The following is a 743189-nucleotide window of genomic DNA, read 5'->3' on the forward strand; positions in this document are numbered from 1 at the left end:
CGAATACGGCTTCAGCGAGTGACTGACGACTGTATGTGAACGAGAAGGGACAGTGGTATGCGAGTCAAGACGTTCATCCTCGGCGGCATGATCGCCGCGGCCGCTCTGGTGAGCCCGGGAATGGCGACCGCGTCATTGAGCGAATGCGACTCCGGCAATCTCTGCATGTGGGGAAACAACGACTACAACTGGCTGATCGGCGAAAGGGGTGGCGGCGGCGGCGTCGCCAACCTGTCGAGCGGCGTCAATGACGAGATGGACTCCTGGGCGAACACCTCGTCGACGTACAGCGGCTGCATGTACTCGAACGCCAACGGCGGCGGGGACAAGCAGACCATGGGCCGCGTCAGCAGAGACAACAACGTCGCCTCCTGGAACAGCGACGAGGTCAGTTCCTGGAAGACGAACGGCAGCTGCTGACGGTGTCCGCCTCCCCCGATGACGCTCCGCTGATTCTGGTCAACGGCGCGACAAAAGCGTACCGATCGGAGGCCGAGACCGTATGGGCCGTCCGTGATGTCGATTTTCTCGCCCGTCCGGGGCAGTTCGTCTGCGTCTTCGGCGCCAGCGGTTCCGGCAAGTCGACCTTGCTCAACCTGCTGGCGGGCCTGGATCTCGCCGATTCCGGGGAGATCCAGGTGGGGGGCGTCTCCGTCACCCAGGCCGACGAGAAGCAGCGCGCCCGGCTACGACTGCGCACGGTCGGGATGGTGTTCCAGGACAACCAGCTGATCGAGGAGTTCACGGCTGCCGAGAACGTCGCGCTGCCTCTCGAGGCGCTGGGCATGCGCGCCGGACCGGCGCGCGAGGAGGCCCTCCGGCAGCTTTCCCGGGTGGGACTGGCCGGGTTGGCGGATCGGCTGCCGCGCGTCATGTCGGGCGGGCAACGGCAGCGGGTCGGGGTCGCCCGCGCCCTGGCGGGGAACCGGCGGATACTGCTCGGGGACGAGCCGTCCGGCTCGCTGGACTCGGCGGCCACCCTGGAGCTGTTCCAGCTCGTCCGCACGCTCTGCGACGCGGGCACCCTCGCCGTGATCTGCTCCCATGACCCACGGTGCCAGGACTTCGCCGACGCCCGTTACGAGATGATCGACGGGCGGCTGGAGCAGGTCGGCTCTGTCCGGAGCGGGCGCGCATGAACCTCCAGACCGCGCGGCACACCGCGCTCCTCACCAGCCGGTTCATGCGGTCACGCGCCCTGGTCCTCTCCACGTCGGTCGTGTTCCTGGTCGCCCTGTGTCTGATGGCCATGTACGTCACGCTGGCCACGCTCGCGCTGTCCGGACGGCAGGTCGCAGACCGTGATCTCGGACGTTTCGGCGCGGCCGTCGGCTACGGCAGCATCGCTCTGGAACCGGGTGACGGCTCCTTCGGCGCCGACGTCATGGGCCGCCTGCCCGGCGGCGAAGCGTCCGGTGCGATGGCGATGCTGTCGGCGACGGAATTCCAGCTGGCCACCACGCCCGCGCGTGAGGTCACTCTGCTGGAGGGACACTGGGCTCACCGGCCCTACCCCGACCGCTACGCGCTGCTGTCCGGACGGTGGCCGACCAGCCCGGGGGAGGTCGTGGTGACCGAACCCGGCGACGTGCGCGCCGTCGCCGGCACGACGCTGGCCGCCATGGGAGGGAGAGTGCGGCTGCGCGTCGTGGGAACCGCCGATGACCGGTTCGCCCGGACGAGCACCGTTCTCGCCGCTCCGCGGACGTGGGCCTCCCTGGATCCGCGGCTGCTCCAGGGATTTCCGCGGCTTCGGGCGCAGCCGTTCCTGCTGTGGTCCGGCCGGTCCGCCGGCCAGGTGATCGACGCCGTCGCCGCCGTGGTCGCCCAGCGGCAGAAAGGCGATGGGGCGCGGGAAACGGTCGCGGCGACGCTGATGACCCGGCAGCAGCTCGCCTCGCGCCCCGAGCGGAGCTCGATCGAGCGCTCTCCCGCCGGTTACACCGTGCCTCTCCTTCTGCTGACGCCGGGTGCGGTGATCCTCGTCTTCGGGCTCAACAATCGGCGATTCCGGCGTTCCCTGGCCGTTCTGAGGGCCGTCGGCGTACGGCCCGCCCTCGGGGTCGTCAGCCTCTCCCTCGCCGCCCTGACCTGGTGCCTTGCCGCCGCCGCCACAGGAGGGGCGACGGGCGCCGCCGTCGGGGCCGTGGCCCGCATGGTGCTGGCCGAGGTCCGCGACCGGCCTCCCGGCCCGGTTTCCGGCCTGGTTTCCGGCCTGGTCCCTTCCGTTCTGAGCCTGATGGGCCTGATAGTGGTGGGCACGGTCTGCGCGGGCCTGGCCCTCGCCCGCGGCGGAAGCAGCGCCCGCTCACAGCGGAGCGGGCCGACGGGAGACGGACGCCCCGGCGGTGAACCCGTCCGCGCCGGCCGGTTCCAGAAGCTCGGGCGTGACCTCCGGCATGTGCTCGCGGCCGTCGCATGGAGCGCGGTGATCGTCTTCGCGGGGCAGGTGGACTCGCCGGCGAAGGCGATGGTGCTCAGCGGACTGCTGACCGCCGCCGTCCTGCTGCTGACACCCGAGCTCACCCGGCTGCTCCTCCGGGTGCTGCCCGAGCGCGGGCCCCGCGGGCGGCTCGCGCGTCGCCGGCTCGCCGCCGACACCGTACGCCTGAACGCCTCTGTCGCCGTCCTGACGGTGCTGCTCAGCATGTCCGTCGGGTACCTCACCCTGTTCGACACCTTGGTGCGGACGCTGGCACAAGAGTCCTTCCCCGATGTGCTGCCAGGTCAGGTGCTCGTCACGCATGCCTCCTCGACGGTGCTGCGCCCTCCCGGGCCGATCGTCGAACTCGCCGACGTCTCGGTTCCGCCAGCCGCCGGACGGGCGCAGCTGCGATACCTACTGGAGCTGGACGGCACCGGGGAGGCCGAGCGCTCCGCGACCCTTGAGGGGTCGGCGGCCAGCATTCTCGCGCTCGACTCCGTGGACCACGTCCGGCAGTTGCTCACGCAGCCGCTGAGTACGGCGCAGCAAACGGTGTTGCGCGACGGCGGACTGCTGATCTGGGCGGATGCCGAGCGACGTCCGCGTGACCCCGCGGCTCGGGCGCCGCTCGTGGTCAAGAGCGCCGGCACAGTGATCAGCCGTACGGTCGCACTACCGCTCGCCGTCGTGGACGTGCCGCGCTCGGGCTGGCGTACCGGGACCGACGCGGTCATGCTCACCGCTCGTGCGCGGCAGCTCGGGATGCCGGTGACCAGCGGTGCGATCTTGTACTCAGGACTGTCGGAAGCGCAGGCCATGGCCTTGCAGCGGGACTTCCTCGACGCCGGCGTGGATGGCAGGTCCGTGCAGCTCCACACTCCGCCACCACCGATCATCCCGCGGGCCGCTTTCGTCCTCACCGCCGTCGGACTCGTCGCCCTGCTGTTCCTGGGAGGACTGGCCGTCACCAGCGGACAGACCAGAGCCTTGCGCGGCTACCTGGGGCAACTCACCGGCTTGGGCCTGTCCACCGGCTGGGCCCGGCAGATACTGCTCTACGAACACGGCGTCGTCCTCGCCTTCAGCACCCTGCCGGCCGCCTTCATCGCCATCGTGCCGATCTTCGTCCTGGTCTCGAGCGTGTCAGGCTTCACCCTCAGCATCCCGTGGGGGCAACTGCTCGTCCTCAGCATCGCGATATACCTGGGTGTGACACTCACGGCCCTGCGATCCGCCCGCGGGCTACGGGCCAGGACGTCGCTCATGGCAGACGACTGATCAGGACGGCTTCTCCGGGGTGTGCGGCGCCGGACGCGCCGCACACTTCGGGTCAGCAGTTGGCGATGTCCGCGCCGTTGTTGTCCTTCGCCTGGTCGTTGCCCCAGCGCGACAGGTAGTAGGCCGACACCCACTGGTTCTGCCACGGGCTTCCGCTGTCCAGGTCGGTCTTCAGCCACCAGTGGTTGTACGCGCTCCCGACCTGCACGACGGGTCCCCAGGCGCGGCAGTAGACGTAGTTCGTGCCGCCATAGAGAGTGCCGGTGCGGGTGCCGCCGGGGGTGGCGTAGCCGGGGGCGTCGGCGAAGGTGTCGACCCAGTATCTGCCGGGCGTACCGCCCCCGCAGTTGTTGCTGGTCTCGTAGTGCTGGTTGTAGGACCAGGTGACGGGGATGAGGTGGCCGTCGACGGCCGCTTGCACGACGGCTCCGTTGAGTCGCTGCTCGAAGTGCAGGTGAGCACCGGTGGTGGCGCTGCCGGTGTTGCCGACGGCGCCGATCTGCTGACCCCGGCCGACGGACGCGCCGACGCCGACGGCGCGGCTGGCCAGATGCAGGTAGCGGGTCACCCAGCCGCTTCCGTGATCGATGACGACGGTGTTGCCGGCGTCGGAGTAGAAGGTGGAGGTGATGACGGTGCCGGCCGCGGAGGCGAGGGCGGGGGTCCCGTGCGTGGCGCCGCTGGCGGACACCATGTCGACCATGTACCGACTGGCGTGGCCTCCGTGGGTGGAGGTCGTCCAACGCTGGCCGCAGGGGACGGGCATCTGGAAGGACGGCGTCGCGAGGGTGGTGGGGGGCTCATCCGCGCGGGCGGCGCCGCCCGGGATCAGGACAACGGCGCAGACGGCGAGGGTGGCTGTGAGACGGGATAAGAGCAGGCGGACAGACGATGTCATGTGCTGCGCTCCTCCTCCATATGGATGGGGGGTGGAAGGAGATGACTACACAGATCAACTCGAAGTTAGCATCATTGATCAGAGAAGCAATGAAAACTTTCTCCACCTCGGCCTGGCCCATGGAGGAAGGGCGGGCGCCCAGAACGATCATGCGTGACGGGCAACGGCAGGATCACTCCGCAGAGTGGCAGGAACCGTTCCCCCGCATCGACCTCCGCCTCGACATAATGGCCGGTCGAGGCTCCGCGCCCCGGTGACGTCGTCCGGGCCTCCGGTGAGCGTGTCGGACGACTGTTTCCGCGGACACATCAGGAACAGAAAGGGTGGCCTTGACATGGTCAAGATGCAGGTGGAGATCTGGTCGGACATCGTTTGCCCGTGGTGCTGGATCGGCAAGCGGACATTCGAAGCCGCTGTTCGGAAATTCGACGGTGTGGCCGAGATCAGCGTGTGGCACCGGAGCTTCGAACTCAACCCGAACGGCCCCGAACAGGGCCGATATTCAGTGCCCGAGTACATGCGGGAGGCGCTGGGCATGCCGATGCCCCGCGTGCTGGAGACGCTCAAGCTCATCACCCATGCCGCCGCCGAGGTCGGGCTGCACTACCGGATGATGGAATCGCGCGCCGCGAACTCGTTCGACGCGCACCGGTTGCTGCACTTCGCCGATTCCAAAGGGCGAGGTGAGGAAGTGCGGGAACGGGTGTCGCACGCATTCGTGGCGACCACGATGGACATCGCCGACCGCGACACGTTGTGCGTGCTCGGCAGCCAGGGCGGACTGGACGAGGCCGAGGTCGGGGCGATGCTGGAAAGCGGCGAGTTCGGCGCCGCCGTTCGCCGTGACGAGGCCGACGCGCGCCGAGCCGGGATCAGCGGCGTCCCGGCCTTCCGCTTCAACGGACGAACCGTCATGAGCGGTGCGTTGTCAGTCGCGGACCTGGAGTCGATCATCGCGGATGAGCTAGCGAAGGCGCCCGCCAGGCGCTGATCAGTGCTCCGTTCCCTGACGGCCACGTACGTCGCGCCCACGAGATCATCGCCGCACTCGGCACGGGGGGCGGACGGACAGGGCTCGCCCTGTCTTTGGCAGGACTCTGCCGACGACTGGCAGGCAAGGATCTTCTTCGTCGCCGGGTCGGATCGACATGATGAGCGCCTGACCATCTCCCAAGCAAGCAGGTACGTCATGACGAACTTCACGAAGAGAGCCGTCGCCGCCGGCTTCATCGCTTTCTCCGCTCTGTCCATGCTGGGAACCGCGGCTCACGCCGTCCAGCCCACCGGCACCGGCACCGTCACCGTCCAGGCCCCTTACTGGCAGTCTCAGGGCCCCTTCGGCACCTGGTCCCACTGCGACTCCGAGAAGCGCACCTACGTCCGCTACTACCAGGTCAGCTCCTGCTACATGTACAACGGCTCGTGGTGGTTCGACTGGCGGGACCGTTAGTCAGCGGGATCTGATGCTCGGCTCCGTCCACCGGCGGGGACGACGACGGCGGCCATGATCACAGATGTGATCATGGCCGCCGTTCTGCTTTGCTGCGCCCTTGGCGCCTCCCTTTGGCCTCTCACGGGCTCGCCGGTCCCGCGTCCAGGAGAAGCCGCTCGGCCAGGGCCACCAGTTCCCGATCGCCGGTGATGCCGGCGAGAACCCGCCGGAGGACGCCGACATAGGTGGCGCGCGCCGCGGCGACGACGTCACGGCCGTGATCAGTGATCTGTGTGTAGACTCCAACAGCCGGGTCCGAGGCGAGCGCGCGCCCGCGCCCAGCTCGGCTGGCGGCCCCGTCACACCTCCGTGCTGGACTGGATCAGAAGCGATCTGACCAGGTGAGCCCGGCCGGCCGGGGGAACGACCGGCCACCGGAACGCCCCGTCACCGCTCTCCGGCGCGCCAGATGGTGCTGCGCAGGTCGACGCCGCGAATGACCTGGACGCGCCAAGGCTCCAGCCGCAGAAGATGCAGCGAGGGATCATCCGGCCCGCCGTGCCAGAAGTTGCCGAGGTCGTAGCCGGCTCCCGGAGGGCTGGTGCGCCGGTACAGCTCCCACACGCGGCGTTTGGCCCGCGGGTCGTCGACCCAGGTGGCGACGGCGTCGACGCTCACCGCGTTCTGCTGAGGCGTCCAGTAGCTGAACGTCGTGTGCGGATTGCCCGCCAGGTGGGCGGCCTTGACCGGTGTCCGGTAGGTGGCCAGCCAGCCGACCGGACCGTCGGTGGGGGTCTCCCACACCGGGATCAGCACCCGGGCGCGGGGCCGTCCCTTCGCGTCGACCGTGGTCATGGTGGCGTAGACGATGTCGCCGACATAGGCGTCGAACTGCCGCTTGATGTCGGCGAACGAGGTGACGTACGCGGTCATCGCGCTTTCCTCCGTGTCCTGGAAGTGGTCAGACGGTGGTGGCGGGATGCTCGGCCGGGGTGTCCCGCACCGGCTCCCCCGGCGTGGCTGAGGAGGAGCGCAGGCCGGAGGCGACGATGAGGGCGCCCAGCACCGCTGCCGCCAGCGGGACCACCAGCGCCGCTCGCAGCCCTTCGAGACCCCCGCCGGCGGCGGCGCTGACCGCGGTGACGGCTGACAGCCCCAGGGCCGTGCCGAACTGGATGGCCGTGTAGAGCAGGCCGCCCGCCAGTCCCTGCTCGTCCTCCGCGATCCCTTCGGTGGCGGCCATCGTCAGCGGGCCGTAGGACAGCGCGAAGGACATGCCGAGTAGGAACAGCGCCGGCAGCATCGCGGCGTAGGTCCAGTCCATGCTGAGGGGCAGCAGCAGCAGGTAGCCGACCGCGGCGCACACGATGCCGCCGAACAGCACCTTGGCGTTGCCGAAGCGGTTGACCAGGCGGGGTGTGAGCGTGGGGGCGAGGACGGTGTCGATGCCGATCACCAGCATGGCCAGCCCGGTCTGCAGCGTGCTCCAGCCGCGCAGCTCCTGGAAGTACAGCGTCGCCACGAACTGGAAGCCGGCGAACGCGAGCATGAACAGCAGCGCCGCCGCGTTGACGCGCACCAGCGGCGCCGAGCGCAGGATGCCCAGCCGCACCAGCGGCGACGACGAGCGACGCTCGATCGCGACGAACGCCCCCAGCAGCAGGAACGCCGCGACGAAGACGCCGGCGGTCAGGGCGGGCCCGTCGCCGGGCCGCTCCAGCCGGACCACCCCGTACGCCAGCAGCAGCATGGCGCCGGTGATGGTGAACGCCCCCGACAGGTCGAAGCCGCCACGCGGGCGGTCGCCCCCGGTGTCGCGGACGAGGAGCATCGCCGCCACGAGGATCACAGCGGCCAGGATGACGGGGGCGAAGAACACCCATCGCCAGCCGAACGAGGCCAGCACCCCGCCCGCGACCAGCCCCAGCGAGAAGCCGCCCGCGGCGGTTCCCGCGTACACGCCGAGCGCCTTGGTGCGTGAGGGGCCTTCGGGGAAGTTGGACGTGATCAGGGCCAGCCCGGCAGGCGCCATGAAGGCGGCCGCCACTCCGGTGACGAACCGCGCGACCAGGAGCATCCAGCCTTCGGTGGCGAACCCGCCGAGCCCCGAGAAGACCAGGAAGATCGTCAGCCACAGCAGGAACATCCGCCGGTGGCCGAGCAGGTCGGCGGCGCGTCCGCCCAGCAGCATGAAACCGCCGTAGCCGAGCACGTAGGCGCTGACCACGCCGCTGAGCACGCCGGTGGACAGGCCCAGGTCGGCGCGGATCGACGGCAGCGCGACGTTGAGCATCGCCACGTCGATGCCTTCGAGGAAGATCGCGCCGCACAACACGAGGAGCACACCCCACGCGCGTCCTGTCATGCGCGCGTGGCGGCCGGCTGCTCCGCCGGCGGGCTCGTCGGGGAATGAGGACATCTGAGGTGACTCCCTTGCCTGCGGGAACCCGCCTTCAGAGCGGTTCTCTGACGGCCTCCCGGTTCCCTCTTGTAACCGACAGCATCATCAGGCACCATCGACAGGCATGGAAGACGGCACTTTCCAGTCCCTCGGTTACTGCGCGAATACCGGCGTCGACGACGACGTCATCCAGTGGGACCAACGCGCGGACTGCGAGGTGCGGCAGATCCTCGACCGCATCGCCGACAAGTGGTCTCTCCTGGTGATCTCGCTGCTCGACAAGCGGAGCCTGCGCTTCACCGAGTTGCGCCGCGCCATCGACGGGATCAGCCAGCGCATGCTGTCGCGTACGCTCCGGCACCTGGAGCGGGACGGCCTGGTCAAGCGGATCGTGTATCCGACCGTGCCGCCGCGGGTGGACTACGAGCTCACCCCGATGGGTGCGACCCTCCACAGCACCATCCACGCTCTGGTCATCTGGACGGAGGAGCACCAGAACGCCATCGCCGCGGCCCGCGCCGCCTACGACGAGCGCATCGCCGCCGAGCAGGAGGAGGTCTTCGGCCGTCCGGCCACCGCCGGCTACCCAGGGGCATCACCGGGCCGCCCCTAGGGTCTGCACGTCCGGCCCGGCCGAGCCCCCGTACGTGGCGATCTTGTATTCGACCGCCGTGAGGGAAAGGGTCAGCTCACGGATGCGGCGGCGGATGGTGTCGCGATGCTCGACGAGCACCTCGAGCCGTTCCGGCACCGTGTGCGCTCCGGCGTCGACGAGCGAGATGTAATGCCGCAGGTCACGCATCGGCATACCGGACAGCCGCATCCTGGTGAGGAACACCAGGCGCCGAACCGCTTCTGCGTCGTAGAGGCGATGACCGTTGCCGTCGCGGGCCACCTCGACCAGCCCGGCCCGCTCGTAGTAGCGCAGCGTGTGGGGTGAGATGTCGAGAAGGCCGGCGACCTCGGCGATCGTCATCGTCTCGGGCAGGTCGCCCAGGTCGCCCAGGGCAGTGAGGTGGCGGATCGCCTCGGCCGACAGCGGACCGTCGTCCCCGAGCGCGTCGAGCGCCCTGGTCATCAGATCGTCGGTGGCCACGACCACGAGCCTAGATGGGCCGTACCGACGCGGGGACACCCGCGAAATCGGCGCTGCGGGCGGTCTCGGCCCACTGCTCGACCTCCTCCAGGCCGCGCCGGTAGGCACGCGAGATGCGCTCGACCGCCTCGCGGCCGAGCGGCAGCCGCAGCGGCACCTTCTCACCGTGCGCGAGGGAAACGATGATCTCGGCCGCCCGCGCCGGGTCGCCTTCCTGGCGGCCGTCGGTCCCGGCCATGTCCGCACGGACGTCGGCGAGCACGTCACGGTAGGCCGCCGACGGCTCGGCGAACTCGATCACGTCACCCCTGTTGAAGCCGGTCCTGAACCGGCTGGGCTCGACGAGCATCACCCGGATCCCGAACGGCGCGACCTCCGCGGCCAGCGCCTCGGACCAGCCTTCGAGGGCGAACTTCGAGGCGGAGTACGCCGACACGCCGGGGAACGACGTCCGCCCGCCCTGGCTGCTCATCTGCACGATCGTCCCGGTGCCCCGCTCACGCATCGCAGGCAGCGCCGCCCGGACGAGGGCGGCGGGCCCGAACAGGTGCAGATCCATCAGCGCGCGCAACTGCGCGTCGCCGACCTCCTCGACCGCTCCGACCACGGCCCGGCCCGCGTTGTTGACCAGCACATCGAGCTGGCCGAAGCGCTCCAGGGTGTCGCGCACGAGGTCGGCGGCCGCGGTGATGTCCCGGGCGTCGAACTTCGCGATCAGGCAGGTGTCCGGGTGCCCGGCCTCCAGATCGGCCGCGCCCTCGGGCCGGCGCACCGCCGCCACCACGTGGTCGCCCGCCGCGAGCGCCGACTCCGCCAGTGCGCGTCCGAAGCCGCGGGACGCGCCCGTGATGATCCAGGTCTGTGTCGTCATGGCGCGGACGCTACGCCTTCGAGCGCGCTCGAACGCAAACCGACATGACCACCAAAAGGAAGCCCGTGCCTCTGCGGGTGGTGCGGCCAGTCGTCGTATGGCTCGAAGACAGCCGAGGAAAGAGTGAGCCCCAGGTCCGATGATGCGATCCCGGGGCCACTCGTGCAACGATTTCTTCAGGAATACGGAGCGACAGGACTCGGCAGGCGAGTGAATTCAGTGTGCGAATTCCGCCCGGCCGCCGATTGAGATGATCTCTCTCGCTCTGTCAGCGTGTCAGGGACACCATGGAGCCTTGGTGGCGTAAAGGGTGACCGATGTGACCGTCGAGCCTATGTTGAAACTCTGAAAATCACAGAACTCGCGATGGCCGTCCGGCCATGCCGGGTAGGTGACGTAGCCGGACCAGCCGCCGGCGGAGAACTTGGTGGCGCTCCTGCCGACCTGGTAGGTGCCGCTGCAATTCCTGCTCCAGGTCCCACCGCTGGTGTAGGTGAGAACCGCGTAGGTTGACTGGCATCCCATGATCCCGACATTTCCGGATGCCGCGGATGCCGGCGCCGGCGCGAGGACCATAGCGGTGGCCATCCCCATGGCCGCGAGCCCAGCCTTCACTTTCCTACCATTCGGGCGATTCATCAGCATTTCCCCTATTCGTGGCGATTTGTCCGGTTCGCGAGCCGACCACGCCGGCCCGATGACCATTCTTTCCCGCCCGCCCCGGCGTCAGATGCACCAGCATTGACGATTCGCGCAATATGCGGATGTGGATTGATGCCGTTGCGGGGAGTTCGCGTCACGTTTCGTGGACGTTCCGTGGCATATCGTAGTTTTATAAAGGGTTGAGCGACAGGCTGGATTGCGCTATGGCGGAGTCACGACCACGGCGTCTCGTTTTCCTGAAGTATCGCAATGGACCGGATCTGCCCGTCACGGTGGCGGAAACGACACTTACCAATACCGTTGTTGAATATCGGAATTCAAAGTTTGCCCTGATGTCCGATACGAGATCTGCTCGCCATGCGGCTTCAAATAAAACGCTTCGCGAGAATCGACGGTCCTCCCCGCCCGACGGCGCGCCCTTACGCGGGGTCGTCCGTATCCAGAACGAGCTCGAACTGACGTGGGTCTACCTAGGTGCACCCAGGGCGGCATCCAGGGCCATTCTCTCCCCGCCGCGCCGTTCCTAGGCTCGCCCGCATGACATTCATGCGTACTCTCAGCTCAGCGGTTGTGAGCTTGGTCATGGTCGTAGCAGGGGCCGCGCCGGCGGACGCGGCCTCCAGGAATACCGTACGGACCGATGCGGGTTGGGTGCGCGGCGAGATCACCCGGGACCACCGGGCCTTCAACGGCATTCCCTACGCCGCTGCTCCCGTGGGTAGCCTGCGCTGGCAGTCGCCCCGGCCGGTGACTCCATGGCGGGGCGTCCGCGATGCGACCCGCCCAGGTGACAGGTGTGCCCAGTCCGCGGATCTGTGGGGGTTGCCGGCCAGCGACAGCGAGGACTGCCTGTACCTCAACGTGACCGTCCCGCGTTCGGCTACTCCGCGCCGCCCCCGGCCCGTGATGGTCTGGTTGCACGGCGGCAGCCTGACGAAGGGCGCCGGCAGCGACTACGACGCGAGCCGCCTGGCCACGCGCGGCGACGTCGTGGTGGTCACCGTCAACTATCGGCTGGGTGTGTTCGGCTTTTTCGGGCATCCCGGGCTCGCGAACAGCGGGGCCTACGGGCTGGAGGACCAGCAGGCCGCTCTGCGCTGGGTCCAGCGCAACGTGGCGGCCTTCGGCGGCGACCCCCGCAACGTCACGTTGTTCGGGGAATCCGCCGGGGCGCATTCGGCGTGCGCCCACCTGGCGTCGCCCACCGCTGCGGGGCTGTTTCGCCGGGTGATCCTCCAGAGCACGCCGTGTTCGCAGGTCGCCTTCACCCGCAGCGGCCTGAGGCCGCTCATGGACATCCCGATGTGGGTTCCCAAGGCCGCCCACGAGGCGCAGGGAGCCGCCACCGCCACCGCGCTCGGCTGCACCGACCCGGACACAGCCGTCGCCTGCTTGCGCGGCAAGCCCGTATCCGAGCTTCTCGCGCTGGAGCCGCTCGCCCTGCCGGGGTACGGCAACACCGTGCTGCCCGCCGATCCCGAGACCGTCTTCACACAGGGCCGCTTCCACCGGGTGCCGATCCTCACCGGCATCACCCGTGACGAGGGGACCCTGTTCGCCTCGCTGATGTTCGCCGGTCTCACCGAGCAGGGATACCAGGATGGCCTGCGTCAGTTCTACGGTGACAAGGCGGCGGCGATCGCGGCGGAGTATCCGTCCCGTGGGCGGCCGGCGCAGGCCGCCGCGGCGATCCTGAGCGATCTCGACTGGGCCTGGGCCGGTCGAGCCAGTGACCACATGCTCAGCCGGCACACCCCGGTCTACTCCTACGCGTTCGCCGACCGTACCGCGCCGCCGATCTTCCCCCTTCCCGGCGGTGTGGAGCCGCTCGCCTCGCACGGATCGGAACTGCCGTTCCTGTTCCCCGGGGCCGCCCTCACCCGCGAGCAGCGGAAGCTCGGCGATATGATGATCAAGTACTGGTCCCGCTTCGCGGCGACCGGCGACCCCAACGCTCCTGGCCTGCCGCGCTGGAGCCCTGTGCGCACCGGGCATGTCCATCGCCTGGCTCCGGGCCCCGGTGGCGTCGGCGTCTACGATCAGGACGCCCTCCACAAACTGGACTTCTGGGACCGCCTGGCCGGCCGCTGACCCGCCGGGCTCCGGGCTGTGACCGGCGGTACCTCAGCCCGGAATCCGCACCATTATTCGGCCGCGTACGTCACGGTCAGCCGATACCGATGACCAGAGCGTCGCGGGCGGCGTCGATGACCTCGGCGGTGATCCGGTCAGCTGGCCGACAAGAGCATTGCGGGTGATCAGGCGGTGACTGAGCGGATCTGAATAGCCGCAGGCGGACATGGGCGAGAGACTCAGCGACGGTCCGTGAAAGCAGCAAGGCACTTCGGGCAAGAAAGGGCGACCATCGTTCACTTGACCCACCGGAGACGCCTGCATGGCCGTTCCACCTGAAGTGGCCGACCCACCCGATCTACGGGTGGACTTCGAGCAGATCTTCAATGCGCACTTCTCCGAGATCCACCGCTACATCGTCAGGCGGTTGTCCGACGACGTCGCTGACGACCTGGCCGCCGAGGTGTTCGTGGCGGCCTATCGGGGTGGCTATGACGCCTCGCGCGGCGGGGTGCGTCCGTGGCTGTACGGCATCGCCACCCACCTCATCGCACGGCACCGCCGTACCGAGATCCGTAGATGGAAGGCGCTCAGCCGGACAGCTGAGCGCGCCGAGCACAGTCATGAGCACAGTCCCGAGGACGCAGCCCTGGCCCGCGTGGCCGCGGGCCGGCTGACCGGCAAGCTGGCGGGGGCGCTGGCCGGACTCAGTCGCGGGGACCGCGACGTCGTGCTGCTGAGCGTGCTGGGCGACCTCAGCCACGCCGAGGTCGCCGCCGCCCTGCAGATCCCAGCGGGGACGGTCGCCTCCCGGCTCAACCGCGCCCGTAAGCAGCTCCGCAAGGCACTCGGCGACGTCAACCCGTTGGAGGACACCCATGGATGAGCTCAGCCTCCTGGCCAGAGCGCTGCCTGATGCTCCGCCACCCTCGGCGGAGGTCGTCGAGAAGGCCCGCCTCAGGCTTGCCGCCACCCAGCGCAAGCCGGTACGGCCAGGTAGAGCGAATCGGCGTGGCCCCGCCTGGGGATGGACGCTGGGAGCGGCCGCGACAACGATCGCCGTCGTCATGGCCGTCGTCACGCTGGTGTCGAACATGACCACTGTTCCCGCACCGATGATCGTGCCCGCGAGCGGCAACGATGCCCTGCTCCGGCTGGCGGACCAGATCGCGCAACTGCCGGACGAGCGCGACGACTACTGGCGCAGGCCGCTGCTCAACAACGGGCTGATCAGGGTCCGGGCGGGCGGCGAAACGTTCAACGTCCTGCAGTCGTCACGAATCGACCTCTGGCATCCGCGCGACCCCGGCGACCCCGTTCATGTGGAACAGTGGCAGCAGTTCGTCCGTCCCGCCACCAAGGCCGACGAGCGTGCATGGCAGGCGGCCGGTTCTCCGGGCACGGTCCAGCGCGCGTGCACGCCGGGAACCCGCGCCGGCGACTGCGCGCAGATCCGGCTGAGCTCCAAGCCCTCTCAGTGCGTTTACACGCGCGCGGCCGAGCCGGGCGGCGTGCTCAGTGATAGACGGCTGGGTGAACTCACGCTGGCCGACCTCTCGGCGCTGCCCGACGACGCCGAACAGCTCCGAGAGAAACTGCGAACCTACTGGAAGACCCGCAAGAACAGCCGGCCCGAGGACAGCTTCAAAGACTTCCTGCCCATGGCCTTCGCCCTGCTGGAGCTCCCGGTCAAGCCCTCGGTCAGGGCGGCCACCCTGCGTCTGCTCGCCGAACTGCCGACGACCAAGGTGCGCGGCTCGATCATCGATCCTCTGGGACGTCCGGGAATCGAGGTCACCTTCATCAAGAGCGAGGGCTTCACCGCCCAGTTCGGTACCGATGACGAGGTGGCTCAGCGGTACACCACCATCCTCGACCCACACACCGGCACCGTCTTGGCGGCGAACGTCGCGATCGCGGCCGAAAGCACGGAGGGGCTCGCCAAGGGGACGTTCATGGACTATCAGGCATGGGCACCTGAGGCCGGCTGGACCAGCGAACGCCCCGAGCGCCCACGCGGCTGCCGGCTCAGCGACCGTCCCCTCCCGTGACGGGCCGCCAGGGGCACGCCCGCTCACCACCTTCCTTTCTGCCCGCGTCTGCGGGCGGCGAGATCGCATCCGGGGTTTTCAGCGCGCGAGCGCTTCTCCGGAGACCGCGGCGCGCGAAGTCGTCACCTCACGAGAAGCTCATCTCCGACAGGCCCTTCTCCAGCGTCACGTCAGGCGAGTAGCCCAGCTCCTTCCTGGCGGCGGTGATGTCGTAGGAACGGTCACGGCCGGCGAAGCCGACCAGCCAGTTCGTCAGCGGCGGCGGCGTCTTCCGGCGGAGCAGGCGGGCCGTGCGGTCCATCATCGCCGCCATGGGCGCCGCCATCGCCAGAGGGACGCTGCGACTCTTGGACAGATCCACGCCGCGGGTCGCCAGCAAGGGAGTCAGGAAGTCTCGGATGGGCATCGGCGTGCCGTCCGTCACGTAGTAGATCCCCTGGTGGCGGCCCCGCGTGAGCGCGAGGATCGCGGCACCGGCCAGGTTCTCGACGTGTACGAAGTCGACGATGTGCCTGCCGTCGTCGATCCAGGCGAACCGTCCGCCCTCGGCGACCTCGACCATCTCGTTGATCGTCGTCATGCCACGGCCCCAGATGAACGGCGGGCGGAGCACCACCAGCTCGGTCTTCCCGCTGCGGGCTTTCAGGAGCGCGCGCTCGGTGGCCGGCTTGACCCGGCTGTAGGCGATGTTCGGCCGGCCCTCCGGCGTCGACTCGTCGACTCGTCGACGACGGGACGGCGTTGACTGCCCGTGGAGACGGACGCGGCGCTGATGAGCACGAAGCGTCGCACCCCGGCCGCGACGCTCGCGGCGTGCAGGGCGGCCGTCGGCAGATGATTGACCTGGTCGAAGAGCGAGTCGGGCCCCCAGAACTCCATGTGAGCCGCGACGTGCACGACCGCGTCGGCCTCCCGCAGCTTGGCGAGCCAGTTCGGCGCCGGCGAGCCGGTCCGGCCCAGCTCGGCGAGGTCGCCGGACACGGGTTCGGCGCCGGCCGCACGTACGCGCTGGCTGCCGGCGTCCGATCTGGCCAGCGCCGTGACGTCATGTCCCTCGGCCACGAGGCGGCGCACGAGAGTGCCGCCGACGAAACCGCTGCCGCCGGTGACGAAGATCTTCATGTGTTCACTCGTGGTGATTGAGTCCGGTGCTGCTCGGAATGCGACCTTCGGCCACTCGGATGCATAGACATCAAATAGTTCGATATCAATGCATCGATGTCTATGTAATCTCCCCTACGATGGGGACGTCAAGTGGGAGGTGGGCGATGCCACACGCGAACAAGGGCGTGACCGCAGCACAGGTCGCCGACGAGTTCAGCCGTACGGCGAAGGTTCTCGTACGTCACTTCAACGAGCGTCTGGGCGAGCACGGGGTGTCGACACCGAGATCCCGCCTGGTGGTGGAGGTGGCGCGTTCGCAGCCGGTACGTCTCACCGAACTCGCTCTCGCGGTCGGCATCGCGCAGGGGACCGCCTCCACCCTGGTCGACGCGCTCGTCCGCGACGGACTGCTCGAACGCCAGACCAGCGCGGACGACCGCCGGTCCGTACTTCTTCGAGTGACGGCGCAAGGGGCCGCACTGGCTCAGGACTGGACGGCAGGCTATGAACGGGCGGCGGAAGAGCTGTTCGGGCCACTCACCCCCGAGCAACTGTCGACACTGGTCGACATATTGCGGACGCTCACCGCCGACGAGGCGTCGGCCGCCGACGACTGAAGAAAGCCTGAACCCGCTCGACCATCGCCCACGTCGACCAGTTCGTCCCCGCCGAGCTGATCGTCCACGACGGCGACGAGGTGATCACCGCGTGCCTGGCCGAGCTCGGCCTGTGCTCGGCCGGCAAGTCCCCTGTGGCCCGCGAACTCGGCCGTCTGCTGGACGCGCCGGCCACCCACCTGGACACGGTCTAGCCGCGCGACGTCACCGGCGCGGGCTCGAGGGCGGCAGCCACCGACGCCTCGTCGTGACGGTTCGCGACACACCTGCGGACCTGCCGGACATGACCTAGGCATGAATGTCACTGACACCGAGCCTCCGGAGCGCACCCAGCGCTTCGGCCGCCTCTACGAGCAGACGTATGCCCCGTTGCTGCGGTTCGTCGAGCGTCGCGTCCACCCTTCTCACGCCGAGGACGTGGTCGCCGACGTGTTCCTCGTCGCTTGGCGGCGCCTGGACGACGTGCCGCCGGCGGTGGATGAGGCGCGGGCTTGGCTGTTCGGCGTCGCGCACCGCACACTCCGCAATGGGTTGCGGGCTGACCAGCGACGGCAGGCGCTCACCGTCCGCATCGCCGACGGCCGGCTGACCGGTGCCGCGCCGGCCGGGCTGGACCCCGAACTGGTGGCACGCCGGCTCGACCTCGTCCAGGCGTGGCGGCGGCTCAGTCCGATCCACCGGGAGACGCTCGCCTTGGCCGTGTGGGATGGCCTCACAGCCCCGCAAGCCGCGCGGGTACTCGGTATTTCCCCCGTCGCGTTCCGGCTTCGGCTCACCCGGGCCCGGCGTGCCCTGCGCCACCACACCGACGCGGCTCCCACTGCGAAAACCCAGCCCCTGACGACCGCCACCGACTCTCGGAGCACGCGATGAACGACATCCTCGACCGTACCCTGCGCGACCTCGACCCCGCTGTAACCCCTGCCGACCTCGACACCAGCACCGATCCCAAGGCTCGTTCCCTGCTGGCCCGGGTGGTCGCCACCGACCCGATGGGCGTGCCCGCACCGACGATCAGCAGCCGTCGCGTGCTCACTGCCCGGCGGCTCGCCATGGTGAGCGGAGGTGTGGCTGCCGGCATCGCGGCGGCGTTGCTGCTGCCCGGCGTGTTCGGCGGCGGCACGGCGATGGCAGCGTGGACCGCGACACCGCACACGGTGAGCGGTGACCGGGCCGCCGAGGCCCAGGAGAAGTGCCTCGATAACGCCCGGGACGACGCCAGGCGCACGACTGGGCGCGAGTTCGGTTTCCGACCCGTGGTGACCGAGGGGCGGGGGCCTTGGACGCTCGTCTACGTCAACGACGGTGGCAGCCACCTGGCCGAGATCACCTGCCTGCTCCGCGATGGCGACCTCGTCGGCTCGCATGGCAGCACGCCGGGGCCCGGCGCGCAGCCGCTTCCGCCTGCTCCGGCGGGATCGGCGCGGGCGTCCCTCGGCGCGGGCACGAGCTCGAGTGAGGAGAGCGTGCGTACGGTGACCGGCAGGGTCGGTGCCGGCGTGGTGGGCCTGGAACTCGCCACAGAGGCGAAGGGCAGCGTCACCGCGACCGTCACCGGCGGCTACTTCGCGGCCTGGTGGCCGGACGCACCGATGACGGAGGAGCGCGAGAACGCCTCACGCCGGGGCGGCGTCACGGGCGTCACGACCATCCTCCAGGACGGGTCGCGGCGCAGCGTCTCGCTCGAGGAGCTCACCGGCCGGACGAGCACGCAGGTGAACACCCCGGCCACGAGCGGCTCCGTAAAGCTCGACTGACCTGGCCATCCGCGGCGTTGCCCTGCCTCACGGCAGGTGGACGGACCACGGGCCGGCGGCCTCGTCCAGTTCGCCGGCCCGCGAGCGCGGCCTCAATCCTGGCGCAGCCCGAGCGCCTCGGCAGCCGTCTCCAGCGCGGCCAGGTGCTCGTCGACCGAGCCGAGCCCGGCTCCCATGGTGTTGACCGCGATGTGGGTGGCACCGGCCTCCCGCCACCGGCGCGCCAGCTCGGCCAGTTCCTGCGCACTGCCCGTCCAGTCGACCCGCCCTTCCATGCCGAGCGAGGCGGGATCGCGGCCCGCCTCGGCGGCGGCATCGTCGACGATCGCCTTGGCCTCATCCAGCTCCGGGCCCGGGGACATCTGCGGGAACCAGCCGTCGGCCAGCCTCCCGGCGCGGCGGTACGCCCGAGGTGAGTAGGCGCCGAACCAGACGGGGATCGGCCGCTGCACCGGCAGCGGGGCCAGTCCGGCTCCGGTCACCTTGTCGAAGGCACCCTCGAAGGTGATCGACGGCTCGGTCCAGAGCCTGCGCATCAACGCGACCTGCTCCTCGATGCGCCTGCCCCGGGTGGTGAAGTCCTGGCCGAGGGCTTCGTACTCGACATGGTTCCACCCGAGTCCCACGCCCAGCCGCAACCGGCCGGCGCTGAGCAGGTCGACCTCGGCCGCCTGCTTGGCCACCAGGGCCGTCTGGCGCTGGGGCAGGATGATGACGGAGGTGACGAGTTCGAGCGAGGTCAGGGCGGCAAGGTAGCCGAACAGGACCATCGGCTCGTGGAACGTGCTGCGCACGTCGTAGGGGCCACGCCAGCCCCGGTGAACCTCGGGGTCCGCCCCGACGACGTGGTCGTAGGCCATCACGTGCCGGAAGCCGAGCGCCTCGACTCCCTGCCCGTAGGCGCGCACGGCGCCCGTGTCCGCCCCGATCTCGGTCTGGGGAAAGACGACACCTATCCGCACTCTCGCTCCCGTCTCGTGCAAGCCGAACGTACCGACCATCATCGCGTGCGCTACCCCGGTCGAGCGCAAGCGACTGTCTCCGGTCGGCCCGTGTTCGTGAAACGGTCGCCCGGCGGCCGTGCTGGCGGCGGTCCGTCAGCACGGTGATGACGTGGCTGGTGTGTCCGGCCAGCGGGGCCAGAGCGTGACCTGCGACCCAGTCCTCGGCGGCGGCCGGTCTGGCGCGCGGCAGACACTGCCCGGCCCGGCCGCCGGGGACGGCGATCACATCGTGCGGCCGGCGGGACGCCGGTTCGGCGTCGTAGACACCCCGAGGGTGGCCATTCGTTCGCGGGGGACCGTAGGTTGGAGTCGTGTCAGTGGATCTTACTGTGTCGCTCCCCCGACCAATAACGTTGGCCACGATGCTGCAGAGCGCGACTCGAACCATGAAGTCTCTCCTGGAGATGAGCGCTGTGCCCACCATGGCCATTGGAGTGGGCCGGGAATATCAGGAGGGAACTCCCCGCTCGATGGGTAGAGCTCTGAATGATAACGAGCTGCACGCGCTGATGATCGGCGGAAGCATTCCCTCCGAGCCTACGGACGATCTCGGCGGCTCACTATTCTTCGAAGTGGAAATAGCCGGCCATCGGGATCGAGCGTGATTGCATATATTCGACAACCCATGGTTGCCGGAATTCGATGACGAGGGAACGCTGCCAGTAGTCGAAGCCATCGTCAGTCCTACCAGGACCGTAGTCGGAGTCGTGGTATCCCTCTCTGTGGCTCTAGGGGTGGCGATCGCGAGCGCGGGTAGAGTGGTCCAGGATGAGATTAAGGTGATGTCATCCGATCTCGATGATTTCGAGTCATTCATTGCCGAGTATGGACTAAAAGGGGGCGGAGGGAACTTCGTCGATCGGTGTGAGCATTTCCTGCGGCAGTTTCCCCAGCTCAACGGCTGTCCTCTGGACGTCTCGATGCACTGATAATCTGCAGGAATTCCAATGTCGAGGCATCCTGACTCGACATCCCGGACATCGGACGTGGGGCCGTCAGCCTAGGACCACGACCCAGCCGTTGGCGGTGCCGACATATATCGCGCCAACAGTTCCTTGCGTGGGGACGTCGCAGGGCGGACCACTCTTCATGAAGTCGGGCAGCCTGCCCCGCGAGAGGTTCTCGGCGTCTATGTAAAGCTCCACTCCCGTCTTAGCTCGTCGCCGAATCCCAGGACGAGATTGAACCCAACCGCTACGACTACCCGCACCTGCTCGCCTTCTGCGGGGTGTTCACGGACAGTTCCGGCCTTGGGCGCAAGAGGGACTGAAAGGATCGCTTCCCGGCGCGGCGTTGATCGTTTGCCGGACCGCCGAGCCTCCTCCCATGTGATGTGTGGAAGCGTGGTATTGGTGGATGAGCCAGACGCCGCCCGCCCGTTTGGCCACGATCGACAGGCATATCAGGTGGACGTCACCGGTAGCTGCGGTGAAGGTCACCTCCGCAAATCCGTGCACGGTCTCCTGGCTCAGCTGGCCACCGGATATCACCTTGACCTGTGCCGTCGTGCCGCGGGGGACCCTGGCGTAATAGTCGAAGATCTCCTGTGGACCGTGTCCCAGCTTCGGACTGATGCCCTGGAAAAGCGCGTCCTGGCTGAACAGGGCAGCGATCCCGGCCGGGCGGTGTGCGTTGAAGGCCTGCTGCCAGTCGTGGAGCAGCCTGGTGAGGACGTCTGTGGCCCTGGTGTCGGTCATCGCGGGGAACCTCCGTGCAGGGCTTCCCGCGTCCACTCGTGTCGCGGCTGCGTGTGCAGCTGCCAGTAGTGCTCGGCGATGTCGTCAGGGTCGAAGTCGGTACCTGGGGCGACCGGGCCCGCAACGGTGACGCTCGCCACGTGCACTCCGGCAGGGCCGTACTCCTGGTCGAGCAGGGTGACCAGGGTACGGACACCTGCCTTGCCTAGAGAGAGGCTCACGTACCGCGGCTTGGGCTCTGGCATACCGCCCGTGATGAGGATCGTTCCATGCCCGCGTGCCGCCATGGCGGGCGCGATGTGAGCCGCAGCGTTGAGCGCGCCAACCACGTTCACCGCCCAGGCCTCCAGATGGCCGCGTACTGACAGCTCGCCCGGCGCGTCCGCCTGGATGATCGCGGCGTTGTACACGACGACGTCCGGCACGCCGTGCTCGCGGACAACCTCGTCAAGCGCGGCCTTCAGCCCAGCCTGATCTGTGCTATCGGCCTTCAACGTGACAACGGGGACTCCACTGCGAGCAACCGCATTGGCCCCGGCACGCAACGTCCGGTCGCTCCGAGCGATCAGCGCTATCGGCAACCGCTCCCTGGCGAATTTCCGAGCCACCGCCTGCCCGATCCCCGGACCTGCACCAATGATCACGGCACCCGGCATTGTCTACTCCTTACTCTGTGGATCAGCGATACTCGGGACGGTAAGGCATCACATCCATGTGAAGGTCAAGGGGGACGGAACGGGATGCGGATCGGCGACCTGGCCCACAAGACCGGGGTGAACAGGCGACTGCTGCGCTACTACGAGGAGCAAGGCCTCCTCAGGCCGGTCCGGCTGGACAATAACTACCGCGAGTACACCGAGCCGGACATCGCGAAAGTGCGCCACATCCGCACCCTGCTCGCCGCCGGGCTTTCCACCGCCGTCATCTCCCGGGTTCTGCACTGCGTGCACGGAGCTGACGAACTGGTAGTGCCTTCCGGCTGCCCGACCTTCATCGACGACTTACGACGCGAACGGGCTCATATCGCCAAAATGATCAATCAGCTTGAGAGTTCGCAGGAGATCCTGGACTCGATCCTCGATGCGGCACTACAACAGCCAGCGGATGTGACGCCAAAACCCGCAAGTCACGCCTCACCCTAGAACTGCTCAACGTGGCAGCTCAGGCGGCTCCGCCCGGCGCAGCTCACGGACCTCCCGCACGAGCTCGGCGATCCGCTGCGCATCGGCTGTCGAGGCGCCTGGACGCCGTCCTCCACCGACCTCGGCCTGACGGACCCGGCCGCGCGACACCTCGCGGTGCACGCCGAGTTGCTGGCTACCCGGGCGATGGCACCCGGCGCGTCAGCCCTCTGCTCGCGGACCTTAAAGACCATCCGCACCGTACGCTCACGTACTTCCTGCGGGTACTTCCTGAGGGCCGGCATCGCGTGTGATCTCTCTTCCGCCAGCATGCCGACTTCGGAGGTCTCCAAGAAAGTCGGAGCGGAGCCTCTGCCTTTACGCCGTAGATCATCATCAAGGCACTGCCTGAGACGAGCTCGGGTGAAGGCACGTCTGTTGAACATCAGCCACCACGCGGGGTTACCGAACGAGTCCGCTGCCGGCCGTTGCGAGGCGGCGGAAGGAAGGCAGTGACGGCTCATCCGGGGGTCAGATCAGGGTCAGATGATCAAAAAAGCCGGACCCCGCTCTGGGAGTCCGGCTTCTGACCTGCTGCTATGTGGTGGGCGATACTGGGATCGAACCAGTGACCTCTTCGGTGTGAACGAAGCGCTCTCCCGCTGAGCTAATCGCCCGCCCTGCCCGGCCCCCGTAGGGCCCGACGGAGAAAACCATACCGCACTCCCGCACCCGCTGGCGAAACGGTAGGCGGCGGGGTGAGGATTCGGGGTGAAACGCGGCGGTTGCCCACCGCTGTGGCAGGCCCTTGGCATACCATCGTCGTGTCCCGGCTGTACGCCCGAGGTGATCAGGAGCAGGAACGATCACCGGCGGCCTCCTGGGCGAGATCCACAAGACGCAAAACCCTTGCAAATACGACCCGACTGATCCCGTTTAGCCTGGTAGATGCCTAAATGTCCAGCTGTGAGTTGCGTTACAGAAGGCCCTTGGAGCGGAATCTTTCCAAGAGGTTCCTTCGTTCCGCCGTCAGAGCTCGGACGCGGACGAAGTACGCCCGAGCAGTGATAGCCCCGTAGAGGGGACCTTCGACAAAAAGGTTTGGCTGACGATGAACAGCACCACCGTCTCCGCCGAGCTTGGCCTTCGGCTTGTGGTCCCCGACCGTACTACCGTCCCCCTGCTCGCCGGGCTGAGCTACACAGCCGACGATCCGTATGCCATCCGCATGGCCTTCCACGTAGGGAACGACGAACCGGTCGAGTGGATCTTCGCCCGTGAGTTGCTGACCGTCGGCATCGTGCGGCGGGTCGGCGACGGCGACGTGCAGGTGTGGCCCGCGCGCGCCGACGGCGAACGCACCCTGCACATCAGTCTGACCTCCCCCTTCGGGCAGGCGCTGTTCGAGGTGCCGCTGGCCCCGCTCACGGAGTTCCTGCACCGTACGTATGAGAAGGTGCCGGCGGGGCGGGAGACCGACTACATGGATCTGGACGCCGAGCTGTCCAACATGCTCTGGCCGAGCTGAGCACGCGACCGCCCCCCGTCAGCCGAGTTGGTCGAGGATCTTTCGCATCCTGGCGATCTCGATGCTCTGGCCCGCGTACACGTCTCGCGCCAGGAGCCGCATCCGCTGGTCCTTGCCTCCGGCCAGCGCCTCCTCCGCCATCTTGAGCGCGCCCTCGTGGTGCCTGATCATGAGCTGCAGGAACATGCGGTCGAAGGCGCCGGCCTCGGCCGCGCGCAGGGCCTTCAGCTCGTCCTCCGTCGCCATCCCGTACCCTTCCATGCCGCCGCCGTGGTCGTGACCGGACGGGACGCGGCGGCCCAGGCCGGTCAGCCACTCCGACATGATGGTGATCTCGGGCTGCTGGCTGATGGCGATCTGCTGGGCGAAGCCGAGCACGGACGCCGTGGTGGTGCGGCCGGCCGCCAGGCCGGCCATCTCCAGTGCCTGGCGGTGGTGGGGGATCATGCCTTCGGCGAAGCGCACGTCGGCCGCCGTGGGCGTGGGAGGCACCTGGCCGAGGCGTTCGCCAGGGGTCGCGGTGCGGGCCGTCGCGCCGGGGCCTTCTGGGACGATCACGGGGGCCTCGGTGCCGATCGCCGACGGCTGCTCGGGCTCGTCACCGCAGCCCGCCAGGGCGGCGGATGTCAGCAGAACTGTGACCCATAGCGCGCGCATTCCGGATCTCCCTGGCATAGCTTCCATACTGAGCTATCAGACGAGGGGGCAGGCGTGATCTTCGCCAAGGTTCGACGGGCCGCGCTGGGGGCGGCCTTCCTGCTGGTCACCGCATGTGCCGCGAGCCCCGAGCCGGAAGGGGACGCGTCGCCGCCGGCCAGCGGGCAACCGCAGACGTCGGCGAGCCAGGCCGCGCCCGGCGAGGTGCTGACGAGCGACAACGTCACGCACGTGGTGAACGTGCCGCGCACCGCCCCCCTCAACGGCCCGATGGACTGGAACACCGACCTGGCCTTCCAGGGCGACTACCTCTACATGGGCAACTTCGGCGGTTTCTCGATCTTCGACATCAGCGAGCCGACCACCCCGAAGATCGTCAGCCAGGTGTCCTGCCCCGCCCAGCAGAACGACGTGTCGGTGTACGAGAACCTGCTGATCCTGTCGATCGACGCGCCGCGCAGCGGCGAGGACTGCGACTCCACCGAGAGCCAGGCCTCGTGGGAGGGCCTGCGGATCTTCGACGTCAGCGACAAGAAGAGCCCGAAGTACGTCGGAGCCGTCGCCACCGAGTGCGGCTCGCACACCCACACGATGGTGCCCAAGGACGGCAAGCTGTTCGTGTACGTCTCCTCCCCCGGCCCCGAGCCTTCGTCCGAGACCTGCCCGCCGCCGCACCAGCTGCTGCAGATCGTGGAGGTGCCGCTGGACGACCCGAAGTCGGCCAAGGTGGTGGCCAGCCCCGAGATCCCGATCGAGGGCCAGGGTGAGGCCACCGGCTGCCACGACATCACCGCCTACCCCGAGAAGAACCTGGCCGCGGCCGCCTGCTTCGGCGACGGCTTCCTGCTCGACATCACCGACCCGGTGAGCCCCAAGCTCATCCAGCAGGTCACCGACGATGAGAACTTCCAGATCTGGCACTCGGCCACGTTCAACAACGACGCCACCAAGGTGCTGTTCACCGACGAGCTGGGCGGCGGCTCGGCCCCGACCTGCACCCCGGCGGTCCCCGCCACCAAGGGCGCGAACGCCGTGTACGACATCGTGGACGGCAAGCTGGAGAAGCGCGGCTACTTCAAGATCCCGCGTGAGCAGCAGGAGACCGAGAACTGCGTCGCCCACAACGGCTCGCTGCTGCCGATCCCGGGCAAGGACATCATGGTGCAGGCGTGGTATCAGGGCGGCGTCTCGTTCCTCGACTTCACCGACTCCGCCAACCCGAAGGAGATCGGCTTCTTCGAGCGCGGCCCGTACCCGGAGGACGGGATCGCCGGCTCCTGGTCGGCGTACTACTACAACGGGTACGTGTACTCGGCCGACATCCAGATGGGCCTGGACGTGCTGAAGATCGACGATCCGCTGACGGACCCGGCCAAGGACGTGAAGATGGACGACTTCAACGTCCAGACCCAGAAGAGCTACTGAGCCGGTGAGCGGCTCGGCGCCGGCCGGGCCGCTCACGCGCGGGATCAGGGGTCGAGGTCGGCGGCGGCCCGCTCGGCGAACACCCGCATGGCCTGGGCGGTGACGGGGCCGAGGGCGGCGGGCAGCGCGGTGTCGTCGACGCGGGCGATCGGCTGGACGTCGCGCGTGGTGGACGTGAGGAACGCCTCCTCGGCCGTGTAGAGCGACGACAGCGGCACGTCCATCTCCTTGGCCCCGAACCACTCGATGACCAGCGCCCGGGTGACGCCCGCCAGGCAGCCGGCGTCGAGCGTCGGGGTGAGCAGCTGGCCGTCGCGGACGATGAAGACGTTGGAGCCGGTGCCCTCGCACAGGTTGCCGGCCAGGTTGCCGAAGATCGCCTCGCCGCCGCCGCGGGCCTTGGCGTAGGCCAGCGCCTTGGCGTTGTCGCCGTAGGAGGTGCTCTTGACGCCGGACAGGGCGCCGCGTTCGTTGCGCGGCCAGGGCACGACGGTGACGTCGGCGGCGGCGGGGAACGGCTTCTGCTCGTCGACGATCACGACCGAGGTGGCGCCCTGGTTTCCGCGGTCGGAGCCGAGCGGGCCGGGGCCGCTGGTGTAGGTGACGCGGACGCGGCCGAGCGGCCAGGCGGGGGCGGCGGCCAGGCACCGGGCGATGCCGTCGGCGATGGCCTCCAGGTCGGGCTCGGGCAGGTCCATGCGCTGGGCCGAGAGCTTGAGCCGGTCGAGGTGGCGGGTGAGCGCGAAGGACCGGCCATTTACGATCTTGATGGTCTCGAACACGCCGTCGCCGACCATCAGTCCGTGGTCGAACACCGAGACGGTGGCCTGCGCGGGGTCGAGAAGCTCCCCGTTGACCCAGACAGGGACGTTCATCGATTTCCTCCTGAGGATGCCAGTGTGATGAGCCGGGACGCCTTGAGCTCGGTCTCGGACCATTCGCGCCCGGGGTCGCTCCCCCAGGTGATGCCCGCTCCGGTGCCGAAGCGGATCTGGCCGGAGCCGATCCAGAACGTGCGGATGCCGACGGCCAGCGCCGCCGTGCGCCGGTCGGCGTCGACCCAGCCCACCGCCCCACAGTAGGGCCCGCGGGGCTCGGGTTCGAGCTCATTGATGATGCGCAGGGCCGACGATTTCGGCGCGCCGGTGACCGAGCCGGGCGGGAACGTGGCGGCGAACAGCTCGGCCCAGCCCGCGCCGGGCTCCAGCCGGGCCCGGACGGTGGAGACGAGGTGGACGAGGCCGGGGTGCTCCTCGACGGCGCACAGCTCGGGCACCTCGACGCTGCCGGTGGCGGCGACCCGGCCCAGGTCGTTGCGGACCAGGTCGACGATCATCACGTTCTCCGCGTAGTCCTTGTCCAGCAGGTCGGCGGCGGTGGCGCCGGTGCCCTTGATGGGCCGGGACTCGACCACGTCGCCGTCGCGCGACAGGTAGAGCTCGGGCGAGGCGGAGATCACGTCGAGGCCGGGCAGGTGGACGACGGCGGCGTGCGGGGCGGGGTTGCCGGCGGCCAGGCGGGCGGCGAGCGCCAGCGGGTCGGCCCCGGCCGCCAGCGGCGCGGTGAGGACACGGCAGAGGTTGGCCTGGTAGACCTCGCCCCGCTCGATGGCGGCGCGGATGGCGCGCACGCCGCGCTCGTAGGCGGCCCGGTCGAGCGAGCTGCGCCACTCCTCGGGGCGCGGGCCGGGCCAGGGGCCGCGCGGCGCGGGCAGCGGGGCGCGGCGCACCCGGTCGAAGCGGGCGCAGGTGACCTTGCCCTCGTAGCCGACGACGACGGCCCACCAGCCTTCGCCGTCGAGCGCGGCGAGGTCGGTCGTCACGTCGCGCAACCCGGTGGCGAGCCGGCCGCCTACATGCGCGTAACCGTCGTACACGCCTGCCATTCTCCCAGCATTCCGGCGAGCTCCGTCGCGGCCGGGAGCGCCGGTTCCGGGAGGATCGCGTACACGGTGCGGGTGGGCATCTGGCCGCGCAGGCGGCGCAGGACGAGCGAGGACGGCACGGCGCGGGCGGCCAGTTCGGGCACGAGCGTGACGCCGAGCCCGGCGGCGACGAAGCCGAACTTGCCTGACCACTCGGCGACCCGCAGCCCGCCGCGCGGGGTGAACCCGGCGGCGGCGCACGCGGCCAGGAGCAGGGTGGGCCGGCCGCGCGGGGCGGCTTCGATCCACCGCTCGCCGGCCAGCTCGCGCAGGTCGACGTCGTCCTCGCCGGCCAGCCGGTGGTCGCGGGGCAGCGCGACCAGGAGGCGGTCCCGCAGCAGCGGGACCAGGCGCAGGTCGCCGGGCGGGGTGACCAGGTAGTCGCTGATCACGGCCAGGTCGAGCGCCCCGGCGTGCAGGCGCTCGACGAGGTGCGGGCTGAGCCCTTCGATCACTCGCAGGTCGACGCCGGGGCGGCGGTCGGCGAACCGTCTCAGGGTGGCGGGCAGCAGGTCGGCGTTCGCGGTGGCGAACGAGCCGACGCGCAGGGTGCCGCCGCTGCCGCGGTGCAGCGCGGTCAGCTCCTCCCCCGCCCGGTCGAGCCGGTCGAGGACGTCGGCGGCGTGCCGGTGCAGCAGGTGTCCGGCGGAGGTGAGCCGTACGCCCCGGGGCAGGCGTTCGAACAGCGGCCCGCCGGCGGCGCGTTCGAGCGCGGCGACACGGCGGGAGACGGCGGACTGGGTGTAGCCGAGCAGTTCGGCGGCGGCGGTGAACGACCCGCTCCTGGCGACCTCGTCGAACAGGCGCAGGGTCGCGGTGTCGAAGGCATTCGTGTCCAGCATGGCTGCCATGCAATCTAGTCGGTGGTGGAATACCGTGCGCTCGGTTTCACTGTGGGACGTGATTGCATTTCTCGGACAGGGACGCATGGGCGTCCCCATGGCCCGGCGGCTCACGGCGGCCGGGCATCAGGTGACCACGTGGCGGCGCGGGACCGGGGTGACGGCCGCCGAGGCGGTCGAGGGCGCGGACCTCGTCATCACGATGCTGCGGGACCCGGCCGCGGTGCGCGAGGTGCTGACGGCGGTGCGGCCGGGGCTGCGGCCGGGGGCGACGGTGGTGGAGATGTCCACGATCGGCCCGGAGGAGGTGCGTGGGCTGCGCGACCTGCTGCCGCCGGAGGTGGGGCTGGTGGACGCGCCCGTGCTGGGCAGCGTCGGCCCGGCGGCCGACGGCACGCTGACGGTGCTGGCGGGCGGGGACGTCTCCGGCTGCCGGGCGGTGCTGGAGGTGTTCGGCGCCGTGCGCGAGTGCGGCCCGCTCGGGTCCGGCGCAGCGCTCAAGCTGGCCGTCATGAGCGCGCTCGTGCCCGCCCAGGTGCTGGTGGCCGAGACGCTCGCGTACGGGGCCGCGCACGGGGTGGAACGCGCGGCGCTGATGGAGGTGCTGGCGGGCACTCCGCTCGGCCGGGTGGCGGAGCGGCTGCGCGAGCCCGCGCGGGAGACCCGTTACGCGCTCGCGCTGGCGGCCAAGGACCTGGGGCTGGCCGCGTGGCCGGGGGCGACGCTGGCCGCCGCCGCCCACCGGCGGCTGCGCGCGGCGGAGACGGCGGGCCTGGGTGAGCGCGACCTGACCGTCATCGCGGAGCACGTGGCGGAGGACGACGTGGAGCACGACACGGAACGGGACGCCGGGGGGCGGCGGGCGGGCAGGGCCGTGCCGCTCAACCCGGCCACCGTGCCGGCCACGAACGGGATGTACTCGCACGCGGTCCGCGTCGGCGACACCCTCTACGTGTCCGGCCAGGCGGCCTTCGACGAGGAGGGCCGCCTGGTCGGCGAGGGGTCGATGGCCGAGCAGGCCGAGCACGTCTTCCGGTGTCTCGGCGCGATCCTCGCCGACCAGGGCGCGGGGTTCGGCGACATCGCGTTCCTGCGCACGTACCTGACCGACATGGGCGACCGCGCCGAGTACGGGCGGGTGCGCAGGAAGTACATCACCGGCACGCCCCCGGCCAGCACGACCGTGGAGGTCTCGAAGCTGTTCATGCCGGGGCTGCTGCTGGAGGTGGACGCGATCGTCGCGCTGCCTTCCTAGGCGAGCGGGCCGGTGACGGACTCGGCCGCCGCCACCACGCCGCCCTCGGCCACGAGCCGCACCGCCGCGTCGATCTCCGGCGCGAGGAACCGGTCGGGTCCCGGCCCCGGCACGCTCTCGCGCAGCGCCCCGACGACGGCGGCGGTCGCCGGGGCGGGCGTGAGCGGGCGGCGCAGGTCGAGGGCGCGGGCGGCGGTGAGCACCTCGACGGCCAGGACGCGGGTGAGCCCGTCGACCGAGCGGCGCAGCTTGCGGGCCGCCGACCAGCCCATGGAGACGTGGTCCTCCTGCATGGCGCTGCTCGGGATGGAGTCGACGCTGGCGGGCACGGCCAGCCGCTTCAGCTCCGAGACGATCGCGGCCTGCGTGTACTGGGCGATCATGTGCCCGGAGTCGACGCCGGGGTCGTCGGCCAGGAACGCGGGCAGGCCGTGGTTGCGCGCCACGTCCAGGAAGCGGTCGGTGCGCCGCTCGGACATGGAGGCCAGGTCCGCGGCCACGATGGCGAGGAAGTCCAGCACGTACGCGAGCGGCGCGCCGTGGAAGTTGCCGTTGGACTCGACCCGGCCGTCGTCGAGCACGGCCGGGTTGTCGACCGCGCCGGCCAGTTCGCGCGCCGCGACGGCAGCGGCGTGCGCGATCGTGTCGCGGGCGGCCCCGGCGACCTGCGGGGCGCAGCGCAGCGAGTAGGCGTCCTGGACGCGGGTGCACGCCCCGGGGTCGCGGTGGCTGGCCATGATGCCGGAGCCGGCCAGGATCCTGACCATGTTGGCGGCGGCCGCGGCCTGGCCGGGGTGCGGGCGCAGGGCCTGCAGCTCGGGGGCGAACACGCGGTCGGTGCCGAGCAGCGCCTCGACGCTCATCGCGGCGCTGACGTCGGCCGTCTTGGCGAGCCCGGTCAGGTCGGCGATGGCCAGGACGAGCATGCCGAGCATGCCGTCGGTGCCGTTGATGAGGGCCAGGCCCTCCTTGGCGGCCAGTTCGACCGGTTCGATCGCGGCCTGCTTCAACGCCTCGGCGGCCGGCATCGGCTTTCCTGAGCCGTCGCGTACGACTCCCTCGCCCATCAGCGTGAGGGCGACGTGGGCGAGCGGCGCGAGGTCGCCCGAGCAGCCGAGGCTGCCGTACTCGTGCACCACCGGCGTGATGCCCGCGCTGAGCAGCGCGGCGAGGGTCTTGGCCGTGGTCGGGCGGATGCCGGTGTGGCCGGTGGCGAGCGTGTGCAGGCGCAGCAGCATGAGCGCGCGCACCACCTCGGTCTCCACCTCGGGGCCGCTGCCCGCGGCGTGCGAGCGCACCAGCGAGCGCTGCAGCCGGGCGCGGAGTGCCGGGTCGATGTGGCGGGTGGCGAGCGCGCCGAACCCGGTCGAGATCCCGTACGCGGGGACGGGGGCCTCGGCCAGGTCGTCCACGCGCTGGCGGGCGGCCGAGACCGCGGCCATCGCGTCGTCGGTGAGCCGGACGGGGGCGCCGTGGCGGGCCACCCTGATGACGTCGTCGAAGGTGAGGGGTTCGGGACCGACGTTCACGACCTCGTTGTCGCGCATGATGTGCTTCTCCCGTTCAGGTAACCGGCGAATGCGATGTTAGCTCCTTACCGGTGAACAGCGCGGCCAGCCCTTCCCGTCCCTCTCCGGTGAGCACGACCGCCCGCGGCAGGCTGCCCCTGCGGTACCAGCCGCGCTCCAGCAGCACCGCGGTGACCGCGGCGCCGAGCGCGCCGCCGAGGTGGGGCCGGCGCTCGGTCCAGTCCAGGCATTCCGGGGCGAACCTGCGCCTGGCCCGGCGTGCCCGCGCGACGTCCACGCCCAGCCCGGCCAGCAGCCGCTCGCCCTGCGGGGTGACCCGCTCGCCGTCCAGGCAGCCGTGCCCGCGCAGCGCGTCCAGCAGCGCCACGCCGGCCCGCCCGGCGAGGTGGTCGTAGCAGGTGCGCGCCTCCTCCAGCAGCCGGGCCTGCCGTGACTGCCGCAGTGACCGCACGGGCGGCCGCGCGCTGATCCTGGCGAGCACTTCCAGCACCTCCGCGATCTCGTGTCCGGCCAGCCGGTAGTAGCGGTGGCGGCCCTGCCGGGTCACCTCGACCAGCCCGCCGTCGAGCAGCCGGGCCAGGTGGGAGCTGGCGGTGGCCGGGCTCACCCCGGCCGTCCGGGCCAGTTCGCCGGCGGCCAGGGCGCGCCCGCCGAGCAGCGCCGTCAGGATCGCCGCCCTGGCCGGGTCGGCGATGAGCGCCGCGACCGGCGCGATGTCGGCATCGGTGTGACGGTCCATGTGGCGACGGTAGCCCAGGCACGTTTCGGCTCCGGTCGAACCGTCAACCCGCCTACCCGGGGGCTCGCCGCCCATGCTCCTCGATAGGGTGACGGGCGTGCATGAACAGGCAAGAGTCGCGCTGGTCACCGGCGCCTCCAGAGGTCTGGGCGCCGCGATCGCGCGCCGGCTGGGCGCGGACGGCTGGACGGTGGCGGTCAACTACCGGTCCGACGCCGCCGGCGCCGCCGAGGTGGCGAGCGAGATCCGGGCGGCGGGCGGGCGCGCCGAGGCGTTCCCCGCGGACGTGACGGACGAGACCGCCGCCGGGCTGGTGGCCGAGGTCGCGCGGACGCTCGGGCCGGTCGAGGCGCTGGTGCTCAACGCCACCGGGCCGCAGCCCGAGCTGGGCGTCGAGGAGCTCACCTGGCAGGCGCAGCTCGACCAGCTCACGTTCTTCGTCAAGAGCCCGACCCTGCTGGTCCAGGCCTGCCTGCCCGCCATGCGGGAGCGGGGCAGGGGCCGGGTGATCCAGATCGGCTCCGACGTCGTGGACCGCTGCCTGCCGCGCACCTCCGCCTACACCGCGGCCAAGGCGGCCCAGCACGCGATGACCCGGTGCTGGGCGCGCGAGCTCGGCCCGTACGGGATCACCGTGAACGTGGTCGCGCCCGGCTGGATCCCGGTCGAGCGGCACGCCGGCCTGGAGGTCGACGACTACGTGGCGGACGTCCCGGTGGGCCGGATCGGCACGCCGAGGGACGTCGCGGCGGCCGTGGCGTTCCTGGCCTCCGAGGAGGCGGCGTACGTGACCGGGCAGCGCTTCACCGTCAACGGCGGCCACACGCCGTCCCCGGCCTGACCGGTTGGGCGGGGACGATCCGGTTTGGGGAGTCGGCGAGTATTCGCTAGAGTTCTCTCGTCACCCGGCGTGCGCCGGGCGGGCGCGGAAGTGGCTCAGGGGTAGAGCATCACCTTGCCAAGGTGAGGGTCGCGGGTTCGAATCCCGTCTTCCGCTCGGGTCTCGTACGCGGACGATTAGCTCAGCGGGAGAGCGCTTCCCTGACACGGAAGAGGTCACTGGTTCAATCCCAGTATCGTCCACCATCCGCTCCAAGAGGTCAGGTCCCGTGATCACGGGCCTGGCCTTCTCGCGTTTCCGGCCCGTGCGAGGTCCGGCCGGTGGGGGTGATCGCTGCCGATAGAGTCCTGGTCATGGATGGCGAGGGCGTGCGGAAGGTGCTGGCCGATTCGGGGGTGGACGCCCGGCGGTTCCGCACGGCGCTCGCGCTGCTGTGCGAAGGCGACTGGTGGACCCTGGCCGGCCTGGTCCGGGAGACCGCCACCTCCAGGCGGGGCATCGAGTCGTTGCTGCGCGAGATGTCGCCCGAGCGCTCCGGCGACCGGTTCCGCCTCACGCCGGAGCAGGCCGCCGCCTGCCGCGAGCTGCTCGATGAGGACGCCGGGCCCGGCCACGCGCCCGCCGATCCCGTCGCCCACCTGCTGCCCCGGCACGCCGGGGTGGTGGAGGTCCTGGAGCGGCTGATCGCCGGGGCGCCGCGTGGCCGCCACGTACTCGATCACGTGGCGGCGACGCCGGAGACCGTCGTGCGGCGGGCGCTGCTGCTGGGGGCGCGGTTCTGGCTGCGGGACGCCGGGGTGCTGTGCGTCGGCGACCACGATCTGACCTCTCTGGCGATCAAGTTGATCCATCCGGAGGCCGACGTGACGGTGGTCGACGTGGACGAGCGGATCCTCGCCTACATCGACGAGCAGGCCGACCGGCTGGGCGTCACGGTGCGCACCCGCTGGGCCGACCTGCGCCTCGGCCTGCCGCCGTCCGTCCGCGAACGGGCCGACCTGGCCGTCACCGATCCTCCGTACACGCCCGAAGGGGTGGGGCTGTTCGTCGCCAGGGCCGTCGAGGGGCTGCGCGACCCGGACCGGGGGCGGGTGCTGCTCGCGTACGGGGCGAGCGAGCGGACGCCGATGCTGGCGCTGAAGGTGCAGGAGTCGCTGCACGAGCTCAACCTCGCCTACGAGGCGATGTATCCAGACTTCAACCGCTATTTCGGCGCGGAGGCCATCGGCTCGGCGGCCGACCTCTACGTGCTGCGCCCGACCACCAAGACCCGGCCCGCCGTCGCCGCCAGGGCCGGCCGCTACGGCACCGCCATCTACACCAAGGGCCCTCAGTCCGTCGAGTCCCGTTCGCCGGCCGCCGGCCCGGCCCTGCCGGAGGGCTTCGAGCCGGGCGTCCTGGTCGGCGACTGGCCGAAGGGCCTGTCCCCCAGGGTTCCCCGGGCCCGGCTGTCCACCTGGCTGGCCAAACCGTACGCCGCCGCGCCCGAGCGGGTGGCCGTCGCGGTGCCGGCGGGCATGGAGGCCGCGCTCCCCCGGCTGCTGCTGGCCACCAGGGCCGGGCACGTGCGGGTGTCACTCGCCGGGCCGCCGGACGACCTGGCCGGGCTGACCGCGCTGCTGTCCCCCGTCTACCGGATCACCGCCGAAGGCCCGGTCCTCGACGCCGTGCGCACCGATCCCGCGCGGGACGCGCCGGGGCGCCTGCTGCGCGCGATCCTCGACCACGCCCACGGCAAGCTCGCCAACACCTGGCGCGAGGGCCTGATCAGGGCGGATGCCGGGCTGACCAAGCGGCAGGCCCGCGAGATCGTCGCCCGGGTCGCGCCGTGGGCCGACGACGTCACCGTGCTGGAGCTGCCCGCCCACCGGCTGCGCGACCTGCCCGCCGCCGTGACCGCCTCGCTCACGGCCGGGGCCGGCGCCCGGGAGTGATCGAGCCTTCGGGAAATGCCGCCTTCGGGAAATGCCGCCTTCGGGAAATACGGTCGAAGGACGGCCGGACGGGCGGGAAGATGGCGGCATGAGCATGATCGGTGACGACGCCGCGTTTCGGGACCTGCACGCGTCGCTGAGCCGGCGCGATCGGCCGGAGGACGTCGCCGAGCTGGTGCTGCGGGTGCTGGCCGGGCGGCTCGGCCGCCGGGAGCGGGTGGTGCTGGAGCGGGCCGCCCGGCATTCGACGCGGCGCGAGGGCTGGTTCTCCTCGATGCCGGCCGACTTCGCGCCGCCGGTCGGAGGCGCCCGCCAGGTGGCGGCGGCCAACCGGCTGTTCGACCAGGATCTCGACGTGGACGGCGACGACCCGGCCGCGCTGCTGGAGTTCGCCGCGCGGACCGGGGAGCCGATCGGGTGGGCACCGGAGCGGGGTGACTTCCTGCGCCACCGGCTCAACCGGCAGGCGCGCGAAGCCGCGGGCCTGGATCTGTCCAAGCGCCAGTACAACCGCAGGTTCCGGGTGCTGCGCAGGGTGGCGGCCAAGGCCGGCGTGCTGGAGATCGAGCGGGACAAGCGCCGGCTGCTGCAGGTCGGGCTGGCCGGGTTCGCGGCCGAGATCCCGTACGAGAGGTTCGCCGGCGACGTGGACGCGGCCTGCTTCGTCGCGTACTACACCGCACGCCGCAAGCGGCGCAGGGAGTTCAGCCTGTCGGGGCGGGAGAACCCGTTCGACGAGATCGCCCAGGTGCTCTTCGCCCGGTGCGGCGAGGGCGCCGACTGGTGGATGATCGCGCAGGCGCGGAGTACGCCCGAGGTACTGGCGCGGCTGCCGGAGGAGGAGCGCGGGCGGCTGCTGGGCCAGTGGTCGGCCGTCATGCGGCACAGTGCGGGGCTGCTGCGCGAGCGGTGGAAGGACGGCGCCGACAGGAAGAACATGATCGTGCGCCGTGGTGACGACTCGACCGCCTGGAACGCCTTCGCCGTCGCCTACAACGCCGCCCGTGCCGGATGGCTCGCCTGCCTGCGGTCGTTGAACGCGCTCGGCCTGCTGGACGCGGCCTGCCCCGGCAAGGTGATGCGGATGATGGCGGCCGACCTGGCCGCCTGGCACCGCTCCGAAGGCGGCGACGTCGACCCCGACACGGCCGTGTGGGCGGCGCTGCCGCTGCCGTGGGAGGTGCTCGACGGGACGGCGCGGTGCACGCGCGCCGACGTGGAGGCCGCGTGCGTGGCGGCCGGTCTTGACGCGGCGGGGTCCGGCTGGACCGCGCCCGCTCCGGCCCGCGGGGTGGCGGTGTTCCGGCCGACGCCCGAGCTGGTGCACGGGGTGAGCGTGGCCGACCCGGTGTGGGCGGCGCTGCTGCGCCGGTCCGGGGTCTTCAGCGGCCGGCCGGTCAAACCGGAACTGGCGGCGGACGCCGCCCACGGGCTGGCCTCGGGCGTGGTGGTCAGCGAGCTGCCGGCCCGGGAACCGCGGGCGGAAAACGGCTAGCGCGATCACCCGGCGTCCGCCAGACTGGGGGCCGCCTCGCCGTAGCTCAGAGGTAGAGCGCCTGGCTCTTCAGACCGGGTGGACGCCGGTTCGAGCCCGGCCGGCGGGACCGTCGACGCTCGCGCGTCGTTCCCGAGCGTCACGGCGGACCTGCGCTGACGGTCAAGGTGATCCTGCACCGGTGCGGGCTGGATCTCTCCACGTCCTGCCACCTGGTGCTACGAGGGCCACCCGCACCGGCGGCCCGGCGGCGACTACCCTGCTTCCTGCCCGGCGCGGCCGGCCGGTTGAGGCTTTCGGGCTGGTTAGGCTTGCAGTAGGAGGGTGTCATGAGGGTCATCCTGTTCGGCGCCACCGGCATGCTCGGCCAGGGGGTGCTGCGCGCCTGCCTGGCCGACGACCGGGTGACGGCGGTGCTGGCCGTCGGCCGCTCCCCGACCGGCCGGGCGCACCCCAAGCTGCGCGAGATCCGGCACGCCGACCTGTTCGACCTGACGCCGGTGGCGGGCGAACTGGCCGGTTACGACGCCTGCTTCTGCTGCGTGGGCGTGTCCTCGGCGGGCATGGCCGAGCGCGAGTACCGGCGCCTCACCTACGATCTCACGCTGTCGGTGGCGCGCACGCTGGCCGGCCTGAGCCCCGGCTCGACGTTCGTGTACGTGTCGGGGATCGGCACCGACGCCCGCAGCCGCACGATGTGGGCCAGGGTGAAGGGCGAGACGGAGAACGCGCTGCTGGCGCTGCCGCTGGAGGTCTACCTGTTCCGCCCCGGCTACGTCCAGCCGATGTACGGGGCCACGTCCAGGACCAGGCTCTACCGGCTGGCGTACGTGGTGGCGGCGCCGTTCTATCCGGTGCTGCGGCGGCTGTTCCCCTCGGCGGTGACCACGACGGAGCAGATCGGGCGGGCTATGATCGCGGTGGCCGAGCGGGGAGCGCCCGGCCGCGTCCTGGACGCGGCGGCCGTCAACGCGCTGTGACCAGGGGAATAACCGGGCGGGCCCGGACGCTGACCTAGCTGTTGAAAGTTCAACAGTACGAGTGGGTGACTAAAATGCAGTTCGGCATCTTCAGTGTCGGCGACGTGACCATGGACCCGACCACCGGGCGCACGCCCACCGAGGGCGAGCGCATCAAGGCGATCATGCGGATCGCGCTCAAGGCCGAAGAGGTGGGGCTGGACGTGTTCGCCACCGGCGAGCACCACAACCCGCCGTTCGTGCCGTCCTCGCCGACGACCATGCTGGGCTACGTCGCCGCCAGGACCGAACGGCTGATCCTGTCGACCGCGACCACGCTGATCACCACGAACGACCCGGTCAAGATCGCTGAAGACTACGCGATGCTGCAGCACCTGGCCGATGGCCGGGTGGACCTGATGATGGGCCGCGGCAACACCGGCCCGGTCTACCCGTGGTTCGGCCAGGACATCCGCCAGGGCATCCCGCTGGCCGTGGAGAACTACGCGCTGCTGCACAGGCTGTGGCGCGAGGACGTGGTCGACTGGGAGGGCCGTTTCCGCACGCCGCTGCAGGGCTTCACCTCCACGCCGCGGCCGCTGGACGGGGTGCCGCCGTTCGTGTGGCACGGCTCCATCCGCAGCCCCGAGATCGCCGAGCAGGCCGCCTACTACGGCGACGGGTTCTTCGCCAACAACATCTTCTGGCCGAAGGAGCACTACATCCGGCTGATCACCCTCTACCGGCAGCGGTACGCCCACTACGGGCACGGCACGCCGGAGCAGGCGATCGTCGGGCTCGGCGGCCAGGTGTTCATGCGCAGGAACTCCCAGGACGCGATCCGCGAGTTCCGCCCGTACTTCGACAACGCCCCGGTGTACGGCCACGGGCCGTCGCTGGAGGACTTCATGGCCGAGACGCCGCTGACGGTGGGCAGCCCGCAGCAGGTCATCGACCGTACGCTCGCGTTCCGCGAGTACTTCGGCGACTACCAGCGCCAGCTGTTCCTCATGGACCACGCCGGGCTGCCGCTGAAGACGGTGCTGGAGCAGCTCGACCTCCTCGGCGAGGAGGTCGTGCCGGTGCTGCGCAGGGAGTTCGCGATCGGCCGCCCGGCCGGCGTCCCCGACGCGCCCACGCACGCCTCCCGCCTCGCCGCCGAACGCGCGAAGGATGCCCTGGAAGCTTCACAGGAGGTCAACCGATGAAGCTCGTCGTCGTCACGGCGGGGCTGACCCAGCCGTCCTCCACCCGCCTGCTCGCCGACCGCCTCGCGCGGGCCGCCGGCGAGCGGCTCGGCGGGGCGCCGGAGCCCGTCGTCGTCGAACTGCGCGACCTGGCGGTGGACATCGCCGGCGCCTTCGTCACCGGCTTCCCGAACACCCGGCTGCGCGGCGCGATCGACGCCGTGACCGGGGCGGACGGGCTGATCGCGGTCACCCCCGTGTTCACCGCCTCCTACAGCGGGCTGTTCAAGTCGTTCTTCGACGTGCTCGACCCGCGGGCGCTGGCGGGCAAACCGGTGCTGATCGCCGCCACCGGCGGGACTCCACGGCACTCGCTGGTGCTGGAGCACGCGATGCGGCCGCTCTTCGCGTACCTGCGCGCCGTGGTGACGCCGACCGCCGTGTACGCGGCCACGGAGGACTGGGGCGGCGGCGGGGACGCCTACGCCGACGGGCTGGCGGACCGGATCGACCGCGCGGCGGCCGAGCTGGCGGACCTCATGCGCCGTACGGGCCCGGCCGCCGCCCGGCCCGCGGCCGTGGAGACCGGCGGGCCGTCCGTCAACGGGCCGGCCGCCGACGGACCGTCCAGCGGGCCGTCCGTCGACGGCGACGCCGGAGCGGACGTCGAAGAGGTGATCCCCTTCGAGGAGTACCTGGCCTCGATCCGGCCCTCGTCCTGACGGAGACCACGTCGTACGGACCGCCGCCTTCCCGCTACTCGCCGTTGCGCAGGTCGGACAGCCGTTTGGGGGTGTACTGGACGTCCTCGAAGCGGACGGTGGCGCCGTCTCCCATCGGGCTCTGGGCGAGGAAGCCCACCTCGGGGTCCCCGTCCAGAGCGAAGTACCGGATGAGGCTCCACGCGCCCGCCCCTTCGGCCACGTGGAAGGCGAAGGCCGAGCCGACGCGCGAGACACGGAGCCGGATGTCGTCGCCGCGCATCGGCACCGAGTTGCAGTCGTCGGAGACGCCGCGGGTCACCACCGAGACGACGGTGGGCGTGCCCTGCGGGGACAGTTCGAGACAGAACTTGGCCCATCGGTCGGCGTCGGCGTGCAGCAGCAGAACGCCCGCGTCGAAGGTGGAGCGCAGGTCGAGCCTGACCCGGGCGCTGAGCGTGAAGTCCCCGTCCAGGCGGCCCACGAGGGCCGGGGCGTTGGCGTACCGGTTCGGCTCGCCGGGGTCGGAGAACAGGTCGGTGCCCGCGGCGGCGGTGATGACGAGTGTGTCGTCGCCCTCGACGCTCCACCCTTCGGGCTCGTTGAGCCAGCGCAGCGGCGCGGGGAACGCGGGCAGGGATACGGCAGCCATCAGATGTCTTCCTCCAGAGTGGTCGCGACCGCGTAGACGGCCGAGATGAGACGGTCGACGGCGCGGGCGTCGCGGAAGGGACAGACCGGTTCGGTCCCGTCGCGGACGCTGCGCGCGAAGTCCGCCATGAGCGGGATGTGCGGATTGGCCGGTGGCGGCAGGTGTTCCTCGACGGTCACGCCGCCGACGGTTCCGCGCACGTACCCCGAGTCGAGGGGGTCGAGCTTCAGCGTCCCGCCGTCGAAGGCGATCAGCAACTGGTCGCGCGGCGGCCCCGGCCGCCACGCCGCGCTCACCTCGCCGCGGGCCCCCGACGGCCAGGCCAGCCGTGCCCGCGCGACCCGTTCGGCGCCGAGAGGGAAGGGCAGGCCGGTCTCCGCTCCGGTCACGACCGGCTCTCCCAGCAGCAGGCAGAGCAGGTCGAGCCGGTGGCTGCCCACGTCGGCGAGCACCCCGCCGCCGGACAGGGCCGGGTCGGTGCGCCACCGCTTGGGGTCGGCGGGGCCGGGGTCGAAGCGGCCCCGGTACTCCACGACCGCCCGGTGGACCGCGCGCCCGTCCAGCAGCTCGTGCGCGCGGCGCACCGCCGGCGCGAGCCTGCGGTAGTAGGCCACCCCCACGTGCCCGCCGGCCAGCTCGGCGGGATGCGGCGGGCCGCCGAGCGGCTTCTCCACGAGCACCGGCAGGCCGGCGCGGACCGCCGCCGCGGCGAGGGGCAGATGGGTCGCCACCGGCGTGGCGACGTAGACCACGTCGGCCGCGCCGAGCAGTTCGCCGTAGTCGCCGGTGCCGAAGCCGGTCGCGAACGCGTCGCAGGTCGCGCGGGCGCGGGCGGCGTCCCGCCCCCAGACGCAGACGACCTTCTCCCCGAGGGCGAGCAGGGCGGGCAGGGCCCGCTTACGCACGATGTCGCCGTAGCCCGCGATCCCCCACTTCAGCCCTGAGCCGGGCATATCGCGATCTTGAGTGTCTTCGCCGGTGGGGTGCGGTAGGGCGTGTCGTGCCCGGCGGGATGCAGGGTGGGACTCTCGGAGAGGCGGTCGAGGGCGTCCTGGAGGTTCTCCAGCGGGTACGTCGCGGTGAGGATCGCGTCCAGGCGCAGCCGCGCGGTGAACGCGGCGGCCAGCCGCACGGCGACCGCCATGGCCTCGGCCCTGGCCGTGTCGGTCGGCTCGGCGGAGCTGTGCACGCGCAGGCCCTTCCGCTCCCACTGGACCAGGTCGAAGGTGACGTGGGTGTCGACGTGGTGGGTGCCGAGGAGGACGACGAGGCCGTTCTGGCGGACCAGGTCGACGCAGGCGCGGGCGGTGTGCGGGGTGCCGACCGCCTCGACGGCGACGTCGAAGTCCGCGCCCAGCTCGCCGGGCACGGTGTGCGGGGACTCCGACAGGACCGTCCGGTCTGCGCCCAGGAGCGCCGACCGTTCCAGCCGCCAGGGATCGAGGTCCGTCACGACGATCTCGGCGGCTCCGCGCAGCCGCGCCACCTGGAGCGCCATCAGTCCGACCGGGCCCTGGCCCACGATCGCCACCCTGTCGCCCAGCCGCACTCCCCGGGTCGCGTGCACGGCCAGCGGCAGCAGCTGCAGGATCGAGCCCTGCTCGAAGGGCACGTCGTCGGGGAGCGCGCCGACGCTGATCTCCCTGGCCGCCGCGAACTCGGCGAACCCGGAGGTGAGCGGGGTGCGCACGAACACCCGCCGCCCGGGGGCGACGCTGGTCACGCGCTCGCCGACGGCCTCGACGGTCCCGGCGATCTCGTGGCCGAAGCAGCCGGTCGCGCAGTGGTCGCGCAGTCCGTAGTAGTGGTAGTACGCCAGGTCACTGCGGTTGCAGACCGTGCAGGCGCCCACCCGGACCAGCACGTCGTCCGGGCCGATGGCCGGCACGGGTGCGTCGTGGTCGAGCCGGATGCTGCGGCGGCCGGCGAGCGAGATGCGGCGCACGCCCCCTCCTTTGCGGGTCGAAGTACGGATGGTCAGAGGCCGGAGGGCGGAGGGAGGCGTAGGGGGTCGCTCCAGTAGAGGTCGCCCGACGGGGTGGCGCCGGTGAGCCGGCCCGCCGCACCGGTCAGCGTGGTCAGGCCGGGGGTCGTGCCGAGCGGGGTCCACGCGTCGTCGTCCGGCAGTCTGCCGTGCAGCCCGCCGCCGGAGTCCAGACCCATCAGCCGCCCGCCCAGGTGGGCGAGCGCCACGAGCCCGGACCCGCCGGTCACCGGCGTCCACGGGCCGGGGAGCGCGGCGGCCAGCGGCCGGCGCCACAGCTCGCCGCCGGGGCCGAGCGCGAACATGGTCCGGTCGACGGGCGCGATCCCGATCGCGCCCGGCGGCGCGGGGTAGATCTCGGTCCACGGGGCCGCCTCGGGGACCGGGTCGCGGACGAGCACGCCGCCTCCGGAGTCCAGGCCGTACAGGACGGCGGGCGCGCCGGACGTGGCCTCGCGCGGCGCGGCCAGCGCCACCAGCCCCGGCGCCGGCTCGATCCGCCGCCACGGCAGGTTCTGCGTGCGCCACCGCCGCACGCCCAGCTCGCCGCCGGGCAGCACGCCGAAGAGCAGGCCGGAGCAGGCGGCCAGCCCGGTCACGGCGGCACCGCCGCCCATCGGCTCCCACCAGCCGGGGGGACCGCCGAGCCGACGCAGCACGTTGCGGGTGACGCGGTCGACGACCGGGTCGTCCACGGCGTCGCCCCAGCCGACCGTGGCCGCGTTGAACACGGTGCCGGCGCCGCGCCGCATGATGCCCATCGTGGCGTGGCCGCCCTGCCCGACGCTCCGCCAGTGGCGCAGGTCGGCGGTGGCCAGGATGGTGAACTCGGCGGGCGTCCCGTCGGCACCGGTCGCCAGCGGCACCCCGTCGACCTCGGTGTACTCGGCGGCGTCGGTCTCGTAGCCGAGGGCGCCCTTGCCGAAGGCGTCGCCGTCGCGCAGCCCGGTGCCCTCGAACACCCAGTGGCCGGCGAACCGCGCCGTGTACGCCTCGGACGCGACCGCGCCCATGTCCTCCCAGCAGCCGGCGCCGCGCCGGAAGCTCACGCCGGTCAGCGTGTTCTCCGGGCGGGACACCGGCGCGCTGGACCACTCGACGGTGACCAGGCCGGGGTCCTCGGCGGCCATCGGGTCGAGCAGGGCGTCCCGGTGGCAGACCAGGGTCCGGCCGCCGTCCTCCAGCCGGGCCTGCCACCAGCAGGTGTTGCCGCCGAAGAAGGCGATGTTGCCGCCGGCAGCCACGAACGACTCGGCCGCGTCGCGCATCTCCTTGGTCCAGTACTCGTCGTGGCCCGCGACCACCAGCAGCCGGCGCCCGCGCAGCAGCGGGCCCGGGTCCTGGTGCAGGTCGAGGTTGGAACAGTAGTCGACGGGCACGCCGGTACGGCTCAGCCAGCGGTAGAAGCCATCCTCCCAGTGGCCGGCCGGCCCGCCGCCGGGCCGGTCGAAGGTGACCCGGCCCGCCCTGTCCGCGCCCTCCGTCGGGTAGAGCCCCTCCCCCGGCACACCCGCCCGGTTGTAGGCCTGCCAGGTGAGGAAGGGAACGGACACCAGGATCGCGTCGCGGGCCGCGCCGCCGGGCCGTACGACGAAGTAGACGTCGTCCTCGGGGCCCGCGGAGCCGAAGGACGCGGCGTAGAGCGAGCTGGGCCAGCCGGGCGGGATGTCCAGGGTCCACCACGGCCCGGCGCAGTCGAGCCGCGCCCTGGTCTCGCCGGTCACCGTGTCGCGGATCGTGCAGCGGGCCGCGTCGCCGGTCAGGCGGAAGCGGAGCCGCCCGCCTCGCGGCACCGAGGTGGCGGTCGCGTACACGCTCATCCCCTGGGGCCGCGCAGGTCGCCGTATCCGCCGCCGGCGGTCCAGCTCAACGGCTCGATGTGGGCGTTGAACGGCTTGCCGTCGAGCGTCATCTCCGGGCGCGGGTGGGCCAGGTGGAGCAGCGGGTCGTCGAACCTGGTCAGCCGCCCGGCACGGGCGAGCCTGGCCACGACGTCGTCGTCCTCGCCGCCCCAGCCCTGGTAGCGCTCGTCGAAGCCGCCGATCGCGTGGAAGACCGGGGCCCTGACCCACAGGCAGGCGCCGGGCGGCTCGCGCAGCACCAGCGAGCGGACGGCGTCGAGGGACACGTCGGCGTCGCCGTGTCCGAGCCGGCGGCGGATCGCGTCGGAGGAGGACTCGGGGTCGAGGCAGTACATGCGGCGGTAGGGCAGGAAGGCCGACAGCGAGGGCTCCGCCGTCATCCGGTCGACGTTGCGCGCCAGGAAGCGGCGGTCGGCCAGGATGTCGGTGTCCAGCACGCAGATCAGCTCGGGGTCGCCGGGGGTGTTGCGCACACCGGCGTTGACCGCCCACGACTTGTTGAAGTGGCCGTCGTGCCGGGCGAACAGGTAGTGGTCGGCGAGCGGCTCGACGGTGTCGCGCCAGCGGGGCTCGGAGTCGGACTCGACGACGGTGACGCGCACCCGCGCGCCGTGCTCGTCCTGGTCGCGCAGGGCGGCCAGGCAGGCGAGCAGGTTGCGGGCGCGGGCGCCGCCGACGCGGTCGCGGAAGGGGATCACGATCGTGAGGGAGACGCGGGGCCGGGCCCAGCCGGCGACCTCGTCCAGGCTCACTCCGGCGGCGGACCGGTCGGCCCGGACTCCGTGGTGGTAGTCCACCAGCACGTGCTCGTCGGCGGCGGCGATCGCCTTCTCCAGGCGGGGGCGGTCGGCGGGAGACCTGCGCAGCAGGGCGGTGAGCGCCTCGGCCAGCGCCGACTCCAGCGCGCGGTCGCCGGGCTCGGCGGCGAAGCGGGCCAGGTCGGCCGCCGCGGGGTCGCCGGCCACGAGCTCGGCCACCGCGTCGGCCACCTCGCGGTAGTGCGGGCCGCTGATCTGCCACCAGTCGGCGGCCACGGCGGGGACCGAGGGGTCATGGGCCAGAAAGACATAGGCGGCCAGTCTGCGACCGAGGGACCGGACCTGCGTTTCCGACATTCCGGCTGACGCCATCGGGGTTTCTGCCACTGCCGATTCCTCTCACCTGCGATAACACGAGCCGGACGTCACGCTACCCCGGTGAAAATTTCATCACAAGAGGTCTTGACCGAATTTGCTGTTTCCCTTAGCGTCACCTGGGAGCGCTCCCAACAGGGCGTTCACGAACGGGAGCGAAAACCTCCCCCGGTAAGGCGGAGACCGGCCAGCACCGGAATCCTGCCACGCATCCGAACCATAAGTTCGAGGCCACGTGTTCCAGGGTGGAGACGAGATGTCCGACGAAGGTTACCGATCCGCGCGCCCCCACAACCGCGACGATCTGGTGGAGGTCTCGCTCGACCAGGCGCATGCCCCCGACAAGGTGCTGGCCCACGAGGACCTGGTGCGGAAATTCGTCAACGGCGAGACTTTCCGGCCCATCCATATGCGCATCGGCATCATGGGCGCCTGCAACATGCGTTGCAATTTCTGCAACTTCCATTCGCCGAACGAGGAGAACTTCTACGACCTGTTCTCCTTCAAGGACGCCATTCCCACCGACAAAAGCGTCAAGCTCATGCGGGAATTCGCCGAGTCCGGTGGCCGGGCGGTCACCTTCTGCGGCAGCGGTGAATGCACTATTCACCGCGGCTATCCGGAAATCTGCGCGGCGGGCCACGAGGCAGGGCTGCGCATCGGGCTGATCACCAACGGATCCCGCCTGCACCGGCGGGAGATCGCCGACTGTGTGATCAACACCCACACCTGGGTGCGGGTGGGGCTCAACGCCGGCACCGAGGCGACCTTCAACGAGATCACCCATGACAAGGAGCGGACGTTCCGCACTTTCCTGACGGCCGTGGGCCATCTGCGCGAAAAGGCGGTCGATCCCGAGTTCCGCATCGGGTTCAACTTCGTGATCACGCAACAGAACTACCGGGAGATCGTCCAGGCGGCCCGGGCGGTGGCCGACTCGGGCGCGCACTATGTGCGGTTCGAGCCGGAGTTCTACAGCGCCCTGGGTCACGAGACGATCGACGAGGTCATGGCCGAGGTCTCCGCCTCACTGGCCGAGGCCGCCGCGCTGTCGTCGGAGGAGTTCGAGGTCTCGGTGCCCAAGCTGGACCGGGGACCGATGGACCAGGTGGACGACGTCGAGGGCGACTTCGAGCACTGCCACTACAGCCGCTTCGTCACGGCTGTCGGCGCGGACGGCCATCTCTACCCGTGCCCCCAGGTGCACCTGAACAGCCGCTACCGCATCGGCAACGTGCTGGAGGACGGCTACCTGCCCGTGCTGGAAGGCGGCCCGAGGGCCGAGTGGGAGTCCAGCAACCCGCGCCGCACCGACCTGTGCAAGTCCTGCTTCTACCGGCCGCAGAACGAGCTGCTCGAATGGCTGCGCCGGGGCCGGGTCAAGATCGACGATGCGCTGGCCGGCTACCGCGTCGAGGTGCCCCGGACGCTTCACGCCGACTTCGTCTGACGGGGACCTCGGTGACGCCGATCGAACGGTTCGGCCATCTCGGCCGTTCTCCCGTACAGGCCGTGGACCAGGGGGACCAGCCCGCGGATCAGGCCGCCGCGGACGCGCGGGTGCGCAGGGCGGTCGCCCGGCTGGCCGCCGTCCGCGAGCGCACCCTGCGGGTCAGGACGGCACGCGCCGGTGACCCGCGCGCGGGTCACCGGGTGGACCACTACGTCTTCGAGCACGACGGCGGTGAGCTGCGCGCGGTCATGCTGACCCCGGCGGGGCCGCCGCCGTGGCCGGCCGTGCTGGTGTGCCCGGGGCGCAACGCGACGCTGGAGCGGGTGACCGGGCTGGCCCCGCCCGACCATCCGGGCCGCGACGTGGCCGCCCACCTGACGGCCGCCGGGTTCCGCACGCTCACCCTCGACCACGGGCTCGACCGGTGGGCCGACCCGGCCGCGCTGGGCGGGCGCGACAGCGGTGACGTGCTGGACGCCACGCTGCGGCTGCACGGCGGCAGCCTGCTCGCCGCACTGGCCGAGGACGCGCTGGCCGCGCTCGGCTGGCTGGACGCCGATCCCGATGTGGACGGCGTCGGACTGTTCGGCCACAGCATGGGCGCGGCCGTCGCCCTGCACGCCGCGCTCCTGCGGGACGAGCCGGTCCCGCTCTGCGCGGCCAGCCACCTGGGCACCTACCAGACGATGATCGGCGAGCTGCTGGCCTGGAACCAGTACGTCGCGCTGCCGTCCATCCTGCGCCACGCCGACCTCCCCGACCTCTACGCGGCGCTGTCCCCGGCGCCTCTGCAGATCCAGTACGGCACGTCCGACGCGCGGCTCGACCCCGCCGACGCGGCCGCGGCCGGCGAGCGGATCACGCGGCACTACGAGCCGGGGCGGGCCGAGGTGCTGCGCCTGCCGATGGGGCACGGCACCGACCTGGCCGAAGCGGCCGGCTTCTTCACCCGGACCCTGGCCAAGCCCGCCGCCGCCGAGGTCGCCGTGCCCGCCGCCCGGGTCTTCTTCGACGTGCGCGCGCGGCTGGACGTGCTGGACCTGGTGGACGACGCCCTGGCGACGGGGTCGCTGACGCTCGGCCCGACCGGCGCGCGGCTGGAGGAGCTGGCGAGCCGGGAGATCGGCCGCGGCACCGCGGCCGTCAGCTCCGGCTCCTCGGCCCTGGAGATCGCCCTGCGGATCGTCGGCGTCGCGGGGCGCACCGTGCTCGTCCCGGCCAACACCTTCTTCGCGACCGCGGCGAGCGCCGTCCGCGCCGGGGCCGCGGTGGACTTCGTCGACCTGGAGCCGGACGGCCTGGGCATGGACCCCGAGGGCCTGCGGGCCGCGCTGGCCGCCCACGAGGACGTGGCCGCGGTCGTGCCGGTGCACCTGGCCGGAGCCCTGCCGGACTCGCTCGCCGACGTGCTGGCGCTCTGCGCCGAGCGGGGCGTCGCCGTCGTCGAGGACGCCGCGCACGCGCTCGGCTCGTCGCTCGGCGGGCGGCGGGCGGGCACGTTCGGCCGGCTGGCGGCCTTCTCCCTCTACCCGACCAAGGTGATCACCAGCGGTGAGGGCGGGCTGCTGTCCGCCCTCGGCCAGGACGACCTGGACCGGGCCAGACGCCTGCGCGACCACGGCAAGCGGTCCTTCGAGGAGAACCTGCACGGCGACCTCGGCAGCAACTGGCGGATGAGCGAGCTGCACGCGGCGGTGGGGCTCACCCACCTGGCCCGGCTGGACGAGGTGCTGGCCGAACGCCGGGCGCTGGCGGCCCGCTACGACGAGGGCCTGGCGGGCGTGCCCGCGCTGACCCGCCCCGCCCTGTCGCCGCGCTGCTCGACGAACCACTACAAGTACCTCGCCCTGCTGCCCGAAGGGACCGGCCGGGAGGCGCTCAAGCGGCGGCTGCGCGCCGCCGGGGTGCGCCTGGCGGGTGAGGTGTACGACGTGCCGCTGCATCGCCAGCCCTACTTCGCCGGGCGCTTCCGCGACCGCTCCTTCCCCAGGGCCGAGGCGTTCGCCGCCCGCCACATCTGCCTGCCGATCTTCCCCGGCATGACCGCCGCGCAGCAGGATCGGGTCGTCCAGGCCCTGCGGGACGCGCTCTCGTGACCCGCGAGGGGGCCCTTCCCCTGCTGCGCGGGGGCCGGTGGTACCGGTCGATGGACACCGTGCCCGTCCCCGGCGGCCGGCTGCTCTGCCTGGCCCCGGAGATCATCGTCCGCGACGACGCCGCCCGCCTGCGCGCCCGCCGCCCCGCCGTTCCGGACCGGGCGCGGCGGCTGGAGCTGCTCCGCGAGGCCGTGGAGCTGTTCCGGCACGGCCGCGTCCCTGTGGAGGGACTCGGCGAGCAGGACCCCGGCGACTTCGCCGCGTCCATGCGCGAGACCGCCGGGCTGCCGCCCGCCCTGGTGCGGCGCTGGTCGGGCATGCTCGCCGACCGGCTGGAGGAACTGGCGCCCGGCGAGCAGGCGGGACTCACCGTGGTCTCGCTGCCCGCCAACACCTTCACCTGCCTGGAGGCGGTGCTGGAGGCCGCGCTGTCCGGCGCGGCCGTCTGGGTCCGCCCGAGCAGGCGCGAGCCGCTGTCGTCGGCCCGCCTGATCGGCGCCCTGCTGAGCGCCGGCTGGCCGGCCGGGGCGCTCGGCTACTACCCGACCGCGCCGCGTACGCTGCACGCCCTCATCCAGGGCTCGGACCGGCAGATCGTGTACGGCGGGGACGACCTGGCGGCGGAGCTGGAGAGCAGGGCGGCGGGCCCGCCCTCGCTCGACCTGCGCGGCCCGGGTCGGGCCTGTGTGATCGTGGACGGGCGGCCGGACGCCGAGGAGCTGGCCGCGCGGATCGCGGGGGACGCCGGCCGGTTCTGCACCAACACCTGCGTTCTGGCCTGCCTGGACGGGACCGAGCCGCTCGGCCGCCGGCTGGCCGGGATACTCGACGGCATCACGCTCGACCCGCCGGATCCCCGCTGGCCGCAGGCGTCCTGGCCGGAACCCGACGCCGCCCGCGTCGCCGCGTTCGTCATGGACCGGCTCGCCCCCGGCGGGCGGCTGCTCACCGGGCGGCCGGTGCTGTCGCGGGCCGGCGGCTCCGTCTACCTGGCGCCCACCCTGGTCGAGGCCGACCATCCCGGCCACCCGCTCGTCGGCCACGAGCTGCCCTTTCCCTTCGCCGTCATGGTCGCGACGGACCGGGCCGGCGCGCGCGGTCTCGCGGCCCGCTCCCGCTTCGTCCACCCGGCGGGCTTCGCCACCTCCACGGAAGGAGTGCCGTCCTGAACACGGACCACCCCGGGGAGCCGGACGGCTCCCTGCTCGACGCCATGCGGGAACACGTCCCCCCGCTGCGCGAATCGCTCGACGAGTGGACGACGCGGATGATGAGGTGGCACTTCAGCGACAGGACCGGCTCGGAGTTCTGGCTGGCGCGCAGACGCGACCTGCCCTTCGACCCGATCCGCGACGTCACCGGCTACGCCTCGCTCCGGCTGTTCGGCCTGTTCGACAAGACCGCCCTGCGCGGGGTGCGGGCCCGCGACCTGGTGCCCCGCGGCTTCGCCGGACGGCCGTTCCGCGTGGTGGAGACCGGCGGCTCGTCCGGCCGCCCGTACCGGGTCGTCGACGTCACCCGCGCGATCCACGACGTGCGCATGTACCGCGTCATGCTGGAGGCGCGCGGCCTGCTCGGCGGCGACATCCTCGCCATGACGCCCAGCGGCCCGCACGCCTACGGCCATTTCGTCAAGCTGCTCGGCGACAGCTGGGGCGCGGCCGTCTTCTCGATCGACTTCGACCCGCGCTGGGTCAAGCGGCTGGTCCGCGGGCCCGGAGACGCCGACGCCTACGTCGGCCACCTGGTCGCGCAGACCGCCGACATCCTGGAGGACGAGCGGCCCGCGCTGCTCTTCACGACCTCCCGGCTGCTCATGTCGCTCGCGCCCGCGCTCCGCAAGCCGCTGAGCGCGTACGGGGTGCGCGCGGTGTGCACGGGCGGCACCTCCTGCTCGGCCGAGGAGGCCCGCTACCTGCGCGAGGAGTACCTCCAGGACGTCCAGTGGATCGACACCTACGGCAACACCCTGTCCGGGCACGCGCTCCAGGGCGACGCCGTGACGCCCGGCGAGCCGCACAGCCACCACCTGCCGCCGCCGCTGGCGGTCATGCACGTGGTCCGGCCCGACGACGTGTGGCAGGACGTCGCCGTCGGCGAACGGGGCCGGATCCGGATCGTGACCCTGCTCGAGGACCTCTTCCTGCCCAACCTGCTGGAGCGCGACACGGCGGTCGCCGCTCCCCCGCATCCCTGGTTCCCGTGGCCCGGCGTGTCGCAGGTCGGGCCGTACGAGGCCGAGGACGGGCCGCGGATCACCGAGGGGGTCTACTGATGTCGCGCCAGGTCGTCTCCTCCAACGGCGTGCCCCTGCCGTTCACCGGGGAGCTGTTCGCGCCGCTGCCCGACAGCACGGCGCTGGCCGGTGACGTCGCCGCCCTGCGCCGGCGCTTCCACGAGGACGGGGTGGTGCTGCTGCGCGGGTTCCTGGACCGTCGGGCGGTGCTGGACCTGCGCGCGGCGTACCTGTCGGCGTTCCCGGACGGGCTGCTCGCGCCGGGCTCCACGCCCGAGGAGGGGATCTTCTCCGGCCGCGCGCCCGCCGGGCTGCCGGCGCACGGGGTGAGCGGCCATCCGGCGCACGCCTTCGTCCGGGACCCGCGCTTCACCGCCTTCGCCGATCAGCCGTCGCTGGCGGGTCTGGCGGCGGCGCTGCTCGGCGGCCCGGTCGAGCGGCTCCCACGCGGCATCCTGCGGCACTTCCACGCGGGCACGAAGGCGGCCTCGCGGGCGCACACCGACCACGCGTACATGACCAGGGGCAGCGACCGGGTGCTCACCATGTGGATCCCGGTCGGCGACTGCCCGCTGGAGACGGGCGGCCTGGTCTATCTCGAAGGCTCGCACCGGGAGTCGGCGGAGCGGTTCGAGCGGGCCCGGCTCGCCCGCGACCGGCCCCACGACCTGCGGCCGATCAGCCACGACCTGGGGGCCACGGCGCTGGCGGTGGGCCGCAGGTGGCTGTGGCACGACTACGAGGCGGGCGACGTCGCGGTGCACAGCCCGCACCTGGTGCACGCCTCGCTCGACACCGTGACCGACGCCATGCGGGTCTCCATGGACCTGCGCTTCATCCTCCGGGGTGAGCGGGCGGACCACCGATGGACGAAGGAGTGGGCCGGGGATGACGGCGCCTGAGGACACCAGCCGGCCGGAGCTGGCGCCCGAGCCGCGCGCCGCGGGGCTGACCAGGCTGGCCGCGATGTCCGCGTTCCTGATCGTCGGGCTCGCCTACGCCAGCTTCCTGATCCGGGTGCCGACGCTCAAGGTCGAGCACGGGCTCTCGGAGGGACAGCTCGGCCTGCTGCTCTTCGTCCCCTCGGTCTGCGCGCTGATCTCCATGCAGCTGACCGGCGCGCTGGTGGCCAGGTTCGGCAGCGCGCCGATCGCCAGGGTGACCGGCGTGGCGCTGCCGCTGTCGCTGCTCGGCATCGCGCTGGCCGCCGACCCGATCCAGCTCGCCGTCGCGCTGGCGGTCTTCGGCCTGATCGACGGACTGCTCGACGTGTCGATGAACGCGCACGCGATCGCGGTGGAGCGCACGCTCAAGCGGGCGGTGATGAACCGCTGCCACGCCGCGTGGAGCATCGGCGCACTGGCCGCGTCCCTGCTCGGCGGCCTGGTCCTGCAAGGCGGGGTCTCGCTGACGGCGCACTTCGTCTGGATGGGCCTCGGGGTGGCCGTTCTCGCGCTCGTCACCGGCCTGTGGATGCTGCCCCCGGGCGCCGACCGGCAGCCGGACCAGGAAAAGAAGATCAAGGTACGGTGGGGCGCCGGTTGGACGCCCCGGGTGCTCCTGCTGGGCGCGATGGGGGCCAGCGTACTCATCCTGGAGGGCGCGGTCGGCAACTGGAGCGGTGTCCTGCTGCTGGACGAGCGGGGGGCGACCCTGGCCGTCGCCTCGCTGGGCTACACCCTGTTCAACATCTGCCAGGTGGGCGGCCGGCTGGTCGGCGACCGGCTGCACGAGCGGTACGGCGCGCCGCTGCTGGTCCGGGTGAGCGGCGGGATCGCGCTCGCGGGCCTGGCCCTGGTCGTGGCGGGCCCGAACGCGGCCGTGACGATCGCCGGGTTCGGCGTGGTCGGCGCGGGGCTGTCGGTGCTGCTGCCGCTGATCTTCAGCGCGGTCGGGCACGGCAGCTCGGTGGGCGCGGCGACGGCGCTGGCCAGGTTCACCACCATGACGTACTCGGGGCTCCTGATGGGCCCGGTCCTGATCGGCTGGCTGGCCGAGGCCGTGGGTCTGGTCGTCATCTTCGCGGGCCTGCTCCTCCTGCTGGCCGTGGTGATCGTCAACGCCGGGGCCACCCGCGCGGCCGACCAGAGGGACGCCTGACCGCGAGCCCGCCCCCGTCCTCCCGGGGGCGGGCTCGCGGTACGGGGGTCAGCGGAGGAACGCGGCGGCCACCCCGGCGTCGACGGGGACGTGCAGGCCGGTGGTGTGCGACAGGTCGCCTCCGGTGAGCGCGAACACGGCCGCGGCCACGTGCTCCGGCAGCACCTCCTTCTTCAGCAGCGTCCGCTGGGCGTAGAACTCGCCCAGCCTCTCCTCCTCCACCCCGTACACGGCCGCCCGGTTGGCGCCCCAGCCGGAGGCGAAGATGCCCGAGCCGCGGACCACGCCGTCGGGGTTGACGCCGTTCACCCGGATGCCGTGGCCGCCCAGTTCGGCGGCGAGGAGCCGTACCTGGTGGGCCTGGTCGGCCTTGGCGGCCCCGTAGGCGACGTTGTCCGGCCCGGCGAAGACGCTGTTCTTGGAGGCGATGTAGACGATGTCACCGCCCATCCCCTGGCCGATCATGACGCGGGCGGTCTCGCGGGAGACCAGGAACGAGCCGCGCGCCATCACGTCGTGCTGCAGGTCCCAGTCGTCGAGAGTGGTCTCCAGCAGCGACCGCGACAGCGACAGCCCGGCGTTGTTGACCACGAGGTCGACGCCGCCGAAGGCGAGCACGGCCTGCCGGACCGCCTCCCGGACCTGGTCCTCGCGGGTGACGTTCACGCCGGCCGCGACGGCGACGTCGCGCGGGCGGTGGGCGGCGGCGCCCAGTTCGGCGGCGACCTTCTCGGCGGCGGCCAGGTCGCGGTCGGCGACGACCACGCAGGCGCCCTCGGCGGCCAGCCGCCGGGCGGTGGCGGCGCCGATGCCGGAGCCGCCACCGGTCACCAGGGCGACCCGCCCGGCCAGCGGCCTGGGCTTCGGCATCCGCCGGAGCTTGGCCTCCTCCAGCTCCCAGTACTCGATGCGGAACTTCTCCGCCTCGTCGATGGGCCGGTAGCGGGACAGCGCCTCGGCGCCGCGCATCACGTTGATCGCGTTGACGTAGAACTCGCCGGCCACCCGGGCGGTCTGCTTGTCCTTGCCGAAACTGAACATGCCGACGCCCGGCACGAGCACGACCGCCGGGTCGGCGCCGCGCATCGGCGGCGAGTCCGGGCCGGCGTGCCGCCGGTAGTAGGCGGCGTAGTCCTCGCGGTAGCGGGCGTGCAGCTCGCGCAGCCGGGCCACCGCGTCCGCCGGCGGCGCGTCCGGCGGCAGGTCGAGCACGAGCGGGGCGACCTTGGTGCGCAGGAAGTGGTCGGGGCAGGAGGTGCCGAGCGCGGCCAGCCGGGGATGCTCGGCCCGCGACAGGAAGTCGAGCACCTCGGGGGTGGCGGTGTAGTGGCCGACCTGCCGGGCGTCCGTGCTCGCCAGGCCGCGCACCACGGGGAACAGCTCGGCGGCGCGGCGCAGCCGGTCCTCCTCCGGCAGCGGCTCGTGGACCACCGGCCCGAACGGGTCGGGGCGGCCGTGCTCGGCGATGTACGCCTCGGCGGTGCGGATGATGTCGAGCGAGTTGCGCTCGCACTCCTCGCTGGTGTCGCCCCAGGCGGTGATGCCGTGGCCGCCGAGGACGCAGCCGACGGCCCGCGGACGGTCCTTCCTGATGGCGGCGATGTCCAGGCCGAGCTGGAAACCGGGCCGCCGCCACGGCACCCACACCACGCGGTCGCCGAAGATCCGCTCGGTCAGTTCGGGGCCGTCGGCGGCGGTGGCGACGGCGATGCCGGAGTCGGGGTGCAGGTGGTCCACGTGGGCGGCGTCGACCAGGGCGTGCATGGCGGTGTCGATGGACGGCGCGGCGCCGCCCCTGCCGTGCAGGCAGTGGTCGAAGGCGGCGACCATCTCGTCCTCGCGCTCGACGCCCGGGTAGACGTCCACCAGCGCCCGCACCCGGTCCAGGCGGAGCACGGCCAGCCCGCCGGCCTGGAGCGTGCCCAGGTCGCCGCCGGAGCCCTTGACCCACATCAGCTCGACGTCGCCGCCGGTGACGGGGTCGTGGCCGGCGCCCTTGACGGAGGCGTTGCCGCCGGCGTAGTTGGTGTTGCGCGGGTCGGCGCCCAGGGTGTGGGAGCGGGTGAGCAGCTGGTCGACGGGGCTCTTCTCGGCGGGGCTCTTGCCGGTGGGGCTCTTGTCGGCGGGGTTCTTGTCGGGGCTCATCAGGCGCCCCACCCGGCCTGGGCGCCGCCGACCCGGTCGGCGGCGATTCTCTCGAAATATCCGGACTTGGCGTAGGCGGCCATCGGGTCGGGCGCCAGCCCCATCTCCTCCCGCAGCTCCGCCAGCAGCGGCCGCACGTCGGTGTTGTAGGCGTCCATGAGCACGGCGTTCGCGCCCAGCACGTCACCGGCCCGCTGCGCCGCGGCCAGCGCGTCCCGGTCGACGAGCAGCGCCTTGGCGGTGGCCTCCTGCACGTTCATCACCGAGCGGATCTGCCCGGCTATCTTCGGCTCGATGTTGTGGCACTGGTCCAGCATGAAGGCGGTCCGCTCGGTGAAGCCGCCGCCCCTGATGACCTCGTACATGATCCTGAAGAGCTGGAACGGGTCGGCGGCGCCCACCATGAGGTCGTCGTCGGCGTAGAAGCGGGAGTTGAAGTCGAAGCCGCCGAGCTTCCCCTCGCGCAGCAGGAACGCCACGATGAACTCGATGTTCGTGCCCGGCGCGTGGTGGCCGGTGTCGACCACGACCTGCGCCTTCGGGCCGAGCCTGACGCAGTGGGCGTACGCGGCGCCCCAGTCGGGCAGGTCGGTCATGTAGAAGGCGGGCTCGAACAGCTTGTACTCCAGCAGGAAGCGCTGGTCCTCGCCGAGCCGGTCGTACACCGCCGCCAGAGCCTCGGCCAGCCGGTCCTGGCGGTCGCGGACGTCGTCCTGCCCCGGATAGTTGGTGCCGTCGGAGAACCACAGCTTGAGGGTGCCGGACCCGGTGGCGTCCATGACGTCCACGCACTCCAGCAGGTGCGCCAGCGCCTTGGCCCGCACCCGCGGGTCCGGGTGGGTGACGCTGCCCAGCTTGTAGTCGTCGTCCTGGAACACGTTGGAGTTGATCGCGCCGATCCCCACCCCCAGGCCGGCGGCGTGCCGCGCCAGGGCGGCGTAGTCGTCGACCCTGTCCCACGGGATGTGCAGCGCCACCGTCGGCGCGATGCCGGTGAACGCGTGCACCTGCGCGGCGTCGGCGATCTTCTCGTACGGGTCGCGCGGCACCCCCGGCTGGGCGAACACCTTGAACCGGGTGCCGGAGTTCCCGTACGCCCACGACGGCGTCTCGATCCGCTGCCCGCGGAGCTGTTCCTTGATCATGACAAGAGGTCCCCGATTCAATCCAGATGGAAAACTTCTGCGAGCCTGACCCGTCCCTCGTCGGCCCGGCCGGACGCGAAGAACGGCGCCATGTCGGTCTCCCACCGGGCGCTCACCCCGGTGGCCGCCATCGCGCGCTGCGCCGCCTCGAAGTCGTCGGTCTCCAGGTAGCCGACGAGCAGGCCGTCGTCGCTCAGGAAGAGCGAGTAGTTGCGCCATCCCGCCTCGCGCAGCGCGTCGAGCATCTCCGGCCACACGTGCCGGTGCCGTTCCCGGTACTCGTCGAGCCGGTCCGGCCGTACCCGCAGCAGGAAGCACACCCGCTCCACGGTCTCCTCCTTCCCCGCGACGCGCGCCCCGGGACGGTCCCGGGACGCGCGTACGGCGGATGTCGATGTAGTTCGGAAAATGGGGGTCAGAAGTCGAAGTCGTCGATGTTGCCGGCCTCGAAGGTGAACGGCGGGCCGAGGATGACCTCGCCGTTCGCGCCGATCGTCCGCTCCCCCAGCCTGCCCGCCGTGAACGTCTCGCCCTCGGCGCCGGTGATCCGCCCGGACACCAGCGCGGCGGCGGCGTACGAGGCCAGGTAGCCGAGGTCCTTCGGGTTCCACAGGGCGAACTTCTCGACGGTGCCGTCCTTGACGAACTGGCGCATCTGGTTCGGCGTGCCCAGGCCGGTCAGGACGACCTCGCCCTTGTACTTGGAGCCGGAGAGGTAGCGGGCCGCCGCCGCGACGCCGACGGTGGTGGGCGAGATGATGCCCTTCAGCTCCGGATATGCCTGCAGCAGGCCCTGCGTCTCGGTGAACGACTTCTGGTCCTCGTCGTCCCCGTAGGCCACCTTGACCAGCTTCATGTCCTTGTACTCGGCCTTGGACAGCTCGTCCTTCATGAACTCGATCCAGGTGTTCTGGTTCGTGGCGTTGGCCGTGGCCGACAGGATCGCGATCTCGCCCTTGTGGCCGATCATCTCGGCGAGCAGCTTGACCTGGCTGCGGCCGACCTCCTCGGAGTCGGCCTGGTTGATGAACAGGTCGCGGCACTCGGGCGCGGCGTCGGAGTCGTACGAGACGATCTTGATGCCCTTGTCCCTGGCCTGCTGGAGCGGGCCGCACACGGCGTTGGGGTCGTTGGCCGAGATGAGGATGGCGTCGTGGCCCTGCTGGGTGAGGGTGTTGATGTAGGAGATCTGCGAGGACGCCGACGCGTCGGACGGCCCGACCTCCTTGGCCTCGCCCTGGAACTCCCCGGCCGCCTCGGCCCCCGCCGTCGCGACGATCGTCATGTACGGGTTGTTGATCTGCTTGGGCAGGAAGGCCAGCTTCAGGCCCTGCTTGATCGGCGCGTTCGGGTCGGCGGAGGCCGCGGCGGACGAGGCGGGCGGCTGGGCGGGCGCGGAGGTGACGCTCGACTTGGTGGTGCCGCCGCAGGCCGCGGCGCCGAGGACGAGCACGGTGGTGAGGGCGGTAGTGAGGGCGGCGAGGCGCATCGGTCTCATGGGGTTCCTTTCAGTGCCGACGTGCCGGTTCTGACCGGTTTGAGCAGGGAGATGAGGCGGGGGGTGAGCACCGAGACGATGAGCAGCAGGCCGGTGACGATCGACTGGATCTCGGTCGAGACGTCGTTGAGCATGAGCAGGTTGCGCAGCAGCCCGATGAGCAGCACGCCGGCGACGACGCCGCCGAGCGTGCCCTTGCCGCCGTCGAAGTCGACGCCGCCCAGCAGCACGGCGGCGATCACCGCCAGTTCGACGCCGAGCCCGTTGTCGGCGCGGGCCGAGCCGTAGCGCAGGGTGAAGACGACCCCGGCGAAGGCGGCGACCGTGCCGGAGATCACGAACAGCGCCAGTTTGATCCGCTTGACCCGGATCCCGGCGAAGAACGCGGCCTGCTCCTGCGCGCCGATCGCGAACAGCGCGCGGCCGAACCCGGTGGCGTGCAGAGCCACGGCGACGACCACGGCCAGCAGCGCGAACAGCGCGACCGGGTACGGCACGAACGTGCCGGGCACGTCGTCCACGGCCAGCGCCGTGTACTGGGGCGGGAACCGGGCCACCGCCCGGTCGCCGAGCACCACGTACGCCAGCCCTCGGTACAGGGCGAGGGTGCCGATCGTGACGGCCAGCGACGGCAGCCCGAGCCGGGTCACGAGCAGCCCGTTGACCAGCCCGCATCCCGCGCCGACCAGCACGACGAGCGGGATGATGGTCTCGATGGCCAGGCCGGCGTCCCACAGCGCGCCGACCAGCGCGCTCGACAGGCCCAGCACGGACGCCACCGACAGGTCGACCTCGGCCGCCACCACGAGCATGGTCATGGCGAGCGCGATGAGCGCGATCTCACCCAGGTCGCCGAGCGCGAACGACAGGTTGCCGGCGGTGGCGAACGACGGCGAGCCGAGCGCGCCGCCCGCGAACACCGCGACCAGCAGCAGGCCGATGATCACATCCCAGCGGAGCGCTCTAGCCATGGCGGCTCCTCCTTCTGAGCAGCCGGGCGACCCGCAGGGCCAGCACCCGGTCGACGCTGATGGCGAGCAGGAGCAGCGCGCCGGTGATGGCCTGCTGCCAGAACGGGTTGACCCGGAGCACGACCAGGGCGCTGCCGATCACGGTGAGCAGCATCGCGCCGAGCGCCGCCCCGTACACGCTCCCCACGCCGCCGGTGATGGCCACGCCGCCGACCACGACCGCGCTGATCACCAGCAGCTCCCAGCCGCCGGCCGAGTCGGCGACGACGGTGCCGAACCGGGCCAGCCAGAGCACCCCGGCGAGCCCGGCCAGGCAGCCGCTGACCAGGTATCCGGCCAGGACGCGGCGGCGGACGGGGACGCCGGCCAGCCGGGCGGCCTCCGGGCTGGAGCCGATCGCGTAGAACTCCCGCCCGCTCGGGTAGGCGCGCAGGTAGTACCCGATCACGAGCATGATCACCACGGTGATGAGCGGCAGGTACGGCACGCCGAGCACGGCCCCGTTGCCCAGCGACAGCAGCGCGGGCGGCAGGTCGGCGGCGTTGATCTGGCGGCCGGCGGCGACGTAGTGGCACACGCCCTGGAAGACGTAGAGGGTGCCGAGCGTCACGACCAGCGCGGGCACCCGGCCGAAGCTGACGAGCAGGCCGTTGAGCAGCCCGCAGGCGGCGCCGAGCGCCACCCCGGCGACGACGCCCGGCACGAGGCCCCAGCCGCTCGCCAGCAGGTCGCCGAGGGTGAACGCGACCAGCCCGACCACCGAGCCGACGGACAGGTCGAGGTTGCGGGTGATGACCACCATGGACTGGCCGACGGCCAGCAGCGCGAGGATCGCGGTGTTCAGCAGGATGTCCTCGACGCCCTGCCCGGACAGGAAGTTCGGGTTGGCGGCGGTGGTGCCGCCGACGAGCGCGGCCAGCGCGATGACCAGGCTCAGCTCCCGGGCCCTGAACACCAGGTCGACCAGGTTGCGCGCGCCCCGGCCGCGGGCCGCCGGCTCGGGCCGGGCGGTGGTGGCGGTCATGCCGCCCTCCCGGTGGCGGCGGTCATGACGCTCTCCTCGGTGGCCTCGGCGCGCGGGATCTCGGCGGTGAGCCGGCCCTCGTGCATGACGAGCACCCGGTCGGCCATGCCGAGCACCTCGGGCAGGTCGGAGGAGATCATCAGCACGGCGATGCCCTGCCCGGCCAGCTCCGACAGCAGCCGGTGCACCTCGGCCTTGGTGCCGACGTCGATGCCGCGGGTGGGCTCGTCCACGACGAGCACCGACGGGCTCGTGGCCAGCCACTTGGCGAGCACGACCTTCTGCTGGTTGCCGCCGGACAGCACGCCGACCCCGTCGGAGAGCCGGGCGAACTTCAGCCGCAGGCGCAGCGCCCAGTCCCGGGCCCGGTCGCGTTCGGCGGCGCGGGAGAGGGTGAGGCCGCGGCGCAGCGAGCGCAGCCCGGTCAGGCCGATGTTGCGCTCGATGGACAGCGCCATGACCAGGCCCTGCTGGCGCCGGTCCTCCGGCACCAGGGCGAGCCCGGCGGCCATGGCGGCGGTCGGGCTGGCGGCGGGCAGCGGGCGCCCGTCCACCTGGACGGCCCCGGCGTCCCACCGGTCGATACCGAAGATCGCCCTGGCCACCTCGCTGCGTCCTGCCCCGACCAGGCCGGCGAGCGCGACGATCTCACCCCTCCGCACCTCGAACGAGACGTCGGTGAACACGCCCTCCCTGGTCAGGCGCTCGACCCGGAGCGCCACCTCCCCCGCGGTCGTCTCCTGCTTGGGGTAGAGGGCGCCGAGCTCGCGCCCGACCATGCGCCGGATCAGCTCGTCGTGGGTCAGCCCGGCCACGGGCTCGCAGGCGACCAGGCCGCCGTCGCGCAGGGTGGTGACCCGCCCGCAGAGGGAGAAGATCTCGTCGAGCCGGTGCGAGATGAACAGGACCGCGCACCCCTGGCCGCGCAGCGCCTCCACCACCGAGAACAGCCGGGCCACCTCGTTGCCCGACAGCGCGGCCGTCGGCTCGTCCATGACCAGGACCCTGGCGTCCCTGGAGATGGCCTTGGCGATCTCGACGAGCTGCTGGTCGGCGATCGACAGGCCGCGGGCGGGCTGCTCGGGGTCGAGGGCGACGCCGAGCCGGGCGAACAGCTCGGCGGCCAGGGCGCGCCTGGCGCGGCGGTCGACGCGGCCGAGGGTGGTGCGCGGCTGGCGGCCCAGGACGATGTTCTCGGCCACGGACAGGTCGGGGAAGAGCGTGGGTTCCTGGTAGATGACGGCCACGCCGGCCCGCTGGGCGTCGGCGGGGCCGTGGAAGACGACGGGCTCGCCGTCCAGCAGCATCTGGCCGCTGTCCGGCCGGTGCACCCCGGCGACCGTCTTGACCAGCGTGGACTTGCCGGCGCCGTTCTCCCCAGCGAGCGCGTGCGCCTCTCCGGCGAACAGCTCGAGCGACACCTCGCGCAGGGCCCGTACGGCGCCGAACGACTTGCTGACGTTCACGAGCGCGAGGGTGGGGGGACCACTCATGTGCCCTCCGGACAACAAACGTTTTAACGGGATGTTCTCGGAATGTAGGTGTTCGACCGGTGACCGTCAATGCCCGGGTCGGATGTCTGGCGAAGATGCTGTTGCTACGTTTTAATCGGGATCGTGCGATTCACGGCTGTCGATCTGGGCGCCTCCAGCGGGCGGGTGATGAGCGCCGCCGTGACCGGCGGGCGGATCGAGCTGGAGGAGGTGCACCGCTTCGCCAACCGGCCCGTACGGGTCGCGGGAACCCTGCACTGGGACGTGCTCGCCCTCTACCAGGGTGTGCTGGACGGGCTGCGCAGGGCCGGCCCCGCCGAGTCGGTGGGCGTCGACGCGTGGGCGGTGGACTACGGACTGCTCGACGGCGACGGCAGGCTGATCGGCAACCCGGTGCACTACCGCGACGCCCGCACCGCCCGCTTCACCGAGCGGGTGGACCCGTACGAGGTGACAGGCACGCAGTTCCTGCCCTTCAACACCGTCAACCAGCTGCTGTGCGAGCGGCTCGACCGGGCCGAGACCATGCTGATGATCCCGGACCTGCTCGGCTACTGGCTGACCGGGACCGCCGGGGCCGAACGGACCAACGCCTCCACCACCGCCCTGTACGACGTGCGCGGGCGGGACTGGGCCTGGGAGCTGATCGACGAGCTGGGGCTGCCCCGGCGGATCTTCCCCGGCTTCGCGGCGGGCGCCTCCCCGCTGCGGCCGGACGTGGCCGGCGAGGTCGGCTACGCCACCGAGGTGGTCAAGGTCGCCTCGCACGACACCGCCTCGGCGGTGGTGGCCGTGCCCGCCGAGACCGACCGCTTCGCCTACGTCTCCTGCGGCACCTGGTCGCTGGTGGGCGTCGAGCTGCCCGCGCCGGTGCTCACCGAGGAGAGCCGCCTGGCCAACTTCACCAACGAGGCCGGCCTCGACGGCACCACCCGCTACCTGCGCAACGTCATGGGCCTGTGGATCCTCCAGGAGTGCCTGCGCGCCTGGGGCGGCCCGCCGCTGGAGCCGCTGCTGGCCGAGGCGGAGACCGCGCGCACCGGCGCCGTCATCGACCCGGACGACCCGGCGTTCCTGCCGCCGGGCGACATGCCGGGCAGGATCGCCGCCTACTGCGCCCGTACCGGGCAGCCTGCCCCTGAGGGACCCGCGCAGGTCGTACGATGCATCCTGCAGAGCCTTGCCCTCGCCTACCAGCGGGCGATCGCCGACGCCGTCCGGCTCAGCGGCCGGCCGGTCGAGGTCGTCCATCTGGTCGGCGGCGGGTCGCTGAACACGCTGCTGTGCCGGCTCACCGCCGACGCGACCGGCCTGCCGGTCGTGGCCGGGCCCGTCGAGGCGGCCGCGCTCGGCAACGCGCTGGTCCAGGCTCGCGCGCGCGGCCTGGTCGGCGGCCTGGCCGAGATGCGTGAGCTGGTCCGGCGCGGCGCGGGCGTGCGCACCTACCGGCCAGGGCACCCCTACGAGCCATGGGAACGCGGATGAGCACCGAAGGTCGGGACGAGGCGCAGCCTGCCGGGGGCATCCGGCAGAGCCCGTCGATCAAGGACGTCGCGGCCCTGGCGGGGGTGTCGCCCGGCACGGTCTCCAACGTGCTCAACCGGCCGGGGAAGGTGGCCGAGGCCACCCGCGACCGGGTGGAGAACGCGATCAGGGAGCTGGGCTTCGTCCGGCACGGCTCGGCCTCCACGCTCCGGGCGGGCCACAGCCGCACCATCGGCCTGTCCGTGATCGACATCGGCAACCCGTTCTTCACCGACGTGGCCGCCGGCGTCGAGGACCTGGCCAGCGAGCGCGGCTACGCCGTCATCCTGGGCAACTCCTCCGGCAGCCGCGTCAAAGAGGAGCGCAACCTGCTCGTCTTCGCCGAGCAGCGGGTGCGCGGGGTGCTCATCACCCCCTCCGACCAGGACCCGGTCCGGCTCGACCGGCTGCGCGAGCGCGGCATCAGCGTGGTGCTCGTCGACCATCCGGCCGAGCGGCCCGACCAGTGCGCGGTCGCGGTCAACGACGTGACGGGCGGGGCGATGGCCGTCGAGCACCTGCTGGCGGGCGGTGCCGACCGCGTGGCGTACGTGACCGGGCCGGCCGCCATGCGCCAGTGCCAGGACCGCCGTCGCGGCGCCGAGCGGGCGCTGGCCGCCGCCGGGCGCGACCCCGGCGAGCTGCGGGAGATCGCCATGCCCGCGATGACCGCCGCCGCCGGGCAGCAGGCCGCGGAGAAGCTGCTCGCCCAGGACGCGCCGCCGGACGCGCTGTTCTGCGCCAACGACCTGCTCGCGCTGGGGGCGCTGCGGGGGCTGCTGCAGGCGGGCGTGCGGGTGCCGGAGGACGTGTCGCTCATCGGGTACGACGACATCGACTTCGCCTCGGCCTCGGCCGTCTCGCTCAGCTCCATCAGGCAGCCGACCTACCAGCTCGGACGCACGGCGACCGAGCTGCTGCTGGACGAGTGCGACAACCCCGGCACGCACGCCCATCAGCAGATCATGTTCCAGCCTGATCTCGTGGTACGCGAATCCACCAGGTAGCTTGGCACTAACCGAACAACGGGATGATCTATGACAAACGGTGTTCGTCATGTGCTCGGGCTCGTCGCCGGACTGGTCCTGCCGCCGTTGATCCTCCTCGCGCTGCTGTACGGGACGGCCGAGTTCACGCTCTCCGCCCAGCGCTACCTCGCCGTCTCCTGGACGGCCCTCGGGGTGCTGCTGGCCGCGGCGGCCGGGCTGGCGGTCCTGGCCGGGTCGCGGCTGTCGCCGGTGGCGTCGCTGCTGGGCGGGCTGCAGTACACCGTGCTGGGGCTGCTGCCGATCCTGGAGCTGACGGGGCTGCGCGTCCTGCCGCGCGACTGGCTGCCCCGGCCCCTGTCCGCCGGGTACCTGAACCTCGGCTATCTGGGGTTCCTGCTGCTTCTCGGCGTGCTGCTGCTGGTGGCGTCGGCCTTCCCCGCGCGCTGGCGCGGCCGGCCAGCGCCGAGCGCGCCGTCCCTCCCGTACCATCCGGAGACCTCCTCCAGCCCTCAGCCGTACCCCGATCAGCAGGCCCCCGGCCCGTACGCCCGCGAGCCCTGGCGCAGTGACGACGTCACCCGCCCCATGCGCCGCGACTGACCCGCCACGGGGGCCGACCTGGAAGAATGCCCGCATGCTGACGGGGGGAGGGCGGGCGCGTGAGGAAGCTGATCGGCAAGGAGCTGGCTGAGGCGATCAGGACGCAGACCGCCGCCGAGGTGGCGGCCGGGCCGCAGCCGCGGCTGGCCGTGGTGGTGGCGACCGGCGACGAGGCCAGCCTGTGGTACGTGCGCTCGATCGCCAAGGCGGCGGCCGGGGTGGGCATCGCGGCCGACCTCGTCGACCTCGGCCCCGCCGCGCGCCCCGAGCAGATCCGCGAGAGCCTCGCCAGACTGAGCGCCGACACCGGCGTGCACGGCCTGATGCTGCAGACGCCGCTGCCGCCGGGCGCCTCCGCGCAGGAGCTGGCCGGGGCCATCGACCCGCGCAAGGACGTCGACGGCGCCAACCCGCTCTCGCTGGGCAGGCTGGCGGCCGGGCTGCCCGCGTTCGTCCCGGCGACCGCCGCCGCGGTGATGGCGCTGCTCGACCACCACGGCGTCGAGCTGGCGGGCAGGCGGGCGGTCGTGGTGGGCCGGTCCGCCGTCGTCGGCAAACCGCTGGCCCACCTGCTGCTCGACCGGCACGCCACGGTCACGGTGTGCCACTCGCGCACCCGCGACCTGGCGTCCGTCACCGCCACCGCCGAGGTGCTGGTCGCGGCGGTGGGCCGGGCGGGGCTGATCGGCGCGGGCCACGTGGCGCCCGGCGCGGTCGTCGTCGACGTCGGCACCAACCCGACCGGCGACGGCGGCCTGACCGGCGACGTCGACGCCGAGGCGGTGTCGGCGAGGGCCGGGGCGCTCACACCGGTGCCGGGCGGCGTCGGCCCGGTGACCACCGCGCTGCTGCTGCGCCACACCGCCAGGGCGGCTAACCTCCCGTGAGACCGATCATCGACCGGATGGAAGACCTGTGACCCGTGACGTCCTGGTGGTGCAGAACAGCCGGAGCGGCGGCCCCGGCCGGCTCGGCGGCTGGCTGGAGGAGGCCGGGCTGCGGCTGGACGTGGTGCACGCCTACGACGGCCGGCCGATGCCGCACCGGCTGGAACACGACGCGCTGATCGTGCTGGGCGGCGGCTACCTCCCTGGTGACGACCACCGCGCGCCGTGGCTGGCGCCGACCCGCAAGCTGGTGGCCGAGGCGCTGGCCGGGGAGGTGCCGCTGTTCGGCGTCTGCCTGGGCGGGCAGATGATCGCCGAGGTGGCGGGCGGGGAGGTGACCGCCGACGCCGGCGCGCCCGAGAACGGCAGCCTGCCGGTCACCATCCGGGCGGAGGCGGCGGGTGACCCGCTCTTCCACGACCTGCCCCCGGTGGTCCCGGCCGTCGAGCACCACGTCGACGCGATCACCGCGCTGCCGCCCGGCGCGGTGTGGCTGGCGGAGACCGAGAGCTGCCCCTACCAGGCGTTCCGGGTGGGCGACCGGGCGTGGGGCGTGCAGTTCCATCCGGAGGTGCTGCCCGCCCGGATCCGGGAGTGGCGGGCGGACGGGTTCGACCCGGACGAGGTGTACGCACGCGCGGTGGCCGACGAGCCGGTCTCGACGCCGATCTGGCGGCAGGTCGCGCTCCGCTTCGCCGACCTCGTCTGACGCCGCCGTACGGCCCGGGGGAGGTCAGCCGGTGTACGCGTCGTACCCGAGTTTGACCGCGACGGCGAGGCCGCAGGCGGCGGCGAGGTAGCGCAGGCTCTGGCCGGGGAGGCGGCGGGCGATCTTGGGGCCGAACCAGCCGCCCAGCAGGAAACCCAGGGCCAGCGGCACCGCCGCGCCCCAGTCGACCGGTCCGAACAGCGCGAAACCGGTCGCGGCGACCGCGTTGGCCATGCCGGACAGGACGTTCTTCAGGGCGTTCAGCTTGGCCGGGGTGCCTTCCAGCATCGACGACAGCACCGCCAGCATGAGGATGCCGCCCGCCGCCCCGAAGTAGCCGACGTAGATCGCGACGGCGAACAGCGCGCAGCGCATGAGCAGCCCGTGCTCCCTGTGCCGGCCGCCCCGGGGCGGCCGGATCAGCAGCAGCGAGGCCAGGCCGATCAGCCACGGGGCGATCTGCTCGAACGTCTCGGACGGGGTGACCAGCAGCAGGAGTGCGCCTGTGGCGCCGCCGAGCATGGTCAGCCAGCCCAGCCGGAGCACCCGCGGCCCCTGGCCGGCCAGTTCGGGCCGCGAGCCGAAGGCCGCGCCGAGGCCGGTGAACAGCAGGGCGACCGTGTTGGTGACGTTCGCGGCGAGCGGCGACAGCCCGAACGCGAGCAGCGCGGGGTACGACACGATCGACGCCAGGCTCACCACCGTGCTCACCACTCCGGCGAACGCGCCGACCGCGAGCAGGCCGAGCACCTCTCCCACGATCACCCGCACATGCTAGGCGGCGCCCGCCTCTCACCGGCGACGCGCGTACAGGTGACCGGCCGTCCGCCGCTCACCTCCAGCGCGCCGTACGGGTGAGCCGATCAGCGGCGGCGCAGCGTACGGGCGAGTCCCGCGGCCAGCAGGGCGGCGGACAGCCCGGCCGCGGCGGCCCAGCGGCGCTGGCGGGCGACCCGGCGCTCCACCTCGGAGTACGGGGTGGTGGTGAACGACACCAGCTCGTAGCGGGAGGCGTACCGGCCGGGCAGCGCCCGCTCCAGCGCGTGCTCCAGCCGCTTGCCCGCGAGGAACAGCCGGGAGCCGACCTTGTCGCGCATCTCCACGAAGTTCTCCAGCGCCAGGCGGGCGATCACGTCGGTGTCGGTCTTGCGCCGCTCGAACAGCGCCAGCGCCGCGGCGAAGTCGTCGCCCGTCTCGTCCAGGCACCGGTCGAGCTCGACGCAGTCCTCGAAGCCGCAGTTGGCGCCCTGGCCGTAGAAGGGGACGATGGCGTGCGCGGCGTCGCCGATCAGCCCGGCCGTCACCTCGCCGGTGGTCACGTGCCAGGGGTGGCAGCGCATGGTCACCAGGTGGCCGACCGGGTTGGCCCGGTAGTCCTCGACCAGGTCCGGCATGAGCTCGAACGCGTCCGGATACTGCGCGGCGAAGCGGGCCCTGACGCGCTGCGGGGTGTCGAGCGCGGCCAGGTCCTCGTGCGGCCAGAACAGGGTGCAGGTGAACGACCGGTCGGGGTTGGGCAGGGCGATCATCATGGCGCGCCCGCGCGGCCAGATGTGCAGCGCCCCCGGCTCCATGGCGTAGCCGCCGTCCCTGGGCGGGATGGTCAGCTCCTTGTAGCCGTAGTCGAGGTACTCCTGGCTGAAGCCGACGCCGGGCAGCGCCCGCAACCGGTCGCGGACCGCGCTGTACGCGCCGTCGGCGCCGATCACCACCCGCGCGCGGGCGGTGACGCCCGAGCCGAACTCCAGCTCGCCGGTCCGCTCGTCCAGCCCGGTCAGCCGGTGCTCGAACAGCACCCGCACGCCCGGCATGGCGGCGGCGGCGTCGAGCAGGATCCTGTTGAGCTCGGCGCGGCCGATGGAGTTGATGGCGTGCCCCCGGTCGGCGCTGTAGGGCTGGAAGGTGAGCTCGCCGTCGAGGGCGTGCATCATCCGGCCCGGCATCGGGATCGCCGCCTTGAGCACCTCGCGGTCCAGCCCCAGCCGGCGCAGCGCGTCGATGCCCCGCTCCGAGATCGCCAGGTTGATCGACCGGCCGCCGTCCGCGCCGGCCAGCCTCGGGTCGGGGCGGCGCTCGTACAGCGTGACCTGGTGGCCACGGCGGGCGAGGAAACAGGCGAGCAGGCAGCCGACGAGGCCCGCGCCGACGATCGTGACCTCCATGTCTCCTTCGTACGGGCGAGCCGCCCCGATGTCCAGAGCTAGGCGAGCGCTTCCACGACGGCCTCGGCGGTGGCCGCCCAGATGGGGGTGCGGGGATCGATGACGGCGAAGTGGTCGCCCACCATTTCCAGATAGGTCACCTCGTCGCCGGCGTTCGCCGCGGCCCGCGCGTATCTGCGGCCGAAGTCCACCAGGTCCGGGTCGTCGCCGGAGCCCTGGACGACGAGCTGCCGTACCTTGATCGGCACGCGCACCAGCGGCGACGCCCCGCCGTACGCCCGCTCGGCCGCGGCCCGCGCCGGGCCGGGGGTCTCGTCCCAGGTGGCGGCGCCGAGCGCGGCGGCCACGGCGCCCGCGCTGACCCACCGTCTGTCGCCTTCGACGAGGTCGAGCACCCCGGCCAGGGACACGGCCAGCACGACCGCGGCCCCGTCGGCGGCGGCGCGCAGCGCGAGCTGGCCTCCGGCCGAGTGCCCCGCGATCGCCACCCGTCCCAGGTCGAGCGGCGCGTCCAGCCGGGCCAGCGCCTCCACGCCGGCGGCCACGTCGGCGGTGGTGGCGTCCCAGCCGTGCAGGTCGGGGCGGCGGTACTCGAGGTTCCACACGGCGAGCCCGCGCCCGGCCAGATCGGCGCAGAGCGCCTCCATCAGGTCGGCCCCCCAGATCGACCGCCAGTACCCGCCGTGCACCAGCACCACCACGGGCCGGGGTTCCCCGGTCGGTCCGTCCGCCGGCCCGGCCGGGGCCGACGGGGTTCCGCCGCGTCTTCGCGGCAGCGCCGAGGCGTCGCCGTCCACGCCCGCGCTCCCGCCGCTCTGGTCCTGAGTGCCCAGGTACAGGTGCCCCCACTGGTCGCGGTGCGGTCCGTACGGGATGCGGACGTGGGGGTGCCTGAGCCGGTGGACCGAGTGGCGGATGGCCCAGCGGAGGCCGGCGAGACCCCGGCCGTGGATGTGGGTGGCGTCCTCGGCCACCTCGGCGCCGTCCGCGCGCCAGATGTCCAGCCAGGTGACCGGTCCCAGCGGCTCGGCCATCAGCGCCCGCAGGTCGCCGGGTCCCGGCAGGATGACGATCGCGTGGCCGCTCGGGTTGTGCCGCTCGTCCTGGCCGCCGCCGGGCCCCGGGTGCCTGCGGCGGATGCGGGAGCGCACGTCGGCCGGGTCGCGGACGTGCGTGATGACACCGCGCACGCCCAGGGAAAGGAACTCGCGTTCGGCGATCTCGCCGAGGAGGGCCTCGTCTGCGGCCAGTCCGGGGCCGACCAGCACCAGGACATCACTCATGACTTCCGACACTATAGAAGTTTCGCCATCTGGGGCTTTGCTTAACCTTGTATCGGTATGGGAGACGTGCGGCGTACGTTGACCTGATGCGCGTCGAGCTTCCTCATCCCTGGCCGGAGAGCGTCGCCGAGGCGGAGGCGATCCAGGAGCGGCTGCGCCCCCGCGTCGAGCTGACCGGTCCCGCCCGCTTCGCCACGGTGGCGGGCCTGGACGTGCACTACCACGGCGACGACGAGCTGTCCGCCGCCGTGGTGGTGCTGGACGCGGCCACGCTCGCGGTGGTGGAGCAGGTGGTGACGCACGGCGTGGCGGCCTTCCCGTACGTTCCCGGGCTGTTCGCCTTCCGCGAGCTGCCCGCCCTGGTGGAGGCGCTGCGCCGGCTCACGGTCACGCCGGACCTGCTGGTCTGCGACGGGTACGGGCTCGCGCACCCGCGCGGCTTCGGGCTGGCCTGCCACGTGGGCGTGCTGACCGGGCTGCCCGCGCTGGGCGTCGGCAAGACCCCGTTCGTGGGCGCGTACGAGCAGCCGGGGCGGGAACGCGGGGCGTGGACGCCCCTCGTGCTCGACGGGGCGGTGGCGGGGCGGGCCGTGCGCACCCGTGACGGCGTCAAGCCGGTGTTCGTCTCGCAGGGCCATCGCCTGTCCCTGGACACGGCCACCGACCAGGTGCTGCGGCTGACGCCCCGCCACCGGCTGCCCGAGCCGATCCGCCGCGCCGACCACCTGGCCAGGCACGGCGGATGACGGAGGCTACGGGCGCCAGGACCAGACCACGAGCCACACACTGAGCCCGAACAGCGTCACGCCCAGCGGGACGTGCACCAGCACCTCGCCGGAACCGCCCAGCATGGACTGGACGAACCCGAGCAGCAGCGCCACCAGGCCCACCAGCGCCGGCCAGCCGGCGCCGCGTCCGGGCCGCCACAGCAGGACCGCCGCGACGAGCAGGATCAGGCCGAGCATGTGGACGGCCCCTGCGCCCGCCCCGTGCATGCCGGCTCCCGCGCCCCTGATCATCTGCCCCGCCGTCACGGCCTGGAAGAACACTGCCGCCGCGTTGAGCAGGGCCGCAGCCCGGAACGCCATCAGATATCCGTTGCCTCGCGCGACCTCGGTGACCACTGTTTCTCCTTCGACCTCGTAGGCTCACCAGGATCGCGGCCGGCCCGCCGGGGGACATCCGCCGCCGGTCGTCATCGCGACTACACCAGGAGTCGTAGCCGGTCGCCGCAGAAGCCGTGCGCGGCCGGTCGCGGGGGCCTACAGCCGCATCTCGGCGGGCATCAGGGTCTCGGCGTCGGTCAGCTCGACGCCCAGCAGTTCGCCGCCTCCGCCGAACTCGAGCACGACCTCGCCGGCGACCACCTGACGCGCCGCCTCCCCCGCCAAGATTTCATGCTTCATCGATATATATGCAACGTTGTGGTAGCGGTCCCACCGGGTGTAGACGGTGCAGGGCCGCCCGCCGCCCTCGTCCTCCTCTCCGGCGAGAAGCCCCTCCTTAGCCTCGTGCGAGCCCGCCAGAGCGGCGCGCACCATGCCCATCGCCAGCTCCACTGCCTGCAAGGAGTCGGTTCCCGTGGCCTTGCGCTCGTGGTCCCAGCCGGCCAGCCCGTCGATCCGGTACGGGCAGGACCAGTCGCCCTCGGGCTCCACGTACGGCATGCCGATCGCGGCGATCACCTCCCGCGGCGGCTCGGTGCGCAACGTCAGCGTGCGTCGAGCGATCTCGTACATGTTCGTCGCTTTACCCGGAGCGCCCGCTCCGGAAGACTGCCCATGCGACTTCACGAAGGGGGCGTGCGATGACCGAGTCGTTCGGGACACGGTTACGAGCCAGGCTCGACAAGTACGGACCGCTGTGCGTGGGGCTCGACCCGAGCCCCGAGCTGCTGCACGCCTGGGGGCTGGACGACTCCCCGGCCGGCCTTGAGCGCTTCAGCCGGGGCGTGGTCGACGCGGTGAGCGACCTGGTCGCCGTGATCAAACCGCAGTCGGCCTTCTACGAGCGGTGGGGCAGCCGGGGCGTCGCGGTGCTGGAGCGGACCATCGCCGACCTGCGCGACGCCGGCCCGCTGGTGCTGCTCGACGTCAAACGCGGCGACGTCGGCAGCACGATGGCCGCCTACGCGGAGGCCTACCTGGACCGGGGCAGCCCGCTGGCCGCCGACGCGATCACGCTCAGCCCTTATCTGGGGTTCGGCAGCCTCGCGGGCGCGATCACCTCGGCGCTGGCCAGCGACGCGGGCGTGTTCGTGCTCGCCCGCACCTCCAACCCCGAGGCCGCGCGCCTTCAGGAGGCGGTGGCCGGCGAGATCTACGAAGGGGTGCGGGCGGCCAACGCCGATCATGCCCCCCTCGGCTCGGTGGGCGTGGTGGTGGGCGCGACGGTGGCCGACCCGGGCTACCCTCTCGACCGCCTCAACGGGCCGATCCTGGCGCCGGGGCTGGGCGCCCAGGGGGCGACGCCGGCCGACGTCGGGCGGCTGTTCGCCGGGGTGCGGCACGCGGTGCTGCCGTCGGCCTCGCGCGTCCTGCTGGCGGACCAGTCCGGGCTGCGGGCCCGTACGGAGCGTTACCGCGACGAGTGCCTCCTGCATCTGTCGCGCTGAGCCCGGGTGGCCATCGACCCATGAGGGCGCCGTCTCGGCGGGAGGCGGCGCCGATCCGGGGGGCGTGCCGACGACTACAGCAAACTGGCCGAAAAGCCGCTTTTCAGAGATCGTTCTTTATAGAGTTCACAGATGACTGACACCCCTGGGGCCGATGACATCAGTGGGAAGTCACCTCCGCTGAGACTCACCGCCGCCGCGTGCGCCCTGGTCCTGTCGACGTCCTGCGGTGTGCTGCCTCAGCCGGAACCCGCCTCCTCTCCGGCGGCGAACGCGCCGGCCTCCACTCCGGCCGGGCCCGACACACCCCCGCCCCCGCCCCCGCGAGGCACAGCCACCCCTGCCGCCTCCGAGAGCCCCTCCTACAGCGACCCGTACTCCGACGCCCGCCCGCCCCTCGCCAGCGCCCTCGCCACCCACGCGGACCACGGCAAGCGCACCGTCCGGGCCGACCTCGTCGGGCTCAACCGGATCGGCGACCATGTCGCGGTCCAGGTGCGTCTCACCGAAACGGGCGAACGCTCCATGTGGGTGTGGCACCACGTCGAGGACCGCATGGCGAGCGGGCGGGACAAGGACGACATGGCATCCGGTCTCGGCATCATCGACGCCGCCGCCGGCCGCCTGCTCATGCCGTCGACCACGCCTGACGGCGGCTGCGCCTGCACCGTGGAGGACGACTTCGAGAGGCCGTGGCTCGAACCGGGCAAGCCGCGCACCTTCTTCGCGCTGGTGCCCGCGCCCTCCGGCGGCGCCACCTCAGCGACCGTGTACACCCCGCTCGCGCCGCCCTTCGTCAACGTGCCCATCAGCGACGAACCGCCGCAGCCGCCCCCCAACCAGCAGATTCCAGACCCGGCCACAGCCCAGCTCACGCCGCTCTCCTATCCGATGGAACTGCCCTCGGCCAGCCTGGACAACAGCATGGAGACGACCACGGACGATCAGCGGGTGCGCATCAACCTCTTCTCCGACCTGCTCTTCAAGGTGAACAAGGCGGACCTGTCCCCGGGCGCGCGCAACGTGCTCGCCCGCACCGCGGGCCAGATCGACGAGTCGGATGCCACCGAGGTCGCGATCGACGGTCACGCGGACTCGACCGGCACCGACGCCATCAACCAGCCCCTCTCCGAACGCAGGGCCGACACCGTGCGCAAGGACCTCGCGTCGCTGGTCACCCGGGAAGGGGTGACATTCCGCGCGCGGGGCCACGGTTCCGCCAAGCCGCTGTACTCCAACGACGACGCGGACGGGCGGCGCAAGAACCGCCGGGTGACGGTCAGCTTCGACCGGTCCCGGACACTGCCCGCCCCCTCCCCGAGCAGCACGCCGAGCCCCGTCGAGTCGGGGAGTCCCGGCGGCAGCAGCAGGACGAACGTCGACGGACAACCCTTCACGGTCGAGGTGGACCCCATCCGCGTCGTCGGCGAGGGGATCGGCCTCATGGTCTTCAGGACCACCAACCACGGCATCAAGGAGACCTGGCTGCACGACCTCGGCGACCGCCCGCCGACCCTGCCGGGCAGGGGCAGCAGAGGCGGCGCGACGAACGTCGACGTGGTGGACCCCCGGGGCAAGACCCTCCACGGAGCCGCGGTCGTCTACGGCCGCCAAGGCTCACGGCTCTACTGCCTGTGCACCCCCACCCACTACAGGACCGATCACCTCGCGCAAGAGACGAAGGAGCACTGGGCCGTCATCAGCCTGCCGCGGGACGCGTCGAGCGTGCGGGTCCGGGTAGCGCAGTTCCCGCCTCTGGCCGACGTGCCGATCATCTAGCCCGCCGGGCCACAGCCCTCGCCTCCCGTTCGCAAGACCCGCCGCCTTGCCTCGCCCGGTGCTCGGGCTGTCTCGCGTACGTCTCGCCGAAGCGCTTCTCATGCGGCCGGTCACAACCTGCCGAGGGCCTTGGCCAGCGCGGTCGCGGCGGAGGCGATCACCTTGTCGTCGTGCGGGGTGTCGTCGTCGTTGCGGTTGGTGAAGACCGACAGGATGATCGGCGCGTTCGATCCGGGTGTCCAGACGATCGCGAGGTCGTTGGCGGTGCCGTGGTTGCTCGCGCCGCCGGTGCCGGTCTTGTCGCCGACCGTCCAGCCCTCGGGAAGTCCCGCCTTGATCCGGTTGGCGCCGGTGAGGCTGGCCTTCAGCCAGCCGACCAGCCGCGCCCGGTCCTGAGCATGGAGGGTCTTGCCGGTGGTCAGCTCGGCGAACGTCCGGGCGGCCGCGGCGGGGGTGGTGGTGTCGCGCTTCTCGCCGGGCGACCACTGGGTGAGCGTGGGCTCCGTACGGTCCAGGCGGCTGGTCCGGTCACCGGTGGCGCGGAAGAACCGGGTCGTCGGCGCACGTGGCTGCTCCGCCGCCTGTGTCAGGTCATCCAACGCCCGGTACGGCCCTTCTCTCAGCCGGTGGGGCCGACGTCGGGGCGTTCCTCGTCGCCTTGGGCGCGGCCCTGCTCCTCGGGGCGTTCCTCCTCGGGGCGTTCCGGCTCGTCTTGGGCCTCGGGCGGGTCGGCGGGGATGGGGCGGCGGGACTTCTCGGTGCTCGCGCCGGAGCGCTCGGCCACCACGTCGCTCTCGGCTCCCAGGCCGTCCTTCGCGGGGGGCAGGTCGTCGGGGTTCTCACTCATGCCTCCCCAGTGCCCCGGCGCCACGGTTCGATGCGCGCGTGCCCGTGGCGAACGCGGTGAGGGCCCGGGCCGGGTCAGCCGAGGGCGGCGTCGATGTCGGCGCGTACCGGCATCGAGGTGGACGCCCCCTCCCGCCGCACCGACAGCGCCGCCGCCGCCGCGGCGAAGCGGAGGGCGTCCGGCATGGGCCGTCCTTCGGCGCGGGCCACGGCGAGCGCTCCGGCGAACGTGTCACCCGCCGCCGTGGTGTCGACCGCCTGGACCGGCACGGCGGGCACGTGCAGCCGCTCTCCCGAGCGCGACCCGTACAGCGCGCCCTCGGAGCCGAGGGTGATGACCGCCTCCTCGACCCGTTCGAGCAGCTTGTCCAGGGCGACGCTCGGGTCGGCGGCGCCGGTGATGCCGGCGGCCTCGTGCTCGTTGGGCAGCAGCAGGGTGACCGCGTCGATCAGGTCGTCCGGCAGCGGCTGGGCGGGGGCCGGGGTGAGGACGACCGGCACACCGGCCCCGCGGGCGGCGCGGGCGGCGGCGGTGACGGCCGCCATGGGCAGCTCCAGCTGGAGCAGCAGCGCCCGCGAGCGGGCGATCACGGCGCGTTCGGCGTCGGTGGGGGCGGTGACGGCGCCGTTCGCGCCGGGCACGACGACGATGGCGTTGCCGCCCCGGTCGTCGACCACGATGTGCGCGATGCCGCTCGCGCCGGGCACCCGGCGCAGCAGGGTCACGTCGACCCCGGCGCCCGCGAGCGTGCCGCGCAGGTCGGCGCCGAACGCGTCCGAGCCGACCGCGCCGAGGAACGTCACCTCGCCGCCCGCGCGGGCGGCGGCGACGGCCTGGTTGGCGCCCTTGCCGCCGGGCACGGTGCGGAAGTCGCGCCCGGTCACGGTCTCGCCCAGGCGGGGCGCGCGGGCGGTGTAGGCGACCAGGTCCATGTTGGCGCTGCCGAAGACGGTGATCACGGGTGGGTCAACTCCTGGGTGCGGCGGGCCAGCTCCTTCAGCCCGATGCCGTCGAAGCCGGTCAGGCTGCTGGCCAGACTGTCACGCAGCGCCCACCGGTCGGGGACGCCGCCGTTGAGCGCGCCGGCGACGGAGCCCGCGGTGGCGGCGGCGGAGTCGGTGTCCCAGCCTCCGGCGACGGCCCCGGCGACGGTCGCGGTGAAGTCGCCGCGGCCGTGCACGAGGGCGGCGGCGATCAGCGCGGCGTTGCTGACCGTGTGCACCCAGTGCAGGCCGCCGTGCCGCTCGTGCAGCAGGTCGACGACGCGCTCGAAGTCGTCCTCGCGGGCGGCGTCCTCGGCCGCCCGCCGGACGGCGCGGTGCAGCCGGGAGCGGGGCGGCACCACGGACAGTCCCGCCTCGACGACCTCCTCGGCGGAGCCGGCGACCATGGAGGAGGCGCACATGGCGGCCGCGAACATGGCGCCGTAGAGGCCGTTGGCGGTGTGGGTGAGCCGGGCGTCCCGCCAGGCGTGCTCGGCGGCGGTGCCGGGATCGCCCGGGTTGGTCCACCCGTACACGTCGGCCCTGATCAGCGCGCCGATCCACTCCCTGAACGGGTTGCGGCGGGTGGCGGTCTCCGGGGGCTCGACGCCGTCGAGCAGGTTGCGGTACGCGACGCGCTCGGCGGTGAACGTGCGCCCGGCGGGCAGTTCGTCGAGCCAGACCCGGGCCACGTCGTCGGTGGTGAAGCCGCGGCCGTGCCGTTCGAGCACGGTCAGGGCGAGCAGCGGGTAGTTGAGGTCGTCGTCCTCGGGGATGCCGTCGATGTTCTCGGCCAGGGAGTCGACGGCGCTGCGCCGGTTCCACGGCCATCGCGCCGCCACCTCGGGCGGCAGCCCTTCGGCGGTGAACCAGCCGCGGATCGGCCAGTTGCCGGTGGCCTCGGCGATCTCCCTGATGCCCGTACGCGGGATCTTCTCGACCGGCTTGCCCAGCACGCACCCGGCGGCGCGGCCCTGCCAGGCGCCCAGCACCCGGCCGGGGCCCGGGACGACGCCCGGCGCGGGCCGCGGCCAGTCGGGGCAGGCGGCGACGATCGCGGCCAGGTCCGAGGGCTCGTCCAGCGGCGACGGGATCGCGGCCAGCTCGTCGAGTAGCTCCTCTGCGAGCGGGCGCAGCGCCTGCGCGCCGGGCTCGGACGCTCCGGCGCGGGGCGGGGCGTCGTGCCCGCCCGCGGCGCGCCACCGCTCGGCGATCGCGGCGGCGTCCCTGCCGTCCTCGGCGGCCTGGCGCAGCTCGTGGCCGATCAGGTCCTCCGGCTGTACCCAGGTGAGCCGGATCATCAGTCCTCCAGCAGCGCGGCGAACGCGGCCTCGTGGGCGCGGCGCCGGGCCACGTCGTCGGCGTGCACCTGGCGGGCGACCGCGGCGAGGGCGCGGCCGGGCGCCACCAGGTCGGTCCGGCTGGCCGCGCTCACCTGCTCCACCCACTCCGGAGGGATCGCGCCGAGGCCGCCGAGCGCGCCGGCGACGGCGCCGCCCATGGAGGCGATCGAGTCGGCGTCGCGGCCGTAGTTGACGCCGCCCAGCACGGTTTCCCGGTAGTCGCCCTTGGCGATCACCAGGAAGGCCAGCGCCAGCGGCAGCTCCTCGATGCTGTGCAGCCGGCTCGGCCGGCGGGCCCCGAGACCCTGGTCGCGGTAGGTGTCGGCGACCGTGTCGTACGGCCGCATGGCCGCGCGGAGCGCCTCGAACGAGCCGTCCCAGTGGCCGAGCCCGCGGGCCGCCTCGCACACGGCCTCGATGGCGGCGCGGGTGCCGTCCTTGGCCAGCCGGAGGCAGGCGGCCACCACGGAGTCGGCGCCGGCGCCGGGCCGCATCGCCTCGGCCACCGCGGCGGCCATGACCCCGGCGGCCTCGCGCCCGTAGCTGGACTGGTGGGCGCCGGTCAGGTCGAGTGCCTCGGCGTAGGCGGCGTCGGGGTCGCCGGCGTTGACGACGCCGACGGGGGCGGCGTACATGGCGGCGCCGCAGTTGACGATGTTGCCGACGCCGGCCTCGCGCGGGTCGGCGTGACCGTAGTGGAGGCGGGCGACGATCCACTTCTCGGCCAGGAAGATCCGCTGCAGCGGCAGCGCCTCCGCCTCCAGCTCGGGGATCCACCGCCGCTCGGCCATCAGCTCGGGCACCAGGTGGGCGGCCATCGCGTACGCGTCGAGGTGGCCGCGCGCCTTCTCGTACACGCGGATGAGCGCGTGGGTCATGAGCGTGTCGTCGGTGATGTGGCCGTCGCCCTTGTGGTACGGGGCGATGGGGCGGGCGTTGCGCCAGTCGTCGTTGAACGGCGGCACGATGCCCTCGACCCGGCCGCCGTAGCGGTCGACGATCTGCTCGGGGGTCCAGCCCTCGGTCGCGCCGCCCAGCGCGTCGCCGACCGCCGCCCCCGCCACGCAGCCGGTCGCCCTGTCCTCAAGCGGCGTCATGTGAGTCCTTCCGTGAGTTCGATGAGATCCTTGCCCGCCAGCTCCGGCAGGCAACAGCCGGCCAGCGTGCGGGCCGGCGCGATCCACCCCTGCGGGATCGCACCGTACCCTCCGCAGGCTCCGGTGAGCGCGCCGGTGAGCGCGGGAGCCGAGTCGGCCAGCGGCGCCAGGCAGGCGGCGGCGGGCACCGCGCGGCGGAGGTCGCCCCGCGACACCTCGGTCAGGGCGAGGGCGGCCGGCACGGTCAGCGCGGCGCCGACCCCGTAGCTGTAGACGTGGTCGAGCAGGGCGGCGTCGAGCGCGGGCACCGCCCCGAACGGGTCGCCGGCCGCGCGGGCGGCGGCCAGCGCCAGGCGGGCGTTGTGCCCGATGGCGGTGTCCGCGGGCAGCACCCCGAGCGCGGCTTCGACGGCGGCGGCGGCCGAGCCGGTGGCGACGGCCGCGGCGACGGCGGCGGCCATGGCGCGGGCGCCCAGCAGGCCGTCGCCGGCGTTGGTCACCTGCGCGTCCTCGTCCGGCTCTGCGCCGCGCAGGCCGTAGGCGACGGCTCTGACGGCGGCGGCGTCGTCGAAGTGGTGCGGGTTGTCGTGCCCGCTGGCGGGCGGTTCGACGCCTCTGGAAAGGTTGTCCAGGGCGGTGGCGACCGAGACGCGGGCCCTGACGTCGTCGCGACCGGCGAGCGCGCGGAACGCCTCGGCGCGCGGGGTTCCGCTGGTGAGCAGCGTCCAGGCGAGCCATTCCGCGTCGTCGGACGGGCCGACGGCCAGCGGCGCGGTCGGCTGGTTGAGCGCGAACGGCACCGGCAGCGTGGTGAGGCGGTGCTCCTCGGCGAAGGCGTCGAGCTCGCGGTGGAGCCTGCGGCTCCACGGGGCGTGCAGCGCGGCCCGGTGCCGGGCCGCGGGCCAGCCCGCGGCGTCTCCCACGGCGAGGCCGATGACGGCTCCCGCGATCCTGTCCCCCGGCATGCGTCCTACAGTCCTTCCACCCGCTCGCCGCCGTCCTCCGGCACCGCCACCCGACCTCCGGCCACGCCCGGCGGCCACGCCCGCTCCCTGATCACGCCCGCTCCCTGATCACGCCCGCTCCCTGGTCACATCCGGCGACCCGGCAGGCTCCTGGGTCACGCCCGGCGGCCCGGCCGGCGTTCGCGCCGGCCTGCCGGTGCCGAGGGCGGCGGTCAGTTCGTCGGCGACGTCCAGCACGTGCCTGCCCGCCACGACCGGCAGGCACTTCCCGGTGGCCGGGCCGATCCTGGCCGCCCACCGCTCGGGCACACCGCGCTCGCCCCGCCCGGCGCCCGCGACCGCGCCCGCGATGGCGCCGATGGTGTCGGCGTCCCTGCCCAGGCTCACCCCGAACGTGACGGAACGCTCCACGTCGCCCTCGCCGTACAGGCAGGCGGCCAGCGCCAGCGCCACGGCCTCGGGCGCGACGTCCGTCCACGGGTAGTGCCGCACCACGACGGCCTCGTGCAGCGCCGCGGCCGGGTCAGCGGCGTCCAGCGCGGCGCGGGCGCGGCCGATGTTCCTGGCCGTCCACGAGTCGGCGGGCACCGCCGACAGCGCCGCCTCCACCGCGCCGGACGGGTCCGCCCCGGCCATGGCGGCGGCGACGGCCGCGGCGACCGCCCGGCCGCCGAGTACGCCCTCGCCCGCGTGGCTGACCCGGCCGTCCTCGGTCACCAGCCGGGCCGCCTCCGCCGGGTCTCCCGGGCAGAACACCCCGTACGGGGCGGCCCGCATGGCGAGCCCGTCGGACCAGCCGTGCTGGTGGATCATCCCGGTCAGCGGGGGTTCCAGCCCGCGCCGCAGCGCCTGTACCGTGCCCAGCTCGGAGAACCCGGCTCCGCGCATCGGCCCGGTGACCGCCGGGATCACCTGCTCCCGGTACGCGGCCGCGACCCGTCCGGACGTCAGCCCGTGGCCGTGCGCCACCAGCAGCCCGGCGGCGAAGATGGCGTACTCGGTGTCGTCGGTGCCGCCGCCCTCGATCTCGGTGAGCCGCCCCCACCGGCGGCGGATCTCCTCGGGCGAGAGGTTCTCGGCGGGGGCGCCGAGGGCGTCACCGGCCGCGAGGCCGAGCAGACACCCTCGGGCCCTGTCGCGATACGTCACCGCTGGTACCGCTCCAGCACCTTGTCGCCCTCGCCGACGAGCCGCTCGGCCGCGTCGTCCAGGCTGATCTTGTCGGCGAAGAACTCCTGCAGCACCGGCGTGGCCACCTTGCTCTTCCACTCGTCGTACCCGTTCACCTTGAGGAACGGCGCCACCACGAGGTCCTTGGCCGAGGCGGTCGCGACGTCCCAGCCGTCCTCCTCGCCGTTGATCGACGGGTCGGCGGCGGCCTCCCGCGAGGTCGGCAGCAGCCAGTCGCCCTTGGCGAGCCGGGCCTGGTTCCGGCCGTTGAGGAAGAAGGAGACGAACGCGACGGCCTGTTCCTGGTGCTCGCTGTCGGCCGACACCGAGAGGGTCTGCGACACCGCGCCCTGGTGGGAGGTGGTGCCCTTGAGCGGCGGCAGGGTCACCCACGCGAAGTCGTCCGGGGCCTGCTCGGCCACCTGCTGACGCAGGTAGACGCCGGCCGGGAGCATCGCGTACTTGCCGGCGAAGAAGCCGGGCAGCGGGTCGGCGGTGCCCATGCCGAGCGCGGCCGGGTCGGCCGTCTTGTCCTTGTAGAGCTGGTCGTGGATGCGCCGCAGGACCTCCTTCTCCTCGGGGCCGACCTTGACCGTGGTCTTGCCGCCCGCCGTCTGGAAGAAGGTGCCGCCGAAGTTGAGCGCCAGGTTCAGCACCTTGTTGACCGGCGACTTCATCGGCCAGGCGACGCCGTACGTGTCGCCCTTGGTGAGCTTCGTGCTCGCCTCGGCGAACTCGTCCCAGGTCCACGGCTCGGCGGGCGTGGGGATGCGCACCCCGGCCCCGTCGAGCAGCTTCTTGTTGGCGATGATGACCTGGGACTCCTGCAGGAACGGCACGCCGAACACGCCCTGGCCGCCGTTGCCGTCGTCGAAGGTGACGGTGTCCCAGGCGGCCTGCGGGATGTCGCTCCGCAGGGCGGCGGGCAGCTTGCCCTCCAGGTCGAGCAGGTAGCCCTTGGCGGCGAAGCCGGCCAGCGCGGGGGAGTCGTCGTGGAAGACGTCCGGCGCGTCGCCGCCCTCGAACGAGGTGACGAGCTGGTCGTTGACGTTGTCCCAGCTGCCCTGGACATAGGTGACCTGGATCTCCGGGTTGGCCTTGTTCCACTCCTCGACGATCGCCTTGTTGGCCTCCACCGACTCCTTCTGCCAGGCCAGGCTGAGGAAGTCGAGCTTGACCGGCTCGCCGGAGCCGCCCGACGGCTCACCGGTGTCCCCGCCGCCGCACGCGGCGGCCAGCGCGAGGACCGCCACCGCCGCCAACGCGGATTTGATACGCATGTGAGCCTCCTAGCCCTTCACCGCGCCGGCCATGAGGCCGGACCGCAGCCGTCGCTGGATGATTGCGAAAAAGACCAGGCTCGGGATCGTCGCCATCAGGGACGCCGCGGCCAGCGGCCCGAGCCTGGCCACTCCCTCGGGGCCGGTGAACCGCACCAGCGTCAGCGGGAGCGTCATCACGTCCGGGTCCTTCAGGACCACGAGCGCGAACAGGAACTCGTTCCACGACGAGATGAACGCGAACAGCAGCGTCGCCACCACGCCCGGCGCGAGCAGCGGGGCGACCACCTTGACGATCGCCCGCATCCGGCCCGCACCGTCGACCGCCGCGGCCTCCTCCAGCTCGCGCGGCACGGACCGCACGTATCCCTGGAGCATCCACAGCGCGAACGGCAGCGTGAACGTCACGTGCACCAGCACCAGCCCGGCCAGTGTGTTGACCAGGCCGAGCTCCCGCATGACCATGAACAGCGGGATGATGATCAGGATGAACGGGAACACCTGGCTGACCAGCACCCACCCGAGCGCGATCCGCTTCAGCACGCCCCGGTAGCGGGCCAGCGCGTACGCTGCGGGCAGGGCGACCGCGACGGTCAGCACCGCGCTGGCCAGCGCCACGACGAGGCTGCGCAGCCCGGCCCCGATCAGGTCCTGCTCGCCGAACGCGGCGGCGAAGTTGGCCGTCGTCGGCTCCCGCGGGATCCAGGCCGGGTCCAGGGCGGCCATCTCCTGCGGCGTCTTGAGCGCGGTCGACAGCAGCCAGACCAGCGGGAAGCCCAGGAAGACCAGGTAGGCCAGCAGCGCCGCGTACTGGAGGACCCTGCTCATGACGCCTCCCTCAGCTGCCGCCACAGGTACACCCCGAGCAGGGCGAGGACGACGACCACGATGGCGACGCCGAGCGCGGCCGCGTAGCCGAAGAAGCCGTACTCGAACGCCTCCTCGTACGCGAACAGCATCGGCAGCCTCGTCCGGCCGCCGGGCCCGCCCTGGGTGAGCACGTAGACCAGGCTGAACTGGTTGAAGTTCCACACGAAGTCGAGCGAGGTGATGGCCACGATGACCGGGCGGAGCTGGGGCAGCGTGATGTTCCAGAAGCGGCGCCAGGTGCCCGCCCCGTCCATCGCGCCCGCCTCGTGCAGCTCCGCGGGCACGTTCTGCAGGCCCGCCAGCAGGACGACGGTGGTCTGCGGCATGCCGCTCCAGACGCCCATGACGATGACGGCGGGCAGCGCCCAGGTGAAGTCGGCCAGCCAGTTGACGTCGGTGCCGAGCGTGCTGTTCACGATGCCGGCGTCCGGGTGGTAGACCAGGCGCCACATCAGGCCGATCACCACGGGCGGCATCGCCCACGGCACCATGGCCAGCACCCGGGCCAGGCCGCGCAGCCGCAGCCGCTGGTGGAGCAGCAGGGCCAGCCCGAGCGAGGCGAGGAACTGCAGCGCGGTCACCGAGACCGCCCAGATCATCCCGACCCGCATGGACTGCCAGAACGCCTCGTCGCCGAGCAGCCTGGCGAAGTTGTCGAGCCCGGCGAACCGGGTGACGTGGTTCCTGCCGGACTCGGCGTCGGTGAACGCCATCGCGATCCCGTACAGCAGCGGCCCGACGCTGAAGATCAGTACCGGGACCAGCGCGGGCAGCAGGAGCACCCACATCTCGCGGGTCTGCCGCGACCCGCCTGCCGCGCGCCGCGGCGGCGCCTCCGGGGGCGGGCGGGTGGCGGTGGCGGTCACGGACTCCCCCGCTCCGCGCCCGGCGGCCGGAACGGCGCGGGCTCCGCCCCCGTCGTCGAGGCCCGCACCGCCAGCCGCGGCGGCACGGTCACCCTGCGGGGTTCCCTGTCGCCGTTCCTGAGCCGGTCGAGCAGCAGCTCGGCGGCGGCCTTGCCGCGTTCGGCCGACCCCAGCGAGACGCTGGTCAGCGACGGCCAGGCGGCCGCCGCGAGGTCGGTGTCGTCCATGCCGGCCACCGCCACGTCGTCCGGCACCCGCCGTCCGGCCGCGCGCAGCACGTCCAGCGCGCCGAGCGCGATGAGGTCGTTGGCGCACATCAGCGCGTCGATGTCGGGCCGCCGCCGCAGCAGCGCCGCGACCGCCCTGCCGCCTTCGGCGCGGTAGAAGTCCCCGATCTCCACCAGCTCCTCGTCGTACGGCAGCCCGAGGTCCTCCAGCGCCTCCCGGTACGCGGCCCCGCGCATGGCGCCGGGCACCGTGTCGGTCGGGCCGTTGACCAGGCCGATCGTGCGGCGGCCGAGCCGGTGGAGGTGGTCGACGGCCAGCTTCAGGCCGGTGCGGGAGTCGGCCCTGACGTTGTCCACCGGCGTGCCCTCGGGCACCGAGCCGATGATGACCACCGGGGCGCGGGCGGAGGCGAGGAGCTCCAGGTGCTGCTCGGTGACGCGCAGCGGGCTCATGATCAGCCCGTCCACGTACCGCTCCCCCAGGCTGTGGAGCACGTCGATCTCGTCGGCCACCACCGCGTCCGTGGAGTGCAGGACGAGCCGGTAGCCGGCGGACTTGAGCACCGGCTGGATCTCGCGCAGCATGGCGAGGTAGGCGGGGTTGCCGACGTCGGCCATGGCGAAGGCGACCTGATGGGTGCGGCGGGACTTCAGGGAGCGGGCGACGGCGTTGCGCACATACCCGAGCTCGTCGGCGGCGGCCATCACCTTGCGCACGGTGTCCTGCCGGGTGGGCAGGCCGTTGAGCACCCGCGACACCGAGGCGATGGAGACACCGGCGCGCTCGGCGATCGTGGTGATCGTGGGTCCGTCGGCCAAGGCTGTCCCTCCAGGGTGAGCAAACGATTTCAGCGGATGGCTGTAAACGTTTACTGAGTAGGCGTCATGTAACCCTCCCGCCACGTCGCCGGTCAAGTCACGATCACGTCACGCGTCCCCGGGACCCGTCGCCGGGCCCCGGGGCGGGCGGGTCAGTCGCCGGCCGGGACCCGTTCGGGGGCGGGCGGCGCGGTCTTCGCGGTCAGGGCGCGGATGGACGGCACGCCGGCCAGGGCGACCACGGCCGACAGGACAGCGGGGATGATCAGGGCCACCGGCAGCGAGGACGCCTCGGCGATGTAGCCGAGGATGGCCGGGCCGGCCAGCAGGCCCGTGTAGCCGCAGGCCGTGACCAGGGCCAGGGCCTTGCCCACCGGGCCGCCGGCGGCCCCGACGGCGCTGAAGATGACCGGGACCACCGTGGCCAGTCCCACCCCGGCCAGGGCCCAGCCGGTCCAGGCGCAGACCGTGGCCAGCCCTCCGGTCACCGGCGCGACCAGGACGAGCGCGTACCCGCAGGAGGCCAGCAGGCCGGCCAGCCGGATCGTGCGCACGGAGCCGAGCCGGGCCCGGATGGGATCGCCCAGCAGCCGGACCGCGGTCATGGCGACCGCGAAGATCGTGTACGCGAGAGGCGCGGCGGCGGGGTCGGCGTCGAGGACCCAGCGGGCGTGCAGCGCGGCCCAGTCGATGGCGGCGCCCTCGGCCAGGTGCCCGGCGAACGCGGCCAGGCCCAGCAGCGCGAGCGGCCACCAGCCCACGACCGTGCCGGAGCGGCGGGGGCCGGGCCGCGGTCCTGGCCGCTCGGGCGGGTCCGGCAGCAGCAGGGCGGCCGCCGGCAGGAACAGGAACGGCACCACGACGGCGGCGGCCACCAGCAGCGCCTGGGCGTCCGCGCCCGCCCTGAGCGCCAGCGCGGTCAGCGCGCCGGCCGCCGCGCCGCCCAGGCTCCAGGCGCCGTGGAACGCCGAGATGATCGGCCGCCCGTAGCGCCGCTCGACCTCGACGGAGTGGGCGTTCATGGCCACCTCGGTCACGCCCAGTCCCAGCCCGAACAGCACGGCCAGGCCCGCCAGCATGCCGTACCCGGTCGAGAGCGCCGGCCCGAGCAGCGCGAGCGCGGAGACCGGTCCGGCCACCCAGCAGACCCGCCGGCTGGAGAGCCGGTCCACGAGCGGCCCCGCCGCCAGCATGGACACCAGCGCGCCGGCCGAGATGAGGAGCAGGACGCTGCCGAGCCGGGCCGCGCCGAGCCCCAGCCGCTCGTCCAGCGACGGCAGTCCCGCCGCCCATAACCCCATGACGAAGCCGCACAGGACGAAGAAACCGAAGACTCCGATACGGGCGCGCCGCGCTTCCGTCAGCTTTTTGTTCACGCCTAGAGCATAATGAACACCACCATGAGAGCAAACGGAGCGACCACGAGCGGGGAACTGCGTGCGCACAACCGGGTCCGGCTGCTGCGCGCCGTGCACGACGGCGGCGCGACCAGGACCCGCTCGCAGCTGACCCGCGACCTGGACCTGGCCAGGGGAACCGCCTCGGTGCTGGTCGGCGGCCTGGCCGAGGACGAGTTGCTGCACGAGGAGCCCGCGGCCGGGCACGGCAGGGGGCGGCCCACGACGGTGCCGGGCCCGCACCCGCGCGGGCCCGTCGTGCTCGCCGCCGACGTCAGGGAGGACGCCTGGGAACTGGCCGCCTGCGAGCTCGGCGGCCGGGTGACCGTGCTGGCGGAGCGGCCCCACGACGGCACCTCCGAGGACGCGCTCCTGCCCCTGGGCGCGGCGATCGGCGCCCACGGCGCGCGGTACGGCGGCCGGGTCGTGGGCGTGGGCGTGGCGGTGGCGGGCCCGGTCCGCCCGGACGGCCGGACCGACGTCGCCCACCTGCGCTGGCGCTCGGTGGACGTGCCCGCCCTGCTCGCCCGTGGCGCTCGCCCGGGCCGGGATCTCCCGCCGCCGACCGGCGCGCTGATCCGGCCGGAACCGGCCGTCAAGGGCGTACGGGTCGGCAACGACACGGCGCTGGCCGGGCTGGCCGAGGCCCGGCGCGGCCGCCTGCGCGGGGTCGGGCTGGGGCTGCACCTGCACGTGGACTTCGACCTCGGCGGCGTGCTGGTCGTCGGCGGGCGGCCCCTCGGCGGGGCCGGCGGCACCGGAGCCGAGTTCGGGCACATGCCCCTGCACACCACCCGCCCCCAGCGCACACGGAGGACCTCAGCGCATGCGCCCGTGGGCGGGGGTGCGGCGGAGGTGGAGGAGCCGGCGCTCTGCATGTGCGGGGCGCGGGGGTGCTGGGGGATGGAGGTGGGCGCCAACGCGCTGCTGCGACGGCTCGGCCTGGAGTACGGGGGCGGCCGGGGCCGGCGTCAGGCCGGGGAGATCCTGGCGCGGGCCGCCGCCGGCGACGGGGACGCGGGCGAGGCGGTCCTGGCCGTGGTAGAGGCGCTCGGCGGCGGGATCGCCGCCCTGGTGAACGCGCACGATCCCGAGGTGGTGACGCTCTCCGGGCTGGGCGCCGACCTGTTCGGCCGGGCGGAGGCGGAGCTGCGCGCGGCGGGCGAGCCGTGGCTGATGAGGATCCGCAGGGAACGCCCGCCCCTGATCGTCGCCTCGCCGCTACGCTGGCGCGGGCCGCTGCTCGGGGCGATGGAGGCGGTGTTCGACGCGTTCCTCACGCCGGCCGGGCTGGCCGCCTGGCAGACCGCGACACGCCCGGAAAATTAGTGTGATGTAAAGCACGCTTCAGGGCGAAAACCAACCATCAAGGACAGAACCCGGCCCCGTCCCGGGACCCGGCACGCGGCGGCCGGGACGGACGGGCGGAAAGCCTCAGGACGACGCCCTCGCGCACGGCCCGCCAGGACCCGCGGCCGACCCCGTCTTCCCTGGTCAAAGGCTGTTTCATCACCATCAGACCCGGTATCGCACCCCGCCCCTGCCCCGATGGCCGAGAGCGCGCGGACGGGGGCGCGTACCCCCTCGGCGACACCCCTGGGCAGAAGGTGTCGGGCGCCGGCGGGGGGCCCGCGCCGCGGCGGACACGTCGGGCGGCGCTTTCCGCTACACGATCCGCTGGTATCCGCCATGATTAGCCACTGCACTACGGGTAACAGAATCCCCGATCGTTAACTCCCCGAGGAGAGAACTAGACATGGCACTTCCTACTCTCACCCCCGAACAGCGCAAGGCCGCGCTGGAGAAGGCCGCGGAGGCCCGTGCTGCCAGGACCGCTCTGCTGGCGAAGGTCAAGGCGGGCGAGCTGTCGTTCTCGCAACTGCTCGAGCGCGACGACGACATCGCCAAGAAGATCAAGGTGTCGCAGGCGCTCCGCGCCGTGAAGGGCGTCGGCCCGGCCAAGGCCACCGCTCTGATGGAGGAGGCCGGCGTCGACGAGAAGCGCCGGCTCGGCGGCCTGGGCGCCCAGCAGCGCAAGAAGCTGGTCGAAGCGCTCGGCTGACAGCCGGGCCACCAGGTCCGCGCGACCCGCCGGCGACGAGGGATGCCGGCCGCGCGCAAGGGGATGACCGGGCCGAGTGGGGGCTGACGGGCGGCACGCACCGCCCCGAAGCAGGCCCGGTTCCGGCTGCCGCGACCGCGGGCACGCCAGCTGCTCCGGCCCCCGCCGGGGCAGGCCGGCGGTCGGCACGGCCGCCGATGGGACCGGCTCGACCGCCGCCTCGGAGCGGCCCCGGTCGCGCCGCGGGGCGGGCGCTCAGGAGCGCAGGTACGCCAGGACGGCGAGGACCCGGCGGTGCTGATCGCTGTCGTCGGCGTAGAGGCCGAGCTTGTTGAAGATGCTCCTGATGTGCTTCTCCACGGCCCCGTCGCTGATGACGAGCTGCCTGCCGATGGCGGGGTTGGATCTGCCCTCCGCCATCAGGCCCAGCACCTCGCGCTCGCGCGGCGTGAGAGAGGCGAGCGGGTCGTCCCTGCGTCTGCGCACCATCAACTGCGACACCACCTGCGGATCGAACACGGTCCCGCCCGCGGCGACCCGCCGCAGGCCCTCCAGGAACTCCTCCACGTCCACGACCCGGTCCTTCAGCAGGTAGCCCACCGCGCCCCTGGCGTCGGCGAGCAGGTCGTCGGCGTAGGACACCTCGACGTACTGCGACAGGATGAGCACCGGCGCCCCCGGCACCCGCTGCCGGGCCCGCACGGCGGCGCGCAGCCCCTCGTCGGTGAAGCTGGGCGGCATCCGCACGTCCACCACCGCCACGTCCGGCCGGTGCTCGGTGACGGCCTCGACGAGCGCGTCGCCGTCGCCGACGGCCGCCACCACCTCGCAGCCGAACTCCTCGAGCAGCCTGACCAGGCCCTCTCTGATCAGCACGGCGTCATCGGCCACGACTACGCGCACGGCACCTCCGCTACGATCACCGTCGGCCCGCCCTCCGGTGAGCTGACCGTGAGCTCTCCGTCGACGGCGCGGAGCCGGTCGGCCAGCCCGGCGAGACCGTGTCCCTTGGCGACGTGCGCGCCGCCGACCCCATCATCGCCGATGGTCAGCAGCAGGCGGTCACCGGTGTCCACGAGCCTGACGGTGCAGACGGTGGCCCCGCTGTGCTTGGCCACGTTGGTGAGCGACTCGGCGACGACGAAGTAGACGGCGTTCTCGACCGCGGCGTCGTACCGCCCGGTCTGCGGCACGTCCAGGTCGACGGGGACGGTGCAGCGGCCGGCGAGGGCGGCCAGCGCGGGCGCGAGCCCGCGGTCGGACAGGATGGGCGGCGCGATGCCGCGCGACAGCGCCCGCAGCTCGTCGAGGGTGTCGCGGGTGGCGGTGATCGCCGACTTGAGCGTGTCCTGGGCGGCCTCGGGGTCCTTGGCGAGCTGCCGCTGCGCCCGAGCCAGCTCCATGGCCAGTGACACCAGCCGTTGCTGGGGGCCGTCGTGGATGTCGCGCTCCAGCTTGCGCAGCGCGTTGGCCTCGGCGGAGACGGCGGCGGCGCGGCCCTCGGCCAGGTCGTCGATGCGCTCGTGCAGCTCGGCCACGCCGGTGAGCAGCACGCGGCCGAGCCCGGCGCGCAGCAGCGCCGCGCCGCGCACCACGAACGGCATGATCATCAGGAACAGCAGACCCGCCGACATGTAGAAGACGGTGTTGACCAGGTAGCCGTCGCCCAGGCCGAGCAGTTCGGGCAGCTCCCGGTTGTCCGGGATGCGCGACAGGACGATGCCGTAGACGGGCCAGGTCAGGCCGGCGAGCGGGACCGCCCAGAAGGCGACGGTGAGCACGAACGACACCAGCGCGACCGGGAGGTTCACGATGGTGTGCAGCAGGTCGAGCCAGGACTGCCCGCTGGTGAGCGGGTTGAGGAGCCGCCGGAAGCGGCCCGCGCCGGGCGGCGGCGCCTTGTAGCGGGGACGCACGGGCGGGCGCCCGAGCACGTCGGAGAGCCAGGCGCGCTCCCCGTCGGCGAACACGCGGGCGATCAGCAGCGTCCCGGCCAGGATGGGCACGCCGATCCACACCACCAAGGTGCCGACACCGGCGGCCAGGCCCGCGATCGTGATCGGGAAGGCGAGCACGGTCGCGGGGAAGCCCACGAGCGTGTAGCGGGTGTCCAGCAGGATCCGCCTGATCAGGGAGCGCATGGCATCACGCTAAGCCCGCGGCGCACCCCTTTCGAGCCGGTATGCCGGTGTATCGGGGTGGGGACAGCCTTACCCCCGGCGGTCCCGGCCGCCCGCCTCGAAGACGGCGGCGCACGGCACTGTGCCGGGCGGCCGCGGCCGGAAGCCTTGGGACATCGTCCCCTGATGAATCGAGGCGTCCCCATGACCGTCCTGCTGGAGCGACCCCGCACGGCGCCGCCCGCGCCGCGCGACCCGTTCCTCGACCTCCTGCGGGTGTTCGGGATGGCGCTGGTGGTGCTGCAGCACTGGACCGTCCCGGTGCTCGGCTACGACGGCGCCCGGCTGACCACCGGCAACGCGCTGGCCACCCCGGGTGTGTGGGTCGTGACGTGGATCAGCCAGGTGATGCCGCTGGTGTTCTTCGCGGGCGGCGCGGCCAACGCGATCAGCTTCGGCCGCTCCCCCGCCGGCGGGCCCCGCTGGCTGACGGGCCGGCTGCGGCGGCTGGCCTGGCCGCTGCTGCCGCTGGCGGCGGTGTGGATCCCGCTGCCGCACCTGCTGCTGGCGCTGGGCGTGCCGGAGCAGCCGCTGGAGGCCGGAGCGCGGCTGACGGGCCAGCTGCTCTGGTTCCTCGCCGTCTACCTCGTCGCCGTGGTCGCGACCCCGTACCTGCTGGGGTTGCACGAACGGTACGGGGCGCGCGTCCCGGCGGCGCTGGCCGCGGGGGCGGTGCTGACGGACGTGGCCCGGTTCGCGTCCGGGGCCGACGCGGTGGGTTACCTGAACGTGGTCTTCGTCTGGCTGGCGGTGCACCAGCTCGGTTTCCTGTACGCGGACGGGCGCCTGTCGCGGCCGGGCCTGCTGGCGGCCTGCGGGTACGGGACGGCGGCGCTGCTGGTGGCGGCCGGCCCGTACCCCGGCAGCATGATCGGGCTGCCCGGGGCCGAGACCTCGAACATGGCGCCGCCCACGCTCGCGATCATGGCCGTCGGGTTCGGGCAGGTGGGGCTGGCCCTCCTGCTGCGGGAGCGGATCCTGCGGCTGCCGCTGCGCCGCCTGCTGCGCTGGGCGGGGCCGCGGATGATGACCGCGTACCTGTGGCACATGCCGGCGCTGTTCGCGGTGACGGGAGTGCTCGTGGTGGGCCTGGGCGCCTCGACGCCGGAACCGGGCAGCGTGGGCTGGTTCACCGGCTGGCCGCTCTGGTTCGGGCTGCTGTCCCTGGTGCTCTGGCCGCTGCTGCGCTGGTTCGCCCGGTACGAGGACCCGCCCGCCTTCGCGTACGGGGCCGCGACCTGGGGCACCGCGCTGGCCGCCGCCGCACTGATCGGCGGCGGGCTGCTGGCGCTGACCGTGCGCGGCTTCGCCCCGGAGGCCGCGCCGGTGCTCGCGGTGGCCGCGATCGCGGCCGGGCTCTGGCTGACCTCGGTGGGCCCGCCGAAACGCGCCCGTCATCTCACCGGGGCACAATGACACGCCATGACGATCGTCCGTCCCGTGGCCGAGTCCGACCTGCCGGCCGTCACCCGGATCTACGCCCACTACGTCACCGAGACCGTCGCCACCTTCGACGAGACGCCGCCGTCGCGTGACGAGTGGCGGGTCAAGGCGGCGGCGATCACCGGGACGGGGGCGCCGTTCCTGGTGGCCGAGGAGGACGGCGCGGTGCTCGGCTACGCCTACGCCGGCAGCTACCGCCCCAAGCCCGCCTACCGGCACACGCTGGAGGACTCGGTCTATCTCGCGCCGGAGGCGACCGGGCGCGGGCTGGGCAGGCTGCTGCTGGGCGAGCTGATCCCCGCCGCCCGGCTCACCGGGGCGCGCCAGCTCGTCGCGGTCGTCGCCGGCAGCGGGGAGGAGGCGGCCTCGCTCAGGCTGCACGCCGCCTTCGGGTTCACCGAGGCGGGGCGGCTGCGCGGGGTGGGGTTCAAGCACGGCCGCTGGATCGACACCACGCTGCTCCAACTCGATCTGGGGTCCTAGCACCCTCCGGGCTTCGGCAGGATAGAGGGGTGAGCCTTCTCATCGACCGCCTGCCCGAAGAGATCGACGCCGATCCCGACACCATCTACGAAGCGTTCGCCTCCTGGAACGCCGAGAGGGGGCTCACGCTCTATCCAGCCCAGGAAGAGGCGCTCATCGAGGTGGTCTCGGGCAGCAACCTGATCCTGGCCACCCCCACGGGCTCGGGCAAGAGCCTGGTCGCCGCGGGCGCCCACTTCGCCGCGCTCACCCGTGACCAGCGCACCTTCTACACCGCGCCGATCAAGGCCCTGGTGTCGGAGAAGTTCTTCGACCTGTGCGCCGTCTTCGGCACCGAGAACGTCGGCATGATGACGGGCGACGCCAGCGTCAACCCGGGGGCGCCGATCATCTGCTGCACCGCCGAGATCCTGGCCAACGTGGCGCTGCGCGACGGCGCCAGGGCCGACATCGGCCAGGTGGTGATGGACGAGTTCCACTTCTACGCCGAGCCCGACCGCGGCTGGGCCTGGCAGGTGCCGCTGCTGGAGCTGCCGCACGTGCAGTTCGTGCTGATGTCGGCGACGCTCGGCGAGGTGGCCATGTTCGAGCGCGACCTGACCCGGCGCACCGGCCGCCCGACCGCGGTGGTCAAGAACGCCGAGCGGCCCGTCCCGCTGGTCTACTCCTACCGGATGACGCCGCTGCACGAGACGCTGGAGGAGATGCTGACCACCGGCCAGGCCCCGGTCTACGTGGTCCACTTCACCCAGGCGGCCGCCATGGAGCGGGCCCAGTCGCTGATGAGCATCAACATGTGCACCAAGGCCGAGAAGGAGGCGATCTCCGCGATGATCGGCCACTTCCGGTTCACCACGCGCTTCGGCCGCGCCCTGTCGCGGCTGGTCCGCCACGGCATCGGCGTCCACCACGCCGGCATGCTGCCGAAGTACCGCCGGCTGGTGGAGCGGCTGGCCCAGGCCGGGCTGCTCAAGGTCATCTGCGGCACCGACACGCTCGGCGTCGGCGTCAACGTGCCCATCCGCACCGTGCTGTTCACCGCCCTGTCCAAGTACGACGGCAACAAGGTGCGGCGGCTGCGCGCCCGCGAGTTCCACCAGATCGCCGGCCGGGCCGGGCGGGCCGGCTTCGACACCATCGGCTACGTCTCCTGCCAGGCCCCCGAGCACGACATCGAGAACGCCCGGGCGCTGGCCAAGATCGGCGATGACCCGAAGCGGCGGCGCGGCTACGCCCGCAAGAAGCCGCCGGAGGGGTTCGTCGGCTGGAGCGAGGAGACGTTCCAGAAGCTGCAGCAGGCCGAGCCGGAGCCGCTGCAGTCCCGGTTCAAGGTGAGCAACGCGATGCTGCTGGCCGTCATCAACCGGCCGGGCGACTGCTTCCAGGCGATGAAGCACCTGCTCACCGACAACCACGAGGACCGCAAGTGGCAGCGGCGGCACATCAGCCAGGCCATCGCGATCTACCGGTCGCTGCTGGCCGGCGGCGTCGTCGAACAGCTCCCCGAGCCTGACGAGCAGGGCCGCCGGGCCCGGCTCACCATCGAGCTGCAGGAGGACTTCGCGCTCAACCAGGCGCTGTCGACGTTCGCGCTGGCCGCCTTCGACCTGCTCGACCGCGAGTCCCCCGGCTACGCCCTGGACATGGTGTCGATCGTCGAGTCCATCCTGGACGACCCGCGCCAGATCCTGTCGGCCCAGCTCAAGAAGGCGCGCGGCGAGGCCGTCGCCGAGATGAAGGCCGACGGCGTCGAGTACGAGGAGCGGATGGAGGCCCTCGCCGAGGTCATGTACCCGATGCCGCTGGAGGACCTGCTGCTCGGCGCGTACGAGACCTACCGGCGCGGCCACCCGTGGGTCGGCGACTACACCGTCAGCCCCAAGTCCGTGGTCCGCGACCTGTACGAGCGGGCGATGACGTTCGGCGAGTACATCCAGTTCTACGAGCTGGCCCGCTCCGAGGGCACCGTGCTGCGCTACCTGGCCGACGCCTACCGGACGCTGTCGCGCACCGTCCCCGAGCACCTCAAGACCGAGGACCTGGTCGACCTGATCGAGTGGCTCGGCGAGCTGGTGCGCCAGGTCGACTCCAGCCTGATCGACGAGTGGGAGAAGCTCGCCAACCCCGACGAGGCGCTGGAGCGGCGGGAGCAGCTGGAGACCCGGGTGCGCCCGGTCACCGGCAACCCGCGGGCGTTCCGGGTGCTGGTGCGCAACGCCATGTTCCGCCTCGTCGAGCTGTGCGCGCTGGAGAAGGAGGCGGAGCTGGAGGAGCTGGCCCCCGACGTCGACTGGGGGGCCGCGCTCGACGCCTACTACGACGAGCACGAGGAGATCCTCACCGACGCCGACGCCCGGGGACCGGCGCTGCTGCGCATCGAGGAGGAGACGGGCGTGTGGAAGGTCCGCCAGACGGTGAAGGACCCGGCGGGCGACGGCGACTGGGGCATCGACGCCCAGGTCGACCTGACGGCGTCCGACGAGGAGGGGCGGGCCGTCATCCACGTCCAGGGCCTCAACCGGCTGTAGCGGGTCCGGCGGCCGGACGGTGACCCGGCTCCGCCGCGTCAGCGCGGCGGAGCCAGGTCAGCGCGGCAGGGCCAGGTCAGCGCGGCAGGGCCAGGGTCATGAAAACGCTGTTGGGGTCGGGCCGATAATCCGCGAACGGCTCGCAGTAGGCGAATCCGAACTTCTCGTACAGCTTTCTGGCAGGCAGGAAGAACGGGGCCGAGCCGGTTTCCAGACTGATCCGGGCGAATCCCCCGCGTGTGGCCTCGGCGATGATGTGGTTCAGCAGGAACGATCCCACTCCGCCGCGTTTGCGAGAGGTGGCGGTGCGCATGGACTTGAGTTCGGCGTGTTCGGCGTCGAGCCGTTTGAGGGCACCGCAGCCGACCAGGGTTCCGTCGTCCCAGACCGACCAGAACGTGATCTCGGGACGGCGCAGCCCGTCGAGGTCGAGGGCGTGCTTGCTTTCCAGCGGCGTGGTGGACAGCATCTCCTGGACGTGCTCTTCCAGGAACTTGGCGATCTCCTCGCCGGTGAGGTCGTCGACCACGATCTCCAAGAAATACCCCTTCCGCTCGCCGATCGACCATACATCTCCCGTGTTAAGGAGATATGTCCGGCGCGAGTCGGTGTCTTTTACGGAGGGAGCTTCTCGCCGGGGTCCGGGCTGGCCCCCGCGTGCGACAGCCCCGGCACCCGGCGGGGGAAAGAAAAAGCCGTGTGCCGGGATGGACTGGCAAGGACATCCCGGCACACGCCTGTTGTTCTTATAATCGCGTCACGATGGTTGGCGTCGTGTCATGACGATGTCCCGAGATCGTGACATTTCATGATCCGGGCTGGTCAGCAGGCGGCGATCTCGCAGATCTTGCCCAGCATCTTCCTGCTGTCCTTGAGCTGCATCCTGAAGTCCGCGGTGGCGGGCGGGCCCCACTCCCCTCCGACCGTGTAGATCACCAGCGCGTTCGCCCGCCGCGTCACGATGCCGCGCTCGCCGCCGATGGCCGGCTTCCCCCGGCTGTAGGCCTGGCCGGTCACGGCGAGGGACTCGTCGCCGAGCTTCACCTTCTTGCCGGAGTAGCGGTAGTTCCTGGTGCCGCAGGAGCGGACCGCGGAACGGAGGTCCCGCATCGCCTTCTTGGCCGTGGCCTTCGAGGTGTAGAGGATCACCTGTTCGGACTTGGAGTAGTCGGGCACGGCCGTGTAGATCAGGGTCCTGGCCGCCTCGCGTCCGGACCGGGCGAGCGTGGCCCTGTCACACGGATTGACCACCAGCTTGGCGGAGGTCCGCCTGGTGACCTCCCAGCTGTGCTCGGGATTGTCATCCTTCTTGGCGGCGGCCTTCTCGTACAGCATGAACCCGTTGGGGATGGCCACCGCCGCGGCCAGTAAGAGCGTCGACATCATGGCGACATCGTACGAGCGCGCCGCTAACCCCCTGAGACGTCCGACTCCGCGTCCTCGGGCACCACGGTGTCCCACGGGTCGTCCAGCCAGCCCTCCGGCAGGTGGACCTTGCCGCGCTCGCCGGACTTGCCGCGCGGCGTGTCGGTGTTGGGCGGCCACGGCTGCTCCGGGTCGAGCTCGGCCAGGCCCTCCCGCAGCTCGTCCAGCGACCCGGCGGTCGTCACCCGGCGCCGCAGCTCCGCGCCGACGGTGAAGCCCTTGAGGTACCAGCCGATGTGCTTGCGGAAGTCGGCGATCGCGTAGCGCTCGGTGTCGAACGCCTCCACCATCATCGTGGCGTGCCTGGCCATCGTCGCGGCCACCTCGCCGAGCGTCGGCCGGGCCCGCTCGGGGCTGCCGGCGAACGCGTTGGCCAGGTCGGCGAACAGCCACGGCCGGCCCAGGCAGCCCCGGCCCACGACCACGCCGTCGCATCCGGTCCTGGCGACCATCCGCAGCGCGTCCTCGGCGCACCAGATGTCACCGTTGCCCAGCACGGGGATCTCCGGCACCGCCTCCTTGAGCCGGGCGATCGCGTCCCAGTCGGCCGTCCCGCCGTAGTGCTGGCGCGCGGTGCGCGCGTGCAGCGCCACCGCCGCCACGCCCTCCTCGGCGGCGATGCGGCCGGCGTCGAGGTAGGTCAGGTGGTCGTCGTCGATGCCCATCCGCATCTTCATGGTCACGGGGAGCGGGCCCGCGTTCGCCACCGCCTCACGCAGGATCCGCCGCAGCAGGTTGCGCTTGTACGGCAGCGCGGAGCCGCCGCCGCGCCGGGTGACCTTGGGCACGGGGCAGCCGAAGTTGAGGTCGACGTGGTCGGCCAGGTCCTCCTCGGCGACCATCTTGACCGCCCGGCCCACGGTCCGGGGATCGACCCCGTACAGCTGCAGGCTCCTGGGCCGCTCGGACTCGTCGAAGCGGATCATCTTCATGGTCTTGGCGTTCCGCTCCGCCAGGGCCCGCGAGGTGATCATCTCGCACACGAACAGGCCGCCGCCCTGCTCCCGGCAGAGCACGCGGAACGGCGCGTTCGTGATGCCCGCCATCGGCGCCAGCACGACGGGCGGCCACACCTCGATCGGCCCAATCTTCATGCGCCCAGTTGTAGCGCACGTCCGCCGGGAAGCGGTATTCGCCCGATACGCTGGCTCCGACGTGCGGGGGAAGGGGACTGATGCTGCTACGCGTGCGCGTCGCGCTGCCCGACCGGCCGGGCTCGCTGGCGCGGATCACCCAGGCGCTCGGCGACGCCGGAGCCGACATCACCCAGATGATCGTCCTGGAGCGGGGAGAGGGCAGGGCGGTGGACGACATCACCGTGTTCTGCCCCGACGGCACGACCGTCGAGACGCTGCGCGAGCGCCTCACCAGCGTCCCCGGCGTCGCCGTCGAAGGCGTCTGGCCCACCCGCGAGGCCGTCGGCACCTACCCCGAGCTGGAGATCCTCAAGTACGTCACGACGGCGGGCGAGCGCGGCCTGACGACGCTCGTCGACTCCCTGCCGGTGCTGTTCAGCGCCGACTGGGCCGCGACCGCCACCGCCGACGGCGTCGTCTACGCCAGCTGGCGCGCCCCGCACGAGGTGCCGCTGCCCGACCCGGTGCCGGCCCGGCCCGCGGCGACCACGCTGGAGGGCGGCCTGCACGTCATCCACGCCCCGCTGCCGCCGCTGGCCCTCACGCTCCTGCTGGCCCGCTCCGACGGCCCGGCCTTCCACCGCATCGAGGTGCACCGCCTGACCCGCATCCTGGAGATCTTCCTGATGATGCCGGCCACCGAGCGGAGCGTCGCCCGCCAGCTGCGCGGGTGAGGCGGGGCGGCGGGAAATTCGCTACAGTAGTCGGGCAACGCGGAAGTGGCTCAGGGGTAGAGCATCACCTTGCCAAGGTGAGGGTCGCGGGTTCGAATCCCGTCTTCCGCTCGGAGAGGTCGCCCCGGTGGAGTGGCCGAGAGGCGAGGCAGCGGCCTGCAAAGCCGTGCACGCGGGTTCAAATCCCGTCTCCACCTCCACGGACGATTAGCTCAGCGGGAGAGCGCTTCCCTGACACGGAAGAGGTCACTGGTTCAATCCCAGTATCGTCCACCACCTCGACGAGCCCCCGGCCCCGCCGGGGGCTCTCGCATGTGCGGCCCGCGACCCGTCCGGCGGCCTGACCGCGCGCGTGGACGCGGCGTGAAGCGGTGGGTTAGGTTGCCCGGCATGAGACTGAGACTCGCGTTGAGCGTCCTGTCCGCCGCCTGCCTGCTCGCCTCCGCTCCCCCGCCCGCTCAGGCCGCGACGCCGTCGCTGGGGTGGGAGACGCAGGAGACCGGGGTGAGCGCCCGGTTACGCGGGCTGTCTCCGGTGAGCCGGCACGTGGCCTGGGCCTCCGGCTCGGCGGGGACCGTCCTGCGGACCGTCGACGGCGGCCGGAGCTGGCAGAACGTCTCGCCGCCCGGCGCCGAGGCGCTGCAGTTCAGGGACGTGGAGGCGTTCGACGCGCGCCGGGCCGTGGCGCTGTCCATCGGCGAGGGCTCCGACTCGCGGGTCTACCGTACGGACGACGGCGGGAGGACGTGGACCGAGACGTTCAGGAACGACGAGCCGCGTGCCTTCTACGACTGCATGGCCTTCTTCGACCGGCGGCACGGGCTGGCGATGAGCGACCCGGTCGACGGCAGGTTCCGCATCCTGGCCACCGAGGACGGCGGGCGGAGCTGGCGGGTGCTGCCTTCGGACGGGATGCCGGAGGCGCTGCCGGGCGAGGCCGGGTTCGCGGCCAGCGGTCAGTGCCTGGTGACGGCGGGTTCGCGGGACGTCTGGCTGGCCGCCGGCGGGGCGGAGCGGGCCCGGGTGTTCCACTCGCGGGACCGGGGGCTGACCTGGACGGTGGCCGACACGCCCATCCCCGGGGGCGATCCGGCGCGCGGCGTGTTCGCGCTGGCCTTCCGCGACGGGCGGCACGGCATCGCGGTGGGCGGCGACTTCCAGCCGGGCCTGCCGTCGCCGGACGCGGCCGCCGTCACCCGCGACGGCGGAGCAACCTGGCAGCCGTCGGCGACCCCGCCGCCCGCCTACCGGTCGGGGGTGACGTGGCTGCCGCACCTGCCGTTCGCGGCGATCGCGGTGGGGCCGACCGGGAGCGACGTCACCTACGACGGCGGGCGGACCTGGCGGACGTTCGACCCGGGGTCCTTCGACACGGTGGCCTGCACCCGGGACCTGTCATGCTGGGCCGCGGGCGAGCAGGGCCGCGTCGCCAGGCTCACCGTGCGCCGGTGACCTTCAGCGGACGCCGCGCGGACGGAACTGCACGCTGATGCGCGGGCCCGCCGGACGGGTGGTCTTGGGGACGGCGTGCTCCCAGGTGCGCTGGCAACTGCCGCCCATCACGACGAGGTCGCCGTGGCCCAGGTCGTAGCGGAGTGACGGGCCGCCGCCGCGTGGGCGCAGCAGCAGCGGCCGGGCGTGGCCGACGGACAGGATGGCCACCATCGTGTCCTGGTCGGCGCCCCGGCCGATGGTGTCGCCGTGCCAGGCCACGCTGTCGCGGCCGTCACGGTAGTAGCACAGGCCGGCGGTGGCGAACGGCTCGCCCAGCTCGTCGCGGTAGTGCTCGTCGAGGGCCCGCCCGGCCTCGGCGAGCACCGGGTGGGGCAGCGTCTCGCCCTCCTCGTAGAACTTGAGCAGCCGGGGGACGTCGACGACGCGGTCGTACATCCTGCGGCGCTCGGCCCGCCACGGCACCGACTCCGCCAGCCGCTCGAACAGCTCGTCGGCTCCCGACAGCCAGCCCGGCCGCACGTCCAGCCACGCGCCCCGGCCGAGGACCGTGCGGCGGACCGTCGAGCCGAGCGGCCCGACGGCGAGCTCCTCGTCCAGGCCGAACAGGGACGCTTGGTAGACAGCCGCCATACGGCCGATCCTACGTCATCGTCTCAAACACGTTTTCGACTGTGCCGGTTCTCCGTGGCTGGGCAGGGAGAGGAACGAGACAGGAAACGGGTGGCGTCGCCTCGGGCCGCAGCGGGTCGCGCCACCGCGGCCCACTGAGGACACATCATGCTCACCACTCAGTTCCTGCCGGGCAGCCCGTGCTGGGTCGACCTCGGCAGCTCCGACCTGGAGGCGTCCGCGAGCTTCTACAGCGGCCTGTTCGGCTGGCGGTTCGAGCCGGCCATGGAGGGATACGGCCTGTGGCAGATCGGCGGCGACACCGTGGCGGCGGTCGGCACGGTGATGGAGGAGGGCGCCGGCCCGACCTGGATGATCTACTTCCAGACGCTCGACTGCGATGAGACCGTCAAGGCCGTCGAGCTGGCCGGCGGCACGGTGCGGTCCCGGCCCTTCGACATCGAGGGGCAGGGGCGGATGGCGCAGCTCACCGACCCGGCGGGGGCCGAGTTCGCGCTCTGGCAGCCGGGCGGCACGCACGGCCTCGACCTGGTGAACGCGCCGGGGTCGCTCGCGTGGGCCGAGCTGTACACGCCGGACCTCGACGACGCCCGCGCCTTCTACCGGTCGGTGTTCGGCTGGCGGTTCACGGACATGGACATGGGGGACTTCACTTATCCGGTCGCCTACCCGGCCGACGGCGACGCCGAGTTGTCGATGGCGGGGCTGGCCCGGCTGAAGTCGGGCGGCCCGGCGCACTGGGGACCGTATTTCGAGGTGCCCGACTGCGACACGGTGGTGGCCATGTGCCAGGAGCTCGGCGGCACGGCGCGCGGGCCGGTGGAGACGGTGCAGGGGGTCGGCCGGATGGCCTTCCTGTCCGACCCGCACGGGGCGCGGTTCGCGGTGATCACCAGTACGACCTGAGCATCGTACGGGGTGCCCGGGGCGTGTAACGTCTTCCGGGTGCTGACCCGTTACATGATCGGTGCTCTCGCCTCCCGCACCGGGGATGAGATGTCCGGGCCCGCGCTGCTGGTCGCCGGGGTGGCCGTGACCGGGTCGCCGGTGCTGGCCTCGGCGCTGCTGGCGGGGCTGACCGCGTCGGCGGCGGTCGGGGGGCCGCTGCTGGGCGTGCTGCTCGACCGGACGCGGCGGCCGGGCCGGGTGCTGGGCTGGTGCCTGGCCGGGTACGGGGCGGGGCTGCTCGTCGTGCTCGCCGGGCTGGGCCGGGTGCCGGACGCGGTGCTGATCGGGGTGGCGGTGCTGACCGGGCTGCTCGGGCCGTCGCTGAACGGCGGGTGGACCGCGCAGCTGCCGCTCGTCGTCGAGGCCGGCCGGCTGCCCCGGGCCAACGCGCTGGACGCTATGAGCTACAACGTGGCGGGGCTGGCCGGGCCCGCGATCGTGGCGCTGATCGCCACCGTCGCCGGCGGGGAGGCCGCGGTGGCGGCGAGCGTGGCGCTGCTGGCGGCGGCCCTGCCCGGGGCGTGGGCGCTGCCGCGCCGGCCGCCGAGGCGGGAGCGGGCGGGGGCGGTCGCGGCCGAGATCGCCGCGGGGTTCCGCGCCATCGCCGGGGGCCGGGCGCTGCGGCGGGCCACCGTGACGTCCATGATCTCGATGGCGGGCGTGGCCCTGCTGGTCGTGGCCGCGCCGATGCTGGGCCTGCGGCTCGCGGGCGACGCCGGGTACGGGGCGCTGCTGCTGGCGGTGACGGCCGGGGCCGCGCTGATGGCCAACGCCGTGGTCGCGCGGGCGGGGATGGCGTGGAGCCGGGACACGATGCTGGTCGTGTCGACCCTGCTGATCGGGGTGGGGACCCTGGTGGCGGCGGTGGCCGGGTCGTTCGCGGTGGCGGTGGCGGGCGCCGTGACAGCGGGGGTGGGCCAGGGGCCGCAGCTCACCGCGCTGCTCGCGGTGCGTCACCGGGAGGCGCCGGAGCGGGTGCGCAGCCAGGTGTTCACGACCGGGGCCAGCTTGAAGATCACCTCGTTCGCCGCCGGTTCGGTCGTGGCGGGGCCGCTGGCGGCGCGCTCGCCGGCGCTCGCCCTGGCGGTGGGCGCGGCCGTCCAGCTCCTGGCCGTGGCGGCGTACGGCCTGCTGTCACTCCCCCGGACCGGCCGTGCCCCGGAGACGGGCGGCCCCTCGGGAACGGGTGGCGGGGCCGCGCGGGAAGGTGATCAGGCGGGGCGGGTGGAGCGGTAGGCGGCCACCCGCTCGCGGGTGGCGCAGCGGGGGCTGCAGTAGCGGCGCGGGCTGCCCCCGCCGGCGTGCAGGAAGGGCCGGCGGCAGGCCGGGGAGGCGCACAGGCCGCCGGGGACCCGCTGGTGCTCGGCCAGGAGCACGGCCAGGGCCAGCGCCGACGACGCCTGGAACCATTCGGCCCAGGGCGCGTCGTCGTCGCTGTCGACGTGCACGTGCCAGCCGGTCGCGCCGTCATGGCTGGTGAGCCGGGGCGGCCCGGCCGCGGCCGCCAGGAGGCGGTTGAGCAGGGCCGCCGCCGAGGCGGGGCCGGGCGCGGCGAGGACCTCGACGAGCCGGGCCGCGACCTCCCGCATCGCCCGCAGGTCGGCCTCGGTGAGGTCGAGCGGCCCGCTCTCACCATGGGCGAGCAGCACCCGGGCCACCGACTCCACCGTCGCGTCCTCGTACAGCAGGGCGGTGCACAGTTCGACGGCCCGCGCCGCCATCGCCTTGGCCGAGTGAGCCTCCACGCCTCCGAGACTACGTTCGCGGCAGCCTGCGGCGGCCCGGGAAGCCCAGCTCCGACCGGTGGTACCAGCCCAGCTCCGTCTCGCCCTCGATCCAGCACAGCCGCACGGAGGCGCCGTCGAGCACGGCGGGGAAGTCAAGCAGCACCGGCGCGATGCCCTTCACCTCCAGGCCGAGGCCGGTCCAGCGGCCCAGGATCTCCTGCATGCGCGCCTCGATGCCCTTGAGCTCCGCCAGCCCGCCTAGCGGGGACGCGCCGGCGGTGTCGCGGTCGTAGGTGATCTCGGCGAGGTCGGCGCGGGCGGCGACGAGCGCGGCGGCCTCGGCGAGGATCCCCGGCATCAGCGCGCGGGCCTCGCCGAGGGAGAAGAGCCTGTTCATAGCCGGGAACGTTAGCGGTTCGGCTCGTAGGCCCGGAGCAGAAGCCGCTCGGCGTGGTCGAGGTAGCCGTCGAGGTAGGCGGCGGCGCGGTCGGGCTCGCCGGCCTCGATCAGGGTGAGCAGCTCGCGGTTGCGGGCGACGAACGGCTCGTGGAAGTCGCGCGGGTTGTCCATCACGTGGAAGACCAGGCGCAGCTCGGCCAGGAGCTGGCGCATCGTCTCGTCGAGCCTGGGACTCTCGTTGAGCGCGACGAGGGCCTGGTGGAAGCGGATGTTGGCGGTGCCGACGGCCTGCCAGTCGTCGCCGCCGGCGGCCCGCTCGGCGTCGGCCAGCGCCTCCCGGATCAGGGTCATGGCCTGCGGCGTCGGAGAGCGGCGGACGGCCGCGCCTTCGAGCACCCGGCGTACGCGGTAGAGGTCGGAGACGTCCTCGGCCGACAGCACGCGGACGAAGACCCCCCTGTTGAGCCGGTGGTCGAGCAGCCGCTCGTGGCTCAGCAGCCGGAACGCCTCCCGCAGGGTGTTGCGCGAGACGCCCAGCGCCTCGCAGATCGACTCCTCGGAAAGGCGCTGGCCGGGCATGAACAGCCCTTCGGTGATCCGGTCGCGCAGGATGTCGGCGACCCGCTCGGCGGTGCTGCTGCGCCCGAGGCGGGATCGGTCCTGGACCAGGTCGGCTACTGCGTCGTCCACAGGGTCCAGGAAATCATCGAGCAAACCTCTTGTCGAATCGTTCAACGATCCTTACGTTGAAACAGTGACCCCCTGACGGAAGGAGCGTTCGATGCCCGGCTCCACCTCCCAATCCCGGCGGGTGATCCTCGCCAGCCTGATCGGCACGTCGCTGGAGTGGTACGACTTCTTCCTGTACACGACGGCCGCCACTCTGGTCTTCGGCAAGCTCTTCTTCCCGACCTTCGACCCGCTCAACGCCACCCTGCTCGCCCTGACCACGAACGCGGTGGCGTTCGTCGCCCGGCCCCTGGGCGGCATCGTGTTCGGCCACTTCGGCGACCGCACCGGCCGCAAGACGGTGCTTGTCGTGACGCTGCTGGTGATGGGCATCTCGACGTTCCTCATCGGCGTGCTGCCCGGGTACGACACGATAGGCGTCCTGGCGCCTGTCATGCTGGCCACACTCCGGTTCGTGCAGGGCCTGGGGCTCGGCGGCGAGTGGGGCGGCGCCGTGATCATGTCGCTGGAGCACGGCGACCCCCGCCGCCGCGGCTTCAACGCGAGCTGGCCACAGGTCGGCGTGCCGGCGGGCTACGTGCTGGCCACCGGCCTGCTCGCGTTCCTGTCGTTCACGCTGCCTGACGCCGCGTTCCTGTCGTGGGGCTGGCGGGTGCCGTTCCTGCTGTCCGGCGTGCTGGTCCTCGTCGGCCTGTGGGTACGCCTGAAGATCACCGAATCGCCGCTGTTCGCCGAGGTCGAGCAGCAGGGCGCCAAGGCGCGGATGCCGCTGCTGGAGGTGCTGCGCACGCACCCGCGCGCGCTGCTGTCGGCCTTCACCGCCCGGATCGGCGTGGACGTCGCCTTCTACACCTTCACCGCGTACATCCTCGTCTACCTGACCGGCCCGCTCGGGCTGGACCGGCAGGTGGGGCTGAACGCGGTGCTGGTCGCCTCGGCCCTGCAACTGGCGCTGATCCCGCTGTTCGGCTCACTGTCGGACCGGTACGGCAGACGACCGGTGTACCTCGCCGGCGTGGTGGGCGCCGCGGTCTGGGTGTTCGCGTTCTTCCCGCTGCTGGAGACCCGGTCCACGTTCCTGATCATCGTGGCCGCGGCGGTCGCGCTGGTCACCCACGCGGCGATGTACGGGCCGCAGGCGGCTTTCATCGCCGAGCTGTTCAGCACCAGGCTGCGCTACAGCGGAGCCTCGATGGGCTACCAGGTGGCCGGCATCGCGGGCGGCGCCCTCGCCCCGATCATCGCCATCAAGCTCTTCGACGCGTTCGGCACCACGCTCGCGGTGTCGGTGTACGTGGTGGCCGCGCTGGCGGTCACCGCCCTGGGCCTGGCCATCGCGCCGGAGACGCGGGACCTCGACCTGGCCGCCGAGCCGGGCCCGTTGCCGCAGCGCGCCTGAGACCGCCCTCCTGGAGTTGCCGCGAAACAACCGCGGGCGGCGGCTGCCACCGCCGCCCGCGGGGGGAGGACCACCATGCGCACCACTCTGCTCGTGATCGCCGCGCTGATCTGCGTGCCGTCGCTCGTCGGAGTCGTCGGGGGGCTGGAGCGGACCGGCGCCGGAGAGGTGGCCGTCGTCCGCGACGGCGGCTGGTTCGACGACACCCGGGTCCGCCAGGTCATCCCGCCGGGCTCCGGCCTGACCTGGACCGGCCTCTGGTCGTCGGTGCACCCGTACCCGGCGCAGCAGCGCTTCTACACGATCACCGCCGACGCCCGGCGCGCCACCACGCTGGGCGTGGACGTGGTGACGGTGCCCAGCAGCGACGGCGTGAACCTGGGCGTCGAAGGCACCCTCTACTTCACCCTCAACCTGGACCCGGCGACGTTGAAGGTGTTCGACGACAGGTACGGGACGCGTACCTTCCGCGCCGAGGACGACTCCTTCCTGTACGCGTGGGACGGCGACGAGGGGTGGACCGCGTTCTTCGGCCAGGCGGTCCGGCCGGTGATCGACAACGCGCTCCGCGCCGAGGTCGGCGCCCGGCGCTGCGCCGAGCTGGTGACGTCGTGCTCGCTGCTGGAGAACTCGGCCCTGCGGCCGCGGGACAGCGACCCGAGCATCAAGGCGGTGCAGGACGGCGTCAACGCGGCGCTCGCCCGGGACCTGCCGCGCACGCTGGGCGGCGCGTTCTTCGCCGGCATGACCTTCTCCCTGTCCAGGGTGACGCTCCCCGCCGAGGTGCAGAAGTCGGTGGACCGCTCGCTGGCGGCCGGCGCCGCCGTGTCGGAGGCGCGGGCGCGGGTGGCCCAGGCCGAGGCGGAGGCCAGGGCCAACCAGGCCAGGCAGGACGGCTACGACAGGTGTCCCGCCTGCGCCGAGATCGACAAGCTCAAGTCGCTCCCGCAGGGCATCACCGTCTACGCCCCGGGCAACCAGGACGCGGTCGTGGTGCCTTCCCGTTAGACCGTGGCTCGCCCGGGACAGGGGCGCGGGCGAGCCACGACTCCTCGGTCGATGAGCGGCGGCGTCACGATGTGATCTCGGTCACAAGCATGCCCGTCGTAATGCAATCGCCGCCGATTCCCGGAACCTGATCGGCCGAATACGCATAAACTGCGCGCCTGTGAGCCTCCCTGTACGCGAACGTTCCCCCCGCCCGGGCGGGGGCCGCCACCGCCGGCCGGTCCCCACGTCCCTGCCACCGGACGCGCCCGTTCTCGTGCTCGCGGCGCCCGGCGGCGCCTCAGGCGTGGCGGCGGAGATCGCCGCCGTCGTGCGCGTCGACAACCCCCAGATCGAGGTACGGCTCACCGCCGTGGACGAACTGGCCCCGGCGCTGCCGGCGGACCGGGACGCGGTCGTCGTGCCCCTGCTCACCTGGGACGATCCCGCGGTGCTCGGCCCCCTCCACCAGACCGTGGCCGACAGCGGCTCGGCCGCCGTCGTGACGGGCGCGCTCGGCCCGCACCCGCTGCTCGCCGAGGTGCTCCACATCAAGCTGGCCGAGCGCGGCCTGGCCAGGGCCGACCGGGTCCGCCTGCTCAACGTCTCCAGCCCCGTCGACGCGGTCATCCTCGGCATGGTCGGCGGCGAGCCGGCGGTGCACGCCGCCCAGGCGACGGCGGTGCTGCTGGCCTCCCGGCTGACGCTGCCGGTGGTGGCCGCCTCGCTTGACAAGGAACCCGGCGTCACCGTAGCCGCGGACCGGCTGCGCGCTGCCGGAGCCGCCCGGCTGGCCGTCGCGCCCTGCATGATCGGCGACGAGGCCCCCGCCGACCTGGTCGGACACGCCGCCGAGGCGATCGGCGCCGGCCACGCGGAGCCGATCGGCGCGCACAGCATGATCGCCGAACTCGTCGCCCGCGCCTACGGTAGTCAACTCGCCACTTGACATGGTCTTGTAGAGATCACTGAAGTGGCGTTACCGTCGGCCCATGTGCGAGGTCGTGTGCAAAGGTGAGCGTCTGTGGCTTCGTGAGGTCGTTGAGGCGGATATCGCACCGCTGCATGCGATCTACGGGGATCCGGCCGCGACCGAGCACATGCCGTTCGCGCCCCGTACGCTCGAACAGGTCGCCGAGGTGGTGCGCGAGGCCACGGCGGCCGCGGCCCGGGAACCGCGCCTGCTGTACGCGCTGGCGGTGCTCGACGCCGCGGACCAGGAGCTGATCGGCACCGCCCGGCTCCACATCGACGCCGAGCAGCCGCACTGCGCCGAGATCCGCTTGGGCCTGCGTCCCGACCACTGGGGCCGCGGCATGGGCACCGACCTGGTGCGGCTGCTGCTGGGGTTCGGCTTCAAACAGCTCGGCCTGCACCGCATCTGGGGCGCGCGGGCGCCCTCCAACCTGCCCGCGCAGCTGGCCATGCTGACCGCGGGCATGGTCGAGGAGGGCGTCCTGCGCCACCACGTGGCGACCCCTGACGGCTGGCGCGACTCGGTGATCCACGCCGCCGTCGAGGACGACTGGCCCGGCCGCTGACTCAGCGGACCAGCCTGAAGAACGCCCGGACGTCCCCCACCAGCAGGTCGGGGGCCTCCATCGCGGCGAAGTGGCCGCCGCGGTCGAACTCCGACCAGTGCACGACCTTGTGCTCGCGCTCGGCGAAGCGGCGGATGCCGGGGTCGCCGGCGAAGACGGCCACCCCGTGCGGAAGCGCCGACGGCTCCGGCGGCTTCCCCCAGGCCGGCGCGCTCTCCTTGTAGATGCGGGCCGCCGAGCCCGCGGTGCCGGTCAGCCAGTAGACGCTGATGTTGGCGAGCAGCTGGTCCCGGTCGACGGCGTCCTCGGGCAGCTCGCGGGCCGGGTCGGTCCACTCCTTGAACTTCTCGGCGATCCAGGCCAGCTGCCCCGCCGGGGAGTCGTGCAGGCCGTACGCGAGCGTCTGCGGCCGGGTGGCCTGGATCATCGCGTACCCGACGGCGTCCTGGTCGCCGTACCGGGCGAGCCGGGCCTGCTCGGCCTCGGTCAGGCCCTCCAGCTCGGCCGGGTCGCCGCTCGGGAACCCGAGACCGCCGTTGACGTGCACGCCCACGACCCGCCCCGGGTCGAGCCTGCCCACCTCGGGCGAGACCGCGGCGCCGAAGTCGCCGCCTTGCGTTCCGTACCGCTCATAGCCCAGGCGGCCCATCAGCTCCTTCCAGGCGGCCGCGACCCTGGCCAGGTCCCAACCGCGCTCGCGGGTGGGACCGGAGAAGCCGAATCCGGGGATGGACGGGGCGATGACGTGGAAGGCGTCGGCCGGGTCGCCGCCGTGCGCGCGCGGGTCGGTGAGCGGGCCGATGACGTTCATGAACTCGACCACCGATCCCGGCCAGCCGTGCGTGACCAGCAGGGGCAGCGCGTCCGGCTCCGGCGAGCGCACATGCAGGAAGTGCACGTTCTGGCCGTCGATCTCGGTGGTGAACTGCGGGAACGCGTTCAGCGCGGCCTCCTGGGCGCGCCAGTCGAAGCCGGTGCGCCAGTACTCGGCGAGGGCTCGCGCGTACGGGACCGGCACCCCGTACGACCAGCCGGCGCCGTCCAGCTCGTCGGGCCAGCGGGTGCGGGCGAGGCGTTCGCGCAGGTCGTCCAGGTCGGCCTGGGGGATGTCGATGCGGAAAGGTCGGATGTCGTGACTCATGCCCGCAACGCTAGGACCCGGTTAGGACAGCTACGATCCTAGGTGTGCTGGAGACCTCCGCCCGCTTGCTGAGACTGCTGTCCCTGCTGCAGACGCGGCGCGACTGGCCGGGATCGGAGCTGGCCGAGCGGCTCGGCGTGTCGGGCCGTACCGTCCGCCGCGACGTGGAACGGCTGCGCGAGCTGGGCTACCAGGTGGACGCGACCGCGGGCGTGCCAGGCTACCGGCTCGGCGCGGGCGGCGACCTGCCTCCGCTGCTGCTCGACGACGAGGAGGCGGTGGCGGTGGCCGTCGGGCTGCGCACGGCCGCGCAGGGCAGCGTCGCGGGCATCGAGGAGACCTCTGTGCGGGCGCTGGCCAAGCTGGAACGGGTGCTCCCGTCCCGGCTGCGGCACCGGGTGAACGCGCTGCAGTCGATGACCGTGCCGCTGACCGGCGGGACGGCGCCGGTCGGAGCGGACACGCTGTCGGCCATCGCGGCCGCCTGCCGCGACCACGAGAGCCTGCGCTTCGGCTACGAGTCCGGCGACGGCACGTCCAGCGAGCGCCTGGTGGAGCCGCACCGGCTGGTGGCCTCGGGACGGCGCTGGTATCTGGTGGCGTTCGACCCGGGGCGGGCCGACTGGCGGGTGTTCCGGGTGGACCGGCTGCGGCTGCGGACGCCGAATGGGCCGCGGTTCACGCCGCGCCGGCCGCCCGCCGAGGACCTGGCGGCCTACATCTCACACAAGATCTCCAGCGCGCCGTACCGCTACCGGTGCCGGGTCACCGTGCGGGCGCCGGCGCAGGCGGTCGCGGCGCGCATGGGGCCTTCGGTGGCCGTGGTGGAGCCGCTGGACGCGGAGAGCTGCCTGCTGACCAGCGGCGCGAACTCGCTGGACGAGCTGGCGTTCTGGATGGTGTCGCTGGGGATGGCCTTCGAGGTGCACGAGCCGCCCGAGCTGGCGGCGCACCTGCGGGTGCTGGCCCGCCGGCTGACGGAGGCTGCGGGCGGTTGAGCCGCCAGGGTGTCGGCGCGGGGAATTGTCGGTGGCGGGCCCTACGATGAGGCTCCTCACGGAGGGATGGCCCATGCTCGACGCGCTGATCGTGCCCCTGTTCGTCACCACCGACCTGCCACCCGGGGCCGAGCTGACGGAGTTCGGCGAGTTGCTCGCCGGCGCGGCGCGCACGCTCGGCCACGAGGGCGCGAGCTACGACGCCTTCCTCACGGGCAAGGTGTTCTGGCTCGACCGCCCGGTGCTGCCCGGGCAGCGCCCCGCCGCCGAGACCGAGTCGCGTTTCGCCGGGATGCTGGGCCATCTGGCGGCGACGTGCGGCGCTCACGCGGCCCGCGAGGTGGTGGCCGACCTGCGCGTGGCGATCGCCTCGGCCGTCGACGCCCGCTACGGCGACGCCGGGGCGCCACCCGCCGTGTTCACCATCCGCGACCGCGACGTCCGCGAGCGCACCCCCGAGACGGCCGTCGACGTCCACACCCGCGACGCCCCGTCCGAGCTGGTGACGGTCGCGCGCCCCTACCTCTGAGCCGGCGGGGGCGCCGTCAGGACCGGACGACGACCGAGCCCCGCGCGTTCACCGGTCAGGAAGACGGCGAGGGAGCCGTGGTCGCGGCCGGCGTCCGGAGGTCGGGGAAGGCCTGTCCCTTCGACAGCCGTTCGATGAGCGCCGGCACGGCCTCTTCGCCGCCGTTCGCCTCCGCCCAGCGACTCACCTGGCAGGCGGCTTCGGCGTATATGTCGTCGCTGACCAGGACGGCCAGGCCCTCGTTGAACCACTGCGGGACGTCGGCGCCGTCCAGACGGGCGTGCAGTTCCAAGTCGCGTACCCGCCGGTTCGCCTGCTCGACCACCTCGGCCACGCGCCGGCGCTCGGCCGGCGCCAGACGGGGTTCGGCGTACACGCCCGGCTGGAGCCGCTCGAGGCCGTAACAGCCGGGACAGGTGGTGGCCGCGACGGACGGGAAGGCGAGCGCGATCAGCATCACGGCCGCGCTCAGGAGAACCGCGGTGACCGTGCCCGCGATCCACCAGCCTCTCCAGCGGCGGCCCGCCCACCGAGGGATCAAGGACATGGGGACCTCCCTGACGGTCGGGTGATCGGCGCGGGGCCAGGCCGTGCTCGCGGCCTGGCCGACGACGCGCACCCGCGTGGGCGGTCAGAGTTCGCGCGGGAGACTTGCCCACGTGTTTCCTGATCTTACCTTTCTCGATGGACGGCGCTCAGGCCATCGGTGAGGCAGCTCTCGGTACGCCGCTAGGCCGCCAGCCCGATCAGGGCGTAGGGGGCCCACAGGTCCGGGCGCGAGGCCCCGTACCGCTCACGTGATTCGAGCATCGCGGCCCTGAGTGCCTTTCCCGGGCCGCCGGTGGCCAGCCCGGCGTGGAAGGACGGCAGCAGCGTCCGCGCCACCTCCGGGCGCACCGGCCACTGCGGCAGCAGCGCCGCGGACGCGCCCGCGCGGAGCAGAGCGTGGCCGAGCGCGGTCGCGCCCGCGCCGGCGGGCGCCTGCTCGCAGCCGCCCACGGAGACCAGCCGGGCCTCGATCCGCAGCTCCGCCAGCGCGCGGGCGGTCAGCGGCCCGCCAGGCAGCAGGAGCGCCGAGGCGTACGGGTCGGCGCCGTCGTAGGCGGCCCGGCAGGCCAGGTGCACGGCGCCCCAGACGCCTTCCAGGTCGCGGGCGGAGACGGTGACCGGCGGGACGCCCAGCGCCGCGGCGGCCGCCTCGGCCTCCTCCCCTTCTCCGGCCACCAGCGACCTGCCGCCGTGGCGGGTGCGGCGCAGCGCCAGCCGGGCGAGCGTGGCGGCGGACGGCGCGTACGCCACGGCGTATCGGTCGAGCAGCGGCCGCCCGTCCGGGGCGAGCGCGTGCAGCGGCAGCCCGTGCAGCCGGCCGTGCGGCAGCAGGTACAGCACGTCGAGGTCGTCGCCGAGCGCCTCGACCGCGTCACCCAGCAGCAGATCGGCGACCACCCGCCACAGTTCGGCCCGCCCGCCGTCACCGGCCGTCGCCGCGAACTCGGCGAGCAGCTCCGGCCCGGCGGACGTGCCGAACACCCGCGGCCCTTCCCAGCCGTCGCGGTGCGCCACCACGCTCACGCGGTCCCCGACGTGGAAGGCGAGCACGCCGGTGGCCTCCGGGAGCACGCCCGCGAGCCGCCGGGCGTCCTCGCCGACAGCCCGCGCGACCTCGTCCTCCGGGCCGGGGAACGACTCCCGCGCCCGTTCCGCGTGGGACCAGGCCGTGGCCGCCCGGCCCAGGCGCACGGCCAGCCGCACCGCTTGAGCGCGGAGCGTCCCGGCGGCCGCCGAACGGGGATCGTGCAGGTCGGCGGCGCGCTCGGCGTCGGCGAGCGCCTCCGCCAGATCGCCCAGCTCCTCCCGCGCCACCGCCCTGGTCGCGTACGCGCCCGCCAGTTCTTCCCCCGCCTCCCTTGTCGTCGCGTACGCGCTCGCCGGTTCTCCCCCGGCCTCCCCTGCCGTCGTGTAGGCACCCGCATGCCCCGGTGTGTCCGGGCCCGGGCGGGATGCGGCTTCGAGGAGGTCGACGGCCGCCGACGCGTGATCCCGGGCGGCGGTGAAGCGCCCGGCGCGCAGGTCCAGCGCGCCCAGTTCGGCCAGCGCCACGGCCTGACCTTCGGCGAAGGCGATCCGCCGGGCCAGCGACAGCGCCTCCGCCAGCCGGTCGCCGTCGCCGAGCCGTCCCAGCGCGATCAGGTCGCGTACCACGGCCCGCTGACGCCCGCGGGCCCGGTCGATGCCGAGCGCCCGTTCGGCGAGCCGCACCGCGCTGTCCCGCTCGCCGCCGGCCGCGTGCATCCGGGCCAGCTCGCGGCAGGCCGTGGCCACCGTCGCGTCGTCGCCCGCGGCCTCCCCGAGCGCCAGCGCCTCCCGGTACAGGGCCGCGGCCTCGTCCGCGTCCCCCTGCCGCGACCGCGTGCCCGCCCTGGTGGCCAGCAGCGACGCCCGCATACCGCGCCACGCGGGACCGGCGGCGAGCGCGAGCGCCTCGGCCAGCACCGCCCCGGCGTCGGCCCAGCGCCGGTCCTCGGCCAGCGCCGCGCCGAGCGCGCCGAGTGCGGCCACCAGGCGCACCGGCATCGCCTGCCCCGACTCGCGCGCCACCCGGACGGCCTCCGTCAGGTGGCCGATCGCCTCCGCCGTGCGCCCCAGCGCTCCGGCGGCGGCGCCGCGCCCGCGCAGGTGCTCGGCCAGCAGGTCGTCGCGCAGGTCGCATCCCCGCGCCGCGTAGGTGTAGGCGGCCTGCGGATCCCCCGCCGCCAGCGCGAGCGCGCAGAGCTTGGCCAGCAGCGCGGACCTGCGGCCCGGGTCGCGCGCCTCACTCGCCGCCTGCCGCGCCAGCGCGAGCGCGCCGGGCAGGTCACCCGCCTCCTCGGCGTCCTCGATGCGCACCCGCTCGGCCAGCCGCTCCGCCAGCGCCGGGTCCTCGCCGCCGCGCCGCACCGCCGCCAGCGCCTGCGCCAGCGCCGCCCGGCCGCGCGCCACTTCCCCGGCCGCGAACTGCAGCTCGGCCAGCCGCACCAGCACGGCCGGGTCCGCTACCCCGGCGGGAATCACCTCGTACGGGGCGTCCCCCTCAGGTACGGTCACCGCGGTGCTGAGCCCCTCTTCCAGCGCCTTACGCGCCCGGCGCAGGTCGCCGCGTTCCTCCAGCGCGAAGCCGAGACGCAGCGAGACGAGCGCGGCCTGCCCGGTGCGCCCGGTGGCGCGGAAGCCGTCGACGGCCAGGCCCAGATGCTCGGCCGCCGACGCCGGGTCGTCCGCGTGGACGGCCGCGAGGCGTTCGTGGACGACCGCTTCCCGCAGCGGATCGCCGGCGGCCAGGCCCAGAGCGGCGCGGAGCCGGTCCCTGGCCCGGTCCTGGTGGCCGGAGCGCAGCTCGGCGCCGGCGCGCACCAGGGCGATGGAGAAGAGCGCGGCGACATCGCCCTGCGCGACCGCGGGGCCCGCCGCCCGGTCCAGCTCCGCCGAGGCCTCCTCGTAGCGGCGCAGCTCCACCAGGCAGGCGGCGCGCAGGGTACGGGCGGCCGCCTCACGCTCCGGGTCGCCCATGGCCGCGAACGCGTCCGCCGCCGTCCCGAAGTCCTGTGCCGCCTGCTCCATCCCGGCGCCGGTGAACCCGATCACCCCGAGGTGGTGGCGCACGGCGGCGACGCCGTCCTGGTGGCCGAGCTGGTTGTAGGCGCGCTCGGCCCGCTCGAACGCCCGTCTGGCCCCCGGCACGTCGCCGCGGGACAGGCGGCGGCGGGCGATGTGGTACCACTCGTCGGCGGGGTCGCGCCGCCGGCCGCGCCGGCGCACCACGTCCACGATGGCGGCCTCGCAGGCGGCCGCGTGATCGGCGTGCCCGAGGTCGTACAGCAGCAGCGCGTGCCCGTCCAGCGCCTGGCAGGCGTCGTCCCACTTGCCGATGGCCTCCAGCTCGGAGGCGCAGGTGCTGATCAGCTCCGCGGCGGCGGGCAGGTGGCCCAGCGCGGCTCCGGCCCGCGCGCCCGGGACGAGCGCCCGCGCGGCCCGCTCCGCGTCGCCGCGCGCCAGGTGCAGCTCACGGGCGCGGCCCGCGCGCTCCAGCGCCGCCGCGTGGTCGCCGGCGTCGAGGTAGGCGAAGGCGGCGCGTTCCTGGTACGCGGCCTCGTCCACGTCGAGGCCCGCCTCCCGGCACAGGTCGGCGGCCCGCTGGTAGCAGGCGGCGGCGCGGCGCGGCTCCCCCGCCCCGGCGCAGGCGTCGCCCATGGCGGCACGCCGGGCCGCCTCCTCGCCGGCGCGTCCGAGGGCGCGGTAGCCGTCGGCGGCGCGTTCGAACGCCCGCAGCGCGGCCTCCCACGCGCCGAGTTCCTCGTGCTCGCGCCCCATCAGGGAGTACGCGTCCGCCGTCCGGGCCGCCTCGCCCGCCTCGGCGAACGCCTGGGCGGCCCGCTCCAGCAGCCCGACCGCGGTCCTGCCCCGTCCCCTTCCGGCCATCCCGGAGGCCGCGCCCAGCAGGAACTCCCCTGCGGCCACGGCGCCGGCCCGGTCCCGGCCGGCGGGAGAGTTCGCCGGGGCCGCGGACGCCGTGGCGTGGCGTTCGCCGAGCCGGAGCAGGTCCTGGATCGTCTCCTCGTCGTCGACCATCAGGGCCAGCCGGGTCGCCGCCTCGGCCTGCGTCGCGTCCGGCGCCCGGTCCAGGCCGCCGACGGCCAGGCGGAGCAGCGAGGTGAGCTCGGGATCGCCGCCGGTCACGTCCCCGGCGAGTTCCAGTGCCTCGACCAGGTCCCGCTCGTCGCCCCGTACGACGAACCGCGTCAGCAGCCCCTTGACCAGCACCGGCGGCACCCGCGGCCCCGGCGGCACGACCAGCCCCGGCGCGGTGACCAGCCCCGGCGTCCCGGCCTGCCCCGGATGCGTTACCGACCCCGGTGTCCCGGCCGGCCCTTGATGCGTTGCCGGCCCTGGCGGCGTCGCCGACCCCGGTGCGGTGGCCGGCGTCGGCAGCGTGGCCGGCCTCGGCGGCGGGCCGTCCTTCGAGGCCGGCGGGTCCGCCGAGGGTGGCGCTGCGGGATCCGGGATCAGGGCGGCGTGGGCCTTGGCGGCGAGATGGGCCATGTCGGCGGCTTCACGGGCCGCCCGGACGGCCTCGTCCAGGTCGGCGAACCGGCCCGCCAGCGGCCCACCGCCGTTACTGTCCAGGCGAACGGGCTCCTCCCCATCACCGACCCCAGCGACACCCCGCTCAACCGGCCCGGCTGGGCCCTGGTCGGCGGGGCGGGCTGAGGGCTGGTCTCCGGCCGCCGTGGCGCGGCGGCGCAGCACGTCCGACAGCACCGCGTACGCCTCCGCCAGGAACCGCGGATCGTTCTCGGCCGCGAGCGCCTCCCGCAGGGCCGCCTCGGCCTCGGCGGCGGTGCGCGAGGTGAGGCCCAGGCAGAGCGCCTGGCCGAGCAGGAGAAGCGCGCGGGCTCGCTGAGGATGACCCGCGGGGCAGGCCGCGACCGCGGCCCTGGCAGCGGAAACGGCGGCGGAGACGACCGGGTTCGCGCCCGCCGGCCACGCGGCGGAAAGGCGCGACCACGCATCACCCGACCCGGCGGGAGCACCCCCAGGTCCCAGGCGATCCGGCCCAGCGGGAGATACCCCACGAGGAGCCGCCGCCGACCACCCATCCTCCGACCCGGCCGAGGGAACCTCAGGTCCCAGCCGGGACGTGGTGGTGGCGCGGTGGGTGAGCACGGCGGCGAGGTCGGTCAGGAACGCGGGCCGTTCCGGATGCCGGTCCGGGGCGCGTACCACCGCCTGCCGCAGCGTCTGGACGGCGATCTCCAGGTCGGCCGGGTCCGCGGTCTTCCCGTAGCGCCGCCAGTGGCGCAGGCCGAGCAGGTCGAGCCGGATCGCCGGGTCGTCCGGCCGGACGGAGCGGCCGGCCTCGGGCGAGCCCAGGTAGGTCATCAGCTCGGCCCACCGGCCGGGCCCCGGCATCCCGGGCCCCGCCGGCGCCTGCCACGCGACGGCGGCCCGCCAGTCGTGCGTCGGCGGGAGGGCGGCCAGCATGTCGCGGCCGGCTTCCAGGGAGCGGACGTCGCCCGTGACCACGTACCACTCGACCAGCGCCGCGCCGTAGCGGGACAGGACCTCGGGGTGGGCGCCGATCTCGTGCCAGTGGTCGAGGCAGGCCTGTCCCACCCGCAGCAGCGCCAGCAGGTCGCCGTCGGCGCGGGAGTCGGAGGCGCGGGCGCCCGCCAGGTCGAGCAGGTCCAGGAGGGCCGCCGAGCGTTCGGGTCCGGGCGGGCGTCCCGCCGCCAGCAGATGGGCCCGGATCAGGGCGGTGTCGCCGGGCAGGGCGTGGCCGAGCGCCGCGGCCAGGTCCGTGACGTGCACGGAGTCGGCGAGCGCGGCCCGGAACAGGACGTGCACGGCGTCGTCGAGCGCGCCGCCGTCGCCGGTCGTCGCGTGCAGCCGCACCATGCCGTCGCCGAGGATGGCCAGTGCCTCGGCGGCCCAGGCGGGTTCGGGCACGTTCAGGGCCTCTTCCAGCAGCACCCGCCCGAGCCGGTCGCACACGTCGGCCGTGGGCGCGGCGAGCGCGCGCCGGAGTATGGCGTGCAGGAGCAGGCCCACGTGCGGGTAGGCGTCCACGTCCACGTGGCGGAAGACCTGCTCCGCCAGGCCCGCCCAGGTCTCGGCGGAGCCGTCGGCGGGGACGTGCGGCCCGCGCAGCCGGGCCGGCAGCCCGTCGGGGTCGAGCACGGCCACGGCGGCGAAGAACACGCCCGCCACGGCCGCCTCGTCCCTCTCTTCCGGGTCGAGCCGGTAGCGGGCCAGGTGGAGCGCGCCGACGAGCCGCCAGACGGCCGCGTCGCGGGCATCGCCGGAGCAGGCCAGCATGGCCTCCCCCGCGTCGTCCAGCGCCGCGTCGTCCAGCACCAGCCGGGGGTCTGCCGCCCGCTCGAACTCCTCGATTCGGGCAGCGAGCGTCCCGGCCGGATCTTTCATGGGGCTAAGGCTCTCATCGGCGCGTCCTTCCCGTACAGGACCGCCCGCGCGAACCGCCGCACCTGGCCGGGCCGCTCTCGCGGCGGGGGCCTCGTACGGACGAGCCCGGGTGAATGCCGCCCGAGCCGGGGTAGAGCCAGAGGCATGCTCTATGGCAAGGAACACGTCCGGCGTTACCGCGAGACCGACGGCGCCGAAGGACACGACTGGAACGGCACCACGGTCCTCCTGCTGACCACGAAGGGCCGCAACTCCGGCGAGCCGTACACGACGCCGCTGATCTACCAGCGCCACGGCGACGACTTCGTGATCGTCGCCTCCAAGGGCGGCGACCCGTCGCATCCCGACTGGTACAAGAACCTGGCCGCCAACCCCGATGTCGAGGTGCAGGTCAAGGGTGACCGGTTCAAGGCGCGCGCCCGCACGGCCTACGACGAGGAGCGTCCGGAGCTGTGGCGGCTGATGACCGCCACGTGGCCCGACTACGACTCCTACACCAAGAAGACCGACCGCAAGATCCCGGTGGTCGTCCTGGAGCCTCTCCGCTGATCAGAACGTCACCAGCGGCTCGCCGACGAAGTCCGCGATGAAGTTGACGAAGAAGAACCCGAAGAACAGGAAGTTGAGCGCCAGGATCACGTGGTGCCACCAGCGCGCCCGCGCCGGCCTGGGCAGCCTGCTGTTCAGGTACATGAGCAGGAACGGGTAGATCAGCGCGCCCAGGTTGGACATGTTGGCCGACCACTCCACCAGCGCCACCGGCAGCGACAGGTGGATGACGATCGAGATCACGACCAGCAGCAGGATCATGAACGGGTAGTAGAACCGGCGCGGGTCGCCCTCGACCAGCCGGCGCAGCCGCGGACTGGTGGCGTGGGCGGCGTCGGTGGCGACCCGTACCATCGCCTCGAAGATGCCGAGCTGCGTGCTGAACAGGATGAGCACGCCCACGGCCAGCGCGATGAAGAAGATCGTCTGCCCGTACTCGTCGCCGAGCGCGGCGGCGACGAACGTCGGCACGTTCGCGCGGGTCGGCTGCTCGCCCGACAGGTTGACCGCGTGCGCCATGAGGATCGTCGGCAGCAGCATGCCGAGCATGGCGCCGACGAAGAACACGCCCCACATGTCGACCATGATCAGCCGGTACCAGCGGCGCCATAAGCCGCGGTTGCGCTCGTCGTCGGGGAAGGTGACGCCGCTGGCCAGGATCTCGCGCCGGTCGCCGCGCAGGCCCGCGATGAAGCCGGCGCGGTGGCCCATGCCGTAGCCCTTGTCGCGGTAGTGGCCCATGACGTACCAGTTCAGCCCGGAGGCCAGGGCGGTGAACCCGGCGAGGCCGCCGAGCTGGGTGGCGGTGATCCCTGGGGGCGGCGCGGCCGGGGTGAAGAAGCCCCTGATGCCCTCCCACCACAGCTCCCACGGCACCACGAGCAGGTCGACGAGCAGCAGGGCGATCAGGATGCCGCCCACCATGACCCAGTTGGCCAGTTCGAGGGCGCGGCTGATCCGCCGGGCCGCCGCGGTGATCAGGAAGACCAGCACGAGCAGCGCGATGGCCCACAGCCGCGGCTCCTCGGCCCCGGCGGGCGCGATCTCGCCGTGGACGAGCGCGTACACGCCCTGACCGGCCGAGGCGGCCCAGCCGCCGGCGATGAACGCGAAGATGACGACGAACACCGACAGCGGGATCCACAGCTTCCAGCCCGGCGGCACCCGTCCCCAGCCGACCACGGGGGCCTCGCCGGTGGCCGTCACGTAGCGGGCGCACTCGACGTTGAAGAACGTCTGGAGCACGGCCGAGACCAGGATGACCCAGCCGACCCCGACGAAGCCGAACTGCCCGACGCTGAGCGGGCCGAGCAGCCACTCCCCGCTGCCGATGGAGATGCCGAGCGCGATGAGGCTCGGCCCCACTGCGAATTTGATCAGTTCCTTGACGCCGAGCCGGGGGACCTTGAAGACCTCCTCCGGCGTGGGCAGGTCGGTGACTTCGAGGTCCGGGCGGCTGACTCCGAGCGGATGCGACATCTCTGCCTCCTGCCGTCAGGGTGATCCCGTACGGCGGGCGGGACAAGGCCCAAATGAGACCTATGTCACAGCAGCAGCGAGGTGTAGAGCTCCATCGTGCGGCGGGCGACGGCGGGCCAGGAGAAGTGCTCCACGGCGCGCCGCCGCCCGGCGATCCCCATCGCGCGGGCCCGTTCCTGGTCGCCGAGCAGCGCGTTCACCCGCTCGGCGAGGTCGGCGGCGAACCGTTCGGGGTCGTGCGGGCTGCCGTCGGGGCCCTGGTCGATCGGGACCAGCAGGCCCGTCTCGCCGTCGGCCACCACCTCGGGGATGCCGCCGGTGGCCGTCGCCACGACGGCCGTCTCGCACGCCATGGCCTCGAGGTTGACGATGCCCATCGGCTCATAGACCGACGGGCAGACGAACACCGTGGCGTGCGTGAGCAGCTGGATCACCTCGGGCTTGGGCAGCATCTCGGAGATCCAGACGACGCCCTTGCGGTCGAGGCCGCGCACCAGCGCGGTCACCTCCGCGGCGATCTCCGGCGTGTCGGGCGCGCCGGCGCAGAGCACGAGCTGCGCGTCGGGGGCGAAGGACCGCGCCGCGCGCAGGAGGTGGACCAGCCCTTTCTGGCGGGTGATCCGGCCGACGAAGATGACGTACGGCCTGTCACGGTCGATGCCATGCTTTTTCAGGACCTGGTGGTTTTCGTCCGGGGCGTACTCGACGGTGTCGATGCCGTTGTGGATCACGCTCACCCGGGCCGGGTCGATCTGCGGGTAGGCGGCCAGCACGTCGCGGCGCATGCCCGCCGACACCGCCACCACCGCGTCGGCGGCCTCCAGCGCGGTCCGCTCGGCCCAGGACGAGATCGCGTAGCCGCCGCCGAGCTGCTCGGCCTTCCACGGGCGCAACGGCTCCAGGCTGTGGGTGGTGACCACGTGCGGGACGCCGTGGAGCAGCTTGGCGGCGTGCCCGGCGAAGTTCGCGTACCAGGTGTGGGAGTGGACCAGGTCGGCGCCCTCGCAGGCGGCGGCGATCTCCAGGTCCACGCCGAGCACCTGCAGCGCCGCGTTCGCCCGCGCGAGCTCGGCCGGCGTCCGGTAGGCCGACACCCCCGGCTCGTCCCTGGCGGCGCCGAAGCACCGCACCCGCACGTCGGCGAGCTCGCGCAGCTCGCGGGAGAGATATTCCAGGTGCACGCCGGCACCGCCGTAGACCTCCGGCGGGTACTCGCGGCTGAGCAGATCCACACGCATGCCTCGACCTTACGAGGCGGCGGGACCGCCGGGCACGGCGACAGGCGCTCGGACAGCAAGAACAGGTGTCTGATGGCGTACATCAGAGGTTAAAGCCGGACAACATGGGATGAAACCGGACGGAGTTACGTCGATAGATCGCGCGTTTGGGGGTAGCGTCCAGACATGAGGTCGCGGAGGGTGCTTGCGGTCGTGCTGGCGGGTGGAGAGGGCAAGAGGCTCATGCCTCTCACGGCGGACCGGGCGAAACCGGCCGTGCCGTTCGGCGGGATGTATCGGCTCATCGACTTCGTGCTGTCCAACCTGGCCAACGGCGGCTACCTGAAGATCGTCGTGCTGACCCAGTACAAGAACCACAGCCTGGACCGCCACATCTCCCGCACCTGGCGGCTGTCCGCCATGCTCGGCAACTACGTCACCCCGGTCCCCGCCCAGCAGCGGCTCGGGCCGCGCTGGTTCTCGGGGTCGGCCGACGCGCTCTTCCAGAACCTCAACCTGATCTACGACGAGATGCCCGAGCACGTGATCGTCTTCGGCGCCGACCACATCTACCGGATGGACCCCCGGCAGATGGTCGAGCAGCACGAGCAGTCGGGCGCCGACGTGACCGTGGCGGCGATCCGCCAGCCGCTGTCGCTGGCCGACCAGTTCGGCGTCATCGAGACCGACCCCCAGGGCAAGCGCATCGTGGCCTTCCGCGAGAAGCCCAAGGACGCCGTCGGGCTGGCCGACTCCCCCGACGAGGTGTTCGCCTCGATGGGCAACTACGTCTTCAAGACCCAGGCGATGATCGACGCGCTGCGCGAGGACGCGCTCGACCCGACCAGCAGGCACGACCTGGGCGGCAACATCATCCCGATGATGGTCAAGTCGGGCGGGGCCGACGTCTATGACTTCGCCCACAACCAGGTGCCGGGCTCCACCGAGCGCGACCGCGGCTACTGGCGGGACGTCGGCACGCTCGACGCCTACTACGAGGCCCACATGGACCTCATCTCCGCCCACCCGATCTTCAACCTCTACAACGACAAGTGGCCCATCCACACCGGCCACGACCCGCTGCCGCCGGCCAAGTTCGTCCACAACGAGGGCGACCGGGTCGGGCGCGCCCTCGACTCGCTGGTGTCCCCCGGCGTGATCGTCTCGGGCGGCACGGCCGTCCGGTCGATCCTGTCGCCCAAGGTCGTCCTCCACTCCCACTCCCTGGTCGAGGACTCCGTGCTGATGGAGAACGTCAAGATCGGCCGCGGCGCGATCGTCCGCAAGGCCATCATCGACAAGAACGTCGTCATCCCCGACGGCGCCCGCATCGGCTTCGACCTGGAGCACGACCGCACCCGCTTCGCGCTCACCCGCAGCGGGGTCGTGGTGATCGGCAAGAACGAGATCGTCGACCGCTGAGCCGCGCCGGGGTCCCGCTAGAGTGGGCGGCGTGCACCCTGACCTCCGCCTTCCCCTGGTCAAAGAGCTGAGCGAGTCGGACCGGCCGCGGCGTCACTGGCGCGGCGACGACGAGCGCGGCGGGGTCTGGCTGTTCGAGAGCGTCGAGGGCGACGGCGAACACTGGGCGATCCGGCAGGTGGAGATCGACGCGGCGCGGCGGCCGCACCGCTACTGGTGGCGTCACCTCCAGGACGAGCACGGGTTCCTCACCGACCAGCCGCTCGACGTCTGGGACCTCACCGAGATCGACGCGGCCGCGTTCGAAGCCGTCTGGCAGGCCGGCGAGTGACCCCCTCGACCGCGGGGCCCGGCCGGCCGGGAGCAGGCGGGCTCAGGCGAGCTTCCGCCGCATGATCGGCCGGTCCTGGCGCGGGCGGGCCACCTCGGAGAATCCGGCCTTGAGGAAGGCGCCGGCGATGCCGGTCATCGCCGTGTCCGCGCCCGCGCGTTTCCCGTCCGCGCGGGTCCCGAACAAGCCGCGCGAGCTGCCGCGGGTTGAGGCCCCCGCGGTTCTCACCCGCGCGGCAGCTCGCCAGGCCTTCCCCGGCCGGGGCCGGAGCGCCGTGCGCCCCGGGCCGGGCCGGCGTGAGCCGCGCCCGGGGCGAGGGCCGTGTCCGGCCGGGGGTCGCCACTCCCGCCGGTCCAGATCAGTGCCCACGGCCCTCTTCTTTCAGGGCCGGTGTCCGAGTGGCAGGATTCGAACCTGCGACGCTCCTGCTCCCAAGGCAGGCGGGCTGCCAAGCTGCCCCACACTCGGGTGATGGGAGACCGCCCGTGAACCCCGGCGGCCGGATGGGGTCAGCCGGATGCCGTGCGGGCACCGGGAGGCAGGGGCAGCGGTTCGCGCTTCAGGTCGCTCACTGCGTGTCCCCCTTTCCTCCTCGGTCTTGACGTTGTCAACGGTAGACCGGTGATCGACCGGGCCGCCAGCGGTTTTTCACGGCGTGCGAGGATCGTCCGCCTCGATCGCGGGCCAGGGGACGCCGGCGCGGGTCTCGGGCGACTCGACGCGGAAGCGCGGCAGGGCCTCGGGGTGGTTCTCGCGCACGTACCCGATCAGGTGCTCGCGCACGTCGCACTTGAGGTCCCAGGCGGAGGCGGAGTCGGCGGCGCTCATCAGCGCGCGCAGCTCGATCAGGCCGTTCGGCTGCACGTCGGTGACCTGGAGGGTCCAGTCCTTCTGGTCCCACAGCGGGTTGGTGCGCAGGTAGCGGTAGAGCTCCTCGCGCAGCTTCTCCACCGGCACCGACCAGTCGACGCGCAGGTGGACGACCGCGACCACCCGGCTGCCGTGCCTGGTCCAGTTCTCGAACGGGTTCTGCGTGAAGTAGGAGACGGGCAGGACCAGCCGCCGCTCGTCCCACAGCCGCAGCACGACGTAGGTGAGCGTGAGCTCCTCGATCCTGCCCCATTCGTCCCGCACCACGACGACGTCGTCCAGGCGCAGCGCGTCGCTGAAGGCGAGCTGCAGCCCGGCGAGCATGTTGCCGAGGGTCGGCTGGGCGGCGATGCCGACGATGGCGCCCGCGATGCCGGCGGAGGCGAGCAGGCCCGCGCCCAGCGCCCGCACCTGCGGGAAGGTGAACAGCATCGCGCCGAAGGCGACCACCACGACGGTCGCGGTGGCGACCCGGCGCACCAGCGTGATCTGCGTCTTGATGCGTCTGGCCCGCCGGTTGTTCTCGCCCTCGACCAGGTCCAGGCGCTCCAGCGCGACGTCGGTGAACGCGTACGTGACGCGGACGATCAGCCAGGTCACCGCGCCGATGATGAACAGGGTGGTCACCCGCTCGACGGACTCGCCGAACGCCTGTTCCTCCGGCGTCGGGCCCATCATGAGCGGGTAGAACATGATGTTGAACGTCATCAGCACGGCCGTGGCCACCGCCGGCCAATGGCACCGCTTGACCAGGCGGCTGCCGATCGGCCACCTGCGGCCGACCCGGAGGAGCACCTGCCGGGTCAGTTCCAGGCTGACGAACGCGGCGACCAGGGCGCCTGCCAGGTTCAGCCAGGCGCTGGAGACCTGCACGTGAGCGACCCCCTCAAGATCTCGTCGAACCCTCACCTTGCCCGCCACGCCCACCGGATATGCGGGGCGGGCCGGCAGCGGAGAGCAGACCGGCCGCGCGATCGGGCGCCGTCCCCGGGGGCGTGGTCGAGGTAGGGGTTTCCTCCACCGTCCAGTGTCGCGGATGGCGGGGCCTGCACAGACCTGCGGCGCGCCTCGGTCACAGCCCTGGCTGTCGCGGCCGGGTCGAGGACACGCACGGCCGTCGGGCGGTGACGCGGGCAGGGGTCGTGCTGCGGGAGGAGGGTTCCGAGGAGGAGGCCGGCGTCCAGGATCGCCGGTGAAGCCGGCTCGATCCACTCGGCCGGGACGTCGCGGGCCGTTCGCGGCGGCGGGCGGGCACCCGTCGCCGCGAACGGCCCGCGACCGTGAGGTTCCGGCCGGCGTCGGGCGGGCCGGAACCTCGATCATCATTCCCGCTCGATGCCCGGGTTGTAGCCCTTACGCGCGTTCGAGGGGCAGGTCGCGATGCTGTTGCTGGGCGGCACGGTGACGCCCAGCCAGTGGCCGCGGACGACGGTGTCGATATCCCAAGGGATGTCGCACTTGAGCGTGGCCCGGAACCTGCCGGTGCCCACGCTGCACGAGGCGTAGCTCGACATGTTGGTGTTGTGGAAGCCGTAACTGCACGATGACGGAATGGCCTGGGCAGGGTTGGAGAATCCCAGGACCGCTGTGGTGGCGGCGCCCGCCACGAGGACGTTCACCAGGCGGGACGAGCGGATCTTCATCATGACTTCCCCCAGAGATAAAGCGGAAATGCCGTCGACCAAGCTATGGGATCAAGGTTCTCCCCACAATGTCCGACCATCGGCAAAGATCGACATAACCGCCATGCGCCCCTTGCAATCTTTGACATGGCGCCTGACTCCTCACCATGCCTCGGACAAGCCGAGGTGGGTCCCGGGCGGCTCGCGGCGGCGGGTGACCCCGTCGCCGCGAGCCGAGATCATGAAGCTCCGGCCGGCCTGAAGCGGGCCGAGGCTGTGATCACTGGCGTTCGATGTTCGGGCTGTAGCCCTTGCGCGCCTCCGGGGGGCAGGTCGCGAAGCTGAAGCTGGGCGGGACGGTGACGTTCATCCAGCGGCCCCGCACGACCTTGTCGAACCCCCACGGGATGTCACACGTGAGTACGGCCCGGAACTGGCCGGTGCCCACGCTGCAGGTGGCGTAGCTCGACATGTTGGTGTTGTGGAAGTCGAAGCTGCAACTGGAGGGAACGGCCTGGGCGGGGTTCGAGAACCCGAGCACGGCCGAGGCGGCGGCACCGGCCACCAGCAGGCTGGCCAGACGAGATGAGCGGATTTTCATAGTTTCTGCCCCCAAGAGGTAGATCGTGTCGATGCCGCCGACAAAGCTACGAGATCAAGCTCGCCGTCACAATGCATGATCGTCAGCAAGACTCGACAGCACTGAGGCCCTCCGGACTACAAGATCTGCCATGGCGCCCACCCCCCCCCGCCGTGCTTCCGGCGACTCCTCCGCACCCCGAACGGGCTGGTCACACTGCTGAGAACCTGGTCCTCCCGGCGCGGGTCAGAACCTCTCGTCCAACCTCACCTCGCCCGCCACTGCCACCTGGTAAGCGGACACGCGGCGCTCGAAGAAGTTCGCGAGCTCCTGCACGTCCTGCAGTTCCATGAACGCGAACGGGTTCGCGGTGCCGTAGCGCCGGGGCAGGCCGAGCCGCGCCAGCCGCTGGTCGGCGACGTACTCCAGGTAGGCGCGCATCTGCCCGGCGGACATCCCGGGCATGCCGTCGCCGCACAGGTCGCGGGCGAAGGCCAGCTCGGCGGCGACCGCCTCCTCCAGCATGTGGCCGACCTGCTCGCTCAGCTCGTCGTCGAACAACTCGGGCTCCTCGGCCCGTACGGTGTCGACGACGCCGAACGCGAACTCCATATGCAGGGACTCGTCGCGGAACACCCAGTTCGTCCCGGTGGCCAGCCCGCCGAGCAGGCCCCGCGAGCGGAACCAGTAGACGTACGCGAACGCCCCGTAGAAGAACAGCCCCTCGATGCAGGCGGCGAAGCAGATGAGGTTGAGCAGGAACCGCCGCCGGTCGCCGGCGCTCTCCAGGCGCCGCAGGTCGCCGATCGAGTCGATCCACCGGAAGCAGAACTCGGCCTTGGCCCGGATCGACGGGATGTGCTCGATCGCGGCGAACGCCCTGATCCGCTCGTCCGGGTCGGGCAGGTAGGTGTCGAGCAGCGTCAGGTAGAACTGCACGTGCACGGCCTCCTCGAACAGCTGCCTGCTCAGATAGAGCCGCGCCTCGGGGGCGTTGAGATGCTGGTAGAGGTTGAGCACGAGGTTGTTGGCGACGATCGAGTCACCGGTGGCGAAGAACGCGACCAACCGGTTGATCAGGTGCCGCTCCTGGGCGGTCATCCTGGTCAGGTCGGCGAGGTCGGCGTGCAGGTCCACCTCCTCCACCGTCCAGGTGTTGCGGATGGCGGCCCGGTAGCGCTCGTAGAAGTCCGGGTAGCGCATCGGGCGCAGGGTGAGGTCCATGCCGGGGTCGAGAAGCACGGGCAGGTCTCCTTACTGGCAGGCGTCGCAGACGTCGGGGTTCTCCAGCGAGCAGGCCACCTGCTCGGCGGCGGGCCGGACGGTGGTCTGCGCGATGCGGGTGGCCGGGCGTGAGCGCAGGTAGTAGGTCGTCTTCAGGCCCTTCTTCCAGGCGTAGGCGTACATCGACGAGAGCTTGCCGATGGTGGGCGCGGCCATGAAGAGGTTGAGCGACTGCCCCTGGTCGACGTACGGCTGGCGGGCGGCGGCCAGGTCGATGAGCGCCTTCTGCGGCAGCTCCCAGGCGGTCCGGTAGAGCAGCTTGAGGTCGTCGGGGACGCCGGGGAGGCCCTGCACGGACCCGTCCGCGCGCTTCAGCTCGTCGCGCGTCGCCCGCGTCCACAGCCCCCGCTCCCGCAGGTCGGCGACCAGATAGCGGTTGACCTGGAGGAACTCCCCCGACAGCGTCTCGCGCTTGAACACGTTGGACACCTGCGGCTCGACGCACTCGTAACAGCCGGCGATGGAGGCGATGGTGGCGGTCGGCGCGATGGCGATCAGGAGCGAGTTGCGCAGCCCGGTCGCGGCGATCTTCTCGCGCAGCGCCGCCCAGCGCGGCGAGCCCGCCGCGCCGTAGTGGTCAGGGTGCAGCACGCCCAGCGCGGCGCGGGTCTCGTCGTACGCGGGATGCCGCCCCCGCTCGGCCGCCAGGCCGGCCGAGGTGTCGTAGGCGGCCAGCGCGATCTCCTCGGCGATCCGGGTGGACAGCTCCAGCGCCCCGGGCGAGTCGAACGGGAGCCGGAGCGCGAAGAACACGTCGGCCAGCCCCATCACGCCGAGCCCGATCGGCCGCCACCGCCGGTTGGCCGTCTCGGCTTCGGGCGTCGGGTGGAAGCCGAGGTCGATGGTGCGGTCGAGGAAGCGCACGGCCGTCCGGACGGTGGCGCGCAGCCGCTCCCAGTCCAGGCCGTCACGGCCGTCCAGGTGGGCGGCGAGGCTGACGGAGCCGAGGTTGCACACCGCGGTCTCGGCGTCGCTGGTGATTTCCAGGATCTCGGTGCACAGGTTGGAAAGGTGGATGACGTTACCCGGCCTGGCGGTCTGGTTGGAGGTGCGGTTGGCCGCGTCCTTGAACGTCATCCAGCCGTTGCCGGTCTGGGCGAGCGTCCTCATCATCCGGCCGTACAGGGTCCTGGCCGGGAGCCGGCGGACGTGCCTGCCCTCGGCCTCGTAGGCCCGGTAGGCGCGGGTGAACGCCTCGCCGTGCAGGTCGGGCAGGTCGGGGACCTCCTTGGGGTCGAACAGCGACCACATCGCGTCGTCCTCGACGCGGCGCATGAACTCGTCCGGCACCCAGTTGGCCAGGTTGAGGTTGTGGGTGCGGCGGGCGTCCTCGCCGGTGTTGTCGCGCAGTTCCAGGAACTCCTCGATGTCGGCGTGCCAGGTCTCCAGGTAGACGCAGGCGGCCCCCTTGCGCCGGCCGCCCTGGTTGACCGCGGCGACCGAGGCGTCGAGGGTGCGCAGCCACGGCACGATGCCGTTGGAGTGGCCGTTGGTGCCCCGGATCAGCGAGCCGCGCGAGCGGACCCGGGTCCAGGAGACGCCGATGCCGCCCGCGTACTTGGACAGGCGGGCGATCTGACCGTACCGGTCGTAGATCGCCTCCAGCTCGTCGCGCGGCGAGTCGAGCAGGAAGCACGACGAGAGCTGCGGGCGGGGCGCGCCCGCGTTGAACAGCGTCGGCGAGCTGGGCAGGTAGGCGAACGTGGACATCAGCCGGTAGAGCTCCGCGGCCTCGGCGACGGTCTCCGACAGCCCGCAGGCGACCCGCAGGAAGAAGTGCTGGGGCCGCTCCAGCACGGCCCGGGTGACCGGGTGGCGCAGCAGGTAGCGGTCGCGGACGGTGCGCAGGCCGAAGTACTCGAAGCGGTCGTCCGCCTCGGCGCTGATCAGCGCGTCCAGGTCGGCGGCGTGCGCGGCGACGAACTCCGCCAGCCCGTCCTGGAGCAGGCCGGCCGCGTGGGCGGCGGCGATCGACTCGGAGAACGACCGCACCCCGTGCGCCGCCGCCTCCTCGGCGATCTCCTCGGCGAGCAGCCCCGCGGCCACCCGCGAGTTCGCCGGATCCTCGATCACCCGGGCGGCGGCCTCCTCGATGGCCTGCCGCCGGTCATCTTCGACGAGCTGTGTCACGTGCTCTCTCCTCGCGAGCTCATCCCCGTGAGGGGCACGCGAGAGCACGGCGGCGCGCGCCGCTACGCCCCCGGGCCCTCCCTCGAGGCCCTGGACCTGGTCCATCGCCGGCAGGTCTTCGGGCTCGCGGGCGTACGGCACATGCCTACTGGCCGTCGCTTCCCGGATCTCTCCAGTGCTCGTTGACGGCGGTCGTTCCCGCTCACCGCTGCGGGGCAGCCCCGGAATCGCACCGGGTTCCCTTTTGCTCCGCCCCGGGCAGGGGCGAACCGGCGAACGATCGAGATCCTACATCTAGTGGCTGATCGCGCAACCACCACATCATGTTGTGCCCTTGCCGCTTCCGAGGAGGCCGAGGTCGCGGAGCACGGCCCTGGTGCGGCGGACTTCCGAGGCGGCCCAGGCGGCGAAGCGGTCGCCTCCCAGCGGGATCGGCGTCCAGCCGCCCTCCCGGCAGGCCTGCCGCCAGCCGGGCGAGCCCGCCACCTCCTCGCACATGCCGACGGCCGCGTCCCGGGCCGCGGCCGGCATGTCGCCGGGGCCCACGGCGGCGCACCAGTTCGCGAAGTCCACCCGGACCCCGGACTCCAGCAGGCTGGGCGCGTCCAGGCCGGGGAAGCGGTCGGCGCAGGAGACGGCCAGCACCCGGACCCTGCCCCGGTCGATGTACGGACGCCAGCCGGCCAGCGGGCCCGTCGCGGCGGCGGCGCGCCCGGCGAGCAGCGCCCCGGCCGCCTCGTCGGCGCCGGGGTAGCCGGTGTAGTTCATCTGCCGGGTGTCGGCGCCGAGCCCCTGGGCGATGAGCCCGAACAGCAGGTGGTCGGGGGTGCCCTGCGGCCCGCCGGCCAGCGGGGTGCCCGCGGGGTCGGCGCGCAGGCGGGCGCCGAAGGCGTCGAACGCGGTGAAGCCCGAGTTCTGCGCCACCAGCACCACCTCGACCTCGCCGGCCAGCCGGGCGAGCGGGGTGACGCCGTGCAGGGGCGACTCGGCGGCGTTCAGCTCGGCGGCGGCGAGCGCGGGCAGCCCGATGATGGTGAGCGTGCTGACCGGCCCGGCCCCGCCGACCGGGTAGCCGGCCTCGCGGGCCGTGCGGGTGAACGCCTCGGCGACGCGCACCCACTGCTCGCTCGCGGCGTGGATCTCGTACGCGCCGGCGACGCGGTCCGCGGGCCGGTCGCCGCAGCCGGCGACGCAGGCGGCCACGCCCAGGCCCGCCGCCAGGAACCGCCTGCGCCGCATGACCCGCCTCCCCCGAAGTGTCCACTTCAGGTTATTGACAGATCACGCAGAGTTACACATGCCGGATATCACCTGCTAAGGCTTCCAGCCCATTCCGGCCAGCAGCGGCAGCCGGCTGCCGCCCACCAGGCGCGGCCGGTCCGGCCGCCACTCGTGGGCCTGCACCAGACCGGGCTCGACCATGACGAAGTCGCCGAAGAACGCCTGGATCTCCTCCGGAGACCGGCCGGTGCCGCCCGCCGGGGCGTCGCCCGACGAGGTGGCGTGCGCGATCGCCAGATGGCTGCCCGGGGCCAGCGCCTCGCGCAGTCCGGTGACCACGGCGTGCGGGTCCATGCTGTCGGGCACGAGGTGCAGCACCGACACCAGCAGCACCCCGACCGGCAGCTCCGGGTCGAGATGGCGGGCGGCGTCGTCCAGCATCCGGGCCGGGTCCAGCAGGTCGGCCTCCACGAAGACCGCACTGGCCCGCTCCCCCAGCAGCGCGCGTCCGTGCGCCGCCACCACCGGGTCGTGGTCGACGTAGACGACCCTGGCGTGCGGGACCACCTCGTGCACGTTGCCCTGGGTGGGCAGGCCGCTGCCCACGTCCAGGAACTGGGTGACGCCCTGCGCGGCGGCGTAGCGGACCGCGCGCTGGAGGAATCCCCTGGCGGCGCGCGCCAGCGGCACCGCCTCCGGTACCAGATCCGCCAGCCGGTCCAGGGCCTCGCGGTCGACCGCGAAGTTGTCCTTGCCGCCGAGCAGGTAGTCGTACATCCGGGCAAGATTGGGAGTGTCGGGGTCTAACTGGGGCACACTTCGACCCTAGGCGCTCCTCCTCCGGGGCGACACCGGCCGGATTCCGACTATGACCCAGCCGAACGGTAAGGGATTACTAACCCGCTCTTGCCGTTATTCCACCGTGACACTCTTGGCCAGGTTGCGCGGCTTGTCCACGTCCCTGCCGAGCGCCACCGCCGCGTGGTAGGCGAACAGCTGGAGCGGGATGGTGAGCAGGATCGGGTCCAGCTCGATCTCGTTCTTGGGCACCACGATGCAGTCCTCGGCCAGCTTGAGGTCAGGCTCGCGGTGGCCGACCATCAGCACGCTGCCGCCCCGGGCGCGGATCTCCCCGAGCGTGGTGAGGTTCTTGTCCAGCAGCTCGTCGTCGGGCACGATCGCCACCGTCGGCATGTCCGGGCCGATCAGCGCGAGCGGGCCGTGCTTGAGCTCGCTGGCGGGATAGGCCTCGGCGTGCACGTACGAGATCTCCTTGAGCTTCTGCGCGCCCTCGCGGGCCACCGGATAGCCGCGGACCCGGCCGACGAACATCATGCTCGCGTGCTTGGCGTACTTCTGCGCCAGCTCGGCGATCTTGTCGCCCTGGGCGAGGATCTCCCCGATCTGGTCGGGCAGCCTGCGCAGGCCCTCGCAGATGCGCCGGCCGTCGGCGGGCGACAGGTCGCGCACCCGGCCCAGGTGCAGCGCCAGCAGCGCGAACGCCATCGCCGTCGAGGTGAACGCCTTGGTCGAGGCCACCGACACCTCCGGGCCCGCGTGCAGGTAGACGCCGCCGTCGACCTCGCGGGCGATGGCGCTGCCGACCGCGTTGACGATGCCGATGACCCGGCCGCCCTTGCGCTTGAGCTCCTGCACCGCGGCGAGCGTGTCGTAGGTCTCGCCGGACTGGCTGATGGCGATGTAGAGCGTGTCCTGCTCGACGACGGGATTGCGGTAGCGGAACTCGCTGGCCGGCTCGGCGTCGGCCGGGATGCGGGCCAGCTCCTCGATGAGCTGGGCGCCGATCTGACCGGAGTAGTACGCCGAACCGCAGCCGATGACCTTCACCCGGCGGAACGAACGCGTCTCGCGGGCGTCCATGTTGAGCCCGCCCAGATGGGCCACGTTGAACCGCTCGTCCAGCCGGCCGCTCATCGTGCGGGCCGTGGTCTCGGGCTGCTCGGAGATCTCCTTGAGCAGGTAGTGCTCGTAGCCGCCGGTGTCGTAGTGGCCGGCGTCCCAGTCGACGGTCAGCGGCTCCTTGGCCGTCTCGCGGGCGTCGCTGGCGAAGGTGTGGAACCCGTCGGCGCGCAGCACGGCCAGCTCGCCGTCCTCCAGGTGGACCACCTGGCGGGTGTAGCGGATGAGCGCGGCCACGTCGGAGGCGGCGAACATCTCCTTCTCGCCGATGCCGAGCACGATCGGGCTGCCGTTGCGGGCCACGACCACCTCACCCGGCCGCTCGGCGTCGATCACCGCGATCCCGTACGTGCCCACGATGCTCTTGAGCGACTTGCGTACGGCCTCCTCCAGGGAGTCGTTCTCGTCGACGGCGCGGGCGATCAGATGGGCGAGCACCTCGGTGTCGGTGTCGGAGCGGAACTCCACCCCGTCGGCGACGAGCTTGGCCCGCAGCTCGTCGGCGTTCTCGATGATGCCGTTGTGCACCACCGCGATGCGCTCGTCCGCCGACAGGTGCGGATGCGCGTTCACGTCGCTGGGCGCGCCGTGCGTGGCCCACCGGGTGTGACCGATGCCCAGGGCGCCCTTGAACCTGGCCGGCACCACCTTGGCCAGGTCGGCGACCCTGCCCTTGACCTTGCGGACCTTGAGCCCCTTGCTGGAGATCACGATCCCGGCCGAGTCGTAGCCGCGGTACTCCAGCCGCTGAAGCCCTTCGAGCAGGATCGGAGCCGCGTCCTTCGGCCCCACGTACGCGACGATTCCGCACATCCGAGTCTCCTATCCGTAGACGATCCGGCGCAGCTGACGCAGCGACAAGTCCGGGGCCGCCACCCGGCGGCCCCGGAGCTCGGCGGCGACCCTGGGAAAGATCTCGTCGTTGGTCAGACCGCGCGCCTTCAACTCCCCGTGACGACGGCGCACGAACTCCTCCGCCGACTCCGAGAAGTACGCGAGCACGTCGGCCACCACGCGCGCCGCCTCACCGGACCCGAGCGGGCTCGTCCGGGTGAGGTGAACGATGAGGTCCTCGTAGGGATGCCGCGCCGTAGACACAGACGAGGACATTACGCAGATGGAACGAGACACGCCAACATCCTGCCCGATATCGGGCAGAAATTAGCTCTATTGGTCATCCCACTTCTCCCATACGGCGCGCCGGGCGGCCTTCGGCAGATGTCGTGTTCCCCTGGGAATGGTCACGAGCCGTGCTCGTTCCGTACCACCGCGTGGAGGTCCCGTCATGCTGCTGCAGGTCGCCGTCGCCGCCGTCGTCCTGGCCGGCCAGCCGGAAGGGCGCCAGGACGACTTCGCCTCGGCGGCCCGGCTTCACGGGGTGCCGGTCAGCGTGCTGCTGGGCGTGTCGTACCTGCAGTCCCGCTGGGACACGCATCCGGGCGAGCCGTCCACTGCGGGCGGCTTCGGCCCGATGCACCTGCTCGACCCGTCGCTCGCCACGGCCTCCGCGCCCCGCTCCGGCGGCCGGACGGACGGCGTGGTCCCGCGCGCCGCCGCCCCCGGCCACGCCCACGGCGACGCCCGCGGCGACTCCGCCCGCCCCCCGCGCACCGACCCCCTCCACGCCGGCCCCCGCCACCCGCACCCCGACCCCGTTGCCACCCGCACCCGCCACCCGCACCCCGACCCCGCCGGTCTTCGTTCACCGCGCACCGGCCCCCTCCACTCCGGTCTTCTGATGCCGGGCTCGCGCGGTGCTGGCGCCTCTGATGGGCCGGGGTCCGCGCCACGGGGAGCCACTCTGGCCGAGGCCGCGCGGCTGACCGGGGTCGACGCCGAGCGACTGCGCCGCGAGCCCGCCGCCAACATCGAGGGCGGCGCCGCACTCCTCGCCTCCTACCAGGGCGCCCCCAGCGCCGACCCCGGCCGCTGGCACGCCGCCATCGCCCGGTACGGGGGCTCGCGCGCGTTCGCCGACGAGGTCCTGCGGGTGATCCGCACCGGCGCGGCCCGCCGCGCGGACGACGGCTCGGTGGTCCGGCTGACCGCCCACCCCGGGCTCCGCTCCCCCCGCCGCGCCGCCCCGCCGTCGAACGGGGCCGAGTGCCCGCGCAAGCTGGCGTGCCGGTGGCTGCCCGCCGCGTACGCCAGGACCGGCGGCGCGGACTACGGCAACCACGACCGCCTCGCACGCCCCCGCCGCGTCGGCTACATCGTCATCCACGACACCGAGGGCCCCTTCCGGGGCATCCCCCGCCTGATCCGCGACCCCGAGTACGTGAGCTGGCACTACACGATCCGCTCCCGCGACGGGCACGTCGCCCAGCACGTGAAGACGCGCGACATCGCCTGGCACGCCGGCAACTGGGACGTCAACGCCCGCTCCGTCGGCATCGAGCACGAGGGCTACCTGGCCGCGGGCGGCACCTGGTACACCGAGGCGATGTACCGCGCGTCGGCCCGGCTGGTCCGCCACCTGGCCGCCGAGCACGACATCCCGCTGGACCGGGCGCACGTCCTCGGCCACGACAACGTCCCCGGCACCACCCCGGGCACGCTGCCCGCCATGCACGAGGACCCCGGCCCGTACTGGGACTGGGCCCACTACTTCGACCTCCTGGGCGCCCCCTTGGAGCCACGCGGCGGAGACGAGGACGAGCGCCCGCCCCCACGGCTGGCCTCCCCGCGCGGCCACACCGGCCCCGCACACGACCGCCCCGTACGCGGGCGCTCCGCGAGCCACAGGGCCGGAAGCGCGCGGTTCGTGACCACCGGGACCGGACGCGCGCCGTCCGGACGCGGGCGGGTGGTGGTGATCCTTCCTGAGTACGACGAGCACCGGCCGCGTTTCACCGGGTGCGAGCGCGGCAGGCCCGCGCGCCCGTGCCCGCCGCGGGGCGCGTCGACGGTGTGGCTGCGGACGGCGCCGCGCCATGACGCGCCGCTGGTGGACGACATCGGCAAGCGCGTCGGCCGGCCCAGCACGTACAGCGTCTACGACCACAGCGCCCGCGCCTCCGCCGGTCAGCGGTTCGCGGTCGCCGGGCGGCACGCCGGGTGGCAGGCCATCTGGTATCTCGGCCGCAGGGCCTGGTTCCACGACCCGTACGAGCGCCCGACCGCCGTCCGCGCCCGCGGCCCCATGGCGGTCCCGCGCAGGACGGGCGTCCCGGTGTACGGGCGCGCGTACCCGGAGAAGGCCGCCTACCGCGGCACGGGCGTCGCCTACCAGCGCCACGTCGCGCTCCCGTACCGGATCGGCCCCGGCCAGGCGTACACGGTCGGCGGCACGCTGACCGGGTCCTACCTCTCGGCCGGGTACCGGCCCGCGAGACACGTCACGGTCACGGGCCGCCGGCGCTACCACCAGATCCAGCTCGGCCACCGGGTGGCGTTCGTCAAGGCGGAGGACGTCCGTCTGATCCGCTGAATTTCGCCCTGAGAGCCGTTCCATGCGCACAGGCACTCCGGGAAGGCGATATGGTTTTCCTCGTAACCGGCCGGTGCCGGAGACACGCGGAAGTGGCTCAGGGGTAGAGCATCACCTTGCCAAGGTGAGGGTCGCGGGTTCGAATCCCGTCTTCCGCTCGGAGTTCCAACTCCTGGTGGAGTGGCCGAGAGGCGAGGCAGCGGCCTGCAAAGCCGTCTACACGGGTTCAAATCCCGTCTCCACCTCGGTGCGTTCGGTGGATCCCCCCGGATCCGCTAAGGTAAGAGCAACGCCATGCGGAAGTGGCTCAGGGGTAGAGCATCACCTTGCCAAGGTGAGGGTCGCGGGTTCGAATCCCGTCTTCCGCTCTGAGTGACAACTCAATACGGACGATTAGCTCAGCGGGAGAGCGCTTCCCTGACACGGAAGAGGTCACTGGTTCAATCCCAGTATCGTCCACCGTCTCACCGAGCCCCGGATTCCGGCGAATGCCAGGATCCGGGGTTTTCTGTCGTTCAGGATTCATGATCCCAGCATCATGAGTCCTATGATCACCGTGCGCATGAACGACGCCGCCGCCCGCCTCGTCCCGATGAGCGACCCCGGTGGGTTCGATCCTCCAGGCGGTCTCGCCCCCCGTCTCCGCGCGTTCGCCGGGCAGGGCATCGTCCGTCACGGCAGGGTCCTCACCTGGGCCCGGTCCGCGCGGGGTCCCCACGAGGCGGCCCCGTCCCGCGACCTCACCGGCTGGGAGTGCTGGCACAATGCGTTCCATCTGGAGGACTTCGTACCGGTCGAGTCCGCCGTGGTCGACGGCGCGCCGGTGATCGGCGAAGGGGAGCAACGCGTCCTTCTGCGCCATGGTCTCGCCGCCGCCATGGAGGTCGCGCGGCTGGTCCGCGCGCTCAGCCCGCTCGTTCCGGTGCGCTGCATCCTGAGCGCGAACGAGACCGGGGCCACCTTCAGGTTCCACGCGATCAGGGCGGGCGAGTCCTGGCACGATCCCGATCTCGACACCTATCGCCTGGAGAAGATGATCGTGGTCGACGTCGAGCCGGCGGGAGACATTGGAGGCGGGCATGCCTGATGATTACGCTCTGTTTACCGTAGGCCCGGTTTTTGGCGGATTCAGTCACCCTGTGTGCATAAGGGTCCCCTGAGCGGGTAGCGCGCTGACATTAGCTCCTCGGAGGGGGAAACCGTGGACATCAACATAGGCCAGGGCCTATCGGATGCCTGGCGAATGATCGCGACGTTCGTTCCCAGGCTGATCGCGTTCCTGGTCATACTCATCATCGGCTGGATCGTGGCCAAGCTTCTGGAGAAGGTCGTCGACAAGATCCTGGAGCGTGTCGGGTTCGACCGGGCGGTCCAGCGCAGCGGCGTGCAGCGGTGGCTGGAGCGCAGCCGGTACGACGCGAGCAGCCTGCTGGCCAGGATCGTCTTCTATGGGATCATCCTGGTCACCCTGCAGATCGCGTTCAGCGTGTTCGGGCCGAACCCGATCTCGTCGCTGCTGACGGCAGTGGTGGCGTGGCTGCCGCTGGCGATCGTGGCCATCGTGATCATCGTGGTGACGGGGGCCATCGCCAGGGCGGTCGGCGACATCGTCAGGGGGGCCCTCGGCGGGCTGTCGTACGGCCGATTCCTGGCCGTGGTCGCCGAGATCTTCATCTGGGCGCTGGGCATCATCGCCGCGCTCAACCAGATCGGCGTGGCGACGGCGGTCACCACCCCGGTCCTCATCGCGGCGCTCGCCACGATCGGCGCGATCGCGGCCATCGGGATCGGCGGCGGGCTGGTGCGGCCCATGCAGCAGCGGTGGGAGCGCTGGCTCGACAGGATCGAGGAGGAGGCGCCGCACGCCAGGGCGCACGCGGAGGCGTACCAGCGCGGCCGCGGGCACGCCCAGGACATGACGCAGGAGGAGATGGCCCAGCGCGGCACGTCCGAGCAGCGGATCACGCCGTCGACGGGCACCGGGACGGTCGGCTCCACCCGGCCGGACATCCGCGAGCCCTGACAGGCCCGCCCTCCGGGAAGCGGGGGCGGCCGAGCCATCCGGCACGGCCGCCCTCGCCGCAGGTCTCACCCACCGCGGAACCGCGGGGACGTGCCGGACACGGGGAGACGGGCCGGGGTCAGGCGGGGAGGTCGCCGGTGAGGAAGCCGTGCTCGCGGGCGAGCCAGCACGCGGCCGTGAGCCGGAGCGCGGGAGGGTCGTGCGGGCCGTGGAAGGCCCACTCCCGTTCCCTCAGCACGTCCAGGAAGCCCAGCACGTAGTCGCCCAGGGTCTCGGAGTCGACGGGGATCGTGTCCCGCAGGACCGCGACATGCTGGTCCACCGCCGCCACCAGCCCGGGATCGGTGCCCATTCTGGCGAACTGGTCCCGGCCGAGCGTGCTCATCACCCACTGCAGGGGCGCGGCCGCCCATCCATCCTCGAAATCCACCTTTAAACTCTAATCCACCACAAAACCCCTTTACTCTTCGGCGTCAAGGTCCGCGAGGGCGCGCTGCGCCACCGCGAAGGCCGAGTTCGCCGCCGGGACCCCGCAGTAGACGGCGGTCTGCAGCAGCACCTCCTTGATCTCGTCGCGGGTGAGCCCGTTGCGCAGCGCCGCCCGTACGTGCATCCCGAGTTCCTCCAGGTGCCCGCGCGCCACCAGCGCGGTGAGCGTGACCAGGCTGCGGGCGCGCCGGTCGAGGCCCGGCCGGTTCCAGATCTCGTCCCACGCGTAGCGGGTGATGAAGTCCTGGAAGTCGCGGGTGAAGTCGGTGGTCCGGGCGCTGGCCCGGTCGACGTGCGGGCCGCCGAGCACCTCACGCCGGGTCCGCATCCCGTCGGCCCGGCTCGCGCCCGCCGGCTTGCCCACGCCCGCCGGCCAGGTGCCGGACAGGTGCCGCAGCATCGCGGCGGTCACCGGGCCGGGACGCTCGACGCCGGCCAGATGGGAGGCGCCGGGGACTGTGGCGAGCAGAGCCCCGGGGATGCCGGTGGCCAGGGTGAGCGCGTGTTCCAGAGGCGTCGCCGGATCGTCGGTCCCCGCGACGACCAGCGTGGGCGCGGCGATCTCCGGCAACCTGGCCCGCAGGTCGAACCCTGCCAGCGCCTCGCAGCAGGCGGCGTAGGACTCGTCGTCCACCTGGTCGAGCCGGTCGATGATCCAGCTTCCGTCGTAGCCCTCGGTGAACCAGCGCGAGGCCAGCGCCGGCGCCAGCGACCGCACTCCCTCGGCCCGTACCAGCGCCGCCCGCTCCAGCCACGGCCCCGGCTCGCCGAACCGGGCCGACGAGCAGCACATGACCAGGCTCCGTACCCGCTCGGGGGCCTTGAGCGCGACGGTCGCGGCGATCGCGCCGCCGACCGAGATCCCGCCGACGGCGAAGTGCGGCTCGCCGGCCAGGTCGAGCACGGCCCGGGCCAGGTCGTCGAGCGTGAACCCGCCGGCCGCGGGCGAGCCGCCGTGTCCCGGCAGGTCGTACCGGAGCACCCGCCAGCGCTCGGTCAGCGCGGGCAGCTGGGGCTGCCAGACGTCCATGGTGGTGCCCAAAGACGGGCCGAGCACGAGCAGCGGCCCGCAGCCGGGGCCGTCGACGCGATGATGCAGCTTCACGGGGTTCCTTGTCTGTCTCGGTACGCGGCCAGGACACGGTCGACGAGGTCCGGGGCCGCGCCCAGGTACGCGGCGGGGTCCAGCAGGGCGGCGGGGGCCTCCAGCGGGCCGTCCCGCCGGAGCGTCTCGGTGAGCGCGTCCGCGCCGAGGTGGGCGGCCAGGCGTTCGGAGACGAGGCGGCCGCCGGTGAGGCCGGTGTTGGCGCTCATCCGGTCGGGGAAGACCCGGAGGCCGGCCATCAGCTCCGCGGCGGTCTCGGCGGCGCCGCCGGTCAGGCGCAGGCACTCGCGCAGCGGGCTCCACTCGGCCTGCCAGGCGCCCGCCGCGCGTTCGTGCTCCCCCACCTGGGCCAGCGCCTGCGCGTGCCCGGGGACCTGAAGGGAGGCGGCGCGGACGAGCACGGACAGGGCGGGGTTGCGTTTGTGCGGCATCGCCGACGAGCCGCCTGGGGCCGCCTCGGCCACCTCGGCGACCTCCGTCTGGGACAGGAGGATGACGTCGGCGGCCGGCTTGCCGAGCGCTGTCGCCACCCCGGCCAGCGCCGCCCCCAGCTCCGCGACGACCGACCGCTCGGCGTGCCACGGGATCGCCGGCGCCGCCAGGCCGGTCTCCTCGGCGAACAGCTCCACGACGGCCAGAGCCCGTCCGGCCGCCTCTCTCGGTACCTCGCCGCTTCCCGGAGAGGTGGCGGCCGCCTCGGTGAGGGCGCTGAGGGTGCCGGCGGCGCCGCCGAGCTGGGCGGGCAGCGGCACGGCCGCCAGGCGGTCGCGGGCGCGCAGGACGCCGGCCAGCCAGGTCGCCGCCTTCAGCCCGAACGTCGTGGGCACCGCGTGCTGGCCCAGGGTGCGGGCGGCCATCAGCGTGTCGCGGTGCCGTCCGGCCAGCCGCGCCAGCGAGTCCATGACGTCGCCGAGGTCCTCCAGGATGACCCCGGTCGCGCGGCGGGCGACCAGCATGGCGGCCGTGTCGAGGATGTCCTGGCTGGTGGCGCCCAGGTGGACGTGCGCGGCGGCGGGCTCGCCCACGGCCGCGCGCAGGTCCGACACCAGCGGCACGACGGGGTTGGCCGAGCGGCGGGCACGGCGGGCCAGCGCGGCCACGTCCACGTCCAGGGCCGCCGCCGCGCGCGCGATCGCCTCGGCCGCCGGGCGCGGCACCAGCCCCGCCCTGGCCTGGGCGCGAGCCAGGGCCGACTCCGCGTCCAGCATGGCCCGTACCCAGGCCTGGTCGCAGGTCAGCCTCTCGACGCGGACGCCCGCCCGCACCGGCGCCAGCAGCCCGGTGTCGAGCGAACCGGTGTCGAGCGAACCGGTGTCGAGCGAACCGGTGTCGAGCGAACCGGTGTCGAGCGGACCGGCCGATGGGCTGTCAGAAGTCAAGGAACACCGTCTCCCCCTCGCCCTGCAGGCGTACGTCGAACTCGTAGGTGTCCTCCTTCCCCAATGCGATGAGGGTCGAGCGTCTGGCCGGGTCGAGGCCGTCCAGCAGCGGGTCCGGCCGGTCCTCCAGGTACACCCGGGTCAGGACCGAGCGCAGCAGTCCTCGGGCGAAGATCTGCAAAGAGAGGTACGGCCCGTCGGGGCGCGCGGTTCGGAAGCGGTAGCGGCCGTCGGGGCCGGTGGCGCAGCGGCCGAACCCCGACACGCCGTCACCGTCACGGGTCAGCACGCCGCGCTCGCCGGTGCGGCCGAGCCAGAGCTCCAGCAGCGCGTCGGGGACGGGCTCGCCGGCGCCGTCCCGGACCCGGCCGGTCAGCGTGACCGCCCCCGGGTGCCCCTCCGGGACGAGCTCCCAGTCACGCGGGTACGGCAGCGCGTGGGCGAAGAACGGGCCGACGGTCTGGGAGGGGGTGACGGGCAGGGTCATCAGGGCTCCACGGGGGTACGGCCGAGCACGACGTCGAAGGTGTAGCCGAGGGCCCACTCGGGCTCGGTGACGTCGTGCGCGTACGAGGAGATGAGCCGCCGGCGGGCCGCCTCGTCGGGGATGGACTGCATGATCGGGTCGAACGGCATGAGCGGGTCGCCGGGGAAGTACATCTGGGTGACCAGCCGCTGGGTGAAGGCCGTGCCGAACACCGAGAAGTGGATGTGGGCGGGCCGCCAGGCGTTGGGGTGGTTGCGCCACGGGTACGCGCCGGGCTTGATCGTGACGAACCGGTAGTGGCCCTCGTCGTCGGTGAGGCAGCGGCCCGCGCCGGTGAAGTTCGGGTCGAGCGGGGCCGGGTGCTGGTCGCCCGCGTGCGCGTACCGGCCGGCCGCGTTGGCCTGCCAGACCTCGACCAGGGTGCCGCGGACGGGACGCCCGCCGGAGTCCAGGACGCGGCCGGTGACGATGATCCGCTCGCCGATCGGCTCGCCCTCGTGCTGCCGGGTCAGGTCGGCGTCCAGGGAGCCGACCTCCTGGTGCCCGAAGACGGGGCTGCTCAGCTCGATCGCGTCGGGGTCGGCCTTGAACGCCACGGGAGGCTGCGACGGGGCGCGCAGCACGGTGCTCCGATAGCCGGGAGAGAGGTAAGGGGGATGGGGCATGTCCGTCCTTCTGTCACCATTCGTAGCCGACGTAGTTCTCCGCCAAGGTGGTCGCCGCCGCCTCGGACGAGGTCACGTAGTCCAGGTAGGAGAGCTGCAGCCGCCGCCCGTAGGCGTCGTCGGAGTCGAAGGTGTGCAGCAGCGTCGTCATCCACCAGGAGAAGTGCTGGGCCCGCCAGACCCGCTTGAGGCAGGCGGCGGAGTAGCCGTCGAGCAGGCCGGCCGAGCCGTCGCGGAAGTACGCGGCCAGCGCCTCGGTCAGCACCCGCACGTCGGCGACGGCCAGGTTGAGCCCCTTGGCGCCGGTGGGCGGCACGATGTGGGCGGCGTCCCCGGCCAGGTAGAGCCGGCCGTACTGCATGGGCTCCACCACGTAGGAGCGCATCGGCGTGACACTCTTCTCCACGATCTCGCCGGTGGCCAGGGTGAAGCCCGGCACGGTCTCCAGGCGGGCCTTCAGCTCGTCCCAGACGCGCCCGTCCGGCCAGTCCTCGGCCACGGCGTCCGGCGGCACCTGGAGGTAGAAGCGGCTGAGGGTGGGCGAGCGCATGCTGTGCAGGGCGAAGCCGCGCTCGCCGCGGGCGTAGATGAGCTCCTCGGACGAGGGCGCGACCTGGGCGAGGATGCCGAGCCAGGCGAACGGGTACTCGCGTTCGTACGTGGTGAGCACGCCCTCGGGCACGGCCGGTCTGGAGACGCCGTGGAAGCCGTCGCAGCCGGCGATCACGTCGCAGTCGAGCCGTTCCCCGCCGAACGTCAGGTAGGGCCGGTCCTCCAGCGAGTGCAGCGCCACGTCCTCGACCTCGAAGCGGAGGTCGCCGCCCGCCTCCAGCCTGGCGGCGATGAGGTCCTTGACCACCTCCTGCTGCCCGTACACGGTGATGGCCCGGCCGGGCACCAGCTTCTCGAACGGGATGCGGTGGCCGGCGCCGCCGTACCGGAGTTCGATGCCGTGGTGGGGCAGCCCTTCGCGCAGCATGCGCTCGCCGACGCCCGCCGCGACGAGCGTGTCCACGGTGCCCTGCTCCAGCACCCCGGCGCGCACCCGCCGTTCGACGTAGTCGCGGCTGCGCCTCTCCAGCACCACCGAGGAGATGCCGCGCAGGTGGAGCAGGTGCGACAGGAGCAGCCCCGCGGGCCCCGCTCCGATGATCCCTACCTGAGTCCGCATGCCGAAAGCATCCTGCCTCCGCACCCCGGGTATCGAGGGAGCGCTTCCACTCAGCGGAAGAGCTTTGCGAGGATGGGCCCATGGCGGGCGGATCCCGGGAGCCGGGCAGGAGCGTGACGTCCAAGGTCCTGGCGATCCTGGGCGCGTTCGACGCCGCGCACCCGCGGCTGACGCTGACCGAGGTGGCGGCGCGCAGCGGGGTGCCGCTGACGACGGCTCACCGGCTGGTGGGCGAGCTGGAGCGGTGGCAGGCGCTGGGCCGCGGCCCCGACGGCCGGCTGAGCGTGGGGCTGCGCCTGTGGGAGCTGGGGCAGCTCGCGCCCGGCCGGCTGCAGGACGTGGCGCACCCGTGGCTGCAGGAGGTGTTCGCCGGCACCGGCGAGAACGTCCACCTGGCCGTCCGCGACGGCCTGGAGGTGCTGTACGTGGACAAGGTGTACGGGCGGCTGGCGGTGCCGATCGTGTCCAGGGCGGGCGGGCGGCTGCCGATGCACCCGACGGGGGTCGGCAAGGCGCTGCTGGCCCACGAGCCCGACTGGTTCGTCCGCGCCTACCTGGCCCGGGAGCTGGAGCGGCCCACGCCGCACACCATCACCGAGCCGGGTCGGCTGGCCAGGGAGCTGTCCGCGGTCCGCGCCCAGGGGTACGCGCTCACGTACGAGGAGATGACCCTGGGCTCCTGCTCGGCCGCCGCCCCGGTGTTCGTGGAGGGCCGGGCCGTCGCCGCTCTGGGCATCGTGCTCGCCTCCCGGCGGGCCCGCGAGCTGCCGCGGCTGGTGGACATCCTGCGCACGGCCGCGGCGGGCATCGCCGAGTCGTACGCCGCCACCGCCTGAATCCGCAGGTCAGGGGTAGGGGCCTGCCATGCGCATTCTGGTCACGGGAGCGGGCGGGACGCTGGGCAGAGCGGTCGTGCCCGCCCTGGTCAAGGCGGGCCACGAGGTCCGCGCGCTGGGCCGGCCGCCGGTGGGCGGCGGGGACGCCCGGTGGCTGCCCGGCGAGGCGGTGAAGGACGCCGTGCGCGGCTGCGACGCCGTCCTGCTGCTGCCGCGGCGGGACCCGGCGGCGGACCGCGCGGCGGTGGCGGCCTCGTGCGGAGCGGGCGTGCCGCACGTGCTGCGGGTGTCCGGGCCGGCGACGGGGCGGGCGCGCGAGCGCCTGGCCGACGCCGAGCGGCTCGTCAGGACGAGCGGCCTGCGCTGGACCGTGCTCCGCCACAGTCACCTGCACCAGTCGCTCGACCGGGCGCTGCGGGAACTGGCCGCCTCGGTGGTGCTGCCGGTGGACCCGTCGGTGCCCTGGCAGCCGGTCGACGCCCGCGAGGTGGCCGCCTACCTGGCCGGCCTGCTCATGGGCGAGCCGCGGCAGGCCGCTCTCGCGTACGGGGGACCCCAGGTGCTGACCACCCCGGAGCTGGTGGGGATCTGGCTGGAGGCGCGCGGGCTGCGCCGGCTCCGCCCGCGCGTGCGCTATCCCGGCAGGGCGATGGCCGAGCAGCGGGCGGGCCGGCTGCTGGTCAGGAACGCGCCGCTGGGCACCTGCACCTGGCGGGAGTGGCTGATGCCGACGCCGGTGCCGTCGGACGACTTCGCCGAGGAGCACACCGCGTCGCCGACGAGCCCGGCCAACCAGCCGGAGCGCGATCCGGATCTGCGGGTGTACGGGGGCGACGAGGGATACCAGCGGCAGACCCGGGCGTGACGTCGGCGTGCGCCCGTCTTGCTGGGGTTTCTCCGGGCCTGTACGGTCCTTACCGTTACACTGAACACCTTGTTCAGTACCGCCGACCGAGGGTTCGATGACGGAGCCAGAGACCGCCCGCCTGGGTGCGCGCATCCGGGCCTACCGGAACATGCGCCGCATGACCGTGCGCGGACTGGCCGTCGAGGCGAACGCGAGCCCGAGCTTCATCAGCCAGCTGGAACGCGGCCACAGCAGCGCCAGCATCGGCATGCTCAGGCGGATCGCCACGGCGCTGGGGCTGACCGTGGCCGACCTGTTCAACGAGGAGGACGAGCCCGGGCACCGCGTGCTGCGCCGTGCGGCCCGTCCCGAGTTACGCACCGCCCCCGGCACCCGCAAGTACCTGATCTCCCAGCGTCCCCTGCAGAACCTGGAGGTCTACGCGGGAGAGCTCGACCCGGGGACCTCGACCGGCGACGAGCCGTACGCCCACGGCGAGTCCCAGGAGATCCTCCTCGTGCTGCGCGGCCGGGTCACCGTCTGGCTCGGCCCGACCGGCTCGGCCTCCCCTCAGGTGCTCGGGCCGGGTGACAGCGTGGAGTACAGGACCTCGATCCCGCACCGCGTGGCCAACGAGGGCGACGAGCCGGCGGAGGTCATCTGGATGATCAGCCCGCCCACGCCCGCCTGAGCAACGCGCCACCCTCATCGACGGGTCTCCGACTCCGTTTTCTTCTTCCCGACTAGCCTGATTTGGAGGCGGTTTGACGTGAAAGGGATCCCGCTCACGGGGGACTTCGCGAACGGCGGGGTCTCGTTCTGGTACCGGCAGGCAGGGCTGCCGGCGCGCCGGGCTCCGCTGCCGGGGCCGCGCACGTACGACGTGGCGATCGTGGGCGGCGGCTACACCGGCCTGTGGACGGCCTACTACCTGAAGAAGGCCCAGCCCGACCTGCGGATCGCCGTGCTGGAGAAGGAGTTCGCCGGGTTCGGCGCGTCCGGCCGCAACGGGGGGTGGCTGTCGGCCGAGTTCGCCGGGTCGCGCAAGCGGCACGCCAGGGCGCGCGGCCGCCAGGCGATGATCGACCTGCAGCACGCCATGTTCCGCGCGGTGGACGAGGTGATCGACGTGACCCGCGAGGAGGGCATCGACGCCGACATCCACAAGGGCGGGCTGGTCCACGTCGCCACCAACCCGGCGCAGCGCCGCCGGCTCCGCGCCGAGGTGGCCGACCTGCGCACCTGGGGGTACGGCGAGGACGACATGCGGCTGATGGACCGCGACGAGATGCGCGAGCGGCTGAACGTGGCCGGCGCCATCGAGGGCGCCTACTCGCCGCACTGCGCCCGCATCCAGCCGGCCAAGCTGGCCGTCGGGCTCGCCGGGGCGGCCGAGGCGCTGGGCGTGGACATCTTCGAGAGCACCACGGTGACCGAGATCCGCCCGCGCGAGGGCGGCCGGGCCTCGGCCGTCACCACGCGCGGCACGGTCACGGCCGAGTACGTGATCCGCGCCACCGAGGGCTTCACCGCCAGCCTGGCCGGCCAGCACCGGCAGTGGCTGCCGATGAACAGCTCGATGATCGTCACCGAGCCGCTGCCCGCCGAGATGTGGAAGCACATCGGCTGGTCGGAGAGCGAACTGCTCGGCGACCAGGCGCACGGCTACATCTACGCGCAGCGCACCGCCGACGACCGGATCGCCATCGGCGGCCGGGGCGTGCCCTACCGGTACGGCTCGCGCACGGACGTGTGGGGGGCGACGCAGGCGCAGACGGTCGCCTCGCTCTGGCGGATGCTGGTCAAACTGTTCCCCGCCACCGCCGACGTGCGGGTGCAGCACGCGTGGTGCGGCGTGCTCGGGGTGCCGCGCGACTGGTGCTCGACGGTCCACCTGGACCACGAGACCGGGCTCGGCTGGGCGGGCGGCTATGTCGGCAGCGGCGTGACCACCACCAACCTGGCCGGGCGCACGCTGCGCGACCTGGTGCTGCGGCGCGACACCGAGCTGACCGCGCTGCCGTGGGTGGGCCGCCAGGTGCGGCAGTGGGAGCCGGAGCCGCTGCGGTGGATCGGGGTGCAGCTGATCTACGCGCTGTATCGGGCCGCCGACCGGCGCGAGAACGACCACGGCACCACCACCTCGCCGTTCGCGCACGTGGCCGACCTGATCTCGGGCCGCTAACTCCAGGGGTCGTAGTCGACCTCCAGCGGCTCCTGCGGCGGGCGCTCCGCCTCGGGCACGTGCTGGAGGTTGACGCGAATCCGGTACCACACACTGCTGCGCCCGCGCATGCCGTCGACCAGCACGTCGGCGGGCTCCAGCCGGGCGGCGACGGCGGGGTGGCGGGCCTTCCAGCGTTCGAGCCCGGCCAGCGCCTCGTCCTTGTGCTCCGCCTTGGCGATCTCGATGACGGGCCTGGTCTGCCGCCTGCGGCCGGTGCCCTTGGGCGCCTTGGGCGGCGGGCCGAGCTCCTCGGCCAGCGCGAGCAGTCCGTCGAGGGAGCCGGCGTGCAGGTCCATGTCCTCCCACGGGTCGCCGGAACCGGCCAGCCGGGCGGGCACGGTGTCGAGGGTGAACTCCTCCGGCCGGCAGCCCGGCACCTCGTCCCAGGTGAGCGGGGTGGAGACGCGGGCGTCGGGGACGGCGCGCACGGAGTAGGCGGAGGCGACGGTGCGGTCGTAGGCGTTCTGGTTGAAGTCGACGAACACGCCGTGGCGCTCCTCCTTCCACCACCGGCTGGTGGCCAGCCCGGGGGCGCGCCGCTCGACCTCCCTGGCCACGGTCTCGGCCGCCTTGCGCACCTGGGCGAACGGCCAGCGCCGCTCGATGCGGGCGTAGACATGGAAGCCGCGTGAACCGGACGTCTTGGGCCAGGCGGTCAGCCCGTGGTCCGTCAGCACCTCGCGGGCGACCTGGGCGGTGGCCAGCACGTCGTCCCACCCCACGCCGGGCACCGGGTCGAGGTCGATGCGCAGCTCGTCGGGATGGGCGAGGTCGTCGGCCCGCACCGGGTGCGGGTTGAGGTCGACGCAGCCGAGGTTGACCACCCAGGCGAGCTGGGCCAGGTCGGTGCAGACGACCTCCTCGGCGCTGAGCCCCGACCGGTATCTCAGCTCGGCCACCTCGATCCAGCCGGGCCGCCTGGCCGGGGCGCGCTTCTGGAAGAACGGCTCCTCCTCCACCCCGTGCACGAACCGTTTGAGCACCATCGGCCGCCCGTGGACGCCGCGCAGCGCCGCCTCCCCCACGGCCTGGTAGTAGCGCACCAGGTCGAGCTTGGTGTGGCCGGCGCGCGGGAACACCACCTTGTCCGGGTTGGTGATGTGGACCTCGCGGCCTGCGACCTCGATGTCAGACATGTGGTCACGATACGCGCGCGGCCCGACATTCCCCCGGCACCCGCTACGGCGCGGTGGCGACGCGCCGGGTGGCCGCCTCCCACTGGTCGCGGCTGCGCCCGGCCCAGTACGTCAGGCCCAGCCGCTCGTACCCGGCGATCGCGGCCCGGGCGTGCTCCGCCGCCTCCTCCGTACGGCCGAGCCGCAGCGCGAGCTGCGCCAGCACGTCGCGGACCGAGCCGCAGACGGCGCTGCCCGAGCCCAGCACCACGAGCTGGTCGGCGATCGGCAGCAGCCTGGCGTAGAGGTCGTCCGGCGCGGGGACGCCGAGGCGGGCGGCGACCAGGCCCCACACCGGCCACAGGAAGTCGGCCGACCAGTCTTCCCGCAGCGGCTCGCCCCAGCGCGCGACCAGTTCGCGGGCCAGGCCCTCGCGGCCGTTCTCCAGGGCGGCCAGGATCGCGACGGGGCGCACCGGCGCCATCAGCGCGGGCTCGGCGGCGGCGACCAGCTCGTCCACCAGTTCATCCATCAACTCGCCGGCGTCGCCCTCGGCACGCCGGCACAGGTAGCGGGCGATCAGCCGGCGCGCGTCCAGGCCCCACAGGCTGGCCCCGTAGCGGGGCGCGGGGAAGCGCTCCAGCAGCGACTCGGCCTCCTCCCAGCGGGCGCGCGCCATCAGCCCGCCCGTCTGCGCGACCCGTACCATCGACTCCAGCTCGGGCCTGCGCAGCTCGCGCAGGAGCTGCTCGCAGCGCGTCAGCTCGCGCTCCCACTCGGCCAGGTCGCCGGCGCGGAGCAGGCACGACAGGCGGATGGCGCGGGCGACCAGCCGGTCCTCACGGCGCAGGCACGGGATGGCGAGCAGTTCCTCGACGGCCCGCAGCCGCTCGCCGTTGCGTCCGGGCACGAACGCGGCCAGCAGGTAGTTGTTCAGCGTCCTGGCGAGCAGCGCGGGGTCGCCGGTGGCGCGGGCCAGCTCGACCGCCTCGGCGGCCCGCCGCTCCCCCTCGGCGCGGCGCGGCCCGTAGTGCAGCTCGACGCCGAGCGTGCCGAGCAGCGCCGCCCTGTCGTGGTCGCCGAGCGGCCCGGCGAGCAGGTTCTCCAGCACGTCGGCCAGGTCGTCGTCGACGAACCCGTACGGCCGCCAGTTCCACACCGAGGGGGCGCCGAACGCGGACACCGCCGCCACCAGCGCCGCGCGGTCGCCGATCCGCTGCGCCTGGGCGATGGCCTCGGCCAGGTCACGGAAGGCGCCCTCGGCGTCGCCCACGGCGCGCCGGGCCTGGCCCAGGCCGGTGAGCGTGCGGCAGCGGGCGGCCGAGTCGCCGGGCGGCAGGTGGGCGAGCGCCAGCTCCCACAGCGCGACGGCCTCCTGGTAGCCGTGCCGGTCCGCGGCCTGGCGGGCGGCCTCGGTCGCGTACGCGACGGCCTTCCCGGCGGGCGCCAGCGGCGCCGCGGCGGCGAAGTGCGCGGCGAGCACCGCGGGATCGGGGACCGCACTCCGCCGGCCGGGATCGCCGTTCTGCGGGCGATCCGGCGGCCTGCCACCGGGATCGGCGGCCGAACCGCCCTCAAGGCGCTGCCCTGCCGCGTCGGCGGGTTCCAGGGGTCCGGCGGCGCTTTCGAGGTGCTCGGCGGTGCGCAGGTGGAGGCGGGCGCGGTCGAGGCGGGTGAGGCCGGCGTCGAGCGCCTCCCGCACCAGGGCGTGCGAGAACCGGTAACCCGAGGCCGCCTCGGTGACCAGGCCGGCGGCCAGCGCGGGCTCCAGCGCCGTCATGACGTCCTCGACCGGCCGGCCGGCGAGCGCGGACAGCAGGTCCGCGTCGGCCTCGCGGCCCGCCACGGCGGCGGCCTTCAGCAGGTCCCGGGTCGCGCCGGGCAGCCTGGCCAGGCGGCGGGCGATCACGTCGCGGGCGCCGGGCGGCACCCGGTCGCGCTCGCTCTCCGGCAGCCGCAGCAGCTCCTCCAGATAGAACGGGTTCCCTCCGGACCGGTCGAGCAGCGCCACCGGGTCGGCGCGCACCTGCCGCAGCTCCAGGAAGTCGCGCACCTCGGCCGCGCCGAACGGGGCCAGCGGCAGCCGCAGCCCTTCCCTCGACAGCGCCCCCAGCGTCTCTCGGAGCCGCTCGGGGTGCTCGCCCGGCCGCAGCGTGACGATCGCCAGCGTGGCGGTACGGGCCAGCTCGGCGGCGACGTGCTCCAGGAGGCGCAGCGAGGAGGCGTCGGCCCAGTGCAGATCCTCCAGCACCAGCAGGGTCGGCGCCTCGCGCAGCCGGGCCAGGACGTCGTCGTACAGGTCGAACAGCTCGGCGGGTGGCCGGGCCGGGAGCATGCCCGCCTGCCGCCAGGGCCAGAACGCGGGCGCGCCGCCGCTGTCGGGGCACCGGCCCCAGGCGACCCGGAACCCGCGCGCCCCGGCGAGATCGGCGGCGGCGCTGGCCAGGCTCGTCTTGCCGATGCCCGCCTCGCCGCTCACGACGACCAGCCCGCCGCGCCCCGCCCTGGCCTCGGCGAGCCGCTCCTCCAGCGCCCGCACCTCCCTCTCCCGCCCGGCCAGCCTCTCGCGCCCTCCCTGCCGCGCCACCCCGGCGGTCGCGGTCGCAGGGGCGGGCCCTTCTCCGGTCGCCGAAGGTGCCTCCAACTCGGGCGACTGGGCCAGGACGGACTGTTCCAGGCGCTTGAGCGCCGGTCCCGGCTCGATGCCCAGCTCGTCCGACAGCAGGGCGCGTACCCGGCGGAGCGCGGCCAGGGCCTCGGCCTGCCGCCCCGCCCGGTAGAGGGCCAGCACCAGCAGCGACCACGCCCGCTCCCGGTACGGGTCGCCCGCCACGAGCTCCTCCAGCTCCGGCACGCTCGCCTCGCCGAGCTCCAGCCGGGCCGCGAGCCGGTCCTCCACCACTCCCGAGCGCAGCTCGGCCAGCCGCGCCGCCTCGGCCCTGGCGAACGCCAGCCCGGGGAACTCCGCCAGCGGATCACCCCGCCATAGGCCCAGCGCCCGCTCCAGCACCCTCGCCGCGTCGGCGGGCCGCCCCGCCGCCAGCAGCCGCCGCCCGTCGGCGGCCCACGCCGCGAACCGGCCCGCGTCGGTCTGCGCCGGGGTGATGTCGAGCAGGTAGCCGGGCTCGCGGGTGAGCAGCAGCCGGGGCGGGGTGCGCGGCCTGCGTCCTGGCTCCAGCACCCGCCGCAGGTGGGAGACGTACGCCTGCAAGGTCGCCGTCGCCTTGGCCGGAGCCTCGCCCGCCCACAGCTCTTCGACCAGCCGGTCCAGCGAGACCGGGCGGCCGGGGCTGAGCGCGAGCATGGCCAGCACCGCCCGCTGCTTGCGGGTGCCGGGATCCAGCCGCTCCCCGGCGGAGCCGACCACTTCCAGGGGGCCGAGCAGTCGCACGTTCACGAACCACAAGTCAACCCCAAGTCCCGCGCAAACCGTAAAACGCATGCTGGTGCACATGAACGAACTGAAGAATCTGATCAAGGGCAGGCTGTGGCTCCCTGAGGACCCCGGGTTCGACGAGGCGCGCACGCCGTGGAACCTTTCGGTGGAGCAGCCGGTGGCCGCGGTCGTCGAGGCGGCCGGGGCCGACGACGTGGCGGCGACGGTCGGCTACGCCGCGCTGCACGGGCTCACCGTGACCGCGCAGGCCAGCGGCCACGGCGCGGTGGCCGCGCAGGACGTGATCCTGCTGCGCACCCACCTCATGAACGACGTCGAGATCACCGGCGGCGTCGCCCGGGCCGGCGCCGGCGCCCGGTGGGGGCAGGTGCTGTCCGCCGCCGGGCCGCTCGGCCTGACCGGCATCGCGGGCAGCTCGCCGGTGGTGAGCGTGACCGGGTACACGCTCGGCGGCGGGCTGGGCTGGTTCAGCAGGAAGTACGGGCTCGCGTCGGAGCACGTGCTTGCCGCCGACGTCGTGGACGCCGCCGGGGCGCCGAGGCGGGTGACGGCCGAGTCGGACCCGGAGCTGTTCTGGGCGCTGCGCGGCGGCGGCGGCGACTTCGCGGTGGTCACCCGGCTGGAGTTCGCGCTGCAGCCCGCGCCCACACTCTACGGGGGCCGGATGACGTGGCCCGCGGAGCGGGCGGCCGAGGTGCTGGCGGCCTTCCGCGAGGTCACGGCCGGCGCGCCGGACGAGCTGACATGCTGGTTCGGCCTGCTGAAATTCCCCGGGGCGCCGGGGCTCGTCACCGTCGACTGCACCTATCTGGGCGCGCACCCCGGCGAGCTGCTGCGGCCCTTCGACGCGATCGGCGGTGCGATCGGCGACACCAGGACCGTGCTGCCGTTCGCCGACCTGGGCACGATCTGCGACGAGCCGACCGACCCGACCCCGTCGGCCGGGCGCGCGGAGTTGCTGACCGGGCTGGACGACGCGGTGGCGGCGGTGCTGCTGGGCGAGTCCATCGAGCCGCTGTTCAGCGTGCAGGTGCGGCACCTGGGCGGCGCCCTGACCCGCCCGTCCGGCGGCGCCGCCGGGAGCGTCGCGGAACCGTACCTGGTCTACATGGTGGGCCCGGCCGCGCCCGGCACCGCCGAGCGGATGGACCTGCTGTCGAAAGCCCTGATGCCGCACACGAGCGGGCGCAAGCCGTACACGATGCTGCACGGCGACGACCGGGCCGCGGCGGCCTTCGACGCCGAGACCCTCGCCCGGCTGCGCGACCTCAAGCGGGCCCGCGACCCGCACGGCGTGATCAGGGCGAACTACCCGGTCCTGGGCACCGCGTAACCGCGGTCAGCTCTGCCGGAAGTCGCCGTGCCGGCCCGCGCCCCCGGCGAACCGGGCGGCCCCGGACGCGGCCTCCGGCAGGGAGAGCACGCCGTGCCGGAGCTCGTTGCGCATGGCCTCCGCCTCCCCCAGCCCTTCCTGCTCCAGGACCGACATCCGGTCCCCGCGCAGGCACGTCTGAGGGAACCGGGCGATCTCCGCGGCCAGCGCCTCCGCCTCCCGCCGCGCCGTCCCGTCGGGCACCACCCGGTTGGCCAGCCCCATCCCGTACGCCTCGCGGGCCCCGACCGGGCGGCCGGTGAGGATGAGGTCCATCGCCCTGCTCTGTCCGACGAGGCGCGGCAGCCTGACCGTGCCGCCGTCGACGAGCGGCACCCCCCACCTGCGGCAGAAGACGCCGAACACCGCGCTCTCCTCGGCCACCCGCAGATCGCACCAGAGCGCCAGCTCCAGCCCGCCCGCCACCGCGTGCCCCGAGACGGCGGCGATCACCGGCTTGGACAGCCGCAGCCGGGTCGGCCCCATCGGCCCGTCGCCGTCCTCGCCGACGTGGTTGTCCAGCGCCTTGAGATCCGCGCCCGCGCAGAAGGTGCCGCCCTCCCCCCACAGCACGGCCACGTCGGCGTCCGAGGCGTCGAACGCGCGGAAGGCGTCGGCGAGCGCGGCGGCGGTCGCACGGTCGACGGCGTTGCGCGCCTCCGGCCGGCTGAGCACCACCGTGGTGACCTGGCCCCGGCGCTCCACCCGTACGGTCATCGTCCCTCCTCGGAAGAGTGCCGAGCGTACGCATCCTCAGCCAGCTCCGCCATGGTCACAACGCGCGGCCGGTGGCAGGAGAACTACCACAAGGCCGCCTGCCAGATCATTCGCATGGTTTCCTGCGCGGATGGTCTCGGCCGCGGGATCACCGGATGCGGCGCTCGTGACGACGGCGCCACGAGCGCCGAGCTCCCGGTTTCCGGCGCCCCGCAGAGCCCGACGCCCACCCCGCCCACCTCGTCCGCGGCGGCGACAACGGCTGACGGAAGCGACCCGGAGGCATGCACCGACGGGAACTGCGAGATCGCGGTCTCCAAGCCGACGACGATCCGCTTCGAGATTCCCGACGGCCCCGCGACCCTGTCTCTGACCAAGGTCGGCATGAACGAGGTCGGCTACAAGGTGACCTCGGAGAACAGCAGAACGAGCGGCACGGCGAGCGGCGACGGCTCGGGCTGCCTGGCCGTCTTCACCCGCGGCGGCAGCAGAAGCACGTGCAGCGCGCTTCCGGACGAGCCGCCGGACAGGCAGGACGGAGCCATCGTCCTGCAGGTGCTGGCAGGCCCCGACGGCACCGCGATCGTTCGGCTGGTCTCGGCCTGACAGCGAGGTCGCGGACAGGGTCCCCGTCCCGGCCACCACTCCCCGGCCTGAGGGCCGTCTTATCATCGGGCGCGATCTCATGTAGCCCCGTCCAGCAGTAGGGGTTTGAGTTGGCGGAAGAACTCGGTCGCGTCCGCCAGAGAGTCGCGGCCCGGTGCGCTCGTGTAGATGTTGACCGTGAGCAGGCGCTTGTAGTCAGGTGTCCATCCATAGACGAAAGAGACAGTCTCGTCCTGGGCGTTCGTCCGTCGCGCCGCGAAGCCGGGCCCCAGGTCATCGGGCAGATCGTTCCCTTGAGTGGACACCTTTGTGTTCTCCAGGTCTTCCGGGTCATGCGGTGACGGATCGAAGACTTCGACGACAAGTCCCAGATCTCCTTCCGGAGTCAGATCCTCCGCTACCGAACACGAGGCGAAACTCCCTTTGTCCCCTTTCGTCGCCACCGCCTTATAGTCGTCAAAACCTGTGGCGATCTCGATGGCCTTCGCCGAGATGAGTTCGCATTCCTGTGGGGCGGCGGTGATGTCGCCCAGCGGTCGAGTGTCCGATGGCGAGTCCGGAGGAGGTGAACAGGTAGCTGCTAGAGCGAGGACCGCGAGGACAGGAATCGTCATCAACTGGATTTTCATGTGCCGGGCCTGGTATAGCCGGCCTGGGCCTCCTTGAAGCCGAGCGCGATCGACTCGTCGGGCCGGCTGAAGACTCGGCCTGTCTCGTTCAAATTCAGCCACTCCTCGTAGGCCTCACGCTCGTCTACATTCATCTCAGCGAAGGGCTTGATTTCCCCGTTCACAATGAAGTGCCCCTTTGAGCCTGGGGAAAAATCCTTGTGCCGGTATGGATGCGTCTTGGCGGGCGCCGAGCCATCCCCGAACAGGCCATGGCGGTACATGGTGGCCGCCGTGAGATCACCGAACATGTGCTCAGCCGCCCCCATCGCAGTGTCCGCGTCCCGACGAGCACGGTCCTCGTGACTGGACTTGATATTTCCGAAGATCTCACTCTTGGCCTCGTCGACCATGAACCCGACGAACTTCCCCTGCGGCCCTGGAACCAGCCCCACGACCTTCTCCGTCATCTCCTTGAAGGCCGCGACGCGGGCATCCCTCGCCTGCGCCTCTCCGATCTTGGAGATGTTGGCCGCGTCGGTGATCAGCCAGGTCGTCATGCTGAGGCTGCGCGTCGCCCGGGAGAACTCCGCGCCTCCGCTGCGGCTCATGCGCTCTTCGAGTATGTCCTGCCGTGCGGCCTCGATCTCCTGCTGTGTGGCATCTGGGTGCGCCTTCCGCCATGCCTCGAAGTCGGTGTCCACCTCCTTCCGGATCTTGGCGGCCAGTTCGTCCAGCATCTTGGCGGCGTAGAGCCCATGCGCGGCGGCCACGGACTTGAAGGCGTCCTCGTCCGCGAACGCCCACGTCATCGCTTGTTTGAGCTCTGGCGCGGAGAATTTGGCACCGTACGGCTCCCCTCCCCGCAGGTTCTTGTCCGGGTCCTCCCCCGTCACCACTCCCGGCATTTTGTCGCTGAAGGATTGTGTGTCACGGTGCACATCTCCGGTGTACTGGCCCAGGATCGAGCCGAGGTGAGCGCGGGTCCCGGGAAGGTTCGCCTGGACCTTGGGGTCGCTCCAGAAGCGGACCGCCCAGGAGCCGATCAGCGCTGACTTGTACCCGCGGGAGTTCCCGGGCGGCAGGTCATGGTCACGGAACTCCGTGCTGGCCACCTGAATCACCCAGCCGAGTTCCGCGTCGGCGTCGCCGTTCCAGTGATGTCGCCGCATCAGATAGGCCAAGGGCTTGCGCTGCGGGTCGGTGAGGAAGTCCTGGGCGACGGCAGGATGGTGGGCCAGCGCGGTCAGGACTGTGCCCATCGGGCTGAGATCGCCGGGTGAGCCGTCCTTCGGGCCTGGCATCGTCCAGGGGTGTCGCGGCAGGCTCGGGTCGGGCGGATGCGCCACGTCCTTGTCATACAGCTTCTGCGCCACCGTGAGCAGGAACTTGTGGTCGAAGTCGCCGTCCTGAAGCAGTTTCTTCAGCGCGAACGCGTCCTGCGGATTCTCGACGTCGTCGACCAACTGGTCGGCGTAACCGTCGGGCAGCTTCATCCGGCCCGCTCCGCGTGAGGCCGTGCCCAAGATCTTGCTCAGCATGGTGGCGAGCCGTTCCTGGGTCCTGACGTCGCGTTGGGACGGGCGCTCCGACTGCGGGAAGCCGGCTCCGTACGTCCTGTTGATCAGTGCCTTGAGCTCGCGCGGCGGCATCTCCTTGACGAACGCGACGGCGAAGTACGGGTCGTTCTTGTGCCGCTCGAGCTCGGCCACCGTCTCGGCGTCGAGGGAGCCGCTGTCGACCTGCTCCCGCAGCTTGGCGGCCAGGGCTTTGGCCGATGCCGCGCCCTCGGCGGGAGACTTCGACAACCAGTCAGATTCGTTGGCCCATAGTGTGCCGCCTTTGCCGGGTTTCCGATCCGGCTCGGCGAGTATCAGATCGAGGCGGCCCTGGAGTGCGGGGATCCGGTCGCTCATCTGACGGCCGATGGCGTGAAGTGGCCCCGGGCCCCATAGCGGGACGTCCAGCGAGGTCAGGGCTCGTTCCACCTGGCGGCCGACCTCCGGGAGCGTGTCGCCGGCCCGCTTCATGCCGTTGATGAGCCGTGTCATCAGCATGGGGTTGATGCCGACCATGGGGCTCATCGGGTGGGTGCTCCCGTGGCCGGGTCGGACGGCTGGAGAGAGTCCAGCAGCGACAGCGCCCGCGTGAACAGGTCCTTGAACGCCCGATCCCATGCGCGTAGATCAGCGGTGAGCCGGTCACCGGCCTCGCCTTTGAGCGCACCGTCATCGACCAGGCGGACCAGGGCGATCAAGTCGTTCGCATGCTCTTCACGCAATCGCTCGATGTGACGCCGGGCGGCGTCGATCTCTTCCTTCGTCGCCATCGTCGCCCGTTCTCGTTGAGGTGGGAGATGCCGGGGTCATGGCATGGTAACCATCGAGAAGGTGGCCTCAAAGCGGAATGCTGCGATCCCAACGATATGGATATAGGTAGGTTGACTCGACGGGAGGAGAAACATGGCTGTTCACTGACAAATGGGCCTGGTCATTTCCGGGTCCCATACTGAGACATCATGCTGTACGTCCCCGGCGCTCTCCAAGGTTCGCCGTGGCTTCAGACGGTTTCACAGGGAGTGCATCGGATCCTGGCCACCGGTTCCGGGATCGGCGCGAACGGAAGTATGGCACGACTTCATGGACGAGGTGTTGGTGCGGTGCCCTCGGTGCGATGGGTGCGCTGTCGTCTTGGCGCATCCGAGGACGCTTGAGAACGGCGAAACGGCAACTATCGGGGTCATGGATCTCCGTCGCCGCTGGCTCCGAAACTGAGACACCATGCTGTACGTACCCGGCACTCTCCAAGGTTCGCCGTGGCTTCAGACGGTTTCAGCCGGACCGACGCGCAGCATGCTTGCCCCATGGCGGACACGTCATCAGGAGGGCACGGCGAGTTCACCGATGAGGAACCGGCTCGCGCTCGTGCCGGGATCTTCGGGACGCCGCGCGCCGTCAGCTCTCGATCGTGCCGATCTCCTCGTACTGCTCGATGGCGGAGGAGGTGTCCATGCCGGGCGCCTCCCTGTCGGAGTGGGCGGCCTTGAACGAGTCGGAGCGCAGCCAGGCGATGAAGTCGGCGCGGGAGTCGAACTCCATCGTGGAGACGTAGGGCTGTCCCTCCTCCGTGGGACGCAGGAGGGAACTGCGCCGCAGACCGGGCACACCGGCGAGCGTGGCGCGCATGCTCTCCAGGAAGGTGGCCTCGAACGCCTTGGCGTCCTCGGCGGGAACGTCGATGCGGTTCATGATCATGTGCATGGGGATCCCTTTCTCCGCAGCGCCACGGCTTCTTTCCTGACGCCCTGTCGGAATGATACCAACGCGGCGTCGTTATCTTCCTGAGGATCTCTAGCTCGCAGACCTGCCCGGTCACGCTCCGCCTGACTCTCGGAATGCCCGCCGGCGGCGTGCTGGTCATCTTCGACCGGCGGCCCGAAGCCCCGCCGCGGAAGGAGCGCGGGAGCATCGCCGAGGCCATGCCGCGGTCCGGCCGCCAGGTCACCGTGCTGCGAGGACAGGCCGGCCCATCGAACAGGGTCCCGTACGCATGACAAGGCGGCAGGCCCGAGCCGCAGGTCGCCGCCATGCCCGCCCTGGACGTGATCAGAGAACGGCGGCGACCCGGGGAGCAGGCGGGTCGCCGGAGACCCGCCTGCTCCCGGGCTTGCGATCAGTTGTGCGCCTGGACCGAACCGTGCGCGATCTCCTGTGGCCGGGCCACGTCGAGGTCGAACCCCGCGCCCTTGACGTTGTCGTACGTCAGGGTGTCCTGCGGATAGGCGCCGACCGACAGCGGCCAGACCACCAGCCGCACCCCGTCAGGGTCGGCGTCATAGGAGTACTGGACGAACCCGTACCCCGCCTCCCCGTTGACGGTGCCCGTGCCCTTGACGGCGATCTTGTCGTCGGGAGTGACCACCAGCCATTCGAGAGTCGTCGAACTGAGGTCGAACGCGGAGGGATCGACCCGGAAGGAGACCTTGCCGTTGCCCGGCTCGGGTCCTTGGTCGTGCGGCTGGTACTTCACGTTCGCCTGGAAGTGCCCCTTGCCGCTCGCCGACGGGGCATCGGTGATCGCTCCGACGGGGGACGACAACCATCCTCCCTGGGTGCCGAAGCCCGCGTCAGGGTCATAGACGATCACCATGACCTCGTGCTCTCCCGAGCCGGTGTCGTCGTCGGTCACCTCGGTCTTGATCGTGTACATGCCCGGCCGCGTGTACCGATGACTGTCCTGGCAGGTCAGGGCCGTGGCGGCACGACTGGAGGTGGTGCCGTCGTCCCAGTCGGTCAGGCAGGTGTGGGTGTCGTTGGCCCCGGGGTCGGTGAAGGGCACGCTGAGCGACACAGGAGTGCCGGCGCGGAACACCTGCCAGGGCTGCGGCGTGCCGACCGCCGCTGCCCGGGCGGCCCTCGGGATCGCGGTGGCCGGTGCCACGTTGGTCAGCGTCAGCCTCGCCTCGTCGCCGACCGCCGCGTTGACGCCGTCGTCGGCCGACAGCCGGATGGTGAAGGTACCGTCGTCGTCGCAGGTCACCGTCGTACGGACCACCATCGGGTTGGCGATGACGCAGGAGGCTCCCGCGTCCACGTCAGGACCTGGCTCGACGCTCCACTGCACCGCGGGAGCGCCCCGGTCGTCGTTGGCGAACCCGGACAACTCGATCGTCTGACCCTCCGCGCCCGTGACGTCCGGCCCTGCGGACACGACCGGCGGCTGGTCGGGATCGGGGTCCTGCGGGCCGCCCGTGTGGTTGTAGATGGTTCCCGTTTCGCCGACGAAGGGCGAGTCCGTGCTCAGCTTGAGTATGTAACTGCCGTACAGGCCGTGGACCGTCTTCTCGCAGACGCAGTCCGGTCCGCCGACGGCGTCACCTTCGTCGACGACGACGCCGTTCGCGGCGTCCACGAGCTTCCAGTGCATGGTCGAGCCGAGCCGGGCGCCGATCTCCACCCTCACCCAGTGCTGGCTGCGGTGGGAGCGCAGCGGACGGTCGGTGCGGCACTCCCCCTGCGGAGAGGCGATGAAGCAGTCCTCGTCCTCGAAGTCCCAGCAGGTGTTGTCGCCGTTCAGCTCGCGGATGCCGCAATTGACCTGTTCGGCCACCTTGTTGATGCGGGCCACGCCGTTGCGGGGCCAGGGGATGTAGGGGGGTTCCTCGTTGCGGTCGCTGAGGAATGCCGTGACGTAGTCGTAGCCCTGGCTGCCGCCGGAGACGTACCCGGCGACGTTCGTACGCCACTCCTCTTCGTCCCCGCCGAGCTTGCTGAAGCCGACCTTGAGCGCGTGGGTGGTGCCCGGCGGGGCGAACGAGTCGACCCCGTAACGGGGCTCGGCACGGCGCAGGAGGCTGAGCGCGTACGCCCGCCGCGTCTCGTTGATGACCGGGTTGGGCGAGCTGAACAGCCGGAACAGCCGGACCTGATCCCTGGCCGTGGTGTGGGTGTCGCCGAAGGCGCCCTCGTCGTCCGGATAGGTGTTGTCCATGCCCGCCGCCTCCAGGAACTGCCGGAAGAGGGTGCACGGTCGGACGTTGTCGTTGTCGTCCTTGCCGCAGCCGAGCACCTCCCGCCACAGGCGTAGAGAGGTGTCGTTGTCGGATTCGAGGATCATCTTCTCCACCAGCGGCCGCTCGGCGTCGCTGATGTCCTGCGGCCGGTGCAGCAGCGCGCCGAGGATGGACGCCTTGACCAGGCTGGCGGTCTCGAAGAACTTCTCCGTCGTGCTGTAGCACTCGGTGCCGGTGACGTGGTCGTAGAAGGCGACGCCCGGCTCGCGCAGCCCTTCCAGCCTGACGACGGTCCCCACGTTGACCGCGAGCCGGACGAAGTCGGCCATCTGATCGGCGAACTGCGGATAGCGTTCGGAGGTGCAGGTCACCTCGGGTTCACGGTCGTACTCGCCGGCCTGCGCGGGCTGCCCGGTCACGACCAGCGTGCCGATCAGCGCGGCGACCGCGATGACGATCTTGGATAAACCTTTCCCCGTTGCCTTTGCCATCACGTTCCCTCTCAGGGCACAGCGGTATGGCCGCACCGTCAGACCAGGCGGCGCCGGTGATCCCCGTAGCTGTGAAAGGTGCCTTGACTCGGAAGTACGCGCGAATTCCCGCCTCAATGTATAGCCGCCGACCATCCATCACCAGAGCCCCGCTCCGGGGTACCTGTCAGTGACCGGCCGACGTCGAGCAGGGACGCGTACGCATGCCGAACCGCAGGTCCGCGCCGGCCGCCTCAGTGGATCGTACGGCTCAGCTCGGGTCAGTCCGTGTCGGTGGCGGCCAGGACGTGGAGCACGAGGCGGCCGGGGTCCAGGGCGGCGACGCCCAGGTCCCACGCGACCTGGTGGAACCAGGCAGTCGAGGCGTCGAACAGCGCCCACGTCCGGTCGGCGGCGTCCTCGACGCGGCTGCCGCCCGCCAGAGCCGTCATCGACTGCCAGGCCAGCAACCTCCCGTAGGCGCCGCCCCGGCCGCTGCCGTAGGCGGAGCCGGTCGTGGCCGCCGAGAACAGCACGCGCATCACCTCCGACGGCGTGGCCGCGCGCACGGCCAGCTCGCCCTCGCCGGCGAGGCAGGCCAGCCCGAGCCCGTCCAGCAGCGCCGCGTCCAGCTCGGCCGGGACCGCGAGCCGGAACGCCCTGGCCTCGATCCGGCCGTTGGAGTCCTGGGCCCAGTTCTCCACGGCGGCGGTGAGCAGGCCGGGTGCGAGGAGTTCGGCGGCGGGCACCTGGTGACCCGGCCTTCGCGGGGCTCCCGGCCGCTCGCCGGGGCCGAACGGGATCGCGTAGGAGGTCCCGCGCAGGCCGTACGAGGGCAGGTCGAGCGCGTCCTCGAAGTCCAGCAGGGTCAGCGGGAGGACGGCCAGGGGGTGGTTCCCGTCCGCCAGGTGGGCGGCGACCCGGCGGACGGCGCCTTCCTGATCGAGGTCCGGGTGGCGGAGGACCAGTTCGTGCGTCAGGCAGGCGAACAGTTCGGGCGCCTGATCGTAGGCGTCGAACAGCGGCAGCAGGTGCTCCAAGGGCTGCGCGGAGGCGAGGAGGGCGGCGGCGAGCCGGACCCGTGCCTCGCTCTCCTCGGTCGCGGCCAGGCGCACGGCGTGGGCGGCGTGGTCCGCGCCGGGCGTCAGCGCCAGGGTCTGCTGGATGTGGCGCAGGAGTTCGTCGCGCTGCCAGCTCGATCCGGCGCGCAAGGTCAGGGCCAGCGCGTACAGTTCCTCGGACCGCCCTTCGGCCGCGGCGCGCTCGACCAGGGCGCAGCGGCGACTGACGTCCTCGGCCTCGTCGAGCCCGGCCGACAGCTCATCGAGCGGCATGCGCGTCCTCACGTTGATCGGGCCACGCAGCATACAAGGCGGCCCGTGCGGGGGGCGACCCCTCGGCGATCAGCGCTGCTTGAGGCGCTGCGTCTCCTTGCGGACCTCGGCCTGGACGGACCGCTCGTGCTCCAGCCAGGCGGGGTTCCGCGCCTTCAGCTCGTCGATCTCGGCGGTGGTGAGCGGGCCGGTGATGCCGTTCCTGAGCAGGCCGGAGATGGACACCCCGAGCTTGGCGGCGACGACCTGCTTGGGGTGCGGGCCGTTGCGGCGCAGTTCGGCGAGCCAGGTGGGCGGCTCGGCCTGCAGCGCGTTCAGCTCGTTCCTGGAGACGACGCCCTCCTGGAACTCGGCGGGGGTGGCCGAGAGGAGGATGCCCAGCTTCTTGGCCGCGGTCGCGGGCTTCATCGTCTGGGAGGTCTTGGGCTTGGGCGAGGTCATGGGTCCAGGGTAGTCAGTCGGACCGGCTCCTCTTACCTCGGTAGCCTGACGGGGTGACTGGTGAGGAGACGGGCGGGACGTTCCGGCTGGCGTACGCGCCCGGGGTGACGCCCGGGAAGTGGGCCGGCATCTGGGCCGAGAGGGTGCCGGACGTGCCGCTCACCCTGGTCGCGGCGCCCGCGGCCGAGGTGGTGGGGCTGCTGCGGAGCGGGGAGGCCGACGCCGGGTTCGTCCGGCTGCCGGTCGACCGCGAAGGGCTCAGCGTGATCCCCCTCTACGTGGAGACCACGGTGGTCGTGGTGCCGAAGGATCACGTGGTGACCGCGGCCGACGAGGTGACCCTCGACGACCTGGCCGGCGAGGAGGTGTTCCACCCGCTGGACGACGCCGTCGAGTGGGCGGCCCGCCCCGGGCTGCCGGCGTTCGAGCGGCCGGCCACGACGGAGGACGCGATCCGGCTGGTGGCGGCCGGGGCCGGGCTCCTGCTGGTCCCCCAGTCGCTGGCGCGGCTGCACCACCGCAGGGACCTCACCTACCGGCCGGTGCCGGACGCGCCGCGGTCGCAGGTGGCGCTGGCCTGGCTCGCGGACCGGACGACCGACCTGGTGGAGGACTTCGTCGGCATCGTCCGCGGCCGTACGGCGAACAGCTCGCGCGGCCGGGCTCAGGCTCCTCCCGCGGACCAGCCCGCGAAGAAGCCTGAGAAGAAGCCTGAGAGGAAGCCCGCGAAGAAGCCGGACCGCAAGCCGGCCCAGGGCGGCTCCGGGCGCCGGGCGGCGCCCGCCCCCCGGGGGAAGAAGGGACGCCGGTCCCGGTGAGGTCTCCGGGGGCGGAGCGCCGTCCGGCATGAGGACGCCGCCCCCCGGTGGGGTGTCAGGGAGCGAGGGCGCCGGAGACGAGGTCGTCGAAGCGGTCCAGGTCCTCGGCGGGGCGGTCGAGGCCGCGCAGCGGGCCGTGGTCGGCGAGGTGGGCGTCGGCGTAGAGCCGGGCGACGAGGGCCTTGCGGTCGCCGTGGCCGGCCCGCTGCTCCCACCCCGCCTGCTCCACCAGCAGCGCCGCGGCGTACACGTCGGCCATGAGCTGGGCCAGCGGGAACAGCCTGGCCTCCGCCACCACGGGGTCCAGTGACGACCAGACGGTGATCGCCTTGCGCAGGCCGGCGATCCGGTCGCGGACGAGGCCGGCTGTGGCCGGGTCGCCGTCGGGGGCTTGGGCGACGGCCGACTCCAGGCGCTCCAGGAACGGCTCGTGGGCGCTCTCGCGCAGCATCGCCCGGCGGACGTCGAGGCACAGGATGTGGTCGCCGCCCTCCCAGATGGGGTTGACCTGGGCGTCGCGCAGCAGCCTGGCGACCGGCCACTGCTCGATGTAGCCGTTGCCGCCGTGCACCTCGACGGCGTCGCTGGCGGCGGTGAGGCCGAGGCGGGCGGCGCGCAGCTTGATGAGCGCGGGGGCGAGGCGGAGCCGGGGGCTGACGTGGCCGTCGAAGACGAGGGTCTGGACGGCCTCCACCTCGACGATGAGCTCGGCCAGCTTGCGGCGCATGAGGGGCTGGTCGGCGAGCGGCCGGCCGAACGCCTCGCGGGCGCGGGCGTAGCAGAGCGACTCGACCAGGGCCCTCCGGGCGACTCCTGCGCCCATCATGGCGACGCCTAGCCTGGAGGCGTTGGTGAGCTTCATCATGGTGCCGAGGCCGGAGCCGGAGCCGGGACCGGCCAGCAGGAACGCCTCCGCGCCGGTGAACTCCACCTCGGCGGAGGCGACCGAGCGGGTGCCGAGCTTGTCCTTCAGGCGTCTGATCCGCACGCCGTTGCGGGTGCCGTCGCGGCGCTCCCACAGCACGAGGAACGGCGCCACGGTGTCGTCGTGCCGGGCCAGCACGACGAACGCGGACCCGTTGGCGTTGGAGGCGAACCACTTCAGGCCGGTCAGCGACCAGGCGTCGCCGGCGGGTTCGGCGGTGGCCTGCAGGGCGGCCAGGTCGGAGCCGCCGGTCCGCTCGGTGAACATCTGAGCGGCTTCGCCGGAGTAGTAGCCGTTGGCGAAGATCTCCCGTACGCGTCGTTTGACGTCGTCGGGGGCGTGGCGCTCGGCGAGGGAGACGACCATGTCGCCGCCGGTGCCGAGGGCGCAGCCCATGCCGATGTCGGCCTGGTCGAGCAGGTAGGTCCAGGCGGCGGCGAGCGCGTCGGGGTCGGCGCCGTGGGCGCGCGCCTGTTCGGTGAAGGCCGGGGAGGTGAAGTTGTCGGCCATGAGCGCGTCGCGGGCGGCGTGGAACGAGGGCGGCATGACGACCTCGCTGACGTCGCGCCCCCATTTGTCGTACTTCTCCAGCCGCGGCGGGTTGCGGTCGGTCTCCTCGGCGTACGCGGCGATCGGGCCGCCCATGAGCGCGCCGAGGCGGTCGAGGTGCGGCTCGGCCCAGGCGTAGCCGTCGCCGAGGTGGCGGCGCATGAGCAGCTGGAGCGACGGGTCGCAGCGCCACCAGTTGAGCCCGGCGGCGCCCTGGTAGCGCTCGGTGGCGTAACGGTCTCCGGCGTCGAACGGTTCTACGAGATAGCGGCCCATACTCTCGAACGTTCTCAGAGATTGACGCCGAACACCACCCGCCTGTTCCTGAACTCGGTGACGCTCCACACCTTGCCGGCGCGGGCGGTCAGGTCCTCCGGGCCGATCGGGAACTGCCGCCGGGCGGGCGCGCCGCCGGAGTAGACGATCAGTCGTCCGTTGGCGCCGGATCCCGCGGACTGGCTGAGGTACCACCTGCCGCTGTGGGAGATCGCGCCCTGGATCTTCTCGTGGCCCATCACGTGGGCGTCTCTCGGCTCGCCGTCGAGCTCCAGGTTCCAGCGGGCGACCCGCCCCCGGGGGTGGTCCTCGGCGTACTCGCCGGAGATCAGGGTGTGGGGGGTGGTGGTGCGGTCGAGGCCGACGAAGGAGAACCTGGCGCCCTTGACGGCGACCCTCCAGAAGTCGGTCTGCGGGATGACGTAGCGGTAGCCGAAGGCGTGCAGCAGGCCCCCGTGCCGGCCGATCCGCGTCCCGTCGCCCACGCCGGACTGCACGCTGGTCAGGTCGAGGATGTGGTTGAGGTCGAAGACCCGCAGCCCTCTGGTGGTGTCGGCGACGTAGAGCAGGTGGCCGTAGCAGGCGACGCCCCCTGCGTGGATGTCGATGGGTTTGAAGGACCCGTCGGGCGCGGCCTCCACCAGCAGGGCGTGCCGGTACTTGAGCGTGGTGGGGCTGAGGAAGGTGAGCCTGATCCCGCGCTCCCCCGCCTCGGGCCTGAAGTACCACGTGGCGAGGAACACCGACACCGGGATCGTCCCCGAGTCGGCCCCGCAGGTCAGGCCCTGGGGGTACCAGTCGGGGGTCTGCTGGTCCCCCTGGTCGAACGCGTACCAGACCGACGGCCTGGGCATCGACCCGAACGATCCGGGGGCTCCCCCGCGCACGGCCTTCCTGTTGGCGTCGGCCAGCACCCGCTCGACCGGGGCCGCGCGAAGCTCGCCCGCCAGCTTCGCCGCCCCTTCCGCCAGTGTCCCCGTGTCCCGCACTAACCGGAAGGGGATCGCGTCGGTGGGGGTCATCCCGGTCTGAGCCATGCCTGCCTCGCTTTTCCGTCAGTACGCAAGAGTCTGACGGAGAGGGCGGCGAGATGGTTGCGTCACTATGGCCACAGATGTACCGGGAGCCCGGACAGGGCCAGCTCCCGGTAGCGGCGCACCAGCCGGGCCCGGTCGCCGCCGAACTCGGCCAGCTTCTCCCGCTGCCAGGCCGCTCCGGTACGGCGCAGCCGGGTGCGCTGCTCGATGATCTCCAGCGCGGCGTCGGCGTCCTTCACCGACACCCCGTTGGCCAGCAGCGCGGCGCGCGCCTCGGGCAGCAGGCTCAGCACCAGGTCGGCGGCCTCGAACTCGCCGTCGCGCCCCGGCCACGACAGCTTGGCGTCCAGCCCGTGCATGGCGGCCCGGTAGAAGTTCTGGTACGCCTCCGCGAACCGGTAACCGGTCAGGTCGCGCTCGGCCTGCGCCAGCGTCAGCCCGAGCAGGAACGCCGTGTTGGCGGTCATGTCGGCGCACGACGGGCCGGCGGGCAGGGCGCGCATCTCGATGCGCAGGTGGCCGCCGTCGGCGGGGTCGTAGACGGGCCGGTTCCAGTGCCAGATGGTGCCCTGGTGCAGCCGCAGCTCGGGCACGTCCGCCCGATCGCCGCCCTCGATGAGGTTGGGCACGACCGGGTTGTAGTCGTTGACGTACCGCTCGAAGAGCTCGTACGCGCCCTCCCGCACCCAGTCGGAGCCGAACGTCACCCGGCCGTCCTTGCGGTAGAGCCGCTCCACGTCGCGGTCGTCGGCCGCCTCCTCGAAGAGCGCGATCCGGGTCTCCTCCCACAACGTGCGGCCGAGGAACATCGGCGAGTTGCCGCACGCCGCCAGCACCGGGCCGATCGCCAGCTGGGCGGCGTTGAACAGCCGGGCGAACCGGCCGGGCGGCACCCGCAGGTGCACCTGCCAGGAGGTGTTGGCGCTCTCCAGGATGACATGCTCCACCCGCAGCTCCAGGTCCTCGATCTTGACCAGGAACGGTTCCAGCCGGAGTCGGCGCAGGCCCCTGCGCAACGCCTCGTAGCGGTTCTCGTCGCTCATCGCGTCGGCGGTGAAGTCGGTGGTGTCCAGCGTGGGCAGGATGCCGATGGGCAACGCGCCGCCGCCCTCGACCGCCTCGTCCACCTTGCCCATCGTCTCCCGGATCTCCGCGCCCATCCGCTCGAACGGCTGCCCGGCCAGCAGGATGGGGGTGAGGTTCACCTCGATGTTGTAGCGGCCCAGTTCCAGCACCACGCGCGGGTCACCGAGCCGCTCGCGCACCTCGCTGTTCCGGGGCAGCGGCCGGCCCTCCTCGTCGACGAGGAAGAGCTCCAGCTCCGCGCCGATGGTGACCGGGCCCTCGCCGAAGCCGGGCCGGTCCAGGAGCTCCCGCAACACGGCGAGCTGCTCGTGGAGCCGCCCGTCGAACTCCTGGAACTCGCTTTCGGAAAACCGTGCCTTATCCAAATCTTGTCCCATGCCCCCCATCTGTCCTGGGGGAACGGCTTGACACCTGTCACCGGGGTACAGCTCCGTCACAGCGACGCCGGGCCCGACGCGCCCCCGCCCGGCCGCCCGCGCGTGGTGCGACCTGCGGCGGTGACTCTAAGCTCATGAGATGCACGCTGTTGCCTTCGACGCCTTCGGTGGCGAGCTCGACCTGCGCGAGCTGCCCGACCCGGCCCCCGCTCCGCACGGGGTGGTGATCCGCGTGGAGGCCACAGGCCTCTGCCGCAGCGACTGGCACGGATGGCAGGGCAACGACCCCGCCATCCGGACGCTGCCGCACGTCCCCGGCCACGAGCTGGCGGGCGTCGTGGAGGCGGTCGGCGCGCAGGTGCGCGGGTGGCGGCCGGGGGCGCGGGTGACGGTCCCGTTCGTCTGTGGGTGCGGGTCGTGCGCGGCCTGCCAGGTGGGCGAGCAGCAGGTGTGCGAGCGGCAGACGCAGCCGGGGTTCACCCACTGGGGGTCCTTCGCCGAGCTGGTGGCCGTCGACCACGCCGACGTCAACCTGGTCGCGCTGCCGGAGGAGATGCCGTACGCGACGGCGGCGTCGCTCGGCTGCCGGTTCGCCACCGCCTTCCGGGCCGTCGACCAGGTCGCCGGGGTGCGGGCGGGCGAATGGGTGGCGGTGCACGGGTGCGGCGGGGTCGGCCTGTCGGCCATCATGATCGCCACGGCGGTGGGGGCCAGGGTGGTGGCCGTCGACGTCAGCGCCGATGCCCTCCAGCTCGCCGAACGGGCGGGGGCCACCCACTTCGTCGACGGCTCCGCCGGTGACTCCGCAACGCAGGTGCGGGAGCTGACCAGGGGTGGCGCGCACGTGTCGATCGACGCGCTGGGCAGCCCTCACACCTGCGCCGCGTCCGTCGAGAGCCTGCGCACGCGCGGCCGCCACGTCCAGGTCGGGCTGCTGCCGGGCGGGCCGACGCCGGTGCCGATGGACCGGGTCGTCGCCCTGGAGCTGCGGCTGCTGGGCAGTCACGGGATGGCCGCGCACGCGTACCCTCGGATGCTGGAGCTGATCAGGGCCGGCGTGCTCCACCCCGACCAGCTCGTCACCCGCGTCATCGGGCTCGCCGACGCCGGCGAGGCGCTCGTCTCGATCGGCTCCGTGCCGGGCGTCACCATGATCATGCCCGGCGGCCAGTCCTGATCAGGCGGTCCTACGATGATCCCATGGAATACACGCGACTGGGTGACACAGGGCTGAAGGTTTCGCGGATCTGCCTGGGCATGATGAGTTACGGCGATTCGGCCGAGCAGGAATGGGCGCTGTCGGAGCAGGAGGCCGAGCCGATCGTCCGCCGGGCGGCCGACGCGGGAGTCACGTTCTTCGACACCGCGGACGTCTATTCGCAGGGCGTCAGCGAGACGATCACCGGCAGCCTGTTGCGCAAGATCTTCGGCAGCCGGGACGACTACGTGCTGGCGACCAAGGTGTACTTCCCCATGGGCCCCGGCCCCAACGACCGCGGTCTGTCCCGCAAGCACATCCATGCCGCCATCGACGCCTCGCTGCGCCGGCTCGGCACCGACCACGTGGACCTCTACCAGATCCACCGATGGGACCCCGAGACGCCGATCGAGGAGACGATGGAGGCGCTGCACGAGGTGGTCAAGGCCGGCAAGGCCCGCTATCTCGGGGCCTCCTCCATGTGGGCGTGGCAGTTCGCCAAGGCGCAGCACGTGGCCGAGGCGAACGGCTGGACCCGGTTCGTGTCCATGCAGAACCACTACAACCTGCTCTACCGGGAGGAGGAGCGCGAGATGCTGCCGCTCTGCCTCGACCAGGGCGTCGGCGTGATCCCGTGGAGCCCGCTGGCCCGCGGCGCGCTCGCCCGCGCGGGCGCGCCCGCCGACACGACGAGGGCCGGCTCCGACCCGCGCATCGACTACCTGTACGAGCCGGACAACGACCGGCAGGTGCTGGACCGGGTGGCGGAGCTGGCGCGCGAGCGCGGCCTGCCCGCCGCGCAGATCGCGCTGGCCTGGCTGCTGCACCAGCCGGCGGTCGACGCCCCGATCGTGGGCGCCACCAAGGACCGCCACGTGGACGACGCGGTGGCGGCCGTGGGGGTGTCGCTGTCGGACGAGGAGCTCTCCTTCCTGACGGAGCCGTACCGGGCGCGCGAGGTTCGCTTCTGACACGTCCGATCGGTACAAGACCGTGAGGCGGCGGCTGTCGGACCATGAGCGTATGGGTTATGACCTTTCGACGGCCGCCTCCTTCATGGCGGGCCATGCCAGAGTTCTCGACCGGCGCCGCTTCGAGCTGATGGAGGGCGGCGGCGACGTGGCCGGCGTGCTGGCCGCGCTCGACGCGTACCGCAATCCCGACGGCGGCTACGGGTGGGGGCTGGAGCCCGACCTGCGCTCGCCCGAGAGCCAGCCGGGAGCGGCGCTGCACGCGTTCGAGGTGCTGGCGGAGATCGCGCCGCGGACCTCGCCGCGGGCGGCGGAGCTGTGCGGGTGGCTGGAGTCGGTGACGCGCGACGACGGCGGGCTGCCGTTCGCGCTGCCGCTCGGCGTGCCCGCCGCGACCGCGCCCTGGTGGTCGGGCGCCGACCCGTCGGTCTCGTCGCTGCAGATCACCAGCGTGTCGGCGGCGATGGCGCACCAGGTGGCCCGGCACGACCCGGCCGTCGCCGCGCACCCGTGGCTGCGCCGGGCCACCGACTACTGCCTGACGGCGATCGGCGCGCTGCGCGAGCCGCCCGGCGCGTACGTGCTGGCCTTCGCCGTGCGCTTCCTGGACTCGGTGTACGGGTCGCGCCCGGAGGCGGCGGGGCTGTTGACGCGGCTGGCCGCGTTCGTGCCCCCGGACGGGCGGGTGCCGGTGGCGGGCGGCACCGAGGGCGAGGCGCTGCGGCCGCTCGACTTCGCCCCGTACCCGGACAGCCGGGCGCGCGAGCTGTTCGCGCCCGAGGTGATCGAGGCGGACCTGGACCGGCTCGCGGGCGGGCAGCGCGAGGACGGCGGCTGGGCCGTGGACTACGTGCGCGTCTCCCCCGCGGGGGCGCTCGACTGGCGCGGCTCGATCACCGTGTGGGCGCTCCACGTCCTGCGCCGCAACGGCCGCTGAGGCCCTCGGAGTGCGGCTCTCCGGGGACGCGGAACCGCCTCCCGGCGTCCGCGCCACCGGGCCGGCGCCGGCCCTGTGACGCCTGACCGTGCGGGGTGACGGACCGGAGTGCCAGTGGATCATCCAGTCCGACCAGGGAGTTCCCCAGCATCGTCATATTCCCGCTTTCTCGGCATACTTCCTCTGTGACGGGGCAGGTTCAGGCGGTGAGCAGCGGGCCCCACCGCTGCCAAGCGTCAGGACCCGTGGATTTGCTGGCTGACCACAAGGACAACCGTGATCCGAACTCTGCTCGCTGAGGACATGCATCTGGTGCGCGGGGCACTCGTGGCTTTGCTGGCGTACGAGGAGGACATCGAGGTCGTCGCGGAGGTGGACCGCGGTGATCGCGTCGTGACCACCGCCTGCGACGTCCAGCCGGACGTCGCGGTGATCGACGTCGGGTTACCCGGCAAGGACGGCCTGGTGGCCGCGGGCGAGTTGCACGAGACGCTTCCCGATTGCGGGGTCCTGATCCTCACCGGCGTCGGCACGCCGGGGCTGCTGCGGCGGGCGCTGGACGCGCACGTGCGGGGCTTCATGGCCAAGGACGCGCAGCCCGGCCAACTGGCGGACGCGATCCGCCGGGTCGCCTGCGGTGAGCGCGTCATCGACTCGGAGATCGCCATCGCCGCGATGTCCTCTCCCGACGCGCCCCTGACCGCGCGCGAACTCGACGTGATCGGCGCCGCCGCCGAGGGGGCGTCCGTGTCGGAGATTGCGGCCTCGCTGTTCCTGTCCAAGGGAACGGTCCGCAACTACCTCCATCGCAGCACGGCCAAGCTCGGCGCGCGCAGCCGCATCGACGCCATCCGCATCGCCCGGGAGTCGGGCTGGATCTGAACCGCCTGAACTGAACCGCCGCCCGGTCGTCCTGGGCGGCGGTTCAGGTTCCGGCTGTGAGCGCCCCGGTCCGGGCGGGCCGGTGTCGGTCAGCCCGGTTCGGTCAGCCGGGTTCGGTCAGCCTGGTTCGGTCAGGCCGGTCCGGTCGGCCACGAAGGCCAGGACGTCGGCGGCGAGCGTGATGGAACGGCTGGCCGCGCGGGCGCCGTGCCCCACGTCGGGCTCGTGCCGCAGCAGGATCGGCCGGTCCCCCGAGGTGGCGTGCTGCAGGGCCGCGCACATCTTGCGGGCGTGCAGCGGATCGACCCGGGAGTCGCCCCCCGAGACGGTGAACAGCGTCGCGGGGTAGTCCACCCCGTCGCGGACGTGGTGGTAGGGCGAGTAGGCGAGCAGCCAGGGCAACTGCTCGGGGTCGTCGGCGGAGCCGTACTCGGCCGTCCAGGAGGCGCCGAGGCCGGAGCGTTCGTACCGGACCATGTCGAGCAGGCCCGCCGAGCAGACGACCGCGGCGAACAGGTCTGGCCGCTGGGTCATGGCCGCGCCCACGAGCAGACCGCCGTTGGACTCGCCCCAGACGGCCAGCCGCTCGGGCGTCGTCCACCCGTCGGCGATCAGCCGCTCCGCCGCGGCGACGAAGTCGTCGAAGACGTTCTGCTTGCGGTCCAGCATGCCGTCGCGGTGCCAGGTCTCCCCCTCCTCGCCGCCGCCGCGCAGCCCGGCGATCGCCAGCACCCCGCCGGCCTCCACCCAGGCGCGGGAGTCGGCGGCGTACCCGGGCGTCAGCGTCATGCCGAACCCGCCGTAACCGGTCAGGATCGCCGGTCTGGGGCCCTTCCGTCCGGGAAGCGCGGAGATCACCATGCGCACGAGCGTGCCGTCGGCGGAGCGGTACTCCACGTGGTGGCTCTCCACCCCCGGCAGCGGCACGTGACCCGGCGCCGCCGCCCACCTGACCGCCCGGTCCGCGCGCGCGTCGTAGTGCCACACCTCGGCGGGGGTCACGGCGTCGGTGTAGCCGAACCACGCCTCGTGGCCGCCGTCCGGCCGGGACGTCAGCGACGTGACGGTTCCGTTGCCCGGTAGGGGTACGGATCCCAGCAGCGCGCCGCCGGCCGCGTCGTGCACGCCGATCTCGCCGACGGCGTGGCGGGTCCTGACGACCAGGAGCCGGTCGCCGCCGAGGACGGTGAAGGCGCCGAGCACCGCCTCGGGATCCTCGGGGATCAGCTCCTTCCAGTCGCCGGGGGCGGCCGGGTCGGCCACGCACAGCCTGCGCCGGGGCGCCCCGTGGTCGGTCAGCAGGTAGAGCCGCCCGTCGTGGCCGACGGCCACGGCCGTGTTCGCCTCCAGCCCTTCCTGCACGACGCGCAGCTCGGGCCGGCGCGCCGAGCAGGCGGACAGGTCGGCCAGCCAGACGTCGTTCCCCGCCCTGGCGCCCGTGGAGATCGTCAGCCAGCGCCCGTCGTCGATCCGCAGCCCGTACGGCACCGCGCCACGCGTGAAGACCTCGATGTCGTCCGGCTGCCCGAGGCGGTGCAGGTAGACGCCCTGACGGAAGCGAACGTACAGGAAAGCCGCCTCGCCGGGCAGCCAGGCGACCGGGGAGTAGCGGCAGCCGCCCACCGGGCCGTCGATCACCTGGCCGGTGCCGAGGTCCATGACGTACAGGTCGGCCCGCTCGTCGCCGCGCCTGGACACCTGGTAGGCGAGCCGCCGCCCGTCCGGGTCGGGCTCCCAGTCGTCGAGCGTCGTCAGGCCGCTGGGGTCCAGCCGCATCGGATCGAGGATCACCTCGTCGTCGAGGCAGAGCACCGGATGCTCCTGCCCGGCGGACCGGGACAGGTGGAAGCGGCGCTCACCCCGCCACACCGGCGGGCTGACCATTCCCGTGACGGCCAGCTCGGCCAGGCGGTCGGTGAACCGTTCACGCAGCGGGAGCCGGGCGGCCCACTCGCCCCACAGCCGGTCCTGGGCGACCTGCCAGGCCCAGGTCGCGGGATCGTCGGGATCCTCCAGCCAGCGGTAGGGGTCGGTGACCTGGTGGCCGTGCAGGTTCTCGACGAGGGGCAGTCGCGTGGCCGCTGGGTATCTCATGACACGGGCTCCGGTTGCCAGTGGCCGACCAGGTCGGCGTACAGGGATGAGGTGTGGACGAGCTCGTCGTGGGTCCCGGCCTGGACCCGGCCGCCGTCCATGAGCAGGACGCGGCCGGCCCGCCGGGCCGAGGTGATCCGGTGGGCGACGACGACCAGCGTGCCGCCGCGGGCGGCGAACGCGTGCTCGACCCGGGCCTCGGCGGCGGGATCGAGGTGACAGGTGGCCTCGTCCAGGATGATCAGGCGGGCGGGTGACAGATAGGCGCGCACCAGCGCGACGAGCTGCCGCTGCCCCGCCGACAGCGCGCCGGGGTCGAGGCGGGCGTCGTAGCCGCCCACGGCCGCCACCAGGTCGGCCGCCCCCAGGGCGCGCACGGCCGCGTCCAGCTCGGCCGCCCCCGGCCCGGCGCCGCCCGCCTCACCGTCGTCCACGTCGCCGCCCGGCCGGGCGTCCTCCTCGCGACCTTCCGGCCGTGCGGCGTCCCCCGCGTCGTGGTTGGCGTCGGGGTTCGCGTCGTGGTTGGCGTCGGGGTTCGCGTCGTGGTTGGCGTCGGGGTCCGGCGGGGTGCTGAGGTAGGCGAGGTTCTCGCGCAGGGTGCCGCGGAAGACGTACGCCTCCTGCGGGATGAGCACCCTGGCGGCGGGCTCGGCGCGGGCCGCCGGGACGCCGCCGACCAGCACCTCCCCCGCGTCCGGGCGCAGCAGCCCGCTGATCAGGGAGGCCAGCGTGGACTTCCCCGCCCCGCTCGGCCCGACGACGGCCAGATGCTCGCCCTCGGGGACGTGCAGCGAGAGGCCGTCGACGACGGGGGCGGAGTGCGGGCCGTACGCGAAGGTGACCTCGCGCAGCCGCACCTCGGCGGACGCGGGCCGCAGGCGGGTGGGACGCGGCGGCGGCGGCTGCGCGGCGGCGGTGATCCGGTCCAGTGACGCGGCGAGCTGGATCCCGCTCACCCCGAGTCCCTGCACGAGCCCGCCGAGGGCCGGCGCCAGCGACTGGGTGACGTACGCCAGCGCGCCGACGACGACCCCGGCGCCCGCTCCGCCGCTCAGCAGCCACGGCGTGCCGGCGAGGACCAGCACCACGGGCAGCCAGCCGCCGACGCCCAGCGCGGCCGTGCGGACGGCGGTCGCCCTGGCCAGGGCGTGCGCGGCGGACGCCTGGGCCTCGACGTGGGCGGCCATCCGGGCGCCCTGGCGCTCCTCCGCGCCGCAGGCGACGATGTCGCGCAGCCCGCCCGCCATGGCGGTCATCTCCTCGGCGAGCCGCTCGTCGGCCAGCAGGAACTCCCGCTGCCGCCGGGTCAGGAGCGGCAGCGACGCCAGGAACAGCACCAGCCCCGCCGCGAACGGCGGCAGCACCAGCAGCGCCGCCCCCGGCGCGAGCGTCAGCAGGCCCAGGACCACGCTCACCACGGTGAAGGCGAAGCCCCGCACGGTGGTGACGACGGCGGCGAAGGCGTCCCTGGCCAGCTCGACCTGGAGGCCGGCCCGGGTGACGGCGGCGCTGTCCTGGGCGGCGCCGGGCGTGGCCGCGGCGCGGCGGAGCGCGCCGCTGACGACGTGGGTGAGCAGGTCGTCGCGGAACGGCTCCGCGATGGCCGCCACCGCGAGGACGATCTGGCGGGCGGCCACCGCGGCCAGCACCCACGCCAGGCCGAGTGCCGCCAGCCAGGCCAGCCCGACGTCCAGCCGGGCGGCGGCGAAGCCGTCCTCGATGGCGCGGGCGACGGCCAGGCCGATGAGGAAGGCGGGGGCCGCCTCCACCAGCGACCACAGGCAGATCCGTACCAGCTGACCCGGCTCCCGGCGCAGCGCGCGCCACAGCAGTGCCCTCATGGCCGCTCTCCCTGGAAGACCGCCCGGTAGGCGGGGTCGCGCCACAGCTCGCGGTGCGGCCCCCGGCCGCGTACGGCGCCGTCCTCCAGCCAGATGACCTGGTCGGCGCCGGCGGCCGTGGCGAGGCGGTGCGCGACGACCAGCCGGGTACGGCCGCCGTTGGCGGTGGTGAGGGCGCGGCCCACCTCGCGTTCGGTCACGGTGTCGAGGCTCGAGGTGGCGTCGTCGAGTACCAGCAGACGTTCCCCCTGGGCGAAGGCGCGGGCCAGGCCGAGCCGCTGGCGTTCGCCGCCGGACAGCGGCGCGTCCGCGGTCGGGGTGGCGTACCCGCGCGGCAGCCGCTCGACGAACCCGTCGGCGCGCGCCGCCCTCGTGACGGCGTCGAGCTCCGCGTCGCCGGGGGCGGCGCGGCCGAGCGCTATGACGTCGGCGATCGTGTCGCCGACCAGGACGGGACGTTCGAAGGCGTAGCCGACGGCGCGTCTCAGCTCGTCACGGGTCAGTTCGGGCAGCGGGACCCCGTCGAGCAGGACCGTGCCGCTGTCGGGGTCGGCCAGCCGGGCGGCGAACGCCGCGAGCAGCGACTTGCCGGACCCGGACCGCCCGACGACGGCCGTGACCGAGCCGCCGGGGACCACCAGTTCGGGCACGCGCAGCTCGGCGCCGGTCACGTCGCGGAACTCCACGGTGCCCGTCCCCGGCGGCAGGGCCCGGGTGCCGTGGCGGGGCCGGGGCACGGCGAGCACCTCGGCCACCCGCCCGGCCGCCGAGCGCGCCCTGGCCAGGCCGCCGACGAAACCGAGGGCGCCGCTCAGCGCGGCTCCCAGGACCGCGTACCTGGCGGCCGCGTACAACTCGCCCACGGTGAGGTCGCCGGCGGCGAGCATGAAACCGCCGACCGCCAGCACGGCCACCTCGACCAGCGGCACCACGAGGCCGGCGCGCACCCCCGCCGTGGCGTTGGCGCGCCACAGCAGCAGGCCGTGCCGCCGCAGCCGGGGCAGCGGCCGCAGCACCCGCCGGGCCTCGCGCGCGGCGGTCCCGGCGGCGGCGATGGTGCGCGCCCCGTCGAGCGCCTCGACGAGGCCGGCGGCCAGTTCGCCCTGCGCCTCCTGGTAGCCGCCCGCGATCGTGGTGGTGGAGCGCAGGAACGTCTTCAGTACGAGCAGGATGAGGACGATGCCGACGAACAGGGTCAGGGTGAGCACGGGCGCGATGAGGGTCAGCGCCACCAGCGCGCCGACGGTGGGCACCAGCAGCGCGAGCGCCCCGGTCACCGACTCGGGGGCCCGCCCGACCTCTTCGGTGTTGAGCCCGGCGCGGGTGACGATCTCACCCTCGGGAAAGCGGCGGGTGACGGCGGGGCCGGCGCCGAGCACGTGGCGCAGCACGCCGAGACGCAGCCGGGCGGCGGCGCAGGCTCCGCTCGCGCCCGCGGCCCAGACGCCGAGGCTCTCGCAGAGCATCACGCAGGCGACGATCGCCGCGCAGCCGGTCAGCCACCGGACGGCCGCGGGGTCGGCCGCGACGAACGCGTCGACGGTCCGGCCCGCCACGTACGGCAGGGCCAGCTCTGCGGCGGCGCCTCCGACGGCGGTGGCCACCAGGAGCGCGGTCCACGGCCCGTTGCGCCGTACCGCTTGCGTGACCAGCCGGTCTCCGGCGAGCACCCCGGGGCCTCCTCGGGTCAAAGTTTGAGATCCCCGCGCCGTCCTCGTGGGGCGGCGCGGGGATCGGTACTACGGATCAGTGGCAGAGCGCGACACTGAGGTTGCTGGGCTTGCCGGAGTTGCATCCGAGCACCGTGAGCGTGCTGCCGCCGCTCGCGACGTCGCTGCTGGCCGGGGTCTCGAGGCCCTGAAGGTCGAGGAGTACCATGGTCTTACACCTCCTTCTGAAGGTCGTGGGTGGCAGGCCGCACTGCGGATGCGGCCTCGAGGAACGGCAGGTGTCCAGGCTCATCGCCCAGAACCGTGTGCAGGGCGAACAGGACACCTGCCGAACCAGTCGAGAAATCCATGGAGAGCCGTAGCAGCTGGTCGCCCGGGAAGGCCAGGCCACCTCCGTACGGCAACGCGTGCCAGCGCAGCCCCTTGACGTGGGCTTCCAGCACCGCAGCGGTGTCCGGCTCCGCCGGCACCCCGGCCAGCGCGGCGATGATGCCGGCGCGGCCGGTGAACAGGCCCGGCTGCACGAAGAAACCGGAGCGGGCCGCCTTGAGCAGGTCCGCGAGCGCGGCGGCGAGCGCCGGGTCGTCGCGGTGGGACAGATAGCGGGCGAGCACCAGCGCGATGCCGGCGGAGCCCTCGTCCACGTACGGCAGCAGCCGCCAGCCCTGGTTCACCTGGAGCGAGCCGTCCTGGGCCTCCCGGCACCTGCGCAGGTCCTGCTGGATCGCGGTCCGCGCCAGGTCGAGCAGCGACGGGTCGCCGGTGTGCTCGTACGCGTGCAGGAAGAGCAGGGCGGGGCCGCTTGAGCCGTACATGAGCCCGGCCCGCGGGTTGGTGCCGCCGCTGACCTCAGGAACGTCGTCGGGACCGCCGAGCCGGTCGGCGCAGATGTCGACCGCGCGCAGGCCGGCCTTGGTGAGCTCGGGCTCGCCGAGGTGCAGCAGGTTCAGCCCGATCCCGGCCAGTCCGGTGTGGAGCGCGGACTCCAGCCCTTCCCACTTCTCGCGCAGGCAGATGTCCACCACGTCCAGCGCGTCCTGGCGGTAGCCGAGCCGGTCCAGCACGTAGGCGATGCCGTGCAGCCCGTCGTACAGGCCGAGGCCCGATCCGGGGATCGGACGCCGTGCCCGCTCCCGGAGCCAGTCGTCGTACTCGGGGAAGCGTCCGGCGCCGGTGACCGCCAGCGCGTACAGGACGCCGGCCGCGCCGTGGGCGAGGTTCAGTCCGCCGCCGGGGCGGAACTGCGCCACGTCGCCGGGGAACAGCCGGTCGTCGCGATCCGGTGTCGCCGCGGCCGTGATGGCGCGGCGGAGCGCGTCCCGCAGCCGCGGCCAGGGCGCGGAGCCGGGCATCGGCGGGTCCTCCGCCCGCGTCCGCCCGCCGTCGGCCCGCTTGCCGTCGGTCGAGACGGGCTCGGACGGGGCGCGGCCCATGATGGTGGCGGCGGCCGTCCTGGCCATGTCGCCCGTGCCCGGGAACGTCTCCGCGACCAGCTCGCCGAGCTGCGCGACCTTCGCCGGGGAGAGCGGGAGCATGATCGTGCACTGCGGCGCGAACAGGCCCAGCCGCAGGCACGCCATCGCGTACCTGTCGACGTCGGCCCCCTGCCGGTCGGGCGGCGCCACGAACGCCGGGTGGGCCAGCGCGGCCCGTGCCCCGTCGTCGGTCAGCGTGGCGACCTCGTAGTCGATGAGCACCACGCGCCCGTCCTCGGTCAGCAGGATGTTGTCCGGGTGCAGGTCGCCGAAGACGACGCCGCGCTCGTGCAGCGCCTCGATGGCCGCCTCCACCTGGTCGAGGGTGTCGAGCGCCCAGCGCGTGTAGGCGGCCAGGTCGTCGGCGTCGCAGGTCGCGCGGGTGAGCGGGTAGCGGTGCACCAGGCGCCGCTGCAGCGGGGTGCCGTCGACGAACTCCTGCACGAGGAAGTGGTGCTCGCCGACCGTGAAGTGGTCGCGCAGCTGCGGCGCCACGCCGAGGCCGGCCAGGCGCTCCAGGATGGCGCGCTCGTGCGCCAGCCGCGTCACCGCGTCCCGGCCGAGCGCGTCGAGGCCGGCGTGCGGCCTCGCCTCCTTCAGCACCACCTGGTCGCCGGTGTGCAGGTGCCGGGCGAGGTAGACGCCTCCGCCGTTGGAGAAGTGCAGCACCCTGTCGATCTCGTACGGCAGGTCGCTCATGGTGACGGCGTTGCGCGCGGCCAGGTGCGGCTTGAGGAACTCCGGCAGCGTCGTCCACGGCGGCACGGAGAAGATGGCGCCGCGCACGTCGGGGACGAGCGTTCCGTCGCCGTCCTCGACGGCCAGCACCCGCTCGCCGCCGGACAGGCAGTGCCGCTCCGCGAAACCGCCGTACCTGACGAACAGCGGTCCCTCGCCGTAGCGCAGGTCGCTGAGGATGTAGGGGCCCCGGACGTCGCGCAGCAGTTCGTCCAGTTCTTTCAGGACGAGTTCGAGCTGCGCCTCGTCCCTCGGGTAGATCGTGATCAATTTACCGCTGGAAGCGCGCGAGGCGGCCTTGGAATTCACCATGACCAGAACTGCCGGGCCCCGCAGGAACTTGAAAGGGATCATCCGGGGAATGCAGTAGTCATAGACCGCGGAAATCGCCTTCTCGGCGTCGTCGAGCCGGGCGGAAACGTGAATCTTCCATCCCTGCGCCGGCATCGGCGGCTCACTGTTGGGAGCGTAGTAACACCAGGTCTCGGTGATCTCGGACGACCAGCCGGCCGGCGCCGGGCGGTGCAGAATGGAGAAACCAGCATCGGCGGCCGTGCTGTGCTCAAGCGTGTCATAAAAATGACGATCCGCGAGGCAGTACAGCTCATACTGGTCCATCACGCGCCTTCCCGAAGAGGTCTACGCAAGAAGAATGGCGGCGCGCCGATATTTAGTCCAGATAACACGGGACACCACTACGGGGTGTCGAACACACTGCCCTATGTGCGTTTCGCACAAATGGTTTCGGTAGAACGGCACGGTCATTTCCCGGTCGAGCCCGAAGAGCCCTGTGACCAGGCGGAAGAAGCGGGGCGGCGCTCGTCACGCCGGCCTCCGGGCACGGGTCGCGTCCGGCCGGCGAGGCGTCGTCCAGGCCCCGCCGCGCCTGTGGCGCGCCGTCAGTTGCTGCGCGGGATGCGGATCTGGAAGAGGAAGCTGCCGCCGCGTAAGGTCGTCGTCTCCAGCGCGCCGCCGAGCACCGCGATGCGTTCGGTCAGGTTGATCAGCCCTTGCCCGCCGTCCTTCGGGTGGTACGGCTGGAGGACTCCGTCGTTCCTGATCGACAGGCTCACGAGCCGGTCCTGTTCGAGCAGCTGGATCGCGCACTCGCGGGCGGTGGCGTGCCGCAGGACGTTCGTCACGCCCTCGCGCAGCGCGTGGGTGAGCGCCTCGCCCACCTCGCGTGACAGGTCGCGGCACGAGACCCGCATCTGGCAGCGGATCCCCACCGACTCCAGCAGGGCCCGCGCCGAGCTCAGCTCGTTCTCCAGCGAGGAACGCTGCTCGCCGTGGGCGACGGCGCGCACGTCGGAGGCCAGGGCGCGCAGCAGGGCCAGCGTCTCGTCCAGCTCCTGCTCGGCCTTCTCGTCGCGCTCGTGCACGAGCCGCTGGACGAGTTGCGCCTTCAGGACGAGGACGGTGAGCCGATGGCCCACCAGGTCGTGCAGGTCCCTGGTGAAGCGGCGGCGTTCCTGGACCACCGCCCGGTGGATCACGTCACTGCGCGTGGCCGACAGGCGATGGGCCTGCCCGGCCAGACTGACCAGGGCGAACTCCACGAGGCCGAGCAGCGGCGCGGTGACGGCCCAGCCGACGTCGCTCAGCGCCCCTGAGGGGGTCGCGAGGAACACCGGCCCGCAGGCCACGGACAGCAGGGCCAGGGCGAACGACCGCATCTGGTGGGCCGCCAGCAGCAGGGCCCCGGACAGCAGCGCCGACACCGGGATCCAGGCCGTTCCGACGAACGTCCACGGCAGGTAGGTCAGCCACGCCTGGATCGCGATCAGCCACCACCCGACGCCCTTGCGGGTCAGTATGCCCAGCACGAACCGGGCGTGCACCGCCAGGAGAACGAGCAGGACCGCCGAGCCCTCGAGGAGGTGTCCGGTGTCCGCCAGCCCTCGGTGCACCGGCACCGTCAACGCCGGCACCCCGGCCATCAGGCCGAGAGTGCCCAGCATGAGCGGGGAGGAAGGCATCGTGGCCAGGGAACGCGATCGGCGCGCGAACCAGCTATCTCTTCTGTCCACCCGTCCCCCCGTAATTGCCTCGGTCATGCCGGACGCGTCCCATCGCAAAAGCCTAATGCCCGTATCACCCTTCCAATCGACCCGATCGTTCTGCCTCTGTAAAGCACGTGACAGGCTTTCGACACGGCCTCGTTACCGTGATCGGCACATTTTAGGACGTATAGATGCCTGTCATGGACGACAGCAGATTGGGTGAAAGTTTCTCGCGTTGTCTCGAATGACAGACGATCGGACCGCCGCGCGGCCTGCCCGCCGGGCGGGGTGATGCCGGGTATGTCGTGCCGCCGCGGGAGCGCGTGTTATGTACGATCTCCCCGTCCATCAGGTGGCACGCCGCCGACCGGCATGGCGTTCGGGACCGGGAGCGGCCTTTGTCGCCGACGAGAGTCGGCCGTCCTTCTCATTCTTCGTACGACCGCATGATGCGCCCGCGCCCGGCATGGTCCCGGGTCCACGGGAAGCCGTCGACCGATAACACGGTATTCGGTAGGACTATTTCATGAGCTGGGACTTCTCACGCAATAGCCACCGGAATACCGGAAGCCATCCCCATATGTGACAGCGAACCCGGCAGGTCTCAGCTCTTTCGTGAAGCTTTGAAGCACCCGCGCACGGAATAACGGCCCGCCGAATAAGACGGTCGCCTATGAGCACGAACGGCGGCCGCCGCCGGAAGGGAGGGTGGCCGGGAAGTGTCGGTGCCGCCTTCTAAGCTGGGCGCATGGCACGGGCAAACGAGGAGGCGGCCGCCGCCCTCCAGGAGTACGCGGAGCTGTTCGCGCTGACCGGCGGCGACGCCTTCCGGGTGCGGAGCTACCAGAAGGCCGCCAAGGCGATCGCCGGCTTCCCCGACGACATCGCCACGGTCGAGGTGCGCGGCGTGCCCGGGGTGGGCGAGGCGATCGCGAAGAAGATGGAGGAGTTCCTGCGGCGCGGGAGCTTCCGCCAGCTCGACGACCTGCGCGGCCGGGTGCCTGAGGGGGTGCGGCGGCTGACCAGGGTGCCGACGCTGGGCCCGAAGACGGCGATCATGCTCTACGAGGAGTTCGGCATCGACTCGCCCGACGCCCTCGGCGAGGCGATCGCCGGCGGCCGGCTCGACGGGGTCAAGGGGCTCGGCCCGAAGACGCTGGCCAACCTGCTCAAGGGCGTCGAGCAGCTGGAGCAGTCCGGCCGCCGGGTCCACATCGGCGTCGCCATGGCCCTGGCCGAGCAGGTGATGGCCTCCCTGGAGGCCGAGCGCATCGCGTACGCGGGGTCGCTGCGCCGGATGCGCGACACGATCGGCGACATCGACATCCTGGCCGTGGCGCCCGAGTCGATCATGTCGGAGTTCCGCGCCCAGCCGTACGTCGCCGAGGTGATCGCGGCGGGCGAGAAGAAGACGTCCGTCCGCACCACCTCGGGCATGCAGGTCGACCTGCGCGTGGTGCCCGCGGAGTCGTGGGGCGCGGCGATGCAGTACTTCACCGGCTCCAAGGAGCACAACGTCGCCATCCGGGAGATGGCGGTCAAGAAGGGCTGGAAGCTCTCGGAGTACGGCCTGTTCGAGGGCGAGCGCGTGATCGCCGCGGAGTCGGAGGAGGAGATCTACACGGCGCTCGGCATGCAGTACGTGCCGCCGCCGATGCGCGAGGACGGCGGCGAGGTGAAGGCGGCGCTGGCCGGCGAGCTGCCCGTCCTGGTGGAGCTGTCCGACCTGCGCGGCGACCTGCACACCCACACCGACCTCACCGACGGCATCGCCTCGCTGGAGGACATGGCGGCGGCGGGGGCCGCCCGGGGCTACTCCTACTACGCGGTCACCGACCACGCGCCCGACCTGGCGATGCAGCGGATGACCCTCGACAAGGCGCTGGAGCAGCGCGGGCGGGTGGCCGAGCTGCAGAGGCGCCACCCCGGCATGCGGCTGCTCCACGGCACCGAGCTCAACATCGCGCCCGACGGCTCGGTCGACTGGCCGGGCGAGGTCCTCCGGGGCTTCGACGTGTGCGTGGCCTCGGTCCACTCCCACTTCACGATGAGCCGCGACGAGATGACCCGCCGCTTCATCACCGCCTGCGAGAACCCGTACGTCGACATCATCGGCCACCCGACCACCCGCAAGATCGGCAAGCGCGGCATGGTCGACGCCGACTGGGACGCCGTCTTCCGCGCCGCGGCCCGCACCGGCACCGCGATGGAGATCGACTCCTACCCCGACCGCTCCGACCTGCCGTCCGACCTGGTCCGGCTGGCCAAGCACCACGGGGTCAAGTTCTCGATCGACAGCGACTCCCACGCGATCCCCCACCTGGCGCACCAGCGGTTCGGCGTCGGCATCGCGCAGCGGGCCTGGCTGACGACCGACGACGTCATCAACACCTGGCCGCTGGATCGGCTGCTGACGTTCCTGGGACGCTGACCTCGGCCCGCCCCCGGGCAGGTCAGCTTCCGGGTAAGGGGCGGCGCGCCTGCGTGACATCCGGCGGCCGGGCGCGGCGGCAGGAGCCTTTTCCGTCATGGTTTTCGGTGCGCCTTGTCGTGATGCTTCAGAAATCGGATTTTCTCCCTGTCTGGAACCGTTCACCCGCCGGTGATCGGGGTATGTCCCGGTGGTATCCGGCTGGAACGATCCATCTGGGCTCCCCTCATACGCCCGCAGGGACATATCCGGGAGGTGAAGGCGGTTGAGGGGGACCTTGGGCGCGATCGTCAAACCGCTGCCCGCCCACCTGTTCATCCGGCATGCCGCCGACGCCGAGCACGGCTGGGACAGCGGCGATCCTCCGGCGGGCGTGTTCGGCTCACCCGCCGGCGGCGCGGGGACGCCCGGGAGCGGGAACGCCGAGATGCGGTGGGAGAGCATGGCCGGTCAGGGCTACCACACGCCCACCGACCGGTTCTTCGTGCGCCACCACACCTTCACGCCGCTGATCGACGCGGCGACGTGGCGGCTGCGGGTGGCGGGCCACGGGGTGCGGCGTCGGACCGAGTTCGGCTACGACGAACTGCTCGGCATGCCGGCCCGCACCGTCGACGCCGCCATCGAGTGCGCGGGCAACGGCCGGCGCTTCTACGCGACCCAGCAGGGCATGGCCGCCCCCGGGACGCAGTGGGGGCTCGGCGCTATCGGGGTGGCCCGGTGGCGCGGCGTGCCGCTGCGCGAGGTGCTGGGCGAGGCGGGGGTGCGCGACGAGGCGGTGGACGTGGTGGCGGCGGGCCTGGACGCGCCCTTCGAACGGTACGGGCGGGTACGCCGCCCGCTGCCCGTGTGGAAAGCCATGGACGACGTGCTGGTGGCCTACGAGATGAATGGCGAGCCGCTTTTGCCGGACCATGGCTTTCCGGCCCGGCTGGTGGTTCCCGGCTGGGCCGGAATCGCGTCGATCAAATGGCTCGGCGAAATCGAGGTCTGCACGACCGCCGCATTCACGCCGTGGAACACCGTCTTTTACCGGGGCGTGATCCGCCAGCCGGTGAAGAGCGCTTTCGAACTCGCCTGGGACGCCCGGCTGCCCGTCGGCGAGCCGGTGGTGCTGCGCGGGCGGTCATGGTCGGGCCGGGGGCGGATCGTCCGGGTGCAGGTCAGCTTCGACGGCGGCTGGAGCTGGCACGACGCCGATCATCGAGGGCAGCACCTGGTCGGGGCATGGTTGCCGTGGCATGTGATGTGGGTGCCCGAGCACCGCGGGCCGCAGGTGCTCATGGCCCGCGCGACCGACGAGTCGGGCATCACGCAGCCGCTCGTCACCGCCTGGCATCCGGCCGGTTATCACTTCGACGCGGTCGTGCACCATCCCATTCACGGGGTGCGTGGTTAGCGAAATGTCACGCGTCTCGGCTGAGCTGGGTAATCGCTCACGGCCTGCGCAGGCCGCGAAATTCATCTGGAAGACTCGCGCAGAAACGTCAGGGAAATGCCTTCTTGCCATGCTGACCACGTCCCAGGGAAGGGAGAGCAGATGCGCCAGCTGACCGCGCTCGACGCGCAGTTCCTCAACGTCGAGTCCGCGACCACCGCCGCGCACGTGGCGGGCCTGGCGATCCTCGACGCCAGCGACGGCCGTCTGAGCCGTCAGGCGCTCGCCGAGCTCCTGATGGAGCGCCTGCATCTGGCGCCCGCGTTCACGCTGCGGCTGGTGGAGGTGCCGCTGGGCCTCGACCGCCCGTACTGGGCCGGCGACCCGGAGTTCGACATCGACAACCACCTGTTCGAGCTGACGCTGCCCGCGCCCGGCGGCGAGCGGCAGCTGGCGGAGGCGGTGGCGAAGATCCACGCCCGCCGGCTGGACCGGTCGCGCCCGCTCTGGGAGATGCATCTGATCCACGGGCTGGCCGGCGGGAAGGCCGGCGTCTACACGAAGGTCCACCACGCGGCGATCGACGGCGTCTCGGGCGCGGAGACGCTCGCCGCCCTTCTGGACCTGGCTCCCGGGGCCGGGCCCCGCGCCGTCGCGTGCAAGACCCAGCCGGCCGCCGGGCCGGCCGGGGGCGACGGGGTGGTGCGGGAGCTGCCCACCGCCAAGAGAGGGGCCGAGGTCGCGAAGAGCCGGACGGCGCGGGAGACGCCGGGGCTGTTCGACATGCTGGCGGGGGCGGCCGTCGCCGGGGTGACGCATCCCGCGCGGGCGCTGCGGTCCATCATGCGGGCGGCCGGGGACCTGGACGCCATCCCGCTGGCCGCGAACGTCCCTGGATCGCGGCTGATCGCCAGGGCCGCCCGGATGGCGGTGGGCGACGCGCGCGAGCGGCCGCCGCTGCCCGGCCTGGCCGCGCCGCGCACCCCGTTCAACGGGCCGATCAGCCCGCGGCGTCACCTGGCGTTCGGGTCGGTGTCCTGGAAGGACGTCAAGAACGTCGCCAGGGCCAACGGCATGAGCGGCAACGACGTGGTCATGGCGCTGTGCACGACCGCGCTGCGGTCCTGGCTGATGGAGCGCGACGCGCTGCCCGACGAGCCGCTGATCGCCGCCGTGCCCGTGGCGCTGCGCTCGGCCCGCGCGCAGGAGCGCGTCGGCAACCAGATCTCCGCCATGGTCGCCCCCCTGCCGACGGACACGGCCGATCCTCAGGAGCGGCTGCGGCTGGTCGGCAAGACGATGAACGCCGCCAAGCGCCGCTTCGCGCTGGCCCCCACGAGCTGGCTGGGCGAGCTGTGCGCGCTGCTTCCCGCCCCGGTCACCGGCCTCGTCACGCCGGCGATCTTCCGGTTGGCCTCGGTGGCCTGCCCGCCCGTCAACCTGATCATCAGCAACGTGCCGGGCCCGCAGTTCCCGCTCTACCTGTGCGGGAGCCGGGTGCTGTCCTACTACCCGATGTCGGTGCTCAGCGACGCGACCGGCGGCGTGAACATCACCTGCTTCTCCTACGACGGCATGCTCGACTTCGGCGTCGTCGCCTGCCCCGAGCGGATGGACGACGTGTGGGGTCTGCTGGACCACCTGCGGCGGGCGCTGGACGAGCTGGTGGACAAGCCGGACGAGTACCGGGAGGCGGCGGAGGTCCTGCCGGGCTGAGCGCCGCCGCCGAGGGCGCGAGGCTGTTCCGGCGGTGCCTCCTGAGGCGCTTGTGACGGCGTACGGATAATGGCCTGATGAGACCGATAGGCACCACAGATCTGTCCGTCCACCCCATCGCGCTGGGCACGAACGTGTTCGGCTGGACCGCCGACAAGGAAGCGTCCTGGGCGGTGCTCGACGCCTACGTCGAGGCGGGCGGCAACTTCATCGACACCGCCGACGTCTATCCGTACTGGGCCACGGGCGAGTCCACCTCCGAGTTGATGATCGGCGAGTGGATGGAGAGCCGGGGCAACCGCGACCGCCTCGTGCTGGCCACCAAGGTCGGCATGCTCGAAGGGCTCAAAGGGCTGGCCCCGGACACGATCAGGACGGCGCTGGAGGCGTCGCTGCGCCGGTTGCGCACCGACCGCATCGATCTCTACTGGGCGCATGTCGACGACCGCGACACGCCGCTGGAGGAGACGCTGGGCACGTTCGGCGAGCTGATCGGCGAGGGGAAGGTGCGCCACGTCGGCGCGTCCAACCACGGCCCCGCCCGGCTGGCCGAGGCGCTGAGGGTGTCCGACGAGAACGGGTCGCCCCGGTACGTGGCGCTGCAGCAGCCGTACAACCTGGTCGAGCGGGCGTACGAGGGAGAGCTGCGGGACGTGGTCGCCAGGGAGGGGCTGTCCAGCACGCCCTACTGGGGGCTGGCGCGGGGGTTCCTGACCGGGAAGTACGCGGGCGGGGCGACGGTCGACAGCCCACGTGCGGGGTCGGCCGCCCACTATCTGAAGACGGAGCACGGGCGCCGGGCGTCGGAGGCGCTGGCCAAGGTGGCGGCCGAGCGGCAGGCGGAGCAGGCGACGGTGGCGCTGGCATGGCTGGCCGCGCAGCCGACGGTGGCCGCGCCGATCGCCAGCGCGCGCAACGTGGAGCAGCTGGGGCCGCTGCTGGCCGCGGCCGAGCTGGAGCTGACTCCGGAGGAGCTGCGGCTGCTCGACGAGGCGTCTCGGCCGTGACCCGCTGAGACCCGCTGAGACCGGCTGAGACCGGGTCAGGGGCGGGGGCCGTCAGTGGATGCGGTCGATCAGGGAGCCGCAGAGGGCGCGCAGGTCGGCGGCGTCCGGCAGGCAGGCGTCCATGGTGTCCAGGGCGGAGGAGAGGTAGTGGTCCGCCAGGGCCTCGGCTTCGGCGCGGCCGCCGGCCTCCTCGACGAGGCGGGCGGCGCGCCGTACCGCCTCGTCGTCCGCGGCGCCCGCGGCGAGGAGGGCGGCGAGGTCGCGGGCGGCGGCGCCGTCGGTGGCGAGGGCGGCGAGGACCGGATAGGTCTTCTTGCCGCGCCGCAGGTCGCTGTCGGCGGGTTTGCCGGTGACGGTGGGGTCGCCCCAGATGCCGAGGATGTCGTCGGCGAGCTGGAAGGCGACGCCGAGCTCGCGGCCCATCCGCCACATGCGCGGGGCCAGCTCCGCCCGGCCGCCGAGGATGACGCCGGTGGCCGCGGCGGCGCCGAGCAGGCCGCCGGTCTTGCCCAGGGTCATCTCGGTGTACTCGTCGGCGGTCACGGCGCCGGGGCCGCGCCACGGCCGGTCCTCGAAGGCCATGTCGGCTGTCTGGCCCTGGACGAGTTCCATGAGGGCCGACGACAGGTAGGGCATGGCTTCGGCGGAGCCGGCGAGCTGGGCGACGGCGAGCGCCAGGAGCGCGTCGCCGGCCAGCAGCGCGGGGCCGGTGCCGTACGCCTTCCACAGGGCCGGGCGGTGCCTGCGCCGCTCGTCGAGGTCGATGATGTCGTCGTGGACGAGCGAGAAGGCGTGCACCAGCTCGACCGCGACGGCCGCCGGCACCGCCGACGCGGCGTCCGCGCCCGCGGCCTCGGCGCAGAGCAGGGCGATGGCCGGCCGCACGCTCTTGCCGACGTTGCCCTCGTACGGCCGTCCGTGGGCGTCGGCCCAGCCGAGGGTGAACGACGCCATCCTGGCGCTCCACGGATGCAGTGCCGACACCGCCTCGCGCAGGGCGGGCTCGAAGAGACGCCGGCAGCGAACGATCACCTCATCGGCCGGCCGGATGTCCCGCTCGGCGGCATCCACGGCTCACCTCCCACTCGATCTTGAATCTACAGGCAAGATCATGTGATACTCCATCCTAGATTTGGCTTTTGTGGGCAAATGTCCCGTCTCCTGGGACAGTGTGATGCGGGCTTGGAGGCACGACCGTGGCGACCAGCGCCTCCCCCACCCGGACCCTTCCGTTCCTCGGCAGGCTCACCAAGCACCACCGGATCCCCGTCCACGCCCTGGAGGAGGCCTCCGAACGGGCGGGGGGCGAGCTCGTCCGGCTCAACATGGGTCCGTTCCGCCCGTACCTGGTGACCCACCCCGACCACGTCCAGCACGTGCTGGTCCAGAACCAGTCCAACTTCGTCCGCGAGGGCATGTTCTGGGAGCCCCTCGCGCCGCTGCTCGGCGAGGGCATCCTGTCGGACGGCGCGACGTGGGCCGAGAGCCGTCGGATCCTGCAGCCGCTCTTCACGGCCCGGTACGTCAACGCGCTGGCCGAGCAGATGGCCGTGATCATCGATGAGCTGATCGACGAGACGATCACCCCGGGCCGGCCGTTCGACATCTCCCGGGGCATCTCGGCCATCGTGCACCCGACGATCGTCCGGCTGTTCTTCGGCTCGAAGATCTCCTTGGCGGACATCGCCCGGCTGGTGCCGGCCTACGACGTCGCGGTCACCGCCAAGGCCATGCGGCTGGTGATGCCGTTCGTGCCGGAGGGCGTGCCGATGCCGGGTGACAGGGCGTTCCGGCGCGCGATCAAGGCCATCGACGCGGTCGTGTACCCCCGGATCCGGGAGGCCAGGGAGCGCGCGCGGCAGGGCCTGGACCAGGACAGCGTGGACGTCGTCGCACGCCTGGTCAAGGCGCGCGAGGACGTCCCGGGCGAGGAGGGCGAGCGCCGGATCAGGGACGACCTGGTGGCCATGCACGGCGCCTCCACCGAGACCTCCGCCACGGCGCTGACCTGGGTGTGGCCGGTCCTGGACGCCCACCCGGGGGTCGCCGCCAAGATGTACGAGGAGATCGACCGGGTGGTGGGCGCCGACCCGGTGAGCACCGAGCACCTGCCGCACCTGCCGTACCTGCGGATGTTCGTCAGCGAGCTGCTGCGCCTCTACCCGCCGGGCTGGATCCTGCCGCGCAAGGCCGTGGCGCCGGACGTGATCGGCGGGGTCGAGATCGAGGGTGGATCCACCGTGCTGCTCAGCCCGTACCTGACCCACCGGCTGCCGGAGTTCTGGGACACGCCGTCGGTGTTCGACCCGGAGAGGTTCGCGCCGGGACGGGAGTCGGGGCGGCACCGGTACGCCTACTGGCCGTTCGGCGCGGGCCCGCACGTCTGCCTGGGGCAGCACCTGTTCATGATGGAGGCGCCGCTGCTGATCGCCGGCATCCTCCGCAAGTACCGGCCGGTGGTGCACATCGACCGTCCGGTCACCCCGCGCCTGGCCTCCTCGCTGCGCCCGCCGCCCGGCCTGACCATGACCCTCGTCCCGGCAGGGCGCTCGTGAACGATGCCGGCGCGCTGTCCGCCGCCGGGCGGACGTGCGCGCTCGCGGTGAGCGCCGGGCGGGACCTGGAGCGGTGGGCGGCGGGGTACGAGGGCCTGTTCCCGCGGGAGTCGTTCGACTCCGGCCTCTACGGGTCGCTGGCGCTGGCCGGCGCGTTCGGCTCGCCGTGGGCGGAGCCGGCCGCGCTGCGCGGGGTCAACCGGGCGTCGCTGCTGGTGTTCGCGGTGGACCGGCTGTTCGACGAGGAGGCGGCCACCCACGACGCCGTGACGGCGCTGCGCGCGACCTGCGCGGCGGCCGGGGCCGGGCTCACGGCCGGGTCCGCCGTCCCGTCCCACGCGCTCGTCGCCCGCTGCCTGTCCGACCTGCGCGCCGCGCTGGCCGCCGCGCCCGCGTTCGCCGCGCTGGAGGCCGACTGGCGCGAACGGCTGGAGCTCATGCTCGGGGCGATGGCCCGCGAATGGGAGTGGAGCCGGGGGCGTGGCAGGCCCGGCCCGGAGGAGTACCTGGCCAACGCCGACAGCAGCGGCGCCCTGTTCATCGCCGTCTCCCACTGGATCCACACCGGCACGGTCACCGCCCCCGGCGACCTGGCGCGGCTGCGGGCCGCGGGCGAGACGACGCAGCGCTACCTGCGGCTGCTCAACGACCTGGCCACGCACCGCAGGGAATCGGCGTCCGGCGACGTCAACGCCCTCACCCTGGGACTGACGGCGGACGAGGTGCGGGCGCGCACGGCCGAGCTGTCGCGCGAGGCCGCCGCGCTGATAGAGCCGCTGCGCGACGACCTTCCCCGGGCCGCCGAGTACCTCTGGTGGCAGATCCACTACAGCGCGGGCTTCTACGGGCTGTCCGATTTCTGGGCTTCGAGGCAATCATGAACGACATCGCCCGGCGCGCCGCCGACCTCGTCACCGGCCTCATGACCATGCCGTGGGGCCAGGTGTCCCCTTCGGTGTACGAGACGGGACGGCTGGTCACGCTGGCCCCCTGGCTCGCCGGCCATCGGGAGCGGATCGCGTTCCTGCTGGCCGAGCAGAGAGAGGACGGCTCCTGGGGTCAGCCGGGCGGGTACCGGCTCGTACCGACGCTGAGCGCCACGGAGGCGCTGATGAGCGCGGCGTGGGACGGCGGCGACGAGGTGCTGCGGGCCGCGAAGGCGGGGCTGGAGGCGTTGCGGCGCATGCTCGCCGAGCGGCCCGAGCTGCCGGACACCCCGGCCATCGACCTGATCGTGCCCTCGCTGGTGGCGCTCATCGACGCGCACGGGATGGGCGAGCCGCTGGAGTGTCCGCCCGGGCTGGACGGCTCGCGGCTGGGGCTGCTCAGGCGTCTGCTGGAGTCGGGCGCCAACCCGCCGCAGAAGGTGCTGCACGTGCTGGAGGCCGTGCTCCCCCCGCGGACGGCGCCGGACGAGCGAGCGGACGAGCGGGTGGGCCAGCTTGTGGGCGCGGTGCGGCCCACGCCGATCGGCACGGTCGGCGCGTCGCCGGCGGCCACGGCCGCGTGGCTCGGCCGCTCCGCGCCGTCCGACCCGGCGGATCCGGCCCGGCATCACCTGGAGGCGGTGGCCAAGCGGTTCGGCGGGCCGGTGCCGGTCGGCCTGCCGATCACCGTCTTCGAGCGCGGCTGGGTGCTGAGCTGGCTGGCCAGGGCGGGCATCCCGGTCGAGGCGCCGCCGGAGATGATCGCCGATCTGCGGGCGGCGATCGCCCCGGAGGGCACGCCGGCCGGGGCCGGGCTGCCGGCCGACGCGGACACGACCAGCGTCGCCCTCTACGCGCTGGCCAGGCTGGGGGTGCCGTGCGACCCGGCCCCGCTGCTGCGGTTCGACGCGGGCACGCACTTCTGCACCTGGCAGGGCGAGGACGGCTTCTCGCCCAGCGTCAACGCCCACGTGCTGGACGCGTTCGGCCAGTACGTGCGCGCCAGGCCGGCCGCGGCCGGGCGGTACGGGCCGGTGATGGCCCGGGTGGCCGGGTGGCTGGCCGGGTGTCAGCGGCCCGACGGGAGCTGGGACGACCGGTGGCACGCCTCCCCTTACTACGCGACGCTGGCCTGCGCGCTGGCGCTGGGCGAGTTCGGCGGGCCCGCGCACGCCGGCGCGGTGCGGCGGGCCCGGGAGTGGGTCCTGGCAACCCAGCGCGACGACGGGTCGTGGGGGCGGTGGGCGGGCATGCCGGAGGAAACCGCCTACGCCGTGCAGACTCTGCTGCTGACAGGACCGGAGCCGGACGAGGCCGCGAAGCGGGCAGCAGGTCGCGGATACGACCATCTTCTCCAGGTGGTCGATTTACCGCATTTCCCGCCAATGTGGCATGACAAGGACCTTTACTCGCCGACAGCTATTGTGCGAGCCGCAGTGCTGGCCGCCCTGCATGTGGCGGAGATGCACGTGTAACACTAAATTAATCGGATAAATCGGACATAGGCTCTCAATCGTGCCGATTTGCGTTGAGGGAGTACTACCGCATTGCTAGGGTGACCCGGGTGTCAGATTCCCTGTTTGCCTATTCCGCTGCCTTGACAAGGCTTGCTTACGCTGCTTGTCCGCCTGGTGGGCTCGATGCGCTTCCGTAACGCGAGCGTCCGCTCCAAAGTCACGGCCCTGATCGTGTCGCTCACCCTGCTGTGGGCGTTCGCCGCCTGGGTGACGCTGCGTGAGGGCGTCAACCTGCTCGGAGCGGCCACCATCGACGCCCAGCTGGTCGAGCCGAGCGAGCCGCTCCTCGTCGAGCTGCAGCGGGAGCGCCGCCAGACCGTCACCCGGCTGGGCAGCGGGGCCAGGGGCGCCGACAAGGCCCTGCGGGACCAGCGGGCGCGCACCGACGCGGCGCGCGCCGAGTTCGCGGCCTCCCTCGACAGCACCGCCCTGTCCGTGGCGGCCGACGACGCGCTGATGGAGCGCGTCGGGACCGTGCGGGGCGAGCTCGCCGAGCTGGACACGGCCAGGAAGTCGATCGACGCCGGCCGGGCCGGCTCCATGCAGGCCGCCGCCGCCCTGTACAACGACATCATCGACTCCCTCTACCGCATGTACGACTCGGTGGCGGCGTTCGACGACAAGGAGATCGCCAAGCACGGGCGGACCCTGTCGGAGATCTCCCGCTCCCGCGAGTGGCTGGCGCGCGAGGACGCGCTCCTGGCCGGCGTCTTCGCCAGGGGCGACTTCATCGGGGGCGAGCACCCCGAGTTCGTGGCCACCGCGGGCGTCTTCCGCCAGACGCTGGCCGAGGCCATGTCCAAGCTCCCGGACGAGGACCTGAAGGCGTTCGACGCGTGGGCGGACAGCGCGTCCGCCACCCGGGTGCGGGCCATGGAGGAGCAGCTCATCCAGCACCGGGCGGGACCGCTGCCGGTGGACGCCGAGGAGTGGCGCAAGGCGGCCGAGGCGACCCTGGCCGACATGCAGCGGACCACGCTCGCGGCCGGCGACCGGCTGGCGGAGTCGATCGTCCCTGTCGCCGTGGGCGTCGTCGCCCGCCTCGCCCTGGCCGGCGGCCTCGGCCTGGTGGCCGTCATCGCCTCGATCGTGCTGTCGATCACCACGACCCGCCACCTGCTCGCCCAGCTCAGGAAGCTGCGCGACGCCGCCCACGAGCTGTCCGACGAGCGGCTGCCGAAGGTGGTGGAGCGGATCGGTCACGGCGAGGTGGTGGACGTCTCCAAGGAGGTGCCCGACCTCGACTTCGGCGACGACGAGATCGGCCAGGTGGGCCAGGCGTTCAACGCCGTGCAGCACACGGCGCTCAGCGTCGCCGCCGAGCAGGCCGAGCTGCGCCGCAGCATCCGCGACATCCTGCTCAGCCTGGCCCGCAGGACGCAGGGCCTGGTGCACCGGCAGCTCACCGTGCTGGACGTGATGGAGCGCCGCGAGACCGACCCGGAGGAGCTGAAGGAGCTGTTCCGGCTGGACCACCTGGCCATCCGCATGCGCCGCAACGCCGAGAACCTCATCGTGCTGTCCGGCTCCTCCCCCGCCCGCACGTGGCGGCGCTCGGTGCCGATGCTGGACGTGGTGCGCGGCGCGCTGGCCGAGGTGGAGGACTACACGCGGGTGACGATCATGCCGCTGGGCGACGTGGTGCTGGTCGGCCGCGCCGTCGGCGACGTCATCCACCTGCTGGCCGAGCTGATCGAGAACGCCGCCTCGTTCTCCCCGCCGTACACCTCGGTGCAGGTCAGCGGGCAGGTCGTGGCCAACGGGTACGTGATCGAGATCGAGGACCGCGGCCTCGGCATGAAGCCGGAGGACCTGGCCGCCGCCAACGCGCGCATCGCCGACCCGCCGGAGTTCCGCATCACCGGCACCGCCCGCCTGGGCCTGTACGTGGTCAGCCAGCTCGCCAGGCGGCACGACATCCAGGTCCGGCTCAAGGCCTCCCCGTACGGGGGGACGACGGTCGTGGTGCTGCTCCCGCAGGACCTCGTCGAGGTCGGCACCGACCCGCTGCCGCACCAGGGCGAGGCGCCGCCGGTGCTGCCGCGCAGGGCGGTCGCGGTGGCCGAGCGCGCGCCGGCGGCGCACAACGTGCGCCAGCTCAAGGTCGCCTCCGAGCCCTCGCGGCAGCAGCCCTTGCCCCGCCCCTTCCAGGACGAGCCCCTCCGGCCCCCCAAGCAGCCCCCGAGCCAGCCTTCGAACCAGCCCCCGAGCCAGCCCCCGACCCGGGCCCCGAACCATCAGCCGGCTCCGCGCGCCGTGCCGGCGCCGACCGGCGAGTCCGAGGAGACCGTGGAGCCGAAGCAGCCCGAATTCACCCCCGGCGGCCTGCCACTGCGAGTCCCGCAGGCCAACCTGGCCCCCGCCCTGCGCGAGGAAGGCCCGAGCACGCCGGACGACACCGAGGAGGACGATGACATCCGTTCGCCGGAGGAGATCCGCGCGATGATGGGATCCCTGCAGTCGGGCACCCGCCTGGGCAGGTCGGAAGCCGCCAAGATGATGGGCGAACAGCCGGGGGGTGACACATGACCCCCAGCGCGGGCACCGACCTCAACTGGCTGCTCGACGACCTCGTCGGGCGGATCGGCGACGTGGATCACGCCATCGTGCTGTCGTCCGACGGGCTGCTGATGGCCTCGTCCGCCGGGCTGGTGCGCACCGACGGCGAGCACCTGTCGGCGGTGGCCTCAGGGCTGCAGAGCCTGGCCAAGGGCGTCTCCGAGCACGTGAAGGGCGGCGCCGTCAAACAGACGGTGGTGGAGTGGAAGTCGCAGTTCCTCATCGTCACCACGGCCGGCGAGCGCGCCTGCCTGGCGGCGCTCTGCGGGCAGCAGGCCGACATCGGGCTCGTCGCCTACGAGATGGCCATGATGGTCGCCCGGGTCGGCCAGTACCTCACCTCGGGCGCGCGGGCAGAGGCGGGGAGCGAACGGTGAACACCACCGACGGCCCCACGGACGAACACTGGATCGATCCCGAGATCATCCGCCCGTACGTGGTGACGCGCGGCCGGACCGCGCCCACCCGGGGCAGGTTCGACCTCATCTCGATGGCGCTCGCGATCGGCCCGCCTCCCGGTCCCGAGGCGGGGCTGGACCCCGAGCACCTGTCGATCCTGCGGCTCTGCCGCGAGCCCAAATCCGTGGCGGAGATCGCCGCCCATCTGAACCTGCCCGCGGGCACCATCCGCGTGCTGCTCGGCGACCTGTTCGACAGGGAGCTCGTCTCGGCCCAGGAACCGCAATCCGAGGTGGACATGCGTGACGTGAAGATGTACAGGGCGGTGCTCGATGGCCTTCGATCGCTCTGAGCGGCCTCGCCTCCCGCGAGCCATCAAGATCCTCGTCGCCGGCGGCTTCGGCGCGGGCAAGACCACCCTGGTCGGCGCGGTGTCCGAGACCCGGCCGCTGCGCACCGAGGAGGTCCTCACCGACCGCAGCGTGGGTGTGGACGACCTGTCCAACGTCGAGGCCAAGCGGACCACGACCGTGGCGATGGACTTCGGGCGCATCACGCTCAACGACGAGTACGTGCTCTACCTGTTCGGCACGCCGGGACAGGAACGGTTCTGGTTCGTCTGGGACGAGCTGGCGGAGGGGGCGCTGGGCGCGGTCATCCTGGCCGACACCCGGCGGCTGGCCGACTGCTTCCCCTCGGTCGACTACTTCGAGCGGCGCGGCACGCCGTTCGTGGTCGCGGTCAACTGCTTCGAGGGGGCGCCCTCGTACGAGCTGGCCGAGGTGCGGCTGGCGCTGCAGCTCAACCCGGAGATCCCGATCGTCATGTGCGACGCGCGCAAGCGCGACTCCAGCCGCGAGGTGCTGATCACCCTGGTCAAGCACTCGGCCCGGCTGCGGGCCGAGCCGGTGGGCTGACGCGTACGGCGGGCCCGGTCGCTCCGGGCCCGCCGTGCGGGTTCAGCGCTCGACGGCCTTCAGTGCTTGGTGGCCTTCTCCGCGCCGACGCCGGTGAGCGAGCGGACCTCGATCTCGGCGTACTTGGCGGCGTTGTACTCCTTGCTCATGATCGTTCCGAGGTAGCCGCACAGGAAGCCGAACGGGATCGAGACGATGCCCGGGTTGCTGAGCGGGAACCACGAGAAGTCGATGTCCTTGAACAGGGACGTCGCGCTGCCGGAGACGACCGGCGAGAAGACGACCAGCAGCAGGGCGGACAGCAGACCACCGTAGATGGCGCTGACCGCGCCCGAGGTGTTGAACCTCCGCCAGAACAGGCTGTAGAGGATCGCCGGCAGGTTGCCCGAGGCGGCCACGGCGAAGGCCAGGGCCACCAGGAAGGCGACGTTCTGGCTCTGCGCGAGGATGCTCAGGCCGATCGCGATGGCTCCGATGACCAGGGCGGAGATCCGCGCCACCACGACCTCCTGCCGCTCGCTGGCCTGGCCGCGCCGGAAGACGTGCGCGTACAGGTCGTGCGCGAAGCTGGAGGAGGAGGCGAGTGTCAGGCCCGCCACCACCGCGAGGATCGTGGCGAAGGCGACGGCCCCGATGAAGGCCAGCAGGACCGTGCCGCCCACCGAGCCGAAGATCTCCTCACCGATCCGCAGGGCGAGCAGCGGCGCCGCCGTGTTGCCGCCCGGGTCCTGGGCGACGATCTCCTCCCGGCCGACGATGGCGCCGGCGCCGAAGCCGAGCACGAGCGTCAGCAGGTAGAAGGTGCCGATGATGCCGATGCCCCAGATCACGGACTTGCGGGCGTCCTTGGCGGTCGGGACGGTGTAGAACCGGATGAGGATGTGCGGCAGGCCGGCGGTGCCGAGCACCAGCGCGAGGCCGAGGCTGATCAGGTCGATCTTGCCGGCCAGGCCCTGCGCCTCGGTGCCGTACTTCAGGCCGGGGATGAGGTACTGGCCGGGGTTGCCCGCAGGGCCGCTGGTCGCGGCCGCCTGGCCGAGCAGCGCCGACAGGTTGAAGCCGAACTGGGCGAGCACCAGCACCGTCACCAGACCGGCGCCGGTCATGAGCAGCACGGCCTTGACGATCTGGACCCAGGTGGTGCCCTTCATGCCGCCGAAGACCACGTACACGATCATGAGGGCGCCGACGGCGATGATCGTCCAGATCTTGCCCGCGTCGGAGGTGACGCCGAGCAGCAGGCCGACCAGGGCGCCGGCGCCGACCATCTGGGCCAGCAGGTAGAAGATGCTCACCACGATGGTGGAGGTGCCGGCGGCGGTGCGGACCGGGCGCGGGCTCATCCGGAAGGCGAGCACGTCGGCCATGGTGAACTTGCCGGAGTTCCGCATCAGCTCGGCCACCAGCAGCAGCGCCACCAGCCACGCCACCAGGAAGCCGATCGAGTACAGGAAGCCGTCATAGCCGGACAGCGCGATGATGCCCGCGATGCCCAGGAAGGAGGCCGCGGACATGTAGTCGCCGCCGATGGCCAGGCCGTTCTGCACCCCGCTGAAGGACCGGCCGCCGGCGTAGTAGTCGGCGGCCGTCTTGGTCTGGCGGCTGGCCCAGACCGTGATGCCGAGGGTGGCCGCGACGAAGGCCAGGAAGAGGATCGTGGACAGGGTGGTCGAGCTCACTGGGTCTTCTCCTCCACCTCGTGCCGCAGCTTGTCGGCGATCGGGTCCAGCTTCTTGTCGGCGTGGCGGGAGTAGGCCCACGCGATCCAGAAGGTGGACACGAACTGGAGCAGACCCAGGACAAGCCCGACGTTGATGTCACCGATCAGCTTGATCCCCATGAAGTCGCGCGCCCAGCCGGACAGCACCACGTACAGGAGGTACCAGGCCAGGAACGCCACCGTCATCGGGAACGTCCACCGCCGGAAACGCCGCTTCAGCTCTTGGAACTCACTGCTCTGTTGCACCTCTTCATAGACGGACGCGTCATGTTCTCTAGTGGTCACGAGACCTCCACTGTGATGCGGATCACGCACACGGTAAGAGCGGTACGTACCCGCCGTGGAGTGCTCATGCGGCGCCCGTCGCCGAGCCGCCGACGAGCGGCGTTCAGCTGGAGAGCCGTTGCGGTGAATGGTCAATCCAGCGCGACGAACGGTAGATCGACCGCCGGGTCAGGCGACCCGGGCGAGCGCGCCGGCGAGGTCCTCGATCAGCGTCGCGGCCGGTTCGAGGCCGACCGACAGGCGCACCAGCCCCACCGGGACGCCCATGGTCGCCCGCACGCTCTCCTCGACGGACAGCGCGGGCGCGTTCACCAGGCTCTCGAAGCCGCCCCAGGACACGCCGACGCGGAAGTGGCGCAGCTCGTCCACGACGGCCGCGACCTCCTCGCGCGACTCGGTGTCCAGCTCGAAGCTGAACAGGCTGGAGAAGCCCGACATCTGGCGCGTCGCGATCCGGTGGCCGGGATGCGAGGGCAGCCCCGGGTGGTTGACCCGCCGGACCGCCGGGTGGCCCTCCAGGAACGCCGCCACCGCCAGGCCCCGCTCCTGGTGGGCGGCCATCCGCACCGGCAGCGTGCGCAGCCCCCTGATGACCTTGGCCGCGTCGTGCGGCGACATGGCGGCCCCGTAGAGCTGGTACTCGGTCAGGGCCAGCGGCCTGATCAGCCGCGAAGGGCCCGCGACGACCCCGCCCACCAGGTCGCTGTGGCCGCCCGTGTACTTCGACAGCGAGTGCACCACCAGGTCCACGCCCATGGTCAGCGGCTTCTGGAAGATCGGGGTGGACCAGGTGTTGTCCATCACGGTGACCAGGCCGCGCCCGGCGGCCCAGCGGGTGACGGCCGGGATGTCGAAGATCTCGTACCGCATGTACGAGGGCGACTCGAAGTACAGCAGGCGGGTGTCCGCCGTGACGGCCCGGTCACAGGCGTCCAGGTCGCCCGCGTGCGTGTGGGTCACGCCGAACTTCTCCAGGTAACGCAGGAACTGGGTGGTCGGCCCGTACACCGCGCCGAGCACCAGCACGTGATCGCCCGCCGACACCAGCGAGGAGATCGTCGCGGAGATCGCGCCCATGCCGGAGGCGAAGCACTTGGCCCGCTCGGCCCGCTCCAGCGCGGCCAGCTTGCGCTGGGCCAGGTCGACGGTGGGGTTGGTGCCGCGCCAGTAGACGTACCGCTCGTCCTCGTCCCTGATCGCCTCGCCCAGCTCGGCCATGCCGGCGAAGGTGAACAGGGAGTTCTCGAAGATCGGCGGGTTGACCGCGCCCAGCATCCACGGCTCGTCCTCGCCGAGGCGAGCGCAGATCCATGCATCGTCCATGAGGGGACACTATGACCACCCGTGCGACCGGCATCCTCCAGGTGCTTCGCGAACGTGGGCTTCGAGGACCTCGCGCCGGCCGACGTGTTCAGCCCCGGCGTCACCGTGGTCCGCTACGACGTCGTACGGCTCGCGGGTTCAGCGTGGCCTTGTACGGGACAGGGCGCGTGCCGGCCCCAGCAGAAACACCTCTTGGGTGAGATCCTGGCCTGGGGCGGGTTCTACGTGCTCGCCGTCGGTGTCGTTCATCGGCCGAGCACGCGTAGGACGTGCACGATTCGGTCGGCTGTCGCGGTCACGTCGTCCACGGGGCCGATCTCGGGACCCCAGACCCAGCGGTACCAGCCCGTCATGACCGCGACCGCCGGGCGGCTTCCTCCGCGCGGGCGGCAGCCTGGCCAGGAGGCTCTTATTGAGGACCCGGGCCTATCCCCCGCTAACTCGGCCCTTCGGTGTCGAAGGTGGTGGCGTACTCGGTGCCGGGGTCGACGAGCACGCCGTAGCCCTCAGGGATGAGGTCGAGCAGGTCCTTTCCGGTGGCTGAGAAGAAGCGCGGCTCCGTCTCGCCCTTTCCTGCCGCCGCGAACGCGGCCAGCGCCTCGGGAAGGGTGAACGCCGGTACCAGCCCGGCCCCCGGTGGTCCCACGGCGACGACGCCGGGGCTCTCGGTGGCCTGGCAGTAGAGGCGGGTGCGCAGGAAGGCTTCGTAGGTGGACCTGCTCACCCGGACCGGCTCCTCGCCCGCCAACGCGGCGACCGAGTTCTCCAGCCGCAGCAGGTAGGCGAGCCAGCCGGAGCCCGCGCCACCTCTGGAGGCGGAGTTCGGGCCGTCCGTGAGGTCGTCGATCTCCTCCAGGACGAAGCCGGTGACGTGCAGGAACGCCGCCAGGACGTCCTCGGGGGCGCGCCCGGGACGCGGACGCGCCAGCACGGCCACCTCGCGAAGGTCCCGCCGCCGGCGTTCCACCAGCGCCACCTCGTCCCCGGAGTTAAGAGTCAGAGGCAGCCAGAGGCCGCCGTCGTCGGATCGGTGGAAAATGGCATGGAGCCGGTCGCCGACCTGGTGCTCGTTCAGGTGCAGCCGGGCGATCTCCCGGCAATCGCCGAGATCCGGCCACGAGTCCCCCCGCATGACGAGGAACGGCAGCTCCGGCCAGGGTCGCAAGGATTCCATGCGCTCGAGCACGCGGCGCAGGAAATCGCGGACGTCATGCTCGCTACGCGGTACCGGTGGATCCGGCATCAGATCGAGGAGCGGCTCCTCACTGCTCAGCGCCTCCTGGAGCGCCTCGTACAGCTCTTCCCGCCCGAAGCCGCTGAACGGCTCCAGCACCAGCCCTCGGGCCCTCCACCCGACGAGGTCGTCGTCGAGGACCGGCTTGAACTGCACGGTATAGAGCAGGGACCAGACCACGCGACGCCAGCCCCAAGGCGGCGGGAGATCACCCACTGATATATCCCTCCTTGCTCACGCCCGTGAAGTCGACTCCGGCACTTCTCAGACGGTCGATAGCCTGCCGTAGAGCCTCGGGACCTGGACGGTAGTGGCCGCTATGTCGGGAAATCGTCTTCAGCACTCCATCTTTCACTTCAACGTCTCCCGCTGCCGCCACTTCGCCGCCGCGCAGGAAGCTGGAGTGATGGAATTCGCCCACGACGTGTTTGGCGTTCGCGTACAGGTTCCCATATCGGTCCATCACGAAGATGGCGCGTCCCTTTCCCGAGAAGTGGGCATGCGCTCGGGTGGTGTCGAACGGCCTCCCGTAGACGTCATAGAGCTTTCCGTCGTGGATCACCAGCCGTCTGCTCGCCAGCTCCTTCTCGCCGAGGTAGCGCACCCCGGTGCGCTCCTCCCCCGCGTACCTGTCCCGCATCGGGATCGTCTTCAGCGGCGGGCCGTCGGCGGCGGTCCTGGGCGGGGGGATCGGGGATCCGTCCGGGAGGCGGGGGCCGGCCCGCGTGGCCGCGCCGGCGAGCCTGCCCGCGCGGGTGGCCACCCCGCCGCCGCCGAGCAGGAACTCGGGGATGAGGCGGCCGAACCAGCGGGCCGGTTCCTCGGTCAGCGTCTCCCAGCCGACAGCGGATTTCGCGAACTCCAGCGGGTGCTCGGCCGCGAACTCCCCCGCGTCGTACGCCGCCCGTGCGCGTTCCACCGGGCCTGAGGGGTTGGTGACGAGACCGCCCAGCGAGTGCTCCCAGCCGAACCGGGCGGCGCCGATGACGGCTTCCGCGGCGCCCTGGGCCAGGGGTACGGCCACGCGCTCCGCGTACTGGTGGGCGAGGCCGCCCGCGCCGGGCACGAGGCCGGCCACCTGGTCGGCCCAGAAGGCGCCGGCGCGGGACAGCGTGTCGGTAACCGCGCCGGTCGCCGCGCCGGTCGCCGCGCCGGTCGCCGGGTCGGTGGCCGACTGCGGGGGCGGCTGCGGCTGGGGCGTGGTCTTGAGCAGGTCGGCGCGGCGGCGGCGCAGGTCGGGGCGCTGGTCGGCCAGCCAGACGCCGGCGCGGGCGATGTCCTGGCCGGGCGCGCCGTCGAGGCCCAGCCGGACCAGCGTGGCGGCCAGGACCTGACCGGCCCGCTGCCAGGACTCGCCGACCTGGGCCAGTTCGGCGTCGATGGCGTGCATGAGGTCGGGGTCACCGCCCACGAAGCCGCCGGGCGGTTCGCGCAGCGGCGCGGGCGGACGGCCCACGCGCGGCGCGGGCGTCCCGGCCGGGTCGCCGCGCGCCGTGGCCAGGCGTTCGACCTGGTGGAAGGCCCCGGTGAAGGCCCGGCCGACCTCGCCGCACCGGTCCGTCAGCCCGGCGTGCAACCGGGCGGCCCGCGGGCCGAGCAGCGCGCCGTCGCCGAAGAGCCGGAACGCCCGGCGGAGCGCGTCGCCGTGCTCCTCGGCCAGGCGGGCGATGAGGCGCAGCGCCTGGGCGGCTTCGTCCGGGGTGGGCATCGCGTATCCCCCGCGGGGTCGGTGGACACGCCGAGCGTAGGAAGGGGACGCGGTCGTTACCCAGCGCTATGCCCGTTTTCTATGGGGCCGGGTGGGGGGTGGGCCGGTAGACGAGCTCCTGGGTGCGGCCGTCGAGGGTCCGGCTCTCCAGCAGTTCGAGGTCGAAGTCGCCCGCGCCGTGGAGGATCGGCTGCGTCCCGGTCCTGCCGCTGATCACCGGGAAGATCGTCACCTGGATCCGGTCGACCAGGCCGGCGGCCATCAGCGCCCGGTTCAGCGACAGGCTGCCGTGCGAGCGCAACGGCACGTCGGACTCCTCCTTGAGCCGGGTGACGACGTCGACGGCGTCACCGCTGACGACGGTCGCGTCCGGCCAGTCGAGGGGGCCGCGGAGCGTGGACGACACCACCGTCGTCGGCATGTTCCTCATCCGGCCGACCCACGGGTCGCCGACCGCGTACTCCTCGTTGTCCGACGCGGCGAGCATCTCCACGAACTGCCGGAAGGTGGTGGCCCCGAAGACCATCCGCTGCTCCTGGCCGAACAGGGCGAGACGGTGGGCGAGCAGTTCGGGGCCCTGCTTGCCCCAGTAGCCGCCCCAGTCGCCGTCGCCGCCGTAGGAACCGTAGCCGTCGAGGGTGGTGAAGATGTCGAAGGTGTAGGTGGCGGTCATGTCGTTCTCCTCAGGTGGGATTCGTCGGTGGTCTCCTGTTCCAGACGCTTCCGTCGCGTCTCCAGGAAGGCCCGTTCGGTGTCGTTGGTGGTCAGGCTGATCGCCTCGTCGTAGGCGGCGACGGCCTCGGCGGTGCGGCCCAAGCGGGCCAGCAGGTCGGCGCGGGTGGCGGGCAGCAGGTGGTAGCCCGGCAGGTCCAGCTCGTCGACGGCGGCCAGCGCCGCCGCCGGTCCGTGCACCTCGGCGACGGCGACCGCGCGGTTCAGCGCCACAATCGGGGTCGGCGTGTGCCGCAGGAGCTGGTCGTACAGGGCGAGGACCTGCGCCCAGTCGGTCGCCGGCCCGTCGGTGTGCACGGCGTTGATCGCGGCCTGCAGCTGGTACGGCCCGGGCTGGTTCCGGCGCAGGCACCGGCGTACCAGCTCGTGGCCCTCGGCGATCAGCTCCCGGTTCCACGACGACCGGTCCTGCTCCGCGAGCGGCACCAGTTCGCCCGAAGGCCCGACCCGCGCGGGCCGCCGGGCCTCGATGAGCAGGAGCAGCGCCAGCAGCCCCAGCACCTCGGGCTCGTCGGGCACCAGCTCGGCGAGTTCCCTGGCCAGGCGGACCGCCTCCAGGCACAGGTCCGTGCGCAGCAGCTCTCCCGACGTGGACGCGTACCCCTCGTTGAAGATCAGGTACAGCACGGCGAGCACCGAGGTCAGCCGATCGGGCAGCTCGGCGGGGCCGGGCACCCGGAAGGGGATGCCGGCATCGCGGATCTTCTTCTTCGCGCGCACGATCCGCTGCGCGACGGTCGCCTCCGGCACCAGGTAGGCGCGGGCGATCTCGGCGGCCTCCAGCCCGCCGAGCAGGCGCAGCGTGAGCGCGGTCCTGGCGAGCGGCGACAGCGCCGGGTGACAGCAGGTGAAGATCATGCGCAGCTGGTCGTCGCGCACCGGCCCCACCGGCGGCGGCTCGGCGGGCTGGTGCAGCAGCAGCGCCTGGGCGTGACGGGCCTCGCGGGTGGACTCCCGGCGCAGGCGGTCGATCGCCCGGTTGCGCGCGGCGGTCACGATCCACCCGCCGGGATTGGGCGGCAGCGCCTCGCGCCACTTGTCGGCGGCCACCGCGAACGCGTCCTGAACGGCCTCCTCGGCGAGCCCGATGTCACCGAGCACCCGCGTCAGCGTGGCCACGCACCGGCCGTACTCCGCCCGGTAGACGCCGTCGAGATCCATGCGCGCTCATCCCCGCCGGGCGTCCTGGAAAGGACGCACCTCGATCGGGGAGCGGCAGGCCAGCGCGCACTTCTCGGCCCAGGCCAGCGCCTGGTCGAGGTCCTCGCACCGGATCACCCAGAACCCGCCGAGCTGCTCCTTCGTCTCGGCGAACGGGCCGTCGGTCATCGTGGTCGTGCCGACGCCCGGGCGCACGACCGTGCTGGCGTGCGAGGCCCACGAACACCCAGCATCCGGCGGCGCGCATCTCGTCGGTGACCGCGTCCGTCCGGTCCAGCTGCGCCCGCATCTCGTCGTCGGGCAGCGGTGGCGCGCTCTCGTCGAACTGGACGGCGAGCAGATATCTCTTCATGTCGAACTCCTCGGCGGGGCCTCAGATGATCGGCCTGTCACTCCGGCCTCTCACCCTGGCTACGAACGGGCTCGACGCCATTCGACACCGCCGCGGAGAGAAATTCGGCGAACTTCGGGGCGACCCTAGGAGGACCGGGGCCGCCAGTCGCCGCGGTCGAGGTCGAGGTTCTCCGGGGTGTGCAGGCGTACCATGATCGTGCCCACGCCCCGGGGCACGCGGTGCTGCGTGCCGAGCGACACCATCACCATGACCAGGAACGCGATCGGCACCGTCCACGCCGCGGGCTGGGCCAGCAGCGCGCCCAGCATGCCGTCGTACGGGCCACCGGTGATCGTGACGAGGACCGCCAGGCAGGCCAGCCCGCCGCCGGCGAACAGCCCCGCCAGCGCGCCGGTCGTGGAGAGTCTCCGCCACCAGATGCCGAGCACCAGCAGCGGGCAGAACGACGAGGCGGCCACCGCGAACGCCAGCCCGACCACGTCCGCCACCGGCAGCGCCCGCGCCCACAGGGCCAGCACCAGCGGCACCGCCACCGCCATCAAGGTGGCGATCCTGAACGAGCGGACCCCGCCCTTGAGCAGGTCCTGCGCGATCACCCCGGCCACGGAGACGGTCAGCCCCGAGGAGGTGGACAGGAACGCGGCGAACGCCCCGGCGGTGACCAGCGCCGTCAGCAGGTCGCCGAGCGTGCCGCCGATCATCAGGGAGGGCAGGGTCAGCACCACGGTGTCCGTGCGGACCAGGCCGGGGGCGTACAGACGGCCGAGCCAGCCGTACAGGGCGGGCAGCAGGTAGAAAGCGCCGAGCAGCGACAGCACGACGAGCGTGGTGCGGCGGGCGGCCCGCCCGTCGGGATTGGTGTAGAAGCGGACGAGCACGTGCGGCAGCCCCATCGTGCCCAGGAAGGTGGCCAGGATCAGCGAGTACGTCGAGTAGACCTCGTACTCCCTGGACCCGCCCAGCGGGGTGAGCCAGACCGCGGTGTCCTGCGGGGTCAGCGAGGGCGCCCCGTCGGCCTTCCAGGCGAGCAGCAGGAACACCACCGGCACGGCGAGCGCGGTCAGCTTCAGCCAGTACTGGAACGCCTGCACGAACGTGATGGAGCGCATGCCGCCCGACAGCACGTTGAGCACCACCACGCCCGCCACGAGCAGCCCGCCCGCCCACACCGGGGCCCCGGTGATGGTCCGCAGCACCAGTCCGGCGCTCTGGAACTGCGGCATCAGGTACAGCCAGCCGATGAGCACGACGAGCACGCTGGCGGTCCGGCGCACCACCATGGACTCCAGCCGGGCCTCGGCGAAGTCGGGCAGCGTGTACGCGCCGGACCGGCGCAGCGGCGCCGACACCAGCACCAGCAGCACCAGGTAGCCGCCGGTCCAGCCGACCGGCAGCCAGAGCATGTCGACCCCGTGCGACAGGATGAGCCCGGCGACGCCCAGGAACGAGGCGGCCGACAGGTACTCGCCGCCGATCGCCGAGGCGTTCCACAGCGGGCTGACGGTGCGGGAGGCGACGTAGAAGTCGGAGGTCGTGCGGGAGACTCGGATGCCGAACGCGCCGATGAGCACGGTCGCCACCACGACGATGACGACGGCGGCCAGACTCATGAACGGTCGACCAGGTCGGCGAAGTGGCGTTCGTTCCGTTCGGCCTGGCGCACGTAGAGCCAGGCCCCGAGGACGAAGCCCGGGTAGATCAGGCCCGCCAGCACCGCCCACGGCAGGGGCACGCCGAGCAGGTGCACCTCGGCCAGGTCGGGGATGAGCAGGAACAGCAGCGGCAGCCCGCAGACCACGCAGGCCAGCACGGTGCACACGAACATGGCCAGCCGGAACTGGGTCCGCAGCAGGGAGCGCATGTAGACCTCGCCCAGATGCGTCTGCTCGTCGATCTCCCGGGTCGCCGGGTAGCGGGGCCGGCGCGCGGCGGCGGTGCGCGGGCTGGTCACCGCGACCCGGCGGCCGGGACGGGGTTCAGGGCTCACTGAGGTCTCCTGGGGGGCAGTGGCTCACTAGGATCTCCCCATCCGCCGCCCGGCTCATTCGGGCCGGTTGCGCCTGGCGCGGCGGACGAGCAGGTCGCGCAGCTCCCGGGTGTGGCGGCGGCTGACGGGGATCTCGGTGTCACCGACCCGGACGGTACACCTGCCGGAGTCGATGTGCAGCTCCACGATGTGCTTGACCGCCACCAGGTGGCTGCGGTGCACGCGGACGAACCCGGCCGCGGCCCACCGCTCCTCCAGCGTGGCCAGCGGGATGCGCACCAGGTGGCTGCCGGTGGCGGTGTGCAGGCGGGCGTAGTCGCCGTGCGCCTCCACGTAGACGACGTCGGCGCTCGACACGAACCGGGTCACGCCGCCCAGCTCGACCGGGATCGTGTCGACCTCGCCGCCGTCCACGGGCACGTCGGCCGAGACCGCCACTCTGCGGATCGCCTCGGCCAGCCGTTCCGGGCGTACGGGTTTGAGCAGGTAGTCCTCGGCCTTGATCTCGAAGGCGTCGACGGCGTGCTCCTCGTACGCGGTCACGAACACCACCCGGGGCGGATTGGCGAACTGGGACAGCAGCCTGCCCAGCACCACCCCGTCGAGGCCGCGCATCCTGATGTCGAGGAAGACCGCGTCGATCGGCCGGCCTTCGGCGATGGCCCGGTCCAGCAGGCGCAGCGCGGCCGCGCCGTCCCGTGCGGTGGCCACCTCGCCGATCCGCGGGTCGGCGCGGAGCAGGTAGGAGAGATCTTCCAGAGCCGGAAGCTCGTCGTCCACCGCGAGGACCCGAAGTAGTGCCATGTACAGTGATAAAACAGACAACAAAGATCCAGGTCAACGGGCCGAGACGCCTGGGTGATACTTCGGCAACCTGACGTTGACCTTCGTGCCCGCACCACGGCCCGTCTCGACGACGAGTCCGTACTCGTCCCCGTACACCTGGCGCAGCCGCTCGTCCACGTTGGCCAGCCCGACGCCGCCCTCGGGAGCGATCTCACCTGCGAGGATGCGCCGCAGCTTGTCGGGGTCCATGCCCAGCCCGTCGTCCTCGACGCTGATCCGGCACTCTGCGCCGGCGTCCTCGGCCGTGATCGCGATGCGGCCCACGCCGTCCTTGCTCTCCAGGCCGTGCCTGACCGCGTTCTCCACGAGCGGCTGCAGGCACAGGAACGGCACCGCGACCGGCAGCACCTCCGGCGCGATGCGCAGCGTCACCTGGAGCTGGTCGCCGAAGCGGGCGCGCTCCAGGATCAGGTAGCGGTCGATGGAGCGCAGCTCCTCGGCGAGCGTGGTGAACTCGCCGTGCCGGCGGAAGGAGTAGCGGGTGAAGTCGGCGAACTCCAGCAGCAGCTCCCTGGCCCGCTCCGGGTCGGTGCGGACGAACGAGGCGATCGTGGTGAGCGAGTTGTAGATGAAGTGCGGTGAGATCTGCGCGCGCAGCGCCCGCACCTCGGCCTCCATCAGCAGCGTGCGCGAGCGGTCCAGCTCGGCCAGCTCCAGCTGCGAGTCCACCCAGCCGGCCACCTCCTGGGCCGCGCGGACCAGGCCGGCGGAGGCGTGCTGGCCGTAGGCGGCGAGCGTGCCGACCACCCGGTCGTCGGTGGTCAGCGGCACCACCACGGCCTGCCTGATCGGGCATTCGAGCAGGTCGCAGGAGATGCCGAGCACCTGTGTGCGGCCGTCCTTGAGCGTCGCCCTGGCGTGCTCGAACGCCTCGCCCGCGTGGTGCTCGCCGTCGCCGTCGTAGACCAGCAGCCGCTCGCCGTCGGTGATGGCCAGCGCCGGGGAGCCGAGCAGCCGGCGCAGGTGACGCGAGGCGCGCTCGGCGCCGTCGGCGGTCAACCCCGCGCGCAGCGGCGGCCCCGCGAGCGAGGCGGTGTGCAGCGTCTCGAACGTGGCGCGCTCGGCCGGGCTGGTGCCCAGCTCGCGCCGTCCGCGCAGGACCCGCCAGAGCACGACCGCGGGCACGGCGACGATCGCCGCCACCACCGCGATGCCCACCAGGAGCTCCACGGCTCAGCCCGCGGCGAGCGCGCCGGTGACGCGGCCGGCGTAGTCCCGCGCCTCCTCGGGGGAGGCGTACCGGGTGCGCGGCCAGAAGAAGCCGCGCAGGCCGTCCTTGGGGTTGCGCGGGACCACGTGCACGTGCAGATGGGGGACGCTCTGGCTGACGCGGTTGTTCATCGCCACGAAGGTGCCGCCCGCGCCGAGGCCCTGCTCGACCGCGCGGGCCATGGCGCGCACCCGGTCGAAGAACGGGCCGACGTCGGCGAGGTCGGTCAGCGTCTCGACGTGCGTCCTCGGCACCACCAGCACGTGGCCCTTGAAGACCGGGCGGGAGTCGAGGAACGAGACGGCCACCTCGTCCTCGTGCACCAGGGTGGCGGGCCGCTCCCCGGCGATGATCTCGCAGAACAGGTCGGTGCTCACCGGCGCACCCTACTCCACGTCACCGCCGGGGTCGCTCTCCCGGCCGGTCAGCCGGGCAGCGAATCGGGCTTCGGCGGGTCCCTCGGGTCCGCGTACGGCTCCCGCTCGACCGGTTCGCCCGCGGCCACCCGGCGCTCCCGGATCAGCTCGGCGTCCAGCTCGGCGCCGAACAGCAGCGCCATGTTCGACAGCCACAGCCAGACCAGGAAGACCACGACCGTCGCCAGCGTCCCGTACGTCTTGTTGTAGGAGCCGAAGTTCGCCACGTACACGGCGAAGCCGGTCGAGACGAGCAGCCACAGGACGACGGCCAGCAGCCCGCCGGGCGTGAGCCAGTGCACCCCGGGATGCCGCACGTTGGGCGCCGCCCAGTACAGCACCAGGATCAGGCCCACCGCGATCAGCGCCAGCACGGGCCACTTGGCCACGTTCCAGACGGTCACCGTGGTGTCGCCCAGGCCGAGCGCCTCCCCTACGACGCGGGAGAGGTCACCGGTCAGGGTGACCGCGACCGCCGCGGCGGCCATGAGCACCATCAGCATGACCGTGAGCCCGACCCGCAGCGGGGTGAGCTTGTAGAACGGGCGGCCCTCGTCGATGTCGTAGATCTGGTTGCACGCCCGGATGAAGGCCGCGATGTATCCGGACGACGACCACAGCGCGACCACCAGGCCGACGACCGCGGCCAGGCCCGGCCTGTTGGCCTCCTCGACTCCCTGCAGGCCCTGGGTCAGCAGGTCGCGCACCTCGGCGGGGGCCAGCGTGACCACGCTCCCCAAGAGCGTGCTCGCGTGCTGCTGGCCGAAGAAGCCGAGCAGCGACACGAGCACGATCAACGCCGGGAAGATGGACAGCACCGCGTAGTAGGTGAGCGAGGCGGCCAGGTCCTGGACGCGGTCGTTCTTGAACTCCACGGCGGTGCGCTTGACCACCCGCCACCAGGACCTGCCGGTCAGATCGGTGGGGTTCCGGGGGATTTTCACGTCAGGCCCGGCGGCGCCACTTCGTCACCCAGGAGGACTCCTGGCGGCGCCTCCTGGACCGGCGCACGAGCACGGCGACGACGGCGCCGGCCGCCGCGACGAACAGCATCGGCCGCACCGCGCCCTGCCGGGGCGCGGCCTCGTAGACCCTGGCCCTGAGCTCGGTGGCCGTGCCGGACACCTCGGCGGCCTTGGCCTTCGCCGTGCCGGACACCTCGGTCGCCTTCGCCTTCGCCGTTTCCGTCACCTCGGCCGCCTTGGCCTTGGCGGTGCCGGTCATCTCGCTCGCCCTCGATCTCGCCGTGCCCGTCATCTCGCTCGCCTTCGACTTGGCCGTGTCCGTCATCTCGACCGCCCTGGCCTTGGCCGTGGCGGCCATGGCGCCCGCCCGTTCCCTGGCCGCCTCGGCCGCCTCCGCCGCGCGGCTCTTGACGTCCGCCTTGTGGGCCAGCGCGCTCACGGTGTCACCCAGTTCCCGCCGGGTCTCCTCGATGCTCGCCCGGACCCGTTCCTCCTCGTCGTCGCCCGAGCCCGGCTCGCGCCCGTGCCGGGAACGGCCCGTACCGGACCCGGCGGTGGCGCCCGAGGACCCGCCGCGCAGCGACTCCTCCTCCACGGCCCGTGACCGGACCGCGTCCGTGCGGTCGTCGGGCTCCGGCGCCTCGGGGATGAACGTCTCGTGCGCCTCCCGGCGGGCCTCCGCCTCGTGCGCGTTCTCCGCCGCGCCCGGACGGGTGGGCGGCACGTTGATGGACTCGGGGTCCGTCGGGGTGCCCACCGTCGCCCTGCGGGACCCCACTTCGCCCGCGTGCTGGTCGTCGGAATATCCGGGGTTCGTCTCACTCATCGGTGCGCTCCCTCCTTGACCGCGTCGATGTCGGCCTTCACGCTCGCGATCGTCTGCTCGGGGACGGGCGGTGTCGCCTTCTGGACCTGCTTCTTGCCGGCCAGGCCCAGCACCGCCGCCGTGACGAGGAGCACCACGGCCACGATCGCGGCCGCCAGCCACGCCGGCATGACCAGCGCGAGAAGCAGCACGATGGCGGTCACGAGCACGGCTGCGCCGAAGAGCCCGACGATGCCCGCCACGCCGACCACGCCGGCGCCCATGCCGGCGCGTCTGCCCTTCCGCGTGATCTCCAGCTTGGCCAGTCGCAACTCGTCCCTGACGAGCCGGGAAACCTGCTCGGACAGGTCACTCACTAGTTTCTGGGTGTCGTTCACGGCGTCGCCTCCTCCGTCGAGGAGTGCGCCTACCCACCTGTATCGGCTTCTATCACGCGTACGCGGGCCGGTGATCAGCCACGATTCCCCGCGTCATCCGCGCAGACCCAGGCAGCGCGACCGCTCCGCGGCCGCGCTGCGGCGAGGGCTCTCAGCGCTTGGCGCCGCGCAGCAGCAGGTCGACGACCTTCACGATTGGCGACTTGGGCGTCTCACACCAGGCGTCGGGGCGCTTCGGCTTGCTCCACGGAGAGGGAAGCTCGCACGAAGGAGCCTGCGGCTTCGGTCGCTCGCACCACGATCCGGGAGGATTCATACCTTCAGTCTACAACCGGGCCTCCGGCTTGCCGGGGGCTCCGTCGACCGTCACCTGCCCGCTGGAGGGCGGGTAGCCTGCCGGGGTGCTGGTCGTACACGGGGTGTGGGCGGGGGACGGGGTCGCTTTCTGGGGGGAGCGGCCCGTGCGCGAGGCGGGCCGTCCCGGCGCGCACCCGTACGCCGCGCCCGTCCCCGCGCTGCTGGAGACGCTCGGGATCACCGAGGCGGCCGAGCGGGAGCTGACGCTGCTGCTGCCCGGCTCGGCGAAGGAGCCGGCGCCCTCCCCCGAGACCGGGCGGCCGGTGACCGCGTCGCGGCCCGGGCTGCGGGCCTGGCGGGTGCCCGCCGTCGTGCCGCCCGTCCCCGAGGCGCTGCGGGCGGTGAGCGGTTACGACGGCAGCGCCACCGTCCGTCACTGGGCCGCCGTCGCCGCCTTCGCCCGCGATCTCGTACGGCACGGCCGGGTCATTCCCCGGCTCGCCGGGCCCGGCGAGGGTTCCCGTGCCTGCCGGGCGGTGTGGGAGCCGGTGGTCACCCGGGGCGACGCCGCGTACTTCAGTGAACTGGCCCTGGCCATGCCGCCCGCGTGCCGTACCTCCGCGGTGGAGCGGCCGTCCGGGGAGGTGCTGTGGGAGGCGCTCGGGGCGTTCACGGACGCCCTGGCCCGCGCGGCGCTGAGGGAGCCGGCCGGCGGGCCGGCCGTGACGGCGCGTGAGCGGTGGATGGCCGCGCTGACCGGCCCCGACAGCTCGTGCCCGGACGTGCCGGGGCTGCGGGAGGAGCTGGAACGCTGGCGCGAGGCGGTGGTGACCGCGGAAGGCGCCGCCCGGGTGTGCTTCCGTCTCCTCGAACCGGAAGCACAGGCGGAGTCCGACGGGGCGCGGGTGGAGGGTCACGCGGAGGCCCGGGATCCTTCCGGGCGCGGGTGGCGGGTGGAGCTGGCGTTGCAGGGGGTGGAGGACCCGAGCCTGTACGTGCCGGCCGCCCGGGTGTGGGCCGGGGAGCCCGTGGCCGGAGTGCCGGGCCCGGCCGAACGGGAGCTGCTGGCCGGGCTCGGCCGGGCGGTGCGGCTCTATCCAGAACTGGAGCGGGCACTGCGCGTGGCCGAGCCGTGCGAGCTGGTGCTGGACACGGCGGGCGCGTTCGGCTTCCTCAAGCAGGCGGCGCCGCTGCTGCAGGCCGCCGGGTTCGGGGTGCTGCTCCCCCGCTGGGCCGGGCGGAACCGGCTGGGGCTGAAGGTGACGAGCCGGAGCAGAGGGCCGGGCGCGGCCGCCGGGCAGGGGCTCGGGCTGCGTGACCTGGTCGACTTCCGGGTCGACCTCGCCGTGGCCGGGGAGACGATCGGCGAGGAGGAACTGGCCGAGCTGGCCCGGCTGAAGGTACCGCTGGTGCGGGTGCGCGGCCGGTGGGTGGAGCTGGACGAGCGGCAGCTGGCCGCCGCGCTGAAGGTGGTCGGCGGCGAGCGGGGCGGCTCCGCGCCGGCCGGTGAGCTGCTGCGCCGGGTCATCCGCGGGGACGGCGAGCTGCCGCTGCTGGAGGTGGACGCCGACGGGGTGCTCGGCGACCTGCTGTCGGGCGAGACGGAGCGCCGGCTGCGGCCGCTGGCGACGCCGGCGGGCCTGGACGCCGTGCTCCGGCCCTACCAGAAGCGGGGCCTGGCCTGGCTGAGCTTCCTGTCGGGGCTGGGGCTGGGCGGAGTCCTCGCGGACGACATGGGGCTGGGCAAGACGATCACGACGCTGGCGCTGCTGGTGCACGAGGGCGAGGGGCCGACGCTGCTGGTGTGCCCGATGTCGCTGCTGGGCAACTGGCAGCGGGAGGCGGCCCGGTTCGCGCCCGGCCTGCGCGTGCTCACCCATCACGGGCCGGGCCGCGACCCGGCGCTGATCGCCGGCGCCGATCTGGTGCTGACCACGTACGGCACCGCGCAGCGCGACCTGGAGACGCTGCGGGAGATCACCTGGCGGCGGGTGGTGTGCGACGAGGCGCAGGCGATCAAGAACAGTGGCACGCTCCAGGCCAGGGCGGTCCGGGCGATCCCGGCCGCGCACCGGCTGGCTCTGACCGGCACCCCGGTGGAGAACCATCTGGCCGAGCTCTGGTCGATCATGGAGTTCGTCAACCCCGAGCTGCTGGGGACGCGGGCCGGGTTCAGGGAGCGGTTCCAGGAGCCGATCGAGGCGCGGCAGGACGAGCAGGCGGCGGACGCCCTGCGGCGGGCCACGGGACCGTTCGTGCTGCGCCGGGTCAAGACGGACAAGTCGGTGATCACGGACCTGCCGGAGAAGCTGGAGATCAAGGAGTGGTGCCCGCTCACCACCGAGCAGGCGTCGCTCTACCAGGCCGTCGTGGACGACATGCTGGGCAGGATCGACGGCAGCGAGGGCATCGAGCGGCGCGGGCTGGTGCTGGCCACCATGGCCAAGCTCAAGCAGGTCTGCAACCATCCCGCCCACCTGCTCAAGGACGGCTCCCGGCTGAACGGCCGGTCGGGCAAGCTGCAGCGGCTGGAGCAGCTCGCCGAGGAGATCCTGGCCGAGGGCGAGAAGGCGCTGCTGTTCACCCAGTACGCCGAGTTCGGCGCGATGCTCCAGCCCTACCTGGCCAGGCGGCTGGACCGGCCGGTGCTCTGGCTGCACGGCGGGCTGCCGAAGAAGGCCCGCGACCGGCTGGTGGACCGCTTCCAGGGCGACGGCGAGCCGATGCTGTTCCTGCTGTCGCTGAAGGCCGCGGGCGTCGGGCTCAACCTGACCGCGGCCAGCCACGTCGTCCACGTCGACCGCTGGTGGAACCCGGCCGTCGAGGACCAGGCCACCGACCGGGCCTTCCGCATCGGCCAGCGCAAGAACGTGCAGGTGCGCAAGCTGATCTGCGCAGGGACGCTGGAGGAGCGCGTGGACGAGCTGATCGAGCGCAAGAAGGCGCTGGCCGAGCGGGTGGTGGGCACCGGCGAGGACTGGCTGACGGACCTGTCCACGCGGGAGCTGCGCGAGGTGTTCCGGCTGACGTCGCAGGCGGTGGCCTGAGGTGGGGCACGGAACCCCGATCAGGGTGGAGGGCGGCATCCGCGCCCGGTCCAGGCGCGGCTCGATCGGCTCGGCGTGGTGGTCCAGGCGGTTCATCGACATCCTGGAGCGGATCTGCGACAAGGGCCGGCTCTCCCGCGGGCGCGGCTACGCCAGGGCCGGGCAGGTGCTGTCGATCGACCTGTCGCCCGGCCTGGTGTCGGCGAGTGTGCAGGGCTCGCGGCGCGCCCCGTACGAGGTGACGATCGCGATCGAGGCGTTCGGCGAGGAGCGCTGGGCCTCGCTGGAGCGGGCCATCTCCGGGCAGGCCGTCTACCGGGCGAAGCTGCTGGCCGGGGAGATGCCGGAGGAGATCGAGGAGCTGTTCGCCGCGCTCGGCGTCGACCTGTTCCCGCGTGATCTGGACATGGGCTGCTCGTGCCCCGACTGGGGGTTCCCGTGCAAGCACGTGTCGGCGGTGCTCTACCTGCTGGCGGAGTCGTTCGACGAGGACCCGTTCCTGGTGCTGGCCTGGCGCGGACGGGGCCGGGCGGAGCTGCTGGGCTCGCTCGCCGCCAGACCCGCCCCCGGAGCGCCGGAGGTGGCGGACGTGCCGTTCGCCGAGCGGCTGTCGGACTTCTACGCGCCGGGCGGCGGCGCGCGTCCGCCGGAGCGCCGCCCGGCGGCCCCCGACCTGCTGCCGCGGCTCTTCCCGCCGCCCGCCGACCTGGCGCCCGCCCTCATCGAGGCCTACCGCCGCCTGGGCGGCGGCGAGGACGCCGGCTGACGGGCCGGGGTCAGCGGTCCTCGAAGCCGGCCGGGACCATCACCCGCACGCCGTTGGGCACCACGCGGAGCCGGATCGGGGTGCGCAGCCGCACCTCGCCGTCCACGTCGGCGGCCATCGGCGGGTCGGTCTCCAGCAGCATCTCCGTGCCGGTCACGAACGGGCCGCCGGCCAGGCTGCGCCACCGGCCGGTGGTGGCGCGGGCCAGCGTCTCGACGAGCAGCCGCAGCTTCTTGCCGGAGCCGAGCTGGTAGGCGACGAGCATGCCGTTGTCGATGCTGATGTCGCGGGCCACCTGCCAGCCGCCGTGGAAACGGCCGTTGGCGATGTTGAGCTGGTGGGTGAGCAGCTCGTGGCGCTCCCCGTCGACCGTGATGTAGGCGCGGAACGGCCGATGGCCGGGCAGGATCGTGAGCGCGGTCAGCGGGTAGGCGGGCCGGCCCAGCCACCGCTTCAGCCACGGCTTGACCGTGCCCGCCACCTCCACCGACACCCCGAAGCTGGCCAGGTTGGCGAACGGCCGGTCGTCGGCCATGCCGAGGTCGATGTCGGCCACCTTGCCGGTGGCGAACACCCGGATCGCGCCCGCGAGGTCGAGCGGCAGGCCGAGGCTGCGGGCGAAGTTGTTGGTGGTGCCGAGCGGCAGGACGCCGAGCGCCACGTCGCGGTGGGCGACGTGGCGCACCGCCGAGGAGAGCGTGCCGTCACCGCCGCCGACGATCAGCAGGTCGGGGCCCGTCGCCAGGGCCGTGTCGAGCAGCTCGCGCAGCCGCTTCGGGTTGTAGACGCCGATCTCGGCCAGCGGCTCGAAGCCCGTCTCGTGGAGCTGCTCGATCACCTCGAAGTAGTGGCGGCGGCCACGGCGGGAGCGAGTGTTGATCACCACTGCCACGCGGCGATCCTTCAGGATCGCCGCGGTGTGCTCGGCCTTGGTGCGCAGTTCGCTCATGGTCATCAATCGTAGGCGCACAAGGCGCTGCCTTCGGCCGCATCCGAGAGGTGCGGGAGGGCCGCCGGTGGTGGCCCGGCGGCCCTCGGTGATCACTTCTTCGGCGGGGTCACCTGGACGATGGCGCCCAGGTCGCCGGGCAGCGGCGTGACGAGCTTGATCCGCACGCCGAGCGCCTTGCCCTCGGCGCCCGGGTCGCCGGAGCCGAGCACGTGGCCGCCGCCGATGTCGGCGCCGTAGAACTCGGTGGCCGGGGTGCCGTCCACGTTCACCACGCGGGTGCTGTACATCTGGTCGTCCTTGGACGGCACGACGGTGGAGGCGTCGAAGTCCCGGTAGTACAGGGCGCCGTCCTGGACCTCCAGGCCGGGGTACCAGGTCTTGGCGTCGGTGAACTCCTTGACGCCCTTGAGCGCCCCGACCTGCGTGCAGTACTCGCTGAACGGCTCGTCCGGCGCCTCCAGGCACTCCTTGAGCGGGTAGGTGCTCTTGAACGAGAACGCCGCGTTGGAGGTCTGGGTGCGGCCTTCCATGTTCTTGTGCCTGGTCGGGTCCTTCCCGGCCGCGGCGCCGGTGCGGCGCAGCGGGTCGAAGTGGGAGTCGACGAGCAGCAGGGTGCCCTTGGAGCCGATGCTGGGCGGCGCCTCCAGGTTGTTCACCAGCACGTTGTTGGTGTAGGTCGAGTCGCGGTACCAGACCAGCAGGCCGGGCGCGTTGTACTTGACCTTCTCCACCTTCCACGCCCCGTCACGCGAGTACGTGGTGTCGTAGGCGTACTGCAGGCCCTTGTCGAACCCGTCGAAGTTCCGCCATTCGGCGAGGTAGAACCGCTGGATGTCGCGCTCGCCGTTGTTGATCGTCCAGCCCTGGCCGCTGGTGTTGGTGAACGTGCCGCCGGTGGCGCGCCAGCCGTTCTCGCCGCTCTCGACGTCGTCGCTCCAGACGGCGGCGCCGTCGCTGGTGAGCTGGAAGTCGTCGACGTGCCAGCCGCGCGGCGTGAAGGCCGCGTCGGTGTTGTACGCCAGCCGCAGCTTGACGGCCTGGCCGGCGAACGGGGTCAGGTTGACGTAGTCGTGCCGCCAGCCGGCGGTGTCGCCGGTGATGCCGTACTTCTTGCCGCCGAAGGTCGCGAGGTTCTTGTTCGGGTCCGGGTAGTCGTCGGGCGTGGTGATCTCGTTGCCGGCCTCGTCGAAGACCTTCTGCTGGGCCCAGGTGGCGCCGCCGTCGGTGGACACCTCGACGAAGCCGTAGTCCCAGTCGGACTCGATCTCGTAGTTGTTCCACATCCAGAACCGCACGTCCGAGCCGGCGGGCACCTGGAGGTCGCGGGTCAGCGAGACGTTGGCCCATTCCTGGTCCATGCCGGACCACCAGGCGTTGCTCCCGCTGTGCGGGTCGACCATCTTGAGCGGCTCGGAGGCCAGGTTCACCCGGACGCCGTCCTGGGTGAGCTTGGGTGTGCGGGACGCCTGGCCGACAGTGACGAGGCTCTGGCGGTCACCGGGGTCGAACACCTTCGGATCGGCCCAGCCGAGCACCCACTTGCCCCACAGGCTCATGTGGGTGGGCATCGACTGGAAGATCGGCCCGGAGTGGGAGCCGCTGGACATCAGGTCCCAGAAGTCCACCGCGGAGCTGCCCGCGCCGGAGGTGTCGTACAGGTCGGGCAGGCCGAGGTCGTGGCCGTACTCGTGGGCGAAGACGCCGACGCCGGAGTCCTCGGGCTGCACGATGTAGTTGGAGATCTTCATGTCGGTGCCGGGCACCTGGTAGCCGCCGGCGACCGCGCTGGAGTGCGCCCAGATGGCGTAGGTGCCCTCGGCGCCGCCGTCGGAGGACTTGTCCTTGCCGGCGTGGACCAGCACGAGGTGGTCGATCACGCCGTCGGGCTCGGCGAAGTTGCCGTCGCCGTCGGCGTCGGAGACGTCCTCCAGGTCGTAGTCGGCCCAGGGGAAGTCCGGCTGGGCCTGGGCGAGCACGTTGACGGCGTCGACGGCGAGCTGGCCGGCGCCGAGCGGGTTGTCCGGGTGGCCGGACATGTCCTGGGGGTCGCCGCCGCAGGCCGCGGCTCCGTACCAGGCCTCGGAGTGCGGGGCCTTGATCCAGCCGACGGCGGAGCCGGTGACGGAGTAGGCGCCCTTGGACATCTCCTCGTACATCTTCTTCAGCGTGTAGCCGGAGATGTCGATGCCGGGCTTGCCGTCGCGCGGGTCCTTCAGGTCCTTGCGGACGCGCTCGGTGATGCCCCGGTCGGTGTAGAGCATCTTGTTGAAGTGCTCGGGGCTGAAGTCCGGGACCCAGAACGAGTTGTTGTCCTTCTGCGGCAGCGTGGCCGGGTCGGGGATCTTGTTGTGCAGGGGGCCGTTGAGCAGCGTGCCGGGCGGCTCCACGACGCAGTCGTCGGGCGGGCTGTCGACGGTCCGCAGCCTGTTGTAGCCGGAGAAGTCGTCGTTGGCGTTCTCGTTGAACTCGACCAGCAGCGTCAGCAGCTTGGCGGTCCTGGTCTGCTTGGACTTCTTGAAGATGAAGTCGGCGGGGTTGCGGCCGGTCCTGAGTGCCTCCTGCTCGCGGGCGGCGAGCACGCGGGCCGCGGCCGGGTTGCCCATGCGGTACTTCTGGTCGATCTCACGCGCGCGGGAGCGTGAGCGCTTGTCGCCGCCCGGCACGCCGGGGTCCTCGGGGGTGACCTCGTCGCGGGGCGGGGTGTAGTTGATGTAGTAGTCGGACGGTCCCGGCTGGTAGCGCGCCACGGAGGACGCCTGGGCACCGGGCGCGGTGAGGACGGCGCCGAGCAGTGCCGTGACCGCCGGGATCACGACTAACACGCGTGTCTTTCCTGACACCGAGTTCTCCTTCCGCCCGGAGCCGCCGGGCGATGGCCGGAGGGTTGCACAGCGGACGGTAGACCTCGGATAAACTACGCGTAAAGACACGGGTGGAATTGTCACGAAACAAGGACATTCACCACAGCAACCCCGCTGCGGTGACCGAGCCCGCCAACGCGGCGCCGTAGCACGCGACCGCGATCACCGCATCGAACCTCGCCAGGCCGAACAGCTCCTCCGCGGTGTGGCGGATCCGGTGCGCGGCGTGGAAGAGGCAGAGCGCCACCACCGCCACCACCGCCGCCCGCACCGCCACGGGGTCGAGCAGGGCCGTCAGGCGCGCGGCGGACGGCCAGTCGAGCACGCCCAGCGGCATCAGCACGCCGAACAGCAGCACGAGCACCGGCAGCAGCAGGGCCGCGACCACGCCGCCGCCGCTGAACAGCAGCCACAGGTACGCCTCCGCCCGCCGTCTCACGGCGACCGCAGCACGACGTACGCGACGATCGCGGAGACCAGCAGCCAGGCCGAGTGGTTGCCGCCCTGGATCATCCAGGCGGGGACCCGCCAGCCGTCCAGCCGCACCACGGTGGCCCTGGGGGCCAGGTTGAGGAACGTGAGCGCGTGGAAGCCGGTGGCGGCCAGCGCCACCCCGTTGATCGCGATCATCCAGGGCTGCCGGGCGAGCGCGACGAAGCCGTCGTACCCGCCGCCCGCCAGCGCGGCGATCATCAGCAGCAGATACGCGACCGCCCAGGCGACGAACACGCTGGTCAGCTCGCGCAGCACGAAGAGCGCGTAACGCCGGGAGCGGGTGAACCAGAGCCGGTCCCTGCGGGGGACGTAGGCCCCGGTCATCGCCGGCTCCACGGCAGCACCGAGCGGAGCGCCGCCGTCAGCTTGTAGCGCTGGATCGCCTCGGCGGGGTCGACGTGCTTGGGGCAGGCGTTCGTGCACTCGCCGACGAACGTGCACCCCCAGACGGCGTCCTCGTGGCCGAGCACGTCGAACCGGTCGTCCATGTCGCGCGAGTCCAGGTTGTAGCGCTGCGCCAGCGCGATCGCCGCGGGGCCCAGGAAGTCCGGGTCGAGCACGTACACCGGGCAGGCCGAGTAGCAGAGCATGCAGTTGACGCACATGCTGTACTGCTTGTACGCGTCGAGCTGGGCCGGGGTCTGCGCGTACTCGGTGGTCAGCGGCAGTTCCTCGCCCTCCCTGACCAGCCACGGACGCACCGACGACAGCTTGGCCAGGAAGTCCTCGATGTCCACCACCAGGTCCCTGATGACCGGGAACCCCTTCAGCGGCTCGACCCTGACCGGTCCCGTCCCGTACTCGGTGAGGAAGGTCCCGCAGGTCAGCCGGGGTTCGCCGTTGACGGTCATGCCGCACGACCCGCAGATGCCCATCCGGCACGACCAGCGGAACGACAGCGTGCCGTCCAGCCGGTCCTTGACGTGGGCGAGCCCGTCGAGCACCGCCCAGCCGGGCCTGAGTGGCACCTCGTACGAGACGAACACCGGCTCCGCGTCCTGCCCGGGGCGGTACCGGGCCACTTCCAGGCGGATCGACTCCTCAGTCACGGCCGTAGACCCTTTCCCCTGGCGGCCAGCGGGTGATGGTGACGGGCAGCAGCCCCACCGAGGGGGTGCCGTCGGGGGCGCGGTGGACCAGCGAGTGCGCCAGGTAGGCGCCGTCGTCCCTGGCCGGGAAGTCGGTGCGCTGGTGGGCTCCGCGCGACTCCTGCCGGTTGAGCGCGCAGGCCACGATGGTCCGCGCCACGTCGAGCATGGCCCGCAGCTCCAGCAGGTTGATCAGCTCGGTGTTGAAAGCGGTGCTGGCGTCCTCGACGCGCGGCTCCAGCGCGCGTTCGCACAGGTCGGCGAGGGTGTCGGCGGCCTTGGCCAGCACGTCGCCGCCGCGGTAGATGCCGGCGGCGCCCTCCAGCGTGTGCTGCATCTCCTCGCGCAGGTCGGCGATGCGCTCGCCGTGGGCGCGGCCCTCGCGGGCGCGGGCCAGCCGCCGCCGCTCGTCGTCGCCCTGGCTGCGCAGCGCGGGCGCCTCGCCGTCGCGGTGCGCGCGGGCGAACGCGGCGGCGGCGAGCCCGGCCCTCCGGCCGAAGACCAGGATCTCCGGCAGCGAGTTGGAGCCGAGCCGGTTGGCGCCGTTGATGCTCACGCAGGCGGTCTCCCCGGCCGCGTACAGACCCGCGATCGGGGTGGCCCCGTCCAGGTCGGTGTGGACGCCGCCCATCATGTAGTGCACCACGGGCCGCACCGGGATGAGGTCGGTGGCCGGGTCGAGGTTCTGGTAGCTGCGGCACAGCTCGCGCACGAACGGGATGCGGGCCTCGATCTTGTCCTCGCCGAGGTGGCGCAGGTCGAGGTGGACGACGGGCCCGTACGGGGTGTCGGCCGTGCGTCCTTTGCGCTGCTCGTGCACGAACGCCTGGGAGAGCCGGTCGCGCGGGCCCAGCTCCATGCTGCGCAGCTTCGGGGCGGGGGCGGGGGTGCCCAGGTCGTAGTCCTGGAGGTAGCGGTAGCCGTCCTTGTTGACCAGCCAGCCGCCCTCGGCCCTGGCCGCCTCGGTGATGAGGATACCGGTGAACGGCAGCCCGGTCGGGTGGTACTGGACGAACTCCATGTCCTTCAGCGGCGCGCCCGCCCGGTAGGCCAGGGCCATGCCGTCGCCGGTCTTGATGGCCGCGTTCGTGGTGAACGGGAAGGCCCGGCCGCAGCCGCCGGTGGCCAGGATGACGGTCCTGGCGGGGATCGCCTCGACCCTGCCGGTCCTGAGCTCGACGGCGATCACGCCGTGGACGCGGCCGTCGTCGACGACGAGCTGGGTGACGTACCACTCGTCATATCTCACAATGTCGGGATATTTCAGGGTGGTCTGGAAGAGCGTGTGCAGCAGGTGGAACCCCGTCTTGTCGGCGGCGTACCAGGTGCGCATCCGTTTCATGCCGCCGAACGGGCGCACGGCGACCCGCCCGTCCGGCTCCCTGCTCCACGGGCAGCCCCAGTGCTCCAGCTGGATGAGCTCGCTGGGCGCCTCGGCCACGAACGCCTCCACCGCGTCCTGGTCGCACAGCCAGTCGCCGCCGGAGACGGTGTCGTAGCAGTGCTCGTCGAGGGTGTCGCCGGCCCCGATCACCGCGGCGGCCCCGCCCTCGGCGGAGACCGTGTGGCTGCGCATCGGATACACCTTGGACAGCACGGCCACGGTCAGTGCCGGATCGCTCTCGGCGACCGCGAGGGCGGCGCGCAGCCCCGCCCCGCCGCCGCCGACGATGAGGACGTCGATCATGCGATCAGCTCCCGCGGTCGGGCTCGATCGGGTCCTTCACCCGCCTGCCGTCGTGGCGGACGGCCGACAGGTGGATGCTTCCGTCGTGGTACTCGTGCCGGATCCGGCGGCAGCCGCAGTCGAACAGCTGGTCGCGGATGATCAGGCCGTAGCCGTCGTCATCGACGAAACGCTCGCCTCCGGACTTCTTCCCGCAGGGGGCCGGCTCGGGGGTGAAGGGGATCTTCATGCCGGTCATCGCCGATCTCCTTAGATAGGCGACTGAAGGGGCGGATCTCTACACCCACCCAAGCACTGCGATCCCGTACGGGAAAGGTCAGTCAGGTGTTTCGCCGAGTCGCGCGCGCTCGCGCGCCGTCTCCTGGGCCTCCTTCAGCTCCGGCTTGCCGTCCGGCGGGTAGTGCAGGTCGAAGGCGGGCCGCTCGGAGCGGATGGGCGGCATGAAGGAGAAGTTGTGCCGGGGCGGCGGGCAGCTCGTGGCCCACTCCAGGGAGTTGCCGAACCCCCACGGGTCGTCCATGGTGACCTTCGGCGCCCGTCTGGCCGTCTTCCAGACGTTGTAGAGGAACGGCAGCGTGGAGGCGCCGAGCAGGAACGCCCCCACCGAGGAGATCTCGTTGAGCAGGGTGAACCCGTCGCCGGCGGCGTAGTCGGCGTAGCGGCGCGGCATGCCCGCCCAGCCCAGCCAGTGCTGCACCAGGAACGTGGTGTGGAAGCCGATGAACAGCGTCCAGAAGTGCAGCTTGCCGAGCCGGTCGTCGAGCATCCGGCCGGTCATCTTGGGCCACCAGAAGTAGAACCCGGCGAACATGGCGAACACCACCGTGCCGAACACCACGTAGTGGAAGTGCGCCACCACGAAGTAGGAGTCGGTCACGTGGAAGTCGAGCGGCGGCGAGCCCAGGATGACGCCGGTCAGCCCGCCGAGCAGGAACGTGACCAGGAACCCGATCGCGAACAGCATGGGCGACTCGAACGACAGGTGGCCGCGCCACATGGTGCCGATCCAGTTGAAGAACTTCACCCCGGTCGGCACCGCGATCAGGAAGGTCATGAAGGAGAAGAACGGCAGCAGCACCTGCCCGGTGGGGAACATGTGGTGCGCCCACACGGTCATCGACAGCCCGGCGATGGAGATCGTCGCGCCGACCAGGCCGATGTAGCCGAAGATCGGCTTGCGGGAGAAGACCGGGATGACCTCGGTGATGATGCCGAAGAACGGCAGCGCGATGATGTAGACCTCGGGATGGCCGAAGAACCAGAACAGGTGCTGCCACAGGATCGGCCCGCCGACGGCGGGGTCGAAGATGTGCGTGCCGAAGCGCCGGTCCGACTCCAGGGCCAGCAGCGCGGCGGCCAGCACCGGGAAGGCCATCAGCACGAGCATGCTGGTCAGCAGCACGTTCCAGGTGAAAATCGGCATCCGGAACATGACCATGCCGGGCGCCCGCATGCCGATGATCGTGGTGATGAAGTTGACCGACCCCAGGATCGTGCCGAGACCCGCCAGCGCCAGCCCCATGATCCACAGGTCGCCGCCGGGACCGGGAGAGTAGGCGGCCGTGGAGAGCGGCGTGTAGCCGAACCAGCCGAAGCTGGCCGCCCCGCCGGGGGTGAAGAAGCCGCTGACCGCGATGACGCCGCCGAACAGGAACAGCCAGTAGCTCACCATGTTCAGCCGGGGGAAGGCCACGTCGGGGGCGCCGATCTGCAGCGGCATGACCACGTTGGCGAAGCCCGCGAACAGCGGGGTCGCGAACAGCAGCAGCATGACCGTGCCGTGCATGGTGAACATCTGGTTGTAGGTCTCGGCGTCGACCACCTGCAGCCCCGGCGCGACCAGCTCCGCCCGGATGACCATCGCCATGACCCCGCCGATCAGGAAGAACCCGAACGAGGTGATCAGGTAGAGGTAACCGATCACCTTGTGATCGGTGCTCGACAGCCAGGACGCGATGATCGTCCCGGTGCGCCGGCGCCTGACCCGGTCGAGCGAGGTCTCGCGGACGGTGGTCACGGCTGCTCCCTCCCGTAGAGGTGAACTATTTACCCATTCCACGTCAACGATCGCTCGCCGTGAAGCCGTTTGCCCGAAGATTGCCCTCGTGCGCACTTCCCGGACGCCCGCGCTTCCCGGATCGTGGACGCGGGGCCGGGACCGGCCCGCGGATCTCCTATCCTTCGTAGGCAACCTGATCGGAGGAGAGATTCGTGACCGCTTCGCGTGACTACGCCGCCCTGGCCCAGCGTGGGCTCTCGCTCGACCTCACCAGGGGGAAGCCGTCGCCGCGTCAGCTCGACCTCTCCAACGACATGATCAAACTGCCGACGTCCTACCGCACGGCCGGCGGCACGGACGCCCGCAACTACGGTGACGTGCAGGGCCTGCCCGAGCTGCGCGAGCTGTTCGGCCCGCTGCTGCAGGTGCCGCCGGCCCAGGTCGTCGTGGGCGGCAACGCGAGCCTGGCGCTGATGCACGACACGGTCGTGCACGCGCTGCTCAGCCGGCTGCCGGGCGCCGAGCGGCGGTGGGTGGAGGAGCCGGAGATCACCTTCCTGTGCCCGGTCCCCGGCTACGACCGCCACTTCACGATCTGCGAGCGGCTCGGTATCACGATGGTGGCCGTGCCGATGGGCCCCGACGGCCCCGACATGGACGTCGTGGAGCGGCTCGTGGCGAGCGACCCGAAGGTCAAGGGCATGTGGTGCGTGCCCAAGTACAGCAACCCGTCCGGCGTCGTCTACAGCGACGAGACCGTGCGCCGGCTCGCCGCCATGCCGGCCGCCGCGCCCGACTTCCGGATCTTCTGGGACAACGCCTACGCCGTCCACCACCTGACCGACAGCCCCGCCGAGCTGGCCGACCTGCTCGCGCTCTGCGCCGAGCACGGCAACCCCGACCGGGCCTTCGTGTACGGCTCCACCTCCAAGGTGACGCTGGCCGGGGCGGGCGTGTCGTTCTTCGGCTCGTCCCCGGCGAACACGGAGTGGTTCCTGGCCAACACCCGCAAGCAGTCGATCGGCCCGGACAAGCTCAACCAGCTGCGCCACGTCGAGTTCCTGCGCGACGCCGACGGGGTGGCCGCCCACATGCGCCGCCACGCCGAGCTGATCGCGCCCAAGTTCGAGCTGGTCGACCGGGTGCTGACCAAGGAGCTCGGCGGCCTGGCCTCGTGGACCAGCCCGCGGGGCGGCTACTTCATCAGCCTGGAGGTGCCGCACGCCGCCGAGGTGGTGGCCAGGGCCAAGGCGGCCGGCATCGCGCTCACGCCCGCCGGGGCGACCCACCCCTACGGCAAGGACCCGGACGACCGGGTGATCCGGATCGCGCCCACCTACCCCGAGCTGGACGAGCTGGAGCAGGCCATCATCGGCCTGACCGTCTGCGTCCGCCTCGTGGCCGAGGAGCGCGGCTGATCAGCGCGTCCCGCCGGGGCGCCGGAAGCCGAAGATGTACTCGCGCGTCTCGTGCGGGTGGAAGGTGACGTCCACCCCGGGCTCGAAGACGACGTTGTCGCGGGAGCAGTAGCACAGGCTCTCCCAGACGACGTACGCCTTCGCCCGGGCGGGCCCTTCGGCCTCGTCGCGCCTGCGCGCCCCGTACGCGCCGAGCACGAGCAGCAGCCCGACCCCCCAGAAGACGCCGGTCAGGCAGAACGGCGCGAGCAGCACCTCCGCCCAGCCGGAGAACTTGCCCATCGCGATCACCAGCGACACGACCAGGTGCAGCAGGGCCGCCACGCCGAGCAGGATGTAGCCCTGGTTCCTGGTCCAGGGCGCGTAGTGGCGGCTGGGGAACGACAGCCAGACCGCGAGCTGGGTGCGGCTCATCAGGTGCTTGGACGCGCCGAGCGCGGCCCGCGAGGGCAGGTCGGCGACCTCGCGCTCGCCCGGCAACCTGACGCGGCCGATCCGGTAGGTCGTGCCCGCCGCCACGACTCCCGGCACCGCCACGACCTGATCGATCAGCCCGCATGCCGGACACTTCACTTCCATCCGCCGCAGTCTCTCCGTAAAGCGGCACTCCATGCAAACCGTAGGGTTCTTCTTGTGAGACCCATCGACGCCCTGATGAGTTCCCTGCCGGACGGCCGGGTCGTGACCGACCCCGACGTGATCGACTCCTACGCCCGCGACCGCACGTTCGTGGAGCCCGGCAGGCCGCTCGCCGCGGTGCTGGCCGCTTCCCGCGACGACGTGGTGGCCACGCTGCGCTGGGCGAGCGAGCACCGGGTGCCGGTGGTGCCGCGCGGCGCGGGCACCGGCCTGGCCGGCGGGGCCACGGCGGGCGACGGCGCGGTCGTCCTCTCGCTGGCCAGGATGGACGCGATCAGGGAGCTGTCCCCCGCCGACGAGATCGCCGTGGTCGAGCCCGGCGTCATCACCGCCGACCTCGACCGGGCCGCCAGGAAGCACGGGCTGATGTACGCGCCGGACCCTTCCTCGTACGAGATCTCCACGATCGGCGGCAACCTGGCGACGAACGCGGGCGGGCTGCGCTGCGTCAAGTACGGCGTCACCCGCGACTCGGCGCTCGGCCTGGAGGTGGTGCTGGCCGACGGGCGGATCCTGAACACCGGGCGGCGCACCATGAAGGGCGTCACCGGCTACGACCTGACCGGCCTGTTCGTCGGCTCCGAGGGCACGCTGGGCGTGATCACCGCCGCCACCGTGCGGCTGCGGCCGGTTCCCGCGGCGGCGCCGGCGACGTTCGCGGCCGAGTTCGGCTCGCTGCGCGACGCGGGCGCCGCGGTGTCGGCGATCATGGCGGCGGGCTGCCAGCCGTCGCTGATGGAGCTGCTCGACCGGGCCACGCTGGAGGCCATCGACGACTGGCGCAACATCGGCCTGGAGGCGGGCACGATGGCCATGCTCATCGGCCAGTCCGACGCCTCCGACGGCCAGGCCGCCGTCGCCCGCATGGAGCGGCTCTGCCTCGACAACGGCGCCACGTTCGTGGCCGTCTCCTCCAGCCCGCAGGAGACCGAGGAGCTGATCGGGCTGCGCCGGATGGCCTACCAGGCCAAGGAGCGGCTCGGCGCGTGCCTGGTCGAGGACGTGTGCGTGCCCCGCTCGGTGCTGCCCGACATGATCGGCGCGATCGAGGCCGCCGCCGCCCGGCACGGCGTGCGCATCTGCACCGTCGCGCACGCCGGCGACGGCAACCTGCACCCGGTGTTCGTCTTCGAGCACGGTACGAGCGAGCCGCCGCCCGAGGTGTGGGCCGCGGCGGACGAGGTGTTCGCGCGGGCGCTGAAGCTGGGCGGCACGCTCACCGGCGAGCACGGGGTCGGCGTGCTCAAGCGGCGCTGGCTGGACCTGGAGACGTCGCCGGTGGCGCGGGAGGTGCAGCACGGCATCAAGGCCGTGTTCGACCCGCTGGACATCCTCAACCCGGGCAAGGCGATCTGACAGCGCCGTTCACCAAGACGTGACCTCGGTCACCATCGCGGTGACGACCTGCGGGGAGACGCTGACAAGCGGACGTCAGATCCGAGAGATATTCCAGGTAGCGACTCATCCCAATAGCCACGCTGGTAGCGTTTTGCACCAGCGATTGTTCTGTATGGGGGTCCGGGGTGAGTCAGTTCCAGCCGTTGATGGCGGACGACCCGCAACGGCTGGGCGCGTTCGAGATCGTCGCCCGGCTCGGTGAGGGTGGCCAGGGTGTGGTCTACCTGGGCAGGACCGCGTCCGGCGAGCAGGTCGCCGTCAAACTCCTGCACAACGCCCTGACGGCCGACCAGGACGCCAGGAACCGCTTCCTGCGCGAGGTGGCGGTGGCCCAGCGGGTCGCCCGGTTCTGCACCGCGACGGTGCTCCACGCCGACCTGGAGGGCAGCAGGCCGTACATCGTCAGCGAGTACGTGCCGGGGCCGTCCCTGCGCGAGCTGGTGATCAACGAGGGCCCGCGCCGGGGGGCGGCGCTCGAACGGCTGGCGATCAGCACCGCGACCGCGCTGGCGGCCATCCACCGCGCCGGGATCCTGCACCGCGACTTCAAGCCCGCCAACGTGCTCATGGGCCCGGAAGGGCCCGTGGTGATCGACTTCGGCATCGCCCGCGCCCTCGACGCGCCCGGCGCGACCGCCACCGGCATGGCCATGGGCACCCCGTCCTACCTCGCCCCCGAACAGCTCACCGGCAGCGCGCCGGTGTCGGAGGCGGCGGACGTGTTCGCCTGGGGCGTCACCATGGCGTACGCCGCCACCGGCAAGCCGGCCTTCGGCGCCGACTCGATCCCGGTCGTGATGAACCGCATCCTGCACCAGGAGCCGCAGCTCGGCGCCATGGAAGGGCGGCTGGCCGAACTGGTGGCGCTCTGCCTGTCGAAGGATCCGGCCCAGCGGCCGTCGGCCGATCGGCTGATCGTCGAACTGACGGGGCAGCCGGCGCCGAACGCCGCGATCGAGCCGGTCCCCGCCCCGCCGAGCCACCTTCCTTACGAGCCGACGCCGTACCTCTCCTCCCCCGCCCCGCCCTTCGGCGGAACGCACCACAACGCCCCCCACCAGCCGAGCCACTTCGGCATGGGCCAACCCGGAGCCGGCCACCCCGGCGCCGGGCAGCCGGGCCTCAGCCAGCCGGGCCTCAGCCAGCCGGGTGTCGGACAGCAGGGTGTCGGACAGCAGGGTGTCGGACAGCCGGGTCTCAGCCAGCCGGGTGTCGGACAGCCGGGCATCGGCCAGCCCGGTGGAGGGCAGTCCGGGGTGAGCCAGCCTGTTCCCGGCCATCCTGGTCAGCCCGGCGCGCCACAGGCCCCGTGGATGCCGGGCGCCGACCCCATGCCGCACACCGGCGCGTACGGCCCGATGGGCCCCGGCACGCCGGGAGTCCCCGGCGGGCCGGGCGGACCGAGCGGGCCGGTCCCCGCCGCGCCAGGCCCGCACAGCGGACCCGGCGGACCGATAGGACCGATAGGACCCGGCGGCCCGGTGGGACCCAGTGGCCCAGTAGGACCCGGTGCGCCCGGTCTCCACGGCGGGCCCGGTGGACCTGGCCTCCCTGGTGGACAGCGTGGACCCGGTGGCGCGCCCGAGACCACGGGCGGCGACGCCGCCGGTCCCGGCGGGTACCCCGGGATGCACGGGCACCCCGGCATGGGCGCGCAGCCCCCGTTCCCGCAGCACTCCGGCCACTCGGGGCCCACCCCCCACGGTGGCCCCGCCTACGGCGGGCACGGTCAGCCGCCACCCGTCCCCGGCCAGAACGCTCCCGGGCAAGAGGGCTATGGGCCAGGTGGTCCGGGACAGAGTCTCGGACACGGAGGGTTCGATCAGAGCGGGCTCGGTCAGGGCAACGCTGGGCAAGGCGGTCCGGGTCAGGACGCTGGGCAAGGCGGCTCCGGTCAGGGTGGCTCGGGTCAGGGCGGATCCGGGCAAGGCGGCTCCGGTCAGGGCGGATCCGGACAGGGCAGGTCCGGGCGAGGTCGTCGCCGGCAGGGCGGTTCTGGAGGCAAGGAGCCTCGGGAGCCGATGTCCAAGCAGCGCCGGACGCTCACCTTCGCCCTCTCCGGCACCGCCGCCGCGGCGCTGCTCGTGGTGGTCGGCGCCGTCCTGGTGCAGGCCAACGCCACGTCCACGCCGGTGCGCAACGTGGACAACGCCACCGCCACCGCCCCGGTCACGGCCGAGCCGGTCCCGGACACGTACTCGCCCGTCCCCACGCCGGAGCTGGAGTCGCCCAAGCCCACCAGGACCAAGAAGAAGAAGCCCGAGGACAGCGCCACTCAGGTGCCCGACTCGGTCACGATCCCCACGACCCGCCCGACCACCCGCAAGCCCTCGCCTTCGCCGACGAAGACGAAGAAGAAGCGGGACACCGTCGTCGAGCCGGACATCGAGCCGACCGTGTACCCCACGAGCGGCGGCGGGGAGACGAGCCTGCCGACCAAGCCGCGCCCCAAGCCGCTGATCAAGAACACCACGAACGTGGTCGCCCTGTGCGGCTCCGGCTACCAGGTGATCAACCAGCGCAAGCTCGCTGACAAGTCGGGCCGGGACGCCGCCGTGGTCTACCTGCTCTACCACACCGGTCAGGGCAGGAACTGCGTGGTGACCAAGTCGCTCTACGTCCACGCCGCGAAGGTCCAGATGGACGTCCGCCTCCAGGTCAAGGGCGGCTCGACGGCCACCGACCCGGGCCGCTACACGAAGTACGCCGGCCCGGTCCGGCTGGCCGCCAAGCAGAAGTGCGTCATCTGGGGCGGCTCCTTCGAGGGCGTGAGCTGGAAGTCCGGCTGGAGCCACTGCGGCTGATCCCGGGGGCCGCGACCGGTTCGGGGCCGCTCCTCCTCGCGGAGGGGCGGCCCCTTCTCATGCGGAGAGGATCGCGCTACCGTTCCTGACGTGATCGTCAAGTCGCTCACCCGGCGCGGGAGACGCACGCGCGCCGCGCTCCTGGGCGCGGGGCGTGAGGCGTTCGAGGAGTGCGGGTACGACGCGGTACGGGTGGACGACGTGTGCGCGCGCGCCGGGGTGTCGCACGGCACGTTCTACACGTACTTCGACTCCAAGGAGGCGCTGTTCGCCGAGGTCGCGGGGGCGGTGGTGGGCGAGATGTTCGCGGCGAGCGCAGTCGGCCCGGCCGCGCCCGCCGACCCGTACGCGCGGATAGCCGCCGCGAACCGGCTCTACCTGCGGGCCTGGGCGGCGAACTCGCGGCTGGTGCGGATGCTGGAGCACGCGGCCACCGTCGACGACCGGTTCGGCGGCCTGCTGCTTGAACTGCGCGAGGTGTTCGTGCGGCGCGGCGAGGACGGCCTGCGGCGGCTGCAGGAGCAGGGCCTGGCCGACCCGTCGCTCGACCCGAGGCTGACGGCGATCATGCTGGGCGGCATGGTGGAGCACTTCGCGCACGTCTGGCTCGACCTGGGCGAGCCCGCGGGCGAGGAGGCGGCCGTGGACCACCTCACCCGGCTCTGGGCGCGGGCCATCGGATTGACGTCGCCGTCAAACTCAGGGGAGGCAGCGTGATCGTCAGCAGGCTCGACACCGGCGGCGGCGACTACGCGCGCCGCCGCGAGGCGATGCTCGCCAAGCTGGCGGAGCTGGACGCCGAGCACGCCAAGGCGGTCGCCGGCGGCGGCGCCAAGTACGTCGAGCGCCACCGGGCGCGCGGCAAGCTGCTCGCCCGCGAGCGGATCGAGCTGCTCGTCGACCCGGACTCGCCGTTCCTGGAGCTGTCGCCGCTGGCCGCCTGGGGCAGCGACTTCCCTGTCGGGGCGAGCGTGGTGACCGGCATCGGGGTGGTCGAGGGCGTCGAATGCCTGATCAGCGCGAACGACCCGACGGTGCGGGGCGGCGCGTCCAACCCGTGGACGCTGCGCAAGACGCTGCGGGCCGCCGACATCGCCATGGAGAACCGCCTGCCGTACGTGAACCTCGTGGAGAGCGGCGGCGCCGACCTGCCGACCCAGAAGGAGATCTTCATCCCGGGCGGCCGGATCTTCCGCGACCTGACGCGGCTGTCGGCTGCCGGGATCCCGACGATCGCGCTGGTGTTCGGCAACTCCACGGCGGGCGGCGCGTACGTCCCGGGGATGAGCGACTACACGGTGATGGTGCGCGAGCGGGCCAAGGTGTTCCTGGGCGGGCCGCCGCTGGTCAAGATGGCGACCGGTGAGGAGTCCGACGACGAGTCGCTGGGCGGGGCCGAGATGCACGCCCGGGTGAGCGGCCTGGCCGACTACCTCGCCGCCGACGAGCACGACGCGCTGCGCATCGGCCGCCGCGTCGTCCGCTCGCTCCACTGGCGCAAGCGCGGCGCCGAGCCGTACCCGGTGCGGGAGCCCGCCTACCCGGCCGAGGAGCTGCTGGGGATCGTGCCGGAGGACCTGAAGGTGCCGTTCGACCCGCGCGAGGTGATCGCCCGGGTGGTCGACGGCAGCGCGTTCGAGGAGTTCAAGCCGCTGTACGGGCCGTCGCTGGTGACGGGCTGGGCGCGGCTGCACGGCTATCCGGTGGGCGTCCTGGCCAACGCCCGCGGGGTGCTGTTCAGCGCGGAGTCGCAGAAGGCCACCCAGTTCATCCAGCTCGCCAACCAGACCCGCACCCCGCTGATCTTCCTGCAGAACACCACGGGTTACATGGTCGGCAAGGAGTACGAGCAGGGCGGCATCATCAAGCACGGCGCCATGATGATCAACGCGGTGTCCAACTCGACCGTGCCGCACCTGACCGTGGTCATGGGCGCCTCGTACGGCGCGGGCAACTACGGCATGTGCGGTCGCGCGTACGGGCCCAGGTTCCTGTTCAGCTGGCCGAGCGCGAAGTCGGCGGTGATGGGCCCGGCGCAGCTCGCCGGGGTGCTGTCGATCGTCGGCCGCGCCGCGGCGGAGGCGCGCGGCCAGGTGTACGACGAGGAGGCGGACGCGGCGATGCGGGCGATGGTGGAGGCGCAGGTGGAGGCGGAGTCGCTGCCGTTCTTCCTGTCGGGCCGGCTCTACGACGACGGGGTGATCGACCCGCGCGACACCCGGACGGTGCTGGGCCTGTGCCTGTCGGCGGTCAACAGCGCGCCGGTGCCGGAGCCGGCCGGGTTCGGGGTGTTCCGGCCGTGATCAGGCGTCTGCTGGTGGCGAACCGGGGCGAGATCGCCCGCCGGGTCTTCCGTACCTGCCGTGAGCTGGGCATCGGCACCGTGGCCGTCTACTCCGACGCGGACGCCGGCGCGCCGCACGTGGCCGAGGCCGACCTGGCGGTGCGGCTGGCCGGGGTCACCCCCGCCGAGACCTACCTGGCGATCGACCGGGTGATCGAGGCGTGCCGGGTGGCGGAGGCGGACGCGATCCACCCGGGGTACGGGTTCCTGTCGGAGAACGCGGAGTTCGCCGGGGCCGTCCTGGACGCCGGTCTGACCTGGGTCGGGCCGCCGCCGGAGGCCGTCGCGGCGATGGGCTCGAAGACCGAGGCCAAGCGGCTGATGGCGGAGGCCGGGGTGCCGGTGCTGCCGACGCTCGACCCGGAGTCGCCCGGCGAGTTCCCGGTGCTGGTCAAGGCGTCGGCGGGCGGCGGCGGGCGCGGCATGCGGGTGGTGCGCGGGCCCGCCGAGCTGGCGCGGCAGGTGGAGTCGGCGCGGCGGGAGGCGCGGGCGGCCTTCGGCGACGGCGAGGTGTTCGTCGAGCCGCTGCTGGAGGGGGCCAGGCACGTCGAGGTGCAGGTGCTGGCCGACCGGCACGGCACCGTGTGGGCGCTGGGCGAGCGTGAGTGCAGCGTCCAGCGCAGGCACCAGAAGGTGGTCGAGGAGTGCCCGTCGCCGGGGGTGACGCCGGAGCTGCGGGCCCGGCTGGAGGACGCGGCCGTCCGGGCCGCCCGCGCCATCGGGTACGTGGGGGCGGGGACGGTCGAGTTCCTGGTCGCGGGCGAGCGGGTGGCGTTCCTGGAGATGAACACCCGGCTGCAGGTCGAGCATCCGGTGACCGAGCTGGTGTACGGGGTGGATCTGGTCCGGCTGCAGCTGGAGGTGGCCGAGGGCGCCCGGCTGCCCGCCGCGCCGCCGGGTCCTGGCGGGCACGCGGTGGAGGCCCGGCTGTACGCGGAGGATCTCGCGTACCTGCCGCAGTCGGGGACGCTGCACCGGTTCGAGGTGACCGGCGCGGTCCGGGTGGACGCGGGGGTGGAGAGCGGGTCGGTGGTGCCGCCGCACTACGACTCCATGCTGGCCAAGATCGTCGGTTACGGGGCCACGCGGGGCGAGGCGGTGCGCAGGCTGACCGCGGCGTTGCGGGGCGCCCGCCTGCACGGCGTCACCACCAATCGCGACATGCTCCTCCAGATCCTGACAAATCATGATTTCGTGAGGGGCGACACCCACACAGGCTTCCTCGACGAGCACCCGCCCACGGCTCCCCCGCCGCCCGGCGACCAGGAGGCGCTGGCCGCCGCGCTGGCCCTGGCCGCCGCCAACCGCGACCGCGCCCCGGTCCTGCGCGCCCTCCCCTCCGGCTGGCGCAACGTCCGCTCGCAGCCCCGTACGGCCCGCTTCGAGGAGACCGAGGCCGTCTACGACCCGCTGCCGCCCGGCACCATCCTGATCGCGGCGGCTCCCCTGTCCTCCCCTGCCCACGCGCCCGCTCTTCGGACCGGCTCCGATGGTGGGACCGGCCTCTCTCCCGGCCCTCTTCCGATCGGTCCGGACGGCGGGGCGTATCGGGTGGTCCTGGAAACGGACGGGGTGCGGCGGGCGTTCGAGGTGTGCTGGTACGGCGACGGGAAGGTGTACGTCGACGGCCCGCGAGGCGCCGCCGTGCTGACACCGGTGCCGCGCCTGCCGGAGCCCGTCGAGCACGTCGCTCCCGGCTCGCTGCTGGCCCCCATGCCGGGCAGCGTGCTGCGGGTGGAGGTGGGGCCGGGTGACCGGGTGGCGAAGGGAACCCCGATCCTGGTGCTGGAAGCGATGAAGATGGAGCACGCGGTCACCGCCCCCGCGGCGGGCGTGGTCGCGACCGTGCACGTGGAGAAGGGCCGGCAGGTGGACGCGGGCGCCGTGCTGGCGATGATCGAGGAAGAGGATCCATGACGGAGCTGGTGCACAGGAGCCTGGCCGGCGGGGTCGCGACGCTGACCCTGGACTCGCCGAAGAACCGCAACGCGTTGTCCACCGGGCTCCTGGCCGAGCTGGACTCCCATCTGCGGCAGGCGCTCGACGACGACGCGGTGCGGGTGATCGTGCTGACCGGCGCGGGGCCGGTGTTCTGCTCGGGCGCGGACCTGAAGGAGCAGCGCGACCCGTCCGCCGCGCCGGTGACGACGTCGCTGCCGGACATCCTGACCATGATCTGGAAGAGCCCGAAGCCCGTGGTGTGCCGGCTCAACGGCACCGCCCGCGCCGGCGGCCTCGGCCTGGTGACGGCGTGCGACTTCGCGATCGCGCCCGACACGGCGACGTTCGCGTTCTCCGAGGTGCGGCTCGGCGTGGTGCCCGCCATGATCGCGGTGCCGGTGCTGCGCCGGGTGAACCCGCGGGCCGCGGCCGAGTACTTCCTGACCGGCGAGGTCTTCGGCGCGGCCAGGGCGGTGGAGATCGGCCTGCTCAACCGGGCGGTGCCCGAGGAGGAGCTGGACGCGACCGTACGCCACTACACCGAGATGCTGGTCAAGGGCGGGCCGGAGGCGCTGGCGATCACCAAGGTGCTGGTGGGCGAGCTGCCCGCGGTGCCGTTCGAGGAGGGGCTGCGGCGGATGGCCGAGCTGTCGGCCGAGCGCTTCACCTCCGAGGAGGGCCAGGAGGGCATCGCCGCCTTCATGGCCAAGCGCCCGCCCCGCTGGGTCCCGTGAGCCGCGCCGTGCTCCGGGTGGCGAACTGCAGCGGCTTCTACGGCGACCGGCTGTCGGCGGCCCGCGAGATGGTCGAGGGCGGCCCGATCGACGTGCTCACCGGCGACTGGCTGGCCGAGCTGACCATGCTCATCCTGGCCGGGAACCGGCTCAAGGGCCGCCCCGGCTACGCTCCCACGTTCCTGCGCCAGCTGGAGGACGTGCTCGGCACCTGCCTGGAGCGCGGCATCAAGATCGTGTCCAACGCGGGCGGGCTCGACCCGGCGGGCTGCGCGGAGGCCGTGCGCGAGCTCGCCGCCCGGCTGGGCCTGTCCGCCAGGGTCGCGCACGTGGCCGGCGACGACCTCGTGGGCCGCGACCTGGACCTGGTCAACGCCGACACCGGCGAGCGGCTCGCGGCCGCCCCGCTCACGGCCAACGCCTATCTCGGCGGCCGGCCCATCGCCGCCGCCCTGTCGGCCGGAGCGGACGTGGTGGTGACCGGCCGCGTCACGGACGCGGCCCTGGTGACGGGGCCCGGCATCTGGCGGTACGGGTGGGGGCCGGACGACCTCGACCCGCTCGCGGGCTCGGTGGTCGCCGGCCACGTCATCGAGTGCGGCTGCCAGGCGACGGGCGGCAACTACGCGTTCTTCCAGGACGTGCCGGACCTGGCGCACTGCGGCTTCCCGATCGCCGAGCTGCACGCCGACGGCTCGTGCGTGATCACCAAGCACCCCGGCACGGGCGGGCTGGTCTCGGTCGGCACGGTAACGGCGCAGCTGCTGTACGAGATCGCGGGCCCGCGCTACCCAGGACCTGACGTGGTGGCCCGGTTCGACACGATCCGCCTGGAGCCCGACGGCCCCGACCGGGTCCGCGTCACCGGCGTCCGCGGCGAGCCGCCGCCCGGCACGCTCAAGGTCGCGGTCAACTACCCGGCCGGCTACCGCAACACGATGACCCTCGTGCTCACCGGGCTGGACGTCGAGGACAAGGCCCGGGTCGCGGAGGAGGCGATCTGGGCGCGGATCCCGAAGGACTCCTTCGACCAGGTGGACGTCACGCTCACCGGTCACGGCCTGCTCAGGATCACGGTCATGGACGCCGACCGGCGGAAGGCGGGCCGGGCGTTCTCCTCGGCCGTGGTGGAGACCGGGCTTGCCGGCTATCCCGGCTTCCACGGGCTCACCCCGCCGGGCGACGCCTCGCCGTACGGGGTGTACTGGCCGGTCCTGGTGCCGGCGTCGGAGGTCCGCCCGGAGGTGTACCTGGACGGCGAGCCCGTCCCCGTGGACTACCCCGGCCCGCCGGCGGAGCCCGGCGGCGCGGTGGACTCCGGCGTGGTGGTGGAGTCCGGCTCCGTCGTGGAGGGCGGCACGCCGGTCGTGGACGGGGCGACGGTGCGGATGCCGCTGGGGCGGATCGCCGGGGCGCGCTCCGGCGACAAGGGCGGCAACGCGAACCTGGGCGTGTGGACCACCACGCCCGAGCGCTACGCCTGGCTGGCCGCGCACCTCACCACCGAGCGCCTGAAGGAGCTGCTGCCCGAGCTGGCCCCGTACCGTGTCGACCGCCACCCGCTGCCCAACCTGCACGCGCTGAACTTCGTCGTCCACGGCCTGCTCGGCCGCGGCGTGGCCGCGAGTCCCCGGATGGATCCGCAGGCCAAGGCGCTCGGCGAGGAACTGCGCGCCCGGCCGGTGGACGTGCCGGAACGCCTCGTACAAACGGTTTGAGGGTGTATGTCCTCGTACGCGAGGATGACCGGCATGCTCATCCGCCGGCTGACCCTCGACGACCTGGACGCCTGCTGCGGGCTGGCCGAGGACCGCGAGTGGCCCCCGGAGCGGCACAAGTGGACGCTGCTGTTCGAGGTCGGCGAGGTGTACGGGATCGACGCGCCCGACGGTGACGGCCTGGCCGCCACCACCGTCCTGACCCGCTACGGCGACGACCAGGCGGTCGTCAGCATGGTGCTCACCGCGTCCCGGTACGCCCGCAGGGGGATGGCGCGCGGGCTGATGGAGCACGTGCTGGCGGGGGCGGGCGACCGCGTCGTGACGCTGCACGCCACCGAGTACGGCAGGCCCCTGTACGAGAGCCTCGGCTTCCGCACGGTGGGCCGGGTGGCCAAGCGCACCGGCGTCTTCCGGGGCGGGCGCTCGGGCCGCACCCGCGTCGCCACGGGGGCGGACCTCGACGGCATCCTGGCACTGGACGCGGAGGTGTTCGGCACGGACCGGTCGGCGCTGCTGCGCCGCATGCCCGGGTTCGGGGAGCGGGTGCGGGTGGCGGAGGGCGGGTTCGGCCACTGCTGGCGCAACGATGACAGCGTGGTGATCGGCCCGGTGGTGGCCCGGGACGAGGAGACGGCCCGCGCGCTCATCGCCGACCTGGCCCTGGACGCGGGCGGCGAGGTGCGGCTGGACCTCGACCTGGCGCAGGAGAGCCTGACGCGGTGGGCGGGCGAGCACGGGATCGGCGACCCGTGGGAGGTGTCGCTGATGGCGCGCGGCGGCCGGCCGCCCGGTGACCGGTCCCGGCAGTTCCTGCCCTTCATGCAGGCCCTCGGGTGACCCGGCGACGTTAGGATGAAGCCTCTAGAACGCGATTCGGGGTTGGATTCGGGGTTGGAAAGGCGGCCATGACCTCCACCCACATCGACGTCGGCACCGTCGACCTCGACGAGCTCGGCGCCTGGATGGACGAGCGGGGCCTGCCCGCGGGCCCGATCACGGGAGTCGCGCCGGTCGCCGGCGGCACCCAGAACGTGATGGTCCGCTTCGAACGCGGCGGCGTCCCGTACATCCTGCGCAGGCCGCCGCAGCACGCCCGCGCCAAGAGCAACGAGGTGCTGCGGCGCGAGGCCCGCGTGCTGGCGGCGCTGCGCGACACGCCGGTCGCGGCGCCCCGGCTGGTGGCCGCGCAGACCGCGCGGGAGCCGGTGTTCTACCTGATGGAGCCGGTCGACGGGTTCAACGCCACGACCGGGCTGCCGGAGCCGCACGCGAGCGACCCGGCCATCCGCCACCGGATGGGGCTGGAGGCGGCCTCGGCGCTGGCCGAGCTGGGCCGGGTGGACCCGGAGCTGCTGCCGGGCTTCGGCAGGCCGGAGGGGTTCCTGGAGCGCCAGGTGCCGCGATGGCTGCGCGAGCTCGACTCCTACGGCGAGCTCGACGGCTATCCGGGGCCGGACATCCCCGGCCTGGAGGAGACCGCGCGGTGGCTGGAGGACAACCGGCCCGCCACGTTCCGGCCGGGGATCATGCACGGCGACTACCACCTGGCCAACCTGATGTTCGCCCACGACGGTCCGCGCGTGGCCGCCATCGTCGACTGGGAGATGTGCACGATCGGCGATCCGCTGATCGACCTCGGCTGGCTGGTGGCGATGTGGCCGATGGGCAGCGCGCACGTCCCCGGCCTGGCCTCGCCGCGCGAGATCGTCGACTGCTACGCGGCGCTGTCCGACCGCGACCTGTCCGCCGTCGACTGGTACGCGGTCATGGCGTGCTTCAAGCTCGGCATCGTGCTCGAAGGCACGCATGCGAGGGCGTTCGCCGGCAAAGCCCCCAAAGACCTCGGGGACGCGCTGCATGCCGCGACCCTGGACCTCTTCGCCCGTGCGGGACACATCATCCACAATTCACTCGATTAGCGCCCATAGCCTCCAAAAGCTGATTTTCCCGAAAAACGATCACAAGCCAGCCATTGAGCCGTACAATTGCGCGCAATTGCTGACGTAGTTCGGGGAAGGATCGTCATGCGGATGCGGTTCCTGGGGTCCACGTCGGAGGCCGGCGCCTGCCCCACCCTGTACGAGACGGACCGCGGCACGATCGTCGTCCAAGGCCTTCGGGTCACGGACGCCCAGGCCCTCGCCGACCTGCGCGACGTGCTCGACGGCGAGACCGCGGTCGAGGTGCCCCGGGAGCTCCTCACCGAAATCGCCGCCCGGGTCCTGCCCGAAATCGCGGCGGCCACCGCGCGGGCACGACCCGCGACCGGCTGATCACAATTGCGCGAAGAGGTCTGGCCTGATCCACGATTACGGGTCTAGCCTCTTGCGATGTGACCTCCTTTCAGCAGGCGCGCATCGACCTCGGCGTCCAGCTCCGGCACCTGCGCGAGTCGGCGCACCTGTCCGGCAAGGAGCTCGCCGAGCGGCTGCGCTGGCAGCCGTCCAAGGTCTCCCGCCTGGAGAACGCGCGGCAGACGGCGACGGAGGACGACGTGGTGGTCTGGGCCCAGGCCGTCTCGGCGCCTCCGGAGACCACCGACGAGCTGATCACCCAGGCCATCGCGCTGGTGGAGCGGCACGACGGCTGGAAGCAGCGCCACCGCAGCGGCCTGGCCGCGATCCAGGAGGACCTGCGCGACCTGGAGGCCCGCACCAAGCTGTTCCGCGCCTTCGAGCCGGGCATCCTGATCGGCCTGCTGCAGACGGCCGAGTACGCGCGCAACGTGTTCGGCAAGGTCAAGCGCCTCTACAGCGCCCCCGACCAGATCGACGCGGCGGTGCGGGTGCGCATGCAGCGCCAGGAGATCCTCTACGACCGCACGCGCACGTTCCGCTTCGTCGTCCTGGAGGCGGCGCTGCACACCCGGCTGGCGCCGGTCGACGTCATGCGCGGCCAGCTCGACCGGCTGCTGGCGGTCAGCACGCTGCCGAACGTCGAGTTCGGCGTCATCCCGTTCACCCAGGAGCTGCCCGCCAACCCGGTCCACGGCTTCTGGATCTTCAACGAGGCCATGGTCGCCGTGGGCACGCTGACGAAGGACCTGGTCCTGCGCGACCCCGACGACATCGCCTTCTACACCAGGGCCTTCGACGACTTTGCGAAAGCCGCACAATTCGGCGAACCGGGACGTGACATCATCATCAAGGTTCTTGACCAGTATCGCAAACATTCGCCACATTAACCCGGCGCAATTGCTTGCTCTCCGCCCAAGATCGTGCAATTCTTTGCCCGAGACGTTGCGGAGGTGACGCATGATGCATGATTCCGCGCTATGCCTCGAGCAATTCGCCTGGCATGCGGGTCGCCACGCCGACCTTTCCGTCCAGGGCGTGTCGCTCGCCAGTGATCCTGCCTATGTGTCGGTGCGCAACCGCTTCTCCCGCACGCTCGCAGAGAGCGTCACGTGCTCCGAGGACGGCAGCTTCGTCACCTCGTGGGGCTACCGCCTCGGCACCGCCGACGACGTGGAGGCCGCCGCCGCCCGCCTCGCCTACCTGCTGGCCGCGCTGCCCGCCTGAGCTCACTCCCGCGGCGCGTGCGAGCCCGGCAGGGTCATGGTCGCGGCCACGCCGCCGCCCTCGGCGTTGCGCAGCCGGATCCGCCCTCCGGCCTCCGCGACGGCCTGGGCGACGATGGCCAGCCCCAGTCCGGAGCCCGGTAGCGACCGCGCCGAGGGCGAGCGCCAGAACCTCTCGAACACGTGCGGCAGCTCCTCCTCCGCGATGCCGGGACCGTGGTCCCGTACCGTCAGGACCCCCTCCCGCAGGGTGACCTCCACCTCGTTGCCGGGGCTGAACTTGGCGGCGTTGTCGATGAGGTTGAGCACCGCCCTCTCCAGCGACGCGGCCTCGCCGACCACGTACCACGGCTCCAGGCCGGCGACGACCTCGGCGCCGCGCAGCCGCGCCCGCTCCACCGCGGAGGTGACCACGTCCTGGAAGGCGAGCTCGGTGTGCGGCTCGTGGTCGGTGTCGCCGCGGGCGAGCTGCAGCAGGTCGCCGACGAGCGTGGTCAGCTCGGCGAACTGCGCCTTGACGTTGATCAGCAGCCGCTCCTTGGCGGCGGGGTCGAGGCTGCGGCCTGTCTGCTCGCTGCGCAGCAGCAGGTCGATGTTGGTGCGCAGGGTGGTGAGCGGGGTGCGCAGCTCGTGGCCGGCGTCAGCGACGAGCTGCCGCTGCCGGTCGCGGGAGCCGGCCAGCGCGGCCGTCATGGCGTTGAACGAGGCGCTCAGCCGGGCGATCTCGTCGCTGCCGTCGACCGGGATGCGGGTGTCGAGGTCCTCGGTCTGCGCGATGTGCTCGACGGCCTTGGTCAGGCGGCCGACCGGGCGCAGCGCGGCGCGGGAGACGAGCAGCCCCGCCGAGGCGGCGACCAGCACGCCGAGCGCCGCCACGCCGGCCAGCAGGGCCGTCACCCTGCGCAAGGTGTCGTTGATCTCCTCGACCGGGCGGGCGACGACGAAGGCGGCGTTCTCGTCCACGTTCCTGACGTAGACCCGCAGCGGGGTCCCGTCGTCGGCGTGGCCGTCGTAGAACTCCCACCCGCCGTAGCGGCCGGCCGCGATCCGCTTCTCGCACGGGGTGACCTTGACGGCGGTGTTGCCCATGACGCACCGCTCCCCGCTGGGGAAGACGATCTGCATCGGCTCGGCGAACGCCGGATGCCCGTCCAGCGTGGCCGCCGGCTGGGGCGAGCACGCGCGCACCGCCGCCTGCATCGCCTTCACCGGCACGTCGATGTCCCGCAGCGACTGGTTGAGCTGCCAGGACAGCTCCCGGCGCACGAAGTACCAGCAGCCGACGGCGGAGACCGCCACCGCGATCGCCACCGCCGCGGCGACCAGGAGCGTGAGCCGCGAGCGCAGGCTGTGCTTCCTCATGGGGAGACCCTGAGCACGTAGCCGACGCCGCGCACGGTCTGGATGACGCGCGGCTCGCCGCCCGCCTCGGTCTTGCGCCGCAGGTACATCACGTACACGTCGAGCGAGTTGGAGGTGGGCTCGAAGTCGAACCCCCACACCTCGGCCAGGATCTGCTCGCGGGTCAGCACCTGGCGCGGGTGGGTCAGGAACAACTCCATCAGCAGGTACTCGGTCCTGGTCAGGTCCAGCCGCCGCGCGCCCCTGACGACCTCGCGGGTCACCGGGTCCATCCGCAGGTCGCCGAAGGACAGCGTGCCGCCGGGCGCGTTCGCGCCGCCGAGCGCGCCGCGCCGGAGCAGCGCGCGCACCCGGGCCAGCAGCTCGTCCAGCTCGAACGGCTTGACCAGGTAGTCGTCGGCGCCCGCGTCCAGCCCGGACACCCGGTCGCCGACGGCGTCGCGAGCGGTGAGCATGAGCACGGGCACGTGATTGCCCGCGGCCCGCAGCCTGCGGCAGGCGGTCAGCCCGTCGAGCCGCGGCATCATGACGTCGAGCAGCACGGCGTCGTACGCCTGACGGGCCAGCTCCGCCAGGGCCGCCAGCCCGTCGTCGGCGGTGGTCACCTTGTAGCCCTCGAACTCCAGGCTGGACTGCAGCGCCTCGCGCAGCGCGGGCTCGTCGTCCACCACCAGCAACCGCGCACCGTCGCTCATGCCCACCACGCTAGGGCACCATTCTGAGAACCCGATGAAGGCAGGTCAGCGCCCCAGCACCGCCATCGCCGCGTTGTGGCCGGGGATGCCGCTCACCCCGCCGCCGCGCCGGGCGCCGGCCCCGCACAGCAGGACGCGCTCGTGCTCCGTCTCCACGCCCCAGCCGCCTTCGTCCCCGTACGGCCAGCTCAGGTCGCGGTGGAAGATGTGGCCGCCGGGCAGCCCGGCCTCCCGTTCCAGGTCGACGGGCGACTTGGCCTCGACGCACGGGGTGCCGTCGGGGGCGCGCAGCAGGCAGTCCTCGATCGGCTCGGCCAGCACCGCGTCGACGGAGGCGAGGGTGGCGCGCAGCGCCCGTTCGCGGGCGCCGTCCGGGTCGAGCCGGAACAGGCGGGCGGGCATGTGCAGGCCGAACAGCGTCATCGTCTCGGCCCTGCCGCGCAGCTCGGGGCCGAGGATGGACGGGTCGGTGAGCGAGTGGCAGTAGACCTCGGCGGGCGGCAGGTCCGGGATGTCACCCCTGGCCGCCTGCGCGTGCGCGCGGGCGAGCTGGTCGCGGCTCTCGTTGATGTGGAACGTCCCGCTGAAGGCCGCCTTAGGGTCCACGTCCGCGTCCTTCAGCCTGGGCAGCCGGGACAGCACCATGTTGACCTTGAGCTGGGCGCCCTCCGGGACGCGGGGGGTGCGGCCGAGGACCCGGTCGAGCACCGCGGGCGGCAGGTTGACCAGCACGTGCCCGCCGGTGACCGTGTGCTCGCCGTCGTCCGTACGGAACGTCACCTCGCCGGACGGCGCGATGCCGACGATCTCGGCGCCGGTCCTGATCTCCGCGCCGGCCGCGCGGGCGGCCGTCTCCAGCGCGCCGGAGACGGCGCCCATGCCGCCCACCGGCACGTTCCACTCACCGGTGCCGTCGCCTATCACGTGATAGAGGAAGCAGCGGTTGGCCAGCAGGTCGGTGGCCGGGTCGGCGAACGTGCCGATCAGCGCGTCGGTGAGGACCACGCCGCGCACGACGTCGTCGGCGAACCGCTCGTCCACCACCTCGCCGATGGGCCGGGCGAACAGGTCGCGCCACGCCTCGGCACCGACCAGCTTCTCCACCTCCGCCACCGGCCGCAGCGGCTCCAGCAGCGTGGGCGCCAGCGCCCGCGCCGCCGACGCGGTCATGCCGTAGAACGCCTCCCACGCCGCGTGGTCGGCCTCGCCGCCGGTGACGGCCCGGAACGCGGCCCTGGTGCGGCCCGCGTCCTCGCCGTCGACGAGCAGCCCCGTGTCGCCGACCGGCGTGTAGGAGGAGTAACGGCGGCGGCGCAGCTCCAGCTTCAGCCCCAGATCCTTGACGATCTTCGTCGGGAGCAGGCTGACCAGGTAGGAGTAGCGCGACAGCCGCACGTCCACGCCGGGAAACGGCCGCGCGGAGATCGCCAGCCCGCCCGTGTGATCCTGTCGCTCGAGCACCAGCACCCGCCGCCCGGCCCGCGCCAGGTACGCGGCGGCGACCAGCCCGTTGTGCCCGCCACCGGCGATTACCACGTCGAAAGTCCCCATTCACCGCACTCTATGACCTCCACTCGCAGGTCCGCCATCGGCCTTCCCCTGATCCGGGACCGCTCGAAGGCGCCTCGCGGCGGCCGTCAGGCGGAGTGGGCGGCGATCGCCAGGAGGGTCGCCGCGGACCCGGTCGGCGGGCGGCCGCGCCGCCAGACGGCCCGCAGGGTGCGCGCCAGGTCGAGCCCGTAGAGCGGCACCTCCACCAGGCGCCCGGTGGTCAGCTCCGCCTCCACCGCGTACGCGCTGAGCACCGCCGGCGCCACCCCGGCCTGCGCCGCGCCCTTGACCGCCGCGTTGGACCCCAGCTCCAGCCTGGGGCTCGCCCGGTGCAGCGCGCTGAACACCACGTCCAGCGTCTCCCGCGTGCCCGACCCGGGCTCGCGCACCACCAGCGGGGTGGCCGCCAGCTCAGGGCCTCTCAGGAGCGTACGGCGGCGCGCCCACGGATGGCCGGGCGCCACCACGACCACCAGCCGGTCCGCGCCCACCACCCGCCCGGCCAGCCCGTCGGGCACGGCGGGCCCTTCCACGAACCCGAGCTCCACCTCCCCTGCCAGCACCCGGTCGGCGACGCCCGCGGAGTTCGTCACGTCCAGCCCGGCCTGCACGTCCGGCTGCCTGGCCTGCAGCTCGCCCAGCCAGCGCGGCAACAGGTACTCGGCCACGGTCATGCTCGCCGCCACCCTGAGCCGTCCCGACCCGCCGCGCCGGACGGCCTCGGCGGCCCGCACGAGCTCATGGGCGGCGCCGACCACCTGCGCCGCCCACCCGGCCACGATCTTCCCCTCGCGGGTGAGCGCCGACCCGCGCGGGCTCCGCTCCAGCAGGGGCAGGCCGAGCCGGCGTTCCAGCCGGGCGATGCGCTTGCTGGCCGACGGCTGCGCCATCCCGGCCGCCCTGGCCGCCTGCCCGAGACTGCCCAGCTCGCCCACGTCGACCAGCAGCCGCAACGAGACGAGATCGGGCAGTTCACTCATAGCCACAGGGTATGGGCTGCCATCCGAGGTGCGGCTACCGGCGCCCCCGGCCCCGGCGAAGACTGGATCACATGGACTCCCCCACCCCGTCCCCCCTGCTCGCCGCGCTGCCCGGGGTGCTCGTTTCCGCCGCCGCGCTGGCCGTGGCGCTGGCGGTGCACGCGGCGGTCCCGGCCGTCAGCGCGGCCGTGGTCGCGGTGGTGCTGGGAGCGGCGCTGGCCGGCTTCGGCGGTGCGGGCGGGCGGCTGGCGCCGGGGCTGCGGTTCGTGTCCAGACCGGTGCTGCGGGCCGCGGTGGTGCTGCTCGGGCTGCAGGTCTCCGTCCCCCAGGTCCTGGAGCTGGGCTGGCAGACGGTGACGATCGTGGTGGTGACCACCGGGGTGACCTTCGCGCTGACGCTCGTGGCGGGCCGCCGGCTCGGCGTCCCGCCGGGCGCCTCGCTGCTGGTGGCGACCGGGGTGTCCATCTGCGGGGCGGCGGCGGTCGCGGCCATGCACGACAGCGCGGGCACGGAGGACGACGAGGCCGCCGCCGCGCTGGCGGTCGTGGTGCTGTACGGCACGGGCGCCCTGCTCGCCGTTCCCCTGGCCGCCTCCTGGCTCGGCCTCTCTCCCCTTCAGCTCGCCGTCTGGACGGGGGCGTCGGTCCACGAGGTGGCCCAGGTGGCGGCCATCGGCGCCGCCACGGGAGTGCTGACGACTGCCGTGGCGGTCAAGCTGGGCCGGGTCGTCCTGCTGGCGCCCCTGGTCGCCCTCGTCGCGAACGCCCGCCGCCCTGTCGCCGCGCGCCCCCGGGCCGCGGCCGCCGCCGGGCCCGCGCTCGCGCCGGCCCCGGCGGCCCCGGCGGCGCGGGTGGCGCGGGTGGCGCGACCCGCTGGGGTGCGGCCGGCCGGGGTGCCGCTGTTCGTGTGCGGGTTCGTCGCCATGGCCGGTCTGCGGGCCACGGGAGTGGTGCCGGACGCGGTGACCGACGCCGCCGGGCAGGCGGCGAACATCCTGCTGGCGGCCGCGATGTTCGGCCTCGGCGCGGGCGTCGACCTGCGGAGGCTCCTGCGCGGAGGGCGGGCGGTGCTGCTCGGCGGGGTCGCCACGGGCCTGGTCGCGGGCGTGTCGCTGGCGGGCGTGCTGCTGCTCCTGTGAGGCCGGGTGGACGCCGGGGCGGTCCGCCCGTACTCTGCTCGGTTCGGAACAAATTTCACGAGCGACCCCGTTCCGCATATGCGTCACTACAGCACTCAAGGAGCACGAAACCCATATGCGCCGCACCGCCGACTCCCTGCTCCAGCCGTCCGACGAGGTCGCCGAGGCCCTGGCCTCCGGCGCGCCGGTCGTCGCGCTGGAGTCCACGATCATCTCGCACGGCCTGCCGCAGCCCCGCAACCTCCAGGTCGCCCGGGAGCTGGAGGAGATCGTACGGAGTGAGGGCGCGGTGCCCGCCACCATCGCGGTACTCGACGGCGTGGCCAGGATCGGCCTGAGCGAACCGGAGCTGGAGCGCGTCGCGACCGAGCCCGGGCTGCGCAAGCTGAGCCAGCGCGACCTCCCGCCGGCGGCGGCGCTCAAGACGAGCGGCGCCACGACCGTGGCGGCGACGTCGTTCCTGGCGGCGCGCGCGGGCATCCGCGTGTTCGCGACCGGCGGCCTGGGCGGCGTGCACCGGGGCTGGACCGACGACCAGGACGAGTCCGCCGATCTGGACACGCTGGCCAGGACCCGCATCACCGTGGTGTGCGCCGGCGTGAAGTCGATCCTCGACGTGCCCGCCACCCTGCAGCGGCTGGAGACGCGCGGCGTGACCGTGGCCGGCTACCGGACCGACGACTTCCCCGGCTTCTACCTGCATTCCTCCGGCCGTCCCGTCGAGTGGCGGATCGAGACGCCGGAGGAGGCCGCCGCCGTCATGCGCGGCCAGGACGCGTTCGGCGGGCAGGAGAGCGCCCTGATCGTCGCCAACCCGGTCCCCGAGAACCAGCAGCTCGACCCGGAGCTGCACGACCGGGTGCTCGCCGAGGCCCTGGCCGCCGCCGAGCGAGACGGCGTCACCGGGCAGGCCATCACCCCGTTCCTGCTCGGCTACCTGGTGCGCGCCACCGGCGGCGCGTCCCTGGAGGCCAACCTCGCCGCCGTGCGCGGCAACACCGCGCTCGCCGCGCGCATCGCGCTGGCCTGGTCACGGTCGTGAGCCGCAGGGGCCTGCTGGTCATCGGCGACGTGGTCACCGACGTGGTGGCCATGCACGGCGCATCGGTCATGCCGGGCCCTGGGGCCCCCTCCGACATCTCCGCCGAGATCGTGCTGCGCCCCGGCGGCTCCGGCGCGAACACCGCGGCGTGGGCCGCCCACCTGGGCGCCGCCGCCAGCCTCCTGGCCCGCTGCGGGTACGACAGCAGCGAATGGCACATCGCCGAGCTGACCAAGACCGGGGTACGCCCGCACGTCCGCGTCGACCGCGACAACCCGACGGCCGTGGTCATCTCGATGGTCGACAGCACCGGCGAGCGCTCCATGCTGACGAACCGGGGCGCCGGCGAGCTGATCTCCCCGCTCGACTGGGAGGACGCGCTCCTCGACGGGGTGGGGCACCTGCACGTGTCCGGTTACACGTTGTTCAGCGAGCCGGGGATGGCCCTGGCCCGGCTCGCCATGACCAGGGCGACGAGCGCCGGGATCTCGATCAGCGTGGACCCGGCCTCCACGGGCCCGCTGGCGGAGTTCGGCGTGACGCGGTTCCTCGGCGAGACGGCGCTCGCCGGGCTCGTCTTCCCCAACCGTGACGAAGCTCTCCTTCTCACCGGCGCAGCCACGCCCGAGCGGGCCGCCGGGATGCTCAGCGAGCGGTACGGGACGGCCGTCGTGAAGCTCGGGGCCCAGGGCGGTCTCGTGGCGGTTCGCGGGCAGGTCGTGGCGAGGGCCCGCGCGGTGCCCGCGGAGGTCGTGGACTCGACGGGCGCGGGCGACGCGTTCGCCGCGGGCTACCTCGCGGCCGCCCTGTCCGGGGCCGACGAGACAGAGGCTTTGGAGTCAGGTTGCCGTGCGGGTGCCGAGTGTGTGGCCCTCGTTGGGGGTCGTCCACGGTACGGTTTGGACATGAAGCGTCTTTACCCTATTCACACCGATTGATAGCTTGCCGCGTAGTGCACCATCAGTCACATGCGTAACGCGGTCACTGGGGAGGATAAGGTCCGCCGATGGATGTCGAGTCATCGATCTGCCTGAGCGACCTGGTCCCTGCCCTGCGCTGGAGCCGGCCACAGCATGTCGCGGAGGCGCTGTCCGACCCTCGGCTCCCGTCCGCGTGGTGGTCGTCGACGGCGCTGCCGCGGGCTCTCGCCGTGACCGGGCTCGACTGGATGTGCGAGCGGCTCGCGCTGCTGGCCTCCTCGCGCTGGGACCACCTGCCGCTGGGCGACGTGCTGCCGGCGCTGGCGGTGCACCCGATGGACCCGACGCTGCCGGGCTGCCCCGAGCCCGCCAGGACGGCGATCATGGGCCTCGGCGGCTGGCACCGGCTGCGCCGCCTGTCGCCGGCCGACCTGAAGACGCCGGGGTCCTCCCCCGAGACGGTGATGGGGCCGGTGTTCCGTGAGGTGCTCGGCCGGCTGACGGCCCGGCCCGGCGCGACGGCCGGTCATCCCGAGGTCACCCGGCCGGTGCAGCGCGGCGCCTCCGGCACCGGGCCGTTCCCCGCGGTGGCCGAGAGCGGGAACGGCTCGTTCACGCCGCCCGCCCGCCAGGGCACCGGGTCCTTCCCCGCCGTCCCCGCCGTCCCTGGGGTCCCTGGCGTCCCCGCCGTCCCCGGCGTCCCCGGCGACGACCGGCACGGCACGGGGTCGTTCCCGCGCGTCGGCGACGGCCCGCGTCCCGGAGGCGACACCCGGCGCCCGGCGGCCTCCCTTCCTCCCGACGACCGGCGCGCCCCGGGCTCCCTGCCCGCCGAGACGGGACGGCCCCAGGGTCCGTTCCCGGGCGAGCCCGGGCGCTCCACGGGCTCCTTCCCCGCCGTCGGCGACGGCGGGCGCTCCACCGGTTCCTTCCCGGCCGTGGGCGGCGGACAGAACCCGCTGCCGCAGCGGCCCGCCGCGCCGGCCGACCCCGCCGGCGGTCCCCACACCGGATCCCTGCCCGCCTATCCCGGCGGGCCCGCGCAGGGCGCCCAGCGCGCCCCCGCGCCGTCCGACACCGACCACGCGATGGTCCGGGTGGTCGACAACCTGTTCCGCGGCCTGAACAAGCTGGAGCTGGCCGTGGCCGTGCACCGCCTGTTCGCCGAGGACCCGGTCAGCCTGCGTACGCTCGCGCACAAGATGCTCGTCGAACGCGACGTCCTCTCCCAGGCGCAGCGCACCGCCGAGGAGCGGGTGCTCACCTGGCTGCGCTCCTCGGAGTCGGCCCCGATCACCGGGCACATGTTCCGGCTCACCGAATGGCTGGGCGCCGCGGCGACCGAGGAGCAGCTGATCGGCGCCGACCCGGCCCACCCGGTGATCGTCCCGTCGCTGCACACGCCGCTGTGGCGGGTGCTAGTCACCCTGATGCCGGACCGCCGACTGCAGGACGGCTGGCTGGTCGTCGGCGACATCCAGGGCCTGCAGGCCCGTACCCGCCGGCTGCTGGCCTCGGCGCGGCCTGACGCCGACGTGGTGGAGCTGATGGGAGAGCTGGGCATCCGCGCCCACTCGGCCAAGGCGTGGCTGGAGGCGCTGCCGCCCGAGCCGGTCCACGACCCGGTGGTCGCCTCCGAGGCCCCGCCGCAGCCGCTGCCGCGCCGCACTCCCGGCGCCAACGGGCACCACCACCGGGGCGGCCAGCCGATCCCGTCGGCCTCGGCGGGCTCGATCGACCCGTCGGCGGCGCTCGCCACGCTGTCGGCGCTCTCCAACGGCCGCTCCCCCGTGCTCCAGGGGCACCACCTGGCCGGCGCCCCGGCCACTCCCCCGCCGCCGCTGCCGGGCCCGTCGTCGGACCCGCGCCGCTGGCAGCGCATCGAGGTCAAGCCGGAGCACCTGCGCGGCGGCCCGGTGCCGGTGCCGCAGAACTACGCGACCCAGCTCGGCATGCGCCCCGGCACCCTGCTGTCGGTGACCGGCCCGGGCGACAACGCGATCGTGCTGGTGTGGCAGGGGCAGCAGCCGGTGTTCGACTCGCTCCAGCCGGTGCTGATGCGGCTGAACGCCCGGCCCGGCGACCAGGTGTACGTGACGGTCGACGGCTATCGGCTGGAGGCCCAGCTCACCGGCTGAGTCGCCCGTTCAGGCGTCGAACAGGCGCAGGGCGTGCGCCTGGGCCGCGGCCTCGCCCCGGGAGGCGACGCCGAGCTTGGCCAGGATGTTGGACACGTGCACGCTGACCGTCTTGACCGCGATGAACAGCTCGGCGGCGATCTCGCGGTTGCTCAGCCCCCGGGTGACGTGGCGGAGCACCTCCAGCTCGCGGGCGGTCAGGCCGAACGGCGTACCGCCGCGCGCGGGGTCGCCGCCGACGGCGACCCCGGCCCGCCGCGCCAGCGCGTCGATCCGTTCCAGCAGCGGTCGCGCGTCCAGCCGCCGTGCCAGCTCGGCCGCCGTGGCCAGCCGCGCCGCCGCCCGCTCGCGCTCGCCGCACGCCAGCGCCGCGTGCGCGGCCCCCTCGCAGACCCTGGCTCGCGCGTACGGATTGCCCAGCGCGGCCCAGGCGGCGACCGCCGCGTCCCACTCCTTGAGCCGGGCCGCCGGATCGTCGCCCGGCCCCGCCAGGGCGGCGACGGTGAGCCGCTGGGCCCGCTGCAGGTCGCCGTCGGCGGGCAGCCGCTCGGCGAGCGCGCGGACCTCGGGCGACACCGGGCCGCCCAGCTCGGCCAGGGACGCCAGCAGAGCCCACGAGTACCGCGGCTCGGCCGCCAGGTCGTGCGAGCCCAGCAGGCGCAGACCGGCCTCGCGCGCCTCGTCCACCAGGCCGCGGGCCAGCAGGAGCTCCACCTCGCGGCGGCCGTGGGGAAACAGGGTCTGCTCGCGGAACGAGCCGCGCGTCACGATGCGCCGGATGGAGGCGAGCAGGTCCGCCGCCCGGTCGAGCTCGCCCCGGGCCAGGGCGATGTCGGTGGCGAACCCGAGGAGCCCGGTCTGGTACGGCGGCGGCGGCGCCAGCTCCACGGCGTGTTCGATCACCTCCAGGGCGTCGTCCCAGCGGCCCAGCGAGACCAGCGGCTCGGCCAGGTTGATCGTCAGGAACGCGCCGGACGTGCGGGCCAGCCCGTGCCGCTCGGCCAGCGCGATGCCGTCGCGGGCGACCTGGGCCGCCTCCTCGTGGCGGCCGGCGCCCTCCAGGCTGTCGGACTCGGAGATGGCGGCGCGCATCAGCGCGGTGTAGGCGTCCGCGCGGGTCGCCAGCCGCCGCGCCTCGGCGTAGCCGCCGCGATGCCGGTCGAGCTCGGCGAAGCGCAGGCACCGGGTCCAGGTCAGGGTGATCAGGGCCTGCGCCTGGACGGTGTCGTCGCCGGTCGCTCGGCCGATCTCGATGGCCTGTTCGGCGGTGGCGAGGCGTTCGGCGATCTCGCGGCCCGGCCGGTGGAGCATGCGGGCCAGCGACTCCAGCACCTGGCCGCGCAGCCTGCTCGGCGGCTCGGCGGGCACCAGGGCGGCCGCCTCGCGCAGGTCGTCGACGTGGCCGGGGCGGCTCAGGTCGTAGCGGATGAGCCCGCGCAGCCGCAGCACGCGGGCGGCCGCCACCGGTTCGGCGGCGCGGTCGATCTCCTCGATCGCGGCCGTGGCGAGGGCGGCGCCGCGGTCGTACTCGCCCGCCAGGTGGGCGACGATCGCGGTCTGGCGCAGCAGCTCGGCGTGGCCGCGGCCGACGCGCTCCGCCGCGTCGGGCACGTGGTCCCACAGTTCCAGCACCCGCAGCAGCATGCGCAGCTGGCTGTCGTAGGCGGCGGAGCGGCGGGCCGCGGCGGCGGCCTGCCAGGCGCTGGTCAGCGCCCAGGTGGTGTCGCGGGCGGCGTGCCAGTGGTGGGCCAGCTCGATCGCCCCGCGTGGCGCGGGCAGGACCGACAGGTCACGCTCCAGCGCCTCGGCGAACCGGGTGTGCAGCCGGGTGTGCTCGCCGGGCAGCAGGTCGTCGTGGAGCGCCTCGCGGATCAGCGCGTGGCGGAAGGCGTACCCCTCGCCGTCGACGGCGAGCACGTTGCCGGCCACGGCGGGACGCAGGGTGGCGGCCAGCGTCGCCTCGTCGGACCCGGTGACGGCGGCCAGCAGGGCGTGCTCGATCCGCTGGCCTCCGGCGCTGGCCATGCGGAGCAGCTCCTGCGTCTCGGCGGGCAGCCGTTCCACGCTCGCCAGCAGCAGGTCGCGCAGCGACTCCGGGAGCACGCCGCCGGACGCGCCCTCGCTCACCAGCGCCTCCACGAACAGCGGGTTGCCCTCGCTGCGGGCGTAGACCAGGTCGACGTCGGCGTGGGACGGCTCGCGGGCGAGGATGCCCGCGGCCTGGGCGGCGACCTCGCGGCGGCTGAGGCGGCCCAGCTCCACCCGGGTCACCCACGGCACCCTGGCCAGTTCGGCGAGGAGCGGGCGGAGCGGATGGGCGCGGTGGAGCTCGTCGGAACGGTAGGTGACGACGATCATCAGCCTGCCGGTGTCGCGCTGGTAGCGGATCAGGAAGGCGAGCAGGTCGCGGGTGGAGCGGTCGGCCCAGTGCGCGTCCTCCACGACCAGGATGACCGGCCGGTCCTCGGCCAGCCGCTCCAGCAGGCCGAGGATCTGCTCGAACAACCGCGCCCTGGCCTCCGTGCCGTCGCGGTCGGGCTCGCCGAACTCGGGCAGCAGTCGTGCCAGTCCCCGGGTCGTGCCGCCGGGCACCAGCTCCGCGACCCGGTCGCGGCCGAACTCGCGCACCAGGCCGCGCAGCACGGCGGTGAAGGGCGCGAACGGCAGACCCTCGGTGCCGAGCTCCAGGCAGCCGCCGGCCAGGACCAGCGCCTCGCCCGCCCGGTCCGTGAACTCCCCGATGAGGCGGGTCTTGCCCACCCCCGCCTCACCGCCGACCAGCACCGTGGCCCCCACGCCGGCGCCCGCCTCGGCCAGGGCGCCATCGAGCAGGGCGAGTTCGCCGGCACGGCCGACGAACAGAGGGCTCACTTGATGGATCGTCACGGGATCAAGGATGCCATCACGGCATAAGAGACTTAACGAAGCACTTTCCGGTAGAAAGTCGCAGAAGCCTCGTAGCCGAGCGCGTGGTAGAACTCCGGGGCGCGCCGGGTGGCCATCGCCACGTAGCGGGCGCCGCGGTCGCGCGCCCACTTCTCGAACTCCATGAGCAGGCCGCGGCCGACGCCCTGCCGCCGCGACCCCGTCTGGACCATGGCCTCCTCCACCCAGGCGACGGGCCCGTTGGCGAAGAGCGTCAGATGGACGTATCCGAGCAGGTAGCCGAGCACCCGCCCGTCGACGACCGCGGCGAGCAGCAGGGTGTCTCCGTCCTCCAGCAGCTGCGGCAGCGCGGTGTCGAACGCCTCGCGCTCGGGCCGGAAGGTGAGGCCGAACTCACGGGCCAGCGCGAACACCTCGTCCGCGTCGGACTTCTCGACCTTCCTGATGAGAAGATCGTCAATGGTCATGACGTCTGCCACTAGATCGTGCCCCGTTCCCGAGTCCAATCACCATGAGTCGCGGATCGGCCCAGACCCGGTTGCCGGCAGCGGCGACAGGGCATGCGGCACAAAAACGACATTCATACCATACACGAAGGAAGCCCTGCGACCCATTCAGCGGAACGCCGACGCGCCGAGGCGGCGAGGATTCACCCTCCGGTACGCCTGAGCAACCGCGATGTGTGAATTATCTGGATTTCCAGACGGACAGGACGCCCTTCCTCTCCACCAGGGAAGGAGCATCGAATCTCGACGCAGAAGAAAGGCACTGATGCCACAAGGATCGGCTTTTCACTGCGGCGAGAAAATCGCTAATCATAATGCGGGGAAACGAGCCTCAATGCCGATGAATTCGACACTCTGACGGCATTCGAGTGGCGCTGCGGAAAGCCCCGGTCACCCGCGTGCACGGATGACCGGGGGCGGCCGACCTCGGCGGCGGTCCAGGACGCCGCCCGGCCTCCGTCCGCCGGCGAACGCGCCGCGTCCCTCCGGAAGGCCCGAAGCCGGATGACGGATCCGTCATTTCCTTTACAGATCACCCAGTCCGAGCTGGCGGGCGATGAGCATGCGCTGCACCTCGGACGTGCCCTCACCGATTTCCAGGATCTTCGCGTCACGATAGAAACGGCCGACCGGAAACTCGTTCATGAATCCGTACCCGCCGAAGATCTGCGTCGCGTCGCGCGCGTTGTCCATGGCCGCGTTGGACGACACGAGCTTGGCGATCGCCGCCTCCTTCTTGAACGGCACGCCCGCGTGCAGCTTCTCGGCCGCGTGGTAGTAGGCCAGGCGGGCGGTGTGGGCGCGCGCCTCCATGTCGGCGATCTTGAACTGGATGGCCTGGTAGTGGCCGATCGGATGGCCGAAGGCGCGACGCTCGCGCACGTACCTCAGGCACTCGTCCACGCAGCCCTGCGCCAGGCCGACGCTGAGTGCGGCGATCGCGATCCGGCCCTCGTCCAGGGTCTGCAGGAACTGGGCGTAACCGCGGCCGCGCGGGCCGATCAGGTTCTCCGCGGGCACCCGGCAGTCGGCGAACGACAGCTCGCGGGTGTCGGAGGCGTTCCAGCCGACCTTGGAGTACTTCTTGGACACGGTGAAGCCCGGCGTGCCGGCCGGGACGAGGATGGTGGAGATCTCCCGCTCGCCGGTCAGCGCGGCCACGCCGACGAACCCGGTGAGGTCGGTGCCGGAGTTCGTGATGAACGCCTTGGTCCCGTTGATCACCCACTCGTCGCCGTCGAGCACGGCGGTGGTGCGCATGCCGCCGGGCACGTCCGAGCCGCCGCCCGGCTCGGTCAGGCCGAAAGCGCCGAGCATCTCGCCCGCGGCCAGTTTCGGCAGCCAGCGCTCGCGCTGCTCCTCGGTGCCGAAGCGGAGGATGGGCATCGCGCCCAGCGACACCCCCGCCTCCAGGGTGATCGACACGCTGGAGTCGACCCTGGCCAGCTCCTCCAGCGCCAGGCAGAGGGCGAAGTAGTCGCCGCCCATGCCGCCGTACTGCTCCGGGATGGGCAGGCCGAACAGGCCCATCGCGCCCATCTGGCGGACGATGTCGTACGGGAACTCCTCGCGCTCGTAGTAGTCGCCGATGACGGGGGCGACCACGTCGCGGGCGAACGCCTCGACGGTCTTGCGCAGTTCTTCGTGTTCGGGTGTCAGCATGGATCAGCCTTTCGCGAGGGCCTGGACGACGCGGGAGGGGCTGGGCCGGCCCAGCCGGGCGGCCAGCCAGGTGCTGGTGGCCACGAGCTTGTCCAGGTCGAGGCCGGTCTCGATGCCGAGCCCGCGCAGCATCCAGACGAGGTCCTCGGTGGCCAGGTTGCCGGTGGCGGACTCGGCGTACGGGCAGCCGCCGATCCCGCCGGTGGAGGCGTCCACGGTGGTGACGCCCGCCCGGAGCGCGGCCAGCGTGTTGCCCAGCGCCTGCCCGTAGGTGTCGTGGAAGTGGACGGCGAGCCGGTCCGGCGAGGAGAACGCCTCGATGAGGGCGGTGACGTGGCCGGGCGTGCCGACGCCGATGGTGTCGCCCAGCGACAGCTCGTAGCAGCCCAGCCCGAGCAGGCGCTCGCCGACCGCGACCACCTGGGAGACGGGTGTGGGGCCCTCCCAGGGGTCGCCGAAGCACATCGACACGTACGCGCGCACCCGGACGCCGTGCTCGCGGGCGCGGGAGACGACCGGCTCGAACATGTCGAACTGGCTCTCCAGGCTCCGGTTGAGGTTCTTGGCGGCGAACGTCTCGGTGGCGCTGGCGAAGACGGCGATCTCCTCGACGCCGCGCTCCAGCGCCCGGTCCAGGCCGCGCTCGTTCGGCACCAGCACCGGGTAGCGGACGCCGGGCCTGCGGTGCAGCCGGTCCAGCAGCCGTTCGGCGTCCGCGAGCTGGGGCACCCACTTCGGGTGCACGAAGCTGGTCGCCTCGATCACGGTGTGCCCGGCGTCGGCGAGCCGGTCGATGAACTCGGCCTTCACCTCGACGGGCACGATCGCCGCCTCGTTCTGCAGCCCGTCGCGGGGGCCGACCTCGTAGACGGTGACCTGCCTGGGCAGGTCCGGCATCGGGTACGTCCTGGGCATCACGCCTCCTCCACCACGGCCAGCACGGCGTCCATGTCGACGGACCGGCCGGCCTGCGCGGGCAGTTGGGCGACGCGGCCGTCGCGGGGCGCGGTGACGGTGTGCTCCATCTTCATCGCCTCCACGATCACCAGCGCCTGGCCCTCCTTGACCTGGTCGCCGACCTGGGCCTTGACGACCAGGACGGTGCCGGGCATCGGGCTCCTGACCACTCCGTCACCACTGCCCGCGGCGCCGGGCCGGTCACCGGGGTCGCCGATGAGGTGGCGGGTGACGGGCCAGGCGTGCCCGTCACGGCCGAGCCAGAGCGTCTCGCCGTCCTTGGCGCTGACGTAGTGCGTGGTGCGGCCGTCCAGGGTGACGGCGACGCCGCCCGCCGCCGGTCCGTCCGCGACGTTCCCGTACGGGCGCAGGAGGGCCGGGACGGGCGGCCCGTCCTCCACTCTGACCTCGGCGCCCGTACGCGGCAGGCCGCGCACGTGCACGGCGTGGACGCCGTCGCGGGTCTCCAGCCGCCACGTGGTCCAGGCCCGCTCCCCGACCCGCCAGCCGTCCATGACCTCCCAGGGGTCGCGGCCCGCCGGACGGTCGTGGAAGACGAGCGCGGCCGCGGCCAGCGCGTCGCCGGGCACTCCGCGTTCCGGGCCCGTGACGGCGGGATCAGCGGGATCGGCGGCGGGCAGGAGGTCCGGCAGGACGCGCTCGACCAGCCCGGTGTCCAGCTCCCCGGCGCGGACCGCCTCGTCGCGGAGCAGCGCGCGCAGGAACGGCACGTTCGTGGTGACGCCGAGCACGACGGTCTCGCCGAGCGCGCGGTCCAGCGCCCGCAGCGCGCCCGCCCGGTCCGGCGCCCAGGCCACGACCTTGGACAGCATCGGGTCGAACTCGCTGCCGACCACGGCGCCCTCCAGCAGCCCTGAGTCGACGCGTACCCCCGGGCCGGCGGGCTCGCGCAGGGCGAGGACGCGGCCGCCGGTGGGCAGGAAGCCGCGCGCCGGGTCCTCGGCGTAGACGCGCGCCTCGACCGCGTGGCCGTCGAGGCGGACGTCGTCCTGGGTGAACGGGAGAGGCTCGCCCGCCGCCACCCGCAGCTGCAGCTCCACCAGGTCCAGGCCGGTGACCAGCTCGGTGACGGGGTGTTCGACCTGGAGCCGGGTGTTCATCTCCATGAAGTGGTAGTCGCCCGTGGCGCCGTCGACGATGAACTCGACGGTGCCGGCGCCGACGTAGCCGACCGCGCGGGCGGCCTCCACGGCGGCGGCGCCCATGCGGGCCCTGGTCCCGGCGTCGACGAAGGGCGACGGGGCCTCCTCGACGATCTTCTGGTGCCTGCGCTGCAGGCTGCACTCGCGTTCGCCGAGGTGGACGACCTGGCCGTGGCCGTCGGCGAGGACCTGGATCTCGATGTGGCGGGGACGCTCGACGTAGCGTTCGATCAGCAGGGTGCCGTCGCCGAAGGCGGCCGTGGCCGTGCGCCGGGCCGACTCCAGGGCGTCCGGCAGCTCGGCCGCCGACCTGACCAGCACCATGCCCTTGCCGCCGCCGCCCGCCGACGGCTTGATCAGGGCGGGGAAGCCGGACCAGGTCTCCAGCGCGTCGCCGGGCTCGGCCGCGCCCGGCACCACGGGCACGCCGGCCGCCGACACGGTGCTCTTGGCGCGGATCTTGTCGCCCATCGCCTCGATCGCCTCCGGCGGCGGGCCGACGAACACCAGCCCGGCTTCGGCGCAGCGGCGGGCGAAGGCGGCGTTCTCGGCCAGGAAGCCGTAGCCGGGGTGGACGGCGGCCGCGCCGGAAAGCCGGGCAACCTCCACAATCGCCTCAATATCTAGATATTTCGGGATCTGGTGGGCCTCGTCGGCCTCGATCACGTGGCGGGCGCCCGCGTCGGCGGCCGTATGCACGGCGACCGCGCCGATGCCGAGCGCGCGCAGGGTGCGGATGACCCGGACGGCGATCTCGCCCCGGTTGGCGACCAGCACCCGGCCGAACAGGGAAGCAGTCATGATCACATCCGGAAGACGCCGTAGCCGACGGGTTCGAGCGGGGCGTTGGCCGCCGCGGACAGGGCCAGGCCGAGCACGGTGCGGGTGTCGACGGGATCGATCACGCCGTCGTCCCACAGCCTGGCGGTGGAGTAGTACGGGTTGCCCTGGTGCTCGTACTGGGCCCGGATCGCCTCGGGGTCGGCCCCGCCCGCAGAGGAGCCCACCGTGGTGAGCACGTTCGCCGCCTGCTCGCCGCCCATGACCGAGATGCGGGCGTTCGGCCACATCCACAGGAAGCGCGGCCCGTACGCCCGCCCGGCCATCGCGTAGTTGCCCGCCCCGAACGAGCCGCCGATGACCACCGTGAACTTCGGCACCCGGGCGCACGACACGGCCGTGACCATCTTGGCGCCGTGCTTGGCGATGCCGCCCGCCTCGTACGCCTTGCCGACCATGAACCCGCTGATGTTCTGCAGGAACAGCAGCGGGATGCGCCGCTGGTCGCACAGCTCGATGAAGTGCGCGCCCTTGAGCGCGGACTCGGCGAACAGGATGCCGTTGTTGGCCAGGATGCCCACCGGGTGGCCGTGGACATGGGCGAACCCGGTGACCAGCGTGTGACCGTACTCGGCCTTGAACTCCAGGAACCGCGACCCGTCCGCCAGCCGGGCGATCACCTCGCGCACCTCGTACGGCTGCCGCGTGTCGGCGGGGACGATCCCGTACAGGTCGCGCGGGTCGTGGGCGGGCGGCTCCGGCTCGGTCACCGGCCACGGGCGGGGGGCGCGCGGCGCGAGCGTGGAGACGATGTCGCGGACGATGGCCAGCGCGTGCGCGTCGTCCTCGGCGAGGTGGTCGGTGACGCCGCTGACGCGGGCGTGCAGGTCGCCGCCGCCGAGCTCCTCGGCCGTGACCTCCTCGCCGGTGGCCGCCTTCACCAGCGGCGGGCCGCCGAGGAAGATCGTGCCCTGGTTGCGTACGATGACGGCCTCGTCGCTCATGGCCGGCACGTACGCGCCGCCCGCGGTGCAGGAGCCGAGCACGGCGGCGATCTGCGGGATGCCGCGCGCGGACATCGTGGCCTGGTTGTAGAAGATGCGGCCGAAGTGCTCGCGGTCCGGGAACACCTCGTCCTGCCTGGGCAGGAACGCGCCGCCGGAGTCCACGAGGTAGACGCACGGCAGGTGGTTGTGCAGCGCCACCTCCTGCGCGCGCAGGTGCTTCTTGACGGTCATCGGATAGTAGGTGCCGCCCTTGACCGTGGCGTCGTTGGCCACGACGACGCACTCGCGCCCGGAGATCCGCCCGACGCCGGTGATGATGCCGGCGGCCGGCGCCTGGTCGTCGTAGAGACCGTTCGCGGCCAGCGGCGACAGCTCCAGGAACCGGGAGCCCGGGTCGAGCAGGCCGTCGACGCGCTCGCGGGGCAGCAGCTTGCCGCGCTCGACGTGGCGGACGCGCGCCCGCTCGGGCCCGCCGAGCGCGGCGGTGGCCAGGCGGTCGCGCAGCTCGGCGGCGAGCCGCTCGTTGAGCTCCGCGTTGCCCTTGTACGCCTCACTCCCGGGGTCGGCGGCCGACGTGAGTACCGGCCAGTCGCTCATGTCTCCCCTCTCGTCATGGCCGTGATGTTAGTCATCATTAACGTAACCGTCTAGCATGATGTGACTGTGACGACTGCCCCGACATCTACCCGCCCTCGCGGCAACAGGCGTGCGGAGATCCTGGAGGCGGCCGCGCGGCTGTTCGCCGCGCGCGGCTTCCACGGTGTGTCGATCGAGGACATCGGCGGCGCCGTGGGCGTCTCGGGACCGGCGCTCTACCGCCACTTCAGCGGCAAGGAAGCCCTGCTGGCGGAGCTGCTGCTGGACATCAGCTCGCGGCTGCGCGAGTCGGCGGTCGCGGTCGTCACGGCCTCCGCCGCGCCGGACGAGATCCTCGACGCGCTGCTCGACGCGCAGATCACCTTCGCCCTGGAGCAGCCGGCGCTGATCACCGTGCACGATCGCGAGCTGGGCAACGTGCCGGAGCCCGAGCGGCGCCAGATCCGGCGGCTGCAGCGGCTGTACGTCGAGGAGTGGGTGACGGTGCTGGCCGAGCTGCACCCGTCGTGCCCGGCGGCCCGGCTGCGGGCCGCCACGCACGCGGTCTTCGGCCTGCTGAACTCGACCCCCCACAGCGCGGGCGAGCTGTCCCCCGCCGCGATGCGCCCGCTGCTGCACGCCATGGCGCGGGCGGCTCTCACGTCCGCCGTTAGCGAGCACTAACAAAGAGGAGACCCGCGAAAATCCCGTTGCCGTGCCAACTATCTAGATATATCGTCAGAACATCTCGATAGTTGGAGGACGAGATGCGTGATCCCCACCCCTGGCCCGGCCATCCGCCGCCGCTGCGTCCACCGATGCCCCCTCCACCGTCTCCTCCGCCGCGTCCACCCGGGCCTCCCGGCATGGAGACCCCGCCGCGCGTGCGGCGCGGAGACGTCCGGGCGGCACTGCTTCTGCTGCTCGGCGAGGAGGCCAGGAACGGCTACCAGATGATCCAGGACATCGAGGCGCGCAGCCGCTGCGTCTGGCGGCCCAGCCCCGGCTCCGTCTACCCGGCGCTCCAGCAGCTGGAGGACGAGGGCCTGGTCATCGGCGAGGACGGCGGCGGCAGCCGCTCCTACCGCCTCACCGAACGGGGCCGTGAGGAGGCCGCGCGCCTGCGCGACGCCCCCGCGCCGTGGGACGAGGTGGCCAGCACCGTGCCGGAGGATCGGCACGAGCTGCGCCTGCTGTGGGGGCAGCTCGGCGAGGCCTTCGTCCACCTCACCAGGACGGCCAACGACCACCAGGTCGCCGAGGCCAAGAAACTACTCAGGCGGACACGCCAGTCCGTGTTCCGGATCCTTGCGGAGGACTAGATGAGCGAGGACGCGGCCGTCGTCGTGAGACGGCTGAGCAAGACGTACGGGAAGGTCGAAGCCGTCAAGGGCGTCGACCTCGAGGTGTCGCCCGGCGAGGTCTTCGGCTTCCTCGGCCCGAACGGCGCCGGCAAGACCACCACGATCAGCATGCTCTGCACCCTCGTCAACCCCACCGGCGGCACCGCCACCGTCGCCGGCCACGACGTGGTCGAGGAGCGCGACGAGGTGCGCAGGAACATCGGCCTGGTCTTCCAGGACCCCACCCTCGACGGCTACCTGACCGCCGAGCAGAACCTGCGCTTCCACGCCGAGCTCTACGGGGTGCCCAAGGACGTGGTGCACGAGCGGATCAAGCGGGTCATGGAGATGGTGGCGCTCTGGGACCGCAAGGACGCCAAGGTGATGACGTTCTCCGGCGGCATGAAGCGCCGATTGGAGATCGCCCGCGGGCTGCTGCACTCGCCGCGGGTGCTGTTCCTGGACGAGCCGACCGTCGGGCTCGACCCGCAGACCCGCTCGGCCATCTGGGGCTACATCAACGAGCTGCGGGTCAGCGAGGACATCACGATCTTCATGACCACCCACTACATGGACGAGGCCGAGTACTGCGACCGGATCGCGATCATCGACCACGGGGAGATCGTGGTGATCGACTCTCCCGAGCGGCTCAAGGCCAGCGTCGGCAAGGACCGGGTGCAGATCCACACCCGCGACGACGACGCCGCCATCAAGGCCCTGCGTGAGCGGTTCGGGCTGGAGGCGGCGGTGCACGAGGGAGCGGTGACGTTCGCCGTGGCCTCCGGCGAGGAGTTCGTGCCCCGGCTGTTCTCCGAGCTGGGCATGCCGATCACGTCGGTGAGCGTGTCGCGGCCTTCGCTCGACGACGTTTTCATGAACTACACCGGCTCCACGATCCGCGACGCCGAGTCCGGCGACGACCAGATGGCCTTCATGCGCGCGATGGCGAGGCGATGACCGATGACGACACAGGCTGTCCGCGTCCATGTGCCCGCCCGCGGCACCGCACACGACCTGCGGGCCGTCAAGGTGGTGCTGCACCGTGAGATGCTGCGCTTCCTCAACGACCGCACCCGCATGCTGTCGATGCTGCTGCAGCCGGTGCTGTGGCTGTTCGTCATGGGCACCGGCCTCGGGTCCCTGGTCCAGGCGTCGATTCCCGGCGTCGACTTCCGCACCTTCATGTACCCCGGCATGATCTCCATGACGGTCATCATGACCGGCATGTTCTCGGCCGGGTCCATCGTGTGGGACCGCGAGTTCGGGTTCCTGCGCGAGATGCTGGTGGCGCCGGTGTCCCGGTCCGCCATCGTCGTGGGCAAATGCCTCGGCGGCGCGATCGTGGCCACCGGCCAGGGCGTCGTCATCCTGGCCATGGCGGGGCTGGTGGGGGTGCCGTACTCCCCCACGCTGATGCTCACGCTGCTGGCGGAGATGTTCCTCGCGGCCTTCACCGTCACCGCCTTCGGGGTGATGCTGGCGGCGCGGATGAAGAACATGCAGTCGTTCTTCGGGTTGATGCAGATGGCGATCATGCCGATGCTGTTCCTGTCGGGCGCCATGTTCCCGCTGGCCAACCTGCCGTCGTGGCTCCACGTCCTGACGGTGGTCAACCCGATGACGTACGCGGTCGACCCGATGCGCCAGGCCGTCTTCTCCCACCTGGACGTGCCGCCGGAGGTGAACGCGACGCTGAACCCGGGGGTGCAGTGGTTCGGCTGGCAGGTGCCGGTGCCGGTGGAACTGGGGCTGGTGGCGGCGCTCGGGCTGGTGCTGCTGGCAGTGGGCGTCGCCCAGTTCAGACGCGCCGACTGACGGGAACTCCGGCTTCTTCGGCCTGTTCGAAGGAAACCCGGGGTCACGGAGGGTAAGTTCTCAGATCTGAGGAGTTACCCCCCGTGGAAAGGAAAGACCCTTGTTGGATCTGCAGACGCGCGTCGACGACCACGAGGCCAGGATCGCGGCCCTTGAGGTCCGTAGTATGAGCGGCGTGCCAGACACGAGCATCGCCGAACGGTTCACCACCCTGCACGACCGCCTCGACCTCGTCAGCGGGAACGTCCTCAACAAGATCGACGAGCGGTTCACCACCCTCGGCCACCGCATGGACGGGCTCGACCAGCGGATGGACGGGCTCGAACTGCGCATGGACGGGCTCGAGCGTCGCATGGACGGGCTCGACCAGCGGATGGACGGGCTCGAGCGTCGCATGGACGGGCTCGACCAGCGCATGGACGGACTCCAGCAGGACGTGAACGTCCTCAAGGAAGACGTCAGCGGCCTGAAGAAGGACGTCAGCGGGCTCAAGGAGGATGTGAGCGGCCTCAAGGAAGACGTGAGCGGGCTCAAGAAGGACGTCAGCGGGCTCAAGGAAGACGTCGCCGAGCTCAAGCACGGCATGGGCGACATCAAGGCGATGCTCGTCAGCCTCGGCGCCACGGCTCCCGGCAGCCGGGTCAACTGACGACGGCATGAGGCCCGGGGCACCGCACGGGTGTCCCGGGCCTCATGGGGTGACGGTCAGCGCCTCACGCGGACGTAGTCGGAGCGGCTGGTGTCGCCGTTCGTCTCGTCGTCGCCGGCGTAGACGAAGCGCCAGTGACCGGAGGTCCAGGCGCGGGCCTTGGCGTACGCCCGGCCGTCGTCGTCGGTGGTGACGGAGGTCACGAGCCTGTACTCGTCAGACCGCTTGGCCTTGAAGTACAGGTCCACCTTGCCCTCGTACCCTTCCCAGGTCCCGTCGTCGTCGACCTGGAGCAGGGCGCGGAACTTCAGGTACCGGCCGCGCTCGGCCGGCTCGGGGTAGGCGTTGAAGCCGATGACGCGGGTGTCGGCCTTGGTGACCGGTTCGGTGACCCGCACGAAGTCGGGGCCGCTGACCGAGCCCTTGATCCGGCGGTCCCCGTCGTACACCGCGCGCCACCAGCCGCTCTGCTCGGCGGTGGCGGAGGCGTAGAAGCGGCCGTGCCGGCTGGTGCGGTCACCGGTGACGTTCTGCCACTGGCGCGAGGTGATCGGCCTGAACTGGATGGCCACCCGCTCGCCGCGCAGGCCGTGCTCGCCCTCGGCGGTCAGGGCGCCCTTGAAGCGGAGCCTGTCGCCCTTGGTGACGGGTTCGGGTGTGGCGTCGAAGCCGGTGATCGCGGAGGTGCGGGCGCGGTAGCGGACGCTGACTCCGTCGCCGTCGCTCACCGACGCCTTGGCCTCGGCGTTGCCGCCGAACTCGGCCCGCCATTCGCCGCTGCGCCACGGCCGCACGGCGGCGGAGAACCAGCCGTTGCGGCTGGTCTTCGTCGTGGTGACCTTGCGGAAGTCGTCGGAGCCCCGGGACCTGAAGGCGATCGCGACCTCCTGGCCGCCGTAGCCCTGGTCACTGGCCCGGAGCTGGCCCGAGAGCCTGACCCGGTCGCCCTTGGTGATCCGGTCGGGGTTGGCGTCGAATCGCACGATCTTGGTTTCGAGCGCCTTCTTGACGTCGAACGTGCCCTTCACGGGCTCGCCGGCCTTGTCGCCCTTGGAGGCGGTGACGGTGTAGTTCCACTTGCCGACGGTGCCGACCGCGTGCTCGAGCGTGAAGGTGTCTTTCCCGGCGGGCTTGGCGGCGACGACCGGCTGGGTGCTGACCCCCGGCGGGGTGATGACCATGCCGGCCTTGTCGGCGTCCTTCGTGGTGATCGTGAAGGTCACCTTGACGCTGTCGCCGAAGAGCACGACCGGGGATGCCGGGTTCATCGTCACCTTGGTGACGGTCGGCACGGGAGGTGCCTGGACCTGGGCGGAGGCGGGCGGCGCGAGGACCAGCGCCCCGGCGCCCACGGCTAACGCGATGACGGTCGTACGGATGCGTTGTAACGACATTCGGGTTCCTTTCTGGATCCCCCCAGCAGTTTCAACGCGGCTGTGAGGGTGCCACGTGTAACCCCAGTAGACGGGGCGGAGCAGGCAGAAGTTCACAGTTCTGACAAGCCGTTATATATCCATGTCAAAAGGACCGATCCAACGGATGCGGCCGACACTCGGAGACGAGAGGCGGGCGCACCGGCCATAATCGCTCTGTGGCGCGCGACACGGTTGAGACTCATTTCATCCAGGCAGTAGAGAAACTTCAGACAGGCCCGGCCCGGGATCCCGGCGCTCCGGTGCGCGAGGGCACCTCCCTGACCGGGGAACGGTGCAAAACGCTCTATCTGCGCCAGCTCGACAGCCGGTTGCTCGACATCGCCGCCCGCTGGCTGCGCGAGCGGGACGAGGGCTTCTACACGATCGGCTCGGCCGGTCACGAGGGCAACGCGGCCGTGGCCGCCGCGCTGCGCCCCGACGACCCCGCGCTGCTCCACTACCGCTCCGGCGCGTTCTACCTGACCCGGTCCGAGCAGGCCGGGCGGCTGCCCGAGCAGGGTCTCAGGGACGTGCTCATGGGCCTGGCCGCGGCGGCCGAGGAGCCGATCGCGGGCGGGCGGCACAAGGTGTTCGGCCATCCCGAGCTGGCCGTCATCCCGCAGACGTCCACGATCGCCAGCCACCTGCCGCGGGCGGTGGGGGTGGCGTTCGCCATCGAGCGGGCGCGGGCGCTGGGCACCGCCGTCCGCTGGCCCGGCGACGCGATCGCGGTGTGCAGCTTCGGCGACGCCTCGCTCAACCACGCCTCCGCGCTCTCGGGTTTCAACACCGCCTCCTACGCCACCTACCAGGGGCAGCGGATGCCGATCCTGTTCGTGTGCGAGGACAACGGCATCGGCATCAGCGTCAAGTCCCCCAAGGGCTGGGTGGAGGCGGCCGCCAGACGGCCCGGCATCGAGTACTTCGCGGCCGACGGCAGCGACCTGGCGTCGGCGTACGACACCGCCCTGCGCGCGGTGGAGCACGTCCGCGCCCACCGCTCCCCCGCGTTCCTGCATCTGTCGACCGTGCGGCTGATGGGCCACGCCGGCTCCGACGTCGAGTCCGCGTACCGCACCCAGCGCGAGCTGCGCGCCGACCTGGCGCGCGACCCGCTGCCGCACACCGCGCGGCTGCTCATCGAGGCGGGCCTGATCACGCCGGAGGAGCTGCTCAGGCGGTACGAGCTCGCGCGCGAGCACGTGCTGCGGATCGCGCTGGAGACCACCCGGCTGCCCCGGCTCACCTCGGCGCGGGCCATCATGGAGCCGATCGCGCCGCGTGACGCCGGCCTGATCGCCAAGATCAGCCCGGTGGCGGCGCCGGGCGCGGTGCGCGAGCGGGCGTTCGCCGGCGCGCTGCCGGAGGCGGAGAAGCCGCTGACGCTCTCCCAGGCGATCAACCGTACGCTCGCCGACGCGCTGGCGGTCTACCCGGAGATGATGGTCTTCGGGGAGGACGTCGCCAAGAAGGGGGGCGTCTACGGCGTCACCCGCGGCCTGCAGAAGCGGTTCGGCCCCGCCCGGGTGTTCGACACCCACCTGGACGAGCAGGCGATCCTCGGGCTGGCCCTGGGCGCGGGCGTGTCCAGGCTGCTGCCGGTGCCGGAGATCCAGTATCTGGCCTACCTGCACAACGCGATCGACCAGATCAGGGGTGAGGCGGCCACGCTGTCGTTCTTCTCCCAGGGGGCCTACCCGAACCCGATGGTGGTGCGGATCGCCGGGTACGCCTACCAGAAGGGGTTCGGCGGCCACTTCCACAACGACAACGCCATCGGGGCGCTGCGCGACATCCCCGGGCTGGTCATCGCCTCCCCGTCACGGCCCGACGACGCCGCCGCCATGCTCCGCACGTGCCTGGCGGCGGCCCGCGCGCAGGGGTCGGTGTGCGTGTTCCTGGAGCCGATCGCGCTCTACCACACCAGGGACCTGTTCGAGGCGGGCGACGGAGGCTGGCTGGCACCGTACGCGCCGCCGGCGCGCTGGGCGGAGACGCACGTGCCGATCGGCGCCGCCCGCTCCTACGGCGACGGCCGTGACCTGACGATCGTGACGTTCGGCAACGGGGTGCGGATGAGCCTGCGCGCGGCGGTGCGGCTGACCCAGGAGGGCCACAGCTGCCGGGTGCTCGACCTGCGGTGGCTGGCGCCGCTGCCGGTGGACGACCTGCTGCGCGCGGCCGAGCTGACCGGCAAGGTGCTGATCGCGGACGAGACCCGCCACTCGGGCGGCGTGTCCGAAGGCGTCATGGCCGAGCTGCTGGACGCCGGGTTCCAGGGTCAGGTGGCAAGGGTGACCTCGGCCGACAGCTTCGTCCCGCTGGGCGGGGCGGCCGACCGCGTGCTGCTGTCGGAGGACGAGATCGAGCAGGCGGCCCGCAAGCTGCTCGCCTGACGCGGCGCTGCGGCGCTAGAGCCAGCCGCGCCGCTTGAAGACGACATAGAGGACGGCGCACACCCCGGCCATGAGGAGGAGCGCCAACGGGTAGCCCAGGGCCCAGTGGGTCTCCGGCATGTGGTCGAAGTTCATCCCGTAGATGCCGCCCACCACGGTCGGCGCGAACAGGATGGCCGCCCAGGCGGAGATCTTCTTGACCTCCTCGCCCTGCTGGATGCTGACCTCGGTCATCCTGGCCATCTCGGCGTTCTGGGCCTGGGTGACGAGGGTGGAGTTGACCACCAGGATGTCCTGGAGCTGCTGGCGGAAGGAGGCCACCCGCTCGTTGACGGTGATGGCGTGGTCGGCCACGTCGCCCAGGTAGCTCTGCAGTTCCTCGTCGACCCCGTACTTGTCGGCGCCGGCGATGAACCCGTCGATCAGCCGCACCAGCGGCGCGGTGGCGCGCTGGAACTCGATCACCTCGCGCGACAGCTCGTAGACGCGGCGGGACACGGCCGGGTCGCCGCCGAAGACCTGGACCTCGATCTCCTCGATGTCCTCCTGCAGCCCTTTCACGACGGGCGCGTAGCCGTCGACCACCGCGTCCAGGATCGCGTAGAGGACCGCCTGCGGGCCCTTGCGCAGCAGGCCGGGCTCGGACTCCATGCGCCTGCGCACCACCTGCAGGTCGGGCGCCTCGGAGTGGCGGACGGTGAGGACGAAGTCGGGGCCGACGAACACGTGCAGTTCGCCGAAGGTCACCTCCTCGGCCTCGTCCACGTACGTGGCCGCGCGCAGCACCACGAAGAGGGTGTCGCCGTAGCGGTCGGCCTTGGGCCGCTGGGAGCCGACGATGGCGTCCTCGACGGCCAGTTCGTGCAGCTCGAACTCCTCGGCGAGCTTGACCAGCTCCCACTCCTTGGGGCGGTACAGGCCGATCCAGGCGAGCGTGCCGGGCTTGTCCTTGAGGCACTGGAAGGCGTCGGCCAGCGATCCGGGGTTGTCGATCGGCCGGCCGTCCAGGTAGACGGTGTTGTTGATGACCGTCGGGAGGTAGGCCGACCGGTCGTCGCTGGGCCGGGGGTCCATCGACTGCTCGGGGGCCGGCTCGCGGGTCGCTCCGCCGCGCCGGCGCCCTCTCACCCTCGCCATGTCACCTCCTTGAGTCACCTCCGCTAGGTCGCGAAGTTGTCGAGCTCCCGCAGGGCCCGCTCGCGGATCGTCTGCCGCCACATCGGCGTCCACCCGAACAGCAGCCCGTGCGGCCGGCCCAGCGCCATCTTGGACCACCGCTTGAAGTCGAACTCCTCGTGGTGGCGGACGATCAGGTCGTCCTCGAACCGGAACAGCGCCTGGATGTCGTTGACCACCTCCCGGCCCGTCCTGGGCATGCGGTAGCGGGCGGTCCAGCGGGCGGCTCCGGAGAAGTGGTCCGCCGTGGCCCCGTGGAACTCGGCCTTCAGCCCGTCGCCCATGCTGAGCTGGAGCCGCCACATCGCCATCACCCTGTCGCGGCCCTCCAGCTCCAGGAAGACCGGGTCGCCGAAGCTGACCTCGGGGTGGTAGCAGCGTTCCATGGCCGTCAGGTCAGCACGGCCAAGAGCCTCGTAGAAGGCGCTGATCAGCGCCACGTGCCGATCGTTCATCTCGCTATCGAATCATGGTCAGGCCGTTGCTCCAGCACACGGCCCGCAACCAGTCGTCGCCGAGATCGAGCCGGTCCAGCGCGTGCAGCTGATGAGCGTACGGGTGGGGGATGGTCGGGAAATCACTGCCGAGAACCACTTTCCCCGCCAGGCCAAGTTCACGCAAAGCCGGACGAAGTCTCGCGGGAAACGGCATGCCGGCCTCGGCGAAGTCGGTGAAGGCCATCGTGGTGTCCAGCGCCACCCGCTCGTGACGCTCGGCCAGCGCGAAGAACGGGTCGTACTCCGGCATGCCGAGGTGGGCGATGACCAGGCGCAGCCGGGGGTGCCTGCGCAGCACCTCGCCGATCGGCCCGGCGCCGACGAACCCGCCGGGCACGGGCACCGAGCTGGCGTGCACCACCACCGGCAGGCCGGTCTCGGCCAGCAGCCCCCAGACGCCGTCCAGCTCGGGCAGGCGCGGGTCGAAGCCGCCCACCTGGAGGTGCACCTTGAAGATCTTGACCCCCTGGTCCACCGCCTGCCGGACGTACGCGGGAGCGCCGGGCTCGGGATAGAACGTGGCCGAGGGCAGGCAGCCGGGCGTGCGCCCGGCGAAGTCGAGCGTCCAGGCGTTGAGGTCGGCCGCCATGTCCGGCCTGTGCGCGTACGCGAGCGCGGGGAAGGCCGTCACCCCCAGCTCCCGCAGCCGGGTGACCCGCTCCGCGACCGGCCACTCGTACGCGATCGTCCAGCCGGCCCCCATGAGCGGGCCGCCGTGGTGGAAGTGGTGCCAGACCCGGCGCTCCATCCGCTCGGGCAGGAAGTGCACGTGCAGATCCACCAGTCCGGGCAGCCCGAGCGCCGCCCACCAGGCACGCACCCCATCGTCAGAATGAAGTTCTGTCGCCACGGCCGTGACTTTACCCGGATAGGGTCTGTTCTCGATGGACAAGCTCTGGGCTCAGCTGATCGCGGCGCAACCCGAACCCGACCCCTGGGTCGTGCTGGTCTCCGCGCTGGCCGCGCTGGCGGTCGTCACCCTCACCGTGCCCTGGCAGCTGTCCAGAGGACTGATCACGATCGCCCACGAGGGCGGCCACGCGGTCATGGCGCTGCTCACCCGGCGCAAGCTGGAGGGCATCCGGCTGCACTCCGACACCTCGGGCGTGACGCTGACCAGGGGCAGGCCCAACGGCCCCGGCATGGTGCTGACCGCGCTGGCGGGCTACATGGCTCCGCCGCTGCTCGGGCTGGCGGCCGCCTGGCTGACCGACCAGGGCCGCATCACGCTGCTGATCTGGGGAATGCTGCTCTTCCTCGTGTGCATGCTGCTGCTGATCCGCAACCTGTACGGGGCGCTCATCCTGCTGGCGTCGGGCGGCGCGGTGTTCGCGCTGTCGATGTACGCGCCCGACGAGGTGCAGCAGGTGGTGGCGTTCGTGGTGGTGTGGTTCCTGCTGTTCGGCGGCGTCCGGCCGATCCTGGAGCTGCAGCGCAAGCGGCGCAGGCGGCAGGCGCGCGACTCCGACGCCGACCAGCTGGCCCGGCTGACGATCCTGCCGGGCGGGTTCTACGTGTTCTTCTTCCTGCTGGTGGCGGGGGCCTCGGTGGTCGGGGCCGCCTACCTGATGAATCCGTTCGCGTAGGGCCGGGTCAGGCCACGTCCCGGGTGGACAGCTCGAACGGCCCGGTGTCGATCCCCCAGCTGCGGATGCGGCGCGCGCGGATGCGGATCCAGGCCGGGTCGAACGGCATGTTCGCGCCGATGCGCAGGCCCAGTTCGGCGCCGCCCGTGGTGTGCGTCTCCGCCCGGCCGCGGATCTCGATGCCGCGCGGCGTCCACGGGTCGACGGAGGCCAGGTCGTCCACGATGAACGCCACGTCGGGATGCCGCTGCGCGTCGCGGAACTTCTTGCTCTCCGACATGCCGGTGCCCTCGTGACCGCCGATCACGACGCAGCCGGCCTCTGGGTCGTAGAAGACGCCCACGGTGACCAGGTGCGGCCGCCCGCCGGGGCCGACGGTGGCGAGGCGGCCAAGCAACTGGCCGTTCAGGTAGGCGATCTCGTTGGTCGTCATGCTCATGCGCCCCAGTCTGGGGCTCGCGCCCCCGCGCAGGGAGGCCGTGTCATGACCGGCCCTGCCGGGGCCACCCTCAGCCCCTCAGGCGGGGAAGCGCCGGCCGGTCGCACGCGCGCCACGCGGCCCCGGCTGCCGAGGTCACCGGAGCGACCTGTCGCCGAGGTCGGCAACGGCGGCGGCCTCGCGGCCCCGCTCGAACCCCTCCTCGTCGTAGTGGTAGGAGCGGCCCGGCCGGGTGTCCCAGCGCTCGAACTCCGCGCGCACCGCCGCCTCGCGCCCTGCCAGCACCAGCTCCCCGGGGCCGCCCGCGACGTCGTCGGCCACCTCCCCGACCCGGGCCCGCATCTTGTCGGCCAGGCCGCGGCCGTAGCCCCGGTAGAAGCCCCGCTGGAACAGCGCCCGCTTGCGGCGCAGCCACTGGGCGGGGAGGCCCGGGCTATCGGCCCGCTCGGCCCGCCAGGCCATGCCGAACCGCACCTCCATCTGGATCAGCACCGACGGCAGCAGGATCTTCAGCGACTCCAGCACCTCTGCCGGCCCGGCGATCCGTACGTGCGACACCCGGTCGCGACGGCGCTGTCCCTCCTGGCAGCCCATGCAGCCGAGCGCGCTGATCACCATCCAGACGGCCTCGGCCCGCTCGATGTGATGCCCGCCGCTGGTGTCGATCGGCAGCCGCCAGGTGTCCACGCGGCTCGGGCCGTCCCGGCGCACCGTGTCGGCGTCCAGCCCCATCCGGTAGAGGATCTTGGCCGCCAGCGCCGCCGCGCTCTGGGCCTCCTCGCGGTCGGAGCCCTTGCCCTCGGCGATGTCCAGCAGCGCCCGCACCTGTTCGACGCCCCAGGTCTTCCGCTCCCCCATGACGCCCCACCCTCTCAGACGGTACGGGCGAGCGGATCCCGTCCACCGCCCGTTCCCCGCCGTGTGTGGTCGGGGAATGTCGGTCGGAGGCCGTACCTTAGTGCGCGTGCCCGAGCAGCCCCTGACCCTCGACGCCGCGCTCAGCGATGAGGCGGTGCTGTCGACCTACCGCCGGATGTTCGCGGCGCTGGCCCGCGACAGCGGGGCGGTGGTCGACGATCCCGTGCTGGTCGACATCGCCGAGACCCTGTTCGCCGCGTTCGCGGAGGCGGGCGAGGAGTGGCTGACGCACGAGCAGATGCGCCTGGCCTGCGGCGCCTATCCCGCCGACCAGTTCGACAACCGGCTGCGGGTGCTCAAAGGGCTGGGCGCGATCCGCGAGGTGTTCCCCAAGCCCAACCAGCTGCGCTACCGCGCGTCGTTCACCAGCGTGGTCGGCCTCATGTTCATCCGGCGGATGATGGACGACGGCGGCCAGTCGGAGATGCACCGGCTGCTCGCCCTGGAGGACCTCAACGTCGCCGACCCGCGCACGACGATGGAGGAGGCCCGGCAGAGCGGCGTCAACCTGTCGCGGGCGTTCCGGCTGTGGGCGCTGGAGCTGATCACCCTCACCACCGGCACCATCGAGGAGCTGCGCGAGCAGGCGCCCAAGCTGTGGGGCACCGAGGAGATCGCCCGCCGCGCGCAGAGCCTGCACGGCACGATCCTGACCCGCTGGCCCGAGCTCGACCGGGTCTGCACCGACCTGCGCGCGGCGATCTACGCCTACAGCGACGCCTCCCGCCGCGCCGCCGGCCGGCTGGCCGACTCGGCGGGCACCACCCGCAACCTGACGCTGCTGCCGGCCGAGACGTGGCGCACGTTCGCGCAGACTGCGTCGAAGGAGCGGCTGGCGGCGGTGCTCGACGGGTTCGTGTTCGACGCCCCCGCGCCGTGGCACGATCCGGCGGCCGTCGCCCGCGCCGTCGACGAGGCGCCGCGGCCCGCGCCCGCCCAGCCCACTCCCCCGCGCTCCACCCTGCCCGATCCCGGCCCGTCCGGCTCGCTCGGCGACGCGCCGGAGGCCGCCGTCGAGCGCCTGCGGGAGCTGGCCGAATCCTTGCTGGGCGAGTCGTCGCGGGTGGCGCTGGCCGACGTGCTCGGTTCCGACTGGATCACCGCCCGCCGGGTGCTCGCCGACCTGACGACCGTCGACCTGCGGCCGGAGCTGCCCTACCGGCTGGCCTGGTCCGGCGGGCTGACGATCGACCCGTCCCGCGAGCCGTCCTGGCTCTCCCACGGCCGCCTGGAGCGCACCCCGTGACCGCCGATCCGGCCGCCCACGCGCGGGCGCGCGCCCAGGGCCCGCTGCGGCTGGGGCCCGGCGCCCCCGCCCCCGCGGGCATGACCAGGCTGAGCCGCCCCGACTCCACGGGGCTGGCGCTGCCGGTGTGGCCCGACGGGGTGACGCCGTCGCTGCTGGACGAGCACCAGGTGGCGCCCATGCCGGTGGAGCGGTCCGGCGAGACGCGGCGGGTGCTGGCGGCGGTACTCAAGTGCTGCTGGGCCGACCCGTCGGCCGACCCGTGGCCGGGTGAGCCCGCGCCGCTGGAGCGGGTCCTCGACACCTACCGCGCGCTGATCGGCCGCACCGACGACCTCATGCGCAACTGGGCGATCGGGGCGCTGCGCCGGCTGCACGACTCGTCGTGGGCGGTGCTGGCCGACGGCATCGTCTCGCTCGGCCCCCGGTGCGCGCTGTGGCCGGTGGAGTCCCACGCGGTGCTGAAGGACCTGGTGCGCCGCATCCCCGACCCGGAGCGCCGCGCCCTGCCGGTGGTCCCCGACGCCGGCCTGGTCACCCCCGGCGCGGGTCCGGACACCGGTTCGCCGGAGGCCGCCGGGCCCGATCCGGCCGCGGGGAGCCGGGCGGAGCCGGGAGCGCCCGAGTTCGACGACCTGCTGAGTGTCTACGACGAGCGCCGCAGGGCCGAGCTGGTGTCCGCCTTCATGGTGGTGGAGCACGCCGCCGAGCCCGTGCAGGAGGCGCGGTTCGCCGCGTTGCGCGACCCGGCGCTGCGGCGCACCCTCACCGAGATGCTCGCCCGTCGCGGCCGCACGCTCGTCCAGCAGCGCGAGCGGTGGATCTCGGGCTACGCCGACGAGCTCGTCCGCGACCGGCCGCCGGGAGGCGGGCCGGGCGAGAGCGAGCGGGCCGTGCTGACCCTGGTGCTGGTGCATTCGGTGGCCATCCCGCGCGCCGAGGGCCTGCTGCCGGAGGACTCCTGGCTGTCGCCCCACCCGACCCCGGCCGACGAGCTGCGCCGCCACACCCAGCTCCCGATCGGCGAGCTGGAGTCGGCGCTTCGGGTGCTGCGTCATGCCGGGCTGGTGACGCAGGTCAAGGCGGGCGAGGAGGCGGGCGGCTACGTCCCCGGCCCGCAGTTCCATCGCCTCACGCCGGAGGCGCGCAGGCGGTTGCAGGAGGAGCTCATCCTGGCGGCGGGCCCCGACACGCCCCTGGCGGCGGCCGTCCGCGCCCGCCGGGCGGCCCGGTGACCGCGGATGTGCCGGGCCTCGTGACAGTGGTGGAGGCGGGGAAGCGGTGAACGCCGTGGTGCGGTGGCCGGTGGAAGGACGACGGGGGTAACGGTGGCGCAGGTGGAGAACATCGTCGGGGATCGGGTGCTGATCGCCGTGCAGGCGGTCAACATCTCACGGCTGTCCACCCATCCGGTGCCCGTCGTGCCCGGCACGCTGATCGTCGTGGCGGGGGCCGGGCCCAAGGACTCCAACGGCGCCGGCAAGTCGTCGTTCATCGCGTCGATCACGGCGCTGCTCGGTGACGAACAGTGGCGGTTCGCCTCGGGCGCCAAAGCGGTGTCCGAGCTGCTGTTCAACGCGGAGCTGGCCAGCGGCGCCGGGGCGCGCCAGTGGGCGAGCGCCGGCCACGGCTACATCGTCGGCGTGTTCGCCCCCGCGTCCGGCGGCGGGAGCCTCGACGCCTACGCGGTCGACCCGGGCGACGACGACGGCGAGCTGTTCGGGGTGGCCGGAAGGCCCGACGCGCCGCTGACCGTCTGGCTGCGGGTCAACCAGGAGGCGCCCCACCTGGAGATCCGCTGGCGGGAGGGCGTGCGGCTGGCGGCCGCGACGTCGGAGGCCGAACGGGTGGCGCGGGCCGACGAGATCTGGGCGTCGCTGCCCCGGTCAGCCGGGCGGCGTGACGTGGTGGCGCGCGACCTCACCAAGGTCCTCTACGGCGACCGCGTGCGGTGCGTGTCCTTCCTGTCGACGAGCGTGCGCAGCAAGGTGGCCACCAACCTGCTGTCCCAGCCGCTGAACGAGATCTCCCCTGAGCGGGTGTTCGAGGCGATCGCGGCGCTGACCGGGCTGGACGCCGAGCTGGAGCAGGAGCGGGAGGCGCGGCGCGACGAGCACGCCAAGCGGGTGCGGGCCGCGCAGGCGGCGGAGCGGCTGGCGGAGTTCGAGGCCGAGTCGCGGTCGCTGCTGGCCACGTTCGACCGGCGCGACCAGGCCAGGGTGCGGCTGGCCGGGGCGCTGCGGTGCTGGCAGGGGCGGCAGGCGCGCAAGCTGGCCGACGCGGCGGCCAGGGACGACGCGCTCGCCGCCGAGCTGGTGCGGCACCGCGCGGCGGGCGAGACGGCGGCCGAGGCCATCGACGCCGTCCGGGCGGAGCTCGCCACGCTCAAGGACGACACCCTCGACCGGCGCGTCACCGAGGCGCGCAAGGAGCTGGCCGCGCTCCAGGCCAGGGCGGCCAAGCTCGACGCCGACCGGGCGGTCGCGGAGAACTCCGCCGACGAGCTGCGCGGCCGGATTCCGGCGCTGGAGGAGGCGCGCCGGTTCGCCGACGGGCGCGACGTGCCCACGGCCGAAGGCGAGCTGCGCGCGTCCCGGCTGCGGCTCAACGAGGCGCTCAAGGCGCTGGGCGTGGCCGACCAGGAGGCGGCCTCGGCCCGTGCCGCCCTGGACGACGCGGAGGGCGGCCCGGCCGCCGCCCAGCTCGACGCCCTCGCCGCGGCGGGCGTCCCCGCGTCCGGCCTGCTCGACGCGCTCGACGTCGCCGAACAGGCCCGCGATCACGCGTCGAGCATCCGCCGGCAGCCCGCCACGGCAACCCCCGGCGACGCACCGGCCGGTGAGACCCACGAAACGGGCGAGGCCGGGTCCGGTGAGTCCGGCGGGTCCCTTAGGTCCGGTGAGTCCGATGAGTCCGGCGGGTCTCTTGTGTCCGGCGGGTCTCTTGCGTCCGGGGCCGGGGAGGGCCTCGGGGGTGGCGCGGGGGCCGGGCTGACGTTGGACGAGCTGCGCAACTGGCCCGGCGAACACGCGGTGATCGTCGACGCCGGCCACCTGGCGCAGGCGGCGGAGGCGCTGCGCGCGCTGCCCGGGTCCGTGCTGGTCAGCGCCGCAGGGGTGAGCGTGGTCGGGGCCTTCGACGGGGTGGCGACCGGCCGGGAGGCCCGGATCAAGGCCGCCGAGCAGCGCCTGAACCGCGCCCTGGACGCGCAGGACGCCGCCGCCCAGGTCGTGCGCGAGGCCGAGGAGACGGTGACGCTGGCCCAGCGCAGACTCGACGGCGCCAAGGCCGGGGTGCGGCTGGAGGAGCTGGAGGGCCGGCTGACCGGGCAACGTGCCCGGCTCGCCGAGCTGGTCGCCGCCCTGGAGGAGCTGGCCCCCCGGGTGGCGGAGGCCGAGCGGGAGACCGCCGCGCTCGACTTCCGGGCCCGTACCAGGGACATGGAGATCGAGCGGCTGGAGGGCCGGCGCCGGCAGCTCGACGGCGAGCGGGCGCGCGCCCGCGAGCAGGAGACGCGGGTCAGCGCCGAGCGGGAGGCGCTGAAACTCGGCGCGCTGGCCGCCGAATGGGGCGGCACCGCCGAGTCGGCCGTCGAGTGGCTGCGCGAACTGCCCGAGGAGGAGCGCCCGCGCACCGCCGACGAGTGGTGGCGGGTCGCGGAACGCCTGCTCGACCAGGCCCTGCGCGACACCTTCCCGGAGGAGGACGCGGAGGTGCCGGAGGAGCTGCGGTTCCTGCTGGCGGAGCGGGGCGGCAGCGCGGCTCGGGAGCAGGCGACGTTCGCGGGCGTGTGCGGCGCGCTCGCCTCCTACCTGCGCGGGCAGGAGGAGTACGAGAAGCATCAGCGCAGGCAGATCGAGGCGCAGCTGGTGTCCCGGCAGCGTGACCTGGCGGCGGCCGACAAGGGCGCGGAGGAGGCGGCGCAGTCGACGGCGGTGCACCGCGCGGCGCTCACGGCCGCGATCAGGGTCAGGCTGGAGCGGGTGGCCGAGGAGTTCGAGAAGCTCGACGTCGCGTACGGGGGCTACGGGGCGACGCTGGAGTTCCCGGTGCCGCCCGCGCCGGCCGACCCGGAGCAGCGCTGGCAGTGGCGGGTGACGCCGAAGTGGCGGCGCGGCGAGGGCCAGGGCTTCGTGCCCTACAACCGGCGGGCCAACACGGCGCTGATGGACGAGAAGGCGGTCAAGCTGGTGTGCGCGGCGGCCATCGCCTCGTCCGGCGGCGGCCACCTGTGTCTCGTGCTCGACGAGCTGGGCCGCAACCTGGGCAAGGAGCACCGCCGGGAGGCGGTGGCGCTGTTCCGGCGGATCGGCGAGACCTACGGCATCACGGTGATCGGGGCGCTGCAGGACGACATGGAGCCGTACGCGATCGACGCCTGCGGCCAGTACGTCAAGCTGCGCCGTTCGTCGGACGCGATGCCCTACAACGAGCCCCCGGTGATCGTCGGCCACGACCACCACGCCGACCGGGTCAGGGCGCTCGCGGCCTATGTCGACAGGACCGGCGAGCCGGACTGACTTCTCGGCGCCCATGACCGACCGACCGCCCGCCGGGTGACGTCGGAGGGCCTCAGGCGCCGTGGACCGGAGGACGAGGAGCGGAGTCTCGTCGTGGCGGCCTGGGTGGCGAGGACTGAAGGGAAGGTCAGCCGGCCGGTGGCCCGGGGATCGGGGGGCCGGTGTAGGAGGCACGGAGTCTGAGGAGGGAGTCGCGCGCGTACTCCTCCATGGCGTGGGCCAGCCAGCCGGCGGTCCGGGCGACGGCGAAGACGGCCTCGCCCGCGCCGGGGGTCAGGCCGGCGACGGCGGCGAGGGTGGCGAGGGCGAAGTCGATGTTGGGCTCGGGCAGGCGACGCCGGCGTACCTCGGCCAGGACGGCGCGGGCGGCGGCGAGCCGATCGTGGTCCGGGGCGGCCTGCGCCACCAGGTCGAGGAGCATGGTGGCGCGGGCGTCGCCGTTCTTGTAGACGCTGTGGCCGAAGCCGGGGATGCGCCGGCCGCGCCGGATCCAGTCGGCGATGACGCGGGGCGCGTCCGAGGGCCGGGCGACCTCGGCGAGGAGGTGTTCGGCGGCGTAGGAGGCGCCGCCGTGCAGGGGGCCGCTCAGCACGCCGAGGCCGGTGAGCACGACGGCGTACGGGTCGGCCCTGGCGGAGGCGGCGACCCGGGCGGCCAGCGTGGAGGCGGCCAGCTCGTGGTCGGCGAGCAGCACGAGCGCGGCTTCCAGGGCGTGGAGCAGCGCCGGGCTCTGGGGGTGCGGTGACAGGCGGGTCCAGAGCCGTCCGGCGATCGGGCCGGCGCGCTCAGGCTCAGGGGACGATGCCAGTGCCGGGAGTGCGTCGACCAGGCCCGCGATGAGGCGGCGGCCGGTGGCGGCGACGGATACCGGGTCGAGCTGGACGCGGAGCAGGTCGGCGGCGCCGAGGACGGTGACGATGACCTGGAGGCGGTCGAGCGGGAGGATCGGCTCGGGAAGGCCGCGCTGGGCGACGACGGCGGCGTGGACGGCCTCGGCGTCGGCCTCCCAGGGGACGGCGGCCCTCGCCTCCTGCCGGGAGGCGTCGGCGTCCCGGCCGGAGGAGTCCGTCAGACGCCCGGTGGCGTGGTCCGGGGTCCAGAGCCGTTCGGCCGTGGTCTCGAAGGTGGCGGCGCGTGCCAGGGCGAGGGCGTCGTGGCCGCGGTAGTAGGGCCGGTCCAGGCCCAGGGCGGTGATGGCCGACTCGATCACCAGCTCCGGCGGCCGGCCGCGCGGTCTGCCGCGCCGGGCCAGGGTCTCGATCTCGGCGGCGTCGAAGAGGCTGCGGCGGCCCTCGTGGCGCCGTTTGAGCACGCCGCGGCTCACGTACGCGTACAGGGTGGCCGGTTTGACGCCCAGCCGGTCGGCGGCCGCGGCCGCGTCGATCCACTCCACACACGCCTCCATATTGACGAAAATCAATATTGATACATATTGAGGGCCCGTGTCAACGTTGTCCTATGCCCAACGTTCACTTCCTTGACGTGACCAACCGGGACGGCGTGCAGACCGCGCGCACCGGCCTGTCGAAGTTCGGCAAGACCATGGTCAACTTCTATCTGGCCAAGCTCGGCGTGGCGCAGTCCGAGATCGGCTTCCCGTTCCTGTTCCACGAGGTCCCTTACGTACGGGCGCAGGTGGCGCTGGCCGAGGCGGGGGCGTTCGGCGGGTTGCGGCTGTCCGGGTGGTGCCGGGGCGTGGCGGAGGACGTGGAGAAGGCGGCGCCGCTCGGCCTCAGGCACTACAACCTGTCGATCTCCACCAGCGACTACATGATCCAGAACAAGTTCCGCGGCCGGCTCGACAGGGCCGCGATCATCCGCGAGATGACCGCCGCGGTGCGCGCCGCCAAGGCGGCCGGCGCGTGGACCGTGGGGGTGAACGCCGAGGACGGGTCGCGGACCGACGACGGGTTCCTGCTGGAGTTCGCGCTGGCGGCGAAGGAGGCGGGCGCCGACCGCGTCCGCTACTGCGACACGATCGGCGGCGACACACCCGACCGGATCAGGGAGCGGTTCGCCAAGCTGGCCTCGGCCGTGGCGCTGCCGATCGAGACGCACTGCCACAACGACCTCGGCATGGCCGTGGCCAACTCGGTGTCGGGCGCGCTCGGCGACCTCGACGCGGGCCAGGACGCGTGGATCAACACGTGCGTGAACGGCGTCGGCGAGCGTTCCGGCAACGCCGACCTGCTGTCGACGATCCTGGCGTTCCGGCACGGTTTCGGGCTGGACGCGGAGATCGGCGACGAGCTGGATCTGACGTGGGCCAGGAGGTTCGGCCTGTGGGCGGCCTACGCCTTCGGCCGGCCTCTCCCGTACCACCAGGTCGGGGTGGGACGGAACGCGTTCGCGCACGAGAGCGGCATCCACGCCGACGGCGCGCTGAAGGACCACGGCACCTACGAGCTGTACGACGAGACGACGCTGGGCCCGTTCCCGGAGGACTGGCACGCGCGGGACGGCCGGGTGGTGCTGACGGGCGAGTACGGCGGGAAGGCCGGTTTCCGGCACGTGATGGACGGGCTCGGCGTCGAGGTGACGGACGAGGAGCTGACCTTCAAGCTGGTGCAGCTCTGCAACGCGATGACGGGCAGACCGCTCACCGACGACGAGCTGCGCCTGATCGCGGCCTACCCGCGCGAGCTGTCCCCGCTCTTCCCCGGCCTGTCGTGACGGGTCAGGACACGGGGACGTCCTTCACCTCGCCCAGGCCGGCCGCCTCCAGCGTGACGGACGTGACGTCGTCGGCGGGCGCCGGGTAGTACGCGTACGAGCGGTTGACCTCGCCCTTGTCCAGGGCGAACACGGAGTTCTCGACGAACTCGGCGTGCATCCGGAGCGGGTGGTAGCGCGCCTCGGTCTCCGGATCCACCAGGATGAACGCCCCGTAATCGGACGCGGCCGAGAATGTATGGGCGAACCCCTTGAACGGCTCAGGGATCGGGATGTGGTGATCCTCCACCGACGCCACGTCGAACACCGCCACCACATAGGCGCCGTCACGGTAGAAGGGGTGGACGTCCACCCGCAGCCGGCCACCCCCGGAGCGCGGCCGATCCAGCGAGCCGACGACCGGCCCCGCGTCGGCCCGGTAGGGGGCGGGCCGGCGGGTGGAGCCCCTGACGTCCGTCGCCGTCCCCGTGGTGACCGTCGTGTCCGGCCGATCCCGTCTGATCGTGTACGAGATCTCGACCCGCCGGTTGCGGGCCCGGCCCTCGGGGTCGTCGCCGCCGTCCCGCTTCTCGTTCCTGGCGATCGGCTCGTCCTCGCCCCTGCCTTCGGCCTCGTACGTGTAGCCATCGCCCAGCTTGGCCGCCAGGTAGTCGCGGACGGCCTCGGCCCGTTCGACCGACAGCCGCTGGTTGTACGTGCCGCTGCCCTTGCTGTCGGTGTGCCCTTCGATGAGGACGGGCGGCTTGTCCGGGTCGGCGCGCTCGCGGGTCTCCGTGACGGCCTCGTCCAGGATGGCCGTGGCCTTGTCCGACAGCGTCGCCTTGTCGAAGGCGAACAGCACATCGGCGCGGAGCGCCACAGCGGCGGGAAGTACACCTCGACCGGATAGCGCACGCCCGGCTGGAAATCCTCCGGGTACCCGTCACCGTGGCGGGTGCCGAAGGCCCGTTCCCCGGACTTCTCCCGCAGCGTGAAGTACATCTTCCCGCCGACGGGGTCGAGCAGCCGTAACCTGCCGAAGGTGACGCTCTGTCCGGGCAGCCCGTCGTACCCGAAATCGCCGGGCGTCCTGGTGTCCCCGGTGGTCGAGATCTCCATCCTCAGCACGGTCAGGTCCTCGTGCCGTTCGACCGCACGGACATCCCGTCACCTCCCGTTCGGCGGTATTCGCCGGGTCGAGCCCATCGCGGGAACGCGGCCTAGCCGGCGGTCGCGGTCAGGGTGGAGCCGGTGCGGGTCTTGGTCACCTTGAGCTGGGCGGGGATGCGGGAGCGCAGCTCGGCCACGTGGCTGACGATGCCCACCGCCCGGCCGCCGTCGCGCAGCCCGTCGAGGATGTCGAGGACGCCGTCGAGCGTGTCCTCGTCCAGGGTGCCGAATCCCTCGTCGACGAAGAGCGTGCCGATCTCCGCGCCGCCGGCCTCCGCCGTCACCACGTCGGCCAGGCCGAGGGCCAGGGCCAGCGAGGTGATGAAGCTCTCGCCGCCGGACAGGGTGGCGGGGTCGCGCTCGATCCCGGTCCACCCGTCGAACACCCGCAGCCCGAGCCCGCCGCCGGAGCGCGCCCGGGACCCGGCGGTCTTGGCCAGGTCGTGGCGGAGCAGGTAGCGGCCGCCGGACATGTGGTCGAGCCGGTCGTTGGCGGCGTCCACCACCTGGCGCAGCCGCTCGCCGAGCACGTAGGAGGACAGGCTCATGCTCCACTGGTTGTCGGCGGAGGTGCCGGCGGCCAGCGCCGCCATTCGTTCGGCGAGCTTGTGCCGCTCGGCGGCGGGCCGCCAGCGGGCCACGCATCCGGCCAGCTCGTCGCGCAGCTCGGCCAGCCGGGCCGCCCTGGCCGCGGCCCGGTCGCGGGCGGAGGCCAGGGCGGTGCGGACGCGTTCGGCCTCGTCGCGCCCGGCGCCGAGCCCCGCCAGGTCCTGAGCGGGCTCGGCCGCCGCCGCGATCAGCTCGGGGTCCTCCAGGACGGCGGTGACGGCGGCGAGCTGGTCGTCGAGCCTGCGCAGCGTCTCGCTCTTGCTCTCCAGCTCGGCGGCGCCCCTGGCGGCCGCCGCGGCGTCGCCCGGGTCGGCGAACCCGGCCTCACGCGCCGCCGCCTGGGCCGCCTGGTCGGCCGTGATCCGCTCGTGCTCGGCGGCCACGGCCGCCCGGGTCGCCTCCAGCGCCTCCCGCAGCAGCTCCGCCTCGTCGTTGAGCCTGGTCAGGCGGGCCGTGATCGTGGGGTCGTCGCCGCGTGCCTGGTCCAGCCTGGCGCCCAGCCGCGCGGCGTCGGCGCTCAGCTCCTCCTGCCGGGTCCGGCCTGCGGCCAGCCGCGCCGCCAGCTGACGCGCCTCCTCCTGGAGCGCCTCCCTCTCACGCCCCCGCCGCGTCATGTCGTCGGCGAGCGCGGCCTCCTCCGCCGCCGCCTCACGCAGCCGGCCGAGCTCACCGTCCAGCAGGCGCAGCAGCTCCCGTACGTCCTCGGGACCGAGATCGCCCGCAGCCCGCGATCCTGAACCCCGGAACTCGGCTGCGGCCGGCCCCGCCGACTGCTCCGCCCCGGCGACGGTGAACGAGGGAGCGTCGTCCGCCTCGGAGATGGGCGCGCCGCCCGCGACCGCCGGGTGGTCAGGCCGTCCGCCGGTGGACGAGGTGCCCGCGACCGCCTCGAAGTCCAGCGCGGACGGGGTGCCCGCGGGAGTGTCTGAGTCCGGCCCGGACGGGGTGCCCGCGGGGGTGCCGGGCTGGGATTCGGTGGGTGGGAGGGCGTTCGTCCCGGTGAGGCGGGCGTGCAGGCGGGCGCGTTCGGACCGCAGGCGGGTGGTGTGCGCGCGGTGGCCGGCCAGGAGTTCGCCGAGTTCGCGGGCGCGGTCACGGACCCTGTCGCGCTCCCCCTCCACTCGTTCCAGCTCGGCCGCCAGCCCCGGCTCGCGGTCGGCCACCCCGTGGAGGCGGGCCAGGTCGCGCTCCGCCCGCGTCACCGCCGCCTCGGCGTCCTCGACGGAGGTGCCCGCCGTCGCGGCCAGCGCGTCGGCGTGGCGGGACTCCAAGGAGACCAGCGCGCGCTCGGCCGACTCGCGCTCGGCGACCGCCGTCTCGTGGGCGCGCTCGGCGGCCAGTTCGTCGTCCGCCGAGGGGGCGCTGGGCGCGGGAGCCGCCGGGTGCGGGTGGTGCTCGGAGCCGCAGACCGCGCACGGCCGGCCTTCGGCGAGGTCGCGGGCCAGTTCGGCGGCCATCCCGTCGATGCGCGCCTGACGGAGGTCGAGCCAGCGCTCGCGCAGGTTCTGGGCCCGGTCGACGACCTCCCGGCGTACGGCTCGGGCGCCGTCCAGCTCGGCGGCGAGCGCGTCGCGGCGGCGGGCGGCGTCGAGCGTCGCCCGGGCGGCGTCCAGCGCGGCGGCGGCGGCCGGGATGCGCGCCGCCTCCTCGCGTACCTCCGCCAGCCGGGCGGCGGCGTCGGCGACCCGTTCGGGAAGCTCCGCCTGCGCGGCGGCCACCTCGGCCTCCCGTTCGCTCAGCGCCTCCAGCCGCACGGCCAGCTCGGCGAGCTCCCGATCGGTCTCGATCAGAGCGGCGGCGGCCTCGCGTACGGTCTCGACGGCGGGGATGCGCGCGGCGGCGGCGCGCGCGGCGGCGAGCTTCCGCTCCGCCTCCTCGACGAGGGCGGGCAGGGCGGCCAGCCGTTCGCTCACCCGCTCGTCCTCGCGCGCCAGCGCGGCCAGGTCGTCGTCGGCCCGGCCGAGGTCGCGCCGCACGACGAGCAGCCTGGCCTCCCCGGTGAGCAGCTCGGACAGCCGGGCGGTCTCGCTCTGGCGTTCCCGTTCGAGGACGGTCAGCTGCTCGGGCGGCACCCATCCCGCCACGGGGACGGGCGGGGCCGTCTGGGGACCGGGCGGCGGCGTACGGTGAAGCAGGGGGTGGGCGCGGGCCAGGGCGTCGGCGGCGAGGGCGCGGGACTTGGCCGCGGCTTCGGCGCGCTGGCGGGCCGCGGCGATGAGCGGCACGACCGCGCCGGCGCGGTGGGCGTCGTCGAGGACGGCCTGGAGCTCGGCGCGTTCCTCGGCGCGTTCGTCGAGGGTGCGGCGGAGGGTCAGGGCCTCGGCGTGCCGGCGCTGCCGGTCGGCGAGGGCCGCCGCCCGGTCGAAGCGGGCGGTCGCGGCCCGCCAGGCCCGCTCGGCCGTCGCGTGGTCGTCGGCGGTGCGTGAGACGGCGGCCTCGGCCGCCCGCAGGAGCAGGCCGGCCCAGGACTCGGGATCGTCCTCAGGATCCGGCGGCGTCGCCGCACCACGACCGCCGTCACCCACCGGTGGGGCGGGGCGGGGCAGTTCGGCGCCGGAGGCTCGGGCGGAGTGAGACAGGCCGGGGTCCGAGGCGTGGGCCCCCACGGTGGGGCCGAGGAGGTCGGCGCCGGAGGCGCGGGCGCCCGCGACGGGGTGGAGGAGGCCGGGGTCCGAGGCGGGCGTGGGCGGGGCGGAGTGGAGGAGGTCGGGGCCGGCGGCTTCGGCGACGCGGTGGACGGCGTACTCGACCTGCTGGCGCAGGTCCTGCTGGGCCCGCCAGGACTGCTTGCGGTGCTCCGCCAGCCACGACTCGGCCTGGGTGAAGATCTTGACGGTGAACAGCCGTTCGAGGAGCTTGCGGCGCTCCAGCCCGTCGGCGCGCAGGAAGCGCGCGAAGTCGCCCTGCGGCAGCATCGCCACCTGGCAGAACTGGTCGGCGTTCATGCCCAGCAGCCCGCCCACGAGGTCGCCCGCCTCGTCGGCGCGGGTGGTCAGTCCCTGCCACCGGGAGTCGCGCCGCTCCTCGACGATGACCTTGGCCTTCTCCTCGGTGTAGCCGGTGCCGCGGAGCTTGGGCCGCTGCCAGGCCGGGGAGCGGTGGATGCGGAGTAAGCGGCCGCGGATGCTCACCTCGAGCGTGACGGACGGCCCGGCGGCGGGCGGGGCGTGGTCGCAGCGCAGGCTGCGGGCGCTGTTGCGCTGGCCGGGCACCTGCCCGTAGAGGGCGAAGCAGAGGGCGTCGAGGACGGTGGTCTTGCCCGCGCCCGTCGGCCCGTGGACGAGGAACAGGCCCGACTCGGTCAGCGCGTCGAAGTCGACCGTCTCGGTCCCGGGGAAGGAACCGAACGCGGTCAGTGTGAGGCGGTGCGGCCGCATCTACGCCATCGCCTCCTTCACCCGCGACTCCTCGATGGCCCGTCTCAGCAGGTCCTCCTCCTCACGGGTGGCCGGCTCGCCGCAGACCTCGCGGACGAAGTCGAGCGCGACCTCGGCCTCCGGCCGCCCGCTGAGCCGGGCCGGGGCGGGCGCGGCCCGTTCGCCTTCGGGCTCGAAGGACAGGGCCAGCGTGTGCGGGAAGCGGGCACGCAGCCTTTCCATGGCGGCGCGCGGCCGGACCGGGTCGGTGAGCACGACCTGCAGCCAGTGGTCCTCGACGCTCGCGTGGCGGGGGGAGGTGAGCAGGTCGTCGAGCCGGCCGGTGAGGCGGCCGACGGGGCGCGGCACCGGCGCCGGCACGAACTCCGCCCCGGAGCCGAGCGTCACCAGCCAAGATCCCTTGACCTGCCCGGCCTCGGAGAACGAGTAGGCCAGCGGGGAGCCGGAGTAGCGGACGGTCTCGGACATGCGCTGGCGGCCGTGGAGGTGGCCGAGCGCGACGTAGTCGACGCCGGCGAAGGCCGACAGCGGGACGTGCGCGATGCCGCCGACGCTGATGTCGCGCTCGCTGTCGCTGGCCGCTCCCCCGGTCACGAAGGCGTGCGCGAGCACCACCGCGTGGCGGTGGCGGGCGGCGTCGGCGCGGACGCGGTCCATGGCGTGGGTGAGGGCGGCGGCGTGGCTGCGCTCGGCCAGCTCCCACGGGCGGCGGACCAGCTCGGGCTCCAGGTAGGGGATGCCGTAGAAGGCGACCTCGTCGATCACCACGGGCTCCCACGCCCCGGCGGGGTCGGTGCGGAGGTGGACGCCCGACGCCTCGATCAGGGCGGCGCCGAAGCCGAGCCGGCGCGCGGAGTCGTGGTTGCCGCTGATCAGGATCGTGCGCGCGCCCGTCTCGCGCAGGCGGTGCAGCGCCTCGTTGCACAGCGCGACGGCGTCGACCGGCGGCAGCGCCCGGTCGTAGACGTCGCCGGCGACGAGCACGACGTCGACGCGCTCGGCCCGCACGGTCTCCACCAGGTGGTCGACGTACGCGGCCTGCGCGTCGAGTAGATTCTCGCGGTGGAACGAGCGGCCCAGGTGCCAGTCGGAGGTGTGCAGGATCCGCATTCGCAGGAACCTAACAGGTCCCAGTGACAAAGGCCGCCCCTTGCGCCACATGAGCTGGGAGTAAGCTGAAAGATCGACGGGCAAACCGACGCACATGGGGAGGCCGATGCGGACTGGCCGTGGCATCTTGAGCCTTGCCGCAGGTCTGTTACTGGTGGCTCTCGCCTCCGTCGGATACGTGCTGCCTCCCGCGTTCGACCCGCCGCCGCTCAAGGCCGATGTCGCCCTGCAGTCACTGCCTCCCCAGCCTGCCGCGGAGCTGCGCCCGGTGGCGGCGGTCTCCGGCTTCAGGCAGGAGGAGATCTCGGTCCGGGCCGAGGGGCAGACCCTCTACGGAACGGTCCGATTCCCGATCCGGCCGGGCCGCTACCCGGCGATGGTGTTCGTGTCGGGCTCGGGGAACGGCTCGCGCACGGAGTTCACGCCGCAGGCGGAGTTCCTGTCGCGGGCGGGCGTGGTGACGCTGGCGTTCGACAAGCGGACGGTCGGCTACAACTTCCGCGACCGGGATTTCTCGCTGCTGGCGGACGACGCGCTGCGCATGGTCGACTACCTGCGCACCCGTCCCGACGTCGACCCGGCCCGGGTGGGCGTCTGGGGGGTGAGCGAGGGCGGCTGGGTGGTCCCGATCGCCGCGGCCAAGAGCGCCGGCGTGGGGTTCGTGGTGCTGGTCTCCTCTCCGAACGTCTCGCCGCTGCGCCAGGTCGCCTGGGCGCTGAACGAGCAGTTGCTGCGGCTGCGCGCGCCGGCGGGGGTGCGCGACCTGCTGATCAGGGCGATGGGCGCGGTCGGCTTCGACTTCCTGCGCTATGACGCCCAGCCCGCGCTGAGCCGGATCGAGCAGCCGGTGCTCGCCTTCTACGGCACCACCGACCCGTCGATCCCGTTCGTGGAGTCGACGGACGCGCTGCTGCGCGGCATGGAGGCGGCGGGGAACGACCACTACACGATCCGCTACCTGGCCGAAGGCGACCACGCGATGCGGATCCACGGCGGCGACTTCACCGCCGGATACCTCGACACGCTCGGCAACTGGATCCTCGGCCTGCCGGGCACCGCCAAGCCGCCGGTGCACCTGGCGGGGGCGACGCCGGTGCAGCGGTTCCAGGCGGCCGACGTGCCGGCCGCGCCGTGGTACGCGGGCGGCACGATGCTCGGGCTGACGATCTGCCTGGCCGCCGTCGGCTACGTGGCGGGCCCTGTCGCGGCGATGGTGGTACGGCTGCGCGGCCGGCACCAGATCCCGGAGCTGAACGCGCGGCTGTGGCCGCCGATCAGGCGCAGGCTGGCCAAGATGGTGTGGACCGGCGTCGGCCTGCTGGTGTCGGTGGCGGCGTTCATCATGCTGCTGGTGCTGTTCAGCATCAACCAGGCCGGGGCGTGGCCGGCGGTGCTGGCGGGCTGGCTCGTGGTGCGGGTGCTGGCGGTGCTGATGCTCATCCAGGAGGTCACCGCCGTGGCCGCGGTGGTGTCGGGCCTGCGCGAGGGAATGCGGCCGAGCCGCTGGCAGCACGTGGCGATCGCGGGCGTGCTGGGCGGCACCGGCCTGCTGCTGGTGGCCGCGGCCTACTACGGGCTCTTCTCGTTCCCCTGGTAGGCCGGGGCCCGTCATCCGACGTAGGCGCCCATCCAGCGGTCGAGCTCGGCGAACACCTGCTTGCGGACCGGCTCGGACGACAGCACCAGGTCGTGCACGCCTCCGTCCACCCGCACGCAGGTGACGTGCGGGCCGATCGAGGTCGCCCAGCGGGCCATGTGCTCGGGATCGAGCACGACGTCGGCCGAGCGCGCTTCCGGTACGAAGTCCCGTACCCGCAGGCCCTTGCCGGAGGTGAGGACGAGCACGGGCACGTCCACCTTCAGCCCGGCGTGCAGGCGGCGCTGGGCGCGCCGGACGGCGGCCAGCCAGGTGGCGTGCACCGGGAACCCGCCGAGGGGTTTCATCTCCAGGTCGTAGTGCCACTCGCCGTCGTGGTCGCGGTGCAGGCTGCGGCCGTAGACGTTGCTGGAGCCGAGCGGGATCGGCCTGGTCACGTACGAGAGCGGGGTCTTGAGCAGGTCGGCGGCCAGGCGGACCGGGCGGGAGACGTTGAGGTCGAAGAACGGGCTGTTGAGCACGAGCCCCTGGACCAGGCCGCGGCCGCGGACCCGGTCGGCCCAGAGCGGGGCGATGAGCCCGCCGGTGGAGTGGGCGTTGAGGGTCAGCTCGTCGTGGTCGCGCCGGATGAGGCGGACGGCCTCGTCGATCTCCGGGAAGTACTCGGTGACGCTGCGCACCAGGCCGCGGGTCTGGTGCGGCAGCAGCGAGCGGCCGTACTTGCGCAGGTCGAGCGCGTAGAAGTCGATGCCGCGCGCGATGTAGTGGTCGGCGAGGTGGTCCTGGAAGAAGTAGTCGGTGAAGCCGTGGAGGTAGAGGACCGCCCGGCGCGATCCGGTCCGCTTGGAGATCAGGGTCGCCACGACCTCGCCCTCGTAGTCGGGCGGCATGGCCAGGACGGTCGTCTCGTACATGTCACTCACCATAGGGATCTTCCGGCCACGACGGCACTCCCGGGGGAAGGTCCTCGGTCACGGACATCGGGAAGGCCGGGGGCCGCTTGTCCAGGAAAGCGGTGACGCCCTCGACCGCGTCACCGGCGGGGCCCAGCTCGGCCATCAGCCGGGAGTCGGCGGCGTGCGCCTCCCAGGGCGAGGACGCCGACAGCCCCGACCACATCAGCCGGCGCACGGCGGCCACCGAGACGGCGGAGGTGTTCTCGGCGATCTCACGGGCGAGCGCGTACGCGGCGGGCAGCAGTTCGTCCTTCGCGTGGACGCGTGACACCAGCCGGCCTTCCAGGGCCTCCGCCGCGCCGAAGACCCTGCCGGTGGCGGCCCATTCCATGGCCTGGGCGATGCCGACGATCCGCGGCAGGAACCAGCTGGAGGCGGCCTCGGGCACGATGCCGCGCCGGGCGAAGACGAACCCGATCTTGGCTCCGTCGGCGGCCAGCCGGACGTCCATCGGCAGCGTCATCGTGATGCCGACGCCGACGGCGGCGCCGTTGATCGCGGCGATGACGGGCTTGAGCGAGCGGGCGATGCGCAGGGTGACGGTGCCGCCGCCGTCGCGGGGGTAGCCGTTCACCAGCTCGGCCTCCCGCCCGGAACGGCCGAACGTGCCCCCGCCTCCGCCCAGGTCGGCGCCCGCGCAGAAGGCCCGGCCCGCGCCGGTGACGACGACCGCCCGCACCTCGTCGTCGGCGTCGGCCAGGTCGAAGGCTTCGATCAGTTCGGTGCGCATGGTGAGGGTGAACGCGTTGAGCCGTTCGGGACGGTTCAGGGTGATGGTGGCGACCCGGTCGGCCACGCCGTACTCGATCTCAGTGAACGCCATGAACCGAATCTTATTCGGTCACAAAAGTTCATCCATTGATAACCTCGGATTTCATATTTTGTCCCGAGACCACCGTCTCGAATCCGGCCTATGTGGTGATGTTCGGGGAAGCGGGGGACAGAGCGGTCCAAGGAGGATTCGGTGGGTGCGTTGCGGCTCGTCGGCTGGTTGATGCTGGCGGCCCTGGCGCCGGGGGCCGCTCACCTGAAGGCGGGGTGGCGGAGAACGGGCCTGACGCTGCTCGGCTGCTACGCGGCCGTCCTGCTCGCGCTCCTCGGCGTCTGGCTCACCACCGACGACCTGGCGTCCTTCGGCGGGCTCGTCGACGACACCTGGCTCATCCTGATCATCATCGTGACGGCGGTGCTGGGGGCCGCGTGGTTCGGGATGATCGTGCACTCGTTCACCGTGCTGCGGCCCGGCCGGCTGCGCCAGGGCGAACAGATCGTCACCGGCATGCTCGCCGGCCTGCTCGCCGTCGCGGTGATCGCGCCGTTCGCGCTGGTCACGCAGTACGTGTGGACGGGGCGGGAGGCGATCAACGCCATCTTCCGCGAACCCATGCCGGAGCCGCAGGCCGACGACGGCGAACGGCCGGTGCCGGCCGAGGACCCGTGGGACGGCCGCGAGCGGGTCAACATCCTGCTGCTGGGCGGCGACGCCGACGAGCGCCGTCCCGGCATCCGCACCGACAGCATGCACCTGGCCAGCGTGGACGTGCGGACGGGGGCCACCGTGCTGTTCAGCCTGCCGCGCAACCTGGAGGACGTGCGGTTCAAGCCCGGCACGCCGATGGCCGAACGCTTCCCCGACGGCTTCCGCCTGCCCCGCGACGCCGCCGGCGGCCGCAGCGACCTGCTCAACAGCGTCTGGGAGTACTCCGACGCGCACCCGGAGATCTTCGACGGCAAGCGGAACCAGGGCCCCCAGGTGCTGATGGAGACCATCGGACACACGCTGGGGCTGGCGGTCGACTGGTACGCGCTGGTCAACATGTGGGGGTTCGCCCGGCTGATCGACGCGATCGGCGGCGTCACGCTCACCGTCGAGCAGGACGTGGTCTTCGGCAGGTACAACGAGGGCCGGGTGAAGGCCGGCACCCGCAAGCTCGACGGCGCGGCCGCCATGTGGTACGCCCGCTCCCGCACCAACAGCGACGACTACACCCGGATGCGCCGCCAGCGGTGCGTGATCAGCGCGCTGCTGGACGAGGCGGACCCGGCGACGGTGCTGTCCAGGTTCACCGCGATCGCCGGGGCGACCAAGGAGCTGATCAGGACCGACATCCCCCGCGACATGCTGCGCCACCTGGTGCCCCTCGCGCTGAAGGTGCAGGACGCCAAGGTGACCAGCGTCCAGTTCGTGCCGCCGTTGATCAAGACGTACGACCCCGACTGGCGGCAGATCCGCAAGCTCGTCCGTGAGGCGCTGCGCGCGTCGGAAGGAAGCACCCCGGTCGCCGCCTCCGCGACGCCCGCGGCGATGCCGGCGGCCACCCCGTCCGCCACCCCGTCCGCCACCCCGTCCGCCACCCCGTCCGCCACCCCGTCCCGTACGCGGACGCCCGGCAAGGCCGGGGACGACGAGCCCGCCACGGACCTGGCGGCGGGCTGCGGCAAGAACTGAGCGAGCCCCGGACGTCAGGCCGTGCAGCCCCTCAGGGGGTGCAGCCTCAGGTGGTGAAGGTGAAGTAGTCCTTCGCCAGGCGGCGCAGCCGGGTCTCGTCGACGGAGTGGCCCAGCCCCGGCTGGGTGAACGGGACGGCGATGACGCCCGCGTTGGCGCCGACGATCGGGGTGACGACCTGGTTGTTGCGCGGCGGCTGCGTCACGTCGCACGGCAGCGTGCAGCCCGGCAGGCTGCCGATGGCGACCGTCGCGGCCCTGGCGAGCCCGGCGCCCTGGCCGCCGGCGCACTGGATGTCCCAGCCGGCCGCGACCGCGCGGTCGTGGGCGCGGCGGGCCTCGCTGATCGACGGGAAGGACGCCGGCCGCAGCAGCAGCACCCTGGCCGCGCGCAGCGTGAGGTAGTCGTCGAGGTCGGCGGTGGAGCTGACCTCGACCGCGACCGAGGCGGACACCTGGTCCTGCAGGTCGGCGTGCGCGTACACGTCGCCGGCCGCGAAGGGGCGCTCGATCACCTCCAGCCCGTAGGAGTCGAGCGCGACGAGCTGGCCGCCGTCGCTGTAGGCGTTGCCGCAGTCGACGGCGAGCGTCAGCGCCGGATAGGCGGCGCGCACGGCCCGCACCGGCTCGACGTCCCAGCCCGGCCGCACGTCGAGCGTCACGTGGCTGTAGCCGGCGCACACCTGCTGGTTGACCCGCGTCACCAGGCTCTCGATCGACAGGTCGGGCGTGAGCCGGACGGTGGCCATCAACGAGGTGCGGGTGCCGCCGATCGCGTCGGCGAGCGGCACGCCGCGCATCCGCGTCCACAGGTCCCAGCAGGCCATGTCGACGGCGGGGTCGCCGCTGGGCACGCTGTCGGGGTGCTCCCAGTCGACGCCGACGAGCACAGCCCCGAGCGTCTCCTCCAGCCTCGACCAGGACTTGGGGGGCGGGCTCACGGCCTCGCCCCAGCCCGTCATGCCGCCGTAATCGGTCAGCTTCACCAGCAGGCTCTCCGTGCGCCTGCCGAACGGCAGCACGACACGGAGCACCTCCAGCTCCCGCACTCGCGGCATGAACCCCCCTCTGGTGAACCGGCTCCCTCCAGTGTGCCCGCCGCCGCGCCGTGGACGAAACGCAGGACTCGGGACATCCGGCCACCCGGAGCCCCCGGCGACCGCTCAGGGCACGGCCGGACCTGGGCGGACGCCGAGGTTGCGCTCCGCCCACCGGCCGATGTCGCGGCGCTCGATCGCCGCGGCCATCAGATCGGGGAAGGCGTCGGGCGTGCACGCGAACGCCGGCACGCCCATCGCCGCGAGCGCCGCCGCGTTCTCGTGGTCGTAGAAGGGCGCGCCCTCGTCCGACAGCGCCAGCAGCACGATCACCTGGACCCCGGCCTGCGTCATCGCGGCCACCCGGCGCAGCATCTCCTGACGGATCCCTCCCTCGTACAGGTCGCTGATCAGCACGAAGATCGAGTCGGTGGGCCGGGTGATGAGGCCCTGGCAGTAGGCGATCGCCCGGTTGATGTCGGTGCCGCCGCCGAGCTGGGCGCCGAACAGCAGCTCCACCGGGTCGTGCAACTGGTCGGTCAGGTCGGCCACGGAGGTGTCGAAGACGACCAGCGACGTCTTGAGCGACCGCGTCGAGGCCAGCACCGCGCCGAACACGCCGGCGTAGACCACCGAGGCCGCCATCGACCCGCTCTGGTCGATCGCCAGCACCACCTCCCGCTGCACCGCCCGCTGCCTGCGCGCGTACCCGACGAGCCGGGACGGGACGACGGTGTCGTGCTCGGGAAGGTAGTTCTTCAGGTTGGCGCGGATCGTGCGGTCCCAGTCGATGTCGGCCACCCTTTTCGGGCGGTGGTTCCTGGCGCTGCGGTCGAGCGCGCCGGTGACGGCCGCCCTGGTCCTGTGGGCCAGCCGCCGCTCCAGCTCGGCGACCACCGCGCGGACCACCGCCCTGGCCGACTCGCGCGCCTGGTCGGGCATCACCCGGTTGAGCGACAGCAGGGTGCCCACCAGGTGGACGTCGGGCTCGACGGCCTCCAGCATCTCCGGTTCCAGCAGCAGGCGGGTCAGGTTGAGCCGCTCGATGGCGTCCTTCTGCATCACCTGCACGACCGTCGAAGGGAAGTAGGTCCTGATGTCGCCGAGCCAGCGGGCCACGCGCGGCGCCGACGCGCCCAGCCCGCCCTCGCGCCCGGAACCCCGCTCGCCCCGGCCTCCGGGGCCGCCCTGGCCTCCGGGAGCGCCCTGCCCGTAGAGCGCGGCCAGCGCCGCGTCCATCCCCGCGTCGGCGCCGCTCAGGCCGTGGCCGGTGCCGTCGGCGTCGCCGCCGCCGAGCACCAGCCGCCACCGGCGCAGCCGCTCGTCCTGGTCAGCCATGCCCACTCCCCAAGATCTCCAGCACGGTGCGCCCGGCCTTGGCGGCCCGCCGCTCGTCCAGCTCCGGCTCGCCGTCCTCCGCCGCGCGCCCGCCCCGGCGCGCGCGCTCGCCCACCGCTCTCCTCTCGGGCGCGGCGAAACCGCTGAAGGTACGCCGCAGCAGAGGCAGCACCTCGACGAACTGCTCCGCGCCGAGCCCGGTCAGCCACTCGTCGACCAGCCCGAACAGGCGCGGATCGTGCACCAGCAGCAGGCCGCCGCCGGACAGGAACCCCTCGACCCAGGCGGCCGTCCTGGCGGGCGACTCGCCGCGCGACACGGCTCTGGCCATCCGGTCGCCGGCGTCGTCGATCTCACCGGCGTCGAGCAGGATCCGGGTCAGCCGTCCCTCGACCAGGCCGTGCAGATCCTGACGCCCGCACAGCCCGCGCAGGGTGGCCAGCCACCGCTCACGCGGCGACGCCGCGCCGCCGCGCTCCCCCGCGTCCGGGGGGTGATCCGGCCCGCCCGCGTCCTCGTCCAGCAGGCCCATGGCGGCGTGCACGGCGTCGACGTGGCCGAGCAGCCCGGCCGCCGCCTCGTCGTCCAGCCGGGTCACCGCGACGGGCAGGCCCACGCAGATCCGGTCCAGCATCGACCGCACGATCACCGTCAGCCCTTCGGCGGAGGTCCCGCGTACGTCGCCGTACCGGTGCGCGCGGACCATCGCCGGCAGCGCCGCCATGAGCCGGGTGACGTCGGTGTCGAGCGCCGCCTTGGCGGACAGCGCCGCCAGCACGTCGGGCAGCGCCTCGGGCAGGTCGGCCAGCAGGCACTGCTCCACCAGCGCGGTCAGCTCCGCCAGCGACACCCCGCCGTCCTCGCCACCGGACCCCGCAGAACCCCCCGCCGCCCCGGCCCCCGGCGCGTCGCCGGGCGCCGGGGCGGGAGCGGACGTGCCGGTGGCGCGGTCGCGGGCGTGGCGGGCGGCGGCGGCCGCGACCGTCGTGCCCAGGGCCGCCCGCTCGATCAGCGTCAGGTCGAACTCCGGCTCCCAGCGCAGCCGCCACGTCTCCCTGAACGTGCCCTTGCCCCGCGCCTCCCCCGGCTCGCCCCACCCGACCCCGAGCAGCCGCAACCGGTGCAGCAGGTGGCTGCGCGAAAGGTCGAGCGGCTTGCGCAGGTCGAGGTCCAGCTCCCGGTCGAGCGCCTCCGGCCGGAGCCGCACCGCGCGCTGCCGGTCGCGCAGGTCACGCTGGAGCGGCACCATCGGGGTGCCGTCGGTCACCCGCCCCAGCCGGTCGCCGACCACCAGCCGCCGGTGGATCAGCTCCACCGCCAGGTCGTCGCCCTCGCACAGCACCGCCCTGGCCGCCTCGGTCACCTCGCCGAGCCCGGCCAGCGGCCGCCCGCGCAGCGCCGCCAGCCCGTGGGCGAGCCGCGACGCCTCGATCACGTGGGCCGGCGACACCGCCAGCCCTTCCTCGCGCAGCGCCCCCGCCGCCCTCGCCAGCCACCGCTCGATCGGCCGGTCGGGCGCCGTGAACAGGTGGTCGTACCAGCCGGGCGAGGTGATGCCGGCCCCGTAGCCGCTCCACCAGGCCAGCCGCCCGTGAGTCCACGGCACCCAGGTCAGCTCGGCCTTCGCCCTGGGCATGCCGCGCAGCACGGCGTTGTCGTCCTTGACCGGCGGCAGCGGCCCGGTCAGCGCGGGCACGTGCCAGGCCCCGCAGATCACGGCGATCCGCTCGTGCCCCTCCTTGATCGCCGCACGCAGCGTCCTGCGCATGTACGCCTCGCGCCTGGCCTCCCGCCCGGCCGGGACGTACCCCTCCCGGACGGCGGCCACGGCCTCGGCGATCGCCTCGAACGGGGTGTCGCCGCGGTGCTCGACCACGTCCTCCCACCACCGCTCGGGGTCGTCGTAGCCGGCGGCGCCCGCCAGCGAGCCGATGGGATCGATCCGTACGGGGTCGTCCTGCGCGCCCGAGGGCTCCCGGGGCTCGGCGAGTGTGCAGGCGGCGGGCAGGTCGCAGAAGCGGACCGGGACGCCCGCCCCGGCCGCGTACCGGATCGCCTGCCACTCCGGGGAGAAGCGGGCGAACGGCCAGAAGGCGGCGCTGGACGGGCTGCCCGGGACGTGGGCCAGCAACGCGACCGGCGGTTCGAGGTCGGGGGCGAGGTGGACGAGGGAGTCGGCCTCCGGCGGGCCCTCGACGAGGACGACGCCGGGGCGCAGGCGTTCGAGCTCGGCCCGGACGGCGCGGGCCGAGCCGGGGCCGTGGTGGCGGACGCCCAGGACGGCGACGTGACTCATGACACCTCGCGGCAGGCGCGGTAGAAGTCGCGCCAGTCGGACCGCTCGCGGACGACCGTCTCCAGGTACTCGCGCCACACCACCCGGTCGGACACCGGCTCCTGCACCACGGCCCCGACCAGGCCGGCGGCCACGTCGGCGGGCCGCAGCACGCCGTCGCCGAAGTGGGCGGCCAGGGCGATGCCGCTGGTCAGCACCGAGATGGCCTCGGCGGTGGAGAGCGTGGCGCTGGGAGACTTGACCTTGGTGCGGCCGTCCTCGGTCATGCCGGCGCGCAGCTCGCGGAAGACGGTCACCACGCGGCGGATCTCCGACAGCGCGGTGACGGTCTCGGGCAGCGCCAGCGAGTGGCCGAGCTGGGCGACGCGGCGCGCCACGATGTCGACCTCCTCCTCGGCGGTGGCGGGCACCGGGAGCACGACGGTGTTGAAGCGGCGGCGCAGCGCGCTGGACAGCTCGTTGACGCCGCGGTCGCGGTCGTTGGCGGTGGCGATGACGTTGAAGCCGCGCTCGGCCTGCACCTCGCGGTTGAGCTCGGGGATCGGCAGCGTCTTCTCCGACAGCACGGTGATCAGCGCGTCCTGCACGTCGGAAGGCATGCGGGTGAGCTCCTCGACCCTGGCCACCCGGCCCTCGGCCATCGCCCGCATCACCGGCGAGGGGGTCAGCGCCTCCAGGGACGGGCCCTCGGCCAGCAGCCGCGCGTAGTTCCACCCGTACCGGATGGCCTCCTCCGCGGTGCCCGCGGTGCCCTGCACGAGCAGCGTCGAGTCACCGCTGATGGCGGCGGCGAGGTGCTCCGACAGCCAGGTCTTGGCGGTGCCGGGCACGCCGAGCAGCAGCAGCGCCCGGTCGGTGGCCAGGGTGGCGACGGCCACCTCGACGATGCGGCGGGCGCCGACGTACTTGGGGGTGACGCGGTCGCCGTCGCCGAGGATGTAGGTGGTGACCGCCCACGGCGAGAGCTTCCAGCCGGGCGGGCGCGGCCGGTCGTCCTCCTTGGCGAGCAGGGCCAGCTCGTCGGCGTACTGGTCTTCAGCGTGGGGACGCAGAACGGTCATGTCAGCTCCTTGAACATCTCGGCGCGGAAGCGCAGGAGGGCGGCCACCTGCTGGACGGACGGCGCGGGCGAGCAGCTCTCGGCCAGCGGGGCCAGGCCCGGGTCGATGCGCTCGCCGGCCAGGCGGACCAGCTCGTCGAGGTTCCACGGCTGGGTGGCGGCCACTTTTACGATCTTGTGCAGGACGGCGGAGGCGAGGGGCTCGCGCCAGGAGGGCGACACCCCGCCCAACACCATGATCAACTGGCTGTCGAGGTCGTGGGCCCGGGTGAAGCCGGCGGCGAGCTCCTGCTGCTCGCCGGGGCCGAGCGCCTCCAGCAGGTCGGCGATCGGGTCCCAGGCGAACATCGCCCGCGCCCACGCCGGATCGCGCTGCAGCACCGCGGCGCGCACCCAGCCGGCCTTCACCTCGCCGTCCCACTCGGGGACGCGCCGGGCGAGCAGGCTCTCGGGCGGCTCACCCCACATGGACAGCGGCGCGCGGGCGATGACCTGCTGCAGCCACCAGGCCCGCTCGCCGAACCCGCGCGGCGGCTTGGCCCTGATGCCGTCGCGCTCCATCGCCCTGTCGCAGCCCGAGGGCGGCTCGACGAGGATCACGGCGGGCCCGACGGTCAGGCAGGCGCGGGCGCGCTCGGCCATCCGCCGCGACAGCCGCGACTCCGGCAGGCGCGTGAGCAGGTTGGCGGCCTCCTGGCGGACCTCGCGCCGCCGGTCGTCCAGCGCCGACTCCAGGAACGGCTCGTCGTCCATGGACAGCCCGTCGGCCAGCATCTCCGTGAAAGCCGCCCGGTCGTCGGGCGTCTCGCGCTCCCACGTGCTCTCCAGCAGCCGCCTCGCCTCAGCGGGGTCGCTCTTCCTGAGCCGCCGCAGGTGGGCGCGCCGGTCGGCGGCGCCGCCCAGCTCCCACGTCTCACCGGTCGGCTCGTCGAGGAGGTACGTCCACACCGGGTTGCGGGCGGCGAGCCACCGGCCGCGCCGCCCGGCCAGCACCCCGAGATGGGCCCGTACGGAGCGGTCCCACCGGCCGCGCTCGAGCAGCTCGGGCAGCATGTGGGGGGGCACCCGGCGGCCGGTGGCGGCGGCGCCGGCCAGCCATTCGGGCAGCAGCCGCTCGTACTCGCCGCCGACGATGCGGGCCAGCCGCTCGGCGGCCCGCCTGCCGATCGGCTCCTGCTCCTCCTCGGGCGCGGCCTCGCCCGCCCCGCTCTCGGCGGGCCGGCGGCCGGCCCGGCGCCGCGCCGTCTCCACCGCGGCGGCGGCGAGCAGGTCTCCGGGGTACGGCCGGCGATCGGTCCCGACGAGGGCCGTCGAGGCCAGGTCCGCCCAGTCGCTCATGGGGTGCTCACCGTCCACCTCCGCGTCGCGCTCCTCACAGGATCACCACCGTCCCGTCCTCGTCCCAGGTCGTCAGCGGGCGCAGCCCCCGGGGGGTCCACTCGACGGCCACCGTCACCGGGTGCCCGCCGGACACCGCGAGCAGCCGCCACACCCCGCGCCAGGAGGCCAGCAGCGGGAACCCGGCCAGCGTGTCCTCACCGGGCACCACGCCCGTCAGCACCAGCGGCCAGGACTCGGTCCACGGGTCGGCGGCCAGCGCCGCGGCGACCTCCTCCAGGGCCTCGGCGACGCCCGCTCCAGGCGGGGGGCCCGTCGCGGCGGAAGGCTCGGACCCGTGGCGGCGGGCCACCAGCGCGCGGAGCGGGGCGGCGCCGGGGTAGAAGGCGAGGTCGGCGTCGATCGTGGTGCCCGTCACCAGGGAGGCGTCGAGGGGCTGACCTGCCGGGGCGAAGGACAGCACGAGCGCCGCGCGGCCCGTCTCCCGGCCGCGCAGCCAGACCCGGCGGGCCGTGAGCCGGTCCTGCTCCTCGTCGCGCAGGCCGAGGACGTCCCACCGGTCGCGCACCGCCGGGCGGACCAGGACCTCCTCCCGGGTGACCGGGAAGCCGACCCGCATGAGCACCGTCTCGGCCAGGCCGGGAGGAAGCCCGGCCCGCCTGCGGTAGGCGACGGCGAGCAGATGGAGCAGGGCGTACTCCTCCAGGAGCCGGCCCGGCCACTCGTCCTCCTCCCTGACCCGGGCGAGCCTGGTGACCGTGCCCGCCATCCCGGGCGCCTGGGCGTCGACGAGGCGTTTGGCCAGGCCCTCCCAGTCGTGCGGCGCGGCCGTGGCCAGGCCCTGGCGGATCTGGTCGGCCAGCCACCGCTCCACCTCCGCCAGCCCGGCCGCGACCCGCGCATGCCGCGGCGACCCGCCGTCACGGGAAGACACGCCGTCACGGGAAGACACGCCGTCACGGGAAGACACGCCGTCACGGGACGACGCCCCGCCGTCGCCAGACGATGGGCCGTCGCCGGACGACCCGCCGTCCGGGGCGCCGCTCCCCCACCCGTCCTCGCCGCCCAAGGCGCCGCGCCGGTCGCCGGCCGAGCCGTCTCGATCCCCGCCAGTCCCGGAACCGGCCCCAGAGCCGCTCCCGGGGTCGTCTTGGGTGGCGGCCGACCGGGCGCGGGCGGCCTCGAGGCGGGCGGCCGAGCGGGCGGCGCGGGCCTCCCGCTGGGCCAGCCACTCCGCCGCGAAGGCCGGCAGCTCGTCCGTCTCCGGCACGCCGTCGGCCGACCACAGCAGCAGCAGCCCCAGCGCGTGCTTGCAGGGGAACTTGCGGCTCGGGCAGCCGCACCGGTAGGCGGGCTCGCTCAGGTCGACGCACGCCTGGTAGGGCGAGGCCCCGCTGCCCTGGCACTCGCCGAACAGCACCTCGCCCGTCACCCCGCGCACCCGCCACTTGCCCGCCGCGGCGACGCCCTGGGCCGCCTTGCGGGAGGACGCGTCGGGGGCGAGCGAGAGGACTTGATCACGGCTCCACCGTTCGATCACCCGCCGCACATTAGCCACGCCGACCGACATTCCGCGACCGGGCGCGGACGATCAACCGGCGCCCCGTACAATCCGCCGGATGGAGCTGATGATCTACCCGGACGGGCCGGTCCTCGAGGTGGCCGACGAGGCGGACGCGCTGGCGCGGGGACTGGAGGGGCAGCTCGTGCTCGACCGGACGCGGTTCCTGCGGCGCGACGTGACCGGCGCGCCGGTGGGGTTCGTGCCGCGCCCGCCGGTCGCGCGGGCGCTCGACCTGCTGCCGCACCCCGAGGGCGGCTGGTTCAGGGAGACGTGGCGGTCGGGGGTGACGTTCCAGCCTGACGGGTACGAGGGCGACCGGGTCAGCGCGACCGGGATCTACTTCCTGCTGATGCCGGGCGAGGAGTCGGTGCCGCACATGGTGCGCTCCGACGAGGCGTGGCTGTGGCACCGGGGCGGCCCGCTGCGGCTGGTGATCGGGGACGAGAGCGTCGTCCTGGGGCCGGACGTGGAGCGCGGACAGGTGCCGCAGGCGGTGGTGCCCGCCGGGGTGTGGCAGTCGGCCCGGCCCGCGGAGGAGCGGGAGGTGCTGGTCAGCTGCGTGGTGTCGCCCGGGTTCACGTTCGCGGACTTCACCGCGCTGCCGCCGGACCGTCGCTGACCACCAGGTCGCGCGGCACCTGACCGGCCGAGCCGAGGCCGCACAGGGTGAGGGCGTTGGCCAGTTCGGCGCGCAGCAGCGCCAGCACGTGGGCGACGCCGTCGGCGCCCGCCACCGTCAGCCCCCAGACCACGGGCCGGCCGATCGCCACGGCGGTCGCGCCCAGGGCGAGCGCCTTGACGACGTCGGTGCCGCGCCGCACGCCGCCGTCGAGCAGGACGGGCACGCGGCCGCCCACCGCCTCGGCGATCAGCGGGAGGCGGTCGATGGTGGCGGGGGCGGTGTCGAGCTGGCGGCCGCCGTGGTTGGAGACGATGACCGCGTCGGCGCCGTGCGCGACGGCCAGGGCGGCGTCGGCCGGGTGCAGGATGCCCTTCAGGACGATCGGCAGCGACGTGACGCCGCGCAGCCAGTCGATGTGCCGCCACGAGATCTCCGGGGAGAGCGTGACCTGCCGGATGTCGCCGGCCCCGCCCAGGTTCGGGCACGACAGGCCCGGCGGCAGGTCGAGCAGCGCGCTCCTGGCGCGTTCGCCGGTCCGCAGCGCGGGCGAGTCGACCGTGATCACCAGCGCCCGGCAGCCGGCCGCCTCGGCCCGCCGCACCAGCTGCTCGGTGTAGCCCAGGTCCGGCTGGAGGTAGAGCTGGAACCAGAGCGTGGCGCCGGTGGCCGCCACGTCCTCCATCGCCACGGTCGACAGCATCGCGTTGATCATGATGACGCCGGCCCGCGCGGCGGCCCGGCCGGTGGCCAGCTCTCCTTCAGGGTGCGCCAGCCGGTGGAACGCGCTGGGCGCCACCAGCACCGGCATCGACGCCTGCCGCCCCAGGAGGGTGAGGTCCAGTGCGGGTTCGCCGGCCCCGGTCAGCACCCGGGGCACCAGCATCAGCCGGCGGAACGCCGCCTCGTTGGCGCCGAGCGTGACCTCGTCCTGCGCCCCGCCGGCGAAGTAGCCGTAGAGGCCGGGGTCGAGCTTGTCCCTGGCGGCCGTCTCGTACTCGCGGAGGTTGACGGGTTCCACCCGACCAATGTGACGGCAAAGGCCGGACCTGGCAATCGTCTGTCTCAGGACGTACGCTTCAGTCGCGCGGCGTCACCTCTGCCGGCCCGCGGCGGAGAGATTAGCGGGACTCGGCGCATGTGCGTGCCATATCGTGGGTACGGCAAGAATCCCTTGCATTGTGCAATGGTGATCCAAGGGTGAAATGTCACACTTTCTGGAGGGCGGAGACGTGAACCCCGGCTTCTCCTGCGTCATCACCCCTGTCGACGGCGCCACGGTCCTGAGCCTGTCGGGCGAGCTGGACATCGCGACGGCCGCCGAGTGCGGCCGCTGCCTGGCCGAGGCCATCGCGAGCACCGAGCCGGCGCGGGTCGTCGTCGACATGAAGGGCGTCGAGTTCTGCGACTCCTCGGGCCTCAGCGTCCTGATCTCGGCGTCGGCCGGGGCCGAGGCGTCCGGCGGCGTCCTGGTCCTGTGCGAGCTCCATCCGCGCATCCGGCGGGTGCTCACCATCACGGGCCTGAGCCGGCGGTTCCGCACGTACGACACGGTGGCGGAGGCCATCGCGGCGCTGCCCCGGCCGATCACGTCCTAGCCTTCAGGCCAGCCCAGCGGGTGCGGGCCCCCTTCGGGAGGCTCGGCGCCCGCCGCGTTGAAGGCGTTCATGGCCGTGACCAGGGAGCGGCACTGCTCGGGCGACATGCGGGCCACGATGGCCGCGATCTCGGCGCGGCGGCGGGCGGTCACCTCGTCCACGACGCGCCGGCCCTCGGGGGTGAGCCGCATCAGGCTCTCCCTGCGGTTGAGCGGGTTGACCTCGCGCACGACCAGGCCGGCCGCCGCCAGCCTGTCGGCCATCCGCATGGCGGTGGAGGGGTTGACGTTCAGCAGCTCGGCCATCGTGACGAGCTTGGTCTGCCCCCGCGTGGCCAGCACCACCAGCATCCTGAACTGCGACAGCGTGACCCGTTCCGCGACCGCGCCGAGCGAGCGGGCGGCGATGCCGACGAGCAGGCGGGTGGCCGTCAGCACCGCGGAGGTCACCGCGGCGAGGTCGTCCGCCGACTCTGACATAGCCCTTTTTGTACACGCTTTACCGCAGAGGCTCCTGACTTATCCGGACATCTCACACAAGACTGCGTTGATGGTTGTAGGTCCGGCGGAACGTGTGCCGCCGGCTGCCCGTGCGGAAGGCCGCCGACCCGGTGACCATCCCGTGCCCGGGAACCCGGAAGGTCGCGCTGATCTCCTCACCCGGCAGCAGCTCGGCCACCTCGCGGGGGGAGGTCACCCGGCGTCCGCGCGGCAGGCCGATCGCCAGCCGCACCCGCCGCCACGTGACCGCCGAGCCGTTGACCAGCGTCACCGTGACCTGGTCACCGGACGCGGCCATCCTCAGCCCGTACGGGCGGCGCGGGTCGGGGCCGATCGACTGGTCGAGCAGCCCCATCAGCTCGCTGACCAGCTCCGGCCGTTCGGCCGAGACGTCCTTCCGCTCGCCGAGGTCGGTGTCGAGGTCGTACAGCTCGATCCTGCCCTCGGGGCCGGCGCCCGCGACGCCGGGCGCGAACCTGATCGCCTTCCACCGGCCGCGGCGGATCGCCTGCGCCTTGCGCGGCCGGTTCCACACCAGGTGGTCGTGATCGGGCCCGTCGCCGCCGTGCAGCATCCCCCGGAACGAGCGGCCGTCGATCCCGTCCGGCGCAGGCACGCCGGCCAGGTCGGCCAGCGTCGGCAGCAGGTCCCAGTAGGCCACCGGCCGCGTCTCCACCCGGGAGCGCAGCTTCGGCGACCAGGCGATCAGCGGCACCCGGATGCCGCCCTCGTACAGGTCGCGCTTGTCGGCCCGGAACGGGCCGTTGGAGTCGAACAGGCCGGGAGTCACGCCCTTCTCGCGGTGCGGGCCGTTGTCGCTCATGAACAGCACGATCGTGTCCGCCGCCTTGCCGCTCTCGCGCAGCGCGTCCACGAGCCTGTCCACGTACGAGTCCAGCAGCGTGACCTGGGCCGCGTGGCGCCGGTTGGCGCGGGTCCACGGCTTGTCCTTGTACTGCCCGGCGTTGCCGGGGACCTCGCTCGGCGCGTGCGGCAGGTTCGTCGGGAAGTAGAGCAGGAACGGCCGGTCGGACGGCCGCTTGATGAAGTCGACGGCCTGCCGCAGGAACAGGTCGGGCGCGTACGCCCTGCCGGTGAGCGCCACCTTGCCGGCGTTGTGCCACAGGTAGCGGGGATAGTACTGGTGGGCGTGGCGGTGGGTGATGTAGCCGTAGAACTCGTCGAAGCCGCGCCGGTTCGGGTGGGACGGCTGGCCGGGCAGCTCGGGCCCGAACCCCCACTTGCCGATGCACGCGGTGCGGTAGCCCGACAGCTGGAGCAGCTCGGCGAAGGTCAGGTCGGCCTCGACCAGCGCGCCCTGCGGGCCGCCGTCCGGGTTGTCCCGCACGGTGGCGTGCCCGGCGTGCAGGCCGGTGAGCAGGGAGCAGCGCGACGGCGCGCAGAGCGGCGCCCCCGCGTAGGCGGCCTCGAAGCGCACCCCTTCGGCGGCCAGCCGGTCGATCGCCGGAGTGGCGATCTCCTTCTGGCCGTTGATGCCGATCTCGCCCCAGCCCAGGTCATCGGCGAGGATGATCAGGAAGTTGGGCCGGGAGGCGAGGGCCGCCTGCGCCGATGACGCGGCGACGGGGACGGACAGACCGGCGAGCGCGCCCGCCAGGAGGGTCCGACGCGAAGGAGCGGGGATCATGCAGGACACCTTTGACGCAGTGTGAGATCGACGTGCGAAGCACCGGAAAACGGCAAGGGGACTCTGCCGGAGCCGTAGGAAACCAGGGCGCGCTCGTCGGCAGTGGTCCCGGAGCTTGCAGATCTCCTTGAGCTCGGGAGGCGGCTCGTCCGTTGGGGCAACGGGCGGCCAGCGACGACCGTACCGCTCTCGATCTTGTCGCGCCAGTCGCTCACCTCTTTCCCCGCGCCTGGTGATCCTTGTCTCCGTAGTGAAGCACGCCGCTCCCGCCCCACACCCGGGAACGCGGAGATCGCGCCGGCCGGCTCCTGCCGCCTCGGCGCGCGAAGCCGGCCGGTGCCCGCTACGGCCGCACCGACAGGGCGTGGCGGAAGACGTCCCGGGGGTCGTAACGGCGCTTGACGCGCTGCAGGCGGGCGTAGTTGCCGCCGTAGTAGAGGGTGGACCACGGCACGCCGGAGGTGTTCCAGGCCGGGTCGGCGTGGTCGGCGTCGGGGTAGTTGATGTAGGCGCCGCCGCAGTTGCCGCCGGGGACCGGGACGCCGCCGGTGCCGGCGAACAGGCCCCGGTGCAGGCTCCGCACCCAGGCGAGGTGCGCGTCGCCGTCCTGGTCCGGCTGCCAGGTGACGAGGTTCAGCGCCTTGAGCACCGACCGGCGCTCCACGGTGGCGGTGGCGTCCGGCGGCACGGTGTTGACCTTGCCGCCGTACGACAGCAGCCACAGCAGGCCCGCGGAGGAGATCTCGCCGGGTTCGTGCAGGTGGTCGAAGGCCACGTCGGCCTGCTCGTCGGTGAAGCTCTCCCGCAGGTAGGCCGCCTTGCCCTTGTAGCGGCCGCTCTCGGCGTCCGCGCCGAGGCTGAGATTGCGCACCGCCTGGTGCCACGGCTCGCGCGTCAGGGGCAGGACGAGCTGCCGCGGCCCCACCCCCTCGGCGACGAACGCGAAGTGGTCGCGCAGCAGCTTCTCGGCGCCGGGCAGGCCTGCGTCGATCTGGGTGGGCATGATCACGCCGCCCGGGTCGGCGCCCGCCTGCCTGCCGGGGATCAGCAGCGAGCCCCACAGGGACAGGTACGGGCTGCCGGGGTCGCTGTTGCGGACGTGCCACTCGGCGTAGTTGCGCAGGAGCCTGCGGAACGAGGCGCGGTCCATCCCGTCCCAGGACCACATGGCCAGTCCGGACAGGACGGTACGGGGCGGCCGGGGCAGCAGAGTGGCCGGGTCGTCGCCGCGGGCGCGCGGGTCGCGCATCCAGTAGCGGGTGACGATGCCGAAGTTGCCTCCGCCGCCGCCGGTGTGCGCCCACCACAGGTCGTGGTCCGGGTCGGCGGGGTCCCTGGTGGCGACGACGGCGCGGGCGCGGCCGTCGCGGCCGACGACCACGACCTCGACGGCGTGCAGGTAGTCGACGGTGAGCCCGTCGCGGCGGGACAGCGGCCCGTACCCGCCGCCCGCGATGTGCCCCCCGGCGGCCACGCCCCCGCATTGGCCGCCGGGGATGGTCACGCCCCAGCCCAGGTAGAGCGTCCGGTAGGCGTTCATCAGCGTGGCGCCGGCCTCGATCGCGAACGCGCCGCGCTTCCTGTCGAAGGACACGCCGGACATCTCGCACAGGTCGATGACGACCTGGGCGCCGTCGCCGACGAAGTTCTCGTAGCAGTGGCCGCCGCTGCGCACGGTCACCCGCCTGCCCGCCCGCACGGCGTCCTGGACCGCCTGGACCACCTGCTCGGTGGTGGTGGCGAGGCAGAAGTACTCCGGCTCGTGCCGGAAGCGCTGGTTGGTCCTGCGTACGGCCAGGTCCTCGTAGCGCGGGTCCCCCGGCCGCACCACGACGGGCCCGAACGGCGGCTCCTCCCGGCCGGGCGCCGCGCCCCCGCCCGCGCCCCCGCCCGCTACCGCCCCGCCGCCGACCGCCGCGCCGGCGCCGATGAACGCCCGGCGTGTGACCTCGCTCATGCCGACCCCCTCGACTCGTGAACGCCTGTCCACGACGCTAGGGAACGCGGCCCGCCCCGGGAATGACGCCAGATGCACATCGGGGGTGGAACTGGCTCCACCCCTCGGCGAAAACCCTTTGATCGACAGGGCCGGGACGGGGTACAGTAACGGCGTCCTTGTCGCCGACCCCTGAGGTGATCCTGTTGGAGATCTGAGGCCGAGACGCCGCGCCCCTTTCGCTGTGCGCACGCCCGACCTCAGACGATCGCCTCGACTCCGGCACGCGATCCTCCCTTCCAGTCTTCCCGGCCTGCGCCGCGCGGTGTCTCCACGTGTCCCGAAATCGCTAGACACGTCTGGGAGCCGCCCTTATGTCTTTCTCCATCGTCTGTGACGCCATCTCGTTCGAGTGGGCAGACGGCACGCCCGTCGTGTCGGACCTCGACGTCGCCTTCGGCCCCGGCCGCACCGGCCTGGTGGGCGTCAACGGATCCGGCAAGTCGACCCTCCTGCGGCTGATCGCCGGCGAGCTGCGCCCGTCCTCCGGCACGATCAGCGTGGCCGGCGAGGTCGGATATCTTCCGCAGAACCTCCCGCTGGCCACCGGCAGCACCGTCGCCGACCTGCTCGGCATCACCCGGCAGCGCGCCGCCCTGCACGCCATCGAGAGCGGGGACGCCGCCGCCGAGCACTTCACCGTGATCGGCGACGACTGGGACATCGAGGAGCGCGCCAGGGCCGAGCTCGACCGGCTCGGACTCGGCCACCTCGACCTGGACCGCACCGCCGCCACCCTGTCCGGCGGCGAGGTGGTCATGACCGGGCTGGCCGCGCTCCTCGTACGCCGCCCGGAGGTGCTCCTGCTCGACGAGCCCACCAACAACCTGGACCTCGAGGCGCGCCGCCGGCTCTACGCCGCCGTCCGGTCGTGGTCCGGGGTGCTCGTGGTCGTCAGCCACGACCGGTCCCTGCTCGACCTCGTCGACCAGGTGGCCGACCTGCGGGACGGCGCCGTGCGGATGTTCGGCGGGAACCTGACCGCGTACGAGGAGACGCTGGAGGTCGAGCGGGAGGCGGCCGAGCGCTCGATCCGCGCCGCCGAGGGCGACGTCCGGCGGCAGCGACGCGAGCTGGAGGAGGCGGCCACCAAGCTGGACCGCAGGGTCCGGTACGGCAACAAGATGAACGCGAACAAGCGCGAGCCGAAGATCGTCATGGGCGCCAGGAAACGGGCGGCGCAGGTGTCGGCGGGCAAGCACCGCGCCCTCCACGCCGAGCGGCTCGACCAGGCCCGCGACCGCCTCAGCGAGGCGGAGCAGGCGCTGCGCGAGGACGACGAGATCCGGGTCACGCTGCCGGGGACGGCCGTCCCGGCCGGCCGCACGGTCCTGACCCTCTCCGGCCTGACGGGCCTGTACGAGCTGCGCGGCGGGCCGGACGGCGAGGGCGAGCCGGTCGAGGAGCTGGTCGTCCGCGGCCCCGAACGGATCGCCCTGGTCGGCCCGAACGGCTCCGGCAAGACGACTCTGCTGAAGCGGATCGCCGCCGGCGACGGCCCGGTCCGCGCCGGCTACCTGCCCCAGCGGCTCGACCTGCTGGACGACTCGCTGAGCGTGCTCGACAACGTGCGCCGCTTCGCGCCGTCCGCGCCGGTGAACGAGGTGCGGGCGCGGCTGGCGCGGTTCCTGTTCCGGGGCGAGCGGGCGGAGCGGGCGGCGGGCACGCTGTCAGGCGGCGAGCGGTTCCGCGCGGTGCTGGCGGCGCTGCTGTCGGCCGAGCCACCGCCGCAGCTCCTGCTGCTGGACGAGCCCACCAACAACCTCGATCTGGCCAGCGTCCGTCAGCTCTCCCAGGCCCTGTCGGCCTACCGGGGGGCGCTGATCGTGGTCAGCCACGACCTGCCCTTCCTGGAGACGCTGGACGTCACCCGATGGCTGTCGAAGGAGCGGTGAACGGCGCGCGGGGTCCCGGCGGTCAGGGGGCGGGCGCCCGCGCCGCGTCCGGCGGCCGGGGCCCGTCCTCCGTGCTGGCGAACAGCTCGTAGTGGTCCACGGTCAGCTCCTTGCCGACCAGGAAGCGGTCGTCCTCGGGGTAGAAGACCGCCACGGACGGGTCCTCCCCGGCGAACGCCTTCACCGCCTCCCACGAGTCCCACATCGTGATCAGGAAGAACTCGGCGCGCTCCCCCGCGTCGCGACGGGTGAAGTAGGCGCCCCGGTTGCCGGGGGTGGCGGTGTATTCGGCGAACCCGGTGCGCATCAGGTAGGCCTCGTAGTCGGCGGCGTCGGCCGCTCGCGTCCAGCCTCTCCAGGTACGGATGATCATAGGGACACGCTAGCCGCTCGGCTCTCCGCCCGGAGGAAATCCCTGGCCCGGTGCGTAAGTTGGGAAATGTCCCAGGAGATGATTGTCTGACCGGAGAACCTATGAGGAGGGCACCCGTGACCCGTCAGATTGTTTCCGTCGTCGGCGGCAAGGACGCCGCCGGGTCGGACACGTACGCCTCCGTCAACCCCGCCAGGCTCGGCGACGTGGTGGCGCGGGTGGGGATGGCCGACGCCGACACGTTCGCCGCCGCCTGCCGCACCGCCAGGGACGCCCAGCGGGAGTGGGCGAAGGTCCCGGCCCCGGTCCGCGGCCGGGTGATCGCCTCGATCGGCAGGCTGGTGGAGGACAACGCGGAGAGCCTGGCCGCGCTGGTGACCGAGGAGATCGGCAAGCCGTACGCGGAGGCGCTCGGCGAGGTGCGGGAGATCGTCGACACGTGCGACTTCTTCCTGGGCGAGGGCCGCAGGCTTTACGGGCAGACGGTCCCCTCGGAGATGCCGGACAAGAACCTGTTCACCTTCCGCAACCCGGTGGGCGTGGCCACGGTGATCACGGCGGGCAACTTCCCGGTGGCGGTCCCGTCGTGGTACCTCGTGCCCGCCCTGCTGTGCGGCAACGCGGTGGTGTGGAAGCCGGCCGAGTACGCCGCCGCGTCGGCGCACGCGATGTACCGGCTGTTCGCGGCCTCCGGCCTGCCCGACGGCGTGCTCAACGTGGTCTTCGCCGACGGCCCCCAGACCTTCGCGGGCCTGGAGAAGGCGCTCACCGAGGGCACGGTCGACAAGATCGGGTTCACCGGTTCGAGCGACGTCGGCAGGAAGGTCGGCGAGCTGGCGGGCCGCCACCTGCAGTCGCCCTGCCTGGAGCTCGGCGGCAAGAACCCGATGGTGATCATGCCGGACGCCGACCTGGACCTGGCCGTGGAGGGCGCGCTGTTCTCCGGGTTCGGCACGGCGGGCCAGCGCTGCACCAGCCTGGGCACCGTGATCGTGCACGAGAGCGTCCATCAGGACTTCACCGCCCGTCTCGTCCGGGCGCTGGACGCCGCCCGGGTCGGCGACCCGCGCGAGGACGTGCTGGCGGGGCCGCTGCTCGACCAGAAGTTCGCCGACCGGTACGAGGAGTACCTGACCTGGATCCAGCCGCACCACCGGGTCGTGTCCGGCCCCACCGGGCGGATCACCGCCGGCAACCCGCGCGCCGGCTTCACCGGCGACGACGGCCTCTACTACCACCCGGTCGTGGTCGACGGGGTCCGGCCGGACGACCGGATCTTCCTGGAGGAGACGTTCGGCCCGATCGTCGGCGTCACCACGTTCTCCACCCTGAGCGAGGCGATCGAGCTGGCCAACCGGCCCGGCTACGGCCTGTCCAGCTCCATCTACACCACCGACGCCAAGCACGCCTTCGCCTTCCGCGAGGGCGTCTCCGCGGGCATGGTCAGCGTCAACAACTCGACCTCCGGGGCCGAGGCCCACCTGCCGTTCGGCGGCAACGGCAAGTCGGGCAACGGCAGCCGCCAGTCGGGGATGTGGGTGCTCGACCAGTTCACCCGCTGGCAGTCGATGAACTGGGACCACTCGGGCCGGCTGCAGAAGGCGCAGATGGACGTGGCGGAGATTACCCCCGACCCGGGGTTCCGGCTCTAGGTCTTTACCACGAGGTGTAACAGAAGCCACCCCCGCCGGGCAGGGGGCCCTTCCCGGCGGGACACGGCCATGTCACGATGGCGGCGCCTTCGATCACGGGGAGAAGCCGATGCGTGACTATCCGAAACCATTAGCCGGTCGGCGGGCCCTCCGCCTGCGGGCCGGCTTCCCCTGCCGCTGGAGCGTCCGGACCCGCGACGGCCGCGGCTGGTGCCCGCCCGGCACGGTCCCCGCCCACGATCTCGACGGCCTGCCGTACTTCCACGGCGACGACCTCGTCCTGGCCGTGCCGGGCGAGCCGGTCACCGTCCGGGCGGCGAGAGGCCCCGAGCACGCGAGTGTGGAGACCACGCTGCTGCCCGGTCCGGGCGAGACGCTGGTGGAGCTCGCTCCGCCGCGCCTGTACGACGCCGCGGCGCGCGGCTGGTACGGCGCCGACCTGCACGTCCCGCTGAACCGTCCGCCGGAGTGGGTGGCCGCCGCCCAGCACGGCGAGGACCTGCATGTGGTCAACCTGGCGGCGCGCGACGGCGAGTGGCCGGACCACTGGGCGGGCCGCGACCTGCCGTGGTCGGACGGCACGCACGTGGCCCGGGTCGACCTGGTCCACCAGGTGCGCGGGCTCGGCGCGTGGCCGCTCTCCCCCGAGGCGCTGCGTGCGGTGCGCGACCGCGGCGCCCTGGCGACCTACGCGAACCCCTGCGCCGGTCCCGCCGAGACGGCCGACCAGCTGATGAGCGGGGGCGACGCGGGGGTCGACGCGCGCCTGGCCGTGGTGGACGCGGCGCTGGGGCTGGTCGACGGCTTTCCGTCGCCGATCGGGTCCCCGGCGGCGTACCGGCGGCTGATCGGGGCGGGCAACCGGATCGGGGCCACGGGCGGCGGCACCCGCCGGCTCGGCCCGATCGGGAGGGAACGCACGTACGCGCGGGTCGACGGGCGGCTGACCGCGGGCGCGTACGCGCGGGCGGTGCGGCGGGGCCGCACGTTCGTCACCACCGGCCCGTTCCTGGAACTGGAGGTGGACGGCCGCGGGCCGGGCGCCACGCTCGACCTCAGGCCGGGCGGGACGGTGCGGGTGACGGCGCGCGTGCTCGGAGAGGGTGCGGAGCGGGTGCGCCTGCTGACCGCCGACGGCGAGCTGGCGTCGGGGCCTGCCGGGGAGTCCGCCGATGATCTGAACGCCTGCCTGCAGGTGGTGTGGCCGACGTACGTGGTCGCGGTCGCGGAGGGCGGCGGCGGGCGGGTGGTCGCCCACAGCAGCCCGGTCTACCTGGACGTGTGTCACCGGAGGGTGGCCAGGGAGGAGGACGTGACGTTCTGCCTGCGCTGGCTCGACCTGCTGAAGAAGCAGGTCAGGGACCGGGTGGCCGAGGACGTCCTGGAGGTGGTGGAGGAGGCGCGGCGGGTGTACCTGGCGCGGCTCCGCTGAGGAGAACGCGGGCCCCATCGGGGGTGCCCGCGTTCTCTCCCCTCCTCGTGAGGCGGCGGATCAGACCTGGCCGGCCTTCTCCAGGGCGGCGCAGCACGTGCCGACCAGGAGGCGGGTGACCACGTACGGGTCGATGTTGGCGTTCGGGCGGCGGTCCTCGATGTAGCCCTTCCGGTCGACCTCGACCTGCCACGGGATGCGGACGGACGCGCCGCGGTCGGAGACGCCGTAGCTGTAGCGGTTCCACGGAGCGGTCTCGTGCGCGCCGGTCAGGCGGCTCTCGATGTCGGCGCCGTACTGGGTGATGTGCTCCATGGGCTTGTCGCCCTCGCCGAGAGCCTCGCAGGCGGTGATGATCGCGTCGTAGCCCTCGCGCATGGCCCTGGTGGAGAAGTTGGTGTGCGCGCCGGCGCCGTTCCAGTCGCCGCGGGCGGGCTTGGCGTCGAGGGTGGCCTCCACGCCGAACTCCTCGGCGGTGCGGTAGAGCAGCCAGCGGGCGATCCACAGGTGGTCGGCGACCTCGATCGGCCCGGCCGGGCCGATCTGGAACTCCCACTGGCCGGGCATGACCTCGGCGTTGATGCCGGAGACCTTCAGCCCGGCGGCGAGGCAGCGGTCGAGGTGGAGCTCGACGATGTCGCGGCCGAACACGGCCTCGGCGCCGACGCCGCAGTAGTAGTGGCCCTGCGGGGCGGGGAAGCCGCCCTCGGGGAAGCCGAGCGGGCGGCTGCCCTTGAAGAAGGTGTACTCCTGCTCGATGCCGAACCACGCGTCCTGCTCGGCGTACTGCTCGGCGACCGGGCGGAGCAGGGCGCGGGTGTTGCTCTTGTGCGGTTCGCCGTCGACCATCTCGACCTCGCACAGCACGAGCACGCTGTCACCGCCGCGGATCGGGTCAGGACAGCTGAACACGGGACGGAGCACGAGGTCGGACTTGTGGCCCTCGGCCTGGTTCGTGCTGGAGCCGTCGAAGCCCCACACCGGCGGCTCGACCCCGTCGGCCAGGATCTTGGTCTTCGAGCGCAGCAGCGCGGTGGGCTCGGTGCCATCGATCCAGATGTACTCAGCCTTGTAGCTCACAGCGGTCCTTTCCCCATGTTCGTCAGCCACGCCGAGTCTCGCGTACGGCCGTTTCCCCCTTTTTGCCCGAATGTGAACGCCGTGTTAAGGCGATTACTTTGCGCGCACGCCCCCGGAGCCGGCCACGAGCTGCACGTTCGGGCCGCCCTCGCCGCACTCGGGACCGTTGGGGAAGCGGCCTTCGGGGGTGACGTCGAGAGTGCGGTCGAGCACGGCGCGGCCGTCCGCGTCGCGGAGCTTGAGACGCGCCCGCACCGGGCTCTTCGGCAGGCCGGGGACGGAGGCGAAGCCGTGCTCGCCGCCCGTCTCGGCCATGCGGGCCGAGCAGGTATCCCCCGCGCAAATCGTCTCGACGGCCGCGGTGGCCGGGTGCAGGATCAGCTCGGGCCGGTGACACGCCCCCGACCAGCACACCTCCAGCTCGGCCCGGTCCACCCGGGCGGCGAGCGGCGGCTCGACGTCCAGCAGGACCCCGACGGGGGCGCCGATCGCCGTGCAGACCGGAGGGCCGGCGCACGCGGTCAGCAGAGCGGCGACGAGGACGGCGAAGGGAGCGCGCATACCTCTGATGACGTGATCCGCGGGGCCGGGGTTCAGCCCGCGCGGGTTCAGGCGAGCTCGCGCCGCCCGCCGCCGTCGTAGCCGAGCAGCCGCATCGCGGTGTCGGGATCCAGCGCCGCCGCCAGGAACTGAGCACGGGCGTGCGCCTCGTCCCGTTCCCGGTCCGCCTTGGCCCGCGCCGCCCGCATGGCCTTGACGGCCACGGTGGTGAGCCCGGCCCCGACGACCACCGCGACCACCACCACGAACAGCGCGACCAGCAGCCACGGCGAGGCGACACCGGGACCGGGCTCGGCGGCCGCTCCGGTCTCCGCCCCGGCGGCGGGGCCCTCGGTCAGCACGCCGTTCAGCGACAGGGCGAGGACGACGGCCAGCCCGGCGAGCGTGAACGCGCTGGCCACGACCACCCACCACCGGCCCTTCCCCGGCTGCGACGGCGGCTGCCCGGCCGCGTCCGCGTCCGGCTGCGGCGGCGTGACCCACGGCACGAACGCGGGCCCCCCGCCCGCACCGGGACGCGCCCCCGGCCCTGTTCCCCGGCCCACCGAATTCCCACGGGGACGCACCCCAGCCCCCGGTCCGGTCCCCCGGGGCGCCGGGTTTCCGGACGGACGCGCCCCAGCCCCCGGCCCAGAACCCCGGGACGGCGGGTGCGCCGGTCCTTCCGCCGCTCCGGGCCGCTCTCCCGGCACGACCGGCGGTTCGCGGTCCGGCCGGCCGTGGTCCCGGTGCGCCCGGACGACCTCCGCGTGGTACTCCTCCAGCTCCCGCACGAACGCGGCGGAGGCGTACCCCCTGCCGTCGACGCGCCGCCCCGGTCGCCGCCGCAGGATCGCCGCCACGTCGCCGCCGTCGAGCGTCCGGTGCCTCTCCAGCGCGTGCGCCAGGCGCAGCACGTCCTGGCGATGCTCCTGGAGCAGGTCGCCGGTCCTCTCCAGCAGCCGCGCCAGGTGGTGCTCGACCCGCTCCCCGAGCGGCCGGCGGTCGCCGTCGATCCCCAGCTCCCGCAGGGCGGGCAGCGAGGAGACGCCCGCGCCCATCCCCCACGAGGACTCCATGAGGGCGGTGAGCAGCGTGGCCGAGTGGAGGTCTCCTGAGACGTCGCGGGAGCTGTCGCCGCCGAAGAAGATCCGCTCCCCCGCCAGGGAGGCGAGCGCGACCATCACGTCGGCCTCGTACTCCGACTTCCACCGGGTGGGGTCCGCGGGCCCGGCCGCGGCGGCCCCGCCCAGGTGGCCGATGCCCCGCTCGCTCAGGTGGCCCACGCCCCGCTCGATGGTGGCGACGCCGGGCCGCGGGCGGGCGCGCGTCACGTACCCGGCCACCGCGTGGCAGGCCTCGTGCACGGCCGCCGCGTACCGCCCGACGTCCCGCAGCCGCCCGGCCCCGGACGGGTGGCCGACCTGGTGGACGCGGTCGATGCCGCCCGCCCGCAGCAGCGCCCCGTCCAGCGCGTCGGGCCGGCGGGCGGCCATGATGACGAGGACACGGTACGCGGACAGCCGGCGGAAGCGCCCGCGTGGCCTCCTCAGTCTCGACAGCTCGCTGGTCAGAACCTGCCGCACGCCCGTGGGGCCGCTCTCACCCGCACCCGGCCGGGCGATCGCCGCGCGGCTCTCCTCCGACAGGTGGGCCAGGCCGTGGCAGCCGGAGAGGCCGCCGTCCGGGACCGCCCCGCCGGCCAGCGCGTCCGCCTCGTCGAACAGGACGACCACGCCGCCGTGGCGCAGCGCCAGTGCGCGCAGCCTTCTGACGAGCGCCTTGACCTTCAGGACGCCGAGCGCCGGAGGGGTCGCGGCGAACGCGCGCGCGTCCACGACCACGTACGGCTTGCCGGTCTCGCCCGCGACGGCCTCGGCGATCAGCGTCCTGCCGGTGCCCGGCGGCCCCCACAGCAGCAGGCCGCCCGGCGCGTACCCGCCGCGCTCCTCGACCGCGCCGCCCTCGCGCCACAGGGCGAGGTGCTCCTGGAGCCGCTCGACCACGTGGTCCTGTCCCCGCACGTCGGAGAAGCGGGTGGCGACGGCACCGGGGCGGTACGTCTCCACACCGCCCCCGAGCAGGAGCCGGACCAGGACGGCGCACGCGGCGACGACCACGAGGCCCAGCAGGACCGGCACGAACAGCGACGTACGGAACAGGCCGGACAGCAGGCCGCCGGCGAGCAGCGCGACCGCCACCGCCATCCAGAAGACGACCCTCACCGGCCGGGGAAGCCGGACCCTGTCGCCGAGGCTCCGGCGCGCCCGGCCCGGCTCCGGCATGGACCTCGCGTACGTCGTCTTCACCTGGGTCTACCTCCACAGGACGAGGCACCGCAGTGGTTCTGCCCGCTTTCTCCTCGGCTGAGCCGGGAGCACGTTGAAATATCTTGACCAAATCTTGGCCATACCTTGGCCTTACTTGTTACAGATCAGCAGAACCACCTGTCCTCGGGGTCCGACTTACGAGCGTCCCCCTTGGTGACGCACAGGACGTGGCCGAAGATGAAGCCACCCCCTCTCGCGACCGGAGCGCACGATGACAGAACCGGCCGGACCGGCCACGGAGACCGTCGACTCGTACGGGATGACGGCGGAGCGCGCCTTCGCCGACCTCTGGTCACGGGAGACGCTCACGTTCAGGGAACGCCGCCTGATCCTGCTCGGCCTGCTCGTCGGGCAGGGGCTGGACGACCAGGTGACGCTTCAGCTCGACGCCGCCCTGCGCACCGGCGACCTGGACGAGACCGAGCTGCGGGAGATCGTCGTCTTCCTCACCCACTACGCCGGCTGGGCGCGGGGCACGCGGCTCAACAGCCAGGTCGAGGACCTGGCCGGAAGGGTCAGGCGGGATCGATCCGATAGACGGAACCCGACAGGCTGAGCGCGTACAGCTCGCCGTCGTGGTCCTCGCCGAACGACGACAGCTGCTCCACCTCGCCCACGCGCCGGTCGCGTTCCAGATCGTCGACGGGCGCGGCCCTGATCCATCCGGCGCAGAAGTCGCCGTACAGGAACTGGCCGCGCAGCCACGGGATCTTCGTGCCGCGGTAGACGAACCCGGCGATCACCGAGCAGTTGCCGCCCTCGTCCAGCGAGTAGACGATCACCGGGTCGACCGGTTCCTCGGCGCGGCCGCGGCGGAAGCGTTCGGCGCCCTCGCGGACGTCCCAGCCGTAGTTCTCGCCGCCCTCGGAACCGGCGGGCTGGTAGTCGATCTCCTCCCAGCGGTTCTGTCCGACGTCGCCGATCCACAGGTCGCCGTTCTCCCGGTCGAAGCCGAACCGCCACGGGTTGCGCAGCCCGTAGGCCCAGATCTCCGGCCGCGCCCCCTCCTTGCCGACGAACGGGTTGTCGTCCGGGACCGCGTACGGCCGCCCGCCGCGCGGGTCGATCCGCAGGATCTTGCCCAGCAGCGTGCCGAGGTCCTGGCCGTTGCCCTCCGGATCACCGGCGCCGCCGCCGTCGCCGAGCGCGATGTACAGGTGGCCGTCGGGGCCGAAGGCGAGCTGGCCGCCGTTGTGGTTGGCGAACGGCTGCTCCACGGTCAGCACCTCACGCCTGCCCGTGGCCTTCTTCCCGTCGTAGGCCCACTCGGTGACGTGCGTGGTGCCGGCCCTGTCGGTCCAGTCGAGGTAGAGCCGGCGCCCCGACGGGTGGAAGGCGACACCGAGCAGCCCTTGCTCGTTGCCGCCGCTGACCTCCCCGGACAGGTCGACGACCGTGTCACCGTCGGTGGTCCGCAGCTTCCCGCCCTGCTCGGCCACGTACAGGCGGCGATCACCCGCCCGGACGGCGAACGCCACCGGCCGTTCCAGCGCGGCGATCTCGGTGAACGTCAGCTTCCCCGCACCGGGCGTCGCGGTCCGGCCGGCCGGCGTGGACGGCCGCGGCGCGGCGGTGCCGACCTCGGCGGGCGGGGTCGCGCCCTGCGGCTGCGCGGCGGAGCAGGCGGTCACGACGACGGCGAGCACGACCACGGCAAGGCGCACGCCGCCATCCTCGCACGCCCCCACTTCCCACACCACCGGCCGCGCATCCCGGCCCTGCGGCGAGCCGAGCGGGCCGCCGGGCACGCGTCACGGCGCCCGGCCGCCACATAGGTGACCAGGTGGGGGTTAGGGTTCTTGGCATGCCTACCGCACTGATCACTGGCGCCACCGCGGGCATCGGCGCCGCCTTCGCCCGCCGGCTGGCCGCCGACGGTTTCGCTCTGGTCCTGGTGGCGCGCGACGAGCACCGGCTCGGTGAGAGCGCCGATCAGCTCAAGCTCAGGTACGGGGTCGCGGTCGAGACCCTGCCCGCCGATCTGGCCTCCGGCGAGGGCCTGGCCCTGGTGGAGGCCCGCTGCCGGGAGGGGGTCGACCTGCTGGTCAACAACGCCGGTTTCGCGCAGCGGCACGACTTCCTGGACACGCCGGTCGAGGACGAGCTGCGGATGCTCAAGGTGCACTGCGAGGCGGTGCTGCGGCTGACGCTGGCGGCGCTGCCGGGGATGCGCAAGCGCGGTAAGGGCGCGGTGGTCAACGTCGGTTCGGTGGCGGGTTTCTTCACCCGCGGCTCCTACAGCGCCTCGAAGGCCTGGGTGGCCAATTTCAGCGAGTCCACCGCGGCCGCGATCAGCGAGCCGGGGGTCAAGGTGATGGCGCTGTGCCCGGGGTTCGTGCGGACGGAGTTCCACCAGCGCGCTTCGATCGACATGTCGGGCACGCCGGGTTTCATGTGGCTCAACGCCGACCGGGTCGTGGACGAGGCGCTGCGTGATCTGGCGCTGGGCAAGTGGGTGTCGGTGCCGTCGCTGCGCTACAAGGCGGTCGTCGCGGTCGGCAGGTTCGTGCCGCGCCGCCTGGTCGCGGAGATCTCCTCGCGCATCGGTCGCCGCTGACCCCTCCCGGCTCGTACGCGGGAAGGCCGCGCGGGATCGCGCGGGCCGGGCACGGGACGGGCCCTCGCCGCGGGAGGGGGTCGCGATGAGGGCCCTTACGGCCGCGGGCAGTGCCCGCGGCCGGGTATCGACGCCGGCGTGCGGGGCGGTCAGCGCCCGGCGTTGGCCGGGTGGCCGATGGCCAGGCCCGAGGTCGGGTCGAAGAAGTGCATGTTGTGGGTGTCGATGACCAGGTTGACGCTCTGGCCGGGGCGCACGTGGCTGCGGGCGTTGACGCGGGCGGTCCACAGCGACTTGTCGCCGGACAGCGGCAGCGTGGCCTCCTCGTCGTCGCCCGTGTCGGCGGCGGCGACGGTGTCCTTGTGCTCCACCGGCGGGGCGTCGATCAGGAACAGCACGTTGATCTCGGAGCCGAGCTCCTCGGTGACCTCGGCCTTGGCCGGGATCGTCGCCCAGCCGTTGTCGGCGTGGGCGCCGGCGGAGGCGGCGTCCTCGAAGTCGGACGGGCGGATGCCCAGGATGATCTTCTTGCCGAGGTACTGGTCGAGGCCGGGCTTGTCGCTGAACGTGGACTGCGGGATGGGCAGCTTGTAGCCGGCGAAGGCCACCGCGGCGCCGCCGTCGCGGACCAGTTCGGCGGTGACGAAGTTCATCGACGGCGAGCCCATGAACCCGGCGACGAACAGGTTGACCGGCCGGTCGAAGAGGTTCTGCGGGGTGTCGACCTGCTGGAGGAGGCCGTCGCGGAGCACGCAGACGCGGTCGCCGAGGGTCATGGCCTCGACCTGGTCGTGGGTGACGTAGACGGTGGTGACGCCGAGGCGCTCGTGCATCTGGTTGAGCGAGGCGCGCATGGAGACGCGGAGCTTGGCGTCCAGGTTGGACAGCGGCTCGTCCATGAGGAAGGCCTGCGGCTCGCGGACGATGGCGCGGCCCATGGCGACACGCTGGCGCTGACCGCCTGACAGGGCGGCGGGCTTGCGCTTGAGGTAGGTCTCCAGGCCGAGCATCTTGGCCGCGTCCTGGACCCGCTGCTGGATCTCGGCCTTGGGCATCTTGCGCAGCTTGAGGCCGAAGGCGAGGTTCTCCTCGACCGTCATGTGCGGGTAGAGCGCGTAGTTCTGGAAGACCATGGCGATGTCGCGGTCCTTCGGCGGCAGGTGGTTGACCACCTTGTCGCCGATGGAGATCTCGCCGCCGCTGATGTCCTCCAGGCCGGCGATCATCCGCAGCGCGGTCGACTTACCGCAGCCGGAGGGGCCGACCAGCACCATGAACTCGCCGTCCTTGATCTCAAGGTTGAGCCCGTTCACGGCCTTGACGCCACCGGCGTAGATCTTGTCGACGTCTTTCAAAACGATGGATGCCATGACAGTCCTTCGCGCAGGGCGATGGCCCCGATAGTCGGTGCGGGGGTTCCGCGTTCTTGGATACGTTTTCAAGCATCTCACCGCGAAAGGGCCTTCTGTGTCAAGAGTCCCGTGTATACAGGCGATGTGGGTACGACCGACTTCCGGAAACGCGGAAAGCATGATGGAATCGTTTCCATGGAGAAGCGGGCGACGATCAAGGATGTGGCCGAGGCGGCGGGCGTAGGCATCGCCACCGTGTCCAGGGTGCTGTCAGGCGGCTCGGCCAGCCCCGGGACCCGGGAGCGGGTGCTGGCCGTCGCCGCGCAGCTCGACTACCGGCCCAGCGCCGCCGGCCGCAACCTGCGCCAGCGCCGCACCGGGGGCCTCGGGCTGCTCGTCCCGGATCTGACCGACACGTTCTTCGGCCTGCTCGCCGAGGGCGTGCTCGCCTACGCGCGCTCGGCCGGCGAGCCGGTCGTGCTGGGCTCGACCGGCGACGACCCGGAGCAGGAGTCCGAGATGGTCGGCATGCTGCTGGAGCAGGGCGTGGACCGGGTGGTCGCGGTCCCGTCCGGTGACCCCGGGACCTGGCGGCCGGCCGTCAGGGCGGGCATGACCGTGGTCTTCGCCGACCGCCTGCCCGGGGAGAGCCCCGACCCGGCCGCCGAGGGGCCCGACCACGACCTCATGCTTCTCGACGGCCTGCCGCCGGCCCCACCGGCACGCCCGCTGGACGCCCCCGCCGTGCTCGCCGACGACCGGTCCGGGATCCGCACGGCGGTGCGCTACCTGAAAGGGCTGGGCCACCGGCGCATCGCCTATCTCGGCGGCCCCGGGCACGAGCGGCGGGTGGCGGCGTTCCGCGAGGCGGTGGGCGCGCCCGTGGACGAGGAGCTGATCGTGTTCGCCACCGGGAGCCGCGACTCCGCCTACGCGGCGGCGGCCGGGCTGTTCCAGAGCCGGCCCGACCTGTCGGCGATGGTGGCCGGGGGCAACGCGCTCGGCGAGGCCGCGGTGCTGGCGGCGCGGGAGCTGGACCTGCGGGTGCCACGGGACGTCTCGCTCGTCATGTACGACGACGTCCCGTGGGCCGAACTCTGCTCGCCCCCGCTGACGGTGATCGCCCAGCCGGGGCGCGAGATCGGATACCGCGCGGCGGAACTGGTCCTGCGCGCGGGCACCCGCCGCCCGCGCACGGTGGTGCTCCCCACCGAGCTGATCGTCCGGGGCAGCTGCGGACCCCACCGCTGAATCCTCCCGAGCGTCGCCGTCAGGTCGCGAGGGTGCGGGAGGCGACGAGCCGGGCGGACTGGAAGCCCTCGACGCGGACCGTCCGGGCGGCGGCCAGGCCGGGGACGACCACGGTGACCGTGTCCTGGGTCACGTCGGCCGAGAGCCGCGGCCTGCCGTCCAGGTAGACGTCCGCCCGGTCCAGGAGGCTGGTGCGCAGGGTCAGCTCGTTCGCCGCGCCGACGACGCGCACGTCGAGGCGGCGTACCGGAAGCGCCGCGAGCAGCTCGCCCGCGCGGGCGAGCAGGTCCTGGTTGCCGGCCAGGAGGTCCCGGCGGGTCATGCGGTGGCGGTGGCCGGGCCGCACGCCGAGATCCTCGACGGGCGTGCCGGCCAGCGCGTGGACGCGCAGGGTGCGCCGGATCGACACGCGCATGCCCGCACCGCCCGGCAGCGGCCGGTAGGGCGAGCCGGGCGCGGGCGAGGGCAGTTCCAGCAGGAGCTTGAGCAGCTCGTGCGTCCACACGTTGGCGCCGCCGGCGCCGGTGTTGTCGTCCACGCCGAGGACCGGGCCGATGCCGTGGTCCTGGAAGCCGGCGGCGAAGATGTCGGTCGCGGAGTAGCAGCGCGCGTCGGTGACGAGCACGACCGGGCCGTGGTAGCGCTGGCCGATCGCGTTGGCCCCGGCCGCGGGGGTGATGGGGAAGCCGGCCGAGTGCGCGGCGCCGATCTCCAGGGCCTGGTTCATGGACGGGCACCACGGGCCGAGGTCGATCTGCCCGGTCGGGTTCTCCTCGTGCTGCGCGCAGATGCGGGCGTTCAGCGGCGTGGTGACGAACTGCGTCGGCTCCGGGGTGATCGGATGCGGCGTGAGCGTCTGCAGCAGGAACTCGGCGGCGTGGATGTGCCCGCCTCCGTTGCCGCGCACGTCGACCACGAGCCCGTTCTGCGGCAGCAGGCCGGCGAGCCGGACGAACTCGCCGACGAACGCGCCGGGGTCGTTGGTGTTGAACGTGAACACGCGCAGATGGCCGAACGTGCCCGAAGGGGTGGCCACGGCGCGCGCCTTGAAGAACGCCGGCATGGACGTCGGGAGGTCGGCCCCGGGGCCGGCGGGCTCGGCGGGAACGTCCGCGATCTCCGCGGTGAGCGCCCGGGGGACGTAGAGCATCCTGAGCGCGCGGCCGATCTCGTCGGTGCCCAGGTCGAGCCCCTGCGACACGGCCGCCGTGGTGAGCGCGCCCGCGTCGACGAACGGCGGCAGGTTCGCCGTCACCCGCCACGGCTCCCGCAGCTCCCTGGCTATCCCGTCCCGGCCCAGGTAGCCGAGCGTCACCCAGGACTCGTCGGGCGGCAGGTGGATCACCAGCGGCCGGATGGTCAGCGACTGCAGCCCGCGCGAGTGCCGGGCCGCCGGGTTGCCGCCCGCGTACCGCGCGGCGTTGGCGTCCACTGCCGCGCCGATCGGGGTGCCGTTCCAGTGGGTGACCTCGACGCCCGGCTCGAACCCCGGCGCGGAGAAGCCTTCGACGATCCTGGTCACGAGATAGCGCGGGCCGCCGTCCTCGTGGCACTCCTCGACGAGGAACGGGAGATAGGCGACCTTGCTCGCGTACGGCTCCGGGAGCAGGTAGTTGGTGTGCAGGTCGCGTACGGAGTGGAAGATCTCCGACAGCTCGGCGTGGAAGCGCGGCTCGGGCTCCGTCGTCTCCGGCGTCTGCCGGCTGAGCCTCAGCGCCAGCAGCCGGAGCCGCTGGACCGGGTTGACCGCGTACATGGCGGTCTTCAGCGGCAGGTGGGCGTAGTTCTGCTCGATCAGCACCAGCGCCTGCTCCACCAGTGTGCGCCGGTCGGCGAGCGTCAGCGTGCCCGCCGTGTCCAGGAAGTCCCGCAGGTCCACCGCGTCGGCCAGTCGCTTGGCCTGACCGGTCGCGCCGTCGTCGATCCCCATGTCGTCTCCCGCCCCGTGTGCCTGTCCGACACGGGTCAAGCTCTCAGAGCGCGACGGCGGCCGCGTCAGGTGGCGCCCTAGGGTTTTCCCTAGGGCGCGTGCTCCCGAGTCGTCAGAGGACCTTCTCGATGGCCGCCAGGATCGCCGGGTCCGTCGGGACGGTGCGGGGGCGGAAGCGGCCCACCACCGCGCCGTCCCGGTCGACGAGGAACTTCTCGAAGTTCCACTGCACGTCGCCGGTCTCGCCCTCGGCGTCCGGCGCCTCCACGAGCCGCTCGTACAGGGCGTGCCGGTCGGGGCCGTTGACGTCGGCCTTGGCCAGCAGCGGGAAGTCGACCCCGTACGTGGTCGAGCAGAACTCCTGGATCTCCTCGGCGCTGCCAGGCTCCTGCCCCATGAACTGGTTGCAGGGCATGCCGATCACGCTGAGCCCGCGCGGCCCGTACTCCTGATGGAGCTTGACGAGGTCGGTGTACTGCGGGGTGAGGCCGCACTTGGAGGCCACGTTGACGATGAGCACGGCCCTGTCGCCGGCGAGGGCGGCCAGGGTGGTGGGTTCGTCCGCCAGAGTGCGGACCGGGATGTCACGAACGTTCATGGTCCGACCTTACGAGATGCCTGTCAGGCGCAAAACGTGACCTAATCCACATTTATCACTCAAAGGTCCAGCAACAGCTATATATCGAGATCTTTACTGACGCATGGCATTTCCATGGTCAATTCGCAGTAAAGGCGACAAGTCCGGCAGGGTGGCGCGGTCCCCGATTCCTGCGAAAGGGAACCCGCATGCCCATGCTCCGCCGTACCAGCGTCCTGCTCCTGAGCTCCACGCTCATGGTGGCGGGCGGCGCCACGGCCGCACAGGCGCAGAGCTCCCAGGCGAGTGCGACCAGCACGAGCGGCAAGAACAAGTCCATCGCCAAGAAGATGGTGAACAAGCGCGGCTGGAACAGCACCCAGTTCAGGTGCCTCGTCAAGCTCTGGGCCCGCGAGAGCGGCTGGAACCACCTGGCCGGCAACCGTTCGTCCGGCGCCTACGGCATCCCCCAGGCGCTGCCCGCCGGCAAGATGGCCTCCCACGGCAGCGACTGGCGCACCAACCCCAGGACGCAGATCTCCTGGGGCCTGAGCTACATCAAGAAGAGGTACGGCACGCCGTGTCGCGCCTGGGCCCACTTCCAATCCCGCCACTGGTACTGATCCAAACCCCAGGCTTGCGCGCGTTTCGCGGAAAGCGCGGGCCATCGAGGCGCCGGGCCGGTCCATCCAGGCCCAACGAGAGCGCCATATCTCCGCGTCGATCACGCAAACACCTGTCCTCGGCGTGCCCCGGGTTCTGACCGCGCGTCCCGGCGCGTACTAGAAACCGGCTCAGAGGACATGTCGTGGAGCCCTCCGGGCCGTCCGGTGAGAAACCGGACGGAACAGGATCCCGGAGGGCCGCGCGGACCCTTCTCGTCCGAGCCACGGACGCGGACCGGCAGGGGCGCCGGGGAAGCGAGAGCGCCCGTCCGCACGCGACCCGACCGCGAGGATCGAATTGGACAGCAAGCGCACGCTACGCAGCACGGTCGTGACCATGACCGCGTTCACCGCCGCATTCTGCGGCATGGAGAGCGCGGCGGCGGCCGGCACCGAGAGCAGTCACGACGCGCCGGTGGCGCAGGTCCGTACGTGGCGGACCGCCGCCGAACCACGCGTCCCGGCCCACCTGCCGAGGAGCCGGAGCAAGCGGTTCGCCCTGGACCAGGTGGTGCGCAGGTCGTGGAGCCTGCGCGAGTTCCGTTGCCTGGACAACCTGTGGACCAGGGAGAGCGGCTGGAACCACCGCGCCGTCAACCGTTCGTCGGGCGCCTACGGCATCCCGCAGGCCCTGCCCGGCGGCAAGATGCGGGGAGCCGGCAGCGACTGGCGGCACAACCCGAGAACCCAGATCCGCTGGGGCCTGGCCTACATCAAGGGGAGATACGGCAGGCCGTGCGGCGCCTGGGGGCACTTCCGCTCACACAACTGGTACTAGCGGACGCCGGAGGGCATCCGCGGCTCACCGGGTGCCCTCCCTCCTGGCCGGGTGCACCGCGATCGCCTGGATGAGCAGCTCCACCCCGAAGGCGAACTCGGCCTCGTGATCGCAGGAGCCCAGCAGCTCCGACAGCGCGCTCACCTCGGGGAACAGCTCGGGGTCGATCTCCTCGGCGTCGATCGCCGCCTTGCGGACGGGCGCGAAGGACGGGGTGACGCCCACCTCGCGCAGCAGCGAGCCGACGATGAAGGCGATGAACAGCCGCAGCACCCGCACCGCGTCCACCCCGTCGAACCCGGCGCTGCGCAGCGTGGCCAGGGCCCGCTCGACGGGCAGCAGCCCGGCGTTGGTGTGGAGCTGGCGGCTGACCACGAGCATGGTGCAGCGCGGGTAGTGGTGGGCGATCTGCCGGAAGGCCCGCGCCTGCATGCGGACCCGGTCGGACCAGTGGGCCTCCGGGTCGTCGGTGAACCCGATCTCGCTGAGCACGCTCTCGGCCACGCCGTCGAGCAGGGCGCCCTTGTTGGGCACGTGGTTGTAGAGCGACATCACGCCGACGCCCAGCTCCGAGGCGATGCGCCGCATGGAGACCGCGTCGGCGCCCTCGCGCTCGATCAGCTCGACCGCGGCGGCGACGATCCGGGCCCGGGACAGCGGCTGGGAGGTCATGGCTCATTGTATTGACGCGCGTACGGCGTACGTGCCAGCCTCGGAGGGGAACGTACGGTGTACGTCACCCTCCGGAGGTCCGATGTCGACCCACGAGCTCTACACCATCCCCGCCGGCCTGGCCACATGGAACGTGGAGATGGCCGGAACCACGAAGTTCACCTGGGAGTACGACGACGGCAGGGACCGCATGCTCGCCTTGTACCAGAAGGGCAAGGACAAGCAGTGGGACTCGACCAAGCGCATCGACTGGGACCTGGAGGTCGACCCGTACGACATCCTCGGCATCCCCGACCAGACCATCGCCATCTACGGCACCCCGCTGTGGGAGCGGATGGACGACCGGCAGCGCAAGGACGTGCGGCTGCACAACGCCGCCTGGCAGTTCTCCCAGTTCCTGCACGGCGAGCAGGGCGCGATGATCTGCTCGGCCAAAATCGTGGAATCGGTCCCGGACCTGGACTCCAAGTTCTACGCCGCCACCCAGACGATGGACGAGGCCCGCCACGCCGAGACCTACGCCCGCTTCCTCCAGGAGAAGGTCGGCCTCGCCTACCCGATCAACCCGTACCTGAAGTCACTGCTGGACTCCACGCTGAGCGACTCCCGCTGGGACATGCCGTACCTGGGGATGCAGGTGCTGATCGAGGGCCTGGCACTGGCCGCGTTCGGGGTGATGCGCGACATCACCACCAAGCCGCTGCCCAAGCAGATCCTCGCCTACGTCATGCAGGACGAGGCCCGCCACGTCGCCTTCGGCCGGATGGCGCTGCGCGACTACTACCGGCAGCTGTCGGAGACCGAGCTGCGCGAACGCGAGGACTTCGTCATCGAGGGCTGCTACCTGATGCGCGACCGCCTGCGCGGCCGCGAGACCTGGGAGAACCTCGGCCTCACCAAGGCCGAGGTGGACGAGGCCATGGTCGCCGTGGACCAGTCGGAGTACCTGCGGCTCTTCCGCTCCCTGCTGTTCAGCCGCATCGTGCCGTGCGTCAAGGACATCGGGCTGTGGAGCCCGCGGCTGCAGCAGGCGTACGCGGACATGGGCGTGCTGGAGATGGCCGGCCAGTCGCTGGAGGCGCTGATGAAGCAGGACGAGGACATCGCCGACCGGCTGGACGCGGCCCGCTTCGCGGAAGAGGAGGCCGAACGGCACGCCGAGGTGTCCGAAACGATCGCCCTGGGCACCGACGCCTGACCCCTCAGCCGCCCGCCCTCGCCAGCCGATCCACCAGACGCGGATGCACGAAGTGGTAGACCTCCGGGCCGACCTGCCTGAGCAGGCCGGCCGCCACGGCGGCGTGAAGCAGGGCCGGCACCTCCATCCCCTTGATGCCGGACCGGCGGAACACGGTCCGGATGTCCGGGTCTTCGCTGCTGAAGATCTCCTGCCCGGTCCCGGCAAGCAGCCCCGCGATACCCGAGAGCGCCGTGGCCACCGCGTCCGCGGCGAACCCGGCCTCGGCCGTCCTGCGGATCGCCCAGCCGGCGAACCACGGCAGGAAGTCCACCGGCTGGTCGGGCAGGTCGTCGATCCAGGCCGGATCGCCGGTCAGCGCGGAGAGCAGCTGGGGCGAGCCGAGCAGGGCGTCGGTCAGGTTCAGCAGCCGCCCCGGGTCGGCGCCGTGCTCACCGAGCACCCGGTGCAACAACCTCCGGCCCTCCTCCGGCACCACCCCTTCCACCGTGAGCACCCGGAACCCCGGACGCGCCTGCGCCGGCCGCGGGTCCGTCATGATGATGCCGGCCCCGGCCAGGTCGGCCCAGCGCACCAGCCGCGTCACGATGGCCTCCCGGCCCGCGTCGCCGGTCTCCTCCAGCCCGTCGAGCACGAGAACCAGAGACCCCCGCTGGACGACCGCGTTCGCGTCCGCGATCGGGATCTGGTACTCGCTCACCAGCGCGTGCGTCAGCCTCCGGTCGAACTCCGCGATGTCCGTCCTGAGTGCCCGGAACGGGAGCAGGACCGCCACCCCCGCATCCGGGTCGCCGGCCTCGTTGTGCCGCCGCGCCAGCCGGGCGGCCAGAACGGACTTGCCCGCGCCCTGCCTGCCGCTGATCAGCAGTCTCGTCCCCTGGGCCAGGATGTCCCCGATCGGGGCGGGACGGGCCTGCGTCTCCTCGGGGAAGCGGACCAGCGGCGTCAGGAGCGCTCGTTCCTCGCCCGCGACCCCGCCCGCGCGCCGGCGGACCCGCTCGGCCAGCGTGGCGAGCGCGTCGTCCAGGGCGTCCCGGCTCAGCCGGCTCTCCTCGGGCACCGTCTCCTCCGAGACCCGGCGCTCCTCTCGCGGCGGCGCGACGGTGTCCACGAGATCGCCCGACTGCGGCACCGGCGACTCGCGGACCAGGTCGATGTAGGCGCTGACGCTGTCAGGCACACTGGTGCCCGAGGCGGCGAGCTCGCTCACGATGCGCAGCGGCAGCGCGGGCCAGTCAGGCCGCTGTTCCTCTCCCGCCGTCTCCAGATCCTCGGCGACCCGCTTGAGCAGGGTCGGATCATTCATGAGCCGGGCGTAGAAGTCCGCGTCGCCGTCCCTGATCAGGAGCACCGCCGCGAGGACGCGGACCTCGTACGGGTCGAGCTTCCTGGCCCGCGCCACCCGGTCCTGCAGGACGAGCACGTTGACGAAGCGCTTGATGGCCCTCGGGTTGGCCCGTAACCCGCGGGCGAGCAGGCTCTTCGCTGCCTGGATGTCGTGGTTGAGCAGCCCGTCCAGATAGGCGGCGAAGGCGTCGGCCGAGAGTCTCGGCATCTCGAAGGGAAACTGCACGATCTTGTCGAGGTACTCGCCCAGCGGGTCCTGGTACTTCTCCTGCAGCGCCGCCACCAGCGGCACCTTGGCCACGCCGAGGACGAAGACGCAGTTGTCGCGGTTGAAGTACAGCTTCAGTGCCTCCAGCAGGGCGGTGATCTGGTCCACGTGGCACCGGTCCAGGTCGTCGATGAACACCACCAGGCGGCTCTTCTTCCGTTCACGCAGAACCGTCGCGATCAGCCTGCTCAGGTGCTGGTCCAAGCGAGAGCGTTCGGATCGAAGGCGGAAGTTCTCCTCTCCGTACGCCTTCAGGGCACGTTGCACGAAGGGCGGGTTGACATTGATCGTGGACGAGAGGATCAGGGAGCCCAGCGCCTCGGAGACAGTGCGCAGCGCCCCGGTGACGTTCTCTCTGCCGTCCAGCCCGAGATCGGTGACGATCGCATGGAGCAGGGGCAGCACCGGGTTCTCGTCGTACTGGTGCAGCCAGGAGTCGAACCACACCGTGGCGCATCCGGAGGAGTCGTCGTCCAGCCGGGCGCGCACCTGGTGGAGCATCGAGGTCTTGCCGCTCCCCCACTCACCGAACACCCCGATGACCATGGGCGGGGTCGCCGACCGGGCGAGCTCTGCGAGACAGTCGACGTACTCGTACCTCTTGAGAGCGTCTTCCATGACTGGTTCGTCGCTGAGGGTGAATCCGCGGGATTCGCTTGCCCGGTCCCCCTGAGGCGTCATGTCGCCGATCGTCGACTTCTTCCGTCGCCGCCTCAGGAGCAACAGGGACACCAGGTGGATCGCCATGACGGCCACCAGCAAGCCGGGCCAGTAACGCTCCAGCAGGGAAGAGGCGTGCACGACGACCACGGGACGGCGGTCGACGCCGGCCTGCGAGATGAGCACGAGCAGCATCGGCAACGCCCATGCCCACCGTCCACGCACCATGCTTCGATTCAACACACGGCGAACGCGGAGGGCCAGATCGTCAGTTCTCGGGCCGGGTCGTGGTGAGAAGTTCGGCCTGCGCTGTCAACCGTGGAGGAAGCGGCTTGCGGCTCGCGGTCTGCTGGGCTTGCCGTGCCAGGCGTGCCGCCTCCGCATCCCGCCCCGCCGTCTTCATGACGCGTGCGGTCCGCAGCAAGGTTGCGGCGTCGCTGTCCGCATCCACGATCGGCAGTACCCTGACCGCCCTCTTCACGTCTCCGCTCAGCGCCAGAGCGAGCGCGTAGGCGGCGCGGGTGGAGGCCAACTCATGAGGCCGGACCCGATCGAGATCGCGCAGCGCGGCCTGAGGCTCGACATCCGAGAGGATCTCACCACGGACGCGCAGCGCCTCGACCTGGTTGTTTCCCGAGCGAAGCGCCACGTCCAGCATGTCGACCGCGCCGCTTTCATGCCCGATGTACCACAACGCCCAGGCCAGCTCAGTGAGGATCACCGGTTCCGGACTCCGCGTGACCGCTCCCCGCAACTCATCGACGGCAGCTTGGTAGGCGCCTTGATCGACCAGGATCCGGCCGACGGCGGCCAGGAGGGTAGCGACGATGCGGTCAGTGCCGCGGAGCATGGTGTACGTCTTCGCCGCCTTCCGATAGTGCGCGATCGCCCCGTCGAAGTCGTTCTGCAGGTAGGCCGCGTCTCCTGCCAAGGAGTGGACGCGAGCTCGTTCCCTGGCGTCGGCTGGGCTCACGAGAGCCCGCTCCGCCTGCTTGGCGGCGAACTCGAACCAGCCCCGCTGCAACGCGGCCTCGATGGTCGACAGGTGATGGGGTGGCTCCGGCGGCTGCCGTCCGAACGACATGCTCAAGAAGGGCGGCGCTAGGCGTGCGGGCATCTCGTAACACTGTTTCTCGCCGTAGCGCAGGATCCGGCCTTGAACAAGCGCCTGTATGACTGGTGGCGGGAGCTCCCCGTCATCCGTCCCGTAGGTCGCGATCTGGCGCAACCACGCGGCCAACTGCTTCACGTCCCCGTCCAACCGATCGCGCGCCACCTCCTGGAGGATGCGATCACAGTGCTCGGCCAGCACTTCGTTCACGTCCACGAGGTCCGCGGCCGTGATGGGGATGCTCCTCTCACTCGTGGACTTCCACAGAGCCCCGCAGACCAGTTGAAGATGAGCCGGCTCCACGCCGGCGGAGTCGGCCCGCAGGTCTTTCACGAGTTTCTCGGCCACGCCGGGAGCGAACTCTCGTCCGATGTTCGCGAGTGGCCCTCGACATGCCTCCAGGGCGGCATCGACGGTGAGCGGCCCGAGCCGGACGGACGCCTCCGAGCTCATGTGCGCGCGCAGTCCTTCATGGTGTCGCAGCTGCTCGAAATGCTCATCTGCGATGACGACGAGGAGATTCAGCGGGAGATTTCCGCTGAGCGCGGCACTCAACTGGTCGAGAAGATGGATGTGACTGTCCGGATGCCGACGGAACGCGGTGAAGAGTTCCTCCGCGTGGTCGAACACGGCCATGGCCGTCCCACCGTTCGGGTTCCAGTGGTGCCAGCGCAGAAAAGTGCTGATGGTGAGGCCGGAGAACCGGAGTGGGTGCTCGTACGGCGACCATGACGACATCAGGGCGAAGGCGTGCGGATCGCTGTCGTCGAGGATGGCGGCGGCCGGCACGACGGAGGGGCGCCGCACGCTCCCCGGCGGCAACACGTCAGAGCTTCTCAGAAGAGGCAGCACACCGGCCGCCACCAGCGACGTCTTCCCCACACCCGAGGGGCCGTGCAGAATCGTCAGCCGGTGATGCCGCCACAGGCGCGCGAGAGTGTGGGCCTCGGTTTCCCTCCCGAAGAATCGCGCCGCGTCCTCTCGGCGATAGGCGGTCAGGCCGACATACGGCTCGAGGCCGCTGCCGCTGGAAGGCATTGCCACACCCGCCCGCAGATGTAATCGCACCAGTACGCCGTTCGTCATCACCGTTCATGACGAAGATCCTGCACCCCGGATGCGGGGAGTTCAGGTGACTCAACCATACTTGCCCAAAGCCCGAAGGTTGCAAAATACGCAACCGGGAGGAACGCTCGAGCGGCATTCGGCTGAGTTCCGGGTCAGGGGCGCCCGCAGTCCGGCACCATCGACCTTCGAGACTCCTCCCTGGTGATCCTTACATCTCGAATACGGCCATCCGTAAAGCGGGGATGGCAGTCGCTTCCCCACGCGGGCAGCCCTTACATGTTCTCCTCGTCTTGCCGCCATCACCAACACAACAGCGCTAAACGCTGTTTTCGCCGTTCAAACTCGACAGCGAACGAAGCGTCAGCTGGGTGTGCGGGTGGTCACTGCCCAGCTCTTTTGTTTGTTGCGTAAGGAGCTGTCGGAAGGTGTGCTCGGCCCCGGTCCGGTCGCCCCGCTTCGCCAGCACCCAGGCGAGCTCATATCGCGTGGCAAGGGTTGCCTGATAGTCGGCACCTAAACTCGTTTCCTGATCTCGGAGCACCGCCCGGAAGAGATTCTCGGCCTCGGCTAGATCTCCCCGTCCCGCTACGGTCCGCGCGATCTCGTAACGGGTGGCCAGCGTACGCTCGTCAGCAACACCCAATTCAGTTTCCTGATCGCGCAGCAACGCGCGAAGGAGGTGTTCGGCCTCGGCGGACCCCTTCTCCTCTGCCACGAAGCGCGCGTGGTCAGCCCGGATATCCAATAGTTCCGTGTCGCCGTCCGGCACCGTGGACAACAACTCGTGGTAGATGTGTTCGGCCTCGGACTTCCTGTCGACATACTGATACGCACCCGCCTGTATCCGCCGCAGGGACCGGGCGACAGGGTGATCGGCGGCAAGGCTGGGCAGATGTTTTATCGCGGCCTCCGTTATTTTCACCGAGGCTTCGTACAAACCGGCCCACAGCAGCATCGTCGCCGCGACGTACGCGGTGCTCATCAGGTTCTCGAGTACGGGTCCACGCACTTGCGGTCCGGCCACGTCCAGCATTTCCTCAAGATGGGCCGACCACTTCTGCCATGCCGGCCGACGTGCAGGCCCATCCGCCTGCAGGTCTGCGGTCGCGTGCACCAGCAGTTCCGTGGCAGCGGAAGCAGTACGGTCGGTCTCCACATAATCGAGACGCTCGCGAACCGTCTCGGCGACCAGAGGGTTGACCATCACATCGGCGACCCCCTCCGCCGTCGCACCGTCCGCTGTCAGCAACGGTGCCTGGATCAACCCCACCGAGAGCAATGCTTCCAGCCCCGCGACAACCCCGGCGCGATCAGGACTGCCGCAGGCCCTGCCGAGGATGGCATGATCCAGCCCACTCACCGGTATGGGAACGGCGGGCGCGAACCAAGCCAGCACCCCCAGCAGACCTCGCGCCTGCCCCACTCCCGCCGTCTCCAGTTGAGCCAGCGACAGTTCCCATGTCCGGCCCACCACGACCCGATCGTCCACCTCACCTGCCGTACCGCCCAGTACGGCAGTCCCCTCGGACTCCAGGACCTGTCGGTAATCAGCGAAGGATTGCTGCTGAGCGAAAGGAGACGCCAATTGTGACCCGGCATGGTGCAACGCAAGGACCAGGCCTGCCAGCCGTTCGGCCAGAGCCTCGGCCTCGGTGATGTCACCGGCCCCAGGAGCCAGGTCCACCAGCACCTGGCCACCGTGCTTCTTGCTCAGACACCCCACAAGGTGAAGTTCGGACCCGTGTCCCCAGTGCCGCGGATCACCGTCGCGTGTGCTGACCAGAACCAGCCCGGATCTCGACCCGCGTAGCCACCCGTTGCCATCCCCCACCGTGCGGCCGGCCGTCTCCAACTTCGCGACGTCATCAGCGTCATCGATCACGAGCAGCCAGTCTCGATGGGCCTCCAGCACCTGCCACAGCACGTCGCATGCAGGCTGGCGGCCGGTTCTGGCCTCATCGACCTGCCAGTCGTCCGCTCCCAACGCCCGCGCCAGAACCAGCAGCGAGCCGGACAGGTTCGCCGCGTCCACCGCCGAGGCCCACCAGACCGGACGCCCGTCCTGTACCGCCAGTTCGGCCAGTTGCAGGGCCACGGTGGATTTGCCCGTGCCTCCCAAGCCCGCCAGCACATGCACTCGGCCGTCCGGCCCCGCCAGCAACACCCGCAGCTGCTCCAGCAGAGGTTCGCGGCCTCGTACTCGCTTCGGCAGGCGTCCCAGCGGAGGGAACAACACTCCGTGCGCTCGCGTTGCGCCCGGTGCGCTCTTCCCGGGAGAGTAATAGTTGTTGATGTTCAGATTACGGCCGGCGTTGAAGCCGTCCCTCTGTGCAGTGGTGTTCTGGCGCGTCCCGGCTTGAGGGAGAGGCTCGTCAGCCATCTGGCGACGACTTCGCCTTAGACTGATCCACGGTCATATTGCCAGCCGCCATGAACAGGTCCCGGCGGGCATCCCCGTTTTGCACTACCGTCCCTGGAGAAGCTTGCACCGCCGTCCCCACAGAAGCCTTGTAGGGCTCCCATTCAGCCAGTTCTTGGGCGAACCTCGGGTCGCGCTCGGCATACCAGCACAGCGCCCTGGCAAGTTCGTTGATCGCGTTCTGGTTCGTAGGCGTCGCCATAACCTGCTCCAGCGCATCCTCGGATCGCGGATCTCCTCCGAAAACGCTGCGAATACGTTCCCGGATCTTCTCCACCAGGCTCTTGGTCGCATCTTGCGCGAGTCCCTCAACAGCCGCCCCGCCTGCGATGAGAGCTACCTCACCTGCCACCGCCGCCAGATCCATCTGCGCCACCCTCCCAACACTGATCACCACGCCCCCTACCAACTATTCATAGTCGATATCGCACGGTGGCGGGTGTAATAAATTCTAGAGATTCGGAGCAGCAGGTCCCACGGTCAGCCGGAAATACATGACATATCTATCCGGCATGAGTATCCAGGCATGCCCTATGTGGGCGCTCGCCCGGAGACGACTGAGTCAGACCGCGGATTGGAAGCTGGCAACAACGCCGCTTCCCTCGGCCAATCGCTCCCACACCCTGCTCAGAGCCGAGATGTCAAGACTCTTGAGCGCTTCCAGATCGACTTCACCCACATCGATCAGCCCAGTCGTGGACATATCGCTCATGCTCTCCCCCTGGCCCGTTACGGTCGCCCGTAACACCTGAAATGCTTAACCGTAGCGGTTCTTCACACAGAGTCTCCGGCCATCCATCGCCAAAATCAATCACAGGAGGGAAAATCAAGCAGACAGGAGGCGATTGGTTCATGGATCAGCAGGCCGCTCCACAGGAACCGTTCCAGATGCCGGCGATCTGGGGCAAGAGGATCCCGGGTCGCAACAAGCACTTCACCGGCAGGGAGAATTTGCTCGATCAATTGCGGGCGAGCATCATCTCCACCACCAAAGCGGCTGTCGTGCCTCAGGCCCTGCAAGGGCTGGGCGGGGTCGGGAAGACCCAGCTGGCGATCGAATACGCGTGGCGCTATCGCGGTTCCTACGACCTGGTCTGGTGGGTGCCGGCAGACCAGCCGATGCTCGTGCCGAGCACGCTCGCGACCCTCGCCGAGGATCTCAAGCTGCGTCCGGCGAACAGCGTCGGCATCGAGGAGGCCGCCGCGTCCGTCCGTGACGCGCTGCAGCGCGGCGATCCGGTCGAGCGGTGGTTGCTCATCTTCGACAACGCGGACGAGCCCGAAGAGATCCGCGAGTTCATCCCGGAGGGCGGCCCGGGACACGTGCTGATCACCTCACGCAACAGCCGGTGGAGCGGCGTGGCCGAGACGGTGCCCGTGGACGTCTTCTCCACGGAGGAGAGCGTCGCGTTCCTCCGCAAGCGCCTGCGCAAGGAGGTGCCGCAGAAGGAGGCGGAGCACCTGGCGGGCGAGCTCGGCGACCTGCCTCTGGCGCTGGAGCAGGCGGCCGCCCTCCAGGTCATGACCGGCATGTCGACCGAGGAGTACGTCGAACAGCTCGCCCTGCAGGCCAGCGACCTACTGAACCTCGGCAAATCGACCGAGTATCCGCTGTCGATGACGGCCGCCTGGCAACTTTCGGTGAACGAGATCGAGAACCGGCTCCCCGAAGCCGCGACGATGCTGCGCTGTCTGGCTTTCTTCGGGCCGGACCCGATTCCACGCGCCGTCTTCCGCCGGGGAAGCAAGAGCGGCGTCAAGCTGATGGCCCCCATCCTGGCGAAACCCATCCTGATGGCCCAGGCGTTCGGGGAGCTCAACCGGTTCGCCTTGGTGAAGATCGAAAAGGATGCTGGCACCGTACAGGTGCACCGACTGGTCCAGGCCCTGCTGCGTGATTCCGTGGAACCGGACAAGCGCGAAGAGTACAAGCACGAGGTGCACCTCCTGCTCGCGGGCGGCTCCCCCGGCGACCCGGAGGACACCGCCAACTGGCCCGACTACGCCGACCTGATCCCCCATCTGCGCCCCGCGGGCGTCGTCGAGTGCGCCGACCACGGGGTGCAACGGTTCGCCATCGACATCACCCGCTACCTCTTCCGGGTCGCGAACTACTCCTCGGCGCGAAAGTACGCTGAGGATTTTCTCGTTCACTGGACGGGCATGTCCGAGGAGAACGAGAAGGACGAGAACGTCCTTCGGCTGCGGCGGCACCTGGGGAACATCATGTGGCAGGCCGGCGCCTTCGACGAGTCGCGCGCGCTCAACGAGGAGACCTTCGACTACATGCGCGAGGTCTTCGGTGAGAAGAACGAAGAGACGCTGCGCATCAGGCTGACCATTGCCGCGAACCTCCGTGCCAGGGGGATGTTCCGGGAGGCGTTCCAGCAGGACACTGAGTCGCTGAAGCTGCACGAGGAGGTCTTCGGCAGGGTCGTCCCCGCCACCCTGCGTGTGCTCAACAACCTGGCGCTCGACCACCTCCTGCTCAGCCAGTTCGACTCCGCGCTCGATCTCGCGCAACTGGTCTACATGGAACAGAGCAGCGCCAAGTCCGGGGTCAGCAAGTGGGACCTGCAGGCCTCGTGGAACGGCCTGGCGCGCACGGTCAGGTTGTACGGCGATCACGACCAGGCGTGCGACGTGGGAGAGGAAGCATACGCCCATGGGCAGAGTGAGCTGGGCGTCGAACATCCGCTCACGCTCGTTACCGCCCGTGATCTGTCCATCGCCCGCCGTCGGCGTGGGGACATCGATGGAGCTCTGGAACTCATCGAAGAGACGTACACCAGATTGAACAAGATCTTCGGTCCGGACTACCCGGAGACCGTGGCAACGCAGGTAGCGTTCGGCAACATCTTGCGACAAGCCGGCCGCTCCGAAGAGACGATGGCCATGACGCGACAGGCCTTCGAGCGCTACCGTTCCATCTTCGGCGATGAACATCCGTTCACCTACGGCTGCTTGATGGACCTCGCCTCGCTCTTCAACCTCCGTGGAGACGTCGAGAAGGCGCGAAAGCTTGACCAGAGGGCCCATGACGGGCTGCGAGACAGGCTGGGGCCCAAGCACGCTTACGTCTTCGGCGCTGCCCTCAACCTGACCAGCGACATAGCGGCGCTCGGCGGCATCGCCGAAGCCCGCAAACGGGGCGAGGTCGTCCTGGAGCAGGTGCGCGAGTTCTTCGGGCCCGACAACCTACTGTCCCTTTCGGCAGCCGTGAATCTCGCACTCGACCTGCATGCCGACGGGAAGCCGGAACAGGCGCAGGCACTGTACGAGGACGCGATGCGAGGCTACGAGAGATACACCCCCGAGCACCCGGAAAGGGTCCACGCCTCGAAGCGGAGACGCTTCAGATGGGACTGTGACCCCATCAGCCTCTGACGCGGGAATCACGTGTTACGCGCCAGCCATGCTTCCCGGTGCGCTGCCGCCCGCTCGTCCGCGGCGGCCAGGGCAGTTCGCGGCACGCTCTCGGCCATCCAGTCCGCCAGCGTGCTCCGCATGGCGGTCACGAACCGCTCGCCGGGAGCAGTCAGCCGACCGCTGTCGAGCAGCGTTCCCGTCGCCTCGTACGCGGCCTGCCGCCAGTGCGCGAACTCGACGTGCGCCTGCTGGTCCGTATCGTGGGCACGCTCACGGCGCCAGAAACCCGCGACTCCTACGTGCGCGTATACGCCCTGCAGCAAGCCTGCCAGCGGCCGGGGGTCGGGACGCCAGGGCGCGTAGTATCCGCCGTCGTCCGGCTCCAGCAACTCCAGGATGTCCAGCACCGCGCCGAGCTTCGCGTGCTGGACCTCGTGCGCGAACGTGTAAGCGAGCCATCGCCACTCATGAGGAGTCGACATACCGATGGCACCGAATCTGTCCCGGGCCGTAGCACTGTTCATGCGGTATTCCGGACCGGTAATGGGTGTCAGCACGGAGACGATTTCGGCGGTCTCATCGGCGAGCGTCCAATGCCGCGCTTTCAGCACTTGCCATGAGACCTGGAGATATTCGCGCCAGATGTCCAGTTCGGCCGTGGACAGTCTGTCGTCGGGCACGTTGTCGGGGGACCACCGGAAGGGGTCCAGGTCGTCCACCCATAGGCTGAAGCCGTCCACGCCGATGCGCCGCAACGGCCGCCAGAACTGCCCCTCGTCATCGTGGACGTTCACCCGCCGCCCACCCACCTCGACCGTGCCGTCGGCATGCAGGTGCAGGTCTACCAGGTCGGCCTTCCCCGGGATCACGATCTCACCCAGCGACGGCAGCATGATCCGGCCGTCCGGCGCGGGTACCTCGACGCGCACCGGACGGCATGCCCTGATCGCGGCTACCGCCGCCAGCGCACCGAGCTGGACACTGCCGGAGAAGTCCGCGGTTTCACGCGACCGGATGACGTGCGACGCCCACGCTCCGACCGCCGGATGAGCGATCACACTCTCCACGGCTCGCGGCGCGTGCTTCTCGACCTCGGCGAGCAGGTCGTACGCCCGCCCCACGGCCGGATGGGAGCCCGCGAGCCGGACGACGCCCAACACGAGCAGCCGGTGCTTGCTGCGCTCGGCCGCCACAAGCTGGCGGGCGGCCTCCGCGCCGCCGCCACCGGACGCCAGCCGGGCGAGGATGTCATCGGGCAACCGGTGAACTCGTGGGTTCATGGGGGTCCCTTCGGAAGCCGGGCTCTGCGAAGATCGGCAACAAGCCGTTGGCGGATGTGGCCGATCAGCCGATACAGGTCGGGGCAGTAGACGGACGGGTTCAGGAATCCGGTGCCCCGGCGGTAGCGGTGCGTGTAGAGGCCGGCCCCGCAGACCCTGCTGTAGGCGCACTCCTTGCACGTGTCGCTGAGTCCTTCGAAGGCCAGTTGACGCGCCACCACGCCTGGGTGCTGGAGCGCGTGATCGAACGAGTGGTCGACGATGTTCAGCCCAGTCGCCGGCGCTCCGTGCCCGACGGCCTTCAGTGAGTCCGTCTGCTCCATCGTCCCGTCGGTTTCGATCACTACCAGGGTGGACGGAGTGAGGCCTACGGACTCACTGGCGGAGGCGCGACCGAGGAGCAAATGGATGATCTCCTGAAAGAGCCGGACGACGGTCTCTCCACTGGCTCCGTACCAGCGATCGAAGGCCGCCACCAGCCAGTCTCCGTAGGGTGTCGCGCCAGGGTCGGGCACACGGCCCGGAGGCGGCACGTCCCAGGTGCCATGCGGAAGGAGGAAGTCGATCACCGGCGGCTGGAAGTGCAGCAAGGATTCGTACGTGGCCACCGGGTCATTCGCCAGATCTACCGTGCACAGCAGGCCGTTGTAGAGGTGGCGGAATTCCGGCTCCACCAGAAGGGTGAGCGCTTCCGCGACGGCCGGATAGCTGCTGCGGCCGTCCGCATAGCGGCGGTTCCGGTCATTGCCGTCAGAGGTGCCGTCCAGGCTCACCCCCACCTGGATGCCCTCTTCCGCGAAGGCCCGCAGTACGTCCTTGTCCAGAAGCACGCCGTTGGTCTGGACGACGGCGTCGACCCGCACCTCGAGACCAGCCTTTTCCCGGACGAGCCGGACAGCCTGCCGTAGGTAGTCGGCACCCGCCAGCAGGGGTTCGCCGCCGTGCAGGATCAGTCGCACGGAGTCGAGCGCGTGGTCCCGCGCGTGCTCCGCGATCCGCTGTGCGACCGTGTCCACCAGTTCGGGGGCCATGATCATGGGCCTGGATCGCCAGCTCTGGTCGGCGAGCGTGTAGACGTAGCAGTAGTCGCAGGCGAGGTTGCAGCGGCTGTGTGCTTTAAGAAGAAATTGACGGAAGGGGTGCGGACTCCACCCGTTTCGGAGCATTTCCGGGATGTCCAGAGTGCCTGGCCACTCTCGTGCGGGGTCTTCCCCTTGGTCAATCACCCTTGGAACACCCCGCACCCGCCGGACAAGGAAGTGATTCCTGATGCTAACCGAGGCGCTCCCCGATGGGGAGGAGTTATTTGGGTAACCATAAATGCCAGAACTCAACCGCCATTACCGTCTCACCCTTTTCCGTGGAACCGCCGGTGAAGATCCCTGATCTCGTCCGCCAGCTCCCCCACCGGCCCCTCCACCGAAGCCCCCGGCACCACCTCCCGGATCGCCAGCGCCCGCACCGGCGCCGGAGCCACCCCCATCTCCCCCAGCCAGGCCGACAACTGCTCCGACGACGACGCGTACACGATCCGTCCGAGCCCCACCCACCCATGCGCCGCCGCGCACATCGGGCAGTGTTCGCCGGATGTGTACACGGTGGCCGCGGCCCGCTCCTCAGCGGTCAGGTTGGCAGCGGCCCAGCGGGCGAGTTCGAACTCGGGGTGGCGGGTGTGGTCGCCGGTCGCGACGACGTGGTTGTGGTCCTCGCCGAGGACGGTGCCGTCCCCGCTCACCAGCACGGATCCGAACGGCTCGTCCCCTGAGGCGAGGGCCTGGGCCGCGAGTCCGACACATCTGCGCAGGTAACGAAGGTCTGTCTCGTTCATGAGGATCACCCTGCCACGTCCATAAATGGGTTGATTGACGGTACTAGCCTTAGAAGGATGCCCCCTGATACGCGCGTTCCCGGTCGTCCCCTGCTCGAAAACACCTCCCTGTGGCGGCTGCGGCGCTATCTCCGCCCGTACGTCGGAAAGCTGGTCTTCATCTGGCTGGCCGCGATCGTCGGCATCGGGGCCGGCATCGCGCTGCCCCTGGTCGGCCAGCGGGTCGTGGACGGTCCGGTGCGTGACGGCGACGGGCGGGCGCTGCTGCTGCTCGGCTCGGTGGCGCTCGGGCTCGGCGTCGTCGAAGCGCTTCTCATCTTCCTGCGCCGGTGGGCGCAGATCGGCCCGGTGCTCGGGCTGGAGACGCGCATCCGCGACGACCTGTACCGGCACCTGCAGCGGCTGCCGATGAGCTTCCACGGCGCGTGGCAGTCGGGCCAGCTGCTGTCGCGGGCCACCACGGACCTGTCGACGATCCGCAGGTTCCTCGGCTTCGGCATGCTCTTCCTGGTCATGAACATCCTGCAGCTGATCACGGTGACCGTGCTGCTGCTGAACATGTACTGGCCGCTGGGCGTGCTCGTGGCCGTCTCGGCGGTGCCGATCGTCCTGCTCTCCCTGCGGTTCGAGAAGCGTTACATCCGCATCTCCCGTCAGGTGCAGGACGAGCAGGGCGACCTGGCGACGCTGGTCGAGGAGTCGGCCATCGGCATCCGCACGATCAAGGCGTTCGGCCGCCGCCACCACGTCTTCGAGCGCTACGACGAGGCGGCGCGCAAGCTGTACGGCACGTCGATGGACAAGGTGCGGCTGTCGGCGCGGTTCTTCACGTTCCTGGAGGTGATCCCCAACGTCACGCTGGCGCTGGTGCTGCTGCTCGGCGCGCTGGCCGTGGGAGAGGGCGCGCTGACGCTGGGCGCGCTGTTCGCGTTCACCACGCTGGTGCTCCAGCTGGTGTGGCCGATCGCCAGCCTCGGCTACATCCTGGCCATGGCCCAGGAGGCGATGACGGCCGCCGACCGGGTGCTGGAGGTCATGGACACGGTTCCGGCGATCAGCGGCGGGCCGGTCAGGATCGAACGGCCACGCGGTCACCTGCGGTTCGAGGGCGTGGAGTTCCGCTTCCCCGGCGCCGACCGGCCGGTCCTGCGCGACCTGTGGCTGGAGGTGCGGCCGGGCGAGACGGTCGCGGTGGTGGGCGCCACCGGCTCGGGCAAGACCACGCTGACCGCGCTCGTCCCGCGGCTGCTCGACGTCACCGGGGGCCGGGTCACGATCGACGGCAGGGACGTGCGCGACCTGGAGCTGCCCGAGCTCCGCTCGATCGTGGCGACGGCGTTCGAGGAGCCGACGCTGTTCTCGATGAGCGTGCGCGAGAACCTGACGCTCGGCCGCCAGGACGCCACGGAGGAAGAGCTGGACAGCGCCATCCGCACCGCGCAGGCGATGTTCGTGTACGACCTGCCGTGGGGGCTCGACACCCGGATCGGCGAGCAGGGCATGTCGCTGTCCGGCGGCCAGCGGCAGCGGCTGGCCCTGGCCAGGGCGGTGCTGAGCAGGCCGAGGATCCTCGTGCTTGACGACACCCTGTCGGCGCTGGACGTGGAGACGGAGGCGCTGGTCGAGGCCGCGCTGCGGGAGGTGCTGCGCGAGGCCACCGGCATCGTGGTGGCGCACCGGGCCTCCACGGTGCTGCTGGCCGACAAGGTGGCGCTGCTCGACGGCGGCACGATCACGCACGTGGGCCGCCACCACGAGCTGCTGGCGCAGGTGCCCGAGTACCGGCAGCTCCTCGCCCAGGACGCCGATCTGGACCCGTCGGAAGGAGCCCTGCGTTGACCTCCGCCACGACCGACTGGCGCGGCGTCGCCTCCGAGGACCAGGACGAGCTGACGGACCAGGTGAGCGGCCTGCTGCGGGCCCGTTCCCGCAGGCTGCTGCGCGACCTGCTGGCCCCGCACCGCAAGGCCATCGCGGTGCTCACCGCTGTGATCATCGCCTCCAGCGGGGCCGGGCTGGCCATCCCCTTCCTGGTGAAGGTCGGCATCGACGAGGGCATCCCGCCGATGCTGCGCGGCGGTGGCGCGGGCACGTTGCTGATGGTGGTGGGCGTGATCCTGGCCGCGGCCGCCGCGCAGGCGCTCACCCGGCAGGCGTTCCTCAGGATGTCGGGCCGGATCGGCCACGAGATCCTGCTGGAGCTGCGACGGAGGGTGTTCGCCCACTTCCAGCGGCTGTCGCTGAGCTTCCACGAGAAGTACACCTCCGGCCGGGTCATCTCGCGGCTCACCTCCGACATCGAGGCGATCGCCGAGCTGCTCCAGGCCGGCTTCGACGGGCTGGTGACGGCGGTCCTGACGATGATCGGCACGGCCGTGCTGCTGCTCGTCCTGGACCTGGAGCTGGGGCTGGTGGCGCTCGTCCCGCTGCCCGTCCTGCTGCTGTTCACCCGGTGGTTCCGCCGGCAGTCGGCGATCGTCTACCGGCGCACCAGGGAGACGGTGGCGCTGGTCATCGTGCACTTCGTCGAGTCGATGACCGGCATCCGCGCGGTGCAGGCGTTCCGCCGTGAGCCGCGCAACCAGGAGATCTTCGAACGGCTCGACGACGACTACCGCCAGGCCAACGCGCGCAGCATGAAGCTGATCGCGGTGTTCATGCCGGGCATCAAGCTGATCGGCAACCTGACGGTGGCGGCCGTGCTGTTCTACGGCGGCTGGCTGGCCTTCCACGGCGAGGTCACGGTGGGCGTGCTCACGGCGTTCCTGCTCTACCTGCGCGGCTTCTACGAGCCGATGCAGGAGATCAGCCAGTTCTACAACACGCTCCAGTCGGCCGGCGCGGCGCTGGAGAAGCTGTCGGGCGTGCTGGAGGAGGAACCGTCGGTGCCGGAGCCGCGCGGCCCGCGCGCGCTGCCGTCCGCGCGCGGCGAGGTGCGCTTCGAGGGCGTCCGGTTCGCGTACGTGGAATCGACGCCGATCCTGCCGGGCCTGGACCTGACGATCCCGGCGGGGCAGAGCGTGGCGCTGGTCGGCTCGACCGGGGCGGGCAAGACGACGCTGGCCAAGCTCATCTCGCGTTTCTACGACCCGACCGCGGGCCGGGTGCTGCTGGACGGGGCCGATCTGCGCGAGCTGGACGAGGCCACGCTGCGGCGGGCCGTGATCATGGTGACGCAGGAGAACTTCCTGTTCAACGGGTCCGTCCTGGACAACCTCCGGTTCGGCCGGCCGGGCGCGACCGAGCGGCAGGCGCGCGAGGCGGCGCAGGCGATCGGCGCGCACGACTTCATCACCTCGCTGCCCGACGGCTACCACACGGACGTGGGCAAGCAGGGCGGCCGCATGTCGGCGGGCCAGCGTCAGCTGGTGGCGTTCGCGCGGGCGTTCCTGGCCGACCCGGCGGTGCTCATCCTGGACGAGGCGACCTCCAGCCTGGACGTGCCGAGCGAGCGGCTGGTGCAGCGGGCGCTGCGCACCATCCTGGCCGACCGCACGGCGCTGATCATCGCCCACCGGCTGTCGACGGTGGAGATCGCCGACCGGGTGCTGGTCATGGAGCGCGGCGAGATCGTCGAGGACGGGCCGCCGGACCGGCTGGTGGCCGCCGACGGCCGCTTCGCCGGCCTGCACCGCGCCTGGCTGGAGAGCCTCTCCTAGCGCGGCCCCGCGGCCGCGCCTTCCCGCCTCACCGGCTGGTCAGGTCTCGATCCAGCGGCGCCGTTTCGGCACCGGGCTGACCAGCGGGGTGGGATCGGAGGCGGCGCGGCCCGCGGGCCGGGTCAGCTCCGGGTGGCGGGCGAGATAGCCCTCGGGGAACCGGGCCGCCTGGCGGCAGCCGCACCTCGGGCACATCTCGGTGACCGAGGGCGGCGTCACCGGGACACCCCCGCGCAGCCAGACCTCCCCGCCGTCGCGGGCGTCGGCCTGCCGGACGAGGTATTCCTCCTCCCACACGTGCCAGCAGCTCCGGCACTCGAAGGGGACCCGTCTGAGCTCTTCCTTCATGAGGTCACCTCCCTCTCCTACGAGTCTCCGCCCGCCTCCCGCGCCCCCGCAACCCGTCCTCACCGCACCGTCAGCACGAACACGAGAGCGCCGGCGACGACGGCGAGCGTGCCGAGCCAGGCGAACACCGCGTCGGCCTGGTGACCCAGCGGCCGGCCGCCGTGCAGCGCCTCCTGGACCCGGCGGAAGCGGGTGCCGGTCCTGATGAGCAGGATCCCGCCGCACAGCGCCGCCACCGCGAACGCGGCCACCGCCGGGAGCGGCAGCCCGGCGCGCGTCGCCAGCCCGGCGGCGCCCAGGCCGCCGGTCGCCAGCGCGACGGCGGTGCGCACCCAGGCCAGGCGGGTTCGCTCGCTCTGCAGCCCCTCGTCCCAGATCTCGTCCGGCGCGCCCATGGTCAGGCGGCGAGCAGGATCATCACCAGGGCCAGCACCGCGACGGTGGCGACCCCGTACCCGAACACGGACGCCAGCGCGGGCGGCGGGAGGGGCGCCTGGGAGCGCAGCGCGCGCTGGATGTTGCGCCAGCGCGGGTAGGCCAGGCCGGCGGCCAGCGCCGACAGCGCGACCAGCATGACGGCCAGGGTGGTGCGCAGCCATGGCACGAAGTCCTCGGCGGGAACCGCGGCCATGGCCACGCCGCCCGCGCTGAGCGCCAGGGCGGTGCTCAGCCAGGTGAGGAACGTCCGCTCGTTGGCCAGGGTGAAACGCGGGTCAGGCTCCATGGGAAAACGGTATTTCGGGACCATTCTCCCTAGAGAAAGCGGGGTTAGCCTCCGGTGCAGGCCTCGGTGATCCGCTGGACGTAGGCGGCGGTCTCGGAGCTGACCTTCTGGGCGGCGTCGACGGCGTCGTTGACGTCCTTGACGTTGATGCCCGCCAGTGTGGTGGCGAGGTTGTCCGAGGCCTCCTTGATGGTGGTGTTGGCCGCCTGGTCGGCGAGGTCGTTGAGCTTGGCGGCGGTGTCGTCGAGGGCCTTCTCCATGGCCTGCGGGTCGTTGGCCAGCTGGGTGAGCTGCCCGGTCAGGTCAGCGACGATCTTGGGGGCCTCCAGGCAGGCCTGGGCCCGGTCGATCGAGGTGTTGACCTCCACGCAGCCTGTCGTGGCGAGCGCGAGCGCGGGGACGACGGCGAGGGACGCGAACCGGCGATAGCGGCGAGACATGTCCCGACCCTACCCAACGGCCCGCGTCCACGTGATCAGAGCTTGGCGAAACAAGGGCCGTCGAAGGTGTAGGACTTGGCGGTCGGCCCGGTGAAGAAGTCCCGCACCTCGGTGACGCCGGTCGGCGCGCTGTCGTCGGGCTTGTTGATGAGCGTCTGGCGGAAGGCGGCGGTGTCGGGGTCGTCGGCGTAGTTGCCGGCCTCGGGCGGCAGCATGCCCTCGTAGTCGACGGTCTTGAGCGACTTGACGGCGGCGAGCAGGCCGGCGCGGCTGATGTCGCCGTCGGCGACCATCTTCTCCAGCGCGGCCTTCATCGGGTACGCCCACGCCCAGCCGGAGGTGTAGCCGTCGTTGGGGGTGACGCCGGGCAGGGATGCGCGCATGGCCTGGTGGCCGGGTGTGTCGGCGTTCCACGACCTGCCGGGGGACGACTGCTCGTACAGGGCCTTGAGCGCCTCGGCGGCGGGCGACTTGAGCAGGGCGGGGTTCCAGGTGGGGGCGGTGCCGATGAAGCGGCCCTTGAAGCCGGCCGCGGCGCTCTGGCCGACGATGGTGGCGGCGTCGGCCGGGCCGGTGGTGAGGATCACCAGGTCCGGCTCGGCGCGGGTGATCTCGGTGATGGCGCGGCCCTGCTCGGTGGCGCCGGGCGGGGTCTCGACGCTGGTGAACTCCAGCCCGTGCGCCTCGGCAGCGACCTTGGCGCCGGCCGCGGCGTCCGCGCCGTAGTCGCCGGCCAGGTGCACGGCCATCACGGACTTGGGCCGGTAGGCCTCCATGGCGTAGTCGACGGCGTTCATCGCCTCGACGCAGTAGCTCGCGCCGGTCTCGATGACCACGTCCTCGAACTCCCACGCCGAGGTCCAGGAGGCGGGGGCCGACACGACGCTGCTCGCCTTGAGGTCGCCGATGATGGCCGCGGTGGTGGGCGAGCCGAGCGTCTGGGCCAGGCCGAGCACCTGCTCCTTGATCTCGTTGTAGACCTGGCGGTGCACCTCGGGGTTGTACTTGTTGTCGCGGACGTAGCGGGTGACGTCCACCTCGTACTTGCCGCCGATGCCGCCGGCCTTGTTGACCCGGGCCCAGAATGCCTTCTGCGCGTCGGTGATCGGCACCGCCAGGGCGGCGAACGGCCCCGCGGTCAGGTCGGAGATGGTGCCGAGGTAGATGCATCCCTTGCCGCTGTCGACGGCGGAGGGACAGGGCTCGCTGGTGACTCCCGTCGTCCGGGCGCTCTGTCCGCCCTCGTCGTCCCCCCGGAAGACGCCGCATGCGGACAGAAGTGCCACTGCTGCCGTGATAGCCACCACATAGCGACTCTTCATGAAAAATCCTTTCTAGTAGGAGAAAGGCCAGGATTTCCAGTAGTTCCGTACGCGGATCCAGAGGCCGAACAGGCCCCGCGGCTCGAAGATGAGGAACAGCACGATCAGCAGCCCGTAGAGCACGGTCTCGACCTGGAACACGTTCGGCGTCTGCGTGGTGTCGCCGCTGATGACGGGCACCAGCGCGGGCAGCGCCCGGGTCAGCGGCTGCAGCAGCGAGAGGAACAGGGCGCCCGCGATCGCCCCGGAGACGGTGGCCACGCCGCCGATCAGGACCATCGCGATGAACTGCACGGACAGCAGCAGGTTGAACGAACCCGGCTCGACATAGCCGGACAGGGTGAACAGCAGCGCGCCCGCGCACCCGGCGTAGAAGGACGAGACGCCGAACGCGAGCACCTTGTAGCGGGTGAGCGGCACCCCGATGACGGCGGCGGCGATGTCGCGGTCGCGGATGGCCGCGAAGGCGCGGCCGACGCGGGAGCGGCCCAGGTTCCGCGCGGCGACCGCGAAGACCACGAGCAGGACCAGCATGAGCAGGTAGAGCTGCTGCTCGCGGGTGCCGAACGCGCCGTCCTGGTCGAGCCTGACGCCGAGCAGGGTGGGCACGGCGGCCTCCCGGCCGACGCCGACGCCGCCGGTCAGCTCCTGCCACTCCTTGAAGACGTGCTCGCCGAGGAAGACCAGCCCGAGCGTGACGATGGCCAGGTAGAGCCCGCGCAGCCGGGTGGCGAGCGGCGCCACGAGCACCCCGGCCGCGCCGGCGGCGAGCCCCGCCGCGGGCAGCCAGATCCAGATCTCGGTGATCCCGTACCCGAGGGTGTCGCCGCCGGGCGGCCCGGACAGGGCGGCGGCGGTGTAGGCGCCGATGGCGACGAAGAACGCGTGCCCCAGCGAGACCTGGCCCGCGTACCCGGTGACGATGTTGAGCCCGATCGCCCCGATGGCGAGCACGTACGCGGCGGCGAGCACCTCCAGCGCCGGGTCGGTGAGCACCGCCGACAGCGCCAGCGCCAGCAGCACGAGGGCCGCGGCCGACACCCGCTTGGCCCGGGTGTCGAGCAGCGCCATGTCCTGGGCGTAGGAGGTGTAGAGCAGCGGCCGCCCGCGCACCCGGCGGGACCGGCCGGTCGGTATGGCAGGGGCGGCGGAAGGACCGCCCGTCCGCGTTCCGGTCATACCCGCTCGACCTCCCGGGTGCCGAACAGCCCGTACGGCCTGACCAGCAGGACGACGAGCATGACCACGTACGGCGAGACGATCGCGAAGTTCTGTCCCAGCCACGGCAGGTAGGCGCCCTGGTACGACTGGAACAGCGACTCGACCACCCCGATCACCAGCCCGCCCACGACGGCGCCGCCGAGCGAGTCGAGCCCGCCCACGATGATCGCGGGCAGGGCCTTGAGCGCGACGATCCAGGTGGTCTGCTCGATGCCCTGGCCGGTGCCGACGAACATGCCGGCCACCGCCGCCAGGAACCCGGCCAGCGCCCATGACACCGCGAACACCGCGCTGACGGAGACGCCCTGCGCCAGCGCGGTCTCCTGGTCGTAGGCGGCGGCCCGCATGGCCAGCCCGAACCTGCTGTGGCGGAAGAACACGAACAGCAGCGTGACCAGCACCGCGGCGGCGGCCATCATGGCCGGCCAGCGCTGCTGCACGACCAGCGGGCCGAGCGAGACCAGGTCGAACCCCCACGGGTCGCCGACCTGGCGCACGTCCCTGCCGATGAGGCCGTTGACCACCACCCGCACCACCACGTCGACGCCGAGGGTGATGATCGCCACCACGAACACCGGCCGGCCCACCATCGGCCGGATCGCCACCCGTTCGATGCCGAGGGCGACGGCGGCGATGAGCAGCGCGGCGAGCAGCGCCCCGAGGTAGAACCCGGCGACGGGGGCGAGGTAGCTGACCGCCACCGCGCCGGCCAGCATGAGCGCGGGCTGGGCGAAGCTGATCACCCGCGTGGCCTTGTAGATGATCACGAAGCCGAGGGCGAGCAGCGCGTACACCGACCCGTTGCCCAGCCCTCTGATGATCGTCTCCAGGGCGCCGGTCACCGCGCGTACATCCCTTCGACCAGGTCCTCGAAGAGCTCGGCGACGGCGCCGCGCTTGACCTTCTGGGTGGCGGTCAGCTCGCCGTCCTCGTGGTCGAGCTCCTTGGGCAGGAACGCGAAGCGCTTGACCTGCTCGGCCCGCGCGAACCGGGTGTTGACCTCGTCCACGATGCCCTGCACCAGCGCCCGCGTCTCGGGCTTGCCGGACAGGTCGCGGTAGGTGGTGTACGGGATGCGCCGCCGCCTGGCCCACTCCCCCACCGTGTCCGGCTCGATGCCGATGAGCGCGACGAGGTAGGGACGCTGGTCCCCGATGACGACGGCCTCCTTGACGTACGGGGACGCCTTGAGCGCGTTCTCGATCTCGCTGGGGGCGACGTTCTTGCCGCCGGCGGTGATGATGACGTCCTTCATCCGGTCGGTGATCCGCACGTGGGTGCCGTCCACCCACTCGCCGACGTCGCCGGTGCGCAGCCAGCCGTCCGGTTCGAGCACGTCGGCGGTGGCGCGCGGCCTGCCCCAGTAGCCGGCGAACGTGCCCCGGTGCCTGGTCATGATCTCGCCAGTGGCCTCGTCGATCCTCAGCTCGACGCCCGGGTGCGGCTCACCGACGGTGCCGAGCCGGACCCGGCCCGGCCGGTTGGCCGTGGCGATGGCGGTATTCTCGCTCATCCCGTACACCTCGTGCATCGGGATGCCGAGGCCCATGTAGAACTTGAGCACGTCCGGCGCGATCGGGGCGGCGCCGGAGGCGGCGTAGCGCACGCGGCGCATGCCGAGCCGCTCACGCAGCGCCCGGTAGCAGAACACCCACCCGGCCGCGTACAGCAGACGGGTGGCGGCGGTGTGCGTGCCGCCGGTGCGCACCAGCGTGTCGCCGATGCGGTCGGCGACCCGCAGCCAGAACCGGCCGACGGCCTTCTTGACCGGCGAGGCGGACTCCAGCCGGATGTCCACCTGGGCGAGCACCTTCTCCCAGATGCGCGGCACGCCGAACAGGATCGTCGGCTGCACCTCGCGCAGGTTGGCCTGGACGGTGTCGATGGACTCGGCGAAGTTCACCTGGACCCCGGCGGCGGCGTTGAACCAGACGGTGAAGGCCCGCTCGGCGACGTGGCACAGCGGCAGGTACGACAGCGTCAGGTCGCTCGGCGACGGCGGCGGGGAGGCGAAGCCGCCGCCCAGCACGAGCGTCTCTATGGCGAACTCGATGTTGCCGGCGGTGAGCATGACGCCCTTGGGCGGCCCGGTGGTGCCGGAGGTGTAGATGAGGGTGGCCACGTCGCCGGGCCGCGCGCCGGCCGTCCGGGCGTCGAGCGCGCCGGGGTCCCGGTCGCGGTGCCCGGCGCCGAGCGCGAGCAGCTCCTCCCACGGCATCAGCCGCGGGTCGGTGTAGCGGCCGCGGATGCCGCGCGGCTCGACGTAGACGACATGCCGCAGCTGGGGGCACTCGTCGATGACGGCCAGCGCCTTGTCGACCTGCTCCTGGTCCTCGGCGATGAGGATCTTCGCGCCGGAGTCGGCCAGCAGGTACGCGACCTCGGCGGGCGGGTTCGTCGGGTAGAGGCCGACGGTGACGCCGCGGGCCGCGACCGTGCCGAGGTCGCCGTAGAGCCACTCGGGGCGGTTCTCGGCGTGGATGGCGACGCGGTCGCCGGGCTCGACCCCGAGCGCGAGCAGCGCGTGCCCGACCAGCTCCACCCGCTCCCAGTAGGCGGCCCAGGTCACCTCCTTCCAGATGCCGAAGTCCTTGTGCCGCATGGCGACCGCGTCCGGGGTCGCCGCGGCCCGGTCGCGGACCCGGGTGACGAGGCTGGTGAGCGTGGCGGCGACGGGGGTGGCGGTCATGCGGTCCCTCCCAGGTAGGCCTCGACGACCCGCGGGGCCTGCTGCACCTCGGCCGGGGTGCCGAGCGCGACCGGGCGGCCGAAGTCCAGCACCAGCACCCGGTCGGCGAGGTCCATGACCAGGCCCATGTCGTGGTCGACGAGCACGATCGGGATGCCCAGTTCGTCGCGGATGTCCAGGACGAACCTGGCCATGTCCTCGGTCTCCTCCAGGTTCATCCCGGCGACCGGCTCGTCGAGCAGCAGCAGCCGGGGCTCCATGGCGAGCGCCCGGCCCAGCTCCACCCGCTTCTGGACGCCGTAGGGCAGCAGCCGCACGGGATGGCGGCGCCACGCCTCCAGCTCCAGGAAGTTGATGATGTCCTCGACCTCGGCGCGGGCGGCCAGCTCGGCGCGGCGGGCCCGGCCGGACCACCACAGGGCGGACAGCGCCCCGTAGCGGAAGTGGTGGTGACGGCCGAGCATGAGGTTGTCCAGCACGGTCAGGTTGTGGAACAGCTCCACGTTCTGGAACGTCCTGGCCATCCCCATCGCGGCGATCTGGTGCGGGCGGCGCGCCAGCAGGTCCTCGCCGAGGAAGCGGACCCGCCCCGACTGCGGCCGATAGACGCCGGACAGCACGTTGAACACCGACGTCTTGCCCGCGCCGTTGGGGCCGATGACGGCCAGCAGCTCCGCCGGGCCGACCTCGAACGAGACGCCGTCGATGGCCTTGACCCCGGCGAAGCTGAGGTGCACGTCCACCACCTCCAGGATGCTCACGACAGCCACCGCTTCCTGCGCTTGTAGTGCTTGACCTCGCGGAAGGAGCGGACCGCGCCGAGGTAGAACTCCTTGATGTCCTCGTCGGCCAGCAGTTCGGCGGCGGGCTTGTCCATGACGACCTTCCCGGTCTCCATGACGTAGCCGTGGCTGGCGATGGACAGCGCCATGGTGGCGTTCTGCTCGACCAGCAGCACCGTGGTGCCCTGCCGGTTGATCTCCACCACGAGGTCGCGCACCTGGGCGACGAGCGAGGGGGCCAGGCCCAGGCTGGGCTCGTCCATCAGCAGGTAGCGGGGGCCGGCCATGAGGGCGCGGCCCACGGCCAGCATCTGCTGCTCGCCGCCGGACAGGTAGCCGGCCACGCTCCCGCGCCGCTCGCGCAGCACCGGGAACAGCCCGTACACCCGGTCCAGGTGGGACTCGGCGGCGGTGTGGCCGCCGACCCTGAGGTTCTCCTCGACGGTCAGCTCGGCCAGGATGCGCCGGCCCTCCATGACCTGGCTGATGCCGCGCCGGACGATCTGGGCGGGCCTCAGGTGGTGGATCGGCTCGCCCTCAAGGGTGACGGCGCCCTTGGTGACCTCGCCGTCGTGCACGTCGAGCAGCCCCGACAGGGCGCGCAGCAGCGTCGTCTTGCCCGCGCCGTTCGCGCCGAGGAGCGCCACGATGGAGCCGGGCGGGACGACCAGGCTCACGCCTCGCAGCACCAGCATCACGTCGTCGTAGACGACCTCGAGATTGCGGACTTCGAGCACCGCGGCTCCCGGGTTTGTGGTATAGGTCACACCCCGATGAGCACAGAGTCCACGTTCCTCCGACACGCAGCAAGGGGTCTGGCCGAAATCGCTGCCAACCTGTGTTTAAGATCGCGGACATGGCGACATGCGAGCATCTGAATCAGGCCGACGACCCCCAGGCGCGCACCCCCGAGGGATGCGAGGAGTGCCTGGCGGCGGACGGCCGGTGGGTCCATCTGCGCCGCTGCCTGAGCTGCGGCCACATCGGCTGCTGCGACTCCTCGCCCGGCAAGCACGCCACGGCCCACTACCAGGGCACCGGGCATCCGGTGGTGCAGTCGTTCGAGCCGGGCGAGACCTGGCGCTGGTGCTACGCCGACAGCCGGATGGGCTAGCGCGGGCCGGTCACCAGTCGCGGCGGTCGTGGCGCTCGTCGTACTCCTGCTCCGGGCGCAGGCGTTCGCCGGTGGAGAACATCGGCTCGCCGAGGTACGGGCGGCTCCGGTCGGGCTCCGGCCGGCCCATCGACAGCAGCGGGTCCACCGGGTTGGACGCGCCGCCGTTGTAGCGCTCCTGCCCGTAGCCGTCGCTCTGGCCGTAGCCGGACTCGCGCCCGTACGCGGAGTCCTGACCGTAGGAGGAGGTCTGGCCGTAGCCGCCGGGGGCGCGGCCGTAACCCGCGTCCTGGCCGTAGCCGGGGTCCTGACCGTACGACGAGTCCTGGCTGTAGGAGGACTCGTGGCTGTAGGAGGGCTCCTGGTCGTAGGCCGGCTCCTGGCCGCGGAACGGGTCCTGCCGGCGGCCGGCGCCGGGGATGCCGTGCATGGGCGTGCCCAGCCCGGCCCCGCCGCCACCGCTCGGCACGGTGCGCGGCTGCTGGTACTGGCCGCCGCCGTAGGAGTCGGCGCGCTGGTCGTAGGCGGGCTCGGCGGCGCGGGCCTGGGAGGGGAAGCCGAGCGGGTCGGTGTGCGGCGGCTGGCCGCCGGGCATCTGGTAGACCGGCGCGGCCGGTTCCTCGATGTACTGAGGACCGGCGAACGGCTGCGCGTCGTGCTGGACGTACTGCGGGCCGGAGTAGGGGTCGCGGTAGCCGCCGTCGGCGGCGTACTGCGGGCCGGTGAACGGGTCGCCCGTCTGGTCGGCGTACTGGGGGCCGGCGAAGGGCTGGGCCGTGCCGCGCGGCGGGGTGGTCTCGCCGTAAGAGGCGACCAGCTTGTCCTGGTGGTTGGGGTTGCCGCGGGCGACGAGGACGTCGTTGGGGCCGAGCGGCGCGGGCGGCCGCTCGACGGGCCGGTGGTAGGTGCCGGTGCCGGGGATGATCTCGGTGCCGGAGTCGGGGTGGGCCTCTTGGGCGGCCTCCTCGGACTGCGCCTCGCCGGAGGCCTCGGCGTATCCGTCGTCGAGGGTGTCGAGCAACCTGCCGACGTCGTCCAGCGGCATGCGGAAGCTCGCGGTGCACATCTCGCCGCGCCACAGGCTCAGCACGAGGGTGCCCTCGTGCCAGGTCACCCTGAGGCACCGTTCCTGACCTCGGGCATCGAAGAAGACTTCACCGAACGATGGCAACGGGACAACTTCCGACATGGCAGACATACTGCTAGTACCAGCCTTTATCCGTCCACTCAACCCCGGAAAACCCTACTAAACCGGACTTCCCCTCCCCACCTGGAGTCCCTTGGTTCCCTCGGTTCCCAGGTGGAGTTCCACGGCCAGTGTGCCACGGGACACGGCGGTGAGGTCCGCGAACGCCGGGATGCGCATGGCCGATCACGCCGCGTCCGGCGCGGCGGACTCCGGAATGCGGGTACCGTTGACTGCCGTGCCGGACTCCCATCTTCCGCCAGCCGACTCCCTGCTCAGCGTCGCGGTCAACGCTCTCGGCGGGAGCGAGCGGCAGGGCCAGATCACGATGGTCAAGGCGGTGCAGCAGGCCATCGACGACGGCGACCACGTGGCCGTCCAGGCCGGCACCGGCACCGGCAAGTCGCTGGCCTACCTGGTGCCGTCGATCCGCCACGCGATGGAGACCGACCGGCCCGTGGTCGTCTCCACGGCCACGATCGCGCTGCAGCGCCAGCTCGTCGACCGCGACCTGCCCCGGCTGGCCGAGGCCCTGGCCCAGGAGCTGCCGCACGAGCCGACGTTCGCGATCCTGAAGGGGCGGCGCAACTACCTGTGCCGCTACAAGCTGACCGCGGCCTGGCCGGAGGAGGACGAGCAGGACCAGCTGTTCGACGCCCGCGACGTGAGCGCCACCGGCCGGATGGTGCAGCGCATCCAGGAGTGGGCCGAGGAGACCGAGACCGGCGACCGCGACGAGCTGGTGCCCGGCGTCAACGAGCAGGCCTGGCGGCAGTTCTCCGTCAGCGCCCAGGAGTGCCTGGGGGCGAGCCGGTGCCCGAGCGGCGCCGAGTGCTTCGCCGAGCTGGCCAGGGCGCGGGCGGGCGAGGTCGACGTGGTCGTCACCAACCACGCGCTGCTCGCCATCGACGCCATGGGCGAGCTGCCGGTGCTGCCCGAGCACGAGCTGGTCGTCGTCGACGAGGCCCACGAGCTGGTCGACCGGGTCACCTCGGTGGTCACCGGTGAGCTGTCGGAGACCTCCGTCGCGCTGGCGGTGCGCCGGGTCGGCAGGCTGATCGACCAGCCGGTCGCCGACCAGCTCATGGAGGCGAGCGAGGACCTCAAGGCGCTGCTGACCGCCGCCCCGCCGGGCCGGGTCGACGAGCTGCCCGAGGTGCTCGGGCTGACGCTCGCGCTGGTCCGCGACAGCGCCGCCCGCTGCCTGACCGCGCTCGGGCCGCGCGGCGGCGACAAGGACGACCCCGACAAGGCGGGCCAGCGCAAGGCCGCGTTCACCGCGCTGGACGAGGTGCACGACACGGCCGTGCGCATGCTGGAGGCCTACGGGCACGCCGCCGAGGCCGACCGCGCCGAGGTCGTGTGGCTCGACGGCGCCACCGACCGCCGGCCGCCCGTGCTGCGCGTCGCCCCGCTCAACGTCGGCGGCATGCTCCGCGACAAGCTCTTCGGCGAGCGCACCGTCGTGCTCACCTCCGCCACGCTGGCGCTAGGCGGCAGCTTCGACGGCATGGCCCGCCAATGGGGGCTCGGCGACAAGGGCTGGCAGGGCATCGACGTCGGCTCCCCGTTCGACCACCCCCGCGCGGGCATCCTGTACGTCGCCAAACACCTGCCCCAGCCGGGCCGCGACGGCCTGCCTCAGGCGTACCTCGACGAGATCGCGGAGCTGATCGAGGCGGCCGGCGGGCGCACGCTCGGCCTGTTCTCCTCCATGCGCGCCGCCAAGGCCGCCACCGAGGCCCTGCGCGACCGCCTCGACGTGCCGCTGCTGTGCCAGGGCGACGACTCGACGATGCTGCTCGTCAAGCAGTTCGCCGAGGACGAGCCGACCTGCCTGTTCGGCACGCTGTCGCTGTGGCAGGGCGTCGACGTGCCGGGGCCGTCGCTGCGCCTGGTCATCATCGACCGGGTGCCGTTCCCCCGGCCCGACGACCCGCTCACCTCCGCCCGCCAGCGGCACGTCGCCGCCAAGGGCGGCAACGGGTTCATGACCGTCGCGGCCACGCACGCGGCGCTCCTCCTCGCCCAGGGCACGGGGCGCCTCCTGCGCTCCCAGCACGACAAGGGCGTCATCGCCGTGCTCGACCCGCGCCTGGCGACGGCGCGCTACAGCGGCTTCCTGCTGGGCTCGCTGCCGCCGTTCTGGCGTACGACGGACCCGGCCGTGCCCCGCGCCGCCCTGCGCCGCCTGGCGGAGTGAACCGGCGAGGGGGTTCTCACCCCGTCCAGTGGGAGAGCTCCGGACGCTTGGGAGCCACCCCGTCGCCGGAGGAGACGCCGCGGAGGCGGCGCGACATCCACGGGACGAGGTGCTCACGGATCCACTGCGCGTCCTCGCGGCGGCGCGCCCGGGGGTCGACCGCCCGCTCCGGCCACACCTTGTGCCAGTCGTCGAACGGCACCCCGAGGACGTCCAGGACGCGCGCCGCCACCAGCCGGTGACCGTCGGCGTTCATGTGGAGGCGGTCCTCGCTCCAGGCGCGCCAGTCGCGCAGCCCCTGCATGGACCACTGGTCGACCAGCCGGCACCCGTAGAGGTCGGCGATCGAGCGGATGTGCAGGTAGTAGACGGCGAACCGGCCGCGCAGGCGGCGCATCAGCGGCGTGTCACGCGGGTCGACCCCGGTGAACAGCAGCACGTCGGCGCCGGTGGCGCGCAGGGCGCGGACGGCGCCGGCGAGCGTCTTGGCCATGACGTCGGGGTCGCTGCCGGGGCGCAGCAGGTCGTTGCCGCCGGCGCAGAGGCTGACCAGGTCGGGGGACATCTCGACCGCCAGGGGGACCTGGTCGGCGACGATCTGGTCGAGCAGCTTGCCGCGCACGGCGAGGTTGGCGTAGCGGAAGGACGGATCGTCCAGGGCGAGCCGTTCGGCGACGCGATCGGCCCAGCCGCGGAACCGGCCGTCGCTGCTGGGGTCGTTCAGTCCTTCGGTGAAACTGTCACCGAGGGCGACGAAGGAGCCGTAGTGCCTCATGACCTGACGTTCATCTCCGCGTTCTCGTGCTGCGGCGTGGGGACCCACGACTGTAGCGGGCCTTGCGCCGCGGCGCCCGCCGCCACCCCGGCGGGCGTCCGTTTCATGACCGGGCTATGACCTCGTACGCGCTCTCCAGCAACTCCTCGGACGGGCCTTCGAGCCGGGCGGGGACGGCCAGGTCGTCGAGGACGACGAAGCGCTGCCTGGCGCCGCGGTTCTTCTTGTCCAGGCGCATGTGGTCGCGCAGCCGGGGCCAGGCGTCGGCGCGGTAAGTGGTGGGCAGGCCGACCGAGGTGAGGATGGCGCGGGTGCGCTCGACGAGGTCCGCCCGGCCGTCGAGCCTGGACAGCTCGGCCGCGTACATCATGCCGATGGCGACCGCCTCGCCGTGGCGCATGCGGTAGTGCTCGGCGCGCTCGATGGCGTGGGCGAGCGTGTGGCCGTAGTTGAGGATCTCGCGCAGCCCGGCCTCGCGCAGGTCGGCGCCGACCACGTCGGCCTTGACGCGGATCTTGCGCTCGATCAGCTCGCGGGTGTGGGGCCCGCCGGGACCGGTGGCGGCCTCCGGGTCGGCCTCGATGAGGTCGAGGATGACGGGGTCGGCGATGAACCCGCCCTTGATGATCTCGGCCAGGCCGGCCACGTAGTCGGCGCGGGGCATACCGTCGAGCACCGACAGCTCGCACAGCACCCCGGCCGGGGGCAGGAAGGTGCCGACGAGGTTCTTGCCCTCGGGGGTGTCGATGCCGTTCTTGCCGCCGACGGCCGCGTCGACCATGGCCAGCAGGGTCGTGGGCACCAGCACCACCTGGACGCCGCGCAACCAGGTGGCGGCGGCGAACCCGGCCAGGTCGGTGGTGGCCCCGCCGCCGACGCCGACGACCGCGTCGGAGCGGGTCATGCCGTGGCGGCCGAACGCCGACCAGAGCCCGGCGGCCACGTCGGCGGTCTTGCAGGCCTCGCCGTCGGGCACGGGCAGCGCCACCACGTCGAGACCGGCCTCGCCCAGCGCGGCGGTGACGGGACGGGCCAGCTCGGGCAGGCCCTGCGGGTGGATCACGGCGACGGTGGCGACGCCGGGCCTGAGCAGGCCGGGCAGCTCGCCGTGGACGCCGGTGCCGACCACGACGTCGTACGGGCTCTCGCCGCGCACGGTGATGCGGGTCGCGTCGCTCATCGGCTCAGCCCTTCCACGATCTCGTCGGCGAGCTCGGCCGGCTCGCGCTTGTCGGTGGCCACGGTGAGCACGGCCAGCCGCTCGTAGATGGGCCGCCGCTCCTCCATGAGCTTCTTCAGCCGGCTGCGCGGGTTGAGCACGAGCAGCGGCCGGGCGGAACCGAGGCCGACCCGCTGGACCGCGTCGGCGAGGCCGACCTGGAGGTAGACGACGGGCCGGCCGTCGAGCAGGGCCTGGGTCTCCTCGCGCAGCACGGCGCCGCCGCCGAGGGACAGCACGCCGTCGTGCTCCTCCAGCGCCCGGCGCACGGCGGCCAGCTCCAGCTCGCGGAAGCGTTCTTCGCCGTCCTCGATGAAGATGTCGCTGACGGGCTTGCCCGCGGCGGCCTCCACGTCGGCGTCGGTGTCACGGAAGGTGACGCCGAGACGCTCGGCGAGCAGGCGGCCGACGGTGGTCTTGCCGGACCCGGGCGGGCCGATCAGCACGGCCTTGATCATTTGATCACCATGGATGAGAGGTAGCCGGACAGGTTGCGCGCGACCTCCTCGACGGAGTCGCCGCCGAACTTCTCCACCGCCGCGTCGGCCAGCACCAGCGCGACCATCGCCTCGGCGACGACGCCGGCCGCGGGCACGGCGCACACGTCGGAGCGCTCGTGGTGGGCCTTGGCCTCCTCGCCGGTCTTGACGTCGATGGTCGCCAGCGCCCTGGGGACGGTCGAGATGGGCTTCATGGCGGCGCTGACGCGCAGGATCTCGCCGTTGGTCATGCCGCCCTCGACGCCGCCCGCGCGGTTGGTGAGGCGCCGCACGCCGTCCTCGGCGGTGTAGGCGATCTCGTCGTGGGCCTCCGAGCCGGGCCTGCGAGCGGTCTCGAACCCGTCGCCGACCGCCACGCCCTTGATCGCCTGGATGCCCATGAGGGCGGCGGCGAGGCGGGAGTCGAGCCGGCGGTCCCAGTGGGTGTAGCTGCCGAGGCCGGGCGGCAGCTGGTAGGCGAGCACCTCGACGACCCCGCCGAGGGTGTCGCCGTCCTTGTGGGCCCGGTCGATGCGCTCGACGATGGCGGCGCTGCCTTCCGGGTCGGCGCAGCGGACCGGGTCGGCGTCGATGCGGGCCAGCTCGCCCGGGCCGGGAAGGGTGCGGGCGGGGCTCTGGACGCCGCCGATGGAGGTGACGTGGCTGAGGATGTCGACGCCGAGCGCCTGCTTGAGGAAGCGCCTGGCGACCTCGCCGAGCGCGACGCGGGCGGCGGTCTCGCGGGCGCTGGCCCGGTCGAGCACCGGGCGGGCGTCGTCGAAGCCGTACTTCTGCATGCCGGCCAGGTCGGCGTGGCCGGGGCGGGGCCGGGAACGGGGCGCGTTGCGTGCCAGGCCCTCCAGCTCGGCCGGGTCGACCGGGTCGGCGGCCATCACCTTCTCCCACTTGGGCCACTCGGTGTTGCCGATGCGGATGGCGACCGGGCTGCCGATGGTGCGGCCGTGGCGGACGCCGCCGACGATCGTCACCTCGTCCTGCTCGAACTTCATCCGGGCGCCACGGCCGTAGCCGAGACGGCGGCGGCGCAGCGCCTCGTCGATGGCGGCCGTGGTCACCTCGACGCCGGCGGGCAGGCCCTCCAGGATGGCGACGAGCTCAGGGCCGTGGGACTCTCCAGCGGTCAACCAACGCAACATGGTCCAAGTCTTCCATGCGCGACCGGGTGCGCCGTCCGCGCGTTCACCAGCCGAGACGCCGCCGAAGGGAGCGTTCAGCGAGGGGGCGTTCAGTGAGGCGGCCTTCAGTGAGGCGGCCTTCAGTGAGGCGGCCTTCAGTGCGGCAGGCAGAGCGCGGCGAGTGCGCCGAGCAGCATGAACGGGCCGAACGGGAACTCGGTGCGCCGGCCGCCGCGCCGGCTGACCAGCAGCAGGACCGCGTAGAGTGCGCCGAGCAGCTGCCCGCCGACGGCGGCGACGGCCCACGGCTGCCACCCGGCCGCCGCGCACGCCATCCCGATCAGACCGGCCAGTTTGACGTCGCCGAGCCCCAGGTCGGCCGGCCTGATCAGCCAAAGCAGCCCGTAGCAGGCGGCCAGCGCCAGCCCGCCGAGCAGCGCCCTGGGCAACTCGCCGGTGGGCAGCAGGGTGACCGCCAGGATGGGGTACGAGGGCAGGGTGAGCACGTCGGGCAGCCGGGTGGTGCGCCGGTCGATGACGGCCAGGGCGGTCCCGGCGACCGCCGCGTACGCGTACGGCCAGCCGGCCCGCCACACCACGAGCGCCAGCACGGCGGCGGTGATCAGCTCGTGGGTGGGCGGCCAGGCCGGCACGGGCACGGTGCGCAGCGCCGCCCGGACCGCCGCACGGCCTTCGGCGCGCGGATCGGCGGGATCAGCCTCGAACGCGCCGGCCAGCGTCCGCACGTAGCACCCCGCCACGAGCCCCAGCAGCACGAGCGCCGCCACCCCGAGGACCAGCCAGAGCCCCGGCCCAGGCTCCGGCCCGGACGCGGAGGCGGGCACCGGACCGTGCGCCGCAGAGTGGAGGTCGTGCGCCGCTGGGTGTACGAGCACGCGCCGCACTCTAGTGGGGACGGGCGCGCGTCCGCCGGGGAGTTCGCGAACGGCCGGGGCGGACGCCCGGATCGCCGGTGGGACGGGGAACGTCGGGCCGCGACCGGGCCGTGGGCCGGGACGGGCTGCTACCGCCCGCGGGCGGCCTTCCTGCGGAACCAGCTCCGCTTCCTGACCGGCTCGACCCTGGCCACGGTGAGCCCGTCGAGGGTGCCGGACTCGACGGCGGCCAGGGCGCGCAGCACCTCGCCCTCGATCACGAACGGGACCGGCCCGGCCACGTCGATCACCACGGCCCCGGCTCCCTCGCCCACGGCGGCGCGGCACACCTGGAGCGTGGTGGCCTGGATGGGACGGGCGTCGGCCCGCCACCGCCGCAGCGCCGCGGCGCCGGTGAAGGCGAGCACGGCCTCGCGCCCGTCCTTGCCGACCAGCTTGGGGAGCGCCATCTCGCTCTCCTTCTCCTGCCGTACGCCGTGCGCGCCCATCTCGGACGAGGTGAGCAGGGCGACGACGGGCACCAGCAGCCGGCTCCCGCCGAGCGCGTTGAGCACGCGTTCGGGCCCCGCCGTGCCGGCCTGGTAGGCGGCCAGCGCGGCGCTCACCTCGGGCGAGACGCCGCCGTCGTCGTCCGGGTCGAGCGGGTCGGGAATGGTGAGCATGCTCCGACTTTATCCGGGCGTCCCGCCGGCTCCGTCCTCAGCGGGGGCCGTCGCCGCGCCCGATCGAGGCAGCCGGGTCGCGACCCGGGCATGAAGGCCCCTTGATCAGCGGCGATGGTGTCGACCCGCTGATCAAGGCGGCACAGGGCTCAGGTCAGGTCGTCGAGGTTCTTGCCCGACTCCCGCATCGCGCGCCGCATCGCCTGCCCCGCCTGGGTCCTGGGCTCCGTGCCGGGTTCCTCCACCGGCTCCTGGTCGTCCTGCGCCGCCTCCAGCAGCGGCTCGGTGTCGGTCTTCGGGGCGTTCTCGTCGGGTGTGCTCATCACGCGTCCTTCCTGGTCGGGGCCGTTCCTGCGCCCTACCCCGCCGGGACCGGCGAAACCGCGGGGCGTCAGCCGTCCACCGGGGGCAGCGCCCCCTCGGACTGCTCCTGGTCCGCCCCGGTGGCGCGCAGCAGGTCGACGACGATGGACCGCAGCTGCGCCACGATCACCGCGGAGGAGAAGCCGACGCCGTCGTCGGGCCGCTGCCGGGTGGCCACGGCCAGCAGGGCCTGGCGGGCCAGCACGGGCTCGCGGCCCGCCCCCAGCTCCAGCTGGAGCAGCAGCGCCGCCTCCGACACCTCGCGCATCGACTCGGCCAGCGACGCCGGGGGCGGCTGCGGCTCGCCGAGCGCGGCGAGGGTGCGGCGGGCCAGCACCCTGACGTTCCTGAGCGCGTGGTCCACCGGTTCGGCCGCGGTCTCGTAGCGCGCCAGGATGGACCGCCGGTGCCAGTGCATCGGCGAGATCAGGATGATCTCCTTGCTGGTCTCCAGCGCCTGCTCGAACTCCGCCACCGCCGTCTGCGTGCCGCGCGCCTCCTCCAGCGCCTCGGCGGCGAGGTCGGCGTCGCGCTTCTCGATCGCCTCGGCCGCCTGCTCCAGCGCGGTGGACAGCGCGTCGAGCACCCCTGAGGCGTGCTTGGCGGCGAGGGTGAGCGGGCTGGCCGGCATCAGCGCGACCGCGGCCAGGCCCACGGCGCCGCCGACGAGCGCGTCCAGCATCCGGTCCAGGCCGCCCATGTCGTCGCCCGGCAGCACGGCCGCGACCAGCACGGCCGAGGAGGCGACCTGCGAGACGAACAGCGCCCCGCTGTCCAGCAGCACAGCGGTCACCATGGCGAGCATCACGACCAGCGTGATCTGCCACGGCCCTGAGCCGATCCAGGCCACCAGGAGGTCGCCCACGCCGACGCCGAGGCTGACGCCGATCACCAGCTCGGCCACCCGGCGCAGCCGCTGGCCGAGCCCGATGCCGACGCAGACGAGCACCGCGATGGGCGCGAAGAAGGGCCGGACGTGGCCGAGCACCTGAGTGGCCACGAGCCACGCCACACCCGCGCCGACGGAGCTCTGCGCGATGGAGGGAGCCGTCAGCCCGAACGTCCCCCGCCGTTCCCGCAGATGATCGCCGAGCCTCGCCGCCACCCTCTTCATCGTCGCCGATCATAACGACATTCCGGTCACACAGGCCATAGCGGTAAATATCGGCCGACAGGCGGGCGGCACAAGCGTGAAAACCAGAAGCCGGGCCTGGTGGCCGCCGTCACCGGCCGGCGAGGAAGTCGTCGACCGCGCGCCGGAAGGCCTCGCGCTCGGTCGTGTGCACCAGGTGACCGGCCTCGATGACGACCAGCCGGGCGCCGGGGATGCGCGCCGCCAGCAGGTCGGCGCGGAACGGGCTGGACTTCCCGCCCGAGATGACCAGGGTTGGCGCGGTGATCCGGGCCAACCCGTCCAGCCAGGCCGGGTCGGGGTGCGTGAACTGCCGCTCGGTGTCGTGCATCATCCGCCAGTCGAAGCCGGTGGAGCCGTCCTCGACCAGAGCCGTGCGGTCGCGCATCGGCTCGGGCAGCGGGGCGTCCTCCACCACCAGCCGGCTCACCAGCCCGGGGTGGCGCATGGCCAGGTGGTAGGCGACCATCCCGCCGAGCGAGTGGCCGATAACGGTGGCGCTGCCGGCCCCGTGCAGGCGGAGCAGGGCGGCGACGTCCTCGGCCATCTCCGGGATGGGGTACGTGCCGGGGAAGTCGCTCGCGCCGTGGCCGCGCAGGTCGGGGACGAGCACGTGGTAGCGGGCGGCGAAGTGCTGGGTGAAGCCGTTCCAGTCGTTGTGGTCGGCCGTGCGGCCGTGCAACAGCACCAGGGCCGGAGCCGCCGGGTCCCCTTCCTCCCGGTATGCCAGTCTGATCCCGTTAACGTCGGCTTCGCGTATCACAGCTGGACCCTACGGCACCGGGATGCGCTCCACCCGCAGCGAGAAGACCTCCTCACGCGGCACCACCACCTCGTAAGCGCCGTGGTCGACCATCCAGTAGCCCAGCGCCTCGGCCTTCATCCCGCTGTGGCCGGTGTAGGCGATGTGGAGGCCGTCCTCGTCCTCGTCCAGCACGATGCACGGCTCGCCGCCGAACGCGCCGACGGTGCGGATGAGCACCAGCCACTCCAACTCGGCCCGGGCGACGGTGCGCCGCCAGTAGCCGGAGGCGGGCTCGAACCCGTCGAGCTCCTCCTCGCTGAACAGCACCACCCTGTCGTCGGGGCCGGGCGCGGCGGGCAGCGTCAGCTCGCCGAAGCGGGCGACGAAGCCGGAGGCGACCGGCGTGATCTCCTCGCTCATGCCGCGGGCCGCCAGGTCAGCCCGTCGTACTCGGCGAACGGCCGCTCGCCCGAACCGGAGACGTGCACGATCCGCGCGCCCGCCGGGATCGGCATCGGGACGGTGTGGAACTGCGGCACCACGTGCTCGCGCGAGGTGGTGAACCCGTTGCCGGCGAACGGCGGCCCGTCGCTCCAGTCGCCGCCCATGTGCGGGCCGTACGGGACGGAGTAGGTGTCGATGTCGCGGGCGTGCCAGCGCAGCACGTACAGCTCGGGGACGTCGGAGGTCAGCTCCGAGCCGTCGAAGGACAGGTCTAACCCCTGGTGGTAGTCGCGCGGCGTGGTCAGCCTGGCGCAGTCCTGCACCCGGTAGACGTAGCCGGAGATGACCGTGCGCTTGCCCGACAGGTAGGGCACCAGCAGACGCGGCGGGACCACCTTCTGCATCTGCGTTCCGCTCATGATGACCACTTTACGATCTGTTGACCCCGAGAACCCGATGTTCGAGGCAGGGCAGCGTCGCCCTGACCCGGGCGGCGGCCTCCGGGTCGAGCTCGACCACCTGCACCCCGGCGGAGGTGCCGAGATCGGCCCGGACCACGCCCATCGGATCGACCAGCATGCTGCGCCCTACCCCGAAACCGTCGGATGACTCGGCCGGGTTGGGCGCCTGGCCGACGGCGGCGGTCCACATCGTGTTCTCCAGGGCGCGGGCGCGCACCAGCGTCACCCAGTGATCCTCCTTGAGCGGCCCGGAACCCCACGCCGCGATCACCGCGAACAGCTCGGCGCCCCGGTCGACCAGCGCCCTGGTCAGCTCGGGGAAGCGGACGTCGTAGCAGGTGACCAGCCCCACCCGCAGGCCGGCCAGCTCCACGACGACCGGCTCGGCGCCGGGCGCGACCAGCTCCGACTCCTTGGCCCCGAACGAGTCGAACAGGTGGATCTTGCGGTAGGCGGCGCGCAGCTCGCCGGAGGAGTCGAGTGCCACGGCGGTGTTGTGGACCAGGCCCCGGCCGGGCTCGAAGACGCCCGCGATCACCGCCACGCCGTGCCGCCGGGCGGCCTCGGCCATCCCGGTGACGAACGGCCCGTCGAGCGGCTCGGCCAGGTCGGTGATGCGCTTGCCGTAGCGGGTGAGCGTCGCCTCCGGGAAGATCGCGAGATCCGCGCCCTCCGCGGCGGCGAGCGCCTCGCGCACCCGCGTGAGGTTGGCCGACGGATCAGGTGACACCGGGATCTGGCAGAGGGCGATTCTGGTCACGGCCCGACTCTAACCGGTTCGGCACGTATCGAAACCAGGTGAGCATGCGCCAGACCCATTCCAGCGGGCCGTACCGGAACCGGCCCAGCCACCACCGGCTGAACAGCACCTGCGCCACCAGCGTGACGCCCGCGACGGCGAGCACCGACCGGCGGGAGGGGTCGGCGTCGATCAGCCCGCCGGCGAGGAAGATGACCAGGGTGCCGGTGACGTAGTTGGTCAGCGCCATCCTGCCCAGCGGCTCCAGCACCGCCGACAGCCACGGCCGCAGCACCAGCAGCACCCCCGTCGAGTACGCCGCGGCCCCGGCCAGCGCCGCCACCGTGTAGAGCGTCCAGTCGCCGCTCGTCACCGCCGCCCCCATGAGCAGCACGCCGGCCAGCGCGCTCACCCCGAAGCCGGGCAGCAGCAGCTCGCGCGACGGCCGCAGCTGCATCAGCGCCATGCCGACGAGGAACATCCCCGGGATGAGCAGCACCCCGCCGCCCACCATCACCCCCCACGCGGTCACGCCCAGCCCGAGCAGCAGCACCGGCAGCCCCGGCCACAGGAACGAGGCGGGCAGCAGCACGACCAGCCCGTAGAAGGCGTAGTCGGTCAGCACCTCGCCCTCGTACCAGGTGTGCTGGACCAGCCCGAACACGAACAGCCAGCCCAGGCGCGACAGCAGCACCCACCGCCCGGCCCGCTCCAGGAAGAGCACGAAGCTGATGCCGAACAGCAGCGAGAAGATCGGGTAGAAGCGGGTCTGGAACGCGGCCTCGATCGTCACGTCGATGACCGTCTGCGGCTCGTGGGAGGCGTGCTGCCAGGTGTTGACCAGCATGATCCCGCCCACCGCGAAGCCGCGGAGGGCGTCCAGCTCACGAATGCGCGACAGCGAGCCCAGATGAATCACCCCAACGCCGTAATGTGAGCATGTGACGGAACCACTTGTCTCCCGGATGCGCTCCTTCGGCACGACCATCTTCGCCGAGATGAGCGCCCTCGCCGTGCGGACCGGGGCGATCAACCTGGGCCAGGGTTTCCCCGACACCGACGGCCCCGCCGCCATGCTGGACCACGCGGTGCGGGCGATCCGCTCCGGCGCCAACCAGTATCCACCGGGCCCGGGCGTGCCGGAGCTCAGGCAGGCCGTCTCCGAGCACCGCCTGGAGCACTACGGCCTGGCCTACGACCCCGCCGGTGAGGTCCTCGTCACGGTCGGCGCCACCGAGGCCGTCGCCGCCTCGATCCTGGCGCTGTGCGAGCCGGGCGACGAGGTGGTCGCCTTCGAGCCCTACTACGACTCGTACGCGGCCTCGATCGCCCTGGCGCAGGCGCGGCTGGTCGGCGTGACGCTCCGCCCGGACCGCGGCAGGTTCGCCTTCGACCCGGACGAGCTGCGCGCCGCGATCACCCCGCGCACCCGGGTGATCCTGGTCAACTCGCCGCACAACCCGACCGGCACCGTGTTCACCCGCGAGGAGCTGACGCTCATCGCGGAGCTGTGCCGCGAGCACGACCTGATCGCCGTCACCGACGAGGTGTACGAGCACCTGACGTTCGACGGCGTCGGCCACGTCCCGCTGGCCACGCTGCCGGGCATGCGCGAGCGCACGGTGATGATCTCCTCGGCCGGCAAGACCTTCTCCGTCACCGGCTGGAAGACCGGCTGGATCTGCGCCCCCGCGCCGCTGGTGAGCGCCGTGCAGACGGTCAAGCAGTTCCTCACCTTCACCGCGAGCGCGCCCTGGCAGAGCGCCGTCGCCTACGGGCTGCGGCACGAACGCGCGTGGGTGACGGCGCTGCGCGACTCGCTGCAGGACAAGCGCGACCGGCTCATGGCGGGGCTGGCGGCGGCCGGGTTCGAGGTGTTCCGGCCGGCGGGCACGTACTTCGTGCAGACCGACATCCGGCCGCTCGGCTTCGGCGACGGGGTCGCGCTCACCCGCCGGCTGCCCGAGCTGGCCGGCGTGGTCGCCATCCCCACGCAGGTGTTCTACGAGCACGCCGAGCGGGGCCGCCACTTCGTCAGGTTCGCCTTCTGCAAGAAGGACGAGGTCATCGACGAGGCGGTGACCCGGCTCAAGCGGCTGTCGGCCTAGCTCCCGTCCTCGCCCAGGTCGACGATGGCCGCGACCGGGCCGCCGCCCGACGGGCCCTGGTGCACGGCGGCCACCGACACGAACACCGCCGGGTCGCCGGTGACGGCCGCCGCCACGCCGCCGACCGTCGCCTTGATCTGGCGGTGCCAGTGGACGTCGGAGTCGTCGAGCATGATGTTGCGCCGGCCGCGCACCCGCCCCGACGGGTCCGCCTCGCACTTCATGAACACGTTGACCAGGCGCCCGTCCAGGTCGGAGTGGTGGGGGCGGTCGGGCAGCGGCAGGCCCGCGTCGCGGATCGCCGCCCAGATGCCGTCGGCGTCCAGCGCGTCGCGCATGACGTCGTGGCCGATGCGGTAGCGGCCGCCGACCCCGCGCACGTTGCCCACCAGCACGATCTGCGCCCGGTCCAGCTCCACGCCGGAGGAGCAGGACGCGACCGAGGAGTAGAGCGACAGGTCCTTGTGGATCTGGTCGGCGCCCGGCATCTCGATCTCGCCCAGCGCGACCGCGATGCCGAGCGCGGTGGTCGAGTTGGACAGGTCCATCGACGGGCCCGTCTCCTCGATCGCGGTGTCCTTGCCGCGGCTCCTGGCCTCGCTGATCGTGGCCAGCGTCAGCAGCGGCGTCTTGGTCTGCACGTAGTGGACGTCGCGCGGGTCGTCGATGCCGGCGATCTTCATGGCCTCGCGGACGCCCGCCGCGACCTTCTCCACCATGGCCGGCCGGCCGATGTCCTCGGGCAGGATGACGTCGCTCATCGCCACGCCGACCGACAGCCTCGGCTCGTCCGACGGCGTCACCCGTGCGGGGTCGACGCTCGCGAAGATCGTGGCGTGCGGGCTGAGCACCCCGTCGGTGCCGCCCGACCAGACCAGCGGCACGCTGTGCGGCGCCGGATGCCCCTTGGCGGCCAGCACGTCGCGGAAGGCGCGGTCGGCCAGGATGCGGGTGTAGTCGTTCACGCCGCCGTTGCCCTCGGTCTTGCCGATCACCGCGAGCACCCGCCGCGCCTCGATCACCCCGTCGTCGATCAGCCGCTCCAGCCCCGAGGCGTCCGTGACGCTCTCGATCGGCACCTTGCGCACGTCAATCGGATCCGGCATCCCGCGCCCCTTCTCACCTGTGCAGCCGCGTCGATCGGCATACCCGGAGATCACACTAATGACGCAGGAAACAGTCCTTCACTGGCAATGTCTGCCAACTAGCCGCCCAGGTTGCGGTAGCGGTCGAGCCGGGCCGCCTTGCGGTCGGCCGGGCTGCGCCGCTGCAGCATGGCGATCTCGTACTCCAGGGTCCGCCCCACCCGCTCGGCGAAGGCGCGATGCTCGTACGCGGCGTCCGGCCGTTCCGGGATCACCCGGTCCACGATGCCGTCGCGGCGCAGGTCGGTGGCGCGCACCCGCTGGGCCTGGGCGATCTCCGGAGCGAAGTCGACGCTGCGGTACAGGATCGTCGAGGCGCCCTCCGGCGGCAGCGGTGACAGCCAGGCGTGCTGGGCGCTCAGCACGCGGTCGGCCGGCAGCAGCGCCAGCGCCGCGCCGCCCGCGCCCTCGCCCAGCAGCAGGCAGACGGTCGGCGCGTCGAGCGTGACCAGCTCGGCCAGGCAGCGGGCGATCTCGCCCGACAGGCCGCCCTCCTCGGCCGCCTTCGACAGCGCCGCCCCCGCCGTGTCGATCACCGTCACCAGAGGCAGCCGCAGCTCCTCGGCCAGCCGCATGCCGCGCCTGGCCACCCGCAGGCCGCCGGGACCGAGCGGCGCGCGGGCCCGCTGCCCGCGCCGGTCCTGTCCCAGCACCACGGCCGGGGCCGCGCCGAACCGCGCCAGCGCCAGCACCAGGCCCGGCTCGTTCTCGCCCGCGCCGCTGCCGCTCAGCGGGGTCACCCCGGTGGCCGCCAGCTTCAGCAGCTCGCGCACGCCCGGCCGGTCGTCGCGGCGCGAGCGGGTGATCGCCTCCCACGCCTCGACCGGCCGCAGGTCCTCCTCCGGTTCCTCTCCGGCCGGTACGCGCTCGCCGCCCGCCGACAGCACGCCGAGCGCCCGGATCGCCACCTCGCGCACGTCCTCGGCCGGGACGACGGCGTCGATCAGGCCGTTCTCGTACAGGTTCTCCGCCACCTGCACCCCCGAGGGGAACGCGTAGCCGTACAGCGACTCGAACACGCGCGGACCCAGGAAGCCGATGAGCGCGCCCGGCTCCGCCGCCGTGACGTGGCCCAGCGAGCCCCACGAGGCGAACACCCCGCCCGTCGTCGGATGCCGCAGGTAGACCACGAACGGCAGGCCGGCCGCGCGGTGCGCCTGCACCGCCACCGTGATCTTGACCATCTGCACGAAGGCCAGCGCGCCCTCCTGCATCCGGGTGCCGCCGGAGGCCGGGGCCGCCAGCAGGGGCAGCCGTTCCCTGGTGGCCCGTTCGACCGCCGTGACCAGCCGCTCGGCCGCCGCCACCCCGATCGACCCGGCCATGAACGAGAACTCGCACGCCACCACCGCCACCCGGCGGCCGCCCAGCAGTCCCTCCCCCGTCACCACGGCCTCGTCGTAGCCGGACTTGGCCCGCGCCGCCGCCAGCTCCTCGGCGTAGGACGAGCCCGGCTCGGCCGGCTCGGCGGGCGGCACGTCCCACGACCGCCACGACCCCTCGTCGAGGACCGTGTCGATCATCGTGCGCGCGTCCGGACGGCTCACTATCTCTCCCTCGTGTCGGTCTCCCTCGTGCCGGTCTCCCCCGTGCCGGCTGACCGGATCATCGCTCACGCTCGTCAAGCCAGCGCAGCACGGCCTCCTCGTCCTGGCCGAGCATCGGCGGCGCGGTGTGGCGCACCTCCGCCGGCCCGTCGAAGCGCAGCGGCGGGCCCGGCAGCTCGATCGGGCCCAGCACCGGGTGCTCCACCTCGACAAGCAGGCCCTGCGAGCGGGTCTGCTCCCAGGCGTACACCTCGTCGATCGTGCGGATCGCCCCCGCCGGCACCCCGGCCTCGCCCAGCGCGGCCAGCCAGTGGGCGCGGTCGTGGGCGGCCAGGGCTTTCTCCATGTCGGCGATCAGCTCGTCCCGGTGCGCGAACCTGTCCCTATTGCTGGCATATTTCGCTACATCCGGATCAATGTCGAGGAGGGCGGCCACCTTCCTCCACTGGCCGTCGTTCGCCGCCGCGATCTGCAGCATGCCGTCGGCGCACCGGAAGGCGCCGTACGGGGCGATCGAGGCGTGGTGGTTGCCGTTGGCGCCCGGCACCTTGCCGCCCACCGTCCAGGCCGTGCCGTGGTAGGAGTGCACGCCGGTGACCGCCGCCAGCAGCGACGTGCGCACCACCCTGCCCCGGCCCGTGCGCTCCCGCTCGTACAGCGCCGACACCACCCCGTACGCGCCGTGGATGCCTGCCAGCAGGTCGGCGATCGACGCGCCGACGCGGTAGGGCTCGTCCGGGGACGGGCCGGTCAGCGACATGAGCCCGGCCTCCCCCTGGGCGATCTGGTCGTAGCCGGGACGGCCGCCCTCCGGCCCGTCATGGCCGAACCCGGTGATCGACAGGATCACCAGGCGCGGGTTCAGCTCGTGCAGCCGCTCGGTGGTGAAGCCGAGGCGGTCGAGCACGCCGGAGCGGAAGTTCTCCACCAGCACGTCGCTCTGCCGGACCAGGCGCTCGACGAGGACCTTGCCCGCGGGAGTCTTCAGGTCGATCGCGATGGACTGTTTGTTGCGGTTCGCCGCCAAGAAGTACGTTGATATGTCGTGATTTGGGCCGACGAACGGCGGGCCCCAGCCGCGTGACTCGTCACCCCCGCCGGGATGCTCCACCTTGATCACCCGCGCTCCCAGATCCCCCAGCATCTGAGCGGCGTGCGGACCGGCCAGCGCCCGCGACAGATCCAGCACCACGACGTCACCCAGGGGTCCGGGCACCGTCAACCTCCCATGTCGAGCCTCAACGCCTCCGACGCCCGCCTTCGACGCCCGCCTTCGACGCCGGACTTCGACGTCGCAGGGCAGTGGGCGGTCGGAGCGGGAGCACATTGTCTCAGCCTCGACACCCCCGTCATCTACCCTGGGGCCGTGGAATCCCTGGCCCGCCGCATCCGGACGCTCCCGCCGTCGTGCGGGCCCGTACGGCTGGTCGCCGTCGACGGCCCGGCCGGGTCGGGCAAGACCACGTACGCCGACGCGCTCGCGACCAGGCTCGGCTGCCAGGCCGTGCACGCCGACGACTTCCCCGTACCCTGGGACGAGGGCCCGGCCACCTGGTTCGCCGCACTCTTCGACCAGGTCCTGGAGCCGCTCCGGCAGGGGCGTCCGGGCGGGTTCCGGCGCTACGACTGGGTGCTCGGCGCGTACGCCGAGCCGGTGACCGTCCCCGTCGCCCCGGTGCTGATCATCGAGGGCGTCGGCACGGCCAGGAAGTCCGCCGCCCACCTGCTCGCCTGCGCCGTCTGGCTGGAAGCGCCCGACGACGTCCGGCTCCAGAGGGTGCTGGAGCGCGACGGGCCCGGCCTGGAGGAGCGGTGGCGGGAGTGGTTCGCGGCCGAACGCGCCTGGTTCGCCGCCGACGACACCCGCTCCCGCGCCGACCTGATCATCTCCACCGCGCCGGCCGGCCGCGGGCTCACAGGTGGTGAACCGTGTTGAAGTCGAGCAGGCGCGGGTGGCCGTCCTCGGCGTCCCACGTCGACACCGACCCGTTCAGGATGGGCGCGTACGCCGCCAGGCCGGACAGGTCGGCGTCCGGCGTCGCGGCGAGCACGTGCCGCAGCACCAGCACCACCGCGTCGTGCGCGACGATCAGCACCCGCCGCCCCTCCGCCCGCTCGCGCAGGTCGTCCAGCACGCCGCGCAGCCGCGCCGCCACGTCGCCGAACGACTCCCCGCCCGGCGGCCGGTAACGGTACTCGCCCTCGGCCCGCCACCGCGCGCGTTCCCCGGGGAACCGCTCCGCGATCGCCGCCTCGTTGTACGGGGCCAGCGCGCCCCACTCCCGGTCCCGCAGCCGCGCGTCCACCGTGACCGGCGGCTGCGCCCCCCAGGTCGCCCGGGCCACGGCCCACGTGTCGAGCGCCCGCCGGTACGGGGAGCACCACACCAGCTCCGGCGCCTCGCCCGCCGGCAGCCGCGCCAGCATCGCGCCGAGCGCCGCCGACTGGACCCGGCCCAGCTCGCTCAGGCCCACCTCGTCGTCGCCGCGCGCGTACACCAGAGGGCGATCCCCCGCGAGGCGGTAGGCGACGTTGGCCTCGCTCTCGCCGTGCCGCACCGCGATGATGCGCCGTAGCCCCATGGCTCCCATCTTGTCAGACCGTCGCACCCAAATTACGGTCAAGACCGTTATAAATCTTTTCTGGAGATCATATGCGTGTCATCCTCGGCGCGCTCGGCCTGCTCAACCCCGCCACCGGCGAGACCCGCCCCCGGGCCGGTCAGGGGCGGTAGCGGAACAGGTTCGCGCCCTCGGCGAAGTAGACGTCCCCCGGCCGGTGAACGGCATGCCGGTCGGTGTGACGCTCCTGGTACGGGGGGTCGTACCTGACCAGCCCCCCGCCTTTACAAAGTAGATCCGACCTTGGTCGTCCGGCGGCGAGACGTCGAGGCCGTGGACCGCGTCCAGAGGCGACCGGGCGGCCGAGATCGGCGACGCCGCCGTCCCGGGTCCAGCGGTAGAGCCGGCCGTCTCCGTACGTGCCCGCGTAGACGCTGCCGTCGGGCGTGGCGTCGACGGCCCACGCCCCCTCCGCGCCCGACCTCGCCCCCGGCCGGGCGGCTCAGGGGCGCAGCACTTTGGCCAGGGCTTCGGCGATGTCGGCGGCCCCGGCCGGGTCGTCCATGAGCATCGACTGCCGCACCCACACCACGTTCGTGGCGGCCTCCTCGGCGACCGGGCACGGCTCGGCCCTGGCGCCCGCCTCCGTGAGCGCCGTCATCGTGCCGAGCGGCGGGTACCCGGCGTCCAGCGGCACCCCTTCGGCGGCCATGGCCTTCAGCAGGAAGTCGCGTTCGACGGGGGCGCCGATCCGCAGCATGACCAGGTGCCGCGAGTCCCGCGTCGTGCCCGGCGGGGATCCCAGCATCGTCACCGGCAGCCCGGCCAGCTCGCGTTCGAGCGCGGCGCAGAAGGTCGCGCGGCGGGCGAGCTCGCCGTCCAGGCGGTCCAGCCACGGCAGCAGGAGCGCGGCCTGGATCTCCGTGAGCCGCAGGTTCCAGCCGACCGAAGGATGGCCGTACCACTGGCCGCCGCGACGGCGGCCCACGTTGCACACCGACCAGATCTTCTCGTGCACGCTCTCGTCCCGGCAGACGACCAGCCCGCCCTCTCCCGCCGTCATCGCCTTGCTCGACTGGAAGCTGAACACGCCCGCGTCGCCCAGCCCGCCCACCGGCCGGCCCTGGTAGGCGGCGCCGTGGGCCTGGGCCGCGTCCTCCACGACCGCGAGGCCGTGACGGGCGGCCAGGCCGGTGATCGGGTCCATGTCCGCGGGGCTGCCGGCGAGATGGACGGGCATGACGGCCGCCGTCCGGGGGGTGAGCGCCCGTCGTACGGCGTCCGCCGACAGGTGGAGGTGGGCCGGATCCACGTCCACGATCACCGGGACGGCGCCCGCGAGCAGCACGGCCGTGGCCGAGGCGACGAAGGTGTAGGCGGGCACCACGACCTCGTCACCGGCGCCCACGCCCAGGCCCTTGAGGGCGGCGAACAGGCCCAGCGTCGCGTTGCCGACGGCGACCCCGTACGGGACGGCGCAGGCGCGGGCGAACGCGGCGGTCAGGTCCGCGACCGCGGCGCCGCCCTGGGTGGCCCCCCACCGCCCGCTCTCCAGCACCTCCATCACGAGCCGGCGCTGCGCCGGGTCGAGGGGCGGCGGCCAGGACGGCCACGGGGTGGCGCGGACCGGGGTGCCGCCGTGCAGGGCGAGCGTCATGGGAGTCCCTTCTTCGACAGCCGGACTTCGGCAGGATGTCCTGCGCCGGACTCCGGTCGGAGGGGTTCAGGAGCCGGCTCCGCAGGCGGGCTTGAGGAGGTGGGCTTCAGGGTGCGGCCTTCAGGAGACCGGGCTTCAGGAGACCGGGCTTCAGGAGGGCAGGTTCAGGAGGCGGGCGAGGTTGGCGCCCTGGATGAGGGTGCGGGCGGCGGGGGCGAGGGGGGCCAGGGCGAGGCGGCCGTAGCCGATCCTGAGGTCGAGGAAGCACGCGTCCGAGCCGAACACCACCCGCTCGGGCCCTGCCAGCTCCGCCAGCCGGGCGATCCAGCGGCCGGTCGACTTGGAGCCGCACACCTCCAGGTACACGTTCGGGTGGTCGGCCACCAGCCGGGCGGCGCGGGCGAACCCGTACGGCCACAGGCCGGTGTGTCCCATGAGGATCGGCACGCCGGGATGCCGGGCGGCCACGGTGGCGAACTGTTCAGGGTCGCTCCACGGCGAGCCGGTCTGGCCGTGGGCGAGCACCGGCAGGCCGAGCTCCCAGGCCGGGTCGTACCGGGGGTCGTCGAGGCGGCAGTGGTGGACGTCGGGGTGGAGCTTGACTCCCCACACGCCGTCACGGGTGAGGGGCGTGCGGTGGTGCGGGTTGTGGACCTGCCAGACGCCGAACCGGCCGGGGTGCCGTTCGGCGATCTCGCGGGCCAGCCGGTTGCCGCGTTCGGCGTCGGGGCCGACGGCGAGCAGGTGGCTGATGCCCATGGCGGTGACGCCGATCCGGTCCATGGTGGCGACCAGGCCTTCGGCGGTGGGGTCGGGGATGAGGAAGTCGGGCCAGGCGCCGACGTGACCGTGCGCGTCGAGGATCATGAGCGGCCTCCGAGCAGCCTTTCCAGGGAGCCCGCCGCGATCAGGGCGGTCTCCTCCGGGGTCAGGTCGAGGTGGTCCAGCAGGAAGCGCGGGCCGCAGTCGTCGGCCACCGGGGCTCCGGTGCCGAACACCAGCCGTTCCGCGCCGAACCGCTCGGCCAGCCACTCCACGCCGCCCTGGGTGTTGACGGTGCCGATCTCCACCCAGACGCCCGGCGCCTCGGCCATCAGCTCGGCCAGGGCGCGCAGGCGTCGGTAGCCGGGGTTCAGCACGAGGATCCGCAGGCCGGGCAGCCGCTCGGCGAGCGTGCGGAGCTGCCCGGTGGACGTCTCCTCCAGGTCGACCGCGACGACCGGCCCCGTTCCCGCGCCAGTGCGGGCACCCGTGCCGGCGTCCCTCGGGCCCGGCCCGACGTCCGGCCCGACGTCCGGCCCGACAGCCGGACCGACAGCCGGACCGACAGCCGGACCGGTGTACGGTCCCGGGGCCGGATCGGCGAGGGCGGTGAGCCAGCGCAGGGCGGCCGGGCCTGTCAGGTCGAAGCGGTGGCGCTCCGGGCAGAGCCGCACCATGCGCGCCCCCCACGCCCGCACGGCGTCCGGGGTGGCGGGCGCGCACGCCCCCGGCACTCCCGGCACCACGACGGGCACCGGGACGAGCCGGGGGTCGCCGAGCGCGAAGAGGGCGTCGTTGCCCGCCTCCGCGTCGGAGTAGAGGCTGAGGCTGTGCGTCACCAGCGCTCTGGCGATGCCCAGGCGGTCCAGGTCGGGCGTCGGGTCCACCGGCAGGTCGTCGAACGGCACGGGGCCGACCAGCCGGTGGGCGTCCACGATCAATTTCGGCACAGACCGAAACCTAGGCTCCGGGTGCGGGAATCGTCAAGGGCGGGCAGCCCGGGTCCAGCCGGATCCGCGCCAGGTCACGGCCCACGATCGCCCAGGCGTTCCAGGAGCCGGGCTCGAAGTGCAGCTGCGGGTTGGTGAACCATTCGTCGCCCAGGCCGGTGGCGAGCAGCGTGGCGCCCCGCTCGGCGTCCAGCTCGTAGGCGTTGCCGCCCTCGCGGAACACCGAGGCGAAGACCCGGCCGCGGTGCACGGTCAGCTCGCCGTACCCGGACAGCCTGCCCTGCTGGACGACCTGCCGGGTGGCGAGGTCCAGGGCGATCCAGGATCCGGAGTCACGCTTGTACGACGCGTACAGGAGCCCGTCGTGCACCTTGACGTCCTGGAACGTGCGGTGGCCGGGCATCGGGTCGGCCTGCCAGAGCACGGTGCGGGTACGCAGGTCGAAGGCGGCGATGGAGGCGGTCGGCGCGCTGGTCCCGAACACGTCGCCCGCCAGGTACACCACGCCGTTCTTCTCGTCGAGGGACAGGCTCATGAGGTTCTGGCCGGGGATGACGTTCTGGTACACGTCCACCTTGCCGGTGCGGGGGTCCACGACGGACAGCGCGCCGGGGACGCTCGCCGACAGCGTCGAGGTGGCGACCAGGAGCTTGTCGGAGCGGGGGTCGTACTCGATGTCCCACGGCCGCTTCTGGTCGTGACCGAGGTGGCCGACGCTGCGCACCTCGTCGGTGCGGACGTCGACGGAGATGATCTCGCCGGTGGGGTACATGGCGGCATAGATCTTGTTCCCGTGCCGGACCAGGTCCTTGGGCTCGCCCGTGACGCGGATCCTGCGCTGCTCGCCGGTGCGCAGGTCGCGGACGTCCAGCGCGAAGTGGCCGCCGCGGTAGACGGCGCGGCCGGGGACGACCAGCATGCTCTGCGTCCGGTCGGCGCCGACCGGCATGCCCGCGTCGATCAGGTCGGTGAACTCGGCGGTGCCGGCGCGCGTGTCCAGCTCCCACAGCGCGCCGCTGCCCGCGAAGGCCAGCAGGGTGTCCTGGCCGGTCACGTGGAGCAGGCGGGTCTCGTCCTCGTAGGACGGCGGGGCGGCCACCCGGGTCAGCGCGGTGTCGCCGGTCCGGTAGCGGTAGACGGTGCCGTCGGGGCGGGAGGCGGTGTAGACGGAGCCGTCGCCGGCGGGCGTCACCGCGTCCAGCAGCCCGGACCCGACCGTGACCCGGCGCAGGTCCGAGCCGTCCTTGCGGACGTCGATCAGCTCGCCTCCTGCGACCGCCACGACCCGGTCGCCGTTGACCGTGACCGCGCCGAACGCCGCGTCGGCGGTGGCGAGCTGCGTGATGGCGCCGCTGACGCGGTCGATCCGCATGAGGAGCTTCTTCTCCAGCAGACCGGCGTAGACGTAGCGGTCGTCGGCGGCCACCGCGCGGACGTAGTGCTCGCCGGAGGCCAGCACGCCGAACCTGCGGACGGCGCCGGTGCCCGGGACGTACTCCCACACCCGGCCGTCGGAGGAGGTGCCGGCGTAGAGCGTGCCGTCGGGGGCCGCGGCCAGGCTCCACACGAAGCCGCCGGCCGCGCCGAAGGAGTGCAGGTGCGCCACCTGTCCGGTGGCGATGTCGAAGCTGTACAGGTCGGGGACCGGGTACGTGCCGACGTACACCTTGCCGCCGGACACGGCGACGGCCCAGCCGCCCTCGGGCTCGCCCGTGGCGGGGCCGTCGGGCAGCGTGACGCTCCTGAGGACCTTGCGGGTGGTCAGGTCGAGCTCGGCCAGCACCGGCGGCTTGGGGCCGCGGCTGACGAGGTAGGCGCGGCCGTCGTGGACGGCGGCGCCGACGATGGCGGCCGTCAGCGAGGAGGGCCCGTACGTGGTGACCGCCGGGTCGCCGCAGCGCGACGGCGCGGCGGCTGCGGGGGCGGCTGCTGGCGCGGCGGCCAAGGCGGGGGCCGCCGGGGAGACGAGTGCGGGGAGTAGACCCGTCATCACGACGAGCAGGGATCGGAGCATGCCAGGACCTCGTTCATTGGTGCCTGATTTTGGCCCAGACCGTAACCTTATGAGCACGGATTCGTCAATGGCATGATGACGCGCATGACGATTGAGGAGGGGACCGCTATGGCTTTCGACGCGTGGCGTCTGATCGGCGGGCTGGAGGTGACGCTGGACGTGGACGTGCTCGTCGGAGCCTATCCCGACCGGGACGGGCCGCCCGGCGCGCCCGAGGCGGTGGGCGGCCTGCTGGCCGGGCACCGCACCGCGACCGGCGCGGTGGCGAGCCTGCGGGCGGCCCTGTTCGACATGCGGTCGGGCAACGACGAGGTGCTGGCCCTGCGCGGCGACCCCCGCTGGCTGCCCGTCGGCACGGTGGACCTGCGCGACCCGATCGGCGCGGCCCGCGAGCTCGACCGGCTGGCGGGCGCGGGGGTGACGGCGGTGCGGCTGTTCCCGGACGAGCAGGGCGTCGAGGCGTCGTTCCCGTCGGTCCGGCACGTCGCCCGGCGGGCCGCCGCGCTCGGGCTGCCGGTGCTGACCGGCGGGGACGTGCGCCGTTTCTGGCAGCCGTTCGCCGGGCTCGGCGCCCGGGTCGTCTTCCTCGACACGCACTTCTACCACCTGGGCGACTTCCTGGTGGCGGCGCTGGAGGAGCCCGGGTTCCACACCTCGACGCGGCTGCTCAACTCCCCCGACGCGCTGGAGACGGTCGCCGCCGAGGTCGGCGCGGAGCGGCTGCTGCACGGCACCCGCGCGCCGCACTACGAGCCGATCGTGCCGCTGCTCCGGCTGGCGACGAGCGGGCTGGGGCCGGACGAGGTCGCGGCGGTGGCCGGGGGCAACGCGAGGAGGCTGCTTTCATGATCATCGACGTGCACGCGCACTGGGGGCCGTGGTTCTTCACCATGGACGTGGCCGCGGCGAGCCTGGCCACCATGGACCGCTACGGCATCGGCAAGGCGATCGTCTCGGCCACCGAGGCGGTGATCTACGACGCCCCGGCGGGCAACCGGGCGCTGGCCGAGGTGCTCGACGGGCAGGACCGGCTGTACGGGTACGTCACCGTCAACCCGCGCCGGCTCGGCGAGGCGGCACGGGACCTGCGGGAGCTGACCGGCCCGTGGGTGGGGGTCAAGATCCATACGGACTACACGGGGTCGCCGGTGACCTCGCCGCGGCTGCGGGCCGCGCTGGAGCTGGCCGCGGAGGCGGGCCTGCCGGCGCTGGTGCACACCTGGGGCGCCTCGGTCCTGGACCTGGCCCAGGTGTGCCTGGACATCCCGGGGCTGCGGGTCGTCGCCGGGCACATGGGCGCCGACGGCCACCGCTACGCCGTCGAGGCCGCGAACGCCTGCGACCGCCTCTACCTGGAGCCCTGCTGGTCGCACGCCCCGGCCGGCCGGATCGCCGAGGTGGTGGCGGCGGTGCCGGACCGGCAGTTGCTGTTCGGCACCGACGCGACGCTGATCGACCCGTCGTCGGCGTTCGGCGCGGTCGCCGCGGCCGGGCTGACCGGCGGGACGGCCGAGCGGGTCGCCTGGCGTAACGCCGCGGAGCTGTTCGGAATCTAGACATTACGGCCTAGCCCGTTATAGCGTGCGGTCACCATTGACCAGGGAGCCGCACATGATTGCCCGCCGTCGATTCCTGCAGGCGGCCGCCGCGTCCACGGTGGCCGCCACCCTGCCCGCCACCCTGCCCGCCACCCTGCCCGCAGCCCTGCCCGCCGCACCCGCCCACGCCGCACCCGCCCCCGAGGGCACCCTCACCGAGCTGGGCCCCGCCAGCGTCGCCAGCCCTCTCGGCAACGCCGAGATCGTCGGCGGCGTGCTCTACGCCGGATCACGCGGGCTGTCGCCCAACGTGGTCGGCGCGTACGACCTCACCCAGGATTCGGTCACCACCCATTTCGACATCCCCACCGGCATCGGGGTGTGGGCGATGTGCGCGGCCGGCACCGACGTCTACGTCGGCACCCACTCCAGGTCCGACCTGTACAAGCTCGACACCGTGGCGGCCACGCTGACCAAGGTCGCGTCGGTGCCCGACCAGTTCATCTGGACCCTGGCCGCCTCCCCCGACGGCAAGGTCTACATGGGCACCTCGGAGCCGGGCAAGGTCAAGGAGTACGACCCGGCCACCGGCGCCGTGCGCGACCTGGACGAGGCCGTGCCCGGCGAGCCGTACGTGCGCGCGGTCCAGGCCGACGACCGCTACGTCTACGCGGGCGTCGGCGCCAACGCGCACCTCATCGCCATCGACCGGGCCACCGGCGAGCGGCGCGACCTGCTGCCGCCCGAGCTGGCCGACCGCGACTGGGTGTCCAGCATGCACATCTCCGGCACCCACATCGCCGGCGGCATGAACTCCCTGGCCGAGCTGATCATCCTCAGCAAGACCGACCCGTCCGATTACAAGGTCGTCAAGGCCACCGCGCCGGGCGAGAAGTACATCGTCTCGGTGCTGATCCACGGCGACCACGTGTACTTCGCCGGCCGCCCCTCGGGCACCTTCTACCGCTGCCGGCTGGACACCGGCGAGCTGGAGGTGCTCGGCGTGCCGTACTTCGAGGCCGCCACCCACCGCATCCTCGCCCACGAGGGCAAGATCTACGGTGTGCAGGACAACGCGGTGTTCGTCTACGACCCGGCCACCGGCGCCATCGACTACCGCAACCTGGTGCAGCGCGGGTTCAGGGCCGCGGCCGAGCAGCCGATGTCCGTGCACAGCGACGGCGAGCGCGTCTACGTGGGCGGCAAGAGCGGCGCCGACATCCACGAGCCGGCCACGGGCGAGGTCACCAGGCTCGCCATCCCGGGCGAGCCGAAGACCATGCTCACCCTGGGCGGCACCACCTATCTCGGCGTCTACACCCAGGCCGCGCTCTACGCGCACCGCCCCGGCGAGGCCGAGGCCGAGCTGCTCCTGCGCGCGGGCAACCAGCAGGACCGCCCGCGCGACCTGGCCTACGACGCCAGGACGGGCCTGATCGTGATGCCCTCCCAGCCGGAACCCGGCCACATGAACGGCGCCCTGACCCTCTACTCCCGCCGCACCGGCCGGTTCACCGTCCAGCGGCCCATCATCGAACGCCAGACCGTCTACTCGGTCGCCACCCGGCACGGCACCGCCTACCTCGGCACCCTGATCCAGGAGGGCCTCGGGCTGCCCCCAGTCACCACCACGGCCCGCCTGGCCGCCTACGACCTCGTCCGGCGCAAGCTCCTGTGGGAGCTGGAGCCGCTGCCGGGCGCCCGGTCGATCATCTCGCTCTCGCTCGGCGCCCTGCACCTGTACGGCATCTCCAGCACGGGCGAGGTGTTCGAGTTCGACCTGCTGCGCAAGAAGGTCACCAGGACGCTGACGGTCAGCACCCATCGTGGCAGCGACCTGCACGTCGTCGGCCGGGTGGCCTACTGCACGGACGGCGACAAGGTGTACAAGATCGACCTGGTCACGTTCACCGCCGAGCCGATCGCCGAGGGCCTGGCCGGGGAGTGGTTCGGCGGCGAGCCGAAGCTGGCCCTGGATCCCTCGCGCAAGGCGCTGTTCGGGCTGAAGGGCCGCAACCTGGTCCGGATCGCCATCTCCGGCCGCCGGTGACCCTGGGGTTTCGGATGATCCACGGGTGATAGGACGAGGGGATGCGATATCCATCCCCTTTGCGGCCCGGTGACCGGATCGGCGTCACCTCCTCGTCCAGCGGCGTCGACAAGACCCTGCACGACCGGCTCCGGGTCGCGATCCGTACCGTCGAGGCGCGCGGCTACGAGGTGGTCGTGGGCGACTGCATGGACGGGGCCGGCCACGTCAGCGCGCCCGCCGCCGAGCGGGCGCGCGAGCTGACGGGCATGCTCACCGACCCCTCGATCAGGGCCGTGGTGCCGCCGTGGGGCGGGGAGACCGCGATCGACGTGCTACCGCTGCTCGACTGGGACGCGCTGCGCGCGGCGGAGCCGACCTGGATGGTGGGCTACTCCGACCTGTCGACGATCATCACCCCGCTGACCCTGCTGACCGGCGTGGCGACGATCCACGGCAACAACCTCATGGACACGCCGTACCGGGTCCCGGACGGGCTGCTCGGCTGGCTCGACATCGTGGCGCTGCCGCCCGGCGCCGCGTTCACCCAGACGCCGCCGGGCCGCTACCGCGCGCAGGGCTTCGACGAGTGGCAGACCTTCCCTGAGGCGGACGAGTTCACCCTCGACACGCCCGGCGGCTGGACCCGGCTGGACGGCGACGGCCCGGTGCGGGCCGAGGGCCGCCTGATCGGCGGCTGTGTCGAGACGCTGTGCAACATCGCGGGGACGCGGTACGCCGACACCTCGTCCCTGGCCGCCGACGGGCTCGTGGTGTACGTCGAGGCGGCCGAGCACGACGCCGGCACCATCTGCCGCAACCTGCACGGGATGCGCCTGGCCGGGTTCTTCGACGGCGCCACCGCGATCCTGGCCGGCCGCACCCGTGCCCCCGGGCTGCTCACGCTCTCCCAGCACGAGGCGGTGCTCGACGCGCTCGGCGGGCTCGGCGTGCCGATCCTCGCCGACGTCGAGTGCGGCCACGTCCCGCCGTACCTGCCACTGGTCAACGGCGCCCGCGCGCTGGTCTCGTACGACGACGGGCGCGGCGAGGTCACCCAGACGCTGGCGTGACGCGTGCTAGCTGTCCGGTTCGCCCGCCGGTGGTCCGGCAGAGCGGAGTACGGTCCCGCGCTCGCCGGCCGGCAGGGGCGGGCCGTACGGGTCGAAGGCGTGGCTCGCGGGGATGCGGCCCTCGGCGGCGGCGAGCCAGAGCATGCGCTGGACGTAGCCCTCCATGGGGTCGGTGAACGTGGCCGTCGCCAGGCGGTCCAGGCGGGACGAGGCGTCCCGGAACGCGCGCAGATCGGAACCGGCGAAGGCGCGCAGCACGCCCGCGGTCAGCTCGACGTGGGCGGCGGCGATGCCGACCAGGGCCGCCTCGGCGCCCCACAGGAGGGAGGGGGCGAACATGCGGTCCTCGCCGGTGATCGCCAGCCTGCCCGCGTCGCGGGTGAGGGTGAGGGCGAGCTGGCAGCCCATCGCGTCCGAGAGCAGGGCCGTCTTGAGGCCCGCCACGCCCGGGTGGGCGAGGAGGTCGCGCATCGCCCCGGGCGGGCAGGGCCGGGTGTAGAGGTCGAAGGCGATCATCGGCAGGCCCGCCTCGCGCCAGACCGTTTCGTGCCAGGCGAGCCTGTCACCCGGCGGCGGGAACACCAGGACCCCGGCCGCGCCCAGCTCCGCGGCGGTCCGCGCCTCCCCGGCGGCGCTCCCCGCGGTTCCGCCGGCGGCGCCGCCCACTCCCACCAGGACCGGCACCCCGGTGGCGACCGCGCGCCCGATCACCGCGGCGCGGACGTCCGGCGCGAGGAAGGGGCCACGGCCTGTATGGGCGAGGACCGCCAGCGCGTCCGCGCCGTCGGCCACGAGGGAGTCCAGGTAGCGGCCGGCCACGTCCGGGTCCACCTCGCCCGACGCGGTCATGGGGGTGGCCGCGGCGGCGATCAGCGCGCCACGGAGACGGTCGCGGAGGGTTTGGGCCAAAATGTGCACATATCTGAGCCTATTTGAACCCGGTCATCGCGATGCTGTTCACCAGATACCGCTGCAGCAGGAAGAACACCAGCAGGCACGGGACCACCGAGACCGTCGCCGACGCCATGAGCATCGACAGCTGCATCTCCTCGGTGCGCAGCGTGGTCAGCCCCACGGTCAGCGTCCGGGTGGCGTCGCTCTGGCCGACGACCAGCGGCCAGAGGAAGTCGTTCCAGTGCCACAGGAACACGAACACGCCCAGCGTGGCCATGATCGGCCGGGTCAGCGGGACCACGATCGTGAGATAGACCCGCAGCTCGGACGCCCCGTCGACCTTGGCCGCTTCGAACAGCTCGTCCGGCAGCCCCAGGATGAACTGCCGCATCAGGAAGACCGCCTGCGAGTTGGCCAGCGTCGGGACGATCAGCCCCCAGAACGTGTCCACCCCGTCCAGGCTGTTGACCAGCACGAACGTCGGGATGAGCGTGGCCTGGAACGGCACCATCATGGTCGCCAGGAACGTCCAGAACATCACGTCGCGGCCGGGGAAGCGCTTCTTGGCGAACGCGTACCCGGCCATCGACGCGGTGAGCAGGATGACCACCACCGACACGACGGAGTAGACGAGCGAGTTGACCGTCCACTCCACGAACCCGGACGCCGACAGCACCCTGGTCAGGTTGTCCAGCGTCAGCGTCTCCGGCCACTGGGCGGGCAGCGTCGGCCGGCCGGCCGGTGTCAGCGCCACGACCAGCATGGCCAGGAACGGCGCGAGGGTCAGCAGCGACAGCACGGCCAGCAGCGCGGCGAGCGGCCACCGGGCCCGGCGGCGCGGCGCCCGTCCGGCGGCCCGGTCGCGGTCGAGCAGCCTGGACGGCGGCCTGGATGCGGTGAGCGTCATGTGTTCCCCCGGTCCAGGAAGCGGCGCTGGATCAGCGACACGGCCAGCACGATCACGAACAGCACCACGCCCCAGGTGGCGGCGTAGCCGAAGTCGAACGAGCGGAAGCCGTGCTCGTAGATGCCGTAGATGAGCGTGTACGTGGCCCGCGCCGGGCCGCCGCCGGTCATCACGTAGATGGTGTCGAACACCTGGAAGGCGCCGATCGTCTCGATCACCAGGACGAAGAAGATCGTCGGCTTGAGCAGCGGCAGCGTGATCCGGCGGAACTTCTGCCAGGGCCCGGCCCCGTCGACCGTGGCCGCCTCCAGGTAACTGGCCGGAATCGCCTTGAGCCCGGCCAGCAGGATCAGCATCGAGTAGCCGAACCCCTTCCACACCGACACCACGGCCAGCGCGGGAAGCACCAGCGACGCCTCTTCCAGGAACGCCACCGGGCCGAGGCCCAGCTTGCCGATCAGGCCGTTGATCAGCCCGTCGAACTCGTAGATCCAGCGCCAGATGATGCCCGCCAGCACGAAGCTGGTCACGTACGGCAGGAAGAGCATGCCGCGGAACAGGCCGCGCATGAACACCACCTGGTTGAGCAGCAGCGCGGTGCCGAGCGCCACCAGGAGGGTGAGCGGCACGTAGATCGCCGCGTACACCAGCGAGACCCGCAGGCTGCGCCAGAAGTTGACGTCGCCGAGGAGCCTGGCGTAGTTGTCCGCGCCGACGAAGCTCCATTCGCCGCTGATGTTCCAGTTCGTCAGGCTCATGCCCGCCGCCCCCAGGGAGGGGAAGATCCGGAAGATCAGGAAGAGCACGAGCATGGGCAGCACGAACAGCAGCCCGGTGACCGGGTCACGCAGACGATGACGCACGGCGTTCCTTTCTCTTCAGCCGCCGTTGGCCGGCGGCTCTGTCAGCCGCCGTTGGCCAGCAGCGCGTCGGCCTCCTCGGCCGCCGCGTCGAGGGCCTCCTTGGCGCTCGCCTGGCCGAGCAGGGCCGCCTGGATGTGCGGCGCGATGAGGCTCATGACCTGGCGGGCCTGGGGGTGGGTGTCACCGGGGAAGGCGTACTCCAGGGACTTGGCGAACTCCTTGGCCTGCTCCGACTGGTCCGGGACCGTGACGTCGGTGCGGGCCGGGAAGAAGCCGGACTCCTTGGCCAGCTCGCCGGTGACCTCGGGCGAGGCGAGGTGTGTCGCCAGTTTCTTGGCGGCGTCCTTGTTCTCCGAGTGCTTGGCGAGCACGACCCCGCCGGGGATGCCGAACGCGACCCGCTTGGCGCCTTCCAGCGGCAGGCCGATGCCGACGTTCTCCTCGCCGATGGCGGCGCCGAGCTGGACGGCCTGCCCGGCGGTGGCGGCGTGGTACATGGCGGTCCTGCCCGCCGCGAGCGGGCCGCCCTCGATGTCGTTGCCCTTGCTGGCGGCGTTCTCCGGCAGGCCGCCGGCGGCCTTGAGGTCGAGCAGGAGCTGCAGGCTCGCCACGCCCTCGGGGCCGTTGAAGGCGACGCTCTTGCCGTCGGCGGCGAACACGGTGCCGCCGTTGGCCCACAGCAGCGGGTAGAAGCTCTGGTTCAGGCTGACCTCGGGCTTGCCCGGGTAGTCCAGGATGGCGACCTTGTTCGCGGCCAGCTTGGGGGCGGCCGCCTTCAGCTCGTCCAGCGTCTCGGGGACCTTCTCCACGCCCGCGTCGGCGAACAGCTTCTTGTTGTAGAGGGGGGCGGTGATCGTCTGGTAGATCGGGACGCCGTAGAGCTTGCCGTCCACGGTCAGCGCGGTGAGCGAGCTGGGCAGGTAGGAGCCCTTGGCGTCGGCCACCACGTCGTCGACCGGCTCGATCGTGCCCTGCTGGGCGTACTGCGGGATCTGGTCGGGGCCGAGTACGACCAGGTCGAAGCCCTTCCTGGAGACCAGGGCCGTGGTGACCTTCTCCTGGCGGCCCTCCCAGGGCTGCTGGTCGACGACGACGTCGACCGCCGGGTTCTTCGCCTCGAAGTCCTTCTCGACCTTCTGCCAGAAGGCCTGGCTCTTGGCCTGGTCACCGATGACCGGGTACATCCACAGCGTCACCGTGCTCTTGTCCGAACCGCTGGACGATCCACACCCCGCGGCGGCGATGCTCAGCGCGAGCGCGACGCCCAGAGTCGCTGTCTTCCTCATCGGCGGAACCCTTTCCCTTAATACCGGTCCTGACCGAAACCTAGTAACGCGCGCTTCGCGGGTCAATGCCCGATACCCGACCGTGACGCGGACGCCGCCATCTCGCGCGCGATGAAGCGGACGTGTTCGGAGGTGTAGTTCTCGTTCCAGTCGATGACCAGCAAGGTCTCGGCGACCATCCGCTCGGCCTCCGGGCAGGCGTGGAAGGTGTGATCCCGCACAGGGTAGCGAGACGTCCCGTATATCGGTCCTTGCCATACCGGGGCGCGGTGCAGCGGCTCCTCCAGATATCCGGCCCGCGCCGGTATCCCGGCCGCCCGCAGCCGCCCCGCCAGCTCCGCCGCGCCGCCGCCGGGCAGCACCACGGGGAAGAGCCACCACGAGTGGCCCTCCGGGCGCGGCAGCCGCACGCCGGGGATCCCCCGCAGGGCTTCCAGGAGCTGTACGGCCGTGCGGCGGCGGCCGGCCACCACCCCCGGCAGCTTGGCCAACTGGGCCCGCGCGACGGCGGCCTGCAGCTCGGTCATGCGGTAGTTCAGGCCGAAGGTGGCGTGCGAGCGGCCGGCCGCGCGGTCCCAGCCCTTGTCCGAGAACAGCCGCATCCGGTGGGCCAGCTCGTCGTCGCCCGTCAGCGCGAGACCGCCGTCGCCGCAGGTGATGTGCTTCCACTGCTGCAGGCTCAGGCAGGCGACGTCGCCCACCGTCCCGGCCGGCCGCACCCCGGCCCCGCCGCCGTCCGCATCCGCACCGGCCTGATCCGTACCGTCCGAGCGGGCGGCCAGAGGCGGCAACTCGGTGAGCCAGGCCTGGGCGCAGTCCTCGATGAGCGCGAGCCCGTGCGCGTCCGCCAGGGCGCGCAGCTCGTCCACCCGCGCCGGCGCGCCGAACAGGTGCACCGCCATGATGGCCCGCGTGCGCGGCCCGATGAGCGCCGCGACGGCGGCCGGGTCGAGATTGCCGTCCGACGGATCGACGTCGGCGAAGACAGGGACCGCGTTCTGCGCCAAGATGGGGGCCACAGTGCCGAAGTCCGTGATCGGCGTCGTGATGATCTCGTCGCCGGGGTCGGGCGCGGCGGCCACGACGGCGAGATGGAGGGCGGCGGTGCCCGAGCTGCACGCGACCGCGTGGCGCACACCGTGCAGCTCGGCGATCTCGCGTTCGAGCGCCCGGGCCTCGGTGCCCCAGACGGAGTTGAGCATGCCCGAGCGGATCACCCGCTCCAGGGCGGCGACCTCCTCGTCGCCGAGCGTGCGGCCGTCCGGCTCCGCCATGGACGGGAACTTCATGAAGCACCTCACAGGATACGATTGCGGCCTTGACCGTAATGAAGGAAAAGGAGGACGCGGGTGGCGATCGTCATCGGTGTCGTCGGCCCGCACGACCTGGTCGACCAGGTCGCGGCCACCTGCGAGGAGCAGCCGGGCCTCAACGCCCTGCGGCTGGACTACGACCACGAGTCCCAGGCGCCCGCGATCGTGGAGGCGCACACCTCCGCCGTCGAGGGCTGGCTGTTCACCGGCATCGTGCCGTACATGCTCTCGCGCGACGCCGAGGCGCTCTCCCGCCCCGCCGCGTTCGTCGACTACACGGGCGCGACGCTGCTCAGCGCCCTGGTACGGCTCCAGCACGAGGGCGCGGACGTGACCCGGCTGTCGATCGACACGCTGCCGGCCGCCGACGTCACCGCCACCTTCGCCGAGGCGGGGCTGCCCACCGACGAGCTGCGCACGCTCCCCTACCGGCCGGAGATGACCTCGAAGAAGGCCGTCGCCTTCCACCGGCGCGGCCCCGCGCACCCGGTGATCACCTGCCTGAGCTCGGTTCACGAGGCGCTCCGCGGCGACATGCACGTGCTGCGGCTGGCCCCCTCGACGTACTCGGTGCGGGTGGCGCTGCGCCAGCTCCTGCTGACCGCGGAGGGCCAGGCCCAGGAGGACGCGCAGATCGCGCTCGGCCTGATCGAGGTGGAGAACGACGAGGGCCTGCTGCGCGAGGCCGCCGCGCTGGGCGGCACCGTGGCCGCCTTCCGCGGCGGCACGCATCTGCTGGTCACCACCCGCGGTCCGCTGCACGACGCCACGGTCGGCTTCACCGGGCTGCCGCTGCTGGCCCGCCTGGCCGCCCAGAACCGGGTGGTACGCGTCGGTTTCGGCCTGGGCCGCAGCGCCGCCGAGGCGGAGAGCCTGGCCCGCCGCGCGCTCTCCCGCGCCCGCCGCATCGGCGACGTCGCGGCGGTCCTGTCGCTGCGCGCCGACACCGACATCGTGCTGGAGTCGGTCCCCGCCGGGCCGGCCGGCGAGCAGAACCTGTCGGTCATCGCCCGCCGCGTCGGCCTGTCGGTGCCCACGCTGGAGAAGCTCCTGGAGGCGCGCCGGGCGGCCGGCGACGAGCCGCTGACGACCCGGGAGATCGCCGACCGGCTCGCCGTGCAGCAGCGCACCGCCCGCCGCATGCTCCACCGCCTGGAGCTGGCCGGCCTCGCCGAACGCACCGGCAACCTGACCAGCGGGTCCAGCGGGCGGCCGCTCACGCTGTACCGGCTGACGCTGTGACGGCCCGCGGCCGGCACCGGGGCCTGCGGCGCGCGGCCGCCACCGGGGAAGCGGCCGCCGACCGGCCCCGTCGCGCGAGACCCGCGAGACCATGGAGCCCTCAGGCCAGCCAGCGGCTCAGGCCCTCGGCGACGAAGTCGTCGTCCCTGAGCCAGGGGTAGGCCGCCCACACCCGGTCGATCTCCGCGAGCTGGCCGGGCGACAGGTCCTCGGCCGGGTCCAGGCACCAGCGCCCCGCCAGCAGTCCCTGGCGGCGCAGCACCTCGTGGATCCCCGGGATGCATCCGTGGAAGCCGTTCGCGGTGTCGAAGATGGCCGCGTTGGCGTCGGTGAGATGCCCGTCGAGGGTCAGCAGCCGCCGGACGGCCGAGTCGTCGCCCGCCCTGGCCCGCTTGGCCTCCTCCAGCAGCTCGACCGCGCGCCGCACCCAGACCGCCCACTGTCCGAGCAGGCCGCCGACGAACTCGACCTCCACCTCCCGCCCGTCCACGACCACCCGGTGCGGGGTGATCAGGTCGGCCAGGATGTGGTCGTCGTTGCCGGTGTAGAGAGCCACCTCGGACACCCGTCCGGCGCGCACGACGCCGTGCAGCACGTCGAGCGTGCGGTAGCGGTCGAACGGCGCGACCTTGACGCCCACCACCGACTCGACCGCCGCCAGCCGGGTCCAGAAGTCCCGCGACAGCGGCCGGCCGCCGACCGCGGGCTGCAGGTAGAAGCCGATCACCGGCAGCACCTCGCCCACCGCCCGCGCCCGCTCCACCAGCGCGTCCTCGCCGAGCTCGGCGTACGGGCTCAGCAGCGTCATGTGGTAGCCGAGCGACCGGGCCAGCTCGGCCTCGGCCACGGCCTGGGCGGTCGGGCCGGTGGCGCCCGCCACCAGCAGCACCTCGCGCGCCGACTCCCTGGCGGTTTCCGCGGCCAGCTCCAGTACGGGCGGCAGCAGGCCGGTGCCGTGGATGGCGAACTGCGTGGTGTGCACGCCCACCGCGAGGCCGCCCGCGCCGGCCTCCACGTAGTAGCGGGTCAGGGCGCGCTGGCGGCGCTCGTCGAGCACCCGGCCCTCGGTCAGCGCGAGCGGGTGCGCCGGAATGACCAGCCCGCGCCTGAACAGGTCGCGCGCGGACGTCTGCGCCTCTGGAACCGTGCCGAGCACGTGAGTCTCCCTCGTCATGTCGTTTCCGCCGGTCTCAGAAGCGGCCGTCGCGGCGTTCGAACCTGGTGGGCTTGCCCAGCAGCGGCCCGCCGCCGGCCACCCAGCCGGCGATGTGGTCGATCAGCTCCAGCGGCGTGATCTCGGGATAGCCGAACAGCCGATGACAGCGCGACGCGTCCGACAGCAGCGCCGTGGGCGCCTCCTCGCCGGTGAACACCGGGTCCACGCCCAGCCGCGCGCCCAGTTCCAGCGCGGCCCGCCGTACCGAGATCAGCTCGGGGCCCGTGACGTTGAGCACGTACGGCGGGGTGGCGGCGAGCGCCAGCGAGCGGAGCGTCACCTCGTTCGCGTACCCCTGCCACACCACGTTGACCTGGCCGGTGGTCAGGTCGACGGGCTCGCGGGCCAGGATCTTCTGCGCCAGGTCGACCAGCACGCCGTAGCGGAGCTCGACCGCGTAGTTGAGGCGGATCAGCGACATCGGGGTGCCGTGCAGCTCGGCGTGGTGCGCGAGCACCCGCTCACGCCCGAGGCAGCTCATCGCGTACTCGCCGACGGGACCGGCGGGGTCGTCCTCGACGCTGCCCCCGCTGGTGACGGGGACGAGCGGGTAGACGTTCCCGGTGGACAGGGCGGCGATCCGGCTGCCGCGGAACCGGTCGGCGACCCTGCCGGGCAGGTACGTGTTCGTGAACCAGGTGGCGTGCTCCCGCCCCTGGGTGCCGAACTTGGCGCCGACCAGGAACACCACGTTCGGCGCCTCGGGCAGCTCGCGCAGCGCCCGCTCGTCGGCCACGTCGGCGCTCACCACGGTGGCGCCCTCGCCGGCGAGCGCGTCGGCGAGGCCGGGTTCGGAGAAGCGGGAGACGGCGATGATCCGCCGGTCCCCCTTGGTGGCGTTCAGCGCCAGCCGCACCAGGCTGGGGCCGAGCTTGCCCCCGGCGCCGAGGATCATGATGTCGCCGTCGAGCGCGGCGAGGTCCGCCACGAGCCCGTCACTCGGCCGCGCCAGCCGCTCCTCGAGTTCCGCTGTGGTCCGCACCCGGGGTCCCCCTTGTCCGTTATTTACGGTCCAGACCGTAACCGGGAGGGACTCCCGCTGTCAACGGGCGGCCAGGTGTTCCCGCGCCGAGACCAGGACGTCGAGGATGGCCCGCGTCTCCGCCCACGGCACCGGACTCGGCGCGCCGCCCACCATCTCCAGGAACGCCTCGATCGTCCCCGCATACCCCAGACGCCCCACCGGGTCGTCACCGGGCTCGATCACCACCCGCTCGTCGCCGCCGCGCCGGTGCACGGTGACGGCGTACGACTCCTCGTCGCTCACCCCCAGGATCTCCACCACGCCCGTGACCCCGCTCCCCCACCGCAGCGCCAGAACCCCGGTGTCCTCCGACCGGAGCGTCCCGTAGTGCCGGGTCGCGCCGGCCGCCCCCGCCGGCCGCACGTCCGGGCCGAGCAGCGCCACCAGCAGCTCCACCCCGTGCACGCCCATCGTCACCAGCGTCCCGCCGCCTTCCGAGGGGGTGTCCTGCCAGGCGTTGTAGCCGGTCGCCCAGAGTCCCACGTCATGCCGTACGGTCGCGCGCACCGACAGCACCCCGTCCGGATCCGCCTTCCACCCGGCGAACGCCGGCGCGAACCGCAGCACCGACCCCGACATCACCCGGTCGTGGATCGGCAGCCGGTCCAGCCGGTCAAGCTGGTCGCGGGTGGCCGCGGCCGGCTTGTTCACGAAACACGCCGCCCCCGTCTCCAGCACCGCCGCGAGCGCCTCGGGCACCCGGGGATTCGGCACGGTCAGCACCACCCCGTCGGGCCCGCCCGCCAGCGCCTCCCCCAGGCTCGCCGCCACCCGCGCCCGCGGATGCTCCTCGGTGAACCTGCGCAGCCGCTCCCCGTCCGGCTCCCACACCACCAGCTCGGCGTGCTCGGCCAGGGTACGGGCGTCGGTGTAGGGATGGCTGGTGGCGAGCCCGGCGAGAGCGATGCGCACGATGTCCTCCGATGTCACATGTCACGAAACGCGCCCCATCATGACAGCCGCCGATTCCATGACACTGCGTACGCAAGCGGGTACGCTCGGATCTGCCGCCTCCTACGGGGGGAGGGGAAGTGAGCCCGGGTGGACCGCCGGACGACGGAAGCCCGGGCTTCGCGCTTTTCACCGCAGGTCGAGCTCACTGTGGCGACGCTCAAAGACCACGTCGAGCACCTGGTGGCCGCCCATCTCCCAGAGCAGGTGCTCCACACACTTGCGACGCGCCCGTTCCTGACGTCTCCCGTCCAGCCCTGTACCCAAGACGACGACGCCCAGAGCAGGGATCGCAGGGCGGCGCGGTGGCGCTCGGCCTCCGCGGGCGCCACGAGCACCGCCGCGAGGATATAGAGGCCACGCTGAAGAAGCATGACCTCATCGACACAGGCGGAGAAGGGGGGGTTCACGAGGGCACATGGCAGCCCCACCCTTCACCTGAAGTGATGTGTCGACTACAGTTCGTCCACCTCCGCGAAGGCGCGGCCGCCCGACAGTTTCGGGTAGCCCGGCCCTCGGTCGAAGAAGCGGCCGGACGGGGGGCGGAGGCGGGCGCGGAGTTCGGCGGTGCCCTGTTCGTCGATGCGGTCACCGTCCAGGACGACGCCGTAGTCGCCGAGCGCGCCGGCGATCGAGACCTTGCCGTCGCGGACGTCGGCCGCCACCGCGCGGGGGTCGCGGTCGTAGGGGGAGCCCCAGCCGCCGCCGCCCGTGGTGCGGATGCGGATGATCTCGCCTGCCTGGACCGGGTGGTCGTCCACGAGCCCGTCCATCTCCTTGCCGGCGATCTCCACCCGGAAGGGCCGGCCGGCGAGCCCGCCGTTGACGCCCCAGCAGGACAGGATGGACCGGTCGGCGATCGACATGTAGGAGGCGTCGCGCAGCATCCGGATGTGCTTGTCGTAGCCGAGCCCGCCGCGGAACATGCCCGGCCCGCCCGAGTCGCAGGCCAGCCCGAGGCGCTCGACCCTGAAGGGCCAGCGGGCCTCGGCGAACTCGACCGGGATGTTGCGGGAGTCGGGGACGATGTGGATGGTGTCCTCGCCGTCGGCGTACCAGCGTCCGCCGGAGCCGCCGCCCAGCACCTCCCGCATCAGGTAGGGCTGCCCGTCGGCATCCGTGCCGTACACGCCCGTGTAGCGGATCGTCTCCTGGTCGGCGGGCATGCGCCCGCCGGTGGCCTTGGCCAGTACGCCGGCCAGCACGCCGAGCAGGCGCAGGATGACGAAGGTGCGGGCGTTGGTGGGGGCGGGGAAGACGGGCGTGAGCAGGGTGCCCTTCTCCGGGAAAATCATCTTGATCAGCGGCACGACGCCCTCGTTGACGTCGAGCTCGGCCATCCGTTCCGGCGTGTCCGCCAGGTTGCGCAGGATCGGGGCCAGCCACTTCTTCAGGAAGACGCCGTCGGCGTAGTCGCCCGCGTGGTTGATCGGGCCCTTGGCCTGCGGGGAGGTTCCGGTGAAGTCGATGGTGAGCGGCGCGTCCGCGGCGTGGTCCACCGTGAGCGTGATGCGCTGGGCGTGCAGACGGGGCTCGTCGACGCCGTCGTGCTCGGCGTAGTCCTCCCAGACGTACGCGCCCTCGGGGATCTTGGCCAGCAGCTCGCGGCGGAACGTCTCGGTGGTCTTGCCGATGATGGCGTCGAAGCACGCCTCCACCTCCTCGCGCCCGTACCGGTCGAACAGCTCGCCCAGCCGCCGCGCGCCCATGAGGCAGGCGGAGCACTCGGCGTCCAGGTCTCCGGCGAGGGAGTCGGGCATGCGGGAGTTGCGGGTCATGATGCGCAGCGCGGCCTCGTTGGGCACGCCCTGGTCCCACAGCTTGATCGGCGGGACCATCAGCCCTTCCTCGAACGCCGACCGGGCGTGCGACGGCATCGAGCCCGGCACCGCGCCGCCGATGTCGTCGTGGTGCCCGAACGCCTGCACGAACGCCACCACCTCGTCGCGGTGGAAGACGGGCACGGTGACGCACAGGTCGGGCAGGTGGCCGATGCCGCCTTCCGACAGGTAGACGTCGTTGTGGAAGTAGACGTCGCCGGGCCTCATCGTCTCGATCGGGAAGTCGCGGACGATCGGCTGGACGAGCGCGCTGTAGGAGCGGCCGGTCAGCTTGCGCATCCGGCGGTCGTGGATGCCGGCGCGGAAGTCGTGCGCGTCGCGGATCATGGGCGATCTGGCGGTGCGCGCGATGGCGGTCTCGACCTCCTTCTCCACGGAGGCGAGAGTGCCCTCGACGATCTCGATGAGGATCGGGTCAGTCACGGCGGATCTCCACGTTGCCGAACTCGTCCACCGTGGCGGTGAAACCTGGATGCAGGGGGATGGTCGAGCCGTACTCCTCGATGACGGCGGGGCCGCGCACGACGGTCCCGGCCTCCAGCGCGGCGCGCTGGAGGATGGGGGTGTCGTGCGGCTCGTCGAAGATCACGCGCCTGCTCGCCTCGACCGGTTCGGCCTTCGGGTACGGGTCGCGCCGGATCACCGGCCGGGTGATGGGCCCGATGCCGGAGACGCGCAGGTTGACCCATTCGACGGCGTGGCGGGGGTCGTCCCGGTAGGCGTACCCGTACAGCTTCTCGTGCGCGTCGTGGAAGCGGCGGGTGACCTCGCGCAGCCAGTCCTCGTCGAGGGGGCCGGCCGGGGCGGGCACGCGGACCTCGTACGCCTGCCCGTAGTAGCGCACGTCGGCGCTGCGCGCGAAGACGGGCTCGTCGAAGCCCTCGCGTTCGAGCTGCTCGGCGGCCTCGCCCTCCAGCTCGCCGAAGATCTGCGCGGCCTTGCTCAGCGCGAGGTCGCGGGTCACGTAGGTGCGCACGTAGTCGTTCTTGACGTCCACGGTGAGCAGGCCGAAGGCGGAGACGTTGCCGGGCTCGGGCGGCACGATCACCGCGGGCAGGCCGAGGATGTCGATGAGCCGGCAGGCCAGCAGCGGCCCTGACCCGCCGAACGTCACCAGCGGGAAGTCGCGCACGTCCAGCCCGCGCTTGACGGTGAGCTGGCGGATCGCGTTGCTCTGGTTGAACGCGCTGATCTCCAGGATGCCGGTGGCGGTGCGCTCGGGGGTGAGGCCGAGCTTGTCGGCGAGCGCCTCGACGCCCATCCGGGCGGCGTCGTAGTCGAGCGGGATCTCGCCGCCGAGCAGGTGGGGCGGGATGCGGCGGAGGTAGACGTGCGCGTCGGTGACGGTCACCTCGGTGCCGCCGCGCCGGTAGCAGAGCGGGCCGGGGTCGGCGCCGGCCGAGCGGGGGCCGACCTTGAGCGTGCCTTCCGGCGAGATCCACGCGACCGAGCCGCCTCCGGCGCCGACGGTCACGATGTCGATCATCGGGATCTTGCACGGGTAGCGGCCGACGCTGCCCTCGGTGGTGACGGAAGGGTCGCCGTCGACGACCACGGTCACGTCGGTGGAGGTGCCGCCGCCGTCCAGGGTGATCACGCTCTGGTGGCCCGCCGTGGCGGCGATCAGCGCCGCGCCGAGCGCGCCCGCCGCCGGGCCGGACAGGACCGTGGTGATGGGCTGGTTGACGACCTCGCGGGCCGACAGCACTCCGCCGTTGGACTTCATCACCGAAAACGGGCGGCCCAGCCGGCTGGACAGGTTGGCGATGTAGGCGCGCATGGCGGGCTTGACCGCGGCGTCGACCAGGGTGGTGACGGCCCGCTCGTACTCGCGGTACTCGCGCAGCACGTCGCTGGAGAGCGACACGACCGCCTCGGGGAACTCGCGGGCCAGCACCTCGCGCATGCGCCGCTCGTGGCCGGGGTTGGCGTAGGAGTGGAGGAAGCAGACGCCGAGCGCGGTGACGCCGCGCGTACGGTACCAGCGGGCCACCTCGACGGCCTGGGCCTCGTCGAACGGGCGGACCTCCGCGCCGCGGTGGTCGAGCCGGCCGCCGACGGTCCTGACCAGGTGGACGGGCACGATGCGGGGCGGCTTGACCCAGAAGTAGGAGTTGCCGTAGCCGTCGGGGACGCTCTGCCTGCCGATCTCCAGGATGTACTCGAAGCCCTCGGTGGTGATCAGCCCGAGGTTGCCGATGCGGTCCTCTAGCAGCTGGTTGGTGGCGACGGTGGTGCCGTGCACGATGGCGGACACGTCGAGCTCACCGAGCTTCTCGATGCCCGCGATGAACCCGTCGGCCGGGTTCGCCGGCGTCGAGGGGGTCTTGGTGGTGACGATCTCACCGGTCTCCTCGTCCACCGCCACCACGTCGGTGAAGGTGCCGCCGGTGTCGACTCCGATTCGGACGCTACGCATGGCTCCTCAGCTTCGGCGCCGGCCGAGCACTTCGTCGACGACCCGGGGCGCGTTCTCCGTGCCGACGTAGGCCGCCAGCCGGACCACGAGCTCCTGGGCCTTGGCGAGTTCGGCATCGACCCTCGCCTTACCCGACTGGCCCGCCTGCACGCCGAAGTAGGCCCCGATGATGGTGCCGACCACGCCGGCCACACCCGCGAACAGGGCGGCGGACTCCCCGGTGGCGTACACGGCGGCGCCGAACGCGACCAGGGTCGCGACGATGCCCGTGAGCACCACGAAGAAGCCGTACCGCCACCGCGCGGCGTCGGCCTGCGCGGCGGTGAGGTCGTCCGGCGTCATCATGGCGTCGAGCGTTGGGGGTTTGTCGGTGACCACGTAGATCCCTCCTGATGTTCCAGAGGAGAAATCTCCCATGAGGTCCGGGAACAAGCCAAGCGCTAAGGTGGCACCCCGTGACTGAAGTGTCCGCTCTGTCTCCCGTGCCGCGTGGATCCCGTGATGCCCTGTTGAAGTTCTACTTCGGGCCGATGGACTGCGGGAAGTCCACCCTCGCCCTGCAGATGAACTACAACCACGGCCGTCAGGGCAGGCGCGGGCTGGTGCTGACCAAGCACGACCGGTCGGGCGAGCCCCGCGTGACCAGCAGGATCGGGCTCGGCCTCGAGGCCGTCGAGGTGGTGGACTCGATGGACCTGGTGGAGCTGGTCCGCGGGCACGATCGCGTCGACTACCTGATCTGCGACGAGGCGTGCTTCTACACGGTGGAGCAGATCGAGCAGCTCGCGGATCTGGTGGACGGGCACGGCGTCGACGTGTACGCCTTCGGGCTGGCGTCGGACTTCCGCTCGGTGCTGTTCCCGGCCGCGCAACGGCTGTTCGAGCTGGCCGACGAGGTGTGCCGGCTGCAGGTCGAGGTGCTGTGCTGGTGCGGGCGGCCGGGACTGCTCAACGCGCGCGTGGTCGGCGGGGAGATGGCGCGCACGGGCGAACAGGTGGTGATCGGCGACACCGACGCCTCTCCGGTGCGCTACCAGGTGCTGTGCCGCCGCCATCACCGGTCGGGGCTGCTCGGCGAGGGCACCGGCGTCTGAGAAGGCCCCGGATCGCGGCTCAGACGGCGCAGTGGCCGTCGTCACAGCCGTCGGCCGGGGTGCCGAGCCGCTGGATCGGGGTCTCGCCGAAGCGGCCGGCCACCTCGTCGATCGCGGCCGTCATCGTCTCGTACGGCTGCGCGCCGGACACCGCGAACTGCTCCTCGAACAGGAACAGCGGCACGCCCGTGATGCCCAGCCGCCGGGCCCGGGCGATCTGCTCGCCGACCTCGGCGGCGCCCTCCCCCGTGTCGCGCACGCCCGCCTCGGCGGCGAGCTTGGCGAGCACCGCGGGATCGCCGACGTTCAGGCCGTCGGTGAAGTGGGCGCGGAACAGCCGCTCGGCCATCTCCTCGCCCCGGTCCTGGCCGGTGGCGACCGCGATGAGCCGGTGCGCCTCCAGCGTGTTGGCGCTGACCGCCCGGTCGAAGCGGAGGTCGAGACCGTCCTCGGCGGCCACGCCGGTCACCCTGGTGGCCATCTGCCCGGCGCCGGTGCCGAACTTGCGCTCCAGCGCCTCCAGCAGCGGCTCGCCCTCGGCGGGCGCGTCCGGGTTCAGCTGGAAGGGGCGCATGGTGACCTCGATGGAGCCGCCCCTGTCGCGGTACGCCCGCGCCGCACGCGCGAACCGGGCATGCCCGACATAACACCAGGGACAGGCGACGTCAGAAAAGATCTCGACCTTCATGTCCGGCACAACCGCGCGACCGCCCCGGCCATTCCTGCGTCCCGTCGCCCCAGGGCGGCTCCCCCAGCCGGTACGGGGTCGCGCCGCGTCAGCCCGCGGACAGCTCCTCCAGCCGGTACGGGAGGTAGGACGAGTCGTCCACCAGCGCGGAGGCGCCGCGCCACCAGCCGAACCACTCGCCGCTGCGCCACATCCAGTCGACCCGCTCGATCGCCGCCACCACGTCGCCGACGGTGTCCCAGCGCTCGCCCAGCTGCCCTGCGGCGGCGCCGTGGCGCAGCGCCCAGTCGCGCAGGACCCGGGCCGCTCCGGGGTCCACCCGGCGCGCGTACGGGTCGGGCTTCTCGCCCGGCAGCCGGTGCGGCCCCAGCCCGGCGGCCACCCCCCAGCTCCACTGCGCCTCGGCGGGACGCGAGTAGCGCAGCGACTGGATGTCCAGGTTGGAACCGAGGGCGTCGTCGGGCCTGCGCGTCACCACCGCGTCGAGGCGGCCGCCGGCGTCGAAGTGGACCACCAGCCGCTGCCCCGGCCGGACCCCGGGCGGCAGGTCGAAACGGTCCTCGGCCTGCCACGAGTTCAGGTCCACCGCGGCGACCGGCTCGCCCCACAGCTCGTCGGCGGCGTCGTCGGAGATCCACGCGGCCAGCATCTCCAGCGCGGTCAGGTCCGTCCACGGCTCGATCGCCACCGCCGTGCGCAGCACCTCGTCGGGCGCGGGCAGCTTGCCGCCCCTGGGCCGCGTCCACCACCGCTCGCCCAGCTCGCGGGTGCCGACCAGCAGGGCGGCGAGCGCGGCCAGCTCGGCCGAGCGCCGCGTCAGCGAGGCGCCCAGCGCCAGCCCGACGCAGCGGTCGCAGCGCTCGTCGCCGATGACGGGCCGCGCGTCGGCGATCAGCGCGTCGGCGGTGGGGTGGTCCTCGCCCAGCAGGTTGCGGACAACCCGCCGGGCCTCGGTACGCGCGTCTTCAGCGTGAGCCTGCCGCATACCGCCACGCTACGCCGGGAGATCCTTTTCCGCGAGAGGCTCCGGGTCCGGCCGCGCCCTTCTGAGCGGCGGTCCCCGGCGGATTCCGCCGGGCGCGGGGTCATCGCGAGGTGAGCGGGGTCTCGGAGGCGATACGTGTGAGTTTGTCAGGGTTGCGAACGTAGAAGAGACCGGTGATGCGGGCGTCCTCGACACTGATCGCCAGGACGCCGTCGATCTCGCCGTCCGCGCGCAGGATGAGCGCCGGGTTGCCGTTGACCAGGGTGGGTTCGCCGGTGAGCGTGACCCCGGCCTTGTCGATGCCGCCGAGCATGAAGCGGACCACCTTGCCGGCCCCCGTGATGGGCCGCGGCGCGGCCTTGGCTCCGCCGCCGTCGCTCACCAGGACGACCTCCGGGGCGAGCACGTCCAGGAGGCCCTGCGGGTCCCTGGTCTCGAGCGCGCGCCTGAACGACTCCAGGGCTGCCTGGGCCTGCCGCCGGGAGACCGCCCGGCGAGGGCGGCGGGCGTCGACGTGCCGGCGGGCGCGGTAGGCGATCTGACGGACGGCGGTGCCGCTCTTGCCGACGGCGGCGGCGATCTCGTCGTACCCGAGGTCGAAGACCTCGCGCAGCACGAAGACGGCCCGCTCGGTCGGCGACAGCGTCTCAAGGACGATCATCAGCGCCATCGACAGGCTCTCGGCGAGCTCGACCTCCTGGGCCACGTCGGGCCCGGTGAGCATCGGCTCCGGCAGCCAGGGGCCGACGTACGCCTCCTTGCGGCGTCTCATGCCGCGCAACCGGTTGAGCGACTGCCGGGTGGTGATCCGGACGAGATAGGAGCGCTGGTCGCGCACCCGCGTCACGTCGGCCTCGGCCCAGCGCAGCCAGGTCTCCTGCAGCACGTCCTCGGCGTCCGCCGCCGATCCGAGCATCTCGTACGCGACGGTGAACAGCAGGTTGCGATAGGCGACGAACGCCTCCGTGGCCGCCGTGACGGCGTGGTCACTCAACCGTCTCACCCCGCCGGGTGGCGACCGGCGACCCACCGGCCCCGGCACGCAGCGCCTCCTGCCGCTTCCTGTCCTTGGCCCAGGCCGGGAAGTCGAGCGAGCCGGGCCTGCGTGCCTGATGGGCCAGCTGCCAGAGGATGCCCCTGGAGATGAACTCCTTGATCATCGCGCCGGGGCGGCCGCTGATGTGGCCCCTCATCGCCACGTCGTTCCTGTGGGCCATCTGGAAGAGGCCGTTCCTGCGCCCCAGGCTGACGCACTGGGCGACGAGCGCCAGGGCCAGTGGCGCGGGGGGCGCGCCCGCGATCCGGCTCAGCACCGTGTCGGCGGCGTGCGGGCCCAACTGGACCGCGGCCTGGCAGCTCATCCGGAACGGCAGGCCCGAGGGCGCCGCCGCGTCCCCCGCCGCGACGACGCGCGGGTCGTCCACGCTGGTCAGCGTCTCGTCGGTGAGCAGCCGGCCCTCGGCGTCGGTGCTGAGCCCGCTGCGCGCCGCCAGGTCCGGCACGCCGAATCCGGCGGTCCAGACGGTCACCGCGCTCGGCGGCTCGCGGCCGTCGCGCAGCCGTACCGTCTCGCGCGTCACGGCCTCCACCACCGTGCCGGGGCCGTCGAGCACGGTCACCCCGAGCCGGGCCAGCCGCCCCGCGGCCGAGCGCCGGCCCCGGGGATGCAGGTAGGGGCCCAGCACCCCGCCGCACACCAGCGTCACGGCGCGGCCGGCCTCCGCCAGCTCGGCGGCGGTCTCCATCCCGGTCGGCCCGGCTCCGACCACCGTCACCGGGGCCGTCACCGGGGCTACGTCCAGAGCCGCCCGCAGCCGCCGCGCCTCCTCCAAGGTCGCCATCGGATAGGCGAACTCGGCCGCGCCGGGCACGTCCAGACCTCCGCTGCCGCTGCCCACCGCGTAGACCAGGTAGTCGTAGCCGAGCGTGTCCCCGGACGCCTGCCGCACCTCGCGCCGGGCCGGATCGATCCGCGTCACGGTGCCGGCGACCCGGCGCACGCGCGGGGCCAGGACCCGTCCGTAGTCGACCACCGCGTCGTGGGTCCCGCCGACGAGCTGGTGCAGCCGGATGCGGTCGACGAACGCCGGGCGCGGGTTGACCAGGGTCACGGTCACGTCGTCGCGCCGGGTCAGGCGATTGGCCGCCATGACACCGGCGTACCCGCCGCCGATGACGACCACTTCGGTGTTCTTGGTCACGGTGACTCCGTTTCTCGGGGTACGACCTCAAGACACCGAGCGGCCGGGCATCGTAACAGGATGTGAGGCAGGTCACTCCCGCCGGCCGGCGGAGTCATCGGCGGGCGGGGGTCATCGGCGGGCGCGGCCGAAGAGCCAGCCGATGGCGGCGCCGCCCAGGGCCACCCCGGCGCCCATCCCGAAGGCGGCCAGCATCACCCACGGCGGCGTCTCCGTACGGCGCCTGCCACCGTCGGAGGGACGCTCGTAGACGACCGGCGCCCGCGCCGCGGCGACGGCGCCGGCGGGGACCCGGGCTTGCGCCGGGGGTTCCGCGTCCGGGGAGGGCTGCGCGGGGGCTTCCGTCCGAGCGTCCGCGGAGGGTTCCGCCGGGAGGGCCGGGGCTGGCTCCTGCGAGGGCTGCGGCGCGGTGCGGAGGTGGCGTTCGACCGCGGCGAAGAACTCGCCGGCCGTCTTCCTGGCCACCGAGCCCAGCATGCGCTGCCCCACCCCGCCGATCATGCCGCCGATCACGGCGTCGGCGTCGTAGTCGACCCGGGTCCCGCCGTCGACCTCGCTCAGCCGTACCAGGACGGTCGCGTCCACGGTCCCCGGGGCGCCCTGGCCGCGCGCCCGCAGCACGAAGCGCTCCGGCGCCGTCGGCTCGGCCAGCGCCACCTCGCCCTGGTAGACCCCTTTCAGCGAGGCCACCCCGGCGTTGACGGTCATCCGGTACGTGTCGGGCCCGCACTCCTCCAGGCGCTCGCACCCGGGGATGGTGCACACCAGGACCGACGGATCCTGCAGGGCGGCCCACACGCGGTCTCTCTCGACGCCGATCACGGCGCTGCCTGCGACTTTCACACCGTCACTCTAGAAAGCCGCGGCCCGCCGGGATAACGGCAACACCTGCCCAACGTCCGCGCGCCGCCCTGTGATCACCGTCCACCTGGGGGCTTACCCGGAAATCAGCCCGGCGGGTGACGCGGCGGGGCGGGTCCGGGCGGCATCGTTGCAGAGGCTTCGCGGAAGGCCGAGGGGGCCGGTGTGACGAAGATCGCACCACGTTGCTCTACACGCTGTAGTACTACTTTGAGTAGATGTACTACACGCCGTAGAGCTCGTCGACCCGATGAGGGGATATGGACGCACTTGATCTCGCACGGTGGCAGTTCGGGGTGACCACCGTGTACCACTTCCTGTTCGTGCCCCTGACGATCGGGCTGGGCATCTTCGTGGCCGGGCTGCAGACCGCGTGGCACCGCACCGGGAAGGAGCACTACCTGCGGCTGACGAAGTTCTTCGGCAAGCTCTTTGTGATCAATTTCGCGATGGGCGTGGTCACCGGCATCGTGCAGGAGTTCCAGTTCGGCATGAACTGGTCTGAATACTCCACGTTCGTCGGTGACGTGTTCGGGGCGCCGCTGGCCATGGAGGCGTTGCTGGCGTTCTTCCTGGAGTCCACGTTCATCGGGTTGTGGATCTTCGGCTGGGACCGGCTGCCGAAGCGCCTCCACCTGGCCTCCATCTGGCTGGCCGCGCTGGCCTCGAACCTGTCGGCGTACTTCATCCTGGCCGCCAACGCCTGGATGAAGCACCCGGTCGGCTACGAGGTGGTCGACGGGAAGGCCAGGATGACCGACCTGTGGGCGGTGCTGACCAACTCGACCGCGCTCGCGCAGGTGCCGCACGTGGTGGCCGCCGCGTTCGTGGTGGCCGGCGGGTTCATCCTGGCGGTGTGCGGCTACTGGCTGCTGCGCACGCGGGCGGAGATGTGGCGCGGCGCCGCCAGGGCCGCGCTGGTCATGACGGCGATCGCGGGCGCGGTCGTCGCCGGCACCGGCGACCTGTCCGCCAAGCTCATGTACGAGCAGCAGCCGATGAAGCTGGCCGCCGCCGAGGGCCTGGAGCGCGACACCGCCGGGGCCCCGTTCACGGTCGCCCCCGGCATCGAGATCCCCAAGGTCCTCAGCTTCCTGTCCACCAACGACCCCGACGCCGTCGTCCAGGGCACAGAGGACCTGCAGCGCCGCTTCGAGCAGGAGTTCGGCCCCGGCGACTACCGGCCGGACCAGACGGTCGTGTTCTGGTCGTTCCGGCTCATGATCGGGTTCGGCATGGCGACCGCCGGGCTGTCGGTGCTCGGGCTCTGGCTGACCCGCCGGCGGCGGCCGATGCCGCCCTGGCTGTCACGGCTGTTCCTGCTGGCGCTGCCGCTGCCGCTGCTCGCGGTGACGGCGGGCTGGCTGCTGAGCGAGATCGGCCGCCAGCCGTGGACGGTCGCGGGCGAGCTGCTCACGGCGGCCTCGGTCTCCCCCGGCGTGAGCCTGGCCGAGGTGGCGATCTCCCTGACGGTCTTCACGCTGCTGTACGGCGCGCTCACCGTGGCCGAGGCCGTGCTGCTGGCCCGGCACGTACGCAAGGGCCCCGAGGAGATCCAGCACGCTCCCGAGGCCGAGAAGCTCCAGCCGTCGCTCATGTATTGAGGTGCAGACCGTGATCGACCTGTGGTTCATCATCATCGCCTTCCTGTGGACGGGCTACTTCGTCCTGGAAGGATTCGACTTCGGCGTGGGGCTGCTGGCGCCGTTCGTCAGCAGGAACGGCGAGGAGCAGCGGCAGAGCCTGCAGACCATCGGCCCGGTGTGGGACGGCAACGAGGTGTGGCTGATCACCGCGGTGGGCGCCATGTTCGCCGCCTTCCCCGCCTGGTACGCGGGCATGTTCAGCGGCTTCTACCTGCCGGTGCTGCTGGTGCTGGTCGGCCTGATCGTGCGCGGCGTCGGCCTGGAGTGGCGCGGCAAGGTCGACAACCCCACCTGGTGCGACCTGGGCATCGTGGTCGGCAGCGCGATGCCGGCGTTCGTGTGGGGCACCGTCTTCGCCGACCTGCTGTACGGGAGCGCGGCGGCGGCGCTGCTGGGCGGCGCGTTCTCGCTGTCGGTCTTCCTGCTGCACGGCGCGGTGTTCCTGGCGCTGAAGACCGGCGGGCCGGTGCGGCGGCGGGCCAGGTCGGCGGCACTCGGGCTGAGCGCGGTCACGCTGCCGATCGGCGTGGTGGCGCTGGCGGGCATGGGCACGATCCCGGCCATCGCCGCGATCGCCGCGCTGGCCGCCGCGCCCGCCCTGGTGTGGCGCCGCCGCGAGGGCTGGGCCTTCGTGGCCATGGCGGGCACGATCGTGCTGGTGTCCGTGTCGGTCTTCGCCGAGCTGCGGACGGCCCCGCTGCCGGGGCTGACGCTGGCCGAGGCGGCCTCCGGCCCGTACACGCTGACGATGCTCAGCTGGATCGGCCTGATCGCGCTGCCGTTCGTGCTCGGCTACCAGGGCTGGACGTACTGGGTCTTCAGGAAGCGGGTCCGCCCGGTCGCGGCGGCCGCTCAGTAGCCGGTCCCGGCTTCGTCGCCCGGGGCCGGGGTCTCGCTGACGCGGTGGTCGGTCAGGTGGAGGTCGCCGTCGAGCGGCACCTGCAGGGCCTCCAGCACCTCCAGGTCGCCGAGCACGGTCCACTTGGGCCCGACGAGGTGCGGTTTGTACTCGGGGGCCTGGTCCATCCAGTCGTTCTTGCCGCCCTCCGTGGCGAAGGTGCTGACGAAGAACTCGCCGTCGTCCGTCTTGCAGTAGCCGGTGCGGATGTCGGCGGCGTCTACCTGGATGCGGGGGTCGCAGCCGACCTTGTCGGCGAGCTGCTCCACGGTGAGGGGCTGCGCCTGTGCCTGTTGCCGGCCCGCGGCGACGTAGCCGCCGTCCCCTCCGCCGGGGGTGCACGCGACGAGGAGCCCGGCCAGCAGCGTGTAGGCGGCCAGACGTGGATAAGTCGTCATGTGCGGAGGTACGCAGCGGTCGCGGCGCGGGTTCACCCGGCTCAGCGGAGAATGACGCAGCCGCGTGCGGCGAGGTCGCGCAGCGCGGGCGGGTCGCCGTCGAGCTTGTTCCAGCGCAGGTCGAGCTTGTCCAGGGCGGGCGGCAGCTCGGGCAGCCGGCGCAGCCGGTTGTTGCGCAGGTCGAGATGGCGGAGCCGGGTCAGCCGCGACAGGGCGGGCAGTTCCATCAGCAGGTTGTCGCGCAGGTCGAGGACGCGCAGCTCGGTCAGCCCGGCGACGGACGGGGGCAGGGCCGTCAGCCGGTTGCCCCTCAGGTGCAGCTCCCGCAGGCGGCTCAGGCCGCCGATGCTCCCGGGGAGCGACTCCAGCCGGTTGCCGTAGAGCCTGAGCTCGACCAGGGACGCCATCCGGCCCAGCGTCTCGGGGAGCGAGCGCAGCCGGTTGTCGGTGAGGCCGAGGTAGGCCAGGCGGTCCAGGCGGCCGAGGGCGGCGGGCACCTCCGTGAGCAGGTTGTCGCTCGCGTACAGGTAGTCGGTGAGCGGCAGGTCGCCGAGCCCCGCCGGGAGGGAGGTGAGCCGGTTGTGGCCGACGTCGAGCATGCGCAGCGAGGTGAGGCCGGCGACGGCGGGCGGCAGCTCGGTGAGCGCGTTCTCGGCGACGTTGAGCGTCTCCAGCCGGGCCGGCCGCCACAGCGCGGCGGGCAGCGCGGTGAGCCGGTTGCGGCCCGCGGACAGGTGACGCAGCCGGTCGCCGAGGCGCTCGGGGAGCCGCTCGACGGCGTTGCCGTACAGGGAGAGGGTCTCCAGGCCGGGCGGCAGGCGCGGGACCTCGGTGAGCAGGTTGCCGTCGGCGTGCAGGGCGCGCAGGGCGCGCAGGCGCGACAGGTCCGGCAGGGCGCGCAGGCGGTTGCCGTCGAGGCGCAGCTCCTCCAGCGCGGGCAGCTCCCCGGCCCAGGCGGGCAGCTCGGCGAGCTCGTTCCAGGCCAGGTCCACGAGCCGGACCCCGGCGAGCCCGGCCGCGCCGCCGGGGAACCGGGTCAGCCCGGCGCCGGCCGCCCGCAGCTCGGCCGCGGGTCCGGCCGCGGGTCCGGCCGCGGGTCCGGCCGCGGGTCCGGCCGCGGTGACCTGAGGCCCCGGGCCGGGTGCGGCGTCCGGACGCATGCGGCCCATGGTGTCAGCCGCGCAGGTCGAAAAGCTCCGACGGGGAGATCGGCATGCGGTCGATCTCGACGTCCTCCGCGTCCTCCAGCGCCGAGGCGATCACCGCCGACACCGGGATGACGCCCGCCTCCCCCGCGCCCTTGATGCCCAGGGGGTTCAGCGGGGACGGGGTCTCCAGGTGGCCGGTCTCGATGTGCGGGATCTCGGTCGCGTACGGCATGAGGAAGTCCATGAACGAGGCGTTGACGAGCTGCCCGTGCGGGTCGTACACCATCCGCTCGTACAGGGCGCCGCCGACGCCCTGCGCCACCCCGCCGTGGATCTGCCCCTCGACGATCATCGGGTTGATCAGCCGCCCGCAGTCGTGCACGACCGCGTACCGGACCACCTTGATCTCGGCCGTGAGCGGGTCGGTCTCCACGACGGCCGCGTGCATGCCGGCGGCGAAGGTGGAGCGGATCGGCGAGTAGTAGTCGCGGCCCTCGAGCCCCGGCTCGTCACCCTCGGCGACCGGGGGCCGGTCGGGCGAGGAGGCGCCGGCGAACTGGGTGGCCTTGGCCGCCTCGTCGTCGAAGGCGTACCGCAGCGGGTTGGCCAGCACCGCGACCGTGGAGAGCGGGACGGCCGCCGTCGGGTCGCCCACCACGTGCACCACGCCGTCGGTGATCTCCAGGTCGGCGGGGTTGGCCTCCAGCGCGTCGGCGGCGATGCGCAGCGCCTTCTCGCGCACCTTGCGGCAGGCGAGCGCGATCGCGTTGCCGCTCATGACCGCGGCCCGGGAGGCGAACGTGCCGACCGCGTACCCGAACCTGCGGGTGTCGCCGGTGACCACGGACACCCGCTCGATCGGCACGCCCAGCTCGGTGGCGGCGATCTGGGCGAACACGGTCTGGTGGCCCTGGCCCTGCGAGGTGAGCCCGGTGGAGACGTGCACCCGCCCGTCGGAGGTGACCTGCACGTGCCCGCCCTCGTACGGGCCGACGCCGGTGCCCTCGACGTAGCAGCCGACGCCGATGCCCCGGTTCGGGGCGGGCTCGAAGTCGTCCCAGCCGATCAGCTCCTTGAGCAGGCGGAGCATCTCGGGGTAGTTCCCGCTGTCGTAGATGAGCGGCCGGCCGTCCTGGAAGGTCATGCGCTGGTCGTACGGGAACTCGTCGGGCTGGATGAAGTTGGCGGCGCGCACGTCGGTGCGGTCCTTGCCCAGGTAGCGGGCGATCTTGTCCATCGTCCGCTCCATGCAGAACACGCCCTGCGGGCGGCCCGCGCCCCGGTACGGGGTGACCTGCACCGTGTTGGTGTAGACGGAGGAGAACTCCACCCGGTACGCGCCGAGCTTGTACGGACCGAGCAGCTGGGTCGAGGTGACGATCGGCACGATGATCCCGTACGGGGTGTAGGCGCCGTGGTCGTGCAGGATGCGCACGTCCAGGCCGAGCACCCGGCCCTCGTCGTCGAACCCGACCCGCACGTGCTGCACCTGGCCGCGCTCGTGCGCGGAGGAGACGAAGTGCTCGCGCCGGTCCTCGGTCCACTTGATCTCGCGGCCCAGCCGCATGGCGGCCCACGGCACCAGGATCTCCTCAGGCCACGGATGCACGATCTTGACCCCGAACCCGCCGCCCACGTCGGGCGCGATCACCTCGACGTTGGTCAGCGGCAGGCCGAGCGCGGCGGCGACGGCCATCCGGACGCTGGTGGAGGTCTGGGTGCTGGAGTAGACGCGCAGGTCGGCGCCGTCCCAGCGGGCGTACACGCCGCGTCCTTCGAGCGGGGTGGCGGCGCTGCGCTCGATGTCGAGGCGGAACGACAGCGTGTGCGGGGCCGAGTCGATCATCTCCTCGGCGCTCAGCCCGGCCGCCGAGGGCACCTCCTGCACCAGGCGGGCGCCGACGTTGCCCGGCACGTCCTCGTGCACGAGGTGGCCGCCCTGAACGGCGTCCTCGACGCCGACGACCGGCTTGAGCGGCTCGTAGTCGACCTCGATCAGGGCGCAGGCGTCCTCGGCCAGGTAGCGGTCGGCGGCCACGACCATGACGACCGGCTCGCCGACGTGCCGCACCACCTCCTTGGCCAGCGGGTAGGCGGTGCGGCCGTGGGTGAGCGCCGGGTGCGGGATGAGCAGCGGCAGCGGCCGGCCGACCCGCTCGGGCAGGTCCTCCCAGGTGTAGATCGCGATCAGGCCGTCGACGTCGAGCGCGGCGGTGACGTCGATGTCGCGGATGCGGGCGTGCGCGTGCGGGGAGCGCACGAACGCGGCGGCCGGCGCGCCGGAGCCCAGGTCGTCGAGGTAGCGGCCCTGCCCGGTGAGCAGCCGGGGGTCCTCGCGGCGCCGTACCGGCTCGCCGAACAGCCTGGTGGTCATGACTCCTCCGCCTTCAGCTCGGCGGCGCGGCGCACGGCCTTGACGATGTTCTGGTAGCCGGTGCACCGGCACAGGTTGCCGGAGATGCCCTCCAGCACCTCCTCGTCGGTCGGCTCGGGGTTCTCCTCCAGCAGCGCGGTGACCGTGCAGAGGAAGCCCGGCGTGCAGAACCCGCACTGCAGCGCGTGGCAGTCGGCGAAGGCCCGCTGCACGGGGGACATCCCGTCCGGCCCGGCCAGCCCTTCCACGGTGGTGATCTCGTGGCCGTCGGCGGTGGCGGCCAGCATCAGGCAGGAGCGCACCGGCCGGCCGTCGAGCAGCACCGTGCAGCAGCCGCACACGCCGTGCTCGCAGCCGACGTGGGTGCCGGTCAGGCCGAGGTCGTGGCGCAGGCAGTCGGACAGCAGCCGCCTGCCCGGCACCCGCACGCGGTGCGCGGCGCCGTTCACGGTGAGGGTGATCTCGTGTTCCCGGCTCATCCCGCCGCCTCCCTGGCCGCGTCCTTGAGCGCCTGCTCGGCCAGCACCCCGACCAGGTGGAGCCGGTAGGCGGCCGAGGCGTGCACGTCGCCGTCAGGCTCGGCGCGCTCGCGCACGGCCGCGGCGACCCGCGGCCAGTCGACGGTCGCGGCGGGCCGGCGCTCGCACGCCCCGGTCACGTCGACCACCGCCGGCACCGGGCCGACGCCGACGCAGCCGACCCTGGCGGCGCTGATGTGCAGGTCCTCGTCCAGCGTCACCACCGCGCACACCCCGGCCAGCGCGTAGTCGCCGTGCCGCCTGGCCACCTCGCGGAACGCGGTGCCGGTGCGCGGCGGCAGCGCGGGGAAGAACGCGGAGACGGCCAGTTCGCCGGGCTCGGCCGCGGACTCCATCGGGCCGGTGAAGAACGCGCTCGCGGGCACGTCCCTGGTCACCACCCCGCCCGGCCCGCCGTCCGCGCGGCGGGCCAGCCGCACCGAGCCGTCGAGCACGGCGAGCACGGCGGGCAGTTCGGCGGCCGGGTCGGCGTGCACGAGGCTGCCCACGACGGTGCCCCGGTTGCGGATCACCGGGTGGGCCACCAGCCGGAGCGCCCGGACCATGAGCGGGTGCGGGGCGGCCCGTTCCACCTCGGCGTGGCGGGCCAGCGCGCCCACCGTGACGCCGCCGGGACCCGCGTCGATCGAGCTCAGTTCGCCGAGCCGGTTGATGTCGACCAGGTGGTCCGGGGCGGCGATCCGCATGTTGAGCATCGGGATGAGACTCTGGCCGCCGGCGAGCACCTTGCCGCCCGCCCCCGCCCCGGCCAGGATCTCCAGCGCCTCGCCGAGGTCGCGGGGGGCGTGGTACTCGAACGGCGGCGGCTTCACCCGGCCTCGATCCTGACGGGTTCGGGGGTGCGGCGGGCGATGACCCGCAGCAGGTGCCAGCCGCCCACCACCACGACGGTGCCGAGCGCGATGCCCTCAAGCCTGAAGTCGCTGCTGATCAACTGCTTCACCGGTCCGATCGCCAGGATGATGCCCGCGCCGATCGGAACCATGTTGACCGGATCGGCGAGGTCCACCCTGTTCTCGATCCAGATCTTGGCGCCGAGCAGGCCGATCATCCCGTACAGGATGACCGTGATGCCGCCCAGCACGCCTTCCGGAGTGGCCGAGACCAGCGCGCCGAACTTGGGCATCAGGCCGAACCCGATCGCGATGACGCCGGCGATGTAGTAGGCGGCGGTCGAGTAAACCTTGGTGGCGGCCATGACGCCGATGTTCTCGGCGTAGGTGGTGGTCGGCGAGCCGCCGACGGAGCTGGCGACCACGGTGGCGACGCCGTCGGCGGCGATCGCCCGGCCCATGTACGGGTCGAGGTCCGTCTTGGTCATCTCGCCGACGGCCTTGACGTGGCCGATGTTCTCCGCGACGAGCGCGATGACGGCGGGCAGGACCAGCAGCACGGCCGAGGTCTCGAAGCTGGGCCAGGTGGCGGGCGGCAGCCCGAACCAGTCGGCCTCGGCCACCCCGCTGAGGTCGACCCGGAAGTGCGCGGCGACCTGCACGGCGCCGTCGTCGTAGGCGGGCACCATGCCGAAGACCCGGTCGGCGGCCCAGGAGAGCACGTAGCCGGCGACGAGCCCGACGAGGATGGCGATGCGGCCGACGAAGCCCTTGAACGCCACCACGACGACGAACGTGATCAGCATGGTGATCAGGGCCATCCACTGGTCCTTGGGCCAGTAGACGTCCGCGACCACGTACGCCAGCCCGAACCCGATGAGCATGACCACCGCGCCGGTGACCGGCGGCGGGAAGATCTTGTTGATGATCTGGACGCCGAGGAAGTGGACCGCGAGGCCGATCAGCGCCAGTACGAACCCGGCCACGAGGATCGCGCCCACCACGACGGAGCTGGCCTCGGGCGAGTCGCCGCCGAACAGCGCGCGGATCGCCAGCACGCCGCCCACGAAGGAGGCGCTCGTGCCCAGGTAGCTGGGCACCTTCCCCTTGACGATCAGCAGGAACAGGATCGTCGCGACCCCGGACATCATGATCGCCATGTTCGGGCTGAGCCCCATCACGATGGGGAAGACGAAGGTCGCGCCGAACATCGCCACGACGTGCTGGGCGCCGAACCCCACCATGCGCGGCCAGCTCAGCCGTTCGTCCGGCCTCACCACCTCGCCGGGAGCCAGATGCTTGCCGTCGCCGTGCTTGGTCCACCCGAATGCCATGTGAACCCCTTTTCCACCGGGCCGCTTGCTTGGCGGGCACATTAGGCCAGCAGGCGTGCTGATACACGGGCATGATCTGCCAAATCTGACCGGTTGACCAGTGGTCCGGTCGCGCACATCCGCCGGCGGGCCGAAGTGATCGTCTCGGTGTCCAGGCCGGGGTCAGTGGACCCGGATCGCGAAGCCGTCGCCGGTGACGACCTGACCGGCGCGGATCTTGGCCGTCTTGCGGAGCTCCACCTCGCCGTCCACCTCCACCATGCCTTCGGAGATCAGCATCTTGGCCATGCCGCCCGTCTCGGTGACGCCGCAGTACTTGAGCAGGTCGCACAGCGGGATGTAGTCGGAGCGCAGTTCGAAGTCCACGCCTGCCAAGCCTAGATGCCGCGCATGCGCAGCACGTGCAGGGCCAGGGTCAGGTTGAGGCGCAGGTGCGGGTCGTCGGTGAAGTTGCCGAGCAGCCGTTCCAGCTTCCCGATGCGGTAGCGCAGGGTGTTGTAGTGGAAGTGCAGCCTGCGCGCGGTCTCGGCGACGTTGAGGTTCGTCTCCAGCAGAACCTGGAGGGTGCGGCGCAGGTCGGCGTTCTCGGCGTCGTCGTCGGAGGCGAGCGGCCCGAGCGTCTCGCGGACGAACGCGTGCAGCTCGTCGGTGTCGTTGACCAGCGACAGCAGCCGGTAGACGCCGAGCTGGTCGAAGTGCGCCACCGCGCCGGGCCCGTGCAGCTGCCGGCCGACGCGGGCCGCCTTGAGCGCCTGGGAGTAGGCCTCCGGTAACGTGTCGGGGCCCCGGCTGGGCCGGGAGGTCCCGGTGGAGAACGTCACCGGCGGCGAGTCGGCGAAGGCGGAGGCGGCGTCCCTGGCGACGCGGGCGGCGTCCACCGACGCGTCCACCACCGCCACCACCTCGTGGGAGAAGCCGGCCACGGCGCCGCGCGGGTCGTGCCGCCGCATCGCCGCCGTCCAGCACGTCACCAGCCGGTCCTGGGCGGTGCGCTCGTCGCCGTCCGGGTCGAGCTCGGCCACCAGCACCGTCACCGACCGCTCCAGGTCCCAGCCGAACGCCCGCGCCCTGGCCGCCACCCGCTCGATGGAGCCGGCCCTGCCGGTGAGCACGTCGCGCAGGAAGTCGGCGCGGTACTTGCTCTCGACCGCGTGCACCGCCTCCTGCCGGGTGACGGCGAGGGCGGCCACGGTGGCGGCCCGTTCCAGGATGCCGACGTCGCTGTCACGCATGGACCCGGTGGGGCTGTAGGCGACGATGCGGCCGTGGTGGTGCCCGCCCGCGATCACCGGCACCGACGCCGAGACGCGGGAGCCGGACGCCGGCGACCCGGACCCGGCCGCGCCCGAGGATCCCTCACGGCCGAGGATCTCGCGCAGCGCCGCCTCGTGCTGCCCGGCCGAGGCCAGCACCCGGCCGCGGCCGTCGACGGCGGCGACCGAGACGTCCAGCAGCGCCGCCACCTCGGCGGTGACCTCGTCCAGCCCGCCGCCGGCCAGCACGACCTGCACGAGCGCGCGGTGCGCCTCCTCGGCGCGGACGAGCACGGCCGCCTGACGGTTGAGGATGTCGGTGAGCACCTGGTTGAGGATGTCGTCGAAACCGACGTCGTTCGGCAGCTGGATGAGCGGGAAACCGAGCCGGTCCGCCTGCTCGACCATCTCCGGCGGCAGCTCGTCCACGTACCGCCCGAGTTTGATGGCCAGCGCCGCCAGCCCCCGGTCGTCCAGGTCGGTCACCAGGCGGCCGAGCGACTGCGGCGTGTTGCGCAGCGGATAGCCGGTGGTGAGCAGCAGCTCGTGCGGCTTCACCCAGGCCAGGATGTCGGGCACCTCCATGACGTTGAGGCGCTGCACGACGCGGCCCAGCCCGCTCTCCCCCGCGAGCAGCCGGGCCTCCGCGAGCGTGGACACGCCCAGCAGCTCCCCGACGGACACGCCGTGGATGATCGTTCCGGTGCTGGCAAGACGGACCGGGGGCTCCATGTACAGATTGTGGACCGACATACCGTCTGTCAGGAAGAGCCAGTCTTCCCGCTGACTGTTGGCAAATTTCTCCGTACGGAGGGTTGCCGGGCCCGTTCTACGGTCAGGTCCAAGGTCGATGGGGAGGTCCGGTGACGGTCGGCACTCACGCGAGGCGGGTACGCACGCACGTCACGGGCGCCGCGAGCGCCGCGGTGCGCCCGGTCCTGGAGTCCCCGAGGCGGCCCGCCCGGGTGCTCGCCGCGTTCCCCGCGGGCGTCTACCTGGAGATCAGGACCGAGCTGGAGCCGTCGGTGATCGCCGTGGTGACCGGGGCCGCCACCCGGCTGCCGAACGCGGTGCTGCTCGCCGGAACTCTGCCGCGGGTCACGATGGGCGACGAGGCGTTCGTGGGGGACGGCTCGGTCGACCTGGGCGGGCTGAGCCTGCGCGCCCGGCGCTGGTGGGATCCGGCGCCGCCGCTGGGCGAGGTGGACCCGGCTGCGCTGCCGCCCCCGTCGGCTCTGGCCGGGTGCGGCGAGCCCGGCCTGGCCGGCAACGACGCGATCGAGCTGCTGGCGGCGAGCTGCGCCTCCGGATGGCTGCTCGGCGCGGTGACCGCGGCCGAGCGGCTGGTCGGCCTCGGCCCCGGGCTCACGCCGAGCGGCGACGACGTGCTCGCCGGGCTGCTGGTGACGCTGCGCCACCTGGGCCGGGCGACCGGCGCCGCGCGGGCGCTCGACCTGGCCGGGTGGCTGGCGGCGACCGTCACGTTCGACGCGCGCACCCGTACCACGCCGATCTCCGCGACGCTGCTGCACTGCGCGGCGCGCGGCGAGTCCTGCCCGGAGGTGATCGCGGCCCTGCGCGGGCTGGCCGGTCGGCAGCCGCTGGAGCCGGCGCTGCGCCGGCTGTGCGGGCTCGGCCACACCTCGGGCGCCGACCTGGCGCAGGGCGTCGCCATCGGGCTGGAGACCGTACGGGCGCTGAGCGGACCGGCCGCCCGGGGAGGACGGGGATGAGCGACGCGGTCTTCCTGCGCAAGGGCGTCTACCACGACTCCGTCGCGCTGATGCGCGTGAGCAGGGCGCTGTCCGGGCTGCCGGGGACGGAGGTGGCCGTCGTCGCCATGGCCACCGAGCTCAACCTGGAGCTGGCCCGTGACCTCGGCTTCACGCTGCCCGCCGCGGACCCCGGCGACCTGCTCGTCGCGCTGCGCGGGCCGGACACCACGACGGCGGAGCAGGAGCTGGACCGCCACCTGGCGGCCCTGTCCTCGGCCGGCCCGGGGCCGGACGGCGAACAGCCGCCGCTCACCACCCGCTCGGCCGCCCGGCGCGGCGCCGACCTGGCGCTGGTGTCGGTGCCCGGCGAGCACGCCTTCGCCGAGGCGATGGACGCGATCGAGGCCGGGCTGCCCGTCATGGTGTTCAGCGACGGCGTGCCGGTCGAGCAGGAACGGCTGCTGAAGGAGCGCGCGGACGAACGCGGCGTGCTCGTCATGGGCCCCGACTGCGGCACGGCCGTGGTCGGCGGGGTCGGGCTGGGGTTCGCCAACGTGCTGCGGCCGGGGCCCGTCGGGCTGGTGGCCGCGTCGGGGACCGGCGCCCAGCAGGTCGGCTGCCTGCTGGACCTGGCCGGGACCGGCGTCAGCCACGTGCTCGGCGTCGGCGGCAGGGACCTGTCGGCGGCGGTCGGCGGCCGATCGACCGTGCGGGCGCTGCGCATGCTGGACGAGGACCCGGCGACCGAGCTGATCGTGCTGGTCTCCAAACCGCCGGACCCGGGAGTCGCCGAGCAGGTGCGGCAGGTCGTGGCGTCCCTGCGCACGCCGGTGGTGGAGGCGCTGCTCGGCTCCGGCGCCGACCTCACGACCGCCGCGGAGGCGGCGCTGCGCGCGCTCGGCCGCCCGGTGCCCGCCTGGCCCTGCTGGGACGGCTCCGGCCGGCGGACCAAGACGGCGGACGACGGGGACCCCGGGCCCTCCGGCCTGACGTCCGCCGGGAGCCGGGCGCTGGTCGGCGTCTACTCGGGCGGGACCCTGTGCGCCGAGGCCGCGCTGATCGCCGGCACCGGCGCGTTCACCGACTACGGCGACGACGCCTACACCCGCGGCCGCGCCCACCCGATGATCGACCCCACCCTCCGCCTGGAGGCCCTGCGCCGGGTCCCGCGGGACGGCGTGGTGCTCATGGACGTGGTGCTCGGCCACGCCGCCGACCCCGACCCCGCCGCCACGCTCGCGCCCGCGGTCGCCGCCCTGCCCGCCGCCGCCGTGGTCGTCGCGCTGATCGGCACCGAGGCCGACCCGCAGGACCTGCGCCGGCAGGCCGCGGCCTTCCGCGACGCCGGCGCCACCGTGTTCGCCTCCAACGCGCAGGCCGCCCGCCACGCCGCGTCGATCCACTCCGGGTCGATCCACTCCACGTCGATCCATCCCGGGGACCTGCCATGACCCTGCTCGACGGCCCGCCCCGCGTCATCACGGCCGGCGCCGGTCTGCTCGCCGACGCGCTGCGCGAGCAGGCCGCCGCCGTGACCGGCGTCTCCTGGCGCCCGCCCCTGGCGGGCACCGCCGACGCCCTGGCCAGGGTGCTCGCCGATCCCCGCAGGCAGGCGGCCAACGAGCGTGCGGTGCGCCGGCTCACCTCGGCCAGGCCGCTGCTGACCGGGGTGCGGCGCGCCTCCGAGGTGCTGCGGACGGCCGGGCCCGCCTTCCTGCACGCCGGCCCGCCGATCACGTGGGAGCGGGCGTCGGGGCCGATGCGCGGCGCGCTCGTCGGCGCGATGCTGTTCGAGGGGTACGCGCGGGACGAGCGGGAGGCGGCGGACCGGCTCGCCGCCGGCGAGGTGCGGCTGGAGCCGTGCCACCACCACGCGGCCGTCGGCCCGATGGCGGGCGTCGTCAGCCCGTCCATGTGGCTGTTCGAGGTGCGCGACGACGAGCACGGCGGCACCGCGTACTGCTCGCTCAACGAGGGCCTGGGCAAGGTGCTGCGGTACGGCGCGTACGGGCCCGAGGTGCTGGACCGGCTGCGCTGGATGGACACCGTGCTCGGCCCGGCGCTGTCGGCGGCGGTCGAGCTGGCCGGGCCCGTGGACCTGCGCTCGCTGATCGCGCAGGCGCTGCAGATGGGCGACGAGCTGCACAACCGCAACCGGGCGGCGACCTCGCTGCTGCTGCGCGAGCTGGCCCCGGCCGTCTCGGACGCGGCCCCGGGCAACGCCTCGGACGTGCTGCGCTTCATCGCCGGCAACGACCACTTCTTCCTCAACGCGGGCATGGCCGCGGCCAAGGTGAGCACCGACGCGGCCCGGGACGTCCCCGGCTCGACCCTGGTGGTCGCCATGGCCCGCAACGGCACGGACTTCGGGGTGCAGGTGTCGGGGCTCGGCGGGCGGTGGTTCACCGGGCCGGCCGGGGTGCCCGACGGGCTGTACCTGGGCGCGTACGGGCCAGGCGACGCCAACCCGGACATCGGCGACTCGACCATCACCGAGACGTCGGGGCTGGGCGGGTTCGCCATGGCCGCGGCCCCGGCCATCGTCCGGTTCGTGGGCGGCGAGGTCGCGGACGCGGTGGCCGCCACCCGGTCCATGTACGAGATCACGATGGCGGAGCATCCCGCCTATCAGATCCCGGGGCTCGGCTTCCGCGGCACGCCCACCGGGATCGACGTCACCCTGGTCGCCAGGACCGGCCTGCTGCCGGTGGTGAACACCGGGATCGCGGGCCGGGTCGCGGGGACCGGGCAGGTCGGCGCGGGGCTCGTCAGCCCTCCGGCGGAGGCGTTCACGGCGGCTCTACAGGCGCTGTCAGAAGCTGTCATCGATCCTTTCGAGGTATAGCGAAACAGCACGTCAACCCCCGAAAAACGGCGCCGCGGTTCCCTCACCGATTGACTGCCTATATGGTGGCGAATCCCATAACGTGCAACTACGTTGCGACTTTGTGTGACTTCTGAGGCTGGAGATGGGGGCGGGACATGGCAGCCGACCGCGTGCTCAGCGGCCCCGGCGCCGAGGGCGGCGCCCCACAGAGCCAGGGCAAGCTCATCGGCCGGCGCTACCGGCTGATGTCCCCCGTCGGCAGGGGCGGCATGGGCATGGTGTGGCACGCCCATGACGTGCTGCTCGACCGGGACGTGGCGGTCAAGGAGCTCATCCTGCCGTTCGGGCTGGACCACGCGGGCAAGCAGGCGGCGCACCGGCGGGTGCTGCGCGAGGCGAGGTCGGCCGCGCGGCTGCAGCACCCGGCAATCGTCACCGTGCACGACGTGGTGGAGGAGGACGGCCGTCCCTGGATCGTCATGGAGCTGGTCCGCGCCTGGTCGCTGGAGCAGGCGGTGCGCCAGAGCGGCCCGCTGCCGGTGGTCCAGGCCGCCGAGATCGGCATCCGGGTGCTGGACGCGCTGCGGCACGCGCACGCCGCCGGGATCCTGCACCGCGACATCAAGCCGGGCAACGTGCTGCTCACCGCCGACCGGGTGGTGCTGACCGACTTCGGCATCGCCGCCGTCGAGGGCGACGTCACGATCACGCAGACCGGGCTGCTCATGGGTTCCCCCGCCTACATCCCGCCGGAGCGCCTGTCGGGACAGCCGATCTCGGCGGCGGCCGACCTGTGGTCGTTCGGGGCGACGCTGTACACGGCCGTCGAGGGGCGGCCCCCGTATGAGGGGCCGGACGCGGTCGCGGTGCTCGGCGCGGTGCTGACGCAGGAGCCGTCCAGGCCGCAGCGCGCGGGCGCGCTGCTGCCGGTGGTCGAGGGGCTGCTGCGCAAGAACCCGGCCGAGCGGCTGACCGCCGACGAGGCCACCGGCCTGCTGGAGCGGGTGCTGCTCGCGCACGGCTCGGCGCGGCCGCGCAACCCGGAGACGCCGGCGCCGCTGCCCGCGCCGGACGAGCCGACGCCCGCTGGGCTGCTGCCGCCGCTGGAGCCGCCGTCCGGGCCGCTGCCCTCGCGGATCGTGGAGACGCCCTCGGGCCCGGTGCGCGTCCCGTACGACCCGGACGGCAGCCTGTCGGGCGGGTACGCGATGCCGTACGACGCGATGTCTGGCCCGTCCGGCGCCCACCGGACGGACCAGGTGCCGAGGCCGGACTTCGACGCGTTCGCCTCGGGCCCGCACTCCCTTCCCGGGCTCGGCGGCCCGGCGTCGCCGCGGTCGCTGTCGGACCCGGCGCCGGGCGCCCGTCCCGGGCCGGGCAGCGGGTCGGGCCCGTACCCGATGCCGCCCCAGGACGCGCGGGGCCCGGCCGGGGCGATGCCGGACGGCCCGTCGTACCCCGGCCTGGACCGGGCCGCGCGGCCGGGCGGCCCCGACGACCGGGCCGCGCCGCCCATCCTGCCGCTGACCAGTGACAGCCGCAGCGCGGGCGTGTCCTCACGCTGGCCGCCGGCCACCGACGACGACCTGCGCGACCAGTCGCACCGGCTGTCCAGGGACGTCAGCCGCAGCCGCCTGGCCCAGTTGCCCGGCGGCGGGCCGAACCGGACCGCGGCCGCCGGCAGGCGCAGGCCGCAGGAGAGCGGCAACGCGTGGGTGCGCGACGGACGCCCGACGCCGCTGCTGATCGTCGCCGCCGTGGCGGCCGTGGTCGCCGTCGTGGCGGCGCTGATGATCCTCGCGTCGATCGGCTCGGACGAGCCCTCGCCGGCCCCGCTCTCGATCGCCGGCGGCGTCCCGACGCCGGCCGAGGCCGCCCCGGTGCCCGACGGGTACACCGAGGAGACCCCGCCGGGGTTCAGCGCCGGCGTGCCGGAGGGCTGGAAGGTGAGCTCGTCGGGCGGCCAGACCACGATCACCGGGCCGAAGGACTCGGGCATCCGGCTGGTCGTCACCCAGGTGACGCCCAGGGACGACGGCGGCCTGTCGGAGCTGACCCGCGAGGAGGCGGACGGCGGCAAGGACGGCTACATCCAGGTGCAGCTGCAGAACGTCGACTACCGCGGCTGGAAGGCGACCGACTGGGAGTACACCTACGCCAGCGCGAACGAGGTGCCCATGCACGCGCTCACCCGGTTCGTCACCGTGGACGAGGAGACGGCCTTCACCATCACGTTCGACATGCCGGAACTCGTCTGGGACGACCAGGCCGAGGCGCGCAGGGTCTTCTTCGACACCTTCCGCCAGTCCTCCTGAGCGGGCCCCCGGGAGGCCGTGCGGGACGGGCGTCCCCCGAGGAGGAGGGTGCTGTACGGTCTGGGCATGAGACTGGGGAGCGTCTTCTTCTATCCCGTCAAATCGACGTCCGGCCACGAGGCCGCCGAGGCCGGGGTGCGGCCGTGGGGGCTGGCCGGCGACCGGCGCTACCTCGTCGTGGACGAGCGTGGCGAGCCGCTCACCGCCCGCGAACATCCGATCATGCTCGCCTGCGTGGCCAGGCCCGACGGCTCCACGATCAAGCTCAGCGGCCCGCACGCCGAGCCGCTGCGCGTCACCCCGACCTCGCGCAGGCTCACGGCCGCCATGGGAGGGGACCGGGTGGAGGTCACCGACTGCGGGGACGACGCCGCCGCCTGGATGGCGGCGCTGCTCGGCCGTCCCGCGCGGCTGGCCTGGCTGGACGACCCGACCCGCCGTCCGGTCGATCCCGCGTACGGCCGGGCGGACGACCGGGTGAGCCTGGCCGACGCCTTTCCGCTGCTGCTGACCACGACGGCCTCGCTGGCCCGGCTGGACGACTGGGTGCGGGAGACGGCCGCCGAGCGCGGTGAGGAGCTTCCCGGGGCGCTGGACATGCGCAGGTTCCGGCCGAACGTGGTGGTGGAGGGCGCCGGCGAGCCGTTCGCCGAGGACTCCTGGCGGCGGCTGCGGATCGGCGAGGTGGAGTTCCGGGCCGTCAAGGGATGCGACCGGTGTGTGCTGACGACCGTCGACCCGGACACGTACGTCAAGGGCAAGGAGCCGATCCGCACGCTGAGCCGGCATCGCAAGTGGGACGGCAAGGTGTGGTTCGGCGTCAACCTGATCCCCGACGGCACGGGCACGATCAGGCGGGGTGATCCCGTCACGGTGCTGTAGTCCTGAAAGCGCCTTTTGGGGTGATCTCTGGGGCTATGCGAGACTTCACGGGTGACCAGCACCCCCACAACCTCCGACGTCTCATCCCCAGGGCACCTCGGAGCCGTCCAGCGCCGCACCCTGATCGTGCTCTCGGCCGCCCAGATCGTGGGCGGCGTCGGCGTCGCCGTCGGGCTGGCCCTCAGCTCCGTGGTGGTGGACCAGCTCTCCGGCTCGACGATGATCAGCGGCTTCGCGGGGACCGCGACCGTGCTGGGCGCGGCCCTGCTGGCGCTGCCCACGGCCAAGGCGTCCGGCAGCGGCGGCCGGCGGGCCGGACTGGCGCTGGCCTACCTGGCGGCGCTGCTCGGCTGCGCCATCTCGGTCGCGGCGATCACCATCGGCAACTGGCCGCTGCTGCTGGCCGGGCTGGTGCTCGTGGGCGGCGGCAGCGCGGGCAACCTCGCGGCCCGCTACTCGGCCACGGATCTGGCGCCGAAGAACCACGCGGCCCGGCACCTGTCGCTGGTGGTGTGGGCGGCGACCATCGGCTCGGTGGCCGGCCCCAACCTGGCCGAGCCCGCCGACCGGATCGGCATGGACGCCGGGCTGGTGGAGAAGGCGGGGCCGTTCGCGTTCGCCGCGCTGGCGTTCGCGGTGGCGCTGCTGATCGTCTTCGTGTTCCTGCGCCCCGACCCGCTCAAGCTGGCCAGGCAGCACGACGGCAGCGAGCCCACCACGGGGAAGGGCAACCGGACCGTCCGCACCGCGTGGCGGATCCTGCGCGCCACGCCGATGGCCCGCCAGGCGCTGGTGATGATCGCCGTCAGCCACACGGCGATGGTGTCGATCATGTCGATGACCCCGGTCAAGCTCCACCACGACGGCGCCGAGCTGGACGTGATCGGCATCGTGATCAGCCTGCACATCGCCGGCATGTACGTGATGTCGCCGGTGGTCGGCTGGCTGGCGGACAAGGCGGGCAGGGTGCCGGTGCTGCTGCTCGGCATGGGCCTGCTGCTGGCCTCCGCCGCGCTGGCGGCCACGGCCGGCCACCGGGTGTGGCAGATCACGTTGGCGCTGTTCGTGCTCGGCCTGGGCTGGTCGTGCGGGCTGGTGGCCGGCTCGGCGCTGCTCAGCGAGTCGGTGGCGATCGAGGGCCGCACGGCCGTGCAGGGCCTGTCCGACCTGCTCATGAACGTGTGCGGGGCGACCGGCACGGTGCTGGCCGGAGTGATCGTGGGCGGCCTGTCGTACGGGGTGCTGGGCGTGGGCGTGGGGGTGCTGGTGGCGCTGGCCGCGGTGTGGCTGGCGCTGACGGCCCGCCGGTCGGGCGCTATTTGGCGTCCGCATAGCAGCTGACCGCGACCGCCTCCATCGGGAAGCGCACCGGGGTGGCCCCGAACAGCAGCCTGGTGGCCTCGGCGGCGGCGGCCGAAACCGCGTCGGCGACCCGCTCGGCCTGGTCGAGCGGGCAGTGCACGATGACCTCGTCGTGCTGGAAGAACACCAGCCCGGCGGGGGCGGGCAGCCGCCCGCGCAGGACCGCGATGAGGGCCAGCGCCCATTCGGCGGCGGTGGCCTGGACCACGAAGTTGCGGGTGAACCGGCCCCGGTCGCGCGCCGCCCGGCCGCCCTCCGGCCCTGAGACCAGCTCGCGCCACGACGCGGACGGCGGCGGGCTGGTGCGCCCGAGCCAGGACCGGACCAGCCGGCCCTCCTCGCCCGCCTTGGCCGCGTCCTCGACGAACTGGTAGGCCTTCGGGAAGCGGCGGCGCATCACGGGCAGCAGCCGGGCGGCGTCGCCGCTGGTGCCGCCGTACATGGCGGACAGCATCGCGATCTTGGCGTGGTCGCGCTGGCCGCCGAACGAGGCGGCCAGCGCCGAGTAGAGGTCGCTCTCCCCCGCCGCGGCGGCGAGCCGGGCGTCGCCCGCCATGGCGGCCAGCACCCGCGGCTCCAGCTGGGCGGCGTCGGCGACGACGAGGGTCCACCCCTCGTCGGCCACCACCACGCGCCGCAGCACCTTGGGGATCTGCAGAGCGCCGCCGCCGCTGGTGGCCCAGCGGCCGGACACCACGCCGCCGACGACGTACTCGGGCCGGAAGCGGCCGCCGCGCACCCACTGGTCGGCCCACGTCCAGCCGTGGAAGCTGTGCAGCCGGGCCAGCTCCTTGTAGGCGAGCAGCGGCTCGACGGCCGGGTGGTCGATCTGCTTGAGCTCCCACGACCGGGTGGACCTGATCGCCACCCCGGCGCTCTTGAACGCCTTGACGAGCTGCTGCACCGAGTCGGGGTTGACCGGGTGGCCGAACGCCGCCGAGACCCGGTCGGCCAGCGCCTGCAGCTTGGCCGGGCGCATGCCGTGGACCGGCCGGGGGCCGAGCATCTCGGTGAGCAGGGCGTCGTGCACGTCCCTGCGCCAGGGCATGCCGTCGTGGGCCAGCTCGGCGGCGATGAGCGCGCCCGCCGACTCGGCGGCGACCAGCAGCCGGAACCGCCCGGGGTCGGGCAGCGCCGCGACGCGGCCGAGCTGGTCGGCGAGCACCTCGGCCACCGCCTCGGCGGGCAGCGGCTCCGGCCCGAACAGCGTGGCCGGGTGACCGGGCTGGTCGTCGGCCGGCTCGCCGGTGACGGGCCGGCCGTGCAGCCGGGCGTGCGCCGCCCTGGCCGAGCGCGGCTCGCCGTAACGGCCCTCGGCCGCGAGCAGCAGGCCCTCGGTGAGCGCGAGGTCGTGGCAGCGGCCGACGCGCACCCCGGCGGCGAGCAGCGGCGGGTAGGCCTCGCGGGTGTCGGCCCACACCCACCGCGGCCGCACCGACTCCAGCTCGCGCACCGCGCCGGGCACGTCGCCGGGCAGGCCGCCGGGCAGCGGCTCGCCCGCGGGATGGAGCGTCTGTCCGGCCAGCACCACGTACACGACTCCAGGGTGCCAGGCCCCTACGACAGAGGGATGCGCACCTCGTCCTCGACGGGCGGTTCGAGCTCCTGCCGCAGGCACCCGGTGGCGGCGTGGCACCGGATGGTGAGATGGTCAGGGGTGACCGACAGGCGCAGGAACTGCTTGAAGAACGGCGGGGTGTCCCAGTCGGACAGCTCCGACAGGAAATGCTGGAACACCCGGTCCACCGGCAGCCGGAACGGCCACGGCCAGGACCCGAGCAGCCGCGCCGCCCACCGCATCCGCCGGGTGATCGTCACCGCGCCGACCGGTCGTACCGGCTTGTTCTTGATCTGGTCGGCCATGATGCAGGCGGCCTCGTCCGGCGTGAGGTACATCCACCGCATCCGCAGCCGCTTGGCGTAGAGCTGGCTGTAGAACGACAGGGAGTCGCCGCGCAGCGGGTAGCAGCGGTAGTCGTCCTCGTGCACGCCGCCGACGTCGACCCGCCGGATGGTGTGGGTGGCGTGCATGAACGCGCCGCCGCCGCCGGACACCACGTACTGGATCACCCGGTCGCCGACCTGGACCGGGTAGCGCTGGTAGTTGTGCACGTCGCCGCCGATGGCCGCCACGTAGCGGTGGCGCGGGTCGCGCACGATGTCGTCGACGGTGCCGCCGCCCTCCAGCTCGGACGGCTTGTAGGCGTTGCCGGTGTAGATCGGCTTGCCGGTGATCAGGATCTTGGGCCGCGGGTCGAGCGACACGCGGCGCAGCCACGCGGTCTGCTCACCGTCCAGAGTGCCCTTGATCCCGGTGTCGACGCCCACGATGAGCAGGCTCGGGGTGTCGATCACCCAGTACGGTCCGGGCTGCGCGGCCTGCTGGGCGGGGCGGCCGCGCAGGGCGCGGGCCTCGGCCAGGGCCGGCTCGTCGATCGTCTCCGGCCTGCGCCACAGCAGCCCGCGTATCCCCCGGTCCGGCTTCGGCTTGAGCGAGGCGTCGCAGAAGACCCGCATGAAGCCGCCGAGCCCGTCGTACCAGTCGTGGTTGCCGGGGACGGCGTAGATCGGCGCGTCGTAGTCCTTGTAGGGGCGGAAGAACTTGTCGCGATAGTCGTTGCCCGACCCCGCCGGGTAGATGATGTCGCTGGCCAGGATCGCGAACGCGGTGCCCGCTCCCTCCTTCAGCATGCCGGGCACGACCGCGTACTGCGACGCGTCGCCCTCGCCGGTGTCGCCCACGAGCAGGAAGTCGAAGCTCTCGCCGACCTCGGGCGTGATCCGGAAGTCGGGGTCCGCGCCGCGCTCGCGCAGGGCGGCCACCCACTGCTCGCGCACCTCGCCTGACGGGTCGCCGAACAGGCCGGCGAGTACCTCGTTCCGGGATTTCCACAGGGTGACGGGGTTCAGCCAGGTGAAGCCCTTCTCCGCCGGCCGCAGCCGGTCGAACGTGCCGATCTCCTGGCAGGCCCATCCGGCGCCCTCCTCGGACACCCGCGAGGAGGCCCGCTTCCCCCGTTCAGCCGCTAATTCCACCATGCCCCCCATCTTCGTCCCCTGGCCCCGACACGCGCATCCGAACGCAGCGTGCCGTTGCCGACACAGATGGTTCACGATGGTGTAGCCTCTATCGCCCCAAGCAAGCGGTTGTCGTCGCCAAGGAGGGCTGCCATGGCCCGTAACGGTTCCGATGACGCGCTCAGGCGGAGCACCACGCGGGTGGACGCCGTCGAGGGCCTGCTCGCCTACGCCGCGACGAGGCGCGCGCGGGCCGCGTTGCGGGAGGTGAGCCGCGCCGTGGCGATGAGCCGCGAGCTGGTGGCCGAGCGCCCGGAGCACACCCCGCTGCTGGTCCGCGCCCTGCTCATGCTGGCCCGCCTGCACCTGGGGCGCGACCGGCCGGGCGACGCGCTGCCCGCGGCCCAGGAGGCGGTGGCGCTGGCCAGGCGGGAGGGCGGCGCCCCGCTGGCGCTCTCGCTGACCGCCCTGGCCTCGGCCTACGAGGGCCTTCAGCGCTACGGCGAGGCGGCCGAGGCGTCGGCCGAGGCGTCCAGGGTCACGGAGCTCGGTTAGACGAGCGCGCCCGGGTTGAGCACGCCCGCCGGGTCCACCCGGTCCTTGACCGCCCGCAGGATCGCCACGCCCAGCGGGCCGATCTCGTCGGCGTAGGCGGCCTTGTGGTCGCGGCCGACCCCGTGGTGGTGGGAGATCGTCCCGCCCGCCTCGACGATGGCCGCGTTGACCGCCTCCTTGGCCCGCTCCCACTGCGCCACCGGGTCGCCCTCCTGGGCGGTGACGACGGTGAAGTACAGCGAGGCGCCGGTCTCGTACACGTGGGAGATGTGGCACATGACCAGCGGTGAGCCGAGCGCGCCGAGCAGCGCGAGCCGGACCGCGTCGTACAGGCGCGGCAGGTTCGCCCAGAAGCCGGCCGTCTCCAGCGTCTCCACGGTGGCGCCGGCGGCCAGCAGCGAGTCGCGCAGGTACGGCGCGGAGAAGCGGCCGTGCGCCCACGACCGGCCAGGCTCCTCGCCGAGGGGGACGCCGCCGTGCGCGGACAGGACCGCGGCGGCCGCCTCGCGGCGGGCGGCGACGGACGCGCCCTCGTAGCCGGCGATCACCAGGCAGCCGGGCTCACCGGACTCCTCCGCGCCGATCCGGTCGGGTCGGGCCAGGCCGATCATGGTCTCGGTCTCGTCGGAGAGCCGCAGCACGGTCGGCAGCGGGCCGTCCTGGGCGAGCGCCCGCAGCGCGGCCGTGCCGGCGGCGAAGCCGGGCAGGCGCCAGCCCTCGTACGCCTTCTCGGCCGGGGCGCGGCGCACCCGCAGCCGGAGCGAGGTGATGACGCCGAACGCGCCCTCGGAGCCGAGCACGAGCTGGCGCAGGTCGGGCCCGGCCGCCGACTTGGGCGCCCGGCCGAGGTCCAGGTCGCCTTCCGGGGTGGCGACGGTCAGCCCGGCGACCATGTCGTCGAAGCGGCCGTAGCCGGCGGACGCCTGGCCGCTGGAGCGGGCGGCGGCGAAGCCGCCCAGCGTGGCGTACTCGAAGGACTGCGGGAAGTGGCCCAGGGTGAGGCCGTGCGCGCCGAGCAGGCGTTCGGCCTCAGGGGCGGGCACGCCCGGCTCGAACAGCGCGGTCATCGACTCGGTGTCGACCTCGATCAGCCGGTTCATCCGGCCCAGGTCGAGCGAGATCACCCCGGCGAAGCCGTCGCGGCCGGCGGTGAGCCCGCCGACGACGGAGGTGCCGCCGCCGAACGGCACGACCGCGATCCGCTCGGCCGCGCACAGCCGCAGCACGCTCGCCACCTCGTCGTGCCCGCCGGGCAGCACGACGGCGTCGGGCGCGCCGTCGCCGTCGCCGGCCCGCAGCCGCAGCAGGTCGGGGGTGGACCTGCCGCGGGCGTGCCGGACCCGCGCCTCGTGCGTGGTCAGCACGTGCCCGTCGCCGACCAGGGCGGCGAGCGCGTCCAGGTGGCGGGGCTCCAGCGCGGCGGGCGGCACCCGCACCGACTCCAGCTCGGCGGCGGGCACCACCGGAGCACGCACCCCCAGCAGGTCGTGCAGCAGCCGGCGGACCTGTCCGGGAAGTTCGCGGGCCTGGGCCGGGTCGCCCCAGCCGGACCAGAGCATCGGTTCCGACGTCATGGTTACACTGTGACACATGACGCCTATTCGTCACAATGACGACGTGCTGGACGCGGCCCGCGACTGCGTGCTGGCCTATGGGGTGCGCCGCACCACGCTCACGGACGTGGCGCGGCGGGCCGGCGTCTCGCGGATGACCATCTACCGGCACTGGCCGGACATGCGGGCGCTGGTCGCCGACCTGATGACGCGCGAGTGGGTACGGGTGATCGACGGGGTGGACCTGGCCGATCCGGTGGGGGCGGTGGTGGCCGGGGTGCGCGGGCTGCGCGAGCACCCGCTCTGGCGCAAGATCGTGGAGGCGGACCCCGAGCTGCTGCTCCCCTACCTGCTCGACCGGCGCGGCGCCAGCCAGGAGGCGGTGCTCGCGGTGCTGGAGCCCGCGCTGGGCGACGCGCGCCGGGCCAGGGCGGTGCTGCTGGTGGCCCAGTCGTTCCTGCTGTCGGCGCCGACCATGCTGGGCCCGGTCACGCTCGACGAGCTGGACGCCGAGCTCGCCACGCTGCTGGAGGCCTATCTCGGCGGCCCGCCCGGTCATTTGCCCGGTCACCCGCCGGACTCCGGCCCGGCCGGCGGGAGCGGTCCCGGCGGCGGGACGGGCCGGTGAGCGGGCCTCGGGCGGGCAGTTCGCTCAACGCCGCCAGAAGAGCGCGCGAGCTGGCCCGCACCGCCGAGGAGCGGGTGGACGTGCTGGTGGTGGGGCTGGGCGCGACCGGGGCCGGCGCGGCGCTGGACGCGGCCTCGCGAGGGCTGAGCGTCGCCGCGATCGACGCCCACGACCTGGCCTTCGGCACCTCCCGGTGGAGTTCCAAGCTGATCCACGGCGGCCTGCGCTATCTGGCCAGGGGCCAGGTGGGCGTCGCCTACGAGAGCGCGGTCGAGCGCGGCGTCCTGCTGACGCGCACGGCCCCGCACCTGGTCAGGGCGCACCCGTACGTGCTGCCGCTGACGCCGGGGGTGACCGGGGCCCAGGCCTCGTTGGTGATGTCCGGCTACGTGCTCGGCGACGGGCTGCGGCGCGCCGCGGGCACGCCCCGGCGGCTGCTGCCGGGGCCGTCGGCGCTGACGGCGGGGCGGGCCCGCGAGCTGGCTCCGGCGCTGCGCGCCGGCGGGCTGCGCGGCGGCCTGCTGTCGTGGGACGGGCGGGTGCTGGACGACGCCCGCCTGGTGGTCGCCGTGGCCAGGACGGCGGCCGCGCGCGGGGCGCGGATCCTCACCCGCTGCCGCGCACTGGAGCTGCGCGCGGACGGCGCCCGGGTGCGTGACGAGCTGACCGGGGAGGAGTTCGGGATCAGGGCGCGGGCCGTGGTCAACGCGACCGGGGTGTGGGCCGGAGGGCTGGACCCGCGCGTGCGGCTGCGGCCCTCGCGCGGCACCCACCTGGTGCTCGCGCCGGACACGCTGCCGGGGCTGCGGGCCGGGCTGCACGTGCCGATCCCGGGCGAGAGCAACCGGTTCGCGCTCGTGCTGCCGCAGGCCGACGGGCGCGTGCACGTGGGGCTCACGGACGTGGCGGTGGACGGGCCGGTGCCCGACGTCCCGCAGGCGCCGGAGGAGGACGTCAGGACGCTCCTGGACGTGCTGAACGGAGTGCTGGAGATCGACGTGCCGCGACACGTCGTGGCGGGCGCGTACGCGGGGCTCAGGCCGCTGCTGGCGGCCGAGGGGGCGGCCGGCGGGCGCACGGCCGACCTGTCCCGGCGGCACGCGGTGCTGTCCTCGGACGGGATCGTCACGGTCGTCGGCGGCAAGCTGACCACCTACCGGCGGATGGCCGAGGACGCGGTGGACCGGGCGGTGGCGGTGCGCGGGCTGCGCGCCGGGCCGAGCCGGACGGCGGTGATCCCGCTGGTGGGCGCCGGCCGGCCCGCCGCCGGGGTACCGCGCCGGCTGGCCGAGCGCTACGGCGCCGAGGCGGCCGCGGTGCAGCCGCTCGTGGCGGCGCATCCCGAGCCGGTGGGCCTGGGCCTGACCCTGGGCGATCTGCTCTGGTCCGTGCGGCACGAGGGCGCGCTGGACGCCGGCGACCTGCTGGACCGGCGCACGAGGATCGGCCTGGTCGCGGCGGACCGGGAGCGGGCCCTGGAACTCGCGGAGGGCGCGTCCGGCTGAAGGTCCCGCCTCCGTTAGGTTAGTCTTACCTAATCATTGGAAGGGGGACGGTGTGGAGAAGGGTTGCGAGCACGCCAGGGGATGCCACACCGGCGGCATCCCCACCTTGGCGAGTGCGACGGCGGGCGCGCGGCTCTGGCTCCTCATCGAGTACGACGGTCCGTGGCCGTCGCACCTGGAAAGCTTCGAACTTCCTGAGAACATCTCAGAACTGGTGGCGAGGGCGCTGGCCCGGGGCATCAGGCCGCAGCTCATCCGCCGCCCGGGCCGCCGCACCCGGGCGCGGCGGCCGGGCATCCGCGTGCTGACCGGCTACGCGATCGGAGATCGGCCGTGGCTCGCCGGCGGCGTCATCGCAGGTCCCGACGATCTTGACCTGGACGCGCTGGTGTCCGGAGTGGTCCCCGAGTCCTGCATACTGGAAGACGAGCCGGTATTTCTGGTCTGCACGCACGCGAAGCGCAACGCGTGCTGCGCCCGCATTGGATTGCCCCTCGCCCGCGCTCTGGCGGAGAAACTGCCAGAAAGGGTGTGGGAAACGTCACACGTTGGCGGCGATCGGTACGCTGCCAACCTTGTGTGCTTGCCACACGGAATTTTCTACGGCAGCATGTCTCAGGCTGCTGCGATCGCAGCGGCTAACGCGTACCGGTCGGGCGAGATCATTCTCGACCGTTTCCGGGGGCGCGCGGGTATCCCTGAGCCATTGCAAGCCGTCGAGCACTTCGCCCGAGCCCATACGGGAGAGTGCTCCGTCGGCGCGGTGGCCGTGGAATCCTCCAAGTCGGACGACGACGTCACCGAAGCCATCGTGAGCTGCGGCGGCGTCCGGCTCAAGGTTGTGGTCCGGCCGGCGGCGTGGCAAGCGCCGTGCGGCTCGGTTTGCGCCGACAAGGCCACCACCTACCGGCTGGTTTCGCTGGACAGGCTTTCGCCTGTGCGGTACGCCACGCCTGCCTTCGCCTGACCAAGGGAACATCACGGTCCTGCATTGCGTTGGAACAGTGACGCCCAAAGCGTTCAATGCGGCTCAATTACCGAAATACCTCTCACGAAGGTGGTTTTCTCATGTCTCAGGTACGTCGGCAGCTCGCCCGCCCGCGCCCCAGCTGGGGTTGGCAGGATGATGCCGCGTGCCGGGGTGAGGACCTCGTGCTCTTCTTCGGCCCCGACGGGGAGCGGCAGCCCGAGCGTGACGTACGTGAGCGGAAGGCCAAGGCGATCTGCGCCGGATGCCCCGTCCGCACGGAGTGCCTAGACTACGCCCTGTCCCGGCCCGAGAAGTACGGCACGTGGGGTGGCCTCAACGAGGACGAGCGCGCCTCCGAGCGTCGCCGTCGCATGCGCCGCGCCGCCAGCGCCGGCATCTCCGCCGCCTGACACACCCGGCAGCGTCTCGAACGAATCGCGTGATCACGCAGTTGTCCCGATGACCCGGGGCCCGGCACGGCCGGGCCCCGGAGAACCCGGTCGGGGCAACTGCCTGATCAGGTGGACCTCAACCCCGCGCACGAAAGAAGCCGCCGTCCGGCCGGACGGCGGCTTTCTCATGCCCGCCGGGCGGCGGGCGGTCGGCTGGTCAGACCAGCAGGTCGTCGAATTCTCCGTCTTTGGCTCCCAGGACGAACGCGGTGATCTCGGCTCGCGTGTAGACGAGCGCGGGCCCGTCGGGGAACCGGGAGTTGCGCATGGCCACCTCGCCGGTGGGCAGCGTCGCCACCTCGACGCAGTTGCCGTTGGGGTTGCTCCGCGCGCTCTTGCGCCAGTCGACGGGGAGGCGACGGGCGGGCGTTCCGTTGCGGAACTCGTGCATGGGTGTTGCTCCTCGTCCCTTACGGATGCACGTGCATCCGCGCTTACGTGCCGAGAATAGAGGGACATGCCGTACCTCATATAGCGGATGACCAAATTCCCCTTATGTCATGTCTCACAGGGGTTCTCAGCTGTTCAGGAGCCGTTCCAGGAAACGCCGGGTCTCGCGCGGCTGCTCGGCCTGGACGCTCAGCCGGTCCATGACCTTCATGTAGTGCTCGGAGTCGGCCACCTTGTCCAGGTAGAGCGCGCTGGTCAGCTGCTCCATGTAGACCACGTCGGGCAGCTCGGGCTCGGGGAAGCGCAGGATGCTGAACGGCCCGCCGGCGGCGGCGTGCCCGCCCCGGTCGAACGGCATGATCTGGAGCGTGACATTGCTGTGCTCGGTGATCTCCAGCAGGTGCTCGATCTGCCCGCGCACCACCTCGGGACCGCCCAGCACCCGGCGCACCGAGGCCTCGTCGATCACCGCCCACAGCTTGAGCGGGTTGTCACCGGTCAGCCGCCGCTGCCGGGCCGTCCGCAGCTGGACCCGCCGCTCCAGCTCGGCGGGAGAGGCGTGCTCGTGGGCCAGCTCGATCACCGCCCTGGCGTAGGCGGGCGTCTGGAGCAGGCCCGGCACGAACTGGTTCTCGTAGGTGCGGATGGTCGAGGCCGCGCCCTCCAGCCCGATGTAGACCTCGAACCAGCCCGGCAGCAGGTCGCCGTACTTGTGCCACCAGCCCGGCGCGTTGGCCTGCTTGGCCAGCTCCAGCAGCGGCGCCCGCTCCTCCTCGGCCGTGACGCCGTAGAGGGTGAGCAGGTCGGCCACGTCGCGTTCCTTGAAGCTGACCTGGCCCAGTTCCAGCCTGCTGATCTTGGCGTGGGAGGCGCGGATGGAGTAGCCGGCGTCCTCGCGGGAGATGCCCATGCCGGTGCGGAGCCTGCGCAGCTGGGTGCCCAGCAGAATCCGCAGGACCGTGGGGCTGCCGGGAGAGTGTCGCAGAATGTCGCTGCCCGTCCGTTCGACCCTCTCCGCGCTCACCCTTACTCCTTGATCCACTGCACGTGCAGATGCTATTTGCATCCGTAAATCATGAAAGAGTCTTGCATCACCGACGTCACGCCGTAAAGATGGTCTTGGACACCAGAACGCGCTTCGGGGGCCAGCATGACGACTTTCGACGCCGGACCGCAAACCGCCAGCGGTCTGCGGCCGCCAGGATGGCTGACGGCCGTCCTGATCGACGGTCGGCCCGTCGAGCGCGATCGCCGGTTCGGCTTCCACGAGCTCAGCACGTTCGAGCCGGGCTGTGTCTCGGTGGCCAGGCGGTTCGTCGACCAGACGCTCGGCTCGTGGGGGGCCGAGCGCGCCGCGTTCGACGCCCAGCTCGTCGCCTCCGAACTCGTCACCAACGCCATGCGCCACGGCGGCGGCGCGATCGACCTGCGGCTGCTCATGGACCACACCGAGCTGGCCTGCGTTGTGAGCGATCACAGTCCGGCCGCGCCGATGGCCGGCGAGGCCGACCTGTTCGCCGAGTACGGGCGCGGGCTGCGCCTGGTCGGCGCCATCTGCCGCGCGTGGGGCTGGCTCACGCCCGGCGGCTCCCGCAAGCTCGTCTGGGCCGTGCTGCCGGTCTAGCCGGACGCCCGGTTACGGCCGAGCACCGCCAGCACGTCGGCGTCGGTGAGCTGGTCGAAGTGCTCGTACCACTGACCGACCGCGCGGAAGTCGGCCGGCGCGCACAGCACCACCACCTCGTCCGCCTCCGCACGCATGGCGTTGACCGTCTCCCTCGCCCCGACCGGCACCGCCAGCGTCACCCGGCCGGGACCGGCCGCGGCCACCGCCCGCAGCGCCGCCCGCGCGGTCACGCCGGTGGCGAGCCCGTCGTCGGCCACCACCACCTCGCGGCCCGCCAGGTCCGGCAGCGGCCGGTGGCCGCGGTAGACCGCCACCCGCCGGCCCAGCTCGCGCCGTTCGGCGGCCACCTCCTCGGCCAGCGCGTCGGGCGTCAACCCCAGCCGGTCCAGCAGCCGCAGGTCGAACACCGGCTCGCCGCCCTCCGCGATCGCCCCGACGCCGAGCTCCGGCGACGGCGGGTAGCCGATCTTGCGGGTGACGAGCACGTCGAGCACCCCGCCGAGCCCGCGCACGATCGGCTCGGCCACCTCCACCCCGCCCCGCGGCAGCGCGAGCACCACCGGGTCGCGGATGCCCGCCAGCCGTTCGGCCAGCCGCATCCCCGCCTCCGCACGGTCGACGAACACGCACTCCATGAGGTCCCCGTACCCTCGCATCCGCGTCTCCATCAGGAACGCCAGGACCGGCGGACGTGGGCCTTCCGGGGAGGGAGACCCCTCCCCGGAAGGCCCTCGGTTCACGGGCGGTTGCGGCCGGAACGGCGCATCTCCTTGTGGATGGACTTCCACCGGCTCTGCAGTTCCTTGCGCAGGCGCGCGTCCGTGCGGGAGGCCATCCACGCCGCCTCCCGCTGGAGCTTGCGCCAGCTCTCCAGCCGCCGCTCCGGCAGTTCGCCGTTCTCCAGCGCCGCCAGCACCGCGCACCCCGGTTCGCTCTCGTGGCCGCAGTCGTGGAAGCGGCACTTCTCCGCCAGCGTCTCGATGTCGGCGAAGACCAGGTCGACGCCCTCGTTCATGGCGTAGAGCCCGACCCGTCTGATGCCGGGCGTGTCGATGACGAGGCCGCCGCCGGGCAGCGGGATGAGCTCCCGGTGCACGGTGGTGTGCCGGCCGCGCCCGTCCGCGGCGCGTACCCGCTGGGTCTCCATCATCTCGCCGCCGGCCAGCGCGTTGACCAGCGTGGACTTGCCGGCTCCGGAAGGGCCGAGCACGACGGCGGTGCGGGAGCCGTCGAGGTAGCCGCGGACGACGTCGACGCCCTCGCCGCGCAGCGAGGAGACGGCGTGCACGTCGACCCCCGGCGCGGCCTGCCGCACGTCGGCGAGCAGGTCGTCCAGGCCGTGCCCGAACAGGTCGGACTTGGTGACCAGCACCACCGGCGTGCCGCCTGACTCCCAGGCGAGCGCCACCAGGCGCTCGACGCGGCCCAGGTCGGCCAGGTCGGTGGCGTGCATGGACGGCTCGGTGACGAACACGACGTCGACGTTGGCCGCGAGCACCTGGCCCTGGCCGTCGCCGGACAGCCCGCCGCGCGAGTCGCGGCTGACGCCGCCGCGGACGAACGCGGTGGTCCTGGGCAGCACCTCGTCGAGCTCGTAGCGGCCCTCGGGCAGCGGCTTGAGCGCCGCCCAGTCGCCCACGCAGGGCAGCGCGACCGGGTCGGCGGCGGACGCCCTGCGGACGCGGGCGCCGTGGCGGACGTGATGCGGGCCGTCGGCGGCGATGACCTCGGCCGCCCCGCGGTCGACGCGGGAGACCCGGCCGGGCACGGTGCCGTCGGGCAGCTCGGCGGCGCGGGAATCGGTCCAGCCGAGCAGGGAAAGATCGAAAGACAACGGAGTCACACCTTTGCAGGTCGAGAAGGGAAACCGGGCGGTCTCAGGCGAACGCCCGGAGGGAGGCGGCACGCAGGCAGAACAGAACGACCCGCATAGTCCTCACCTCCTCGATCCGTTTCGCCGCGACTCTACGCACCTCGTACGCGGGCCCGCAACAGGTTTTCGGTCCCCCCGGTTGAACCGCGGGGGCGGCGTTGCCCGTACCACCTGCCGACGGACTCGAGAAAGGGGAATGATGCGACTGAGCACGTATCCCCCACCCTCGGCCGAGGGAGCACCCCCCATGGCCAAGCCGCGGTTACGGACCTGGTTGAGGCGCGTACGGCCCGACCCTGAGACGGTCGTGTCGGCCCTCTACCGGCAGTACCACCGGCCGTTGCTGTCCTTCGTGATGCGCCTGACCTCGGGTGACCGGCAGTGGGCCGAGGACGTCGTGCAGGAGACCATGATCCGCGCCTGGCGCAGCGCCGAGCAGCTCGACCCGGAAGCGGCCTCGCTGATGCCCTGGCTGGCGACCGTCGCGCGACGTATCGTGATCGATGACCGGCGGCGCAGGGACGCCCGGCCCCAGGAGCAGGGTGACGGCCCGCTGGAGCACATGCCCGTGCCGGATGAGATGGAGCAGCTGCTGCACCAGGTGGTCGTGTCCGAGGCGCTCAAGGCGTTGTCGCCCGCGCACCGGGAGATCCTCAACGAGACGATCCTGCGCGATCGTTCCGTCAACGAGGCCGCGCAGGCGCTCGGCATCCCCGTGGGCACCGTCAAGTCCCGGGTCTACTACGCGGTGCGCGCGCTGCGCGTGGCGCTGGAGGAGAGGGGGGTGACGGCGTGACCTCGCGCGTGGAACACACCGACGTGGGCGCCTATGCCCTGGGGCTGCTGGACGAGGACGACCGGCTGGCGTTCGAGACCCACCTCCTCGGCTGCCGTTCCTGCGCGTCGGAGCTGTCCGACCTGGCGGGCGTCGCCCAGGCGCTGCACGGGCTCGGGCCGGTGACCGACGACCCTCCTGAGGACGAGCCCGCCGAGGTCATCGACCTGCTGCGCCGCAAGCAGGCGGCCGACCGCCGCTCCCGCAGGGGGACGTTTCTGCTCGGGGTCGCGGCCGCCATCGCGCTGATCGCCGGCGGGCTGGTGCTCGGCGCGCAGATCGGCGCCCGGAACGCCCCGCCGGCCGCCCACGGTCAGCTGGGCCCCGCGGAGCAGTTCTACGCGATGGGCACGCCCGTGCCGGGCACCGGCCGGGACGGCGTGACGGGCGGGCTGGTGCTGGAGTCCAAGGGCTGGGGCACCCACGCGGCGCTCAAGCTGTCGGGCGTCGAAGGGCCGCTGGAGTGCGAGCTGGTGGCCGTCGGCAAGGACGGCGACCGGCGGATCATGATGGGCTGGGCGGTGCCGCCCGACGGCTACGGCACGGCGGCCAACCCGAATCCGCTCTACATGCACGGGGCGGCCGCGCTGCCGATCGACCGGATCGACAGGTTCGAGGTCATCACGTCGACCGGGCGCAACCTGCTCACGGTCGACGTCTGACGCCCGGCTCCCGGCTCCCGGCTCCCGGCTCCCGGCTCCCGGCTCCCGGCAGGAGCGGCTTGACCGGGCCGCCCGCAGGTTTCCGGGGTACCGGAGAATTTTTCGCGAATCGTTGAACCCGGGGCGGGCCGGGGGCCGTACTGCTTGCCAGAACAGGGACTCCTCCAAGGGGATGACCGGCATGTCAGGGGACATGCCGGTCACCCCGAGCCCTTGTCACGGTGATGATCCGTCCACGACGTCGGGAGCCGTCCGGACGGATCTTCCGGCCGGCGGCGGGCCTGCCTCGCGCACCGCCGCCCGGCCGGCGCCACCGGGGACGTCCGGCCAGGCCCCAGGAGCGACCACGCCCCGCCGCACCCCGGGAGCCCGTGCGGCGGGGCGTCCCGCGCTCTCGGCGGAGTCCGCGTCCGCTGTGCTTCCCTCGATCGGGGGGTTCCGTGGACCGGACGTGGTAGGTAATCGCCCTATGGAATTCTTCTGTTATCACCGTGATCGGCCCGGTTCGGCGGCGCTCCGCAGCGCCTTGGTGGAGGAGCACTGGTCCTACATGGACCGGTACGCGGACCAGATGATCGCCCGGGGGCCGACCTTCGACCGGGGCGGTGAGACGGCCACCGGCAGCGTGCACATCCTCGATCTGCCGGATGCCGCCGCCGCGCGGACGTTCGCCTTCGACGAGCCCACCTACCAGGCCGGGGTGTATCGGGACGTGCTGCTGCGGCGCTGGCGCAACGTGCTGGGGCGGACCATGTGGGACTTTCCCGGCGGCCGGGAAGGCGGCGACCGGTATCTGGTGCTCGGCTTCGGCTCAGGGGAGGCCGTCGACCTCGTCCCGCCGCCCGGCCGGGACGAACTGATCGCGTACGGGCCGCTGCTGTCGGACGACGGCGCCGCCTGGCTGGGCACGGCGGCGCTGGTCCGGGCGCCGGACCGGGACGCGGCGCGCGCCGTCCTGACCGAGGGCCGGTACGCCGGGATCGAGGTCCACGACTGGGCGTTCGGCGGGCGGAGGTGACCGGACGCCGAGCGGCGCCGGCCTGAAGCCGTCCGGGCGTCACCGACGTGATCGGTGACGCCCGGAAGGGACTGCTGCTCCCGCGCCCGGGGTACGGGCGCGGCCGTCCTCACACCGGCAGGCCGGCGGTTCTTACCGGAGCCGCGGGGCCGGTGGCGGGCGGTTACAGGCCGGGAGCCGGGAACTGGGCGGTGAGGTCGCTGACCTCGCGGTGGACCCGGGCGATGACGTCCTCGGCGTCGCCCTTGGCCAGGGCGGTGACGACCTCGTCCATCCACGCCCCGATCTGCCGCATCTCCGCCTCCTTCATGCCGCGCGAGGTGACCGACGGGGTGCCGATGCGGATGCCCGACGGGTCGAACGGCTTGCGGGTGTCGAACGGCACCGCGTTGTAGTTGGTCTCCAGGCCCGCCCGGTCGAGGGCCTGGGCGGCGGGCTTGCCGCCGATGCCCTTCGGGGTGAGGTCGAGCAGGATCAGGTGGTTGTCGGTGCCGCCGGAGACGAGGTCGAAGCCGCGGGCGGCGAGCTCCTCGGCGAGGGCCTTGGCGTTGGCGACGACCTGGTGCGCGTACGCCTTGAAGTCGTCGGTGGCGGCCTCGCGCAGGGCGACGGCGATGGCGGCGGTGGTGTGGTTGTGCGGGCCGCCCTGCAGGCCGGGGAAGACGGCCTTGTTGAGCGCGGTGGCGTGCTCGTCGGACGTCGCCATGAGCATGGCTCCGCGCGGGCCGCGCAGCGTCTTGTGGGTCGTGGTGGAGATGACGTCGGCGTGCCCCACGGGCGACGGGTGGGCGCCGCCGGCGACGAGACCGGCGATGTGCGCGATGTCGGCGGCCAGGACGGCGCCGACCTCGCGGGCGATGGCCGCGAAGCCCTCGAAGTCGATGGTGCGCGGGACGGCGGTGCCGCCGCAGAAGATGAGCTTGGGCCGGTGTTCGAGGGCCAGCTCGCGGACCTCGTCGAGGTCGACGCGGCCGGTGTCCTTGCGGACGCCGTAGCGGACCGGGTTGAACCACTTGCCGGTGGCGGAGACGGACCAGCCGTGGGTGAGGTGGCCGCCGAACGGCAGGCCCATGCCCATCACGGTGTCGCCCGGCTGCAGGAACGCCAGGTAGATGGCGAGGTTGGCGGGAGAGCCGGAGTAGGGCTGGACGTTGGCGTGGTTGACGCCGAACAACGCCTTGGCGCGCTCGATGGCGAGGGTCTCGACCTGGTCGATGACCTGCTGGCCCTCGTAGTAGCGCTTGCCGGCGTAGCCCTCGGAGTACTTGTTGGTCAGGACCGTGCCGGTGGCTTCGAGCACGGCCTTGGAGACGTAGTTCTCGGAGGCGATGAGCTTGACGGTGTCGGCCTGGCGGCGCTCCTCGGCCTTGATCAGCTCGGCGATCTCCGGGTCGGCGCTAGCGAGAGAACCCATGACTCTCCTGTCATCATTGACGTCCTTGCGAAGACCCAGGCGCTCGGCCTCCGCTCCCTTCCCGCTCCCCGGTGGTCGTTCCCACCTGATGCGCCAGTCGCGACGTCTTCGACGATACTGGATGCGGAGGGGCTCACCTCGCCGTGATCAGCACGTTCCTGAGGACGCCGAGGCGGAGGAGGTCCACGTCGACCGTCTGCACGGTCTCCGGCACGCCGCGGAAGACGGCGAAGAAGCGCATCGACTCACCGGCCGCGATGTTGTCGCCCGCCCCCCAGGACGTGCACGCGCACTTGCCGTCCTGGGCCATCGGCTTCCACGGCAGCGGCTCGTCGCGGGCGACCAGCGCGATCGAGGAGGCGTCGGTGTTGCCCAGGTGCCGCATGGTGTGGAACTGGTACAGGCTGATGAACTCGCCGGCGCCGTCGTTGGTGACCGTCCATTCGAGCTTGACGTCGGCGCCCTGACGGCGGAGCGAGTCGATCCTGACGCGGGCGCGGACCTTCTCGTTCCAGGCGTTGGTGTGCGTGAAGGAGAGCTCCGCCCCGTCCGCCCCTGGCGTGACGACGCCGGTGGGCGTCCGGCTGGGGGTGACGGCGGCCTGAGACGGCCCGCCCGACGCGGGAGGGGTGGCCGGCGCGGTGACCGTGCGGGTCGTGACGGCCGCCGTGCCGGACGGCGGGGACGTCCAGGGGCGCCAGATCGCCAGCGTGCTGGCCAACGTCACCGCGGCGGCGAGGACCGCGGCGAGGACCGCGGCCGTCACCGGCGCGAGCAGGCGGCGGGGTCGCGGCGTGAGCGGGGCGCCGGGCGGCGGCGTCCAGGAGTCGCTCACCACCTGGGTGCCGGTGGCGACCGTGGCGCTCGGGCGGCCCAGCAGGCGGTCGAGGAGTTCCTGGGCCGTCGGGCGCCTGGCCGGGTCCTTGTGCAGGGCCTGCTCCACCAGGGGGCGCAGCCGCTCGTCCAGGCCGTCGAGCGCGGGCACGTGGTGGACGACGCGGTAGAGCACCTCGGGCACGGCGCCGGTGCCGAACGGCGGCCGGCCGGTGCCCGCGTAGGCGATGACTCCTCCCCAGGCGAACACGTCGCTCGCGGGCGTGGTGGGCAGGCCGCTCGCCTGCTCGGGAGCCATGTACGCGGGCGTGCCCGAGACGGTGGCCGACCGGGTGGCGTCGGGGTCGGCCAGCTGGGCGATCCCGAAGTCGATGACGCGCGGCCCGACGGCGCTGAGCAGGATGTTGGCGGGCTTGAGGTCGCGGTGGACGACGCCGGCCTGGTGGATGGCGGCCAGCGCGGTGGCCACGCCCACGGCCAGCGCCTCCAGGTTGGCCCCGGTCATCGGGCCCTGGGCGTCGATGACGGCCGACAGGTCCGGGCCGTCGACGTACTCGGTGACGAGATAGGCGGTGCCGCCGTCGAACCCCGCGTCGAGCACGGGCGCGGTGCAGAAGCGCGCCACCCGGCGGGCGGCCTCGGCCTCCCGGTCGAAGCGCCGCCGGAAGTCCTGACGCCCGGCCAGCTCAGGGTGGAGAACCTTGAGCGCGACGGTGGCGAAGCCGGCGTCGTAGGCGAGGTAGACGGTGCCCATGCCACCCTGGCCGAGCGTACGGATGAGGGTGTACGGACCGATTCGGCGACCTTGCGGAGTCACATCGCCATTGTGGCGACAAGTCCTGACGCGTGGTTGCGGAACGCCTGATCACGCGATCTCATGTGGCGCGGCCGTCACCGGGCCAGAGCCGGTCGACCTCGGCGTTGAGTATCGCCCCGATGAGCACGGCCAGGGCGGTGATGTAGAGCCAGAGCAGCAGGGCGATGGGCGCCGCGAGCGAGCCGTACACGGAGACGGGTGAGAACCACGCGGCGAGCACGGCGCGCAGCACGGTGGCGCAGACGATCCACAGGAACAGCGCCAGGATGGCCCCGGGCAGCTCGCGGAACCAGCGGGTGCGCACGGGGACGCTGACGTGGTAGAGCACGGTCAGGAACAGCACCGACCCGACGATCACCACGGGCCAGTAGAGCAGGTCGATGGGGCCGCCGTACTCGGCGGGCAGCACCCCTTTGAGCAGCGTCGGGCCGATGACCAGGATGGGCATCACCACGATGCCGACGACCAGGCCGACCACGTACAGGCCGAAGGACATCAGCCGGGTGCGGATGATGCCGCGCTCCTCCCCCAGCCCGTAGGCGACGGAGATGAGGTCGACGTACACGTACAGCGCCCGGGACCCGGACCACAGCGACAGCAGGAAGCCCAGCGAGATGATCGACACCTTGCTGGCGTCGTCCCTGAGGACGTCGGCGATGAGCGGGCGGACCACGGTGTCGATCGTGTCGGCGGTGAACAGCACCCCGGCCTGCTGGATGACCCAGACCTCGATGTCGCGCACCGCCTGCTTGCCGATCCAGGCGCCGAGCTTGGACAGCACGCCGATCAGGCCGAGCACGAACGGCGGCAGTGACAGCAGGGCGAAGAACGCGGCCTCGCCCGCCAGGCCGGTGACCCGGTAGGTGACCCCGGCGTTCGTGGCGGCGCGTACGGTGGCCCACGACCTCGTGTCGCGCACCCAGCTGAGCCGGGCACGGGCCGTCGAGGCACGCGACCTCTTCGGCTTCGACCCGCTACGCGCTTCCGTGGACGTCATTGGCACCCAACGCTCTGTCGCAGTGACTCTCCGGCAAGCTTACGTCCCAGTTGTCCTGCCCTACTCGTCGTCGACGATGCGCGCCCCCAGCGGCAGCAGCGAAACCGGGATCATCTTGATGTTGGCGACGCCCATCGGGATGCCGATGATCGAGACGAACAGCGGGATGGACGTGATCACGTGACCGGCGGCCAGCCAGATCCCGGCCACGACGCACCAGATGACGTTGCCGACGAGGGAGAGGGCGCCGGCCTGCGGATCGCGCACCACGGTCCGGCCGAACGGCCACAGAGCGTAGGCCGCGATGCGGAACGACGCGATGCCGAACGGGATCGTGACGATCAGGATGCAGCAGATGATCCCGGCGAGGACGTATCCGATGGCCAGCCAGAGCCCGGCGAAGACGAGCCAGATGACGTTCAGCAGGGTGCGCATGCTTCCAGCATGTCACCACGGGCTCCGGGGCGCGGCCTCAGCGTCCCCGGGGCGGCCGCCCCTCGCCCGGCGGGCCCGCGTACGCCTGCGCGATCCCCATCCACGCCGCCGCCGGCTCGCCGGTGATCTCCAGGGCGGTGTCGGACAGGTGGGCACGCTGCGTGACGGCCAGGCAGAAGTCGAGCATCGGCCCGCGTACCACGCCGGCGGCGCCCTCCGGGCCCGCCGTCCACGGCTCGCCGCCCGGCGTGGTCAGCTCCACCCGCACCGGCTCGGCCGGCACGGGCAGGCCCCGTACGGCGAAGGCGTAGGGCAGGGCCATGACCCCGATGCGGGCGACGTGGCGCAGCCGGTCGGTGGGCTCGCGGGTGCGGCCGAGCGCGTCGGCGATGTCCTGGCCGTGCGCCCACGTCTCCATCAGACGGGCGGTGGCGAAGGACGCGGCCGACATGTCGACCCCGTACCAGGGCAGGCGGCGTTTCGGCGGCAGCGTGGCGAGCGCGTCGGTGAGCCGGGCCCGCGCGGCGCCGAACCAGGCGCGCAGCTCGCCGGCGGGCATCCCGCGCGCCTGCTCCGCCAGGTCGTCGGGGGTGGCGGCGGCCGCGTCGGCGAGCAGGGCGCGGAAGGAGGCGGGATCGGTGATCGCGGTGTGGGCGGCGTCGTCGAACCAGGCCAGATGGCTCACCTGGTCGCGGATCGCCCAGCCAGCGGCGGGGGTGGGCAGCTCCCAGTCGCCGGGGCCGAGAGGGTCCAGGAGGGCTTCGAGCGAGGCGGTCTCGGCGCGGAGATCGTCGAGCAGCTCGGCCATGAGGTCCACGGCCGCCAGCCTAGCCGAGAGCGATAATGCTGTCGTGATCTGCGACAGCTGCAAGGACAGGCGGCACGACGAGTGCCGTGGCGGCTCGTGGTGCGACTGCCAGCACCAGCCACCGGCCGACGGGGAGCGGGAGGGCGAGTCGGAGTTCGGCTGGCCGCGACAGGGATGATCGAGTCCAGACTCTGGACCCGGTATTGGACATCTCGGACGGCCAGAGTATCTTCGTAAGCATGCCAGCGGACCCCATGCTCGTAGGCCGGCGCCACGTCGACCTTCTGCGTGTCCGCAGTGCCATCTGTTGCGACGCCCGGTAATCACTCGTTTCTCACCGCTGAGCGCGTCGCACCCTTCATCTTCCCCTGCACTCGATGACGAGGCAGGAGGACGCCCGTGCGCGCGCGCCCATGAACACAAAGGACGCGCAATGAGCACCCCTGCCAGCCGGCATCACAAGCGCCCGCGCGGCGAAGGCCAGTGGGCCCTCGGTTACCGGGAGCCGCTGAACAAGAACGAAGAGCTGAAGAAGAACGACGACGGGCTGAACGTCCGCCAGCGGATCATCGACGTCTACTCCAAGCGGGGCTTCGACTCGATCGACCCCGCCGACCTGCGTGGCCGCATGCGCTGGTACGGCATCTACACCCAGCGCAAGCCCGGCATCGACGGCGGCAAGACCGCCATCCTGGAGCCGGAGGAGCTCGACGACCGCTACTTCATGCTGCGCATCCGCATCGACGGCGGCCAGCTCGACCTGCGCCAGCTCCGGGTGATCGCCGACCTGTCCAACGAGTACGGGCGCGGCACGGCCGACGTGACCGACCGGCAGAACATCCAGCTGCACTGGATCGAGATCGAGTCGGTGCCGGACATCTGGCGGCGGCTGGAGGAGGTGGGGCTGTCGACCACGGAGGCGTGCGGCGACACCCCGCGCACGATCCTGGGCTGCCCGCTGGCCGGGATCGAGGACGAGGAGGTGCTCGACGCCACCGAGCAGATCAGCGAGATCCACCGGCGCTACATCGGCGACCCCGCCTACTCCAACCTGCCGCGCAAGTTCAAGTCGGCGCTGAGCGGCTGCCCCGCCCACTGCACGGTGCACGAGATCAACGACGTGGCGTTCGTCGGCGTGGTCAACGAGCACGGCGAGAAGGGCTACGACCTGTGGGTCGGCGGCGGCCTGTCGACCAACCCGATGCTGGGCAAGCGCCTGGGCGTGTTCGTGTCGCCGGAACGGGCGGGCGACGTCTACGGCGGCGTCATCGGCATCTTCCGCGACTACGGCTACCGGCGGCTGCGCCACAGGGCCCGGCTGAAGTTCCTGGTCAACGACTGGGGGCCGGAGAAGTTCCGTGAGGTGCTGGAGACCGAGTACCTCAAGGAGCCGCTGCCCGACGGGCCCGCGCCCGAGCGGCCGCGCGGTGACCGCCGCGACCACGTGGGCGTCTTCCGCCAGAAGGACGGCCGCTTCTACGTCGGCTTCGCGCCCAGGGTCGGCCGGCTCAGCGGTGACCGGCTCCACCTCATCGCCGACATCGCCGAGCGGCACGGCTCCGGCCGGGTGCGCACCACGGTCGAGCAGAAGATGGTCATCCTCGACGTCACCGCCGACCGGGTCGACTCGCTGGTGGCCGAGCTGGAGGCCAACGACCTGCGGGTGAACCCGTCCACGTTTCGCCGCCAGACGATGGCCTGCACCGGCATCGAGTTCTGCAAGCTGGCCATCGTCGACACCAAGAACACCGCCGACAGGCTGATCGACGAGCTGGAGCGCCGGCTGCCGGAGTTCGGCGAGCCGCTCACCATCAACGTCAACGGCTGCCCCAACTCGTGCGCCCGCATCCAGACCGCCGACATCGGGCTCAAGGGCCAGCTCGTCATGGACGAGAACGGTCAGCAGGTCGAGGGCTTCCAGATCCACCTCGGCGGCTCGCTGGGCGTCAACCCGGGCTTCGGCCGCAAGGTGCGCGGGCTCAAGACGACCTCGGCGGCGCTGCCCGACTACGTGGAGCGGGTCGCGCGCAACTACGACGAGCAGAAGAAAGAGGGCGAGACCTTCGCCGACTGGGTGCAGCGCGCCGACGAGGCCGATCTCAAATGAGCGGCCGCGCGGTCCCCTTCCACTGCCCCTACTGCGGCGACGAGGACCTGGAGCCCTACCAGGATGACGGGGGCTGGTACTGCCGGTCCTGCGCTCGCGCCTTCAAGCTGAAGTTTCTCGGAATCGGGGTGAACATATGACGCTCGCCGACATCGAGGTCGACCTGCGCCAGCAGCGCGGCGCCCTGGACCTGCAGGACATCGTCGAATCCGCCGCGCTGTTCCTGGAGGGCGCGCCCGCCCGCGAGATCGTCCGCTGGGCCGCCGCCACGTTCGGCGACCGGCTGTGCCTGACGTCCTCCATGAGCGACGCCCTGCTGATCGACCTGGTCAGCCGGGTGAAGCCGGGCGTGGACGTCCTGTTCGTCGACACCGGCTACCACTTCGCCGAGACGGTCGGCACCCGCGACGCGGTGCGGCAGGTCTACGACGTCAACGTCATCGACGTGCGGCCGTCCCGCACGGTCGACGAGCAGGACCGCGACCTCGGGCCGCGGCTGTTCGGCCGCAACCCGGACCTGTGCTGCTTCCTGCGCAAGGTGGAGCCGCTCAACCGCGCGCTGGAGCCGTACCTCGCGTGGATCAGCGGCATCCGCCGCGACGAGTCCCCTTCCCGCGCCGGCACCAAGGTCGTGGAGTGGGACGCCAAGCGGCAGATGGTGAAGATCAACCCGATCGCCTCCTGGACCCAGGAGGACGTCGACAACTACGTCACCGACAACGGGGTGCTGATCAACCCGTTGCACTACGACAACTACCCCTCCATCGGGTGCGCGCCGTGCACCCGGCAGGTCGTGGAGGGGGAAGACCCGCGCAGCGGCCGCTGGGCGGGGCTGGGGAAGGTCGAATGCGGCATTCACCTGTGACCCCCGGCCGGCCGGTGCCGTTGGCAGGCGGGACCGGCCCGAGCGTCCCCATGGTGGCGGTGGCGCACGGCTCGCGAGATCCCCGTGCGGCCGCCACCGTGGCGGCGCTCCTCGACGAGGTGCGGCGGCTGCGTCCCTGGCTTCCGGTGCGGACCGCCTACCTCGACCACGCCACCCCCGCGCTCGGGCAGGCGCTGCACGGCCTGGCCGAGGCGGTGGTTCTGCCGCTGCTGCTGACCGAGGCGTACCACAGCCGGGTCGACCTGCCGGCCGCGCTGCGTGAGGCGCGCGCCCGCGATCCGCGGCTGCGCGTCCGCTACGGCACGACCCTGGGCCCGCACCCGCTGCTCATGGCCGCCCTGGAACGCCGTCTGGAGGAGGCGGGCGTGACGGTCGGCGACCCTGACACCGCGGTGGTGCTGGTGTCGGCGGGTTCCGGTGACGCGCGCGCCAACGAGGTGATCGCCGGGCTGGCCCGCGCCTGGCGCCGCCCCGCCGCCGCGCCGTCCTTCACCACCCGGTCCTTCACCACGCGGCCCTTGACCACGCGGCCCTTGACCGGCTGTTCCTGGCCTGACCGTTCCTCCACCGACCGTTCCTTGCCGCCGCGCGGCTGGTGGGCCGTCGAGCCCGCGTACGCCTCCGCCGCCTCACCGACGCCGGCGCAGGCCGTCGCCCGGCTCAAGGAGGCGGGCGCGCCGCGGGTGGTGGTCGCCCCCTACCTGCTGGCGCCGGGCTACTTCGCCGACAAGGTGCGCCGCACCGCGCTGGAGGCGGGCGCCGACGTGGTGGCCGACGTGCTCGGGGCCGCCCCCGAGCTGGCGCAGGTGCTGCTGGAACGGTACGAGTCGGCGCTGCGCGCCCCGGCGGACGACCTCAGGACCGCCTGAACGCACGTGACCGCTCCGACACCCCGAACGTGCCGTACGTGACCGCTTCCGGCGGGCGTGCCGGAGTGGCGGGTCAGTGGCCGCGGCCCAGGGAGCGGTCGGAGTCGTCGCCGTGGAGCTGGCGCCAGTGCTCACGCCAGGCCGACCAGCCGCGCTTGATCGGTTTGGCGCGCGAGTCGCCGAGCACCTTCACGTCGCCCATGACCGCGTAGGCGTGCACCCGCACCACCGGCACGTTCATCCCCCGCGGCGCCTGCTCCACGTCGACCTTCTTGTCGCCCATGAGCGCCAGGCCGTCGAGGTCGACGTTCACCCCGTCGGGGACGATGATCTTCACGTCGCCCATCACGGAGACGGCGAGGATCTCCACCAGGTCGGTGCGCACCTCGGCCTCGCGCAGGTCGAGCACCACGTCGCCCATCACGGCCACCGCGCCCAGCTCCTGGTCGATGCGCCAGGTGCCGCGCCGTTTGGTATCGCCCATGACGCCGACGAACCAGCGCCGTTTGCGGCCCTCGCGCCGCCGCGCCGGCGGTGCGGGGGCGGCGACGGCGGGCAGGTCCTGCGTGAGCAGGGCCAGCTCGGCGTGGGTGGTGGCGGTGTAGGCGGCCTCGGTGCGGTCGGTGAGCTCGGCCAGGGTGAGCCGGCCTTCGACGGAGGCCTCGCGAAGCAGCTCGACCACCGCCTCACGCTCGGCGTCGGAGGCGCGTACCTCCCCGGGGTCAGTCATACTCGCAACATATCGCGTTTTGACGGTGTCACGGTCCTCCCTGGGGAGGAAAACGGGTGAACCACTATCGACACGCACCACGTACCAGAAAGTGACACGGACCCCAGCATGGTCCCGGGGCGCGGCCGGGCCAGGCTAGGGTCCGTTGTCATGCATGAGGAACAGCTCTACCGGGCCGCGCTGGACGGCGACGAGAAGACCGTGGGCGAGCTGCTCGCCGCCGGGGCCGATCCGGACCGGCCTTATGAGGGCGAGGAGGGCGGGCTGCCGCTGTGCGCCGCCGCCGCCCGCGACCGGGCGGCCGTCGCCGGGCTGCTGCTCGCCGCCGGCGCCGGGGTGGACACCCGGGAGGGCGGCGGCTGGACCGCGCTGATGTGGGCCGCCACCAACGGCGCCGCCGGGACGGCGCGGGTGCTGATCGAGGCGGGCGCCGACGTGGACGCCGCCAACGAGACGGGCGACACGCCGCTGACGCTCGCCGCCCGCCGGGGCGCGCTGGGCGTGGTGCGCGAGCTGCTCGACGCCGGCGCGGACCCGGCCCGCTACGACGGCGACGGCGACACGGCGCACGACATCGCCGCCGACTGGGTGGGCGTCCACCTGGAGGGCGCGCTGCTCGACCAGGTGGAGCAGGAAGACTGGACGTACGCGGTGCACCGGCAGTGGGCGGGTGACGGCACCGAGCTGGTCACCGTCACCGCCACCTCGCCCGACGGGTCGGAGACCGAGCAGGTGGAGGCGCAGCGCGGCCACGCCGCCATCGCGACCCTGCTGGAGGCGGCCACGGGCGAGTGGGCGCCGATCGAGCGGCTGGTGGCGCGCGCGCTGGCCCACCGCGACCTGGACGAGGACGCGGAGACGTGGTGGGCGGCGGCCGACGCGCTGGCCGCGCGCGGCGACGACAAGACGTACGTGACCCTGACGGAGCTGTGCGCGAGCGAGGACGCCAGGGAGCGCGAGTTCGGCGTGGACGCGATCGCCCAGTTCGGCGTCACCGGCGAGGACAGGCCCTACCTGGAGCGGACGCTGCCGCTGCTGCGCCGGATGACGGTCACCGAGTCCAGCCCGCAGGTGCTGCGGTCGGTGCTGGCGGCGCTCGGCCACCAGGGCGACCCCCGGGCGCTGCCGCTGGTGCTCGGCCTGATCGGCCGCCCCGGTCACCAGCGCACGATGACCGACGCCATCGCGCTGGCCGACGCGCTGGCGGACGGGCCGGCGCCGGGCCACGACGAAGGGCTGGCGCTGCTGATCGAGATGACCGGCGACGACGACGGCGAGGTGCGCGACTGGGCCACCGCCGGCCTGGCGGGGCTGGACGCCGACACGCCCGAGATCCGGGACGCGCTGGCGGCCCGGCTGGACGACCACGTGCTGCGCGCGGTGGCGGAGGCGGCGCGCGGCCTGGCCAGGCGCGGCGACCCGCGCGCCGGCCACGGCGCCCGGCGGGTGCGGGCCGAGTCCGACGACCCCGAGCTGCTCGAACTGGTCGGCGACGTCCAGGACGCCTGAGCGACGCCCGCAGGCCACCCGAGACCCGGGTGGGCGGCGAGGCGGCGAAGGGACGTCCCCTCGCGGTGACTTCGCCGCCCCGCGATAGGGTCGGAAGGTCCACTGATCGACAGAGGGAGCAATTCGCATGGCCACGACTCGCACCGCCACGACGCAGTGGAAGGGCGCGCTGCTCGACGGTTCCGGCACCGTTTCGCTCGACACCTCAGGCGTCGGGACCTTCGAGGTGTCCTGGCCGTCCCGCGCCGAGGCGGCCAACGGCAAGACCTCTCCGGAGGAGCTCATCGCCGCGGCCCACTCCTCCTGCTTCTCCATGGCCCTCTCGCACGGCCTGGCCGGCGCCGGCACGCCTCCGGAGTCCGTGCAGACCAGCGCCGACGTCACCTTCCAGCCGGGCGAGGGCATCACCGGCATCGTGCTCACGGTCAAGGCCCACGTCCCCGGCATCACCGCCGAGCAGTTCCAGCAGGCCGCCGAGACCGCCAAGGCCAACTGCCCCGTCAGCAAGGCCCTGACCGGCACCACGATCACGCTGAATGCCGAACTGCTCTAGCGGTACCCCCAACGCGTGCGACAATTAGGTCACATGCGCGACGTCTGGCCGGGCGAACCTTATCCACTCGGCGCTACCTGGGATGGCGTGGGCACCGGTTTCGCGGTGTTCTCCGAGGTGGCCGAGCGGGTCGAGTTGTGCCTTTTCCACGACGACGGCTCCGAGGAGCGCGTCGACCTGCCCGAAGTGGATGGGTTCGTCTGGCATGGCTACCTGCCCGGCGTGATGCCCGGCCAGCGTTACGGCTACCGCGTCCACGGCGCCTACGACCCGGCGCACGGCCACCGGTGCAACCCCGCCAAGCTGCTGCTCGACCCGTACGCCAAGGCGGTCGACGGCGAGCTGCGGTGGAACGAGGCGGTCTTCTCCTACCACTTCACCGACCCGGCGAAGGTCAACCGGCTCGACAGCGCCCCCTTCATGCCGAAGAACGTGGTGATCAACCCGTTCTTCGACTGGGGCAACGACCGGCCGCCGCGCGTCCCGTACCACCAGACCGTGATCTACGAGGCGCACGTGCGCGGGCTCACCATGCGCCACCCGGGCGTGCCCGAGGAGCTGCGCGGCACGTACGCCGGGGTGGGGCACCCGGCGATCGTCGACCATCTGCTGTCGCTGGGGGTGACGGCGGTCGAGCTGATGCCGGTCCACCACTTCATGCCCGAGCACTTCCTGGTGGCGCGGGGGCTGACGAACTACTGGGGCTACAACACGATGGCCTATCTCGCCCCGTACGGCGGCTACTCCAGCGCCGGGACGCGCGGCGAGCAGGTGCAGGAGTTCAAGGCCATGGTGCGGGCGCTGCACGAGGCGGGCATCGAGGTGATCCTCGACGTGGTCTACAACCACACCGCCGAAGGCGACCACATGGGGCCGACGCTGGGGTTCCGGGGGATCGACAACGCCGCCTACTACCGGCTGCACGACGCCGACCGGCGCTACTACCTGGACTACACCGGGTGCGGCAACTCGCTGAACGTCCGCTCGCCGCACGCGCTGCAGCTGATCATGGACTCGCTGCGCTACTGGGTGCTGGAGATGCACGTCGACGGGTTCCGGTTCGACCTGGCCTCGGCGCTGGCGCGCGAGCTGCACGACGTCGACCGGCTGAGCGCGTTCTTCGACCTGATCCAGCAGGACCCGGTGATCTCCCAGGTCAAGCTGATCGCCGAGCCGTGGGACGTGGGTCCTGGCGGCTACCAGGTGGGCAACTTCCCGCCGCTGTGGACCGAGTGGAACGGCAAGTACCGCGACACCGTGCGCGACTTCTGGCGGGGCAGCCACTCGGCGCTGCCGGAGTTCGCCTCGCGGCTGACGGGTTCGGCCGACCTCTACGAGACGTCGGGGCGGCGGCCGGTGGCCTCGATCAACTTCGTGACGTGCCACGACGGGTTCACGCTCACCGACCTGGTCTCCTACGACCGCAAGCACAACGAGGCCAACGGCGAGGGCAACCGCGACGGCACCGACGACAACCGGTCGTGGAACTGCGGCGCCGAGGGGCCGGTGGAGGACCCGGCGATCGTACGGCTGCGCGAGCGCCAGCGGCGCAACTTCCTGGCCACGCTGTTCCTGTCGCAGGGCGTGCCGATGCTGTCCCACGGCGACGAGCTCGGCCGGACGCAGCGGGGCAACAACAACGCCTATTGCCAGGACAACGAGATCGCCTGGGTCGACTGGTCGGGGCTGCGCACGGAGACGCGGCTGCTGGAGTTCGTGCGCAAGCTGGCGGAGCTGCGCCGGCAGCACCCCGTGTTCCAGCGGCGGCGGTTCTTCCAGGGCCGTCACCCCGACAACGGCGAGCGCGACCTGGTGTGGCTGACGCCCGGCGGCGCCGAGATGACGTCCGCCGACTGGCACGTCGGCTACGCCAAGTCGCTGATGGTCTACCTGAACGGCGACGCGATCACCGAGCCGGGGCCGCGCGGCGAGCGGATCGTGGACGACTCGTTCCTGCTGCTGATCAACGCCCACCACGAGGACATGGCGTTCACGCTGCCGGGCGAGGCGTTCGGCGGCGGCTGGATACCGGAGCTCGACACCGCCGGCGACGGCTGCGAGGAGCCGTCCGGTGAGGAGCGCCGGGAAGCGGGCGACGTGGTGGCGGTCACGGCGCGGTCGATGATGGTGCTGCGCAGGCCGCGCGACTGAGTTGTCGGGGGCGTGTGCCAAGGTGGAGGAATGCGCCGCATCCATCCTGGCCCGGAGGACGATCCCGACCTCGTACGTGCCTACGCCTATCCCGAGGGACGGCCGTGGCTCCGCCTCAACATGGTGGCCAGCGCCGACGGCGCGGCCTGGGACCAGGGGCTGTCCGGAGGGCTGTCGGGCAGGGCCGACAAGCGGGTGTTCGGGGTGCTGCGCGGGCTGGCCGACGTGGTCCTAGTGGGCGCCGCGACCGTGCGGGCCGAGGGCTACGGGCCGGTCAAGCCGCGCGAGTCGTGGCGGGTGCTGCGGGCGGGCCGGCCGGCGGCGGCGCCGCTGGCGATCGTCAGCCGCGGCCTCGACCTCGACTTCGACGCGCCGCTGTTCCGCGAGGCGGTGAGCCCGACTCTGGTGATCACCTGCGAGAGCGCGCCGGAGGACCGGCGCAAGGCCGCGGCGGCGGCCGGTGAGGTGATGCTGGCCGGCGGCGAGGAGGTCGACCCGCGCCGGGCGGTGGCCGGGCTGCACGCCAGAGGGCTGACGCGGGTGCTGTGCGAGGGCGGGCCGCGGCTCAACGCCCAGCTCGCCGCCGCCGGGCTGATCGACGAGCTGTGCCTGTCGGTGAGCCCGCTGCTGCTGGGCGGGGGCGCGGCGCGGATCCTCGACGGCGAGCCGTCGCGCTCGCGGCTGGAGCTGAGGCAGGTGCTGGAGGAGGAGGGCGTGCTCTTCTGCCGCTACGTGAGGGAGATGCGACCATGACCGAGCCGACACCCGGAGCGGCGCCGGAGCCGACGCCTGAGCCGGCGCCTGAGCCGGCGCCTGAGCCGGCGCCTGAGCCGGCGCCTGAGCCGGCTCCCAAGGCCGCCAGGAAGGCCAAGGAGCCGGAGCCGATCCCCGAGCTCGACCTGCCGGTGAGGCCGCCGGTCGGGCCGATGCTGGCCAAGCCGGTCAAGGCGATGCCCCGGCAGGACGGCACCCTGTTCTACGAGCCGAAGTGGGACGGGTTCCGCTGCATCGTGTTCCGCGACCGCGAGGAGGTCTACCTCGGCAGCCGCAACGAGCGGCCGTTCACCCGCTACTTCCCGGAGCTGGTGGAGGCCGTCAGGGCGGAGCTGCCCGAGCGGTGCGTGGTCGACGGGGAGATCGTGCTGCCGCGCGGCTCCGTGCTCGACTTCGAGGCGCTGCAGCAGCGCATCCACCCCGCGGCCTCGCGGGTCAAGATGCTGTCGGAGCGGACGCCGGCCTCGTTCGTGGCCTTCGACCTGCTGGCCGTCGGCGACGAGGCGCTGATGGAGGCGTCGTTCGCCGAGCGGCGGGCCCGCCTGGAGGAGCTGTTCCCGCGCAGGGGCCGGTCGGTGCGGCTCACCCCGGTGACCAAGAACGACGAGCAGGCCGGCGAGTGGTTCGAGATGTTCGAGGGGGCCGGGCTCGACGGCATCATCGTCAAGCCCGGAGACCAGCCCTACATCCCCGACAAGCGGGTGATGTTCAAGGTCAAGCACGAACGCACCGCCGACGTGGTGATCGCCGGCTACCGCGAGCACAAGACGGGCCCGATCGTCGGCTCGCTCCTGCTCGGCCTCTACGGCGACGACGGCCGGCTGCACCACGTGGGCGTGGCGGCCTCGTTCCCGATGCAGCGCCGGGCCGAGCTGGTGGAGGAGCTCAAGCCGTACCTCGCCGACCTGGACGAGCATCCGTGGGGCCACTGGGCCCAGCAGGCGCAGGCCAACCTCGGCCGGCCGGCCGCCACGCCCGCGACCGGCGGGCAACGCGTGCCGGGCGCGATCTCGCGCTGGAACGCCAAGAAGGACCTGTCGTTCATCCCGCTCCGGCCGGAGCTGGTGATCGAGGTCGCCTACGACCAGATGGAAGGCGACCGCTTCCGGCACACCGCCCAGTGGCGACGCCTGCGGCCCGACCGCACCCCCGAGTCGTGCACGTATGAGCAGCTCGAACGGCCGGTTTCGTACAACCTGGATGACATTCTTGCTCGTTGAGGCGAACTATCGCTTATATATCGCTTTATGAGCACCGGTGAAGAGCTGCAGGCGGCCCTGTCCGCCCGCCGCGACCTCGGCCCCGACTACGACGACGCCCTCGCGGCGTCGTTCCTCGACAAGGTGGGGCAGGAGGTCGACCGGCGGGTCGACGAGCGTCTCCGCGCCGCCCCCGCCTCGCGGCAGCGCGGCCCGTCCGACGGCCAGCGGCTCGCCCTCGCCATCGTCTCGCTGTCGCTCGGCACGGTGGCGACGGTCGCGCTCGCCATGGTCGGCGGCTTCAACCCGGCGTTCCTGGTGATCTGGACGGGCATCGTCATCGTCAACATCGTCTTCAACCGCCCCCGCGCCTGACCGCCCGACAGAGTCCCCGGGCGGGAGGCGCGGGCCGGGCCGCGACGGTCCGGCCCCTCCAGCGGGGCTTCCTCCCATCGCGGCTTGCGGGCTAGACGAGCCAGATGAGGCCGGCGAAGCGGCCGGGGTCCTGACGGCGGTGGGAGTAGAGGTCGCCGGACTCGATGGTGCACCGGGCGTCGTGCCGCACGTCGGGCACCCCCGCCGCGCGGAGCTGCGCCTCGATGCCGGCGCGCAGGTCGAGCGCGGGCGTGCCCCAGGAGGTGGTGGAGTGCGCCGGCGGCACCTTGGCCGCCACCTGGTCGCGCAGCGCGGCGGGCACCTCGTAGCAGCGCCCGCACGCCCCCGGCCCGACGAAGGCCGCCATCCGTCCCGGCTCGGCCCCCTTGGCCGCCATGGCCTCGACCAGCACGGCGGCGATGCCCGCTTCCGTACCGGGACGCCCGGAATGCGCGGCGCCGGCCATGCGGGCCACCGGATCGGCGACCAGCACGGCCGGGCAGTCGGCGCCCAGAGACGCCAGCGCCAGCCCCGGCTCCGTGGTGAACACCCCGTCGACGGGCGGCGCGTCGTGGCCGAACGGCTCGCTCACGTACGCGACCTCGGCGCCGTGGACCTGCCGCATGAACACGATCGCCCGCACGCCCAGCTCGGCCGCGACCGCCTCGCGGTTGGCCCGCACGGCGGCGGGGTCGTCGCCGGTCAGACCGCCGAGGTTGCGCGTCCCGTACGGCGGGGCGCTGACGCCGCCGTGGCGGTCGGTGACGGCGACGTGCACTCCTGGGACCAGTTCCATCCCACGATCTTATGACCGCCCCGGCGGCGGGCGGCGGTGGCCGGCGAAAGGGGCGCCATGATCCATTAAGGGCCGATAGATTCCCCCCATGAGTGAGGAGATCAACGAGTCCGCGGCGCAGTCGCGGGCGTCGGTGCTGCGCAGCCGCGCCGAGTCGTACATCGCGCTGGGACGGCACGACGCGGCGATCGCGGACCTGACCGAGTCCATCGCGCTCGTGCCGGACAACGCGCGCGCCTGGCGGCTGCGCGGCGAGAGCCACCGGCTCATCGAGCGGTACGAGACGGCGATCTCCGACTTCGACGAGGCGCTGCGGATGGAGCCCGACAGCGCGTACGCGCTGGGGTCACGCGGCCAGGCGTACGCCGCGCTGGGCCGCCACGACGAGGCGATGACCGACTTCGAGCACGCGCTGACCCTGTCGCCGGACTCGCTGTGGATCCTGGAGGCCAGGGCGGACGCGCTGGCCGACCTCGACCGCCTGGACGAGGCGCTGGCCGAACACGCCAAGATCATCGAACTGGACGGCAGCCTGGCCCATTCCTGGCTGTCCCGGGGCGACCTCTACCAGCGGATGGGCCTCTACGCCGAGGCCATCGCCGACTACACCAGCGCGCTGGAGATCGATCCCGACCACGTGCGCGCCCTGAGCCGGCGCGGGGAGGCGCTGCGCATGATCGACCAGTACGAGGACGCGCTGTCGGACCTCAACCGGGCGATCGAGCTGGCCCCCGACCACGACCGCGCCCTCGGCAGCCGCGGCGCGGTGCTGAGCGAGCTGGGCGACAACGAGTCGGCCCTGAAGGACCTCGACCGGGCGATCGAGCTGGACGCCGAGTACGTCTGGGCCTATCGGGTGCGCGGCGAGATCCTCCAGGAGGAGGAGCGCCATGAAGAGGCGATCGCCGACTTCACCCGAGCCCTGCACCTGGAGTTCGGCGACTGACCCGGGCCCGGCGGGCTGCCGGTGGGGCCCCGGCTCGCTGAGCTGCGGCGGAGACGGCCGGTGGGGCCGGCCGGTGGGGGCCGGCCGGTGGGGCCCCGGTTCGCGGGGCCCCACCGGTCACAGCGCCAGCAGCGCGCCGGTCCGCAGCCGGTCGCCCGACAGCGGTCTCATCGCGATGCGCATCAGGACGAGCGCGTTGTCGTCGCCCGCGATGCGGTTGGCGCTGAGCCCGCCGCACGACTGGCAGTGGTGGATGATCAGCCACTCGCCGTCGTCGCGGACCGTGACGCTGACCGGCGCCATGCGGCCCCGGCAGGCCGCCCGCCGGTCACCGGGCACGCGGTGGTCGACGTGGCGGCTGGTCAGGCAGTTGGGGCAGTGGTTGCGGTGCGCGGTGCCCGGCGCGTGGACGGGCACGTCGAGGCGGCAGCCGACACACCGGAAGGCGTCGCCGGGCTCTCCGTGCCTGACGTCCTTGCGGCGCTGCGGCCTGCCTGCGGCGGGTTTCCTGCGTGGCACGTGGTCCGCCCCCGTCACAGGTCGCCGAACGTTTCCAGCGGAAACGGCGGCTGGGCGAGCGGGCGGACGGCCATCCGCATGAGGATGAGCTGGTTGTCGTCGCCGCTGATCGGGTTCGACGTCAGCTCTCCGCAGCGGCTGCAGCGGTGAATGATCATCCAGTCGCCGCCGCGCAGCACCGCGATGGAGATCGGCGCCATGCGCGAACCGCACTCCGACGGCCCGCCCTCGGCGCGGTCGAACACGTGCAGCGAGTGCAGGCAGCTCGGGCAGTGGTTGCGGCGGCCGCCTCCGGGGGCGGCTCCGGTCACGGTCAGCCCGCAACGTACGCAGGCGAACGTGTCGGTCAGGACCTGACGGGTCTTGTGGGTGGACACCCTGGGGTACTCCTTGCCGAACAAAAGGGAAAAGGGCAGCAAGGAAGCGCCGTGCGGGCCTCGCGACGGTCAGCGCCGACGGGTCACGGACGGGTCCGGATGACGGTACGACGAGGCGCGCGTGGCGCGGTCCCGGGCATAGACCCCCCGCTTTCCAGGGCGTTACCGCCCATAAGACTCGTACATGGATATCGGGGAGCGTAGCCAGCCTCCGTACGGGATGGCCACCGATTTTCGACCGGCCACGGCGGGGGTTCCTTCGCGGCCGGCCTTGTTCACCAGGCGCCTCTGTCGCCTCCGGCGTCGGGACGGCTGGGGCTGGAGATGAACCGAATAATGTTCTAGGTTCGGTGCATGGGTATCGGGCTGACCACTGAACACCAGGCACTCGCCGACTCCGTCCGCGGGCTGACGCGACGGGAGGCGGGCCATGACGCGCTCGCCCGGCAGGGAGTGCTCGGGCTGCACGTGCCGGAGGAGCGGGGCGGGCAGGGGTTCGGGCTGGTCGAACTGTGCGTGGCGCTGGAGGTGCTCGGCGAGCGCCGGGTGCGCGGCCCGTACCTGCCGACGGTGCTCGCCTCCGCGGCGGCATCCCGCTCCCCCGCGGGCGAGGACCTGACCGGCGGCCTGGCCGACGGCTCCCTGACCGCCGCCGTCGTCCTGCCGGCGGACCCGCCCGGCACGGGCGACGGTTCGCCGGGCCGTCCCGGCGGGCCAGGAGCCGGCCTCCCGGAGGACGCGTCGGCCGCGGGCGCGACCCGGTCCCTGATGGCGCTCGGCGCGGCGGAGGCGGACCTGTTCCTGGTGCCGATCGGTGCGGACGGCTGGGCGCTGCTCGACCGCGCGGACGTCCTGGCCGAACCGGCCGGCGGCGTCGACCTGGACCGTGACCTGTGCGCCGTGACCGTCGTGAACGTGCCGGGCGAGCGCGTGCTCGGCGCGGTGCCGGTGCGGGAGCTGGCCGCGGTCCTGCTCGGCGCGGACGCCTGCGGGGTCGCGGCCTGGGCGGTCGCCACGGCCGCTGAGTACGCCAAGGTACGCGAGCAGTTCGGGCGGCCCATCGGCCAGTTCCAGGGCGTCAAGCACCGGCTGGCCGCGGCGCTGGTCATCGCGGAGCAGGCCCGCGCCGCCGTATGGGACGCCGCCCGGGCCCTCGACCAACCCGCCACTCAGGACGCCGGACACCGCGGAGAGGACGCCGGACACCGTGGGGAGGACGCCGGACACCGTGGGGAGGATGAAAGGCACCGCGGGCGGGACGAAGGGCTGCCCGCCGACGTGCGGCTGGCCGCGGGAGTCGCGGGGGTGCTCGGGCCGGAGGCCGGGGTGCGGTGCGCCGCCGACGCCATCCAGGTGCTCGGCGGCGTCGGGTACACCTTCGAGCACGACGCGCACCGCTACTACCGGCGGGCGCTGTCGGACCGCATGCTGGCCGGGGACCCCGGCGTGTGGGCGGGCGAGGTCGCCGCGCTGGCTCTCGGCGGGGTGCGCCGGTCGATGGAGCCCGGCCTGCCCGAGGAGGCGGCCCCGCTCAGGGAAGCGGTACGGGCGCACGCCGCGTCGCTGCGGGCCGCCGAACCCTCCGAACGCCGCCGCCGGTTCGCCGACGAGGGGTGGATCATGCCCCACCTGCCGGAACCGTGGGGCCGGGCCGCCTCACCGCTCGAACAAGTGATCATCCACGACGAGTTCCGCGGCCTGAAACGGCCGAACCTCGGCATCGGCGCGTGGGCCGTGCCGTCCATCGTCCGGCACGGGACCCGCGACCAGCAGGAACGCTTCCTGCCCGGGACCTTCACCGGGGAGATCGTGTGGTGCCAGCTGTTCTCGGAACCGGGCGCGGGCTCGGACCTGGCGGGCCTGTCGACCAGGGCCACCCGGGTGGAGGGCGGCTGGACGCTGACCGGGCAGAAGATCTGGACGTCCCTGGCGCAGTACGCCCACTGGGGCATCTGCCTGGCCAGGACCTCCCCCGACAGGCCCAAGCACGAAGGCATCACGTACTTCCTCGTGGACATGGCGGCTCCCGGCGTCACCGTCAGGCCGCTCAAGGAGATCAACGGCGACGAGCTGTTCAACGAGGTGTTCCTGGACGACGTGTTCGTGCCGGACGACCGGGTCGTCGGGGAGGTGGACGGAGGCTGGCGGGTGGCCCGTGACACCCTCGCCCACGAACGGGTCGCGCTCGGCGACTCGTGGGGGCCGGGGTCGCGGCACACCGACATGGCCGCCTTCGCCGCCCGGCTGCCGCTGCGGGAGGCGCGACGCGAGCAGGCGGGCCGGCTGTGGGCTGAGGGCCAGGCCATCTCGGCGCTCGGCCTGCGCGTCACCCTCGCCCAGCTCGCCGCCGACCGCTCCACACCGGTCGCCCCGGCCGGACCCGGCGGTGCGGGCCCGAGCGGAGCCGCCACCACGTCCAGCGCCTCTCCGGGCGTGATCGCCACCGCGTCCAGCGTCCGCAAACTGCTCGGCATGCGGCACGCCCAGGCGGTGTCCGAGTTCTGCTGGGAACTGGCGCCCGCCGACCCTCACTGGAGCCGCATGATCCTCGCCACCCGCGCCTTCACCATCGGCGGCGGCACCACCGAAGTGCAGCTCAACATCATCGCCGAACGCGCCCTGGGACTCCCCCGCGACCCGTGACGACCGGGTCACTGCGGGAAGCGCTCAGCCGCATCATCACGGTCAGTCGGCGCGGGCCTTGCTCGGTTGTACGCGCTTCGGCTCGCCCGGCATCTTGGGATAGTTGGGGGGATAGGGCATGTCGCCGCGTTCGTCCTGGTCGTACCAGTCGAGGAGGGTCTCGATCGAGTACGCGTGATCGTCGATGGCGGCGTGCACATCGCCCAGCTCGGCGAACCGGGCGGGCACCGTGCGGATGTCGAAGTCGCCCGGGTCGGCGTCCTCCAGCTCCTCCCAGGTGAGCGGGGTCGAGACCGGCGCGTGCGGGCGCGCCCGGACCGAGTAGGCGCTGACGACCGTGCGGTCACGGGCGTTCTGGTTGAAGTCGATGAACACCCGGTCGCCCCGTTCCTCCTTCCACCAGGCGGTGGTGACCAGGCCGGGGTCGCGCTCCTGCACCGCCCTGGCCAGCGCGATGCCGGCGTGGCGCACCCGCACGAAGTCCCATCGCGGCTCGATCCGGACGGCGATGTGGACGCCGCGGTTGCCCGAGGTCTTGACGAAGCCGGTCAGACCCAGCTCGCCCAGCACGTCCCTGGTCAGGAAGGCGGCCTGGCGCACCGCGTCGAAGCCGACGCCGGGCTGGGGGTCGAGGTCGACCCGCAGCTCGTCGGGATGCTCGACGTCGGAGGCGCGGACCTGCCAGGGGTGGAAGTCGATGGTGCCCAGGTTGGCGCAGTAGGCGATGGCGGCGATCTCGGTGACCCTCAGCGAGTCGGCCGTGCGGCCGCTGGGGAAGGTGACGGTCACGGTCTCCAGCCAGTCGGGGCGCTTGGCCGGCATCCGCTTCTGGTAGATGGCCTCGCTCTGCACGCCGTCGGGGTGGCGCTTGAGGTTGGCGGGCCGGTCCTTCAGCGCCCGGAGCGCGCCTTCGCCCACGCTGACGTAGTAGTCGACCAGCTCGCGCTTCGTCGCGCCGATCTCCGGAAAGTAGATCTTGCCGGGATTCGTGACCTTGACGGTCCGCTCTCCCACCTCGAGCTCGATGTACGGCGATGCCATGGGGAGGAACCTACCCCGCGCCCCCGACAAACCACGTGGCCCCGGACGTGAAGGGGGCCCGTCCCGGAGCAGCACCGGTGGCGGGACCGGGAGCTCGACGGAACGGGCCCGTGAACGAGACCACTCGCGCCGCCGTTCCGGGCGCTGGCGCGCCACCCGGCCGGCCAGGCGATCGCCGGCGGCGCCAGCACGGGCGTGGGCTGTGCCGCTCTGGCGATCCGGCGAGTGATCCCGCCCCTGGCAGGAGGCGATGACACCCCCTTGCTGACAAAGACGCGAATTCTCCCCAGAAAGGATGCTTCCCCCGATGGAGATCTCTTTTTGCCGCATCTCGTACTCTGAACGTATGGACAAGGTGATCAAGAGTGAGGCCGAGTGGCGCGTCCAGCTCGCTCCGGAAGAGTTCCACGTGCTGCGTGAGGCGGGCACCGAACGCCCGTTCACCGGCGAGTACGTCGACACGAAGACGGAGGGCGTCTACGCCTGCCGGGCGTGCGGCGCCGAGCTGTTCAGGTCCGACACCAAGTTCGAGTCCCACTGCGGCTGGCCCAGCTTCTTCCAGCCGTCCGATTCCGACGCGGTGACGCTGATCGAGGACCGCAGCCACGGCATGGTCCGCACCGAGGTGCGGTGCGCGCGCTGCGACTCCCACCTCGGGCATGTCTTCCACGGCGAGGGCTACCCGACGCCGACCGACGACCGCTACTGCATCAACTCGATCTCGCTGAGGCTCGAACCCGTCGAGTGACAATCTGTTGACCGTACGTATCGGACAGGTCTGGCGGGTAGGACAGCCCGTGTGCCGGATCCATGTGCGTCACCGGTGGGTGACGATCGAGACGATCGGCCGCGTCATCACACAGCGGTGCGAGAGGTGCTCGAAGACCCGGGTACGGGTGCGGTGAGATCAGGGCGTCCCTGAGAGGACGCGCGGCTAGGCGGTCCCGGTGGAGAAGAAGTCCACGATCAGGGAGTTGACCTCGTCCGGCTGCTCCAGATAGCCGTAGTGCCCGCACTTGGCGACCTGGGCGTACTCCGCGCCCGGGATGGCGGTGGCGACCTCCTGGACGAGGTGCGGCGGCGTGATGAGGTCGTCCTCGAAGCCCACGACCAGGCAGCGGCCCCGGATGGCGCGGTAGTCCGCCAGCCGGTCGTCCGTGATCTCCAGTTTGTGCTGGGCGCGCATCACCGCCTTGGCCGTCGGGAAGAGCTCGAAGAGGTCCAGCCAGTGCCGGGCCCGGCTCTCGTCGTCGAGCGTGTGCGGCGACAGGCTGAGCACGGCGCGCAGCGCGGCTCCGTAGGCGGCGGGCAGTTCCACCGGGCCGAAGTTCAGCTCGGCCTCGGCCGCGGCGAGGCGGGCACGGAAGTGGTCGGGCCGGCCTCGGGTGGCCATCAGCACGGCCTGCTCGACCAGTTCCGGCCGCTTCAGCAGCAGTTCCTGCACGACGTGCGCGCCCATCGACACGCCGACGAGGCGGCAGCGACCCCCGCACAGGGTCTCGGCGAGCCCGGCCAGGTCGCCCACCAGGTCGTCGATCTCGGGCGTCCCCGCGTCAGGAGCCAGACCGCGGTTGTCGAAGGTGATGACGCGGTAGCCGGCGGCGACCAGCGCGGGCGCCTGGTGCAGGTGCCAGACGTGCCCGGGGCTGCCGGTGCCCATCACCATGATCACCGGGTCACCTGTTCCCTGGTCTGTGTAGGTCAGGGTGGTCCCGTTCACTCTCGTCACGGCCATGCCGCTCTCCCTTCCGTTCGGTTCGGGGTGCCCGCGCGAAGGCCGCCCGCAGCAGTGGGGGCGCCATCAGGGACGTGGCCACCGCGATCAGGACGATGATCGAGTACGCGGCGGGTGTCAGGATGCCCAGCCGGAGCCCTACGGTGGCGACCACGATCTCGATGAGGCCCCGCGAGTTCAGCCCCGCGCCGATGGCGAAGGACTCCCAGCGGGGTATTCCGCTGGTGCGGGCGCCGAGGTACCCACCGGCCAGCTTGCCCGCCACCGCCAGCGCCAGCAGCCCCGCCGCGGTCAGGGCCACCACCGGATCGGCCAGGGCCGCGAGGTCCAGGTGCAGCCCGGCGAAGGCCAGGAAAACGGGGGCGAGCACGGCGACGACGACGGTGCGCAGCCCGGTCAGGTGCCGGGCGCCCGCGCCCCTGGCGGCCCCGGCGACCAGTCCGGCGACGAAGGCGCCGACCACCGGCTCCAGTCCGGCGAGGTGCGCGGCGAGCGCGCCGGTGATGATCACGACGGCGGCCGTGGTCATGGCGGGCGCCTGGTCGGCCTCGCTCAGCACGCGCCGGGCCAGCGGCCGCAGCGCCAGGGCCACCAGGGCCATGACCGCCAGCCACAGCACCGGCATCCCGACCGTTCGCGCCCCTCCGCCCTGGGTGGCCACCGCGCCGACGACCGCGAGCAGGACCCAGGCGACGGCGTCCTGGACGGCGCCGGAGGCCAGGGTGATCTGGCCGACGCGGTGGCCGAGCAGGTTCAGGTCGGTGAGCGTACGGGAGATGACCGGGATGGCGGTCACGGACAAGGCCACGCCGAGGTAGGCGGCGAACATGCCCCGGTCGGCGGCCGGCCCCAGCAGGACCGCCGGCGCCACGAAGCCCGCCGCCGCGCCCAGGGCGAGCGGCAGGAGCAGCGCCCAGGCGCTGACCCTGGCCAGCGTGCCCGCCTGCGCGCGCAGCCTGCCCAGGTCGAGCTCGGCGGCGGTGAGTCCGACGAGCAGCAGGAGCCCGAGCTGGGCGACGGCGTCGATGAGCGCCCCCGAGCCGGGCCGGGGCAGCCACGCGGCCCAGTCCGGCGCCAGCCGGCCCAGCACGGAGGGCCCGAGCAGGACCCCCGCCGCCAGTTCGCCCACGATCGCCGGCTGGCCGAACCGGCAGGCCAGCCGGCCCAGCAGGACGGCCGAGGCCAGGATCACGACGAGCTGCAGGAGGAACAGCGGGACCCCGGTGAGCATGGCCACAGCGTAGGAAGGGCTTCGCCGGCTTCCGCCTGGCCAGCGGGCGAATGGCGATTTCTCGCCACAACGGCGGCGGACGCTTCTCCGGCCCCGATCACGGCCCTACGGTCCGAAACAGCGAGATCCCCTGGAGAAGCGAAGGATCCCCGCAGTGAATGCCCGAATTGTGCAGGAACTGAACCAGCACGTCCGCCACGCCGGCTTATCCGGCGAGGTGGCGGCCGCCCGGCGCGAGTTCGCCGAACGCGGATTCGCGAAGGTGTCGTTCCTGGCACCCGCGAGTGTCAAGCAGGCCGTGGCCGACGACGTGCTCTCCCTCATCGAGGAATCCGGGGTCCGGCGTGACCTCAGGTTCAAGGAGACCGGTGGCACGCCCCGCCGGATGAGCAACGTGACGCGATCGGAGATCGCCGCGCGCAGCGCCCTCATCCCCGCCGTGTACCGGTCGGAGCCGCTGCTCGGCCTGCTCTCCGAGATCGTGGACGAGCCCGTGCTGGCCTGTCCGTACGAGCCCGAGCAGTACGTGATCACCCGTCTGGAGCAGAGCGGCGACACCCACGGCTGGCACTGGGACGACTACAGCTTCGCCCTGGTGTGGCTGGTGCAGTGCCCGCCACCGGAGCACGGCGGCTTCGTCCAGTGCGTCGCCGGCACCACCTGGGACAAGGGCGACCCCGCCATCCAGCGGGCGCTGCTCGACAACCCCATCTGGTCGTTCGAGGTGGGCGCCGGCGACCTCTACGTGATGCGCACCAACACCACGTTGCACCGCGTCTACCCGATCACCTCGGGGGTGCGGACGATCATCAACATGGGGTACGCGTCCAAGCCCGACCTGGAGACGGTGATGTCCCACGAGACCATGGACGCGCTGTGGGCCGAGCAGGCGTGAGCACGATGCCGACCGAAATGGAGAACCCGATGCACACGGCTTTCACCCGCGGCCCCGTCGCCGACCTCTTCTCGTCGTATCTCGCGGCGGTCTCGCTGTCGGCCGCCGACGAGCTCGGCGTCCTCGACGCGCTCAGGCGGCAGGGCAGCTACTCGATCGAGAGGGCGGGCGCGGACGGGCTCGACCCGCGGCTGGTGCGCCAGTTGCTGGTGACGCTCTCCTGGGCGGAGATCGTCGAGGTCGCCGACGACAAGGCGGTGACCGGGCCGCGATTCGAGGACGCCTACCGCGCGCGGGGGTACTTCTACTGGATGGTCCGCGGCTGCGGAGAGCTGTTCTCCGTCCTGCCCGGGGTGGCCAGGACCGAGGACCGCACCGGCGACTTCTACACCAGGGACATGCGGGCGGTGGCGGTCGGCTCCAAGCTGATCGGTGAGACCGAGGTCGAGCCGCACTTCGTCGAGCTGCTGGGCGAGCTGGACTACTCGGTCATCGCCGACCTCGGCTGCGGCTCCGGCCAGCGGCTGGTCGACGCGGTCTCCCGCCGGCCCGGGGTACGCGGCGTGGGCGTCGACATCGCACCCTCGGCGGTGGACCTGGCCGTGAGCTCGGTGGCGCGGGCCGGCCTGGCCGGCCGCGTCGGCGTCGTCGCCGGCGACGTGCGCGACCTGGAGCCGCTGCCCGAGTTCGCCGACGTCGACCTCATCACCTGCGTCTTCCTCGGCCACGACTTCTGGCCCAAGCCCTCCTGCGTGGCGGGCCTGCGCAAGCTCCGCACCGCCTTCCCCCGCGCGCGGCGGCTGCTGCTGTGCGATGTGGTCCGCAGCGAGGAGCCGCCGGGACCGGACACAACGATCTTCACGCTGGGTTTCGAGCTCGTCCACGCCGCGATGGGGGTCTACCTCCCCACCCGCGCTGAGTGGCACGAGGCGTTCCGCGAGTCCGGCTGGGTGCTGAACGGGGAGCGGGACTTCGCCGCCCCGCCGCGTGGCATCCTGTTCGACCTGAGCCCGGAGCGCTGACATGAGCAATCCCTTCGACGACGAGAACGGCTCCTTCCTGGTCCTGGTGAACGCCGAGGAGCAGCACTCGCTGTGGCCGTCGGCCTTCCCCGTGCCCAGTGGCTGGCGCGTCGCCTCCGGCCCCGCATCCCGTGCCGAGAGCCTGGAGTACGTCGAGCGCAACTGGAGCGACATCCGCCCCGCCAGTGTGAGGAACACGCCGGCATGAGCGCCGACATGATCGAGTACGTCCTCGACGGCAAGGAGGTGGACACGATCACGGCCGTCGGTGAGCGGGTGAGGGCGCTCGGCGAGGATCCCGCCGACCCCGGCTTCTACGACCGGTGCTGGCACATCCGCGAGGAACTGCCCGTCGGGCTGCGCCGCTTCCTGGAGGACTTCCGCCGTACGGAGCCGGCCGCCGCGTGCCTGGTGCGCGGCTTCCCGGTCGACGACGGCGCCGTCGGGCCCACGCCAGGCCACTGGTCGATGCCCCGCCAGTCGGCCGCCGCGGGCGACGCGGAGGTCTACCTCGCCCTGTGCGGGATGGTGCTGGGCGAGCCGTTCGCCTGGTCCACGCTGCAGGGAGGGCGGATGATCCAGAACATCGTGCCGATCCGCGGCGACGAGATGCAGCAGAGCGGTCACGGCAGCCAGTCGACGCTGGAGTTTCACACCGAGGACGGCTTCCACCCGCTGCGCTGCGACTATCTCCTGCTGTTCGGGCTGCGCAACCACGAGGGCGTGCCCACGGTCGTGGCGTCGGTGCGCGACCTGAAGTTGTCGCAGGAGCAGGCCCGGTTGCTGTCGCGGCCGCGCTTCCACATCATGCCCGACGACGAGCACCTGCGGCAGCTGGAGGCGAGCCATCCCGGCCATCCCGCGCTGGCCCTGATGCGCGAGATGCGTGACAGGCCGGAGGCCGTCGCCGTGCTCGTCGGCGAGTCCGGCACCCCCTACGTGCGGCTCGACCGTCCGTTCATGACCTGCGCGGACGGGGATCCGGAGGCCGAGAGCGCGCTCGACGCGCTCGTGGCCGGGCTGGAGGGCGAGCAGCGGGACGTGGTCGTCGGCCCCGGCACCCTGCTGATCGTCGACAACTACCTGGCCGTCCACGGGCGCAGGCCGTTCCATCCCCGCTACGACGGCACCGACCGCTGGCTGAAGAAGCTGACGGTCAGCAGGAACCTGCGCAGATCCATCGGCAACCGGGCCACCACCAGCCCTCGGGTGATCTTCTAAGGGGTGTCGCCATGCGTACTGTGGTCATCTCCGGCGCGTCCAGCGGGATCGGGTTCGCCGCCGCCGAGCACTTCGCGCGCTCCGGCGACACGGTCGTCAACCTCGACGTGCAGCCGCCGATCGCCGCGACGAGCCCGGGCGTCTCCTGGGTCGAGGCGGACGTGACCGACTGGCCGGCGATCGAGGCGGCCGTGGCGGCCGTCTGGACGGACCACGGCCGGTTGGACGTGGTGATCGCCAACGCGGGCATCAGCGTCAGGCACGGCGTGCTCAACCTCGACGAGGCCACCGCCCGCCGCGTCCTGGACGTCAACCTGCTCGGCGTGCTCGGCCTCTGGCGCTGCGCCGCCGGCTACATGACGAGGCAGGGGCACGGCGTGCTGCTGGCGACCGCGTCCGTCAACGCCTCGCGGGCCTACCCGTACTACGCCGACTACAACGCCGCCAAGGCCGGCATCCTCGCCCTGTGCCGCACCTTCGCGCTGGAGCTCAGCCCGAACATCAGGGTCGCCTGCGTCAGCCCGGGGGCGGTGCTGACCCCCATGCAGGAGGCCGAGTACACCCCGGAGATGCTGGACGAGGTCAACCGCTCCATCCCGCTCGGCAGGCACGCCGAGCCGGCGGAGATCGGCGCGGCCTTCCACTACCTGGCCTCCCCCGCCGCCGCGTTCCTGACCGGGCAGGAGCTGGTCGTGGACGGCGGCGAGATCGCCGGCGCGACCACGTCCGCCTTCGGCACCGGCGGCACCACGGACGCGCCCGGCCCATCAGCGTGGCCGCTCTCCTCGACCTCCCGGGCGGGCGGCGCTACCTTCTAACCCCGTGTGACAGACATCACTTCTTCGAGAGAGGATTTCCGATGAAGCGCCGTATCGCTCTCGTCACCGCCGCGACCGCGTTCTTCGCGGCCCTGTTCGTCATGCCCGCCGCCGCGGAGCCGGACGTCGACCCGTTCAGGAACTTCCACTGGACCGGCGAGCGTGACATCCCGAAGCGCCCCTGGATCGGCGAGCAGGTGATCCCCAGGCTCTCCTGACGTCGTTCAGCGCCCTTCGTCCTCCGCGAGCAGGGCTGCCGCGCGGGCCCACAGCTCGTGGGCGCCCTGATCGTTGTGGAGCATGGCCTCCGTCGCCGCCAGCGCCTCCAGCGCCCGCGCGTGCCAGATCCTGGCGCCCAGCTCCTCGAAGACCTTGGAGGCGAGGGTCAGGTTGTTCCGGGCCGAGGTGGCGTTCCCCGTCCCGAAGTGGAGGTTGCCCAGCGCGAGCGAGGTGACTCCGACCACGAACTGCTCGCCGACCCGCTGGGCGATCTGCCGGGACGTGAGCAGCGCCATCTCCGCGCCTTCCGTACGGCCCTGCTGCGCGTAGGTCTCACCCAGCACCCGCAGCACGTAGGACTCGCCCACCACGTCACGCAGCTCGCGCACCGTCTGCAGGGCCTTCTCCAACGTCTGGCGGGCGGCGTCGACGCGCTGGGTACGCAGCAGCACCTCGCCGAACCGGTAGAGCGCCTGGGCCAGGCCCCGCTGGTAGCCGATCTCCTCGAAGACGCTCACCGCTGCCCTGAGCAGCGGTTCGGCCTCACCGTACGCGCCCTTCTCCAGGAGTACCTGCGCGGTGCTGGCCATGACGTGCGCCTCGGCGGCGTGGTCGCCGAGCTCGCGCAGCGTCTCCCCCGCCTGCTCGTAGCGCGCGAGCGCCAGGTCGAACCGGCCGGCGATGCGATCGAGCAGGGCGAGGTTGCGCAGCGCGAGCGCGCGGCCGTGCTCCTCGCCCTGCTGCTCGAACATGTGCACCGCCTCCCGCAGGAGGCTGTCGGCCTCGTCGTAGCGCTGGCGGAACAGTTCCAGGCTGCCCAGACCGTAGATCATGGCCGCCTCGCCGCGGACGTCGCCGTCGCGGCGGGCCGCGGCGAGCGCGACCTCGTGCGTCGAGCGCCAGTCGTCGTAGTAGCCGCGCAGTTCGAAGAACGTCGCCGAGGTCATCGTCAGGTCCCAGCAGAGCGCGCTGAAGCCGAGGGCGGCCGCCTGGCCGATCTCCGCTAGCAGGTGCGGGCGCTCGGCCTCGAACCATTCGATCGGATCGGGCATCATCCGGTCGATCATGGCGAACGGCAGCCTGCGTCGCTCGGCGGGACCGTGCAGGACGGCGTAGTCGCCGCCGAGCAGGCGGGCGTGAGCGGCCTCCACCAGCGCCAGCCAGCAGCCCAGGGCCCGGCGCAGCGCGGCGTTGCGCTCCTGCTCGCTCTCCTCGATCAGGGCGCGCTCGCGCGCGTACAGGCGCAGCAGGTCGTGGAAGCGGTAGCGGGCCTGGCCGCCCGCCCAGGGCTGGCCGAGCTCCAGCAGTTGCGCGTCGACGAGCTGCTCGATCAGGTCCTGGGCGTGTTCCGGGTCCACCTCCAGCAGGGCGGCGCCCAGCCACGGGCCGAACTCGGTGACGTCCAGCAGCGCCAGCCGCCTGAACATGATGGCCGCCTTGGGCGACAGGTCGCGGTAGCTGAGGATGAACTTGGTGCGCAGGTCCACCTCGCCCTGGCTGAGCTCGTCGAGCCGTCGGCTCTCGTCGGTGAGCCTGGCGACGAGGTCGGCGCTGGTCCACGACGGTCGCACGGCCAGCCGGGCGGCCGCCACCCGCAGCGCCAGCACGAGCCCTCCGCACAGCTCGCTGAGCTGCCTGGCCCCCTCCGGATCGGCGTGCACCCGCTGCTCGCCCGCGATGCACGCGAGCACGTCCACGCCCTGGTCGGGCCGCAGGACGTCCAGGCGGAGCGGGGTCGCGCCCTCCAGCGTGATGAGCCCGGCGAGCTGGTCACGGCTGGTCACGATGACGGCGCAGCCGAGCGCGCCGGGCAGCAGGGGTCTTACCTGGCTGGAGTCGCGCGCGTTGTCGAGCACGAGCAGCAGCCGGCGCCCGGCCAGGACGGTGCGGAACAGGGCGGCCCGCTCCTCCAGCGTGGTCGGGGGGTGCTGGCGGGTCACGTTCAGCGCGCGCAGGAGGGTGTCGAGCACGTCGAAGGGCGAGCTCGGCGGGCCCGTCTCCGAGTAGCCGTTGAGGTCGACGAAGAGCTGGCCGTCGGGGAAGCGTGCGGCGACGCGGTGCGACCAGTGCACGGCCAGTCCGCTCTTGCCGACCCCGCCCATCCCGGTGATGACCGCGATGAACGGCTGGCCCGCCTGGCACTTGCGGTTGAGCAGCGCGTCGAGCCGCTCGATCTCGGCGTCGCGCGCGACGAAGCCGTTGACGTCGGGCGGCAGCTGGGCGGGCACGGCCGGCGCGGCCTCCGGCGCGGCCTGCTCCATGACGAACCGGCCCTGCCGCTGGCCGGTCTCCCCGCGCAGGATCGCCTCGTGCAGGCCGGCCAGCTCCGTGCCGGGTTCGAGCCCGAGCCGCTCGATGCTGAGCCGGTAACCCTCCTGGTAGGTGGCCAGCGCCTCAGCGCGGCGCCCGGCCCTGCTCTGGGCCAGCATGAGCAGGCCGCGCAGGCGCTCGCGCAGCGGGTACTCGGCGACCAGCCCGACCAGCTCGCCGAGGATCTGCAGGTCGTGCGACAGTTCCAGTTCGACCTCGAAGAACTCCTCCAGGATGGCCAGGCGCCATTCCCCGAGCCGCTCGGACTCCGCGCGCACCAGTTCGCCCTCGACCCCGGTGAGCGGGTCGCCCCGCCACAGGGACAGGGCCTCGGAGAGCTGTTCCGAGGCCTTTTCCAGGTTGCCCGCCGTCCGCGCCGTGCGCGCCTGGCGCAGCGCCTCCTCGACGTCCTTGACGTCGAACCTGTCGTCGTCGGCGAGCCTCAGCAGGTAGCCGGAGGAGGCGGTGACGATGGGGTCGTGCGCCACTCCGGCGGCGGCGAACTCCCGGCGCAGCCCCGACACGCAGATGGCCACCTGGTTGCGGGCGGTCGCGGGCGGGTTCTGGCCCCAGATCGCGGCGCTGAGCCTGTCGGTCGAGACGACCCGGCCCACGTTGAGCAGCAGGGTCGCGAGCATGATGCGGCGCCGTGGCCCGCCCAGCGGGATGTGCAGGTTTCCCGTGCTCACCGTCAGGGGACCGAGGACGCGAAACTCCATGCGTACACCCACTGATTCGTCTCAGCCAGGCCAAGGCGGTTCCGCCGACTCCTACGGCAGATCGTAGGTCATATTATCAATGGCGATATAACAATAAATGACAAAAAATGTCCACTTCTGCTGTGGTTACCCGTCAGTAGGGACGGGTGATAACCCAACGAAATCGCATGCACATACCTCCCATCTAGCGTTCGAAGTGGTGATACTTCGACTGGCAACCGGGTTGGTATCGATGTCTCTCAACAGCAGCAGAACCGTCCCCTTCAAACCCACCGACCATCCCACAACGCAGCTCGGGCTCCCGCTCCTGGAGCTGGAACTGGCCGAGCAGACCCACGCCGAGTTGCTCGTGCTGTCCGCCGAGCCCGAGCGCCTGCACCCCGCCCTGCCCCGCCTGTTCGCCCGGCTCGCCCGGCGCCGGGTCGCCGTCCGGATCCTGCACGGACCCGGGCGGCCGGGCCGTACGTCCCCTCTCGCGCAGGCCTGGCAGGCGGGCGCGACCGCGCGGGCCGTGACCGGCCTGCCCTATCAGGTGCTCGTACGGGACCGGGTGGTCGCCTACGTCGCGCACCCCGGCCCCGCCCACACCGGGCGGCTGGAGAGGATCCCCCATCCTGTGGTCGCCGCCTCCGTGGCGGGAGTCTTCGACACGATCTGCCGGATCCTCGACGAGCGGCGCAGCGACGCGGCCGGCGACGAAGGGCACGACGATGGACACGACGAGGTGCTGCGGGCCCTCGACGACGGCCTCACCGACGACCGCGCCGCCGCGCGGCTGCACCTCAGCAAGCGGACCTTCGCCAGGCGGGTGGCGGGCGTGATGGAGCGCCTCAACGCCGCCAGCCGTTTCCAGGCCGGGGCGGAGGCCGTCAGGCGCGGCTGGATCTGACCCAGCGCGCCAGCGGGACCAGCGTCTCCTCGTCGCTGAGCGCCCCGTGCTCATAGGAGAGGCCGGGATCGGGGAGCGGGAAGCGCGGTGACGTGGCGATCGCCACCACCGCGCCGAGCCGCTCCCGCACCGGACCGGCGACCTCCATCAGGCCCAGTTCGCCGAGAGCGCTCGCCGGCAGCACCCGGGCATGACCGTCCAGGGCCTCCGCGAGGCGTTCGGCCACCTCGTTCTCCCTGCCCGCCCGCGGGTAGAGCCAGCGAACCCGGCCGGCCCCGCCGCCCGGGAGCTCGCACAGTCCGGGCGCGTCCACCCGCTCCCAGCGTCGCGCCAGCACGGGGTCGGAGGCGACCGGGACCAGGCCGTGATCGGCGTGGGCGAGCACGCGCCACCCCCTCGCGGCCCAGGCCGTCGCGTGCCGCTCCAGTTCGGCCAGCGCGTCCACGGCCCGCTCGTCGTAGCCGTGCCGATGCAGGTGGTCGTCGAGGTTGACGTAGACCCACAGCAGCAGGGGCCGGGTCCGCCGCACGCCGATCGCCGCCTCGACGTCCGCCGCGACCCCCGCGACCAGGCCGTGCGGGTCGCGGGTCAGCGCCTCCCGCGCCGGCCGGCGCGCCGCGCCGCGGGTGAGCGCGTCCACCCAGGGACCGGACAGCAGGTCGAGCTCACGGCCCACCACCATCGGATCGGCGCCTTCCGCCCGCTCGAAGATCGTGGGCAGGCGCACGACCGGTCCGCGCGGCGCCGGCTCCCCCGCCAGGACGTCCCCCGTGATCACGTCGACGAGCGGCCCGCCGGCCCGCTCGCGATAGGCCGCGCCGACCACCAGATGGTCACTCACCGGCGCGCCGGTGACCGAGGTCATCCACGCGCTGGCCGAAGTGCTGGGAAAGGTGGAGGTCAGACAGGTGAGCTCGGCGGACCGCCATACCCGCCGGGCGACCTGCCACGACAGTCCGTCCACGGCCAGCACGAGCACGCCGCGACCGCCCCGGCCCAGTTCCGAGAGAACCAGGCCGGGGACGGCACGCAGGTCGAGCCCGGGGCGAGCGAGCGTCCCGGCCTCAGTCATGTCAGTAGTTCGGCACGCAGTCGGTGCAGGTCGTGCGGAACTTCACGATCTGTACCGCCTGGCGCGCGGCGAGCATGTTCTCGACGAATTCCGGAGTCGTCATGATGGGGGTTCTTACTGTGGCCTGGACGTTTTCGTGCAGCACAAGTGCCTCCTTGCCGGGCATAGGCATTTCAGCCTATTTCTGTGATTTAACGATAAAAATCGTGATTAGCGTGGTCAATCAACGCGCGTCAGTGTGGCATCAACCCGCCACCCCGGCCTCACCAGCACGGACGCCGCCACCACGGCGAAAATCACCGCCGCCGCCGCGTACATCACCCGGAAGTCGAGGAATCCCACGACGAGCGCCCCGACCCCCATCGACAGCACGAACGGGACGTCGATGATGGCCTCCATTGCGGTGAGCGCACGGCCCTGCATACCGCTCTCGGTACGGCGCTGCACGAGCGTGGTCGTGGCGACCATGAAAATCGGGATGGAAAGGCCCACCAGAACGGCGCCCGCGCACATCGTCACCTCCGTGGCGGGAAGCATCAGCGCCAGGCCCGCCGTGCTGAGGGCGAAGCCGACGGCCGCCGCGCGACGCTCGCCGTACCGCTTGATGAGCACGGCGACGACGAAGCCGCCGGCCACGGAGCCCACGCCCTGGAAGGAGGCGATGACGCCGACGAACGCGGCCGGCCGGCCGAGCCCTTGCTCCACGGCGGCGAACATGGCCGGATTGACCAGCCCGGCCGCGCCCAGGGCCGCGGCGACGGCGAGCACGCCGCCGCGCAGCTCCCGCTCGCTCAGGAGGTGCCGCACCCCCGCCAGCAGATCGGCGCGGAACCGGCCCGGCTCCCGCGGCGCCGGCCTGGCCAGGTCGGGCGCCCGCCGCAGCATGAGCAGCACCAGCACCGACAGCAGGAACGTCCCCGTGTCCAGGATCGCCACGGCCGACAGCCCCAGGGCCGCATAGAGTCCCGCGCCGAGCAGCGGGCCGAGCACCCGCAGCCCCTGGCCGAGCGAGCTGAGCAACCCGTTCGCGTCGCCGAGCAGCCGCTCGGGGACCATGGAGTGGATCAGGCCGCCCCTGGCCGCGTTGAAGACGTGGTTGGCGAAGCCGTAGCCGAGCGTGACCGCGAACACGATCCACAGATCGCCCGGATGCCGCACCAGCAGCAGGCAGAGCACCAGCGCCCCGGCCAGCAAGTCGTTGACGATCAGGACCTTCCGCCGGGGGAACCTGTCGACGAGCAGCCCGGTCAGCGGCGCGAAGAACGACGGCACCGACAGCAGGATGAACACCACCCCGGCCATCGTGTCCGAGCCGGTCAGTTCCTTGACGTAGATGCCCAGCACCACCAGGAGCGCCCGGTCCCCGATCATGTTCACCGTCTGGCCGAAGAACAGCAGCAGGAACCCGCGGTCGCGCAGCAGTTCGCGCATCAGCCCTCCTTCGCCCAGCCGGCCTCGACGAGCACGGCCAGGAACTCGTGAGCGAACTCCTCCGGCACCGGCAGCTCGGCCGCGCACCGCGCGTAGGCGGCGACCGCCGCCCGGTCCCTGCGGCCGTCGACGCCGTGGGCGAGGGCCAGCATGAGGGCGTAGGAACGGGCCCTGTCCCGCGCCGCCTGCCGCTCCAGCCACGCGCGCCCGGCGAGGCCCGACGCCTCGGCCAGCCCGCGCAGGTTGAACGGTCCTTCCCAGGTACGGCTGAGCGCCCGTCCGCCGCCCGCCGGGCGGCCCGCGCCGGCCGGTGTCAGGACGGCCGCGTGCTCCGCCGGGGCGGCCGGCCGGACGTGGGAGCCGTCGTCCGTCTGGGCGGCCATGTGCTCCGCCAGGCCCGTCAGCCAGGCGCGGGAGCCGTCGTCAGGCCCCGGGCCGCGGAGCCCGGTCAGCCCGTCCAGGGCGCTCAGCGCCACGGCGGTGCGGTGGCGCAGCAGCGCCGGTGACCGCTGCCGGCAGTCGAGCAGCCGCTCCGCCCCCCAGCCCACCGCGATGCTCTCCAGTTCGGCGCGCTCGCCCGCGAGCCCGGCGAGCACCGCCGCGACCGCTCCCGCGACCGTGGCGGTGCGGCGCAGCTCCGCCGGGTCGAGCTTGTCGAGCGTGTCGGCGGCGCTGTGGTTGAACCGGTCGGGCCAGTGCCCGAGTGACACCGTCGGGCAGCCGATGGACGCGTCCACGAGCAGGCTGTGGTCGGAGGCCCCGACGAACGGCGTGGCCCGCCAGGCCCAGGTGTCGCAGGCCACCGCGCCCGAGTAGGAGCGCGCGGCCTGCGGCAGCGCCGCCACGACGTGCTCCGTGAGCGCGTTGACGAAGCCGGGCAGGTGGTCGGGGCTGCGCTCGACGATGAGCGGCCCGCCGCACCGGCGCTGGTCCTGTCCCGCCATGTCCACGTTCACGGCGGCCACCGGCGGGCGACCGGCGACGTCGTGCAGGTAGGCGGCCATCCCGGTGAACTCGGGTCCCCAGACGAACCTGACGCCCCGCCGCCCCCGCCCGCCCGCGAGCGCCCGGGCCACGCCGAGCAGCGCGGCGGCCCCTGAGGCGTTGTCGTTGACGCTGGGACGCGGATGGCACAGATGCGCCGAGAGCAGCACCTCCTCAGGCCCGGCTCCGGGCAGAAGGCCGGTGACGACGGGCATGGCGGCCCGCCGGTGCGTCTCGACCTCGACCCGGACCCGGCCGCGCCGCAGCAGCTCGGCCGCCTGCCCGGGGGTGACGCCGAAGGCGACCAGGCGGCTCCCTGCGGGCAGTTCGACCCGGCCCGGGCCGGGAAGGCGGTCGGTGACCAGGCCGAACGCGCCGGCGTCAGCGGCCCGGCTGATCGCGGCAGGCACCGGCGTGCCGGGATCGTCGTGCACGGCCAGCACGCCTTCGCCCGCGGCCGCCAGAGGCGCCACGGGGACGATGACGCCGCCGGGCGGGGTCGCCGCCGAGCCCGCCGCCAGCGTGAACGGCTGCTCGGGATAGCGCACCACGTCGTCGATCGCGGCCCGCACCGGCGTCCAGGAAAGCGGGGCGCGGAAGCTCCACCAGCGCCGGGCGCCGTCGGCGGGGAACTCCAGGATCCGCACGCCGCTCAGGCCCGCCCGCTCCGCCCGGGCGGCGACGTGCTCGGCGGCCGAGCGGATCCCGTCGGACGCCTGGTACCGGTCGAACACGGCCAGCTCGGCGACGTCCTCGACCGCCTGCCGTACGTCGAAACGGCCGAACACGTCCTGTACGGCGTCGCCGACGGTTCTCATGCGGCGACCCGGCGGAGCGCCGCGCGGCGGGCGGCCGAGAGCGGCACGCTGACCCGGGTCAGGCCCGGCAGCCGCCGCCCGGCCAGCCACGGCGGCAGCTCGTCCTCCGTCACGACCCAGGGCAGCGCGGGATGCCCCGGCTCCACCCGGCAGCCGAGCCCGCGCAGCGCCTCCACCAGCTCCGGCTTGGCCGCCGCGACGGCTTCCCGCAGCGGGGCCAGCACGTCGCCCCGGTCGAGCAGCCGCAGCCCCACCTCCAGCGACAACGCCGACATCCCCAGGGGCGGCACCGCCTGGCGGACCGCTCCCGCCACGTCAGGGGAGCACATCGCGAAGCCGGCTCGCAGCCCGCCGCAGCAGTAGCCCTTCGACAGGCTGCGCAGCACGACGAGGCCGGGCGTCCGGGCGGTCAGCGGGGCCGCGCTGGCCTCTGGGCCGAGGTAGTTCGCGCAGGCCTCGTCGACGACGAGCATCCCGCCCGCCGCGGCGGCGGCCCTGGCCAGCTCCGCCACTTGCTCCAGCGGCAGCACGTCGCCGCGCACGCCGGGCCGTTCGAGCAGGACGGTCGTCGGCCGTTCGGCCGTCACGTCCTGACCGGGCGTGTACACGCGCAGCTCCGCGCCGCGCTGCGCGGACCAGGCGGGCAGGTCGGGGTGGGCGTGCGGGGTGTGCAGCAGCCTGCCGGGCCCGGCCAGCGCGTGGAGCAGCCCGGTCGTGCCCGCCCCCGTCACCACCTGGCCGGGGTCGAGCGGCACGCCGAAGTGGCGGGCGAGCACCGGGGCGGCCCTCGCCGAGCCGTACGGGTCGTCCAGGGCGTACGCGCGGGCCGGTTCCCGGGGGTCGCCGACCGCGGCCCAGGCCTCGTCGATCGCGTCCCGTACGAGGTCGATCTCGTCGGGCGCCCAGCGCAGGTCCACCTCGGCGCCCCGGCCCCGGTGGCCGAGCACGGCGGGCCGGGGGCGCGGCGCCACGACGGCGAGGAGCTGGACGTAGCGGGTCCCCGGCAGGACGGGGGCGCCGGCGGTGAAGCCGGCGTCGGCCCGGACCAGCTCGAAGCCCGCGGCCCGCACCAGGGCCACGACCTCGCTCGGCAGGTAGAGCCTGACGTCGTCGCGCAGCACGGCGACCCGGCCGTCGGCGTGGGCCACCCGCAGCTCGCCGCGGCTGCGGCCCTCCAGCGGGTCGTAGGTGCGCAGGAAGTCGAAGGTGTCGCCGGCCGCCTCGAAACGGTCACGGGCCCGGTAGCCGTCGAGGATGGCCGCGACGTTCGAGTGGTCCAGAACCAGCAGCCCGCCCGGCACCAGGCGCTCGCGCACCCGCCGCAGCAGGGCGAGCTGCTCGTCGTCCCGTCCCCAGCCGAAGGCCTGCACGCAGACGGCCGCGTCCGCTTCCGGCAGCTCGACCCGCTCCAGCAGGTCGCCCTCGATCAGGCCGAGGCGCACGCCTTCCCGGTCCGCCGCCGTCCTGGCCTGGTCCAGCGCCCACGCGCAGACGTCGACCCCGGTGACCCGGTAGCCGTGCCCGGCCAGTTCGACGGCGTGCCGGCCGGTGCCGCAGCCGAGGTCGAGCACCCGCCTGCCCGGCGCGTGCTCTCCCAGCACCCGCAGCAGGTAGGCGCTCTCCGCGGCGGTGCGCTCGGGGGTGTACTCGTGCCGCGCGAAGCTCCAGTAGTCGGCGGTGAAGTACTCGGTGTACCAACGGGTCACGCGAACTCCTGGCGCGCGAAGAAGTCGCACACGTCGCAGATGTCGACGGGGTTGCGCACCCCTTCCTGCGCCACGTAGACGCCTTCACAGACCCGGCACTTCTCTTCGACCAGCGGGAACATGTAGCGCTGCATGGTGGCGAACGACTCGAACAGGTAGTAGTCGATGCCGGGCCACAGACCGTACAGGTGGTCGGCCATGGCGTAGGCCATCGAGCGTTCCTGAGGGCCGGTGGTGAAGCGGCCGGGGGTGCCCTGGCGGTTCAGTTCGGGGGCCACCAGCTCCAGGTAGATGGTCAGTTCCTTCTTCGGGATGCGGTAGAGCGGGAAGACGTAGCGCATCCCGCCGATCTGCCTGACCGGGATGCCGCCCATCCGGAAGCCGCTGGTGATCCACGTGACCATGCTGGCCACCAGGTCGTCGGCGTTGAACCCGAACGCGACCGTGCCGGCGCCGATGCGCTGGGCGTGGTCCTCCAGCATGCGCCGCAGCACCTGGTGTCCCACGACCATGTTCAGGTGGCTCCGGTCGCCGCCGACCACCTCGTTCATCGCCTCGACGAAGGGGCGGCGGAGCTTGAAGACCCGCTCGATGTCGGAGGCGTCGACGATGGCCTGGCCGATGCCGAGCCCTTCGGCCGAGGCGCGGGCGGCGGCGAAGGTGGCGGGCTCCTCCCAGTCGGGCAGGCCGGTGATCGTCACCGAGGTCATCGTGAAGGCGGGCAGCCGGTGCCGGGTGCGCTCCAGCAGCTTCAGGAAGGCGACGCTGTCGCGGCCTCCCGACAGGCCGATGACCACGTTGTCGCCGGCCTGGAGCACGCCGTGGCGCAGCACGCCCTGGACGAAGGTCTCCTCGACGTAGCGGACGAAGCTCTCCTCGTCGAACTGCTCCACCCGCCGTTCCAGGCGGCCCATGGTGTCGAACAGGATGGACTTGGTGTAGATCGGGTCGGGTGTGCCGTACACCGTGGTCGCGGGGCGGCGGGTGACGTCGAGGTCGTAGTGGCGCACCTGACGCAGTTCGATGACGTCGTGCTCGCCGACGATCGTCGTCTCCTCAGGAACGATCTTGCCGTTGCGGGTGGTGATGACCGCGTTGACGGGGATGCCGTGGGCGGTCAGGACCTCCGTGAGCGGCCGGCCGGTGGCGGCCTCCAGAGTTTCTGAACCGCCCACCTTGTTATGGAAGACGACTTGGGCCACGGCTTTCTCCTCGCTCATTCTCGTGCTTAATATCCTTCTTACCTGCGGCGAAAGGATGACATGAGCGGCAGTCCGGAAATTGGCATCTTCACGTCAATCGACGACCTTGACGGTGCGGAATGGGATGAGATTGTCTCGTCCTGCGGGGCGCCGGTTTTCTATCGGCATCGATATTTACGGTCCTATGCGCATTCGCCGCTGACGGCTGTGCGGTCATTCCGTTATGCGGTGGTGCGCGAGGGCGGCCGTCCGGTCGCGGTGCTTCCCCTCGCGCTGATGGACGGGCTGGACCCGCTCGGCCAGTTGGCGGCCCGCTACCCGGTCACCGGCGCGGAGCGTGGGCTGCTGAGCCATGTCTGGCACTGCTACGACGCCTGGCTGCCCGGCGCGGCGCGGCTGGAGGCGGTGGTCGGCGCGATGCGCGCGCTGGCCCTGGAACTGGAGGCCGGGTGGTACGGCTTCGTCAACGTCGCGCACGACTCGCCGCTCCGCGCCGGCCTGGTCGGGCTGGGGTTCCCCGCCGAGCACATCGAGGACCGTTTCCGGCTCGACCTGCGCGGGCTGCCGCATCCCTTCGTCCACGCCACCCGAAAGGCGCACGCCAACCTGCGCCGGGGCCGGCGCAGAGCGGCGGAGTCCGGCGTGTGGCAGCGGGTCGGCCCCCCGGGTGAGGCGGACCTCATGGAGATCGGGCGGCTGTGCGCCAGGACCGCGGCCAGGCATGGCACCGGCGGCTTCTACCCGCCCGACCTGTTCGCCGGGTTCGTCACCGGGCTGGGCGACCTGGCCCTCGCCATCGAGATCCGCCAGGAGGAGCGGCTCATCGCCGCCGGGATCGTGCTGCGCGACGGCCGCCGCTTCCACGCCTGGGCGTGCGGGGTGGACTACGACGTGGCGGGCGGGTTCAGTCCCTACGCGCTGCTGCACGCCGCGACCGCCGAGCAGGCGCTGCGCGAGGGCTGCGAGGTCCTGGAGGGCGGGCGGGGGAACCCTCGGTTCAAGCTCAGGCACGGGCTGAGCCGCCTGGCGCTCGACGCGTGCCTGGCGAAGGTCTGATGCGGGTGACCGCCGGGCTGCTCCCGGTCGAGGGACCGCTGTTCAGCACCGGCCGCTGGCTGGCCGCCATGAGCGGACGGGTGCCCGGATCGCCGTACACCTTCGAGCTGGGCGGGGTGATCCTGCACGGGACCGTCGTCGAGCGGCCGCATCCGGGCGAGGTGTTCGACCTCGGGCATCTGCTGACGGCCGACGCGCCCCAACTGCCGCTGAGCGAGGCCACCAGGGCGGCGCGGACCCGGCGGGCGCCCTGGCCCGGGTGCGCGCCGCACCTGGTGGTCATGCTGCCCGGTTACGAGTGTCACGCGCTCGGCCCGGCCGGGGACGACGCCGCGGCGGTTGAGCTCCTGGTGTCCGGCATCGTCTCCTGGGCGCGGGCCCGCGGGCTGCGGGCGGTGGCGTTCCTGTACACGCGGGGGGAGGCGCTGGAGCGGGCACTCGGCGGGCTGGGCTTCACCGGGATGCCGATGTCGTACTCCTGCGAGCTGACCCCGGGCACGCCCTTGCCGGCCCGCCGGGCGAAGGAGGCGCGGCGGGAGCTCCGGCGGCTGGCGGACGCGGGAGTGCGGCTCCGTACGAGCGAGATCTCGCGGCCGGTGCCGGGGATGACCGAGCTGAAGTGCGGCCATTCCCGCAAGTACGGCGGCAGCCCCGACCCGGCGGCCGTCTCCCGCCGCCTTGAGGCGCTGTGCTCGGGAGGCGCGCTGCTGTTCAGCGCCGGACTCGGCGAGCGACTCCTGGGATACGGGCTCTTCGTCCCCCACCGGGGCACGTGGTACTGCGTGAGCACGGCCATGGCGTACGGCGTCCCCGAGACGCGGCACACCTACTTCGCGACCCTGTTCCACGAGCCGGCCCGCCACGCCGCCGAGGCCGGCGTCGGCCGCCTGCACTACGGGCACGGCTCCTGGCGGGCCAAGCTGTCGCGCGGATGCCGGGCCGTCGAGCTGCCGATCTGGGTGCTGGCGCTGGACCCGGAGCTCAGGCCGCTCGTCGAGTGGAGCGCCGGGACGACCACGCTGTCGCCCTGACCCGCCGGGGGTCACTCCCAGCGGCGCAGCGGCGGGAACACCATCGACGTCTGCAGCACGGCGTGCTCCCAGGCGTCCATCGACACCCCGTGGACCGCCAGCCTGGCGGCCGCCCTGCGCAGGTCGAGCCGCTCGCCTCCGGGCAGGAAGTCGCAGGCCAGGAACTCGGCCAGCGGATGGCCGGCGGGGAGCAGCGCGGCGAGCTCGGCGCCCGCGCCGTCCCGGGTCTCCTCGGCCAGCTCGGGGGCCCGCTTGCGCGCCCCGTCGTCGAGCACGTGCCAGAGCGCGGCGATGACCCGCGAGCGCAGCCCGGTGCGCACGTCGTCGAACTCCCGGCTCTCGCGGGGGATCCCGGCCTCCAGGAGCGCCACCAGGTCGCGGAGCGGCCGCTGGTCGCCGTGGAGGGCGGTGCCGTAGCCGTCGCCCATGAAGATCCCGGCCTCGTGCCGGGAATCCTCCGGGCTGTCGGAACTGTGTACCAGGTCCAGCAGCACGTTGACGCCGCGCAGGTCACGCCTGATCGTGCCGGGCTCGGCCGCCGCCGGGTCGCTCGCGCCCTTCAGGGCACGCAGCCGCCGGTGCGGCTCAGGCGCGGGCGACCTGTCCTCTACCAGCAGGGCGAGGCTCGGCCCGAGATCGAACACCACGTCGACCTGCCGGTAGAAGTAGGCCTTCCAGACGGAAGTGATCTTGGTTTCCTGGAAGGCGTCCTGCCCGGGCGGCCGGTGCCACAGCACCTCGTAGCGGGTCGGCTCGAACCCGTGACGTTCCAGCCGTTCCAGGACGGGAGTGACGAGATGCCGCATCAACGCGTCGGGCGGAAACAGGAACAGGACAGTCCTGTCCCACACGATCTCGGCCATCCGTCACTTCCTTTCATTTCTAGCCCTTACGGGATTTCGTGACGCGGGGACGCCTGATCCAGTGATAAATGTGCCGGTCCATGTTTTCCTTCCTCACTTCTTGTTCAGCTTGGGGCGTTGGCTGACTCGGCGCCGGCGATCCATTTCCCTCCTTTCTGTACGGACGATTCCTGGGCTCATGGTCGCCGTTCTGCGCCGCGTTCTCCCCGGGAGCGGCGGTTGTTGGCAGCAAAACGCCATCAAGCGCCGCCCGCCGCCGCCACGGCGAGCGGGCCGAGGGTCCTGGCCAGGCCGGGCCCGCGCACCGCCTCGACGGCCGCCAGCTCGCCGGCGAGGGTCCAGCCGGGCAGGCCCGCCATCAGGGCGTGCCTGCCGTACAGCAGCGCCTCCTCCAGCGACTGCTCCGCCTCCAGCCGCAGCAGCCCGGCCGCGCGCCTGGCCGCCCGCGTCACCTCCGCCTCGGTCCACCGCGGCTCGGCCAGCAGCTCCGTCGCGCAGGCCACGACCTCGTCCACGTGTTCGGGCGCGGTGGCGAGGAAGACCCGCCAGGCCCCGGCGTCGAGGTAGGGAACCACCATCGCCCACAGCTCGTAGCAGAGCCCCCGCCGGTTGCGCAGCTCCTCGGTGAGCAGCGCCGAGCTGGCCCCGGCCAGCAGCTCCATCAGCACGGGCCAGTTGTGGCGCCGAGGGTCGCGGTACGGCGCCGCCGCGCCGCCCAGCACCACCCCGGCGGTGTCCGAGTTCAGCCGCAGCGCCTCGCGTCCGCCACCCCAGCGGGGCGGCTCGCCGGGGCCGCTCTCCTGCCACGGCGGCAACGCGGCCAGCGGCCCCTTGTCCAGGACGCGTAGCAGCTCGTCGGGGTCGGCGCCGCCGCACACCACCACGCCGGCCGAGCCGAGGAAGCGCCGGTGATGCTCCCGCAGCGCGTCCAGCTCCAGCCGCCCGGTCTCCTCGATCGTCCCGCCGACCGGCCTGCCCATCGGGTGACCCGGATAGGCCAGTCCGAAGAAGACGTCGTGGACCACGTCCAGGGGGTCCGCCCCTGCCAGCCGCAGCTCCTCCTGGACGACCTTGCGCTCGGCCTCCAGCAACGGCGCGCTCAGCTCGGGCTCGGCCAGGGCGCGGGCCAGGATGTCCAGCGCCCCTGCCGCCCGCTCGCTCGGCACCCGCGCGTACAGGACCAGATGCTCACGGCCGGTGATCGCGTTCGCCTCGCCGCCGAGCTCCTCCAGCAGGTCGACCACCCGCTCCCCGCCGGCCGACGGGGCCTGCATCAGGACGTGCTCCAGCAGGTGGGTGCCGCCCTCCGTACCGGGCCGTTCGTGCCGGGAACCGGCGCGCAGCCACACGCTGACCGTGGTCACGGCGGCGCCCGGCCGATGCGCCAGCCAGGCGGGCGCAGCGCCGCGCGCGGCGACGTGGACCGGACGGCTCACAGCGCGCCCACCGGCTCTGCCCCGGCCAGCAGTGCCTCGTCCACCTCGGTGCCGTGGACGAGGATGAACCGTCCGACCGGCGTGTGCGCCCACAGCGCGCCGCCGTACTCGCGCAGCGTCAGCGCGTCCGTGCGCTCGCCGCCCTCGACCGGCAGCGCGAACAGGATCAGCCCCGCTCCAAGCGCGGCCCTGGGACTCAGCCGTTCCAGGACCGCCGCTCCCGGCCGGCGCAGCTGCAGCGTCGTGGCGGCCAGGCGGACCGGCCGGCGCAGCGCCCTCAGCATCCGGACCCGCCGCCGCGCCCGGCTCTGCCGGACCTGCGCCCGGCGGTCGCCAGGCAGCTCCGGCGCCTCGAACGGGCTGTGCCGCAGCAGCCGCGCCAGCTCCGCGTACTCCGGCCACAGCTCCGCCCGGCCGACCGCCTCGGCACACCGCGCGAGCGCGGCCCCGCCCGCCCCGCCGAGCAGCAGCGCGGCGTCGACCACGTCCCTGGCCCGGTACCGCTGCTCGAACCGCTCGTACAGCAGCGCCAGGAGGTTCTTCACCACAGGGTCCGCCGGCGCGTCCGCGCGGTGCGGCGCGCCGATCCCGTCGCCGAGGTAGGCGACCGTGCTCAGCTCGATCCCGTACGGCAGACCATACGGATCGTCCGGCAGGCGGCGCAGACTGACGATCATCTCCATGTCGCCGCCGAACCTGACGAAGGTGGCGGTGTGCATCGACCAGCCCTCGCCGAGCAGCCACCCGGTCAGCGCCCACAGCCGGTCGCGGTCGGGGACCCACAGGTCGAGGTCGTTCATGTACCGGACCAGGCCGCCCGGATAGCGGTCGGCGAACTCCAGCCCCTTGAGCGAGACCGGCCGGGCGGGCAGGCGCGCCCACTGGCCGCGGTAGAAGGCCATCCGGCCGCGCTGCTGCTCCAGCTCGTGCGCCAGGGCCGGGCTGAGCCGCCGCCCCTCGCTCTCCCAGGCGCTCAGCAGCGTCGCCACCAGCGAGGGCTGCTCGCGCCTGGCGACGTGGAGCACCTCGCCCGGCGTCTCCATCTCCTCACCGGTGATCAGCTCAAGGGTCGCGACCAGCTGCTCCGCGCCGACCTCGGGCCCGGTCACGCCGGCCTGCGCAGGCACCACACGGCCGTCGAGGACCCGGGGGCGAGCGGCTCCCCGGTGAACCCGGCGTGCGCGCTCTCCACCTCCCAGCCAGTCTCCCTGGCCCACGTCCCGATCTCGGCCATGGTGAGCATGCACATCCGGATCGGCGGGAAGTAGCGCCGGTCCACCACCCGGAGCTCGTCGAGCGTTTCGAGCAGCCCCACCATCTCGACCTCCAGGCCTTGCTTGTCCAGCATGCGGGTGACCTCCCACACGGCCCGCCGCTCGTCCCAGACCCGCAGCCTGGGCACGCCGTCCCGGGCCTTCTGCCGCTCGGGGCGCGGCTGGACGACCTCGAAGGCGAGCCGTCCGCCCGGCAGCGCGTTGCGGAAGGCGCAGGCCAGCGCGTCGCGGACGGCTTCGCGCCGCAGGTGGTTGAGGGTGTTCTGGCCGCAGTACTGCAGCGCCGCCGGCTCGGGCAGCTCGCAGTCCGCCAGGTCGGCCCGGATCAGCCGGACGCCGTCGCCGAGCCGCTCGCGGGCCGCGCGCAGCATCGCCGCCGAGACGTCCACCCCGATCCGGGGTTTGAGCTCGGCCGCCAGCCGGCCCACACCGATCCCGAGATCGGCCACGGGCCCGTCCGCCGTGTCGGTCAGCCGCCGGTAGTAGGCGATCTCCCTCGGATCGGCGCCGCCCATGGCGGCCCAGGTGAGGTAGAGCTCCGCCCAGTGATCGAAGTCGTGCATCACGCTCTCCGGTGTCGGGACCCCGATCACATCACCGGACCCGTCGGCCCGGACGGTCCGGCCGGTCGACTGGCACGAAGATGCCGTCTAACGGATGGTCAGCTCGACCGGGCGGCGGCGGGCGCTGACCAGTGAGCGCCGCGGCCGGGGCATCGGATCGGTCCCGGTCTCGGCCAGCACCAGGCACATCGCCCGTTCGCCCTCGGTGAAGATCAGGCCGCGCTCGCGCAGCTCGCCGAGGTGCCCGGTCTCATCGGGGGTGAGGCGGTCCAGGCGGGTGGGGCGTTCGAGGACGAGCAGCGTGCGCGCCACCGCCTCGTCCAGCTCGTAGCGGGACATCGTCCCCGAGCGGGAGTCGTGCACGATCCACGACCCGTCGTCCTCCTCCAGCCGCAGGACGGGCGGGTCGCCGCCCTCCCAGCCCCGCGACCAGCCGGCCACCGCCGCGGTGAGCGGCCTGATCCACTTGGCCACCCCGATCATGTACGGCGCGACGGACCGGTCGTTGAAGTAGTAGGCCAGCCGGCTCAGCGACTCCTCGGGGAAGGGGTAGGTGAGCCGGTAGTGGTCCACCGGGCGCAGGTCGAGCCCGAACTCCCCGGCCTTGTTGAAGTACGGGCTGTAACGGTCGAACCGGACCGGGAAGACGCCTTCCGGCGGTGGCAGGTGGGCCAGAGACGGCAGGTCGTCGACGTACTTGGCGAAGGTCGACTCCGGCTCGCCGGGGAAGCCGATGAGCAGGTTCCACGCCGGGGCGATGCCGTACCGCACGCAGTTCTTCAGCAGCTGGATGTTCTGGAACGCCGAGGAGCCCTTCTTCATCAGCTTCAGCGTGCCGGTCGACAGCGCCTCGATGCCGGGCTGGATCCGGTTGACGCCGGCCCTGGCCATCTCTCTCATGTCCTGCTGGTCGAGGCCGACCTTGACCTCGTAGAAGATCGAGGCGCCGGACGGCGGCCGCAGCTTGGGCAGCACGTCGGTGAGGTACTCCAGCGGCATGATGTTGTCCGTGCAGGAGTAGACGGTGCACCACGGCGCGTAGGCGAAGAGCCGCTCGAACTGCGTGACGGCCCGGTCCGGCGCCATCGCGCGATAGGCCATGCCCTGCCCGTTGAGCCCGCAGAACGTGCAGTGCGAGCGCTCGCCCCACCAGCAGCCGCGCGAGGTCTCGAAGAACAGGATCGGATCGACCCGGTCCTCGACGGCCTGGGTCAGCTCGTCGAAGGACGAGACGAACGAGGCGTAGTCGGGCTCCAGGTAGTCGTCGATGTCGGTGTCGGCGCCGATGGCGCGCCGGTAGCGCTCCTCGTGGCAGTTGCGCCGCGACACCACGCCGGGGATGCGGTGCGGGGTCTCCTCGTCGCCGTCGATCACCGCGCGCAGGAAGCGGGGGAAGCTCCGCAGGGCCGGGCCCGAGAAGACGTAGTCGAGCTGGGCGGCGTGCTCCACGAGGGCGGCGCCCATCGGCGCCTCGCAGTTGGCGCCGCCCATGACCGTGACGGCGCCGGCGGAGCGCTCCTTGACGACGCCCGCCATGGCCAGGCTGGGCACGGTCTGCATGAACATCGAGCTGAACCCGACCACGTCCGCCTCGGCAAGCCGGTACGTGTCCGCCAGGTGCGCGCAGAACTCGCCCAGGCGCTCCCGGTGCCGCATCAGCCGGGCCCGCAGCGCCGCGTGCGCGGGGCCGGCGAAGTAGCGGCCGAAGTACTCCTCGCTGTTGTCGGGCGCGGCGGGGAAGGCGACCTGGCGGAAGAGCCAGTCGCCGATGCCCGCGACATGGTGCTCCATGCCCTCGGCGACGGCGTCGTACAGCTCGGTGCCGAAGAAGCGGACCACGTCGTGGTTGAGGTAGCAGACCCGTACGTTCACCTCGTCGCCGAAGTCTCTCCGGACCAGCGACGAGAGCTGGCTCAGCGCGAACGACGGCCGTCTGCGGTCGGCGAACGGCATGTTGACCAGGGCGATGTCAAGCACCAAGTGTCCTTTCCGTGTCCCGGTGCCACGTGGCGTAGCCCCGGAAGCCGTACATAAGCGGGGATTCGGGGTCGCCGGCGATGTCGACCACGCGGCCGAGCACGAGCGCGTGGTCGCCGACGGTCACGACCTGGTCCACCGCGCACTCCGCCCAGCCGTGCAGGTCCGACTCCAGCCTGGGCAGCCGCAGCCGTCCGGCGGGAGCCCAGCGGACGGCGGAGAACCGGTCCGCGGTCAGCGAGGAGAACAGCTCGGCGACCGCCCGGGACCTGGCGGGCAGCAGGTTGACGCCGAACCCGCCGGCGTCGACGGTGGCCGCCAGGGTGCGGCTGTGCACGTTCATGCTGACCAGCAGCGTCGGCGGGGTGAGCGTGACGCTGATCAGCGAGGAGCAGGTGAGTCCGCAGGGTTCGCCGTCGGGGCTCATCGCCGTCACCACCGCCACGCCCGTCGGGTAGGCGCTCATGAACGCACGGCAGGCCTCGGCGAGCGGGGTCAACGCAAGCTCGTCAGGTACGCGTGGGCGGTGGGCAGCGCCGCCACCATCCGCTGGGCGCCGGCGCGCAGGCCGGCGAACTCCGCCCTGGCCCCCGCCGGGTCGAGGTGGGCGAGCGCCGGACGCGGCCCGTGCCGGGAGTGGCCCAGCCCGAGCAGCATCGTGATCCACGAGTAGAGCTCGAACCCGTGGTAGTACGGGTAGATCATGCTCTCGTCCGGCAGCCGGGTGGCCGCGACGGCCAGGAACTCGGCCAGCCACTCCGGGATCGGGCGGACCTTCGCCTCTTTCCAGTACGGCGTGTCGGCGCGGGCGGCGGCGCGGTAGTGCAGCGCGAGGAACTCCCGCACGCCGTCGATCACCCTGGCCACCTTGTCGTTGTAGCCGTCGATCAGGCGCGGCTCCCACCGCTCGTCGGGGAAGTGCTTGACCAGCTGTTCGATGGCGTGCTGGATGAAGAAGATCCCGGTGGACTCCAGCGGCTCGACGAATCCGCTCGACAGGCCGACCGCGACGCAGTTGCCGACCCAGGAACGCTCGTTGCGGCCGATCCGCATCCGGATGTGGTTGGCCTCCAGGTCGTCGCGGCCGGGCGCGGCGAAGGCGCGCAGCGTGCGCTCGGCCTCCTCCGGCGAGCAGTACTCGTCGGAGTAGACGTAACCGGTGCCGTCGCGGCCGTAGAGCGGGATGGTCCAGATCCAGCCCGCCTCCATGGCCGTCGCCGTGGTGTAGGGGTTGATCAGCTCCTGGTCCTCGCGGGGCACGCGCAGGGCGACGGCGCGGTTGTTGGGCAGCACGTCGGTGAAGGACCGGAAACGCTCGCCGAGCGTCTGGTTGATCAGCAGGCCGCGGAAGCCGGTGCAGTCGACGAAGAGCTGACCGGTCACGTCACCGTGCTCCTTGGTGGAGACGTGGCTGATCCAGCCCCGCTCGTCCTGGCCGACCGCGGTGACGTCGTCGCGGACGTGGCGCACGCCGAGCCGTACCCCGATGCCGGTGAGGTAGGCGGCGAGCTGGGCGGCGTCGAAGTGGTAGGCGTAGGGGAACTGGGCCCGCTGGTCGTCCAGGGTGGAGCGGCCCAGCGAGCCGTCCAGCCCGGAGACGAAGAGGTTGCCGTCGAGGAGCCGCGGCGAGCGCCGGGCCTCGCACAGCCACGGGGTGACGTAACAGTGCCGGTCGAACGGCTCGGCCGCGCCGTTCAGCTGCAGGTGCCAGTCGGCGAGGGTGAACCCTTGGCTGACGCGCAGCCGTTCGAAGGGGTGGTAGAAGTGGCCGCCGTCGCCGCGCCAGTTCTGGAAGCGGATGGCCAGTTTGTACGAGGCGGCGCAGTGCGGCATCCATTCGCGCTCGTCGAGGCCGAGATAGTCGAAGAAGTGGCGGACGGTGCTGAAGGTCGCCTCGCCCACGCCGATGGTGGGGATGCGGGGCGATTCGACCAGGGTGACGGAGACCCGGTCGCCGAAGGCCGTCTTGAGATAGGTGGCGGTCATCCAGCCCGCTGTGCCGCCGCCCACGATCACCACGTCGTTGATCATCAGTGCTGTCCTCTCAGGCTGCGCGGCCGCAGGTCGGTCCAGATGGCGGAGATGTGCTCCAGACACTCCTCGCGGGTGCCGCGGACCCCCTCGTCGGTCCAGCCGGCGGGATTGTCGCGGCCCTCGGGCCAGACGGAGTACTGCTCCTCGTGGTTGACGACGACTTTGAACATCGCTCATGCCTCCCGGCAGTGTCCCGCCACGATCGGCCCGATCAGGGCCATCGCCTCGGCCCTGGCCATGGCGTCGTGGTCGCAGTCGATCTCGTGGATGGTCAGCCGTCCCGTGATGTGCGGCGCCCAGATCCCGGCCGCCGACAGCTCCGCCGGCCAGGTCCGCGTGGCGACGAACAGCAGGGCGTCGCCGTCGTGGCGGCCGGGCCGGTGGGCGTCGAGCAGCTTGGAGTTGCGCAGCACGGTCTCCGTCATCGACGTGACGAGTTCCTCGTCGAGGTCGGCCGCGTAGCCGACGGAGTCCATGAGCAGGGCGCGGGCCTCGGCGGCGTCCTCGATCCCCGGCCGCTCCGCGCCCGAGAAGGCGGGATAGCTGTCGAGCTGGGCCAGCAGCCCGACCTCGCCCGGCAGCCGCTCGGCCATGGCGTGCGCCACCAGGCCGCCGAACGACCAGCCGAGCAGGTGGTAGGGCCCTTCCGGTCGCACCCGGCGGATGACCTCCAGGTAGCGCTCGGCCATCTCCCCCACCGAGCCGGGCTCCCCTGACCCGGTGGCCTGCAGGCCGTAGACCGGCCGGTCCGGCTCGATGTGCGGCAGCAGGCTGCTGTAGCACCAGCTGACGCCGCCGACCGGATGCACGCAGAACAGCGGCGGCAGGGTGCCCGAGGGCCGCAGCGGCAGCAGCACGTCGAACGGGTCGCCGCCACCGCCGTCGCCGGACATGCGCTCGGTCAGCTCGGCCACCGTGGGCGCCGCGAACAGGTCGCGGATGCTCAGCGCGGTGCCGAGCGTGGCCCGCACCCTGCTGATCAGCCGGGCGGCCAGGATGGAGTGGCCGCCGGCGGCGAAGAAGTTGTCGTCGACGCCGAGCCCCGGCCGCTCCAGGACCTCGGTGAACAGCCCGAGCAGAGTGTGCTCGCGCGGGGTGCGCGGCGGCCTGTGCCCGGTGCGCGGCGGTTCCGGCAGGGCCCGGCGGTCGAGCTTGCCGTTGGCGTTGAGCGGCAGCTCGGGCAGCGGCAGGTAGGCGGCGGGCAGCATGTGGGTCGGCAGGTGGGCCAGGGCGTGGCTGTGCAGCAGCGCCGGGTCGGCGTCCCCGGGCGTCACGTAGGCGACGAGCTGGTCGTCGCGGACGATGACCGCGGCCTGGGTGACGCCGGGGGCCTGGCAGAGCGTGTTCTCGATCTCGGCCGGCTCGATGCGGTGACCGCGCAGCTTGACCTGATTGTCGGCCCGGCCGGCGAACTCCAGCGCGCCGTCGGCCCGCCGCCTGGCCAGGTCGCCCGTGCGGTACCAGCGCCGCCCGCCGGGGGCGGCCACGAAGCGCTGGGCGGTCAGGCCCGGCCGGCCGAGGTAGCCGCGGCCGACGCCGGGACCGCCGATGTACAGCTCACCGCGCACGCCGGGCGGCACCGGCAGCAGGTTGTCGTCGAGCAGCAGCACCTCGGTGTTGGCCATCGGGTGCCCGATCAGCGGGATGTCGCCGTCGCGTACCCGGTATCCGGTGCTGTCGTTGGTGCACTCGGTCTGGCCGTAGTAGTTGTAGCTGTCGGTGACGGGCGCCTCCCGCATCGCCCGCCACAGCCCCGCCGAGACCGCCTCGCCGCCCACCATCAGCGCCTTCGGGTGGTGCCTGCCCGGCGCGAACAACCCGGCCGCGACCAGTTGCTCCATGAAGACCGGGGTGAGGTCGACGAAGCCGATGCCGTGCGCGTCGATGTAGTCCACCAGGTCCTCCGGCGTCCGGCGCGTGACGTCGTCGATGACGTGCAGCTCGTGGCCGTCCATCAGCCACAGCATCGAGTCCCACGAGGTGTCGAAGGTCAGCGGCACCACGAAGCCGATGCGCAGCCGCTCGCCCCGGGCCGCGGTGAACAGCCCGTGCCGGTGCGCGTTGAGCAGGTGCGCCAGGCCGCCGTGTTCCAGCACCACGCCCTTGGGCCGCCCGGTGGACCCGGAGGTGTAGATGACGTAGGCGGCGTGCCCGGGAAGCGGCGGGGTGCCCGGGTCGTGGCCGGGCCCGTCGGGCACGTCCTCCAGCAGCACCGTCCGCTCGTACGGCACCGCGCTCTCCCTCGTGGCCAGCACGAGCAGCGGCCGCGCGTCGGCCAGCGTGTAGGCGACGCGCTCCGCCGGGTGTTCCAGGTCCAGCGGCAGGTAGGCGGCGCCCGCCTTCAGCACGCCCAGCACCGCCGCGATCATCTCGGCGCCCCGGGGCAGGGCCAGCGCGATCAGCCGCTCCGGTCCCGCGCCGCGCGCTCGCAGGTGGTGGGCGATGGCGTTGGCCCGGCGGTTGAGCTCGGCGAAGCTCCACCGTCGATCGCCCGCCACGACCGCGACGGCGTCCGGGGTCTCGGCGGCCTGCCGCTCGAAGTCGGCCGGCACGGTCAGCTCCGGCGGCCCGATCCCGGGACCGCGCGAGCGGGCGAACTCCCGCTCCAGCTCGTCGAAGGTGAGCACCGGCAGCGCCCCGATGCGGGTGCCCGGCTCCTCGACGGCGGCCTCCAGCAGGCGCAGCAGACGCTCGGCCAGGGACTCGGCGGTCGAGCGGTCGAACAGGTCGACGGCGTACTCGAGATAGGCGTCCATGCCCTCGGGGCGGCCGCACTCGTCGTAACGCTCGATGACGTCGAGGGTGAGGTCGTAGTCGGCGGTGCCGTGCCGTACCGGCTCGTGGGACGTCCGCACGCCGGGGAAGGACAGGTCGGCGGCGGCGTTGTTCTGGAAGACCAGCAGCACCTGGAAGAGCGGGAAGCGGGCGAGCGTCCTGGCCGGGTTGACCGCCTCGACGACCCGTTCGAACGGGGTCTCCTGGTGCTCGTAGGCGGCCAGGTTCGCGTGCCGCACCCGGGCGAGCAGCTCGCCGAAGTCCGGGTCGCCCGAGGTGTCCGTGCGCAGCACCAGCGTGTTGATGAAGCAGCCGACCAGGTCGTCGAGGCTCTCGTCCGTACGGCCGGCCACCGCGGTGCCGATCGGGATGTCGGTCCCCGCGCCGAGCCGGGTGAGCAGCGCGGCGAGCGCCGCCTGCGTGACCATGAAGAGGCTGACGCCGTGCTCGCGCGCCACCTCCGCCATCCGCGCGTGCACCCCGGCGGGGACGGTGAAGGGCACGGTGTCGCCGCGGTAGCTGGCGATCGGCGGACGCGGCCGGTCGGTGGGCAGTTCCAGCTGGTCGGGCAGGCCGTCGAGGGTGGTGCGCCAGAAGTCCAGGTGGTCGTCTCCGGGGTCCTGCCAGAGCGCGAAGTCGGCGTAACGCACCGGCAGCGGCCGCCAGCCGGGGGCCCGGTTCTCCAGCCGGGCGCGGTAGGCCTCGGCCAGGTCGCGGGCGAGCGGCGCCATCGACCAGCCGTCGCAGGCGATGTGGTGCACGACCAGGAGCAGCACGTGCTCGTCCGCCGCCGGCTGGAAGAGCCGGGCGCGCAGCGGCGTCTCGCGCGTCAGGTCGAAGCCCTGCGAGGCGACGTCGGTCAGCAGATCGGGCAGGTCCTCCTCGGCGACCGGCTCGGGGGCGAGCCCGAGGACGGCGGGGGCGAGGATCCGCTGGTACGGGCCGCCTGCGTCCTCGGGGAAGACGGTGCGCAACGGCTCGTGCCTGGCCACCACGTCGGTGAGCGCGGCGGCCAGCGCGGCGGGGGCCAGCGGCCCGCGCAGCCGCAGGCAGGTGAGCGTGTTCTGGGCGTGGTCGCCCGCGTCCTCCAGCCGGTTCAGGAACCACAGGCGGCGCTGGGTGAAGGACAGCGGCAGCCGGTCGGGCCCGGCCATCGGGCGCAGCGCGGGCCTGGCGTCCTCGCGCAGCACCTCCGCCAGCCCCGCCACGGTCGGGTGGTCGAACAGGTCGCGGATGGTCAGCGTGGCGCTCAGCGCGCCGCGGATCCGGCTGATCAGCCGGGTGGCCAGGATGGAGTGCCCGCCGTTGGCGAAGAAGTCGTCGTCGATGCCCAGGTGGGTGGCGTTGAGGGTGTCGTTGAACAGCCGCAGCAGCGTCTCCTCGCGCGGCGTGCGGGGCGGCCGGTGCCGGGCGGCCGGCGGCTCGGGCAGGGCCGCCTTGTCGAGCTTGCCGTTGGGGGTGAGCGGCAGTTCGTCCAGGGGCAGGATCGCGGCGGGCAGCAGGTGGGTGGGCAGCTCGGTGCGGGCGTGCGCCAGTACGGCCGCCGGGTTGGCGCGGGCGGGCACGACGTAGCCGATCAGCTGGTCGCCGCGGAGGATCACCGCCGCGGAGTCGACGCCGGGCGCCCGGCCCAGCGCGTGCTCGATCTCGGCAGGCTCGATGCGGTGACCGCGCAGCTTGATCTGGTCGTCGGCGCGGCCGAGGAACTCCAGCGCGCCGCCGGGCAGCCGCCGGGCCAGGTCGCCGGTCCGGTAGAGGCGGGCGCCGCCGTGCCAGGCGACGAAACGCGCCGCGGTCAGCCCCGGCCTGCCGAGGTAGCCGCGTCCGACTCCGGAGCCGCCGACGTACAGCTCGCCCCGGCTGCCGGGGGGCACCGGCTGGAGGCGGGCGTCCAGCAGGTGGACCTGGATGCCGGGGAGCGGGCGGCCGATGAGCATCGCGCCCGGCTCGCAGCGCCAGGCGGTCGCGTCGACGGTCACCTCGGTGGGGCCGTACGCGTTGATCATCGTGCGGCCGGTGGACCACCACTCCATCAGGCCCGCCGGGCAGCCCTCGCCGCCGACGACGAGCACGCGCAGGTCGGGGAACGGCTCGCGGGGCACGGTGGCGAGGATCGCGGGCGGCAGGTGGGCGAGGCTGATCCGCTGCTCCCGCAGGAAGGCGCCGAGTTCCTCGCCGGTGTGCGTGGCCGCCGCGACGACCAGGCAGCCGCCGCGCGCGAACGCCGTGGCCAGTTCGGAGACCATCACGTCGAACCCGGGAGAGACGAGCTGGAGCACCCGGTGCGCGGGCCCGCCCGCCGCGTCCAGCCGCTCACCCAGGTTGGCCACGAGGTTGGCCAGACCGCGGTGCTCCAGCACGACGCCCTTGGGGGCGCCGGTGGAGCCCGAGGTGTAGACGACGTAGGCGGCCGACCCGGGCGCCGGCCGCACGCCCGGGTCGTGATCGGGCCCGCCGTCCAGCTCCTCCACCAGCAGCCTGCGCCCGTACGGCACGTCCGCCGCCCGTGAGGTGAGCAGCAGCCGGGGGCGGGCGTCGTGCAGCGTCGACGCGAGGCGCTCGGCGGGGTGACCCACGTCGAGAGGCAGGTAGGCGGCGCCCGCCTTGAGCACCCCCACGATGGCGGCGATCAGTTCGGCCGAGCGCGGCAGGGCGAGCGCGACCACGCTCTCCGGCCCCACGCCCGCCGCGATCAGGTGATGGGCGACCCGGTTGGCCTCGCGGTCGAGCTCGGCGTAGGTCCACGTGGTCGCTCCGGCGATCAGCGCCGGGGCGTCCGGCGTGCGCGCGACGTGGCTCGCGAAGACGTGCGGCAGCAGGTCCGGCAGCCCGTCGCGGGCGGGGCCCGCCGCCCAGCCGCTCTCCTCGGCGTTCAGCAGCGGCAACCGCGAGACCGGCTCGGCCGGGTCGGCGACGGCCGCGCCGAGCAGCCGGGACAGCCGGGCCGCGATCGCCTCGGCCGTCGCCCGGTCGAACCGCTCGCCCGCGTAGTGCAGCGCGGCGTGCAGCCGGCCGCCGGTCTCGTGCACGGCGAAGGTCAGGTCGAACTGGGCGGTGGGCACCTGGGTGTCCAGCCGCTCCACGTCCAGGCCGGGCAGCGCCCAGCCGTCGCGGCGCTCCTCCTTGGAGTAGGTGACCAGCACGTCGAACAGCGGGTTGCGGCCGGGCACGCGGGCCGGGTTGAGCCGCTCGACGACGCGCTCGAACGGCGTGTCCTGGTGGGCGAACGCCTCCAGTACGGTCTGTCTCGTGCGCCGCAGCAGCCCGGCGAAGTCCGGGTCGCCCGTGAGGTCGCCGCGCAGCACGAGGGTGTTGACGAAGAAACCGATCAGCGGCTCGGTGGCGGGATGGTCCCTGCCGGTGGTCGGGGTGCCCACGGCCACGTCGAGCCGGCCGGTCAGCCGCGACAGCAGCGCGTGCACGGCCGCGAGCAGCACCATGTAGACGGTGACGCCGTGCTCACGGGCCAGCCGGTGCACGCCCTCGGCGGGCAGGTCGAGCGGGACGTGGCCGCCGGGCCCGGCGAGGTCGGGCGAGCGTGGCCGGTCGGCGGGCAGGTCGAGCGGCTCCAGACCGGCCAGCCGGGCCGTCCAGTGCTCCAGGCTCGCCGGCTCGGCCGCGGACCGCTGATGGACCGCGTGGTCGGCGTACTGGACATCGAGCGGCGGCAGTTCGCGGCCCTGGTAGAGGGCGGCCAGCTCGTCCCACAGGACGGGCAGCGACCAGCCGTCGCAGGCGATGTGGTGGATGACCAGCAGCAGCACGTGCGTGTCGGCCGACTCGCGGCGCAGCCCGGCCCGCAGCACGGGTCCGTGCTCCAGGTCGAAGGGCCGCTCCAGGACGTCGTCGGTCCCGTCAGCCAGCTCGACCGGGGCGGGCGGGTCGATGACCTGGCGGGGCCCGCCGTCGGCCTCGACGTAGCGGGTACGGAGGATCTCGTGGCGGGCGACGACGCCGCTGAGCGCGCGGGCGAGGGCGGCGCGGTCCAGCGGGCCGCGCAGCCGCACCGACACCGGCATGTTGTAGGCGGTGCCGCCGGGCGCCAGCTTCCACAGGAACCAGAGCCTTTCCTGCGCGAAGGACAGGGGCAGCGCGCTCCCGCGCGGGGCCCGCTCGATCGGGACGGGTGCCGGGTGGGCGGCGGCCGTGGCATCCCTCCCGGCGTCCGTCCGGGCCGCCGCCACCCGGGCCGCCGCCACCCGGGCCGCCATGGCCGCCACCGTGGGGGCCTCGAAGACGGCGGTGACCGGGAGGTCGGCGTCGAGCTCCTGCCGCAGCGCGAACCGGAGCCGGGTGGCGAGCATGGAGTGGCCGCCGAGGTCGAAGAAGTCGTCGTGCGCGCCGATCTCGGCGCCGGGGCCGCCGTCGAGGTCGAGCACACGCCGCCAGATCGCGGCCACGGCCAGTTCCAGCTCGGTGCGCGGGGCCTCGTAGGCGGCCCGCCCGCCCCGCGTACCGGAACCGGGGTCCGGCAGGCGCGCGCGGTCGACCTTGCCGCTCAGCGTGCGCGGCAGCGCGTCGAGCACGACCACGGACGACAGCCACATCGGCCGCGGCAGCCGCTCGTTGCAGAAGTCGCGCAGCGCGGCGGCGTCGGTGCCTCGGTCCGCCGCGGCGTAGCCGACGAGACGGTGGTCACGCCCGTCCGGCCAGGCCAGCACGTGGCAGTCGGTCACCTCGGGATGCCCGCGCAGGACGGCGCGTACCTCGCCGGGCTCCACCCGGTGCCCGCGGATCTTCACCTGGTCGTCGTCACGGCCGAGGAACTCGATGGCGCCGCCGGGCAGCCGTCGCCCCCTGTCCCCCGTCCGGTACAGGCGCGCGCCGGGCGTCGCGGCGAACGGGTCGGGCACGAAGGCCCTGGCGGTCGCGGCGGGCTGGTCCGCGTAGCCGCGTGCGACGCCGGCGCCGCCGACGTACAGCTCGCCGACGACGCCGATCGGCACCTGGCGGCCGTGCTCGTCGAGCACGTGGACGGCGGTGTTGGCGGTGGCGGAGCCGACGGGCACGATCCCCGAGACGGTGCGGGCGCCCCGGCGCGCCTCGTGGATGGTGCTGTCGATGGTGGTCTCGGTGGCGCCCCACGCGTTCAGCACCCGTACCCGGGGGCCGAACGTCGCCATGAGGGCGTCGCACTCGGCCACCGGCAGCGCGTCGCCGCCGGAGATCAGCAGCCGCAGCTCGGGCAGGGCCGGCCCGGTGGCCGCCACATGGCCCGCCAGACCGTGCAGGACGGCGGGGATGCTGTCGAACGCCTCGATCCGCTCGGCGGCCAGCGCCTCGGCCAGCGCGACCGGATCGAGCGCCAGGGCGCGCGGCGCGACCACCAGGCTCCCCCCGAAGCCCAGGCTCCTGACCACGTCGCCGAGGAAGACGTCGAAGGACGGGCTGGCGACCGTCAGCCAGCGGCGGACCGCGATCTCGCGGGCCGCCCAGTCGGCCCGGAGGTTGGCCAGGCCCCTCCTCGTGACCATGACGCCCTTGGGCGTGCCGGTCGAGCCCGAGGTGTGGATGACGTAGGCCAGGGCGTCCGGGGACACCCGCCGGCCGGGCCGGTGCGCGGGCCGCCCGGCCGCCTCGGCGACGTCGGCCACACGCCAGGGACCCTCGGGTACGGCCGCGCCGAAGGCGGGGCCGGTCAGCACGACCGCGGGCGCGACCCCGGCGAACATGGCGGCCAGCCGGTCCGCGGGCTGGTCGGGGTCGACGGGGAAGAAGGCGGCGCCCGCCTTCAGCACGGCCAGGGGAGCGATCACCGAGTCGGGACCCCGGCCCACGCAGACCGCCACCACGTCGTCGGGCCCGGCGCCGGCCTCGGCGATCAGGTGGGCGAGCTGGTTGGCCCGCCGCTCCACCTGCGCGTACGTCAGCCGCTCCGCGCCGCACACCAGGGCCGGATCGCCGGGCGCGGCGTCGGCACAGGCCTCGACGTGCGCCTCCAGCCCGGTGTCCGGATCGAAGGCGAGCCGGGTGGAGTTCCATCGGGCGAGCTGACGCCGTTCGGCCTCGGTGATCAGTTCGTACGCGGAGACGGGCCGGTCGGGGTCGGCCGCGGCCTGCCGCAGCAGCTCGACCAGCTGACCGGCCAGGCGCTCGACGGTGGCCGGGTCGAACAGCTCCGCGTCGTACTCCAGCGTGCCCGCGAAGGAGTCGTCCAGGCTGAAGGTCAGGTCGAACAAGGCGCCGCCGCCGTCACACGGGTACGGCTCGGCCGCCCGCCCGCCCAGCACGGGCCGCGCCCCCGCCGCGTCGCTGCCGCCGGTGACCATGACGTCGAACAACGGGTTGCGCCCGGCCTCGCGCACCGGGTTGAGCCGCTCCACCACGCGCTCGAACGGGATGTGCTCGTGGGCGAAGGCGTTCAGGACGCTCTGCCTGGTCCTGGCCAGCAGCTCGCGGAAGGTGGGGTCGCCGGCCGTGCCGGTCCTGACGACCAGCGTGTTGACGAAGAAGCCGATCAGCGGCGCGACGTCCGGCCGGTCGCGTCCCGCCGTCGGGGTGCCCACGGCGATGTCGTGCTGACCGGTCACCCGCGACAGCAGGGCCTGCACCGCGGCGAGCAGCACCATGAACGGGGTCGAGCCGTTCCGCCTGGCCAGCTCGCGCAGCTCCGCGACGCTGCCGTAAGGCACCCGGACCGGCACGAGCAGGCCCCGGCGGGCGGGCTCCTGCGGGCGCGGCCGGTCCAGCGGCAGGGCCAGCTCCTCCATCCCGGCCAGTTGCTCGCACCAGTGGTCCAGCCCGTCGCCGTCCGCCTCGGCCCGCTGGCGGTGGGCGTGGTCGGCGTACTGGATGTCCAGCGCGGGCAGGTCCTGGCCGCGGTAGAGCGCGTCCAGTTCCCGCCACAGGATGGGCAGCGACCAGCCGTCGGCGGCGATGTGGTGGATCACCAGCAGCAGCACGTGGTCGTCCGGCGCCAGCCTGAACAGGGTGGCCCGCAGCACCGGGCCGCGTTCCAGGTCGAACGGGGCCGCGCACTCCCGGTCCACCAGCGCGCGCAGCTCGTGCTCCGGCACCGGGACGACCGGCAGCCGGGCCGGGGCGGCGGCGTCGACGACCTGCGCGGGCACGCCGCCCTCGGCGACGTACCGGGTGCGCAGGATCTCGTGCCTGGCCACCACTCCGTCGAGCGCCCGGCCCAGCGCCTCGGCGTCGAGCGGGCCGCGCAGCCGGACCGCGGCCGGGGCGTTGTAGGCGGAGCTGCCCGGCGCCGTGCACCACAGGAACCAGAGCCGTTCCTGCGCGAAGGAGAGGGGGTGCTGCCCGCCGGTGCGCGGCGCTCGCGGCCGACGCTCGCCCGCCAGCCGCTCCAGCAGGAGCTTGCGCCTCTCCGGCGGCAGTTGCGCGATCCGCGCGGCGAAGGTGTCCGACATGCGTGCGGGTCCTCTCATGACTCGGACGGCAGGAGCCGCGCGAGCTCGTCGTCCGGCAGGGCCAGGACGAGCCGGTCGAGCTCCGCGGCGAGACGTTCGGCCAGCGCGGAGATGCGGGGTTCGGTCAGGATCTGCTTGATGCCGAGGTCCACGCCGAACGCGGTGCGGATGCGGAAGGCGATCTGGACGGCGTCGAGCGAGTTGCCGCCGAGTTCGAAGAAGTCGTCCTCCACGCCGGGCCGCTCGATCTCCAGCACGTCGCGCCAGATGTCGGCGATCGCCTCCTCGACGGGGTCGCGGGGGGCCACGTACCGGCCGCGGGTGGCGGGCCGGCCGGCCTCGGGGACCGGGAGCGCGGCCCGGTCGATCTTGCCGTTGGGGGTCAGCGGGAGCCGGTCCATGATCACGACGGTGCCGGGGACCATGTGTTCCGGCAGCCGCCCGGCGAGGTGGCCGAGCAGTTCCTCGGCGCTGACGGCCGCCTCCGGCTGGACGTAGGCGAGGAGCTTGCCCTCAGGGGCGGTCACCACGCACGCGGCCACCGCCGGGTGGTCGGCCAGCGCGGCCTCGACCTCGCCCAGCTCCACCCGGAAGCCTCTGATCTTGACCTGGTGATCGCGGCGGCCGAGGAACTCCAGCGTGCCGTCGGGCCGCCAGCAGGCCAGGTCGCCGGTGCGGTAGAGCCGGGCGCCCGGCGTGCCGGAGAACGGGTCGGCGACGAAGCGGTCGGCGGTGAGGCCGGGCCGACGCCAGTAGCCGACGGCCACGCCGGGACCGCCCAGCCACAGCTCGCCCGGCACGCCGGCGGGGGCCGGGGAGAGGGCCGAGCTCACCACCCACGCCTGGGTGTTGGCGATCGGCGGGCCGATCTGGCCGTTGCCGGCCGGGATGTCCGCCAGCGGCAGGCACGTGGAGATGCTCGTCACCTCGGTCGGGCCGTAGATGTTGTGCAGCCCTGGGTGGCCCGTCCTGCGCACGCTGGCCAGGTTGACGCGCTCGCCGCCGATGTAGACCTGGCCGACGGTGGAGAACACCGTGGGATCGGCGCCGACCGCCGAGTTGAACAGCGCCGTCACCAGGGCGAGCGTGGTGACGCCTTCCTTCCTGACCAGCTCGGCCAGGCGGGGTGGCGACAGCGCGATCTCGTTGGGGACGATCACCAGGCGGCCGCCGTTCAGCAGCGCCCCCCACAGCTCGAACAGCAGCGGGTCGAAGGAGGCGTTCGACAGCTGGGCCACCACGCTGTCGGGGCCGAGCCGCACGTAGTCGGTGCCGCACACCAGCCGCACGATGCCGCGGTGCGCCACCGCGACGCCCTTGGGCCGGCCGGTGGAGCCGGAGGTGTAGACGACGCTCGCCACCCGGTCACCGCCGCCGTGGCCCGCCGCTTCTGCCGGATCGGCCGGCCCGGCGATCTCCTCCAGGGGCATGCCCTGTCCTTCGGCGAGCGGCAGTCCGGCCAGCAGGTGGCGGTGCCCGAGCACCACGCCCGCGCCCGTGTCCGCCAGCATGAACGACAGCCGCTCGGCGGGGTACGACGGGTCGAGCGGCACGTACGACCCGCCGGCCCGCAGGATGCCGACGATCGCCGCGACCAGGTCCGCCGAGCGTTCGGCGCACAGCCCGACCAGGTCGCCCGGCCGCACCCCCGCCGCGCGGAGCCGGCCGGCGACCGCGCCCGCGCGCTCCCACAGGTCCGCGTAGCTCAGCCGGGTGCCGCCGTCCACGACGGCCACGCTCTCGGGCCGCAGCCGCACGTGCTCGGCCACCAGTTCGTCCAGCGACCGCTCCAGGGGCGCCGGGCGCAGCGTGGCGTTCCAGGCCTCCACCTGCGCCCGCTCGGCCGGGGCGGCCAGCGGCGCGGCGTCGACCGGAGACCGCGGGTCGGCGACGACCTGGTGCAGGGCGGTCAGGTAGTAGTCGCGGACGCGGCGGATCTGCTCGGGCGCGAAGTCCCCGGAGTGGAAGTCGAGCCCCATCAGCAGCCCGGAGCCCGAGCGCGGGTTGCGCAGGAATCCGCAGACGAACGGGTAGTTGGTCGGCTCGACCCGTACCGTGGTGAAGGCGTCCAGCTTGGGGTCGACGAAGGCGAGCTCTCCGGTGTCGAGCACGTCCTTCAGCACGTGGAAGTGGTTGTAGACGAAGTGCGTCTCGTACAGCGGGCCGCCGCCCGCGAGCTGCTGGATCCGCGACGCGGGGAAGCGGCGATGCGGCAGCAGGGCGTTCTCCTCCTCGAAGACGGCCCTGATGAGCTCGGCCCAGGTGCCGCCGACCCGCGCCCTGATCGGCAGCGAGTTGAGGAACAGGCCGCGCGACTCGGTGCCGTCGGCCTCCTCCAGCCGCCCGTTGAACGCCATGCCGGTGACGACGTCCCGTGTCCCCGCCAGGTAGGCGAGCACGCGCAGGTGCACGGCCAGCAGCACGCTCTTCAACGGCACCCCGAGCCGCTCGGCGACCCGCTCCAGCCCTTGGCAGAGCTCCGCCGGGATCTTGGTCTCGCGCCAGGCGTAGAACTCGCTGCTCCCCTCGGGAAGGGTCCAGTCCTCCACCGCGTACGCCGGGGCGGTCTCCTCGGCGGGGCAGTCCGCCGGCCAGCGGGGCAGCTCCAGCCGCTCCAGGCCGGCCAGCCGCCCGGTCCACCAGGCCCGCTCCTCCGGCGACTCCACCGCCCGCCGTTCGGCCTCGACGAAGTCACGGTAGGCGGAGGCCGGGGGCGGCTCGGGCGCGGCGGCCGGGTCCTTCAGCAGGGCGAGGTACCGCTCCAGGATCTCGGCGATCGTGGAGTGCAGGCTCCAGCCGTCGAGGATGGCGTGGTGTTCGACCAGCGTCCACTGGAAGGTGTCGTCACCGCGCCGGTGCACGAAGAAGCGCCACAGCGGCGGCCGGGCCAGGTCGAAGGGGCGCCCGCGCTCCCGGTCGACCAGCTCGCCGATGATCCGCCCCTGCTCCTCGGCGTCCAGCCCGCGCAGGTCCGCCACCTCGATCGGCAGTTCGGCGGCGCGGTGGACGAGCTGCAGCATGTCGCCGTAGCCGCTGAGGTGGAAGGAGGTCCGCAGGATGTCGTGGCGTGCCACCGCCTGCGCGGTCGCCTCGCGGAACGCGCGCTCGTCCCACGGCGCCCGCAGGTGGAAGCTGTCGACGTTCTGGTAGAGCATGCGGTCGTCGGACTCCATGTGGAAGACCATCCCGACCTGCAGCGCCGCCATCGGGTACGCGTCGGCCACGTCCTCGGGCAACCTGGCCCGGTCCTGCTCCGACACCAGCGCGAACCGTTCCCGCGCCCGCTCCACCGGCGCGGCGGGCATGATGTCGGTGGCCAGTCGCGCCACGGTCGGCAGCTGGAAGAGCCGCTGCAGCTCGAAGTCCAGCCCGCGCTCGCGGGCCAGGGCCAGCACCTGGACGCTGCGGATGGAGTCGCCGCCCAGGTGGAAGAAGTTGTCGGTGACGCCCACCCGGTCCAGTTCGAGCACCTCGGCCCAGACGGCGGCCAGCACCCGCTCGGTCTCGGTCCGTGGCGCGACGTAGGCCCGGCCCAGCGCGGGCCTCTCCTCGGCGGGGTCGGGCAGCGCCGCCCGGTCGATCTTGCCGTTGCGGCTCTGCGGCAGCTCGTCGAGGATGACCACGACCGAGGGGATGAGATGCGCGGGGAGCCTGGGCTCCAGGAACTCGTGCACGTCCTCGACGCTCAGCTCGTCCCGCGACTCGACGTAGGCGACCAGTCGCCGCTCCGGCGAGCCGTGCGCGACCACGACGCACCGCCCCACCCGGGGGTGTTCGCAGACGGCGGCCTCGACCTCGCCCGGCTCGATGCGGAAGCCCCGGATCTTGAGCTGGTGGTCGGCGCGGCCGTGGAACTCCAGGGTGCCGTCGGGCCGCCAGCTCGCCAGGTCGCCGCTGCGGTACATGCGCGCCCCCGGCCGGCCCGAGAACGGGTCCGGCAGGAAGCGCTCGGCGGTCAGGCCGGGCCGCTTCCAGTAGCCGCGCGCCACGCCGTCGCCGCTGACGTGGATCTCGCCGATCACCCCGGCCGCGACCGGCAGGCCGTCCCGGTCCAGGACGTGGATGCCCAGGTCGGGCAGGGGCACCCCGATCGGGCTGGTCCGCGACGCGAGGAGCTCCCCGGTGAGCGGGGCGTAGGTGCTGTGCACGGTGGTCTCGGTGATGCCGTACATGTTGACCAGCCGCGGGGCGTCCTCGGGGTGACGCCGCCACCAGCGGCGCACCGAGTCCCGGTCGAGCGCGTCGCCGGCGAAGACGACCAGCCGCAGCGCCAGCTCGCCGGCCAGGCGTTCGTCCACCTCGACGAACTGGCGGAAGACGGCCGGGGTGGCGTTCAGCACGGTGACCCGTTCGCGGGCCACGAGGTCGTAGTAGGCCTCGGGCTCGCGGCTCTCCCAGTGGCTCACCACGACCAGCCGGCCGCCGGTGCCCAGGCAGTTCCACACCTCCCAGACGGAGACGTCGAAGGAGCTGGAGTGCAGGAGCGTCCAGACGTCCCCGGGACCGAAGCCGTAGCCGGGCTGGGTGCCCGCCAGCAGCCGGACCACGTTGTGGTGGGTGACCATGACGGCCTTGGGCTCGCCGGTGGAGCCGGAGGTGTAGATCAGGTATGCGAGGTCGTCGGGGCCGGGTTGAGTGTCCGGGTGAGGCGCCTCGGCGGCCGGCGTCCCGGCGGCCGCCGCATCGGCCAGGACCGTGCGGTAGGCCCCGTCCGGCAGGTCGACGCCGCGCTGCGTGACCACGATCCCCAGCTCGGCATCGGCCAGCATGAACGCCAGCCGCGCCGCCGGGTAGGCGGGGTCGAGCGGCACGTAGGCCGCGCCGGTGCGCAGGATGGCGAGCATCCCGACGACGAGTTCCGCGCTGCGCCGGCAGGCCAGGCCGACCAGGTCGCCCGGCGCCGAGCCGAGCCGCGCGGCCAGGGCGCCCGACCGCTCCCACAGCTCGGCGTAGGTCAGCCGCAGCGGTCCGTCGCTGATGGCGACGGCGTCCGGCTGCGCCCTGACCTGCTCGGCCACCAGGGCGGGCAGGGTGCTGCCCGGTTCGATCCGCCGGGCCGGGCCCGACCAGCGCTCGATGAGCCGCTGCTCGGCCTCCGGCAGCGCGCTGACGCGCGAGACGGGCAGGTCGGGCGCGGCCATCAGCCCGGCGAGCAGGGTCTGCCACTGTTCGCCCAGCCGCCGCGCGGTCCCGGCGTCGAAGAGCGCGGTCGCGTACTCCAGCTCGACGCGCAGCTCGTCGTCGCAGTCGACCACAGTGACGGTGAGGTCGAACTTGGCGGTGCCGGTGTCGGCGGGCAGTTGCGTCGCCTCGGCGGCGCCCAGCCTCCAGCGGGAGCGCTCCTGCCGGTGCAGGCCGAACTGCACCTGGACCAGCGGCGGGTAGGACAGCTCGCGCTCCGGCTGCAGCGCGTCGACCAGTGCCGCGAAAGGCACCTGCTGGTGCGCCTGCGACTGCGCCGACGACTCGCGCACCCGCTCCAGCAGTTCGGCGAAGGTGGGGTCGCCGCTCAGGTCGGCCCGGATGACGAGGGTGTTGACGAAGAAGCCGACGAGCTCCTCCAGCTCGGGGGCCGGCCTCCCGGCCACCGGCGTGCCGATCACCAGGTCGGTGCGCCCGCTCCAGCGGCCGAGCACCAGCGCGAAGGCCGAGAAGAGCACCTCGAACACGGTCGCTCCGCAGGCCCTGGCCAGGTCGCGGACCCGCTCTGGGGCGGGGAGACGGAAGTGCTCGGTGGCGCCGTCGTACTCCTGCAGCGGCGGGCGGCGGCGGTCGGTGGGCAGTTCGAGCAGCGGCGGGAGGCCCTCCAGGTGCTCGCGCCACCAGGCCAGCCCTTCCTCCAGCGGCCTGGCCCGCTCCCAGGCCGCGTAGTCGGCGTACTCGACGGGAGATTCGGCGGGCTCACCGCCCGCCAGCTCCTTCAGCAGCAGGTCGAGTGACCAGCCGTCGACGGCGATGTGGTGGAAGGAGATCCACAACAGGTGGTGCTCCGCGGTGTGGCTGATCAGCCCGGCACGCAGCAGTGGGGCCGCCGCCAGGTCGAAGGGCTCCCTGACCCGCTCACCGGCGAGCCGCGTGGCGGCCTGCCGGTCAGCGGCCCGCTCGTGGCTCCACGGCACGTCGGCCCGCTCGTGCACTCGCGTGCGCGGACGACCGCCGGCGTCCGCCACGAAGGCGGTGCGCAGCACGGCGTGCCGGTCGGCCAGCCCCTGTACGGCCCGGCGCAGCTCTTCGGCGTCGGCGGGACCGCGCAGCTCCAGCAGCACGGGCACGTTGTAGAGGGGGGTGCCGGGCCGCCACTGGTCGAGGAACCACAGCCGCTCCTGGCCGGATGACAGCGGATCGTCGCCGGGCCGCCTGGGCGGCACCGTCGGCGAAGCGGCGGCCGGGTCGGCGAGGCCGGCTTCGGCGAGCAGCTTGTCGATCAGCAGTTCTCGTGCGCGGTCAGTGTGCATCTGCGATCTCTTCCTCCGCACCCACACGGGCGTGCCGTACCTGCAGGACGATGGCGGCTATCCGGTCCAGCCGGTCGGGATCCGCCTCGCGTAGCGCGGCGGCCAGACCCCGGACGGTCTTGTGCCGGAACAGGTCGCGGACCGAGATCGAGGTGCGCAGCGCGCGCTCGGCCCGGGTGGTGACCTTGACGGCGTGCAGCGAGTGGCCGCCGATCTCGAAGAAGTCGTCGTCGGCGCCCAGCCGCTCCAGGCCGAGCACCTCGGCCCAGATCTCGGCGAGCAGCTCCTCCACCGGACCGGCGGGCGCGACCGTCGCCGCCGGGCGCCGCTCCTCCGGCGCCGGCAGCGCGGACGTGTCCACCTTGCCGTTGGGGTCGAGCGGCATCCGGTCCACCAGGACCACGTGGCCGGGCATCAGATGGTCGGGCAGCTCGCGGGCCAGGGCCTCGCGCACCGCCCCGGCGGTCAGGCCGGCGTGACCGCCGGGCCGGACGTAGGCCACCAGCTCCACCGGGCCGTCCTGCGGGCCGCGCGCGACGACGACGCAGGCCCGCACCCCGGGCAGCGCCGACAGGGCCAGTTCGACCTCGCCGGGCTCGACGCGGAAACCGCGGATCTTCAGCTGCCGGTCGATGCGGCCGAGGAACTCCAGGGTCCCGCCGGACGTCCAGCGCACCAGGTCGCCGGTGCGGTAGAGCCGCCCCGGCCCGCCGGAGAAGGGGTCGGGGACGAAGGCGCGGGCGGTCGCGCCGGGCCGCCGCCAGTAGCCCCAGGCCACGCCGGGACCGCCGAGCCACAGCTCGCCCGGCACGCCCACCGGCGCGAGGTCACCGGTGTCCAGGTCGACCACGCAGGCGGTGGTGCCGGAGATCGGCCGGCCGATGGGACCCCTGGTGGTGGGCGGCTCGGCGAGCGGCCCGCAGGTGGAGAAGGTGGTGACCTCGGTCGGGCCGTAGGCGTCGTACAGGGCGCGCGGGCCGTGCCCGCCGCGCAGCACCTCCCCCACCCGCGCCACGTCGATCGCCTCGCCGCCGACGCAGAGGTGGTCGACGGTGGCGAAGGCGTCCGGCACCTCGCTGGTGACGGCGTTGAACAGGGCGGCGGTGAGGAAGAGCGTGGTGACGCGCTCGGCCCTGAGCAGCTCGGTCAGCGCCGGCGGCGACAGGGCCGTCGCGGGCGGGACGATGACCACCCTGCCTCCGTTGGCCAGCGCTCCCCAGACCTCGAAGGTGATGGCGTCGAAGGAGGCGTTGGACAGCTGGGCGAGCACGGTCGTGGTGTCGAGCGGGACGTAGTCGGCGCCGTGCACCAGGCGGACGACGCCGCGGTGCGGGACGACGACGCCCTTGGGGCGGCCGGTGGAACCGGAGGTGTAGATGACGTAGGCGGCGTCCTCGGACCGGATCGGCACCTCGGGCCCGGCCGCCGGGCTCAGGTCGTCGACGCGGATCGTCTCGACCCCGGTACGGGGAAGCGCGTCCAGCAGGTCACGGTGGCCGACCACGGTGCGGACACCGGTGTCCTCCACCATGAAGGACAGCCGGGCGGCCGGGTAGGAGGGGTCGAGCGGCACGTAGGCCGCGCCGGTCCGCACGATCGCGACCATGGCGACGATCAGGTCGGCGCCGCGGGGGCAGGCCAGGCCGATCAGCCGGCCGCGGCCGGGGCCGAGCCGCGCGGCCAGCGCGCCCGACCTGGCCCAGAGCTCGGCGTAGGTGAGCGTGACGCCATCCGCCGAGACGGCCACCGCGTCGCCGCGGTCGGCCACCTGACGGGCGACCAGCTCCGGGATGGTGAGACCGGCGTCCGCGCCCCGGGCATCAGGTTCCTGGACAGCCGGTTCCTGGACGTTAGGGTCCTGGACAGCCGGTTCCTGGACGTTAGGGTCCTGGACGTTAGGTTCCTGGACGTCCGTGACGCGGGACCAGCTCGTGAGCCTGCGTCGCTCGTCGGCGGGCAGCGCGCTGACCCGCGACACCGGCTCCCCTGGCGCCGCCAGCAGCCCGCGCACCAGCTCCAGCCACTGCGCGGCCAGGCGGTCGGCGGTGGCCGCGTCCCACAGGTCGGCGGCGTACTCCACCTCCAGCAGCATCTCGCCCGGCGCCTCGTGCAGCGTGAGCATGAGGTCGAACTTGGCGGTCCCGGTGTCGGTGTGCCGCAGCCGGGCCGCCAGCCCGTCGGCCAGCTCCCAGTCGTGGTGCGAGGGCCGGTAGTGCGCGAAGGCCACCTGCACCACCGGCGCGTGGCTCAGCGCCCGCTCCGGTTGCAGCGCCTCCACCAGCAGGGCGAACGGCAGTTCCTCGTGGCCGAGCGCGGCGGTCGCGCCGTGCCGTGTCCTCTCGACGAGCTGCGCGAAGCTCGGATCGCCGGCCACGTCGGCGCGGATCACCAGGGTGTTGACGAAGAAGCCGACGAGCGGCTCCAGCTCGGGCAGCGGCCTGGCCGCCACCGGGGTGGCGATGGGCAGATCGGTTCGGCCCGTCCAGCGGCGCAGCAGCAGCGCGAACGCTGACAGCGCCACGTCGAACACGGTCGCCGACCGCGACCGCGCGAAGTCCGTCAGCGCCGCGGCCAGGTCGGGTGGCAGCACCCGGCGCCTGGTGCCGCCGCGGAAACTCTGCACCGCCGGGCGCGGGCGGTCACCCGGGAGTTCCAGCACCGGCGGCAGCCCCGCCAGGTAGGAGCGCCACCACCGCAGGTGGCCGGCGACGGGACGGCCGCGCTGCCAGGCCGCGTAGTCGGCGTAGCCGTACCCGTCCAGCGGCGGCAGCGGCAGCCCTCGGTAGGCCGCGCCCAGGTCGTCGAGCAGGTGACGCAGCGACCAGCCGTCGACGGCCAGATGGTGGATGCACAGATGCAGCAGGTGCCGATCCGCTCCGACGCTGACCAGCCCGCCCCTGACCAGCGGCGGAACGCCGAGGTCGAACGGCTCGGCGACGTGTTCGCGCACCAGCCGCCAGGCGTGCGCCCAGTCGCCGGCCTCCTCCCACCGCCACGGCACCCGGGCGTCGCGGGTCAGGGGCCTCGGCTGCCCGTCCACGCTCTCGAAGGCGGTACGCAGCGCCGGATGGCGGTCGGCCACCCGCTGCAGCGCCTCGCCCAGCCGGTCGGGGTCCGCCGGGCCCGTCAGCTCCAGCACCAGCGGCACGTTGTGGAGCGCGGTGCCGGGGCGCCACTGCTCCAGGAACCACAGGCGCTCCTGCTCCGGCGACACCACGGCGGGTCCGGACGCGCCGGTCAGCGGGCGGGCCCGGCCGGCCGCGGCACGCTCGACGACCTTGGCACACCTGGCCAGCGTCGGGGCGGTGAACAGCTCGTCGAAGTGCACCTCGACCCCGAAGGCGGCGCGGATCCTGCTCAGGGCCATCGCGGCCAGGATGGAGTGGCCGCCGATGGCGAAGAAGTCGTCGTCCACGCCGACCCTGGGCACCTCCAGCACCTCGGCCCAGATGCCCGCCAGCGTCCGCTCGGTGGGCGTGCGCGGGGCGACGTAGGCGATCTCGTCCCAGTCCCCGGGCACCGCCATCGGCTCGGCGGCGAGCACCACGTCCGCCAGCGGCGTGTCCGGCTCCTCGGCCACAAGCCGCAGGAGGGTCTCCAGGCGGTCCAGGTGCCAGCGCATCGCCGGCTCGGTGTAGCGGTCGGCGTCGTAGTCGCACTCCAGCGTCCAGCCGTCCGCGGCCGCGCGCAGCAGGAACACGCAATCGCAGTCACGGAGCTCCAGGGCCGTCCGCTCGGTCTCGGCCCGCGTGATCCCGGCCGCCACCAGTACCCGGGGCTCGCCCTCGCGGTCCTGAAGATCGCTCAACCGGGTGCCGCCGGCCGAGGCGGAGCTCAACAGGTCGCCCAGCCGGGCGCCGTCGTGCACGGCCGAGCTCAGGACCACCAGCCCGCCGCCCGCCGCGCCTGCCGCACCCGCTGCTTCCGCCGTCCCCGCCGCGCCCACCGTGACCTCGTCCGAGTCCGGTGTGGCGATCAGCGCCAGCGCCGCCGCCGTCAGCCAGGCCAGGGGCGTCCCCGGCGCGGCCGGGACGGCGAGCCCGGCAGACAGGCGCCCCCGGACGTAGCCGGGCCGTACGGTGGGCGCGACGTCGTGAGGGAGCGTGGTCGCGCGGTTCACGACGCCCTCCCCGGCAGCACCACGTGATCACCGATGACCAGCCGGTCCAGGCCCGCGCGCAGGAAGGTGTCGACCGCCTCGCGCGGTGTGCGCACGATCGGCTGCCCGCGCATGTTGAACGAGGTGTTCAGCAGCACGGGCACCCCGGTGCGGGCGCCGAAGGCCTCCAGGAGCGCGTGCAGGAGGGGGTTGGCGTCGGACCCGAGCGTCTGGACCCGGGCGGTGCCGTCGACGTGGGTGACGGCGGCCAGCCGGTCGCGATGCTCGGCGCGGGTCCGGGTGGTGAACAGCATGTGCGCGTACTGCCGTTCGCGCCCGCGCCTGATCTCGAAGAACTCCGGCGCCGCCGCCTCGGTCACCACCGGGGCGAAGGGCCGGAAGTCCTCCCTTTTCTTGATCAGGTTGTTGATGTGGTCACGCATGCGCGCCTCGCGCGGGTCCGCCAGGATGCTGCGGCAGCCCAGCGCGCGCGGGCCGAACTCCATGCCGCCCTGGAACCAGGCCACGACCTCGCCCCGCTCCAGCGCCTCGGCGGTCTCCGCGAGCAACTCCGTCTCGTCCGTCACCCGCCGGGCACGGACGTCCTGCCTGGCCGCCAGGTGGCCGGCGATCTCGTCGGACTCGTACGCGCTGCCCCAGTACGGCATCCGCATCGGATGGATCGGGGTCTCCGGCTTGCGCGTCGCGTGCAGATACAGCGCCGAGCCCACCGCCGTCCCGTCGTCGCCCGCGCCCGGCGGCACGAAGACCCGGTCGAACAGGCGGCTGCGCAGAATGAGCCCGTTGGCCGTGCAGTTGAGCGCGACGCCGCCCGCGTAGCACAGGTCCCGCAACCCGGTCTGGCGGCGGAAGTGCCGCAGGACGTGCAGCAGGCAGCGTTCCAGCGCCCCCTGCGCCGCCGCCGCCAGGTCCATGTGGCGCTGCTCGATCGGCCCGCCCGGCTCCCTGGCCGGGCCGAACGTATCCTCCAGCACCGCCAGCACGCCGCGGTGGGTCTCGCGCTGCAGCAGGTCGCCGTCGCGGGCCAGCAGCGGGAGCGCGAAGCCGGGGCCGAGACGCAGGTGCACCAGCCGGCGCAGCTCGCGCTCGTAGCGGGTGCGGTCGCCGTACGACGCCAGGCCCATCATCTTGTACTCGTCGAGGGCCATCTCGAAGCCGAGGTACAGGGTGAACACGCCGTAGAGGGTGCCGAGCGAGTGCATGGCCGGGACCGTGTGCAGGACCTCCAGCTTGCCGCCGGTCCCGGCGAGCACGGTCAGGCTCTCCGTCTCGCCTCGGCCGTCGGCCACGAGCACCAGGCAGTCGTCGAACCCGCTGGCGTAGTACGCGCTGGCCGCGTGGGCGAGGTGGTGCGGTACGGGCGTGAAACGGGAGCGCACCGCCACGCCGGGGAAATGCTCGGCGAACCAGCCCACCTGGCGTTCGGGGTCGTACACCTCCGTGAACCGCCTGGCCAGGTAGCCGTCGCCGGACTCCAGCTCGGACCGCTCGTGGGCGAAGCCGTGGCCGATCAGGTCCAGGTCGTCCAGGCCGAGCCCGCCCCGCTCCAGGCAGAACCTGATGGCGTTGACGGGGAAGCTTCCGGTGGTCTTGTCGCCGGTGAACCGTTCCTCGGCCGCGGCGGCCACGATCCGGCCGTCCACGACCAGGGCGGCCGCCGAATCGCGGCCCTGGCTGATGCGGTACTCCCGTTCGGTGAGGCCGGGCAGTTCCCTGCGCTTGAACTCCTCGGAGTCGTGCAGGCCGCTGATACCGAGGATTCTCATCGCGCCTCCATGAAGGTTCCCGCGTGCGCCTGGAGCGCGGTCCGGTCGATCTTCTGGCTTCCGGTGAGGGGAAGGGCGGGCAGGATGACGACGTGCTGGGGCATCAGCGCGCGCGGGAGCCACCGCTCCAGGTGTTCCCGCAGCTCGGCCCCGCGCGTGCCGTCCGCCTGCGCGTACAGGATGAGCCGCTTGTCGTTGGCGCCGTGCTCCACGACCACCGCCGCCGCCCTGACGACCTGCCGATGCCGCTCGGCGACCGCCTCGATCTCCTCCAGCTCGACGCGCTGGCCGCGCAGCTTCACCTGGTGGTCGACGCGGCCGTGGTAGGCCAGCGTGCCGTCCGGACGCCACGCGCACAGGTCGCCGGTCCGGTACACCCGGCCCAGCTCGGGATGCTCCTGGAAGACGGCGGCCGTCCGCGCGGGGTCGCCGACGTAGCCGAGCGCGAGCTGCGGGCCGCTCAGCACCAGCTCGCCGATCTCCCCCACGGGGGCCGCGCGGTCCCACCGGTCGAGCACGGCGGCGCGGATGCCGGGCAGTGGCCTGCCGATCGGCACCGGATCCACCGGCGGGTCGGGCACGCGGTGCAGGACCGTGTAGATGGTGGTCTCGGTCGGCCCGTAGCCGTTCCACACGCGGGCCCCGGTGCGCTGCAGCCCGGCGACCAGGGCGGCGCCGAGCGCCTCCCCTCCCGCGATGACGTCCGTGCCGGCCAGGCTGCCCGGCTCCAGGTACGGCACGGTCATCCGCCAGGTGGTGGGAGTGGCCTGGACCAGGTCCAGGTGCCTGCCCGACAGCCAGGCCGCCAGCCGTTCCGGGTCCCGTTGCAGGTCCTCGCCGACCAGCACGAGGCGGCCGCCGGTGGCCAGCGGCAGGAAGATCTCCATGGTCGACATGTCGAAGGTCAGCGTGGCCATGCACGTGACGTGCGGGCGGTCGGCGCCGATCAGTTGAGCGATGGCGCCCACGCAGTGCCGCAGCGCGGCGTGCGGGACGGCGACCGCCTTCGGCGTGCCGGTGGAGCCCGACGTGGACAGCGCGTAGGCGACGCCGTCGAGCTCCACGGGGAAGCCGGGCGGCGCGACCGCCGTCTCCGCCAGGCCGGGCACCACGCGTCCGGCCACGTCGGCGCCGGGCGGCACGTCCGGGAGCACGTCCGGTGCGGTGACCAGGTCGAGCAGCACGCATCCGGGCACCTCGGCGCCGGGCGGCAGCACCGCGTACCGCGCGCCCGCCGACTCCAGCTGGCGGCTCAGCCGCAGCGGCGGGTGCGACGGGTCGAGCGGCAGGAACCCGGCGCCCAGCGACCACGTGGCCAGCAGCGCCGCGATGGTCTCGATCCGGCGCGGCAGGCCGATGCCGACGAGGTCGCCCCGGCCGACCCCGGCCCGCGCGAAGCCCATGGCGACGGCCGCGGTGAGCTCGCCGAGCTGCCGGTACGTGACGGTCCTGTCATCGTGCTCGATCGCCACCTCATGGGGCCGTGAGGACAGGTGCTCCTGGATCATCGAGGCCACGGTGCGGTCGGTGTCCCAGGAGCGTTCGGCGTGCGCGTCCGCGACGACGCGCGCGTCCTCGTCGCTCCACAACCACGCCCGCCCCGCCGGTTGCTCCGGGTCCGCTGCGAGCGCCGCGGCCAGGTGCCCGCGCAGCAGGGGCTCCGCCTCGACGGAGTGGGCGCCGAGGTCGGCCGCCAGCGTCCGCCCGCCGGCCGTCACCCGCACCACAGGACCGGCCGTCCCGGGCACGGTCGCGGCCCGCCCCGCGACCACGCTGAGAGGCGCCCGCCACGGCAGCCGAACCTCGTGCCCGCAGATCTCACCGCTCAGCTCATCCGCGCCGTCCTGGCGGGCGAGAACCACCAGCCCGGCCGCCGCGATAACCGCACCGGAAGGGACGTCGAGTTTATCCGCGAGCCGTTCCGCGGCCTCGAATATCTGATTTTCCATGGGGACGACGCCAATTCAGAGAGAGGGAATTCCACGAAACTCCGCGTGCCGAGCAGAAAGCTATAGGCCATCGAGCCCGGCCACGAGCAGGCAGGCAGCAAGGTGGCAAGTTCGCGCCAGGTTCGGCCGGGCCGCCCACGGCCGGTGTTACAGTGACGCCCGATAAGCAGCCGCGATGGGAAGAGAGCCGGAAATGGCGCAACTACTCAAGCGTCCGCAGATGCGCTACTACATTCTCGGTGACGTGCTTTCCAACCTCGGCGACTATGCGCTTTTCCTGGCCATGGCCATCTGGGTGAAAACACTCACGGGGAGCACGCCGGCGGCCGGGCTGGTGATGTTCGCCTTCGGCGGAGGCAGCCTGGTGCTGCCGCTGTCGGGCCTGCTGGTGGACCGCTTCCGCCGGCGTCCGCTGCTGGCCGCCTCGTACCTGTCGTCGGCGGCCGTCGTGCTGTTGCTCCTGCTGGTCGAGGACCGGGACGACGTCTGGCTCGTCTACGTGATCATGTTTCTGTACGGTGCGCTGGGCAGCGTCACCGGACCGGCGCAGAACGCCTTCCTGCCCACCGTCGTCCCGGAAGACCAGCTCGGCGACGCCAACGGCGCCGTGCAGGCGATGCGCGGCCTGCTCAGGGTGTTCGCCCCGATCATCGGCGCGGGGGTGTTCGTCTGGCAGGGCGCCCAGGTGGTCGTGGTGATCGACGCGGTGGTCTTCGTGGTGGCGGCCGGAGCCGTCCTGCTCATCCGGGTCTCGGAGCCGCGCCCCACCAGGACCGGCCAGCCGCTGATCGCCGAGACCACGGGCGGTCTGCGCTTCCTGCGCGACGCCGCCAACCTGCGCAGGCTCGTCATCGCCTGCGCCCTCACGATGCTCGTCATCGGCTTCTTCGAGTCCATCGCCATCGCCGTGGTCACCGACGGCCTGGCGCTTGAGGCCACCTTCCTCGCCGTCCTCGCCGGGACGCAGGCCGTCGGCACCATCGCGGGCGGCGTGGTCGCCGGCGGGGTGATCCGCCGTGCCGGCGAGCGCGGGCTGGTGATCATCGCGCTCGTCATGGTCGGGGTGAGCAGCCTGCTGCTGACCGTGCCGATCGTCGCGGTCGTCCTCGTGGGCATGCTGGTGCTTGGGGTGGCGGCGCCGTGGATCGTCATCGGCGCCACCACCTCACTCCAGCGCCGCACCCCGGAGGACCTGCGCGGACGCGTCTTCGCCGCGTTCGAGTTCGGCGTGACCGTGCCGCAGGTCGCCTCCATCGCCGTGGGCGCCAGCCTGATCGCGGCCCTCGACTACCGGGTGATGCTGGGCGTCGTCTGCGCGGTGGTGCTGCTGGCGGCGGTCGTCCTCGGCACCGGCCGCCCGGACGAACCTCCGCCCGCGGAATCACCCGACGCCGAGCCCGGCCCCGGCCAGGACGCCGAGCCGACCGCCGAGCCGACCGCCGCGTCGAACGCCGCGTCGAACGCCGCGTCGAACGCCGGACAGGACGCCCCCACCCGCTGAGGCGTCCGGCTCAGGGCAGGTCCACCACCAGCTCGCGGACCGGCTTGCGGACGCCGGTGTAGAAGGGGATCTCCAGCCGGGTGTGCCTGCGGGCCTGCGCACCGCGCAGGGTGCGCATCAGGTCGACGATGCGGTGCAGCTCGTCGGCCTCGAAGGCCAGCATCCACTCGTAGTCGTTGAGCGCGAAGGACGAGACGGTGTTGGCCCGCACGTCGGGGTAGTCGCGCGCCATCCGGCCGTGCTCGGCGAGCATCGCCCGCCGCTCGGAGTCCTCCAGGAGGTACCACTCCAGGGAGCGGACGAACGGGTAGACGCACACGTACGCGCGCGGCTCCTCCTCGGCCAGGAAGGCCGGGATGTGTGACTTGTTGAACTCGGCGGGCCGGTGCAGCGCCATCGCCGACCAGACCGGGCGGCTGTGCCGGCCGAGGGCGGTGCGGCGGAAGCGGGAGTAGACGTCCTGCAGGGCCTCGGGCGTCGGCGCGTGCCACCAGAACATGTAGTCGGCGTCGGCGCGCAGACCGGCCACGTCGTAGAGGCCGCGGGTGACCACGTCCTTGCCCGCGGCCTGCTCCAGGAGCTCCTCGACCTCGGCGCCGACCTCGTCGCGGGCGCCGGTGAGCGGCTCGCTCGCCTGGAACACCGACCACATGGTGTAGCGGATCACCTGGTTGAGATCGCGGGCCTTGGGCCGCGCTGCGTCCTGCGTCATGACTCTGATTCTCCTCGTTGGGACAGGTGGTCCAGGATCCGGGTGGCGGCCGTGCGCGCGGTCGCGACGCAGGCGGGGATGCCCAGCCCGTCGTAGGCCGCTCCGCAGACCGCCAGCGCCGGTTGCCCAGACACGGCGGCGTGCACGCGCGCCACCCGGTCGATGTGGCCCACGTCGTACTGCGGCAGAGCGCCGCCCCACCGGGTGACGCGGGAGTCGAGCGGGAGCCCGCGTGCCCCCATGACCTCGCTCATCTCGGCCATCGCCACCGAGACCAGCTCCGCGTCTTCGCGCTGCAGCAGGTGCTCCTCGCCGATCCGGCCGATGGAACAGCGCAGCAGCACCAGGTCGCGTGACAGGTGGGGCCACTTGACCGAGCTGAACGTGACCGCCTTGACGGCCCGCCGCTCGACCGGCGGCACCAGGTAGCCGCTGTTCGCGGGCGGCTCGGGGAAGGCGGCGGCGGGGTAGGCGAGGCTGACGATGGCCATGCTGGCGTACTCGATGCCCGCCAGCTCGGCGGCGGCCGTCGGCACCTCGGCCTCGAGCAGGCGGGAGGCGGCGGGCGCGGGCACGGCGATGATCACCGCGTCCGCCTCGATGACCTCGGGCCGGGGCACCGGCCCGGCGACGAGCCGCCAGCCGTGCTCGGTGCGGCGCAGCTCGCGTACGGTGACGCCGGTCCGCACGTCGGCCCCGGACGCCTTGGCGACGGCCTCCGGCAGGGCGCCCATGCCGGCGCGGAGCGTGGTGAAGACGGGGCCGGCGCCCTTGGGCGCCTCGTTGACGATGTGCCGGGCGGCGGTGAGCAGGGAGCGCTCGGCGCGGGCCGCGGCGGCGACGCGCGGCATCGTCGCCTCCAGCGACAACCTGTCGGAGCGGCCCGCGTAGACGCCGCCGAGCAGCGGCTCGACCAGCCGGTCGAGCACCTCGCCGCCCATCCTGGCCCGGATGTAGGCGGCGACGGACACGTCGGTGCGGACCAGGGTGGCGGGCATGATCCGGTCGAGCGGCACCCGCAGCAGCCCGGCCGGCGACAGGATGCCGGACTTGGCCAGCTCGGCCAGGTCGGACGGCACGCCCATGACCTGGCCTTTGGGCAGCGGCCTGAGCACCCCGCGGGTGAGGATGGCCGACGAGGCGCCGCCCGGGGTCACGAGGTCGTCGCCGAGGCCCACCGCCCTGGCCAGCTCCTTGCCCTCGGGCCGCCTGGCCAGCATGGCCTCCGCGCCGACGTCGAGGCTGACCCCGGCCACCTCCGTCGCGTACAGCTTGCCGCCGACGCGGGAGGCGCCGTCGAGCACCGTCACCTTGATCTGCTCGCCCGCGCCCTGCTTGAGGTGCCACGCGGCGGCCAGGCCGGAGATGCCACCGCCGATGACGGCGACGTGTGCGCGATTCCCTTCCACGCTTCCTGACGCTACCGCCTCCCGGTCCCGGTCAGGAGATCGGGGGACACGCGGATCAGGGCCCGGCGAACAAGGCCCGCACGGCGGCCGTGCGCTCGTCGTCCCACGTGACGCCGGGGTCGGGTTCGAGGAAGGTGACGCCGATGCCGGCCGCAGCCAGGCCGATGAGCGACCAGTCGGCGGGCGCGGAGGCCCCGGCCGGGTTGGCGGGCACCCGGCGGGTGAGCAGCTCCGGGTCCGGCAGGGCCATCAGGACCAGCCCGCGCATGCTCGCGCAGGCCAGGGTCGCGATGAGCGGGAAGCCGCCGCCGGCCTCCGGGCGCGGCCGGTAGCCCAGGGCGGTCGCGACCAGCTCCCAGCCGCGCGCGACCCGGTCGACGAACCGCGACTCGGACCGCCGCAGCGCCTCCCCCACGTCGGCGCGCAGCTCGCCGTCGGGCAGGCTGAGGAACGTGGCCTGGAGTGCCAGGTAGGTGCGCCACCCGGCGGAGCGGTGGATGGCCTCGAAGTCGCCGGCGGCGCTCACCCGCAGCATCTCGGTGAGCAGGTCGTGCCTGCCCCGCGGGGTGGCCGGCTCGGCGGCGCGCCCGTCGAGCACCGAGCCGAGCAGCCGCCGGGTGGCCTCCTCGTCGACCGCGGCGGCGGGCGCGGCGCCGCGCGCCAGCTCGCGCAGCAGGTCGGCGTGGAAGAGATCCTTGTACGGCCAGCGCCGGTAGACCGCGGTGCGCGACACCCCGGCCCGTTGGATGACGTCTTCGACGCTGATGTGGTCGAGACCGACGGTCAGCCCGTCCTGCTCGACCAGGGCGAGCGCGGCGTCGAGCATCCGCCGCCGCGTCTCCTGGTCGCTCAGGCGCGGCCTGCGGCGGGGGGCGGGCTCCGGCATCGACGCCTCCCTGGGCGGTTTGGTACGTTGCGGCGATGAGACATGGTATCCCAAGTTTCTTCATCTTGGTGCTCGTGCTCACCGTGCCCTTCCTCGCCGTGGACGCGGTGATCGGCGCGCGGATCCTGCCCGGGCTCCCCCTGGCCGCGCTGGCGTTCGTCTGCCCGGCGGTCGCCGCGCTCTGGCTGGAGTACCGGCGGTCCGGGCCGGCGGGCGCGCGGGCGCTGCTCGCCCGGGCGTTCGACGGTCGACGGGTCAAGGCCACGATCTGGTACGTCCCCGTCCTGCTGCTGTATCCGGCCGTCGTGACAGCGTCGTACGCGGTGCTGCGGCTGACGGGGGCCGACGTGCCCGGGCCCGACTTCTCGCTGACGCTGACGGTGCTGCTCGCGCTCGGATTCTTCGCCGGGGCCGTGTGCGAGGAACTCGGCTGGTCCGGGTACGCCACCGCGCCCCTGCGGGAACGGTGGGGCCCGCTGGGGGCCGCGCTCGTCCTGGGAGCGTTCTGGGCGGTGTGGCACTGGCCGGCGCTGCTGCTGGTGCAGCGCCCCGTGTCCTGGATCGCCTGGTGGTCGCTCGGCACCGTCGCCATCCGGGTGATCATGGTGTGGTTGTACGGCCGGACAGGGGACAGCGTCTTCGCCATGGCGCTCTTCCACATGACGGTCAACCTCGGCTGGCAACTGTTCCCCGTGAACGGGTCCCACTTCGACGTGCGGCTCGTCTCGACGATCACCGCCGCGGTCGCCGTGGCCGTCGTCGCCGCCGGAGGCCTGCGGACGCGGCACCGAGACGTGATCGTACCGTGATGGGTCCGATCAAACCCCGAGCCCGGCCGGAGCCGTCTACCGGTCATGAGGACAAAGCAGACGATCGCCGCGCTGCTGTCCGGGTGCGCGGCCCTGCTGCTGGCAGGATGCGCCGGAGGCGGCGAGGCGGCGTCGGTCGGGTCCGCCGACGCGCCCGCCCTCGCGACCGAGCAGGCCCCGGCACGGCAGACGAGCGCCCCGGCGGGCGGCGACGCTCAGGCGCGCGACGAGGCGGGGCGGGACCCGGCCGGCGGGGTGGAGGTCACCCGGCAGGACCGGGAGGTGATCTACACCGGCCGGATGACGGTCCGGGTGAAGGACGTCGCGGCCGCCGCACGGCAGGCCAAGGACATCGTCACCGGGGCCGGCGGCCATCTGGCCAAGGAGGAGTCCCGCTCCTCCGAGCACGCCAACGCGTCGGCGGAGCTGGAGTTCAAGATCCCGCCCGCGCGCTATCCGGACGTGCTGACCCGGCTCGGCGCCGACCTGGGCGAGCGGCTGTCGCTGAACCAGCAGACGGAGGACGTCACCCTCATGGTGGCCGACGTGGAGAGCCGGGTGAAGTCGGCGGAGCGGTCACTGGAGTCGCTGCGCACGCTGCTGACCAAGGCGGACACGATCGGCCAGGTGCTGGACGTGGAGCGCGAGATCGCCACCCGGGAGGCGAACCTGGAGTCGCTGCAGGCCCAGCGCAAGAGCCTGGCCGAGCAGACCGCCATGGCCACGCTCACGCTGCGGCTCGCGGGCCCGGCCGCCGCGGTGACGACGCCGTCGGACGAGCCCGCCGGGTTCCTCGGCGGTCTGCGGGCGGGCTGGGAGTCGCTCGTGGGCTTCCTCATGGTGCTGGTCACGGCGCTCGGCGCGGCCCTGCCGTGGCTGGTGGTGGTCACCCCGCCGGCGGTGCTGGCGGCGGTGCTGCTGCGCCGGCGCCGTCGCAGGACGGCCCGGCCCGTGTCCGGCCCGCCCGCCCCCGACCCGTCCACCTCCTGACGCGCCACCCTTGCGGACGTACGACCCGGAACCAGAACCCGCCGCCCCTCCCCCGCCCCGCGCACCCTCCCGGAGTCGTCCGAGGGCGGGGGCCAGGGAACCGGGACGATCAGGTTCGGGCGGTCGGCCCCGGACCCGCAAGAGGGCGGGCCTTCGGAGCGCGGGCCGTCAGGGGGCGGGCGGTCGGAGGGTCAGGAGTCGTGGACCAGGTCCGTCAGGCGTTTGAGCTGGTCGGGGTCGGTGGACGGGAGGACGCCGTGGCCGAGGTTGAACACGTGGCCCTCGGCCGCCTCGCCGCGGCGCAGCACCTCGCGCGCCTTGCGCTCGACGACCTCCCACGGGGCCAGCAGGATGGCCGGGTCGAGGTTGCCCTGGAGGGCCTTGCCGGGCCCGACGCGGCGGGCCGCCTCGTCGAGCGGCACCCGCCAGTCGACGCCGACCACGTCGGCCCCCGACTCGCCGAGCAGCCCGAGCAGCTCGCCGGTGCCGACGCCGAAGTGGATGCGCGGCACGCCCAGGTCTTCCAGGCCGGCGAAGATGCGCCGGGTGTGCGGCAGGACGAACTCGCGGTAGTCCTCCGCCGCCACCGCGCCCACCCACGAGTCGAACAGCTGGACGGCGGAGGCGCCGGCCGCGATCTGGAGGCGCAGGTGTTCGAGGACGATGCCGGCCAGCCGGTCCATGAGGGCGTGCCACAGCTCGGGCTCGCCGTACATCATGGCCTTGGTGCGGTCGTGGTTCTTGGACGGCCCGCCCTCGATGAGGTAGGAGCCGAGCGTGAACGGAGCGCCGGCGAAGCCGATCAGCGGCGTGCCGCCCAGCTCGCCGGTCAGCGCCTCGATCGCCTCGGTGACGTACGGCACGTCGCCGGGCTCCAGCGGGCGCAGCGCGTCGAGCCCGGCCCGGTCGCGGATCGGGTCGGCGACGACGGGGCCGACGCCGGGCTTGATGTCGAGGTCGACGCCGATGGCCTTGAGCGGCACGACGATGTCGCTGAAGAAGATGGCCGCGTCGACGCCGTAGCGGCGGACCGGCTGCATGGTGATCTCGACGATCAGGTCGGGCGTGGCGCACGCGGTGAGCATGGGCACGCCTTCGCGCGCCTTGAGGTATTCGGGCAGCGAGCGCCCGGCCTGGCGCATGTACCAGACAGGAGTGTGCGGGACGTCCTGGCGGCGGCAGGCACGCAGGAAGGCGGAGTCGGCGAGATTCACCCTTCCAGGGTGCCATGGCGGTGCCGCGGTCCCGTCATCGGCGCGTTGTCGGGAAAATCCCGTCAGTCACCCCCCCATCCATGATCAGATGTACGGGTGGACGTTTCAGCGCCGATCCTCGGAGTCGAGGCCGCCCCATGCGACAGCCAGCCGCCGGTCTCAGGCGGGCCAATTGTCGGCAAAGGCACCGCGCGGCATCGATTCGTCATCCACTTTCGGGACACGCCGAGCGCGTTGCACGGAATTGTCAGTCGCTCGTGCCAACGTCGGAGCCACGACCCGAAGAAAGGCCCCGGTTCGATGACTGGTGCGATGACAGCGTTGTGGAGTTCCGCGCAGTGCCGCAGCGGGCACTGCGCGTCCTGCGCCGGCGAGCGGCTGTTCGAGCAGCCGGTCTGCGCCGACGGGCACGAGATCGGCGAGTGCCCGGAGTGGGCCTGCGTCTCGTGCGGCCATGCCGTCATCCTCGGTTCCGCCCAGCTCGCCCGCCCGGTCCGCCAGCTGGCGACGGTGTGACCGCGCACGATGAGCACCCCCGTGGTCCCCTTCCGCCCCCCTTCGACCTACTCTTCGACTATGACCCTCGGTGAGCGGCCACCGGCACCCGCGGCGTTCCGCCGCGCGGCCGAGAGCCTGCGGCCGGCCGAGGTCAGGCCGGAGATCGAGCTGGAGGAGCTGCCCGCGCCCCAGCGCCTGGCCCCCCACTCGGCGGCGATCGGCGCGTCGGTCTACCGCGACGACGACGAGCTCGCGGTCGGCCGGCTGATCCTGCTCTACGACCCCGACGGCCAGCGCGGGTGGGACGGCCCGTTCCGGCTGGTGGCCTACGTGCGGGCCGACATGGAGCCGGAGATCACCTCCGACCCGCTGCTCGGGCCCGTCGCGTGGAGCTGGCTGACGGAGGCGCTCGACGCCCATGACGCCGCCTACTCCGCCGCCGGCGGTACGGTGACAAGAGCGGTGTCCGAGGGCTTCGGCAACAAGGCCGACGACCCGGTCACCACCGAGCTCGAGTTGCGGGCGTCCTGGTCCCCCGCGCAGGAGGACCTGTCCGGTCACGTCGCCGCGTGGTGTGACCTCATGTGCGTGGCGGCCGGGATCCCGCCGCTCCCCCCTGACGTGGCCGCCATGCCTCGCAGACGCGAAGATCCGGAGAGTGACCGAACGACGTGAGGGCACCAGACAACACAGCAACGGTGTCATGAGGGCGGTGGTGGACTCATGACCGAAGAACGGACGGTCGTCCCGCTCCTGGAGCCGCGCGACGGCATCCCGCCGATCGTCGCCGACGAGGCCGCCTACGCCCGCACCGTCGAGGCGTTCGCCTCCGGTTCCGGGCCGGTGGCGGTCGACGCCGAGCGCGCCTCGGGCTACCGCTACGGCAACCGCGCCTATCTCGTGCAGCTGCGCCGCGGGGGCGCCGGCACGGCGCTGATCGACCCGGTCTCCTGCCCCGACCTGTCGGCGCTCGACGCGGCCGTCGCCGGGGAGGAGATCGTGCTGCACGCCGCCTCGCAGGATCTGCCGTGCCTGCTGGAGCTGGGGTTCCGGCCGCGCTACGTGTTCGACACCGAGCTGGCCGGCCGGCTGCTCGGCTACGAGCGGGTGGGGCTCGGCACGATGGTGGAGACGGTGCTGGGGCTGCGGCTGGAGAAGGGCCACTCGGCGGCCGACTGGTCGACCAGGCCGCTGCCCGAGGCGTGGCTGCGCTACGCCGCGCTCGACGTCGAGGTGCTGGTGGAGCTCCGCGACGCGCTCCACAGGGAGCTGGTGGAGGCGGGCAAGCTGGAGTGGGCGCGCGAGGAGTTCGAGGCGGTGCTCAACACGCCGCCGCCGGCGCCGCGCGCCGACCCCTGGCGGCGCACGTCCGGCATCCACAAGGTGCGCAACGTGCGCGCGCTGGCGATCGTGCGCGAGCTGTGGACGATGCGCGACCGGATCGCCCGCGAGAACGACCTGGCCCCCGGCCGGGTGCTGCCCGACGCCGCGATCGTGACGGCGGCGCTGGAGGGACCGCGCACCAAGAAGGCGCTCACCGAGATCTCCGCGTTCACCGGCCGCAGCGCCCGCCGCCACATGAACGACTGGCTGGGCGCGGTGGCCAGGGCCCGCACCCTGCCCGACAGCCAGCTCCCGCAGCCGAGCACGGCCGGTGACGGGCCGCCGCCGGCCAACCGCTGGGCCGACCGCGACCCGGCCGCCGCCAAGCGGCTCGCGGCGGCGCGCGCCGTGGTGGCGGCGCTGGCCGACGAGCACCACATGCCCACGGAGAACCTGTTGCAGCCCGACGCGGTGCGCAGGCTCACCTGGGAGCCGCCCGAGGTGATCAGCGAGGAGAGCGTCACCGCCCGGCTGCGCAAGCTCGGCGCCCGGGAGTGGCAGCTCACGCTCGCCGCGCGGCCCCTCGCGCAGGCGCTGGCCAGGCTGGCGCCCGCGAGCGAGGCCTGAGCGGCTCTTGACGCCTCAGGCGGCTCCGCCGTACGGTTCGGGAAAGCGCTTTCCGTGAAAGGATCCCCATGAGCGTGCGCACCATCGGCGTCGTGATGAACGGCGTCACCGGACGGATGGGCTACCGTCAGCACCTGGTCCGCTCCGTCCTGGCGATCAACGAGCAGGGCGGTGTGACGCTCTCCGACGGCGACCGGGTCACCCTCAGGCCGGTGCTGGTGGGCAGGAACGCCGACAAGCTCGCCCGGCTGGCGGCCGCCCACGGCATCCCCGACCACACCACCGACCTCGACGCCGCGCTGGCCGACGACGGCAACCTGATCTACTTCGACGCCCAGGTCACCTCGGCCCGGGTCAAGGCCGTGCTCAAGGCCGTCGACGCGGGCAAGCACGTCTACGCAGAGAAGCCCACCGCCGAGTCGGTGCAGGAGGCGGTCGCGCTGGCCCAGGCGGCCACGGCCAAGGGCGTCAAGAACGGCGTGGTGCAGGACAAGCTGTTCCTGCCGGGCCTGCTGAAGCTCAAGCGGCTGGTGGACGGCGGGTTCTTCGGGCGGATCCTGTCGGTGCGCGGCGAGTTCGGCTACTGGGTGTTCGAGGGCGACTGGCAGGAGGCGCAGCGCCCGTCGTGGAACTACCGGGCCGAGGACGGCGGCGGCATCGTGCTCGACATGTTCCCGCACTGGCACTACGTGATGGAGAACCTGTTCGGCCGGGTCACGTCCGTGTACGCGCACGCCACCACGCACATCCCGGAGCGGGTGGACGAGCGGGGCGAGCGCTACGCGGCCACGGCCGACGACGCCGCCTACGGGATCTTCGAGCTGGAGGGCGGCGTCGTCGCGCAGATCAACTCCTCCTGGACGGTCCGCGTCAACCGGGACGAGCTGGTGGAGTTCCAGGTGGACGGCACGCACGGCAGCGCCGTCGCGGGGCTGCGCGACTGCCGGGCCCAGCACCGCGCCGCCACCCCCAAGCCGGTGTGGAACCCCGACCTGCCGGTGACCGCCCGCTTCCGCGACGGCTGGCAGGAGGTGCCGGACAACGCCGAGTTCGACAACGGCTTCAAGATCCAGTGGGAGCTGTTCGTCCGGCACGTGCTGGAGGACGCGCCGTTCCCGTACGACTTCGCCTCGGGCGCGCGCGGCGTGCAGCTGGCCGAGCTGGGGCTGCGCTCGTCGGCGGAGGGCCGCAGGATCGAGGTGCCGGCGCTGTGAGGATCGACCTGCCCGGCGGCCCGTACACGCTGAGGGAGCCGGTCGCCTGGCCCTCCGGCGGCGGGCCGGCGACCTCCCGGGTGGTGTACGCCGCCGCGCACGTGGTGGCCGACCCGCTCGGCGACAACACCCCCGGCGCCCCGGCCGCCGTCGACTGGGACGCCACGCTGCGTTTCCGCCGCCATCTGTGGTCGTACGGGCTGCGGGTGGCGGACGCGATGGACACCGCGCAGCGCAACATGGGCCTGGACTGGGCCGCCACCCGCGAGCTGATCAGGCGCGGCGCCGCCGAGGCGGGCACGCTCGGCGACCCGGCGGAGCTGCTCGCGTGCGGCGCCGGCACCGACCACGCGCCGGACGCGGCGGACCTGGACGCGATCATCGCCGCGTACGCCGAGCAGGTGGAGACCGTCCAGGAGACCGGTGCCGGCGTGATCATCATGGCGTCCCGGCAACTCGCCAGGGTGGCGGACGGGCCGAAGGACTACCACCGGGTGTACGGGAAGCTGTTCGGGCTGGCCGACCGGCCGGTGATCCTGCACTGGCTGGGCGAGATGTTCGACCCGCTGCTGGCCGGCTACTGGGGCGCGGCCGACGTCGCGGCGGCCACGGAGTCGTTCCTGGAGCTGGTGCACGCGCACGCCCCGCTGGTGGACGGGGTGAAGGTGTCGCTGCTGGACGAGGAGCACGAGGTGCGGCTGCGCGCCGCGCTGCCCGAGGGCGTCAGGCTCTACACCGGCGACGACTTCAACTACCCGTCGCTGATCAGGACGGGCTCGCACGCGCTGCTGGGCATCTTCGACGCGATCGCCCCGGCCGCCGCCGCCGCGCTGCGGGCGCTCGACGCCGCCGAGGCGGCCGCCGACGCGCGGGAGAGGGACCGGCTGCTGGCCTCGTACGAGGAGATCCTGGCGCCGACGGTGCCGCTGTCGCGCAAGATCTTCGAGGCGCCGACGTTCCACTACAAGACCGGGATCGTGTTCCTGGCCTGGCTGAACGGGCACCAGGACGCGTTCGCGATGGTGAACGGCGCGCAGTCGGCCCGGTCGCTGACGCATCTGGCGGAGGTGTTCCGGCTGGCCGACCGGGCGGGGCTGCTGACCGACCAGGAGCTCGCGGTGCGCCGGATGCGGGCACTGCTGGAGGTGAACGGGCAGTGAGCCTGTCGCTGAACCAGTGGACGACGCGGCGGTGGTCGCTGCCCGAGGCGGTGGACGGCTGCGCCAGGCACGGGCTGGAGGCCGTCGGCCTGTGGCGGGAGAAGGTGGCCGAGACGGGGCTGGCGCGCAGCGCCAAGCTGGTGCGCGAGGCGGGGCTGCGGGTGTCGTCGCTGTGCAGGGGCGGCTTCCTGACGGCGGGCGGGCTGCCCGGCGAGGAGGGGCGTCGGGCGTTCGCGGCGGCGCTGGAGGACAACCGGCGGGCCGTGGACGAGGCCGCCGAGCTCGGCGCGGCCTGCCTGGTGATGGTGGTGGGCGGGCTGCCGGGGGTGCGGCCCGGCGAGCCGCCGCCCGCCGGGTTCTCCCGCGACGTGGCCGGGGCGCGCGAGCGGGTGGCCGAGGCGCTCGCCTTCCTGGCCCCGTACGCGGGAGAGCGCGGGGTGAGGCTGGCCCTGGAACCGCTGCACCCGGTCTACTGCCCGGACCGGGCCGTGCTGTCCACCCTCGGGCAGGCGCTCGACCTGGCGCTGGCGCACCCGCCGGAGCAGGTCGGGGTGGTGGTCGACACCTTCCACGTGTGGTGGGACCCGGCGTTGCATGAGCAGATCGCCAGGGCGGGCCGGCGGATCGCCTCCTACCAGGTGTGCGACTACCTGCACCCGCTGCCCGCCGACGTGCTGCTGGGCCGGGGCATGATGGGCGACGGGGTGATCGACTTCCCGCCGATCAGCCGGGCCGTGGCCGCCGCCGGATACACCGGTGACGTGGAGGTGGAGATCTTCAACGCCGACGTCTGGGCGGCGGATCCTGACGAGGTGGTGGCCCTGATGAAGGAGCGTTACGCCGGTCTCGTGGCGCTCTGACTCAGCCCTCGGCGGTGACGGTGCCGGTGGCGCCGTTCACCGTCACCCGCTCGCCCGAGCCGATGCGGCGGGTGGCGTCGGGGACGCCGACCACGGCGGGGATGCCGTACTCCCGCGCCACCACCGCGCCGTGCGACATGGCGCCGCCCATCTCCATGACCAGCCCGCCCGCGGTGAGGAACAGCGGGGTCCAGCCGGGGTCGGTGGACGGGCAGACGAGGATCTCGCCGGGCTCCAGGTGGGCGCCGACCGGGTCGAGCACCACCCGGGCCGTCCCCGTGACGGTGCCGGCCGAGGCCGGGGTGCCGGTGATCGCCCCCTCCGGGGCCGCGCCGGCGAGCAGCGCCTCGGGCTCGGTGCCGTCCGACAGCATGATCCGCGGCACGTGCCCGCGGCGGCGCTCCCGTTCGTGGACCTCGCGCCGGGCGGCGACGGTCTCCCGCAGGCCGCGCCCCGTGCCCGCCACCGCCGCCTCCAGCTCGGCGAAGTCCAGGAAGAACACGTCCCGCGCGGCGTCGAGCACCCCCGCCTCCACCAGGTGGTCGCCCACCTTCGACAGGTCGGCCCGGACGCCCGCGAGCACCTTCACCAGGAGGAACTTGGGCAGCTCCCGCAGCCCCGTGAGCTGCCGGGCGCGTCCCAGGGCGAACCGGACCACCGCGGCCCTGACCCGGCCCCGCCGGCGCGCGGCGGCCACGGCGCCGGCCACCGCCCGCCGGGCGGCCGCCTCTCCCCGGGCGAACTGCGCTGCCGGGTCGTGGCCCGCCTGCCCGCCCGCCGCGGGGTCCGCGCGCAGGTAGTTGGCCAGCGCGCCGAGGATGTGGCCGGGCTCCTCCGACCAGCGCGGCACCCCGAGGTCGATCTCGGCGACGCCGCGGTGCCCGTACACGTCGAGGAAGGCGGCGATCCCGCGCTGGGCCGCCGGAGGCAGCGTGCCCGCCCGGTATCGGCGCGCCAGCTCGGCCACCGGCTCGCGCCGGAACGGCTCGGGCTCGACGCGCGTGGCCAGCCGCCACAGCTCCAGGTCCATCTCGGTGGTCGGGTTGTGCGGCACGGCGCGCAGCACGTCCTGCAGCTCCGCGAGGGACCGGCCGGACAGCTTGGCCGCCAGCCCGTACAGCCCGTATCCGGTGAGCGCCATCGGCATGACCGAGACGATCAGGGGGAAGGCGCCGCCGAGCGTCCGTTCGGCGTGCCGCAAACGTTCCGCGGGCGTGGCCGTCCCGGGCAGCCGCAGCCGCGCGTCCAGGTCCTCGCCGAGCCTCCGGGTGTACGCGAGCGCGCGCTCCGGGCGGAAGAGCGCCCACGCCACCTTGGCGGGCACCCCCAGGCGGCGGGCGGCGCGGACGGCGGCCCGCAGGAGCGGACGGCGGGAGGTGTGCGTCACCGGCAGGCGGGGATCTGCGGCCAGCTCCCGTACCAGCGCCACCGCGCGGGCCTCGCCCACCTGGAGGACCCGTGGCAGGATCGCCCGTCCCGCGCGGCTGCGCAGCGGGACCGTGAGGTCGAACCAGAGCCGCTCCCCCGCCACGGCCATCGCCGGCGGCCCCTGGCGCGGGCTCGCGGGCGGACGGCCGACCGCGGCGGCCGCGCCGGAGCCGATGAGCTTGAACGCCGCCAGCCCCAGGGGCGTGAGCGGCCCCATGACGCCCTGCGCGACGTTGATGGAGAAGTAGACCCGCAGGCCGGCGCCCCTGGGCTCGGGCAGCGGGTACAGGGTCGTGATCGGCCTGGACTGGGTGAGCCAGAGGGTGCCGTCGGGGCCGATGGCCCACTCGGTGTCCTGCGGGGCGCCGAAGTGCGCCTCGGCCCGCGCGCCGAGCCCGGCCAGCTCCCGCACCTGCGCGTCGGTCAGGCAGAGCCCGCCGGGCCCCTCGGCGCCGCCGCCCGGCAGTCCCCTGGTGGCCGGCGGCCGGTCGCCGTGCGCCTCGGTGCCGTCGCCAGGCCGGCCCCTGGTGGGCGGCCGGTCGCCGGCGCGACGTTCGCGGATCTCGCCGGTGCGGGTGTCGGCGACGAACCGGTCCGGGTTGACCGCGCCCGACACGACGGCGTCACCGAGGCCGGGGGCGGCGTCGATGACGGCCTCGTGCCGCCGGCCGGTCACCGGGTTCGCGGTGAACATCACCCCGGCCACCCGGGCGTCCACCATCGCCTGCACCACGACGGCCAGGCCGACGCCGGCGTGGCCGACGCCGTTGGCCTCCCGGTAGGCGACGGCCCTGTCGGTCCAGAGGGAGGCCCAGCAGCGGCGCACCGCGTCGAGCACCGCCTGCGGGCCGGTCACGCCGAGGTAGGTGTCCTGCTGCCCGGCGAAGCTGGCGAACGGCAGGTCCTCGGCCGTGGCCGACGACCGCACCGCCACCGGCACCGGCACCGGCACCGCCACCGGGCCCGCCGTCCCTTCCGTGACGGCCGCCGACAGTTTTTCGTACGCGCCCGTGACGGCCCGCTCGACGTCCGGCGGGACGGGGGCGGCGAGCAGGCGCTCGCGGGCCCGCGCCGCCAGCCCGTCGCCGCCGGCTGCGATCAGCGCGGCCAGGCCCGCCGCGTCGGCGACCCGCCGGTAGGCGTCGGTGGTCACCACCAGGCCGGGCGGCACCGGCAGGCCTGCCCCGATCAGCTCGCCGAGGCCGGCCGCCTTGCCGCCGACCTCGGCGATCATGTCTCCGCGCACCTGGGAAAGGTCCAGCGCCATCGGTCCTCCCGCCCTCGTGCCTTCGAGTCTTCCCCGTGCGGGCGGAGAATTCAACAATCGATGAACAATCAGATGACCAGCGGCACCCCATCCAGGTCCCACGCCGGGTCGACCGGGATGCCCAGCTCGGCGAGCGCCGTCGGGCCCACGTCCACCAGCCGGGGCCGCACCAGCGACAGACCGCCCAGGTCCGCGCCCAGCCGGGCGGCGATGACGAACACCCGGCGCTCCTCGTCCGTGACGCCGCCGTGCCCGCCCTCGTCGACGTGGCCGTGGTCCGTGGTGACCAGCACCGTCCAGCGCTCCTCCGCGTACGAGGGACGGGCGCGGATCGCGTCGAGGAATCGGCCCAGGGCGGTGTCCTGCGCCGTCAGCGCGGCGGCGTACTCGGGGCACAGCGGCCCGAGCTCGTGCGCCACCTCGTCGGTGTCGCCCAGGTAGACGAACGTCAGGTCCGGCCCGGCCTCCGCCAGGTGGCGCAGGGCCTCGGCGGCGATCCGCTCGTCGGCGCCGGCGAAGGTGAGCGCGTAGCCGTCGAGGACGAGGCGGTGACCGATGGCGCGGCCGAAGGCGCCGTGCTCGTCGAGGGCGGCCCAGGAGAAGAACGCGGCGGTCGACAGGCCGGGCCGCGCCTCCTGCGCCCGCGTCAAGAAGTCCGGATATTTCGTGAACTGCGATCCGACGAACCCGTTGTCCACCACGCCATGCTTGTCCGGCCACACCGCGCTGGCGATCGACGACCACCCCGGCCCGGAGTCGGTCCGCGCCCTGATCACGCGCTCACCGGGCGGCGCGGGCTCCGCCGGCGGCTCCGGGACGACCTCGCCGGGGGACTCGGTGCGCGGGGCCCCCTCCTCCCCGTACGGCAGCAGGCTCGTGCCGTACGCGCCCGCGGACATCAGCGACGTCAGGACCGGCGGGCGCAGCGCGCGCACCCGGTCGAAGCGCACGCCGTCCATCCCGACGACGAGCACCTTCTTTCTCAGCTGGGACATTCCATTATCTAAGCGCCAAATCGCCGGATCCACGCGGCAGCCCCCGGAAGGATCTCCTCCACCGGCGCCACCTGCGGGTACCACGTGCGCTCCCACTCCAGCGACACCCAGCCGCGGTAGCCCGCCGCACGCAGCAGCCCGCCCGCCTCCTCCAGCGGCACCGACCCGGCCCCCATCGGCACCGGCGTGGTATCGGCCGCCGAGACCGCGTCCTTGACCTGGACGTAGGCCAGGGAGGGGCCGAGCGCGGCCAGCGTGGCGGCCGGGGACTCGCCGGCGCGCCACGGGTGGAGCAGGTCCCACAGCGCCCCGGCCGTCGCGGGGCTGCCGGCCTCGGCCAGCAGGGCGGCCACGGCGGCCCCGGTCGGCATCTTGTCGTGGGTCTCCACCAGCACCCGCACGCCCAGCTCCGCCGCCGTACCGTGGACCGCCCCGATCCGGCGCGCGCCGAGCGCGGGGTCGTCGCCGCGAGGGAACACCCGCACCCCCGGCGCGCCCAGGTCGGCGGCCAGCTCCAGGTCGGCGCGGAGCGCCCCGGCCACCGCGTCGTCGTCGCCCGGCTCGCACACCCCGACGTACCCGGCGAGCGCCGCGATCTCCAGCCCGGCGTCCTCGACCCGGCGCCGCACCGACAGCCGCTCCCGGCGGCCGAGCCCGGCGTGCACGCCGGTGCCGGGGTGCAGCCGCAGCTCCAGCCCCGCGCAGCCGGCCCGGCGGCCGGTCTCGATCGCCTCGTCCAGGCCCGCTCCCGGCATGCCCAGCGTGCTGAAGGCCAGCCGCATCACGCGCTCCCCGTCACCGCAGGTCCCGCACGCTCTCGCGGAGCACGACCTCGCCGTCCACCTGCTCCACGACCACGCCCTCGTCCGTCGTCAGCGCCAGCTCAAGGGCGCGCGCGCCCATGTCCTTCAGCGGCAGCCGGACCGTCGTCAGCGCGGGCACCTGGTCACGCAGCGTGGCGATGTCGTCGAACCCGGCCACCGACACGTCCTGCGGCACCCGGACGCCGCGCTCCCGGTAGGCGGCGAGCGCCCCCACGGCCATCACGTCGTTGACCGCGAACACGCAGGTCGCGTCGCCGGTGCGGGCCGCGGCCGCGTAGCCGCCGTCCCGGTCGAACGGGCCGTGCACGACGAGCGGCTCCGGCAGCCCGAGCTCACGCAGCGCGGAGGCGAACCCGTCGCACCGGTCGGCGGCGGTCATCAGGTGGGGCGGCCCCGCGAGCACGGCGAAGCGGGTGTGGCCCAGCCCGGCCAGCGCGCGGGCCAGCGCCGCGGCGCCCTCCCGGTTGGCGGGCGCGACGGTGTTCGCGCCCAGCAGGTCCTGGCCGACGCAGGCCACCCGGCCGCCGCTCGCCCGGTAGGCGTCCAGCTCGGCGATCAGGCGGCCGGTGACCTCGGGGTCGGCCACCCGGGACCCGGCCAGCAGGACGGCGCGGACCCGCTGCGCGTGCAGCGCGGACACGTACGCGATCTCCTGCTCCGGGTCGCGGTGAGTGGTGCCGACCATCACCAGCAGCCGCTCCCCCGCGGCGGCCCGCATGGCGCCGTCGGCCAGCGCGGCGAAGTACGGGTCGGTCAGGTCGTGGACCACGATGCCGATCACGTTGCTCGCTCCCCTGGCGAGCGTCTGGGCCGCGGTGTTGGCGCGGTAGCCCAGTTCGTCGGCGGCGCGCTCGACACGCGCCCGCAGCGTCGCCCCCACCTGGCGGGTGCTGCCGTTGAGCACCCGCGAGGCGGTCGCGAGTGAGACGCCCGCCTGTTTGGCGACGTCCTCCAGCGTGACCACGAGACCCCCCAGGAAAAACGGACTCCAGGATGCCCGACGAGCACCCGGATCCGCATCCTTACACGTCTCAGGCCCAGGGGAACAGGATGTCGAACAGGCCCCGCCTGGTCTCCTGCGGCTCCGGCGCCTCGGTCGGGAGCTGGTCGGCCCCGTCGCCGGGCGTGTCCTCCTCCGTCCGCGGCTCGGGCCTGGCGCTGGTCTCCGGCTGGTCGATCCCCTTCATGGGAGCCCGCGTCTCCGCGTTCGACGGCTCGGCCTCGGGCTCGGCGGACCGGGTGCGCGTCCGGGTGGGCTCCGGCTGGGGCTCGGCCTCCTCTTCGGCGGCCGTCCGGGTCGGGCGCGCCCGGGTGGGCGCGGTGGCCGGCGTCTCCGGCCGGGTGACCGAGGGCTCGGGGGTGGCCGTGTCGGTCGCCTCGTCGACGGGGGCGTCCGTCTCCGCCTCCGTCTCCGTCTCCTCGGCGGCGGGGGTGCCCAGGTCGCCGACGCTCGCGCAGCGCCCGCCCGCGCAGGGGTCGTCGGAGGAGCCGGTGAACATCCAGCCCGCGCCCACGCCCAGCACCACGACCGCCGCCGCGGCCGCCAGCAGCAGCCTGGTGCGGCGGCGCACCTCGCCGTCGCGGTCACCGTCGCGGTCGTCGCCGTGGAGGTCTGCGCCGGTCCAGCCGGAGCCGAGGAAACCCCGCCTGGGCTCCTCCTCCCGCTCCTCGTAGCCCCGGTCGAGAGGCAGGTAGCCGGCCCCGTCCCGGTCCTCGCCGGCGCCGCGGGGGCCGCTCGGCTCGTCGCCGGGGTACGTGTCGGCGTACCCGCCGGCGTACCCGTCGGCGTTCTCCGGGTAGGCGTCGGGGTACGCCGGGTCCCGGTGGTCGTCGCCATAGGCGCCGGTCTGGGCGTCGTACGGGCCGCTCAGGCTTTCGCCGTACGGGGGCTCGCCCTGGGACTGGTACGGGTCGCCGGCCTCGCCGGGAGCCGGGGGCAGGATGTAGGTCTCGTTGCCCTGGACCTGGATGGCGGGCTGCTCGTCGGTGTCGTCCGTGCTCCAGCGTGGAGACAGGACGTCACCGGTCAGATCCGGGTTCCCGGGTCGCCCCTGCCCGTCGTCGTAGGACCTGTCGTCGTCGTCGCGCGCCACGCTGAACCTCTCTGGTACGGATACGGAGTGCAACCTTTCCTAACAGATTTAACCCACTCTTGTCCGGAAATTTCACATGTTTCCCGCAGACTACTCAGCGTCACATGCGTACCGTGCCGCCGCTCGCGACGCGGCCCGCTCAGAGGCCGGCGAGCAGCGCGTCGAGCGCCGACCCGGCCCGGTCGGCGGTCATGCCCTCGCGCAGCCGGTGCGCCAGCAGCGGCGCGGCGAGCGGGGCGAGCAGCGCGTCGGCGAGCGGCCCCGCGTCGGCGCCCGGCGCGGCCTGGGCGATGAGCATCGCCAGGTGGGCGTGGTGGGCCCGGTAGGCGCCGCCGAAGCGGGCCAGCGGCGCGGCCGTCTCGGCCATCAGCAGCAGGTCGAGCTGGTCGACCGTGCGCTCCAGCAGGGCGTGCAGGAAGGCGCGGATGCGCTCGCGCGGCTCGGCCCCCGGCCCCAGCGGGGGCGGGCCCGCGACGAACGCCGCCTGGAACTCCCTCTCCCGCTCGTCGATGAGCGCGTACGCGAGCCCTGAGCGGTCGCCGAAACGGCGGTAGAGCGTGCCGACGCCGACCCCGGCCGCGGCGGCGACCTCCGCCATCGACAGGCCCTCCACGCCCCGCCGCGCCACGAGGCCGGCCGCGGCGTCGAGGATCTTCGCCCGGTTGCGGGCGGCGTCGCTGCGCTCGCGTCTCACGGCGTCCATCCTTTCACCCGGAGACAAACGGAATGGGTTCCGGTTAATATGAGAACCGGAACCCATTCCGTTTTTTGGAGGAAGTCATGACGCGCAGAGTCCTGCTGGTCACCGGAGGCAGCCGGGGGATCGGCGCCGCCGTCGCCCGCCGCTTCGCCGCCGACGGGTTCGACGTGGCGCTCACCTACGCCGAGGCCGCCGGCCGGGCCTCGGCCGTGGCCGCCGAGGCCGAGAAGCTGGGGCGGCGCGCCCTGGCCGTCAGGGCCAGGGCCGAGGAGGCCGGCGAGCTGGTGGCGGCCGTCGAGCGCACCGTGGACGAGCTGGGCCGCCTCGACGTCGTGGTGAGCAACGCCGGGATCGCCCCGTACGGACCACTGGCGGACGTCGGGCTGGAGGAGCTGGACCGCACGCTGGCGGTGCACGCCCGCGCCGCGTTCGTGCTGGCCCAGGCGGCGGCGCGGCACCTGCCGGCCGGCGGCCGGATCATCACGATCGGCAGCAGCCTGGCCGAGCGCGTCCCGTACCCCGGCTGGACCCTGTACGCGATGAGCAAGTCCGCGCTCGTCGGGCTCACCAAGGGGCTGGCCCGCGACCTCGGCCCGCGCGGCATCACGGCCAACCTGGTCCACCCCGGTTCGACCGACACCGAGATGAACCCGGCCGACGGGCCGGGCGCCGACGAGGAGCGCGCGCTGACCGCGCTCGGACGGTACTGCTCGCCCGGCGACATCGCGGCGACCGTGGCGCACCTGGCGAGCGAGGCGGGCCGCAACATCACCGGCACGGCGATCACGGTGGACGCGGGCGCCACGAGCTGATCACCGGCGGAGGCGCTCCGGGCGCCGGCGAGTCCACCTCCGCGAAACCATGACGTCACGGACCGTCATCCCGCATCATGTCCTCCATGCTCAGCACCGAGATCGCACCTCCTCCCGGCGCGGCCGCCGTGACCGTGCTCCGGGCGCGCGTCCGGGCCGCGCGGCACCGCGCCGGCGTCGCGCTGGCCGCCGCCCTCCTGCTCGCGCCCGCCGCCCAGTTGCTCGCCGAAGGGGCGGCGGGCGCGTGGGCGGCGCCGGCCGCCCTGCTGGCGCTGGCGTCCTTCGCCGGCGCGCTGGCGGCCCTGGCGGTCACGCAGGCGGTGTGGGGGCTGCGGGCGCGCGCCGCCCGGCGGCGCGAGCGCGAGCTGTACGCGACGCCGGCGGCCGATCCGCTGCGACCGGCGCGCCGGCTGGGACTGGCCTGCGGGTGGGCGGTGGTGCTGCTGCTCGGGGGTACGGTCCCGCCCCTGTTCGGCGAGTCCGGGTTCGCGGCCGGGCTGCGGAGCGCGATGGCGGCGCTGGGCTGGGCGGCGGCCGGCGCGGGCGCGGGCTTCGCCGGCTGGTGGGCCGGGGACGTGACGGTGACGGTGGCGCGCGCCGTCCGGTTCGGGGTGCGGCCGGGCGACCCGTGGGATCCGAACCCGCGCCGCCCCCTGGCGGCCCCGGCGGACCTCCTGCTCGGCCCGCGTGCCCAGCGGTGGCGCGCGGTCCCGCGCAGGACGGGGATCGTGCTGGCCGTGGGCGGGGTGCTGGGGGCGCGCGGACGGGTGTGGGAGCTCGGCCTGGCGGCGCTCTGCGCCCTGGTGGCGGTGGGTCTCGCGTGCGCGGTAGTTACTGACGAGTAGCATAGGCGCGGAAGCTGTCCAGCAACGAGGAGCGAATCCGTGCCTTCCTCTCGTGACGTCGTGTTCGTCGACGGCGTGCGCACGCCTTTCGGCAGGTCCGGGCCGAAAGGGCTGTATGCGGAGACCCGTGCCGACGACCTGGTCGTGCGCGTCATCCGTGAGCTCATGCGGCGCAATCCCGGTCTGCCGCCCGAGCGGGTGGACGAGGTCGCCATCGCCGCGACCACCCAGATCGGCGACCAGGGCCTGACCATCGGCCGCTCGGCGGCGGTGCTGGCCGGGCTGCCCAAGACGGTGCCCGGTTACGCCATCGACCGGATGTGCGCGGGCGCCATGACCGCGGTGACCACGGTCGCCGGCGGCATCGCCTTCGGCGCCTACGACGTGGCGATCGCGGGCGGCGTCGAGCACATGGGCCGCCACCCGATGGGCGAGGGCGTGGACCCGAACCCGCGGTTCCTGTCGGAGAAGCTGGTGGACCCGAGCGCCCTGGTCATGGGCATGACGGCGGAGAACCTGCACGACCGCTACCCCTCGATCACCAAGGAGCGCGCCGACGCCTACGCGGTGCTGTCGCAGGAGAAGGTGGCCAAGGCGTACGCGGACGGCAAGATCCAGCCCGACCTGGTGCCGACCGCGGTCCGCACCGCCGAGCGGGGCTGGGGCCTGGCGACGCAGGACGAGGCGCCCCGCCCCGGCACCACGACGGCCGCGCTGAGCACGCTGAAGACCCCGTTCCGCCCGCACGGCAACGTGACGGCCGGCAACTCCTCCGGCATCAACGACGGCGCGACCGGCTGCGTCGTGGCCGCGGCCGACGTCGCGCGGGAGCTGGGCCTGACGCCGAAGATGCGGCTGGTCTCGTACGCGTTCGCGGGCGTGGACCCGGAGGTCATGGGCGTCGGCCCGATCCCGTCCACGGAACGCGCCCTCCGCCTGGCGAATCTCGAAATGTCGGATATTGGGCTGATCGAGATCAACGAGGCGTTCGCCGTCCAGGTCCTCGCCTTCCTGGAGCACTTCGGCCTCGCCGACGACGACCCCCGGGTGAACCCGTACGGCGGCGCGATCGCCTTCGGCCACCCGCTGGCCTCCTCCGGCGTGCGGCTGATGACGCAGCTCGCCCGCCAGTTCGGCGAGCGCCCCGACGTGCGCTACGGCATCACCACCATGTGCGTCGGCATGGGCATGGGCGGCACCGTGATCTGGGAGAACCTGGCATGAGGAACGTGGACACCTGGCGCGCGCTGCTGACCGAGCGCACCAAGGACGAGGTCGTCACCAAGGCCCTGGTCCGGGACGTGGAGCTGCCGGACGGCGCGGGCACGATGGCGCTGATCACCCTCGACAACGGCTTCGACCACACCAAGCCGAACACGTTCGGCCCGCACGGCCTGCTCGCGCTCAACGGCGCCCTGTCGGAGATCGCCGAGCGGACGGACCTGGCGGCCGTGGGCGTCACCGGCAAGCCGTTCGTCTTCGGCGTCGGCGCCGACCTGAAGGGCGCGGCGGCGCTGACCCGCCGTGAGGAGGCGCTGGCGATCGGCGCGCTGGGCCACCACGTGTTCCGGCGGCTGGGCGAGCTGGACGTCCCGTCGTTCGCGTTCGTCAACGGCGCGGCCATGGGCGGCGGCCTGGAGGTGGCGCTGCACTGCACCTACCGGACGATCTCCTCCGGCGTGCCCGCCGTGGCGCTGCCGGAGTGCTCGCTCGGCCTGGTGCCGGGCTGGGGCGGCACGCAGCTGCTCCCCCGCCTGATCGGCCCGGCGGACGCGATCAAGCTGATCGTGGAGAACCCGCTCGCGCAGAACCGCATGACCAGGGGCCGCCAGGCGTTCGAACTCGGCCTGGCGGACGCGCTGTTCGAGCCCGCCGACTTCCTGGAGGAGTCGCTGCGCTGGGCCGCCCGGGTGCTCAAGGGCGAGGTCACGGTCGAGCGCACCGACCACACCGCCACCGACTGGGACAAGCCGGTCAGCGATGCCCGTTTCCTGGTGGACATGAAGCTGCACGGCGCCGCTCCCGCGCCGTACCGGGCGCTCGACCTGATCGCGCTGGCCCGTACCGCCTCCCGGGACGAGGGCTTCGCCGCCGAGGACGAGGCGCTCGCCGACCTGCTGCTGAGCGACGAGCTGCGGGCCGGGCTGTACTCCTTCGACCTGGTGCAGCGGCGGGCCAAGCGGCCCGCGGGCGCGCCGGACGCGTCGCTGGCGCGCAAGGTGACCAAGGTCGGCGTCGTCGGCGCGGGCCTGATGGCCTCGCAGATGGCGCTGCTGTTCGCCCGCCGGCTGGAGGTCCCGGTCGTGCTGACCGACCTCGACCAGGCGAGGCTCGACAAGGGCGTCGCGTACGTGCACGCCGAGGTCGACAAGCTGGCCGGCAAGGGCCGCGTCTCGCCGGACCAGGCCAACCGGCTCAAGGCGCTGGTGACCGGTTCGCTCACCAAGGACGCATTCGCCGACGCCGACTTCGTGATCGAGGCGGTGTTCGAGGACCTGGCGGTCAAGAAGAAGGTGTTCGCCGAGGTGGAGGCCGTGGTGCGGCCCGACTGCGTGCTGGCCACCAACACCTCCTCACTGAGCGTCACCGCGATGGGCGCCGAGCTGGCGCACCCGGAGCGGCTGGTCGGCTTCCACTTCTTCAACCCGGTCGCGGTCATGCCGCTGCTGGAGATCGTCAGGGGCGCCTCGACCGACGACGCCACGCTGGCCACCGCGTTCGCCGTGGGCAAGGCGCTGAAGAAGTCGTCGGTGCTGGTCAAGGACGCCCCGGCGTTCGTGGTCAACCGGCTGCTGACCCGGTTCATGGGCGAGGTCATCGGAGCCGTGGACGAGGGCACCCCGCTGGAGACGGCCGAGCACGCGCTCGACGGGCTGGGGCTGCCGATGACGCCGTTCGCGCTGCTGCAGCTCGTCGGCCCGGCGGTGGGCATGCACGTGGCCGAGACGCTGCACGAGGCGTTCCCCGAGCGGTTCGGCGTCTCGGCGAAGCTGGCCGCGCTGGTCGCCTCCGGCAAGCCGGGGGTGTACCGGCCGGACTTCTCGCTCGACGAGGAGGCGGTGGCGCTCTTCGCGGGCGGCTCCGCGCCGTCCACCGCCGAGCAGGTACGCGAGCGCGTGCTCAAGGCGCTGGCCGAGGAGATCCGGATCATGCTGGACGAGGGCGTGGTGGCCGCGCCGCAGGACATCGACCTGTGCATGATCCTGGGCGCCGGCTGGCCGTTCCACCTGGGCGGGATCACCCCGTTCCTGGACCGCGCAGGCTACGCGCCGTCACGCTTCCTCCCGCCGGGGGTGGCTTCACTCCCGGCTTGACCCGGCCTTGGGGAGGCCCCCCGGCGGGCCTCCCCTCCGGCCGTCACTCTCCGTCATAGCCTCGGGGCCGTGCTACGAAGGGAGAAGGTCATGATGAAGGCGGTCGGCGCCCTCGCGCTGAGCGGGGCCCTGCTGGCGGTCGCGGCCCCGGCGCTGGCGAGGAGCGGCGCGCCGGAAGCGGCTCGGGCCCCGGGGGCGAACCTGCGGATCCTGATCTCGGTCAAGGACGGTGGCACGCAGGAGGCCCGCCTCACCTGCCGTCCGGCCGGAGGCGACCACCGGTCGCCGCGCAGGGCCTGCGAGCTGCTGCGGCAGGTCGACGGCGAACCTGGCGAGCTGGACGTCCACCCTCAGGCGGTCTGCACCCGCGAGTACCGGCCCGTCTCCGTGGTGGTGACCGGCAAGTGGCGCGGCAGGTCGGTCTCGTTCGGCCGGGTGTACTCCAACGCGTGCCTGATGAAGGCGGCCGGCGGGGCGGTCTTCACGCTGTGAGCCCGTGGGGGCGGCTCGCGGGCCGCCCCTCAGGACGTCGGTCCTGGCTGCTCCTGGGCCGCGCGGGTCATCCGGCTGTGGTGGTAGCCGTAGGTGAAGTAGAGGAGCGCGCCGATGACCATCCAGACGAGGAACCGCAGCCAGGTCTCGACCGGCAGGTTCAGCATCAGGTAGAGGCACGCCAGGACGGACAGGATCGGCAGCAGCGGCACCAGCGGCGTTCTGAAGGCCCGCTTCAGGTCGGGCCGGGTGCGCCGCAGGATGATCACTCCCACCGACACGACCACGAACGCGAAGAGCGTGCCGATGTTGACCAGCTCGGCCAGCGCGCTCAGGGAGATGAACCCGGCCAGCACGGCGGCGACCACGCCGACGATCGCGGTGAGCACCGCGGGCGTGCCGGTCCTCGGGTGGACCTTCGCCAGCCGCCGGGGCAGCAGCCCGTCGCGGCACATCGCGAACAGCACCCGGGTCTGGCCCAGCATCAGGATCATCACCACGGTGGTCAATCCGGCGATCGCGCCGATGCTGATGAGCACCGCCGCCCAGTCCTGCCCGACGGCGGTGAACGCGTCGGCCAGCGGGGCGGAGGAGCTCAGCTCGCTGTAGCGCTGCATGCCCACCACGACCAGCGAGACCGCCACGTACAGGAACGTGCAGATGGCCAGCGAGCCCAGGATGCCGCGAGGCAGGGCGCGCTGCGGCTCGACGGTCTCCTCCGCGGCGGTGGCCACGATGTCGAAGCCGATGAAGGCGAAGAACACGATGGCCGCGGCGGAGAAGACGCCCATCACGCCGAACGCCACCGGCGTGATGCCGAACAGCACCTGGATGAGCGGAGCCTGCACGCCCTCCACGGTCGGGGTCGACTGCGCCTCGGGGATGAACGGCGTGTAGTTGGCCGCGGTGATGAAGAACAGCCCGGCCACGATCACCAGCAGGACGACCGAGATCTTGATGATCACGATGACCAGGTTGACCCGGGACGACAGCTTGATGCCGGCGATCAGGACCGCGGTGAGGATCAGCACGATCGCGACCGCGGGCACGTCCACCACGGGGTCGTCGCCCGCGATCGACGCGGGCAGGTGGACGCCGATCGAGGTGAGCAGCGAGCTGAAGTAGCCCGACCAGCCGACGGCCACCACGGCCGCGGCCAGCGCCAGCTCCAGCAGCAGGTCCCAGCCGATGATCCAGGCGGGGAACTCGCCCAGGGTGGCGAAGGAGAAGGTGTAGGCCGACCCCGCCACCGGGATCGTGGAGGCGAACTCGGCGTAGCAGAGCGCCGCCAGCGCGCACACGATCCCCGCCACCGCGAACGAGACGGCCACCGCCGGCCCGGCCATCTCCTTGGCGACCTCTCCCGTCAGCACGAAGATGCCGGTGCCGATGATCACCCCGATGCCGAAGACCGTCAGGTCGACGGCGGTGAGGCGCTTGCGGAGCTGGTGCTCGGGCGCCTCGGTGTCGCGGATCGACTGCTCGACACTCTTGGTGCGAAAGATGTCCACGGTCGGCGATCCTTCCCGGGGCCGGGGCGATCATGCGCTGAGCGGGACGCCCCGCTCTTCAGCCGTACGTGCGACTTTCCCCTTGCGTGCCGAGCGTAACCCGGGGAGGCGCCGTCACGAAGGACTGACGACCGGAGAGGCGCGTCTGGCCACCGCCTCGGTGATCTGCCGGGCCAGGTCCTGGCCGGTGAGCCCGATCCGGCTCAGGATGACGGCCCGCTTGGCGTGGTCGAGGAAGTGCTGCGGGATGCCGAAGGTGCGCACCGGCACGTCCACGTCGGCGTCGCGCAGCAGGCGCGAGACCGCGTCGCCCACGCCGCCGACCCGGCCGTTGTCCTCGACGACGGCGACCAGCCGCCGCCCCGTCGCGGCGCCGACCAGGGCCTCGTCCAGCGGTTTGACCCAGCGCGGGTCCACCACCGTGGCCGTGATGCCCTGCGCGTCGAGCAGGGTGGCGGCCTCCAGGCAGGCGTGCGCCATCGGGCCCACGCCGACCAGCAGCACGTCGGGGTCGTCGGTGCCGGGCTCGCGCAGGACGTCCATGCCGCCGAGCTTGCGTACGGGCTCGGCCGTCTCGGCCACCGGCCCCTTGGGGAAGCGCAGCACGGTCGGCCCGTCGGTGACGTCCACCGCCTCGCGGAGCAGCTCGGTCAGCCGGTCGCCGTCGCGCGGGACGGCGATCCGCAGGCCGGGCACGATCTGCAGGAGTGAGAGGTCCCACATGCCGTTGTGGCTGGCGCCGTCGTCGCCGGTCACGCCGGCCCGGTCGAGCACCACGGTGACGGGCAGCCGGTGCAGGGCCACGTCCATCAGCAGCTGGTCGAAGGCGCGGTTGAGGAAGGTGGCGTAGACGGCCACGACGGGGTGGAGGCCGCCCATGGCCAGGCCGGCCGCGCTGGTGAGGGCGTGCTGCTCGGCGATGCCGACGTCGTAGGTGCGGTCGGGGAAGGCGTCGGCGAAGCGCGCCAGCCCGGTCGGGTGGAGCATCGCCGCGGTGATCGCGACGACGTCCTCGCGCTCCTTGCCGAGCCGGACCAGCTCGTCGCTGAACACGTCGGTCCAGATGCGGCCCTTGGGCTTCTCCGCGCCGGTCGCGCGGTCGAAGGCGCCGGGCGAGTGGAACTGGTCCTCGTCGTGGTTCTCGGCCGGGCTGTAGCCGCGGCCCTTCTGGGTGAGCGCGTGCACGATGACGGGGCCGCGGAAGCCGCGGGCCTTGCGCAGGGCCGCCTCCATGGCCTGCTCGTCGTGGCCGTCGATGGGGCCGACGTACTTCAGCCCCAGGTCCTCGAACATCGCCTGCGGGGCGATGACGTCCTTGACGCCCTTCTTGAAGCCGTGGAGCGCGTCGTAGAGGACGGGAACGTTCCCGAGCTTGTCCTTCACGAACTCGAGCACGTCCTCGTAGCGGCGGTCGACCCGCAGCGACGACAGGTGGGAGGCGAGGCCGCCGATGGTCGGCGAGTAGGAGCGCCCGTTGTCGTTGACCACGATGACGACCGGCAGGTCCTTGACGGCGGCGATGTTGTTGAGCGCCTCCCAGGCCATGCCGCCGGTGAGCGCGCCGTCGCCGATCACCGCGACGACGGTGCGGTCGCGCTCGCCGCGCAGCTTGAACGCCTTGGCCAGGCCGTCGGCGTAGGACAGGGCGGTGGAGGCGTGGGAGTTCTCCACGAAGTCGTGCTCGGACTCGGCCCGGCTGGGATAGCCGGACAGGCCGCCCTCCTGCTTGAGCGCGTCGAATCCGGCCGCCCGGCCGGTGAGCAGCTTGTGGACGTACGCCTGATGGCCGGTGTCCCAGATGACCGGGTCGCGGGGCGAGTCGAAGACGCGGTGGACGGCGATGGTGAGCTCCACCACACCGAGATTGGGGCCGAGGTGGCCGCCGAAGCGCGCGCAGGAGTCGACGAGCAGGTCGCGGATCTCACCCGCGAGCCGCGGCAACTCCCCGGCTGCGAGCCGTTTGACGTCGTGCGGTCCCTCGATCGAGCCCAGCAACCCGCTCACGGATCCGGCTCCCCTCTGCTCTTGTGCGCCGACGGGGTCGAGTCTAGTTCGCGCAAGCCGCACCGGACTCATCGACTCAAATCCACACCAATTTGTCAGCTCTTGACCTACTCTTTGGCACATTATGAACACTCTCCCCATGAAGAAACTGGCGTCCCTAACCGCAGCCGGCGTGATCCTCACGCTGGCGGGCACGGGTACGGCGGTCGCACAGACGCACGACGCCCGCTCCGGGCAGCAGACGCAGACCCAGGCCGCCACCCAGCAGGCCGCCGCGCTGCGGGTCACCACCCAGCAGGCCAACCCGCGGGGCAAGACCGCGGCGACCCGCAACCCGCTCTACCGGACGGGCCGGCTGGCCGGCACGAACTGCGCCCCCGGCGGCATCCAGCGCGGCAGCACGGCCGCGTACAAGCGCTTCCTCCAGCGCATGACGAACTGCCTGAACCGGGCCTGGGCCACCCAGTTCCGCAAGGCCAAGCTGAGCTTCAGCAAGCCGCGGCTGCGGATCGTCACCAGCAGGGTCAACACCGCCTGCGGGCGCTGGGTCTCGGGCGCGGCCGGGGTGTACTGCAGCACCAACCGCACCATGTACATGCTCATCACCAAGCGCGAGCTGCGCCAGCCGTACCCGGCCGGCATCGCCAGGCTGATGGCCCACGAGTACGGTCACCACGTCCAGACCGTCTCCGGCATCGGCAGCTACTACTACCCGGCCAGGGCCCGCGCCGGCCGTTCGGCCGGGCTGCTGCTGTCGCGCCGCCTGGAGCTGCAGGCCGAGTGCTTCTCCGCGGTCTTCATGCGGACGATCAGCAACTCGCTGCCCGTCACCCAGCAGGACTGGGACCACATGGTGAGCTGGTTCCGCGAGAACGGCCACAAGGGCTGGGCGCAGAACGACCACGGCAAGGGCCGCAGCCAGGCGTTCTGGATGGAGCGGGGCTTCAACTCCGCCCAGCCGGGCTCCTGCAACACCTGGACCGTGTCCTCGCGGTACGTCGCCTGACCTCTGACGCGCGACCGCCCCTCCCCGGGGCGGTCGCGCCCGGGCGCGGCCCCTCCGGGAACGCTGTGAGATCGCCGCGACAGCCCTGTTTACGCCAGCAAATCACCACGAACTCGTCTAGTATCCGCGATCGTGCGTATTCCTCTTGTCGCAGCGGCTGCCTGCATGATCGCGGGCGTGGGCCTGACGGGTACGGCCGAGGCCGCGAGCACCTCCGCGGCCACGTCCCTGCCGGCCGCCCTCACCAAGAACAAGATCTACCGGTCGGGCACCGCGGCCCCGATGTCCTGCCCGGCTCCGGAGATCCGGTCCGGCAGCGTCGCTTCCATCAAGAGGTTCCAGCAGGAGCTGGCCCGATGCGCCAACCGCTTCTGGGCCACCCGGTTCAAGGCGGCCGGCCTGCGGTACAGCCCGCCCCGGCTGCAGATCACCACCGGCAGCCGCTCGGTCTGCGGGAAGATCAACGCCAACGGCGCGCAGTACTGCCCGGAACAGCGCACGGTCGCGATCCGGATCACGAAGCGTGATCTGCAGGACCAGATCATGATGAACCTCGCGCACTCGGTGGCGCACGAGTGGGGGCACCACGTCCAGGAGCTCACCGGCATCCTCGACGCGCAGAACACCCTCTACTGGCGCTCCGGCAGGACTCAGCGCGCGGCGCTCAGCCGCCGGCTGGAGATGCAGGCCGAGTGCTTCTCCGGCGTCTTCTACCGGTCCGTGCTCGACTCGCTCCCCTCGGAGATCACCTGGTCGCAGTGGATCGACGGGGTGAGGCAGAGCCGCGAGAGCAAGATCCACGGCAAGCCGCGCAACCTCGCCTACTGGCAGGACCGCGGCTACGACGCCGGTTCGGCCCGCGCCTGCAACACCTGGGCGGCGCCGAACTCCCGGGTGTCCTAACCGCCCGCCCGGGCCAGCACCTCCAGCGGGTCCGCGAGAACGTGGGCGAAGGCCAGCTCGGCCGCGCCCACGAGCGTCGCGTCGTCGGCCAGCGCCGAGGTGCGCAGCCGCACCCGCTCGCGCTGCGGCGCCATGGCGTGCAGGGTGAGCTGGCTGCGCACCCGCGCCGCCGAGCCGAGATAGATCTCCCTGAGCATGCCGCCGAAGATGATCATCTCCGGGTTGAAGATGTTGATCAGGTTGGCGACGCCCAGGCCGAGCCAGTCGCCGACCCCCTTGAGCGCCTTCTGGGCCACGATGTCGCCCCGGTCGGCGGCGTCCACCACGGCGCGCACCGCCTCCCGGCTGTGCCTGCCCCTGTGGACCTCGCCGTTCTGGACGGCCTGCGCCCGGCCGGCCGCCTCCAGCAGCGCCCGCTCCCCCACCTCGGCCTCCAGGCAGCCGTGTGAGCCGCAGCCGCAGGCCCGGCCGCCGGGGTTGACGACCATGTGGCCGACCTCGCCGCCGTAGCCGTCGTGACCGCCCAGCAGATGGCCGCCCGCGATGATGCCGCCGCCGATGCCGACGTCGCCGTGCAGGTAGATGAGGTCCTTGACGGCCGCGCCCACGCCGCGGCTGTGCTCGGCCAGCGCGCCCAGGTTGGCGTCGTTGCCCACGCTCACCGGCAGGCCGAGGCCGAGCCTGCGGCCCAGCTCCTCGCCGAAGGGCACCTCCCGCTCCGGCGTCATCAGGTTGGGGCCGAAGGTGATGACGCCGTCGCCCTTGCGCACCCCGCCGGACACCGCCGCGGCGGCGCCCACGCACACGGTGTCGGGCCGGGTCTTGCGGCGCATCTGCCGGGCGAAGGCGGCCAGCACCCCCACCAGCTCCCCCAGCTCGAACGGGCCGCGCCGGCGCGGCAGCTCACGCCGGTCGAGGATCACCCCGCCCAGCCCGACGCGCGCCGCCGCCAGCCGGTCGGGGCCCACGTCGAACGCGAACACGTACACCCGCGACGACTCGGGGCGGACCACCAGGGAGGGCCGCCCAGCCCGCCCCGTCTCGCGGGGCAGTTCCTCGCGCACCAGCCCGGCCGCCGTCAGGTCGGAGGTGAGCGCCATGATGGTGCTGCGGTTGAGCCCCATCCGGGAGGTGAGCTCCGCACGCGAGATCGGGCCGCCCAGGTGGACATGGCGCAGCAGTGCGCCCAGGTTGTGACGCCTGATGTCCTCCTGGGACGGACCGGCACGCATCGTCTGTGGTTCCTTCAGCGGGTGAAAGTCGCTGATCACCTTAGACCAGCGGCGGCGGCCCGTTTGCGCGCGATGGCGTCCACGCCCGCGGCGAGCAGCAGCACGGACCCGGTGACGAGATACTTCACACTCGCTCCGTACCCCATCAGGCCCATCCCGTTCTCGATCACCGCCACGACGGCGCCGCCCAGGATGGCGTCCAGCACCCGTCCCTTGCCGCCGAACAGGCTGGTGCCGCCGATGACGGCCGCGCCCACCGCGTAGAGCAGCACCGAGCTGCCGCCGGTGTTCGGGTCGACGGAGCTGGCCCGCGAGGCGGCGATGATGCCGCCGACCGCGGCCATGGAGGAGCAGATGACGAACGCGGCGACCTTGATCCGGTCGACCGGGATGCCGGCCCTGCGGGCCGCCTCCGCGTTCCCGCCGACCGCGTAGATGTGCCGGCCGAACGCGGTACGCCGCAGCACGAACGTCCACAGCACCAGCAGCACCAGGATCAGCGGCACCACGATCGGCACCCCGGTCAGCGAGGTGAGCAGCGGGTTGCGGCTGCGCTCCAGGTTGAGCACGTACACCGCGAGCCCGCCGATGACCACGAGCGTCCCGACCCGGGCGGCGATCAGCGACATCGGGTCGGCTACCAGGCCGCGCGCGGCGCGCTTCCTGGACCGGAGGAGCTGGATGCCCGCGTAGATCGCCACGCAGGCCGCGAACAGGGCCCAGCCGAGCCACGGCGGCAGGTTCCTGGTGGCGATCGCGACGATCACGTCGTCCCTGATCGAGATGTTGGTGCCCTCGTCCACCAGCACCAGGACCAGGCCCTGGAAGGCGAGGAAGGCGGCCAGCGTCACCACGAACGACGGGATGCCGACCTTGGCCACCAGCCCGCCGAGCGCGGTGCCGATGACCACGCCGGTGAGGATCGCGGCCAGCACGCAGACGTACCAGGGCAGGCCCATGTTGGTCAGCGTCACCGCGAGCACCGCCGCGCAGACCCCGCTGGCGAACCCGGCCGACAGGTCGATCTCGCCGATGAGCAGGACGAACACCAGGCCCATCGCGATCACCGTGATCGCCGCGCCCTGGGTGAACAGGTTCGCGAAGTTCATCGGGGTGAGGAAGGACGGCCGGGCGAGGGCGAACACCGTGCAGAGCACGATCAGGCCCAGCACCGCGGGCAGCGCCCCCATGTCGCCGCCGCGCACCCGCTCAAGGTAGGCCCGCGCGCTGTGCCCGATCGACGGCGCCTTCGCCGCGGTGGCGATCGCGTCTCCGGGGAGTTCCTTGACCTTGTTCATTGCTTGATCCCCAGGTCTCCGCTGCGGCCGGATGTGATCAGTTCGACGACCTGCGCGTGCGTCACGTCGGCGGTGCGGACCTGGGCGGCCATCCTGCCGAGGTAGAGGGCCGCGATCCTGTCGGACACCGCGAACACGTCGTTCATGTTGTGGGAGATGAGCACGACGGCCAGGCCCTTGTCGGCGAGCGTGCGCACCAGTTCGAGCACCTGCGCGGTCTGGGCGACGCCCAGTGCGGCCGTGGGCTCGTCGAGGATGACGACCTTGCTGTTCCACAGCACGGCCTTGGCGATGGCGACGGTCTGGCGCTGGCCGCCGGACAGGCTGGAGACCTGCTGCCTGATCGACTTGACCGTGCGGACCGACAGCCCGGTCAGCGTCTCCTGGGCGAGTTCCTCCATCGCGGCCTCGTCCAGCATGATGCCGCGGCGGCGTTCCCGGCCCAGGAACATGTTCTGGACGATGTCGAGGTTGTCGCAGAGAGCGAGGTCCTGATAGACGATCTCGATGCCCAGCGCGGCGGCGTCGCGCGGGCCGTGCACGTGCACCGGCCGGCCGTCGAACAGCAGCTCGCCCCCGTCGATCGGGTAGATGCCGCCGATGCACTTGACCAGCGTGGACTTGCCGGCGCCGTTGTCGCCGACCAGCGCGGTCACCTCGCCGGCGTGGGCGGAGAAGGCCACGTCGTGCAGGACTTGTACCGGGCCGAAGCTCTTGTCGATCCCGCGTACTTCGAGCAGGGGGGTCATGGGGCTCCCTCACGAGGGGGACGGCCCGCGCCCGGAGGCGCGGGCCGTGCCCTGTGCCGGTTCTACTGGATTCCCGCCTCTGTGCACTTCTCGGCGAACTCGCCGGCGCACAGCTCCTCCTTGGTGACGTAGCCGTCCGCCACCACGTCCTTGACGTTGTCGGCGTAGATGGCCTGCGGCTCCAGGAGCTCGGCAGGGACGTCCTGGCCCGTCTCCGGGTCCTTGACGCTGCCGCCGGCGGCCGGCTTCTCGCCCTTGGCCAGCGCGACCGCGAGCGCGGCGGCCGCGTCGGCCTCCTTCTTGACGGCCTTGTAGACGGTCATGCACTGGTCGCCCGCGAGGATGTTCTGCAGCCCCTGCACGGTGGCGTCCTGACCGGTGACCGGCACCTTGCCGTTGAGCTTGTTCTTCTTCAGCACGGTGATGGCGGCGTTGCCCAGGCCGTCGTTGGCCGAGAGCACGCCGGCGATCTTCGGCTCGCTGGTCAGCATCTGCTCGAAGAGGGTGCCGGCCTGGGTGTTGTCCCAGTCGGGCACGGACTGCTCCGGGCCCTTGACGTACTCGCCGGCGTCGAACTTCGGCTTGAGCACGCCGTCGTAGCCCTGCTTGAACAGCGTCGCGTTGTTGTCGGTCGGCGAGCCGTTCAGGTAGGCCACGATGGGCTTCTCGGCGCCGTTGTCGCTCAGGCACTTGACCAGGCCCTCGCCCTGGAGCTGGCCGACCTTTTCGTTGTCGAAGCTGACGTAGTAGGCGGCGTTGCCGCCCAGCGTCAGCCGGTCGTAGTCGATGGTGGCCACGCCCTGGGCCCTGGCCTTGTCGATGACGGTCTTGCCGGTGCCGCTGTCGAGGTTGACGATCATCAGGACGGTGGCGCCGTTGGTGATCATCTGGTCGGCGATGGTCTGGAACGCGGTCTTGTCGTTCTGCGCGTTCTGGATGTCGTACTCGACTCCGGCGGCCTCGAAGGCCTCTTGCAGGTACTTGCGGTCCGCCGTCTCCCACCGTGCCGACGACTTGCTGTCGGGCAGGATGACGCCGATCTTGCCAGCTTGCTGAGAGGCGGAGGCGGACGCCTCCGCCGTGGAGGTCGATGAAGTCTGACCGCTGTCGCCCCCGCAGGCGGTAAGACCGAGAGCAAGCGCGGCCGCCGTGGCGGTCAGGCTGAGGATCCCCTTGCGCATGGTGCAGGGTCCTTTCTTCCGGAGGGGCCCGGATGAATGTTGTTTGCGGCAACGTATTCCGGCAGGGCCTGCTTGGGAAGACCTCCGAGAGGGGGAGTTTGTTGTATCCGGTAACAATCCAGAAACGCCATGGACGCCGATCCGACACCTTTCCCGGCGCCGCTGGTGGGCTCCGGTACGTCACGCGGCCCAGGTTTGGCCGGACGCGGTGGGGCATGCGCCCCCTATGGCAACCATCGCTTCTGAACTGCTAGTCGAACGTCTGGCCGCGTGGGGCGTGGACACCGTCTTCGGGATGCCCGGCGACGGCATCAACGGCATCATGGAAGGGCTGCGGCGCCACGCCGACAAGGTCCGCTTCGTCCTCGTCCAGCACGAGGAGGCGGCCGCGTTCATGGCCGCCGGGCACGCCAAGGCCACCGGCCGGATCGGCGTCTGCCTGGCCACCAGCGGCCCCGGCGGCATCCACCTGCTCAACGGCCTGTACGACGCCAAGCTGGACCACCAGCCGGTCCTGGCGATCACCGGCATGCAGGAGAGCAGCGTGCTGGGCACCGGCTACCAGCAGGAGGTCCACCTGGAGCAGGTGTTCGCCGACGTCGCCGAGTACAACCTCGTCGTCGGCAACCCGGCCCAGCTGCCCGGCGTCGTGGACCTCGCCATCAGGACCGCCTACGCCCGGCGGGGGGTCGCCCACCTGAGCCTGCCGAACGACGTGCAGGTCGCCGAGGCCGGTGCCGACCCCTACCCCCAGGTCGCCCCGGCGCGCCCGCCCGCCTCCGCCGCCGTCTACCTCCGCCCGCCCGCCGTGCCCGCCGCCGAGGACCTGCGCGCCGCCGCCGACGTGCTCAACCAAGCCGCGCGGCCGGCGATCCTGGCCGGGGCCGGGGCGCTGCACGCCCGCGCCGAGGTGCTGGCCGTGGCCGAGGCCCTCGGCGCGCCGGTGATCAAGACGCTGCCCGGCAAGGCCGTGATCCCCGACGACTCGCCGTACGCGGTGGGCGGGATCGGCCTGCTCGGCACCCGCCCCGGGGAGGAGCTCATCGAGGACTGCGACACCCTGTTCATGATCGGCACGAACTTCCCCTACACCAGGCACCTGCCCGAGCCGGGCAAGGCCCGGGTGGTCCAGCTGGAGGCGGACCCGGCCAGGGCCGGGGTGCGGCTGCCCACGGAGGTGCCGCTGGTCGGCGACGCCAAGGAGGGCCTGCGCGCCCTGCTGCCGCTGCTCGAACGCGCCGGCGACCGCGGCCATCTGGCCGGCTACACCGAGCGGATGAACGCCTGGCGCGCCGACATGCGGGCGCTGGAGTCGCCGCGGCGCCACCCCATCGCGCCGCAGTACCTCATCGGCTGCCTGGACCGGGCCGCGAGCGACGACGCGATCCTCACCTGCGACTCCGGCACGATCGCGACCTGGGCGGCCCGGCACTGGACCATCCGCGGCGAGCGCGGCTTCTACCTGTCCGGCAACCTCGCCTCGATGGCCCCCGGCCTGCCGTACGCGATCGCGATGCAGCACGCCTTCCCCGGCCGTCAGGTGATCGCGTACGTGGGCGACGGCGGGTTCGCGATGCTGATGGCCGAATTCCTGACCGCGGTCCGGCACGGCCTGCCGGTCAAGGTGGTGATCAACAACAACAACGCGCTGGGCCAGATCCTCTGGGAGCAGATGGTGCTCGGCTATCCGGAGCACGGCGTCCGGTACGCCCAGCCGGTCGCCGACTTCTCGGCCTGGGCGCGCTCGTGCGGCGGCTACGGCCGGAAGGTCACCGAGGCCGGCGACCTGGAGGAGGCCGTCCGCCAGGCGCTCGCGCACGACGGGCCCGCCCTGGTGGACGTGGACGTGGATCCGGACGAGCCGCCGATGCCGGGCAAGGTCTCCTACGAGCAGGCCAAGAACTTCGCGCAGGCGTTCCTGCGCGGCCAGCCGCGCCGGGCCTCGATCGCCACCACGCTGTTCAAGGACAAGATCTCCCAGTTCAGGTCCGGCTGAGCGCCGCGTCAGCCGGACAGGTCGATGAGGGCCAGGCCGGTCTCGGGGTCGTGGCGCTTGCGCAGCCAGGCCGGCGACTCCTGCACGACGACCTCCAGCGTGGGCCACACCCGCGCCTCCAGCAGGTGGCCGCCCCTGGTGGCGCCGTCCCGCAGGCCGACGACCACGTGCGCGTGGACCTGCGGGCGCCCGTCCGCGACCGCGATGTCGCCGGTCAGGCTCAGGACCTCGACCTGTTCCTCGACCGGGATGCGCAGGTAGTCGCCGCGCTCGGGGTCGAAGTAGCCGAGCGTGGCGCCGCTGAACGCGCCGATGGCGGTGAGCGCCGCCGCCCGCACCTCGTGCTCCTCGGCCCAGCGCCGCAGCTCGGTCATGGGCTCGTCGCCCTTGTCCATGATGATCGCGTGCACCGTCATGCCGTCGGACCTCGTCAGGACTCGTGACTTCATGCGGGGCCGTCTGCCCGCGCCGGGCGCGGCTACGCCTGCCTGCGCTGATGGTGTTCCCGATATGGACGGGTTACCGATATCACTATTGGACAGAGCGCCGGGGCCTCTGGTCTGCTCGTCCCGTACGAGATCACGATCTGATCGGGGGGCTTGACCCATGCCGCACCACTTCCGGAGGGCCCGCGCCAAACTCGCGCTCTCCTTCCTGGCGATGACCACGGCGCTCGCCGGAGGCGTCACGGCGGCCCCGGCCGCCGTCGCCGCGCCGGCGGTCCGCGAGGACGCGGTCCGCGCGGAGCTGCGCCGCCTGGAGACCTCCTACCGGGGACGCATCGGCGCGTTCGCCATCGACACGGGCACCGGCAGGACCTTCGGCTACCGGGCGCACGAACGGTTCCCGAGCCTGTCCACGTTCAAGGCCGTCCTGTGCGGCGCCCTGCTGGACAAGGCCCGCACCGAGGATCCGGGCCTGATGGAGCGCACGCTGCGCTGGACGCGCAAGGACGTGGTCGAGCACTCCCCCGTCTCCGGCCTGCCGGAGAACGTCAAGAACGGGATGACGCCGGCCCAGCTGTGCCACGCCACCATCACCCTGAGCGACAACACCGCCGCCAACGTGCTGCTCAAGCAGATCGGCGGGCCCGCGGGCATGACCCGCTACTACCGCTCGCTCGGCGACCGGGTGGGGCGGCTCGACCGCTGGGAGACCGAGCTGAACGACTGGAAGCCGGGTGAGAAGCGCGACACGATCACGCCCGCGTCCATGGCCGGCAACCTCAAGCGGCTCACGCTCGGGGACGCCCTGGTGCCGGCCGACAGGAAGCGGCTGACCGGCTGGCTGCGGGCCACCACGACCGGCAGCGAGCGCATCCGGGCCGGGCTGCCCGAGGGCTGGACCTCCGGCGACAAGACCGGCACCGGCGGCGTCCACGCGACGGCCAATGACATCGCGATCGCCTGGCCCCGGTCGGGCGCCCCGGTGATCATTGCCGTCTACACCTGGCGGCGGGCCGCCGACGCCGAGGTGGACCAGACGGTGATCGCCAAGACCGCGTCCCTGCTCGTACGCGGGCTCGGCAAGACCTCCTGACCCCGGCTTCTCAGGAGCTCGCCAGGGTCTGGACGATCAGGACCAGGGCCGACAGCGCCGCCACCACGAGGACGGCGGCGCGGACCTTGCCGCCGTCGAGATAGCGGCGCAGGGGGCCCGAGACCAGGAACCCGGCGATCATCGGCACCAGCAGCGCGGCCCCCGTGCCGAGCGCGAGGGCCGGCAGGCGGCCGACCGCGGCCAGGATGACCAGCGACTGGGCGGCGCTCAGGAAGAAGAACATCGCGAGCGTCGCCCGGATCTGCGGGCCCTTGGCGGTCTGGTAGACCAGGGCGATGGGCGGCCCGCCGATGCCGGTGGCGGTGCCCGTGACCCCGGAGAGGAAGCCCGCCGTGGTGATCGTGAACCCGTTGCGCGGCAGGCTCACCGCCCGCGCCGTGAGCACCACCGCGACCAGCACCATGGCACCGACGAAGAGGCCTAGGTGGTGGATGGAGATGTAGACCACGACGGCCCCGCCGACGAGGCCGCCCGGCACCCTGCCGAGCACCGCGAAGCCGAGCCCGCGCCAGTCCACCCGCCGCCACTCCGAGGCCAGCGTGAACAGCGGCAACGTCAGGTTCGCCACCTGGATCGCACCCGGCATCACCGACGGGTCCAGCAGCGTCAGCACGGGAGCCGCCACCAGGCCCATCCCGAACCCCACGCCGCCCTGGACCACCGCCCCCGCGAAGACCGCCAGACCGCCGATCGTCAGCACTAACGCCAGGTCATCCATGGCGGAAGTCAATCATCGTCACGTTCGACGCCTCACGGGCGGGGGGTGACGCCGCCGCCCTCCCGTGGCGCCTGCCTGGGCCCGCGGGGAGGCGGCGTGGCCGCGCGTCCTCTAGGCTGCCTGATCGTGCTCGTCCGATCTTCATTCCTGGCGCTGTGCCTGGTCGCCGTGCCCGCCCTGCCCGCGCGGGCGGCCCCGTACGCGGCCCCGTACGCGGACCCGTTCGCCCGGAGCGGGAAGCTGGCGGAGGCGGCCTGTCCGGAGCCGGCGATCACGCACGGCGGGATCCCGAGGACCCGCGAGTACCTCAGTGTGATCATGAAATGTCTGCATAAGTCGTGGAAGGCGCGCTTCGCCGCCGACCGGAAGCCCTTCCGCGAACCACGGGTCCGCTTCTACGACGACCCCGAACGGCGCGTGTGCGGCGTGCCATGGCCAGAAAGCGCGGCCGCCTTCTACTGCACCGACCACCGCGTCCTGGTGTTCCCGCTCACCGGCGAGTGGATCGAGAACCGCACGGACCTCTACCCGCTCAAGGTCGCCGCCCACGAGTACGGCCACCACCTGCAGTCGCTGACCGGGATCCGGCGGCACTACGAGGCCCGGGTCAAGAGCAGCCCCGGCCGCCAGGCGGAGCTGGGCCGCCGCTACGAGCTGCAGGCCGACTGCCTGTCCGGGGTGTTCCTGGCCGCGGTGTGGGGGTCGCTGGACCGTACCGGCGAGGACTGGACGGCGCTGCTGGACGCCACCCGGGCCAGCGGCGACGACGAGCACCGGCGCAGCCACGGCAAGGGCGTCACCCGGGTCAGGTGGCTCAAGCGCGGCTATCAGGCCCTCTCCCCCGCCGCCTGCGACACCTGGTCGGCCCCGCGCGCCACGGTGTCTTGAGACCGCGCCCTGCCGAAAGCTCTGAGGCAAGCGAGTTCCCCTCACCGGCCGTACGTCCCCGAGAACGTGAGAAGCCGCCCGGCGATGGGTGGTCGCCGGGCGGCTCCCCGTGGGCACGGTGATCCCCCGATGGCGGGCGTGACAGGTCGCGCCCTGGCCCGCGCCGCCGGCCGGCTGGTGGCCGGGCGGCGGCGCGGAAGGCTTACTTGGCGAGCAGGCTGCGCAGCACGTACTGCATGATGCCACCGTGCCGGTAGTAGTCGGCCTCGCCGGGCGTGTCGATGCGCACGACCGCGTCGAACTCGACGTCACCCGCCTTGACGTGGACGGTGCCGGGGATGGAGCCCTCGTTGAGCGCCTCGACCCCGGTGATGTCGAACGTCTCCTCGCCGGTCAGGCCCAGCGAGTCGGCGGTCTGGCCCTCCGGGAACTGCAGCGGCAGCACGCCCATGCCGATCAGGTTGGAGCGGTGGATGCGCTCGTAGGACTCGGCGATGACGGCGCGGACGCCCAGCAGCGCGGTGCCCTTGGCGGCCCAGTCGCGCGAGGAGCCGGAGCCGTACTCCTTGCCCGCCAGCACGACCAGGGGGGTGCCCTGGGCGGCGTAGTTGACGGAGGCGTCGTAGATGAACGACACCGGCGCGTCCGGCTGGGTGAAGTCGCGGGTGTAGCCGCCCTCGGTGCCGGGCGCGATCTGGTTGCGCAGCCGGATGTTGGCGAACGTGCCGCGGATCATCACCTCGTGGTTGCCGCGCCGCGACCCGTAGGAGTTGAAGTCCTTGACCTCGACCCCGTGCTCGCGCAGGTACTCGGCGGCGGGGGTGCCGACCTTGATGGAGCCGGCCGGCGAGATGTGGTCGGTGGTGACCGAGTCGCCGACCTTGACCAGCACGCGGGCGCCGGAGATGTCGGCGACGGGCTCGGGGTCGCGCGGCATGCCGTCGAAGTACGGAGGCTTGCGCACGTAGGTGGAGCCGGGGTCCCACGCGAACGTGTCGCCGGTCGGGACCGACAGCGACTTCCAGTGGTCGTCGCCCTCGAACACGTCGGCGTAGTCGCGCTCGAACATCTCACGCCCGATGGAGGAGTGGACCACCTCGGCGATCTCGTCGGGAGCAGGCCAGATGTCGCGCAGGTAGACGGGCTGCCCGTCGGAGCCGGTGCCGAGCGGCTCGTTGTCGAGGTCGATGTCCATGGTGCCGGCCAGCGCGTAGGCGACCACGAGCGGCGGCGAGGCCAGGTAGTTCATCTTGACGTCGGGGTTGATGCGGCCCTCGAAGTTGCGGTTGCCCGACAGCACGGCGGTCACCGCGAGGTCGTTGTCCTGCACCGCCTGGGAGATCTCCTCCGGCAGCGGGCCGGAGTTGCCGATGCAGGTGGTGCAGCCGTAGCCGACCAGGTTGAAGCCGATCTTGTCGAGGTACGGCTGGAGGCCGGAGCGCTCGAAGTAGCCGGTGACGACCTGCGAGCCGGGCGCCAGCGAGGTCTTGACCCACGGCTTGCGGGTCAGGCCCTTGTCGACGGCGTTGCGGGCCAGCAGGGCCGCGCCGAGCATCACGTACGGGTTGGAGGTGTTGGTGCAGGAGGTGATGGCGGCGATGGCCACGATGCCGTGGTCGATCTCGAACGAGGTGCCGTCGGCGAGCGTGACCGGCACCTTGTTGTGCGGCCGGTCGCGCTCCAGCTGGGTGGAGTGGGGCTGGTCGCCGTTGCCGTCGCGGCTGACCGCCGGGGAGTCGGAGGCGGGGAACGACTCGGCGGACGCCTCGTCGGCCGGGCCCAGGATGCTCGCGGCGTAGTCCTTGACGGCGGCGCGCCAGGCCTGCTTGGCGTCGGAGAGCGCGATGCGGTCCTGCGGGCGCTTGGGGCCGGCGATGGACGGCACGACGGTGCCGAGGTCGAGCTCGATGTACTCGGAGAACTCCGGCTCGGGCGCCGACGGGTCGAGCCAGAGGCCCTGGGCCTTGGCGTAGGCCTCGACGAGCGCGATCTGCTCCTCGGAGCGGCCGGTGAGCCTGAGGTAGTCGACGGTCTGGCCGTCGATCGGGAAGATGGCGCAGGTGGAGCCGAACTCGGGGCTCATGTTGCCGATCGTGGCCCGGTCGGCGACCGGCACGGACGAGACGCCCTCGCCGTAGAACTCCACGAACTTGCCGACGACGCCGTGCTTGCGCAGGATCTCGGTGATGGTGAGCACCAGGTCGGTGGCGGTGGCGCCGGCGGGCAGCTTGCCGCTGAGCCTGAAGCCGACCACGCGCGGGATGAGCATGGAGATCGGCTGGCCGAGCATCGCGGCCTCGGCCTCGATGCCGCCGACGCCCCAGCCGAGCACGCCGATGCCGTTCTCCATCGTGGTGTGGGAGTCGGTGCCGACGCAGGTGTCGGGGTAGGCCCGCCCGTCGCGGGTCATCACCACGCGGGCGAGGTGCTCGATGTTGACCTGGTGGACGATGCCGGTGCCGGGCGGGACGACCTTGAACTCGTCGAAGGCCGTCTGGCCCCAGCGCAGGAACTGGTAGCGCTCGCCGTTGCGTTCGTACTCGCGCTGGACGTTGCGCTGGAAGGCGTCGGGGTGGCCGAAGTAGTCGACGATCACCGAGTGGTCGATGACCATCTCGGCCGGGGCCAGCGGGTTGATGCGGGCCGGGTCGCCGCCGAGGTCGCGTACCGCCTCGCGCATGGTGGCGAGGTCGACGACGCAGGGCACGCCGGTGAAGTCCTGCATGATGACGCGGCCGGGGGTGAACTGGATCTCCACGCTCGGCTTGGCGTTCGGGTCCCAGCCGCCGAGGGCACGGATGTGGTCGGCGGTGATGTTGGCGCCGTCCTCGGTGCGGAGGAGGTTCTCCAGGAGGATTTTCAGGCTGTACGGGAGGCGCGCGGCACCCTCGACGGCGTCCACCCGGAAAATCTCATATGACGCGTCGCCGACGCGCAGCGTGTCACGGCTGCCGAAGCTGTTCGCGGACACGGTGGTTCGCCTCCTCCATTGACGGTTGCTCAGTAAGAATCCTGCCCCACCGCGGAAGCGTCCTTCACGTCAGGTGCCCCTAAGTCACGCGCGGCGGAAAGTCTCGATATCAAGATATCTCCAAAAGTATCTCGACATCAAGTTAAAGCGGGGCGAGCCGCCAGAAGAGCAGGCCGACGATGGCGACGGAGAGCACGGGAGCGAGGATCTTCTGCTCGAACTTCTTGCCGGTCTTGATGCCGATCTTCCACGGCAGCACGAACTTCACCGACAGGGGCCAGAGCACCGGGCACCCCCGCTCGGTCATGCAGTCGCCCACCACGTGCACCAGGGAGCCGATGCCCACGGCCAGCCCCAGCCAGGCGTACCCGACCCCCAGCGACAGGAAGACGGCGAAGAGCCCTGCCGTCATGCAGATGTCGACCATGGCGGAGGCGACCTTCTTGCCGGGGATGCCGATGCCGATCGCGCGTAAGGCGAGCCCGATCAGCAGCACGACCATGATGTCGCGGCCGATCGGATAGGAGGCGGCCAGCCAGTGGGCGCCCAGCCCGCTCACGACCGCGAAGGCCAGCGAGTGGGTGGCGCCCCGGTGCCCGCCGGCCAGCCAGGACACGGCCTTGCTGAGCAGCCAGGTCACGGGGCCGAAGGTCTGCGCGATGGTGGCGCTGGGGTGGTCGAGGTCGGGCAGCATGGCGGCGCCCGCGCAGATGATCGCGCCGGCGATGAGCTCGGCGGGGGTCAGCGCGGTGGCCATGATGCCGGTCTCGATGAACCGGGACGACTCGTTCAGGAAAGGCAGCGCGGCCAGTGGCGGTGCGAGCCCCAGCCAGGCGATGGCCCCCGTCAGCGCGTGCGTGTGCCCCATCATGATCGGGATGCTAGCGCCCCGGGCCCGCGCCCGCTCCGGCCGCCCGGGACAGGCTTGCGGGACCCGCCGGAACGTTCCGGAAATGCAGACGAGGCCGCTTCCAGCGGCGACAGCACCCCCCAGCCCTGCCGACGCGGAACGACCTCGTCTGATGGGAACAACGACGCATCCTGCGGTCCTGTTCCCGCTCCTTCCCAAGTTTTTGGTGATCTGAGTCACTTGCCCCGATTTATTGTCAGCGACATAGTGTCGATATATCGTAGAAGCATCGAGAGCCTTCGAGAGGAGTACGCGATGACGTCCGCACACGCCGCGGGAGGCCAGTGGCCCGACGCGCGCGAGATGAAAAGGGCCCTGCGTGACACGGTCAAGGCCGTGGCCGAGGCGTTCGAGCAGGACCGGACGCGGCATCACCACGAGAGCCACGAGAGCCACGAGCACCGCCATGAGCACCGGCACGAGCATCGCCACCGCGGGCGACGCAGCCCCGGACCGTTCCCGTTCGACCTCGGCCGCGGCCCGTGGGGGCCCGGCGGCCCGTTCGGTCCCGGCGGGCCGTTCGGCGGCCACCGCGGCTGGGGCGGCAGGACCCGCAAGGCCAAGCGCGGCGACGTGCGCGCAGCGATCCTCGCGCTGCTCTCGGAGGAGCCGCGCAACGGCTACCAGATCATCCAGGAGATCGCCGCGCGCAGCGAGGGCGGCTGGAAGCCCAGCCCCGGCGCCGTCTACCCGGCGCTGCAGCAGCTCACCGACGAAGGACTGATCGTCGCGGAGGAGAACGAGGGCCGCAAGACCTTCCGCCTCACCGAGGAGGGCCGGGCCTACATCGAGGCGCACGCCGACGAGGTGCGGGCCCCGTGGGACGAGATGCGCCCCGACATCGACGACAGCACGGCCGACCTGTGGGACACCGCGCGGCAGTCCGCCTTCGCGATGATGCAGATCCTCCAGACCGGAAGTGACGCGCAGATCCGCGAAGCGCGTAAGACTCTGGTTGAGACCCGGCGCAAGCTCTACCAGATCCTGGCCGACGGCGACCCGGACGAGGAGTGAAGCGATGACCCGGCACGGCGAGAACGAGGCATCCGTTATGGACCGTGACGACCTCCGCATCGGCGACGCCGAGCGCGAACAGACCATGGCCGCCCTGCGCGAGCACTTCGCCCAGGGCCGCCTCACCCACGAGGAGCTCGACGAGCGCCTCGACCAGGCGCTCGCCGCCCGCACCGTTCGTGACCTGACCCGCGTCACGGCCGACCTGCCCGGCCACGGCCCGGCCGGGCCCGCGCCCTTCCCCGGCCTGCCGCCCCTCCCCGGTCCGATGCCCCTCCCCGGTCACGACCTGGGCTCGTGGCAGGAGGCGATACGGGCGCACCGCAAGCAGATGCGGGTCCACCAGCAGCAGATGCGGGCGGTCCGGCACCAGGCGCGGCTCCACGGGCGGGGGCCGCTGCACCACCGCCGCCACCGCGGCCCCGGGCCGATCCTGCCGATCGCGGTCGTGCTGATGGCCCTGGTGCTGTTCTCCGGCGGCTTCGGCGTGCTGAAGTTCGTCTTCTTCGTCGTGGCCTGCGTGCTGATCTTCAAGTTCGTCAGCGGCCGCTTCCGGAGGTGACGGGCTATCCCATCTCCTCCAGTTTCCGGCCCTTCGTTTCCTTGATCCATTTGAGGACGAAGAGGAGCGACAGCACCGCGAAGAACGCGTACATCGCGTACGTGAGCGGCAGGTTCCACTCCGACAGCGCCGGGAAGCTCACGGTGATGGCCCAGTTCGTCAGCCACTGCGCCGCCGCCGCCACGCCCAGGGCGGCGGCGCGGATCCGGTTGGGGAACATCTCGCCGAGCAGCACCCAGACCACCACACCCCACGACAGGGCGAAGAACAGCACGAACAGGTTCGCGGCGACCAGCGCTATCGCGCCCTGCGGGCCGGGCAGCGAGACCGCGCCGTCGACGGACCGGGCCGCGCTGAACGCCCAGGCGGCGGTGCCCAGGGAGAGCGCCATGCCGGCCGAGCCCATGAGCAGCAGCGGCTTCCTGCCGATCTTGTCGACCAGGGCGATGGCGATGAACGTGCCGATGAGGTTGATGACCGAGCTGGAGAAGCTGATCAGCAGGGACTGGGACTGGTCGATGCCCACCGACTGCCACAGCACGGACGAGTAGTAGAAGATCACGTTGATGCCGACGAGCTGCTGGAACGCCGACAGCGCGATGCCGATCCAGACGATGGGCAGCAGCCCCAGCGCCCCGCCGCGCAGGTCTCTCAGCGTCGGCCGGCGCTCGGACTTGAGCACGTCCTGGATCTCCCGCACGCGGGCGTCCAGGTCGACGCCCGCGGGCTCCACCTCGGCCAGCACCTTCCTGGCGGCCTTGGGCCGGCCCGCCATGACCAGGTAGCGCGGCGACTCGGGGATCGACGAGGCGAACAGCAGGTAGAGCAGGGCCGGCACGACGCAGGCGCCCAGCATCCACTGCCACGCCTGCAGGCCCCACAGCTCGTTGTTGACGTTGTCGCCCGCCAGCCGGACGAACACGTAGTTCACCAGCTGGGAGGCGGCGATGCCCAGCACGATGGCGAGCTGCTGGAACGATCCAAGCCTCCCCCGGTATGCGGGCGGGGCGACCTCGGCGATGTAGGCCGGGCCGAGCACCGACGCCATGCCGATCGCGATGCCCGCCAGGGCGCGCCACAGGGTCAGGTCCCAGATGGCGAAGGGCAGCGCCTGGCCGACGGAGCTGACGGCGAAGATGATCGCCGCGATCTGCATCGTGCGCGTGCGTCCCCACCGGTCGGCGAACCCGCCGCCGAACCAGGCCCCCACGGCGGACCCGAGCAGCGCGACGGCCACCACGAGACCGATCTCCACGCTCCCCACCCGGAAGTGGTTCTGGATGCCCACGACGGCGCCGTTGATCACGGAGCTGTCGTAGCCGAACAGGAAACCGCCGACCGCCGCCGCGGCGGCGATGAAGATGACGTGGCCGAGGTTCTCCTGCCGGGTGTGCTGGGTAGCCATGCGTTCCCTCCCCTGGACGGGGCAACTACCCGCACACGTCGGCTTCAGCGCCGTGATTACCGTTTCTTGCGCTAACCCGATCTCTCCGCAGTCACAACCGGGGGTCCACGGGCTCCGACTCCAGCGCGAGCACCGCGAACACCGGCTCGTGCACCCGCCAGCCGGGCTCGCCGTCCGCGAGCCGCGCCAGCGCCTCCAGGCCGAGCGCGTGCTCGCGCAGCGCGAGCGAGCGCTTCTTGCCGGGGAAGCGCCTGCGGAGCACGCCGAGCGACTCGGTGTAGTCGGGGCCGTAGATGATCCGCAGGTACTCGCGGCCCCGGACCTTGACGCCCGGCTGCACCCGTCCCGTCACGTGCTCGGCCGGCTTGACCACCATGCCCTCGCCGCCGGCGGCGGTCAGCGACTCCCACCAGGCGACGGCCTCGGCCCGCGACTCGGCCGAGCCGAGGGTGACGAAGACGTGCCGGGTCCCGGCGATGATCGGCGCGGTGAGCGCGGACAGCGTCTCCAGGTGCCAGGCGTGCGGCTCCAGCGCCGTGGCCCGGCCCTGGCAGGCCAGGATCTGGAAGGGCGCGACCCGTACCCCTTCCAGGCCGTCGACCGGCCAGCAGTAGCGCGCGTACGCGTCGCGGAACAGCGCGGCGTTGCCGGCGCGGCGGCGGGTGCGCTCCAGCAGGCCGGTCACGTCCAGCCCCCGGCCGGCCGCGGACTCCAGCGCGGCGACCGCGTCGGGCAGCGCGGCGCGGGCGGCGGCGCCGACCGACGCGTACTGGCGCCTGATCAGCTCGCCGGCCTTGGCGGACCAGGGCAGCAGCTCACAGTCGAGCGCCACCCAGTCGGAGCCGAGCGCGTCCCACAGCGGCTCGCAGGCCACGCGGAGCCGGTCGACCAGCGGCGCGGTGTCGGCGAAGAACGGCCGGCCGGTGCGGGTGTAGACGACGCCGGCGCTGCCGTCGGTGACGCCGAACCGCTCGGCCGCCGCCTCGGGCGTACGGGCGAGCACGGCCACGGCCCGTGAGCCCATGTGCTTCTCCTCGCACACCACCCGCTCCACCCCGGCGGCGGCGAACTCCTCGAACGCCTCGTGCGGATGCTCCAGGTAGCCGTCGAGCGCGGACGTCTCGGGCGGCGCCATGGTCGGCGGCAGGTAGATCAGCCAGCGCGGGTCCACCGCGAACCGGCTCAACACCTCCAGCGCCGCTGCGGCGTTCTCCTCCCGCACCTTGACCCGGCCGCCGAACCTGGTCTCGACGTGGCGGGTGCCGCGCACGTCGTCGACGGACAGCAGCTCGGGATCGCGCACGGGCGCTGCCAGCGGCTTGACCGGCTCGTACCAGACCCGCTGGGCGGGCACCTGGACCAGTTCCCGCTCCGGGTAGCGCAGCGCGGTCAGGCTGCCGCCGAACACGCAGCCGGTGTCGAGGCAGATCGTGTCGTTGACCCACTCGGGCCGCGTGGTCGGGGTGTGCCCGTAGACGACCATGGCCCGGCCGCGGTACTCCTGCGCCCACGGGTAGCGGACCGGCAGGCCGTACTCGTCGGTCTCGCCGGTGGTGTCGCCGTACAGCGCGAAGGCCCGCACCCGGCCGGAGGCGCGGCCGTGGTAGGCCTCCTTGAGCCCGGCGTGCGCCACCACCAGCCGCCCGCCGTCGAGCACGTAGTGGCTGATCAGCCCGTCCATGAAGGCCCGCGCCCGCTCGACGAACTCCGGCGGCCGCGCCGCGAGCTGGTCGAGCGACTCGCGCAGGCCGTGCGCGACCTTGACCTTGCGGCCGCCCAGCGCGCGCACCAGCTTGGCCTCGTGGTTGCCCGCCACGCAGATCGCGGTGCCGGCCTCGACCATGTCCATGACCAGCCGCAGCACGCCCGGCGTGTCCGGCCCGCGGTCCACCAGGTCGCCGACGAACACGGCGGTGCGGCCCTCGGGGTGCGCCGGCCCCTCCGGGCCGGACCGCCAGCCGAGCTTCTCCAGCAGCGCCTCCAGCTCCGCCCGGCAGCCGTGCACGTCGCCGATCACGTCGAACGGCCCGGTCAGCTCGCGCCTGTCGGACCAGGCCTTCTCGTACGAGACGACGGCGCCGTCGATCTGCTCGGCGCCGCGCAGCACGTGCACCTTCCTGAAGCCGTCGCGGGAGATCTTGCCCAGCGAACGGCGCAGCTCCTTGCGCTGGCGGACGACGACCCGGGCGCCGAAGTCGCGGTCGGGCCTTCGCGCGTTGCGCTCGACCGCGACCTCCTCGGGCACGTCCAGCACGATGGCGTCGCACAGCACGTCGTGCCGCCTGGCCAGGTCGATGAGGCTCTTGCGGGCGGCGTACTGCACGTTGGTGGCGTCCACGACGGTGAGCAGCCCGCGCGCCAGGCGCACGCCCACGATGTGGTGCAGCAGGTCGAAGGCGGCGGGGGTGGCGCTCTGGTCGTTCTCGTCGTCGGAGACGAGGCCGCGGCAGAAGTCGGACGAGATGACCTGCGTCGGCCTGAAGTGACGGGCGGCGAAGGTCGACTTGCCGCTGCCGGAGACGCCGACGAGCACCACCAGGGAGAGCTCAGGAACGCTGATCACGGGTGAAGACTCCCATCTGGGTGGGCGGGCCGAGCTCCGGGTCCTCCTCGCCGACGGGCCGCAGCTCGACGCGGTAGCCGTGACGCTCGCCCACGCCGCGGGCCCAGGCGGCGAACTCGGCGCGGGTCCACTCGAAGCGGTGGTCGGGGTGGCGCAGGCCGGTGAGGGAGGCGTAGCGCGGGTTGTACTCGATGTTGGGGGTGGTGACGACGACGTGGCCGGGCCTGGCCTGGCCGAACACGACCTGTTCGAGCGCGGCCAGGCGGGACGGGTCGACGTGCTCGACCACCTCCATGAGCACGGCGGCGTCGTAGCCGGCCAGGCGCGCGTCGGTGTACGTGAGAGCGCCCTGGAAGAGGGTGAGCCTGGCGCGCTTGGCGTCGGGCATGCGCTCCGGCTTCAGCCTGCGGGCGGCGATGGCCAGCGCCGTCGCCGAGACGTCCATGCCGGCCACCCGGGCGAAGCGCGGATGGGACAGCAGCGCGCCGACCAGCTCGCCCTGGCCGCAGCCGAGGTCGATGACGCTGGTCGCGCCGAGCTCCTCCAGGGCCCGCAGCACGGCGGCCCGCCGCTGAGCACTGAGCGGCGCCCGCCTCTCCGCAGGCACGCCGGCGGCGCCGCTCCCGATCACGCCCGCCGCGTCATGGGCGTCATCTCCGGTCGCGCCGTGTGCCTCGGCCTCGGCGGCGGCGGCCTCGTCGGCCGCCGTCTCCCCCTCCGGCGCCTCCTCGGCGAGCGCGGGCTCCAGCCGCTCCTCCGGCTCGTCGCCCAGCTCGGCCAGCCGGGCCAGCGCGGTCCGCGCCAGCGCCCAGCGCCGCCCCAGGTAGCGCCGGGCGATGAGGCCGCGCTCCGGGTGCCCGCCCAGCCAGCCCTCACCGGCGCGGACCAGCTTGTCGATCTCGTCGGACGCGATCCAGTAGTGCTTGCCGTCGTCGAGCACCGGCAGCAGCACGTACAGATGGTTGAGCGCGTCGGCCAGCCGGACCGTGCCGGACAGCTCCAGCCGCACGTACCGCGAGTCACCCCACTCGGGGAAGCCCTCGTCGAGCGGCACCGGCAGGGCGCTCACCTGCCAGCCGAGCGGCGCGAAGAGCCGCTCGGCCAGTTCGGGGCCGCCCCGGCAGGGCAGCGCGGGCAGCCGGATCTCCAGCGGCAGCGGCGCCGCCGCCAGCTCGGGCCTGGCCTTGCAGCGCCCGGCCCGCGCGGTGCGGAACACGTCGGCCAGCGCGACCGCCAGCAGCGACGACGCGGCGTACGGCCGGTCGTTGACGTACTGGGCCAGGCTGAAGTCGGGCGTGGCCCTGCTCCGCGACCTGGTCAGCGTGACCGAGTCGACGTCGAGCAGGAGCGCCGCCGTGCACCGTTCCTCCCCCGCCTCCGGATAGAACACCGTGGCCTCGCCGAACGACTGGCCGAACCGCTGCACCCGGTCGGGATGCTTGTGCAGCAGGAAGCCGAGGTCGGTGGCGGGACGGGCGGTGGTGGAGATCGTCAGGAGCACGCGGACAAGTGTGCATCAGCCCGGCGAATCGCTGCCATCGGTTAAACGTGCGGCAACACCTCGGCGGCGATGAGTTCCAGGTGCTCCAGATCGGTCAGGTCCAGCACCTGAAGGTAGATCCGCTCGGCGCCGAGCGAGCCGAACGCGCCGATCTTCTCCAGCACCTCGGCCGGGGTGCCGGCCAGCCCTTCCTCGCGCAGCCGGTCCAGCGGCGTGCCGATGGCGGCGGCCCGGCGTTCCAGCTCGGCCGGGTCCCGGCCCACGCACACGGTCTGCGCCGCCGACATGAGGAGGTCCCTGCCCGTCTCCTGGGCCGCCCGGCGCACCCGCTCGAAGGCGGTCCCGGTCTCCTCGACGGTGTGGAAGGGCACGTTGTACTCGTCGGCGAACGTCGCGGCCAGGCGCGGGGTGCGCTTGGCGCCGAAGCCGCCGATGATGATCGGCGGGCCGGGCCGCTGCGCCGGCTTGGGCAGCGCGGGCGAGTCGACCAGCCGGTAGTAGGCGCCGTCGTAGGAGTACGACTTCTCCGCCGCCCACAGCCCCTTGACGATCTCCAACTGCTCCTCGAACCGGCCGAACCGCTCCGCCGTGGGCGGGAACGGGATGCCGTACGCGGCGTGCTCGCCGTCGTACCAGCCGGTGCCCAGGCCCAGCTCGACCCGGCCGCCGCTCATCTGGTCGACCTGGGCCACGCTGATCGCCAGCGGCCCGGGGAGCCGGAACGTCGCCGGGGTCACCAGCGTGCCCAGCCTGATCGAGGAGGTCTCGCGGGCCAGCCCCGCCAGCGTGATCCAGGCGTCGGTGGAGCCGGGCCCCTGGTCGCCGTCCCCGATCCGCTGGTAGTGGTCAGAGCGGAAGAACGCGTCGAAACCGAGCCTTTCGGCGGCTCTGGCCACCGTGAGCAACTCGTCGTACGTGGCGCCCTGCTGGGGCTCGGTGAAAATCCGCAACTTCATGCGGCCATTATCGATCCAAAGCGGACGTCATCCGGAGATTGACCGCGCGCCGCCCCGAAGGCTTGCTAACGTCCACACTCGACCGCGTTCAGTAGCCGTGTCATCACTCGGAGTGGCTCATGTCGGCTTCCCGGCGCAGCAGACCAGCCGGTACGCTCCCGCGCCCGCTCGCCTTCCTGGCCGCGGCCGTGCTCGCGACGGCCACCGGGACGGCGGTCTCGCTGCTGCCCGCCCAGGCCGAGCTCCACCGGGCCGCACCGGTGCCCGCCCCCTCGTCCCCGCGGGCCGTCCCCGGCTCGTCTCCGGCCGCCTCCCCGTCGCACCCGCCGGGTCCTTCCGGATTCGTGACGTTCGTCGACACCGCCGCGGACCCCGGCTTCGACCTTCCCGCCGACGCGCGCAGCACCGGCGTGCGCTGGTACGCGCTCGGTCATCTGAGCCCCGCGTCCGACGGCTGCGCGCTGCGGTGGGCGGGGCGGCTGGCATTCGGCCACGACCCGGTGGCCAACCGGATCGGCCGGCTGCGCGCCCTGGGCGGCGACGCCGGGCTGGTCTTCGGCGGCCCCGCGGGCGAGGCCGCCGCGACCTGCACCGGGCCGGACGCGCTGACCGCCGCCTACCGGCGGGCCGTGGGGGCCTTCGACGCCGGGTATGTCGAGTTCGAGCTGTCCGACCCCGGGGACCGGGCGACGGTGCTGCGCCGCGCCCGCGCGATCGGGGCGCTGCAGCGCGAGCGGCGGCTGCGGACCGGCTTCACCGTGCCGCTGCGGGCCGGCGGGCTGGCCGCCCACGACGCCGAGATGCTGCGGCTCACCCGCGAGGCGGGCGCCGACATCGCCACCGTGAACGTGCTGGCCAGGATCGAGCCGCAGGCGGCGCCCGAGGGCCGCCTGCGGCGGCTCGCGCTCGCCCTGCGGGCCGCCCGCGTCCAGGTCGCGCGGGCGTACGGACTGGCGAGCGCGGACGAGGCGTGGCCCCGGCTGGCGCTGACGTGCGTGCCGGCCGGTCCGGCCGATCTGAGCGCGGCCGACGCGCGCGCGCTGCTCGCGTTCGCCGCCCGCCACCGGCTGGCATGGCTGTCGCTCAGGGGCGCCGACCGCGACTCGGAGGCGGCGCGGATCCTCCGAGGATGACCCCCTTCGGCCGCTCCTGCCGGGAACTATAGGCTTTGGCCAGGCAAGCGGCGGATGAGCGGTTAGGGGAACATGGTGGCCTCCAGGCCGGACACGGCGCGGAAAATCCTCGTCTACTGGATGGACGGCCTGGTTCTCCTCACGGGGATGATCCTCCTCATCGTGATCCTCCTCTCCGTCCGGCAGGGCTCGATGGGCTGGGCGACCGGGGCCGCCTCGGCGGCGGGCGTGGCGGTGGTGTTCGTCCTCTTCTCCCTGATCCTCAGGGACGCCTTCGACAGCCGGCCGCGGCCCACGGTCAAGCTGGTCGTCTCCGGGGCGGCGGTGGCGGGCATCCTCCTGTTGCCGCTGCCGCCCGGCGGCGACTACATGTCCTGGGACGTGACCGCGTACTTCTGGCTCAGCGCCGTCGTGCTCTACCTGCCGTTATGGGCGTCCGCCCTGGTGGGCGCGGCACTGGTCACGGCCGTCACGTTCCTGAACCACGCGGCCGGCCCCGACTGGCCGGCCGTGCTGCCGGGTCAGCTGGCCGCCGCCGTCTCGATGTCGCTGGCCATCTGGCTGTGGCGCTGGCTGTGGTGGACGATCAGGGACGCGCACGACAGCCAGGCGGCCAAGGCCCGGCTCGCCGTCGCCGAGGAGCGGCTGCGGTTCGCCCGCGACCTGCACGACCTGCTCGGCCACAGCCTGTCGGTCATCACGCTGAAGAGCGAGCTCGCCGCCAAGCTCGCCGCCAAGGACTCCGCCAAGGCCGCGGCCGAGATGGCCGACGTCCGGCGGCTGGCCGGTGAGTCGCTGCTGGAGGTCCGGCTCGCCGTCGACGGCTACCGCTCGCTGGACCTGGACGAGGAGCTGGCCAGGGCGTGCGCCGTACTGGAGGCCGCGGGCACCCGCTGCGTCGTCGAGGCGGACACGGCGGAGCTGACGCCCGACGCCCGCGCGCTGCTCGCCTGGGTGGTGCGTGAGGGCACGACGAACGTGCTCAAGCACAGCTCCGCCTCCCGCTGCTCGATCACCCTGGCCGGCGGCGTGCTGGAGATGCGCAACGACGGCGTGCACGGCCCGGCCGACGGCGCCGGCAGCGGGCTGCGCGGCCTGGCCGAGCGGATGGCCGCCGCGGGCGGCGCCTTCTCCGCCGGGCCGGTCCGCGAGGGAGAGTTCGCGCTGCGGGCGCAGGTGCCGGCATGAGACGGGCCACCAAGCTGGACAAGGCCCGCTGGCTCGTCGTCTACTCGACGGACCTGATCTACGCCCTGGGCCTGCTCGGGCTGGTGCAGCTGTACACGCTGCGGACGCACGGCGTGCCGGACCTCCTGATCGCGGGGGCGGCGGCGCTGGTGGTCCTGGTCGTGGTGGTCGCGATGCGGGGGTTCCGGCTGGCCGTCAGGGGCGCGCCGCGGCCGACCGGGCTGCTGGTCGTCGCCGGGGTCGCCACGCTGCTGCTGGCCGTCTTCCCCATTCTCCCGACGATCCCGATCTGGCCGGCGATGCTGGCGCCGTGGCTGCGCAAGCGCACCGTCTGGCTGGTGGCGGCCGGCTCGGTCGTCCTGGTGCAGGCGCTCATCACCGTGGCCGGCGGGTTCGAGCCGGCGGCCCTGCTGCTGCAGGCCCTGCTGACCTGCGCCCTGGTCGCCGGGGTCCCGGTGAACCTGTGGCTGTGGCGCATCATCAGGGAGGCGCACGAGGGCCAGGAGGCCAGGGCCATGCTGGCCGTGTCGGAGGAGCGGCTGCGCTTCGCCCGCGACCTCAACGACCTGCTCGGCCAGAGCCTGACCGGCATCGCGGCCAGGGCGGCGGGGGCCGAGGAACTGCTGCGCGCCGACCCGGAGGCGGCCGGCCGCGAGATGTTCGAGGTACGCGACCTCGCCCGGCAGTCGCTGCGGGAGGTGCGCGCCACCGTGCAGAGCTACCGGGCGCTCGACCTGGACGAGGTGCTGGCCAGCGTCCGGGCGGTGCTGGAGGCCGCGGACGTGCGCTGCGCCGTGGACTGCGACGCCGACGCGCTGCCGCCCGAGACCCGCACCCTGCTGGCCGCGGTGGTCCGCGAGGGCACGACGAACGTGCTCAAGCACAGCAAGGCCGAACACTGCACGATCACCATCAAGGAGGGGATCCTGGAGATGACCAACGACGGCGTCACCGGCCCGGTGGGCGACCACGCGCCGGACGGCCTCGGCGGGCTCGCCCAGCGCGTCCGCGGCGCCGGGGGCACGCTGGTGGCCGGGCCCACGTCCGACGGCGGGTACGCGCTCAGGATGGTGATGCCGGTATGACGACGCGCGTGCTGCTGGCCGACGACGAGCACCTCATCAGGGGCGCGCTCGCCGCGCTGCTCGACCTGGAGGACGGCATCGAGGTGGTGGCCCAGGTGGGCAGGGGCGACGAGGTGATGGCCGCGGTCGCCGAGCACCGGCCGGACGTGGCCGTGCTGGACATCGAGATGCCGGGCATGGACGGGCTGAGCGCCGCCGAGCAGATCAGCTCCCAGTGCAAGATCGTGATCCTGACCAGCCTCGGCCGGCCCGGATACCTGCGCCGGGCCATGGCCGCCGGGGTGAGCGGCTTCCTGGGCAAGGACGCCTCCTCCGAGGAGCTGGCCATGGCGATCCGCAAGGTGCAGGCGGGCGGGCGCTACCTCGACGCCGAGCTGGCCGCCGCCGCGATGGCCGCCGGTGACAGCCCGCTCACCGACCGGGAGCGCGACGCGCTGCGCCTGGCCGCCGACGGGCACACCATCGCGCGGATCGCGGGCGAGCTGCACCTCACCGAAGGGACCGTACGCAACTACCTGTCGAGCGCCATGACCAAACTGCACGCCCAGAACCGCCTGGAAGCCATCAGAACAGCCCAGCGCATGGGCTGGCTCTAGGACTCCTTCACCAGCAGCGCCACGCATTCCACGTGGTGGGTCATCGGGAAGGCGTCGAAGGCGCGCAGGTCGGCCAGCGGGTAGCCGTGGCCGGCCAGCCGGTCGAGGTCGCGGGCGAGCGTGGCCGGATCGCAGGAGACGTACACGATGCGTGACGGCCTCAGGGCGGCGATGCGGTCCACCACGTCGCGGCCGAGGCCCGCGCGGGGCGGGTCGACGACGACGAGATCGGCGCGCTCGATCGCGTAGCGGTCGAGCGCGTCCTCGACGCGGCCCCGCTCCACCCGGGCCTGGGGCAGGTCGCGGAGGTTGGCGCGGGCGTCGCGGACGGCGGCGGCGTCGGACTCCAGGCCGAACACGGCGCCGTCGGGCCCGACGGCCTCGGCCAGGCCCGCGGCGAACAGCCCGGCGCCGCAGTAGAGGTCGAGGGCCCACTCCCCCGGCTGGGGGGCGGCGTAGGCGAGGACGGCGTCGAGCAGGGTCTCGGCGGCTCCCGGGTGGACCTGCCAGAAGCCGCTGCCGGCGACCCGGAACTCGCGCCCGCCCGCCCGTTCGCGCAGCACTCCGGAGCCGCGCCGCGCGACGGTCTTGCCCTTGCCCTCGTCGAGCAGGATCGCGGCGGGCGCGTCGAGGTCGGGCACGACGGCGGGGCGGCGGGGCCGCGGGGTGACGACGACGGCCCGCTCGCCGCCGGACGAGGCGATCACCTCGACCGCGCGGGCGCCCGGCCAGTCGTGCGCCTCCGCGCCGACGGCCTCCACGTCGGGGTGGGCGATCAGGCAGGCGTCGATGGGCTGGACGTCGTGGGAGCGGTGGCGGCGCAGGCCGATCCGGCCGTCGGGGCGGACGGCGAACTGCACGCGGGTGCGCCAGCCGAGTCCGTCCTCGGCGCCGGGCACCTCCTCGACGACGACCTTCCGGTCGATGCGGGCGATGCGGCGCAGCTGCTCGGCCACCACGTCGGCCTTGAGCCCGCGCTGCGCCTCCAGGGTGGCGTGCTGCCAGTCGCAGCCGCCGCACAGGCCGGGACCGGCGTACGGGCAGGGCGGCACCACCCGGTCGGGCGACGCCTCGATGATCCGCACCGCGTCGGCCCGGAGGAAGCGGCTCGTCTCCTCGGTGACCTGGGCGATCACGCGCTCTCCCGGCAGCGCGTGGCGGACGAAGACCACGCGGCCCTCGTGGCGCGCCACGCACCAGCCGCCGTGCGCGACCGGGCCGACCGTCAGCTCGAACGTTGCCTGTTCCACACCCGACACCCTATGCCCGCCGGGCTCCGGCCCAGGTCGGTCGACTACCGTTGACGACCGTGACGCGGGCGCGGCGGGTGGTGCGGCGGGGGCTCGGCTTCGGCGGGACGCTGCTGGCCACGCTGTTCTTCTGCGCCTCGATGACGCCCTCGCTGCTGCCCCGTACGTGGGAGTACCAGGGGGTGATGGGGGCCGTCACGGCGATCCTCGGCTACGGCGTGGGCGCGTCGGCCGGGGCGGCGTGCCGGGCGGTGATCCGCTACCGGCCGCCGGCGGGGTGGGTGCGGCGGGCCTGGGAGGTCATGCTGGGGATGTGCGCCGCGCTGACGGTGGCGGCGCTGTCCTACAGCTACGGCTGGCAGCGCGACCTGCGGGCGCTCATGCGCATGGACACGGAGATCACCTGGTATCCGCCGGTCATCCTGACGGTGGCGGCCGTGCTGTTCTGCGTGTTCCTGACGCTGGCCCGGCTGGTGCGGCTGGGCGCGGGCAGACTGATCGGCTGGCTGGACCGCTACGTCCCGTACCTGCTGGGACACGCGATCGGAGGGCTGATCGTGGCCTCGCTGGTGGTGGTGTTCTTCAACGACGTGCTGTTCTCCGGGTTCGTCGCCACGATGAACAACGTGTCGTCGGTCGCCAACGAGACCACGCAGGCAGGCGTGCGCCGGCCGCCGCAGGCGGCGCTGTCGGGCTCCCCGCAGTCGCTGGTGAGCTGGGACCAGCTGGGCCGCGAGGGGCGCACGTTCACCGGCGACGCGCTGACCAGGCGTGAGCTGGAGACGTTCTCCGGCCGGCCGGCCGAGCAGCCCATCAGGGTGTACGTCGGCCTGCAGGCGGCGCCCACCCCGTACGCGCGGGCCGAGCTGGCGGTGCGGGAGCTGGAGCGCACCGGGGCGTTCGAGCGGCCGGTGCTGGCCGTGCTGGGCACCACCGGCACGGGCTGGGTCGATCCGGCCATCTGCGAGTCGCTGGAGTACATGTACAACGGCGACACGGCCCTGGTCGCGGTGCAGTACTCCTACCTGCCGAGCTGGGTGTCGTTCCTGGCCGACAGGGATCGGGCTGCGGTGGCGGGCCGCGCGCTGTTCGACGCGGTCCGGGCGCGCTGGGAGCGGCTGCCCGCCGACGACCGGCCGCTGCTGCTGGTCGCGGGCGAGAGCCTGGGCGCCTACGCGATGGAGCGGGCGTTCGCCGACCTGGACGACCTGGTGGAGCGTGCGGACGGGGCGCTGTTCATCGGCCCGCCGCACGCCAACCCCATCTGGTGGGACGTCACCACCCGGCGCGATCCCGGGAGCCCGGTCTGGCGGCCGGTGTACGAGTCGGGCAAGATCGTACGGTTCGCGCAGCGGCCGGCCGACCTGGCGGGCGAGCCGCGCCCGCGGGTGGTCTATCTGCAGAACGCCTCCGACCCGGTGACGTGGTGGACGCCCCGGCTGGTCTTCGAGCGGCCGGCCTGGCTGGCGCGGCCGCGGACGCCGGACATCAACGAGCAGATGAACTGGTTCCCGCTGGTGACGTTCTGGCAGGTGCTGGGCGACATGACGTCCGGGCTGGGGGTGCCGCCCGGCCACGGCCACCGCTACGGGGCGCTCATCGTGGACGGGTGGGCGGCGGTCGCGGCCCCGCCCGGCTGGACCGCCGAGGACTCCGCGCGCCTGCGCGTCCGCGTCAGCGGGACGTGACGTCCTTGTCGGCGGACGCGTGCCGGATCGGGCGGCGCACCGCACCTGGGGCGAGCGGTTCGGGACGGCCCGACAGCCGGACGGACGAATGGAGCTGCCACGGCACGCTGGTCACCATCACGCCCGGCTTGAACAGCAGCCGCGCCTTCAGCCGGAACGCGCTCTGGTTGTGCAGCAGGTGCTCCCACCAGTGGCCGACGACGTACTCGGGGATGAAGACGGTGACCACGTCGCGCGGGGAGCGGCGGCGTACGGACTTGACGTAGTCGAGGATCGGCTGGGTGATCTCGCGGTACGGCGAGTGGAGGATCTTCAGCGGCACCTGGATGCCGAGGCGCTCCCAGTCCTCCTGCAGGCGGCGCGCGTCGGCGCCCTCGACGCCGACCGTGATCGCCTCCAGCGTGGAGGGCCGGGTGGCGCGGGCGTAGGCCAGCGCCCGCATGGTCGGCTTGTGCACCTTGGACACCAGCACGATCGCGTGGTTGCGGGCGGGCAGCGTGGACATGTCGAGGTCCTCGGTGAGCTCCAGCTCGGCCGCGATGTTGTCGTAGTGGCGCCTGATGGCCTTCATCATGAGGAACAGCAGCGGCATCGCGATGCACACGATCCACGCGCCCACGGCGAACTTGGTGACCAGCACGACCACCAGCACCAGCCCGGTCATGACGGCCCCGAAGAAGTTGATCATCCGGGACCGGTGCATCTCGTGGCGGGCCTTGAGGTCGTCCTCGGTGCGCAGCCGGCGCGTCCAGTGGATGACCATGCCGGTCTGGCTGAGCGTGAAGGAGACGAAGACGCCGACGATGTAGAGGTTGAGCAGGCGGCTGACGTCGGCCTGGAAGCCCCACAGCAGCAGGCACGCCATCAGGGCCAGGATGATGATGCCGTTGGAGAAGGCGAGCCGGTCGCCGCGGGTGTGGAGCTGGCGGGGCAGGAAGCGGTCCTGGGCCAGGATCGAGCCGAGCACCGGGAAGCCGTTGAAGGCGGTGTTCGCGGCCAGGAACAGCACCAGCGCGGTCACGCCGGACAGCACGTAGAACGGCATGGAGCCGCCGCCGAAGACCGCGTCGGCCACCTGCGAGATGATCGGCTGCTGGTGGTAGCCGGCGCCGACGGGGGTGCCGTCGGGCCGCAGCAGGTCGGTGGCGGCGACCGACGGCTCTGCCACCTTGACGCCGGAGGCCAGGCCGAGCGCGATGATGCCGCCGAACATGGCGACGGCGATCAGGCCCATCATGAGCAGCGTCTTGGCGGCGTTGCGGCTCTTGGGCTTGCGGAAGGCGGGCACGCCGTTGCTGATGGCCTCGACTCCGGTGAGCGCCGCGCAGCCGGTGGAGAAGGCTCGCAGGATCAGGAACGCCGCGGCGAAGGCGGTCAGGTCGCTCTGCTCGGCCACGATGCCGAAGTCGGCGGTGGGGGCGCGCAGGTCCATGCCGAGGAAGAGCAGCTGGTACGTGCCGACCGCGACCATGCCGAGCACGGCGATCATGAACGCGTACACGGGCACCGCGAACGCCAGCCCGGACTCGCGCAGCCCGCGCAGGTTGACCACCGTGAGCACGATCACGATGGCGATGGCCACGGCCGGCTTGTGCTGGGCGACGAACGGGATCGTGGCGCCGACGTAGTCGACGCCGTTGGCCACCGACACCGCGACCGTGAGCACGTAGTCGACCATGAGCGCGCTGGCCACGGTGAGGCCGGCGTTCTGCCCGAGGTTGGTGGAGGCCACCTCGTAGTCGCCGCCGCCGCTCGGGTAGGCGTGCACGTTCTGCCGGTACGACGCCACGACCGTGATCATCACGATGACGACGGCGATGGCGATCCACGGGCTGTAGGAGTAGAACGCGACGCCGGCGAGCGACAGGATGACGAGGATCTCCTGGGGCGCGTACGCCACGGAGGAGAGCGCGTCGCTGGCGAAGACCGGAAGCGCGAGGCGCTTGGGCAGCAGTTGCTCGTGGAGCTGGCCGCTGCGCAGCGCCCGCCCCACGAGCAGGCGTTTGACGAGATCCGATGCTTTCGCCACGTTACGGAATGCTAGCCCTCCCCATGACGCTGGCCTACGGCGCGCTCCCGGCGCCCGCCATACTGGTGTCAAGCGACCAGCAGGACCGCGAAGTGCGGGGGAGTATGCATATTGTGATCATGGGGTGTGGCCGGGTGGGCTCGACGCTCGCCCACATCCTCGAGGACAACGGTCATTCGATCGCGATCATCGATCGTGACCCCCAGGCCTTCCGGCGCCTGCGCGCCGGCTTCCGCGGCCGCCGGGTGACCGGCGTCGGCTTCGACCGTGACGTGCTCATCGAGGCCGGCATCGAGTCCGCCTCCGCCTACGTGGCCGTCTCCAGCGGCGACAACTCCAACATCATCTCCGCCCGGGTGGCCAGGGAGACGTTCGGCGTCGACAACGTGGTGGCCCGCATCTACGACCCCCGCCGGGCCGAGGTCTACCAGCGGCTCGGCATCCCCACGGTGGCCACCGTGCGGTGGACCGCCGACCAGATCCTGCGCCGCATCCTGCCGGAGGGCGCCGAACCGCTCTGGCGCGACCCGACCGGCACGGTCGTGCTCGCCGAGGTGACCGTCAACCCGTCGTGGATCGGCACCCGCGTGGTCGACCTGGAGGAGCGGACGCGGGCCCGCGCGGCGTTCATCAACCGGATGGGCGAGGCCGTGGTGATCACCGGTACGACGGTCGTGCAGGAAGGCGACGTGCTGCACGTGATCGCCGGCGAGCGCGACATGGACCGGATCAACAAGGTGCTGGCGGCGGCGCCTGAGGAGGACGAGGACTGATGCGGGTCGCCATCGCCGGAGCCGGAGCCGTCGGCCGCTCGATCGCCGCCGAGCTCCTGGAGAACGGCCACCAGGTGCTGCTCATCGACAACAACCCCAGGGCCATCAAGATCGACAGCGTGCCGCGGGCGGAGTGGCTGCTCGCCGACGCCTGCGAGATCGCCTCGCTCGACGAGGCCGGGCTCAACAACTGCCACGTGGTCGTCGCCTCCTCCGGCGACGACAAGGTCAACCTCGTGGTGTCCCTGCTGGCCAAGACCGAGTACGGGGTGCCGCGCGTGGTGGCGCGGATCAACCATCCCAACAACGAGTGGCTGTTCAACGAGTCGTGGGGGGTCGACGTGGCCGTCTCGACGCCGCGCCTGCTGAGCGCGCTCGTCGAGGAGGCGGTGAGCGTCGGCGACCTGGTGCGGCTGATGACGTTCCGCCAGGGCCAGGCCAACCTGGTCGAGCTCACGCTGGCCGAGGACGCGCCGGTGGTGGGCCAGCGGGCGGGTTCGGTCCCGTGGCCGACGGACGCCGCGCTGGTGGCGATCCTGCGTGAGGGCAGGGTGCTGGTGCCCACCGCCGACGACCCGCTGGAGGCGGGCGACGAGCTGCTGTTCGTGGCCAACCAGGAGGTGGAGCAGGAGCTGGCCCACCTGCTCTCCCAGCACTGACCACCGCGTCTCCCGGCACTGACCGCCGCGGCTCCCGGCCCCGCCCTCCCGGCGGGGGCCGGCCCGCGCGGGCTTCGCCGCCTGCGGAGGCGGGCGAGGTCAGGCGGGGGCCGGTGGTTTGATCGGGGTCCGGCCGCGGCCGAGCACCCACACCATCGCCGTCAGGGCGGCCACCTGCAGCGGCCATCCCATGGCGATCTTGGCGAAGCCGAGCGCGGCGACCGCCTCGTCACCGCCGCCGAACAGGTAGACGGGGAGCTGCACCGCCACCCGTACGATGCACGGGATCATGAGCAGCCAGGTGAGCCGGGTGCAGAGCTTGACGATGCCGGGGTCCTTGCGCCACCCGACCGGGTCGTTGGTCACCGAGCCGATGAGGAAGCCGACGACCGGCCACCGGGTGACGATCGAGATCAGCATCCCGACCGCGTAGGCGCCGTTCCACAGGATGCCGGGCAGGAAGTAGTCCTTTGCGTCCCCCGTACGGCTGGCGAAGAACGCGCCGATGGCGATGCCGATGAGGCTGTTGATGACGAACTGCGGCGTCGACCGCTGCACCAGCCGGACGAGCAGGAGCAGCACCGCCAGCGCGCCGCTGATGATGAGCGACAGCCGCAGCTCTTCGGTGGTGATCCAGGTCAGCGTGAAGGCGATCGTCGGCACGGCCGCCTCGACGATGCCCCGGACGCCGCCGAACGCCTTGGCGAGCTGGGCTCGCACCGCCGCCTCGACGGTCTCGTGGGCGACTTCTTCGGCCTCAGCACTCACCTGATCAACTCCCTGGGCGCAGCTCGTATCGCGGGTTGAACATCACCTTGCGTCCGTCCTGGATGCTCACCAGGCCCTCGGCCTTGACCGGGCGGCCCGGCTCGATGCCGATGATCTTGCGGCGGCCGAGCCAGACCAGGTCGATCACGTCGGAGCCGTCGTAGAGCTCGGCCTCCAGCGCGGGCGCCCCGCCACGTGGGCGCAGGGTGACAGTACGTAGCGTACCGGCGACGCAGAAGCGGCGGCGGCCGCCACACGCGGCGATGGGGGTGGCGCCGACCTCGTCGGCGTCCTCACGCAGTTCTTGAGCCTCGATCTCGGACTGGCTGGTGGTCAGCCGGCTGAGGAGACCGCGCAATCCCCCCCGTTTAGGAGGCTCTGCCGTACTCATGATGAATCAGCCTATGTGATGAGGCGTCCTTAGCGAATCTCGCTGATCTCCGGGCCTCGCTTGAACGGGTCGGTGTCCGGCCGCTCGGGCTCGTCGGCGGCGGGCTGGTCGCTGGGACGACGCAGCGGGATCGACTCCTCACGGGCCATCGGCTCGTCGCCGCGCACCACCACGATGTCCTTGATGAAGTCGGTGAACCCGGCGGCCAGCTCGTCGTCGACCGCCGCCCGCCCGTTGACGACGGCCAGCAGGAACCAGCGCGGCCCGTCGACGCCCAGGTAGCGGGCGGGGCGCTCGGCGCCCTCGACGGTCACCTTGCCCGCCAGCTCGATGCCGAGCGGCCCCTCGCGCTCCTCCAGCGTCTTGGCGGCGCTGCGGATCTTGGTCCTGACCTCCTCCCACAGCCCCGACGACTTGGGCGCGGCCAGCGCCTGGAGCTGCAGCGAGCTCTCCTCCCAGAGCACGACGACGCCCACGTGCTTGTCGCCCACCGAGGCGAGGCGCACGTCGAACGCCGGATTGCTGGGCAGGCGCAGCCCGCCCAGATCGATCCGTTCGGTGTCGGGGTGGGGCTCGTCGGCGTCCCACGGGCCGGACTCGCGCATGGGCGCCTGAGGGGTCACCTCGGCGGCCTGCTCCGGCTGCTCACGACGGCGACGACGGAACACTGTGTCTCACTCTCCCTGTATCAACGTCCTGTGGAACCGTGACCGCCCGTGCCCCGCACCGACTCCGGCAGCTCGCCGACCTCGCGGAAGACCGCCCTCTCCACCCGCTGGATCACCAGCTGCGCCATCCGGTCGCCGCGTCGCAGGAGGAAGGGCTCCTTCGCGTCGGTGTTGATCAAGGTCACCTTGATCTCGCCGCGGTAGCCCGCGTCGACCGTGCCGGGGGCGTTCACCAGAGTGACGCCGTGGCGCGCGGCCAGCCCGGAACGGGGATGGACGAAAGCGGCGTAGCCCTCGGGCAGCGCGATCGCCACGCCGGTCCGGATGACCGCCCGCTCCCCCGGCGACAACTCGGCGTCCTCGGCGGCGTGGAGGTCGGCGCCGGCGTCGCCCTGGTGGGCGTAGCGGGGCAGGGGCAGGCCGGGATCGAGCCGCTGGATGAGCACCTCCGGCTCGCTCACGGGTTCACCTCGTAGTCCTGATGTTCGGCTCGCAGCGCCGGGAGGTCGCCGTGCTCGGCGAAGTGCGTCATGTCCACCTCGATGAACAGCGCCGCCGCCCGGACGGCGACCGGCCCGTCGGGGGCGCCCATCCGCCCCTCCGCCTCAAGGTACGCCTTCCTGCCCCGGATCCCGGTACACCAGGCGCGCAGGTGGAGTGTCGTGCCCACGGGAACGGGGAGGAGGTAGTCGGTCTCCAGCCGGGCCGTGACATACGGCCTGCGGAGCAGCCAGATGGACATTCCGATGACCTCGTCCATGGCGGCGGCCAGCACGCCTCCGTGCGCCAGCCCCGGCGCGCCCTGGTGCGACTCCCCCACGGTGAACGTGGCCTCGACGCTCGTGCCGTCAGGCGTGACGGCGGTGATGTGCAGGCCGGTGGGATGGTCGGCGCCGCAGCCGAAGCAGCGGCTGAAATGGGAGCCGAGAGAACCGCCGGGCGGCGGTCCGTCAGGGTGGGCCGTCGGCGCCTGCGCGCCGGGCGGCGGAGTGGTCAGGGTGGAGCGGGTCACGGGTGATGAGATTACTCGCTGTCAGCACCGGCTCGTCCCGCAGCACCGGTTTTCCCGGGGCCCGCCACGCCCGCGTCCTCGGCCCCCCGGCCGGTGTCCGCCGCCTCGCCGAGCTCACGCCCGCCCGCCGGCCCTTCCACCGGCCCTTCCACCGGACCGGCCGGCCCGACGTGCAGCTCGCCGCCGGCCGCGCCCGCGGGGGCGGCGACCAGGGGGGAGGGTGGCAGGAGCGCGCGCCGGTCGGACATCAGCTCCGGCAGCGCCCGGTAGATCACCGCGGCCACCGGCACGGCCACCACGGCCCCGGCGATGCCCGCCAGGATGCCGCCCACGGACAGCACGAGGATGATCGCCAGCGGGTGGAACCTCAGCGCCCGCCCCACGATGAGGGGCTGCAGCACGTGGTTCTCCAGCTGCTGCTCGATGACCAGGATGCCGACGAAGATGAGCGCGTACACGATGCCCTTGGCGCCGAGCGTGACCAGGGTGGCGACGGTGCCGGCGAAGAAGATGCCGACGATCGGGATGAAGCTGGCGAAGAAGATCAGCACGGCCAGCGGCGCCCAGAGCGGCACGCCCATCCCGGCCAGCACCATGCCCATGATGACGCCGTGCACCGCGGCGACGAGCACGCTGCCCTGCACGTAGTGGGAGAGGGTGGTCCACGCCGCCCGGCCCGCCCTGTCGACCCGCGGCGCCACCCTTCCGAAGCCCTTGAGGAACCAGCCCCAGATCCGGTCACCGTCCTTGAGCAGGAAGAACGTGACGAAGAGCAGCAGCACGATGGAGGCGAGCACCTCGACGGCCACGGCGCCGGCGCTCAGCACCGTGCCGGTGATGGCCGTGCGCTGGGCGTCGATGAGGGCGAGCACCTCGTTGAAGTACTGGGTGATCTGCGTTTCCTGCAGGTGGAGCGGCCCGGTCACGAGCCACTCCTGCACGTCGCCCACCGTGGCCTGCACCTGCTTGACCAGGTTGGGGAACTCCTCGGTGGCGCGCGCCCCGACGAGCCACCCGGTGCCGGCCAGCACAGCCAGGGCGGCCAGCATGGTGAGCCAGGTGGCGTAGATGGGCCGGATGCCCGCCCCTCGCAGCCTCCGGGTCATCGGGAACAGCAGCGCGGTCAGCAGCAGCGCGATCGCCACCGGCAGCACGACGAAGCTGAGCCGGGCGATGATCTGCACGAAGTAGAAGACGACCACGCCGGTGAGGATCAGGCACAGGCTCCATGCGGCCATCTTGGCCAGCACGGGCGGCACGAGTTTGGTGGGGCGGTCGCTCAACACACTCCCAGACTGGCATGTTCGCGGCCGGGACGCGTACGGAAATCCGCCCGGCCTCCTTCGGAGGGGCACGTCCGTACCTTTTGGGGAGGTACGGACCCTACGAAGTATCCGCGCGACCGTCACCCAAACCCCGGCCCTCGGAGAAGACCGGCACGAGAACGCGCGGAAGCCATCCCGAAGACCCGCACGAGGAGCACCGGCCCGGGCGCCCGTGGAAGGGCGTCCCGGGCCGCGGGTCAGGTCAGCCGTACCTCGATCGAGGTCTCCTCGCCGTGCTCCAGCACGAACTCCTCGACGTTGCCGGCGGCGCACAGGTCGTCCTGGGCCGGCCGGATGAGGGCGGCCCGGGGCGAGGTGACCGCCAGCAGCGACACCTCCGCCCGCATCGACTGCTTGGCCTCGGACTTGGCCTTGCGCACCTGGCGGAGCACCTCGCAGGCGGCCTCCAGCACCGCCGGGTCGCCCGTCCCGGCGTCGGGCTCGGGCCAGGGGGCCAGGTGCACCGAGCCCTCACGCCACCAGGACCACACCTCTTCGGTCACGAACGGCAGGAACGGCGCGAACAGCCGCAGCAGCACGTCGAGCGCCCGGCGAAGGGCCTCGTGGGCCGACGCGGACGCCGGCCCGTTCTCGTAGGCCCTTGCCTTGACCAGTTCCAGGTAGTCGTCGCAGAAGGTCCAGAAGAACCGCTCGGCGGCCTCCAGCGCCCGGGTGTGGTCGTAGCCGCCGAAGGCCTCGGTCGCCTCGCGCACCGCGGCGGACAGCGCGGCGAGCATCGACCGGTCGACCGGTTCGGTGACCTCGCCGCCACCCCCGCCGCCACCCTCGCCGCCACCCTCGCCGCCGCCCTCGCCGAGCCCGAGCACGAACTTCGACGCGTTGAGGATCTTGATCGCCAGCCGCCGCCCGATCTTGAGCTGGCCCGCGTCGAAGGCGGTGTCGACGCCGTAGCGCCCGTGGGCCGCCCAGTAGCGGACCGCGTCGGAGCCGTGCTTCTCCAGCAGGTCCATGGGGGTGACCACGTTGCCCTTGGACTTGGACATCTTCTTGCGGTCGGGGTCGAGGATCCACCCGGAGATGGCCACGTCGCTCCACGGCAGGTCGCCGAACTCCAGGTGGGACCGGACCACGGTGGCGAACAGCCAGGTGCGGATGATCTCGTGGGACTGCGGGCGCAGGTCGGCCGGATGGACGCGCCGGAACAGGTCGTCGTCGCTCTCCCAGCGCCCGGCGATCTGCGGCGTGAGCGACGAGGTGGCCCAGGTGTCCATGACGTCCGGGTCGGCCATGAACCCGCCGGGCACGCCCCGCTGGTCCTCGGTGTAGCCGGGCGGGGTGTCAGACGACGGGTCGACCGGCAGCGCGTCCTCCGGCGGCGTGATCGGCTCGTCGTAGACCGGCTGCCCGTCCTGGCCGAGGGGGTACCACACCGGGAACGGCACGCCGAAGAACCGCTGGCGGGAGATCAGCCAGTCGCCGGCCAGGCCGCCCACCCAGTTGTCGTAGCGGGCCCGCATGTGCGGCGGGTGCCAGGCCAGCTCGCGCCCGCGCGCCAGCAGCCGTTCGCGCAGCGCCTCGTCGCGGCCGCCGTTGCGGATGTACCACTGGCGGGTGGTGACGATCTCGAGCGGCTTGTCGCCCCGCTCGTAGAACTTCACCGGCCGCCGCACCGGCCGGGGCTCACCCTCCAGGTCGCCGGACTCGCGCAGCAGCTCGACGACGCGCTCGCGGGCGCTGTGGACGGTCTTGCCGGCCAGCTCCTTGTACGGGCCGGTCTCGACGCCCTCCGGCGGCTCGGCCAGCAGCCGGCCGTCCCAGCCGATGACCGGGCGGGTCGGCAGGTCGAGCTCGCGCCACCAGGTCACGTCGGTGACGTCGCCGAACGTGCAGATCATCGCGATGCCGGTGCCCTTGTCGGGCTCGGCGAGGTGGTGGGCCAGCACCGGCACCTCGGCGCCGAACAGCGGGGTGAGTACGGAGGTGCCGAACAGCGGCCGGTAGCGCTCGTCGTCGGGGTGGGCGACCAGCGCCACGCAGGCCGGGATCAGCTCCGGCCTGGTGGTCTCGATCCAGACCGGGCCCTGCTCGCCGTAGAACGAGATCTTGTGGAAGGCGCCGGGCCACTCCCGGTCCTCCAGCTCGGCCTGGGCGACGGCGGTGCGGAAGGTGACGTCCCACAGGGTCGGCGCCTCGGCGAGGTAGGCCTCGTCGCGGCGCAGGTTGCGCAGGAAGGCCCGCTGCGACACCCGGCGGGACTCGTCGCTGATCGTGGTGTAGAGCAGCGACCAGTCGACCGACAGGCCGACCCGCCGCCACACCTCCTCGAAAGCCTGCTCGTCGATCTCCGTCAGCTTGTGGCAGAGTTCCACGAAGTTGCGCCGCGAAATGGAGATTTCGCGTTTGCCGGGCTTGTCCGGTGGCACGAAGTCGGGGTCGTACGGCAACGACGGATCGCAGCGCACACCGTAGACGTTCTGCACGCGGCGCTCGGTGGGCAGTCCGTTGTCGTCCCAGCCGATCGGGTAGAACACCGACTTGCCGATCATGCGCTGGTAGCGCGCCATGATGTCGGTGTGGGTGAAGGAGAAGACGTGACCCACGTGCAGGGATCCGGAGACGGTGGGCGGCGGGGTGTCGATCGAGTAGACCTGCTCACGCGGCTTCGACCGGTCGAACCGGTAGGTGCCCTGCTCGTCCCAGCGGGCTACCCATACCTGCTCCAGGCCGTCGAGAGTCGGTTTCTCGGGCATGGGCGCATGGCCTGGTCGCTGCTGAGTCATGCCTCCTCATGGTACGGCTTGCCGAGAGCCGGCCACGACAGAGACTAGGGTTCGTTACAAAGGGGAAGGAGAAGATCGCATGGCGGATGACAAGCCCGACGTCGCCTGGCGGGTCGTCGGAGGTCTGGTGGGCCTGGCGACGGCCTGGGCGGCCCGCAAGCTGCTCGGGTTCGCCTGGGTGAAGGCGACCGGCAAGGAGCCGCCCATCGACCCGGACTCCCCCGAGGTCAGCATGGGTGAGGCCATCGGTTACGCGGTGGTGATGGGCGTCGGCATGTCCGTCGCCCAGATCGTGGTCAACCGGACCGCCAAGAAGCGCTATGACTCGTGGCGGGCTCTGAAGCAGCAGGTGACTCCAAAGAGTTGAGGAACTCACCGGCCCAGCGGTCCACGTCGTAGGTGGCGACCCGGCGGCGCATCGTACGCATCCGCCGGGCCAGCTCGTGCGGCGTGGCCCGCATGGCGGCCAGCATCTGGCGCTTGACGCCCTCCACGTCGTACGGGTTGACCAGGAACGCCTGCCGCAGCTCGTCGGCCGCCCCGGCGAACTCGCTGAGCACCAGCGCCCCGTGCAGGTCGTGGTGGCAGGAGACGTACTCCTTGGCGACCAGGTTCATCCCGTCGCGCAGCGGCGTGACCACCATGACGTCGGCGGCCAGGTAGAGCGCGGCCAGCTCGTCCTTCGGGTACGACTGGTGGAAGTACTGGATGGGCTGGCTGCCGAACTCCGAGGTCTCGCCGTTGATCCGGCCCACCTGCAGCTCGATGTCGTCGCGCAGCCGCCGGTACTCCTCCACCCGCTCCCTGCTGGGCGTGGCGATCTGCACGAACACCGCCTCGCCGGGGGTGATCAGGCCGTCCTTGAGCAGCTCGCCGAACGCCTCCAGCCGCTGCCCGATGCCCTTGGTGTAGTCGAGCCGGTCCACGCCGAGCAGCACGTGCTCGGGGTCGCCCAGCTCCATCCTGATCTCCTTGGCGCGGGAGACGACCTCCGGCCGGCGCACCATCTCGTCCAGCTCGCCGAAGTCCACGCTGATCGGGAACGCCTGCGTACGGACGACGCGGTCCTCCAGGAAGATCTCGTTGCCCTTGTACGGGACGCCGAGCAGCCGGCGGCACAGCCTGCGGAAGTTCGCCGCCCCGCCGGGCAGCTGGAAGCCCACCAGGTCGGCGCCGAGCAGGCCCTGCACCAGCTCGCGCCGCCACGGCAGCTGCCAGAACAGCTCGACCGGGGGGAACGGGATGTGCAGGAAGAAGCCGATGCGCAGGTCGGGCCGCAGCTCGCGCAGCATGGAGGGGACCAGCTGCAGCTGGTAGTCCTGCACCCAGACGACCGCGCCCTCCTCCGCGTGCTCGGCGGCGGCGCGGGCGAAGCGCTCGTTGACCGCCCGGTACGCCTCCCACATCCGCCGCTCGAACACCGGCGTCGCCACCACGTCGTGGTAGAGAGGCCAGAGCGTCGCGTTGGAGAAACCCTCGTAGTAGAGCTCGATCTCCTCGGCCGAGAGCGGGATGGAGATCAGGTGCATCCCGTCCTGCTCGAACGGTTCGAGCTCCTCGTCCGGCGCTCCCGACCAGCCCAGCCATGCGCCGTGGCGCCTCTGCATGACCGGCGCTATGGCGGTCACGAGACCGCCGGGGCTCCTGCGCCACGAGGCCGTTCCGTCTTGCTCGACGACCCGGTCGACCGGCAACCGGTTCGCGACGATCAGAAACGAACTACGGCCAACCACCCAAATCCTCCTAGGGCTCACTGTCACGAAAGGCGCGACGCGCGCCTCACAGCGGCCGCCACCGACTCCGGCCCCGCATGGGGGATGGTCGCGGCGATGTGGGCATCGGGCCTGACGATCCACGCCTCACCGGGTCCGGCGCCGAGTCTCTCAGCGAGCTTGCCGAACCCGTCCATCTCCGCGAGCTCGCGAACGGCGAGCGGCGCCGTACAGACCTTGCCCAAGACCTGCGCAAACAAACCCGAATCACACATTTCGCCCAGGAGTATCAGGAAACCGTTCCTGCAAGATTGCCGCAGTCTTCCCCCTGGCACCGGCAGGTCCGGCAGGATCACCCCGGGCCCCGGGTCGCACGACGCCCCCTTGGCCGGCCTGCCCCGGAACGGCCGCCCCGGGTCGGGGGTGGTGAGCGGCGAGTCCACGTACCAGAAGGGCTCGGCGAACCGCCCGGAATCCACCCCGGCGGGCCGCCCGGTGGCCAGCGCCTCCTCCAGCGCCGCCCGCCTGCGCGCCCGCTCCTCGTCCGTGCGGGGCGCGAGGAAGCGCATGGTGGCCGCGGTCACCTCCAGGTTCTCCAGGGCGGCCGCGTGCCGTTCGAGGTGGTACGTCTCCAGCAGGTCCTCCGGCGCCCACCCGTTCAGCACGAACGCGAGCTTCCAGGCCGCGTTCTCCGCGTCGGGCACCCCGGAGTTGAGTCCGCGCGCCCCGAACGGCGCCACCAGGTGGGCGCAGTCACCGGCCAGCAGCACCCGGCCGGCCCGCATCCGCGACGCCACCCGCGCGTGGAAGCGGTAGGTGGTCTGCCACAGCAGCTCGTAGTCGCGGTCCCCGACGATCATGCGGATCTTCTCCGCCACCTCCTCCCCGGTCGGGGCGGAGTGCGACGGGATCTGCCAGTCGATCCGGTAGGTCGAACCGGGGCACGGGTGGATGAGCACCTGACGGCCGGGGTTCCACACCGGGTCGAAGTGGAAGCGCCGCTCGTGCTCCCAGCCGGGCAGGTCGGCGCGGATGTCGCAGATGAGGAACCGGTCGGCGAACGACTCGCCGTCGAACGTCACCCCCAGCGCCCGCCGCAGCCCCTCGGCGCGGGAGCCCGCGCAGAGCACCGCGTACGGGGCGCGCAGCACGCGCTCGCCGCAGCGCACGGTGACGCGCTCGCCGTCCTGCTCCAGGCCGGTGACCTGGTGGTCCCAGCGCAGCTCGGCCAGCGGCTGGGCGGCCAGGGCCGCGTCGAGGATCTCCTCGGTGCGGGTCTGGGAGAGGTTCACACAGGCCGGCAGCGCCCCCTCGCCCGGCGGGCCGCCGAACGTCCACGAGAACAGCTCCTCGCCCCGGTAGTACGTGCGGGCCGTGGTCCAGGCCAGCCCTTCCTCTGCGATCCGGCCGGCCCCGCAGGCCGCCCAGATGTCGAGCACGTCGCGCTGCTGGCAGATCGAGCGCGACCCGGCCGGCTCACGGCCGGGCCGCTGGTCGACCACCAGCACCCGCACTCCCCAGCGGGCCAGCAGCAGCGCCGCCGTCAGCCCGACCGGCCCGGCGCCGACCACGATGACCTGCGCGTCCGTCACCGCTCCTCCTCAGTCCTGCAGCCGCGCCCACACCTCGCGGTCGCGCTCCGCCGTCCACACGCGCGGGCGCTCCACCCCGTCCAGCTCGTCCCACAGCCGCGAGACGTTGAACGGCAGGCAGTGCTCGAAGATCGGCCAGGCGCCGTAGCGCGGGGCGAGCGCCCGATGGGTGCGTTCGAACGCCTCCTTCAGCGTGCCGCCGCGCTCGCGCACCCCGCCCGTCTCGCGCAGCATGACCCGCAGGAAGTCGCGGGTCTGCGCGATCGCCGCGTCCACCTCGGCCCGGCCGTGCGCCACCGCTCCCCTGCCCCCGACCAGCGTCTGAGCGCCGAACGCGGCCACCCGGTCCAGCGTCGCCCCCGCCCAGTCGCGGTGGAAGGCGTCACCGGTGTAGAGCGCCGCCCGCGACTCCACCAGATCACCGGCGAACAGGACGCGCCGCCGCGGCAGCCAGGCCACCAGATCGCCCTCGGTGTGGCCGCGCCCGCAGTGGTGCAACTCCAGCACCCCCCGGTCGCCGCCCAGGTCGATGCTCACCCGGTCGCCGAACGTGAGCGTCGGCCAGGTCAGCCCGGGGATCGACGACGGCTCCTTGAACAGCCGCGGCATGCGGGCGTACTCGCTGGCCCAGTCCTCCGCGCCGCGCTCGGCGATCAGCTCGCGGGTCTTCTCGTGCGCCACGATCACGTCCGCGCCGAACGCCGAGGCGCCCAGCACCCGGACCGCGTGATAGTGCGAGAGCACCAGGTGGCGGACCGGCTTGTCCGTGCGCTCCCGCAGCAGCGTCAGCCACTCGCGGGCGGCCACGGGGGTCGCCAGGGCCTCGAAGCAGACCAGGAAGTCCTCGCCCTCGACGGCGCCGACGTTGGGGTCGCCCTCGGCCGTCAGCACGTGGACGCCGGGGGCGGGCTCCTCGAAGGAGCGGGTCTTGTCGGCGAGATCCGCCGACGAGGCGAACGGCTTGGCCATGATGCTCCTGACGCGGGGTTGGCGTACCCGTCGATGTACCCGCGCGCGGGATCAGGTCCACGCAGGATCGGAGTCAGACCCTTTCAGGCCTGGGCCGGCCAGGCCTGCCCCCCTGTCCTCGACAGGGGGGTGGGTGAGAGATGGAGTGAGGGGCATCGACGGCGGGGTGCCGGGGGCGGAGGGCTACGGGCTGAGGGGTCGTGGCGTCTCGCCGGAGGGCAGGGGGCCCTTGATCCTCAGGTCGCCGCGGATGGCGGCGCCGAGCTTCTTGGTGGCCATGCGGTTGAGGGTGCCGCCGGCCACCGCGCCGGTGAGGAACGGGCCCAGGGTCGTCAGGTGACGGCCGAGGACCCGCATCAGGCGGTTGCGCAGCGCCGTCTTGGTCGCGGCGCCGAGCGCCAGGGTCACGGAGGCGGGGGCGAGGGGGTCGATCCCGCGCTGCCTGGCCCAGGCGGCCGTGAACGCGACCGCGCGCTGGGTGCCGGTGCCCTCGACGTGCACCCCGTACACCTCGTGCAGTTCCGCGAGGAGCTTGACCTCGATGGCGGCCACCACGATGGTCTCGGCGACGAGCTGGGCGGGGGCGGAGAGGAGGAGAGGAGGCGCGGCGAACTCGGCGGCGGCGAGCGCGCCGCCGATGGCGCCGACCGTCATCGTGGCCTTCATGGCGTTGCGCACCAGGTCGTCGGCGAGCTCCTCGCCGGTCAGGCCGTGATGGTGCTGAGAGAGGGTATGGAGGTCTCTGATGGGGATGCGGGGGGCGATGTTGAGGAAGACGTCGGCCAGCCAGCGGCCGCGGCCGACTCCGGACTTCCCGGCCTTGGCGGCGCCTTCGGACAGGGCGCGCGTCAGTCGGCCGAGCAGCCTGCGCCGCTCGGCCGGCTCCAGCTCACCGGACGCGGTGAGCCGGCCCACGAGCTCGCCGACCTCTTGACCGGGGCCGGCGTTCTCGTCTTCTGGATGTCGATCAGTCGATGCCACGCGTATGCCTCCTCGATCAGGCGGCGCACTCCCGGCAGATCTGCTGGCCGTTCTTCTCCGAGGCCAGCTGACTGCGGTGATGCACCAGGAAGCAGCGCGCGCAGGTGAACTCGTCAGCCTGGCGCGGGATGACGCGCAGGCTGAGCTCCTCGTTCGACAGATCCGCACCGGGCAGCTCCAGCGACTCGGCCAGGTCGGTCTCGTCGATGTCGATGCTGCCAGACGACTTGTCCGTGCGCCGCGCCTGGAGTTCCTGAAGGCTGTCCTCGCCCAGGTCGTCGTCGGTCTTGCGCGGGCTGTCGTAGTCGGTAGCCATCGTGCTTACTCCATCCCCCTCATCAATATGTCGTCGCGCTCGTCGCGCGTCTTTCAACGTACGGGAAGCTCGTCTTGTGCCCGTTCGCCGGGAGATTTCCTCTCGGTACCCCGAGGGAACGGACGCCGAACCTCCCAACACGTCAGGGCCTGCTGCCGATGGCAGTGGTTAGCCAAATATGGCGAAACCCACAGCCTTGGCGTCATGCGCCACCGTGTTCGACGGCACATCCAACCACATGTACGACGCGAACGAGACGCCCCCCGTGGGGCAACACGCCGGATCAACGCCGCGGCAGCCTGATGGTCACCACAAGTCCGCCACCCTCCCGCGGCACCGCGTGGACGTTGCCGCCGTGAGCCTGCACCACAGCACGGACGATGGACAGCCCCAGACCCGCTCCCTTGGCCGAATCCAGCCGGTCGGCGTTGAGCCTCCTGAACGGTTCGAACAGGCTGTTCACCTCGTACGCGGGGACATGCTGCCCCGTGTTGGCCACCTGAACAACCAAGGCACCGTCTACCATTCCCGTCCGAATCCAGACTTTTCCGTTTTCGGGAAGGTTGTACTTGACGGCGTTCTCCAGCAGATTGCTGACCGACCGTTCCAGGAGAACCGGATCGCCGATGGTAGGCGCGCTTACCAGTTCGGTGGTGACCGTGACGCCGTGCTCATCGGCGAACGGCGTCACCTGGTCCACCGCCGTCTGCGCGACCTCCTTGACGTCCACCGGCTTGCGCACCGCCAGTTCGCGCTCGCTCCTGGCCAGCAGCAGCAGGCCCTCGATGAGCTTCTCGTTGCGGGCGTTGACCTCCAGGAGGGTGCGCCCGAGCGCCTTGAGGTCCTCCGACGCCTCCGGATCGGACAGCGCGATCTCCAGCACGGTCCGGTTGATCGTCAGCGGCGTGCGCAGCTCGTGGGAGGCGTTGGCGACGAACCTGCGCTGGGCGTCGAAGGCGACGTTGAGCCGGGTGAGCATGTCGTCGAAGGTGTCGGCCAGCTCCTTCAGCTCGTCGTCCGGTCCTTCCAGGCCGATGCGCTGGTGGGCCAGCGTGCTCTCGGAGAGCTTGCGGGCGGTGGAGGTCATCTGGGTGACCGGCCGCAGCGCCCGGTCGGCGACGAAGTAGCCGAGCATGAGCGCGAGGATGCCGACGCCCAGCAGGGCCAGGATGGACTGCCTGACGAGGGTGTCGAGCACCTCGTTGATCTGGTTGACCTGCAGCAGCTGGACCTGCTGCTCCAGGTCGGCCGCGAACTCCGGCGAGATGTAGCCGGGCACCCGCAGCCGGTACTCGAACCCGGTGTAGAGCGTCGACCGGACGATGAAGTACATCACCACCAGCAGCATCGCGCCGGCCGCGGAGAACATCGCACTGTAGGTGAGCGTGAGCCGCCAGCGGATGCTGACCTTCCCCGTCAGCCCTTTGATTCCCCGGATGGCGCCGCCCGCCATGGGCCCGTACTCGGGCGGCGGCGGGCCGTCCCAGACCGGCGGACCGCTCGGCGGCGGCGCGCCGGGGCTGCCCGTGTCACCAGAGCCGCCCGGGTCGCCCGGCCGGGCGGAGCGCGCCGCCCGGTGCGAGTGCGGGCTGATCATCGGGTGCGTCGGCACCGACTCCCGGTCCGGCTCCCGATCAGACCGTTCCGTCACAACTTGTACCCCACGCCGGGCACGGTCTCGATCACCTGAGGCTCGCCCAGCTTCTTCCGCAGCGTCATCATGGTCACCCGCACCACGTTGGTGAACGGGTCGATGTTCTCGTCCCAGGCCTTGTCGAGCAGGTCCTCCTGGCTGACCACCGCGCCCTCGGCGCGCATCAGCTCCTCCAGGACGGCGAACTCCTTCTTGGTCAGCACGATCTCCCGGCCGTCGCGCTCGACCAGCCGCTTGCCCGGGTCGAGCCGGATGCCGGCGCGCTCAAGCACGGGCGGCAGGGCCGGCGCCGACCTGCGGCCGAGCGCCCGCACCCGCGCCACCAGCTCGATGAACACGAACGGCTTGGCGAGGTAGTCGTCGGCGCCCAGGCCGAGCCCCTCCACCTTGTCGTCAACGTCGCCGGAGGCGGTCAGCATGAGGATCCGGGAGCTGGTGCGCTGCTGGACCAGCCGCCGGCAGACCTCGTCGCCGTGCACGACCGGCAGGTCGCGGTCCAGCACGATCACGTCGTAGTCGATGTAGGAGGTGCGTTCCAGCGCCCCGCCGCCGTCGTAGGCGACGTCCACGGCCATGGCCTCGCGTCGCAGCCCCGTCGCGATAGCGTCGGCGAGAACCTTCTCATCCTCGACCACCAGTACGCGCACGCTGTCACACCTTCCTCCGATTGTGATGACTCATTGTGCCCGCCCTTTCGATAAGCGCACGGTAAGCGATGTCCAGGGGCAGGTGACACAGACCACAAGGAAATCCATGTTTCGGACGACGAGGGGTCTGGGTATGCCAGCGAAACACCCCATGCGCCCGCGTCCCCTCCGGGCCCTGTGCGGCGGGTGCGCCTTCGCCCCGCGAGGGGCCGAACCCTGAGAGAGTAGGTGAGATGGGCGAGTTCACGACCACGATCGAAAGCCGCCTCGACCAGGCTTACAAGGGTCTTCGCGAAGCCAGGAGCGCCGGTGACGACTACCTCGCCGACACCCTCACCGCCGAGATCGAGGATCTGCGCCGCCTGGCGGACGATCACGGTATCCCGCTGCCACGATGACGTGGCCGCGCTGACGCGGTAGGCAGACGGCCGGTGCCCGGGAGGAGGGGTCCCGGCCGTCGCCGTGTCTCAGGCGTCGCGTTCCGGGTCGAGCGGCGCGAGCAGATCGTGCAGGTCCTCGAACAGCCCCGGCGCCGCGCAGAGCGTCAGGTCGCCGTTGTACGGCCTGCCGTTCAGCCCGCCGATCCTGGCCCCCGCCTCGGCGGCGACCAGCCCGGCCGCCGCGTAGTCCCAGTAGTTGACGCCTCGCTCGTAGTACGCGTCGACCCGCCCGCAGGCCACCGAGCACAGGTCGACGGCGCACGACCCGCCGCGCCTGATGTCGCGCACCCGCGGCAGCACCGCCGTCAGCACCTCCGCCTGGACGGCCCGCCGCGCCGCGTCGTAGCCGAACCCGGTGGCGACCAGCGCCTGCCCGAGCGGCACCGCGGGGTTGCAGCGCAGCCTCTCGCCGCCGAGCCAGGCGCCCTCGCCCGCGGCGGCGGTGAACACCTCGCCGCGCGCCGCCGCGTTCACCACGCCCGCCACCACCCGGCCGCGCACCTCGACCGCGATGGAGACCGCCCAGTCGGAGAGCCCGTACAGGAAGTTGACGGTGCCGTCGATCGGGTCGACGACCCAGCGCACGTCGGTCTCGCCGGGATGGTCACCCTCCTCCTCGCCGAGGATCCGGTCGCCGGGCCTGACGGCCAGGATGCGCTCGCGGATGAGCTGCTCGGAGGCCCGGTCCAGGACGGTGACCACGTCGGTGGGGCTGGACTTGGTCTGGATGTCGGCGGACCGGGTGGACATCGCGGGCCGCTTGGCGAGCAGCATGTCGCCGGCCTCGCGGGCGATGTCCTCGGCCAGCCGGAGGAACCCGGCGGGTGTCGTGGCGCCGGGCATCAGGCCACCGACTCCGGGCGCTTCCACTCCTGGCCGAGCACGTGGTGGCCGAGGAAGGCCAGGACGGTCTCGTACCAGGCGACGACGTTGCCGGGCTTGAGTATCCAGTGGTTCTCGTCCGGGAAGTAGAGGAACTTCGACTCCACGCCGGTGCGCCGCAGGTCCCACCAGAGCCGCAGGGCCTCGCCGATCGGCACCCGGTAGTCCTTGTCGCCGTGGATGACGAGCATCGGGGTGGTGATCTTGTCGAGGGCGAGGTGCGGGGAGAGCAGGGAGTAACGCTCGGCGCCGGGCGGGCCGAACTCGCGCTGCCAGAACATGGCCCCGTCGGTGGTGCCGGCGAACTGGTCGAGGTGCCACAGCGAGGCGTGGGTGACGATCGCGCGGTAGCGGTCGCTGTGGCCGGCGATCCAGTTGGCCATGTAGCCGCCGAAGGAGCCGCCCATCGCGGCCGTGCGCGCGGCGTCGAGGTCGTCCCTGGCCAGGGCGGCGTCCACGATGGCGTCCAGGTCGGCCATGGTGCGCGGGCCCCAGTCGCCCCAGCCGCGGTCGATCATGCCTTGACCGTAGCCGGTGGACAGGGCCGGGTCCGGCATCAACACGGCGTAGCCGTGAGCTGCCATGATCCAGGCCTGCCAGCGCCACTGCCAGTCGTTCCAGGAGGCGACGGGGCCGCCGTGGATCCACAGCAGCAGCGGCGCCGGGTCGGCGGCGCCGGCGCCTTCCGGCAGCACCAGCCAGCCGCGGACGGTGACGCCGTCGTCGGCGGTCGCGGTCACCTCGGTGAGCGTGCCGGGGACCTCGGGGCGCGGCGCGGGCGAGGGCAGGTCGGTGATCTCGCCGGTGACGTCGATCCTGGCCGGGCCGGGGGCCAGCGCGATCCCGCTGCGCAGCGCGTACAGGGAGGCGCCGTCCGCGGAGACGTTGAGCGCGAGGTACGCGGCGTCGTCGGCGGTCAGCCGGGACGCCTCTCCGTCCAGCGGGACGCGGAAGACCGGGCGGCGGCCCTGATGGTCGGCGGCGACGTACACGGAGGAGGAGTCGGGCGCCCACACGACGTCCATCGGGGAGGCCAGGTCCGGCGCGTACGCCCGCGCCTGTCCCGAGGCCAGGTCGCCGATCCACAGCTCGGCGCGGGTCGGCAGGTCGGGGGCGGCGATCCGCTCCCGCACGCAGGCGATCCTGGCGCCGTCGGGCGAGACGGCGAGCGGGCCGGTGAAGTCGTGGCCCTCGTCGGCGAAGAGCGGGCGCCGTTCCCCGGACTCGACGTCGATCGCGACCAGTTCGGCGCGCCGCTCCCCCGCGGGCAGCGGGGGCCGCCAGGTGGTGATCACCGTACGGCCGTCGGGGGTGAGCGCGAAGTCGGCCTCGCGCAGCGCCTCGCCCGGGTCGGGGGTGAGCTCGCGGACCTGCTCCAGTCCGTCGGGGCCGAGCCGACCGGCGAACAGGCGGGGGCGGCCGGGGCCGAGGTCGTGGTCCCAGGAGCGGACCGGGTAGCTCTCGTGCAGGATCGCGCTGATCCCGGCGTCCTTGCGGGCCTTGCGCCGCTCCGCCTCGTCGGCCTCGTCGCCGTCGAGCACGTCGGAGGCGAACACGACCGTGTCGCCGGCGGTGCGGAAGGCGCCGATGCCGCCGGGGCGCTCGGCCACCCGGCGCGCCTCGCCCCCCGCCGCGGGCAGCAGCCAGAGCGCGGCCGTCTCGCCGTCGCCGTCCTCGGTCGTGGGATCGGGGCGCGCGCTGGTGAACAGCAGGTCGCCCGCCGCGGTGAACTCCGCCGCCGCCTCGCCCTTGGCCGAACGGGTCAGGCGGTAGGGCTCGGCGTCGAGGGGGATCGCCCACAGCGCGGTGCCGTACGACGTGCCGTCCGGATTGAGCGCCTGGACCACGGAGACGAGCCGGGAGCCGTCGGGGGAGAGCTTCAGCGAGGAGACGCGAGGGATGGCTACATAGTCACGGATATCGTCAAAGGGGGTCACTTATCCGAACCTACCTCTTGGCGGGACCACCGGCCTCTTGGCGGGACCACCGGCACGCCGCCCTAGGCTGGTTCACGTGGCAGATTACGACGCGTTGCTGGTGCTGTCGTTCGGCGGTCCCGAGGGGCCCGACGACGTGATGCCCTTCCTGGAGAACGTGGTCCGGGGCCGCGGCGTCCCGCGCGAACGCCTGCTGGAGGTCGCCGAGCATTATCAGAGCTTCGGCGGGGTCAGCCCGATCAACGGGCAGAACCGCGACCTGGTCGAGGCGCTGCGCCCGGTGGCGGGCGTGCCGGTCTACTGGGGCAACCGCAACTGGCGCCCGTTCGGCGAGGACACCGTACGGCGGATGGCCGACGACGGGGTGCGCAAGGCCGCGGTCTTCGCCACCTCCGCCTACGCCGGCTACTCCAGCTGCCGCCAGTACTACGAGGACATCGCCAGGATCTCCTTCGAGGGCGGCCCCGAGCTGGTCAAGCTGCGCCACTTCGGCGACCACCCCGGGTTCGTGGAGGCGATGGCCGACCACACCCGGCAGGCGCTGGAGCGGCTCCGGGACCGGGCCGGCCAGGACGACGTCCGGCTGGTGTTCACCGCCCACAGCGTCCCCGTCTCGATGGCCGCCACCGCCGGGCCGTCGGGCGGCCTGTACGAGGCGCAGCTGCGCCGCACGGCCGAGCTGGTCAACGAGGCGCTGGGCCGCACCGCGCCGTGGGACCTGGTGTGGCAGTCGCGCAGCGGCCCGCCGCAGGTACCGTGGCTGGAGCCGGACGTCTGCGACCACCTGCGCGCGCTGGACGCCAAGGCCGTGGCGCTGGTGCCGATCGGGTTCGTCTCCGACCACATGGAGGTCGTCTACGACCTCGACACCGAGGCCAGGCAGGTCGCCGAGGAGCGCGGGCTGCCGATGGAGCGGGCCGCCACGGCGGGCACCCACCCGGCGTTCGTGCGGATGGTGCGCGAGCTGATGGACGAGCCGGAGCCCGAGCCCTGCCCGCTCACCTGCTGCCCGGCCCCGAGGCGCGGGCCCGCTCAGGTGTAGGAGCGGGCATAGGCGTCGGCGATGCCGAGCACCTTGTCCACGTAGTCCCACGAGTGGTTGTAGTGCCAGATGGCCTTGCGCAGCTTCTCGCCGCCCTGGCCGGCGCCGGTGGAGCACAGGTAGTTGGCCGCGCCCGGCACCGCGTCGTACGGGCTCCAGATGTCCTTCTTGCCGTCGCCGTCCCCGTCGACGCCGTAGGCCTTCCAGGTGGCGGGCATGAACTGCATCGGCCCGAGCGCGCCGGCGCTCGACGGGCCGTTGTTGCGGCCGTGGCTGCTCTCCACCTGGCCGATGGCGGCCAGCACGGTCCACGACAGGCCGGGGCAGCGGGCGGCGGCCTGCTTGTAGAGCTCCAGGTAGCTGCCCGGCCTGCCCGTGGTGACGGCGGCCTGCTCGGGCTGCTCGGGCTGCTCCCGCACGCGGGCGCGGCGCCGGTCGGCGTCGAGCAGGACGACCTGGGCGGAGGGGCCGAGCGTCCGGCGCACGGCCGCCTCGCTGATCTTGCCTTCCCGGCCGTGCAGCAGCACCGCCACGCCGCGGGCCAGCCCGAGCGTGCGGCCGAGCTCGGCGCCGACCAGCGCATCGACCCCCTTCAGCCCGAGCGGGGCGGCGGCGGCCAGCCGCAGCCGGGGGCCGCCGTCGACCTGGTAGTAGGCGCCGAGCTTGAGCCCGTACGCGCGCACGGTCGCCGCGTCGGCGACGAACTCGCCCCTGGCCAGCGCGCTCCACACGCCGGGGTGGTCGGCGACGGCCTTGGGCGTCCAGGACCGGAAGTCGGCCTGGTCGACGGCGAGCAGGTTGAGCCCGGTGCCGGCCACCTTGACCGAGCCCGCGTCCACCACGATGGCCTTCTGCACGTGCTTCAGCCCGGACAGCGCGAAGCGGGTCTCCTTGGGCACCTCGGCGGACGCGATGGCGAGCACGCGCGGCGGCGTGGGCGTCACCCCGGCGCCGCCCTCGCCGAACTCCTTGACGGGGGCCGTGGTCTGGGCAGTGGTCGGGGGCGCGGTCGGGGGCGCGGTGGGGACGAGCTCGTCGAGCCCGGCGGTCTGCCGCTCGGCCCCGCGCCCCGCCGCCTGCCGGGGTGCCGCCTTCTCCGACGGGTCCTCGCCCATGACCAGCACCACGCCGCCTGCGGCGATCGTCACCACGAGCACGGCGGTCACCATCAGTAATACCGCGCGCAAAGAGGGAAGACCGGACACCCGGGACACGTTAATCCACTCGCCGAGAAAACTGTTGCGATCCGGACAGACGATGCGCAAAGTTATGCCTTGACGTAAGGAGACAATGCAATGATCGGGCCTTACCGGGGATTGCTCGCAGGGCCCGGGGTCAAGGGGTTCGTGCTGGCGGGGTTCATCGGACGGTGGCCGATGTCCATGCTCGGCATCGGCGTGGTGCTGCTGGTCGAGGGCCTCACGGAGTCGTTCGCTGTGGCCGGCGCCGTGTCCGCGGTGTGCAGCCTCGCCTTCGCCGTCGCCGCCCCGCTGTCCGGGCGGCTGGCCGACCGCTTCGGCCAGAACCTGATCATCATCCCGTTCGCCGTGGTCAACGCGCTCGCGGTGGTCGCGCTCATGCTCAGCGCCGGGCTCGGCCTGCCCGCGTGGACGCTGTACGCCGCCGCCCTGCTGACCGGCACCACGTCGCTGTCGCTCGGGTCGATGGTCCGGGCCCGCTGGAGCCACCTGCACGCCGGATCGGCCAAGCTGCACACCGCCTTCGCCTTCGAGTCCGTCGCCGACGAGGTGATCTTCGTCACCGGGCCGGCGCTGGTCACCGTGCTGGCCACGGCCGTGAACCCGTACGCCGGCCTGGCCGTGGCGATGGTGGCCATGTTCACCGGCTCGATCGCGCTGGCGCTGCAGCGGCGCACGCAGCCGCCGGTGCGGCCCGCCCGCTCGGCCGGCGGCGGCGGCGGTGGCGGCGGTGGCACCCCGATCCTCATCCCCGGCGTCGCCCTGCTGTCGTGCGTCTACCTGAACCTCGGCGCGGTCTTCGGCTCGGTCGACCTGATCACGGTGGCGTTCGCCGCCGAGCACGGGGTCAAGGGCGCCTCCGGGTTCCTGCTGGCCGCGTTCGCGGGCGGGTCGCTGGTGTCGGGGCTCTGGTTCGGCTCGCGCAACTGGCGGATCTCGCTGCGCGGCCGGTTCGTCCGCACGCTCGGCCTGTTCCTCGTCGGCCTGCTGCCGATCGTGTTCATCGGGCAGGTGCCGGTCATGGCGGTCGCGCTCTTCGTCGCGGGGTTCGCCATCTCGCCGACCCTCATCACCGGCTTCTCCCTGACCGAGCGGCTGGTGCCGCCGTCGCTGCTCACCGAGGGCATGGCGTGGATCTCGACCTCGATCGGGCTCGGCGTGGCGATCGGCGCGTGGGCGGGCGGCAGGCTCACCGAGATGTTCGGCGCGTCCAGCGCCTACGGGTTCTCGCTGGCGTGCGCGGCGCTCGCGGTCGTCGTGGGCGTCGGAGGTTCGGGTTTGCTGAGACTTCCGGAGGCGCCTTCACCGGTGCGGACCTGATCCGCTACCGTCGGGACATCCCTCGCATCACCCTTCACATTGGAAACAACAGTTATGTCCCGACATTTGACTTCACTTCTGGCCATTGCGGCAGTTGCGGTGATGGCGGCGCCCGCGCCGGCGGTCGCCGCCCCCAAGGAGAAGAAGGTCGACTGCTCGCAGGTGAAGTGCGTGGCGCTCACCTTCGACGACGGGCCGGGCCAGTACGCGGGCACCCTGCTGGACACCCTGAAGAAGTACGACGCCAAGGCCACGTTCTTCCTCCAGGGCCAGTACGTGAAGAGCCGCCCCTCCTACGTCAAGCGGATGGTGAAGGAGGGGCACGCGATCGGCAACCACGGCTACTCCCACCCCGACTTCACCAAGTCGACCGAGGCCGCGATCCGCAGCGAGATCAAGAAGACCAACGACGAGATCAAGAAGGCGGCCGGGGTCGAGCCCAAGCTGCTGCGTCCCCCGTACGGGCTGTCGGACCTCACGGTCCAGGACATCGCGGCCGAGTTCGGCATGCCGATCATCCTGTGGACCGGCGGCTCGCGCGACTGGGAGTCGAGGAACGAAGAGAAGATCAAGAAGCAGACCCTGTCGGTCGCCAAGGGCAACAGCATCGTCCTCATGCACGACTGGGTGAAGCAGACGGTGGACTCGATGCCCTCGATCATCAAGACGCTGCAGCGCAGCGGCTACCACCTGGTCACCGTCGACGACGTCATCAAGGGCGAGAACCTCAAGGCCGGCGACGTCTTCCCGCTACCTGAAGGCTGGGAACAGTGAGTATTGTTCACGTTTAACGTGACCATGCTCCAGCCAGGGAGAGCCCCCTCATGGCGTTCACCAACTGGGCGGGCAACCAGACCTGCTCGCCCGCCGAGGTGCGCACCCCCGCCTCCGCCGAGGACGTGGCGCGCGCCGTCCGGGACGCGGCGGCGGGCGGGCGGCGGCTGCGCATGGCCGGCACGGGCCACTCCTTCACCGGGGTGGCCCTGACCGACGGGATCCTGCTGCGCCCCGAAGGGCTCACCGGGGTCCGCTCCTGGGCCGGGGACCAGGTCACCGTGCTGGCCGGCACCCCGCTCAAGACGCTGAACGCGCTGCTCGCCGAGCGCGGCCTGGCCCTGGCCAACATGGGCGACATCACCGAGCAGACCGTCGCGGGCGCCATCCAGACGGGCACGCACGGCACCGGCCGCGACGCCGGCGGCCTGGCCGACCAGGTGACCGGCCTGGAACTGGTGACGGCCGACGGCTCGACGGTCACCGCCTCACCCGGCGAGGACCTGTTCGACGCCGCCCGGGTCGGGCTGGGCGCGCTCGGCGTGCTCACGGCGGTCACCTTCCGGGTGGAGCCGGCGTTCCTGCTGCACCACCGGCGCCGGCGGATGCCGCTCAGCCGCATCCTCGACTCGCTCGACGCCCTGACCGGCGAGCACGAGCACCTGGACTTCTTCTGGCTGCCGCACACCGACGCGTGCCTGGTCAAGACCAACAACCGGCATCCGGGGCCGGCCGCGCCGCCGAGCGCGTTCCGGCACTGGCTGGACGCCGTGTTCCTGGAGAACACCGTCTTCGGCGCCGCCTGCGCGGTCGGCGCGCGCCTGCCGGGCCTGATCCCCCGGATCAACGCCGTCAGCGCCGCCGCCCTGGGCGACTCCGAGTCCGTCGACGCCTCGTACAAGGTCTTCACCGCGCGGCGGGACGTGCGGTTCCTGGAGACCGAGTACGCGATCCCGCGCGAGCGGCTGGGGCAGGCGCTGCGCGAGACGCGTGACCTGGTCGACCGGATGGGCTGGAAGATCACCTTCCCGGTCGAGGTACGGGTGACGCCGCCGAGCGACGCCTGGCTGTCGACCGCGTACGGCAGACCGACCGCGTACGTGGCCTGCCACGTCTACCGGCGGACCCCTAACCCGGCGTACTTCCAGGGCGTCGAGGAGATCATGACCAGGCTGGGCGGCCGCCCGCACTGGGGCAAGCTACACACCAGGGACGCCGCGTACCTCTCGGGCGTGTATCCGCGTTTCGCCGATTTCACCGCCCTGCGCGACCGGCTGGACCCGGACCGCCTCTTCGGCAACGACTACCTGGACCGGGTGCTCGGTCCCTGACGCCGAGGGCCCGGCAGGTCTGCCCCGGGTAAAGAACCGTCGCCCGAACAGGCGGGAGCGCGTGTCGCGCCCCCGCACGAGCGGCGCGCGGGGCAGCCTGGTCCATCGTGCCCCGACGTTCCGGCCCGGCCGCCGCGCACGTGCCCGCGGCCCCGATCACCTGCGCCGCCACTTGCGCCGCCTGCGCTGCCGCCTGCGCTGCCGTCTGTGCTGCCACTCGTGCCGCCGGCGCCGTGACCACCACGCCGCTTCGCCGCGCCGTCCGGCCCGCCGCGGCCGAGGAGAGCGGGCCGCGCGCCCGCCTTCTGGCGCCGGGCCGCCGTCCGATGCGCCACAATCCGACGAGGACGCCCAACCTCCTCCTGCGCACGGGCGGTCTCTGAAAGGATGGAATCCTCAAATGTGACCGGCGTCACATCGCCCCGGAGCTATCCCGGCAAGGCGATGTTCGGACATGCCGGGTACGGTGCTGGCAGGCAACCGGCACACGCGAGAGACTCAAGGGTCCGGGGGAAGAATGGCGACGCTGACGAAGGGACTCGCATGCAGGAGCTCCGACTCGTCGCGGTGAGTGAGGACGGCACCTATCTCGTGCTGGCTACAGCCGGGCGGGGCACGCGCTTCACTCTTCCTGTGGACGACCGGCTCCGTGCTGCCGTCCGTGGCAACTTCTCCCGTCTCGGTCAGTACGAGATCGAAGTGGAGAGCCCGTTGCGCCCCAAGGAGATCCAGGCCCGCATCCGTGCCGGGGAGACAGCGGAAGAGATCGCCGCCACGGCCGGCATCCCGGTCGAGCGGGTCCGCTGGTTCGAGGGGCCGGTGCTCCAGGAGCGTGAGTACGTCGCCCAGCAGGCGCAGCGCGTCACGGTCCGCATGCCCGGCGAGACCGCGACCGGCCCGACGCTGGGCGAGCTGGTGGCCGAGCGGCTGACCCGGCGCGGCGTGCCCACCGACGAGATCGACTGGGACTCCGCCAAGCGCGACGACGGCCTGTGGCGGGTCAAGCTCGGCTACGTGTGGAACGGTCACACGCGCCACGCCGAATGGCTCTTCGACCCCCGCCGCCGCCACGTGACCCCGCACGACGACGAGGCCCACCGCCTGTCGTCGGCCGACTTCGACCCCGATCCCGTGGTGGAGGACACCACGGTGACCCCGTTCGCGCCCCGGGTGGCCAAGCTGCAGCCGGTGCCGCCGCTGGCGTCCGACCCGCTGCCGTTCCCGTCCGTGATCAGGCAGGAGTCCGGGCCCGAGAAGCCGGCGGTCGGCTACGACCCGCGGACCCGCGAGGTGCCCGCCGACCTGCCGCCGTCCGCCTACGACCCCGACCCGGCGCCGCCCGCCCGCGACGACGCCCGCCGCGGCCCTTCCCCCTGGCTGCCGGACGTGGGCCCGTCGCGGCCCCAGCCCTTCTACGCGCCCGCCGACGACCGGGTCACCCGTGACCGCTCGTCCGCCCCCGGCCACCGGGTCGCCGACGACCGCTCCTTCACACCACAGCCGGACCACGGACGCCCCCACCCGCACCCCGGCCGTCCCACAGCACCCGATCCCGGCCACGCAGGCCCGACCGGCACGCACCCCGCGTCCCATCCGGGGTCCGCGTCCCGTCCAGAGCCCACATCCCGTCCGGAGCCTGCGGACGACCGGCCGGCCCAGCGGGCGTTCACCGACGCCGCTCCCACCGTTGCGGAGCCGTCGTCGGCCACCACCCATCGCGAGAGCACCGCCCCGGCGTCCGCGCAGACCTCGGCACCGCCGTCTCCGACCGCCGCGCCGTCTCCGGAAACCGCCGCGCCGTCTTCGGAGGCCGTCGCGTCCACCACCGAGGCGCCCGCCGCCCACGCGTCGGGCCCCTCCCCCACCGCCACGACACCGGCTCCCGGGCCTGCCAGGACCCACGCCCCGTCCGCCACGGACAGCGCCGCCGAGACCCACGCCCCGTCCGCCGCGAACGCCGCCGCCGAGACCTCCGCCCCGGACACCAGGAGCGGTATCCCTGCGGAGGACGCCGGGACCGGCGCGGCGGTCGACCGGCGACCGGAGACGCCCGCAGCGCAGACCTCGGCCGAACGGCCCGGAGCGGCATCCCCGCAGTCCGCGTCGCCCACAGCCCAACCTGCGGCGACATCCGGCACCACGACGCCCACCGGCGACGGCGCACCCGGCACGCGCGCCGGCTCGGCGGACGAGCCTGCGGCAGCGGCCGCACAGCCGAAGACGCCATCCGACCAGACGGCTCCAGGCGCCCAGACCGAAGCCTCACCCACGCGGACGGCACCAGCCGCGCAGACAGGACCGGCTGTGCAGACCGCGACGCCGCCTGCACAGCCGACACCGGCCGGGCAGACCGCGACGCCTGCACAGCCGACACCGGCCGCGCGACCCGAGACTCCGCCGCCGACCACCTCGGCCGAGCAGGCCGAAACCTCGCCCGCGCGGCCCGAGGCACCCGCCGCCCAGCCTGTTGCCGCGGAAGCGGCGACCGCGACCGCCGAGAACGCGGCGACCGAAGCCGCCGACACGGGCGGAGCCACCGAAGCCGCCAGCACGGACGGGGCGACTGGAACTGCCGACACGGACGGGGTGACTGGCAAGCCGGCGGCCACCGCAGAAGGGCTGACCGCTGATCCGGCGGACACGGCCACCGATGCCGCGGGCGCGACCGCCAAGGCTGGAGACACGGGCGCCGCCCCTGCGGACACCCCTGCCACGGCAGGGAACGCGACCACCGCCACGGCCAAGGCCCAGGCCGAGGACGTGACCACCGGCACTGCCAAGGCCGAAGATGCGACCACCGTCGCTGCCAGCGCCAAGGCCGGGGACGCGACCGCCGACTCTCCGCACACCCATGCCGAGGCTGGAGACGCGCCTGCCGTCACCGCCGAGGCTGAAGCCTCGACAGGCGACGCGGACGCCACCGGTGACACCGCGGCCGGTGAAGCCTCCGCTGCGGCGGCGGCTGCCGGTGGCGAGGCCGGGGAGTCTCCGGCTGAGGCCGCCGCCCGTGAGCCGGAGGACTCCAAGGCCGACGCGCCGAACCGGGAGCGGGCCGCCGACGCGCCGGCTGCCGGCGGGGCGGCGGTCGCCGACGCTCCCGCCGTACGTGAGGAGCCGGAAAGCGAGGCCGCCCCCGTACGGGCCGGAGCGCCCGCGAAGAAGGCGGCCGGGCCGGAACCGGCGGGTGGCGGACGCAAGCCGCAGCCCAAGGGCGGCAAGGCGGTGCCCGCCGCCCGGACGAGCAAGGACGACCAGGTCAAGCAGGAGCCTCCGGCCAAGGAGGAGCCGCCCGCGCCGACACCCGCGCCCAAGCCGACCCCGGCTAGGCAGGCGCGCAAGGGTTCGCGTGGCCGCCGCGCCTCCGTGCCGACGTGGGACGAGATCATGTTCGGCGCCCGCCGCCAGGACTGACGCCCGCGAGCGCTTTCCGCCACAGCCCATGGCCGACCGGCCCGGAGATGCCGGACCTGCGGGAAGCGCTCGACCACGCCACGCACGGCCGCCCGTCACGCCCCCGCCGGCCTGAAGCATCGAACCGGGAGTTCAACAGCTCGAAGTACAGGAGCCGGGAGCCCCGGAGGTTCGGTCAGCCGGGGGTGGGCGGGCGCGGGGTGCCGGTGGGCGGGGCGTTGAGGAAAGGGGCCAGCCATTCGGGTGTCACCTCGGCGGGAAAATTCCTGGCCTGGGCCTCCGAGACGTCGATGGCCGAGTAGCCGCCCTTGCCGGCGCCGGCCCCCACGGTCAGGGTGAGGACGCCCGCCCGCCGCTGGAACCATGTCTGGCGAAGCCGCCAGCCCACCACGGCGCGCCGTTCCACGACCGCCATGGACCGTCTGAGGGAGCCGGAGCGTACCGCCACCCGCTCGCCGTCGTAGCCGTGGCCGAGCGAGCGGTACCGGTCGAGCCCGAGGGGAACCCCGAGAGCGGCCAGGATCAGGGCCGCCACGAGCAGCACCGACCACGCGGCCGACCCGGTCAGCAGGAGCAGCAGTCCGGCCGCCGCGGCCGGGATCAGCCACGGGAAGACGGCTCTGAACAGGCGGCGGTTGCGGGCGATCGGCGGGTGAGGGCGCAGGCTGGACCGGTAGGGGCCGATGGCCTCGCCGGTGACCGTGGTGGCGTCGGCGCGCGGGACGACCGGCAGGAGCTGGCCGCGGGTCTCGGAGTCGCCGAGGCCGGTGACGATGGCCCAGGCGCGGACGACGCCGACCCAGCGTTCGGCGAGCCCGTCGACGATCTCGTAGCCGCGCACCCGCCGCGACTCCAGCGACACGCTGCGCCGGTTGATCAGCCCCCGCTCGGCCACGAGGTAGCCGTCGCGCCGCTTGAGCCGGAAGTCCCAGTTGAAGACCGCGTACATGACGCCGCCCGCGAACGGCATCGCGGCCACCAGCAGCACCACGGCCGCCACCAGCAGCGACGGGCGCGCCCACAGCCACTCGCCGACGTTCCAGGCGGCGTCCTGGCCGAAGCCGAGATCGTCGCCCCACTGGAAGGCCAGGCCGATGGCGCCGCCGGCGAGCGCGAACGGGGTCAGCAGGTACGCGCCCGACAGCGGCCCGTACAGCAGCCACCTGCGGGGGACGGCGAAGATGACGCGCTCGGCGGGTCCGGCGTCGGCGGCGCTCTCCACGGCGGGCCCGGCGTCGGACGCGGGGGCGGTGCCGGCGCGGCGCAGCAGGAGGGGTTTGAGCCGTTCGGCCTCCTGGACGGTGACGCCGTCGAGGGTGGCCTCGCCGTCGCCGCCGGTCGCGCCCGTGTCGATCTTCAGGACGGACAGGCCGAGGAGGCGGTGCATGGGCGGGGTGGACACGTCGACGCCGCGTACCCGCTCCAGCGGGATGGTGCGGATCGAGCGGCTGATGAGCGAGCGTTTGATCTCCACCCGGTCGCCCACGATCTCGTACGTGAACGTCGCCCACCGGATGACGGCGACCACCACGGTCCCGACCAGTCCGAACGCCGCCCACAGGTAGGACCGGGACGAGAAGCCGCCCACCACGAGCACGCCGACCAGCGGCACCAGCAGCGAAGGCAGCATCCGCACGGGGTCGATCAGCAGCACCTTCGGGCTCAGCCGCAGCGGTGCCGGAAACGGCCCCGGCGGAACGCCCCCGTACGGACCGGAGGGGACGCCCTCCTGCGGACCGGGACGGGCGCCTTCGCGCGGACCGGGCGGGGCGCCGTCGTCCGCGCGTTCCGGTGAGCCGCTCGCGCCGCCGGACGGCGGGACCGCGGGTCCGGACGGCGGGGTCGGAGGCTGGTCGGCGGGGTCGGTCATGTGGCGTCGTCCCTGAGCTGCTCGGCCCGGTGCGCCAGCGCCTCCGCCAGCTCCGCCGCCACCCGGAAGTCCAGCCCTTTGATCGTCGACGACCCGGCGTGGGAGGCGGTGCGGATCTCCAGCGTCGCCAGCCCCAGCATCCGTTCGAGCCATCCCTGCCCCTTGTCGACGGTCTGGATGCGACTGACCGGCACGAACACCCATTCTCTGGTCAGGAATCCCTGCCGCGCGTAGACGACGTCGCCGGACAGCTCCCACCGGTGCACCGCGTACCGCACGAACGGCTCGGCCACCAGGAACGGCGTTGTCAGCAGCGCCACCGTGACCGGCAGCAGCCACGGCCGCGCGGCGAACCACTCAGGCACCCACGCCCACCCGCTGCCGCCGACCCACCCGCCGGCCAGCACCGACCCGCCGACGAGCAGCACGAACCCGAACAGCGCCTCCAGCAGCCAGAGCCCGCGGGCCCGGGGCGAGACGCGGTTGGCGGGGTCACGCAAGGGACCTGATGACGTCACAGGACCAGCTTAGGGCTCGCGTCATGTCAGCGATCTGTCAGCTCTGTCCGGATCGGCGTCGTGAGGATGTCAGTGCCCTCCGGCAGAGTGGTGCCCATGACAGGGAACCACTATGCGATCGAGGCTCAGGGCCTGGTCAAACGTTATGGGGAGACCAGAGCGCTCGACGGAGTCGACCTGGCCGTGCCGCCGGGCAGACTGCTGGGCGTGCTGGGCCCCAACGGGGCGGGCAAGACCACGGCGGTGCGCATCCTGGCGACGTTGCTGACGCCTGACGCGGGCCGGGCGTCGGTGCTCGGGTTCGACGTGACGAGCCAGGCGCATCAGGTGCGCTCGCTGATCGGGCTGACGGGCCAGTACGCGGCGGTCGACGAGATGCTGACCGGTGTCGAGAACCTCTTGATGATCGGCCGGCTCCTGGGCCTGTCCAGGAGTGACGCGCGGCGTCGGGCGGCGGCGCTGCTGGAGAGGTTCCATCTGACCGACGCGGGCGGCCGGGCCGCGAAGACCTACTCCGGAGGCATGCGCAGGCGGCTGGACCTGGCGGCGAGCCTCGTCGGCAGCCCGCAGGTGCTGTTCCTGGACGAGCCGACGACCGGCCTCGACCCGCGCAGCCGCACCGAGCTGTGGGGGGTGGTGCGGGGGCTGATGGCCGACGGCGTGACCGTGCTGCTGACCACTCAGTACCTCGAGGAGGCCGACCAGCTGGCCGACGACATCGTGGTGTTCGACCATGGCAAGGTGATCGCCTCGGGCACCTCCGACCAGCTCAAGGCCACCACGGGGGCGCAGGTGCTGGAGGTGCGGCCGGCCGCCGACCACCAGTTGCCGACGGTGTCCGCGGTGGTCGGGGAGATCGTGGGCGACCCTCCGGAGGTGTCGGGAGGGCGGGTCACGGCCGCCGTGCGCGACCCCGCCGTGGTGCCGGCGATCGTCCGCCGCCTCGACGACCTGGGGATCATCGCCTCCGAGCTGACGCTGCGCAAGTCCAGTCTCGACGAGGTCTTCCTGGCCCTGACCGGGCACCGCGCGGAGGAGCGCGAGACCGGCGACGAGAAGGCTGACGACCTGGAGGTCTACGCGTGACCGCGATGACGTTGCCGGCGCCGCCCAGGCGGGTGAGCGCGGGCGCCACGGTGAGCCAGACGCTGACGCTGGCCTGGCGGAGCCTGGTGCAGATCAAGCACAATCCGTGGGAGCTGCTGGACCTGAGCATCCAGCCCATCATGTTCCTGCTGTTGTTCACCTACGTGTTCGGCGGCGCGATCTCCGGGTCGACGGGCGACTACCTGCAGTTCGCGCTGCCCGGCCTGCTGGTGCAGAACGCCCTGTTCTACACCCTGTCCACGGCCATCGGCCTCAACACCGACATCTCCAAGGGCGTCTTCGACCGGCTGCGCAGCCTGCCGATCGCCCGCTCCGCGCCGCTGGCCGGCCGGATCATCGCCGACACGTTCAAGCAGGTGTGGGCGTTCGCGCTGCTGGTCGGGTTCGGCATGGTGCTGGGCTTCCGGGTGACCACCGGGGTGGCCGGGTTGCTGGGGGCGCTGGCGCTGCTCGTGGTGGTGGCGCTGGCCATGTCATGGATGTCGGTGCTGATCGGGCTGAAGGCGTCCAACCCGGAGAAGGTGCAGATGTTCTCCTTCTCGGTGATGATGCCGCTGACCTTCACGAGCAGCGCGCTGGTCGATCCCGCCACGTTCCCCGGCTGGCTGGCGACCTGGGCCAAGGTCAACCCGGTGACGCATCTGTCCGACGCGATCCGCGGCCTGCTGATCGGCGGCTCGGTGGCCGGGCCCGCGCTGATCTCGCTGCTGTGGGCGGCGGGGTTCATGGTGGTGTTCGCGCCGCTGGCGATCAGGGTCTTCCGCCGCCACGTGTGAATGGAGTCATTCACACGCGCAGGCCGAGTCCGACGATCTCGTCCTGGCTCATCAGGCGGCCGCGTTCGCGGTGGCGGGCGAACTCCCGCTCCCCGAGCGCGGCCACGGCGGCGGCGGTGATCCGCACATGGTCGTGGTCCACGACCATGTGCGAGCCTTTGATCGTCTCGGCGCCGCCGAGCAGCGCCGCCGCGTCCTCGGGCCGCCCCGCCGCCATCGCCACGGCGGCGCAGGAGATCACGACGATGCCGGTGAGCTGTGCGTCGTGCCCCTCACCGGCCTGCTCCAGCGCGAGCGCGAGCAGGCGCCGCGCCCGCGGCAGGTCGCCGTCGCGCACGGCGATCAGGGCGATGGAGGTGTTGATCGCCGACACCATCTGGATCGGCACTCCCGGGACCCGGTCCATGAGCGCCCGCGCCCGGGCGAAGTGCTCGCGCGCCCCTTCCAGGTCGCCGTCATGGCGGCGGAACTCCCCCCAGATGGCCGCCACGCCCGCCTCGGCGATCTCGTCGCCGCTGCCCCGTACCATCCGGGTGAGCTCGTGCAGCAGGCGCTCGGCCTCCTCGCGGCGGCCGAGCAGGTTCAGCCCGAGCACCACCTGGGCCCGCATGTAGGCGGTGTCCTCCACGCTGCCGAGCTCGTCCACCAGTTCCAGCGCGCCCTTCATGATCTCCACGCCGCGTTCGGACTCGCCGCGCAGGAAGTACACGTTGGACAGGGTCGAGCAGGCGTTGGCCATCCCCCACCGGTCGCCGACGACGCGGTAGGCGTCGAGCGCGGCCCGCGACTCGCGCTCGGAGTCCTCGAGCCGCCCGGTCGCGTAGTGGACGAGCCCGCGCAGCAGCCGCCCGGTGGCCACCACCCACGGGTCGGCGTGGCGGTCCATCTCCCACACGAGCGCCTCGTCCTTGGGCCGGCCGCTCCCGTAGAGCACGAACAGCGGCCCGGCCAGCGCCATCAGCGGGTGCGACGGGGCCTCGCCGCCCAGGCGCCGTGTCTCCTCCAGCGCGTGCCTGCCCTCCTCCCAGGTCAGCAGGGTGCCGACGCCGTTGAGTACATACACGACCAGGGCGACGGCTCTGGCCTCGCCGCCGGCGTCCGGTCCCGCGGCGGCCAGCGCCTCGCGGGCGCGCGCGGCGGCCTCGGCCCGGTGCCCGCGCAGCCACCAGTACCAGCCCAGCGCGCCGACCAGGCGCAGTCCCAGCTCGGCGTCGCCGCCGCCGACGGCCCAGCGCAACGCGGCGGCGAGGTTCTCGTGCTCGGCGGTGAGCTCGGCCAGCCGGTCGAGCTGCTCCCCGGTGCGCAGCCCCGGTTCGGCCGCCTCGGCCAGGCGGGTGAACCGGTGGGCGTGGGCCCGCCGCACCGCGTCGAGCTCGCCCGACTCGGCCAGGCGTTCGGCGGCGTAGGCGCGGATGGTCTCCAGCATCCGGTATCGGCCGCCGTCGAACACCACGAACGACTTGTCGACCAGCCGTGCCAGCGGGTCCAGCACGTCCCCGTACAGGTGCTCGATCGTGGCGAGCGTCGCGCCGCCCGCGAACACCGAGAGGCGGCGGCCGAGCGTCCGCTCCTGTTCGTCCAGCAGGTTCCAGCTCCATTCGACCACGGCGCGGAGTGTCTGGTGGCGCGGCTGCGCGGTGCGGCTGCCGCTGCTGAGCAGCCGGAACCTGTCGCCGAGCCGGGCGGCGATCTCCTGCGCGGTCAGCGACCGCAGCCGGGCCGCGGCCAGTTCGATGGCGAGCGGCATGCCGTCGAGCGCCCGGCAGATGGCGGCGACGGCTCCGGCGTCGGCGCCCACCCGGTAGCCGGGGCGCACGCCGGCGGCCCGGTCGGCGAACAGCCTGACGGCCGGGTAGGCGGCGGCCTGGCCCGGGGTGGCGTCCGCGGGCGGCAGGCCGAGCGGGGGCAGTGCCCAGGTGACCTCGCCGGTGATTCCGAGCGGCTCACGGCTGGTGGCCAGGACGCGAACCCCCGGACAGTCGGCGAGCAGCCGGTCGGCGACCCGGGCCGCCTGCTCGACCACGTGCTCGCAGTTGTCGAGGACGACGAGCGGCCGCCGGTCGCGCAGCGCCGCCGTCAGCCGGTCGAGTGGTTCCCTCGGTACGGGGGCGCCGCCCATGGGGGCCAGCACCGCGTCGCGTATCTCCAGCGCGCTGACCAGGCTCCGCACGACCCCGGCGGCGTCCTGGGCGGCGGCCAGCTCCACGATCCACACCCCGTCGGGAGTGTCGGGCTCCACGGCCTCGGCGACCTCCAGGGCCAGCCGGGTCTTGCCCGCGCCGCCGGGGCCGACGAGGGTGACCAGGCGGTTGCCCGCCAGCAGGTGGGCGGTGTGGCGCAGGTCCTCCTCCCTGCCGACGAAGCTGGTCAGTCTGGCCCGCAGGTTCCCCCTCCGGCTCGCCGCCCCCGGGGGACGGTCCGCGCCGGCCGGCGCGGCCGCCTCTCCGGGAGCCGCCGGCGGGGCGTCCGGGTACGCCGCGGGGCTCGATCCCCGGTGGCCGGGGACGGCGCGCAGGATGGTGAGGTGGAGTTCGGCCAGGCCGGGGGACGGTTCGGCGCCCAGCTCGTCGCGGAACGTCCGCCGGGCGGACTCGTACGCCGCCAGCGCCTCGACCCGCCGGCCCGACTCGTACAGGACCCGCATGCGCAAGCCGTGCAGGCGCTCGCGCAGCGGATGGGCGGCGAGCAGCCCCGACAGCTCCTCCAGCAGGCCGGAGTGCCGGCCGAGCCGCAGCTCGGCCTCGACGCGGTCCTCCGCCACCGCCAGCCTGCGGCTTTCCAGCCGGGCCGCGTCGGCGGCGATCAGGTCGCCGGGCAGCCCCGCCAGCGCGGGCCCGCGCCACAGCGCCAGCGCCTCATGCAGTGCCTGCGCCGCCGCGCGCGGGTCGCCGGCCGCCAGCGCGGCCTGGCCGCGGTCGGCCAGGGAGACGAAGCGGCGCGCGTCCACCCGGTCCGGCTCCACCGCGAGCCGGTAGCCGGCGGGCTCGGCGACGACGAGCCGGCTCGCCGAGTTTTTTCCGAGCGCGGCCCGCAGCCGGGAGATGAGCGCCTGCAACGCGTTGCCCACCCCGGACGGCACCCGGTCGTCCCAAATCCCGGAGATCAGCCGGTCCACCGGCACGGTGCGACCGGCGTCGAGAACCAGCAGGCCGAGCAGGGTCCGCAGGCGCTGTCCCGCGATCTCCACAGGCTCGCCGTCTCGCCGCGCCTCCAGCGGTCCGAGTATGGCGAAACTCACGTCCGTGTCCGCCCCCGCCCGGTCCATGGCAACGATTCTGGCGGATATCCCGGGCTTTACCGTTGACGGACCCTCTCGAAACGGTCGGTCCATGGCCGCAACGCGCGTAGCATCGTGCGACATGGGGTTGTGTAACGGAACGAGGCGCGTGCGACGTGCCGCCGTCCTTGTGACGGCGGTGGCGTCCGCGCTCGTCGTGTCCGGATGCGGCGCCATCATCGGCACGTCGGAGGCGCAGGAGATCGCCCGGATCAACGTCTCCAGCCCGGATCTGCGCGAGGGCAGGCCGCTGCCGCGGCAGTTCTCGTGTCTGGGTGACCAGGGCAGTCCGCCGCTGCGCTGGTCGAGCCGGCCTCTGGAGGAGGCGGAGACGGTGGCGATCGTCGCCGACTCCAACTCCGCCGAGTCGTCCGGCGTCTACTGGGTGCTCTACAACATCCCTGCCTCCATGACCGAGCTGGGCCCCAACGCCTCCGAGAGCCCTCCCGAGGGTTCCGGGCAGGCCAAGGTGACCAGCGGCAAGGCGGGCTACGAGCCTCCCTGCGCGCCCAAGGGCACCTACCGCTTCAGCGTCTACACGCTGAAGGGGGAGGTCGAGGTGCAGGAGGACGCCTCTCTCTCCACGGTGCTGCGAAGCATCGCGGATCTCACCATCGCCCGCGGCCGGCTGACGGCGGTGAACATCGAGTGAGCGGGACGGCACGGAACGTAGTTCTGGTTACCAATTCTTCACTTAGGGTGTGACAACGCTCGTCGTGGTCCGACAGAATCAGATCCAATTGTTAGGTGCTGGTGATCAAAGGGGACAGGTCGCGTCGATGGCCGCGCGATCTCACCGGTGCCGAAGGCAGGCCATGGCTTTGAGGGTGGTGCAATGACTGCGGTCGTAGTGAGCTTGGTCGCTGTTGTGCTCCTCGTGCTTGTCGTGGTGGCACTGGGCATGCGTTCGATGAACCGCCGGGAGAGCTCGCTTCCTCCCGAACGGCTGAAGGAGATGGCCGAGAAGGAGGAGCGGACGAAGACCCGCTCGACGGACGAGTTCGCCGCCCACGAGCCGAAGATGACCAAGTTCAGCCCTGACTTCAGCCCGATCGACGAGCCGAAGCCCAGGCCGGTCCGCACCGGCCAGCGCGGCAAACGGGGCGTCGACGACTGGGGCAACCCGCGCTCGGACGACGACGACGAGGAGTTCTGGGCCAGCATCCGCAGCGACGCGGAGGAGGGCGGGTTCGGCGCCGGAGGCACGGTCGCGGCCCGCAAGGCGGCGTCCCGGCCGGTCGAGCGCGAACCGGCCGCCGCGGATCGTCCCGCCGACGCCGGGCGCTCCGCCCAGCGTCCCGCCCCGCGCCGTCCCCGGCCCGCCCCCGTCGACCCCGACGCGACCACCGTGCAGGCCCCGCTGCCCCAGCGGCCGGCGAAGGCGCCGAGCCCCGCTCCCGCGGCCGCCTCCAGCGGCCTGGCCGACCTGGTGGAGCCGGTGCGGCAGCGTCCCGCCCCGTCCGCCTCCGACCTGGCCGACCAGCGCACGGTCACGTTCGCGGCGCCGACGTCCGACGTGATGAGCATCCTCGGCGCGGGCGCCCAGCCGGTGCCCTCCTCGCGCCCCGACCCGCTGCGGACCACCGGCTCCTTCCCCGCCCAGGGCGCGTCCCAGCAGCCCTCCGGAGGCTCCTATCCGGTCACGCCCGCCGGGGTCGATCCCGCCTCCAGCGGCTCCTTCCCCGCCGTGCCCGCCGCCCCGATCAGCGGCGCGCCGACGAGCGACCCGTTCCCCGCCTACAACGGGGGCGCCACCTACAACGGGGGCGCCGCCTCCACCGGCCGCCAGAGCGGCTCCTGGCCCGCCCAGCCGGCCGCGACCGCGTCCGGGGGCTGGCCCGCCGCCTCCCCCGACATCCTCGACGACCCGGCGCCCGCCTCCCAGAGCGGCTCGTGGCCGGGCTTCCAGGAGCAGCAGCCGTACCGTTCCTCCTACGAGGTGAGCGCGGGCTGGGCGGTGGCCGACGACTCCGACCCGCTGGGCGGCCCCTCCCCCGCGAGCGCCCCGGCCGCGTCCGCCAGGCCCGTCCCGGCGTACGACGACGTGCTGTCCGCGCCCCTGCCGACGCCTCTGGCCGCTCCCGCGCCGCAGACGATGGCGTACGAGACCGGCGACTTCACCAGCCCGGCCGCCTCTCAGCCGGCCTGGCCGGCACCCCCGGCCGGCACCGGCTACGGCGTGGCCGACGGCCGCAACGGCAACCGGCGCACCACTCCCGAGCAGGAGTTCCCCGACTACTACCGCTGACCGGCGGTGTTCACCGGGGCAGGAATCCGTAAAGCCGTACGCGGGAGCCTCCTTAGGAGGCTCCTCCCGCTAGGGTTCTGCGCATGGCCCGCCTCACGAAGAGTAGTTTTTCGACCACGCTCCGTCATGACGTGCCCGCCTCGATCGTGGTATTCCTCGTCGCGGTCCCCCTCTCTCTGGGCATCGCGATGGCGTCGGGCGCCCCGCTGGCCGCGGGACTGATAGCGGCCGTGGTGGGCGGCGTGGTCGCGGGGGCGCTGGGCGGCTCGGCCGTCCAGGTGAGCGGCCCGGCGGCCGGCCTGTCGCTGGTGGTGGCCGATCTGGTGCAGACCTACGGCTGGCGGGCCACCTGCATGATCACCTTGCTGGCGGGGGCGGTGCAGCTCCTGCTCGGGGTGTTCCGGGCGGCCAGGGCGGCGCTGGCGGTCTCCCCCGCGGTGATCCACGGCATGCTGGCCGGGGTGGGCGTGGTGATCGCGCTGTCGCAGCTGCACGTGGTGCTCGGCGGCAGCCCGCAGCGTTCGGCGCTGGCCAACCTGGTCGAGCTGCCCGGCCAGCTCGCGGAGCTGCACGGCCACAAGATCGCGGTGGGGCTGCTGACGATCGGGGTGCTCGCGGTCTGGGTGCGGCTGCCCCAGCGGGTCAGGACGGTGCCGGCGCCGCTGGCCGCGCTGATGGCCGCCGCGCTCACCGCGTGGGTCTTCGGCTGGGACGTCACCCGCGTCGACCTGGCCGGCGCGTTCACCGAGTGGACGTTGCCGGCGCTGCCGCAGGGCGACGGGCATCTGATCGTGGCGGCGGTGCTGCTGGTGGCGCTGCTGGCCGGGGTGGAGTCGCTGCTGTGCTCGGTGGCGGTCGACGGCATGCACACCGGGCCGCGCGCCGACCTGGACCAGGAGCTCACCGGGCAGGGCGTGGCCAACATGGTGACGGGGGCGCTGGGCGGCCTGCCGGTGGCGGGCGTGATCGTCCGCAGCACGACCAACGCGCGGGCGGGCGCCCGCAGCCGGGCCTCGACGATGCTGCACGGGGTGTGGGTGCTGGTGTTCGCGATCGGGTTCGGGTGGACGATCCAGCTGATCCCGATGGAGGCGCTGGCGGCGCTGCTGGTGTTCATCGGCGTGCAGATGGTGAACCTGGGCCATATCCGCAAGGTGCACGGTCACGGCGAGGTGCCGGTCTACGTCGTGACGATGGCGGCGGTGATCCTGCTGGGGCTGGCCGAGGGGGTGCTGGCCGGGCTGGCGCTGGCGGCGCTGATGGCGCTGCGCCGGCTGACGTGGGTGACGGTGCGGACGCGGCGCCGGCCCGACGGGCGTCACCACGCGACGATCTCCGGCTCGCTCACGTTCCTCGGGGTGCCCCGGCTGACGCAGGAGCTGCGCGCCATCCCCGACAGGGCGGCCGTGGACCTGGAGCTGAACATCGACTTCATGGACAACGCCGCCTTCGAGGCGATCCACGCCTGGCGGCTGGACCACGAGCGGCTCGGCGGCACGGTCGACATCGACGAGCTGCACGACGAGTGGTACGCGATGGCGGCCAGCGGGGTGCGCGTGTACCCGGCCAAGACCCCGTCGCACGGGCCCGACCGGTCGTGGCTGCCGTGGGCGCACCGCCGCCGCCGCGCCGCGCGCCGGCCGGCGCCGCACGGCCCGGCCGCCCAGGACGACTGCCTGCTCACCGAGGGCGCGCGGGAGTTCCACCGGCGTACGGCGCCGCTGGTGCGGCCCATCTTCACCGAGCTGGCGCGCGGGCAGCAGCCCACCCACCTGTTCATCACCTGCGCGGACTCGCGGATCGTGCCGAGCCTGATCACCGCGAGCGGCCCTGGTGACCTGTTCACCGTGCGCAACATCGGCAACCTGGTGCCGCGCCGCGACTGCGAGCCGCACGACGACTCGATGGGGGCCGCGATCGAGTACGCGACGCAGGTGCTGGGCGTGCACACGATCACGGTGTGCGGCCACTCCGGCTGCGGCGCGATGGCGGGGCTGCTGAGCGGCGGGGTGATGGCGGGCGGCCTGCCGGCGATGCGGCGCTGGCTGCGCCACGGCAACCACAGCCTGGCCAGGTTCATCGAGACCGCGGGCGACCGGCTCGGCGACGACGCGCTCGACCTTTTGTGCCGGGTGAACGTGCAGCAGCAGCTGGACAACCTGCGCACCTACCGGAAGGTCGACGACCAGGTCCGCGCGGGCCGGCTGAAGCTGGTGGGGCTCTACTTCGACATCGGCGCGGCGAGGGTCCACGTGCTGCCGCCGGTGCCGTCTCAGCTCTCCGTGAATGCCTGAGCCGATCCGGGGCGGGGCGGCACGGTGATGGCCCACGGCCTCAGCCCGGGCAAGGCCGCCATCCTGGCCGCCTGGGACTCCCGTACCCGGTGACCCTCACCGGAGGCTCTGCGGCTCCCGTTCGCCGGGTTCGGCGACGCCGGCGCGGCGGCGTACGAGATAGCCGAAGACCAGCGTGGTGCCGAACATCAGCACCCCGTACACGGCGGGCGGCACCGCCATCGTCGAGTTGCCCAGCAGTGAGGGGCTCAGCGCGATCGTGATGGCCAGGGTGCTGTTGTGGATGCCGATCTCCATGCCGGACGCGATCGCCTGCCGCCGCTCCACCTTGAACAGCCGCGGCAGCCAGTAGCCCACGGCCAGGCTGATCGCGCTGAACAGCAGGGCCACCAGCCCGACGGCGGCGATGTAGCCGCCGAGCCGCTCCCGCTCCTGGATGATCGCCCCGACGATCACCGCGGCGAGCACCACCGCCGACAGGATCCTGACCGGCTTGTCCATCCGGTCGGCGAACCGCACGCTGAGCCGCCGTACGAGCATGCCGATCGCGACCGGCACCAGCACGATGGCGAAGACCTGCACCACCTTGTCCGCCTGCAGGCCGATGTCCTGCCCGTCGCCGAGGAAGTGGTTCAGCGACAGGTTGACCACCACGGGCAGCGTGAAGGCCGCCAGCACCGAGTTGACGGCCGTGAGACTGATGTTCAGCGCCACGTCGCCGCCGAACAGGTGGCTGTAGAGGTTGGCCGTCGTCCCGCCCGGCGAGGCGGCGAGCAGCATCATCCCGACCGCCAGCAGCGGTTCGAGGCCGAACAGCACGACCAGCCCGAAGCAGACGGCCGGCAGCACGAGCACCTGCGCGACCAGGGCCACGAGCACGGCCTTGGGGCGGGTCGCCACCCGCGCGAAGTCGCCGAGGGTGAGGGACAGGCCCAGCCCGAACATGATCAGGGCGAGCGCGGCGGGGAGCATGACTGTGGTGAGAACGGACTGCTGCATGGGGGGACCACCGTTCCTCGGGCCTGAGCAACCGCTGCCCCTGTCTAACAGCCCTCGTCGTACTGGATCAATACGCTGATCCCATTCGTGACCTTCCCTCCGCTCGTGCCCGATGTCCGGATTCGGTTGGTAACGGCGTCGTCGCAGCGCGCGATCCGTCCATGAGGGGTTTTTCCCGGACTCGCCCGCCCGTCGGTTGGAGACTCCCATGTCGCACCCGCTCGTTCTCCTGCGCCAGGCTCTCCGTACGGGACGGCAGCTGTACACCTTCGCCAAGGGTGGCCAGATGGAGATCGTCATGACCACGCTGGCGGGGACGGACGGCAAGGCGGCATCGCGCGCGGTGCACGACGCGCTCCGCCATTCGGACCGGCCACGGGACCAGCTGAGCCAGGCCGAGGGCGCGCTGCGCAGCGCCTACGAGATCTACCTGAGGTCGGCGGAACCGGAAGGCTTCCGGGCGGTCATGGCGGCGCTGAACCCGTCCGGCGGGCCGGAACACCCCAAGAACAAGGCGCTTCTCAACGCCGCGGCCACCGCGCTCACGGCGGCGAGCGTCACCGGGCTGGCGGGCAACCAGTCGATGCGGCGCGAGTGGCTGGAGCGCGCCCGCGACCACTACGAGCTGTACAAAGAACGCGCCCACACCCCGGAGCCCAGGATGTCAGAGTTTGCGGAGCCCGGGGACTACGGGATGGCGCTGATCGGGGTGGACCGGCTGAACAACAAGCACAAGGAGCAGTGCCGGCGATTCGAGCACGCCTACGAGGCCGTGGTCGCCGCCGGCTGACCGACGGCGGTTCTCTCATCACCACCAGGCCGATCGCCCGGCCGGGAGCCCGGTGGCGCACCTCAAGAGTGCGCGAACCGGCCGTCCGTGCGGGGCAGTGCGAACCAGATCGCCTTGCCCTCCACCTCAGGGCACGTGGCGAATCTCTGCGGGATGTGGCCGAACAGCCCACCCGACAACTCCGCCACGATCAAAAGCCCACGGCCGTTCTCCGCCTGAACATCCGCCCCCCGAGGCATCGGGGAAACGGCTCCGGCGTCGACCACCATGCAGACCACTTCGGTCGGATCGACCCGTACCACCAGCTCGTACGGCGGGTCACCGTGCAAGACCGCGTTGGTCACCAGCTCGCTGACCATCAGAACCGCGTCGTCCACAAGATCCCGCCGCAGACCGACCAACACGAGCGCGCGCCAGACGAGGTCGCGGGCATCACCCACCGCCCGCGCGTCGTCGCCAAGCCTCCAGATCATGCGCTGCTCAAGAGAGTGTGAGCGATCCGCCGCCACAACCGTCTCCGCCATATCCCACCCCTCGCTTCGCCGGAAGCCCCTGGATCCCAGTAGAGAGCATGCGTAAGTGGTCACGGAGGGCGACAATCGGGAGCAGTGACGGACACAGTCCGTGTCCGTAAGTGTCCTCATGGTGACCACGGTGTCGACAAGAGCGACAATCGAGAGCAGCAGGACCACTGCGGCGTCAGCGCGTGCACGGAGGTGAGATGGTGCGAGGAAGCGTGTGGCTCCCCGAATGGGCTGTGCTCATCCGTACGCAGCGAAAAGCGCGCGGCTGGGACGTCCACACGATGGCTCGTCAGCTACGCCAAGCTGCGGGCTCCGAGCGCAACACCCTTCCTGATCATGATGCTCTCGTACGCTCCGTACGGCGCTGGGAGTCAGGCAAGATCACAATTCTGAGCGAGCGCTACCGGTTGCTCTACTGTCAGGCGTTGTCGACCGACGAGCCGACCCTGTTCCCTGAAGCCCCGGTTGCCGTCAATAGAGAAGAGCCCGACACCGAGGACGGTGATCCTACGAACCGCCGAGACGCCCTGAGATTCGCCGCTCTCCTGCCCGCCCTGGCCAGCCTGCCGGAGGACGCCGAGCCCCGCGAATTCACCCGCCACAGCGAGGAAACCGACGTGGGAGCGACAACTCTGGATCAAGTACGGGAGGCCATCGCCACCTACGGCACCGACTACGCAACACAACCCGTCTCGGAACTTTGGGAACCAGCGCGGCAGGACCGTCGTCACGTCGCCGCCCTGCTTCAGCGCCGGACCACGCTGCGCCAGCGCCGCGATCTCTACGTGGACGCCGCCTGGCTCTCGACCATCCTCGCCTGGCTCGCCCACGACGGTGGCAAGCAACGAACCGCGCTCGCCTACGCCTATGACGCCTGGCGACACGCTGATGAGGCGGAACACGCCGAAACGGCAGCGTGGGCCAAGGATGTGGAGGCGACCATCTTGCTCTACGGCAATCGCCCAGCCGAGGCTCTGCGCGCGGCGCGGACCGGCGCGGCCCGTGCGCCCGCCGGCAGCCCAGCCGCCGCACGCCTGATCTCTCAGACGATGCGGATCAGCGCCAGGCTCGGCGAAGGTCCTCAAGCACTACGCTCCGCGCCAGATCACTTGCCTGCTCACCAGGCCGGGCTCTTCTCCGCCGACGTCGCCCGCTTCCACTCGTTCGCCGCCACCTCGCACCTGTGGCTGCGTGATCCGCATTCGGCGGAGGCGCACGCGAAGGAAGCGCTCGACCTCTATGCCTCCGCCCCCGGCATCTCCCCCACCCGGCGGACGATCACCCTGCTCGACCTCGCCATCGCCAGGGCACAGCTCCGCGACCTCGACGGTGCACTCTCCTTGGGCGCCTCCGCCTCGCAGCTCACGCGTCCGGCTTCAGCCGTTACCGACCGGAGCAAGGATCTGGGCAAAGTGCTCGCCGAGAAGTTCCCGCACTCCGTCCAGGTCAAGGAGTGGCAGGCAGCATCCAGCGGAGAATGAAACAGAAGACACGGAGCGCAGAGTGGCCTTCTTCTCATACACCACGATCTTGGACGCGGCCGATCCATCCCAGCCGCATCCCGAATTCCGCCCTGGCGACCAATCGGCTTCCCCCGGCCGCAACCTCGTCCGCGCTCCAGAGGTCAGGCATGGGTGAGTGGACGAGCCGGCCTGTAGGCCGGGTTCTGTCCTTCGCCTGGGCGAAGGGGCGACCATCCATCTAGGGCCGTCGTTGCCGGCGGCCTCGAGCGGTCTACCCGTGCGCCTCGGGCGGGCAGCCCTCGGGCGGCGCACGCGGGACGGTCCCGGGGGAACGTCCCTTCTTGACCTTGCTCCGGGTGGGGTTTACCGAGCCGCCCACGTCACCGTGGGCGCTGGTGGTCTCTTACACCACCCTTTCACCCTTACCTTCCGGGTAGGGAAGGCGGTTTGCTTTCTGTGGCACTTTCCCGCGGGTCGCCCCGGGTCGGCGTTACCGACCACCCTGCCCTGTGGAGCCCGGACCTTCCTCGGCGGGCCTCGTGAGGAGGCCCGACGCGGTCGCCCGGCCGGCTCGTCCGGTCACGAGGTTAGCGCATGCAAGCGGCCCGCAAGCAAATGACAAGATCCGCGCGATGGGATACGGGGGTGTCATCGCCTGAGGGGGGTGGTGGCGCCAGGGGTCGTGCCGGGTGTTCTGGCGGCGCCCGGCACGACCGGCTCCTGGCTCGTACGCACCACGCCTACGAGGTACGAGCGACCCGTACGGGTCCGCGACCTGGGTGTCAGCGGAGGTGGGCGGTGTCGTTGAAGGACTTCACCACCGTGTTGCCGTCGGCGTAGTGCTCGATGAGCGACAGGCAGGCCAGGTCCAGGTGCATCCGGTACAGGGCCGTCGGCGGGGCGTCCAGGGCCAGGCGCAGCAGGGTCTTGATGGGCGTCACGTGGGAGACCAGCAGGACGGTGCGGCCCTCGTACCTGTCGAGGAGGCGGCTCCGGGCGCGGGTGACGCGTTCGGCGACGGCGGTGAAGCTCTCGCCGCCCGGCGGGGCGACGTCCGGGTCGGCGAGCCAGGCGGCCAGCTCGGTGGGCCAGCGGCGCTGGATCTCGGTGAACGTGTGGCCTTCCCAGGCGCCGAAGTCGGTCTCCCTGAGATCCTCGTCGGTCTCCACGGGCAGGCCGGCGCGCTGGGCGACCGCTTCCGCCGTCTGGCGGGCCCGGGTGAGCGGGGAGGTGACGACGGCGTCGAGCTGGTACGGGTCGTGTGAGAGCCGGATGGCGGCCGCGGCGGCCTGGGCGAGGCCGTTGGGGGTGAGCTCGGGGTCGCCGAGGCCGGAGAAGCGGCGTTCGGCGGAGAGCGGGGTCTCGCCGTGGCGCAGGAGGACGAGCGAGGTGGCGACCCGGGTGGGAGGTGCCCAGCCGGTGCCTTTGGCGGTGCGCGTCTGGGCGGTCGCGACGGAGGCGGCGGGGGCGGAGAGCTCGGTGATGTCGCCCCGGTCGAGGAGGTCGGTCTGCTCCGCGAGGCGGGCGCCTCCGGCGGGGCTCCCGGACGCGGCCGGCGTGCCTGGCCCGCGCGTGTCCGCCTCCGTGCCGTGGGTGCCGGCCGGCCGGGAGTCGGTGACGGAGCCGCCCGCCTTCCAGGGCAGGCCCTGGGCCGCGGCGTCCATGGCCTCGTTGGCCAGGCGGTCGGCGTGCGCGTTGCGGGCGCGCGGGATCCAGGTCCACTCCGTCACCCGCAGCCGCCTGGCGAGTTTGCCGGCTTCCAGGGCGAGCGGGCGCAGGCCCTCGTGCTTGATCTTCCAGCGGCCCGCCATCTGCTCGATGACCAGCTTGGAGTCCATGCGCACGGCCACCCGCGCGCCTTCGCCGCCCACGTCGAGCGCGGCGCGCAGGCCGGCGATCAGGCCGCGGTACTCGGCGACGTTGTTGGTGGCCGTGCCGATGGCCTCGGCGGCCTCGGCGAGGACCTGGCCGTCGGCGGCGTCGAGGACCACGGCGCCGTAGCCCGCGGGGCCCGGGTTGCCGCGGGAGCCGCCGTCGGCCTCGACGATGTAGGAGGTCACAGGCCGGAAGCGTCCGTGCGGACGAGGATGCGGCGGCACTCCTCGCAGCGCAGCACCTCGTCGGCGGCGGCGGACTTGATGTGGTTCATCTCGGCGATGGACAGCGCGACCTTGCAGCCCTGGCAGCGGCCCGCCTGCAGCATGGCGGCCCCGACTCCGTACTGCTCGCGCAGTTTCTCGTACAGCTTGAGCAGGTCGGCGGGGATCTCCTCGGCGACGGCGGCGCGGCGGGAGCGGACCTCGCCCGTCTCCTTGTCGATGTCGGCGAGCGCGGTGTCGCGGCGGGCCTCGGCGGCGGACAGCGTGGTCCTGACCTCGTCGCGGCGGGCGAGCAGGCCGGTGACGCGGGCGTCGGCTGCCTCGCGGCGTTCCATGATCTCCAGCACCACCTCTTCGAGGTCGCCCTGTCGCCTGTGGAGCGAGGTGATCTCGGACTGGAGGCCGGACAGGTCACGGGCGGAGGAGACGGCGCCGGAGTCGAGGCGCTTCTGGTCGCGGTCGATGCGGGTGCGGACGGTGTCGACGTCGGCCTCGGCCTTGGTCTGCTCGCGGGCCAGGTCACCGGCTTCGGTCTCGGCCTCGATGACCTCGGTGGCCAGCTTGGCGTAGCGTCTGGACTGGTCGTCGATCTCCGCCAGCTCGGGCAGGGTGCGGCGGCGGTGGGCCAGCCTGTCGAGCGCGGAGTCGAGCTCGGCGAGGTCGAGGAGCCTCTTCTGGACCTCGGGGGCTGCTTTCATGATCAATATCCTCTTGTCCAAGCATCGGTGACCGTGGCGGAGACACGTGTCTCAACGGTAACGCCCCTGGCGGTCAGGATGGACGCGGCGTTGTGGAGCCAGGGGTGTTCGGTGGCCCAGTGAGCGGCGTCGATCAGCGCGGGCCCGCCCGCCTCCATGAACTCGCTGGCCGGGTGGTGGCGAAGGTCGGCGGTGAGGAACACGTCGACGCCGGCGGCGCGCGCGGCGGCCAGGAGCGAGTCGCCGGCTCCGCCGCTGACCGCCACCCGCGACACGCGCCGGGACGGCTCGCCGGCGACGCGGATGCCCCAGGAGGTGGCGGGCAGCCCGGCGGCGGCCCGGGCGGCGAACGCGTCGAGCGTGGTCTCCTCCGGCAGGTCGCCGACGCGCCCGAGGCCGCGCCACGGGTCGTCGGGGAACGGCTGGAGCGGAACCAGGTCGCCGGTCAGGCCGACGGCGCGGGCCAGGGCGTCGGACACGCCCGGGTTGGCCACGTCGGCGTTGGTGTGGGCGGTGAAGAGGGCGATGTCGTTCTTGATGAGCCGGTGGACGAGCCGCCCCTTGGGGGTGGTGGCGGCGACGGTGGTCGTGCCGCGCAGGTAGAGCGGGTGGTGGGTGACGATCAGGTCGGCGCCCCACTCCACGGCCTCGTCGGCGACGGCGGCGACCGGGTCGACCGCGAACAGCACCTTCTCCACCGGCTGGGCGGGGTCTCCGCACACCAGCCCGACGGCGTCCCAGGACTCGGCCCGGGCGGGCGGGTAAGCCGCCTCCAGCACGTCGATCACGTCGGTGAGTATCCATGCAGCCACCAGGGCAGACTATCGGCCGGCGCGATCTCCGGCGGTCATCGCGGCCGGGGGGTGGGCACCGCACACGGTCCGGCGTAATGTAAGTGAATCCTGACTCGGGCGGAGGGCGGCATGACACCTAGGGTCGCGATCATCGGCGCGGGGTTCGGCGGGTTGTGCATGGCGATCCGGCTGGAACAGGCCGGGATCCGCTCGTACACGATCTTCGAGAAGGCGGGCTCGCCGGGCGGCACGTGGCGGGACAACACCTATCCCGGTGCCGGCTGCGACATCCCCTCACATCTTTACTCGTACTCGTTCGAGAAGTACGCGAGCTGGTCCCGGAGGTATCCCGGCCAGCGGGAGATCCTCGGCTACCTGGAGCACTGCACCGACAAGTACGACGTCAGGCCGAAGATCAGGTTCAACACGGAGGTCACCGAAGCCGCCTTCGACGGCTCGTGCTGGCAGGTCACCGCCTCCGGCGTCACCGAGGCGTTCGACGTCCTGGTCGTGGCGGTCGGCCAGCTCAACCGCCCCCGCCTGCCCGACATCCCCGGCATGGACGACTTCGCCGGCGCCTCGTTCCACTCCGCCCGCTGGGACCACTCGCACGACCTCACCGGCCGCAGGGTCGCGGTGATCGGCAGCGGCTCGTCGGCGGCCCAGCTCATCCCGCCGGTGGCGCGGCAGGCGGACCGGCTGGAGGTGTTCCAGCGCACCCCCAACTGGGTGATCCCCAAGCCCGACGCCGTGTTCGGCCTCCCCGCCAGGCTGGCGTTCCGGTTCGTGCCGGGGCTGCAGCGCGCCTACCGCGAGTACATCTACCGGTACGCCGAGGCCACGCTGTACCCGGCGCTGGCCCGCGGCTGGAGTGAGGGCCTGCTGCGCCGGCGCGCCCTGCGCCACCTGCGCAACCAGGTGGAGGACCCGGAGCTGCGGGCCAGGCTCACCCCCGACTATCCGCCCGGCTGCAAGCGGGTGATCATCGACAGCCGCTTCTACCCGGCGCTGAACAGGCCCAACGTCGACGTGGTGACCGACAAGATCGTACGCATCACGGAGAAGGGCGTGCAGACGACCGAGGCGGTGCACGAGGTCGACACGATCGTGTACGCGACCGGCTTCCGGACCACCGAGTTCCTCACGCCGATGCGGGTGACGGGCCGCGGCGGCGCGGACCTCGCCGAGCGGTGGGCCGGCGGCGCGGAGGCCTACCTGGGCATCGCGACGCCGGGCTTCCCGAACCTGTTCCTGCTGTACGGGCCCAACACCAACCTCGGCCACAACTCGATCATCTTCATGCTCGAGTGCCAGGTGGACCATGTGATGAACTGCCTGCCGCACCTGTCGGGCGGACGGCGGCTGGAGGTGCGGCAGGAGGTCATGGACGCCTGGCGGCGGCGGCTGGACGAGACGCTGGAGCACATGGTGTGGGGTGACGGCTGCCGGAGCTGGTACAAGACGGCCGAGGGCCGGGTCACCAACAACTGGCCGGGCACCACGATGCTCTACCGCAGGCTGACCTCGATGCCGCCGCGTGCGGCTTACCGGGAGGTGTGAGGAGCGGTAGCCTCCGCTCCATGACGTCCTCCCTGCACCGGCGCACCGTCGTCGCCGACACCCACAACGATCTGCTGATGGCGGTCTCGGCCCGGCCGCCCGAGCGGTGGGCCGCGTTCTTCCGTGAGCGATGGCTGCCCCAGTTGCAGGAGGGCGGGGTGCGGCTGCAGGTGCTCCCGGTCTTCATCGACGACCCGTACCGTCCGGAGGGGGCGCTGCGGCGGACGCTGCGGATGATCGAGTGCGCGCACGTGATCGCCGAGGCCAACGCCGACCGCGTGCGGCTCTGCACCGACGCGGCGGGCATCGACGCGGCGCTGGACGACGGGCTGATCGCCCTGGTGCTGGCCATGGAGAGCATGCCGGGGCTGGACGCGAGCGTCGAGCTGATCCCCACCATGCACCGGCTGGGCGTGCGGATCGCCTCGATCGCCCACTGGGGCCGTACGCCGCTGGCCGACGGCAGCGGCGAAGACGCCACCGGCAGCGGGCTGACCTCGCACGGTGTGGCCGCGCTGCGCGAGATGGAGCGGCTCGGCATCGTCTTCGACGTCTCCCACCTGGGCGCCTCGGGGGTGGCGCACGTGCTGGAGCTGGCCACCCGGCCGGTCATGGCGACCCACTCCTCGGCGCGGGCGCTGCGCGACCACCACCGCAACCTGACCGACGACCAGTTGCGCGCGGTGGCCGCCACCGGCGGGGTGGTCTGCGTGAACTTCTTCGCCGGCTTCCTCACCGAGCGCGCGTCCGAGGTGACGCTGGACCACCTGCTCGACCACATCGAGCACATCGCGGCCGTGGCCGGGATCGACCACGTGGGCCTGGGCCCGGACTTCGTCCGCGAGGTGCTGGCCGACGTGACGCCGCCGTGCGAGGAGACGATCCACGGCTTCGACCCGGGAGCGGCGATCCCGGGGCTGGACGGCCCGGCGGGGCTGCCCATGGTCACCGAGGGCCTGCTCGCCCGGGGGCTGCCGGAGAAGGACGTACAGAAGATCATCGGCGCCAACGTGCACCGCTTCCTGACCGACCAGCTGGGATGAGGCCTTGAGGCCGGAGGCGGGTAGGGCCAGCAGGGTGGAGATACGCGAGCTGCGCCTGCTGGAGGAGTTCCATCAGGCGTACGAGCTCTTCGACGACATCTGGCGGCCGGACCCGCGCAACGTGCCCATGCCGGTGGAGCTGATGATCGCCTTCGCGCACGCCGGCGGCTACGTCGCGGGCGCCTACGAGGGCGAGCGGCTGGTGGGCGCGTGCGTCGGGTTCCTGGCGGCGGACCGGACCCTGCACTCGCACGTGACCGGCGCGGTGGCGGGGCACGGCGCCGGGTCCGCGCTCAAGCTGCACCAGCGGGAGTGGTGCCTGCGGCGCGGGCTGGAGCGGATCACCTGGACGTTCGACCCGCTGGTCCGCAGGAACGCCCGGTTCAACCTGGTCAAGCTCGGCGCCAGGCCGGAGGAGTACCTGGAGCGGTTCTACGGCGTGATGGCCGACGCGATCAACGGCAACGACGAGTCCGACCGGCTGCTGGCCGTCTGGCGCCTGGACCGGCCGGCCGGGACGACGGCGGAGGTCTCCTTCCCGAGCGTGCTCTCCGACGCGGGCGGGCGACCGGCGATCAAGCCGGTCGAGGAGCCGGCGGTGCTCGTGGCGACGCCGCCGGACATCGAGGCGATGCGGCGGCACGACCCGCCGGCGGCGCGGGAATGGCGGCTGGCGATGCGCGAGACGCTGGGCGGGCTCATGGCCGCGGGCGCCCGCGTGACCGGTTTCACCGCAGACGGAGAATATGTCGTGGAGAGGGATTAACTGGGTATTCCACCCCCGTTACGGATGCCTGTCATAAGGAGATCCGCATGACGGAGTTCACCCCCACCGTCCCCTCCCACGTACTGCCGCCCGTCACCGTCCGCGACCTCCCCGAGCCGCCCCGGTCGGCCTGGTCCATCATCGGCCCCGGCCTGGTCGGCGCGGGCGTCGGGCTCGCCTCCGGCGAGTTCATCCTGTGGCCGTACATCGCCTCCCAGGTCGGCCTCATCTTCGTCTGGGGCGCGCTGATCGGCATCATCACGCAGTGGTTCATCAACATGGAGATCGAGCGCTACACGCTGGCCACCGGCGAGACCGCGCTGACCGGGTTCAGCCGCCTGTGGCGGCACTGGGGCCTGGTGTTCGTCCTCATGACGCTCTGCTCGAATCTCTGGCCCGGCTGGGTCACCACCTCGGCGACCATGGTCACCTACCTGACCGGAACCGGCGAGGGCAGCGTCCGCTGGATCGCCATCGGCATGCTCGTCGTCATCGCGTCAGCGCTCACACTGGCGCCGGTGATCTACACGGCCCTGGAACGGGTGATCTTCGTCAAGATAGCCCTGGTGCTGACGCTGATCGTGGTGGCCGTCCTGTTCGCGATCAACGCCGACGCCTGGACCGGCCTGGCCCGGGGGCTGACGACCGAAGCCCGCTTCCCGGTGCCGCCGCTGGAGTTCGCGCTGCTCATGGGCGCCATCGCGTACGCGGGCGCGGGCGGCGGGCAGAACCTGTGCCAGAGCAACTGGATCCGCGACAAGGGCCTCGGCATGGGCCTGTACGTGCCGCGGCTGGTCAGCCCGGTCACCGGGCACGAGGAGGCGGCGCCGTCCACCGGCTTCCAGTTCGCGCCGACCAAGGAGAACCTGGCCCGCTGGCGGCAGTGGTGGCGGGTGGCCAACATCGAGCAGGCGTCCACGTTCGCGCTGGTGTCGTTCGTGACGATCGCGCTGATGTCGATGCTGGCGTACTCCACCGTCTTCGGGCGGCCGGGGCTGGAGAACAGCATCGACTTCCTCGGCATCGAGGGGCAGGTGCTGCAGCAGGTGGTCGGGCCGTGGTTCGGCATCCTGTTCTGGGTGATCGGCGCGCTGGCGCTGTTCGCCTCGGCGATGGGCATCGTGGACTACACCTCGCGGCTGGTCGCCGACACGATCAAGACGGTGTACCTGCGGGACCGGACCGTCACGGAGAACCGGGTCTACTTCGTCGTGGTGTGGACGCTGGCGCTGGTCGGCATCGTGATCCTGCTGCTGGGCTTCGACCAGCCGCTGGTGCTGCTGGTGCTGTCGGCGAGCTTCGCGGCGGTGATGATGTTCGTGTACTCGATCCTGCTCATCCGGCTCAACCGCACGGCGCTGCCGGCGCCGATCAGGATCCGCTCGTTCCGGCTGGGGGCGATGGTCTGGGCGATCGCGTTCTTCGGGACGCTGACCGTGCTCACCGTCATCCAGCAGGCGCAGCGGATCTTCGGCGGCTGAGGCCCATCGAGGAGGCCCATCGAGGAACCGTCCGTTCCGCGTCGGCGGGCAGACTGGCAGACATGCTGGAGACCTCGGCCCGCCTGCTGAAGCTGCTCTCACTGCTCCAGGCGCACAGGGAGTGGACCGGCCCCGAGCTGTCGCGGCGGCTCGGGGTCACCACCCGGACGATCCGCAACGACGTCGAGCGGCTGCGCAGCCTCGGCTACCCGGTGCACGCCACGCCGGGCGCGGCCGGCGGCTACCGCCTGGGCGCCGGGGCGGCGCTGCCTCCCCTGCTGCTGGACGACGAGGAGGCGGTGGCCGTCGCGGTCGGGCTCGGCCGGGCCGCGGGGGGCGGCGTGCGGGGCATCGAGGAGACGTCGGTGCGCGCGCTGGCCAAGCTGGAGCAGGTGCTGCCGTCCCGGCTGCGGCACCGCGTCGGCGCGCTGAACGCCTACACGGTGCAGATCCCCGGCGAGACGCCGTCGGTGCCGCCCGAGCTGCTGACCACGATCGCCAACGCCGCCCGCGACCGGGAGCGGCTGCGCTTCGACTACAGCGGGCACGACGGGTCCGAGACCGTTCGCGACGTGGAGCCGCACCGGCTGGTGCACCGGCGCGGCCGCTGGTACCTGGTGGGGTTCGACGTGGACCGGCAGGACTGGCGGATGTTCCGGGTGGACCGCATCACGCCGCGCGTCCCGTCCGGCCCCCGGTTCGGGCCGCGCGAGCTGCCGGCCGACGGCGACGTGGCCGCGTACGTGGAGCGCGGCGTGAACACGGCCATGTGGCGCCACCAGGGCACGATCCTGCTGCGCGCCTCCGCCGAGCGGGTGCGGGAGCTGCCGCGGGGCGGCAACCTGGAGGTCGAGCCGGCCGGACCGGACGCCTGCCTGCTCAGGCTCGGCGGCGACGACCTCAACGGCATGGCGGCCTGGATCGGCTTCCTGGACCTGGACTTCGAGGTGCTGGACCCGCCCGAGCTGGCCGAGGCGGTGCGGCGGCTGTCGGAACGCTACCGGCGGGCGGTCAGCGACCGGTAAGCGCCCGGTCAGCGACGCCCGGCAGCCTCGTGCACATGCACATCACCCACGTCGCGGGGAGCAGGGAAGACTTCCCGATCGTCCGCCACCTGACCGTGCGCGGCGGACACGTCGAGATCGGCCGCCGGCTCACCGAGGAGGCGCTGCGGCTCGGCTGGCGTCCGCAACCGTGCGAGCCGGCCGTGAACCGGGCCAGGCGCACCTGGTTCGAGCGGCACTGGCCGCAGCACCACGCCCGGATGGACGGCGCCGCCGAGGCGCTCGGCCTGGACCCGGACCAGGACGAGCTGGCCATCGACGGGCTCGGCTACGTGCCGGCCGGCTCGGGCTGCTCGGCCCTTTGGGTGCCGCCGTCCGCGTCGGCGGACGGCCACGGCAGGATCGGCCGCAACTACGACTTCTTCACCGTGACCGCGAGCGAGGTCATGGGCGGCGCTCCCGCGCCCGGCGAGCTGCCGATGGCCTCGCGCCCGTACGTGATCACCACGATCCCGGACGACGGCCTGGCCTCCACCGTCGTCACCATGTCCGACCTCGACGGCTGCATGGACGGGATCAACGAGGCGGGGCTGGCCGTGACGCTGCTCCTGGCCGACATCGGCCAGGCCGCCCCGCCGGAGGACGCCTCCCCGCAGGTCGGGCTGAGCAGCGTGCAGCTGCCCCGGTTCCTGGTGGACACCTGCGAGAACGTGGCGCAGGCCAAGCAGGCGCTGCTCGGCGCCAAGCAGTACGACCACGGCCTGCCGCTGCACTACCTGGTCGCCGACGCGCACGGCGAGGCGTTCGTGTGGGAGCGGGGCCGGGACGGCCGCGAGCACGTCGTGGAGTTCGGCGAGGCGCCGCTGTGCGTCACCAACCACCCGCTGCACCGCCACCCGGACCCGATGGCCCTGCCCGCCGACACCGAGGACACGTTCGGCACGTACGGGCGGCTGCGCGCGCTGTACGAGCGCAGCAAGGGCGTGACGCTGTCGGGCCGCGACCTGCGCTCCTGCCTGGAGGCGGTGCGGCAGCCCGAGTCCGGGCCGTTCCGCACGCTGTGGAGCACCGTCTTCGACCCCGCCGACCGGACCCTGTCGTCCTCCTTCTATCTGGGCGCCGGGCGCTACACCGAGGAGCTGGTGTTCAGCGCGCGTCGAGATACTCCTGCCTGACCTTGGACCGCGACAGCTTCCCCGTGGGGGTGCGGGGCAGCCGCTCCCGGTACTCGATCACCTTCGGATGCTTGAACCTGGCGATGCGCGGGGCGCAATGGGCGAGCAGCTCCTCGGTCAGCTCGGGGCCCGGTGTGACGCCCTCGGCGGGCTCGACGAGGGCGACCACGTTGTGGCCCCACTCCTCGTCGGGCGCCCCGATCACGGCCACGTCGGCGACCGCCGGGTGCTCCAGCAGCGCGGCCTCGATCTCGGCGGGGTAGATGTTGACCCCGCCGGAGATGATCAGGTCGGTCCGCCGGTCGCACAGGAACAGGAAGCCGTCCTCGTCCAGGTAGCCGATGTCGCCGGGGGCGTACCACTCGCCGCGCATGCTGGCCGCGGTCTTGGCCGGGTCCTTGCGGTACTCGAACTTGCCGAGGCTGGACTTGACGTGGACGAGGCCGGGCTCTCCCGGGGGCAGCTCGGCCCCGTCCTCGCCGAAGATCTTGGCCTCGAAGGTGGGGGCGGGCCGCCCGACGGTGCCGGGCCTGGCCAGCCAGTCGTGCGGCTTGACGGAGAAGGCGATGGTGGACTCGGTGGAGCCGTAGTACTCGTAGAGCACCGGCCCCCACCAGTCCATGATCCCCTGCTTGACCGCGACCGGGCAGGCGGCGGCGGTGTGGATGACCTGCTGGAGGCTCGACAGGTCGTGCCGCTGCCTGACCTCGGCGGGCAGTTGCAGCATGCGGTGGAACATGGTCGGCACCATCATGGCGTTCGTCACCCGGTAGCGCTCGATCAGCTCCAGCACGGTCTCCGGCTCGAACCGCGGCGCGATCACCACGGTGTGCCCGAGGTGCAGCGCGAACTGGGTGTGGGCGCACGGCGAGGAGTGGTACATCGGCGAGGTCACCAGGTGGACGTCCTCGCCCGGCTTCAGGTCGACCACCTCGCCCAGGAACCAGGTGTAGAGGGGCACGATCGCCTCCGGCTCGGCGCCGGGCAGCGCGCGCTGCACCCCCTTGGGGCGGCCGGTGGTGCCGGAGGTGTACCACATGACCGCGCCCGCGGTGCGGTCGGCGGGCGCGGTGACGGGCTGCCCTTCCGCGAGCCCGGCGGTGCCGATCTCGCCGCCGGGCACCGCGTACTCCCGGCTGGTGACCACGAGCCCGGCCTCGGAGTCCTTGACGATGTAGTCGATCTCGGGCGCGGCCAGGTGCCAGTTGATCGGCACGTAGTAGAGGCCGATCTGGCCGGTGGCCATGAGCATGATCACTTGTTCGAGCCCGTTGGGCAGCACGCCGGCCACCACGTCCCCGGTGCCGAGCCCGCGCCCGCGCAGTCCGTGGGACACCTGGTTGACCAGCGCGAGCAGCTCGCCGTAGGTCGTGCGCGAGCCGTCGGTGTCGATGACGGCGACCCGGCCGGGGTCGGCCTGGGCGATGGCGTAGAAGCCGGGCGACTGGCTGATGTCCATCACAGCTCCAGCAGGTCGGCGAGCCTGGCACGGTGGATGCGGGGCGGGCCGAGCAGCACCTCGTCGGTCTTGGCCCGCTTGAAGTAGAGATGGGCGTCGTGTTCCCAGGTGTAGCCGATGCCGCCGTGCAGCAGCAGGTGGTCGCGGGCCACCTCGAAGCAGGCTCGGCCCACGTACGCCTGGGCCAGCGCGGCGGCGCCGGGCAGCTCGTCCGGCGCCTCGTCGGCGGCCCAGGCGGCGTAGCGGACGATCGACTCGGCCTGTTCCAGCTTGCAGTGCATGTCGGCGAGCTTGTGCTTGACCCCCTGGTACGAGCCGATGTAGCGGCCGAACGTGACCCGGATCTTGGCGTAGGCGACGATGGCGTCGAGCGCGGCCCGCATCACGCCGAGCTGTTCGGCGGCGAGCGCCACCGCGAGCCGGTCGGCGATGTCCTGGGAGACGTCGGCGGAGACGTCGCCGAGCGTCCGGGCGGGCGCGCCGTCCAGCTCGATCCGGGCCTGGCCGCGGGTGATGTCGAGCGTGTCGAGCGGGGTCCTGGTGACGCCCTCGCCGGCGAGGTCCACGGCGTGCAGCGCGGAGCCGGCGCTGACCAGCAGCACATCCGCCTCCATGCCGGACAGCACCCGCGCCAGGGTGCCGCTGACGCGGCCGTCTGCCGCCGTGAGGTCCGCGCCGTCCAGGGCCAGGGCGGCGGCGACGCGGCCCTCGGCGATGCCGGACAGCAGCTCCTTGTCGGGCACCCGGGTCAGCGCGACGGCGGCGAACGCGGTGGCCAGGAAGGGGCCGGGAAGCAGCACCGCCCCGGTCTCCTCCAGCGCGACCGCCAGCTCGGCGAAGCCCGCGCCCGCTCCCCCGTACTCCTCGGGGACGATCAGCCCTGACAGGCCGAGCTCGCCGTTGAGCCGCGCGTACACCTCCGGGTCGTGGCCCTGGCGGGCCTTGGCCGTGGGCGAGGCGGCGGCGAGGAAGTCGCGGACGGCGGCGCGCAGCTCGCGCTGCTCCTGGCTGGGTACGAGTTTCACGCCTGCGTCCCCACCTTCAGGTCCTTGAACGGCACGGTCTTGTCCATCCGGGGCTCGGGGGGCAGGTTGAGCACCCGGTCGCCGACGATGTTGCGCATGATCTCGTTGGTGCCGCCGCCGAGCGCCAGCCCCGGCGCGGTGGCGAGCGTGGTGCCCAGCGGGTGGCCGTCGACGACCGACTCGGGGCCGGCCAGCCGGGTGGCCAGGTCGGACTGGAACATGGTCAGCTCGGCCAGCAGCAGCTTGGCGGCGCTGCCCCGGGCGCCGGGGAACAGGCCCGCCTCGGTCTCCTGGGCCAGCCGCCGGTTGAACAGGGCCAGCGCGCGTGAGCGGATGTGCAGCTCGACCAGCTCGTCGCGGACCAGCGGGTCGCTGGTGTCGACCGTGCGGCGCAGGGCCTCCAGCGAGGCGGGATTGTCCTTCCCGCCGCCCATGCCGACGCCCGCTGAGATCGACAGCCGCTCGTGCAGCAGCGTGGTGACGGCGACGCTCCAGCCGTCGTCCACCTCGCCGACCCGGTGCTCGTCGGGGATGTGCACGTCGTCGAAGAAGATCTCGTTGAAGTTGGACCGGCCGCTCATGTCCTTCAGCGGCCGGACGGTGACGCCGGGGTGGTGCATGTCCACCACGAACATGGTCAGGCCCTTGTGCTTGGGCACGTCCACGTTCGTCCGGGCGAGCAGCAGCCCCCAGTCGGCGTACTGGGCGACCGACGTCCACACCTTCTGGCCGTTGACGATCCAGTCGTCGCCGTCGCGTTCGGCCCTGGTCTGCAGGCTGGCGACGTCGCTGCCGGCGCCGGGCTCGGAGAAGAGCTGGCACCAGATCTCCTCGCCGCGCAGCAGCGGCCGGACGAACCGCTCGCGCTGGGCGTCGGTGCCGCGGTCCACCAGCGTGGGACCGGTCATGCCCAGGCCGATGGAGAACATGTAGGTGGGCAGGGTGAAGTCGCGGGCCGCGGCGGCGAACGCGCGCTCCTCCTGCTGGGTCAGGCCCTGGCCTCCCCACCGCGCCGGCCAGGTGATGCCGGAGTATCCGGCGTCGTAGAGCCGGGCCATGAAGTCCCTGGCCTGGGCGATCGGGTCACCGTCCGCGCGCTCGCCCGCCGGGACGTTGCGCTGCAGCCATTCCTCGGCGGCGCGCTGGTAGTCCGCAAGGTTCACATCGACTCCCTCGCATCAGTGCTCACTTACTCTATCCACGCCTTCGCGGACCGTACAGAGCAATGATCTGGTGGAGATTCGCCCTGATTTGTCACCGAATCTCCGCCAATTGGAAATGAGGTAACTCTATGTGATGACCTGACCGCAGGGGGATAAGGTTGATCACACGGTTCGCGAGGTCGGTGCGCGGACGCCTGACGCTGCTCGCCACCGCGGCCATGGCGGTGCTCTGCGCCGCCGTGAGCTGTTACGTGCTCTACGCCCTCTACCAGTCGGCCTCCGAGTTCCAGCGCGACGGACTCGAACAGCGGGCCATGCGGGTCGTCCGGCTGGCCCAGGCGGGCCGGCTCCCCCCGGAGCTCCCCTCCGACCACCGGGTGGACGTCCAGGTGATCGACGCCTCGGGCCGCATCGTCTCCACCACCTCCGACATCACCGGAGCGCCGAGGCTGAGCATGCTCGTGCCGCAGGCCCCGGCCGTCACCACCGCCGAGAGGGAGTGCGACCTGCCGCGCTTCCCCGGCCGGTGCAGCCTGATCGTGGTGCTGCGCTTCCGCGGGCCGGCGGGCGGCGACTGGCTGGTGTACGCCACCGAACGGGCCGTCCCCTGGTACGTCTCCCCCCAGGTGCCGCTCTACCTGGCGGCGCTCGCCCTCGCGCCGGTGCTGCTGACCGCGTACGGCGCGTGGCGGGTGGTGTCCAAGGCCCTGGAGCCGGTGGACCGCATCCGCGCCCGGCTGGCCGAGATCACCGACACCGACGTCGGCATGCGGGTGCCCGTCCCGGACGCCGAGGACGAGATCCGCGCGCTGGCCGTCACCGCGAACCAGACGCTGGAGCGGCTGGAGGCCGCGGTGGAGCGGCAGCGCAGGTTCGCCTCCGACGCCTCCCACGACCTGCGCAGCCCGATCACCGCGATGCGCACCCGGGTGGAGGAGGCGCTGCTCTACCCCCAGGAGACCGACTGGCCGGAGACCGGCCGCGCCCTGCTCCCGAGCCTGGACCGGCTGCAGGCCATCGTCACCGACCTGCTCACGCTGGCCAAGCTGGACGCGGGCGCGCCGGGCGCGCGGGAGCCGGTGGACCTGGCGGAGCTGGCCGCCGCGGAGGCGGCCGCGCAGCGCGGCAAGCGGGTGGTCACCAGCCTGCAGCCGGGCGTCATGGTGGACGGCGACCGGGTGCGGCTGGCCCGCCTGATCACGAACCTGCTGGACAACGCCGAACGGCACGCCGACTCCACGATCGTCGTCACGGTCAGGAGGGACGGCGCCGCCACGCTGGAGGTGCTCGACGACGGCGCGGGCATCGCGCCGGAGCACCGCGAGATCGTCTTCCAGCGGTTCACCCGTTTGGACGCCTCCCGCAGCCGCGACGCCGGCGGCACCGGGCTGGGCCTGCCCATCGCCCGCGAGATCGCCCACGCCCACGGCGGCACGCTCACGATCGAAGATTCCGACCGTGGTGCCCGCTTTGTCCTACGATTGCCCCTGCGGAGTGATTAAAGTTACGGCCTGTGACTCCAGGTTTTGGCCGGTTACGGCGTGAGGACTTGTTGAAAGCGGCCTGCGAAGTGATCGCCGAGCAGGGGTTCGGGCATACCCGGACCATCGACATCGCCCGGGCCGCGGGCGTCAGCCAGGCGCTGCTCTTCTACCACTTCGAGACCAAGGACCGGCTGTTCGCCGAGGCGTTCGCGTACGCCGCCCGGCGGCACATGGAGTCGCTCGCCGCCGTCGAGCGCTCCCCGAAGCCGCCGCTCGACCGGCTGCGTGCGCTGCTCAAGCTCTCCTCACCCACCGCCTCGCCCGAGGGGTGGCGGCTGTGGATCGACGCCTGGGCCGAGTCGATGCGCAACAAGGACCTGCAGCGCACCTCGCGCCGGCTGGACGTGCAGAGCCGGCAGGTGATGCAGGGCATCATCGAGGCCGGGATCGCCACCGGCGACTTCACCTGCCCCGACCCCGAGGGCGCCACCTGGAGGATCTTCGCCCTCGGTGACGGCCTGGCGATCCAGATGAACGTGCACGGCCGGGTGCTGCCCAGGCGCCGTGTGATCGAACTCCTCAGGACCGCCGCCGCGAGGGAGCTGGGCCTGCCGGCCGACGCGCTGTGACGTTCCCGCCGTACCGGGACGTCTCAGAGATTTCTCAGGTCGGGAAAGTAGGCTCCACCGCATGAAACGTACGGCCGCGCTGGTCGCGGTGCTCGCTCTGCTCGGGGTGACGGTGTGGCTGGTGTGGCCGTCCACGCCCGACGTGCGCGGACAGGCACAGCGCGTCCCCGTCGTCGACGGGCCGGCCGACGACCAGCGGGTCGACCTCGACACGACGTTCTTCCCGCCGCCGGGCGGCGGGAAGGCGCCCGCGGTGCTGCTCGCGCACGGCTTCGGCGGCAGCAAGCGGAGCGTCCGCGCGGAGGCCGAGCACCTGGCCCGCCAGGGGTACGCGGTGCTCACCTGGTCGGCGCGCGGCTTCGGCGGCTCGACCGGCGAGATCGCGCTGAACTCCCCCGACTACGAGGTCAAGGACGTCAAGCAGCTCATCGACTGGCTGGCGAAGCGCCCCGAGGTGCGGCTCGACGCGGCGGGCGACCCGCGCGTGGGCATCGCCGGCGCCTCCTACGGCGGCGCGATCGCGCTGCTGACCGCCGCCCACGACCCCCGGGTCGACGCGATCGTCCCCCAGATCACCTGGTCCGACCTGGGCGACGCGCTCTTCCCCGACGCCACCGGCGGCGGGCCCGCCAACGGGGTGTTCAAGCGCATGTGGGCCGGCATCTTCTTCGGCCAGGGCGGCGCGGTCCAGCCCGGCGGCCAGGGCGGCGGCCCGGGCGGCGCGGCGCAGGGCCTGGAGGCGCTCAACCGCCGGCCGGAGCCGATGACCGCCGAGCAGGCGCGGTGCGGCCGGTTCCTGCCGTCGATCTGCGAGATCTACCAGGAGGTCGCCGAGACCGGCAAGGCCACGCCGGAGGCCATCGAGCTGCTCAAGGCCTCCAGCCCCGTGCACGTGGCCGGCCGCGTCAAGGCGCCGACCCTGCTCATCCAGGGCCAGCGCGACTCGCTGTTCCCGCTCGGCCACGCCGACCAGAACGCCAGGGCCATCGCCGCCGCCGGCACCCCCGTCGCCCTGGCCTGGTACGACGGCGGCCACGACGGCGGCAACGGCGAGGCCGACTGGCTGCGGGAGCAGACCCTGGCCTGGTTCGGCCGCCACCTGCGGGGCGAGGACACCGCTCCGGTGAGCGCCTTCACCATCACCCGCGACGGCGGCCGCGACCCCGGCACCCGCCAGCGCATCCGCCTCCATCCCGAGGCCGACGCCTACCCCGGGCTCGGCGGCACCGACGTCACCCTGGTCACACTGAACGGCCCCGAGCAGCACGTCGCCAACCCGCCCGGCGGCTCCCCCGCCGCCATCTCGACCGTGCCCGGCGTGAGCGGCCTGCTGGGCGGGCAGGGCAACACCGGCGGCGTGTCGATCGACATGCCCGGCCAGAGCGCCGCCTTCGAGTCGGCCCCGCTGACCGCTCCGCTCCAGCTCACCGGCAGCCCCGCCGTCAAGGTCCGAGTCCACGGCAGCGGCGAGGTCACGCTGTTCGCCAAGCTCTTCGACGTGTCGGACTCGCTCCAGCCGCCGGCCCTGCCCGCCGGGCTCGTCGCGCCGTTCCGGGTGACGATCCCCGAGGGCGCCGGCAGCGCCGAGGCCACCGTCACCCTGCCCGCCGTCGACCACCGCTTCGACGCCGGGCACCGGCTGCGGCTCGTGGTGTCCACCACCGACATGGCCTACGCCACCCCCGACGAGCCGGCCACCTACCGGATCGGGCTGGCCTCGCCCGCGCTGTCCGTGCCGACCGTCGCCTCCCTGGCCGCCCCGCCGTCCGGGGTCGCCTGGTGGGTGTGGGCGATGCCGCTGGCGGCCGTCGCCCTGGCCGCGGTGCTGCTCGCCACCGGCCGTACCGGCGCCCGCCGCGCCGCCGGGGCCGCCGGGGCCGCCGGGGCCGCGGAGCGTGTCCCGGCGGCGGACGACGCGCCGCCGCTGGAGATCAACGGGCTCACCAAGGCGTACCGCAACGGCGAGCTCGCGGTCGACGGCCTGTCGTTCCGCGTCGAGCAGGGCCAGGTGCTGGGCCTGCTCGGGCCCAACGGCGCCGGCAAGACCACCACGATGCGGATGATGATGGGCCTCATCCGGCCCGACGGCGGCGAGGTCCGCATCTTCGGCGAGCCCGTCACGCCCGGCGCGCCGGTGCTGTCGCGGCTCGGCTCGTTCGTCGAGGGCCCCGGCTTCCTGCCGCACCTGTCCGGGCGCGACAACCTGGAGCTCTACTGGGCCGCCACCGGCCGTCCGGTCGCCGACGCCCGCTTCGACGAGGCGCTGGAGATCGCCGGCCTGGGCAAGGCGCTGCAGCGCGCCGTGCGCACGTACTCGCAGGGCATGCGCCAGCGGCTGGCCATCGCCCAGGCCATGCTGGGCCTGCCCGACCTGCTCGTCCTCGACGAGCCCACCAACGGGCTCGACCCGCCCCAGATCAGGGAGATGCGGGAGGTGCTCAAGCGCTACGCGCGCGACGGCCGCACGGTGATCGTGTCCAGCCACCTGCTGGCCGAGGTGGAGCAGACCTGCACCCACGTGGTCGTCATGCACCGGGGCAAGCTCGTCACCACCGGTCCGGTGTCGGTGCTGCTCAGCACGGCTGCCGCCGCCGCCGGCGGGGCCGCCAACGGCCACGGCCCGCGCCTGGAAGACGTGTTCCTCGACCTGATCGGAGACAAGGCATGACGGCCGCACCCGGCTACGCGCCGCGCCGCACGCTGCCGCTGCGGGTCGAGATGGTCCGGCAGTTCAAGCGGCGGCGCACCCTGGTCATGTTCGGGCTGCTGCTGGCGCTGCCGTGGATCCTGGTCATCGCGTTCCAGTTCGGGCCGCAGGGCCCCGACAACGGCCAGGGGCTGCGGCTCTCCGACCTGGCGACGGCGAGCGGACTCAACTTCGCCGCGTTCGCGCTGTCGGTGTCGGCGAGCTTCCTGCTCGTGGTGGCGGTCGCGCTGTTCTGCGGCGACACGGTGGCCAGCGAGGCGAGCTGGTCGTCGCTGCGCTACCTGCTCGCCGCGCCGGTGCCGCGCGACCGGCTGCTGCGGCAGAAGCTGATCGTGGCGCTCGGTTACTCGGCCGCCGCCGTGATCTGCCTGCCGCTGATGGCGCTGCTCGCGGGCACCGTGGCCTTCGGCTGGGACGACATCCAGGTGCCCGGCACCGGAGAGACCATCCCGGCGCTCGCCGTGCTGCCCCGCTTCGGGATCGTGATCGGCTACGCGCTGGTCAGCCAGCTCGTCGTGGCGGCGCTGGCGTTCCTGATCTCCACCGTCACCGACTCGCCGCTCGGCGCGGTGGGCGGCGCGGTGGGGCTCTGGATCGTCTGCACGATCCTCCAGGCCGTGGAGGCGCTGGGCGCGCTGCGCGAGTTTCTGCCGACGTTCTGGAACAACGCCTGGATCGACGCCCTGGCCCCGGAGCTCGACTGGAGCGGCATGGCCAAGGGCGCGTCGATCTCGATCACGTACGCGGCGATCCTGATCGCGGTCGCCTTCCGCCGCTTCCGCCGCAAGGACGTCGTGAGCTGAGCCGGGCGGCGCCGGCCCTCTCGCGGGGCTCAGCCCCAGTGAGGGGGCCGGTTGTCCAGATAGAAGGCGTCGGGGTCGTCCTCGCGCCAGTCGCCCCAGCCGAGGTCGGTGTCGTCGGAGGTCTGCTCCGGGATGAATTCCTGCACGGCAATCATGCTACCCAGTGATACAAATCCGCTCCCCCACGTCGATCGGATGCGGTAGGCCGCGGAAACCTCGGCGGTACCATGCGGGAGCAGGTTGTCGCCTATCCCCGTGAGGCTGCTGATGGCCACCCCGACAGGATGGCGGCGAGATGGCAATCTGCCGGCGGAGCTGACGAGCTTCGTGGGGCGGACCCGCCTTCTCGCCAACCTCAAGCGGCACCTCGGCGAGTCACGCCTGGTCACCGTCACGGGCATCGGCGGAGTCGGCAAGTCGCGGACCGTGCTCCGGCTGGCGCACCAGGTCCGCGGCCTGTACCCCGACGGCGTCTGGTTCGTCGACCTGGCCCGGCTGCAGGACGCGGGCATGGTCCGCCACACGATCGCCTCCTCCCTCGGCATCGCCGACCGGTCCTCGCGCGCCGAGTCCGAGACCCTGTCGGAGTGGGTCGGCGACCGCGACATGCTGCTCATCATCGACACCTGCGAGCACCTCGTGCAGGGCTGCGCCGAGCTGGTGCACGAGCTGCTGGAGGCGGCGCCCCGCCTGAAGGTGCTCGCCACCAGCCGTCAGTCCCTCCACCTCCCCTATGAGCAGGTGGTGCCGGTGCCGCCGCTGCAGGTGCCCGACGACAGTCCGCTGGCCGACCTGTTCACCAGCGAGTCGGTGCAGCTGTTCGCGTCCCGGGCCTCGGCCGTCGCGCCCGACTTCGTGCTCGACGAGCGCAACATCCACGCGGTGGCCGAGCTCTGCCGGCGGCTCGACGGCATCCCGCTCGCGATCGAACTGGCGGCGGTGCGGCTGCGGGCGCTGTCGGTGGAGCAGATCCTAGGGCTGCTGACCGACCGGTTCAGCCTGCTGGCCGGGGCCAGCCGCACCGCCCTGCCGCGCCACCAGACGCTGCGCGCGGCCATCGGATGGAGTCACGAGTTGTGCGAGCCGGCCGAGCGGTTGCTGTGGGCGCGCCTGTCGGTGTTCGCCGGCGACTTCGAGCTCGACGCGGCCCGTTACGTCTGCTCCGACGACCGGCTGCGGTCCGAGGACATCACCGACCTGGTGACCGGGCTGGTGGAGAAGTCGATCCTGCTCATCCAGAGCAACCACGCCGGGGTCCGCTACAAGCTGATCGACACGCTGGCGGAGTACGGCGAGGAGTGGCTGGAGAAGCTCGGCCAGACCCAGCTCATGCGCCACAAGCACCTGCAGTACTACCTGAGCCTGGCCACCCGCAGCGAGGACGCCTGGTCGGGGCCGCGCCAGCTCTACTGGTTCATCCGGATGCGGCAGGAGCACGACAACGTACGGCTCGCGCTGGAGCACGCCCTGCGCACCCCCGGCGAGACGATCATGGCGCTGACCCTGCTGTCGTCGCTGTGGTTCATGTGGGTGTGCTGCGGTTTCGTGCGCGAGGGCCGGCTCTACCTGGAGCGGGCGCTGGAGGCCAACCCCGGCGTGAGCAAGGAGCGCTGCAAGGCGCTGTGGGTGCTGTCCTACGTGCGCAGCGCCCAGGGCGACAGCGCGGGCGCGCTGGAGGCGGCCGAGGCGTGCAGCACCGAGGCGGTGCGGGTGGGCGACTCGCGGGCGGTGATCCTGGCCTCCAAGATGCAGGGCACGGCCGCGCTGCTCCAGGGCGACCTGCAGAAGGCGAGCGCGCTGCTGGGCGTGGCGATCGAGTTCAACACCGACAACAAGGAGCTGAACCCGGGCCTGCTGCCGGCCATCGTCGAGCTGTCCCTGGTGCTGCTGGCGCAGGGCGAGGATCAGGAGGCCGAGCCGCTGCTGCGGGACTGCCTGCAGGTGTGCCGTGAGCGCGGCGAGCTGTGGGTGAGCTCGTACGCGCAGTGGGCGATGGCGCTGACCAGGCTGTCCACCGGCCGGGCCGACGAGGCGCTGCACAGCGCCCGCGAGGGGCTGCGGATCAAGCGGCACTTCCACGACATCCTCGGCAGCCTGCTGTCGCTGGAGACGACGGCGCGGATCTTCGTCGCCCTCGGCCAGGCGCGGACGGCCGCGCTGCTGCTCGGCGCGCTGCAGCACAACTGGAGGACGGCCGGGCTGCCCATGCTGGGCGCCCCGTTCCTCGCCGGCGACCACGACCAGTGCGTCAAGGAGTGCCAGAAGGCGCTGGGGGACAAGGTCTACTGGGCGGCGTTCGAGGAGGGCGGGAGGCTGGACCTCGACGAGGCGTCCGCGCTCGCGCTCGGCGACCTGGAGGACTCCTCCTTCTGAGCCCGGCGCCGGTACGGGGGCGGGCTCAGACGACCTGCGGCCAGCGGGTGCCCGTCGGCCAGGCGTGCACGTACCTCGCGCTGGCCAGCGAGAACTCGATGTGGCCGCGTACCCAGTGTTCGAGGCCGCGCACGTACCTGCGGACCGGGGGCGGCGCCCAGGCGCCGAGGCGGGCGCGCCGCTCGACGAAGGCGTGGACGGCCGTGACGTGCATGCCGGCGACCTCGTGCAGGGCGTCCTGGAGGGGCAGCCTCCGGTGCGTGGCCAGCACGGTGACCAGGTTGTGCCGGGCCTTGTCGTTGTCGCGTTCCTTGGCGTACGAGAGCAGGTCGTTGTCCCAGCCGATGAGGTCGCAGGCGAGGTCCGACAGGGCGCGCACGTCGGGGTGGTGCCATTCCTCGGCTTCCAGGCGGTAGCCGCCGCCGACGTCGATGAGGGCGAAGCAGGTGAACGTGGCGCCGGTGATGCGGCGCATGAGGATGTAGTCCTCGGGGGTGGGGATCAGATCGGCCTCCCGGTTGGCCGCCTCCCAGACCTGGGCGAACAGGTACTCCTTGACCGTGGTCCGCCAGCGGTCGACCTGGGCGGGGGTGCCGAGCTCGGCGATGCGGTCGAGCAGCTCGCGCAGGGCGAGGCCGAACGGGTCGGCGGGGTCGGGGTCCCTGCGCCTGTCGAGGACGTCGAACAGGGGCGGCAGGGCACGGGCCAGGGCCGAGGCCCGGTGTCCCATCAACTCCCCTTCGCAGAACGCGTCGTCGAAGGCGAACAGCCAGTTGTACCAGTCGCTGATCAGCCTGAGGCTCGCACGGGGCACGGCGGGATTGGTCCGGGCGGCGAGCATGCCGATCTGGGAGCGCCGGAAGTGCTCGACGGTGTCGGCTCCGGCGAGCAGGGCGGAGGCGGCCAGCCACTGGTGGCTCTGGGCGTCGATCTCGGCCGCGTGCTCGTTGATCTCACTGGGGAAGGGGCACGGGAGCGGAGGGATACGGAGCGGTCCTCCACCAAAGGAATGCTCGGAAGTAGCCACCCCCACAGCATGACGAGCGACTCCCTGAAAGGCCACACTAGGCCACTATCCTGCAATTTCTACATATTTCATAATATACGATATTTCACGGCGAATAATGGAGAAAGTTATCGCCAGTGCATATCGGCACCGCTCTTGACCGGCGCGGCCGGGCCGCGCCCGAGGCCCGGCCCGGCGGCCCTGACCACGGCGGACGCCCACCAGGAGCGCGGGTGGAGCCCCGCCCCGCCCGTCCTTTTCCGGCGGCCCTGAGGCGCGTACGGGTCGGACGGTCCCTGTCCCGGCGTGACCGTGATGAGCCGCGAGCATCAGCAAAGTGTCACCTTCGCCGTCGGCCGGGGCCGCCGCCGCCTGCGCGCCCCGTGACCTCCGCGCCACCCGCTCCGCCGCTCCTCCGGGGCCCCGGATCCGCCGAACGCGGACTCCCGGCGCCTCGATAGGGTGCCCTGCACGGAATCGTTCCGGCTCACCGTGGGTTCTGGATGTGAGTACCTAGGGAAAGGCTGTCCAACGTGTTCGACCCGACGGATCTCTACAGGCTCGCCGAGGATCTGCCCGAGCTGACCGATCCGGTGTTGCTGTATCACTTCGACGGTTTCGTGGACGCGGGCGCGGCCGGGCGGCTCGCGCTGCGGCACGTGCTGGACGAGCTGGAGCACCGGGTCGTCGCCACGTTCGACGTGGACCGGCTGCTCGACTACCGTTCCCGGCGACCGGTCATGGTGTTCGACACCGACAGATGGACGGAGGTCGAGACCCCGGAGCTGGTCGTCCACAGCGTCAAGGACGCCACGGGCACGCCCTTCCTCCTGATGACCGGCCCCGAGCCCGACACCGCGTGGGAGCGGTTCATCGAGGCCGTCGGCACGCTCGCCGACCGGTTCGGGGTGAGCAGGATGGTGACCGCGCACGGCATCCCGATGGCGGTGCCGCACACCCGGCCGCTGGGCATCACCATGCACGCCAGCCGGCCGGAGCTGATGAACAGCGACCAGGCGAGCACGTTCGGCCGGGTGCAGGTGCCGGGCAGCGTGGCCGCCCTGATGGAGTTCCGGCTGGGCGCGCGGGGGCGCGACGCGATCGGCTTCGCCGTGCACGTGCCCCACTACCTGGCGCAGGCGGAGTACCCGACGGCCGCGGTCGCCGCGCTGGAGGCGGTCACCAGGAGCACCGGGCTGGTGTTCCCCCTCGACGGCCTGCGCGAGGCGGCGCGGCGCACGACCGTGGAGATCGAGGAGCAGATCAACGCCTCGGCGGAGCTGTCCAGCGCGATCAGCGGCCTGGAGCAGCAGTACGACGCGTTCGCGGGCGGCGCCGAGCGGGAGAACCTGATCGCCGAGTCCACCCCGATGCCGACCGGCGACGAGCTGGCGGCGCAGTTCGAGCGGTTCCTGGCCGAGCGCGACGACGACTGATCACCTGGGTAGCCTGGGACGATGGAGGAGATCCGGGTCGGGCTGATCGGCTACGGCACCGCCGGGGCGGTCTTCCACGCGCCGCTGATCGAGGCCGCCGCCGGGCTGCGGCTGGCGGCGGTGGTCACGCGCGACCCCGGCAGGCAGGCCGAGGTGTCCGCCCGCTACGGCGCCCGGCCGGTCTCCGACCCCGCGGCGCTGTGGGAGCTGTGCGACCTGGTCGTGGTGGCCTCGCCCAACCGGACGCACGCGAGCCTGGCGGCCGAGGCCCTGGAGCGGGGCAGGGCGGTCGTGGTCGACAAGCCGTTCGCGCGCACCGCGGAGGAGGCCCGCGCCGTCACCCGGCTGGCCCGTGAGCGGGGCCTGCTGCTCACCGTCTTCCAGAACCGGCGCTGGGACGGCGACTTCCGCACCGTGCGCGCGCTGGTCGCGGCGGGCGCGCTGGGCGAGGTGCGGCGGCTGGAGTCGCGCTTCGAGCGCTGGCGGCCCGTGCCCAAGGGCGGCTGGCGCGAGACCGGCGGCCCCGGCGACGCGGCCGGGCTCCTCTACGACCTGGGCAGCCACCTGATCGACCAGGCGCTCGTGCTGCTCGGCCCCGTCACGCACGTCTACTGCGAGAGCGACGTGCGGCGCGCGGGGGTGGCGGCCGACGACGACACGTTCGTGGCGCTGACGCACGCGAACGGGGCCCGCTCCCACCTGTGGGCCTCCGCGGTGACCCCGAGCCTCGGACCGCGCTTCCGCGTCCTCGGCTCGACGGCCGCGTACCTCAAGTACGGCATGGACGCGCAGGAGGAACGGCTGCGCGCCGGGCGCTCGCCCGGCGCGGCCGGGTTCGGCGAGGAGGACGAGGAGCGCTGGGGAGTGCTCGGGGCCGGCGACGACCTGCGCGAGGTGCCCACCGAGCCCGGCGCGTACCTCGACTTCTACCGGGGCGTGGAGTCGGCGCTGCGCGCCGGCGGGCCTCCCCCGGTGACCCCGGAGAGCGCCGTGGCGGCGCTGGAGGTGATCGAGGCGGCCCGCCGGTCGGCCGCCGGGCACGGCGTGGTGCGGATCGGCTAGTCGCGCAGGCGGGCGCGCATCGCCTGGCTGTCGTCGTCGGTCCAGCCGTGCCGGGCCAGCCAGCCGAGCGGGCCGTCGAACCTCTCGTCGAGCACGCCCAGGAACTGCTCGATGTAGCGCGGGCGCGGCATGTGGTCGTCGGCCGGGCGCGAGTCGAGGTCGTCGCGGTAGGTGGAGCTGGCCCGCAGGCGGCGCAGGATGAGCTCCAGCCGCTCCCCCGTGGCCGCGTAGTCGGCCACGATCGCCTCACGGGTGGCGCCGGCCACCTCCAGCGCCAGCGCGCACAGCACGCCGGTGCGGTCCTTGCCCGCGGCGCAGTGGACGACGGCGGCGCCGTCGTCGCGGGCCATGGCGCGCAGCGCCCGCACCACCGCGTCCGACCGGTCGCGCAGGTAGCCGTAGTAGAAGCCGGTGACGCGCAGTTCCGCGTCCGCCTGGCGCTCGTGCCAGGGCAGCACGCGGTCGGCGTCGATGGTGTCGGCCTCCACGTCGGTGCGCCGGCCGCCCTCGGGGAAGAGTGTCAGGTGGTGGTGGGTCACCTCCGGCACCGCGGCCAGCGGCCCCGGGCCCTCCAGCGTCACCTCGGCCGTCGAGCGCAGGTCGACGACGTGGCGGAGCTTGAGTTCGCCGACCAGCCGTGAGACGTCGCCCGTGGTCAGCCCTTGCAGGTTGTCGGACCGCAGGATCCGGCCGAACCGCGTGACTCCGCCGTCACGCGTCGGAATCCCGCCCAGGTCACGGACGTTGACGGCACCTTCGAGATCGATCCATCTGCTCATCGCGTTCACCCCGTCGACCCTATATGTCGGGCAAAGATGAGCGGATTCGCGGTTCATGAAGCAGCATGAGCTTATGGATCCACGCGCTCTGCCCCCACGGCTGGTGATCGATCCATCGCTGCCCCCGGACCTCTCGGTCGAGCTCCGGTCGAGCCCGCACGTGCTCCGACTGGCCAGGTCCGGCTGGCGGATGGACAGCTCCCGCAACCTCACCTGGCTTTTCGTCGTGCCCGGCCTCCTGCTGCTGCTGTGGATGACGGCCGGCACCGCGCCGGCCGTCGTCACCGCCGTCGCCGCCGCCGCCATCGGCCTGCTGCGCTGGCTGACCGGCGCGTACCACAGGGACACCCGCCGCAAGCTCCGCCTGGCGTACGAGCACGCCGACCGCTACATCCTCCCCGAGGACCTCGACTACCCCTGCCAGGTGCTGCTGCGGCGGGCGCAGCGGGCGGCCGAGACGATCCTCGGCTCGCGGGTGCACCGGGCCGGGCTGATCGACACCATCGACAACCGGGTGACGCTCCCCGAGGAGGTCTGGCAGATCGCGCAGCGGCTGCGCAAGCTCTCGGCCATGCACGCCGAGCACAGCAAGATCGTCCCCAAGGAGCTCCCCACGGGACTGCAGGACGCGTTCAAGCCGTACAGCACCGCGCTGGACGCGGCCTGGACGTCGCTGTCGAAGCGGGTGCGCAACCTGGAGCAGTACGCCAAGCAGGTCGTCAAGGCCGACAAGGTGTTCCACGCGCACCAGCGGCTGGAGGCGCTGGCCGCGCGCACCCCCGACTACCAGGCCCTGATCGCCGACACGGTCCGCGACGACCTGGCCCGCGCGCATCTCAAGGAGCTGACCGAGCAGGCCAGGCACGCGCGCGAGCTGTTCGAGGAGAGCATCCACGAGGCCAGGCGGGCGGCGGGCGAACTGCTCAGGCCCCCGCACGCCTGAGGCGGAAGCCGACGGGGCGCGGCCGGCGGCGGCCGTGCCCCGTCGTCCTCGTCAGAGGCCGACCACGGTGCAGGTGGCCGTCGCCGACTTGGCCGGGTCGCTCTCCGAGGTGGCGGTGAGCTTGACCCGGGCCAGCTTCGCGCCGCCGGAGCCGCGGACGGCGTTGACGGTCACGGTCCGCTTGTCGCCGAACTCGACGGCGGCGAGCGCGTTGGGCACCTGGGCGGTCCAGCCCTGGCCGGACACCTCCGCGGTGAGGCGGTAGACGTCGGACTTCAGGTATCCGCTGACGTCCTCGGGGTGCTGCCCCTGCGCCGGCGCGGACCTGCCGGTGTTGAACAGCGGGAACCTGCAGGTGGACAGGTTCTTGCCGGCCGGGACGCCGGCGCCGGGCAGCAGCCGCACGCCGCGCCGCTGCGGGCCCGCCCCGTCGAGGGAGCGGATCGCCACGGTGTAGGACAGGATGCCCTTGCGGTCACGGTGCACGTCGGTGATGTAGAAGTGCAGCCGGTTGGCCTCGTCGACGTACTCGTACTCGCTGCCGGAGTCGGTGCCGGCGTGGAAGAGCGCGTCGGAGAGCTGCCGGTAGTCGCCGATCGTGATCGGCACCTCGGTGCCGTCGGGCAGCACGTAGTCGGTCATGCCGATGTCCTGCGGGTTGGCGTCGATCACCCACTCGAACGGGGCCCGGTCGGCGTTCTTGGTCTTGGCCAGGAGCACGCCGGAGTCGGGGGTGAACGAGTCGCTGCCCATCCGGTCGACGACCTCGACGGTGTAGTTGTCGTAGCCGCCGCCGTCGCACAGCGGGTCGGTGTTCGGGTCGCAGGCGGGGCTCTTGTCACCGGTGTCGAAGGAGATGTTGACGCCGGCCAGGCCCTGGTCGCCGGGCTGCACGGCGCGGGCCGTCACCCTGGCCGTCACGAGGCCGGACTCGTCCAGCGCCTCACGCGACAGGCGCAGCACGTTCCGCTCGTCCACCATCTCCAGCTTGATCTTGTTGCGCAGCATGTGCTGGGCGCCCATGGACGCGCCCGCGGTGGGCGGGATCAGCCAGCGGGAGTGCGGTCCGCCCGGCCCGTTGAAGCTGCCGCGGCTGAGCATCTCCCAGATGCCTGTGTACGCGCGGCGCGGCGGCACCCCGTACGGGTTGTTGTAGTTGTCGGCGATGCCCATGATGTGGCTCAGTTCGTGGGCGTAGACCGCCATGCCGGAGCTCTCGGCCTGCACCGAGTCGACGCCGAACCGGGCGTTGGGCCAGAACGTGGAGCCGGCCTGCCAGGAGGTCCACTCGACGTAACGGGTCCTGGACCAGTTGGGCAGGGCGGGGTCGTTCTCCGGGCCCCACTCGTCGGGCACGTCCTCCTTCGTGGGGAACTTCATCATGCCGAACTCCTGCCAGGTGGACGACTCGTCCTGGCCGGCGCTCACGTAGAAGACGAAGTCGAACTGGTCGGCCACCTCCTGGCCGACGTCGGCCAGCCAGGCGGCGTTGCCGTCGGTGCGCAGGTTGCGGTTGCAGGCGTCGCCGGCGGGGCAGGCGTCGCGCTGGTACTCCAGGGCGTACTCGTGGTCCTTGCCGGGCATCGTGTACGGGCCGAACCCGGTCAGTTCGACGCCGTAGCGGCCGCCGGAGTCCTCCATCCAGTACTCGTGGATGGTGTGGCCGCGGTTGAGCTCGTTCGGGGTGTTGAGGAAGTCCTGGTAGAACTTGGCGACCTGGTCGCGGGGCACGTCGTGGGCCTCGGCGCTGGGGTTGCCGAAGATCGTCGAGCCCTGCGGCCGGGTGACGACGAACGCCTGGTTCGGGTAGTCGAGCAGCACCAGGGCGCCCTTGAAGGTGCGCACCGAGCCCTTGGCGTCCGGGTCGTTCCAGTTGGTGCCGGGCACCTTCTTGTAGTCGGCCCACGTCATGTGGTCCGGGTTCTGCCAGTTCTGGGGGTCGATCGGGGTGATGCCGGTCGTGGGCCGGGCGCGCCGGGCGGCGGGGTTCTCCGCCGGCTCGTCACGCTGCCAGGGCTGGGTCTGCGGCCAGTGGCCGAGCCGCCAGGGGTGCTCGGGGTCTGCGGGGGGTTCTGCGGAAGCGGGCGTCGCCATCAGGCTCATCGGAATCAGCACGATGGCCGACAGAACGGCTCCCAGCAGCTTTTTCGGGACAATCACGGCTCGACGGTATAGAGCATATTGACCGAGATCACCGTTCAGTTGTAGGGAAGACGTGGGAGCTTGCTCCCTACAAATGATGAAAAGTCCTGATCAAGGGGCACTTGTGGCGGATCTTCAGCGGATCGTCGACGACCTCGCGGCTCGGCTCGGCCGCCCGCTGCTGCTGGAGGACCGCCTGCAGCGGGTGGTCGCCTACAGCGAGCAGAACGGTCCCATGGACGACGTCCGCCGCGACTCCATCCTGCGCCGGCACACCACGCCCGAGGTACGGCAGTGGCTGCGCGACGCGGGGGTGCACGACGCGCAGGAGCCGCTGCGCACCCCGGGCGCGCCGCCTCTCGGGCTGCTGCCGCGGGTGTGCGTCCCCGTCCGCCACGAGACGGCGCTGCTGGGGTTCCTGTGGTTCATCGACGCGGGGCCGGCCATGTCCGGGGCACAGGTCGCCGAGGCGGCCGGGGCCGTTCCCGCGGTGGCCCTGGCGCTCTTCCACGAGAGCCTGGCCACCGGCCTGGCCTCGCACCGGGAGCTGGAGGCGGTCACCGGGCTGCTCATGGGCGAACGGGAGTCGGCGGCCCAGCTCATCGAGGCGGGCGCGTTCCCGCAGGCGCAGCCGGTGACCGTGCTGGTGGCCAGGCCGCCGGCGGGCGAACCGGACGACGCGCTGCGCCTGGCGCTGGAACAGGGGCTGCTGGCGCTGCGCCGGCGGCTGAGCGGGCACCACCCGCTCCACCTGGTCCGCTACGACCACGCGGCGCTGCTCGTGGCCGGTTCCCCGGTCGCCGCCGACGAGGTGCACGCGGCCATGTCGGTGCCGGTCGTGGTCGGCATCGGCCGCCCGAGGCCGGCGCTGGCCGAGGCGGCCGGGTCCTACGCCGAGGCGCGGCACGCCGCGGACGTGGCCGCCCGGGTGCCGGGACTGGGCCGCTCGGCCCTGTGGGAGCGGCTGGGCGTCTACCGGATGCTCACCCGGCTGTCCGACTCCGAGCTGCACCCGGGGCTCGAACCGCTGCTGGGCGACGTGCAGCACCTGCTGCTGCTGGAGACGCTGGAGACGTATCTGGACCTGGCGGGCAGCGCCGTCGCCACCTCGCGGGCGCTGCGGCTGCACCGGACCTCGCTGTACTACCGGTTACAGCGGGTGGAGGAGCTGGCCCGTACGGACCTGAAGGACGGCGGGGAGCGGCTGGCGCTGCACCTGAGCCTCAAACTGGCCCGGCTGTCCGGCCGTTACCGGCCCCGCGACCCGATCGGCTGATGGCGGAGGCGAGCAGGCCGGGCATCCCGCGGGCCGTGCTGGAGAACGCCTAGTCTCGACGGGTGCGAAACACGCGATACGCCCCTTCTGGGATGGTGTGCACCATCGATCATCTCGCGTCCGCGGCCGGCGTGACCGCGCTCGACCGCGGCGGGTCCGCGGCCGACGCCGCGATCGCCGCCAACGCCGTGCTCGCCGTCACCTCGCCGCACATGTGCGGGCTCGGCGGCGACCTCTTCGCCCTCGTCCACGACCGCTCCGCCCCGCCGCCCGGCGACGGAGCCGCCGAAGGAGCACCCGGCGGGACGGTGCGCGCGCTCAACGCCTCCGGGCGGGCCGGGTCCGGCGCGGACGCCGGGCGGTTGCGCGGCGAGGGCCACCGGCTCATGCCGCACCGGCTGGACGTCAGGTCCGTGCCGGTGCCGGGCTGCGTGGACGGCTGGCTGGCCCTGCACGCCCGCTACGGCAGGCTCCCCCTGGCCGAGCTGTTCGCCCCCGCGATCCGGCTGGCCCGTGACGGCTTCCCCGCCTCACCGCTGCTGGCGCCGATGGCCCGGGACGTGGCGGACCGCCCCGGCGCCGCCGATCTCGCCGGGGTCCGGACGGCCGGCGACCGCGTCCGCAGGCCGGGCGTGGCCCGCGCGCTGGAGGCCGTCGCCGCGGACGGGCGCGCCGGGTTCTACCTGGGCGAGTTCGGCGAGGGCCTGCTGGAGCTGGGGGCGGGCGAGTACACCCGCGCCGACCTGGAACGGGCGCAAGCCGACTGGGTGGAGCCGCTGCGGGTACGGGCGTTCGGCCACGACGTGTGGTCGGCCCCGCCCAACTCCCAGGGCTACCTGCTGCTGCTCTCGCTGGGCATCCTGGACGGGCTGGACCTGCCGCCCTCGACCGCGCCCGCCGCCTGGGCCCATGTCCTGGCCGAGTCCGCCCGCGCCGCCGCGCACGACCGCGTCGCCGTGCTGCACGAGCACGCCACCGGCCTGCTCTCCCCCGCCGAGATCGAGCGCCGGCGCGCGTCGGCCGGACGGCGGGACCTGCCGGTGCCGGCCGCGGACGGCGACACCACGTACCTCTGCGCGGTGGACGGCGACGGGCTCGGCGTCTCCCTCATCCAGTCGAACGCCTCCGGTTTCGGCAGTTACCTGTTCGAGCCCCGTACCGGAATCAACCTGCACAACCGTGGTATCGGCTTCTCCTTGGAGCCCGGCCATCCCGCCGAGTACGGCCCCGGCAGGCGTCCGCCGCACACGCTGACGCCCGCGCTCGTCACCCGCCCGGACGGTTCGCTCCGCGCGGTCGCCGGCACGATGGGCGGTGACGCGCAGCCGCAGATCCTGCTCCAGGTGCTCACCAGGCTGTTGCGGTACGGGCAGGATCCGGGAGCGGCGATCGCGGCGCCGCGCTGGCGGTTCGGCAGCGGCACCGGCTTCGACACCTGGCGCCGCGCCGACGGGGCCGAAGGTGCGGTGGTCGAGTTGGAGGACGGCACCGGCTGGCAGGACGGGCTGGCCGCGCTCGGCCATCGGGTGTCGCCGGTGCCCGGCGGGGCGTTCGGTCACGCGCACCTCATCGAGGTGCTGCCGGACGGGATGCTGGCCGGGGCCGCGGACCCGCGTTCTCTCACCGGCGCCGCGATTGGGCGGTGACGAGCGGGGTAGCCACGGTCGCCATGGCAACCGACGTCATCACCCTGATCACCGACGATCACCGTAAGGTCGAGACGCTCTTCGAGCGGCTCAAGAAGGAGGAGGGCGACGCCCGGGCCACCGTGGCCGAGCTGCACGCCCTCCTCACCGCGCACGCCCGCGCCGAGGAGGACCGGGTCTACCCCGACCTCGACGCGAAGGCGCACCACGGCCTGGAGGAGCACAAAGAGGCCGAGGTGCTCCTCGACGAGCTGGTGCGGGCGACCCCCGGCACCCCGGCGTTCCGGCAGACGCTGGAGAAGCTCGTCGAGGCGGTCACCCACCACGTCGAGGAGGAGGAGAACGACCTGCTGCCGCAGCTGGCCCGCAAGGCCGGCGACAAGCGGCTCCAGGAACTGGGCGAAGCCTTCGCCCGGCGCCGCGACGAGGAGCTGAAGGCCCTGAGGTCCGTGCACGACCCCGGCGGCGACGCCACCAAGGCGGAACTGTACGAACAGGCCCAGAAGGCCGACATCCCCGGCCGCTCCCAGATGGACAAGGAAGAACTGCGCGAGGCAGTACGCGAGACGCCGTAGGGGCAGGGGGCCCGGCGGCGGGCGGTCAGCTCAGGCGGCGCAGGGCCGGCAGCAGCGCGTGCAGGTCGTCGGCGATCACGTCGGCGGCCTCGCGCGCTTCCGGCCGCGCCGCGTGCAGGTAGCCCCAGGGGCCGCGGCGCAGCAGCGCGGTCCGCATCCCGGCCGCGGCGGCGGGGCGCACGTCGTTGTCGAGCCGGTCCCCCACGTACAGGATCTCGCCCGGCTCGCGGCCGGCGACCGCCGCCACCTTGGTGAAGAACCCGGGCTGCGGCTTGGACACCCCCCACCCCTCGGACGTGTGCACCGAGTCGACGGGCAGGTCCATCGCCATCAGCGCGTCGTAGGCCCGCTTCGGCTGGTTGCCCGCGAGGATCACCTGGTAGCCCGCCTCCCGCAGCGCGCCGAGCGCCTCCCGGGCGTCGGGATAGAGGTCGTCGGCGTCGAAGTGGTTGCGCAGGCTGTCAGGCTCGTCCCGTTCCCAGGCCGCGATCTCGGCCTCGACGTCGAACCCGGGCCGCAGCAGCTCGAACCCCTCGCTGAAGGAGTGGTCCAGCGCCGCCATCCCGCCGAGCACGCCCATCAGCAGGAACCTCGGCACCCCGAGCCGGTCGGCCCACCGCGACCAGATCCGCGTCTCGTCGATCACGGTCTCGCCGACGTCCAGCACCACAGCCTTGATCATCAAAACCATCCGTCCAACGGGAAATTTCCTCCACTGTACGAGCCGGGTACGCGACTCGAATCCATGGAATACTGAGCGTGGCGAATCGAGCACGAAGGGACATGTTCATGGCGACCATGACCATCCGCGAGCAGGAGCCCGTCGCCGGAAACGACGCGCCCCATACCGCCAGGGAGCTCTTCGATGCCCTACCCCCCTCCCCGGCCTACGGGCAGAGGTGGTCGAAGGGAAAATGATCGTGAGTCCCATGGGCAGCCCCGAGCACGGCTGGATCGCGGCCGACCTGCACGACGCGCTCCTCCCTCTCCGAAGGGAGCACGGATGGCGAGGGTCTGTCGGCAGCGTGAACGTCTGCATCGAAGGCCCGCGAGACTCCTGCGCCCCTGACTACACGCTCGCGGCCCCCGACTGTCCTCGTCGGGGCCAGTTGGAGTTGCTCTCCTCTGGTGTCCTCATGGTGGCCGAGGTGGTCTCGCCGGGCAGCGCCCACATCGACCGTCACGAGAAGCCCCGGGTCTACGCCACCGGCCGAGTGCCGGTCTACCTGCTCATCGACCCCATCGGCGACGAGCCGGGCGTGACCGTGCTCAGCAAGCCCGCCGACGGCGCCTACGCCATGACCACCAGGGTCACCATGGGCTCTCCGATCACGCTGCCCGCGCCGATCGGGTTCGAGCTGGACACGTCGATCTTCAAGGGCTGAGCCTGTCCATCGCCTTGGTGATGCGTTTCTCCGACACCGGGGTCGGCGTGCCGAGGGTCTGGGCGAAGAAGCTCACCCGCAGCTCCTCGATCATCCAGCGGATCTCCGTCACGTCGGGGTCGGAGCGGCGGGCCGGCGGCAGGCGGTCGAGCAGGTCCTGATAGTCGTCCTCGACCTTGTGGACGCGGTCCATCCACTCCTCGTCGCGCCACGGGTCCTCCGGCAGCTTGGTGAGCCGGCGGTCGACGGCGCGCAGATAGCGCAGCACGTCGGGCAGGCGGGCGTGGCCGGTGGCGGTGACGAAGCCGGGGTAGACGAGCCTGCCGAGCTGGTCGCGGACGTCGTCGGTCGCGGCGCTGGGGCGCAGCGCGTCGAGCTGGATGCCGGCGGCGTGCCACACCGTGAGGATCTGCTCGACCCGGCCCAGGATGGTGGCCGCCGTGTCGTACAGCTCGGCGCGGACATGCTGGTAGAGGCGGTCGAAACCGGCCGGGTCCCAGGCGGGGCCGCCCAGGTCGCGCATGAGCTTGTCGGCCGCGGCGTCGACCACGTCGCCGAAGAGCGCCACGGCGCCGCCGTGCGGGCTGCGCGACAGGGCCAGCTTGGCCTGGTTGGACAGGCCCGACAGCAGCGGCTTGGCGGGGTTGGCGACGTTCAGCAGCAGCAGGCGGCGGGTGCCGGCCCAGTGGGAGCGGCGCTGCTCCGCCTCCGTCTCGAAGATCTTGACGGACACCGAGTCGCCGGCGTCGACGAGCGCCGGGTAGCCCTTCATCCGGCCCTGTACGAACACCTTGGGCAGGGTGCCGAAGCTCCACGTGCGCAGGCCGGTGCGTTCCAGGTCGTCGCCGGCCTCGGAGAGGGTCTTGCGCAGGCGCGGGGCGAGGCGGCGCTTGAGCGCCGCGAGGTCCTTGTCCTCGGCGAGGGTGCGCTTGCGCTCGTCGATCACCCGGTACGTGATGCGCAGGTGGTCGGGCACCTGGTCGAGCTGCCAGGCGTCGCGCGGCACGCGGACGCCGGTGAGCCGCAGCAGCTCGCGCTCGACGGCCTCCAGCAGCGGCTCGGCCCCCGGCCGGGCGTTGGCCAGCACCTGCTTGGCGAAGTTGGGCGCGGGCACGAAGTTGCGGCGCAGCTGTTTGGGCAGCGACCTGATCAGCGCGGTGACGAGGTCCTCGCGCAGGCCGGGGATCTGCCAGTCGAAGCCGTCGGAGGTGACCTGGTTGAGCAGGTGGAGCGGCACGTGCACGGTGACGCCGTCGGCGTCGGCGCCGGGCTCGAACTGGTAGGTCAGCTTCATCCGCTGGCCGAGCTGCCGCCAGGTGTCGGGGTAGTCACGGGTGCTGACGTCGGCGCCCTCGTTGACCAGCATGTCGGGCGAGAACGTGAGCAGGTCGGGCTGTTCGGCGCGGGCCTTCTTCCACCAGGAGTCGAAGTGGCGGGCCGAGACCACGTCGGCGGGCAGCCGCTGGTCGTAGAAGTCGAACAGGGCCTCGTCGTCGACGAGGATGTCGCGGCGGCGGGCGCGGTTCTCCAGCTCCTCGACCTCGCCGAGCAGCCGCCGGTTGTCCTTGAGGAACTGGTGGTGGCTGTCCCAGTCGCCCTCGACGAGCGCGTGGCGGATGAACAGCTCCCGCGACAGGTCGGGGTCGATCCGGCCGTAGTTGACCTTGCGCCCGACGACCAGCGGCACCCCGTACAGGGTGACCTTCTCGTAGGCGATGACCGCGCCCTGGTTCTTCTCCCAGTGGGGCTCGGAGTAGCCGCGTTTGACGAGGTGCTGCGCGAGCGGCTCCACCCAGTCGGGCTCGATCTTGGCGTTGACCCGCGCCCACAGCCGCGAGGTCTCCACGAGCTCGGCGGACATCACCCACTGCGGCTGCTTCTTGGCCAGCGCTGAGCCGGGGAAGACGGCGAAGCGGGCGTTGCGCGCGCCGAGGTACTCCTGGATGGGCCTGCGGCCGTCGGAGGCGCGCTGGCGGTCCATGACCTCCTTGACGCCGACGTGCGACAGCAGGCCGACCAGGAGCGACTTGTGGACCAGCTCGGGGTCGGCGGGGTGGCTGTTGGGGTGCACGCCGAGCGCCTGGCGGATCTGGCTGTAGATGTCCTGCCACTCGCGTACCCGCAGGTAGTTGAGGAACTCGGACTTGCACAGGCGGCGGAAGGCGCTGGAGGAGAGCTCCTGCTGCTTGTCCCGCAGGTGGTTCCACAGGTTGAGGTAGGTGAGGAAGTCGGACTCGGGGTCGGCGAAGCGGCGGTGCTTCTCGTCGGCCTGCTGCTGCTTGTCGGCGGGGCGCTCGCGCGGGTCCTGGATGGACAGCGCGGCGGCGATCACCATGACCTCGCGCACGCAGCCGTTCTTCTCCGCCTCCAGCACCATGCGGCCCAGCCGGGGGTCGACGGGGAGGGTGGCGAGCTTGCGGCCGATCGGGGTGAGCTTGCCGTGGGCGTCGAACGCGCCGAGCTCGTGCAGCAGGTTGACGCCGTCCTTGACCTGGCGGCGGTCGGGCGGCTCGACGAACGGGAACGCCTCGATGTCGCCCAGCCCGATCGAGGTCATCTGGAGGATGACCGAGGCGAGGTTGGTGCGCAGGATCTCCGGGTCGGTGAACTCCGGCCGGGCCTCGAAGTCCTCCTCCTCGTAGAGGCGGATGCAGACGCCGTCGGAGGTGCGGCCGCAGCGGCCCTTGCGCTGGTCGGCGCTGGCCTGCGAGATCGCCTCGATGGGCAGGCGCTGCACCTTGGTGCGGTGGCTGTAGCGGGAGATCCGGGCGTAGCCGGGGTCGACGACGTACTTGATGCCGGGCACGGTCAGGGACGTCTCGGCCACGTTGGTGGCCAGCACGACGCGGCGGCCGGTGTGGCGCTGGAAGACGCGGTGCTGCTCGGCGGCGCTGAGCCGGGCGTAGAGCGGCAGGATCTCGGTGTTGCGGAAGTCGGCCTTGGCCAGGGCGTCGGCGGCGTCGCGGATCTCGCGCTCGCCGCTGAGGAAGACGAGGATGTCGCCCGGCCCTTCACCGGTCAGCTCGCGGCAGGCCTCGACGATGCCCTGGGTCTGGTCGTCGTCCTCGCCGAGCGGGCGGTAGCGGACCTCGACGGGGTAGGTGCGGCCGGACACCTCGATGATCGGCGCGTCGCCGAAGTGGCGGGAGAACCGCTCGGGGTCGATCGTGGCGCTGGTGATGATCACCTTGAGGTCGGGGCGCCTGGGCAGCAGCTGTTTGAGATAGCCGAGGATGAAGTCGATGTTGAGGCTGCGCTCGTGGGCCTCGTCGATGATGAGGGTGTCGTACTGCTCCAGCATGCGGTCGTGCTGGAGCTCGGCGAGGAGGATGCCGTCGGTCATCAGCTTGACGAGGGTGCGGTCGGAGGCCTGGTCGGTGAAGCGGACCTTGTAGCCGACGACCTCGCCGAGGTCGGTGTGGAGCTCCTCGGCGACGCGCTCGGCGACGGTGCGGGCGGCGATGCGGCGCGGCTGGGTGTGGCCGATGAGGCCGCGTACGCCCCTGCCCAGCTCCAGGCAGATCTTGGGGATCTGGGTGGTCTTGCCGGACCCGGTCTCACCGGCGACGATGACGACCTGGTGGTCGCGGATGGCCGCCAGGATGTCGTCCTTGCGCTGGGAGACCGGCAGCGACTCCGGATAGCCGATCTCCGGGACCGCCTCGCGGCGGCGCAGCAGGCGCCGCTCGGCGCGTTCGACGTCGGCGAGGATCTCCGCGGTGATCTTCTCCCGCGCTTCCCGGGAGCGCACCCGGCGCACGCCGTCGAGCCTGCGCCGCAGCCGCCGCTGGTCGCGCGGCATCAGGTCGGGCAGGCGGGAGTGGAGCTCGGTGAGTGGAGAGGACAACGCAGGAGTTCCCATACTGACTTCAGGATATTCCGGCCCCGCGTGCCGGGAGCCAACGGCCCATCGTGCCCGACGGGCGCGTCGCGCGCATCTCGAATTATCGACCGTGATCGCCCGCGACCGGCCCACTCTCCCCAGAGTTGCATCGTGGGCGACCACGGTCACCAATGAGACTCCCGGCAGGCGCGAACGGTTGCCTTGAGCGGGGGTCACGTTTTGGTCCGCGGTGTGGCCGGCCCGTCACGTCCCGTCCACGGCCGACCGGGCGGCGCCGATGATGCCCGCCTGGTTGAGCAGCGCGGCCGGGACGATCGGCGTGTCGAGACGGATGTGCGGCAGGAACTTGTCGGCCTTCTTGCTGACGCCGCCGCCGATGACGATCAGCGACGGGGTGAACAGCATCTCGACGTGCTTGAGGTACTCCTCGACCCGGGCGGCCCAGTGCGACCAGCTCAGGTCCTCCACCTCGCGGGCCCGGTCGGAGGCGCGGCGCTCGGCGTCGGTGCCGTGCAGGAGCAGGTGGCCCAGCTCGGTGTTGGGCACGAGCACGCCGTCGACGAACAGCGCGCTGCCGATCCCGGTGCCGAACGTCAGCATGAGCACCACGCCGTGCCGCCCCTGCCCCTTGCCGTACGTCATCTCGGCCGTGCCAGCCGCGTCGGCGTCGTTGAGCACGGTCGCGCCGCCGAACAGCTCGCCCGCGTGTACGCCGACCCACGCGTGGTGCATGTTGACCGCGGTCCGCACCACGCCGTCGACGACCACCCCGGGGAAGGTCACGCCGACGGGACCGGTCCAGCCGAACCGCCGGACGATCTCCGCCACCACGTCGGCGACCGGGCCGGGTTTGGCCGGGCGCGGCGTGGCGATGCGCAGCCGGTCTCGGGTCAGCTCCCCGGTCCGTACGTCCACCGGCGCCCCCTTGATGCCGGTGCCGCCGATGTCGATGCCCAACGCGTCCATGTCCTCTTCACTCCCCGCCGGACGGCGGTGCGACACCGTACTGAACCGGGGTCCCGGCTCTCGCGTATCTCGCGTCACAAGCGCTAACAAGGAGGCACGGATGCGGTTACGCATCATCACGGCCTGCGCTGTCGCGGTCTCGACGGCAGCCGCTCTCACCGTCCCGGCCCAGGCCACCCCGAACAGGAACAGGTTCGACGTCGTCAACCTGGTCTCCGATGTCCGCGGGAAGGCGGCCGTCACGGACCCCAAGCTGGTCAACCCGTGGGGGCTGGCCATGGGCAAGACCCTGTGGGTCTCCAACACCGGCACCGGCACCGCCACCGTCTACTCCGGCCAGGGCAGGAAGGAGAGGACGGAGGTCGCCATCCCCGGCGGCGCCCCGACGGGTCAGGTGTTCAACGGCGGTGACGGCTTCACCGTCAAGGGCAAGGCCGCCACCTTCATCTTCTCCAGCCCGAGCGGCGCGATCACCGGCTGGAACGCCGAGGCGGACCCGAAGAACGCGATCATCGGCGCCTTCACCCGTGGCGCCGACTACAAGGGCCTGGCCCTGGCCGAGACCGACGAGGGCGACGTCCTGCTGGCCGCGGACTTCGCGGGCGGCCGGCTGCACGTCTTCGACGAGGACTTCCGGCGCGTCCGGCTGTCGCGCGCGCAGTTCAGGGACCGTGAGCTCCCGGACAACTACCACCCGTTCAACGTCTCCGTCGTGAACGGGAACGTCTACGTGGCCTACGCCCTGCGCGACGCGCAGACCGGCAAGTCGGTGGCCGGCCGCGGAAAGGGCTGGGTCAGCCGCTTCGACCTGGACGGCCGCCTGACGGGCCGCATCGCCCGCGTCGGGCTGAACGCGCCGTGGGCGGTCACCCAGGCGCCGCGCGGCATGGGCAGGTACGCGGGAGCGCTGCTGGTCGGCAACTTCGGCGACGGCACCATCCACGCCTACCGCGGCAACCGCCACCTGGGCGCGCTGCGCGGGGCGGACAACCGGCCGATCAGCCTGCCGGGCCTGTGGGACCTGGAGCCGGGCACGGCCGCCGCCGGCGGCGAGAACGCGCTGTGGTTCTCCGCCGGCGCCGACGGCGGCAAGCACGGACTGCTCGGCGTGATCCGTCCCGCCGGGACGAGAGCCGCGACGCCGGCGCCCACGCCGACCTCCACCAGGAGCGGCAACCCGTTGAAGTCGCCGTACGGCGGCTACTGAGGCTCTCCCCGACGCTTCCGGCGCGGCCGCCGCGAGCCGTGCCGGAAACGTGCGGGCCGCGGTCGCCCCCGCACCGTCCCGCCCGGCCCGGCCCAGCGCGCCTCGGTCGCCGGATACGGGATCGGCCAGGGCAAAAGCCCTCAGGGGAGCGGCGGCACTACCATCTCGGAGGCAGGATTCCGTCTCGGAATGGTAGGGCATGGACGATCATCGGCTGCCGGGAGAGCTGCGCCGGTTGTTCGCCGACGGCGGCGGGGGGCGCAGCCTGTCGATCGGGCTGCCCGAGGGCGAGGTGATCTGGCCCGACCCGGGCTACACCGGCCAGGGTGAGCCCCTCAGGCCCGCGTTCTGGATGAGTGACGAGCCCGCGACGGGCGACGACTGGCGGCGTTTCCTGGCCGAGCATCCGCGCAGCGGCCTGTGGCCGGTCCTGCTGGACGAGTCGGCCCAGCCGTGGGCGGTGGGCCAGGTGGTGCCGGACGATCCGATGCAGATCGACCACTTCACCGCCGAGGGCTTCATGACCGAGGTCTGGGAGGAATGGGTCGCGCAGATGCCGGCCGACGCCCTGGCCGAGCTGGAGCCGTACGGGGCGATCTGTCCCGGTCTCGCGCCGCCCGGCCGTCCGGTGGCCGAGCCGGACGCGGTGGCCGCGTGGTTCGCCGGCGAGCTGGCCGCCAGGGGCATGCCGCTGGGGCTCGTGGCCGCGCCACGGAGCGCCGACGCGCTGGCCGCCATGGGCTGGCAGGGCGCGCTGCACCACAACGAGTGGATGGTGCCGCTGGCCGCCGTGGTGCGCAGCTGGGAGGACCGCTTCGGGGCGCGGGTGGTCTGCGTCGGCTTCAACACGCTGGAGATCAGCGTGGCCGCGCCTCCGGCGGACCTGGAGCACGCGCTGCACGTGGCGGCCGAGCACTGGACGTTCTGCCCGGACAACGTGCTGCAGGGAGCCGGCGACCTGCACGGGTACGCCGGGCAGCTCATCGGTTCGCACGCCTGGTCCTTCTGGTGGGACTGACAGGCGCCGCCCCGGGCCGGGGGGAGCCCTCGGCCCGGGCGGCGATGTCCCCTGGGTCACGGAAGCCGCGCCACGGCTCCGTAGTTGCCCGAGCTGCCGGGCTGGTCGGCGCAGGCGTCTCCGTCGCCGTCCGGCCGCCACTCCGGGACCCACACCAGCCCCGGTTCCAGCAACTCCAGCCCTTCCAGCAGGGACTCCATCTCCTCACGCGTACGCACCGCGTGACCCGGCAGCGTCATCGCCAGCAGATCGTTGATCGCCGGCAGCAGCTCACGCGGTATGCCGTCGAACGTGGTCTGCAACAGGGCCAGGTAGCTGCCCTTCGGGGCGTTCTCCCGTAACCGCTTGATGACGTGACGGGCCTGCTCGTCGTCGCTCACGTTGTGGCCCGAGACCACGATCCAGGCCATCGGCCGGTTCCAGTCCACGAACGTGCGCACGACGCGGTCGTCCAGGATCTCGTCGATCTGCGGGATGTCGCCCTCGACCACCCGCACGAGATCGGTGATCGGCTCGATGGTGGCTTGCGCGTTGGCGAGCACCATCGGGTCGTTCTCGATGTACACGACCCGGGCGGACGCCGTGCGCGGCGTGTCGCGTGCGATGTCGTGCAGTCTGCGGCCCGGTGGCAGGCCGCTCGGCACCCCGCTGCCCACGATCAGGAACTGGTCGACGCCCTCCAGCGCCAGGTGGCGTACGACCCGTGTCAGGTACCCGAGAATGGCTTGGGCGGCGGCGGTGGTGATCTCGGCGGCCACGTCATAGCGGTTGACCGCCTCCCTGTCGGCTCTGAAGTTGTTCTTGCCTCCTGTCGCGGCGTCGAGTATGCGGGTGATCCGTGCATGGCTGGTGTCGAGATTGGCCAGGTTTCGGATAGCACGCTGGCGCATTGGGTGTCGCCCCTTTCCCCTCGCCACTTTCTGTTGGGAAAGTCTCCGGTCGCTGACCCCACTCGGTTGCCCAAATTCATAATGATTCAAAAATCCCTTTATCCAAGCACCCAGGCCTAGATTTTTTGAGATTTATGCTCTTTCGTTCTACCGCGTGTACGGTAACGATCAATTCCGCATTGACCGCGAGAGCCTTTCACGATGAGCGCACAGCAGGTCAAGGGTCTCGTCGCGGGTCGTCGTGGTCACCGACAGCTTGGTGAACGCCTGATGGTAGGCCTCCACCTGCACGGCGTCGGTGATCAGCTCGTCCGCCTCCAGCGCGTGCGCGCACGCGATGTCGGGCTCGAACGCCTCGTCGAAACGCCAGAGAGTGAACGGACCGGTACGCGGGACGTACGCCGGACCGTCCATGGGCACGATATGCAGCGAGATATTGGGACGCTTGGCGAAGTCGATCAGCCGGTCGAGCTGGTCGAGCAGCACGGGGGTCTCCGTGATCGAGCGGAACAGGACGCCCTCGTCCATGACCGCCCACACGACCGGTCCCTTCGGCCCCAGGATGAGCCGCTGGCGGGCGGCCAGGATGTCCACCGCGGCGTCGGCGGTGGTGTGCCGGAAGGACCCCATGTCGGCCGCGGCGATCGCCGCGAGCGCGTAGGCCTCGGTCTGCAGCAGCGGCGGCACGAAGTGGGTGTGATAGGTGCGGATCACCGAGGCCCTGCTGTCGATGGAGCAGGTGGTGGCCAGCCAGACCGGGAACGCGCTGGAGTCGTACCATTCGAGCTCGCGCTCGCCGCGCGCGATCGACAGGACGTACTCCCGCGCGGGCATCGCGGTCACGCCGTACAGGGTGAGCAGGCGCTCGACCGTGGCGGGGGCGGGGGCGATCCGTCCCTGCTCGACCGCCTCGACCGCGATGGCGCCCTTGCCGAGCACGGTCTCCACCTTCTCCGGAGACAGCTGCGCGGCCAGGCGCAGCGAGTGGAGCCGCTCGCCGAGCGCGCGGCGCACGGGCTCGTCCAGCGGCGCGGCCGCGTCGGGGATCTCCAGGGCGGGCTCCGGGTGCTCGGGCAGGTCCTCCGCCTTGCGGGCCAGCTCGATCACGCCGCGCACCACCGACAGCGACCCTTCGGAGAGGCCGGAGGCGGACAGGCCGATGCCGGACGCCTGGAGCTGCAGGTCCTCGACCGTGCCGACCTCGACGTGGTCCTCGCCCACCAGCCAGCCCACGCTCACCTGGAGGCACGCGGCCAGCGCCCGCAGCACCTGGAGCGTGGGGTTGGCCTGCTTGCCCGTGCGCAACTGGCTGACGTAGGCGCGGGTGATCGGGATGCCGGCCTCGGTGAGCGCCGCGGCGACCTGAGCCCCGGTGAAACCGCGCTTGGCCAGCGCCAGGTCGAGTCGCTCGGCGAACTTCGCCACGCATGCCTCCTGATACCCGTAAGACGCAATCAAGCGTAGACCCGGCCCCCGTGCGGGACATCCTGACCGGACAGGTCACCCTTCCCGCACTCGGGGCATTTTCTTTGCACGAAAACTGAGAGTTGACACACTATCCCGCGTTTAGCCAGTATCGTACGACACGTGGAAACTGTTACCTGACAGCCGGCGCTCCTCGGAGTCGCCCGGCAGGGAGGTGGCCGGACGTGACCATCGATCACCAGGTCAGTCCCTGGTTCACCAGAGCGCCGGTGTCACCCGTACAGGAACGGGTGATCCAGCGCATCTGCGCACGATCAGCCCCCGCTGGGACGCCGGTGCACGTGTCAGACCTGCCCTTCGGCGGCGTCCAGATCTGGATGGACGGCGACGAGGACAGATGGAGCCTGTACCACCGGATGGCTCGCGAGCTGCGCCTCGCGGGCTGGCACGTCGAGCCGGCCGCCGACCGGCTGCTCGTGCTCGGCTGGAGCGCCGACGGCCTGACGCACCGCGTCCAGGTGCTCGCCGCCGCGCTCGCGGGCAGGCTCGCCGACCACGACCTGACCGTCTTCATGGCGGTCACCATCGCCACCCGGCTGTGCCAGGAAGGGCAGCCGCCTGAGACCGTCGTCGACGAGGTGGAGGCCCGGCTGCGCGACGACCTGCGCTGGCCGGACCGCTTGGCGGACCTCGACGGCCTGCAGCGCACCGCCACCCTGGAGCCGCTCCGGCTCCGGCTGGCCCAGGTGGTGGGGCTGGAGGCCAAGGTGCGGCGGCGCTGCGCCGAGCACCTGTCACTGGCCGTCCGGGTGGCGACCGCGGTGGCCGGCGGCAGCGTGCCGCCGCGCGCCCGCCTGTCCCGGCTGAACACGTGCCTGTCGGAGCGCGTGGTCGCGGCCAGCGTGCCCAACCGGCCGCCCGGCCGGTCACCCGACGTCGTCCCCTCACTCACCGACTGCGCGTCGTCGCCGCGATGACCCGCCCACCGGCGCACCACCCACCCGGCCCGGACCCCGGCCCGGGCGACCGTCCCGCGTCCGCGACCGGGCGGCTCCCCGACGGCTCCGTCACGGACGCGACGCGGGCCTGGTGGCTCACGCCGGAGCCCCGCGCCACCTTCACCGAAGAACGCGGTCAGGCCGATCGAGAACTGGTCCGCCTCGGCCTCCAGGACGTGCCAGCCCCTTGGGGCGACCCCCATGGACAGGAGTGATCATGCTCACCGACGAGGTCCACGGCCCGCAGCACCACGGGGTTCCCGTGCGCGGGACCCGGCCGGCCGACCAGAGCTCCGCGAGGACGGCGCACCGGCTGCGCCGCATCCGGCACCTGCCCGGGCGGACGCTCACGTCGATCGGCCGCGTCCCCGGCGGAACGCCGGACGTGCCGCCCGAGGAACCCGGTGGGAGGACGGCATGAACCGGGGCAGGGTGGGCGTGCTGGTGCCGCCCGCCAACCCGTCGGCGGAGCCCGAGCTGACCCGCCTGCTCGGCTCGCGCGCGGACATGCACGTGAGCCGGTTCCCGGTGCGACCGGGGCTGGCGCCGGCGGAACGGCTGGAAAGCTACAACGCGGCGCTGCCCGCGATGGCCCACTCGTTCGGCGACCTGCCGCTCGACGCGCTCATCATGGCCTGCGACGGCCCCCGCTACCTGCTCGACCCGGAGGAGGACCAGGACGAGTGCGAGCGGATGACCGAGCGGTTCGGCGTGCCGTTCGCGAGCGCGACGGTGGCCATCATGGAGGCGATCGGCCACCTCGGGGTGGAGGAGGTGCACATCGTCTCCCCGTACCAGCCGTGGCTGACGGAGCTGGCCGAGCGGTTCTGGAAGGCGGCGGGCATGCGCATCGCCGGGGTCGTGCCGGTCCGGGCGCAGGGCGGCTTCTCCCCGTACGACATCACGCCGCCGGAACTGGTCGACCAGGTCAAGCAGGCGGACCTGCCCGCCGACGCCGTCCTGCTGTTCACCTGCAGCGGGATGCCGACGCTGCCGGTGCTGGGCACGCTCGGCGCGGGCAACGACCGGACGCTGCTCACCTCGAACCTGTGCAGCGCGTGGTGGGCGCTGTCACGGGCGACGGGCCGCCCGGTCACGCTGAACCGGTCGCCCCGGCGGGCGGCCGCGCAGGGGAGGGCGTCATGACCGCCGCCTTCCCCGCCTACTGGACGGGGGTCGCCGGCACCACGCCCGCGGCCGGCGTGGACGGAGCCCGATCCGGCGCCGGCGACCCCGAATCAACCCTGCCGGAGGCCGTCTAGCGGGCCCCTGGCGTACCCAGGGCCGGGCGAGGGACGCCGTGCTAGCTGAGGAGTAGTCGAGTATGTGGCGGACGCTGTCCAACGAGGCGCGCGAGGCCATCGGCAGGCTGTGCGAGCAGCATGGGAGGCACCTCTACGACTACTGCCGCACAGGGCTGTCGGCGTCCGACGCCGAGCTCGCCGTCGCCGGCGCGCTGCTGTCGGCGCACGTGCACGGGGAGCGGCTGGGCGACCGGGAGCTGACGCGTCCGTGGCTTTACGCGCTCGCCCGCTGCCATCGCGCGGCCGTCGCGGCCACCCGGCCCGCCAGCACCGGCTCGTGGACCCGGCCGGAGGCGCCGGACCTGGTCCCCGAGGCGCTGCGCGCACTCGACGCGCCGCACCGGGAGCTGCTCGACCTGTCGGTACGGCACCAGCTGGCGAGCGCGGAGATCGCCGCGATCTTCGACGTCGAGGCGATCCAGGTCAACACCGTCATCGCCGAGGCCGCCGACCGGATCGAGGAGTGGATAGCCGCGGTGCGCGCCGCCCGGACCCGCGACGGGTGCCCCCGGCTGGCGGTACGGGTGACGGACTGGGCGAAGGCGCCGGGCCGGCGCAACCGCACCCGGATCGCCCGGCACATCCGCTCCTGCCAGTCCTGCCGGTCAGCGCCCCGCGACGAGGTGCGGGCCGGAGTGCTGCTGCTCGGCCTGCCGCTGGCCGAGATCCCCGACACGTTACGCGACCAGCCCGCCTGGGGTGACCCGCTGCCGAGCGATCCGGCGGCGTGGCGCTCCGACGGGTTCCCGGCGCAGGCGAGCGACCTGATGGAGCCGCCGCCCGCGCTGATCGCCCTGGTCCCCGGCCCCACGACGGAGACCAGGGGAAGAGCCTGGCCGGCGGCGGGCGCGGCCGCCGCCGGCCAGGAATCCGGCGGCGGCCCGCCCGAGCCTGACTCCCCCGCCCGGGCGCGCCGGGGGCCGACCGCTCCGCCCGGCACGGCCGAGGCGCTGCTGCGGGCCGTGCACCCGACCGGCGAGCGCCTGGTGCCCACCGGCACGTCGGGCGACTCCACGTCGGGCGAGACGATCCCGTACGGGAAACGCCCCGGCCTCCCCCCGATCCCGCCCCCACAGGACGGCGGCCCCGGGCCCGTACCCGCGCCGGACATCCCAGCCAGGAGCGCGCCGCCCCACTGGGGGGCGGGCGGGGACGTCCCCCCACGCCCGGAGCCTGGCGACCCGCCCCCCGCCCGGACCCCTGACGGCGGGGAGCCCGACGACCGCTGGACCACCGGCACCGCCGGCGACGAGACCCCCATCCGCTGGACCCCCGGCCCCCGCACACCCACCCCCGACCCACGCGGACACGACACCCACGACCGTCCCGACCCCGGCCCACGCGGACACGACACCCACGACCGCACCAGCACCCGCACGAACGGACACGACACCCACGACCGTCCCGACCCCGGCCCACGCGGACACGACTCCCACGACCGCTCGCACACTGGCAGGAACACCCATCACCGCTCCGGCCCCGGCGCGGACGTGAGGCGGGCGGACGACCGCTGGACCACCGGCGCCGTCGGTGACGAGACCCCCGTGCGCTGGGTCCCCGGCCCGCGCGGACGCAGGACCGATGACGGCGGCACCGAGCCGCGCGGGCACAGGACCCATGACGGCGGCACCGAGCCGCGCGGGCACAGGACCGATGACGACCGCACCGACCCGCGCGGGCACAGGACCGATGACGACCGCACCGGCCCGTACGAGCGCGGGACCCCTGACGGCGGCACCGGCCCGCGTGAGGGTGAGACGGACGACCGGTGGATCACCGGCACCGCCGGCGACGAGACCCCGGTGCGCTGGAACCCGGCGCTGCCCGCAGGGTGGATCAAGGTGCCGGCGCCGCGGCGGAGCGATGACCCGCCGCGCCCGCACGCGCCGCTGAGGACGCTTGATCCCGGATGGCGCAGCGGCAGGACGCCGGTGACCCAGTACGGGGACAAGCTGGTCTTCTCGTCCCCGACCGGAGGAGGCGGGGAGACGTGGGACGAGTTCTGGCGGGAGCGGCCGGACGAGGACGATCCCGAGGCCCGGCTCTCGCTGCAGTGGCTCGTCAGGGCGGCGCTGATCGTCGGTGTGGTGATGCTGGTGGCGGGCCTGGTGTGGGCCGGGATCCAGAACCGCGAGGCACCGCCCGCCCCGGACCCGGGGACCGGGCGGGCGACGGCCGGGAGCGCGCCCGCGCACTCCCCCGATGCGGAGCCCGGCGCCCCGTGGACGACCCGCGCCCCCGCCGACCCCGGCACCGCCGACACCGGGACGACCCGCGCCCCCGCCGACCCCGGCACCGCGGACACCGGGACGACCCGCGCGCCCGCCGATCCCGATGCGGCGGACGGGCGTGTGCCCGCGATCGCGCGGGGGGACTCGCCGGCGCCGCCGGTGGCCGCGATCTCGCCCGCGTCCGTGCGACTGGGCGAGCGGCGGACCGGGACGTTCCGGCTGACCTGCACCGGCGAGTGCCGCGTCACCTCGTTCTCCGGCTCGAACGGCATCGCGGTCGCCGGCAACGCGTTCACGGTCCGCGCCCCGGCCACCCGTCCCGGCTGCGCCGGCCCGCCCGTCACCGAGTCCGGCGTCATCACCGTCCACTGGACCGGTACGGCACCGGGCGGCGGCGAGAGCGCCGACGGCACTCTCACGATGATGGTGTCCTGGACCGTCGCCGCCGACCGCGGCGCCCTCATCCCCGACAGCGACGGAGGCGGCTACTGGAGCAACTGTCCGCGCGCCCGGGAATGAGCATGGCTCAGACGAGAAGAGGGCCTCGGGCAGTGTCCGAGGCCCTCTCCATGGAGCGGGTCAGGAGGACGGGAACCCCGGCTCCTGACCGGTCAGGTCAGAAGAACGAGAACTCGCGCTCCGGCTCCGGCAGGGTCACCTCCCGCGGCCCGACGAACCTCGCCTTGTCCTGCGGCACGCTCTCCAGCGGCGTCCCGAGCACGACGGGGAACGCGATCGAGCTTCTGGACAGGTCGACCGTGACGTTCGCCCCGGTGCCCGTCTCGTTGCTGTAGGTCGCGTCGGTGCCCGCGATCACCAGCCCGATCCGGTGTCCCTTCTTGAAGACGTAGTCCTGGGGCAGGGTCTCCCACTTGACGCTCCCGTACGTGCCGACGGGCAGCGGCGTGGGGCGGCTGAGCGACAGGCGGTTCTGCACGTCGATCCAGCCGCGCGCGACGATCTCGAGGGGCCGGTCGACGGTGTTGGTGACGACCTTGCGGTAGCAGCCGTCGTCGGCGGCGGTGCTGTCGCCCCAGCAGTCCTCCTCGGTGAGGGTGGTGATGCCACCGCCGCGCCGCCAGTCGACGCGGGTGTCGTCGCCGAAGTCGACGAGCAGCGCGGTCAGGTTGGCGGTGGGCCGGTCGAGCTTGACCCGCAGGTCGGCGACCGGGGTGCCGGACAGGCGCAGGTCGAGCGGCAGCTCACCGGTGGTGTAGGCGATCCGGCCCGGGTTGGCGGTGCCGACGTCGGCCACCATGTCGGGTTCGCTCATGCGCACGTCGGTGAAGCTCGCGGTCGCCTTCTTGCCGGGCAGGAGGCGCAGCGAGCCGTCGGCGGAGGGGCGCAGGGTCAGCTTGTGGCCGCGGGGGGCCGGCCAGTCCCGCTCGGTGATCCACTGGGCGGGGGCGACCTCCACGTCGGCGCGGGGCTCGCTCATGATCCCGTTGCGGACGCCGTGCAGCCAGTGGTCGAACCACCGGTGCAGCGTGTCGACCCAGAGTCCTCTGCGGCCCTCGAAGTCGAACGGGTCCACGTGCCCGGTCTGGCCCACCCAGATCTTGCGCGGCACGCCGCGCTTGGCCAGCGCCTCCCACCACTCGGAGAAGTTGTCGGGCTTGACGTTGAGGTCGTTGACGGTGTGCGCGACGAACACGCTCGCCCGTACCTTGGAGACGTCGCCGAGCAGGCCGTGGATGTAGTCGCGCTCGTCCCAGAAGGCGTTGTGGTCGCCGGTGTCGTCGCCGTCCTCGGCGTCCATCCGGTCGCGCACGGCCTGGCACTTGGCCTCGGGGTCGGTGTCGACGTAGTTGGCCAGCCAGGAGGCGTAGTCGTAGTTGTAGACGACGCCGTTGGAGCGCTGGTACTTGTACCAGGAGCTGATCGCGGAGATCGGCACGATCGTCTCCAGGCCGCGCACGCCGGTGGCGGCGACGGCATTGGCGAGCGTGCCGTCGTACGACTTGCCGATCATGGCGGACTTGCCGGTGGTCCAGTCGGCGACGGCGGGGCTGCCGTCGGCGCGGTAGGCCTTGGCGCGGCCGTTGAGCCAGTCGATGACGGCCTTGCCGCCGAGCACGTCGGCCTTGCCGCCGGTGTCGGGGCAGCCGTCGGAGCGGGTGGTGCCGAGCATGTCGACGTTGAGCACGGCGTAGCCGCGCGGCACGAAGTAGTTGTCGTAGAAGAGCGGGAACTTCACGACGTTGCCGGCGTCGTCGTAGACCTTCCGCTCGCCTTCGTTGCCGCGCCCGGAGTTGTCGTAGTACGGGCTCTCGTCGATGACGACGGGCACCTTGAGCCCGGGGCCGGACTCCTTGGGCCGGATGATGTCGACGCGCACCCGGTCGAGCCTGCCGTCGGCGTCGCTGTCGACGGTCGACTCGACGTACACGTGCTCGCGGATGGCGTCGGCGTAGGAGAAGACCGGCTGCGTCCGGCCGTTCTGGACGGTGATCTCGGGGCCGGGGCCGGCCTGGACGGGGGTGGCCGTGCCCACGATGAGGGCGGCGGCGATGAGGGCCGGGCGTAATGGTGACACGCGTGACCTCCGGGACTGAGAAAAGTAGGTGCAATCTCTCAGACCGCCGCCGCCCTGACAAGATCTGTCCACCGCCGTCCGGCCTCATGTCCGGAGGCGGGTGTCCGGTTTCGGTCACCCGCTGGGAGGCCGCAACCCGGAGATCACGACCGTGTCCGCCTCGTCGTTCCCCTCCCCGTCCGCGACCGGGCCCCGCTCCCGGCGGCGCGGCAGCCGCAGCGCCGCCAGCACGACCAGCCCGCCGCCGATCGCGGCGAGCAGCAGCGTGTAGGGGGGAAGCCCGCCGTCCTGAGCACGCGGCGCGGGAGAGGCGGCGGCCGCGGGCTCGGCGGCGGCTTCCGGGGCGGGAGAGGCGACCGCGGGCGCGGGGGCCGCCGTCAGCTTGACGTCCGGCACGCCCTCCAGGTCGGGGACGCCCGGCGGCCGGATCAGGCCCCAGTAGTCCCGGGACAGCTCGCGCAGCGCCTTCACCAGTCCGGGGTCGAGCGGGTTGAGCGTGACTCCGCCCGGCACGGTGAGGGTCCCGATCTCGTACGGCTGGAAGATGCCCTGCACGCCGGTCAGCTTGTGGACGCCCTCGGGCACGTTGACGGCGGCGGCGTAGTGGCCGGGCTCGGGCAGCGGGGTGCCGGGGAAGTCGCGCACGAGGCCGTCGGCGCCGGTCAGCCGGAGCCCGGCCGGGCCCAAATCGCCGTCGTACGGGTGGGTGCCGTGCTGCAGGACCCAGAACCCGACCGTGTACGAGCTGCCGGGGGACAGCTCGGACGGGACCGGGTCGAGGTACGTCACCGCCCACCCGCCGGACGCGGCGGCCGGGGGCGTTCCCGCGACGAGGGCGGCCGCGGCGGCCAGGATGACGATCAGTTTTCTCATCTCACACCTCCGGCGGTGATACACCGGCCGGCGCGCACAGGTTCCCGGCGCGGAGAGGCTGCGCCCGGCCCCGATAGGACGCAGAATTGAGGGGCAGGCGGGGGATCCGGCGAGATGCGAGGAGGCCCGCGCCGTGTTCGCCACCGGACGCGAATACCTGACCGGGATGCTCGACGTGCTGGTGCACGAGGGGATGCTGGCCGCGTGGCGGCGGGCGCCGCTCGACGGCTACGTGATCCGTACGCACGAGGGCGAGGAGATCACGATGACCTCGGCGCAGGCCGGGATGTGGATCCATGGCGCCTTCGCCGTCTATCTGGCCCTGGTCGACCAGGGCCGCATCAGCCCGCGACTGCCGGACGAGCCCTGATCAGGCCGCCTTGCGCGCGCGGCCGAGGACGTGGGTGAGGGTCGGCGAGCCCGGCAGCGGCTTGTGGGCGAAGCGGTCGTGCTCCTCGACGGCCAGCCCGGCGGCGCCGATGGCCGTCACCGGGTCGCGGTCGAGGTGGCAGCCGCCGGCCATGCGCGACCAGACCGGCGTGACCAGGCGTTGCAGCAGCACGCGGACGGGCCGGTCGGAGCGGGCGTGTTCGAAGAAGCGCAGCTCGCCGCCGGGCTTCAGCACCCTGCGCAGTTCGGCGAGCGCCGCCGCCAGGTCGGGGACGGAGCAGAGCACGAGCGAGGTCACCGCGGCGTCGAACGCGCCCGTCTCGGCCGGCAGCGCGCCGGCGTGGCCGGGCACCACCCGCACCGGCACCGGGGCGGTGGCCGCGGCCCGCTCGGCGGCGGCGCGCAGCACGTCGTCCGGCTCGACCGCGAGGACCTCGCGCACGCCGGGCGGATGGTGGCGGAAGCTGAGGCCGTTGCCGGCGCCGATCTCCAGGACGCGGCCGCTCAGCCCGGCCGACAGGCGGGCCCGCAGCTCTCCCGTGGTGGCCTCGGCCTGCCGGCTCATCCGGTCGTAGGCGCGGGCGAAGCGGGGGTGCTGGTAGCGCGAGAGATCGTGCATGACCTCCAGCGTATGTCGCTCAGGAGCGGACGAGACGGGCCACGGCGTCGGCGGCCTCCTTGACCTTGACGTCCGCCTCGGCGCCGCCCTGCTGGATGGCCTCGGTCACGCAGTGGGCCAGGTGCTCCTCCAGCAGGGCCAGCGCGAACGACTCCAGGGCGCTGGTCGCGGCCGAGACCTGGGTGAGGATGTCGATGCAGTATTGGTCGTCGTCGACCATGCGCTGCAGACCGCGGATCTGACCCTCGACCCGGCGCAGGCGCCGCAGGTGTTCCTGCTTGTTTCCGGTGTAGCCCGCCATGCTCACGGTCCTTTCCCTCTACACCAGATAACACCATACCCCCGTAGCGTATTTCGGGAGGCAAGAGGCCGGCGCCCGGCCGTGCCGGACGCCGGTGCCGGGTCAGTCCGAGCTGCTGTTGCTCATGTAGCGGTCGATCTTCCAGGAGCCGCCCTCGTTGGCGAGCAGGAAGAATCCGCGGGTGGAGTCGACGGTCGCGGAGACGAAGGCGGCCTTGCCCATGGCCTCCGACTCCTCGATGTTCGGCGTCCCCTCCACCTTCGCGTCCTCGAAGACATCGGTCAGGGCCTGCATGCCCTCCGCCGTATCCTTGCCCTGCACCGCCGCCACGCCATCGGAGGTGAACATCTTGGCGGCCTTCTGGGCCTCGCCGTCGTCGAGCGCCTTGTAGAACTGCTCCACCACCGCCCGGGGCGACGTCATCGCGCCCGCGGTGCCGGTCGGTGACGCCGTGCCCGAGTCGCCGGGCATCGGGCTCTCGTACATGCCAGTGTCGGTGCCCGTGGGCGAGGCCGGGCTGGCGGCCCCCTCCATCGCCTGTCCACTGCCGGTCGCAGCGCAGCCGGCCGTGAGGAGAGCCGGCACGGTCATGGCCAGCAGGAGGCCCCTGCTCAGGAATTTCATGCTCATAGCGGCAGTGATTCCCGCCCTGAACAACCCCGAATGCGTGCTTGGTCCAGTCTGAACGAGTCCTTTAACGGCTCCGGGTACGGCCGGTCGGACCCGGCCCACAAGATGGTTCACCCGATTTGTCGAGATCGTTCAGAGGTGTGATCGTTGCCACCTCGATACCTATTTGGCAGCATGTCGCCTATAGCGTCCCTTCAGTGCCGAATATACAGGCGAACCTGATGTCGCATGCCGACCCGCTCCCCCAGCGCGAGGAGGCCGAACGCTGCGTCACCGTCGACGCCGACCGGCGCTGCGTGCTCCCGGTGGCTCACCACGGCACCCACGTCTACCCGCCGACCGGCACGAACCCTCCGGCCGTGCCCCGTTAGACCGGCCCGGCGGGGGGCAGACGAGGCGGATGCGGCACAAGAGGAACGAGCCGGTGACCGTGACTCCCTACGAGGACGGTCCCCTCCTGGTACGCGGACCGTTCGAGCTGGTGACCCAGGACGGCGAGGCGATCACGCCAGGCCGGGAGACGGTGGCCCTGTGCCGGTGCGGCCTCTCGGCGCAGAAGCCCTTCTGCGACGGCTCCCACAAGACGGCCGGCTTCCGCGCCCCCAGCGGCCCACGGACCACCGGCTCCGCCCACCCCCCGGCCGACGCCCGCCCCCCGACCGTCCGCAAGCCCGCCGCCGGCTGACTCCCCGGCGCACGCTCAGCCCGACGCGCCGGCCCGGCGGCGCAGGCGGCGGGTGGAGTGGGCGGCACGGCGCAGGCGGCGGCCCGCGTACGGGACGCCGCCCGTGACCGCGGCGGCCAGCGCCAGCCAGCCGCACACGCCGCGCTCCAGGATCCACACCGGCGCGAACAGGGAGGCGCTCGCCGGGAAGACCGCGCGCCCGCCGGCCCGGCGCCGCCCCGCCTCGGCGACCAGGACCGCAAGCACGGCGCCCGCCAGCAACGGCCGGAACGCCCGGCGCGACACCGCCACCCCCACGGCCGGCAGCACCGACAGCGACAGCGCCAGCCGGGCGGGCTGGGCCAGGTCGTCGTACGCCTGCCGCACGCGCTGCGACCAGAACCGCCCCGCCGAGCACGGCAGGCGGCGCACGTACAGGCCGGGCACGCTCACCACCCGCCCGCCTCTGGCGCGCACCGTGCGGATCAGCTCCAGGTTCTCGAACAGCACGTCGCCGTCGTAGCCGTCCTCCACGCACGCCCGCCGCACGCCCAGCGTCCCGGGGTAGTCGGCGCCGAGCGCCCGGTTGAGCAGGGTGCGGGCGGTGTCCCAGCGGGCGTGCCAGGGCAGCGGGTGGAAGTGGTTCTGCGGCCGTACCAGGTCGTGCTCCCCCAGCAGCCGGCGCATCGCGGCCAGCCCCCGCTCGTCGTAGCGGACGTCGTCGTCGGCGATCACCACGCGGTCGCCACGGGCCAGCCGGAGCCCGGTGAGCACGCCGTTGACCTTGCCGTTGGCGTACCGGAACCCCGGCTCTGGCGGCACGTGCACGGCGAGCCCCCGCCAGCGGCGGGCGTGCCGCGCGAAGATCGCGTCCGGGCTGCCGTCCACCACGATCACCCGCGCTCGCCGGGACAGCCAGGACAGGTACGCGGTCAGCTCGTCGAGCCCGTCGTCCTCCTCCCAGCGCAGCGGCAGCACATAGTCCAGCCCCGCCTCCAGTCCTGCCTCCAGTCCTGCCTCCAGTCCCGCCTCCCGTCGTGCGCCCGGTCCAGCGGCGAGCTCCGGAGGGTTCACGCGACCAGGTGCCCGGCCGGCTCCAGCGAGGGCTCGCCGCGCTCCCAGCGGTCCATCACGTGTTCGGCCCACAGCCGGTCCACGGTGAGCGCGCACGCGGCCCCGTACAGGATGTCGCCCGTGAGAGCCGGCTCGGCGGCGGCGAGCCCTCCGCACAGGTCGTGGGCGGCCACCTGCTCGTGCACGGCGTCGGCCTGGACGTGCTCGTCGTAGAACAGCGCGGCGGCCGCGTCGCCGCCGAGCCGCCGCAGGCCGGCGGCGTAGCGGCGGTTGGGCAGCGAGGACGTCATCTCCAGCGCGGCGAGGTGCCCGGCGAGCGCGCCGCGACGGCGGCGGTGCAGCCCGAACAGTGACATCACGTTGGAGACGGCGAGCGTGATGCCGGGCACCCGGTCCACGTAGGCCCCGTAGGCGTCGTCGAGCCCGAGGCCGCGCATGGTGGCGCGGAACAGCTCGGAGTGCATCCGCTCGGGCCGTCCGCCGCCGTACTCGTCGGCCTGGATCTCGACCAGCGCCGCCTTGGCCCGGCCGTGCAGGCGCGGGATGGCCCAGGAGTGCGGGTCGGCCTCCTTGAGGTGGTAGATCGACCGGTGCGCGACGAACTCGCGGAACTGGTCGAGCGTGGCCGCGCGGCGCAGGTGACGCGAGAACGGCCCGTCACCGTCGGCGCAGAGCCCGGCGAGGGCGCGCCGGACCTCTCCCGGCGGCACCGGCCGGGGCCTCGGCACGGCCTCGGCCAGCGCGTCGTCGAGGTGGCGTTCCAGCTCGGCGCGGGCCCGCAGCAGCCCGGGGTCCCACTCCCACCGCTCGTCCACCTCCTCGAAACCCCGGTAGTGGAGCTCGTAGCAGGCGAACAGGGCGAGCTGCAGATCGCCGTCGTGGAGCGAGGGCCCGGCGGGCGAGGGCAGGGACACGGGCTCGCCGGGCGGTCCGGCGAGCGCGGGGAACAGGTGGGCCGTGATCGGGCCGCGGTCGGCTGGTAGACGCATCAGGGCAGTGAGCTGCCCTGCCTCTCGGTGATCAAACGCTCACGGACACGGACACGGTGCCGCCGTCGACCCTGGCCCGGTAGACGGGCACCGCGACCGAGGGCTCGTCCAGGCAGTGCCCGGTGACCAGTGAGAACACCTGCTTGTGCAGCGGCGAGGCGACGGTCGGCTCGCCCTTCCTGGTGCCGACGATCCCGCGCGACAGCACGTACGCCCCGCTGAACGGGTCGCGGTTGCCCAGCGCGTGCACCGCGCCGTCGTAGGTGCGGAACAGCGCCACCTGCTCGCCGTCCACCAGCGCGCACACGCCGCGCTCGGGCAGCAGCACGTCGTAGCCGCAGACGTTCACCCAGGTCATGACATCACCACCGGCTTGATCTGGTCTCTTTCGGTCTCGAACACGATGGACGGGTCGGGCACCCCCGGCGCGTTGACGAAGCTGACGAAGCGGCTGAGCTTGTCCGGGTCCTCCAGCGTGGCCCGCCACTCGTCGGCGTAGGCGGCGACGTGCCGCTCCATGTGGGCGTCCAGGTCGGCGCAGATGCCGAGCGCGTCGTCGACGATCACCGAGCGGAGGTAGCCGAGCCCGCCGTCGAGCGACTCCACCCACGCGGCGGTGCGCTGCAGCCGGTCGGCGGTGCGGATGTAGAACATCAGGAACCGGTCGATGGTCCTGACCAGCTCCTCGGTCGTCAGGTCGGCGGCGAGCAGGTCGGCGTGCCGGGGCTTGAAGCCGCCGTTGCCGCCCACGTACAGGTTCCAGCCCTGTTCGGTGGCGATGACGCCGAAGTCCTTCGACCGGGCCTCGGCGCACTCGCGGGCGCAGCCGGAGACGGCCGACTTGAGCTTGTGCGGCGAGCGCAGCCCCCGGTAGCGCAGCTCCAGCGCGATGGCCAGGCCGACCGAGTCCTGCACCCCGTACCGGCACCAGGTCGAGCCGACGCACGACTTCACCGTGCGCAGCGCCTTGCCGTAGGCGTGGCCGGACTCGAACCCGGCGTCGACGAGCCGCCGCCAGATCTGCGGGAGCTGGTCGACGCGGGCGCCGAACAGGTCGATCCGCTGCCCGCCGGTGATCTTCGTGTAGAGGCCGAAGTCGCGGGCCACCTCGCCGATGACGATGAGCTTGTCGGGGGTGATCTCGCCGCCGGGGATGCGCGGCACGACCGAGTACGTGCCGTTCTTCTGGATGTTGGCGAGGAAGTGGTCGTTGGTGTCCTGCAGGGCGGCGTTCTCGCCCTCCAGGACGTGCCCGTGGTGCAGCGAGGCGAGGATGGAGGCGACGGCGGGCTTGCACACGTCGCAGCCGCGGCCCTGCCCGTGCTCGGCGATGAGCTGGGAGAAGGTGCCGATGCCGCGCACCCGGACGATGTCGAACAGCTCCGCCCTGGAGTGCGCGAAGTGCTCGCACAGTCCCTTGCCGGTGTCCACGCCGGCCTTCTCCAGCAGCTGCTTGAGCATCGGCACGCAGCTGCCGCAGGTGGTGCCGGCGCGGGTGCACGCCTTGAGCCCGGCCACGTCGGCGCACCCCTGGCCGGTGATGGCGGAGCGGACGACGCCGGCGCTGACGTTGTTGCAGGAGCACACCTGGGCCTCGTCGGGCAGGTCCAGTCTGACCCCGCCGCCGGTGAACAGCAGGTCGGCGGGGGGCGCGGGCAGCGGCTTGCCGACGTAGGGGCGCAGCGTGCCGTACGGGGAGGCGTCGCCGACGCAGATGCCGCCGAGCAGCGTGCCGGCGTCGTCGCTGATGAACAGCTTCTTGTAGACGCCGGCCACCGGGTCCATGTAGGTGACGTCGAGCGCGCCCTCCATGGCGCCGAACTGGGCCACCTCGACGCCGAGCAGCTTGAGCTTCGTGGACAGGTCGGCGCCGTCGAACGTCGCGCCGCCGCCGGTGATCCGGTCGGCGGCGACCTCGGCCATGGTGAAGCACGGCCCGACGAGCCCGTACACCATGCCGTCGCGCACGGCGCACTCGCCGATGGCGTAGATATGCGGGTCGGAGGTGCGCATGGCGGAGTCGACGACGACGCCGCCGCGCTCCCCCACCGCCAGCCCGGAGTCCCGGGCCAGTTCGTCGCGCGGCCTGATCCCCGCGGAGAAGACCACGACCTGGGCCTCGATCAGCGTGCCGTCGGGCGTGCGCAGCCCGGCCACCCGTCCGTCGCGGCCGGTGACGACCTCCTGGACGCCCGAGCCGGTGTGCACGCTCAGCCCGAGCGCCTCGATGTGGGCCTTGAGCACCGCGCCGCCGCCCTCGTCGACCTGGCGGGGCATGAGCCACGGGCTCATCTCCACGATGTGGGTGCGCAGCCCGAGGCCGCGCAGCGCGTCGGCGGCCTCCAGCCCGAGCAGCCCGCCGCCGACCACGACGCCGTCGGCGGCCTCCTTGGCCGCCATCCTGATGGCGTCGAGGTCGCCGATGGTGCGGTAGACGTGCGCGTGCTCCGCGCCGGGCACCGGCGGCACGAACGGCCGGGAACCGGTGGCGAGCACCAGCACGTCGTAGGGCTCCGGCTCGCCGCCTTCGACGGCCACCCGGCGGGCCCGCCGGTCGATGCCGGTGACGCGGCTGTTCAGCCTGGTCACCACGCCGGGCGGCACCGGGTAGGACAGCTCGTCGGCGGCGACGCCGCTCAGGTAGGAGGTGAGCGCCACCCGGTCGTAGGCGGACCTGGGCTCCTCCCCGATGACGGTGATGGCGCCGTCGAACCCCCGCTGCAGCAGGGCCTCCACGAGCCGGTGGGCGGCCGGGCCGTACCCGGCCACGACGATCTTCCTCACGCCGGGACCCCTTCCTGTTCGCACAGCCAGCCGACGATCCCCGCCACCGCTTCCCGGCAGGTGCCGCAGCCGGTGGTGGCCCTGGTGGCGGCGGCCACGCCGGCCACGTCCTTCGCGCCCGCCTCCCAGCAGGCCCTGATCTGTCCCTTGGTCACGTTGTTGCAGTGGCACACCCTGGCCGCGTCGGGCATCAGCGTCGGGCTCTCCGCCCTGGCCGCCGACGCCGGGCCGGGGAACAGCAGCCCGGCCCGGTCTCCCGGCACCGGCCCGCCGCGGTCGTAGAGCTGGGTGAGGGTGCCGACGGCGTCGGTGTCGCCCAGCAGGATCGCGCCGACCAGCCGGTCGTCGCGGATGACGAGCTTGCGGTAGGTGCCCCGGGCCCGGTGGCTGAAGCGCACCACCTCGGCGTGCTCGTCGGTGAGGTGGGTCTCGCCCATCGCGGCCAGTTCGACGCTGCTCGCCTTGAGCCGGGTCACCAGCCGGGAGCCGCGGTAGCGGGACTTCCCACCGGTGATCACGTCGGCGGCCACGGCGGCCTGCTCCCACGCCGGCGCCACCAGCCCGTACACGGTGCCGTCGTGCTCGGCGCACTCGCCGACGGCGAAGATGGACGGGTCGTCGGTGCGCAGTTCGTCGTCCACGACGACGCCGCGCCGCACCTCCAGCCCGGCCTCGGCGGCCAGGCTCGTGAGCGGGCGGACGCCGCAGGCGAGCACCACCAGGTCGCCCTCGACCAGTTCGCCGTCCGCCAGGCGGACTCCGTCCCGCTCGACGGCGGCGGCGCTGACGCCGGTCCGGGTCTCGACGCCCAGTGCGGCCAGCGTCTCGCCCAGCACCAGGCCCGCCTCCGGGTCGAGCTGTCGCTCCATCAGGTGGCCGGCCAGGTGCAGCAGCGTCACGGGCAGCCCGCGCCCGGCCAGGCCGCGGGCCGCCTCGACGCCGAGCAGCCCGCCGCCGACGACCACCGCGCGGCGGCTGTCGGCGGCCGTCTTGACGATGCGGTCGCAGTCGTCGAGGGTGCGGAACGGGATGGCCCGCTCGACGCCGGGGATCGGCGGCACGATCGGCTCGCTGCCGGTGGCCAGCACGAGCAGGTCGTACGGCTCGCGCCGGCCGTCGGCGGTGTGCACGGCGCGCGACTCACGGTCGATCCAGGCGACCGCGCCGCCGAGCACCGCCCGCACCCGGTGCGTGTCGTACCAGGACAGGTCGACCAGGCCGAGCTGGTCGGGCCTGGCCTGGCCGGCCAGCACGTTCGACAGCAGCACCCGGTTGTAGGGCCTGCCCTGCTCGGCGCCGAAGACGGTGACCGGCATCCGCGGGTCGCGCGCCCGCACCTCGCTGACCAGGCGCGCGCCGGCCATCCCGTTGCCGACGACGACGAGCCTCATGCGACCCGCTCCACCCGTACGGCGCAGACCTTGAACTCCGGCATCCGGGACGTGGGGTCGAGCGCCGGGTTGGTGACCCGGTTCGCCCCCTCCCAGTGAAACGGCATGAACACGGTGTCGCTCCTGATCGCGTCGCTGATCCTGGCCACGCCCCGGCCCTCGCCGCGCCTGCTGACGACCCGCACCAGGTCCCCCGCCCTGATGTCCAGCCGTCCGGCCAGGTCGGGGTGGAGCTCCACGTACGGTTCGGGCACGGCCTCGGCGAGCGGGGCGATCCTGCGGGTCTGCGCGCCGCTCTGGTAGTGCGCGAGCACGCGGCCCGTCGTGAGGTAGACGGGGTAGTCGTCGTCGATCTCCTCGGCGGGGCCCCGGTGCTCGACCGGCACGAACCTGGCCCGGCCGTCGGGGGTGGCGAAGGCGTCGAGGAACGGCCGCGGCGTGCCGGGATGGTCCGGCGACGGACACGGCCAGAACACCCCGGCTTCCGCCTCCCGCCCGCCCTCCCCGGCGTCGCGCGATTCCCGGGTCTCGCCCGCTTCTCCCGTGATGCGGTCGTACGTGATGCCGGAGTAGTCCGCCGGGCCGCCGGCGGCGGCTCGGCGCAGTTCGTCGAAGACCTCGCCCGGCTCGTCGGCGAAGTCGTGGCCGAGCCGGCGGGCCAGCGCGGCGATCACCTCCAGGTCGCTCCGCACGCCCGGCGGCGGCTCGACCGCCCGCCGCCGCAGCAGCACGCGGCCTTCCAGGTTGGTCATGGTGCCGGTCTCCTCGGCCCACTGCGTGACCGGGAACACCACGTCGGCCAGCGCCGCCGTCTCCGACATGACCACGTCGCAGACGACGAGCAGGTCGAGCGAGCGGATCCGCTCGGCGACCCGGACGGAGTCGGGCGCCGACACCACCGGGTTGGAGCCGAACAGCAGCATCGCCTTCGGCCCCACCGGCGTGCCGAGCGCGTCCAGCAGCTCGAACGCCGACCGGCCCGGTCCCGGCAGGTCGTCCGGTTCGACGCCCCACACGGCGGCGACGTGGGCGCGGGCCGCCGGGTCGTCGATCCTGCGGTAGCCGGGGAGCTGGTCGGCCTTCTGCCCGTGCTCCCTGCCGCCCTGGCCGTTGCCCTGCCCGGTGAGGCACCCGTACCCGGAGCCGAGGCGGCCGGGCAGTCCGAGCGCGAGCGCCAGGTTGACGAACGCGGTGACGGTGTCGGTGCCCTGGGCGTGCTGCTCGGCGCCGCGCCCGGTGAGCACGTACGCGTTCTTCGCGTACGCCAGCGCCCGCACGGCCTCGCGCATGCGCGGCACCGGCACGCCGGTGATCCGCTCCACCCGCTCCGGCCACCAGGCGGCCAGCGAGGTCCGCACCGCGTCGAACCCGCTGGTGCGCTCCTCGACGTACGCGACGTCCACCAGGTCCTCGGCCACGGCCAGGTGCAGCAGGCCGAGGGCGAGCGCCAGGTCGGTGCCGGGCGCGGGCCGCAGGTGCAGCCAGGCGAGCCTGGCGGTGGCGGTGCGGCGCGGGTCGACGACGACGAGCCTCGGCCCGTCCAGGTGGCGGACGAACGGCGGCATGGTCTCGGCCGGGTTGGCGCCGGCCAGCAGCACCACGTCCGCGCCGGCCAGGTCGGTGACGGGGAACGGCATCCCCCGGTCCATCCCGAACGCCCGGATGGAGGCGGCGGCCGCCGACGACATGCAGAAGCGGCCGTTGTAGTCGATCTGGCTGGTGCCGAGCGCGACCCGGGCGAACTTGCCGAGCAGGTACGCCTTCTCGTTGGTGAGCCCGCCCCCGCCGAACACGGCCACGCCGTCGGGGCCGTGTTCGTGCCTGATGGCCGCCAGCCGCCCGGCGACGTGGTCGAGCGCCACGTCCCAGGCGACCGGCCGCCCGTGCAGGAGCGGGCTGGTCAGACGGGCGCCGTTGGTGAGCAGCTCGGCGGCCGTCCAGCCCTTCTGGCACAGCGCTCCGGCGGCGTTGGCCGGGACGTCGGTCCGCGGGGTGATGGTGATCTCCGGCCCGCTGACGCTGATCGCCATCCCGCACTGCAGCGCGCAGTACGGGCAGTGGGTCCTCACCGGCGCGTCCACGCGGTCAGACCCGCGCGTGGGCGAGGCTGGCCACCCGGGAGACGCCGACGGTGCGCAGGTAGCACCACCAGGTCAGGGCGGCGCAGCTCGCGTAGAAGACGCCGAAGGCCAGGAACGCGACCGCCGGGCTGCCGGTGGCGGCGAACGACATGCCGAACGCCCGGTTGATGAGGAACCCGCCGAGCGCGCCGACGGCGGAGATGATGCCGATGGCCGCTGACGCCTGCCGTTTGCCGTGCAGCAGCGCCGCCTCGTCGTCGCCCTTCTCGGCCACCGCCTTGGCCTGGAAGATCGCCGGGATCATCCGGTAGGTGGAGCCGTTGCCGATGCCGGCGGTCAGGAACAGCGTCTGGAAGGCGAGGAAGAACAGCCAGAAGCCGCCCGACGTGGACGCCGCCCAGACCAGCAGGACGCCGCCGCCCATGGCCGCGAAGTTCCACAGCGTGACCGGCGCCCCGCCGAGCCGGTCGGCCAGCCAGCCGCCGACCGGCCGGATCAGCGACCCGACCAGCGGCCCGGCGAACGCCACCGCGGCCCACGGCGAGTCCGGGAACAGGCTCGTGCTCAGCAGCGGAAAGGCGGTCGAGTAGCCGATGAACGAGCCGAACGTGCCCACGTACAGGAACGACATCACCCACGTCTGGGCCCGGCCGGTCACCGCGAGCTGCTCGCGCGGGCTGGCCTTGGCACTGGCCAGGTTGTCCATGAAGAACCACGCGCAGGCGGCGGCGATCACGATGAACGGCAGCCAGAACCACCCGGCGGCGGCCAGCCCGAACGCGCCGATCACCAGCGGCATGACCAGCTGCACCGAGCTGACGCCGATGTTGCCGCCGGCCGCGTTCAGGCCGAGCGCGACGCCCTGCTTGGCGCGCGGGTAGAAGTAGGTGATGTTGGCCATGCTGGAGGCGAAGTTCCCGCCGCCGACCCCGGCCGTGGCCGCGATCAGCAGGAACATCCAGTACGGCGTGTCCGGATCGCTCACCGCCAGGCCGAGCAGCACGGCGGGCACGAGCAGCAGCAGCGCGCTGACGACGGTGAAGGTGCGCCCGCCGAACCTGGCCGGCCCGAACGTGTACGGCACCCGCAGCACCGCCCCGATCAGGTTCGGCAGCGCGACGAGCCAGAAGAGCTGGTCGGTGGTGAACGCGTAGGCGCCCATCTGGGCGGCCACGATGCTCCACAGGGTCCAGACGGTGAACCCGAGATGCTCGGCCAGGATCGAGAAGACCAGGTTGCGCCGGGCGACCTTCCGCCCGGTGGTCCGCCAGAAGGCCGCGTCGTCGGGATGCCATTCGGCTATCCAGCGCGCCATCATTCCTCCTACGTTCTGAGCTGACTCGAACGTAGGAATCCGGGGTTACGCACAAACACGAATCGGCGCTGTGCGTTCGTTACGGGTAACTCACCCGGGCAACAGGCAATACATATGCGTCACAGCGGAAACACTCCGTTAACGCACGCCCTGGAAAAAGGCCCGGATGTCGCGGACCAGCAGCTCGGGCTCCTCCATCGCGGCGAAATGGCCGCCGGTGGCGAACTCCGTCCAGTGAACCACCTTGTCCATCCGCCCGGCCAGACTCCTGATCGGCAGCACGATGTCGTGCGGGAAGACCGCGACCCCGAGCGGGGTCGGCGACGGCTGCGGCATCGACCAGGCGTGGGAGAACTCCCAGTAGATCTGCGCCGCCGAGTCGGCCGTGTTCGTCAGCCAGTAGAGCGTGACGTTCGTGAGCAGCCGGTCCCGGTCCACCGGCCGGTCGGTCCAGTCGCGGAACTTCTCCGCGATCCAGGCGAGCTGCCCGGCCGGGGAGTCGGCCAGCCCGAACCCGAGCGTCTGCGGCCGGCTCGACTGAATGGCCAGGTAGCCGCCCGCGTCGCCGCCGGCGAACGCCTCCAGCTTCGCGACCCTCTCCCGGTCGGCCTCGCCCAGGTCGTCCTCCTCGCCCGACGGGAACGTCATCAGATAGTTCACGTGCACGCCGATCACGTGCTCGGCGTCGATCAGCCCCAGCTCGCGGGAGATCCCGGACCCCCAGTCGCCGCCCTGCGCGCCGTAGCGCCCGTACCCGAGCCTGGCCATCAGCGTGGCCCAGGCCCGGGCGATCCGGTCGAGGGTCCAGCCGGTGCTGGTCAGCGGGGCGGAGAGACCGAAGCCGGGCACGGACGGGATCACCAGGTGGAAGGCGTCGGCCGGGTCGCCGCCGTGCGCCCGCGGGTCGGTCAGCGGGCCGATCACGTCGAGGAACTCGACGACCGAGCCGGGCCAGCCGTGGGTGAGGATGAGCGGGGTGGCGTCCGTCTCGGGTGAGCGCACGTGCAGGAAGTGGACGTCCTGGCCGTCGATCTCGGTGACGTACTGGGGGTGGGCGTTGAGCCGGGCCTCGTGGGCGCGCCAGTCGTAGCCGGTGGCCCAGTACTCGGCCAGCTCGCGCAGCTCCGCGACCGTCATGCCGCGTTCGGGGCCCGCGCCCGGGGTCTGTACGGGGTAACGCGTCCGGCTCAGCCGCTCGCGCAGGTCGTCGAGGTCGGCCTGGGGGATGTCGAGGTGGAATTCCCTGATCGTCATGGGTTCACCGTTCCAGGCAATGTGGCAAGATTTTTGCCGCTATTTCCGGAAAAATCAGATCATGTTGGAAACTTCCGCGCGGCTGCTCCGCCTGCTGGCGCTCCTGCAGACCCGGCCTGTCTGGACCGGCGCCGACCTGGCCGAGCACCTCCAGGTCAGCCCCCGTACGGTCCGCTACGACGTCGGCAAGCTGCGCGGCCTCGGCTATCCGGTGCACGCCGCGCCGGGGGTGACCGGGGGTTACCGGCTCGGGGCCGGGGCCAAGCTGCCGCCGCTGCTGCTGGACGACGAGGAGGCGGTGGCGGTCGCCATCGGGCTGCGCACCGCCGGCACGGTGGAGGGCATCGAGGAGACGTCCCTGCGCGCCCTGGCCAAGCTGGAGCAGGTGCTGCCCGACCGGCTGCGCCGCCGGGTGCGGGCGCTGCACGCCGCCACCGTGTCACTGGCGCCCGGCGGGCCGGCCGTCCCCGCCGAGACGCTGACCGCCATCGCCGCCGCCTGCCGCGACCGGCACCGGCTGCGGTTCGGCTACCGGACGCACGACGGGGCCGGGAGGGAGCGGGACGTGGAACCGTACCGGCTGGTGCACACCGGGCGGCGGTGGTACCTGATCGGCTGGGACGTGGATCGGGACGACTGGCGGACGTTCCGGGTCGACCGGATCGCGTTGCGGACGCCCGGCGGGCCGCGGTTCGCCCTCCGGGAGGAGCCGCCCGCGTCGATCGTGCCCCAAGGGGTCGACACGGCGCTGATGCGGTACCGGGCGCGCGTCACCGTGCACGCGCCCGCCTCCGCCGTCGCCCCGCACCTGCCGGAGTCGGTGCTCGTCGAGACCGTCGACGAGCGGACGTGCGTGGTGCACGCCGGCGGCGAGACGCCCCTGCGACTGGCGCTGCACATCCTCGCCCTGGACGCGGACTTCGCCGTCGACGACCCCCCTGAGCTGCTGGAAGTCCTGCGGAGCCTCTCGGCGCGTGCGGGGGTTACCTCTCCCGGGTCAGGGGAACAGCATTCACAGCAAGGGGGGACATCATGATCAAATCGCTCCACAAGATGGGCATCAAGTCAAATCACATGTATCTGGCAGGTCTCGGCTCTGTCGGCCTGGCCCTCGCCAGCTGGATGATGTCGAAGAACTACGAAGGCGCGGCCCTGGATCGCGCCGACCGCTGGGGGATCTTCATCGGCGAGTGGGCGCCCACGTTCTTCGCCATCGGCGTCGCGCTCCGCATCGAGGAGACGCACCATGAGCTCGGTGAGGAGGGGCGCGAGGAGCTGTACAACCAGAGCAGGACCACCGAACGGGTGCACGCCGGAACCGGAATGTGACTTCCGGGAAGGCCCGCAGCCCCGGGGGGGCCTGCGGGCCTTCCCGCTTTCTCACCCCGTGCCCTCTGGCTCGGGGGACGGCGGATCAGCAGATCTCGTAGTCGCGCGCCGACGAGTTGTACGAGCAGGAGTCGACCAGTCTGCCCGTGGCGTTCCGCAGGTAGGCGGTGTCCCGGGACTGGTTCCAGATGTAGGCGAAGGTTCCGCCGCCGCTCCTGCCCCAGTACAGGGTGGTGCCGGTGTCCTCGCCCCGGCCCGTGCGCAGGGTGAGCGTCGTGCCGGGCTTGAGGGTTAACCCGCCGAAGGTGTAGACGTGGTCGGGCCGCTTCGTCTCGTCGCGGACGGTCCAGCCTTCGAGGTCGACGTTCTTCCTGCCGGTGTTCTTGATCTGCACGTACTCGCCGTTCAGGCTCTTGTTCGCGCCGTTGTCCGGCGAGCCGGGCGAGTCGTAGTAGATCTTGGTGATCTTGACGGCCGGGGCCGCGGCGTGGGCGGGCTGTGACCCGGCGACCAGGCCGGCGGCCAGCACGGCGGCCGTGGTGAGGGATCGGAGACGCATGGAGACTCCAGGGGCGAAACGGGAGAATTGGACCGTGACATCGTAGGGACGCCCCGGGATCCCTCATGCCCGAACAGGTATCAGTTCGGTGTACGGACCCGTTGCTGACCGGGCCTTCCTGCGCGACGTGCTCGGCTGGCCCTCCGTGGAGGACCCGGGATCGGGCGAGGGCTGGCTGATCTTCGGGACGCCGCCGTCCGAGCTGGGCGTCCACCCGGCGGACATCAGCGGCCCCCGTGCGCCGTGGTCCGGGCGACCGATCCTGTGATCAGTTCGAGGCGCCGACCGGGCCGAACCGCTCCAGCGCGTCGCCGCTGAGGCGGTAGCGGATCCACTCGTCGCAGGGGACGGCGCCGATGGACCTGTAGAAGTTGATCGATGGCTCGTTCCAGTCGAGGACGGACCATTCGAAGCGCTCGTACCCGCGCTCGACGCAGATCCGGGCCAGCTCGGCCAGGAGCGCCTTGCCGTGGCCGCCGCCGCGGTGCTGGGGGCGCACGTAGAGGTCCTCCAGATAGACGCCGTGGGTGCCGGTCCAGGTGGAGAAGCTCAGGAACCACAGCGCGAAGCCCACCACCTCGCCCCCGTCGTCCTCGGCCATGTGGGCGAAGACCTTGGGCTCGGGACCGAACAGCGCCAGGTGGAGCTGTTCCTCGGTGGCCCGGGCCTCGTCGAGCGCCTTCTCGTAGTCGGCCAGTTCGCGGATCATCTGGTGGATGGCGGGCACGTCAGCAGGGGTGGCAGAGCGAATCACGCCCACAGGGTAGGACATGTCCGCTATAGGACCAGATTGAGGACCAGGGTCAGGAGCACCGACAGCACGACCGACACGATGATCATGGTGAGGCAGCCCACGCCGCCGCCGAGCGGCCTGATGTCCCAGTTTCCGAATCTCATCCCGTACGGCTGCCCCGAATACATCGATCGATGTACGGGCGGATCAGTCCTCGCGACGAAGTCCGCCCCTCCCCGCGACGGCATCGTGGGAAGGGTGGACGGCAACAGGATCGAAGCACTGGACGTGCTCAGGGGCGTCGCCATCGCGGGCACGCTGGGCACCAACATCTGGATCTTCACCAGCCCCGGCGGGCCCGCCGACCTGGGCGGGGCGCTCTGGCAGGCGGGGACGGCGCAGGCGTTACTGACCTTCCTCACCAACGGCAAGTTCCTGGCCCTGCTGACCCTGCTGTTCGGCGTCGGCCTGGAGCTGCAGTACCGCGCCGCCCGGCGGCGCGGGCTGCGCTGGCCGGGGCCGTACCTGTGGCGGGCGGCGCTGCTGTTCGTCGAGGGGCTGCTGCACTACGTGCTGGTCTTCGAGTACGACGTGCTCATGGGGTACGCGCTGACCGCGGTCGTAGTCGCGTACCTGATCGGGCGGAGCGACCGGGTGGTGACCGCCTGGATGACGGCCGTCGGGTCGCTGTTCGTGCTGGCGGTGGGGGCGGGCACGGCCGCGCTCCTCGCCAGCGGGGCCTCGCCGGCCGGCGGGGTGGCGGGGACGCTGTTCACCGAGGGGTCCTATCTGGACCAGGTGGCGTCCAGGATCGAGTTCGCCTGGGCGTACCGGGCGGAGGCGGTGCTCATCGTGCCGCTCGGCATCGTGCTGTTCCTGCTGGGGGCGCGGCTGGTGCGGGCCGGCGTGTTCGACGGCACCGAGCGGGGCGCGGCGCTGCGGCGCCGGCTCATGGTGGCCGGCCTGGGCGCCGGGCTGCCGCTCAACCTGCTCACCACACTCGCCGGGCCCGCCTGGTTCCTGGTGGACCGGTACCTGCTGCCGCCGCTGGTGGCGCTGGGCCTGCTCGCCCTGATCACCTCGCTGGTGCGCCGGGACGCCGCGCCGGGGCCGCTGCGGCGCGGCCTGAGCAACGTGGGCAGGACCGCGCTGAGCTGCTACGTGTTCCAGAACGTGGTCGCCTCGGCCCTCTGCTACGGCTGGGGGCTCGGGCTGGCGGCCCGGCTCGACCGGCTGCGGCCCTGGTGGGTGCCGGTGGCGTGGCTGGTCATCTGCGCGTTGTTCATGGCGCTGTCCACGCTCTGGCTGCGGCGGTTCGAGCGGGGGCCGATGGAGGCCGCGTGGCAGTGGGCCTACCGGCTGCCGCGACGGCAGGCTCGGACGCCCGCGCGGTCCGGGTCCGCCTAGACCAGGCGGACCACGCGCAGCAGGTACTCCTTCCGGTCGCGCGGGTCGTGGCCGACGCGGCGGCGGACCGGCGGCGGCCCGGACACCCGCTGGTAGCCCTCGAAGGCGGTCTCCAGGACGCCTTCCCCGCGGGTCAGCGCGGGCAGCGCCCGCTCCAGCTCGTGCACCCGCGCCGCCGGCACCGTCCCGTCGATCACATACGCCTCACCTCGCGGCAGCGAGCCCGCGGGGACGGCGCGCAGCCGGGACAGCACCGGCAGCACGCCACCGAGCAGGTCGGCGGGGATCTCCAGGTGGAAGCGGTGCAGCGGCTCGTGCACGCGGGTGCCGGCCCGCTTGAGCGCGTCCATCAGCACCAGCGGCGTCAGGTTGCGGAAGTCGCCCGCGGTGCTGGACATGCTCTTGTCGAACACGCCGTGGGAGTGGCTCTGCCGCGCCCAGTAGCCGGTGTGGGTGAGGGTGACCACGCAGTCGATCACCTCCCAGCCGTGCAGGCCCTGCCGCAGCGTCTGCCGCGCCGCCTCCTCGACGGCGCGCATGAACGTGTACGGCATCGACCCCAGCTCGACCTCCAGCCGGAACGCCACCCCCGACCCGATCGGGCCGGGTTCGACCCGCAGCCCGACGGTGCCGAGGAACGGGTTGCCGTCCTGGGCGATGACCTCGAGGGCGGAGCCGGTGCCGGCCGGGCGTTCGACGCAGATCGTGGTGGTCTCCTCGAACGCGACCTCCAGCCCGTACTCCTCGGCCAGCGTCTGCTGGATCACCTCCTTCTGCACCTCCCCGTACAGCGACACCGAGGTCTCCCGCCTGACGTCGTCCTGCCGCAGGCCGATCAGCGGGTCCTGCTCGGCGAGCTCGGTGAGCGCGGCGTGCAGGGCGCCCCTGTCGGCGGCCCGCGCGGGCACGACGACGGTCTCCAGCGAGGGCGGCGGGAAGTGACGGCGGGCCCGGCCGCGAGCCGGGCCGTCACCCACGTGGTCACCGACGCGGACGTGGCCGAGTCCTGACAGCAGGCCGATCCGCCCCGCGCCGACCGCGTCCGCGCGGATCGCCGCGCCCCGGTCGAAGACGGCGATCGCGGTCACCTTGCCGTGGCCGGGCAGGGTGTCGCGGACGCGGAGCGTGCCGGAGAACATGCGGACGTAGGCGAGCCGCTCCCCCGCCGGCCCGCGCTCGACCTTGAACACGACGCCCGACGGCGGGCCGCTCGCGTCGCGCTCCGCGGCGGGCAGCAGGTCGCGGACGCCCCGCATCAGCGCGGGCACGCCCGCCCCGGTGATGGCCGAGCCGAAGAACACCGGGTGCGCCAGGCCGGCGCGCGCCTGGCGGGTGAGCGCGCGGCGCAGCCGGCCGGCCGTGACGGGCCGGTCGTCCACGTACGCGGCGAGCAGGGTCTCGTCGTGGTCGGCGAGCAGTTCGGCCAGGCGCGGGTCGGCGGCAGGGGTGACGGCGGCGGCGCGGGTGCCGAGGCCGGTGACGGCCGACAGGGCGACGCTCGACGGGGCCAGCCGGTCCCTGATCCCGTCGAGGACCTCGCCGTACGCCGCACCGCGACGGTCGATCTTGTTGACGAAGATCAGGGTGGGGAGGCCGAGCCGCCGCAGGGTCCGCATGAGCACCCGGGTCTGGGCCTGCACGCCCTCGACGGCGGAGACCACGAGCACGGCGCCGTCGAGCACGTCCAGCACGCGTTCGACCTCGGCGATGAAGTCGGGGTGGCCTGGCGTGTCGATCAGGTTGACGGTCACGTCGCCGATGGGGAAGGAGACGACGGCGGATCTGATCGTGATGCCGCGCCGGCGTTCGAGCGCGAGGGTGTCGGTGCGGGTGCTGCCCTCGTCGACGCTACCGAGCTCGTCGATGACTCCGGCGGCGTGCAGCAGCCGCTCGGTCAGGCTCGTCTTACCGGCGTCGACATGGGCGAGAATCCCGAGGTTGAGTGTTTTCACGGAGCGTCATGTCCTGTGCGTAGAAGGTCCTCTTCGGCGGGGTGGACATGAAAGTCGCTCGCATTGTTGCTCCTGGTTTCGGGTGCCGGTCCGTCGTTCAGCTCAGCAGATAGGCGGACGCCCTCTCAACCGGTTTAAATCCGACATTTCGCAAATCTGACTCATGGGACGAAATTTTGTGATATGAAATGTCACGGAGATCCTGGGAGGTAGCGCGCGACGAAGGCCCCGGTATGAGCAAGGACCGGGGCCTTTCGCGTGCGCCATCAGTCGCCGTTGAGCACCGGCATGATCCACTCCAGTGTGCCGGTACGCAACGCCTCCTCGGCCAGGCGCTTGCCGGTGGGCGTCCTCAGCGCGGCCAGCGAGCTGTCGATCCACGGCTGCACGTTCTGGTTGCCCTGCTCGCGGTACTCCACCGCCTGGATCAGGCACTCCAGTTTGTCCGCGTCACGCGCGCACACCGCCTCCAGGCTGGCCTTCTCCTCGTACTCCCGGACGGCGTCGCTCACCATCCCGGCCACCTCCCCCGGCAGGGCGCGCGTCTGGTCGGCGGTGACCTCCTCGTTGGAGGCCGCCTTGAGGTACCGCTTGCCGATGTACGGGATGTCGGTGATGCGGGTTTCCTGCGTGTCGTGGAAGAGGCTCATGAACGCGGCCCGTTCCGGGTTGCCGCCCTCAAGCTTGGCGATCATGCCGGCGATGACGGCGGTGCGGAAGGAGTGGTCGGCGATGCTCTCCGGATCGCGAACCCCGGCCACCAGCCAGCCGGTGCGCCTGTAGCGCTTGAGCAGCCCGAACTCGTACATCAGCCCCGCCACTCCCGCAAGCTCGCCCGCCACGATGATCCCCCTCCACCCTCGTCCGGCCCTTGGGCGTAGACCCGTGCCCGCCCGCGAGCGACCGGAAACCCCGTGCCGGCCTGTCCGGCCAGGCCCGGCGGCGGAGAACGGGCGCCGCTCCGGTACGCCACGTCTTTGCGGCAGTCCCGTTTTCCGTCACGAAGGCGCCGGGGACAGGTTCGCCGCCTCTCGCGGGGGTAGCGCCCTGACATGTCCAGCATGTCCACGCGCCTGCTCGCCTGCGCCGCCGCCCTCACCCTGGCCGCGACCGGGTGCTCCAGCTCGTTCGACGGCAACGACCCCGCCCGCCTGCACCTGCCCGGGAACGACGGGGCGAACGGTGACGTGCAGGGAATGCACGTGCGCAACGCGTTCCTGCTCGGCGGCTCGACCACCGCCTCGCCCACGACATCTCCGGCGACGTCACCCGCCGCATCCCCCACCACGTCACCTACCGCGTCCCCCACCACGTCGCCTACCACGTCGCCTACCACGTCGCCTACCGCGTCCCCGGCCACCTCGCCCACCGGCTCACCGGGCGCCGCGTCGTCCGGTGAGCAGGCTCTGTACGCCGTGCTGATCAGCGACCGCAAGGACCCCGACCGGCTGGAGCGGGTCACCGTGGAGGGCGGCGGGACCGTCCGCCTGGTGGCGCCGGTCGAGCTGCGCCCCAACGAGGCCGGCAGCAGCGCGGACCGGCCCATCGGCATGGCCAGCGGCATCAGCGGCAGCTACGTGCCGATGACGTTCGTCTTCCGCGACGCGGGCCAGATGCGGCTGATGGTGCCGGTGCTGCCGCGGGACGGCCAGTACGCCACCCTGCCCGCGTCGCCTTCGGGCACTCCGACGCCCACGTCCAGCCCCTCGCCCAGGCAGTCGGGCCCGACGCTCAAGCCGACCGGCCCGCCGGAGCACGCCACCCGCGAACCGGACTGATCAGGGCCGGCCCGGCGGGGCGAACCGCGCCTTCCAGTCGCCCGCCAGGGCCCGCTCCTGCCAGGACCGGGCGTACGAGGGCGCCGGCAGGCTCCGGTGGACCAGGACGACCCGCTCGCCCGCGGCGACCGCCTGCCTGACCCGCGCCGGCGGCCGGACGCCGAAGCGCTGCATGACGCCATGCGAGCGGCAGCCCAGCTGATAGCCGAGCTGCACCCCCGACTGCCCGTACACCAGGCACGGCGGGCGCACGCCGAGCCGCCGCAGTTCCTCGCCGGCCAGCCGGATCTCCTCGCGGGTCTCGCGCGTGTTCCCGGCCATGCGGTGCGCGTACGCGCCCTGCAGGGCCAGGTGGGCGAGCACCCCCGCCGCCGCGAGCGCGGCCAGCGGCCCGCGCGTCCGCACCAGGCCGATCGCCGCCTCCGCGACCGGCAGCGCCAGCAGCGCGTACGCGGGCATGAGGAAGCGCGGGGCCGCGTAGTCCACGTAGAACAGGTACGGCAGCGCGACGGCCAGCCCGGTGACCGCGGCCAGGGCGACCGGCCCCGCCCGGTGCCGCCGCCAGGCCCACCACACCCCGAGCGCGGCCATCGCGGGGATCGCCAGCCACCAGATCAGCGCGACCGGCGACACGTCCCCGCACGGCGTACCGAACCGGCAGAGCGACGGCCCGTCCAGGGCTCGCGCGTGCTCGGCGACCGACATCGTCAGCCCGGTCAGGTTGGCTCCCTCGGCGGCCCGCATCCGCTCGGCGATCCCGCCGTAGGAGGTCACCGCCTCGGCCAGCCACTGCCCCCAGCCCACGGCGAGGCCGGCGGCGACGGCGGCGATCAGCGGCAGCCGGCGCCGGGTGAACAGCGCCGCGACGCCCAGCGGAGCCGCGGCGAACACCGCGTCGGACGGCCGCATGAACGACACCACCGCGAACGCGGCGGCCAGCCCCGCCAGCGCGGCGGCCGAGCCGGTCCGCGAGGCCAGCACGAAGAACCCGGTGGCCGCGACCGCGCCGAGCGCCACGTACAGGTTGGGCATGGCCTCGTTGCCGTAGAACAGCGACAGCCAGCAGGACGCGAAGAGCAGGGCGGCCAGCGGCACCCAGGGGCCGGAGCGCACCCGCAGCCAGACCGCGAACGCGCCGACCAGGGCCAGCGACGACACCGCCGTCAGGTACAGCCGCAGGGCCGGCACCGAATCGGTGACCGCCACGACGGGCGCCACCAGCAGCGGCACCCCGCGCGCCCGGGGCGCGCTGAACACGGCGGGCGGCGCGTGCGTGGCGTACTGGCTGGCGTAGACGGTCTCGTCCCAGCCGATCCCCGTCCACGGCGACACGATGACCAGTTGCGCGAGCGCGTACAGGATGCCCACGAGGACGAGCAGCAGCAGGGGGGCGGGCACGGGCAGGCGCCGGGACGTGAGGGCGGGCATGCGCGGGCGGGTGACGGTCATGGCGGCTCCGAACGGTTGATCCGAGCCGGTCCGTACCCGGGCGTTCACCCGCCGAATGCCTGGTCAGCGGCAGGGTTCGCCCTACCATGGGTAACGACACCCATCACGACGAGAGAGCTTAAATGATCTTCATCACCGCCAAGTTCCGCGTCCGTCCCGAGTCGGCCGACCGGTGGGCCGAGATCACCTCGGAGTTCACCGAGGCCACCCGCGCCGAGCCCGGCTGCCTGTGGTTCGACTGGTCGCGCAGCCTGGCCGACCCGAACGAGTACGTGCTGGTGGAGGCGTTCAGGGACGACGAGGCGGGGGCCGCGCACGTCCAGTCGGACCACTTCCGCCAGGCGCGGCGGGACCTGCCTCCGCATCTGGCGGAGACGCCGAGGATCGTCAACACCACCGTCCCGCAGGACGACTGGTCGCTCCTGGGCGAGATGGCGGTCGACTGACCCCGGCGGGGGCCGGCGGCGGGCCGGCGGCGGGTCCGCCGGCCCTCCGGGGATCAGGACGCGGCGGCCTCGCGCAGCACCCGCACGTCGATCTTCCTCATGCTCCGCATGGCCTGCGCCACCTTCCCGGCGACCGCGGGGTCGGGGTGGCTCAGCAACTGGGGCAGCTCTCTCGGGACGATCTGCCAGGACAGCCCGTAACGGTCCTTCAGCCAGCCGCACTGCCCCTCCTCGCCTCCGTCGGTGAGCCTGGCCCAGTACGTGTCGACCTCCTCCTGCGTCTCACAGTCCACGAGCAGCGAGATCGCGTCGGAGAACCCGAACTCCGCCGGCCCGCCGTTGAGCGCCAGGTAGCGCTGCCCGGCCAGTTCGAAGGTGACCATCATCGGCTTCCCGTCCGGCCCCGGCTGGACCTCCACCACCCGCGAGCCGGGCAGGATCGAGGTGTAGAAGGCGGCCGCCTCCTCCGCCTGGTGGTCGAACCAGAGGAAAGTAGTGATCTTCTGCATGACGGCGTCCTTTCGCTTGCGTTTCCGTCGTCGCTGACGCGTCGAACGCCCCGGCGCCGGATCGACACGACCGGCAGGAAATTTTCGTCAGATGTCGCCGGGACGGACCAGGCCCCGCTCGTAGGCGTACCTGACGGCCTGGGCGCGGTCGCGCAGGCCGAGCTTGGCGAGCAGGCGGTTGATGTGGGTGCTCACCGTGGCCTCGGTGATGACGAGCGCGGCGGCGATCTCGCCGTTCGACAGCCCCCCGGCGATGAGCCGCAGCACCTCGCGCTCGCGCGGCGTCAGCCCTTCCGCGGCCGGGGCCGGCGGTTTCGGTACGCGGCCGTACCCGGCGATGACGCGGCCCGTCACCGCGGGGTCGAGCAGCGCCTCGCCGCCGGCGGCGGCGCGGATGGCGGCGAACAGCCGCTCCGGCGGCGACACCTTGAGCAGGAAGCCGCTCACTCCGGCGCGCAGCGCCCGGTCGAGGTTCTCGTCGGTGTCGTACGTGGTGAGCATGATGACGCGGGGCGGCCGCGGCGCGGCGAGGATCTCGCCCGCCGCCGCCAGGCCGTCGACGCCGGGCATGTCGATGTCGAGCAGCACCACGTCCGGCCGCAGCCGGACGACCAGGTCGATCGCGGCCCGGCCGTCGGCGGCCTCGCCGAGCACCGTCAGGTCCGGCTGGGTGCCGATGATCAGCCGCAGACCGGCCCGGATCATCGCCTGGTCGTCGGCGACGACGACGCCGACGGTCACAGCGGCAGCACCGCCCGCACGCGGTACCCGCCCTCCGGGACCGGGCCGGTGGACAGCGTCCCGCCGAACAGCGCCACCCGCTCCCGCATCCCGACCAGTCCGTAGCCGCTCTCGCCCGCCCGGGGCGGCGGCCCGGTGGGGCCCCGGTCCACGACCTCCAGCGTCAGCTCGCCCGGCCGGTAGCCGATCCTCACCGTCACGTCGGTGGGCCCGGCGTGCTTGAGCGTGTTCGTCAGGGCCTCCTGCACGATCCGGTAGGCCGACAGGTCCAGGCCGGGGGGCAGCGGCACCGGCTCGCCGCGGATCTCCGTCTTCACCGTCAGGCCCGCGGCGCTCATCTGGTCGACCAGCTCGTCCAGGCGATCCAGCCCCGCGAGGGGAACGGTCGCGTCGGTCTCCGGCCCGCGCAGCAGGTTGAGCATGAGCCGCAGCTCCTCCACCGCCTCCCTGCCTGTCGCCTCCACGGTGGCCAGGATCTCCCGCTCGGCCTGCCGCTCCTGGCCCAGCATGAGCCGCACCCCGCCGGTGCGCATGGTCATCACGCTCACGCCGTGGACCACGATGTCGTGCAGCTCGCGCGCGATGCGGGCGCGTTCGGCGGAGACGGCCTCGCGGGCGAGCAGCGCGCCGCGCTCCGCCGCCTGCACGGCCAGCGAGCGGTGGCGGCGCACCGCGATGCCCGCGCCGGCCGCGACCGTGCTCATGACCACGGCCACCGCGACATCGCCCCACCCCGGCGGCGGCGAGGAGGCGGCCAGCATCGCCGCCACGAAGCCGCCCGCGACCGCCAGTCCCGTCACCGCCCGCCAGTCACGCGGGTGCGCCTCGCTCAGCAGCGTGAACAGCAGGAGCAGCAGCGTGTAGTACTGCCACGCCGCCGCCACCTCCCCCACCAGGGCGAAGGCCGCGACGTTCGCGGTCGCGTACGCGCACAGCGCCCCGAACGGCGCCCGCCTCCTGAACAGCACCAGCAGAGCCGCGGCGACCCCGGCGGCGATCCACCACGCCGCCTCGGGGCGGTCGGGAGCCGCCGTGCGCCCGCTGACCTCCTCGGCCACCGCGAACAGCCCGACCACGCCCGCCACGAGCGCGTCGATCGGAGAGGGGACCCGCGATGCCATGGCGGAAGTATGACTTGTGACCGGGCCGGATCCCCCATCGGGGGGATAACAGGTTCAATGCTCGCATTGACGCCCGGAGCGGGCGCCGGTCCGTACGGTTCCCGCATGCTCGCGAACCCGAACACCTTCCGCCGCGTGGCCGCCGGCGTCTGCCTCGTCCTGGCGCCCCTCTGCCTCCTGCTCGGCATGGCCGTGGACCCCACCGAGTCGACCGACGACTTCATGTCCTACGCCGACAGCCCGATGACGGCCGGCGTCAGCTCGACCCTCCTGCACTACGCCTGGGTGCTGTGGGTGCCCGGCGTCATCAGCCTGGTCCACCTGGTCCGGCGGCGCGGCGCGCTGCTGGCCAACCTCGCCGGCGCCGCCGCCGTCCTCGGACTCATCAACTTCTCGTCGCTGATGATCGCCGACTTCTTCGACATCGTCCTCTACCAGACCCTGCCGCGCGAGCAGGCGGAGCGGATCCTGATGGACGCCGCCCAGCCCGCGATGATCGTCGGCTGGCAGATCCCCGGCATGCTCGGGTCCTTCCTCGGCCTCATCCTCGTGGCCGTGGCGTACGCCAGAGCCGGGCGCGCGGGCTGGTGGTTCCCCGCCGGCGTGACGGCGGGCATCGTCGTCTGGCTGGTCGGCGCCAACCAGTGGAACATGCTCCTCGGCCTCGCCGGGCCGGTGATCCTGCTCATCGTGTACGGCACGGTCGGCGTCTCCCTGATCAGGATGAGCGACCGGGAGTGGGCCGGCGAGCAGGCGCCCGCGGCGTGACCCGGGGCCGGAACGCCCGCGGGCGGGCGCCGCGCTGTACGCGGCGCCCGCCCGGTCTCTCCGGCGTGACAGATCAGCCGCCGTCCGAGGTCCTGGTACGGATCACGGACGGGCAGCTGCCCGCCGCGGCGTTCCCACCGGCGACGGCGCACGCGGACTACTGCACGTTCTCCGCCGCCTTGGGCAGGAAGAACTGCAGGCGCGGCGACCACTCACGGCCCGCCTGCTGGGCGGCGGCCTGACCGACCTCGGTCAGGCCGTCCGCGTCGGCCGCGGCCAGATCCTGTCCCTGCCCGGCGAACGGGTTGAACGTCGGGACGAAGATCGACACGTAGTTGTTCGTGGCCTGTGCGTTGTTGAGAGTCCGGTCGTCCCGGCGCTCGTCGTTCTGCCGCTGGGCCTGCTCCGCGGCGACCGTCTCATCGGCGGCACGCTGCGGCTCCTCGGCCGGACGCTGCGTCTCGTCAACGAGGACCTGCGCCTCGTCAGCCGGACGCTGGACCTCCTCCTCGGGAACCTGCGTCTCCTCTGCGGGAAGCCGGCCCTCGTCGACCGGTCGCCGCATCGCCTCGGTCTGACGCTGGGTGTCGTCGTCCGAGGGGTCCGCGATGGGGGCCTCGTCGTTCAACGCGGTCATCGGCTGATGGTCCACGGGCCCTTCGAGATCCCACGAGCTCCGGCGCTCCCAGGAGTTGTCGCGGTCCCAGGAGTTGTCCTGGTCCCAGGAGTTGTCGCGGTCCCAGGAGTTGTCGCGGTCCCACGAGTTGTCGCGGTCCCACGAATTGTCCCGATCCCAGGAATTGTCCTGGTCCCATGAGCTCCGGTCCCAGGAATCATCGCGGTCCCGCGAGTTGTCCCGATCCCACGAAATGTCGCGGTCCCAGGAATTCTCGTAGTCACGGGTGTCCCAGGAGCGGTCCGGGTCGTCGGCGTTCCACCGGTTGGGGCGCTCGCCCGGGACGGCGCTGTCAGGACCCGGCCGGTCGGCCGTTCCGGCGTACGCGGGTCCCCATGAAGCCAGGGGAGCCGCGAGAGTGATCGACGCCGCGGCGACCCAGAGCAGGCCGTTCCGGCGATGTGTCTTTTGCGTGTTTCCTCTTGTCATTTTTCTTTCCGTATACGTCCAAGGCGCGGCTATTGCTTTCCTGTCGCTTCGCCTCTGTACGACTTGTACGGAAATACCCATGGCCCACCCGCCGAACCTGCCGGTACTGCCAGCTACCAGCAAAGTCCTACCATGCGGAAATGCCGTGCCGGCCCGCCAGGAACCATATAAATCCCCATTACAGCCGATTCTCCATTTCGGCCCTTTGTCCCTATTTAGACCGTTTCAGGATCAGCCCGGTTATGCGGATCACCACAGCTGAGCCATCCCGGTAATGACCGCGCTCACCACCGCCGCCACCCCGGACACCAGCCAGATCCCCGGCCGCGGTCCGTCCTTGAGCATCGCCAGCGCCCCCGCCCCGAGGCCCAGCGACAGCAGGTAGAGCGCGTGCGGCCCGCCGTGCACCGGCACGAACCCGACCGCGTCGAGGTACGGCGGCGGCCCCCAGAGGGCGAACTCCAGGTAGATGGAGAACATGTACCAGTCCCGGGTCTCGATCACGAACATGTTGACCACGATCAGGCCCAGCATGACCAGCACCGGGGCCCCGCGCCACGGCAGCCATCGGGCCACGGCGACCGCGAGCAGGCAGCCCGCCAGCATGTTCACCGGCCCGGCGGCCAGCTCCCCCAGGGTGGGGAAGCGCTCCAGCTCGTTGCCCGTCACCTCGTACAGCCCGACGAGGACCGCCAGGGCGGTGCAGGACAGCGCGAACGGTCCCAGAGCGGCCAGGCAGAGCGCCGCGGTGCGCCTGGCCTGGTCGCTCGGGACGGCCGCGAACAGCTCCTCGGCGCGCCTGGCGGAAGAAGCCACCAGGTGCGCGGCGAAGAACAGCGGGATCCCCCAGTAGATGGTCATCTCCGAGGTCAGCGCGCTGAACGCTGGCCGCGGCCCGTCCCAGCCGTCGTCGGCCACCCGCAGGACCCACAGGGCCATGCCCACCAGCGTCAGCGGATGCCTGACGAAGCGCCAGGCCTCCTTCATCGCGAGCACCGGCAGGACCTGGGGCGGCTCGGGCGGCGCCCACATCGCCCCGGCCGTCATGCCGCCGCCTTGGCGCCGTCGAGCAGCAGCAGGTAGCCGTCCTCGACGGTCGGCGGGACGAGCGTCGCGTCCGCGGGCGGCGAGCCGACGTTGCGGAAGTCCCCCTCGCCGGTGCGCCACGACAGCACCCCGGCCCGGCGCGAGGACTGCCACACCCGGCCGCGGGCGACCGCGCGCAGCTCCTGCGGGGTCCCGGTGAAGACGCAGCGGCCGTCCTTCAGCACCACGGCCCGTTCGCACAGCGCCGCCACGTCCTCCGTCTGGTGAGTGGACAGCAGCACCGTGCGGTTCTCGCCGATCCGGGAGATCAGCTCGCGGAAGCGCAGCCGCTGCTCCGGGTCCAGCCCCGCCGTGGGCTCGTCGAGCAGCACCAGCTCGGGGTCGCCGAGCAGGGCCTGGGCGATGCCGACCCGGCGCCGCATGCCGCCGGAGAGCGTCCTGATCTTCTTGCCGCGCACGTCGGTGAGCCCGACCTCGGCGATCACCCGGCGGACCTCGTCGTGCCGGGCGCGGCGGTCGGCCATCTCCTTGAGTATCGCCACGTAGTCGACGAACTCGAACACGGTGAACCCGCGCTGGTACGCGGGCTCCTGCGGCAGGTAGCCGAGCCTGCGCCGGATCTCCAACCTGTCGTACACCGGGTTCCAGCCGAGCAGCCGCACCCGGCCGGAGTCGGCGGCCAGCACGGTCGCCAGGAGCCGCATGAGCGTGGTCTTGCCCGCGCCGTTCGGCCCGAGCAGGCCGGTCACGCCCCTCTGCGCGGTGAAGGACAGCCCGGACAGGGCCCGGCTGCGCCCGAAGGACTTGCTCACGTCGTCGACGACGACCGTGTCGTTCACGAGAACTCCCTGCGACGAATGAAGATCACGAACGCCGACACGGCGAACACGGCCAGCGACGCGAGCTGGCCCACCGAGCCGAACAGCACCGGCCGCACCTCGTACGCGGCCACCGCGGCGAACCCGGCGAACCACACCGCGGCGACCGCGCCCCCGCTCATCAGCGGGTCGAGCCACCCGGCCAGCGCGAGCGTCAGCGTGGTCAGCGCCAGCGCGGGCAGCAGCCAGACGGCCATCAACCCCCCGTCGCCCAGCACGGCGAACCCGATGACCAGCGCCAGCGCCACGCACACCCCGAGCACGGCCGCGGCGCGCAGCAGCGTCAGCCTGACGACGGAGTACGGGGCGGCGAACGCGATCTCGTGAGCCGGGTCGGCGCCGCGCCCGTAGGCCAGCACCACGCCCGCCACCGGCAGGATCGGCGCCACCGCGAGGAAGACGAGCGTCCCGAACCGGCTCGTCTCCCCGCTGGCCAGGGCCGCGAACAGGAGCGCCACCGCGCCCGCCGCGATCCACGCCGGCTTCAGCGAGGACGTCACGGCGAGCAGCCGCGCGGTGTGCTCCGGCACGCCGAGCGCCCGCAGCAGCCGTTCGAAGGGCGTCGGCCGCGGCGCGTCCACGGCCGCCGTGATCTCGTCCCAGACCCGGTCCAGCCGCTCGCGCGGCACCTCGGGCGCCAGCTTCCCCCGGCAGGCGGCGCAGGCCGGCAGGTGGGCCTCGACCGACGCGGCGAGCGTCGGCCCGGTCCGTCCGTGGGCGTAGTCCGCGGCCAGCTCGTCGTCCATGTGCCAGGCCGTGCTCATGCCAGCACCTCTCTCAGCTGCGCCTTGGCCCGCATCATCCGGGTCTTCACCGTTCCCGCCGGGATGCCGAGCAGCTTGCCCGCCTCCCGGGTCGTCAGCCCGTCCAGCACGGTCGCCTGGACGACCGCGCGCAGTTCGGGCGAGAGCCGGTTCAGCGCCGTCCCCAGCTCGCCGTACTCGATGCCGAGCAGCACCTGCTCCTCGGCGGACACCACGATCTCCTCGCCCGCCCTGACCAGGGCGAGCGGCCGGCCGCGGAGCTGGTCGAGCAGCCGCCGGATCCCGATCCCCCAGATCCACGCCGCGACCTGGCCCCTGCCGCGCCAGGCGCGCGCCGTCCGCCACACGGCCACGAACGTGTCCTGCACGGCCTCGTCCACCACGCCCGGATCGGCGCACCGGCGCGACAGCCGCACCACCAGCCAGGGCGCGTGCCGTCCGTAGAGCGTCTCGAAGGCCCGCCGGTCACCGCCGGCGACGGCCTCCAGCAGGTCTGGATCGCTCCACCCCGCGTAGTCGTTCATCGCATTCCCATCCGTTCCACGTCCACCTGTCGCACCACGGGAGCGGAACGGTTCATCATGTCCCATTTCTCGCCCTGGTTGGCCCGTGGGGAAGGGCGAGCTCAGGTCCGCGGGAACGGCGGTCTCAGGAGCGCAGCACCTTCTCGATCTCGTCGGCGGCGGCCCGCGCGCCGCCTGCCGCCTCCAGTTCGCCGCGCATCCAGTCGAGCCGGTCGCGCACGCGGGCGTCCGACGCCACGTCCTCGATGGCCTGCCACAGCGTCGCGGCCGTGACCCGGTCGGGCGGCAGGGCTCTGCCCAGGCCGAGTTCGGCAATGCGGTCGGCGTTGGCGCGCTGCTCGGCCATCTGCGGCACCGCCACCAGGGGGACGCCGAAGTGGAGGCCCTCCATGGTGCCGCCCATCCCGGCGTGGGTGACGAACACCCGGGCGTGACGCAGGACCGCGAGCTGCGGGACCTGCCGGTGGACCTCGACGTTGGGCGGGACCGGGCCCAGGGCGGCGGGGTCGGCCTGGCCCGACGCGAGCACGACGCGCCACGGCCGGCCGGCCGCCGCTTCGAGGACCGTACGGTAGAAATCGGGCCGGTCGTTGTAGCCCGTGCCGAGAGAGACGAGGACGACGGGCAGGTCGTCCGGCGGCTGCCAGTCACCCTGGTACCCGCGGCCGGTCAGGGCCGGGCCGACGAAGCGGTAGCCGGGGCCGAAGGTCTCGCCCGCGTACTGGAAGGCCCGCGGCAGCATGACCAGCCGCATCGCCGCCCGCGAGCCCTGGAGGAAGCCCGGGAGGTCGCCGCCGACGCCTTCGCGGCGCAGGAGCGCGGACAGGCGCGCGAGCAGGAGCAGGAACCTGGGGCTGAGCGGGTTGAAGGTCGTGTAGTCACGGTGCAGCGACCAGTGCTCGTTGCCGACCAGGTTGGGCCAGGTCTCGACCGACGGGACGCTCCACTTCCTGGCCAGGACGCGGCCCCACCAGGCCATCGGGCCGTCGTGGACGACCAGGTCGGGGCGTTCGGCGTCGCGGAGCTGGGCGAGCACGGCCTTGGTCTCGGCGAGCAGCAGGTGGGTGGCCCGGACGAACTCCTTGCCATGCATCTGCGGCGGCCCGGAACCGTCGAGCGCCTTCCACGACGAGGTGAACGGGACGATCTCGGCGCCGGTCTCGGCGACGCGGGGCGCGAACTCCTCCGTGGTGGCGTAGGTGACGCGGTGGCCCCGGCGCACCAGTTCGGCGGCGACGCCGAGGGTGGGGTTCACGTGGCCGGCGGCGGCGGGGGCGAAGAATGCCAAGGTTCCCATACTCGTGTATTTTAATACACAGGTATGAACTAAGGGGAAGCATGCCGAAGAAGGTGGACCACGACGAGCGCCGCCGGCACATCGCCGAGGCCGTGCTGCGCATCGCCGGCCGTGACGGGCTCGACGCCGCCACGTTGCGGGACGTGGCGGCGGAGGCGGGCATGTCCCTGGGCGCGGTGCAGTACTACATGCGCAGCAAGGACGAGATGCTCCAGTACGTCGTCGCCTACCTGGGCGAGCACGTCACGGCGCGGATCATGGCCGGCGTCGAGGCCGGGCCCGCGACCGTGCGGGGCTTCCTGATGTCGATGGCGACGGAGATGCTGCCGCTGGACGAGCGGCGCAAGGCCGAGCGGCGAGCCGGGCAGGCGTTCGGCGCCCGTGCCGGAGCCGTGCCCGAGATGGCCCGGTCGATACGGGAGGGGCGGAAATGGCTGCACGACCGGGTGGCGGAGCTGATCACGCGGGCGCAGCGGGACGGCGAGGCGCCGGACGAGCTCGATCCGGAGTTCGAGGCGGCGGTGCTGCTGGCGCTGATCGAGGGCCTCACCGCGGAGATCATGCTCGGCGTGCGCGACCCGGACGCGGCGCTGGCCACCGTCGGTTACCACGTGCGCCGCGTCCTGCTCTGACCACGATCAGGACCGGCGCCGCTCCCAGCGGTCCCAGAGGGCGGGCAGCTCCGTCTCCAGGAAGCGGTACAGCTCGGCCACGTTCGCCAGGCGCTCGCGGCGTCCGGGGTCGGCGCCGGACAGGACGGCGAGGCCGCGCTCCGTCACCTGACGGAAGGCCGTGGTCCTGGCGTAGCGGCCGGCGAGCATCCGGCTCCAGCCGTCGGCGGCGATGCGGAAGTACTCCTGCCGATCGCCGCGCCGGCGCACGCCCTCGACCAGGCCGCTCGGGGTGAGCAGGCGGGTGGTGGAGCTGATGGAGCTCCGGCTGACCTGGAGTGCCAGCGCGAGCTGGGCGGCGCTCTGCTCCGGCGGGTCGCAGATGAGCAGCCAGCCGATGACGCGCCCGGCGATGTGCGGCAGCCCCTCGGCGGCGAAGAAGGCCGCGACCTCGTCGACGAAGTCGAGTTCGGCGTCCGTTGGCTCGGTCATGATCTCATTGTGGTGCCCGCACCGGGGTCGCCGTCCCCGGCGGCGCGCAGGAAGCCGGCGACGAGCGCGTTGACCCGCTCGGGTTCCTGCCGGTTGGCCCAGTGGCCCGCGCCCTCGATCAGCTCGAACCTGGCCCCGGGGACGAGCCCGGCGGCGGCGCGGGCGTGCCGGGGCCGCACGGCCGTGTCACGGTCGCCCTGGACGAACAGCGTGGGGCAACTGATCGCGGACAGCCTCGGCCGCAGGTCGACCCGCATCCGCCACGGCCCGATCGAGTCGTTCTGCCAGTCGGAGGAGCCGGCGCCGTTGACCAGGACGTCGGCGTGGTACTCGTCCACGATCTGCTCGAAGTCGGCGACCGGGCCGGCGAACAGGGCGCGCCGGGCGACCCACGCGCAGGCGGCGCGGCTGCGGAAGACGAGCGACGGGATCGTCCGGTTGAGGAGGCGTGACCTGGCGGTGAGCCAGAGCAGTTGGTGGACGAGCGGCGGGAAGGAGGTCACGCCCGCCGGCGCGAGGGCGACGAGCCGCGACACGCGCTCCGGATGCTCGATCGCGTACGCCAGCGCGACGGCCCCGCCCTGCGACAGCCCCACCAGCGCCGCCCGCCGCAGACCGAAGTGGTCGAGCACGGCGGTGACGCAGCCGAGCAGCCGGTCGTGACCGGCGAAGCCCCGCCACGGCTTGCTGCCGCCCTGCTTGGGCCAGTCGAGGGCGAGGACCCGGTGCTCGGCGGCGAGGACGGGGATCGCGTGCCGCCAGCTCAGCAGCGCGTTGTCGTTGCCCGCGCCGCTGAGCAGGAGCACGGGAGGGCCGGGGTCGCCGCGGACGATGACGCGCAGGTCGCCCTCGGGCTGGGGGATGTGGACGCTCTCGCCGATCACGCGACTCACATTACGGTCATTACAGTAATCACTGCAACAACTGTAGCGAGCATCCCCCGATCAGCCAGGCACCCGCTCGCACCCGGGCCACCGCGAACTCCCCCGGATCATCCGCTGGAGATCAGGGGATGATCCGGCTTGTGCGCAGGCCGGCGAGGATGTCGAGGAACATCCGCTCGGTGTCGACGTACTCATGGAAGCCGAAGCGGCGCGCCTTGGAGCCGTCGGCGAACATGTCGTAGTCCCAGGCGAAGACGAAATCGCCGAACCTCCACGACGACACCTCCTCGTACGCGTGCGGCTCCAGGCCGTGCTTACGGGTCATCTCCTCCCACAGCGGCCCCTTGTCGGCCATGACGACGTCGAGGGACATGGGCAGCGGATCGGCCACGTCCAGGTCGAAGAAGCGGGCGATCTTCGGCCACATCTCGTTCCAGCGGAAGAGGTCGCCGTTGTTGATGTTGAACGCCTGGTTGGCGCACCGCGGGTCGGTCGCGGCCCACACGGTGGCTTTGGCCAGCAGGCCCGCGTCGGTCATCTCCAGCAGCTTGTCATAGGCGCCGGGCTTGCCGGGGAAGCGCATGGGCAGGCCGAGCTCCTTGCAGATCGCGCCGTAGACGGCGATGACCATGGCCAGGTTCATCGGGTTGCCGAGGGCGAAGCCGCACACGACCGAGGGGCGGATCGCGGTCCAGGTCCAGGCCGCGCCCTGCTGCCGACGTTCCAGGAACGCCTGCTGGTCGACGTTGAACTCCGGCGGCATGTGGTGGGGGTCGGACTCGCGGGCCGGCGTCTTGAAGGGTCCCAGATGAGCGCCGTACACCTTGTAGCCCTGCATGAGGCTGATGTGTGTCAGGCCGGGCGCGACCGGCTCGATCGCGTCCACCACGTTGACCAGCATGGCCAGGTTGGGCGGCACCAGTTCGGCCCAGGTCGGCCGGTCCTGGTAGGCGGTGTAGAAGACGTGCGTCACCTCGGTCAGCTCGGCGAGCTTCTTGGCGCAGTCGTCGCGGTCGAGGAGGTCGACCGACACGTGGCGGACCCCGGCGGTGTCCTCGCCGCCGCGGCGCGAGAGCCCGATGACCTCCCAGTCGCCCAGGGACTCCAGGTGCGCGGCCAGGTTGCGGCCGATCACGCCCTGGGCGCCGACGACGAGGGCGACCTTCTGCTGAGCGGTGCTCATGAGTTGTTGTTCCCGTTCCTTCGGTCACGGCGCCGCCCGATGCGGGCGACGTCTCGTTTCTGCGGCACGAGGTGCATCCGCGTGGCGCGGCCGATCTCCTCGTACAGCTCGGTGTTGCAGCCGGGGGCCGCGTCCCTGAGGTAGAAGGCGTGCGTTCTCCCGGCGTAGCGGGTCAGCCTGACCGGTGTCCCCGCCGCGGCGAGGCGTTCGGCGTACAGCTCGCCGTCGTCGCGGAGCGGGTCGTGCTCGGCGAGCACCACGAGCGCGGGCGGCAGGCCGCCGAGCTCGGCACGCAGCGGCGAGGCGTACGGGTGGTCGGCGTCCGCCGGGCGGGCCAGGTACTGCTGCCAGTTCCAGCGCATCCTGCGGCGGTCCAGGCCGGGGCCCTTGGCGTAGGTGTCGTAGGAGGGGGTGGCGCAGGCGGCGTCCGTGGCCGGGTACATCAGCACCTGGAGCCGGATGTCCGGCCCACCGGTGTCGCGCGCCTTCAGACAGGTCGCGGCGGCCAGGTTGCCGCCGGCGCTGTCGCCCGACACGCCGATCAGGGCGGGGTCGACGCCGAGAGCGGCGGCGTGGGCGGCGATCCAGGACACGGCGGCGTGGCAGTCGTCCAGCGGCGCGGGGAACTTGTGCTCGGGGGCCTTGCGGTAGTCCACGGTGACGACCACGCAGCCGGTGGCGTTGGCCAGCCGCCGCGACGGCAGGTCGTAGACGCCGGGGTCGCCGCTCACCCAGCCGCCGCCGTGGAAGTGCACCAGGCACGGGAAGGGCGGCTCCCCGGCGGGATAGTGCAGGCGGGCGGCGAGCGGGGAGGCGGGGCCGGGAAGGCGCAGGTCCCGTACCCGGGCGACGGGGACGGCCCCGGCATCGGCGTGGGCGAGAGCACGGGTGGCGGCGCGGGCCTCGGCCACCGCCGGGTCGACGATCATCGCCGGTGCTCAGCGGGTGCGGGGAAGGAGGAGGCCGCCCACGGTGGTCGCGAGCCCGGACAGGCCCATCATCACCATCAGCGGAACCGTCGACCCCCCGTACGCTCCGACCAGGGTCAGCGTGGGCAGCGGCAGCAGGGCCCCGCCGACCAGGGCACTGGCCGCGATGGCGACCGCGACCCCGAGGTAGCGCACCTCGACGGGGAACATCTGCGACATCATCGCGGGGACGACGCCGCCGAAGATGCCGTACGAGATCGCGCCGACCGTCATCGCCAGCCACAGCGCGACCGGCACGGCGGCGCCGACCAGCAGGTAGGCGGGCACCGCCCAGCCGATCGTCAGCAGCCCTGAGACGATCACCACGCGCCTGCGCCCCCACCGGTCGCCGTGGCGCCCGCTGACGGCCACCACCGTGACGAGCACCGACGCGGTCAGCACCAGCCCGATCTGGACGTCGGTCGCGGACAGCGCCGGCTGGTACTTGTCGACGTAGGCGAGCAGGCTCGTCAGGAACGCGTAACCGAAGGTCACCGGGCCGATCCACATCAGCACGCACACCAGCAGCGGCCGGCGGGCCACCCGCAGCAGCGTCGTGAGACTCCCGGAGGCGCCGCGCTGCGCCTCGATCCTGGCCGACGCCGCGACGAACTCGGGAGTCTCGGCCAGCCGGGCGCGCAGGACGAGGCCGAAGACCACCAGCACCCCGCTGAGCAGGAAGGGGATGCGCCACCCCCACGCCAGCCAGACCTGCGTGCCGACCGTCAGGTTGACCACGAGCATCGACGCGCCGGCCATGAGGATGCCGAGCATGTTGCCGATCTGCGGGAACGCACCGTAGAGGGTCGCACGGTCGGGGGGCGCGTGCTCGACGGCCACGACCACCGCGCCGGGGTACTCGCCGCCGACGGCCAGTCCTTGCAGCAGGCGCAGCAGCACCAGGACGACGGGCGCGGCCACGCCGATCGCCGCGTAGTCCGGCAGCAGCCCGATGCCGACGGTGGCCACGCCCATGAGGACCAGCGAGGCGAGCAGGGTGGGACGGCGGCCGTACCGGTCGCCCATGCGGCCGAACACCACCGCGCCGAGCGGCCGGACGAAGAACGCCACCGCGTGGCCGGACAACGCCGCCAGCGTGCCGAGCCAGGGCTCGAACCCGGGGAAGAACAGCGGTCCGAACACCGTGGCCGCGATGAAGGAGTAGAGGATGAAGTCGTAGAGCTCGATCGCGTTGCCGACCATGGCCGCGTACCCGACCTGGCGGGGCGTGAGCGCCCTGCCCGATCGGGTACGCCCCGGAGCGGCTGTGTCCTTGACCGCCATGTCGCCGTCTGCCTTTCCGTGGTCTCAGGCCGGCAGAGGCAGCGGCGGGTTGGCGCCGCGCACCTGCTCGACGGTGATGAACGCCAGCTCGTCCTGGCCGATGTTCTCCAGGTCGTGCAGCAGGTACTCGCCCGCGCCGAAGCGGAACTCGCGGGTCTCGCCACGCCGGTAGGAGACCTCCCGGGTGGTCCCGTCGTGGGTGTGCTGGCGACTGTGGCCGTCGGTCAGCGCGGTCCAGACGTAGTCGAGCACGTGGCGGTGCATCGGCAGCCGCTCGCCGGGAGCGAGCCGGATCTGCCAGACGCGCACCTGGTCCGACTCGTGCAGCAGGAGCCCGCCGACGTGACCGTTGTAGGCGTTGGCGGCGAACTCCGCGCGCAACTCCCCCGACCAGCCGTCGTAGTCCTTCGCCACGACGACGCCCGCCAGCGGAAGGTCGTCAGGAAATGTCACTGCTTGTCACCCCTTTGATCTGCCTGTCCGTCAGTCTGCTGACCACCTCTTCATAAGTCCAACTCATACCTTTCATGCTTCCGATAGATTGTGTTCATGATCAGCCTGCGCCAGCTCCAGTACGTCGTCACCGTCGTCGAGCAGGGCTCCTTCACCCGCGCGGCGGAAACCCTGCACGTCACGCAGCCGGCCCTGTCGCATCAGGTGCAGGCGCTGGAGCGGGCGGTCGGCGCTCCCCTGCTCGAACGGTCGCCGCGCGGCGTCCACCTGACCCCGGCCGGGCGGGCGATGCTGCCCCACGCCAGGGCCGCGCTCGCGCAGACGGCCGACGTCGTCTCCGCCGTCCGGCAGGCGACCGGCCTGATGGCCGGCGAGTTGCGCCTGGCGACCGTCTACAGCGTCAGCCTCGGCCTGCTCCCCGAGGCGCTGCGCCTGTGGAGCCGCCACCACCCCGGGGTGGACATCCGGCTGTACGAGCACCGCCACGCCGACGAGCTCGCCCAGGCGATGGCCGGCGGGCAGGCCGATCTCGCCATCGGCCCCCGGCCGGACGCCTGGCCGGGCCCGGTGCGGCCGCTCGGCGTCGAGGAGTTCGTCATCGCGGTCTCCCGCGAGGACCCGCTGGCCGCCCAGCAGGCGGCCGACGTGGACCTGGCCACGCTCGCCGGCCGCCGCTGGGTGCACTACGCACCCGGCAACGGCCTGGCGGAGATCCTCGACCGTGCCTGCGCGAGCGCCGGTTTCCAGCCGGAGATCGCGGTACGCACCGAGCAGACGGCCTCCGCGCCCGTGCTCGCCGCCACCGGCCTCGGGCCCGCCCTCATCCCGGCCAACATCGTGCCGCGCTGGTACGACGGTTACACGCTCAAACCCGTGCCCCGGATCACCCGGGAGCTCACCGCGTACGCGCGCACCACCCTCGACGCCCTCAGCAGCGCCTTCCTCACCATCCTCGCCGCCGTCACCAGCGACCGGCTCCGAGGGCATGACGGCGAGCGGCTGTAGCGGCTCGAAGCGGGGCCCTGCCGAGCGGTGATGGCAGCCGCCGGCCGACGCGGAATATGGTTGGCCGAAAGGGGCGGGCACAGAGTACTTTCACCGTCCATGACCCCGAAGTTGCAGACCGAGCGTCTGGTGCTGGAGCCTTACACCCTTGATGACCAGGAAGGCTTCGTCGCTATGTTCCAGGATCCGGAGGTCGCGCGGTGGATGGGTGACGGTCTGGCCCCCGAGGCGGAGGACCGGGCGCTGTTCGGGCGGATTTTCACCAAGGTCTACGCCCAGAACCTGTTCGACGTGTGGGCCGTCCGCCGTGACGGGGTCCTGGTCGGGCACGCCGAGATCAAGCGGACCGACACGGTCCAGGGCCACGAGCTGGTCTACGCGCTGACGCCCGAGGTGTGGGGTTCAGGACTGGGGACGGAGCTGGCCCGGACGATCGTCGCCCACGGCTTCGGCACGCTGGGGCTGGACAAGGTGTACGCCACCGTCGCGGCGCCGAACGGCGCCTCGCTGACCGTGCTGGGCAAGCTCGGCTTCAAGCATGTGCGGGACATGACCAAGGACAACGGCACCGTCATGCGCGTGCTGAGCCTGGGCCGCGACGAACAGCCGCGCTGACCCTCACGATCCCGGCCGGAGACGGGCCAGGGCTCGCACCCGTGAAGGTGCGAGCCCTGGGTCGCATGGTGTCCGTCAGGCTGCGCTGGTGCAAAGCCGACATCCGCACTGTGCGGATCCCGCGTCGCCGAATAGTCGCGCGGCGGCCGCTCGGCGTTGCCGTGGCCGCTGCGGATCCAGCAGGCGCACCGGAACTCCATGAAGCCGCCGGTGTGATCCACGACACCACCCGGAGTTCCAGTCCGGGCGAACCCAACCTTTCGACACGTCACCGGAGTCGGTAAGGGGCGAAAGGAGTCGCCTTGGATCGCAATGACAGCTTCCGCGAGTTCGTCGTCGACCATCAGCAGGCGCTGATGCGCACCGCGTACCTGCTCACGGGAGACGCCCACCAGGCCGAGGACCTGCTGCAGAACGTCCTGCTCAAGGTGCTCGGACGCTGGTCCAGGCTGGCGCGCGTCGAGCACCCCGAGGCGTACGCGCGTAAGGCGCTGGTCAACCAGCACATCTCATGGCGGCGGCGACGGGTCAGGAGCGAGTTCCCGACCGCCGAACCTCCCGACCGGCCGTACTCCAGCGAGGACTCCACCGTTGCCCGGCTCGTCATGCGACGGGCCCTCATGCGGCTGCCGCCCCGGCAGCGGGCGGTGATCGTGCTGCGCTACTACGAGGACCGGACCGAACGCGAGACCGCCGAGCTCATGAACTGCTCGGTCGGCACGGTGAAGAGCCAGGCCCACTACGCGCTGGCCCGCTTACGCGAACTGGCGCCCGACCTCGCGCCGAAGCTCACCGATCTCGAAGCCGAGGAGGCCTACCGATGACCTGGCTGCGTAACGTACTCGTCGACCTGGCCGACGACTCTCCGGAAGTGGACCTCGCCGAGCGGACGATCGCGGCGCATCACCGCAGGCGGCTCACCGCGATCTCGTACGGCGCGGCGGCCATGGTCGTGGTCGTCGCTCTCGGTGTGACGGCCGCCATCCGCCTGCTGCCGGGCGGGCCGCAGGACGCCGCCTCCGTAGGCGACCTGCCAGCACGGGGGGTGGAGGCGCTGAGTCACGCGTACCAGACCTTCTGCGAGCCCCACACCGGGAAGGCCCCGGCGGACTGCCGGGACGGAGGGTGGCGGGTGGTCACCCGGAGCGGCATGACCTACCACGTGCCGGAGGCGCTGCCCAGCCTCGCTCCCGGCCGCACCGGCCGGCGCGACAGCCCCCTAGCGATCAGCCGGGACGGTGGGAAGATCGCCTACTACAGCGCCGAGGAAGGCGCCTTCCAGGTCCGCGACCTGGCCTCGGGCCGGAAGATGACGGCTGCGACGAGAATGCCGGAAACCGGGCTGGGCAGCATCTCGCGTCTGATGCTGTCGGACGACGGGCGGTTCCTGGCCTTCAGCAAGGTCCCGGATCTCAAGGATCCCGCGGTGCTCTTCGACCTGCGCGACGGGATCGCCCGCGACCTGCCGAACCGCGGGGTCCCCATCGGCCTGTCACCGAACGGCTCCACCATCACGCTCGCGGAATACTCCCCCAGATCACGGCTGCGGACGATCTCCAACCTGTGGCCGAGTTCCTCGAAGGGCGACACCACCTCGGTCATCCTGCCGGCGCACTACCTCATCAGCCCGCTCGCCCCCGACGGGAAGACCGTCGCGGTGATCGAGAACCTCAGCACCGCCGAGAAGCCGTGCCGTCACGGCAAGCTCACCCTCATGGACACGCTCACCGGCGAGAAGCGGAAGACGACGGCCATCAGCGGCCTGCCCTCCGACGTCTCCCAGATCTCTCTGCGTACCTGGCTCAACGCCGAGGAGGTCACGGCTCTCACCTCGTCCGTGCGGTGCAGGCCCGCGTCCGGGGAGCCGATCAAGGTGGGCGTGGCGATCGAGCAGCCGTACCGGACCATGACCTCCTACGCCGTGAACGTCAGGACCGGCAAGGCGAGGAAACTCGCCACGTACGGAGCGCAGAGCATCGTCGAGATCGTCCTGCCCGGCCCACCCGGGTCGTGGTGACCTCAGATCTCGGAAGCTCTCAAGCAGGGCCTCCCGACTCCGTCAGGGCAGCGGCGGTTCCTTGACCGTCCCGGGCCGTTCCCGCTCAGGTGTCTCCCCGTCGAGAGTGCCGCCGTCGAACACGAACAGGACTCTGTCGCCTCCCTCCGGGAGAGGCGCCCAATCCACCGCCAGGAGGCGACCGATGGCCGGCTGGATGCCCAGCTCCTCACGCACCTCGCGGACACACGCCTCGTACGGAGTCTCCCCCGGCTCGACGCACCCGCCCGGGATGTCCAGGTAGTGCTTGTACGTGGGCCGGACCAGCATCACACGGCCACCGTCGTCGAAGAACAACGCCCCAGCGGCGGCGCGGGCCCGGGCGAACGGCGGAGCCTGCTCATCGTCCACGCCCTCGACCCTACGACATCACGTCCCCGGCCCTGGCCGTCCGCAAGACTGATCACCTGCGTCTCCGCCGGACCCATACGTGCGGGCCTGGAGCATGGCAGTGTGCAGCATCACGCCAGCCCCGCGGCCCGCCTTGACAGGAGAGACCGCGGATGGACCGAAGGGAGCATCGTGAACAGTCTCGTCGTCCGCCTGTGGCGGCTCATCCGCGGGCCGCTCCAGTGGCGGCTCCTCTGGCTATGGCACGCGAAATTCATGATCGGCGTTACGGGCGTCGTCCGGGACGAAGAGGGTCGCGTGCTCCTCCTGCGGCACCGCATGTGGCCCCCGGAACGGCAGTGGGGCTGTCCCACCGGCTACGCCGAAAAGGGCGAGACCTGGGAAGACACCGTCGTCCGCGAGGTGCGCGAGGAGACGGGGCTGCACGTCAAGGTCGGGCGTCTCCTCCACCTGAAGAGCGGATACAAGCTGCGGGTCGAAGCAACCTACGAGGCCCTGCTCGCCGGCGGCACACTCAAGATCGATCCTGTAGAGATCCTGGAGGCGAAGTGGTGTTCGCCGTACGACCTTCCCGATGGGCTGCAGGAGTCGCACCGGCTCCTGATCCAGCAGATCGCCAGACCGTAGCCCTGGGACTGGACATCGGTGCAGCCTCGCGGTAGAGCCCTTGCGGACAAGATCATTACATGCATATTGCACACGGGCTCCATAACGGCGACGCTCGTGCGCATTCGCACACCTAGCACTCGAGCAAGGGAACATCACGGCCAAACTCCGGTGTCCGATCTGGGCCAGTCTCAGTTCGTCCCAGACGGCGTTTGCGGATCTGGGACGCCCGACTGGTCCAGCAGCGAGAGAATATGACGGTATGACGGATCGATGGCGACCAGGAATCGCCGTCCGTCTGGGACGGTGATGCAGGCGACCGTCGCGTTCCGAACGGATCGGGCTTCTGTCGCAGTAGCGGAACGGATTACGACGGAAGCATCCTGACATGGAATGACGCGTCGTAAGATCTTTCTCTCACGATCGATCGAGTGCGTCACAGCGTCAGCCGCAACAGTGACATATCCGCCTATCCAGCCGCGGTGGGAGGCGTAGGATGGCACGTTGAAGCCGTAGACCAGACCCGGAACCGTAACGGAGCCGTCGGGATGGGACACGGGACGAGGCATTCCCAGCCTTCTGCCTATCTGGCCGCCGAGCCAATCTCCGATCGCTTCGATGATGAACTCTCCGAGCATGGCATCCTCGCATTGACCGGCGGTCACAAAGTCTGGATTATCCGGGGCAACGAATGGAGGCTGTTTCAAGTTCCTTTCACCGTTACCTCACCCGTCAAGGGAGCTGATCGGCGGGGCGTGTCAAGTCGTTCGGAGCGGTCGTCGACGCGAGCGGCGGGATCGGTGCTCGACGAGGTGCGCGTCGGCGGTTGCTCCGGCGCGCGGGGTTCGGGGCTGGGAAGCCGTCAACGGCACCCTCTTCGTTGACCTTTTGCGCACTTCGAGGATGCGACCACGGCGAGCCATCGAGGGACGCCGCTCCGCCGCCCGGATCATGTGTGAATGACCGAATCCGCTTCGACGAGGCTCGTCCTGCTGACGCTGGCCGCTGGACAGTTCTTGATGGCCCTCGACACCTCCGTGATGAACGTGGCGATCGCGACGGTGGCCGAGGACGTGGGGACCACGGTGGCCGGGGTCCAGGGCACGATCGCGGCGTACACGCTGATTATGGCGGTCTTCATGATCCCCGGCGGCAAAGTCGGGGCGATCATCGGCCGTAAGCGCGCGTTCATGCTCGGTTGCGTGGTCTACGGCGCCGGATCGTTCACCACGGCGATATCTCCGAACCTGTCTGTCCTGCTGCTGGGCTGGTCGTTCCTGGAGGGGATCGGGGCGGCGCTGATCTTGCCCGCGATCGTGGCGCTGGTCGCGGGGAACTTTCCCCGGGAGCAGCGGCCGGCCGCCTACGGGCTGGTGGCGGCGGCCGGGGCGATCGCGATCGCAATCGGCCCTCTCGTCGGGGGGCTCGCCACGACGTACTTCTCATGGCGATGGGTGTTCGCCGGGGAGGTGGTGATTGTGCTGGGCATCCTGCTGTTCGCCCGGCAGGTAGCTGACGCTCCCCCGGTCCGCCGCCCGCGCATTGACGTCGTCGGGGCCGTGCTCTCGGGGCTGGGGCTCGGGATCTTCGTGTACGGGGTGCTGCGATCGGCTGAGTGGGGCTGGTTCAGCCCCAAGCCGAACGGTCCCGCCTGGTTCGGGATCTCTCCTGTCGTGTGGCTCTTGCTGGCGGGCCTGTTCCTGATGTGGATGTTCCTGGAGTGGGAGGGCCATATCGCACGACGTGGCAAAGAGCCCCTCGTAGACCCCGGGCTGCTTCGCAACAGGCAGCTCGTGGGCGGCCTGACGATGTTCTTTTTCCAGTACCTGACGCAGCTCGGCGTCTTCGTCGTCATCCCGCTCTACCTGTCGGTCGCCCTAGGGCTTTCCGCCTTGGCCACCGGCGTGCGCATCATGCCGCTCTCCCTGCCGCTGCTGGCAGCGGCGCTGATCATCCCCCGCCTGCTTCCCGAAGCCTCTCCGCGGCGGCTGGTCAGGGCGGGGATGATCTGCGTGATCCTGGGCGCCGCGGTCCTGCTGGCGGCCTTGGAGGTCGAAGCGGGGCCAGAGGTCGTCACTGTTCCGCTGCTGCTGGTGGGGCTGGGCATGGGCACGCTCGCCTCCCAGCTCGGGGCGGTCACCGTTTCCGCGGTGCGGGACGAGCGGAGCGCGGAGGTCGGCGGTGTCCAAAACACCGTCACCAACCTCGGCGCCTCCATCGGCACCGCGTTCGCCTCCTCGATCATGATCGCCACGCTGACGGCCTCATTCCTCAACACCGTGGAGCTCAACCCGGCGATCCCCCCGCAAGTCAAGCAGCAAGCCCAGGTGCAGCTCATCAGTGGCGTGCCGTTCCTGTCGGACGCCCAGCTATCGGCAGCCCTTGACAAGGTCGGCGCGCCTCCCGACGTGGCTCAGGCCGCGCACGACGCCAACGCCAAGGCCCGCATTGTCGGGCTCAAGGCCGCCCTCGCCATCCTGGTTCTCACAGGACTCATCTCACTGTTCTTCGTCCGCCTGATCCCCGCAACCCAGCCCGGCTCGGCCCGCCGCGAGAACGTGCCTCCCCACTCCTGATCCCTCATTGCGGGCGGTTTCGACCTAAATATCCAGGAGCCGGCGAACGGCGCTTCGAGGTCGAGGAGGGCTCACTGCGTGTCCAGCACGGTAGGCGGGGGGCGAAGATCGGCGACGGGCGATTTCCGCTGCCTCTTTTGGTGAGCTTCTGGAGCCCGCCAGGAAGATCACCCGTAAAGATCGTCCCCGGTTTGGCCCCAAGAAGATCGTGCCCATCTCCCGCTGAGTCCTGTTTTACCTGGTGGGCGGTACTGGGTTCGAACCAGTGACCCCTCGCTCGTAAGTCAACCCAGGAAGGTGCGGGACCAGCACCGGCACCCGTCCTGACCTGGGCGCATGGTCCACTGCTGTCCACCGCCGTCCGAGCTTGTCCATGGCGATTGTCACCCGGATAGTCACTCAGTCGGCAGCGTTCGTGATCAGCCGGGCAACAGCGTGAAGGCCTCGACGTGGCGTGGGCGCACGATTCGGAAGTGCCGGTGGTCGACTGTCGCGACCTCCCTCAGTCCCAGGCGCTCGGCGATCGCGATGACGGCGGCGTCCACCAGTCCGAGAGGAAGATCGACGTACCTCTCGACCAGTTCCGCCATTCGAGGGAGGTCTTCGTCCTCCAGTTCGGCTACATGGAAGCCGCTACCACCGAACGACTTCAGGAACGTGACCTCGGCTTGTGGGCCGACACGCGACTCCAGGAGATAGCCGACCTCTCCCATGACCGGCGACGGCACGAGCAGCGGTCCCTCCGCCTGGCGAAGCAGCTTGAGACAGGCCTGGTGGTGCTTGTCCTTGGCGTTGCCGACAGCGAGAAGGACGCCGGTGTCGCACAGAAGCACGTCAGCGGTCCATCTCGGAACGCAGGATCTCCTCATGGCGTTCGGCGAGGTCCGGCTCAGCCTCGAACGACGCGAAGAACGGAAGGTCACGCTCCGCAGGGGCAGGCTCGTCCAGACGGCCACGGATCAACTCCAGAGCCGGGCGTAGCTCTGACTCCGGCAACTGGTCCACGAGATAGTGCAGTTCCTCGCGCATGACGCTCATACCTAAGAGTGTAGGTCCAGAGGCGGTGCCCGTACCGGGCGCGATCACTACGATCGCCTTCAGCTCTTCGTGGGCGACGCGCCGTTTCCTCCGGTGTCGTCCGGAGGCACCGAGAGCGTGTCATCGATGATCGCTGAAGAGAGCTGTAACGCCAGGTCGTTTCGGTCATAACTACCAAAGACCCTGCTCAATTGGTGGATAAGAAACCAACGGGAATCAGGGTCGAGCCCGGTCAGGAACAGGTTGATGAGTTCTGCGATCGCCGCTTCACCCGGCCTCTGTCCATCGGTTCCTGATGGAGGAGCGATCAGGGCGACGGCAGGTTCGATGTCGTCGGCGTGGTTCGCCAGGTCGATCAGGCGATTCGGGTCAGTACCGAGCCACCAGAGCCGGGCGGTGTGAGCATCGCGAAGCACGGTGTCCCGGAAGATCGCGAGACGTTCGACCTCGGCTTGCTGCTGCATGACCTCCAGGTCCCTGGCACGCGCCTGCCGAGCGAACTCGACGTCCTCGGAATCGACGGCGAGTGTCGCCTGGGCATGATGAGGGCCGGGAACCGCTTCTGGACGATCTACTGGAGCCCTTCCGGAAGATCAACTATGGAGATCGTCTCCCAAATGACTCCCAAGCGACCGTCGCGGATCTTCGCGCTCGCCCCAAAAGGCCCCATGACCTGGGTGGGCGGTACTGGGTTCGAACCAGTGACCCCTCGCTTGTAAGGACTGTCCGGAAAAATCAGCCATCTGCGAGAACCCGGAAAACGCCTGGTCAACCGGTGTGTTCGGACGCGTTCGCGGGCGTTCAGGGGCGGATGGCGGGGCTTGATCGTCCCCGTCTCGTCCCCGCGCCGTCCCCGTCCCCGCCCCCGTCTTCCGCCACCGCGCGAGGACCCCTCGCTCAGGAAGCGAGCACTCAACCCCGCCGACACAACAACGGCCCCGCCTCCACGAGGAGACGGGGCCGCGCTCGTTCGAGGGTCAGACTTCGGGTCCGCGGATCTCCACCCGGTCGGCGGGCAACACCTCAACCTCCCCGCCGCGCTCGACGACCATCACCCATCCGCCCTCGGGTAGGTCCATCTCGGCGATCTCCTGCTCGCGGGCGGGGCGGGCGATGATGCGCACCCCTGGCTCTGGGGTGACCACGGTCATGAAGTCGGCGCCGGCCTTCACGAACGAACCCCGGTTCTTCACGGTGTAGATGAGGCCGAGGTCCCGCAGGACGTCGAGGGCGCGCAGGATCGTGTCGCGGGCGACGCCGAACTCCTGCGACAGGTGGACGACGGAGGGCAGGCGGCGGCGCGGCTGCCACTCGCCGGCGTCTATGCGGGCGCGGAGCGCGTCTACGATCTGCTGTTTCACCGTGAGATCGGAGTCATAATCGACCACATCCTGACCGTAGATTCGGCTGCTACCAGCCCTTATGCCGACTCAACCTATATAGGTCATGCTAGGTCAGATCGTGGATCGTACTAGTCACAGCACTGGGCTACTGGCGAGTAGAGGACTACTGTCGGCGCATGCCCCTTCCCGAGATCCCCGAGTTCACCACCTGGGAAGACGCGGACGGCTGGCACGCCACCTGGACGCGCCCCCTCACCGCCGAGGAGGAGCGGGCGCGCATCCCCGAGCAGGCCGACGCGCCCCGCCTCGCCGAACTGGAGACGGCTTGCGCCTGGCTGCGGATCCGCCGCGATCTGGCCAACCGGCCGAAGCGCCAGGTGTGGCGCACAGCAGACCTCGCGTCGCAGTTCCGTACCGGGGACCCGACGTGAGTTACACGACCGTCCCCTACGTGATCGCTTTCGCGGGCGAGGAGCGCCGCGACCGGCTGGTCTTCGAGCGGCACACGGGCTCGGACGGCGGGCTGCGGCTGGCCTACGCCGTGCCGCGCGCCGGCGACCGCGTAGGCGGCATCCTGCGCGCCCGCGTGCGGGACCTTCGCGCGAGGCCCGCCAGGCGGGGCCCCGAGCGGATGCGGAAGCTCAACACCAGGCGGCAGTGGGCGTGCATGGACCGGCTGCTGTGCCAGGTGTGCGCCCGCCCGGCAGCCGACCCGGGCACAGGGCGCACCTGGTGGATCCTGGTCCCGTCCGTGTTCGAGCCGACCGCCATGACAGGACTGCACCCGGACCGGCCGTGGACGGAGGGCGCCTGCGACGAGGGCCGCACGAACGCGCCGCCCACCTGCCGAGACTGCGTCGGCATCGCCCTGCGGGAGTGCCCGATGCTGCAGCAGCACGCGCTGGTGTGCACCGCGGAGCGGGTCGTCTCGGCGGGGGTGCTGGCCGACATGTACGAGCCGGGCCCCGGCCTGGCGCCCCGGCCGACCGCGCACAACGTCTACATCGCGTGGGACGCGTTCTCCCGCCACCCTCGCGCGCTGGCCACCTCTCAGGTGGTGCAGCTGTACGGGGTCGAGTCCAGCGTGACGCTGGCGCCCGGCTCCGGCGCCCATGATCTGCCCGGTCCTCGCGCTGCCCCGTGAGCCGCGAGGGCCGGGCATCCAACGTGGCCTCCGCTGCCCGCACAACTTGGGAGAGGGGGGCGGGCAGCGGGGGTCACTCCGCACAGCGGAAGGGAGCGGATCCGCGGACCCCTCGCCCAGCCTCGACCTACCACCTACCGTCGACACTATGGGCCCACGGAACGCGACCACACGGTAACCATCACCGACCAGAACGGAGAGCACCATGGGCAAGGACGAGAAGCCGATCTGTGGCACCTGCCTCGGCGCGGGCGGCGAATGGATCGAGCTCAACGGCCAGCGGAAGAAGGAACGTAAGTGGGTACCGTGCAGGGCGTGCTCCGGGACTGGGCGTAGGTAGCCGTGTCCGACCGGATCACCTGCCCCGAGTGCAACGGCCGGCGCGGGGAGCAGCTCGGTCCGCTGTTCCTCGCCTGCCGGTTCTGCGGCGGGACCGGCTGGGTGGGTGACACGAACGAGCCGGCCGAACGCGGCGAACAGGCGCCACCCGAGCCTCCTCCGGCGTGGGAGCACAAGGTGTGGCTGGACTCGTGGATCTCTCAGCGGGTGGGCTGCCGGTACTGCCTGGGCACCGGAAAGGTGACCACGATCGACGAGGAGTCGCGGACGATGGTGAGCGCGCCGTGTCCGGCGTGCACGACCCCGTAGCGTCTGCCGTAAGCACGCCAGCCCCCGCCCGACGAACCTCCGGGCGGGGGCTTCATGTCACCCGAAGGAGGGCAATCCGTTGAACCGCTCGCCCGGCCCCGACCGGCGGCCTACCGTCGAGGGCATGACCCCAGCCGACCGAGACTACTTCGCCCGCATCACCACCTTGCGCGGCAGCGTCGTCACCATCCCCGGCCTCACCGAGCAGCAGGCCCAGGCCATCGCCGACCAGCACGGGCCTACCGAGCGGCCGGCACTCACCGCCGACAAGGGCAAGACGACGTGCGGGCGATGCCAAGGCGCAGGCGGCTGGGAGGAAGAAGTCCGCTCGAAGAGCAGCGGCGGCAGCGAAGTCGTCACCAAGAAGTGGGTGAACTGCCGGCCATGCGGCGGCACGGGTCAAGTCCCGAAGTAGTCCGGAGCGCACGAACCCCCCCGCCCGACGAACCTGCGGCCGGAGGCTTCTCGTTGTCGCCGCTAGTCCGGAATCTCGAAGGCGAATGACCACTCGTGCCGGCTGGCCGCGTAGATACTCTTGCCGAACTCGATCACCTGCCCGTCTGCGGCGCGTACCCATCGGGCGACCTCAACGATCGGCTCTCCAGGCGGGAGGTTCATCTCTTCCACCTCCTCCGCAGTCGGCATTCGAGATTTCAGCTTCTCTGTCACCTCGTCTGGTGCGAGGCCGCACGCGAAGAGAATGTCGAGACTCCCGCGGATGCTCGCCTTGCCCGGTGTGTGTTTCTCCGGCAGCTTGGGAACCAAACTCAGGCTTGGCTGCGATCCGGGCGCCCCGGTTAGCTCCTCGGCCCTGGCTCTGATCTCATTGAAGTCCAGGCCCTTGAAGTATTCGAGGCCTGCCTGTAGGAGTCCGCGGCGGTTGCATATCGCCTTCAGGAGCTTCTCGTAGTGGGCTGCATAACCTGGGCTGCAAGGGGCTGAGTACCACTGGCTTGTGACTCTGACCCCGTGGCGGGCTGCTTCCTGCTGATGCGTTCGTAACCGCGCTTCGACGTCGGTTGCCCGCCCAACCTTGAGCGTGCCACTGTCGAAGGCGACCACGTAGATGTGGCTCGTGCGAGCGGCGGCGGGGTCAGGGTCAGGGCTATACCTCAGTGTCGGGTCCGGGTATGGGCTAAAACTCATCGTTGCCTGCCACCTGTCCGATCGGGAAAACGTGTCGCGTCGCAGCGCAGACCGTCTCCAGCGTGTGCACGGGGGTGCCTTCTTGGCTGTAGGACGCACGGAGCACCTGGGCAACCCACTCCCCTGATTCGAGCTCCAGCGTCTCCCGCTCGAACGCTGTCGGCCGGCGCACGACCAGATACTCCTCGGCCCGCCCGAACTGATATCCGAGGTCCTGTAGTGCGGCTTGCAGGGAGGGGCGCACGAACTCCGGTTCGGCGATCCTGGTGTCGGCGAACAGGTCCGCGCGGAAGAACGAGGTGGCGATCCGGACGGGAACGTCGTTGGCGTACATCAGCTTGCGGCGGGCGATCACCTCGTCGCCCGATTCCACTCCCAGCGCTGCGGCCACGTGGTCACTAGCCGGTTCGGGGCCGATGTAGAGCATGCGGCGTTCGGCTTTGATGCCCTGGCGTTCGGCCTCGACCAGGAACAGCGACACGGAGCCTCGGATCGACGGGTCTGTGGGCAGGGCTCGCTGGACGAGCACGCGCGGCGCTGGTTCGGAGGGCGGCTCGGGTGCTTTGGCCGCGGGCCCTTTGCTCATCTGGGAGATGCGGCCGGGCGTGACGCCGAGCCGTGAGGCGATCTGCTCCTGGGTGAGGCCAGCGCTGCGGGCTTCGGCAATGGCGTGCCGTCGATACTTGGCAGCTTCCTCGACGAGTGCCCTGTCCTGGGTCATGAGCTGGGTCAACGCGTGCGCCCGTTGGACGGGATCTGGGATAGTCGCCGCTTCTCGTAGGGCTCGCAGGTCCACGTGACAGCTCCACTCATGCTTGGCCGAAGGGATTGCAACCCCGACTATAGCCCCCTAAAGTCGAGGTGAGAATCCACGGCCTGGCGGCCAGAGAGGTGCGCACCCATGAGTGGAGAGCGTCAAGTCCCTCAGGAGTTCGCCGAGGGGTTCGCCGAGATCATGGAGAAGCTCGAAGAGGTCACCTGCATGGTGGCCGCCCTCGACGTGATCGCAGCCAACGCATATCAGCGCGGCCTGGAGGCCGGTCGCGCCCAGCGGAGTTCCGCAGCCTAGACGTCGCCGTCTTCTGGTTCGATGCCGGCCGTTCGGCAGATGCGGCGCACGTGTTCTCTGGTGTAGCCAGAGATGGTGACGATCCGCTTTTGGGGGACGCGCGCTCTCGCCGCATCGACGATGGTCTCGGCGAGTTCTCGGCGAGCCTCGGCTAGCTCGTCATAGAGCCGACGATATGCCGCTGCCGCTTCGGCTAGCCGATCCTCCTCTGTCGCCACACCGAACATCGTTACACACGTTGTGTGGCCAAACAATGAGGCATTCAGAACTTCCGACGTGCATATAACCGCATTTCGGGCATCCCATATAGCCACCTAATGTGGCCTCTTGACCTGGCCACATTGGCATGCCACATTGTGTGGCATGGAGACCACGGAGATGCTCCCTTCCACGGAGAGCACCCAGAGCGCCGCGTGCTCCCGCACGCCAACGCCGTTCATGCCCGTGAAAGAAGCCGTGGCCTTACTGCCCGTCTCTAAGGCGTACCTCTACACCGGGCTACGCGCCGGCAGGTTCCCCGGAACCACCTTCGGCAGGGCGCGGGTGCTCCTCCGCTCGTTCGTCGAGGAGTTCGTGTCGCGGGTCGAGGCCGGCGAGCGCATCACCTTTGAAGACTACGCCGCTGACTGGCGCACGAGAGACAGCTCGAAGGCGACGGTCTGATGGTCCACGTCGCCGACAGAAACGCCGAGGGCGTCCCGCTTCGGCCAAGACTCAGGACGCCCTCGCTCCGTTCAACCGATTGGAGCTACTTCATGATGGCACACCGCGACCACACGGTCTGCTGGCCTCTCACACTCCACCTGGCGGACGAGGGCGGCACCCGTACCTCGACCTTCCGCTACCGCACGTGGGAGCCGTTCTCCGTCACCCTCACCCTGCCCCTGGACGAGGGGGCGGCCGAGTTCGAGTTCGCCCGCGACCTGCTGGCCGATGGCGTCGAGGAGGCGGTCGGCGAGGGCCGGATCGAGGTCTCGCCCCACTACATCGACCCCGACCTGGTGACGCTCCGCATGTTCACGGCCGGCCGGTGGCACGAGTTCTACGCCCGCCGCGACGACGTGGACGGCTTCATCGACGCCACCTGCGAGCTGGTGCCGCTGTGCAAGGCGGCCGAACGTCTCGACCTGGACGCGCTCGTCCACCAACTCCTGGCCGGTGCGCGATGACTCCCGCCGAGATGAAGGACGCGCTCCAGACCGTCAACAAGCTCGTCACGGACTCAGCGCGCCGCCAGCCCGCCACCCGCCCGCTGATGGACCGTGGCGGCTGCACCCACCCCGCCTGTACCCGTTGCGGCACCCGCCCCCGGACGGTGCGGCGATGAGCCCGGCCCGGCCATCAGCCCCCAGCCGCTTCCCCGGTGGCCGGGCCTCCCTCTACTCCCCGTCCGCAGCGGGCGTGCCCGGAATCCAACCATCCACCCCGAGCGGGCGGGACTCACAACCGACAGACCCGATAGCGCTGGAACAGGACCCCGATGAACCCGATTGATGACCTGATCGCCGTCTACCAGGCGGTGCCGCTTCACTGGCGGGTCGGCGCGCTCGCGCTGATCGGCCTCGCGGTCCTGGTGGCCACACTGGTCATCGGGTGGCGCGTCTACCAGGCCGTGTCCGAGCGAGTGAAACGCACTCCCATCGAAGACACCCTGACGATCGTCGGCGCCACCATCGCCACAGGCGTGTCCGCCACCGGCATGTGGAAGTTCACCGGAGACGTGCTCGACCTGTGGTGGCCGCTGCGGATCGTCTTGTTCGCGTTCATCGAGGTCGCTGTCGTCACCTCCGCCGTGCGCGCCCGCCGCTCCATGCGGGAGAACTACTCCGCCGGCGTGGACGGGATCGCGGTGTGGGTGCTGGCCGGACTGACCGCCGTACTGTCCAGCCTGGACGCGGCCAGCTTCGGCGAGGCAGCTTTCCGTCTCGCCTCGCCGCTGGTCGCCGCCTGGTTGTGGGAGCGCGGCATGCGGCTGGAACGCCGCCGCATGCGCGGCATGACCGGCATCAACTGGCGTCTCACCCCCGAGCGGATCCTGGTCCGTCTTGGCCTCGCCGAGGCGACGGACCGGACCGCGGGCGATGTCGACGCGCACCGCAGGCTCACGCGGGTGGCTCTCGCCATCAAGAAGGTGCGGGCGCTCCAGCAGGCGAACGCTCCAGCGCGGAAGGTTCAGAAGGCGCTCGCCAAGCTGGACAAGGCGATGGACGCCGCCGTCGAGTACGCCAGCCTGGCCGTGGACGAGGCGCGGCAGGAGGCGCTGCTGGCGCAGATCGACACCCTGTACAGCACGGGCGTGCTCGTCAAGCGGGAGAAGGTGCCCGCGTGGGCGGACCCGGTCAGTGAGCGGCAGCGCGCAGAGGCCGCCGCCGCGGTGGACGAGCTGCGGCGCCTGAACGCCGCCGAGGCCACCCAGCGGGCACTCGACAACGCAGCGCTGAAGCTCATGTCGTTGACCCCGGACGTGACCCCCGAGTTGATCAATTCTGGGGTCAACAGCAAGGTCAACAATCAGGTCAACAACGGCCCCGCTCAGACGCCTGAGAACGGCTCAAAGTTGAGCCCCGAGTTGACCTCCAGGTTGACCCCCGAGGTGACCATCGAGAGGGTCAACAACCCGATCAACTTCGACGTCAACAACGCCGCCGCCTACGACCTCGGCCGGATGCTGTCCGCCGACCCCTACATGACCTCTCCGTTGACCCCCGAGTTGACCCCTGGAGGCGTCAACAACGAGGTCAACGACGACGCCGAATCAGCGCCGAAGACGCAGGTCATGAAGGACCTCTGGGACGCCGAGGTCGCCGAGGACCGGTACCCGAGCGTGACCGAACTCGCCCGGCATGCCGGTGCCGACGTCAGCCTCGCCTCCCGAAAGCGCAAGGAGTGGGTGGCGGAGCTTCCGTGGCGGCAGCGACGCAAGGCCGACCCTCCGAAGAAGGTGACCGCGTGATGGCCCGCTACTTCGACCCGATCTGCGAGCACATGCACAACCGTGAAGACCTGCCCACCTGCCCCACGCGCGGCGTGAACTTCAGCCGTGGCTGCGAGGGCTGTGAGCGGGTGGCCGGCGTGACCCCGTGCGGGGTGGTGGCGGCATGACGCCCGGCAACGACCGTCCCGACACCCCAGCCCCGCAAGGAGACCCCATGCCGAACGACGCCCCCATCCCGATCGAAGACCTCCCCAACGACAAGCTCGAAGCCCTCGCCGAGGTGCTCTTCGACCTCGGACGCAGCGAGCAGGACCGGCGAGACCGGGACCGCGCCCTGGACGAGTTGCAGCGGCGCGGTTGGCCCTGGTGAGGAGGTAATAGCTGATGGGTTCTAGCGAGTGGTCCGGCGACATGCTGGACCGGCCGGAGATGGTGGAAGCGTTCGCCGCCCAGCTGCGGCGGGCTATGTCGGAGTACGCCGACTATGTGGCCCGCATCAGGCGTGATGCCGAGGCGATGTGGAGGGAGAACCCGCCGGCCGAGTACAGCACGTTTGAGGCGTGGTGGCGCCACCACAAGGTCACTGCCCCGTTCGCGGAGATTCAGCAGCATCTGGAGGCGGCGGCGGCGCTGACGTTCCGGCTGGAGGCACGTTACCGCCGCCACCGGCACGAGATCCCGGATCGTCGCCAGGCCGAGGCGCGCAGGCGCGAGCAGAGGGCGCTGGACGGCGGGCAGGAGCCCGCTCCGTCGCCGCGGCCGGCCGCTCGTGCGGCTGAGGAGTCTTCCTTTCTCGACATGATCCAGCGCGGCGGGCGGAGGTCGGCATGAACCAGCCGATGGCTGCCGGTAACCGTCGCCGGCATTGGGAGGCGCGGCAGGCGCAGAACGCCGCTCTCGGCGCTAAGGGTGTCGCCCTCGCCTGGTCGGATCAGGCGAGGGCCATCGCTGCGGGGAGGGCCCGGAGCGGCGATCACAGCGCATGGTCGGACCTGGTGACGGTTCTGGAGACGTTCTGTGCCCGGTTCGCGGCGGACGGGACTCGGCGTGCGGAGAACCAGCGACGGCATTGGGAGGAGCGGCTCGCCGCGCTGGACGGCGCGCCGATGAGGGCGGTCGCGTTGGCGTGGTGGGACAGGGCCCGGTCGGTGGCGGGCGGCCAGGGTGACGCGGCTTGGAATGACTTGGCGTTGACGCTCTCCAACTACTGCCAGCGTTACGGAGCGTGATCTCCATGTTCATGTTCATGTGCCGGGTGTGGGTCTCGCGCGCGCATTATGCGGACGCGCGGACGCGGACGCGCGCGGACGCGTGCGCGCGAGGGTATCGATCACTCTCCGTTGATGCAACAAGCGGGGTCCGTCATGGCCGATGACCACAACGTGGTGAGTTTCCGGCCCCGCTCGGACGGCGGCCCGGTGCCGCTTCCGCCGCTGCCAGGCGATCCCCGTCCGGAGGTGCGGATGGCGGCGCCAGCCGAGGCCGCGTCTGACCGGGAGACGGTGGCGGCGTTCGCGATGTCCGGGCTGCCGGGGGTGGAGACGATGACCCCTCCCGCCGCTCTGCTAATGCCGCCGCCTCCTGCCCTTGGTGGCGGCTCCGGAGGCGGGTCGGGTGATGACGGGAGCGGCGACGAGGACGGCGCCTTCGTGCCGCCCCAGCCGGAGGATCCTGACCGCCCGACCGTGCGGGACACGCTCGCGCTCGCCGTGGCGCTGGTGACCGCTCTCGGCGTGGCCGCGGCGCAGGGCATGTGGCATCGCGCCCGCCAGCGTCAGGCGCTCGCCGATCAGGCGCGGGCGAACGCGGACAAGGCGCAAAGCAAGGCGGTGGGCGGGCGGAAGGCGTCTGATGCGGGCTCGTCCGGGTCGCGGGGGTCGTCCGCGCTGCGCTCCACCGGGTCGTCGAGACGGAACGGCGATGACTCCGGCGGCGGGAGCAGGCGCCGCCGTGGCGGCAAGGACCGGCCCGATGGGCGCGATACGTCGCTGCGCAAGCCCGGCCCGGGGAAGGCGCCCAAGGCGCGCCGCGACGGCAAGGCGATGTGGAGGGACCGCAGTAAGCGGCGCAGACGCCCGCCCGGCAAGGACGACCTCAAGCGGCGCCGCGGCGGTGACGGCAGCATGCCGCCGAAGCGGCCCGGCGCCGACAAGCGCACGCTGGCTCCTAAGACCCCGAAGAGCCCGAAGGGTCGGGGCAAGCTGCGATGGAAGGCTCCGAAGCGTCGGAAGGGCGACCGGCCGAAGGGCTGGACGTCCGGCCGGCCCGGCGCTGGCCGGAAGAGCAAGGCGGACCGCAAGGACAAGAGCCCGCGTGATCGGCTGTCGTGGAAGGCACCCAAGCGGCGACCCGGCCCTGGCGGCGATAAGGCCATCGGCGGGCGGAATCGGTGGAAGCGTAGGCCGCCCGGAGCCGGTAAGACGCGGAGCAAGGGCGGTAAGCCCAGGACGCAGCGCCGGTTCCGTAGGTCTCGGCAGTTCGTCCGGTGGACGTGGAAGAGCGGCACCGCGTGGCGTAAGCGCCGGCGCGCCTGGCGCCGGGCGGCGTCCCATGCGGCTGGAGCTGCGGGCTCCTCCCATACCGGGGGTACCGGCGGCCGGGAGTCGTGGACCCGCTCGACACCTCCCCCTCCGCCTCCCGGGTGGGAGGGGATGCGCCCCCCGCCCGGCGCGAACCGGACCGTGCGGGTGACCGTCGAGCGCGTCGACGAGCCCGCCCGCCCCCGCCCGGAGTCGGAACCGCTGTTCCTGACAGGCGCACCGCGTCATGGACGGGCGGCCCTGCCCGCCTCCCGGGCTCACAAGCCAGCCGCGCACCCGACGAACGGAGCACGACCCGTGAGCAAGCCCGTCCGGACCACCCAGCATCGGGACGCTGATCTCACCATCTATGACGTGATCGAAGCTGACGCCGATATGGCCGAGGAGATCCTGGCCGGGGTGGACGAGGCGCGAGCAGCTGTGGACGGCTGCGAGCAGCTGCTCACCAAGCTGGAAGCCGTCCACGCCAAGATCATCGATTTGAAGGTGCCCGGCGTGCTGGCCGGCTGGATGGTGCGGCTCATGGAGAAGACCGCCACAGTCAAAGCCCGCGCCCAAGCCATCGCCGACCGGCTGCCCGCCGCCTCCGAGGCCATCTCGGTCGCGGGCGGCAACGCCGCAGCCATCTACAAGCCGCCCGCGGACGTGACCCGCGACATGGGCCACACCCGGCCCGCCGAGCGCGACTACCACAACGAGTAGGAGAACTCCTCATGTCCGAACTTGAACGCCACCACACCGGCGGCGCGGTCGCCACCAGCGGGGGTGTCATCGACACCGTCGTCCGCTACACGATCGTGATCGCCCAGCTCACCATGGCTGGTGTCAAGCTGCGTGGCCTGTCGGAGCAGGTGCGCGGCACCTACCGGTATGTCGAGGGCTGCTCGGCCTCGGTGGACCGGCTCGCCGACCAGATGGCGTCACTGCACGTCGACCGGGACACGATCGGCGAGCACCGGCAGGCCGCCGCAGTCATGCGGTCCGTGCTCGGCGAGGCGGAAGCGATGGCCGCCGCCACCGAGGACCTGTCGGTGATGTTCGAGCAGGCGTCCGATGCGCACCGGGCCGACTACGGGCCGGTCGCCGACTCCATCCACGCCATGCCGGTGCCGATGCCGGACGCGTCGTTCCTCAGCAACCGCTAGCCGCAGGGAGGGGATTCGCCGTGGCCCGGTCCGTGAAGCCGCCGCCCCTGGCGCCGGTGGACGACGTGACGATCCCGCAGTGGCAGGCCCTTATCAGGGTGCGCCGTCGCGTCGATGTGGTGCGCAGCGCGGTCGGCCGCGTGGCCACGCTGGCAGGTGCGTGCGCCGCGGCGTCCGGCCTGTTCTCCGGAGACCTGACCGGGGCCGCGCTGCTGGCGGACGCTGCGCTCACGCTGGGCGGGCTGGCCACGCTGCGGCTGTGGAAGCCGGACGGGCAGCAGAAGGCGGTCGCGACCGTGCTCTACCTGGCGCCAGGTGTCAGCCTGGGCGTGCTGCTGCTCGCCGAGCGGATGGTGCCGGGCATCCACTGGGGTGAGGCCGCCGCGCTGACCGTGTGGACGGCGGGCGTGTGGGCGGTACGGCCGGCCCGGCTCGCCCGGCGCATGCTGGCCCCTCCCCCGCCACGGCTCCCCGCACCAGCAGCGGCCCTCGACAGCGAGGCAGCATCCGAGCATCCCGCCACCCGCTGGTGGGCTCAGAACGTCGCCGTCGACGGCGGGGCGGTACCCGGGACCGTGCTGGACTCCGTGGAGCAGACCGGCCCATCCTCGGTGCGGGTCGTCATCCGGTCGGCGGCACCCGGCCACCCCGTACCGGACGTGTCGGTGAAGGCCCTGTCGGCGCTCCTGGACGTCCCCGAGGACCTCATCGACGTCGCCCCTGTACCTGGTCGTGGCGCCTCCTATCGGCTGCTGACGATCGGCCGGCCCGAGGACCACGATCCGGCCTCGGAGTGGGCGCGCAGGATCGCCCCCGCGGCGATGCCCGGCGCTGTACTGACCGGCGTTCGAATCGGCCGCCCGCCCACCATGACCACCGAGGAGGAGTAAGCCGTGCCCGTCCTGGCTGCCCGTGACAAGGTGGTCGAGCTGATGCTAGAAGTGCCGCAAGGCCAGGTCATCCGCTACGACCTGGCCGCGCTGTGCTCCGCCCTCGATATCGCCGACCCGACCCGCGTGGTGGTCGAGACGGACGGATCCCGGCGGGCGATGGTCACCATCTACCCGTCCAACCCGCTCGCGGTCATGCCGCCGCCCTCCTTGAGCGACATGATGATGGACCGGCACGGCCGGATCGTCGTCGGCCGCCACCACAACGGGCGTCCTGCCCGTGAACGGATGTTCGACCCACGCACCGGGTCGGCGGTGCGGGCCCTCGTGTTCGGCACGACCGGGGCCGGTAAGTCGCGAAAGGTCCAGTACAAGCTGGCGTGCGAGAAACGCAACCGCGTTGCCTCCTGGTACGGCGACTTGAAGGGCGGGCAGTCCGCGCCGGAGGCCGAGAACAACGTGGATTGGCGCGCCACTTCGCAGGAGGCGGCCATCCTGATGCTGCGCTCCGGCGTCTCGGTCGCCGCCGAGCGGCAGCAGCGCTACAGCGCGATGGGCCGCAACGCGTTCCTGCTCAACAATCCGGACCCGCTGCTGTCAGTGCGGATCGATGAAGCGAACCGGCTACTGGAACGGGGCGCCCCATACCGGGACGAGGCGACCTACCTCGTGAAGGAGCTTGGACGGACCGGCCGCAGCGTCGGCATCGGCATCGAACTCGACGCCCAGGCTTCCCACCTGGAAGAACTCGGCGGCTCCGACACGCTGCGCGCCATGCTGAAGGAGGGCGAGGTCACGCTGCTGCGCTGGAGCTCGTCCATGATGCGGCATCTCGTCGCTGACGGGCTGCTGCCGGCTGGCGAGCAGTTGCAGCTGATCCCGAGGACGTTGACGCCGCGGGTGCTACGTAGCCAGTTCGACCTGTACGCCGACGATGACGATGACGTCTGCGACACACAGGGCATGGCCTATCTGCTGTCCGGACCGCGCCCAACCTCGCTGATGCGGCATTTCCGGATCGGGTCGATCGAGCCGCTGCCCGGCCTCGACCCCGAGATTCTGGAGCTGTACGGCGACGACGAGCCCGCAGGGCTTGAGGAAGCCTCATGGGAGGCCGCGGGCGACGCTTACGCGGCCCGGCATGACCCGGACGCCATGGCGGCACTGTGCCGGGCGCTGCAGGAGGAGTACGCCGAGCAAGGCCAGTCCGCGGAGGGTGCGGGAGACGCCCCTGTCCGCCGCGGTCGCAAGCTCCGCCTGGAAGACCGCGTCGTGACCGCTCTGGCGCAGGCCGGCGACTCTCTGACCGCCGAGGAAGTCCTCGACGTCGTCAACCAGGACGGTGGCCGGGAGGTGAAGCTCGGCTCCGTCCGCAACGCCCTCAGTCAGCTCGCCGACGAGGGCGACGCCGCCCGTGTGGGCCGCAACCTGTACGCGCTCGACCCTCACTGATCTCAACGAAGGGAAAGCACCATGGTCACCAAGACGCTCGCCTCCGCGGTCTTCTGCGCGGCGGCACTGCTTGCCGCCACAGCCTGCGGCCAGCCAGCGGGAGATTCGCAGGCCGGGTTAGAGACGTCCATCGACACCGACCAGCAGGCGTCGGCCAACGACATCCCCGGCGTGGTGATGGCCCGGCTCGGCGGCGACAGGGGCCTAATGATCCTGCCGATCGAGGACGCCCCGTCGTACTCCCGGCTGGCCACGCCGGAGCAGGTGAAGGCGTGCCCGCTGGACTCCCGCTACCCGGACTGTCTGCCGTAGGCGTGCTCTGCGGATGCTCGCCCGGCCTGACGTCGGGCGGGTGTCCGGAGCGTCCGCTCCCACGAGGGCTCATCCCGCGGCTGCTCCGCTACGCCCCGGCCTGCCATCAGCAAGCCCGGGGCGTTCACTGACTTGTCCAGATCGTCCAATGAATCTTCCGACATACTCCGTTATGGACAACCCTTTCTCCCTCAGGGAGGTGCCTATGCAAGGCGAACCGATCCTGTCCGTCGTCCGGCTCGACCTGACACACCCGGGCGCACACGCCGAATCCCGGGACATCCACCGCATGCACGCGCGCGTGATGACCGCAGTGTCAGGGCAGGGCCCGCGCGGCGGACGGGTCCTGTGGGCTCAGCCGCGCCGGGACGTGCTGCTCGTCCAGGCGGGCCGCGCCGCAGAAGTGCCTGGCCGGTACGCGAGCGCCTGCCGGTCCTCGCCCGCCCGGCTGTGGTGGGAGCGCGGCCGGCGGGTCCGCTTCTCGATCGTGGCCTGCCCGACGATGGCGCCGGCCAGAGAGCGCCAGGGCGGTGTGCGGGTCGGCCCGCACCGGAGGATTCCGCTGCCGGAGGGGGAACGCGACGGCTGGCTGCTGCGCAAGCTCGGCGGCGCGCTGTCCGTCTCTGAGATATCCGGCGAGCCGCTGGGAAGCCGTGTCGGCCGCCGGGAGGGCTCGCTGGTGACGCACGTGTGGCACGCCTGGTCCGGGCGGGCTTCGGTCGACGACCCTGAAGCGCTCTCCGCTCTGCTGCTGGCCGGGGTCGGCCCGGCCAAAGGGTACGGGTGCGGGCTTCTCGTCGTACGGGAGGCGTCGTGAGCGGTCGCTGCTGTCCCGGCTGCGGGGCCAAGCCGATCGCCGCGTACCGGCTTTTCTGCCCTCCGTGTGAGGGGCGCGCCCCGAAGAAGATGCAGGAGGCGCTGTCTGCGGCCAGGGCCAGGCTGGACCGGGCCACAGCGGAGGTCGCCGACTGGCTGCGCACCCACCCGAAGGTCACACGCCGCGAGCTGGAAGTGATCGAGCTGGTGTCGCACGGGCTGGAGAACGCCGACATCGCCGCCCGGCTGCACGTCTCCGAGGAGACGGTGAAGTCGACGCTGCGGGACGTCGGCCAGCGGTGGGGGTGCCGGGGCCGCGGCAGCCGGGCGCAGATCGTGGCGACCGCGTTCCGGCTCGGCTACCTGCAGACGACGAGGACGGAGCAGGCGATATGAGCTACCCGACCGCGCCGGTCATGGTGTGGGAACTGGCCGGGCGTCCCCGCCGTGCCACGCTCGGCGTCACCGCCACCCCGGGGGTGTGCGCCATGTGCGCCCGCGACGTCGAGGAGAGCGCCCCGGCGAAGAAGTGGCTGGAAGGCAAGAGCTTCGTCGACCCTGGCCATCTGCGGGCGCGCTCGGCAAGGGTGTGCGAGGCGTGCGCCTGGTCGTGCACCGGCAAGGGCATGGATCAGGTGCGCATGTGGACCATCCTGACCCGCACGGACCGGGTGCTGCCCGCCTCGCACCCGAAGGCGGCGTTCGCCGCCGATCACGTGCATTTCACGTCAAGGGCGGACATGCGGGCGGTCGTGGACACCCTCGCCGACCCGCCCGCCGGCGACTGGCTGGTGTGCGTGGCCGAGTCCGGCCAGAAGCACGTCCTGCCGTACGCGCACGTCAACCACGGGCCGGGCCGCTGGCGGGTGCGGATGGACGCCCTGGACATCTCAGCGACACCCGCCGAGTTCCGGCACGTCCTCGCCCATGTGGTGCGGCTGCGGGAGGCGGGGTTCACCGCCGAGGAGATCGAGCATCTCGCGCCGCCCGTGCACCGTCTGACCGCCGACACGCTGCCGGTGTGGCGGCACCACGCAGGCGCGCTCGCCCCGTTCCGGGCCGGAGCGCTGATCCATCTCGTCACCTTCCTCATCAACAAGGAGCACCTGAGTGAATACCTCGACAGGTACGGGGCTGCCGGACCAGCAGACGCTGCTGGGCTGGGGCAGCAGGTTCGTGAATGCGCTGCTGGACACGCCGGGCGTCACCCAGAACCTCGGCAAGAACGTGTGGACGCGGGCCAGGACCGCGCTGGAGACGGGCACCTCGACGGCGTCCTTTTCTGAGGCGGTGTCGAAGACCGCGGCCAAGCTGGAGATCGACGGGGCGCTGCTGGCGAAGACCAGCGAGGAGATCGTCGCGCTCGGCGGGAGCCTGTCCGCCCCGGAGGTGTTCGGGGCGTGGGCGGAGCTGATGCGGCGTGACGCCGTGTACGTGGTGGCGGTCGCCCGGATGGACCGCAAGGCCCGCAAGCCCGCGCCTGCGGGAGACGATGACCCGACCGAGAGGATTCCGTTCTGATGACCGTCACCGACACCGGCCTGGCAGGGCTGCACGCCCTGCCGGATGTGCACATCCCGCTCACGCTCACTGTGCTCGACCCGATCTCGCACGGCGCCGGGACGTCCGGCAACACCCAGCTGCTGCGCACGCAGGACGTGCTGCAGCCGGACGGCCGCCGGGTGGCGGTGCCGTACGTGTCCGGTAACAGCCTCCGGCACACGCTGCGGTCGGCTCTGGCGTGGCATCTGGCCCGCGTCCTGGACGTGGCCGAGCAGTCGCTGCCGAAGACGGTCGTGGATCTGCTGTGGTCGGGCGGCGCCCTGTCGGAGACGGGCAGTCAGGTCGATCTGGCGCTGGCGCGGCGGGTGTCTTCGGACCTTCCCGCCCTGTCGCTGATGGGGTATTCGGCGAGGTCGGACATCACGGCGGGCACGCTGTGGGTCGACAACGTGCACGTGGTCTGCGCGGAGAACGCGTTCCGGCTGCCGGGGCATCTGGCCGGCCATCCGCACGCGGTGCTGCCGGGCGGGGCGATGCGGGGTGAGGCGTTCGGCACCCGGCACGATGTGCGCGGCTCGGCGGTGGACCGCTACATCGAGCTGCTCGGCGGCGATCTGGTGGCGCCCCCCACCACGCAGATGATCTACGACTTGCAGGTGATCAAGCCGGGGGCGGTGCTGTGGGGAGGGCTCACCCTGTCCTGTCCGACGCCGGGCCATGTGGCGGCTCTCGCCGTGGCGGTCGACGAGGCCATGCCCGTCGTGTCAGGCAGGCGCGTCCTCGCCCTCGGCGGGAAGCGCTCCACCGGGTACGGGACGTGCGCCGTCGAAGCCGACTTCGCCGGCGTGGACATCGCGTCGCTGCGGGAGGCGTACGAGGCGCACCTGCGGGGGCGGCGCGACGCCATCCTGGCGCTGCTCAGCGAGGTCGTCGGCTGATGCTCGCCGCTGTCCCGATCACGGACACGACCGGCTCCCCGAGGTGGGAGCCGGTCCGTGTCGTCGCTCATCTCGCCGAGCCCGTCATCGGCTTGGACGCCTGCCCGCCGCACTTGGACGGGCCGCTGTCGTGGAGCGCCTACCAGCAGCATGTCGCCGAGCATGGGCATTATGCGCTGCCGCCGATGGGGCGCGACAGCGTGGCGGATTTCGCGCTTCCGCTGGCGACGTGGACGGCTCCCGCCCCCGGCGGGGTGCATCCGCTGGCGCTGGCCTCGCCCGGCCTGGTGTGGGGGTGGGCGTGCTCGGCTGCGGTCTTCGACGGGCAGCACACGGTGGTGGAGGTGCGGCGCAAGCCGGACGGGGAGGCGATGACACGCTTCAGCCCGGACCGGAAGGTGCACCTGTCGGCGGGGCCGCAGAAGGCCCGTAACGCCGTCCATGCCGGGGTGCTGGCCCGTGAGGTGTCGTGGTGGGCGCTCGCCGACGTGGAGGCGCTGACGGCGCTGCTGGGGCGGGTGCGGGGGCTGGGCAGGCTGACCCGGCACGGCAACGGGCGGGTCCTCCGCTGGGAGGTGGTGCGCGACGAGGAGGCTGTCACGCGGTGGCGGGATCGCGTCTGGCCGGACCCGGACGGCGTCCCGAAGGCGATCCGCGCCCCGTACCACCATCCGAGCAGGGAGATGCCATGCCGCGGGTAGCGCACGGGGCGCGAGACGAGCACGGCAGATGGCACGCCAATGACCTGTCGCTGTATCCGGCCATGGACGTGCACGGCGCGCTGCCGTGGTCGGTGCTGGACGCCACGACGTCCCGCTGGCGGGAGCGGGTGGCGTGGTGGCGAGGGCTCGGCGTGGACGACACCGCTGCGAGGGCGCACGCCGCCGGGATGATCGCCACCGGCAGGCACGGCAGGATCTCCGGCGGGGTGTCCCGTTTCGACCCGCACCTGGCCGAGGCCCTCTACACGTGGTTTTGTCCGCCGGGCGGGCACGTCCTCGACCCGTGCGCGGGCGGGCCGGTCCGCGGCCTGGTCGCCGGGCATCTCGGGCTGCACTACACCGGCGTCGACCTGTCCGCCGAGCAGGTGCGCGCCAACCGGGCGCGCGGCCTGGAATGGGAGCGGTCGGCGCTGTCGCAGGGCGGCACCGTGTGGGTGGAGGGAGACGCCCGGGAGGTGCTGCCGCGCCTGCCGGGCGGCTACGACTACCTGCTGTCCTGCCCCCCGTACCATAACCGGGAACGCTACTCCGATGATCCTCGGGATCTGTCGGCGATGCGCTGGCCCGGCTTCGTCGCCGCCCACGCGGAGATGATCGCCGCAGCGGTGCGGCTGCTGAAGGAAGACCGGCTGGCGACGTGGGTGATCTCCGACGTGCGCGACCATCGCGGCCACCTGAGAGGGCTGCCCGCCCACGCCGTCGCCGCGTTCGAGCAGGCAGGCTGCCACCTGATCAACGAGCAAGTCCTGGTCACCCCCGCGGGCCTGCTGGGCAAGACGATGCGCCCGGCGTGGGAGGCGGCCCGCACCACCACCCGCCGCCACCAGCTCGTCCTCACCTTCGTCAAGGGCGACCGGCGCAAAGCCGCGGCGGCGATCCGAGGAGCAGACCATGCTGATTGACTCGCCGCGGCTGACCGCCGCCGACCGTGAGACGTGGGCGCGACTCGAACACTATGACGACGTGCTGTCGCGCAGCCCGCGCCTGGACCGGCTCGCCGATCAGGCACGCCACGCGGTCGCCGAGTTCGCCGCCGGCGGCGACTACTACGTGTCGACGTCGTGGGGCAAGGATTCGGTGACCAGCGCCCATCTGGCGTTGCAGGTGGCGCCGGACGCCCGCCTGGTGTGGGTGCGGTCGAAGCATTTCGAGATGCCCGAGTGCGAGCAGGTGCGGGACGCCTTCCTCGCCGTGCACCCGCAGGCCCGCTACGAGGAGATCGAGGTGGAGCTGCGGAACCCGAAGCGGGGCGAACCGGGCTACGCCGAGCGGCACATGGATGCGCACGCCGACCATCAGGACGTGCTCAAGGAGGAGCTGACCGGCAGGTACGTGTCCGGGGTGCGGGCCGAGGAGTCGCGGATGCGGCGGATCAGCGTCGGCCATCGCGGACTGGTCACGAAGGGGACGTGCCGGCCGATCGGCCGGTGGGAGGCGACGGACGTGTTCGCCTACCTGTACAGGGAGGGTCTGCCGGTGCATCCGGCGTACGCGATGGCAGTGGGCGGGGCCTACGATCGGCGCTGGCTGCGGGTGCATCCGCTCTGCTCGGCGCCTCCGGCCCGGTCTGCGGTGTACGGCGGCGACGGCGTCCATTGGGAGGACACCTATTTCGGGGATGTGATTGCTGCCGCTCGGGCTGCCCGCCGTCACCTGTGGCCCTGATGGGCGCGCGGGCGTTCACGTCTATGCCTTGGCCGCAGCCTGGAGCGCCATCCACGCGCTGTGGCGGTTGTCCACGGTCGCCCAGTACGGGTGGCGGTCGATCTCTACGGCGAGCCGCTGGCACTCCTGGTAGGCGGCCTGCCAGTCCTCCCTGCTGCCGGTCTCGCTCAGGCTGGCGAGGCGGGTTTCGGCGGCGAGGAAGGCGCGCTTCAGCGCGATCAGGTCTTCGGGCAGGTCGTAGGCCATGCCGCCTGATCCTAGACCGCTGCCTGGAGCGCCAACAGAACGGGGTTCACGGACAACCGCCGGCGCGTCCCGGTCGTCTCACCTGCGTCTTCTCATCGACGAAAGGGTCCAGGATGCGTCCTCGTCTCGTCGCTGCCGCTGTCGCGGTGGCTGCTCTGTCCGCTCTCGATCCGGCCGCCGCTCAGGCTGCCGTCCACGCCCCTGCGGCGGTGTCCGTCCAGTCGAGCGCCCAGGCGTGCACGTACAAGAGGGACGGCAACGTCTGGCGCTGCGTCACGCCGGGCGCGTACTGCCCGAAGGCGGCCCGCAGCAAGTACGGGTACGCCAAGGTGACGAAGAAGCGGTACAAGTGCGTCCAGTACACGCGGACGACGTGGCGGTGGAAGCGCGCTTAGGCGGCACGAAACAGCCCCGCTCTCCCGGAGGAGGGCGGGGCTTCTCGTTGTCACCAGGTCATCCAGCGGGCGTTGCCTCGGTGCCGTGTCGGCTCCGGCTCATGTCCGGCGTGGAGGGCGAGCCTGACCTTCTGCCGGGCGACGCGCTCGCTCATCTTCCGGTACCAGCGCATGCCGGTCCAGTGGCCGCCGACGTGCGACCAGGGCTTGCCGTCCTCGCGCTGGAGCCGGGACGGCATGGTGTTGTCCGTTCTGGACATGCGGGTCCCGTCTAGGCCCGCCAGACGGTCTGGCGTGGCCCTAACAGTCCGCGCCCGAGAAGCGTCCGCTCCCGTAGTGGGCAAGCAGCAGGTCTCGGTCGTCGTCGGCGATTTGGTAGCGAGTTAGCACCTTGTCGATCGCCCACGCCCGGACGGGGGCGATCACCTCAATGCCGACCGGGCTTCCCTCCGCGTCCACGTCCACCGAGGTCAGGTCCTCGATTGGGTGGGTGGCGGCGACAGGCTCACGGGTGATCGTCACGTATAGGGCGTCGGCGTCCATGTCGTAGTCGAATCGCATTGCTCCCACCTCCCAGATGCTGCCAGCAACTCCCAATCTGGCAGTTGAAGAGGGGCCGAGCGGCCATGCCTGGCGACTCGACCCCGTACGGGGTTAGCCCGCCGGACTTAAACCGGCTCCTCCCTGACGCCACCCTCGGGCGGCTCCTGTTCACCATCTCCCGCGTCCGGTCGGTGGCGTCGCTCGTTGCCTAGGACGAGTCAGCTACAGGCAGGGTGTGCTGCTGTTACACCATGGGGCCGTACCTGCACCAGGGGTCGAACCTGGGCCATTCCGCCTTATGAGGGCGGTGCTCTCACCGGCTGAGCTATGCAGGCTTGCTCTCGGGACCGGGTGAGGACTCGAACCTCACAGGCCCAGGCGCCTGGGCTGCCACCCGCCCCGTCAGGGGTCCGATCCATGCGGCCTGGGGTCCTGATCCGAGCCTTTCCGCGCTCCCGGGTGATCAGTCCGGGTGTACGCGGGTGGTTCTCCTCGCAGGCGCTGGGTCCTGGCATGCCATCCCCAACCAGCTTGCGCCCCCCAGGGTGAAATCCACGGTACAAGACGACACCTCCCTTACGCCTCTCTTATCCGTCTTGTAGTAGTCCGCCACGCTAATGCGCCACTATGGATAAACCGGTAGGCACCCTTGCGCCCGGATGGACGGAATGGAGTGCCGCGCCGGGGCGACCAGCTCCACCCGAGAGCTGGCATCCCGAGAGGAACCCTCAAATGCCCAATCGGATCGCGGCCTTCCTCGCCGCAGGCGTCATGGCGGTTGGCCTTTCCGCCGCGCCGGCCAACGCCGTCACCGTCCCGAAGCCGAGCGTCTCGGTCGCTGACGGGTGCGCTCCCCTGTCGCTGAACAACCCCACCCGGTGGGATGCCCAGTTCCACTACCGCGTGGTCGGTAACCGCCCTGTCGGCCCTGTCGCCGTGCCGGGCCGGTCGAAGGTGCAGCGCGACCTCCGCCCCCGCTACGGCTCGGGCGCTCTGGCGGTGCAGTGGTGGGCCAGGTCGCACGACTGGCGGGCCAAGGCTGCGGCGGTGCGCGCCGCCGAGAAGGCGCTCACCGAGGCCAAGAGTGCTCAGGCGACCGCCAAGGCCGCGTTCGAGACCAGAGAGAAGGCTCTCCCGGCGAAGACCGACAAGTGGGCGGGCTCCTGGGACAAGGAACTGCTGCGCCTTCAGGCGATCGTCACCGACCCGGAGCAGTCCCAGTTCCACGCCGAGGCCAAGGCCAAGATCGAGCTGATCGACGCCTTCCTGAAGGCCCAGGCCGCGCTCGTCAAGGCCAACGACAGCGTGACCGCCGCCGAGAAGGTGCTCGCCGACGCGCGTACCGGCGCCTACTGGACGCGCTGGCACCGCGGCCTGGTGCGGGTGCCGGAGTGCGTCACCGCGACCCCGACGCCCACCCCCACGGCGACTGACGAGCCGACCCCCGCGCCTTCCGAGACGCCCACCGAGGTCCCGACCGAGGAGCCCACGGAGGAGCCGACCCCGGTCCCGACCGTCACCGAGACGGAGACCGAGCGGACGATCGTGATCCGTCGTGACTACCTGCCGGTGCGCATCGACACCGGTCTCGGCGGCACTGCCAAGAAGTAGCCCTCCCTTTGGGGCTGCCGTTGCTGCAACGGCAGCCCCAAAGCCGCCCTCAAAGCCTCGTCCTCCTGGAGCCCCCTGTGCGTCTTCTCGCCGCCGTAGCCCTGTCTGTAGCCCTCGCGTCCGGGTGTGCCGCGTCCGGCTCTCCTGAGCTGCCTCAGCCGCGCCTTGTGGTGGATGATCCTCCCGCGAGTCGCACCGTCACCAGCAAGCCCCCGAAGATCGTCAAGGTGGCCGACCCGGAGCGGATCCGCATCCCCTCGATCGACGTGGACGCCGCGATCATCAAGGTCGGGCTGAAGGGCAAGGACATGGAGACGCCACCCGGCGGCGAGAACCTCGCGGGCTGGTACTCGCCGAAGGTGCCCGCCGGCAAGGACCCGTTCCCGCGCCCCGGAGAGGTCGGCGCAGCCGTGATCGCCGGGCACGTGGACTCCGAGTCCGAGCCCGACGTGTTCTACCGCCTCAAGGGCCTTCAGCGTGGCGCGCAGATCCTCGTGACGGATAAGGATGGCCGCACCTACCGGTTCAAGGTCGTCGGCAAGACTCAGACCGACAAGGACAAGCTCGACCATGACGCGATCTGGAACGACCCGGACTACCCCGCCCTCCGGTTGATCACGTGCGGAGGCTCGTTCGACAAGGCCACGGGCCACTACCGGGACAACGTCACGATCTTCGCCGACAAGGTGTGAGGAGGTGGCCATGCTGCCCGTCACCGAGCAGGACGTGGGGACGATGACACCGCCGTAGGTCCGTACAGCACGGATGGGCCCGCCTCTCCCGATGGGAGGGGCGGGCTCCTCTCTTTCTCTCCTACCTCTTGCACTTCCTATTTTAGGCAGTTAAGCTGTTCTCAACAGGTCAGGGGAGCAGCCCCAGACCACACCGGAAGGAACCGGCCATGACGACCACCACCTCCTACGGCACCTGGAACAACCGCGTCGAGGCTTACTCCCTCACTGTCGAGCAGACCGTCGTCGAGGCGCTCGGCGAGTTCGCCAGCGAGTACGACACCGACGCCATCGCCACCGACTACCGCGCCGCCATCAACGAGGCGCTCCCCGAGGGCATCTCCCTCAGCGGCGACGAGTTCTATGGCCCGTACTACCGCGACGAGGTCAACCTTGACGGCTACCCGACCGACGAGGACGACCGGCTCGACTTCAAGGCCATCGTGGAGGGGATCGACTTCTGGGAGATCGCCGCCAAGCACGAGACTGCCTGACCACCGCACTCGACACGCCCCCGGGTCCGCGCCCCGGGGGCTTCCGCTTGAGAGGGGCTCGCCCATGACCGAACATGCCTACATCGACCCGCCCGGCATGCCCGAAGACGAGCGGATGACCGACGCCGAACTCAAGGTTGTCCGCGAATTCCTCGGCGTGACCGGGGACTGGCTCGCCGACCACCTTGGCGTCTCCCCGCGCACCGTGCGGCATTGGGAGCAGGGCAAGTACCCCATCCCGGACGGAGTGCGGCTCACGATCGAGAACCTCGAAGCGACAGCCGCACAGCAGGTGTCAGCCGCGATCGAACTGCTGAACGACGCCCCGGACGCGGCGATGGCGATCCCCCGTACCGAGGCCGACTGCCCGCCCGAATGCCCGTGGCCACCGTCCTGGCATCGCGCCGTAGCCGCCCGCATCGCGCAAGAGGTGCCTGGCCTGTCCATCGTCTACAGCGATCAGACCTAACCCCAGACACGCGAAAGAGGCCCACCGCTCCCCGAAGGGAACGGTGGGCCTCTCCGTCGTGTGCGGCTCAACGGAGCCGCTTGTCTCCCTGGCGCGGACGCCGGGAGAGTCGGGCCAGCACGCTGGCCGGTCTATGGGCTGGCTATCCCGCAGGGACGGGAAGAGGTTCCCTGTACCTCTTGTCACCAGCCACCCCTAGCGTAACCACGGGCCGCGCTCGATGCATGCGAGAAAGCCCGCCGCCCCGAAGGGAACGGCGGGCTCTCTCGTGTGGCCCCGGGGAAGGTGGGGCGTCCAAGGGGCGGTCAGGCGTTCGTGACCGCCGTCTCCTTCGGCGACTGGTTCGGCCTGAGCCAGAGTCCCAGCCACGCGGTCAGAGCGCCGATGATGACGCCCTGCTGCACGGTGGTGAACGTCAGGCCAGGAAGCCCGAAGGACACGATTCCGGTCAGGATCGTGGACACGGCACCGGTGATAGAAGCCACGACCACGGGTCTCGTGGTCAGTGCGACCAGCAGCGCCAGCCCGCCGTTCACGATGGTCATGGTCCAGTCGGCAGCCTCGCCCGTGATCACACCGAACGCGACGACCACCGCCAGAAGCGACTGGATACCGTACGAGATCGCCGCAGGTTCGCGGCCGAAGATCTTGAACTGCATGAGGGTGCTCCTTCGAGGGGACTTCAAAAGCCCGGCCGCGAATGCAAGCCGGGCAGGGGGATGCTTTAAAACCGCAGGTCGGGATCGCTTGCGGGAGGAGCCGGAAACGATCCCGATTACTTGCTCGCGTCGTCGAGCTTGACCAGGAGGCTGTCGAGCTTCGCCTCGATCCGGTCCAGACGCTCCTGCGTCTGGTCCTGCTCCGTCTCGATCTCCTGAAGGAACGCGGCGAGGCTGACCTTTTTCTCGGCGTCCTCGCCCTTGTTCATCACGATGTGCTTGCCGTGGATGACGTCCTGAGCGGACACGTCGCCCTCCTCGCTGCTGATGGGTGTGGTCTTGGACCCCTTCGGGGGCTTGGCGAAAGTGCCGTCCCTGACCAGCCGATACAGGCGGTCTCCCGGGCACGACGTGGAGTAGAAGTCGCGGTGGCCCTTCACCGCCGCGCCGAGCCCCTTGCCCATCAGGTAGGCGCGCAGC

Annotated in this window: 658 protein-coding genes, 13 tRNA genes, 1 other RNA gene, 4 pseudogenes and 2 riboswitches; of the genes and pseudogenes, 300 read left to right on the forward strand and 376 right to left on the reverse strand. The window is 72.5% G+C overall.

Translation table 11 applies throughout. The annotated features are described in order from the left end of the window. Positions 1–57: 57 nt before the first annotated feature. The 3 genes from ACQEUU_RS25260 to ACQEUU_RS25270 are packed head-to-tail and all read left to right on the forward strand — an operon-like array spanning position 58 to position 3703. A complete protein-coding gene (locus ACQEUU_RS25260) occupies positions 58–420 on the forward strand; it encodes a peptidase inhibitor family I36 protein (RefSeq protein ID WP_433070223.1) in 363 nt (120 codons plus the stop codon). Between the two features lie 2 nt (positions 421–422). Next, complete coding sequence (locus ACQEUU_RS25265) at positions 423–1139, forward strand: ABC transporter ATP-binding protein (RefSeq protein ID WP_433070226.1); 717 nt, start codon at positions 423–425, stop codon at positions 1137–1139. Further along, positions 1136–3703 carry a hypothetical protein gene (locus tag ACQEUU_RS25270; RefSeq protein ID WP_433070229.1) on the forward strand — a complete coding sequence of 856 codons (2568 nt, stop codon included), beginning with the start codon at positions 1136–1138 and terminating at the stop codon, positions 3701–3703. The genes ACQEUU_RS25265 and ACQEUU_RS25270 overlap by 4 nt, the downstream gene beginning before the upstream one ends. 52 nt (positions 3704–3755) lie before the next feature. Here the strand turns inward: ACQEUU_RS25270 and ACQEUU_RS25275 are convergent, their stop codons facing one another. After that, positions 3756–4406 (reverse strand): M23 family metallopeptidase, encoded by a 651-nt coding sequence (locus ACQEUU_RS25275; protein WP_433070232.1) that lies wholly within the window; start codon positions 4404–4406, stop codon positions 3756–3758. Positions 4407–4935: 529 nt separating this feature from the next. Between ACQEUU_RS25275 and ACQEUU_RS25280 the strand changes: the two genes are divergently transcribed. Then, entirely contained in the window at positions 4936–5592 is a 657-nt protein-coding gene (locus tag ACQEUU_RS25280) for a DsbA family oxidoreductase (RefSeq protein ID WP_270157319.1), read from the forward strand. A gap of 198 nt (positions 5593–5790) precedes the next feature. Then, entirely contained in the window at positions 5791–6051 is a 261-nt protein-coding gene (locus ACQEUU_RS25285) for a hypothetical protein (protein ID WP_433070234.1), read from the forward strand. A 429-nt stretch (positions 6052–6480) separates the two neighbouring features. Here the strand turns inward: ACQEUU_RS25285 and ACQEUU_RS25290 are convergent, their stop codons facing one another. Both ACQEUU_RS25290 and ACQEUU_RS25295 read right to left on the reverse strand, forming a co-directional pair. Continuing rightward, positions 6481–6966: a pyridoxamine 5'-phosphate oxidase family protein gene (locus ACQEUU_RS25290; RefSeq protein ID WP_433070237.1), complete on the reverse strand. Its 486-nt coding sequence runs from the start codon at positions 6964–6966 to the stop codon at positions 6481–6483. 28 nt (positions 6967–6994) lie between these two features. Continuing rightward, on the reverse strand, positions 6995–8452 hold the full coding sequence (locus tag ACQEUU_RS25295) for an MFS transporter (protein WP_433070240.1): 1458 nt from the start codon (positions 8450–8452) through the stop codon (positions 6995–6997). A gap of 106 nt (positions 8453–8558) precedes the next feature. Here ACQEUU_RS25295 and ACQEUU_RS25300 point away from each other — a divergent pair, with 106 nt between their 5' ends. Beyond that, the gene (locus ACQEUU_RS25300) at positions 8559–9047 is read left to right on the forward strand and encodes a winged helix-turn-helix transcriptional regulator (protein ID WP_433070243.1); all 489 of its coding nucleotides are present in this window, start codon (positions 8559–8561) and stop codon (positions 9045–9047) included. Here ACQEUU_RS25300 and ACQEUU_RS25305 read toward each other — a convergent pair. The 3 genes from ACQEUU_RS25305 to ACQEUU_RS25315 form a co-directional block, all read right to left on the reverse strand. After that, entirely contained in the window at positions 9030–9530 is a 501-nt protein-coding gene (locus tag ACQEUU_RS25305; RefSeq protein WP_433070246.1) for a MerR family transcriptional regulator, read from the reverse strand. The genes ACQEUU_RS25300 and ACQEUU_RS25305 overlap by 18 nt on opposite strands. Positions 9531–9540: 10 nt before the next feature. Further along, positions 9541–10401 carry an SDR family NAD(P)-dependent oxidoreductase gene (locus tag ACQEUU_RS25310; RefSeq protein ID WP_433070249.1) on the reverse strand — a complete coding sequence of 287 codons (861 nt, stop codon included), beginning with the start codon at positions 10399–10401 and terminating at the stop codon, positions 9541–9543. A 276-nt stretch (positions 10402–10677) separates the two neighbouring features. After that, a complete protein-coding gene (locus ACQEUU_RS25315; RefSeq protein WP_433070251.1) occupies positions 10678–11016 on the reverse strand; it encodes a hypothetical protein in 339 nt (112 codons plus the stop codon). 585 nt (positions 11017–11601) lie between these two features. On the opposite strand from ACQEUU_RS25315, the gene ACQEUU_RS25320 reads away from it, so the two are divergent. The 3 genes from ACQEUU_RS25320 (at position 11602) to ACQEUU_RS25330 (ending at position 15188) form a co-directional block, all read left to right on the forward strand. Beyond that, positions 11602–13155: a carboxylesterase/lipase family protein gene (locus ACQEUU_RS25320; protein ID WP_433070254.1), complete on the forward strand. Its 1554-nt coding sequence runs from the start codon at positions 11602–11604 to the stop codon at positions 13153–13155. A 304-nt stretch (positions 13156–13459) separates the two neighbouring features. Continuing rightward, the gene (locus ACQEUU_RS25325; RefSeq protein ID WP_433070257.1) at positions 13460–14023 is read left to right on the forward strand and encodes an RNA polymerase sigma factor; all 564 of its coding nucleotides are present in this window, start codon (positions 13460–13462) and stop codon (positions 14021–14023) included. Next, positions 14016–15188 (forward strand): hypothetical protein, encoded by a 1173-nt coding sequence (locus ACQEUU_RS25330; RefSeq protein WP_433070260.1) that lies wholly within the window; start codon positions 14016–14018, stop codon positions 15186–15188. The genes ACQEUU_RS25325 and ACQEUU_RS25330 overlap by 8 nt, the downstream gene beginning before the upstream one ends. Positions 15189–15315: 127 nt before the next feature. On the opposite strand, the pseudogene ACQEUU_RS25335 reads toward ACQEUU_RS25330, so the two are convergent. Beyond that, positions 15316–16310, reverse strand: a pseudogene (locus tag ACQEUU_RS25335) (NAD-dependent epimerase/dehydratase family protein). Between the two features lie 146 nt (positions 16311–16456). Between ACQEUU_RS25335 and ACQEUU_RS25340 the strand changes: the two are divergent. From ACQEUU_RS25340 to ACQEUU_RS25350, 3 genes are all read left to right on the forward strand, one after another. Continuing rightward, positions 16457–16909, forward strand: coding sequence for a MarR family winged helix-turn-helix transcriptional regulator (locus ACQEUU_RS25340; protein WP_270157335.1), 453 nt, complete (start codon positions 16457–16459; stop codon positions 16907–16909). Between the two features lie 294 nt (positions 16910–17203). After that, positions 17204–17782: an RNA polymerase sigma factor gene (locus ACQEUU_RS25345; RefSeq protein ID WP_433070263.1), complete on the forward strand. Its 579-nt coding sequence runs from the start codon at positions 17204–17206 to the stop codon at positions 17780–17782. Continuing rightward, positions 17779–18666, forward strand: a complete 888-nt coding sequence (locus ACQEUU_RS25350) for a hypothetical protein (RefSeq protein WP_433070265.1) — start codon at positions 17779–17781, stop codon at positions 18664–18666. The genes ACQEUU_RS25345 and ACQEUU_RS25350 overlap by 4 nt, the downstream gene beginning before the upstream one ends. A gap of 92 nt (positions 18667–18758) precedes the next feature. On the opposite strand, the gene ACQEUU_RS25355 is transcribed toward ACQEUU_RS25350, so the two are convergent. From ACQEUU_RS25355 to ACQEUU_RS25365, 3 genes are all read right to left on the reverse strand, one after another. Next, positions 18759–19628: an LLM class F420-dependent oxidoreductase gene (locus ACQEUU_RS25355; RefSeq protein WP_270157339.1), complete on the reverse strand. Its 870-nt coding sequence runs from the start codon at positions 19626–19628 to the stop codon at positions 18759–18761. A gap of 1274 nt (positions 19629–20902) precedes the next feature. After that, positions 20903–21367, reverse strand: a complete 465-nt coding sequence (locus tag ACQEUU_RS25360) for a YybH family protein (protein WP_270157341.1) — start codon at positions 21365–21367, stop codon at positions 20903–20905. Then, positions 21364–22023: an SDR family NAD(P)-dependent oxidoreductase gene (locus tag ACQEUU_RS25365; protein WP_270157342.1), complete on the reverse strand. Its 660-nt coding sequence runs from the start codon at positions 22021–22023 to the stop codon at positions 21364–21366. Before ACQEUU_RS25365 ends, ACQEUU_RS25360 begins: the two co-directional genes overlap by 4 nt. A gap of 84 nt (positions 22024–22107) precedes the next feature. Here ACQEUU_RS25365 and ACQEUU_RS25370 point away from each other — a divergent pair, with 84 nt between their 5' ends. After that, positions 22108–22509, forward strand: a complete 402-nt coding sequence (locus ACQEUU_RS25370) for a MerR family transcriptional regulator (RefSeq protein WP_270157343.1) — start codon at positions 22108–22110, stop codon at positions 22507–22509. A gap of 581 nt (positions 22510–23090) precedes the next feature. Here the strand turns inward: ACQEUU_RS25370 and ACQEUU_RS25375 are convergent. After that, a tRNA-Val gene (locus ACQEUU_RS25375) sits at positions 23091–23165 on the reverse strand. A gap of 434 nt (positions 23166–23599) precedes the next feature. Between ACQEUU_RS25375 and ACQEUU_RS25380 the strand changes: the two genes are divergently transcribed. Then, positions 23600–24016, forward strand: coding sequence for an SsgA family sporulation/cell division regulator (locus ACQEUU_RS25380; protein WP_270157344.1), 417 nt, complete (start codon positions 23600–23602; stop codon positions 24014–24016). Between the two features lie 18 nt (positions 24017–24034). On the opposite strand, the gene ACQEUU_RS25385 is transcribed toward ACQEUU_RS25380, so the two are convergent. Beyond that, positions 24035–24673, reverse strand: coding sequence for a DUF305 domain-containing protein (locus ACQEUU_RS25385; protein WP_270157346.1), 639 nt, complete (start codon positions 24671–24673; stop codon positions 24035–24037). A 54-nt stretch (positions 24674–24727) separates the two neighbouring features. On the opposite strand from ACQEUU_RS25385, the gene ACQEUU_RS25390 reads away from it, so the two are divergent. After that, positions 24728–26098, forward strand: coding sequence for an LVIVD repeat-containing protein (locus ACQEUU_RS25390; protein WP_433070271.1), 1371 nt, complete (start codon positions 24728–24730; stop codon positions 26096–26098). Between the two features lie 44 nt (positions 26099–26142). On the opposite strand, the gene ACQEUU_RS25395 is transcribed toward ACQEUU_RS25390, so the two are convergent. Genes ACQEUU_RS25395 through ACQEUU_RS25405 form a run of 3 tightly spaced genes read right to left on the reverse strand, consistent with a single transcriptional unit; the run spans position 26143 to position 28864 of the window. Continuing rightward, the gene (locus ACQEUU_RS25395; RefSeq protein ID WP_433070273.1) at positions 26143–26973 is read right to left on the reverse strand and encodes an aminotransferase class IV; all 831 of its coding nucleotides are present in this window, start codon (positions 26971–26973) and stop codon (positions 26143–26145) included. Beyond that, positions 26970–27983 carry a chorismate-binding protein gene (locus ACQEUU_RS25400; RefSeq protein ID WP_433070276.1) on the reverse strand — a complete coding sequence of 338 codons (1014 nt, stop codon included), beginning with the start codon at positions 27981–27983 and terminating at the stop codon, positions 26970–26972. The genes ACQEUU_RS25395 and ACQEUU_RS25400 overlap by 4 nt, the downstream gene beginning before the upstream one ends. Further along, complete coding sequence (locus tag ACQEUU_RS25405) at positions 27950–28864, reverse strand: LysR family transcriptional regulator (RefSeq protein WP_433070279.1); 915 nt, start codon at positions 28862–28864, stop codon at positions 27950–27952. The genes ACQEUU_RS25400 and ACQEUU_RS25405 overlap by 34 nt, the downstream gene beginning before the upstream one ends. Before the next feature lie 58 nt (positions 28865–28922). Between ACQEUU_RS25405 and ACQEUU_RS25410 the strand changes: the two genes are divergently transcribed. Then, positions 28923–30119 carry a Rid family hydrolase gene (locus ACQEUU_RS25410; protein ID WP_433070281.1) on the forward strand — a complete coding sequence of 399 codons (1197 nt, stop codon included), beginning with the start codon at positions 28923–28925 and terminating at the stop codon, positions 30117–30119. Here the strand turns inward: ACQEUU_RS25410 and hutH are convergent. Both hutH and ACQEUU_RS25420 read right to left on the reverse strand, forming a co-directional pair. Further along, entirely contained in the window at positions 30116–31666 is a 1551-nt protein-coding gene (gene hutH, locus ACQEUU_RS25415; RefSeq protein WP_433070284.1) for a histidine ammonia-lyase, read from the reverse strand. The two genes, ACQEUU_RS25410 and hutH, sit on opposite strands and share 4 nt — an antisense overlap. Before the next feature lie 16 nt (positions 31667–31682). Beyond that, on the reverse strand, positions 31683–32387 hold the full coding sequence (locus ACQEUU_RS25420) for an ArsR/SmtB family transcription factor (RefSeq protein WP_433070287.1): 705 nt from the start codon (positions 32385–32387) through the stop codon (positions 31683–31685). Positions 32388–32484: 97 nt separating this feature from the next. Between ACQEUU_RS25420 and ACQEUU_RS25425 the strand changes: the two genes are divergently transcribed. The 9 genes from ACQEUU_RS25425 (at position 32485) to ACQEUU_RS25465 (ending at position 39525) form a co-directional block, all read left to right on the forward strand. Further along, the gene (locus ACQEUU_RS25425; protein ID WP_433070290.1) at positions 32485–33228 is read left to right on the forward strand and encodes an SDR family oxidoreductase; all 744 of its coding nucleotides are present in this window, start codon (positions 32485–32487) and stop codon (positions 33226–33228) included. An 84-nt stretch (positions 33229–33312) separates the two neighbouring features. Beyond that, a tRNA-Gly gene (locus ACQEUU_RS25430) sits at positions 33313–33384 on the forward strand. 14 nt (positions 33385–33398) lie between these two features. Continuing rightward, positions 33399–33473, forward strand: a tRNA-Val gene (locus ACQEUU_RS25435). A gap of 108 nt (positions 33474–33581) precedes the next feature. Next, entirely contained in the window at positions 33582–35162 is a 1581-nt protein-coding gene (locus ACQEUU_RS25440) for a bis-aminopropyl spermidine synthase family protein (RefSeq protein ID WP_433070293.1), read from the forward strand. A gap of 88 nt (positions 35163–35250) precedes the next feature. Continuing rightward, complete coding sequence (locus tag ACQEUU_RS25445) at positions 35251–36657, forward strand: hypothetical protein (protein ID WP_433070296.1); 1407 nt, start codon at positions 35251–35253, stop codon at positions 36655–36657. A gap of 35 nt (positions 36658–36692) precedes the next feature. Beyond that, a tRNA-OTHER gene (locus ACQEUU_RS25450) sits at positions 36693–36766 on the forward strand. A 220-nt stretch (positions 36767–36986) separates the two neighbouring features. After that, positions 36987–37637 (forward strand): epimerase, encoded by a 651-nt coding sequence (locus ACQEUU_RS25455; RefSeq protein ID WP_433070299.1) that lies wholly within the window; start codon positions 36987–36989, stop codon positions 37635–37637. 74 nt (positions 37638–37711) lie between these two features. After that, entirely contained in the window at positions 37712–38824 is a 1113-nt protein-coding gene (locus ACQEUU_RS25460; RefSeq protein ID WP_433070302.1) for an LLM class flavin-dependent oxidoreductase, read from the forward strand. Further along, entirely contained in the window at positions 38821–39525 is a 705-nt protein-coding gene (locus tag ACQEUU_RS25465; protein WP_433070304.1) for an FMN reductase, read from the forward strand. The genes ACQEUU_RS25460 and ACQEUU_RS25465 overlap by 4 nt, the downstream gene beginning before the upstream one ends. Positions 39526–39559: 34 nt before the next feature. Here ACQEUU_RS25465 and ACQEUU_RS25470 read toward each other — a convergent pair whose 3' ends face one another. The 5 genes from ACQEUU_RS25470 to ACQEUU_RS25490 are packed head-to-tail and all read right to left on the reverse strand — an operon-like array spanning position 39560 to position 45036. Beyond that, complete coding sequence (locus ACQEUU_RS25470) at positions 39560–40156, reverse strand: DUF1349 domain-containing protein (RefSeq protein ID WP_433070307.1); 597 nt, start codon at positions 40154–40156, stop codon at positions 39560–39562. After that, positions 40156–41109, reverse strand: coding sequence for a Gfo/Idh/MocA family protein (locus ACQEUU_RS25475; protein ID WP_433070310.1), 954 nt, complete (start codon positions 41107–41109; stop codon positions 40156–40158). Before ACQEUU_RS25475 ends, ACQEUU_RS25470 begins: the two co-directional genes overlap by 1 nt. Continuing rightward, entirely contained in the window at positions 41091–42101 is a 1011-nt protein-coding gene (locus ACQEUU_RS25480) for a zinc-dependent alcohol dehydrogenase (protein ID WP_433070313.1), read from the reverse strand. Before ACQEUU_RS25480 ends, ACQEUU_RS25475 begins: the two co-directional genes overlap by 19 nt. Positions 42102–42133: 32 nt before the next feature. Continuing rightward, a complete protein-coding gene (locus ACQEUU_RS25485; protein ID WP_433070316.1) occupies positions 42134–43960 on the reverse strand; it encodes a N,N-dimethylformamidase beta subunit family domain-containing protein in 1827 nt (608 codons plus the stop codon). Further along, complete coding sequence (locus tag ACQEUU_RS25490) at positions 43957–45036, reverse strand: glycosyltransferase (protein ID WP_433070319.1); 1080 nt, start codon at positions 45034–45036, stop codon at positions 43957–43959. The genes ACQEUU_RS25485 and ACQEUU_RS25490 overlap by 4 nt, the downstream gene beginning before the upstream one ends. A 355-nt stretch (positions 45037–45391) precedes the next feature. On the opposite strand from ACQEUU_RS25490, the gene ACQEUU_RS25495 reads away from it, so the two are divergent. Genes ACQEUU_RS25495 through ACQEUU_RS25520 form a run of 6 tightly spaced genes read left to right on the forward strand, consistent with a single transcriptional unit; the run spans position 45392 to position 53020 of the window. After that, complete coding sequence (locus tag ACQEUU_RS25495; protein WP_433070322.1) at positions 45392–46585, forward strand: radical SAM protein; 1194 nt, start codon at positions 45392–45394, stop codon at positions 46583–46585. 11 nt (positions 46586–46596) lie between these two features. Then, complete coding sequence (locus tag ACQEUU_RS25500; protein ID WP_433070325.1) at positions 46597–48684, forward strand: DegT/DnrJ/EryC1/StrS family aminotransferase; 2088 nt, start codon at positions 46597–46599, stop codon at positions 48682–48684. After that, positions 48681–49853, forward strand: a complete 1173-nt coding sequence (locus tag ACQEUU_RS25505; RefSeq protein ID WP_433070327.1) for an aldehyde dehydrogenase family protein — start codon at positions 48681–48683, stop codon at positions 49851–49853. Before ACQEUU_RS25500 ends, ACQEUU_RS25505 begins: the two co-directional genes overlap by 4 nt. 44 nt (positions 49854–49897) lie before the next feature. Next, entirely contained in the window at positions 49898–50959 is a 1062-nt protein-coding gene (locus ACQEUU_RS25510) for a hypothetical protein (RefSeq protein ID WP_433070330.1), read from the forward strand. Next, positions 50959–51822, forward strand: a complete 864-nt coding sequence (locus tag ACQEUU_RS25515) for a phytanoyl-CoA dioxygenase family protein (protein ID WP_433070332.1) — start codon at positions 50959–50961, stop codon at positions 51820–51822. The genes ACQEUU_RS25510 and ACQEUU_RS25515 overlap by 1 nt, the downstream gene beginning before the upstream one ends. Then, a complete protein-coding gene (locus ACQEUU_RS25520; protein WP_433070335.1) occupies positions 51809–53020 on the forward strand; it encodes an MFS transporter in 1212 nt (403 codons plus the stop codon). Before ACQEUU_RS25515 ends, ACQEUU_RS25520 begins: the two co-directional genes overlap by 14 nt. 48 nt (positions 53021–53068) lie before the next feature. Here the strand turns inward: ACQEUU_RS25520 and ACQEUU_RS25525 are convergent, their stop codons facing one another. The 7 genes from ACQEUU_RS25525 to ACQEUU_RS25555 form a co-directional block, all read right to left on the reverse strand. Further along, positions 53069–55165, reverse strand: a complete 2097-nt coding sequence (locus tag ACQEUU_RS25525) for a bifunctional aldolase/short-chain dehydrogenase (protein WP_433070338.1) — start codon at positions 55163–55165, stop codon at positions 53069–53071. Continuing rightward, entirely contained in the window at positions 55165–56310 is a 1146-nt protein-coding gene (gene rhaI / locus ACQEUU_RS25530; protein WP_433070340.1) for an L-rhamnose isomerase, read from the reverse strand. The genes ACQEUU_RS25525 and rhaI overlap by 1 nt, the downstream gene beginning before the upstream one ends. A gap of 17 nt (positions 56311–56327) precedes the next feature. Beyond that, the gene (locus ACQEUU_RS25535; RefSeq protein WP_433070343.1) at positions 56328–56639 is read right to left on the reverse strand and encodes an L-rhamnose mutarotase; all 312 of its coding nucleotides are present in this window, start codon (positions 56637–56639) and stop codon (positions 56328–56330) included. Positions 56640–56725: 86 nt separating this feature from the next. After that, complete coding sequence (rhaS, locus tag ACQEUU_RS25540; protein WP_433070346.1) at positions 56726–57808, reverse strand: rhamnose ABC transporter substrate-binding protein; 1083 nt, start codon at positions 57806–57808, stop codon at positions 56726–56728. Then, positions 57805–58779 (reverse strand): ABC transporter permease, encoded by a 975-nt coding sequence (locus tag ACQEUU_RS25545; protein WP_433070349.1) that lies wholly within the window; start codon positions 58777–58779, stop codon positions 57805–57807. Before ACQEUU_RS25545 ends, rhaS begins: the two co-directional genes overlap by 4 nt. After that, positions 58772–59803, reverse strand: a complete 1032-nt coding sequence (locus ACQEUU_RS25550; protein ID WP_433070351.1) for an ABC transporter permease — start codon at positions 59801–59803, stop codon at positions 58772–58774. Before ACQEUU_RS25550 ends, ACQEUU_RS25545 begins: the two co-directional genes overlap by 8 nt. Continuing rightward, the gene (locus ACQEUU_RS25555) at positions 59800–61296 is read right to left on the reverse strand and encodes a sugar ABC transporter ATP-binding protein (protein ID WP_433070354.1); all 1497 of its coding nucleotides are present in this window, start codon (positions 61294–61296) and stop codon (positions 59800–59802) included. The genes ACQEUU_RS25550 and ACQEUU_RS25555 overlap by 4 nt, the downstream gene beginning before the upstream one ends. A gap of 168 nt (positions 61297–61464) precedes the next feature. On the opposite strand from ACQEUU_RS25555, the gene ACQEUU_RS25560 reads away from it, so the two are divergent. The 5 genes from ACQEUU_RS25560 to ACQEUU_RS25580 are packed head-to-tail and all read left to right on the forward strand — an operon-like array spanning position 61465 to position 66005. Continuing rightward, positions 61465–62781 (forward strand): rhamnulokinase, encoded by a 1317-nt coding sequence (locus ACQEUU_RS25560; RefSeq protein ID WP_433071984.1) that lies wholly within the window; start codon positions 61465–61467, stop codon positions 62779–62781. After that, positions 62778–63827 (forward strand): LacI family DNA-binding transcriptional regulator, encoded by a 1050-nt coding sequence (locus tag ACQEUU_RS25565; protein WP_433070356.1) that lies wholly within the window; start codon positions 62778–62780, stop codon positions 63825–63827. Before ACQEUU_RS25560 ends, ACQEUU_RS25565 begins: the two co-directional genes overlap by 4 nt. 51 nt (positions 63828–63878) lie before the next feature. Further along, positions 63879–64409: a hypothetical protein gene (locus tag ACQEUU_RS25570; protein ID WP_433070359.1), complete on the forward strand. Its 531-nt coding sequence runs from the start codon at positions 63879–63881 to the stop codon at positions 64407–64409. Positions 64410–64468: 59 nt separating this feature from the next. Then, complete coding sequence (locus ACQEUU_RS25575) at positions 64469–65296, forward strand: bifunctional 5,10-methylenetetrahydrofolate dehydrogenase/5,10-methenyltetrahydrofolate cyclohydrolase (protein WP_433070361.1); 828 nt, start codon at positions 64469–64471, stop codon at positions 65294–65296. Between the two features lie 28 nt (positions 65297–65324). Further along, positions 65325–66005 carry a type 1 glutamine amidotransferase gene (locus ACQEUU_RS25580; RefSeq protein WP_433070364.1) on the forward strand — a complete coding sequence of 227 codons (681 nt, stop codon included), beginning with the start codon at positions 65325–65327 and terminating at the stop codon, positions 66003–66005. A gap of 24 nt (positions 66006–66029) precedes the next feature. Here ACQEUU_RS25580 and ACQEUU_RS25585 read toward each other — a convergent pair whose 3' ends face one another. The 3 genes from ACQEUU_RS25585 to ACQEUU_RS25595 form a co-directional block, all read right to left on the reverse strand. Beyond that, positions 66030–66770 carry a sulfite exporter TauE/SafE family protein gene (locus ACQEUU_RS25585; protein ID WP_433070366.1) on the reverse strand — a complete coding sequence of 247 codons (741 nt, stop codon included), beginning with the start codon at positions 66768–66770 and terminating at the stop codon, positions 66030–66032. 98 nt (positions 66771–66868) lie between these two features. After that, positions 66869–68167 (reverse strand): FAD-dependent oxidoreductase, encoded by a 1299-nt coding sequence (locus ACQEUU_RS25590; RefSeq protein ID WP_433070369.1) that lies wholly within the window; start codon positions 68165–68167, stop codon positions 66869–66871. Positions 68168–68205: 38 nt separating this feature from the next. Continuing rightward, the gene (locus ACQEUU_RS25595) at positions 68206–69450 is read right to left on the reverse strand and encodes an alpha/beta hydrolase (protein ID WP_433070371.1); all 1245 of its coding nucleotides are present in this window, start codon (positions 69448–69450) and stop codon (positions 68206–68208) included. Between the two features lie 86 nt (positions 69451–69536). On the opposite strand from ACQEUU_RS25595, the gene ACQEUU_RS25600 reads away from it, so the two are divergent. After that, positions 69537–70196, forward strand: coding sequence for an endonuclease V (locus ACQEUU_RS25600; RefSeq protein WP_433070374.1), 660 nt, complete (start codon positions 69537–69539; stop codon positions 70194–70196). A 6-nt stretch (positions 70197–70202) separates the two neighbouring features. Here ACQEUU_RS25600 and ACQEUU_RS25605 read toward each other — a convergent pair whose 3' ends face one another. After that, complete coding sequence (locus ACQEUU_RS25605) at positions 70203–70574, reverse strand: hypothetical protein (RefSeq protein WP_433070377.1); 372 nt, start codon at positions 70572–70574, stop codon at positions 70203–70205. Positions 70575–70712: 138 nt separating this feature from the next. Continuing rightward, a complete protein-coding gene (locus ACQEUU_RS25610; protein WP_270158840.1) occupies positions 70713–71189 on the reverse strand; it encodes a DUF6968 family protein in 477 nt (158 codons plus the stop codon). Between the two features lie 68 nt (positions 71190–71257). Between ACQEUU_RS25610 and pyrF the strand changes: the two genes are divergently transcribed. After that, positions 71258–72064, forward strand: a complete 807-nt coding sequence (gene pyrF, locus ACQEUU_RS25615) for an orotidine-5'-phosphate decarboxylase (protein WP_433070380.1) — start codon at positions 71258–71260, stop codon at positions 72062–72064. 132 nt (positions 72065–72196) lie between these two features. Continuing rightward, positions 72197–73843 (forward strand): OmpA family protein, encoded by a 1647-nt coding sequence (locus tag ACQEUU_RS25620; RefSeq protein WP_433070383.1) that lies wholly within the window; start codon positions 72197–72199, stop codon positions 73841–73843. A gap of 110 nt (positions 73844–73953) precedes the next feature. Here ACQEUU_RS25620 and ACQEUU_RS25625 read toward each other — a convergent pair whose 3' ends face one another. The 12 genes from ACQEUU_RS25625 to ACQEUU_RS25680 form a co-directional block, all read right to left on the reverse strand. Continuing rightward, complete coding sequence (locus ACQEUU_RS25625; protein WP_433070386.1) at positions 73954–74442, reverse strand: serine hydrolase; 489 nt, start codon at positions 74440–74442, stop codon at positions 73954–73956. A 20-nt stretch (positions 74443–74462) separates the two neighbouring features. Next, a complete protein-coding gene (locus ACQEUU_RS25630) occupies positions 74463–74690 on the reverse strand; it encodes a hypothetical protein (protein WP_433070388.1) in 228 nt (75 codons plus the stop codon). Between the two features lie 74 nt (positions 74691–74764). Then, the gene (gene rbsK, locus ACQEUU_RS25635) at positions 74765–75649 is read right to left on the reverse strand and encodes a ribokinase (RefSeq protein ID WP_433070391.1); all 885 of its coding nucleotides are present in this window, start codon (positions 75647–75649) and stop codon (positions 74765–74767) included. Beyond that, complete coding sequence (locus ACQEUU_RS25640; protein WP_433070393.1) at positions 75646–76974, reverse strand: ADP-ribosylglycohydrolase family protein; 1329 nt, start codon at positions 76972–76974, stop codon at positions 75646–75648. Before ACQEUU_RS25640 ends, rbsK begins: the two co-directional genes overlap by 4 nt. After that, positions 76974–78113: an ADP-ribosylglycohydrolase family protein gene (locus ACQEUU_RS25645; protein WP_433070396.1), complete on the reverse strand. Its 1140-nt coding sequence runs from the start codon at positions 78111–78113 to the stop codon at positions 76974–76976. The genes ACQEUU_RS25640 and ACQEUU_RS25645 overlap by 1 nt, the downstream gene beginning before the upstream one ends. Then, positions 78110–79078, reverse strand: coding sequence for an ADP-ribosylglycohydrolase family protein (locus ACQEUU_RS25650; protein WP_433070399.1), 969 nt, complete (start codon positions 79076–79078; stop codon positions 78110–78112). Before ACQEUU_RS25650 ends, ACQEUU_RS25645 begins: the two co-directional genes overlap by 4 nt. 108 nt (positions 79079–79186) lie before the next feature. Then, positions 79187–80227: an ADP-ribosylglycohydrolase family protein gene (locus tag ACQEUU_RS25655; RefSeq protein ID WP_433070402.1), complete on the reverse strand. Its 1041-nt coding sequence runs from the start codon at positions 80225–80227 to the stop codon at positions 79187–79189. Next, on the reverse strand, positions 80224–81528 hold the full coding sequence (locus tag ACQEUU_RS25660; RefSeq protein WP_433070404.1) for an ABC transporter substrate-binding protein: 1305 nt from the start codon (positions 81526–81528) through the stop codon (positions 80224–80226). Before ACQEUU_RS25660 ends, ACQEUU_RS25655 begins: the two co-directional genes overlap by 4 nt. Before the next feature lie 9 nt (positions 81529–81537). Then, positions 81538–82356 carry a carbohydrate ABC transporter permease gene (locus tag ACQEUU_RS25665; RefSeq protein WP_433070406.1) on the reverse strand — a complete coding sequence of 273 codons (819 nt, stop codon included), beginning with the start codon at positions 82354–82356 and terminating at the stop codon, positions 81538–81540. Further along, positions 82353–83264, reverse strand: a complete 912-nt coding sequence (locus ACQEUU_RS25670; protein ID WP_433070409.1) for a carbohydrate ABC transporter permease — start codon at positions 83262–83264, stop codon at positions 82353–82355. The genes ACQEUU_RS25665 and ACQEUU_RS25670 overlap by 4 nt, the downstream gene beginning before the upstream one ends. Continuing rightward, on the reverse strand, positions 83261–84310 hold the full coding sequence (locus ACQEUU_RS25675) for a LacI family DNA-binding transcriptional regulator (protein ID WP_433070411.1): 1050 nt from the start codon (positions 84308–84310) through the stop codon (positions 83261–83263). The genes ACQEUU_RS25670 and ACQEUU_RS25675 overlap by 4 nt, the downstream gene beginning before the upstream one ends. A 152-nt stretch (positions 84311–84462) precedes the next feature. Then, positions 84463–85686: an MFS transporter gene (locus ACQEUU_RS25680; protein WP_433070415.1), complete on the reverse strand. Its 1224-nt coding sequence runs from the start codon at positions 85684–85686 to the stop codon at positions 84463–84465. 24 nt (positions 85687–85710) lie between these two features. Here ACQEUU_RS25680 and ACQEUU_RS25685 point away from each other — a divergent pair, with 24 nt between their 5' ends. Both ACQEUU_RS25685 and mihF read left to right on the forward strand, forming a co-directional pair. Then, entirely contained in the window at positions 85711–87036 is a 1326-nt protein-coding gene (locus ACQEUU_RS25685; RefSeq protein WP_433070418.1) for an ROK family protein, read from the forward strand. A gap of 427 nt (positions 87037–87463) precedes the next feature. Then, positions 87464–87769: an integration host factor, actinobacterial type gene (gene mihF / locus ACQEUU_RS25690; RefSeq protein ID WP_101784984.1), complete on the forward strand. Its 306-nt coding sequence runs from the start codon at positions 87464–87466 to the stop codon at positions 87767–87769. Positions 87770–88024: 255 nt separating this feature from the next. Here the strand turns inward: mihF and ACQEUU_RS25695 are convergent, their stop codons facing one another. Next, on the reverse strand, positions 88025–88672 hold the full coding sequence (locus ACQEUU_RS25695) for a response regulator (protein ID WP_433070421.1): 648 nt from the start codon (positions 88670–88672) through the stop codon (positions 88025–88027). Next, positions 88663–89910 carry a sensor histidine kinase gene (locus tag ACQEUU_RS25700; protein ID WP_433070423.1) on the reverse strand — a complete coding sequence of 416 codons (1248 nt, stop codon included), beginning with the start codon at positions 89908–89910 and terminating at the stop codon, positions 88663–88665. Before ACQEUU_RS25700 ends, ACQEUU_RS25695 begins: the two co-directional genes overlap by 10 nt. A 165-nt stretch (positions 89911–90075) precedes the next feature. Here ACQEUU_RS25700 and ACQEUU_RS25705 point away from each other — a divergent pair, with 165 nt between their 5' ends. From ACQEUU_RS25705 to ACQEUU_RS25715, 3 genes are read left to right on the forward strand one after another with little or no spacing between them, the layout of a single operon-like run. Next, the gene (locus ACQEUU_RS25705) at positions 90076–91365 is read left to right on the forward strand and encodes an acyltransferase family protein (RefSeq protein ID WP_433070426.1); all 1290 of its coding nucleotides are present in this window, start codon (positions 90076–90078) and stop codon (positions 91363–91365) included. Positions 91366–91371: 6 nt separating this feature from the next. Next, complete coding sequence (locus tag ACQEUU_RS25710) at positions 91372–91875, forward strand: N-acetyltransferase family protein (RefSeq protein WP_433070429.1); 504 nt, start codon at positions 91372–91374, stop codon at positions 91873–91875. 29 nt (positions 91876–91904) lie between these two features. After that, entirely contained in the window at positions 91905–94403 is a 2499-nt protein-coding gene (locus ACQEUU_RS25715) for a DEAD/DEAH box helicase (protein WP_433070431.1), read from the forward strand. Positions 94404–94479: 76 nt separating this feature from the next. On the opposite strand, the gene ACQEUU_RS25720 is transcribed toward ACQEUU_RS25715, so the two are convergent. The 3 genes from ACQEUU_RS25720 to dusB all read right to left on the reverse strand — a co-directional run bounded on the left by ACQEUU_RS25720 (position 94480) and on the right by dusB (position 96922). After that, on the reverse strand, positions 94480–94932 hold the full coding sequence (locus ACQEUU_RS25720; RefSeq protein WP_433071986.1) for a GNAT family N-acetyltransferase: 453 nt from the start codon (positions 94930–94932) through the stop codon (positions 94480–94482). A gap of 293 nt (positions 94933–95225) precedes the next feature. Then, positions 95226–95789, reverse strand: coding sequence for a hypothetical protein (locus tag ACQEUU_RS25725; RefSeq protein ID WP_433070434.1), 564 nt, complete (start codon positions 95787–95789; stop codon positions 95226–95228). A 23-nt stretch (positions 95790–95812) separates the two neighbouring features. Continuing rightward, positions 95813–96922, reverse strand: coding sequence for a tRNA dihydrouridine synthase DusB (gene dusB / locus ACQEUU_RS25730; protein WP_433070437.1), 1110 nt, complete (start codon positions 96920–96922; stop codon positions 95813–95815). Positions 96923–97002: 80 nt separating this feature from the next. Between dusB and ACQEUU_RS25735 the strand changes: the two genes are divergently transcribed. From ACQEUU_RS25735 to ACQEUU_RS25755, 5 genes are all read left to right on the forward strand, one after another. Continuing rightward, positions 97003–97638: an ACT domain-containing protein gene (locus tag ACQEUU_RS25735; protein ID WP_433070440.1), complete on the forward strand. Its 636-nt coding sequence runs from the start codon at positions 97003–97005 to the stop codon at positions 97636–97638. 39 nt (positions 97639–97677) lie between these two features. Continuing rightward, a tRNA-Gly gene (locus ACQEUU_RS25740) sits at positions 97678–97749 on the forward strand. A gap of 15 nt (positions 97750–97764) precedes the next feature. Beyond that, positions 97765–97838: transfer RNA gene (locus ACQEUU_RS25745), tRNA-Cys, on the forward strand. A gap of 1 nt (position 97839) precedes the next feature. After that, positions 97840–97914: transfer RNA gene (locus tag ACQEUU_RS25750), tRNA-Val, on the forward strand. Between the two features lie 114 nt (positions 97915–98028). After that, positions 98029–99090: a WD40/YVTN/BNR-like repeat-containing protein gene (locus tag ACQEUU_RS25755; RefSeq protein WP_433070443.1), complete on the forward strand. Its 1062-nt coding sequence runs from the start codon at positions 98029–98031 to the stop codon at positions 99088–99090. Positions 99091–99093: 3 nt separating this feature from the next. Here ACQEUU_RS25755 and ACQEUU_RS25760 read toward each other — a convergent pair whose 3' ends face one another. Then, complete coding sequence (locus ACQEUU_RS25760) at positions 99094–99723, reverse strand: alpha-ketoglutarate-dependent dioxygenase AlkB (protein WP_433070446.1); 630 nt, start codon at positions 99721–99723, stop codon at positions 99094–99096. A 147-nt stretch (positions 99724–99870) separates the two neighbouring features. Between ACQEUU_RS25760 and ACQEUU_RS25765 the strand changes: the two genes are divergently transcribed. Further along, positions 99871–100629: a VOC family protein gene (locus ACQEUU_RS25765; RefSeq protein WP_433070449.1), complete on the forward strand. Its 759-nt coding sequence runs from the start codon at positions 99871–99873 to the stop codon at positions 100627–100629. 39 nt (positions 100630–100668) lie between these two features. Continuing rightward, on the forward strand, positions 100669–101907 hold the full coding sequence (locus tag ACQEUU_RS25770) for an MFS transporter (protein ID WP_433070451.1): 1239 nt from the start codon (positions 100669–100671) through the stop codon (positions 101905–101907). Here ACQEUU_RS25770 and ACQEUU_RS25775 read toward each other — a convergent pair. The 3 genes from ACQEUU_RS25775 to ACQEUU_RS25785 are packed head-to-tail and all read right to left on the reverse strand — an operon-like array spanning position 101883 to position 103487. Beyond that, the gene (locus ACQEUU_RS25775) at positions 101883–102416 is read right to left on the reverse strand and encodes a CGNR zinc finger domain-containing protein (RefSeq protein ID WP_433070454.1); all 534 of its coding nucleotides are present in this window, start codon (positions 102414–102416) and stop codon (positions 101883–101885) included. The genes ACQEUU_RS25770 and ACQEUU_RS25775 overlap by 25 nt on opposite strands. A gap of 10 nt (positions 102417–102426) precedes the next feature. Beyond that, positions 102427–102795, reverse strand: coding sequence for a DUF2203 domain-containing protein (locus tag ACQEUU_RS25780; RefSeq protein ID WP_433070456.1), 369 nt, complete (start codon positions 102793–102795; stop codon positions 102427–102429). Between the two features lie 11 nt (positions 102796–102806). Continuing rightward, positions 102807–103487: a GntR family transcriptional regulator gene (locus ACQEUU_RS25785; protein ID WP_433070458.1), complete on the reverse strand. Its 681-nt coding sequence runs from the start codon at positions 103485–103487 to the stop codon at positions 102807–102809. Between the two features lie 91 nt (positions 103488–103578). Between ACQEUU_RS25785 and ACQEUU_RS25790 the strand changes: the two genes are divergently transcribed. The 4 genes from ACQEUU_RS25790 (at position 103579) to ACQEUU_RS25805 (ending at position 107414) form a co-directional block, all read left to right on the forward strand. After that, entirely contained in the window at positions 103579–104886 is a 1308-nt protein-coding gene (locus ACQEUU_RS25790) for an MFS transporter (RefSeq protein WP_433070460.1), read from the forward strand. Between the two features lie 75 nt (positions 104887–104961). Further along, positions 104962–105894, forward strand: coding sequence for an SPFH domain-containing protein (locus ACQEUU_RS25795; RefSeq protein ID WP_433070463.1), 933 nt, complete (start codon positions 104962–104964; stop codon positions 105892–105894). Positions 105895–106054: 160 nt separating this feature from the next. Then, positions 106055–106822, forward strand: a complete 768-nt coding sequence (locus ACQEUU_RS25800) for a sirohydrochlorin chelatase (RefSeq protein WP_433070466.1) — start codon at positions 106055–106057, stop codon at positions 106820–106822. Positions 106823–106865: 43 nt separating this feature from the next. Beyond that, positions 106866–107414, forward strand: coding sequence for a GNAT family N-acetyltransferase (locus ACQEUU_RS25805; protein WP_433070469.1), 549 nt, complete (start codon positions 106866–106868; stop codon positions 107412–107414). A 1-nt stretch (position 107415) separates the two neighbouring features. Here ACQEUU_RS25805 and ACQEUU_RS25810 read toward each other — a convergent pair whose 3' ends face one another. Beyond that, the gene (locus ACQEUU_RS25810) at positions 107416–108555 is read right to left on the reverse strand and encodes an epoxide hydrolase family protein (RefSeq protein ID WP_433070472.1); all 1140 of its coding nucleotides are present in this window, start codon (positions 108553–108555) and stop codon (positions 107416–107418) included. A gap of 44 nt (positions 108556–108599) precedes the next feature. Between ACQEUU_RS25810 and ACQEUU_RS25815 the strand changes: the two genes are divergently transcribed. Both ACQEUU_RS25815 and ACQEUU_RS25820 read left to right on the forward strand, forming a co-directional pair. Next, positions 108600–109553, forward strand: coding sequence for a helix-turn-helix transcriptional regulator (locus tag ACQEUU_RS25815; protein ID WP_433070475.1), 954 nt, complete (start codon positions 108600–108602; stop codon positions 109551–109553). A 73-nt stretch (positions 109554–109626) separates the two neighbouring features. Continuing rightward, entirely contained in the window at positions 109627–110082 is a 456-nt protein-coding gene (locus ACQEUU_RS25820; protein WP_433070478.1) for a hypothetical protein, read from the forward strand. A gap of 55 nt (positions 110083–110137) precedes the next feature. Here the strand turns inward: ACQEUU_RS25820 and ACQEUU_RS25825 are convergent, their stop codons facing one another. Together ACQEUU_RS25825 and ACQEUU_RS25830 are read right to left on the reverse strand one after the other, a co-directional pair. Beyond that, positions 110138–110629 carry a hypothetical protein gene (locus tag ACQEUU_RS25825; protein ID WP_433070481.1) on the reverse strand — a complete coding sequence of 164 codons (492 nt, stop codon included), beginning with the start codon at positions 110627–110629 and terminating at the stop codon, positions 110138–110140. A 182-nt stretch (positions 110630–110811) separates the two neighbouring features. Continuing rightward, entirely contained in the window at positions 110812–117042 is a 6231-nt protein-coding gene (locus ACQEUU_RS25830) for a CHAT domain-containing protein (protein WP_433070483.1), read from the reverse strand. Positions 117043–117186: 144 nt separating this feature from the next. Here ACQEUU_RS25830 and ACQEUU_RS25835 point away from each other — a divergent pair, with 144 nt between their 5' ends. After that, entirely contained in the window at positions 117187–117591 is a 405-nt protein-coding gene (locus ACQEUU_RS25835) for a nitroreductase family deazaflavin-dependent oxidoreductase (protein WP_433070486.1), read from the forward strand. On the opposite strand, the gene ACQEUU_RS25840 is transcribed toward ACQEUU_RS25835, so the two are convergent. Both ACQEUU_RS25840 and glgA read right to left on the reverse strand, forming a co-directional pair. Next, entirely contained in the window at positions 117592–119070 is a 1479-nt protein-coding gene (locus ACQEUU_RS25840; protein WP_433070489.1) for an Nramp family divalent metal transporter, read from the reverse strand. Positions 119071–119135: 65 nt separating this feature from the next. Then, positions 119136–120308, reverse strand: coding sequence for a glycogen synthase (glgA, locus tag ACQEUU_RS25845; protein ID WP_433070491.1), 1173 nt, complete (start codon positions 120306–120308; stop codon positions 119136–119138). Positions 120309–120473: 165 nt separating this feature from the next. Between glgA and glgC the strand changes: the two genes are divergently transcribed. Then, the gene (gene glgC / locus ACQEUU_RS25850) at positions 120474–121709 is read left to right on the forward strand and encodes a glucose-1-phosphate adenylyltransferase (protein WP_433070494.1); all 1236 of its coding nucleotides are present in this window, start codon (positions 120474–120476) and stop codon (positions 121707–121709) included. A 31-nt stretch (positions 121710–121740) separates the two neighbouring features. Beyond that, positions 121741–122040, forward strand: a complete 300-nt coding sequence (locus ACQEUU_RS25855) for a hypothetical protein (protein WP_433070497.1) — start codon at positions 121741–121743, stop codon at positions 122038–122040. A gap of 393 nt (positions 122041–122433) precedes the next feature. On the opposite strand, the gene ACQEUU_RS25860 is transcribed toward ACQEUU_RS25855, so the two are convergent. The 10 genes from ACQEUU_RS25860 to ACQEUU_RS25905 form a co-directional block, all read right to left on the reverse strand. Next, positions 122434–122508, reverse strand: a tRNA-Pro gene (locus ACQEUU_RS25860). Between the two features lie 180 nt (positions 122509–122688). After that, on the reverse strand, positions 122689–123783 hold the full coding sequence (locus ACQEUU_RS25865) for a mechanosensitive ion channel family protein (protein ID WP_433070500.1): 1095 nt from the start codon (positions 123781–123783) through the stop codon (positions 122689–122691). Positions 123784–124232: 449 nt separating this feature from the next. Further along, a complete protein-coding gene (locus tag ACQEUU_RS25870) occupies positions 124233–124556 on the reverse strand; it encodes a hypothetical protein (protein WP_433070503.1) in 324 nt (107 codons plus the stop codon). A gap of 256 nt (positions 124557–124812) precedes the next feature. Continuing rightward, entirely contained in the window at positions 124813–125133 is a 321-nt protein-coding gene (locus tag ACQEUU_RS25875; RefSeq protein ID WP_433070505.1) for a hypothetical protein, read from the reverse strand. Between the two features lie 225 nt (positions 125134–125358). After that, entirely contained in the window at positions 125359–126354 is a 996-nt protein-coding gene (locus tag ACQEUU_RS25880; RefSeq protein WP_433070508.1) for a ribonucleotide-diphosphate reductase subunit beta, read from the reverse strand. A 12-nt stretch (positions 126355–126366) separates the two neighbouring features. After that, a complete protein-coding gene (locus tag ACQEUU_RS25885) occupies positions 126367–128526 on the reverse strand; it encodes a ribonucleoside-diphosphate reductase subunit alpha (protein ID WP_433070511.1) in 2160 nt (719 codons plus the stop codon). A gap of 92 nt (positions 128527–128618) precedes the next feature. Beyond that, positions 128619–128815, reverse strand: a riboswitch (cobalamin riboswitch). Between the two features lie 32 nt (positions 128816–128847). Then, positions 128848–129765: a Bug family tripartite tricarboxylate transporter substrate binding protein gene (locus ACQEUU_RS25890; protein ID WP_433070513.1), complete on the reverse strand. Its 918-nt coding sequence runs from the start codon at positions 129763–129765 to the stop codon at positions 128848–128850. Positions 129766–129840: 75 nt separating this feature from the next. Further along, the gene (locus ACQEUU_RS25895; RefSeq protein ID WP_433070516.1) at positions 129841–130563 is read right to left on the reverse strand and encodes an SAM-dependent methyltransferase; all 723 of its coding nucleotides are present in this window, start codon (positions 130561–130563) and stop codon (positions 129841–129843) included. Between the two features lie 96 nt (positions 130564–130659). Beyond that, complete coding sequence (gene glmS, locus ACQEUU_RS25900) at positions 130660–132480, reverse strand: glutamine--fructose-6-phosphate transaminase (isomerizing) (RefSeq protein ID WP_433070518.1); 1821 nt, start codon at positions 132478–132480, stop codon at positions 130660–130662. Positions 132481–132489: 9 nt separating this feature from the next. Further along, complete coding sequence (locus tag ACQEUU_RS25905; RefSeq protein ID WP_433070521.1) at positions 132490–132765, reverse strand: hypothetical protein; 276 nt, start codon at positions 132763–132765, stop codon at positions 132490–132492. Between the two features lie 187 nt (positions 132766–132952). Here ACQEUU_RS25905 and ACQEUU_RS25910 point away from each other — a divergent pair, with 187 nt between their 5' ends. The 7 genes from ACQEUU_RS25910 to ACQEUU_RS25940 all read left to right on the forward strand — a co-directional run bounded on the left by ACQEUU_RS25910 (position 132953) and on the right by ACQEUU_RS25940 (position 137120). Continuing rightward, complete coding sequence (locus ACQEUU_RS25910) at positions 132953–135097, forward strand: N-acetylmuramoyl-L-alanine amidase (protein ID WP_433070523.1); 2145 nt, start codon at positions 132953–132955, stop codon at positions 135095–135097. An 86-nt stretch (positions 135098–135183) separates the two neighbouring features. Next, positions 135184–135255 (forward strand) — tRNA-Gly (locus tag ACQEUU_RS25915). Positions 135256–135271: 16 nt separating this feature from the next. Further along, positions 135272–135342, forward strand: a tRNA-Cys gene (locus tag ACQEUU_RS25920). Positions 135343–135393: 51 nt separating this feature from the next. Further along, a tRNA-Gly gene (locus ACQEUU_RS25925) sits at positions 135394–135465 on the forward strand. Between the two features lie 19 nt (positions 135466–135484). After that, a tRNA-Val gene (locus ACQEUU_RS25930) sits at positions 135485–135556 on the forward strand. 88 nt (positions 135557–135644) lie between these two features. Further along, positions 135645–136184 (forward strand): hypothetical protein, encoded by a 540-nt coding sequence (locus ACQEUU_RS25935; protein ID WP_433070526.1) that lies wholly within the window; start codon positions 135645–135647, stop codon positions 136182–136184. 156 nt (positions 136185–136340) lie between these two features. Next, complete coding sequence (locus ACQEUU_RS25940; RefSeq protein ID WP_433070529.1) at positions 136341–137120, forward strand: mechanosensitive ion channel family protein; 780 nt, start codon at positions 136341–136343, stop codon at positions 137118–137120. A gap of 118 nt (positions 137121–137238) precedes the next feature. Here ACQEUU_RS25940 and ACQEUU_RS25945 read toward each other — a convergent pair whose 3' ends face one another. From ACQEUU_RS25945 to ACQEUU_RS25970, 6 genes are read right to left on the reverse strand one after another with little or no spacing between them, the layout of a single operon-like run. Further along, positions 137239–137550, reverse strand: a complete 312-nt coding sequence (locus tag ACQEUU_RS25945) for a DUF6401 family natural product biosynthesis protein (protein WP_433070532.1) — start codon at positions 137548–137550, stop codon at positions 137239–137241. 30 nt (positions 137551–137580) lie between these two features. Next, positions 137581–138714: a 4-carboxymuconolactone decarboxylase gene (gene pcaC / locus ACQEUU_RS25950; protein WP_433070535.1), complete on the reverse strand. Its 1134-nt coding sequence runs from the start codon at positions 138712–138714 to the stop codon at positions 137581–137583. Beyond that, positions 138711–140093 carry a 3-carboxy-cis,cis-muconate cycloisomerase gene (gene pcaB, locus ACQEUU_RS25955; RefSeq protein WP_433070538.1) on the reverse strand — a complete coding sequence of 461 codons (1383 nt, stop codon included), beginning with the start codon at positions 140091–140093 and terminating at the stop codon, positions 138711–138713. The genes pcaC and pcaB overlap by 4 nt, the downstream gene beginning before the upstream one ends. After that, positions 140083–140580 carry a protocatechuate 3,4-dioxygenase subunit alpha gene (locus ACQEUU_RS25960; RefSeq protein ID WP_433070540.1) on the reverse strand — a complete coding sequence of 166 codons (498 nt, stop codon included), beginning with the start codon at positions 140578–140580 and terminating at the stop codon, positions 140083–140085. The genes pcaB and ACQEUU_RS25960 overlap by 11 nt, the downstream gene beginning before the upstream one ends. Then, positions 140580–141245: a protocatechuate 3,4-dioxygenase subunit beta gene (pcaH, locus tag ACQEUU_RS25965; RefSeq protein WP_433070543.1), complete on the reverse strand. Its 666-nt coding sequence runs from the start codon at positions 141243–141245 to the stop codon at positions 140580–140582. The genes ACQEUU_RS25960 and pcaH overlap by 1 nt, the downstream gene beginning before the upstream one ends. Before the next feature lie 13 nt (positions 141246–141258). Further along, positions 141259–142416, reverse strand: coding sequence for a 4-hydroxybenzoate 3-monooxygenase (locus ACQEUU_RS25970; protein ID WP_433070546.1), 1158 nt, complete (start codon positions 142414–142416; stop codon positions 141259–141261). A gap of 80 nt (positions 142417–142496) precedes the next feature. On the opposite strand from ACQEUU_RS25970, the gene ACQEUU_RS25975 reads away from it, so the two are divergent. The 4 genes from ACQEUU_RS25975 (at position 142497) to ACQEUU_RS25990 (ending at position 146284) form a co-directional block, all read left to right on the forward strand. Continuing rightward, positions 142497–143252, forward strand: coding sequence for an IclR family transcriptional regulator (locus tag ACQEUU_RS25975; RefSeq protein WP_433070549.1), 756 nt, complete (start codon positions 142497–142499; stop codon positions 143250–143252). Between the two features lie 28 nt (positions 143253–143280). Further along, complete coding sequence (locus ACQEUU_RS25980) at positions 143281–144117, forward strand: SDR family oxidoreductase (protein ID WP_433070552.1); 837 nt, start codon at positions 143281–143283, stop codon at positions 144115–144117. Positions 144118–144214: 97 nt separating this feature from the next. Continuing rightward, a complete protein-coding gene (locus ACQEUU_RS25985) occupies positions 144215–144790 on the forward strand; it encodes a helix-turn-helix domain-containing protein (RefSeq protein ID WP_433070555.1) in 576 nt (191 codons plus the stop codon). A 78-nt stretch (positions 144791–144868) separates the two neighbouring features. Beyond that, positions 144869–146284, forward strand: coding sequence for an NAD(P)/FAD-dependent oxidoreductase (locus ACQEUU_RS25990; RefSeq protein ID WP_433070558.1), 1416 nt, complete (start codon positions 144869–144871; stop codon positions 146282–146284). On the opposite strand, the gene ligD (ACQEUU_RS25995) is transcribed toward ACQEUU_RS25990, so the two are convergent. Both ligD (ACQEUU_RS25995) and ACQEUU_RS26000 read right to left on the reverse strand, forming a co-directional pair. Then, the gene (ligD, locus tag ACQEUU_RS25995) at positions 146281–147462 is read right to left on the reverse strand and encodes a non-homologous end-joining DNA ligase (protein WP_433070561.1); all 1182 of its coding nucleotides are present in this window, start codon (positions 147460–147462) and stop codon (positions 146281–146283) included. The two genes, ACQEUU_RS25990 and ligD (ACQEUU_RS25995), sit on opposite strands and share 4 nt — an antisense overlap. A gap of 43 nt (positions 147463–147505) precedes the next feature. Further along, the gene (locus tag ACQEUU_RS26000) at positions 147506–150838 is read right to left on the reverse strand and encodes a BTAD domain-containing putative transcriptional regulator (RefSeq protein ID WP_433070563.1); all 3333 of its coding nucleotides are present in this window, start codon (positions 150836–150838) and stop codon (positions 147506–147508) included. A gap of 55 nt (positions 150839–150893) precedes the next feature. Here ACQEUU_RS26000 and ACQEUU_RS26005 point away from each other — a divergent pair, with 55 nt between their 5' ends. Then, on the forward strand, positions 150894–152171 hold the full coding sequence (locus ACQEUU_RS26005; protein WP_433070566.1) for an FAD-binding oxidoreductase: 1278 nt from the start codon (positions 150894–150896) through the stop codon (positions 152169–152171). A gap of 6 nt (positions 152172–152177) precedes the next feature. Here the strand turns inward: ACQEUU_RS26005 and ACQEUU_RS26010 are convergent, their stop codons facing one another. Beyond that, entirely contained in the window at positions 152178–152927 is a 750-nt protein-coding gene (locus ACQEUU_RS26010) for a crotonase/enoyl-CoA hydratase family protein (RefSeq protein ID WP_433070568.1), read from the reverse strand. Positions 152928–152978: 51 nt separating this feature from the next. Between ACQEUU_RS26010 and ACQEUU_RS26015 the strand changes: the two genes are divergently transcribed. Further along, on the forward strand, positions 152979–153533 hold the full coding sequence (locus ACQEUU_RS26015; RefSeq protein WP_433070571.1) for a hypothetical protein: 555 nt from the start codon (positions 152979–152981) through the stop codon (positions 153531–153533). A gap of 77 nt (positions 153534–153610) precedes the next feature. On the opposite strand, the gene ACQEUU_RS26020 is transcribed toward ACQEUU_RS26015, so the two are convergent. The 7 genes from ACQEUU_RS26020 to ACQEUU_RS26050 all read right to left on the reverse strand — a co-directional run bounded on the left by ACQEUU_RS26020 (position 153611) and on the right by ACQEUU_RS26050 (position 161898). Beyond that, positions 153611–154162 (reverse strand): hypothetical protein, encoded by a 552-nt coding sequence (locus tag ACQEUU_RS26020; RefSeq protein ID WP_433070574.1) that lies wholly within the window; start codon positions 154160–154162, stop codon positions 153611–153613. Continuing rightward, positions 154159–156216 (reverse strand): DUF6571 family protein, encoded by a 2058-nt coding sequence (locus tag ACQEUU_RS26025; protein WP_433070576.1) that lies wholly within the window; start codon positions 156214–156216, stop codon positions 154159–154161. The genes ACQEUU_RS26020 and ACQEUU_RS26025 overlap by 4 nt, the downstream gene beginning before the upstream one ends. 5 nt (positions 156217–156221) lie before the next feature. After that, the gene (locus ACQEUU_RS26030; protein WP_433070579.1) at positions 156222–156470 is read right to left on the reverse strand and encodes a hypothetical protein; all 249 of its coding nucleotides are present in this window, start codon (positions 156468–156470) and stop codon (positions 156222–156224) included. A gap of 625 nt (positions 156471–157095) precedes the next feature. After that, positions 157096–157389, reverse strand: a complete 294-nt coding sequence (locus ACQEUU_RS26035; RefSeq protein ID WP_433070582.1) for an antibiotic biosynthesis monooxygenase family protein — start codon at positions 157387–157389, stop codon at positions 157096–157098. 424 nt (positions 157390–157813) lie between these two features. Further along, entirely contained in the window at positions 157814–160144 is a 2331-nt protein-coding gene (locus ACQEUU_RS26040) for a PKD domain-containing protein (protein ID WP_433070585.1), read from the reverse strand. Between the two features lie 260 nt (positions 160145–160404). Next, entirely contained in the window at positions 160405–161457 is a 1053-nt protein-coding gene (locus ACQEUU_RS26045) for a DUF6183 family protein (RefSeq protein ID WP_433070588.1), read from the reverse strand. A 69-nt stretch (positions 161458–161526) separates the two neighbouring features. After that, on the reverse strand, positions 161527–161898 hold the full coding sequence (locus ACQEUU_RS26050; protein ID WP_433070590.1) for a DUF5997 family protein: 372 nt from the start codon (positions 161896–161898) through the stop codon (positions 161527–161529). A 53-nt stretch (positions 161899–161951) separates the two neighbouring features. On the opposite strand from ACQEUU_RS26050, the gene ACQEUU_RS26055 reads away from it, so the two are divergent. Then, positions 161952–162716 (forward strand): LysR substrate-binding domain-containing protein, encoded by a 765-nt coding sequence (locus ACQEUU_RS26055; protein ID WP_433070593.1) that lies wholly within the window; start codon positions 161952–161954, stop codon positions 162714–162716. 55 nt (positions 162717–162771) lie between these two features. On the opposite strand, the gene ACQEUU_RS26060 is transcribed toward ACQEUU_RS26055, so the two are convergent. The 3 genes from ACQEUU_RS26060 to ACQEUU_RS26070 all read right to left on the reverse strand — a co-directional run bounded on the left by ACQEUU_RS26060 (position 162772) and on the right by ACQEUU_RS26070 (position 166954). After that, positions 162772–164466 (reverse strand): acyl-CoA dehydrogenase family protein, encoded by a 1695-nt coding sequence (locus tag ACQEUU_RS26060; RefSeq protein WP_433070594.1) that lies wholly within the window; start codon positions 164464–164466, stop codon positions 162772–162774. Between the two features lie 14 nt (positions 164467–164480). After that, positions 164481–165503 carry a hypothetical protein gene (locus ACQEUU_RS26065; RefSeq protein ID WP_433070597.1) on the reverse strand — a complete coding sequence of 341 codons (1023 nt, stop codon included), beginning with the start codon at positions 165501–165503 and terminating at the stop codon, positions 164481–164483. Positions 165504–165568: 65 nt separating this feature from the next. After that, positions 165569–166954: a glutamate--cysteine ligase gene (locus ACQEUU_RS26070; protein WP_433070599.1), complete on the reverse strand. Its 1386-nt coding sequence runs from the start codon at positions 166952–166954 to the stop codon at positions 165569–165571. 151 nt (positions 166955–167105) lie between these two features. Between ACQEUU_RS26070 and ACQEUU_RS26075 the strand changes: the two genes are divergently transcribed. The 4 genes from ACQEUU_RS26075 (at position 167106) to ACQEUU_RS26090 (ending at position 170954) form a co-directional block, all read left to right on the forward strand. Then, complete coding sequence (locus tag ACQEUU_RS26075) at positions 167106–168143, forward strand: zinc-dependent alcohol dehydrogenase family protein (RefSeq protein WP_433070602.1); 1038 nt, start codon at positions 167106–167108, stop codon at positions 168141–168143. Between the two features lie 23 nt (positions 168144–168166). After that, positions 168167–169135, forward strand: a complete 969-nt coding sequence (locus tag ACQEUU_RS26080; protein WP_433070605.1) for an aldo/keto reductase — start codon at positions 168167–168169, stop codon at positions 169133–169135. Positions 169136–169187: 52 nt separating this feature from the next. After that, positions 169188–170072 (forward strand): hypothetical protein, encoded by an 885-nt coding sequence (locus ACQEUU_RS26085; RefSeq protein ID WP_433070608.1) that lies wholly within the window; start codon positions 169188–169190, stop codon positions 170070–170072. A 276-nt stretch (positions 170073–170348) separates the two neighbouring features. Beyond that, a complete protein-coding gene (locus ACQEUU_RS26090; protein ID WP_433070611.1) occupies positions 170349–170954 on the forward strand; it encodes a response regulator transcription factor in 606 nt (201 codons plus the stop codon). Positions 170955–171071: 117 nt separating this feature from the next. On the opposite strand, the gene ACQEUU_RS26095 is transcribed toward ACQEUU_RS26090, so the two are convergent. The 6 genes from ACQEUU_RS26095 to ACQEUU_RS26120 all read right to left on the reverse strand — a co-directional run bounded on the left by ACQEUU_RS26095 (position 171072) and on the right by ACQEUU_RS26120 (position 180751). Further along, positions 171072–173048 (reverse strand): prolyl oligopeptidase family serine peptidase, encoded by a 1977-nt coding sequence (locus ACQEUU_RS26095; RefSeq protein WP_433070614.1) that lies wholly within the window; start codon positions 173046–173048, stop codon positions 171072–171074. Beyond that, positions 173045–174889 (reverse strand): ATP-binding cassette domain-containing protein, encoded by a 1845-nt coding sequence (locus tag ACQEUU_RS26100; protein WP_433070617.1) that lies wholly within the window; start codon positions 174887–174889, stop codon positions 173045–173047. Before ACQEUU_RS26100 ends, ACQEUU_RS26095 begins: the two co-directional genes overlap by 4 nt. Continuing rightward, complete coding sequence (locus tag ACQEUU_RS26105) at positions 174886–176559, reverse strand: ABC transporter ATP-binding protein (protein WP_433070620.1); 1674 nt, start codon at positions 176557–176559, stop codon at positions 174886–174888. Before ACQEUU_RS26105 ends, ACQEUU_RS26100 begins: the two co-directional genes overlap by 4 nt. 76 nt (positions 176560–176635) lie before the next feature. After that, a complete protein-coding gene (locus ACQEUU_RS26110) occupies positions 176636–176767 on the reverse strand; it encodes a SapB/AmfS family lanthipeptide (protein WP_270153905.1) in 132 nt (43 codons plus the stop codon). A 4-nt stretch (positions 176768–176771) separates the two neighbouring features. Further along, the gene (gene lanKC / locus ACQEUU_RS26115; protein ID WP_433070624.1) at positions 176772–179390 is read right to left on the reverse strand and encodes a class III lanthionine synthetase LanKC; all 2619 of its coding nucleotides are present in this window, start codon (positions 179388–179390) and stop codon (positions 176772–176774) included. A gap of 281 nt (positions 179391–179671) precedes the next feature. Then, positions 179672–180751 carry a sensor histidine kinase gene (locus ACQEUU_RS26120; protein ID WP_433070627.1) on the reverse strand — a complete coding sequence of 360 codons (1080 nt, stop codon included), beginning with the start codon at positions 180749–180751 and terminating at the stop codon, positions 179672–179674. A gap of 772 nt (positions 180752–181523) precedes the next feature. On the opposite strand from ACQEUU_RS26120, the gene polX reads away from it, so the two are divergent. The 4 genes from polX to ACQEUU_RS26140 all read left to right on the forward strand — a co-directional run bounded on the left by polX (position 181524) and on the right by ACQEUU_RS26140 (position 187307). Next, a complete protein-coding gene (gene polX / locus ACQEUU_RS26125) occupies positions 181524–183206 on the forward strand; it encodes a DNA polymerase/3'-5' exonuclease PolX (RefSeq protein ID WP_433070629.1) in 1683 nt (560 codons plus the stop codon). Positions 183207–183471: 265 nt separating this feature from the next. Then, a complete protein-coding gene (locus ACQEUU_RS26130; protein WP_433070631.1) occupies positions 183472–184605 on the forward strand; it encodes a sulfite oxidase in 1134 nt (377 codons plus the stop codon). A gap of 141 nt (positions 184606–184746) precedes the next feature. Further along, complete coding sequence (locus tag ACQEUU_RS26135) at positions 184747–186300, forward strand: WS/DGAT/MGAT family O-acyltransferase (protein WP_433070634.1); 1554 nt, start codon at positions 184747–184749, stop codon at positions 186298–186300. A gap of 77 nt (positions 186301–186377) precedes the next feature. Continuing rightward, the gene (locus tag ACQEUU_RS26140; RefSeq protein ID WP_433070635.1) at positions 186378–187307 is read left to right on the forward strand and encodes an aldo/keto reductase; all 930 of its coding nucleotides are present in this window, start codon (positions 186378–186380) and stop codon (positions 187305–187307) included. Between the two features lie 51 nt (positions 187308–187358). Here ACQEUU_RS26140 and ACQEUU_RS26145 read toward each other — a convergent pair whose 3' ends face one another. Further along, positions 187359–188378, reverse strand: a complete 1020-nt coding sequence (locus ACQEUU_RS26145; protein WP_433070638.1) for a polyprenyl synthetase family protein — start codon at positions 188376–188378, stop codon at positions 187359–187361. A 125-nt stretch (positions 188379–188503) separates the two neighbouring features. On the opposite strand from ACQEUU_RS26145, the gene ACQEUU_RS26150 reads away from it, so the two are divergent. The 7 genes from ACQEUU_RS26150 (at position 188504) to ACQEUU_RS26180 (ending at position 196180) form a co-directional block, all read left to right on the forward strand. Further along, a complete protein-coding gene (locus ACQEUU_RS26150; RefSeq protein ID WP_433070640.1) occupies positions 188504–189862 on the forward strand; it encodes a cytochrome P450 in 1359 nt (452 codons plus the stop codon). Next, positions 189859–190743, forward strand: coding sequence for a terpene synthase family protein (locus ACQEUU_RS26155; RefSeq protein WP_433070643.1), 885 nt, complete (start codon positions 189859–189861; stop codon positions 190741–190743). The genes ACQEUU_RS26150 and ACQEUU_RS26155 overlap by 4 nt, the downstream gene beginning before the upstream one ends. Further along, positions 190740–192263: a prenyltransferase/squalene oxidase repeat-containing protein gene (locus ACQEUU_RS26160; RefSeq protein ID WP_433070646.1), complete on the forward strand. Its 1524-nt coding sequence runs from the start codon at positions 190740–190742 to the stop codon at positions 192261–192263. Before ACQEUU_RS26155 ends, ACQEUU_RS26160 begins: the two co-directional genes overlap by 4 nt. Before the next feature lie 165 nt (positions 192264–192428). Then, on the forward strand, positions 192429–194834 hold the full coding sequence (locus ACQEUU_RS26165; protein WP_433070648.1) for a sensor histidine kinase: 2406 nt from the start codon (positions 192429–192431) through the stop codon (positions 194832–194834). Next, entirely contained in the window at positions 194831–195241 is a 411-nt protein-coding gene (locus ACQEUU_RS26170; RefSeq protein ID WP_433070651.1) for a roadblock/LC7 domain-containing protein, read from the forward strand. Before ACQEUU_RS26165 ends, ACQEUU_RS26170 begins: the two co-directional genes overlap by 4 nt. Continuing rightward, on the forward strand, positions 195238–195615 hold the full coding sequence (locus ACQEUU_RS26175) for a DUF742 domain-containing protein (RefSeq protein ID WP_433070654.1): 378 nt from the start codon (positions 195238–195240) through the stop codon (positions 195613–195615). The genes ACQEUU_RS26170 and ACQEUU_RS26175 overlap by 4 nt, the downstream gene beginning before the upstream one ends. After that, entirely contained in the window at positions 195596–196180 is a 585-nt protein-coding gene (locus tag ACQEUU_RS26180; RefSeq protein WP_270153919.1) for a GTP-binding protein, read from the forward strand. Before ACQEUU_RS26175 ends, ACQEUU_RS26180 begins: the two co-directional genes overlap by 20 nt. Positions 196181–196239: 59 nt before the next feature. Here ACQEUU_RS26180 and ACQEUU_RS26185 read toward each other — a convergent pair whose 3' ends face one another. The 17 genes from ACQEUU_RS26185 to ACQEUU_RS26265 all read right to left on the reverse strand — a co-directional run bounded on the left by ACQEUU_RS26185 (position 196240) and on the right by ACQEUU_RS26265 (position 211641). Then, positions 196240–197859 carry a solute symporter family protein gene (locus tag ACQEUU_RS26185; protein WP_433070657.1) on the reverse strand — a complete coding sequence of 540 codons (1620 nt, stop codon included), beginning with the start codon at positions 197857–197859 and terminating at the stop codon, positions 196240–196242. Further along, positions 197856–198185, reverse strand: a complete 330-nt coding sequence (locus ACQEUU_RS26190; RefSeq protein WP_433070660.1) for a DUF485 domain-containing protein — start codon at positions 198183–198185, stop codon at positions 197856–197858. The genes ACQEUU_RS26185 and ACQEUU_RS26190 overlap by 4 nt, the downstream gene beginning before the upstream one ends. 168 nt (positions 198186–198353) lie before the next feature. Continuing rightward, a complete protein-coding gene (locus ACQEUU_RS26195; protein ID WP_433070662.1) occupies positions 198354–199508 on the reverse strand; it encodes a trans-sulfuration enzyme family protein in 1155 nt (384 codons plus the stop codon). 436 nt (positions 199509–199944) lie between these two features. After that, positions 199945–200958 (reverse strand): SseB family protein, encoded by a 1014-nt coding sequence (locus tag ACQEUU_RS26200; RefSeq protein ID WP_433070665.1) that lies wholly within the window; start codon positions 200956–200958, stop codon positions 199945–199947. Further along, entirely contained in the window at positions 200951–202450 is a 1500-nt protein-coding gene (locus ACQEUU_RS26205) for a hypothetical protein (RefSeq protein ID WP_433070668.1), read from the reverse strand. The genes ACQEUU_RS26200 and ACQEUU_RS26205 overlap by 8 nt, the downstream gene beginning before the upstream one ends. Positions 202451–202529: 79 nt before the next feature. After that, positions 202530–203123 carry a dihydrofolate reductase family protein gene (locus ACQEUU_RS26210; RefSeq protein ID WP_433070669.1) on the reverse strand — a complete coding sequence of 198 codons (594 nt, stop codon included), beginning with the start codon at positions 203121–203123 and terminating at the stop codon, positions 202530–202532. Further along, positions 203120–204343, reverse strand: coding sequence for an RNA polymerase sigma factor (locus ACQEUU_RS26215; RefSeq protein ID WP_433070671.1), 1224 nt, complete (start codon positions 204341–204343; stop codon positions 203120–203122). The genes ACQEUU_RS26210 and ACQEUU_RS26215 overlap by 4 nt, the downstream gene beginning before the upstream one ends. A gap of 6 nt (positions 204344–204349) precedes the next feature. Continuing rightward, positions 204350–204538, reverse strand: coding sequence for a YciI family protein (locus ACQEUU_RS26220; protein WP_433070673.1), 189 nt, complete (start codon positions 204536–204538; stop codon positions 204350–204352). A 282-nt stretch (positions 204539–204820) separates the two neighbouring features. Further along, positions 204821–206308, reverse strand: a complete 1488-nt coding sequence (locus ACQEUU_RS26225; protein WP_433070676.1) for a cation acetate symporter — start codon at positions 206306–206308, stop codon at positions 204821–204823. After that, positions 206305–206685, reverse strand: a complete 381-nt coding sequence (locus ACQEUU_RS26230; protein WP_433070679.1) for a hypothetical protein — start codon at positions 206683–206685, stop codon at positions 206305–206307. Before ACQEUU_RS26230 ends, ACQEUU_RS26225 begins: the two co-directional genes overlap by 4 nt. 54 nt (positions 206686–206739) lie before the next feature. Next, a complete protein-coding gene (locus tag ACQEUU_RS26235) occupies positions 206740–207489 on the reverse strand; it encodes a LytR/AlgR family response regulator transcription factor (protein WP_433070682.1) in 750 nt (249 codons plus the stop codon). A 33-nt stretch (positions 207490–207522) separates the two neighbouring features. Beyond that, positions 207523–208683 (reverse strand): sensor histidine kinase, encoded by a 1161-nt coding sequence (locus tag ACQEUU_RS26240; RefSeq protein ID WP_433071988.1) that lies wholly within the window; start codon positions 208681–208683, stop codon positions 207523–207525. A gap of 21 nt (positions 208684–208704) precedes the next feature. Continuing rightward, entirely contained in the window at positions 208705–209118 is a 414-nt protein-coding gene (locus ACQEUU_RS26245; RefSeq protein ID WP_433070684.1) for an HIT family protein, read from the reverse strand. 47 nt (positions 209119–209165) lie between these two features. Continuing rightward, positions 209166–210101 (reverse strand): YihY/virulence factor BrkB family protein, encoded by a 936-nt coding sequence (locus ACQEUU_RS26250; protein WP_433070687.1) that lies wholly within the window; start codon positions 210099–210101, stop codon positions 209166–209168. Between the two features lies 1 nt (position 210102). Beyond that, positions 210103–210948 carry a DUF3618 domain-containing protein gene (locus ACQEUU_RS26255; protein WP_433070689.1) on the reverse strand — a complete coding sequence of 282 codons (846 nt, stop codon included), beginning with the start codon at positions 210946–210948 and terminating at the stop codon, positions 210103–210105. Next, entirely contained in the window at positions 210945–211325 is a 381-nt protein-coding gene (locus ACQEUU_RS26260; RefSeq protein ID WP_433070692.1) for a phage holin family protein, read from the reverse strand. Before ACQEUU_RS26260 ends, ACQEUU_RS26255 begins: the two co-directional genes overlap by 4 nt. 151 nt (positions 211326–211476) lie before the next feature. After that, a complete protein-coding gene (locus ACQEUU_RS26265; protein WP_433070694.1) occupies positions 211477–211641 on the reverse strand; it encodes a hypothetical protein in 165 nt (54 codons plus the stop codon). 85 nt (positions 211642–211726) lie between these two features. On the opposite strand from ACQEUU_RS26265, the gene ACQEUU_RS26270 reads away from it, so the two are divergent. Together ACQEUU_RS26270 and ACQEUU_RS26275 are read left to right on the forward strand one after the other, a co-directional pair. Continuing rightward, positions 211727–214669 carry an SNF2-related protein gene (locus tag ACQEUU_RS26270; RefSeq protein ID WP_433070697.1) on the forward strand — a complete coding sequence of 981 codons (2943 nt, stop codon included), beginning with the start codon at positions 211727–211729 and terminating at the stop codon, positions 214667–214669. 1 nt (position 214670) lies between these two features. Next, positions 214671–215435: an SWIM zinc finger family protein gene (locus ACQEUU_RS26275; RefSeq protein WP_433070700.1), complete on the forward strand. Its 765-nt coding sequence runs from the start codon at positions 214671–214673 to the stop codon at positions 215433–215435. A gap of 10 nt (positions 215436–215445) precedes the next feature. Here the strand turns inward: ACQEUU_RS26275 and ACQEUU_RS26280 are convergent, their stop codons facing one another. From ACQEUU_RS26280 to ctaD, 8 genes are all read right to left on the reverse strand, one after another. Beyond that, complete coding sequence (locus tag ACQEUU_RS26280) at positions 215446–216384, reverse strand: diacylglycerol/lipid kinase family protein (RefSeq protein ID WP_433070702.1); 939 nt, start codon at positions 216382–216384, stop codon at positions 215446–215448. A 92-nt stretch (positions 216385–216476) separates the two neighbouring features. Beyond that, on the reverse strand, positions 216477–219209 hold the full coding sequence (locus ACQEUU_RS26285; RefSeq protein WP_433070705.1) for an immune inhibitor A domain-containing protein: 2733 nt from the start codon (positions 219207–219209) through the stop codon (positions 216477–216479). Positions 219210–219345: 136 nt separating this feature from the next. Continuing rightward, complete coding sequence (gene frdD / locus ACQEUU_RS26290) at positions 219346–219687, reverse strand: fumarate reductase subunit FrdD (RefSeq protein WP_433070708.1); 342 nt, start codon at positions 219685–219687, stop codon at positions 219346–219348. After that, positions 219684–220067 (reverse strand): hypothetical protein, encoded by a 384-nt coding sequence (locus tag ACQEUU_RS26295; protein ID WP_433070710.1) that lies wholly within the window; start codon positions 220065–220067, stop codon positions 219684–219686. The genes frdD and ACQEUU_RS26295 overlap by 4 nt, the downstream gene beginning before the upstream one ends. Further along, positions 220064–220792 (reverse strand): succinate dehydrogenase iron-sulfur subunit, encoded by a 729-nt coding sequence (gene sdhB / locus ACQEUU_RS26300; RefSeq protein ID WP_433070713.1) that lies wholly within the window; start codon positions 220790–220792, stop codon positions 220064–220066. The genes ACQEUU_RS26295 and sdhB overlap by 4 nt, the downstream gene beginning before the upstream one ends. Then, positions 220785–222518, reverse strand: a complete 1734-nt coding sequence (frdA, locus tag ACQEUU_RS26305; protein ID WP_433070716.1) for a fumarate reductase (quinol) flavoprotein subunit — start codon at positions 222516–222518, stop codon at positions 220785–220787. Before frdA ends, sdhB begins: the two co-directional genes overlap by 8 nt. A gap of 4 nt (positions 222519–222522) precedes the next feature. Further along, positions 222523–222756, reverse strand: a complete 234-nt coding sequence (locus ACQEUU_RS26310) for a hypothetical protein (protein WP_433070719.1) — start codon at positions 222754–222756, stop codon at positions 222523–222525. Between the two features lie 78 nt (positions 222757–222834). Then, positions 222835–224535, reverse strand: a complete 1701-nt coding sequence (ctaD, locus tag ACQEUU_RS26315; RefSeq protein ID WP_433070722.1) for an aa3-type cytochrome oxidase subunit I — start codon at positions 224533–224535, stop codon at positions 222835–222837. Between the two features lie 194 nt (positions 224536–224729). Here ctaD and ACQEUU_RS26320 point away from each other — a divergent pair, with 194 nt between their 5' ends. Beyond that, positions 224730–225935, forward strand: coding sequence for an aminotransferase class I/II-fold pyridoxal phosphate-dependent enzyme (locus ACQEUU_RS26320; RefSeq protein ID WP_433070724.1), 1206 nt, complete (start codon positions 224730–224732; stop codon positions 225933–225935). On the opposite strand, the gene ACQEUU_RS26325 is transcribed toward ACQEUU_RS26320, so the two are convergent. After that, the gene (locus tag ACQEUU_RS26325; RefSeq protein WP_270156929.1) at positions 225936–226514 is read right to left on the reverse strand and encodes a hypothetical protein; all 579 of its coding nucleotides are present in this window, start codon (positions 226512–226514) and stop codon (positions 225936–225938) included. Between the two features lie 54 nt (positions 226515–226568). Between ACQEUU_RS26325 and ACQEUU_RS26330 the strand changes: the two genes are divergently transcribed. Continuing rightward, entirely contained in the window at positions 226569–227930 is a 1362-nt protein-coding gene (locus tag ACQEUU_RS26330) for an FAD-binding oxidoreductase (protein WP_433070727.1), read from the forward strand. A gap of 188 nt (positions 227931–228118) precedes the next feature. Next, positions 228119–228883, forward strand: a pseudogene (locus tag ACQEUU_RS26335) (serine/threonine-protein kinase); the annotation flags it as partial. A gap of 255 nt (positions 228884–229138) precedes the next feature. Here the strand turns inward: ACQEUU_RS26335 and ACQEUU_RS26340 are convergent. Further along, a pseudogene (locus ACQEUU_RS26340) lies at positions 229139–229252 on the reverse strand (hypothetical protein); the annotation flags it as partial. A 1614-nt stretch (positions 229253–230866) separates the two neighbouring features. On the opposite strand from ACQEUU_RS26340, the gene ACQEUU_RS26345 reads away from it, so the two are divergent. The 10 genes from ACQEUU_RS26345 (at position 230867) to ACQEUU_RS26390 (ending at position 241037) form a co-directional block, all read left to right on the forward strand. Beyond that, positions 230867–231493, forward strand: a complete 627-nt coding sequence (locus ACQEUU_RS26345; RefSeq protein WP_433070730.1) for a TetR/AcrR family transcriptional regulator — start codon at positions 230867–230869, stop codon at positions 231491–231493. A 53-nt stretch (positions 231494–231546) separates the two neighbouring features. After that, the gene (locus ACQEUU_RS26350; RefSeq protein ID WP_433071990.1) at positions 231547–233079 is read left to right on the forward strand and encodes an acyl-CoA carboxylase subunit beta; all 1533 of its coding nucleotides are present in this window, start codon (positions 231547–231549) and stop codon (positions 233077–233079) included. Continuing rightward, positions 233076–235037 (forward strand): acetyl/propionyl/methylcrotonyl-CoA carboxylase subunit alpha, encoded by a 1962-nt coding sequence (locus tag ACQEUU_RS26355; RefSeq protein WP_433070733.1) that lies wholly within the window; start codon positions 233076–233078, stop codon positions 235035–235037. The genes ACQEUU_RS26350 and ACQEUU_RS26355 overlap by 4 nt, the downstream gene beginning before the upstream one ends. After that, the gene (locus ACQEUU_RS26360) at positions 235034–235795 is read left to right on the forward strand and encodes an enoyl-CoA hydratase-related protein (protein ID WP_433070736.1); all 762 of its coding nucleotides are present in this window, start codon (positions 235034–235036) and stop codon (positions 235793–235795) included. The genes ACQEUU_RS26355 and ACQEUU_RS26360 overlap by 4 nt, the downstream gene beginning before the upstream one ends. A 68-nt stretch (positions 235796–235863) precedes the next feature. Continuing rightward, entirely contained in the window at positions 235864–237513 is a 1650-nt protein-coding gene (locus tag ACQEUU_RS26365; protein ID WP_433071992.1) for an acyclic terpene utilization AtuA family protein, read from the forward strand. Between the two features lie 6 nt (positions 237514–237519). After that, complete coding sequence (locus ACQEUU_RS26370) at positions 237520–238353, forward strand: GNAT family N-acetyltransferase (RefSeq protein ID WP_433070739.1); 834 nt, start codon at positions 237520–237522, stop codon at positions 238351–238353. 68 nt (positions 238354–238421) lie between these two features. Continuing rightward, positions 238422–239435 (forward strand): phosphotransferase family protein, encoded by a 1014-nt coding sequence (locus ACQEUU_RS26375; protein WP_433070742.1) that lies wholly within the window; start codon positions 238422–238424, stop codon positions 239433–239435. Positions 239436–239540: 105 nt separating this feature from the next. Then, the gene (locus tag ACQEUU_RS26380; RefSeq protein ID WP_433070744.1) at positions 239541–239789 is read left to right on the forward strand and encodes a hypothetical protein; all 249 of its coding nucleotides are present in this window, start codon (positions 239541–239543) and stop codon (positions 239787–239789) included. 59 nt (positions 239790–239848) lie between these two features. Next, positions 239849–240700, forward strand: a complete 852-nt coding sequence (locus ACQEUU_RS26385) for a helix-turn-helix domain-containing protein (protein ID WP_433070747.1) — start codon at positions 239849–239851, stop codon at positions 240698–240700. Positions 240701–240875: 175 nt separating this feature from the next. Beyond that, positions 240876–241037: a hypothetical protein gene (locus ACQEUU_RS26390; protein ID WP_433070750.1), complete on the forward strand. Its 162-nt coding sequence runs from the start codon at positions 240876–240878 to the stop codon at positions 241035–241037. A gap of 2 nt (positions 241038–241039) precedes the next feature. Here the strand turns inward: ACQEUU_RS26390 and ACQEUU_RS26395 are convergent, their stop codons facing one another. The 4 genes from ACQEUU_RS26395 to ACQEUU_RS26410 form a co-directional block, all read right to left on the reverse strand. Beyond that, complete coding sequence (locus ACQEUU_RS26395) at positions 241040–242398, reverse strand: sensor histidine kinase (RefSeq protein WP_433070753.1); 1359 nt, start codon at positions 242396–242398, stop codon at positions 241040–241042. Then, positions 242395–243093: a response regulator transcription factor gene (locus tag ACQEUU_RS26400; protein ID WP_433070755.1), complete on the reverse strand. Its 699-nt coding sequence runs from the start codon at positions 243091–243093 to the stop codon at positions 242395–242397. The genes ACQEUU_RS26395 and ACQEUU_RS26400 overlap by 4 nt, the downstream gene beginning before the upstream one ends. Positions 243094–243138: 45 nt before the next feature. Continuing rightward, a complete protein-coding gene (locus tag ACQEUU_RS26405) occupies positions 243139–244644 on the reverse strand; it encodes a phytoene desaturase family protein (protein WP_433070758.1) in 1506 nt (501 codons plus the stop codon). An 86-nt stretch (positions 244645–244730) separates the two neighbouring features. Then, positions 244731–245624 carry a LysR family transcriptional regulator gene (locus ACQEUU_RS26410; protein WP_433070761.1) on the reverse strand — a complete coding sequence of 298 codons (894 nt, stop codon included), beginning with the start codon at positions 245622–245624 and terminating at the stop codon, positions 244731–244733. A 71-nt stretch (positions 245625–245695) separates the two neighbouring features. Here ACQEUU_RS26410 and ACQEUU_RS26415 point away from each other — a divergent pair, with 71 nt between their 5' ends. The 4 genes from ACQEUU_RS26415 (at position 245696) to ACQEUU_RS26430 (ending at position 250863) form a co-directional block, all read left to right on the forward strand. Further along, entirely contained in the window at positions 245696–246763 is a 1068-nt protein-coding gene (locus ACQEUU_RS26415; protein WP_433070764.1) for a YeiH family protein, read from the forward strand. A 115-nt stretch (positions 246764–246878) separates the two neighbouring features. Then, on the forward strand, positions 246879–247805 hold the full coding sequence (locus ACQEUU_RS26420) for a pseudouridine-5'-phosphate glycosidase (protein WP_433070766.1): 927 nt from the start codon (positions 246879–246881) through the stop codon (positions 247803–247805). Next, positions 247802–248743, forward strand: coding sequence for a carbohydrate kinase family protein (locus ACQEUU_RS26425; protein WP_433070769.1), 942 nt, complete (start codon positions 247802–247804; stop codon positions 248741–248743). Before ACQEUU_RS26420 ends, ACQEUU_RS26425 begins: the two co-directional genes overlap by 4 nt. Before the next feature lie 68 nt (positions 248744–248811). After that, the gene (locus ACQEUU_RS26430; protein WP_433070772.1) at positions 248812–250863 is read left to right on the forward strand and encodes a hypothetical protein; all 2052 of its coding nucleotides are present in this window, start codon (positions 248812–248814) and stop codon (positions 250861–250863) included. 9 nt (positions 250864–250872) lie between these two features. Here ACQEUU_RS26430 and ACQEUU_RS26435 read toward each other — a convergent pair whose 3' ends face one another. From ACQEUU_RS26435 to ACQEUU_RS26460, 6 genes are all read right to left on the reverse strand, one after another. Further along, a complete protein-coding gene (locus ACQEUU_RS26435; RefSeq protein ID WP_433070775.1) occupies positions 250873–253749 on the reverse strand; it encodes a helix-turn-helix transcriptional regulator in 2877 nt (958 codons plus the stop codon). A gap of 32 nt (positions 253750–253781) precedes the next feature. Continuing rightward, a complete protein-coding gene (locus ACQEUU_RS26440) occupies positions 253782–254216 on the reverse strand; it encodes a GNAT family N-acetyltransferase (protein WP_433070778.1) in 435 nt (144 codons plus the stop codon). A gap of 564 nt (positions 254217–254780) precedes the next feature. After that, positions 254781–255917, reverse strand: a complete 1137-nt coding sequence (locus tag ACQEUU_RS26445) for an acyl-CoA dehydrogenase family protein (RefSeq protein WP_433070781.1) — start codon at positions 255915–255917, stop codon at positions 254781–254783. Positions 255918–255920: 3 nt separating this feature from the next. Further along, the gene (locus tag ACQEUU_RS26450; protein ID WP_433070784.1) at positions 255921–256832 is read right to left on the reverse strand and encodes a hydroxymethylglutaryl-CoA lyase; all 912 of its coding nucleotides are present in this window, start codon (positions 256830–256832) and stop codon (positions 255921–255923) included. Further along, the gene (locus tag ACQEUU_RS26455) at positions 256832–258838 is read right to left on the reverse strand and encodes a biotin carboxylase N-terminal domain-containing protein (protein WP_433070787.1); all 2007 of its coding nucleotides are present in this window, start codon (positions 258836–258838) and stop codon (positions 256832–256834) included. The genes ACQEUU_RS26450 and ACQEUU_RS26455 overlap by 1 nt, the downstream gene beginning before the upstream one ends. A gap of 2 nt (positions 258839–258840) precedes the next feature. Then, positions 258841–260421, reverse strand: a complete 1581-nt coding sequence (locus ACQEUU_RS26460; protein ID WP_433070789.1) for a carboxyl transferase domain-containing protein — start codon at positions 260419–260421, stop codon at positions 258841–258843. 66 nt (positions 260422–260487) lie between these two features. On the opposite strand from ACQEUU_RS26460, the gene ACQEUU_RS26465 reads away from it, so the two are divergent. The 5 genes from ACQEUU_RS26465 to ACQEUU_RS26485 all read left to right on the forward strand — a co-directional run bounded on the left by ACQEUU_RS26465 (position 260488) and on the right by ACQEUU_RS26485 (position 264207). After that, complete coding sequence (locus ACQEUU_RS26465; RefSeq protein WP_433070792.1) at positions 260488–261084, forward strand: SACE_7040 family transcriptional regulator; 597 nt, start codon at positions 260488–260490, stop codon at positions 261082–261084. A 200-nt stretch (positions 261085–261284) separates the two neighbouring features. Then, positions 261285–261722, forward strand: coding sequence for a PadR family transcriptional regulator (locus ACQEUU_RS26470; RefSeq protein ID WP_433070795.1), 438 nt, complete (start codon positions 261285–261287; stop codon positions 261720–261722). Continuing rightward, positions 261723–262700, forward strand: a complete 978-nt coding sequence (locus tag ACQEUU_RS26475) for an ATP-binding cassette domain-containing protein (RefSeq protein WP_433070796.1) — start codon at positions 261723–261725, stop codon at positions 262698–262700. It begins immediately after the preceding gene. A 3-nt stretch (positions 262701–262703) separates the two neighbouring features. Further along, on the forward strand, positions 262704–263558 hold the full coding sequence (locus tag ACQEUU_RS26480; protein WP_433070799.1) for an ABC transporter permease: 855 nt from the start codon (positions 262704–262706) through the stop codon (positions 263556–263558). 100 nt (positions 263559–263658) lie between these two features. After that, a complete protein-coding gene (locus ACQEUU_RS26485) occupies positions 263659–264207 on the forward strand; it encodes a hypothetical protein (protein ID WP_433070802.1) in 549 nt (182 codons plus the stop codon). A 56-nt stretch (positions 264208–264263) separates the two neighbouring features. Here ACQEUU_RS26485 and ACQEUU_RS26490 read toward each other — a convergent pair whose 3' ends face one another. Beyond that, entirely contained in the window at positions 264264–265601 is a 1338-nt protein-coding gene (locus ACQEUU_RS26490; RefSeq protein WP_433070805.1) for a hypothetical protein, read from the reverse strand. A 281-nt stretch (positions 265602–265882) separates the two neighbouring features. Here ACQEUU_RS26490 and ACQEUU_RS26495 point away from each other — a divergent pair, with 281 nt between their 5' ends. Continuing rightward, positions 265883–268018, forward strand: coding sequence for a thiamine pyrophosphate-dependent enzyme (locus ACQEUU_RS26495; protein WP_433070808.1), 2136 nt, complete (start codon positions 265883–265885; stop codon positions 268016–268018). 15 nt (positions 268019–268033) lie between these two features. Here ACQEUU_RS26495 and ACQEUU_RS26500 read toward each other — a convergent pair whose 3' ends face one another. From ACQEUU_RS26500 to ACQEUU_RS26510, 3 genes are read right to left on the reverse strand one after another with little or no spacing between them, the layout of a single operon-like run. Further along, complete coding sequence (locus ACQEUU_RS26500) at positions 268034–269155, reverse strand: magnesium and cobalt transport protein CorA (protein WP_433070811.1); 1122 nt, start codon at positions 269153–269155, stop codon at positions 268034–268036. Between the two features lie 23 nt (positions 269156–269178). Then, on the reverse strand, positions 269179–269649 hold the full coding sequence (locus ACQEUU_RS26505; RefSeq protein WP_433070813.1) for a nuclear transport factor 2 family protein: 471 nt from the start codon (positions 269647–269649) through the stop codon (positions 269179–269181). Positions 269650–269653: 4 nt separating this feature from the next. Next, positions 269654–270541 carry an amidohydrolase family protein gene (locus ACQEUU_RS26510; RefSeq protein WP_433070816.1) on the reverse strand — a complete coding sequence of 296 codons (888 nt, stop codon included), beginning with the start codon at positions 270539–270541 and terminating at the stop codon, positions 269654–269656. Between the two features lie 34 nt (positions 270542–270575). On the opposite strand from ACQEUU_RS26510, the gene ACQEUU_RS26515 reads away from it, so the two are divergent. Continuing rightward, positions 270576–271277, forward strand: coding sequence for a M50 family metallopeptidase (locus ACQEUU_RS26515; RefSeq protein WP_433070818.1), 702 nt, complete (start codon positions 270576–270578; stop codon positions 271275–271277). Positions 271278–271284: 7 nt separating this feature from the next. On the opposite strand, the gene ACQEUU_RS26520 is transcribed toward ACQEUU_RS26515, so the two are convergent. Both ACQEUU_RS26520 and ACQEUU_RS26525 read right to left on the reverse strand, forming a co-directional pair. Beyond that, entirely contained in the window at positions 271285–271716 is a 432-nt protein-coding gene (locus ACQEUU_RS26520) for a PPOX class F420-dependent oxidoreductase (RefSeq protein WP_433070821.1), read from the reverse strand. Between the two features lie 135 nt (positions 271717–271851). Then, positions 271852–272574, reverse strand: a complete 723-nt coding sequence (locus ACQEUU_RS26525) for a hypothetical protein (protein ID WP_433070823.1) — start codon at positions 272572–272574, stop codon at positions 271852–271854. A gap of 106 nt (positions 272575–272680) precedes the next feature. Between ACQEUU_RS26525 and ACQEUU_RS26530 the strand changes: the two genes are divergently transcribed. The 3 genes from ACQEUU_RS26530 to ACQEUU_RS26540 all read left to right on the forward strand — a co-directional run bounded on the left by ACQEUU_RS26530 (position 272681) and on the right by ACQEUU_RS26540 (position 278400). Beyond that, the gene (locus ACQEUU_RS26530) at positions 272681–273880 is read left to right on the forward strand and encodes a hypothetical protein (protein WP_433070826.1); all 1200 of its coding nucleotides are present in this window, start codon (positions 272681–272683) and stop codon (positions 273878–273880) included. Next, a complete protein-coding gene (locus tag ACQEUU_RS26535) occupies positions 273877–275115 on the forward strand; it encodes a helix-turn-helix domain-containing protein (protein ID WP_433070828.1) in 1239 nt (412 codons plus the stop codon). The genes ACQEUU_RS26530 and ACQEUU_RS26535 overlap by 4 nt, the downstream gene beginning before the upstream one ends. Before the next feature lie 102 nt (positions 275116–275217). Beyond that, complete coding sequence (locus ACQEUU_RS26540; protein WP_433070831.1) at positions 275218–278400, forward strand: chromosome partitioning protein ParA; 3183 nt, start codon at positions 275218–275220, stop codon at positions 278398–278400. Positions 278401–278527: 127 nt separating this feature from the next. On the opposite strand, the gene ACQEUU_RS26545 is transcribed toward ACQEUU_RS26540, so the two are convergent. Continuing rightward, positions 278528–279793, reverse strand: a complete 1266-nt coding sequence (locus tag ACQEUU_RS26545; RefSeq protein WP_433070834.1) for a citrate synthase — start codon at positions 279791–279793, stop codon at positions 278528–278530. A gap of 65 nt (positions 279794–279858) precedes the next feature. Between ACQEUU_RS26545 and ACQEUU_RS26550 the strand changes: the two genes are divergently transcribed. Next, on the forward strand, positions 279859–281073 hold the full coding sequence (locus ACQEUU_RS26550) for a LeuA family protein (RefSeq protein WP_433070837.1): 1215 nt from the start codon (positions 279859–279861) through the stop codon (positions 281071–281073). 4 nt (positions 281074–281077) lie between these two features. Here ACQEUU_RS26550 and ACQEUU_RS26555 read toward each other — a convergent pair whose 3' ends face one another. The 3 genes from ACQEUU_RS26555 to ACQEUU_RS26565 form a co-directional block, all read right to left on the reverse strand. Next, positions 281078–281932 carry an OmpA family protein gene (locus ACQEUU_RS26555; protein ID WP_433070840.1) on the reverse strand — a complete coding sequence of 285 codons (855 nt, stop codon included), beginning with the start codon at positions 281930–281932 and terminating at the stop codon, positions 281078–281080. A gap of 340 nt (positions 281933–282272) precedes the next feature. Next, a complete protein-coding gene (locus ACQEUU_RS26560; RefSeq protein ID WP_433070843.1) occupies positions 282273–286208 on the reverse strand; it encodes an AAA family ATPase in 3936 nt (1311 codons plus the stop codon). Beyond that, positions 286209–287318 (reverse strand): exonuclease SbcCD subunit D, encoded by a 1110-nt coding sequence (locus ACQEUU_RS26565; RefSeq protein WP_433070845.1) that lies wholly within the window; start codon positions 287316–287318, stop codon positions 286209–286211. It abuts the gene before it with no gap. A 154-nt stretch (positions 287319–287472) separates the two neighbouring features. Between ACQEUU_RS26565 and ACQEUU_RS26570 the strand changes: the two genes are divergently transcribed. Further along, a complete protein-coding gene (locus ACQEUU_RS26570; RefSeq protein WP_433070847.1) occupies positions 287473–288915 on the forward strand; it encodes an alpha/beta hydrolase family protein in 1443 nt (480 codons plus the stop codon). 11 nt (positions 288916–288926) lie between these two features. On the opposite strand, the gene ACQEUU_RS26575 is transcribed toward ACQEUU_RS26570, so the two are convergent. Both ACQEUU_RS26575 and ACQEUU_RS26580 read right to left on the reverse strand, forming a co-directional pair. Further along, positions 288927–289829, reverse strand: coding sequence for an alpha/beta hydrolase (locus ACQEUU_RS26575; protein ID WP_433070849.1), 903 nt, complete (start codon positions 289827–289829; stop codon positions 288927–288929). A gap of 1 nt (position 289830) precedes the next feature. After that, positions 289831–290694, reverse strand: coding sequence for a crotonase/enoyl-CoA hydratase family protein (locus tag ACQEUU_RS26580; protein ID WP_433070851.1), 864 nt, complete (start codon positions 290692–290694; stop codon positions 289831–289833). Positions 290695–290835: 141 nt separating this feature from the next. On the opposite strand from ACQEUU_RS26580, the gene ACQEUU_RS26585 reads away from it, so the two are divergent. Then, positions 290836–292320, forward strand: coding sequence for an LCP family protein (locus tag ACQEUU_RS26585; RefSeq protein ID WP_433070852.1), 1485 nt, complete (start codon positions 290836–290838; stop codon positions 292318–292320). A 46-nt stretch (positions 292321–292366) separates the two neighbouring features. Here the strand turns inward: ACQEUU_RS26585 and ACQEUU_RS26590 are convergent, their stop codons facing one another. The 6 genes from ACQEUU_RS26590 to ACQEUU_RS26615 form a co-directional block, all read right to left on the reverse strand. Beyond that, positions 292367–293377 carry an enolase C-terminal domain-like protein gene (locus ACQEUU_RS26590; RefSeq protein ID WP_433070854.1) on the reverse strand — a complete coding sequence of 337 codons (1011 nt, stop codon included), beginning with the start codon at positions 293375–293377 and terminating at the stop codon, positions 292367–292369. A gap of 105 nt (positions 293378–293482) precedes the next feature. Continuing rightward, on the reverse strand, positions 293483–294694 hold the full coding sequence (locus ACQEUU_RS26595) for a VWA domain-containing protein (protein ID WP_433070856.1): 1212 nt from the start codon (positions 294692–294694) through the stop codon (positions 293483–293485). After that, positions 294687–296990 (reverse strand): DUF5682 family protein, encoded by a 2304-nt coding sequence (locus ACQEUU_RS26600; protein WP_433070858.1) that lies wholly within the window; start codon positions 296988–296990, stop codon positions 294687–294689. The genes ACQEUU_RS26595 and ACQEUU_RS26600 overlap by 8 nt, the downstream gene beginning before the upstream one ends. Further along, positions 296987–298051 carry an ATP-binding protein gene (locus ACQEUU_RS26605; protein ID WP_433070860.1) on the reverse strand — a complete coding sequence of 355 codons (1065 nt, stop codon included), beginning with the start codon at positions 298049–298051 and terminating at the stop codon, positions 296987–296989. The genes ACQEUU_RS26600 and ACQEUU_RS26605 overlap by 4 nt, the downstream gene beginning before the upstream one ends. Beyond that, positions 298048–299388 (reverse strand): DUF5691 domain-containing protein, encoded by a 1341-nt coding sequence (locus ACQEUU_RS26610; protein ID WP_433070862.1) that lies wholly within the window; start codon positions 299386–299388, stop codon positions 298048–298050. Before ACQEUU_RS26610 ends, ACQEUU_RS26605 begins: the two co-directional genes overlap by 4 nt. 34 nt (positions 299389–299422) lie before the next feature. Then, on the reverse strand, positions 299423–300928 hold the full coding sequence (locus ACQEUU_RS26615; protein ID WP_433070864.1) for an SWIM zinc finger family protein: 1506 nt from the start codon (positions 300926–300928) through the stop codon (positions 299423–299425). Between the two features lie 79 nt (positions 300929–301007). Here ACQEUU_RS26615 and ACQEUU_RS26620 point away from each other — a divergent pair, with 79 nt between their 5' ends. Then, entirely contained in the window at positions 301008–301571 is a 564-nt protein-coding gene (locus ACQEUU_RS26620; RefSeq protein ID WP_433070866.1) for a cupin domain-containing protein, read from the forward strand. Here the strand turns inward: ACQEUU_RS26620 and ACQEUU_RS26625 are convergent. Further along, positions 301543–302592 carry an alpha-hydroxy acid oxidase gene (locus ACQEUU_RS26625; RefSeq protein WP_433070868.1) on the reverse strand — a complete coding sequence of 350 codons (1050 nt, stop codon included), beginning with the start codon at positions 302590–302592 and terminating at the stop codon, positions 301543–301545. The two genes, ACQEUU_RS26620 and ACQEUU_RS26625, sit on opposite strands and share 29 nt — an antisense overlap. 184 nt (positions 302593–302776) lie before the next feature. Here ACQEUU_RS26625 and ACQEUU_RS26630 point away from each other — a divergent pair, with 184 nt between their 5' ends. After that, positions 302777–303169: an STAS domain-containing protein gene (locus ACQEUU_RS26630; RefSeq protein WP_433070869.1), complete on the forward strand. Its 393-nt coding sequence runs from the start codon at positions 302777–302779 to the stop codon at positions 303167–303169. On the opposite strand, the gene ACQEUU_RS26635 is transcribed toward ACQEUU_RS26630, so the two are convergent. From ACQEUU_RS26635 to ACQEUU_RS26645, 3 genes are all read right to left on the reverse strand, one after another. Next, entirely contained in the window at positions 303166–303648 is a 483-nt protein-coding gene (locus ACQEUU_RS26635) for a MarR family winged helix-turn-helix transcriptional regulator (protein WP_433070871.1), read from the reverse strand. The genes ACQEUU_RS26630 and ACQEUU_RS26635 overlap by 4 nt on opposite strands. A 52-nt stretch (positions 303649–303700) precedes the next feature. Beyond that, positions 303701–305317 (reverse strand): sulfatase-like hydrolase/transferase, encoded by a 1617-nt coding sequence (locus ACQEUU_RS26640; RefSeq protein ID WP_433070873.1) that lies wholly within the window; start codon positions 305315–305317, stop codon positions 303701–303703. Between the two features lie 343 nt (positions 305318–305660). Further along, positions 305661–307274, reverse strand: a complete 1614-nt coding sequence (locus ACQEUU_RS26645) for an FAD-binding oxidoreductase (RefSeq protein WP_433070874.1) — start codon at positions 307272–307274, stop codon at positions 305661–305663. A 353-nt stretch (positions 307275–307627) separates the two neighbouring features. Here ACQEUU_RS26645 and ACQEUU_RS26650 point away from each other — a divergent pair, with 353 nt between their 5' ends. Further along, positions 307628–309208, forward strand: a complete 1581-nt coding sequence (locus ACQEUU_RS26650) for an ABC-F family ATP-binding cassette domain-containing protein (protein ID WP_433070876.1) — start codon at positions 307628–307630, stop codon at positions 309206–309208. A 22-nt stretch (positions 309209–309230) separates the two neighbouring features. On the opposite strand, the gene ACQEUU_RS26655 is transcribed toward ACQEUU_RS26650, so the two are convergent. Beyond that, positions 309231–309581 carry a hypothetical protein gene (locus ACQEUU_RS26655; protein ID WP_433070878.1) on the reverse strand — a complete coding sequence of 117 codons (351 nt, stop codon included), beginning with the start codon at positions 309579–309581 and terminating at the stop codon, positions 309231–309233. Between the two features lie 116 nt (positions 309582–309697). Between ACQEUU_RS26655 and ACQEUU_RS26660 the strand changes: the two genes are divergently transcribed. Together ACQEUU_RS26660 and ACQEUU_RS26665 are read left to right on the forward strand one after the other, a co-directional pair. After that, entirely contained in the window at positions 309698–311233 is a 1536-nt protein-coding gene (locus ACQEUU_RS26660) for an aldehyde dehydrogenase family protein (protein ID WP_433070880.1), read from the forward strand. Between the two features lie 109 nt (positions 311234–311342). Further along, the gene (locus ACQEUU_RS26665) at positions 311343–312665 is read left to right on the forward strand and encodes a CehA/McbA family metallohydrolase (protein ID WP_433070882.1); all 1323 of its coding nucleotides are present in this window, start codon (positions 311343–311345) and stop codon (positions 312663–312665) included. Between the two features lie 60 nt (positions 312666–312725). Here ACQEUU_RS26665 and glnII read toward each other — a convergent pair whose 3' ends face one another. The 3 genes from glnII to ACQEUU_RS26680 form a co-directional block, all read right to left on the reverse strand. Then, positions 312726–313745 (reverse strand): glutamine synthetase, encoded by a 1020-nt coding sequence (glnII, locus tag ACQEUU_RS26670; protein ID WP_433070883.1) that lies wholly within the window; start codon positions 313743–313745, stop codon positions 312726–312728. 93 nt (positions 313746–313838) lie between these two features. Continuing rightward, positions 313839–314306, reverse strand: coding sequence for a hypothetical protein (locus ACQEUU_RS26675; RefSeq protein ID WP_433070885.1), 468 nt, complete (start codon positions 314304–314306; stop codon positions 313839–313841). Between the two features lie 47 nt (positions 314307–314353). Continuing rightward, on the reverse strand, positions 314354–316594 hold the full coding sequence (locus ACQEUU_RS26680; protein WP_433070887.1) for an AAA family ATPase: 2241 nt from the start codon (positions 316592–316594) through the stop codon (positions 314354–314356). A 232-nt stretch (positions 316595–316826) separates the two neighbouring features. Between ACQEUU_RS26680 and ACQEUU_RS26685 the strand changes: the two genes are divergently transcribed. Next, a complete protein-coding gene (locus tag ACQEUU_RS26685; protein ID WP_433070889.1) occupies positions 316827–317171 on the forward strand; it encodes a carboxymuconolactone decarboxylase family protein in 345 nt (114 codons plus the stop codon). Here the strand turns inward: ACQEUU_RS26685 and ACQEUU_RS26690 are convergent. Then, entirely contained in the window at positions 317131–318279 is a 1149-nt protein-coding gene (locus ACQEUU_RS26690) for a PQQ-dependent sugar dehydrogenase (protein ID WP_433070891.1), read from the reverse strand. The two genes, ACQEUU_RS26685 and ACQEUU_RS26690, sit on opposite strands and share 41 nt — an antisense overlap. 140 nt (positions 318280–318419) lie before the next feature. Between ACQEUU_RS26690 and ACQEUU_RS26695 the strand changes: the two genes are divergently transcribed. Then, positions 318420–319172, forward strand: a complete 753-nt coding sequence (locus ACQEUU_RS26695) for an SDR family NAD(P)-dependent oxidoreductase (RefSeq protein WP_433070893.1) — start codon at positions 318420–318422, stop codon at positions 319170–319172. 149 nt (positions 319173–319321) lie between these two features. Here ACQEUU_RS26695 and ACQEUU_RS26700 read toward each other — a convergent pair whose 3' ends face one another. Then, positions 319322–320542 (reverse strand): ABC transporter ATP-binding protein, encoded by a 1221-nt coding sequence (locus tag ACQEUU_RS26700; RefSeq protein ID WP_433070895.1) that lies wholly within the window; start codon positions 320540–320542, stop codon positions 319322–319324. Positions 320543–320719: 177 nt separating this feature from the next. Between ACQEUU_RS26700 and ACQEUU_RS26705 the strand changes: the two genes are divergently transcribed. Next, the gene (locus tag ACQEUU_RS26705; protein ID WP_433070897.1) at positions 320720–321775 is read left to right on the forward strand and encodes a LacI family DNA-binding transcriptional regulator; all 1056 of its coding nucleotides are present in this window, start codon (positions 320720–320722) and stop codon (positions 321773–321775) included. A 19-nt stretch (positions 321776–321794) separates the two neighbouring features. On the opposite strand, the gene ACQEUU_RS26710 is transcribed toward ACQEUU_RS26705, so the two are convergent. Beyond that, the gene (locus ACQEUU_RS26710) at positions 321795–323705 is read right to left on the reverse strand and encodes a S41 family peptidase (RefSeq protein WP_433070899.1); all 1911 of its coding nucleotides are present in this window, start codon (positions 323703–323705) and stop codon (positions 321795–321797) included. A 112-nt stretch (positions 323706–323817) separates the two neighbouring features. Next, a complete protein-coding gene (locus tag ACQEUU_RS26715) occupies positions 323818–324303 on the reverse strand; it encodes a glutathione peroxidase (RefSeq protein ID WP_433070901.1) in 486 nt (161 codons plus the stop codon). Positions 324304–324491: 188 nt separating this feature from the next. Here ACQEUU_RS26715 and ACQEUU_RS26720 point away from each other — a divergent pair, with 188 nt between their 5' ends. Together ACQEUU_RS26720 and ACQEUU_RS26725 are read left to right on the forward strand one after the other, a co-directional pair. Beyond that, complete coding sequence (locus ACQEUU_RS26720; protein WP_433070903.1) at positions 324492–324905, forward strand: transglycosylase SLT domain-containing protein; 414 nt, start codon at positions 324492–324494, stop codon at positions 324903–324905. Between the two features lie 379 nt (positions 324906–325284). Then, entirely contained in the window at positions 325285–325725 is a 441-nt protein-coding gene (locus tag ACQEUU_RS26725; protein WP_433070906.1) for a lytic transglycosylase domain-containing protein, read from the forward strand. Between the two features lie 24 nt (positions 325726–325749). On the opposite strand, the gene ACQEUU_RS26730 is transcribed toward ACQEUU_RS26725, so the two are convergent. Beyond that, positions 325750–326397 (reverse strand): TetR/AcrR family transcriptional regulator C-terminal domain-containing protein, encoded by a 648-nt coding sequence (locus ACQEUU_RS26730; RefSeq protein ID WP_433070908.1) that lies wholly within the window; start codon positions 326395–326397, stop codon positions 325750–325752. An 82-nt stretch (positions 326398–326479) separates the two neighbouring features. Between ACQEUU_RS26730 and ACQEUU_RS26735 the strand changes: the two genes are divergently transcribed. After that, positions 326480–327595 (forward strand): ferritin-like domain-containing protein, encoded by a 1116-nt coding sequence (locus tag ACQEUU_RS26735; protein ID WP_433070911.1) that lies wholly within the window; start codon positions 326480–326482, stop codon positions 327593–327595. 4 nt (positions 327596–327599) lie between these two features. Here the strand turns inward: ACQEUU_RS26735 and ACQEUU_RS26740 are convergent, their stop codons facing one another. From ACQEUU_RS26740 to ACQEUU_RS26755, 4 genes are all read right to left on the reverse strand, one after another. Next, the gene (locus ACQEUU_RS26740; protein ID WP_433070914.1) at positions 327600–330098 is read right to left on the reverse strand and encodes a P-loop NTPase fold protein; all 2499 of its coding nucleotides are present in this window, start codon (positions 330096–330098) and stop codon (positions 327600–327602) included. Between the two features lie 40 nt (positions 330099–330138). Further along, positions 330139–332067 (reverse strand): tetratricopeptide repeat protein, encoded by a 1929-nt coding sequence (locus ACQEUU_RS26745; RefSeq protein WP_219545352.1) that lies wholly within the window; start codon positions 332065–332067, stop codon positions 330139–330141. Between the two features lie 298 nt (positions 332068–332365). Then, a complete protein-coding gene (locus ACQEUU_RS26750; protein WP_433070919.1) occupies positions 332366–334429 on the reverse strand; it encodes a tetratricopeptide repeat protein in 2064 nt (687 codons plus the stop codon). Further along, positions 334422–334835: a hypothetical protein gene (locus ACQEUU_RS26755; RefSeq protein WP_433070922.1), complete on the reverse strand. Its 414-nt coding sequence runs from the start codon at positions 334833–334835 to the stop codon at positions 334422–334424. The genes ACQEUU_RS26750 and ACQEUU_RS26755 overlap by 8 nt, the downstream gene beginning before the upstream one ends. A gap of 485 nt (positions 334836–335320) precedes the next feature. Here ACQEUU_RS26755 and fxsT point away from each other — a divergent pair, with 485 nt between their 5' ends. Continuing rightward, positions 335321–337855 (forward strand): FxSxx-COOH system tetratricopeptide repeat protein, encoded by a 2535-nt coding sequence (gene fxsT, locus ACQEUU_RS26760; protein ID WP_433070925.1) that lies wholly within the window; start codon positions 335321–335323, stop codon positions 337853–337855. A gap of 8 nt (positions 337856–337863) precedes the next feature. Here the strand turns inward: fxsT and ACQEUU_RS26765 are convergent, their stop codons facing one another. The 3 genes from ACQEUU_RS26765 to ACQEUU_RS26775 all read right to left on the reverse strand — a co-directional run bounded on the left by ACQEUU_RS26765 (position 337864) and on the right by ACQEUU_RS26775 (position 340945). Beyond that, on the reverse strand, positions 337864–339117 hold the full coding sequence (locus ACQEUU_RS26765; RefSeq protein ID WP_433070928.1) for an HEXXH motif domain-containing protein: 1254 nt from the start codon (positions 339115–339117) through the stop codon (positions 337864–337866). Continuing rightward, positions 339114–340283 carry an FxsB family cyclophane-forming radical SAM/SPASM peptide maturase gene (locus ACQEUU_RS26770; RefSeq protein WP_433071994.1) on the reverse strand — a complete coding sequence of 390 codons (1170 nt, stop codon included), beginning with the start codon at positions 340281–340283 and terminating at the stop codon, positions 339114–339116. Before ACQEUU_RS26770 ends, ACQEUU_RS26765 begins: the two co-directional genes overlap by 4 nt. A gap of 182 nt (positions 340284–340465) precedes the next feature. Then, on the reverse strand, positions 340466–340945 hold the full coding sequence (locus tag ACQEUU_RS26775) for a nucleoside deaminase (RefSeq protein WP_433070931.1): 480 nt from the start codon (positions 340943–340945) through the stop codon (positions 340466–340468). Positions 340946–341002: 57 nt separating this feature from the next. Here ACQEUU_RS26775 and ACQEUU_RS26780 point away from each other — a divergent pair, with 57 nt between their 5' ends. Further along, positions 341003–342784 (forward strand): ABC transporter ATP-binding protein, encoded by a 1782-nt coding sequence (locus tag ACQEUU_RS26780; protein ID WP_433070934.1) that lies wholly within the window; start codon positions 341003–341005, stop codon positions 342782–342784. Next, positions 342781–344604: an ABC transporter ATP-binding protein gene (locus ACQEUU_RS26785; RefSeq protein ID WP_433070937.1), complete on the forward strand. Its 1824-nt coding sequence runs from the start codon at positions 342781–342783 to the stop codon at positions 344602–344604. The genes ACQEUU_RS26780 and ACQEUU_RS26785 overlap by 4 nt, the downstream gene beginning before the upstream one ends. A 39-nt stretch (positions 344605–344643) precedes the next feature. On the opposite strand, the gene ACQEUU_RS26790 is transcribed toward ACQEUU_RS26785, so the two are convergent. From ACQEUU_RS26790 to ACQEUU_RS26835, 10 genes are read right to left on the reverse strand one after another with little or no spacing between them, the layout of a single operon-like run. After that, positions 344644–344952, reverse strand: a complete 309-nt coding sequence (locus tag ACQEUU_RS26790; RefSeq protein WP_433070940.1) for a hypothetical protein — start codon at positions 344950–344952, stop codon at positions 344644–344646. Between the two features lie 59 nt (positions 344953–345011). After that, positions 345012–345347 (reverse strand): DUF202 domain-containing protein, encoded by a 336-nt coding sequence (locus ACQEUU_RS26795; protein WP_433070943.1) that lies wholly within the window; start codon positions 345345–345347, stop codon positions 345012–345014. Between the two features lie 2 nt (positions 345348–345349). Continuing rightward, positions 345350–345676 carry a YidH family protein gene (locus ACQEUU_RS26800; RefSeq protein ID WP_270154023.1) on the reverse strand — a complete coding sequence of 109 codons (327 nt, stop codon included), beginning with the start codon at positions 345674–345676 and terminating at the stop codon, positions 345350–345352. Between the two features lie 44 nt (positions 345677–345720). Then, positions 345721–346116, reverse strand: coding sequence for a hypothetical protein (locus tag ACQEUU_RS26805; protein WP_433070946.1), 396 nt, complete (start codon positions 346114–346116; stop codon positions 345721–345723). Between the two features lie 35 nt (positions 346117–346151). Next, positions 346152–347402 (reverse strand): ABC transporter substrate-binding protein, encoded by a 1251-nt coding sequence (locus tag ACQEUU_RS26810; RefSeq protein ID WP_433070949.1) that lies wholly within the window; start codon positions 347400–347402, stop codon positions 346152–346154. Between the two features lie 48 nt (positions 347403–347450). Beyond that, positions 347451–348617, reverse strand: a complete 1167-nt coding sequence (locus ACQEUU_RS26815; protein ID WP_433070952.1) for a branched-chain amino acid ABC transporter permease — start codon at positions 348615–348617, stop codon at positions 347451–347453. Next, positions 348614–349501, reverse strand: coding sequence for a branched-chain amino acid ABC transporter permease (locus ACQEUU_RS26820; protein ID WP_433070955.1), 888 nt, complete (start codon positions 349499–349501; stop codon positions 348614–348616). Before ACQEUU_RS26820 ends, ACQEUU_RS26815 begins: the two co-directional genes overlap by 4 nt. Then, the gene (locus tag ACQEUU_RS26825; RefSeq protein WP_433070958.1) at positions 349498–351348 is read right to left on the reverse strand and encodes an AMP-dependent synthetase/ligase; all 1851 of its coding nucleotides are present in this window, start codon (positions 351346–351348) and stop codon (positions 349498–349500) included. The genes ACQEUU_RS26820 and ACQEUU_RS26825 overlap by 4 nt, the downstream gene beginning before the upstream one ends. Next, positions 351345–352109, reverse strand: coding sequence for an ABC transporter ATP-binding protein (locus tag ACQEUU_RS26830; RefSeq protein ID WP_433070961.1), 765 nt, complete (start codon positions 352107–352109; stop codon positions 351345–351347). Before ACQEUU_RS26830 ends, ACQEUU_RS26825 begins: the two co-directional genes overlap by 4 nt. Next, entirely contained in the window at positions 352106–352897 is a 792-nt protein-coding gene (locus ACQEUU_RS26835) for an ABC transporter ATP-binding protein (RefSeq protein ID WP_433070964.1), read from the reverse strand. The genes ACQEUU_RS26830 and ACQEUU_RS26835 overlap by 4 nt, the downstream gene beginning before the upstream one ends. 89 nt (positions 352898–352986) lie before the next feature. Between ACQEUU_RS26835 and ACQEUU_RS26840 the strand changes: the two genes are divergently transcribed. Continuing rightward, on the forward strand, positions 352987–353244 hold the full coding sequence (locus tag ACQEUU_RS26840) for a ubiquitin carboxyl-terminal hydrolase 14 (RefSeq protein ID WP_270154015.1): 258 nt from the start codon (positions 352987–352989) through the stop codon (positions 353242–353244). 10 nt (positions 353245–353254) lie between these two features. Here ACQEUU_RS26840 and ACQEUU_RS26845 read toward each other — a convergent pair whose 3' ends face one another. Then, positions 353255–354358, reverse strand: a complete 1104-nt coding sequence (locus ACQEUU_RS26845) for a hypothetical protein (RefSeq protein WP_433070967.1) — start codon at positions 354356–354358, stop codon at positions 353255–353257. A gap of 289 nt (positions 354359–354647) precedes the next feature. Between ACQEUU_RS26845 and ACQEUU_RS26850 the strand changes: the two genes are divergently transcribed. Next, the gene (locus tag ACQEUU_RS26850; protein ID WP_433070969.1) at positions 354648–356633 is read left to right on the forward strand and encodes an ATP-dependent DNA helicase; all 1986 of its coding nucleotides are present in this window, start codon (positions 354648–354650) and stop codon (positions 356631–356633) included. Between the two features lie 16 nt (positions 356634–356649). Here the strand turns inward: ACQEUU_RS26850 and ACQEUU_RS26855 are convergent, their stop codons facing one another. The 13 genes from ACQEUU_RS26855 to ACQEUU_RS26915 all read right to left on the reverse strand — a co-directional run bounded on the left by ACQEUU_RS26855 (position 356650) and on the right by ACQEUU_RS26915 (position 366603). Further along, positions 356650–357408 carry an SGNH/GDSL hydrolase family protein gene (locus ACQEUU_RS26855; RefSeq protein ID WP_433070972.1) on the reverse strand — a complete coding sequence of 253 codons (759 nt, stop codon included), beginning with the start codon at positions 357406–357408 and terminating at the stop codon, positions 356650–356652. 103 nt (positions 357409–357511) lie between these two features. Further along, complete coding sequence (aroB, locus tag ACQEUU_RS26860) at positions 357512–358588, reverse strand: 3-dehydroquinate synthase (protein ID WP_433070975.1); 1077 nt, start codon at positions 358586–358588, stop codon at positions 357512–357514. Next, a complete protein-coding gene (locus ACQEUU_RS26865) occupies positions 358585–359085 on the reverse strand; it encodes a shikimate kinase (RefSeq protein ID WP_433070978.1) in 501 nt (166 codons plus the stop codon). The genes aroB and ACQEUU_RS26865 overlap by 4 nt, the downstream gene beginning before the upstream one ends. Beyond that, a complete protein-coding gene (gene aroC / locus ACQEUU_RS26870; protein WP_433070981.1) occupies positions 359082–360263 on the reverse strand; it encodes a chorismate synthase in 1182 nt (393 codons plus the stop codon). The genes ACQEUU_RS26865 and aroC overlap by 4 nt, the downstream gene beginning before the upstream one ends. Before the next feature lie 134 nt (positions 360264–360397). Continuing rightward, positions 360398–361138: a prepilin peptidase gene (locus tag ACQEUU_RS26875; protein WP_270154008.1), complete on the reverse strand. Its 741-nt coding sequence runs from the start codon at positions 361136–361138 to the stop codon at positions 360398–360400. A gap of 128 nt (positions 361139–361266) precedes the next feature. After that, positions 361267–361800 carry an SseB family protein gene (locus tag ACQEUU_RS26880; RefSeq protein ID WP_270154007.1) on the reverse strand — a complete coding sequence of 178 codons (534 nt, stop codon included), beginning with the start codon at positions 361798–361800 and terminating at the stop codon, positions 361267–361269. A gap of 149 nt (positions 361801–361949) precedes the next feature. After that, positions 361950–362123: a hypothetical protein gene (locus ACQEUU_RS26885; protein WP_270154006.1), complete on the reverse strand. Its 174-nt coding sequence runs from the start codon at positions 362121–362123 to the stop codon at positions 361950–361952. 68 nt (positions 362124–362191) lie between these two features. Beyond that, positions 362192–363277: an FUSC family protein gene (locus ACQEUU_RS26890; RefSeq protein ID WP_433070986.1), complete on the reverse strand. Its 1086-nt coding sequence runs from the start codon at positions 363275–363277 to the stop codon at positions 362192–362194. A 109-nt stretch (positions 363278–363386) separates the two neighbouring features. After that, positions 363387–364058, reverse strand: a complete 672-nt coding sequence (locus ACQEUU_RS26895; RefSeq protein ID WP_433070989.1) for an alpha/beta fold hydrolase — start codon at positions 364056–364058, stop codon at positions 363387–363389. A gap of 9 nt (positions 364059–364067) precedes the next feature. After that, positions 364068–364460 (reverse strand): hypothetical protein, encoded by a 393-nt coding sequence (locus tag ACQEUU_RS26900; protein ID WP_433070992.1) that lies wholly within the window; start codon positions 364458–364460, stop codon positions 364068–364070. Next, positions 364457–364903: a hypothetical protein gene (locus ACQEUU_RS26905; protein WP_433070995.1), complete on the reverse strand. Its 447-nt coding sequence runs from the start codon at positions 364901–364903 to the stop codon at positions 364457–364459. Before ACQEUU_RS26905 ends, ACQEUU_RS26900 begins: the two co-directional genes overlap by 4 nt. Before the next feature lie 10 nt (positions 364904–364913). Next, positions 364914–365705 (reverse strand): carbon-nitrogen hydrolase family protein, encoded by a 792-nt coding sequence (locus ACQEUU_RS26910; RefSeq protein ID WP_433070997.1) that lies wholly within the window; start codon positions 365703–365705, stop codon positions 364914–364916. Further along, positions 365665–366603, reverse strand: a complete 939-nt coding sequence (locus ACQEUU_RS26915; RefSeq protein WP_433071000.1) for a DUF418 domain-containing protein — start codon at positions 366601–366603, stop codon at positions 365665–365667. Before ACQEUU_RS26915 ends, ACQEUU_RS26910 begins: the two co-directional genes overlap by 41 nt. A 22-nt stretch (positions 366604–366625) precedes the next feature. On the opposite strand from ACQEUU_RS26915, the gene ACQEUU_RS26920 reads away from it, so the two are divergent. Beyond that, positions 366626–367792, forward strand: coding sequence for a pyridoxal phosphate-dependent aminotransferase (locus ACQEUU_RS26920; RefSeq protein WP_433071003.1), 1167 nt, complete (start codon positions 366626–366628; stop codon positions 367790–367792). On the opposite strand, the gene ACQEUU_RS26925 is transcribed toward ACQEUU_RS26920, so the two are convergent. From ACQEUU_RS26925 to ACQEUU_RS26935, 3 genes are all read right to left on the reverse strand, one after another. After that, the gene (locus ACQEUU_RS26925; RefSeq protein ID WP_433071006.1) at positions 367789–368898 is read right to left on the reverse strand and encodes a ring-opening amidohydrolase; all 1110 of its coding nucleotides are present in this window, start codon (positions 368896–368898) and stop codon (positions 367789–367791) included. The genes ACQEUU_RS26920 and ACQEUU_RS26925 overlap by 4 nt on opposite strands. A 98-nt stretch (positions 368899–368996) precedes the next feature. Then, positions 368997–370460: a carboxyl transferase domain-containing protein gene (locus tag ACQEUU_RS26930; protein ID WP_433071996.1), complete on the reverse strand. Its 1464-nt coding sequence runs from the start codon at positions 370458–370460 to the stop codon at positions 368997–368999. Between the two features lie 82 nt (positions 370461–370542). After that, entirely contained in the window at positions 370543–371700 is a 1158-nt protein-coding gene (locus ACQEUU_RS26935; protein WP_433071009.1) for a CaiB/BaiF CoA transferase family protein, read from the reverse strand. A 150-nt stretch (positions 371701–371850) separates the two neighbouring features. Here ACQEUU_RS26935 and ACQEUU_RS26940 point away from each other — a divergent pair, with 150 nt between their 5' ends. After that, complete coding sequence (locus ACQEUU_RS26940; RefSeq protein WP_433071012.1) at positions 371851–372420, forward strand: uridine kinase family protein; 570 nt, start codon at positions 371851–371853, stop codon at positions 372418–372420. Here the strand turns inward: ACQEUU_RS26940 and ACQEUU_RS26945 are convergent. The 5 genes from ACQEUU_RS26945 to ACQEUU_RS26965 form a co-directional block, all read right to left on the reverse strand. Continuing rightward, positions 372398–373066: a histidine phosphatase family protein gene (locus tag ACQEUU_RS26945; RefSeq protein WP_433071015.1), complete on the reverse strand. Its 669-nt coding sequence runs from the start codon at positions 373064–373066 to the stop codon at positions 372398–372400. The two genes, ACQEUU_RS26940 and ACQEUU_RS26945, sit on opposite strands and share 23 nt — an antisense overlap. A gap of 481 nt (positions 373067–373547) precedes the next feature. Further along, the gene (locus tag ACQEUU_RS26950) at positions 373548–374702 is read right to left on the reverse strand and encodes a DegT/DnrJ/EryC1/StrS family aminotransferase (protein ID WP_433071018.1); all 1155 of its coding nucleotides are present in this window, start codon (positions 374700–374702) and stop codon (positions 373548–373550) included. Between the two features lie 150 nt (positions 374703–374852). Then, a complete protein-coding gene (locus ACQEUU_RS26955) occupies positions 374853–375569 on the reverse strand; it encodes an amidohydrolase family protein (protein WP_433071021.1) in 717 nt (238 codons plus the stop codon). Then, the gene (locus tag ACQEUU_RS26960; protein ID WP_433071024.1) at positions 375566–376414 is read right to left on the reverse strand and encodes an amidohydrolase family protein; all 849 of its coding nucleotides are present in this window, start codon (positions 376412–376414) and stop codon (positions 375566–375568) included. The genes ACQEUU_RS26955 and ACQEUU_RS26960 overlap by 4 nt, the downstream gene beginning before the upstream one ends. Positions 376415–376424: 10 nt before the next feature. Beyond that, positions 376425–378428 (reverse strand): PQQ-binding-like beta-propeller repeat protein, encoded by a 2004-nt coding sequence (locus tag ACQEUU_RS26965; protein WP_433071027.1) that lies wholly within the window; start codon positions 378426–378428, stop codon positions 376425–376427. 108 nt (positions 378429–378536) lie between these two features. Between ACQEUU_RS26965 and ACQEUU_RS26970 the strand changes: the two genes are divergently transcribed. From ACQEUU_RS26970 to ACQEUU_RS26985, 4 genes are read left to right on the forward strand one after another with little or no spacing between them, the layout of a single operon-like run. Next, the gene (locus tag ACQEUU_RS26970) at positions 378537–379277 is read left to right on the forward strand and encodes an amidohydrolase family protein (RefSeq protein ID WP_433071030.1); all 741 of its coding nucleotides are present in this window, start codon (positions 378537–378539) and stop codon (positions 379275–379277) included. Further along, the gene (locus ACQEUU_RS26975) at positions 379274–379984 is read left to right on the forward strand and encodes an amidohydrolase family protein (RefSeq protein WP_433071033.1); all 711 of its coding nucleotides are present in this window, start codon (positions 379274–379276) and stop codon (positions 379982–379984) included. The genes ACQEUU_RS26970 and ACQEUU_RS26975 overlap by 4 nt, the downstream gene beginning before the upstream one ends. Positions 379985–380039: 55 nt before the next feature. Next, on the forward strand, positions 380040–382016 hold the full coding sequence (locus tag ACQEUU_RS26980; RefSeq protein WP_433071036.1) for a PQQ-binding-like beta-propeller repeat protein: 1977 nt from the start codon (positions 380040–380042) through the stop codon (positions 382014–382016). Positions 382017–382057: 41 nt separating this feature from the next. Next, on the forward strand, positions 382058–383068 hold the full coding sequence (locus ACQEUU_RS26985) for a S66 family peptidase (protein WP_433071039.1): 1011 nt from the start codon (positions 382058–382060) through the stop codon (positions 383066–383068). A 6-nt stretch (positions 383069–383074) separates the two neighbouring features. Here the strand turns inward: ACQEUU_RS26985 and ACQEUU_RS26990 are convergent, their stop codons facing one another. The 5 genes from ACQEUU_RS26990 to ACQEUU_RS27010 form a co-directional block, all read right to left on the reverse strand. Then, positions 383075–383986, reverse strand: coding sequence for a dihydrodipicolinate synthase family protein (locus tag ACQEUU_RS26990; protein WP_433071042.1), 912 nt, complete (start codon positions 383984–383986; stop codon positions 383075–383077). Positions 383987–383996: 10 nt separating this feature from the next. Beyond that, positions 383997–384869, reverse strand: coding sequence for a carbohydrate ABC transporter permease (locus ACQEUU_RS26995; RefSeq protein ID WP_433071045.1), 873 nt, complete (start codon positions 384867–384869; stop codon positions 383997–383999). Then, complete coding sequence (locus tag ACQEUU_RS27000) at positions 384866–385732, reverse strand: carbohydrate ABC transporter permease (RefSeq protein ID WP_433071048.1); 867 nt, start codon at positions 385730–385732, stop codon at positions 384866–384868. Before ACQEUU_RS27000 ends, ACQEUU_RS26995 begins: the two co-directional genes overlap by 4 nt. Before the next feature lie 41 nt (positions 385733–385773). Continuing rightward, the gene (locus tag ACQEUU_RS27005; RefSeq protein WP_433071051.1) at positions 385774–387018 is read right to left on the reverse strand and encodes an ABC transporter substrate-binding protein; all 1245 of its coding nucleotides are present in this window, start codon (positions 387016–387018) and stop codon (positions 385774–385776) included. A gap of 62 nt (positions 387019–387080) precedes the next feature. Beyond that, positions 387081–388307 carry a DegT/DnrJ/EryC1/StrS family aminotransferase gene (locus ACQEUU_RS27010; RefSeq protein ID WP_433071054.1) on the reverse strand — a complete coding sequence of 409 codons (1227 nt, stop codon included), beginning with the start codon at positions 388305–388307 and terminating at the stop codon, positions 387081–387083. Positions 388308–388367: 60 nt separating this feature from the next. Between ACQEUU_RS27010 and ACQEUU_RS27015 the strand changes: the two genes are divergently transcribed. After that, complete coding sequence (locus ACQEUU_RS27015) at positions 388368–389573, forward strand: hypothetical protein (protein WP_433071056.1); 1206 nt, start codon at positions 388368–388370, stop codon at positions 389571–389573. 100 nt (positions 389574–389673) lie between these two features. Here the strand turns inward: ACQEUU_RS27015 and ACQEUU_RS27020 are convergent, their stop codons facing one another. The 6 genes from ACQEUU_RS27020 to ACQEUU_RS27045 all read right to left on the reverse strand — a co-directional run bounded on the left by ACQEUU_RS27020 (position 389674) and on the right by ACQEUU_RS27045 (position 397402). Continuing rightward, entirely contained in the window at positions 389674–390747 is a 1074-nt protein-coding gene (locus ACQEUU_RS27020) for a dihydrodipicolinate synthase family protein (RefSeq protein WP_433071058.1), read from the reverse strand. A 16-nt stretch (positions 390748–390763) separates the two neighbouring features. Beyond that, positions 390764–391771, reverse strand: coding sequence for an NAD-dependent epimerase/dehydratase family protein (locus ACQEUU_RS27025; RefSeq protein WP_433071061.1), 1008 nt, complete (start codon positions 391769–391771; stop codon positions 390764–390766). 60 nt (positions 391772–391831) lie between these two features. Beyond that, positions 391832–392725, reverse strand: coding sequence for a Gfo/Idh/MocA family protein (locus tag ACQEUU_RS27030; RefSeq protein WP_433071064.1), 894 nt, complete (start codon positions 392723–392725; stop codon positions 391832–391834). 494 nt (positions 392726–393219) lie between these two features. Next, complete coding sequence (locus ACQEUU_RS27035) at positions 393220–395028, reverse strand: hydantoinase B/oxoprolinase family protein (protein ID WP_433071067.1); 1809 nt, start codon at positions 395026–395028, stop codon at positions 393220–393222. Further along, complete coding sequence (locus ACQEUU_RS27040; RefSeq protein WP_433071070.1) at positions 395021–397024, reverse strand: hydantoinase/oxoprolinase family protein; 2004 nt, start codon at positions 397022–397024, stop codon at positions 395021–395023. Before ACQEUU_RS27040 ends, ACQEUU_RS27035 begins: the two co-directional genes overlap by 8 nt. Positions 397025–397030: 6 nt before the next feature. Beyond that, positions 397031–397402 (reverse strand): hypothetical protein, encoded by a 372-nt coding sequence (locus ACQEUU_RS27045; RefSeq protein WP_433071073.1) that lies wholly within the window; start codon positions 397400–397402, stop codon positions 397031–397033. A gap of 131 nt (positions 397403–397533) precedes the next feature. On the opposite strand from ACQEUU_RS27045, the gene ACQEUU_RS27050 reads away from it, so the two are divergent. Further along, on the forward strand, positions 397534–398118 hold the full coding sequence (locus ACQEUU_RS27050) for a thymidine kinase (protein ID WP_433071076.1): 585 nt from the start codon (positions 397534–397536) through the stop codon (positions 398116–398118). A 19-nt stretch (positions 398119–398137) separates the two neighbouring features. Here the strand turns inward: ACQEUU_RS27050 and ACQEUU_RS27055 are convergent, their stop codons facing one another. The 5 genes from ACQEUU_RS27055 to ACQEUU_RS27075 form a co-directional block, all read right to left on the reverse strand. Further along, positions 398138–398806, reverse strand: a complete 669-nt coding sequence (locus ACQEUU_RS27055; protein WP_433071079.1) for a DsbA family oxidoreductase — start codon at positions 398804–398806, stop codon at positions 398138–398140. A gap of 88 nt (positions 398807–398894) precedes the next feature. Then, positions 398895–399791, reverse strand: coding sequence for a hypothetical protein (locus ACQEUU_RS27060; RefSeq protein ID WP_433071082.1), 897 nt, complete (start codon positions 399789–399791; stop codon positions 398895–398897). A gap of 100 nt (positions 399792–399891) precedes the next feature. Beyond that, entirely contained in the window at positions 399892–400785 is an 894-nt protein-coding gene (locus tag ACQEUU_RS27065) for an RNA polymerase sigma-70 factor (RefSeq protein WP_433071085.1), read from the reverse strand. Further along, positions 400778–401992 (reverse strand): NAD(P)/FAD-dependent oxidoreductase, encoded by a 1215-nt coding sequence (locus tag ACQEUU_RS27070; RefSeq protein ID WP_433071088.1) that lies wholly within the window; start codon positions 401990–401992, stop codon positions 400778–400780. Before ACQEUU_RS27070 ends, ACQEUU_RS27065 begins: the two co-directional genes overlap by 8 nt. 111 nt (positions 401993–402103) lie before the next feature. Then, positions 402104–402835 carry an SRPBCC family protein gene (locus ACQEUU_RS27075; protein ID WP_433071091.1) on the reverse strand — a complete coding sequence of 244 codons (732 nt, stop codon included), beginning with the start codon at positions 402833–402835 and terminating at the stop codon, positions 402104–402106. 278 nt (positions 402836–403113) lie between these two features. Here ACQEUU_RS27075 and ACQEUU_RS27080 point away from each other — a divergent pair, with 278 nt between their 5' ends. Then, complete coding sequence (locus ACQEUU_RS27080) at positions 403114–404457, forward strand: cytochrome ubiquinol oxidase subunit I (protein ID WP_433071094.1); 1344 nt, start codon at positions 403114–403116, stop codon at positions 404455–404457. A 10-nt stretch (positions 404458–404467) separates the two neighbouring features. Next, positions 404468–405358 carry a cytochrome d ubiquinol oxidase subunit II gene (gene cydB, locus ACQEUU_RS27085; RefSeq protein WP_433071097.1) on the forward strand — a complete coding sequence of 297 codons (891 nt, stop codon included), beginning with the start codon at positions 404468–404470 and terminating at the stop codon, positions 405356–405358. On the opposite strand, the gene ACQEUU_RS27090 is transcribed toward cydB, so the two are convergent. From ACQEUU_RS27090 to ACQEUU_RS27125, 8 genes are all read right to left on the reverse strand, one after another. Beyond that, entirely contained in the window at positions 405352–405795 is a 444-nt protein-coding gene (locus ACQEUU_RS27090) for a hypothetical protein (RefSeq protein WP_433071100.1), read from the reverse strand. The two genes, cydB and ACQEUU_RS27090, sit on opposite strands and share 7 nt — an antisense overlap. 41 nt (positions 405796–405836) lie before the next feature. Further along, positions 405837–406955, reverse strand: coding sequence for a leucine-rich repeat domain-containing protein (locus ACQEUU_RS27095; RefSeq protein WP_433071103.1), 1119 nt, complete (start codon positions 406953–406955; stop codon positions 405837–405839). 13 nt (positions 406956–406968) lie between these two features. Beyond that, entirely contained in the window at positions 406969–409317 is a 2349-nt protein-coding gene (cutA, locus tag ACQEUU_RS27100) for an aerobic carbon-monoxide dehydrogenase large subunit (RefSeq protein WP_433071106.1), read from the reverse strand. After that, complete coding sequence (locus ACQEUU_RS27105; protein WP_270154682.1) at positions 409314–409796, reverse strand: (2Fe-2S)-binding protein; 483 nt, start codon at positions 409794–409796, stop codon at positions 409314–409316. Before ACQEUU_RS27105 ends, cutA begins: the two co-directional genes overlap by 4 nt. Then, positions 409793–410668 carry an FAD binding domain-containing protein gene (locus ACQEUU_RS27110; protein WP_433071109.1) on the reverse strand — a complete coding sequence of 292 codons (876 nt, stop codon included), beginning with the start codon at positions 410666–410668 and terminating at the stop codon, positions 409793–409795. The genes ACQEUU_RS27105 and ACQEUU_RS27110 overlap by 4 nt, the downstream gene beginning before the upstream one ends. Then, positions 410665–412023, reverse strand: a complete 1359-nt coding sequence (locus ACQEUU_RS27115) for a uracil-xanthine permease family protein (RefSeq protein ID WP_433071112.1) — start codon at positions 412021–412023, stop codon at positions 410665–410667. The genes ACQEUU_RS27110 and ACQEUU_RS27115 overlap by 4 nt, the downstream gene beginning before the upstream one ends. Before the next feature lie 162 nt (positions 412024–412185). Beyond that, positions 412186–412389, reverse strand: coding sequence for an RNA-binding S4 domain-containing protein (locus ACQEUU_RS27120; RefSeq protein WP_433071115.1), 204 nt, complete (start codon positions 412387–412389; stop codon positions 412186–412188). 11 nt (positions 412390–412400) lie between these two features. Beyond that, the gene (locus tag ACQEUU_RS27125) at positions 412401–414008 is read right to left on the reverse strand and encodes a PucR family transcriptional regulator (protein WP_433071118.1); all 1608 of its coding nucleotides are present in this window, start codon (positions 414006–414008) and stop codon (positions 412401–412403) included. 131 nt (positions 414009–414139) lie between these two features. Here ACQEUU_RS27125 and ACQEUU_RS27130 point away from each other — a divergent pair, with 131 nt between their 5' ends. The 6 genes from ACQEUU_RS27130 to ACQEUU_RS27155 all read left to right on the forward strand — a co-directional run bounded on the left by ACQEUU_RS27130 (position 414140) and on the right by ACQEUU_RS27155 (position 422356). Beyond that, entirely contained in the window at positions 414140–415009 is an 870-nt protein-coding gene (locus tag ACQEUU_RS27130) for a DUF2877 domain-containing protein (protein ID WP_433071121.1), read from the forward strand. Then, positions 415006–416442, forward strand: coding sequence for an FdrA family protein (locus ACQEUU_RS27135; RefSeq protein ID WP_433071124.1), 1437 nt, complete (start codon positions 415006–415008; stop codon positions 416440–416442). The genes ACQEUU_RS27130 and ACQEUU_RS27135 overlap by 4 nt, the downstream gene beginning before the upstream one ends. Further along, entirely contained in the window at positions 416439–417836 is a 1398-nt protein-coding gene (locus tag ACQEUU_RS27140; RefSeq protein ID WP_433071127.1) for a DUF1116 domain-containing protein, read from the forward strand. The genes ACQEUU_RS27135 and ACQEUU_RS27140 overlap by 4 nt, the downstream gene beginning before the upstream one ends. Before the next feature lie 137 nt (positions 417837–417973). Beyond that, positions 417974–420133, forward strand: a complete 2160-nt coding sequence (locus ACQEUU_RS27145; protein WP_433071130.1) for a protein kinase domain-containing protein — start codon at positions 417974–417976, stop codon at positions 420131–420133. Between the two features lie 66 nt (positions 420134–420199). Then, on the forward strand, positions 420200–421015 hold the full coding sequence (locus tag ACQEUU_RS27150) for an MOSC domain-containing protein (protein ID WP_433071133.1): 816 nt from the start codon (positions 420200–420202) through the stop codon (positions 421013–421015). 51 nt (positions 421016–421066) lie between these two features. Beyond that, positions 421067–422356: an MFS transporter gene (locus ACQEUU_RS27155; RefSeq protein ID WP_433071136.1), complete on the forward strand. Its 1290-nt coding sequence runs from the start codon at positions 421067–421069 to the stop codon at positions 422354–422356. On the opposite strand, the gene ACQEUU_RS27160 is transcribed toward ACQEUU_RS27155, so the two are convergent. Together ACQEUU_RS27160 and ACQEUU_RS27165 are read right to left on the reverse strand one after the other, a co-directional pair. Next, positions 422331–423905, reverse strand: a complete 1575-nt coding sequence (locus ACQEUU_RS27160; RefSeq protein WP_433071998.1) for a bifunctional 3'-5' exonuclease/DNA polymerase — start codon at positions 423903–423905, stop codon at positions 422331–422333. The genes ACQEUU_RS27155 and ACQEUU_RS27160 overlap by 26 nt on opposite strands. A 29-nt stretch (positions 423906–423934) precedes the next feature. Further along, positions 423935–425416: a metallophosphoesterase gene (locus ACQEUU_RS27165; RefSeq protein WP_433071139.1), complete on the reverse strand. Its 1482-nt coding sequence runs from the start codon at positions 425414–425416 to the stop codon at positions 423935–423937. Positions 425417–425548: 132 nt separating this feature from the next. On the opposite strand from ACQEUU_RS27165, the gene ACQEUU_RS27170 reads away from it, so the two are divergent. Continuing rightward, entirely contained in the window at positions 425549–425950 is a 402-nt protein-coding gene (locus ACQEUU_RS27170; protein WP_433071142.1) for a hypothetical protein, read from the forward strand. On the opposite strand, the gene ACQEUU_RS27175 is transcribed toward ACQEUU_RS27170, so the two are convergent. Then, the gene (locus ACQEUU_RS27175; protein WP_433071145.1) at positions 425947–427524 is read right to left on the reverse strand and encodes an FAD-binding oxidoreductase; all 1578 of its coding nucleotides are present in this window, start codon (positions 427522–427524) and stop codon (positions 425947–425949) included. The genes ACQEUU_RS27170 and ACQEUU_RS27175 overlap by 4 nt on opposite strands. Positions 427525–427540: 16 nt before the next feature. On the opposite strand from ACQEUU_RS27175, the gene ACQEUU_RS27180 reads away from it, so the two are divergent. The 4 genes from ACQEUU_RS27180 to ACQEUU_RS27195 all read left to right on the forward strand — a co-directional run bounded on the left by ACQEUU_RS27180 (position 427541) and on the right by ACQEUU_RS27195 (position 431016). Continuing rightward, on the forward strand, positions 427541–428131 hold the full coding sequence (locus ACQEUU_RS27180) for a TetR/AcrR family transcriptional regulator (RefSeq protein WP_433071148.1): 591 nt from the start codon (positions 427541–427543) through the stop codon (positions 428129–428131). Further along, positions 428128–429636: a glycerol-3-phosphate dehydrogenase/oxidase gene (locus tag ACQEUU_RS27185; RefSeq protein ID WP_433071151.1), complete on the forward strand. Its 1509-nt coding sequence runs from the start codon at positions 428128–428130 to the stop codon at positions 429634–429636. Before ACQEUU_RS27180 ends, ACQEUU_RS27185 begins: the two co-directional genes overlap by 4 nt. Before the next feature lie 52 nt (positions 429637–429688). Next, entirely contained in the window at positions 429689–430603 is a 915-nt protein-coding gene (locus tag ACQEUU_RS27190) for a sucrase ferredoxin (protein WP_433071154.1), read from the forward strand. Positions 430604–430704: 101 nt separating this feature from the next. Then, the gene (locus ACQEUU_RS27195) at positions 430705–431016 is read left to right on the forward strand and encodes a WhiB family transcriptional regulator (RefSeq protein WP_270159808.1); all 312 of its coding nucleotides are present in this window, start codon (positions 430705–430707) and stop codon (positions 431014–431016) included. Between the two features lie 199 nt (positions 431017–431215). Here ACQEUU_RS27195 and ACQEUU_RS27200 read toward each other — a convergent pair whose 3' ends face one another. Then, positions 431216–431449 (reverse strand): DUF397 domain-containing protein, encoded by a 234-nt coding sequence (locus ACQEUU_RS27200; protein ID WP_270159809.1) that lies wholly within the window; start codon positions 431447–431449, stop codon positions 431216–431218. Positions 431450–431575: 126 nt separating this feature from the next. Then, positions 431576–432472: a helix-turn-helix domain-containing protein gene (locus ACQEUU_RS27205; protein ID WP_433071158.1), complete on the reverse strand. Its 897-nt coding sequence runs from the start codon at positions 432470–432472 to the stop codon at positions 431576–431578. Positions 432473–432598: 126 nt separating this feature from the next. On the opposite strand from ACQEUU_RS27205, the gene ACQEUU_RS27210 reads away from it, so the two are divergent. Further along, positions 432599–433072, forward strand: coding sequence for an ATP-binding protein (locus ACQEUU_RS27210; protein ID WP_433071161.1), 474 nt, complete (start codon positions 432599–432601; stop codon positions 433070–433072). Here ACQEUU_RS27210 and ACQEUU_RS27215 read toward each other — a convergent pair. Then, positions 433069–433731: a phosphoribosyltransferase gene (locus tag ACQEUU_RS27215; RefSeq protein ID WP_433071164.1), complete on the reverse strand. Its 663-nt coding sequence runs from the start codon at positions 433729–433731 to the stop codon at positions 433069–433071. The two genes, ACQEUU_RS27210 and ACQEUU_RS27215, sit on opposite strands and share 4 nt — an antisense overlap. 80 nt (positions 433732–433811) lie before the next feature. After that, positions 433812–434918 carry a ribosome small subunit-dependent GTPase A gene (gene rsgA / locus ACQEUU_RS27220; protein ID WP_433071167.1) on the reverse strand — a complete coding sequence of 369 codons (1107 nt, stop codon included), beginning with the start codon at positions 434916–434918 and terminating at the stop codon, positions 433812–433814. Positions 434919–435195: 277 nt separating this feature from the next. On the opposite strand from rsgA, the gene ACQEUU_RS27225 reads away from it, so the two are divergent. From ACQEUU_RS27225 to ACQEUU_RS27235, 3 genes are all read left to right on the forward strand, one after another. Next, positions 435196–435744 (forward strand): sigma-70 family RNA polymerase sigma factor, encoded by a 549-nt coding sequence (locus ACQEUU_RS27225; RefSeq protein WP_433071170.1) that lies wholly within the window; start codon positions 435196–435198, stop codon positions 435742–435744. Next, positions 435741–436445: an anti-sigma factor family protein gene (locus tag ACQEUU_RS27230; protein ID WP_433071173.1), complete on the forward strand. Its 705-nt coding sequence runs from the start codon at positions 435741–435743 to the stop codon at positions 436443–436445. The genes ACQEUU_RS27225 and ACQEUU_RS27230 overlap by 4 nt, the downstream gene beginning before the upstream one ends. A 469-nt stretch (positions 436446–436914) precedes the next feature. Next, on the forward strand, positions 436915–437463 hold the full coding sequence (locus ACQEUU_RS27235) for a YciI family protein (RefSeq protein ID WP_433071176.1): 549 nt from the start codon (positions 436915–436917) through the stop codon (positions 437461–437463). A 163-nt stretch (positions 437464–437626) separates the two neighbouring features. Here ACQEUU_RS27235 and glyA read toward each other — a convergent pair whose 3' ends face one another. The 5 genes from glyA to ACQEUU_RS27260 all read right to left on the reverse strand — a co-directional run bounded on the left by glyA (position 437627) and on the right by ACQEUU_RS27260 (position 442768). Further along, positions 437627–438877: a serine hydroxymethyltransferase gene (glyA, locus tag ACQEUU_RS27240; protein ID WP_433071178.1), complete on the reverse strand. Its 1251-nt coding sequence runs from the start codon at positions 438875–438877 to the stop codon at positions 437627–437629. A 26-nt stretch (positions 438878–438903) separates the two neighbouring features. After that, positions 438904–438988, reverse strand: a riboswitch (ZMP/ZTP riboswitch). 22 nt (positions 438989–439010) lie between these two features. After that, on the reverse strand, positions 439011–440528 hold the full coding sequence (locus ACQEUU_RS27245) for a serine/threonine-protein kinase (protein WP_433071181.1): 1518 nt from the start codon (positions 440526–440528) through the stop codon (positions 439011–439013). 58 nt (positions 440529–440586) lie between these two features. After that, entirely contained in the window at positions 440587–441447 is an 861-nt protein-coding gene (locus tag ACQEUU_RS27250) for a YihY/virulence factor BrkB family protein (protein WP_433071184.1), read from the reverse strand. Between the two features lie 138 nt (positions 441448–441585). Next, complete coding sequence (locus ACQEUU_RS27255) at positions 441586–441960, reverse strand: YccF domain-containing protein (RefSeq protein WP_433071187.1); 375 nt, start codon at positions 441958–441960, stop codon at positions 441586–441588. A 37-nt stretch (positions 441961–441997) separates the two neighbouring features. After that, the gene (locus ACQEUU_RS27260) at positions 441998–442768 is read right to left on the reverse strand and encodes a TIGR03084 family metal-binding protein (RefSeq protein ID WP_433072000.1); all 771 of its coding nucleotides are present in this window, start codon (positions 442766–442768) and stop codon (positions 441998–442000) included. Positions 442769–442811: 43 nt separating this feature from the next. Between ACQEUU_RS27260 and ACQEUU_RS27265 the strand changes: the two genes are divergently transcribed. The 6 genes from ACQEUU_RS27265 to ACQEUU_RS27290 all read left to right on the forward strand — a co-directional run bounded on the left by ACQEUU_RS27265 (position 442812) and on the right by ACQEUU_RS27290 (position 446630). Beyond that, positions 442812–442946: a hypothetical protein gene (locus ACQEUU_RS27265; protein WP_433071190.1), complete on the forward strand. Its 135-nt coding sequence runs from the start codon at positions 442812–442814 to the stop codon at positions 442944–442946. Positions 442947–443007: 61 nt separating this feature from the next. Beyond that, complete coding sequence (locus tag ACQEUU_RS27270; RefSeq protein WP_354532976.1) at positions 443008–443091, forward strand: putative leader peptide; 84 nt, start codon at positions 443008–443010, stop codon at positions 443089–443091. Positions 443092–443201: 110 nt separating this feature from the next. After that, positions 443202–444875: a nitrite/sulfite reductase gene (locus ACQEUU_RS27275; protein ID WP_433071192.1), complete on the forward strand. Its 1674-nt coding sequence runs from the start codon at positions 443202–443204 to the stop codon at positions 444873–444875. Then, positions 444872–445015, forward strand: a complete 144-nt coding sequence (locus tag ACQEUU_RS27280; protein ID WP_148030414.1) for an Insertion element protein — start codon at positions 444872–444874, stop codon at positions 445013–445015. The genes ACQEUU_RS27275 and ACQEUU_RS27280 overlap by 4 nt, the downstream gene beginning before the upstream one ends. Next, the gene (locus ACQEUU_RS27285; protein WP_433071195.1) at positions 445012–445740 is read left to right on the forward strand and encodes a phosphoadenylyl-sulfate reductase; all 729 of its coding nucleotides are present in this window, start codon (positions 445012–445014) and stop codon (positions 445738–445740) included. Before ACQEUU_RS27280 ends, ACQEUU_RS27285 begins: the two co-directional genes overlap by 4 nt. Further along, a complete protein-coding gene (locus ACQEUU_RS27290) occupies positions 445722–446630 on the forward strand; it encodes a sirohydrochlorin chelatase (protein ID WP_433071197.1) in 909 nt (302 codons plus the stop codon). Before ACQEUU_RS27285 ends, ACQEUU_RS27290 begins: the two co-directional genes overlap by 19 nt. Positions 446631–446703: 73 nt before the next feature. Here the strand turns inward: ACQEUU_RS27290 and ACQEUU_RS27295 are convergent, their stop codons facing one another. Continuing rightward, entirely contained in the window at positions 446704–447360 is a 657-nt protein-coding gene (locus tag ACQEUU_RS27295) for a DUF1707 SHOCT-like domain-containing protein (RefSeq protein ID WP_433071199.1), read from the reverse strand. Between the two features lie 150 nt (positions 447361–447510). Here ACQEUU_RS27295 and ACQEUU_RS27300 point away from each other — a divergent pair, with 150 nt between their 5' ends. The 6 genes from ACQEUU_RS27300 to ACQEUU_RS27325 all read left to right on the forward strand — a co-directional run bounded on the left by ACQEUU_RS27300 (position 447511) and on the right by ACQEUU_RS27325 (position 453921). Then, positions 447511–448869 (forward strand): ankyrin repeat domain-containing protein, encoded by a 1359-nt coding sequence (locus ACQEUU_RS27300; protein ID WP_433071201.1) that lies wholly within the window; start codon positions 447511–447513, stop codon positions 448867–448869. A gap of 127 nt (positions 448870–448996) precedes the next feature. Continuing rightward, positions 448997–449422, forward strand: a complete 426-nt coding sequence (locus ACQEUU_RS27305) for an OsmC family protein (RefSeq protein ID WP_270155068.1) — start codon at positions 448997–448999, stop codon at positions 449420–449422. Positions 449423–449455: 33 nt separating this feature from the next. Further along, positions 449456–451573, forward strand: a complete 2118-nt coding sequence (gene glgX / locus ACQEUU_RS27310) for a glycogen debranching protein GlgX (RefSeq protein WP_433071203.1) — start codon at positions 449456–449458, stop codon at positions 451571–451573. A 30-nt stretch (positions 451574–451603) separates the two neighbouring features. Then, positions 451604–452326 carry a pyrimidine reductase family protein gene (locus ACQEUU_RS27315; RefSeq protein WP_433071204.1) on the forward strand — a complete coding sequence of 241 codons (723 nt, stop codon included), beginning with the start codon at positions 451604–451606 and terminating at the stop codon, positions 452324–452326. A gap of 173 nt (positions 452327–452499) precedes the next feature. After that, on the forward strand, positions 452500–453567 hold the full coding sequence (locus tag ACQEUU_RS27320; protein ID WP_433072003.1) for an ATP-dependent DNA ligase: 1068 nt from the start codon (positions 452500–452502) through the stop codon (positions 453565–453567). Between the two features lie 27 nt (positions 453568–453594). Continuing rightward, positions 453595–453921 carry a hypothetical protein gene (locus ACQEUU_RS27325; protein WP_433071206.1) on the forward strand — a complete coding sequence of 109 codons (327 nt, stop codon included), beginning with the start codon at positions 453595–453597 and terminating at the stop codon, positions 453919–453921. 91 nt (positions 453922–454012) lie between these two features. Here the strand turns inward: ACQEUU_RS27325 and pgeF are convergent, their stop codons facing one another. Beyond that, complete coding sequence (gene pgeF, locus ACQEUU_RS27330; protein ID WP_433071208.1) at positions 454013–454717, reverse strand: peptidoglycan editing factor PgeF; 705 nt, start codon at positions 454715–454717, stop codon at positions 454013–454015. Between the two features lie 88 nt (positions 454718–454805). On the opposite strand from pgeF, the gene ACQEUU_RS27335 reads away from it, so the two are divergent. After that, on the forward strand, positions 454806–455663 hold the full coding sequence (locus ACQEUU_RS27335) for a tetratricopeptide repeat protein (protein WP_433071210.1): 858 nt from the start codon (positions 454806–454808) through the stop codon (positions 455661–455663). A 117-nt stretch (positions 455664–455780) separates the two neighbouring features. On the opposite strand, the gene ACQEUU_RS27340 is transcribed toward ACQEUU_RS27335, so the two are convergent. Together ACQEUU_RS27340 and ACQEUU_RS27345 are read right to left on the reverse strand one after the other, a co-directional pair. Beyond that, positions 455781–456182, reverse strand: coding sequence for an RNHCP domain-containing protein (locus tag ACQEUU_RS27340; RefSeq protein WP_433071211.1), 402 nt, complete (start codon positions 456180–456182; stop codon positions 455781–455783). Between the two features lie 14 nt (positions 456183–456196). Continuing rightward, on the reverse strand, positions 456197–456559 hold the full coding sequence (locus ACQEUU_RS27345) for an RNHCP domain-containing protein (protein WP_433071212.1): 363 nt from the start codon (positions 456557–456559) through the stop codon (positions 456197–456199). A 354-nt stretch (positions 456560–456913) separates the two neighbouring features. On the opposite strand from ACQEUU_RS27345, the gene ACQEUU_RS27350 reads away from it, so the two are divergent. Further along, positions 456914–459202 carry an acyl-CoA dehydrogenase family protein gene (locus ACQEUU_RS27350; RefSeq protein ID WP_433071214.1) on the forward strand — a complete coding sequence of 763 codons (2289 nt, stop codon included), beginning with the start codon at positions 456914–456916 and terminating at the stop codon, positions 459200–459202. A 42-nt stretch (positions 459203–459244) separates the two neighbouring features. On the opposite strand, the gene ligD (ACQEUU_RS27355) is transcribed toward ACQEUU_RS27350, so the two are convergent. Beyond that, positions 459245–460243, reverse strand: coding sequence for a non-homologous end-joining DNA ligase (ligD, locus tag ACQEUU_RS27355; protein ID WP_433071216.1), 999 nt, complete (start codon positions 460241–460243; stop codon positions 459245–459247). Between the two features lie 346 nt (positions 460244–460589). On the opposite strand from ligD (ACQEUU_RS27355), the gene msrB reads away from it, so the two are divergent. Further along, the gene (gene msrB, locus ACQEUU_RS27360) at positions 460590–460991 is read left to right on the forward strand and encodes a peptide-methionine (R)-S-oxide reductase MsrB (protein ID WP_433071217.1); all 402 of its coding nucleotides are present in this window, start codon (positions 460590–460592) and stop codon (positions 460989–460991) included. 186 nt (positions 460992–461177) lie between these two features. Here the strand turns inward: msrB and ACQEUU_RS27365 are convergent, their stop codons facing one another. Both ACQEUU_RS27365 and ACQEUU_RS27370 read right to left on the reverse strand, forming a co-directional pair. After that, entirely contained in the window at positions 461178–461978 is an 801-nt protein-coding gene (locus ACQEUU_RS27365; protein WP_433071219.1) for an alpha/beta fold hydrolase, read from the reverse strand. Next, positions 461920–463209 carry a cation:proton antiporter gene (locus tag ACQEUU_RS27370; RefSeq protein WP_433071221.1) on the reverse strand — a complete coding sequence of 430 codons (1290 nt, stop codon included), beginning with the start codon at positions 463207–463209 and terminating at the stop codon, positions 461920–461922. The genes ACQEUU_RS27365 and ACQEUU_RS27370 overlap by 59 nt, the downstream gene beginning before the upstream one ends. Before the next feature lie 154 nt (positions 463210–463363). Between ACQEUU_RS27370 and ACQEUU_RS27375 the strand changes: the two genes are divergently transcribed. The 6 genes from ACQEUU_RS27375 to ACQEUU_RS27400 are packed head-to-tail and all read left to right on the forward strand — an operon-like array spanning position 463364 to position 467383. Further along, a complete protein-coding gene (locus ACQEUU_RS27375; protein ID WP_433071223.1) occupies positions 463364–464104 on the forward strand; it encodes a HalD/BesD family halogenase in 741 nt (246 codons plus the stop codon). Positions 464105–464133: 29 nt separating this feature from the next. Then, the gene (locus ACQEUU_RS27380) at positions 464134–465126 is read left to right on the forward strand and encodes a class I SAM-dependent methyltransferase (protein ID WP_433071225.1); all 993 of its coding nucleotides are present in this window, start codon (positions 464134–464136) and stop codon (positions 465124–465126) included. Position 465127: 1 nt separating this feature from the next. Beyond that, entirely contained in the window at positions 465128–465334 is a 207-nt protein-coding gene (locus ACQEUU_RS27385) for an MbtH family protein (protein ID WP_433071227.1), read from the forward strand. Continuing rightward, a complete protein-coding gene (gene gntD, locus ACQEUU_RS27390; RefSeq protein ID WP_433071229.1) occupies positions 465331–466347 on the forward strand; it encodes a guanitoxin biosynthesis L-enduracididine beta-hydroxylase GntD in 1017 nt (338 codons plus the stop codon). Before ACQEUU_RS27385 ends, gntD begins: the two co-directional genes overlap by 4 nt. 11 nt (positions 466348–466358) lie before the next feature. Beyond that, the gene (locus ACQEUU_RS27395) at positions 466359–467165 is read left to right on the forward strand and encodes an SDR family NAD(P)-dependent oxidoreductase (RefSeq protein ID WP_433071231.1); all 807 of its coding nucleotides are present in this window, start codon (positions 466359–466361) and stop codon (positions 467163–467165) included. Between the two features lie 41 nt (positions 467166–467206). Continuing rightward, complete coding sequence (locus ACQEUU_RS27400) at positions 467207–467383, forward strand: hypothetical protein (RefSeq protein WP_433071232.1); 177 nt, start codon at positions 467207–467209, stop codon at positions 467381–467383. 6 nt (positions 467384–467389) lie between these two features. Here ACQEUU_RS27400 and ACQEUU_RS27405 read toward each other — a convergent pair whose 3' ends face one another. Further along, positions 467390–470413: an AfsR/SARP family transcriptional regulator gene (locus tag ACQEUU_RS27405; protein ID WP_433071233.1), complete on the reverse strand. Its 3024-nt coding sequence runs from the start codon at positions 470411–470413 to the stop codon at positions 467390–467392. Between the two features lie 232 nt (positions 470414–470645). On the opposite strand from ACQEUU_RS27405, the gene ACQEUU_RS27410 reads away from it, so the two are divergent. Then, entirely contained in the window at positions 470646–471302 is a 657-nt protein-coding gene (locus ACQEUU_RS27410; RefSeq protein ID WP_433071235.1) for a hypothetical protein, read from the forward strand. Here ACQEUU_RS27410 and ACQEUU_RS27415 read toward each other — a convergent pair. From ACQEUU_RS27415 to ACQEUU_RS27435, 5 genes are all read right to left on the reverse strand, one after another. Continuing rightward, the gene (locus tag ACQEUU_RS27415) at positions 471283–472374 is read right to left on the reverse strand and encodes an alkaline phosphatase family protein (RefSeq protein ID WP_433071237.1); all 1092 of its coding nucleotides are present in this window, start codon (positions 472372–472374) and stop codon (positions 471283–471285) included. The two genes, ACQEUU_RS27410 and ACQEUU_RS27415, sit on opposite strands and share 20 nt — an antisense overlap. A gap of 219 nt (positions 472375–472593) precedes the next feature. Then, complete coding sequence (locus tag ACQEUU_RS27420; RefSeq protein WP_433071239.1) at positions 472594–473805, reverse strand: MFS transporter; 1212 nt, start codon at positions 473803–473805, stop codon at positions 472594–472596. Further along, positions 473805–475607, reverse strand: a complete 1803-nt coding sequence (locus ACQEUU_RS27425) for a DUF4910 domain-containing protein (RefSeq protein WP_433071241.1) — start codon at positions 475605–475607, stop codon at positions 473805–473807. The genes ACQEUU_RS27420 and ACQEUU_RS27425 overlap by 1 nt, the downstream gene beginning before the upstream one ends. Continuing rightward, the gene (locus tag ACQEUU_RS27430; RefSeq protein WP_433071243.1) at positions 475604–477313 is read right to left on the reverse strand and encodes an aminotransferase class I/II-fold pyridoxal phosphate-dependent enzyme; all 1710 of its coding nucleotides are present in this window, start codon (positions 477311–477313) and stop codon (positions 475604–475606) included. The genes ACQEUU_RS27425 and ACQEUU_RS27430 overlap by 4 nt, the downstream gene beginning before the upstream one ends. Next, positions 477310–478515: a hypothetical protein gene (locus tag ACQEUU_RS27435; RefSeq protein ID WP_433071245.1), complete on the reverse strand. Its 1206-nt coding sequence runs from the start codon at positions 478513–478515 to the stop codon at positions 477310–477312. The genes ACQEUU_RS27430 and ACQEUU_RS27435 overlap by 4 nt, the downstream gene beginning before the upstream one ends. Before the next feature lie 228 nt (positions 478516–478743). On the opposite strand from ACQEUU_RS27435, the gene ACQEUU_RS27440 reads away from it, so the two are divergent. Then, complete coding sequence (locus tag ACQEUU_RS27440) at positions 478744–479571, forward strand: GNAT family N-acetyltransferase (RefSeq protein ID WP_433071247.1); 828 nt, start codon at positions 478744–478746, stop codon at positions 479569–479571. Beyond that, complete coding sequence (locus ACQEUU_RS27445; protein ID WP_433071249.1) at positions 479553–480602, forward strand: GNAT family N-acetyltransferase; 1050 nt, start codon at positions 479553–479555, stop codon at positions 480600–480602. The genes ACQEUU_RS27440 and ACQEUU_RS27445 overlap by 19 nt, the downstream gene beginning before the upstream one ends. 11 nt (positions 480603–480613) lie before the next feature. Here ACQEUU_RS27445 and ACQEUU_RS27450 read toward each other — a convergent pair whose 3' ends face one another. The 13 genes from ACQEUU_RS27450 to ACQEUU_RS27510 form a co-directional block, all read right to left on the reverse strand. Then, the gene (locus tag ACQEUU_RS27450) at positions 480614–481465 is read right to left on the reverse strand and encodes a nucleoside-diphosphate kinase (protein ID WP_433071251.1); all 852 of its coding nucleotides are present in this window, start codon (positions 481463–481465) and stop codon (positions 480614–480616) included. Between the two features lie 239 nt (positions 481466–481704). Beyond that, complete coding sequence (locus ACQEUU_RS27455) at positions 481705–482901, reverse strand: M16 family metallopeptidase (RefSeq protein ID WP_433071253.1); 1197 nt, start codon at positions 482899–482901, stop codon at positions 481705–481707. Then, positions 482898–484010, reverse strand: coding sequence for a hypothetical protein (locus ACQEUU_RS27460; protein WP_433071255.1), 1113 nt, complete (start codon positions 484008–484010; stop codon positions 482898–482900). The genes ACQEUU_RS27455 and ACQEUU_RS27460 overlap by 4 nt, the downstream gene beginning before the upstream one ends. Further along, positions 484007–484738, reverse strand: a complete 732-nt coding sequence (locus ACQEUU_RS27465) for a class I SAM-dependent DNA methyltransferase (protein WP_433071257.1) — start codon at positions 484736–484738, stop codon at positions 484007–484009. Before ACQEUU_RS27465 ends, ACQEUU_RS27460 begins: the two co-directional genes overlap by 4 nt. 87 nt (positions 484739–484825) lie before the next feature. Beyond that, positions 484826–486715, reverse strand: a complete 1890-nt coding sequence (locus ACQEUU_RS27470) for a RiPP maturation radical SAM C-methyltransferase (RefSeq protein WP_433071259.1) — start codon at positions 486713–486715, stop codon at positions 484826–484828. Then, entirely contained in the window at positions 486708–487181 is a 474-nt protein-coding gene (locus ACQEUU_RS27475) for a flavin reductase family protein (protein WP_433071261.1), read from the reverse strand. Before ACQEUU_RS27475 ends, ACQEUU_RS27470 begins: the two co-directional genes overlap by 8 nt. 29 nt (positions 487182–487210) lie before the next feature. Further along, positions 487211–488746 carry a tryptophan halogenase family protein gene (locus ACQEUU_RS27480; protein WP_433071263.1) on the reverse strand — a complete coding sequence of 512 codons (1536 nt, stop codon included), beginning with the start codon at positions 488744–488746 and terminating at the stop codon, positions 487211–487213. Beyond that, entirely contained in the window at positions 488746–488919 is a 174-nt protein-coding gene (locus tag ACQEUU_RS27485; protein ID WP_433071265.1) for an MbtH family protein, read from the reverse strand. The genes ACQEUU_RS27480 and ACQEUU_RS27485 overlap by 1 nt, the downstream gene beginning before the upstream one ends. Before the next feature lie 3 nt (positions 488920–488922). Then, positions 488923–498897, reverse strand: a complete 9975-nt coding sequence (locus ACQEUU_RS27490) for an amino acid adenylation domain-containing protein (protein WP_433071267.1) — start codon at positions 498895–498897, stop codon at positions 488923–488925. A gap of 14 nt (positions 498898–498911) precedes the next feature. Further along, positions 498912–505352 (reverse strand): amino acid adenylation domain-containing protein, encoded by a 6441-nt coding sequence (locus ACQEUU_RS27495; RefSeq protein WP_433071269.1) that lies wholly within the window; start codon positions 505350–505352, stop codon positions 498912–498914. Beyond that, positions 505342–509472, reverse strand: a complete 4131-nt coding sequence (locus ACQEUU_RS27500) for an amino acid adenylation domain-containing protein (protein WP_433071271.1) — start codon at positions 509470–509472, stop codon at positions 505342–505344. Before ACQEUU_RS27500 ends, ACQEUU_RS27495 begins: the two co-directional genes overlap by 11 nt. Further along, a complete protein-coding gene (locus ACQEUU_RS27505; RefSeq protein ID WP_433071273.1) occupies positions 509469–511238 on the reverse strand; it encodes a carbamoyltransferase family protein in 1770 nt (589 codons plus the stop codon). Before ACQEUU_RS27505 ends, ACQEUU_RS27500 begins: the two co-directional genes overlap by 4 nt. Beyond that, positions 511235–513187: an amino acid adenylation domain-containing protein gene (locus ACQEUU_RS27510; RefSeq protein ID WP_433071275.1), complete on the reverse strand. Its 1953-nt coding sequence runs from the start codon at positions 513185–513187 to the stop codon at positions 511235–511237. Before ACQEUU_RS27510 ends, ACQEUU_RS27505 begins: the two co-directional genes overlap by 4 nt. Positions 513188–513407: 220 nt before the next feature. On the opposite strand from ACQEUU_RS27510, the gene ACQEUU_RS27515 reads away from it, so the two are divergent. Further along, the gene (locus ACQEUU_RS27515; protein WP_433071277.1) at positions 513408–514688 is read left to right on the forward strand and encodes an MFS transporter; all 1281 of its coding nucleotides are present in this window, start codon (positions 513408–513410) and stop codon (positions 514686–514688) included. 10 nt (positions 514689–514698) lie between these two features. Here the strand turns inward: ACQEUU_RS27515 and hemQ are convergent, their stop codons facing one another. From hemQ to ACQEUU_RS27530, 3 genes are read right to left on the reverse strand one after another with little or no spacing between them, the layout of a single operon-like run. Then, positions 514699–515400, reverse strand: coding sequence for a hydrogen peroxide-dependent heme synthase (gene hemQ, locus ACQEUU_RS27520; protein ID WP_433071279.1), 702 nt, complete (start codon positions 515398–515400; stop codon positions 514699–514701). Further along, a complete protein-coding gene (gene hemG / locus ACQEUU_RS27525; RefSeq protein WP_433071281.1) occupies positions 515397–516809 on the reverse strand; it encodes a protoporphyrinogen oxidase in 1413 nt (470 codons plus the stop codon). The genes hemQ and hemG overlap by 4 nt, the downstream gene beginning before the upstream one ends. Positions 516810–516864: 55 nt before the next feature. Beyond that, on the reverse strand, positions 516865–517695 hold the full coding sequence (locus ACQEUU_RS27530; protein ID WP_433071283.1) for a TetR/AcrR family transcriptional regulator: 831 nt from the start codon (positions 517693–517695) through the stop codon (positions 516865–516867). A 74-nt stretch (positions 517696–517769) separates the two neighbouring features. On the opposite strand from ACQEUU_RS27530, the gene ACQEUU_RS27535 reads away from it, so the two are divergent. Next, on the forward strand, positions 517770–518504 hold the full coding sequence (locus tag ACQEUU_RS27535) for a lysostaphin resistance A-like protein (protein WP_433071285.1): 735 nt from the start codon (positions 517770–517772) through the stop codon (positions 518502–518504). A 45-nt stretch (positions 518505–518549) separates the two neighbouring features. After that, a complete protein-coding gene (locus ACQEUU_RS27540; RefSeq protein WP_433071287.1) occupies positions 518550–519494 on the forward strand; it encodes a DUF4349 domain-containing protein in 945 nt (314 codons plus the stop codon). A 191-nt stretch (positions 519495–519685) separates the two neighbouring features. Here the strand turns inward: ACQEUU_RS27540 and hemE are convergent, their stop codons facing one another. Beyond that, the gene (hemE, locus tag ACQEUU_RS27545; protein WP_433072005.1) at positions 519686–520684 is read right to left on the reverse strand and encodes a uroporphyrinogen decarboxylase; all 999 of its coding nucleotides are present in this window, start codon (positions 520682–520684) and stop codon (positions 519686–519688) included. Between the two features lie 336 nt (positions 520685–521020). Here hemE and ACQEUU_RS27550 point away from each other — a divergent pair, with 336 nt between their 5' ends. From ACQEUU_RS27550 to ACQEUU_RS27575, 6 genes are all read left to right on the forward strand, one after another. Then, positions 521021–521224, forward strand: coding sequence for a hypothetical protein (locus tag ACQEUU_RS27550; protein WP_433071289.1), 204 nt, complete (start codon positions 521021–521023; stop codon positions 521222–521224). A 60-nt stretch (positions 521225–521284) separates the two neighbouring features. Continuing rightward, a complete protein-coding gene (locus tag ACQEUU_RS27555; protein ID WP_433071291.1) occupies positions 521285–521881 on the forward strand; it encodes a DUF3000 domain-containing protein in 597 nt (198 codons plus the stop codon). A 48-nt stretch (positions 521882–521929) separates the two neighbouring features. After that, on the forward strand, positions 521930–523156 hold the full coding sequence (locus ACQEUU_RS27560) for an HRDC domain-containing protein (protein WP_433071292.1): 1227 nt from the start codon (positions 521930–521932) through the stop codon (positions 523154–523156). A 68-nt stretch (positions 523157–523224) separates the two neighbouring features. After that, complete coding sequence (locus tag ACQEUU_RS27565; protein WP_433071294.1) at positions 523225–524370, forward strand: Gfo/Idh/MocA family protein; 1146 nt, start codon at positions 523225–523227, stop codon at positions 524368–524370. After that, on the forward strand, positions 524367–525530 hold the full coding sequence (locus tag ACQEUU_RS27570) for a DUF993 family protein (protein WP_433071296.1): 1164 nt from the start codon (positions 524367–524369) through the stop codon (positions 525528–525530). The genes ACQEUU_RS27565 and ACQEUU_RS27570 overlap by 4 nt, the downstream gene beginning before the upstream one ends. Further along, entirely contained in the window at positions 525527–526390 is an 864-nt protein-coding gene (locus tag ACQEUU_RS27575) for a sugar phosphate isomerase/epimerase family protein (RefSeq protein WP_433071298.1), read from the forward strand. The genes ACQEUU_RS27570 and ACQEUU_RS27575 overlap by 4 nt, the downstream gene beginning before the upstream one ends. Before the next feature lies 1 nt (position 526391). Here the strand turns inward: ACQEUU_RS27575 and ACQEUU_RS27580 are convergent, their stop codons facing one another. From ACQEUU_RS27580 to ACQEUU_RS27605, 6 genes are all read right to left on the reverse strand, one after another. After that, positions 526392–529085, reverse strand: coding sequence for a PEP/pyruvate-binding domain-containing protein (locus ACQEUU_RS27580; RefSeq protein WP_433071300.1), 2694 nt, complete (start codon positions 529083–529085; stop codon positions 526392–526394). A gap of 68 nt (positions 529086–529153) precedes the next feature. Beyond that, complete coding sequence (locus ACQEUU_RS27585; RefSeq protein WP_433071302.1) at positions 529154–530080, reverse strand: alkaline phosphatase family protein; 927 nt, start codon at positions 530078–530080, stop codon at positions 529154–529156. A gap of 8 nt (positions 530081–530088) precedes the next feature. Beyond that, complete coding sequence (locus ACQEUU_RS27590; RefSeq protein ID WP_433071304.1) at positions 530089–530862, reverse strand: sugar phosphate isomerase/epimerase family protein; 774 nt, start codon at positions 530860–530862, stop codon at positions 530089–530091. 13 nt (positions 530863–530875) lie between these two features. Continuing rightward, entirely contained in the window at positions 530876–531868 is a 993-nt protein-coding gene (locus ACQEUU_RS27595; RefSeq protein ID WP_433071306.1) for a LacI family DNA-binding transcriptional regulator, read from the reverse strand. 67 nt (positions 531869–531935) lie between these two features. Then, a complete protein-coding gene (locus ACQEUU_RS27600; protein WP_433071308.1) occupies positions 531936–532997 on the reverse strand; it encodes a hypothetical protein in 1062 nt (353 codons plus the stop codon). Positions 532998–533136: 139 nt separating this feature from the next. Beyond that, complete coding sequence (locus tag ACQEUU_RS27605; protein WP_433071310.1) at positions 533137–533700, reverse strand: TetR/AcrR family transcriptional regulator; 564 nt, start codon at positions 533698–533700, stop codon at positions 533137–533139. Positions 533701–533777: 77 nt separating this feature from the next. Here ACQEUU_RS27605 and ACQEUU_RS27610 point away from each other — a divergent pair, with 77 nt between their 5' ends. From ACQEUU_RS27610 to ACQEUU_RS27630, 5 genes are all read left to right on the forward strand, one after another. Beyond that, complete coding sequence (locus ACQEUU_RS27610) at positions 533778–534509, forward strand: SDR family NAD(P)-dependent oxidoreductase (protein ID WP_433071312.1); 732 nt, start codon at positions 533778–533780, stop codon at positions 534507–534509. Positions 534510–534595: 86 nt separating this feature from the next. Further along, a complete protein-coding gene (locus ACQEUU_RS27615) occupies positions 534596–535354 on the forward strand; it encodes a hypothetical protein (protein WP_433071314.1) in 759 nt (252 codons plus the stop codon). 60 nt (positions 535355–535414) lie between these two features. Beyond that, positions 535415–536578: a thiolase family protein gene (locus tag ACQEUU_RS27620; protein ID WP_433072007.1), complete on the forward strand. Its 1164-nt coding sequence runs from the start codon at positions 535415–535417 to the stop codon at positions 536576–536578. Next, positions 536575–538668, forward strand: a complete 2094-nt coding sequence (locus ACQEUU_RS27625; RefSeq protein ID WP_433071316.1) for a 3-hydroxyacyl-CoA dehydrogenase NAD-binding domain-containing protein — start codon at positions 536575–536577, stop codon at positions 538666–538668. Before ACQEUU_RS27620 ends, ACQEUU_RS27625 begins: the two co-directional genes overlap by 4 nt. 69 nt (positions 538669–538737) lie before the next feature. Further along, positions 538738–539160: an SSI family serine proteinase inhibitor gene (locus ACQEUU_RS27630; RefSeq protein ID WP_433071318.1), complete on the forward strand. Its 423-nt coding sequence runs from the start codon at positions 538738–538740 to the stop codon at positions 539158–539160. Between the two features lie 29 nt (positions 539161–539189). On the opposite strand, the gene ACQEUU_RS27635 is transcribed toward ACQEUU_RS27630, so the two are convergent. Together ACQEUU_RS27635 and dxs are read right to left on the reverse strand one after the other, a co-directional pair. Then, positions 539190–540671 carry an amino acid permease gene (locus tag ACQEUU_RS27635; protein WP_433071320.1) on the reverse strand — a complete coding sequence of 494 codons (1482 nt, stop codon included), beginning with the start codon at positions 540669–540671 and terminating at the stop codon, positions 539190–539192. A gap of 114 nt (positions 540672–540785) precedes the next feature. Further along, positions 540786–542666, reverse strand: a complete 1881-nt coding sequence (gene dxs, locus ACQEUU_RS27640) for a 1-deoxy-D-xylulose-5-phosphate synthase (protein WP_433072009.1) — start codon at positions 542664–542666, stop codon at positions 540786–540788. Positions 542667–542814: 148 nt separating this feature from the next. Between dxs and ACQEUU_RS27645 the strand changes: the two genes are divergently transcribed. Together ACQEUU_RS27645 and ACQEUU_RS27650 are read left to right on the forward strand one after the other, a co-directional pair. Next, positions 542815–543681, forward strand: coding sequence for a neutral zinc metallopeptidase (locus ACQEUU_RS27645; protein ID WP_433071322.1), 867 nt, complete (start codon positions 542815–542817; stop codon positions 543679–543681). A gap of 132 nt (positions 543682–543813) precedes the next feature. After that, positions 543814–544584, forward strand: coding sequence for a neutral zinc metallopeptidase (locus tag ACQEUU_RS27650; RefSeq protein ID WP_433071323.1), 771 nt, complete (start codon positions 543814–543816; stop codon positions 544582–544584). On the opposite strand, the gene ACQEUU_RS27655 is transcribed toward ACQEUU_RS27650, so the two are convergent. From ACQEUU_RS27655 to ACQEUU_RS27670, 4 genes are all read right to left on the reverse strand, one after another. Further along, positions 544581–545816, reverse strand: coding sequence for an ROK family transcriptional regulator (locus tag ACQEUU_RS27655; RefSeq protein ID WP_433071325.1), 1236 nt, complete (start codon positions 545814–545816; stop codon positions 544581–544583). The two genes, ACQEUU_RS27650 and ACQEUU_RS27655, sit on opposite strands and share 4 nt — an antisense overlap. A gap of 35 nt (positions 545817–545851) precedes the next feature. Beyond that, a complete protein-coding gene (locus tag ACQEUU_RS27660) occupies positions 545852–547114 on the reverse strand; it encodes a sugar ABC transporter permease (protein ID WP_433071327.1) in 1263 nt (420 codons plus the stop codon). Next, entirely contained in the window at positions 547111–547863 is a 753-nt protein-coding gene (locus ACQEUU_RS27665) for an ATP-binding cassette domain-containing protein (RefSeq protein ID WP_433071330.1), read from the reverse strand. Before ACQEUU_RS27665 ends, ACQEUU_RS27660 begins: the two co-directional genes overlap by 4 nt. Positions 547864–547925: 62 nt before the next feature. Next, positions 547926–549044, reverse strand: a complete 1119-nt coding sequence (locus ACQEUU_RS27670; protein WP_433071332.1) for a sugar ABC transporter substrate-binding protein — start codon at positions 549042–549044, stop codon at positions 547926–547928. A 226-nt stretch (positions 549045–549270) separates the two neighbouring features. On the opposite strand from ACQEUU_RS27670, the gene ACQEUU_RS27675 reads away from it, so the two are divergent. Further along, positions 549271–551040, forward strand: a complete 1770-nt coding sequence (locus ACQEUU_RS27675; protein ID WP_433071334.1) for a thiamine pyrophosphate-dependent enzyme — start codon at positions 549271–549273, stop codon at positions 551038–551040. Between the two features lie 8 nt (positions 551041–551048). On the opposite strand, the gene ACQEUU_RS27680 is transcribed toward ACQEUU_RS27675, so the two are convergent. Continuing rightward, entirely contained in the window at positions 551049–551489 is a 441-nt protein-coding gene (locus ACQEUU_RS27680) for a PPC domain-containing DNA-binding protein (protein ID WP_433071335.1), read from the reverse strand. A gap of 211 nt (positions 551490–551700) precedes the next feature. On the opposite strand from ACQEUU_RS27680, the gene bla reads away from it, so the two are divergent. Next, the gene (gene bla / locus ACQEUU_RS27685) at positions 551701–552579 is read left to right on the forward strand and encodes a class A beta-lactamase (RefSeq protein ID WP_433072011.1); all 879 of its coding nucleotides are present in this window, start codon (positions 551701–551703) and stop codon (positions 552577–552579) included. Between the two features lie 10 nt (positions 552580–552589). On the opposite strand, the gene ACQEUU_RS27690 is transcribed toward bla, so the two are convergent. After that, the gene (locus ACQEUU_RS27690) at positions 552590–553318 is read right to left on the reverse strand and encodes a sulfite exporter TauE/SafE family protein (RefSeq protein ID WP_433071337.1); all 729 of its coding nucleotides are present in this window, start codon (positions 553316–553318) and stop codon (positions 552590–552592) included. 96 nt (positions 553319–553414) lie between these two features. On the opposite strand from ACQEUU_RS27690, the gene ACQEUU_RS27695 reads away from it, so the two are divergent. Further along, positions 553415–554206 carry a neutral zinc metallopeptidase gene (locus ACQEUU_RS27695; protein WP_433071338.1) on the forward strand — a complete coding sequence of 264 codons (792 nt, stop codon included), beginning with the start codon at positions 553415–553417 and terminating at the stop codon, positions 554204–554206. A 202-nt stretch (positions 554207–554408) separates the two neighbouring features. On the opposite strand, the gene ACQEUU_RS27700 is transcribed toward ACQEUU_RS27695, so the two are convergent. Together ACQEUU_RS27700 and ACQEUU_RS27705 are read right to left on the reverse strand one after the other, a co-directional pair. After that, positions 554409–557177 carry an aconitate hydratase gene (locus tag ACQEUU_RS27700; RefSeq protein ID WP_433071339.1) on the reverse strand — a complete coding sequence of 923 codons (2769 nt, stop codon included), beginning with the start codon at positions 557175–557177 and terminating at the stop codon, positions 554409–554411. A gap of 142 nt (positions 557178–557319) precedes the next feature. Then, positions 557320–558048 (reverse strand): metal-dependent hydrolase, encoded by a 729-nt coding sequence (locus tag ACQEUU_RS27705; protein WP_433071341.1) that lies wholly within the window; start codon positions 558046–558048, stop codon positions 557320–557322. A 294-nt stretch (positions 558049–558342) separates the two neighbouring features. Here ACQEUU_RS27705 and ACQEUU_RS27710 point away from each other — a divergent pair, with 294 nt between their 5' ends. Both ACQEUU_RS27710 and ACQEUU_RS27715 read left to right on the forward strand, forming a co-directional pair. Continuing rightward, positions 558343–559101 (forward strand): PadR family transcriptional regulator, encoded by a 759-nt coding sequence (locus ACQEUU_RS27710; RefSeq protein WP_433071343.1) that lies wholly within the window; start codon positions 558343–558345, stop codon positions 559099–559101. Between the two features lie 37 nt (positions 559102–559138). Beyond that, positions 559139–559663: a DUF1707 domain-containing protein gene (locus ACQEUU_RS27715; RefSeq protein WP_433071345.1), complete on the forward strand. Its 525-nt coding sequence runs from the start codon at positions 559139–559141 to the stop codon at positions 559661–559663. A gap of 4 nt (positions 559664–559667) precedes the next feature. Here ACQEUU_RS27715 and ACQEUU_RS27720 read toward each other — a convergent pair whose 3' ends face one another. From ACQEUU_RS27720 to ACQEUU_RS27735, 4 genes are all read right to left on the reverse strand, one after another. Further along, positions 559668–561068: a sugar porter family MFS transporter gene (locus ACQEUU_RS27720; RefSeq protein ID WP_433071347.1), complete on the reverse strand. Its 1401-nt coding sequence runs from the start codon at positions 561066–561068 to the stop codon at positions 559668–559670. Positions 561069–561159: 91 nt separating this feature from the next. Further along, a complete protein-coding gene (locus tag ACQEUU_RS27725; RefSeq protein ID WP_433071348.1) occupies positions 561160–563631 on the reverse strand; it encodes a polynucleotide kinase-phosphatase in 2472 nt (823 codons plus the stop codon). Then, positions 563615–565132: a 3' terminal RNA ribose 2'-O-methyltransferase Hen1 gene (locus ACQEUU_RS27730; protein ID WP_433071350.1), complete on the reverse strand. Its 1518-nt coding sequence runs from the start codon at positions 565130–565132 to the stop codon at positions 563615–563617. The genes ACQEUU_RS27725 and ACQEUU_RS27730 overlap by 17 nt, the downstream gene beginning before the upstream one ends. Before the next feature lie 41 nt (positions 565133–565173). Next, positions 565174–566088 (reverse strand): LLM class F420-dependent oxidoreductase, encoded by a 915-nt coding sequence (locus ACQEUU_RS27735; protein WP_433071352.1) that lies wholly within the window; start codon positions 566086–566088, stop codon positions 565174–565176. 119 nt (positions 566089–566207) lie between these two features. Between ACQEUU_RS27735 and ACQEUU_RS27740 the strand changes: the two genes are divergently transcribed. The 4 genes from ACQEUU_RS27740 to ACQEUU_RS27755 all read left to right on the forward strand — a co-directional run bounded on the left by ACQEUU_RS27740 (position 566208) and on the right by ACQEUU_RS27755 (position 570090). Then, entirely contained in the window at positions 566208–567221 is a 1014-nt protein-coding gene (locus ACQEUU_RS27740) for a hypothetical protein (protein ID WP_433071354.1), read from the forward strand. Between the two features lie 72 nt (positions 567222–567293). Further along, complete coding sequence (locus ACQEUU_RS27745; protein ID WP_433071356.1) at positions 567294–568409, forward strand: sensor histidine kinase; 1116 nt, start codon at positions 567294–567296, stop codon at positions 568407–568409. Further along, positions 568406–569494, forward strand: coding sequence for a sensor histidine kinase (locus ACQEUU_RS27750; RefSeq protein ID WP_433071358.1), 1089 nt, complete (start codon positions 568406–568408; stop codon positions 569492–569494). The genes ACQEUU_RS27745 and ACQEUU_RS27750 overlap by 4 nt, the downstream gene beginning before the upstream one ends. Then, a complete protein-coding gene (locus tag ACQEUU_RS27755; protein WP_433071360.1) occupies positions 569491–570090 on the forward strand; it encodes a response regulator transcription factor in 600 nt (199 codons plus the stop codon). Before ACQEUU_RS27750 ends, ACQEUU_RS27755 begins: the two co-directional genes overlap by 4 nt. On the opposite strand, the gene ACQEUU_RS27760 is transcribed toward ACQEUU_RS27755, so the two are convergent. Continuing rightward, positions 570087–571340, reverse strand: a complete 1254-nt coding sequence (locus ACQEUU_RS27760; RefSeq protein WP_433071362.1) for a class I SAM-dependent RNA methyltransferase — start codon at positions 571338–571340, stop codon at positions 570087–570089. The genes ACQEUU_RS27755 and ACQEUU_RS27760 overlap by 4 nt on opposite strands. Positions 571341–571399: 59 nt before the next feature. Between ACQEUU_RS27760 and ACQEUU_RS27765 the strand changes: the two genes are divergently transcribed. Next, positions 571400–573028 (forward strand): alpha/beta hydrolase, encoded by a 1629-nt coding sequence (locus ACQEUU_RS27765; protein ID WP_433071364.1) that lies wholly within the window; start codon positions 571400–571402, stop codon positions 573026–573028. On the opposite strand, the gene ACQEUU_RS27770 is transcribed toward ACQEUU_RS27765, so the two are convergent. Then, positions 573015–575057, reverse strand: a complete 2043-nt coding sequence (locus ACQEUU_RS27770; protein ID WP_433071366.1) for an APC family permease — start codon at positions 575055–575057, stop codon at positions 573015–573017. The genes ACQEUU_RS27765 and ACQEUU_RS27770 overlap by 14 nt on opposite strands. Before the next feature lie 104 nt (positions 575058–575161). Here ACQEUU_RS27770 and ACQEUU_RS27775 point away from each other — a divergent pair, with 104 nt between their 5' ends. Beyond that, positions 575162–575830 (forward strand): potassium channel family protein, encoded by a 669-nt coding sequence (locus tag ACQEUU_RS27775; RefSeq protein ID WP_433071368.1) that lies wholly within the window; start codon positions 575162–575164, stop codon positions 575828–575830. Next, positions 575830–576489 (forward strand): potassium channel family protein, encoded by a 660-nt coding sequence (locus tag ACQEUU_RS27780; RefSeq protein ID WP_433071371.1) that lies wholly within the window; start codon positions 575830–575832, stop codon positions 576487–576489. Before ACQEUU_RS27775 ends, ACQEUU_RS27780 begins: the two co-directional genes overlap by 1 nt. 99 nt (positions 576490–576588) lie before the next feature. Here ACQEUU_RS27780 and ACQEUU_RS27785 read toward each other — a convergent pair whose 3' ends face one another. The 7 genes from ACQEUU_RS27785 to valS form a co-directional block, all read right to left on the reverse strand. Further along, positions 576589–577257 (reverse strand): DUF3159 domain-containing protein, encoded by a 669-nt coding sequence (locus ACQEUU_RS27785; protein WP_433071373.1) that lies wholly within the window; start codon positions 577255–577257, stop codon positions 576589–576591. A 4-nt stretch (positions 577258–577261) separates the two neighbouring features. Next, positions 577262–577648, reverse strand: coding sequence for an OB-fold nucleic acid binding domain-containing protein (locus tag ACQEUU_RS27790; RefSeq protein ID WP_433071374.1), 387 nt, complete (start codon positions 577646–577648; stop codon positions 577262–577264). 29 nt (positions 577649–577677) lie between these two features. Beyond that, a complete protein-coding gene (locus ACQEUU_RS27795; RefSeq protein ID WP_433071376.1) occupies positions 577678–578316 on the reverse strand; it encodes a DUF3710 domain-containing protein in 639 nt (212 codons plus the stop codon). A gap of 20 nt (positions 578317–578336) precedes the next feature. Continuing rightward, positions 578337–578777 (reverse strand): dUTP diphosphatase, encoded by a 441-nt coding sequence (gene dut / locus ACQEUU_RS27800; protein WP_433071378.1) that lies wholly within the window; start codon positions 578775–578777, stop codon positions 578337–578339. After that, the gene (locus tag ACQEUU_RS27805) at positions 578774–579328 is read right to left on the reverse strand and encodes a PaaI family thioesterase (protein ID WP_433071380.1); all 555 of its coding nucleotides are present in this window, start codon (positions 579326–579328) and stop codon (positions 578774–578776) included. Before ACQEUU_RS27805 ends, dut begins: the two co-directional genes overlap by 4 nt. Before the next feature lie 11 nt (positions 579329–579339). Beyond that, a complete protein-coding gene (locus tag ACQEUU_RS27810) occupies positions 579340–580614 on the reverse strand; it encodes an AI-2E family transporter (protein WP_433071382.1) in 1275 nt (424 codons plus the stop codon). A 236-nt stretch (positions 580615–580850) separates the two neighbouring features. Further along, positions 580851–583364 (reverse strand): valine--tRNA ligase, encoded by a 2514-nt coding sequence (valS, locus tag ACQEUU_RS27815; RefSeq protein WP_433071384.1) that lies wholly within the window; start codon positions 583362–583364, stop codon positions 580851–580853. A gap of 109 nt (positions 583365–583473) precedes the next feature. On the opposite strand from valS, the gene ACQEUU_RS27820 reads away from it, so the two are divergent. Then, complete coding sequence (locus ACQEUU_RS27820; protein WP_433071386.1) at positions 583474–583761, forward strand: DUF4235 domain-containing protein; 288 nt, start codon at positions 583474–583476, stop codon at positions 583759–583761. Here ACQEUU_RS27820 and ACQEUU_RS27825 read toward each other — a convergent pair. From ACQEUU_RS27825 to ACQEUU_RS27855, 7 genes are all read right to left on the reverse strand, one after another. Then, the gene (locus tag ACQEUU_RS27825) at positions 583691–585127 is read right to left on the reverse strand and encodes an alpha,alpha-trehalose-phosphate synthase (UDP-forming) (RefSeq protein WP_433071388.1); all 1437 of its coding nucleotides are present in this window, start codon (positions 585125–585127) and stop codon (positions 583691–583693) included. The two genes, ACQEUU_RS27820 and ACQEUU_RS27825, sit on opposite strands and share 71 nt — an antisense overlap. A 23-nt stretch (positions 585128–585150) precedes the next feature. Continuing rightward, positions 585151–586698 carry an FAD-dependent monooxygenase gene (locus tag ACQEUU_RS27830; protein WP_433071390.1) on the reverse strand — a complete coding sequence of 516 codons (1548 nt, stop codon included), beginning with the start codon at positions 586696–586698 and terminating at the stop codon, positions 585151–585153. Positions 586699–586707: 9 nt separating this feature from the next. Continuing rightward, the gene (locus ACQEUU_RS27835) at positions 586708–587667 is read right to left on the reverse strand and encodes an MBL fold metallo-hydrolase (RefSeq protein WP_433071392.1); all 960 of its coding nucleotides are present in this window, start codon (positions 587665–587667) and stop codon (positions 586708–586710) included. A 183-nt stretch (positions 587668–587850) separates the two neighbouring features. Then, positions 587851–588648 (reverse strand): hypothetical protein, encoded by a 798-nt coding sequence (locus ACQEUU_RS27840; RefSeq protein ID WP_433071394.1) that lies wholly within the window; start codon positions 588646–588648, stop codon positions 587851–587853. A 16-nt stretch (positions 588649–588664) separates the two neighbouring features. Beyond that, complete coding sequence (locus ACQEUU_RS27845; RefSeq protein WP_148030302.1) at positions 588665–588964, reverse strand: DUF4193 domain-containing protein; 300 nt, start codon at positions 588962–588964, stop codon at positions 588665–588667. A gap of 283 nt (positions 588965–589247) precedes the next feature. Continuing rightward, positions 589248–590615 carry a sensor histidine kinase gene (locus tag ACQEUU_RS27850; protein WP_433071396.1) on the reverse strand — a complete coding sequence of 456 codons (1368 nt, stop codon included), beginning with the start codon at positions 590613–590615 and terminating at the stop codon, positions 589248–589250. Next, the gene (locus ACQEUU_RS27855) at positions 590612–591265 is read right to left on the reverse strand and encodes a response regulator transcription factor (RefSeq protein ID WP_270153831.1); all 654 of its coding nucleotides are present in this window, start codon (positions 591263–591265) and stop codon (positions 590612–590614) included. The genes ACQEUU_RS27850 and ACQEUU_RS27855 overlap by 4 nt, the downstream gene beginning before the upstream one ends. A 233-nt stretch (positions 591266–591498) precedes the next feature. On the opposite strand from ACQEUU_RS27855, the gene ACQEUU_RS27860 reads away from it, so the two are divergent. Further along, the gene (locus ACQEUU_RS27860; RefSeq protein ID WP_270153832.1) at positions 591499–591663 is read left to right on the forward strand and encodes a hypothetical protein; all 165 of its coding nucleotides are present in this window, start codon (positions 591499–591501) and stop codon (positions 591661–591663) included. A gap of 69 nt (positions 591664–591732) precedes the next feature. Here the strand turns inward: ACQEUU_RS27860 and ACQEUU_RS27865 are convergent, their stop codons facing one another. Next, entirely contained in the window at positions 591733–592548 is an 816-nt protein-coding gene (locus tag ACQEUU_RS27865) for an inositol monophosphatase family protein (protein ID WP_433071399.1), read from the reverse strand. Then, positions 592548–594524, reverse strand: a complete 1977-nt coding sequence (locus tag ACQEUU_RS27870) for a prolyl oligopeptidase family serine peptidase (protein WP_433071401.1) — start codon at positions 594522–594524, stop codon at positions 592548–592550. Before ACQEUU_RS27870 ends, ACQEUU_RS27865 begins: the two co-directional genes overlap by 1 nt. Positions 594525–594600: 76 nt before the next feature. On the opposite strand from ACQEUU_RS27870, the gene ACQEUU_RS27875 reads away from it, so the two are divergent. Next, positions 594601–595566: a ferrochelatase gene (locus tag ACQEUU_RS27875; RefSeq protein WP_433071403.1), complete on the forward strand. Its 966-nt coding sequence runs from the start codon at positions 594601–594603 to the stop codon at positions 595564–595566. On the opposite strand, the gene ACQEUU_RS27880 is transcribed toward ACQEUU_RS27875, so the two are convergent. Then, positions 595557–596735 carry a lytic murein transglycosylase gene (locus tag ACQEUU_RS27880; RefSeq protein WP_433071404.1) on the reverse strand — a complete coding sequence of 393 codons (1179 nt, stop codon included), beginning with the start codon at positions 596733–596735 and terminating at the stop codon, positions 595557–595559. The genes ACQEUU_RS27875 and ACQEUU_RS27880 overlap by 10 nt on opposite strands. Positions 596736–596861: 126 nt before the next feature. Between ACQEUU_RS27880 and ACQEUU_RS27885 the strand changes: the two genes are divergently transcribed. From ACQEUU_RS27885 to sepH, 4 genes are all read left to right on the forward strand, one after another. Then, positions 596862–598085 (forward strand): MFS transporter, encoded by a 1224-nt coding sequence (locus ACQEUU_RS27885; RefSeq protein WP_433071406.1) that lies wholly within the window; start codon positions 596862–596864, stop codon positions 598083–598085. 102 nt (positions 598086–598187) lie between these two features. After that, a complete protein-coding gene (locus tag ACQEUU_RS27890; protein WP_433071408.1) occupies positions 598188–598859 on the forward strand; it encodes a polysaccharide deacetylase family protein in 672 nt (223 codons plus the stop codon). 50 nt (positions 598860–598909) lie between these two features. Beyond that, entirely contained in the window at positions 598910–600190 is a 1281-nt protein-coding gene (locus tag ACQEUU_RS27895; RefSeq protein ID WP_433071410.1) for a D-arabinono-1,4-lactone oxidase, read from the forward strand. 543 nt (positions 600191–600733) lie between these two features. Next, positions 600734–603601 (forward strand): septation protein SepH, encoded by a 2868-nt coding sequence (gene sepH, locus ACQEUU_RS27900; protein WP_433071412.1) that lies wholly within the window; start codon positions 600734–600736, stop codon positions 603599–603601. 175 nt (positions 603602–603776) lie between these two features. Here sepH and ACQEUU_RS27905 read toward each other — a convergent pair whose 3' ends face one another. Together ACQEUU_RS27905 and ACQEUU_RS27910 are read right to left on the reverse strand one after the other, a co-directional pair. Further along, entirely contained in the window at positions 603777–605471 is a 1695-nt protein-coding gene (locus tag ACQEUU_RS27905) for a PH domain-containing protein (RefSeq protein ID WP_433071413.1), read from the reverse strand. Continuing rightward, the gene (locus ACQEUU_RS27910; protein WP_433071415.1) at positions 605468–605989 is read right to left on the reverse strand and encodes a PH domain-containing protein; all 522 of its coding nucleotides are present in this window, start codon (positions 605987–605989) and stop codon (positions 605468–605470) included. The genes ACQEUU_RS27905 and ACQEUU_RS27910 overlap by 4 nt, the downstream gene beginning before the upstream one ends. Positions 605990–606085: 96 nt before the next feature. Here ACQEUU_RS27910 and ACQEUU_RS27915 point away from each other — a divergent pair, with 96 nt between their 5' ends. Beyond that, entirely contained in the window at positions 606086–607075 is a 990-nt protein-coding gene (locus ACQEUU_RS27915) for an ATP-binding cassette domain-containing protein (protein WP_433071417.1), read from the forward strand. Positions 607076–607080: 5 nt separating this feature from the next. Next, complete coding sequence (locus tag ACQEUU_RS27920; RefSeq protein WP_433072013.1) at positions 607081–607872, forward strand: ABC transporter permease; 792 nt, start codon at positions 607081–607083, stop codon at positions 607870–607872. A gap of 10 nt (positions 607873–607882) precedes the next feature. On the opposite strand, the gene ACQEUU_RS27925 is transcribed toward ACQEUU_RS27920, so the two are convergent. Continuing rightward, positions 607883–611110, reverse strand: a complete 3228-nt coding sequence (locus tag ACQEUU_RS27925) for a BTAD domain-containing putative transcriptional regulator (RefSeq protein WP_433071419.1) — start codon at positions 611108–611110, stop codon at positions 607883–607885. A 148-nt stretch (positions 611111–611258) separates the two neighbouring features. Here ACQEUU_RS27925 and ACQEUU_RS27930 point away from each other — a divergent pair, with 148 nt between their 5' ends. The 3 genes from ACQEUU_RS27930 (at position 611259) to ACQEUU_RS27940 (ending at position 615691) form a co-directional block, all read left to right on the forward strand. Next, positions 611259–611801 carry a YbhB/YbcL family Raf kinase inhibitor-like protein gene (locus ACQEUU_RS27930; protein WP_433071421.1) on the forward strand — a complete coding sequence of 181 codons (543 nt, stop codon included), beginning with the start codon at positions 611259–611261 and terminating at the stop codon, positions 611799–611801. Between the two features lie 216 nt (positions 611802–612017). After that, complete coding sequence (locus ACQEUU_RS27935) at positions 612018–613397, forward strand: hypothetical protein (protein ID WP_433071423.1); 1380 nt, start codon at positions 612018–612020, stop codon at positions 613395–613397. Between the two features lie 83 nt (positions 613398–613480). Further along, on the forward strand, positions 613481–615691 hold the full coding sequence (locus ACQEUU_RS27940) for a SulP family inorganic anion transporter (protein ID WP_433071425.1): 2211 nt from the start codon (positions 613481–613483) through the stop codon (positions 615689–615691). A 96-nt stretch (positions 615692–615787) separates the two neighbouring features. On the opposite strand, the gene ACQEUU_RS27945 is transcribed toward ACQEUU_RS27940, so the two are convergent. After that, on the reverse strand, positions 615788–616690 hold the full coding sequence (locus ACQEUU_RS27945) for a bile acid:sodium symporter family protein (protein WP_433071427.1): 903 nt from the start codon (positions 616688–616690) through the stop codon (positions 615788–615790). A gap of 208 nt (positions 616691–616898) precedes the next feature. Between ACQEUU_RS27945 and ACQEUU_RS27950 the strand changes: the two genes are divergently transcribed. Continuing rightward, positions 616899–617480: a hypothetical protein gene (locus tag ACQEUU_RS27950; protein ID WP_433071429.1), complete on the forward strand. Its 582-nt coding sequence runs from the start codon at positions 616899–616901 to the stop codon at positions 617478–617480. Positions 617481–617542: 62 nt separating this feature from the next. Here ACQEUU_RS27950 and ACQEUU_RS27955 read toward each other — a convergent pair whose 3' ends face one another. Then, positions 617543–618004 carry an ATP-binding protein gene (locus tag ACQEUU_RS27955; protein WP_433071431.1) on the reverse strand — a complete coding sequence of 154 codons (462 nt, stop codon included), beginning with the start codon at positions 618002–618004 and terminating at the stop codon, positions 617543–617545. A gap of 425 nt (positions 618005–618429) precedes the next feature. Between ACQEUU_RS27955 and ACQEUU_RS27960 the strand changes: the two genes are divergently transcribed. Beyond that, complete coding sequence (locus ACQEUU_RS27960; protein ID WP_433071433.1) at positions 618430–619485, forward strand: hypothetical protein; 1056 nt, start codon at positions 618430–618432, stop codon at positions 619483–619485. Between the two features lie 158 nt (positions 619486–619643). On the opposite strand, the gene rnpB is transcribed toward ACQEUU_RS27960, so the two are convergent. From rnpB to ACQEUU_RS27980, 4 genes are all read right to left on the reverse strand, one after another. Further along, an RNA gene (gene rnpB, locus ACQEUU_RS27965) (RNase P RNA component class A) lies at positions 619644–620041 on the reverse strand. 208 nt (positions 620042–620249) lie between these two features. Then, positions 620250–621527 carry a bifunctional RNase H/acid phosphatase gene (locus tag ACQEUU_RS27970; protein WP_433071435.1) on the reverse strand — a complete coding sequence of 426 codons (1278 nt, stop codon included), beginning with the start codon at positions 621525–621527 and terminating at the stop codon, positions 620250–620252. Next, positions 621524–622264: a zinc ribbon domain-containing protein gene (locus ACQEUU_RS27975; protein WP_433071437.1), complete on the reverse strand. Its 741-nt coding sequence runs from the start codon at positions 622262–622264 to the stop codon at positions 621524–621526. Before ACQEUU_RS27975 ends, ACQEUU_RS27970 begins: the two co-directional genes overlap by 4 nt. A 2-nt stretch (positions 622265–622266) precedes the next feature. Then, positions 622267–623076, reverse strand: coding sequence for a Nif3-like dinuclear metal center hexameric protein (locus tag ACQEUU_RS27980; RefSeq protein WP_433071439.1), 810 nt, complete (start codon positions 623074–623076; stop codon positions 622267–622269). Positions 623077–623187: 111 nt separating this feature from the next. Between ACQEUU_RS27980 and ACQEUU_RS27985 the strand changes: the two genes are divergently transcribed. The 6 genes from ACQEUU_RS27985 to ACQEUU_RS28010 all read left to right on the forward strand — a co-directional run bounded on the left by ACQEUU_RS27985 (position 623188) and on the right by ACQEUU_RS28010 (position 630087). Further along, positions 623188–624618, forward strand: coding sequence for a flavin-containing monooxygenase (locus tag ACQEUU_RS27985; RefSeq protein ID WP_433071441.1), 1431 nt, complete (start codon positions 623188–623190; stop codon positions 624616–624618). A 20-nt stretch (positions 624619–624638) separates the two neighbouring features. Beyond that, positions 624639–625661: a dipeptidase gene (locus ACQEUU_RS27990; protein WP_433071443.1), complete on the forward strand. Its 1023-nt coding sequence runs from the start codon at positions 624639–624641 to the stop codon at positions 625659–625661. A 34-nt stretch (positions 625662–625695) separates the two neighbouring features. Next, positions 625696–626427: a GNAT family N-acetyltransferase gene (locus ACQEUU_RS27995; protein WP_433071445.1), complete on the forward strand. Its 732-nt coding sequence runs from the start codon at positions 625696–625698 to the stop codon at positions 626425–626427. A 47-nt stretch (positions 626428–626474) separates the two neighbouring features. Further along, positions 626475–627908, forward strand: coding sequence for an Nramp family divalent metal transporter (locus ACQEUU_RS28000; protein ID WP_433071446.1), 1434 nt, complete (start codon positions 626475–626477; stop codon positions 627906–627908). A 62-nt stretch (positions 627909–627970) separates the two neighbouring features. Further along, on the forward strand, positions 627971–628933 hold the full coding sequence (locus ACQEUU_RS28005) for a helix-turn-helix transcriptional regulator (protein ID WP_433071448.1): 963 nt from the start codon (positions 627971–627973) through the stop codon (positions 628931–628933). A 35-nt stretch (positions 628934–628968) separates the two neighbouring features. Further along, on the forward strand, positions 628969–630087 hold the full coding sequence (locus ACQEUU_RS28010; RefSeq protein ID WP_433071450.1) for a C45 family autoproteolytic acyltransferase/hydolase: 1119 nt from the start codon (positions 628969–628971) through the stop codon (positions 630085–630087). Here ACQEUU_RS28010 and ACQEUU_RS28015 read toward each other — a convergent pair. From ACQEUU_RS28015 to ACQEUU_RS28025, 3 genes are read right to left on the reverse strand one after another with little or no spacing between them, the layout of a single operon-like run. Further along, complete coding sequence (locus tag ACQEUU_RS28015) at positions 630059–631546, reverse strand: AMP-binding protein (RefSeq protein ID WP_433071452.1); 1488 nt, start codon at positions 631544–631546, stop codon at positions 630059–630061. The genes ACQEUU_RS28010 and ACQEUU_RS28015 overlap by 29 nt on opposite strands. After that, positions 631546–632571 carry an acyl-CoA dehydrogenase family protein gene (locus ACQEUU_RS28020; protein ID WP_433071454.1) on the reverse strand — a complete coding sequence of 342 codons (1026 nt, stop codon included), beginning with the start codon at positions 632569–632571 and terminating at the stop codon, positions 631546–631548. Before ACQEUU_RS28020 ends, ACQEUU_RS28015 begins: the two co-directional genes overlap by 1 nt. Further along, positions 632568–633734, reverse strand: a complete 1167-nt coding sequence (locus ACQEUU_RS28025; RefSeq protein WP_433071456.1) for an acyl-CoA dehydrogenase family protein — start codon at positions 633732–633734, stop codon at positions 632568–632570. The genes ACQEUU_RS28020 and ACQEUU_RS28025 overlap by 4 nt, the downstream gene beginning before the upstream one ends. Positions 633735–633892: 158 nt before the next feature. Between ACQEUU_RS28025 and ACQEUU_RS28030 the strand changes: the two genes are divergently transcribed. The 5 genes from ACQEUU_RS28030 (at position 633893) to ACQEUU_RS28050 (ending at position 641730) form a co-directional block, all read left to right on the forward strand. Further along, positions 633893–635236 carry a sensor histidine kinase gene (locus tag ACQEUU_RS28030; RefSeq protein ID WP_433071458.1) on the forward strand — a complete coding sequence of 448 codons (1344 nt, stop codon included), beginning with the start codon at positions 633893–633895 and terminating at the stop codon, positions 635234–635236. An 11-nt stretch (positions 635237–635247) separates the two neighbouring features. After that, entirely contained in the window at positions 635248–635847 is a 600-nt protein-coding gene (locus ACQEUU_RS28035; protein ID WP_433071460.1) for a TetR/AcrR family transcriptional regulator, read from the forward strand. Between the two features lie 61 nt (positions 635848–635908). Continuing rightward, the gene (locus tag ACQEUU_RS28040) at positions 635909–638515 is read left to right on the forward strand and encodes a CocE/NonD family hydrolase (RefSeq protein WP_433071462.1); all 2607 of its coding nucleotides are present in this window, start codon (positions 635909–635911) and stop codon (positions 638513–638515) included. Next, positions 638512–639357, forward strand: a complete 846-nt coding sequence (locus ACQEUU_RS28045; RefSeq protein ID WP_433071464.1) for an ABC transporter permease — start codon at positions 638512–638514, stop codon at positions 639355–639357. The genes ACQEUU_RS28040 and ACQEUU_RS28045 overlap by 4 nt, the downstream gene beginning before the upstream one ends. A gap of 255 nt (positions 639358–639612) precedes the next feature. Next, a complete protein-coding gene (locus tag ACQEUU_RS28050) occupies positions 639613–641730 on the forward strand; it encodes an ATP-binding protein (protein ID WP_433071466.1) in 2118 nt (705 codons plus the stop codon). A 25-nt stretch (positions 641731–641755) separates the two neighbouring features. Here ACQEUU_RS28050 and ACQEUU_RS28055 read toward each other — a convergent pair whose 3' ends face one another. Next, entirely contained in the window at positions 641756–642757 is a 1002-nt protein-coding gene (locus ACQEUU_RS28055) for a terpene synthase family protein (protein WP_433071468.1), read from the reverse strand. Positions 642758–643269: 512 nt separating this feature from the next. Between ACQEUU_RS28055 and ACQEUU_RS28060 the strand changes: the two genes are divergently transcribed. Both ACQEUU_RS28060 and ACQEUU_RS28065 read left to right on the forward strand, forming a co-directional pair. Continuing rightward, positions 643270–644172 carry a proteasome assembly chaperone family protein gene (locus tag ACQEUU_RS28060; protein ID WP_433071470.1) on the forward strand — a complete coding sequence of 301 codons (903 nt, stop codon included), beginning with the start codon at positions 643270–643272 and terminating at the stop codon, positions 644170–644172. 21 nt (positions 644173–644193) lie between these two features. After that, positions 644194–645234 carry a Gfo/Idh/MocA family protein gene (locus tag ACQEUU_RS28065; RefSeq protein ID WP_433071472.1) on the forward strand — a complete coding sequence of 347 codons (1041 nt, stop codon included), beginning with the start codon at positions 644194–644196 and terminating at the stop codon, positions 645232–645234. Here ACQEUU_RS28065 and ACQEUU_RS28070 read toward each other — a convergent pair. Beyond that, positions 645231–646013 carry a tyrosine-protein phosphatase gene (locus tag ACQEUU_RS28070; RefSeq protein ID WP_433071474.1) on the reverse strand — a complete coding sequence of 261 codons (783 nt, stop codon included), beginning with the start codon at positions 646011–646013 and terminating at the stop codon, positions 645231–645233. The genes ACQEUU_RS28065 and ACQEUU_RS28070 overlap by 4 nt on opposite strands. Positions 646014–646086: 73 nt before the next feature. On the opposite strand from ACQEUU_RS28070, the gene ACQEUU_RS28075 reads away from it, so the two are divergent. Next, entirely contained in the window at positions 646087–646956 is an 870-nt protein-coding gene (locus ACQEUU_RS28075) for a hypothetical protein (protein ID WP_433071476.1), read from the forward strand. A gap of 51 nt (positions 646957–647007) precedes the next feature. On the opposite strand, the gene ACQEUU_RS28080 is transcribed toward ACQEUU_RS28075, so the two are convergent. Next, entirely contained in the window at positions 647008–649116 is a 2109-nt protein-coding gene (locus tag ACQEUU_RS28080; protein WP_433071478.1) for a M6 family metalloprotease domain-containing protein, read from the reverse strand. Between the two features lie 106 nt (positions 649117–649222). On the opposite strand from ACQEUU_RS28080, the gene ACQEUU_RS28085 reads away from it, so the two are divergent. The 3 genes from ACQEUU_RS28085 (at position 649223) to ACQEUU_RS28095 (ending at position 652595) form a co-directional block, all read left to right on the forward strand. Continuing rightward, positions 649223–650374 carry a PucR family transcriptional regulator gene (locus ACQEUU_RS28085; protein ID WP_433071480.1) on the forward strand — a complete coding sequence of 384 codons (1152 nt, stop codon included), beginning with the start codon at positions 649223–649225 and terminating at the stop codon, positions 650372–650374. 62 nt (positions 650375–650436) lie between these two features. Further along, a complete protein-coding gene (locus ACQEUU_RS28090; RefSeq protein ID WP_433071482.1) occupies positions 650437–652020 on the forward strand; it encodes a gamma-glutamyltransferase family protein in 1584 nt (527 codons plus the stop codon). Positions 652021–652043: 23 nt separating this feature from the next. Next, the gene (locus ACQEUU_RS28095) at positions 652044–652595 is read left to right on the forward strand and encodes a hemerythrin domain-containing protein (protein WP_433071483.1); all 552 of its coding nucleotides are present in this window, start codon (positions 652044–652046) and stop codon (positions 652593–652595) included. Between the two features lie 25 nt (positions 652596–652620). On the opposite strand, the gene ACQEUU_RS28100 is transcribed toward ACQEUU_RS28095, so the two are convergent. Then, positions 652621–653277 (reverse strand): HAD family hydrolase, encoded by a 657-nt coding sequence (locus tag ACQEUU_RS28100; RefSeq protein ID WP_433071485.1) that lies wholly within the window; start codon positions 653275–653277, stop codon positions 652621–652623. Positions 653278–653509: 232 nt separating this feature from the next. Here ACQEUU_RS28100 and ACQEUU_RS28105 point away from each other — a divergent pair, with 232 nt between their 5' ends. Continuing rightward, positions 653510–653980 carry a Uma2 family endonuclease gene (locus ACQEUU_RS28105; protein WP_433071487.1) on the forward strand — a complete coding sequence of 157 codons (471 nt, stop codon included), beginning with the start codon at positions 653510–653512 and terminating at the stop codon, positions 653978–653980. On the opposite strand, the gene hrpA is transcribed toward ACQEUU_RS28105, so the two are convergent. Then, a complete protein-coding gene (gene hrpA / locus ACQEUU_RS28110) occupies positions 653970–657842 on the reverse strand; it encodes an ATP-dependent RNA helicase HrpA (protein ID WP_433071489.1) in 3873 nt (1290 codons plus the stop codon). The two genes, ACQEUU_RS28105 and hrpA, sit on opposite strands and share 11 nt — an antisense overlap. Positions 657843–658067: 225 nt before the next feature. Then, positions 658068–658790 carry a polyphosphate--glucose phosphotransferase gene (gene ppgK, locus ACQEUU_RS28115; protein WP_433071491.1) on the reverse strand — a complete coding sequence of 241 codons (723 nt, stop codon included), beginning with the start codon at positions 658788–658790 and terminating at the stop codon, positions 658068–658070. 100 nt (positions 658791–658890) lie between these two features. Here ppgK and ACQEUU_RS28120 point away from each other — a divergent pair, with 100 nt between their 5' ends. After that, the gene (locus ACQEUU_RS28120) at positions 658891–659997 is read left to right on the forward strand and encodes a TIGR03118 family protein (RefSeq protein WP_433071493.1); all 1107 of its coding nucleotides are present in this window, start codon (positions 658891–658893) and stop codon (positions 659995–659997) included. A gap of 199 nt (positions 659998–660196) precedes the next feature. Continuing rightward, positions 660197–661015, forward strand: a complete 819-nt coding sequence (locus tag ACQEUU_RS28125; protein ID WP_433071495.1) for a DUF4253 domain-containing protein — start codon at positions 660197–660199, stop codon at positions 661013–661015. Positions 661016–661071: 56 nt separating this feature from the next. On the opposite strand, the gene ACQEUU_RS28130 is transcribed toward ACQEUU_RS28125, so the two are convergent. Beyond that, positions 661072–661905 (reverse strand): SAM-dependent methyltransferase, encoded by an 834-nt coding sequence (locus tag ACQEUU_RS28130; protein WP_433071497.1) that lies wholly within the window; start codon positions 661903–661905, stop codon positions 661072–661074. A gap of 168 nt (positions 661906–662073) precedes the next feature. Next, on the reverse strand, positions 662074–663330 hold the full coding sequence (locus ACQEUU_RS28135) for a Scr1 family TA system antitoxin-like transcriptional regulator (protein ID WP_433071499.1): 1257 nt from the start codon (positions 663328–663330) through the stop codon (positions 662074–662076). A 224-nt stretch (positions 663331–663554) separates the two neighbouring features. On the opposite strand from ACQEUU_RS28135, the gene ACQEUU_RS28140 reads away from it, so the two are divergent. The 5 genes from ACQEUU_RS28140 to ACQEUU_RS28160 all read left to right on the forward strand — a co-directional run bounded on the left by ACQEUU_RS28140 (position 663555) and on the right by ACQEUU_RS28160 (position 668382). Next, positions 663555–664307: a hypothetical protein gene (locus ACQEUU_RS28140; protein WP_433071501.1), complete on the forward strand. Its 753-nt coding sequence runs from the start codon at positions 663555–663557 to the stop codon at positions 664305–664307. Next, entirely contained in the window at positions 664304–664543 is a 240-nt protein-coding gene (locus tag ACQEUU_RS28145; RefSeq protein ID WP_433071503.1) for a hypothetical protein, read from the forward strand. Before ACQEUU_RS28140 ends, ACQEUU_RS28145 begins: the two co-directional genes overlap by 4 nt. Positions 664544–664545: 2 nt before the next feature. Beyond that, positions 664546–664749 (forward strand): hypothetical protein, encoded by a 204-nt coding sequence (locus tag ACQEUU_RS28150; protein ID WP_433071505.1) that lies wholly within the window; start codon positions 664546–664548, stop codon positions 664747–664749. Further along, on the forward strand, positions 664746–665474 hold the full coding sequence (locus ACQEUU_RS28155) for a maleate cis-trans isomerase family protein (RefSeq protein WP_433071507.1): 729 nt from the start codon (positions 664746–664748) through the stop codon (positions 665472–665474). Before ACQEUU_RS28150 ends, ACQEUU_RS28155 begins: the two co-directional genes overlap by 4 nt. A gap of 178 nt (positions 665475–665652) precedes the next feature. Continuing rightward, positions 665653–668382 (forward strand): hypothetical protein, encoded by a 2730-nt coding sequence (locus tag ACQEUU_RS28160; RefSeq protein ID WP_433071509.1) that lies wholly within the window; start codon positions 665653–665655, stop codon positions 668380–668382. Between the two features lie 97 nt (positions 668383–668479). Here the strand turns inward: ACQEUU_RS28160 and ACQEUU_RS28165 are convergent, their stop codons facing one another. Further along, the gene (locus tag ACQEUU_RS28165) at positions 668480–670399 is read right to left on the reverse strand and encodes a Xaa-Pro dipeptidyl-peptidase (protein WP_433071511.1); all 1920 of its coding nucleotides are present in this window, start codon (positions 670397–670399) and stop codon (positions 668480–668482) included. Between the two features lie 114 nt (positions 670400–670513). Then, entirely contained in the window at positions 670514–671272 is a 759-nt protein-coding gene (locus ACQEUU_RS28170; RefSeq protein ID WP_433071513.1) for a hypothetical protein, read from the reverse strand. Positions 671273–671405: 133 nt separating this feature from the next. On the opposite strand from ACQEUU_RS28170, the gene ACQEUU_RS28175 reads away from it, so the two are divergent. Further along, positions 671406–671642: a hypothetical protein gene (locus ACQEUU_RS28175; RefSeq protein ID WP_433071514.1), complete on the forward strand. Its 237-nt coding sequence runs from the start codon at positions 671406–671408 to the stop codon at positions 671640–671642. Here the strand turns inward: ACQEUU_RS28175 and ACQEUU_RS28180 are convergent, their stop codons facing one another. The 3 genes from ACQEUU_RS28180 to ACQEUU_RS28190 form a co-directional block, all read right to left on the reverse strand. Continuing rightward, positions 671643–672281 (reverse strand): class I SAM-dependent methyltransferase, encoded by a 639-nt coding sequence (locus tag ACQEUU_RS28180; protein WP_433071516.1) that lies wholly within the window; start codon positions 672279–672281, stop codon positions 671643–671645. Between the two features lie 19 nt (positions 672282–672300). Next, complete coding sequence (locus ACQEUU_RS28185) at positions 672301–672582, reverse strand: metal-sensitive transcriptional regulator (protein WP_270159852.1); 282 nt, start codon at positions 672580–672582, stop codon at positions 672301–672303. Between the two features lie 102 nt (positions 672583–672684). Next, positions 672685–673212 (reverse strand): hypothetical protein, encoded by a 528-nt coding sequence (locus tag ACQEUU_RS28190; RefSeq protein WP_433071518.1) that lies wholly within the window; start codon positions 673210–673212, stop codon positions 672685–672687. Between the two features lie 221 nt (positions 673213–673433). Between ACQEUU_RS28190 and ACQEUU_RS28195 the strand changes: the two genes are divergently transcribed. Then, entirely contained in the window at positions 673434–673583 is a 150-nt protein-coding gene (locus ACQEUU_RS28195; RefSeq protein ID WP_433071520.1) for a hypothetical protein, read from the forward strand. Positions 673584–673636: 53 nt separating this feature from the next. After that, on the forward strand, positions 673637–673897 hold the full coding sequence (locus ACQEUU_RS28200; protein ID WP_433071521.1) for a CDGSH iron-sulfur domain-containing protein: 261 nt from the start codon (positions 673637–673639) through the stop codon (positions 673895–673897). Positions 673898–673912: 15 nt separating this feature from the next. Here the strand turns inward: ACQEUU_RS28200 and ACQEUU_RS28205 are convergent, their stop codons facing one another. The 8 genes from ACQEUU_RS28205 to ACQEUU_RS28240 all read right to left on the reverse strand — a co-directional run bounded on the left by ACQEUU_RS28205 (position 673913) and on the right by ACQEUU_RS28240 (position 684764). Beyond that, positions 673913–674950: a glycosyltransferase gene (locus tag ACQEUU_RS28205; RefSeq protein ID WP_433071523.1), complete on the reverse strand. Its 1038-nt coding sequence runs from the start codon at positions 674948–674950 to the stop codon at positions 673913–673915. Then, entirely contained in the window at positions 674947–675939 is a 993-nt protein-coding gene (locus ACQEUU_RS28210) for an iron-containing redox enzyme family protein (RefSeq protein WP_433071525.1), read from the reverse strand. The genes ACQEUU_RS28205 and ACQEUU_RS28210 overlap by 4 nt, the downstream gene beginning before the upstream one ends. Before the next feature lie 31 nt (positions 675940–675970). After that, the gene (nirD, locus tag ACQEUU_RS28215; protein WP_433071527.1) at positions 675971–676297 is read right to left on the reverse strand and encodes a nitrite reductase small subunit NirD; all 327 of its coding nucleotides are present in this window, start codon (positions 676295–676297) and stop codon (positions 675971–675973) included. Then, a complete protein-coding gene (nirB, locus tag ACQEUU_RS28220; protein WP_433071528.1) occupies positions 676294–678723 on the reverse strand; it encodes a nitrite reductase large subunit NirB in 2430 nt (809 codons plus the stop codon). The genes nirD and nirB overlap by 4 nt, the downstream gene beginning before the upstream one ends. Beyond that, positions 678720–680114: an FAD-dependent oxidoreductase gene (locus ACQEUU_RS28225; protein WP_433071530.1), complete on the reverse strand. Its 1395-nt coding sequence runs from the start codon at positions 680112–680114 to the stop codon at positions 678720–678722. The genes nirB and ACQEUU_RS28225 overlap by 4 nt, the downstream gene beginning before the upstream one ends. Next, the gene (locus ACQEUU_RS28230) at positions 680111–682195 is read right to left on the reverse strand and encodes a molybdopterin oxidoreductase family protein (RefSeq protein ID WP_433071532.1); all 2085 of its coding nucleotides are present in this window, start codon (positions 682193–682195) and stop codon (positions 680111–680113) included. The genes ACQEUU_RS28225 and ACQEUU_RS28230 overlap by 4 nt, the downstream gene beginning before the upstream one ends. Before the next feature lie 4 nt (positions 682196–682199). Next, positions 682200–683510: an MFS transporter gene (locus ACQEUU_RS28235; protein WP_433071534.1), complete on the reverse strand. Its 1311-nt coding sequence runs from the start codon at positions 683508–683510 to the stop codon at positions 682200–682202. A gap of 138 nt (positions 683511–683648) precedes the next feature. Continuing rightward, positions 683649–684764: an epoxide hydrolase family protein gene (locus ACQEUU_RS28240; RefSeq protein WP_433071535.1), complete on the reverse strand. Its 1116-nt coding sequence runs from the start codon at positions 684762–684764 to the stop codon at positions 683649–683651. Positions 684765–684825: 61 nt separating this feature from the next. Here ACQEUU_RS28240 and ACQEUU_RS28245 point away from each other — a divergent pair, with 61 nt between their 5' ends. Beyond that, on the forward strand, positions 684826–685800 hold the full coding sequence (locus tag ACQEUU_RS28245) for a helix-turn-helix transcriptional regulator (RefSeq protein ID WP_433071537.1): 975 nt from the start codon (positions 684826–684828) through the stop codon (positions 685798–685800). Next, positions 685797–686093 carry a hypothetical protein gene (locus ACQEUU_RS28250; RefSeq protein ID WP_433071539.1) on the forward strand — a complete coding sequence of 99 codons (297 nt, stop codon included), beginning with the start codon at positions 685797–685799 and terminating at the stop codon, positions 686091–686093. Before ACQEUU_RS28245 ends, ACQEUU_RS28250 begins: the two co-directional genes overlap by 4 nt. An 85-nt stretch (positions 686094–686178) precedes the next feature. On the opposite strand, the gene ACQEUU_RS28255 is transcribed toward ACQEUU_RS28250, so the two are convergent. Further along, positions 686179–686652, reverse strand: a complete 474-nt coding sequence (locus ACQEUU_RS28255) for a lamin tail domain-containing protein (protein WP_433071541.1) — start codon at positions 686650–686652, stop codon at positions 686179–686181. A gap of 88 nt (positions 686653–686740) precedes the next feature. On the opposite strand from ACQEUU_RS28255, the gene ACQEUU_RS28260 reads away from it, so the two are divergent. After that, positions 686741–686920 (forward strand): hypothetical protein, encoded by a 180-nt coding sequence (locus ACQEUU_RS28260; RefSeq protein ID WP_433071543.1) that lies wholly within the window; start codon positions 686741–686743, stop codon positions 686918–686920. On the opposite strand, the gene ACQEUU_RS28265 is transcribed toward ACQEUU_RS28260, so the two are convergent. After that, entirely contained in the window at positions 686921–687406 is a 486-nt protein-coding gene (locus tag ACQEUU_RS28265) for an N-acetyltransferase family protein (RefSeq protein ID WP_433071545.1), read from the reverse strand. A gap of 237 nt (positions 687407–687643) precedes the next feature. Here ACQEUU_RS28265 and ACQEUU_RS28270 point away from each other — a divergent pair, with 237 nt between their 5' ends. Next, positions 687644–688792: a DUF418 domain-containing protein gene (locus ACQEUU_RS28270; protein WP_433071547.1), complete on the forward strand. Its 1149-nt coding sequence runs from the start codon at positions 687644–687646 to the stop codon at positions 688790–688792. Here ACQEUU_RS28270 and ACQEUU_RS28275 read toward each other — a convergent pair. Beyond that, a complete protein-coding gene (locus ACQEUU_RS28275; protein WP_433071549.1) occupies positions 688789–690744 on the reverse strand; it encodes a GTP-binding protein in 1956 nt (651 codons plus the stop codon). The two genes, ACQEUU_RS28270 and ACQEUU_RS28275, sit on opposite strands and share 4 nt — an antisense overlap. A gap of 266 nt (positions 690745–691010) precedes the next feature. Further along, complete coding sequence (locus tag ACQEUU_RS28280; protein WP_433072015.1) at positions 691011–691553, reverse strand: HD domain-containing protein; 543 nt, start codon at positions 691551–691553, stop codon at positions 691011–691013. Positions 691554–691805: 252 nt separating this feature from the next. Between ACQEUU_RS28280 and ACQEUU_RS28285 the strand changes: the two genes are divergently transcribed. Next, positions 691806–692522, forward strand: coding sequence for a hypothetical protein (locus tag ACQEUU_RS28285; protein WP_433071551.1), 717 nt, complete (start codon positions 691806–691808; stop codon positions 692520–692522). On the opposite strand, the gene ACQEUU_RS28290 is transcribed toward ACQEUU_RS28285, so the two are convergent. Then, on the reverse strand, positions 692523–693971 hold the full coding sequence (locus tag ACQEUU_RS28290; RefSeq protein WP_433071553.1) for a hypothetical protein: 1449 nt from the start codon (positions 693969–693971) through the stop codon (positions 692523–692525). It lies immediately after the preceding gene. 122 nt (positions 693972–694093) lie between these two features. Here ACQEUU_RS28290 and ACQEUU_RS28295 point away from each other — a divergent pair, with 122 nt between their 5' ends. After that, positions 694094–694417: a putative quinol monooxygenase gene (locus ACQEUU_RS28295; protein ID WP_433071555.1), complete on the forward strand. Its 324-nt coding sequence runs from the start codon at positions 694094–694096 to the stop codon at positions 694415–694417. A gap of 53 nt (positions 694418–694470) precedes the next feature. Here ACQEUU_RS28295 and ACQEUU_RS28300 read toward each other — a convergent pair whose 3' ends face one another. From ACQEUU_RS28300 to ACQEUU_RS28310, 3 genes are all read right to left on the reverse strand, one after another. After that, on the reverse strand, positions 694471–694926 hold the full coding sequence (locus ACQEUU_RS28300) for a VOC family protein (protein WP_433071557.1): 456 nt from the start codon (positions 694924–694926) through the stop codon (positions 694471–694473). Between the two features lie 87 nt (positions 694927–695013). Further along, on the reverse strand, positions 695014–695667 hold the full coding sequence (locus ACQEUU_RS28305) for a response regulator (RefSeq protein ID WP_433071559.1): 654 nt from the start codon (positions 695665–695667) through the stop codon (positions 695014–695016). Then, positions 695664–696788 (reverse strand): sensor histidine kinase, encoded by a 1125-nt coding sequence (locus ACQEUU_RS28310; protein ID WP_433071561.1) that lies wholly within the window; start codon positions 696786–696788, stop codon positions 695664–695666. Before ACQEUU_RS28310 ends, ACQEUU_RS28305 begins: the two co-directional genes overlap by 4 nt. A gap of 105 nt (positions 696789–696893) precedes the next feature. On the opposite strand from ACQEUU_RS28310, the gene ACQEUU_RS28315 reads away from it, so the two are divergent. Next, positions 696894–697556, forward strand: a complete 663-nt coding sequence (locus ACQEUU_RS28315) for a hypothetical protein (RefSeq protein ID WP_433071563.1) — start codon at positions 696894–696896, stop codon at positions 697554–697556. 157 nt (positions 697557–697713) lie between these two features. Here the strand turns inward: ACQEUU_RS28315 and ACQEUU_RS28320 are convergent, their stop codons facing one another. From ACQEUU_RS28320 to ACQEUU_RS28345, 6 genes are all read right to left on the reverse strand, one after another. Continuing rightward, positions 697714–698661 carry a hypothetical protein gene (locus ACQEUU_RS28320; protein ID WP_433071565.1) on the reverse strand — a complete coding sequence of 316 codons (948 nt, stop codon included), beginning with the start codon at positions 698659–698661 and terminating at the stop codon, positions 697714–697716. Between the two features lie 249 nt (positions 698662–698910). Then, positions 698911–699708, reverse strand: a complete 798-nt coding sequence (locus ACQEUU_RS28325; RefSeq protein WP_433071567.1) for a hypothetical protein — start codon at positions 699706–699708, stop codon at positions 698911–698913. Further along, positions 699705–700547: an ABC transporter ATP-binding protein gene (locus tag ACQEUU_RS28330; protein ID WP_433071569.1), complete on the reverse strand. Its 843-nt coding sequence runs from the start codon at positions 700545–700547 to the stop codon at positions 699705–699707. The genes ACQEUU_RS28325 and ACQEUU_RS28330 overlap by 4 nt, the downstream gene beginning before the upstream one ends. Then, positions 700544–701350 carry a zf-HC2 domain-containing protein gene (locus ACQEUU_RS28335; RefSeq protein WP_433071571.1) on the reverse strand — a complete coding sequence of 269 codons (807 nt, stop codon included), beginning with the start codon at positions 701348–701350 and terminating at the stop codon, positions 700544–700546. The genes ACQEUU_RS28330 and ACQEUU_RS28335 overlap by 4 nt, the downstream gene beginning before the upstream one ends. After that, a complete protein-coding gene (locus tag ACQEUU_RS28340) occupies positions 701347–701874 on the reverse strand; it encodes an RNA polymerase sigma factor (protein ID WP_433071573.1) in 528 nt (175 codons plus the stop codon). The genes ACQEUU_RS28335 and ACQEUU_RS28340 overlap by 4 nt, the downstream gene beginning before the upstream one ends. 124 nt (positions 701875–701998) lie before the next feature. Next, a complete protein-coding gene (locus ACQEUU_RS28345; RefSeq protein ID WP_433071575.1) occupies positions 701999–703171 on the reverse strand; it encodes a macrolide family glycosyltransferase in 1173 nt (390 codons plus the stop codon). A 41-nt stretch (positions 703172–703212) separates the two neighbouring features. On the opposite strand from ACQEUU_RS28345, the gene ACQEUU_RS28350 reads away from it, so the two are divergent. After that, the gene (locus ACQEUU_RS28350; RefSeq protein WP_433071577.1) at positions 703213–703803 is read left to right on the forward strand and encodes a TetR/AcrR family transcriptional regulator; all 591 of its coding nucleotides are present in this window, start codon (positions 703213–703215) and stop codon (positions 703801–703803) included. A 6-nt stretch (positions 703804–703809) separates the two neighbouring features. On the opposite strand, the gene ACQEUU_RS28355 is transcribed toward ACQEUU_RS28350, so the two are convergent. From ACQEUU_RS28355 to ACQEUU_RS28380, 6 genes are all read right to left on the reverse strand, one after another. Further along, positions 703810–704274: a GbsR/MarR family transcriptional regulator gene (locus tag ACQEUU_RS28355; protein ID WP_433071578.1), complete on the reverse strand. Its 465-nt coding sequence runs from the start codon at positions 704272–704274 to the stop codon at positions 703810–703812. Further along, positions 704271–705158 carry an alpha/beta fold hydrolase gene (locus tag ACQEUU_RS28360; protein WP_433071580.1) on the reverse strand — a complete coding sequence of 296 codons (888 nt, stop codon included), beginning with the start codon at positions 705156–705158 and terminating at the stop codon, positions 704271–704273. The genes ACQEUU_RS28355 and ACQEUU_RS28360 overlap by 4 nt, the downstream gene beginning before the upstream one ends. A 121-nt stretch (positions 705159–705279) precedes the next feature. Further along, the gene (locus tag ACQEUU_RS28365; RefSeq protein ID WP_433071582.1) at positions 705280–706341 is read right to left on the reverse strand and encodes an SDR family oxidoreductase; all 1062 of its coding nucleotides are present in this window, start codon (positions 706339–706341) and stop codon (positions 705280–705282) included. Then, positions 706338–707270, reverse strand: coding sequence for an alpha/beta hydrolase (locus ACQEUU_RS28370; protein ID WP_433071584.1), 933 nt, complete (start codon positions 707268–707270; stop codon positions 706338–706340). Before ACQEUU_RS28370 ends, ACQEUU_RS28365 begins: the two co-directional genes overlap by 4 nt. A 9-nt stretch (positions 707271–707279) precedes the next feature. Then, entirely contained in the window at positions 707280–708593 is a 1314-nt protein-coding gene (locus ACQEUU_RS28375) for an MFS transporter (protein WP_433071586.1), read from the reverse strand. Between the two features lie 24 nt (positions 708594–708617). Continuing rightward, on the reverse strand, positions 708618–709046 hold the full coding sequence (locus ACQEUU_RS28380; RefSeq protein ID WP_433071588.1) for a hypothetical protein: 429 nt from the start codon (positions 709044–709046) through the stop codon (positions 708618–708620). Between the two features lie 96 nt (positions 709047–709142). On the opposite strand from ACQEUU_RS28380, the gene ACQEUU_RS28385 reads away from it, so the two are divergent. The 4 genes from ACQEUU_RS28385 (at position 709143) to ACQEUU_RS28400 (ending at position 712683) form a co-directional block, all read left to right on the forward strand. Beyond that, a complete protein-coding gene (locus ACQEUU_RS28385) occupies positions 709143–710051 on the forward strand; it encodes a LysR substrate-binding domain-containing protein (protein WP_433071590.1) in 909 nt (302 codons plus the stop codon). A gap of 99 nt (positions 710052–710150) precedes the next feature. Then, positions 710151–710666 (forward strand): GNAT family N-acetyltransferase, encoded by a 516-nt coding sequence (locus ACQEUU_RS28390; RefSeq protein ID WP_433071592.1) that lies wholly within the window; start codon positions 710151–710153, stop codon positions 710664–710666. 302 nt (positions 710667–710968) lie between these two features. Beyond that, positions 710969–711490 (forward strand): SigE family RNA polymerase sigma factor, encoded by a 522-nt coding sequence (locus tag ACQEUU_RS28395; RefSeq protein ID WP_433071594.1) that lies wholly within the window; start codon positions 710969–710971, stop codon positions 711488–711490. Continuing rightward, positions 711487–712683 carry a hypothetical protein gene (locus tag ACQEUU_RS28400; protein ID WP_433071596.1) on the forward strand — a complete coding sequence of 399 codons (1197 nt, stop codon included), beginning with the start codon at positions 711487–711489 and terminating at the stop codon, positions 712681–712683. Before ACQEUU_RS28395 ends, ACQEUU_RS28400 begins: the two co-directional genes overlap by 4 nt. Positions 712684–712725: 42 nt before the next feature. Here the strand turns inward: ACQEUU_RS28400 and ACQEUU_RS28405 are convergent, their stop codons facing one another. Further along, the gene (locus tag ACQEUU_RS28405) at positions 712726–713073 is read right to left on the reverse strand and encodes an NUDIX domain-containing protein (RefSeq protein WP_433071598.1); all 348 of its coding nucleotides are present in this window, start codon (positions 713071–713073) and stop codon (positions 712726–712728) included. A gap of 171 nt (positions 713074–713244) precedes the next feature. Here ACQEUU_RS28405 and ACQEUU_RS28410 point away from each other — a divergent pair, with 171 nt between their 5' ends. Together ACQEUU_RS28410 and ACQEUU_RS28415 are read left to right on the forward strand one after the other, a co-directional pair. Further along, the gene (locus ACQEUU_RS28410) at positions 713245–713700 is read left to right on the forward strand and encodes an NUDIX domain-containing protein (RefSeq protein ID WP_433071600.1); all 456 of its coding nucleotides are present in this window, start codon (positions 713245–713247) and stop codon (positions 713698–713700) included. 938 nt (positions 713701–714638) lie between these two features. Next, on the forward strand, positions 714639–716255 hold the full coding sequence (locus tag ACQEUU_RS28415; RefSeq protein WP_433071602.1) for an MFS transporter: 1617 nt from the start codon (positions 714639–714641) through the stop codon (positions 716253–716255). Positions 716256–716674: 419 nt separating this feature from the next. Here ACQEUU_RS28415 and ACQEUU_RS28420 read toward each other — a convergent pair whose 3' ends face one another. The 4 genes from ACQEUU_RS28420 to ACQEUU_RS28435 all read right to left on the reverse strand — a co-directional run bounded on the left by ACQEUU_RS28420 (position 716675) and on the right by ACQEUU_RS28435 (position 718654). After that, positions 716675–717088 (reverse strand): type II toxin-antitoxin system VapC family toxin, encoded by a 414-nt coding sequence (locus tag ACQEUU_RS28420; RefSeq protein ID WP_433071604.1) that lies wholly within the window; start codon positions 717086–717088, stop codon positions 716675–716677. 1 nt (position 717089) lies between these two features. Then, the gene (locus ACQEUU_RS28425) at positions 717090–717293 is read right to left on the reverse strand and encodes a hypothetical protein (protein WP_433071605.1); all 204 of its coding nucleotides are present in this window, start codon (positions 717291–717293) and stop codon (positions 717090–717092) included. 59 nt (positions 717294–717352) lie between these two features. Continuing rightward, positions 717353–717757: a hypothetical protein gene (locus ACQEUU_RS28430; protein ID WP_433071607.1), complete on the reverse strand. Its 405-nt coding sequence runs from the start codon at positions 717755–717757 to the stop codon at positions 717353–717355. A 513-nt stretch (positions 717758–718270) separates the two neighbouring features. Further along, positions 718271–718654 carry a GntR family transcriptional regulator gene (locus ACQEUU_RS28435; RefSeq protein ID WP_433071609.1) on the reverse strand — a complete coding sequence of 128 codons (384 nt, stop codon included), beginning with the start codon at positions 718652–718654 and terminating at the stop codon, positions 718271–718273. Positions 718655–718812: 158 nt separating this feature from the next. On the opposite strand from ACQEUU_RS28435, the gene ACQEUU_RS28440 reads away from it, so the two are divergent. The 4 genes from ACQEUU_RS28440 to ACQEUU_RS28455 all read left to right on the forward strand — a co-directional run bounded on the left by ACQEUU_RS28440 (position 718813) and on the right by ACQEUU_RS28455 (position 720843). After that, on the forward strand, positions 718813–719067 hold the full coding sequence (locus ACQEUU_RS28440) for a hypothetical protein (RefSeq protein WP_433071611.1): 255 nt from the start codon (positions 718813–718815) through the stop codon (positions 719065–719067). Beyond that, positions 719064–719780 carry a hypothetical protein gene (locus ACQEUU_RS28445; protein ID WP_433071613.1) on the forward strand — a complete coding sequence of 239 codons (717 nt, stop codon included), beginning with the start codon at positions 719064–719066 and terminating at the stop codon, positions 719778–719780. The genes ACQEUU_RS28440 and ACQEUU_RS28445 overlap by 4 nt, the downstream gene beginning before the upstream one ends. A 342-nt stretch (positions 719781–720122) precedes the next feature. Beyond that, positions 720123–720428 (forward strand): hypothetical protein, encoded by a 306-nt coding sequence (locus tag ACQEUU_RS28450; RefSeq protein ID WP_433071615.1) that lies wholly within the window; start codon positions 720123–720125, stop codon positions 720426–720428. Between the two features lie 124 nt (positions 720429–720552). Then, positions 720553–720843, forward strand: a complete 291-nt coding sequence (locus ACQEUU_RS28455) for a hypothetical protein (protein ID WP_433071617.1) — start codon at positions 720553–720555, stop codon at positions 720841–720843. A gap of 62 nt (positions 720844–720905) precedes the next feature. Here the strand turns inward: ACQEUU_RS28455 and ACQEUU_RS28460 are convergent, their stop codons facing one another. Together ACQEUU_RS28460 and ACQEUU_RS28465 are read right to left on the reverse strand one after the other, a co-directional pair. Further along, positions 720906–721490: a UTRA domain-containing protein gene (locus ACQEUU_RS28460; RefSeq protein ID WP_433071618.1), complete on the reverse strand. Its 585-nt coding sequence runs from the start codon at positions 721488–721490 to the stop codon at positions 720906–720908. Positions 721491–721563: 73 nt separating this feature from the next. Continuing rightward, positions 721564–722295: a UTRA domain-containing protein gene (locus ACQEUU_RS28465; RefSeq protein WP_433071620.1), complete on the reverse strand. Its 732-nt coding sequence runs from the start codon at positions 722293–722295 to the stop codon at positions 721564–721566. Between the two features lie 180 nt (positions 722296–722475). Here ACQEUU_RS28465 and ACQEUU_RS28470 point away from each other — a divergent pair, with 180 nt between their 5' ends. Beyond that, positions 722476–722643, forward strand: coding sequence for a hypothetical protein (locus ACQEUU_RS28470; protein ID WP_433071622.1), 168 nt, complete (start codon positions 722476–722478; stop codon positions 722641–722643). On the opposite strand, the gene ACQEUU_RS28475 is transcribed toward ACQEUU_RS28470, so the two are convergent. Continuing rightward, entirely contained in the window at positions 722640–722861 is a 222-nt protein-coding gene (locus tag ACQEUU_RS28475) for a hypothetical protein (RefSeq protein WP_433071624.1), read from the reverse strand. The two genes, ACQEUU_RS28470 and ACQEUU_RS28475, sit on opposite strands and share 4 nt — an antisense overlap. Positions 722862–723006: 145 nt before the next feature. Between ACQEUU_RS28475 and ACQEUU_RS28480 the strand changes: the two genes are divergently transcribed. The 7 genes from ACQEUU_RS28480 (at position 723007) to ACQEUU_RS28510 (ending at position 726807) form a co-directional block, all read left to right on the forward strand. Continuing rightward, positions 723007–723306 carry a helix-turn-helix domain-containing protein gene (locus ACQEUU_RS28480; RefSeq protein WP_433071625.1) on the forward strand — a complete coding sequence of 100 codons (300 nt, stop codon included), beginning with the start codon at positions 723007–723009 and terminating at the stop codon, positions 723304–723306. 92 nt (positions 723307–723398) lie between these two features. After that, positions 723399–723812: an SsgA family sporulation/cell division regulator gene (locus ACQEUU_RS28485; RefSeq protein WP_433071627.1), complete on the forward strand. Its 414-nt coding sequence runs from the start codon at positions 723399–723401 to the stop codon at positions 723810–723812. Positions 723813–724123: 311 nt separating this feature from the next. Further along, positions 724124–725596 carry a hypothetical protein gene (locus ACQEUU_RS28490; RefSeq protein ID WP_433071629.1) on the forward strand — a complete coding sequence of 491 codons (1473 nt, stop codon included), beginning with the start codon at positions 724124–724126 and terminating at the stop codon, positions 725594–725596. Then, positions 725593–725745 (forward strand): hypothetical protein, encoded by a 153-nt coding sequence (locus ACQEUU_RS28495; protein ID WP_433071631.1) that lies wholly within the window; start codon positions 725593–725595, stop codon positions 725743–725745. The genes ACQEUU_RS28490 and ACQEUU_RS28495 overlap by 4 nt, the downstream gene beginning before the upstream one ends. 47 nt (positions 725746–725792) lie before the next feature. Beyond that, entirely contained in the window at positions 725793–725948 is a 156-nt protein-coding gene (locus tag ACQEUU_RS28500) for a hypothetical protein (protein ID WP_433071633.1), read from the forward strand. Positions 725949–725962: 14 nt separating this feature from the next. Beyond that, a complete protein-coding gene (locus ACQEUU_RS28505) occupies positions 725963–726409 on the forward strand; it encodes a hypothetical protein (RefSeq protein ID WP_433071635.1) in 447 nt (148 codons plus the stop codon). Then, complete coding sequence (locus ACQEUU_RS28510) at positions 726406–726807, forward strand: hypothetical protein (protein WP_433071636.1); 402 nt, start codon at positions 726406–726408, stop codon at positions 726805–726807. Before ACQEUU_RS28505 ends, ACQEUU_RS28510 begins: the two co-directional genes overlap by 4 nt. A 336-nt stretch (positions 726808–727143) precedes the next feature. Here the strand turns inward: ACQEUU_RS28510 and ACQEUU_RS28515 are convergent, their stop codons facing one another. Then, positions 727144–727398 carry a hypothetical protein gene (locus tag ACQEUU_RS28515; RefSeq protein WP_433071638.1) on the reverse strand — a complete coding sequence of 85 codons (255 nt, stop codon included), beginning with the start codon at positions 727396–727398 and terminating at the stop codon, positions 727144–727146. Positions 727399–728415: 1017 nt separating this feature from the next. On the opposite strand from ACQEUU_RS28515, the gene ACQEUU_RS28520 reads away from it, so the two are divergent. From ACQEUU_RS28520 to ACQEUU_RS28580, 13 genes are all read left to right on the forward strand, one after another. Next, positions 728416–728820: a hypothetical protein gene (locus ACQEUU_RS28520; RefSeq protein WP_433071640.1), complete on the forward strand. Its 405-nt coding sequence runs from the start codon at positions 728416–728418 to the stop codon at positions 728818–728820. A gap of 11 nt (positions 728821–728831) precedes the next feature. After that, on the forward strand, positions 728832–729263 hold the full coding sequence (locus ACQEUU_RS28525) for a hypothetical protein (protein ID WP_433071642.1): 432 nt from the start codon (positions 728832–728834) through the stop codon (positions 729261–729263). A gap of 20 nt (positions 729264–729283) precedes the next feature. Continuing rightward, positions 729284–730153 (forward strand): hypothetical protein, encoded by an 870-nt coding sequence (locus ACQEUU_RS28530; protein WP_433071644.1) that lies wholly within the window; start codon positions 729284–729286, stop codon positions 730151–730153. 3 nt (positions 730154–730156) lie between these two features. Continuing rightward, positions 730157–731605: a hypothetical protein gene (locus tag ACQEUU_RS28535; RefSeq protein WP_433071646.1), complete on the forward strand. Its 1449-nt coding sequence runs from the start codon at positions 730157–730159 to the stop codon at positions 731603–731605. A gap of 21 nt (positions 731606–731626) precedes the next feature. After that, a complete protein-coding gene (locus ACQEUU_RS28540; protein ID WP_433071648.1) occupies positions 731627–731917 on the forward strand; it encodes a hypothetical protein in 291 nt (96 codons plus the stop codon). Between the two features lie 205 nt (positions 731918–732122). Next, positions 732123–732734 carry a type I-E CRISPR-associated protein Cas6/Cse3/CasE gene (locus tag ACQEUU_RS28545; protein ID WP_433071650.1) on the forward strand — a complete coding sequence of 204 codons (612 nt, stop codon included), beginning with the start codon at positions 732123–732125 and terminating at the stop codon, positions 732732–732734. Continuing rightward, the gene (locus tag ACQEUU_RS28550) at positions 732731–733129 is read left to right on the forward strand and encodes a response regulator transcription factor (protein ID WP_433071652.1); all 399 of its coding nucleotides are present in this window, start codon (positions 732731–732733) and stop codon (positions 733127–733129) included. The genes ACQEUU_RS28545 and ACQEUU_RS28550 overlap by 4 nt, the downstream gene beginning before the upstream one ends. After that, on the forward strand, positions 733126–734019 hold the full coding sequence (locus ACQEUU_RS28555) for a hypothetical protein (RefSeq protein WP_433071654.1): 894 nt from the start codon (positions 733126–733128) through the stop codon (positions 734017–734019). Before ACQEUU_RS28550 ends, ACQEUU_RS28555 begins: the two co-directional genes overlap by 4 nt. A 4-nt stretch (positions 734020–734023) precedes the next feature. Further along, positions 734024–734254, forward strand: a complete 231-nt coding sequence (locus ACQEUU_RS28560; protein ID WP_433071656.1) for a hypothetical protein — start codon at positions 734024–734026, stop codon at positions 734252–734254. Beyond that, complete coding sequence (locus tag ACQEUU_RS28565; RefSeq protein WP_433071657.1) at positions 734254–735174, forward strand: hypothetical protein; 921 nt, start codon at positions 734254–734256, stop codon at positions 735172–735174. The genes ACQEUU_RS28560 and ACQEUU_RS28565 overlap by 1 nt, the downstream gene beginning before the upstream one ends. Beyond that, complete coding sequence (locus ACQEUU_RS28570) at positions 735174–735875, forward strand: hypothetical protein (protein ID WP_433071659.1); 702 nt, start codon at positions 735174–735176, stop codon at positions 735873–735875. Before ACQEUU_RS28565 ends, ACQEUU_RS28570 begins: the two co-directional genes overlap by 1 nt. Continuing rightward, positions 735863–736798: a class I SAM-dependent methyltransferase gene (locus ACQEUU_RS28575; RefSeq protein ID WP_433071661.1), complete on the forward strand. Its 936-nt coding sequence runs from the start codon at positions 735863–735865 to the stop codon at positions 736796–736798. Before ACQEUU_RS28570 ends, ACQEUU_RS28575 begins: the two co-directional genes overlap by 13 nt. Next, a complete protein-coding gene (locus ACQEUU_RS28580; RefSeq protein WP_433071663.1) occupies positions 736788–737561 on the forward strand; it encodes a phosphoadenosine phosphosulfate reductase family protein in 774 nt (257 codons plus the stop codon). The genes ACQEUU_RS28575 and ACQEUU_RS28580 overlap by 11 nt, the downstream gene beginning before the upstream one ends. A 21-nt stretch (positions 737562–737582) precedes the next feature. Here ACQEUU_RS28580 and ACQEUU_RS28585 read toward each other — a convergent pair whose 3' ends face one another. Next, entirely contained in the window at positions 737583–737807 is a 225-nt protein-coding gene (locus ACQEUU_RS28585; RefSeq protein ID WP_433071665.1) for a hypothetical protein, read from the reverse strand. Positions 737808–737953: 146 nt separating this feature from the next. Between ACQEUU_RS28585 and ACQEUU_RS28590 the strand changes: the two genes are divergently transcribed. Then, complete coding sequence (locus ACQEUU_RS28590) at positions 737954–738202, forward strand: hypothetical protein (RefSeq protein WP_433071667.1); 249 nt, start codon at positions 737954–737956, stop codon at positions 738200–738202. A gap of 50 nt (positions 738203–738252) precedes the next feature. On the opposite strand, the gene ACQEUU_RS28595 is transcribed toward ACQEUU_RS28590, so the two are convergent. The 3 genes from ACQEUU_RS28595 to ACQEUU_RS28605 all read right to left on the reverse strand — a co-directional run bounded on the left by ACQEUU_RS28595 (position 738253) and on the right by ACQEUU_RS28605 (position 739080). Beyond that, a complete protein-coding gene (locus tag ACQEUU_RS28595; protein WP_433071669.1) occupies positions 738253–738462 on the reverse strand; it encodes a hypothetical protein in 210 nt (69 codons plus the stop codon). Between the two features lie 40 nt (positions 738463–738502). Beyond that, positions 738503–738763 (reverse strand): DUF2283 domain-containing protein, encoded by a 261-nt coding sequence (locus ACQEUU_RS28600; RefSeq protein ID WP_433071671.1) that lies wholly within the window; start codon positions 738761–738763, stop codon positions 738503–738505. Positions 738764–739005: 242 nt separating this feature from the next. Continuing rightward, positions 739006–739080: transfer RNA gene (locus ACQEUU_RS28605), tRNA-Met, on the reverse strand. 397 nt (positions 739081–739477) lie between these two features. Here ACQEUU_RS28605 and ACQEUU_RS28610 point away from each other — a divergent pair. The 4 genes from ACQEUU_RS28610 to ACQEUU_RS28625 all read left to right on the forward strand — a co-directional run bounded on the left by ACQEUU_RS28610 (position 739478) and on the right by ACQEUU_RS28625 (position 742050). Next, positions 739478–740356: a hypothetical protein gene (locus ACQEUU_RS28610; protein WP_433071672.1), complete on the forward strand. Its 879-nt coding sequence runs from the start codon at positions 739478–739480 to the stop codon at positions 740354–740356. A gap of 170 nt (positions 740357–740526) precedes the next feature. After that, positions 740527–741048, forward strand: a complete 522-nt coding sequence (locus ACQEUU_RS28615) for a class F sortase (protein WP_433071674.1) — start codon at positions 740527–740529, stop codon at positions 741046–741048. 209 nt (positions 741049–741257) lie between these two features. Beyond that, positions 741258–741581, forward strand: coding sequence for a hypothetical protein (locus ACQEUU_RS28620; protein ID WP_433071676.1), 324 nt, complete (start codon positions 741258–741260; stop codon positions 741579–741581). A gap of 64 nt (positions 741582–741645) precedes the next feature. Then, complete coding sequence (locus tag ACQEUU_RS28625; RefSeq protein ID WP_433071677.1) at positions 741646–742050, forward strand: helix-turn-helix domain-containing protein; 405 nt, start codon at positions 741646–741648, stop codon at positions 742048–742050. A gap of 305 nt (positions 742051–742355) precedes the next feature. Here ACQEUU_RS28625 and ACQEUU_RS28630 read toward each other — a convergent pair whose 3' ends face one another. Both ACQEUU_RS28630 and ACQEUU_RS28635 read right to left on the reverse strand, forming a co-directional pair. After that, positions 742356–742709: a hypothetical protein gene (locus ACQEUU_RS28630; RefSeq protein WP_433071679.1), complete on the reverse strand. Its 354-nt coding sequence runs from the start codon at positions 742707–742709 to the stop codon at positions 742356–742358. A 116-nt stretch (positions 742710–742825) separates the two neighbouring features. Beyond that, positions 742826–743189: pseudogene (locus ACQEUU_RS28635) on the reverse strand (hypothetical protein); the annotation flags it as partial.

This window comes from Nonomuraea sp. CA-218870 (assembly GCF_050936535.1).
Taxonomy (GTDB): Bacteria; Actinomycetota; Actinomycetes; order Streptosporangiales; family Streptosporangiaceae; genus Nonomuraea; species Nonomuraea corallina.

Excerpts from the sequence above, each read along its gene's own strand:
- ACQEUU_RS25260 (WP_433070223.1), top strand. The coding sequence starts at position 58 with ATGCGAGTCAAGACGTTCATCCTCGGCGGCATGATCGCCGCGGCCGCT.
- ACQEUU_RS25270 (WP_433070229.1), top strand. The coding sequence starts at position 1,136 with ATGAACCTCCAGACCGCGCGGCACACCGCGCTCCTCACCAGCCGGTTC.
- ACQEUU_RS25275 (WP_433070232.1), bottom strand. The coding sequence starts at position 4,406 with ATGGTCGACATGGTGTCCGCCAGCGGCGCCACGCACGGGACCCCCGCC.
- ACQEUU_RS25280 (WP_270157319.1), top strand. The coding sequence starts at position 4,936 with ATGGTCAAGATGCAGGTGGAGATCTGGTCGGACATCGTTTGCCCGTGG.
- ACQEUU_RS25285 (WP_433070234.1), top strand. The coding sequence starts at position 5,791 with ATGACGAACTTCACGAAGAGAGCCGTCGCCGCCGGCTTCATCGCTTTC.
- ACQEUU_RS25290 (WP_433070237.1), bottom strand. The coding sequence starts at position 6,966 with ATGACCGCGTACGTCACCTCGTTCGCCGACATCAAGCGGCAGTTCGAC.
- ACQEUU_RS25295 (WP_433070240.1), bottom strand. The coding sequence starts at position 8,452 with ATGTCCTCATTCCCCGACGAGCCCGCCGGCGGAGCAGCCGGCCGCCAC.
- ACQEUU_RS25300 (WP_433070243.1), top strand. The coding sequence starts at position 8,559 with ATGGAAGACGGCACTTTCCAGTCCCTCGGTTACTGCGCGAATACCGGC.
- ACQEUU_RS25310 (WP_433070249.1), bottom strand. The coding sequence starts at position 10,401 with ATGACGACACAGACCTGGATCATCACGGGCGCGTCCCGCGGCTTCGGA.
- ACQEUU_RS25320 (WP_433070254.1), top strand. The coding sequence starts at position 11,602 with ATGACATTCATGCGTACTCTCAGCTCAGCGGTTGTGAGCTTGGTCATG.
- ACQEUU_RS25325 (WP_433070257.1), top strand. The coding sequence starts at position 13,460 with ATGGCCGTTCCACCTGAAGTGGCCGACCCACCCGATCTACGGGTGGAC.
- ACQEUU_RS25330 (WP_433070260.1), top strand. The coding sequence starts at position 14,016 with ATGGATGAGCTCAGCCTCCTGGCCAGAGCGCTGCCTGATGCTCCGCCA.
- ACQEUU_RS25340 (WP_270157335.1), top strand. The coding sequence starts at position 16,457 with ATGCCACACGCGAACAAGGGCGTGACCGCAGCACAGGTCGCCGACGAG.
- ACQEUU_RS25345 (WP_433070263.1), top strand. The coding sequence starts at position 17,204 with ATGAATGTCACTGACACCGAGCCTCCGGAGCGCACCCAGCGCTTCGGC.
- ACQEUU_RS25350 (WP_433070265.1), top strand. The coding sequence starts at position 17,779 with ATGAACGACATCCTCGACCGTACCCTGCGCGACCTCGACCCCGCTGTA.
- ACQEUU_RS25360 (WP_270157341.1), bottom strand. The coding sequence starts at position 21,367 with ATGACCGACACCAGGGCCACAGACGTCCTCACCAGGCTGCTCCACGAC.
- ACQEUU_RS25365 (WP_270157342.1), bottom strand. The coding sequence starts at position 22,023 with ATGCCGGGTGCCGTGATCATTGGTGCAGGTCCGGGGATCGGGCAGGCG.
- ACQEUU_RS25370 (WP_270157343.1), top strand. The coding sequence starts at position 22,108 with ATGCGGATCGGCGACCTGGCCCACAAGACCGGGGTGAACAGGCGACTG.
- ACQEUU_RS25380 (WP_270157344.1), top strand. The coding sequence starts at position 23,600 with ATGAACAGCACCACCGTCTCCGCCGAGCTTGGCCTTCGGCTTGTGGTC.
- ACQEUU_RS25385 (WP_270157346.1), bottom strand. The coding sequence starts at position 24,673 with ATGCGCGCGCTATGGGTCACAGTTCTGCTGACATCCGCCGCCCTGGCG.
- ACQEUU_RS25395 (WP_433070273.1), bottom strand. The coding sequence starts at position 26,973 with ATGAACGTCCCTGTCTGGGTCAACGGGGAGCTTCTCGACCCCGCGCAG.
- ACQEUU_RS25400 (WP_433070276.1), bottom strand. The coding sequence starts at position 27,983 with ATGGCAGGCGTGTACGACGGTTACGCGCATGTAGGCGGCCGGCTCGCC.
- ACQEUU_RS25405 (WP_433070279.1), bottom strand. The coding sequence starts at position 28,864 with ATGCTGGACACGAATGCCTTCGACACCGCGACCCTGCGCCTGTTCGAC.
- hutH (WP_433070284.1), bottom strand. The coding sequence starts at position 31,666 with ATGCGCGACAACGAGGTCGTGAACGTCGGTCCCGAACCCCTCACCTTC.
- ACQEUU_RS25420 (WP_433070287.1), bottom strand. The coding sequence starts at position 32,387 with ATGGACCGTCACACCGATGCCGACATCGCGCCGGTCGCGGCGCTCATC.
- ACQEUU_RS25440 (WP_433070293.1), top strand. The coding sequence starts at position 33,582 with ATGGATGGCGAGGGCGTGCGGAAGGTGCTGGCCGATTCGGGGGTGGAC.
- ACQEUU_RS25445 (WP_433070296.1), top strand. The coding sequence starts at position 35,251 with ATGAGCATGATCGGTGACGACGCCGCGTTTCGGGACCTGCACGCGTCG.
- ACQEUU_RS25455 (WP_433070299.1), top strand. The coding sequence starts at position 36,987 with ATGAGGGTCATCCTGTTCGGCGCCACCGGCATGCTCGGCCAGGGGGTG.
- ACQEUU_RS25460 (WP_433070302.1), top strand. The coding sequence starts at position 37,712 with ATGCAGTTCGGCATCTTCAGTGTCGGCGACGTGACCATGGACCCGACC.
- ACQEUU_RS25465 (WP_433070304.1), top strand. The coding sequence starts at position 38,821 with ATGAAGCTCGTCGTCGTCACGGCGGGGCTGACCCAGCCGTCCTCCACC.
- ACQEUU_RS25470 (WP_433070307.1), bottom strand. The coding sequence starts at position 40,156 with ATGGCTGCCGTATCCCTGCCCGCGTTCCCCGCGCCGCTGCGCTGGCTC.
- ACQEUU_RS25475 (WP_433070310.1), bottom strand. The coding sequence starts at position 41,109 with ATGCCCGGCTCAGGGCTGAAGTGGGGGATCGCGGGCTACGGCGACATC.
- ACQEUU_RS25485 (WP_433070316.1), bottom strand. The coding sequence starts at position 43,960 with ATGAGCGTGTACGCGACCGCCACCTCGGTGCCGCGAGGCGGGCGGCTC.
- ACQEUU_RS25495 (WP_433070322.1), top strand. The coding sequence starts at position 45,392 with ATGTCCGACGAAGGTTACCGATCCGCGCGCCCCCACAACCGCGACGAT.
- ACQEUU_RS25510 (WP_433070330.1), top strand. The coding sequence starts at position 49,898 with ATGCGGGAACACGTCCCCCCGCTGCGCGAATCGCTCGACGAGTGGACG.
- ACQEUU_RS25515 (WP_433070332.1), top strand. The coding sequence starts at position 50,959 with ATGTCGCGCCAGGTCGTCTCCTCCAACGGCGTGCCCCTGCCGTTCACC.
- ACQEUU_RS25520 (WP_433070335.1), top strand. The coding sequence starts at position 51,809 with ATGACGGCGCCTGAGGACACCAGCCGGCCGGAGCTGGCGCCCGAGCCG.
- ACQEUU_RS25525 (WP_433070338.1), bottom strand. The coding sequence starts at position 55,165 with ATGAGCCCCGACAAGAACCCCGCCGACAAGAGCCCCACCGGCAAGAGC.
- rhaI (WP_433070340.1), bottom strand. The coding sequence starts at position 56,310 with ATGATCAAGGAACAGCTCCGCGGGCAGCGGATCGAGACGCCGTCGTGG.
- rhaS (WP_433070346.1), bottom strand. The coding sequence starts at position 57,808 with ATGAGACCGATGCGCCTCGCCGCCCTCACTACCGCCCTCACCACCGTG.
- ACQEUU_RS25545 (WP_433070349.1), bottom strand. The coding sequence starts at position 58,779 with ATGGCTAGAGCGCTCCGCTGGGATGTGATCATCGGCCTGCTGCTGGTC.
- ACQEUU_RS25550 (WP_433070351.1), bottom strand. The coding sequence starts at position 59,803 with ATGACCGCCACCACCGCCCGGCCCGAGCCGGCGGCCCGCGGCCGGGGC.
- ACQEUU_RS25555 (WP_433070354.1), bottom strand. The coding sequence starts at position 61,296 with ATGAGTGGTCCCCCCACCCTCGCGCTCGTGAACGTCAGCAAGTCGTTC.
- ACQEUU_RS25560 (WP_433071984.1), top strand. The coding sequence starts at position 61,465 with ATGAGCGCCGCCGTGACCGGCGGGCGGATCGAGCTGGAGGAGGTGCAC.
- ACQEUU_RS25565 (WP_433070356.1), top strand. The coding sequence starts at position 62,778 with ATGAGCACCGAAGGTCGGGACGAGGCGCAGCCTGCCGGGGGCATCCGG.
- ACQEUU_RS25590 (WP_433070369.1), bottom strand. The coding sequence starts at position 68,167 with ATGGAGGTCACGATCGTCGGCGCGGGCCTCGTCGGCTGCCTGCTCGCC.
- ACQEUU_RS25595 (WP_433070371.1), bottom strand. The coding sequence starts at position 69,450 with ATGAGTGATGTCCTGGTGCTGGTCGGCCCCGGACTGGCCGCAGACGAG.
- ACQEUU_RS25600 (WP_433070374.1), top strand. The coding sequence starts at position 69,537 with ATGCGCGTCGAGCTTCCTCATCCCTGGCCGGAGAGCGTCGCCGAGGCG.
- ACQEUU_RS25610 (WP_270158840.1), bottom strand. The coding sequence starts at position 71,189 with ATGTACGAGATCGCTCGACGCACGCTGACGTTGCGCACCGAGCCGCCG.
- pyrF (WP_433070380.1), top strand. The coding sequence starts at position 71,258 with ATGACCGAGTCGTTCGGGACACGGTTACGAGCCAGGCTCGACAAGTAC.
- ACQEUU_RS25620 (WP_433070383.1), top strand. The coding sequence starts at position 72,197 with ATGACTGACACCCCTGGGGCCGATGACATCAGTGGGAAGTCACCTCCG.
- ACQEUU_RS25630 (WP_433070388.1), bottom strand. The coding sequence starts at position 74,690 with ATGAGTGAGAACCCCGACGACCTGCCCCCCGCGAAGGACGGCCTGGGA.
- ACQEUU_RS25640 (WP_433070393.1), bottom strand. The coding sequence starts at position 76,974 with ATGATCCGGCTCACCTGGGTACAGCCGGAGGACCTGATCGGCCACGAG.
- ACQEUU_RS25645 (WP_433070396.1), bottom strand. The coding sequence starts at position 78,113 with ATGACGCCGCTTGAGGACAGGGCGACCGGCTGCGTGGCGGGGGCGGCG.
- ACQEUU_RS25650 (WP_433070399.1), bottom strand. The coding sequence starts at position 79,078 with ATGCCGGGGGACAGGATCGCGGGAGCCGTCATCGGCCTCGCCGTGGGA.
- ACQEUU_RS25660 (WP_433070404.1), bottom strand. The coding sequence starts at position 81,528 with ATGCGTATCAAATCCGCGTTGGCGGCGGTGGCGGTCCTCGCGCTGGCC.
- ACQEUU_RS25665 (WP_433070406.1), bottom strand. The coding sequence starts at position 82,356 with ATGAGCAGGGTCCTCCAGTACGCGGCGCTGCTGGCCTACCTGGTCTTC.
- ACQEUU_RS25685 (WP_433070418.1), top strand. The coding sequence starts at position 85,711 with ATGAGAGCAAACGGAGCGACCACGAGCGGGGAACTGCGTGCGCACAAC.
- mihF (WP_101784984.1), top strand. The coding sequence starts at position 87,464 with ATGGCACTTCCTACTCTCACCCCCGAACAGCGCAAGGCCGCGCTGGAG.
- ACQEUU_RS25700 (WP_433070423.1), bottom strand. The coding sequence starts at position 89,910 with ATGCGCTCCCTGATCAGGCGGATCCTGCTGGACACCCGCTACACGCTC.
- ACQEUU_RS25705 (WP_433070426.1), top strand. The coding sequence starts at position 90,076 with ATGAATCGAGGCGTCCCCATGACCGTCCTGCTGGAGCGACCCCGCACG.
- ACQEUU_RS25710 (WP_433070429.1), top strand. The coding sequence starts at position 91,372 with ATGACGATCGTCCGTCCCGTGGCCGAGTCCGACCTGCCGGCCGTCACC.
- ACQEUU_RS25725 (WP_433070434.1), bottom strand. The coding sequence starts at position 95,789 with ATGATGTCGACGCTCTTACTGGCCGCGGCGGTGGCCATCCCCAACGGG.
- dusB (WP_433070437.1), bottom strand. The coding sequence starts at position 96,922 with ATGAAGATTGGGCCGATCGAGGTGTGGCCGCCCGTCGTGCTGGCGCCG.
- ACQEUU_RS25735 (WP_433070440.1), top strand. The coding sequence starts at position 97,003 with ATGCTGCTACGCGTGCGCGTCGCGCTGCCCGACCGGCCGGGCTCGCTG.
- ACQEUU_RS25755 (WP_433070443.1), top strand. The coding sequence starts at position 98,029 with ATGAGACTGAGACTCGCGTTGAGCGTCCTGTCCGCCGCCTGCCTGCTC.
- ACQEUU_RS25760 (WP_433070446.1), bottom strand. The coding sequence starts at position 99,723 with ATGGCGGCTGTCTACCAAGCGTCCCTGTTCGGCCTGGACGAGGAGCTC.
- ACQEUU_RS25765 (WP_433070449.1), top strand. The coding sequence starts at position 99,871 with ATGCTCACCACTCAGTTCCTGCCGGGCAGCCCGTGCTGGGTCGACCTC.
- ACQEUU_RS25780 (WP_433070456.1), bottom strand. The coding sequence starts at position 102,795 with ATGAACAGGCTCTTCTCCCTCGGCGAGGCCCGCGCGCTGATGCCGGGG.
- ACQEUU_RS25790 (WP_433070460.1), top strand. The coding sequence starts at position 103,579 with ATGCCCGGCTCCACCTCCCAATCCCGGCGGGTGATCCTCGCCAGCCTG.
- ACQEUU_RS25795 (WP_433070463.1), top strand. The coding sequence starts at position 104,962 with ATGCGCACCACTCTGCTCGTGATCGCCGCGCTGATCTGCGTGCCGTCG.
- ACQEUU_RS25805 (WP_433070469.1), top strand. The coding sequence starts at position 106,866 with ATGTGCGAGGTCGTGTGCAAAGGTGAGCGTCTGTGGCTTCGTGAGGTC.
- ACQEUU_RS25810 (WP_433070472.1), bottom strand. The coding sequence starts at position 108,555 with ATGAGTCACGACATCCGACCTTTCCGCATCGACATCCCCCAGGCCGAC.
- ACQEUU_RS25820 (WP_433070478.1), top strand. The coding sequence starts at position 109,627 with ATGCTCGACGCGCTGATCGTGCCCCTGTTCGTCACCACCGACCTGCCA.
- ACQEUU_RS25825 (WP_433070481.1), bottom strand. The coding sequence starts at position 110,629 with ATGTCCTTGATCCCTCGGTGGGCGGGCCGCCGCTGGAGAGGCTGGTGG.
- ACQEUU_RS25830 (WP_433070483.1), bottom strand. The coding sequence starts at position 117,042 with ATGAAAGATCCGGCCGGGACGCTCGCTGCCCGAATCGAGGAGTTCGAG.
- ACQEUU_RS25835 (WP_433070486.1), top strand. The coding sequence starts at position 117,187 with ATGCTCTATGGCAAGGAACACGTCCGGCGTTACCGCGAGACCGACGGC.
- ACQEUU_RS25840 (WP_433070489.1), bottom strand. The coding sequence starts at position 119,070 with ATGTCGCATCCGCTCGGAGTCAGCCGCCCGGACCTCGAAGTCACCGAC.
- glgA (WP_433070491.1), bottom strand. The coding sequence starts at position 120,308 with ATGCGTGTGGATCTGCTCAGCCGCGAGTACCCGCCGGAGGTCTACGGC.
- glgC (WP_433070494.1), top strand. The coding sequence starts at position 120,474 with ATGAGGTCGCGGAGGGTGCTTGCGGTCGTGCTGGCGGGTGGAGAGGGC.
- ACQEUU_RS25870 (WP_433070503.1), bottom strand. The coding sequence starts at position 124,556 with ATGATGAAGATCCGCTCGTCCCGCCTGGTGAACGTCCTCGTGGCGGGC.
- ACQEUU_RS25875 (WP_433070505.1), bottom strand. The coding sequence starts at position 125,133 with ATGAAAATCCGCTCATCTCGTCTGGCCAGCCTGCTGGTGGCCGGTGCC.
- ACQEUU_RS25890 (WP_433070513.1), bottom strand. The coding sequence starts at position 129,765 with ATGCGGCGCAGGCGGTTCCTGGCGGCGGGCCTGGGCGTGGCCGCCTGC.
- glmS (WP_433070518.1), bottom strand. The coding sequence starts at position 132,480 with ATGTGCGGAATCGTCGCGTACGTGGGGCCGAAGGACGCGGCTCCGATC.
- ACQEUU_RS25910 (WP_433070523.1), top strand. The coding sequence starts at position 132,953 with ATGCTGCTGCAGGTCGCCGTCGCCGCCGTCGTCCTGGCCGGCCAGCCG.
- ACQEUU_RS25935 (WP_433070526.1), top strand. The coding sequence starts at position 135,645 with ATGATCACCGTGCGCATGAACGACGCCGCCGCCCGCCTCGTCCCGATG.
- ACQEUU_RS25940 (WP_433070529.1), top strand. The coding sequence starts at position 136,341 with ATGATCGCGACGTTCGTTCCCAGGCTGATCGCGTTCCTGGTCATACTC.
- ACQEUU_RS25960 (WP_433070540.1), bottom strand. The coding sequence starts at position 140,580 with ATGACCCTGCCCGTCACCCCCTCCCAGACCGTCGGCCCGTTCTTCGCC.
- pcaH (WP_433070543.1), bottom strand. The coding sequence starts at position 141,245 with ATGCCCCATCCCCCTTACCTCTCTCCCGGCTATCGGAGCACCGTGCTG.
- ACQEUU_RS25970 (WP_433070546.1), bottom strand. The coding sequence starts at position 142,416 with ATGCGGACTCAGGTAGGGATCATCGGAGCGGGGCCCGCGGGGCTGCTC.
- ACQEUU_RS25975 (WP_433070549.1), top strand. The coding sequence starts at position 142,497 with ATGGCGGGCGGATCCCGGGAGCCGGGCAGGAGCGTGACGTCCAAGGTC.
- ACQEUU_RS25980 (WP_433070552.1), top strand. The coding sequence starts at position 143,281 with ATGCGCATTCTGGTCACGGGAGCGGGCGGGACGCTGGGCAGAGCGGTC.
- ACQEUU_RS25985 (WP_433070555.1), top strand. The coding sequence starts at position 144,215 with ATGACGGAGCCAGAGACCGCCCGCCTGGGTGCGCGCATCCGGGCCTAC.
- ligD (WP_433070561.1), bottom strand. The coding sequence starts at position 147,462 with ATGTCTGACATCGAGGTCGCAGGCCGCGAGGTCCACATCACCAACCCG.
- ACQEUU_RS26005 (WP_433070566.1), top strand. The coding sequence starts at position 150,894 with ATGAACGAACTGAAGAATCTGATCAAGGGCAGGCTGTGGCTCCCTGAG.
- ACQEUU_RS26010 (WP_433070568.1), bottom strand. The coding sequence starts at position 152,927 with ATGACCGTACGGGTGGAGCGCCGGGGCCAGGTCACCACGGTGGTGCTC.
- ACQEUU_RS26015 (WP_433070571.1), top strand. The coding sequence starts at position 152,979 with ATGGTCACAACGCGCGGCCGGTGGCAGGAGAACTACCACAAGGCCGCC.
- ACQEUU_RS26020 (WP_433070574.1), bottom strand. The coding sequence starts at position 154,162 with ATGAAAATCCAGTTGATGACGATTCCTGTCCTCGCGGTCCTCGCTCTA.
- ACQEUU_RS26025 (WP_433070576.1), bottom strand. The coding sequence starts at position 156,216 with ATGGTCGGCATCAACCCCATGCTGATGACACGGCTCATCAACGGCATG.
- ACQEUU_RS26030 (WP_433070579.1), bottom strand. The coding sequence starts at position 156,470 with ATGGCGACGAAGGAAGAGATCGACGCCGCCCGGCGTCACATCGAGCGA.
- ACQEUU_RS26035 (WP_433070582.1), bottom strand. The coding sequence starts at position 157,389 with ATGAACCGCATCGACGTTCCCGCCGAGGACGCCAAGGCGTTCGAGGCC.
- ACQEUU_RS26040 (WP_433070585.1), bottom strand. The coding sequence starts at position 160,144 with ATGGCAAAGGCAACGGGGAAAGGTTTATCCAAGATCGTCATCGCGGTC.
- ACQEUU_RS26045 (WP_433070588.1), bottom strand. The coding sequence starts at position 161,457 with ATGCCGCTCGATGAGCTGTCGGCCGGGCTCGACGAGGCCGAGGACGTC.
- ACQEUU_RS26050 (WP_433070590.1), bottom strand. The coding sequence starts at position 161,898 with ATGACCTCGCCCAAGCCCAAGACCTCCCAGACGATGAAGCCCGCGACC.
- ACQEUU_RS26060 (WP_433070594.1), bottom strand. The coding sequence starts at position 164,466 with ATGGGCCGCTATCTCGTAGAACCGTTCGACGCCGGAGACCGTTACGCC.
- ACQEUU_RS26065 (WP_433070597.1), bottom strand. The coding sequence starts at position 165,503 with ATGGCTCAGACCGGGATGACCCCCACCGACGCGATCCCCTTCCGGTTA.
- ACQEUU_RS26075 (WP_433070602.1), top strand. The coding sequence starts at position 167,106 with ATGCACGCTGTTGCCTTCGACGCCTTCGGTGGCGAGCTCGACCTGCGC.
- ACQEUU_RS26080 (WP_433070605.1), top strand. The coding sequence starts at position 168,167 with ATGGAATACACGCGACTGGGTGACACAGGGCTGAAGGTTTCGCGGATC.
- ACQEUU_RS26085 (WP_433070608.1), top strand. The coding sequence starts at position 169,188 with ATGGGTTATGACCTTTCGACGGCCGCCTCCTTCATGGCGGGCCATGCC.
- ACQEUU_RS26095 (WP_433070614.1), bottom strand. The coding sequence starts at position 173,048 with ATGAGATACCCAGCGGCCACGCGACTGCCCCTCGTCGAGAACCTGCAC.
- ACQEUU_RS26100 (WP_433070617.1), bottom strand. The coding sequence starts at position 174,889 with ATGAGGGCACTGCTGTGGCGCGCGCTGCGCCGGGAGCCGGGTCAGCTG.
- ACQEUU_RS26110 (WP_270153905.1), bottom strand. The coding sequence starts at position 176,767 with ATGGTACTCCTCGACCTTCAGGGCCTCGAGACCCCGGCCAGCAGCGAC.
- lanKC (WP_433070624.1), bottom strand. The coding sequence starts at position 179,390 with ATGGACCAGTATGAGCTGTACTGCCTCGCGGATCGTCATTTTTATGAC.
- ACQEUU_RS26120 (WP_433070627.1), bottom strand. The coding sequence starts at position 180,751 with ATGCCTTCCTCCCCGCTCATGCTGGGCACTCTCGGCCTGATGGCCGGG.
- polX (WP_433070629.1), top strand. The coding sequence starts at position 181,524 with ATGGCACGGGCAAACGAGGAGGCGGCCGCCGCCCTCCAGGAGTACGCG.
- ACQEUU_RS26135 (WP_433070634.1), top strand. The coding sequence starts at position 184,747 with ATGCGCCAGCTGACCGCGCTCGACGCGCAGTTCCTCAACGTCGAGTCC.
- ACQEUU_RS26140 (WP_433070635.1), top strand. The coding sequence starts at position 186,378 with ATGAGACCGATAGGCACCACAGATCTGTCCGTCCACCCCATCGCGCTG.
- ACQEUU_RS26160 (WP_433070646.1), top strand. The coding sequence starts at position 190,740 with ATGAACGACATCGCCCGGCGCGCCGCCGACCTCGTCACCGGCCTCATG.
- ACQEUU_RS26165 (WP_433070648.1), top strand. The coding sequence starts at position 192,429 with ATGCGCTTCCGTAACGCGAGCGTCCGCTCCAAAGTCACGGCCCTGATC.
- ACQEUU_RS26170 (WP_433070651.1), top strand. The coding sequence starts at position 194,831 with ATGACCCCCAGCGCGGGCACCGACCTCAACTGGCTGCTCGACGACCTC.
- ACQEUU_RS26180 (WP_270153919.1), top strand. The coding sequence starts at position 195,596 with ATGGCCTTCGATCGCTCTGAGCGGCCTCGCCTCCCGCGAGCCATCAAG.
- ACQEUU_RS26195 (WP_433070662.1), bottom strand. The coding sequence starts at position 199,508 with ATGGACGATGCATGGATCTGCGCTCGCCTCGGCGAGGACGAGCCGTGG.
- ACQEUU_RS26205 (WP_433070668.1), bottom strand. The coding sequence starts at position 202,450 with ATGCCCACCCCGGACGAAGCCGCCCAGGCGCTGCGCCTCATCGCCCGC.
- ACQEUU_RS26210 (WP_433070669.1), bottom strand. The coding sequence starts at position 203,123 with ATGACCGCCACCTACACCTTCGACATCTTCACCACCCTCGACGGCTAC.
- ACQEUU_RS26215 (WP_433070671.1), bottom strand. The coding sequence starts at position 204,343 with ATGGATCTCGACGGCGTCTACCGGGCGGAGTACGGCCGGTGCGTGGCC.
- ACQEUU_RS26225 (WP_433070676.1), bottom strand. The coding sequence starts at position 206,308 with ATGAGTCTGGCCGCCGTCGTCATCGTCGTGGTGGCGACCGTGCTCATC.
- ACQEUU_RS26235 (WP_433070682.1), bottom strand. The coding sequence starts at position 207,489 with ATGGCACTACTTCGGGTCCTCGCGGTGGACGACGAGCTTCCGGCTCTG.
- ACQEUU_RS26255 (WP_433070689.1), bottom strand. The coding sequence starts at position 210,948 with ATGAGTGAGACGAACCCCGGATATTCCGACGACCAGCACGCGGGCGAA.
- ACQEUU_RS26265 (WP_433070694.1), bottom strand. The coding sequence starts at position 211,641 with ATGAATCCTCCCGGATCGTGGTGCGAGCGACCGAAGCCGCAGGCTCCT.
- ACQEUU_RS26280 (WP_433070702.1), bottom strand. The coding sequence starts at position 216,384 with ATGAGCGAACTGCGCACCAAGGCCGAGCACACCGCGGCGATCCTGAAG.
- ACQEUU_RS26295 (WP_433070710.1), bottom strand. The coding sequence starts at position 220,067 with ATGACCGGGGCCTACGTCCCCCGCAGGGACCGGCTCTGGTTCACCCGC.
- frdA (WP_433070716.1), bottom strand. The coding sequence starts at position 222,518 with ATGATCGACGTCCTCATCGTCGGCGGCGGCGGGGCGGGGCTGCGCGCC.
- ACQEUU_RS26310 (WP_433070719.1), bottom strand. The coding sequence starts at position 222,756 with ATGACCGGCATGAAGATCCCCTTCACCCCCGAGCCGGCCCCCTGCGGG.
- ACQEUU_RS26325 (WP_270156929.1), bottom strand. The coding sequence starts at position 226,514 with ATGGAAGTGAAGTGTCCGGCATGCGGGCTGATCGATCAGGTCGTGGCG.
- ACQEUU_RS26350 (WP_433071990.1), top strand. The coding sequence starts at position 231,547 with ATGCTCGCCAAGCTGGCGGAGCTGGACGCCGAGCACGCCAAGGCGGTC.
- ACQEUU_RS26360 (WP_433070736.1), top strand. The coding sequence starts at position 235,034 with ATGACGGAGCTGGTGCACAGGAGCCTGGCCGGCGGGGTCGCGACGCTG.
- ACQEUU_RS26365 (WP_433071992.1), top strand. The coding sequence starts at position 235,864 with ATGGTCGAGGGCGGCCCGATCGACGTGCTCACCGGCGACTGGCTGGCC.
- ACQEUU_RS26370 (WP_433070739.1), top strand. The coding sequence starts at position 237,520 with ATGTCCTCGTACGCGAGGATGACCGGCATGCTCATCCGCCGGCTGACC.
- ACQEUU_RS26375 (WP_433070742.1), top strand. The coding sequence starts at position 238,422 with ATGACCTCCACCCACATCGACGTCGGCACCGTCGACCTCGACGAGCTC.
- ACQEUU_RS26380 (WP_433070744.1), top strand. The coding sequence starts at position 239,541 with ATGCGGATGCGGTTCCTGGGGTCCACGTCGGAGGCCGGCGCCTGCCCC.
- ACQEUU_RS26395 (WP_433070753.1), bottom strand. The coding sequence starts at position 242,398 with ATGAGGAAGCACAGCCTGCGCTCGCGGCTCACGCTCCTGGTCGCCGCG.
- ACQEUU_RS26400 (WP_433070755.1), bottom strand. The coding sequence starts at position 243,093 with ATGAGCGACGGTGCGCGGTTGCTGGTGGTGGACGACGAGCCCGCGCTG.
- ACQEUU_RS26405 (WP_433070758.1), bottom strand. The coding sequence starts at position 244,644 with ATGGGGACTTTCGACGTGGTAATCGCCGGTGGCGGGCACAACGGGCTG.
- ACQEUU_RS26410 (WP_433070761.1), bottom strand. The coding sequence starts at position 245,624 with ATGAGTGAACTGCCCGATCTCGTCTCGTTGCGGCTGCTGGTCGACGTG.
- ACQEUU_RS26415 (WP_433070764.1), top strand. The coding sequence starts at position 245,696 with ATGGACTCCCCCACCCCGTCCCCCCTGCTCGCCGCGCTGCCCGGGGTG.
- ACQEUU_RS26420 (WP_433070766.1), top strand. The coding sequence starts at position 246,879 with ATGCGCCGCACCGCCGACTCCCTGCTCCAGCCGTCCGACGAGGTCGCC.
- ACQEUU_RS26430 (WP_433070772.1), top strand. The coding sequence starts at position 248,812 with ATGGATGTCGAGTCATCGATCTGCCTGAGCGACCTGGTCCCTGCCCTG.
- ACQEUU_RS26440 (WP_433070778.1), bottom strand. The coding sequence starts at position 254,216 with ATGACCATTGACGATCTTCTCATCAGGAAGGTCGAGAAGTCCGACGCG.
- ACQEUU_RS26445 (WP_433070781.1), bottom strand. The coding sequence starts at position 255,917 with ATGCTGACACCCGAACACGAAGAACTGCGCAAGACCGTCGAGGCGTTC.
- ACQEUU_RS26450 (WP_433070784.1), bottom strand. The coding sequence starts at position 256,832 with ATGCCCAGGACGTACCCGATGCCGGACCTGCCCAGGCAGGTCACCGTC.
- ACQEUU_RS26455 (WP_433070787.1), bottom strand. The coding sequence starts at position 258,838 with ATGACTGCTTCCCTGTTCGGCCGGGTGCTGGTCGCCAACCGGGGCGAG.
- ACQEUU_RS26460 (WP_433070789.1), bottom strand. The coding sequence starts at position 260,421 with ATGAGCGACTGGCCGGTACTCACGTCGGCCGCCGACCCCGGGAGTGAG.
- ACQEUU_RS26475 (WP_433070796.1), top strand. The coding sequence starts at position 261,723 with ATGAGCGAGGACGCGGCCGTCGTCGTGAGACGGCTGAGCAAGACGTAC.
- ACQEUU_RS26480 (WP_433070799.1), top strand. The coding sequence starts at position 262,704 with ATGACGACACAGGCTGTCCGCGTCCATGTGCCCGCCCGCGGCACCGCA.
- ACQEUU_RS26490 (WP_433070805.1), bottom strand. The coding sequence starts at position 265,601 with ATGTCGTTACAACGCATCCGTACGACCGTCATCGCGTTAGCCGTGGGC.
- ACQEUU_RS26500 (WP_433070811.1), bottom strand. The coding sequence starts at position 269,155 with ATGGCGAGGGTGAGAGGGCGCCGGCGCGGCGGAGCGACCCGCGAGCCG.
- ACQEUU_RS26505 (WP_433070813.1), bottom strand. The coding sequence starts at position 269,649 with ATGAACGATCGGCACGTGGCGCTGATCAGCGCCTTCTACGAGGCTCTT.
- ACQEUU_RS26515 (WP_433070818.1), top strand. The coding sequence starts at position 270,576 with ATGGACAAGCTCTGGGCTCAGCTGATCGCGGCGCAACCCGAACCCGAC.
- ACQEUU_RS26520 (WP_433070821.1), bottom strand. The coding sequence starts at position 271,716 with ATGAGCATGACGACCAACGAGATCGCCTACCTGAACGGCCAGTTGCTT.
- ACQEUU_RS26525 (WP_433070823.1), bottom strand. The coding sequence starts at position 272,574 with ATGGGGGAGCGGAAGACCTGGGGCGTCGAACAGGTGCGGGCGCTGCTG.
- ACQEUU_RS26550 (WP_433070837.1), top strand. The coding sequence starts at position 279,859 with ATGCCCAACGTTCACTTCCTTGACGTGACCAACCGGGACGGCGTGCAG.
- ACQEUU_RS26560 (WP_433070843.1), bottom strand. The coding sequence starts at position 286,208 with ATGCGGCCGCACCGCCTCACACTGACCGCGTTCGGTTCCTTCCCCGGG.
- ACQEUU_RS26565 (WP_433070845.1), bottom strand. The coding sequence starts at position 287,318 with ATGCGGATCCTGCACACCTCCGACTGGCACCTGGGCCGCTCGTTCCAC.
- ACQEUU_RS26575 (WP_433070849.1), bottom strand. The coding sequence starts at position 289,829 with ATGTACGAGACGACCGTCCTGGCCATGCCGCCCGACTACGAGGGCGAG.
- ACQEUU_RS26580 (WP_433070851.1), bottom strand. The coding sequence starts at position 290,694 with ATGGCGTTCACTGAGATCGAGTACGGCGTGGCCGACCGGGTCGCCACC.
- ACQEUU_RS26590 (WP_433070854.1), bottom strand. The coding sequence starts at position 293,377 with ATGCCGCGAGTGCGGGAGCTGGAGGTGCTCCGTGTCGTGCTGCCGTTC.
- ACQEUU_RS26595 (WP_433070856.1), bottom strand. The coding sequence starts at position 294,694 with ATGGCTGACCAGGACGAGCGGCTGCGCCGGTGGCGGCTGGTGCTCGGC.
- ACQEUU_RS26600 (WP_433070858.1), bottom strand. The coding sequence starts at position 296,990 with ATGAGTCACGTCGCCGTCCTGGGCGTCCGCCACCACGGCCCCGGCTCG.
- ACQEUU_RS26605 (WP_433070860.1), bottom strand. The coding sequence starts at position 298,051 with ATGACCGTTCTGCGTCCCCACGCTGAAGACCAGTACGCCGACGAGCTG.
- ACQEUU_RS26610 (WP_433070862.1), bottom strand. The coding sequence starts at position 299,388 with ATGAGCGACTGGGCGGACCTGGCCTCGACGGCCCTCGTCGGGACCGAT.
- ACQEUU_RS26620 (WP_433070866.1), top strand. The coding sequence starts at position 301,008 with ATGGAGCTGATGATCTACCCGGACGGGCCGGTCCTCGAGGTGGCCGAC.
- ACQEUU_RS26630 (WP_433070869.1), top strand. The coding sequence starts at position 302,777 with ATGTCACACTTTCTGGAGGGCGGAGACGTGAACCCCGGCTTCTCCTGC.
- ACQEUU_RS26635 (WP_433070871.1), bottom strand. The coding sequence starts at position 303,648 with ATGTCAGAGTCGGCGGACGACCTCGCCGCGGTGACCTCCGCGGTGCTG.
- ACQEUU_RS26640 (WP_433070873.1), bottom strand. The coding sequence starts at position 305,317 with ATGATCCCCGCTCCTTCGCGTCGGACCCTCCTGGCGGGCGCGCTCGCC.
- ACQEUU_RS26645 (WP_433070874.1), bottom strand. The coding sequence starts at position 307,274 with ATGAGCGAGGTCACACGCCGGGCGTTCATCGGCGCCGGCGCGGCGGTC.
- ACQEUU_RS26650 (WP_433070876.1), top strand. The coding sequence starts at position 307,628 with ATGTCTTTCTCCATCGTCTGTGACGCCATCTCGTTCGAGTGGGCAGAC.
- ACQEUU_RS26655 (WP_433070878.1), bottom strand. The coding sequence starts at position 309,581 with ATGATCATCCGTACCTGGAGAGGCTGGACGCGAGCGGCCGACGCCGCC.
- ACQEUU_RS26665 (WP_433070882.1), top strand. The coding sequence starts at position 311,343 with ATGCGTGACTATCCGAAACCATTAGCCGGTCGGCGGGCCCTCCGCCTG.
- ACQEUU_RS26675 (WP_433070885.1), bottom strand. The coding sequence starts at position 314,306 with ATGCGCGCTCCCTTCGCCGTCCTCGTCGCCGCTCTGCTGACCGCGTGC.
- ACQEUU_RS26685 (WP_433070889.1), top strand. The coding sequence starts at position 316,827 with ATGACAGAACCGGCCGGACCGGCCACGGAGACCGTCGACTCGTACGGG.
- ACQEUU_RS26695 (WP_433070893.1), top strand. The coding sequence starts at position 318,420 with ATGCCTACCGCACTGATCACTGGCGCCACCGCGGGCATCGGCGCCGCC.
- ACQEUU_RS26700 (WP_433070895.1), bottom strand. The coding sequence starts at position 320,542 with ATGGCATCCATCGTTTTGAAAGACGTCGACAAGATCTACGCCGGTGGC.
- ACQEUU_RS26705 (WP_433070897.1), top strand. The coding sequence starts at position 320,720 with ATGGAGAAGCGGGCGACGATCAAGGATGTGGCCGAGGCGGCGGGCGTA.
- ACQEUU_RS26710 (WP_433070899.1), bottom strand. The coding sequence starts at position 323,705 with ATGGGGATCGACGACGGCGCGACCGGTCAGGCCAAGCGACTGGCCGAC.
- ACQEUU_RS26715 (WP_433070901.1), bottom strand. The coding sequence starts at position 324,303 with ATGAACGTTCGTGACATCCCGGTCCGCACTCTGGCGGACGAACCCACC.
- ACQEUU_RS26720 (WP_433070903.1), top strand. The coding sequence starts at position 324,492 with ATGCCCATGCTCCGCCGTACCAGCGTCCTGCTCCTGAGCTCCACGCTC.
- ACQEUU_RS26725 (WP_433070906.1), top strand. The coding sequence starts at position 325,285 with ATGACCGCGTTCACCGCCGCATTCTGCGGCATGGAGAGCGCGGCGGCG.
- ACQEUU_RS26730 (WP_433070908.1), bottom strand. The coding sequence starts at position 326,397 with ATGACCTCCCAGCCGCTGTCCCGGGCCCGGATCGTCGCCGCCGCGGTC.
- ACQEUU_RS26735 (WP_433070911.1), top strand. The coding sequence starts at position 326,480 with ATGTCGACCCACGAGCTCTACACCATCCCCGCCGGCCTGGCCACATGG.
- ACQEUU_RS26740 (WP_433070914.1), bottom strand. The coding sequence starts at position 330,098 with ATGGTGCGTGGACGGTGGGCATGGGCGTTGCCGATGCTGCTCGTGCTC.
- ACQEUU_RS26745 (WP_219545352.1), bottom strand. The coding sequence starts at position 332,067 with ATGACGAACGGCGTACTGGTGCGATTACATCTGCGGGCGGGTGTGGCA.
- ACQEUU_RS26750 (WP_433070919.1), bottom strand. The coding sequence starts at position 334,429 with ATGGCTGACGAGCCTCTCCCTCAAGCCGGGACGCGCCAGAACACCACT.
- ACQEUU_RS26755 (WP_433070922.1), bottom strand. The coding sequence starts at position 334,835 with ATGGATCTGGCGGCGGTGGCAGGTGAGGTAGCTCTCATCGCAGGCGGG.
- fxsT (WP_433070925.1), top strand. The coding sequence starts at position 335,321 with ATGGATCAGCAGGCCGCTCCACAGGAACCGTTCCAGATGCCGGCGATC.
- ACQEUU_RS26765 (WP_433070928.1), bottom strand. The coding sequence starts at position 339,117 with ATGAACCCACGAGTTCACCGGTTGCCCGATGACATCCTCGCCCGGCTG.
- ACQEUU_RS26770 (WP_433071994.1), bottom strand. The coding sequence starts at position 340,283 with ATGCTCCGAAACGGGTGGAGTCCGCACCCCTTCCGTCAATTTCTTCTT.
- ACQEUU_RS26775 (WP_433070931.1), bottom strand. The coding sequence starts at position 340,945 with ATGAACGAGACAGACCTTCGTTACCTGCGCAGATGTGTCGGACTCGCG.
- ACQEUU_RS26780 (WP_433070934.1), top strand. The coding sequence starts at position 341,003 with ATGCCCCCTGATACGCGCGTTCCCGGTCGTCCCCTGCTCGAAAACACC.
- ACQEUU_RS26790 (WP_433070940.1), bottom strand. The coding sequence starts at position 344,952 with ATGAAGGAAGAGCTCAGACGGGTCCCCTTCGAGTGCCGGAGCTGCTGG.
- ACQEUU_RS26795 (WP_433070943.1), bottom strand. The coding sequence starts at position 345,347 with ATGGGCGCGCCGGACGAGATCTGGGACGAGGGGCTGCAGAGCGAGCGA.
- ACQEUU_RS26800 (WP_270154023.1), bottom strand. The coding sequence starts at position 345,676 with ATGGAGCCTGACCCGCGTTTCACCCTGGCCAACGAGCGGACGTTCCTC.
- ACQEUU_RS26805 (WP_433070946.1), bottom strand. The coding sequence starts at position 346,116 with ATGTCTCGCCGCTATCGCCGGTTCGCGTCCCTCGCCGTCGTCCCCGCG.
- ACQEUU_RS26815 (WP_433070952.1), bottom strand. The coding sequence starts at position 348,617 with ATGACCGGAACGCGGACGGGCGGTCCTTCCGCCGCCCCTGCCATACCG.
- ACQEUU_RS26825 (WP_433070958.1), bottom strand. The coding sequence starts at position 351,348 with ATGACCGCCACCCCCGTCGCCGCCACGCTCACCAGCCTCGTCACCCGG.
- ACQEUU_RS26840 (WP_270154015.1), top strand. The coding sequence starts at position 352,987 with ATGGCGACATGCGAGCATCTGAATCAGGCCGACGACCCCCAGGCGCGC.
- ACQEUU_RS26850 (WP_433070969.1), top strand. The coding sequence starts at position 354,648 with ATGCGGGTACCGTTGACTGCCGTGCCGGACTCCCATCTTCCGCCAGCC.
- ACQEUU_RS26855 (WP_433070972.1), bottom strand. The coding sequence starts at position 357,408 with ATGAGGCACTACGGCTCCTTCGTCGCCCTCGGTGACAGTTTCACCGAA.
- aroB (WP_433070975.1), bottom strand. The coding sequence starts at position 358,588 with ATGAGCGACGCGACCCGCATCACCGTGCGCGGCGAGAGCCCGTACGAC.
- ACQEUU_RS26865 (WP_433070978.1), bottom strand. The coding sequence starts at position 359,085 with ATGATCAAGGCCGTGCTGATCGGCCCGCCCGGGTCCGGCAAGACCACC.
- aroC (WP_433070981.1), bottom strand. The coding sequence starts at position 360,263 with ATGTTGCGTTGGTTGACCGCTGGAGAGTCCCACGGCCCTGAGCTCGTC.
- ACQEUU_RS26880 (WP_270154007.1), bottom strand. The coding sequence starts at position 361,800 with ATGCTCACCATTCCCGACCCGCTCGACCCGGACGACGACGGCGGCGTC.
- ACQEUU_RS26885 (WP_270154006.1), bottom strand. The coding sequence starts at position 362,123 with ATGAGCACACCCGACGAGAACGCCCCGAAGACCGACACCGAGCCGCTG.
- ACQEUU_RS26890 (WP_433070986.1), bottom strand. The coding sequence starts at position 363,277 with ATGAAGAGGGTGGCGGCGAGGCTCGGCGATCATCTGCGGGAACGGCGG.
- ACQEUU_RS26900 (WP_433070992.1), bottom strand. The coding sequence starts at position 364,460 with ATGAGCGAGGAGATCACGCCGGTCGCCTCCGGCTTCGTCGCCCGCTTC.
- ACQEUU_RS26905 (WP_433070995.1), bottom strand. The coding sequence starts at position 364,903 with ATGAGCGGAACGCAGATGCAGAAGGTGGTCCCGCCGCGTCTGCTGGTG.
- ACQEUU_RS26925 (WP_433071006.1), bottom strand. The coding sequence starts at position 368,898 with ATGCCGGATCCGATTGACGTGCGCAAGGTGCCGATCGAGAGCGTCACG.
- ACQEUU_RS26930 (WP_433071996.1), bottom strand. The coding sequence starts at position 370,460 with ATGATCGACACGGTCCTCGACGAGGGGTCGTGGCGGTCGTGGGACGTG.
- ACQEUU_RS26945 (WP_433071015.1), bottom strand. The coding sequence starts at position 373,066 with ATGGGGCTACGGCGCATCATCGCGGTGCGGCACGGCGAGAGCGAGGCC.
- ACQEUU_RS26950 (WP_433071018.1), bottom strand. The coding sequence starts at position 374,702 with ATGACGCTCGCCCTGCACGGCGGCACCCCGGTCCGCGCCACCCCGTGG.
- ACQEUU_RS26955 (WP_433071021.1), bottom strand. The coding sequence starts at position 375,569 with ATGATCCTCGACGCGCACGGTCACGTCGGCGCCTGGCCCGACTTCCTC.
- ACQEUU_RS26965 (WP_433071027.1), bottom strand. The coding sequence starts at position 378,428 with ATGCTCCGATCCCTGCTCGTCGTGATGACGGGTCTACTCCCCGCACTC.
- ACQEUU_RS26970 (WP_433071030.1), top strand. The coding sequence starts at position 378,537 with ATGGCTTTCGACGCGTGGCGTCTGATCGGCGGGCTGGAGGTGACGCTG.
- ACQEUU_RS26975 (WP_433071033.1), top strand. The coding sequence starts at position 379,274 with ATGATCATCGACGTGCACGCGCACTGGGGGCCGTGGTTCTTCACCATG.
- ACQEUU_RS26980 (WP_433071036.1), top strand. The coding sequence starts at position 380,040 with ATGATTGCCCGCCGTCGATTCCTGCAGGCGGCCGCCGCGTCCACGGTG.
- ACQEUU_RS26985 (WP_433071039.1), top strand. The coding sequence starts at position 382,058 with ATGCGATATCCATCCCCTTTGCGGCCCGGTGACCGGATCGGCGTCACC.
- ACQEUU_RS26995 (WP_433071045.1), bottom strand. The coding sequence starts at position 384,869 with ATGACGCTCACCGCATCCAGGCCGCCGTCCAGGCTGCTCGACCGCGAC.
- ACQEUU_RS27005 (WP_433071051.1), bottom strand. The coding sequence starts at position 387,018 with ATGAGGAAGACAGCGACTCTGGGCGTCGCGCTCGCGCTGAGCATCGCC.
- ACQEUU_RS27010 (WP_433071054.1), bottom strand. The coding sequence starts at position 388,307 with ATGAAGTTCCCGTCCATGGCGGAGCCGGACGGCCGCACGCTCGGCGAC.
- ACQEUU_RS27020 (WP_433071058.1), bottom strand. The coding sequence starts at position 390,747 with ATGACGAGGGAGACTCACGTGCTCGGCACGGTTCCAGAGGCGCAGACG.
- ACQEUU_RS27040 (WP_433071070.1), bottom strand. The coding sequence starts at position 397,024 with ATGCGTAGCGTCCGAATCGGAGTCGACACCGGCGGCACCTTCACCGAC.
- ACQEUU_RS27055 (WP_433071079.1), bottom strand. The coding sequence starts at position 398,806 with ATGAAGGTCGAGATCTTTTCTGACGTCGCCTGTCCCTGGTGTTATGTC.
- ACQEUU_RS27060 (WP_433071082.1), bottom strand. The coding sequence starts at position 399,791 with ATGCGGCAGGCTCACGCTGAAGACGCGCGTACCGAGGCCCGGCGGGTT.
- ACQEUU_RS27080 (WP_433071094.1), top strand. The coding sequence starts at position 403,114 with ATGGACGCACTTGATCTCGCACGGTGGCAGTTCGGGGTGACCACCGTG.
- ACQEUU_RS27090 (WP_433071100.1), bottom strand. The coding sequence starts at position 405,795 with ATGACGACTTATCCACGTCTGGCCGCCTACACGCTGCTGGCCGGGCTC.
- ACQEUU_RS27095 (WP_433071103.1), bottom strand. The coding sequence starts at position 406,955 with ATGCGTCCGGACGCCGCACCCGGCCCGGGGCCTCAGGTCACCGCGGCC.
- cutA (WP_433071106.1), bottom strand. The coding sequence starts at position 409,317 with ATGACCACCAGGCTGTTCGGCGAGCCGGTACGGCGCCGCGAGGACCCC.
- ACQEUU_RS27105 (WP_270154682.1), bottom strand. The coding sequence starts at position 409,796 with ATGAGCCGGGAACACGAGATCACCCTCACCGTGAACGGCGCCGCGCAC.
- ACQEUU_RS27115 (WP_433071112.1), bottom strand. The coding sequence starts at position 412,023 with ATGGCATTCGGGTGGACCAAGCACGGCGACGGCAAGCATCTGGCTCCC.
- ACQEUU_RS27125 (WP_433071118.1), bottom strand. The coding sequence starts at position 414,008 with ATGGAGCCCCCGGTCCGTCTTGCCAGCACCGGAACGATCATCCACGGC.
- ACQEUU_RS27135 (WP_433071124.1), top strand. The coding sequence starts at position 415,006 with ATGAGCGACGCGGTCTTCCTGCGCAAGGGCGTCTACCACGACTCCGTC.
- ACQEUU_RS27140 (WP_433071127.1), top strand. The coding sequence starts at position 416,439 with ATGACCCTGCTCGACGGCCCGCCCCGCGTCATCACGGCCGGCGCCGGT.
- ACQEUU_RS27145 (WP_433071130.1), top strand. The coding sequence starts at position 417,974 with ATGGCAGCCGACCGCGTGCTCAGCGGCCCCGGCGCCGAGGGCGGCGCC.
- ACQEUU_RS27150 (WP_433071133.1), top strand. The coding sequence starts at position 420,200 with ATGAGACTGGGGAGCGTCTTCTTCTATCCCGTCAAATCGACGTCCGGC.
- ACQEUU_RS27165 (WP_433071139.1), bottom strand. The coding sequence starts at position 425,416 with ATGGTGGAATTAGCGGCTGAACGGGGGAAGCGGGCCTCCTCGCGGGTG.
- ACQEUU_RS27170 (WP_433071142.1), top strand. The coding sequence starts at position 425,549 with ATGGCCCGTAACGGTTCCGATGACGCGCTCAGGCGGAGCACCACGCGG.
- ACQEUU_RS27175 (WP_433071145.1), bottom strand. The coding sequence starts at position 427,524 with ATGACGTCGGAACCGATGCTCTGGTCCGGCTGGGGCGACCCGGCCCAG.
- ACQEUU_RS27180 (WP_433071148.1), top strand. The coding sequence starts at position 427,541 with ATGACGCCTATTCGTCACAATGACGACGTGCTGGACGCGGCCCGCGAC.
- ACQEUU_RS27195 (WP_270159808.1), top strand. The coding sequence starts at position 430,705 with ATGTCTCAGGTACGTCGGCAGCTCGCCCGCCCGCGCCCCAGCTGGGGT.
- ACQEUU_RS27200 (WP_270159809.1), bottom strand. The coding sequence starts at position 431,449 with ATGCACGAGTTCCGCAACGGAACGCCCGCCCGTCGCCTCCCCGTCGAC.
- ACQEUU_RS27210 (WP_433071161.1), top strand. The coding sequence starts at position 432,599 with ATGACGACTTTCGACGCCGGACCGCAAACCGCCAGCGGTCTGCGGCCG.
- ACQEUU_RS27215 (WP_433071164.1), bottom strand. The coding sequence starts at position 433,731 with ATGCGAGGGTACGGGGACCTCATGGAGTGCGTGTTCGTCGACCGTGCG.
- ACQEUU_RS27225 (WP_433071170.1), top strand. The coding sequence starts at position 435,196 with ATGGCCAAGCCGCGGTTACGGACCTGGTTGAGGCGCGTACGGCCCGAC.
- ACQEUU_RS27235 (WP_433071176.1), top strand. The coding sequence starts at position 436,915 with ATGGAATTCTTCTGTTATCACCGTGATCGGCCCGGTTCGGCGGCGCTC.
- glyA (WP_433071178.1), bottom strand. The coding sequence starts at position 438,877 with ATGGGTTCTCTCGCTAGCGCCGACCCGGAGATCGCCGAGCTGATCAAG.
- ACQEUU_RS27255 (WP_433071187.1), bottom strand. The coding sequence starts at position 441,960 with ATGCGCACCCTGCTGAACGTCATCTGGCTCGTCTTCGCCGGGCTCTGG.
- ACQEUU_RS27260 (WP_433072000.1), bottom strand. The coding sequence starts at position 442,768 with ATGGCCGAGCTGCTCGACGATCTCCGCGCCGAGACCGCCTCGCTCGAA.
- ACQEUU_RS27270 (WP_354532976.1), top strand. The coding sequence starts at position 443,008 with ATGCCAGCGGACCCCATGCTCGTAGGCCGGCGCCACGTCGACCTTCTG.
- ACQEUU_RS27275 (WP_433071192.1), top strand. The coding sequence starts at position 443,202 with ATGAGCACCCCTGCCAGCCGGCATCACAAGCGCCCGCGCGGCGAAGGC.
- ACQEUU_RS27280 (WP_148030414.1), top strand. The coding sequence starts at position 444,872 with ATGAGCGGCCGCGCGGTCCCCTTCCACTGCCCCTACTGCGGCGACGAG.
- ACQEUU_RS27285 (WP_433071195.1), top strand. The coding sequence starts at position 445,012 with ATGACGCTCGCCGACATCGAGGTCGACCTGCGCCAGCAGCGCGGCGCC.
- ACQEUU_RS27290 (WP_433071197.1), top strand. The coding sequence starts at position 445,722 with ATGCGGCATTCACCTGTGACCCCCGGCCGGCCGGTGCCGTTGGCAGGC.
- ACQEUU_RS27295 (WP_433071199.1), bottom strand. The coding sequence starts at position 447,360 with ATGACTGACCCCGGGGAGGTACGCGCCTCCGACGCCGAGCGTGAGGCG.
- ACQEUU_RS27300 (WP_433071201.1), top strand. The coding sequence starts at position 447,511 with ATGCATGAGGAACAGCTCTACCGGGCCGCGCTGGACGGCGACGAGAAG.
- ACQEUU_RS27305 (WP_270155068.1), top strand. The coding sequence starts at position 448,997 with ATGGCCACGACTCGCACCGCCACGACGCAGTGGAAGGGCGCGCTGCTC.
- glgX (WP_433071203.1), top strand. The coding sequence starts at position 449,456 with ATGCGCGACGTCTGGCCGGGCGAACCTTATCCACTCGGCGCTACCTGG.
- ACQEUU_RS27315 (WP_433071204.1), top strand. The coding sequence starts at position 451,604 with ATGCGCCGCATCCATCCTGGCCCGGAGGACGATCCCGACCTCGTACGT.
- ACQEUU_RS27320 (WP_433072003.1), top strand. The coding sequence starts at position 452,500 with ATGCTGGCCAAGCCGGTCAAGGCGATGCCCCGGCAGGACGGCACCCTG.
- ACQEUU_RS27325 (WP_433071206.1), top strand. The coding sequence starts at position 453,595 with ATGAGCACCGGTGAAGAGCTGCAGGCGGCCCTGTCCGCCCGCCGCGAC.
- pgeF (WP_433071208.1), bottom strand. The coding sequence starts at position 454,717 with ATGGAACTGGTCCCAGGAGTGCACGTCGCCGTCACCGACCGCCACGGC.
- ACQEUU_RS27335 (WP_433071210.1), top strand. The coding sequence starts at position 454,806 with ATGAGTGAGGAGATCAACGAGTCCGCGGCGCAGTCGCGGGCGTCGGTG.
- ACQEUU_RS27350 (WP_433071214.1), top strand. The coding sequence starts at position 456,914 with ATGGGTATCGGGCTGACCACTGAACACCAGGCACTCGCCGACTCCGTC.
- ligD (WP_433071216.1), bottom strand. The coding sequence starts at position 460,243 with ATGGCATCGCCGTACATCGAGCTCGAGGTGGGAGAGCGGACCGTCAAG.
- msrB (WP_433071217.1), top strand. The coding sequence starts at position 460,590 with ATGGACAAGGTGATCAAGAGTGAGGCCGAGTGGCGCGTCCAGCTCGCT.
- ACQEUU_RS27365 (WP_433071219.1), bottom strand. The coding sequence starts at position 461,978 with ATGGCCGTGACGAGAGTGAACGGGACCACCCTGACCTACACAGACCAG.
- ACQEUU_RS27370 (WP_433071221.1), bottom strand. The coding sequence starts at position 463,209 with ATGCTCACCGGGGTCCCGCTGTTCCTCCTGCAGCTCGTCGTGATCCTG.
- ACQEUU_RS27380 (WP_433071225.1), top strand. The coding sequence starts at position 464,134 with ATGCACACGGCTTTCACCCGCGGCCCCGTCGCCGACCTCTTCTCGTCG.
- ACQEUU_RS27385 (WP_433071227.1), top strand. The coding sequence starts at position 465,128 with ATGAGCAATCCCTTCGACGACGAGAACGGCTCCTTCCTGGTCCTGGTG.
- gntD (WP_433071229.1), top strand. The coding sequence starts at position 465,331 with ATGAGCGCCGACATGATCGAGTACGTCCTCGACGGCAAGGAGGTGGAC.
- ACQEUU_RS27395 (WP_433071231.1), top strand. The coding sequence starts at position 466,359 with ATGCGTACTGTGGTCATCTCCGGCGCGTCCAGCGGGATCGGGTTCGCC.
- ACQEUU_RS27400 (WP_433071232.1), top strand. The coding sequence starts at position 467,207 with ATGAAGCGCCGTATCGCTCTCGTCACCGCCGCGACCGCGTTCTTCGCG.
- ACQEUU_RS27405 (WP_433071233.1), bottom strand. The coding sequence starts at position 470,413 with ATGGAGTTTCGCGTCCTCGGTCCCCTGACGGTGAGCACGGGAAACCTG.
- ACQEUU_RS27410 (WP_433071235.1), top strand. The coding sequence starts at position 470,646 with ATGTCTCTCAACAGCAGCAGAACCGTCCCCTTCAAACCCACCGACCAT.
- ACQEUU_RS27415 (WP_433071237.1), bottom strand. The coding sequence starts at position 472,374 with ATGACTGAGGCCGGGACGCTCGCTCGCCCCGGGCTCGACCTGCGTGCC.
- ACQEUU_RS27420 (WP_433071239.1), bottom strand. The coding sequence starts at position 473,805 with ATGCGCGAACTGCTGCGCGACCGCGGGTTCCTGCTGCTGTTCTTCGGC.
- ACQEUU_RS27425 (WP_433071241.1), bottom strand. The coding sequence starts at position 475,607 with ATGAGAACCGTCGGCGACGCCGTACAGGACGTGTTCGGCCGTTTCGAC.
- ACQEUU_RS27450 (WP_433071251.1), bottom strand. The coding sequence starts at position 481,465 with ATGGCCGAGATCGTGTGGGACAGGACTGTCCTGTTCCTGTTTCCGCCC.
- ACQEUU_RS27465 (WP_433071257.1), bottom strand. The coding sequence starts at position 484,738 with ATGCACGACTTCGATCACTGGGCGGAGCTCTACCTCACCTGGGCCGCC.
- ACQEUU_RS27475 (WP_433071261.1), bottom strand. The coding sequence starts at position 487,181 with ATGAGCGCCTACCCGACGGGCGTGGCGGTGGTGACGGCGATGAGCCCC.
- ACQEUU_RS27480 (WP_433071263.1), bottom strand. The coding sequence starts at position 488,746 with ATGATCAACGACGTGGTGATCGTGGGCGGCGGCACAGCGGGCTGGATG.
- ACQEUU_RS27485 (WP_433071265.1), bottom strand. The coding sequence starts at position 488,919 with ATGTTCAAAGTCGTCGTCAACCACGAGGAGCAGTACTCCGTCTGGCCC.
- ACQEUU_RS27490 (WP_433071267.1), bottom strand. The coding sequence starts at position 498,897 with ATGTCGGACACCTTCGCCGCGCGGATCGCGCAACTGCCGCCGGAGAGG.
- ACQEUU_RS27495 (WP_433071269.1), bottom strand. The coding sequence starts at position 505,352 with ATGCACACTGACCGCGCACGAGAACTGCTGATCGACAAGCTGCTCGCC.
- ACQEUU_RS27505 (WP_433071273.1), bottom strand. The coding sequence starts at position 511,238 with ATGAGAATCCTCGGTATCAGCGGCCTGCACGACTCCGAGGAGTTCAAG.
- ACQEUU_RS27510 (WP_433071275.1), bottom strand. The coding sequence starts at position 513,187 with ATGGAAAATCAGATATTCGAGGCCGCGGAACGGCTCGCGGATAAACTC.
- ACQEUU_RS27515 (WP_433071277.1), top strand. The coding sequence starts at position 513,408 with ATGCGCTACTACATTCTCGGTGACGTGCTTTCCAACCTCGGCGACTAT.
- hemQ (WP_433071279.1), bottom strand. The coding sequence starts at position 515,400 with ATGACGCAGGACGCAGCGCGGCCCAAGGCCCGCGATCTCAACCAGGTG.
- ACQEUU_RS27530 (WP_433071283.1), bottom strand. The coding sequence starts at position 517,695 with ATGCCGGAGCCCGCCCCCCGCCGCAGGCCGCGCCTGAGCGACCAGGAG.
- ACQEUU_RS27540 (WP_433071287.1), top strand. The coding sequence starts at position 518,550 with ATGAGGACAAAGCAGACGATCGCCGCGCTGCTGTCCGGGTGCGCGGCC.
- ACQEUU_RS27550 (WP_433071289.1), top strand. The coding sequence starts at position 521,021 with ATGACAGCGTTGTGGAGTTCCGCGCAGTGCCGCAGCGGGCACTGCGCG.
- ACQEUU_RS27555 (WP_433071291.1), top strand. The coding sequence starts at position 521,285 with ATGACCCTCGGTGAGCGGCCACCGGCACCCGCGGCGTTCCGCCGCGCG.
- ACQEUU_RS27560 (WP_433071292.1), top strand. The coding sequence starts at position 521,930 with ATGACCGAAGAACGGACGGTCGTCCCGCTCCTGGAGCCGCGCGACGGC.
- ACQEUU_RS27565 (WP_433071294.1), top strand. The coding sequence starts at position 523,225 with ATGAGCGTGCGCACCATCGGCGTCGTGATGAACGGCGTCACCGGACGG.
- ACQEUU_RS27580 (WP_433071300.1), bottom strand. The coding sequence starts at position 529,085 with ATGGCGCTGGACCTTTCCCAGGTGCGCGGAGACATGATCGCCGAGGTC.
- ACQEUU_RS27585 (WP_433071302.1), bottom strand. The coding sequence starts at position 530,080 with ATGTCCCAGCTGAGAAAGAAGGTGCTCGTCGTCGGGATGGACGGCGTG.
- ACQEUU_RS27590 (WP_433071304.1), bottom strand. The coding sequence starts at position 530,862 with ATGCGGCTGGCCTTCAGCACGCTGGGCATGCCGGGAGCGGGCCTGGAC.
- ACQEUU_RS27605 (WP_433071310.1), bottom strand. The coding sequence starts at position 533,700 with ATGGACGCCGTGAGACGCGAGCGCAGCGACGCCGCCCGCAACCGGGCG.
- ACQEUU_RS27610 (WP_433071312.1), top strand. The coding sequence starts at position 533,778 with ATGACGCGCAGAGTCCTGCTGGTCACCGGAGGCAGCCGGGGGATCGGC.
- ACQEUU_RS27615 (WP_433071314.1), top strand. The coding sequence starts at position 534,596 with ATGCTCAGCACCGAGATCGCACCTCCTCCCGGCGCGGCCGCCGTGACC.
- ACQEUU_RS27625 (WP_433071316.1), top strand. The coding sequence starts at position 536,575 with ATGAGGAACGTGGACACCTGGCGCGCGCTGCTGACCGAGCGCACCAAG.
- ACQEUU_RS27645 (WP_433071322.1), top strand. The coding sequence starts at position 542,815 with ATGAAGAAACTGGCGTCCCTAACCGCAGCCGGCGTGATCCTCACGCTG.
- ACQEUU_RS27655 (WP_433071325.1), bottom strand. The coding sequence starts at position 545,816 with ATGCGTGCCGGTCCGTCCCAGGAGGACATCAGGCGTCACAACCTGGGC.
- ACQEUU_RS27660 (WP_433071327.1), bottom strand. The coding sequence starts at position 547,114 with ATGAACAAGGTCAAGGAACTCCCCGGAGACGCGATCGCCACCGCGGCG.
- ACQEUU_RS27665 (WP_433071330.1), bottom strand. The coding sequence starts at position 547,863 with ATGACCCCCCTGCTCGAAGTACGCGGGATCGACAAGAGCTTCGGCCCG.
- ACQEUU_RS27670 (WP_433071332.1), bottom strand. The coding sequence starts at position 549,044 with ATGCGCAAGGGGATCCTCAGCCTGACCGCCACGGCGGCCGCGCTTGCT.
- ACQEUU_RS27675 (WP_433071334.1), top strand. The coding sequence starts at position 549,271 with ATGGCAACCATCGCTTCTGAACTGCTAGTCGAACGTCTGGCCGCGTGG.
- ACQEUU_RS27680 (WP_433071335.1), bottom strand. The coding sequence starts at position 551,489 with ATGAAGTCACGAGTCCTGACGAGGTCCGACGGCATGACGGTGCACGCG.
- bla (WP_433072011.1), top strand. The coding sequence starts at position 551,701 with ATGACCACGGCGCTCGCCGGAGGCGTCACGGCGGCCCCGGCCGCCGTC.
- ACQEUU_RS27690 (WP_433071337.1), bottom strand. The coding sequence starts at position 553,318 with ATGGATGACCTGGCGTTAGTGCTGACGATCGGCGGTCTGGCGGTCTTC.
- ACQEUU_RS27705 (WP_433071341.1), bottom strand. The coding sequence starts at position 558,048 with ATGATGGGGCACACGCACGCGCTGACGGGGGCCATCGCCTGGCTGGGG.
- ACQEUU_RS27710 (WP_433071343.1), top strand. The coding sequence starts at position 558,343 with ATGACGTCCGCACACGCCGCGGGAGGCCAGTGGCCCGACGCGCGCGAG.
- ACQEUU_RS27715 (WP_433071345.1), top strand. The coding sequence starts at position 559,139 with ATGGACCGTGACGACCTCCGCATCGGCGACGCCGAGCGCGAACAGACC.
- ACQEUU_RS27720 (WP_433071347.1), bottom strand. The coding sequence starts at position 561,068 with ATGGCTACCCAGCACACCCGGCAGGAGAACCTCGGCCACGTCATCTTC.
- ACQEUU_RS27735 (WP_433071352.1), bottom strand. The coding sequence starts at position 566,088 with ATGAAGTTGCGGATTTTCACCGAGCCCCAGCAGGGCGCCACGTACGAC.
- ACQEUU_RS27740 (WP_433071354.1), top strand. The coding sequence starts at position 566,208 with ATGTCGGCTTCCCGGCGCAGCAGACCAGCCGGTACGCTCCCGCGCCCG.
- ACQEUU_RS27745 (WP_433071356.1), top strand. The coding sequence starts at position 567,294 with ATGGTGGCCTCCAGGCCGGACACGGCGCGGAAAATCCTCGTCTACTGG.
- ACQEUU_RS27750 (WP_433071358.1), top strand. The coding sequence starts at position 568,406 with ATGAGACGGGCCACCAAGCTGGACAAGGCCCGCTGGCTCGTCGTCTAC.
- ACQEUU_RS27755 (WP_433071360.1), top strand. The coding sequence starts at position 569,491 with ATGACGACGCGCGTGCTGCTGGCCGACGACGAGCACCTCATCAGGGGC.
- ACQEUU_RS27775 (WP_433071368.1), top strand. The coding sequence starts at position 575,162 with ATGCATATTGTGATCATGGGGTGTGGCCGGGTGGGCTCGACGCTCGCC.
- ACQEUU_RS27780 (WP_433071371.1), top strand. The coding sequence starts at position 575,830 with ATGCGGGTCGCCATCGCCGGAGCCGGAGCCGTCGGCCGCTCGATCGCC.
- ACQEUU_RS27790 (WP_433071374.1), bottom strand. The coding sequence starts at position 577,648 with ATGAGTACGGCAGAGCCTCCTAAACGGGGGGGATTGCGCGGTCTCCTC.
- valS (WP_433071384.1), bottom strand. The coding sequence starts at position 583,364 with ATGCCCGAGAAACCGACTCTCGACGGCCTGGAGCAGGTATGGGTAGCC.
- ACQEUU_RS27820 (WP_433071386.1), top strand. The coding sequence starts at position 583,474 with ATGGCGGATGACAAGCCCGACGTCGCCTGGCGGGTCGTCGGAGGTCTG.
- ACQEUU_RS27835 (WP_433071392.1), bottom strand. The coding sequence starts at position 587,667 with ATGGCCAAGCCGTTCGCCTCGTCGGCGGATCTCGCCGACAAGACCCGC.
- ACQEUU_RS27845 (WP_148030302.1), bottom strand. The coding sequence starts at position 588,964 with ATGGCTACCGACTACGACAGCCCGCGCAAGACCGACGACGACCTGGGC.
- ACQEUU_RS27860 (WP_270153832.1), top strand. The coding sequence starts at position 591,499 with ATGGGCGAGTTCACGACCACGATCGAAAGCCGCCTCGACCAGGCTTAC.
- ACQEUU_RS27865 (WP_433071399.1), bottom strand. The coding sequence starts at position 592,548 with ATGCCCGGCGCCACGACACCCGCCGGGTTCCTCCGGCTGGCCGAGGAC.
- ACQEUU_RS27880 (WP_433071404.1), bottom strand. The coding sequence starts at position 596,735 with ATGGTGACCGCCGTGCTCGTGGTGACGATCGCCGCAGGCGGCGTGGTG.
- ACQEUU_RS27885 (WP_433071406.1), top strand. The coding sequence starts at position 596,862 with ATGATCGGGCCTTACCGGGGATTGCTCGCAGGGCCCGGGGTCAAGGGG.
- ACQEUU_RS27890 (WP_433071408.1), top strand. The coding sequence starts at position 598,188 with ATGGCGGCGCCCGCGCCGGCGGTCGCCGCCCCCAAGGAGAAGAAGGTC.
- ACQEUU_RS27895 (WP_433071410.1), top strand. The coding sequence starts at position 598,910 with ATGGCGTTCACCAACTGGGCGGGCAACCAGACCTGCTCGCCCGCCGAG.
- sepH (WP_433071412.1), top strand. The coding sequence starts at position 600,734 with ATGCAGGAGCTCCGACTCGTCGCGGTGAGTGAGGACGGCACCTATCTC.
- ACQEUU_RS27905 (WP_433071413.1), bottom strand. The coding sequence starts at position 605,471 with ATGACCGACCCCGCCGACCAGCCTCCGACCCCGCCGTCCGGACCCGCG.
- ACQEUU_RS27915 (WP_433071417.1), top strand. The coding sequence starts at position 606,086 with ATGACAGGGAACCACTATGCGATCGAGGCTCAGGGCCTGGTCAAACGT.
- ACQEUU_RS27920 (WP_433072013.1), top strand. The coding sequence starts at position 607,081 with ATGACGTTGCCGGCGCCGCCCAGGCGGGTGAGCGCGGGCGCCACGGTG.
- ACQEUU_RS27940 (WP_433071425.1), top strand. The coding sequence starts at position 613,481 with ATGGCCCGCCTCACGAAGAGTAGTTTTTCGACCACGCTCCGTCATGAC.
- ACQEUU_RS27945 (WP_433071427.1), bottom strand. The coding sequence starts at position 616,690 with ATGCAGCAGTCCGTTCTCACCACAGTCATGCTCCCCGCCGCGCTCGCC.
- ACQEUU_RS27950 (WP_433071429.1), top strand. The coding sequence starts at position 616,899 with ATGTCGCACCCGCTCGTTCTCCTGCGCCAGGCTCTCCGTACGGGACGG.
- ACQEUU_RS27955 (WP_433071431.1), bottom strand. The coding sequence starts at position 618,004 with ATGGCGGAGACGGTTGTGGCGGCGGATCGCTCACACTCTCTTGAGCAG.
- ACQEUU_RS27975 (WP_433071437.1), bottom strand. The coding sequence starts at position 622,264 with ATGAAAGCAGCCCCCGAGGTCCAGAAGAGGCTCCTCGACCTCGCCGAG.
- ACQEUU_RS27985 (WP_433071441.1), top strand. The coding sequence starts at position 623,188 with ATGACACCTAGGGTCGCGATCATCGGCGCGGGGTTCGGCGGGTTGTGC.
- ACQEUU_RS27990 (WP_433071443.1), top strand. The coding sequence starts at position 624,639 with ATGACGTCCTCCCTGCACCGGCGCACCGTCGTCGCCGACACCCACAAC.
- ACQEUU_RS28000 (WP_433071446.1), top strand. The coding sequence starts at position 626,475 with ATGACGGAGTTCACCCCCACCGTCCCCTCCCACGTACTGCCGCCCGTC.
- ACQEUU_RS28005 (WP_433071448.1), top strand. The coding sequence starts at position 627,971 with ATGCTGGAGACCTCGGCCCGCCTGCTGAAGCTGCTCTCACTGCTCCAG.
- ACQEUU_RS28010 (WP_433071450.1), top strand. The coding sequence starts at position 628,969 with ATGCACATCACCCACGTCGCGGGGAGCAGGGAAGACTTCCCGATCGTC.
- ACQEUU_RS28015 (WP_433071452.1), bottom strand. The coding sequence starts at position 631,546 with ATGGACATCAGCCAGTCGCCCGGCTTCTACGCCATCGCCCAGGCCGAC.
- ACQEUU_RS28040 (WP_433071462.1), top strand. The coding sequence starts at position 635,909 with ATGAAACGTACGGCCGCGCTGGTCGCGGTGCTCGCTCTGCTCGGGGTG.
- ACQEUU_RS28045 (WP_433071464.1), top strand. The coding sequence starts at position 638,512 with ATGACGGCCGCACCCGGCTACGCGCCGCGCCGCACGCTGCCGCTGCGG.
- ACQEUU_RS28065 (WP_433071472.1), top strand. The coding sequence starts at position 644,194 with ATGGAGGAGATCCGGGTCGGGCTGATCGGCTACGGCACCGCCGGGGCG.
- ACQEUU_RS28070 (WP_433071474.1), bottom strand. The coding sequence starts at position 646,013 with ATGAGCAGATGGATCGATCTCGAAGGTGCCGTCAACGTCCGTGACCTG.
- ACQEUU_RS28075 (WP_433071476.1), top strand. The coding sequence starts at position 646,087 with ATGGATCCACGCGCTCTGCCCCCACGGCTGGTGATCGATCCATCGCTG.
- ACQEUU_RS28095 (WP_433071483.1), top strand. The coding sequence starts at position 652,044 with ATGGCAACCGACGTCATCACCCTGATCACCGACGATCACCGTAAGGTC.
- ACQEUU_RS28100 (WP_433071485.1), bottom strand. The coding sequence starts at position 653,277 with ATGATCAAGGCTGTGGTGCTGGACGTCGGCGAGACCGTGATCGACGAG.
- ACQEUU_RS28105 (WP_433071487.1), top strand. The coding sequence starts at position 653,510 with ATGATCGTGAGTCCCATGGGCAGCCCCGAGCACGGCTGGATCGCGGCC.
- hrpA (WP_433071489.1), bottom strand. The coding sequence starts at position 657,842 with ATGGGAACTCCTGCGTTGTCCTCTCCACTCACCGAGCTCCACTCCCGC.
- ppgK (WP_433071491.1), bottom strand. The coding sequence starts at position 658,790 with ATGGACGCGTTGGGCATCGACATCGGCGGCACCGGCATCAAGGGGGCG.
- ACQEUU_RS28120 (WP_433071493.1), top strand. The coding sequence starts at position 658,891 with ATGCGGTTACGCATCATCACGGCCTGCGCTGTCGCGGTCTCGACGGCA.
- ACQEUU_RS28125 (WP_433071495.1), top strand. The coding sequence starts at position 660,197 with ATGGACGATCATCGGCTGCCGGGAGAGCTGCGCCGGTTGTTCGCCGAC.
- ACQEUU_RS28130 (WP_433071497.1), bottom strand. The coding sequence starts at position 661,905 with ATGCGCCAGCGTGCTATCCGAAACCTGGCCAATCTCGACACCAGCCAT.
- ACQEUU_RS28145 (WP_433071503.1), top strand. The coding sequence starts at position 664,304 with ATGACCCGCCCACCGGCGCACCACCCACCCGGCCCGGACCCCGGCCCG.
- ACQEUU_RS28150 (WP_433071505.1), top strand. The coding sequence starts at position 664,546 with ATGCTCACCGACGAGGTCCACGGCCCGCAGCACCACGGGGTTCCCGTG.
- ACQEUU_RS28155 (WP_433071507.1), top strand. The coding sequence starts at position 664,746 with ATGAACCGGGGCAGGGTGGGCGTGCTGGTGCCGCCCGCCAACCCGTCG.
- ACQEUU_RS28160 (WP_433071509.1), top strand. The coding sequence starts at position 665,653 with ATGTGGCGGACGCTGTCCAACGAGGCGCGCGAGGCCATCGGCAGGCTG.
- ACQEUU_RS28170 (WP_433071513.1), bottom strand. The coding sequence starts at position 671,272 with ATGAGAAAACTGATCGTCATCCTGGCCGCCGCGGCCGCCCTCGTCGCG.
- ACQEUU_RS28180 (WP_433071516.1), bottom strand. The coding sequence starts at position 672,281 with ATGCACGATCTCTCGCGCTACCAGCACCCCCGCTTCGCCCGCGCCTAC.
- ACQEUU_RS28185 (WP_270159852.1), bottom strand. The coding sequence starts at position 672,582 with ATGGCGGGCTACACCGGAAACAAGCAGGAACACCTGCGGCGCCTGCGC.
- ACQEUU_RS28190 (WP_433071518.1), bottom strand. The coding sequence starts at position 673,212 with ATGAGCATGAAATTCCTGAGCAGGGGCCTCCTGCTGGCCATGACCGTG.
- ACQEUU_RS28195 (WP_433071520.1), top strand. The coding sequence starts at position 673,434 with ATGTCGCATGCCGACCCGCTCCCCCAGCGCGAGGAGGCCGAACGCTGC.
- ACQEUU_RS28210 (WP_433071525.1), bottom strand. The coding sequence starts at position 675,939 with ATGCGTCTACCAGCCGACCGCGGCCCGATCACGGCCCACCTGTTCCCC.
- nirD (WP_433071527.1), bottom strand. The coding sequence starts at position 676,297 with ATGACCTGGGTGAACGTCTGCGGCTACGACGTGCTGCTGCCCGAGCGC.
- ACQEUU_RS28225 (WP_433071530.1), bottom strand. The coding sequence starts at position 680,114 with ATGAGGCTCGTCGTCGTCGGCAACGGGATGGCCGGCGCGCGCCTGGTC.
- ACQEUU_RS28235 (WP_433071534.1), bottom strand. The coding sequence starts at position 683,510 with ATGGCGCGCTGGATAGCCGAATGGCATCCCGACGACGCGGCCTTCTGG.
- ACQEUU_RS28240 (WP_433071535.1), bottom strand. The coding sequence starts at position 684,764 with ATGACGATCAGGGAATTCCACCTCGACATCCCCCAGGCCGACCTCGAC.
- ACQEUU_RS28245 (WP_433071537.1), top strand. The coding sequence starts at position 684,826 with ATGTTGGAAACTTCCGCGCGGCTGCTCCGCCTGCTGGCGCTCCTGCAG.
- ACQEUU_RS28250 (WP_433071539.1), top strand. The coding sequence starts at position 685,797 with ATGATCAAATCGCTCCACAAGATGGGCATCAAGTCAAATCACATGTAT.
- ACQEUU_RS28255 (WP_433071541.1), bottom strand. The coding sequence starts at position 686,652 with ATGCGTCTCCGATCCCTCACCACGGCCGCCGTGCTGGCCGCCGGCCTG.
- ACQEUU_RS28280 (WP_433072015.1), bottom strand. The coding sequence starts at position 691,553 with ATGTACGAGTTCGGGCTGCTCAAGCGCTACAGGCGCACCGGCTGGCTG.
- ACQEUU_RS28285 (WP_433071551.1), top strand. The coding sequence starts at position 691,806 with ATGTCCACGCGCCTGCTCGCCTGCGCCGCCGCCCTCACCCTGGCCGCG.
- ACQEUU_RS28290 (WP_433071553.1), bottom strand. The coding sequence starts at position 693,971 with ATGACCGTCACCCGCCCGCGCATGCCCGCCCTCACGTCCCGGCGCCTG.
- ACQEUU_RS28295 (WP_433071555.1), top strand. The coding sequence starts at position 694,094 with ATGATCTTCATCACCGCCAAGTTCCGCGTCCGTCCCGAGTCGGCCGAC.
- ACQEUU_RS28300 (WP_433071557.1), bottom strand. The coding sequence starts at position 694,926 with ATGCAGAAGATCACTACTTTCCTCTGGTTCGACCACCAGGCGGAGGAG.
- ACQEUU_RS28310 (WP_433071561.1), bottom strand. The coding sequence starts at position 696,788 with ATGGCATCGCGGGTCCCCTCTCCGATCGACGCGCTCGTGGCGGGCGTG.
- ACQEUU_RS28315 (WP_433071563.1), top strand. The coding sequence starts at position 696,894 with ATGCTCGCGAACCCGAACACCTTCCGCCGCGTGGCCGCCGGCGTCTGC.
- ACQEUU_RS28320 (WP_433071565.1), bottom strand. The coding sequence starts at position 698,661 with ATGACAAGAGGAAACACGCAAAAGACACATCGCCGGAACGGCCTGCTC.
- ACQEUU_RS28325 (WP_433071567.1), bottom strand. The coding sequence starts at position 699,708 with ATGACGGCCGGGGCGATGTGGGCGCCGCCCGAGCCGCCCCAGGTCCTG.
- ACQEUU_RS28335 (WP_433071571.1), bottom strand. The coding sequence starts at position 701,350 with ATGAGCACGGCCTGGCACATGGACGACGAGCTGGCCGCGGACTACGCC.
- ACQEUU_RS28340 (WP_433071573.1), bottom strand. The coding sequence starts at position 701,874 with ATGAACGACTACGCGGGGTGGAGCGATCCAGACCTGCTGGAGGCCGTC.
- ACQEUU_RS28345 (WP_433071575.1), bottom strand. The coding sequence starts at position 703,171 with ATGGGAACCTTGGCATTCTTCGCCCCCGCCGCCGCCGGCCACGTGAAC.
- ACQEUU_RS28350 (WP_433071577.1), top strand. The coding sequence starts at position 703,213 with ATGCCGAAGAAGGTGGACCACGACGAGCGCCGCCGGCACATCGCCGAG.
- ACQEUU_RS28355 (WP_433071578.1), bottom strand. The coding sequence starts at position 704,274 with ATGACCGAGCCAACGGACGCCGAACTCGACTTCGTCGACGAGGTCGCG.
- ACQEUU_RS28365 (WP_433071582.1), bottom strand. The coding sequence starts at position 706,341 with ATGAGCACCGCTCAGCAGAAGGTCGCCCTCGTCGTCGGCGCCCAGGGC.
- ACQEUU_RS28370 (WP_433071584.1), bottom strand. The coding sequence starts at position 707,270 with ATGATCGTCGACCCGGCGGTGGCCGAGGCCCGCGCCGCCACCCGTGCT.
- ACQEUU_RS28375 (WP_433071586.1), bottom strand. The coding sequence starts at position 708,593 with ATGGCGGTCAAGGACACAGCCGCTCCGGGGCGTACCCGATCGGGCAGG.
- ACQEUU_RS28385 (WP_433071590.1), top strand. The coding sequence starts at position 709,143 with ATGATCAGCCTGCGCCAGCTCCAGTACGTCGTCACCGTCGTCGAGCAG.
- ACQEUU_RS28390 (WP_433071592.1), top strand. The coding sequence starts at position 710,151 with ATGACCCCGAAGTTGCAGACCGAGCGTCTGGTGCTGGAGCCTTACACC.
- ACQEUU_RS28400 (WP_433071596.1), top strand. The coding sequence starts at position 711,487 with ATGACCTGGCTGCGTAACGTACTCGTCGACCTGGCCGACGACTCTCCG.
- ACQEUU_RS28415 (WP_433071602.1), top strand. The coding sequence starts at position 714,639 with ATGACCGAATCCGCTTCGACGAGGCTCGTCCTGCTGACGCTGGCCGCT.
- ACQEUU_RS28425 (WP_433071605.1), bottom strand. The coding sequence starts at position 717,293 with ATGAGCGTCATGCGCGAGGAACTGCACTATCTCGTGGACCAGTTGCCG.
- ACQEUU_RS28430 (WP_433071607.1), bottom strand. The coding sequence starts at position 717,757 with ATGCAGCAGCAAGCCGAGGTCGAACGTCTCGCGATCTTCCGGGACACC.
- ACQEUU_RS28440 (WP_433071611.1), top strand. The coding sequence starts at position 718,813 with ATGCCCCTTCCCGAGATCCCCGAGTTCACCACCTGGGAAGACGCGGAC.
- ACQEUU_RS28455 (WP_433071617.1), top strand. The coding sequence starts at position 720,553 with ATGACCCCAGCCGACCGAGACTACTTCGCCCGCATCACCACCTTGCGC.
- ACQEUU_RS28465 (WP_433071620.1), bottom strand. The coding sequence starts at position 722,295 with ATGACCCAGGACAGGGCACTCGTCGAGGAAGCTGCCAAGTATCGACGG.
- ACQEUU_RS28470 (WP_433071622.1), top strand. The coding sequence starts at position 722,476 with ATGAGTGGAGAGCGTCAAGTCCCTCAGGAGTTCGCCGAGGGGTTCGCC.
- ACQEUU_RS28480 (WP_433071625.1), top strand. The coding sequence starts at position 723,007 with ATGGAGACCACGGAGATGCTCCCTTCCACGGAGAGCACCCAGAGCGCC.
- ACQEUU_RS28485 (WP_433071627.1), top strand. The coding sequence starts at position 723,399 with ATGATGGCACACCGCGACCACACGGTCTGCTGGCCTCTCACACTCCAC.
- ACQEUU_RS28490 (WP_433071629.1), top strand. The coding sequence starts at position 724,124 with ATGAACCCGATTGATGACCTGATCGCCGTCTACCAGGCGGTGCCGCTT.
- ACQEUU_RS28500 (WP_433071633.1), top strand. The coding sequence starts at position 725,793 with ATGCCGAACGACGCCCCCATCCCGATCGAAGACCTCCCCAACGACAAG.
- ACQEUU_RS28505 (WP_433071635.1), top strand. The coding sequence starts at position 725,963 with ATGGGTTCTAGCGAGTGGTCCGGCGACATGCTGGACCGGCCGGAGATG.
- ACQEUU_RS28510 (WP_433071636.1), top strand. The coding sequence starts at position 726,406 with ATGAACCAGCCGATGGCTGCCGGTAACCGTCGCCGGCATTGGGAGGCG.
- ACQEUU_RS28525 (WP_433071642.1), top strand. The coding sequence starts at position 728,832 with ATGTCCGAACTTGAACGCCACCACACCGGCGGCGCGGTCGCCACCAGC.
- ACQEUU_RS28540 (WP_433071648.1), top strand. The coding sequence starts at position 731,627 with ATGGTCACCAAGACGCTCGCCTCCGCGGTCTTCTGCGCGGCGGCACTG.
- ACQEUU_RS28545 (WP_433071650.1), top strand. The coding sequence starts at position 732,123 with ATGCAAGGCGAACCGATCCTGTCCGTCGTCCGGCTCGACCTGACACAC.
- ACQEUU_RS28555 (WP_433071654.1), top strand. The coding sequence starts at position 733,126 with ATGAGCTACCCGACCGCGCCGGTCATGGTGTGGGAACTGGCCGGGCGT.
- ACQEUU_RS28565 (WP_433071657.1), top strand. The coding sequence starts at position 734,254 with ATGACCGTCACCGACACCGGCCTGGCAGGGCTGCACGCCCTGCCGGAT.
- ACQEUU_RS28570 (WP_433071659.1), top strand. The coding sequence starts at position 735,174 with ATGCTCGCCGCTGTCCCGATCACGGACACGACCGGCTCCCCGAGGTGG.
- ACQEUU_RS28575 (WP_433071661.1), top strand. The coding sequence starts at position 735,863 with ATGCCGCGGGTAGCGCACGGGGCGCGAGACGAGCACGGCAGATGGCAC.
- ACQEUU_RS28580 (WP_433071663.1), top strand. The coding sequence starts at position 736,788 with ATGCTGATTGACTCGCCGCGGCTGACCGCCGCCGACCGTGAGACGTGG.
- ACQEUU_RS28585 (WP_433071665.1), bottom strand. The coding sequence starts at position 737,807 with ATGGCCTACGACCTGCCCGAAGACCTGATCGCGCTGAAGCGCGCCTTC.
- ACQEUU_RS28595 (WP_433071669.1), bottom strand. The coding sequence starts at position 738,462 with ATGTCCAGAACGGACAACACCATGCCGTCCCGGCTCCAGCGCGAGGAC.
- ACQEUU_RS28600 (WP_433071671.1), bottom strand. The coding sequence starts at position 738,763 with ATGCGATTCGACTACGACATGGACGCCGACGCCCTATACGTGACGATC.
- ACQEUU_RS28610 (WP_433071672.1), top strand. The coding sequence starts at position 739,478 with ATGCCCAATCGGATCGCGGCCTTCCTCGCCGCAGGCGTCATGGCGGTT.
- ACQEUU_RS28620 (WP_433071676.1), top strand. The coding sequence starts at position 741,258 with ATGACGACCACCACCTCCTACGGCACCTGGAACAACCGCGTCGAGGCT.
- ACQEUU_RS28625 (WP_433071677.1), top strand. The coding sequence starts at position 741,646 with ATGACCGAACATGCCTACATCGACCCGCCCGGCATGCCCGAAGACGAG.
- ACQEUU_RS28630 (WP_433071679.1), bottom strand. The coding sequence starts at position 742,709 with ATGCAGTTCAAGATCTTCGGCCGCGAACCTGCGGCGATCTCGTACGGT.